This is a genomic window from Fulvivirga ulvae, from assembly GCF_021389975.1.
Lineage (GTDB): Bacteria > Bacteroidota > Bacteroidia > Cytophagales > Cyclobacteriaceae > Fulvivirga > Fulvivirga ulvae.
The window spans coordinates 3,651,323-4,574,068 of sequence record NZ_CP089981.1 but is presented as its reverse complement, the minus strand read 5'-3'; the positions used below and the strand labels follow the sequence as shown (position 1 = coordinate 4,574,068).

770 protein-coding genes, 5 tRNA genes, 2 other RNA genes, 1 pseudogene and 2 riboswitches (2 of these 780 only partly in view) are annotated in these 922,746 nt (G+C 41.9%); of the genes and pseudogenes, 362 read left to right on the top strand and 416 right to left on the bottom strand.

Going from position 1 to position 922,746, the window contains the following annotated elements; genetic code table 11:
* The 5 genes from LVD17_RS19450 to LVD17_RS19425 all read right to left on the bottom strand — a co-directional run.
* Nucleotides 1-589 carry the 5' portion of a helix-turn-helix domain-containing protein gene (locus LVD17_RS19450; protein ID WP_233760677.1) on the bottom strand. Its footprint begins 230 nt before the window's first position, so only the first 589 of its 819 coding nucleotides appear in the window; it begins with the start codon at nt 587-589; its stop codon lies off the left edge, out of view.
* Between the two features lie 71 nt (nt 590-660).
* Nucleotides 661-1,713 (bottom strand): bifunctional transcriptional activator/DNA repair enzyme AdaA, encoded by a 1,053-nt coding sequence (locus LVD17_RS19440; RefSeq protein WP_305039575.1) that lies wholly within the window; start codon nt 1,711-1,713, stop codon nt 661-663.
* Nucleotides 1,714-1,715: 2 nt separating this feature from the next.
* The gene (locus LVD17_RS19435) at nt 1,716-2,477 is read right to left on the bottom strand and encodes an isocitrate lyase/PEP mutase family protein (protein ID WP_233760676.1); all 762 of its coding nucleotides are present in this window, start codon (nt 2,475-2,477) and stop codon (nt 1,716-1,718) included.
* A gap of 78 nt (nt 2,478-2,555) precedes the next feature.
* Nucleotides 2,556-2,744: a hypothetical protein gene (locus LVD17_RS19430; RefSeq protein ID WP_233760675.1), complete on the bottom strand. Its 189-nt coding sequence runs from the start codon at nt 2,742-2,744 to the stop codon at nt 2,556-2,558.
* A gap of 437 nt (nt 2,745-3,181) precedes the next feature.
* On the bottom strand, nt 3,182-3,643 hold the full coding sequence (locus LVD17_RS19425; RefSeq protein ID WP_233760674.1) for a universal stress protein: 462 nt from the start codon (nt 3,641-3,643) through the stop codon (nt 3,182-3,184).
* Nucleotides 3,644-3,790: 147 nt separating this feature from the next.
* Between LVD17_RS19425 and LVD17_RS19420 the strand changes: the two genes are divergently transcribed.
* From LVD17_RS19420 to LVD17_RS19410, 3 genes are all read left to right on the top strand, one after another.
* Nucleotides 3,791-4,192, top strand: coding sequence for a PAS domain S-box protein (locus LVD17_RS19420; RefSeq protein WP_233760673.1), 402 nt, complete (start codon nt 3,791-3,793; stop codon nt 4,190-4,192).
* Nucleotides 4,193-4,376: 184 nt separating this feature from the next.
* Nucleotides 4,377-5,054: a sensor histidine kinase gene (locus LVD17_RS19415; RefSeq protein ID WP_255702485.1), complete on the top strand. Its 678-nt coding sequence runs from the start codon at nt 4,377-4,379 to the stop codon at nt 5,052-5,054.
* A gap of 37 nt (nt 5,055-5,091) precedes the next feature.
* Nucleotides 5,092-6,165, top strand: a complete 1,074-nt coding sequence (locus LVD17_RS19410; protein ID WP_233760671.1) for a response regulator — start codon at nt 5,092-5,094, stop codon at nt 6,163-6,165.
* Nucleotides 6,166-6,227: 62 nt separating this feature from the next.
* Here the strand turns inward: LVD17_RS19410 and LVD17_RS19405 are convergent, their stop codons facing one another.
* Nucleotides 6,228-7,511 (bottom strand): acetyl-CoA hydrolase/transferase family protein, encoded by a 1,284-nt coding sequence (locus tag LVD17_RS19405; RefSeq protein WP_233760670.1) that lies wholly within the window; start codon nt 7,509-7,511, stop codon nt 6,228-6,230.
* 318 nt (nt 7,512-7,829) lie between these two features.
* On the opposite strand from LVD17_RS19405, the gene LVD17_RS19400 reads away from it, so the two are divergent.
* Together LVD17_RS19400 and LVD17_RS19395 are read left to right on the top strand one after the other, a co-directional pair.
* Complete coding sequence (locus LVD17_RS19400) at nt 7,830-9,239, top strand: caspase family protein (protein ID WP_233760669.1); 1,410 nt, start codon at nt 7,830-7,832, stop codon at nt 9,237-9,239.
* 14 nt (nt 9,240-9,253) lie between these two features.
* Nucleotides 9,254-9,904 carry a porin family protein gene (locus LVD17_RS19395; RefSeq protein ID WP_233760668.1) on the top strand — a complete coding sequence of 217 codons (651 nt, stop codon included), beginning with the start codon at nt 9,254-9,256 and terminating at the stop codon, nt 9,902-9,904.
* Between the two features lie 90 nt (nt 9,905-9,994).
* Here the strand turns inward: LVD17_RS19395 and LVD17_RS19390 are convergent, their stop codons facing one another.
* The 8 genes from LVD17_RS19390 to LVD17_RS19355 form a co-directional block, all read right to left on the bottom strand.
* On the bottom strand, nt 9,995-10,696 hold the full coding sequence (locus LVD17_RS19390) for a sulfite exporter TauE/SafE family protein (protein ID WP_233760667.1): 702 nt from the start codon (nt 10,694-10,696) through the stop codon (nt 9,995-9,997).
* Between the two features lie 2 nt (nt 10,697-10,698).
* On the bottom strand, nt 10,699-11,133 hold the full coding sequence (locus LVD17_RS19385) for a FixH family protein (protein ID WP_233760666.1): 435 nt from the start codon (nt 11,131-11,133) through the stop codon (nt 10,699-10,701).
* 34 nt (nt 11,134-11,167) lie between these two features.
* Complete coding sequence (gene ccoG / locus LVD17_RS19380) at nt 11,168-12,598, bottom strand: cytochrome c oxidase accessory protein CcoG (RefSeq protein WP_233760665.1); 1,431 nt, start codon at nt 12,596-12,598, stop codon at nt 11,168-11,170.
* A gap of 19 nt (nt 12,599-12,617) precedes the next feature.
* Entirely contained in the window at nt 12,618-13,556 is a 939-nt protein-coding gene (locus tag LVD17_RS19375; RefSeq protein ID WP_233760664.1) for a cbb3-type cytochrome c oxidase N-terminal domain-containing protein, read from the bottom strand.
* Entirely contained in the window at nt 13,553-13,750 is a 198-nt protein-coding gene (locus LVD17_RS19370) for a cytochrome C oxidase Cbb3 (RefSeq protein WP_233760663.1), read from the bottom strand. The genes LVD17_RS19375 and LVD17_RS19370 overlap by 4 nt, the downstream gene beginning before the upstream one ends.
* Nucleotides 13,751-13,754: 4 nt before the next feature.
* Entirely contained in the window at nt 13,755-15,905 is a 2,151-nt protein-coding gene (ccoN, locus tag LVD17_RS19365; protein WP_233760662.1) for a cytochrome-c oxidase, cbb3-type subunit I, read from the bottom strand.
* A 463-nt stretch (nt 15,906-16,368) separates the two neighbouring features.
* On the bottom strand, nt 16,369-17,124 hold the full coding sequence (locus LVD17_RS19360) for a hypothetical protein (protein WP_233760661.1): 756 nt from the start codon (nt 17,122-17,124) through the stop codon (nt 16,369-16,371).
* 434 nt (nt 17,125-17,558) lie between these two features.
* On the bottom strand, nt 17,559-17,849 hold the full coding sequence (locus LVD17_RS19355; RefSeq protein WP_233760660.1) for a hypothetical protein: 291 nt from the start codon (nt 17,847-17,849) through the stop codon (nt 17,559-17,561).
* Nucleotides 17,850-17,932: 83 nt separating this feature from the next.
* On the opposite strand from LVD17_RS19355, the gene LVD17_RS19350 reads away from it, so the two are divergent.
* From LVD17_RS19350 to LVD17_RS19320, 7 genes are all read left to right on the top strand, one after another.
* The gene (locus LVD17_RS19350) at nt 17,933-18,529 is read left to right on the top strand and encodes a phage tail protein (RefSeq protein ID WP_233760659.1); all 597 of its coding nucleotides are present in this window, start codon (nt 17,933-17,935) and stop codon (nt 18,527-18,529) included.
* A gap of 139 nt (nt 18,530-18,668) precedes the next feature.
* Nucleotides 18,669-19,796, top strand: a complete 1,128-nt coding sequence (locus LVD17_RS19345) for an ABC transporter substrate-binding protein (RefSeq protein ID WP_233760658.1) — start codon at nt 18,669-18,671, stop codon at nt 19,794-19,796.
* A 32-nt stretch (nt 19,797-19,828) separates the two neighbouring features.
* Entirely contained in the window at nt 19,829-20,791 is a 963-nt protein-coding gene (locus LVD17_RS19340; RefSeq protein ID WP_233760657.1) for a methionyl-tRNA formyltransferase, read from the top strand.
* Nucleotides 20,792-20,822: 31 nt separating this feature from the next.
* Nucleotides 20,823-27,845, top strand: a complete 7,023-nt coding sequence (locus LVD17_RS19335; RefSeq protein WP_233760656.1) for a Calx-beta domain-containing protein — start codon at nt 20,823-20,825, stop codon at nt 27,843-27,845.
* A 38-nt stretch (nt 27,846-27,883) separates the two neighbouring features.
* Nucleotides 27,884-29,476, top strand: coding sequence for a PorP/SprF family type IX secretion system membrane protein (locus LVD17_RS19330; RefSeq protein WP_233760655.1), 1,593 nt, complete (start codon nt 27,884-27,886; stop codon nt 29,474-29,476).
* Between the two features lie 115 nt (nt 29,477-29,591).
* Nucleotides 29,592-30,314 (top strand): carboxypeptidase-like regulatory domain-containing protein, encoded by a 723-nt coding sequence (locus LVD17_RS19325; RefSeq protein WP_233760654.1) that lies wholly within the window; start codon nt 29,592-29,594, stop codon nt 30,312-30,314.
* Between the two features lie 22 nt (nt 30,315-30,336).
* The gene (locus LVD17_RS19320) at nt 30,337-31,449 is read left to right on the top strand and encodes a suppressor of fused domain protein (protein WP_233760653.1); all 1,113 of its coding nucleotides are present in this window, start codon (nt 30,337-30,339) and stop codon (nt 31,447-31,449) included.
* 159 nt (nt 31,450-31,608) lie between these two features.
* On the opposite strand, the gene LVD17_RS19315 is transcribed toward LVD17_RS19320, so the two are convergent.
* Together LVD17_RS19315 and LVD17_RS19310 are read right to left on the bottom strand one after the other, a co-directional pair.
* Nucleotides 31,609-32,781 (bottom strand): hypothetical protein, encoded by a 1,173-nt coding sequence (locus LVD17_RS19315; RefSeq protein ID WP_233760652.1) that lies wholly within the window; start codon nt 32,779-32,781, stop codon nt 31,609-31,611.
* Between the two features lie 103 nt (nt 32,782-32,884).
* The gene (locus tag LVD17_RS19310; protein ID WP_233760651.1) at nt 32,885-33,577 is read right to left on the bottom strand and encodes a Lipl32 family lipoprotein; all 693 of its coding nucleotides are present in this window, start codon (nt 33,575-33,577) and stop codon (nt 32,885-32,887) included.
* Between the two features lie 191 nt (nt 33,578-33,768).
* Here LVD17_RS19310 and LVD17_RS19305 point away from each other — a divergent pair, with 191 nt between their 5' ends.
* Both LVD17_RS19305 and LVD17_RS19300 read left to right on the top strand, forming a co-directional pair.
* Nucleotides 33,769-35,724 (top strand): tetratricopeptide repeat-containing sensor histidine kinase, encoded by a 1,956-nt coding sequence (locus LVD17_RS19305; RefSeq protein WP_233760650.1) that lies wholly within the window; start codon nt 33,769-33,771, stop codon nt 35,722-35,724.
* A 12-nt stretch (nt 35,725-35,736) separates the two neighbouring features.
* Nucleotides 35,737-36,375 (top strand): response regulator transcription factor, encoded by a 639-nt coding sequence (locus LVD17_RS19300; RefSeq protein WP_233760649.1) that lies wholly within the window; start codon nt 35,737-35,739, stop codon nt 36,373-36,375.
* A 172-nt stretch (nt 36,376-36,547) separates the two neighbouring features.
* Here LVD17_RS19300 and LVD17_RS19295 read toward each other — a convergent pair whose 3' ends face one another.
* The 3 genes from LVD17_RS19295 to LVD17_RS19285 all read right to left on the bottom strand — a co-directional run bounded on the left by LVD17_RS19295 (nt 36,548) and on the right by LVD17_RS19285 (nt 39,740).
* Entirely contained in the window at nt 36,548-36,970 is a 423-nt protein-coding gene (locus tag LVD17_RS19295) for a hypothetical protein (protein WP_233760648.1), read from the bottom strand.
* 227 nt (nt 36,971-37,197) lie between these two features.
* Nucleotides 37,198-37,353, bottom strand: coding sequence for a cbb3-type cytochrome oxidase assembly protein CcoS (ccoS, locus tag LVD17_RS19290; RefSeq protein WP_233760647.1), 156 nt, complete (start codon nt 37,351-37,353; stop codon nt 37,198-37,200).
* Nucleotides 37,353-39,740, bottom strand: coding sequence for a heavy metal translocating P-type ATPase (locus LVD17_RS19285; RefSeq protein WP_233760646.1), 2,388 nt, complete (start codon nt 39,738-39,740; stop codon nt 37,353-37,355). Before LVD17_RS19285 ends, ccoS begins: the two co-directional genes overlap by 1 nt.
* Nucleotides 39,741-40,404: 664 nt before the next feature.
* On the opposite strand from LVD17_RS19285, the gene LVD17_RS19280 reads away from it, so the two are divergent.
* The 3 genes from LVD17_RS19280 (at nt 40,405) to LVD17_RS19270 (ending at nt 47,555) form a co-directional block, all read left to right on the top strand.
* A complete protein-coding gene (locus tag LVD17_RS19280; protein ID WP_233760645.1) occupies nt 40,405-46,419 on the top strand; it encodes a type I polyketide synthase in 6,015 nt (2,004 codons plus the stop codon).
* A gap of 5 nt (nt 46,420-46,424) precedes the next feature.
* Nucleotides 46,425-46,877: a lipocalin-like domain-containing protein gene (locus tag LVD17_RS19275; protein ID WP_233760644.1), complete on the top strand. Its 453-nt coding sequence runs from the start codon at nt 46,425-46,427 to the stop codon at nt 46,875-46,877.
* Between the two features lie 264 nt (nt 46,878-47,141).
* Nucleotides 47,142-47,555, top strand: coding sequence for a hypothetical protein (locus LVD17_RS19270; RefSeq protein WP_233760643.1), 414 nt, complete (start codon nt 47,142-47,144; stop codon nt 47,553-47,555).
* On the opposite strand, the gene LVD17_RS19265 is transcribed toward LVD17_RS19270, so the two are convergent.
* The 6 genes from LVD17_RS19265 to LVD17_RS19240 form a co-directional block, all read right to left on the bottom strand.
* Nucleotides 47,545-47,748 carry a hypothetical protein gene (locus tag LVD17_RS19265; RefSeq protein ID WP_233760642.1) on the bottom strand — a complete coding sequence of 68 codons (204 nt, stop codon included), beginning with the start codon at nt 47,746-47,748 and terminating at the stop codon, nt 47,545-47,547. The genes LVD17_RS19270 and LVD17_RS19265 overlap by 11 nt on opposite strands.
* 253 nt (nt 47,749-48,001) lie before the next feature.
* Nucleotides 48,002-48,823, bottom strand: a complete 822-nt coding sequence (locus tag LVD17_RS19260; protein WP_233760641.1) for a hypothetical protein — start codon at nt 48,821-48,823, stop codon at nt 48,002-48,004.
* Nucleotides 48,820-49,467 (bottom strand): hypothetical protein, encoded by a 648-nt coding sequence (locus LVD17_RS19255; protein ID WP_233760640.1) that lies wholly within the window; start codon nt 49,465-49,467, stop codon nt 48,820-48,822. The genes LVD17_RS19260 and LVD17_RS19255 overlap by 4 nt, the downstream gene beginning before the upstream one ends.
* Complete coding sequence (locus LVD17_RS19250) at nt 49,442-50,542, bottom strand: glycosyltransferase family 4 protein (RefSeq protein ID WP_233760639.1); 1,101 nt, start codon at nt 50,540-50,542, stop codon at nt 49,442-49,444. Before LVD17_RS19250 ends, LVD17_RS19255 begins: the two co-directional genes overlap by 26 nt.
* 5 nt (nt 50,543-50,547) lie before the next feature.
* Nucleotides 50,548-51,588: a hypothetical protein gene (locus tag LVD17_RS19245; protein WP_233760638.1), complete on the bottom strand. Its 1,041-nt coding sequence runs from the start codon at nt 51,586-51,588 to the stop codon at nt 50,548-50,550.
* 15 nt (nt 51,589-51,603) lie between these two features.
* Entirely contained in the window at nt 51,604-52,761 is a 1,158-nt protein-coding gene (locus tag LVD17_RS19240) for a glycosyltransferase family 4 protein (protein ID WP_233760637.1), read from the bottom strand.
* Between the two features lie 221 nt (nt 52,762-52,982).
* On the opposite strand from LVD17_RS19240, the gene LVD17_RS19235 reads away from it, so the two are divergent.
* The 13 genes from LVD17_RS19235 (at nt 52,983) to ureG (ending at nt 63,501) form a co-directional block, all read left to right on the top strand.
* Nucleotides 52,983-53,795 (top strand): crotonase/enoyl-CoA hydratase family protein, encoded by an 813-nt coding sequence (locus LVD17_RS19235; protein ID WP_233760636.1) that lies wholly within the window; start codon nt 52,983-52,985, stop codon nt 53,793-53,795.
* Nucleotides 53,796-54,050: 255 nt separating this feature from the next.
* Entirely contained in the window at nt 54,051-54,845 is a 795-nt protein-coding gene (locus tag LVD17_RS19230; protein ID WP_233760635.1) for a hypothetical protein, read from the top strand.
* Nucleotides 54,846-55,028: 183 nt separating this feature from the next.
* A complete protein-coding gene (locus tag LVD17_RS19225; protein ID WP_233760634.1) occupies nt 55,029-55,412 on the top strand; it encodes a hypothetical protein in 384 nt (127 codons plus the stop codon).
* Nucleotides 55,413-55,516: 104 nt separating this feature from the next.
* The gene (locus tag LVD17_RS19220; protein WP_233760633.1) at nt 55,517-56,116 is read left to right on the top strand and encodes a Crp/Fnr family transcriptional regulator; all 600 of its coding nucleotides are present in this window, start codon (nt 55,517-55,519) and stop codon (nt 56,114-56,116) included.
* 52 nt (nt 56,117-56,168) lie between these two features.
* Nucleotides 56,169-56,618: a DMT family transporter gene (locus LVD17_RS19215; protein WP_233760632.1), complete on the top strand. Its 450-nt coding sequence runs from the start codon at nt 56,169-56,171 to the stop codon at nt 56,616-56,618.
* Nucleotides 56,615-57,355: a GNAT family N-acetyltransferase gene (locus LVD17_RS19210; RefSeq protein ID WP_233760631.1), complete on the top strand. Its 741-nt coding sequence runs from the start codon at nt 56,615-56,617 to the stop codon at nt 57,353-57,355. Before LVD17_RS19215 ends, LVD17_RS19210 begins: the two co-directional genes overlap by 4 nt.
* Before the next feature lie 118 nt (nt 57,356-57,473).
* Nucleotides 57,474-57,968, top strand: coding sequence for a hypothetical protein (locus tag LVD17_RS19205; RefSeq protein ID WP_233760630.1), 495 nt, complete (start codon nt 57,474-57,476; stop codon nt 57,966-57,968).
* A gap of 447 nt (nt 57,969-58,415) precedes the next feature.
* Nucleotides 58,416-58,712, top strand: coding sequence for a hypothetical protein (locus LVD17_RS19200; RefSeq protein WP_233760629.1), 297 nt, complete (start codon nt 58,416-58,418; stop codon nt 58,710-58,712).
* A gap of 250 nt (nt 58,713-58,962) precedes the next feature.
* Nucleotides 58,963-59,580 (top strand): sulfite exporter TauE/SafE family protein, encoded by a 618-nt coding sequence (locus LVD17_RS19195; RefSeq protein WP_233760628.1) that lies wholly within the window; start codon nt 58,963-58,965, stop codon nt 59,578-59,580.
* Nucleotides 59,581-59,582: 2 nt separating this feature from the next.
* Entirely contained in the window at nt 59,583-60,344 is a 762-nt protein-coding gene (gene ureA, locus LVD17_RS19190; protein WP_233760627.1) for an urease subunit gamma, read from the top strand.
* Between the two features lie 9 nt (nt 60,345-60,353).
* Nucleotides 60,354-62,069 (top strand): urease subunit alpha, encoded by a 1,716-nt coding sequence (gene ureC, locus LVD17_RS19185; RefSeq protein WP_233760626.1) that lies wholly within the window; start codon nt 60,354-60,356, stop codon nt 62,067-62,069.
* Nucleotides 62,069-62,743 (top strand): urease accessory protein UreF, encoded by a 675-nt coding sequence (locus tag LVD17_RS19180; RefSeq protein ID WP_233760625.1) that lies wholly within the window; start codon nt 62,069-62,071, stop codon nt 62,741-62,743. Before ureC ends, LVD17_RS19180 begins: the two co-directional genes overlap by 1 nt.
* Nucleotides 62,744-62,748: 5 nt before the next feature.
* Complete coding sequence (ureG, locus tag LVD17_RS19175) at nt 62,749-63,501, top strand: urease accessory protein UreG (RefSeq protein WP_233760624.1); 753 nt, start codon at nt 62,749-62,751, stop codon at nt 63,499-63,501.
* A 1-nt stretch (nt 63,502) separates the two neighbouring features.
* Here ureG and LVD17_RS19170 read toward each other — a convergent pair whose 3' ends face one another.
* Both LVD17_RS19170 and LVD17_RS19165 read right to left on the bottom strand, forming a co-directional pair.
* Nucleotides 63,503-64,369 (bottom strand): urease accessory protein UreD, encoded by an 867-nt coding sequence (locus LVD17_RS19170; protein ID WP_233760623.1) that lies wholly within the window; start codon nt 64,367-64,369, stop codon nt 63,503-63,505.
* Between the two features lie 224 nt (nt 64,370-64,593).
* A complete protein-coding gene (locus LVD17_RS19165; protein ID WP_233760622.1) occupies nt 64,594-65,355 on the bottom strand; it encodes a M57 family metalloprotease in 762 nt (253 codons plus the stop codon).
* 299 nt (nt 65,356-65,654) lie between these two features.
* Here LVD17_RS19165 and LVD17_RS19160 point away from each other — a divergent pair, with 299 nt between their 5' ends.
* The 3 genes from LVD17_RS19160 (at nt 65,655) to LVD17_RS19150 (ending at nt 68,173) form a co-directional block, all read left to right on the top strand.
* Nucleotides 65,655-65,933: an Mpo1-like protein gene (locus tag LVD17_RS19160; protein ID WP_233760621.1), complete on the top strand. Its 279-nt coding sequence runs from the start codon at nt 65,655-65,657 to the stop codon at nt 65,931-65,933.
* Between the two features lie 206 nt (nt 65,934-66,139).
* Entirely contained in the window at nt 66,140-67,225 is a 1,086-nt protein-coding gene (locus LVD17_RS19155; RefSeq protein ID WP_233760620.1) for a helix-turn-helix domain-containing protein, read from the top strand.
* Between the two features lie 60 nt (nt 67,226-67,285).
* Nucleotides 67,286-68,173 (top strand): tetratricopeptide repeat protein, encoded by an 888-nt coding sequence (locus tag LVD17_RS19150; RefSeq protein WP_233760619.1) that lies wholly within the window; start codon nt 67,286-67,288, stop codon nt 68,171-68,173.
* Between the two features lie 20 nt (nt 68,174-68,193).
* Here the strand turns inward: LVD17_RS19150 and LVD17_RS19145 are convergent, their stop codons facing one another.
* Both LVD17_RS19145 and LVD17_RS19140 read right to left on the bottom strand, forming a co-directional pair.
* Entirely contained in the window at nt 68,194-68,499 is a 306-nt protein-coding gene (locus LVD17_RS19145; protein ID WP_233760618.1) for a DUF6970 domain-containing protein, read from the bottom strand.
* 88 nt (nt 68,500-68,587) lie between these two features.
* Entirely contained in the window at nt 68,588-69,742 is a 1,155-nt protein-coding gene (locus LVD17_RS19140; RefSeq protein WP_233760617.1) for a PQQ-dependent sugar dehydrogenase, read from the bottom strand.
* A gap of 146 nt (nt 69,743-69,888) precedes the next feature.
* On the opposite strand from LVD17_RS19140, the gene abc-f reads away from it, so the two are divergent.
* The gene (gene abc-f, locus LVD17_RS19135; protein WP_233760616.1) at nt 69,889-71,823 is read left to right on the top strand and encodes a ribosomal protection-like ABC-F family protein; all 1,935 of its coding nucleotides are present in this window, start codon (nt 69,889-69,891) and stop codon (nt 71,821-71,823) included.
* Between the two features lie 330 nt (nt 71,824-72,153).
* On the opposite strand, the gene LVD17_RS19130 is transcribed toward abc-f, so the two are convergent.
* The 4 genes from LVD17_RS19130 to LVD17_RS19115 all read right to left on the bottom strand — a co-directional run bounded on the left by LVD17_RS19130 (nt 72,154) and on the right by LVD17_RS19115 (nt 76,499).
* Nucleotides 72,154-72,873, bottom strand: coding sequence for a hypothetical protein (locus LVD17_RS19130; protein WP_233760615.1), 720 nt, complete (start codon nt 72,871-72,873; stop codon nt 72,154-72,156).
* Nucleotides 72,874-72,895: 22 nt separating this feature from the next.
* Nucleotides 72,896-74,194: an LVIVD repeat-containing protein gene (locus LVD17_RS19125; RefSeq protein WP_233760614.1), complete on the bottom strand. Its 1,299-nt coding sequence runs from the start codon at nt 74,192-74,194 to the stop codon at nt 72,896-72,898.
* Between the two features lie 171 nt (nt 74,195-74,365).
* On the bottom strand, nt 74,366-75,958 hold the full coding sequence (locus tag LVD17_RS19120; protein ID WP_233760613.1) for a hypothetical protein: 1,593 nt from the start codon (nt 75,956-75,958) through the stop codon (nt 74,366-74,368).
* Entirely contained in the window at nt 75,948-76,499 is a 552-nt protein-coding gene (locus LVD17_RS19115; protein WP_233760612.1) for an RNA polymerase sigma factor, read from the bottom strand. The genes LVD17_RS19120 and LVD17_RS19115 overlap by 11 nt, the downstream gene beginning before the upstream one ends.
* A gap of 104 nt (nt 76,500-76,603) precedes the next feature.
* Here LVD17_RS19115 and LVD17_RS19110 point away from each other — a divergent pair, with 104 nt between their 5' ends.
* Nucleotides 76,604-77,890 carry a type IX secretion system plug protein gene (locus LVD17_RS19110; RefSeq protein ID WP_233760611.1) on the top strand — a complete coding sequence of 429 codons (1,287 nt, stop codon included), beginning with the start codon at nt 76,604-76,606 and terminating at the stop codon, nt 77,888-77,890.
* Here the strand turns inward: LVD17_RS19110 and cas6 are convergent.
* The 4 genes from cas6 to LVD17_RS19090 all read right to left on the bottom strand — a co-directional run bounded on the left by cas6 (nt 77,887) and on the right by LVD17_RS19090 (nt 81,539).
* Nucleotides 77,887-78,687, bottom strand: a complete 801-nt coding sequence (cas6, locus tag LVD17_RS19105) for a CRISPR-associated endoribonuclease Cas6 (RefSeq protein WP_233760610.1) — start codon at nt 78,685-78,687, stop codon at nt 77,887-77,889. The genes LVD17_RS19110 and cas6 overlap by 4 nt on opposite strands.
* A gap of 216 nt (nt 78,688-78,903) precedes the next feature.
* Nucleotides 78,904-80,001, bottom strand: a complete 1,098-nt coding sequence (ychF, locus tag LVD17_RS19100) for a redox-regulated ATPase YchF (protein ID WP_233760609.1) — start codon at nt 79,999-80,001, stop codon at nt 78,904-78,906.
* 6 nt (nt 80,002-80,007) lie between these two features.
* Nucleotides 80,008-81,105: an AI-2E family transporter gene (locus LVD17_RS19095; RefSeq protein WP_233760608.1), complete on the bottom strand. Its 1,098-nt coding sequence runs from the start codon at nt 81,103-81,105 to the stop codon at nt 80,008-80,010.
* A gap of 77 nt (nt 81,106-81,182) precedes the next feature.
* The gene (locus LVD17_RS19090; RefSeq protein ID WP_233760607.1) at nt 81,183-81,539 is read right to left on the bottom strand and encodes a DUF3276 family protein; all 357 of its coding nucleotides are present in this window, start codon (nt 81,537-81,539) and stop codon (nt 81,183-81,185) included.
* A 178-nt stretch (nt 81,540-81,717) separates the two neighbouring features.
* Between LVD17_RS19090 and LVD17_RS19085 the strand changes: the two genes are divergently transcribed.
* Entirely contained in the window at nt 81,718-82,623 is a 906-nt protein-coding gene (locus LVD17_RS19085) for a DUF58 domain-containing protein (RefSeq protein WP_233760606.1), read from the top strand.
* Between the two features lie 45 nt (nt 82,624-82,668).
* Here the strand turns inward: LVD17_RS19085 and LVD17_RS19080 are convergent, their stop codons facing one another.
* Complete coding sequence (locus tag LVD17_RS19080; protein ID WP_233760605.1) at nt 82,669-83,016, bottom strand: 4Fe-4S dicluster domain-containing protein; 348 nt, start codon at nt 83,014-83,016, stop codon at nt 82,669-82,671.
* Nucleotides 83,017-83,220: 204 nt separating this feature from the next.
* On the opposite strand from LVD17_RS19080, the gene LVD17_RS19075 reads away from it, so the two are divergent.
* Nucleotides 83,221-84,231, top strand: a complete 1,011-nt coding sequence (locus tag LVD17_RS19075; RefSeq protein ID WP_233760604.1) for an acyl-CoA reductase — start codon at nt 83,221-83,223, stop codon at nt 84,229-84,231.
* Nucleotides 84,232-84,253: 22 nt separating this feature from the next.
* On the opposite strand, the gene LVD17_RS19070 is transcribed toward LVD17_RS19075, so the two are convergent.
* From LVD17_RS19070 to LVD17_RS18960, 24 genes are all read right to left on the bottom strand, one after another.
* Nucleotides 84,254-85,396 (bottom strand): type II secretion system F family protein, encoded by a 1,143-nt coding sequence (locus tag LVD17_RS19070; protein WP_233760603.1) that lies wholly within the window; start codon nt 85,394-85,396, stop codon nt 84,254-84,256.
* Nucleotides 85,387-85,878, bottom strand: coding sequence for a PulJ/GspJ family protein (locus tag LVD17_RS19065; protein WP_233760602.1), 492 nt, complete (start codon nt 85,876-85,878; stop codon nt 85,387-85,389). Before LVD17_RS19065 ends, LVD17_RS19070 begins: the two co-directional genes overlap by 10 nt.
* Nucleotides 85,868-86,212 carry a type IV pilus modification PilV family protein gene (locus LVD17_RS19060; RefSeq protein WP_233760601.1) on the bottom strand — a complete coding sequence of 115 codons (345 nt, stop codon included), beginning with the start codon at nt 86,210-86,212 and terminating at the stop codon, nt 85,868-85,870. The genes LVD17_RS19065 and LVD17_RS19060 overlap by 11 nt, the downstream gene beginning before the upstream one ends.
* The gene (locus LVD17_RS19055) at nt 86,200-87,441 is read right to left on the bottom strand and encodes a hypothetical protein (RefSeq protein WP_233760600.1); all 1,242 of its coding nucleotides are present in this window, start codon (nt 87,439-87,441) and stop codon (nt 86,200-86,202) included. Before LVD17_RS19055 ends, LVD17_RS19060 begins: the two co-directional genes overlap by 13 nt.
* 5 nt (nt 87,442-87,446) lie before the next feature.
* Nucleotides 87,447-88,187: a toxin-antitoxin system YwqK family antitoxin gene (locus tag LVD17_RS19050; protein ID WP_233760599.1), complete on the bottom strand. Its 741-nt coding sequence runs from the start codon at nt 88,185-88,187 to the stop codon at nt 87,447-87,449.
* Between the two features lie 7 nt (nt 88,188-88,194).
* Entirely contained in the window at nt 88,195-91,143 is a 2,949-nt protein-coding gene (locus LVD17_RS19045; RefSeq protein ID WP_233760598.1) for a fibronectin type III domain-containing protein, read from the bottom strand.
* Between the two features lie 745 nt (nt 91,144-91,888).
* Nucleotides 91,889-92,398 carry a hypothetical protein gene (locus LVD17_RS19040; protein WP_233760597.1) on the bottom strand — a complete coding sequence of 170 codons (510 nt, stop codon included), beginning with the start codon at nt 92,396-92,398 and terminating at the stop codon, nt 91,889-91,891.
* A gap of 17 nt (nt 92,399-92,415) precedes the next feature.
* Complete coding sequence (locus LVD17_RS19035; RefSeq protein WP_233760596.1) at nt 92,416-102,288, bottom strand: RHS repeat-associated core domain-containing protein; 9,873 nt, start codon at nt 102,286-102,288, stop codon at nt 92,416-92,418.
* A 16-nt stretch (nt 102,289-102,304) separates the two neighbouring features.
* Nucleotides 102,305-103,009 carry a hypothetical protein gene (locus tag LVD17_RS19030; RefSeq protein WP_233760595.1) on the bottom strand — a complete coding sequence of 235 codons (705 nt, stop codon included), beginning with the start codon at nt 103,007-103,009 and terminating at the stop codon, nt 102,305-102,307.
* The gene (locus LVD17_RS19025) at nt 103,009-109,755 is read right to left on the bottom strand and encodes a PKD domain-containing protein (protein ID WP_233760594.1); all 6,747 of its coding nucleotides are present in this window, start codon (nt 109,753-109,755) and stop codon (nt 103,009-103,011) included. The genes LVD17_RS19030 and LVD17_RS19025 overlap by 1 nt, the downstream gene beginning before the upstream one ends.
* Before the next feature lie 27 nt (nt 109,756-109,782).
* Nucleotides 109,783-114,669 (bottom strand): hypothetical protein, encoded by a 4,887-nt coding sequence (locus LVD17_RS19020; RefSeq protein WP_233760593.1) that lies wholly within the window; start codon nt 114,667-114,669, stop codon nt 109,783-109,785.
* A gap of 11 nt (nt 114,670-114,680) precedes the next feature.
* Nucleotides 114,681-115,340 carry a hypothetical protein gene (locus LVD17_RS19015; protein ID WP_233760592.1) on the bottom strand — a complete coding sequence of 220 codons (660 nt, stop codon included), beginning with the start codon at nt 115,338-115,340 and terminating at the stop codon, nt 114,681-114,683.
* Complete coding sequence (locus LVD17_RS19010) at nt 115,318-115,851, bottom strand: OmpH/Skp family outer membrane protein (protein ID WP_233760591.1); 534 nt, start codon at nt 115,849-115,851, stop codon at nt 115,318-115,320. Before LVD17_RS19010 ends, LVD17_RS19015 begins: the two co-directional genes overlap by 23 nt.
* A gap of 317 nt (nt 115,852-116,168) precedes the next feature.
* Nucleotides 116,169-116,645 carry a hypothetical protein gene (locus tag LVD17_RS19005; RefSeq protein ID WP_233760590.1) on the bottom strand — a complete coding sequence of 159 codons (477 nt, stop codon included), beginning with the start codon at nt 116,643-116,645 and terminating at the stop codon, nt 116,169-116,171.
* A 1-nt stretch (nt 116,646) separates the two neighbouring features.
* Nucleotides 116,647-117,309 (bottom strand): hypothetical protein, encoded by a 663-nt coding sequence (locus LVD17_RS19000; protein ID WP_233760589.1) that lies wholly within the window; start codon nt 117,307-117,309, stop codon nt 116,647-116,649.
* A complete protein-coding gene (locus tag LVD17_RS18995) occupies nt 117,296-117,844 on the bottom strand; it encodes a hypothetical protein (protein WP_233760588.1) in 549 nt (182 codons plus the stop codon). The genes LVD17_RS19000 and LVD17_RS18995 overlap by 14 nt, the downstream gene beginning before the upstream one ends.
* Complete coding sequence (locus LVD17_RS18990; protein ID WP_233760587.1) at nt 117,828-119,054, bottom strand: hypothetical protein; 1,227 nt, start codon at nt 119,052-119,054, stop codon at nt 117,828-117,830. Before LVD17_RS18990 ends, LVD17_RS18995 begins: the two co-directional genes overlap by 17 nt.
* Nucleotides 119,055-119,063: 9 nt before the next feature.
* On the bottom strand, nt 119,064-120,983 hold the full coding sequence (locus LVD17_RS18985; RefSeq protein ID WP_233760586.1) for a secretin GspD/PilQ domain-containing protein: 1,920 nt from the start codon (nt 120,981-120,983) through the stop codon (nt 119,064-119,066).
* Nucleotides 120,984-120,986: 3 nt separating this feature from the next.
* The gene (locus tag LVD17_RS18980; protein ID WP_233760585.1) at nt 120,987-122,417 is read right to left on the bottom strand and encodes a GspE/PulE family protein; all 1,431 of its coding nucleotides are present in this window, start codon (nt 122,415-122,417) and stop codon (nt 120,987-120,989) included.
* A gap of 494 nt (nt 122,418-122,911) precedes the next feature.
* A complete protein-coding gene (locus LVD17_RS18975; RefSeq protein ID WP_233760584.1) occupies nt 122,912-123,328 on the bottom strand; it encodes a prepilin-type N-terminal cleavage/methylation domain-containing protein in 417 nt (138 codons plus the stop codon).
* A gap of 116 nt (nt 123,329-123,444) precedes the next feature.
* On the bottom strand, nt 123,445-133,791 hold the full coding sequence (locus LVD17_RS18970) for a T9SS type B sorting domain-containing protein (RefSeq protein WP_233760583.1): 10,347 nt from the start codon (nt 133,789-133,791) through the stop codon (nt 123,445-123,447).
* Nucleotides 133,791-133,985, bottom strand: a complete 195-nt coding sequence (locus tag LVD17_RS18965) for a hypothetical protein (protein WP_233760582.1) — start codon at nt 133,983-133,985, stop codon at nt 133,791-133,793. Before LVD17_RS18965 ends, LVD17_RS18970 begins: the two co-directional genes overlap by 1 nt.
* A gap of 418 nt (nt 133,986-134,403) precedes the next feature.
* Entirely contained in the window at nt 134,404-134,535 is a 132-nt protein-coding gene (locus tag LVD17_RS28515; protein WP_255702483.1) for a hypothetical protein, read from the bottom strand.
* Nucleotides 134,536-134,597: 62 nt separating this feature from the next.
* Entirely contained in the window at nt 134,598-134,903 is a 306-nt protein-coding gene (locus LVD17_RS18960; RefSeq protein ID WP_233760581.1) for a hypothetical protein, read from the bottom strand.
* A 108-nt stretch (nt 134,904-135,011) separates the two neighbouring features.
* Between LVD17_RS18960 and smc the strand changes: the two genes are divergently transcribed.
* Both smc and LVD17_RS18950 read left to right on the top strand, forming a co-directional pair.
* Nucleotides 135,012-138,557, top strand: coding sequence for a chromosome segregation protein SMC (gene smc / locus LVD17_RS18955; protein WP_233760580.1), 3,546 nt, complete (start codon nt 135,012-135,014; stop codon nt 138,555-138,557).
* A 246-nt stretch (nt 138,558-138,803) separates the two neighbouring features.
* Complete coding sequence (locus LVD17_RS18950) at nt 138,804-139,343, top strand: YfiR family protein (RefSeq protein ID WP_233760579.1); 540 nt, start codon at nt 138,804-138,806, stop codon at nt 139,341-139,343.
* Here the strand turns inward: LVD17_RS18950 and LVD17_RS18945 are convergent.
* Nucleotides 139,340-140,110, bottom strand: coding sequence for an RNA methyltransferase (locus LVD17_RS18945; RefSeq protein ID WP_233760578.1), 771 nt, complete (start codon nt 140,108-140,110; stop codon nt 139,340-139,342). The genes LVD17_RS18950 and LVD17_RS18945 overlap by 4 nt on opposite strands.
* A 9-nt stretch (nt 140,111-140,119) precedes the next feature.
* Here LVD17_RS18945 and tamL point away from each other — a divergent pair, with 9 nt between their 5' ends.
* On the top strand, nt 140,120-142,555 hold the full coding sequence (gene tamL, locus LVD17_RS18940; protein WP_233760577.1) for a translocation and assembly module lipoprotein TamL: 2,436 nt from the start codon (nt 140,120-140,122) through the stop codon (nt 142,553-142,555).
* A gap of 194 nt (nt 142,556-142,749) precedes the next feature.
* Here tamL and LVD17_RS18935 read toward each other — a convergent pair whose 3' ends face one another.
* Nucleotides 142,750-144,852, bottom strand: coding sequence for an alpha-ketoacid dehydrogenase subunit alpha/beta (locus tag LVD17_RS18935; RefSeq protein ID WP_233760576.1), 2,103 nt, complete (start codon nt 144,850-144,852; stop codon nt 142,750-142,752).
* Between the two features lie 207 nt (nt 144,853-145,059).
* On the opposite strand from LVD17_RS18935, the gene hemF reads away from it, so the two are divergent.
* Nucleotides 145,060-145,953: an oxygen-dependent coproporphyrinogen oxidase gene (gene hemF / locus LVD17_RS18930; protein ID WP_233760575.1), complete on the top strand. Its 894-nt coding sequence runs from the start codon at nt 145,060-145,062 to the stop codon at nt 145,951-145,953.
* 27 nt (nt 145,954-145,980) lie between these two features.
* Nucleotides 145,981-146,556 (top strand): phosphatase PAP2 family protein, encoded by a 576-nt coding sequence (locus LVD17_RS18925; protein WP_233760574.1) that lies wholly within the window; start codon nt 145,981-145,983, stop codon nt 146,554-146,556.
* Here LVD17_RS18925 and LVD17_RS18920 read toward each other — a convergent pair.
* On the bottom strand, nt 146,553-147,140 hold the full coding sequence (locus LVD17_RS18920; RefSeq protein ID WP_233767976.1) for a riboflavin synthase: 588 nt from the start codon (nt 147,138-147,140) through the stop codon (nt 146,553-146,555). The genes LVD17_RS18925 and LVD17_RS18920 overlap by 4 nt on opposite strands.
* 126 nt (nt 147,141-147,266) lie before the next feature.
* On the opposite strand from LVD17_RS18920, the gene LVD17_RS18915 reads away from it, so the two are divergent.
* From LVD17_RS18915 to yidD, 5 genes are all read left to right on the top strand, one after another.
* Nucleotides 147,267-147,842 carry a hypothetical protein gene (locus LVD17_RS18915; RefSeq protein ID WP_233760573.1) on the top strand — a complete coding sequence of 192 codons (576 nt, stop codon included), beginning with the start codon at nt 147,267-147,269 and terminating at the stop codon, nt 147,840-147,842.
* A 5-nt stretch (nt 147,843-147,847) separates the two neighbouring features.
* Nucleotides 147,848-148,138: a winged helix-turn-helix domain-containing protein gene (locus LVD17_RS18910; protein ID WP_233760572.1), complete on the top strand. Its 291-nt coding sequence runs from the start codon at nt 147,848-147,850 to the stop codon at nt 148,136-148,138.
* A gap of 51 nt (nt 148,139-148,189) precedes the next feature.
* Nucleotides 148,190-148,726 (top strand): hypothetical protein, encoded by a 537-nt coding sequence (locus LVD17_RS18905; protein WP_233760571.1) that lies wholly within the window; start codon nt 148,190-148,192, stop codon nt 148,724-148,726.
* Between the two features lie 80 nt (nt 148,727-148,806).
* The gene (gene cysS / locus LVD17_RS18900; protein ID WP_233760570.1) at nt 148,807-150,306 is read left to right on the top strand and encodes a cysteine--tRNA ligase; all 1,500 of its coding nucleotides are present in this window, start codon (nt 148,807-148,809) and stop codon (nt 150,304-150,306) included.
* 30 nt (nt 150,307-150,336) lie between these two features.
* Nucleotides 150,337-150,558 carry a membrane protein insertion efficiency factor YidD gene (gene yidD, locus LVD17_RS18895; RefSeq protein ID WP_233767975.1) on the top strand — a complete coding sequence of 74 codons (222 nt, stop codon included), beginning with the start codon at nt 150,337-150,339 and terminating at the stop codon, nt 150,556-150,558.
* Between the two features lie 2 nt (nt 150,559-150,560).
* On the opposite strand, the gene LVD17_RS18890 is transcribed toward yidD, so the two are convergent.
* Nucleotides 150,561-151,208 carry a T9SS type A sorting domain-containing protein gene (locus tag LVD17_RS18890; protein WP_233760569.1) on the bottom strand — a complete coding sequence of 216 codons (648 nt, stop codon included), beginning with the start codon at nt 151,206-151,208 and terminating at the stop codon, nt 150,561-150,563.
* Between the two features lie 185 nt (nt 151,209-151,393).
* On the opposite strand from LVD17_RS18890, the gene LVD17_RS18885 reads away from it, so the two are divergent.
* The 19 genes from LVD17_RS18885 (at nt 151,394) to LVD17_RS18795 (ending at nt 170,157) form a co-directional block, all read left to right on the top strand.
* Nucleotides 151,394-152,407 (top strand): amidohydrolase family protein, encoded by a 1,014-nt coding sequence (locus LVD17_RS18885; RefSeq protein WP_233760568.1) that lies wholly within the window; start codon nt 151,394-151,396, stop codon nt 152,405-152,407.
* On the top strand, nt 152,400-153,023 hold the full coding sequence (locus LVD17_RS18880; protein ID WP_233760567.1) for a hypothetical protein: 624 nt from the start codon (nt 152,400-152,402) through the stop codon (nt 153,021-153,023). Before LVD17_RS18885 ends, LVD17_RS18880 begins: the two co-directional genes overlap by 8 nt.
* Nucleotides 153,024-153,100: 77 nt before the next feature.
* Complete coding sequence (gene trhO / locus LVD17_RS18875) at nt 153,101-154,141, top strand: oxygen-dependent tRNA uridine(34) hydroxylase TrhO (RefSeq protein WP_233760566.1); 1,041 nt, start codon at nt 153,101-153,103, stop codon at nt 154,139-154,141.
* Nucleotides 154,128-154,661, top strand: a complete 534-nt coding sequence (gene mog, locus LVD17_RS18870) for a molybdopterin adenylyltransferase (RefSeq protein WP_233760565.1) — start codon at nt 154,128-154,130, stop codon at nt 154,659-154,661. Before trhO ends, mog begins: the two co-directional genes overlap by 14 nt.
* A gap of 2 nt (nt 154,662-154,663) precedes the next feature.
* The gene (locus LVD17_RS18865) at nt 154,664-155,644 is read left to right on the top strand and encodes a M23 family metallopeptidase (RefSeq protein ID WP_233760564.1); all 981 of its coding nucleotides are present in this window, start codon (nt 154,664-154,666) and stop codon (nt 155,642-155,644) included.
* A 238-nt stretch (nt 155,645-155,882) separates the two neighbouring features.
* Entirely contained in the window at nt 155,883-156,743 is an 861-nt protein-coding gene (hisG, locus tag LVD17_RS18860; protein WP_233760563.1) for an ATP phosphoribosyltransferase, read from the top strand.
* A gap of 27 nt (nt 156,744-156,770) precedes the next feature.
* A complete protein-coding gene (hisD, locus tag LVD17_RS18855) occupies nt 156,771-158,060 on the top strand; it encodes a histidinol dehydrogenase (protein ID WP_233760562.1) in 1,290 nt (429 codons plus the stop codon).
* Nucleotides 158,057-159,091: a histidinol-phosphate transaminase gene (gene hisC / locus LVD17_RS18850; RefSeq protein ID WP_233760561.1), complete on the top strand. Its 1,035-nt coding sequence runs from the start codon at nt 158,057-158,059 to the stop codon at nt 159,089-159,091. Before hisD ends, hisC begins: the two co-directional genes overlap by 4 nt.
* Nucleotides 159,088-160,209: a bifunctional histidinol-phosphatase/imidazoleglycerol-phosphate dehydratase HisB gene (gene hisB / locus LVD17_RS18845; protein WP_233760560.1), complete on the top strand. Its 1,122-nt coding sequence runs from the start codon at nt 159,088-159,090 to the stop codon at nt 160,207-160,209. The genes hisC and hisB overlap by 4 nt, the downstream gene beginning before the upstream one ends.
* Nucleotides 160,210-160,214: 5 nt before the next feature.
* Nucleotides 160,215-160,802 (top strand): imidazole glycerol phosphate synthase subunit HisH, encoded by a 588-nt coding sequence (hisH, locus tag LVD17_RS18840; protein ID WP_233760559.1) that lies wholly within the window; start codon nt 160,215-160,217, stop codon nt 160,800-160,802.
* Nucleotides 160,799-161,512, top strand: coding sequence for a 1-(5-phosphoribosyl)-5-[(5-phosphoribosylamino)methylideneamino]imidazole-4-carboxamide isomerase (gene hisA, locus LVD17_RS18835; RefSeq protein ID WP_233760558.1), 714 nt, complete (start codon nt 160,799-160,801; stop codon nt 161,510-161,512). The genes hisH and hisA overlap by 4 nt, the downstream gene beginning before the upstream one ends.
* 1 nt (nt 161,513) lies before the next feature.
* A complete protein-coding gene (hisF, locus tag LVD17_RS18830; RefSeq protein ID WP_233760557.1) occupies nt 161,514-162,266 on the top strand; it encodes an imidazole glycerol phosphate synthase subunit HisF in 753 nt (250 codons plus the stop codon).
* Between the two features lie 40 nt (nt 162,267-162,306).
* Nucleotides 162,307-162,900: a bifunctional phosphoribosyl-AMP cyclohydrolase/phosphoribosyl-ATP diphosphatase HisIE gene (hisIE, locus tag LVD17_RS18825; RefSeq protein WP_233760556.1), complete on the top strand. Its 594-nt coding sequence runs from the start codon at nt 162,307-162,309 to the stop codon at nt 162,898-162,900.
* A gap of 47 nt (nt 162,901-162,947) precedes the next feature.
* On the top strand, nt 162,948-163,220 hold the full coding sequence (locus tag LVD17_RS18820; RefSeq protein WP_233760555.1) for a hypothetical protein: 273 nt from the start codon (nt 162,948-162,950) through the stop codon (nt 163,218-163,220).
* A gap of 102 nt (nt 163,221-163,322) precedes the next feature.
* Complete coding sequence (locus LVD17_RS18815) at nt 163,323-164,009, top strand: nitroreductase family protein (RefSeq protein ID WP_233760554.1); 687 nt, start codon at nt 163,323-163,325, stop codon at nt 164,007-164,009.
* A gap of 330 nt (nt 164,010-164,339) precedes the next feature.
* Nucleotides 164,340-166,127 carry a DUF885 domain-containing protein gene (locus LVD17_RS18810; RefSeq protein ID WP_233760553.1) on the top strand — a complete coding sequence of 596 codons (1,788 nt, stop codon included), beginning with the start codon at nt 164,340-164,342 and terminating at the stop codon, nt 166,125-166,127.
* 266 nt (nt 166,128-166,393) lie between these two features.
* The gene (locus tag LVD17_RS18805; RefSeq protein WP_233760552.1) at nt 166,394-167,722 is read left to right on the top strand and encodes an Ig-like domain-containing protein; all 1,329 of its coding nucleotides are present in this window, start codon (nt 166,394-166,396) and stop codon (nt 167,720-167,722) included.
* Between the two features lie 70 nt (nt 167,723-167,792).
* Nucleotides 167,793-168,353, top strand: coding sequence for an RNA polymerase sigma factor (locus LVD17_RS18800; RefSeq protein ID WP_233760551.1), 561 nt, complete (start codon nt 167,793-167,795; stop codon nt 168,351-168,353).
* Nucleotides 168,328-170,157, top strand: coding sequence for a hypothetical protein (locus tag LVD17_RS18795; protein ID WP_233760550.1), 1,830 nt, complete (start codon nt 168,328-168,330; stop codon nt 170,155-170,157). Before LVD17_RS18800 ends, LVD17_RS18795 begins: the two co-directional genes overlap by 26 nt.
* Nucleotides 170,158-170,211: 54 nt before the next feature.
* Here LVD17_RS18795 and LVD17_RS18790 read toward each other — a convergent pair whose 3' ends face one another.
* Complete coding sequence (locus LVD17_RS18790; protein ID WP_233760549.1) at nt 170,212-171,003, bottom strand: hypothetical protein; 792 nt, start codon at nt 171,001-171,003, stop codon at nt 170,212-170,214.
* A gap of 223 nt (nt 171,004-171,226) precedes the next feature.
* Between LVD17_RS18790 and LVD17_RS18785 the strand changes: the two genes are divergently transcribed.
* The 4 genes from LVD17_RS18785 to LVD17_RS18770 all read left to right on the top strand — a co-directional run bounded on the left by LVD17_RS18785 (nt 171,227) and on the right by LVD17_RS18770 (nt 173,741).
* Nucleotides 171,227-171,934, top strand: a complete 708-nt coding sequence (locus LVD17_RS18785; RefSeq protein ID WP_233760548.1) for a hypothetical protein — start codon at nt 171,227-171,229, stop codon at nt 171,932-171,934.
* Between the two features lie 75 nt (nt 171,935-172,009).
* Nucleotides 172,010-172,420, top strand: a complete 411-nt coding sequence (locus LVD17_RS18780; protein ID WP_233760547.1) for a DoxX family protein — start codon at nt 172,010-172,012, stop codon at nt 172,418-172,420.
* An 85-nt stretch (nt 172,421-172,505) separates the two neighbouring features.
* Nucleotides 172,506-173,216 (top strand): YebC/PmpR family DNA-binding transcriptional regulator, encoded by a 711-nt coding sequence (locus LVD17_RS18775; protein ID WP_233760546.1) that lies wholly within the window; start codon nt 172,506-172,508, stop codon nt 173,214-173,216.
* Nucleotides 173,217-173,315: 99 nt separating this feature from the next.
* Nucleotides 173,316-173,741, top strand: coding sequence for a hypothetical protein (locus tag LVD17_RS18770; RefSeq protein ID WP_233760545.1), 426 nt, complete (start codon nt 173,316-173,318; stop codon nt 173,739-173,741).
* Here LVD17_RS18770 and LVD17_RS18765 read toward each other — a convergent pair.
* The gene (locus tag LVD17_RS18765) at nt 173,738-175,219 is read right to left on the bottom strand and encodes a dihydrolipoyl dehydrogenase family protein (RefSeq protein WP_233760544.1); all 1,482 of its coding nucleotides are present in this window, start codon (nt 175,217-175,219) and stop codon (nt 173,738-173,740) included. The genes LVD17_RS18770 and LVD17_RS18765 overlap by 4 nt on opposite strands.
* 634 nt (nt 175,220-175,853) lie before the next feature.
* Here LVD17_RS18765 and LVD17_RS18760 point away from each other — a divergent pair.
* Together LVD17_RS18760 and LVD17_RS18755 are read left to right on the top strand one after the other, a co-directional pair.
* The gene (locus tag LVD17_RS18760) at nt 175,854-176,327 is read left to right on the top strand and encodes a UCP032817 domain-containing protein (protein ID WP_233760543.1); all 474 of its coding nucleotides are present in this window, start codon (nt 175,854-175,856) and stop codon (nt 176,325-176,327) included.
* 110 nt (nt 176,328-176,437) lie between these two features.
* Nucleotides 176,438-179,719: an ATP-binding protein gene (locus tag LVD17_RS18755; protein ID WP_233760542.1), complete on the top strand. Its 3,282-nt coding sequence runs from the start codon at nt 176,438-176,440 to the stop codon at nt 179,717-179,719.
* On the opposite strand, the gene LVD17_RS18750 is transcribed toward LVD17_RS18755, so the two are convergent.
* The 11 genes from LVD17_RS18750 to LVD17_RS18700 all read right to left on the bottom strand — a co-directional run bounded on the left by LVD17_RS18750 (nt 179,720) and on the right by LVD17_RS18700 (nt 193,271).
* On the bottom strand, nt 179,720-182,959 hold the full coding sequence (locus tag LVD17_RS18750) for a sensor histidine kinase (RefSeq protein ID WP_233760541.1): 3,240 nt from the start codon (nt 182,957-182,959) through the stop codon (nt 179,720-179,722).
* A 121-nt stretch (nt 182,960-183,080) separates the two neighbouring features.
* The gene (locus LVD17_RS18745) at nt 183,081-184,091 is read right to left on the bottom strand and encodes a bifunctional 3-deoxy-7-phosphoheptulonate synthase/chorismate mutase (RefSeq protein ID WP_233760540.1); all 1,011 of its coding nucleotides are present in this window, start codon (nt 184,089-184,091) and stop codon (nt 183,081-183,083) included.
* The gene (gene trpA / locus LVD17_RS18740; RefSeq protein WP_233760539.1) at nt 184,088-184,885 is read right to left on the bottom strand and encodes a tryptophan synthase subunit alpha; all 798 of its coding nucleotides are present in this window, start codon (nt 184,883-184,885) and stop codon (nt 184,088-184,090) included. Before trpA ends, LVD17_RS18745 begins: the two co-directional genes overlap by 4 nt.
* A gap of 37 nt (nt 184,886-184,922) precedes the next feature.
* Entirely contained in the window at nt 184,923-186,137 is a 1,215-nt protein-coding gene (gene trpB / locus LVD17_RS18735) for a tryptophan synthase subunit beta (protein WP_233760538.1), read from the bottom strand.
* 2 nt (nt 186,138-186,139) lie between these two features.
* Entirely contained in the window at nt 186,140-186,772 is a 633-nt protein-coding gene (locus LVD17_RS18730) for a phosphoribosylanthranilate isomerase (protein WP_233760537.1), read from the bottom strand.
* On the bottom strand, nt 186,759-187,571 hold the full coding sequence (gene trpC / locus LVD17_RS18725) for an indole-3-glycerol phosphate synthase TrpC (protein WP_233760536.1): 813 nt from the start codon (nt 187,569-187,571) through the stop codon (nt 186,759-186,761). The genes LVD17_RS18730 and trpC overlap by 14 nt, the downstream gene beginning before the upstream one ends.
* A 2-nt stretch (nt 187,572-187,573) precedes the next feature.
* The gene (gene trpD, locus LVD17_RS18720; protein ID WP_233760535.1) at nt 187,574-188,584 is read right to left on the bottom strand and encodes an anthranilate phosphoribosyltransferase; all 1,011 of its coding nucleotides are present in this window, start codon (nt 188,582-188,584) and stop codon (nt 187,574-187,576) included.
* Nucleotides 188,585-188,586: 2 nt separating this feature from the next.
* Nucleotides 188,587-189,162 (bottom strand): anthranilate synthase component II, encoded by a 576-nt coding sequence (locus LVD17_RS18715; protein WP_233760534.1) that lies wholly within the window; start codon nt 189,160-189,162, stop codon nt 188,587-188,589.
* An 8-nt stretch (nt 189,163-189,170) separates the two neighbouring features.
* Complete coding sequence (locus LVD17_RS18710; protein ID WP_233760533.1) at nt 189,171-190,574, bottom strand: anthranilate synthase component I family protein; 1,404 nt, start codon at nt 190,572-190,574, stop codon at nt 189,171-189,173.
* A gap of 382 nt (nt 190,575-190,956) precedes the next feature.
* The gene (locus tag LVD17_RS18705) at nt 190,957-191,118 is read right to left on the bottom strand and encodes a 30S ribosomal protein THX (protein WP_233760532.1); all 162 of its coding nucleotides are present in this window, start codon (nt 191,116-191,118) and stop codon (nt 190,957-190,959) included.
* 65 nt (nt 191,119-191,183) lie between these two features.
* Nucleotides 191,184-193,271: a M13 family metallopeptidase gene (locus LVD17_RS18700; RefSeq protein ID WP_233760531.1), complete on the bottom strand. Its 2,088-nt coding sequence runs from the start codon at nt 193,269-193,271 to the stop codon at nt 191,184-191,186.
* Between the two features lie 163 nt (nt 193,272-193,434).
* Between LVD17_RS18700 and LVD17_RS18695 the strand changes: the two genes are divergently transcribed.
* The gene (locus LVD17_RS18695) at nt 193,435-193,923 is read left to right on the top strand and encodes a hypothetical protein (protein ID WP_233760530.1); all 489 of its coding nucleotides are present in this window, start codon (nt 193,435-193,437) and stop codon (nt 193,921-193,923) included.
* On the opposite strand, the gene LVD17_RS18690 is transcribed toward LVD17_RS18695, so the two are convergent.
* Entirely contained in the window at nt 193,883-194,422 is a 540-nt protein-coding gene (locus LVD17_RS18690; RefSeq protein WP_233767974.1) for a GNAT family N-acetyltransferase, read from the bottom strand. The genes LVD17_RS18695 and LVD17_RS18690 overlap by 41 nt on opposite strands.
* A 26-nt stretch (nt 194,423-194,448) precedes the next feature.
* Between LVD17_RS18690 and LVD17_RS18685 the strand changes: the two genes are divergently transcribed.
* Complete coding sequence (locus tag LVD17_RS18685; RefSeq protein ID WP_233760529.1) at nt 194,449-194,682, top strand: hypothetical protein; 234 nt, start codon at nt 194,449-194,451, stop codon at nt 194,680-194,682.
* Here the strand turns inward: LVD17_RS18685 and LVD17_RS18680 are convergent, their stop codons facing one another.
* On the bottom strand, nt 194,683-195,036 hold the full coding sequence (locus LVD17_RS18680; RefSeq protein ID WP_233760528.1) for a C2 domain-containing protein: 354 nt from the start codon (nt 195,034-195,036) through the stop codon (nt 194,683-194,685).
* Between the two features lie 90 nt (nt 195,037-195,126).
* Here LVD17_RS18680 and ffs point away from each other — a divergent pair.
* The 3 genes from ffs (at nt 195,127) to LVD17_RS18665 (ending at nt 196,668) form a co-directional block, all read left to right on the top strand.
* An RNA gene (ffs, locus tag LVD17_RS18675) (signal recognition particle sRNA small type) lies at nt 195,127-195,225 on the top strand.
* Nucleotides 195,226-195,286: 61 nt separating this feature from the next.
* The gene (gene fsa, locus LVD17_RS18670) at nt 195,287-195,943 is read left to right on the top strand and encodes a fructose-6-phosphate aldolase (protein ID WP_233760527.1); all 657 of its coding nucleotides are present in this window, start codon (nt 195,287-195,289) and stop codon (nt 195,941-195,943) included.
* A gap of 11 nt (nt 195,944-195,954) precedes the next feature.
* Complete coding sequence (locus LVD17_RS18665; RefSeq protein ID WP_233760526.1) at nt 195,955-196,668, top strand: cell division ATP-binding protein FtsE; 714 nt, start codon at nt 195,955-195,957, stop codon at nt 196,666-196,668.
* 17 nt (nt 196,669-196,685) lie between these two features.
* Here the strand turns inward: LVD17_RS18665 and LVD17_RS18660 are convergent, their stop codons facing one another.
* The 8 genes from LVD17_RS18660 to LVD17_RS18625 form a co-directional block, all read right to left on the bottom strand.
* Complete coding sequence (locus tag LVD17_RS18660; protein ID WP_233760525.1) at nt 196,686-197,234, bottom strand: hypothetical protein; 549 nt, start codon at nt 197,232-197,234, stop codon at nt 196,686-196,688.
* Nucleotides 197,227-197,781 (bottom strand): RNA polymerase sigma factor, encoded by a 555-nt coding sequence (locus LVD17_RS18655; protein ID WP_233760524.1) that lies wholly within the window; start codon nt 197,779-197,781, stop codon nt 197,227-197,229. Before LVD17_RS18655 ends, LVD17_RS18660 begins: the two co-directional genes overlap by 8 nt.
* Before the next feature lie 65 nt (nt 197,782-197,846).
* Nucleotides 197,847-198,569, bottom strand: coding sequence for a hypothetical protein (locus tag LVD17_RS18650; RefSeq protein WP_233760523.1), 723 nt, complete (start codon nt 198,567-198,569; stop codon nt 197,847-197,849).
* A 39-nt stretch (nt 198,570-198,608) separates the two neighbouring features.
* Entirely contained in the window at nt 198,609-200,021 is a 1,413-nt protein-coding gene (locus tag LVD17_RS18645) for a CCA tRNA nucleotidyltransferase (RefSeq protein ID WP_233760522.1), read from the bottom strand.
* Nucleotides 200,022-200,106: 85 nt separating this feature from the next.
* Nucleotides 200,107-201,123: a PorP/SprF family type IX secretion system membrane protein gene (locus tag LVD17_RS18640; RefSeq protein WP_233760521.1), complete on the bottom strand. Its 1,017-nt coding sequence runs from the start codon at nt 201,121-201,123 to the stop codon at nt 200,107-200,109.
* Between the two features lie 2 nt (nt 201,124-201,125).
* Entirely contained in the window at nt 201,126-204,848 is a 3,723-nt protein-coding gene (locus tag LVD17_RS18635) for a PKD domain-containing protein (protein WP_233760520.1), read from the bottom strand.
* A gap of 162 nt (nt 204,849-205,010) precedes the next feature.
* On the bottom strand, nt 205,011-206,060 hold the full coding sequence (locus LVD17_RS18630) for a PorP/SprF family type IX secretion system membrane protein (protein ID WP_233760519.1): 1,050 nt from the start codon (nt 206,058-206,060) through the stop codon (nt 205,011-205,013).
* A 20-nt stretch (nt 206,061-206,080) separates the two neighbouring features.
* Entirely contained in the window at nt 206,081-221,440 is a 15,360-nt protein-coding gene (locus LVD17_RS18625; RefSeq protein ID WP_233760518.1) for a PKD-like domain-containing protein, read from the bottom strand.
* Between the two features lie 301 nt (nt 221,441-221,741).
* Here LVD17_RS18625 and pyrG point away from each other — a divergent pair, with 301 nt between their 5' ends.
* The 8 genes from pyrG to lepB all read left to right on the top strand — a co-directional run bounded on the left by pyrG (nt 221,742) and on the right by lepB (nt 230,338).
* The gene (gene pyrG / locus LVD17_RS18620) at nt 221,742-223,370 is read left to right on the top strand and encodes a CTP synthase (protein ID WP_233760517.1); all 1,629 of its coding nucleotides are present in this window, start codon (nt 221,742-221,744) and stop codon (nt 223,368-223,370) included.
* 17 nt (nt 223,371-223,387) lie between these two features.
* On the top strand, nt 223,388-225,202 hold the full coding sequence (yidC, locus tag LVD17_RS18615) for a membrane protein insertase YidC (RefSeq protein WP_233760516.1): 1,815 nt from the start codon (nt 223,388-223,390) through the stop codon (nt 225,200-225,202).
* A gap of 208 nt (nt 225,203-225,410) precedes the next feature.
* Nucleotides 225,411-226,091: a metal-dependent hydrolase gene (locus tag LVD17_RS18610; RefSeq protein WP_233760515.1), complete on the top strand. Its 681-nt coding sequence runs from the start codon at nt 225,411-225,413 to the stop codon at nt 226,089-226,091.
* Between the two features lie 7 nt (nt 226,092-226,098).
* Nucleotides 226,099-226,869, top strand: coding sequence for a ParA family protein (locus LVD17_RS18605; RefSeq protein WP_155176923.1), 771 nt, complete (start codon nt 226,099-226,101; stop codon nt 226,867-226,869).
* Between the two features lie 20 nt (nt 226,870-226,889).
* Nucleotides 226,890-227,789: a ParB/RepB/Spo0J family partition protein gene (locus LVD17_RS18600; RefSeq protein WP_233760514.1), complete on the top strand. Its 900-nt coding sequence runs from the start codon at nt 226,890-226,892 to the stop codon at nt 227,787-227,789.
* Nucleotides 227,790-228,398, top strand: coding sequence for a DUF5683 domain-containing protein (locus tag LVD17_RS18595; RefSeq protein WP_233760513.1), 609 nt, complete (start codon nt 227,790-227,792; stop codon nt 228,396-228,398).
* A gap of 1 nt (nt 228,399) precedes the next feature.
* The gene (gene dapB, locus LVD17_RS18590; RefSeq protein ID WP_233760512.1) at nt 228,400-229,116 is read left to right on the top strand and encodes a 4-hydroxy-tetrahydrodipicolinate reductase; all 717 of its coding nucleotides are present in this window, start codon (nt 228,400-228,402) and stop codon (nt 229,114-229,116) included.
* Between the two features lie 73 nt (nt 229,117-229,189).
* Nucleotides 229,190-230,338, top strand: a complete 1,149-nt coding sequence (gene lepB, locus LVD17_RS18585; protein ID WP_233760511.1) for a signal peptidase I — start codon at nt 229,190-229,192, stop codon at nt 230,336-230,338.
* Between the two features lie 64 nt (nt 230,339-230,402).
* Here lepB and ung read toward each other — a convergent pair whose 3' ends face one another.
* On the bottom strand, nt 230,403-231,065 hold the full coding sequence (gene ung / locus LVD17_RS18580) for a uracil-DNA glycosylase (protein WP_233760510.1): 663 nt from the start codon (nt 231,063-231,065) through the stop codon (nt 230,403-230,405).
* 188 nt (nt 231,066-231,253) lie between these two features.
* On the opposite strand from ung, the gene apaG reads away from it, so the two are divergent.
* Complete coding sequence (apaG, locus tag LVD17_RS18575; RefSeq protein WP_233760509.1) at nt 231,254-231,640, top strand: Co2+/Mg2+ efflux facilitator ApaG/CorD; 387 nt, start codon at nt 231,254-231,256, stop codon at nt 231,638-231,640.
* A gap of 1 nt (nt 231,641) precedes the next feature.
* A complete protein-coding gene (locus LVD17_RS18570; protein ID WP_233760508.1) occupies nt 231,642-232,427 on the top strand; it encodes an O-methyltransferase in 786 nt (261 codons plus the stop codon).
* Here the strand turns inward: LVD17_RS18570 and LVD17_RS18565 are convergent.
* The gene (locus LVD17_RS18565; protein ID WP_233767973.1) at nt 232,424-232,576 is read right to left on the bottom strand and encodes a YqaE/Pmp3 family membrane protein; all 153 of its coding nucleotides are present in this window, start codon (nt 232,574-232,576) and stop codon (nt 232,424-232,426) included. The genes LVD17_RS18570 and LVD17_RS18565 overlap by 4 nt on opposite strands.
* Before the next feature lie 211 nt (nt 232,577-232,787).
* Between LVD17_RS18565 and LVD17_RS18560 the strand changes: the two genes are divergently transcribed.
* Nucleotides 232,788-233,999: a hypothetical protein gene (locus tag LVD17_RS18560; protein ID WP_233760507.1), complete on the top strand. Its 1,212-nt coding sequence runs from the start codon at nt 232,788-232,790 to the stop codon at nt 233,997-233,999.
* Here the strand turns inward: LVD17_RS18560 and LVD17_RS18555 are convergent.
* Nucleotides 233,989-234,414 carry a response regulator gene (locus tag LVD17_RS18555; RefSeq protein ID WP_233760506.1) on the bottom strand — a complete coding sequence of 142 codons (426 nt, stop codon included), beginning with the start codon at nt 234,412-234,414 and terminating at the stop codon, nt 233,989-233,991. The two genes, LVD17_RS18560 and LVD17_RS18555, sit on opposite strands and share 11 nt — an antisense overlap.
* Before the next feature lie 153 nt (nt 234,415-234,567).
* On the opposite strand from LVD17_RS18555, the gene LVD17_RS18550 reads away from it, so the two are divergent.
* Nucleotides 234,568-235,359, top strand: a complete 792-nt coding sequence (locus LVD17_RS18550; RefSeq protein ID WP_233760505.1) for an XRE family transcriptional regulator — start codon at nt 234,568-234,570, stop codon at nt 235,357-235,359.
* Nucleotides 235,360-235,498: 139 nt separating this feature from the next.
* On the top strand, nt 235,499-235,747 hold the full coding sequence (locus LVD17_RS18545) for a DUF7218 family protein (protein WP_233760504.1): 249 nt from the start codon (nt 235,499-235,501) through the stop codon (nt 235,745-235,747).
* Nucleotides 235,748-235,759: 12 nt separating this feature from the next.
* Here the strand turns inward: LVD17_RS18545 and LVD17_RS18540 are convergent, their stop codons facing one another.
* The 9 genes from LVD17_RS18540 to LVD17_RS18500 form a co-directional block, all read right to left on the bottom strand.
* The gene (locus LVD17_RS18540) at nt 235,760-236,230 is read right to left on the bottom strand and encodes an MgtC/SapB family protein (protein WP_233760503.1); all 471 of its coding nucleotides are present in this window, start codon (nt 236,228-236,230) and stop codon (nt 235,760-235,762) included.
* A gap of 3 nt (nt 236,231-236,233) precedes the next feature.
* Nucleotides 236,234-237,058 carry a phosphatase PAP2 family protein gene (locus LVD17_RS18535; protein WP_233760502.1) on the bottom strand — a complete coding sequence of 275 codons (825 nt, stop codon included), beginning with the start codon at nt 237,056-237,058 and terminating at the stop codon, nt 236,234-236,236.
* A gap of 142 nt (nt 237,059-237,200) precedes the next feature.
* The gene (locus LVD17_RS18530; RefSeq protein WP_233760501.1) at nt 237,201-237,962 is read right to left on the bottom strand and encodes a phosphatase PAP2 family protein; all 762 of its coding nucleotides are present in this window, start codon (nt 237,960-237,962) and stop codon (nt 237,201-237,203) included.
* Nucleotides 237,959-239,326: an NAD-dependent succinate-semialdehyde dehydrogenase gene (locus LVD17_RS18525; RefSeq protein WP_233760500.1), complete on the bottom strand. Its 1,368-nt coding sequence runs from the start codon at nt 239,324-239,326 to the stop codon at nt 237,959-237,961. Before LVD17_RS18525 ends, LVD17_RS18530 begins: the two co-directional genes overlap by 4 nt.
* Before the next feature lie 35 nt (nt 239,327-239,361).
* Complete coding sequence (locus tag LVD17_RS18520) at nt 239,362-240,822, bottom strand: hybrid sensor histidine kinase/response regulator (protein WP_233760499.1); 1,461 nt, start codon at nt 240,820-240,822, stop codon at nt 239,362-239,364.
* A gap of 3 nt (nt 240,823-240,825) precedes the next feature.
* Entirely contained in the window at nt 240,826-241,290 is a 465-nt protein-coding gene (locus LVD17_RS18515) for a response regulator (RefSeq protein WP_233760498.1), read from the bottom strand.
* The gene (locus LVD17_RS18510; protein ID WP_233760497.1) at nt 241,283-244,369 is read right to left on the bottom strand and encodes an ATP-binding protein; all 3,087 of its coding nucleotides are present in this window, start codon (nt 244,367-244,369) and stop codon (nt 241,283-241,285) included. Before LVD17_RS18510 ends, LVD17_RS18515 begins: the two co-directional genes overlap by 8 nt.
* A 174-nt stretch (nt 244,370-244,543) precedes the next feature.
* The gene (locus LVD17_RS18505; protein ID WP_233760496.1) at nt 244,544-245,932 is read right to left on the bottom strand and encodes a sigma-54-dependent transcriptional regulator; all 1,389 of its coding nucleotides are present in this window, start codon (nt 245,930-245,932) and stop codon (nt 244,544-244,546) included.
* A gap of 36 nt (nt 245,933-245,968) precedes the next feature.
* Nucleotides 245,969-246,340, bottom strand: a complete 372-nt coding sequence (locus tag LVD17_RS18500) for a response regulator (RefSeq protein WP_233760495.1) — start codon at nt 246,338-246,340, stop codon at nt 245,969-245,971.
* 422 nt (nt 246,341-246,762) lie between these two features.
* On the opposite strand from LVD17_RS18500, the gene LVD17_RS18495 reads away from it, so the two are divergent.
* On the top strand, nt 246,763-246,915 hold the full coding sequence (locus LVD17_RS18495; RefSeq protein WP_233760494.1) for a lmo0937 family membrane protein: 153 nt from the start codon (nt 246,763-246,765) through the stop codon (nt 246,913-246,915).
* 25 nt (nt 246,916-246,940) lie between these two features.
* A complete protein-coding gene (locus LVD17_RS18490; protein ID WP_233760493.1) occupies nt 246,941-247,426 on the top strand; it encodes a GIY-YIG nuclease family protein in 486 nt (161 codons plus the stop codon).
* 3 nt (nt 247,427-247,429) lie between these two features.
* On the opposite strand, the gene LVD17_RS18485 is transcribed toward LVD17_RS18490, so the two are convergent.
* Nucleotides 247,430-248,482 (bottom strand): endonuclease/exonuclease/phosphatase family protein, encoded by a 1,053-nt coding sequence (locus LVD17_RS18485; RefSeq protein WP_233760492.1) that lies wholly within the window; start codon nt 248,480-248,482, stop codon nt 247,430-247,432.
* Between the two features lie 123 nt (nt 248,483-248,605).
* Between LVD17_RS18485 and LVD17_RS18480 the strand changes: the two genes are divergently transcribed.
* On the top strand, nt 248,606-250,228 hold the full coding sequence (locus LVD17_RS18480; RefSeq protein WP_233760491.1) for an AsmA family protein: 1,623 nt from the start codon (nt 248,606-248,608) through the stop codon (nt 250,226-250,228).
* 151 nt (nt 250,229-250,379) lie between these two features.
* Here LVD17_RS18480 and LVD17_RS18475 read toward each other — a convergent pair whose 3' ends face one another.
* The 7 genes from LVD17_RS18475 to LVD17_RS18445 form a co-directional block, all read right to left on the bottom strand.
* Nucleotides 250,380-250,547 (bottom strand): hypothetical protein, encoded by a 168-nt coding sequence (locus LVD17_RS18475; protein WP_233760490.1) that lies wholly within the window; start codon nt 250,545-250,547, stop codon nt 250,380-250,382.
* Nucleotides 250,548-250,580: 33 nt separating this feature from the next.
* Nucleotides 250,581-254,312, bottom strand: coding sequence for a ShlB/FhaC/HecB family hemolysin secretion/activation protein (locus LVD17_RS18470; RefSeq protein ID WP_233760489.1), 3,732 nt, complete (start codon nt 254,310-254,312; stop codon nt 250,581-250,583).
* 176 nt (nt 254,313-254,488) lie between these two features.
* Nucleotides 254,489-255,562: a DUF748 domain-containing protein gene (locus LVD17_RS18465; RefSeq protein ID WP_233760488.1), complete on the bottom strand. Its 1,074-nt coding sequence runs from the start codon at nt 255,560-255,562 to the stop codon at nt 254,489-254,491.
* Nucleotides 255,563-255,574: 12 nt separating this feature from the next.
* The gene (locus LVD17_RS18460; RefSeq protein WP_233760487.1) at nt 255,575-256,504 is read right to left on the bottom strand and encodes a YihY/virulence factor BrkB family protein; all 930 of its coding nucleotides are present in this window, start codon (nt 256,502-256,504) and stop codon (nt 255,575-255,577) included.
* On the bottom strand, nt 256,501-257,628 hold the full coding sequence (locus tag LVD17_RS18455) for an AI-2E family transporter (protein WP_233760486.1): 1,128 nt from the start codon (nt 257,626-257,628) through the stop codon (nt 256,501-256,503). Before LVD17_RS18455 ends, LVD17_RS18460 begins: the two co-directional genes overlap by 4 nt.
* Before the next feature lie 6 nt (nt 257,629-257,634).
* Complete coding sequence (locus tag LVD17_RS18450; protein WP_233760485.1) at nt 257,635-258,498, bottom strand: universal stress protein; 864 nt, start codon at nt 258,496-258,498, stop codon at nt 257,635-257,637.
* 193 nt (nt 258,499-258,691) lie between these two features.
* Entirely contained in the window at nt 258,692-259,084 is a 393-nt protein-coding gene (locus LVD17_RS18445; protein WP_233760484.1) for a response regulator, read from the bottom strand.
* Between the two features lie 465 nt (nt 259,085-259,549).
* Here LVD17_RS18445 and LVD17_RS18440 point away from each other — a divergent pair, with 465 nt between their 5' ends.
* The gene (locus LVD17_RS18440; RefSeq protein WP_233760483.1) at nt 259,550-260,770 is read left to right on the top strand and encodes an MFS transporter; all 1,221 of its coding nucleotides are present in this window, start codon (nt 259,550-259,552) and stop codon (nt 260,768-260,770) included.
* Nucleotides 260,771-260,800: 30 nt separating this feature from the next.
* Here the strand turns inward: LVD17_RS18440 and LVD17_RS18435 are convergent, their stop codons facing one another.
* Nucleotides 260,801-261,043: a hypothetical protein gene (locus LVD17_RS18435; RefSeq protein ID WP_233760482.1), complete on the bottom strand. Its 243-nt coding sequence runs from the start codon at nt 261,041-261,043 to the stop codon at nt 260,801-260,803.
* Nucleotides 261,044-261,271: 228 nt separating this feature from the next.
* Nucleotides 261,272-261,955: a hypothetical protein gene (locus tag LVD17_RS18430; protein ID WP_233760481.1), complete on the bottom strand. Its 684-nt coding sequence runs from the start codon at nt 261,953-261,955 to the stop codon at nt 261,272-261,274.
* Between the two features lie 122 nt (nt 261,956-262,077).
* On the opposite strand from LVD17_RS18430, the gene LVD17_RS18425 reads away from it, so the two are divergent.
* Both LVD17_RS18425 and LVD17_RS18420 read left to right on the top strand, forming a co-directional pair.
* The gene (locus LVD17_RS18425) at nt 262,078-262,557 is read left to right on the top strand and encodes an RNA polymerase sigma factor (protein ID WP_233760480.1); all 480 of its coding nucleotides are present in this window, start codon (nt 262,078-262,080) and stop codon (nt 262,555-262,557) included.
* Nucleotides 262,557-263,138: a hypothetical protein gene (locus tag LVD17_RS18420; protein ID WP_233760479.1), complete on the top strand. Its 582-nt coding sequence runs from the start codon at nt 262,557-262,559 to the stop codon at nt 263,136-263,138. The genes LVD17_RS18425 and LVD17_RS18420 overlap by 1 nt, the downstream gene beginning before the upstream one ends.
* Nucleotides 263,139-263,144: 6 nt before the next feature.
* Here the strand turns inward: LVD17_RS18420 and LVD17_RS18415 are convergent, their stop codons facing one another.
* The 5 genes from LVD17_RS18415 to LVD17_RS18395 form a co-directional block, all read right to left on the bottom strand.
* Nucleotides 263,145-263,927 carry a DUF3667 domain-containing protein gene (locus tag LVD17_RS18415; RefSeq protein ID WP_233760478.1) on the bottom strand — a complete coding sequence of 261 codons (783 nt, stop codon included), beginning with the start codon at nt 263,925-263,927 and terminating at the stop codon, nt 263,145-263,147.
* Between the two features lie 98 nt (nt 263,928-264,025).
* On the bottom strand, nt 264,026-264,784 hold the full coding sequence (locus tag LVD17_RS18410) for a LytR/AlgR family response regulator transcription factor (RefSeq protein ID WP_233760477.1): 759 nt from the start codon (nt 264,782-264,784) through the stop codon (nt 264,026-264,028).
* 2 nt (nt 264,785-264,786) lie between these two features.
* Nucleotides 264,787-265,809, bottom strand: coding sequence for a sensor histidine kinase (locus LVD17_RS18405; RefSeq protein WP_233760476.1), 1,023 nt, complete (start codon nt 265,807-265,809; stop codon nt 264,787-264,789).
* Between the two features lie 32 nt (nt 265,810-265,841).
* Entirely contained in the window at nt 265,842-266,531 is a 690-nt protein-coding gene (locus LVD17_RS18400) for a DUF2306 domain-containing protein (protein WP_233760475.1), read from the bottom strand.
* Nucleotides 266,532-266,533: 2 nt separating this feature from the next.
* Nucleotides 266,534-266,962: a DUF2141 domain-containing protein gene (locus tag LVD17_RS18395; RefSeq protein ID WP_233760474.1), complete on the bottom strand. Its 429-nt coding sequence runs from the start codon at nt 266,960-266,962 to the stop codon at nt 266,534-266,536.
* 117 nt (nt 266,963-267,079) lie between these two features.
* On the opposite strand from LVD17_RS18395, the gene LVD17_RS18390 reads away from it, so the two are divergent.
* Nucleotides 267,080-267,598 carry a DinB family protein gene (locus tag LVD17_RS18390; protein ID WP_233760473.1) on the top strand — a complete coding sequence of 173 codons (519 nt, stop codon included), beginning with the start codon at nt 267,080-267,082 and terminating at the stop codon, nt 267,596-267,598.
* Nucleotides 267,599-267,725: 127 nt separating this feature from the next.
* Here the strand turns inward: LVD17_RS18390 and LVD17_RS18385 are convergent, their stop codons facing one another.
* The 7 genes from LVD17_RS18385 to LVD17_RS18360 all read right to left on the bottom strand — a co-directional run bounded on the left by LVD17_RS18385 (nt 267,726) and on the right by LVD17_RS18360 (nt 274,378).
* Nucleotides 267,726-268,541 (bottom strand): hypothetical protein, encoded by an 816-nt coding sequence (locus LVD17_RS18385; protein ID WP_233760472.1) that lies wholly within the window; start codon nt 268,539-268,541, stop codon nt 267,726-267,728.
* Nucleotides 268,542-268,704: 163 nt separating this feature from the next.
* Entirely contained in the window at nt 268,705-269,718 is a 1,014-nt protein-coding gene (locus LVD17_RS18380; RefSeq protein WP_233760471.1) for a CobW family GTP-binding protein, read from the bottom strand.
* Nucleotides 269,715-270,272, bottom strand: a complete 558-nt coding sequence (locus LVD17_RS28600; protein ID WP_306415953.1) for a DALR domain-containing protein — start codon at nt 270,270-270,272, stop codon at nt 269,715-269,717. The genes LVD17_RS18380 and LVD17_RS28600 overlap by 4 nt, the downstream gene beginning before the upstream one ends.
* Nucleotides 270,263-271,213, bottom strand: a complete 951-nt coding sequence (gene cysS, locus LVD17_RS28595) for a cysteine--tRNA ligase (protein WP_306415952.1) — start codon at nt 271,211-271,213, stop codon at nt 270,263-270,265. The genes LVD17_RS28600 and cysS (LVD17_RS28595) overlap by 10 nt, the downstream gene beginning before the upstream one ends.
* A gap of 34 nt (nt 271,214-271,247) precedes the next feature.
* The gene (locus LVD17_RS18370) at nt 271,248-271,388 is read right to left on the bottom strand and encodes a hypothetical protein (protein WP_233760470.1); all 141 of its coding nucleotides are present in this window, start codon (nt 271,386-271,388) and stop codon (nt 271,248-271,250) included.
* Between the two features lie 147 nt (nt 271,389-271,535).
* A complete protein-coding gene (locus LVD17_RS18365) occupies nt 271,536-272,174 on the bottom strand; it encodes a tetratricopeptide repeat protein (protein ID WP_233760469.1) in 639 nt (212 codons plus the stop codon).
* A gap of 50 nt (nt 272,175-272,224) precedes the next feature.
* Nucleotides 272,225-274,378 (bottom strand): TonB-dependent receptor, encoded by a 2,154-nt coding sequence (locus tag LVD17_RS18360; protein WP_233760468.1) that lies wholly within the window; start codon nt 274,376-274,378, stop codon nt 272,225-272,227.
* Nucleotides 274,379-274,502: 124 nt separating this feature from the next.
* Between LVD17_RS18360 and LVD17_RS18355 the strand changes: the two genes are divergently transcribed.
* The 6 genes from LVD17_RS18355 to LVD17_RS18335 all read left to right on the top strand — a co-directional run bounded on the left by LVD17_RS18355 (nt 274,503) and on the right by LVD17_RS18335 (nt 279,228).
* Complete coding sequence (locus tag LVD17_RS18355) at nt 274,503-275,240, top strand: class I SAM-dependent methyltransferase (protein ID WP_233760467.1); 738 nt, start codon at nt 274,503-274,505, stop codon at nt 275,238-275,240.
* Nucleotides 275,241-275,273: 33 nt separating this feature from the next.
* Nucleotides 275,274-276,011, top strand: a complete 738-nt coding sequence (locus LVD17_RS18350; protein WP_233760466.1) for a TerC family protein — start codon at nt 275,274-275,276, stop codon at nt 276,009-276,011.
* Between the two features lie 92 nt (nt 276,012-276,103).
* Nucleotides 276,104-277,402: a sensor histidine kinase gene (locus tag LVD17_RS18345; protein ID WP_233760465.1), complete on the top strand. Its 1,299-nt coding sequence runs from the start codon at nt 276,104-276,106 to the stop codon at nt 277,400-277,402.
* A 40-nt stretch (nt 277,403-277,442) separates the two neighbouring features.
* Nucleotides 277,443-277,571, top strand: a complete 129-nt coding sequence (locus LVD17_RS28510) for a hypothetical protein (protein WP_255702481.1) — start codon at nt 277,443-277,445, stop codon at nt 277,569-277,571.
* Between the two features lie 122 nt (nt 277,572-277,693).
* Nucleotides 277,694-278,608, top strand: a complete 915-nt coding sequence (locus tag LVD17_RS18340) for a TraB/GumN family protein (RefSeq protein ID WP_233760464.1) — start codon at nt 277,694-277,696, stop codon at nt 278,606-278,608.
* A 128-nt stretch (nt 278,609-278,736) separates the two neighbouring features.
* Nucleotides 278,737-279,228, top strand: a complete 492-nt coding sequence (locus LVD17_RS18335) for a DUF4494 domain-containing protein (RefSeq protein WP_233760463.1) — start codon at nt 278,737-278,739, stop codon at nt 279,226-279,228.
* Nucleotides 279,229-279,314: 86 nt separating this feature from the next.
* On the opposite strand, the gene LVD17_RS18330 is transcribed toward LVD17_RS18335, so the two are convergent.
* Nucleotides 279,315-280,190 carry a bestrophin family protein gene (locus LVD17_RS18330; protein WP_233760462.1) on the bottom strand — a complete coding sequence of 292 codons (876 nt, stop codon included), beginning with the start codon at nt 280,188-280,190 and terminating at the stop codon, nt 279,315-279,317.
* 135 nt (nt 280,191-280,325) lie between these two features.
* Between LVD17_RS18330 and LVD17_RS18325 the strand changes: the two genes are divergently transcribed.
* The 7 genes from LVD17_RS18325 (at nt 280,326) to LVD17_RS18295 (ending at nt 287,189) form a co-directional block, all read left to right on the top strand.
* The gene (locus tag LVD17_RS18325; RefSeq protein WP_233760461.1) at nt 280,326-281,180 is read left to right on the top strand and encodes an SPFH domain-containing protein; all 855 of its coding nucleotides are present in this window, start codon (nt 280,326-280,328) and stop codon (nt 281,178-281,180) included.
* A gap of 3 nt (nt 281,181-281,183) precedes the next feature.
* Nucleotides 281,184-281,699 carry a hypothetical protein gene (locus LVD17_RS18320; protein WP_233760460.1) on the top strand — a complete coding sequence of 172 codons (516 nt, stop codon included), beginning with the start codon at nt 281,184-281,186 and terminating at the stop codon, nt 281,697-281,699.
* Complete coding sequence (locus tag LVD17_RS18315) at nt 281,692-281,862, top strand: type II toxin-antitoxin system antitoxin (protein ID WP_233760459.1); 171 nt, start codon at nt 281,692-281,694, stop codon at nt 281,860-281,862. Before LVD17_RS18320 ends, LVD17_RS18315 begins: the two co-directional genes overlap by 8 nt.
* Before the next feature lie 28 nt (nt 281,863-281,890).
* Nucleotides 281,891-282,688, top strand: coding sequence for a hypothetical protein (locus LVD17_RS18310; protein WP_233760458.1), 798 nt, complete (start codon nt 281,891-281,893; stop codon nt 282,686-282,688).
* Nucleotides 282,689-282,690: 2 nt separating this feature from the next.
* On the top strand, nt 282,691-283,380 hold the full coding sequence (locus LVD17_RS18305) for an alpha/beta fold hydrolase (protein ID WP_233760457.1): 690 nt from the start codon (nt 282,691-282,693) through the stop codon (nt 283,378-283,380).
* Nucleotides 283,381-283,502: 122 nt separating this feature from the next.
* Nucleotides 283,503-286,433: a leucine--tRNA ligase gene (locus LVD17_RS18300; RefSeq protein WP_233760456.1), complete on the top strand. Its 2,931-nt coding sequence runs from the start codon at nt 283,503-283,505 to the stop codon at nt 286,431-286,433.
* 3 nt (nt 286,434-286,436) lie between these two features.
* Nucleotides 286,437-287,189: an outer membrane beta-barrel protein gene (locus tag LVD17_RS18295; protein ID WP_233760455.1), complete on the top strand. Its 753-nt coding sequence runs from the start codon at nt 286,437-286,439 to the stop codon at nt 287,187-287,189.
* Nucleotides 287,190-287,642: 453 nt separating this feature from the next.
* Here the strand turns inward: LVD17_RS18295 and LVD17_RS18290 are convergent, their stop codons facing one another.
* From LVD17_RS18290 to LVD17_RS18255, 8 genes are all read right to left on the bottom strand, one after another.
* Nucleotides 287,643-288,536, bottom strand: a complete 894-nt coding sequence (locus LVD17_RS18290) for a DMT family transporter (protein ID WP_233760454.1) — start codon at nt 288,534-288,536, stop codon at nt 287,643-287,645.
* 272 nt (nt 288,537-288,808) lie between these two features.
* Nucleotides 288,809-291,214, bottom strand: a complete 2,406-nt coding sequence (locus LVD17_RS18285) for an ABC transporter permease (protein WP_233760453.1) — start codon at nt 291,212-291,214, stop codon at nt 288,809-288,811.
* Nucleotides 291,215-291,289: 75 nt separating this feature from the next.
* Nucleotides 291,290-293,665, bottom strand: coding sequence for an ABC transporter permease (locus LVD17_RS18280; RefSeq protein ID WP_233760452.1), 2,376 nt, complete (start codon nt 293,663-293,665; stop codon nt 291,290-291,292).
* A 457-nt stretch (nt 293,666-294,122) separates the two neighbouring features.
* Nucleotides 294,123-294,809: a hypothetical protein gene (locus LVD17_RS18275; RefSeq protein WP_233760451.1), complete on the bottom strand. Its 687-nt coding sequence runs from the start codon at nt 294,807-294,809 to the stop codon at nt 294,123-294,125.
* Entirely contained in the window at nt 294,806-296,065 is a 1,260-nt protein-coding gene (locus LVD17_RS18270) for a lanthionine synthetase LanC family protein (protein ID WP_233760450.1), read from the bottom strand. The genes LVD17_RS18275 and LVD17_RS18270 overlap by 4 nt, the downstream gene beginning before the upstream one ends.
* A 3-nt stretch (nt 296,066-296,068) precedes the next feature.
* Nucleotides 296,069-297,091, bottom strand: coding sequence for a thiopeptide-type bacteriocin biosynthesis protein (locus tag LVD17_RS18265; protein WP_233760449.1), 1,023 nt, complete (start codon nt 297,089-297,091; stop codon nt 296,069-296,071).
* 8 nt (nt 297,092-297,099) lie between these two features.
* Nucleotides 297,100-300,102 carry a lantibiotic dehydratase gene (locus tag LVD17_RS18260; RefSeq protein ID WP_233760448.1) on the bottom strand — a complete coding sequence of 1,001 codons (3,003 nt, stop codon included), beginning with the start codon at nt 300,100-300,102 and terminating at the stop codon, nt 297,100-297,102.
* Between the two features lie 222 nt (nt 300,103-300,324).
* On the bottom strand, nt 300,325-301,623 hold the full coding sequence (locus LVD17_RS18255; RefSeq protein ID WP_233760447.1) for an HlyD family secretion protein: 1,299 nt from the start codon (nt 301,621-301,623) through the stop codon (nt 300,325-300,327).
* Between the two features lie 302 nt (nt 301,624-301,925).
* Here LVD17_RS18255 and LVD17_RS18250 point away from each other — a divergent pair, with 302 nt between their 5' ends.
* The 5 genes from LVD17_RS18250 (at nt 301,926) to LVD17_RS28725 (ending at nt 305,298) form a co-directional block, all read left to right on the top strand.
* The gene (locus LVD17_RS18250) at nt 301,926-302,588 is read left to right on the top strand and encodes a response regulator (protein WP_233760446.1); all 663 of its coding nucleotides are present in this window, start codon (nt 301,926-301,928) and stop codon (nt 302,586-302,588) included.
* Nucleotides 302,585-304,576, top strand: a complete 1,992-nt coding sequence (locus LVD17_RS18245; RefSeq protein ID WP_233760445.1) for a tetratricopeptide repeat-containing sensor histidine kinase — start codon at nt 302,585-302,587, stop codon at nt 304,574-304,576. Before LVD17_RS18250 ends, LVD17_RS18245 begins: the two co-directional genes overlap by 4 nt.
* Nucleotides 304,577-304,682: 106 nt before the next feature.
* Nucleotides 304,683-304,880, top strand: a complete 198-nt coding sequence (locus LVD17_RS18240) for a pinensin family lanthipeptide (protein WP_233760444.1) — start codon at nt 304,683-304,685, stop codon at nt 304,878-304,880.
* Nucleotides 304,881-304,899: 19 nt separating this feature from the next.
* Entirely contained in the window at nt 304,900-305,112 is a 213-nt protein-coding gene (locus LVD17_RS18235; RefSeq protein WP_233760443.1) for a hypothetical protein, read from the top strand.
* Nucleotides 305,113-305,139: 27 nt separating this feature from the next.
* Nucleotides 305,140-305,298, top strand: a complete 159-nt coding sequence (locus LVD17_RS28725; protein WP_370688771.1) for a pinensin family lanthipeptide — start codon at nt 305,140-305,142, stop codon at nt 305,296-305,298.
* Between the two features lie 99 nt (nt 305,299-305,397).
* Here LVD17_RS28725 and LVD17_RS18230 read toward each other — a convergent pair whose 3' ends face one another.
* Nucleotides 305,398-305,646, bottom strand: a complete 249-nt coding sequence (locus LVD17_RS18230; RefSeq protein WP_233760442.1) for a pinensin family lanthipeptide — start codon at nt 305,644-305,646, stop codon at nt 305,398-305,400.
* Between the two features lie 153 nt (nt 305,647-305,799).
* The gene (locus LVD17_RS18225) at nt 305,800-307,992 is read right to left on the bottom strand and encodes a peptidase domain-containing ABC transporter (RefSeq protein WP_233760441.1); all 2,193 of its coding nucleotides are present in this window, start codon (nt 307,990-307,992) and stop codon (nt 305,800-305,802) included.
* 308 nt (nt 307,993-308,300) lie between these two features.
* Here LVD17_RS18225 and LVD17_RS18220 point away from each other — a divergent pair, with 308 nt between their 5' ends.
* On the top strand, nt 308,301-309,458 hold the full coding sequence (locus tag LVD17_RS18220) for a DUF3103 family protein (protein WP_233760440.1): 1,158 nt from the start codon (nt 308,301-308,303) through the stop codon (nt 309,456-309,458).
* Between the two features lie 205 nt (nt 309,459-309,663).
* Here the strand turns inward: LVD17_RS18220 and LVD17_RS18215 are convergent, their stop codons facing one another.
* From LVD17_RS18215 to LVD17_RS18205, 3 genes are read right to left on the bottom strand one after another with little or no spacing between them, the layout of a single operon-like run.
* Nucleotides 309,664-310,353, bottom strand: coding sequence for an ABC transporter ATP-binding protein (locus tag LVD17_RS18215; RefSeq protein WP_009581509.1), 690 nt, complete (start codon nt 310,351-310,353; stop codon nt 309,664-309,666).
* A gap of 54 nt (nt 310,354-310,407) precedes the next feature.
* On the bottom strand, nt 310,408-310,656 hold the full coding sequence (locus LVD17_RS18210) for a permuted SH3 domain-containing protein (protein WP_233760439.1): 249 nt from the start codon (nt 310,654-310,656) through the stop codon (nt 310,408-310,410).
* Entirely contained in the window at nt 310,628-311,659 is a 1,032-nt protein-coding gene (locus tag LVD17_RS18205; RefSeq protein WP_233760438.1) for an HlyD family secretion protein, read from the bottom strand. The genes LVD17_RS18210 and LVD17_RS18205 overlap by 29 nt, the downstream gene beginning before the upstream one ends.
* A gap of 312 nt (nt 311,660-311,971) precedes the next feature.
* On the opposite strand from LVD17_RS18205, the gene LVD17_RS18200 reads away from it, so the two are divergent.
* Nucleotides 311,972-313,366, top strand: coding sequence for a sigma-54-dependent transcriptional regulator (locus LVD17_RS18200; protein ID WP_233760437.1), 1,395 nt, complete (start codon nt 311,972-311,974; stop codon nt 313,364-313,366).
* Nucleotides 313,356-314,705, top strand: coding sequence for a sensor histidine kinase (locus LVD17_RS18195; RefSeq protein WP_233760436.1), 1,350 nt, complete (start codon nt 313,356-313,358; stop codon nt 314,703-314,705). The genes LVD17_RS18200 and LVD17_RS18195 overlap by 11 nt, the downstream gene beginning before the upstream one ends.
* Nucleotides 314,706-314,748: 43 nt before the next feature.
* On the opposite strand, the gene LVD17_RS28720 is transcribed toward LVD17_RS18195, so the two are convergent.
* From LVD17_RS28720 to tsaD, 6 genes are all read right to left on the bottom strand, one after another.
* Nucleotides 314,749-314,832: a hypothetical protein gene (locus LVD17_RS28720; protein WP_370688834.1), complete on the bottom strand. Its 84-nt coding sequence runs from the start codon at nt 314,830-314,832 to the stop codon at nt 314,749-314,751.
* Between the two features lie 330 nt (nt 314,833-315,162).
* Entirely contained in the window at nt 315,163-315,675 is a 513-nt protein-coding gene (locus tag LVD17_RS18190; protein ID WP_233760435.1) for an HNH endonuclease, read from the bottom strand.
* A gap of 49 nt (nt 315,676-315,724) precedes the next feature.
* Nucleotides 315,725-316,516, bottom strand: coding sequence for a C40 family peptidase (locus tag LVD17_RS18185; RefSeq protein ID WP_233760434.1), 792 nt, complete (start codon nt 316,514-316,516; stop codon nt 315,725-315,727).
* Nucleotides 316,517-316,522: 6 nt separating this feature from the next.
* Nucleotides 316,523-316,990 carry an SsrA-binding protein SmpB gene (gene smpB / locus LVD17_RS18180; RefSeq protein ID WP_233760433.1) on the bottom strand — a complete coding sequence of 156 codons (468 nt, stop codon included), beginning with the start codon at nt 316,988-316,990 and terminating at the stop codon, nt 316,523-316,525.
* A 77-nt stretch (nt 316,991-317,067) separates the two neighbouring features.
* On the bottom strand, nt 317,068-317,466 hold the full coding sequence (locus LVD17_RS18175; RefSeq protein WP_233760432.1) for a thioesterase family protein: 399 nt from the start codon (nt 317,464-317,466) through the stop codon (nt 317,068-317,070).
* 4 nt (nt 317,467-317,470) lie between these two features.
* Nucleotides 317,471-318,475: a tRNA (adenosine(37)-N6)-threonylcarbamoyltransferase complex transferase subunit TsaD gene (gene tsaD, locus LVD17_RS18170; protein WP_233760431.1), complete on the bottom strand. Its 1,005-nt coding sequence runs from the start codon at nt 318,473-318,475 to the stop codon at nt 317,471-317,473.
* 12 nt (nt 318,476-318,487) lie between these two features.
* Here tsaD and LVD17_RS18165 point away from each other — a divergent pair, with 12 nt between their 5' ends.
* The 5 genes from LVD17_RS18165 to LVD17_RS18145 all read left to right on the top strand — a co-directional run bounded on the left by LVD17_RS18165 (nt 318,488) and on the right by LVD17_RS18145 (nt 326,172).
* A complete protein-coding gene (locus LVD17_RS18165; protein ID WP_233760430.1) occupies nt 318,488-323,086 on the top strand; it encodes a translocation/assembly module TamB domain-containing protein in 4,599 nt (1,532 codons plus the stop codon).
* Nucleotides 323,073-323,954 carry a DUF2279 domain-containing protein gene (locus tag LVD17_RS18160; protein ID WP_233760429.1) on the top strand — a complete coding sequence of 294 codons (882 nt, stop codon included), beginning with the start codon at nt 323,073-323,075 and terminating at the stop codon, nt 323,952-323,954. The genes LVD17_RS18165 and LVD17_RS18160 overlap by 14 nt, the downstream gene beginning before the upstream one ends.
* Nucleotides 323,955-324,002: 48 nt before the next feature.
* Entirely contained in the window at nt 324,003-324,401 is a 399-nt protein-coding gene (locus LVD17_RS18155; protein WP_233760428.1) for a type III secretion system chaperone family protein, read from the top strand.
* A 108-nt stretch (nt 324,402-324,509) separates the two neighbouring features.
* Nucleotides 324,510-324,919: RNase P RNA component class A (rnpB, locus tag LVD17_RS18150), an RNA gene on the top strand.
* Nucleotides 324,920-325,005: 86 nt separating this feature from the next.
* Nucleotides 325,006-326,172, top strand: a complete 1,167-nt coding sequence (locus LVD17_RS18145) for a sigma-54-dependent transcriptional regulator (RefSeq protein WP_233760427.1) — start codon at nt 325,006-325,008, stop codon at nt 326,170-326,172.
* A gap of 24 nt (nt 326,173-326,196) precedes the next feature.
* Here the strand turns inward: LVD17_RS18145 and LVD17_RS28505 are convergent, their stop codons facing one another.
* A complete protein-coding gene (locus LVD17_RS28505; RefSeq protein WP_255702480.1) occupies nt 326,197-326,328 on the bottom strand; it encodes a hypothetical protein in 132 nt (43 codons plus the stop codon).
* Between the two features lie 90 nt (nt 326,329-326,418).
* The gene (locus tag LVD17_RS18140) at nt 326,419-327,405 is read right to left on the bottom strand and encodes an acyl transferase (protein WP_233760426.1); all 987 of its coding nucleotides are present in this window, start codon (nt 327,403-327,405) and stop codon (nt 326,419-326,421) included.
* 44 nt (nt 327,406-327,449) lie between these two features.
* On the opposite strand from LVD17_RS18140, the gene LVD17_RS18135 reads away from it, so the two are divergent.
* Nucleotides 327,450-328,247 (top strand): hypothetical protein, encoded by a 798-nt coding sequence (locus tag LVD17_RS18135; protein ID WP_233760425.1) that lies wholly within the window; start codon nt 327,450-327,452, stop codon nt 328,245-328,247.
* On the opposite strand, the gene LVD17_RS18130 is transcribed toward LVD17_RS18135, so the two are convergent.
* A complete protein-coding gene (locus LVD17_RS18130) occupies nt 328,244-330,649 on the bottom strand; it encodes an alpha-ketoacid dehydrogenase subunit alpha/beta (protein WP_233760424.1) in 2,406 nt (801 codons plus the stop codon). The genes LVD17_RS18135 and LVD17_RS18130 overlap by 4 nt on opposite strands.
* A gap of 312 nt (nt 330,650-330,961) precedes the next feature.
* Between LVD17_RS18130 and ald the strand changes: the two genes are divergently transcribed.
* Nucleotides 330,962-332,077: an alanine dehydrogenase gene (gene ald / locus LVD17_RS18125; protein ID WP_233760423.1), complete on the top strand. Its 1,116-nt coding sequence runs from the start codon at nt 330,962-330,964 to the stop codon at nt 332,075-332,077.
* Nucleotides 332,078-332,123: 46 nt separating this feature from the next.
* On the opposite strand, the gene LVD17_RS18120 is transcribed toward ald, so the two are convergent.
* A complete protein-coding gene (locus LVD17_RS18120) occupies nt 332,124-332,567 on the bottom strand; it encodes a type I restriction enzyme HsdR N-terminal domain-containing protein (RefSeq protein ID WP_233760422.1) in 444 nt (147 codons plus the stop codon).
* Between the two features lie 229 nt (nt 332,568-332,796).
* Between LVD17_RS18120 and LVD17_RS18115 the strand changes: the two genes are divergently transcribed.
* Nucleotides 332,797-333,567 carry an AMP nucleosidase gene (locus LVD17_RS18115; RefSeq protein WP_233760421.1) on the top strand — a complete coding sequence of 257 codons (771 nt, stop codon included), beginning with the start codon at nt 332,797-332,799 and terminating at the stop codon, nt 333,565-333,567.
* Nucleotides 333,568-333,576: 9 nt separating this feature from the next.
* Entirely contained in the window at nt 333,577-335,367 is a 1,791-nt protein-coding gene (locus LVD17_RS18110) for an SLC13 family permease (RefSeq protein WP_233760420.1), read from the top strand.
* Here LVD17_RS18110 and LVD17_RS18105 read toward each other — a convergent pair.
* The 13 genes from LVD17_RS18105 to LVD17_RS18045 all read right to left on the bottom strand — a co-directional run bounded on the left by LVD17_RS18105 (nt 335,320) and on the right by LVD17_RS18045 (nt 346,537).
* Nucleotides 335,320-336,681 carry an MFS transporter gene (locus LVD17_RS18105; RefSeq protein WP_233760419.1) on the bottom strand — a complete coding sequence of 454 codons (1,362 nt, stop codon included), beginning with the start codon at nt 336,679-336,681 and terminating at the stop codon, nt 335,320-335,322. The two genes, LVD17_RS18110 and LVD17_RS18105, sit on opposite strands and share 48 nt — an antisense overlap.
* Nucleotides 336,682-336,764: 83 nt before the next feature.
* On the bottom strand, nt 336,765-337,226 hold the full coding sequence (locus LVD17_RS18100) for an ExbD/TolR family protein (protein ID WP_233760418.1): 462 nt from the start codon (nt 337,224-337,226) through the stop codon (nt 336,765-336,767).
* Nucleotides 337,227-337,814, bottom strand: coding sequence for an ExbD/TolR family protein (locus LVD17_RS18095; protein WP_233760417.1), 588 nt, complete (start codon nt 337,812-337,814; stop codon nt 337,227-337,229). It abuts the gene before it with no gap.
* On the bottom strand, nt 337,814-338,140 hold the full coding sequence (locus LVD17_RS18090; RefSeq protein ID WP_155175178.1) for a hypothetical protein: 327 nt from the start codon (nt 338,138-338,140) through the stop codon (nt 337,814-337,816). The genes LVD17_RS18095 and LVD17_RS18090 overlap by 1 nt, the downstream gene beginning before the upstream one ends.
* Before the next feature lie 33 nt (nt 338,141-338,173).
* The gene (locus LVD17_RS18085; RefSeq protein ID WP_233760416.1) at nt 338,174-339,004 is read right to left on the bottom strand and encodes a MotA/TolQ/ExbB proton channel family protein; all 831 of its coding nucleotides are present in this window, start codon (nt 339,002-339,004) and stop codon (nt 338,174-338,176) included.
* Nucleotides 339,005-339,478: 474 nt separating this feature from the next.
* Nucleotides 339,479-339,566: transfer RNA gene (locus LVD17_RS18080), tRNA-Ser, on the bottom strand.
* A gap of 84 nt (nt 339,567-339,650) precedes the next feature.
* On the bottom strand, nt 339,651-340,721 hold the full coding sequence (locus LVD17_RS18075; RefSeq protein ID WP_233760415.1) for an asparaginase: 1,071 nt from the start codon (nt 340,719-340,721) through the stop codon (nt 339,651-339,653).
* Nucleotides 340,708-341,490, bottom strand: coding sequence for a TatD family hydrolase (locus LVD17_RS18070; RefSeq protein ID WP_233760414.1), 783 nt, complete (start codon nt 341,488-341,490; stop codon nt 340,708-340,710). Before LVD17_RS18070 ends, LVD17_RS18075 begins: the two co-directional genes overlap by 14 nt.
* Before the next feature lie 50 nt (nt 341,491-341,540).
* Nucleotides 341,541-342,629, bottom strand: a complete 1,089-nt coding sequence (locus tag LVD17_RS18065) for a glycosyltransferase (protein WP_502798353.1) — start codon at nt 342,627-342,629, stop codon at nt 341,541-341,543.
* Nucleotides 342,617-343,252 carry a polysaccharide deacetylase family protein gene (locus LVD17_RS18060; protein WP_233760412.1) on the bottom strand — a complete coding sequence of 212 codons (636 nt, stop codon included), beginning with the start codon at nt 343,250-343,252 and terminating at the stop codon, nt 342,617-342,619. Before LVD17_RS18060 ends, LVD17_RS18065 begins: the two co-directional genes overlap by 13 nt.
* 1 nt (nt 343,253) lies before the next feature.
* Nucleotides 343,254-344,474: a PP2C family protein-serine/threonine phosphatase gene (locus LVD17_RS18055; protein ID WP_233760411.1), complete on the bottom strand. Its 1,221-nt coding sequence runs from the start codon at nt 344,472-344,474 to the stop codon at nt 343,254-343,256.
* Nucleotides 344,475-344,528: 54 nt separating this feature from the next.
* Nucleotides 344,529-345,569, bottom strand: coding sequence for a glycosyltransferase (locus LVD17_RS18050; RefSeq protein WP_233760410.1), 1,041 nt, complete (start codon nt 345,567-345,569; stop codon nt 344,529-344,531).
* Between the two features lie 68 nt (nt 345,570-345,637).
* Nucleotides 345,638-346,537, bottom strand: coding sequence for a lysylphosphatidylglycerol synthase domain-containing protein (locus tag LVD17_RS18045; protein ID WP_233760409.1), 900 nt, complete (start codon nt 346,535-346,537; stop codon nt 345,638-345,640).
* Between the two features lie 86 nt (nt 346,538-346,623).
* Here LVD17_RS18045 and ruvC point away from each other — a divergent pair, with 86 nt between their 5' ends.
* Entirely contained in the window at nt 346,624-347,193 is a 570-nt protein-coding gene (gene ruvC, locus LVD17_RS18040) for a crossover junction endodeoxyribonuclease RuvC (RefSeq protein ID WP_233760408.1), read from the top strand.
* Between the two features lie 73 nt (nt 347,194-347,266).
* Here the strand turns inward: ruvC and LVD17_RS18035 are convergent, their stop codons facing one another.
* A complete protein-coding gene (locus LVD17_RS18035; RefSeq protein WP_233760407.1) occupies nt 347,267-348,358 on the bottom strand; it encodes a DegT/DnrJ/EryC1/StrS family aminotransferase in 1,092 nt (363 codons plus the stop codon).
* A gap of 145 nt (nt 348,359-348,503) precedes the next feature.
* On the opposite strand from LVD17_RS18035, the gene LVD17_RS18030 reads away from it, so the two are divergent.
* Nucleotides 348,504-350,951, top strand: a complete 2,448-nt coding sequence (locus LVD17_RS18030) for a YfhO family protein (RefSeq protein ID WP_233760406.1) — start codon at nt 348,504-348,506, stop codon at nt 350,949-350,951.
* A gap of 97 nt (nt 350,952-351,048) precedes the next feature.
* Here the strand turns inward: LVD17_RS18030 and pseI are convergent, their stop codons facing one another.
* The 10 genes from pseI to LVD17_RS17985 all read right to left on the bottom strand — a co-directional run bounded on the left by pseI (nt 351,049) and on the right by LVD17_RS17985 (nt 360,618).
* On the bottom strand, nt 351,049-352,101 hold the full coding sequence (gene pseI, locus LVD17_RS18025; protein ID WP_233760405.1) for a pseudaminic acid synthase: 1,053 nt from the start codon (nt 352,099-352,101) through the stop codon (nt 351,049-351,051).
* A 6-nt stretch (nt 352,102-352,107) separates the two neighbouring features.
* Entirely contained in the window at nt 352,108-352,833 is a 726-nt protein-coding gene (locus tag LVD17_RS18020) for a WbqC family protein (protein ID WP_233760404.1), read from the bottom strand.
* A 62-nt stretch (nt 352,834-352,895) separates the two neighbouring features.
* Entirely contained in the window at nt 352,896-353,870 is a 975-nt protein-coding gene (locus tag LVD17_RS18015; RefSeq protein ID WP_233760403.1) for a sulfotransferase family protein, read from the bottom strand.
* Complete coding sequence (gene pseG / locus LVD17_RS18010; protein WP_233760402.1) at nt 353,863-354,924, bottom strand: UDP-2,4-diacetamido-2,4,6-trideoxy-beta-L-altropyranose hydrolase; 1,062 nt, start codon at nt 354,922-354,924, stop codon at nt 353,863-353,865. Before pseG ends, LVD17_RS18015 begins: the two co-directional genes overlap by 8 nt.
* Nucleotides 354,921-355,760, bottom strand: a complete 840-nt coding sequence (locus tag LVD17_RS18005; RefSeq protein WP_233760401.1) for a cytidylyltransferase domain-containing protein — start codon at nt 355,758-355,760, stop codon at nt 354,921-354,923. Before LVD17_RS18005 ends, pseG begins: the two co-directional genes overlap by 4 nt.
* A complete protein-coding gene (locus LVD17_RS28590) occupies nt 355,757-356,302 on the bottom strand; it encodes a DegT/DnrJ/EryC1/StrS family aminotransferase (RefSeq protein WP_306415951.1) in 546 nt (181 codons plus the stop codon). The genes LVD17_RS18005 and LVD17_RS28590 overlap by 4 nt, the downstream gene beginning before the upstream one ends.
* On the bottom strand, nt 356,286-356,912 hold the full coding sequence (locus LVD17_RS28585) for an aminotransferase class I/II-fold pyridoxal phosphate-dependent enzyme (protein WP_306415950.1): 627 nt from the start codon (nt 356,910-356,912) through the stop codon (nt 356,286-356,288). Before LVD17_RS28585 ends, LVD17_RS28590 begins: the two co-directional genes overlap by 17 nt.
* Complete coding sequence (pseB, locus tag LVD17_RS17995) at nt 356,909-357,934, bottom strand: UDP-N-acetylglucosamine 4,6-dehydratase (inverting) (RefSeq protein WP_233760400.1); 1,026 nt, start codon at nt 357,932-357,934, stop codon at nt 356,909-356,911. The genes LVD17_RS28585 and pseB overlap by 4 nt, the downstream gene beginning before the upstream one ends.
* Entirely contained in the window at nt 357,927-359,330 is a 1,404-nt protein-coding gene (locus LVD17_RS17990) for a BFO_1060 family glycosyltransferase (protein WP_233760399.1), read from the bottom strand. Before LVD17_RS17990 ends, pseB begins: the two co-directional genes overlap by 8 nt.
* Complete coding sequence (locus LVD17_RS17985; protein ID WP_233760398.1) at nt 359,323-360,618, bottom strand: glycosyltransferase; 1,296 nt, start codon at nt 360,616-360,618, stop codon at nt 359,323-359,325. The genes LVD17_RS17990 and LVD17_RS17985 overlap by 8 nt, the downstream gene beginning before the upstream one ends.
* A gap of 223 nt (nt 360,619-360,841) precedes the next feature.
* Between LVD17_RS17985 and LVD17_RS17980 the strand changes: the two genes are divergently transcribed.
* The gene (locus LVD17_RS17980) at nt 360,842-362,323 is read left to right on the top strand and encodes an oligosaccharide flippase family protein (RefSeq protein WP_233760397.1); all 1,482 of its coding nucleotides are present in this window, start codon (nt 360,842-360,844) and stop codon (nt 362,321-362,323) included.
* A gap of 395 nt (nt 362,324-362,718) precedes the next feature.
* Entirely contained in the window at nt 362,719-363,570 is an 852-nt protein-coding gene (locus LVD17_RS17975) for a DUF4097 family beta strand repeat-containing protein (RefSeq protein WP_233760396.1), read from the top strand.
* Between the two features lie 141 nt (nt 363,571-363,711).
* On the opposite strand, the gene LVD17_RS17970 is transcribed toward LVD17_RS17975, so the two are convergent.
* Nucleotides 363,712-364,236 carry a hypothetical protein gene (locus LVD17_RS17970; RefSeq protein WP_233760395.1) on the bottom strand — a complete coding sequence of 175 codons (525 nt, stop codon included), beginning with the start codon at nt 364,234-364,236 and terminating at the stop codon, nt 363,712-363,714.
* A gap of 70 nt (nt 364,237-364,306) precedes the next feature.
* Between LVD17_RS17970 and LVD17_RS17965 the strand changes: the two genes are divergently transcribed.
* The 5 genes from LVD17_RS17965 to paaD all read left to right on the top strand — a co-directional run bounded on the left by LVD17_RS17965 (nt 364,307) and on the right by paaD (nt 368,028).
* Complete coding sequence (locus LVD17_RS17965; RefSeq protein WP_233760394.1) at nt 364,307-364,891, top strand: TetR/AcrR family transcriptional regulator; 585 nt, start codon at nt 364,307-364,309, stop codon at nt 364,889-364,891.
* A gap of 46 nt (nt 364,892-364,937) precedes the next feature.
* Nucleotides 364,938-365,924 carry a 1,2-phenylacetyl-CoA epoxidase subunit PaaA gene (gene paaA, locus LVD17_RS17960; RefSeq protein ID WP_233760393.1) on the top strand — a complete coding sequence of 329 codons (987 nt, stop codon included), beginning with the start codon at nt 364,938-364,940 and terminating at the stop codon, nt 365,922-365,924.
* A gap of 203 nt (nt 365,925-366,127) precedes the next feature.
* Nucleotides 366,128-366,739, top strand: a complete 612-nt coding sequence (locus LVD17_RS17955) for a phenylacetic acid degradation b (protein ID WP_233760392.1) — start codon at nt 366,128-366,130, stop codon at nt 366,737-366,739.
* Nucleotides 366,740-366,750: 11 nt separating this feature from the next.
* Nucleotides 366,751-367,506 (top strand): 1,2-phenylacetyl-CoA epoxidase subunit PaaC, encoded by a 756-nt coding sequence (gene paaC, locus LVD17_RS17950; protein WP_233760391.1) that lies wholly within the window; start codon nt 366,751-366,753, stop codon nt 367,504-367,506.
* Between the two features lie 39 nt (nt 367,507-367,545).
* Nucleotides 367,546-368,028 carry a 1,2-phenylacetyl-CoA epoxidase subunit PaaD gene (paaD, locus tag LVD17_RS17945; RefSeq protein WP_233760390.1) on the top strand — a complete coding sequence of 161 codons (483 nt, stop codon included), beginning with the start codon at nt 367,546-367,548 and terminating at the stop codon, nt 368,026-368,028.
* A 187-nt stretch (nt 368,029-368,215) separates the two neighbouring features.
* On the opposite strand, the gene LVD17_RS17940 is transcribed toward paaD, so the two are convergent.
* From LVD17_RS17940 to LVD17_RS17915, 6 genes are all read right to left on the bottom strand, one after another.
* Nucleotides 368,216-369,469: a hypothetical protein gene (locus tag LVD17_RS17940; protein WP_233760389.1), complete on the bottom strand. Its 1,254-nt coding sequence runs from the start codon at nt 369,467-369,469 to the stop codon at nt 368,216-368,218.
* A 177-nt stretch (nt 369,470-369,646) separates the two neighbouring features.
* Nucleotides 369,647-370,402 (bottom strand): LytR/AlgR family response regulator transcription factor, encoded by a 756-nt coding sequence (locus tag LVD17_RS17935; protein WP_233760388.1) that lies wholly within the window; start codon nt 370,400-370,402, stop codon nt 369,647-369,649.
* A 24-nt stretch (nt 370,403-370,426) separates the two neighbouring features.
* Nucleotides 370,427-371,443, bottom strand: coding sequence for a sensor histidine kinase (locus LVD17_RS17930; RefSeq protein ID WP_233760387.1), 1,017 nt, complete (start codon nt 371,441-371,443; stop codon nt 370,427-370,429).
* Between the two features lie 30 nt (nt 371,444-371,473).
* Complete coding sequence (locus tag LVD17_RS17925) at nt 371,474-372,742, bottom strand: hypothetical protein (protein ID WP_233760386.1); 1,269 nt, start codon at nt 372,740-372,742, stop codon at nt 371,474-371,476.
* A gap of 116 nt (nt 372,743-372,858) precedes the next feature.
* Nucleotides 372,859-373,209 carry a translation initiation factor gene (locus LVD17_RS17920; RefSeq protein WP_233760385.1) on the bottom strand — a complete coding sequence of 117 codons (351 nt, stop codon included), beginning with the start codon at nt 373,207-373,209 and terminating at the stop codon, nt 372,859-372,861.
* Between the two features lie 11 nt (nt 373,210-373,220).
* Nucleotides 373,221-374,267 (bottom strand): PorP/SprF family type IX secretion system membrane protein, encoded by a 1,047-nt coding sequence (locus LVD17_RS17915; RefSeq protein ID WP_233760384.1) that lies wholly within the window; start codon nt 374,265-374,267, stop codon nt 373,221-373,223.
* Between the two features lie 336 nt (nt 374,268-374,603).
* Between LVD17_RS17915 and LVD17_RS17910 the strand changes: the two genes are divergently transcribed.
* The 6 genes from LVD17_RS17910 (at nt 374,604) to LVD17_RS17885 (ending at nt 382,656) form a co-directional block, all read left to right on the top strand.
* Nucleotides 374,604-375,974 (top strand): PKD domain-containing protein, encoded by a 1,371-nt coding sequence (locus tag LVD17_RS17910; protein ID WP_233760383.1) that lies wholly within the window; start codon nt 374,604-374,606, stop codon nt 375,972-375,974.
* Entirely contained in the window at nt 375,913-378,894 is a 2,982-nt protein-coding gene (locus LVD17_RS17905; protein ID WP_233760382.1) for a T9SS type B sorting domain-containing protein, read from the top strand. Before LVD17_RS17910 ends, LVD17_RS17905 begins: the two co-directional genes overlap by 62 nt.
* Before the next feature lie 64 nt (nt 378,895-378,958).
* Entirely contained in the window at nt 378,959-379,315 is a 357-nt protein-coding gene (locus LVD17_RS17900) for a carboxypeptidase regulatory-like domain-containing protein (protein ID WP_233760381.1), read from the top strand.
* Nucleotides 379,316-379,864, top strand: a complete 549-nt coding sequence (locus tag LVD17_RS17895) for an NUDIX hydrolase (RefSeq protein WP_233760380.1) — start codon at nt 379,316-379,318, stop codon at nt 379,862-379,864.
* 520 nt (nt 379,865-380,384) lie between these two features.
* Nucleotides 380,385-381,341, top strand: coding sequence for an L-threonylcarbamoyladenylate synthase (locus LVD17_RS17890; protein WP_233760379.1), 957 nt, complete (start codon nt 380,385-380,387; stop codon nt 381,339-381,341).
* Nucleotides 381,342-381,468: 127 nt separating this feature from the next.
* Nucleotides 381,469-382,656, top strand: a complete 1,188-nt coding sequence (locus tag LVD17_RS17885) for a phosphoglycerate kinase (protein ID WP_233760378.1) — start codon at nt 381,469-381,471, stop codon at nt 382,654-382,656.
* Between the two features lie 115 nt (nt 382,657-382,771).
* On the opposite strand, the gene LVD17_RS17880 is transcribed toward LVD17_RS17885, so the two are convergent.
* The 4 genes from LVD17_RS17880 to LVD17_RS17865 all read right to left on the bottom strand — a co-directional run bounded on the left by LVD17_RS17880 (nt 382,772) and on the right by LVD17_RS17865 (nt 388,716).
* On the bottom strand, nt 382,772-384,688 hold the full coding sequence (locus tag LVD17_RS17880; RefSeq protein WP_233760377.1) for a RecQ family ATP-dependent DNA helicase: 1,917 nt from the start codon (nt 384,686-384,688) through the stop codon (nt 382,772-382,774).
* A 164-nt stretch (nt 384,689-384,852) separates the two neighbouring features.
* Nucleotides 384,853-385,719 carry a substrate-binding periplasmic protein gene (locus LVD17_RS17875; RefSeq protein ID WP_233760376.1) on the bottom strand — a complete coding sequence of 289 codons (867 nt, stop codon included), beginning with the start codon at nt 385,717-385,719 and terminating at the stop codon, nt 384,853-384,855.
* Nucleotides 385,720-385,838: 119 nt separating this feature from the next.
* Nucleotides 385,839-386,612: an enoyl-CoA hydratase/isomerase family protein gene (locus tag LVD17_RS17870; protein ID WP_233760375.1), complete on the bottom strand. Its 774-nt coding sequence runs from the start codon at nt 386,610-386,612 to the stop codon at nt 385,839-385,841.
* A gap of 13 nt (nt 386,613-386,625) precedes the next feature.
* Nucleotides 386,626-388,716: a ComEC/Rec2 family competence protein gene (locus LVD17_RS17865; protein ID WP_255702596.1), complete on the bottom strand. Its 2,091-nt coding sequence runs from the start codon at nt 388,714-388,716 to the stop codon at nt 386,626-386,628.
* On the opposite strand from LVD17_RS17865, the gene LVD17_RS17860 reads away from it, so the two are divergent.
* Nucleotides 388,658-388,852: a hypothetical protein gene (locus tag LVD17_RS17860; protein ID WP_233760373.1), complete on the top strand. Its 195-nt coding sequence runs from the start codon at nt 388,658-388,660 to the stop codon at nt 388,850-388,852. The two genes, LVD17_RS17865 and LVD17_RS17860, sit on opposite strands and share 59 nt — an antisense overlap.
* Before the next feature lie 247 nt (nt 388,853-389,099).
* Here LVD17_RS17860 and LVD17_RS17855 read toward each other — a convergent pair whose 3' ends face one another.
* From LVD17_RS17855 to LVD17_RS17845, 3 genes are read right to left on the bottom strand one after another with little or no spacing between them, the layout of a single operon-like run.
* Nucleotides 389,100-389,561 carry a GNAT family N-acetyltransferase gene (locus LVD17_RS17855; RefSeq protein ID WP_233760372.1) on the bottom strand — a complete coding sequence of 154 codons (462 nt, stop codon included), beginning with the start codon at nt 389,559-389,561 and terminating at the stop codon, nt 389,100-389,102.
* The gene (locus LVD17_RS17850; RefSeq protein WP_233760371.1) at nt 389,554-390,012 is read right to left on the bottom strand and encodes a GNAT family N-acetyltransferase; all 459 of its coding nucleotides are present in this window, start codon (nt 390,010-390,012) and stop codon (nt 389,554-389,556) included. The genes LVD17_RS17855 and LVD17_RS17850 overlap by 8 nt, the downstream gene beginning before the upstream one ends.
* A complete protein-coding gene (locus LVD17_RS17845; protein WP_155174192.1) occupies nt 389,969-390,940 on the bottom strand; it encodes a PhoH family protein in 972 nt (323 codons plus the stop codon). Before LVD17_RS17845 ends, LVD17_RS17850 begins: the two co-directional genes overlap by 44 nt.
* Before the next feature lie 179 nt (nt 390,941-391,119).
* Between LVD17_RS17845 and LVD17_RS17840 the strand changes: the two genes are divergently transcribed.
* Complete coding sequence (locus LVD17_RS17840) at nt 391,120-391,893, top strand: SAM hydrolase/SAM-dependent halogenase family protein (protein WP_233760370.1); 774 nt, start codon at nt 391,120-391,122, stop codon at nt 391,891-391,893.
* Nucleotide 391,894: 1 nt separating this feature from the next.
* A complete protein-coding gene (locus tag LVD17_RS17835; protein ID WP_233760369.1) occupies nt 391,895-392,188 on the top strand; it encodes a putative quinol monooxygenase in 294 nt (97 codons plus the stop codon).
* Nucleotides 392,189-392,318: 130 nt separating this feature from the next.
* Here LVD17_RS17835 and LVD17_RS17830 read toward each other — a convergent pair whose 3' ends face one another.
* Nucleotides 392,319-392,666, bottom strand: a complete 348-nt coding sequence (locus tag LVD17_RS17830; RefSeq protein ID WP_233760368.1) for a DUF1801 domain-containing protein — start codon at nt 392,664-392,666, stop codon at nt 392,319-392,321.
* Nucleotides 392,667-392,794: 128 nt separating this feature from the next.
* Between LVD17_RS17830 and LVD17_RS17825 the strand changes: the two genes are divergently transcribed.
* Nucleotides 392,795-393,259, top strand: a complete 465-nt coding sequence (locus LVD17_RS17825) for an NUDIX hydrolase (protein WP_233760367.1) — start codon at nt 392,795-392,797, stop codon at nt 393,257-393,259.
* A gap of 113 nt (nt 393,260-393,372) precedes the next feature.
* Here LVD17_RS17825 and prfH read toward each other — a convergent pair whose 3' ends face one another.
* The 8 genes from prfH to LVD17_RS17785 all read right to left on the bottom strand — a co-directional run bounded on the left by prfH (nt 393,373) and on the right by LVD17_RS17785 (nt 405,010).
* Nucleotides 393,373-394,014: a peptide chain release factor H gene (gene prfH / locus LVD17_RS17820; protein WP_233760366.1), complete on the bottom strand. Its 642-nt coding sequence runs from the start codon at nt 394,012-394,014 to the stop codon at nt 393,373-393,375.
* A gap of 4 nt (nt 394,015-394,018) precedes the next feature.
* Entirely contained in the window at nt 394,019-395,425 is a 1,407-nt protein-coding gene (locus LVD17_RS17815) for an RtcB family protein (protein ID WP_233760365.1), read from the bottom strand.
* A gap of 832 nt (nt 395,426-396,257) precedes the next feature.
* A complete protein-coding gene (locus LVD17_RS17810) occupies nt 396,258-396,791 on the bottom strand; it encodes a hypothetical protein (protein WP_233760364.1) in 534 nt (177 codons plus the stop codon).
* 37 nt (nt 396,792-396,828) lie between these two features.
* Nucleotides 396,829-397,842: a DHH family phosphoesterase gene (locus LVD17_RS17805; RefSeq protein WP_233760363.1), complete on the bottom strand. Its 1,014-nt coding sequence runs from the start codon at nt 397,840-397,842 to the stop codon at nt 396,829-396,831.
* 95 nt (nt 397,843-397,937) lie between these two features.
* Nucleotides 397,938-398,021: transfer RNA gene (locus tag LVD17_RS17800), tRNA-Leu, on the bottom strand.
* Between the two features lie 152 nt (nt 398,022-398,173).
* Nucleotides 398,174-399,283, bottom strand: coding sequence for a ferrochelatase (hemH, locus tag LVD17_RS17795; protein WP_233760362.1), 1,110 nt, complete (start codon nt 399,281-399,283; stop codon nt 398,174-398,176).
* Nucleotides 399,284-399,325: 42 nt separating this feature from the next.
* Nucleotides 399,326-400,501: a glutamyl-tRNA reductase gene (hemA, locus tag LVD17_RS17790; protein WP_233760361.1), complete on the bottom strand. Its 1,176-nt coding sequence runs from the start codon at nt 400,499-400,501 to the stop codon at nt 399,326-399,328.
* Between the two features lie 369 nt (nt 400,502-400,870).
* Nucleotides 400,871-405,010 (bottom strand): hypothetical protein, encoded by a 4,140-nt coding sequence (locus LVD17_RS17785; protein WP_233760360.1) that lies wholly within the window; start codon nt 405,008-405,010, stop codon nt 400,871-400,873.
* A gap of 384 nt (nt 405,011-405,394) precedes the next feature.
* Between LVD17_RS17785 and LVD17_RS17780 the strand changes: the two genes are divergently transcribed.
* The 3 genes from LVD17_RS17780 (at nt 405,395) to LVD17_RS17770 (ending at nt 409,691) form a co-directional block, all read left to right on the top strand.
* Nucleotides 405,395-406,333: an outer membrane beta-barrel protein gene (locus LVD17_RS17780; protein ID WP_233760359.1), complete on the top strand. Its 939-nt coding sequence runs from the start codon at nt 405,395-405,397 to the stop codon at nt 406,331-406,333.
* Nucleotides 406,334-406,791: 458 nt separating this feature from the next.
* Nucleotides 406,792-408,558 carry an HSP90 family protein gene (locus LVD17_RS17775; RefSeq protein WP_233760358.1) on the top strand — a complete coding sequence of 589 codons (1,767 nt, stop codon included), beginning with the start codon at nt 406,792-406,794 and terminating at the stop codon, nt 408,556-408,558.
* Between the two features lie 8 nt (nt 408,559-408,566).
* Nucleotides 408,567-409,691, top strand: a complete 1,125-nt coding sequence (locus tag LVD17_RS17770; protein WP_233760357.1) for a hypothetical protein — start codon at nt 408,567-408,569, stop codon at nt 409,689-409,691.
* On the opposite strand, the gene LVD17_RS17765 is transcribed toward LVD17_RS17770, so the two are convergent.
* Nucleotides 409,673-410,314 carry a transposase gene (locus tag LVD17_RS17765; protein WP_233760356.1) on the bottom strand — a complete coding sequence of 214 codons (642 nt, stop codon included), beginning with the start codon at nt 410,312-410,314 and terminating at the stop codon, nt 409,673-409,675. The genes LVD17_RS17770 and LVD17_RS17765 overlap by 19 nt on opposite strands.
* Nucleotides 410,315-410,899: 585 nt before the next feature.
* On the opposite strand from LVD17_RS17765, the gene LVD17_RS17760 reads away from it, so the two are divergent.
* Both LVD17_RS17760 and LVD17_RS17755 read left to right on the top strand, forming a co-directional pair.
* Nucleotides 410,900-411,580, top strand: a complete 681-nt coding sequence (locus LVD17_RS17760) for a hypothetical protein (protein ID WP_233760355.1) — start codon at nt 410,900-410,902, stop codon at nt 411,578-411,580.
* A gap of 296 nt (nt 411,581-411,876) precedes the next feature.
* Nucleotides 411,877-412,494, top strand: coding sequence for a JAB domain-containing protein (locus LVD17_RS17755; RefSeq protein ID WP_233760354.1), 618 nt, complete (start codon nt 411,877-411,879; stop codon nt 412,492-412,494).
* Nucleotides 412,495-412,609: 115 nt separating this feature from the next.
* On the opposite strand, the gene LVD17_RS17750 is transcribed toward LVD17_RS17755, so the two are convergent.
* The 5 genes from LVD17_RS17750 to LVD17_RS17730 form a co-directional block, all read right to left on the bottom strand.
* The gene (locus LVD17_RS17750) at nt 412,610-412,978 is read right to left on the bottom strand and encodes a hypothetical protein (protein WP_233760353.1); all 369 of its coding nucleotides are present in this window, start codon (nt 412,976-412,978) and stop codon (nt 412,610-412,612) included.
* Nucleotides 412,979-413,285: 307 nt separating this feature from the next.
* Entirely contained in the window at nt 413,286-413,480 is a 195-nt protein-coding gene (locus LVD17_RS17745; RefSeq protein ID WP_233760352.1) for a cold-shock protein, read from the bottom strand.
* Between the two features lie 39 nt (nt 413,481-413,519).
* A complete protein-coding gene (locus LVD17_RS17740) occupies nt 413,520-413,714 on the bottom strand; it encodes a cold-shock protein (RefSeq protein WP_233760351.1) in 195 nt (64 codons plus the stop codon).
* 63 nt (nt 413,715-413,777) lie between these two features.
* Complete coding sequence (locus LVD17_RS17735) at nt 413,778-414,770, bottom strand: fatty acid desaturase family protein (protein ID WP_233760350.1); 993 nt, start codon at nt 414,768-414,770, stop codon at nt 413,778-413,780.
* A gap of 406 nt (nt 414,771-415,176) precedes the next feature.
* Nucleotides 415,177-417,906 (bottom strand): S8 family peptidase, encoded by a 2,730-nt coding sequence (locus LVD17_RS17730; protein ID WP_233760349.1) that lies wholly within the window; start codon nt 417,904-417,906, stop codon nt 415,177-415,179.
* Between the two features lie 466 nt (nt 417,907-418,372).
* Here LVD17_RS17730 and priA point away from each other — a divergent pair, with 466 nt between their 5' ends.
* The 3 genes from priA (at nt 418,373) to LVD17_RS17715 (ending at nt 422,254) form a co-directional block, all read left to right on the top strand.
* Nucleotides 418,373-420,886 (top strand): replication restart helicase PriA, encoded by a 2,514-nt coding sequence (gene priA, locus LVD17_RS17725; RefSeq protein ID WP_233760348.1) that lies wholly within the window; start codon nt 418,373-418,375, stop codon nt 420,884-420,886.
* A 71-nt stretch (nt 420,887-420,957) separates the two neighbouring features.
* The gene (locus tag LVD17_RS17720; protein ID WP_233760347.1) at nt 420,958-421,611 is read left to right on the top strand and encodes a hypothetical protein; all 654 of its coding nucleotides are present in this window, start codon (nt 420,958-420,960) and stop codon (nt 421,609-421,611) included.
* A complete protein-coding gene (locus LVD17_RS17715) occupies nt 421,583-422,254 on the top strand; it encodes a DUF6048 family protein (protein WP_233760346.1) in 672 nt (223 codons plus the stop codon). Before LVD17_RS17720 ends, LVD17_RS17715 begins: the two co-directional genes overlap by 29 nt.
* 10 nt (nt 422,255-422,264) lie before the next feature.
* Here the strand turns inward: LVD17_RS17715 and surE are convergent, their stop codons facing one another.
* The 4 genes from surE to dnaG all read right to left on the bottom strand — a co-directional run bounded on the left by surE (nt 422,265) and on the right by dnaG (nt 427,007).
* Complete coding sequence (surE, locus tag LVD17_RS17710) at nt 422,265-423,035, bottom strand: 5'/3'-nucleotidase SurE (protein WP_233760345.1); 771 nt, start codon at nt 423,033-423,035, stop codon at nt 422,265-422,267.
* A gap of 48 nt (nt 423,036-423,083) precedes the next feature.
* On the bottom strand, nt 423,084-423,698 hold the full coding sequence (locus LVD17_RS17705; protein ID WP_233760344.1) for a hypothetical protein: 615 nt from the start codon (nt 423,696-423,698) through the stop codon (nt 423,084-423,086).
* Between the two features lie 3 nt (nt 423,699-423,701).
* A complete protein-coding gene (locus tag LVD17_RS17700) occupies nt 423,702-424,931 on the bottom strand; it encodes a bifunctional 3,4-dihydroxy-2-butanone-4-phosphate synthase/GTP cyclohydrolase II (protein ID WP_233760343.1) in 1,230 nt (409 codons plus the stop codon).
* Between the two features lie 153 nt (nt 424,932-425,084).
* Nucleotides 425,085-427,007, bottom strand: coding sequence for a DNA primase (gene dnaG, locus LVD17_RS17695; RefSeq protein WP_306415949.1), 1,923 nt, complete (start codon nt 427,005-427,007; stop codon nt 425,085-425,087).
* A 159-nt stretch (nt 427,008-427,166) separates the two neighbouring features.
* Here dnaG and LVD17_RS17690 point away from each other — a divergent pair, with 159 nt between their 5' ends.
* From LVD17_RS17690 to LVD17_RS17660, 7 genes are all read left to right on the top strand, one after another.
* The gene (locus LVD17_RS17690; RefSeq protein ID WP_233760342.1) at nt 427,167-428,261 is read left to right on the top strand and encodes an Mrp/NBP35 family ATP-binding protein; all 1,095 of its coding nucleotides are present in this window, start codon (nt 427,167-427,169) and stop codon (nt 428,259-428,261) included.
* A 4-nt stretch (nt 428,262-428,265) separates the two neighbouring features.
* On the top strand, nt 428,266-428,571 hold the full coding sequence (locus LVD17_RS17685) for a NifU family protein (protein WP_233760341.1): 306 nt from the start codon (nt 428,266-428,268) through the stop codon (nt 428,569-428,571).
* Nucleotides 428,572-428,592: 21 nt separating this feature from the next.
* Nucleotides 428,593-431,631: a T9SS-dependent choice-of-anchor J family protein gene (locus LVD17_RS17680; RefSeq protein WP_233760340.1), complete on the top strand. Its 3,039-nt coding sequence runs from the start codon at nt 428,593-428,595 to the stop codon at nt 431,629-431,631.
* A 52-nt stretch (nt 431,632-431,683) separates the two neighbouring features.
* Nucleotides 431,684-432,760, top strand: coding sequence for a D-alanine--D-alanine ligase family protein (locus LVD17_RS17675; protein WP_233760339.1), 1,077 nt, complete (start codon nt 431,684-431,686; stop codon nt 432,758-432,760).
* 77 nt (nt 432,761-432,837) lie between these two features.
* Complete coding sequence (locus LVD17_RS17670; protein WP_233760338.1) at nt 432,838-433,620, top strand: PASTA domain-containing protein; 783 nt, start codon at nt 432,838-432,840, stop codon at nt 433,618-433,620.
* 1 nt (nt 433,621) lies between these two features.
* Nucleotides 433,622-435,511, top strand: coding sequence for a T9SS type A sorting domain-containing protein (locus tag LVD17_RS17665; protein WP_233760337.1), 1,890 nt, complete (start codon nt 433,622-433,624; stop codon nt 435,509-435,511).
* Nucleotides 435,512-435,517: 6 nt separating this feature from the next.
* Nucleotides 435,518-435,811: a rhodanese-like domain-containing protein gene (locus LVD17_RS17660; RefSeq protein ID WP_233760336.1), complete on the top strand. Its 294-nt coding sequence runs from the start codon at nt 435,518-435,520 to the stop codon at nt 435,809-435,811.
* 109 nt (nt 435,812-435,920) lie between these two features.
* Here LVD17_RS17660 and LVD17_RS17655 read toward each other — a convergent pair whose 3' ends face one another.
* The gene (locus LVD17_RS17655; protein ID WP_233760335.1) at nt 435,921-437,153 is read right to left on the bottom strand and encodes a site-2 protease family protein; all 1,233 of its coding nucleotides are present in this window, start codon (nt 437,151-437,153) and stop codon (nt 435,921-435,923) included.
* Nucleotides 437,146-437,766, bottom strand: a complete 621-nt coding sequence (locus tag LVD17_RS17650) for an HAD family hydrolase (RefSeq protein WP_233760334.1) — start codon at nt 437,764-437,766, stop codon at nt 437,146-437,148. The genes LVD17_RS17655 and LVD17_RS17650 overlap by 8 nt, the downstream gene beginning before the upstream one ends.
* Nucleotides 437,767-437,865: 99 nt before the next feature.
* On the opposite strand from LVD17_RS17650, the gene LVD17_RS17645 reads away from it, so the two are divergent.
* The 8 genes and pseudogenes from LVD17_RS17645 (at nt 437,866) to LVD17_RS17615 (ending at nt 455,480) form a co-directional block, all read left to right on the top strand.
* A tRNA-Ile gene (locus tag LVD17_RS17645) sits at nt 437,866-437,939 on the top strand.
* 428 nt (nt 437,940-438,367) lie between these two features.
* A pseudogene (locus tag LVD17_RS28715) lies at nt 438,368-438,454 on the top strand (M15 family metallopeptidase); the annotation flags it as partial.
* 692 nt (nt 438,455-439,146) lie between these two features.
* A complete protein-coding gene (locus LVD17_RS17640) occupies nt 439,147-439,671 on the top strand; it encodes a hypothetical protein (protein ID WP_233760333.1) in 525 nt (174 codons plus the stop codon).
* 128 nt (nt 439,672-439,799) lie between these two features.
* On the top strand, nt 439,800-443,048 hold the full coding sequence (locus LVD17_RS17635; RefSeq protein WP_233760332.1) for a T9SS type A sorting domain-containing protein: 3,249 nt from the start codon (nt 439,800-439,802) through the stop codon (nt 443,046-443,048).
* 241 nt (nt 443,049-443,289) lie between these two features.
* Complete coding sequence (locus LVD17_RS17630; RefSeq protein ID WP_233760331.1) at nt 443,290-450,690, top strand: putative Ig domain-containing protein; 7,401 nt, start codon at nt 443,290-443,292, stop codon at nt 450,688-450,690.
* Nucleotides 450,691-450,702: 12 nt separating this feature from the next.
* Nucleotides 450,703-451,617 (top strand): PorP/SprF family type IX secretion system membrane protein, encoded by a 915-nt coding sequence (locus LVD17_RS17625; protein WP_233760330.1) that lies wholly within the window; start codon nt 450,703-450,705, stop codon nt 451,615-451,617.
* 74 nt (nt 451,618-451,691) lie between these two features.
* Nucleotides 451,692-453,914: an OmpA family protein gene (locus tag LVD17_RS17620; RefSeq protein ID WP_233760329.1), complete on the top strand. Its 2,223-nt coding sequence runs from the start codon at nt 451,692-451,694 to the stop codon at nt 453,912-453,914.
* 6 nt (nt 453,915-453,920) lie between these two features.
* A complete protein-coding gene (locus tag LVD17_RS17615; RefSeq protein WP_233760328.1) occupies nt 453,921-455,480 on the top strand; it encodes a response regulator in 1,560 nt (519 codons plus the stop codon).
* 14 nt (nt 455,481-455,494) lie between these two features.
* Here LVD17_RS17615 and LVD17_RS17610 read toward each other — a convergent pair whose 3' ends face one another.
* From LVD17_RS17610 to LVD17_RS17600, 3 genes are all read right to left on the bottom strand, one after another.
* Nucleotides 455,495-456,178 (bottom strand): LytR/AlgR family response regulator transcription factor, encoded by a 684-nt coding sequence (locus LVD17_RS17610; protein ID WP_233760327.1) that lies wholly within the window; start codon nt 456,176-456,178, stop codon nt 455,495-455,497.
* Nucleotides 456,179-456,323: 145 nt separating this feature from the next.
* Nucleotides 456,324-459,107, bottom strand: coding sequence for a PAS domain S-box protein (locus LVD17_RS17605; RefSeq protein WP_233760326.1), 2,784 nt, complete (start codon nt 459,105-459,107; stop codon nt 456,324-456,326).
* A 420-nt stretch (nt 459,108-459,527) separates the two neighbouring features.
* The gene (locus LVD17_RS17600) at nt 459,528-461,081 is read right to left on the bottom strand and encodes an alpha-N-arabinofuranosidase (RefSeq protein ID WP_305039574.1); all 1,554 of its coding nucleotides are present in this window, start codon (nt 461,079-461,081) and stop codon (nt 459,528-459,530) included.
* Between the two features lie 415 nt (nt 461,082-461,496).
* On the opposite strand from LVD17_RS17600, the gene LVD17_RS17595 reads away from it, so the two are divergent.
* Entirely contained in the window at nt 461,497-462,186 is a 690-nt protein-coding gene (locus LVD17_RS17595; protein ID WP_233760325.1) for an NUDIX hydrolase, read from the top strand.
* Nucleotides 462,187-462,321: 135 nt separating this feature from the next.
* On the opposite strand, the gene LVD17_RS17590 is transcribed toward LVD17_RS17595, so the two are convergent.
* Both LVD17_RS17590 and LVD17_RS17585 read right to left on the bottom strand, forming a co-directional pair.
* Complete coding sequence (locus LVD17_RS17590) at nt 462,322-465,186, bottom strand: TIM-barrel domain-containing protein (protein ID WP_305039573.1); 2,865 nt, start codon at nt 465,184-465,186, stop codon at nt 462,322-462,324.
* A 283-nt stretch (nt 465,187-465,469) separates the two neighbouring features.
* Nucleotides 465,470-465,913 (bottom strand): nuclear transport factor 2 family protein, encoded by a 444-nt coding sequence (locus LVD17_RS17585; protein ID WP_233760324.1) that lies wholly within the window; start codon nt 465,911-465,913, stop codon nt 465,470-465,472.
* A gap of 400 nt (nt 465,914-466,313) precedes the next feature.
* Between LVD17_RS17585 and LVD17_RS28710 the strand changes: the two genes are divergently transcribed.
* On the top strand, nt 466,314-466,484 hold the full coding sequence (locus LVD17_RS28710; protein WP_370688766.1) for a hypothetical protein: 171 nt from the start codon (nt 466,314-466,316) through the stop codon (nt 466,482-466,484).
* A gap of 196 nt (nt 466,485-466,680) precedes the next feature.
* The gene (locus LVD17_RS17580) at nt 466,681-468,987 is read left to right on the top strand and encodes a LamG-like jellyroll fold domain-containing protein (RefSeq protein ID WP_233760323.1); all 2,307 of its coding nucleotides are present in this window, start codon (nt 466,681-466,683) and stop codon (nt 468,985-468,987) included.
* Nucleotides 468,988-469,021: 34 nt separating this feature from the next.
* Here the strand turns inward: LVD17_RS17580 and LVD17_RS17575 are convergent, their stop codons facing one another.
* A complete protein-coding gene (locus tag LVD17_RS17575) occupies nt 469,022-470,635 on the bottom strand; it encodes a class I SAM-dependent methyltransferase (RefSeq protein WP_233760322.1) in 1,614 nt (537 codons plus the stop codon).
* Nucleotides 470,636-470,877: 242 nt separating this feature from the next.
* On the opposite strand from LVD17_RS17575, the gene LVD17_RS17570 reads away from it, so the two are divergent.
* The 5 genes from LVD17_RS17570 to LVD17_RS17550 all read left to right on the top strand — a co-directional run bounded on the left by LVD17_RS17570 (nt 470,878) and on the right by LVD17_RS17550 (nt 478,356).
* A complete protein-coding gene (locus LVD17_RS17570) occupies nt 470,878-471,516 on the top strand; it encodes a Type 1 glutamine amidotransferase-like domain-containing protein (RefSeq protein WP_233760321.1) in 639 nt (212 codons plus the stop codon).
* 140 nt (nt 471,517-471,656) lie between these two features.
* Entirely contained in the window at nt 471,657-472,094 is a 438-nt protein-coding gene (locus LVD17_RS17565) for a VOC family protein (RefSeq protein ID WP_233760320.1), read from the top strand.
* Between the two features lie 494 nt (nt 472,095-472,588).
* A riboswitch (cobalamin riboswitch) is annotated at nt 472,589-472,793 on the top strand.
* A 169-nt stretch (nt 472,794-472,962) separates the two neighbouring features.
* A complete protein-coding gene (gene metE, locus LVD17_RS17560; protein WP_233760319.1) occupies nt 472,963-475,290 on the top strand; it encodes a 5-methyltetrahydropteroyltriglutamate--homocysteine S-methyltransferase in 2,328 nt (775 codons plus the stop codon).
* Nucleotides 475,291-475,373: 83 nt separating this feature from the next.
* Nucleotides 475,374-475,604 (top strand): cysteine-rich CWC family protein, encoded by a 231-nt coding sequence (locus LVD17_RS17555; RefSeq protein ID WP_233760318.1) that lies wholly within the window; start codon nt 475,374-475,376, stop codon nt 475,602-475,604.
* Nucleotides 475,605-475,833: 229 nt separating this feature from the next.
* Complete coding sequence (locus LVD17_RS17550) at nt 475,834-478,356, top strand: caspase family protein (RefSeq protein ID WP_233760317.1); 2,523 nt, start codon at nt 475,834-475,836, stop codon at nt 478,354-478,356.
* A 156-nt stretch (nt 478,357-478,512) separates the two neighbouring features.
* Here the strand turns inward: LVD17_RS17550 and LVD17_RS17545 are convergent, their stop codons facing one another.
* The 4 genes from LVD17_RS17545 to LVD17_RS17530 are packed head-to-tail and all read right to left on the bottom strand — an operon-like array spanning nt 478,513 to nt 483,311.
* Nucleotides 478,513-479,757 carry an NAD(P)/FAD-dependent oxidoreductase gene (locus LVD17_RS17545; protein WP_233760316.1) on the bottom strand — a complete coding sequence of 415 codons (1,245 nt, stop codon included), beginning with the start codon at nt 479,755-479,757 and terminating at the stop codon, nt 478,513-478,515.
* Between the two features lie 24 nt (nt 479,758-479,781).
* Nucleotides 479,782-480,783 (bottom strand): 4-hydroxyproline epimerase, encoded by a 1,002-nt coding sequence (locus LVD17_RS17540; protein ID WP_233760315.1) that lies wholly within the window; start codon nt 480,781-480,783, stop codon nt 479,782-479,784.
* Nucleotides 480,776-482,365: an aldehyde dehydrogenase (NADP(+)) gene (locus LVD17_RS17535; protein ID WP_233760314.1), complete on the bottom strand. Its 1,590-nt coding sequence runs from the start codon at nt 482,363-482,365 to the stop codon at nt 480,776-480,778. The genes LVD17_RS17540 and LVD17_RS17535 overlap by 8 nt, the downstream gene beginning before the upstream one ends.
* A gap of 10 nt (nt 482,366-482,375) precedes the next feature.
* Nucleotides 482,376-483,311 carry a dihydrodipicolinate synthase family protein gene (locus tag LVD17_RS17530; protein WP_233760313.1) on the bottom strand — a complete coding sequence of 312 codons (936 nt, stop codon included), beginning with the start codon at nt 483,309-483,311 and terminating at the stop codon, nt 482,376-482,378.
* Nucleotides 483,312-483,673: 362 nt separating this feature from the next.
* On the opposite strand from LVD17_RS17530, the gene LVD17_RS17525 reads away from it, so the two are divergent.
* On the top strand, nt 483,674-484,252 hold the full coding sequence (locus LVD17_RS17525) for a YceI family protein (protein ID WP_233760312.1): 579 nt from the start codon (nt 483,674-483,676) through the stop codon (nt 484,250-484,252).
* Nucleotides 484,253-484,257: 5 nt separating this feature from the next.
* Here the strand turns inward: LVD17_RS17525 and LVD17_RS17520 are convergent, their stop codons facing one another.
* Nucleotides 484,258-484,692, bottom strand: coding sequence for a response regulator (locus tag LVD17_RS17520; protein WP_233760311.1), 435 nt, complete (start codon nt 484,690-484,692; stop codon nt 484,258-484,260).
* A 256-nt stretch (nt 484,693-484,948) separates the two neighbouring features.
* Here LVD17_RS17520 and LVD17_RS17515 point away from each other — a divergent pair, with 256 nt between their 5' ends.
* Entirely contained in the window at nt 484,949-485,842 is an 894-nt protein-coding gene (locus LVD17_RS17515; RefSeq protein WP_233760310.1) for a hypothetical protein, read from the top strand.
* A 114-nt stretch (nt 485,843-485,956) separates the two neighbouring features.
* Complete coding sequence (locus LVD17_RS17510; RefSeq protein ID WP_233760309.1) at nt 485,957-489,013, top strand: ATP-binding cassette domain-containing protein; 3,057 nt, start codon at nt 485,957-485,959, stop codon at nt 489,011-489,013.
* 85 nt (nt 489,014-489,098) lie between these two features.
* On the opposite strand, the gene LVD17_RS17505 is transcribed toward LVD17_RS17510, so the two are convergent.
* From LVD17_RS17505 to LVD17_RS17495, 3 genes are all read right to left on the bottom strand, one after another.
* Nucleotides 489,099-492,386: a DUF7948 domain-containing protein gene (locus LVD17_RS17505; protein WP_233760308.1), complete on the bottom strand. Its 3,288-nt coding sequence runs from the start codon at nt 492,384-492,386 to the stop codon at nt 489,099-489,101.
* A gap of 71 nt (nt 492,387-492,457) precedes the next feature.
* Nucleotides 492,458-495,019 (bottom strand): ABC transporter permease, encoded by a 2,562-nt coding sequence (locus LVD17_RS17500; protein WP_233760307.1) that lies wholly within the window; start codon nt 495,017-495,019, stop codon nt 492,458-492,460.
* A complete protein-coding gene (locus LVD17_RS17495) occupies nt 495,019-495,711 on the bottom strand; it encodes an ABC transporter ATP-binding protein (RefSeq protein WP_233760306.1) in 693 nt (230 codons plus the stop codon). Before LVD17_RS17495 ends, LVD17_RS17500 begins: the two co-directional genes overlap by 1 nt.
* 231 nt (nt 495,712-495,942) lie before the next feature.
* Here LVD17_RS17495 and LVD17_RS17490 point away from each other — a divergent pair, with 231 nt between their 5' ends.
* Nucleotides 495,943-496,557 (top strand): arylesterase, encoded by a 615-nt coding sequence (locus tag LVD17_RS17490; RefSeq protein ID WP_233760305.1) that lies wholly within the window; start codon nt 495,943-495,945, stop codon nt 496,555-496,557.
* 72 nt (nt 496,558-496,629) lie between these two features.
* On the opposite strand, the gene LVD17_RS17485 is transcribed toward LVD17_RS17490, so the two are convergent.
* A complete protein-coding gene (locus LVD17_RS17485; RefSeq protein WP_233760304.1) occupies nt 496,630-497,466 on the bottom strand; it encodes an alpha/beta hydrolase fold domain-containing protein in 837 nt (278 codons plus the stop codon).
* Nucleotides 497,467-497,646: 180 nt separating this feature from the next.
* Here LVD17_RS17485 and LVD17_RS17480 point away from each other — a divergent pair, with 180 nt between their 5' ends.
* Complete coding sequence (locus LVD17_RS17480) at nt 497,647-497,970, top strand: winged helix-turn-helix transcriptional regulator (protein WP_233760303.1); 324 nt, start codon at nt 497,647-497,649, stop codon at nt 497,968-497,970.
* A 295-nt stretch (nt 497,971-498,265) separates the two neighbouring features.
* Here the strand turns inward: LVD17_RS17480 and LVD17_RS17475 are convergent.
* The 7 genes from LVD17_RS17475 to LVD17_RS17445 all read right to left on the bottom strand — a co-directional run bounded on the left by LVD17_RS17475 (nt 498,266) and on the right by LVD17_RS17445 (nt 504,714).
* Nucleotides 498,266-498,336, bottom strand: a tRNA-Cys gene (locus tag LVD17_RS17475).
* Between the two features lie 154 nt (nt 498,337-498,490).
* Entirely contained in the window at nt 498,491-498,742 is a 252-nt protein-coding gene (locus LVD17_RS17470) for a hypothetical protein (RefSeq protein WP_233760302.1), read from the bottom strand.
* Between the two features lie 177 nt (nt 498,743-498,919).
* A complete protein-coding gene (locus LVD17_RS17465; RefSeq protein ID WP_233760301.1) occupies nt 498,920-499,684 on the bottom strand; it encodes a sensor histidine kinase in 765 nt (254 codons plus the stop codon).
* Nucleotides 499,685-500,069: 385 nt separating this feature from the next.
* Entirely contained in the window at nt 500,070-502,088 is a 2,019-nt protein-coding gene (gene rpsA, locus LVD17_RS17460) for a 30S ribosomal protein S1 (protein ID WP_233760300.1), read from the bottom strand.
* A gap of 136 nt (nt 502,089-502,224) precedes the next feature.
* On the bottom strand, nt 502,225-502,611 hold the full coding sequence (locus tag LVD17_RS17455; RefSeq protein ID WP_233760299.1) for a DoxX family membrane protein: 387 nt from the start codon (nt 502,609-502,611) through the stop codon (nt 502,225-502,227).
* 29 nt (nt 502,612-502,640) lie between these two features.
* On the bottom strand, nt 502,641-504,005 hold the full coding sequence (locus LVD17_RS17450) for a TolC family protein (protein WP_233760298.1): 1,365 nt from the start codon (nt 504,003-504,005) through the stop codon (nt 502,641-502,643).
* Nucleotides 504,006-504,021: 16 nt separating this feature from the next.
* A complete protein-coding gene (locus LVD17_RS17445; protein WP_233760297.1) occupies nt 504,022-504,714 on the bottom strand; it encodes an ABC transporter ATP-binding protein in 693 nt (230 codons plus the stop codon).
* 212 nt (nt 504,715-504,926) lie between these two features.
* On the opposite strand from LVD17_RS17445, the gene LVD17_RS17440 reads away from it, so the two are divergent.
* The 3 genes from LVD17_RS17440 to LVD17_RS17430 all read left to right on the top strand — a co-directional run bounded on the left by LVD17_RS17440 (nt 504,927) and on the right by LVD17_RS17430 (nt 507,982).
* Complete coding sequence (locus LVD17_RS17440; RefSeq protein ID WP_233760296.1) at nt 504,927-505,751, top strand: serine O-acetyltransferase; 825 nt, start codon at nt 504,927-504,929, stop codon at nt 505,749-505,751.
* 12 nt (nt 505,752-505,763) lie between these two features.
* Nucleotides 505,764-506,642, top strand: a complete 879-nt coding sequence (cysM, locus tag LVD17_RS17435) for a cysteine synthase CysM (protein WP_233760295.1) — start codon at nt 505,764-505,766, stop codon at nt 506,640-506,642.
* 101 nt (nt 506,643-506,743) lie between these two features.
* On the top strand, nt 506,744-507,982 hold the full coding sequence (locus LVD17_RS17430) for a serine hydrolase domain-containing protein (protein WP_233760294.1): 1,239 nt from the start codon (nt 506,744-506,746) through the stop codon (nt 507,980-507,982).
* 11 nt (nt 507,983-507,993) lie between these two features.
* Here the strand turns inward: LVD17_RS17430 and ispE are convergent, their stop codons facing one another.
* Entirely contained in the window at nt 507,994-508,797 is an 804-nt protein-coding gene (ispE, locus tag LVD17_RS17425) for a 4-(cytidine 5'-diphospho)-2-C-methyl-D-erythritol kinase (RefSeq protein ID WP_233760293.1), read from the bottom strand.
* A gap of 129 nt (nt 508,798-508,926) precedes the next feature.
* A complete protein-coding gene (locus LVD17_RS17420) occupies nt 508,927-509,739 on the bottom strand; it encodes an enoyl-ACP reductase FabI (RefSeq protein WP_233760292.1) in 813 nt (270 codons plus the stop codon).
* 226 nt (nt 509,740-509,965) lie between these two features.
* Here LVD17_RS17420 and murI point away from each other — a divergent pair, with 226 nt between their 5' ends.
* From murI to LVD17_RS17370, 10 genes are all read left to right on the top strand, one after another.
* On the top strand, nt 509,966-510,781 hold the full coding sequence (gene murI / locus LVD17_RS17415) for a glutamate racemase (protein ID WP_233760291.1): 816 nt from the start codon (nt 509,966-509,968) through the stop codon (nt 510,779-510,781).
* 114 nt (nt 510,782-510,895) lie between these two features.
* Nucleotides 510,896-511,978, top strand: a complete 1,083-nt coding sequence (locus tag LVD17_RS17410; RefSeq protein ID WP_233760290.1) for a complex I subunit 1/NuoH family protein — start codon at nt 510,896-510,898, stop codon at nt 511,976-511,978.
* An 18-nt stretch (nt 511,979-511,996) separates the two neighbouring features.
* Nucleotides 511,997-514,030 (top strand): tetratricopeptide repeat-containing sensor histidine kinase, encoded by a 2,034-nt coding sequence (locus LVD17_RS17405; protein ID WP_233760289.1) that lies wholly within the window; start codon nt 511,997-511,999, stop codon nt 514,028-514,030.
* A gap of 53 nt (nt 514,031-514,083) precedes the next feature.
* Nucleotides 514,084-514,899, top strand: a complete 816-nt coding sequence (locus tag LVD17_RS17400) for a 4Fe-4S dicluster domain-containing protein (protein WP_233760288.1) — start codon at nt 514,084-514,086, stop codon at nt 514,897-514,899.
* A 4-nt stretch (nt 514,900-514,903) separates the two neighbouring features.
* Nucleotides 514,904-515,428 (top strand): NADH-quinone oxidoreductase subunit J family protein, encoded by a 525-nt coding sequence (locus LVD17_RS17395; protein WP_233760287.1) that lies wholly within the window; start codon nt 514,904-514,906, stop codon nt 515,426-515,428.
* Nucleotides 515,418-515,720 (top strand): NADH-quinone oxidoreductase subunit NuoK, encoded by a 303-nt coding sequence (gene nuoK, locus LVD17_RS17390; RefSeq protein WP_155171515.1) that lies wholly within the window; start codon nt 515,418-515,420, stop codon nt 515,718-515,720. Before LVD17_RS17395 ends, nuoK begins: the two co-directional genes overlap by 11 nt.
* A 4-nt stretch (nt 515,721-515,724) precedes the next feature.
* Nucleotides 515,725-517,863, top strand: a complete 2,139-nt coding sequence (gene nuoL / locus LVD17_RS17385) for an NADH-quinone oxidoreductase subunit L (RefSeq protein WP_233760286.1) — start codon at nt 515,725-515,727, stop codon at nt 517,861-517,863.
* A gap of 3 nt (nt 517,864-517,866) precedes the next feature.
* On the top strand, nt 517,867-519,597 hold the full coding sequence (locus LVD17_RS17380; RefSeq protein WP_233760285.1) for a complex I subunit 4 family protein: 1,731 nt from the start codon (nt 517,867-517,869) through the stop codon (nt 519,595-519,597).
* A gap of 3 nt (nt 519,598-519,600) precedes the next feature.
* Entirely contained in the window at nt 519,601-521,100 is a 1,500-nt protein-coding gene (locus LVD17_RS17375; RefSeq protein WP_233760284.1) for an NADH-quinone oxidoreductase subunit N, read from the top strand.
* Between the two features lie 9 nt (nt 521,101-521,109).
* On the top strand, nt 521,110-522,996 hold the full coding sequence (locus LVD17_RS17370) for an amidophosphoribosyltransferase (protein ID WP_233760283.1): 1,887 nt from the start codon (nt 521,110-521,112) through the stop codon (nt 522,994-522,996).
* A 346-nt stretch (nt 522,997-523,342) separates the two neighbouring features.
* On the opposite strand, the gene LVD17_RS17365 is transcribed toward LVD17_RS17370, so the two are convergent.
* Entirely contained in the window at nt 523,343-523,774 is a 432-nt protein-coding gene (locus tag LVD17_RS17365; RefSeq protein ID WP_233760282.1) for a hypothetical protein, read from the bottom strand.
* A 569-nt stretch (nt 523,775-524,343) separates the two neighbouring features.
* Here LVD17_RS17365 and LVD17_RS17360 point away from each other — a divergent pair.
* On the top strand, nt 524,344-524,724 hold the full coding sequence (locus LVD17_RS17360) for a nuclear transport factor 2 family protein (protein WP_233760281.1): 381 nt from the start codon (nt 524,344-524,346) through the stop codon (nt 524,722-524,724).
* A 284-nt stretch (nt 524,725-525,008) separates the two neighbouring features.
* Here LVD17_RS17360 and agaR read toward each other — a convergent pair whose 3' ends face one another.
* From agaR to LVD17_RS17325, 7 genes are all read right to left on the bottom strand, one after another.
* Nucleotides 525,009-525,791, bottom strand: a complete 783-nt coding sequence (agaR, locus tag LVD17_RS17355; RefSeq protein WP_233760280.1) for a transcriptional repressor AgaR — start codon at nt 525,789-525,791, stop codon at nt 525,009-525,011.
* 130 nt (nt 525,792-525,921) lie between these two features.
* Complete coding sequence (locus LVD17_RS17350) at nt 525,922-527,328, bottom strand: Gfo/Idh/MocA family protein (protein ID WP_233760279.1); 1,407 nt, start codon at nt 527,326-527,328, stop codon at nt 525,922-525,924.
* Between the two features lie 40 nt (nt 527,329-527,368).
* The gene (locus LVD17_RS17345) at nt 527,369-528,397 is read right to left on the bottom strand and encodes an amidohydrolase family protein (protein ID WP_233760278.1); all 1,029 of its coding nucleotides are present in this window, start codon (nt 528,395-528,397) and stop codon (nt 527,369-527,371) included.
* Nucleotides 528,378-529,220 (bottom strand): class II fructose-bisphosphate aldolase, encoded by an 843-nt coding sequence (locus LVD17_RS17340; protein WP_233760277.1) that lies wholly within the window; start codon nt 529,218-529,220, stop codon nt 528,378-528,380. Before LVD17_RS17340 ends, LVD17_RS17345 begins: the two co-directional genes overlap by 20 nt.
* Before the next feature lie 7 nt (nt 529,221-529,227).
* Nucleotides 529,228-530,175: a carbohydrate kinase family protein gene (locus LVD17_RS17335; RefSeq protein ID WP_233760276.1), complete on the bottom strand. Its 948-nt coding sequence runs from the start codon at nt 530,173-530,175 to the stop codon at nt 529,228-529,230.
* On the bottom strand, nt 530,165-531,088 hold the full coding sequence (locus LVD17_RS17330) for a 1-phosphofructokinase family hexose kinase (RefSeq protein ID WP_233760275.1): 924 nt from the start codon (nt 531,086-531,088) through the stop codon (nt 530,165-530,167). The genes LVD17_RS17335 and LVD17_RS17330 overlap by 11 nt, the downstream gene beginning before the upstream one ends.
* Entirely contained in the window at nt 531,088-532,227 is a 1,140-nt protein-coding gene (locus LVD17_RS17325) for an SIS domain-containing protein (RefSeq protein WP_233760274.1), read from the bottom strand. The genes LVD17_RS17330 and LVD17_RS17325 overlap by 1 nt, the downstream gene beginning before the upstream one ends.
* Nucleotides 532,228-532,461: 234 nt before the next feature.
* On the opposite strand from LVD17_RS17325, the gene LVD17_RS17320 reads away from it, so the two are divergent.
* From LVD17_RS17320 to LVD17_RS17305, 4 genes are all read left to right on the top strand, one after another.
* Nucleotides 532,462-534,294 carry a sodium:solute symporter family protein gene (locus tag LVD17_RS17320; RefSeq protein WP_233767970.1) on the top strand — a complete coding sequence of 611 codons (1,833 nt, stop codon included), beginning with the start codon at nt 532,462-532,464 and terminating at the stop codon, nt 534,292-534,294.
* 1,025 nt (nt 534,295-535,319) lie between these two features.
* Nucleotides 535,320-538,235 (top strand): SusC/RagA family TonB-linked outer membrane protein, encoded by a 2,916-nt coding sequence (locus LVD17_RS17315; RefSeq protein WP_233760273.1) that lies wholly within the window; start codon nt 535,320-535,322, stop codon nt 538,233-538,235.
* A gap of 17 nt (nt 538,236-538,252) precedes the next feature.
* Nucleotides 538,253-539,902: a RagB/SusD family nutrient uptake outer membrane protein gene (locus LVD17_RS17310; RefSeq protein WP_233760272.1), complete on the top strand. Its 1,650-nt coding sequence runs from the start codon at nt 538,253-538,255 to the stop codon at nt 539,900-539,902.
* A gap of 131 nt (nt 539,903-540,033) precedes the next feature.
* Nucleotides 540,034-541,815: a DUF3472 domain-containing protein gene (locus tag LVD17_RS17305; protein WP_233760271.1), complete on the top strand. Its 1,782-nt coding sequence runs from the start codon at nt 540,034-540,036 to the stop codon at nt 541,813-541,815.
* Nucleotides 541,816-542,088: 273 nt separating this feature from the next.
* Here LVD17_RS17305 and LVD17_RS17300 read toward each other — a convergent pair whose 3' ends face one another.
* Nucleotides 542,089-543,072 (bottom strand): DUF2806 domain-containing protein, encoded by a 984-nt coding sequence (locus LVD17_RS17300; protein WP_233760270.1) that lies wholly within the window; start codon nt 543,070-543,072, stop codon nt 542,089-542,091.
* A 433-nt stretch (nt 543,073-543,505) separates the two neighbouring features.
* Nucleotides 543,506-543,597: riboswitch (TPP riboswitch) on the top strand.
* 46 nt (nt 543,598-543,643) lie between these two features.
* On the opposite strand from LVD17_RS17300, the gene thiS reads away from it, so the two are divergent.
* From thiS to thiH, 7 genes are read left to right on the top strand one after another with little or no spacing between them, the layout of a single operon-like run.
* The gene (gene thiS / locus LVD17_RS17295) at nt 543,644-543,847 is read left to right on the top strand and encodes a sulfur carrier protein ThiS (RefSeq protein ID WP_233760269.1); all 204 of its coding nucleotides are present in this window, start codon (nt 543,644-543,646) and stop codon (nt 543,845-543,847) included.
* Nucleotides 543,848-543,869: 22 nt separating this feature from the next.
* Nucleotides 543,870-545,741 (top strand): phosphomethylpyrimidine synthase ThiC, encoded by a 1,872-nt coding sequence (gene thiC / locus LVD17_RS17290; RefSeq protein ID WP_233760268.1) that lies wholly within the window; start codon nt 543,870-543,872, stop codon nt 545,739-545,741.
* Nucleotides 545,741-546,349: a thiamine phosphate synthase gene (locus LVD17_RS17285; RefSeq protein WP_233760267.1), complete on the top strand. Its 609-nt coding sequence runs from the start codon at nt 545,741-545,743 to the stop codon at nt 546,347-546,349. The genes thiC and LVD17_RS17285 overlap by 1 nt, the downstream gene beginning before the upstream one ends.
* Nucleotides 546,346-547,095 carry a hydroxymethylpyrimidine/phosphomethylpyrimidine kinase gene (locus LVD17_RS17280; protein ID WP_233760266.1) on the top strand — a complete coding sequence of 250 codons (750 nt, stop codon included), beginning with the start codon at nt 546,346-546,348 and terminating at the stop codon, nt 547,093-547,095. The genes LVD17_RS17285 and LVD17_RS17280 overlap by 4 nt, the downstream gene beginning before the upstream one ends.
* Entirely contained in the window at nt 547,092-547,742 is a 651-nt protein-coding gene (locus LVD17_RS17275; protein ID WP_233760265.1) for a thiamine phosphate synthase, read from the top strand. The genes LVD17_RS17280 and LVD17_RS17275 overlap by 4 nt, the downstream gene beginning before the upstream one ends.
* Nucleotides 547,726-548,493: a thiazole synthase gene (locus LVD17_RS17270; RefSeq protein ID WP_233760264.1), complete on the top strand. Its 768-nt coding sequence runs from the start codon at nt 547,726-547,728 to the stop codon at nt 548,491-548,493. Before LVD17_RS17275 ends, LVD17_RS17270 begins: the two co-directional genes overlap by 17 nt.
* Nucleotides 548,490-549,605 (top strand): 2-iminoacetate synthase ThiH, encoded by a 1,116-nt coding sequence (thiH, locus tag LVD17_RS17265; protein ID WP_233760263.1) that lies wholly within the window; start codon nt 548,490-548,492, stop codon nt 549,603-549,605. The genes LVD17_RS17270 and thiH overlap by 4 nt, the downstream gene beginning before the upstream one ends.
* A gap of 137 nt (nt 549,606-549,742) precedes the next feature.
* Here the strand turns inward: thiH and LVD17_RS17260 are convergent, their stop codons facing one another.
* From LVD17_RS17260 to LVD17_RS17240, 5 genes are read right to left on the bottom strand one after another with little or no spacing between them, the layout of a single operon-like run.
* Nucleotides 549,743-550,342, bottom strand: a complete 600-nt coding sequence (locus LVD17_RS17260; protein WP_233760262.1) for a MarR family winged helix-turn-helix transcriptional regulator — start codon at nt 550,340-550,342, stop codon at nt 549,743-549,745.
* Nucleotide 550,343: 1 nt separating this feature from the next.
* A complete protein-coding gene (locus tag LVD17_RS17255) occupies nt 550,344-550,592 on the bottom strand; it encodes a hypothetical protein (RefSeq protein WP_233760261.1) in 249 nt (82 codons plus the stop codon).
* 36 nt (nt 550,593-550,628) lie between these two features.
* Nucleotides 550,629-550,886 carry a DUF2024 family protein gene (locus LVD17_RS17250; protein ID WP_233760260.1) on the bottom strand — a complete coding sequence of 86 codons (258 nt, stop codon included), beginning with the start codon at nt 550,884-550,886 and terminating at the stop codon, nt 550,629-550,631.
* A gap of 45 nt (nt 550,887-550,931) precedes the next feature.
* A complete protein-coding gene (locus LVD17_RS17245; protein WP_233760259.1) occupies nt 550,932-551,651 on the bottom strand; it encodes a hypothetical protein in 720 nt (239 codons plus the stop codon).
* Between the two features lie 4 nt (nt 551,652-551,655).
* Nucleotides 551,656-551,895, bottom strand: coding sequence for a thioredoxin domain-containing protein (locus tag LVD17_RS17240; protein WP_233760258.1), 240 nt, complete (start codon nt 551,893-551,895; stop codon nt 551,656-551,658).
* 138 nt (nt 551,896-552,033) lie between these two features.
* Here LVD17_RS17240 and LVD17_RS17235 point away from each other — a divergent pair, with 138 nt between their 5' ends.
* The gene (locus LVD17_RS17235; RefSeq protein WP_233760257.1) at nt 552,034-553,134 is read left to right on the top strand and encodes a PAS domain-containing sensor histidine kinase; all 1,101 of its coding nucleotides are present in this window, start codon (nt 552,034-552,036) and stop codon (nt 553,132-553,134) included.
* Between the two features lie 307 nt (nt 553,135-553,441).
* Nucleotides 553,442-553,657 carry a hypothetical protein gene (locus LVD17_RS17230; RefSeq protein ID WP_233760256.1) on the top strand — a complete coding sequence of 72 codons (216 nt, stop codon included), beginning with the start codon at nt 553,442-553,444 and terminating at the stop codon, nt 553,655-553,657.
* Between the two features lie 15 nt (nt 553,658-553,672).
* Here the strand turns inward: LVD17_RS17230 and LVD17_RS17225 are convergent, their stop codons facing one another.
* On the bottom strand, nt 553,673-553,957 hold the full coding sequence (locus LVD17_RS17225; protein ID WP_233760255.1) for a hypothetical protein: 285 nt from the start codon (nt 553,955-553,957) through the stop codon (nt 553,673-553,675).
* A gap of 268 nt (nt 553,958-554,225) precedes the next feature.
* Between LVD17_RS17225 and hrpB the strand changes: the two genes are divergently transcribed.
* On the top strand, nt 554,226-556,715 hold the full coding sequence (gene hrpB, locus LVD17_RS17220) for an ATP-dependent helicase HrpB (protein ID WP_233760254.1): 2,490 nt from the start codon (nt 554,226-554,228) through the stop codon (nt 556,713-556,715).
* A 92-nt stretch (nt 556,716-556,807) separates the two neighbouring features.
* Here the strand turns inward: hrpB and arfB are convergent, their stop codons facing one another.
* Both arfB and LVD17_RS17210 read right to left on the bottom strand, forming a co-directional pair.
* A complete protein-coding gene (arfB, locus tag LVD17_RS17215) occupies nt 556,808-557,224 on the bottom strand; it encodes an alternative ribosome rescue aminoacyl-tRNA hydrolase ArfB (protein ID WP_233760253.1) in 417 nt (138 codons plus the stop codon).
* Between the two features lie 29 nt (nt 557,225-557,253).
* A complete protein-coding gene (locus tag LVD17_RS17210) occupies nt 557,254-557,616 on the bottom strand; it encodes a hypothetical protein (protein WP_233760252.1) in 363 nt (120 codons plus the stop codon).
* 421 nt (nt 557,617-558,037) lie between these two features.
* Here LVD17_RS17210 and LVD17_RS17205 point away from each other — a divergent pair, with 421 nt between their 5' ends.
* The 5 genes from LVD17_RS17205 (at nt 558,038) to LVD17_RS17185 (ending at nt 562,798) form a co-directional block, all read left to right on the top strand.
* Complete coding sequence (locus LVD17_RS17205) at nt 558,038-558,535, top strand: hypothetical protein (protein WP_233760251.1); 498 nt, start codon at nt 558,038-558,040, stop codon at nt 558,533-558,535.
* A gap of 250 nt (nt 558,536-558,785) precedes the next feature.
* Nucleotides 558,786-559,232 (top strand): hypothetical protein, encoded by a 447-nt coding sequence (locus LVD17_RS17200; RefSeq protein WP_233760250.1) that lies wholly within the window; start codon nt 558,786-558,788, stop codon nt 559,230-559,232.
* A 33-nt stretch (nt 559,233-559,265) separates the two neighbouring features.
* A complete protein-coding gene (locus tag LVD17_RS17195; protein ID WP_233760249.1) occupies nt 559,266-559,877 on the top strand; it encodes a hypothetical protein in 612 nt (203 codons plus the stop codon).
* A complete protein-coding gene (locus LVD17_RS17190) occupies nt 559,874-560,740 on the top strand; it encodes a hypothetical protein (RefSeq protein WP_233760248.1) in 867 nt (288 codons plus the stop codon). Before LVD17_RS17195 ends, LVD17_RS17190 begins: the two co-directional genes overlap by 4 nt.
* 24 nt (nt 560,741-560,764) lie before the next feature.
* The gene (locus tag LVD17_RS17185; protein WP_233760247.1) at nt 560,765-562,798 is read left to right on the top strand and encodes a leucine-rich repeat domain-containing protein; all 2,034 of its coding nucleotides are present in this window, start codon (nt 560,765-560,767) and stop codon (nt 562,796-562,798) included.
* 95 nt (nt 562,799-562,893) lie between these two features.
* Here the strand turns inward: LVD17_RS17185 and LVD17_RS17180 are convergent, their stop codons facing one another.
* On the bottom strand, nt 562,894-563,694 hold the full coding sequence (locus LVD17_RS17180) for a sulfite exporter TauE/SafE family protein (protein WP_233760246.1): 801 nt from the start codon (nt 563,692-563,694) through the stop codon (nt 562,894-562,896).
* A gap of 248 nt (nt 563,695-563,942) precedes the next feature.
* Here LVD17_RS17180 and LVD17_RS17175 point away from each other — a divergent pair, with 248 nt between their 5' ends.
* The 5 genes from LVD17_RS17175 to LVD17_RS17155 all read left to right on the top strand — a co-directional run bounded on the left by LVD17_RS17175 (nt 563,943) and on the right by LVD17_RS17155 (nt 570,521).
* Nucleotides 563,943-564,320 carry a hypothetical protein gene (locus LVD17_RS17175; RefSeq protein ID WP_233760245.1) on the top strand — a complete coding sequence of 126 codons (378 nt, stop codon included), beginning with the start codon at nt 563,943-563,945 and terminating at the stop codon, nt 564,318-564,320.
* Nucleotides 564,321-564,467: 147 nt separating this feature from the next.
* On the top strand, nt 564,468-566,030 hold the full coding sequence (locus LVD17_RS17170) for a SulP family inorganic anion transporter (protein WP_233760244.1): 1,563 nt from the start codon (nt 564,468-564,470) through the stop codon (nt 566,028-566,030).
* Nucleotides 566,003-566,653 (top strand): carbonate dehydratase, encoded by a 651-nt coding sequence (can, locus tag LVD17_RS17165; protein ID WP_233760243.1) that lies wholly within the window; start codon nt 566,003-566,005, stop codon nt 566,651-566,653. Before LVD17_RS17170 ends, can begins: the two co-directional genes overlap by 28 nt.
* 217 nt (nt 566,654-566,870) lie before the next feature.
* A complete protein-coding gene (locus LVD17_RS17160) occupies nt 566,871-568,529 on the top strand; it encodes a S41 family peptidase (RefSeq protein ID WP_233760242.1) in 1,659 nt (552 codons plus the stop codon).
* A gap of 246 nt (nt 568,530-568,775) precedes the next feature.
* A complete protein-coding gene (locus tag LVD17_RS17155) occupies nt 568,776-570,521 on the top strand; it encodes a L,D-transpeptidase family protein (RefSeq protein ID WP_233760241.1) in 1,746 nt (581 codons plus the stop codon).
* Here LVD17_RS17155 and LVD17_RS17150 read toward each other — a convergent pair.
* The 4 genes from LVD17_RS17150 to LVD17_RS17135 form a co-directional block, all read right to left on the bottom strand.
* Nucleotides 570,518-571,102, bottom strand: a complete 585-nt coding sequence (locus LVD17_RS17150) for a C40 family peptidase (RefSeq protein WP_233760240.1) — start codon at nt 571,100-571,102, stop codon at nt 570,518-570,520. The two genes, LVD17_RS17155 and LVD17_RS17150, sit on opposite strands and share 4 nt — an antisense overlap.
* Nucleotides 571,103-571,186: 84 nt before the next feature.
* Nucleotides 571,187-573,346, bottom strand: a complete 2,160-nt coding sequence (locus tag LVD17_RS17145; RefSeq protein ID WP_233760239.1) for a glutamine synthetase III family protein — start codon at nt 573,344-573,346, stop codon at nt 571,187-571,189.
* Nucleotides 573,347-574,133: 787 nt separating this feature from the next.
* Nucleotides 574,134-574,526, bottom strand: a complete 393-nt coding sequence (locus tag LVD17_RS17140) for a nuclear transport factor 2 family protein (RefSeq protein WP_233760238.1) — start codon at nt 574,524-574,526, stop codon at nt 574,134-574,136.
* A complete protein-coding gene (locus tag LVD17_RS17135) occupies nt 574,523-575,632 on the bottom strand; it encodes an alkene reductase (RefSeq protein WP_233760237.1) in 1,110 nt (369 codons plus the stop codon). Before LVD17_RS17135 ends, LVD17_RS17140 begins: the two co-directional genes overlap by 4 nt.
* 420 nt (nt 575,633-576,052) lie before the next feature.
* Here LVD17_RS17135 and LVD17_RS17130 point away from each other — a divergent pair, with 420 nt between their 5' ends.
* Entirely contained in the window at nt 576,053-578,908 is a 2,856-nt protein-coding gene (locus tag LVD17_RS17130; RefSeq protein ID WP_233760236.1) for a S8 family serine peptidase, read from the top strand.
* A gap of 6 nt (nt 578,909-578,914) precedes the next feature.
* Here the strand turns inward: LVD17_RS17130 and LVD17_RS17125 are convergent, their stop codons facing one another.
* The gene (locus LVD17_RS17125) at nt 578,915-579,916 is read right to left on the bottom strand and encodes a CDP-alcohol phosphatidyltransferase family protein (RefSeq protein ID WP_233760235.1); all 1,002 of its coding nucleotides are present in this window, start codon (nt 579,914-579,916) and stop codon (nt 578,915-578,917) included.
* 125 nt (nt 579,917-580,041) lie between these two features.
* On the opposite strand from LVD17_RS17125, the gene LVD17_RS17120 reads away from it, so the two are divergent.
* The 3 genes from LVD17_RS17120 to LVD17_RS17110 all read left to right on the top strand — a co-directional run bounded on the left by LVD17_RS17120 (nt 580,042) and on the right by LVD17_RS17110 (nt 583,097).
* Complete coding sequence (locus LVD17_RS17120) at nt 580,042-581,871, top strand: LTA synthase family protein (RefSeq protein WP_233760234.1); 1,830 nt, start codon at nt 580,042-580,044, stop codon at nt 581,869-581,871.
* A gap of 6 nt (nt 581,872-581,877) precedes the next feature.
* Entirely contained in the window at nt 581,878-582,777 is a 900-nt protein-coding gene (locus LVD17_RS17115) for a diacylglycerol/lipid kinase family protein (RefSeq protein ID WP_233760233.1), read from the top strand.
* A gap of 164 nt (nt 582,778-582,941) precedes the next feature.
* A complete protein-coding gene (locus LVD17_RS17110) occupies nt 582,942-583,097 on the top strand; it encodes a hypothetical protein (protein WP_233760232.1) in 156 nt (51 codons plus the stop codon).
* Nucleotides 583,098-583,174: 77 nt separating this feature from the next.
* On the opposite strand, the gene LVD17_RS17105 is transcribed toward LVD17_RS17110, so the two are convergent.
* Nucleotides 583,175-583,867: a head GIN domain-containing protein gene (locus LVD17_RS17105; RefSeq protein WP_233760231.1), complete on the bottom strand. Its 693-nt coding sequence runs from the start codon at nt 583,865-583,867 to the stop codon at nt 583,175-583,177.
* 389 nt (nt 583,868-584,256) lie between these two features.
* Between LVD17_RS17105 and LVD17_RS17100 the strand changes: the two genes are divergently transcribed.
* Nucleotides 584,257-584,652, top strand: coding sequence for a TerB family tellurite resistance protein (locus LVD17_RS17100; protein ID WP_233760230.1), 396 nt, complete (start codon nt 584,257-584,259; stop codon nt 584,650-584,652).
* Nucleotides 584,653-584,672: 20 nt separating this feature from the next.
* Here LVD17_RS17100 and LVD17_RS17095 read toward each other — a convergent pair whose 3' ends face one another.
* The 3 genes from LVD17_RS17095 to LVD17_RS17085 are packed head-to-tail and all read right to left on the bottom strand — an operon-like array spanning nt 584,673 to nt 588,205.
* Nucleotides 584,673-585,785, bottom strand: a complete 1,113-nt coding sequence (locus LVD17_RS17095) for an alanine racemase (protein ID WP_233760229.1) — start codon at nt 585,783-585,785, stop codon at nt 584,673-584,675.
* Between the two features lie 23 nt (nt 585,786-585,808).
* Nucleotides 585,809-586,420 (bottom strand): DUF2911 domain-containing protein, encoded by a 612-nt coding sequence (locus LVD17_RS17090; protein WP_233760228.1) that lies wholly within the window; start codon nt 586,418-586,420, stop codon nt 585,809-585,811.
* A 48-nt stretch (nt 586,421-586,468) separates the two neighbouring features.
* The gene (locus LVD17_RS17085; RefSeq protein ID WP_233760227.1) at nt 586,469-588,205 is read right to left on the bottom strand and encodes an amidohydrolase; all 1,737 of its coding nucleotides are present in this window, start codon (nt 588,203-588,205) and stop codon (nt 586,469-586,471) included.
* Between the two features lie 83 nt (nt 588,206-588,288).
* Between LVD17_RS17085 and LVD17_RS17080 the strand changes: the two genes are divergently transcribed.
* Complete coding sequence (locus LVD17_RS17080; RefSeq protein ID WP_233760226.1) at nt 588,289-588,993, top strand: hypothetical protein; 705 nt, start codon at nt 588,289-588,291, stop codon at nt 588,991-588,993.
* Between the two features lie 145 nt (nt 588,994-589,138).
* On the opposite strand, the gene LVD17_RS17075 is transcribed toward LVD17_RS17080, so the two are convergent.
* The 13 genes from LVD17_RS17075 to LVD17_RS17015 all read right to left on the bottom strand — a co-directional run bounded on the left by LVD17_RS17075 (nt 589,139) and on the right by LVD17_RS17015 (nt 603,408).
* A complete protein-coding gene (locus LVD17_RS17075; protein ID WP_255702595.1) occupies nt 589,139-591,247 on the bottom strand; it encodes an OmpA family protein in 2,109 nt (702 codons plus the stop codon).
* Nucleotides 591,248-591,464: 217 nt separating this feature from the next.
* Nucleotides 591,465-592,265: an ABC transporter permease gene (locus tag LVD17_RS17070; RefSeq protein WP_233760224.1), complete on the bottom strand. Its 801-nt coding sequence runs from the start codon at nt 592,263-592,265 to the stop codon at nt 591,465-591,467.
* Nucleotides 592,258-593,157 carry an ABC transporter ATP-binding protein gene (locus LVD17_RS17065; protein WP_233760223.1) on the bottom strand — a complete coding sequence of 300 codons (900 nt, stop codon included), beginning with the start codon at nt 593,155-593,157 and terminating at the stop codon, nt 592,258-592,260. Before LVD17_RS17065 ends, LVD17_RS17070 begins: the two co-directional genes overlap by 8 nt.
* Nucleotides 593,158-593,283: 126 nt before the next feature.
* Nucleotides 593,284-593,760 (bottom strand): DUF4252 domain-containing protein, encoded by a 477-nt coding sequence (locus LVD17_RS17060; protein ID WP_233760222.1) that lies wholly within the window; start codon nt 593,758-593,760, stop codon nt 593,284-593,286.
* A gap of 102 nt (nt 593,761-593,862) precedes the next feature.
* Nucleotides 593,863-594,366: a DUF4252 domain-containing protein gene (locus LVD17_RS17055; protein ID WP_233760221.1), complete on the bottom strand. Its 504-nt coding sequence runs from the start codon at nt 594,364-594,366 to the stop codon at nt 593,863-593,865.
* A 44-nt stretch (nt 594,367-594,410) separates the two neighbouring features.
* Entirely contained in the window at nt 594,411-594,938 is a 528-nt protein-coding gene (locus LVD17_RS17050) for a DUF4252 domain-containing protein (protein WP_233760220.1), read from the bottom strand.
* A gap of 10 nt (nt 594,939-594,948) precedes the next feature.
* Nucleotides 594,949-595,476: a PG0215 family putative anti-sigma factor gene (locus tag LVD17_RS17045; protein ID WP_233760219.1), complete on the bottom strand. Its 528-nt coding sequence runs from the start codon at nt 595,474-595,476 to the stop codon at nt 594,949-594,951.
* Nucleotides 595,463-595,981, bottom strand: coding sequence for a GFO_1088 family ECF-type sigma factor (locus tag LVD17_RS17040; RefSeq protein ID WP_233760218.1), 519 nt, complete (start codon nt 595,979-595,981; stop codon nt 595,463-595,465). Before LVD17_RS17040 ends, LVD17_RS17045 begins: the two co-directional genes overlap by 14 nt.
* A 174-nt stretch (nt 595,982-596,155) precedes the next feature.
* Nucleotides 596,156-597,322: a DUF3999 family protein gene (locus tag LVD17_RS17035; RefSeq protein WP_233760217.1), complete on the bottom strand. Its 1,167-nt coding sequence runs from the start codon at nt 597,320-597,322 to the stop codon at nt 596,156-596,158.
* Nucleotides 597,323-597,374: 52 nt separating this feature from the next.
* A complete protein-coding gene (locus LVD17_RS17030; RefSeq protein ID WP_233760216.1) occupies nt 597,375-599,693 on the bottom strand; it encodes a DUF2339 domain-containing protein in 2,319 nt (772 codons plus the stop codon).
* A 108-nt stretch (nt 599,694-599,801) separates the two neighbouring features.
* Nucleotides 599,802-600,446, bottom strand: a complete 645-nt coding sequence (gene pdeM, locus LVD17_RS17025; protein ID WP_233760215.1) for a ligase-associated DNA damage response endonuclease PdeM — start codon at nt 600,444-600,446, stop codon at nt 599,802-599,804.
* 96 nt (nt 600,447-600,542) lie between these two features.
* Nucleotides 600,543-600,842 (bottom strand): thioredoxin, encoded by a 300-nt coding sequence (gene trxA / locus LVD17_RS17020; RefSeq protein ID WP_233760214.1) that lies wholly within the window; start codon nt 600,840-600,842, stop codon nt 600,543-600,545.
* A gap of 88 nt (nt 600,843-600,930) precedes the next feature.
* Nucleotides 600,931-603,408 carry a ligase-associated DNA damage response DEXH box helicase gene (locus LVD17_RS17015; RefSeq protein WP_233760213.1) on the bottom strand — a complete coding sequence of 826 codons (2,478 nt, stop codon included), beginning with the start codon at nt 603,406-603,408 and terminating at the stop codon, nt 600,931-600,933.
* A 77-nt stretch (nt 603,409-603,485) separates the two neighbouring features.
* On the opposite strand from LVD17_RS17015, the gene LVD17_RS17010 reads away from it, so the two are divergent.
* The 4 genes from LVD17_RS17010 (at nt 603,486) to LVD17_RS16995 (ending at nt 608,106) form a co-directional block, all read left to right on the top strand.
* On the top strand, nt 603,486-603,974 hold the full coding sequence (locus LVD17_RS17010; RefSeq protein ID WP_233760212.1) for a MarR family winged helix-turn-helix transcriptional regulator: 489 nt from the start codon (nt 603,486-603,488) through the stop codon (nt 603,972-603,974).
* Nucleotides 603,961-605,433 (top strand): pyridoxal phosphate-dependent decarboxylase family protein, encoded by a 1,473-nt coding sequence (locus tag LVD17_RS17005; protein WP_233760211.1) that lies wholly within the window; start codon nt 603,961-603,963, stop codon nt 605,431-605,433. Before LVD17_RS17010 ends, LVD17_RS17005 begins: the two co-directional genes overlap by 14 nt.
* 3 nt (nt 605,434-605,436) lie before the next feature.
* Entirely contained in the window at nt 605,437-605,931 is a 495-nt protein-coding gene (locus LVD17_RS17000; protein ID WP_233760210.1) for a GNAT family N-acetyltransferase, read from the top strand.
* Between the two features lie 222 nt (nt 605,932-606,153).
* Nucleotides 606,154-608,106, top strand: coding sequence for an outer membrane protein assembly factor BamB family protein (locus tag LVD17_RS16995; RefSeq protein ID WP_233760209.1), 1,953 nt, complete (start codon nt 606,154-606,156; stop codon nt 608,104-608,106).
* 42 nt (nt 608,107-608,148) lie between these two features.
* Here LVD17_RS16995 and LVD17_RS16990 read toward each other — a convergent pair whose 3' ends face one another.
* From LVD17_RS16990 to LVD17_RS16960, 7 genes are all read right to left on the bottom strand, one after another.
* Complete coding sequence (locus tag LVD17_RS16990; protein ID WP_233760208.1) at nt 608,149-608,889, bottom strand: DUF3667 domain-containing protein; 741 nt, start codon at nt 608,887-608,889, stop codon at nt 608,149-608,151.
* Nucleotides 608,890-609,053: 164 nt separating this feature from the next.
* Nucleotides 609,054-610,049 (bottom strand): potassium channel beta subunit family protein, encoded by a 996-nt coding sequence (locus tag LVD17_RS16985; RefSeq protein ID WP_233760207.1) that lies wholly within the window; start codon nt 610,047-610,049, stop codon nt 609,054-609,056.
* A gap of 166 nt (nt 610,050-610,215) precedes the next feature.
* Complete coding sequence (locus LVD17_RS16980; protein ID WP_233760206.1) at nt 610,216-611,805, bottom strand: ATP-dependent DNA ligase; 1,590 nt, start codon at nt 611,803-611,805, stop codon at nt 610,216-610,218.
* A complete protein-coding gene (locus tag LVD17_RS16975; protein WP_233760205.1) occupies nt 611,802-612,845 on the bottom strand; it encodes a ligase-associated DNA damage response exonuclease in 1,044 nt (347 codons plus the stop codon). The genes LVD17_RS16980 and LVD17_RS16975 overlap by 4 nt, the downstream gene beginning before the upstream one ends.
* A gap of 90 nt (nt 612,846-612,935) precedes the next feature.
* Entirely contained in the window at nt 612,936-614,168 is a 1,233-nt protein-coding gene (locus LVD17_RS16970; RefSeq protein ID WP_233760204.1) for an N-acetylmuramoyl-L-alanine amidase, read from the bottom strand.
* A 28-nt stretch (nt 614,169-614,196) separates the two neighbouring features.
* Nucleotides 614,197-614,715 carry a phosphoglycerate mutase family protein gene (locus tag LVD17_RS16965; protein WP_233760203.1) on the bottom strand — a complete coding sequence of 173 codons (519 nt, stop codon included), beginning with the start codon at nt 614,713-614,715 and terminating at the stop codon, nt 614,197-614,199.
* An 88-nt stretch (nt 614,716-614,803) separates the two neighbouring features.
* Nucleotides 614,804-615,304, bottom strand: a complete 501-nt coding sequence (locus LVD17_RS16960) for a nuclear transport factor 2 family protein (RefSeq protein WP_233760202.1) — start codon at nt 615,302-615,304, stop codon at nt 614,804-614,806.
* Nucleotides 615,305-615,459: 155 nt separating this feature from the next.
* Between LVD17_RS16960 and LVD17_RS16955 the strand changes: the two genes are divergently transcribed.
* Both LVD17_RS16955 and LVD17_RS16950 read left to right on the top strand, forming a co-directional pair.
* Nucleotides 615,460-616,611, top strand: coding sequence for a tetratricopeptide repeat protein (locus LVD17_RS16955; RefSeq protein ID WP_233760201.1), 1,152 nt, complete (start codon nt 615,460-615,462; stop codon nt 616,609-616,611).
* Nucleotides 616,612-616,614: 3 nt separating this feature from the next.
* Entirely contained in the window at nt 616,615-617,154 is a 540-nt protein-coding gene (locus LVD17_RS16950; protein WP_233760200.1) for an HD domain-containing protein, read from the top strand.
* A 50-nt stretch (nt 617,155-617,204) separates the two neighbouring features.
* On the opposite strand, the gene LVD17_RS16945 is transcribed toward LVD17_RS16950, so the two are convergent.
* Nucleotides 617,205-617,651 (bottom strand): PaaI family thioesterase, encoded by a 447-nt coding sequence (locus LVD17_RS16945; RefSeq protein WP_233760199.1) that lies wholly within the window; start codon nt 617,649-617,651, stop codon nt 617,205-617,207.
* Between the two features lie 128 nt (nt 617,652-617,779).
* Between LVD17_RS16945 and LVD17_RS28500 the strand changes: the two genes are divergently transcribed.
* Nucleotides 617,780-617,908: a hypothetical protein gene (locus LVD17_RS28500; protein WP_255702464.1), complete on the top strand. Its 129-nt coding sequence runs from the start codon at nt 617,780-617,782 to the stop codon at nt 617,906-617,908.
* 76 nt (nt 617,909-617,984) lie between these two features.
* On the opposite strand, the gene LVD17_RS16940 is transcribed toward LVD17_RS28500, so the two are convergent.
* Nucleotides 617,985-618,413: an FKBP-type peptidyl-prolyl cis-trans isomerase gene (locus LVD17_RS16940; protein ID WP_233760198.1), complete on the bottom strand. Its 429-nt coding sequence runs from the start codon at nt 618,411-618,413 to the stop codon at nt 617,985-617,987.
* A 270-nt stretch (nt 618,414-618,683) separates the two neighbouring features.
* Between LVD17_RS16940 and LVD17_RS16935 the strand changes: the two genes are divergently transcribed.
* The 4 genes from LVD17_RS16935 to LVD17_RS16920 all read left to right on the top strand — a co-directional run bounded on the left by LVD17_RS16935 (nt 618,684) and on the right by LVD17_RS16920 (nt 620,926).
* Entirely contained in the window at nt 618,684-619,346 is a 663-nt protein-coding gene (locus tag LVD17_RS16935; protein WP_233760197.1) for an RNA polymerase sigma factor, read from the top strand.
* 6 nt (nt 619,347-619,352) lie between these two features.
* Entirely contained in the window at nt 619,353-619,616 is a 264-nt protein-coding gene (locus LVD17_RS16930; protein WP_233760196.1) for a hypothetical protein, read from the top strand.
* Nucleotides 619,585-620,211 carry a hypothetical protein gene (locus tag LVD17_RS16925; RefSeq protein ID WP_233760195.1) on the top strand — a complete coding sequence of 209 codons (627 nt, stop codon included), beginning with the start codon at nt 619,585-619,587 and terminating at the stop codon, nt 620,209-620,211. Before LVD17_RS16930 ends, LVD17_RS16925 begins: the two co-directional genes overlap by 32 nt.
* 85 nt (nt 620,212-620,296) lie before the next feature.
* Nucleotides 620,297-620,926, top strand: coding sequence for a trimeric intracellular cation channel family protein (locus tag LVD17_RS16920; protein WP_233760194.1), 630 nt, complete (start codon nt 620,297-620,299; stop codon nt 620,924-620,926).
* Here LVD17_RS16920 and LVD17_RS16915 read toward each other — a convergent pair.
* Nucleotides 620,923-621,489, bottom strand: a complete 567-nt coding sequence (locus LVD17_RS16915) for a thioredoxin family protein (protein WP_233760193.1) — start codon at nt 621,487-621,489, stop codon at nt 620,923-620,925. The two genes, LVD17_RS16920 and LVD17_RS16915, sit on opposite strands and share 4 nt — an antisense overlap.
* A 58-nt stretch (nt 621,490-621,547) precedes the next feature.
* Nucleotides 621,548-622,456, bottom strand: a complete 909-nt coding sequence (gene miaA, locus LVD17_RS16910; RefSeq protein WP_233760192.1) for a tRNA (adenosine(37)-N6)-dimethylallyltransferase MiaA — start codon at nt 622,454-622,456, stop codon at nt 621,548-621,550.
* Nucleotides 622,457-622,556: 100 nt separating this feature from the next.
* On the opposite strand from miaA, the gene LVD17_RS16905 reads away from it, so the two are divergent.
* Genes LVD17_RS16905 through LVD17_RS16885 form a run of 5 tightly spaced genes read left to right on the top strand, consistent with a single transcriptional unit; the run spans nt 622,557 to nt 627,882 of the window.
* On the top strand, nt 622,557-624,920 hold the full coding sequence (locus LVD17_RS16905; RefSeq protein ID WP_233760191.1) for a PAS domain-containing hybrid sensor histidine kinase/response regulator: 2,364 nt from the start codon (nt 622,557-622,559) through the stop codon (nt 624,918-624,920).
* Between the two features lie 5 nt (nt 624,921-624,925).
* On the top strand, nt 624,926-625,294 hold the full coding sequence (locus LVD17_RS16900; protein ID WP_233760190.1) for a response regulator: 369 nt from the start codon (nt 624,926-624,928) through the stop codon (nt 625,292-625,294).
* Between the two features lies 1 nt (nt 625,295).
* Nucleotides 625,296-625,571 carry a hypothetical protein gene (locus tag LVD17_RS16895; protein WP_233760189.1) on the top strand — a complete coding sequence of 92 codons (276 nt, stop codon included), beginning with the start codon at nt 625,296-625,298 and terminating at the stop codon, nt 625,569-625,571.
* Nucleotides 625,568-626,329: an MBL fold metallo-hydrolase gene (locus LVD17_RS16890; RefSeq protein ID WP_233760188.1), complete on the top strand. Its 762-nt coding sequence runs from the start codon at nt 625,568-625,570 to the stop codon at nt 626,327-626,329. Before LVD17_RS16895 ends, LVD17_RS16890 begins: the two co-directional genes overlap by 4 nt.
* Nucleotides 626,329-627,882, top strand: a complete 1,554-nt coding sequence (locus LVD17_RS16885) for an NFACT RNA binding domain-containing protein (protein WP_233760187.1) — start codon at nt 626,329-626,331, stop codon at nt 627,880-627,882. The genes LVD17_RS16890 and LVD17_RS16885 overlap by 1 nt, the downstream gene beginning before the upstream one ends.
* 19 nt (nt 627,883-627,901) lie before the next feature.
* Here the strand turns inward: LVD17_RS16885 and pyk are convergent, their stop codons facing one another.
* Together pyk and LVD17_RS16875 are read right to left on the bottom strand one after the other, a co-directional pair.
* Nucleotides 627,902-629,332: a pyruvate kinase gene (gene pyk / locus LVD17_RS16880; protein WP_233760186.1), complete on the bottom strand. Its 1,431-nt coding sequence runs from the start codon at nt 629,330-629,332 to the stop codon at nt 627,902-627,904.
* Between the two features lie 2 nt (nt 629,333-629,334).
* Complete coding sequence (locus LVD17_RS16875; protein WP_233760185.1) at nt 629,335-629,754, bottom strand: IPExxxVDY family protein; 420 nt, start codon at nt 629,752-629,754, stop codon at nt 629,335-629,337.
* Nucleotides 629,755-629,907: 153 nt separating this feature from the next.
* Between LVD17_RS16875 and LVD17_RS16870 the strand changes: the two genes are divergently transcribed.
* Genes LVD17_RS16870 through nadE form a run of 4 tightly spaced genes read left to right on the top strand, consistent with a single transcriptional unit; the run spans nt 629,908 to nt 634,097 of the window.
* The gene (locus LVD17_RS16870) at nt 629,908-630,144 is read left to right on the top strand and encodes an acyl carrier protein (RefSeq protein WP_155175817.1); all 237 of its coding nucleotides are present in this window, start codon (nt 629,908-629,910) and stop codon (nt 630,142-630,144) included.
* A 38-nt stretch (nt 630,145-630,182) separates the two neighbouring features.
* Nucleotides 630,183-631,430 carry a beta-ketoacyl-ACP synthase II gene (gene fabF, locus LVD17_RS16865; protein WP_233760184.1) on the top strand — a complete coding sequence of 416 codons (1,248 nt, stop codon included), beginning with the start codon at nt 630,183-630,185 and terminating at the stop codon, nt 631,428-631,430.
* A 5-nt stretch (nt 631,431-631,435) separates the two neighbouring features.
* On the top strand, nt 631,436-632,179 hold the full coding sequence (gene rnc, locus LVD17_RS16860) for a ribonuclease III (protein WP_233760183.1): 744 nt from the start codon (nt 631,436-631,438) through the stop codon (nt 632,177-632,179).
* A 46-nt stretch (nt 632,180-632,225) separates the two neighbouring features.
* Nucleotides 632,226-634,097: an NAD(+) synthase gene (gene nadE, locus LVD17_RS16855; protein WP_233760182.1), complete on the top strand. Its 1,872-nt coding sequence runs from the start codon at nt 632,226-632,228 to the stop codon at nt 634,095-634,097.
* A gap of 38 nt (nt 634,098-634,135) precedes the next feature.
* On the opposite strand, the gene LVD17_RS16850 is transcribed toward nadE, so the two are convergent.
* Nucleotides 634,136-634,336, bottom strand: coding sequence for a WG repeat-containing protein (locus LVD17_RS16850; RefSeq protein WP_233760181.1), 201 nt, complete (start codon nt 634,334-634,336; stop codon nt 634,136-634,138).
* Complete coding sequence (locus LVD17_RS16845) at nt 634,308-635,108, bottom strand: WG repeat-containing protein (protein ID WP_233760180.1); 801 nt, start codon at nt 635,106-635,108, stop codon at nt 634,308-634,310. Before LVD17_RS16845 ends, LVD17_RS16850 begins: the two co-directional genes overlap by 29 nt.
* A 229-nt stretch (nt 635,109-635,337) precedes the next feature.
* Here LVD17_RS16845 and LVD17_RS16840 point away from each other — a divergent pair, with 229 nt between their 5' ends.
* Both LVD17_RS16840 and LVD17_RS16835 read left to right on the top strand, forming a co-directional pair.
* Nucleotides 635,338-636,513, top strand: a complete 1,176-nt coding sequence (locus tag LVD17_RS16840; RefSeq protein ID WP_233760179.1) for a prolipoprotein diacylglyceryl transferase — start codon at nt 635,338-635,340, stop codon at nt 636,511-636,513.
* A 132-nt stretch (nt 636,514-636,645) separates the two neighbouring features.
* The gene (locus LVD17_RS16835) at nt 636,646-638,082 is read left to right on the top strand and encodes a BamA/TamA family outer membrane protein (protein ID WP_233760178.1); all 1,437 of its coding nucleotides are present in this window, start codon (nt 636,646-636,648) and stop codon (nt 638,080-638,082) included.
* Here LVD17_RS16835 and LVD17_RS16830 read toward each other — a convergent pair.
* Nucleotides 638,079-638,729 (bottom strand): toxin-antitoxin system YwqK family antitoxin, encoded by a 651-nt coding sequence (locus LVD17_RS16830; protein ID WP_233760177.1) that lies wholly within the window; start codon nt 638,727-638,729, stop codon nt 638,079-638,081. The two genes, LVD17_RS16835 and LVD17_RS16830, sit on opposite strands and share 4 nt — an antisense overlap.
* Before the next feature lie 50 nt (nt 638,730-638,779).
* Between LVD17_RS16830 and LVD17_RS16825 the strand changes: the two genes are divergently transcribed.
* The 5 genes from LVD17_RS16825 (at nt 638,780) to LVD17_RS16805 (ending at nt 643,653) form a co-directional block, all read left to right on the top strand.
* Nucleotides 638,780-639,598 carry a PorV/PorQ family protein gene (locus LVD17_RS16825; protein WP_233760176.1) on the top strand — a complete coding sequence of 273 codons (819 nt, stop codon included), beginning with the start codon at nt 638,780-638,782 and terminating at the stop codon, nt 639,596-639,598.
* A 56-nt stretch (nt 639,599-639,654) separates the two neighbouring features.
* Nucleotides 639,655-641,664 carry a ComEA family DNA-binding protein gene (locus LVD17_RS16820; RefSeq protein WP_233760175.1) on the top strand — a complete coding sequence of 670 codons (2,010 nt, stop codon included), beginning with the start codon at nt 639,655-639,657 and terminating at the stop codon, nt 641,662-641,664.
* A gap of 259 nt (nt 641,665-641,923) precedes the next feature.
* Nucleotides 641,924-642,304, top strand: coding sequence for a DUF3127 domain-containing protein (locus tag LVD17_RS16815; RefSeq protein WP_233760174.1), 381 nt, complete (start codon nt 641,924-641,926; stop codon nt 642,302-642,304).
* A 62-nt stretch (nt 642,305-642,366) separates the two neighbouring features.
* Nucleotides 642,367-642,813 carry a hypothetical protein gene (locus tag LVD17_RS16810; RefSeq protein WP_233760173.1) on the top strand — a complete coding sequence of 149 codons (447 nt, stop codon included), beginning with the start codon at nt 642,367-642,369 and terminating at the stop codon, nt 642,811-642,813.
* 87 nt (nt 642,814-642,900) lie between these two features.
* Nucleotides 642,901-643,653, top strand: a complete 753-nt coding sequence (locus LVD17_RS16805) for a head GIN domain-containing protein (protein ID WP_233760172.1) — start codon at nt 642,901-642,903, stop codon at nt 643,651-643,653.
* Nucleotides 643,654-643,706: 53 nt separating this feature from the next.
* Here LVD17_RS16805 and LVD17_RS16800 read toward each other — a convergent pair whose 3' ends face one another.
* The 11 genes from LVD17_RS16800 to LVD17_RS16750 all read right to left on the bottom strand — a co-directional run bounded on the left by LVD17_RS16800 (nt 643,707) and on the right by LVD17_RS16750 (nt 656,175).
* Nucleotides 643,707-644,957, bottom strand: a complete 1,251-nt coding sequence (locus tag LVD17_RS16800; RefSeq protein ID WP_233760171.1) for a hypothetical protein — start codon at nt 644,955-644,957, stop codon at nt 643,707-643,709.
* Complete coding sequence (locus tag LVD17_RS16795; RefSeq protein WP_233760170.1) at nt 644,941-645,861, bottom strand: hypothetical protein; 921 nt, start codon at nt 645,859-645,861, stop codon at nt 644,941-644,943. The genes LVD17_RS16800 and LVD17_RS16795 overlap by 17 nt, the downstream gene beginning before the upstream one ends.
* Entirely contained in the window at nt 645,858-646,364 is a 507-nt protein-coding gene (locus tag LVD17_RS16790; RefSeq protein ID WP_233760169.1) for a hypothetical protein, read from the bottom strand. The genes LVD17_RS16795 and LVD17_RS16790 overlap by 4 nt, the downstream gene beginning before the upstream one ends.
* An 8-nt stretch (nt 646,365-646,372) precedes the next feature.
* On the bottom strand, nt 646,373-646,909 hold the full coding sequence (locus tag LVD17_RS16785; protein ID WP_233760168.1) for an RNA polymerase sigma factor: 537 nt from the start codon (nt 646,907-646,909) through the stop codon (nt 646,373-646,375).
* 166 nt (nt 646,910-647,075) lie between these two features.
* Complete coding sequence (locus LVD17_RS16780; protein ID WP_233760167.1) at nt 647,076-648,320, bottom strand: metallophosphoesterase; 1,245 nt, start codon at nt 648,318-648,320, stop codon at nt 647,076-647,078.
* 23 nt (nt 648,321-648,343) lie between these two features.
* Nucleotides 648,344-651,898, bottom strand: coding sequence for an efflux RND transporter permease subunit (locus LVD17_RS16775; protein WP_233760166.1), 3,555 nt, complete (start codon nt 651,896-651,898; stop codon nt 648,344-648,346).
* The gene (locus LVD17_RS16770) at nt 651,895-653,079 is read right to left on the bottom strand and encodes an efflux RND transporter periplasmic adaptor subunit (protein ID WP_233760165.1); all 1,185 of its coding nucleotides are present in this window, start codon (nt 653,077-653,079) and stop codon (nt 651,895-651,897) included. Before LVD17_RS16770 ends, LVD17_RS16775 begins: the two co-directional genes overlap by 4 nt.
* Before the next feature lie 30 nt (nt 653,080-653,109).
* Nucleotides 653,110-654,459 carry a TolC family protein gene (locus tag LVD17_RS16765; protein WP_233760164.1) on the bottom strand — a complete coding sequence of 450 codons (1,350 nt, stop codon included), beginning with the start codon at nt 654,457-654,459 and terminating at the stop codon, nt 653,110-653,112.
* Nucleotides 654,459-655,091, bottom strand: a complete 633-nt coding sequence (locus LVD17_RS16760) for a TetR/AcrR family transcriptional regulator (RefSeq protein WP_233760163.1) — start codon at nt 655,089-655,091, stop codon at nt 654,459-654,461. The genes LVD17_RS16765 and LVD17_RS16760 overlap by 1 nt, the downstream gene beginning before the upstream one ends.
* Nucleotides 655,092-655,237: 146 nt before the next feature.
* Nucleotides 655,238-655,591 (bottom strand): hypothetical protein, encoded by a 354-nt coding sequence (locus tag LVD17_RS16755; protein WP_233760162.1) that lies wholly within the window; start codon nt 655,589-655,591, stop codon nt 655,238-655,240.
* 2 nt (nt 655,592-655,593) lie between these two features.
* On the bottom strand, nt 655,594-656,175 hold the full coding sequence (locus tag LVD17_RS16750; RefSeq protein WP_233760161.1) for an RNA polymerase sigma factor: 582 nt from the start codon (nt 656,173-656,175) through the stop codon (nt 655,594-655,596).
* 75 nt (nt 656,176-656,250) lie between these two features.
* Here LVD17_RS16750 and LVD17_RS16745 point away from each other — a divergent pair, with 75 nt between their 5' ends.
* Entirely contained in the window at nt 656,251-657,057 is an 807-nt protein-coding gene (locus LVD17_RS16745) for an alpha/beta hydrolase (protein ID WP_233760160.1), read from the top strand.
* Nucleotides 657,058-657,080: 23 nt separating this feature from the next.
* On the opposite strand, the gene LVD17_RS16740 is transcribed toward LVD17_RS16745, so the two are convergent.
* Entirely contained in the window at nt 657,081-657,446 is a 366-nt protein-coding gene (locus LVD17_RS16740) for a hypothetical protein (protein ID WP_233760159.1), read from the bottom strand.
* A 232-nt stretch (nt 657,447-657,678) separates the two neighbouring features.
* Here LVD17_RS16740 and purL point away from each other — a divergent pair, with 232 nt between their 5' ends.
* The 6 genes from purL to pth all read left to right on the top strand — a co-directional run bounded on the left by purL (nt 657,679) and on the right by pth (nt 664,590).
* Complete coding sequence (purL, locus tag LVD17_RS16735) at nt 657,679-661,374, top strand: phosphoribosylformylglycinamidine synthase (protein ID WP_233760158.1); 3,696 nt, start codon at nt 657,679-657,681, stop codon at nt 661,372-661,374.
* A 99-nt stretch (nt 661,375-661,473) separates the two neighbouring features.
* Nucleotides 661,474-662,052, top strand: coding sequence for a DUF4136 domain-containing protein (locus LVD17_RS16730; protein ID WP_233760157.1), 579 nt, complete (start codon nt 661,474-661,476; stop codon nt 662,050-662,052).
* An 84-nt stretch (nt 662,053-662,136) separates the two neighbouring features.
* Nucleotides 662,137-662,209, top strand: a tRNA-Gln gene (locus LVD17_RS16725).
* 52 nt (nt 662,210-662,261) lie between these two features.
* The gene (locus LVD17_RS16720; RefSeq protein WP_233760156.1) at nt 662,262-663,200 is read left to right on the top strand and encodes a ribose-phosphate pyrophosphokinase; all 939 of its coding nucleotides are present in this window, start codon (nt 662,262-662,264) and stop codon (nt 663,198-663,200) included.
* A gap of 43 nt (nt 663,201-663,243) precedes the next feature.
* Nucleotides 663,244-663,867: a 50S ribosomal protein L25/general stress protein Ctc gene (locus LVD17_RS16715; protein WP_233760155.1), complete on the top strand. Its 624-nt coding sequence runs from the start codon at nt 663,244-663,246 to the stop codon at nt 663,865-663,867.
* A gap of 162 nt (nt 663,868-664,029) precedes the next feature.
* Complete coding sequence (gene pth, locus LVD17_RS16710) at nt 664,030-664,590, top strand: aminoacyl-tRNA hydrolase (protein WP_233760154.1); 561 nt, start codon at nt 664,030-664,032, stop codon at nt 664,588-664,590.
* A gap of 56 nt (nt 664,591-664,646) precedes the next feature.
* Here pth and metG read toward each other — a convergent pair whose 3' ends face one another.
* From metG to LVD17_RS16690, 4 genes are all read right to left on the bottom strand, one after another.
* Nucleotides 664,647-666,698, bottom strand: a complete 2,052-nt coding sequence (gene metG / locus LVD17_RS16705) for a methionine--tRNA ligase (RefSeq protein WP_233760153.1) — start codon at nt 666,696-666,698, stop codon at nt 664,647-664,649.
* Nucleotides 666,699-666,775: 77 nt separating this feature from the next.
* Nucleotides 666,776-668,911 (bottom strand): tetratricopeptide repeat-containing sensor histidine kinase, encoded by a 2,136-nt coding sequence (locus LVD17_RS16700; protein ID WP_233760152.1) that lies wholly within the window; start codon nt 668,909-668,911, stop codon nt 666,776-666,778.
* Nucleotides 668,912-669,011: 100 nt separating this feature from the next.
* Nucleotides 669,012-669,254, bottom strand: coding sequence for an HTH domain-containing protein (locus tag LVD17_RS16695; RefSeq protein ID WP_233760151.1), 243 nt, complete (start codon nt 669,252-669,254; stop codon nt 669,012-669,014).
* Nucleotides 669,255-669,391: 137 nt separating this feature from the next.
* The gene (locus LVD17_RS16690) at nt 669,392-671,503 is read right to left on the bottom strand and encodes a tetratricopeptide repeat-containing sensor histidine kinase (RefSeq protein ID WP_233760150.1); all 2,112 of its coding nucleotides are present in this window, start codon (nt 671,501-671,503) and stop codon (nt 669,392-669,394) included.
* 367 nt (nt 671,504-671,870) lie between these two features.
* On the opposite strand from LVD17_RS16690, the gene LVD17_RS16685 reads away from it, so the two are divergent.
* The 3 genes from LVD17_RS16685 to typA all read left to right on the top strand — a co-directional run bounded on the left by LVD17_RS16685 (nt 671,871) and on the right by typA (nt 674,633).
* Nucleotides 671,871-672,035, top strand: coding sequence for a hypothetical protein (locus LVD17_RS16685; protein ID WP_233760149.1), 165 nt, complete (start codon nt 671,871-671,873; stop codon nt 672,033-672,035).
* A 103-nt stretch (nt 672,036-672,138) separates the two neighbouring features.
* Entirely contained in the window at nt 672,139-672,303 is a 165-nt protein-coding gene (locus tag LVD17_RS16680) for a hypothetical protein (RefSeq protein WP_233760148.1), read from the top strand.
* A 524-nt stretch (nt 672,304-672,827) separates the two neighbouring features.
* Entirely contained in the window at nt 672,828-674,633 is a 1,806-nt protein-coding gene (typA, locus tag LVD17_RS16675) for a translational GTPase TypA (protein WP_233760147.1), read from the top strand.
* A gap of 142 nt (nt 674,634-674,775) precedes the next feature.
* Here the strand turns inward: typA and bioB are convergent, their stop codons facing one another.
* Both bioB and sppA read right to left on the bottom strand, forming a co-directional pair.
* Nucleotides 674,776-675,771, bottom strand: coding sequence for a biotin synthase BioB (gene bioB / locus LVD17_RS16670; RefSeq protein ID WP_233760146.1), 996 nt, complete (start codon nt 675,769-675,771; stop codon nt 674,776-674,778).
* Nucleotides 675,772-675,937: 166 nt separating this feature from the next.
* The gene (gene sppA, locus LVD17_RS16665) at nt 675,938-677,689 is read right to left on the bottom strand and encodes a signal peptide peptidase SppA (RefSeq protein WP_233760145.1); all 1,752 of its coding nucleotides are present in this window, start codon (nt 677,687-677,689) and stop codon (nt 675,938-675,940) included.
* A gap of 82 nt (nt 677,690-677,771) precedes the next feature.
* On the opposite strand from sppA, the gene folK reads away from it, so the two are divergent.
* Nucleotides 677,772-678,260 (top strand): 2-amino-4-hydroxy-6-hydroxymethyldihydropteridine diphosphokinase, encoded by a 489-nt coding sequence (gene folK, locus LVD17_RS16660; protein WP_233760144.1) that lies wholly within the window; start codon nt 677,772-677,774, stop codon nt 678,258-678,260.
* A 113-nt stretch (nt 678,261-678,373) separates the two neighbouring features.
* Nucleotides 678,374-679,180, top strand: a complete 807-nt coding sequence (locus LVD17_RS16655) for an SH3 domain-containing protein (RefSeq protein WP_233760143.1) — start codon at nt 678,374-678,376, stop codon at nt 679,178-679,180.
* Between the two features lie 84 nt (nt 679,181-679,264).
* Here the strand turns inward: LVD17_RS16655 and LVD17_RS16650 are convergent, their stop codons facing one another.
* From LVD17_RS16650 to rocF, 9 genes are all read right to left on the bottom strand, one after another.
* Nucleotides 679,265-680,110: a universal stress protein gene (locus LVD17_RS16650; RefSeq protein WP_233760142.1), complete on the bottom strand. Its 846-nt coding sequence runs from the start codon at nt 680,108-680,110 to the stop codon at nt 679,265-679,267.
* 187 nt (nt 680,111-680,297) lie between these two features.
* Nucleotides 680,298-681,965 carry a tetratricopeptide repeat protein gene (locus LVD17_RS16645; protein WP_233760141.1) on the bottom strand — a complete coding sequence of 556 codons (1,668 nt, stop codon included), beginning with the start codon at nt 681,963-681,965 and terminating at the stop codon, nt 680,298-680,300.
* Between the two features lie 378 nt (nt 681,966-682,343).
* Complete coding sequence (locus LVD17_RS16640; protein ID WP_233760140.1) at nt 682,344-684,035, bottom strand: tetratricopeptide repeat protein; 1,692 nt, start codon at nt 684,033-684,035, stop codon at nt 682,344-682,346.
* A 36-nt stretch (nt 684,036-684,071) separates the two neighbouring features.
* Nucleotides 684,072-684,971: a 1,4-dihydroxy-2-naphthoate polyprenyltransferase gene (locus LVD17_RS16635; RefSeq protein ID WP_233760139.1), complete on the bottom strand. Its 900-nt coding sequence runs from the start codon at nt 684,969-684,971 to the stop codon at nt 684,072-684,074.
* Nucleotides 684,972-684,973: 2 nt separating this feature from the next.
* Complete coding sequence (gene argS / locus LVD17_RS16630; protein ID WP_233760138.1) at nt 684,974-686,767, bottom strand: arginine--tRNA ligase; 1,794 nt, start codon at nt 686,765-686,767, stop codon at nt 684,974-684,976.
* Nucleotides 686,768-688,309 (bottom strand): bifunctional GNAT family N-acetyltransferase/carbon-nitrogen hydrolase family protein, encoded by a 1,542-nt coding sequence (locus LVD17_RS16625; protein WP_233760137.1) that lies wholly within the window; start codon nt 688,307-688,309, stop codon nt 686,768-686,770. It lies immediately after the preceding gene.
* Nucleotides 688,310-688,314: 5 nt separating this feature from the next.
* A complete protein-coding gene (locus tag LVD17_RS16620) occupies nt 688,315-689,289 on the bottom strand; it encodes a deoxyhypusine synthase family protein (protein WP_233760136.1) in 975 nt (324 codons plus the stop codon).
* A 25-nt stretch (nt 689,290-689,314) separates the two neighbouring features.
* Nucleotides 689,315-690,268 (bottom strand): citrulline utilization hydrolase CtlX, encoded by a 954-nt coding sequence (gene ctlX / locus LVD17_RS16615; RefSeq protein ID WP_233760135.1) that lies wholly within the window; start codon nt 690,266-690,268, stop codon nt 689,315-689,317.
* Between the two features lie 2 nt (nt 690,269-690,270).
* The gene (gene rocF, locus LVD17_RS16610; protein ID WP_233760134.1) at nt 690,271-691,233 is read right to left on the bottom strand and encodes an arginase; all 963 of its coding nucleotides are present in this window, start codon (nt 691,231-691,233) and stop codon (nt 690,271-690,273) included.
* A 121-nt stretch (nt 691,234-691,354) separates the two neighbouring features.
* Here rocF and LVD17_RS16605 point away from each other — a divergent pair, with 121 nt between their 5' ends.
* Nucleotides 691,355-692,749, top strand: a complete 1,395-nt coding sequence (locus tag LVD17_RS16605) for a type III PLP-dependent enzyme domain-containing protein (RefSeq protein WP_233760133.1) — start codon at nt 691,355-691,357, stop codon at nt 692,747-692,749.
* A gap of 85 nt (nt 692,750-692,834) precedes the next feature.
* Here the strand turns inward: LVD17_RS16605 and LVD17_RS16600 are convergent, their stop codons facing one another.
* Nucleotides 692,835-693,338: a D-glycero-alpha-D-manno-heptose-1,7-bisphosphate 7-phosphatase gene (locus LVD17_RS16600; protein WP_233760132.1), complete on the bottom strand. Its 504-nt coding sequence runs from the start codon at nt 693,336-693,338 to the stop codon at nt 692,835-692,837.
* 136 nt (nt 693,339-693,474) lie between these two features.
* Between LVD17_RS16600 and LVD17_RS16595 the strand changes: the two genes are divergently transcribed.
* Complete coding sequence (locus LVD17_RS16595; RefSeq protein ID WP_233760131.1) at nt 693,475-694,221, top strand: polyprenol monophosphomannose synthase; 747 nt, start codon at nt 693,475-693,477, stop codon at nt 694,219-694,221.
* Here LVD17_RS16595 and LVD17_RS16590 read toward each other — a convergent pair.
* Nucleotides 694,218-695,438, bottom strand: a complete 1,221-nt coding sequence (locus LVD17_RS16590) for an ABC transporter permease (protein ID WP_233760130.1) — start codon at nt 695,436-695,438, stop codon at nt 694,218-694,220. The two genes, LVD17_RS16595 and LVD17_RS16590, sit on opposite strands and share 4 nt — an antisense overlap.
* Nucleotides 695,439-695,489: 51 nt before the next feature.
* Between LVD17_RS16590 and LVD17_RS16585 the strand changes: the two genes are divergently transcribed.
* On the top strand, nt 695,490-696,659 hold the full coding sequence (locus tag LVD17_RS16585; RefSeq protein WP_233760129.1) for an exo-beta-N-acetylmuramidase NamZ family protein: 1,170 nt from the start codon (nt 695,490-695,492) through the stop codon (nt 696,657-696,659).
* A 295-nt stretch (nt 696,660-696,954) separates the two neighbouring features.
* Here the strand turns inward: LVD17_RS16585 and LVD17_RS16580 are convergent, their stop codons facing one another.
* Complete coding sequence (locus tag LVD17_RS16580) at nt 696,955-697,365, bottom strand: molybdenum cofactor biosynthesis protein MoaE (RefSeq protein ID WP_233760128.1); 411 nt, start codon at nt 697,363-697,365, stop codon at nt 696,955-696,957.
* Between the two features lie 2 nt (nt 697,366-697,367).
* Nucleotides 697,368-697,610 carry a MoaD/ThiS family protein gene (locus LVD17_RS16575; protein WP_233760127.1) on the bottom strand — a complete coding sequence of 81 codons (243 nt, stop codon included), beginning with the start codon at nt 697,608-697,610 and terminating at the stop codon, nt 697,368-697,370.
* A gap of 171 nt (nt 697,611-697,781) precedes the next feature.
* On the opposite strand from LVD17_RS16575, the gene moaA reads away from it, so the two are divergent.
* The 7 genes from moaA (at nt 697,782) to LVD17_RS16540 (ending at nt 708,840) form a co-directional block, all read left to right on the top strand.
* Nucleotides 697,782-698,780: a GTP 3',8-cyclase MoaA gene (gene moaA / locus LVD17_RS16570; RefSeq protein ID WP_233760126.1), complete on the top strand. Its 999-nt coding sequence runs from the start codon at nt 697,782-697,784 to the stop codon at nt 698,778-698,780.
* Nucleotides 698,781-699,087: 307 nt separating this feature from the next.
* Entirely contained in the window at nt 699,088-699,669 is a 582-nt protein-coding gene (locus LVD17_RS16565) for a sigma-70 family RNA polymerase sigma factor (RefSeq protein WP_233760125.1), read from the top strand.
* Between the two features lie 74 nt (nt 699,670-699,743).
* On the top strand, nt 699,744-700,778 hold the full coding sequence (locus LVD17_RS16560; protein WP_233760124.1) for a FecR family protein: 1,035 nt from the start codon (nt 699,744-699,746) through the stop codon (nt 700,776-700,778).
* A 172-nt stretch (nt 700,779-700,950) separates the two neighbouring features.
* Entirely contained in the window at nt 700,951-704,298 is a 3,348-nt protein-coding gene (locus LVD17_RS16555; RefSeq protein WP_233760123.1) for a SusC/RagA family TonB-linked outer membrane protein, read from the top strand.
* Nucleotides 704,299-704,326: 28 nt separating this feature from the next.
* On the top strand, nt 704,327-706,105 hold the full coding sequence (locus LVD17_RS16550; RefSeq protein WP_233760122.1) for a SusD/RagB family nutrient-binding outer membrane lipoprotein: 1,779 nt from the start codon (nt 704,327-704,329) through the stop codon (nt 706,103-706,105).
* Nucleotides 706,106-706,209: 104 nt separating this feature from the next.
* A complete protein-coding gene (locus tag LVD17_RS16545) occupies nt 706,210-707,526 on the top strand; it encodes a beta/gamma crystallin family protein (protein ID WP_233760121.1) in 1,317 nt (438 codons plus the stop codon).
* Nucleotides 707,527-707,598: 72 nt separating this feature from the next.
* A complete protein-coding gene (locus tag LVD17_RS16540; RefSeq protein ID WP_233760120.1) occupies nt 707,599-708,840 on the top strand; it encodes a purple acid phosphatase family protein in 1,242 nt (413 codons plus the stop codon).
* Between the two features lie 14 nt (nt 708,841-708,854).
* Here LVD17_RS16540 and LVD17_RS16535 read toward each other — a convergent pair whose 3' ends face one another.
* On the bottom strand, nt 708,855-710,090 hold the full coding sequence (locus tag LVD17_RS16535) for a M48 family metallopeptidase (protein WP_233760119.1): 1,236 nt from the start codon (nt 710,088-710,090) through the stop codon (nt 708,855-708,857).
* A 448-nt stretch (nt 710,091-710,538) separates the two neighbouring features.
* Here LVD17_RS16535 and LVD17_RS16530 point away from each other — a divergent pair, with 448 nt between their 5' ends.
* The 3 genes from LVD17_RS16530 (at nt 710,539) to LVD17_RS16520 (ending at nt 714,011) form a co-directional block, all read left to right on the top strand.
* The gene (locus tag LVD17_RS16530) at nt 710,539-711,222 is read left to right on the top strand and encodes a succinate dehydrogenase cytochrome b subunit (RefSeq protein ID WP_233760118.1); all 684 of its coding nucleotides are present in this window, start codon (nt 710,539-710,541) and stop codon (nt 711,220-711,222) included.
* Nucleotides 711,223-711,248: 26 nt separating this feature from the next.
* Nucleotides 711,249-713,183, top strand: coding sequence for a fumarate reductase/succinate dehydrogenase flavoprotein subunit (locus LVD17_RS16525; protein ID WP_233760117.1), 1,935 nt, complete (start codon nt 711,249-711,251; stop codon nt 713,181-713,183).
* 78 nt (nt 713,184-713,261) lie between these two features.
* Nucleotides 713,262-714,011 carry a succinate dehydrogenase/fumarate reductase iron-sulfur subunit gene (locus LVD17_RS16520; protein WP_233760116.1) on the top strand — a complete coding sequence of 250 codons (750 nt, stop codon included), beginning with the start codon at nt 713,262-713,264 and terminating at the stop codon, nt 714,009-714,011.
* Nucleotides 714,012-714,108: 97 nt separating this feature from the next.
* On the opposite strand, the gene LVD17_RS16515 is transcribed toward LVD17_RS16520, so the two are convergent.
* From LVD17_RS16515 to LVD17_RS16460, 11 genes are all read right to left on the bottom strand, one after another.
* Nucleotides 714,109-714,858, bottom strand: a complete 750-nt coding sequence (locus LVD17_RS16515) for a bleomycin resistance protein (RefSeq protein ID WP_233760115.1) — start codon at nt 714,856-714,858, stop codon at nt 714,109-714,111.
* A 79-nt stretch (nt 714,859-714,937) separates the two neighbouring features.
* Complete coding sequence (locus tag LVD17_RS16510) at nt 714,938-715,459, bottom strand: hypothetical protein (protein ID WP_233760114.1); 522 nt, start codon at nt 715,457-715,459, stop codon at nt 714,938-714,940.
* 108 nt (nt 715,460-715,567) lie between these two features.
* On the bottom strand, nt 715,568-716,188 hold the full coding sequence (locus LVD17_RS16505) for a class I SAM-dependent methyltransferase (RefSeq protein WP_233760113.1): 621 nt from the start codon (nt 716,186-716,188) through the stop codon (nt 715,568-715,570).
* Nucleotides 716,189-716,324: 136 nt separating this feature from the next.
* Entirely contained in the window at nt 716,325-717,176 is an 852-nt protein-coding gene (locus LVD17_RS16500; protein ID WP_233760112.1) for an AraC family transcriptional regulator, read from the bottom strand.
* Nucleotides 717,177-717,196: 20 nt separating this feature from the next.
* Entirely contained in the window at nt 717,197-717,583 is a 387-nt protein-coding gene (locus LVD17_RS16495; RefSeq protein ID WP_233760111.1) for a hypothetical protein, read from the bottom strand.
* A gap of 193 nt (nt 717,584-717,776) precedes the next feature.
* Entirely contained in the window at nt 717,777-719,906 is a 2,130-nt protein-coding gene (locus LVD17_RS16490; protein WP_233760110.1) for a glycoside hydrolase family 97 protein, read from the bottom strand.
* 452 nt (nt 719,907-720,358) lie between these two features.
* A complete protein-coding gene (locus LVD17_RS16480) occupies nt 720,359-720,565 on the bottom strand; it encodes a hypothetical protein (RefSeq protein WP_233760109.1) in 207 nt (68 codons plus the stop codon).
* Nucleotides 720,552-721,130: an ATPase gene (locus LVD17_RS16475; RefSeq protein WP_233767969.1), complete on the bottom strand. Its 579-nt coding sequence runs from the start codon at nt 721,128-721,130 to the stop codon at nt 720,552-720,554. Before LVD17_RS16475 ends, LVD17_RS16480 begins: the two co-directional genes overlap by 14 nt.
* Before the next feature lie 292 nt (nt 721,131-721,422).
* The gene (locus tag LVD17_RS16470; protein WP_233760108.1) at nt 721,423-724,620 is read right to left on the bottom strand and encodes a glycoside hydrolase family 48 protein; all 3,198 of its coding nucleotides are present in this window, start codon (nt 724,618-724,620) and stop codon (nt 721,423-721,425) included.
* A 521-nt stretch (nt 724,621-725,141) separates the two neighbouring features.
* Nucleotides 725,142-725,738 carry an immunity 53 family protein gene (locus LVD17_RS16465; RefSeq protein ID WP_233760107.1) on the bottom strand — a complete coding sequence of 199 codons (597 nt, stop codon included), beginning with the start codon at nt 725,736-725,738 and terminating at the stop codon, nt 725,142-725,144.
* A 46-nt stretch (nt 725,739-725,784) separates the two neighbouring features.
* Nucleotides 725,785-725,961, bottom strand: a complete 177-nt coding sequence (locus tag LVD17_RS16460) for a SymE family type I addiction module toxin (protein WP_155169564.1) — start codon at nt 725,959-725,961, stop codon at nt 725,785-725,787.
* Between the two features lie 94 nt (nt 725,962-726,055).
* On the opposite strand from LVD17_RS16460, the gene LVD17_RS16455 reads away from it, so the two are divergent.
* The gene (locus LVD17_RS16455) at nt 726,056-726,268 is read left to right on the top strand and encodes a helix-turn-helix transcriptional regulator (RefSeq protein ID WP_233760106.1); all 213 of its coding nucleotides are present in this window, start codon (nt 726,056-726,058) and stop codon (nt 726,266-726,268) included.
* Nucleotides 726,269-726,314: 46 nt separating this feature from the next.
* Here the strand turns inward: LVD17_RS16455 and LVD17_RS16450 are convergent, their stop codons facing one another.
* Complete coding sequence (locus tag LVD17_RS16450) at nt 726,315-726,527, bottom strand: hypervirulence associated TUDOR domain-containing protein (RefSeq protein WP_233760105.1); 213 nt, start codon at nt 726,525-726,527, stop codon at nt 726,315-726,317.
* Nucleotides 726,528-726,663: 136 nt separating this feature from the next.
* Complete coding sequence (locus LVD17_RS16445) at nt 726,664-727,539, bottom strand: NAD(P)-dependent oxidoreductase (protein WP_233760104.1); 876 nt, start codon at nt 727,537-727,539, stop codon at nt 726,664-726,666.
* A 141-nt stretch (nt 727,540-727,680) separates the two neighbouring features.
* Between LVD17_RS16445 and LVD17_RS16440 the strand changes: the two genes are divergently transcribed.
* Nucleotides 727,681-728,028: a winged helix-turn-helix transcriptional regulator gene (locus tag LVD17_RS16440; RefSeq protein WP_233760103.1), complete on the top strand. Its 348-nt coding sequence runs from the start codon at nt 727,681-727,683 to the stop codon at nt 728,026-728,028.
* Here LVD17_RS16440 and LVD17_RS16435 read toward each other — a convergent pair.
* The 8 genes from LVD17_RS16435 to tgt form a co-directional block, all read right to left on the bottom strand.
* Nucleotides 728,020-728,421, bottom strand: a complete 402-nt coding sequence (locus tag LVD17_RS16435; protein ID WP_233760102.1) for a hypothetical protein — start codon at nt 728,419-728,421, stop codon at nt 728,020-728,022. The genes LVD17_RS16440 and LVD17_RS16435 overlap by 9 nt on opposite strands.
* Nucleotides 728,418-729,365, bottom strand: a complete 948-nt coding sequence (locus LVD17_RS16430; protein ID WP_233760101.1) for a M28 family metallopeptidase — start codon at nt 729,363-729,365, stop codon at nt 728,418-728,420. The genes LVD17_RS16435 and LVD17_RS16430 overlap by 4 nt, the downstream gene beginning before the upstream one ends.
* Nucleotides 729,366-729,438: 73 nt before the next feature.
* A complete protein-coding gene (locus LVD17_RS16425; RefSeq protein ID WP_233760100.1) occupies nt 729,439-729,768 on the bottom strand; it encodes a hypothetical protein in 330 nt (109 codons plus the stop codon).
* A gap of 9 nt (nt 729,769-729,777) precedes the next feature.
* The gene (locus tag LVD17_RS16420; RefSeq protein WP_233760099.1) at nt 729,778-730,161 is read right to left on the bottom strand and encodes an iron chaperone; all 384 of its coding nucleotides are present in this window, start codon (nt 730,159-730,161) and stop codon (nt 729,778-729,780) included.
* A 222-nt stretch (nt 730,162-730,383) separates the two neighbouring features.
* Complete coding sequence (locus LVD17_RS16415; RefSeq protein WP_233760098.1) at nt 730,384-731,871, bottom strand: hypothetical protein; 1,488 nt, start codon at nt 731,869-731,871, stop codon at nt 730,384-730,386.
* A 292-nt stretch (nt 731,872-732,163) separates the two neighbouring features.
* The gene (locus LVD17_RS16410) at nt 732,164-733,078 is read right to left on the bottom strand and encodes a DMT family transporter (RefSeq protein ID WP_233760097.1); all 915 of its coding nucleotides are present in this window, start codon (nt 733,076-733,078) and stop codon (nt 732,164-732,166) included.
* On the bottom strand, nt 733,078-734,151 hold the full coding sequence (locus tag LVD17_RS16405) for an LptF/LptG family permease (protein ID WP_233760096.1): 1,074 nt from the start codon (nt 734,149-734,151) through the stop codon (nt 733,078-733,080). Before LVD17_RS16405 ends, LVD17_RS16410 begins: the two co-directional genes overlap by 1 nt.
* Nucleotides 734,152-735,282 (bottom strand): tRNA guanosine(34) transglycosylase Tgt, encoded by a 1,131-nt coding sequence (tgt, locus tag LVD17_RS16400; protein WP_233760095.1) that lies wholly within the window; start codon nt 735,280-735,282, stop codon nt 734,152-734,154. It abuts the gene before it with no gap.
* A 254-nt stretch (nt 735,283-735,536) separates the two neighbouring features.
* Here tgt and LVD17_RS16395 point away from each other — a divergent pair, with 254 nt between their 5' ends.
* Nucleotides 735,537-736,628 carry an alkane 1-monooxygenase gene (locus tag LVD17_RS16395; RefSeq protein WP_233760094.1) on the top strand — a complete coding sequence of 364 codons (1,092 nt, stop codon included), beginning with the start codon at nt 735,537-735,539 and terminating at the stop codon, nt 736,626-736,628.
* Nucleotides 736,629-736,660: 32 nt separating this feature from the next.
* Here LVD17_RS16395 and LVD17_RS16390 read toward each other — a convergent pair whose 3' ends face one another.
* The 3 genes from LVD17_RS16390 to LVD17_RS16380 all read right to left on the bottom strand — a co-directional run bounded on the left by LVD17_RS16390 (nt 736,661) and on the right by LVD17_RS16380 (nt 742,031).
* Entirely contained in the window at nt 736,661-737,794 is a 1,134-nt protein-coding gene (locus LVD17_RS16390) for a DmpA family aminopeptidase (RefSeq protein WP_233760093.1), read from the bottom strand.
* Between the two features lie 415 nt (nt 737,795-738,209).
* Entirely contained in the window at nt 738,210-741,491 is a 3,282-nt protein-coding gene (locus tag LVD17_RS16385; protein WP_233760092.1) for an amidohydrolase family protein, read from the bottom strand.
* A 42-nt stretch (nt 741,492-741,533) separates the two neighbouring features.
* Nucleotides 741,534-742,031 (bottom strand): tetratricopeptide repeat protein, encoded by a 498-nt coding sequence (locus LVD17_RS16380; protein ID WP_233760091.1) that lies wholly within the window; start codon nt 742,029-742,031, stop codon nt 741,534-741,536.
* Between the two features lie 358 nt (nt 742,032-742,389).
* On the opposite strand from LVD17_RS16380, the gene LVD17_RS16375 reads away from it, so the two are divergent.
* The 10 genes from LVD17_RS16375 (at nt 742,390) to argH (ending at nt 752,676) form a co-directional block, all read left to right on the top strand.
* Nucleotides 742,390-743,100, top strand: coding sequence for a GNAT family N-acetyltransferase (locus LVD17_RS16375; protein ID WP_233760090.1), 711 nt, complete (start codon nt 742,390-742,392; stop codon nt 743,098-743,100).
* On the top strand, nt 743,073-744,284 hold the full coding sequence (gene argG / locus LVD17_RS16370) for an argininosuccinate synthase (protein WP_233760089.1): 1,212 nt from the start codon (nt 743,073-743,075) through the stop codon (nt 744,282-744,284). Before LVD17_RS16375 ends, argG begins: the two co-directional genes overlap by 28 nt.
* Nucleotides 744,285-744,423: 139 nt before the next feature.
* The gene (argC, locus tag LVD17_RS16365) at nt 744,424-745,398 is read left to right on the top strand and encodes an N-acetyl-gamma-glutamyl-phosphate reductase (protein ID WP_233760088.1); all 975 of its coding nucleotides are present in this window, start codon (nt 744,424-744,426) and stop codon (nt 745,396-745,398) included.
* 2 nt (nt 745,399-745,400) lie between these two features.
* A complete protein-coding gene (gene proC / locus LVD17_RS16360; protein WP_233760087.1) occupies nt 745,401-746,219 on the top strand; it encodes a pyrroline-5-carboxylate reductase in 819 nt (272 codons plus the stop codon).
* Nucleotides 746,220-746,394: 175 nt separating this feature from the next.
* Nucleotides 746,395-747,555, top strand: a complete 1,161-nt coding sequence (locus LVD17_RS16355; RefSeq protein ID WP_233760086.1) for an aspartate aminotransferase family protein — start codon at nt 746,395-746,397, stop codon at nt 747,553-747,555.
* Nucleotides 747,530-748,468 carry an N-acetylornithine carbamoyltransferase gene (locus LVD17_RS16350; RefSeq protein ID WP_233760085.1) on the top strand — a complete coding sequence of 313 codons (939 nt, stop codon included), beginning with the start codon at nt 747,530-747,532 and terminating at the stop codon, nt 748,466-748,468. Before LVD17_RS16355 ends, LVD17_RS16350 begins: the two co-directional genes overlap by 26 nt.
* Nucleotides 748,469-748,871: 403 nt before the next feature.
* Nucleotides 748,872-749,312: an endonuclease domain-containing protein gene (locus LVD17_RS16345; RefSeq protein WP_233760084.1), complete on the top strand. Its 441-nt coding sequence runs from the start codon at nt 748,872-748,874 to the stop codon at nt 749,310-749,312.
* Nucleotides 749,313-749,429: 117 nt separating this feature from the next.
* Nucleotides 749,430-750,203, top strand: a complete 774-nt coding sequence (gene argB / locus LVD17_RS16340; protein ID WP_233760083.1) for an acetylglutamate kinase — start codon at nt 749,430-749,432, stop codon at nt 750,201-750,203.
* Nucleotides 750,204-750,207: 4 nt separating this feature from the next.
* A complete protein-coding gene (locus tag LVD17_RS16335; RefSeq protein WP_233760082.1) occupies nt 750,208-751,263 on the top strand; it encodes a M20 family metallo-hydrolase in 1,056 nt (351 codons plus the stop codon).
* A 129-nt stretch (nt 751,264-751,392) separates the two neighbouring features.
* Nucleotides 751,393-752,676, top strand: coding sequence for an argininosuccinate lyase (gene argH, locus LVD17_RS16330; protein WP_233760081.1), 1,284 nt, complete (start codon nt 751,393-751,395; stop codon nt 752,674-752,676).
* A 454-nt stretch (nt 752,677-753,130) separates the two neighbouring features.
* Here the strand turns inward: argH and LVD17_RS16325 are convergent, their stop codons facing one another.
* The 7 genes from LVD17_RS16325 to LVD17_RS16295 form a co-directional block, all read right to left on the bottom strand.
* On the bottom strand, nt 753,131-753,439 hold the full coding sequence (locus LVD17_RS16325) for a barstar family protein (protein ID WP_233760080.1): 309 nt from the start codon (nt 753,437-753,439) through the stop codon (nt 753,131-753,133).
* A 123-nt stretch (nt 753,440-753,562) separates the two neighbouring features.
* Nucleotides 753,563-754,318: an MBL fold metallo-hydrolase gene (locus LVD17_RS16320; protein ID WP_233760079.1), complete on the bottom strand. Its 756-nt coding sequence runs from the start codon at nt 754,316-754,318 to the stop codon at nt 753,563-753,565.
* Between the two features lie 142 nt (nt 754,319-754,460).
* Nucleotides 754,461-755,330: a helix-turn-helix domain-containing protein gene (locus tag LVD17_RS16315; protein WP_233760078.1), complete on the bottom strand. Its 870-nt coding sequence runs from the start codon at nt 755,328-755,330 to the stop codon at nt 754,461-754,463.
* Between the two features lie 583 nt (nt 755,331-755,913).
* Entirely contained in the window at nt 755,914-756,189 is a 276-nt protein-coding gene (locus LVD17_RS16310; protein WP_306416008.1) for a GIY-YIG nuclease family protein, read from the bottom strand.
* Between the two features lie 347 nt (nt 756,190-756,536).
* Entirely contained in the window at nt 756,537-758,495 is a 1,959-nt protein-coding gene (locus LVD17_RS16305; protein ID WP_233760077.1) for a TonB family protein, read from the bottom strand.
* A 457-nt stretch (nt 758,496-758,952) separates the two neighbouring features.
* The gene (locus tag LVD17_RS16300; protein WP_233760076.1) at nt 758,953-761,247 is read right to left on the bottom strand and encodes an FdhF/YdeP family oxidoreductase; all 2,295 of its coding nucleotides are present in this window, start codon (nt 761,245-761,247) and stop codon (nt 758,953-758,955) included.
* Between the two features lie 221 nt (nt 761,248-761,468).
* Entirely contained in the window at nt 761,469-762,398 is a 930-nt protein-coding gene (locus LVD17_RS16295) for a LysR family transcriptional regulator (protein WP_233760075.1), read from the bottom strand.
* 110 nt (nt 762,399-762,508) lie between these two features.
* Here LVD17_RS16295 and LVD17_RS16290 point away from each other — a divergent pair, with 110 nt between their 5' ends.
* From LVD17_RS16290 to LVD17_RS16260, 7 genes are all read left to right on the top strand, one after another.
* On the top strand, nt 762,509-762,673 hold the full coding sequence (locus LVD17_RS16290) for a hypothetical protein (RefSeq protein WP_233760074.1): 165 nt from the start codon (nt 762,509-762,511) through the stop codon (nt 762,671-762,673).
* Between the two features lie 5 nt (nt 762,674-762,678).
* The gene (locus LVD17_RS16285) at nt 762,679-763,587 is read left to right on the top strand and encodes a DMT family transporter (RefSeq protein ID WP_233760073.1); all 909 of its coding nucleotides are present in this window, start codon (nt 762,679-762,681) and stop codon (nt 763,585-763,587) included.
* A 413-nt stretch (nt 763,588-764,000) separates the two neighbouring features.
* The gene (locus tag LVD17_RS16280) at nt 764,001-764,570 is read left to right on the top strand and encodes an RNA polymerase sigma factor (protein WP_233760072.1); all 570 of its coding nucleotides are present in this window, start codon (nt 764,001-764,003) and stop codon (nt 764,568-764,570) included.
* Nucleotides 764,571-764,572: 2 nt separating this feature from the next.
* Nucleotides 764,573-765,433, top strand: a complete 861-nt coding sequence (locus LVD17_RS16275; protein ID WP_233760071.1) for a hypothetical protein — start codon at nt 764,573-764,575, stop codon at nt 765,431-765,433.
* Nucleotides 765,417-766,469 carry a hypothetical protein gene (locus LVD17_RS16270; RefSeq protein ID WP_233760070.1) on the top strand — a complete coding sequence of 351 codons (1,053 nt, stop codon included), beginning with the start codon at nt 765,417-765,419 and terminating at the stop codon, nt 766,467-766,469. The genes LVD17_RS16275 and LVD17_RS16270 overlap by 17 nt, the downstream gene beginning before the upstream one ends.
* Nucleotides 766,470-766,557: 88 nt before the next feature.
* Nucleotides 766,558-767,325 (top strand): hypothetical protein, encoded by a 768-nt coding sequence (locus LVD17_RS16265; RefSeq protein WP_233760069.1) that lies wholly within the window; start codon nt 766,558-766,560, stop codon nt 767,323-767,325.
* Between the two features lie 697 nt (nt 767,326-768,022).
* Nucleotides 768,023-769,273 (top strand): eCIS core domain-containing protein, encoded by a 1,251-nt coding sequence (locus LVD17_RS16260; RefSeq protein WP_233760068.1) that lies wholly within the window; start codon nt 768,023-768,025, stop codon nt 769,271-769,273.
* Between the two features lie 130 nt (nt 769,274-769,403).
* Here LVD17_RS16260 and LVD17_RS16255 read toward each other — a convergent pair whose 3' ends face one another.
* The 8 genes from LVD17_RS16255 to LVD17_RS16220 form a co-directional block, all read right to left on the bottom strand.
* On the bottom strand, nt 769,404-770,534 hold the full coding sequence (locus LVD17_RS16255) for a nuclear transport factor 2 family protein (RefSeq protein ID WP_233760067.1): 1,131 nt from the start codon (nt 770,532-770,534) through the stop codon (nt 769,404-769,406).
* Nucleotides 770,535-770,634: 100 nt separating this feature from the next.
* The gene (locus tag LVD17_RS16250; RefSeq protein ID WP_233760066.1) at nt 770,635-771,675 is read right to left on the bottom strand and encodes a helix-turn-helix domain-containing protein; all 1,041 of its coding nucleotides are present in this window, start codon (nt 771,673-771,675) and stop codon (nt 770,635-770,637) included.
* A 178-nt stretch (nt 771,676-771,853) separates the two neighbouring features.
* The gene (locus LVD17_RS16245) at nt 771,854-772,597 is read right to left on the bottom strand and encodes a hypothetical protein (protein WP_233760065.1); all 744 of its coding nucleotides are present in this window, start codon (nt 772,595-772,597) and stop codon (nt 771,854-771,856) included.
* Nucleotides 772,598-772,778: 181 nt separating this feature from the next.
* Nucleotides 772,779-773,465: a hypothetical protein gene (locus LVD17_RS16240; protein ID WP_233760064.1), complete on the bottom strand. Its 687-nt coding sequence runs from the start codon at nt 773,463-773,465 to the stop codon at nt 772,779-772,781.
* A 53-nt stretch (nt 773,466-773,518) separates the two neighbouring features.
* On the bottom strand, nt 773,519-774,325 hold the full coding sequence (locus tag LVD17_RS16235) for a DUF4097 family beta strand repeat-containing protein (protein WP_233760063.1): 807 nt from the start codon (nt 774,323-774,325) through the stop codon (nt 773,519-773,521).
* Between the two features lie 64 nt (nt 774,326-774,389).
* Nucleotides 774,390-775,265, bottom strand: a complete 876-nt coding sequence (locus LVD17_RS16230; RefSeq protein ID WP_233760062.1) for a DUF4097 family beta strand repeat-containing protein — start codon at nt 775,263-775,265, stop codon at nt 774,390-774,392.
* Between the two features lie 24 nt (nt 775,266-775,289).
* Nucleotides 775,290-776,075, bottom strand: a complete 786-nt coding sequence (locus tag LVD17_RS16225) for a HEAT repeat domain-containing protein (protein ID WP_233760061.1) — start codon at nt 776,073-776,075, stop codon at nt 775,290-775,292.
* Between the two features lie 32 nt (nt 776,076-776,107).
* Complete coding sequence (locus tag LVD17_RS16220; RefSeq protein ID WP_233760060.1) at nt 776,108-776,665, bottom strand: RNA polymerase sigma factor; 558 nt, start codon at nt 776,663-776,665, stop codon at nt 776,108-776,110.
* Nucleotides 776,666-776,757: 92 nt separating this feature from the next.
* Between LVD17_RS16220 and LVD17_RS16215 the strand changes: the two genes are divergently transcribed.
* A complete protein-coding gene (locus LVD17_RS16215; RefSeq protein ID WP_233760059.1) occupies nt 776,758-777,843 on the top strand; it encodes an ArsO family NAD(P)H-dependent flavin-containing monooxygenase in 1,086 nt (361 codons plus the stop codon).
* 60 nt (nt 777,844-777,903) lie between these two features.
* Complete coding sequence (locus tag LVD17_RS16210; RefSeq protein ID WP_233760058.1) at nt 777,904-778,548, top strand: LysE family translocator; 645 nt, start codon at nt 777,904-777,906, stop codon at nt 778,546-778,548.
* Nucleotides 778,549-778,632: 84 nt separating this feature from the next.
* Here LVD17_RS16210 and LVD17_RS16205 read toward each other — a convergent pair whose 3' ends face one another.
* From LVD17_RS16205 to LVD17_RS16195, 3 genes are all read right to left on the bottom strand, one after another.
* Nucleotides 778,633-780,393, bottom strand: coding sequence for a malectin domain-containing carbohydrate-binding protein (locus LVD17_RS16205; RefSeq protein ID WP_233760057.1), 1,761 nt, complete (start codon nt 780,391-780,393; stop codon nt 778,633-778,635).
* 308 nt (nt 780,394-780,701) lie between these two features.
* Nucleotides 780,702-782,480 carry a malectin domain-containing carbohydrate-binding protein gene (locus LVD17_RS16200; RefSeq protein ID WP_233760056.1) on the bottom strand — a complete coding sequence of 593 codons (1,779 nt, stop codon included), beginning with the start codon at nt 782,478-782,480 and terminating at the stop codon, nt 780,702-780,704.
* Nucleotides 782,481-782,703: 223 nt separating this feature from the next.
* Nucleotides 782,704-783,261 carry a thioredoxin family protein gene (locus LVD17_RS16195; protein ID WP_233760055.1) on the bottom strand — a complete coding sequence of 186 codons (558 nt, stop codon included), beginning with the start codon at nt 783,259-783,261 and terminating at the stop codon, nt 782,704-782,706.
* A gap of 247 nt (nt 783,262-783,508) precedes the next feature.
* Between LVD17_RS16195 and LVD17_RS16190 the strand changes: the two genes are divergently transcribed.
* Nucleotides 783,509-784,015 carry a metallophosphoesterase family protein gene (locus LVD17_RS16190; protein WP_233760054.1) on the top strand — a complete coding sequence of 169 codons (507 nt, stop codon included), beginning with the start codon at nt 783,509-783,511 and terminating at the stop codon, nt 784,013-784,015.
* 158 nt (nt 784,016-784,173) lie between these two features.
* On the opposite strand, the gene LVD17_RS16185 is transcribed toward LVD17_RS16190, so the two are convergent.
* Nucleotides 784,174-784,494: a hypothetical protein gene (locus LVD17_RS16185; protein ID WP_233768002.1), complete on the bottom strand. Its 321-nt coding sequence runs from the start codon at nt 784,492-784,494 to the stop codon at nt 784,174-784,176.
* Between the two features lie 138 nt (nt 784,495-784,632).
* Between LVD17_RS16185 and hisS the strand changes: the two genes are divergently transcribed.
* The 5 genes from hisS to LVD17_RS16160 all read left to right on the top strand — a co-directional run bounded on the left by hisS (nt 784,633) and on the right by LVD17_RS16160 (nt 790,911).
* Nucleotides 784,633-786,003, top strand: coding sequence for a histidine--tRNA ligase (gene hisS / locus LVD17_RS16180; RefSeq protein WP_233760053.1), 1,371 nt, complete (start codon nt 784,633-784,635; stop codon nt 786,001-786,003).
* Nucleotides 786,004-786,006: 3 nt separating this feature from the next.
* On the top strand, nt 786,007-787,497 hold the full coding sequence (gene hutH, locus LVD17_RS16175) for a histidine ammonia-lyase (RefSeq protein ID WP_233760052.1): 1,491 nt from the start codon (nt 786,007-786,009) through the stop codon (nt 787,495-787,497).
* Nucleotides 787,498-787,500: 3 nt separating this feature from the next.
* Nucleotides 787,501-789,423, top strand: coding sequence for a T9SS type B sorting domain-containing protein (locus LVD17_RS16170; protein WP_233760051.1), 1,923 nt, complete (start codon nt 787,501-787,503; stop codon nt 789,421-789,423).
* Between the two features lie 126 nt (nt 789,424-789,549).
* Entirely contained in the window at nt 789,550-789,882 is a 333-nt protein-coding gene (locus LVD17_RS16165) for a YbaB/EbfC family nucleoid-associated protein (RefSeq protein ID WP_233760050.1), read from the top strand.
* Complete coding sequence (locus LVD17_RS16160) at nt 789,883-790,911, top strand: glycosyltransferase family 2 protein (RefSeq protein ID WP_233760049.1); 1,029 nt, start codon at nt 789,883-789,885, stop codon at nt 790,909-790,911.
* On the opposite strand, the gene LVD17_RS16155 is transcribed toward LVD17_RS16160, so the two are convergent.
* The gene (locus LVD17_RS16155) at nt 790,905-791,123 is read right to left on the bottom strand and encodes a PspC domain-containing protein (protein ID WP_233760048.1); all 219 of its coding nucleotides are present in this window, start codon (nt 791,121-791,123) and stop codon (nt 790,905-790,907) included. The two genes, LVD17_RS16160 and LVD17_RS16155, sit on opposite strands and share 7 nt — an antisense overlap.
* Nucleotides 791,124-791,350: 227 nt before the next feature.
* On the opposite strand from LVD17_RS16155, the gene LVD17_RS16150 reads away from it, so the two are divergent.
* The 3 genes from LVD17_RS16150 to LVD17_RS16140 all read left to right on the top strand — a co-directional run bounded on the left by LVD17_RS16150 (nt 791,351) and on the right by LVD17_RS16140 (nt 794,853).
* Nucleotides 791,351-793,123 (top strand): hypothetical protein, encoded by a 1,773-nt coding sequence (locus tag LVD17_RS16150; RefSeq protein ID WP_233760047.1) that lies wholly within the window; start codon nt 791,351-791,353, stop codon nt 793,121-793,123.
* A 130-nt stretch (nt 793,124-793,253) separates the two neighbouring features.
* Nucleotides 793,254-794,231: a pyruvate dehydrogenase complex E1 component subunit beta gene (locus LVD17_RS16145; RefSeq protein WP_233760046.1), complete on the top strand. Its 978-nt coding sequence runs from the start codon at nt 793,254-793,256 to the stop codon at nt 794,229-794,231.
* Between the two features lie 22 nt (nt 794,232-794,253).
* Nucleotides 794,254-794,853, top strand: a complete 600-nt coding sequence (locus LVD17_RS16140; protein ID WP_233760045.1) for a GNAT family N-acetyltransferase — start codon at nt 794,254-794,256, stop codon at nt 794,851-794,853.
* Between the two features lie 467 nt (nt 794,854-795,320).
* On the opposite strand, the gene ffh is transcribed toward LVD17_RS16140, so the two are convergent.
* Nucleotides 795,321-796,652: a signal recognition particle protein gene (gene ffh, locus LVD17_RS16135; protein ID WP_233760044.1), complete on the bottom strand. Its 1,332-nt coding sequence runs from the start codon at nt 796,650-796,652 to the stop codon at nt 795,321-795,323.
* 174 nt (nt 796,653-796,826) lie between these two features.
* Here ffh and LVD17_RS16130 point away from each other — a divergent pair, with 174 nt between their 5' ends.
* Nucleotides 796,827-797,564, top strand: coding sequence for a hypothetical protein (locus tag LVD17_RS16130; protein WP_233760043.1), 738 nt, complete (start codon nt 796,827-796,829; stop codon nt 797,562-797,564).
* On the opposite strand, the gene LVD17_RS16125 is transcribed toward LVD17_RS16130, so the two are convergent.
* The gene (locus tag LVD17_RS16125; protein WP_233760042.1) at nt 797,515-798,810 is read right to left on the bottom strand and encodes a molybdopterin molybdotransferase MoeA; all 1,296 of its coding nucleotides are present in this window, start codon (nt 798,808-798,810) and stop codon (nt 797,515-797,517) included. The two genes, LVD17_RS16130 and LVD17_RS16125, sit on opposite strands and share 50 nt — an antisense overlap.
* Nucleotides 798,811-798,823: 13 nt before the next feature.
* Between LVD17_RS16125 and moaC the strand changes: the two genes are divergently transcribed.
* From moaC to LVD17_RS16100, 5 genes are all read left to right on the top strand, one after another.
* Complete coding sequence (moaC, locus tag LVD17_RS16120) at nt 798,824-799,303, top strand: cyclic pyranopterin monophosphate synthase MoaC (RefSeq protein ID WP_233760041.1); 480 nt, start codon at nt 798,824-798,826, stop codon at nt 799,301-799,303.
* A complete protein-coding gene (locus LVD17_RS16115) occupies nt 799,300-799,857 on the top strand; it encodes an NTP transferase domain-containing protein (protein WP_233760040.1) in 558 nt (185 codons plus the stop codon). The genes moaC and LVD17_RS16115 overlap by 4 nt, the downstream gene beginning before the upstream one ends.
* Nucleotides 799,858-799,923: 66 nt before the next feature.
* The gene (gene fmt / locus LVD17_RS16110) at nt 799,924-800,850 is read left to right on the top strand and encodes a methionyl-tRNA formyltransferase (RefSeq protein ID WP_233760039.1); all 927 of its coding nucleotides are present in this window, start codon (nt 799,924-799,926) and stop codon (nt 800,848-800,850) included.
* A 179-nt stretch (nt 800,851-801,029) separates the two neighbouring features.
* Nucleotides 801,030-801,530 (top strand): dihydrofolate reductase, encoded by a 501-nt coding sequence (locus LVD17_RS16105; protein WP_233760038.1) that lies wholly within the window; start codon nt 801,030-801,032, stop codon nt 801,528-801,530.
* Between the two features lie 24 nt (nt 801,531-801,554).
* A complete protein-coding gene (locus tag LVD17_RS16100) occupies nt 801,555-802,349 on the top strand; it encodes an SDR family oxidoreductase (protein ID WP_233760037.1) in 795 nt (264 codons plus the stop codon).
* 12 nt (nt 802,350-802,361) lie between these two features.
* Here LVD17_RS16100 and LVD17_RS16095 read toward each other — a convergent pair whose 3' ends face one another.
* From LVD17_RS16095 to LVD17_RS16080, 4 genes are read right to left on the bottom strand one after another with little or no spacing between them, the layout of a single operon-like run.
* The gene (locus LVD17_RS16095; protein ID WP_233760036.1) at nt 802,362-803,783 is read right to left on the bottom strand and encodes a TolC family protein; all 1,422 of its coding nucleotides are present in this window, start codon (nt 803,781-803,783) and stop codon (nt 802,362-802,364) included.
* On the bottom strand, nt 803,773-805,128 hold the full coding sequence (locus LVD17_RS16090) for an HlyD family secretion protein (protein ID WP_233760035.1): 1,356 nt from the start codon (nt 805,126-805,128) through the stop codon (nt 803,773-803,775). The genes LVD17_RS16095 and LVD17_RS16090 overlap by 11 nt, the downstream gene beginning before the upstream one ends.
* A gap of 1 nt (nt 805,129) precedes the next feature.
* Nucleotides 805,130-807,304, bottom strand: coding sequence for a peptidase domain-containing ABC transporter (locus LVD17_RS16085; RefSeq protein WP_233760034.1), 2,175 nt, complete (start codon nt 807,302-807,304; stop codon nt 805,130-805,132).
* A 6-nt stretch (nt 807,305-807,310) separates the two neighbouring features.
* Nucleotides 807,311-808,057 carry a TetR/AcrR family transcriptional regulator gene (locus LVD17_RS16080; protein WP_233760033.1) on the bottom strand — a complete coding sequence of 249 codons (747 nt, stop codon included), beginning with the start codon at nt 808,055-808,057 and terminating at the stop codon, nt 807,311-807,313.
* A 123-nt stretch (nt 808,058-808,180) separates the two neighbouring features.
* On the opposite strand from LVD17_RS16080, the gene LVD17_RS16075 reads away from it, so the two are divergent.
* Nucleotides 808,181-808,930: a sulfite exporter TauE/SafE family protein gene (locus LVD17_RS16075; RefSeq protein WP_233760032.1), complete on the top strand. Its 750-nt coding sequence runs from the start codon at nt 808,181-808,183 to the stop codon at nt 808,928-808,930.
* Between the two features lie 55 nt (nt 808,931-808,985).
* Here the strand turns inward: LVD17_RS16075 and LVD17_RS16070 are convergent, their stop codons facing one another.
* From LVD17_RS16070 to paaN, 4 genes are all read right to left on the bottom strand, one after another.
* A complete protein-coding gene (locus tag LVD17_RS16070) occupies nt 808,986-809,375 on the bottom strand; it encodes a VOC family protein (protein ID WP_233760031.1) in 390 nt (129 codons plus the stop codon).
* Between the two features lie 27 nt (nt 809,376-809,402).
* Nucleotides 809,403-809,930, bottom strand: coding sequence for a hypothetical protein (locus LVD17_RS16065; RefSeq protein WP_233760030.1), 528 nt, complete (start codon nt 809,928-809,930; stop codon nt 809,403-809,405).
* Nucleotides 809,931-810,084: 154 nt separating this feature from the next.
* On the bottom strand, nt 810,085-810,549 hold the full coding sequence (locus LVD17_RS16060; protein WP_233760029.1) for a MaoC family dehydratase: 465 nt from the start codon (nt 810,547-810,549) through the stop codon (nt 810,085-810,087).
* 174 nt (nt 810,550-810,723) lie between these two features.
* On the bottom strand, nt 810,724-812,391 hold the full coding sequence (gene paaN, locus LVD17_RS16055; RefSeq protein WP_233760028.1) for a phenylacetic acid degradation protein PaaN: 1,668 nt from the start codon (nt 812,389-812,391) through the stop codon (nt 810,724-810,726).
* A 168-nt stretch (nt 812,392-812,559) separates the two neighbouring features.
* Between paaN and LVD17_RS16050 the strand changes: the two genes are divergently transcribed.
* Nucleotides 812,560-816,771, top strand: a complete 4,212-nt coding sequence (locus LVD17_RS16050) for a S8 family serine peptidase (RefSeq protein ID WP_233760027.1) — start codon at nt 812,560-812,562, stop codon at nt 816,769-816,771.
* Nucleotides 816,772-816,821: 50 nt separating this feature from the next.
* Here LVD17_RS16050 and LVD17_RS16045 read toward each other — a convergent pair whose 3' ends face one another.
* The 3 genes from LVD17_RS16045 to LVD17_RS16035 all read right to left on the bottom strand — a co-directional run bounded on the left by LVD17_RS16045 (nt 816,822) and on the right by LVD17_RS16035 (nt 823,129).
* Nucleotides 816,822-821,018: a T9SS type A sorting domain-containing protein gene (locus tag LVD17_RS16045; RefSeq protein WP_233760026.1), complete on the bottom strand. Its 4,197-nt coding sequence runs from the start codon at nt 821,016-821,018 to the stop codon at nt 816,822-816,824.
* Nucleotides 821,019-821,022: 4 nt separating this feature from the next.
* Nucleotides 821,023-822,090 carry an FISUMP domain-containing protein gene (locus LVD17_RS16040; RefSeq protein WP_233760025.1) on the bottom strand — a complete coding sequence of 356 codons (1,068 nt, stop codon included), beginning with the start codon at nt 822,088-822,090 and terminating at the stop codon, nt 821,023-821,025.
* 319 nt (nt 822,091-822,409) lie between these two features.
* Nucleotides 822,410-823,129: a DUF4197 domain-containing protein gene (locus LVD17_RS16035; protein ID WP_233760024.1), complete on the bottom strand. Its 720-nt coding sequence runs from the start codon at nt 823,127-823,129 to the stop codon at nt 822,410-822,412.
* A gap of 167 nt (nt 823,130-823,296) precedes the next feature.
* Here LVD17_RS16035 and LVD17_RS16030 point away from each other — a divergent pair, with 167 nt between their 5' ends.
* Both LVD17_RS16030 and LVD17_RS16025 read left to right on the top strand, forming a co-directional pair.
* Nucleotides 823,297-824,562, top strand: a complete 1,266-nt coding sequence (locus LVD17_RS16030) for a competence/damage-inducible protein A (protein WP_233760023.1) — start codon at nt 823,297-823,299, stop codon at nt 824,560-824,562.
* Nucleotides 824,563-824,617: 55 nt separating this feature from the next.
* Complete coding sequence (locus LVD17_RS16025) at nt 824,618-825,928, top strand: dihydrolipoamide acetyltransferase family protein (protein ID WP_233760022.1); 1,311 nt, start codon at nt 824,618-824,620, stop codon at nt 825,926-825,928.
* A 76-nt stretch (nt 825,929-826,004) separates the two neighbouring features.
* Here the strand turns inward: LVD17_RS16025 and LVD17_RS16020 are convergent, their stop codons facing one another.
* Together LVD17_RS16020 and LVD17_RS16015 are read right to left on the bottom strand one after the other, a co-directional pair.
* Nucleotides 826,005-826,358, bottom strand: a complete 354-nt coding sequence (locus LVD17_RS16020; protein WP_233760021.1) for an arsenate reductase family protein — start codon at nt 826,356-826,358, stop codon at nt 826,005-826,007.
* A gap of 28 nt (nt 826,359-826,386) precedes the next feature.
* Complete coding sequence (locus tag LVD17_RS16015; protein ID WP_233760020.1) at nt 826,387-828,801, bottom strand: penicillin acylase family protein; 2,415 nt, start codon at nt 828,799-828,801, stop codon at nt 826,387-826,389.
* A gap of 112 nt (nt 828,802-828,913) precedes the next feature.
* Between LVD17_RS16015 and LVD17_RS16010 the strand changes: the two genes are divergently transcribed.
* The 3 genes from LVD17_RS16010 (at nt 828,914) to LVD17_RS16000 (ending at nt 831,199) form a co-directional block, all read left to right on the top strand.
* On the top strand, nt 828,914-829,537 hold the full coding sequence (locus LVD17_RS16010; RefSeq protein ID WP_233760019.1) for an AAA family ATPase: 624 nt from the start codon (nt 828,914-828,916) through the stop codon (nt 829,535-829,537).
* A 2-nt stretch (nt 829,538-829,539) separates the two neighbouring features.
* Complete coding sequence (locus LVD17_RS16005) at nt 829,540-829,923, top strand: hypothetical protein (protein ID WP_233760018.1); 384 nt, start codon at nt 829,540-829,542, stop codon at nt 829,921-829,923.
* Between the two features lie 133 nt (nt 829,924-830,056).
* Nucleotides 830,057-831,199 carry a cystathionine gamma-synthase gene (locus LVD17_RS16000; protein ID WP_233760017.1) on the top strand — a complete coding sequence of 381 codons (1,143 nt, stop codon included), beginning with the start codon at nt 830,057-830,059 and terminating at the stop codon, nt 831,197-831,199.
* 171 nt (nt 831,200-831,370) lie between these two features.
* On the opposite strand, the gene LVD17_RS15995 is transcribed toward LVD17_RS16000, so the two are convergent.
* From LVD17_RS15995 to lepA, 7 genes are all read right to left on the bottom strand, one after another.
* Nucleotides 831,371-832,816, bottom strand: coding sequence for a BT_2262 family domain-containing protein (locus tag LVD17_RS15995; RefSeq protein WP_233760016.1), 1,446 nt, complete (start codon nt 832,814-832,816; stop codon nt 831,371-831,373).
* A gap of 31 nt (nt 832,817-832,847) precedes the next feature.
* Entirely contained in the window at nt 832,848-833,783 is a 936-nt protein-coding gene (locus LVD17_RS15990) for a hypothetical protein (RefSeq protein WP_233760015.1), read from the bottom strand.
* A 20-nt stretch (nt 833,784-833,803) separates the two neighbouring features.
* Nucleotides 833,804-835,438, bottom strand: coding sequence for a SusD/RagB family nutrient-binding outer membrane lipoprotein (locus tag LVD17_RS15985; protein WP_233760014.1), 1,635 nt, complete (start codon nt 835,436-835,438; stop codon nt 833,804-833,806).
* A gap of 11 nt (nt 835,439-835,449) precedes the next feature.
* Nucleotides 835,450-838,671 carry a SusC/RagA family TonB-linked outer membrane protein gene (locus LVD17_RS15980; protein ID WP_233760013.1) on the bottom strand — a complete coding sequence of 1,074 codons (3,222 nt, stop codon included), beginning with the start codon at nt 838,669-838,671 and terminating at the stop codon, nt 835,450-835,452.
* A 158-nt stretch (nt 838,672-838,829) separates the two neighbouring features.
* The gene (locus LVD17_RS15975) at nt 838,830-840,740 is read right to left on the bottom strand and encodes an OmpA family protein (protein ID WP_233760012.1); all 1,911 of its coding nucleotides are present in this window, start codon (nt 840,738-840,740) and stop codon (nt 838,830-838,832) included.
* A gap of 64 nt (nt 840,741-840,804) precedes the next feature.
* Nucleotides 840,805-841,695: a bifunctional 5,10-methylenetetrahydrofolate dehydrogenase/5,10-methenyltetrahydrofolate cyclohydrolase gene (locus LVD17_RS15970; RefSeq protein ID WP_233760011.1), complete on the bottom strand. Its 891-nt coding sequence runs from the start codon at nt 841,693-841,695 to the stop codon at nt 840,805-840,807.
* 6 nt (nt 841,696-841,701) lie between these two features.
* Nucleotides 841,702-843,486, bottom strand: a complete 1,785-nt coding sequence (gene lepA, locus LVD17_RS15965) for a translation elongation factor 4 (protein ID WP_233760010.1) — start codon at nt 843,484-843,486, stop codon at nt 841,702-841,704.
* 246 nt (nt 843,487-843,732) lie between these two features.
* On the opposite strand from lepA, the gene LVD17_RS15960 reads away from it, so the two are divergent.
* Complete coding sequence (locus tag LVD17_RS15960) at nt 843,733-844,266, top strand: DUF4924 family protein (RefSeq protein WP_233760009.1); 534 nt, start codon at nt 843,733-843,735, stop codon at nt 844,264-844,266.
* 29 nt (nt 844,267-844,295) lie between these two features.
* Here LVD17_RS15960 and LVD17_RS15955 read toward each other — a convergent pair whose 3' ends face one another.
* The 3 genes from LVD17_RS15955 to LVD17_RS15945 are packed head-to-tail and all read right to left on the bottom strand — an operon-like array spanning nt 844,296 to nt 846,735.
* Nucleotides 844,296-845,579 carry an amidohydrolase family protein gene (locus LVD17_RS15955; protein WP_233760008.1) on the bottom strand — a complete coding sequence of 428 codons (1,284 nt, stop codon included), beginning with the start codon at nt 845,577-845,579 and terminating at the stop codon, nt 844,296-844,298.
* Between the two features lie 49 nt (nt 845,580-845,628).
* Nucleotides 845,629-846,321, bottom strand: a complete 693-nt coding sequence (locus tag LVD17_RS15950) for a class I SAM-dependent methyltransferase (RefSeq protein WP_233760007.1) — start codon at nt 846,319-846,321, stop codon at nt 845,629-845,631.
* A gap of 6 nt (nt 846,322-846,327) precedes the next feature.
* Nucleotides 846,328-846,735: a tellurite resistance TerB family protein gene (locus LVD17_RS15945; protein WP_233760006.1), complete on the bottom strand. Its 408-nt coding sequence runs from the start codon at nt 846,733-846,735 to the stop codon at nt 846,328-846,330.
* Between the two features lie 195 nt (nt 846,736-846,930).
* On the opposite strand from LVD17_RS15945, the gene LVD17_RS15940 reads away from it, so the two are divergent.
* Nucleotides 846,931-847,515: an acyl carrier protein phosphodiesterase gene (locus tag LVD17_RS15940; RefSeq protein ID WP_233760005.1), complete on the top strand. Its 585-nt coding sequence runs from the start codon at nt 846,931-846,933 to the stop codon at nt 847,513-847,515.
* A gap of 52 nt (nt 847,516-847,567) precedes the next feature.
* Here LVD17_RS15940 and LVD17_RS15935 read toward each other — a convergent pair whose 3' ends face one another.
* Complete coding sequence (locus tag LVD17_RS15935) at nt 847,568-850,360, bottom strand: VPS10 domain-containing protein (protein WP_233760004.1); 2,793 nt, start codon at nt 850,358-850,360, stop codon at nt 847,568-847,570.
* 120 nt (nt 850,361-850,480) lie between these two features.
* Here LVD17_RS15935 and LVD17_RS15930 point away from each other — a divergent pair, with 120 nt between their 5' ends.
* Nucleotides 850,481-850,849, top strand: coding sequence for a hypothetical protein (locus LVD17_RS15930; protein WP_233760003.1), 369 nt, complete (start codon nt 850,481-850,483; stop codon nt 850,847-850,849).
* A gap of 56 nt (nt 850,850-850,905) precedes the next feature.
* Here LVD17_RS15930 and thiL read toward each other — a convergent pair whose 3' ends face one another.
* Together thiL and mce are read right to left on the bottom strand one after the other, a co-directional pair.
* Nucleotides 850,906-851,940, bottom strand: coding sequence for a thiamine-phosphate kinase (gene thiL / locus LVD17_RS15925; RefSeq protein WP_233760002.1), 1,035 nt, complete (start codon nt 851,938-851,940; stop codon nt 850,906-850,908).
* Nucleotides 851,941-852,250: 310 nt separating this feature from the next.
* Nucleotides 852,251-852,661 carry a methylmalonyl-CoA epimerase gene (mce, locus tag LVD17_RS15920; protein ID WP_233760001.1) on the bottom strand — a complete coding sequence of 137 codons (411 nt, stop codon included), beginning with the start codon at nt 852,659-852,661 and terminating at the stop codon, nt 852,251-852,253.
* Between the two features lie 121 nt (nt 852,662-852,782).
* On the opposite strand from mce, the gene LVD17_RS15915 reads away from it, so the two are divergent.
* The gene (locus tag LVD17_RS15915) at nt 852,783-853,190 is read left to right on the top strand and encodes a hypothetical protein (protein WP_233760000.1); all 408 of its coding nucleotides are present in this window, start codon (nt 852,783-852,785) and stop codon (nt 853,188-853,190) included.
* Between the two features lie 13 nt (nt 853,191-853,203).
* Complete coding sequence (locus LVD17_RS15910; protein WP_233759999.1) at nt 853,204-853,530, top strand: HesB/IscA family protein; 327 nt, start codon at nt 853,204-853,206, stop codon at nt 853,528-853,530.
* Between the two features lie 49 nt (nt 853,531-853,579).
* Here the strand turns inward: LVD17_RS15910 and LVD17_RS15905 are convergent, their stop codons facing one another.
* The 4 genes from LVD17_RS15905 to LVD17_RS15890 all read right to left on the bottom strand — a co-directional run bounded on the left by LVD17_RS15905 (nt 853,580) and on the right by LVD17_RS15890 (nt 860,129).
* Entirely contained in the window at nt 853,580-855,502 is a 1,923-nt protein-coding gene (locus LVD17_RS15905) for a tetratricopeptide repeat-containing sensor histidine kinase (RefSeq protein ID WP_233759998.1), read from the bottom strand.
* Between the two features lie 63 nt (nt 855,503-855,565).
* Nucleotides 855,566-855,988: a RidA family protein gene (locus LVD17_RS15900; protein WP_233759997.1), complete on the bottom strand. Its 423-nt coding sequence runs from the start codon at nt 855,986-855,988 to the stop codon at nt 855,566-855,568.
* A 343-nt stretch (nt 855,989-856,331) separates the two neighbouring features.
* A complete protein-coding gene (locus tag LVD17_RS15895) occupies nt 856,332-858,722 on the bottom strand; it encodes an ABC transporter permease (RefSeq protein WP_233759996.1) in 2,391 nt (796 codons plus the stop codon).
* A 117-nt stretch (nt 858,723-858,839) separates the two neighbouring features.
* Nucleotides 858,840-860,129: an aminopeptidase P family protein gene (locus tag LVD17_RS15890; protein WP_233759995.1), complete on the bottom strand. Its 1,290-nt coding sequence runs from the start codon at nt 860,127-860,129 to the stop codon at nt 858,840-858,842.
* 156 nt (nt 860,130-860,285) lie between these two features.
* On the opposite strand from LVD17_RS15890, the gene LVD17_RS15885 reads away from it, so the two are divergent.
* Entirely contained in the window at nt 860,286-861,758 is a 1,473-nt protein-coding gene (locus LVD17_RS15885; protein WP_233759994.1) for a S8 family serine peptidase, read from the top strand.
* On the opposite strand, the gene LVD17_RS15880 is transcribed toward LVD17_RS15885, so the two are convergent.
* Nucleotides 861,759-863,633, bottom strand: coding sequence for an ABC-F family ATP-binding cassette domain-containing protein (locus LVD17_RS15880; protein ID WP_233759993.1), 1,875 nt, complete (start codon nt 863,631-863,633; stop codon nt 861,759-861,761).
* 73 nt (nt 863,634-863,706) lie between these two features.
* The gene (locus LVD17_RS15875; protein ID WP_233759992.1) at nt 863,707-864,162 is read right to left on the bottom strand and encodes a DUF4199 domain-containing protein; all 456 of its coding nucleotides are present in this window, start codon (nt 864,160-864,162) and stop codon (nt 863,707-863,709) included.
* A gap of 130 nt (nt 864,163-864,292) precedes the next feature.
* On the opposite strand from LVD17_RS15875, the gene LVD17_RS15870 reads away from it, so the two are divergent.
* On the top strand, nt 864,293-865,321 hold the full coding sequence (locus LVD17_RS15870; protein WP_233759991.1) for an SRPBCC family protein: 1,029 nt from the start codon (nt 864,293-864,295) through the stop codon (nt 865,319-865,321).
* Between the two features lie 34 nt (nt 865,322-865,355).
* On the opposite strand, the gene LVD17_RS15865 is transcribed toward LVD17_RS15870, so the two are convergent.
* Nucleotides 865,356-866,327: a zinc dependent phospholipase C family protein gene (locus LVD17_RS15865; RefSeq protein WP_233759990.1), complete on the bottom strand. Its 972-nt coding sequence runs from the start codon at nt 866,325-866,327 to the stop codon at nt 865,356-865,358.
* Nucleotides 866,328-866,461: 134 nt separating this feature from the next.
* Between LVD17_RS15865 and rpsT the strand changes: the two genes are divergently transcribed.
* The 7 genes from rpsT to rny all read left to right on the top strand — a co-directional run bounded on the left by rpsT (nt 866,462) and on the right by rny (nt 873,208).
* On the top strand, nt 866,462-866,713 hold the full coding sequence (gene rpsT / locus LVD17_RS15860; protein WP_155168590.1) for a 30S ribosomal protein S20: 252 nt from the start codon (nt 866,462-866,464) through the stop codon (nt 866,711-866,713).
* Nucleotides 866,714-866,912: 199 nt separating this feature from the next.
* Nucleotides 866,913-867,611, top strand: coding sequence for a RadC family protein (gene radC, locus LVD17_RS15855; RefSeq protein WP_233759989.1), 699 nt, complete (start codon nt 866,913-866,915; stop codon nt 867,609-867,611).
* Nucleotides 867,612-867,614: 3 nt separating this feature from the next.
* The gene (locus tag LVD17_RS15850) at nt 867,615-868,220 is read left to right on the top strand and encodes a DUF1684 domain-containing protein (protein WP_233759988.1); all 606 of its coding nucleotides are present in this window, start codon (nt 867,615-867,617) and stop codon (nt 868,218-868,220) included.
* Between the two features lie 215 nt (nt 868,221-868,435).
* Nucleotides 868,436-870,853, top strand: coding sequence for a phenylalanine--tRNA ligase subunit beta (pheT, locus tag LVD17_RS15845; protein WP_233759987.1), 2,418 nt, complete (start codon nt 868,436-868,438; stop codon nt 870,851-870,853).
* Nucleotides 870,854-870,855: 2 nt separating this feature from the next.
* Nucleotides 870,856-871,152 (top strand): hypothetical protein, encoded by a 297-nt coding sequence (locus LVD17_RS15840; RefSeq protein ID WP_155173770.1) that lies wholly within the window; start codon nt 870,856-870,858, stop codon nt 871,150-871,152.
* A gap of 11 nt (nt 871,153-871,163) precedes the next feature.
* Nucleotides 871,164-871,448: a cell division protein ZapA gene (locus LVD17_RS15835; RefSeq protein ID WP_233759986.1), complete on the top strand. Its 285-nt coding sequence runs from the start codon at nt 871,164-871,166 to the stop codon at nt 871,446-871,448.
* Nucleotides 871,449-871,642: 194 nt separating this feature from the next.
* The gene (gene rny, locus LVD17_RS15830; protein ID WP_233759985.1) at nt 871,643-873,208 is read left to right on the top strand and encodes a ribonuclease Y; all 1,566 of its coding nucleotides are present in this window, start codon (nt 871,643-871,645) and stop codon (nt 873,206-873,208) included.
* A gap of 75 nt (nt 873,209-873,283) precedes the next feature.
* Here rny and LVD17_RS15825 read toward each other — a convergent pair whose 3' ends face one another.
* A complete protein-coding gene (locus LVD17_RS15825) occupies nt 873,284-873,862 on the bottom strand; it encodes a hypothetical protein (RefSeq protein WP_233759984.1) in 579 nt (192 codons plus the stop codon).
* 385 nt (nt 873,863-874,247) lie between these two features.
* Here LVD17_RS15825 and nadA point away from each other — a divergent pair, with 385 nt between their 5' ends.
* From nadA to LVD17_RS28580, 3 genes are read left to right on the top strand one after another with little or no spacing between them, the layout of a single operon-like run.
* On the top strand, nt 874,248-875,252 hold the full coding sequence (gene nadA, locus LVD17_RS15820; RefSeq protein WP_233759983.1) for a quinolinate synthase NadA: 1,005 nt from the start codon (nt 874,248-874,250) through the stop codon (nt 875,250-875,252).
* Between the two features lie 4 nt (nt 875,253-875,256).
* Complete coding sequence (nadB, locus tag LVD17_RS15815; RefSeq protein WP_306415948.1) at nt 875,257-876,441, top strand: L-aspartate oxidase; 1,185 nt, start codon at nt 875,257-875,259, stop codon at nt 876,439-876,441.
* Nucleotides 876,404-876,823, top strand: a complete 420-nt coding sequence (locus LVD17_RS28580) for an L-aspartate oxidase (protein ID WP_306415947.1) — start codon at nt 876,404-876,406, stop codon at nt 876,821-876,823. The genes nadB and LVD17_RS28580 overlap by 38 nt, the downstream gene beginning before the upstream one ends.
* Before the next feature lie 13 nt (nt 876,824-876,836).
* Here the strand turns inward: LVD17_RS28580 and LVD17_RS15810 are convergent, their stop codons facing one another.
* Nucleotides 876,837-878,285, bottom strand: a complete 1,449-nt coding sequence (locus tag LVD17_RS15810) for a hypothetical protein (protein ID WP_233759982.1) — start codon at nt 878,283-878,285, stop codon at nt 876,837-876,839.
* A gap of 215 nt (nt 878,286-878,500) precedes the next feature.
* On the opposite strand from LVD17_RS15810, the gene LVD17_RS15805 reads away from it, so the two are divergent.
* The 8 genes from LVD17_RS15805 (at nt 878,501) to LVD17_RS15770 (ending at nt 886,082) form a co-directional block, all read left to right on the top strand.
* A complete protein-coding gene (locus LVD17_RS15805; RefSeq protein ID WP_233759981.1) occupies nt 878,501-879,931 on the top strand; it encodes a B12-binding domain-containing radical SAM protein in 1,431 nt (476 codons plus the stop codon).
* A 4-nt stretch (nt 879,932-879,935) separates the two neighbouring features.
* On the top strand, nt 879,936-880,604 hold the full coding sequence (locus LVD17_RS15800; protein ID WP_233759980.1) for a DUF1361 domain-containing protein: 669 nt from the start codon (nt 879,936-879,938) through the stop codon (nt 880,602-880,604).
* Nucleotides 880,585-880,953, top strand: coding sequence for a diacylglycerol kinase family protein (locus tag LVD17_RS15795; protein WP_233759979.1), 369 nt, complete (start codon nt 880,585-880,587; stop codon nt 880,951-880,953). Before LVD17_RS15800 ends, LVD17_RS15795 begins: the two co-directional genes overlap by 20 nt.
* A 30-nt stretch (nt 880,954-880,983) precedes the next feature.
* The gene (locus tag LVD17_RS15790) at nt 880,984-881,367 is read left to right on the top strand and encodes a hypothetical protein (RefSeq protein WP_233759978.1); all 384 of its coding nucleotides are present in this window, start codon (nt 880,984-880,986) and stop codon (nt 881,365-881,367) included.
* A gap of 131 nt (nt 881,368-881,498) precedes the next feature.
* A complete protein-coding gene (locus LVD17_RS15785) occupies nt 881,499-883,370 on the top strand; it encodes a 2-oxoacid:acceptor oxidoreductase subunit alpha (protein ID WP_233759977.1) in 1,872 nt (623 codons plus the stop codon).
* Nucleotides 883,351-884,388 carry a 2-oxoacid:ferredoxin oxidoreductase subunit beta gene (locus LVD17_RS15780; RefSeq protein WP_233759976.1) on the top strand — a complete coding sequence of 346 codons (1,038 nt, stop codon included), beginning with the start codon at nt 883,351-883,353 and terminating at the stop codon, nt 884,386-884,388. Before LVD17_RS15785 ends, LVD17_RS15780 begins: the two co-directional genes overlap by 20 nt.
* 109 nt (nt 884,389-884,497) lie before the next feature.
* Entirely contained in the window at nt 884,498-885,295 is a 798-nt protein-coding gene (locus LVD17_RS15775; protein ID WP_233759975.1) for a DUF3050 domain-containing protein, read from the top strand.
* A gap of 91 nt (nt 885,296-885,386) precedes the next feature.
* The gene (locus tag LVD17_RS15770; protein ID WP_233759974.1) at nt 885,387-886,082 is read left to right on the top strand and encodes a DUF805 domain-containing protein; all 696 of its coding nucleotides are present in this window, start codon (nt 885,387-885,389) and stop codon (nt 886,080-886,082) included.
* A 10-nt stretch (nt 886,083-886,092) separates the two neighbouring features.
* Here the strand turns inward: LVD17_RS15770 and LVD17_RS15765 are convergent, their stop codons facing one another.
* Nucleotides 886,093-886,731, bottom strand: coding sequence for a 4'-phosphopantetheinyl transferase family protein (locus LVD17_RS15765; RefSeq protein ID WP_233759973.1), 639 nt, complete (start codon nt 886,729-886,731; stop codon nt 886,093-886,095).
* A 718-nt stretch (nt 886,732-887,449) separates the two neighbouring features.
* Between LVD17_RS15765 and LVD17_RS15760 the strand changes: the two genes are divergently transcribed.
* Nucleotides 887,450-889,789 (top strand): TonB-dependent receptor, encoded by a 2,340-nt coding sequence (locus LVD17_RS15760; protein WP_233759972.1) that lies wholly within the window; start codon nt 887,450-887,452, stop codon nt 889,787-889,789.
* 568 nt (nt 889,790-890,357) lie between these two features.
* Here the strand turns inward: LVD17_RS15760 and LVD17_RS15755 are convergent.
* From LVD17_RS15755 to LVD17_RS15725, 7 genes are all read right to left on the bottom strand, one after another.
* A complete protein-coding gene (locus LVD17_RS15755) occupies nt 890,358-891,452 on the bottom strand; it encodes a heparan-alpha-glucosaminide N-acetyltransferase domain-containing protein (RefSeq protein ID WP_233759971.1) in 1,095 nt (364 codons plus the stop codon).
* 414 nt (nt 891,453-891,866) lie between these two features.
* Nucleotides 891,867-893,702, bottom strand: coding sequence for an IucA/IucC family protein (locus LVD17_RS15750; RefSeq protein WP_233759970.1), 1,836 nt, complete (start codon nt 893,700-893,702; stop codon nt 891,867-891,869).
* A 19-nt stretch (nt 893,703-893,721) separates the two neighbouring features.
* Entirely contained in the window at nt 893,722-894,324 is a 603-nt protein-coding gene (locus LVD17_RS15745; RefSeq protein WP_233759969.1) for a GNAT family N-acetyltransferase, read from the bottom strand.
* 17 nt (nt 894,325-894,341) lie between these two features.
* Nucleotides 894,342-895,523: an MFS transporter gene (locus tag LVD17_RS15740; RefSeq protein WP_233759968.1), complete on the bottom strand. Its 1,182-nt coding sequence runs from the start codon at nt 895,521-895,523 to the stop codon at nt 894,342-894,344.
* Nucleotides 895,520-896,860 carry a lysine N(6)-hydroxylase/L-ornithine N(5)-oxygenase family protein gene (locus LVD17_RS15735; protein WP_233759967.1) on the bottom strand — a complete coding sequence of 447 codons (1,341 nt, stop codon included), beginning with the start codon at nt 896,858-896,860 and terminating at the stop codon, nt 895,520-895,522. Before LVD17_RS15735 ends, LVD17_RS15740 begins: the two co-directional genes overlap by 4 nt.
* 2 nt (nt 896,861-896,862) lie before the next feature.
* Entirely contained in the window at nt 896,863-898,401 is a 1,539-nt protein-coding gene (locus tag LVD17_RS15730; protein WP_233759966.1) for a pyridoxal phosphate-dependent decarboxylase family protein, read from the bottom strand.
* Nucleotides 898,402-899,349: 948 nt separating this feature from the next.
* Nucleotides 899,350-899,985, bottom strand: coding sequence for a response regulator transcription factor (locus LVD17_RS15725; protein WP_233759965.1), 636 nt, complete (start codon nt 899,983-899,985; stop codon nt 899,350-899,352).
* Between the two features lie 226 nt (nt 899,986-900,211).
* Here LVD17_RS15725 and LVD17_RS15720 point away from each other — a divergent pair, with 226 nt between their 5' ends.
* The 4 genes from LVD17_RS15720 to LVD17_RS15705 all read left to right on the top strand — a co-directional run bounded on the left by LVD17_RS15720 (nt 900,212) and on the right by LVD17_RS15705 (nt 902,802).
* Nucleotides 900,212-900,619 carry a hypothetical protein gene (locus LVD17_RS15720; RefSeq protein ID WP_233759964.1) on the top strand — a complete coding sequence of 136 codons (408 nt, stop codon included), beginning with the start codon at nt 900,212-900,214 and terminating at the stop codon, nt 900,617-900,619.
* Nucleotides 900,620-900,630: 11 nt separating this feature from the next.
* Nucleotides 900,631-901,599, top strand: a complete 969-nt coding sequence (locus LVD17_RS15715) for a zinc metalloprotease (RefSeq protein WP_233759963.1) — start codon at nt 900,631-900,633, stop codon at nt 901,597-901,599.
* Nucleotides 901,600-901,617: 18 nt separating this feature from the next.
* Nucleotides 901,618-901,773 (top strand): hypothetical protein, encoded by a 156-nt coding sequence (locus LVD17_RS15710; protein WP_233759962.1) that lies wholly within the window; start codon nt 901,618-901,620, stop codon nt 901,771-901,773.
* Nucleotides 901,774-902,088: 315 nt separating this feature from the next.
* Entirely contained in the window at nt 902,089-902,802 is a 714-nt protein-coding gene (locus LVD17_RS15705; RefSeq protein ID WP_233759961.1) for an adenylate/guanylate cyclase domain-containing protein, read from the top strand.
* 76 nt (nt 902,803-902,878) lie between these two features.
* Here the strand turns inward: LVD17_RS15705 and LVD17_RS15700 are convergent, their stop codons facing one another.
* The 4 genes from LVD17_RS15700 to LVD17_RS15685 all read right to left on the bottom strand — a co-directional run bounded on the left by LVD17_RS15700 (nt 902,879) and on the right by LVD17_RS15685 (nt 909,027).
* Complete coding sequence (locus LVD17_RS15700) at nt 902,879-904,000, bottom strand: phytase (protein WP_233759960.1); 1,122 nt, start codon at nt 903,998-904,000, stop codon at nt 902,879-902,881.
* A gap of 80 nt (nt 904,001-904,080) precedes the next feature.
* A complete protein-coding gene (locus tag LVD17_RS15695; protein WP_233759959.1) occupies nt 904,081-907,251 on the bottom strand; it encodes a TonB-dependent receptor in 3,171 nt (1,056 codons plus the stop codon).
* 124 nt (nt 907,252-907,375) lie between these two features.
* Complete coding sequence (locus tag LVD17_RS15690) at nt 907,376-908,362, bottom strand: FecR family protein (protein ID WP_233759958.1); 987 nt, start codon at nt 908,360-908,362, stop codon at nt 907,376-907,378.
* A 101-nt stretch (nt 908,363-908,463) separates the two neighbouring features.
* Nucleotides 908,464-909,027, bottom strand: coding sequence for an RNA polymerase sigma factor (locus tag LVD17_RS15685; protein WP_233759957.1), 564 nt, complete (start codon nt 909,025-909,027; stop codon nt 908,464-908,466).
* A gap of 228 nt (nt 909,028-909,255) precedes the next feature.
* Here LVD17_RS15685 and LVD17_RS15680 point away from each other — a divergent pair, with 228 nt between their 5' ends.
* The 10 genes from LVD17_RS15680 to LVD17_RS15635 all read left to right on the top strand — a co-directional run bounded on the left by LVD17_RS15680 (nt 909,256) and on the right by LVD17_RS15635 (nt 920,127).
* Complete coding sequence (locus tag LVD17_RS15680; RefSeq protein ID WP_233759956.1) at nt 909,256-910,371, top strand: MBL fold metallo-hydrolase; 1,116 nt, start codon at nt 909,256-909,258, stop codon at nt 910,369-910,371.
* Between the two features lie 22 nt (nt 910,372-910,393).
* Nucleotides 910,394-910,930: a Crp/Fnr family transcriptional regulator gene (locus LVD17_RS15675; RefSeq protein ID WP_233759955.1), complete on the top strand. Its 537-nt coding sequence runs from the start codon at nt 910,394-910,396 to the stop codon at nt 910,928-910,930.
* 51 nt (nt 910,931-910,981) lie between these two features.
* Nucleotides 910,982-911,554, top strand: coding sequence for a DinB family protein (locus LVD17_RS15670; RefSeq protein ID WP_233759954.1), 573 nt, complete (start codon nt 910,982-910,984; stop codon nt 911,552-911,554).
* 261 nt (nt 911,555-911,815) lie between these two features.
* Entirely contained in the window at nt 911,816-912,592 is a 777-nt protein-coding gene (locus tag LVD17_RS15665; RefSeq protein ID WP_233759953.1) for a phosphatase PAP2 family protein, read from the top strand.
* Nucleotides 912,593-912,811: 219 nt separating this feature from the next.
* Complete coding sequence (locus LVD17_RS15660; protein ID WP_233759952.1) at nt 912,812-914,032, top strand: ATP-grasp domain-containing protein; 1,221 nt, start codon at nt 912,812-912,814, stop codon at nt 914,030-914,032.
* A gap of 21 nt (nt 914,033-914,053) precedes the next feature.
* On the top strand, nt 914,054-916,045 hold the full coding sequence (locus tag LVD17_RS15655) for a hypothetical protein (RefSeq protein WP_233759951.1): 1,992 nt from the start codon (nt 914,054-914,056) through the stop codon (nt 916,043-916,045).
* A complete protein-coding gene (gene alr / locus LVD17_RS15650; RefSeq protein ID WP_233759950.1) occupies nt 916,039-917,196 on the top strand; it encodes an alanine racemase in 1,158 nt (385 codons plus the stop codon). The genes LVD17_RS15655 and alr overlap by 7 nt, the downstream gene beginning before the upstream one ends.
* Nucleotides 917,197-917,657: 461 nt before the next feature.
* Nucleotides 917,658-917,921, top strand: a complete 264-nt coding sequence (locus tag LVD17_RS15645; RefSeq protein ID WP_233759949.1) for a hypothetical protein — start codon at nt 917,658-917,660, stop codon at nt 917,919-917,921.
* Nucleotides 917,922-918,309: 388 nt separating this feature from the next.
* Nucleotides 918,310-918,903: a Crp/Fnr family transcriptional regulator gene (locus LVD17_RS15640; RefSeq protein WP_233759948.1), complete on the top strand. Its 594-nt coding sequence runs from the start codon at nt 918,310-918,312 to the stop codon at nt 918,901-918,903.
* Nucleotides 918,904-919,002: 99 nt separating this feature from the next.
* A complete protein-coding gene (locus tag LVD17_RS15635; protein ID WP_233759947.1) occupies nt 919,003-920,127 on the top strand; it encodes an SMP-30/gluconolactonase/LRE family protein in 1,125 nt (374 codons plus the stop codon).
* A 41-nt stretch (nt 920,128-920,168) separates the two neighbouring features.
* On the opposite strand, the gene LVD17_RS15630 is transcribed toward LVD17_RS15635, so the two are convergent.
* The 5 genes from LVD17_RS15630 to LVD17_RS15610 all read right to left on the bottom strand — a co-directional run.
* Nucleotides 920,169-921,053 carry a helix-turn-helix domain-containing protein gene (locus tag LVD17_RS15630; RefSeq protein ID WP_233759946.1) on the bottom strand — a complete coding sequence of 295 codons (885 nt, stop codon included), beginning with the start codon at nt 921,051-921,053 and terminating at the stop codon, nt 920,169-920,171.
* Nucleotides 921,054-921,235: 182 nt separating this feature from the next.
* Nucleotides 921,236-921,790: a carboxymuconolactone decarboxylase family protein gene (locus LVD17_RS15625; RefSeq protein ID WP_233759945.1), complete on the bottom strand. Its 555-nt coding sequence runs from the start codon at nt 921,788-921,790 to the stop codon at nt 921,236-921,238.
* 130 nt (nt 921,791-921,920) lie between these two features.
* On the bottom strand, nt 921,921-922,109 hold the full coding sequence (locus tag LVD17_RS15620) for a hypothetical protein (RefSeq protein ID WP_233759944.1): 189 nt from the start codon (nt 922,107-922,109) through the stop codon (nt 921,921-921,923).
* Nucleotides 922,110-922,253: 144 nt separating this feature from the next.
* Nucleotides 922,254-922,643, bottom strand: a complete 390-nt coding sequence (locus LVD17_RS15615) for a hypothetical protein (protein ID WP_233759943.1) — start codon at nt 922,641-922,643, stop codon at nt 922,254-922,256.
* Nucleotides 922,644-922,709: 66 nt separating this feature from the next.
* Nucleotides 922,710-922,746, bottom strand: partial view of a hypothetical protein gene (locus LVD17_RS15610; protein WP_233759942.1) — the final stretch only. 545 nt of this gene lie beyond the right edge of the window; the window shows 37 of its 582 coding nt (coding positions 546-582); the start codon falls outside the window, past its right edge; its stop codon occupies nt 922,710-922,712.

Below are 922,746 nucleotides of genomic sequence, written 5' to 3'. Positions count from 1 at the left end.
TTTCCCTGAACTTCCTTTCTATTGTTCTCTCTGAGAGATTCATCCTTTTACTTAGTTCACGCAGTGAGAGCCTGCCGTGTGAAGCTGATATTTCGCTTATGGCAAATGAGACACTTTTATCGATAAAACCCTCATTGTCTTCGCGAAGGTCTTTCAGGGAGGAGAGCAATAAGCAGAGTTGATCATTGTATGATTCACTGTTCAAAAGCCTTTCCAGGAGTCGGTTACCCTTAACTTTGGCCATAGCGTCTATATCTATGCAGGTATTGGTTAATTGCTCTGCCTTAAGTCCAAATACAGTCTTCAAGGCATCAGGGTAAAAGAATATGCCTGTAGTTTTAAAGCTTCCTGATAGCTGCAGTGTACCGAATTTTGTAGAAGGCCCAAAAATAAACGCCGGAGGGAGCTGCTTGCCATCCCTGGAAAAGTTACCAAAATCGGTATGCTGAAAAATAAGGCCGGGGCTACTGTCCGCTATCAACTGAAAAGACTGTGGATCAGCCCCACTACCTTCATCATCTTCCAGCTTCCAGATGGACTGAATGAATGTTTCCAGGCCTGGTGGTATGGGGATTTGCTGGTATTTCATGACATCAGGATTTACTATGCCAAAACGGGAACCAAACAAAAATAGTTATACCTTGATTTCCTGTTTTTGCATCATTCGTTTTTCCGTTCATGCTCAAGCAACCATTTCTTTCTCTCCAAACCACCTCCGTAACCGGTCAGGCTTCCGTCTTTACCGATGACCCTGTGGCACGGCACTACTATAGATATCCTGTTGTGTCCGTTAGCAGAGGCTATGGCCCTTACCGCTGTAGGTCTGTACAGTCTTTCGGCCTGTTGCTGGTAGGTCGAAGTGGTTCCGTACGGGATATTCAGAAGTGCACTCCAGACTTGCTGTTGAAAATCTGTCCCCGGTGTGTGCAGGCTTACACTAAATTCTTTCCGCGATCCTTCAAAGTACTCTTCTATTTCTACCTTGAGTTGCTTCAGGTAAATATTCTCACCCGCCAGTATATTGGCATTCAGCCTTTTCTGAAGGTCCTTAAACTCAGTTTCGAGCATTCTCCTGTCTGTAAACTCCAACAGGCATATACCCCTGTCGGTGGCACAGGCATACATTGGCCCCAATGGTGTGGTGAGCCGGGTCATGAGTATCACATCTTTGTCCTTGCTCTCATCCGGGGCACTTCCTACAAGGTTTTTGAAAGTATATCCAAAGCCACTCAGCGATTCGTAACCAGAGTCAAAAGCTGAGCTGGTAACACTCTTCCCATTTTTAAGCTCCTGGAAAGCCGTATTGATCCGGATCATTCTCTGGTATGCCTGAAAGGTCATGCCATGATACTTCTTAAACCATCTTCTGATATTCTCAGGGCTCAGTCCTTTCTGCCTAAGGTTAAAATCCGAAATTTTTACTTTAGGCTGCTCCTTTAGCCATTCTAAAGCTCTAAGCACCTCTTCAGGTGGCTCTCCTGAATTTTCAGTAGGCTTACATATTTTGCATGGTCTGTAGCCATTGCGGAGTAAGTCTATTTGCTCGGTATAAAACTCTACATTTTCCAGCTTGGGTTTCCTGGCCCGGCAGGTTGATATGCAAAAAACTCCTGTAGTTTTTACCCCTACATAAAATACCCCAATAAATTGCTGATCTTTGGAGACTAATGCGTCGTAGTATTTTTGTATCTCTCTGTCTGATGTAACTAACATAGCTAAAATACCGGATTAAAGGATTTACTGACACCAATACTCATTAGTTTCTGTTCCAACTCGTGTCCTACGGCCTGATGTAAAAAGTTACCCATACTTATCCGTTTCACGCCTAGTAACTGCAGCTCGTCAAATCCTGGAAGGTTAGGCATGCACATAACATTAACCGGTAACGGTGTTGCTTTCACCACCCTGCCAATGTCCTCGGATTTTTCTACACAAGGCACAAAAATACCATCAGCACCGGCATTTTCATAAAACGGCAGTCTTTTTAATGTTTCTTCCAGGGCATTGTCGATCCCTATTAACCAGGCATCGGTACGCACATTCACAAAAAGCCGAGACCCGGTTTCGTTTTTATACCTGGTTATAGCAGTTATAATTTCTGCAAAGGCACTTGGGTCCAGCAGTTGCCTGCATCCATTATCCTTTATAACGGAATCTTCTATGTTAATACCAGCAACACCCATCTGAATCAACGCATCGACATTTTCAACAACCTCTATAGCATTGCGGCTATAGCCATTTTCAATATCAACGGAAACAGGTAATGAGGTGGAAGAAATAATACGCCTGACTATATATTGAAGTTCTGAAAACGGGATCTGCTCCCCGTCTTTGTAGCCAAGCATGCTGGCGATGGCAGCACTGGATGTGCCTACGGCATCGTAACGTAGTTTTTCAAAAATCCTGGCTCCCGGCACATCCCAGACGTTACCGAGCAGCAATGGTGCTTCATGGTTGTGCAAATCTCTAAAATCCATTGTTCTTTTTTTATACAAATCAAGAACAATGGGATTCTGCAGGCAACCGAAAAATTGACAAGTATTTTTTTTGCGTATCTATCTTTCGGGTTTTACATCAACGACAATTTTAACTTCCTTTTCCTGATCACCATAGGTATGGTTTGTGCGAGACATCCAGCTGTCTTCAAAAGCACTTCTACCCATAAAATGATCCGAACCGAATAATGTGTTGTACCTGTCACCAATCCGGTGAAATGGACCGCTTCTTTGCCTTAAGAGTATCATAATTCGTGGGGTTAAGTTTAAGTATATCCTTTGTATAGTAAAACATGATGTGCCTGATCATAGTTGCATTATTGGGACCTGATGTACCATAATAGGCTTAATTACATAATACACATGCCGTAAAACTGCTTACACCACCTTAATGCTTTTGGCTATTGACTGATCCTGAAGAATTTCATTTGATTTAACAGACGACCTGCGGTTATTATTTACCAGTCAAAACTCCTGCCCGGCACCCATCCTGACCAATATCGCTTTCAAAGCTTCCTTTCTTGAGCATAATCTCAAGCGCCATGAGGTCATTAGGCAGATGTCTGATAAATTCAGTCCGCACTCCCCTGCTGTCTGCTTTGGTTTGCCTGATGGCCTTCCGTTTCGATGAATCAGAAGCTTTAATAAATTACTAAACAGCACGGGCCCGGGAATATTATTGCTCCTTACCCGGGACTCACAGCCACTTTACTACCTGTTTTGGATGGTATCAACAATACCGGGCAGTCAAACTGATTAAGTGCGTTTTCATCATTTACCTCCCACCTCTCTTTAAACCTGTGCTTAATATTTTCGGTTAGTACTACCAGGTCCACGTTATATTTTTCTATCGCCATAGTCAGGCGGTCACTAATGAAACCCACTTCTGTAAGAAAGGAGTGTTTAATTTTAGCAAATTCCGGAAAGCGCTCTTTTAGCTCTTCTATCCGTTTATTTGCTATTTCCTCCTGTTCTTTTTTTAATGTAACTTTATTTATGTGTGCTTTATCATCATTACCGGAAATCAACCTGTATGTATATAAAACAACTAATTCGCTTTGGTTGGATTGGGCAATATCCAATGCAAATGACAAGGCATTGGCAGAAGATTCAGAAAAGTCAACCGGGCAAATTATACTTTTAAACATAGCTATTGATATAGATATCTTCTTTTTTTTGTACTAAAGTAGTGAGCTGGCTGTTGTTTCGTCATGAATACCCGTCATGGGTATTACTGATTTTTATCATATTTTTAATTTCGAAAGAAATTACTAGCATTAAACAAATTTTTAGGGGTGACACAAAAACATCAGGATACATATAAGTCCATATTTGAAGCCTGTGAAGAGGGAATATTGGTGGTGAATAAGGATGGGGCTATAGTGATGGCTAATACGGCTTGCAATAACCTGTTTGGATATCAGCCTGGTGAAATGATAGGCCTGAAGGTAGAAGACCTGGTACCTCCAAGCTTAAGAAACTCGCATGTAAAGGATCGTAGGACCTATGAGAAACATCCGTCTCCACGCCAAATGGGCAAGGGCAGGGATCTTTCCGGCCGCAAGAAAAATGGAAGTGAGTTTCCTGTGGAAATAAGCCTGAACCGCGCACAAATAGACGGCATCGATCATACGGTAGCCTTTGTAATAGATATTACGGAAAGAAAAAAAAATAGAAGAGGCCCTCAAGAGAAGTGAAGAGCAACTAATTGTTTATGCTGCCGAGCTGGAAAAAAGGGTAACCCAGCGGACTAAAGAACTGGACCTGACCATCAGCAAGCTGGAAAAGGCCAATGCAGAACTTGAGGAACAGATAATCATCAGAAAGAAAGCTGAGGAAGAAACCCAAATTGCCCTAAGCAGAGAACGGGAGCTGAATGAGTTGAAATCAAGGTTTGTCTCAATGGCATCGCATGAGTTCAGAACTCCACTAAGTACCATATTATCATCTGCCTCACTCATAGAAAGATATGTGGATCCCGGCACTGAAGAAAAAAGACAAAAACACGTTGACAAAATTAAATCTTCCATCAGCAACCTGACTGCCATACTCAATGATTTCCTTTCTGTATCAAAACTTGAGGAAGGTAAAGTAGAGCTATACAAAGAGGAGATTTACCTGAATGAAATGCTGCTGGATATAATCGACGAAATGTCTGCCATAACCAAGGAAGGACAGAAAATCAGTCTGATTTTTGATAATAACAGGTACTGCTTATATTCGGATAAAAAAATATTTAAAAATATCCTGATCAACCTGCTCAGTAATGCCATAAAGTATTCTGAAGCTGGGTCAAAGGTAGAGCTGGTGGTGGAAGAGAAGAATGATGGAATATTGCTAAAAGTATGTGATGAAGGTATCGGAATACCTGAACAGGAACAAAAGCATATGTTTGAAAGGTTTTTCAGGGCTACGAATGTTACGAATATCCAGGGTACCGGGCTGGGGCTGAATATTGTTAAAAAATATGTAGATATGCTGGAAGGCAGTATTTCTTTTACAAGCAAATCAGGAGAAGGAACCACTGTCAGTATCAGGCTTCCAAACGACAAACCCTAAAAGCGCTCTTAAGTATTACTAATATTAACTAGCACATATGAAAAAGATATTGATCATAGAAGATAATAAAGAGATCAGGGAAAATATTGCCGAGATTCTGGAACTGGATGGATATAAAACCATTCAGGCAGGAAATGGCAAGGAAGGGGTACAAAAAGCCCTGGATGAAATGCCCGACCTTATCGTCTGTGACATTATGATGCCTGAGCTGGATGGTTATGGTGTACTACATATTTTGGCCAGAAAAGAGGAGACTGCAAGTATTCCGTTCATATTTCTCACTGCTAAGGCCGAAAGAAGTGATGTAAGAAAAGGCATGAAGCTGGGTGCTGATGACTACCTGACCAAGCCCTTCGAAGACACTGAGCTATTAGATGCCATTGAAATCAGGTTTAAGAAAGCTGAGGTACTTAAGAAGAACTACAATGGCAATGCCGAAGGGTTAAATGAGTTCATTAAGGATGCCAAAGACCTGCACGACCTCTCCCACCTGCATGCAGATAAGAAGCCACGCCCATATAAGAAGAAGCATGACATTTACCGCGAGGGAGAATATGCCTACTACATGTATTTTGTGGTTTCCGGAAAGGTAAAAAGTATTCGTACCAATGAAGATGGTAAAGAACTGATCACGGGTATTTATACTGCGGGTGACTTCTTTGGCTATGAAGCTCTGCTCGAAAGCAAAGAACATGCAGACAGTGCTGAAACCATGGAAAAATCGGACATTATATTCATTCCTGCCGAGGAATTCTATGAATTGATCTATACCAACAGGGAGGTTTCCAAAAAATTTATTGAAATGCTGTCCAATAAGGTTTCAGAGAAGGAAAGTAAGCTTCTGAACCTGGCCTACAACTCGGTACGACAGCGTACCGCTGAGGCACTAATTACAGTAAGTGAGAAATTTAATCCTGACAATACCGAAAGCTTTGAGTTAAGTGTATCCCGCGATGATCTGGCTAACATCGTTGGCACTGCCACAGAGTCTGTTATACGGGTAATATCTGATCTAAAGGAAGAGGGGATTGTGGAAACAAGATCAGGTAAAATAGTGATCCTCCGCAAGGATAAACTGCAGCAGATACAGCGCTGGCATTTTGCAAGATAGATTTAACTATACACTCCTGACGGGGCCCGAAGCCCTGTCAGGAGTGTATAGTTAAGTGAATACTAAACTTTAGCCATAAACCTTTCAAAAGCGGCCTTTTCCAATTCCTCTCTGTGGTCAGGGTGTGCAACTGATATCAAAGCATGTGCCCTTTGTTTAAGGTTTTTGCCAAACAGGTCTACTACACCGTATTCGGTTACCACATAATGCACATGGGCTCGTGTGGTAGTCACTCCTGCCCCTTGTTTAAGGAAAGGAACAATTTTGGTTATGCCTTTCGAGGTTACCGAAGGCAGTGCAATGATCGCCTTTCCTCCCGGCGATAACGATGCCCCTCTAATGAAATCCATTTGCCCCCCAACACCGGAATACTGATACTTACCAATGGTATCAGCACAAACCTGACCGGTAAGGTCTATTTCTATAGCGCTGTTAATAGCTGTTACTTTAGGATTTTGCCTGATGAGGGCTGTATCATTGGTGTAGGCGGCTTCTTTCATGTGTACGACGGGGTTATCATCCATAAAATTGTATAGCTTTTGAGAGCCCACTGCAAAGCAACTTACGATCTTGTTAGGTTTTACCTTCTTTTCTTCACCAGTAATTACACCCGATTCTACAAGGGGCAGGATGCCATCTGAAAACATCTCGGTATGAATTCCCAGTCTTCTATGGTTCTTCAAATTAGCCAAAACTACATTAGGAATAGCACCTATACCCATCTGTAATGTAGCTCCGTCTTCCACCAGCCCTGCAACATGCCTGCCTATCAACTTTTCCTGCTCATTGGGCTCAGCTATGGCAGAGGTGTGTATGGGTAAGTTTACATCAATGGCACAATGTAGCTTGCTCACATGGATAATGCCGTCGCCGTGTGTGCGCGGCACCATAGGATTGACCTGTGCTATCACAGTTTTTGCCGATTCTATAGCAGGGATGGCCACATCTATGGAAGTGCCCAGAGAACAAAAGCCATGTTTATCGGGCATGGATACCTGGATAAAAGCTACGTCCAGCGGCAGTATACGCTGCCTGAACAGGAGATGTACTTCGCTGAGAAATATAGGTATATAATCTCCGTTTCCTGTATTTACTGCTTCCCGAACATTACCTCCAACAAAGCAACTATTGACCTTGAATGACTGACGGTAAGGCTCATTGGTGTAAAGTGCCTCACCCTCCGTATGCAGATGGAGGAGCTCTACATTTTCCAGTTCCTTATAGCGGTTGCAAAGAGCCTCCACAAGTACGGTTGGGGTCATGGCTGCCCCCTGGATAAATACACGACTTCCTGATTGTATATCTGACACTGCTTCTTCAGCAGATACTATTTTTAAACTATTCATAACTTATATCTTGATTTAGTTGATTCTGCAATAATTACCTCAAAGCTACGTGCCGTGGTGTTGGTACAACATGATCTTTGTCACTGCGAATACTGAAAAGTGTCACCTTCACTTTTTCAACAATATAAAAAACAAATACCCTAATTGTTATAATTGTCTTTGATCAAAACAGTGATATTACTACTTTAGTAAATGTTTATTAATGTTTGAGCTTGATCATGCATAAGACTGCCCCATTAGCATTTTTACTAATCATAGCCTCATCATTCATTTCGTATAAAGCCTCAGATCACACTGGCTTTTTACCTGACGATGACTATGCAGAAGTACACATATTCAGACCCAAGCAATTTCAGGGGGGGTGCTATAGTATTTCAGATCCAGGTCAATGATGAAACCATAGGCCGGCTATCCAACGGCAGCAGAATAATTTACCGTATCCGCAGCGAAGGCTCTGTTGATTTCAAGCTAAAAGCGTCCGTATTTACATCCAAGAGTGTCAATTTCGGTATAGTAAAAGGTCAGAAATACTACATAAAAGCCGGCTATGGAGATGGTTTTGGTTCCAATCTTTCCTTTGTACCACTGACAGAGCAGGAAGGACAAAAGGCATTTAATGATGCCAGCAACTACCATAGTCAAAAGGTTAAGCACTATGATGAAGACAAGCTGAAGCCTGTTGCCAAAAATGTAGATTTTTTTAGTGAGCAAATTAAAGAATTTGAAAAGCAGGAAGGTGAAAAGCCTTCTCTGGGATGGATAAGCCCTGCACAGCAGAATTTAAAAACTGATATTGGCACCTTCTCCCTTCAGCTATGCCTGAAATCTGAAGCCGAGCTTGTAGATCTCAGCATAATACTTAATGACCAGGTTTTTGATGAAGTAAAAGGCATCAAAGCCCTGGACAAAAAATGTTCCTACACCTATATCAGGAACATAGAGCTTCAGGAGGGCAAAAATGAGCTTCAAATAGAAATAGAGGATAAGTATGGCGTATCAAGCTTTAAACGGACAATCTTCTATCAGGCCAGGAAGAGAGAATATCGCGGACTGGCCCTGGTGGTGGGAAATTCGGACTATTTTGAAGCCACGCATCTTCCAAACCCTAAAAACGATGCCCGTGATATGGGCAAAGCCCTGGATAAGCTTGGCTTCGAAGTGATGCAGTTTGAAAACCTGAGCCACGATGAAATGAAAAAAGCCGTGGGCAACTTTTTGCTCAAGCTTGAAAAATATAAAACAGCCATATTCTACTATGCCGGCCACGGTATACAGTATGACGGAAGAAATTACCTGATACCCGTTGATGTACACCTTAAAACGCCAGGTGAAATTGCCTCCAAATGTATTGATACGGGCAGTTTACTTACTAAAATGGAGCTAATGGAACTGGAGACCAGTGTACTGATACTTGACGCCTGCCGGAACAACCCTTTTAAAGGTGTGACAAGCGGAGTGGCCGATATAAGCTCCGGACTTACAGGAACCGACGCTCCCGCAGGCTCTATTGTTGCTTTTGCCACCGCACCGGGTAAGACCGCATCAGATGGTGTTGGGGCCAATGGTCTGTATACGCAGGAGATATTAAAAAATATTTATAAAGAAGATCTAAAGGTTGAAGATCTGTTCAAAAGGGTCAGGATCAATGTAATGAACCAATCCAACAATCAGCAGATCCCATGGGAAACATCTTCACTGGTAAAAGATTTTTATTTTAACCCCGTATAACACATCATAAAACTATGAAAAGAATTTTACTCATTGCAGCCCTATTCTGCATGTCGGTAGTGCTCGCAAACGCCCAGATAAAAATAGGTATTAAAGAAGGCTTGAATATTGCGTCGATTGATTATACAACTGCAGTGTTAGAAACAGAAACTTCTGCACTGGCATCTTTTCATTTGGGTGCTTTTTTTCATTACAGCATTGTTGAGCATTTTGGCTTCCAGGCAGAGCTAATGTATTCCGGCCAGGGGGCTAAAATTGACTTTAAGGATTTTGGTATTCTTACAAAAAACAAGCTTAACTATTTATCATTACCCATACTTGCCAAGTATCACGCCTCCTCCGGCTTTACGGCTGAAGCTGGTATTAGCCTGGATTTTCTATTATCAGCAAAGCAGTCATACGAAAAAATAGAAGGTTTCAGCGGATCGGGGTTCGAGTTAACAGAACAGGATTTAAAAGAGGGTTTGACCGGTGTTGATACCAAATTCTTATTTGGAGTTGGCTACGAAATGGCTTCAGGATTAAGCTTCAATGCACGTTTTGCTGCAGGTTTGAGCAATATTTCGAAGTCATTAGATGAGAACGACCCCAATTATATTGGAGAGGAAGAAAGCTACAACTCTGTTTTCCAGCTTGGTGTTGGCTTTCCTTTATACGGCAACTAAGCAAAAAATAAACTACAGGCTTCCGGTGATTTCAAAACTTCGGAAGCCTGATATAATTCAAAATTTAAGGTTATCCTTTTCGTGTATCTTTTAAGGCGTACCGCAGGTAGTAATTCCCAAATCCCAGCCTAAGGCCGTAATAGCCGGACTGACATAAGGAATATCTAGTGCCATACCCCGAAGAATAAGCAAAGTGCCCATAATAATGGCCACTGAGGTAATAACATGTTGATAGGAAAATACATGTCTGCTTTTAAGGAATCTTAAAGCACCAATAAGCCCGAGCATAACCGGCGAGGTGCCTACCCCAAACCCGGCCATCACCAATACGGCACCTTCCACACTGCCGGAAGCTACGGCCATGGACAAACCCATATATACCAGACCGCAGGGTAGCAGGCCATTCAGTACACCTATAAAAAATACGGAAAGTAGCTTTTGTCCGTCAACCAAACCACTCAATAGCTTTCTCATGGGTACAATTACTTTGGTATGCCACGCCGACTGTAGCAGCTTGTGCTGAAAACGCGGGTATAAAGTGAGTAAAATAATGGCAACTCCCATTACAACAGAGAGTACCTGCTGCGAGCCGAATATGGCCAACCCCTGCCCCACCAGGCCAAAGGCCACACCGAATATAATGTAAGTGGTTATCCGCCCTGCATTATAGGCAATCTGCCTGGAATACGGACTTTTTGAGTATACCGCCATAGCAAGCGGCCCGCACATAGTAGCACAATGCAGGCTGCCTACCAGCCCGGTCATCAAACCGGTAATGAACAAGGCATTCATGATCAGATCACCAGTGTTTTCTCTTCATAGTATTCGCGGTCATTTTCATGCCAGCTGATCTTTACTTTCCAGAGACCTTTTTTGAAATCTGCGGCCTCAAAATGTTGATACCCTTCCGAGTCAGGCCTTAGCACATACCTTGCATCCAGTGAAGCATCTGAAGGACGAAAAAAGTGTATTTGACCTTTACCCGCATAGTTTTTGGGAAGTGTTAAAACGATCTGACTTGTTTGCTTCCTGTATTCAAGTTTAATCTGGTTTTCACCCAGATCGCGATAGTTTCTGATCCTTTCTATCTGGTCCTGGTAGGCGATTTCCTGTACATAATAATCTTTAGCTACAAGGCTTACATCCTGCCGCAGGCTTATGGTGACCATGGTAATTATCAACCCCACAAAAAGGATAAAAGCCATAACAATTTTTGTTCCCCAGTTCATATTGAATTCTTTTAAAGTTTGATTGCGGAAACTTCTAGTCTGTTGTAACAGGCCCTAAAAATTTCGTTGTAGTTTTATCAATGCGATTTCCTTCAGCGTAAACACCGATTGTTAGGGTTGTTTTAGCTGATTTAATCTCGCCTTTGGGCATGGTTATAAAATATACTCCTTCGGCCAAACCGTTTGCCGGCACATGCGTTTTTCCCTCACCTACTTTTGAGATGATTACCTTCGGATTATCCTCAACTTTCAGCTCCAGGGTTATGCCTTCAAAAGTTTTATTTACAAATTGAACATTGTACAGGTTGGTGATATCCCCATCTTCCGTTTTTTGATAGAGCTGCCCCGGCACTTTGAGTACCGTCGTTTCAATATCCGATCGTGTAACCAGCGAAAATGCAAAAATCCCGACCAGTAAGATGAGTACTATCGTATATGCTGCTACCCTCGGCGTAAAAAGCTTTTGCTTTCCCTGTTTTATGGCATCATGTGAAGAGTATCTGATCAATCCTTTTGGTTTATTGATCTTTAGCATCACATCGTCGCAGGCATCGATACAAGCAGTACAATTTACACATTCCAACTGTGTACCATTGCGGATATCAATTCCAGTTGGACATGCATGCACACAGAGTTTACAGTCAATACAGTCTCCCTTTTCTTCCAGCACATCACCTTTTTTCAGCTTTCCTCTAGGCTCGCCTCTCAGCCAATCATACATTACGGCTATAGACTTTTTGTCGAGCAGTACACCTTGCAACCTTCCATATGGACAAACGGCTATGCATGCCTGCTCCCTAAACCAGGAAAACACCCAATAAAAAACTACGGTAAAAGCCATCAGACCAATAAACCCCGCCCAATGCGCTGAAGGTGGCTGGCTCACGATCTCCTGCACCTGCCTTATTCCTATAAGGTAGGCCATCACCGTATGTGATATTACGAGTGAGGTAGCAATAAAAACGACATGCTTGACAGCTCTCTTCCTGATTTTCTCAAAGTTCCAGGGGCTTTTATCCAGTTTTCGCTGCTGATTGGCGTCTCCTTCTATCCAGTACTCTATTTTTCTGAATACCATCTCCATGAAAAGTGTTTGCGGACATGCCCAACCACACCAAACTCTGCCAAACACCACTGTAAATAAAATAATGAACACAAAGAAGGTGATCAGTAACAGTGCAAGCAGGAAGAAATCCTGAGGCCAGAAAGCCTGCCCCAGGATCACAAACTTACGCTCAAAAATGTTCAGCAACAGAAAAGGGCGACCACTAATGGTAATAAACGGCCCGGCAAAAAAAATACCCAATAACACCACAGTAACCAGAATGCGCAGCCTGTGTAATTTCCCTGATGGCTTCTTAGGATAGACCCATACCCGCTTCCCCTTCTCATCAACAGTGGCAATGGTGTCTTTAAATTCCTGGTCAAACTGATACAGGTCTTCCATATCTCCTCTCTCGCTCATGATAGATAGCCTCTTATTATTACAAACTCGCTTCTGCTGTTTTGACACTATCAGCCGGTACCGGCTCTTCACCTGTTCCGGTCTCCGGCTCATATAATTCTCCCTGTGGCCCCTTAGCATTTGGAGGATTTGTACCTACAAGATTCATTATAAATGAAGCCACATTTTGCATTTCATCAGGCGATAAAAGCGGCTCCCACGATATCATACCTTTTTCGGGCACACCTTGTTTAATCGTTTTGAATATGCTCTTTACATCTCCACCATGTATCCAATAGTTATCGGTCAGGTTTGGTCCTATTCCTCCCGCACCATCTTCTTTATGGCAGGGCGCACAGTTACTGATAAATACTTCACGGCCGTTATCCAAAAGGGCCTGGTCTGTAACACGCTGAACATTCTCTTCATTGATGTTACTGGCAGGGGCATCTGCCTTTCTTGCCGTAGCAACCGCTTCGGCAAGTGCTACTTCTGACTGGTACTCTTCCAGTTGCAAGGGCATAGTACCAAATACATGGTAAACAGCCATATACACCACTGAAAAGGCAATGGTGATATAGAATAACCACTTCCACCAGGGAGGCAGGTGGTTATCCAGCTCACGGATGCCGTCATAATTGTGATCAAGCATGATAGCTGCCTCTTTCTCTACCGGTACCGCATCATTGGCCTCTGTAAGGAATCCTGACCACCAGCTCTTTTTTGGAGCTTCTTCATAAACTTCACCCCTGGCTTCTGCTTCCTTACGTGCCTGCAACCTTACCATAAGCCTGAGTAATTGTAAAATAACCACTGCAACTGCGAGCACAACCAGTGCAGTAACAAAGACAAAGCCCATGACGATATAAAACTCGATTGAACCTGTTGTCGATAATTCTCCTGATTGCGCCCAGGTGTTTCCTGTCAGCATCATCAGAGTGATTAGCCAGAGTGCTTTAAAATATCTCATTTTGTTCATGATCTTTCTGTTTTGACGGTTGACAATGTACTTCCATCTTCATTTACCGGCAGGTTTTTCATTTTACTTACATAGTCTTTATCCATCTTTACAACCCAAAGGATGAGTCCTAAAAAAAAGATGAAGAAAATGGACAGAGAGATTATAGGCCAGATTTCCACCTGATGTATTTGTTCAAAATAATGCTTAAACATGGTCTTATTGGTTTGATGCTTCTAATTCGGAATTCTGCGATTCTGTCTTCAATGTGATATCTGTACCTAATCGCTGCAGATAGGCAATTAAGGCTACGATCTCCGTCTCAGCCATAACTTCAATACCATCCTGTTCTTTCAGGTTTTCGGCTATAAGTTCTGCCTGCTCCATCAACACCTCATTTGCTATTTCTTCATAACCTTCTTGATAAGGCACGCCCAATGTTCTCATGGCACTGATCTTACCGGCAGTAGCCTGCATATCGATCACATTTTCAAACAACCATGGATAAGGTGGCATGATCGAACCGGCCGAAACTGCTGCGGGGTCCAGCATGTGATAATAGTGCCAGCTGTCAGGATATTTACCCCCAACTCTGTGCAAATCAGGACCGGTACGCTTTGACCCCCATAGGAACGGGTGGTCATATACATATTCACCGGCTTTTGAATACTCACCATAACGCTCAGTTTCTGACCTGAAAGGCCTGATCATCTGAGAGTGGCAGCTCACACAACCTTCCCGCACATACAGGTCGCGTCCATGAAGCTCCAGCGGAGTATAGGGTTTAACACTGCTGATAGTGGGGACATTACTCTTGATAAGGAAAGTTGGCACCATTTCGATAACACCACCGATTACAATGGCAACGGTAGTAAGTATGGTAAAGAATACCGGCTTTCTCTCCAGCACATTGTGCCAGTGACCATCAGCATGTTTTCCTTGTTTTTCCAACGGAGCCGCTTCGGCAGCCTCATTGGCCACAAAACTTCCGCTTTTAGCCGTTTTCACCAGGTTGTAAGACATGATGAAAGCACCGGTAAGGTATAAAGCACCACCAATGGCTCTCAGCATATACATCGGTAAGATCTGAACTACGGTTTCAAGGAAGTTTTTATACTCAAGGAAACCTTCAGCATTAAACTCTTTCCACATTAAGCTTTGGGTAATACCTGCGACATACAATGGCAGCGCATAGAAGATGATACCCAGTGTACCGATCCAGAAGTGAATATTGGCCAGCTTAACAGAGTGCAGCCTGGTGTTCCACATTCTTGGCACCATCCAGTAAAGCATACCGAAGGTAAGGAAACCATTCCAGCCTAAACCACCAACGTGAACGTGGGCTACTATCCAGTCGGTAAAGTGGGCTATGGCATTGACGTTTTTCAACGAAAGCATAGGGCCTTCAAATGTAGCCATACCATAAGCAGTAATAGCCACCACCATAAATTTAAGAATAGGATCTTCCCGTACTTTATCCCAGGCACCTCTTAAAGTAAGGAGGCCGTTAAGCATACCACCCCAGCTCGGAGCAATCAGCATAACGGAAAATACCACACCTAATGACTGTGCCCAGTCAGGGAGTGCTGTATAAAGCAAGTGGTGAGGCCCCGCCCATATATATATAAAGATTAATGACCAGAAGTGTATAATGGATAACTTATAAGAGTAAACAGGCCTGTTGGCAGCTTTAGGCAGGAAGTAGTACATCAGACCCAGGAATGGAGTAGTCAGGAAGAATGCCACGGCATTATGCCCGTACCACCACTGCACAAGCGCATCCTGCACACCGGCATACCAGCTATAACTTTTCATAAAACCCACCGGAAGCTCAAAGGAGTTGACAACGTGCAGTACGGCTACTGTCACAAAAGTGGCAATGTAAAACCAGATGGCTACATACATATGCTTCTCTCTGCGCTTCAGTATGGTACCAATCATGTTGATACCAAATACTACCCATATGAGTGTGATAGCGATATCTATAGGCCACTCCAACTCGGCATATTCCTTTGAAGTAGTATACCCCAGAGGAAGGGAGATCGCCGCAGCCACAATGATAAGCTGCCATCCCCAGAAATTGACCCAGCTCAGTGTATCCGAATACATCCTTGTTTTTAGCAGGCGCTGCATCGAATAGTACACGCCGGCAAAGATAGCATTACCAACAAAAGCAAAGATAACCGCGTTGGTGTGTAGCGGACGAATACGACCGAACGTTGTATAAGCCGTGTCAAAATTAAAAACGGGATAAAAAAGTTGAATGGCTGCCGTTAGTCCCACCAACATACCAACCACTCCGAAAATAACTGTGGCTACTATAAAATACTTTACGATCTTATTGTCATAGCTGAATTTTTCGAGTTCCATAAGTTACCTGGTTATTAAATTAATTGTCAGACACGAAAGTACTTATAGCTTCTCCTGTGCAACATGATGAGAATTAGAGAGAAAACTGATTTATATCAGGATATTATGTGCTGGTATTTAGAGGTGAGATTTGGGGATTTGCTTGTCGGTCGGTTGTCTGTAAAAACTGATCAGTGTTTTAGTATTTAGATTTTGAGTATTGAGTAGTTGAGAAGTGGAATTTGAGCGGTCATATCCCCCATATAAGTTATCCTGACGATATGGAAGGACCTGCTCTGCTCACTGCTTAACTCGTGCTAACAACAGAGCCAGATACTTCGCAAACTCAACATGACCGGTGTGATGATTGATGGCCTGAATTTAACGGAGAACTATGAACGGCAAAACTGTAAACAATATAAAAAACCGCCTCAGATAAAACTGGAGACGGTTTTGTTTATTAAAGTTGTCCTGTCCTATTATCTCACGCAAATCCTGCATCAAGTATAACCGCGCCACCTTCAATATCCTGCCATGCTCCACCTTCTGCGGGCTGGTAAGAAACTTTGTTGCCTCCATCCTGAGAGGGCTCATTACTAATGATCCAGATGGATCCATCCGGGGCTACGCTTACTTCTTTGGCAAAGCCATCGCCGGTCATCTGCTCGAAGCCTCCTTCTTTGGTTATTTTAGCGATCATACCATTAACATTCACAATCAAAGCCTTGCCATCAGGCGTACCTGTAATTTTGTTTCCCCCTATTTCTCCGGGCACTTTTATCCAATGGTCATTGTCAAGGTATTGTACTATACCACCACCGTGTACAGGCTCATTGCTAATCACCCATACTGTGCCATCAGCACCTGCGCTGATTTCCCTGGCAAATCCTGCTCCGGCAAGTTGTTTGGGCTCTTTTTTGATCTCCAACTGCCATACTTCCCCTTTGTTATTAATGATATATGCTTTGGAACCACTTGGCCCGCCGTCGATCTTCGTTGCTCCGCCAGATTCTACAGTGATCCATTTCTTTCCTTTAGGTTCTTTATATTTCACCACTCCGCCTCCACCTGCTTCTTTCTCAGAAGCCAATGGATCTATAGTCACCGCCCATATGGTGCCATTTGCACTGATGCTTACATCTCTGATGTTTTCCTCTATTTCCTTACTTACACCTTTAGTAGTAATAGTTCTCACCGAATTGGCTGTAGTCAGGCTTAGGATTGTCGATTGTTTACTCATAATATTGATGGTTTAATTTATCTTTAAAATTTAACTTTTTAATTATATTTTATTACATATAGACAATTCCTCATTCACCATACTCAAAGCAGCTTCCCGTCAGTCACATCATCTCATTAAAAATCTCCATATTTCTTACATGATATTTAACCAAATCCCTGGGCGTATTACAGTCCAGCCAAGCACCTTATGAACTGATAATCAACCCCGTAAGCCCGTATATTTTCAACAGGAAGCACCTAATTTATTACATAAAAACTATTACTAAATTTAATAAAAAATAGTAATAAAGAGCGATTGCTGTAATTTATTTTAACTATATTTAGTCAATAGGAGTTATTTAGTTGAGCTTGCTTTAAACTTAATTTGATTAAGTCAGCCTGCTTTACTCTTAACCCAATATTTGTTCATTGAAATCATCATTATTATTCCTGTCAGGGGCTGAATTCCTTAAACCCAAGGTAAGACTGGGCTATTGTTTGACCGGTATAGCCATTCTTATATAAATGGGCATATACAAATGCATGTAAAAAGAATTCTTTTTTCCATATCTCGTACACCGGCTCACTCCCCTTATAGCTTATCAGAGACCTGTCATAAACCAACGGATTACCTGCCCATGATTCGCAGATACCGTCCAGCAGTGGCTTATTGGGAGCCCAGGTTTCAAGATCGTGAAGAATGATTTTCCTGACAATTTCATAATGAGAATACACTTTATTCATTTTTATATTTATTTTAACATAAAATTAAAATTAAAAATAAATAACATCAATTTTTAAAACAATTTCAACTAAAAACAAAAACTATGGAAGGTACTATTTCAGAGATTCGTTATTTCGGACCAACCTGGTCTCCCAGAAACTGGTTCCCATGTGACGGAAGATTATTAGCAATTTCGCAATTCACTGCTTTCTTTTCTTTGATAGGAACAATATATGGCGGAGACGGCAGAACCACATTTGCAGTTCCGGATCTGCGTGGGCGCGTACCTGTTGGTGCAGGTAATGGTCCTGGCCTCACACCGCGATCCAATGGCCAAATGGCAGGAACACAAACCGTTACATTAAATATTCTGGAGATCCCTGCACACAACCACTCCGCGGTAACCAGCAATCCAACAGTAAACAGCGCATCAGCCACTATCAGGGTAAATGCAAACTCATCAAGCGGAACAAGCCCTTCCGGCACTTATTTGGGTGTTGATCAGGCCGCACCTATTTACGAATCATCCGCCAATGCCACCATGGCAAGTGATGCCGTACAAATTAATAGTATCGCTTTCAACCCGATTAATACAACAATCGGATTGACAGGAGGAACTCAATCTCATGAAAATATGCAACCATGGACATGTGTTTTGCCCATAATTTGCTATCAGGGTATATTCCCCTCAAGAAATTAGTGCTTTCTCAATTTATATGGCTCTTATCCGTCGCGGTTTTAGCCATATAATATACTTGTACATGAAATCATTAATAAAATATCAATACAAAAAAAGGTTAGTTATTGGCCTTTTTTTGTTTTCCTAAACATTGACTTTAATGCTGGAAAAAAGAGGAAATCAAAAGTCTATAAAAGTCGGGGTGCTAGTTCCTCAGTCAACAGAATACCCAAAAGCCAGGATCAATTTCATAAATGGCATCAGGCTCTATTTTACACTTTTTGAAAACAAATTTGAGCGAGGTGAGGTAGAACTGATCATTGAAGATATCGGCTTTGGCAGCAGTTCTCAGGTAAACGAAAAAGCTCATAAGCTCCTGGTACAGGATCAGGTAACTCTTATTGCAGGCCACATGGGCTCAAGCACGGCCATAGAACTGGCGCAAATGCTAAGCCAGGTAGACATGCCTCTTCTGATCTCCAACCTTGGCGAAAATGCCATTCAGGCAGATGCCATACCGGACAACTTGTACTTCAACACTTTTCAATTCTGGCAATCGTACTTCCATTTGGGCCAGTATCTTGCCGGAAGAATAAAAAATGACTGGATACTCATTTCTTCGCTATATGACAGCGGCTATGATCCTTTACGTGCCTTCAGAAGCGGACTACAGGCACATGGGGCTCATATTATTAATGAAGTATACCTTAACTCTTACGAAGCCACTGACCTGATCGTGGAGTTTAACAAGCACTTCAAAAATATCGAAGGCATCACTCCTGCCTTATTTTTACCCCCATTGTTACTTAATCAATTCACCGATGACCTAGGGTCGGGGTTTGACAATATGGTGATCACGCCGTTTTACTCCAAAAACAACCCTGTTGAAAAATACTGGGCGTTCCCGGGAGGATGCCTGACGCCTTCAGAGCCTTCATTTGTCAATGGCGTGCACGAATACCTCGATACCGCCCCTGACCTGTTCCATGCATTGGGCTACCGCTCCGGCGCCATGATCTACGAAGCCGCCGGAAGATTGAGTGCCCCGACAAAGGATACCCGCAACATTCTCAGCGCATGGGAGAATTTTGTGTTTCAGTTTGGTGATGAAACATTTAGAATGGAAAACCATGAGTTGGCAGGAGAAGTGAAGGTTTTCAGGGGTAAATCCTGTTTTAAACAACCGAAAGTGTGCACCACTATACGGGCAAATGATATTTCAAAGGTATACCTTGACGAGATGACCCTGGCAAAAACTGCTTTTACTAACCCATATATGTTCTACTAAATGATAGTGAAGAAAGAAAAAATAATAGCACAATGAAGACAGTTGTATTTACAAACAGTTCCTGGGGTATACCCCTGCTGATGGAGTTATACAAAGCTAAAAATCTCCAAGGTATAGTCATCCCTTCCCATGTTCACCATGAAAATGAAAATATAGAGGCCTTTGCAGTAGAAAATAAGATCCCACTAATCCGTGTAGACAAAAGTCAACTTAATACCACACTTAAGGCCTGGCTGATAGACCTGGCTCCGGATGTAATATTTTGTATGACCTTCCCATACCTGCTCCCTAAAGAAATACTGGATATACCAGAAAACGGAGCCGTTAACTTTCACTTTGGTAAACTTCCTGAATATGGGGGTGCAGATCCGCTTTTCTGGATACTAAAGGAACGGCAGACCCTGGCCCATATTACCGTTCATTTAATGGATAGTACCTTTGATCATGGCTACCTCGTCCACCAGGAACAGATATCCATATTCCCTGGCGAGAACTGGGGTCTGCTGGGTGCCCGCCTGAGCCTCATATCAGCTTCCATCCCTGGCAGAGTGTTGGCGCTGCTTAAGCAACCTGAACCCAACTTTAGGAAAATACCCGAGGGACAGATCAAACCGAAGCCAGATTTAAAAGACCTTACTATTGACTGGGCAAATCAAACCGCTGACAGCATAGAAGCCCTTATTAATGCCAGTAATCCGAAATACGGAGGGGCCATAACCTATTTTAGAGGTTCGATGGTAAGGATACTGGAAGTAAGCCCTGCGGATGTTTCTAATGCAACACTTCTGGAGCCTGGAAGTATTGTATATGCAGATGGTCAGAATGGCATATTCGTTTTGTGTTCTGACTACCGCTTTTTACGCATTAATTTAATAAGAACACCTGAAGCTTACCTAACTGGTCATAAGCTGGCAGCATTGGGAGTGAAACTCAATGAAAAGTTTTACTCAGGAAATAAGGAAAAAGAGGAGAAGAAAAGCAGTTTGATACTGTGAAAAAATCATTGAGGAAATAAACTGATATAATATGAAATCGAGTATTACCAGGAATTTAATAGTCATTATATGTTTCGTTTTATTGAGCACATCATGGTCACTGGCTCAACCAACTATAGGAACATCTACGTTTGATGGGGGTTTTCTACAAATTGCAGGCTTTGGGGCATCACCAAGAAGCGGAAGTCTGGATGGGTGGACTTTTACTTCTGTAGGAGGTGGAAATGGCTTCACCAGTCGTAATGGGTCTGGTCAAATCAGTATGAGTATGCAAACCCCAACCTACTTTTCTATAGGAAGTGATGATGGGTCTGAATTTCAACTTGACAACATTAATATAGGATTCTTTTTAGGTGCAACTACTTATACCATTACAGGATTCAGAGATGGTTCAGCGGTGACCGGAGCAGTATTTTCTGAGTCAGTAGTAAATGCCGAAGCTAAATTTATTGATGTTTCCTCAGATACTGATTTCGACAACATCGATGAGTTTAGGTTTACTTTTTCTACCTCTCCCTCTAGTAGTTCTATTACCATTGAGGATATAACAATATCTGCGGCAGCTGCAGGTAATACAGCTCCTACAGCATCAAGTTTTACCGCCTCTAACGGCCCATACGAGAACCTGACCTACACCTTTTCAACCGCCAACTTCGGATATTCAGATGGCGATGGAGACATCTTATCCCACGTTCTTATAGAAGCGGTACCCGGAGCAGGAACACTCTATGTAGATGCTGATAATGATGATACTTATGACGGTGGTGAAGAAGTCTCCGTCAGCGACCAGATAAGCAAAGCTGATTTGGACGCAGGCAACCTGCAATACATTCAAAATGGCTCCACTAACACCTCATTTCAGTTTGAGGTAAACGACGGAACTGAAAACAGTACAGGAAACTACATCGCTACCTTAAATGTCACTCCGGTTCCCACCGTTACTTTAGGAATAAGCCCGACAAGTAAATCAGAAGCAATAACCACTGCCACAACAGTTACGGCTACACTTTCTAATGCATATGGTATTAACACAACCGTAAACCTGGGATTTAGTGGCACTGCAACAAATGGTGTAGACTACTCCACTAGTGGTACCACCATAACAGTAACCGCCGGAGCAACTACCGGAACTATTACATTAACTAATATTAACGATGCCCTTTTTGAAGGTAATGAAACAGTAGTGATAGACATCTCCGGCGTACCTGCCGGGGGTATTGAGGATGGCACACAGCAGGTTACATACACCATTATCAATGACGACCCTCAACCGACGGCCTCCCTTCTGCTAAGGCCTATTTACAACCCGATAACTGATGAAAGTGGTGGCCAGGCATACATTGTCGGTGAGCTAAGTGCAGCAGCCGGGGTAACAGTCAGCATCCCCCTAAGCTTTGGCGGAACGGCCGTTGGCGGTGGTACTGACTATAGTATCACCGGGTCAGTCATTACGATCAACCCCGGATTCTCTATGGATAGTATTAGAGTCACCTCATTATTTGATGGTATTGAAGAAGGGAATGAAACAGTTATTATTGACATGCTCACCCCTACCAATGCTACTGAAGATGGGGTTCAACAGGTAACCCTGACGATTATTGATGAAGATGCTGCTCCCCCTTCCGGGTACTCAGTATCCATAGACCAAAGTCCGATCAATGCCGGTAATGAAACGGCTGCCAGCTTCACCTTTGCGGGGGCTGAGGTGGGTGCTACCTACAATTACACTTTTAGCAGCAGCGGAGGTGGTACCAATGTTACCGGTTCAGGCACCGTAAGCTCAGCCAACCAGCAAATTTCTGGTATTGACCTCAGCGGACTGGGAGATGGAACGATTACACTTTCCGTAACACTTACAGATACTTTTGGCAACACGGGCACAGCGGCCACGGATACTGAAACCAAAGATACTACTGCGCCATCGGGCTATTCTGTTACCATAGACCAGGCAGGGATTAACTCGGGCAACGAATCTGCGGTGAGCTTCACCTTTGCCGGTGCCGAAGTTGGGTCTACTTACAACTATACGTTTAGCAGTTCGGGCGGCGGTACCAATGTCACCGGTTCAGGCACTATTGCCACGGCCACCGATCAAATCTCAGGAATTGATCTCAGCGGCCTCGGTGATGGAACGATAACACTTTCTGTTACCCTCACCGATGCAGCCGGAAATGTGGGAAGTACTGCTACAGATACTGAAACCAAAGATACTACGGTACCCTCAGGTTACTCTGTCACTATTGATCAAAGTCCGATCAATAATGGAAATGAATCTAATGTGAGTTTCACCTTTGCCGGTGCCGAAGTAGGCACAACTTACAACTACACCTTTAGCAGCACGGGTGGTGGCACCAATGTTACCGGCTCGGGCACTATAGTAACGGCTACAGACCAAATTTCCGGAATTGATCTCAGTGGCTTAGGTGATGGCACCATCACACTTTCGGTAACACTTACTGATGGCGGAGGAAATACAGGAGCACCTGCCACTGATACTGAAACCAAGGACACCTCCGTCCCTACGGGCTACTCAGTATCTATTGATCAAACAGCTATTAATGTCGCCAACGAGACGGCGGTAAGCTTCACTTTTGCGGGAGCAGAAGTAGGTACTACCTACAACTACACGTTCAGCAGCTCCGGAGGTGGCACCAATGTTACAGGTTCCGGCACTATTGCTTCCGCAACCGCACAGGTTAGTGGAATTGACCTCAGCGGACTGGGTGATGGCACCATTACACTCTCGGTAACCCTGACCGACAGCAATGGTAATACAGGAACTGCCGCTACAGATACCAAAACAAAAGATACGGCAGCTCCATCAGGTTACTCGGTTGCCATTGATCAAAGCCCGATAAATAATGGTAATGAAACTGCGGCAAGCTTCACCTTCGCAGGAGCTGAAGCGGGAACAACTTACAACTACACGTTTAGCAGCTCTGGCGGTGGCACCAACGTTACAGGTTCGGGCACCATTGTTACGGCTACAGATCAGATTACTGGCATTGACCTCAGCGGGCTCGGAGACGGAACCATTACACTTTCGGTAACATTAACTGATGCTATCGGAAACACCGGCAGCCCTGCTACAGATACTGAAACCAAAGAAACCGTACCCCCCGCAGGTTATTCGGTGGTTATTGACCAAAGTCCGATAAACAGTGGTAATGAATCTACCGTAAGCTTTACTTTCTCAGGAGCTGAGGCAGGAACAACTTACAACTACACGTTCAGCAGTTCCGGTGGTGGCACCAATGTTACCGGTTCGGGCACCATTGCTACGGCCACCGATCAGATCAGTGGCATAGACCTAAGCGGGTTAGGTGACGGTACCATTACCCTTACTGTAACGCTTACCGATACCAATGGCAATACAGGGAACGCAGCTACAGATACTGAAACCAAAGACACCGTTGCTCCAGCGGGATACACTGTAACTATTGATCAAAGTCCTATAAATTCAGGAAATGAAACCGCAGTAAGCTTCACTTTTGCAGGAGCTGAAACCGGCGCTACCTATAACTACACATTCAGCAGCTCTGGTGGCGGCACTAACGTCACCGGATCGGGTACCATTGCCACGGCAACAGACCAGATCAGTGGCATAGACTTAAGTGGACTGGGTGACGGAACCATTACCCTGTCCGTCACACTAACGGACACCAATGGCAACACCGGAAGCACGGCTACGGACACAGAAACAAAAGACACTGCTGCTCCGGCCGGATACACCGTAACCATTGATCAAAGCCCGATAAATTCAGGAAATGAAACCGCTGTGAGCTTCACTTTTGGCGGGGCTGAAACCGGCGCTACCTATAATTACACGTTCAGCAGCTCCGGCGGCGGTACGAATGTTACTGGGTCAGGCACCATTGCCACGGCCACCGACCAAATCAGTGGAATAGACCTGAGCGGGCTGGGTGATGGTACCATAACTTTAGCAGTAACGCTCACAGATGTTAATGGTAATACAGGAAGCACAGCCACAGATACTGAGATCAAGGAGACTGTACCTCCTGCCGGTTACTCAGTGGTTATCGACCAAAGTCCGATAAACACTACCAATGAAACAGCTGTGAGTTTTACTTTTGCAGGAGCTGAAACCGGGGCTACCTATAATTACACATTCAGCAGCTCCGGAGGCGGCACCAATGTTACCGGATCAGGTACTGTTGCCTCTGCCACTGATCAGATCAGCGGTATAGATCTCAGTGGACTTGGCGATGGCACCATTACCCTGTCCGTCACACTAACGGACACCAATGGCAACACCGGAAGTCCGGCTACAGATACAGAAATAAAAGACACCACCTCTCCCACAGGATATTCGGTAACCTTTGATCAGGCTGCTGCCAACTCCACCAACAGTACTGCTATTAGCTTTACCTTTGCAGGTGCAGAAACCGGCACTACCTACAACTATACCATCAGCAGCTCTGGCGGTGGCACCAATGTTACCGGATCGGGTACGGTTGCCTCTGCTACCGAACAGATTAGTGGCATAGATGTCAGTGGCCTGGGTGATGGTACGCTTACTCTATCAGTGACTTTAACTGATAATGCAGGCAACATCGGCGCTGCAGCCACGGATAATATAACCAAGGACACGGGAGTTCCCTCAGGATACACCGTCTCCATAGACCTTCTCGGAGAAACCGTTATCAATGTGATCAATCAGAACATTATAGAATTCTCCGCTTCAGGCCTTGAAATAGGTACTACGCTCAACTATGCTTTCACCAGCGACGGAGGTGGCACACCTGTAACTGGAACGGAAACAGTAACTGCTGCCACAGAGCAATTCGATAATGGCGGTGCAGGCTATGACCTGAGCGGCCTTACAGATGGTACCATCACACTTACCATCAACCTGACTGATAATGCAGGAAATACCGGCCCGGATGCCACCGCTACAGAAACTAAAGATGCAGGCCCTCCAACAGGCTATTCAGTAACCTGGGACGATGCCCTGATCAACGCAACCGAGGCTACCACCGCATCATTTACAGTATCCGGTGCCGAAATAGGTACAACGATCAATAATACGGTGAGCAGTTCTGGTGATGGAAATACTGCTACCGTATCTAATCCTACAACAGTAGTCAGCAGCAGTCAGGTAGTAACCATTGACGTAAGCTCACTTACGGATGGAACCCTGACCGTTGAGGTTACCTTAACTGACGCAGGTGGCAATACCGGAGGGGTTGTTAGTGACAACTCTGCTATTCTTGATCAGACAGCTCCGACAGGTTATACTGTTGATATAGATCAGACAAGTATAAACTCCGGTAACGTAGCTGCAGTGAGTTTTACCTTTGCCAGCGCTGAAATTGGTACCACTTACAACTACACGTTCAGTAGCTCCGGTGGCGGAACGAATGTTACAGGCTCAGGCACCATTGCCACAGCTACTGACCAAATCACCGGAATTGACTTGAGTGGCTTGGCAGATGGTACGGTTACGCTCAGCGTCACGCTGACTGACCCTGCAGGAAATACTGGTTCTCAGGCTACAAGCACTGCACCTAAAGATGCATCTGCACCAGTGTTTATCTCGGTGGATGATAATGGCGGTGATAACTCATACCGCTCGGGGGAAAGCCTGACCATTGTGGCTGACCTTGGTGAAGCAGGACTTACAGTAACCGCTGACCTGTCAGTGATCAATTCAGGGCTAAGCGCTACGGCTGCTATGACAGACAATGGCGATGGCACTTACAGTGTGACCATTGCAGATGTAGATAACGCAGGTAATATGATAGAAGGTTCTGCTATTGCGGTTACGATAACGGCAACAGATGCTGCAAACAACCAGCAAACTGATAACAGTTTAGTCCTTAACCTGGACAAGACTGCCCCGGCGGGCTATACGGTTACTATCGATCAGACTGATATTAATGCAGGAAACCAAAATGCTGTAAGCTTTACTTTTGCAGGAGCCGAAACAGGCACCACATACAATTATACCTTTAGCAGCTCTGGTGGTGGCACAAGCGTCACAGGTTCAGGCACTGTGGGAACAGCCGGTGAGCAGGTAAACGGCATCGACCTGAGCGGACTTGCCGATGGTACGATTACCCTTAGCGTCACCCTTACTGATGCTGCCGGTAATGCAGGAGCCCCGGCTACGGATAATGTTAATAAAACGGCTGCCAGCATTCAATTCAGCACTACAAGCAGTTCGGGCAGTGAAGCTACGGCCAGTGCAAGCCTTCTTGTAGAACTATCTGTAATCAGCGCACAAAATGTAACTGTAGATTATGCAGTTAGCGGGACCGCTACCGGCGGAGGAACGGATTACACTTTGGCTAACGGCACATTGACAATCAACGCTGGTGACCAAAGCGGTAATATCGATATCACTGGCATAGTTGATGATCAGCTTGTTGAGGCTGATGAGACTATAGTTGTTACATTGTCCTCACCAACAAATGCCACACTTGAAGCCAATACCGTACACACTTATACTATTACTGATAATGATGCCCGACAAGCCCAGGTAATAACTTTTGAACCGATCCCGGATATGACCCTTGGAGAAGGCCCTGTTGAGCTTAAAGCCAGTGGCGGAAACTCGGGAGAGCCGGTAACTTTCGCGATAACTACCCAACCGGCATCGGGCGTAGCCACACTTTCAAACGGCATGGTGATCATAGAGGGTATTGGTACGGTCACCATCACTGCCAGCCAGGCCGGAAATGACTTTTTCGAACCTGCGGAAGATGTAACAGTAACATTTGAAATTTTACCTAATGAACTGTTCTTACCTACCTTGTTCAGCCCTAATAACGACCAAACCAATGACCGTTTCATTCTTCGCGGTGGTGGCGATATTGCTGATATCGAGCTGAGCATTTTTGACAGAGAGGGAAACCTGGTATATAGTTCAGGTAGTTTTGCAGAACTCTCTCAGTCAGGATGGGATGGCACCAATGAAGGGACCAAACAGCCTCAAGGGGCATATGTTTGGGTAGTCAGAGGTAGCTTCTCCAATGGATCTCCGATATTGATCAACGGAAAAGATACCGGCATCATCAGGTTAGCCAGATAATATTTATATATAAACAAGAAATGATAATCCCGTATATTATGATATTCTTAAAAAAATTCTCTCCCCTGCTTATTTTGATTTTGGTATTCAGCATCAAAGCTCAGGCTCAGGAACCTAATTTTTCCATGTATCATTACGCCCCGTTTTTCACAAACCCCGGTCAAATCGGTGCTGTGGAGGATGTTAGGTTAATGCTAAACTACCGGAATCAGGCTATTGAAGAAGGGGATAATTTTCGTTCATCTTCAATATCAGCCTATTATCCGATATTTATCGGCAACCACCGTCTGGTGATCGCAGGTAACTTCCTTAATGATGAGGCATCCGATTTTGTAAGTACCAACGGAGGCCTGCTGGGTGTAGCTTATAGTATACAAATATCTTCTAACTCCGCTCTGAGCCTTGGCTTGCAGGGTGGCTATTTTCAAAGGAAAACAGGCAGTGATTATACTACCGACGATCAATTTGTAAATGGTGTATTTGACCCTACTATAGTATCCGGAGATGCTGTACTGAACCAAAATAAAAGCTACCCAACCCTAAGCGGAGGGATTTACTATGAAGTAAGTGATGAGTCGGGAAGAGACAAAGCTTTCATTGGGGCTTCTATTTTCAATGCCACTGAACCTAATATATCATTTGCTGATGTAGAGGACGACAACCTGCCGCTGAGCCTGAAAGCTACCGCAGGCTACCGGGTGTACCAGGGAATGAAATTTTCAGTGATGCCAACCATGAGATGGATCAATCAGGCCGACAATAACTACTTCAACTTGGGGTCAAGGTTTGGCTATGAGCTGGAAAGCACCGAAGAAGGCCCCAAAGGAGTAAGCCTGGGGCTTTGGTATAACACCAATGATCTTGGAGTATTCTCTATTGCCTATGAGCAGCCTAAGTTTACTGTCGGCATTAGCTATGACCTCCCTGTAGGTGAAGAGCTGAACGCCGGACAGAACGGTATTTTTGAGCTGGCCGTTTCGTTCAGGTTGAAGCGTAAAACAAAGGCATATGTTCCGCAGGAGATCTCACCACCAACAAGTTCTGCCACTTCTATGGAGGAAGAACCTGAGGTAGAAGACGAAGAAGAGCCTGAAGCTGTTGAAGAAGAGCCCATCCCGGAAGAGGTAAGCAAGCAAACTGAAGAAGAAGTGAATGAACCTGCCGAAGAAAAAACGGACGTTGTGAAAGAAAACGACCATAAAGCCGGCTCCGGGCAGGAAGCTGATACCGGACATATAACGGAGGGTACCAACGGAACAGGGACCTTTGCCCCCGAGTTAACTGCTGAGGAGAAAAGGGTACTGAAAGAAACGGTTAAATTTGAACTTAATTCGGATCATCTGACAGCAGATTCAAAGGAATTTTTGGACAAGGTCGTAGCCATACTTAAAAATAAAGATCAGTTTGATATAGAATTGACAGGCTATACATGCGACCTTGGTGCGGAGAAAACAAACTATGAACTTTCCAAAAGCAGGGCAGACATTGTAAGCCAGTACCTGAGAAGCAATGGCATTGCTGCAGACAGGCTGCAAGTGAAGGCCGGTGGGGAAAGCAATCCTGTAGCGGATAACAGTACCGAGGAAAACAGAAGGAAAAATAGAAGGGTAGAATTTAAAGTGGTATATTGATATAGAATATCCGTTAAAAATGATCGAATAGCAGGTTTGATAATATCCAGACCTGTCATTTAAAATGAGGGCCGTGAGGTTGTGAAAATGAATAAAGAAATAACCTTGTAGAATATTGATTAGTTTGAAACCTTTTTACCACATCATAAATTTGCTCGTGCTTTTGGTACTGACAGGGTGTGACTGTCAATACGAGATTTCCGGTGTTGTGCTGGACGAAGTTACTAATATGCCGGTACCTTATGTGGCAATCGGCCGTACAGATGCCGGTGATGCTGACACCCCTTTTAACAGAAAAACTTTCACCGAAAAGCAAGGAGAATTTGTATTTAACGGAGTTACCGGATCTTGTGATGAAGCCACTTTATACTTCTCACATCAGGATTATATCACTGAGAAAGTTACGCTTCCTAACAGCAGTACAGATACCATTTACCTGAGGCCCATACAAAAGACCAGTATATTTTTTGATAAGCAAAGGGAATATAAAGTAAAGAAATTGATGAAGAAAAATAACTCACCCTCATCAATGAACGACACCACTATATGCCAGGAGTGGGACCTTACAGAAAAGCAAATCCGTATCATTATAGGAAAAGCAAAAGAAATCGACGGATCGCAATGGCATTATCAGTTTGACCACTTACCTTGCAGAGTAACCGGAAAGCTGGTTCAAAGTGATATGGAGTATGATCTTTCAGTAAATAGTGGTGCATGGTTAACGATCACCTCTCCTGATACTACAATAATGTATGGAATTTTTAATGAACAGACCTATGCGTATTTTATGTCTACCGCCTGGACAGAGGATCTTGAGCCTGATGAACATTCCGAATAAGTACAATCCACATTTTTAAACTATGAGTTTTCTCAAAAAAATCTTCTCGACTAAGGAGGCCGAAAAAGAGCCCGAGGTTCTCCTGGAAGAAGAATCTCCGCTATGCCCGATCAAAGCCATTGTAGAGCAGGACGAGCGTGTTGTATATTTTTATTTATGGGGAGATGAAGAAACAAATTTTGGTATCAAGTCCTGCTGGGTAAGAAATTTAACCCATGCTCCTGATGAACTCGAAACCAAACTCCTGAATAAAGGCATTCCTCCTTTGCTTCCCAGGCAATATTGTAAGTTTCCTGAAGGGCAGGAAAAGCTAAAGCCCGGTGACCTGAGTATTGTATGGCTGGAAGAAGGAGACGGCGCCGCACTTTTTTTAAAAGATGAGATATTGGCTATCATCCCTGCATGGTCAGGACTGGAAGACTTTCCCGGATACGCCAGAGACTGTAAAGGCCACGGCAACTTTGCCTGGGAAATAACCGACTCGAATGAGCTACCGGAAAGAGTGGAGCAAGCCATAGCTTGCTGGTATTCCTGGAGTAGTGAACTAAACCCATTCAGGCTGGAGCAACCCCGGATACTTGAGGTATATGAAGACCTGCTTGGCAAAAGTGATAAATACTATGCCATTGATGGCAACCAGTGGCCCCCTAAAGGCCTTTACCTTAGAAATGGTGCCTCCAAAACTGTATTTGCAACCGTAGGCCTGTCTCTTATACCCATGCCATCCGTTGAAATGTATGTTGATGACAGGCTGGAGCATAATCGTATAGAATTAGGAATAATTCTGGACTCTCAGTTGCAGGAAAGTGACCTGCAAAATATTGCCGAGTGGATAAGCGGTCAGGCGTGCCTGCCCTGGGACAACATCACGTTTTTCGGAGAGGGGCACACTATAAATTTCCAACCCTTGAATTCAAACAAGTTCAACAGTGTTATTTTAACCAATCAACTGGAGTTGCTTCCAAAGATTGAGTTAGGTAAATACCGTAACTCTCACGTCAATTTCCTCTGGATGGTACCCATCTCGCAAAAGGAACGAAAAGACGTTATAGATAATGGCAGCGAATCGCTTATCTCAAAACTAGACAAAATTGGTACCGCTATTTATTCACTAGACCGTGATGAGGTGGTTTAAAAAATTGTCTTGATAGTAGGATTTTAAATAAGTTGACTCCCTAGTTGTTGGAAAAAACTCCAACAACTTAAATTATCTATCCATACTTTATCCCATAAAAGAGAAATGCACCGAAAATCAGATTCCCGGCACATTTCAATCTATAAACAGAACTAATTGTTACTTTATTCCTTTACAGTAATCGTCATACATCTGTTCAGGACTTTCTACATCCTCTGCCCTGTGATCGACAGCAATATCTATTGCCTGGTTTACCAGCGGTGGGTAAACAAACAAGCGGCCTCCTCCCCATCCGTCGTTCTCATAGCTCAGTGTATTCCAGTTATCACCGTTGATTTCCGATGATTGCAAAATATAAGATCCCGTTGATTCGTTTTGAACAGCTTTTTTGTGAAGATAAACTACACCATCAGCTTCGTTGGGAATTCCCCTGAAACGCAACAGTACATCTCCTTTGTTCCCGATCTCTACCATAGTTATGAGTAGGTCCATGGGGCCCAGACTTCTATAGCATGTCACCCGGCTGCTAAGCTCATCCTTGCCCGGAATACGCCTGGGTTTAATTTCAACCTTTGAATTTTTAAACACCTCTATTCTTTCAAGCATGGACTCTGCTTCCTCTCTATTGGCCGGATTCTCAGTTAATGACATATAGTATGCAATCTCCTCTTCCACATCATTGGCAAAAACTTTTTTAGATCCGCGCTCTTCTTCCAGTTTATATTTTTGCCACTTTTCCTGCACTGTTTCCCAGGATTTCTCGCTTTTAACTATAGTATATTTTGCTTCCCACTTTTTTAAGAGGTTCTGTAAACCAGAATGATCAGGAAAAGATTTAAGAGCATCTTTTACATTACCCAGTACAGCATGGGCCGGACCATCTGCCGTGGCAAACAGGTCTACCAGCTTATCTGTGATACTTCCCATACCTATACCGTATAAACCGGCATGGTCTCGAATAATCAAAAGCTGACCAGGCTTAAGATTATCAAAGGTCAGCTCATACCTGTTGAAGCCCTGAGTCACCACTGGCTTTATAGGAACGGTATAATCGTGGTTTACAATCTCAATAGGCTGCGCAAAAAAGGCCGTGTGCTCAGGTCGCCAATCGGGAATATTGACCACCACTTTGAACTCCTGGTTCGAAACGGGGGCATATTTCAAATCGCGTAATTTATGGAAGCCAAATTCCCATTGAATATGGTAATGATCTATTGAGTAATATTTTCCGCCAACTGCTATATAATAACCTGGCCGACTGAGTTCATTGTTCTCAATCGCCAATTGCGATTGTTCCGTTGCAGGGCTTCCTGTAGTATTGGTGATCGCCATAAGGATAAGTATTTAATGCAAATGATAAAAAAATGATACCGGACAAAAACAAATATGTGTGCCAGAAAACTATCGGACACACATACCTGCTCAGGTGTTAATATTACTGATTCAGCTGGCTCAACAACTCATCAATAGTTTTAGCCATAGCAACACCAGGTAATTTTACTGGAGCAGCAACTTCAGCAAGGAATGTTCCTCTCACCTCTCCTACTTTATAAGTAGTAAATCCTACACGATACAGACCTACTGTAAGAGCTTTGTCAGGGTTACTGGCTTCACTTTTATAACGTAGCAAAGAATTGTAGTTACGACCTTCCGGGTCTTTAGGCATTTCGCTGCTATCATCATTTCTCTCAAGCACTACCCACTTGGCACTTTTTACACTTTCTGCGCTGATGTCATCCTTGCTAACTATAGAAGAACGCTCCAAAGTGATATAAGTATCGAAGAAATCGTTTGATCCTTTGTTAGCTTTGTATTCTGCTGACTCTATAGCTTTTTTGTTTTTGTAATCTGTTAATGGAGAAAGCATTCTCACACCCAATTCGGGAGCAACAGCCGGTACCCATACATAGATGTAGTAAAACTTCTTGCCGTCTTTCTCTTCATCCTCATTACCGGGTTCGGCATAGCCTAAGTAGCTGATCACATCAGTATAAGGCACCTGAATGGTTTTTGGTCCAACCTTTTTTTCTACAGTGCTGCCAAACTTGTCCAGCTTTTGTGCGTTCACGCCAAATGCTACCAAAAGAGCTGCCAGTGCAAGGCCACTTTTAAGTGCTAAATTTTTCATCAGTTTTAAAATAGTTTTGGTTTCAATTATTAATTTTTCACAAAGAAAGCGTGGCCGTCAGCATTATACATCACCATTATAAGTGAAAACCTGAATTCACTAGTTATAGTGATTTCGATCAAAAACTATTTTGTTAATTATGCAGAGAATATAAATTGCGTGGCAAGGCATGTGTTCAGTAAATTCATGAAATGAAGATATTACACCCCATAGTTATTTCCCATATAGTATTTACACTGATATGCCTGCATAACCCTTGCTATGCGAAGAGCAGTCCAGACCAGAAACAAACGGAAATACAAAAGCATATAGACTCGATGCTTGACTATGCCGAGGAGCAGGTTGCCACAGCATCCGGGGTCACCATCACCTATGCAGACTCAGCGTTACAACTTAGCAAAGTAAGTGAATACATACCCGGAGAAGCTCGCAGCTATTATTTACTGGGTGCAGCATATACTATCAATGGCGATTTCGATCCTGCCCTCAGCAACCTCAATACGGCCCTGCAATTATATGATGAACTCAACGATGAGCAGGGCAGCGTTGGGTGCAATAAGTACCTGGGGCGTTTATATCATTATTCGGGCCATCGCGATCAGGCTTTACGCTTTTATATTGCTGCGCTTAAACAGGCCGAACAGATCAACTCCTCAGAGGTCATTAACCTTACCAACAATATCGGAACTGTATATCTGGATGAGGAACGCTACGACAAAGCCATTGAGTATTTTGAGCGCTGTCTTGAAATGCAACCCGACAAATCCATCAAATCAACCATTCTGAGCAACATTGGTCTTGTGTACAGAAAACAAAAGGACTATGATCAGGCACTTGAATACCTGAAAAGAAGTTTAAAGATATGTCATGAAATTGGAGACATAGAATGCGAGCTTGTTCCTCTGGGGCTCGCAACAGACATTTATATGGGCTTGGAAAAAGATTCACTGGCTTTAAAGTACTCCTATGAGATCATGAAAAGGCAGGAAAAACTAAATCTGCGAAAAGCTCTTATGGTCACCTATAATCGCATAGGACTTTTGTATATGTACCTGCAGCAGCAGGATAGCTCCATAAGGTACTTTAAAAAAAGCATGGTAATAGGGAAAGAGACCAACTATTCATCTATGCACCTTATTCATGCCAACCTGGCCTTCGTGTACCGCGATGCAAAACAATATGAACAGGCCCTGGAACACATGCTCATTCATGTAAAGTTGAAAGACAGTCTTTTTACCCTTGAAAAGAATCGCATCACAGAGGAACTACTGGCCAAGTACGATGCCGAAAAACAGCTAAAGGAGATTGAGATACTCCAAAAGGAAAAGGAATTACAGGAAGCAGCACTGGAACGCCATACTCTTACCCAAAATGTTGCCATTGTAGGTGCAGCTCTGATCCTCATTGTGTCTGTTGTGATACTCATCAACTATCAGCAGAAAATTAAAGCCCAGGTCCTGCTATCGGCAAAGACCAGAGAGCTCAATGAGCAAAAAAAGATGGAGCTGATCAGGGAAAACGAAATAAAGGCGATAAAGGCAAACATTGAAGGACAGGAAAAAGAAAGAGAAAGGATAGCCCAGGAGCTGCATGATGGGGTAGCCGGTAACCTGGCGGGCATTAAACTAACGCTGGCCAACTTTTCCGGTAAGGAACAAAGCCCGGAACTACAAAAAGTAATCAGGAATATTGATGAAACCTATCACGAGGTCCGCTCCCTTTCACATCATTTGATCCCTCCTAAGATTCGTGAGAATGAATTCGTTGAACTGATCAAAAACTACCTGGATGACTTAAAAAGAAGCCATGCATTTGAGGTGCATTTCGGGTATCACCCTCAGGCAGAACTAAACAGGCTGCCAAACCAGATCAAAACAGAAGTATACAGGATCATCCAGGAGCTGATGAACAACATTATCAAGCATGCAAAAGCTGATCAGGTCGATATTCAACTTACAAAGCTGAATGAAAGTCTCAATTTGATGGTTGAAGATAATGGTGTCGGTTTTGATACGACAGCCACCTCCGAGGGTATAGGCCTGAACAATATTAATTCGAGGGTCAAGCTGCTGGAGGGAGAAATCAATATTGATACTACAATTAACAGGGGAACTATTGTTGATATTACCATACCTGTGGATAATTAATTTATGAAGGAAATGAAAAAAATTAACATACTCATTGTAGACGACCACCACATGTTTCTTGAAGGGCTTGCCGCCTTACTTGAAAACATCGAAAACGTCCACCTTTCAGGCACATTAAAGAATGGGCGGGAAGCTATGGATTACCTCAAATCCAATGCGGTAGATGTCGTGATCATGGACATCAGTATGCCCGGGATGGATGGTATGGAACTCAACAGGTTAATTAAAAATGATCACCCTCAAATAAAAACAATGGTATTGAGTACACATAGTGACCCAAAAACTATCAATAAACTTATACAAGACGATGTCAATGGGTATTTGTTGAAAAATGCAGATAAAAGTGAGCTGCTGGAGGCCATCTATGCATTGGCCAAAGGAGAAAACTACTTCTCTGAAGAGGTGAAAGAAAAATACACCAACAGCATGTTTGCCCGCCAGACCAAATCGAGCGAAGAACCGCCCCTTAGCAGGCGTGAAATTGAAATACTCAAATTAATCGTGGCTCAGAACACCACCCAGGAAATTGCCGAAAAGCTGTTTATAAGTCAGCATACCGTCAACTCGCACCGAAAAAACCTGCTGTCCAAACTCGGCCTCAAGAATACCGCGGGTTTGGTGAAGTATGCGTTGGAAGAGGGGCTTGCTTGATTTTTAGTCATGAGTATTGAGTATTGAGGAGGAGGTGACTGTTGGTAATCGGTGATAGAGTGAAGAGTGAACAGTAAACAGTGAACAGACTGTGAGCAAAAAACTGTAAACAAAAAAAGCCACCCGGGCTAACCCGGATGGCTGATCTAATACAACCTAGTTCAACTATTATTTATGCATAGAATAAAATACCGGCTACAATCACCCATGCGCCGACTATTATGCCAGCCACACCTAGTTTACCCTGTATGGGTGCCAGTTTAGCAAGTAATTGCTCACCTTTTTTCTTAGCCTCTTCATTTTTTGACAACAAAAGCTTGCTGATCATTCCGTATCCTAAAATAAATCCAAGCACTGCCTCAACAAGGCTGCTTGCCAACCAGGTAATCCACCATATTGGCCAGTTAGTCAGCAGGCTCATATTCAATACAGCCTGGATTATTCCCCAAATACCCCAGAAGCAAAATACAAGACCTATCCATCCCTGGTATGGAGTAATTTTGTCAAGAATTTCCTTAGCATTTGGTTTTTTAGCTAAAAGCAGGTTTGGTGAAGCCAGTACACCAAGGATCATCAGTGTAATTCCGTAAATCATGTTGATAGTGTTAATTAAGTTAAATGTTACTTTTTCTCTGTAAGACTAGAGAGAGGTTCTCACACCCCTCTCTTAACCTAACGACCTCGACACCTATATGTCGATTTTACAGTTACAAAGAACGGCGTTGGCACCATAGGAGACATCACCATAAAATGGGAATATGATTAATCACTACATTTAGTGATAGAAGGGCATATTACTGGATAATACTGAAAATCAGAACGTTACTTCTGCTTTTTCTTTTTATCTTCAAAAAGCATACGCATAGATGGTGTAACAGTATCATCAAACTGCCCGCTTTTGTTGGCCCAGATAAAAAGAGCCAGAAAGCTGCCGGCCACTACCATACTTATGATGATCAAAATGAATATTACAGACATCAGAATAAGTGTTGTTTTCGTGCAAAATAATTACCCGTGAAGGTTGTAAACGCAACCACTGAGATACTGCTCAATGGCATCAATATCGCCGCGAATATAGGGGTAAGCGCCCCGGCCACGGCAAAAGTCAGCCCTACAACATTGTAAAGGAAGGATATAACAAAGCTTGCGATAATAATATTTTTACCATACCTGGCATGATCCAGATATGCCGCAAGGTTCTTCAGTTGCCTGCCTTCCAGTATACCATCGCACGCGGGGGAGAAAGAAGACACATCTTCGGTAACCGCTATGCCTACATCGCTTTGTTTAAGCGCTCCGGCATCATTGAGACCATCGCCCAACATCATCACTCTGTGCCCCAGGGTTTGCAGCGCTCTGATATAATCGAGCTTGTCCTGAGGCTGCTGGCGAAACCTCATCTCCGTTTGCTTAGAAAAGATCTCCTCCAATAGTGGCCGTTCATGATCATTATCACCCGAAAGTATAGCAAGTTTATATTTACTCAAATGAGTCACCAAATCCTCCAGACCGTCCCTGTACCGATTCTTTACTTCAAAATAGCCCCTGGGCATACCATCTATAGCCAGATACACCCTGCCAGGCTCATCTTTAACATCTTCCACCCCTACCAAATCCGGCTTACCAAGTGTAAGCAAGCGACCGTTAACCAGACCCTGCAAGCCACCGCCCGGGATTTCCCTAAAATCAGCCATATCAAAATCAGCACCCCGAAGATTTCTCCTGATCTTCTGACTCACAGGGTGGATTGAGTTTTCCACGAGCTTGCTGACCATACCCTCCTCCTCCCGAGTAAGGGTTTCACCGAAAAATTTCACCTTCCCCTCTCCGCTTTCTGTAAGCGTACCCGTTTTGTCAAATACAATGGTATCCACGGCATTAAGCTTTTCTGCTGTTGGAGCAGACTTGAGATAAAACTTGTTCCTTCCAAAAATGCGGATGGTATTACCATTGGTAAAAGGTGCGGAAAGCGCCAAAGCACACGGACAGGCTACAATAAGTATCGCCGTGATCACCTGCCACATGTTTTGCGGGCTGATCAGAAACCATACCACACCGGAAATCCCGGCTATGGTCAGAATGATAAAAGTGAAGTACTTGCTTATCCGGTTAGTGATTTCCTCTGTCCCCAGCTCATCCGTAACCTTAAAGGCATGGTTATTCCATAAAGAGGTCAGGTAGCTTTGGGAGCTTGGCTTTGTGATCCTTACCATTATACGTTCGCCAATTTGCCTGCCACCGGCATAGAGCTGGTCATTGGCCTGCATCGCCACGGGTTTTTCTTCACCTGTAACAAAACTATAATCTATATTGGCCTTCCCACTCAGCAAAATAGCATCGGCAGGTATAATTTCATGGTTCCTTATGATCACCTCATCACCTGCCCTGAAGTCTGCAATGGGTATAGCTGTTGCCACACCATTTTCAACACGGGTGGCGGCTAATGGAAAATAAGATGTATAATCACGCTCGAAAGAAAGGTTTTCGTAAGTTTTGCTTTGAAACCATTTGCCTATCAGCAGAAAAAATACCAGTCCGCCGAGCGAATCGAGATATCCGGCTCCTGTTTGTGTCAAAATTTCATACAGGCTACGGCCAAATAGAGCCACTATACCCAAAGCTATAGGCACATCGATATTTACAAACTTACTTTTCAACCCTTTGTAAGCCGAAATAAAGTAGTCGCGAGCTGAATAAAGCAATACCGGTAAAGCCAGGAGTATATTGAGGTAAGCAAAGAAAACTTTGAAAGAGTCGTTCATCGACTCATCAATCCCAAGGTACTCCGGGAAGCTGAGCAACATAATATTACCGAAACAAAAAGCAGCAACCCCTATCTTCACCGTTAAAGCAGTACTGTTTTTCTTCCTTTTTTGCTCATTGTTATCCGCATCAAATTGCGGAGGATAACCTATCGATGACAACAGGCCGGCCAGCTCAGGCAATTGGACCACCACGGGATTATACCTGATCTCGGCTGTTTTCTTTAAAAAGTTGACAGTAGACTGGATAACTCCCGGATGAAAGTCTGCCAGGTTCTCCAGCACATATACACACGAGCTGCAATGAATATCAGGAAGTGACAGGTGAATGAGGTTATAGGTCTCGGACTGGAAGCTCAGCAGCCTATCCCTGATCTCCTTATTTTCCAGAAAATCGTACTTACCTTCAAGATGAGGGTTGGATTTGTTCCTCGTTTCATAGAGCTCACGCAGGTCATCCGTCTGAAATAGTTCATAGATAGTCTTACAGCCTGCACAGCAGAAATCCTTCCCATCAAAGGTGAGATGGTCATTCCGGCATTCCTCTTCACAGTGATGGCACTTCACCTGTTGACCAACATGTTCCTCCACAGCAGTTTTCATAAGCCGCTACCAGGTTTCCCGGAGAAGAATGCCTCCGCCCAGTTCTTCAACAGGCTTTGGAACATTACGCTCAGAATGTTAAAACAAGTGTCCTCAAATGGCCCGATCCCTATCACAATTTGTATTGAGCATTCCTGACCGGCCTGATTTAACGGTATCAAAACTCCCTGCATATTTTCAATCATTAATATGCCCCAAAGTACCCTGATTTAATTACGGAAAGTAAGGAGAACCGTCAACGATAAAAATGACCTTTGTCAGTTTTTGGATATGAATCATCAGAGAAAGTCTTAAGTGGTATTTTTGCATTGGTTTATTTATAAAGTTAAGTACCCAAACCTTTAATTATGAATGCATTGCTGCTGGCCAAAACTATCTCCTGCCGGAAGAAAAAAAGGAAATTCAGCCCAAAACAGGGTTTTTCCGGTACGTTTATCTAAGGGAAATCCACTAGTACCCTTACAACTCCCTGACGCCCCTCCCCGAAGAACGGTCTGAAGTGAAACCACACTTCGTCAAAGCATCACTTACAAGCCCAAATTATGACCTTTTATATCAATGAATTACTGATTTTGGCAAATCAGTAATTCCCCTGAAATAATCGCTCCTTCTTTTTCCCATCTTGTCATCAACTTAAAAATTAACTGGCTAAAACCAACAAACCATGTCAAAAGAACCTATAGCAATCGTCGGAATGTCTTGCCGGTTTCCAAAAGCGCAAAATCTGCAAGACTTTTGGAATCTTCTCATAAAAGGTGAAGACACCATAGAAGAAATCAAACGCTGGAACATTGATGAATACTACAACCCGGATAAGGGAGCTAAGGATAAAACCCATCAAAGGCATGGCTCTATGCTACAGCATATTGATGATTTCGATCCTTTATTTTTCAATATTTCACCCGCTGAAGCTGCTGAGATGAATCCGTCACAAAAACTGATGATGGAACTGGTTTGGGAATGTATAGAGAACAGCAGCACTTCATATGAAAAAATAGCCGGGAGGAAGATCGGAGTCTATATCGGTAATATCTGGAGTGATTTTGAGCATTTGCGTAAGCACAAGCATGCAGAAGTTACCTCTCACTCTGCGGTAGGGCAGTCTGCCAATATCATAGCTAACAGGATCTCTTTCTTTTATGGTTTTTCCGGGCCCAGCCTGGTAGTGGATACAGGTTGCTCTTCCTCACTGGTAGCATTGCACCTGGCTTGTCAAAGTCTTTGGGATGGTACCATAGAGCAAAGTGTAGTAGGTGGTGTGAACCATACATTGGATCCTGACCAGAACATTCTGCTCTCTAAATTCGGAGGATTATCCGCCAAGGGTAAGTGCAGCACTTTTGATGAGGGAGCCGACGGTTTTGTGCGGGGCGAAGGAGGTGGAATTGTTTTACTAAAGAGGCTTGCTGACGCTGAGCGTGATGGTGACAAGATATATGCCGTAATCAAGGGCAGTGCTATTAATAACAATGGTTTTAACCAAAACCTGCCCGCTACCAGCATCAAAGGCCAGCTTGATGTGCTGTCTGAAGCATACAAGGACTCCGGTATTAAGCCCGATGAGATCCACTATGTAGAAACTCATGGCACAGGCACCCAACTGGGAGACCCTACCGAAACCAATGCGCTGGGGCAATTTTTTAATCAAAACAGAACAAAGCCTCTTCACGTTGGCTCGGTAAAAACCAATATCGGCCACCTCGAAGGTGCAGCCGGAATGGCAGGACTGATCAAAGCTATACTGGCAATCAACCACAGACAGCTTCCGAAGAACTTAAATTTTAACAAACCAAACCCTAAAATAGATTTTGACGGGCTTAACCTGAAAGTACAGGCCCAACAAACCGAATGGCCTGCAGCTGAAGGAGAAACGCTAAAGGCAGGAGTAAACTCATTTGGTTGGGGCGGCACCAACGGCCATACTGTAATAGAAGAATACAAGCCAAAAACAAACTTTTACAACCCCGGTAAAAAGACCCACGACCATAAGTTTGTGTTGCCAGTTTCTGCCCGTTCTGAGAAGGCATTGGTTCAATATGTTAAGGCCTACAAAAACTATCTGAAATACAGCCTCGATGGTGCCCTTAGTGAGTTCATCCATACCGTAACGGCTACTGCACTCAGAAAACCAGAGTTTGAGTTCAGAAAAACATTTGCTGCAGAAAGCATACAGGAAATGATAGAGAAACTGGAAGCGTACTTAAAAAACCCTGAAGTAACTTCAACAAGTATCGAAAAGCAAAAAGTGGTATTCGTTTTCCCGGGTCAGGGTTCACAATGGATCGGCATGGGCCGAGATTTATACAAGGCAGAACCTGTATTTAAAAAAGTAATTGACGAATGCGAAGTCGCATTTTCCAAATACTGCAACTGGTCACTGATATCCCAGTTGAAAGCTAATGCTGATACCAGCCGAATGGACGAGATCAATGTGATACAACCTGCCCTTTTCGCCATGCAAATAGCCCTAGCAAAGCTTTGGGAGTCGTTTGGACTAAAGCCAGATGCCGTTACCGGCCATAGCATGGGTGAGGTGGCTGCTGCGTATATCTCCGGTAGCATCACACTGGATGAGGCTGCCAGAGTGATCTGTACCAGAAGTAAACTGATGAAAACCGTCAGTGGTAAAGGTGGAGCAATGGCTGTAACAGAGCTTACCATACCTGAAGCAGAAGAAGCAATCAAAAGGTACCCCGGATTATCTATCGCTGTTAACAACAGCCCCAAGTCCACAGTAATTGCAGGAGACCAAAGCCTGATTACCGGACTGCTGGAAGAGCTGGAAGGCCAGGGTAAATTTTGTCGCCAGGTAAAAGTAGATGTGGCATCGCACAGTGCACAAATGGAGCCATTGAAAGGTCAGCTGGCAGAAGCACTCCAGGGTATTACCCCGCAGAAAAACAAAGTTATACTTTACTCTACCGTAAAGAACAGAGAAGTATCAGGAGAAGAACTCAATGCCCGCTACTGGGTGGATAACCTTAGAAATGGTGTTCAGTTTGCCGGAGTGATGGAGCAACTGATTGAAAACAAATTCAACACATACATCGAGGTAAGTCCCCACCCGGTACTGACGACCGCCATTAACGAGTGCATGGAAGCCTTTAACGGTACGGGGATGGTTTCAGGTACACTTACAAGAAACAAGCCTGAGGAAAACGAGCTATACAGCAACTTTGACCTGCTATATCAGCAAGGGGTCAGGTTTGACTGGAATACCTTCTATAACAACCCCAAAGTGCCGTTTGTAAACCTGCCTTCGTACCCGTTCCAGCGAGCTACTTACACACTTAGCGAGCGCAGACAAAACCATGGAGCAAAAAGGGAAGGTCACCTCTGGATAGGCAAAGAAATAAAACTGGCTCAGCTGGCCGGTTTACATTTCTGGGAAGCCAGGCTCAGCCTTGATGAATTTCCGTACCTGAAAGACCATGCTGTTTCCGGCAAAGTAGTACTGCCGGGCGCAAGCTACATCGAAATGCTACATGCAGCTGTATCCCAGCTTACCGGAAGCCTCCGGATAACGGTGCAGGACCTCAAATTCAAGTCAGCAGTTACGATAGGCAGCGATGAAAAAGTAAGTATTCAGCTAAGAATACAGAAAGGTGAAAGCACATCAGGATTTGCCTTCTTCCGGATGATGGATGGCAAGTGGACTGAAACAGCTGCAGGAAGCTATTCGCTAAACAGCAACACCCAAAACGAAGCTATCAAAAGCAATAATTTCGAAGGAAATACAGATATTGAAGCCCTGTATGAGCAACTTCAAACGCTTGGCCTTCAATACGGGCCTTACTTTAGAGGAATACAAAAGATCCGCGTAAGTGAAAATGAAATCCTGGCTTCCGTTACCGTAAAAGATAGCCTTAAATACAGCCTTGGTCAATATGGCTTACATCCTGCCGTGTTGGATGCCTGTCTGCAAACTCTATTTTCGACACAATCTGGTGACAACAACAAAAGTGCAATGACCTACCTGTCGGGCATTGAGGCGGTGGAAATAAACAAAACTTTCAGCTTCAGCAACGAGCTTTTTGTTCGTACTGAAATTACCCGTCAGGAAATTGGCAATGAGGGTCAAAGTGTAACACTTACAGCCAACTGCACCATTGCCGATGCCACCGGAAATATTCTGGTTAGAGTAAAGGGCCTTGGTGGAAAGATCTTCAAATTAGAAGAGACTGGCGGGCAAAAAGAAAAGTGGCACCATCATATCAACTGGGCCCCCATAGAGATTAATTTCAGAAATGCTAGCCCACAGTCTTTTATTGTAGTTGCCACCCAGACTGACGATGTCACCAGGCAGTTTTTGGAGGCCATAACTGATGCAGGTCACGACTTCCACGGGGTAGCTCCTCATAGCGGGGAAGCAGCGCCATTCAGGTCGGCGCTGGACCAGATAGAGCTGGATAAGGTAGACCGCATCATCTATTTCAGCCACGGTCATACCATGGACACGCAGAAAACCATAACGACCGATAAGGCTTTCTACCTGATTGAGCTTTTTAAAGAACTGGAAGCAAAAAAGCTGATGCATTATCCGGGATTGACCATAGTTACCAATGGTGCATTTGGGGTAAAGTCTGATCATATTAATGTGGCTTCCGGCCCTGTAGTGGGTGTAAGCAGAGTAGCCTTCAACGAACTGTCTCAATATGAACCTCAGATCATTGACCTCAGCTATAACTGTAATCTGGCCGAATTGAAAAACCTCGTAAAACTTATAGCAGAACCCGTAGCTCAAGAGCGTGAAATTGCTTTAAGAAAAGAAGCCTTTTATTGTTCCAGGCTGGTAGATTTCACACCGGCACTACCTGCCGTAGCAGAGCAACACACATTCTCACCAACTGCGTACCACCTGGTGACAGGCTATAAAGGTATTGCATTCACACTTGTTGAGTGGATGTTTGCAAGAGGTGCCCGTAAGTTCTGCCTGGTAAGCCGAAGCAATAATCTTGATGAAGTGTTAAAAGGAAAAATTGAAGCACTGAAAAACGTAGGGGCCATTTTCAAAATAGTTGATTGTGATGTCTGCGATACGGGTGCGGTAAACTCCCTTTTGGCTGAGCTCGAAGCCGAAGCGGGACTGAAGAGCATTATCCATGCCGCCGGGGTGATCAATGCAGAACAAATAATTGATCTCTCTCATGAAGAATTTTCAAATATACTGGCACCAAAGGTAATCGGAGGCTGGAACCTGCACCAGGCATCCAGAAAGTATGAGTTAGACCACTTCATGTTGTTTTCCTCTGCTTCCAGCCTTTTAGGTTTGAGCGGCCAGGTGAGCTATGTTGCTGCCAACACCTTCCTGGACACACTGGCCCTGTATCGTCAAAAACAGCATTTACCTGCCCTTAGCATCAACTGGGGCGTGATGTCGGATGTAGGCATGGTAGCTTCCCTCAAAAACTTGGAGAAATTTGCAGAAGCCGAAGGCTTTGTAGCTACTCCAATGTCTGATGCGGTAAAAGCGCTGGATAAAATCTTTGATCAGTGTCCGGCTAATATGGGAGTATTCCAGCTCAATGCTGAGCAGACCGCCGGACATTTCCCTGCGCTTGGGGGCAGTAAGTATTTCTCCGGACTGCTCCATAAAAATGATGCTGAACATGAAAGCCAAACCCTTATGCAAACACTGGAAAGCGTACCTAATGCAGATGAGTGGCTGGATGCACTGGAAGGCCACTTAAAAAAGCTTACCGCCAGTATCATCAAATCGCCGGAAGACCAACTCTCCACCACTATGAAATTCAAAAGCCTGGGTATAGATTCGCTGATGGCGGTACAATTCAGAAACAAACTGGAAAAGGAGCTGAACATTAAGCTTTCGGTAACAGACATTTGGGAACACCCGACCATAAGCGAGTATGCTACCTTCCTGGCTGAGAAACTGTTTAAGATCAAAAAACAAAAAGAAGGACAAAATATCGCAGAACCCACTATCCTGGCAGGTGTGGCCAATACTGAACATAAAATGCAGCTGGTATGTTTTCACGATGCCGGAGGCAATGCCAATCTCTATGCTGACTGGGAAGAAAAACTGGCAGGCCAAATTCAGCTTATAACAGTGGAGCTACCCGGCAGAGGGCAGTCATCTTCTATGGAACCATTCACTGATATGAAACAAGCCATCCATAAGATCTCCGATGCACTCATGGGTGTAATGGACAAACCTGCAATCTTCTTCGGGCACAGCATGGGTGGATTGATCGCATTTGAGGTTATGCGCGAGTTGCGAAGAAGACTGGCAAAACTTCCTGTCAATCTCATCGTGTCCTCTACTCCGCAACTGGCTTCCTATGACAAACAGCACCTGGATCATAATGCGGACGACAAGACATTAATGAAGCGCTTCCCTCACCTTAGCAAAGAGGCAATCCCTGATGCTGAGCTACGTGAGATACTGATCAGACTTTTAAGAAATGACCTGAAGCTACTTAGCACGTATGAATATGAATTTGCACCTCCTTTGGATGTAAACATTACTGCCATACACGGTAAAAGCGACAGCACGGTAAGCCAAAAGCAAATGAGCCTCTGGACAAATGAAACAACACTGAAATTCAAATTTATTGAGCGTGAAGGTGACCACCATTACCTGAGATCATGTACAGATTTTGTTACCGGTCTCATCAATAATGAAGTAAGTGACCCTGTACTGAATTACGTAAAAAAATAAAACCAATGGAAGCACAACAAGCCACAACTAAGTTAGCTAAGCAAGTGACAGGTACCTGGAAGCTCGTATCCTGGACCTATGAAAATGAAAACGGGGAAACCGTAGACTATTTCGGAAAAAGCCCGCAGGGAATACTTATGTATACCGACAGCGGATACATGAGTGTACATATTATGAAGAGTGACCGGAAAAGGTTTAACAGCGAAGGTATGTATGATGGTACTCCTGAAGAAATTGTAGATGCCTTTACCTCATACTTCGCCTATTTTGGCAAATTCATCGAAAAGGAGCCAGGAGTATTGCAGCATACTGTAGAAGGCGGCACATTCCCAAACTGGCTTGGCAACATTGAAGAGCGCTACGGTAAAATTGAAGGTAACCGTATGATTCTTTCAACACCACCCATTCGTACGGCAGGGCATGATATTGTGTTTAACGTAGTGTGGAAAAGAGTGTAGTTTAAAAAGGTAAAATCTGTTACAGAAGTAATAAAAAATGAAATAAGTACCTCATAATCTTTACTTTATGAAACAATGGTTAAACCTCATTAGATCATTAATATACTTAAATATATTTAACTCATTGAAAATCAACGAGTATCAATCAAACAAATAAAGATATGGTTAAATATGGTACATCTGTATAATCAGAATACTTATTTAACAGCATTGATAAATCGTAAATGATATATTAAAAGAAAAACAACTAAATACTTAACAATTATGAATCAAGCCAGCATAATGAAGGGTGAAACACTCCTAAAAGAGAAAAACCTTGAAGTAACATATGATACAGCAACCCATATTTTATTCTGCCGATGGATAGGATTTCAAAACAGAGACAAAATCATTGCAGGAGGAAATAAAATACTTGAACTTTTTAAAAAGAAAAACAACTGCTCTAAAATATTAAACGACAATACAGAAGTTACCGGCCCATGGCAGGATGCAGCCGAGTGGACCGTAACCCAATGGTTTCCTCAAATGGAAAAAGCCGGCCTGAAGTATTTCGCATGGATCTTCTCAGAAAATATCTTTGCCCAGCTTTCTGCTAAAAATGCCATGCCGGATTCTGATATTGTTACCACCTTCAACTCGGCTAATGAAGCTCTTGAATGGTTAAAGTCTAAATCCTAAAGCTCCTGAATATATCACCAATAAGCATCAGCTCCCGTCCGGGAGTTGATGCTGCTTTATAAAGCGCAGGTATACACCAGCCCTTCCCCGTTGCTGTCCCTGACAGCAACATCCCTGCAGGGATCTCTTCGTCTCCCCTGCTGTCCCCCGACAGCGACCATGCATGCAGCAGAAAGCCTGTACCGCCTCCCAAAAGCCGCTAAAGGAACCCTGCTAACCCCGCATTGATCAATATTTGAGTATCATCGCTTCATTAAGGCTGTTGAATGAAATTAAACAGGCTATTGAGGAAGAACAGCAAAGCTACAATCACCAATAAGAAAATGACCAGCAGCACCTTATGCCTGGAAAAGACATAACCAGTATAGCTCATCCATATAATAGCAAAAGCAGATATTCCTCTTTAATTATTGAGAATGTTCAACCACAAATGAGCACTTGCCAAATCACTCAATACCCACCCTCCAAAACTGATCGTCAAATTTCCTGGGAAAGGGTATAACTACATGCCGGTCTCTCCAGGGCTTGAGCTGGTACCAGGTATTAAACCCCGCCGCAGTAAATATCTTCTCCACATGTGGATACCAGTCTATTGGCTCTTCACCATGCAATAGCTTTACTCCCTCGGGAGCACCCACAGGCTGGTCGCAGAGCACCACCAGTTGAGGTCGGCTACCTTCTATTTTTGCGATATCAACAGCATGATCTATCAATACCTCAATTTCATCTTCATGCGTGGTATGCACCACCAGCCATACCGGTTGGCTGAATTGCCTTAATACTTCGGGCTTACCGTTAGGAGTTGGGAAACTTATTTCAACCCGTTTCACCAATGTAGCATTTTTCACATAGTTATCATGTTCAGGTTCTAATGGTTCAAAAACATACGCCCCGTCAATATGCGGCGGGTGCTGGCTGATCAGCGGCAGGTATTTGTGCCACCGGAGCCTTCTGCATAAATAATTGACAGTTATGCCCGCAAAAAGATCGTCAGAAAGCTCCCCTAAAAGGCCACATGGAAAGGTATCAATGTAAAATTCATCGGGGGAATACTCCCTGATTATATCTGCAAGCCACTTTCTTAACGATCCGGCTTCAAAATCATGATCAGCAGGTAACAAAGCAATATGGTTTTCCTCAAACAGTTGGAATACACTGCGATTGTTAGTCAGGACTTTGTACGGTCCTTCAATTCCAAAATTGTCAATGAAAGCCTTTATCCGCGACAGGTGCCCAAAACCACCCCCGAAACCATAGAAGATAATCATTTGCCCTGAACAGCCAATTCAGCACAAATAATGAATTTCTCCACTTCACCTATTTCCGGTATCAGCAATACACCGGGAGCATAGGAATCTGCGAAATTGCGAAGGAAGTATTTGCCCTGCACTTCCACCCGCGGCGCACCCTGCTCGTAGCGAATCGCACTGATTTCATTATCGTTCTGTTTCAGTTTGATCCTGCCATCATCATATCGATGAATTTCATAGGCACCAGTCATCTCCTCATTATTGGCTATTTTAATTTTACCATCTTTGATCTTCACTTTCCAGATCAGTTCCTCATTTGCATTTCTAAGCTTAAAGGCATCGTCCTTAAACTTCACAGCATACCTGAATTGATCGTTCTGATCGTAGTACTTCCTTTTGTCTTCACTTTTCATAACACCGAAAAGTGTCCCGGTTTGTGTAATTATGGTCAGCTCTCCCCCACTACCGGTAATCTCTGCCAGCGATACATTTTCGCTGCTAGTGATGTAGTAACTCTTAGCTGCAGTGGCCGTCTCCGATTGCACGGCAGGCGTTTCGGAAACCTGTTCATTCTCATGACGAGAGCCACCACCGGAGCAACTCCAAAGCGCCAGTAAAGTGATGATAAAACTAAACTTAAATAAGGTGGTTTTTATAAGCATTTGTTTCATGGGTTTGGGTATAATGGGTTTCTATTTTAGCTTTTAACTGCTGCCCAAGTGCTTGCCGCTCCTCCACCGACATAGAGAAGAACGCATACAAAGCTTTCCTGCAGCTGTCTTCATTGGCGGGTTCAAACAAAAGTCCGTTTTCATGGTTCTCAATAACATCTGCCATGCCATCTACTGCCGAGGCAATAACTGGAATGCCCAAAGCCCCGGCCTCCAGCAAAACATTGGGCATTCCATCGTAAAACGAAGGAATAACCAGGGCGTCACAACAAAGGTAATATTTCATCAGCTCGTAGCGGTCGTGAAAGGGAAGTAAGGAGTACGAACAGTCCATTAGTCCTAAATTTTCCTCCAAATGTTCCTCCACATCGCCAACAAGCAGCAAGTGGGCCTTCTCAACCAGGCTCGTCCTTTTCAGGGCTTCCAGAAAGAAATCAAGCCCTTTTTTGGCTTTGAGCTGACCAAAAACCCCCAGGGTCAATTGCCCCTCGCTACGCTCTTTCTTCCATACTTTGGCAAATTCAAACTCACCAGAGGCAGGCTGCCATTCGCTGGTATCAATACCATTAGGGATATAATGTACCTCCTCATGCCCGATCCACTTCCTGATCTTTTCGGCTTTGTCGCTACTCACGGTAAAGACCTGGCCCGACTGCCGCAGGACATCTTCAAGCATTCCCCGCTTACGGGGCGTAAAAATGGAAATATCAAGGTCATTTCCTCTGATCAGCGTAACCAGCTTTACGCCAGCCCACTGAGAGAAAACAGGCGCGCCTATCATGGAGAGATAGCCTCCAAAGCACACGATATAATCGAAGCTGCCCAATGTTTTGATGTAGTTCCAGGCGATGTTCAGCACGTGGGCCTCGCTATTGCTAAACGGAATAGCAGTATATCCGCCATTTTGCTGTTGCTTTCGGCGTATTTTTCTTTCCTGGCTTACAAAATGAATGATTTCAATGGTATAGCCGGCTTGCCTCAACCCATTCACAATACGATCGCATGACTGCGCCATTCCTCCGCGCTGCGGAGGGTAATGGTCAGTTAGCCATAAACATGCAGGCATAGCCATTAACTGTCAAAAGCGTTTACGGAGTCGTCTTCCATTATCTGGTCACCTGCATCGGTATGATCGAAACTATCATAATCATAAGTATTAAAGGCACTGCCATACCAGATATAAGGAGTAGCCAGAGCCAGTGCAGGATCATCGTGCATCATACCTGCACGGTCGCCCTTACGTCCTTCATTCTCAGACTTTTCCTGAGTTGTCTGCGCCGCAGGGTTGATCGGTTCAAACAATGCATAGATGTTCTGCATGGCCTCAAAGAATGCTCCAACAGCCAGCACTTTATCCTTACCTACTGTCTTGATCTTTATTTTAGACTTGGCCTGGTAGTGACCATTAACATCGTCCACTGAAACAGCAGGGTGGGTTGGACCTTTATGGTTATATTCAGATTTTGGAAGGGTGATCTTGATCAGGCATTGGTGCACATATTTGGTCTTGCTTTTAAACTTGGTCTTACCACTTGCACTCCTTTTTTTCCATGAGAAATCTTTGATATCGTCAGCCACCACAAATTCCAGTATGGCCTGGTCTTTCATAGTCACCCTGGCAATAATGTACTTTGGTGAATAAAGCTTAAGGTTTCTCACCCCTACCTTGCTTTTTTCCGGGGTAAGTGCTTTTCTGGGCACTCTGAAATCCAGGTTTGCAGCTAGCTTTGCCTCACTGCCACACTTGGCTTCCAGTACGCCCAGCACCGGCAAAAAGAATAATCTAAGATAGTTATTGACATCTTTGCTTTTCTTATTGCCCCGCCATACCAGGAATAGTACTCCGGCACCAGCAAATGTTACTATCAGATAGAGTGCATTCTCTTCCAGAAAGGCTAAGGTGAAAATGGAAAAGAAAGCCAACACAAAGCTAATGATAGCCGCTACCATCAGCTTTTTAATACTGCTGTCATTGCGCTGATCAAACTTAGCCACCTTGGCCAGCAGCGCAAGCCACTTCCCTATTTTCATGGTAGCACTCACTGTTTTTTCATCAATAAACTGCTTTTGGACTGGTGATAAGTGTTGGTATTTATCAGAATATTTGTTCATAATGTATTTGCAGGTTTAGCAAACAAGGTTAAAAATGTTACTGTAAGTATCAGATAGTTTTTTATTTATTCTATCCCAGGTATAGTTTCTTTCAAATTTCAAATAGGCCTTTTGAACCATTTCAGCCCTCTGCTCCGGATAGTCCATCAGCAACCTGATACACCTGGCGAGGTCGGCCGGCCTTTCGGGCCTGAAAAACTTAGCTTCTTCATCAGGCTCAAGTATTTCACGGATCACGGGCAGATCGGAGGCCACAACCGGGGTTTTGCAGGCCATACTCTCAAACACTTTCAACGGAGAGCAGCCTTGCTCCAGGTTCCTGCTGCATTCGGTAAGTGGCGCTACTGTGCACAGTGCGTGACCAATGATCTGATGGAGCTCGTGTTTTTCCAACTGGTACTTCCATACGATCCGCTCACTTACATCAAGCTTCTCTGCCAGTTTCTGAAACGGACGCGAAAACCGGGGCTTATGTGAAGAGCAGATTACCAGCTTCAAATCAGGCTTATCTCCGAGGTATTTCATGGCTTTCAGGAGCGTATCCACTCCCTGCCAGGGTTGTAAGGCACCAAAATAAACAATATACTTTTCGGGAAGCCCAACAGGCTTAGCTTCTATTACCGGGGCATCCGCTCCATTGGGGATCACGCGTATCTTATCCGCCCACACCTTGCGGGAGATGAGATGCTTTTTAATAGTTTCTGATGGACAAATGATCAACCGGCTCCTTTCCAGGCACTCGTCCTCCAGCTTTCGTATCTTGCCCAGGGTATCGTGCCCAATGTAGGGATAGCGGTTAACCAATTCAATGGAAGGCAGGCCGTTCACCTCAAATATGCTGGTAATATGCTCTCTTTCCAAAATAGGCATCCCACTCCAGATATCCCGGAAGTGGCCCACCTGTAAATTGTACTGCTGATCCAAAAGCCCGTCGATCCAGGAAGAAAAAGCCAGCGCTCTTTTGAGGTAATTACTCTCTTCAACCGGTGACTCCAGGTGGTGCACTGCCTGAGGTAATTCCTTCGCCATGTGCCGCTTTAAACTCAGTAATAAGGTAGAAGGAAATTTCTCAGAAAGTACCTCCGTAACCTTGTCGATATGGATTGCCGAGCCTTTATAGGATGGATAAGGGTCAAAAGTAGCAAAAACGGATGTGTATCGTTTATTTGACAAAATTCAAAATAATTAAAATGTAATTATAACATTTTGTAAAGAGAAAATAAAAAGAAACAAAACCTAAACATAGAACTTTATAACCCATACTAATACACCACTCACCTCACCCAAATCCTGCCGCCATTAGATGGGTTTCTTTAGGGATTAAAGCAAAAGGTTACGATTTAAATCAATTATTGGTTATTTTACCACTAATCCTTAACCGTACCCTCTATACTATGAATTATAATCATTTTAAAGTTGAAATAGAAAACAAAATTGCACATGTAGTTTTCAACAGGCCGGAAAAAGCCAATGCCCTACACATGGAAGCCTGGACAGAGATGAAAACAACTTTCGATAAACTGAGCCAGTCTGATCATGTAAGGGTTATAATTCTTAGTGGCGAAGGGAAACATTTCTGCGCCGGTATTGACCTGGAATTACTAATGTCAGTCGGTGCCCTTAAAGATGTTTCCTGCTCAGGCAAGCGCAGTGAAAAAGTGCGGGAGCTGATACTCACCTTACAGGAGTGCATTACTGCTATCGAAAAATGCTCAAAACCCGTACTTGCGGCTATTCATAGCGGATGCATTGGTGGTGGCGTAGATATCGTTTCTGCATGCGACATGCGCTACTGTACAGAGGATGCCTATTTCACCATCAAAGAAATTGACCTGGGTATGGTGGCAGACCTGGGTACTTTACAGCGGCTGCCTAAGATCATATCTCCGGGAATGGCTGCAGAACTGGCTTATACCGGAAGGAAAATGTCCGGTCAGGAAGCTTTAAATACCGGCCTGGTCAACCACTGTTATGCGTCAAAAGAAAAGATGATGGAGGGCGTAATGCATATAGCCCGGGCCATAGCCGCCAAATCGCCTATATCGATCCGGGGCACCAAAGAGGTACTTCGTTATACCAGAGATCACAGTGTAGATGATGCTTTGAATTATATGAGCACGTGGAACGCTGCTATGCTGTTGTCAAACGACCTGTTTGAAGCTTTTAATGCCACAATGGAAAAACGTGAACCAAAGTTCGAGGATTAGAAATCTGGGCTTACATATTTGCTTTGTCAGCAGTTCTGTACATTACCGCAATTAAACACATCATATATTACCGACAAATCAACAATCATAAAGTCAATTTTATAGCAAAAAAATACACTTACATCAATTAAAAACACCTCTACATCAAATGAAATATAGTATTCATCAATTGACTTCTAGCACTGACCGGGTTTGGGAATAGGTTTGCAAAAACTAAATCAACTAAATCAAAAAATGATGAAAACGAATTTCAAAATGAGAACAATGATTACAGCATTTGCACTTTGTGTTTCAATGCTGATGTATTCCTGTGAAGAAGAAAACAGTATAGAACCTGTTAATAATGATGTGGATCACCAACCTGAAGAATTGGTACTAGTGCCAAAAACACTGGCAACAATCAACCTGGCTAATGGTAATGTAATTACGTTCCGCTCTGAAGCGGATGGAATTGTATATGATGAAAGTGGCAGCGGAGAAATGCAGGATGAACTTGCTGGTGTCAGCATGCTCGAACGCTTCCTCTCCCTCACTGAGGAAAATTTAGCGGTACCGGAGGATTTCATTGCTATTGAAGAGGATGAGCGTCTCATAGCGCTGGCTTTGAAGCGAGGTGTGACTTCTCAGCACGAAACCGCAATATTCGCAAAAGTTAAAGGTACTGATACAGGTAAGTTAATGGCCAGTGCCTGGTGCTCAGGCCAGGATTTTTACGACACTGATGCGTACGGGCAGTTTTACAGAACATTTCACAATTATCCATGGGGCGGTGCCAATGTAACAGTTTACAGTTCATGGAAGAGTGGTGCTGACAAGTGTAAGACTGTTAATTTATATTTAGTAAACTGCTCTGGCAGTAATACCCTATCTGCCGATACATGGTACAAGAATGCATTTGGTAATTACAAGAGACAGGATGTCATCAACGTAGGACCTGGCGGTAGCAAATTCTGGTCAAAAACCTATACTACAAAGAGATACAGAAGAGTATTTGTCAGTGGTTTTGGAAGCGGAAGGTTTGGAGGTACTGTAGTATTTAAAAACTATTAATGTAACAGGCCTTGAGCCTATTAAGGGGTTACATCAAAGTCTCCAAAAAGGCTTTGATGTAACCCTGTTTCATTTATACCTCTTGCACATAGACCGTTTATCTCTCTGAACTTACGTTTACAAGTTGCTGGTTTGAAAAATGCAATGAAATGACTATTTTATTTGTCCAAAACGGCAAGAGCAATGATTCAGTTAAAGAGATCCCTTCCTAACATTATACTTCTGGTTGTGTTTACCTGCCTTTTGATCTATCAGGCCATGGATCGGTCGGGCTTTATTTACTATTTCTATTTTGGCTTTATTTCACTGCTCATGGCTAACCTGGCCAATTTTCTCCTCAACAGAAACTATATCGAGGTAACGGAAAACACAGTTACAATCTATCGTGATCTATTCATAAAGACCCGATTGGAGCTTAGCAATATAGAGCAGATTACCCTCAGCTACACGCCTTTTACCAGGTCTTATTTCAAGCTCCGCAATGGCACTAAGATCAAGTTTACTGCTTCAAATATCGACAACGGTGAAATCGAAAAGCTGAAAGCCATCACACCAAATGTGAATTAACCGGATAATAACCACGAAAAGTTGACCTGCGAACATGAAAATGCGAGGAGTAAAACCATAATTTTATCTGATCGTAATATTTCTCTAAAGCCCTACTAAAACCAATGGTCGACAAAGCAAAACACCTTGATCTGTTCAGGCAATCACTGAATAGCTATTACCCCATTACGGATGAGTCCTTTTCCAGGCTATGCGACATTGTAAAATTCCGTAAAGTAAATAAAGGTGAAGACCTCGTTCGCATAGGTCACACTGCAAAAAGAGTATACTTCGTTTGCGAGGGATTACTGATATCCCTGTATATGACTAACGATGGTGGCACACACATCAAAAATTTCTTCCTGGAGGGCAACATTGCTGCCTCCACTGTTTCCATGCTTCAAGCCACTCCTTCCAACTTTAGCATCCAGTCTGTGGATGAAAGTGTTATCCTTGAAATGGATTTTCAAAAGTACAGACAGCTCATTTTTGATCACAACGACCTGAAAAGCTTTTATATCATGTATCTTGAAAAGAAATGGGTTGTAGAAAATGAAAAACGGCAAATATCCTTTGCTACTGAAACCGCCACAGAGCGATATTTAACATTTCGGGAGCATTACCCTGACCTTGAAAACAGGGTTCCCCAACTTCAGATAGCCTCTTATCTGGGCGTTACCCCTACTCAACTAAGCCGCATAAGAAAAAGTTTGAGTAAATTTTAGCGCATCAACATATGTAAATGCATTCGTGAAGCCACTACCCTATCTTCACTTCATGAATCAGTTAACATTAAGCATTTTGGCATTTACCGGGGGAGTATTCCTCGCTATGCAGGGCGGACTCAATGCCCAACTGGGGGTACTTTTAAAGAACCCATTACTGGCATCATTGGTTGCCTTTTTCTGCAGCACTACTTTTGCCTTTCTGGTCATTGCTATTAGCGTCAAAAGCGTACCATCGGCCCAGCAGCTAAAAGAAGTGCCCTGGTACCTGTGGTCAGCCGGAGGTTTTTTCAGCTTAATTGGCGTGAGCCTTTATTATTACACCATACCAAAACTTGGCGTTTCAACCATGATATCACTCGGCCTTTGCGGACAGGTATGCTTTTCCGTGATTGCCGGGCACTTCGGTTGGTTTAACCTCCCCGTAGAGCCTGTTTCAGTAAAAAGACTGCTGGGCGTAACTGCCATGATCATTGGTATACTTTTAATTAACAAAAAATGAAAAAGGAAGAACTTATTATCAAAAATATCAGAAACCTGACTTCTCTATGGCAAACAGTCGGTGAAATGGCCAATGGCCAGACCTTCGGGGAAACCTTTGATTACTGCATCATACCCTACTCTGAGTGGCCAAACCGGCTATGGTTCCATCATGACCTGAGTATAGAAGGGATATCGCAGGCTAAAGAAGTCCTGCTTTCCACTCCACAAAATATAACCGTACCTTATTGGGACATCTACCAAAGCAATTCCGATCAATTGCTGGCAGCAAATGGCTTTGAAGTGCGTTTCGAACAGGTAGGCATGTCGTTAAAACTAGGTCACAGCTACGATGTACCTCAAAAGCTGTCCTTTAAAAAGGTAGAAAACGAAAAGGAAGCCCGGCTTTGGGAGGCTCTGTTCGGACAAGCTTTTGGCTATCTCATTAGCCGTAAACTGCTAACACCACATTATGACGATACCGATTTCATAATCGTCTACCACAGTGAAGCCCCGGTAGGTACTGCTGTACTACATCATCCATCTGACGAGGTCATAGGCATACATGCTATGGGTATTATCCCCGATGCAAGAAGGCAGGGCTTGGCGGAAGTGCTTATGAAAATGATCCTCAACGATTCCATCAGACAAGGGTTCCCATTCGCAACCCTCCAAGCATCAGCCATGGGCAAAGGCCTGTATACCAAACTGGGCTTTGAGGAGCAATTTACTATGAAGAATTACACATTAATCAAATAATTTATTTCACAACATAAACTTTAATGCGACAGCCTCCCTGAAGATAGTTAATGAGCTTATTATACTTATTTTGTTAATTGTATCTATTATTAGTAAACTGGCATAATTGATTATTTAAATGGATACTCACCTTACCAGTTACAACTTTCCAAAGGGCAATCCCGGTCCGTTTGATATAACATTCAAGGGAAATTACTTTGCTAAAGCCGATGGATATTCAAATTTAGGTCGCAAATACAGTGACTTCTCCGTTAAGAGCCTCAGTGAGAATATCCCGATGGGATACAAATCGATCATTATTTGCTACAGGCTCGCCATTATAGAGCAAGGTGAGATCATAACATCCTGGAACTATACAGGAAAAATTAAAAATGATGAGTATTCAGGTATGTTTCATTTATCAACCTTATCTCCTGTCAATCGGTATATACCGGAATGGGACAGAACAATAAGTACCCTGAGCATTTACAAACCGGATGCAACAAACGCCAATCTTGATGCCAGCACGTGGAGTGACTATACCAAATGTAAACAATATGCCATCGATCTATCAGAGGCTTCTACCAATAAATTTTTACTCTCCGTAATTTTAGAAACTCACTCATGGCATTGACTCTTTGTTGTAGTTTAGGCCTGAATTTATTTATCACGCCCCAAAACGATGGAACAACCGTCCCAAAACCCGTCATTCCTGAATTTTCGTGTATGAATATGCTGTAGGAGTATGATGAAATATCATGAATCTCCTTGATCCAGGGCAGTGACTAAACCTTCTGCCGCACACTTAATAAAGACATCTCAAATCTTCGCTACGCTGTGTTTGGGATGACCTGATAAAAGAAAAACAAATTAAGCTGATAGATTTAACCCAAAATTTTTGATGTTTTTTGTGACTAATCAGACGCCATAAGATTATGAGAGCATATACATCAAACCAATACGAATTAAGCGGAAACAAACCACCAGGCACATCAACACCACACGCCAATCTATATTCACCGGAATTATGGCCGTCACGGCTATTTTATCTACATTTTTATTGTTCTTCACCAATACCCAAATGCAAAAGCAAGTATACCTGTCCTACTGCGGTGATTTTGGATTTTATGGAAAATCACTCACACTAATGAAAACAAAAACCTTTGCATTCATCTATCATGGCTGTAGCCAAACAGCAGGGTATTTCAGCGGCACCTGGTCAATAGAAGATAGTATTTTAATCCTTAATACAGTCTCGGGCAAAAATATATTCCAATCTCGATATAAAATGCAGGGCAATGATCTCCTCCCATTAACAGAGGAAGAAAATAAATTCACACTTTGTGAAGCCCATATTGATCCGTTTCTTGCTGTTTAGCAGGGCTTATAAAACATTTTCCCATTGCTGATGCCGCTACTTCCCGGCGGATGTCTCTCGAAGAGGACTCCGCGGCATTTTTGCTTGCATTCCCTTGTGGGAAGGGTAGGCAGTAGCAAAGCGACACAAAACCAAAACACGGTTATTTTTTTAACCAACATCTCTATAAATAGACACAAATTTTACGATATTAGGGTTTGTTTAAAACCAAATACAACAAAAACAACCATAATTTCATAAAATCAGCCTCATGAATACCCTACTACCCGTATTATTTGCCTCTGTTATAGGTATTGCCCATGCTTTTGATGCTGATCACCTGATTGCTGTCAGCAACATTGTATCCAAACGTGACAACACCTTACTGGCTTTAAAAGACGGGGTTTATTGGGGGCTTGGTCATACTACTACCATAGTTATAGTCGGTTCATTTATTATTCTCAGCCGGGCTACCTTTCTGAATAGTGGGATTTTCGAAGCTATTGTCGGAGGCATGCTTATTATCATGGGTTTTACCCGCTTAACCAATAAAAGCAGCTACTCTCGCAAAATAGATTCTTTCAGATATAAACATGGCTTTGCCTATTCCATTGGCCTGATACACGGCCTGGCCGGTAGCGGTGCGCTCGTTTTGCTGGTAATGAGCGAAATTAAAGATGTCTATCTCGGCATTGCCTATTTATTGGTATTTGGCATCGGCTCTATACTGGGCATGCTGATCGCAGCCAGTCTATTCAGCATTCCTTTTACCCTCAGAATGAAAGTCAACACTGTCGTAAAATCGATTGCCATTGTGATATCATCCGTTGTATGTATTACCTATGGCAGCTACATGCTCTACGAAAATCTAATTCAATTGAAATCATAATTATGCATCTTTCTCCAAAAGATATTGATAAGCTGGTACTTCACAATGCCGGTTTTCTTGCCCAAAAGCGGTATGCCCGAGGCCTGAGGCTCAACTACCCCGAGGCAGTAGCACTTATTGCCGCCCAAATACTTGAGTTTATCCGTGACGGGGAAAGCGTGGCAGAGTTGATGAACAAGGGCAAAAGTTTGCTGGGGCACGATGATGTCATGGAGGGTGTTGCAGAGATGATCCATGAAGTGCAGGTAGAGGGGACGTTTCCTGATGGTACTAAACTAGTAACGGTGCACTATCCCATTTGCCGGGAATCAGGCAGCCCTGATTTGGCATTGTACGGCTCAGGACTCACCCGGCAGGAACTGGTTACAGGAACTGACAATGCCACTATCAGAAAACCGGGTGAATACAAACTTCAACCCGATGACATTACGCTAAACTCTGGCAGAGAAACGGTCGAAGTACATGTTACCAATGATGGTGACAGGCCCGTTCAGGTAGGTTCCCATTACCCTTTCTTTGAAACAAACGCCATGTTGAGGTTCGACAGGGCCAAAGCTTTCGGATGCAGGCTTAACATTCCTGCCGGCACTGCCGTGCGATTTGAGCCGGGAGAAACCAAAAAAGTATCCCTTTTAACCATAGATGGGCAAAAAATCATCTACGGAGGCAATAACCTTACCAACGGAGGCATTGACGAACGCAACAGGAAAAAAGCCATAGAAAAAGCACAGCAGGAAGGTTTTCAATTCAGTACCCAACCCTAACAATATACCATGAGCTACAACATAGACCGCAAAGCATATGCTGACATGTACGGCCCCACCACCGGTGACAAAGTCCGGCTTGGTGATACGGATCTGATCATAGAAGTTGAAAAAGACCATTGCATTTATGGTGAAGAAGTGAAATTCGGAGGCGGCAAGGTAATCCGTGACGGCATGGGCCAGGCCAGCGGCATACCGCAGAACGAAGTACTTGACCTTGTTATCACCAATGCGCTGGTGATAGATTATACCGGCATTTACAAAGCTGATATAGGAATAAAGAACGGACGAATAACCGGTATCGGTAAAGCGGGGAATCCTCACATCATGCCGGGCATAGCCTCAAATATGGTGATTGGGGTTACTACAGAAGTTATCGCCGGAGAAGGCCAGATACTTACCGCCGGGGCTATTGATACTCATATCCATTTCATTTGTCCGCAACAAATCCACGAAGCATTGGCCTCCGGGGTTACTACTATGGTTGGCGGAGGCACCGGCCCGGCGGCAGGCTCTAATGCCACTACCTGCACTCCGGGTGCGTTCTATATCGAAATGATGCTGAAAAGCACGGATGCATTCCCGCTAAACTTCGGTTTTCTGGGCAAAGGCAATTCCTCGAAGCCCCAAGGCCTTGTCGAGCAGGTGGAAGCCGGTGCGCTCGGCCTAAAGTTGCATGAAGACTGGGGCACCACTCCTGCCGCTATTGACAGTTGCCTTTCTATTGCAGACCAATACGACATTCAGGTATGCATACATACCGATACGCTGAATGAAAGTGGTTTCGTTGAAACTTCTACCAATGCCTTTAAAGGACGTACCATTCACACTTACCATACGGAAGGTGCCGGTGGTGGTCATGCTCCGGATATAATAAAAACCTGTGGTGAGCCGAATGTAATACCATCATCCACCAATCCTACGCGACCCTTTACAGTCAACACTATAGACGAGCATCTAGATATGCTCATGGTTTGCCACCACTTGGATAAAAATATCCCTGAGGACGTAGCTTTTGCCGAAAGCCGCATCAGGGGTGAAACGATTGCTGCTGAAGACATACTGCATGATATGGGGGCATTGTCCATCATGGCCTCCGACTCACAGGCTATGGGCAGGGTTGGTGAAGTGGTCTGCCGCACATGGCAGACAGCCCACAAAATGAAAGTGCAAAGGGGTAAGCTGGCAAATGAAACCACAAGTGAGGCAGACAATTTTCGCGTTAAAAGGTATATAGCCAAATACACAATTAACCCGGCAAGGGCACATGGTTTCTCCAAAGAGATCGGCTCTGTGGAAGTTGGCAAGCTTGCTGACCTTGTACTATGGAAACCGGCCTTCTTTGGCTCAAAACCAGAAATAATTATTAAAGGAGGTGTAATTGTGCAGTCTCAGATGGGTGATGCAAACGCTTCTATCCCTACACCGCAGCCCTCCTATTCACGACCTATGTTCGGTGCATTTGGAGGTGCCTTAGGCAAAACATCAATGGCTTTTGTATCCGCGGTTTCTCTGGACCATGTGAATAAAAACTACGGTCTCTCAAAGCACATTGTAGCGGTTGAGAACTGTAGAAATATCGGTAAAAAGGACATGGCACTGAATGATTACCTGCCGTCCATTGACGTTGATCCTGAAACTTACAAGGTAACAGTGGATGGCGAGCATCTGACGTGCGAACCGGCAACTAAACTACCTCTGGCACAACTCTATAATTTATTCTGATGAACAAGTATGCAAGATTGATGCACCTGGTAGATTCCTCGCTCCCGACAGGCTCGTTTGCCAACTCCTCCGGGCTCGAAAGCAGCATTACCTTTGGGATGATCAAAGACATTTATGGCTTTAAAAAGTACCTGTACTCCTTTTTGCAGCAGTCGGCAAGTATGGATATACCCTTTATTAATTCCTGCTTTAAATACCCTGTACAGGATGACTGTTTCCTGAAGATCACTGAAAGCTATGAGGCAGCTATGCTGGTACCTGCCATATACAAAGCCAGTATAGTACAAGGAAAAAACTGGCTCAGACTGATGACATCTTTCTATCCCGGTGAGGACATCAGTGAAGTCAGCAAGTGGTTTATACTGCACAAGGTTCCTGTTCATTTTGTCATTATTTTCCCACTTTGCCTGAAACGTACCGGGTTTGACCTGCAGGATGTACATACTATGTATCTGCACATTGTATTAAGGGATCAGATCAGTGCAGCCATCAGGCTGGGCTTTATCGGCTCTATGGAAGGTAACAAGCTCCAGCATGATTTTTATGCCCTGTTTGACGACCTGCTGGAAAAATACCTGTATAAAGGATATACTGAGGCATCAAGATCTGCCTTTTTACTGGATACCGCGCAGGTATTCCATGAGTTTATTTATTCCAAATTATTTCAAAATTAACATATATGCCTATTCTCGATAAACTTGCGCTTATACTTCAAGGCCATTCGCATGAAGCCTACGAATCTCCGGGTGATTATAGTGAAAGGGAAACAAGAAGACTACCCTCTTACAGAAACTTCAGAAAGCGGGCATTTACTGTGGGTATAGGTGGCCCTGTAGGCACCGGTAAAACAGCATTGCTCAAAGCACTATGTGAAAAGATGCGCAACGATTATAAACTTGGCGTGGTCACCAATGACATTTTTACCCGGGAAGATGCCGAATTCCTGATCCGTCATAGTGCGCTAAGTGCTGACCGTATTGTAGGTGTGGAGACCGGAGGCTGTCCTCACGCTGCCATCCGGGAGGATATATCGCTGAACATGAACGCTCTGGAAGACCTTATGGAGAAGTTTGACTATGACATTGATTTCCTGTTTGTGGAGAGCGGTGGCGACAACCTGGCAGCCCATTTCAGCCGTGAGTTGGTGGACTACTCCATTTATGTGATAGATGTATCAGGTGGTGATAAGATACCCCGCAAAGGTGGCCCCGGGATTACCCAGTCAGATCTGCTGGTAATCAACAAGATTGATCTGAAAGACCTTGTAGGTGCCGACCTTGATGTGATGGAAAGAGATTCAAAGAAGATGCGCGGAGATGGCCCTTTCCTTTTTGCCAAAGCGCTGCATGGCTACGGTCTTGAAGCAATAATAAAGCACATCCATCAGGCCAAAGCCAAAGCGCTGCAATCAGTAAAAGAAAACAGGCGATAAATTAAAACTTCCTTTTCATTGGGTTATATTCGAGCAGTTCAGGGTCGGACAGCATGTCCATGATGTTGTCGCATAGCCACTGCAGGTCTATCCTGGATTTCCCCATAGCTCTTAAGATGTAAGCCCCCTCACGCGCCCTGGTCGTGGAAATAATACAGCTTTGCGCACTAACATCATAATTTAAAACAGGCTGGGTAGCTAACTTTATCTCCAGAAGTTTTTCTTCAATCTTTTTGAATTTCGGGTTATCCGGAGTGCCTGCAAAGTAAATTGACAACATGGATTGATACTGCCCGAAGTTTGCCGGAGAATCAGCTATATTTTCTTTGGGGTCAAAGTTGAACCGGTCCAAAACCTGCAATTGACCATCAATAGCGATACTTATTTCAGAAAGATACATATCAAACAAATACTTCTCTCCGCTATCCGTTCTGCCTGCCTGGAACCAGTCTGCAAGAAAGAGGAGGCCTCCCCGCCTCACTTCCCAATGTTGTGACTGTTTAAACCGGCTTTCTGCCTGAAGCACTACCGGATCAGGAAACACGACAGTCAGTGCATTTTCTGCCACTTCACCTTTTATATTTTGCCCGGTAATTGCATTGAGTACTTTTTTATAAATGCGCGTATTTGATTGCGAGCCGATGAATGTTTTTGTATCTGCCCCACACTTTACATTGATATTGACCACATCAGCAGAAACCATACCTCCTCCATAACTGGTAAGCACCAAATGGCAACAGTTATGATGGGATACAGGGTGTAGGATTTTTAAAGGCTGGATATTCTTACAGGTAATAAGCGCTGATTTTCCCCGAACAGACGCGACCTCTATCTCGCTCTGGTTTACTGCTACATTCATTTTAATCATGGAATGGCCGTTTACTCTCACAACAATCCAAATTAACGGAAAAAAGAGAAATGACATGTCCATCTTTGAATTAATAAACCTTGAGTAATAGAGTTTTGTCCTGCGATACCAGCACCAGGGATGAATTAGTCGCTTGATATGTAAAATACCACTTTCAGATCATAAATAATTAAAATGAAAAAGGGGCACTTGGCCCCTTTTTCAATTAGAGAAACTACTTAAAACTACTGTGGATAAAGTATTTGAACTGCTGAAACGTCACCTGAAGTAAAACCGTTCCAAGGTAAAATGTATGAATTCATTACAGAATTTGAATCTACTGAAGGTGTACCATTAATAAAATAGCCCTGAGTTTGATCCGTGTGATATAATCCAAATATATGCCCCATCTCGTGCACAATGGTAAATAGCTTATAACCACTATTCAGATAGTTATACTTGGTATTGATTGTCATCGTATGTCCTGGCCTTCCGTTATATGAAGGCAAATAGGCTCTCGCTACCCAATTCTCGGATGAATAACTGGTTCCAATAATGGTATTGGCACTACCACTGCTGGATACTATTGACATGTATAACTTGGTACCGTTTACAGCATTCCATTGATTCACTGCACCCTGAATTGCTGTCACCCATGATGAAGGTACCGAAGAATCAATATAGAACTTGATATTGGTTACATAGCTGTTGCTTACCAGATAATAACCACGATAATGTTCTGTTCTGGCATCGGAAATATTTGATTTATTTCCGTCCACATACTTCTGCACCTCATCCTTCGCGATGAGTATGTCGTCATCAATTACAAAAACATCCTCCTCCAACCTGATATCATTCTTATCGAACCCTGAGCTGACTAAGAAATCAACCAGTTCATCAGAAGGCTGCTCAATTGCAGGAGAAACCGCATCTTCTTCCGCGCATGAAATAAAATAAAAACTAAAAGCCGCAACTATAGCCAATCTGATCGAAAATAATCTCTTCATTTTTTTATTTTGGTTTAGATTGAAACTATGCTGGCAATGTTAAAGGATATTCTGCTACTATACCTGATGAACATCAGTGCTGACAATACTCATGTAATAATAGTTTTAATATTGAAGTACTTCACTTCTTATTATAGGCATACCAATAAGCCACATTAAAAAAATCAAAAAGTAAAAATAATTACCAGCAGGCATTTTACCCCACTATGAAGAAAATTAGCAGGTCTGCAAGACGTGCCTCTGACAAAATATGTCATTAAAATTTTGTAACTTTCTATACTAACAAAACCTAACCTGCCATGGAAAAGAAATATACCAGTCTCAAGGAATTCTATCCTTTTTACCTTTCCGAGCATAGCGATGTTACATGCAGGGTACTTCATTTTACAGGTACTGCTTTGGTTTTTGTGTTACTTTTTGCAGCCTTATTCACTCAGACCTGGTGGTTACTTGCACTTATACCCCTGGTGGGTTATGGGTTTGCATGGGTGGGGCATTTTTTCTTTGAAAAGAACAAACCAGCCACATTTCAATATCCGGGTTACAGCCTGGCATCAGACTTCATACTTTTTTTTTGACCTGCTTACCGGCAAAAGAAAATTTGATCCTCAAAATGAAAGTCACGCTTAGTTTTATTGCCGTTTTATTGCTGGCATCTTGTTCCTTTTCGGTAAACAAGGGGGATGACGCAATAGCAAAGCCCCTGCTATCTGATGAAACGGGCAGAAAAGCCCACATGTGGAAAATATATTCCATTACCCATACACGAATACCTCAATAGCCCATGGAGCCATCACTGAATACCTGGACGATCATTTTTTTAATTGCCGCAGTGCAAGGCTTCTTTTTGAGCATCATGATCTTACTTAGAGGCTCAAGAGTTAATAATCTGCTTGGTTTTCTTGTATTGTCTTTCAGCATCATGCTGCTTTATTATGTAACCTATTGGACTCATTATGATCAATTGCTCCCCGGAAGTATAGCCCTGGCCCAGGGACTTACCTATGTACTGGGGCCACTGGTTTATTTTTACTTGCAATCTGATCGAAAAAATTTCCACTTTAATATCTGGCATTTTCTCCCTTTTGTATTTTACATGTTCTATTTTCTAATTCAGACAGCTTTTAATATTTCTTATCCACCCTATATGAGAGCTGCCCAGGTGGTTGTTCAATGCCTGCACCTGCTTCTTTACAGTACTATTATTTTTTGGTATATAAACCATACCGGGAGTAATCTGCGCAATGGTGAACTAGCCTCCCTGCTATGGTGCAAAAAGATTGCCTACGCCTTTACCGGCTATTCACTAAGCTTCCTCGGCTACTATGTACTGGTATTTACTAACACATTAAAAATCGAATATGACTATATGATATCCGTAGCATCATCCTTATTTATATATTTTATTGGTTATCACGGTTATCAAAACCCCCATATCCTGAAGGCAAATGACATAACCAAGTACACAAGGTCTTCCCTGTCTGCCGCTGCCTCTAGGGCTATTCTAACTCACCTCAAGGAATATATGAAAAGCGAAAAGCCCTACCTCGACAGTAACCTGAAATTGCAACAGCTTGCAGAGAATCTGAATTTATCTTCACACCATATCTCCCAATGCATTAATGAGCTGGAGGGACAGCATTTTTCGGATTTTGTTAACCAATACCGTATACATGAAGCGCAACTGATGCTAAGAGACCCTTCTCAAGCTCATAAAAAAATAATTCATATTGCCCTGGATTCCGGCTTCAATAATAAGGTCTCTTTCAATAATGCATTTAAGAAGATAACTGGCATTACCCCATCCGATTTCAGAGACCTTCATCTGACAACTATACCTGAAAGCATCACGCCTGAAGTAAACAGGTAAAATATTATCGGATTTACCCGTATTTGTTAATTGTTAGCCTATAATAGAAGAAAAAAAACGATGAGAACTCTTTTACCCTTTTTTCCGCTTTTGATGGCCACCCTGTCGTTTTCACAAACCGTGAAAGAGGTCGCTGATGCTAATTTTACCAAGGCCCGGTACGATCTGGCAAGTAAAAACTATCTAAAATATCTGAAAGAGAACAGCAAGGACTCGACTGCATGGTATAATCTCGGAATAAGTGCCATGAACCTAAAAGAATATGATGAGGCCATTGACTACTTAAAAAAAGCACAAAACCTCAATTACCCCTTTTCATTCACCAATTACAGCGTAGCTAAAACTTATGCTCTGAATAATGAAAATGAGCTGGCTATTCAGACCCTCCAGGCTGGCGCAGATAATGGGGCCGCTGCATATAAAAAGATCAGCGAAGAAGTAGCTTTCGATAAGATCAGAAGTATGGAAGAATATAAAAAAGCTATAGCTAAAATCAAACTCAACGCCTACCCTTGTCTAAAAGATGAAAAACGCCGGCATTTTGACTTTTGGCTTGGAGAATGGGATGTTTATGCCAGAGGACAAAAAGCCGGAGAAAATTCCATTACACTGGCCGACGGGGGTTGTGTAATTCATGAAAGTTATACCACGGCAGGAAATTATTCAGGACAAAGTATGAACTACTACGACCCGATAGATCAGAAGTGGCATCAACACTGGGTCGGGGCTACGGGCGATACCTATAACTATATAGAAACAGACAAAAGCAAAGGTATGCTTCAGTTTAAAAGTCAGTTTATGAATCAACAAGGGGAAATAAGTATTTCAAGAATGACTTTTACGCTTAACGAAGATGGTACCGTAAGACAACTGATGGAAAGCTCAACCGACAATGGCATAACATGGCAGATAGCTTTTGACGGACTCTATAAACCGAAAGTTAATTAGGCTTATGACGTAGCGTTGTATCAGTAGTCGTCTATGTCGCGGTATGAAGACCAGATCAGCCGTTTACTTATGGCCTCTTCCTCAAAATCAGGACAGGTATTCTTCCCCATTATACCGCCGGATTCGCATACCTTTTCTCCTATACAATTGTAAACTACGGTTATAAAGTCCGGACAACCTACGCACATATCAGCCATAAAATACTTCTCTCCTTTATAGGTGTATTCAAATATGTCCGCTTTACGATCTACATTAAGGCTCTTCTGCCTCTGAATAACGTCTTGCAGCCATGCCAGCTCGGCTATAGGATCTTTTATGTAGCACATTCCGGTTTGAGCGTTTGTAGTTTTACAAGCCGGGAACATTAGAGTCATGCAAAACAACGTCACTTTCAACCGGCTTAAGTATATTTTATTATTTCTCATATGTAATTCTATAAATTTTACCTGCCTTATCGTCAGACACCAACAAGGACCCGTCAGCTATTTGCAACACATCCACTGGCCTGCCCCAGGCTTCCTGAGCTCTATCGTTGAGCCATCCATCGGCAAAAACTTCTGCCTTCGTAGCTGCGGAGCCTTCGACCTTAACCCTCATCAGCCTATACCCTATTTTAGATGAGCGGTTCCATGATCCATGTTGCGCTACGATAATGTCTCCTTTATAATCTTCCGGAAACATTGTACCCGTATAAAATTTCATGCCTAACGGAGCCGTATGTGCAGCAAAATTCCAGACTGGTTTTTTGAATTCATTACAGTGCCTTTCTGATCCAAACTCAGGATCAGCAATATCACCGCCATGGCAATAGGGATATCCAAAATGCTGGCCCTTTTGAGTCACCCTGTTTAGTTCGCAGGGAGGTATATTATCTCCCATCATATCCCTGCCATTATCAGTAAACCACAGGTTTTTTGTTTCGGGGTGCCAGTCAAAACCTACGGTATTCCTTACGCCCTCAGCCACTATTTCCATTCCGGTACCATCCGGATTAATCCTTGTTATAGATGCATATACCGGGTCTTCGCTTTTACAAATATTACATGGCGCTCCCACAGGCACATACAGTTTACCATCGGGTCCAAAAGCAATGTACTTCCAGCCATGGTGTCCGTCTGTGGGATAATCGTCATATACTACCTCGTAGTCACCCGGATTATCCAGTTTTGCTTCGATATTGTTGAATTTCAATACTCTGCTTATTTCAGCAACGTACAGGTCACCTTCCATAAAAGCTACTCCATTTGGCGAGTTCAGGCCTTCCGCAATGGTATACTTCTTATCAGCCTTACCATCACCATCTGAATCTTTGACTGCATATACTTTGTTACCTTGCCGGTTGCCCACGTATACCACACCCGAAGGGCTCAGAGCCAGTGATCGGGCATTTTCAACTTCGGCAAATTCTGAGATCATAAAACCATCGGGCAGATTTACCCTGTCCAGGCCTGTTCGCTCCGGCTCTTCCACAGGGTTATCATCCGGCTTATCGTTTAGCTCCTCCTCATCGTGCGAAGAGTTACAGGCTGAGAATAAAAAAAGGGCAATAAGAACATATCGGAATACCATGATTATTTTTTTAAATAAAGTTACCTAATAATATTAACCTTCAAAACCTGCCAAGGTTTAATAAAGACTCATATGCAACCTGCCACAACGCTAAATTAAAACTGTCCTTTAATACGAATTGCTCATCAATTCATAACTTTGCAGCTATGTTAGCAATTCAGAATCTTTCCTACTATATCGGAGGGCGACCTCTTTACGAAGACGCATCCTTGCACATCAAACCCAAAGATAAAATTGGCCTCATAGGCCTTAATGGAACCGGAAAATCAACGTTACTCAAACTGGTCAACGGGGATTATAAACCGGATAAGGGTGAAATAGGAAAAAGCAATGAATGTACCATTGGCTTCCTCAATCAGGATTTACTTTCTTACCAGTCAGATGATAGTATTGTTTCTGTAGCTATGCAAGCCTTTGGCGAAGCCGTAGAAACCCAAAGAAACCTTGAGAGGACTTTAAAAAAACTTGAAACGGAGTATTCCGATGAGCTGGTTGAAAAACTCACCCGGTTGCAGGAAAAATTTGAACGGCTGGAAGGGTACACCATGCAGGCCAAAGCTGAGGAAATACTCGAGGGTATAGGATTTAATACCGAGGACCTGCACCGACCTCTGAAGGAGTTTTCCGGAGGATGGAGAATGCGGGTAATGCTCGCCAAACTGTTGTTGGAAAAACCATCACTTTTGATGTTGGATGAGCCCACCAACCACCTTGACCTGCCTTCTATAGAATGGGTAGAAAACTACCTGCGGGGCTATGAAGGGGCAGTTATAGTGGTTTCTCACGACAGGCAATTCTTAAATAATACCATTAACAAAACTGTAGAGGTTTTTAACCAGCAACTCACAGTTTATGAGGGAAACTACGACTTTTACCTTCAGGAGAAAGAGCTTCGCTCCGAAATTCAAAAAAATGCTTTTGAAAATCAGCAACAAAAGATTAAACAGACTGAGCGGTTTATTGAAAAATTCCGGGCCAAAGCTACCAAAGCCCGTCAGGTTCAGTCCAGGGTGAAGGCGCTGGACAGAATGGATAAAATCGAAGAAGTGGTGGATACAAACGCCGTAGTTAACTTCAAGTTCGATTTTAAGCAGAAGTCGGGTCGCCATGTAATACAGCTGGAGCATGTGAGCAAATCGTATGGCAAGCTAAACATACTCACTGACACTACTGCTCATATAGAAAGAGGTGATAAAATAGCACTCATAGGTGCTAATGGTAAGGGTAAGTCTACATTGCTGCGAATAATTGCAGGTACTGAGCCTATTGAAGGACAAAGACTGGAAGGTCATAATTTAAATCTCGGCTTCTACGCCCAACATCAGTTGGAAGATCTGAATGTAAACAATGAAATACTTGAAGAGCTAAAACAGGCAGGTAGTAAAAAAACAGAACTGGAGCTCCGGCAAGTACTGGGATGTTTTCTGTTTACCGGTGATGATGTATTCAAGAAGATCAAGGTATTATCCGGGGGAGAAAAATCGAGAGTTGCATTAGCAAAGACGCTTATTTCCGAAGCTAACTTCCTGCTCCTGGATGAACCTACCAACCATCTGGACTTTCAATCTGAAAATATACTGGTACAAGCCTTACAGCAATATAAGGGAACATTTATCACCGTATCTCACAACAGGCATTTTGTATCCCAGATAGCCAATAAGATATGGTATATAGAGGACCATCAGATCAAGGAGTATCCCGGTACTTTTGAAGAATATAGTTTATGGAAAAGCAAGGTAGATGCAGAAAAGAAAGAATCCACCGTACCTGATCAGAACAAGCCCGAAAAGCAGGAAAAGGAAAAACAAAAGCCTGTTCAAAAAACAGGCAATAGCCATGAAAAACTCCTTATCAACCATCAAAGAGAGCTCACTAAAATAGAAGAACGGATAGATTCCCTCGAAAAAGAGGTTACCCTCGCCGAAAAGGAAATGGCTGATCCGGCCGTTTTTGGCAATCCTGATAAACTTCAGGAAGCTAACGCAAGATATGAAAAGTCTAAAGCTCAGCTACAAGCCCTCAATGAACAATGGGAGCTTAAAGCTGAAGAAATTGACGAGCTGGAAAACAGCTCGAATTAACTTTTTCTTGCTAAAATGGTAAGGGTAGCCGGAAGCAGTAGTTCAAGTTGAGATCTTTAATTTAAGCCTCACATCACTCTGAAAAAAATCTTCCTAAGGTGAAGGTGAGGTTTAAATTAAAATCATAATGATTAATGTAACAGCAAATGCTACTGCATATCTGTAAATCATTTTTCTTAGCTGTAATTCGTAAATCCTCATAAAAATTAAATTTATATAAAATATTTTCTATTAATGCCGCGGTTGCCCAATCGGTAACTGCTTTTCTTTAACTTTCTTTCAAAATCGGCTGCAAACTTACGTACTTCATTCGATGATTTGCAATAATTATTAAAAACAAATTCCAATTTTAAACTCTAATCTGTTCATAATCCGGGATACTTCGGTTTTCCACTCTCCTCCCCACGTAGAATGTAGCGGATACTCTATCTCTATCTCCTGTCTGCTCCATCCAACCGCAGTTACAAAATCAACTTTGCTTTTACTTGCAAAAATGAAGCCAACCCCAGCCTTGAGTACTGCGCCTCCCTTAATATCATTCTCAGTCGTTTCCAGATATGATTTACCCCACATTTTGCTATAACCAGCACCCATATAGTAATAAACCCCGGAAGAGTGCCTGGACAAGTCTCCTTTGTAGTATACATATACAGGCACGTTTTCATAATCATCATATTGCTCATAACCTGTAGCCAGACCAAATTGCAAAAACCGATGAAACCTGTACCCTCCTGAAACGGTTATGGCAGGATAAACATCGCTATTATTCACATCTCCGCCTGCTATAACTCCTCCCAAGAGCATTTTCTCAAATTTTCTCACAAAACTGCCCTGCTTCAGTGAGTCTGAAAAAACATTGTCAATATGAACTTCTATCTCGTTTTCTATGACTACACCCTGAACATCGCCGGTTCCCAGCCGGTTATTTTTATCACTAAAACTTACAAGAGCATAGTCGCTGCTCAATGACACTAATTGTCCCATTATGAAACTTTCATTCTTGAGATATTCTTTATCAGTCTGCGCATTTGCCGCTACTTCAGTTATCATAATCAAGATTAAAAAAGTTATCTTATTCTGCATTTCCGGAAACCTGCAAATGACTCAGGAAAATTATATTATTGATATCTGAATAATCGTACTGATAGAGTCCGTCGTCACCGATCATCATGGCTATATTATTGAACGGGATAATATCAAATGCTTTAATATCTTTATAATGAGCCATTAGCTTATTACCAATATTCCCAATATCAGATGCATCAAATATCTTCAGCCCATCGTCTCCATCACATATAAAAAGTACATTTCCATCTTTACCTAAACCATGCGGATTGTGCATATTGTATGTATAGAGTAACTCCGGGCTGCTGATATTCGATATATCAATAACTTCAAGCTGATTTGTAAACCCCTGGCATTCCGTACCTGAACGTAACGTTACGTAAGCATAATTTCCATCGACCACTACAGGGTCACAGCTGGTAACATGCTCATAGCTGGATACCCAGGCAGGGCGCGCAGGATTGGAAATATCCATAATGTACATCCCGTTCTGTGCGCCGATAAACAAGTGATTGTTTTCCGGAAAAATAGTTTCGATCCCCCAATTTATCCCTACCTTTTCTTCCGCTTTCAAATCAGAAAAATTGCTTACGTTAACCGGATATAAATCTGACTGATCTACAGCATAGAGATAATCGCCAACCAGGGCAAACCTTGCCATTGAACCTGCCATACCGGGATTGGTCGGAGCGCTTGCATCAAAGCTGGCCAACTGATCAACAGCAATTCCTCTTTCGTAGAACACACCCCATTCGTAATTGGTGTTACAATCCGATTCAAATTCTTCTATATGATCTACCGCTTCCCAATCGGTAACTAAACCCATTTGCGAATCAACATAAAACCCATACGAATTATAGCCAGGAAACAGATTTTCTATTCTTCCGACTTCTTTTGCATTTTGCACATCAGAGATATCAATAGCAACAAGATCGATATAGCTGTCAGAAAAAAGGACATTTCCCCGAACAGCAATATCGAATGATCCGGGAATATTTATAAAGGCAATGTTTTCAGGGTTGGCAGGGTCGTGATTATCAATAATATGAACTCCTTCGTTTGGTTCATTAATAAACAGGTATCCGTTTCTAAAATAGATTTTCCCTGTTTGCTCAAGTTCATGCGCTGGTAAAGTAGCTACCGATGACCTTATCTCTGATAAAGGTGTATAAACCGGCTCATAGTAAGTATAACTGTTCTTCACTTCACAGTTATCACCACAGCCAGACAATAAGCCGCATACGCATAGTATTGATATTGCAGCTAACGTTTGCCTCATATGGTGTTGTGTTAGTTCCTTTTGCATGACCTGATTACTTAAAACCACTATCTAATAGACACGAGGTATTGACGAAGGGTTGGAATGGATTAAAACTTTATCTTAAAAAAATTGACTTCAACAGCAGGTCACCAGAATTTATTTAAATACAAATCTGATTCACAACAAACCTACCTGATCTGAAATTGATGTCCTTGACTAATTATTAAAGACGTATTTAAACCTAAAACCAATCTCAAGTGTGGTTGGGCGGCTGGTATATTCGGAGCCTGACTTGGTAATGGAATTGATAGATTGTTTCACCTGAGGTATTATTGCCAACCGGTAATGCGAGCCAAAGTCATAACTAAACTCTGATCCCAGTAGCCCACTGAGTTGATATGTTCGGTACTGAGAGTCCGCACCTGCTGAAATATTGACATCCTTAATTTCTCCTGATGAAGCACTAACCTGGTTATTGAGTAAAATATTATTGGCAACACCACTAAGTATAACGATGTTGAATTTACTATCAAGAAGCACGTATCCTGCCTGTATAGGCACAGAGACCAACTCGTAGGTATTATTGACGTCGTAAGGAGCAGTAAATGCAATATCTTCAGCATCGGCCATATCTGCAAAGTTGCTTAAGGTCTTTGCTGATTCGCGGTCACTGGTATTCACTACATTGGACGTGCTGGTAGTCTGCTGCTGAGCATAGACTATTCCACTCTGCAATACCCATCTTTCTGATAACCTGGTTCCAAAATTAACACCCACATTGTAGGCCTGCCCGGCTTTTTCCTTGCCAAACGACGGCGCTCTTTTGGACGCAACATTTAATTTTGACGTTTCCGCCATAACCATATCAGCATTTGAGCTACCGCCACCCATGTTAGGATCAAAACTTCCTGCCGAGAAACCTATTCCCGCCCATAAACCATCCCCATCATTAGGCTTTTTGGTTGGTACATAGCTGTACCAGGGCACCATGTTGAGTTCTCTTTCCTCAACAGGAGCTGTTTCAAGATATTCAAACAGCCGGTCCAGTTCTTCCGGCAATGTATTACCGTTCGCATTATTTAAATTATTGTGTATACCACCTGAAGCTACAAGGCTTTTTTCTCTACCATCTCCAGGCAAATTTGTTCCGCCATACTCCTCATTTTTTTCATCAGCTACCGACTCATGTTCTGCCATGGCAATTGTGACGGCACCTTGTGTATTATTGTCACTAATGTCTTCCATTTTCATAGTGCTACCAGCTTCTTTATCTGCTAATTGATCATTTCCACGACCAATCTTCTCAGTAGCAACTCCGGCATTGGCATTTGCCAGTCTCTCACCCGTCACTTCACGAGAACCATTATTAAAATTCTCATTGAGTAATCTTTTATTGGTATTTTCCTTGTTATGATCAGATCCTATATAACCCTTATTATCTCCTGACTCGCTTTGCTCTACTGGTGAAGTACTCTCTGCTTTGTTTATCTCAGGATTTTCAAAGGTTTGAGGCTTGCTGCCGGCATGACCTCTTTGCTCACTGGTTGTTTCTGTCATGGCTATTTCACTCTCATCCGCATCAAGGTTATTAAATTGCAAATGGTACACAGCGACACCTCCTACAGTCATGGCAAAAACTACTGACGCCGCCGCCAGTAATTGAAACAGCAACAACCTTTTCTTATACTTATTTGTAGAGGACTGGGAAACTCCTAATTCCACCTTTTCCCAAACTGATGCCGAAACATCCATTTCAGCGTCTGCAAATGCGTTTTCCCACTCCTTTTCGAACTGCGTTTTATCTTGCATTTCCATAACTAATATTTTCTTCCTTTTCTATTTTATCTCTCAGCAAGCTCTTTGCCCTGGCATATTGGGATTTTGACGTCCCTTCACTAATATTTAACAACCCGGCAATTTCCTTGTGAGAATAACCCTCAACAGCAAACAGGTTAAATATTACCTGACAACCTGAAGGCAGCTCCTGAATCATCTTTAACAGCTCCCTAAAATGAAAATCAGCCAACGAAAAATTGCTTTCTTCAGAAAAATTCAGCTCGTGAACATCAACCATAGGAAAAAGATATAATTTACTTCTCTGATGGTTAAGTGCGGTGTTGATTACAATCCTTTTAACCCAGAAATCAAGCCTGGACTCTCCCCTAAAAGTTTTGATTTTCTCGAATATCTTTATGAACGACTCCTGTAAGATGTCCTCAGCTTCCTGATCGGACTTTGAATAGCGCATAGCCACAACCATCATCTTCTTTGAATAAAGATCGAATAATTGCTTCTGGGACTTTCTATCTCCCTTACAACAGCCCTCAATAAGCGCTTTTTCCGGATCCATTTACAATTTATCTGCTGCAACCATGTTATATAGACACCGTAAGTTTCCAATAGGTTGGAACTGTTCTTGTATATCGTAAAATTAATTATATTTTTATCGCCATTATGAAAAAATGGACTGCTGCTATACTATTTATTTTTGTTCTTGGTGCCTTTAACATGCCTTACAACAGGACAACATCTGTTTATCAGAATAAAAAACTGGTATATAAGGACGCTACTTATGAGCCGGAGATCAGGACTGTGCAGCTTTATCCTTACACAGGCAGCTCCAACGCTGTACTATCGCCTGCCGTAGCCTCGCTTAACAACAATAACCTGTTACTGGAGTTTGATGACCTCGTTCAAGCTCCTGAAAATTACAGGGTCAAAATTATCCACTGCAATAGCAACTGGACACCCTCCCGCCTGAGAAGTCTGGATTATTTATATGATTATAATGAATTCAATATTGACAACTATCAGCTATCAGTGGATACCAAACTGTCATACGTCCACTATCAATTTAAAATACCCAACATCAAAATACCTGGCAACTATTTGCTGGTAGCTTACCGGGGAACAGACGAATCTGATATTATTTTATCTAAGAGATTTATGCTTTTCAGCAGCCTGGTATCTATTAACCTGATGAGTGATCTTACTGGCCTCAGCTCTAACAACAGGCTTAACCAACAACTTGACTTCACTATCAACTACAATGATTATCCGCTTCAAAATCCCATGGAAAATGTTTCCATTGTAATACGTCAAAATCAAAGATGGGACAACGCCATTGCTACCCTGAAACCAAATTTTATACGCGAAAATATCAATGAGCTGGAATATCGCTTTTTTAACTATGAAAACAATTTTAATGCAGGTAATGAATTTCGCTTTTTCGATATGAGGTCCTTGAGGTACCCCGGACAAAACGTTCAGCGGGCTAACCTGAATACCCGGCCTACCATGGTTGATCTGATGATGGACAAACCCAGGATTTATCAGCCATACACACAGTATGATGACCTGAATGGTGAGTACTTTATTGCCAATTCTGATACTGGCAACGGTGCCTTGCAAAGTGATTATGTCACTGTACGGTTTCACCTTAAAGCGGATAAGATCAACGGAGATATCTATGTAATTGGTGAAATGAATAACTGGGACCTGCAAAACAAAATGGCTTATGATGAAGTATCCGGCACTTACAATAGTGAGATGATATTAAAGCAGGGCTACTACGACTACCAGTATTACATTAAAGGAGATACACTAAGATCCAACTACTTTGAGGGTGATCATTTTCAAACGGAGAATGAATATGAAATATTTGTTTACTATAAGCCGCCCACGAGTCGCTCAGAATTGCTTATTGGATATGGGTATTATGAGATGAATCCGGCTCGCTAAGCGTAGCTAAATTCATACTTAAGCACCCTGCTATTTGGATTGGAATGTGCTACATCAAGCATGCCAAATCCTTTGTGTGTAAACTGCCCCAGCCCACAATGAAGAACAAACTCCTGTACTTCTTTGGCTGCATACAGTGTAAAAGGAAATGTGTAGCCTCTGATCTCATATTTCACATCGCGATCATATACCGGATAAATACGGGCAAATTTCTTTTGCGCAGCAGTAAGCCTTGCTATATAGGTTTTGTCAGGTACTACCTGGAATTTATAGAATCCCTCCAACTGCTCTTTTACAAACATCCCTGAAGCTTCCATCCTTTCTATGGTAGACTCGTATAGCAGATCTGAAAAAGTATCGGTTTCCGGCGGAATAAACCTCTTGGCTGTACTGTCATTAAATGATGAGTTAAGTATGACCAAAGGCGAAATACAAACAAACTTTAGTGAATCATCTACCTGGATTCTATCTTCGAGTTCCACAGTTTCAGGCTGCAGGTATAATCCGCCAATTTCCACCTGAGTAAACTCAAAAAGGTTTGTTAAAAAGTAATCAATAAATTGCTTGTTGGGACTTGAGAATACAAGAGTAACCCGGGATGAGTAAAAGTGAAGTCCCTTTCGGCTTATTTTGGTTTGCCCTTTAAGACCGGAGAAGTTATAAAATGCATATTGTATAAACTTCTCATCACCACCCTTGATCAAAATACCTTTGATCATTTGCGCCAGCAAATATTGATGGTGAAAAGGAACATGGCCTCCCCTATTCTTCAGAAGAAATATAATTCTGACTCTCAATTTGAAAATAATTACCTAGACAAAAAATCAGGGGTTTCAGCAGAAAATTTCAATATTAGCTAAAAAATGCGCGAACCCTTATCTCAAAACAAAATGTAACTTTTAACTTTCAGCCAGACTGTTCAATCGTAATCGAAAAAAAAGTTATACAATATTTTAATAAAAATAGCGTTTAATCGCCAATTCTAAAAATCGATGTAATATAAAATTCTTTTTTTAAACATTAAATCTAAAGTGCATAATATCTCCATCGCTCACAACATATTCTTTTCCCTCAATCGCAACCTTACCAGCCTCCTTACAGGCTACCTCTGATTTAAATTTCTGATAGTTTTCCAGTTTGATCACCTCGGCCTTAATGAAGCCTTTTTCAAAGTCCGTATGTATTACTCCCGCAGCCTGCGGAGCTTTCCATCCCTTTTTAATAGTCCACGCCCGTACTTCCTGAACACCCGCCGTGAAATATGTGATGAGGTTTAATATATTATATGCGGCTCTGATCAGTTTATTCAAGCCAGATTCTTTCAATCCATACTCCGACAGGAACATCTCTCGCTCTTCCTTATCTTCAAGCTCGGCTATTTGTGCTTCAATGGAAGCAGATACTACCACAACCTCCGCATTTTCATCTTTTATAGCCTGTTTAAGTTTTTCGGAATACTCATTACCATCAGGCAGGGCAGTCTCTTCTACATTGGCAACATAGATCACCGGCTTAGCTGTAAGCAGCTGCAGGTCTGCAACCGCCTTCTTATCTTCATCATCCAGCTCCAAAGCTCTGGCATTTTTACCGGATTCCAGATGCTGTTTGTATTGCTGCAGTATAGCCAGGTCTTTCTTTGCTTTAGCGTCACCACTTTTAGCTATTTTCTCAATGCGTAATATCTTTTTATCTACCGATTCCAGATCTTTCAATTGCAACTCAGCATCTATCACTTCCTTATCAGAAACAGGATCTACTCTACCCTCAACATGAACAATATTATCGTCGGCAAAACACCGTACCACATGAGCGATTGCATCTACCTCACGAATATTAGCCAAAAACTGGTTTCCCAATCCTTCACCTTTACTAGCACCCTTAACCAAACCAGCAATATCAACAAATTCAATGGTAGTAGGCATAACCCTTTGTGGATTCACCAACTCTTCAAGTATGTGTAACCGCTCATCCGGAACGGTGATGACACCAACATTGGGCTCAATGGTGCAGAAGGGAAAATTGGCCGCCTCAGCCTTATTATTAGAAATTGCGTTAAAAAGTGTTGACTTACCCACATTCGGAAGCCCTACAATACCACATTTAAGTGCCATGAAATTCTATTTTTTCTGAACTTTAAAAATACCATAACTTCTATACCCTGTATACAGCTCTGAAAATGACACGCGTATTACAGTGTAAACAGGTATGGCCGCTATCATGCCCGGGATACCTGCCAGCGAAGCGCCTGCAAATATAATTATAAATATTTCTAAAGGATGAGCTTTTACGCTTTTAGAAAAGATTAATGGTTGCAGTACAATGTTATCTACCAATTGCACAATAGCGAATACGGAAGCTATTTTCAATATTAAAAACATGTAATCCTGCGAAGTTACAAGGTCTGTCCCGGTTGATACCCCTACGGCGATTCCGAAGGTAGCCCCTAATATAGGCCCCATATACGGAATGAGGTTTGCGACGGCAGCAAATAATGCTATGGTCAGAGCATACCTGATCCCCAGAATACCCAAACCAAGTGAAGCGATACTAAATATGGAAAACATCTGAAACAGTAATCCGATCAGGTAGTTAGAGAGCAATCGCTCTATTTTGTTATACGCAGCTATCGTCACCTCAAAATACTTATTGGGAATAAAGGAAATCAGCTTCTTTCGCATCGATCCCATTTCATAGAGGAAGAAAAATGAAATAAAGCTAACGGCCAGTATTCCAACAAAAAATTGACCGGTCACGGCCAGAATATCATTTAATATATTTCCAATTTTAACATTAGAAATGAACTCAACAATGCTTTCCCTCAGGCTGTTCACTATGAAACCTTCAGGCTCGGTAGTAAGCCCGTTAATAATTAAAAAGTGTTCGAACCTTTGCAATGGAAGGGTTATCCTATCATACAGGCTTTCATAGTTTACACCTGAGATCACCTCTATTTGCTCGGAGATTAACGGTATGAATAAAACTATAAAGGAAGCAATAAACAAAATAAGGATGAGGTAGGAAAAAATCACTGCCAGTAATCGCGGCATTCTGATATTAAACAACTGCACCTTGGCCATGTATTGTGTCAGGGGCCGGAGGATGCTACTTACCACAATGGCTATCGCTACATAAATAAAAATATCAAAAAAGACCCACCCCAGCAGGATTATAGCTATTATAACCAATAAAATGTAAAACAGTGTTCGCCAGAGCATATCGGTCCTTTTAAACAAACATAACAAAAAAAGCCCTTGAAATTCAAGGGCTCTCCGCTATATACTTTTCGATTATTTTAATCCCATTTCAATTCAGTATCGATCTCGCTTCTTCTCACATCACTCTCTTCTCCATCCATATCAGCAGGTCTGTCAAACTGAGTAAAATCAATATCAGGAAGCAATTCATCCTTTACATGATTTACAGTGTTATTTAAGGCTTCAACAAACTTGTTAAAATCTTCTTTATATAAAAAGATCTTATGTTTTTCGTAGGTAAACCCATCATCCTTATACCTCCTCTTGCTCTCGGTAATTGTCAGATAATAGTCATTTGAACGCGTTGCCTTAACATCGAAGAAATACGTTCTTTTTCCTGCCCTTACTCGTTCTGAAAATATTTCCTCTCTTTCATTGGTATTATTCTCTTCCACAATCCTAATAGTTTAGTTTACAATTTTGCCTTTTATACATAAATCGGATTTAAATATAGTATAATAATTAGGTTTAATGCAAACAGATAATTATTAATTATAAAACAATTTTCATTTACCCGCGTTGCAAAGAGATCAATTCCTTAGCTTTATCCTCTGAAACAAGTTATTACCTTGTATGAAAATAGACTTAAATCAGGTCAAAAACCTGGGGCATATCGATTTTTTGGCCAAACAGCTGGTTGAGGGTTTTATTACCGGACTGCACAAGTCTCCTTACCATGGTTTTTCAGTGGAATTTGCTGAACATCAGCTATATAATACCGGAGAAAGTACGCGGCATATCGATTGGAAAGTGTATGCTAAAACTGATCGTTTGTACACCAAAAGATATGAAGAAGAGACTAACCTTCGCTGTCAGATCGTTATCGACAATTCATCTTCCATGCATTATCCTCAAAACACTAAAGGCAAGCTAACTTTTAGTATTTTAGCTTCCGCAGCCATAGCCTACCTTCTGCAAAAACAACGAGACGCAGTCGGTATTACAAGTTTTTCAGACCAAATAGAAGTTACTACTCCCATAAAGTCCACGGGAACCCACCTCAATAAGATTTTTATCCAACTTGAAAACCTGCTTAATCAGCAAAGCAACCTCAAAAAAACAGCTGTTGCCAATATCCTTCATGAAGTGGCGGAAAAGAACCATCGCAGGTCATTGATAATCATATTTAGCGATATGTTTGATAATGAAAATGAATTGGACGAGATATTTAAAGGGTTACAGCACCTGAAGCACAACAAACACGAAGTACTGCTGTTCCATGTATCGGATAAAAACACTGAATATACGTTTGAGTTTGAAGATCGCCCATACGAATTTATAGACCTCGAGTCTGGTGAAAAGCTAAAGCTTCAACCACATGAGGTTAAGGAGCATTACACAAAGCAGGTCAGGGAGTATTATCAACAACTGGCTCTAAGGTGCGGCCAACTAAAAATAGACTTTATTGAGGCTGATATCAATGAGGATTATAACGATATTCTAAATGCTTACCTTATAAAAAGGTCAAAATTGAAATAAAATAATAAGCAGCTTCTGATTGCAGATCAGAAACTGCCTCTGAAATTATTCGTTATGGAGCCATTCTTTTTTGGCTACCAGCTCTTCCTCGGTCTCTTCATAATCCGGGTCAGGAACACAGCAGTCCACAGGGCATACAGCCGCACATTGAGGCTCCTCATGAAAACCCGTACATTCCGTACATTTTCCCGGCACAATATAATAGAACTCATCAGATACGGGTCCCTGGCTCTCGTCACCACCTATTACCACACCGTCTTCCATCTCCACTTCTGTCAGTTCAGTACCTCCACTCCATGTCCATTCTATACCACCCTCGTAAATTGCAGTATTGGGGCATTCCGGCTCACATGCACCACAATTGATGCATTCGTCAGTTATCATTATTGCCATCTCTATAGCTTATTTCACGTGTATAACATTCATTTAAATCCTACATAAAAGGCACAAACTCACCATATTTCGATTTCTTGTGGCATTAAAATGCCTAAAGTTTACGCTCCTTTCTATGTAAACAAGATTAATTTTTAATCTTTGCAAAAATAGGAAGTATCTTCCTGCTTTCAAACACAAAGCGCAGACGAAAGGTTTACAGATATGGCAGAACTTAAGGAAACGATCGCAGTATTCTCGGAACTGGGAAAAAGAATTGATAACCTGGATGAAGAGACAACAACGGAGTTAATTGCAAAGGCCCGGTCAAACAATTCCTGGTTTACCCGGGAAAGTGTAGAATCTGCACTTAAAGGTATTGTCAACTACCTGCAAGAGGGTAAATTGAACCGGTGGGCTGAAGCGTACCCTATAAGAAACCAAAACAAGAAAGTAGGCATAGTGATGGCCGGCAATATACCTCTCGTAGGATTTCATGACGTGCTTTCCGTCATAATCAGTGGCAACCAGGCGCATATTAAACTAAGTTCTCAGGATACCGCGTTGATGACCTATGTGGTTCACGAGCTTATTGCCATTGCACCCGCACTGGAAAAACAGATCATCATCAGAGACCAGCTAAAGGACATAGATGCCATTATCGCCACCGGAAGTGATAACACCAGCAGGTATTTCAATTATTACTTTGGCAAGTATCCTAATATCATCAGAAAGAACAGGACTTCATGCGCAATATTAACGGGCTCTGAGGCTGATGAAGATCTGGCTCAGCTCGGCAATGACATTTTTAAATACTTTGGATTAGGTTGCCGCAATGTAGCTAAATTGTATGTTCCAAAAGGATATAAGTTTGACCAGTTTTACGCCGCGATAGAGCTCTTCAAGTACGTTTCAGACCATCACAAATACAACAACAACTACGACTACAACAAATCCATCTACCTGGTAAATGGTGTACCCCACCTCGACAATGGCTTTCTCATGCTCAAGGAAGACAAGGCAATGGTCTCCCCTATCTCTGTCATCTTCTACGAGCAGTACGCCTCAGAAAGTGAGCTGGAGGCTCTACTTGAGGCTAATAAAGAGAAAATCCAATGTATAGTCTCCAACAACAGTAACAGACCTGACAGCATCAGCTTTGGAAATGCCCAGCAGCCTGAGCTTTGGGATTATGCTGACGGGGTTGATACTATGAAGTTTTTGGTGACGCTTTAAAATAAGTGTCTTTGTAATTCCACTATAGTCCCATAGAACTTGATATCTCAAACATGGGCAAATACATAGCTATTAAAATAAAGCCAACAAAAAGGCCAAGCACGATAATAATTATAGGCTCTAAAAAAGTTCCTAAAAGGCCTGTCAGCAGATCAACTTCCTCAGAGTATTGCTTTGAAAGCCTGGAGAAGAACGCCTCCAGTTGATTGATCTCTTCGCCTACTTTTAGTTGAGCCAGCATCTTTCTGCTATAAATACTGTGCCTGGACAAGCTTTTAAATAAAGTATTCCCGTGTAGTATCTCCTTTTCTGCACTAATTAATGACATGGTTATGGGGTAGAAACTAATCATTTGACGAACCAGTTGCATTGATTGAATAAGAGGGACTTTAGCACCGGTGAGCAATGCCATTGAACTACAGAATCTGGATAAGTAGATATTCTTATATATTTTACCAAACAGCGGGATCATTAGAATTATCTTCGTAAGAGCCTTATCAAACCATTCAGTTTTCCTAAAATTAAACCAAGCTAATATCAACAAAGTAATGACGAGCAAAAGGTAATAATAGTTTTCAGTTACTGCATTAGAAATGTTGAGTATGAACTGTGTCATAGCGGGCAATTCTCCACCAAATCTTTTAAAGATATCCGAAAACATGGGAACAATGAATGCCAGCATGAAAATAATAGCAGCAATGGAAGTGGAAAATATCAATATAGGATAAGACAGGGCACTGATCATTTGTTTTCGCTGTTTAATGCGCCTGTCATAATATTTATGCAACTCATCCAGAACCTCTGACAACTTCCCCGATTCTTCCCCTATTTCCAGACTGAATATTTCATACTTGGAAAATTCACTTTCACTGGCCATTGCTCCTGAAAGCGTTGCACCTGAAATAAGCCGCTCCTTAATGCCAAGAAATATGTTCCTGATTTTAGCCTTGGCCTGCTCTTGCTCAAAGATCTCTAAAGCTGTTTTCAAATCCACACCGGCATTTAACATCATCGATAGCTCCAGGTAAAATTCCGCTTTTATCTTATCAGATATTTTACCTGAACCCAAAGAAATATCTTTCGATAACAGATCAGACAGAAAATCCTTCCCACTCTTTTCAGAGCTCTGCTGCTTTTTTTTATATTGATTAATATTTACTGCCATCGACCAAACCGGCTATTATGAATTAAGTCCTCCGAACAATATCTCTTTCGCTGGTGTATCGTGTGTATACTTTCATCCGCCACAAACTCAATAAATATCTCATCGAGTAACCCATCTTCCAGTTTTTTCCACTTAAGTTTTGTTACAAACTTAACGACCTTGCCTTCCAGCGTATCCCTCATCAGTCCCTGCTCCCGAATTAATAAATTGTTCAATGATATATAATTGACCTCCCGGTCACCGCCCTTTAACACTATCCGGTTGTTGACCCTGCTAGCCATATTGCACCGTTCTAAATCCTTTCGCAGTTGAGTATTGAAGCTTGCAATATTCAATACTCTTTTTTGCTTATTGGTAAATAAACTATAATACATATTACTCTTATAAAATGTGTAATATGCCGCGGAAAGCACAATGCTGCTCAGGAGCATTACTACCAGCATTTCGATCAGGGAAAAAGCAGCAAGTTTCTTATTCAACATATACTAATTCCTTTCTTTCCAAAATGAAGTCATTGCCAACGGTCCTGGCCTGAAATTTAATTTGTACTAAGCCAGGAACTCCTTCATAGGCGTCTATACTCCTTTCTACGATAATATTATCAAATGCATAGCTTTTCGACACAAATTCTTTGCTTTCTTTAGTTTTTATTGACAAGTCTTCTATAATCAGAGCAGCTCTCAATTTAACAGTACCTGCTGAAGTCCGGGTGACGTTAATAAAAATCAGGGAAGCCAATACAAATACCGCTGTAATTATTACCGAGGCTATGATCACCTCGATCAGCGATGAGCCTGCGACTTTTACTCCAACCATTTCATTATTCCTTTTGAGGCCTCTAAAGCAGTAAAATCAGGGACATACATAGAAAATGCCCTTGCAATATTTTCAATCCGGGCATGCTGCAAGTAGTTTTTATGGATAGCGGAAGGTGTCTGCAATACAATATTTTCACAGATCAAACTACCTGAAATTCTTCCCGAAAACTGAACATTTCCCTGCACATAGATGCTTCCATCAATAAATGTATTGTGCCCCATTTTCAGTATCCTTTCTCTGGGGGATCCATTTCCAACAGCCAGAACAGCACCTTCCACTACGGTATTTGTCTCAATACTAATTACACCTTTGGACGAAGAATTAAGCACCAACGCACTGGGGTAAAGTAAACTGGCCTGAGAGTTCATTTTTATGGAATCCGTGGCAAAGATCTGAACAGTACCTTCAAAACCATTTTTGATCTCAACATATGGCGCCATTAATATAACATCTTCCAGTTTACTCAAACCCGACAGACTAATGCTCTCTTCGGAAATGATCAATATTTTACCTTTCATGGTTTCATTAATAACCATAGATGAAGGAGAGTAAAACACCAAAGGAGCATTTTTAAAACTGTTTACCCTGCCTTCCATTTCTCCTTCGGCCACATGGTCCATGAAGTTTTCCTGCATAAACTGAATATGCGAGACCAAATCTTGTCGAACAGAAGGAAGCTCTTTCGCGCTTTTGTGCGTTAGGCCGTTCACCAGCTCCATACCGGTAAAAGAGGTATTGTTAAGAAACCCCTGTCTGGCATTGCCTCCCGGTAAATAGGCTGTACCTGAGATGCGGGTATCCCCTACCAAATACAGTGGGTCTCCATGGTCAGCAAGATACAAACAGGGCAAAGCTTCAATATCTGAGCCTATATATCCAATCTTTGTTGTACGCTGTCTTCCTGAAGAAGCATGAGATGAACCAACAGTAAATATCCCCCATTGATCCTTTTTGACAACTGTTTCCGTGGATTCTGATAAATCTAATTTGATGGCTTTACCTTCCGGGATATTCTCTTCGTTTGCCAGCAGGTAGTTAATTCCGGATTCCGCATTACTAAAAAGGAGATCAGATTGTGTATAGTCGATAAATGATATCCGGTAATAGTATCCCAGCATTATCAAAGAGGCGCAGACCATGGCTGAAATAATAGATATCACAAGTACATATGATAAAACACCTGCCTTAACAGTAAACTTTATCTTATGCACCGTAAAACCTGACATTCATTTTAATTATTCTCGATTTTGCTGTTCTTTGACTGTTCTTTCTCAGCCTTTCGACGTGCTCTTTCTGCCTTCTTTAATTCCCTCCCCCTCCTTTTCTCGTTCTTCCTGTTTTCCTTTATCAGGTCTTCCGGGTTAGTATCTTTTTCTTTTTTTTGAAAAAGAGTTTTCAGAAACCCCTTCTCATCTTGAGGATTTTTTTCGGAAGGTGCAGGTTTCTCCTCTTTTTGCTTTTCAGGGATCAACTCACCCTTGCGGTATTTATGCACCACTTCCTCCCCCATGGCGTAGCTAGATATTTTTCCATGCAACCGGTCATCATTATAATTCCCTTTTTTGAGGAGATGACCATCCTCTGTATATAAAGCATACTCTCCATCCAGCAGCCCTTCATTATAATGATATACACTTTTTAAATTACCATTGACATGCCATGCTTTCCACACCCCGTCCTTTAAACCCATTATATATTCCCCTTTTATCAGCAGATTACTTTTCATGTTCTTAACTTCAAAAGGCCCATGAAGCAGCTTACCCGAATAGTCACCTATGGTCCGCTGTATACTACCATTGGCAAACCAATGGTAGGCCAGTTGATCATCTGTTTTGGTCGCTTTTGAAACAGCCCTGAAGTTAAACACGCTGTCTCCGCTAACCACCGTAAGTGTGTTATCTGCATTAGGGACAGAAGCATCATAAGCACATCCTCCAATCACTATACTTACTATGAGAATAAATATCCGCATTTTCAACTCAATAATCCACTATCAATTGTCCCTTGGCAATTTGTCCGTCCATATCGATTTCATATTTATATGTGCCCTTACTCACCAATTCATCATTGGCACCGTGGCCATTCCAAGATAGTGAACCATTGGAACTTTGAAAAATAAGATTTCCGGAAAGGTCTTTAATACTCACAAAAAAGTTAGAAACCCCTGAAGGTATCTCAGCACTGAAACTGTCAAATATCCCATCATCATTTGGGGTCATTAATATGCCATTTTGCAGGTTTACCTTAACCACAGGTTGCGTTTGAGAATTTGCATATTTGTATAGTTTCAGTGTAGCACCCTCAGTCTCAGCAAACACACTGTTTAACAACTCCTCAGTCATCCCTCTCACAGTATTAACCTGAGTTACAACGCCTCCTGTAAAATCAAAAGATATTCCTATGGGGCTTGTCCCCTCCTTGGTAAAATTTAAAAGAATAGTACCCGAAGATCCCACATTGAATTCATTGATGCTTCCTGCTTCATAAATACCGGACAGACCTGGCCCAAAAATCTCATAAATAAACGATGGCGGGATGCCCTGAGTATTAATAACAAGCTGTTGGTTTGACTCAGAAGTTGTGATACCAGCTTCAGAAGAAAACGACGAAAATACGCCTGAATTTACAGCTCTCACCTTATAGTAATAAGTAGTATTGGCCGCAAGACCAGTATCTGTATATGAAGTTTCATTTGCTGCGGTGGTATGGACAACACTATAACCTGTACCTGAACTCAATGACCTCTGGATCTCAAAACCTGTCTCATTCCCTGAATTATCAGTCCAACTTAAGTTAGCGGATGTTGATGAGGCCGCAGTAACAGCCAAACCTCCTGGTGCAGCCGGCGGATTTTCAAAATTAAATATACGTGCCCCGGTAATACCAGAACCATTGGAATACACCGAAATATCAACTCTCAGTGCCTGCGAGGAACTTACCGAGGATGGATAGCTTACACCGTTAACTTTATATATTACTGTTGTTCCTACTCTCTCAATTCGCAGAATATCACCATCAGCAACACTACCTAATCCGGTTACATTCTGGCCATTCTCCGAAATCACAAGGCCATTGGTACTACTGAGTTTAAAGGCATAATCCATAACATTGGTAGCATCAACATTATTGGCAGTAAGACCAAAGTATCTTTCTTCTGACGTAGCATAGGCAGTGAACTCTGCCCAGCCATCAACTCCCGCAGGAAGCACCTCCTGAGAAGCTGCTCCTCCATTATCCACTCCCCAACCAGCCGTTTTTATAATGGAATTATCAGGCTGTACCGACATACCTACAATGTCTGTCCAGGTTACAGGACTGTCGTTAGTAGTTCCGGAAAGGGTAGTGACAGAAACTGTATTGCTATGTCCTGAGTTGCCCTGGCCATTATATGCATACACCCTGTAGGTATAGGTAGTTGAGGGGGATACGGTATTATCCGTATAGGTATTCGCATTAGCACCAAGGTCTGCTATTTCCACAAAAGTACCAGTTCCGGTCTGCCTCTCTACTTTATAGCCAGTTTCATCTGTTGCATTATCCTGCCAGTTAAGATCCACACTATTGGCAGTATTGGCCAGACTTCCCAGGTTTGAAGGGGTCAAGGGCACTGCTGCGGGAGTGGCAAAGGATAAGTTAACATTATTCAGCACACCTCCATTGGGAAATATACATACATCTACCAGCAAGGAAGAGCTTGATGGGGTTAGTGAGCTATAAAATTCGCCTCCATTACGTTTATAGACGATGGTATTCCCTACCCTTTCAATTCTTAACACATCTCCGTCTACAATATCACCCAATACAAACTTGGAACCGTTGGACTCCCAAACCACAATTTTATTATTACTATTAACCTTAATGGCATAGTCAATATAGTCGTTGGTTGCATCAGTGTTGGTCTGCGATAGGCCAAAGTACATTTCATGTCCGGCCCTATAGGCCGTAAATTCTGCCCAGCCGTCTGTAGATGCATCCAATATTTCAACAGAAGCAGCGCCTCCGTTGCCATCTCCAAAACCCGCCGTTTTTATTAAAGAGTTATCAGTTTGCACAGCCACACCTACCAAATCAGTCCATGTAATGGAACCGCTTGAAGATACACTTTGGGAAGTAGTAACATTAACTACATTGCTATAACCGGAACTACCCGCTGCATTATAGGCGTAAACCCTGTAGTTGTAGTTAGTAGCAGGAGAAACCGCATTATCAGTATAGCTGGTGCTGTTAGCGGCTACATCAGCCACTTCCACGTACACACCTGTTCCGGTTTGTCTTTCTACCTTGTAACCTGTTTCGTCAGAAGCATTGTCCGACCAGGTTAAAGATACACTGTTTGTAGCCGTTGCCTGAAGGTTATCTGGTGCTGCAGGTATAGTTGCGGTTCCTCCGAAGGACACCTGACCGTTATTGATAACCCCGCCATTGGGAAATATACAAGCATCCACCAGCAAGGAAGAACTTGATGGGGTTAGTGAGCTATAAAATTCGCCCCCATTACGTTTATAGACGATGGTATTCCCTACCCTTTCGATTCTTAACACATCTCCGTCTACAATATCACCCAATACATATTTAGAACTGTTAGACTCCCAAACTACTATTTTATTATTTCCATTAACCTTAATGGCATAATCAATATAGTCATTGGTTGCATCTGTATTGGTCTGCGATAGACCAAAGTACATTTCATGCCCAACCCTGTAAGCCGTAAACTCAGCCCAACCATCAGCACCTGCTGCAAGCACTTCTGCTGAAGCCGCTCCTCCATTGCCATCCCCAAACCCTGCAGTTTTAATGATTGAGTTATCAGCCTGCACAGAAACCCCTACCAGATCAGTCCAGGTAATGTTAGTTCCCTGAGCCATGGCATCATAATTCCAGCTTACAATCGCCGTAAAAAGAAGAAGTGCTTTGTTAATATTTTTCATCCTTTTTATTTGTTTATCTTTTTTGAGCTATGGCTCTTTTTGTCTTTAATATTTACTCTGGCTTACTCTGGCTCAAGTTTGCAACTTGTGCCTCCTATTATTATCCCCTTACAATTCCAATCCTGCCCCTTACACCTAAATATCTCAACACCAATTAGTTATATGCTATACCTTTCATTCTTTAAGCACAAGTCTAAAATAATAACTACTCATTGTGGCTTCATACATCCGCTTATCTTATTACGAGCGGACGCTCTTGATCATTTTAGGTCGTAGGATCGCTACGCTTAACCTACGACCAGCTGAGCCACCTTAATTTTACGATTTACTCCAAGACCAAACTTAGGAAGTGCTTTAATAATATTTTTCATCCTTTTTATTTGTTTATCTTTTTTGAGCTATGGCTCTTTTTGGCTTTAATATTTACTCTGACTTATTCTGGCTCAAGTTTGCAACTTGTGCCTCCTATTATTATCTTACAATTCCAACCCCTCTCATTACATTTAATCACCTCAATATTAGCTAGTTACATACTCCATTTCCCATTCTTTAAGCACAAGTCTAAAATAATGACTACTCATTGTGGCTTCAGACATTCGCTTATCTTATTACGAGCTGACGCTCTTGATCATTTTAGGTCGTAGGGTTCGCTACGCTTAATCTACGACCAGCCGAGGCCTCAGACCGTCTTCCATGCGCAAGTCAAAAAAAGACTCGGGCTTGTTCGGATGCTTTACTCCACTAGTCAAGTGGAAAATTTGCTTCTATTCATTGGAAACCCCCAACCTCGAGCATCCTCAAATTTTGATTCCAAAAAAGGCATAATCTCCGGCAATGCCCATTGATTTTTTCTCATCAGAAAAATTATATCACTCAAATATTGCAAAGTGATAGCACTATAGCTACCTACAGATGAGTAAAGATTAGAGCACATAATATAGCTTATTTTATCTAAAATTACATTTAGATCATGTGGCAAAGTTTTAAACAAAAAGTTTAATTTATAATAAGTTTCCTCATCAATAGTATCCAATTCCGATATGTTTACCTTAGGATCCAAAATACATTCAGGCGTAACATCAAGAAAATTCTCATAACTATCGAGCAAATCTTTTCCTTCTACAAATGCCCATGCTCTATTCAATATCAAACTCTTCATAGTCTCGTTCATCTCATTTAGCTCAGGTATTCCTTTAAGACAATGAATTGCGAATGCTACTCTTCCTCTAATTGATACTTTTTTCAATTTTCCCAAAATATACATGATGTTAACTATTTATTGTCATAGGTTACTTTACAGTTATCACACTTATCTATCGGCACCCATTCTCCCCCATTAGAATTCTTAAATTCAAATGCTTGTGGGTCAGTTAAATCATCCCATTTAGCGCCATCCCATAATGCCTGATTTGTAGCATCACATTCCGCACAGTTAGCTTGATGCCAACTTTCAATTTGTTTTTTAGACAGGTTATTTTTAAGTATAGGATGAATGGCGGGATCATCAATTGAATTGATAGCTCCAGCTCGACCAACATAAGAATAATTTGTTTTTTTATTTGTTACGACCGCTAATCTATGGTGCAATTTTCTAATTGTCTTTTTTGAATAACTCTGTAATAAATAATCACCATATCCTTTGACAATATCTGAGGGATCTATAACGCTTGAACTAATATTGCGAAATCGCATCCCTGCAAAACGCGATACCCCACCATAGACAAATAATGCTCCTTCAATCACAGATGGCAAAGCTTTTGCAGCCTTTTCTCCATCTCCTTCATAAACACCTTCTCCAAATCGATAAATACCTTGAACGGTATTCACAGTATTCTCTGAGAAACTTCTTATTTGATAATAAGGATCAAGCTGCTGAGACCAATTAATTCTATATTGAGAAATCTCTGCTTCTGTAGAAGGTTTTGAAGGATATCCATATCCCGCATGATTAGGATTGTTCGCAACATAGGATATTACGCTCCAAGTTCCCTTCGCTATTGATGTTCCAAAGCCAGTCCAAAATTTATAGGTCTGATATGGGTTCCATTCCAATCCATCTAAATCAACCCCATCAATCGGTCTATTACTAGCAAATTGATACGGAGTTAACATTGGGTAATTTTTCATAAGAGGATCCACACTCAAAAACTTACCAATAGCAGGATTATATATCCTAAACCCATAATCATAAGCCGTTAAACCAAATTCACCATTCTGATCCTTTTCCTTACCGTTAAAACCATATCGGTAGCTTTTCGGGTTATAAGTTCTTCCCGGCATTTCCATACCAAATGGGTAGTAGTTGTAGGCTGCTATCAGGTCGGCATGATAATTACTTAACGTGCTGCCGTCGTAAGTTGAAAGTTTTCTATCGCTGATCACAGCACGTATATTGCCCAGATGGTCCTTCAACTCATAATGTTTGTTTTCCAACCTTCGGGTAAAGAGGTTTTCTTCTTGTATGCTCCTCAATACCGTATGCGGCTGTGCCGGCATAGTGCCTGTGAAGGTACCTGTAGGAATAGAAGCTTGCTGGGTCACCACAGGTGTTGTGGCATGCTCTACTTGCAAATAAGAGGCTGAACCACTGCTAACTACATAAAACTTTTCGTTGGCAGCCATCGCCAGCATACTGTAGCCGGATAGTGGGGTCACCACCTCAAGCGAAGCCCCGGCAGTATGAGCCACACGTTGAAGTATATAACCACGCTCTAACGTTGCAGACACATAATATAGGTAGTCATTATCAGCCGTAAAGTGGATACTGGTCACGGCTTCATCAGCACCAAGAGCCAAAGTCTGATCAAGTGTAGCGGTAATATAGTCATTGCTCAGACTGTATGTTCTTAACTCACTGCCTGAAGTTGTAATGTCATAAAACCCGAGTTTATCCCCTTTGCCTACAGCTACAGCTAACTTTTGCCCATTGGGAGAGATAGAAATATGCGCAGTCTCTGCATTACCGGCAAAAGCATCAATCACCATAGGTGAGCCTATACCCGTTTTATTGATAGTAAGTACTTCCAGGATCAGGTTATTAGCCTGTGATGTATTTCTAAGCAGGTATAAATATCCTGTCAATCCATCCCGGTCATGCTCAACCATCAGGGCCATTCCACTTGCATAGTTTGCCGTGGCATTTACCGGTTCATTGGTCAGGGCAACATCTCCAAGCGGTAGCCCTGTAGTGCCATTTCCTGCAAGGTTCATATCAATGGTATGGCGATAGGCTTTTCCGGTGTTGCCAATGGTAAACAGGTAGTACACCCCTGCTTCACCCGAAGGCATCACTAATGAAGTTCCGGCCCCGGCTTTTATTGCCTCGATAGAAACTCCGGCCGAACCCGGCATAACATTACCGTTACCATCCAAAATGAAGCCCGTGCCATCCTCTCCTGCAACAAGGCTAAACAGCAGATTACCTTCACTGTCTTCACCAGTGGCTACATGCCGGTAACCTTCTGCACTAAACGCCTCGGTGGCACCCACATATTCCGGTGCAGTGGCTCCCTGCCCCAATTGTACCAAAGCAGTCCCTTCGGCAGTTTGGACAGGTAAGGTCCAGTTGTTCAGCGCAGGCTTATGAAGTACATCACTTTCAACCTGCTCTATACTGGTATCTATAATGCGATGGCGGCTTACCTCTATAGCTTCTTTGCGCTGGCCTACGCGATCACTTCCATAAATGGGTTGCTCTGCCAACTCAATGATCTCATCCTTACCTCCGGTAAAGGTTTCTTCCCGGAAGTTGTAAGTGGCCATTACATTGCCACTGGCATCACGAACATAATAGGTCCTGACCACTTCATTGCCTATTTGCTCTTTCATCACGCGGTTGCCCTGGGCATCATACCGGTAGTTGGTAACACTGTTATCGCTTTTGGTTACGGATTTCACCTTACCATAAACCGTCCAGTCGATATTGGTAACGCCGGAAGCAAGATCAGCCGTCAGGTTTCCTATTTCATCGTACTCGTAGTTATTGGCTGGCTGATCATCAATATCTTCATCCCAGTTGGTTGAAGGTATACCGTCAGCCACTCTTTTAAGTTTATTAGTGCCATCATAGTAAGCATACGTAAGGGCATCCATCTTACGAGTTAGCCCGTTTCTTTCGTATGCATTCCGCTCAAGGGTCTTCAGGTTACCATTGGCATCATAGGTAAAGCCTACATTGTAGTTGGCATAGCTGGTCCATGGAGCACTTACAGTCCCATCTTTGACGGCAAAATCCCCGAATTTAAGTCGGTTAAGCTCATCATATCTGTAATTATAAGCCGTAGCCTTACCATCATATTGCAGACCATTAAGATCCGTTTGCTGCGTATAATTTTCCCAACCTGCAATGTTTCCATTGTACAATTCGCGGCCAGCTTCTATGGCCAACCTGCCGGAGGAGCTCACCTGTCCGTTGGTATAGTCGTTCTCATAATAGTTGAGTCGCATCCCGAAGGCATCCTTACCCACTATTGAGCCGGAGGAACCGTCGTTACCGGGATCCAGCGACTGATCCTGGTCAGGGTAATTGATCATTTTCAACCAGCCGTGAATGGTATATACATAGTCATTCCCCTGAAGCTCATCCTCTCCCAATAAGGTTCTTTTCAATGGTCCGTGCCTGTAGTATTCATAGCTGGCATCTTCCTCCCAGATCACTCCGTCTCCGGAAGTCTCCACCTTCAGTATCCTGTTGTCCTCATCATATTCATAGCGGTGGTAGAACTGATCCCTGAAGCCTTCGTTATAGCTTACCTGCAATACGTTACCGCTGATCAGGTCGTACTTATACCTGATGTAGCTTTTGAGTATGCCGGGGATATCCTGCACCATCCATTCCACATTGCCATGAGGGTCATAACTATAGTATGTGTATACCCTGTCTTCAGGAGTGTCCAGCCCGTCTTCATCGAGGTAGCTATAGCTTACCCGGTTTTGAAGATACCTTTGAGCACTCGCATCTGAATAGGTAATATTGCCTGGCTCGGTATAAACCGTTACCGTTTTCTCAGTCCCTGCAGAAGGAAAGTTTTGAGAGTTTGTTCTTTTCTTAAATTCAGTCAGTCCTTCGGTGCTGACACCAACTTCAATGATCCTTCCCAGGGCATCATATTTAGTATAGCTGTAGCTACCTTCCTGTTTTTGCCTGGCATTTTGGGAGAACCTTAGCTGCCCCAGGTCATTAAAGTAGAAATCGGTGGTACCTCCATCAGGACTGGTCTGTTTTACCAGTTGCCCCAGACTATTGTATTTATAGTTGGTTACCAGGTTATGGTTATCAGGATCTGCAAGGTTTACACCTGCCGGAGGTACTGTACGCATCAGGTTCCCTGCCCTGTCGTAATAGTATAGGGTATAATGGTGATAACCCAGGTCATAGCCTACGGTAAACACATCGTTTACAAGTGTAGCATCTGCACACTTGGCATAATACTGATCTTCAAACTCCTTAACCTTTCGGGTAACAAACTCATGACGGGCAAAATCCAGTTTGCTGATGATACTGTTGGCATTTACTTCATCGCAAGTAAATGGCTCTCCGGTAAAGATGTAGTCATCAAATACATCCGGAACAGTTATTTCTGTTATAGGATCTCCAAAGCGGAAGCACAGGGATGGATAAGAGCAACCCGGTGCTGTAACAGGCTCATTAATAAACAGTCTGTTGTTGTAGCCATTAAAAGATGCCACATCACCGATTTGCGAAAAGCTTGCCGTTCCATGCGAGACCCCCACAATGTCTCCGTCCATCATAAACATCACTTCGGAGTCATTACGGTCAAAATAAAAATCAAGAACTCTTGAGTTTTGATTGCTTAGCGTTCTCTGGCCGTATGTCGAAAAATCATTTTTCAGCAGAGAAGTATATCCAAATCCGGCTTGCAGGTTAGGAGAAGCTACAGCCAGGTGGAATTGGTGCATTGCAGCATACGACTCCCTAAAGCTGGTAGCAAATGGCTGCGGTAAAGTAGTAGCGCTGAAAGTTTCCGAGATATCGCTAAGAGTGGTATTGTCATGCTTTATTCCCCGGATTAAAAATTCTCCGGTACTTGTACCTGATGACGTTAGTCCTTTATTATACGTCAGTACCACTCCTTGTTCATAACCAAAGAAATCATAGAGGGCATTGTTGATATCAAACTCATCACCTTGCTGCAGGTCATTATACAATTCATACCTTCTCCATTGCCCGGTTCCTGATCCGTCGATCTTTTGGATGAGGAAGATGTTATCATAACCGGTGTCCACATTGTTAACAAATATGCTGCTGCCGGCAGTAACCGCATTCAAAGTAACCGCATAGTAAGTATTACCCAGAAGGTCCGTTGCAATTTCCTTTTCCGATTTAAATACTCCACCCCCATTTGAGGCTGTAATACTAACATCCTGGTACGTCCACGCAGTAGTTCCATCAAAATTGAGGGCTTTCAGGGATTGGGTATTCACCTTGTGAATTATTCTATCATTAACCGTGACCGGTAGTATCTGGTCTTCTACCTCTTCCTCGTCACCTCTTCCCATGTAACTGGTTTCGCCACTGGCACTTATTGCCCCCATGAATGCGGTCCTTCCTTCAGGGAGTACCACCAGTGCTGTTCCGTTTTCGTCAAACACCCTGATTTTCTGACCGCGATCCGGGTCCGGGTACAGCTTCGAAATAAAATTAAAACCGATCCCCAACTGTTGCGGCCCTGAAAGTTGAAAGGTTGCGAAATCAAGAACAGGTACTGACGGATCATCCACAATCTCCGCCCAGTATATCCGATGCCACAAAATATTTCCCTGATTATCATACTTAAGCACAATAAACCCTTCCTTACCAGTAGCTGGAGTTATTACTGTTTTGGCTTCATCGTTCAGCACAACACCGGATGAAGGTATGCGGGATGTTACGTACAGGTTTCCTTCCTCGTCATACTTCGTATCGAGATCAGTACCTATCATTCCGTCATGATCAAAGCCCAACAAGAGTTTATGCGTACTATTTGACCCTGCCGTTCCGGATGGAATGTAATCCCAATCTACCTGACATGAAGTTTCACTGCTGGTATTCACAGACACCTCATATTCAGCAGTCAAAACTTTTTTGATTTTCTCTTGTTGAGCGGTAGATATCCCCGGGCCTGTAAAGCCATTCTCATCGGTAATCTGCTCTAATTCAAAATTGCAATACCCATTACAGTTGGCTACCAGGGCATCAGTCATCTCCTCGATCTGACAAATGCTGTAGTTAAACTCCGATGGATTTGATCTGAGAGAACCTGTAGGAAAATATTTCTGTTGAACAGGGTCGAGTTCAAGCGTATATATATCTCCTTCTACATATAGCTGTTTGTTATGTATGTCATCAATAACCGCTTGCCTGAAAGCATCTCTGTAGCTTTCGCAGGCTTCAAGGCATTTACTCCTCAGCAGCCCCACCATGTCATCACTGTTGTCAGCAGGGTCAGAAGTATTGCCAAACCGGGTACATTTATAAATTATATCGCGGTCTTTCAGAGGCAGGCAGGTGAATTGATCGGCAAGGCTGGCCTGATTACAGGGAGTAGCACTTACCTGATTATAATAATAGATATAGTCTTCCATACAATTTACCATCAGGCTGTTAGATGGGTCGTAATAGAAGTACTCATATATATAAGGTGTTACATCAGCAGTAGGTGCGGTAGTATAGTACCCCATTTTCCTGATCAACTGGCGCTCAGGATCAGTTTCATTTTGCTGAAGCTCTGCCTCCACGGACCTGAAGAAGTTATCAATCAGATTATACTCGTAAGTAACATTTGCAGCCCCTTCTACTGCGTCATCAAGTTCGGCAGGGTCAATCTCCATATTATTCAGGTACTCATAATTCTGCACCTGCTGCTTCCAAACTTTCCAGAGCATCTGACAATCATAGAGTCTATTGCCTCCTGCATCCGTTTCCCTCATCATATTGCGGATCATGGCATCAAATCCTTGAGGTGTGAAAGTATAAACTCCGCCGACTTTATAATTGTATTTCAGGAAATCATAGTCGCCGTTGGCAGCCGGGAGACTTGGGTTTTCATCAGTTACCGGACGTGGGGTCCTGATAAACTCATACTGCCAGTAATCGATAAAATACTGAGAGAAGCTTGAGGCGTCGATACCTGTTTCAGAACAGTCTTCCTCCATTCCGCAATTGTCTTCGATGTAAGGGAGCCTGAATTCCTCTCCACAGCCCAACGGCACCACATAATAGGCTTCTCCTCCCGCCGGGGTCACCCTGGTATATCCCTGCAGGTCCAGGTAATCGTAGACAGCCACCAGGTCAACCGGTTTGGTGATCAGCAAATTATATATAGGATCCAGTATGGCTGCAAGGTCCGCTTCATATATGTTCTGAAGTTCTTCAAGATGTTCGTCAATATACAACTTGCCGCTTGCCGCCCTATTCAGGCTTCTTACGCGCTTTTCCAGCACATAACTTCCTTCCTCAAGTACTTTGGTGAAATTAACCGGCGGTATGGTAGTACTCTCACTACAGTTGATACCCGGTGCATTTAAGGTATGCTCGTTAAGTACTTCCGTAGCAGAAGGATCATCCACATTGTGTAATATAAAAGTTACGACATAGTCGCACGTTTTGCAGGTATTCTTACAAAGGTCTTCAACAGTAGCCGGACTTAAAGTATAATTCACTGTGATACTGGTAGGCAGCGTAAATACGAGGTTCTTTTTACTGCTACTCCCGTACTCTCCAAACGGAGCTTTCTCTACGATGGTCTCGGTTATGGACTTTGCAGCGCCCGCTCTTGAGTCAAGAGGATCCAGATTATCATTACCGGTACCAAGGGATAAAGCTGTGGCAATCACTTTGCCATCCTTTCCCATATAGCTTACCGTTGCCGTATTATTGGCATCCAGGGTTATAACTTTGTGGGTATTCGCAGCTAATGGTGCCTGAACACCGAACAACCTGTCAAGCTCCTGTGGTGCCACTCCGGTATAATAGGTACGTACCGTTTTGCCGCCCTTAAGCGAGTGGGTTGCCCCTACACCGGCCTGCTCTTTAACCCTGCCGGTGCCATCATTCGTGAAAACAGTCCGGGTATAAGGCACCCCTTCCGCACTGGCTACATTTTTATTGATACCATTATCCAGCCCACTATAGTAGCTATTGTCACTTAGGGTCGGCTTATCCAAAAATGCGGGGGTTGCATCGTCCGGGTCTATATCAAAATGCTCAGGGCCATAAGCTTCAGTTCCCGTGGTTAATAGTTCCGGGATATAGCCCAATTCTGTTTTATCTTTTACCGGTACAGGTAAGGACTGAAGCACATCCCTCCCGTTATAGTCCTGTACAGTTTGCGTTGCTACAATCTGGTTATTGCTTTTCAGGCGGGTTTGTTGTTGATTTACCTGTTGCAGTCCGTTGGCATAAGTAAGCTGCTCGCTCAGCCTGTTGCCTTCTGTAAACGTACGGCTGTAAATAAAATTTTTATCAGCATCAGGCTGGGTGAAAACAAATGACTTTACCGTTGTGGGCCAGGGCTGTAAATTATCCGGGTTCGTTATTCCGCCGGGCTTGTTACCCACGGGCCTCACTTGCCATGCATATGTGCCTGTACCTTCCGCGAGCGTTAAAGCGTAGTTAAGCTCAGAAGATTCGACATCAATCAATAAAGCATTTCTCCAACGTGCATCGTCGTATGCCGGTACAGTCTCTCCCTGAAAAACCCTTAACACTCTTAACTGATAATGAGGAACAAGATTGCAAGAACTTTCCCAACTGAAATCGACTTCCCAGCTACCCGGGGTTGTACTTTGCTGTAAGTTGCTCAAAGCAACCAGATCAACACTGACTTCCTGTTCTTCAATATATTGGGCCCAGAAACGAACATCTCCGCTCACCGGTCCTGTAAGGGTATAGCCTGTTACATCAATGGTAACATTTCTAATGCCCGCCAGGTCTCCTTCATCTACCTTTATCTTAAAGCGTTGCTCCGGACGATCCTTATTGATAAGCAAGGTTCCCGGATAAGAAAAAGGCTCAGTGCCTAAATTATTCTGCCCTCTTAAAACAAAGCGGACTTCAACGGAAAACTCAGTGTTTCCCCAGTTATAAACATCTCCAAGGTCCAAACCGGCCTCAAGGTATAACGATGTAAGTTTCGCCCTGCAGTCCGACGTTCTTTCCTGACAGGTATTGACTACCAGGGTGTTATCAGAGAAAGCAGACAAAGCAGCGTGATCAAATTCCCTGTAGCTGGCTTTTACAGGTGCACTCTCCGCAACCAAAGAGAAATCATATTGTTCTGTACTTCCACAATTGTTGATGGGGGTAATTGAAACCGGGTATACTCCGGCTGCCCCGAAAGTAATATCTACAGATCGTCTGGCAGCATCGTTATAGGTATAAGTAAGGCCAGCAGGAATAACCCAGTCAAAAATGTCCGCTCCGGCCCCTCCTATTATGGTATAAGTTTCAGTATTGCCTGCGCAGGTGCTGGTTAGTCCATCCACTTTAAGTATCTCATCAGGCACTACCCTCGGGGTTATATATGTCGAATAACTACAGCTCGAATTCAAAATTGCACTGGCGCTCAACTTGTAATCATCCTCTACCGGGAAGCTCACTGTAACCTGGTATCCATCAACATCTAATGTGGCGCCATTGCTCACCCGCCAGGCATAGTTACCCGTGGCGTTCTGCAGTTCGTAAACATAACTGAAACTCTCTCCAACACAAATATCACCTGTTCCTACACGCACGAGTTGTACCCCTTCCTCACAGGGATTTTTGATCACTAAGGATCTGGTAATAGGGCCCATATCCGGATTGCGCTGCCCGCATGAGTTTAAAGGGATCACCTCCAGGGTATGTATTCCGTTGGCCAGAGGAGGAATGGTAAAAGTGAGTGTTTTACTTGTCTGTCCCGGTATAACTTCACCATCTATCAACCATATAAAATGATCAAAATTACTGTGCCCACCTAAGTACACACCTTGCAAAGTAATCAGATGAAAGGTCGAAGTTTCGCCTGGACTATATTCAGTATACCCCAAACTTCCAAAAATAAACGGGAATGAATTTCCTAAACTCGGAAGAGGAGGGCACGTCTGAGCATTTGAAAGAGAAAACCCAAGGAAAAACAGCGCGCTAACTAAAAAACGTTTTAACATATCAGTGTTGAATAAGTTATTTCTTTTTTCTTACATCAATCAGTTTATACCCTTTATACTGATCTTTTAAATCATTACCGATCAAAACTTTATCCACAGCCCTCCCCTCAAAAATGACCTGCTCGTAGGTCGGTAAATATTTGTTAATACTTAATTCTACTTCCTCTACAGGCTGCCCGGGCAAGTAAGTAATTACAGCACGGGTAAGCATTACCCTTTCTTTGGCAGACCATAACTTCAGCTCCCGGATCTTCATAAAATCACGGACCTTTTGATTAAGCTCGATGGTGATTTTATGATGCCCTTCCTCCGTTTCACAGATCTTATCAGCCGCATTGGCAATCAGCGTATCCTGGAGTATCCTGAAATTCTCCCACTGGTCATTTTTCATTTCCTCCAGTACTTTGTCGGATATCATTATCGTTCGTCTGTCCTTAAGAATCGTCACCTGGGCTAGGGAATCCTGATAAATCACATAATCCTCTGAGGCGACTTTAACACGGTCATTTCTTCCAACAACTTCAAATCTCTGAATACTCTCTCTGGGTTCATTCTCATTCAGATATGCTGCACGAACCGAATAATCAAGGAAATAGCCTTTACTGGCATCAAAATCCAATGGCACATCATAGATCTTCCTGATCAGCTCATCACATGCCTGACCTGATACCTGCACACTGAAAAGTGTACAGATTGCGATTATATAATATATGTTTTTCATTATTTACTAACCTTAGGCACGTTGTATTGAGTCTCCTGCAAGGTTTTGAGTCCTCTTTCAGTTTCTATTTGCTTTCTTATCAATTTGCCTTCAGCATTGTACTGATAGTACAGCCCAAAGTGCTGATCATCAAACACCGTAAGTAACCTGAGATTTTTAGGGTCGTACACGTAGGAGGTCATCAGTGCATCTGCCGGCTGAACCCTGACATCATCAATCCAAACCTGGCCGGTGCCAGCCTTGTTAATGTATAAAGTAAACTTATCGGATAGCTCAGGAATGTCTGAGACTTTCATCCCTGCAAAAGCGGTAATTTTTACCTCATACAACCTCCACTGCCCTGTTCGTGCAACCTGACTTGGTATAAAAGTACCGGTTTGAATACCATTGCTGTTCTTAACCGCTATATTAACAGACCCGGTGCTTTCAGAAAACAGCCAAAATTTGACCAACAGGCCTTTATCAACCATTTGAGGTGTTAACCTGAAAGATCTTAATTTATAACCTGTTATCAGCTCTGCGGCCTGCTTTCCTGCATGGTACCTGGCAGAGGTAATAGATATTTCCGCACCACTAAATGTACCTTCTTCGAGCTTGCTCCCGGAATATACTTTTTCAAAACTTTCGAAAAATACATTATCATATTCCGCATTTTGAGCTGTCAGATATGGAAGTGCTTCATCATACCCAAACTTGGCCGTACTTGGTATACCCAGGGCATTGCGCTCCTGAAGGGCTTCGCCATGGAGGGAATACTTTTCTACCGTACTCACTTTTACCCAGCGCTGAGGATTGTTGCTATCTTCATATCTGTATGAAAAATCCTCTACCTTGAACCTGCCTGCCTCATAGTTCATATCTCCGGGCAGAAGTTCTGTATTATAAGCATAGCTCGATTTTACTCTCCATTTTCCAAGCTCTCCGGTTTCAAATTTGTTAGCGCCAGCAGGAAACTGGGATGAAGACTCCGACTGGTCCCATTCATCGCAATAGGTTGTCGCTGACGCGGCAACGGCATTGTCAAATATATTGGGCTGTGCAGTAGCAGACGCACAGCTAAGTACAAAATTACCAGGGCAGTTCGCTTTTCTGAAAACTATTTTCCCGGTTTTCTCATCTACATAAAAGCGCCCTCCATTATTAGGGATCGGCGATTCGCAAATCGGAGCATAAACCCGCAGGGACTTCGTTGACTGACTAACGCACCCCATATCACTGGTCACGGTAAGCGTAATAGTATAGTCACCTGCTTTTCTGTAGCGATGCTTTGCTGCTCCAATTGTATTTGTTGTTACATCTCCGTCGTTCCAGTTATAACTGTAGGTATAACCGCTCACCGGGGCTACCGGTGTTGCCTGCAAGTATTCTCCTGATTCTATTAAAGGCTCGTTAATAGTAAATGAAGCATTCGGCATAGGGGCTGGTGTTAACCCTATGTTTTTAACAAAGCCAAAAGTACCGTAAAGGCATGTTTCATTCTGTGGTGGGTTTACACCTGTTGCCTGAACCGTGGCCACATACCCTGATTCAAATGGGGGAACATTGTCAAAAGTAAAAGTGAATTTATTGTTGTTTATGACTATACCCGGATGTTCCTGTACCAGTTCCGCGCCCTGGTGGATATAACCATTGACGGTTTCTGCCTGTTTGTATAGTCTGAAGGTGTAGCTAACCCCTGAAAATGGCGGCGGATTGACGAAATCCATCAACACTGTGATCTTGCCGGTACTACTACCGTCATCACATATAACACTGTTTTTTGAAAACAATTTTAAGGTGAACTGCTGCGGGTGTCCCGGGGAGCAGTTTACTCCATTTTCAACCAGTATATCCTCAACCGCATAGGTGCATTGCAAGGCATCAGTGATCAGCACATTATATACGCCTGCAGGGACTGTTCCCAAATGATCCTGTTGCGCAGGCAAACCACCTGTCCAGGTGTAGGTATATGGAGCAACACCACCTGCAACTGTAAGGTCAATGGAGCCATTACCTGTACCGGCATCAGCAGTGGTGGAAGCGGTGGCACTCAAGGCTGGGGGTTCTGAAATAGAAATACCACCGTATTCAAACAGGGTATAGAACCGGCAGTCTCCATATACAATCGCAATCATATACTCTGATGCAGGCAACCCCGAAAATACCACGTAGTTAGAATAAGGGGTTTCAATGGAAACTGAATTCGTTATTTCCTGTTCTGTATTGACATCGTATAACTCAAAATCGTATGAATGAGTCCCAAACACACCAAAAACTATTCGGCCGTCGCTATCACCGTGACATGACACATTTCTCTTGAAATAAAAATAGCTGTTGATTCCCGGGCAGTCGTTAGACAAAACTACGTACAAGTCTTCCGAACAGCCTTCCGAGTCCGTAACCCTAACCCGGTACGTACCCTCTCCCAATCCAGTCTGATCTTCCTGCGCAGGAAGTCCACCAGACCACGCGTAAGTATAAGGCCCTGTGGTGCCATCAACTGTAATATCTATTGTACCATTTCCACTGCCATCGTCAGGCGTAGTACTCGCCGAGATGTTAAAAGAGCACCCTTCCTGCTCAACCACGATGTTATCCAGATAAGCCGAACAGCCATTGGCATCTGTAACTGTTACGTTGTATGTACCGGCCTGAACCGTTCCTATGTGATCTTCCTGAACTGGAAGGCCTCCTGACCATGAGTACGTGTAGGGGGCTGTACCGCCAGAGACAATGAGGTCTATTGAGCCTGTTCCATTATCATTATCATCAATTGTTGCTGCAGAAACAACCAAAGACGCCGGTTCGGTTATAGTAACAGAAATTTTTTCAACTGTGCCACAGTCAACATTACTAACCCATACCTCATAATCTTCCCCTGAAGCAGTCGCGGGAATGCCAAAATCCTCTGCACCAGGTTGGTTTAAACTTGCATTCCCCAACTTAAAAGTAAATGTTGTAAGCGAGGAACTAACCTCTCCTAATTTTGTGAGGCCAAACGTTCCATTATAGTATAATTCATAGACAAAGGGGCCATCACTGCTTGAAACAGAGGCAGTAATTTCAGCATCATTACCTCCATAGCAACTAACGTGCTTTGCACTGCTCAGACTGAGGCCAAGGCAGCCACCTGAAGACTCTACCATAGTGATAGTTTTACTATACAAAGTAAGCCCAGTAACCCATTCATTGGTTACAACCACTCGATAATCTCCGAAATCATCAGATACAATCTGATTAAAAACCAGTGTAGATTCATCTCTGGTTATATTTTCAGCTTCGGAAATATTTATCCAATTATTCGAAGCATCTTTCTTTTGCCATTGATAGAAATTTCTATTTCCACCAGTAATCATTGGCAGCTGAGCTGAGCCTCCCACCTGACCGTAAATAGTCTGTTCTGTACCAATCTCAGCTTGAGGGGAGTAATAGTGTTGGTTAAAAATATGCTGCCCTGCATTTGTAAAATGAACTTCCAGATCACCAAAATCCAGAGCATTAGTTCCAGCAATAACAGAAAGATTAGACGAATTACTATGGCCTACAAAATTAGGTATACCCGTAAAGCCGTTACTGGCAATGGTAAAGTTTTTCAGGGATGGAGACGTTATATTATCAGGAAAATCGCCTTCAAAAGCATTAAACTCTAAATTTATGTTCTGTAGAGCGCCATAGTTGCTAATACTTGCAGGTATAGTTCCTGATAAATTATTATGAGGAAGGTTTAAAGTTACTATATTAGTTAACCCAAATAATTCGGGTGGCAAATTTCCAACCAATTGGTTCCACCCTAAATCCAATTGCTCCAGCAATAGCAGGTTTCCAAGCGCTACTGGTACCTGACCTGAAAAATTATTATTATTTAATTTTAAAACCTTAAGATTTGTTAAACCTCCAAATGATGAATTGAAAGGTTCAGCAAAACTGTTATGGTCGATATGGAGCTTTATTAAACTTGTTAAACCATAAAGCTCTTGAGGAATAGGGCTGACAAAGCTATTATTAGATAGAAAAAGCTCTTCCATAACAGACAAATTTCCTATCTGAAAAGGAACCGTTCCCGTAAAATTGTTGGCATCTAAATGTAACTTTTTAAGTGTTGACAATCCATATAATTCCAGGGGTATGGTTGTGAAGTTATTATCTGTTAATGATAAAACTAACAACCCGGGAATATCTCCGATCTCAGCTGGTATGGCTCCTGAAAATCCGCAGTATGTTAGTGATAGCGTTTGTAAATCTTTTAACACCCCTATTGAAGTTGGTATGGCCCCTGTAACATTACGCATATTGTTCAAAGTCAGCTTTTTGAGCTTTCTTAAATTACCAATAGATTCTGGTAGTTGTCCATTTAAATCATTACTTGTAAAAGTAATTCCAGTTACATCCCCATTCTCCACAGTCACGCCATACCAATTAGTAAAATCGGTGCAAGTAGTGCCTTGCAACCAGTTTGTATTGTTGGTCCAGTTTGCTCCATCGGTTGCATTATAAAAGTCTACTAAAGCTTGGTACTCCACGGCATCAGGTACCTCCCCACAATCTGCTTCATATACACTGATAGTTTTACTATACAGTGTGAGGCCAGTAACCCAATCATTGGTTACTTCTATGCGGTACTCTCCTGCATCAGCCACTTGAAAGTTAGATTTAGAATATGTAGCATTAGTTGCTCCAGCTATAGCCTGCCAATTTCCGCTACCATCCTTTTTATACCATTGGTAGTTATTGTGAGTACCGGGAGTAGTAAATGGTATCTCCAAAAGATCTCCCAGATTAACCGATATGATCTGTTCTTCTCCTATTTCGCCCTGGGGGCTATAGGTAAATGTCTTTAAGTCATGAACTCCTGAAGCAGAGAAATAGGGTTCAAGGTGCCCAAAATGAAGGTTATTGTCTTGCGTCTGTAAAGTCAGGTTAGAATTAACTATTTGAGGGAGGGAAGTAAAATTGTTCTTCCAAATTATTAATTGCGTAAGTTTAGAATAGTTCTTTATATAATCAGGGAACTCACCCGTGAAATTATTATCATGGAGCCACAGACTTGTTAAAGAATTCAAATTATAAAACTCATTTGATATATCACCTTCAAAATTATTAGCGTTAAGCAAAATTTGCTGAACATTAGCTAGTCCACTAAAATCAGGTACCTCTCCTGAAAAGTTGTTATTAGACAAATGAATGTTTATGATACTCGTTAAGTTTGACAAAGAAGTAGGCAAAATTCCTTCAAACTCATTATTGACTACAGTTAAATGTAGCAACTTCGTAAGACTCCCTATTTCCGTAGGTAAAGTTCCACTGAAATTATTATTGGACAATGCCAATGAACTAAGATTTACCAAATTGCTAATATCCGAAGATATTGTCCCATTCAAATTGTTATCATTTAAAACAATTGCTTCAAGGTTAGACATCTGATAAATTATTGCAGGAATAGTCCCACTTAACTGATTTGAATATGCATTTAATATTTTCAGCTTAGTCAAGTTCCCGAGCTCCACAGGTATCCCTCCTGTGAATGAATTATTTGAAATATATAGTTCTATAAGATCGGTATAAGCCCCAAAATACGTGGGGACAGCACCACCCAATTCATTATTATATAGCTTTAGTATTTGTAATTTTGATAAATTAGCAAAACTGGAAATGGAGCTTAATTCACCGATTAAGTTATTCCCATGGAGCTCTATTTTTGTTACATCCCCATTCTCCACAGTCACTCCATACCAATTAGCAAAATCAGTACAGGTAGTCCCTTGCAACCAGTTTGTATTGTTGGCCCAGTTTGCTCCACCGGTTGCGTTATAAAGATCCACCAAAGCCTGGTATTCGAGTGCATCAGGCACCACCCCACAATCGGCTTCATAAACCGTTATGGGTTTACTATATAGTGTAAGGTTCGTCACCCAGTCATTGGTTACTTCTAGGCGATATTCTCCTGCATCACTGGCTTGAAAGTTGGATTTAGAATAAGTAGATGAAGTTGCTCCGGCTATAGCCTGCCAATTTCCGCTGCCATCCTTTTTATACCATTGGTAGTTATTGTGAATACCGGGAGTCGTAAATGGTATTTCCAAAATATCTCCGAGATTAACGGAGATGATTTGTTCTTCTCCTATTTCGGCTTGGGGGGAGTAGGTGAACGTTGTAAATAAAGGCTGCCCTGCCGCTGAAAAATTAGACTCAAGATCCCCAAAATCAAGTTTATTAGACTTAATATTAACACTGCTGATTGTTGCAGAACTTGTTGAAAAATCAGGAAATGAGTTGAATTGATTATTAGAAATATCTATGGCAAAAAGCCCATCGAGACCAACTAAAGAAAACGGCACATCTCCGGAAAAAGCATTATTATTTAAATAGAGTCCGGATAAATTACTAATGTTTCCTATTTCCTCAGGTATATTGCCAGATAAAAGATTGGGTGTTGAACTACCGCTGTTTGAGGACAACAACAAAACTGTCATTTGATCTAAGTTACCTAAACCAAATGGCAAAGTTCCATTTAAATTATTGTCTATTAATGCTATATTTTTAACATCACCGTTCTCTACAGTTACACCATACCAGTTACCAAAATCAGCATTAGTCGTACCATTTAACCAATTGCTATTATTGGTCCAATTGGCTCCGTCAGTAGCATTATAAAAATCTACCAGTGCCTGATATTCCACTGCATCCGGAACTGCCCCTTCCTGAGCATGCAATTGTACTGATGCAAATAAACAGAAGGACAGAAATGAGTATTTTAGAAAGCTTTTCATTTATTACTATTTGCTAATAATCAATAATTATAGGTCTTCTGCGTCTATGGTCACCCAGGTGCCATTGCAGTCAATTTTAAAAGACGTTAAACTTAACTCTATACTCCCCTCCCGGTTAAAATATACAAAGGCCACATTGCTGATGGTCACATCTCTCAGGTCCACATCACATGTTTCCGGAATAGTACTTACATAGGTGGACATATTCATATGTTGATAAGTACCGTTAAGTGTAAATTCATTGCCACTCAATTGACTGATTGCAGTATTCAGGTCATTGGTAAAGCTATTAGATATCCATCGCTGATCATCTCCGGCATCTGGCAACCCTATATCCGGACTGGTACTATGGAAGGTAATTTGCCCTGCCTGATCCCCTAACCTGTTATTATTCCCACTTCTAAGAACCTTCATAGAAGTCATTGTAGGGGCAGGTGCAGAAGCTGTAAATTTCGATGGCGTAATCATCACCCTGTCAGTTAAATAGTCGAAGCCTTCAACATGGTATAACACATTGTCGCCCAATTCCAGAAGGTCGCCCTTCGTAAATTTGGCTAATAACTGACAGGCCTCTCCACTGGTAAAGCTCAGGTACTCCTTACCATTTTCCATGGTATAAGCTAAGGGCACATCCAGTACGTATCCCTCCCGGCCAGCTTTAGCTCTGAAGTTGCTGTACTCCCATGATGCCGGCGTATTTTGCTGTAGGTATGAACCGACAAACTCATCGTATGACCTTACCGATACAGGCCTGCCCGTATATTTATCAAAGGCAAGGTTAACATTATGATGTACAATACCATCTTGACGCGTTATTTCCTCTTTTACAATAGCAGGATAGCGAATTATTTTGGATGTAGCATGGGTGTACATCTCCATTCTCGTATGAGTCAGGGAAGGCATCGCCGTCACCTGTGGGACTGGTATAGGGATAATCCCGGCTAGTATCCACCCTAAGCTTACATCTACCTCAACATTGGCATCATATTGCTCTTCCACCACTCCTTTCTGTCCAAATGTAATATCAACTTCCCTTCCGATAGCTTCTTTTGTAACCCCTTCGGCAAGATTAGTGGTGACAGGTATCAGTTCATCTTCAGCAAAATACTTTAGTTGTCGCTCCGTCACAACCACTGCATTTTTAAGGTCGGCACTATAATCTCCGGTATAGTTGGCCTCACGTTTAAACTGACCGTGCATATTATTCTGCTTAAAAGTAAAGCCCTGAGACAGCCACAGGTTGTTTACAAAAACATTTACAAGACCGAATGGAAAAGGAACAAAATCCTTCTTATCGTTGATATCCGTGCGAGACATTTGCATGGGATGATCCTTGGCCGTATGATATTCCTTAATAGTAAAACCCGTATTGACCTCTCCTGAATGGATATTTCGAATCACAACCCTTGAATATCCTACACTCGGACCAGGTAAAATAGATTCTCCAAGTGGGCCTTCAGATTGCTTTTTGTCATCCCCGGCTATTATCTTTTCATACCATTCTGTTTTTTCACGTGCAATAAATTGAACAAGCGCGTTCTCTTCTCTAATAGAAGATGGCTCGTTGGTAGCCACCCCACTGCTCCTCACCGTTTGGGTAGCAGGGTCATTAAATTCATATAGATATTCATTTCCGTAGAGGACTGACTTGTCGTCCAACCCCTTATCGTACATCAGCAAACGTTTAACTCTTAACCCGCCACCTTTTTTGCTAATTGGTGCAGGTACTTTAAAATAAGAATGGTCGATATCAAAATTCTGACACAAACTCGCAGGAGCAACAATTGATTTCGCCATGTTTGCAAGTTGTTTTACAATGCTTATAGGATCATTTCCTGAATTGATACCAGCAGTGGATGCATCACAATTCCCTGATGGATTGAGGTTACCGATTCTCTGGGTCATTACAAAATCTTTACAAACATCATCCGGCAATTTGTTGCTGCTAAGGCTCACATATAATCCATTGGCATCTATATCCACTGCATTAACATTTGCATAACCTGTAATGAACTCTGCGTTACAACTACCCAGATCAACGGAATTATTCCCCATTAACCCGTATAAAAACTTGAAGTACATCTTACCTCCTCCCCTGACATAAGTTTTATCAATAAGGTCTTTTAATATTTGAACCTGACCGTTTGTAAGTGCTATTCCATCATCTGTATCCAGGTAAAATCTATTGGTTATTTGACCCTTCACTTTCATCATAACATGAGCAAGCATGTTTTGCACATAGCTATAATCATCCTGCTCATATTGAATATGGATCTCCCCTTGTGTGGGAAGGGTTATCTTTTTTAATTGCCAGGCTGCCGGATCAAAACCTGTTTCTGGTTTTTGGTTAACCCAATTCTCCATATCGTTATAGCGGCTTTCTCCGTCTTTCTGGTAGTTTCCCCATGGATCTATGTTGAATTCATTATATACAGGGTTCTGATCTTGAGCAGTAAACTGGGCCATTTCATTTTGTATTGCCTGATACTTAGCCGGATAAGGGGACTCAACGGCTGTAGGGTAAGCATAGTCAAAAGTATACGGACTAATCATAGTTTCTGAAATTCCCTCATATTCAAACCAGAGCTTATTGAGTGTAAGTTTTCCTGCACTTGAATTGGTCACTCCATCTACTAAATGATAGTCAAAATCAAAATGAATTGTTTTCAACGCCTTGGCCCCTGATTTCTTGCTCCATACTCCACCACTATAGATAACATCATTGATACTAAACAGCTCTATGCTATTCAACTTCTGAAGTGTTCCGCTACCTTTAGCATTTTTGTTATTAATGGCATCATCACCAGTACCGGCATCTTTCCCATCACTCCTCACCGAAGTGTTAAAAATGGCCACATGGGTTTTGGTTTCAATCGACTGAAGGTAATATATCTCTTTATCCCCCTCACTATAGCTTCCCAAATCGTCTTTTGGGTCTGAAAGAGAATTACGATTGTACGATAGTCCTGTGTATGGTAACCTCCAATGATACCAACTACCTCCTCCGGCATGTCTCTTATAATTAAATTTCGTATAGCCTCCGAAATCATCGGAACTTGGTCCGTTCATAGTCCTGTCCACATAGTCGGGAGAAGTAATTTCTGTCAATAAGTAGGCGGTGGCATATGGAGCATCTTTCTCCTCACCAAATTTGGTTTTATCATCTTTATAATAGACCAGGAAATTTTTCTCAACCTTTCCGGATGGAGCCTTTTGAACCCCATACTGAATACTCTTCTCATTTTTAGAATAAACCGGTAAGCCATAAACATAACGCTGCCCACTCTCGTTGAAAACTGCAAACTCACCGATTCCATCAGGAATGGAAGCGGTGTTGTCATCAGCCATACTTTTAATATCTGACCGGTTGGAGTATACGTGGTAAGGCTTTGTTCCAAATGAATTATTAATCTCACTATTGGTATGGAAGCCAATATAGGACGAACGGGCTGATTTTTCTCCATTATTCATCACAGGAGTAGCAGGTATCGAAGGGTCAAAAGACTTCACTCCGTTGGGACCTCCCCCTGAAATCCCGGCCCTGATATTCTGTTCCCCGGATGAATGATCCCACTCGCCTCCCAAATCATTATTAAATCTAAAAAAGATACTTTCATTACCATCCTCTATGGAAGAAAACGAGCTGATGTCAGATTTCCAATCTCTTGTTGTAATCGCAGAGACACCAACCCCGGCATCTCCTCCCCCTCCAATATTAAAACCACCCTCGGCCTCAATTCCGGCGTTGGCCAAAACCGTTTCACTAACGGTACGGTTGGGTTTAAACTGTCCAATTTCCTTATGATAAAGTCTGAATCCCCCGCCAAGTCCTTCGCCCGTAACCATATAGTTGTCTGCACTGTTAAAAGGGATACCTAAAAAGACATCCTTTTTATTATAAGGAGTTTCTTTCTCTGTGTAATAATCCATTACAGCCTCTTCACCCGCTCTATCCGAATACATATAGCCATATACATCCCTTTCTGCATCGTTTTTGTAATCCTGAACCGAAAAACTTCCAAATACATTACCGGATACACCAAGTTCCAAAAAAATAGGAGTAAACATAACTCCTAAAGAAACATTGACAGAGCCCCCAATATAATCTGAAGACTGAAATGGCCTTGGAGCAGTGGAGTAACTAAAAATGCCATAATTGCTACCTAACAAGTTGACGTTTGACAATGCTTTAGGAAGTTGGATCCTGGTTTTATAGCGCATTTGATTCTTTGATAACTTGAATTTAGGATCCTTTTCTTTAACATTCTCTGTATTATCCTCCGCGGTACCTTTCATATTACTTAGTAATGCTTTCGGGCTAACGTTCAGAGAAAAACTACCGTCTCCATTAGATACATTGTAACCAAGGTTTACAACTCCCTTCCCCAATGGAATGCCAACCCCTGCATTGTAACCGAAACCTTTATAGTTGTTATATCTCAAGGATGCATTTCCCTGAATGGGAAGGTCAAAACTAAATCCTTCAAAAGTAGCTGCTGCCCCAACTGTTGCGGTCCAGTTTGCCGGCATCTTGTTATGGTATTTAACTTTCTGTCCGCTATAGTCATCTGGTAGTCCTCGGGTATTCCTGTTGATCGCACCCGGGTTTAGAGACCATCCGTAGCCCACCCAACTGGCTTCCTCCTCAGGAGTTGCACCACTATGATACGACAGCGACATAGCATAGCCACTACCATGTGGCCCGGGCACATTGAGAACAGGGATATTGTAGGTAAAATCGCCCGAAAAATCATTGACCATATTGGTTGTGGCCACTGGTTCAAAACTCGAAAATTCAGGTTGGTTAGGGCCTGAAGTTAGTGCCCAGGCTACTGATGGAAACAGTGCATGCACAAGCATATTTACTGTTAGAAAAACTGCAATTACCCGTATTAGCTTCCTTTTCCGGTACATACAAATATTGATTAAATAATAAGTTTTGGTTTATCGCTAATTATGTGCTTATCAAAAGAAAAACGATTGGTGCCCACATCCCAAAAAGGATCCTTAAAGACTACCTGTAATTCACGCCAGTCAATTTTCCAGTCTCCACAATGGTATACATCGGGGCTAAATACCATTCTGATTCTCAACTCATTCCCAAGCTCCTGATAACCTGTGAATTGCGTAAGCACAGGTATATACAACTGGTCATTGACTTCCAAAGTGAGTATATCAGAGGCCTGAAAGTTTAAGTAATACACTCGTGAAGTGTACTCCTCCTGGCTGCTAATGTTATAATATATGAGGTTGCTGTAATTGGGGTCATTTTTAGGAGCTTGCAGCACGAGGTCAAAAGTCAATCCACATCGATACTTCGAGTATATCGAATCATAGTCCTGCTGCGAAAAGGCAGCACCATCAGTTTGCAGGTGTTGATAGGTCAGCAATTCAGAAGGCAGATAAGCCAAAGTAATCTCCAATCCGTTTACCTCTTTTTCTTTTTTTAGAGACTTTTCATTATCCTCCAGCCACGTCTGGTAATCACCCCAGTCCATAGGTTTATCAGAAGACTTCCAACAGGATGTGCATAAAAACACCAGGAAACAAATAAATAAAATGCTACTTCCCTTCATAGTTTTCATTAAGGGCTTTTAGCAGATCTTCCGTAATGTCCAACGATTCATCCCCATATAATACACTCCCGGAAGCCGTTGTACCGAGAATGACATCATAGTTATTAGTCTTTGCATATTCTTCCACGAAACTATTTACCTGGTTTAGTACGGCCTGCATCATTTTTTGGTCTTCTTCTCTGGATTTTTCTTCTATTGTTAGTGTATATTGGTCCAGTTGTGATTTTTGCCTATCCAGGTATGCTTCTTTCTCCTGTCTTTCTGATGGGGTAAGTATTTTATAGTCGTTATTATAGCTATTTACAGCACGTTGGAAATCCATGCGCAGCGTATCTACATTAGCCATCCAGACTGCTTTCTTGTTTTCATAATCTACTCTGGCCTCCTTGGTGCCAGAATAATTAAAAATTAACTCCTGAGAACGTACATAAGCAATTTTAGGAGATTGATAAGACAGGAACAAAGACCATGCAGAGAGTGCCGCCAAAATCAGTATTAGCAGCCAGTAAATACTTTTCATGAGATGCATTTAAAATGGGGTGCAATATAGTATCTACCAAATTAATATTCCAAAATAAAAGCAAAAAATAATCATAAAATTACTCTCAAAGCAAATGAACTGAGTTCATCAGTTAATCATTTGTTTTTCACATTCCTAGGCATACAGCATGTATATTGTCAATTAAATATATTTTTCATATTATTTAAAAATAAACTACCGCCTTAAGTACATTTATTATCACCTGATAAAAATGAAAAAAGGACGATAAACTTACATACATGAAATGACAACCGAAGCCCTAGAACTAACGGTGCTGTTTGTTCAAACAAAATCTCTTACTTAGATATTGTGCTCCTGATGCCTGAAACCTCCACTTCTATGGAAGATACAGACACCTTAATGACCTTTACGCCAGCAACTTCATCCCCTTCCTTTATCATGTGTGTCTGTCCATCAATTTTTATAAGCACTACCCTCTCTTTTGCCGATGGGTTCTCAATCAATCCGCTATAAATAATATCTCTTGTTACATTTTGTGTAACTGGTGTTGAAGGGGGAGCAACTGGTGTTTTCGGACTTGTCTTTACCGAATGCTTTCTGACGGGTTTAGTGATTTCAAAAGGATCTTTATAATCTAATAGCAGCGTATAGTCAAATGGTTTGACTACAATTAATGTTGAATCGCGGATTGAAGAGGGGCCGGGATTATACGAGTAAGTACTGGTATCAGTGTAGTCATATACTCTGTATATGACTATGCTCCATATCACAACAACAAATGGCAAAATATATAAAGGCTTCTTATTCTTCATATCAATCTACATCAATAGAAAATTGATATATCTCTGACTGAACATTGCTTCCATTTGCAGAATTTACCCCAACAACCTGCCACTTATAGGTGGAATCTATGTTTGCCAAGGATATCGTCAGGGTGTTTGAAGAAGCCAGGCGCTTCAACGGAGTATCAGGGTTAATTGTTAAAATGTAATTATCTGCTCCTGCCAAAGCTTTCCACCTAAACTGAACAATACTATCGTTAAGGATTTCACCATCTTCCGGAAATTGCAATATCAGGTCTCCCCCTGAGTCTGTATCCTCCCCTACAGTAAGTGACCTTTTAAAAAACAGGGTGGAATATTCTGAATTTCCGGCACTAACTCCCCATTCATAACTTCCTGAATCAAGGGTGTACTCAAAATGATTATTAAACATAACCGTGTCTAAAACCAAAAAATCCGGAGAATCAAAATTTCCTTCCACTATTTGCAGCCTGTAATGTGTAGCGCCGTCTACATGATCCCATAAAAAATTTATTTCGTTAGTACCGGAAACCACACTATCACCGGGTGCAATTAATGTTAAAGTTTTACTACTGATATCTTTTTCCAAAATATCATCGCATGAAGTAATATATACTACACATGATAGTAACACCACCACGCTCCCAAAAATACTTTTACTATTGCTTCTCATCTATTATTATATTTTGAAGTATAAGCCTGCATCTCAAATGTTCGACTCTCTCCCCGGGGTTCTTAAACAAGTAGAATACGGCTGATGATATTTTGGCCCCTTTTATATCTCTTTCCATATAAAACAGAAGCTTTAATATACTTTTATAATCTCCATGCACAATTAATTCGTGGGATTCTATGAGCATGTTATCCATGCCTATATCGTAGTAATGCGGTTTATTAAATTCTTTCAGGTTAACATTTAACGAATCTGACAGACCGGAAATCTTACTTAATAATGCTACTCTATATTGCCGGTCATTGTTGAAAAGATCCAATACCCCTTGTATTCTTGTTTTTTCTACAGCCAACTCTGATGCCTGACCTGCAATACGCTCGGTGTCCATCAGTTGTTTTTGAATATTGCTATTATCGATATAAACAGCCAGCGTCCTTCTGAAATTAAACCAATAAGCACCGATCAGCACTACAACCCACAAAATCAATACAACTTTGGTTTTCTTGCTATATGTAAGTTTATTCCAGTACATCATCTCTAAGAGAAACTTCTATTGTAAAAAAACCAGACTTTTTTAAAGGATCATAGTTATACTCAGGGTACAATACTTCTTTAACCCACTTAAACTCTTTCAACTCAAAAAGAAACTTATTAAAAACCATAGGATTATTGCACCACCCTGTAATAATAATACTATTGAAACGGAAGGATAATTGTTTCCCCTCTTCAGGTTCAGCGTTAGGAGGGTAGATCTCTAAAGATTTTAACTGCATGGCTTCAGGAATACTTCCAGCTATTCTATCTGCGTAAAATGCTAAATGCTTTTTACTAAACCACCCCAATTTATTAATAATTACCTTCTTATTTTCGACTTCCTTGCTAACCAGAGCAAATTTTTTAGTCTGCGCTGACTGTGAAGAAAGCTGACTTCTAAGCATTGAATTAGTTTCACTAAAAGACATGAAAAGGATAAAATTGACCAGTAGAAGCACGAAAAGGCTTCCCAGAGTCACTCTGCCAGCCCATTTAAAAATTTGCTTGTTTTTCCATTCTTTATTTAATCCTGATTTATCAAAGCTAAAACTAATATTGCCTATTGAAAGATAATATTGTAAAACCAGTGCATAGGGAAGTACTTCCCGCGGTTTTAACTCCTGTCCTTCTAAGATGAGTGTCTGGTCCGATTTTGAATTATCCGCTTTACAAATTTCAACAAAGCCCGCTGCATCATAGGTTAAGTCAGCATACGCTGTACGGATAATACCTGTTCCATTCTTAATCAATGGAAGTAAGCTATGAGCAACACAAGGCCCCACGAATACATCTGTTAGTATGAGACCAGCATTTTTTAATTTACTCAAAATTTCATCAAAAACCTCTCTCCTAATTATATGAAATGTAACCGACTGGTGAGTTTTATACCGTTGAATATAAAAATCTTCAATATTTGCCCCGGGAATCATCACATTCAACAGTTCCGCATCGGATCTGTCTTCCCCGGCCCCAAAGTGACTGTAAAAAACACTTTTTCCATCAATTAGTAATACCGTTGGCCAGGTTTTATCCAGATTCTCAATTAACTCACCCTGTTTTCCTACAGAAAATTCACTGTTTAACACTTTAAGTTGCCCCTTCTGGTTCTGAACATCGACAAGAGCCAACTCCCAATTATCCTGCTCAAGAATAGTAATACTGAGACCGGTTAAACGGCGGGGTGTAGTTATATATGACAGCATCTTTTCCATAGCATCATATCAGTATACCACAGTCGGTTTAATAAATATAACTAATTGCTTATCATCTTTCTCCTTTGACCTCGAACTAAACAACCATTTCAAAATGGGTATCCGTGATAAGACCGGGAAGCCGGAACTTGACTCAGACTTCCTGGTTTCTTCCAGCCCTCCAAGCACAATCATCTCTTCGTTTTTAACACGGATTTTCGAAATGAATTTCCTTGTGGCATTACCCGGTGGGGCATTTTCAAATTCGGGAGCAATAAAGTCAGAAAATTCAGCCTCAATATTCAAAGTAATATGTTCATTTCCTGACACTATCGGATTAATATTAATTGACAGGTTGGCTTCGACCTGCCGAAATTGTTGAGATATGGTAGTTATTGGATTTACCCCAGGATTGATATTCTGAGTCTGTTGTATGAAGTAAACTGACTGGCCAATCTTCAAATTAGCCTCATGGCCGTTCAAAGTAGACAGCTTAGGCGTAGATTTAACATCCAGGTTATTATTAGCCTCCAAGGCTTTTAAAGTTGTATAAAATTTAGGTGTTACTTTGCCCAGATTCACAATTCCCGTTTTATTTAATTCATCCAGAGCATTATTAATTGATTTAGAACTTAAAGTTACATCCAGACCTGGGAAAACCTGGCCACTGGTATTAGGAACTGAGTCTGAAAGAAAAGCCCTTATACCGGTTTCTATATTAAAACCCTCTCTCACGTCAACAACAATTACTTCGATAAGAATATTCGGAACCGGCTCGTCTATGGCTCTTATAAAAGCAATTATTTCATCTATTTGAGGAGCACCTCCACTTAATATAATAGAATTAAGGTCTCTGAATACAGTTAGCTGTATTCCTTTAGTAAGTTCCTGGGGTATAAAGGTTTCTATAGCATCAACCGTTCTAAACTGAAGTTTCACCACCTCGGTTTTTCTTAACCCTTCCTGCATTCTGCTCCCTATTATATAAACCCCCTTCTCTTTTTTATAAGTATATTCTGTTGTTCTTAATAATAAGTCCAGCAAGTTATCAAACGAAATATCTTTCATTTTTCCTGTTATACTTCCACTCAGCGGCGCAGAAATAAAGAAATCCTTATTAATTTCCTGTGAGACTTCCCCTATGACAGCCAGAATAGGTACGTTTACCATATCTATCGATACCAATGTATCTCCATTAATAACCTTGTAACTAAAATCCAATTGCCCTTCTCCTTGTAGGGAATTCACAAGGCTTCCGGATGCGTTCCGGCTACTTTTAGCATTGCCAGCAGGCTCTTTCCTGGCTATTACAAAAAAACCATCTTTAGTCTTACTAAAGCTCAGGCCGTTTGAAAATGATATTTGCTCCAATGCCTGTTCAATAGTAACATTTTTCACATAACCACTTATAGTTTCATTACTAAGGCCAGGGGCCAGTATAACATTCCTGTTCGTAACCTCAGTAAATTGCCTTGCAAAAAGTGCCAGACTGTCCTGAGCCAGTTCTATAGTAACTCTGCTATTCGCAGGGTTATACACAATATTCAGTTTCTTTTGCTGATACCTCACTGGTGCTTTCTCTGGGGCTTCATAAGCTGAAAAAGATAATATTGTGTTTACAAAAGTAATATCCAGCTTATATTGCCTGCACAAAAAGTACAGGACATCTTTTACCGTAGCATTCGTAAAATTATTGGTTATTGAAATTTTCAATCCCGGGTCCACACTAATATTTATGTTATGAGTCTCCGCGATGCTTCTTAAAAATTGCTGTATATCTACATTGCTAACCGTAAAATTGACACTCCCATTTAACCCCTCAACTGTGGAGTCTGAAAGTATATTGAGTTGATGCTTTATAACCTCCAGTCTACTGTCAAAATTTTGTTGCGACCAACCGGCAGTTACAATACACAGACCTACCCAAAATAAACACAATGTCTTCTTCATAACTTAATTTACAAGTAAAGAGTATATTTCTTCCAGGGAGGTCTCTCCACTTTTCAACATTTCGAATGCATGGTAAGACATCGTGTTAATGCCTTTCTCCTGAAATACTTCTTTAACCTCTAATTTTCTTTCTTTAATATAATGTGATAACTCCTCATCTACCGGAATCACCTCATAGACCGCCCTCCGACCCTTATACCCAGTTTGAAAACAGTGTTCACACCCTACAGGTATTGCATGCATTTCAATAGGTTCGTATGGGACGAAAGATTTTGGAAATGAGCTACCGTCCAATGGTGTCCACTGCTTACAATGATCACAAAGGCATCTTACCAGTCGCTGGGCGACAGTAGTATTGAGCACGGAAGCTACCAGGTAAGGAGGGATACCCATATCAATTAACCTGGACACTGTGCCCCATGCCGAATTAGTATGAATAGTTGAAAGTACAAGATGTCCGGTTAAAGCCGCCCTTACTGCCATCTGAGCAGTTTCCACATCCCTAATCTCACCAACCATTATTACATCAGGGTCTTGTCGCAAAAAAGTTTTTAAAGCCCTGGAATAATCGAGACCGATGCTCTCTTTAAGCTGTACCTGATTAACACCTTCCAGGGTATACTCAACCGGATCCTCTATCGTCAAAATATTTCTTGATGAATTATTTAATAGTTTAAGTGTAGCATAAAGCGTTGTCGTTTTTCCTGAACCAGTAGGACCACTGATAAGCAGAATACCATTTGGTCGCTTTACCCCTTCCAGGTAAGAAGTTAATTCATTTTCTGAAAAACCTAACTTTTCAATATCGACTGTAGAAACATCATTTTTTAGTATCCTCAACACCATCTTTTCTCCATTTAGTGATGGTAAAACACTAACCCTGATATCAAACTGATACCCCCCTTCGTTATAAAAAATGCGCCCGTCCTGAGGAAGCCGTTTTTCTGCTATGTCCAAATTAGACATGATCTTTAATCTATTGACCAATCCCGGATATTCATTCTTAGGTACAATGTACCTCTCAACCAACTTGCCATCTATCCTTAAACGTATTCTGCATTTTGATTCATAAACCTCAATATGTATATCACTACTACCTAGATTTGCCGCTTCTTCTAAAAGGTCATGAATAAAGCTTTTTGCTGCGACATTTCCTGAAACATCTGGTTCCCTCCTCCTCGCTTCAGCTTTTCTATAATATTTCTGTAATGTCTTACTCACTACCTCCGAAGACTGCTGAACAACAACCACATCTTTCCCTGTAAGCATCTCCAATTGGGCAATCTCTCCTGAACTAAAACTTCTGTCAGAATAAAACCTGATCTTTCCCTGACTCGATTCTATGGGTATAATAGAGTAATGCCATGCCTGCTCTGACGTAATAATTTGCATTAATTCTGTTGAAAGGTTCAGTATATCATCAGAATCACTCATCAGAAAAAAATATTATATGAGAAACCAATACTTAGGTAAGGTTCAAGAATCAAATAAGTTATAAAACAGATGCTTTGATATCCGGCAAGAGGAATTAATTCATTTTTTTTGGTAAAAACCATATGGAGAAACAAGGATACCAAAAGACTGATAACAAAAAATAAAGCAAAAAGGATTAGATCAAAATAAGGTACCAGAATAATCCAAAACAAAATATCCCCTGTTCCTAAATACCGGTTTAAATTAAAATTCGGTCTTCTGTGTTTAAATGAGATATAAAGTATAATGCACAGACAGAGAAACATAATATAAACCAGATTAAAAAAACTTCTTTGGAGAAGCATATTGGCAGAGAACTGGGTTAATAAATAGCCAAGCAAAACGATAAAGCTCAATATAAGCAAAACGAGTCTGATCTGTCTGGATCTGATGTCCTCATAAGCTATAAGCGCTAAAAGGATTACAAGAGAAAATTTCAGTATAATATTCAAAAACTAATCGGGAACTACTTCTACCAAATTACCCAACTGATCAATTTCCCATACGTTAAACTGACCATCGCCATCAAAATCTACTACAGCCGTGGCCCTGGCTAAAAATGTATTTGATGTATAGTTAACAATCTCCACCATATAATTGGCTTGCCCGCCCTCATTCGCCGTAACCAGCGCCTCTTGTTCAAAACCCAGTTGCTGCAGGTCTCCTGAATATCTTGAGTATTCATAAAAATAGGTCTTTTGCAAAGTCTGTAAATGCTTTAGCGCCTGTTTGGCTTCTACGCTTCTTGTTTTGGAAATCAAAGGCATAAGTACTGGTAAAGCCAAAAGTATCAATATACCTATAATCACCAGCACAACCAGAAGTTCAGACAATGTAAACCCGGTAACTTTTTTATTAAATGCAGTTTTCATCGCTACAAAATTAAAAAAAATATTGGTTTATCCTTAATGCAGATCTCTCTATCTGTTTAACAGCACAAAAAAAGCTGCCCTGATAGGGCAGCTCTCTCTGCAATCATATCAAAATTTTAAGGTTTACCTCTCATTATCTCTACCCAGCCATTATATACTTCGCCGGCCACGTCAATTTTGTAGAAGTATATACCATCTGGGATGTCATCCCCTGTCCAGTCATTTTTATAATCATCTGATTTATAAACCTCTGTTCCCCATCTGTTCGTAACTACAAGTTCAACATCAAATTCCGGAAGGTTTCTGACAAAGAACGTATCGTTATACCCATCTCCATTAGGTGTAAAGATGTTAGGTACAAAAAGGTCTGTATTTAAAGGCACGCGCCCTGTAAGTGGCAATACGCAACCTAATTCATCGCTCACTTCAATAAAATACCTACCCGCAGGAATATCTTCATAGATACGTTCGAATTCCAAATTGTTATTCAATCGTACAGTATCATAATCCGTGATGTAGGATTGTCCAGGTACAGCCGCAGAGTCCAGCTCTATTCTTATCAGGTAAGGAGGCTCACCTCCCGAGAACTCATGTATCTGCATAGACCCGGTAAACTTATCAGGCAACGAGCTTGTAGTCTCACCTACCAGGGCAAATAGCTTGGTAGGGATACGTAATATTTCCGGATGTTCATAGACTATTTCAACCTCAGGACAAGCCGCCTGTTCCTGAACAAGCCTCAACCTGTATTCCTTATTAAAGTTAAGGAAGGTACGATTCTGAATTAAAAACTGCTGACCGGAATTGAGTGTAAATGTAACCTCATCCACCAAATCAGATGTGAAGTTGTCAAATACTCTTAAGGTGTACTGCGAAGTATTTTCTCCTTTAATATTTGATAATAATAACTCTCTGTTAACACCCCCGGTTATGCACCCCAGTTTATAGTCAAAGTTCACAGCGGATGGCCCATCAGAAATAGACACCAATCGTCTATTTGGGCAAGTAGCTCCCGTAGAAACAACCGTTACATAGTAGTCACCTTTTGCCAAATCATCAAAAGTAAATGAACCAAATCCATTAGAGGAAACATCAAAGAACTCTGTCGGATCTGTAGTCTGATCCGTACTTATACCAACCTGGAATTGACCAATTGAATGTATAATCACTTCAATTTCTCCATTTGAAGCGGTGTTATTACTGCAATCAGGATCAACCGGATTAGTTGAAAAATCAACCAATCCTGGGAATGGCACCACTATATTAAAGTCTCTCTCACATCCAGCAACTCCGTCGTCAATAACGGTAAGTATATGATTACCGCCTGCCAGATTTTCAAATTTACCGCCTGATGGCAAATCGCTAAAGACTACTCCATCAAGACGATAGCTATAAGAGCCTGTTCCCCCACTGATTGAGGTAATTGTTATACTTCCATCATTGTTGTCACAGCTTGCATCTGTAGTAGAAGTCGTTAATGTGATCTGAGTGTTACTGTTAAATATTGTCACATCTACTTCTGCAGGACAGCTTAAATTAATTGAACCGTCAGGTTTTGCACCTGCAACAAGTATGGTAGTTGTGCCGGCTGGTAAGTTTCTAACAATTCTATCATTAGCCAGTGGTACATATATACCCGATGCATTATACCAATAATCACCCGTGAAGGAGCCGGATAGTCCTGTTAGAGTAACGGTTCCACCAGCTCCACCAAAACATTCAACTGCAGTCTCTGAACCCGGTAAGAGTTCAGCATCTACTGAAGAAAGTTCCTTCAGTTCGACAAAAGAATCTGCAAAAGAACATGTATTACCTGCCCCATCTGAAATAGAATATCTGTATATACCCGCACTAAGAGAGTCCTCAGCAATAACCAGTGTATTTGATGGAGAAGCTACACTATAGCTACCCAAGCCTGATCCGGCTTCAAAAATAACCTGAAGCCCTGAGCTGGTTGTACCAGTTATCTCCAATCTAAAGGCGCCGTTATTATCATCACAATCTGGTCTTGTAATAGAGACAATATTTTTGGTGAATGCAAAGCAGTTTGAGCCTCCACATGAAGGTGGTGCAGCAATTGTTCGAGAAACTGCTGTTGATAAACATCCATTTACATCCATTGCTACAAGGTTATAGGTTCCAGGAGTCAGGTTCGTAAATAATTGATTAGATTGAAATGTAGCTCCTGCATCAATTGAATATTGATATGGGGTAACTCCTCCACTTACAGTAACAATGTCAATCTGTCCATCAGATAAACTACCGGCGCACGTCACATCGGTTACATTTACCGCATCTATACTGATCGTGGTGCCTGCTCCTATCGTTACGGTCTGTACCGCGGACAAACAACCATTCGCATCGATCACCTGAATATCATGATCCCCGGCAGACAAGCCACTGAAAGTATTACTCGCCTGTGATGCGCCTCCATCTACTGTATAACTATATGGAGTGACTCCACCACTTACAGTCGTTACTTCTATTACTCCATCATCTACTCCTGAACATGTCGCATCGGTTGGTGTCACGACATCTATACTGATCGTGGTGCCTGCTCCTATCGTTACGGTCTGTACCGCGGACAAACAACCATTCGCATCGATCACCTGAATATCATGATCCCCGGCAGACAAACCACTGAAAGTATTGCTCGCCTGTGATGCGCCTCCATCTACTGTATAACTATATGGAGTGACTCCACCACTTACAGTCGTTACTTCTATTACTCCATCATCTACTCCTGAACATGTCGCATCGGTTGGTGTCACGACATCTATACTGATCGTGGTGCCTGCTCCTATCGTTACGGTCTGTACCGCGGACAAACAACCATTCGCATCGATCACCTGAATATCATGATCCCCGGCAGACAAACCACTGAAAGTATTGCTCGCCTGTGATGCGCCTCCATCTACTGTATAACTATATGGAGTGACTCCACCACTTACAGTCGTTACTTCTATTACTCCATCATCTACTCCTGAACATGTCGCATCGGTTGGTGTCACGACATCTATACTGATCGTGGTGCCTGCTCCTATTGTTACGGTCTGTACCGCGGACAAACAACCATTCGCATCGATCACCTGAATATCATGATCCCCGGCAGACAAACCACTGAAAGTATTGCTCGCCTGTGATGCGCCTCCATCTACTGTATAACTATATGGAGTGACTCCGCCACTTACAGTCGTTACTTCTATTACTCCATCATCTACTCCTGAACATGTCGCATCGGTTGGTGTCACGACATCTATACTGATCGTGGTGCCTGCTCCTATCGTTACGGTCTGTACCGCGGACAAACAACCATTCGCATCGATCACCTGAATATCATGATCCCCGGCAGACAAGCCACTGAAAGTATTACTCGCCTGTGATGCGCCTCCATCTACTGTATAACTATATGGAGTGACTCCACCACTTACAGTCGTTACTTCTATTACTCCATCATCTACTCCTGAACATGTCGCATCGGTTGGTGTCACGACATCTATACTGATCGTGGTGCCTGCTCCTATCGTTACGGTCTGTACCGCGGACAAACAACCATTCGCATCGATCACCTGAATATCATGATCCCCGGCAGACAAGCCACTGAAAGTATTACTCGCCTGTGATGCGCCTCCATCTACTGTATAACTATATGGAGTGACTCCACCACTTACAGTCGTTACTTCTATTACTCCATCATCTACTCCTGAACATGTCGCATCGGTTGGTGTCACGACATCTATACTGATCGTGGTGCCTGCTCCTATCGTTACGGTCTGTACCGCGGACAAACAACCATTCGCATCGATCACCTGAATATCATGATCCCCGGCAGACAAACCACTGAAAGTATTGCTCGCCTGTGATGCGCCTCCATCTACTGTATAACTATATGGAGTGACTCCGCCACTTACAGTCGTTACTTCTATTACTCCATCATCTACTCCTGAACATGTCGCATCGGTTGGTGTCACGACATCTATACTGATCGTGGTGCCTGCTCCTATCGTTACGGTCTGTACCGCGGACAAACAACCATTCGCATCGATCACCTGAATATCATGATCCCCGGCAGACAAGCCACTGAAAGTATTGCTCGCCTGTGATGCGCCTCCATCTACTGTATAACTATATGGAGTGACTCCGCCACTTACAGTCGTTACTTCTATTACTCCATCATCTACTCCTGAACATGTCGCATCAGTTGGTGTCACGACATCTATACTGATCGTGGTGCCTGCTCCTATCGTTACGGTCTGTACCGCGGACAAACAGCCATTCGCATCAATCACCTGAATATCATGATCCCCGGCAGACAAACCACTGAAAGTATTGCTCGCCTGTGATGCGCCTCCATCTACTGTATAACTATATGGAGTGACTCCACCACTTACAGTCGTTACTTCTATTACTCCATCATCTACTCCTGAACATGTCGCATCGGTTGGTGTCACGACATCTATACTGATCGTGGTGCCTGCTCCTATCGTTACGGTCTGTACCGCGGACAAACAGCCATTCGCATCAATCACCTGAATATCATGATCCCCGGCAGACAAACCACTGAAAGTATTGCTCGCCTGTGATGCGCCTCCATCTACTGTATAACTATATGGAGTGACTCCACCACTTACAGTCGTTACTTCTATTACTCCATCATCTACTCCTGAACATGTCGCATCGGTTGGTGTCACGACATCTATACTGATCGTGGTGCCTGCTCCTATCGTTACGGTCTGTACCGCGGACAAACAGCCATTCGCATCGATCACCTGAATATCATGATCCCCGGCAGACAAGCCACTGAAAGTATTGCTCGCCTGTGATGCGCCTCCATCTACTGTATAACTATATGGAGTGACTCCACCACTTACAGTCGTTACTTCTATTACTCCATCATCTACTCCTGAACATGTCGCATCGGTTGGTGTCACGACATCTATACTGATCGTGGTGCCTGCTCCTATCGTTACGGTCTGTACCGCGGACAAACAACCATTCGCATCGATCACCTGAATATCATGATCCCCGGCAGACAAGCCACTGAAAGTATTGCTCGCCTGTGATGCGCCTCCATCTACTGTATAACTATATGGAGTGACTCCGCCACTTACAGTCGTTACTTCTATTACTCCATCATCTACTCCTGAACATGTCGCATCAGTTGGTGTCACGACATCTATACTGATCGTGGTGCCTGCTCCTATCGTTACGGTCTGTACCGCGGACAAACAGCCATTCGCATCGATCACCTGAATATCATGATCCCCGGCAGACAAGCCACTGAAAGTATTGCTCGCCTGTGATGCGCCTCCATCTACTGTATAACTATATGGAGTGACTCCACCACTTACAGTCGTTACTTCTATTACTCCATCATCTACTCCTGAACATGTCGCATCGGTTGGTGTCACGACATCTATACTGATCGTGGTGCCTGCTCCTATCGTTACGGTCTGTACCGCGGACAAACAACCATTCGCATCGATCACCTGAATATCATGATCCCCGGCAGACAAGCCACTGAAAGTATTGCTCGCCTGTGATGCGCCTCCATCTACTGTATAACTATATGGAGTGACTCCGCCACTTACAGTCGTTACTTCTATTACTCCATCATCTACTCCTGAACATGTCGCATCAGTTGGTGTCACGACATCTATACTGATCGTGGTGCCTGCTCCTATCGTTACGGTCTGTACCGCGGACAAACAGCCATTCGCATCAATCACCTGAATATCATGATCCCCGGCAGACAAACCACTGAAAGTATTGCTCGCCTGTGATGCGCCTCCATCTACTGTATAACTATATGGAGTGACTCCACCACTTACAGTCGTTACTTCTATTACTCCATCATCTACTCCTGAACATGTCGCATCGGTTGGTGTCACGACATCTATACTGATCGTGGTGCCTGCTCCTATCGTTACGGTCTGTACCGCGGACAAACAACCATTCGCATCGATCACCTGAATATCATGATCCCCGGCAGACAAGCCACTGAAAGTATTGCTCGCCTGTGATGCGCCTCCATCTACTGTATAACTATATGGAGTGACTCCGCCACTTACAGTCGTTACTTCTATTACTCCATCATCTACTCCTGAACATGTCGCATCGGTGGTTGTAACATTAATGGTAATTGGCAAAGGCTCGTTAATCACTGCTCCTACCGTAATGGTACATAGATTCGCATCGCGTACCGTTACTGTATAGCTTCCTACTGATAAACCAGTGAACTGGTTACTGGTCTGGAAGTTTACTCCATCAAGTGAGTACTCCAATGGGCCTGTACCCCCACTCGCTGTAACATCAATAATACCATCTGATAACCCATTACAGCTCGCATCTGTAGTACTGGTACTTGCTGTTATTACCAAAGGCTCGTTAATCACTGCTCCTACCGTAATGGTACATAAATTCGCATCACGTACCGTTACCGTATAGCTTCCTGCTGATAAACCCGTGAACTGGTTACTGGCCTGGAAGTTTACTCCATCAAGTGAGTACTCCAATGTGCCTGTACCCCCACTCGCCGTAACATCAATAATACCATCTGATAACCCATTACAGCTTGCATCTGTAATACTGGTACTTGCTGTTATTACCAAAGGCTCGTTAATCACTGCTCCTACCGTAATGGTACATAGATTCGCATCACGCACCGTTACTGTATAGCTTCCTGCTGATAAACCCGTGAACTGGTTACTGGCCTGGAAGTTTACTCCATCAAGTGAGTACTCCAATGTACCTGTCCCTCCACTCGCTGTAACATCGATTGTTCCATCAGAACCTCCATTACAGCTCGCATCTGTAGTACTGGTACTTACTGTTATTACCAAAGGCTCGTTAATCACTGCTCCTACCGTAATGGTACATAAATTCGCATCACGCACCGTTACTGTATAGCTTCCTGCTGATAAACCCGTGAACTGGTTACTGGCCTGGAAGTTTACTCCATCAAGTGAGTACTCCAATGTACCTGTACCCCCACTCGCTGTAACATCGATTGTTCCGTCAGAACCTCCATTACAGCTTGCATCTGTAATACTGGTACTTGCTGTTATTACCAAAGGCTCGTTAATCACTGCTCCTACCGTAATGGTACATAGATTCGCATCGCGTACCGTTACTGTATAGCTTCCTGCTGATAAACCCGTGAACTGGTTACTGGTCTGGAAGTTTACTCCATCAAGTGAGTACTCCAATGTGCCTGTACCCCCACTCGCCGTAACATCAATAATACCATCTGATAACCCATTACAGCTCGCATCTGTAGTACTGGTACTTGCTGTTATTACCAAAGGCTCGTTAATCACTGCTCCTACCGTAATGGTACATAGATTCGCATCACGCACCGTTACTATATAGCTTCCTGCTGATAAACCCGTGAACTGGTTACTGGCCTGGAAGTTTACTCCATCAAGTGAGTACTCCAATGTACCTGTCCCTCCACTCGCTGTAACATCGATTGTTCCATCAGAACCTCCATTACAGCTCGCATCTGTAGTACTGGTACTTACTGTTATTACCAAAGGCTCGTTAATCACTGCTCCTACCGTAATGGTACATAGATTCGCATCGCGTACCGTTACTGTATAGCTTCCTGCTGATAAACCCGTGAACTGGTTACTGGCCTGGAAGTTTACTCCATCAAGTGAGTACTCCAATGTGCCCGTACCCCCACTCGCTGTAACATCAATAATACCATCCGATAACCCATTACAGCTTGCATCTGTAGTACTGGTACTTGCTGTTATTACCAAAGGCTCATTAATCACTGCTCCTACCGTAATGGTACATAGATTCGCATCGCGCACCGTTACTGTATAGCTTCCTGCTGATAAACCCGTGAACTGGTTACTGGTCTGGAAGTTTACTCCATCAAGTGAGTACTCCAATGTACCTGTCCCTCCACTCGCTGTAACATCGATTGTTCCATCAGAACCTCCATTACAGCTCGCATCTGTAGTACTGGTACTTGCTGTTATTACCAAAGGCTCGTTAATCACTGCTCCTACCGTAATGGTACATAGATTCGCATCACGCACCGTTACTGTATAGCTTCCTGCTGATAAACCCGTGAACTGGTTACTGGCCTGGAAGTTTACTCCATCAAGTGAGTACTCCAATGTGCCTGTACCCCCACTCGCCGTAACATCAATAGTTCCGTCAGAACCTCCATTACAGCTCGCATCTGTAGTGCTGGTACTTGCTGTTATTACCAAAGGCTCGTTAATCACTGCTCCTACCGTAATGGTACATAGATTCGCATCACGCACCGTTACTGTATAGCTTCCTGCTGATAAACCCGTGAACTGGTTACTGGCCTGGAAGTTTACTCCATCAAGTGAGTACTCCAATGTGCCTGTACCCCCACTCGCCGTAACATCAATAATACCATCCGATAACCCATTACAGGTAATATCTGTAGTACTGGTACTTGCTGTTATTACCAAAGGCTCGTTAATCACTGCTCCTACCGTAATGGTACATAGATTCGCATCGCGTACCGTTACTGTATAGCTTCCTGCTGATAAACCCGTGAACTGGTTACTGGCCTGGAAGTTTACTCCATCAAGTGAGTACTCCAATGTGCCCGTACCCCCACTCGCTGTAACATCAATAATACCATCCGATAACCCATTACAGGTAATATCTGTAGTACTGGTACTTGCTGTTATTACCAAAGGCTCATTAATCACTGCTCCTACCGTAATGGTACATAGATTCGCATCGCGCACCGTTACTGTATAGCTTCCTGCTGATAAACCCGTGAACTGGTTACTGGCCTGGAAGTTTACTCCATCAAGTGAGTACTCCAATGTACCTGTCCCTCCACTCGCTGTAACATCGATTGTTCCGTCAGAACCTCCATTACAGCTTGCATCTGTAATACTGGTACTTGCTGTTATTATCAAAGGCTCGTTAATCACTGCTCCTACCGTAATGGTACATAAATTCGCATCACGCACCGTTACCGTATAGCTTCCTGCTGATAAACCCGTGAACTGGTTACTCGCCTGGAAGTTTACTCCATCAAGTGAGTACTCCAATGTACCTGTCCCTCCACTCGCTGTAACATCGATTGTTCCATCAGAACCTCCATTACAGCTCGCATCTGTAGTACTGGTACTTACTGTTATTACCAAAGGCTCGTTAATCACTGCTCCTACCGTAATGGTACATAAATTCGCATCACGCACCGTTACTGTATAGCTTCCTGCTGATAAACCCGTGAACTGGTTACTCGCCTGGAAGTTTACTCCATCAAGTGAGTACTCCAATGTACCTGTACCCCCACTCGCTGTAACATCAATAATACCATCTGATAACCCATTACAGCTCGCATCTGTAGTACTGGTACTTGCTGTTATTATTAAAGGTTCAGTCACAACGACAGAGCTCTCAGCAGTACAACCATCAATATCTGTCACCTCAATAGAAATTGTTCCAGGAGCCGCGTTACTGAAATCCACAGAGTTAGCATTGTTTGTAATTGTAGCTCCCGCAGAATTAATCAATGTGGAGAAAGAAAAAGAAGACCTTCCTCCTGAAACATTAAATGTCCCAGCACCATCTGTATCTCCATTACAGTCAAGGATAATATCTCCAGTATTGTTCAATTGTAAATCATACCATTCAATAATAACCTCATCAGTAGTACCAGGACAGGTCATACTAAGGTCAGTGATAGTCCATCTAAATTCATTGATACCTGTTGATAAACCTGTAACCGTAGCATTAGGAGTATTTGCATCAGGAGAAAAGGATCCCGAACCTTGTAAAACCGTCCATGTTCCCTGTTCTCCACTTAAAAAGTTATTTCCGGCCAAGGTTGCTGCATCTGAACATAACAATTGATCAGAACCTGCATCAGCAGTGGTAACAATCGCCACAAAAATCCCATTTAGGTCAAAAGTACAATTATTCGCATCTGTTACTGTCACATCGTAAGTTCCTGCATCTAGGTTAACAGGGTCCTCAACATCCCCTATTGCCGTAGGACCACTCCATGCAAATGAATATGGAGCTACTCCTCCTGTAACTGTCAAATCTATGGCACCTGTTCCAGGTGTACAAGCTGGAGAAACACTTGAAGAAACATCCATTGCATTAGCAGAATTCACATTAATACCGAACCCTCCTATTATTGACGTGCATGGTCCCGGACCATTTACCCTTATCACATAATCACCGTCGGGAACCAACCCAAACTGAACAATATTGGGAGCTATTTCAGTAACAGTTACAGGTCCGAAGGGATCAGAAACTGCAGTTGGTCCCGAAAGGTCAAATAATACATACGTAAAAGGGGGGGTTCCATCGTTAAAGGTAGCCGTAATAGTAGCCTCTTCACTGGCATCATTACATACTTCTATAACAGAATTAGCATTTGTAGGACATTGACCATACAAATAAACCGGACCTAAAAGTAAAAGAAAGGTTAAAAGTCTCTTCATTATTGTCGTTTTCTGCTGATTTTTATCCCTTGCAAACCACCTATTGTTTTAGAGCAATCTCCAGACTCCATTTGAACCAGATATGACGACTCCTTTAGTTGGTCAAACTTTAAAATATCAGAATTGGAGTACACTGTTTCTTCCCGGATGAATTCGTAACTTCCGCCATTAAGATCAAAAAGTTTAAATGTCAAAGGGAAGACCCCTTTTTTAACTTCTATCAATATTTGGCCATTGTCATCTGAACCATAACAATTGTTTACACTATAATCTATAACCATATTGTCACACCCAGTATCAATATCGGCGTTAAGAATTAGTGGACTTAAATAAAGAGCTAAAGCTATAAACAGTAACCGCGCCTGATAGGACATAATTTAAAAAGTTTTCAATATATATAGTTAAAAAAATTAAAGTAACCGACTACAGACATATTGTACTATTCCGACATAGTATCAAAAAGTAAAGATGTATCTTTAATTGGTTTTTTCAAATAGTAATGCTTATCAAAGGCTCAATTTAGTCATATGAGTAATATTTCGTAATAAAAAACCCAGTTTTTACACAATATTTACTCAGAAATAACGTTTGATTGAACTAAATTAATTAAAATTAGTATTTTCTATTGATGATTTCGCTAAGGATGATCGCTTTGCGCGCTCCTTCTTCATCCTGAAGCATCTCCAAAACCTCGCCTGCAACCGAATTTTCTTCCTCCGTTTCGTATGGCTTAAAATGTTCCATTCTTTCCAATGGTTCATCCAGGCTTACGAGTTCGTCAATTGTTTTCAGCTTCTTGGCCTCATTTACAGACCTGCTATAAGTTTCCCGAATTTCATCATCGGCATATTCATCTTCATAAGAATAGACCTCTTCTTCATAAGAGTATGGGGGCGTCTCTTCAGGCTCTTGCTTACGAGGAGCTTCTTCTCCTGTAAATTCCCTGAGCAGCTCTTCAAAGGTGAGTGTTTTTTCTGTTTTTTCCCGGGAGAATCTATAGATCCTCCCTGGTCTGATGTGGTTGGTGGATTGCCCTCTTTCTTAGCTTTTAAGACCCTCGAAAGAATGGCAATAACAATAAATATGATATAAAGTATTAATTCGACATCCATGGTTTAACAAATTTATCATTTTTAATTTTAAATTTGTTGCCTTTGCTTTGATTAAAAATGCTATAGTTAGCATCAGGGCAATCAAATCTTTTAATTAGTTTTAAGTGAATGCAACTTTCCAAGCTAGAGATCAAGGGTTTTAAGAGTTTTGGTGATAAGGTAACGATAAACTTTGATGAAGGTATTACCGGGATCGTTGGACCAAACGGGTGTGGAAAATCAAACATTGTTGATTCTATCCGCTGGGTGCTGGGAGAACAGAGCAGCAGAACATTGCGCTCTGAAAAGATGGAAAATGTAATTTTTAACGGCACTAAAAAACGTAAGCCTACGCAGCTTGCTGAAGTTTCACTCACCTTTAATAATACTAAAAACTTACTACCTACAGAATACTCCCAGGTAACGATCACCAGACGTTACTACAGATCCGGTGAAAGCGAATATCTGCTGAATGGTGTTACCTGCAGGTTAAAAGATATTACCAACCTTTTTCTTGATACAGGTATTGCTTCCAACAGTTACGCTATCATAGAACTAAAAATGGTGGATGACATCCTTAATGACAAGGATAATTCCAGAAGAGGGTTATTTGAAGAGGCTGCAGGAATATCGAAATTCAAAAAAAGGAAAAAAGAAACCCTCAAAAAGCTACAGGATACTGATGCTGACCTTGAGCGTGTAGAGGATCTCTTGTATGAAATAGAAAAAAATATGAAGTCTCTTGAGCGGCAAGCCAAGCAGACTGAAAAATATTATAAACTAAAAGAAGAGTATAAAAGGTCAAGTATCCTCCTGGCAAAGCTTACCATAAGCAAACACACGGAGAGCTATCAACAGCTTAGAAAACAGATTGAGTCAGAAAATGACAAAAAGATAAGCCTCAACAAACAGGTCAGTGAAAAAGAGGCTAGCCTGGAAAAGTCGAAGGCAGATCTTATTAATAAGGAGAAAACTCTGGCATCCAGACAAAAGACGCTCAACGAGCATGTAAACAAGATCAGGCAATACGAGAGCGAAAAAAAGATTAAAAATGAACGTCTGAGGTTTTTAAATGACAAATCCGAAAGCCTGAGAGACCAGATTGAGCAAGACCGGAAAAGTAATGAAAGGGCCAAATTCAGTGTTGAAAGTCTTACGCATGAAAGAAGCTCTGCCCAGAAAATACTGAATGAAATTGAGCAAAAGGTTGCCTTTCTAAAGGAGGATTACGAAATCCAGAAAAGGAAAACCTCTCAACTACAGGAGGAAACAGATACCCTGCGAAAAATTCAGAAGAATAAGCAGGAAGAGGTTTACCAATTAAAAAAATCTGTTGAAATCAAAGAGCTACAGCTTTCCAGCTTAAAACAGGAGCTTGAAAAAACAGCCACGGATACCAGCCAGCAGAGTGCCAGCTTAATAGAATTCGATAAGAAGGTTAATGCCTTGTCTGAGCAACTGGCTGTAAAAAACAAAGAGCAACAGAAACTGCAGGCTTCGGAGGAAGACATTCAAAACAGGATGGAGTCAACCACTAAAACCATCGAGGTAATCCGGGAAGAGCTTACCCAAACTAACAGGAAGCTTGATGCCAGACAAAATGAGTATAATCTAACCAAATCTCTGGTCGAGAATCTCGAAGGCTTTCCCGAGGCCATCAAATTCTTAAAGAAAAAAACAGGATGGAAAAAGAATGCTCCCCTCCTATCTGATATACTCACCTGTGATGATGAATACAGGGTGACTATAGAGAATTACCTGGAACCATACCTTAATTATTATGTAGTTGATCAGGAAGCAGAGGCTTATGAAGCGATCAATATTTTAAGTGATGCAGCCAAGGGCAAAGCCAATTTCTTCATTCTGGATTCCTTTGAGAAGTTTACCCCATCCGATACCAGACTGTACGACAACGCCTTCCCTGCCACTGAAATCATGGAATATGACAGTAAGTACAGGAAATTAATGGGGCACATTCTGGACAGGGTTTATATCCTGGAAGGTGACTATAAAAATATACCTCAGGATGATGACAATATTTTCATCACCAAAAGTGGTAAGGTTACGCGACGAAGGTTCAGCATTTCCGGGGGGTCGGTAGGTCTTTTTGAAGGAAAGAAGATAGGACGTGCAAAAAACCTGGAGAAGCTAGACAAGGAAATAAAGCAGCTCTCTAAAAAACTAAGTGAAGTACAGCAAAGCCTCAGCGAAAAGCAAAAAGAGCTGGAAAAGCTAAAGGGTAGTACTAGAAAAAATGAAATTGAAGAGCTGAGGGAAGAGATCAAGCTGATCAATGAAGAGTACATTTCCATTAAAACCAAGCAAGAACAGTTCAGCCAGATGCTTTCTGATGCTGATATGCGCAAGGAAGATATTATCGCCAAGATAGAAGAGCTTACAGAGGCTATTGCCGAAGATAAACCCAACGCCGAAAAAGAAGAAAAGGAGCAACAGGAAAAAGAGATCAGGCTCAGCCATTTGATCTCAGACCTGAACGAACAAAGTGAGCTGCTGGCAGAAAAATCATCGGCATTTAATGAACAGAATATCTTTTATCATCAGCAGGAAAACAGGGTAAAGAGTGTTGAACAGGAAATAGAATATAAGCAGGATGCTTTTGAAAGCAGCAAAGCAAGGATAGAGAAAAATCAGGAAGAGCTGAAGCAAAATGAAACTGAGATCAAGCAACTCGTAGAAAAGGCGGAAACCAGCGACGATGAGCTGATCGGTATGTACGATGAAAAAGAAAGTATCGAGCAGGCAGTAAATGAAGCTGAAAAAGAGTACTATGCAGCCCGGGGGGATATCGACGAGATTGATAAGTCTGCCAGAGAGATACAAAGGAACCGTGAGGGTATCGATACATTGCTCATGGAGCTTCAGAACAAACTCAATGAAACAAAACTTGAGCTAAGCTCCGTCAAGGAAAGACTATCAGTCGAGTTCAATATCAAACTGGATGAGCTGATGGAGGAAGAGCAAGCTGAGGTAACAACCGAAGAAACACCTGATGAATATACCTTGCAGGAGGATGTAGCTAAAATCAAGGACAAACTTGAGAAAATGGGGCCAATCAACCCTATGGCTATGGAGGCCTACCAGGAAATCAAAGAAAGAAACGACTTTATTACTTCCCAGCGAGAAGACCTTTTTAAAGCCAAGGAATCACTGCTTACCACCATTGATGAGATAGATACCGTAGCAAAAACGACCTTCATTGAAGCCTATGAAAAAATAAAGGAAAACTTCATGAAAGTTTTCAGAAGTCTTTTCACTGAAGAGGATGATTGTGACCTGAGGCTGAGTGATCCTGAAAATCCCCTTGAATCAAGCATTGAGATTATAGCTAAACCCAAAGGTAAACGCCCTCTGACCATTAACCAGCTTTCAGGAGGTGAGAAAACTTTAACAGCCACTTCCCTGCTTTTTGCGATCTACCTGTTAAAACCGGCACCCTTCTGTATCTTTGATGAGGTGGATGCTCCTTTGGATGATGCCAACATTGATAAATTCAACCAAATCATAAAGAAATTCTCAAAAGAATCGCAGTTCATCATTGTAACGCACAATAAGCGTACTATGTCCAGCACCGACGTAATCTACGGTATCACTATGATAGAACAAGGTGTATCAAGAGTGGTGCCTGTTGACCTGCGGGAGCTGGCAGATCAGTAGTATCCATGAGTATACTCTTTCATTTATCATCAATTTTTGCAGAACCGATCTCGGGGTGAACCCTGAGATTGATGCCGGAGCGTCTGTTAGCAGATTAATATGTTCCGGTAAAGTATCGAAAATTTGCCCCAGGCTTACTTTTTGAAAGGAGTTTCCCTGAAATTTAACATTCAGAAATTCCCTGATAGAAATGGCCTTTTTAGATGCCAAATTTGATATATCATTTTCAACCAAACATTATATCAAATGAAATCTATCCAAACCAACATCTCTGCTTATATGACGCTAGTACTGTTCGTCGTAGCCAGTTTAAATGCAAACGCTCTTACCACAAAAGAAAGAAACGCAAAAGAAGATCGTATTAAAGGACTTGTAATCTTTTCGATGATCAAGTATATCCAATGGCCTGAAGCCAGCGAAGAGCTTGTTATCGGGATATTATCTGATAACCAGGAAATGATCAACCTGTTTAATGAAATAGCCTCTGACCGCTCCAGTTCAAATAAAAAGATCGTTATCAAATCATTTTCAACAATAGGAGAAGCCACAAAACACTCGGATATTCTCTTTATTCCCAATGAAAGCAGTGCCGAGTTTGAAGCTTATAGCAGCAATGGTCAAAAGGTATTAATCATTACGGAAAAAGAAGGGTTATGCAAACGTGGCAGCGCCATCAATCTCATCACAATTGACGGCAAACTAAGATTTGAGATCAACAAGAAAGTTGTTGAAAAATCAGCATTAAAAATATCTTCAAAACTCACGGAAATGGGTATTGAAGTTTAGTTGTGGCTAACTAATTCAGGAGGAGCCTGGTGGCTTCTCCTGATATTATCACAAATAATGGCTGTAGCCATAGCCACATTTAAAGACTCTGCCTTACCATAACGGGGTATTGTTATTTTCCTGCTTACCTTACTTAAAACCTGTCCGGAAATACCATTAGCTTCATTTCCCATCACCAGTATCCCTCCCTGCCCAAATTGAGTACTATGAACGTCCTCTCCTTCCATCAGTGCACCATATATTGGCAACTCAACTTTACTTAAAAATTCAGGCAGATCTTCATAAAACATATCTACTCTGCAGAATGATCCCTTTGAGGAAGCAATTACCTTCGGATTATAAAAATCAGCGGTCTGAACTGAAGCCACAACCTCTTTGATCCCATACCAGTCAGCGATGCGCAAAATAGTCCCCAGGTTACCCGGGTCATTGATATCGTCAAGAGCAAGTATCCAGGTATTTGAGTACAATTCTATTTCCTTCCGAGCCTTTATACGAACCACTGCAATGGCTGCATCATTGGTTTTTAATGTTCCCAGGGCCCCTAGTTGTTTTGCTGAAGTAGCAATAATTTCAAAATCATTGCGATCCAACACGGCAATACTATTGATAAACTCCTCCGTAGCAATCAGTTGCTTTATTTCATAACCAGAATTTAATACTTCAAGCACACTTTTTGCCCCCTCTACCAAAAAGCATTGTTCTTGTTTCCTGTATTTCTTTAATTGCAGTGATTTGATGAACTTCGCATTACTTTTCGATACCATAATTAGCGTTTGAGTTTGAGGATAGCCCTGTACCTAGTATTTTTTTTAGTTGTTGGTGTAGTCACTTCAGGGTGTCTGGGTACCAAATATCTGAAAGATGGTGAAAAATTGTTGTATAAACAGAAAATAAAAGGTGCCAAGAACCTGGATAAAGAAGAACTTGACCAGCTATATGCGCAGGAGCCCAACAGACAATTTCCCATCATCCCTTTCTCTCCTTATGTATGGTTCTACTATTGGGGTCTGGACAACTATGATATTGCAGCCTACGAGGCCAGACGCGAAGCTGTAAGAGCCAAATGGAATTCAAAAATAGCCCTTGCCAAGACAAAAGATAAAAAGAAAAAGGTTGAACGGTATGAAAGAAAAAAAAGAAAGAAAATAGCCAAGATCAACAGAACCATTCAGGAAGGCAATGTACTCATGCGATGGGGAGAACCTATTGCTGTATTTGATTCCTCCCTGGCTGAACAAACAATGGGAAGACTGAAACTTTACCTAAACTCCAAAGGCTATTTCCAGGCAAAAGTAGATTCTGCCATTGACATTGCAGACAAGCGCCTTTCTATAACCTATTTACTGGATCAGGGAGAACCATACAGGATTGATACCCTCTTCACTCAAACCGGTGACAGCACAATAAGCAAAGTACTGGAGAAAAATAAGGATAAAAGTTATCTGGTGGAAGGTGAGAATTATGAACAAAATAACTTAACAAAGGAAAGGGAAAGAATTGATCTGTTGTTAAAAGATAACGGATATTTTGACTTTAGCCGACAATATGTAGAATTCAATGTAGATACCGCTCTAATAGGTGATAAAAAGATAGCTATTCAAACTGTAATCAATAAACCTTCGAAACGGGGTTATCATAAAGTTTTTACTGTTGGCGCTGTTAACTTCACTACCGATGCAGATGTAAGCCTCATACCTGACTCACTGAGAACGGAAAAGGAATACAGGGGTATTACCTACCGCTACCATAATTATCAATACAATGAAAAAATCCTCAACAGAAGGGTTTTCATCAAAAAAGATAGTGTTTATAGTAAATCGAATACTTTCAGTACGCAGCGACAACTGGCCAACCTTGACCATTTTCGTTTCATTAATATTCATTATGATTCATCAGGGGGTAAGCTTATAGCCAACATATTTACTAGCCCTTTGAACCGCTACCAATGGACCAATGAAGTTGGTATCAATGTAACTCAGGGGTTTCCAGGGCCATTTTACAATCTTTCATTTAAGAAAAGAAACGTATTCAAAGGCCTGGAAATATTTGAAGTTAACGGGCGGATCGGTATTGAAGGAGTAGCCCCAGCTACCGAAGTAAATGATGTGTACACCAGTGTAGAGGCCGGGATTAATGCTACCCTTACATTTCCACAGTTCGTACTGCCTTTGAGTACCAGGGCAAAAGAAAAGCTGGGGAGGGTAAATCCTAAAACACGGTTACTGGCAGGCTATACCTATACAGACAGGCCTGAATACGTTAGGAAAAACACCAATTTTTCAAATACTTACTCATGGCAAAATGAGAACCGGGGATTATTCAGCTTTACAGCAACCGATGTGAGTATTATCAACTCTAACCTGGACTCAGCCTTTCTGGGTACACTACTGGCTCTGGAAAGAAACGGAAACAGGCTCATCAACACGTTTAAACCCTCCTTTGTAAGCAGCATGAGTCTCAGTGCCACATGGAATTTCAACAGCTACGGGCTTAATTTCACCAACTCATCCTTTTTCCGCACATACATAGAAAGCGGGGGTACTTCCCTTAATTTTATAGGTACAGAAACGCTTGAAAATGAAAACCTGGAGTACTACAAGTATATTAAGTTCAATATAGACTACAGAAAGATACATCCTGCCAATAAGAATACCACCATAGCCTACAGGATTAATGCCGGCATAGCCAAACCCTACAGCGACAATAGAATATTGCCCTATGAAAAATACTTCTTTGCCGGAGGTAGCAATGGGATCAGAGCATGGAGGCCCAGACGGCTGGGCCCGGGATCATATACACCGCTTGACTCTGCGGATGGCAAAGTACGTGTTAGTTATAACTTTGAACAACAGGGAGAAATACTACTTGAAGGAAGCCTAGAACTAAGAAAAAACCTTATCGGGTTCATAGACTATGCGGCGTTTGTTGATTTTGGAAATATCTGGACCATACAGGAAGATCCTTCGCGAGAAGGCTCCCAATTCAAATTTGATCGTTTTTATAAAGAAATAGCCGTGGGTGCCGGCCTTGGCCTCCGCTTTGATTTTTCGTTCCTGGTACTCAGACTCGATGCAGGGCTTAAAATCTACGACCCGGCAAGGTCGGAAGAAAAACGTTTTATCCTGTCAAAAGGGTATTATGACCCTCCTTTCACGCCAAGTGCTGCGGAATCAGTTGTGTTTAACATTGGTATCGGATATCCTTTCTAACCTTATCAAGTGTCAGAAATTCAGTAGATTGAATTTCTGACATTTCAAGATGTTTTTAAAGCACTCAACCCCTGCATTGCAAAGAGAACAATTAGTTTTCGTACAGGCATTAATTCAGCCTGTAAATACTAAAGGGTGCTTCTGAATCAACCTAAGCACCCTTTAGCATCTTTATCTTTTATAATAAAATCCAGTTAATAGCTGAGCAATGTTTCCAGCACATCGGCTACTTTATCAGCATTAGGTAACATTTGCTTTTCAAGATCTACATTTAATGGTATGGCTGGCAAATTAGCAGCTCCTAGTGTCTGCACGGGAGCATCCAGGTACTCAAAACACTCTTTGGAGATTCTTCCTGCCAACGACTCAGCAAAAGAGTTCATAAGTGGCTCTTCCGTTAGCACCAGGACCCGGCTATGCTCCTTAACACAAGATTCAACGGCTTCCCAATCAAGAGGATTAAGGGTTCTCAGGTCAAGGATTTCAATCCTGCCCTCATATTTTTTAGATGCAGCTTTGGCCCAGTAGACACCCATGCCATAAGTAATTACAACTGCAGATTCTCCATTAGCAACTTTTCTCTCATCTGCTAGTAACACTTTATTAGCTTTACCTAAAGGAATAATATAATCCTTGTCAGGCTCATGTGTTTTTGCATCACCGGTCCCAGGTACTTTAGACCAGTATAATCCTTTATGTTCAAGCATCACTACCGGGTTCGGATCATGAAAGGCTGCTTTCATAAGTCCTTTCATATCAGCTGCATTTGAAGGATAAACGACTTTTATACCTCTGATATTCAGCAAGGTAGACTCAATACTACCGGAATGGTAAGGGCCTCCTCCTCCATAAGCCCCAATAGGCACCCTGATTAATGACTGAATAGGAAACTTACCCTTTGATAAGTAGCAGCTTTTAGACAACTCCTCCACCAATTGATTGATCCCTGGCCAGATATAATCGGCAAACTGTATTTCTACAATGGCCTTTGCCCCCACTGCCGACATACCGGCAGTCGACCCCACAATATAGGCCTCTTGTATAGGAGTATTGAATATCCTTTCATCTCCATATTTCTGTGCCAGGGTAGCTGCTTCTCTAAAAACCCCTCCGAGGGTTCCTCCTACGTCTTGTCCATAAAACAAGGCTTCAGGATGGTTCTTCAGAATGTCATCCACAGCATGTAGGGCGGCATCAACCATTACAACTTTCTCCGCACCTTCAGGACGCCGCAGGCCCTTTTCTTCGATTATCGGAGTTTGCGCAAATTCATGGCTATCAAAATCATTGATATCAGGATCAGCAGAATTTAATGCATATTCATAGTCCCTGACAACCGTATCAAGGGCCGTATCAGCCAATTCTTTCAGATGCTTTTTGGTTTCACCTGTCTCCAGCAGGTATTTTTCCAGTATTGGTAGCGGATCAGTCTGGGCATGAAGCTTAAGATCTTCATCTCCCCTGTACCACTCCTTTCTGACACCAGAAGTATGGTGCCCCAAAAGCGGACATTTGGCATGCACCAATATGGGACCTTTACGATCTCTGGCATACTGGTAAGCTTTCTTCATACCGAGGAAAGAATCAATAAAATCAGAGCCATTCACTCTCATCCGCTCCATACCTTTAAAACCGGCAGCGAACTCATAGGCATCCATGGTCCTCATTTCCTTACCAGTGGCCGAAATACCCCAATCATTATCCTGAACAAGGTATACTATCGGCAGCTTTTTCAGTACAGCCATTTGGAAAGCCTCTGAAACCTCTCCTTCCGTAACCGAGCCGTCTCCTAACGAGCACAATACCACCGGTTTGTCCTTACCTTCAAGAAGTCCCTGGCTTTCAAGGTATTTCAGTCCATGAGCCATACCTGTAGCTGGTATCGCCTGCATACCAGTGGCAGAACTCTGATGGGGTATGACAGGGAAACCATCCCGCTTCAACGACGGGTGCCCATAATAGGTACGTCCTCCTGAAAAAGGATCATCAGCCTTCCCCATTAACTGAAGCATCAATTCGTAAGGTTGCAAACCTATACCTAACAACACCGACTCATCACGATAGTAGAGAGATGCAAAATCATAGCTTTGAAGCTGCATGCCTGCTGCAAGTTGAATGGCTTCATGTCCCCGTGATGTGCTATGTACATACTTGCTGCATACCTCCTTATTTTCGTCATAGGTTTCGGCCATCCTTTTGGAAGTGCACATTAGTTGGTAGGCCTTAAGGAGGATCTCCCTGTTTACTTTCGGTCTTTGAACTTTCTTTTCGGCTTTAGCTTCTCTTGTTGAGGGCATATATATTGACTTTTTTCTTCTGTTAAGATTTCTGAATGGGTCTGTCTCCAAACAAACGATCGTTTGTTTTACAATCGTTTGCGAATTTACGGAATTTATAAAAAAAGACCTGTGTGATTTTAGAATTTACACCACTTAAATCAATAGTGAAATAGAGACCTGGCCAAAGACAAAGGTTAAATAAAATAGATTCAATATTTTTGCCGGATGCTAACTAAAGATGAGATCACAGACTGGTTTAAAAACCTTCAGGACAATATATGCAAAGAGCTTGAAACAGCCGATGGTTTGGCAAAATTCAGGGAAGACTTTTGGGAACGTGAGGGAGGCGGAGGAGGAAGGTCGCGGACTATAGCCAATGGCGAAGTTATTGAAAAAGGTGGGGTAGGTTTTTCGGCTGTACATGGCGAGACGCCCGAAAATATACTCAAAGCACTAAAGCTAGAAAAGACCGGTTTTTATGCCACAGGTGTATCCATCGTTTTACATCCTCAAAACCCACGAGTGCCGATAATCCACATGAACGTACGGTATTTCGAAATGACCAACGGCACCTGGTGGTTTGGCGGAGGCATCGACCTAACGCCACATTATGTAGATAAAGAAGATGCCAGATACTTCCATCAAAAGCTCAAATCGGTCTGTGACAACCATGATTCTTCCTACTATGGCAAATTTAAAAAGTGGGCTGATGACTACTTCTTCATCAAACACCGTAGTGAAACCAGGGGTATTGGCGGAATATTTTTCGACAGGCTCGGAGCTGAACAGCCTAAATCAAAAGAAGAACTGTTCGCTTTTGTAAAAGAGGTCGGTAGCAGCTTTGCTCCTATATATACTTATTTTATGCACAAAAACAAAAGCATAAGCTATGGAGAAAGGGAGAAGCAGTGGCAAATGATACGTCGAGGCAGGTATGTGGAATTTAACCTGGTATGGGACAAAGGTACAAAATTCGGGCTTGATACAGGGGGCCGTACCGAGTCTATACTCATGAGCTTACCACCACAGGCTAACTGGCTGTACGATCATAAACCGGAGGATGATTCCGAAGAGGCAAAAACTCTGGAGCTTTTGAAAAAAGACATTAACTGGGCTTAAACCAGAATTACCAATCACTATATTAGCATGCTCGAAACACTCATAGAACTTGACAAGGAGCTTTTTCTTTTCCTGAACGGACTCCATACGAAAGCGTTGGATCAGGTGATGTACTGGATCTCAGATAAGCTGATATGGATTCCCTTCTATGCCTGGATACTGTACCTGATCGTTAAAGAATATAAATGGAAAGCAGTTATCTGGCTGGTGGGAATTGGCCTGGCCATAGCGGCCTCTGACCAGATACTTTCAGGCGTGATGAAGCCTTTCTTTGAACGTTATCGCCCATCGAGAGACCCTGAGCTGGAAGGCCTGGTACACATCGTTAATGGATATACGGGAGGCCGGTATGGTTTTGCTTCTTCGCATGCGGGTAATGTATTTGCCCTCACTACTTTTCTTTACCTGCTTTTCAGGGAAAAGTATCACTGGATAGGCTGGCTCTTTATTTGGGCTGCTGTTGTCTCCTATTCGCGGATTTACCTTGGGGTTCATTATCCCGGCGACATACTCACCGGAGCGATTATAGGAACTTTAATGGGTTACTTATTTTTCCGGCTCAGTAATGTCGTCAAAAATAAATATTACCCTGAAACAGCTTAGCCCTTAGCTAAAAGCCGCTGCACGTATTTGCCAATAATATCAAACTCAAGGTTGACAACACTTCCAACCTTAACATCTTTCATATTAGTATGCTCATAAGTATAAGGAATGATAGCAACACTGAAAGCATTCTCCCGGGAATTGAAGCAAGTAAGGCTGATACCATTAATGGTGATGGAACCTTTTTCCACTGTTACATTGCCTGACGAAGAGTCATATTCAAAACCAAACACCCAGCTTCCCTCCTCTTCCTTGATGCTTTTACAAGTAGCAATCTGATCCACATGCCCTTGTACAATGTGCCCGTCAAACCTGCCGTTATTAAGCATACAACGCTCCAAATTAACCTTTTCCCCAGGTTTTAGGTCTCCGATATTCGTCTTTTGCAATGTTTCATCAATAGCTGTTACCCAATGTTTGTTGCCTTCTACTTTCGTTACCGTCAGGCAAACCCCATTATGGGAAACACTCTGATCTATTTTTAGCTGATCAGAAATGGCACTTTCAACTTCAAAATGTTTGTTGGTTCCTTCAGTTTGAATTGTTTTTATTAGCCCCTGAGCTTCAATTATTCCTGTAAACATGCGCTTTTTATTCTTTCCGCTAAGATAATCCAACCTCACCGAGAAAAAAACCGATGGAGCGCAACCTTTCTTCATAAATTTAGTTTATAAAATAAACTACTTTATATTTACAAAAAGTTTATAGTTATGAAACAAGAAAAAGAACACTTAACAAGTGAGGAAAGCCTTGAGATCATCACACGGATGATCAAAACAGCTCAAGGTAATGTAAAAGCGGGAGCTTTTTACTTCCTGTTCTGGGGCTGGATAGCCATGATAGCCAGTTTGGCGCATTTTTACCTGGATATGTATACTGATTATGCCGCACCCTATATGGTATGGCTCATTAGTATTCCGGGTTGGATTGTAACCATGTTATACAGCTACAAAAAAGCCAGCGCGGCAAGAGTCAAGACCTACAGCGACAATTTGATCATGTGGACATGGATTGGCTTTGGCTTTAGTATTTTAGTAGTCATATTTGCGGGGCAACATATTAATTTTCAGATCACACCTTTGATCATGCTTTTTGCCGGACTTTGTACTTTTATCACGGGTTTAATTATCAGGTTCAAGCCTTTAATCATTGGTGGCAGTTCATTTTGGATATTTGCGCCCATTGCATTTTACCTTCCAATAGTGTATTCACCGCTGATCATGGCCGTGGGTATAGTATTTGGCTATCTTATACCAGCTTATATTCTCAAAAAACATAACCCCTAATCGTTATGACTGATTTTAAAGATTTAGACCCTTTATTACATTCCCAGCTCCGGCTGGCGGTTATGTCCTTATTGGTCAGTGTTAAATCTGCTGAATTTGTTTATATCAGGGAAAAAACCAATGCCACCGCAGGTAATTTGAGTGTGCAGATAGATAAGCTCTCTACCGCAGGATACATTGAAGTCGAAAAGACTTTTAAAGGCAAAAAACCTCTGACCACGTGTAAAATCACAAAAAAAGGGCTTCATGCTTTTGAAGAATATGTAAACGCCCTTCAGCAATACATAAAAAAATAATTTTTTTTGAATTTATGGTTTACAAAATAAACTACTTTAAATAATAACGTCATGAAAACTACAATCAACGCAATTTCACTGGCCATTATCTTACTCATTATGCAGGGAAAGGCTATTTGTCTGGCGCAACAACCCGACACCACAAGAATCAATGCCATGCAGAAACTGGAGTCACTGCAGGGTAAATGGTCAGGTTCAGGATGGTATCAAATGGGACGTGAAGCCAAACATCAGATCAACCAGACGGAAAACGTATATACCAAACTTGGCGGTCTGCTCCTGGTGATCGATGGTCTGGGAAAGAACCCACAAACGGACGAGGAAGTATTTGCTGCCTATGGTGTTATACATTATGCTCCGGAAAAAGATATGTACCAGTTTAATGCCTACACCAAAGAAGGATATCATACGCTGGCTTCGGCCAAACTCGAAGGCAACACGCTAACCTGGTGGTTTGATACGCCGCAAGGTGCTACGATAAAATATGTCATCAATTTCACATCAGATACCTGGGTTGAAGACGGCTTTTATTCACCCGATGGCAAACAATGGTATCCTTTCTTTCACATGGACCTAAAAAAACTATAGTAACTAATTTTTGATGCCAGTCGTTTATGATAACTTTGAAGCGTGAAATTTTGCCACGACTGGCATCAAATTTTAATTGAATGACATTAAAAGAAAAGTATCCGATTACCTTGTACAATACCTTATCAGGTAAAAAAGAAGTGTTTGAGCCCATTCATCCTGACCACGTAGGTATGTATGTATGCGGCCCTACAGTTTACAGTGATGTCCACCTTGGTAACGTAAGGACTTTCATGTGTTTTGATGTCATCTACAGGTACCTCATGTATGTTGGTTACAAAGTAAGGTATGTGCGTAACATCACCGACGTTGGACACCTTGAAAATGATGCCGACGAAGGAGAAGATAAAATTGCCAAGAAAGCCCGCCTGCAACAGCTTGAGCCTATGGAAATTGTACAACAATATACCAATGGTTTCCACCAGGTGCTTGATCAATTCAATTTTCTACCTGTAAGTATTGAACCCAGTGCCACCGGCCATATCATGGAACAAATAGAAATGGTACAGGCTCTGATAGATAACGGCTACGCCTATGAAGTGAACGGATCAGTTTATTTTGATGTATCCAAATACGATAAAGCCAATAACTATGGCAAACTCTCGGGCCGCAAGATAGAGGAGCTGATGGAAAGTGGTCGTACTCTTGATAGTCAGGATGAAAAGAGAAATAAAATTGACTTTGCTGTCTGGAAAAAGGCCTCCCCTACCCATATCATGAGGTGGAACTCTCCATGGGGAGAAGGATTCCCCGGCTGGCACCTGGAATGTACCGTTATGAGCACCAAATATTTAGGTGAGTCATTTGATATTCACGGCGGAGGAATGGACCTTATTTTCCCTCATCATGAATGTGAAATTGCCCAGTCTATCGGATCAACGGGTAAGGACCCGGTCAAATACTGGCTGCACTCCAATATGCTTACCGTTAATGGTCAGAAGATGAGCAAATCACTGGGAAATTCATTCCTGCCGCACCAGCTTTTTACCGGTGACCATGAATTACTAGATAAAGGTTATAGCCCGATGGTAGTTCGTTTTTTCATGCTACAGTCGCACTACTCCAGTACACTGGATTTTTCCAATGAAGCGCTACAGGCAGCAGAAAAAGGCTATAAAAGGCTAATGGAAGGTTATAAGATCTCCACTAACCTGGCTTACGGCAATGGCCAGATTGAGAACGAACTGGAAAACCGAACCAAAGAGCTGATCAGTGACTTATTCAAAAATATGGGTGACGATTTTAACACTGCAAAAACGCTCGCCGTGCTTTTTGAGATCACTACCATGATGAATAACTTCAAGTCAGGCAACCTGAAAGTCGGCCAGCTTTCAAAGCAAACGTTTGATGAACTTATTGTTCATTATCAAGGCTTTATCTCAGATGTACTGGGAATCAAAGAAGAAAAAGAAAGCAGCAACGATCTGCTAAATGGCGTAATCGACGTATTAATAAACCTTCGCCAAAATGCCAAAGAAGCTAAAAATTACCAGCTATCTGATAAAATAAGGGACGATTTGAAAAATCTTGGTGTTATTCTCAAAGATAGCAAAGAAGGTACTGAGTACTCTTTGATGTAAAAATGACTTTACTCCTGCTGTTTGAAGCTTATAAAACTAATATTAATTCTCCCTGTACGGTTCTATCAACTGGCAATAAGTCCATTGTTAGGCTCCAATTGCAGGCATACACCAACATGCTCCAGCTATATGATAGAGGCCATTGAGGTATGGGGCCCATTGAAAGGGACATGGCTTGGGCTAAAGAGAATATCCCGATGTCATCCCTGGGGTACCAGTGGCTATGATCCTGTTCCCAAAAAGGACAACTAGTCTTATTTAACTGCTATCTTTAATCTTAAAACTTCCGCTGTATCCACAATTTCTATAAAATAATTGCCGGCCTCCAGAGGAGGTAGTTCTATGATCTCAGTATCTTTTTGTAAAACCTGATCCGACAACTGTACCCCATTGGTGGAGAAAACAGATATTTTAGTCCCTGAAAGCATTATTCGGTTAAATTTCAGCTTTGTATTAACATTGGAAGATAACGGGTTGGGGTAGACCATAATATCGTCCAGATTACGGTAATACATACTTATTTTCACCGGTTTGGTGTACGAATAGCCTCCTTTGGCATCAATGATCTTTAGCCTGTAGTACGCCGTACTCCATTTTGGCGCAAGGCTTTTCATGCAATATTCACGAGCATCACTGGCCTTTATATGATCCAGCGTAGTCCATGAGTCATCAGACTGGCAGGTTTCGATTGTAAAATCACGTATATCAGCATCCGGAGAGGTAGTCCATTTGAAGTCAAGGGTATAACCGTTTTTTGCCACATTAAAATAAACCACCAGGTCACTGAAAGGATTGCTCACTCTCTCAGGAAAGGATGTAGTATGCGCGAAGGAAATAAATACAAAAAATGACGGGATCAGAAAAATCAGAATTTTCCGGATAATAAAAACAAACGAACTCATTATTTAAAAAAGTATCATGTAAGATTCACGTAATAAATCGCAAGTTAATGATAAAAAATTAATTTCACACATCTATATTCATTGTCCTTATATGCTTGTCAGTTTCAAATTATGGCTAAACTTATGCTGCCATAAACTTCCATTTTAATAGATTTGTGAGATTGGTAAAACCTAATCTACTTGTTATGCTGAAAATAGATATGCACACCCATATTATTCCTGAACATATGCCCAATTGGACAGAAAAGTTTGGTTATGGGGACTTCATATACCTGCAGCATCATAAAAAAGGATTTGCCAAAATGATCAAGGGCAACCAGTTTTTTAGGGAAATTGAGGAAAACTGCTGGAACCCGGATGTACGTATCAAAGAATATGAGCAATTCAACACTCAGGTACAGGTGGTTTGTACCATTCCGGTTATGTTCTCTTATTGGGCAAAACCGGAAGACTGCCTTGATCTGTCAAAGTTCCTGAATGATCACATAGCAGAGTTGGTTCAGAATTATCCTAAAAATTACATTGGGTTGGCGACTATTCCTATGCAAGATACAGCTCTGGCTATAAAAGAACTGGAGCGTTGTAAAAAACTCGGTTTCCCGGGAATTCAGATTGGCAGCAACATTAATGACGAAAATCTGAGTGAAGAACGCTTTTTCCCTATTTTTGAAGCTTGTGAAAAACTGGACATGGCCGTTATGGTACATCCCTGGAACATGATGGGCATGAAAAACATGACCAAATACTGGCTCCCGTGGCTGGTAGGTATGCCTGCAGAAACCTCACGAGCCGTTTGTTCCATGATTTTTTCAGGTGTACTTGAAAGGTTACCTGACCTGCGTGTAAACTTTGTGCATGCCAGCGGATCATTTCTGGCTACCATTGGGCGTGTTGAACATGGCTTTAACTGCAGACCTGACCTTGTGGCCATAGACAACCCCGTAAACCCTCGGGAGTATTTAGGCAAATTCTGGGTGGATTGTATCACACATGATCCCAAAATGCTGCAATACGTACTGGACATGCAAGGTTCCAAAAAGGTGACTCTGGGATCAGATTACCCATTCCCTTTGGGAGACCTTGAAATTGGCAGGTTTATTGAGGAAATGGATTTATCCAAAGAGACCGTTGAAGATATATTTTGCAATTCCACACTCGAATGGCTCAAGTTAGACAAGAGGGATTATATAGATGTATAAAATTATTTTACTTTTTATTGCCTGCTCGCTTTCAATGGCAGGCATAGCCCAGGTTACTGAAGAAGATAAAGTACAACAACTTCTTCGTGATCAGGAACAGGCTCGACATGCCCAACTGATGATGCTCATGGATCAGGGGATTGAGCTTATGGATAATGAAGAATATGAGCAGGCCAACACCAAATTCAGGGAAGTGCTTAAATCAGCCAAAGTTGTACCCACCGATTTGTGTTTTTTCTTTGGCAAAAACTCGTTTTACATGGGCAAATACCGCCAAAGTATCGACTGGCTGAATAAATATATTGAGCTCAAGGGCACCAAGGGCCAATACTATGAAGAGTGCGTAGACTACCTGAACAAATCCAATGAAGCTTTTCTTACCGTGCGAGAAGAAGAAAGAAAGGAAGCGCACAACATACTGACAACAAATTACGACATAGACTGTGGCCCTTCCGGTAAGGTGGTATGCCCTGTTTGCAAAGGTAAAGCAGTTATTATCACCAAAGGTGCATTCGGAGACTCTTACAAATCGTGCCCGTACAGCGACGATCACGGATATCTCACCTGTGAAGAATACAATAAACTTCTAAGAGGCGAATTGGAACCCAAAAATTAACCATGTCATCTATTCATTGACATTTGTCTACAGAGAATTGCTATATTTGCGGGTTGAAACCAAATCATTCTTGCAAAATGATATTGCACAATAGAGTAGACAGAAGAATTCTAAAAGAAAAATTAAAAGAGAGTAACGAAAGAAGAGTTACATTATCCTTTTACCGGTATATTCAACTTCCCTGCCCTGAGGAATACCGGGATCAACTTTTCCTTGAACTAAGTAAGTTGGATGTTTTTGGCCGAATTTATGTAGCGCATGAGGGTGTTAATGCCCAAATTAGTGTGCCAGAAGAGAAATTCGAAGATTTTAAAACTTACATTACCAACTCTTCGGAGCTGAGCGGCGTAAGGTTAAATATAGCCGTGGACGATGACGGCAAGTCTTTTTTTCAACTCAAAATACAAGTAAGGAATAAAATAGTAGCTGACGGTCTCAACGACGAGACCTTTGATGTTACAGATCGGGGTATACACTTATCTGCGGAAGAATTTAATAAGCTGGCCAATGATCCGGAAACGGTAATTGTCGATATGAGAAATCATTATGAAAGCGAGGTTGGCCATTTTGAAAACGCTATTTGTCCTGATGTTGATACTTTCAGGGAATCCCTTCCCATAGTAGAGAAAATGCTTGAAGACAAGAAGGATAAAAACATTGTAATGTACTGTACCGGTGGTATCCGTTGTGAAAAAGCCAGCGCGTATTATAAACATAAAGGTTTTAAAAATGTTTTTCAGCTAGATGGTGGTATTATTGAGTATGCCAGAGAAGTGAAGAGCCAGGGTCTTGAAAATAAGTTTCAGGGCAAAAATTTCGTTTTTGACGAAAGGCTTGGCGAACGTATCTCGGACGAAATCATAAGCACATGCCATCAGTGCGGACAACCGTGCGACGACCACACAAACTGCAAAAATGACGGTTGTCACCTTTTGTTTATCCAGTGTAAAGAATGTGCTGAAAAACACCAGGGATGTTGTTCTGCAGAGTGCAATGACATTATCAACCTACCGGAAGAAGAGCAAAAAGCAATTAGAAAAGGATTGAACAAGGGACGACAAGTATTTAAAAAAGGTCGTTCTGAAAAACTTCTCTTTAAAAGCAATGCAAAAAGCTAGAATAGGTATTATCAACGTTTCTGACCGCGCCAGTCAGGGTATTTATGAAGATATCCCGGGCAAGGCCATAGTGGCCACCCTCCGGGAATTTGTTACCTCTGACTGGGAATCAGAATATATAGTTTTACCTGATGAACAGGACCAGCTTGAAAAGGCAATGATAGAAATGGCAGATGAAAAAAAATGCTGTCTCATCATTACCTGTGGAGGTACTGGCCCGGCAAAAAGAGATGTAACCCCTGAGGCAACAGAAGCTGTTTGCGATAAGATGATGCCGGGTTTCGGAGAGTTGATGAGGCAGGAAAGTTTGAAATATGTACCAACTGCGATTCTGTCAAGACAGACCGCAGGTATTAGAAATCAAACTTTAATTGTTAACTTACCGGGGAAACCAAAAGCAATACGAGAGTGTTTAGACGCTGTATTCCCGGCAATACCCTACTGTATCGATTTGCTGGAGGGCCCATATATCGAATGTAATGAAGAATTTGTAAAGGTATTCAGGCCCAAACAACATTAAGAATGGCACGAATAAAGTACTATTACGACACAGAAACCTGTAAATATGAACGCGTCAAGGTTAAGACACAGGATGTGATACTTAACTTTTTAGGTTTGGCATCTTTGATTGTGGCAGTGGCTGCAGGACTCCTCATGTTATACAACAGCTATTTCGAATCTCCCAAGGAAGTAATGCTGAAAAATGAAGTTTCAGAATTGGAATACTACTACGAACACCTCAATGAGGAAGTAGATAAACTCAACCAGATATTGGCTGCCCTTGAAAAGCGTGATGATGATGTTTATCGCGTGGTTCTCGGAGCCGAGCCTATAGACCCTTCAATCAGAGATGCAGGTATTGGAGGTGTGGATCGTTACAGTGAAATACGCAATAAAAACATTGATCATAAAGAATTGATCCTGTCGCTGAATGAGAATGTGGATAAACTCAGGAGGAAAATGTATATCCAGTCAAAAAGCTATGATGATATCGTAGAACTGGCTGATAACAAAGCTAAAATGTTTGCTGCCATTCCTGCCATCCAGCCAATCTCAAATAAGGAACTCATCAGGTTGGCCTCAGGCTTTGGGTACCGCATACACCCTGTTTACAAAGTAAAGAAAATGCATACCGGCATAGACTTCTCAGCTCCGATCGGTACGCCAATTTATGCCACGGCAGATGGAACCGTTACCAAAGTAAAAGTAAGGTTTAGCGGATACGGAAAGTTAGTCGAAATCGACCATGGTTTTGGCTTCAAAACCAGATATGCACATATGCATGAGTTTGAAGTAAAAGAAGGACAGAAAGTTAAGCGGGGACAAATTATAGGCTATGTGGGAAATACAGGGCTTTCAACAGCCCCTCACCTGCACTATGAAGTGATCAAAGGAACCAAAAAAATCAATCCGGTACATTATTTCTTCAATGACCTGAACCCTGATGATTACGAAAAAGTAATTGAGCTGGCCTCTATTGAGAACCAGTCTTTGGGTATGTAAAATTTCTGATTTTATAAAAAACTCTTGGATACAAAAAAACAATTACCTTAATTCGCAACAACAGAAAGAACAAATGACATTATTCGCTAACGCATACCATCATCACCATCATCATTTCAACACCGATCTGATGCATGGGAGATATATGTTTTAGCTAGAGATATAAAAATTATATTAAGTAAAACAAAAAAGGCTTGCCATGCGGCAAGCCTTTTTTTATTGGTCAAATTTCAAAATCATGAGTAAAAAAATCAGAATTGCAGTACAAAAATCCGGCAGGCTCCAGGAGCAGTCTGTCAGACTACTTAAGGAGTGCGGGCTCTCGTTTAGCAATGGCCCTAACCGCCTGAAGACAGAAACTTACAACTTCCCCGCCGAAATCCTCTTTCTCAGAGATGATGATATTCCGCAGTATGTGGAAGATAATGTTGCTGATATCGGCATTGTAGGCGAAAATGTATTTATTGAAAAACAAAAGGAAATTGCCCTGATCGAAAGGCTCGACTTTTCAAAATGCCGCTTATCTATCGCCATACCAAGAGAAAAAGACTACGAAGGCACAGCAAGCCTTAATGGCAAAAAGATCGCTACCTCCTACCCCAACATTGTACAACAATTCCTGACCGAAAAGAACATTACTGCAGAAATCCATGAAATCAGCGGATCCGTCGAAATAGCTCCGGGAATCGGTCTGGCAGATGCTATTTGTGATATTGTAAGCACCGGAAGCACCTTACTGAGTAATGGCCTGAAAGAAGTGGAAACCGTAATGAAGTCTGAGGCGGTCCTGATTGCCAACAACAAACTGGACGCGGAAACGCAGGTATTACTGGAGAAGCTTATCTTCCGGATCAAAGCAGTTAACACTGCCAAAAACAATAAATACCTGCTGCTTAACACGCCTAATGAGTCGATTGATGCCATAACAAAAGTACTCCCCGGCATGAAAAGCCCTACAGTGACCCCACTTCAGCAAGAGGGCTGGTCTTCGCTCCACTCAGTGGTCAACGAAAATGAATTCTGGGAGATTATAGACCAGCTCAAAGCCCTCGGCGCCCAGGGCATACTAGTGATCCCTATAGAAAAAATGATTATTTAAAAGACACCCATTTAAAGAAACTACGACATGAATATCATAAAGTACCCACAAGCTTCCGAACTCGAAAACATCCTGAAACGGCCGGTTTTTGAAGCAGATTTTCTGGAAAGTACCGTTAAAAATATACTGGCCCGCGTACGCCAGGGTGGAGACCAGGCCCTGCTGAAATTTAACGAACAGTTTGATAAGGTTAAACTTGATCAACTGGCTGTAATTGAGGAAGAGAAAAAGCAGGCCGCAGGTAAAATCAGTGAAGATTTAAGATCTGCCATTCAAACGGCATTGAACAACATTAAAAAATTTCACGAAGCACAAACCCGGAAGGAAATGAAAATAGAGACCTCAAAGGGTGTTACTTGCTGGAGAAAGGCCGTTCCTATTGAAAAAGTAGGCATTTATATTCCCGGAGGCACAGCACCATTATTTTCAACCGTGCTCATGCTTGGAGTACCTGCTACCATCGCAGGCTGTAAAGAAGTAGTACTATGCACCCCTCCCGGTGCTGACGGAAAAGTAAATCCGGCCATACTGTATACCGCTCAGCTCACAGGTATTTCTAAAATATTTAAAACCGGAGGAGCCCAGGCCATTGCCGCTATGGCTTACGGCACTGAAAGCATTGCAAAAGTGGACAAGATATTCGGCCCGGGAAATCAGTATGTAACAGCCGCAAAACAGCTTGTAAGCATGGAAGGTACGGCCATAGATATGCCGGCGGGTCCATCGGAACTGGCCGTGATCGCCGATAGTTCATGCAATCCGGTTTTTGTGGCTTCCGACCTGCTGTCGCAGGCAGAGCATGGCAAAGACAGTCAGGTAGTACTCATTTGTCCTGACGAGAATGTAATTAATAAAATAAGCCATGAAATCGATGTTCAGGTTGAAAAATTACCAAGGAAGGAAATAGCCAGGGCGAGCTTGCTCAACAGCAAAGCTATTTTAGTGAACGATCTGAACGAAGCCATGCAGGTAAGCAACCAGTATGCTCCTGAGCATCTGATCATAGCTACAGAAAATGCAGTTACACTATCTGAAAAAGTCATTAATGCAGGATCTGTTTTTATTGGCAACTATAGTCCTGAATCTGCAGGAGATTATGCATCGGGAACGAACCACACCCTACCAACCAATGGGGCAGCGAAAGCCTACAGTGGCGTTTCACTTGACAGTTTTATGAAACAGATCACTTTTCAGGAGATCACCCGTGAAGGTATAGCTGATTTAGGCCCGACCATCGAAGCCATGGCTGGAGCAGAGCTATTGGCAGCTCACAAAAATGCAGTTAGTGTCAGGTTGTCTGAAATAAAAAAGTCATGAATATACAAGACAAAGTAAGACCGAATATACTTAACCTTTCCCCCTACTCTTCGGCTCGTGATGAGTTTGAAGGCAACGGGGAAATATTTCTGGATGCTAATGAGAACCCTTATGAAACAGGCCTCAACCGGTATCCTGATCCTCATCAAAGACAATTAAAACAGCAAATTGCTTCACTCAAGAAGGTCGATCCCAATCAAATATTTCTGGGCAATGGAAGTGATGAGGCTATTGATCTGGTCATGCGCATATTCTGTGAGCCGGGAACAGATAATATCACCATATCTGATCCGACTTATGGCATGTATGCAGTCTCAGCAGCCATTAATAACGTTGCCGTGAAAAAAGTGGCTTTATCAAAAGACTTTAGTTTCATGGCTAATGAGATGCTAAAAGAGGTGGACGCCAATACCAGGCTAATCTTTATATGTTCACCCAATAACCCTTCCGGGAATGCGCTGAATACCTATGAAGTAGCCAAGGTCATTGAAAATTTTGATGGTATTGTGGTAATCGACGAAGCATATATTGACTTCTCTATGCAGGCTTCATTTACCCTCCAGCTTGAAAAATATAAGAACCTGATCATTCTACAGACTTTTTCAAAAGCCTGGGGGCTGGCAGGTCTTCGTTTGGGTATGGCCTTTTCATCTCCGGAAATAATTAAACTGATGAACAAAGTGAAACCTCCGTACAACATTAATATTCTCACTCAAAAGGAGGCATTATCAGCACTGGCCGACAAGGAAAAGGTGAAAGAAGCAATCAGCAACATTCTCAGGGAGAGGGATATGCTGATCACCAAACTTTCCGGGTTGAGCATAGTAAGCCATATCTTCCCAAGTGACAGTAATTTCCTTTTGGTGAAGTTCAATGATTCTCAGGATATTTTTAAATACCTTATGGAAAAAGGAATTATCGTACGTGACCGGTCGAAAGTGGCCCATGGCGAGAATTGTCTGAGGATAACCGTAGGCACCCCGGAGGAAAATATAAATCTGGTACAAGCATTAAAAGAATATCAAGCATGAAAAAAGCACTTTTTATAGACAGGGACGGCACTTTAATCATTGAGCCTGAAGACGAACAAATTGACAGCCTTGAAAAGCTTGAATACTACCCGGGAGTATTCACATGGCTGGGCAAGATTTGCAGGGAACTGGACTATGAGTTGGTGATGGTAACCAATCAGGATGGACTTGGCACGGATAGTTTCCCTGAAGAAACTTTCTGGCCTGCTCATAACCGGATGTTAACCACTTTAAAAAATGAGGGTATCTCATTTGAAGACATCATCATCGACAAAACCAGGCCTGAAGACAATCAGCCCACAAGAAAACCCGGTACAGCGCTGCTTACCAAATACATGTCAGGTGCATATGACCTTGCCAACTCCTACGTGATCGGTGACAGGACAAGCGATGTTATGCTGGCCAGAAACCTTAAGTGCAAAGGCATCCTGATCAATGATGGATCTTTGAAGGAGCAATTAACAAAAGAAAAACTTGACTCTTGTTGCGACCTGATCACCACAGGCTGGCACACCATCTATGATCTTTTATCCGAGCCGCCCAGACGAGCTACCGTCAAACGCACTACAAAGGAGACGGACATTGACATCAGTGTGAATCTTGACGGAAGCGGAAAGAGTAATATAGATACGGGGATCGCTTTTTTTGATCATATGCTCGACCAGATTGCCAAACACGGCCAGGTAGACCTTGATGTCTCTGTAAAAGGAGACTTGGAAGTAGACGAACACCACACCATTGAAGACACTGCCATTGCGCTTGGTGAGGCCATGATCAAAGCACTGGGCAGTAAAAGAGGTATTGAAAGATATGGCTTTTGCCTGCCCATGGATGATGCCCTGGCCCAGGTAGCTATTGACTTCGGCGGAAGGAACTGGATCGTGTGGGAAGCTGAATTCAAACGTGAAATGGTAGGCAAAATGCCCACGGAGATGTTCTATCACTTCTTCAAATCGTTTACTGATGCTGCCAGGTGTAACCTCAATGTAAAGGTAGAAGGGAATAACGAGCACCATAAGATAGAAGCCATTTTTAAAGCCTTTGCCAAAGCCATAAAAATGGCCGTCAAAAAGGAGAAAGGAAACAATCAACTACCCAGTACTAAAGGTGTAATCTGAAACCTATGGAAGTAGCAATTATTAAATACAATGCCGGCAATACGCAATCGGTGATATACGCTCTGAAGCGCCTGGGCATTAACCCGTTGCTGACCAACGACTTTGAAGCAATTCAAAAGGCCGACAAAGTGATTTTCCCTGGTGTAGGCGAAGCAAGCACAACCATGAAGCACCTTAAAGAACTTAAACTGGACCTTTTAATCCCAACATTAAAACAGCCAGTGTTAGGAATATGCCTGGGCATGCAGCTTATGTGCGAATATTCGGAAGAAGGCGACACCACGTGTATGGGAGTTTTCCAGGCTCCGGTGAAGCGGTTCAGCCCGGTAAACGCAGAAAAAGTGCCTCACATGGGCTGGAACAACATCACCACAGTCAGGGATAGCTGGACTGCCAGCGGAATTATGGATCAGCACATGTATTTCGTCCATAGCTTTTATGTACCTGTAACAGCAGACACTGTGGCTACCTGCAATTACATTGAAGATTTTAGTGCGGCACTGGCTAAAGACAATTTTTATGCGACCCAGTTTCACCCTGAGAAATCGGCCGGACAAGGGCAGCAAATCATTAAAAACTTTATTGAATTATGAAGATCATACCCGCAATAGACATTCTCGATGGTAAGTGTGTGAGGTTATCGCAAGGGGATTATGCCAAAAAGAAAATTTACAATGAAGACCCCGTTGAAGTAGCAAAGTCGTTTGAAGGCGCCGGTCTCGAATACCTCCACCTGGTAGACCTTGACGGGGCCAAAGCCGGAAAGATCATCAACTGGAAGATGCTCGAAGCCATTTCCAGTGAAACTAACCTGCAAATTGATTTCGGTGGTGGCATTAAGTCCAATGATGATATAGAGCTGGCCTTTAAAAGTGGAGCAAAAAAGGTCACCTGTGGCACAATTGCCGTTAAAAATCCGGCAAAAGTGGCTGAATGGATTGAGCAATATGGTTCTGACCGATTGATCCTTGGTGCTGATGTGAAACAAAAAATGGTGGCCGTAAGTGGCTGGACAGAAGAAACCACGCTACATATTGAAAACCTGATACACAAGTACATGAGCGAAGGGCTTAACCATGTTATCTGCACGGACATTGCTACAGATGGTATGTTATCTGGTCCTAATATCGAGCTTTACAAAGACCTTCTACATACTTTCCCCGGTATTCACCTGATTGCCAGCGGCGGGGTAAGCAGCTCTCAAGACTTGCAGGAATTAAAAAAAGCCGGGCTGTATGGTGCCATTCTGGGCAAGGCCATCTATGAAGGCAAAATCACTTTGGAAGAACTTAGCAAAATCTGATATGTTAAAGAAAAGAATTATACCCTGCCTGGATGTCAAGAACGGGCGAACGGTAAAAGGCACTAATTTCGTTAATATCAGGGATGCCGGCGACCCGGTGGAGCTTGGTGCGTTATATGCCGACCAGGGAGCTGATGAGTTGGTTTTTCTGGACATAACAGCTACAAATGAAGGCCGTAAAACCTTTAAGGAACTGGTAAGAGATATCGCCCAGCACCTGAACATACCTTTTACAGTAGGCGGCGGTATCAGTTCGGTGGAAGATGTAGCTCCCCTGCTCTACGCCGGGGCAGATAAAGTTTCAGTAAACTCTTCGGCAGTAAAAAGGCCTGACCTCATCAATGAGCTTGCACTGGAGTTTGGCAGCCAGTGCATTGTAGTGGCCATAGATGCCAGGCAGGTAGACGGCCAATGGATAGTGCACACCCACGGAGGCTCCAGGCCTACAGAATTGGAGCTCTTTAGCTGGGCCCGGGAAGTAGAAAAAAGAGGAGCCGGTGAGATTTTGTTTACCAGCATGGATCATGACGGGACAAAGCAGGGGTTTGCCGTAGAGGCTTTAAAGAAGCTGGGGGAGCAAATCAATATTCCGATAATAGCTTCGGGAGGAGCCGGTGAGATGCAGCATTTTGATGAGGTATTCAGCAGTGGCAAGGTTGATGCCGCTTTGGCTGCAAGTATTTTTCATTTCAAAGAGATTAGTATACCCGAGCTAAAAAGCTATTTGAAGCAAAAAAACATACCCGTAAGATAAATTAAAAACATTCCGCACAGGCAGTAAAATTGAAGATAAAATGTTACAACCAAATTTTGAAAAAGGCAACGGGTTACTACCCGCCATTATACAGGATTTCCACAGTCAAAAGGTGCTCATGCTGGGTTATATGAATGAAGAGTCTCTTGAAAAAACGAGGAATGAAGGAAAAGTTACCTTCTACAGCCGCTCAAAACAGAGACTATGGACAAAGGGAGAGACTTCGGGAAACTTCCTCATGGTGAAGCACATAGAGCTGGACTGCGATAAGGACACCCTCCTTATCCAAGTAATACCCGTTGGTCCGGCATGCCACACAGGGACAGATACATGTTTTGGGGACAAAGAAAATAAATCAACAGACCTGGGTTTTCTGGAGCGTACGATTCAGGAGCGTAAAGCCAATCCAAAGCCTGGATCGTATACCAATGATCTGCTGAATAAAGGAATTAACAAGGTAGCCCAGAAAGTTGGGGAAGAGGCCGTGGAGCTGGTTATTGAGGCCACAGATAACAATGAAGAGCTATTTCTCAATGAGGCTTCAGACCTGATGTACCACTACCTTGTACTACTCGCTGCTAAAGGATATGAGCTGAATGATGTGATAGATGTATTGAAAGAACGGCACAAATAAATCAGGGACATCGGTTATCTTAGCATCTGTTACAAAGGACGCAATCCATGAAAAATATACTTATCCTGGTAGGCAAATCTTTATTGCTGATGATCATTTCTGCAGCTTTTTTGGCTATTGCTACCAGGGTATTTCCTCCACCTAAAAACCATCCCGCAGGTACAGGAGCAGTCGTAGGGGTGTTGGTGGTAATCACATTTACCTCATTGCTTTATATCATTATTTCAGCCATTTGGAAAAGCAGGGAGTCTTTTTTCTTTAAAGTAGTCCTTATAACCAATTTGTTGATTGCCCTGTTTTCAATGCTATCGGTTTCGTAGCAGGTCAATATATTTTTTGCGAATTAATTTTGTCAACTACCTTACAAACTGTTTACAATTAAAATGACAATTTGGCCACACATTAAAACATAAAGATTCCCCATGTCAAAAACCAAAACTATCGACGGATATCCGTTTGAAGAGTACACCAAAGAAACCTACTCTGAGGCAGAGGTAATAGAGAGAAGCAGACAGTTTTACCAGTGGATGGACAAACGCCGGACTGTTCGTGATTTTTCTGATAAGCCTATACCCCGTGAAGTAATTGATAACATCATACTTACGGCATCGACAGCACCTTCAGGGGCACATAAACAACCGTGGACATTTTGTGTTGTATCTAATCCCGATATTAAAAAGGAAATCCGGGAAGCTGCGGAAAAAGAGGAGCATGAAAGCTATAACAGCAGGATGAGTCCTGAATGGCTGGAAGACCTCAAACCACTGCAAACCGACTGGCATAAGCCTTTTTTAGAGACTGCTCCCTATCTGATCATTGTATTTAAGAAAGCTTATGATCTTGATAACGAAGGCAATAAAAAGAACAACTACTATGTCAATGAATCGGTGGGATTAGCAGGGGGCTTTTTGCTCGCCGCCATTCACCATGCAGGCCTTGTAGCCTTAACACATACCCCCAGTCCGATGAATTTTTTAACAAAACTGCTTAACAGACCGGCTAATGAAAGGCCCGTGCTGCTTATTCCTGTAGGGTATCCTATGGAAGAGACGTATGTACCACAACTCAGGCGAAAATCATTGGATGAGGTGGCAGTTTACTATTCGTAAATAATACTCGCTCTACTTATTTGTAATCAACTCAGGATTTCAAAGGTGAGTGGTGGTCTGTCGGGGGACAGACCAGGGAGAGGGACAATGAAGGGGCAGCCCTTGGAAAACTACTGCTGACAGAACTTAACAACGGCTTTACTAAACTTCCGAAAGTTTAGTAAAGCTCTCTGTTCCGTGCCACTTATTGAGATAATACTATTCCCTCCTCCCCGCATTTATATAAATCAATTTCTCCATTCACATGGCATAATCAGCAGATTACATATTGCTTATTGTTAAAATTCGGGTGAATACATACCTTTAGTTTATTCACCAAAATTATAGCTTATGAAATTATTTAAACTCCTGCTCGTGCTTATGCTTGCAGGTATAATAGCCTGTCAGCAGAAGACAGAACAAAAAGCCGAAGAAACTACCGAACAAAAGGATTCGGTTCAGTTAAAGGCACTTCTCTCCAATTACCACGATGAAAGGTTACAGTTTTACCCTCTGGAAGCAACTTTCGCCGGAGACAACCGGTATAACGATACGCTTCCCAACAATATATCGCAAGAGTATCTCAACAAACTGGAGGCATTTTACTCCAAATACAAGAACCAGCTTCAGGAACTTGACCGTGGACAGCTTTCCGAAAACGAGCAAATGAGCTATGATATCCTGATGTGGGAGTGCGACATTAACCTGGAATCTTTTAAATATCCTGCTCACCTCACTCCCATTGATCAGTTCTGGAGCTTGCACATCAGTATGGGCCAGTTGGCCAGTGGTGCCGGAGCCCAACCGTTTAAGACGGTAGAAGATTACAACAACTGGTTAAAGCGGCTGGATGACTTTACGATTTGGTGCGATACAGCTATTGCCAACATGAAACAAGGCATAAAAACCGGTTGGGTGCTTCCTAAATCCCTGACTGCAAAGGTGATACCTCAAATGGCTGACCTGGATCACGGGCCGACAAGTGAGCACCTTTTCTATTCTCCTATAAAACTTCTTCCCGAGGAGTTTTCTGATGAAGACAAAAAGCAACTGACCGAAAAATATCAGATTGTGTTGGAAGATAAGGTGATCCCTACTTTTAAAAGGTTGCACGACTTTCTGAAAAATGAATATTTACCCGCATGCAGGGAGACTGCCGGAGCACATGCACTCCCCAACGGGGAAGAATACTATGCCTTCCGAATAAAGCAGTACACTACAACCACAAAATCTGCTGAGGAAATTTTTGAACTGGGCAAAAGTGAAGTAGCGAGATTGCTCTCAGAGATGGAGAAAGTAAAGGAGCAGGTCGGCTTTGAAGGAGATATCATGGCCTTTTTCGAACATGTGAGAGCAAGGAAAGAGTTGATGCCGTTTACTTCGCCTGATCAGGTAATAACTCATTTCAATGAAATACATGAACGCATGAAGCCTCAGCTTAAAGAACTGTTTGACCTGGTACCCAAAACACCTTTTGAAGTAAGGCGTACAGAAGCATTCAGAGAGGCCTCTGCAAGTGCAGAGTACAATCCGGGATCATTGGATGGTACACGTCCGGGTATCTTTTACGTTCCTATTCCTGATGTATCCAAATATAACCTGTTCTCAGACGAGTCATTGTTCCTGCATGAGGCCATCCCCGGTCACCATTACCAAATCTCCTTACAGCAGGAAAATGAGAACCTCCCTGAATTCAGACGCACTTTATGGTACAGTGCATACGGAGAGGGCTGGGCGCTTTACAGTGAATCACTGGGCAAAGAGCTTGGCCTGTACACTGATCCATACCAGTATTTCGGTATGCTGAGCGCTGAAATGCACCGGGCCATCAGGCTGGTGGTAGATGCAGGTATGCATGCCAAAGGCTGGACAAGGGAGCAAGCCATTCAGTATTCACTGGAAAATGAGGCGGAATCGAAGGAAAGTATTACTTCTGAAATTGAGCGTTATATGGCTATGCCGGGGCAGGCTTTATCTTACAAAATGGGTCAGTTGAAGATCATAGAGTTGAGGAACAAAGCAGAAGAGGCACTTGGTGACAAATTCGATATCAAAGAATTCCACAACAAAGTGCTGGAATCAGGATGTGTGCCTTTAGCCGTTCTGGAGAAAAAAATAGACCGCTGGATCTCTGAATAATTTACTTAGTTCACCGTTTCCTGGTTGCCGGGAAACGGTGATTTTTTTCACCCTCCTCCTACACGCATTTTATATTTAAAACCTGCCCCTGACAAATATTTTGACATACAAAAAGAAAATGCTTTTCATACTTATTGAAAGCACTCCCTAATCTTTTTTCAAAAATTTCGCAAATGATTCCAACCATTTACTATTCTCTCTGTACTATTCAATTGTGTGCGCACCGGTAATGATTTGAAACATTTAGAAACTCAACTAACACAAAAATGAAATTACTAACACAAGTTAATAAATGGTGGGTTGTATGTGCCCTGGCCCTTTCCTATCAGGCATGTGATGATGTCAATAGCGATGTGATGCCGCCACAGGAAGAAATAGATCAGGCAAAAGATGTGAACATGAGGCTAAAGGAAAACAGCCCTGTAATTATTGACCTTGTCCGGGCTGCTAACCTTACCGGAGATGGTACTTTCAGCATTTCGAGAACGGCTGGAAAGGGATCAATTGAATTGCTAAAATCGGCCTTATTAAAATATACACCGAATCAGGATTTCGTAACCGGGTCGGATGACGCAGAATATCAAGTATGTGTAAATGGCATATGTGACAAAGGGATTATCGCTTTCAAATTCGATACAGAGAGCGATTCGTGCTTCATTTCTGCAAACTACGACAGAGTGGAAGCCCTGCCCACCGACCAGCAGGTGGTGATCCCGGTGCTGCAAAACGACAGCTCATGCTACGAGCAATTTGATGTAAGTACGCTTAACATCGTAGAGCATCCGCATTCGGGAGAAGCCGTAGCTACAGATGGCCTTATTTTCTACTACCCTTCGGGCAGCTACAGTGGCACCACACAGATCATTTATGAAGTCGCCACAAGGGAGAATCCGGATATCTTTTACTATGGCCTTGCAGAGGTTGTTTTAAATGACTCTGTTGCAGAAATCGAAGTTCATTCAGATTCCATAGCTTACACTTATCAAGAATACCTTGCCGCACTGCACCCTACATATCAAAGCCTCGACTTTAATCTGGATCAGATTTTAGGCAATGATGAACTTGACAGCATCCCTTACAATCAATTGAATATTAGTATAACCGGCCAACCAATGCATGGCACTGCTAAGTATTTCTCACTGGAGATGTTCAGGTTTACACCAGACCAATCGTTCAACGGGTATGACAGCTTTACTTACAAAGTATGCTACAATGGCCAATGCAGCACTGGTACTGTGTATATCATAGTTACAGGCTTTGGAGCCACAACCGGAATACAGGCCTATGACGACCAGTTTACCTATACGCCTGCCGAATTTGAGCAGGTAGTGTATAACTCAGGTGACGGGATAGCATTAGATCTTTATTATGACAATATATTGATGAACGACAGCCTCAATGGTGCAGGCATGTTTGATGTCAACGCTTACATTGTAAACCAGCCTCAGCACGGCCAGGTAATATATTACGACCGGGAGCTCTTCCGGTACTTGCCAGATCAGGGTTATGAGTTTACAGGTACAGACAGTTTTTCATATAAAATATGCGACAACGACGGTTGTAGTGAAGCCACTGTGACCATAACTGTTCAATAAATTTAAACCGTAAACAAGCCCTGAGATAACCAACAATGGCCATAAGGAATTATGGCCATTGATACGCCCCATGGAAGAAGATCTTATAATTGGCTGTAAAAAACAAGACCGAAAGGCCCAGGAAGCTCTGTACCATAAGTATTCAGGCAGGGTAATGGGCGTTTGTAAACGTTATGCAAATACTATGGATGATGCCAATGACATCTTTCAGGAGGCATTTATCAATATTTTTAGCTCACTGAAAAAACCGAGAACAGTAAAAATCGAGTCATTGGAAGCATGGGTAACCAGGATCAGTGCCAATGTAGCTGTTAACTACTATCATAAAAACAAAAAATACCTGAACCATGTACCCGCTGAAAGTGCACTGCACAAAATTGATGAGGAAGAATACGGGCATATACTTGGCAGGTTGCGTGGCCAGGAACTTTTGCAGCTCATAGGTGGATTGCCAACTGGTTGCAAGCACGTATTTAACCTATACGCTATAGAAGGCTATTCCCACAAGGAGATTGCGGAGATCATGGATATCTCGGAAGGTACATCCAAATCTCAGCTTTCACGCGCGAGGGATATAATAAAGTCGAAATTAAAACTGCTAGATCATGTCAAATACAAAAGGGTCGTCTGAAAACGAGGACTTTAACAAGTATTTTAAAGATAAACTGGAGCATTGGGAAGATGAACCTCCTGTAGATGGGTGGAAATCCATTGAAAATGTACTGGATAAAAAGCAGGCCAATCTTACCAAATGGTATACCGCTGCGGCAGTGTTGCTACTGCTGGCCCCTGCTTTGTACTTCCTGTTCTCGTCTAAGTCATCTTCTCAAAAAGAAGTAGCAACTGAACTATACGGCAGTAGCACCGAGGACAATATTGCGATACTTCAAACGGAAGATGCCAATTCAGCTTCATGCATTGAGATACCTAAGACCAACTGTGATCAGGATTTTCAGGATAAAGAACAAGGTCTAGCAACAACAAAGTATGAACGTGACACTTTCGGTCAAACTGATACTGAAAATTCTAATTCAGCAATCCAAAAAGAGCTTATCACTAACATTTCTGAATCCGGGTCGGTAGCCCAAAGAAGCAATGACAATAATAAGACTAAGCTTGAGGGTACTCGTGAAAAATCACTCAAGGAAGATGAAGGAGTCACCCATCAGCCTGCTGCTACGGGCTCCGAAGCATACAGCCAGGAAAGCCATGCAGAAAGTATGAACGTTAAAACATTTACATCAGAAACAAACGCAAATAATGCCAATGAGCAAACCTATGATAAAGCAGTTGCCGATGTAAAGACTGGCGCTACAAACGGCAGGGACAGGATGAGTTTATACATTGAAGATACACCAACAAACAAACTTCATGAGACTACCGAAAAAGCGTCGGAGAATCACGATAGACAATTCGAAAAATCAAATGGTAACAGCCAGGAAATTCGCACATTCACTGACCGGTCAAATATGGCCCAAAGCCTGACACCTGACCTGCATGATGATGATGCTAATGAATCCAATGCAGAAGATAAGAAGAAACTTATCGAAAAGGCTGATGATGAAAGCTTACCCGCAGACTCCCATACTGCACTAAAGAACAGTAATATTGTAAAACCCGACCGGAATAAACACACCTCAAAAACAGGTAGTAAAAAACCAAAGAGCGAAGCATTAGACAGTGCATCAACCGTTGAAACAGAGAAAAAGATATTGGTTAAAAAGAAAGAAAAAACAGCTCCATTCCAAGACAACAAAAAAAGAAACGGTAGCTCTAAATGGCACTTCCAACCAGAGATCGGCACGTTCTATACCTTTAAAAAAGTAAACCCTGCTAAAGACATGATCTATATCACGGGCTTTGAAAATGAAAACGAGATGTCGTTCAAAAACGCAGGATACCAAATTAGCCTCAAACTCAGGCGCGAAGTGCTGCAAAACACCACCATTACCACCGGGATAACCTGGCAAATGATCAATGAGTACTCCAATTATAATTTTTATAACATCATAGCTGATAGTGTGGAAGTTACTCAGGTACAAGACGATTCATTCGACGTAATTACTTACTCTAATGAAGCCAATAACGAGGTACATAACACCGTGCAGTATGCGGGCCTCAGCCTGGGCGTTATCCAAAGGGTTAAATTTCTGCGCCGGGAGTATAATCTGACGGCAGGTGTTAGTCTGTTGAAGTCGATATCTCATAAATATAGTGAGAATGAATACCGGCACACATTCGATGCGAAAAGCACATTGATTTCTGTAAGAGGTGGTCTGGAAAAAGTTGTTTCTCTCACTCCGTATTGGTCATTTACTGTCACTCCTTATGTAGAACAAACTTTTAGCTCCATCTATACCAATAGCACTTATCGGCTCAGTCCATTAAAAATTGGTTTGGACATTGGTTTGCTCATACCTACAGGCAGGAAGTAAGAATGCCCGTGCTACTTTTATGGTCGGCACGGGCTTCTTTATTTTATATCTCGGTCAGTCAATCATCTCTGCAAAATCCTCTACATCAAAACGGATATCATCCTCCCCTATCTGATCAAACGGATTTTCCAGGTGCCCCTGTATGTTATCGAGACTGACGAGAATAAAGCTAAACATGATCGGCATCATATAATCCAGGCCTGCTGAGTATTGCTGGGCTATGGAAGCAAAATATGGAGCATACAATACGGGGAAACTATAAATAAATATTTTGCTGTAGGCCCTCAATGTGACAGGTGTACGATAATGGAGTATTACCTTCAGGTTTTCCACGGAAATAGCCAGTTTGCTGACATACTGACTAGCCCTTGACATTTCCCCTGACTGAAGGCCATACAGACGAAATTCTTTAACCAATACAGAAAGGTCAGAAATTTTATCGAAAATATATTTTTCAGCCTGTACTACCGAAGCCTTATCTGCCGTAAACAAAACACGAAGAGAAGCATAGATTTCCAGTACCTCATTTTTCACTCTCTCTTGAAAATCATTGTTTTCCTCATCCAGCCAATCACGTGAAGCATAGTAAATGGAGAGCAGGTGAGCTTTGAAATCGGCCAGTAGCCCAAGCGCCCTTTCCCTCCTTTTATAAGCACTGTCAATAGAAAATACAACAGGAAAAACTATAGCAATGCCAATTACTGTAAGTGGAAATTCTGCCAGAATTTTATAGTAACTGCAAATCCAGGTAGAAGCAATAGCCAAAAAGGTAACTATAAAAGTTTTGTAATTGATGATCAGATATAGACTTCTGAGAACTTTCATACCTATAGCTATAGACTTCATATAATATATAATATACTAAATTATGCGCTCGTTAAAAACAGAAAAATTATATTTTAGCTAAATTTTCAACGTTTTTTAACAGCAGTTTCGTCACATCATTAACATGTCCATAATTAAAGTATTACTGCATATTCTGGTTTTTAGTTTACTTACTCTTATCAGCCAGATTGGTGGTATCGTCTATTTGATATATTTACTGCTGTCCCTATTTATTGTACGGCGCATGGCAAAAGTTAAAAAGTACGGGTTTTTCAGGCTTATGCTTTTCTCAGGCATATACCTGGTTATGTCTTTGGTCATTGTGCCGTTGACAGCGCCCCTTTTTGGGCGGGTACCTTTGCCTTTATTTAACAAGCATCTTAAGCCTTTAACCATAGCCACCGTGCTACTCAACAGGCACTATGTAAAGCCTCAGTTACTGGAGGTTGCAAGGAGTACCTCCGATGAACTCAACAAAATGTATCCGGGCACGGTCACCTTTTACCTGGATGCCAACTTCCCATTTTTTAATGGTTTCCCGCTCATTCCACACCTGAGCCATAATGATGGAAAAAAGCTCGACCTGGCTTTTCACTACCTGCGGCAAAGCAATGGCGAATACACACCACAACATCCATCCCCTATTGGCTACGGGGTTTTTTCCGGTCCTTTGAAAGATGAGCAAGATCAACCTGAGAGATGTGAAGAACAGGGTTTCTGGCAATATAGTTTTATGGAACAAATCGTACCACAGTGGAACAAGGATAAGTTTATATTGGATAACCGCAGAACCAAAAGCCTAACCGTGCTATTAGCCTCACACAACTCCATAGAAAAGATATTTATTGAACCTCATTTAAAACAAAGGCTTGGCCTGTCTTCCCCAAAAATAAGGTACCATGGCTGCCGGGCCGTACGGCATGATGATCATATTCATATACAGGTAAAATAATATAAACCTGACTGCCAGTATGCCGTAGAACATATTTTGACTGAAACAATATAAATTTTCAAGACACCAATGATTATGAAACAGCTTTTTAACACGCAATTTGCTTCAACCTCGCATGTATGGCTATTGATCCTCCGGATTTCTGCAGCATCGTTTATGCTTACCCATGGCTATCCAAAGCTTATGACTTTAATTGAAGGAGGGGAAATTGCTTTCTATGATTTTTTAGGATTAGGAATGACAGCCTCTTTGGCCCTGGCCGTGCTCGCTGAGTTTGTTTGCTCTATTTTATTGATCCTTGGCTTAGGTACCAGGCTTGCGGCATTGCCCCTGATCATTACCATGCTGGTAGCGGCCTTCGCCGTCCATGCAGATGATCCGTTTGGCAAGAAAGAGTTTGCCTTGCTTTACCTGCTAATATTTGCTACCATTCTTGTATTTGGAGCTGGAAAATATTCTGTTGACCGGTTTATGGAAAAGAAATAACCCGAATAATTAGAAATTTTCCTTTATCAAAATCATTAGTTGTTTTAATTTCGTGCATTAAAAATTTCAACAAGGATTATATACCATGGGAAGAGCGTTTGAATACCGAAGGGCAGCTAAAGAAAAGCGTTGGGACAAGATGTCCAAATTGTTTCCTAAACTAGCCAAGGCCATAACTGTAGCTGCTAAAGAGGGTGGAACTGACCCGGAAATGAATGCCAAGCTAAGAACAGCCATTCAAAATGCCAAAGGTCAGAACATGCCTAAGGACAATATAGAGGCTGCAATAAAAAGAGCCGATGGCAAAGATGCCGATGCATATGTAGAAGTAAACTACGAAGGCAAAGGCCCTCATGGCGTTTTGGTGTTTGTAGAATGCGCTACTGACAACACCACCCGCACCGTAGCCAACGTAAAGTCATATTTCAATAAAGCCGGAGGTAGCCTTGTACCCACAGGATCCCTTGAATTTATGTTTTCCCGTGATGCTGTATTTGAGTTTGAAAAAACAGCAGAAATGGATATAGAAGAAATGGAGCTTGAGCTTATAGATGCCGGCATGGAAGAGATTGAGGAGAAAGATGGCGTTGTGTATGTTTACGGGGATTATACCAATTTCGGAACACTTTCAAAAGCCCTGGAAGATATGGGTATTGAGGTAAACAAAGCATCACTTCAGCGAAACCCCAACTCCCCGGTAGAGTTTACCGAAGAGCAAATGGAGGACATAGAAAAAATGCTTGATAAGATAGAGGATGATGACGACGTTCAGGCCGTTTTCACCAATATAGCCTGAGCTTTTGATTGAGTCTGATTTTGCATAAATTGTTTTATGCAAAATCATAAAAACCAACCTCAGCAACAATTCAGGGTTATTAAATTAATCTATACATCAATGGCATTAGCCATTGTACTCTTTGCATTAGCTGTATTAATCATTAATTACGTACAGCTAATGCAACCTGACTCCTTGGCCAAACAGGACTTACAAATATTTACGTATATCAGTGCTGCAATGGTTCTGCTATCCATGCCCATGAGCATGATACTCTTTGCCAAATTCATAAAAGGAATAAAAGGAAGTAACAGGGCATTAAATGAAAAGCTTACAACATATCAAACAGCCCTGCTTATAAAAGCGGCTATTCTCGAGCTTCCTGCCATGTTTGTGTGTGTAAATGTATTGCTTACCGGCAACCTGACAGTTCTGTTGCTAATCCCCCTTGTTCTGTTCATCTTCTTTATCAACAAACCTTCACTTTTCAGGCTGGAGAGCGACCTTGAGCTTACACGTGATGAGATAGAGCAGCTTAGAGGTTAAAATATAATATCAGCATATTCGCCATTAGTGTAGGTTTTACAGGAAAGCTTACCTTTTAAAGCATCTGGCTTGAACATGGACTTGCCTAACAACATACGGACACACTCCTGAATACCCTCCGTGATCGACGGATGCGGATGCACACACTCAGCCAGCTCATCTATGCCTTTATCCATACTTATAAGTAAAGCAACCGCCTGGATGGCGCTGGAAGCGTGATTGCCTACCACACGCATTCCTAATATCTTCATATCCTCATTATTAGTCACCAATAGCTTAATGAATCCCTGCGTATTTCGTTTGGCAATAGCTCTTGGAATACACCCATAGTCAAGAGTTACTACTTTATAGGCTATTCCTCGTTCAGCCGCCTGAGTTTCGTTCAGGCCAACCCCGGCAACCTCAGGATTGAGGAACATAATAGTAGAAATATTTTCATAGATAAGTTTACGCTTTGGCTCACCAAAGATTTTTTCCACGGCATACCGACCTTCCAGTTCTCCTACGTTAACCAAAGCAATGTCGGCCGTGATGTCTCCAACAGCATAAATATTAGATACGCTGGTTTGCGTTTCATTATCTTCGATGCCCCGCTTGCTCAATACAATATTAACACCATTCTCCCAAAGCTTTTCATAATTAGGCACTCTACCTACTGACACGAGGGCCCTTTCAACATTGAAAATTTCATGTGATCCATCGTCATATTCCAACTCATACTCCACACGACCGTTTACTATATCCATCCGGATCAACCGGGAGTTACGATGAATATGAACACCGTTATTCTCCATGTTCCGTTCTATGACTTTGACGACATCATCGTCCTCAAAAGGTAATATTCTGTCTCCTTTATCTATTAAATGAACCTTTGTTTTACCAAATCCGGAAAAAATAGTGGCAAACTCACAACCGATGACCCCGGCACCAAGTATCACCATGCTCTCGGGAAAATGACTCATCTGCTCTATGCCGTCGCTGGTAAGTATGATTTTTTCATCAATAGGAATATCAGGTAATTTCCTTGGCCTGCTTCCAGTGGCCAGCACTACATAATCAGCCCATACTACTTCGGTTTCATTTTCGCTAATAATTTCAATTTCATGGGGGGTTAAAAGCTTAGCCACGCCCACTTTATAGGTTAGCAGGTCTGCAAAGCAGGATGTGCTCAGCAAAGTCATATGCTCGTGCAGCAGGGCTTTCCTTTCTTCAACGGCCCGGTTAACTTCAGTCTGCACCTCTTTAAAGTCTATATCCGGCACACTCATATTGAAGCGTCTGAGATGTTTATGCAACATATGGGTCTCTCTGGCTATTTCCCACCATGTTTTTGACGAAAGTGCTCCGTTAGTTACACCGGCACCGCCTACATTCCCTTTCTCTATTAAGAGCACTTTTTTCTTAAAATCTATTGCCCTCATTGCCGCGGCATAGCCGGAAGGCCCCGCGCCGATAACCACCAAATCATATTTCTGCATAGTTGTAAAGCCAATTTGTTAATCTTAAATATAATAATTTATCACCCAAAAAAGGAACAAAAGCAACGAATGTAATAATTGACCGAAAAACATACATAACCCGCTCTATTTCACTGATATTCTTTATGTTATGATCATAAAATAAAAAGGGAATTTTAAACCATTATTGGAACCGGTTATACCAATTACCTCAACAACCTGACCTACAACAACTTAGCCACCTTACCGGTTACTCTTATTCAGGACAAAAAATTAAATATATTATTATTCACATTAATTTTTCCAGTCTTTAATTATTTTTAGGTTTTTATATTAAAATTATAATATTTTTTATATTTCATAAAAATATTTAGATATTTTCTATTGCAAATTATGATATTCATTTTTATAATTGCATACATAATCAAAAAAGTTTTTTAAACTAAACAATTAAAAAAAATGACTACTACAATCACTACAACACGCACAAAAGCAATTGACAAGAAGCAAGAGTTAATTGACAGGTTATTTGAGAAGAATAGCTCTGGAGAGAATAAACTTTCTTGTGTAATACCTCCATCAATTTAAGTCAGTTACCAGGTCTGAAATAGAATTATTTCAGACCTGGTTTTTACCCATTTTAAGATGACACATTATGAAAGAATTATTAAAACAGTTGGACTGTGAGGATGAAGACAAAATAATAGAGGCCTTCATGAACAGATATGATGTCTCTGCTGAAGAGGCTCAGGATATATTTAATGAAACTAAAAAGTGGTTATGGTTAGGAGCAAATTGTAAGGATTTAGACACTCATGCCCTCTTTATAGACGATTCGTTGGCCATAATAGATGAAATGTGGCATAATTTCATTCTTCATAGCAAAGCCTACTACAACTTTTGCATCAATAAATTAAAAAGAATGATCCATCACGAGCCTACGTCTCACACAGAAGCAACAAAAAGCAATAATCAATATAATCAAGACCCTGAATCATATGAAAAATTAGTAAAAAAGCAGTATAGCCTGATCTATGATCATTTAGGAAAGGACACTCTGATTAAATGGTATGATACACTAGCAAATAAGTACACGCCTGAATATATTCAATCTATAAAAAAAATATAGTCGTACATTGCTAACAGCGCTTAATACTTTTTTTATTTGATTCACAAACCTTACTTTTAGCATTTATTACCTCTAATAAATGCTAAAACATATTTTTAGACTTTTTTTTTTTGAGGAACTATGCACCGATGGTGTACGGATGGGCTTTTATTGCACTTCTCTTTTGCTTGTTTTTTAATTCAACATCGGCTCAAGACAATAAATTTCTTATAAGAAATTTTGATCGCAAGGACTATAATGCATCAGTATCAAATTGGGATATTACTCAGGATAATCGCGGCATAATTTTCATATCTAATTATGATGGTATCATAACGCATGATGCGAAGCATTGGAACCATATACCAATATTAGATAATTTGGTCGCACTATCCATTTCGAGTGACCAAAACAATAGAATTTTCGCAGGAACTCAAGGTGATTTTGGTTATTTAGAACCTGACCAAACAGGCCGTTTGTCTTACCACTCATTAGCAAATGGTATACCAGAAAAGCTCAAACTAAATGGATTTTGGAGAATTATTACAACATCAAAAGCGGTTTATTTTCAATCTTCCGAACTCCTTGCCAAATGGGAAAATGGAAGGTTAATTTTTTGGAAAACTACAGAAAATAAACCATTCAGGTATATTTTCAATATCAACGACACACTATATACAACTAAACATGGTGTTGGAATACAAAAAATTATATCAAATGACCTTAATACCTTAAAAAACTCAGACAAACTAGTTGAACAGAGTATTCATCTGATTTGCAAAGAAAACAAAGATTTTCTAGTTGGGGCCCAAACAGGTTTTTTTATTTATGACTCAGCGAGAACTTATAAAATCAAATCTCCTGACTTTCTTAATAACAATAAGCTATTTACTTCCAAAAGAATTACAAACCACGACTTTTCATTTGCTTTAGGAACGCTAACCGGAGGCTTATTCTTTCTTGATAAAGACCTCAATTTACTTTATCGATTAGGTAAGGACAATGGTCTTCCTAGTGATGTAGTTAGAAACTTTTGCTTTGATAGTAGTCAAAACCTTTGGGTTGCAACATATGAAGGCATTTCGTATACCGAAATTGTGTCCCCACTAATGTTTTGGAATACGCAAGACATTCCGGGGGTCCCTAATTCAATTCTTCGTCATAATAAAAGCATTTATGTAGGATCTTCTGAAGGAATCTACCGCTTAAATAATAATAAAAGTATTCAGATTAAAGATTTAAATAGCAATGTTTGGGATATCTGTACTTATGACTCCACAGTCATTATTGGCTCTCAAGATGGGCTATTTGGGTTATCAAATGAAATGCCATATGAAATAAAAGATTATTCTGGAGTTACTGCTTTATTGCCCATTAAAAATCTTTACATCCCTCATCTTACTGTTGTCCATAGTCAGGGTATTTCTGTATTAGTCAATAACAACAGCACTTGGGATGAGGTAAAAAACATAAAAATAGCAAGCCCAACCTGTAGAAGCTTATCACAAGATAAAAATGAAAATCTTTGGATAAGTGCCAAATTCAGGGGCATCTATCGCATAGACAATCTGTTTTCAAATAAGCTATCACATGTAATCAAATACGACACCACATCCGGCCTCCCTGACATCAACGAAATCAAAATTATCAAAAAAGACGATCAACTTCTTTTCACTACCAGCAAAGGATTCTACAGGTATAATGAACAAACTAACCGCTTTGAGCCGGATAGCTCCATTCTTAAAGAACGCATTAACATTAACAATATAGTTGAAGACCAATATGGCAACTACATTATTTCTGTTATTGATGAAACCAGGAAAACTCATGTAGAAATACTAAAAAAGGTCGGCAACGAATATGTCAGGGATTACATACCTTTTCGAAGGCTTCCTGAAATGGAAATTACAGCCATCTACCCGGAAGGTGACTACATTTGGATAGCCGGTGGGGAGGGCTTGTTCAGATTTGATCGTAACGTAGAAAAAGACTACACCATCCCCTTCAATACGCTGGTTAGTCAGGTGAGTGTGAGGGATTCAGTAATATTCTACGGCAATTATTATGACCCGTCAGACACTACAGGAGTCCCTCCGATCATACTGGACCAGCCGGAAATTTTTAAGCCTAAGTTGGAGTTTGAAGATAATAGCCTGACATTTAATTTCAGCGCCGCTTTCTACGAAGCTGCTGAAAGAACACTTTATAGTTACTACCTTGAAAATAACGAGGAAACCTGGTCAAAGTGGTCTACAAATACAACAAAAGAATACAACAACCTCAGCGCAGGTACCTATACCTTTCATGTTAAGTCTAAAAACATTTACGATACAGAAGGTCGGGTAGCTTCTTATGAGTTTACCATTCTGCCGCCCTGGTATCAAACCGGTTGGGCTTACTTTCTGTTTAGTGTACTTGCAATCCTTTTTGTATGGCTTATAGCCTTGCTGTATACATACCGTGTACGTATGCAGCGCAGGCGGCTAAAGCTCATTGTGGCAGACCGGACTTATGAGGTTATCTCACAGAAAAAGGAAATTGAGAGACAAAAAGACCTGCTACAGCTTCAGTTTGAGAAGATCAGCAAGCAAAAGGACAGTATCGAGGAGAAGAACAGCAAACTTCAGCATGCTCAACAAGAAACACAAAATGCCAATGAAGCTCTCCAAAAATTGAATACACATCTTGAAAAAGAAGTAGAAAAGAGGACTGAAAAAATAAAATCAACACTCCATCAGTTGCAGCTTAAAAACAAAGAACTGGATACTTTCATTTACAGAGCCTCTCACGACCTTGAGGGCCCTATAAGCAGGATAAGCGGACTTTCGGCACTTGTTAAAATGACATTCCCTAAAGGTGTGGATCAGCAGTATATTGACCTGATTGAGGTAACAGCAAAGAACATGAAAGTACTTATCTCTAAACTCACCCAGGTGCATAACCTGCACAATGCAAAAGTAAAAAACGAACTCATAGATGTTACAGAATTAATCGCCTCCATTACCGAAAGCCTGCAACATCTCGAAAATGGCTGCTCTATTAATTATAAATTTGACATACCGGCGGAAACCAAAATATTTGGGGATATTGATCTTCTGACCATCGTTCTTCAAAACATTATAGAAAATGCGCTGGTATTCCGCAAACCTCGTTACGATGAACATCAGGTTGGTATCAGTGTCAAGAAAATCAATGACTTAGCCTATATAACTGTACTTGATAATGGTACGGGTATACACGCTGACCATATCGATAAGGTGTTTGATATGTTCTACCGCGGAACAAATCAATCGCTGGGGAGCGGATTGGGCCTTTACCTTGCTAAAATGGCTATAGAGCATTTGGAAGGTCACATAGAAGTTAGAAGCGAATTGCACAAATTCACTGAATTCACTGTCATCATTCCGCAATGATCAGGTAATATTACCTGGCAAAATCACTTCGAAAGTGGTACCGGCTTCATCACTTTTAACCAGCTTTACTTTCCCCCGTAACACTTTAGCCGCCGTTTGTGCAGTATACAATCCTAAACCAGTACCCCGGATGTTATCCTGGCCAACAAAAAACATGTCAAATATCTTATCAGCTACATTTTTCGATATACCCGTACCATTGTCTGTTACTTCTATTGATGCATTGTTTTTATCCTTTCGGTTACAGTTTACCTTTACCTTGTGTGTTCCATGATCTTTTCGAAATTTCAAGGCGTTCTCCAAAAGGTGATAGAGTATTATTTCTACGGTATCTTTATCTGAATACAGCCTGAAGTCATTTGAAATTTCAATTTGAATATCAACAACCTTTGAACCTTCCGGCAAGAGGCGTTTTAATACTTTGTCAATAACCTGTTCTATGTCAATTTCATTAATGTTTAACTCTGCGGCTTTTAATCTTACAATATTGAGCAGGCGGTAAAACACATCGTTCATCTCATTGGCTGTCTGATTAAGCAGATTAACCAATTCCAAAATGCGATCGTCTGTGGTTTCCAATGAAATGAGATAACTTAGCCCCTGAAGCCTTGCTATTGGCCCTCTAACATCATGAACAGACCTGTAAATGAAAGTATCCAACTCTTTATTTACACTTAACAGATCCTTGTAGGCTTTTTTAAGCTGCTCTGTACGCTCCTCCACCAGGTCTTCCAGGTGGAGGTTGATTTTATGAAGTTCTCTGTTCTTGTATTCTATCTGCTCCTGCTGAACTTCTATGGCTTCCTTCTGAGCCTCAATCTCTTCTTTTTGATGCACCACTTCAGAGGTTCTCTCATCCACCAGCCTGGCCAGTTCGTACTGAGCTCTTTTTAACGACTTAATCCTCAGGTTATAAACCAGTACCCCAACCAGAACTATCAATAGTAATGTCCCTGCTATGAATATATTGGTTTCATAAAAAGCAGGTTTTATATAGAATGACACCGACACTCCATCATCATTCCAGACTCCATCACTATTGGCCGCCACTACCTTGAATGTATATCTCCCATAGGGCAGGTTGGTATAACTGGTCTCTCTCTTTGCTTTCGCATTTTGCCATTGATCATCAAAACCAATCAGTTTATACTTATACTCGATATTCTCCGGTGACACATAACTTAAGGCAGAAAATTTGATCGTAATCCGTTGCTTTCCAGATGGAATGCTAATACTGCTGTCGAGGCCAATTTCATTACCGTCCACGAAAAACTCCTCGATTACAACGGGCGGTTTTCCATCGTTGATCTTTATATTTGAAGGATCTATACTTTCTATACCGTTGTTGGTAGCAAGATACAAGGTACCATCGGGAGCTTTCAGACTGGTGGCAGATGAGGTGGCAGCCGTTGATTTCAAGCCATCTTTTTGCGAATATACAACCGGATCGACCCATGATATTTTGCCATCTGCCAAATCATTCAGCTCTTGTTCAGATACCTTGAATACTGTTATGTTTTTTTGGTTAGTAGTAATCCAAAAATATCCTTGATCATCTTCAAGTATCTGAAAAACAGTATTGCTAACAAGCCCTTGTGCCGTGGTCAGTCCTGTAAATTCTCCGTTTTTATACCGTGTCAGTCCTGCATTGCCACATAACCACATGGCTCCATGATCATCAAAGTACGTTTTAAAAACAAAGTCACCCGCCATACCATCCTTGGCAAAATAGCTGGTAAATCGTCCATGATCAAACCGGTTGAGTCCATTACGGGTTCCGACCCAAATTACTCCCGCACTATCCTCCTCTATGCTCATGATATATTCGTGCGAAAGGCCATCTTTAACGGAGTAATATTTAAATTTCTCTTCAGAGATCACAGTTATGCCATTAGTTGTACCTACCCATATATTGCCTTTAGAATCCTCATAGGTCAGCCTCACGTTATCATGAATAAGGCCATTTTTAGTGGTGTAAAGTTTAGACTTACCCTCCTTATACTTCAGCAGAAAATTCAGGGTTGACACCCAAAGATTTCCCTTACTATCCAGCATACCACTTTTAAAACTGGTGACAGGTACATCGTAATTAAGATCAAAACGCTCAAAAGAATTATCATTTATATTCAGGAGGTTGATGCCATCCTGTTGTATTACGATAAATGTACTATCAGTTTTTTGAAGAATACCATGGACCACATAAGATCCATGCTCGTTGGACATAAGGCTTGAGTAGTTCGTAAATTTTCCATCCCAAAGTTTATATAATCCGTTTCTGTAAGTACCTAACCACAAATTCCCTTCCCTGTCACTGGCTATGGAGGTGATGTCCTGTCCAAATAGCGGGTGCGAAGTTGAAAAATGAGAAAACTCACCTTCATTAATCCGGCTAAACCCCTTGTATGAACCTACCCATATTACTCCATTATTATCCACAACAGAAGAAGTTACATAGTTATTTTGCAGGCCGTCATCAATTGTAATGTTTTCTATGGTGCTATCGGCTCTAATAACAGACAGTCCCATATCAGTACCTACCCATATGCTACTTTTTTCAGCCTTTACATAATTAATAATGTTACTGACGAGGCCCTGCTCCACTGTATATCTGCCAACAATATCACTCCCTGAAAACCGAAAAACACCTGTATCAACGGTACCAGCCCAAATGTGATTATTTTCATCACAGGTAATGCTTTTCAGTTCCTTCGATTTCAGTTCTTCAGGAGTATTGTCATTAATGAAGCTTTCTCCCTTTTGGTAATACAGGCCATTGCTGGTTGCCACCCAAATTCTCCCGGTTGTATCCTGCACTATCTCCTCCACAAAATTACTTGGCAAACCATGTTCCGTTGTATAAGTCCGCACTTTCTCACCATCAATAGAAGTTACACCACCACCACTGGAAGCAGCCCATATCACTCCTGCTTTGTCCTCATAGATATGAGTATAAGAGTTGTTAATAATTTCTGGAGCATTAAAAGAATTGAATGTATAGAATTCTATACCATTAAAACGGGTAATACCACCATATGAAACAAACCAGATATAGCCGCTTTTAGCCTGAATGATATGTATGATGGAATTAACTGGCAGGCCATCCTCACTTTTCCAATGATCAAAATTATATTGATCGAGCTTTTTATAAGGCCTTAACTCATTTTGGGCAAACAGCCAGCCACTTGAAATCCATACGATCAAGACAAAACAGCCGACTGACTTAGACAGAGAGTCTACCACATTATGAGCTTAATGATTTAAGTTACTCACGAATATATTCATGAGCTAAATTGTAATATCATCATTTTAGACCATTAGGTCAAGTAAGGGCTCAGATAAAAATCATGTATGAGAGAGCTCTTTACAGGCTCTCTCTAAGTTCAAAAACTTTTCTGATCTTATTAACCAGCTTTGCTGAATCCCTGAAATTGAGTGTTTGCTGACCATCTGAAAATGCTTCGTTTGGTTTTTCATGGGTTTCATAGATCACCCCGTCGGCCCCGGCCATGATACAGGCTAACGCAACAGGTTCAACATAATCGCGGATACCAATACCGTGCGATGGATCAGCAATTACCGGCAGATGCGTCTTTTCTTTTAGAATCGGAATGGCATTAATATCCATGGTGTTTCTGCTGGCCCGTTCGTACGTCCTAATGCCTCTTTCACATAGCATCAGGTTTTCATTACCGGCTGAAAACACATATTCGGCAGAATATAACAGTTCATCTATCGTACCGGAAATTCCTCTTTTAATGAGTACAGGCTTGTCCACTTTGCCCAATTCATCCAATAAGTTAAAGTTCTGGGTATTTCTGGCACCTACCTGGTACACATCAATATAATCGTACATCTCTTCAATCTGCGATACCTGCATTACTTCGGTAATAATTTTTATACCGGCTTCACGTGCAGCTTTATACCATTGTTTTAACCCTTCAATTCCAAGGCCGCGGAACGAGTAAGGAGAACTTCTTGGTTTGTAGACACCACCTCTCATTATTCTTACATCATTGGCCTTAAGATGTTCAATGGTCTTATTGATCTGCTCCTCGCTTTCAATTGAGCATGGGCCGGCCATTATTGCCATATCACCTTCGGAGATAACAACTCCGTCTCCCAGATCAATACTGGTAGGATTAACTTTCCACTTTCTGGATACAAGCTTGTAGTCATCTGAAACGATATGGATATCTGAAATCCCCGGTATCTGCCCTATTTCACGGATATCGAACTCACTCTTCCCAATCCCAATGATATAATCTCCTTTTTGGGTGTTAACCTCAGTAGTCTTGTATTTCAGGTCATTGACCTTCGCTATGATCTTTTGCTTTTTATCTTGAGGAAGGCCGGTTTGTAATTGTATAATCATTGGTTCAATGCTTTAATGTCTTTAACAAATGTTTTAATCTCCTCTTTTAAGTCAGTTGCTGCCTGCAACAGTTTAATGAAAGCACTGCCTATAATAGCTCCATTACTGTAAGAAGAGGCCACTTTGAAAGTTTCATGATTGGATATACCAAAGCCAATAAGCAATGGGTTCTTCAACTGCATGTTTTGTATGCGCTCAAAGTATTTACGCTGCTGCTCGCCAAACAGGTCTTTAGCCCCTGTTACACTGGCAGAAGACACCATATAGATAAATCCATCCGTATGCTCATCGATCAGCCTGATTCGGTTTTCCGAGGTCTGCGGCGTAATCAGGAAAACATTTTTAAGGCCGTGTTCTGCAAAGATGTTTTTATACAGTGCCAGGTACTCCGCCATCGGTAAATCCGGGATTATAAGCCCATCTACTCCGCAACGCTCACATTCAGAGCAAAACTTGTTTATACCGAATTGCAGCACAGGATTGATATATCCCATCAGTATGACGGGTATGGAGACTTTCTCTCGCAACGCAGCGAGTTGGTCAAATAACAGGCGTATGCTCATGCCATTGTCCAAAGCCCTTTTATTACTCTCCTGGATCGTTGGTCCGTCAGCTACAGGATCGGAAAAGGGCATTCCTATTTCAATGATATCTGCTCCGGCCTCTTCGAGGTACTGCGCTATTCTCAACGTATCATTCAACTGAGGAAAACCAGCTGTATAATAGATCGAAAGTACCTCACGCCCGTTTGACTCAAACAATTCATTTATTCTATTGGAAGTTTTTGTATTCATTATTCAGGTTGTTAATAGATCATAAATGTTTCAATATTCAATATTTGCCCCACTTGATGTAGGTGTCCAGGTCTTTATCACCGCGACCCGATAAATTGACCACGACTATATCGTTGGGTGCAAGTTTCAATTTATCCAATGCAGCAAGGGCATGTGCCGACTCTATGGCCGGAATGATCCCCTCCAACCTGCTCAATTCAATACCAGCGTGCATAGCTTCTTCATCACTTGCATTTTCAAACTTTACCCTTCCAGTTTCAAACAGATGTGCATGCATCGGTCCTATACCAGGGTAATCAAGGCCTGCAGATATGGAATAGGGCTCAATCACCTGACCATCTTCCGTTTGCATAAGCAAGGTTTTACTTCCGTGGAGTACACCTGCTTTACCCAATGCTGTGGTAGCAGCGGACTCTCCACTGTTTACGCCCTTGCCTGCCGCTTCCACGGCTATCAAATTAACCGGTTCATCGTCCAGAAAATGATAAAAGGCACCTGCCGCGTTACTTCCTCCTCCCACACATGCAATCACGTGATCCGGGAGCTGACGCCCTTCCTCCTGCTCCAGTTGCAGCCTGATCTCTTCACTGATCACACTTTGAAAACGGGTGACCATATCCGGGTAAGGATGCGGCCCCACCACAGAACCGATTATGTAATGTGTATCCAGCGGATTGTTAATCCAGTGACGCATGGCCTCGTTGGTAGCATCTTTAAGGGTTTGGCTGCCACATGTAGCCGGTACAACCTCAGCGCCGAGTATTCTCATGCGCTCTACATTAGGCTTTTGCCTGGCCATATCTACCTTGCCCATATACACTATACATTCCAGCCCCATAAGGGCACATACGGTAGCAGTAGCCACTCCATGCTGCCCGGCTCCTGTTTCTGCTATTATTTTGTTTTTACCCAATTTCTTTGCCAGTATAATCTGCCCGATCGTGTTATTTACTTTGTGTGCACCGGTATGGCAAAGGTCTTCTCTCTTCAGATAGATCTTTGTATTATATTTTTCCGACAGCCTTTGTGCATAAAATAAAGGAGTAGGCCTGCCCACATAATCCTTAAGCAGCTTTCTGAATTCATTTTGAAACTCGTCGGCCGCTATTATTTGCAAGTATTTTTCCCTCAGTTCCTCAACATTGGGGTATAGCATTTCCGGTATATACGCTCCGCCGAACTGACCGTAATAGCCTTGTTCGTCCACAGCATACCTTTTCTTCTCAATAGTATTTTTCAATATGTCAGACATAATTATTGCATTTGCTCTTTAAGTTGTTTGATAAGTTCAGTATTCTTGAGCCCGGGACTGATCTCAAACTGGCTGTTGATGTCAATAGCGTAAATATCCAGATCGTCTAATTCCTCAAGCTGACGAATATTCTCCAGGGTTAAACCTCCACTCAAAATGACAGGTTTGGGCAGATCCAGCCCCTTCAGCACTGTCCAATCAAAGGTCACACCGTTACCTCCATAGCTTTTGAGCCGTGTATCAAATAAATAGTAGTCAACTACCTCGGCATACTCCAGCAGCAGCTTTCTGTCTATAACTTTATTCCCAGCAAAAACTTTGATTACCCCAAGGCCATTTGCTTTCAGGTGCAGACACTCGGCAAAAGATTCGTCTCCGTGCAGTTGCACAAAGTCCAGACTGAACTGCCTGGCTGTATCCAGCACCTTTTCCACCGGCTGGTTTACAAAAACCCCGACTTTCATGGTAGACTCAGGAAAATCATTAAAATAATTTTTTAGAAGCATATCTCCTGCATATCTGGGTGACCTGTCATAGAAAATAAACCCTGCGAAATCAGGCCTTAGCGCCGCAACCTCAGCGATGTTATCCCTTAGGCCACACACTTTTAATTTAACGCTACTAAGCTTTGGCATAGTTGATCTTTTCTATCTCGCTTAACTTCTCAATAAACCTCGCGCATGATTTTTCCGGTCTGCTGTTTTGCATAAAGCGCTCCCCGATTAGGAACCCGTTAAATCCATGCTTCTTAAGTTCAATCACATCGTCTGGGGAATGAATGCCGCTCTCTGACACTTTAACTATACCTGAGGGGATGGCATCCGACAATTTGATAGAGGTATTAATATCTACTTCAAAGCTGGTGAGGTCGCGGTTATTCACTCCCACAAGATCAACATGCTCATTAATGTGCCCAAGCTCATCAGCATTGTGTATTTCCAATAGTACCTCCAGCCCTAATGAATGAGCAAATTTTGACATCTGCAACACCTCTTGTGGAGTTAATACAGCCGCTATCAGTAATATGGCATCAGCTCCAATAGATTTTGCCTCTATGATCTGGTACTCATCTACTGTAAAGTCCTTTCTTAGTATTGGACAGAAATTAAACTTCCTGGCTATAAGTAAATCTTCATTTTTACCTCCGAAATAATGAGTATCGGTCAGCACCGAAAGGGCCGATGCACCTGCCTGCATGTATCCAATGGAAATCCTTTCCACCGAAACTTCAGGATTGATTATACCTTTCGATGGCGATTTTCTTTTGATCTCTGCTATCACTCCTGATTTATCTTCCCGTAAAACATACTTTTTAAGGGAAACCGGTTGCGTATTGAAGAACAGGCTTTGCTCAAGAAGTTTAACCGGGAAAAGCTCCTTTTTTCTCTGAACTTCGACTTTCTTATGCTGTATTATTTCTTTTAGAATATTCATGGTTATGCAGTTGTATAAGTTTTCTTTTTGTTCAACAATCTGTTAAATGCTCTGAGCGCCCTGCCAGATTCCAATGAGGCGTGAGCCCTTGCCACACAATCCTCTATGGACTCTTTCTGGTTTGAGCAATACAAGGCCATGCCTGCATTGGCAGCTACTACAGCTTTCTGCGCCGAGGTGCCTTCTCCATTTAGTATTTTTATAAATATTTTAGCAGACTCTTCAATGGTTTTCCCTCCTGATATTTCTTCTTTCGATACCTTTGGAAGCCCCAGGTTTTCAGGGCTCAGGATTTTTTCCCCCACATTGGAGATCATTTTGAAATTGCCGGTCAACGAAACCTCATCGTAGCCATCTAAGGCGTGCAGGATAACAAAGTCTTTATTCGATTTTTGATACAGGTATCCATAAAGGCGCGCCAGTTCGAGGCTGAATACGCCCACCAGCTGCTTACGTGGAAAAGACGGGTTGACCATAGGCCCCAGCATATTGAAAAAGGTCTTTACTCCCAGTTCTCTACGGATCGGTGCAACATTCTTCATAGCCGGATGAAAAAGTGGTGCATGCAGGAAGCATATGCCTGCATCGTCAAGACTTCGGAGCAGCTCATCTTTGTGACTGCTAAACTCATACCCAAAATGGCTCAGCAGGTTCGAAGATCCGCATATGGAAGACACACCGTTATTTCCATGTTTGGCAACATTTTGGCCGGCACCCGCCACTACAAAGGATGAAAGCGTGGAAATGTTAAACGTATCCTTACCATCGCCCCCAGTGCCGCAAAGGTCTATTGCATTATACTCATCAATCTCCACCGGAGTGCATAGTTCCAGCATGGCATCTCTAAAGCCTTCCAGTTCATCTACGGTAATGGTACGCATCATATAAACGGTCAGGAAAGCTGCAACCTGACTGTTAGTATACTTCCCCTGAGCCAGTTCTATCAGTATTTGTCTCGAAAAGTCTTTGTCGAGAGATTTATGTTCAATGAGCTTATTAAGTATATCTTTCATAATTATTTTTTTAACCAGTTATCAATTAGTTGTTTTCCGTGCTCTGTCAAAATAGATTCAGGGTGAAACTGCAGCCCTCTTACATCGTACTCCACATGCCTCAAACCCATAATATTATTCTGCTCATCAATGGCCGTTACCTTTAACTTACCATTGATAGACTCCGGCAGCACCGCCCAGCTGTGGTAGTGGCAACCCTTAAATTTTCCCGGTACGTTTTGGAAAAGGTAATCTTCAGGCTCCAAAACAGATATGTCACTTGACACCCCATGTAGCACCGAAAACATATTGTACAGTTTGCTGCCAAACACTTCTGCTATACCCTGCAGGCCAAGGCATATGCCTAAAATGCTCTTTTCAGCGCCATATCGTTCAACCAACGGCTTAAGTATACCTGCCTCATCAGGGATGCCAGGTCCTGGTGAAATAAGGATCTTGTCGTACGCACCGGCTTCCTCTACGGTGATCTTATCGTTTCTGATCACGCTAAGAGCATCGCCATGGCCCAGCTCTTTTATGATATGAACTATGTTGTAGGTAAAGGAATCGTAGTTATCAAGTAAAAGTATTTTCTTCATTTTTAATGTCAGTTAAGTTTTTGAGCCATATCAATTGCCTTTCTTAGAGCCGCAAGTTTGTTTGTCACTTCCTGCAATTCGCTGGAGGGGAGTGATTTTGCCACCACTCCGGCTCCTGCCTGATAATGTAGTGTATTATCCTTGCTCAAAAATGAACGTATCATGATGGCATGGTTAAAATCTCCGTTGAAGCCCATAAAGCCGATGGCACCCCCGTAGTAGTTTCTGCTGGTATTCTCATACTTGTCTATTAATTGCATAGCCATATGCTTGGGCGCCCCGGAAAGTGTACCGGCAGGGAAAGTACTGGCTACAAGCTTCAGTGGTGATGATTCTCCGTTAAGCTGGCCCGTGACTTTGCTGACCAGGTGGATTACGTGCGAGTAATACTGTATTTCTTTAAATACATCTACGGCCACATTTTCAGAGCTTCTGCTCAGGTCATTCCTGGCCAGGTCTACAAGCATTACATGTTCTGCATTTTCCTTTTCATCTGCTGCAAGCTGCTGCGCCAGTTGTGCATCTGCCATATCATTGCCTGTACGTTTAAATGTACCAGCTATAGGATAAATACTGGCCTGAGAACCTTTAATTACAATTTGTGATTCCGGTGAAGAGCCGAATATTTTAAAGTTACCGTAATCAAAATAGAAGAGATATGGGGAAGGATTTATAGAACGAAGGGCACGGTAAACATTAAATTCATCACCCTGAAACTTATTTTGGAACCTTCGCGAAAGCACGATTTGAAAAACATCTCCGCGCAGGCAATGAGAGCGGCCCTTGGTAAGAATCTGAAGAAACTCGTCATCAGTGTAATTCGATTTCTCTTCCCCCTTTAGGGTAAAGTCAAATTGTGGATCGTTGTTAATTTTTATCAGCGATTCTACATAGCTTAGGTTGCCTTTCTTTTCAAGCTCGTCTACTTTATGCTCAAAAATATAAAGCTCATTTTTGAAATGATCAATAACTATCACATAACGATACATTTTATAGATCATATCGGGAATGGTGTCATTCACCTTTTCTATTTCAATATCTTCGAAATATTTGATGTTATCATAGGCCATATAGCCAAACAGGCCGTTCGTAATAAATTTATAGTCAGACTCTTCTGTAATAAACGATGCCTTAAAGGCATTTAATTCATCCAACAGATTGTCCTTGTTTACTCTGAGCGTTTCATGTTTACCCCCCGGATATTCTTTGCTAAGCTTTCCGTTACTTACCTCAAATGAAGCTATAGGAGAACAGCATATATAGGAGTAGCTATTATCCGCCCCGTGGTAATCAGAGCTTTCCAGCAATATACTCTGGGCAAATTTATCTCTTAGCCTCAGGTAGATACTCACTGGTGTCAGGGTGTCTGCCAGCAATTTTTTGGTATTGGTTTTAATGGTGAATTTGTTCATTAAAGTGGCTTTTTGCGTTTTTATTAATGTTTTTAAAGTAAAAAAGGCCTGTCGAATGAACGGCAGGCCTTTTTTTAGTATAAGCATAGCATGGTCGTTCACTCCCTGAAATCAAGAAAGTGCCACCACCATACTTTGTTAATACTAATTAATGCTTTCACTATTTTATAATTTATAAATAAAAAAGGCTCGCTGTAGAACAGCGAGCCTTTGAATGTTTTCGATCTATATAATCTCACAATAACGCCGTTCTACCAATTTTTGGTATAGTGCCACCACCAAGCGTTATTTAATGAGTTGTTTTTCATATTCAGATCAAAAGTATAAAAGGAAATTTTTATGTGCAAACAAAAGTTCTTTTTTTACTTAACTTCAGTTCAGCTCAGGCTTTTGTTCCTTTTTTGGATGCTGATTTTTTAGCTCCATCAGCTTTCTTCCCATCAGAATCAGAAGCCGTGTTTTTGCTAACCGGTCTTGGCCTTGTTACACCATAAGACCCCATTGCGATCTTTCCTTTTTTGGTTTTTTTATCTCCTTTTCCCATATAACAAATTGATTAAAGACAAACTTTATTAAACTGTAAAACAAGTTTAATAAAGTTTGAATTTTTTACCAAATCTTTACTCTTACACTATCTGCTCTATACATGCCATCTCCCGGCTTTACATCAAAAGCCTTATAGAAGCTCTCCAAATTAGCCAGAGGTCCGTTAGCTCGGTACATACCCGGAGAATGCGGATCAGTATTTACCTGGGTTCGCAATGTCTCATCTTTGTACTTAATTCTCCATATGGTAGCCCATGACATGAAAAACCTTTGCTCCTGGGTCATTCCATCGATCAGGCCGGGATTACCATGCTCTGCCAAATGGCGCTGAAGTCCGTCATAAGCAGCATTAACACCACCAAGATCACCTATATTCTCTCCTAAAGTAAAGGCCCCATTGACTTTGACACTATCCAAAGGTTCGTAGTCATCATATTGTGCAACGAGCTGTCCCGTTCTGGATTTGAAACTAGCCGCATCCTCTTCACTCCACCAGTTTTTCATGTTTCCTTCAGCATCAAATCGGCTCCCCTGATCATCAAAACAGTGCGATATCTCATGACCAATTACAGCCCCAATACCTCCGTAATTTACAGCCATATCAGCTTTATAATTGTAGAAAGGAGGTTGAAGAATAGCCGCCGGAAACACTATTTCATTAAATAGCGGGTTGAAATATGCATTTACAGTTTGAGGACTCATACCCCACTCTTTCTTGTCAACCGGCTTACCTATTTTGTTAACCTGATAGTTGAAAGCAAACTTATTCGCATTAAGTATATTTCCTACATAGGATGATTTCTCGGGATCTCCCTCTACTTCAAGGCCTGAATAGTCTCTCCACTCATCAGGGTAACCTATTTTAACCGTCATGGTTTTCAACTTAGCCAACGCCTTTTCCTTAGTGGAATCAGACATCCAATCCAGATTCTTTATTCTGTCAGCAAATGCCAGCTTAATGTTCTCCACCATCTCCTGGGCTTTCTGTTTCGCTTCGGGAGGGAAAACGTCATCAACGTATAGCTTACCTATGGCTTCACCTAGAGAGGCATTAGTAGTTGCCAGCACACGTTTCCATCTGGGCTGCATTTCTTCAACACCTCTCAGTTCTTTACTGAAAAACTCAAAGTTGGCCTGAACGAACTCGTTATTCAAATAACCGGCATTGGCATCAAGTATTCTCCATCGCAAATATTCTTTCCAGGTAGACACGGGAACTTCTTCGGTAATTTTTTGAAATTCTTCTACAAACTTAGGCTGCATTACAATCAAGGTATCTATGCCTTTTACGCCCATATCAACCAGGTATTCTTTCCAGTCTATTGAAGGAGCCAGCTTATCAAGATCTTCCAGAGACATTTTGTTGTACAGTGCAGGTATATTTCTTCGCTCTACATTTGTCATGGATGCCTCAGCCATTCTGGTCTCAAGCTCTACTATACGCTTAGCCTGGCCTTCAGCACTCTCCTGCTCCTCTCCCAGAAGCTTTAACATTCTGACCAAATGTTGCTCATATTTCTCCCTGATTTCCTTTGACTTGGCATCTGTTTTGGTGTAATAGTCTCTGTCAGGAAGGCCAAGCCCACCCTGACCAATGTAAGCGGCCATCACTTTACTATTCTTCAGATCAGGAAATACGGCAAAACCAAAAAATGCTCCCCCTCCATATGTTTCCTGCTCAGAAAGATACTTCTGAAGATCTTTTACATTCCCAATCTTTGAGATTTTTTCAAAATACAACTCCAGCGGCCTGATCCCGGCATTCTCAGCGAGTAATGAATCCATACCTATAGCATAAAAATCCGTAGCCTTTTTCTGATCGGTACCTTCGCCGTATTTATTGCTCTTTCCTGCATTTTCCAGCACATCAAGTACTGTTTCATTAGTCATTTCACGTAATTCATTGAAGCTGCCCCATCTTCCCTGGTCACCCGGGATCTCGGTCTGGTCTATCCACTTACCATTAACAAAGCGAAAAAAATCGTCTGCAGGTCTTACAGTGGAATCAATATAGGTAGTATTGATTCCTATAACTTCATTTGTTTCTTCCACTTTTGACTTCTCATCTGAAGAAGTACCACAGCCTACAACCACAGCCGTAATACCCAAAGCCAAAAGCGTATTAGATAGGTTAAAACTTTTTAAATACATGTTGATAAGGTTTAATGATTCTTTAAAAATGATTTTTTATTGGCATAATTCAGAGTGATCTTATATCAACGGCCTAAAGCTATGATAAAAAACATCCTCAGCCGATAAAATTCGTAAGAACTAAAAAAAGCAACTTTTGTTCTTTATAGAAAGCATTCATTCCATGGCAAAGACAAGTTTACATCTTATAGAGGCACTTAGAAAGACCGCCCGGAAACTACGGCAAAATAAGGATTATCAATGGGGACATATGGGTAGTTGTAACTGCGGTCATCTGGTTCAGGAAATTACCCGGCTGAACAAAGCAGAAATTCATTCCAGGGCTATGAATAAATATGGAGACTGGAATGATCAGCTTAATGATTACTGCCCCACCAGCGGTTTGCTGATGGACGAACTCATAACTCAGATGCTTGATTTTGGACTGGACACGGATGACCTTAAACATCTTGAAAAATTATCGGACCCTAAAATATTGAAGAGGCTCTCGCATAGCCATCGCTATTTGCAGCATAACAAGAAAGAGGACGTAATCACTTATATAAATGAATGGGCCGACTTATTGGAAGATGAGCTTCTGGACAAAATAAAATTACCAAAAACGGAACATTCTATGGCCTTGGAAACAGGTAGAAAACACAATCCTTTATAGCATTCTCCTGATTGACGAAGCGATACCAGCGATGAAGTACTGCTTCCCTCTTAAACCCTACCTTTTCCAGCACTTTACACGAACCAATATTATCGATATCACATAGAGCCCATATTCGCCAAACTTCCGGTATGTTGCTGAGCAACACAACCAATTTCTTCACGGCCTCTGTGGCGTATCCGTTCCGTTCAAAAGCCGGGTTCAGAATATAGCCTATAGCTACCTTTCCCTGCTCATTTATAGCGCCTAAGCCACCAATTAAGCTCCCAGTGGCTTTCAAGGTCACCGCGTAGGCATAATCTTTTCCTTGATTCCATTCATCTTCTTTTATAGTAAGAAAGTTATGAGTATCCTCAACCGACCGGTGCGTAGGCCATGAAACAAATCTGGTGCTTTCATGTATACTTGCATACCCTTCATAAATAGCCGGAGCATCTTCATGCCTTAGCTTTCTTATTACTAATCTTTCTGTTTCAAAACTTTCCGGCAAATTCAGCATCTTTGTCAAAACATATATTTCAGATTATGCAAAATGTCGTTCATCAGTATTTCAAGCGTCTGTTTGATGATTTCACGATCATTGTACAGGTGAATCCAGTCAATTTGAATGGTATAGAACTCACAATACACAAAAATGGTGAAATTGAAAAAAGAAAAATGGAATTTGATGAAGACATTTATGAAGACCTTAAAGTAGATGGCTTCACAGAATCCAGTTCGCTTGAGTTTAACCTATACCTCAAAGGGCTGGTAAAATAATCAACTGACCTCCCATTCCAGGGAGTATTTCGCCCCATGTTCATTGTCAGCCAACATATCAGTTCTGAATGGCCCGCCTTTTTCATCAACTAACATGGTAAAAAGCCCTAATTTATCATCGCGACTAATAACATCATAATCCCATAACTCTATTGAGAGCACTTCGTTATTTTTAATGTTTTTGATTTTGGCATTAATAGTTACCTCACCTTTATCCATTTTACAATACTTTTCCTTTTTTGGCCAAAGGCGTTGATCATTGTACCTCATATAAACCTCATCTCCATCATTTTCTTCCTGTCTGTAGCAGTAAAGTTTAAGTAGTTTAACCGTTAGAAATGTGTTACCAGTCATGAGCAAACAGCTTTTCGATCAATTTAACAAAAATCTTTAATTTAATACTCGCTAACTTTTTACAATTCACCTAATCTTCCTACTTTTGCAGTGGCAAATCAGTACGACCAGCTCCTGCTGAACTCCCCCAGGACCGGAAGGTAGCAAGGGTAGGCGGTTGTAGCGGTGCGATACTTGATTTGCCTTTTTTTTTTATCAATTTCTCGATATATCTTAGCGTTAGAAACTATATTCCAACAACCACATATTTATGAAATTCTTTATTGATACTGCCAACCTGAATGAAATACAGGAGGCTTACGACCTTGGAGTACTGGATGGCGTAACTACAAACCCTTCACTTATGGCCAAAGAAGGCATAAAAGGTGAAGACAATGTGAATGCACATTATAAAGCTATCTGTGATATCGTTGATAACAATGTAAGTGCAGAGGTTATTGCCACTGAATTTGACAAGATGATCAAAGAAGGTGAAGAGCTTGCCAAGATCGATGACAAGATAGTGGTAAAGATACCAATGATCAGGGATGGTGTTAAAGCCATTAAGTATTTGAGTGAGCAGGGAATCAGAACTAACTGTACCCTTGTATTTTCTGCAGGACAGGCTTTACTAGCTGCAAAAGCCGGCGCAAGTTATGTTTCTCCATTCATCGGAAGATTGGATGATATTGCATACGACGGCCTTGATCTTATTGAGCAAATCGTGCAGATTTATGACAACTATGGATACCCTACTGAGGTATTGGCGGCAAGCATCAGGCATACAATGCACCTGATTCAGTGTGCAGAGATAGGCGCTGATGTAGCTACATGTCCGCTAAACGTTATCACAAGCTTACTTAAGCACCCATTAACCGATGCTGGCCTTGAGAAGTTTCTTGCTGACCATAAAAAAGTAAATAGCTAAAAATTTAAAAGATGTCTTTCTCCTCTGATCCGGTAGTACGCGTAAAGGACGCCTCTATTTTTCAAGATGACAGAACAGTACTCAGTGATGTCAACTTCGAAATTGAAAAAGGTGAGTTTGTGTTTTTGATCGGAAGAACCGGTGGTGGAAAGACATCTCTTTTAAAAACCCTGTACGCTGACCTTGATCTTAGATTAGGAGAAATTGTAGTTGCGGGTTTTAATATCAGAACTATTAAACAGAAAGATGTACCAATGCTTCGCAGAAAGCTAGGGATCATTTTTCAGGATTTCCAGCTCTTTCCTGACCGCTCTGTAGCGGAAAACCTGACTTTTGTAATGCAGGCCACTGGCTGGAAAGAAAAGTCAAAGATGAAGGCCCGCCTGACCGAAGTGCTTATGCGTGTTGGCCTTGGTTCCGTAGGATCAAAAATGCCCCATCAGCTTTCAGGGGGCGAGCAACAGCGTGTGGTCATTGCCAGGGCTCTGCTAAACGAACCCGCCATACTACTTGCAGATGAACCAACTGGTAATCTTGACCCCGAAGTTTCGCAAGGCATATTTAAACTCTTCCAGGAAATAAATAATAGTGGTACGGCTATTCTTATGGCTACTCATGACCATAATCTGGTCAAGAAATATCCGGGCCGCGTGCTTAAGTGTGAAAAAGGGAGAGTGCTTGATTCTAAAATTGAAGAGGTTGATTTGTCAACTGATCAGTATTAATACAATTAACTTCCCTGCTAAACGTTAATTTCCTCTGTACCATCCTCTTCCTTTTTGTTTTTGCTGGCATAATCCTCCAATTCCTGAAGCTCTTTGTTCAATATGTCGACACGCACCAGCAAGTTCAGGATCAAAGCATCAACTACTTTTTTACTGGGATTATTTTTCAGCTCATCCTTTAGCACCTCATACATAGCATCAAGCTTCTGCAAGTCCTGCTCAAATGCTTCGTCAACTTTTATATTGCTTTCCTCAAAGTCGTATATAAGCTCTTTCTTTTCTGATATCTTTTGAAAATAAAAGCTTTCTACGGACAGAAACTCATCGTTTACCTTTTCCTTATTGAAAGCAATGGGACGATCATCACTTCCATAATTCAACTGATAAAACATTACTGACGAGGTAATAAAAAACAAAATTGAGGCTGCTTTCCAGAGCCAGTTATACTGCCTTCCTGCTGCTGAACCAAGTTTTTTGTAAACACTTTCCCAAACCCTATTGGTCGGCTCATCATTATCAAATTCATGACGATTGTCTCTGATGAATTTTTCAAACTGATCACTCATAGATCACCTCCTTCTGTAATATTTCTTTAAGCTTCTTTTTAGAACGATTAAATTGAGATTTTGATGTAGACTCTGTTATTCCCAGTATCTGGGCTATTTCGCTATGATCGTAACCTTCTATTAAATATAGTGAAAAAACCAGTCTATATCCATCAGGTAGTTGTTTCATAGCACGTTTTATTCGTTCAATGTCCATCATTTCACGGCTATACTCTACCGGCCGGGAATCTTCGTCTGCAACATTATCCTGTATCTCTGCGATCTCCACCTGTCTCTTCCTGATGAAGTTTATTGCTTTATTTATAACAATACGCTTAAGCCAGGCGCCAAAAGCTGCATCTCCTTTATAGGATTGAAGGTTTCTAAAAGCACTGATAAAAGCCTCCTGCAGCACATCTTCTGCATCATCAAAGTTATTTGTTATCCTATAGCACACGTTAAACATGGCTTTGGAGTACAGTTTATATAGCTGGCTCTGGGCATACCGGTCACCTTGCAGGCATTTTGCTAAAACATCGGCGTGAATATTTTGAAACTTCTCTCCCAAATAAGTATTTTCCTTTCTAATGCTATAGACAGGAAAGGATGTATCGGGGTTGCACCAACTAAGAATTATTTATCGATATTCTGCAGGTTCTCTTTAGCGAAAGGAAAGTCGGGAGAAATCACAAGGGCTTCGTTAAAATACTTTTTGGCTGAGGACTTGTCACCTTCATCCTGGGCAATAAGTCCTTTCAGATTAAGTAATGCTACTTTTATGGGGTATTCCTTTTGCTGCTGATTGCCCACATCAAAAACCACTTCCAGATCCTCAGCTTCCTTTTTGCCTAATAAAATGTCAATATTGGTTTTACTCTCCTTTAATCTGCCCATTTCATACTGCAGAAAGGCGATTTTATAAAGAGTTTGATAATCATCGGTTTGAAGGTATAATGACTCATACCCTTCCAGGGCCTTATCTTTTAAACCTAACCGCTCGTATGACACCGCCATGATCTCCATGGCACCAGTATGTTTGGGTCTCATGGAAAGTACATCCTGGGCAGAAATAGCTGCTGAAGCAAATTGCCCTGACTGAAGGTATAATGCTGATAAAGAATAAAGTATTGAGTCGTTTTGAGGGTTCTCTACATATAAATTATATAATGCATTTTTGGCCATTCCATAGTCGTTGTAGCGTATAGCCATTTGGTAGACACCTGCATAGTGTGCAGAAAGCACCTGCTGTGCTGACATAGGTTTTTGACCTTCTGTTTTCTGGGCTTCCTGAGCATTTAGTCCGGTTACCATTCCAACCAATAATAGTATGAGAGATGCAGATCTTAGACTTATCATTTTTATCATATTAAATTCAAAAGCCCAAATGTAACTAATTTAGTTGAGTTCAACACCCTTCTTTTGGGCCACCTCCAGCATATACTGCCATGCTTCTTTTTTATCATTCCGGATTTTGCCATCAAGTATAGCTTCTTTAATTTCTTCTTTGATTTCGCCGATAATCCGGCCTGGCTTCAGGTTAAATACATGGATTATCTCATCACCGGTAATAGGGGGCTGAAAGTTTCTTACACGGTCTTTCTCCTCAACTTCGTGCATCTTCTTTTCCACCTTTTTAAAATTGCTAAGGTATTTCTTTACCTTAATATCGTTTTTTGAAGTCACGTCTGCTTTGCAAAGCTTCATCAGGTCCTCTATATCATTTCCTGCTTCAAATAACAATCTTCTTATCGCTGTATCCGTAATATCTTCCTTTACAAGAGCTATTGGCCTTAAATGCAAGCGAACGAGCTTTTGCACATAATCCATTTTTTCATTTAAGGGCAGCTTGAGCTTTCTGAAGATTTTAGGCACCATTCGGGCTCCCTTGTCCTCATGGCCATGAAATGTCCAACCCACTTTCTTATCGAACCTTTTCGTTGCAGGCTTGGCAATATCATGTAAGATAGCCGCCCACCTCAGCCAAAGGTCCTTAGACCGATCAGCCGTGTTATCAAGTACCTGGAGTGTATGATAAAAATTATCCTTATGCCCCTTGCCATCAACAATATCAACACCATGCAAATCCGTCATTTCCGGAAATATCCGATTCAACAAGCCTGCGTGAAAAAGGAGCTTAAATCCATATGACGGTTTTTCTGCCAGTATGATCTTATTAAGCTCATCAGTAACACGTTCCTGCGATACAATATTGATCCGGTCTGCATTTTTTATAATGCTATCAAATGTATCCGGTTCAACATCAAAATTAAGTTGAGTAGCAAAGCGAATCGCCCTCATCATTCTTAAAGGGTCGTCTGAAAATGTCACATCGGGATCCAGAGGGGTTCTGAGTGTCTTTCTTTTAAGGTCTTTGAGTCCTCCGAACGGATCGATTAGTTTGCCAAAATTATGCTCTGACAACCCAATAGCCAGTGCATTTATCGTAAAGTCCCGCCTGTTTTGATCATCTTCAAGCGTACCATCTTCGACAATTGGCTTTCGGCTTTCCTTTCTATATGATTCCTTTCTGGCCCCAACAAACTCCAGTTCCCAGTCTCTATAGCTGATCATAGCGGTACCAAAATTCTTAAACACATTAACCCGGGCATTGCCTAACCTGGCCGCTACAGTTTTTGCTAATGCAATACCGCTTCCCACACATACGAAGTCGATATCCTTAGAAGGTCTTTTCAGCAAAATATCCCGTACAAAGCCACCAATAACATAGGTCTCCACCTGAAGTTCACCGGCAGCCTCGCTGACAATTTTAAATATAGGGTTTTTAAGAATTTGGGCAGAATAGTCCATAAAGCTTAGACTTAAAATTAAGCCTGCGTAACATTTAGATTAATAAAAATGCAAATTTAGCATTTATAACCTACCCTGAAAAGGACTATTTAACAAACGTGGGGCACGGGATAAACTTATCTTTACGTTTTGTTTTCGAACGTACGGAGATGTCCATACTATATTTAAGTGAAACTTCGTGTGCACCTCCGGATATTGAGCCCAGTTCGGAGATAGTGAAATCGTAGCTGTAGGCAATTTCAAGTTGATCAAACTGGAGGCCTAATATAAGTACAGCCGCATCCTGGCTCACATTATCTTTTGTATTTTGCTGGATGGGAATACCCCGGTACCACACACCAATCATAACGGGTTCATAGAGAAAGTGCAGCCCCACATCCAGCTGATCAAAACTACCCTGATTCTGGTATACAAATGAAGGGGCTATACTGGAAATTTTATCTCGTTTAAATACACCACTATACAGAGGTATCTTTACTCCTGCGTGAACAGAAGTTTTAATTGGAATCTTACTCTCCTCTCCGAGTAATGACCTGTTAGGCTGGTTTAAATGATGAGCAGAGAAGCCTGCCCAAAAGGTTTTATTATAAACAAGAAAGCCTGTGCCAAAATCAAAGTACCCTGTACTGCCAAGATTACCAAATGTTGGGTCCGTGGTAGGGGTTTGTCCGTCATTGCTAAACTCCAGCTGGTCGCCAAAAACAAGCTTATTAAAATCGATATTCCGATGGCCATACCCGAAATAAAGTCCCGGAGTCATGATCCATTTGTTAGAAAGCTGCACTTTATAAGAGTAAATAAAGCCGACAGAGGTCGACCTGAGATTTGCAGAACCGGCTTTATCAACTGTGGCCAGGAGGCCTACACCACTTCTGAGGTCATGGAGGTTATAGTCATATGAAAAAGAATAGGTAACAAAGCCGTTGGCCAGATTAGGCCACTGATTTCTGTAATTGGCTATGAATCTATGATCAGAACCTGTACCCGCAAAAGCCGGATTAAGGTACATAGGTGCAGCATAGTATTGTGAAAAATGCGGATCCTGCCCTGCTACTTTAATCGACAAACATATTAAAAGGATTAAAAGTATTCTCTTCTCCATAATTACCTGATCAAGTTCACATCACCTATTTTTGTGGTTCTTGTCCCATCTTCAAAGGTGAGATTGAGTTTATATACATACACATCCTGAGGACATAGCTTTCCTTTATAGTACCCATCCCACCCCATATTTTTATTGGCGCTTTGAAACAACAACTCTCCCCAACGGTTGAAAATCAACATTTCAAAGTCAGTTACACCCTCAGTAATTGGCAAAAAAATGTCATTGGTACCAGCTATACCTCCTGCTTCACCACCAATAGGCCCCATTAAGTTGGGCGAAAATGCATTGGGGATCAATATCCGGCCGCCAATTATGGTTTTCACTATACTTTCCCTGGTTGTAGTATCTCTACAGCCAAATTCATTGGTGGCTATCAACATTATATCGTAGGTACCTTCTTCTTCGTAGTAATGTACAGGCTCGTCCTCTTCTGATGTATTTCCATCGCCGAAGTTCCAAAGGAATTGTGATGCTCCAAAACTGCTATTTTTAGTATAAAGGGGACCATCCGGAATATAAACAACATTAGGTCTTACCTCAAACTGAGCATTGGGAGTTTCATAAACCTCTATAATTAATGGCTTGGTTTCCCTAATAGTATCTCCAAGCACATTGGTGGCGGACAGGCTTACGGTATAAACACCTGGCTCGTAATAAGTGTAGGATGGATTAATCGCCTTGGACGTGCCCTGGTTTTCCCCAAACTGCCAAAAGTAACTTTCTGGTTCGGCATATTGTGTAAGGTTAGTGAAGTTCACCGTTAAAGGAGCACATCCTGAGGCCGGCTCATACTCAAAATCAACAACAGGAGGGATAGGATCTATAGTAACTGTTACGGACTGTGAATCAACACAATCATCATAAGTAGCCATAAGTGTAATGGTGAAGGTACCGTAAGTACCATATTCATATTGACTAAGAGCAGGGTCGGAAGAGGTATCACCGTTACCAAAATCCCAAAGGTATGTCCACGGGCCACTATTCGTAGTATTATTTAAAAATACTGTAGATGATGGTAAACTTTGATTCAATGGTGTGGCTGTAAAGGCTACATTAATATCCTCGAGTTCCGGAATAATAAAGTTTTGAACGACAATCTCACTTTCACAATTGGCAAAATTTGTTGTCAGCAAACTCACTTCTACATTAACATCGGCCGTTGCTTTATTAAAAACATGTTCAAACCTATCTCCTATTGTGTTGGATGATAAGGTTATCGATCCATTTTCCCGTATCTCCCAATCATAACTGGTCAATCCCTTCTGTGTAGCCTCAAACTCTATTCGCATAAGATCACAATTAACCTCCAGTGTATCTATGACAAAACTGGCAGCAGGTACTGGGTTTACTCTTATAATTCTGGTAGAATCACCACTACAGCCACTGGGCAGTGTAGCATTTAAAGTCACGTAAAAATTTTTGACAGATTGAGTACTGTTGACAAATTCGTAACTGAACGTCGGTGTGCTGCCTGTATTCTCTTGGTATACCAGGCCATTACTGTCATCTATCCTCCATTGGTAGTCAACAGGATTAAGTGATTGTGTCTCGCTATCCACCTCAAAATCAACGTCCACCGGTGAACAGTTGTCGTCAAACGGAGAATAGTTAAGAGACATAAAACCTGATCTTGGACCAGGAAGTACAGTAATGGCAACAGGAGCACTCACAGTTTCACATCCGTTTACACTAATACTTCTCAGCCTTACGTTAAATATTTTATCAGCGGTAGTCAGGTTAGCAAAGCTTTTTGTAAAAACGTTAGAGAAAGAAGGATCGGCAGGACTCTGAATAGAATCGACCACATAGCCCGAGCCAGCATCTATTTCCCAAATATATTCGTCTATAACATCCGGTTGGGAGCCTACAGCATTGTTTGTGAAGCTCACCACCAGCTCGCTACATCCTGATATCTGGTCTGGTGTAATGTCTGCGAGCGGTAATGGGTCTACTGTTACTTCCCGCGCAAAGATATCAGAACAGCCATTTTGATCGGTGGTAACCCTCAGGGCAACCTGGTAAGTACCGGAAGTCGTGTAAGTTCTGGTAAAGCTGGTCTGGTTATCAAAGGCAGCATCTTTGCTAAATGTGACTCCATCATAGTCAAAATCCCACTCCCAACCTATTATGCTTTCTCCATTTATTGGATTTAAAGTTGAAAGGTCTTCAAATGAAGTGCCGCTACCTTCACAAACACGGTCTGCCGAAAAATTGGCTTCAGGGCTCTCATATACAATTACTTCAACTTCATCCTCACTGATACAGGAGGTTCCTACATCTCTTATAAGCAGCTTTACCCTGTAGATTCCTACATTATTAAAAATTTCATCAAACGGGCCAAGTACTGTTGATGAGAAAGCCCCACCTCCCGGCTCTTCTCTAACCAGTACGTCATTTTCGTCATAAAACTCCCATCTCCACTGGGTAGAAGGGTTAGGCACTCCTACAGAATTATCGGTAAAACGTACATCAAAGTTGACAGGTGACGAAGCAGACTGACAGAACTGTGGCGTTATTGGATTACCGGAAAGATCTGAAACACCAATATTAGCTATCAGCGTGGGTGAAATAAATACCAGATCATCATATACAGCTTCACAGTTCCCTGCGGCATTACCATCGTGTACGATCAGGCGAATTAACTTCTGACCTCCGGTGGTGTATGCATATATCGGGTTTACTGCATTGCTTGTAAATACCGGTGTCCCGGTGCCACTACTGTTATCATAAAACTCCCAGGTATAATTAAACCCTGCACCTGCTATAGGAGGGGTAAGATCCTCAAAGTAAATATCTTCTTCCACACAAAATGTGCTTTGAACCGGGCCGGCTGCATTACCAAGGCGCGTTTGAAAATCTGGTTGCGGGGCATCCACAATTACTACCCTGGCGTTGAGTGTCTGCGGAGCATTATCTCCGTTTATCAGGTCTCCACTAACAGGATTAAACGCATCCCCATCAGTAATATCATTGTCATAGGGATTACATTGGTTCCAGTTTCTCAGGGTTATCTGAAACTCTTTCCCTATATCAGCAGAACCTGTTACAGGCACATTGATAGGCAAGCTTACTTCTCCCGGCGCAAAAATCGGATATTTAGGATTCACACCCGGGGCCGGGTCAAGATAAGGGTAAGCAGCCGGAACCAGGCTATTTACATTTATACCGGGGATTCTGTTAGCCGCTATTCCCGTTCCATAGATCCACTGTATCCATCTCGGTTCTCCGTTCTCCCGGGTCAGTCGAGGAAAACAATTCCAGTCACTATTATCTATAAATTGCACGTCAGCAGCATACCCCTGGCAGACTCTATAAACGCCCGGATCTATTGATAACACATCGTTGGTCCATACAACTACCTGTGTTTCGATGGGCACAACACTCCCTCTCGGGTTACATCCGTTCTCAGCATCAATAATTACATCATAACCACATTCAACCGGTGAATTAGGATAAACGTGGGTCAATGAAACGCCGGTGGCGTTGGTCTGAACATAAGTTTCTTCAGGTGTTCCATCTCCCCAGTCTACATAATACACCGTGCCTGGAGTAGCTGATAAATAAAGTGTTTGGATTCCAACATTAAAAGGGGCACACCCCCGGCTACTGGTTAAAAAAGCAAAGCCAGGCTCCATGATCTGTCCTCCACATTGGGCTACTGATTTATGGAATACAAGGGTTAATAAAAATAGAGTAAGAAATGTTAATCTCTTAAGGTTCATCAGCTTCAAACGTTTCCCGGTTATAGTTCAAAGCCAAACTCAGACAATAATAAATACAAGCCTGTCAGCCAAGGAAACCAGGGGGTACAGGCCAATGTCGACCAATTGCAGCATTGGCCTTTAAAATGAAAATACTTAAGATATAACTATGCTATTGAAGTATTAATTCCAAAAGCCTTCTTTACTGTTGAATGATGGACAAGGGATTAGTTTATTTTTTCTTTTTACTCCGGGCCTGATACCTTTGGCTACAAATTCGTAAATAATGGATACCTCATGTGAACCTCCTGTAGAAGTACTAAGCCTTGACACGGTAAAGTCGTAGCTGTAACCTACTTGAAAATTACCAAATAACAGACTCATAACAAAGACCAGGGCATCTTGCTGCACCACCTGGATCGTTTCAGTGCCCGACTTGAAAGATCCGCTTATGGGTATACCTCTATACCAAACGCCTACAGCTATGGGGTCTATATGGTACTGAAGCCCTACATCTAATTGCTGAAATGATCTCCCCTGCATACGATACACGAATGAGGGTGTCAGGTACGAAACCTTTGATATCGTCCTTATTCCTTTATAAAGAGGCAATTTCATCCCTCCATGTACATTAACCCTTACAGGTAACCTGCTCTCCTCCCCCAGAATAGAAAGGTTTGGCCTGTTCAGGTGATATGCAGAAACGCCGAACCACAGACTTCTATTATACAAAACTGCACCTGAGGAAAAATCAAAGTAATTTTGATTGCCCAGCTTATTGAGATCAGGGTCTATGGATTGGCCATCAAACTCAAGGCCATCGCGCAATTGTAATTTGGACCTGTCTATCCCATTATTGCCATACGAAAAGTACAGACCAGGAGAAAATACCCAATTTTTGTTTATCCTTACCTTATAGGAGTACAAAAGCCCTGCATAAGTAGTTCTCCAGCCTGCCGATCCCATTTTGTCTGTAGTTGCCAGTACTCCAAAACCACTTTTCAGTTCATCCACAAATATTTCATACGAAAATGAATAGGTAGAAAATGCCTGAGGAAGGTTTGGCCATTGGACCCTGTGGTTCGCTACAAGACGTTGCTGTGGCGTAATACCCGTAAATCCCGGATTAAGGTATAAAGGAGCCGCATAATACTGGGAAAATTGTGGATCCTGTCCATAGCTCTGAGATATGGCTATTGTTACAAGAAACAGAACAAGTATATTTTTTAACATAATTACCTCAATAATTCAATTTACCTAATCAACGTTACATCTCCAATTCTTGTAGTTCTGTCTCCATTGGACAGCCTCATGGTGAGTTTATAAACATACACACCAGCAGGTAGCAGATTATCATTCTCATCATACCCATCCCATCCTACAGTCTGGTCATTACTTTCAAAGATCAGGCTACCCCAACGGTCAAATATCAGCATCTGGAACTCTTCCACGCCTTGTGTAATGGGAAGAAAAATATCATTATTCACCTCATTTGTAATCCTTCCATCACCAGAAGGTCCATTAGTGTTAGGTGTGAAAGCATTTGGAATGCGTGTAGCGCCTCCTTCCTGTACCACAACCTCTTGAGAGCTTGTGTTAGAACAGACCACACCATCGCCATGATCCATTGAAGCTTCAAGGGTTATGGTGAATACACCTTCATAAGTATATAGATGTTCAGGTTCAAATCCATCGGATGTCGCTCCATCACCAAAATCCCATACATACTGGTTTGCACCATCACTATAATTAAACGTCCTCATAGGCTGGTCCGGTAAATAGATCACATCAGGCCTCAGGTCAAATGAGGATATAGGTATCTTATAAACCTCGATATCCTCCTGAGTAGCAACAGCTGTTTGACCGGTAATAGAATTAGATGTCGTCAGAATGATATCGTATGAACCCGGTGTAACCAGCACAAAGGTTGGGTATACCTCTTCAGATGTGAGTATAGTATTGCCTAGTTGGTTAATCACCTCCCAGGCATATGCGTCTCCTGTAGAATTATTCTCCGTTATAGACACCTCCAAGGGCATACAACCTGTAAGTGGCGAAGCCGTAAAGTCCGCTACAATCGGCGGCAATATTACGTTGATAATTTGCGTATCGCTCACCTCACAATCCAATCCTGCCGCAGCAGCATCGGGATTGGTAATGGTCAACGTTACCGTTTTAGGTCCCGGAGAAGTATAAGTTACAGTCGGAGGTGTTAAACCAGTTGCTGTCGCCGGTGATGCATCAGTACCAAATGACCATTGGTAATCGAAATCTACATCATCCAATGGACTTGAGGTATTACTGAGATTCAAGGTTGCACTACCTCCTACAAACTCCGTAAGATTATCAACAACGAATAGTGGCGTTACCTCTCTGTAAACAGTTACCGGTATTACCTCCTCAATACTACAATTACCATTACCTCCCTGGTAGACCACTTCATAAACTATCGGGTTCTGAGAAGAAGTATTGACCAAATCATAATTCACCCCTCCGGCAGTCGCCTTCACATCAATCTCCTCATTTACTCCCTGTCTTCTGTAGAACCACTTATGTGTACTTGCTCCAAGCGTGAAATTGCTAAAGGAAACATTACCTCCCCCGCAAATGGTGGTTGGACTATTGGCTATTACATTTGGCCTTATTGTAGAATAGATGGTCACCGGTTCGCTGTGGAAATCAATACAACTACCCTCTGACGGCGGTAGTTGCGCAGTTAACCTAACATCCACATTGAAATCCGTTCCCGTAGAAAGGTTCTCAAAAACATGCTCAATTATTTGACCATTAACTGTACTTGAAGCTGTGTAAGTACTATCCGGGCTACCATCAAACCATCCCCAGGTATAAGTTGCTCCTGCAACCTGATTATAAGAGAAGGTTACTTTCAATGGAGAACAACCTGTATTACTACCTATAACCTGGAAGGTAGCATCAATCTCAGACACAGTTATTGTAACGGCCTGGGTCCCAATTTGATTTGCTGGTAATGCTGAACATCCATTAGCATCGGTAACCGATACAATAGAGTAAGTTGTAGTCACTATTGGATTAACCTGAAGCACATGGAAATTGGGGATACCTGTCAATAAAGTTGTAGTGGTTCCATCACTGTATTCCACTTCAAAAGGAGGTATTCCCGTGAATTGCATGGTTAGGAACGTCGGATTGGTATCATTACATTTTACAACGTCTGTTGAAAGGAACTGCCCAGTGATCCTCGGGCCAATGCTTGCAATCACTGTTTGGGGTGTACCCTGACAACCAGTAGGCCCCTCAGGCCTGATAGTATAAGTTACTGTTCCCGGTGCTATTCCATCATTGAAAATCACCTGATTGATAAAGTCTCCATTAGTACCTGAGCCACCTGAATATCCTGATATGTCAGTATTAGATGATGTTGCCGTCCAGAAGAAAGTTGTACCGGCTACATCTCCATCCAACTCTATAGAAAGTGGATTCGCAGGATCTCCTTCACATACAGAAATAAAGTTAGAGGCCACATTAATGTTTGGAGTCGGAGCAACATTAACTGTAACTGTGGTAGATGGCCCCTCACAGCCATTAGTTTCAGGCGTGACGGTATAGATCAGAGTTTCAGGTGTATTGCCGCTGTTAAAAAGAACCTGGAACAACAGGTTACCGAATCCATCGCTCTCCCCGGTTACATTAGGGTTATCTGCTACAGTCCATTTAAACAAGGTATTGGCGATACCCTGAGGTTCTGAAAAAGAAACGTTCAGGATGTCTCCACTACAAAGATCGACAGTAGTCTGACTGGCTACTACATTAGGCTCAGGATTAACTGTAATCGTTACATCTACAGAAGCACCTTCACATGCACCTCCTGTTCCTAAACTAGCGGAGGTTACGGGAGTAAATGTATATTTTACCTGCTGCGGCGAATTGCTCGGGTTACTTAATACATCGGCTAAAAAATCGCCATCATTGAAAATATCGCCAATCACCGATGCGCCTGTCACACCTCCGTTAGCCACCACGTTATCGAGTCTGAAAAACACATTACCTGATGAAGGTATTGTTGGTGTTGTCAGCTCGATCGAAGTAGCATCTCCCTCGCATACGGTTTGAACCGTAGAAGAAACATTCATTACAGGACGAGGCTCTATTGTAACTACCACAGTTTCCGAAGCTCCGTTACACCCTGCTCCCTCATTGGCCGCAGAAGCTACCGGAGTAATGGTGTAAGTAACCGTTTGTGGAATATTGTCATTATTCACCAAGGTATGGGCAATAACAAAATTCTCAGGAAGGTTATTTAATGCAGGAATAAACCCTGTCACTGCCCCTGATGCTACAGCGGAATAATTGAAGGTTACGTCTCCGGAAGATGGATTTGTTGGTGAAGTCAGCGTGATATTCGTTGTTTCTCCACTACAAAGGTTCTCATCAGCCGGATCATCAACTACAATGGCTGGCTCAATAGTTAACACAATGGTTGCAGGTGGCGTCTCCGGCCCTCTGCAAGATGCACCTGAAATTGGCACTACATCATACTCCACTGTCAAGGGACTATTGGTATTGTTGGTAAAAATGTCTCCTGCTATTTCATTAACATCCACAGTTAAACCAACAGTTGCATTTCCTCCATTTGCCACCAAACCTGCTGCCACTCTGATATCCATTATTTCGTAGCTCGCAGCACCTACACTGGTAGCTGTTGTTGCCAGTACTATACCCGAGGTTTCGTCACTACAAACCGTGTTATCAAGATCTGCCATCTCCGGTGCAGGATTAACCGTAAAAGTTATGTCCTCAGCATCACCCTGGCAATTGTCTCCTGATACAGGAACTATGCGATAAACAACAGTTAACGGTGAACTTGTGGTATTTGTAAAAATATCCCCGGCAAGAGCATTAGCTGGCAAACCATTACCTGTGGTAACCACCACTGGTGTTAGGTTAGGGTTAGCAGTTACACTGATAATATTATAGCTGGTTGCAGCTACAGAACTGGCTACGGTATTTAATGTATACCCAAAGGCAACATCACTACAAACCGGTGCAGGAGACAATGAAAGATCTAATACCGGTTCTGGCAATACTTCGAAATCAATCGTTTCTATGGCCCCCTCACAAGACAGTGGCCCTACACTTATTGGCCTGATCTGATAAGTGACTGTTACAGAAGCCGAAGATGTATTGGTGTATGTATCATTTCTGATCAAATTCAGGTTTCCTGTAGAACCTACAACAGCATTGCCCGCTGCAGCTGAGAAGCCTGGCACAGCCGGAATGTTTACACCTTCCAAACGGTAGGTATTGGCCGCCACCGAAAGCCCATTGGTGCTTAAGGTAATATTTGTAATTTCATCACTACACCCATTATTATCAAGTCCTGGATTCAATACCGGCTCGGGATCAACTGTAATGGTTATGTCAAACGGGTCACCTATACAATCCCCATCGGCAACAGCACTTCGTGGTGTTATTCTGTAAACTATAGTAAGTGGGGTGCTGGTAACGTTGGTGAATACGTCGTTCTCAATTGCATTGGCCGCAAGCCCTGAACCTATAGTTGCAGTTCCGCTCAGGGCTGCATCCTGGCTCACCACTACTACATTATATGATGCCGCTCCTATGGAAACTCCGTTGGTATTAAAAACCACACCGGTAATCTCAGAGCTACAAATATTTGCTGTAGCCAATGTAGGATCAACTACCGGCTCAGGATGAACTGTAACCGTGATATCAAAAGGATTGCCTATACAATCACCATCGGCTGCAGAGCTTTTTGGCGTAACTCTGTAAACCACAGTACCGTCAGTTCCGCTTACATTTTCATAGCTGTCATTAGCCAGGGCATTTGCCGCCAGATTACCTCCTGTTGTAGGCCCGCCGATAAGATTACCACTTTGGCTCACAAGAGCAACATCATATCGATCGGCTGCAATGGAAGTTCCATTAGTATTCAAGGCAATGTTCAATACCTCATCACTACATACTTCAATATTGGCGAGTGCAGGATCAACAACAGGTTCAGGATTAACAGTAATGGTAATGTTAAATGGATCTCCTGTACAATCACCATTTGCCGCTGAACTTTTTGGCGTAACCTGATACACAACAGCACCTGCTGTATTACTGGTATTTTCAAAACTATCATTAAACAGTGCATTGGCACTTACGTTTGCCCCAACAGTTGGTGTTCCAATAACATTGGCATCCTGACTAATCAGGATAACATCGTATCTGTTGGCCGGTATGCTCGTTGAACTGGTGACCAGATTGAAACTCAGTAATTCATCACTACACACTGTAATATTGGCCAAAGCGGGGTCGATAACCGGTTCAGGGTCAACCGTTACGGTTACGGTAAACGGATCTCCAATACAATCCCCATCGGCAGCAGAGCTTTTCGGCGTAACCTGATACACAACAGTACCAGCAGTGTTGGTCAGATTTTCAAAACTGTCGTTGACCAGAGCATTGGCAGGCTGATCTGACCCGGTGGTAGCTGTACCAGTGACATAGGCATCCTGGCTCACTAAGGTTATATCATACCTGTCGGCTGCTATACTGGTTCCATTGGTTGTCAAAGTAAGGTTTAGTGGTTCATCACTACAGATGGTAGTTGCTGCCAAAACTGGATCCATTACAGGCTCCGGGTGGACTGTTACTGTTATCACAAAAGGATCTCCAATACAATCCCCATCGGCTGCAGCACTTATGGGTGTTACCTGATAAACTACATTACCGGTTGTTGAGCTTACATTTTCAAAACTATCATTGACAAGGGCCGCAGGAGCCAAATCGGTTCCTATTGTAGCGGTTCCCGATATATTGGCATCCTGGCTAACAAGTATAATGTTATAACGATTTGCTCCGACACTGCTGCCATTTGTGGTCAATGTAAGGTTTAATGGCTCATCACTACAAACATCCAAAGTTGCCAAAGCAGGATCTACGACTGGTTCCGGATTAACCGTAACCGTGATATTGAAGGGGTCTCCGGTGCAATCTCCGTTAGCGGCTGCGCTTTTAGGTATAATCTCATAGACCACCGTTCCCGAAGTGGCGCTTGTATTTTCAAAATTATCATTTAAAATTGAATTGGCTGCCATATCTATTCCGGTAGTTGGAGTGCCTATTACATTAGCATCCTGGCTTATCAATGTAATATCATAGCGGTCGGCTCCTATACTGGTAATAGTTGTAAACAAAGTAAGATTCAGTATTTCTTCACTACAAACTGTGAGAAATAATAAAGAAGGATCTACAACGGGTTCAGGCTGAATGGTTACGGTGATACTAAACGGATCACCAGTACAATCCCCGTCTGCTGCTGCACTTTTAGGTGTTACTTCATAAACTACATCTCGTGGAATATTTGTTAGGTTTTCAAAACTATCACCTGCCAGGGCATTGGCTGCCAGGTTAGCTCCTACTGTTGCTGTTCCGGTAAGGCTCGCATCCTGACTTACCAGTACAATATCATAACGATCAGCTCCAATTGAACTACCATTGGTCGCTAATGTAAGGTTCAGAAGTTCATCACTACAAACTGTTAATGTGGACAAAGCAGGATCAAGTACAGGCTCAGGCTCAACGGTTACCGTAATCGTAAAGGCATTTCCGGTACAATCGCCATTTGCCACAGAACTTTTCGGAACAACACTGTAAATTACATTGCCTGGAGCAGCACTTAGATTTTCATAACTATCATTTATCAGTGCATTAGCTGCCAAATCCAGTCCGACAGTCGGGCTACCAGAAAGGTTGGCATCCTGACTTACTAATGAAATATCATAGCGATCGGCTCCAATACTTATACCATTGGTATTTAACGTCAGGTTCAGGGCTTCATCACTGCATATGGTAGCTGTCGCCAAAGCAGGATTAATGACTGGTTCAGGATTAACCGTCACAGTGATATTAAAAGGATTGCCTGTACAATCTCCATCTGCCGCTGCGCTCTTAGGGGTTATACGATAGATGATATTACCAGGAAGGTTGCTAACGTTTTGATAACTATCATTAATAATGGCATTGGCTGCAAGATCAGATCCAATGGTAGGCGTACCTGCAAGGTTAGCATCCTGGCTTATAACCGTTACATCATAGCGATCGGCTCCAATACTTGTGCCATTTGTCGCCAATGTTATGTTTAGCACTTCATCACTACAAACGGTAAAGGTAGCTAGGGCAGGATCAATTACAGGCTCAGGATTAACGGTTATCGTTATGTCAAACGGATCCCCTGTACAGTTGCCATTTGCCACCGCACTTTTTGGAGTTATCCTATAAACAACATCCCCGCTGGTGTTGCTTGTATTCTCATAGCTATCACCCGATATAGCGTTGGCTGCTAAGTCTGATCCGGTTGTTGCACTTCCCGCCAGATTTGCATCCTGACTAACTAATGCTACATCATAACGGTCGGCCCCTATTGAGCCCACTGCAGTTGCCAGTACTACCCCCAACGGTTCGTCACTACAAATTGTGGCATTTGCCAATGAAGGTTCTAATGAAGGTTCTGGTTGAACTGTCACAGTTATATCAAATGAATTTCCGGTACAATCTCCGTCAGCAACTGCACTTTTTGGGGTTATTCTATAAACTACTGTACCAGTTGAATTAGTAAGGTTTTCAAAACTATCATTGACCAATGCATTAGCAGGTTGATCAGAACCTGTTGAAGGTGTACCGGTAATAAAAGCATCCTGACTCACCAAACCAATGTCATAGCGATCCGCAGCTATCGAAGTTCCATTTGTTGCCAATGTCAGGTTTAGTATTTCATCACTACATACAGTCAAAGTCGCCAATGACGGATCCATTACTGGTTCAGGATCAACCGTTACCGTTATGATGAACGGATCACCAAAACAATCACCATCGGCTACAGAACTTTTCGGGATTACTCTGTAGACAACATCTCCACTGGTACTGCTTACATTTTCAAACAGGTCATTGGTAAGAGCATTGGCTGAAAGGTCAGATCCGGTGGTTGGTACACCACTGAGATTAGCATCCTGACTAATCAGGTTTATATCGAAACGATCCGCACTTATTGATGTACCATTAGTCACTAAGGTAATTCCAAGTAAATCTTCACTACAAACTGTCAAAGTAGCCAATGACGGGTCTATAACCGGTTCAGGATTAACAACTACTGTAATATCAAAAGCATCTCCGACGCAATTTCCATCAGCGATAGCGCTTTTCGGGGTTACACGATAAACGACATTACCACTTGTTCCACTTATGTTCTCATAAACATCACTATTCAGGGCGTTCGCATTCAGGTTATTACCGGTGGTTGGGGTTCCTGAAACATTGGCATCCTGACTAATTAAAGTTACGTCATATCTATCAGCGGCAACGGAGGTGCCATTCGTAGCCAATGTAATTCCAAGTACATCACCGCTACATATGGTCTGTATGGCCAATGAAGGATCTATTACAGGTTCGGGATCTACTGTAACTGTAATAATAAAAGCATCTCCGGAGCAATCACCATCAGCTATTGCGCTTTTTGGTATAACCTGATAAATAACCGCTCCACTTGCACCGCTAATATTTTCATAAGTATCATTGGCAAGAGCATTGTCTGCAAGGTCTGTACCAATGGTAGGAGTGCCTGTCAAATTAGGGTCCTGACTAATTAAGGATATATCATAACGATCCGCCGCTACTGAGGTCCCGTTAGTAGCTAGTGTTATATTAAGCAGGTCATCACTGCATACATTAAGACTGGATAATGCGGGGTCTATAACCGGTTCGGGACTGACAGTTACAGTGATATCAAAGGTTTCTCCTGTACAGTTACCACTTGCAACGGCACTTTTTGGAGTCACCCTGTAAATAACATTACCATTACTGGCACTGACATTTCTAAAATTGTCATTGATCAAAGCAGTTGGTGTAAGATCAACTCCTGTAGTTGGAGTTCCAATAACATTTAGGGACTGACTTACTAATACAACATCATAACGGTCAGCGACAACTGAGCTTCCATTTGTATTTAAGGTCAGGTTCAGTATCTCATCACTACATACTTCCCAGGTTACCAGGGCCGGGTCAACAACCGGTTTGGGATCTACCGTTACTGTAACATCAAAAGGGTCTCCCGAACAATCTCCGCTGGCCACTGCACTTTTGGGGATTACCCTATAAACTACATTTCCACTACTATTGCTTACATTCTCAAAACTATTATTAACCAACGCATTTGCGGGCAAGTCAACCCCAACTGTCGGTGGTCCTGTCAAATTAGCATCCTGACTAACCAGGCTCACATCAAACCTATCTGCTGCTACTGAAGTGCCATTGGTTGCCAGGGTAAGGTTCAATATTTCATCACTGCATATGGTTATTGCTGCTAGTGCTGGATCCATGACAGGTTCAGGATCAACAGTTACTGTAATATCAAAAGCATCACCTGAGCAGTCTCCATCCGCCACCGCACTTTTTGGAACAACACGATAAACAACGGTACCACTGGTATTACTGACATTCTCGAAACTATCCCCTATCAGGGCATTTGCAGATAAATCTGAACCCGTGCTTGCCGTTCCTGTTAGATTAGCACTTTGACTAATTAACGTAACATCGTACCGGTCAGCAGTTATTGAAGTACCATTGGTAGACAGGGTAAGGTTTAAAGGCTCATCACTACATAATCTTAAAGTAGACAGAGCCGGATCCATTACAGGTTCGGGAGCTACTGTAACGGTAATATCAAAGGCGTCTCCTGAACAATCCCCACTAGCCACCGGGCTCTTGGGTATCACTCTATATATAATGGTGCCATCGGAGTTACTGGTGTTTTCAAAACTGTTATTTACAAGAGCAGTGGCAGATAAGTTAGTGCCCGTTGTAGGGGTACCTATCAAATTAGCATCCTGAGTCACCAAAGAAATATCATAACGATCAGCTGCTATCGAAGTGCCGTTTGTGGCCAGGGTAAGGTTTAAGATTTCATCGCTACAAACTTCCAGGGCAGCTAAAGATGGTGCCATAACCGGCTCAGGGCGGATTCTGAATACCACATCAAAATCGGCTCCCTGACAACCACTGCCAGAGGTAGTTTCGAAAGGAGTTATAGTGTATGTAATATCAACATTTGCTGCTCCTGTATTGGTATAAGTATCAGTTATTGGATCTCCGGAAGCCACCGCACGCGCAGGGCCAGCCGGCACATTACCAGGGTCACTACTGATTACTGTATAAGTAAACTCACTGGCCAGAGAATTACCCAAGCCATTAATATTATCTACCTGAATATTGTAGTTAAGAGGTACATCACTACAATATAGTTCAAGATCGTCCTGACCTACCGGCTCTGGATTTACCGTGATTACAACCACCTGTGTATTACCATCACAATTATCCGGGCTGGTCGGAGTAACTTCATAAGTAACTGAGCCAACAGCACCGGAAGTATTGGTCAAAACCTGAGTAATATTGCCAGTTCCCGTTTGACCAACCGAAGCTCCGCCTATTGGTCCTGTTTTGGAGATCACTTCCCAGGCAAAAGTACTTCCCGGAATGCTCGATGTAAAGGTCAGAACACTATTTACCGCTCCTCCACTACATATCTCTTCTGCATTTGATGAAGTCATCACCGGTCTTGGATTCACAGTGACTGCAAAAGGATCCGCAGCGGGGCTGGTACAACCCGCAGAACTTGTTTCTACCACGGTAATATTGCCCGAGGCTGTTCCAATATTAACTATAATTTCATCCGTGCCCTGTCCGCTGACAATGGAACCCAGGGTGCCTGGTACATTCCAGGTATAAGTTGAGCCTCCAGTTGGAGTTGTAATCGAATAAATTACACTTTGCTGTCCGGTACATACTTCTGAATCTCCCGCGATTATTGGTTTAGCAGGAGCGTCATCAACAATGACCATAATAGTATTTGTATTCCCAACGCAACCATCAGCTGATGTTTCTGTTACAGTAACAGGAAGTCCGGGAGCTAATACTTCGTTAGGGAATCTGAGTAATACAAAGAAATCATTACTACCGCCAACCTGGACAAACTCTCCGGCTCCGGTCGGGACACTCCAGCTATAAGTTGACCCCGAATTTAGGACATCATCTACCTGGAATATTTGAATATTTGAGCTTTTACAAATTGTGTAAGATGCCGGCGTGGTATTATCCGGTGTGATTATAGAATTATCAACAGGTCTGGCATTAATAGTAAACTCTACAGCAGCAATATCCTGGCATAATGTGTTATTGTCAGTGATTACAGCATAAAAGATATCTCCATCCTGAACATCATCTACGCTTTGGTCAGCAGGAGAAATTATTTCAAAGCCAGTCAGATCTGAAGGAAGCGTAATAACTCCACCCGGATCAGCAAACCATTCCACCGCTCTATCAGCGGCATTATTAGTTACATTGTCATTTAGTGTTGTAAGATCAACACCGTCTTTATCTCCGCTACCCACTGTTTCTTCACAAAATACAGTCTCCGAATTAGTGGCATTCTGATCTATTGCATCAGGCAAAGTGCGAACAGTAAAGGTAATGGTTCCATCCTGAGTACATGAAGTATTAGCCGAAGTTCCCGTATCTGTAACACGGGTATAAATTATTGTTCCATTGCTAACATCAACATTTGTAGGGTCCGCAATTAGGTTAACTGGAGGAGGATCAGCAAAAAACTGTATTGTTCTACCTGTAGAACCGGCTATACCGGTAATTGCATCATTATAGACCGTCAAATCCACTCCTGTAACGATATTACTGCTTTGCGGCAACTCTTCACAAAGCTCAGGTAGCGGATCATTTGCCAACGGTAACGGGTTACGAGTAACATCAACTGTCTGCGCTGTAGGACTACAAACTCCCAAACCACTTGAAACGGTCCAGGTAAGAGTGGTTGTACCAACCGGTAACCCTGAAACAACGGCATTCTCATCACTGATATCTGAGAAACTTAATACATTAGCTGATTGATCCCTTACAATTATATTATCAAATCTTAAGAATTCGTCGTTTGCGCTGTTTTGAACGCGAACTATAATCTTCAACTGGCTACCTCCACCTGAAACAAAACCTCCTGACAAATTAATAAAGGAACCATCCGGAGTTGAAAAATTGTTATTTACGCTAGCTATTAGCTGAAGCGGGTTCGCATCAATTTGATAATAAACTTCAATATGGTCCGTTACCTCATGAACACCTGCTTCTGCCACATCAATAGAAATTTCAATATTAGTTACTCCTGAAATGTCTATATCATCTGATATCCAGTCTATATCCAGCCCGTCCAGATCTCTGGCTTCAAAGGCATTATTACGGACTTCAAAATGTGTGTCCGCATCCAGTGAAAGCGAATAGGTATTTCTTGACCAACCATACTGGTCATTATCAACCACTGTACCATTGGCTGAAGATTCAAAATCTTCATAAAATAATAACCCTGAATATGACCAGATTCCGCTACCTCCATTATCTGCAGCAACTGCTCCAAGGCTAATCTGATCCGTACACGTTTCCAACAGCGACGCGTCATCGTCTGCATCTGCATCTGCAGATGTTGGAGCTAAATCCTGTGTATGAACAACAGCTATAGAATTTACACTTTGGCAATTAGTAGGAACTGTACTGCTTTCAACAACTGCATAAAATGTGGCTGTTGCTGTTGAAGATGGAGTAAATAACTCACCCTGCGCTCCTGCTGCTGTACCAAAAGCCGGATCAGCATCAACTGTCAGAGCAGCATCCTGATACCAATGGATTGTATTTCCTGCTGCTGGCGCATCCACAGAAAGCGTTGCTCCGGTTAAATCTGTAGAACATGCAATAGCATCAACAGGATTTGTCGGGTCAGCAGGTCGTGGATTGATAATAACATTGTGAGGTCCTGAAGGCAATCCGGTAGCTGTACAGGAAGATGTCACATTGACTATTGAAGTGATCTCGTAAGAATAAGTTCCGGGTGTTCCCCCTAAATCCACTGTATAATCAGGTTGTATCCTGAAAATTCCGGAAGCGTCAACCGGTTGATTAGTAATAAGGATTGAACTACCTCCATTTATGTTATATGTAATATCATATTGCTGTGTATTATCATCTGGTGATAAATCGATGATAATATCTGGTGCATCAGTACCTGCACCGTCATCACACACCGCAGTTTCTACTGTTACAGACTCTATAGCTGGTGGAGCCACCGGACTTACTGCAATTGTTGCATCCCCTGAAATATTGGCTGAAGGAGCAGTAACCGTACAATTTATAGATGTACCCAAATCAGTAACAGATATTACTTCATAAGTATCATCCAGCCCATCTACAACAGATGTAGAACCCGGGATGATATAGGGTGAATTGATACCGTTAGCAACCTTGGGTGAGCCATCTCTGGTATAGGTGATATTGTATGGCCCTGTTCCCGTAAGTGTAACCACTGCTGGTGGAGCAGGATTCCCCGCACAAACAGAACCTCCTCCTGTTACTGTGGCCGTTGGAAGCGGGTTAATAATAATATCGATTGGATCAGATAACTGGCTTTCGCAGTTCGTTGGGTCTATACCGATTGTCTGGACGTAATATGTACCCGATTCGCCAATTAAATCCAGCACCAGCTGGTTGCTAGTACTCTGCTGTACTGGTGTAAACAGGTCAGGATCTTTAAACCATGCATATTCATCCGCATCACCATCAGCATTACTTGATTGCAAAATAGTTTGGCTACCATTCGCACAAATTTCTACCCCATCTCCTACCTCAGTAATGGTAGGTTTTACAGGTACAGGATTGACTACAATTGTTGCATCAGCACTGGTTTCAGTTGAGCAAACTCCATTTTCAACTATAGCTCTATAATCATAAGTTCCTTCTGTAGCTAAAGTTTCCTGAAAAGTTGAATTTCCGGCATTTCCAATATCAGCAAACCCTCCTCCGTTAATTTGCCTTTCCCACCTGATAATATTCCCCCTATGCCCTGTTAATGTCAATATTCCCGTTGATTCTCCCTCACATATTATATCATCAGAACTGACTATTCCCGCCAGGGTATTATTGTAAATAGTAACGGTAAAATTCCGATAGTTCGAATAACAGTCAGGAGCAGTTGAATATTTCCTTCTTACCCTAATGGTTCTTGTAGTAGTGGTAAATGACCCTCCGATATTAAAGTCAGCGGTTATACTTTGTCCTGAAGTTGCATCCAGAGTTACCCCACCACCTCCAGAAGTAGACCATTCATAATCCGCTGGTCCTCCAAAAACTGTAGAGCCTGCCGGAGCTGGTAAAGAAAATGACACATTATTGATTCCGTTACAAATTTCAACCGAACCGGTTATTGGATCGGGGGTAGTCAAATCTTCTCTTATGGTTAATATAACCTCTACGGGATCACTTTCACAATCATTTGATCCCCCTAAAATATACGTTGCCCACATTGAGTATACCCCTGGAATATTTGTATTTATACCTCCTGGGTAGGAAGAGGCAGGAAAAAGGTTCGAATTAGTTCCATTAGGATTGGCTACCAATACACCTCCCACATTTGGGTTATCATCATACCAATTAATAAGCGAGCTACCTGCTGTACCTCCAATTTGATAGTTGACTCCACCAATCGCATCTCCTTCACATATAGTAGAATTAACAGGTAGAGGGGTATTAGGAACAGTTATGACTCTTATAATTTGAGTTGTTGTAACAGGAGCGTCCGAAGCATCTGGCCAAGATCCTGCAAAATCTGAGTCAACAGTAGGGTCAAATACACCTCCCACTGGATTTAGATAATTGCCGTCACCTGTGTTAGCATCATAGGGATTACAAACATTCCAACTTCGTAGAGTAACTTCAAAAATCTCTCCATCGACTGCTGTTATTGGTAAGTTAATATCCAAGGTAACGTCTCTCGCCGGAGTAGCAGTATCATCACCGATAAAAGTTATGGGGCCATAGTATGGGAAAGCAGACACTATATTTCCACCAATAGTAACATCCCCTGTTATGGTTTCTGAGGTTCCATACACCCATTGTACCCACCTTTCTTCACCATTTCTAAAATCACTTGATTGAGGAGGACTATCTAAATTGGCTTGTGTACAGTTAAATTCGCTATTATCCTGTAAACGGATAGCATCGGTATCATTTTCGCAAACATCAACTTCATCTGTTATTACATTAAGAGCCCCCGTAGAAGAGACATCATGTGTTATATCATGTGTTCCTATATTAGGGTTATCCAATTCATCATATACCAAGACATCAAATTCCTGAAACAAATCTGCTTCAAAACAAAATGAACCATTAACCTGCAACCTTGTTCTTGCGGTATACAAACACTCTGTGCCATTGTCAGGATAAACATGTGTTGCCGAAAAACGCCACTCACCCACCGCACCTATGTAAATAAGAGTAAAATCTTCGGGTGTACTCCCATCCCCCCAGTTTACTCTTGCCTCAATGACATCATTTACTGTATCCCAAGATCCATCCGCAATGATTGTTCTTGTCACAACGTCTCCTCCGCAATTTGTACTCAAACTAGAAACTACTCCATAATTGGTGGCATCACTACAAGTACCAGATTGTCCAAAAGACTCAAATCCCGCTAAAAGAAGAAAAAGAAAAAATAAATTACCTGTTAGTTTATAGACAACTTTCATTAAAGGTGATTGGTTAGATTCTCCGTAATTACAGCTCAAAATAAGCATATATCCATAAAGTTTATATACTTGAAGGGGATATTTTGAACATATCTTGTTTAAACAATGAATACAATATTAGTTTTTCTTGTAACCAACTCAAATTAGATTTTTCGGAATTTTTCAGAAAATGAAATTTTGTAGGCGGCTACCCCTTTTTATTGGTAATATAAAATTTCCTATTTCTATTACCGATTTCGGGTTATTCATGTACCTTTGCACCCCATAAGTTCTAAGGCAATTCATTCTATTAAATCAACTTATGGCTACGGCAAAGTATATTTTTGTTACCGGTGGGGTAACTTCTTCTCTTGGTAAAGGAATAATCTCAGCTTCTTTGGGCAAACTGCTTCAGGCTCGAGGTTTCAAAGTTACCATACAAAAATTTGACCCATATATTAACATTGATCCGGGTACACTAAATCCATATGAACATGGCGAATGCTATGTAACGGATGATGGGGCTGAAACAGACCTTGACCTCGGGCACTATGAAAGGTTTCTTAATACTCCAACTTCACAGGCCAACAACGTAACTACGGGCCGGATATATAATAATGTAATCACCAAAGAAAGAAAAGGTGAATACTTGGGTAAAACCGTGCAGGTTGTACCCCATATTACTGATGAAATAAAAAGAAACATTTTTCAGCTTGGTGAAAGTGGAGAATATGATTTTGTGATCACAGAGATTGGTGGTTGTGTTGGTGATATTGAATCTCTTCCCTTTATTGAAGCCGTACGACAGGTAAAATGGGATGTGGGTGTAAACAATTTTCTTGTTATCCACCTTACACTTATCCCTTACCTGAGCGCTGCAAAAGAGTTAAAAACTAAACCTACACAGCACTCTGTAAAGCAGCTTTTGGAGGCCGGTATTCAGCCGGATATCCTGGTATGCAGATCTGAGAGACATCTTCCTCCTGAAATACGAAAAAAACTGGCTTTGTTTTGCAACGTTCACATTAACTCTGTCATCGAAGCTCTCGATGCGGATACTATTTATGATGTGCCCATCCTTATGCGAAAGGAGAAACTTGCCGAACGTGTACTGGCCAAGCTAAAAATACCCAATAAAAATGAACCTAACCTTGAGCAGTGGAAGGTGTTTTTAGGGAAGCTAAAAAACCCTACTGATGAAGTTAAAATTGGTTTGGTTGGCAAATATGTTGAACTTCCGGATGCTTATAAATCAATTGTCGAGGCCTTCACTCATGCCGGTGCGGTTAATGAGTGTAAAGTAAATATTGAATGGATCTCATCTGAAACTGTAACACCTGAGAACTGTGCTTCCATACTTGGCAAGTTTGATGGGGTATTGGTAGCACCTGGTTTTGGTGAGCGCGGTGTTGAAGGTAAAATAGAAGCCGTAAAATTCCTGAGAGAAAGCAAAACCCCATTCTTTGGCATATGCCTGGGCATGCAATGCGCTGTCATTGAGTTTGCCAGAAATGTACTAAAGCTTAAAGATGCTTCATCTACAGAGCTGAATGAAAAAACCAAAAACCCGGTTATTGACCTGATGGAGGAACAAAAGAAAGTTACGGACAAAGGAGGTACCATGAGATTGGGCGCTTATCCCTGTGACTTAAAAAAGGGTAGCAAGGCAAGCTCTGTCTACGGAAAAGTAAAAATAAGTGAGCGACACAGACACAGGTACGAGTTTAACAACAAATATCTGGAACAAATGGAAAAAGCAGGATTAATGGCCACCGGGATTAATCCGGATACAGGATTGGTTGAAGTTGTTGAACTTAAAGACCATCCATGGTTTATTGGCACACAATATCACCCTGAACTTAAGAGTACAGTTTTAAATCCTCATCCTCTGTTTGTTAAGTTTGTAGAGGCTGCTCAGAATCACAAAAAAGAGAATAACTCAAAGCGTTAATTATTACAAAAAATACAATGGATAGAAACCAAGCAACAGGTTTAATTTTAATAGCAGTGATGATATTGCTATATTTTTATTTCTTTTCGCCGGAACCTATACCGGTTGAGGAGAAGGCTCCTGTAACAGAACTTGCCGAAGGAGAAGAAAATATAGAATCTTCCGATAGCACAGCTGTCAATACAGCAGAAACAATCAACGATTCAATTCAATCTTTGCTTAATCAGCAAAAGTTTGGTGTTTTTGCTAATGGCGCTACCGGAATAGCATCAGACAATGTCCTTGAAAATGATCTGGTAAAAATTACTTTAACCAATCAGGGTGGTAAAATCAATAATGTTGAGCTTAAAAAATTTACAACCTACACAAATGAACCGGTTGTATTAATCAATGAAGACAGAAATAAGTTCTCTCTTCTTCTGAATTCATTGGGAAAGCAAATAGATCTTAACAAGCTCTATTATACAACTACCACACAGTCCGTGGGGGATACTTCGGTTCTTATATATACATTGAATGTAGGAGCCGAACAGAATGTAAGACATATCTATAAACTGGCTAACGGAAGCTACGAGCTAAATTACAAACTTGAGCTTAACGGACTAGAACAGTATATATCACAGGAAAGTCTAACTTATCAATGGCATGACCGCATCAAAACTCAGGAAAAGGATGTGGAGATGAGCAGAAGAAATTCCACAATCAATTACTACACGGCCGGAGAAGAATTCGAAGGGCTGCCTGAAGGAAGTAACAGTACTGAAGAAGAAGTAGTTGAGGAGAGCCTGAAATGGGTAGCAATCAAGCAGCGTTTCTTTGTTGCCGGTATAGTAGCCAATGAAAGTTTTGGAAAGGGTAAATTCGAAACCTCAATTAATAGTGAAGACCCTTCCACTGTAAAATACGCTAAAGTTAACCTTAGCATACCCACTGAAGATGTAAAAGCAGGGAAAGCCTCCTATACTTATTATTTTGGTCCTAATGATTATCATATTCTAGGAGATATCGCTGACGAATTTGAGAGCAATCTTTACCTTGGCTGGCCTCCTATGAAATGGATCAACCGCTTTGTAATTATTCCTTTATTTGATCTGCTGGGAGGCTTCATCAGCAATTATGGCTTGATTATTATCATAATGGTACTACTTATCAAGCTGGTACTTTCGCCTCTTTCTTATAAGTCATACCTGTCTATGGCTAAGATGAAGGTGCTAAAACCGGAGCTTGACGAAATAAAAGAAAAGCATGGTGAAGACTTAGCTAAAGCTCAACAAGAGCAGATGAAGCTTTACCAAAAAGTAGGGGTAAGTCCTTTGAGTGGTTGTATACCTATGCTACTTCAAATGCCCATTCTCTTTGCAATGTTTTATTTCTTTCCTCAATCAATAGAGTTGAGGGGTGAAAGTTTTCTTTGGGCGGAGGACTTGTCAACCTATGATTCCATTATGCAACTGCCATTTACCATACCTTTTTACGGTGATCATGTCAGTCTGTTTGTGTTGTTGATGACTATGTCAACCATTCTATACACATGGTCTAACCAGCAGGTAAGTACGGTACAGGGACCGATGAAAACTTTCTCCTACCTGATGCCGGTAATATTCATGTTTGTACTTAATTCTTATCCTGCCGCCCTTAGTTTTTACTACTTTGTATCCAACATTGTAACTTTCGGACAGCAGGCATTGATAAGAAAATTTGTTGACGAGGAAAAGATCAAAGTTATTCTTGAAGAGAACAGGAAAAAGAATGTCAACAAGAAAAAATCGAAATTTCAGCTAAAGCTTGAGGAGGCAATGAAGGCCAGTAATCAGGGGAAAACGAAAAAATAATTTAGTTTTAAAATTTATTCTGAGGCTGTCTTCAGAGTCTGTTACCCTTTAAAAACCCTTGTGGTTATATTATGAAAGGTTATTGCAGAACTCAGGGGACAGCCTCTTTCTATTTTCCTCAAATAGTGTCGATACATTAACTTACATAATTCAATTAAACTTATATCTTTGTAACCCTGATTTCGTAATCCAAACCTCACAATTAAATATGGAAGTTACTTACTATGGACATTCGTGTTTTCTAGTTGCAACCGCAGGAAAGAAACTCCTTTTTGATCCTTTTATATCTCCCAATGAACTGGCAAAAGATATAAACATTAGTGAGATTAAAACAGACTACATTATCCTTTCTCATGGGCATCAGGATCACATTGCTGACGTAGAAAATATTTATAAAAATAACAAAGCCCAGATCATTTCAACTTTTGAAGTAATCTCATGGTTTGCCGAGAAGGGGCTGGAAAACGGGCATCAAATGAACCATGGAGGACGCTGGGATTTTGATTTCGGCACCTTAAAAATGGTTAATGCAGTGCACTCCAGCAGCATGCCGGACGGCAGCTATGGTGGTAATCCTGCCGGTTATGTGATAGAAAGTGAAGGCAAAACTTTTTATTATGCCGGTGATACCGCGCTTCATTATGATATGAAACTTATTGAGGACGAGTTTAACATAGACTTTGCTTTTTTGCCAATTGGAAGTAATTTTACGATGGGCATAGAGGATGCCAATAAAGCAGCTGATTTCGTGGGAACAAAAAAGGTAATCGCCATGCACTATGATACTTTCCCTCTCATAAAAATAAACCACGGAGAAGCAAAGTCAGCTTTCCAGAATCACGGTAAGGAGTTGGTATTGATGGGTATAGGAGAAACTATTAATTTATAATCAATCGATGAGTAAAGTAATTGCCATTGCAAACCAAAAAGGTGGTGTAGGAAAAACTACATCTGCTATCAATCTTGCAGCTAGTATGGCTGCCTTAGAATATAGAACCCTGGTCATTGATGCTGACCCTCAGGCGAACTCAACATCAGGACTGGGCTTAAACCCCAAAGAAGTAGAAGTAAGTATATATGAGTGCATGGTGGATGGCATTGATGTTACTGAAGCTATTACAGAGACGGACATTGACTACCTGCACATACTACCTTCTCACATCGACCTTGTGGGTGCCGAAGTAGAGATGGTAAATATTGAACGCAGGGAAGAAAGAATGCGTGATGCCCTAAAGCTGGTGAAAAAAGATTATGATTTCATTATCATAGACTGTTCTCCATCATTGGGTTTGATCACTATCAATGCACTGACCGCGGCAGACTCGGTTATCATACCTGTTCAGTGTGAGTACTTCGCTCTTGAAGGCTTAGGAAAGCTATTAAATACCATTAAAATTATTCAGACACGACTTAACCCCGAACTGGAGATTGAAGGTATTCTGCTTACTATGTATGATGTTAGGTTGAGGCTATCAAACCAGGTTGTGGAAGAAGTAAAAACCCACTTTCAAAAAATTGTATTTGACACAATAATACCTCGAAACATAAAGTTAAGTGAGTCACCAAGCTTTGGTGTACCTGCTATAGCACACGATGCAGAAAGTAAGGGAGCACTCAGTTACCTGAATCTGGCAAAGGAAATAATGGAGAAAAACGGAATTTCATGATCAAATAATTAGGAGGAAGCATGGCGAAAAAAGAATTGAAGAGAAGAAATGCATTGGGCAGAGGACTTGGCGCTTTATTAGAAGATTCCCCTGCAAAAGGTCAGACTGAGGAGCAAAAGGAATACCCTTCAGCAGGAGCGATGAATACAATTCCTCTTGAGGAAATTGAAGTAAACCCGTTTCAACCAAGGACGCATTTTGATCAGGAAGCACTTCAAGAGCTTGCTGATTCAATAAAAGTACAAGGTATAATCCAGCCAATTACAGTAAGAAAGCTGGCAAAGAATAAGTACCAGCTTATATCAGGGGAGAGACGATTTCAAGCTTCGAAACTTGCAGGACTGGATGCGATACCAGCGTACGTAAGAACAGCCGATGACCAGCAAATGCTGGAAATGGCATTGATAGAGAATATTCAAAGGGAGAACCTCAACTCCATTGAAATCGCTTTGAGCTACCAAAGGCTACTTACAGAATGTGATCTAAAGCAGGAAGAATTGGGAGACCGGGTAGGTAAAAACAGAACTACTGTTAACAATTACCTGAGGTTGTTGAAACTTCCGCCAGATATTCAGGCCGCACTTAGAGATAAAAAGCTATCTATGGGTCATGCACGTGCCCTTATCAATATTGAAAATATAGATACCCAGTTAGACATTTTCAAAAAAGCTATAGAAAACGACCTCTCTGTTAGAAAAGTGGAAGAACTGGTACGTCAGGCCATGACTCCGCGAAAAGAAGAGCGTGAAGAAAAAACTACTCCTGAAGGTGGCAAGGAAATTGCTAACCTACAGACAAAGCTGGCATCTCACTTTGGTACCAGAGTACAAGTAAAGTCTGATGGCAAAAAAGGAGAAATTAAAATACCTTTTATATCTGTAGAAGATCTCAATAGAATACTTGAGATCCTGAATGTTTAAATGAAAAGCATTTATTTCATATTTATAGCTCTTATTTCAGGCTACTCTCTGGCAATAGGACAAATCACACCTCCATCGGCAAATCCCGATACTGTTGAAAATACAGAAACAGAGGAGATCATTATAGAGAATAGTGAAAATATAGAAGTAAAGGAGATTGAAACTTACGCAGACCAATTCGTACCTCGTAAGGCATCTCTCTATGCAGCTATCCTTCCTGGTTCAGGGCAAGTCTACAACAAAAAATACTGGAAACTTCCGATAGTATATGGGGGATTTATAGCACTAGGGTTTACTGTTGATTTCTATAATGACCGCTACAAACTTCTAAGAAAGGAACTTTTCAAAACACTTAATGAGTCGGGTTATTCATCTCCTTACGGAAATGAAACACAGCTACGCAATAACCTTGATAGTGAACGAAGAGATCGTGATTTCTATGTGATCATGATAGGTGTGCTTTACCTGCTTCAAATCGCTGACGCACATATTGATGCTCACCTGAAAGAATTTGATCTAAATCCAAACTTACAAGTATCTCTTGAGCCTGCGTTCAGCAATGAATCTTTTGGCTATAACGCCGGACTTTCCTTAAAACTAAAATTCTAGAATGAACATACTTTTACTTGGTTATGGTAAAATGGGCAGAGCCATAGAAGCTATTGCCATAGAACGTGGACATAATATTGTAGGTAAAATAAATGAAAATAACCTAAACGATATTAAAAAGCACAATAGTACCAATACAGATGTTGCTATTGAGTTCAGCCAGCCCGACGCAGCTTATAATAACATTAATTATTGCATTGACAATAGTATCCCTGTATTGAGCGGCACTACCGGGTGGTTGGACAAAAAAGCTGATATCGAAACGCTCTGCAAGCAAAAAGAAGGCACCTTCTTCTATGCATCTAATTACAGCATAGGGGTAAACCTTTTTTTTAGACTTAATGAGCAGCTTGCTACGCTTATGTATAGTTTTGAAGAGTACAACGTAGATATTGAAGAAATACATCACACTGAGAAGAAAGATTCACCCAGTGGTACTGCTATTACACTGGCCGAAGGTATACTTAAACATACTCCTCATAAAAAGCAATGGATCAATAAACCTTACGGAGCTAAGGAAGACCTGGTCATCAATTCGATAAGAGAGGATAAGGTTCCAGGTACACATACCATTAAATACAGCTCATCTGTAGATGACATCGAGATAAAGCATACAGCTCATTCAAGAGAAGGGTTTGCAAAAGGTGCTGTAATGGTAGCAGAGTGGCTAAGAGATAAAAAAGGAGTCCTGGATATGAACGACTTTCTTAAACTTTAAATAAAAACGCTTTTATTTGTAAGCTTTGTTCTAAAAGCAATACTATTCAGGTAGCGTTTCAAAAATAAAACACATGAACTGGAAATTCTGGAAAAAGAAAAAAGACGAAAAACCTAAGTCAAAAACCAGAGAATGGGTAGATGCCATTGTTTTCGCCGTTATTGCAGCAACAATTATCAGGTGGTTGCTGATGGAAGCATTTACCATCCCCACTCCCTCGATGGAGAAGTCACTTCTTGTTGGTGATTTCTTATTTGTAAGCAAATTCCATTATGGCACAAGAACTCCTGCTACTCCCCTGCAGGTGCCTCTAACTCACCAGAAAATATGGGGAACCAACATACCTTCGTATGTAGATTGGATACAATTACCTCAATACAGACTGCCTGGCATTTCAGAGGTAAAAAGAAATGATGTGGTAGTATTTAATGTACCAGGAATAGAAGAAAATAACTTCGAAGAACCAAATAGGAACAACTGGATTGATTATCCCGTCGATCTGAAGACTAACTATATCAAGAGGTGTGTTGGTATGCCAGGTGATATACTTAAGATTGAAGACAAACAAGTTGTTATCAACGGAAAACCTTTGGAAAACCCAGAAAAAATGCAATTCTCCTATGTGGTTCAATCTGATACGAAGTTAAGTGACAGGGTACTTGAGAATCTCAATATCTCGGAACCTGAAATTAGCGAAACCAGGGAAAGCGGGGTTTATCAGCTTTTCTATATAACTGATGAAGAGGTTGCCCGGCTTAAGGAACAACCCTTTGTAAAAGGGGTTAAGCCTTACAAAACTTATGAAGAGAGCGAATGGGAACCAAGAATTTTCCCTAATGACAGGGAGCTTTTTCCCTGGAATGCAGATTGGTATGGACCTTTGGAAATCCCTAAGGAAGGACAGACCATAACGATTGATAAGAAATCTTTGCTTACTTATGGTAAAGTCATCACGCTATATGATCATAATAAAGATGCTAAAATTGTGGATGACAAGCTTTTGATAGATGGTAAGGAAGTGAAAGAATATACCTTTAATCAGAATTATTACTTTATGATGGGCGACAACCGCCACAATTCTCTGGATTCAAGATATTGGGGGTTTGTGCCTGAAGATCATATTGTAGGCAAAGGTTTTTTCATCTGGTTATCATTAGATCCCCAGGAAGGGCTGTTTAGTGGAAAAATACGCTGGAGAAGATTTTTTAATCTTATAGAATAAAACCAAAGTACTTTCAATATGATTTGGATCCATAAGGCTCCAAATCATATTGACTTCCCCCTACTTACCAGTCTATTTCGGTTTTGCCAATCTTCCTTAAATATTCGTTAGTTTTGCTAAAGTGCTTGCAGCCAAAAAAACCGCGGTCTGCAGCAAATGGAGACGGATGGGCACATTTAAGTACATAATGTTTATTTTCATCTATAACTACTCCTTTCTTTTGTGCATATGAACCCCACAACAAGAAAACCAGTCCTTCCTTTTCATCAGATAGCTTTTTAATTACTGAATCGGTAAACTCTTCCCACCCTTTATTTTGATGCGACCCTGCCGTATTTGCTCTAACGGTCAACGTAGCATTTAGCAATAAAACTCCTTGATTCGCCCATCTTTCAAGATTTCCGGACTCAGGAATTTCCTTACCAAGATCATTTTTAATTTCCTTGAAAATATTGAGTAGTGAAGGCGGCTTTCTAATACCGTCTCTAACAGAGAAACAAAGACCATTCGCCTGACCGGGACCATGATAAGGGTCCTGCCCTATGATAACCACCTTTACCGCTTCAAAATCACAATGATCAAATGCATTGAAAATCTCCTTTCCCGGAGGATAAACAGTATGCGTCTTATACTCATTTCTCACAAAATTGACCAGGTTATGGAAATACTCTTTATTGAATTCATTTTCAAGGTGTTGTTTCCAGGAAGAGGCAATTTTTACATCCATATTTTTTCAATAACTTTTTTTTGATTTTTAAATTTAAAACTTCTTATATTTCATATCCGTTTTTATAAAGAGAAATACGCTAAAACTTTTAAAACGAGCTATGGTATTGTGCAGGATGGAAAGAGTTTGCAGCAAATTCCATGTGGCAATAATTGACCCTGTTTTACTCACATGTAAAAAAAACGATTATGGTAACTGAAATAACAAAAGGCATTAAGGTAAGTGTAGAAACCGAATATCAGCCGGCCTATTCAAGCCCAAGTCAGTACCATTATGTATTTACCTATAAGGTTACCATTGAAAATCAAAGTGAAAATACGATCCAATTACTAAGACGACATTGGCATATACATGATGCTGGCTTTTTATCCAGAGAAGTAGAAGGCGAAGGTGTTGTAGGTCAGCAACCTATTTTAGAACCTAACCAGTATCATCAGTATGTTTCCGGGTGCAACCTAAAATCAGGTCTTGGTAAGATGCTAGGCACTTATCTTATGGAAAGAATAGTTGATGGCCACCGGTTTGAAGTAACTATTCCCGAATTTAACATGGTAGCCCCGTTCAAACTGAATTAAATTGTCAAAACTTCACCAACTCACCAGCTACGTAAAGTACTGGCTGAATGCAGTAGACAAACATTCTCTACAGGCACCTTATATTTATGAGCTTTATACCTCGGTATTAAAGGCCAGTGATAAAAACAATCATTTTGAAGCCTTAGAAATGCTGAGAAACCAATATAAAAGCAGCAACCAAACCATACCGGTAATTGATTTTGGCGCGGGCTCTAAGGTTTCCAACGACCATACCAGAAAAATCAGTGATATAGCTACAAAGGGTTTAACCAGCAACAAGTACTCTGAAATGTTATACCGGCTGTGCAGGTTTCTTGAGGCTAAAAATATTCTGGAACTTGGAACATCGCTGGGTGTAAATACTTTGTATTTGGCTACAAGTAATAAAAATGCTATAGTTTCAACTTTTGAAGGATCACCATCGCTATGCAAAATTGCGACTAATACCTTTCACCAGTTTGGTGCAAAAAACGCACGAATTATTGAAGGCAACATAGACGATAACCTGCAGTCATTTATAGAAAGTTCATTGCCAATAGATGTTGCCTTTGTGGATGCCAATCATCGTTATGCTCCCACGATATCTTATTTCGATATCATGCTTACAAAAATTCATGATCAGTCGTGTTTTATTTTTGATGATATCCATTGGTCAAAGGAAATGGAGCAGGCGTGGTATGAGATACGCTCCCATTACCGGGTAAGCCTCAGCATTGACCTTTATCAGATGGGTCTGGTATTTTTTAAACCAGACTTACGAAAACAACACTACATTTTACAGTTTTAAGTTGTTTTCGACTGAACCCAGAACCCATGAATTACTCCGGGTAACCATCCCAAAAGAGTTAGTAACAGATTAATAAGGAATTCACTCGACGCAATCCCATATCTAATAGCCACTGCCAAAGGCGGCAGTAGTAAAGTTAGTATTACCATTAATATTGACATAATTCTTCTTTTTGAAAGAATAAAGCTGAAAATACCTTGCCGAAAACATTGGAATGCTTCCATGCATAAAATTTTAATAAGATGTGGAATTATCCCCTCAATGTTCGCTTTTAATTCCGCAGGTTATAACTAAATTTCATATGTCACAGCGTTGATCAACCAGTGGCATTATTATGGCCTGTTTAATTATGAAATAAACATGATAATCAAAATATTACGTACGAGCTTACTTATATTGGTTGTGACCCTTGCTGCAGCTTTTCTATTGCCTAATCTATTTAATGACCGGGAGAAAAAAGCTTTTTCAGATGAATATAGGCTGTATAGCGCAAAACAATTATATAATGTCAGACATTTAGGAGACTCTGCAACCGTGTTGCTCTCCGATTTCTACAATCGCGGTGCAATAGCTACTCGAATTTTAGGTGACCACTACAGAACTCAGTGGGCAACACCTGTTAATCTACCCGTTTTTGAAATGGATACTATAATGGGAGGTTTAACCTTTGAAGAAGTTGGCGGGGGACAACAAACGTTCAGCGTTAAATTGAAAAATGAAAGTGAAAGAACCTATACCTTAAGATCAGTTAACAAGGATCAGTCAAGAGCTTTACCTGTATTTTTACAGTATTCTTTTTTGCGACCATTATTCAGAGATCAGGCCTCAGCCCTTAACCCTTTTGGAGCATTGGTAACCGAACGGTTCGAAAAAGCACTAGATATTTTGCATACTTCGCCAACAATGTATTTCATACCTTATGATAGTACGATGACAGAAGTTATTCAGGCACAATTGTCTGGAAGGGTAATGATACTGGAAGAAGAACCTGACAAATCATGGACAGATAGTTATAATTTTAACCATCCGGATGACATAATTTCTACGAAGGAGGTATTAACCGGAGCTATGAATAAGAGTTTGGTAATAGACTCACTCGAATACCTCAAGGCTCGTTTGCTTGATTTTACTATCAGTGACTGGGACAGGCACGGGGGCCAGTATGAATGGGCCGTTTATCATTCAGAAACTTTGCCTATCGCACGTCCTATTGTGATGGACAGAGACATGGCTTTCTTTAAATTTGATGACGGGTTATTAAACCAGGTTGCCCTGGCCATCAATAATAAGTTTCAGTCTTTCAATGCTCAGTATGACGATATATCCGGGCTGATCCGAAACTCAAAGGATATTGACCGGTATATCCTCAGAAACGTATCGTTAGATCAGTTTATCAGCCAGGCAGAACATGTGCAAAATGTATTAAGCGACTCTGTAATTGATAACGCATTCAGAGTGTATCCTGAGTCAGTGTATCGCCAACTCGGAGAAAAGCATGTCCGTATTTTAAAAGAAAGAAGGGCAAAGCTGGATAGCGCGTCGGTCATATTCCACACACTGATTAACCATTAACGTTTACTATAGCGGCCTTTTCCCACCAGTACGCCTTAACCGCAGCTATTATTTCCAGCATGTCGCTGTATTTCGAAGGTTTTGTAAAATAGGTATTTACTCCGTTTTTATAAGAAGTTCTAATGTCCTCTTCTGAGCTTGAAGTTGAAAAAACAATGATAGGAATATGTTTAAGCTTTTCATCCTGCTTAATTTCCTTCAACGCCTGCCGCCCATCCTTCTTGGGCATATTCAAGTCGAGAAACACCATGGCTGGCTGATTAGCTTTGTCTTTAAGCCGATCCATTAATTCCTCTCCATCGGAAACAAAAATCAACTTTTCGCTAGGTATGTTATTCTCATTTAAAGCATCCTCAATTAAAAGTCTATCATCGGAATCATCTTCCGCAATAATTATTGAAGTTATTTTTAGCATATTTTTTTATTCAATGAGTATTTGCCTAACTTTTTGATAGCTTTATAAGGGATCTGGTATTCTTTCAAACGAAAGACAAGTCAGTGTGAATGTATCTAATACGGAACAATATCACAAGACTAATATCATAATGTTTTATAAGCCTATTAATAAATGAAGAAGAAAGGAACAAAATTTGAGCCCCGGAGAATAACTATGCTAAGAGAACTCTTGCAGTTATCTCAGGTAAAATTCGCAGAAAAAATAAGAATTTCTCAAGGTGCCCTTTCTCAAATAGAAAGTGGAAAATCTCAAATATCACTAGACACTTTACGCAATTTAAGTAATGAACTCAACGTAAATTGCAATTGGATAGTTAATGGTGTAGGAGAAATTTTTTACGATGAAAAACGTCAATCCAATAAAGTTGATACTCAAAAGGTTTTTATTGACGTAAGATCCGATGATCTTTCGGTGATTCCATTAGTGAGGGAGGAAGCCCACGCAGGATATATAGAAGGTTTTGAAAACCCTGAGTATATAAAGACGCTAAAAGTTTACCAAATTCCCGGTTTTGAGAACGGAAGTTACCGGCTTTTCGAGATTGAGGGCGAAAGTATGATCCCAACGGTTTACCCCCGGGAAATAGTAATCTGTGAATATAGCGAAAACAAAGAGTCTGTAGAAAATGGTACTTTGTGTGTGGTTATTACAAAAGATGGCATTGTAGCAAAAAGGGTATACTACTATGAAAATGACAAAAAGCTTTTAATTCTTAAAAGTGACAACAGCCGCTTCAAGACCTATAGCCTGGAAAGTAGTAAAATACTAGAACTTTGGAAAATTAAAGGCAAAATCACTTCCGTATTCATAGAATCAGGATTGGTGGATGCCAAAAGAATGGAGAAGCTTGAAAATGACCTTGAAATGCTAAAGAAAGAAGTAAAGAAGCTTTCTGATAAATAAAATACATTTTCTTCTACGGAGTTATAGCAGTCTTTCCACATCCTTATAAAGGGTGCTCTTCATTAATAATGATCTGATTGACTTTTTTCGTTTTGGTATGGTTCTTTCAGCCTTTATGATGTATCAAACATCTAATATTATGGCTAAGAATCACGGATCATCAATAAAGAATGATGAAAAATATGAGGTACTTCGAGACGAAGGTATAAGTAAAGAAAAAGCTGCCCGAATAGCAAATAGTAAAAAGCCCGGAAAAAAGGGGGGACAATCCAGTAAATACGAAGCCCGGTCTAAGGAAGACCTTTATGAGAAAGCCAAAGAAGTAGGGATTGAAGGCAGATCCAAAATGTCAAAAAATGAGTTAATCGAGGCGCTCCGAAATCACTAGTTTAATCATGAGCTACCTTTCCATACTATCGGAAAAATAACGTGTGACTTCTTTTACGACATAATTGATAACAATAACCAAAAAAGTGGCGCCAATGGCGAGCACGTACTGCTTCAGTGCAGCACTTGCTCCAATAGCACAACTAAAAAGCAAGGTAGCGGCAGTGGTAAGCCCGATAACACGCTCTTTATGCTCTGCTTTAATTATGGTTCCGGCACCGATAAAGCTCACTCCAACCACGATAGCCTCCAGTACCCTGATAGGATCAGTGCGGATAATTTCAGACGGGTTATACTCATTAATGAAATTTACCAGTGGCACCGTAATCGCCACAATCATACAGGTTGCTCCACCAACGATCATATTGGTGCGCATTCCTGCCGGTTTGTGAGCACTTTCCCTTTCAAACCCAATAATTGCTGTTAGCACTGTGGCTATAATTACATCCAGCAGAATATACAAATCGTCTCTGAACTCTTCCATAAATTAAAATTTATACGTGACGCTAAGGCCATGAGCATTACCTGTAAAGAAATTCCATGACAAATTCTTATCATGATTTACATCTCTTACTTTATGTAGTTGAGGGATCAACACACCGTTTATAGCTCCCAGGGGAACCCCTATCATTAAATCGGTAAGAAAATGTTTGCCTGCCTTGAAACGTAGATAAGCATTGCCCAAAGTGGCAACGGTAGCTGCCGAATACAAAAGCACATGCATTCCTTTGCGTTCAGGATAATAATCTGAAAATACTTTTGCCGCAAAAAAGGTTGATGTAGCGGTAAGTGACGGATGCCCTCCAAAAAATGAATTCTTTGCGCCTCCTGAAGTTCGTTCCGACATGGGAGCATCTTCTGAATATACCAAAGGCCGAAACTTATCAACATTGGCAGCCGTCATGGTATACATTGTACCAGTTAGCCCCAGTGCCTCGATGTACATAATACTGATTCGGCCTGCATCCCGGCGAATGTTATCGTCTAGCAGTAATAAAAAAGGTAGAGGAAATGAACCGTAAAAGAAGATATCGCTGTCTTTATTGGCCTGCTCCGAATAGCGAGGCTGATGTTTTCGGTTAAGCTCAATTACATCATCTTCAAGTACCAGATTCACTACAGTGGATGAATCAGCACCAGATTTTTGTTCAATTTTGTAGAATCCATATGCTGTTATGCCGGCACCGATGAGACCCAGAGCGATCTCTAGTTCTTCGTTGACTTCATAAGGAGACTCTGCGACTCTGGGTTGTGACTGAACTGGAAGATTTATAAATAGTATAAGTAAAAATGATATATATGTTTTAGACATTATTAACTGTTATTTAATATTAAATATTGTTACAGGTTTAAAAATCGTACCTTTAACATCTTTAATTATAAATCACTGAAAATCAGCATATTAATATCAAAATAACAATGAGTTCTTGTGGAATTGTGGGGATATATCTACACTATCTGATCAGCAAAACGACAGCGGCACCATATGACTTTGAAGAGATTGCCGGAGTTATAAAAGCCCGGACCTGTCCTTTTTTCTTCTTGTTTCCATCTTTGTATTGATGGGTAATATAGGCAACGTTTGTCGACAGAATACCTATGGCCGCCCCTACCATCACATCGGAAAGCCAATGTTTATTATTAAGCATGCGATAAAAACCAGTGGCTGTTGCCACAGTATAGGCACCGATTGAGTACCATGGACTCCTGTGCCCAAGTTCTTTATGCATAAAGGTAGCACCAATAAAAGCCTGTACCGTATGCAATGAAGGAAATGACGCAGAGCTACTCTCATCAGGCCTTCGTACCTTAGTAATCCCTTTGAGTGGAAACGCCAGCCCAAAACCCATTATATTAGCTTTCAAAAATATCAGAGTTTTGTGCTTAAAACTATTCTTACTTTTAACACCAAAAAAATCAAGTGCATAAACTGCCGCAGGGGGGCCGTATCTCATATAGTCATCAAGGGTGGAACTGAAATCAGGAAACTCATAGGCAAGACCACGCTGTACTTTAAATCTGTTAACAGGTGCCCCCTCATTCGATGCCGCCAGGCCCAGACCGGTGAGCACAATGGGTATTCCTGCTACTTTAACCAAGTTCGTCTGATGCCATTTTTTCTTTGGCACGGCAAGAGAATCTGAAGTTTGGGCATGGGTTATTGATTGAGCGCTGATAAGGATAACAAGTACAAGATTGGCTACTTGTCTTGTCATTTAATATAAACCGTTTTTATATTAACAAATTCTCTGATCCCGAAAACGCCTAATTCGCGACCGTACCCGCTTTCCTTAATCCCTCCAAATGGTAAGCGAGGATCTGATTTAACAAAAGAATTAACAAAACAGCTACCTGCTTCCAGTTCATATTCTGCGATATGTTTACCCTTCTGCTCATTTCGGGTAAAAACGGCAGCTCCAAGACCGAAGCTGGTATCATTGGCTATTCTTATTGCATCTCGTTCATCCAGGGCTTCTATGATGGCGGCTACCGGACCGAACAGCTCATTATCATATGCGGGCATACCCGGTTTTACATCTGTAAGCACAGTAGCAGGATAGAAAGCTCCTTTACCTTTAGGAACTTCACCTCCTAAAAGGCACTTTGCGCCAGCATCCATACTTTGCCGAACTTGTTCGTGTAAGTCATCTCTAAGGTCTGCTCTGGCCATAGGTCCAAGGTCAGTTTGATTATCTGAGGGGTCTCCCAGTACTTTAGACTTCATTTTTTCCACCATCATACTTTCAAACTGCGCTTTGAGTTCTTTAACTACTATAAATCTCTTGGCAGCAATACAACTCTGACCAGTATTTATTAATCGGCTTGTAACACATGCCTCTACAGTGGCCTCCAGGTCAGCATCAGCCAAAACCACGTACGGATCGCTGCCTCCAAGCTCTAATACTGTCTTTTTTAGCAATTCACCGGCTCTCGCAGCTACTGCCTGCCCGGCCGGGGTACTACCCGTCAGGGTAACCGCCCTTATCTTTTCATGACCGATAATATCATTTACTTTGTCGGATCCTACAAGCAGTGTGGTAAACAGGTGTTCCGGAAAGCCCGCCCTTTTAAAGATTTCTTCGATAGCTTTGCCGCAACCGGGTACATTAGAGGCATGCTTGAGTACCCCTGCATTGCCGGCCATCAGTGCAGGAGCAGCAAAACGCAGTACCTGCCAGAAGGGAAAGTTCCAGGGCATTATAGCCAGCACTACCCCAATGGGCTGATATGAAATAAAGCTCTTTGAAGCATCAGTTTCAACTTCTTCAATCTGAAGAAATCTCTCAGCATTATTGGCGTAATATTCGCATACCCATGCACACTTTTCTGCCTCAGCAATACCTGATTTGGTGACCTTGCCCATTTCCGCTGTCATGAGCTGCCCCCACTTTTCTTTTTCCTCCCTAAGAATACGTGCTGCATTGAGCATATATCGGGAGCGTTCGTTAAATGTGGTATTGCGCCACTGCTGCCATACCTGGTGGGTTTTATCAACAGCTTCGAAAGCCTCATTTACTGATAGCTCTTCATAGTTTCTGATCTTTTCACCGGTTGCCGGATTAATTACTTCAGTACTCATGTCAAAATCCTGTTAGTGTCCAACAATTAGTCCTTCTATGTCTGCGAAAAATGTTTCAGGAAACTGATCTTAAAGGCAGTGCCTTTTCCCAGCTCACTTTCCACATTTATACGCGCATGGTGGCTGTTGATTATATTTTGAGTAGATGTCAGCCCAAGGCCCATACCCCCTTTCTTACCGGTAAAGAATGGATCAAATAGTTTTTTGATTTCTTCCCGGGGAATGCCTTTGCCATTATCAGCAATGCAAACCATGACGGTCTCTCCATTGGAATTAGTTTCTACATTTAATATGCCCTCTCCCTCCTTCATCGCTTCAATAGCATTAATGATGATATTGAGAAAAGCTGTTTTTAATTGTTCTCTATCCAAAGATACAAGCGGAAGGTCCTCCTCAAAGTTCTTTATAAGCTTTATTCCTCTGAGTTTTATTCTGTCATTAGTCATCTCGAGAGTCTCATTGAGCACATCATTAATATTTCTCACCTCCGGATTAAGCTGCTTGGGTTTCGATGACTTAAGCATTTCTGTAATTAGCTGTTCGATACGGTCTGCGTTTCTCCGAATAATATCAAAATATAATGCAGTGTCATCCTCATCCACCACCTCATCCCTCAACTGCTCAAGGGCTAAATTAAGATTAGTCAGCGGGTTGCGGACTTCATGAGCCATACTCCTGGCAATTTGCCCGGTCATGGTCAGCTTTTCTGCCATTAAAAGTTCTTCCTCGGCTCTCTTCCTCATTGTCAGATCATGGATAATGCCCTGGTAGCCATAGATATTGCCAAGGTTGTCATTTAATGCTATACCATTGATAAGACAGGTGATATTAGCACCGTCCTTCTTTACCATATGAACTTCCAGATCTTTCAGGTGCCCTTCCTTTGTAAGCCTGCTATGGTAGTAGGTATACTGATCTTCACTTTGAAAGATATCCTTCATATTCATTTTTAGGAATTCGTTCTTGGTATAACCCAGCAACCTCATCATGCTGTCATTAACATCAAGAAACAGGTATTCCTTATTGATCATGTAAATAGCATCAACTGACCTCTCGAAAAGTGACCTGTATTTTTCCTCTTTGGCATTCAGTTCTTTTATAGAGTTGCTGTGGTTAATTGCATATCTGATACTGCGACCAAGCATACTGGCATCAATTTCTGTTTTTATCAGGTAGTCAGAAGCGCCCAGCTTCATGGCCTGATAATCTATTTCCCTGTCACCCTTACCTGTAAGGAGTATTAATGGGGTATCGCAGTCTCTCTTACGGACATGTCTTATAAAATCAAGGCCATTTTTTTCTCCAAGCCGGTAGTCGACAAGGCAAATGTTGTATTGCTGTGTACAAACAGTATCAAGTGCCTTGTTAAAATCGGCCTCCCAGTCCAGGCTAAAAGTAGTACTACCATTTAACTCCGATAGGTAATCCTTTACAATAACAAAGTCATCTTCGTCATCATCAATCAAAAACACCTTGATACTTTTTTGTTTCACCATGTCTTAATTGTTTTTATCTCCTTTTGGCAACTCTACTATTCCGAACCAATAATCACCAATGCGCCGGGTAACGTCTACCAGCTCCTCAAAAGTAACAGGCTTGGAAATAAAGGAGTTAACCCCCAGGTCATAACTCCTGACAATATCTTGTTCGGCCTTAGATGTAGTAAGTACAACAACTGGTATTCGCTTTAGTTCAGCATCACTTTTAATATGCCTGAGTGCCTCCCTGCCGTCCATTTTTGGCATATTGAGATCCAGAAGTATCAGTCCCGGCTTTGGAGCATTATTTTCATTGTATTTGCCTCTTTTATACAAATAATCAAGAAGTTCTTCGCCATCTTCAACAAAATGCAGATCATTGGCCAGTCGATTTTCCGAGAGCGCATCCTGTGCCAGCATCCTGTCATCCGGGTCGTCGTCGGCCATAAGAATTGTGATCGTCTTTGCTATGTTTTGATTACCCATGATTGTTGTTGTTTATTGGTAGTATAATTGTAAATGTCGCCCCTATTCCCTCTTCACCTTTAGCTATTATTAAACCTTTATGGTTTTGTACTACTTTCTGGCTGATGGCAAGACCTATACCTGTGCCTTTAAACTCACTTCTGCCATGCAGCCGCTCAAAGATATTGAATATGCGTTCTGCATATTTGGGATTGAAACCAATCCCATTATCTTTAATGTTGATTTCGACAAAATGTTTTACCGGGCTTGAATTAAAATCAAACCTCTGATTTAGACTGGAGCCCTTTACCTTTTTCGCCGTTATGGTAATGAGCGGTTTTCTGTTCTCAGGCGTAAATTTTATAGCATTGCTGATCAGGTTTTGAAACAATTGTCTCAATTGCATTTTGTCACCATCTATTTGTGGCAGTTTACCAACTTTAATCTCCGCATTCCTGTCGCGAATTCTGACTTCGAGATCACTAAATACTTCATTGAGAATGGCATTGAGTTCTATTTTAACAAATGGCTTTATGTTTCGGGCCACTCGCGAATACTTGAGCAGGTCATCTATAAGCGACTGCATTCTTTCCGCTGCCCCCTGCATACGCGAGATGTAGTCACGACCTCTCTCATCAAGAGCTTCGGTATATTTGGTCACCAGCCGGTCTCCAAATGCCCGGATCTTCCTTAAGGGCTCCTGCAGATCGTGTGAAGCCACATAAGCAAACTGTTCCAGGTTCTCGTTGGATTTTTTCAGCTCTTCATTTTTAAGCAGGATGTTGTGCTCAAATTCCTTTTGTCGGGTAATATCCTGAACTGTACCATAAAAGCTCTCTACCTGGCCGTTTGCATCAATCTTTGGTGTTGCTAAAGCGCTGTGGGTTCTTACATCGCCATTTTCTAATTGCACCCTAAACTCTACGTGGTAAGCTGTTTTATTCTTTACAGCTTCGCTCAGCTCCCTTTCCACCCGTTCTTTGTCCTCATCATAAAGGAACTGATAAAAGGTGTCATAAGTCGGGGTCAGTTCCTCCGGAGTAGTATTATGCAGCTCATACACCCCTCTAGACCACTTTACTTTATTATGCTGAAGGTTCCACTCCCAGCTCCCCATTTTAGCCATTGACTCGGCGGCGGCAAGGATGATATTGTTTTTTTCAATCTCATCCTGGGTCTTTTTCCTTATCAATAAAGCACCAAGAGAAGAGGATATCTGGGTGATAGCACTAATAATCTCCTGGATCTCTTTCATTGGCTTTTTGGAAAAAAAGACTGAAACAAGTACGAGCTCACTATTAAAAATTACAGGGATACCAAAGGCCGAGACCAAATTAAGCTCTGTAGCCTGCTGTTTCCTGATCAGTCGTTTGTCGGAAACCTGGTTAATATCAGCTATATATTCCAACTCATGAGTTCTCATAACATAAGCGGGGAAACCCTGCTCGCCGTTTATCCTCATAGAGCTGGAGTACTCATGGAGTAATGCAAGCTCAGGGTCTCTGGCGTAAAAAATGTCTGACATATATAACTCGGTATCATCCGGCAACCATATTTCACTATAGTCCAGATCAAATCGCTCGGCTATTTGCTGAAAAATCCTGTTTACAGCTTCGTCAAAGGAATTGGAGTTGGCGATGATCAGATTTAGTTTCAGGGTAAAGGAGCGTTCCGCTTCTGCTTTTTTCAGTTCTGAAAGATCTCTGCCCTCCAGTATGATCATTTCTATTTCACCGTCGTCATTTTTGATTGGTTTAAGAGAAAAATCTACTGTGAGCATCTCATGGGCGTTACCGGCTATCTCCATCTCATATCTTACAAATTCGCCCCCGGATGCTCTTTTTACTGCATTTTTTAATAGCTGCGAAGACTCAGGCGACTGTTTCCAGAGGGGGGCTTCCCATAGATATTCATCAATTATGGACTCCTTTGGCGTTTTGCTGAAAGCCAGGGCAGTCTGGTTGGCATCGAGCCAACGGCCTGCGTGGTCGAGTAGCCCTATAAACTGGAATGTCTGATTAAATATGGCTTCAAATTTCCGCTGGTTCTCTCTTATGAGTTCTGCATCTCTTTTTCTTTCGGTTATGTCGGTACTGGTGGTCACACATCCGTCTTCAAGTTTTACCGCCGAAATATCAAACCATGAGTTATATCCATCCTCCCCATAAAATACCTCCTGCTTTTTCGTCTTCCCGGTTTCCACCACATCAATATACATTTTCAGAAGACCTGTATTTTTTACACCTGGATAGGACTCCAGCAGTCTTCTATTCTTACTACCTTTGTCAGCACTTCTGTTGGACAGTACAATCTCAAAATCAAAGATTTCCTGCTGATCATTTCTTAAGGCTTTAAGAAACATTATTGCGCTTGCCGAGTTATCAAGTACTTTCTGCAGCGACTCCTGAACAAGCACTTTTTTATTGACCTCTTCACTAAGCTGCATTAAGTTTCTTTCCAATTCTGTTTCCGTAACAATCCTGGTTTTTAGCGATTTATATACCTGGGAAAACAGATATGCAACAGCTATAATGGCAAATACCAGGCTCAGAAAAATGAGTAACGGCACTATATCACTTGAGTAATTCTGTTGTGAAGTTCTTTCCCTTAGCAGTTTCCACTCATGATCTTCCATCCTGTCTACAAGAGCACGCAAAGCAGCCATATTCTTGTGCCCGCTGTAAAGAAGGCTGTCACCAAATTCATTAAAGTCTTCTTTCTTGTCCCTCCTTATAATCTCTTCAATAATAGCGTACTGCCTGTTTACAAGTTTGTTTAACGAGTCGACTCTTGGTTTTTGAATGTCATCAAGTATCAGGCTGTCTATCATACTAACTTTTGAGAGCGCCATCCATTTGCTGTTATAGTAAGGCGTAAGGTAAGTCGAATCCTGCGTAAGATGGTACCCTCGCTGGGCATTTTCACCATCCTTTACATAGGAAATAACCTTCTCCAGCTCTCTTAGCGCAATATTGGTATGGTTAACCCACTGGGCATTTTTCATGAACTGGTTAAGGTTTCTGTATGCCAGATACGAAAGGGCAAAAAGGATAACTATAATGATCCCAAAAATAATTCTTAAGGATTTTATTGAAGTCATTTGCGGACCGGTTGCGTAAACTTTCTACGAGTGTGGAATTTATTCCACATACTATAAAAAATAATTACTGTTAAGGTGTTAAACTCAGGTTAAGCAGTTGATTAAAAAAAATGAAGTTGCCCAAAGTACTTTCTTCAAATTGGGGTGGCTCTTCATAAGGCATACCGCTATAAATTATATATTAATATCATATGCTTTCAATTTGTTATAGAGAGTTTTACGGTCTATATTCAATACTTCTGCTGCTTTGGTTTTGTTATAGCCAGTTTTTTCGAGCACACTTATAATTGCACTTCGCTCGGCGTTTTCAGACACTGACTTCAGGTTGGTAAAGTCAGCCGCCTGGGCATCATTTGAAATAAGTGCTGAGGAGAGGTAATCCGGAGAGATAATCTCAGAAGGAAGACACTCTAAACTAACACTATCGCCCTGGCATAGCAACACTGAACGCTTCACAACATTTTGCAGTTCGCGCAGATTGCCATGCCAGTAATAGTTACGAAGCTTTTCTTCTACATCACTCTCAAACCTCTCTACGTTTTTATTTAGCTGGCCATTGGCCAACTGCAAGAAATGCTCGGCAAATATCAGAATATCCGTTTTCCGTTCTCTGAGAGGTGAGAGTTCTATTTTGAATTCATTCAGCCGATGGTATAGATCCTCTCTAAACTTGCCATTTCGTACAGTTTCCTTCAGATCCTCATTGGTGGCAGCTATTACACGTACATCAATATCAATATCCTTTATTCCCCCCAATCTTTTAATTTTTCTTTCCTGGAGTACACGTAGCAGTTTAATTTGATTTTCATAAGTAAGATTTCCAATCTCGTCAAGGAACAAGGTGCCTCCATTGGCCAATTCAAAGCTTCCCTGTTTATCAGCCAAAGCCCCTGTAAAAGCTCCTTTCATATGGCCGAAAAGCTCACTACCGGCTAACTCCTTGGGCAAAGCACCGCAATCTATAGCTATAAAGGGTTGGTCCTTACGCTGACTCTTGTTATGGATTGCATTGGCAACAAACTCCTTTCCTGTACCTGTCTCTCCGGTAATGATCACCGACATATCAGTCGGAGCAATGAGGTCAATGTGCTTTTGAACGATCTCAGCCTGGCTGCTTCTGCCTGAAACATACTTCTTGGATTGCGCCTTGGACCTTCCTCTGCTATTGCTTGTATTTGTCTGTGCTACCTGCTTTTGTTCCTTCTGTTGTTTTATGGCATCCTTTACTGTCACCAGTATTTCATCAGGGTACAGCGGCTTCGTTACATAGTCATAAGCTCCGTGTTTTAAAGTCTGAACAGCTATACGCACATCAGAATAGCCGGTAATAATTATTACGGCCGTATCGGGATTTATAATCTTTATTTTCCTCAGGAGGCTTACCCCGTCTTCATCAGGCAGCCTATAGTCGCTTATCACCAGGTCAAAAGTCACCTTTTTAAGCAACCTGATGGCCTCCTCACCAGTATTTACATATTCTACTTCATAGTTATTCTTCGTCAGGAATTTATTCAATAGCAGGCAAATATCATTGTCATCGTCAATTATTAGTATTTTCTCCATCGGATCTTTATTGTATCTGAATCTTTAATTATTTAATCAGGAAGAATGTGGTATATGCAACTCCTCCAGGGCATTTACTATCATTTTTTTATTAAAGGGCTTAGGAATAAAAAAATGGGCGCCCTCTGACACAGCTCGTTGTCTTTCAACACTGCCGTCATAAGCGCTGATGATTATTACCTTGGAATTAGGATTAGCCGTCTTCACTTTGGGTATTAGGTGGAAACCAAGACCATCGGGTAAGTTAAGGTCAAGGAATACAATATCGTATTCTCTTTTACCTATTTTCTCGATTCCTTCTGAAACACTATGCGCATATTCTGCTCCAAAACCCATTTTCCGCAACATACCAGATAATAATAAACATATTTCTACTTCATCATCTACCACCAGTATCTGTTCCTTCATCTAGTTGTTAATTGTTAAATTAGATGTTTTTATTTTTTCTCTAGGTATACGATCATCCAGCTTCACTCTTTCAAAAAACAGCTTTGAGAGGATATAAACTGTACCCGTAAAAACTACAAATGCCATCAAAATAGCCACTATCAATTTTAATATTATCATAGATCACCTCTTATTGCATCTCTCCCCTTGGAGAGAAAAATCTATACCAATATTATAAAATGTATTTTATGGCTCCTGGGACACATATGCTTATTTAATAATACAAAATTTATTCAAAAAACGGGGAATATATTCCACAGTTGAGAGGATCATTATTCTCAAAGACAGCGGCACGGAGCCACTTTCAAGTTCTTCCTGCGGTAATATAGGCAATGGCACAACCTTTTCTATAGAACCCTTATAAATCAAAACCTGATAATACAATGAGCGACATATTATATATTCTGGCAGTTATTCTGATCATAGGTTGGCTGCTGGGTGCATTCGTTTTTAGCCTGGGATCACTCATCCATATCCTTCTCATTTTCGCTGTTATAGCTATACTTTTCCGATTAATAAGAGGACGCAGATTATAGACATGCTATGATAACTACAACTACCATGAACCACTTTGAGCATACTTTTGAAGAGTATACGCAAGACTACCTGCCTAAAAAGCTGGAGATTTTCAAATCATTAATAGGAAAAGCCTTTAGGGTTAAAGATCTCTTCGGCAAGGGGCAGGGAGAAAAAAGTATAATCAAGAAACTGGGCAGGCTATCAGATTTTAAGGGTGTTTATGCATTCATAGATGAGGGGGAAGTTATCTATGTCGGGACTTCTGAAAAAGTCATCAACAGACTGAGTTACCATGTAAAGGGATACACCAAATACCAGGCTCACCTTGCCTGGGAGCTGGCAAAGGAGTATGACCTATATCTAAACAAGAAAAATAAAACTCCCAATCTCGACAAAGCTAAAAGTATGATCTTGAATATGAGGGTGCTGTTTATGGAGGTGGCGTCACCGGTAGAACGCCACCTGCTAGAAATTTACAGTTGCATGCATTTTGATTGCAAGTTCAACTTTTTCGAGACACACAGGTGAGCACTACAAAGCAGCCCTGATCTTCTCGTTGGCTTCCTCTATATCTTCTTCATCTACGGGCTCTACCATGGGCTCTTCCTTCCTGCCTTCTCTGATATATATCAGTTCTATAAACATCGGAAAATGATCGGAGCCTATATCGGGTAACCGCTTAATATCGGCCAGACCAAATTCTGAACTATGAAAAATATGATCAAGGGGCCACCTGAAAATTGGGTATCCGGCATGAAATGTATTGAAAAAACCTCTCCCCTTTCGTGGATCAAGCATTCGGCTTATTCGCTGAAACATCCGTGTACTGTGAGACCACGCCACATCATTTAAATCCCCCGCTACTATAACAGGGGTCTTTACATGTTGTATTTCCTTAGCAACAAGGTAAAGCTCTGCATCGCGTTCTGTGGAAGTATCGTTTTCCGTAGGGCTCGGTGGCTTCGGATGCAGCGCATAAAGCCTGGTAACTTTTCCATTACGCAATTGGATATGTGTATGGATCGAAGGGACATCAGACTCTACCAGAAATTTGACTTCCGGGTTTATAAGCTCAAGCTTGGAGTAAAGCAAGATGCCGTACGTGTTGTCAAGAGGGTATTTTACATTATATTTAAACAGTCCTTCAATTTCTCTCATGGCTTTTTCCCAGCCATGGTCAGTCTCCACCATAAGCAGCAGGTCAGGGTTACGATCTTTAATAAGTTCCAGACACTTACCATAATCGCGATTATACATGTATACATTGGCTATCATAAAGCTAAGCTGATCTTCATCTGATGCGCCGTGTATTTTCCGTGACTCTGTACGAGCTAAAAATGTATACGGAAATATGATAACACTCTGGTACACCAATATAGCCAACAGCATAGCCAGCAGGATGTCCCTGGTTAGTACACTCAAATCCCAACTGAATAAAAGGCCGATAAATGCTATGAAACCTATTACTACAAGTTGAACCTGGGGAAAATCGAAAAACCGAATCCACCATGCATCTTTTTTAACCAATTTAATCAGAGAAGCTAAAACTGTTACAATGGCAAGGGCTGTGAAAATTGTCTCCAAAACTTATTCTTTTTCTGTGTAATACTATCTACAGTTTTAATAACATAATTGTATTAGCTACTGTTATTCAGTTTTTTAAATTGGCATGAATTTTACCTTAAATAATTCAAAACAGATAAAGCGTTGCTGAACAAAAAATTTATAATTATATCAGGCACCATCTTGTTAGTCATACTGGCCCTTGGTACCTTTCTTTTATTTGAATATGCCAATCCATGGATAGAAGAAAAGCTTGCAAAGCAACTTGACTCACTAAAAAACAGCTCACTAAACCTTACATACAAAGATCTGGATGTTAATATTCTTTCTGGTCATGCCTCACTGGACAGCGTTTCGATTACTTCAGTCGAAGGAAAGAACCATTACACCTTCAGCTTTGGTCAGTTAAGTATAAGCGGGCTGGGTGTAGTATCTTATTTGCTCAACAATCAGATCAAGGTAGGAAGTATTAAATTGAGCAGCCCTCACCTGGTTTTCACAAGAGTGCTGGATGCCGATAGTTTAAATCGGCAGGAGACTTCTGCCCCCCCCGATCTGCCAGACTTGGTGATCAAGTCCTTTGAAACCGATAATGGTACTTTTATCATCCGCAATAAAAAAGGTGATAGCAGTAATCAACTTGTATCGGGTAAATTTGAACTGGATGTTGAAAACATCGAAGCTGACTCTGCCACAAGCCATGAGTTTAAGTATGTGGACATCGGCGAGCTCGGCTTCAGGTTGTCTGACATCAACATTACCTTCCCTGACAGCCTCTATCTCACAACCATTAAAAAGGTGAATTTCAACCTGAACAACAGAAGTATTGAAATAGACTCTACCACAATTAAAAGCAGGCATGAAAAATACAAATTATCTCATGTTGTTAATCATGAAATTGACTGGCTGGACCTTTATAACCCAACAATAAAAATCAGTGGTATCAGTATAGACCAACTATTGAATAATGGTGCGTATTATACCGAAAAGATTACAATTGAAGGCTTCAATGCACTGGTATTCCGTGACAAAAGGCTGCCCTTTCCTCAGAAGCCGGATACGGAGCTCCTGCATCAGTTCATAGCCAAACTCAAGCCTAAAATAGCCATAGATACCATCCAGTTAAAACGGGGAAATATTGAATACCAGGAATTCGTAAAGCAGGGTGTCGGACCGGGCAAGGTAACTTTTGAAGAGCTATATGCCTCATTTTATAACTTCACCAATGTTGATTCTATACAAAAGAAAAGCAAGTACACTGCTTATATGGATGCCCGGTCAAACGTGATGGGAAAAACATTGCTTCAGGCTTCCTTTACCTTTCCTTTGACAGATAACCACCAGCAGTATACGGTTTCAGGAAGTATGAAGGGTGTGGAACTGGAAGCCTTTAACCCTATGCTTGAAGATGTGGCCTTTGTCAAAATTCAGCAGGGCCATATGAACGATCTGGACTTTAGCTTTAAGTATAATCAGGAAGAATCCAACGGCACTATGAAATTCGCTTATGAAGGCCTGAAAATAAATACGCTTGACAAAGAATCAAACCAAAGTAAAGGGCTCGGCGAAAATATTAAGTCATTTATAGCCAACACTTTTGTAGTGAAAACCAACAATGTTAAGGATGGCAACTTCAGGGTAGGAAGTATTCAATTTAAGAGGGATAAAAAGAAGTCCATATTCAATTACTGGTGGAAGTCACTGCTTACGGGGTTCAGGTCGAGCACAGGCATTAAAGCACCGGAAGAAACCATTGACATGAACTAGTAAAACAAATAACTGCTCACTTCTTTAAACCACCGTTTGTTTTACAGGAATGTCTGACAGGGGAGGCGCAGGTCGCTTGATACCTGCCCCTACAACTCTGCCTGCACGTTTATCTTTATGATAATAGCGAGTCCTTATGGTGATAGCGAGATCACTTTCCTTCCAATTCCTCCTCTTTTATACTTTTGATCTTGTGCGATGGTTTACGTCCGGCCTGCTTGTCCCGCTTGCGCCTGATCAGATACATTACTCCAAATACAACCAACACCGGGATTACAAAATATATGAGTACAATTGATATAATTTCTGAAAACTCCATAATTAAACTTTTTAATAACACGCTGCTTATTAGTTAGAAAAGAAAACCGGCCCTGAAAGTCAGCAGCTGATCCTCTTCAGAAATACCGTAAGAACCTGACAGTAAAAATATCTCGAAAAAGTGCAGATATATGCCCGGCCCGAATGATCGGTGCATGTCAGATGAGCTTTGCCCTTCGCCCCATACTCTGCCCTGATCAAAAAAACCAAACACACCAAGGTCGCCATTCAGCAGGTTATTCCTGACATTAAATAGCTTGAATCGCACCTCATTGTTATTGTAAAAACTACTTTTCCCTGCAAATCGGGTACGGCGATACCCTCTGAGGTTATCCTGGTTCCCAATAAAGTTGGATTGATAGAAATAAAAATCTCCGACATTGGTGGCCGCTCCTATACGACTGGCGAAAGTTACCTGAACGGGCAGATTAGGTGTAAAGTATAGTGCAAGATCAGTATTTAAATTCATAAATGATGCTTCTCCATTGTCTATTTCATTGTAAAAGTTAACCTCGTTTCTCCAAACTACTCCTTTTCGAGGATTAACAGGAAAGTCTACCAATGACAGGTGAGAGTAAAGCTTAGCTCCTATAAATTGTACACTGTTGGTGTTTACCATACTTTGTGCCGGCATTTCTCCCAAAAAGCTATCTTCCTTTTCGTTGACATCTGTATATTCAAAATATGGTCCCACTCCAATTTGGAAGGCACCTGAAACCCTTCTTACCACTGCAGCATTGACCTTCAGTGAATTCATCCTGATACGATAATAGTCTATATGCCTGGTATTTTCTGTTTCATTACCCTGACCGAAATAATTGAAAACGTACTGAGGGCCTTTAAGGTCCAGATCCAGGTTAAGGTCCCATGAAGGGCCAAGTATGGAGTAAAACCAGCCGTCGTACCTAAAGTTGAAGGCATTGGTTTGCATGGCATAGTTAGCTATTAACACGTGCCCGGTCTGCAACGGGTGGCGGCGGAAACCGTGGCGTTCGATCTTAATTCCCCCACCCAGGTATAAGCCATCGTCCACATTATATTCGAAATTTAACCGGGGCCCGATGTAGTCATATTCAAATGAGTTTCTGTTATAAGCATTAATACTCTCCTTTTCAGAAGTAAATATCCTCGTTTCAGGGCCGGGAGTCATATTAGGCCTGTTATCATCATTATCATAAAACAAGGTTTTGCGGGCACTTCCCCTTACGTAGGAGCTATCAATAAATATATCTTCCTTCTCATCGCCACCAATTACACGTATAGTGATCCCATCATCCACTTTCCCTGAAATAACAAACCTATCGAATCCATCACGTCCATATAATCTGATTTCATCAGTCTCATCGGTAAAAAACACTCTGTCAAAAAGCTTTTCTGTTATATTGCCTTCCTTTTTCGTTTTAAACACCTGCACGCGGGTTTCTGCGTCATTCAGTCTCTGCACTTCAAAATATTCATGCTTATCGCTTCCCACAATGTCTACCTCTTCAGCCAGAAACTTATAATAGTGATGTGCGTACTTTATGAAATCATTTCTTCTCGCCTTCAGTTTGGCTGCTATTTCAGGGCCCGAAATATGATAAACTTCCTCGGGTAAATCTTTTACGGCCTCATCAATCACCTCATCTGTCAGTTCTTCCATGACCTGCCTGGCTATATCCAGCCATTCCTCCTGGGACAGCCCATTGAGCAACCGCCGGTCCAGATTACGGGCCGAGAAATTAAGGCCTCTGATATCTGAGATGTCATAATCAAAGCTACTGAAGTTTCTGAATGCCCACTTCCTGCTAAGCAACCAGGGAATAAAGCCGTCATACAATGAAAATACCTGGTCACGATCACGGGGTACCGGCCTGAAAACTGAGCCTTTGTCAGGTTTTTCATATTCAGCCCACCGCCACTGGTCATCATGCCGGTCCCAGTCACCTATGAGCATATCAAAAAACCGTGACTTCAAATACATTTCTTCGTCCACCTCATTATCGTTATCATCTTCGAGGTGATCAAACAATGTTTCGGTACTTACAATGTTCTGCGAATAACCGAATCGCTTATAACCACTCAGGTCTTCATCGGGCCTTATTTCCATTAACCCCATTCTACCGCCAAAATCATCGATATATGGCCCCAGGTATGGAGTAAAGGGTGTATAGTAAAGCTCGGGTTTTGTATAGTAGATACCCAGCGCTTCTGACATTTTTGGTACAACCAATGCCCCATAAGGATGAGATGTAGTAGTTTGATCCTTGACAAAATCATTGACCCAGGTATCTTTAAATATATCAGGAATGGCACCTGCAGGAAATTTATCTATGGAGCGCAAAGTGTATTGTACACTATCGTCGTCAATAAACCTGATAGAAATAGTTTGTTTACCTCCGCCTTTCATTACTGGTTTTAACCCTCCCCGATAGTTTTTAAGGTCGATGTAAGGCACTTCAATGGGTGTGGTCCATTCCTTGCGATAATGGCTTCCCAAAAAAATCGAACCGAACTTTCCAATCTTATATTTTTTATTGGCAGCCATTACTCTGACGCTGTCCGAGTAGTCTGGCACTTCTTCAGCATCTGCTACAGCAGTCTCCTTTGGACTTAAAGCGTAAAGAGCATTTCTGAATGCCAGCTTTCCTTCGGGGTTTTCATTATCTACAATATAATATTCAACCCATGCTTCCCCGTTTTTGTAATAGACCAACCGGGCAAAACCAGCCTTCTGATGTACATATGTTGCTCCAAAACCACGTGCCGCAAAGTTGAGCTTTGCCCCCGAACCACTTACAATATGATGCATCAGCCCCTCCTTCCTGAGCTGTAGATTATGATCATGACCGGCGGCATACACAGTATTGCTCCTCTGCTCTATGATTGATAAAACTGCTTTTTTATACTGCTGAAACTCAGCATTGGGAATATCCTGGGGAGTAACTCCCGCCTTTCTCAACAAAGGGTATAAAGAGCCTATTACCGGCAGCGGAATGTACAGGTTATCACGAACCAGCCTGAGCGGAAAAATATTATCCAGAAGGTTATAATGGCCTCCATGGTTTCCGTTACTAAATATGGGATGGTGAGCTGCAATCAATACATGACGTCCATCATTGTTCCTCACCATATCCTCCAGTTGAATAACAAAGTCCAGTTTATCCTCAACGCTACAGCCATTTTCCGGTGCATGGGGCTTGTCATACTTGTGTATCCACCATTCCGTATCAATGACAATGATGGTGAGGGCATCATTTACACGGACTTCTACGGGTCCCGGGCAACCATTATCAGGAAGAAAAGTGTTACCTCTGTTTAAATATTCCTCTACAAAATCCTCCTGCCTCATAACCTGCGCCAGCCCGCCTTCGCTACTATAATTCCAGTCGTGATTTCCAGGAACAAAAATAACATTGCCAGTGTATCCTTCAGCTACATCCATCTGCATCCTGATTATCCTTTCTTTTTCTTCGCGGTCATCATCGCTTTCTTCCGGCAATCCCCTGAGGTAAATATTGTCGCCCAGGAATACTAACGAACTATTGTTCTCAGCCTCCTCCATTATCTTACTTCTAAGCACATCCAGCACCTTTCCGGTTTCAAGCTCTCCGCCATCACCATACAGGTACACACTGTGTATAATTTCTGATTCGGGTGTATTATGTGCTTTCCAATCACGATAATCTCGTGCTATATAGGGTTTAATGGTGTTGCACCCGGCCAAAACAAAAAAAAATAAAATGTATGGGATTAATACGCTTTGTCTCCTCTGATTTTCAGACATATCAGTTCTTTATATTTTTTCATTTAGCTTGCAAATACCATGAAAAACCAGCATCAGATTTCCTAAACGGCCGACTTATGGCCAATGCCGCGGATAAACAGCGTTGACATGCATTTTTTGTCGACTTCAGAACCTGCGAATATTGTAGAGAAGATTCCTCAACTGTTGCCTATGTATCAATCCTTCTCATCAGACTTCAGGTCATCAAATGAGACGGAATCATCCGTTTTTTTCTTGAATGCCTGTATAAATGCATTTTTGAAGATATTGCCTATAGTTGGCCAAATCCCGCTCTTCACTTGATTAAGATTGCCTTCCATAGGCACCCTGGTTGCAAACTGATCTTTGGGCTGGTTCTCAAATATTTCTAAAATGAACCCTGATATGGCCTCCCATACCAGCTGCAGTGGTTTCTTTTTATCTTCAGAAAAGTCGATCAGTTTAATGTCGGTTAGCACCGGTTTGATATACCCTGTAAGAAAGCCATCAGCAACTGCCATTTCGCTATACACATTAAAGGTTCCTCTCTCAAAATCAAGTTTAGCATATGCTTTGGTAAAGTCGTTGAGTGCCGGCAAATACACCCCCTCATAATTCATATTCAAATCAAAATCCGGTATCTGTTTCAATAAATTTGCATTGGCATTTAAGTTTAGCTTTCCTCCCCCAAGAGAAACCGCCTGTGCTGTAATGGGCGAGGGTAGCGGGTTGTTTTCATCCTCAACGTTTTTCAGGTTTCCGGCCTCTATCTGCAAGCTATCCAGCGAGAGGCTGACCTGCGGGCTGGCGGTATAATCTCTATAAGTAAGCTTACCGTCTATCGTACTGAACTTATTTATTTCCAGCGGCATCAATTCCTTAATCGGCCTCGTCCAGTCTGCCTCTCCTCCTGCCTGCTCAGCCTTGGTTGTATCAGAAATAGCCAACACAAAATTGACAACAGGCCGATGCAATACTACTTCACCAACTAACCTGCCCTCAAACAAAGCTTTCCACTGCACCGACAGGTCTATGCTATTAATATCTAAAAATGGTACGGGGATATCCTCCCCTGTTTTTACCATTTTTAGCTTATGTATCTTGTATGCACCCCGGTAAAGGTGAAGGTCGACATCCTCTATTGAGCCGCTGTACCCGGGAACGTCGTCCAGCACTTTGTTGACATAATCAGTAACCCAAAAGGGTAGATAAATACGAACACCAATAAGCACTACCAAGACAATGAGAATTATTTTTAAAGATCTTTTCATAATATGCCTCCATTATGCATTTACAACTCCGTCTTCCTCTTCTACCTCCTGTATTTTTACAATTACAGCATCCTTATCTGGCCGTATACGATGCCCGTAAGTTTTGGAATAGACATAGGTAAACTCTGCGCCAAACAGCACCAGCACAGACGAATAATATACCCATATGAGCAGCAAGACTAATGAACCCGCTGCACCATAAGCACTACCGACGGAGCTATTGCCGAGATAAAAACCAATGAAGTACTTGCCTAATGAGAATAATAGCGTCGTAACAAAAGCTCCAACCCATACCGTTCTCCATTTAATTCGTGCATCCGGCAGTACTTTGTAGATCATAGCAAACACCAGGGTGATCACTAATAATGAAAACGCAATGTTAAAAGCGGCCACAAAATAATAAGTCATGCCGGATAAAAACTCTGACAGGATATTTCTAAAAACAACCACGAGTGTATCTACCAAAAGCGATACTAACAGTAAAAAGCCAATGCTGATGACCATAGCTAAAGACAGTAGCCTGTTCATAATAAATTTCACAACGCCTCTTTCAGGCTTGGGCCTAATCCCCCATATCTTGTTCAAGCCGTTTTGCAGAGACACAAAAACGGTTGTTGCACTGAAAACAAGTGTCACAATACCTACTATCTTCGCCAGGGTTGATGATGTAGTATTTCTGGCGTTTTCGAGTATTCTTTTAGCCTCCTCAGCACTCTGCGGACCTATTAAGGCCTCGATCTGCTCCATTAAACCGCCCTGAACAGCCTGCTGCTCATAGGCCGAGCCTGCTATAGTGACAGTAATAATGAGTATGGCTGGCATAGAAAATATAGTATAGAAAGCTATAGACGCACTGTAGCCCATCGGGTCATCTTTAAAAAACTCAACACCGGTTTGCTTCAGTATTTTCCAAATTTTGCCAAGAGACTTTTTAAGATTCATTTCTTAAATATTTTCTTAATTTTTCTCTCCACTGCCGTTTCCTTATCGTGTTTTTTATACAAATCGTCTTTGAGCACATAGCTTATAGGGCTCAACTCTTTATAATGCTCACAGGCCACTTTGAAAATGGCCATATATGGTAAAAACAAAATCATCCCGGGTATGCCCCAGACCAGTCCGCCACTGATCAATGCCATGATGGCCACCAGTGCGTTGAGATTAAGGTTGCCACCTACTATTTTAGGATTTAGGAAATTGCCCTCCAAAACCTGTATAAACCAAAACATGAGAATAACGCCTGCAGGGTACCAGTATGATTCATAATTCATAAAAGCATACAGTGCCGGAATTGCACCTCCCAATGTAGTCCCTACATAAGGAACTATGGCCAGAAAGGCGGCCAAAAACCCAAAGAAAAAGGCATAATCAATACCTATGAGCAATAGCCCGCAACTATTAAGTACGCCCAGTACCATAATAAGGATAAACATGCCTGTTAAGTACTTCTGCCCTACCCGTTGCATATTGTCAATCATACTGGCATACTGCTCACGCTTATCCTCAGCAGCAAAGTTGACAAAAGCCTTTTTCAAACCTCGCCTATATAGCAATAAAAGGAAGGTGTAAATAATGGTTAAAGTAATTCCTGTAAGAAATAGGGCAGTATTGTTGAGAGTATTCGTAACGAGGCCTCCGGACTTATCTGAAAACCAGCGCTGGCTCATCTCCCTGAGACTCTCTTCATTCAGTTCAGGTATCAGAGAAATCTTATTATTAAGGAAATTGGTAACACCTGCCACCACGTCATTGAGTTTTTCTTTAAAATCATCAAACTCCCTGACGATGTTAATTATCTGGGTGGAGAAAAGGAATGCAATACCAAAAATGAGTAGCACCACCCCCAGAATAGTCCATACAATAGCCCACATTCTGCCTGTTCCCAGTTTTTCGAGATACGAGCATATGGGATAAAGAATAAACGATATCAAAAGCGCAAAGGCTAATGGTACGATTGCGGTTCTTCCCAGGTGTAGCAGTGCAATAATGCCTAAAACAGAAGATAAGGCAAAGAAAAGTTGCCTTATCGAAAAGCTCATCCTGGAGTCGACATCAGAGGTCTTCACGCAGGTCTAAATATTATGCAAATTGATAGTAAGTACAGGAATTTCAGAGTTCATACTCAAATCCTCAGACAAACTGTTTCGGAATATCCTGAAAAAGCCATCTTCAGCATGCGTAAAAACTGCTAAAAATCCGGCATTTCTATTTCTGGCAAAGCTGATCAGGCCTTTTTCTTTATCAGAATTCGTCACCAGATTTACTGCATGATTCTTTAAACCGAATTTCATGGCAAATTCGCGCAGCTCCTTTTCCCTTTCAGCTTTATTATTTTTATCGGGATCTACAACATTGACAATCTCAATGCCGGCGTTCAACCCTACAGCAAAGTCATTGAGAAAATTAGCAGCCTTGAGAAAATTGTCTTTTTTGTCTCTTTCCGTACTCAGCCCCAGCACTATCTTAGAAAAATCCCCCTGCCTATAATTCTCCCTTACCGATATCACCGGACAGGTAGCCACTTCAATAACCTGCTCTGTATGATTGCCAGAAAAAAATTCATCGACTGACTCTTCACCACTGGTACCCATTATGACCAGGTCTATGTCGTTTTCCTTTATAAAACTGGTTACCCCCTTCTTTAAGTTTGCATCATATACCTGGTAGTGCACAGGGCTGGTAGCAGTACTATATTTAGCGGCCAACTGGCCTAGTTGCTTATGGTACTTTTGCACCAGGCTGATGGTATATACGTTTTCTTCATCCGCATACTTCTTGTCTATTTCACCGGTAGCGGTAAAAGACTCTCCCAGCGGATGTTTGGTAAAGTTAACCAGGTATATTTCGGAGTTAAATGCACGTGACAAATCTACAGCCAAACGGATTGCATTCTCAGATATGACAGATAGATCGGACGGAATAAGTATTTTTTTCATAGCTATATGTATGTTTATTGATCACCTTTCAAAGAGAAAAAATCGATCCAATAAGCAATACAGGCGCCATAACTCTTTATACCGCACAAATTAAGGAACTAGCAGGCCACATAAGGCTTTGAGCAATAGCTCAATGCGTGGAAAAATTTCCACATTGATGAAGAAAAAAAGTCGGTTTTTTATCCCGGATCCTTCAGGCCACTGATGCCATCTGTAGAATTTCCCGGGAAATATCCGGGGTCAGAGGCTTCACAAAGTATTTGGCAACACCAAGATCAGCGCACTCCTGCCGGTCATAAGAACTACTGGATGAGCTCAGTACCACAACAGATAACTGGTTTAATATACCTTCCTTTTCCATTTCCGACAAGAACTCCTTGCCATTCATAAACGGCATTATAAGGTCGAGCAAAACTACCGACGGACGTTTATTCTCAGCATTTTTAAAATACTCAGTTGCCTCGGCTCCATTTTTAACTCGCTTTATGTCACACTGTTCGCAAAATTTTGGAAGCATGGTGTTAACTATAAATGCATCTATATCATCATCCTCAACCAACAAAATCAGTGGTTTTGTATTGTCCATATAAAAAATTTAAAGACCAGTTTTCGTTAATCCAGTAGACGAACCTACTACCTTATCATTGCCAATGATACCATATCATTTATAAACAACAATGACTTTTATAATATAAAATTATCTCCTTGTTTTTTCAAATCTTTTCCGGTTTTTAGTCCCCTCAATTTGCCTCTTTATTTTACAGTTTTTCCTTAATGATGTGTTGACCGACACATCATTTTTGACTTCCTCACATTTAAGCGCCTGATTATCAAATCAGAGAACATCAAAGTGATTAAAATATACCCAAAAGCATCCCTACAGATACCACACGAAAAAAACAACAACTAAAACCACTATTAAGCGTAAGCTTTGTAATGGAAACGAACATACAGCGTACCCAGTCTCATAATACAACCTAAGTTTTAATAAGAGGTAATTCGGACATTTTTCATTGTTCAAACATTATTCTATATCTTCGCAACTTTCCTGATGACAAAAGAACGACTCCTCCTCTTCATACTAGCTGCAGCTTTATTTACCCATATCATGGATTTTATGATCATGATGCCACTGGGCCCACAGCTCATGCGGTTGTTCGATATATCTCCCCAGCAATTTAGCCTGTTGGTATCCTCTTATTCATTTTCTGCCGGGGCTTCAGGTTTTTTTGCTGCATTTTTAATAGATCGATACGACCGAAAAACGAGTCTCATATTTGTATATATAGGTTTCACATTAGGCACACTGGCTTGTGCTTTTGCACCCACTTACGAAGTACTACTCCTCACCCGATGTATCGCGGGTGCCTTTGGGGGTGTTTTAGGAGCTTTGGTGCTGTCAATAGTAAGCGACGCCATACCGCTCGAAAGAAGGGCGGCCGGCATAGGTTTTGTAATGGCCTCATTTTCTGCCGCTTCAGTTTTCGGGGTACCCTTCGGCCTGTACCTCGCTACTATCTACAGCTGGCATGCTCCGTTTCTGTTGCTTGGCCTGTTGGGTGTCATTATCTGTACTCTGGTATTCATCTATGTACCTTCCATGCGTAAACATATAACCACACAAAGCAATGTCTCTGTAAGAGAAAGCATAGTATCCATTATCAAAGTAATATTTGGCAGAAGAAATCCGTTGATGGGCCTGCTCTTCACTTCAATGCTTATGCTAGGGCACTTTACAATTATCCCGTTTATCGCCCCCTATATGGTTGGTAATGTCGGTTTTTCGGAAGAGCAACTGACATATATTTACTTGGTCGGGGGCGGTTTAACTATCTTTTCATCTCCAATGGTGGGTAAACTGGCAGACAAATACGGAAGGCTGAAGGTATTCACTGTTTTTGGTGTATTGGTTATGGCTCCAATCCTAATCATTACTCACCTGCCTCCCGTACCGCTTTGGGAAGCCCTTATCTTTACTGGTTTATTTTTTATTCTGGCTAACGGAAGAATTGTCCCTTCGACTACCATGGTAACTTCTGTAATTAAACCTGAAAACAGGGGAAGTTTTATGTCCATAAGATCGTCAGTACAACAAATATCATCAGGCCTGGCGGCTTTAATAGGTGGTTTTATAATTACAGAAATGCCCTCAACGGTCACACCAGACGCCAAAGCACTACTTAATTATGAATATGTAGGATATTTTGCCTTGGTTTTCAGTGTCGTAGCCATTTTGATCGCCCGAACCTTAAAGGTGGAAAAAGGTGCTTAGCCAATTCGCACAGAATACACCGGGAATTAGCTAATCTTCTTCATTGGTGGCAATATGAACAAAACGGGAAAGTACGACCAATGCACCGGATAGCATAGTGGCATTGCTTCTGATCTGCTTAACGGTACGTACTTCCTCAGACACCGCACTTTCTACAAGTATAGGCTCATTGCCACTGTGCCCGAAAAGTATTTTTCCCCAACAAAGGCCGGATAGCAATACTGCTGATAACATAGTCATCAATAAGAATTTATCGAGATGTCGGTTGAGCATGATTCGGTTTGGGTTGCTTTTAATGATTAGACTGCACAAGTTGCAAATTTGTTACAAAAAATCTGACTTTTTTTTATAAATTTTTTAAATGTTCAAACATTTAAAATTTGCGCTGACATAAATCAGGCACTTTAAATAAACAGAAAGTTTGATATTTTTAGTACTAGTCCGGGGGAACAATAAAGAATTGACCGGAAATATCAGTATACTTTTACCCAAAGCCGTAGATCAATCTCTACCCAGCATCCGGATTTCAGGCGTGTTAATTATTTCTTTCAGAAAGCATTTTCTACCGGCTGATACTCCGCTTACGGATGAATTGCATTGAGATATGTCGATACTTACATCTTCAGCCAACGCCTCAGGATATTCATCAAGGGGTTCGAATCCTGCTATAAGCTGGCTCAGGTCTTTCTGGGAAGAGAATCCATATGATTCTGATACATCGTGTGCATCGAGGCTGGCCAGTTCAGCAACTTTCTTTAAGTTCAGGTTAACCTGCCTTTTCCCATCAGAAGACTTCCACCTGCCCTTGATCTCTTTGGCGAAATTATTATCCTCGGAGATAAGCTTCGCTTCAATAGTTGCTATAAACTGATTTTCTTCGTCAAAAATAATAAGCCCGATACCACTTTTATCAGACGCCATTCTCCCACTAAATGTGAACAAACCACCTGTTCGCTCTATAATATATGAACCTGAAACTGTAGGGCCGTTGATCTGCAGGTTAAATTCTACTTTTTCGCTGCTCCCTAAATGTCCGCTATAATAAAACATCCGGCTGGTGGCCCCTGCTTCATCATACTGAGCCATCACTGCACTGACGTTGAGCATTAATGTACTAAGGAGGGATAAAAAGAGTATTTGTTGGAACCGGCTCACAAGCGTATATTTAACATGCAAATTTATCATAAAAATTTTTACTTCAAAATTCGTGCTAAGTGGTGCTCCCTTAGCCGTGGAATAATTTAGCACTTTTTTGTAAGAAATAGTTCTTTTATGACACTATAAAATTAGGAATAGTTGTAATTAAGGTGAAGCCTGAAGAAAAAGAGTTTTTGGATCAGATAGATCAGCATCAAAACATTGTACATAAGGTATGTAGAATGTATACCGATAATAAGGATGATCATGAGGATCTTTTTCAGGAGGTTCTTCTGCAACTGTGGCAGGCATACCCCAGGTTTAAGGGAGACTCAAAGCTTACTACCTGGATGTACCGGGTGGCTTTATACACCGCTATATCCAGACGCAAAAAGAAACAGAGGATTATCAGTGAGGGAATTGACAGCACCGCTTACGAGTACTATGAAAACCAGGACCCTTACCGCTACGAAAACCTCCGCATGGCTATAGAGACACTATCGGAAACGGATAAAGCCCTCGTGATACTCTACCTTGACGAAAAACCATACAAAGAGATTGCTGATATTATGGGTTTAACGGAAACTAATGTAGGTGTAAGACTCAACAGAATAAAGAAGAAATTAAAAGAAATACTGGTAACAAGATAATGGAACTAGACGAACTAAAAGAGACCTGGAAAAACACAGCCCCGGTTCATTATAACAGAAAGGAACTTGACAGCATCTTTGAGATCAAAACCAGACGATCACTTCAGGGCATTAACCGCTCAATGCTAACTGATGCTGTTTTAATGGTCCTGGCAACAGCCGGGCTGATGACAATAACTTTCATCCTGGGGCTTAAAAGCAGGTATATAATCAGCGGGGAACTTCTGCTGGTAGCTATTCTCCTGGGGCTGCATTACCGAATAAAGTATTTGACTTTCAATAAAATCAACCTTAATAAAAATAGCATTAAAGAAGCCATTTCCAGAATTACAAAAAAGGTATCTCTCTATTTATTGCTTTACAAAGTATTGACTCCACTTGTTGCTGTAAGTTTGTTTGTACTTTATGAGGCCAATACAAATTTTTACAAAACAGGTTATTACTCACTCAATGACCCACTCTATGTTTTAGTGGTAGCTTCTGGAATTGGCATTTTGGTTCTTGTATTAACACATTTCATTACTAAAGCCATGTATGGCAAAGAGCTACAACGTCTGAAACAGTTGCACGATGACCTGTAACTTAAGTTAATGTTTCCTTGGGAATAAGGATTCAAAGGATTCCATATCTATTGCTGCTAATAAAATGACAAAGATAAATATGACAAAGCCAAAGAATAAAAACCCCAACAGGTAACTCAATAGTCCCTTTGTAAAATTTAACACCTTATTGCCCTGATAAAAACCGGAGCAGGCAAAAGCAAAATATAAAATTGTAACGGGAAAGATGTAGTTATTACCTGACACTCCTGAAAACTTGTACACAAAAAGTGCTATAAAAGATAGTACTAACGGATGTGCATGGGTATAAAAAACCAAAACGGATGTTTCCAGAAGATTATATCCTTTTTTCCTAAAAACAACGTATGCAGCCATAGCAAAAAAGGGGATCAGAGTAAATGACATTATCTTCATATTTCCCATTAACATCCTTTGAAAACCTTCAGCTTCAATCTCCTGAGATTTTTCGTTCTGAAACATACCTCCAATATCCTTTGTAAACTCTACCATATCTATATTAAGGATAGATATGAACAGCACATAAACTGTACTCAGAATAAACAGGTAACCTACAGGATTGATGTACTTAACACGATTGCCGTCGATAAAAGACCTGACCACCTTTCCCGGCCTCACGGTTAAATCCTTTATTGTCCGTGCAAACCTGTTATCAAGCCCTAAAACCCTTTGGTTTAATTCGGAAAGTAGCACCTTCCACTTTAGCCGGTTAACATCTACTTTTTGACCGCAATGACAGCAATAGGTAGCATTTACTTCCGCGGAGCAGTTAATACAATGTGATAAAGCCATTTTTTCCATAAACGTCAAGAAAACCCAAAAACCAAATATAGCTGATAATTTATTTAGTTATTCCTGGGGGAAGCACAAATTGTCGGATACGAGGTAAGCTACCGGTCCAGCCAGCCTTTGAAGTCATTTACCCTTTCACGGCTCACGACCACATCTTTATCAGAGCAGTGCTTCAGTACAATCCTAAGCCGGCTGTTGGAGTAGCTGATGATATCTTCAATTGCTTTTAATGACACTAAATATTTACGATTTATCCTGTAGAACTTTTCAGGATCCAACATACCTTCAATCTGTTCGATAGAGTAGTCCAGCAGATAATTCTTCCCTTCATCTGCACAACAAAAAGAGGCCTTATCTCTGCTGAAGAAATATTGAATATCATTTACAGCAATTGATTTGATGTGCTCACCTACCTTGATGACAAACCTGCTTTTGTATTTATTGGTAAGCATAGCCATAGCCTGGTTGATCTGGTCCAAAGTGTTACTTTTTGGCTGATGGTTACCGGCGAGACGATCCAGTTTTTTGAAAGCCGCATCAAGTTCATCCTCATCAATAGGTTTCAAAAGATAATCGATACTGTTAACTTTAAATGCCTTCAGGGCATACTCGTCAAACGCAGTAGTAAATATAACAGGTGCCTGAATATCGACATGTTCAAATATTTCAAAGCTTAAGCCATCAGCCAGTTGAATATCCATAAATATGAGTTGTGGTTGATTTGATTGCAGCCACTTTATTGCTTTTTTTACAGAGTCTATTTTATCAAGGACGTTGATCTGATCATTATAGCTTTTAAGCAATCTTTCCAGCCGCGTTGCTGCAGGCTTCTCGTCTTCAATTATAAGTATATCCATGGTTATTTAAGTAAAGGCAAACCCACAGTAAATTTATGGTTGCTATCATCTATTATAACGGGCTTTTCAGTAAAAAAAGAATACCTTGCCTTAATATTTGCAAGTCCCATCTCAGACGAATCGCTTTTAATAATATTCTTTTTTTGAAGATTATTGATCACAAAAAAGTAACCATCGTCCTGAGATAGTTCTATTTGCAGCGGCTCATCATCCGAAATAATGTTGTGTTTTATAGCGTTTTCCAGCAACATCTGAATACTTAATGGAGGAATTTTAAATCCCTGAGCCTTCATGGTTTGCTCTGCTACCATAAGGCTGTCTCCATACCTGATCTTTTGCAGGAATAGATAAGACTCGGCAAACTTCAGTTCCATCTCAAGCTGTACCAGGTCCTTATCCCTTGATTCCAGTACATAACGGTATACATCAGACAACTTCTTAATAAATTTAGCTGCCTGGTCCTGATCCTCATATACAAGGTTGGTAAGCGCGTTAAGACTGTTAAATAAAAAATGCGGGTTGACCTGGTTTTTCAGAGACTCGTATTTAGAGCTTATCACTTCTTTCTTCATGCGTTCGCTCTCCACTGCCAGCTCCCGCCACGACTTTAAAAAAGAAACACTATACAACACCAGGGAAATCAGCATAGTAAATACTATTGAATAAGTGATGGTAGTCCATATATTTCCCATTGAAATATCAAAAAATTCCTCCATTACATAAAAAATGCAAACAATAGCCACGCAGGTATAGGCCGTATGACCGAAAATACTGACCAAAAGCCTTTTTACAGGGTATTTAATCCAGCTGTAGTGTTTGTCTGTAAAATCCGCAACGAACGTATTTCCCTTCCATAAAATAATCCAGCAAAGTGCATTTATTCCCAGTGCCCACCATACATATTTAGGGCTTTTGAAGCAGTTAGGACAGCTTATATAGGTAAAGGGTATACTTACCAAAATAATGGTGCCAATATTTTTTGCCTGTTTAACCCAAAAGTCTTTTTTAGAAAGTGTGCCAATCATAAGAAGGTGAAATTATTAAAATATTTTAAGACTCAGCTTTTAACGGTTACCAAATCTTCGATCTTACGATTCCTGTTGATCTTCTTTTTGTATTTGTAAATGGTATAAGCGATCACAGGGGCGCCCACAATTGACGGCCAGATCCACTGCAACAGGCCGGGCATAAATGAGAATACCTGGGATGAAAATGCCGTGACTGCCGCAATATAGCTTCCCAGCATGCTTCCTATATGTTCAAACAACCATGCATTTTTGTCTTTATTGTTCAGGAAACGGCGTAAGTTACCGGAGACTATTACCAAACCTCCAAAGCCAAAGCCTATGGCAAGGTATGCATAGAAGCCCAGACTTCCATTTGCGACCTGTATTATACCCCAAATTGTGAATACGAGGTTAAAAACCAAGGCAACACTAAGAGCTACCCAATCTGGTGCGCCTGGTGCTTTGCCGTATCCCAGCTTTTTCAGATAAAGCCAGCGATAGCCGCTTACCACCCAATAATAACTGAACACCGCAATCATCAGCAAAAAGGGAATCCACTTAAAAACTGAGAGCACCAATGCGGTAACAAAAACCCCTGTCATAGACCAAAAGTAAATTTTGCCCCATTTGCGGTGGGCTTTCCCTCCTTTACTTACCACCATGGCAACAGGGGCTGCGAGTAAAGCCACCCCTCCTGCAAGAATATGCACCAGCAATATGCAGTATATAACCGTTTCCATCTTTATAATTTGATTGTGATTGTAGTATCATTTTCTAATTCCAGGGATGCATCACTATATGGAGCCGGACCAAACATATTTTTGGCATTGTTTGAAAAACCATACTTTTCGGTTGGGCCCATCATACCCATATCCAGTTCACCATTATTGTTTTTATCGTGGATCACTGCTACCGCATAAGTGCCTGCCGGAAGACCTTCAATATGAAATGTACGGTTGTCATCATTGGCCAGGTCTATATATAATGTTCTAATTCCTTTCTCCAGCCATTCACTTTCTGAGTCATACAGTTTCAACTGGAGCTTACCGGTTGATGAAATTTTGCCTTCGATCCTGACCGTTAGATTTGCCAGTTTTTGCTCATCCTTCTGTGCTTTAAGGTTTACTGCACTGATAAAAACAACTAAAAATACTAAAATAAATCTGTTCATGGCATCTTGATTTTTGTGTTAAACATGATGTAAAAATGCATGTCACAAAGGTCTGTATCAAAAAATAACTACCCGGTTGTAGAATCCGTATGATGAACTGTAACATAGCATAACCCAATGGAATTTAACCTGAAGCAATCTACCATACTACTTTCCAGAACTCCCCTTATCCTGAAAGCGTGGCTGCAGGATTTGCCTGCTGACTGGACACACAAAAACGAAGGTGAAGATACCTGGAGTGCATTTGACATTGTAGGGCACCTGATTCACGGTGAGAAAACGGACTGGATTCCCCGTGTAAGACTGATCATAGAGAGTGGGGAGGACAAACCTTTCGAGCCTTTTGACAGGTTTGCCCAGTTCAATAGCAGCAAAGGAAAGTCTCTCGAAGAATTACTTACAGAATTTGAAAACCTTCGCCATGAAAACCTCAGGACATTAAGCTCACTCCCTGTTACAGAGAACCTTGACAAAAAAGGAAGGCACCCCGCTCTGGGTGGTGTAACCTTAAAGCACTTACTGGCTACGTGGGTGGTGCATGACCTCAACCATATTCACCAGATGAGCCGTGTAATGGCCTTTCAGTACCGTGATGAAGTTGGGGTATGGCGTGAATATCTTGGCGTGGTGAAATGAGGTTAGTTCTAATTAGGTGTGGACGTGTGGTGAAGCCTGAAACTTCACCAAAACATCCACTTTAAAAATTTTGCCCCGATACTTATCCTAAGCCCGGGGATTGTTCCCAAATTCATGGGGGCAACAGTTACTCTTTCAAGGTCACCGTCCGCTCTACAGGATTAAACGGGCTTGGAATCAGTTGTCCATTTCCATCCAGCAGTTCAAGTTTTACGGTTACTTCTCCTAATGGCAATCCTTCCAACTGATAGGGTGCCCATTCGTCAATCATAAATTCTTTCCCGTTAACAGTAGCTCTTACCTTATTTCCTTCGGGAGAAAGTGTAGTATTTAGCAGATAAAAATCAAGAAGAAGCTTATCTGTGTCGCCACCTTCATAAACACCTTTGGGACGGCTGTAAAACATATGCTGAGCTGATAGGTCAATCTTTGCGGTGGTAGTATCCTCCCCTACAGTTACCTGCTGAACCACAAAGGCATCCGGATTTTTCACCGACTCGTGGTAAGAACGCGACAAAAAAGCCAGGATCACATGGTTGCCGGGCTCAAAGGCTTTAGTAAAAGAAGGCTCATAATGGGCTGAATACGGGCCGTTGTCAACGATTAAATGTATATGCTGTCCCTTACCGGAATTGGCGAGGCCCTTTGTAGCTGCATCCTCTGTCTGCTCACCCAACTGGTAATTTTCCACCTCAAATTCAAATTGTACTTCTGTACCGGATACAGCACCGGCAACTGGTTGGTTCATGCTCAGGGAAGCATCCTGATATTCTGGTGATCCGCTCACCTTTGTCAGAGTTATTTCCTGCTGTTCTTGCTCCTCTGGCTGGTCACCTGCACTGGTTTCTTTTTGCTTACCGGTACAGGCTGCCAGCAGGCACATGAATGAAGCTATGATGAGGAATTCCGGTACTTTCGATGCTTTTTTTATTCGTAGTATCATTTTGAAAATTATAATGAATTTAAAATTAATTTACTTTAAACAGACAGCGCAACAATGTTGCAATTATAGGTTAATTTTCTTAACCTCACAATTGAATTACTTACAATGGATGACAAGGCAAAGCTTAAGAAAAACAATTTGATGAAACCCTAAGCGCTTGCTACTATTGAGTGTGTAAAGTTTTCCTGATGCATTGTCTGAGCATTTTTTCAAACCCTTTCGGAATTAATTTTTTACCAATAAAAACCATACGGCTTACCTTTTCTTCTCCCTCCTTCCACACCTTGCCAGGGCTAATCAGTAAAGAGTTGCCCACGGACTGTACAATAACTTTACGGGACTCTTCCGGATCATAAAAAATACCTTTAGCCCTATATACACTACTGGATTGAAACAGCAGGAAAACATTGAGCCTGTGGGCAAGGGCATCAGCATCAAAAGGCTCGGTAAAAGTAAAACTTATCGCATGGATATCGCTATGCCAATGATGGTGATCATGATCATGAGGGTGATGATCTTCATGATGGCGATGGTGCCCCTGACCATGAGCAGGCAACTCTTCTTCATCCTGTTCCCTGACAAATGCAGATATCTCATCTAAAGGATAATTGTCAATGCATCCTCTTAAGACCTGCGCCATAGGGTTAATTTTTTCGAGCATTTGCTGCAGACCATTCAGGTATTCCGGCTGCACCTGGTCGGTCTTATTAAGCAAGAGTACATCGCTAAAGGCTATCTGTTTAACAGCTTCCTCTGTCTCCCGGAGCTGATCCTCAATCACAGAGACATCTATCAGGCAAATGACCCGCTGCAACTTAAAATTTTGAGCTATGGTCGGATTGGACAAAAAAGGCAGGGCAATGCCTGCAGGGTCCGCTATGCCGGTAGCCTCTATGAGCAGTTCGTCCCATGTTGAGTCCCTTGATGAAAGATCGTCAAGGATATCATAAAAATTATCATTGAGCGTGCAACAGATACAACCATTGTTCATTTCTACCAGGGTGTCTGCACTCTGAAGCACCAGTTCGCCATCAATGCCTTCTTCCCCTATTTCATTTTCCACGATAGCAAAACGGACATCAGGATGATGTGTAAGGTAAGCGTTGAGTAATGTTGTTTTGCCTGCTCCTAAAAACCCGGTAAGCAGGGTTACAGGCTTTTGTTTATTATTATTCATAGCCCAATTTTGTATTTAGTACCTGAGTTCCCGTCTTGTATGTGAAGTCCAATGGATTCCAACCTGTCTCGAATCCTGTCGGAAAGGGCAAAGTTCTTTTCTTCTCTGGCCTGTTGCCGGATGTCCAGAAGTATGTCCATCACCTCCGGCAAAATAGTGTTGTTCTTCTCTTCTGCCGGTAGTATACCCAGCACTTCAGTGAGAAAACCCGGATAGGTCTTTTTGAGGGTTATTAGGGCCTCTTCCGAAACAGCCTTTGGCTTTAGAGGATTATTTATTTTTTGAACTATTGCGTATAATTCAAACAGGCAGGCTATGGTTTCGGCTGTATTGAAATCGTCATTCATTTTGACGTAACAAGTCTCACAAATTTGAATAATTGAAGAAGATAGTTCCTCATCAGCTATGTCGGCTGATCTATCGGGCAGGTCATTAACTATTTTCAAACCATTGATCAGTTTTAGACAAGCCGTTTCTGCTGATTGCAGAGCCTGGTTGGAAAAATCAATAGTGCTTCCATAGTGTGCCTGCAACATCAGGAACCTCACCGACATAGGACTGTAAGCTTTTTCCAGTAGTGGATGCTCACCGCTAAACAGTTGTGAAGAGAAATGAAATTCCCTTTGGATTTAGCCATCTTTTGCCCTTCCAGCGTCATCATGTTGTTATGCATCCAGTAGTTGACAGGAGGGCAGCCAAAGGCTGCAAAGCTTTGAGCTACCTCTGCCTCGTGATGTGGAAATTTTAAATCCATACCACCACCGTGTATGTCAAATGGCAGGCCAAGGTATTTACTGCTCATAGCCGTACATTCTATATGCCACCCGGGAAAGCCCATTCCCCAGGGAGATTGCCACTGCATCAGGTGCTGAGCATTCGCTCTTTTCCATAACGCAAAATCAGCGGGATGCTCTTTCTCTTTCTGTCCGTCAAGTGTGCGGCTTCCAGTCTTTAGTTCATCCAATATCCGACCCGACAATTCACCGTAGGCGTATCTTTCAGCATAAGCTCTTACATCAAAATAAACCGAGCCATTAACTTCATACGCCAACCCGTTTTTCATAATTTGCTGTACAATGGCAATCTGTTCCATAATATGGCCGGTGGCTGTCGGTTCTATGGAAGGAGGCAGCACGTTGAGTTTAGCCATCATGTCGCGGTAGAGATTAGTATAATATTGTACCACTTCCATGGGTTCCAGCTGCTCCAGACGCGCTTTTTTGGCTATTTTATCTTCTCCCTGCTCGTTAAGCTCATCTTCCAGGTGGCCTACATCCGTAATGTTACGAACATAGCGCACCTGATACCCCAGAAACCTAAAATACCGGTAAACAACATCAAATGTGATGGTTGACCTGGCATGGCCCAGATGGGGTTCTCCGTAGACAGTGGGACCGCATACGTACATACCCACCTTACCTGCCACAAGGGGCAAAAATGGCTCTTTATTTCCTGTAAGGGTATTTTTAATGTAAATAGTTTTTTCAGAACTCATGCTAATATCAAAGGATTTAAAGACTTCATTGGTATTATGATTTAGAAGCCAGGCATTCCGGGCATGTCCCTTCCATCAGAAAGTACATCTCCCCAATTTCATAACTTCTCAGCATGGCCAAATACTCGTTGGCAAAATTCATTTCTCGTATTTGTATCAGTAAACTTCCGTCCATTATCCAAGGGCTACAGGCGTAAATTTAAATGAAATGTCATTAAACGCAACAAAGTTGCATTTAAATAAACGAAAATAATGCTCTTAATTTAATGTGAACAGGAAAGCCCAGGTCTTTAGTTAAACCCAGGCTTTCCTGTATGTAAACTTATTTACACCTTTCCATCGATGCTATGGCACCTCCTTTCCCCCATGCAGGGGCCAGCGGGCTATCCGGCACATAGGTATCAAATTTTTCAATAGCCAACTCCAGTTTTGCACAAGCCTCACCGGTATCAGATCCGAAAAACTGAGCTGTACCATATTCAATTTGTGCCATCAGGTATAGAGCACGTGGGTTGTCCGGGTTGAGTTCCACTGCCCTTCCATAAGCCTGCATGGACAGACCAGAGTATTGAGCTCCGCGTGTGGCCGGATCTACAGTCACCCTGATCATGTGTACAAAACCCTCAAGAGCTATTAATTCAGATTCCTGCGGCTGAAGTTTCGTTCCTGCAGTTATTTTCTCCAGTGCCAGATCGAGGTACTTATCTTTAACAGTAGCCTCTTTGGATTCGGTTGCCATCATAATGTACCCGAAACCAGCATAATACAGTGGTTCCCACTTATCTGTTTCCATAGCTGCTATTCTGTCAAACTTATTGATTACCTCCTGATATTCTTCGACCGTCCTGGAAGCATACAGTTTGCTGATGTTTTCCTGCATGGCCTCTTCATATTTTGACGGGCCCGCATGGCTCGAATATATGATAAAAAACATAGTAGTGATTAACATTAAAGCTTTCATAATGATTGTTATTTATTGATAATGGTTTGATTACGTTAACTTGGATACATTTATAGCGTGGGCAGCTGATTGACCGATTTGTCTTTCGACAGCGTGATAAACATGCCCAGGAAAATAAATCTGGATGCAGGCTGTTTAACGGCCTTGAGCACGTACTGACCGTTTTCATCAGGTCGGTCGCTGCTCTCATATCCGAAGATGTTGTCAAGCCCCAGAACATTGGTCACCGACCCGTGGACGATGATATTCGACTTTAGCAGATAGCTGGCATTCAGGCTTAGATCGTGATAGTCAGCAGTCTTTTCGGAGTTAAATGTGTCAAGGTTAGGATTGTTATAAGGCCGTCCGCTACTGTAACTGTAGGTACCTCCTACCTGGGTTTTCAACGAGTTGATGAAGTATTTGAAAACTGCCGAAAAGTTATGCCCGGATGCAAAGGAAGGTACAGCATAGGATGGGAAATTACGATAATCCCTTTCAGTATCGAGATAAGAATAAGACAGCCAGTAGTCGACTCCTTTGAGACTTTTATTATCTCTCCAGAAAACGTCCACGCCCCTTGCATAACCTTCTCCACTGTTAGTATAACTTTCCGGGTTGTAGGCTTGAGTAAACTTGATCAGGTTATTATAGTTTTTATAGTAAGCTTCAATCCTGAAAGTCCGGCCGTTTTCCTCTCTCTGATAATTGATGATGTAATGGTCTGCCTCTTCGTCTTCAAGATTATTTTTAACCCTCACCAAATCGTTTCTTCCTGTTTGGTTAAACTGGCCATACGCCACAGACATCTGGCTGTTTTCTCCTGTTTTATAGCCCACCGAAAGTCTTGGCACGGCATAGAACCTGTTCTGCATCCAGTTATACTCCGCTCTTACACCTGCCCGGCTTACAAAACGGTTTGATGTATACAAATCTGCCTCGGCAAAAAAAGCTGTAAGGTCCAGATCAAACCCAGGTCTTTCATCCGGCAAAGCCGCATTTTCATAGGTATAGCTTCTTATAAAGTGCTCTCCTCCAAGCAGAAGCGAAAATTTTTCCGAAACATCATTGGCCACTACCGTTTTTATGTGTACCCCTTCTTCTCTTTCATTATTTTTTTCTCCGTTAAGCTTTATCTTTTCAATGCTATTGGTATAAGAAATCCCGGAAAGCACACTCCATTGATTATTGACTATAGTTTTTAATGAAGTGTTGATATATTGATAATTATTAGTCAGGTCTATTTTGTCCTTTATGGATTCATCTAAAATCGTGGGTTGATAAATTACAAAGTCTGACCAACTGAAGTTAGAATAAAGTTTAAGCTCATGCTTTTGAGTCAGTTCCTTTCTCAACATAAAATTTCCTTCCATAGATTGAGGAGCACGCTCCCAATCAATCCGTTGGCTAACAGCCTCAAAGTATGGTGTCAGATTAGTGTATTGTAGTTTTCCTGCAAAGGCCCCTGCATTAATTTCACGGGTATGCGAAACATCGGCGCCAACAGTCATCAGCGAGATATCCGTCCTCGTTTCATCAGGCACATCTTTACTTCTAAGAACCAAGGCCGAAGAAAGTGCCTGACCATATTCGGCCGAATAGCCTCCCGTACTGAAACTGGTACCACTAAACATAAACGGTGAAAATCTGCCACGACCGGGGGTATTGGGTGCAGATGATGAGTAAGGATTAAGTACCTCAATACCATCAATAAAAGTCTTGGTTTCACTACCTTCTCCGCCACGCACAAAAAGCCGGCCTGTCTCCCCTACCTTTTGCGTGCCCGGCAATGTATTTAAGGCTCCTGCTACATCGGCAGTCGCTCCCGCAGTGGTTACAATATCCAGAGGCTTCAGCACCTCACGGCTACTCTCTTCACCCGCGGTAAATGACCCTGCACTGATTACTACAGCCTCCAACCTGTCAACCTTCTCGATTAAAGGTATGCTTAAGTTTAGTTTTTCTGCGGATAACCCAACGGGTGTTTCGTAGGTCTCATAACCAATACAGGTCACCCTTAGTAGCTGACTACCCTGCTCAGATGTCGAAAAGTTAAAAGCCCCCTTTGCATCAGAAGACGTGCCATCGTAACTATTTACTATAAAAATATTGGCTCCGATAACTGGTCCTCCACGGCCGTCCGTAACGCGTCCTGTAATTTCTGTCTGCCCCTGTACTGCCATGGTTATAAAGCCTAAAATAAAAGTGGTAATAATGTTTCTCATAGGTATTGCGCTTATATATTCAGACACTAAATTGGTAGAAGCCAATCCCCATTAAAAAAAAGTGTTACCGAACTGTAGAATAAGCGGGAAGAGTTGAGTATTTTAAGAGAAGAGCAGAAGTACCATGTCTATAAAAGATAATTTCTCCCGACAGTCAGACCTGTATGCAGCTTACCGCCCGCATTACCCTGCGATGCTATATAATTATCTGTTTGATAATGTGAAAGGGTTTGACTGCGCCTGGGACTGTGGCACCGGCAACGGCCAGGTGGCTTACCAACTGGCCCGGCGGTTTAAAAAAGTTTATGCTACCGACATCAGCTCCAACCAACTATCCAGGGCAATAAAAGCTCCTAACATTCAGTACATCGAGGCACCCGCAGAGAATACCTCCATACCATCATCAAGTGTTGACCTTGTTACAGTGGCCCAGGCACTCCACTGGTTTGAGGTAGAGTCTTTTTATAATGAGGTTTTGAGGGTTACCAAGCCCGGTGCAACCCTGGCATATTGGGGCTATAACCTGTTGCAGATAAATAAAACTATCGACCCCATTATTAAGAACTTTCATGACAATATTGTAGGGAGCTACTGGGACCCCGAACGAAAAATTCTGCTTAAGGAGTACGCCGATATTAATTTTCCGTTAAAAGATCCTCACCAAACCTACTTCCATTATACCGTGCAATGGAGCCTTGAGCACTTAAGAGGTTATCTGGGGTCATGGTCTGCCGTGCAGCATTATATGCAGAAAGAGGGCGATAATCCGGTCGGGGCACTCATTAATCAACTTCAAGACCAATGGGGTGATAACCAGATCGTAACCTTTCCTGTTTTCCTTGTACTAGGCAGGGTCGGTTGACCTTAAAAAGAAAATTCTTATATATTTGAGGTCATGGAAATATTTCTACTACCAGAAACGTGGGTAGCACTGCTCACTTTAACTTTTCTTGAGATAGTTCTTGGAATTGACAATATCATATTCATTTCAATTGTTTCCAATAAACTACCACAGAACCAGCAGGCAAAGGCAAGAAATTTAGGGCTTTCCCTGGCATTAATATTTCGCATAGGTCTGTTGCTGGGTATAACCTGGATTATCACTTTCACCCAACCACTGTTTGCACTGTTCGGGCATGACTTCAGCGGTCGAGACCTCATTTTGCTGGCAGGGGGCATCTTTCTGATATTTAAAAGCACACTGGAGATTCACCAAAAAACGGAAGGTGAAGAGCACGCTGATACCAGCAGAGGCGGTACTACTTTACTGTCCGTAATTTTTCAAATTATATTGCTTGACATCATCTTTTCTTTCGATTCGATATTAACTGCTATTGGCTTAACCGACCAGATCATCCTTATGATTATTGCCGTAGTGATATCCATCGGAGTAATGATGCTGTTCTCAAAAAAAATAAGTGATTTTATTGGCAAACATCCCACTTTGGAAATTCTTGCATTATCATTCTTAATACTTATAGGGTTTATGCTTGCCATTGAGGCATTGCATTATCATGTGCCCAAAGGATATATCTATTTTGCAGTATTCTTTTCGCTTATGGTAGAATTCCTAAATATGAGAATAAGAAAGAGCAAGGATCCCGTGAAACTCAAAAAAAGATTGAAAGAATAAAACACCATTTCATGGTTTTACCTAAAGTATTTTTTACCTTTTAGGTTACCATAAACTGAATGGTGACATAAATTTTAATATTGCAAACTTAAATGAGCAAATTTAAAGGGGTCTTAAAAGGCATACAGGATGCAAAAAAGGACATTTTCGATCTTATTGAAAGAGTTGAAGAGGCTGCTCAGTTCGCTGACGGAAAGCAGATACTCGAGATAATAGATGTGTATAAAGAAAAAGTGGCCTTGAATATCACCACTGCAGAAGAACAATCAAAATCACTGAAAACCGAGTACCTGGAAACTCTGGATATGAAAACCCAGGAGTTGCAAAAAGAGATCAGCCTGCTCAAAAAAACCAATGATACGGTTGTTTCCAACAATTACCTGTTGGAGTACAAGAAAAAAGATCTCATGTTACTGGCTGATAACCTGGAGGAAGCCTATGAGGAAATCTCGCAAAAGAACAATGAACTCCGCGAACAGAAGAAGCAAATATCTGAGCAGACTGAAAAACTGAGGATAGCTCACGAGCAAATCCTGAGAAAAAATAAAGAACTGGAAATGCAGAAGGAGTCCATCATGGACCAGGCAGAATATCTCCACGAAGCTAATAAGACCATTTCTCAGATGCATGCGGAGGTCGAGAAGCAAAAAGATGAGATCCTCAAAAAAAATAAAGAGCTTATTAACCTCAACAATGAAAAAAACAACCTGATAGGTATAGTAGCACATGACCTCAAAAGCCCGTTAAACCAGATCAAGGGCTTTACCACGATCATAAAATTAACCGCTAATCTCGATGAAGATACATTGAAATACCTGGAAAGTATAGAGATGAGCGCTAACAGACTTAATGAAATGATCGGTAAAATACTGGACATTGAAGCTATCGAATCGAGAAAACTAAACATTAAACTTGAAGGAACGAATCTTTCGGACATCCTCAAAGAATGTGTGTCTCGTTATAAAATTACCGCTGCAGAAAAGTCAATTGAGATCAATGAACATATAGAAGATAATATTCGGATCAATATTGATATCAGCTTTATCAATCAGGTTTTTGAAAACCTTATATCAAATGCCATCAAGTTTTCGCCCAGCGATACCGAAATATCTGTTATTCTGACTCAAAAAAATGATAAGGTTATTTTTAACATTACCGATCAGGGGCCTGGAATAAGCGATGAAGACCAGAAAAAATTATTTGGTAAATATCAAAAATTAACCGCCAGGCCTACCGGGAACGAAACCTCGACAGGACTTGGCCTTTCTATTGTTAAGCAATTTGTTGAAGCCATGGGGGGAAGCATCAGATGCCAAAGTAACCTCGGAAAAGGCACCTCATTTATTGCAGAGTTCAAAGCCTTAGTACCTGAGGCCAGCAGGGAGACGTAGTACGAGTATTGATATATATGGGGCGAAAAGCCGATAGCACATGAAAAAAATAAAAGCACTCTATAGCAAGTATAAAGAATATGTCAGGGTTGACCTGGTAATGTATGCTGCCATGTTTTTAATGATAATTCTGTACTTTCTCTACACTGCCCTTTTTGTCTCCAATTAACCTTTTTCAGTACAATTCTAAAAATTTGATTATCAGAGGCAATCAATTAGCATATTAATACTGGTTTTTTACATAATGAAGCTTATATTGGGAGTTGAATTCTGATGTAAAAAATAAAAATAATGATTGGCTCTAACTTAAAAAGCTCTCTATTATCACTAACCCTGATCCTGGGCACCATCCTTGCTTGTAATGGTCAGACTGATGACAACACTAACGCGGTACTTTGGGAGGTCTCCGGCAATGGGTTGAGTAAACCCTCTTACCTGTACGGAATAGTGAACTTTCTGCCCAAAAAAGAATATTCAGTTCCCCGCAAGGTGAAAAATGCCATGAAAGACTGTGAAGTCTTCGCAACCAAACTCATCTCTGACAACTCATCTCAGAAGAAATTTAATAAAGCTGTAAGAATACCAAACGATGGATGGATCAATGATTACCTGACTGATGATGAACTAAACCAACTCAGACTGCTCCTGATGATGAGGTATGATGTACGCGAACATGCCTACCACTTTAACTACAGCCGCCTGCAGCCCATTATACTTGTTACTGCAACTACTGCCCTGGACCTGGGTAAGAATATAATATTTCCTGAAGAAGAGCTTTCCGACATTGCCAGAAAAAATAAAATGACCGTAAAAGGGCTTGGTACCATACAGGAAGAAATTAATGCTTTTGAAAAATTTCCTATAAAAGACCAGGTTGAGGCATTAAAATATACCGTAAATAACTTTGAGCAGCATCTTAAAGATTACAGCCAGCTTGTAAAGTACTACATTGAAGAAGAAAACCTGGAAAGGGTTAGCGATGAAACACTAAAAGCTACCAATGAAAGTAAGCCTTTTCAACAACACTACTACACAGAGAGAATAAAAAACTGGTACCCTGAAATAAAAAATGCCATAAACAATAACAGTACTTTTTTTGCCCTGGGTGCCCCCTTTCTTGCCGGTGAAGACGGCTTGATCCAAATGCTTCGGGAAGAAGGCTTCGAGGTAAAGCCCATAGCCTTAAATAAGGACAAAAATCAATAAATATTGACGTGCGCCGGCTTCAGACAAATCCATATAAAATTTCAGGTATATTTCTAGGCCGGTAAATTATCGGTGATATCTTTGCAGTCCTCGAAAAATATCTTGAAAACAAAAAATCAGAAAGAAGAATGAAGACCTGGTACTCATGCAAAATAAAGCACAATAAAGAAGGGGATGACGGACTATTAAAGCAGATAACCGAAGCATTTTTGCTGGATGCCGTTTCGTATACAGATGCAGAAGCACGGATCAACGAAGTTGCGGCCAGAGATATTTCAGGTGAATTTTCCGTAACGCATATAGCCAAAACCAATATCGCTGAAGTTATTAATTACGAAGACTCCGATACATGGTTTAAGTGCAAGGTTACCTATTCCACAGTAGATGGCGATAGCGAAAAAGAAGTGAAGATCAACACTTATATTTTAGTTTGCGCACTGCATGTAAAACAGGCCTTCGAAAGAATTGAAAAACACTTTGAAGGTATGCTCGTGCCGTATGACATACCTTCCATCACTCAAACGAATTTCGTGGAAGTTTACCCTTATGTAGCCGATGAAATTCCGTCAAACCTTAAGCCTATTTCGGAAGTAGAGGTTGAGGAAGAAGTAGAAGAATAAATAAAACAAAAACAGAATAAAAAAGGCTGTTATCGCACCGATAACAGCCTTTTTGTTTTAAGTTCCTTCCTCTAGGTATGTAATTATTAATCCCTCAGTAAAATCTCCCTTACATTATTTTTGATCTTTTCAGAAAGCTCATCTATAGGCAGGTCATTGGTATCTCCACCGAAAGGGTCCTCAATCTCTTCAGCGATCAACTCGACACTTACCAGGATAAAAAATATCAAAAGCACAATTGGGATAGTCCAATAACCGAATTCTGTAATAAAAGCAAAAGGCAATGTAACCGTAAAAGTAAATATAAACTTTTTGATGTACATGCTGTAAGAGTATGGTATAGGTGTATTTTTAATCCTTTCGCAGCCACCAAGTATATCGGAAAACTCCTTTATTTCCTTGTCAATAACAAACAACTGCTCGCCGGTCAGGGCATTTTCCTTATACAACAAATTTACGCGCTCATAGAGCATTAAGGAAATCATATTCGGGATATGGTCCTTCCCTTTAAGCCTCTTCAGGAAGTCCTCCTCAACAATATCCAGATCAGCAAGATTAACGCCTTTACGCAGATGCTCCTTCATCGCCACCACAAAGTTGGGGATCATCTGAGCGAAGAAATTACGCGAAGCCGTGTCACTCTCAGGCAAAAATGCACTTACTTTTGCCGCCAGGTTCCTCGTGTTATTGACCAAAAGCCCCCAAAGCTTCCTTCCCTCCCACCAACGATCGTATGCCGAATTGACCCTAAAAACAAGGAACAAACCCAACACAATTCCTAAAAGCGAATGTACGGCAGTGGTACTTACAAAGTGTAGCTTAAAATAATCCAGAATAGCATAAGCTATTCCGAATGTATAGACCAGCATAACGATCAGGCCAGGCAGAAGCAACCTGAGTACCTGCCTGCTGTACGAATGAAAGATAAGCGCAAACCAGGTCTTGGGATCATATTTTACCATAGAACAATTAAAATATTTAGGTCAGCAAATTAAGTCCAGAATTCCATAAAATCAAAACTATGTAACCACCTGATCGTCCATTGCGTATATTAATTTATAATAATATATTTATGATATCATTTTAATATCAAAACCATGAATCAGGAAAAAGAAACCAGCCCCATCTCAGGTTACATTATGCTGACCGTTGTTATTTTGATCTTCTTTGCAAGCTTGTTTGGCTTGCTTGCCATTAAGAATCCGTTTCTTATTTTGGGCATTCTCATCAGTATCGTTTTGTGCCCGGGGTTTTTCTTTGTAAATCCCAACAGCTCGAGAGTACTTGTGCTTTTTGGAGAATATAAAGGAACCGTAAAGCAAAACGGTTTTTTCTGGGTGAATCCCTTCTACTTAAAGACCAATATATCATTACGCGCCAGAAATTTTGACAGCGAACGAGTCAAAGTAAATGACAAGGTGGGTAATCCCATTCTCATAGGTGTCATATTAGTTTGGCAGGTTAAAAACACCTTCAAAGCTGCCTTTGAGGTAGACAACTATGAAGAGTTCGTCCGAATCCAGAGTGATGCTGCTGTCAGGAAACTTGCAGGCCAGTACCCTTATGATAACTTTGAAGATGACGAAGCAGAGATCACCCTCAGATCGGGACTGGATGAAGTGAACCATGCCCTGGAAGAAAACCTTAGCAAAAGACTGGACATTGCAGGTATAAAAGTTATTGAAGCCCGTATCGGTTACCTGGCGTATGCTTCAGAAATAGCCAGTGCCATGCTGAGAAGGCAACAGGCCACTGCTATTGTTGCTGCAAGACACAAAATTGTAGAAGGTGCGGTAAGCATGGTTCAAATGGCTATTGACGATCTTTCGAAAAGAGAGGTGATAGAGCTGGACGAAGAAAGGAAAGCTGCTATGGTGAGCAACCTCATGGTAGTTTTATGCGCTGATAAAGATGTGACTCCGGTAGTTAATTCCGGCACACTAAACCATTGACAAATGATCTGTTTTAAAGAGGAGCAAGCGCTGGGCACAGTCAAACTTTGGATCATCATGATGACAGTATCTTTCGTGTCTGTCATGGGTATAGTATATGCCCTCTACATGCAGCTCCATCTGAAACAGCCTCTTGAAAATAAATTGTCTGACACCTTGCTGGTTATTCTGGGCGTTATTACCCTGCTGGTCATTGCTGCCATAAACTGGCTGGTGCTATCGGGCAGATTACAAACAGAGCTCAGGGGCCATCACATCCGGTATCGCTTCCCTCCCTTTATATGGCGTTGGAAAACTATAAAACTGGAAGATATCCAACAGTTCGAGATATCAGAATTCAAACAAAAAAGGCATGGATATCACCGGTCGGGCCAGAGAAGAGCGCTAAGTGTAGCCGGCAATATGGCTTTACACCTGACATTTTCTTCTGGTAAAAAGTTACTTTTGGGCACTCAAAAGCCAAAAGAGCTGAAAAAAGTGATAGAGCAATTAATGAAAAAGGAAACAGATCATGGCTAAGAAAAAGCCTTTTGTATTACGCATAGATCCTGACTTGCTTGAGGGCATTGAAAAGTGGGCGGCTGATGAATTTCGGAGTACTAACGGACAATTGGAATGGATCATTCATAATGCGCTGAAGAATGCCGGACGCCTGAAGAAAGGTGGTAAAAGTGGTAATTAATTCTATTTTTGTGTCAAACTTAAAGCTTATGAAAAAAGGTATTGCCGTTGTTTTATGTCTGATCTCCTGCTGGTGCTACGGACAAAATGATTACGTGGTAACTACGCTAAGGGATACGATCAGAGGAGAGGTGCAAATATTATTACCTTCGGAAAGGTACGAGGAAATAACCATCAAAACTGATGATGGTATCAGGAGATTCAAGGCTTTTCAGTTTATAGAGGTTGGTAAAGACAGCCTCGTGTATCGTTCGGTTAAGTTTGGTGAGATCTATAAAGTCATGCAGCTGGACTCTGAAGGTTATCTGAGCCTTTTATCATTCCGTTCTGATGGCAACTATTCATTCGGTGCCAGGTACCTTTCAAAAAAGACCGGGGAGGGCATTGAAGTTCCGACACTTCTTTTTAAAAAAATAATGTCCGACTTTTTATCTGACTGCGATGAGGTAGAAAAGAAAATAGAAGATAAAACATACAAGAGGAATGACCTGGAAAAGCTTGTCTCCCACTACAACAGTTGTATCGAAAGCCAAACCCGCGACATGTATAGCGACACCTCCTCTGATAAAAAAATAACAGCTAAAAAGACCCCGGAAATCAGTCCTGCGGGCGAAAAAATAGCGGCCATTAAGAAAAAACTGCAGACCATCAGATCCAGTGAAGCTCCCGAGCTGATGGTACTCTTAAATGATATCGAGTCGAAGCTTGGTAATAACGAGAAAGTGCCCGGCTATATGCTGGCTGCCTTAAAAGAGCAAGGAGCCAGGGTAAATGGTGTCAATGCAGAAGTAATCGAATTAGTTGAACTACTCACCCCGAAGGATTGACCATGCCGCGAACCATACTTGTTCTTCATGGAGCGTTGGGAAGCAAAGAGCAACTGCTCCCTGTTACTCAGGCTTTAGGCCATTGGTTTAATGTAAAAAGCATGTCCTTTTCAGGGCATGGGGGCGAGCCACTCAACGGCCCGTTCGATGTCAATAAATTTACGGAAGAAGTAATCACCTTCATAGATTCTGAAAAACTCAGCCAGGTCGATATTTTTGGTTATAGCATGGGTGGGTATGTAGCTCTTAACCTTGCCCTGAAGCACCCCGGAAAGGTTGGCAAAATATTTACACTAGGCACAAAGCTGGAGTGGTCACCGGCTATAGCTCAGAAAGAAATAAAGATGCTGGATGCCGGAAAGATCGAAGAAAAAGTACCTGCATTGGCAAAAATGCTTGCTGAAAGACATGCCCCTGTTGACTGGAAAGAGGTACTTAGGCAAACCGCTCAGATGATGATCAACCTGGGTGACCATGCCCCTTTGACTTCTGATTTATTTAAGAACATTGAGCATTCCGTAGTCATTGGCATCGGTGATGAAGACAACATGGCAACGCTGGAAGAGTCTGAAAAAGTTGCTAAACTCCTGCCCCACGGCTCCTTACATGTATTCAAAGGTTTCAGGCACCCGATAGAGCAGATTGATGTGGCAGAACTGACCAGGGAGATCAAAACTTTTATGCTGATCTAGCACTCCGGAGACTTTCCGGCTTCTCATTTTTCAATATTAGCAACCGCCAACTTTTTCATCATCATGTCCTGAATTGATGATAAATCTGTTAATTTTGCGCCTCTTAATAAAGGCAAAAAACAATGGCAGAATACAATTTCAACGAGATTGAAAAAAAATGGCAAAAATATTGGGCTGATCATGAAAGCTACAAGGCTGAAGTTGACCCTTCCAAACCCAAGTTTTATGCACTGGACATGTTCCCATACCCTTCCGGGGCAGGGCTTCATGTAGGGCATCCGCTGGGCTATATTGCCTCCGATATCGTTTCACGCTTCAAGAAACTCAAAGGTTTTAATGTATTACACCCTATGGGCTTTGATGCCTTTGGCCTGCCTGCCGAGCAATATGCCATACAGACGGGACAGCACCCTGCTGTAACCACCGAGCAAAATATAAAAAGATATAAAGAACAGCTTAAAAACATCGGCTTCAGCTTCGACTGGGATAAGGAAGTACAAACCTCTGATCCTAAGTTCTACAAATGGACTCAGTGGATTTTTATGCAGTTGTTCAACAGCTGGTATAACAAAAAAACTGACAAAGCCGAGTCTGTCGCTGAACTGATCTCTGCATTCGAAAAAGAAGGAAATGTTAACATTGAGGCCGCGTGTGATGAAAAAACTCCTCTTTTCAGCGCTAAAGAATGGGCCGGATATGATGAAAAACAACAGCAGCAAATGTTGCTGAATTACAGACTGGCCTACCTGGCGGATACCACGGTAAACTGGTGCCCTGCATTAGGTACTGTACTCTCCAATGACGAAGTAAAGGACGGTTTCTCAGAGAGAGGCGGGCATCCGGTTATACGAAAAAACATGATGCAGTGGATGATGCGTATCACTGCATATGCCGAAAGGTTGTTGCAAGGTCTTGATACCATAGACTGGCCGGAGCCCTTAAAAGAAATGCAGCGAAACTGGATAGGAAAATCCATTGGAGCCGAACTGGACTTTCCCGTAGCTGATAAAGGTGTCAATATCCGGGTATTCACCACACGTATTGATACAGTATATGGAGTAACCTATCTTGCCATTGCACCGGAAAGTGACCTGGTTGGCCAATTGGTTACTGAAGACCAGAAGGATGAAGTGACCTCGTACGTTGATGTAGCCAAAAACCGGTCAGAGCGTGAGCGAATGACCGACGTAAAGCACATTACAGGAGCCTTTACAGGGGCCTATGCCACGCACCCATTCAGCGGTGAGAAGATTCCTGTATGGGTGGCGGACTATGTACTGGCAGGCTACGGCACCGGTGCAGTGATGGCAGTACCTGCCGGGGATCAACGCGATTATGATTTTGCCAGGCACTTTGACCTGCCCATTATCCCCATCAACGATTCTGCAAACATTGAAAAAGCTGCCGATCCTACAAAAGAGGGAAAGGTGATCAATTCCGGATTTCTGAATGGCCTCACTCCTGTTGAGGCCATGCAGCGGGGGGTGGAAGAACTGGAAAAAAGAGGCATCGGTAAAGGCAAGATCAACTACAGAATGCGCGATGCCATATTTACGCGCCAGAGATATTGGGGTGAACCTCTTCCTGTATATTACAAGGACGGCCTCCCCTATTTGATGGACGAGTCCGAGCTTCCGCTCGTACTGCCTGAAGTTGACAAATACCTGCCTACGGAAGATGGTGCACCGCCGCTGGGAAGAGCAGAAAAATGGGAAACAAAAGAAGGCTACCCTATCGAACTAAGCACGATGCCAGGGTGGGCCGGTTCAAGCTGGTATTTCTTCCGCTACATGGATGCCCATAACGAAAATGAGTTTGTAAGCAAAGAGGCCCAGCAATACTGGGAAAATGTCGATCTGTACATCGGGGGTTCAGAGCATGCTACCGGTCACTTGTTGTACTCACGTTTCTGGAACAAATTCCTGTATGACATGGGGCTGGTCACTGTTAAGGAGCCTTTTAAGAAGCTGATAAACCAGGGAATGATCCAGGGAAGAACGAATTTTGTATACAGGCTGTCTTTGAACTACTCCATGTCTCCGGAACTGGAGGCTGAAGATACCCCGGAAATATTTCTTTCAAAGGGAGTGACAGACAGAATCAAAAAATCTGCCATAACAAAAGCAGAAACAGACATTATTCACAAACTCATAGCTGAAGGCATAGCAAACCACAATAAAAAACACGGTACTGATTTTGCCGCAAAAGAGATCGATTTTAGCATAATCACTCCTATTCACGTAGATGTGAATATTGTAAACAATGATATACTGGATATCGAAGCTTTCAGAAACTGGCGGCCATACCATGCAGACGCCATTATTATAACGGAGCCTGACGGCAACTACCTTTGCGGACATGAAGTCGAAAAAATGTCAAAATCCAAATATAATGTTGTTAACCCTGATGACATTATCGAAAAGTATGGTGCTGACACTTTAAGGCTTTATGAGATGTTCCTGGGACCTTTGGAGCAATTTAAGCCATGGAATACCAATGGTATCGACGGTGTGTTTAAGTTCCTTAGAAAGCTTTGGAACCTGTTTCACAACAGTATGGACGAGTTTGAAATATCTGATGCCGAGCCCTCAAAAGACGAGCTAAAGATACTTCATAAAACCATTAAAAAAGCCCAGGAGGATATTGAGAGATATTCATTCAATACTTCTGTAAGCGAATTTATGATCTGCGTAAATGAGCTTTCTGCTTTGAAATGCAATAAAAGAGCGATCCTTGAGCAACTTATTGTAGTAGTTTCTCCCTATGCTCCGCACATCGCTGAAGAGCTGTGGTATAAAATGGGCAACGAGACCAGCATTACAGAAGCAGCATATCCGCTGTATGATGAGAATTACCTCACGGAAAGCCAACATGAATACCCGGTTTCCGTTAATGGTAAAATGAGGGCAAAAATGAGTTTCCCTACAGATATGCCACGCGAGGATATAGAAAAGCAGGTATTGGCTTCTGAGGCTATTCAAAAATGGCTGGAGGGAAAATCGCCCAAAAAGGTGATAGTAGTACCTAAAAAGATTGTAAACGTCGTTGTCTGATCCATGGACAGGAAATTCATACTACTCTTAGCTATTGCCGCATGCTCATGGAATGCGGTAATAGCTCAGGATTATCCTTATTATGATAAGAACTGGAAAGATTCTGCTAAGGATGAAGCCGCAAAGCAAAAAGAACAGGAAATTGTGCTCCAACAATTTCAAGAGCCAGAATCAAGACTGGACGAGCCAGGCACGGTTCGGGCTTCTATAAATATCGGTGTAGGGATAATGGACTCACCGGAAATCAATAATTACATCAGGCAGGATCTGGCCAATCGCAACATTACCCTTTTAAGTGGCAGTGCGGACATGACCTCGGTTTTTATGATTGGGGGCCAGATAGGCTATGCTCTGCGTCCGCGGTTGCAGCTCAAAGGTATATTTGATTTTGCCGTAGGGATAAGTTCTACAGAGCTGGTAAATCAGTACTCCTATCAAAGCGAATACATCAACTATACGGCTACACGACTGTCCGTAGGGGCCGGAGCAAATTATTACCTGGGGCAAAGAAAAGTCAGCCCTTACGTTGGCCTGGCATTATTGTACCACCGACTGTCGTTTGAAGAGTTTAAAGGTGGTACAGTTGGTCCGAGAGGCGAAGCCGGAGCTGCTTTTAACTTCAGCGACAAGTTTAAAATGGAAGCTTTTTTCCAGGCAGACATTGCCGAAACCGAAGCCAAAGACCTGGGACAAACCATGACTATTGACTTTAGTACCATCAACCTCGGTGCCCGTTTCATGTTCAGGTTGAACTAGGTGCTGGAACATTCCTGTAGTATTCTTCAAGGCAGTTAGGTTACATTTCAAAACAAATTAGTTTCCCCTTCTTACACCGTCACGTCATTCCTGAGTTTTTGTGTATGAGCGTGTTTTATGCAGGGATGCAATGAAATATCTTCGCTACGTTGTGTTTGGGGGACATGGTAATCAGATTGTAACCTTCAAATTTTTCGCCACAATTGCCTGCCGCTTTTACCTATTGCCTACTACTTTACTTACTACTTCCCAGCCGATGTCTCTCGAAGAGGACTAGACGGCATTTTGTGCAAACAAAGCTCAGCAAGTACTCATAAGTTGGGGACTCCGGATATTTTCTCCGTTACACTGCGAAAATCCGGAATGGCGAGAATATGCCTGGGTTGTCTCAATCTTACTGGCACGAATCAGCAGGAAGAAGTATTTATTTGACCTGCGGGCATAATCTTCCCCTTATTTCTTTCTGCTCACCAGTATAATACCGCATATTACCACTACAGCTCCTGTTATTTGAAGGTACGAGAGCCTTTCGTCGAGGAATATATTAGCAAGTATAATGGTAGATATCGGCCCCAAACTTCCTATTATTGAAAAGTTTGGCGCTCCCAAATGCTTTATGGCATAGGAGATCATATAAGATGGTATCACGGTTGAGATCATGGCCATCAGGAAGCCCAGCCAGTAAACCTCTGCCGGGTATGAAAAAACGTTATCATGGGATGTCAGCAAATAATGAACAACCACACATATGCAAGATATGATCATGGCGTAGGAAGTAAAGACAACCACACCGAATTTAGGTATTAAATAGCCACTACCCACAAGGTAAGAAGCATAGGTAAGTGCACTCAAAAAAACCAGCACTCCGCCCAGCAAAACATTTTCCTCTCCAGACACTCCCAGCTCTTCGCTGAAAGTGATAAAAACACCTGCATAAGAAAGCAGTATCGCCATCACCTGTACCCGGGTTGGAACTTTCTTAAAGAACAACCAGGTAATAAGGATCACCAAAGTAGGATATACAAAGAGTATGATCCGCTCAAGGCTGGCTTTGACATACTGTAACCCCAGAAAATCAAACAAACTGGCCAGGTAATATCCGATAAATCCAAATGCAAATAACCATAGATAATCCTTACCTGTAATCTTCTCAGGGGACGATGGCCTTTTGATCAGAGCAATGACTGCATAAACAGGGAGGGCAAAAGACATTCTCAGTAGTAGTAAAGATACAGCCGGCACATTATACTCATAGGCTAATTTGACGATTACCGCTTTTGCAGAAAAAAACACTATTCCTACTACTGCTACAATAACGGCTACTAACTGGGTTTTTGATAACCTCATTAACTAATGACTAAAATTCGTGTGAATTTGAGTTTTTAATTTATAAAAACATAGCTCTTTTAGGATAACATCATTTACTGAGCAGGAAGCCTCTTTCTTTGAAAGAAGACAATACCAATGGTAATATCAACAAAACTCGCTACTTGGGGGATTTTGCAAAAAGGAACTCACACCCTGTTGATCAGGGACGGGTAAGGTTCAGAGTTAAAGTGACATGTAAGCAGTAATAGAATTACCACAGTGCCTTTTGAGGCACTGTGGTAATTCTCATTCTATTCATATCTAAGAGACCTGACAGGATTAACCCTGGCTGCTTTCAGGGATTGGTAGCTTACGGTAAGCCATGCAATGACGAATGAAACGATGCCACTGACAACAAAGATCCAGATGCTGATCTCCACCCGGTTGGCAAAGCCGTTAAGCCATTGGTCCATGGCATAGTAAGCGGGGTAAATAGCCAACACAAAGGCTATGATCACCAGCTTAGCAAACTCTTTGGACATCAGAGAGGTTACGCTCCATACACTGGCTCCCATCACTTTTCTGATACCTATTTCTTTTGTGCGTTGCTCCGCCATAAATGCCGCCAGACCAAACAGGCCCAAACAGGCTATAAATATGGCAATAATCGTAAAGACTGTGAAGACCATGCCCAACCTCTGCTCTGCTCTGAAAAGGGCATCGTAGTCTTCATCAAGAAAAGAGTACTGAAGCGGCTCGCCCGGAGCATAACTTTCCCAACGGTCTGCTATGGTATTGATGACATCATTCGGGCTTTCTCCGGAGAAACGGGTATAGAGAATATTTCCTTCTTTGGTAAGCTGAAGTACCAACGGTCTTACATTCATTTTCAGACTTTCAAAATTAAAGTCCTTTACTACTCCTATCACCTTCATTTCAACCGGCTCGTCGCCATTGAAATTGATTATCTTTTCTTCAAGCGGATTTTCCCAACCCAGTTCTTTAACGGCAGCTTCATTGAGCACTACTGCTCCGGAGTCTGAAGGGAAGTCTCTGGAAAAGAACCTTCCGTCGGTCAGTTCAAAGCCAAGGGTCTTCAGGTGATCATAATCACCAAAATATGTAGCCATGATGTGGTCCTGCTCGTCACCCGCAGCTCTGAATATGGTAGTATTATTTACTCCGGGCACCATGTTATTGGAGTAGCTGGTTCCTAAAATGCCACTGCCTGCATCGAGCTCATTTTTGAAGGCCATTTTATTTTTCTCCAGCCTGTCGGTATCTTCAATGATCAGGATGTGCTCTTTATCAATACCCAGGTTCTTGTTTTGCACATATTGCAATTGCTGATAGACTACAACGGTGCAGATAATGAGTACAATTGAAATCCAGAACTGAAAAGTAACCAGAAAGCTTCTGATACCACCACTCTTCATACCGGCTCTAAGCCTGCCTTTCAATACTTCGGTGATCTTGAAGCCTGTCAAATAAAAGGCCGGATAGCTACCCGCCAAAATTCCGACAAATAATATCAAAAGACCTAATACAATCGCAATTGATGGCTCAGCTAATATGGAGAATGTGAGCATTTTGCCTGATAGCAGGTTAAATGATGGCAACAGCACATACACTACAGCAAGTGCCAACAGTGCGGCACTTATAGCATAGATCATTGATTCTGTCAAAAATTGGGCTATAAGCGTGCTCCTCAACGAACCCAGTGTCTTTCGGAGCCCAACCTCCTTCGCTCTTCCCGCTGACTTGGCCGTGGTAAGGTTCATGAAGTTGATACACGCCAATATAACTATGAAAAGACCGATACCGGCCAATATAAAAACATATGACACATCACCCGGAGGCTCAGCCTCATCCTGCATTTCTGACTTCAGGTGAATATCGTACATTGGGAAACTGTAGTACTCATAAATACCTCCTTCTGCTCTGAATTCCTTCAATGATTTACCCATAAATTGTTGTAGTACCGGAGTTACATTTCGTTCCATAATTGGCTCCAGTTTCTCATCCACGCTTTTTGACGAGCCTTTTTCATTCAACACATAATAAGTATACAAACTGTTGCTTAACCAGTTTCCCTGGGTCATCCATGAGAATGAGGTGCTGGACAGGAGCGCATTGAATTTCAAATGAGAATCTCCTCTTTTGTTCTCCATCACACCCGTAATTTTATATTCAGTCTTGTCATTTCCTATAGACAGTGACTTGTCAAGAGCGGACTCATCTCCAAAATATTTCCTGGCCAGTTCTTCACTCAGTACAAGGCTGTTAGGGTCTTTAAGTGCTGTTTTCGGATTGCCTTCCAGCAACTTAAAACTGAAGACCTCAAAGAAGTTAGAGTCGGCAGCCATAATACCTTCCTCATTAAATGCCAGGTCACCGTTCCTGAATATCCATTCGCCCATAGGGTTTACCCGAGTCGCTTCTTCCACTTCCGGTATCTCTGCTACCAGTGCTTTCGACATCGGAAAGCTGCTGTTTGAAGTATAAATCTCCTGACCACCCAGCTTTCCATGAAGGTTAATTCTATAGATGCGCTCCCCTTTGGTGTGAAAGTGGTCATAATTCAATTCGTCGTAAATATACATGGTAACAAACAAACAGGCTGAGATACCTATGGTAAGCCCCAGTATATTTATAACCGAGAAAAACTTGTGTTTCGTAATGTTGCGCAGGGCAACTTTGATGTAATTTTTGACCATAATACTAATTGTTGTTATTTGAGTAATCGTAAGACGCTAATAAACAGACAGAAGTTACATGCCTTCCGGCCTTTATTATTCATCTCTCAGTGTTAGCGCAGGGCTCATTGAAGCAGCGTTATAGATCTTAAACCCGACAGTTAAAGCTGAGACAACAGAGATCAGTACAATACCTGCCAGAAAGGTTATTAAACCTGCTCCGGTATAGTAAGCCCAAATACTGGCCATCAGCGAATCCACCATATAATAGCCTGCAGCCGAACCTAAAACGGATGCAATCAACAGGATAATCAAAAACTGCTTGTTAAGGTTTTTAGCAATGTTTGTAACAGAAGCTCCCAGCACCTTTCTTACACCTATTTCTTTCATCCGCTTGATGATGTTCAGGGATACCATAGTAAAAAGTCCTGAGGCAGAAAGAAGGGTTGCTATTATACCAAGGAATATAAATAGTTTTAAAATGTTGTTATTCACTGTGGCGGCCTCTTTTATCTCCTCATCCATATATCTGCCATTATATAACCTGTTTGGAAATATCTCTCGCCATTTGGCCTCCATAAATTCATTAACGGCCACCAGGTTACCGGCATCGGCTTTTACAAGTATCCGGGTATATTCTTCAGGTTTGTTCAGGCGCAACATAGTCGGCTCCACTATGTCCCACAGTCCATTGCCATAGTAATCTTTAAAAACCCCGATCACATAGAGCTGTACACTATCGCGCCATACCACTTTCTTACCTATGGCATCTTCCCAGCCGTAAGCGGCCATCATGGTTTCATTTACAATGACGGATTCCTTTCTATCTGTTTCTGAATCTTTTTCAAATTGCCTTCCTTCGAGCAATGTCATACTCATTATATCCATGTAATCCTCGCTGACCTCCATAATGTCGATCTCGCGCTCCATATCTTCAAAACGGACGGGATCATTAATATAGGTCGACATAATGTGATGCTTGGTGCCTGTTACAGATTTTATATCACTATTTCCGGCAAGGGAATTTTTATAAACTTCATACTCATTTTCGCCATTGATGAAGGTATAAATAATGCCTTTCTGGTCAAAACCGAGGTCCAGTTCCTGCTGGTATCTGGCATTTTGAATGAAAGCAACAGCAGAAATTAAAGCTATGAGGGAAATACTGTATTGCAGGGTGAGCAGTGACTTTGTGAAAAAAGTAGTACCTCCGAACTTCATTGTGCCTTTTAGTATACTGGTAGGCTCAAAACTACTGATATAAAATGCCGGATAGCTCCCGGCCAAAAGCCCGGTAACAAGCAATAAACCAAACATGAATATAAAAAAACCTGCATTGCTAAGGTAGTTCATATCCAGCTCCAGGAATTCCCACATCTGGTTATAGGCCGGCACAAGAATCTCGGCCAGTAAAATGGCCACCATACCGGCAAGGAAACAAAGGACAAGGTTCTCAGCCAGAAACTGACCTATCAGCTGGTTTCGCCTGCCGCCCATCACTTTGCGGATACCTATTTCCTTCAACCTGCGGCTGGACATGGCTATGGCAGTGTTTGTGAAATTAAATATGGCTATAAGTAACACTAAAAATGCCATTACAGCCGGGGCAATTACAGCGGCTGTAGGTAAACTATTTCTAAACCAATGATTACGTACATCTTCACGTTCGGCACGGATGGCCATTCCTTCGAAAGGATCAAGATAAAACTCGGATACCTGAAAGTCTTCCCTGGCCTTGTTCTGGTTAGCTTTATATTTTTGCAGCTCCTTTTCTATAAAGGGGATCTTTGACTTGTCCTGAACTTCAATTAAAAGTGTATTCCATATCTTCCAGCTATTTTCATCATACTTATCGAAAGCCTTGAAAAAATTATCGAAATGTGTAATTGCATCAAACTGGAAGCTGGAGTTTGCAGGCATTTTTTCAAATACTCCTGCTACAATATATTCCAAAGTACTGCTGTCAAGTACCTGGGTGATCTGTTTCCCCAAGGCCTCTTCTTCTCCAAAATATTTTGTAGCTAATTCACTGCTAATGAATATCCTGGATTTATCGGTAAGATCATCTTTACTTCCTGTTTTTAACGGAAAATTAAAAAGGTCAAAAAGGCCTTCGTCAGCATAGCCTATTTCGGTGTTGAATAGTTCGTCGGAAATGCGAATATTACCATCGTTGGGTATGTAGCGGATCACCCGCCCGACGCCTGCAATGTTATTTCGTATGCTTTCTCCCAGCGGCATGGGAGCAATACCATTCCTGGTGCGATTTCCCTGAAAGTCTCTGATAAAATTAACTCTGTAAACATTACCGGCGTTCACGTGCTGCTTGTCGTAGCTTGCATTATAGTCATAGTTGATATATGCCACAATACAACAGGCCATGGCTATGCCCAGCCCTAATACGTTAATAATTACATAGGTTTTACTTTTCCAAAGGCTCCTGAGTGTGATTTTGAGGTAGTTTTTCAGCATGGTTGACACTTATTTTGAGTTTGTTGACTGTTGACCGTTTTGACCTTATTCCCTAAAGACTACCCTACATGCCGGAAGGTTGCTTGCCAAGTGTATAATTATTGACCTAGTACTTTGCAATGCATAATAGTAGTTCACGTAAAATGAGACTGAATTGTTTCATAAACGACTATTTAGCAAGCAATTAACAGTTATTGCTCCTTATAGATTTTTCTTACCTGAATAGCAGAGGGTTCTGCGCTGTCGATCTAGTACGGTTTAACTTAACTCTGAAAGGTGGGAGCTTCCGCTTATCATATTCAATGACAAGTGTTCTCTTCAATTTCCGAAAAGACCGGCACCTCTGCTTTAGTGTATCATTTCTGTCAGTGCCTCTGAACAGTCAAGCCTTACCAAACTTTTGGAAATTTAGCAAGCCGTCATTTAGTTGTGCCTGTTAATAAACCTGATCTCGTTTTTACCGGGGCACAACTTCAGAATTGCTCATAAACAATATTCCCTGCTGCAAAGCTTCTGTAATCTGATATATGGTTACTTCTTTGACCTGATCCATTTCTGCCTGTTCGGTAACTTCAAATTCATCAACCATTTCGGAGATCACCTGTTTAACGCTCTTCGGTTCTTCAAATTTTGAGATCACGGTATAAGCAAAATCATTCAGGGGAAATTCGAGAAGGTACTCTGCTGTTGGAATGAATATAGCGTAGTCTTCCTCATCATTGTTTTTAGCTACCTCCTCCGGCAGCTCAAACAGCACATGCTCTTGCGGCAGCATAAGTTCCGCATTGATTAGCTCTGCTCCTTCTCTTAAACATGCCTGATTTTTCTCTATTTCAACTATTCTCCTGATCCTGTTATACGAGTGACTTTCTATTGTGCTGTCTAGCTCTTCTTTTTTAAGCTCATACTGCCACACTTTCAGCATTTCGGTATCAGCTTTATCAGCAACGGCCTTGTCTATGGCTTCTTTTAACAAATTCATAAATGAACCGTTACTCATGGTATTTAAATCGATCTCCTGCTCAACCTTCCGGTAAGTTAAAGGATACAGGGCAGATGCAAATTTTGACAGTAATTTTTCCAGATCGGCCACCAATATTCCTTCTTTTTTGCCACTATATTTTTGATTAAGGTCTGGCTTCAATATTGTTGGAGCTTCGGGCTTTCCGCCTGATAATAGCAAGTAAAAGTAGCCGATGCCACTATCACCCATAAATAAGCTGATATCATTTTCAGAACCAGCAAATGAATAACCCGAAAGATACTTCCCCTTTTCTTCTTTATAAGCCAGTGCCCGGTCACCTGCCTGTGTCGCCAGTTTAGCATAATTAACATCATCCTGTGTACGCCAGGCCTCAAGAAAAGTATAGCATTACCCCCCACCCCGTGACAAAGGATGCAGGAGCCAACGGACAATCTGGTATCCAATGTTGCACCTATGGTTTTTTCTACCGCCTTTTCCAGGTCTTTACTGTACTGCTCCTTTTTCAATACTTCACAGGCTCGTACCCTGGATAATCCAATACCGGGGGCTCCATGGCACCACGCGGACATATCCCCCGGAAGTAAAAAATAATCTTTCTTTCCATCTAAATATCTCTCCCTGTTTTCACCAAGTGTTTTTTCATTGTAAAAGCCTCTTCTGAAATCCGGCCAGTTGCTAAACGGCTCATGGAAGAAATGATTTTCATAGGCAAAGGCATTCTCCGCAACCCAATAGAAACTGTTGTTGTCAAAGTATCTTCCTAACTCAAGAAAAACATAGCCTATGCCGGCGGCTCCATGTGAGAAGCCACAAAGCCCCGTGATATTGGTACCGGACCTGTCCCAATAAAAACCATGTGGGGTGATGTTGGTCCGTTCTATCAGGTGCAGGGCATACCTTTCTATATTCGCCAGCACCCGCTCGTCTCCGGTTGCAGCATGGAGGTGCAACAGACCTAACAGCGTTCCCGAAACGCCATTGATCAGGTCATCGATTTTCCGATCCATAGCCAGGAATGCTTCACACCCTTCTGCTATTTTAAGGGCCTTGGCTTTATAGCTATCATCCTTAAAAAAATCGGCCAGCACCAACATCAGATAAGAAACACCCATTCGACCTGTATAAAAAGCATAATAATCGGTTTTGTTGGCCATACAATAGTTTTCAAGCCAACGGGCCCCTTCTTCTACAGCTTCAAGATACCTGTCATCACTTGTACGTTTGTAAAGCTCAAGGAAGTAATAAACAATACCGGCCGTGCCTGAATATAAGCTCTCTGATATCTCCCACTGAATCTCCAGGTCCCCGGTAGAAGACATGGTTTTCCAGGTATATCCATCCGCTGTTTTCTCCACTCGTTCCAGTATTTCATCCCCTATCCGGATGGCTTCGTTTAAATATTTATCTTTATCCATTACTTACTGAATTTCCAAAACTTTAATACTTTCCCTCACCAGATATGCCAGGTATCCTTCGTCACGATTCATAATTCCCATTCTGTTATTAATCATGTGTATGTAGCTGTCATATATGGCCCATAATTGTTGCTTTTCTTCCGGCACTCCTGTATTTTCTTTCATAGCATACCATTCAGGCACTACCAGTTTTCCTTCTTTTTGCAGTGTTCGCAGGTCAGCTTTTATATTTCTCATATCAGTAAGCCACTGGTTTAGCCACTCCTGGTCAAAACTCTGCTTCTCTTCAAATGCTTCCCATACCGTCTGAAAAAACGGAATGAGACTTTCCTTATGTGCTTCAAAATTACTTTCAAAAGCCTTCAGAGTTTCTTGCTTTCTTCTTGCCAGCTCTTCTTTCGATATGTCTTTTTCATAAAAGTAATAGGCCCTGGGCAGCCAGTTCTGAAACACTTCTGAAAAAAATTTCGAAGCTTCGTGCTGATCCATACCAACGCCATAGGCAAAGCCGAGATGCAGTTGTATTGCTGCCCCCAGGGCACGGTTATAGTCCCAAGAATCAAGTCCTTCTTCTACAATTTTGAGTGTAGCTTCGGATGAAGCCTGGAATTGCCGTTCGGAAACCAGCAGTGCATGTTCTCCTCCGTATCTTTCGGTTTCAGGATCGTACGCTATAAACTGTACCGAGTTGTTTGGATACCACTGCTGTTGCTCAGGTACATCTTTCAACCATTCCGGGTCCTGCCTCTCCGAAGGCCGGTTTTTAAAGTAGTTGTTAACATGCTCAGTGAGCAACGGTTTAACCTTATTCTCAAGTATGGCTCTATCACCTTTGAACCTTAGTCTGATATGAGGGCCCTTCTCCCAGTACCTGATAAAAAAATATTGGTCAGCCATTTGATTTTCCATAACCTGGTCTATCAAAGGCTTTACCCCATTGATGAGAAATTCTTCCCAGGGTTCGGCATAATAAAGAAAGGCTGCCAGCCAGGCTTTATCAGGTGCAGAATTATTTTTTTGAGACATTGTATTCTTTATTTATTATACCACTGAACTACAAACTCCGAAACAAAGCGCGAGTCATCAATTTTTAACATTTGTTTTGAATCAGGGAGCATCTCCACGATTTTCATATTCAAAGGTACTCTGTCTATCAACTTTTCCAGTAAACTGACCAAAAGTGGATTAGTAAAGTCGATATACTGAGGTTTGTAATCATCTCTTGTCAGCTTTTTCATGGCCTCTTCATCCATGTTTGCATCACCCCACCGGTTAGTGTTTACAAATACAAATACCTCATCAGGCATATTGTTACCCTTTCGCCACGTATTAATATTCTTGAAGTACTGCCAATCAGTATCATTAGGGTGCCTCTGCGGTAACAGGACTTTAGGTACAAACCAGGTCTTTCTTTGCAGCACCAGCATGTCTTTGTATACTACCCTGGGTAAAACGTTTATCTCTTTCTTGTCCTCTTTTACTTCCTTGCCTTTCTCGTTGCTATTTTCTTCCGGGGTGTTGAGCTGGTTAACCGCATTGACCAGTGGTTGAGCAAACAGGTACTCTGCCTTGGTAAACTTTTCAAGAAGCTGAAAAAGCTGGGACCGTCCGCTATGTCCCTGAAAGCCGAGATCAAAAACATAAGCTCTTTTCCCCGTAGACACGTGAATTAAATTCAGCTCATCTGCCTCAGCGCTATATTCCACCTGAAAGTCAGTAATAGGTATTTGCTTGTCAGCAGGCAGCGAATTATGGCCTCCCGGCATCCATATCTCATAAGGCATAAGTGTCGGGTGAAGGTTGGCATTGAAATATGATGCATCAATGTCTTCTATAAAAAGAGATTCTTCATCACTCTGCTCTACATTCCAGTTCCTTATTTCATCAGTTAGTTTATGGTCAAAGATGTGGAGAAAGCGGCTAACCATTTTGCCATATCCTGGGAAAGTACTATTTAAAGCTGCCTTCAGCTTGCCCCCTTCATAATAAAACTGCAAAAATGATCCGTATGAATTGGTATCACCATCAGTACCAACAAAGCCGACCTCTTTATTGGCATATTTAAAGGGTTCGATATCTACATTAATTTCATGGGCATCCCATTCTACTGTTTTTTTAAGTTGTTTTTTAGCCTCCGCCTTCCACTTCATAATTTTTCCCTGCTTCTCTTTCTGCCCTGGCAGCGCAAATTCATCAACAGTATCCATTTCCTTGTCTTCGGCTGTTTCTGGCATAGCGTCCTTTTCATTCGCTCCGTTCTTCCGGCTCCCTTCCTCTTGCTCCTGCTTCAGTTTTTCACGAGCTTCTTTCTTCCTTTTTTCTTCCCGTTCCTTTTCCGGCTTTTTAAATTCCCGGAAGTAGTCTTCGTAAAAAGTAAGCAAGTCAACCGGCTCATTTTTACCATACTTCTTCAGGAAGTAAGCCCGCATCTTCTCTTTCTCTTCCTCATTGCCTTTGAAAAACCGCATTTGGTTTAGCAGCTCATTAAGATTGGAAATAATGGTGAAGACCTCCTCTTGTCCCAAGACCGCATTTACCTCCCTGGTGGTGTCCTCATAAAACATCTGTTCGGGCTTTATGGCAAAGTAAGTAGAGGTTTCATGTTTAAAAGTTACCTCCTCTTTTTCTTCTGCATCCTTTTCATCCTGCACTGCTTCGCTCTTGTCCTGGTCTTTCTTCTTTTTCTCCTCTTCTTCCTTTTTCCTTTTTGCCTCTTCGATAAGCTCTTTTTCCGTTTTTCTCTCATCGGCCGGGAGGCCTGCTTCTTCATGGATTTTCATGTAGATTTCACGAAATGTATCATATGCCTGCTGTAATAAGGAGTGTCGTTCCTGCACATTACTTTGAGCATACTTATTTCCAAGCTGGCGGATAGCTTTAAGGGCATCCAGTAGCTCTGCGATATACTGTACCCCATGCTGCACCTGACTTTCCAAAGCACTGACAAGCTTTACATCCCAGTCAGGGTCTACTCCTGAAACCCCAACATTGTACTCAAGCAGGCCAAACTCTATCAACTGCTTAATATAGCTTTCAACCTCCTCTGCCGAAGCATCTATGTCATTTTGCAGGCCCTCGATCAGGTCTATGAACCTTACGCCTTCTGTGTACTCCTGTACCACCCCGGCAATATGCTCTACCACTGGGTTATAGGGTATCCGTTGGAATGACTCTATATTGTTGTTATTTGTAAGGTATAAGAAATGGTCTTCACGGTTCTGGTATGTAGGGTTACAACGCAAAGGAAACAATATGTAGGAAGGTCTGTAGTTTTTTAGCAGGTCCATTACATATTTCAGTAAATAGTTGTTGAGTCTGATGTGCCCTTTAACCTGTAAGCCGCCTAATGCGCTGATCTGAATATTGCCCTGACCTTCCCTGATAGCACCCATTGAAAGGTTCGTAAAGGTGCTAAAGGGTGAAGTCTTGGCATACATTCGTGTCAGGTATTGGAGCAGGCTTTGTTCGACCTGATGCTCCTTTTTTCTAAATGTATCCGCCGGCCTTTTTTTAAAGGAATCCAGTCTGTTTAGCAGTGTCCTGCTTGACAGGATCAGACCCTTTTTAAAGTGTTCGGAATCAACCAACTGCTTTAGCTGCTCCCGGCCTCCATGCAGCTCTTCAGCAAAGACGGATTCTCCTGCCTGGGTTTTCTCCTTTAATTCTTTTAGCAATGCAATATACCCCTCAAGACTTTCCTTCAGCAATTGCGGGAGCACCTCTGCAGCCTTATTTATTTTACTGTTCTTTAACCTTCTCTCATTAAATATGTCCCTTCTCAGGTTCTGAACTGTATTTTGAATTTCCGGATTATCGCTGTTGCTAATAAATTCAAAGAGACTGTCACACAATGCTTCTTTACTTTCAGCTTGTTTAAGAGTAAGCCTGTAAATTTCTCTTACTATTTCATTAGATGCCGGAAAGTTTAGCCGGGACCATTCCTCAAACGAATCTCCGCCAACTCTGATAAGGGCGTAAGGAAATAGCTGCATAGTGTTTTTACTCTTGGTGGTGTAGGTTGTTAATGTGTTACCCATAGGTTCAATTTTAACAATATTTTTTTTCCCTTGCCGTAATGGTTTTCAGGGATATTGAACTTTTAATAATAAACGGCAGTCTTTATTTTGCCAGTGTATTACCTCTAAAGTTATGAAGTAAGACTGTTTATTCTATAGCTTTATTTGGTTTTTATATAAAAAAACAAAGCAGGCCAAAATAACCTGCTCAACAATACTATGGTTTGAAGGTTCGTAAAATATCTAATTAACCCTGTCAATAATGTTTCTTAATTGATTAAACACCCTCTCTATCAATCTCTTATCTTTAGTTATAATCTCGGCTGTCCCCTGCATTTCCTGCTTAAAATCCAGTTGTTTATTATAGGTGCTGTTCAATCCTCCCGGCAGGCTGATCCTGATGCTGTAAAGGTTATCTCTCGGAACAAGGGATATGGACTCTATCTTGCCTATCACCATGCCATATTCATTAGAGGGATAGTTATTTAGCATAATATTAACCTTTTGCCCAACCTCCACTTTACCTGATCCTTGCACGGGCATGGCTACATTGCCTATCACATCTCCCGACTCCGGCACTACCGTCATCACTTCTTCTCCTGCCTGCACATACTGATTGTCACTCCAGAATTTTGAAAATGCCACTTTTCCTTCAACCGGGGTTATTAACAGGAAATTTTGCTTCCAGGCCAGCAGGTCACTTTCCAGTTTTTCCAGTGCTTCAACCATAGCTGTAAACATCTGATCAGTCTCCTGCTCCTCTTTGAGTATGAGTTCATTGATCTGCCCTTGTAGCTGGGCTATCTGTATACTGTTCTGAATAATGGAGGACTCGATATTTTCTTTATTTCTTTTATTCTGCAAATAGCTGGCTTTTGACCGGTTCATGACCGGTTTGGTACCTGCGCCCTGTTGATAGAGCAGGGAATCATCGTGATATATGGTCCGAGAGATTTTTATCTCTTCATCAACCAGTGACAGCTGCTCATTAAGTCCTTTATTGAGTGCCCTGTAATACTCTACACGTTTATTTAATGCCTGCCTTTGGTTACTATAAAAGGATATGGCTATGTAACGCTTAGCATCTTCAACAATGGAGTTAAATGCTGAATAGGTGCTTTGGAGCGAACCTAAATTTAGTGATTCGTCAAGTTTCACCGCTTCAATATTAACCGGCCGTTTATAAATCAGCTCTCTGATTTCTGCCAGTTGTTTATCCAGCTTTAGCACGTCTTCAGTGGATGCCGGGTTTTCAATTACACCAAGAAGCGCCTCATCCCGTACCTGTTGTTTATCTTCAACCAAAAGGCTTATTCTGCCATTGGCCCTTGCTACAAGGTGTACCGGCGGGGTCTGAGTGGTAAGCACGACCTGTGCCGCTACCGTATCTGGATATTTTATAAACCAGCTGGCTGCAATCAATATAAGTATAACCATGAATACCAGTGTAATACCCCACCTGATCAACCAGTGTGGCACATGGCTCAGTATTTCCTGCACTTCCTCACTCCTAAGTTGTATTTGTTCTTCTGCGTTAGGCATAGCTCTTTATATGGGGTACCAAAATACGTATTGCTGTCTTCGTGTAAAAACCTATTGGTAAGTTTATGTTAAAAGTAACTGTTTTTAGGGATAAGCGAAGGGCTTTTTATTAAAGGACAAAAATCTATACCTGAATACCGTTATTTTCAATTTTACCTTCTCGCAGGTATTTTTTTAATTTCAGCCATCCAAAAACGGTTATTTACAAACCACGTAAGGTTATACCTTAATTTCCCACCTCTCCCAATCGAAGTATTTTACTATATTAGCCATATTATTTTGTACATTTCAACCCCATTATTATGCTCCCTTCTACGGCAAAAACTATAGACTTAATGATCGTAGATGATCATAAACTATTCCTGGATGGTATAGTTTCTCTTTTAAAGGACTATCCCAGGATTTCCATTGTAGCCTGTGCCAGCGACGGAGAGCAGGCGCTGGAGTTGCTTGAGCAAAATTCCGAAATAGATGTGCTGATCACCGATATAAGTATGCCCAACCTCAACGGGGAAGAGCTGTGCAAAGAGGTAAGAAAAAGGTATCCTAACGTTCACATCCTGGCTCTCTCCATGCATAGCGACAGCAAAAGCATAAAAAAAATACTTAAAAATGGTGCCACGGGATATATACTAAAAAACACGGGCAAAGGCGAGCTTATTGAGGCCATAGAGCATGTGGCTAACGGACAGACTTACTTTAGCGAAAGCGTGAAAAATAATATAATGGCTGGCATTACCGGCCTTGAAGAAAGTGACGAAAATGCCAACGTGAGACTAACCAAGCGTGAAATTGAAATACTCAGGTTAATTGCTTCAGAATATACGACCAACCAAATCGCTGATACACTTTTTATAAGCTTGCACACCGTAGAAAGCCACAGAAAAAATATTATGCGTAAGACAAAGGCCAAAAACATGGCTGGTCTTATTAAACATGCCGTTAAAGCCGGAATAGTAGAATGAACATATCCAAAGCATGCTTTCTGGCAGGACTAATTCTATGGAGCATAACAGCTGGTGCACAGCACAATGTGGTTGATAGCCTGAATACTTTAATTAAAAGCAATGAAATCAGTGATTCTTTAAGGATTGAAGCTATCGTAGAACTATCGTCTGTATTGAGATATACTGATTATGAACAGGCTCTGACTGTAAATAACAAGGCACTCTCAGAAAGCAAAAAAAGCCGACTGACCTCAACCGAAGCATCTGCTTACATTACTCGTGCTCTTATTCATAGTCAGGCCGGCAACCTTGATTCAGCAAAACTTTTCTGCAATAAGGCTATTACACTATCAGAAAGTATTAATGATGATCTGCACATGGCCCTGGCTTATAACGTCTTGGGATCTGTAAACCTGTCACAAGGCAATTATGCCAATGCGCTGAGGGCTTATATGGATGGTTTGGAAAGGTTCAGGTCCATATCCCACGAAAGTGGAACTGCGGCAACCCTTAACCGTATTGGTAACTTTTACCTGAAAAGAAAGCAATACAATAGTTCCAGGCTTTATTACGAGCAATCTCTGTCGGTATTTGAAAAGCTCAACAGGCAAGATCAGGTTACCGGTATTCTGAATAATATAGGAGTCTCTTACTACCAGGAAAACAACTTCACCCGGGCACTGGAATACTTCTCAAAATCAACAGAAATACTAGAAGAAATAGATATGCCCGAAAAGCTTGCCATAAGAGAGCTCAATATAGGTAAAACAAACACCCATCTCGAAAAGTACCATGAAGCGGACCTCTATCTCAAAAAATCACTGGAGCATGCCAGGCAATATAATGACAAAAAAGTGATGTGCCAGTCGCTGTTGAACCTGGGTATACTTAAGAGACTGCAACATGAGAATGCCACAGCTATTACCTATCTTGAAGAAGGCCTGAAGCTCACCAGGAGTATGCACGACCACGATACCGAAATTGAGTTCTACGAGACCATTGCAAAGTCGTATGCTCAACTAAACAACTATGAGCAGGCATATGCCTATTATCAAAAGTTTGACCTTTTAAAGGACAGCCTGCTGAACCTTGAAAAAGACAGGGAAGTACTCATACTTCAAAACCAGTTTGAAGCCAAACAAAATGAACAGAAGATCAGCCTGCTTCAACATGAAGCTGAAAAAAAGAATATTATACTTTTAGCGCTCATCCTGGGCTCAATCCTCCTGATACTTTCTATGGTACTTGTATTGATAAACTATAACAACAAACAAAGAAGTCTCAGGCTAATACATACCCAAAAAGAGGAAATCAGCCGTCAGAAAATTACAGAGCTGCTCAAGGACCAGGAACTCAACTCTGTTAAAAACAAACTCGAAGGGCAGGAAAATGAAAGAAAACGAATTGCCCAGGAACTTCATGATGGTATTGGTGGCACACTGGCCAGCATTAAAATGAATCTTCTGGGCCTGAAAACCGGTGATGGCTCACTGAAAGAAAGACTGAATGACATTACACTGAGGCTTGATAATGCCTGTGAAGAAGTGCGCATGATATCGCATAACCTTATTCCCCCCGTACTGCACAATTCAGCCTTAACTGAAGTAATCAAAAGTTTTGTCAACGAAGTTGTCGGTACAAGGAAAATTGTGGTCAACTACGAATTTTACCCTAAAAAACAAATAGAGGCCATTGACAAAAACATACAGGTCGATATTTACAGGATAATCCAGGAACTGGTAACCAATGCCATCAAACATGCAAATGCGTGTGAGATCAACATTTACCTTACAATGCATGATGATTATGTTAACCTCATGGTTGAAGATGACGGAACAGGATTCAGAAATGACGGCAAGCAGGATGGAATAGGCCTGAAGAACATTCAGTCGCGCGTAGCTGCCCTGGACGGAAAGATTACAATTGACTCTAATATAGGAAAGGGAACAAATGTAATTATCGATCTTTCACTACCTCATGACAAGGTGATACCCACTCATTTCTAACTAAAATATACCTGAAAACCGTTATTTTTTTGTTTACCGGAAAACAGCCAGACGTTCTGATCTGATAAAGTCTTAAATTGCAATTCGGTAGTCATTATTGTACGTCATGAAAAAAAGCAGATTGAATCTTAACGAATTGAAAGTACGGAGCTTCATCACCACGCTCAGGAACTCTGCATACATCAAGAGTGGCAGGGTTATGAGTGATAGTAAACCCGATGGTTCGGAAGTAGATGACAGCTTTACCGATTCCACACCCCTGATTAGTGTGGAGCCGTTTAAAGACTGTAATCCGAGGATTTAGCAAATCAATCCCCTATGATATGAGAAAGAAAAATTTCAAACTGAATACTATAAAGGTAAGCAGTTTCGTAACCTCAATAAAAGGGCTGGATATTAAAGGTGGGAAATCGGAGGTTGATCCTACATCTCAGTCAAAACCTATAACCACAATATGCCCGTCCGGTGAAGGGACAAAGCCCCTGGTGTGTTACCACCAAAGCCTTTTGGAAAATTGTGACGGGCCTATAAAATAGTTTTTGCACATTTAATCAAACCAAACCATGAAAAAAACAAACTTCAAACTAAAATCTTTACAAGTTAAAAGTTTTATAACTTCGGTAGACGCCAAACATATCAGAGGGGCAGGCTCGGAGGTAGAGGATACTCCAACTATGCCTTATGCAATAAGCTGCCTGAATAGTTATTGCAAAATCAAATAGAGCTTTATTTAGCTGGTTAAAAAGGAAGCCCATGCAGTGATGTATGGGCTTCTGTCTTTATTAAATCTGCAGTAAGCGGGTTGCTAAATCCCTGTTATCCTATTGACAAGGACTGCAATGTATAGGCTCATTGGTATCACAAGGTCTGTGTGTATACCAGTTATTAGGATTACAGGAGTCATACGTACCCCCTCCACCTCCGCCACCACCGTCAGGGCAACCAGCCCATCCTGCGGTACACCCATAGGTCAGATATCCGCCCTTAATGGTGTGAGCGCTATCATCCAGGTCCTGAGTGACAAAGCTCTGTACTTTTAACTCCTCAATTTTTAATTTCTTCTTTTTCATGGTAAAAGGATTTAATTAATCTAATTATTTCAATTCCTTTAAAATTAAAAAAGAAAAATTCAAGCAATTGGCCCGGAGGTTTCAAACTGGTCTTATAACATACATGTGCATGAAAACCAGACAGATAACATTTTGACGAGATGCTAAAGAAGGCTAATTACCCAATTCAAGCTGATTTTTTACCAGACGGTAATAATCTCCCCTCTTTTTAGTCAGCTCTGTATGTGTACCAATTTCTGTAATATGTCCCTTATCCAACACTATAATTTGATCCGCGTTCTTTACAGTACTTAGCCTGTGAGCTACTACTATTACGGTTCTGCCTACAAAAAAGCGATCAAGGTTCTCCATTATTACCTTTTCATTGTTGGCATCCAGAGCGTTGGTAGCTTCGTCAAAGAAGATATACTCAGGACTTTTGTAGACTGATCTGGCTATCAATATTCTTTGTTTTTGTCCCTGACTCAGACCATGACCGTCATTCCCTATCTTGGTGTTATAACCCAGGGGAAGTGACTCTATAAACTCCTGTATATTAGCCACCTTAACGGCGTACAGCAGCTTTTCTTTATTGATATAGTCGTCCTTAATAGAAATATTTTTAGCGATAGTATCAGAAAAAATAAAACCATCCTGCAACACAGCACCACACTTATCGCGCCACAGCCTGTTGCTATAATTGTTTAGATTAATATCACCCAGCCTGATCTCCCCCTGTGTAGGTTCGTAAAATTTAAGCAAAAGCTTCACCAGCGTGGTTTTTCCACTCCCGCTGGCCCCAACTATGGCAGTTACCTTACCCTCCGGAATCTCAAGGCTAATATCTTTTAAGGCGTACTCCGAATGTGGACCCTCATATTGAAAAGTTACATGCTCCAGTTTCAGTGACTTATCCTCAGGGAATATAGTGATCTTTTCTTCATTAATATTTTCTTCATCCTCTCTTCCATGAATTTCCCCCAGTCGTTCCAGGCTGATCTTAGCATCCTGTGCCGTATGGATAAAGCCAACCAATTGATTAATTGGAGCATTTAATTGTCCAATAATATACTGAATGGCCAGCATCATACCCAGGGTAATGTCCCCGTCGATCACGGCTTTTGCCGCCAGAAAGGTTATAACAATATTCTTAAGCTCATTGATAAATGAAGAACCCGCCTCCTGGTACTGATTAAGGGCAAGTCCACTGATGCTTACCTTGAATAGCTTTGCCTGTATCCTCTCCCATTCCCAGCGTTTCTGCTTTTCACTATTATGAAGTTTAATTTCCTGCATGCCCGTAATCAACTGGATCAGGTTGCTTTGATTACTTGACATCTGGTCAAAGCGCTTATAGTCCAGATCACGCCTTTTCTTCATAAAAATCATGATCCACGCCATGTATATAGCACTACCTATAAAAAATATGGTGAATATCTTTAAATCATAAATGGCCAGCACCACGCCAAAAATGATAAGATTTATAAATGAGAAAAGGATATTTAGAGTTGAAGATGTAAGAAAAGATTCGATTCTGCTATGATCGCCTATCCTTTGTAGTAAATCGCCAATCATTTTGGTATCGAAAAACGAAACAGGCAGCCTCATTAACTTGATCAGAAAATCCGACAGGATCGAAATATTAATGCGGGTACCCAGGTGTAGCAATATCCACCCCCTTATAAACTCCACCGCTGTTCGACTAAAAAACAACATCAACTGGGCTATCAGTATAAGTGTAACAAAATTCAGGTCCTGATTCTGTATACCTATATCAACGATAGACTGGGTCAAAAACGGAAAGATCAACTGCAGGATACTTCCCACCAGCATACCTATAAAAAGCTGGGTAATGAACTTCCTGTAAGGTCTTAAATACTTGAAAAGAAACTGAAATCCTGATTTATTTACCTTTTCATCCTCAGTAGTGTAAAAATCAGGAGCAGGTTCAAGAAGAAGCACCACCCCAATTTCCTGGCCTTTATCTGTATCACTAAGCCAGCCGTCGAGAAATTCCTTTTTTGTAAGCTTTACCAACCCATGCGCAGGATCAGACACCAGCACATGGTTTTTCTTAAATCCATAAACCACTATAAAGTGTTGCTGCCGCCAGTGGGCTATAAAAGGCGTCGGAGCCTCTTCCTTTAATTTATCAAAAGGGATTTTTGCAGCCAGTGTGCGGAAGCCAATAGATTCAGCCGCATCACTAATGCCCAAAAGAGAAACCCCCTCCCTGGTGATGTAGCTTTTATCCCGTAGTGTCTGTAAAGAATAACTTTTGCCATAATGCTTGGCAATTATCCTTAAGCAGGTAGGACCACAGTCCATGGCATCAAGCTGTCGATAATGTGGGAATTTCTTTAGCATAGGTTGATTAAAAGAGTCGTGAACTTACTAAATTGGTTTTAGTATGCCAAGATTTTATAGGAGTTAGAAATGATAATACGTTGTTTTCTGGTATAACAGCTTTGGTTAGAAAGAAATATCCCTGTTTTCAGGGGTAGTATTCTTCAACAAACGCCTTGGTATATAGCCCATATTTGTGGAGCCCAATCAGCTCACCTGTTAATTTCCATTACACAGGTAAGATTCCAGGTGTTTTTTGTTATGAATGCATAACAAATTAACCTTTCTTCGCCGCTTACCCTTAAACATTTTTAACCTAACCTAAAATTATGATGAAAAAAATTTTATCAGTGTTATCTATTGGACTTTACTTGATTGTATTCACGGCGTGTGAGGAAAATGAGGTAACGCCAGATCCTGTAAACCAGGACCAGAACCCATCACTCGACGCCGTGGCGCAAAACATTGCTGACCTGTTAAGCGAAGGTGAATCTTTTGACAATTTTACTGCCATACTCGAACAGCAAACCGTGGGTATTAAATTGGCAGAAGTACTCACAAGGATCGATGCAGATTCAAAAGAGGGTTCAACCTTCTCAAACCTAAAGGCCTCAGCCCAGTTTTATGATGACCAGTTAAAAACCAATGAAGCCCCTGAGGTAGTGGAGATCCCCGAAGTATGGCTTTACAAGCCTGCTGGCACGAATTCCGTAAACAGGCAAGATGTACTGGTGGCTTACCCTCCTGCAGGCAAAGAGGATGACTGGACAAAAGTAAAGGCCTATACGCTTGACAAAAAAGTAGTTTATCTCGATCCTAACGCAGAGCCGGATGTTCCTGTAATTGTAGTGGACAATCATGGTTTTGAGGCCTTTAAAGTTGAGGTGAGCTACATCAACAAACAATTGCAGCAGGCGGGTTTCCAGAAGAAGATGATCTCTTCTAATACTAAAGGAAGAGCTGCCGCAGCCGGACTGGAAACAACAAAGCTGGACAAAATCAGGCTTAATGATGATGAAGAACCCTGGATAAGTGGTTCTGCCGAAGTATATGCAGTAACTTCAGGAATAAGAAACAGCAGCAATCAGGCAGAAGTGGCCGTGATACCTATGTATTATCTGGACAAGGAGGATAAGGATTACTACCCTAACCAGGTGATGCTTTTCTGGGATGATTACGCATATCAGGCCGCTAACATTCAGCTTTTTGAAAAAGATGATAACCACAACTACCAGGATATGGTGTCCATGCTTGTTAAAGAGCTTACTGCATTAGCAGGAACGTTGAGTGGCCACACCTGGATTACTGCTTTGGGAGTCATAGGTGCCGCCATAGTTGATGCTCTGCCTGCCAGCTTCTGGACCAATGACGACGACTATGTTGACTCTTTCTACACCATTGAAAAGAACAGAAGTTACACTAATTATTATGGTGCAAGAGGAAATGCAAAAGTTAATATGAGTCCTTATTTTATACCTGCCAATTAAGGGCCAGGCAGAATTTCCGGGAAGGCTTACTGGTTTGTAGTAATAAGTTTCACATTGCGAGTTTATTTGCAGAACCAGTTGTTCCACTGATTTTCTACCTGATCCCCTACTTCGCATTAAACTGAGTTTTTAGTTAAATAAAAAACACCCCCGGATTTCATTCGGGGGTGTTTTTATTTTGAGTTTTGACCTTGGTGTTAAGAACTTAAATATGGAATTGCTCCTTGATATTCTCCGTTACCACCTTACCGTCAAACAGGTTAATGATCCTGTGGGCGTAATTGGCATCATAAGGAGAGTGAGTTACCATGATGATAGTTGTTCCTTCTTCATTCAATTCGGCCAAAAGCTTCATTACTTCCTCTCCATTGGCAGAGTCAAGGTTACCTGTAGGCTCATCAGCAAGGATTACTTTCGGCTTGGCTACAATAGCACGGGCTATTGCCACCCTCTGTTGCTGCCCTCCTGAGAGTTGCTGAGGAAAGTGGTTTCTTCTGTGCATGATATTCATTCGTTCCAACACTTCTTCTACTCTTTGTTTTCTTTCTGCTGAAGGAACTTTCAGGTACAGTAAAGGGAGCTCCACGTTTTCAAATACAGTCAACTCATCAATAAGGTTGAAGCTTTGGAACACGAAACCAATTGAGCCTTTGCGAAGTTGCGCACGCTGACGCTCAGAGTAGTGCGACACCTCGTGCTCTCCGAAGTAGTATTCACCATCAGAAGGATTGTCCAACAGTCCCAGGATGTTTAGCAGCGTAGACTTTCCACATCCGGAAGGGCCCATAATGGCTACGAACTCTCCTTCTTTGATTTCAATGTTTATACTATTCAGAGCGGTTGTTTCTACCTCATCTGTAGTATAAACCTTTTGTAGATTTTTGATTTTTATCATGGTATTAGTGTTTTTAATGATTTACCGACACAGGTCGGTTTTGACCTTTTATTTTTATTGCAATACAAGTACTTCGTTGTCTCCGAAATTGTCGTAGCTGGAGGTAATCACGCGATCGCCGGGCTCCAGGCCTTCCAGTACTTCGAAGTGTTCGGTGTTTTTCCTTCCCAACCGGATATTTCGCTTCTCTGCTTTAGTGCCATCTTCACTGACCACAAATACCCAGTTACCTCCCGTATCCTTATAGAAACCACCTACAGGTAGCAGCAATTCTTCAGAAGACTGACCGAGTTCGATTCTCAATCTCAGGGATTGTCCCCTTTTTTATCCCCTCAGGCGCTTCACCGTCAAACTCCATGTCTACTTCAAACCTGCCATTGGTAATCGTAGGATAAATATACGTTATTTTCAAGCGATAATCCTTGCCGGCAAAGGTTGTAGTTGCGCTAAGTCCTGTTGAGATTCTAGGCAGATAGAGCTCGTCTATAGGTACTCTTACTTTGTAGCTTCCCACTTTATCCACCTGACCTAGTCTTTGGCCCGGATTAACAGCCTGACCTTCAAATAATGGCTGTGTAGATAACTGACCTTCGATAGGTGATTTGATAATCAGGTTGTCCAATATCTGGCCTACGCCTTCAAGGCTCTGTGTCATTCTTCTTTCGGAAGTATTGAGCTGACCAAGCTGTCTAATCCTGGAAATCGAGTCATTTCTGTAGCTGGCATAGGTGATTTCCCTTCTTTTGAGGTTATATTCATAGTCTGCCTGAGTCTGCTCAAACTCTTGCTTGGAGATAAGCTTTTTTTCAAACAGCATCTTTTGCCTCTTGTACTGCGGCTCAAGTTTCTCAATTTGATTATCGATTAAAGCCAGCGTTTGCTGTTGCTGAAGGTCATTTTGCTCCAGTTGCAGCCTTGTCTGTCTGAGTCTGTTTATACTTTCATTCAGACTCGCCTCCTGTGTTAACACACTTAACTCCCTGTTGAGGTTCGAAAGTTCAACAATTAAATCACCTTTATTCAGCATGGCACCGCTTTCGGCATGGACCTTCTTGATGGTTCCACCTTCAATGGCATCCAGGTAAAAAGTGACACTTGGCTCTACAGTACCTGTCTGCGGTATAAACTCAAGAAAGACACCTCGCTTAACATTAGCAATGGTTAATTTTTCCTTTTCCACATTCAGGCGGGACCTTCTATCGGCAAAAAATAGCAGGTATGCCATAAATCCTACCACGGCTACTGCACCAAGTATGGTTGCAATGCGCTTAAAAGTCCAGGTCTTCTTTTTAATTTTTCTATCCATTCGGAGTATCAGTTAACATCGGTTTCTTCAATTCGAAATAGCTTTTGCCAACAAGTGTGCCAAATCAATATCAGGAGTGTAAAAGGGCCTCAGCTTGTTTTTAGCAGTCCGCCAACGTTCATTCATGAACGTGACCGTCCGCCACCGAACATTTTTTAACATCACTGTTTAGGAAGGTTGATTTTTTTTATTTAACATAAACCCTCCAAATAAAACGGATTACACTGATTACAACGAATTATACTTTTCAGCACCATAAACGGTATCAACTTTGTCTGATACTGAGACGGTTAAGCTCATAAATAAATACACATGGTAGAAAAGAACAGCAAAACAGGAAAAATACTGATAGTAGACGACAATGAAGATCTTTTAAAAGCAGCCAAAATTTTTCTAAAAAGACATTTTCAGCAAGTAGATCTGGAAAAGAACCCGGAAGCGATACCTACTCTGCTCAATAACGAAAACTATGACGTAATCCTGCTCGACATGAACTTCACGAAAGATGTGAGCAGTGGTAAGGAGGGCTATTACTGGCTGGAAAAAATACTGGAAACTGATCCTTCGGCGGTGGTGGTACTCATCACTGCCTATGGCGATGTGCAAATGGCTGTTAAAGCTATTAAAGCCGGAGCCACTGATTTTGTGCTCAAGCCATGGGAAAATGAAAAGCTGCTTGCCACACTGTTCTCTGCCATGAGATTAAGAGAAACGCGGCTCGAGGTAGAAGATCTCAAAACAAGGCAAAAAGAAATCAACCGGCAGATCAACAATAAGTACCATGATATTATAGGCCAAAGCGCTGCAATACACAAAGTATTTGAAACCATAGACAGGGTAGCTGCCACAGATGCCAATGTGCTGATCCTGGGTGAGAATGGCACGGGGAAAGAGTTGGTAGCCAGGGCAATTCATAAAAATTCTGGCAGAAAGGATCAGGTATTTGTCAATGTAGACCTTGGGTCCGTAAGTGAAACACTCTTTGAAAGCGAACTGTTTGGTCATAAAAAAGGTGCATTTACAGATGCCAAGGAAGACAGGTCCGGCCGCTTCGAGGTTGCAAACGGGGGAACGCTCTTTCTTGATGAAATTGGCAACTTATCCATGCCCCTGCAGGCCAAGTTACTCACAGTACTCCAAAACAGGAAGGTGAGCCGCGTAGGGTCCAACAAAGAAACCAATATTGATATTCGCCTGGTATGTGCCACCAACATGCCGTTATACGACATGGTCAAGGAGAATAAGTTCAGACAGGATTTGCTTTACAGGATCAATACCATTGAGATCGAACTTCCACCACTCAGAGACAGACTGGAGGATATACCTTTACTAGCCAATCACTTCCTTGAGCATTACAGCAAAAAATACAACAAACCAGTGAGTAAGATCAGTGATGCAGCCATTAGCAGAATGCAAAAACATAGCTGGCCGGGCAATATCAGGGAGATCCAGCATGCCATAGAACGGGCCGTAATTATGAGCAACTCACTGGTGCTTCAGCCCGAAGACTTCAACCTGAATGCCCAACCCCACGCTACTGCGGAAGGTGACAACGTCATGCTGGACCAATTTAAGCTAGAAGATGTAGAAAAAATACTGATCCGCAAGGTGCTTAAGAAATACAATGGTAATATTACACAGGCAGCGTCAGAGCTTGGGCTTACGCGCTCATCATTGTATCGCAGACTAGAGAAATATGGGCTTTAAAGATTTCCGGCTTCGTGTAGCGTTCAGGGTGGTCCTTATCGGTATCACCATGTCGTTGTTTGCGTACTCTGCTCAATATGAAAAAATGATAATTACCACGGGCCTGCTGGTCATCGTGATCCTTATTGAGCTATTTGAGCTGTACCGTTTCATATCCAGGACCAACAGGAAGCTTACCAGGTTTCTCGAGTCAGTTAAATATTCCGATTTTGTATCAGGCTTCTCTGCTGATAATAAATTAGGGCAAAGCTTCAAAGACCTTAACCTTGCTTTTAATGAAGTACTCGAGGCATTTAGAAAGGCCCGTGCGGAAAAAGAAGAGCATCTGCAGTACCTTAATACCATCGTTGAGCATGTGAGTACAGGCCTGATGTCTTTTGATGATGAAGGTAATGTTGGCCTCATGAATGCCACCGCAAAAAAATTCCTGAAAGTCGACAGGCTTCGTAATATAGACGAGCTGATAGAAAAGCAGTCAAGGCTCTACAAAGCACTGTTTGATCTGCCACCAGGCAAAAGTACACTCTTCAGGATTGAGGGTGACATCCAATTGGCAATACATGCCACAGAGCTTATCCTGAGAGCCAAGAAACTCAAGCTTGTTGCTTTGCAGAACATTCAGCCAGAACTCCAAAAGAAAGAGTTAGAAGCCTGGCAAAACCTGACTAAGGTACTTCGCCATGAAATTATGAATTCTATCACTCCCATTGCCTCACTGACTTCAACTATGAAAGACATACTCATTGAAGATCTGGATGAGGTCAACGGAAAGTATGAGCTAAACGAGGAGGCAGTGGAAGACTTGCAAGATGGCTTGGGAACTATTGAAAGCAGAAGCCAGGGGCTTATCCGGTTTATTGATGCATACAGGGATTACACATCTATACCGCTTCCCAAAATAAGGCCTGTCAAGATAGCTCACCTCCTGGAGCACGTTTCTCAACTCATGAAGGTGGAGCTGCGACGCGCCAAAATAGACTTCTCCTGCGAAATGAGTCATCCAGAATTAGAACTCAATATAGACGAAGAGCTGATCGAGCAGGTACTGATCAATTTATTGAAAAATGCTATTGAAGCCGTTGAGGAAACAGAAAACCCGTGTATTGAACTTAACACACACACTAATATGGAAGGTGGCACTAAAATCACCGTTACTGACAACGGACAGGGAATAATTATGGAAGCCCTTGATCAGATATTCATTCCCTTCTATTCTACAAAGAAAAGAGGATCAGGAATTGGCCTAAGCCTCTCCAGACAGATCATGCAGCTACACAATGGCACACTTACTGTGGAATCAGATCCTGAAAAGTTTACTACTTTTACATTATCTTTTTGAGGATTGGGCCGGTACCCAACTGAAAAGCTACACTTCCCGATAATTAAGTATCTGAACCAATGAATATTTTCCTGCCATCTGCATAAGCTTTACCCCAATTGTAAAGGCTTTGCAGGATCGGAACCAAACCCAGACCTTTATTAGTCAGGACATACTCACACAAACAGAGGTAGTACTGTTAATTTCCTTTTTCACCAGGGTCAAATCTTTTCCGGTTCCTTTAACTGCCTTGCCAAAACCGTTTCCCAAATACTTGCCAATCTCTTTTGCAACAAATAAAAATTGCCTTGCGATATAGAGTAAATAATTTGAGATTTCGCAGCAACGGCCGAGTTTAACTAGCAAGCCTGTAGAGTATCTTTTTTCGTATTTTAATCCACACTTATTTGAAGTATAAGACCCGGTAAGTAATCGGGTTAATGGCTAGTAATAAATGATACCTTTTTCAGGAACCCTTTCAAACAAAACTCCTCTTCCCGTTCAGATAAGGCTTCCACTCGTCACAATGGAAGCCCGAAAAGTCCCTGAGAAACATCACATAGGTAGGCCGGAAGGGCTTTATGCGTAATTTAATCCCTGCTTCATCTGGTGTATTATCTCCTTTACGTGCATTACATCTTTTACAAGCAGTTACGAGGTTATTCCAGGCTGATCTTCCCCCTTTAGACCTGGGTGTAACATGATCCAGTGTGAGCTCCCGGTCGGTACCGCAATACTGGCAGGAGAAGTTATCGCGCTTGAATACATTTTGCCTCGTAAGCGCCACTCCTTTATAAGGGACATTAACATATTTGGTGAGCCTGATCACCGAAGGCATAGGAAAGCTCTGGGATACAGAGTTTATTTTGTATCCATTAGCAGCCTCTACCAGCTCAGTTTTTCTGAGATAGGTCAGTAAAAAAGCACGCTGAACCGTGCAAACCGATATGGGGCTGTTGTCCTGATTCAATACCAATACCTTGCGGTTCATCCTATTAAGATAAACCCAATCTGGTTTTAAAACAAAACCGCCTATAAAATTATTCTTTAATGACCCTTCTGAGCGTTGAGAAGATATGCGTCACCTGTCCTGACTGCGCATCCACTATGCCTCTTGTGTCCAGGTTGTCGATCCTGACTCTGCCCGAGGCATGGATAATCTGACCATCTTCCAGCACAATACCCACGTGTGTGATATTTCCATTTTCTCCTGAAAAAAACGCAAGGTCCCCGGGCATACTTTCATCCGTAGAAGCTACAGCCACTCCGCTACGTACCTGCTGAGATGCATCACGAGGCAAAGCATAGCCGCATATACGGAAAACATTCTGCACCAGGCCTGAGCAGTCTATTCCAAACGGAGAGCGACCTCCCCAGGCATACGGAGCATTGAGATACTTCTTGGCTATCTGTTTAAGATATTCATATTCCCGTTTCTGGCTCAGACTTTTGCTATCGCCGTTAAAAGCCAGCTGCTCTTCCATTTTAAAGAGTTCGTTGGTGGATATAGGCAGAATACTGCCAATCACTATACTGATATGATGCTTATTATAAAGTATGCTTGAAGTCAGGTCAGTGCATATCTTGTAATCCGCACCATTGATTTGGTTGAAATATGCTTCAGAAATGGCATAATGTTGTTTTACATCTATCCAGCCTATGTATTTATCAAAATACATTTCTATTCTCAACCATTTCCTGTCTTCCGAAACCTGGTTAATCGTATAATGGTCGCCAAACAATAGCTGTGTAACCTGTTCTGATTTATCACTGGCATGCGCCCTCACCGGAATTACACTCAGGCGGCAAATACCTTTCTCATCTATTTCCATAGCAGATTAGTACTTAATACGTTCAAGTTCGCGTTTAACATCTTTTTCCTTGATGCTGTCTCTTTTGTCATGAAGCTTCTTACCCTTGGCAACCGCTATTTCCAGCTTAGCCAGTCCACGATCATTAATAAAAAGACGTGATGGTATAATGGTCAATCCCTTTTCATTAATCTGACTTTCCAACTTCGTAAGCTCTCTTTTATGCAACAGCAGCTTTCTTTCACGGGTAGTCTCATGATTATAAAACGATCCCTGAGCGTAAGGAGAAATATGAATTCCTTTAACGTAAAGCTCTCCCCGGTTGAAATAGCAATAGCCATCCATCAGGTTTACCTTACCTTCTCTTATTGATTTTATCTCAGTACCCTTGAGGGCAACTCCGGCCACATACGTGTCCACAAACTCATATTCATGTCGAGCTTTTCGATTCTTTATATTAATATTATTTGAAAATCTTGACTTTTCTTTCGCCATAGTGGTTCAAAGGTAGAGAATGTTTATTATTTTAAAATTATAGAAGTCGTGATTTATGAGATTTTTTAAATCACATATTATACATCTGCTGCCTTCTCAAATATTTCTTTAATCTTCTTTTTAGGCAGTACTTTTTGACCGGTCACTCCTTCGGCAACCAGTCTGTCACCCACACGTGCAATGTATGAACAGAGCAACTCATTTTTCTCAATGCGCTCAACAGTAGCTTCTATGCTTAATGTTTCTCCAACAAACGCAGGACCTTTATGGTTTATTTCCAGCCTGGTACCAATCCCCTCCTCCATTTCCTCTTTCATCTCCAGCACAAAAAGGCGGGTAGACCATTCTATCTCCCGGGCCAGGGCAAAAGTTGAACATACCTCGTGCACTACTTCATTATGAAAAGCAGCAACATCCTGTTTTGTTATCCTGACCGTGTACTTTTTTTTATCCCCGGGTTTAAAAATCGCTTTCATAATTTCAGATTTTCATACGCGCTTCCGGGCTAACGTCCAGCGAGCTGAAATGCCCCGTGAGGTATTTATAGTGCGCCGCCATAGCAATCATCCCCGCATTATCAGTACAGTACTGAAAATCGGGTATATATACATTCCAACCTTTTTCGCTGGCCAGGTTTGTAAGCTCAGTTCTTAAACCACTGTTGGCCGATACACCTCCGGCAATTGCTATTTCCTTAATTCCTGATTCATTGCTTGCTCTTTTTAACTTCTGCATCAGCATCTTTACCAGGCTGTGCTGAAGGCTCGCACAGATATTATTGACGTTTTTATTAACAAATTCCGGGTCTTTCGCTTTATTATCTCTTAAAAAATAAAGAAATGCGGTTTTAATGCCACTAAAAGAAAAATTAAGTCCTTGCATCTCCGTTTCGGGAAATTCATAGGCCAACGGGTCACCCTCTTTAGCATATTTATCAATAAGCGGCCCTCCGGGATAAGGAAAATCCATGAGCTTGGCACATTTATCAAATGCCTCTCCTACGGCATCATCCTGCGTCTCACCAATCACCTCCATTTCAAGAAAATCCCTCACTAAAACTATTTGTGTATGCCCACCACTAACTGTCAGACAGAGAAACGGGAACCTTGGCTTAGGATCATCAATAAAATGTGCCAATATATGGGCCTGCATATGGTTGACCTCAATTAGAGGTATATTCAGTCCCATGGCCATCGATTTGGCAAACGAAGTGCCTACAAGCAAGGCCCCTAACAACCCGGGGCCACGGGTGAATGCCACCGCATTCAGGTCATGTTTGGTTATGCCGGCATGGTCCATGGCCTCCTTTATAACAGGTACAATATTTTGTTGATGAGCTCTGGAAGCTAATTCGGGAACTACTCCTCCATATTTTTTGTGTACTGATTGCGTTGCAATTATATTATTGACTACTTTGCCATTTTTAATAATTGCAGCGGATGTTTCATCGCAAGATGATTCTATGGCAAGTATGGTAGGCTTCATTGTTTTTAAATTTTGGCGCAAGTTATTAAAAAACGTATTGTTAAGGCAATACTTTGGTTCATACTCTCTGTTTTCTTTTTATTGGCCCTTGTCGCGGGTGCAATACAGGTACCATACGTCCAGACCAAAATAGTCAATTACCTGTCCAAACACTACTCCGGCATAACCGGTTACAATATTACCGTTGAACATGTGGCGATCAATTGGTTTGATCTTGTTGATGTTGAAGGACTTAGAGTGATTGACCCTGAAGGTAACAGGCTCATCTATACCGGAGAGATAGAAATTGACTTTAATATAAAAGCCGTACTCAATAAAGAAGATCACAATATCGATGACATAGTCATTAATGACGCACATGTTTACCTGACCAAGATCACCATTGATGATACAGTAAAAACTTTAAATATCAATGAGCTGATCAGAAGGCTTAAGGCGCGCATAAGAAAACAGACCAACAAACGCCAGTATCTTTCTCTTGATCACCTCACGCTTAAAAATGCCACCTTCACTTACTATGATCAGGACCGTGACTCTATTAAAAATGGTTTTGACTATTATCATTTTACTTTAGATAGCATCAATGGAGAGTTTGTCAACCTGAACTCGGTAGCAGATACACTAAACCTGGAAGTTTCATCCCTGTCAACCATCGACAGAGTTACCGGGCTCGATATTAATCATCTCACCACGTCGTTCAGTGTCAGTCAAAGTGCCATGAAGTTTGAAGGGCTAAACCTCAAAGTCGGCAATAGTGTGATTAAAGACACCGTAATATTCAGGTATAGCAGTACCCTGGATCTCAATGAATTTAATACTAAAGTTAATGTGGAGGCCAATTTTGATCAGACTACACTGCACAGTCATGATCTGGCTCTTTTTGCACCTCCTTTTAAACAATTCAATGAATACTACTGGTTATCAGGAGATTTTAAAGGCAAGGTCAGTTCATTCACACTGGACAACGCATACCTCAGGTTTGGTGAAGGCACTGCGCTAAAAGGACGGATACGAATGTCTGGATTACCCGATTTCCAGGAGACATTCATCAACTTCGACCTGACCAACTCCTATGTGCGTATCGAAGATCTTAAATACTACTTAAAAAGCAAAACCTACAAACACCTTGATCCTTTTGAAAGGATTAGTTTCAACGCTAAGTTTCTTGGCTTCCCTAATGACTTTGTAGCAAAAGGTAATTTTTACACCGACTATGGCCTGATAAGCTCCGACATAAACCTCAAACTTGAAGAAGATGTAACCCGCTCCACATACAGTGGCACTTTGCATATGGATAACTTTAATCTGGGCGGTTACACTAATAATAAGATATTTGGCAATGTATCTGTAAGAGGAGAGATAAAAGGTTCAGGGGTTACGCTGGAAGATGCCAATTTTGCTTTGAAAGGTCAGATCGATCATATAGAAATAAACAATTACAGGTATGCAGACATCAGTACCGATGCCGAATTTGCCAAGGAGTTTTTCAAAGGATACCTCAGCATCAATGACCCTAACCTCAAGCTCACTACCACAGGATCCATTGATTTACGCAAGGACATTAACCTGTTCAATATTAAAGCCGATCTGGATACGCTTTTCCTCAAGCCACTTAACCTTTCCAAGGATGAGGTTTTTATAAGAAGCGAAATTGATGTCAACGCCAGAGGACTAAAAATTGATAGTATCATTGGTATAGCTAATCTCAAAAATTCATTTATCCGCTATAAAGATAAGGAGCTGGCCATAGACACCCTAAGCATCTCCTCGCTCAAAAAGGTGGATGAACGGCAACTGCTTCTTGAAACTAACCTACTGAACTTTGAAGCCAGGGGTGTTTTTGACTATACCATTGTTTATGAAGACCTCAAGCGACTTTTCTACGAATATAAACTCAATTTGAAGAACGATAAAGATGCACTCACTCAATATTATAAAGGAAAAAAGGGCCATACCTACAAAGATTATACTCTCGACTACACTCTCCATGTAAAAGATCCGAATCCAATATTTGACCTGGTAGCTCCGGATCTGTACATATCACCTTTAAGTACTGTATCCGGTAATTTTACAGGTGGTTATACCTCAATAATCTCAATGGATACAAGAGTAGACACATTGGTCTATAAGAATGACAAGTTTTATAATGACGAACTACAACTTAATATTTCCAAAATAGCTGATAGTACGAGTGTACTCGCCATGGTATATGTTGCTTCTGAAAGACAATGGATAGCTGATATAGAGACTAAAAACCTGATTTTTGAAGGAATCTGGAACAACCGTCACATTGATTTTGAGTTTGATATAGACCAGGTCAAATACGCCAATTATGCAAGGTTGTTTGGCTCCATAGATTTCCTTCCTGATGAAACGCATATCAGCCTGCAGCCATCGGACCTTCAGATCCTGGATAAAGAGTGGCTGATCGAAGATGAAAACCTGATCACGATAAAGGGTACTGAAATTACTGTAGAACAGCTCAGGGTGTACAATGAGCAGCAAAGTATAGCTTTAAACGGTATGATCTCAGAGTCTGAAGACGCTAAGCTAACCCTTAATGTTGATAGTCTGAAACTGGAAAACATTAACACCATTCTGTCGAAAGACCTGTCTGGTACCATGCATGGATATGCCGATATCAGCAACTATTACAATGATATGCATGTACAAAGTGAGATATCAATAGACCGGTTTAAAATTGACAACTTCCTGGTTGGGGACATCTATGGCACCAATATTTGGAATGATACCCAAAAACAATTTGACATGAGCTTTTCCGTAAACAGGAAAAAGGGCAAGATCCTGACATTGAAAGGCTATTATGCGCCAGCCAAAAATGAAGAGAACCAACTCAAAATGAGAGCATTCCTCGACAAAACAGAGCTAAACATACTTGAACCGTTCATCGATAGCTATTTTACTCAGCTTAAAGGTACAGCATCCGGAGAATTGTTTATCTCAGGGACTCCCTGGCAGCCTGTAATTGAAGGTAAGGGAACTATAGATGATGGTTTCATTCACATCAATTATCTGGGCACAAACTATAAACTAAGTGGTGACTTCTATTTTGAAGATAATAAGATCGGTTTCAAACAAATGAATGTGACTGATAGTCAAAACAGTACAGGTTCTCTATCCGGCGCTGTTACCCATCAGAATTTCAGAGAGTTTTTTATTGACCTTAATGGGCAGTTATCAAACTTCATGGTCTTAAATACGACCAGTAAAGACAATGACCTTTTTTATGGTACAGGCATAGCTTCGGGTACTATAAACCTTATCGGCCCTATCAACAATATGAATATCATTGCTCAGGCCAAAACAGAAAAAGGAACACGGATTTTTATTCCAATCGGAGACTCTGAGAGTATTGAACGTGAGGAGTATATCAATTTTGTAAATTTTAAAGACTCTACAAATACAACTATAAGCGAGGTCGGCAAGGTCGATCTCAGAGGTTTAAAACTGGATTTCGACCTTGACATAACCCCGGACGCGTATTGTGAAATAATCTTTGATATAAAAGCCGGAGATATTATCCGGGGAAGGGGTAACGGAGATATCAAACTCCAAATTGACACTAAAGGTGAATTTAATATGTTTGGAGACTTCAATATACAGGAAGGGGGGTATAACTTCACGCTTTATAACATCATCAATAAAGAGTTTGAAATACTCCCCAACAGCAAGATTTCCTGGTATGGTGACCCTTATCAGGGTATTCTGGATATTAATGCCACGTATAACCAGCTGGCCTCATTTCTACCTTTACTTGTACAGCAGGAGGCTGACCAGGTTTACGAAGATGTGGTTGAAATCAAAAGAAAGTATCCGGTTAAGGTATTTTTGGACATAGACGGCCCGCTACTATCTCCCGCTGTCAATTTTGATATTACTACGAGTAACCTTCCCCGTAACATAAAGGTTGCAGATCGTCCGGATGTGGATCTGGAGTTCGAATTTTTAAAATTCAAGAATAGTATCGATGAACAAGAATTAAAACGACAGGTATTCAGCCTCATTGTATTAAGACGTTTTAGCCCGCTTCAATCTTTTAATACGGGTGGTTCCATTACAAGTAGTGTAAGCGAGCTACTTTCTAACCAATTGAGCTATTGGGTAACCCAGGTAGATGAAAACCTTGAAATAGACTTCGATGTGGACTTCGACCAGTTAGATGAAGAGGCCTATAACACTTTTCAATTGCGCCTGTCATATACCTTTTTAGACGGGCGCTTACGTGTAACACGTGACGGAGGTTTTACCAACCAGGAGAACAGAACGGACATCTCCAGTGTAGCGGGTGACTGGACATTGGAATACCTGCTGACACCTGACGGTAAATTTCGGGCAAAAATGTATAACCGCACCAATTACAATCCAATAAACCCTACGGAAGAAAACCAGAACACCATAACAACCGGCTTTAGTATTATCCATACCCAGAGTTTTGATGAATTAAAAGAGTTGTTTCAGAAAGGAAAAGAAAAGGGAGCTCAGGAAGATGATGAACAGGAGAATGGAGAAAAGGGCGGGGATGAAAAAGACGATGACCCAAACACCATGAATAACCGGGAGGGAATAAAAGATGAGGATGAAATTGAATAGGTTTATTGCTCTTCTTTCCCTTCAGTTGATATTGATAATCTCATTACAGGCCCAGACTGACAGTACATTACAAAAAAAGAGGTTGAAGCCATTAGTAATCACTTCAACAATAGCATATGCAGGCTCGTTGGTAGCTCTCAATCAATTATGGTATGCTGACTTTGAAAGGGAGTCCTTTCACTTTTTTGATGATTCCCGGGAGTGGAAACAGGTGGACAAAGCTGGCCATGCATATGCTGCCTTTCATATCAACTCCGCAGGCTATGAAGCACTGAGATGGGCCGGCTTGTCTGAAAACAAGTCCTTAACCTATGGAGCCCTTTCCAGCATAGTGGTACTCTCTTCCATAGAAGTCTTTGATGGTTTCTCAAGTGCCTATGGAGCCTCTTATACTGACCTGACCGCAAATACCTTCGGCACTATACTATTTTACGGGCAAAAGAAATTATGGAAGGATATTCGAATTCAGCCTAAATTCTCATTTCACCGTACTGACTTCCCGAACCACCGCCCTGAAACACTCGGTAAAAACCTTCAGGAAGAGCTCCTCAAAGATTACAATGGCCAGACCTACTGGTTGTCATTAAATCTATCAAAGTTTAACTCCTTTCGAAACTTTCCCAAATGGCTGAACCTCGCAGTTGGATATGGTGCGCATAACATGATATACGCCACCGATGCTGGTAACGTCGAATTTGGCCTTACCCCAAAAAGGCAGTACTACCTGGCTATTGACTTTGACTTCAGCGAGTACAAATCGGAATCCAGCCTGCTCAATACAGTGCTATATGTACTTAACATGGTACACTTACCGGCGCCTGCCCTGGAGTTTTCAGACAGCAAATTTAAATTCCATTATATTTACTAGTGGCCGATATTTTTTATAAATTGATATAGAAACTAAAACTTAATCGTTATGGATCTTAATGCTTTTATGCAAAATTATTCCGATGAAATCGGTGGGCAGTATTCAGAGTATGATAGCAAAACATCTATCATTATAGTACCATTGGCTGATGATCGTTTTCAAACCGTACTTGGCAAGTTAAACCATAGCCAGAGATATGACCGATTGGGAATTGAGTTTATATCCAAAGTATGTGAGTATGAAACAGACATGGATTTGAAGGCGTTACTTGAAGAAAACGCTAACCTCAACCACGCTAAATTCGCGATCGCGGAGGGTTTTATTAACGTAGAGGCATCAAGCTTTGTAGATACTGCCACAGAAGAGGTCCTAAAAGAAATTATACAGGAAGTGGCCAATGTGGCTGACGAATATGAATATAAACTTACTGGTGAAGATGTTCATTAACCACACCTACAGTACATAGCAAAAAAGCCCATTTGAATCTAAATGGGCTTTTTTATTGTTTACATATAGTTAATGAATTAGCTTCGCCCAAATTGCCTGAAAAATAAAAATGCAAGCTGGCTTATCGCTCCCGGAAAAATCCGGGGGAGGAAAGTCCGGGCAACATAGAGCATCGTACTTCCTAACGGGAAGGCTTTCCGGCTTGCCGGGGGGACAGACAGTGCCACAGAAAATAAACTACCTCTGATTGTATCTGAGGAAAAGGTGAAAAGGTGGGGTAAGAGCCCACCGCCCCGAAGGTGACTAAGGGGGCACGGTAAACCTTACGAGTTGAAAGATCAAATAAGTCACGCTAGCCTGCCTCAGGCAGCTGTCAGGCTGCTCGTCTGACTTTCTTCGGAAATAAGCGTGACGGGTAGATCGCTGTTGACCTCAATGGTGACATTGAGGCCAGATAAATGATAAGCCATCCCGATTCGTCGGGAGGACAGAACCCGGCTTACAGGCTTGCATTTTTTTACTATTTTTAGAGCATTAATCATCAGCTTCCTTGCTAAGCGGCACGTTACTTGCGCTGCTAAGGAACATAACCAAAAATGAATACATGCCAAAGATTTTAATCATTGATGACGAACAGAGCATCAGAAATACTCTGAAAGAAATACTGGAGTATGAGAAGTTCGAAGTTGGCGAAGCCAAAAATGGTGAAGAAGGCCTTAAAATGCTGACCAAAGAAAAATTTGATGCCGTTCTTTGTGATATTAAAATGCCAAAAATGGATGGCATTGAAGTACTTGAGAAAGCTATGGAGCAGGGTATCGATACCCAATTCATTATGATCAGTGCACATGGCACTATTGAAACTGCAGTGGATGCTACAAAAAAAGGTGCCTACGACTTCATTCAAAAGCCACCTGATCTTAACCGCCTGCTAGTGACTTTACGAAACGCTCTGGACAAATCTACCCTGGTCAATGAAACTAAAGTACTGAAGAAGAAGATTTCCAAGAGTTTTGATATTGTGGGAGAATCTGAGGCTATTAGTCAGGTCAAGGAAACCATTGAAAAAGTTGCTCCTACTGAGGCCCGTGTTTTAATTACCGGTGAAAATGGTACAGGAAAAGAACTGGTAGCACGGTGGCTTCACGAAAAAAGCAACCGGGCGAAGGGACCTATGGTTGAAGTCAACTGCGCAGCCATCCCCTCAGAACTCATTGAAAGTGAGCTTTTTGGCCATGAAAAAGGCTCTTTTACCTCAGCCATCAAACAGAGGATCGGAAAATTTGAACAGGCCAATGGCGGTACACTTTTTCTGGATGAGATCGGGGACATGAGCCTTTCTGCTCAGGCCAAGGTACTGAGGGCGCTTCAGGAAAACAAAATTACCCGTGTAGGTGGTGATAAGGAGATAAAAGTCAATGTAAGGGTAGTGGCTGCCACTAATAAGGACTTAAAAACGGCCATTGAGGAGAATAAATTCAGGGAAGATCTTTACCACAGATTAAGCGTAATTTTAATTAAAGTACCGGCGCTCAGAGACAGAAAGGAAGATATACCGCTGTTGGTAGAGAGATTTTTGGTAGATATAGCCGCAGAGTACGGATCCAAACCTAAGGCCATCAGCGACAAGGCACTAGAGCTACTACAGAAGCACGACTGGACCGGGAACATACGTGAATTAAGAAACGTTGTAGAACGTTTAATAATAATGTCTGGTACTGAAATTACCACCGACGACGTTATCCGTAATGCAGATATTAAACAGGAATAGACTCAGGTAGGAAAAGAAAGGATTTTACATTCTTTCTTTTTCGCTCTTTACCTCCTCTTTCTTCACCTCTTTTTTAGCATAGGTAGGACAGGTATATTGACTGCAAGCAGACAATCCGAACATTACGAGGAGTACTACAGCTAATCTTAGTTTCATTTTCCAGTTTTTAAGTATTAACGAAATATAACCAAAAATATTAAACTAAATCATATTTATCAAATGATTGTTGAATTATCAAGGCACTTTTTAATAGACCATCAGATTACAACCTCTTATATCTGAGTTATCAAACCTCCCGATTACTTCAAAATCGCCGATTTGGGAGACTCTGCCCATATCCTGGGTTTCTATAAAGGCACACGTATCAATATTAGCAAGATCAATAACATTTATACCCCCTGATGTTCTCCTTATATTCAGGTCAAACGGATCATTAATATCCCGTAGAATAACTTTCATCCAGGGTGGACACTGAAAAACACCTTCCCCGTCAGAGTATGCCTGCGATAGTAGTTCGGTCATACCATATTCAGAGTGGACTCGCCCTATATTTAAACCCTCCTTTAATACATCGTGCAACTCTTCTCTGATCATTTCCGCTCTTCGCCCCTTCATCCCGCCGGTTTCCATCACTATAACACCGGAAAGGTCAGGCTTATATTGCTCAGCGAGATCGAGCAATGCGAATGATACCCCAAGTAACACAATCTTCTCCCTGTCCTCAATTTTATCAATCGTATCGATCAGCCTTTCATAGTCATTCAAATAAAATCCGCTGTAGGGTGATGAACTATGTTTTATAAAATAATCAGCCATATAGACAAGCGAAGAGCTGCTACGCTCGAGATAAGAAGGCAGCAGTGCCAGAAAATGATACTGTCCAAGTGGTCCGTAAAACCTGCGAAATATCTCCTGGCAGTTTTGCAAATAAAACCCAAGATTCTTCACATAGTGCTTACTGGTAGTTGTACCCGTGGTACCACTACTCTCAAATACCGCCTGAGTCTGCCAGTTCCCTGTTTTAATCTCCTGCGTCTTGAAGAAAGAGATCGGCAAAAAAGGGATTTGTTCAACGTTCTTAACATGGTTTGCCTGAATTCCGATATTTTGAATAAATCTTTTATAAATAGCACTGTTAGTGGCCTGATATTGAAACAGATTTAGTGCAACCTCATCAAAATTTGATTTATTTGTATGAAAGATATCCGTGTAAAAACTTTTAGAAGATTTCAATCGTTAGTTATTTTATGTGTTTCAACCGTATCAAATTCCCAAGGATGAAGATAAATACTTTATTGCTTTTTACCGTTGGATTGTTGCTAACATCCTGCCTTAAAGATCCCGACTTTCCTGATAATCCTGTATTGAAATCTATGGACTTGTCTTATAAGGAAATAGGAGGCCTGCAGGAGGATGACTCACTGATCATTTCTTTGCACTTTCAGGATGGCGATGGCGATTTAGGGTTTGATGCTTCCGATGACAAGCATATATCTTCACCATATAACGAATTTGGCTTCTACTCATACAATCCTAGTACTAAAAGTAAAACTATCTTTGCCCTTGACACCCTGACAGCTTCGTCTGAGGTGCACCTTGCTCTGGTTCAGAATATGATAGCTGTATCCGACAGGAGTATCCCGGAACTTGATACGCTGCCTCCATATGATTTTCCGTATACCTGCGATAACTGGCAGGAAGTAAACATTACAGCCGGCAATACGACATTAAAAGAAGATACAGTATATTATCAAAAGAATCCCCGGTATAACAATATTTACGTAGACTTCTTTCTGGAAAATTCAAGCGGGGAATTTGAAGAGTTTTTCTGGGAATATATTCAGGAACCCCAATGTAATATAGCCTACCACGGACGCTTTCCTATTATCAATGAGGTTGGAGAGGAAACCCCTTCTGAAGGTACCCTGACCTACCGCATTCCGAATAAAGGATGGAAATCAACTTTTGGAAACAAAAAATTCAAGATCAGGGTAACTATTCTTGACAGGGCCGGAAATTACAGTAACGCTATAACATCCGAGCCTGTTACACTTGATGGTATCAAGGTGAATTAGTATATATCAGGATATTTTTCCGGATTAGCTTCAGCCATAAGAGCATATACCTTGTCAAATACTTCTTCGGTATTTGGTTTGGAGAAGTAATCCCCGTCCGAGGCATAAGCCGGCCTGTGCTCTTTGCCGGTGATGGTAACAGGTTTTGAATCCAGGTATCTGTATCCTCCCTGCTCTTCAAGTACTTTCTGCATCATAAATGCACTCGCACCACCAGGTACATCCTCATCAGCAAACACGACACGATTGGTCTTCTTAAGAGATTCCACAATCGAATGATCAATATCAAAAGGCAACAGCGTCTGAACGTCAATCACTTCACATGAAATACCTTCTTCCTCCAGTTGTTCCGCAGCTTCCATAATTACCCTACACATCGAACCATAAGTAACAATGGTAACATCCTCTCCTTTTCTCAATACATCAGGTTTGCCCAAAGGAACTGTAAACTCTCCAATGTTAGTCGGCACACGCTCCTTTAGCCTGTAGCCATTCAGGCATTCGATGATCAAAGCGGTATCATCAGATCTCAGCAAGGTATTGTAAAAACCCGCAGCCTGAGTCATATTACGGGGCACCAGTACGTATATACCCCTGATGCTGTTAAGGATCATGCCCATGGGAGAACCTGAATGCCATACGCCTTCCAAACGGTGGCCTCTGGTCCTTATTATCAATGGGGCTTTCTGCCCACCTTTGGTTCTATACTGAAGGGTGGCCAGATCATCAGAAAGTATCTGAATGGCATATAAGAGGTAATCCAGGTATTGAATCTCAGCAATCGGTCTTAACCCACGAAGAGCCGCCCCGATGCCCTGACCTATTATAGTGCATTCTCTTATTCCGGTATCCGTTACCCTAAGCTCTCCATATTTATCCTGAAGCCCGGCGAAGGCCTGGTTTACATCTCCGATTTTTCCAACATCTTCTCCGAAAGCAAAAACACGGGGGTCTCTTGCTAATGCTGCATCAAAGCATGCCTGTAGCACTTCCCTGCCATCAACCAGTTTAACTTCACTATCAAATTCCGGCTCAACCACCTCGACATGAAGTGCGCTCTGGGGCGATTCGCTATATAAATGAGAGCTAAACCTCTCAAAATTTTCTTTTTCTACTTTCTTCACCCAATTCTGCAACAGCTTACGGGCAGGAATATCTTCACTTTTCAATAAGCGCAACGCTTTCTTAACAGCTTTCAGGCTATCTAAACGAATGGGGTTAAGCACCCCCTCAAGATTGGACTTAATACTTTTAATGGCTTCAGCATGGCTGCTTTGCTCCTGAGCTTGTCCCAATAAGTCAAGCGCTGATTTCTCATCTTCTTTGATTGACGCAATGAAAGCCTTCCATGCAGCATTTTTAGCATCTTTCGCCGTTTGTTTTGCCTGCTCTTCTATGTTATCAAGTTCCTCGGCATCAACATAACCGTTTTCAAGTATCCACTCTCTAAATTTCACAATACAGTCATGCTCCTGCTCCCATTGCAAGCGCTCTTTAGATTTATATCGTTCGTGTGATCCTGATGTTGAATGTCCTTGGGGTTGGGTCATCTCCTGAACATGTACCAGAGTAGGTATATGTTCTTCTCTTGAAATTTCAGCTGCCTTCTGATACGTCTTTACAAGGTTTTCATAATCCCAGCCACGCACGGTAAATATGTCAAAACCATTCTCTTCGCCACTTCTCTGGAACCCTGCCAGTACTTTTGAAATACTTCCTTTTGTAGTATGATATTCTTTTGGAACAGAAATCCCATATTCATCATCCCAAATCGAAACCAGCATGGGTATTTGGAGCACACCGGCAGCATTTATGGCCTCAAAAAACATTCCTTCGGAAGTTGAGGCGTTACCAATTGTACCAAAAGCAACTTCGTTGCCATGGATTGACAAATTTTTAAAGCCTTCCAGATCTTTATTTTGTCTGAATAATTTGGAGGCATAGGCCAACCCCACTAAGCGAGGCATCTGCGCTGCTGTAGGAGATATATCTGAACTGCTATTTTTATTCTCTGTTATTGGATTAAAGTCTCCATCATCATTGAGCATCCGGGTAGCAAAGTGACCATTCATCAGCCTCCCGCCGGAAGCCGGATCAGCTTTAATATCTGTATGGGCATATAGCTGGGCAAAATACTCCTGTATGGTAAGTTCGCCAATAGCGAACATAAAAGTCTGATCTCTGTAGTAACCGGATCTAAAGTCCCCTTTTTTAAAGGCCTTGGCCATCGCTATCTGGGCAATTTCTTTTCCATCCCCAAATATTCCGAATTTGGCCTTACCCATAAAAACTTCCTTTCTTCCTAATAAGCTTGCCTCCCGGCTTTCACAGGCTAACTTATAATCCTGCAATATCTCACTTACTTTACTAGAAGTTTTTCTGACGGTTTTTATAGTACTCAAATCCTTTTGATTTAATTGATTTTACAATTGATCACTTTTATGTGAAGAGTAACAAAAATAACGAAAAAGCTAAAGCTTTCAAATCGGGAGCAAGTCACCGAAACCAGCACCTTATATATTTTAACAAATGAGCCAACCTATATATTGCGAAATACTTAAAAATAAAGACGAAAATTTTGCAAAAATATAAATTCATAAAATTTTATTTTTCTAAAAAAATTACTATGAAATCCTGCCATAAAATTAATTGCAAACGTCTGCATTATATTTTTTGCTTACTATATTTGTACCCCCTTATAAACAATTGAAGTCATGATAATAGGTGTACCTAAAGAAATTAAAAACAACGAAAATCGTGTTGCACTAACCCCTGCCGGGGTTCAGGAACTGATCAAAAGAGGTCATACAGTCTATGTTCAATCAACTGCCGGCGAAGGTAGTGGCTTTCCCGATAGCGAATATGTATCTGCAGGCGCTAAAATGCTTCCCACTATCGAAGAAACATATGGTATTGCCGAGATGATTATGAAGGTTAAGGAGCCTATCGAACCTGAATATAAGCTGATCAAAGAAAACCAACTGGTATTTACCTATTTCCATTTCGCTTCATACGAACCGCTTACAAAAGCAATGATCGAAAGTAAGGCGGTATGCCTGGCTTATGAAACTGTTGAAAAAGAAGACAGAAGCCTCCCTCTACTTGTACCTATGTCTGAAGTAGCAGGTCGTATGTCAGTTCAGGAAGGTGCCAAATATCTTGAAAAACCTTTAAAAGGTAGAGGTATACTTTTGGGTGGTGTGCCTGGTGTAAGACCCGCCAAAGTTTTAATTCTTGGTGGTGGCGTGGTAGGTACCAACGCAGCTAAAATGGCAGCCGGTATGGGAGCAGATGTTACCATTATGGATGTAAACCTACCCAGACTGAGATACTTGGATGATGTTATGCCTGCGAACGTTAATACGTTCATGTCCAATGAATATAACATCCGTGAACTGATCACGACCCATGACCTGATCATCGGAGCGGTACTTATACCCGGAGCCAAAGCTCCTAACCTGATTACCCGTGACATGTTAAAAGACATGAGACCCGGTACTGTTCTCGTAGATGTGGCAGTTGATCAGGGTGGTTGTATTGAAACATGCAAACCTACCACACACCAGGATCCTACGTACATTATTGACGATGTGGTTCACTATTGCGTGGCTAATATGCCCGGAGCTGTTCCTTATACGTCAACTCTGGCATTGACTAATGCTACACTTCCTTATGCTATACAGCTGGCAAATAAAGGCTGGAAGAAAGCATGTCAGGAAAATGAAGAATTGAAACTTGGTCTTAATATTATTAATGGAGAAATTGTTTACAAAGCCGTTGCCGATGCATTCAGCTTACCAAGCACTGATGTTTCTAAATTTTTAAATTAAGATTTTATATATCTGCAAAAAAGGGCTTTCTTTCGAAAGCCCTTTTTTATTCAAAATCCGGAAAGGAATTAATAAAATTCATCTTTCCTCTTTCCAGATCAAATTCACAGCAGTAATGTGTAAGTCCGTTTGAAATCACTGCATAACGTGCTCCCAACTGCCGATTATACATCGAAACCTGGTCAATAGCTGCCTGCGTGATCTTTACATCGAAGGATTTACATTCGACAATCAAAAAAGGACTTGCCGTACGGTTGTACACAAGAATATCAGATCTTTTTTGTAACCTGTTGTATTTAAGGCCCGACTCAACCTTTATGAGCGATTTTGGATATGACCTGTTATAGATCAGAAAATGGATCAAATGCTGCCTGACCCATTCTTCAGGGGTCAAGAGTATAAATTTTCTTCTAATAACATCAAAAATCTCAACTTTCCCCTCATTTTTTCTAATATTGCAGTCAATTTTTGGGAGATTCAATTCAACCATCTTCAAATTTAAAGAATAAGAAAGCAGATACGTTGATTAGCCCTATGATTTATTAAAAATCGTGGCTTGCAAGCAACAAAATCGGTGATACCTGCCAGCCCTATTCGAAACTTTTAGTATCTTATACCAACAACTGCCCGGATGATCTCTCATAACAAACTCAATTGAATGCTGAAATATTGGCTGCATACACTTCGAAACATGTAACATTTTAACAACTAATAAATATATGAAAACAAAAAAGGAAATTGTTGATAACTGGTTACCACGGTACACAGGCGTACCTCTCAATCAATTTGGAAAGTACATTCTGTTAACCAATTTCATCAACTATGTCCACATGTTTGCCGAGAAGTTTGGCGTACAGGTAAATGGTCTGGATAAACCTATGCAAACAGCTACAGCCAATAATATAACGATTATTAACTTCGGGATGGGTAGTGCAATGGCTGCTACAGTTATGGATCTGATATCAGCTATCGAGCCAAAAGCTGCTTTATTTCTGGGAAAATGCGGTGGTTTAAAAAAGAAAACAAAGCTGGGCGACCTGATTCTGCCTATCGCAGCAATCAGAGGTGAAGGTACCAGCGATGAATATTTACCCATGGAAATACCCGCTCTTCCATCATTTAGTCTTCAGCGAGCTGTTTCATCTATGATAAAAAGCCGCGAACTGGATTATTGGACAGGCACTGTCTACACCACCAATCGCCGGGTCTGGGAACATGACAAAGCCTTTAAAAAATATCTTCGTGAGATAAGAACAATGGCTATTGACATGGAAACAGCGACAATTTTCACGGTAGGCTTTAAGAATGAGATCCCGCGTGGAGCACTTCTGCTGGTATCTGATAACCCTATGATCCCCGAAGGTGTTAAAACCTCCGAAAGTGACAAAAACGTCACCAGCTCGTATGTCAGCAACCATTTGGAAATAGGCATCGACGCATTAATGGAATTAATCAATTCGGGAGATTCTGTCAAACACCTGAGATACTAAGTCTTTTATATGAACGTCATTGAGATTGGTTTACAGCCTTATTTCGTTATAGCTGTCATTCTGTTATTGTTCATTTCGATATACTTTGAGTGGCTGAAACCTGCTGTAAGCTTCTTGTTTGCAGCATTGCTTCTTGTGGTATTCGGAATAATATCACCGGCAGAAATACTTGAAGGCTTTTCAAACCAATCCATTGCCAGTGTTATACTGCTTATACTTATCACCGCCGGTATCAGGAGTCATTTTAATGTTGAGCTATGGCTGGATAAAGCGTTTGGAAAAGCAAAGACCTACAGGCAGTTTCTGATATCCATGATGAGCAAGGTAGCTGTACTCTCCACTTTTGTTAATAATACTCCTGTGGTAGTATTGATGACACCATACGTGTTTAGCTGGGGAAAAAAGAACAACATATCTCCCTCCAAGCTACTTATACCGCTCTCCTACTCAACCATCATGGGAGGAATGGTGACACTCATAGGAACCTCAACCACACTGGTATTGAACGGGTTTATGATTGAGAACAATTTACCGGGTATTGATCCCCTGGAACTTCTTTTCACGGGTAGTATTGTTGCCATCATATGTATAATCTTTCTCATGCTCTTCAGCAATAAACTTTTACCCAATCGTAAAGACATTATAGAAAAATTTGAGGCAAATAAGAGACAATACCTTATTGAAAAAAGACTTAGTGAAAATAGTCCGCTGATAGGTAAATCAATAATTGAGGGAGGTTTAAGAAACCTAAGCGGGGTGTATCTTGTAGAGATTGTCCGAGACGACAAGCTGATCTCTCCCGTTACGCCAAAGGAAATCATTCAGGCCAAGGACATTCTCATATTCGCAGGCAATACGGACAATATTGTAGACCTTACATTAACTGATATTGGCGTTGAATTGCCCGAGAAACTGACACCATCCACTAACGGAAAACTCCGGGTAGTTGAGAGTGTTGTAAGCGCCAATAGTAGCCTTATAGGAAAAACCGTAAAGAAGTCAAACTTCCGGGAGCGCTATGATGCGGCCGTTATTGCAGTACACCGCAACGGAGAAAAACTAAGCGGAAAAATCGGAAAAATTAACATCAAAGCAGGTGATGTGCTTTTGCTTTATGTAGGCGAAGAATTTAATGACCGTATAGACTTGTATAAGGACCTTTATGTCATTACCGGGGAGACTAAGGAAATAGACAAAAAAAATAATGGTTACTATAAGCTGGTGATTATCGGAATAGTAGTTTTAGGTCTCGTAATTACTCAAGTCTTTAATCTGTTCCTTTCGTTGATGTCCATATTTACAGTGATGGTGGCTATGAAACTGATTACTATCCAGAACGTTAAACGCGACCTGGATATCAGCCTGGTAGCCATCCTTGTATTATCATTATCCATTGGAGAGGCTATGATAAATACCGGCACAGGTGAATTGATAGCCCATCAGGCATTACGCTTCCTTCAGCCTTATGGAAACATTGCTATATTAGCCGGTCTAATGATTATAACCACTCTGCTCACTTCTTTTATAACCAATGTTGGAGCGGTGGCAATTGCATTTCCATTAACATTCGCCATGACCTCAGGCATGGGGATAGACGGGGGGCCGTTTTATTTAGGAATTGCCTTCGCAGCCTCGGCAGCCTTTCTTACTCCGGTAGGCTACCAGACAAACCTGATTATATATGGCCCTGGTGGCTATAACTTTAAAGACTTTTTAAAGATAGGCCTCCCGGTAACTATAATCTACTTAATTTTAGCTATCTCTTCTGTCATCTTTCTTTACAAAGGCATATTTATCTAGGCTATCTGTTTCTTCCAACTTTATAACCCTGTGCATTGGCACCCTGATCAACAACAAAAATCCCATGCCAACCATAAAGAAAAGCATTAATGCCAGTGTACTATTACGCATATCACCGGTAATCTGCTCTATCAGGCCATATGCGAATGTTCCGAAAACAATGGAAATATTAAAAGCCACATCATAAAAGCTAAAATAAGAAGCATGATCGATGCTCCCTTTAGGGATAAGCTTGGCGTAAGTAGCTCTTGACAAAGACTGAATTCCTCCCATTACAAGCCCCACAACAAAGGCCAGTACATAGAATTCGTACTCGTTATATACAAAATAAGCTCCCAGACAGATAAGTATCCAAACGAACACCATGATCAATAATGAGGCTTTGTTGCCCTTTATTTTGCTGACATAAGCAAAGAAGTAAGCTCCAAAAACTGCGACTATATTAATCAGCAAAACAGTCATAATAAGTTTGCCATCTTCAAGTTTTAGCTCTTTAGAGCCAAAAGTAGCTGCCAAGTACATAACTGTCTGGACACCCATATTATAAAAGAAAAATGCCACAAGAAAAAGCTTCATTACCGAGAGTCCCTTGATGCTATTCCAAACCTTAAGGAGTTCATTGTACCCCTCTGTAAGTATATTGCCTTTTGGCTGTTGATTATAAACATTGTCAGGCACCCGGGAAAAAGTAATTTGTGAAAATAATATCCACCAGACACCTACTAAAAGAAATGAGAATCTTACGGCAGTTTGCCCTTCGGCAAATCCCAGGGTATCGTGATACTCAATCATTACCAGATTAACCACCAGCAATATAACACTACCTATGTATCCCAGGGCGTAACCTTTGGCACTGGTTTTATCCATCTTGTCTTCAGTTACAATCTCAGGAAGGAAGGCATCATAGAAAACAAGGCTGCCTGAGTACCCTATGCTGGCCATTACCGAGCAAATAATTGCCAGTTCGACATCTTCAGGGCCGTTAAAAAAATAAAGGCCTATGCATGACAATGCTCCCAGATACATGAAGCACTTCATAAACAATTTTTTCCGGCCGCTATAATCAGCTATTCCGGACAGAAGTGGCAGTATAATAGCCACGAAAAGGAATGAAAAAGATAGTGAATAGGAATAGAGCACCGAATTCGTTATCTCCAACCCAAAAAAATCTACTTTATCGTAGCCACTTTCGGCTGTAGTAATACTGTTGTAATAGACGGGAAAAATTGCAGAAGTTATAACCAGGGAATAAACGGAATTGGCCCAGTCATACATGCACCATCCATTGATGGTTTTGGGGTTATTAAGCTCCATTATAAAAGTGTTGAAACAAAAAGGGCTTGCTGTTGGTAACAGTAAGCCCTTTTCTATATTATTACATTATTTAACTGAAATAGTTATTCTTCCATTTCCTGTAATGTGGTGTAGAGAAGCTTTCTGGCATTTGCCTTTCTAAGCTGAAACTCTACATCAGACACCAAACCTCTTTTTGCTTCTTTATCAACTTTCATTGCGATAGTGATCTGGTCTCTTTCTACTTCATCCAGTTTATCCTTTTCCTGATTTACCCACAACACCACATCTTTAGGCTCGATGAAAACATCGTTAGCCTGAATCCTTGGTTCAGAGCCCCACTGAGATGTTTTCTTTGGTTCTCCTATATACAAGTAGCTTACCAACGATTTTCTCTGTAGTTTTCTTAGCTGTGTAGCATCGGGAATCCTTTGTTTTACGTTGATAGTAACCTCTCTCAATACTGTTGTTACCATAAAGAAGAACAACAGCATGAAGATAATATCAGGTAAAGCAGATGTAGGGATATCCTGTTTTGTATTTGCTTTTTTCTTAAATTTTGACATTTAACCTCCAATTTTAGATGGTTCTGCAATAGAGATGTTCATTGGGAACTCCACTTTTCCATCCTTCAAACCTCTTCCCTTGTCATACAATCTCTTATTTTCAGGATCAGAAAGATCGTTGGAAATATCTCTCCATTGCTTATTTGTTACTCCTACTCTATCGGCATACATATCATAGTATGCACCCTGAACCTGATCCAGTACCTCTATAAACATCTCCTGGCTTGTTCCTCTATCAGTCTTAAAAGACACAATAGCATCTTTAGGAGAATCAGAGAGCTCAGGATTACGACCATTGTTCAACACAAATTCTTTGATCATAGATTTAATAGCCGTAACATCTGTCAGAGGTTCTCCCTCAACCAAAAGCTTATCAGCAGAGTTTACCTGAATTTTGAAGATGTTTCTTTCAGGTATTTTAATGTCCATCTGCTCCATTGTATCCGGATCCGGAGGAAGCAAAAGGCTCAGACCTCTGTCGTTAGCAATTGTGGTTGTCACCAGGAAGAAGATCAGCAGCAAGAAGGCAATATCCGCCATCGAGCTGGAGTTAATCTCCGGGTTATCTCTTTGTTTATTCCTAGCCATTATTTAATAGCTTTATTGATTTCAGAAAATACGATCCCAATTACTGCTATAATGAAAAGTACATACATCAGCATTAAAGATCCTCCTACGAACTTTGAGCTGGTTTCGTTAACACCAAACTCAATGTATGCATTAGTTACCGTGCTGTCTGCTATAGACCAGGTAATGACAAAAAGCACTATCAAGGCAACTACCCCTATCGCACTTCTTATTAATGACTTAGGGTGGCTAAGCGAGTTGATCAGTGGCAGTACAATGGCAGCCAAAGCTGCGATTGCCACCATAATCATCGCTACCCACAACGCTATATTAATAAATGATTCCATATATAATTTACGTTAAGTTTACTAAAAATTCGATTAAGCTCTACCAGTAAGCTTGTGCTTAACAAGAAGGTCAACCAAAGTGATTGATGCATCTTCCATCTGGTTTACCAGAGAATCAATTTTAGAAACTAAGTAGTTATAGAACACCTGAAGGATGATACCTACAAAAAGACCGGCAACAGTCGTTAAGAGAGCTACTTTAATACCGTTGGCAACAATCTGAGGAGAAATGTCACCAGCAGCCTGGATAGCATCGAATGCACCAATCATACCAATTACAGTACCGGTGAAACCAAGCATTGGAGCAAGAGCGATGAAAAGAGATATCCATACAAGACCTTTCTCAAGTCTACCCATCTCTACTGATCCATATGCAATGATTGATTTCTCAACCATTTCGATGCCTTCAGACATTCTCATCAAGCCCTGAGTAAAGATTGAAGCAACAGGTCCTCTGGTATTTCTGGTCACCTCTTTAGCAGCCTCAACACCGCCTGAAGCCAAAGCATCCTCAACATTTGCCAAAAGCTTATCAGTATTGGTTGTAGCCAGGTTCAAAGTTATAATTCTTTCAATAGCAATAGCCAAACCTAAGATCAAACAGATAAGTACCGGCGTCATCCACTCAACACCACCTTCGATAAATTTATCTTTAACAACCTGATGGAATGACTTTTCAGTCTCTACCTCCTGAACAGGCTCATCTTCTACTACAGGATCTGGTTCTTCAACTACAGGGTCAGCCGTTGCAGCTGTAGTATCATTCTCCACAGTCGTTGTATCTACAGACTCTTCCTGAGCCATAGATTGAGAACCAAGGGAAAGAACCCCTACCAGCGCCAATAATGTAAATAGTTTTTTCATAATTCAAGTTTTAAGTATTTCTCAGAGTTTTTGTTTTGAGAGTGTTAAACGATTATAATTTATAGTTAAAATTAATTAAAAGTTTCAAATCCAATGGATAAGAACGCAATATTCAATTCTTATCCGACTTATACAAAATTCTTATAAGACTAATTCGGGCAGCATATTTAGTATAATTTTTCGGAACATTAAATACTATAGCCCGTTTAATTTTAAAGCGAGGGATTTAATTATCAATTTGATCTGAGCAGATTGAAAGGTTTGTTTTGTACAATAAATTCGACCTGTCTGATTTCCTATCAATATTTTCAGCGTAAAGAAAAGAATATAACTGTACATTATCCTTTTTCACACTACCCTCACAATTAGTCTTTTACTCCTTTCGAACCTCAAATCTATCCGACTCCGTTCCCCAGGTTCTTCTTAAGATGAAGGGTGTTTTAATACACCATTTTCTTTCATCCGTATGTCAAGCGGAGAGGAAGGGATTCGAACCCCCGGTACCCTTTTGGGGCACACTCACTTTCCAGGCGAGCACCTTCAACCACTCGGTCACCTCTCCATGCGTAAAGCCTTTGCTTCACGGCAAGCACAAATAAATCAATAAAAAACACTTTATGCAAACATAAAATAAATTTAAATGACTTTAATTCAGCGTTAACTCGCCGCAAATCGGTTCTATTAACCGTTTTTTGATAAGCATCCGATCCTGCTCCTCGCCAAGCACCATCATTAGCTTAGTGATTGCAGCTTCAAGAGTAAGGTCAGCGCCTTCTATAACACCCAACTCATTTAATTGTTGACTTGTATCATATCTGCCCTGTATAACTCTTCCTCCAGGACATTGCGATACATTAAGTATTACTATACCCTTTTCAATAGCCTCTTTTATAAGATCAATAAACCACTCTGATGTGGGGGCATTGCCAGATCCAAAAGTCTCCAGTACTACTCCCCTCAAGCCATCAATACAAAGTACAGCCTTAACGGCTTCCTTTGTAATACCCGGGTATAACTTAAGTATAACGACCCGGTTGTCAAATTTACTGTGCAGTGTAAGTGGTTTGTCACTCTCAATTTGACGAATGGCAGATGTGTTATAGTTAATAACAACTCCCGACTCAGCCATAGTAGGGTAATTTTCTGACTCAAACGCATCAAAATGGAGGCTTTGGACTTTTTTTGACCTATTCCCTCTTAGCAATACATAATCAAAGTAAATACAAACTTCTGGTACGAGCGGTCGGTCTCCTGAACCGCTGGAAGCAATTTCAAGAGCGGTAATCAGGTTTTCCCGGGCATCGGACCTCAAAGAAGATATTGGTAGCTGGGCTCCGGTAAATATTACCGGCTTACCCAGGTTTTCTAGCATAAAGCTTAATGCCGACGCAGTGAATGCCATAGTATCAGTGCCATGCAACACGACAAAGCCGTGGAAATCGTTATAATTTTCAAAAATAATCTGACCAATTTTCACCCAGTCAGTCGGGCCTATATTTGAAGAATCTATAGGTTCTTCGAAGGAAATAACGGTCAAATTCAACTCTAATTGTCTAAGTGAGGGCACGTGATTCAAAATAGAGCTGAAATCGAAAGGAATTAATGCTCCTTTTTCGTCGTGCACCATGCCCAGTGTACCTCCTGTATATATTATTAGTATGGAGGTTTCTGGCTTAATATAAGCCGAGGTTATAATATTTATTTTAGAGTAGTTCATTTTGGCTGAAAAGTTTTAGGGCGTTTGACGTCGTTTTTGCGGCTACCTCGTTCAAAGGCATCTCTTTTAATGTGGCTATTCTTTTGGCAACAATCGGAATGTAGGCCGGCTCATTTCTCTTACCCCGATGCGGAACTGGTGCAAGATAAGGGCTGTCCGTTTCCAATAGCATGTGTTCAGGGCCCAGGTGTGGTATCACAGTATCCAGGCCACCATTCTTAAAAGTTGCAACTCCTCCAAATCCAAGATAGAACCCCATATCAGTTATTTTCCTTGCCTGCTCCAGGTTCCCTGAGAAGCAATGAAAGACTCCCGTCAACTCATCAGTTTTTAATGATTCAACCAACTCAATGGTCTCATCAATGGATTCTCTGCAGTGAATCACAATGGGTAGTTTATATTGCTTTGCCCACTCTACCTGTACTTTGAAGGCCTCCTGCTGCTCACTCCAGAAAGTCTTGTCCCAATAAAGGTCGGTACCTATTTCTCCTATTGCCGCAAATGTCCTTTTACCCAGCCATTCCTCCACTATGTACAATTCTTTCTCGAAGCCTTTTTTGACGGAACATGGGTGTAACCCCATCATGGAAAAACAATTTGTGGGGTATCTGTTTTCCAGTTCCATCATGTCATCAACAGATGTGTGATCTATATTTGGCATGTAAATCTTATTAACTCCATGCTCAAAGGATCTTTCCAGAACATCCTTCAAATCCTCTTTGAACTTATTAAGGTAAATATGAGCGTGGCTGTCTACAAATTCGTTCATTCTGCTGTATATAATTCATCAAACAAAAAAAGTCACAAGACCGGCCAAAGTTAATATTTCCTGCCTTTCCATTTGATTTTAGTCGGAATTAAAAAGAAAATTGAACTGAGAACAGACAAACTGAAGGAATAGAACTCATAAAACAGTAATGCTGCCCAATTAACGGACAGGTTAAGCCTTTTATGAATGGCCAGGATAAAACATATCTGAGCAGACACTTTCAGGAGTAAAATGCTGCACCCCAGGTATAAATGAGAGATGATCAGTGGGATAATAGCCAAATGAAACAGGGCCTGAAATAATAACAAACTGACTATAGGAACGGGCAGCTGTACCGCCCCAAACATCCACCTCTTTCTCTGATGAAGCAGGCTTTTGAGTCCCTCAACACTCCTTGTTGTGGCTAGAACATCCCGATTCAATAGCTGCGTGAGCCGATAACCCTGGTTATTGATTTGCTTAAATAATTCGAAATCCTCAGTGATCGAAAAGGGAATACTTTCATACCCTCCTACACTTTCGTAGGATTCACGTGTTACACACATATTATTCCCAATAGCTGTTACCGGTTTTCCTAAATCGGTTATTACCTTTATCATTCCCATAGCAAAAAGCCAGTCTACATTTTGCAAACCATTACCTTCAACTGCCGTGACACCGTTAACGATGCCTACGCCGGGTTTCAGGCCGTGTAGCATTCCTGATACCCAATTTTCGTTCACGGCAATATCAGCATCTGTAATAAAATAAACATCACCGGTTGCTTCTTGTGCCAGGTGGGCCAGCACATTGGCCTTACCACGTGCTCTTCCAAGGTTTTCGGCAATCTCTACTATTTGAATATGAGGGTGGTTCTTGCTCAATTCCTGAGCTCTACACAAAGTATGATCCTCTGAGGAGTCATCTCCAATCCATATTTCCAGCTTAGTCTTAGGGTAGTTTAAATTCAACAGCGCGTGGATACACCGCTCTATATTGTGCTCTTCATTGCGGGCAGCTACTAATATGGAAACTCTGGGCAAGTCAGCAGGCAGTGCATTGCGCGCTCTACGACGTATGCACCAAAATAAGATTAGCATTAAATCTATTATTATGGCAACAGTGCATATGCCTGCTAAAATCACTGTTAGTTCATACATATTGATTTAAACTGATACCCTAGTTCATGAAAATGTTTAATAAAGGCTGGCAAAGCATATTTTACATTGGCCTGAGCTTTTAGGTTATCATGGAACAGTACAATAGAGCCATTACCGGTTGCTTTAATAGTTTGTTTCAGGCACCTTTCAGGGTTAATTTTCATACTATAGTCCCCTGAGAGCACATTCCACATAACGATATGATACTCCTTGTTCAATGCGCTAATTTGCTTTCTTGAGATTTTACCATAGGGTGGACGAAGAATTTTAGCGCGCTGACCGAGACCATCCAGTTCATCCTGGCAGCGTTTAACATTCTCAATATATTTCTCAAAATCGGTTTTCCAACCATTAAGGTGATTGTAAGTATGATTAGCCAGGGTATGCCCTCTGTTTATAGCACTTTCTGCAATGTATGCATGCTTCCTTAGGTTTTCTCCTACGCAAAAAAAAGTGGCCTTAGCATCAAACTGATCAAGGGTGTCCAGAATAAAATCAGTAAGACCAGGGATTGGGCCATCGTCAAAGGTCAGGTAAATCGTTTGTGCATTTTCCGATGGTATATGCCAGGTTAGTTGAGGGTAGAGCCACCTAACTATACCGGGAGTCTTATGAAAAAACATATTAAGGCTCTATTTTACATGATAACATCGTAATATCATCTTTATAACCGTTCCTTCCTTTAAAACCATCCAGGTCAATAATAATGTCCTGATGAATCCGTCTGAGGTCTTTATTCCTGTTTTTACCAAAGTAATCAAGCAATTTCTGTAACCCAAACTCATCCCCACTCTCGTTTTCAGTTTCCGTAACTCCATCGGTATAGCAAAAAAGCAGAAAATCATCTAAATCTGTTAAGAACCCTTCATTGATAAAAGGTAAGGGATGCAATGCTCCTAGAACGGTTGAGCCCTCCTCCAAAAGTTGTACTTCTCCTTTTCTGTTTACTAATAACGGAGGATTATGCCCGGAATTGACATACACCAAAGTCTTCAGCTGATGGTCGTATATACCCAGAAAGCAGGTAATAAACTTTTCTCCTTTGGCATTTTCAAGCACATGGTAATTAAGCTCTTCAATAATTTCCTTAATATTAGGTGTCTGCCTCACAAGAGTTCTCAGAGAAGCCTGAAAGTTCGACATCATTAATGCCGCAGGTATACCTTTACCCGAAACATCGGCTATACAGATAAGAAACTGGTTTTTATTGATTGGAATATAGTCATAATAGTCACCTCCCACCCTATCGTGAGGAAGGTAGCTGGCTTCTATCTTTAGTCTTAGTCCGTAAGGCAGACTTTCCGGAAACAAAAATTGTTGTACATCACTGGCAATTTCCAGCTCTTTCCTTAGTGCTTCCTGCTCCAGTTGCTTTCGTGCAAGTTTCTTATTTTCTATAGCAACAATAATAATATTGCTTAGTGCCTGAATAAACCTCATGCTGCTTTTACGGGCATCGTCATCTTCCTCCTCCAGGTCACCTACAAAAACCAAGGCCAGTATTGAAGATTTATGAGAGATGGGTACCACGCAGTCAAACTCATCAAATACGTCCCCTCTTCCTTTTATAATAGGTGTTATAGAAGTATTTTTTGTAAACTCCTCATCCAACTCGGTAGTAAAGCAATCCATCTCAGTACCATAATTCACTTTACATTCCCACCTTTCATCTAAAACGTAAAGCGCAAGTCGTTTAATATTCAGATTGGCTCTAAGGGTAAAATCATAAATCTTATAGAGAGACGATTCAGGTAGGTTGTTATTAATCGCCTGAGTGATCTCTAAAAGGGCGTTGAGTTCAAGCTCTTTTAAATTATACCTGTTTTGTAATGACAATGTCTCCATAAGAAATCAACCTACACACCTAATACAATATAATAAATATTTGAAAAAGATAGGCTAATGTTTCCTCCCTTTCCACCTGTATGTGCCAAAGTTAGCAGCTATTCCGAATATTATAACATAAAACGGATAGGTAAATTGCAAGAAAATAAAATGTATTAAGTTCAGACCTTTATTAAGGAAATTTAAAATTTTATTCAGAAAGAATAATTCCAATATAACTTTTAAGGTGATCACAATTACCAAAATTACACTCCCCTGAAAACCAGCTACCAACAAGCCAAGAGCTGTTATAAAAGACATGTTAAACATTAAAATGAATACCGCCAGAGCGCTGGTTTTTATACTTGAATAATGCTTCCATTTGCTCGCCCAACGTTTACGTTGTTGAAAAAAACTGTACCAGGATTTGTGAGACCGGGTATATACTATCCCATCTTTGGATTTGTTAAAACGGACTTTCCCCTCAAATGCCTTCCAGAACTTATGCATTAAAAATTCATCGTCCCCACTGGCTATTTTCTCATTGCCATTGTACCCCCCAACATCAAAAAAAGCCGTTCTGAGAAATGAAAGGTTGGCACCATTACACATGTTAGGCATATGCAAAGCCAGACTTGCCGCTCCGGAACCTATTAAACTGGCAAATTCAATAGTCTGAAGTTTTTCGAAAAAGGTTGATTCTTTTTCAATGGTAACCGGCCCTGTCACCATGTGTGTATCACTATTTTCATAAAATTCAGCAATGCTGTTTAACCAATTCTTACCGAAAGTGCAATCGGCATCGGTGGTCACAATAACTGAGCCTGCTGATGCTTTAATGCCTTTCAAAAGTGCCTGCTTTTTCCCTTCACTTGTTTCCAGGTGTAATAGTGAAATTGAAAATTTTGCCTTTGGTATAAACCTATTAATTATCTCAACCGACGAATCATCTGAGTGATCATTAACCAGTATCACCTCGTATGCCTGATCAGAGATACTCTGCCCCTGAAGGCTACTCAGGAGGTTGGGTAAATTATTCTGTTCATTTCTGAAAGGTACAATGACGGTATAATAATGGCTTGGCTGCCCCTCGTACGTGGATGATTTTTTATTCAATGCCCATCCTATATTAAGAAGCAACAATAATATACAATACACAGAAATTATAACAATCAAAACCAAACTCATCGTGTTTTTAACCTCATCTTTAACGTAAGTGGAGCCCCGGTTATAGTGGGAACAAGTACATTGATCAGCCATAAAGTTAAGCTGGCACTAATAACACCCACAATATCAACATGATATTTCTCAAAGAAATAGATGGCTGAAAACTCTCTCACACCAAGGTCACTTAGGAAATTAAAGGTTGGCAATATGGATTTGGATAAAAATATCCAGGTTACGCCGGCCATATTCAGATGCAGACTTACCTCTGGCAAAAACAAGACAAGTATGACTCCGAACTGAAAAGCAAATACGATATAACGGAGAACAGATACCAGTAGAATGGCCGTAATTTCTCTTGCCGAATACATCCCTATAATACCAAAGTAGTAGTTTATTCTTACTCTTAGTTTTTCGGAAGGCGCTATGCCTGATATCATTCTACCTCTAATCACTAAATATGTTATAAGTAAAGCACCTCCAAGCACTACTGCCGACGAAACATAGATCCATAAAGCAGTGACGGAAATATAATACAACCCTACACTTCCAAATAAAAGTGTGGGAACCATTTGACAAAAACGACCAAGCATAATAGCTCCTATGTATCTACCTCTCTGAGGGTTATTGACTTGCATAACCCTCCCAAAGTAATCTCCAAGGCCGTGAGGAGTAATAAAACTCAGGCTCAAACCGGTAAGTACACCTTTAACTGCATTCATAAACGACATTCCGGACAGTGGCCTGACCAGAGTTCTCCATTTCACAGCTTCCAGTCCCCAGTTTAGCGGCATTAAAATCAATACAAGCGCCAGTAACCCGGGGTTATTGTAAAGAACCACCTGAATATAGTTCCACGTCGTCTCAGCAACATCCTTTCTATCTTGCAGTTTTAAATAAATGAAAGTAATTAAAAACAAGAGGACGACAACTTTAATGATCGGCCATAGGGTTGGTTTATAAAAAGAAGCTTTTATTAGATTGGGCATATTCATAAATTGCGCGTGTGGGCAAAATAGATAAAAAACCTCAAACCGAGAGGATAATTTTAGGGTTAGATCCGGGAACAAGTGTAATGGGGTATGGATTGATCGCTATAAAAGGCCAAAAGTTAAGTTTGATCCAGTTTGGGGTCATTCACCTCAGCAAGTATTCGGGTCATGAATTGAAGCTCAAAAAGATCTTTGAGCGTGTTTTAAGCCTCATCAATGATTACCATCCTGATGAAGTAGCCCTGGAAGCTCCCTTTTATGGAAAGAACGTGCAGTCGATGCTCAAACTCGGTCGTGCACAGGGAGTGGCTATGGCTGCTGCTTTGTCAAGGGAGATCCCTATCACCGAATATGCTCCTAAAAAGGTAAAGCAGTCTGTAACTAGCAATGGAAATGCCTCCAAGGAGCAGGTTGCCAGCATGCTCATGTCTCTTTTAAATTTTAAGGAAGCACCAAAACTATTAGATGCCACAGATGCGCTGGCTGTAGCAGTCTGTCATCATTTTCAAAAAGGAGTTGCACAAACAAAATCCTCAAAAAGCTGGGGCGCATTTGTGAGTGAGAATCCGGGGAGGGTGAAATAAATTAAAAAAAGAATATTGTTATATTTTCAGGATGCGCAAATCCATTTTCACCTTTCGGCCCTTCCTGTAATCTTTATTTTCCAGTGCTCATAAAAGCTTTTACATGATCTAAAATATACTCTACCTCTGCATCTTCCATCCCTGGATATAGAGGCAAGGATAAAACTTCACCAGCGGCTCTTTCTGAGTTGGGAAGCACTTCGGACACTTGATAAGCTTCAATTTTGTGAATAGGTACAGGGTAATGTATGGCTGTCTCTATGCCATGTTCTGATAAATATTTCCTTAACTGGTTTCTAAGAGCAGTTTGAATTACAAAAAGATGGAATACCCGATCTATTCCATTATCAGGTAACTTCATGTCCAGCTTGTTCATACCTGATAAATAAATTTGAGCCAATCTTCGACGTTCATCGTTCCACTGATCCAGATAAGATAATTTTAACGATAAAACGGCTGCCTGTAACGCGTCTAACCTGCTATTTTCTCCTATTGCAACATGCTCATCACGTGCCTTTTGTCCATGATCTTTCAGCAAACGAACAGTTTGAGCCAGTGTAGCATCATTAGTTATAATAGCTCCCCCGTCACCCAGAGCACCAAGGTTCTTCGTGGGGTAAAAACTAAAAGCTGCTGCATCCCCTATTGTTCCGACCTTTTTACCCATATAGCTAGCGCCGTGTGCCTGGGCACAATCTTCTATGACCTTAATCCCATACTCTTTGCCTAAATTGATAATAGGATCCATATGACAAGGTATCCCATAGAGATGTACAACAATTATTGCCTTGGTTTTTGATGTGATCAGGTTTGCAATTGTTTCCCCTGAGATACAGTATGAATCCATAGGGATATCTGCAAAAACGGGTCTTGCTCCAACGGCATGTACTACCTCAGCATCTGAAACCCAGGTGAAGGAAGGCACGATTACTTCGTCTCCTTTACCTATACCAAATCCTTTCAGAATTAACTCCAATGCATCTGTACCGTTAGCACAACTTATACAGTTTTCTGCTTTCAGGTACCCGGAAAAGGCATGCTCAAATTGCGTCACATGCTTCCCTCCTATATACCAGCCTTCCTCAATAATATTTGATGTAGTTGTTAACAGCTTTTCCTTAATTTCAGCCTGTTGCCTTTTTAAATCCAAAAACGAAACCTTCATATTATCATTCGAAAAATTATAATCCACAAATTTTCATCATAAAGAACTGAACTTTATAGAACTAATAAAACAATTCATTTTCCCAAAGAGTATTTATATTTGGCTAATTTTGAATTTCGCACAAGCCGCTAAAAACTAACGCTGAATGAAACAATTTAATTTTAAAAAGGATTTTCTCCCCCATATTATAGCCATTGGCATCTTTTTCTTAATCACTTTAATTTATTACCAGCCTTTATTTTTCTCCAACGAAACAATAAGTCAGAACGACGTTCTTCAAGGCCTCGGGGGTGGCCAGGAGGCTGTTGAATTCAGACAGGAAACAGGCGAAGAGGCCCTCTGGGTAAATAGTATGTTTGGTGGTATGCCTGCGTATCTTATCAATTTATATTGGAGTGGAGACCTTTTAAGACATTTTCAGGCTATTGCATCATTAGGATTGCCCAGTCCAGCCGAATCGACGTTTTTAGCTTTTATATGCTTTTACATACTTCTTTTGGTATTTAGAGTAAGGCCATACATCGCTATCATCGGAGCATTGGCTTATGGCTTGAATAGCTTTAACATAATAAGTATAGAAGCAGGACACATGTGGAAAGTAAGGGCCATAGCATTTATGCCGCTTGTTGTTGCCGGTTTTCATTTATTGTTTCGAAAAGACCGTAATTTGGTTTGGGGTTTTGTGCTTACAGCACTTGCAATAGCATTGGAAATAAGATCAAATCATTTTCAAATAACTTATTATCTCGTATTGCTACTATTGTTTTATGGTATCAATGTTCTTATTGAAGCCGTAAAGTCAAAAAATTTCAAACCCTTCTTCCAAAGTACTTTATTGCTTTTGCTGGCAACAGTTGTGGCTATTGGCTGTAACCTGGGTCGCTTATGGGCAACTTATGAGTATACTCAATATTCGACCCGTGGTAAATCTGACCTTACTCAAAAGGCAGGTGAAGCCGGTCTGGACAGAGATTATGTTTTTGCATGGAGTAGTGGAAAAATGGAGTCCATGACTCTATTGATCCCTAATTTCTATGGTGGTGCCAGCCAGCAAAAACTAGATGACGATTCCAACCTGGCAGAGGCACTTCGCCAAAATGGTGCTCCTCCTGACCAGGTCAGGCAATTTACCAACAACGCAGGTACATATTGGGGTGACCAGCCTTTTACAAGCGGGCCAATTTACGCGGGAGCCATTGTATGCTTTTTATTTGTACTAGGGATTATACTCGCTGATAACAAAACACGCTATTGGCTCATTGGAGCTACCGTTTTTTCACTATTGTTGGCCTGGGGTAAAAATTTTGATACTTTCAACTATCTGATGTACGACTACTTCCCCGGTTACAACAAGTTCAGGGCTGTTTCCATGGCTATAAGCATTGCTTTACTTAGTATACCACTATTAGGCTTTATCGGTTTAGAAAAACTAATGCAAAAAGAAGGCGCTAAAGCATTGACTAAACCATTATTAATGGCCGCAGCAATAACCGGAGGTATTGCTCTTTTGACGGTAATATTTGCAGGAATAGGCTCGTTTAAAGGTCTTATTGATGATCGTATGGCCAGTCTGCCCGCTTGGTTTATAGAAGCGCTTAGAGAGGACAGGGAAGCATTGATGAGGTCTGATGCCTTAAGAAGTCTTATTTTCATATTACTAGCAGGTACCACTCTATTCTTTTACACCAAAAGCAAAATATCTACTTCTGTAACATTTTTGATTATAGGAGGCTTGATATTAACTGATCTATGGGCCGTAGATAAGCGGTATCTTAATGATGGAAACTTTACGAGAAGTCCGAAAAAGAACTTCTTTGCGGCAACACCTGCCGATAAAAAAATCGATTCTGACAATGATCTTCATTACCGCGTGCTTAATTTAGCCAATCCGTGGAATGAAGCAAGAACCAGCTACCACCATAGTTCCGTAGGCGGCTACCATGGTGCCAAACTTAAAAGATACCAGGAGTTGGTAGATCACTGCCTTGATGAACAAAAGAATCAAGTCATAGAGTCCATACAATCCGGAACTGCTAATTTTTCGCGGTCGGGAGCCATAAATATGCTTAACACCAAATACTACACCTATGGCCCAGAAGCCGGTAATGTAATTCCTAATCCTGCAAATTTTGGCAATGCATGGTTGGTAAGCGATGTACAGAAAGTCAATTCGGCCGATGAAGAAATAGCCGCAACTTGCAAATTAGAGTCCAAAAGCACCGCGGTTGTAGACGTTTCTCGTTTTGAGGTATCAGATAATGTGGCGGGTTCAGGAAATATAGAATTAGTGGAGTACAAGCCTAACTACCTGAAGTACAAAGTTGAAGCCAGCAGTAATGCATTAGCTGTCTTTTCGGAGATTTATTACCCAAAAGGATGGGTTGCCAAGATAGATGGTAAGGAAACAGACATTATCAGGGCCAATTATATACTGCGTGCAGTGAACATACCTCAAGGTGAACATGTGGTAGAATTTGAATTCAGGCCAAAGGCTTATTTTGTTGGGAATAAGGTTATGATGGCGAGTTCAGGATTCCTGCTTTTGCTTATTGTTGCTTCCCTGGCTTGGTCTTTTATCAAAAAGAAAGATTAACGTACTACAGAGAAATCGACTTGAAAACCCATTAACCTATTAGGGTTTGCTATAAAAAAGCCCTCATTTGCATGCAATGAGGGCTTTTAAAATTTAATCAGGCTTCTTCAATAAGCGGGAACGATAGAGGTGTGCCTTTCTCTATGTCTTCCGTCGCTTTTTTTCCAAGTATTGCTTCATAGTATTTAGGGTGCAAACCGGATCCAGGCCTGAGCGACCTTACATTATCAACATTCAACAGCTCTCCTTTTTTAATATTTTTAACAGCAAAGAGGGACCTGCGATATTTTGTGGCATTACCCATTCTTCCTTTTATTTCGAGTTCTGGTGTACCCAATGCCTTTTCCATATCGCGAATTTTCCTAACCATGGTTTTGAATTCACCAGGATCCATAGAAAAGTCCCTATCTAATGTATCAATGGACTTATCAAGTATAAAGTGCTTCTCTATTATTTTAGCCCCCATTACAACAGCACCAACAGGTACAAGATCTCCCAAAGTGTGATCAGACAGACCTACTATAACGTTATATTTTTCTTTGATACTTCTTATAGCGGACAAATTCACTTCTTCTAGTGGAGTTGGATAGGCCGAGGTACACTTTAGAAGGGCTATGTTTGTATTATTTTGACCTTTACAGGTATCAATAGCCAGTTGAATATCCTCTTCGGAAGAAGCTCCCGTTGAAAATATCACTGGTTTTCCTGTAGCTGCAACTGCTTTGATCAATGGAATATCCGTTATTTCAAGGGAAGCGATCTTATATATTGGTATATCTATTGACTCTAATTTCTTAACAAAATCCAGATCAAATGGTGAAGAAAAGAAATCCAGGCCTACATCCATTGCTACCCGTTGTAATTTCTCATGCCACTCCCATGGTGTAGCTCCCTTTTCATATACTTCATACAGCTTTCTCCCAGCCCAAGGGCTATCTTCCCTGGTTTTGAACCATGGCTTATCAGAGTCTAAAGTGATTGAATCCGGCGTATAGGATTGAATTTTCACTGAGTCTGCTCCAGCCTCTTTCATAGCCTTAATGGTCTGAATGGCCAGTTCCAAATCCTGATTATGATTTGCTGATAATTCTGCTACAATATAGCAAGGGTTATTGCCCCCTACTTTTCTCTGATCTATCTGAAACTCCATAATTATCTATAACATTTTTACTTCTTCATGAGAAAGGTGCTTTAATATACCGGATCTTAAAATTTGCAAACTATTTTTACCTTCGTTAAATAGCAAATCTATAATGGACATGTGCGAAATAAACTCTCCATGTAGCTGATTATACCTCGGGTGTCTGAAATTTTGATAATGAAGACTTATCTTTTCCTTCTCGAACAAATTATTTTCATTAATATATTCAAACGAACCTATTGGTGACAGATACTCATCAGCGCCCAGATATTTTACAATATTTATAAGTTTGTCAACTTTAACCCCCTGGCATCTAAATGATGACGAAAACACTATTTTCTTATCTATTCCTAAATACCCACAAAGTTCCATTATAATATGGCTATTAAATTCAGAAAGGGAATCTGTATCGTGAAGGTAACAACTCTCCAGCACAGGAAAAACCTCTTGGAAATATGCTGAGCTTCTGTACGATTGTTCTATAGATTTCAGATGTTTCTTTCTCCATTTCCCGTTCTCGTTAATCATAATATCATAGATCAACCTGGAGGCTGATACACTTTTTGACACCGGAATAGTAAGCATCTGAACTCCTTGATTTGTTTTTATCCTGTTTCTCTGCTGCCAGCTTTGTTTTTCAAACTGAACATCGTCATAAATGACAAATTTGTCTGAGCAGTCTATAAGAGCAAAGTAGCCCATCCATGGTAGGTACGTAGGCTGCATTACTGAAATAATCATACAATAATTTTTAACTTTGAACTATATTTTTGGTTTGAAGCGGCTAGTAGTGATGTCTTTGACTAACTATATTTCCTTAGCGCCTTAGCTATTTTTTCAAAATCTGCGTCACTCAACTTTCTGCTATTTGTTGATGATATAGGAGGCATAATTCTATCTCTTTTTTCAATTTTAAATCCATTACTTCGCACCATCTCAAAAATACTCTGCATTACCTCAGCTGGGTTTTCTACAAAATGCTCATACTTAACCTCAACAAATCTCTCAGGAGAGATTTTCTTTAAGGAAGCATCAATATACTCTTTAGTATAGTGAAGCTGTCCTGCAATCTGGTCAAAAACCAGCATTTCCTTTAGTTTCGGGTATTCAGGAGGCTTAACTCCTATCCACTCTTTATCCGATCCATACATTTTTAATCGTGACAGGTAGGTCGATTGCATACAATAGATTGAGTCTCTCTCAATATTAATAAACAATGCTGTCGGTAACTCTCTTGCTAATCGCTCAATATTAAAATCGCATATGGTGATATTTTTAAAAACAAGAGGTACTCCATATACAGCTTCTAAAGTTGCGAGTTCGTGAGCCAGTGCCCCTGGAGCAAATGCCTCCTCTGTAAAGTTTTTATCGTAGGCCTCATAAGGGAACCACCTTCGCCAAAAGTAGCCAAACTCGTGGGGACCATGGATACTTTCCGTGTAACCTAAGTCAGATGAATAGCCTACTTCAAGGGTATCTAAGCTTTTGAAAAGTGATTTATACAAATAAGCTCCTACATAAGGAGCCTTATAAAATCGCGCAATCAAATTATTAGCATAAAATAACCTGAAATAATTGACCATGCTTTGCATTAAAAGCGTGGTCCCGGATCGCTGGGCTCCAACTATGAATATTACTGGGTATTTGGGTGTATTGTAGGTTTCAGAAATCATAAGGTGCAAATCTTGCAATCTCTGATTGGCAGCTTCCATTGCTGACTCTGCTATGTCATCCTTTTTATATTCATCCAGTCTCTTGTTATCTTGTCTGCTACTCATCTTTCTTAAGTAATTGATTAATATTGGTCATTACCCTTTTTACTCCCCTTCCATCTACCAATTGAAAGCATTTTTGAGAAAGACTATGCAGATGCTCAGGCTTATCGATTAATTTACTCACTGTCTCTCGTATCCTACTTTTCAGGTTACGATCATCAAAATGTGATACGTATTCGATATACCCTTTTTTGCTCAGGTATTCGGCGGAAATCTTTTCTCTCTCTGATGATGAAATAACAACATCAGGTATCCCAAGACATGACAGCTCCCAGGTACTTAACCCTGCAGAAGTAATGGCAAAGTCTGCTTTATTCATCAAATCTGCCATTCTGCTGGTGTTGATAAACAACTGCACAGGTATAGGATATTTTGAAAGCATTTTTTTCAAACTGTCTAAATTTGTATACAGAGAACCTACAACTATGATCAATTTTTTAATGGCTTTGCAAAAAGATCTTAATTCATCAACAACCAGACCTGTCAGGTCGTTTTTGTCTGCTCCTCCAAACGACAGCAATATGGTGTATGGAAGTGTTTCTTGAGTAGGGCTACTCCGCAAATTTAAATACTCCCTTTTCAAAATAACATATTCAGTACCCCGAAGCAAAGTGCTATACCCCTCTCTGGAGTATTCCTGTTCCAATGACAAAGGGTTTTGATTGTGAATAATGTTGGAGTAAAAATGGCCATAATTGCTGAATGTTATAGTCATTAAATATGTACCACTATTAATCACAGATTGTTGATATTGTGATGAATAAAATTCTTCGTCATCGCCATCAGTGATTAACAACCTTTTTTGCGCTCCATATTTGTTAATTACTTCAAGTATATCCTTTATTCCGGAAGCTTCATCTCGCTGATTTATCGTGTCAAAACCTTGATTATTAACCTCAGTAACCATTTCAGATGATGAGTTGTGGGTTACAAAAACTACATTGTAGCCTTCTTCCCGAAGAAAATCTGCCAAAACCAAGCATCTTTTTATATGCCCTGTTCCTATTTGCGGATTGGCATCAGCGCGTATAAAAATGTCATAGCTATTGTTCTTCAAAGCAGATTGTTCTTGATGTATTCACTCATCCTGTTTAAGCCCTGATGCTCACAATATTGAAGAACGTCCTCTACCTCGCCTTCCAGGTTGTTATGAACCCTTTTCTGCGAAACCTTCTCATTAATATTTTTCAACCACGGCTTTTGTTCAAATAGTGTTATAGCCTGATCAACTCCAAAGAGGTTATTCTCCTGGTATAAATAATCAAAAACGCAACAAAGCAGGTTATAGTCTTCAGGAGTATCCAAAGTTAGCCTGATCTCCGGATGGATACGATTTTCCTCAGCTTTCACGACCTGCACATTAAATTCATCCGGCTTAGTTTTATAAAAATACGGGGTTACGTGCTCCCTTTCGTAGTCATGTTGGGCATTATCAAATGCCTTTGTCAGGGCAGTATAATTCATAACGCCAACATCTATACCTATCGGAAATGTGCGTACGATGGCACTTGAAGTAAAATCTGCATGATTTAAAATATGCCGGTCGACAACCATATCAATGACATCAGGGTCGATACACGGACAATCCCCTGTTATCCTTACTACTATATCAAGGCTGTATTTTGTAGCCGCTAAATAATATCGTTCAAGCACGTTTCCCAGACTCCCTCTGTAAACATGATAACCCCGGCTTTCCACAAGAGAGGCTAATTCGTCATCACTCTCATCATCTGATGTAGCCAGGATTACTTCATCGATTTTTTCTGCTGCAGAAACCCTCCTTAAAACCTGCTCTATACTTGGTATACCTGAATTAAAGGGGAGTTCTTTCATTACCTTTCCAGGTAATCTTGAAGATGACATTCTTGCTTGTACAATAGCTCCTATCTTCATTTGGAAACATAATTTAACACTTCCCGGATCACGTAATCCTGCTCTTCATCAGTCAGGGAATGATACATAGGCAAACTCAGGCATTGCTCATAATAGCGTTCTGCCTCTGGGAAATCGCCAACCTTAAAGCCCTGCTTTTTATAATAAGGCTGATAATGAACCGGTATATAATGTACCTGAGAAAAAATATCCTGCTTTCTAAGGTGTTCATACAATCCCTTTCTATCCCCTGTTTTTATTACATACAGGTGATATGCATGGCCTTCTTTCTGTAAAAGTGGTTGTATATCAGTGTTTTTAAAAGCTTCGTTATACTTTGATGCTATCTTTCTTCTCTGATTTAAGTTTTCATCTATTCTTTTCATCTGAGAGACGCCTAAGGCCGCCTGAATATCAGTTAACCGGTAATTATAACCAAGCTCCTGCATTTCATAGTACCAGCCCCCATGGTTTTCCTCAAGCTCATGGGCAGACTTGGTAATACCATGTGTTCTAAGGAGTTTGAGTCTTGAATACAAGGATTCATCATTGGTAGTTATCATCCCCCCCCTCTCCACATGCGATATGCTTTACCGGATGAAAGGAAAAAACGGTTAAATCGGAGAAAATCCCACTTCCACAAATCTGCCTTTTATTATGGGAGTCATAAAAAAAACCTCCTATGGCATGACAGGCATCTTCAAGTATCCAAATACCATACTTATCTGCCAAAGTCCTTAGTTCCTCTGTATTTACAGTACCACCTGCAAAATCCACCGGAATTACGCCTTGAAAAAACCCCTTAGTTTTAGATTTTAGCAAATTCTCTAATTTATTCAGATCCAAAAGTCCGGTATTAGCATCTATGTCAGATAGATAAACGTTACCTCCACAAAATTTAACAGCATTAGCTGAAGCTACAAAGGTAATAGGCGTTGTGATAACGTTACTTTGTTCGTTAACTCCCAAGCTTAAACAGGCGAGATGAAGAGCTGCTGTTCCGTTGGCTACAGCTACAGCAAACTTTGAACCTGTATAAGATGCAAAATTATGCTCAAACTCCTCCACCTTGGGGCCTTGGGTAAGAAAATCTGAATACAGCGTTTCCAGTACGGCATCGGCATCCTCCTGGGTTATTTGCTGCTTTCCATATGGAATATTAAATTTTTTCATGCGTTGAATGCTGGATCCAGGTGTCGTTTTATCAGTGATCGAATCTCATCAACAGCCAGGAAAGTATCGTTTTTCCCTGAATTGTAACTAAAGTTATGTGCCACCGCACGGGCTTTGCCTGAGTTCAGAAGCTCTTCCCTGATGCTATTCCATTTATTCGTGGTCGGATGTATAATGAAATACTTTTCAAGCTCCAGAGTGTTTAATGCATCACTCTCTGTAATCATATCTTCGTGCAACTTTTCTCCCGGACGTATTCCCGTTATCTTCTTTTCACATTCCGGCCCTATAGCTTCCGCCAGATCCATAATATTATATGACGGCAATTTAGGCACAAATATTTCTCCTCCTAAAGAGTTTTGAAGAGCAAACAGCACAAGTTCAACTCCCTCTTCGAGGCTTATGTTAAATCGGGTCATCTGATCGTGAGTAACAGGGAGTACTCCTTCTGATCTTTTGCCGAGAAAAAACGGAATTACGGAACCCCTCGATCCCATAACGTTTCCATACCTAACTACTGAAAACGATATATCTCTACTGCCTTTCACGTTATTGGCAGATACAAACAACTTATCAGAGCAAAGCTTAGTAGCACCATAGAGATTGATGGGGGCGGCGGCTTTATCTGTTGACAAGGCTACAACATTTTCCACTCCACAATCCAATGCGGCATTTATAACATTTTCTGCCCCCATTACATTGGTTTTTATGCATTCCATGGGATTATACTCAGCAGTAGGAACCTGCTTTAAGGCTGCAGCATGAATAATTATATCCACATCCTCGCATGCTCTTTTCAGTCTCTCAGCATCTCGAACATCACCAATAAAATAACGGAGCCCTGCATGATGGGATTTGTTTAAATATTGGGACATCTCGTATTGCTTCAATTCATCACGTGAATAGATTACTATTCGCTTAACTTCGGGATACCTTGAAACAAGGGTCTCTACAAACTTCTTCCCAAAAGAACCTGTCCCTCCTGTTATTAATATTGATTTGTTTTTCAAAAATTCATTCATTCTTTTGAGTTATTATATTTGTCCAAAGCAGTTCAAAATCAGACAATGAATGTAAGTGTTTTTTTTCGTAAAAGTCATCGACATATTTTTCATATCTTTTCTTTGCCAAATAAGCTTCTGACATATCTAACCTTTCAAATACCCAAACGGACTTTTTAAATTTAGGCAGTTTTAAAAAGAGGTCTTTATTATATGTAAGTTTTCCCAGCCTCGTTAACAGGTGCCTGAAAAGGTAAATTAAGTTGATTTTTATTTTTATTTTAGATTCCGGTCTGGTTAATGTCTTATTAAAATAAAAAGCAGCCCTTAAGTGGTTCAACCCATCATCAAAACCTATTATACTTGCCATTAACCTGTTCCTTTCTTGTTTCTTTTCTACAATGTCAAAAGCTTTAACTCTGCCAGTAGTATAAAACTCGTCCACAAAAGACTGTAATTCGCTGTAATCAGCCGCGATAACAGATCCTTTATAAAGCTCATCTCTAATAAAATCGGTATTAGAATTAATGAGAATAGTCGGGCGATCATGCATACACCATGCTTCAAGTGCCGTAGTAGTTTCAAAACCTAACCAGAGGTCTGAGATGGCAATCAGGTCATGGATTTCTTCCCTTTCCTTAATATAGATTACATTTTCATATTTGCTCAACCTGATGATCTCATTCATTTCCTCCCCTGTAACGGACGGATTACGGGCGCTAGGGTGTCTTTTCAGGAAAAATAAAATGTCAGGATTCTCTGTAATTACGCGCTCTAATACACCTTCAACCTCATACATTTGCTCTTCCATCCACTTGGCCCTGTCAGGTTTGCCGGGAGCATTCATATACTGTATCTCCTTCCGGCCTTGCTCATTGAACAATTTACCAAAGCTCCAGGCAGCATAAGTTATCACTTTCTTATACTTTTCTTTTCCATACTTCCGCAGTATAGTCTCCCTCTTCTGAAACTCATAAATCTTGTAACGATCAAAACCGGTAGCGCCAGTTAGCACCATTTTATCTTTATATTCTGGCAACTCACTCACCAAAAAATCCAAAGTCCTTTGAGACCAATGGCAAATGTAATCCTGATAAAATATATTATTCTTATTGTATCCCCAATAGTTAAAGGTACCATTCGTCCTGAAATTACCTTCTGAGATAAGGGAAAACACCTTAATCCCGCTTTCAGCCGCATATTTTGTTATTTCATAATAGTAGTGAGATCCAATAGCGTTTGGGGTAAGTACGATATCCGGCTTTTTCTTATAAATCTGATGAATGTCCCATTTAAGGAAGAACTCAACCTTACAATTCAAATATTTTTCAATGAAAATTGCAAGAAGCACCACTATTTCGAAATCCCTGCCTCTGGGATTATCTATAAAACAAAGGACATTTGTTTTCTTAGTCATTTTCTCTCCTGCTTATTTCTTCCAGGTACCCTGCGATGGTTCCTGTCAATTTCCTGATCGAGAAGTCTCCTATATTCTTCTGATCAATTTCCAGCTCTCTCTGCAAAAACCGGGTATAATAATCCTTAAGTGCTTTTTTCAAACCATTATAATCGTCATAGCCGTATGTAACACCACTATTGGTGGTCGAAAGAATTTTTGAACAATCTGAATCAGTATCACCCAAACAGAGTATTGGCCTTGCCGCTCTTAGATACTCAAACAGCTTTGCAGGCATGCGCCCCTTGGCATTATGAGATTTATTAATCAGCAATAGTAAGACCTGGCTATTGAAAATTTCTGATAAGACCTGTTTCCTGGGTATATGCTTCATAATTTCGACAGCTCCATCCAGTCCATAACTGTTTACTATTTCTTGCAGATGATAGTCAACTGCCCCTATCAACTTTACCTGCAAATTATCGCGAAAGCCTGGAACCTCATCGCATAAATCACTTAGGGCTTTAAAAAGAGGCTCGGATATCCGGTCAACGCCTAAGATGCCCGTGTGGGAAATAGTAAACTTTTCTGACAGTTTCCTTTCTATACCAACATAATCCTCCTCATCGTATCCCCAGGGAATAACCGAAACATTATTAGCCCCGATGCTCTCCAGGTCGCGCTTCCAGCTTTCCGTAACAATGGTAATCTTATCAGACTGTCTGAAACACTCCTGTTCAAGTTTCTTATGCCACCGATCTGCCCATTTTGAGATCATAAAATCTTTGTAATAATCTACCTGGGTCCAGGGATCCTGAAAATCGGCGAGCCATGGTATATTAGTTATTTTCGACACTCTACAGGCAATTAGCGTATTGGTGTGGGGAGGACCGTCAGAAAATATTGCATCTACAGGGTTTTCTTTTAAGTATTTTGTCAGGTATCTAACAGAAGGGCCTATCCATAGTGCTCTGGCATCGGGAATAAAAAAGTTACCACGCAACCAAATAGCCAATTTCTCAGACCAACTCTGCTTCTTATCACCTATATAAAGAATATTTTGAAGAGAATCGTCCTTCCTTCGCCCTGTTATTTTCTTAAACAACTCAAACGGCTCAATAGCACCCTTTTTCAGAACAGTTACATCATCGGGGATGTCTTTAAAATTGGAATGATCAATTAAAGGATATTGAGGATTCTGATGGGTAAAGACTATGGGTTCCCAACCAAAATCCCTTAGATACTTAACAATTTTCAGGCTTCTTAAAACACTAATCCCACCGGCGGGTGGCCAGTAATAAGTAATCACTAATACCTTTTTTTGTTTCTCATTTATACTCACGAAGCCCTAAATTATTAGCAGGCAAAAGTACTGCAATTCTAAGTTTATCAAAAAATTATCTATAGAAATCGCCGGTTATGCTAAGTTGAGGCATACCCATAAACTTTATTCAAGCGCTTTTTATAGTTTTGCGTAAAATATAAATTCAGATGAAGAGCAGTTACACTCAGGAGAGGATCAATAGCTAGGCATGGGAGTTATCAAAAGGCAATCTATTCTATCCACTACCTACACCTATATGGGTGTTGTTTTAGGTTTTATAACCACTGCATTATTATTTTCCAAATACCTTACTCCATCTGAAAATGGTCTGTTAAAACTTCTAGTGTCATACTCGACCATATTTGCACAATTTGCAAACCTGGGTATTAATGCTGTTGCTATCAGATTTTTTCCGTTTTTCAGAAATGAAGATAAGAAAAACCATGGACTGTTATTTTTACTTTTCTCTGTACTTCTCGTAGGATTTATTCTTTTCCTGGCTGTATTTCTGATCTTAAGCCCAACGTTGATCCAATCCAACAAAGCAGACTCTCCTTTATTTGTAGACTACCTCTATTTTATAATCCCCTTAACATTCTTCACATTACTCTTTGGGAGCTTAGACGTATTTTATAGAGGTTTATTTAAATCAACTGTAGGAGCATTTCTCAAAGAATTTGCACAAAGAACCTTCATTTTTGTATTCATCCTCTTGTATATCTTTGATATAATCAATTTTCACTGGTTTGTTATATTTTACTGCGTTGCACTTTCACTACCTACTGTTATCCTACTCATCCTTCTAGTTAAGGATAAACACTTCCACCTTAAACCTGACTTTAGCATCATCGACAAACCGATGGCCAGACAAATGGTACAAGTAGCTCTTTTTGGACTTATTACAGGCTTCGGAAATATTGCGATACTCAATATTGACAGCATTATGGTCAATCAGTATACCAATACAGCGCTTACCGGAATATATGCCATAACCTCTTATTTTGGCATACTCGTTTCTATACCATCGAGGGCCTTTTTACGCATTGGCTCCACCGTTATTGCCCAGGCCCACAAGGAGAATGATCTGAAAACAATAGATGAAGTATATAAAAAAAGCTGCCTGAATCAGTTTATTATTGGCCTATTGCTATTCCTCGGCCTAATAGTAAACCTCGAAAACATTTTCCTGATACTACCACCAGACTATGCGGCAGGTAAATATGTCATCATTTTCATTGGCCTTAGTCACCTTTCCGTAATGGCCACCGGTGCCAATACAATCATCATTGGCAGCTCCAAGTTTTATAAAGCCAATGCCTATGCTGTTATGGCCCTACTAGCCCTTACGGTGATCACCAACATCATATTTATACCCAGATATGGTATTTCAGGAGCTGCATTTGCCTCGGTACTTTCCATGTGTTTATTTAATGTCATTGAGTATATAGTTATCTATGTAAAATTTTCATTACAACCCTATAACTACAAATTTATACTCATTGTAATTTTCGGAGTTGTCACTTATGGTATTATGTACTATGTACCCAGTTCGGCCAACCTTTATCTTAATATTGCCTGGCTCAGCACCCTTACAATCATATTGTTTATGGGTCCTGTATTGCTTTTAAAGATTTCACCTGATATCAATGCTCTGTTCGCAAAAGGCATTTCCCTACTCAAAAACAGGTAAAGTATATATCCAATCTCAAAAAATTTATTTCTTCCCCATCGCAACCTTATTCGAAAATCAGTTGTCTTGTAATAAATGTTCTTTCCCAATCGTTGTTGAAGGGTAAACATTTAGGTAGCATATTATAAGTAATATAGGATTTTAAAAACTGTACATTGTTGGTTTTGGCTAATACCAATTCCGGTTTAAAGTTTAACTATGAAATGGCTAAATAAAAGAACACTGACTGTTATTATAGGTTTGATAGTAGCCATTATAATTTTGCTGAGTTCAAACCTGATGGCAATACCTGATCTTGAAGAGTCAGGTTCTCAATTATTATTTACTCCATTACAGCATCCGCAAATATCATTAACACAAACAATTATTTCTATAGTTCAAGAATACTTAAACCCATGAAAACGCTTTTTGTTGCCTTTCTTTTCTTTATCCCATTTTTTGTAAATGCTCAGGATGTATATAACCTCGACAAAACTTATGAAGTTGACTCTGACGGTTTGTTAAAACTTACAAGCAGTGATGCCAAAGTGTACATTACCGGCAACGACCGTACAGATGCCCGGGTGAAAATATACAGAAACATGAAAGGCTCACTTAATCTGGGTACCAGCAGCTTTGCTGTCGACATTCAGGCTGATAATGGCAGCCTGGTAATCACAGAAAAATATAGCGGAAGCATGATAAACGTTGCCGGGTCATCTGGCGAAGAGTATAAAATTGAAATTGAAGTACCTGAAAATATGAGGTTGGATATCAAAGGTGATGGAGATAAGTATGAAATATCAAATATCAACGGTGCTATTGAAATGCATCTCGACGATGCCGATGCAGACCTGAAGGCGTGTACGGGAAAAGATTTCCGGTTTACTTTTTATGATGGAGATATCAGCCTTGACAAAGGTTCAGGAAACTTATTCGTAAAGGCCAATGATGGTGATCTTAGAATAGCAGAAGGCAAATTTGATAAGGTCAATGCCACCATGGAGGATGGCGATCTTGTGATAGCAACCACGCTCACTAATAATGGGGAGTACTTTTACGATATAGAAGATGGCAGCCTGATACTCAGCTTTACCGATGGAGGCGCTAAGGTTGATATTACTCATGAAGATACCCAGATTGACCTTTCTTCCGACTTCATGCCCATACGGCAGAGCGAAAACCGAACCAGACTTGCGCTAGGGAGCAGCAATGCCAATGTAGAAATAAGAGCAGAAGATGCTGTGATCAGAATGACTGCAAAGTAAGGTTTAGTCAAAGCAGCATTCTTAATTAGACTTATTATCGCGGCTTAAAATCTCAATACTATCGCCTATTTATACTGAAGAGTTGTGAAACCTCCTCTTACCATACTTTGAGCAGAGATGGGGTTCTCAGGTAATTTGGCATCAATTTTCTTCCGGGCCCGTAGATTCAGCTTCCTCAAAACTACCTTTATATAAAATAACCTCCCTTTCCTTTTCGGTAAGGCGCAGGTCATTTACATATTTTTGAGGTGTCGGCCTGTTAAGCGACATGAAGAATAAAAGGAGTACGTAAAACAAAATAAAAGCTGCAGAAGTCGTTAAATACAAGCCCCCAACGAAAATCAATGACCCCAACTCAATAAATCCGTACAATTTCAGGCTTGCAGTATAATAAGCCTCTAATTTATCACGCAGGCTTTCCTGCTGATTAACGCCCCTTAAATCTTTCTTAAATATAAAATACCCGCCAATAACGGCACCAGCCCCAAGTACAGGCAACAAGTAAGTAAGTATGAAAATCACTGCGTTATCGTCAAGTGCAGGCTGCAGTTCTCTGTGCCTGAGTTCCAAAAACAGATAAACAAAAGCAGCCAAAGGTAAGGCAAGCATGGCATGAAAAACAAAACCTAGCTTATTGTGAAAGTTTTCAGGGCTTTTAAAGGACATTTATATAAATTTTGCGGTCAAAACTAATAAATTACTTCCTTCAAAAACAATATTCGCTATTTTTGTAAAGATGGTGGGCGTAGAAAATTTAAGCAGAAAAGAACAAGTTATAAGAACGGCCTCCGAGCTTTTTAAGCAAAAGGGCTATTCTGCCACCTCCATGCGTGACCTGGCACAAGCACTTGGTATTGAGGCAGCTAGTCTTTATTCTCATATTAAATCCAAGGAAGAGATCCTTCAGGCATTATGTTTCGAAATGGCCAAAAGGTTTCAGCGATCACTCAAAGAAGTTGAAGGTGCTGATATTTCCTATAGTGAAAGATTGCGCAGAGGAATAACGGGGCATATTCATGTCATGGCCAAAGAGCTGACAGCCTCAGCCGTATTTATGAATGAACACAGGCATTTAAGCCAGCCATATTTGCGCGATTTCCTTTTAATGAGAATCAATTATATCAACAGGTTTAAAAAAATAATTGAAGGTGGTATAAAAGCAGGGGAGTTTAAACCGGTTGATACCAAACTGGCAGTAATGACACTCTTCTCCTCGCTAAACTGGATGCCACACTGGTATGATCCTTCAGGGATCATAGATCCCAGTGAGCTGGGAAATCAGTTGGCGGGGATGCTTATTGAAGGTTTGAAAACCAAATAATTGATTATTTTGTTGTAAACTTGAAAATAATTAAACCCCTAATATTATGTACGGAGGCGGAAACACATTTGAATCAGCCAGGTTTGAAGGTTTGGAAAATGAAGACCCTCAAAAACTTGCTGAATTTGAAGCCCGAATAGAAAGAGGTGAAAAGATCGAACCCAACGATTGGATGCCTCAAATGTATAGAAAACAACTCATCCGGATGATCGAACAGCACGCGCATAGTGAGATCATCGGGGCTTTGCCTGAAGGCACCTGGATAACAAGGGCGCCCGGCTTCAAAAGAAAGCTGGCCCTAATGGCAAAAGTGCAGGACGAAGTAGGTCACGCCCAGCTGCTCTACAGTGCTGCAGAAACTTTAGGTAAATCGAGAGAACAAATGATCGATGATCTGATCGAAGGAAAATCGAAGTACTCCAATATATTTAACTACCCTGCCTTCACATGGGCGGATTCATGTTTTATTTCCTGGCTTGTGGATGCCGGGGCCATAGTTAACCAGCTTGCCAATGCAAGAGGAAGCTACGGACCTTATTGCAGGGCCTTGGACCGTATTTGTGCAGAAGAGTCATTTCACCTTAAATATGGTCACCACTGCGTCATCCATATGGCAACAGGTACACCAAAGCAGCGGCAAATGATGCAGGAAGCTATAGACAGGTGGTGGGGACCTATGATGCACTTCTTTGGCCCACCGGATAAGGTTTCAGTGCATACCGAAGTACTCATGAAGTGGAAGGTAAAAATGGCCTCCAATGACGACTGCCGTAACCAGTTTCTGGATATGTATGTTCCTAAAATATGGGAGTTGGGTCTTACTATTCCAGATCCAAACCTGAAAAAGAACCCTGAAACTAAAAAGTGGGAATACACTGAACCTGACTGGGATGAATTCAAAAGAGTGATCAACGGTGACGGCCCCTGCAATGCTGAAAGGCTTGCCGTACGAAGGGTAGCAGAAGAAAGAGGTAAATGGGTACGCCAGGCATTGCTGACTCCTAAAACGGAATATGTTACCCCTTTAGCATAAAAGATTAATCGAGGCTACCCTTCAGGTAGCCTTTTTTATATTTAAAGGCCAGTAACACGCTCAGGTTTATTTTGAATAAAACCATCTGGCATTTTGGGTGCCTATTGCCCCTCTTTTAAACAGAAAACGAATAACCGAAAACGATTGCAAACCACCATTTAAAATGACATCTTTGAAGCGTCATTTTTTTGCTTAAGAAATAAATGGAATCATTAGACCCCAGAGTTAACAGGCTTAATATAAAAGGATTTCAGGGCGATCTTACCCGAAAAGTACCCCTGGATCAGTTCGGAACTTTCGAAGTCTTTGTACAGGAGAAAGAAAACAAACCATATCAGCACGAAGGCATTGTTCATGCACCAAATAAAGAAATGGCTTTCCTTTTTGCTAAAGAACAGTTCAGCAGAAGGTCCACCTGTACAGGATTATTTGTTGTAGAGACCAGAAACGTGTTTGTAACAGAGTTTACTGAAGCTGAAGATACTATTTACAACTATGTTTCTGATGAATATCCTAAAAAAGGCGATAAGGAAGAATATGAGTTTTTTCACCTGATGAAAAGAGGCAAGCAACACCAGCATGTGGGATCGATCGAAGCCAGAAACCCTCAGGAAGCTTTAGCACTGGCAAAGCCGGCTTTCATTAATGAAAAGCCAGTTTTTAACGCCTGGGTAATTAAAACCAGTGACATTTTATTTACATCAGAAGAAGACAAAAACATCTGGGATACCTTGCCTGACAAGAAATTCAGGGATGCTTCAGATTACAAAGCATCGGACAAAATCAAGGCTTTTAAAGAACGTAACGCCAGTTAATAGTTAAGATCATGAACGAGACAGCACTCAAAGAACTTCTATATAAAATGGCTGACGATCAGCTTATCATTGGCCACAGAAACTCCGAATGGACCGGTATGGGTCCGCTTTTGGAAGAAGATATTGCATTTTCCTCCATGGCCCAGGATAAGGTTGGGCAAAGCCATGCATTGTACCAGATTTTGCATAGCCTTGGAGAAAGTGAGCCAGACACCATTGCCTTCACCCGCAATGCCGAGCAGTTCCATAATTGTACGCTGACAGAGCTTCCAAACGGCGAATATGATTTCAGCCTCATCAGGCACTTCCTTTTTGATACTGCGGAAGCTATACGTTTCGAATTATTAACAGAATCAAGTTATACACCTCTTGCACAGCTAGCAAAAAAGATACAGGGAGAGATCAGGTACCACACGATGCATGCTAACACCTGGATTAAGCAATTAGGTACAGCCACAGAGGAAAGCATAAGCAGACTGCAGTCATCACTTGATAAGGCTCTTCCTTACGCCCTCGGAATATTTGAACCTTCCCCCTACGAGCAGGAGTTAATAGCAGATGGAATATTTCCGGGAGAGGAAGTGCTAAAGGAAAAGTGGACCAGCAGGATTACAGAAATATTATCTCAAACAAGCCTGCAATTGCCTGATCTTAACTCAATAGAACCTGAATTTGGCGGAAGAACAGGAAAACATACTGAACATCTGCAACCCCTTGTTGAAGAAATGTCGGAGGTATTCAGGATAGATCCTGGTGCAGAGTGGTAACATTGAACTTCAAAAGCAAGCTTACTGTTAAGGTTTTGAATGTATATTACGGAAGAACAAATATTAGAGTGGCTCCAGGAAGTAAAAGACCCTGAAATACCGGTTTTGTCACTGGTAGACTTAGGCGTTATTACTGATATTGACATTGATGACCACCGGGTACGCGTCACCATAACCCCTACTTTTGTGGGTTGCCCGGCTATTGATTACATGAAGCAGGACATTTCCGATGTCCTCAACAGCTATGGCATTGATCATGTGGATGTAGTAGTCTCATTTGAAAAATCATGGAACTCCAATATGATCACTGAAAAAGGCCGAAAAGCCTTAAAAGATTTTGGCCTCGCTCCTCCTCCAAAGCATAATCTGATCGTTGATATTGACATTCTCGAACGTATCGAGTGTCCGAATTGCGGTAGCACCAATACAATCTTAAACTCGCCCTTCGGTCCTACAGCCTGCCGCTCTATTCATCATTGCAATGACTGCAAAGAAACTTTCGAGCAGTTCAAACCGGTTTAGCAGCCACATCTTTTTCTATAAAGTATTTATTCCTTATTAATAGTTAAGTAACATCTCAATCTATTTTAATAACTGAAGTATAAAGCCCCATATATATACGCTTTTTTCCTAAATAAGCACTCTTCCTATAAAAAAGCTTCCGAACCAAACGATCCGGAAGCCTTTTACCTAAACAAAATATACGAAATCAATTAAAGTTCACCTCTTTGATATCTTCCCACTTCACATAGGTGGGGTCGCCTCCTCCTTTGAACACCAATATTCCGGTATTTCTGTCAGATACATCCTGACCTTCTCCCAGAAGCATTTTCTCTCCGTTTTTAAGCTCTACATTGCTATAATCATAATTCTTCGGCATAATCTTTTTGATGCTTGCAAAAGGAATGAAGTATTCTATATCATTATCCTGCCCCTGGAGCATTTCATAATTATACTCTTCATCAAGGTCATAGATTATCCTTCCTTTTAGGGTTTCACCATCCGTAGTCACCACTGAGCCTTCTAACTGCTTTTGATTTTTGAAATCAGTATATCTTTTCAGAGAAAATGACGGCTTATTTATGAATTCAACTTTTTTAAACTCTTTCCACGGGATATCAACGCGTCCCAGTTTTTCTGTGGTAACGATGATACCACGGTTCTCAGAGTTCACATCATTACTGCCCCTTAGATCCATATCGCGACCTGATTTTAGCACTACACGGCTACTGTTATAGCCTTCCCGCTCTATAGATGAGATGTTTCCGAACTCAATAGACAAATCTCCATCTTCGGTGTCACCATCCAGTTTATCCGTAGTAAGTCGCTCGTCATGGTCCCACTGAATATAGCCGGTAAAAGTTCCTGCATAAGTTTCCACCACACCAAAAAGAGCCTCTCCGAATTTTGAAGTTAATTTTCCTGGGGCTTCGCTGAATTCGACAACCTCAATCCTGCCCCAGCTAATCGATATCTCACCTAACTCAGCATCGATAACCTTTACATCAGTTCCGATATCATTATACCCTTCTCCCCTAATTTCTACTTTCTTACCGTTCTGGAGTGTCACATCGACCCGGTTTCTACTGAATGGCCTGAGGGATTTAATTTCACCAAACTGACATACAAACTGATGCGTGTGGTCGTATTCATCTACGTGATAGCTGACACTGCTGGCCAACCAGTTAACAAAGCCTTCACCAAAACTTCGGTGCCTGTCTTCGAGCTCATGGCGCTGGTCTCTGGAAAGATATTGCAAATTGTTGTTTTCTGATTTGGAACTGTTAAAATGATCCGTCCAGAAAACTTCTTCCTTACCCCATCGCAACGAGCCTTCAAATGTTTTTCCGTCTATTGTAGTAACCTTACCATAGATGTAGCCAGCATCTTGTGCATGCACCTGTGATGCAGCAAGGCAGACAAAAAAACTAAGTGTTAATAGTGAATAATAAATTTGTTTCATTGTAAATTTTGAGTTTTGACCTTGAAAGTAATTTGACCTTTTGTTGTTTTTGACCTTATGCTTTCAAATGTCGCAACTAAAACACTATATATAAAGGAGAAGGGGATGAGCCGGTATATCATATCCCCCAATCGGGATATATCAGGACCAATCTGGTAAGGTGATATTTCTAATTATCTATTGGTCAAGCCAAAGCTTGAATTCGGGGGTTTTCTCTGAACTTATCACGACCTCATCCTCAGCCTCGGGATTCAGGTTAATCTTTATCCTGCCTTTAAAATAAGGATGTATCTCGCAAATTGAATCAAATTTAACCACATACTTTCTATTGGCCCTGAAGAACACTTTAGGGTCGAGCTGCTGATCTATAGCCTCCAGGGGCTGATCATAAGGATACTTCTTATTGTCATGAGTAACGATATATGTAAGCTTATTCTGACTGTAGAAATACGCAATTTTCTCAACCGGAACAGCCAGTATTTTATTACCATTCCTAATCATAAAACGCATTTTATATTCCTTGTCCCTGCTTTCAATCATTTTTAGAACCTGATCATAATGGAGCGTTTCTTCTTTACCGGCCATCCTCTTAAATTTATCGATGCTTGCCGCCAACTTTTCTTTTTGAATCGGTTTAAGCAAATAATCGATACTATTGGTTTCAAATGCTTTAATAGCATATTGATCATAAGCCGTAGTAAAAATTACAGGCCTGTCCACCTTCACCTGCCTGAATATTTCAAAACTTAATCCATCCAGCAACCTGATGTCACTGATAATCAGGTCTGGGTGCTCATTCTCCCTAAGCCAAAGCACTGCATCCTCTACCGATTTCAAAACACCCACTACTTTCAGGCCATTGTCTACATCCTCCAACAGAGTATGTAGTTTATCGGCTGCCAGCGTCTCGTCTTCAAAAATTAAAACAGTCATCTCTATATTGAATTTTAGCTACCCTTAAACAGTTTCTACCTCCAGCAGGGGTACCCTTACCTCAAAATGGGTGTCAGTTTTGATCACCTTCACATCCAGTTGAGTAAAATATGCATACCTTCTTCTGATATTATCCAGACCACTTCGGGAGCTATCCATTAACTCTTCAGGCCTTTTATTCAACGTGTTGCTCACGCTAAAGTATTCGCTTTCAATATTTTTAAACAAAATATGCAGCGGCTTCCTCTCGCTGATTACATTATGCTTGATTGCATTCTCCACCAGCATTTGCAATGTCATAGGAGGCACCATTTTCATTCTAAACTTATGCTCAATATCCTCTGTAAAAATGATCATATCCTCAAACCTGGTTTTAAGCAGTGCCATATACGATTTAATAAAATTCAACTCTTCATCCAGCGGTATCAGATCTTCATCTTTTGATCGCAGAATTGTTCTATATACTTCCGCAAAATTGTCCAGAAAAGCCTTGGACAAGTTCTTATCCTTATCTATCAGGGAAGAAAGAATATTCAGATTATTAAACAAGAAGTGCGGGTCCAGATGATTTTTGAGGGACTCCAGTTGAGTTCTGATGTTTTCTTTCTTGAATTTTTCAGCGTTCAGTTCAGATTTTTTCCAATACTGAAGAAAATGAAGACTGAAGTAAATTGAAAATACGGGAATGAACATGATAATGCCGTAGACATTCATTACTATGAGTTGCTCATTCGTGGGAGGCTCTGACGTAAATATAGCTTTAAAGGTAAGGTAAGCCAGGTTAATAATAATCAGAGAATAAAGAATACCCAGGAAAAGATGCGTAAAAAACCTCTTATTACCATAACTCAACCAGGGAAAATGTTTATCAAACTGAATAGTGATAAACCTATTGCCCGACCAAAGAAGTATTAGGACAGCAGCAATCCAGCCTCCTGTAAAGTATACCGCAGGGGCAACATCCGACTGCCATAAATAATAAATCAGCACGGCAAGCAATACCATACTGATCCCTCCTATGAGTATATTTTTTCGATTCAAAACCAAAGCAAGATAAACTGTATTTGCGGGTTATTCGAAAACAATTTCAGTTATATTTTTCCACTGAACGAATTCCTGATCATTTTCTCCATGCTTCAAAACCAGAACGCCATCATTTTCATCAGATACATCACGCATACCTCCCAGCAGTAGCGAGGTTCCGTTTTTTAACTCAACCAGCGAATAATCATAATTTTTGGGTGTCACCTTTCTTATGTTCCTGAATGGGATATGATATTGGATCTCATCGTCCATACCTTCCAGCATTTCCACGTCCCACGATTCGTCAATATCATAAATTATTTTCCCTGAAATACTGGCTCCTTCATATAAATGAACGGTTCCGGAGAGTCCCTGAGGTATGACATAGCTTTCGTAAGGCAATCCACTGTTTCGTGCCTCAGAAAAATCCACTCGCTTGAATGCTTTCCAGGGAATCTCTATTTTCCCGGTGCCTTCAATGGAGACAATTACCCCCCTGTTACCTGAGTTCACATCATTGGAGTTAGTAAGAAAATATGAAGTACCCGACTTCAGCACTACATTGCTACCGTTGCCACTTTTCTCTATTTGCTTTATAACAGAGAAGCTTACCGACACCTTACCGTCTCTGGCATCGCCATCCAGCTTATCCACACTCAGTCGCTCATCGTGATCCCACTGTACAAAGCCGGTAAAATTACCTTTCCGTACCGTCTCAACTGTGCCATACAGCGGATTGCCCATCGCTAAGGAAAGCTTATCGGGCGTAGGTTCAAATTCGATTTTCAGGATCCTGTTCCAGGCGATGGTTATTGCACCCAACTCTTTGTCCAATACCTGAACATCCGTACCCAGGTCATTGTATCCTTCACCACCAACTTCCAGCTTCACGCCATTTTTTAGTATCAGATTGATTCGTGACGGCCCTGTAATTTCAATTGTTTTAATATCTCCAAAGCGGCAAACAAACTGGTGCGATACTGAACTTCTTTTATCCTCCCAAATGCTTGAAAGTCTCCAATCAAAGTCATACCAGGAAGTGTTTTTATTTTCTTTTTTTGGAATATCTCCGTAGTTGTTTGTATAAAGCTTTACCCCATTAAACAGGTCATTCCAAAAAGCTTCTTCTTTTCCCCACCTGATCTGCCCCTGATAGGTATTGCTTACCGTATAAACCTTACCATACATAAATCCGGCATCTGACTGCGCCTGACTTTTAGAAGAACAAACAATTAACAATGCGATCAGCACACCCAGAAAAAGCTGTATGGCTTTTCCATGCCTTCTCCACAAACCCATATATTGCATTTTACTCATATTACAAAGAAAGGATATGGAGTGATCTGGTAAAAGGTTTAGATGCTCTGGCAGGTTATATACTGACTGGAAAGGGATATAAGCAGACCGAATCAGCACAATAGAAAAAAAGAAGACTAACCACCGATCTGTTTAACCTTGTAGCCTCCACCTCTTAAAATATCCGAAGCTTTTTGGCGAAAATCTCCCTGGATCAATATTTCTCCATCTTTTGCAGAACCTCCTACACCACACTTCGATTTCAAAAGCTTACCAAGCTCTTTCAGGTCGTCCTGGGCACCAACAAATCCACTGATAAGTGTAACCTGCTTACCTCCACGAGCCTTTTTATCCAGCTCAACTCTCAGGTTTTGCTCATCAGGCGGCAAAGTTTCCTCTTCACCCTCTCCTTCGTAGTTGTACTCAAAGTCGTCGTTAGTAGAATATACTACACCATCTCTGTTTTTCCACTTATTCTTTTTCGCCATTATATTTGTTTTTAAAAGTCAGGACAAGGGATTTGCATCACATTTTTAGGGGGCTTGCGCGGATCGCGGCTTGACCAGGAGTAAGAAACGGAAAGCTCATGGGCTCCTCCACTACCAGAACCTAACTTGGATATGGTATAATCGTAACTGTAGCCGATGTTAAATACTTCCCCGTTGCCACCTTTTTTTGTAAATCCTACAAGGAGTACAATCGATTCATTGTTATTAAAGCCTTCAAGTTTTTTAAATGGCAGGCCTCGGTACCAGGTACCAAAGATCAAAGGCTCAAGGGTTAAGTAAAGCCCTAAGTCAAGCTGGTCAAATTCACCTTGTGTCTTATACTGAAATGTTGGTGTCAAACTTCTCTCCTGTGGACGCGCATACAATCCACTTCCCATAGTACCCGGACTAAAGAGCAACTTCACACCACCATGTAGAGACAGCTTAGTCGGTAATTCTTTAGGGTCTGCACTTTCTTCGAAGGCCTGATCCGGCTTATTCAGGTGGTGAGCCGCCACTCCAAGCCAGGCATTTTTGGTGTAAAGCACGCCCCCGGCAGAAAGATCAAGAAAGTTTTTACTCAGATTCCCGAATGTCTCTCCCGTCGGGTTAATGACTTCCCCGGTATTGGGGTCAAACTGATCTCCAAAGGTTAGGTCACTGAAGTTGACATTCCTGTTATAAAAGGCCGCCTGAAAACCAGGCCTGAAAGTAAGCCAGTTGGTAATATAGAGCTGATAAGCATACTGTAAGCCCACACTGGTAGATTTCAACCCTGCCTGCCCCTCGGTGTCACGCATCAGCAGGAAGCCTACCCCACTGTTCTTGCTTTCTATATAAGTATCAAAGTAAGCTGATATGGTAACAAAATTGGCTTCTATAGCCGGCCACTGATTGCGGTAATTCAAACCAACCCTGGGCTGTTGCATCGCTCCTGCAAAAGCAGGGTTTAAATATAGCGGTGCAGCATAGAATTGAGAGAATTGAGGATCCTGAGCAGTTACCACTACCGGAGCAGCCAGCATCAATAGACAAAAAAGTATTAAAGGTCTTCCCATGGAGATGTCCGATTTTTGCTTTAATCAGCAAAGTAGGAAATTAAACTAAAAATATTTACAAGAACCAAAAATAAAGAAAGTTAGCGTTATAGCATAACGGCAATTTGTAGTTATTTGTATAAATTAGTATCGAATACTGTAAACAAATACACTATTCAATGCAATCAGAGCTTACTTTTCTCAGTTATTAATTTTGAACTAATATAGATAGAAATGCCTTATTTTCATGGTCGCAGAGTTTGTCTACTCATTTTTTTGACGGTTGGCAGCATTTTACAGGCTTTTTCCCAAAATTACTCGGGGCTTAACTGGTATTTTGGAAACAACTCCGAAGGCATGCGCTTCGTACGCCCATTACTTCAACCTCAAAATATAAATACTCCTTTTGCTCTTGGCACCGGCCGCAGTGCAGTAGCCTCCGACCCGGTCACCGGCGAAGTTATTTTCACTACAGACGGCAACTTCGTTTATGATGGCATGGACAGAGTGTTGGCAACTACATTGGGTGGTAATACTGCTCTTAACCAGGGCGTAGCCATTGCCCAAAACCCAGGTAATCGCGACCAATTCTATATATTCACTATAAACAATGGAACCGGACTACTGGAGTTCACCATATTTGATCTTACGCAGTACAGCGGCCCTCCTGGATTTCCCGCTCCGGCCGAAGGTGACCTGGTAGGTTTGCCTTCAAACACCGGACTTCCGGCAACTCCAAGGTCTCCCGGTATGATTATTATCCCGAACGACACCAGAGATGGCTTCTGGCTAATCTCACACCAAACAGGAACAACAAATTATGATGTAGTAGAGATCGATGCCACAGGCGCATTTTCTATCAATACACAGGCAGTAGGTGCCATCACCAATGCCGTAAACCTGTCTTTCAACCAGGCTACCGCTCAACTTGCTATTGCATCATCGGAGCCGACTCAAACGGTGGAAATACTATCTATCGATCAGGCAACAGGTACTTTGACCCTGGTCACAAATATCCCCGGCACCAACGCAAGTACATTAGGCACAGAAAACATTTATGATACGGAATGGTCAAATAATGGCGATTTCTTATATCTATCGGGCAATTTTGAAACTGGTGCAGATTCACTGATGCAGGTTGACATGACGCAGGCAACATTGATTCCTCGTCCTGTTTCAACAAGTGGCATGGTAAGGAGCTACGGCATTCAAATGGCCCCTGATAGTGCTATATATCACTTATACGAGATAGCAGGAGGCGCCCTTCAACTGGGCAGGATCAACGAACCTGATACTATATTCACTCAGGTACTTTATGCTCCCGTACCCTTAGGTTCAACAGACTTCGGAGGCAGGCAATTCCCGGCTTTTCTTCCTCAACTCAATCCGGACCTAAGTGCTGACTTCTCCTTTTCTGGCACTTGTCAAAATGCGCCGACATTGTTTTACCCTACTATAATTCCTGGCTCTGACAGTGTTCGCTGGGATTTTGGTGATGGAAGTTCTTCCCTGCAATTAGGCCCTTCGCACACCTATGCTACAGACAGCACTTTTGATGTTACCCTTACTGCATTTTTAAACGGTGATTCAGTTTCTGTAACAAAACCAGTGACAATCACTGCCTTTGACATTCAGATAACCGTACAATCAGATACTACTTTTTGTCGTGAGGATTTCCCCCCCTCCATACGGATCAAACGGCACCGCCAGTGTAGTTGCTCAGGTTAGTGGTACCCCTACCAGCGTAATCTGGTCAAATGGTGATACAGGTAACACATTAACGCCTGATTCATCCGGCTACTATTATGTAATAGCCACGGATGCTTCAGGTTGCTCCACACATGCAGGTGTTACCGTCAATACCTATGGTGAAGATGAACAGCGCGCTAACGTCTGGTACTTTGGCAACAATGCAGGAATTGACTTTAATCCACTACCTGATGACCCGGTCGCTCCAATCCCATTTGGCAATGCCAGCATTTATAACGGAGGAAACCAAATGCAGGCCCCGGAAGGTTGTGCTATTTATTGCGATCGTAATGGTCAGCCTCTTGTGTATTCGGATGGAGTAGATGTATTTGATGGTGAAGGGAATCAGCTTACCGGAGCCACTCCGGCGGATAAGCTCGGCGGTGATCAAACTGCTACGCAGTCCGTTTTGATTATACCATTTCCTGGGGATGAAACATTGTTTTACATCTTTACAACTGAAGAGGTCTACGGAACAGGGACTTACGACCTAAAGTATACTGTATTTGACCTGAAAGATGAAAGCAACGGCACAAAAGGTGCCTTGGTCAGGACTGCAGATGGTAACCTGACTACAACCATTTGCTCAGGTGTAACCGAAAGAATAACAGGAAACGACGGTTGGCTTATTGCTCATGATTTTGGGAACAACAACTTCAAGGCTTTCCCAATTGATGGAGATGGTATTGGCAATCCAATAATTTCCAGTGTAGGATCCTCCCACGATACTGACCGGGAAAGTGAAGGCTACATGATCTTAGGGCCTGGAGATGTACTGGCCGTTGCCCTGTCAGAGTCTGCCAATGAAAACTACATTGAGCTGTTTGATTTTGTAGACAGCACAGGTGTTATTAATGAAATTATTCAGCTCGACTTTAACAATCCTGCCCCTATAAGCGCAGGTGTTAATAATGTCACTGCCCCTGCAAGTGTAAGCGGACAGGTCTACGGTGTTGGCTTCAGCCCTGATGGAAGAAATCTTTTTGCCACTCTACAAGGAGCATCCGAAAGTCATATTTACTGGTGGCCAATCGACTCTACAACGACGACTTCAAATACGACAGATCCCAGTTATATCCAGGATTCAGTTCGCTACGTATCGGGATCAAACTTATTGCTGGGAGCTTTACAGGCAGGGCCTGACGGCACCTTATACATTGCTCAAGACGGACAAGGCTCGCTAGCCACCATTACAAATCCCAGCCTAAGCATAGGCCAGGTACCTGTTATAAATGGGTTTGGGCTATCTGCGGGCACTACCAGCCGGTTGGGATTACCCAATTTCATTCAAAATATCGGTTCACCTGCAAATGGAGCCAGTATGCAGGTAATGAGTGGTTGCTCCGGAGAATCTCTGACTGTAAGCATTCTCAATGCTCAAAATCTTGAGAGTTACTACCTCAATATTTATAACCAGAACGACCTGAACACCATTGTCAGAGGCACAATAGTTTTGGATCAGGACAACCCGGATTTTACATTCGTACTGGATGAACCAGGAACTTATGTGGCAACCGTTACTATAGACCCTGAATGCTCCGGTTTCAGCAATACTAATATGACACCTCAAACCTTCGTAGTTAATCCACTGCCTGATTTTGACCTTGCGGTTGTGAGCAGACCTTCTGATTGTGGACGTAATGATGGCGTAATATCCGTAAGTTTTACTTCCTCAGGAGATATCAGCTACTCTGTTAGCGGGCCGGTTTCCTATTCAGATACTACGGTAACGGCCCCTGGCACTTTTAATATTGGTGGTTTGTCGGCCGGTTTTTATACCGTAACAGCCAACTTCCTAGCTACCGGTTGTAGTGATACCAGAACAATTTCGTTAAACGATGACACAGGATATGATCCAGATGACCAACAAGTGAATACTAAGTGTAGCAATGCAGAAGGAGAGCTAAACATCACCTTCTCTCCTACATCTGCAGCACCTGCTTCCTACAACTGGAGATTACTCACTCAGGGTTCAAATATACAGGTAGCCTCAGGTACCGAAGCAGATATTCCATTTCAATTCATTTCAACGGGTGAGTACTATTTAGAAATACGAGAAGGACTATGCATAACTACAGCGATAGTATCTGCTACACCGCCAGAGTCTGACATTCTGAGAGGTATACCAACTGATTTTGCAGTGTGTAACGAAACAGTTGCTAGGGTTCCGTTTATTACAGATAGTAAACAAAATCTAGTTGTTACTCCAACAATGGAAGTGGATTATGAAGACAGCGTTATTTTGATAACTGAACCTGGAACCTATACAATTACCGCTATTGGTGATGGCGATCAATTATGCGATGACACTCATGTAGTGACCGTTTCATTTGCAAACTCCGACCCTATTCCTTTTGACTCGCGATATGCCATTTGTCCCGAGGACCCGTTGGTATCCAATACTTTTGTTACCATCCCTACCCCTGGATTCTCCAGTGTCGAGTATTTCGATGAAGACGGTAATCCTCTACAAAACGGGAATGGATATAACATCTTCGCAGATAGCATACAGGTATTTGTTACGGGTGTTGTCAATGTGCGTATGACAAATGCCTTTGGTTGTGTGACCGAGGCCGAGTTTAATGTAGTAGAAGACTGTAAGGCCAGGATAAATGCTCCTAACGCATTTACTCCTAATGGAGATGGTCGAAACGATTCCTTCCTGGTATTCCCGGTATTAGTTTCTCCTGACGATTTCCAGATCTTCATTTTCAATCGCTGGGGAGAAATGGTCTTCCAGTCATCAGACCTGAATTTTGAGTGGAATGGTGGCTACGACAATGATCCGAGCAGACCTTTAACAGGAGGCACATACGCTTACCGTGTAGAATTCAAAAGTGTAATTGAAGGCAGGGATGATTTGCAGGAAATGCGCGGTGGTGTAACTTTGATCCGATAAATTTGTTTAAGTAAACAAAAAGCACCAAAACAGTAAATCAGGTGCATTAAACAATTAATTAAAAATGAAAAAGATAAAATTAGGAATAGCATTTATTGTCTTGTTGAGCGCTTTTGCTTTCACTCATGCTGATTTTTTGAATACCTCCATTAAAATTACTGTCCGGAATGAACTAGGCAACCTGGAAGAAGGGGTATCTGTACAACTATTTCCTACTGAAGAAGATTACAGAAACGAAACCAATCCTGTAACCGAAAAGCAAATGACCGATAGCAAAGGTCAGGTAAAGTTCAGGGACCTGGAGCCAAAAGTATATTTTGTAAATGCCGTTAAAGGTGATAAAAACAACATTGGCGCAGGTGTGCAGACAGACACACTGATTGAAGGAAAAATGAACAAGGTAACTATCATCATAGAATAAATGCACAGGCAAGACCTGATCAATAAACTTAATAACTACAGCCCTGAATTCGAAGCGGAAAAAGAATTCAGGGCTTCGTTTTTATCTTTTGTAAAGCAGAACCCTGAGTGCTTTGAAAGGTCGCTGGATGAAGGACATGTTACCGGGTCTGCATGGATAATCAACAAAGCGGGAACCAAAGCCCTCCTTACACATCACCACAAGCTCAACCGCTGGCTCCAACTTGGCGGGCATGCGGATGGCGACCCTGATATCATCAATGTGGCCACTAAAGAAGCTCAGGAAGAGTCTGGGTTGAAATCCATCAGGCTGGTAAGCAAATCTATTTTTGACATTGACATACATACCATACCCGCCCGAAAAACCGATCCCGAGCACTTACACTATGATGTCAGGTTTATTTTCGAGGCAGATGAAAATGAATCTCTTATAGTAAGCAGTGAATCAAAAGATCTGGCCTGGGTAGAATTGGATAAACTTGAGGATCTGGTGAAGTCAAATGATAGCATTGTGCGTATGATGCAAAAAAGTAAGTCGGGTATTCGGTGACCAGTGTTTTAGTAATCGGTGACTGGTGAATTGTGTCAAAATCATGCATTGGGAAATAACACCGCAAAAAAAGAAAAGGTCCTGCTCAACAGGACCCCTTCAACCTTAAAATTAACTGTAATAACACTAAAAAACCATGAAAGATGATTACCTACGTCATCATCCAAGTTAGTAATCCGATCTACACTAAAGACGAATTATAGTTATAACCAGATTGCTGACATTAAAGTTTAGATTTGAAAATGTTTTATCAGAGAAGGTTATCTGGAGGCCACTAGTAGTAAAATAAAGCTAATAATTACAATCCAAAACATATATGGATCCAAGATAGGGACTATAATAATAGCTTTGGCTCTTAGTGCCCACAGCACAATTAAAATAATCGAGACTATCTTAAGGGTTGATCTGGTTTTATTGCTCATATCATTGTCGGTTATTGTTTACAGGTAAATATATAAATTTATAAGTTCCTCTTCCATACAGCCGAAAATTAATACTTTTGCAGTTCAATTTTTGAAATATGGCAGTTATTGGTACAGACATAAACGAAGCTAAATCTATTCTTGAGAGCAGTGAACTGGTAGCCATCCCTACGGAAACAGTGTACGGTCTGGCTGGAAATGCTTTTAACACCGAAGCCATTGCCAAAATTTTCGAGGTGAAAAACAGGCCCTCTTTTGACCCGCTTATTGTACATACATACTCACTGGATCAGGTTAAAAATATTGTAAAAGAGCTGCCCAAAAAGGCCTTGTTACTTGCTGAAAGGTTCTGGCCCGGCCCTTTGACATTGCTTCTTCCCAAACAAGCCATCATCCCCGATCTTGTCACATCAGGTATGGATACCGTAGCAGTGCGCATCCCCAACCAACCTTTAACCATGCAGTTATTGCAATCCCTGGATTTTCCGCTGGTGGCTCCAAGTGCAAACCCCTTTGGCTATGTAAGTCCCACATCGGCACAACATGTTGATGATCAACTTGGTGAAAAAATTGAATATGTGCTGGATGGCGGTCCGTGCCCTGTCGGAATAGAATCTACCATTGTAGGGTTCGAAGGGGATGAAGCTGTCATTCACAGATTAGGCGGGCTTAGCAAAGAGAAGATCGAAAGCATTATCGGCAAGGTGAAGCTCATGCCTCACTCCTCCTCTAACCCCAAAGCCCCCGGCATGTTGAAAAGCCACTATTCCCCTGGTAAAAAGGTGATCGTAGGAAGTCTCGATACATTGGTCAAAGAATATGGGAAAGTCCGCACCGGCATCATCAGTTTCACCCGTTCTGTTGAAGGTATAGTGCCCGAGCACCAAATGATACTGGCCCCCGATGGTGACCTGACCACCGCTGCGAAAAACCTGTTCTCTTCACTACGGTTACTGGACAAAAAGGATATAGATTACATTCTTGCAGAACCGGTGCCTGAGCACGGCCTTGGCCTCGCCATCAATGACCGCCTGAAAAGGGCAGCTGCCAAATAATCCCTGTACGCTAACTAACCTTATCATCACCAGCTATGAACTGGAACAACATAACTTAAAAACAATCAGGTTAGTTAGGCAGTTTATGATATAATTTTAGATATTTACGCCTTTAAAAAATCAGCCTATGAGAACTATTGATGACATTAACTTTAAAAACAAAAGAGCCTTAATAAGAGTAGATTTTAATGTGCCCTTGAATGACAAATTTGAGATCACGGATGACACCCGCATCAGGGCCGCAGTGCCCACCATAAAGAAAATACTTAGCGATGGAGGTTCAGTAGTGTTAATGTCCCACCTCGGAAGGCCGAAAAGTGGCCCTGAGGATAAATTCTCATTGAAACACCTGATCAAAGACCTCTCTGAAAGATTCGGAACCGACGTAAAGTTTGCTCCTGATTGCATTGGAGAAGAAGCTGAGTCTAAATCATCAGGCTTGCAGCCCGGTGAAATATTACTGCTTGAAAACCTGAGATTTTACCCCGAAGAAACAAAGGGGGATGAAGGTTTTGCAAAAAAACTAGCTGCGCACGGAGATATTTATGTGAACGATGCTTTCGGTACAGCCCACCGTGCACATGCGTCTACCAGCATTGTAGCTCAGTTTTTTGATGAAAAAGTTTGCGGTTACGTAATGGCTGCAGAGATTGAAAACGCCCAAAAGGTACTCGACAAAGCCGATAAGCCTTATACTGCCATCATGGGTGGTGCGAAGATCTCGGATAAAATATTGATCATTGAAAAACTATTGGATAAAGTTGACAACCTGATTATCGGCGGTGGTATGTCATATACATTCTTCAAAGCCATGGGTGGTGACATAGGCTCATCACTTGTAGAAGAAGACAAATTAGATCTTGCTAACGAGCTGATCAAAAAGGCGAAAGAAAAGGGAGTAAACCTTGAATTGCCTTTCGATTCAGTAATTGCTGATAAGTTTGATAACAACGCCAAAACTGACATAGTACGGAATGGCGCTATCCCTGATGGCTGGATGGGACTGGACATAGGCCCACAGGCTCGTGAAGTTTTTGCAAAGACCATTAAAAGCTCAAAAACCATACTTTGGAATGGCCCTATGGGTGTGTTTGAAATGTCGAACTTCGCTAAAGGAACAACTGGCATTGCCGAAGCCGTGGTTGAAGCCACTGAAAAGGGAGCATTCTCTTTGATCGGTGGTGGTGACTCTGCCGCAGCCGTTAACCTGCTTGGTTATGGCGACAAAGTTTCTTACGTATCTACAGGTGGTGGTGCATTGCTTGAATACATGGAAGGCAAAGAATTACCGGGTGTAAAAGCTCTGGAAGATTAAGATCCTTTAAAATATAATGGCGGGTTTTCTCGCCTGATCTTTAAGCCTCTGCAAGCAATTGACAGAGGCTTTTTTGTGCTGATTAATAATCCTTCTTTAACTATCTATTGGCTGGCTACACCTTCTCCAGCCTCCACTGATCATCATACCTCAGTTCTCCGCTGTCAATCATCTCACGAACCAGGTTGAGAAACATCTCTTTTTCCGATGGGTTAATATTTTCCATAAGCTCCTCAACTGTAAGAGGCCCTTCTCCAGTCAGGTGCCTTACCTGTAAGCGGTAGCCTTCAATATCATGGTCTTTGTCATCATGTTTTTTAGTCAGGCATACATCGCAAATACCGCAGTTTTCAAAGGTACTCTCGCCAAAGTAATCCAATATTAACTGCGTACGGCAGGTATCTTCATGCTTTACGTAGTTGATCATGGCCTCCATCTTTTGCCTGGCAGTTTTCTCCCGCTCTGCCAGCCGTGCCCTGTCGAGTTTCAGGGTAGTGCTATCCTGGCGTGGCACGGTAAAGATCACCTGGGGTTTCTCTTTTCTTTTGTCATAAGTCAGTATTCCCTGGTCATCCAACCGCTCCAGGGCTTTGATGATTTCTTTTTCAGTAGTCTCCAACACCTTCGCCAGTTGAGCTTCTGATATTTTTACAAAATTGCTAAACACCTCTCCTCCATAGATCCTCAATAATGCCTTAATGAAGAAATCATATTTGGCATTGGCGATCTGAAATTCATACAAAGCACGATTATCAACCGTAAAATGGAGCTGGGAAGGGTTGTAAAAACTCTCGTTAAACTGGATCAGCCCTTCTTCTTCCAGTTTTTTGAGGGAATAGTAAACTTCCATATGGTGGATTCCGTAATGATCGGAGAAATCCTGTATATCAAAATCAAAGCTCTGCCCAAGGCCACTGCCAACAGCCATTTTGTAGAAGTTGGCAAGGCATTGATAAACTCTTTTAATGCTTTCTATTGAAGGATGCTGCTGATCCAGCTGGGCTTTAAGGTCATCTATATCGGCCTCCTCGTAAATGACGACCGCAAAAGCTTTCTGCTCATTCCTTCCGGCCCTCCCCGCTTCCTGGTAGTACGACTCCAGGTTTTGAGGAATGTCCATATGCACCACTACCCTAACGTCGGGTTTGTCTATACCCATACCAAAGGCATTGGTGGCCACCATGATCCGTTTCCTGTCCTTGATCCAGTTGTCCTGCTTATTCGTACGCTCTTCATGGGTAAGGCCGGCATTATAAAAGTCTGCAGAAAAGCCATGTCGTAAAAGGAATGCAGCTATTTGCTTTGTTTCTTTACGGGTACGGGTATATACTATCGCTGTTCCTTTAACATTCCTAAGCACTTCCAGGAGTTTTTTGTCCTTATCTTCTACTTTGCGTACTGCATAGGACAGGTTGTAGCGGGCAAAACTTTTTTGAAATACGTTATGCTTTTTAAACAGCAGTTTATCCTGAATATCATCCCTTACCTCCGGTGTGGCGGTAGCCGTAAGCGCTATAATGTTTACCTCAGGTATCAGCGGGCGTATTTCTGCAATGGTTAAATAAGCAGGTCTGAAATCATAGCCCCACTGGGATATACAATGAGCCTCATCTACGGCCAGCAGGCCAACGTTCATTTTTTGTAGGCGTTCTTTAAAAATATCTGTTTGCAGACGCTCCGGTGAAAGGTACAGGAATTTTACATCCCCATAAACGCAGTTATCCAGCTTAATATCGATCTCAGACCGGCTCATGCCTGAAAAAATAGCCTGGGCCTTAATCCCTCTTTTATTCAACTGCTCGACCTGGTCTTTCATTAAGGCAATCAGCGGAGTAACAACGACGCATAAACCTTCTCTGGCCATGGCAGGTACCTGAAAACAAATGGATTTCCCTCCACCTGTGGGCAATAATGCAAGCACGTCATCTCCCAGCAGTACGGCATTCACCACCTCTTCCTGCACTTCCCTGAACGCATCGTAGCCCCAGTACTTCTTGAGTATATTTAAAGGTTGTTCTACTGCATCACTCATCCTTTGAAATTACATTTTTTATATTGTTATAATTTCTCAAAATCCATTATATATCCGACCCAAAGAAACAAAGCCTCAATGACACAGACAATAGGCTATTATAAAATGAGAAGAGGTCGTCTTTTAGGACGACCTCTTTTTCAGCATGAGTTTTATCGTAATTATCACTTTGCAGTTTGCAAAAGCTTAACTCCGGTATCTCCCAAATGCCGGGTTAGTATTTTTTTATACGCTACAGAATTAGTATAACCTCCATTTGCGCTAAAAAACTCCTCCATCAAAGGTTGCCAGTCACTGTTCATTGGTAATATAAATCCAAATTGTTCAGAGGCCTGGTCTCCTATGGGATGTCTTTTGAGAGGGTGTTTCCTTTGTACAGCATCAAGGTAAAAAGCCAGGTCCAGGTACGAAAATGCTTTCGGGTCTGACAGTACCTTATCCAGAGTTTCAGGGCTGGAGGCTGCATAGGCTATTTTCATTTCCGGGTAGTACTTACTTTTAAGATCCTGAATCCTCTTATCATTCAATGTGCCTTTAGCCGTATAAGCGGTAAGTCCTTTAAATTTTGTTGATATTTCGTCAAGGCTATTGAGCGTAGGTACACTTTTTTGGGTGATCAGAATAGCAAAATTTGTAATAAAAGGAGGACTAAATCTGATCTCCCTTTTCCTGCCATCTGTAATGGTGATATTCCCAAGCCCGAAAACACCATCTCTGCTTGTTTTTACCTGATTGTACATGCCGGTGAAACTGCTTCCATCGCCAACGAACTTACTGCTTAGTTTCACACCTTTTGTTTCGTTTACGTACTGAATAAAATCATTCATAATATCTACACAAATACCGGTCAATTGACCTGAGGCATCCTTATATACAAAGCCGGGTGTTTCTACATAAGCGAATGAAACAGTACCCGTGCCTGCTCCCTGGACTTTCTTCCAGGAATCGCCGCTATACTGCGCCATAAGTGGTAATGACCATGCAGAGAAAAGCAAGATAATAAAAAGGGTTAGTCGTTTGGTTGTCTTCATAATTTTGGTTGGTTAAAAACCCAAATTAAACACCCTTCTGCATTTTTGCCTATTAAACCATCTGCGAATAAAGACTTTTTATATCTTTTCCAATAAACACCTTATAAAAGATATAAATATTACCATTTTACTTCTTCTTTACTTAAAAAAGCTGCTATCCCTCGCTGGCAGTCTTCACTGGCCCTGGCCTTCGCATTCATCTCCGCCGCATATTGTAAACCTTCTTCCAGTGACATGGCCTGTACTTCAGCTATCATTTGCTTGGTAAAAGCCATTGATTGTTTACTGTTCTTGCTTATCAGCATTTTAGCAAATTCTTCTACTACCTCCTCCAGCTCAGAGGCTGAGACCACTTTATTTACAATTTCGTAAGCCCTGGCCTCATCAGCGGTAATCAACTCACCGGTAAGCAACAATTCTTTGGATCTCATCTCGCCAATCTTCCTGAGTAAAAAAACTTTTACAATAGCAGGTATAAAACCAATTCTGACTTCGGTATAACCAAACTTGGCCTCTGGCACCGTAAATGCGAAATCGCAAACTGAAACCAATCCACACCCGCCTGCAATGGCATGTCCCTGAACCTGTGCAATAACTACTTTATCCAAAGTGTAGATCTGGTAAAACAATTCCTTGAGATGGTTGGAATCCTCAAGGTTCTCTTCATAGGTGTTTGCCTGAAGTTGCTGAAGATACCCAAGGTCAGCTCCTGCGCAAAATGCTTTCCCATTGGCCCTAAGCACTACAACCTTTACACCATCATCCTGCGATGCTTCAGTGAAAGCTTCCTTAAGCTCCGTAACCACTTCAAAGCTAAGAGCATTACGCTTTTCAGGGCGGTTCAGTGTAATGTATCCAATTTGTCCTTTTTTGCCGTATTCTATAAATTCCATATGTCGAAATATTTTAGTTGAGTTCCAGTTCGTAAGCACCATTATCATACACAGAGTAATAGGGTAAAGCCAACTCCTCTGCCTCCTTTCTAAATCGCTTTGCCTGATACCAAGACAATGATCCGTCCAGAATAATCCTTTTGAAAAGAAAGTTATCCTGAATCCATGCCAGGTCTTTATCAAAGCTTTTACATACAAGCACATAATCCACCTTAAATGTTTTTTTCAGCTTTGTTAATTGGGGAACAGGCTCGCTCAGCATTGCAAAGCTACTACCTCTAAACCAGGCCAGATGAACATTATTTACCACCTTTATCCATCCAACCTGCTCATGGTGCAACCAATGCATACGTGAGATGCCTGAAAGCAAATGATTAGGTTCAACGTGAAAGTCAACCTTACGGTCAGTCATTTCAAAATCAGGATCAGTGTATAAATAAGAGTCTCCCTGAACCATAAAATCAACCGCCGTATGTCCGTTGATTTTATAGATCGTAACTTTATCAGTGGTGGCAAACAGTCCGGCAGCATGTGATATACTAAAAGCCAATGAGAATATGACGGCAGACCATGCGTAACGCAGTTTTTTATAATGGAAGAAAATCAAAAAGGAGATAATGATACCAAACACCAATACAGCTTCGAGTCCGGTAAGGCTGATGTTAGTAATTTGGGAAAATGGGAATTTTCTGATGGCAAGAATGCTTTCGTTCATCCCGTAAACCCACCATTTTAAAAGCCACCCTAAAGCCGCTGAAAGTGCAGGCATAAAACTTAGTGCCAAAACACCGAGCCCCATACAAAGCACGCCCATAGCTCCGGGGATAACCACGATATTGGATAAAAAAAAGTAAGTTGGAAACTGGTGAAAATACAGCAAGCATAAAGGCGCAGTTGCCAACTGGGCAGCCAGTGCTACCGAGGTTATTGCCCATAACTTATCCAAAACCAATTGATCAGGCACATAAAGATTATAAATCCGTGGCTGAACATACACTATACCCAACACAGCAAGGTAGGACAATTGAAAACCAAGTGACATGATCAGGAGTGGATCATACATCAGGATGCAGAAAGCTGAAATTGCAAGTGTATTGTAAATATTGGAATCACGACCCGTAGCCTGACCTATGATCACGAACGTAAACATCGTTACTGCCCGCAAAACCGAAGGCGACAGGCCAGTGAGCAGGGCATAAAACCAAAGAATAAGAATGCATATGCCTGCCACAATCCACCTTCCTCGAGCGGAGGTTTGGAACCTGCTCAGCACGAAGAAGATAATGCCATAAATAATCCCGACATGAAGCCCTGAGACAGCCAGCACGTGCGTAGCCCCTGAAGCGGCATAGGCCTTTTGAGTGTCGTCATCAAGATCGTCCTTTATGCCCATCACCAGTGCCTGAACAATGCCCAATTCGCGGTTTGAATCTACATTTTCCGCAAGTACACCTGCAGCCCAGGCCTTAGCCCAAAATGCAAAAGCAAATACAGGGTTCTGCGTATTTCCTACAACCTGAAAGTCTCCTTCCCTTAGATAATGTTGATGATAAATATTTTTGAAGCTCAGGAACCTCTTGTAGTCAAATTCACCGGGATTCTGTGGTGGTTTGATAGCTCCCGGCTTTCCTTTGACAAGCAGTTGATCTCCGTATTTTAACTGCCGGCTTTTATCAATGTACAGATAGATCTTGCCTGAGCTTTGTAACCACTGGTCGCCCTTCTTAACACCTTTTATCTCTGCCTCAAACTTTATGGTTTTTGCCCGCTCTTCTCCGGGATTTTGCAGAGTAACAAGATAGTAGGACGTTTCACCTATATGATGAATGATGTGACCCGCATTCCTCGTCTCATCAGCATAACTTACTCTTAAATAGCCTAACATGGCCATTGTAAAAAAGCCAACTATCGCAATAAAGTGATTATTTGAAAAGAAGCTTTTCTTAAGCAGGAAGAAGATAAGCCCATAAAATAATATCATTGCAAGGCATATCAGGAACAGTCCTGTAAAATTCAAGATACCACCAAAATAAATGCCCGCCAGTATGCCGGCAATAAAAAAAGCAGTAACTCTGACGAATGCATATGGTATCCAGCGTAACACGCCCGAAGATAGTTTTTTTGAAGGCAAGCCACAAGGCTGGAAGTTGATATTGGGAGGTGAAAGTTTGAGGTTTGAAGGATGGAAAGATGGAAGAGTGGCAGAATTGAGGACTCTATCCAGGTCAGGCACTCGCTAATCGGCTAGAAATAACAGCGATCTGAACGGTTGTCCTAAGCAGAAAGACCGGAGACCGAAGTACCAACGGTAAGGAGTAAACGGTGGGCAGTAGTCGGCAAACAGTGTGTTATCAGTAATCGGTGAGAGGTGATCGGTGAAAAAAGCAGGCAATTGCCAAAAGGCAGCAGGTAACTTGCGCTTTGCAAAGCCAGCAGAGATAGCCCATGAGTAGTTTAACCGGTAACTGGCAAGCCAGTAAATGTCACTCAAAAGTGCATTTTCATTCCCTCATGGGAGGCCACAAAGCCGAGGGCTTCATAAAATTCAATGGCTTCGGGCCGCTGTTTGTCTGTGGTGAGTTGCAGCAGGTGCGCACCTCTGTTGCGTGCTCTGTCTATGGCATACTCAAATATTTTCTTGCCATAGCCCTTTCCTCTGTAGCCGGCCTCCACCCTTACACCTTCTATCTGCGCCCTAATACCGCCCTGGTAAGTCAGGTACTGGATAAAGGTGAGTTGAAAAACACCAATAATTCTCCCATCTTCTTCTACTACCGTCAGTTCCTGGTGAGGGTCTCTGGCAATATCAACAAATGCCCTGACGTAACTTTGAGGCAAAGGCTCCTCAAAACGTTCTCTTTTAGAGCCAAGTTCGTCATCCGCAAGCATTCTGACGATGTCTGTGAGATCATCCGATGTAGCCAGCCGATAGGTGATTTTTTTATCCAATTTCCCTTACCATTTTCTGGTGTTCGATATTGCACTCCATGAAGCGGTCACCTTCAGGCTTGAAACCAAACTTATGATAAAGTGCCATTGCTGTAAGCTGAGCGTTGAGATACAGCTTTTTACCTGCGACATCGGGCTGAACAGCGATATGCTCCAATACACTTTCTACCAAAAGTGCTCCAATTCCCCTGCCACGATAAGCTTTCTTTACGGCAAATCGTTCCAGTTTAATACCTTCCTCGGTGGTTCTCCAGCGTGCTGCACCACACGGCACATCTCCATAATGGGCAACAAAGTGATGTGATTCGTCTTCAAAAATATCAAACTCTTCGTCACGAGCTACCTGTTGCTCATTGACAAATACTTCTTCCCTGACCCTGAAGGCCTGTTTTAATAGCTTATTGCTATCAGCGAGTTGAACGGTTACCATTTTCTGTTTCCTTTTTTTCATGATCATCATAGGCAGCTATGATGTCTTTTACTATTTTATGCCTCACTACATCTTTGCCTGTAAGCTCTACAAAACCGATGCCCTTAACGGGACGAAGTATCTTAATTGACTCTATCAAACCAGACTTTTGCTTCTTAGGCAGGTCTATCTGCGAAGTGTCACCGGTAATGATAACCTTCGAGTTAGGTCCCATTCTGGTCAGGAACATCTTGATCTGCATCGGTGTTGTGTTCTGCGCTTCATCAAGCAGTATAAAGGCATTATTAAGTGTTCTTCCCCGCATATATGCCAACGGGGCAATTTCAATAATATTATTTTCCATATAGTACCTCAGCTTCTCCGAAGGCACCATATCAAATAGCGCATCATAGATGGGCCTGAGATAAGGATCCAGCTTCTCTTTAAGATCTCCGGGTAGAAAGCCCAGTGTTTCTCCAGCTTCCACGGCTGGCCTGGTAATAATGATCTTCTTTACCTGTTTGTTCTTGAGTGCTTTAACGGCCAATGCCACCGAAATATACGTTTTACCGGTACCGGCTGGCCCCAAAGCAAAAACCAGGTCATTTTCTCTAACCGCATATACCAGCTTCTGTTGATTGATGGTTTTCGGTTTTATCGTAAACCCACGCGTACCATAAATCAGCACTTCTTCTTCGTCAGGAAGCTTCTCTTCAGCTTCTTTGGCAAGGTAAGTCTGCACATTATCTTCGGTCACTTTTCCGTACTTGTGATAATGTTCTATAAGCGAGTTTAATATATCATTGATTTTGAGAATTTCTGTAGTGCTACCCTTGATCCGGATCTCATTGCCACGCGACACAATTTTGCTCTTTGGGAAGGCTGAAGCTACTTCTGTGATGTTTTTATTCTGTACTCCCAGGAAGTCTATAAGGGAGATATTTTCCAGCGTAATGACTTTCTCTACCAAATGCTAATTAATTTAAAATGGAATTTTTAATGGTCAAATTTTAACTAATTTTGCCCTAAACAAAAATACGTAATAACAACGGCCGTTCAAAACAGGAAGTTCAGATTTAATAACCATAACATTGATGTAATGTTGTTATTAAAATTGAACTTGCGGCACAAAAACTCATCACTGCTTATATGGCTATAATCACATTTTTATCTGACTTTGGAGAAAGTGATCATTACGTGTCAGCCGTTAAAGCAAAAATTCTTTCCATCAACCCTGGCATCTCTGTTGTAGATATCAGTCACCAGATAGCTTCCTGTGATATTGCTCATGCTGCGTATGTACTCAAAGCCGTTTTCCGGGAATTTCCCAAAGGCACTGTGCACCTGGTAGCAGTGAATACCTCCGGGCAGCCCGGGGACAAATACATTGCCATAGAACTTGAAGGCCATTTCTTTATAGGTACGGATAACGGATTATTTGGTTTGATCAGTGATCAGGAAGCCCGGTTTAAGGTGGATATTAATTCAATCTCACCTGTAAAATCTACCTTTCCGGCCAAACAGGTATTTGCTCCTGCCGCTGCAAAACTGGCCAGTGGTAAGGCACTGCAGGATTTGGGTTCACCGCTTAAAGAATACAAACGCATGCTTGGAAGGCACCTTAAAGCAAATAAAAAGCAGATCGTTGGCAACGTCATCAGGGTAGATCATTATGGCAACCTGATCACTAATATTGACAAAACTACTTTTGACATTCTTAGCAAAGAAAAAGGCTATAACATTACGTTTGGCCGAGAAAACAGTCGCCGGATAGTGGACAATGTAAATGGCGCTGATGCGGGAGATGTATTTATAATTTTTAACGATCAGGGGTATATGGAACTGGGCATTAACCAAGGCATAGCTTCCGAGCTGCTGGGCCTGGACTATGACAGTCCCGTGATCATCAATTTTGACGAATAACATGCTTATAAGAATAGTACGAATGACCTTCCGTGAGGAAGAAGTAGATAATTTTCTCAAGGTATTCAACACCAGCAAACAAAAGATCCGCTCCTTCCCCGGATGTAATCATTTGGAACTGCACCAAGACTACAACAAAGGCAATGTCTACGTCACTTACAGCCATTGGGATGACGAAGATGCCCTCAACAACTACCGCCATTCCGACCTCTTCAAGAGCGTATGGTCCGAGACAAAGGTGTTGTTTGCTGATAAGCCAATAGCTTATTCGCATAGGGAAGTGATGATAGTTTAGGTTCAGTTTTTATTTGTTTCCGGTTTTTCCATGAAGAATGGTACAGTGCAAAAGTTTTAAAGATGGTGAGGTTCTATTATTCTACAACACTGATTACCAAATACTCTAACTGCCAGGATAAGTCAGCTGATCACCGATAAAGCTCCAACCCCTCTTTCAAAATAGCCTCAATAACGTCCACAGGCAAATCACTCTCCGCTTTGACCCTGAATATTTTCATTCTGGCACGTGTGCCTTTTTCCAGTTGTGGATGACTGAGATGCTTTCCTTCTACCATCAGGATGTATGGCTCATCAGTCTTTTTATCTGTCCAAAGGTAGCAAAAATGCTTTTTCCCATGGCAGAAGCAGGGCATCCCATACTTGCGCGTTTCTTTAATGTTGTCATCTTGTTTAAGGATTATTTCTCTCAAAGCAAGCAAACAGCCCCGGGTTGGCTCCTCTTTGTCCAGGTAATATTGATCAAGTTCTCTGAGCATGATTTAACCTATATTCCGCAATTCATGTTAGTGAATTGAATTACACATCGATAAACTTAGTAATACCAAAAATAAAGAAAGCTTCGGCTCCTTCATTCATTTTTGTTAATTAATGGTAATTTGTAACTATGTCACCCGAAAGTGCAGGTATATTGATGTACAGAATACACAATAGCAAGCCGGAAGTTTTTCTGGTTCACCCCGGTGGGCCTTTTTTCAAAAAAAAGGATGAAGGCTCATGGACTATTCCTAAAGGGTTGCCGGAAAAAGGAGAAGACCTGCACAAAGCTGCCCTGCGCGAGTTTGAAGAAGAAACGGGCATAAAGCCTGAGAGCAACTTGCTCCCTCTTGGTACTATAAAGCAAAAAGGAGGGAAAGTGGTACATTGCTGGGCAATGGAAGGCAATGTTAATGAAGGTTTTATGCATTCGAGCAATACATTTGTAATAGAGTGGCCTCCTCGATCTGGCAAGAAGCAAAGTTTTCCTGAAATAGATAAAGCTGAATTCTTCCCTATAGATCAGGCCATAATAAAAATTAATCCGGCGCAAGTGGCTTTAATTGAGCGCCTGCTACTTAAACTAGACCAATAACCAATACCTCGGCCTCATCAACGACTTTTAAAAGTATATAAATCTAAAAAGCCGATCATCTTGGACCGACTTTTTAGAATACAAGACTCAGCTGACAGTCTGGCAAGTATTAATCATAACCTCTCCAAAAACCCCACTCCTTCAAATACCCTGACGGGATTTCCCCGTTGAAGTGATAAGTGCTCACGCCATTGCTCATCTATCCTCTCCTGTATCTGATCAATATCGAGTTGGTTTAAGGCCAGTTTTATTTTCTCTATCGCTGCCTTTTTATTTTGCAACTGAGATTTTGAATCACTGGCAGTAGCAGTTATGCCGGATGGCTTGTGGGTTACTCTTACTGCCGTTTCCACTTTATTGCGATGCTGACCTCCCGGGCCGGATGCCCGGTAAGTATTGAAGACCAGGTCTGATTCTTTGTAGTCCTGATGTTCAGCCTCCACAAATAAACTAATGCCCACAAACCAGTTCTTTCTTTTATGAAATTTCCGGTAAGGGCTCTTACCTATCCATTGTACGGTACCCTCCCACTCCTCTGCTCTTTTCCTGGCCTCCCGGCCACTAATCTGGATCAGGCACGAGTTGAGCGTACCAGGCTCTGAGGCCAGACTCCTGCTTAAAGTTTTGCAAACCAAACCGGCTGCTTTAAAGTCTGAAAGTATGTATTTGAGCAACTGAGCCACCACCCAGGCACATTCTGCCGGCCCTCTGCCGGCAGATATCTGCATGTATATATTGTTTGTTTTTAAACTCATAATGTTAATTTTTGTCCATCCTCACAATTTTTGGCAAAAACTGGCCGATAACCTCAACCAGTTCCTTCTGGCTCTTCATCACCTCCTCGATGTTTTTGTAAGCTACAGGGGCCTCATCTGTCCCTCCTCCTATAAGAGTGACTTTGTGCTCGCTGAGTAACTTTTTCATAGCGCTGCCAGAAATAGACTCTCTGGCAGCTTGCCGTGACATCTTCCTTCCTGCGCCATGCGATGCGCTTTGCAAAGCACCCTCATGGCCCTTACCTCTAACGATAAAGCCCGGTGCGGTCATCGAGCCGGGTATGATTCCCAACTCACCTTCGCTGGCCGGAGTTGCTCCCTTTCGGTGAACAATCAGCTCTTCACCGTCCACCTGCTTTTCCTTCCATGCGAAATTGTGATGGTTCTCAATATTGACCACTGGCTTAATGCCCAAGTACTTACTTAAATGATAATGTATCTGATCATGACATGCCTTGGCATAGTCTCCTGCCAGAGTCATAGACAGCCAGTATTCCTGCCCTTCTTCTGTTGACAGATCGAGCCAGGCTAGATGCCGGGCACTTTTTGGTAGCAGGCACTTCTCCATAGCAATACCCATGTAGTGCTTAGCTATGGAAGCTCCCAAACCACGTGAACCGGAGTGTGACAACAAACCAATGTATTCTCCCGCAGGCAAGCCCAGCTCATTGTCCTGCTTCAAACTGACCAGCCCAAACTCCACAAAATGATTCCCGGAACCCGATGTACCCAATTGCTTGACGGCTTTTCCGTGAAGCTGCTTTAGAAGGCTCGTTGCTCCAAACTCTGCACGATCCAGTATTTCATGCTCCTGAGCAATACCCAGCTCACCTCCTGTACCAAAATTGGTTCTCTCTTTCAGTGCTGTTTTGAACTGATAGGCATGTTTTTGCAGGTATCTTGAGTTCAGATCATAGATACTGAGACTCATTCTACAGCCTATGTCCAGGCCTACACCGTAAGGTATCACAGCATTTTCAGTAGCCAGTACTCCGCCGATAGGCAGACCATAGCCCTGATGCGCATCAGGCATCATTGCTCCTTTTCTGGCAATGGGCAGCCTCATGGCCAGCTCCATTTGCTGATAGGCATTGCTGGTGATATGCTTTCGGCCAAATACATGAAACTGACCACTGTCTTTAAGCAGTGGTATTTCAGATTTCTCCTTCAGCACTTCCACAGGTTGAAACTCCCGGGCCAATACGCTCCAATGCTCGTGATCCAGATACTCTGTATAGCGTTGTTTTACATCATGTAGTAATGTTAATTGCTCCTCTTTCAAGGAATGTTTATAATGTTTTGAAATGATATCAACAGCCAAACTAATGGCCTGATTATTTGAATAATTAATTTTCCTAAGGTCTTTACCCTTTAGTTTACTCTTGCCCATAAAGCGTTTTGATAAACGAATAGAAAAGTGAGGGCAATGCTATGCCAGCACATTTCTGAAATAATTTAATTGAGATTGGCGACCGGAAATTTTGGGTATAAAAAAAGTCCTGATGGAAAAACCATCAGGACCGGATATATCTTTATCAGTAAGCTTTTGTTACTTAATCCGGTCTATAGTTCGATATGATAATATTGCACCAACATAATGCCTCCTTTCTTGATTAAGGATGAGAATGCAAAGGTATTATGATTTTATTGATGAATCCAAGGGAAAATTTGATTTTTTTGGTTGTTACGCTGGTATTTCAATTCCCAAAATTCATAGAGTTATTCAAAATTTATCATTTAATCGTCCTCTTAAACCTTTTCGTCACTATCAATACGACTCCATTCTTCGATGATGTCCCATAAAGCGCTTGCATCTTTATATCCCGCTTTTTGTAGCACACGATGCTGGAAACTTGTTCGAGAGTATATTTATTTAGTTCGGATCGATCCGTTTTTAGTCCATCCAAAATTATTAGGGGTGAAGGGTTGGGCGAAAAAGAAGAAAAATGAGCCCTGGCAACTTTAGTCGAATCCCATTTATATTCAAGCTGTTTATCTGTGGTTGAATCATATACATATTGGATATGATTATGTATAAGAGAATCAACATGTATGTACAGGTCACTTTCCTTTTGAGCGGAGCATGTCATATAAGATGAAAGAAGTACTATGGGTATCAACAACTTCATGCTTAATCAGAACCTTATTACATTAACTTAATAGCAAGCTTATTTTGACTGCTAAGTCTATCAGAACATTTACCTGATTTATTCAAAAAACAATCAAATCCGCTCAGTGCTTTGAGAACAATTGAGATCAGAATTAAAAGTTTTTAACTTTAGAGTCTGCCTTCCAAATACAGGACTGTTGTATTCAATTCTATCATCAAAAATTACGGCCTCAGTTGGAGGATCTATTGGAACTGAATCGATCATTCTCCCATTGAGGTCAACGGCCTCTGCCATTATATCATCCTCAATCAAAACATAGTTTGGCCTTCTGGTGATTAAAGGAGACCAATTAGAGCTTTCATGCCTAACCAACTTTTTAAATAATAAATCAAACGCTGCCCACTGATTGGTTGACTTAAAAAATAAAATATTTGTTTCTTCGATCCACAGAAAATCCGTCGGATCAATCTGATACTTCTCTTTCCAGTCAAACCTAAGTACAACTTTGCTAGAAAGCGCTAATTCTTCAATTATAACAAACGATACGGAAGAAATACCGTGTGAATGTTCAATCTTTTCAACACATAAAATGTCATAATATTCAGCATTTTCAGGTCTTATATCATTTTTAATTTTGAATATCATCACATTTTCTTTTAAGCTCTACCTCTAAGGCAGAGGTTCAGTTATCTGCAATTGCCTTTGAAAAATACTCCGGTATCAATTTCCTGATCTTATCCAGGGTATCACTTACGGATAGTTCGCTCATACCTCCTGCAGCATTGGCATGGCCTCCACCATTAAAATGTTCAGCCGCCAACACATTGACAGCATTTTCCTGCCCTTTCGAGCGAAACGAAATTTTGATAATTCCATCGCGTTCGGTAAACACGATAGCTACCCTCATGCCTTTTATGGATAATGCAGAGTTGGCAAGGCTATCAGTATCGCCTTTTTTGTAGTTGTATCTGGCAAGCTCCTCTTTGGATAAAGAAATAATAGCGACCTGATAATCCTCCATAATTTCCAATTTTTCACTCATGGCATAGCCTTGCAGTCTCAAGCGACTTACGGTGTTATTATCATTAAGATACTCATGGACCAGATGATGCTGTACGCCCGCAGCAAGGAGCTTGGCTAGCACTTCATGTGTTCTCGGCTTTACCGATGGAAACCGGAAAGTCCCCGTATCGGTAAGCATACCCAGATATAAAGGGGTGCCTATTTTTTCATCCAATAATTTCCCATGGCCCGATTCTTCAATCAAATCTACAATCAGCTCTGATGTAGACGAGGCAGACGTTTGTGAAACTACAATATCAGGAAATTCTTCCGGGTCAAGATGATGGTCAATCATCACTTTTTTGCCCGTTGCTGATTCTAATAATGGTTGCATATCCCCTACCCTGTTCACGGCGTGATAATCAAGGCAAAAGATCAAATCAGCTTCAAGAAAGGCCTCTGTTACCTTTTCAGGTTCTTGGGTCATCAGCAATATGGGCGAAGTATCCAGCCAGTATAAAAAATCGGGTGCCGGATCCGGATGACAAATCACTGCCTTTTTACCCAGTTTTTCTATAAAATGCAACAGCCCCAGCGAACAGCCCACAGAATCCCCGTCGGCAGATTTGTGGGATGTGATAACGATATGGGAAGCATTGCGTATTTCCTCTTCGATTTGTTTGTATATGTTCATCTGATGATGTTCCTTTTGTGATGATAAGAGTAATCAAGGTCAAGATAAAACCTGTACCTATAAAAAAAGCCTGAAGAGCTATCTTCAGGCTTTAGTACCCAGGGCCGGAGTCGAACCGGCACGACCGTGAAGTCATTGGTGTTTGAGACCAACGCGTCTACCAATTCCGCCACCTGGGCATTAATGAGTTGATTAGTTGGAACCGCTTTCGTTAAACGGGATGCAAAGATGTTTAAAGATTTCAAAATTACCAATAGTTGCCTAAAAATAGTGAGGAGATTTATTTGATCTCTTTATTTAAGCAATCTGACTAAAACCACCAAACAGAAACCTAAATCGATCTGGCAGATGAAAGCACGTTGCTTCCAGTGTCGGCCAGGCTAAAAATTCGACCTGATTCAGGTATTTCTGTCTTGAAATATTTTGTACTTATAATGTTAAAAACTGCGTCAACCCAAAGGTTATCAGCGTTTAAGCTTTCCGTGAAATTGAACTGCTCTCCGCCGTTTTTCAGAAACAAGTCGCGGTACTCCTCTCCTATTTCAAGGGTTGTTTCCAGACAATCAGCTACAAAGGACGGGGATACAACAAGCAAGTTTTTAACGCCCTTTTTGGTCAGCTCTTCAATCGTGGCATCGGTATAAGGCTTTACCCAGGGGTCTTTGCCCAGCCTGCTTTGAAAGGATGTCGTGTAATTGCCCGCACCCAGCCCAATACTTTTAGCGATGAGTTTTGAAGTTTGAAAACAGGCGCTTCGATAGCAATATGGTTGATATTCTTCGTTTTCACAATTACAGCCTGCATCGCAATAATCTGCCTCTGCCCTGATCCTGTCTAGGTGCCTCTCTGGTATACCATGATAGCTGAAAAGTACATGATCTGGCCGATGCTTGCCAATATCAGCTAACACTTTCATAGCAAAGGCATTGATAAATTCAGGGTGGCCGTGGTAGCTGTTGAGAAACTGGATGCTTGGTATCACCTGCCATTGAGAGACTACCTCCATCACTTTTTGGTTAACCGAACCGGTAGTGGCGGAGGCATACTGCGGAAAAAGGGGAAATACAATGATCTGGCCCACTCCCTTAGCCCGTAATTTTTCCAGGCCCACTTTTATGGAAGGGTTTTGGTAGCGCATAGCTAGTTCCACCTCTACATCCCAGGGACTGCTATCAAACTTTTGCAACAGCTTGTGCACCAGCACCAGGCCGTGGGTCAATAATGGAGATCCCTGCCCTGTCCATAGCTTTTTATATTCCCGGGCCACTTTGCGCGACCTAAATGGGGCGATGATGCCATTAACCAGCAAGAAGCGCTTCCAAAAAGGTAAATCTATTACCCTGCCATCCATTAAAAACTCCGTCAGGTATCGCTTTACCGCTCCATACTCCGGCGCATCCGGTGTACCCAAGTTTACCACCAACAACCCCGTTTTATTCATAATCTTGTATTTACTATTTCAATATTTTATTAAACCCTTAGGCTATCCCATTAAAAGCGTAGCCTGTTTTCTTATCATTTTCCTGCTCAGCGTTCGGATAATCGCCTGCTGTTCGTCACTACTGAGGCTAATGCTGATATGCTGTTTTAGGCTTTCTGCAACGGTCATTTCAGCCTCAGCTTTATATTTTCTAATGATTTTACGCTTCTCACCTTTCTCTGCCCAATCCATAAAAAGGTCAAGTTCCTGTTTAATAATGGCCTTCACCTTGGTTAGTGCGTCTGCCTGTAGCTGGTCAGTCCGGGAAATTTGCCCCGACACGTCGTCTATATTATAAAGGGTGGCTACAGTCCCTAATTCCGGATGCACATTCATAGGGAAACCCAAGTCTACAATCACCTGCCTTTGCTGAGTGATGATGGGCTGATGTAGCAGATACTGACGATTGCTAACTGCAGTGATTATAGCCTCAAAGTGGCCCAGCTGCCCGTCTTCTACCAGCTCCCAATCATAAGTCTCAAGATAGTGCCTTTGTGCCAGGTCTGCTGCTTTACTTGCTGTACGGTTGGCAATATAAACACCGCCAAAATTAAATTTGCTCAAATAACTGACCACATCCCGTGCAATCTCGCCCGCCCCAATAATCAACAATTTTTTATCCGGCAATGTCGATTTACCCAAGGCCTTTTCTATCAGCCTGAGTGAATAGTAAGCCGTAGAAGTGGAGCCACTCCGATAGTGTGATTCGTTGGCAATTCGCTTGTGGCTTTTAAATACGGCCTGAAACAACCTTTCCAGCAGTGAGCCCTGATGCTTTTGAGCCAGACAGAATTGGTATGCTTCTTTCACCTGCGAAATAATCTGCTTATCGCCCACAACAGCAGATTGCAAACCATTGGCCACCTGCATAAGCCTGCTAGCCGTCTCCCCGGTATCGTCCGACAGCTCAAAAAAGCGTTGGTTCTCATCCTCACTATTCACGCCCACGGAGCGCATAAAAAAATCCCTTACTTCTGCTGCTTTGGTTGATCGAGATTCAAAATATATTTCTGTTCGGTTACAAGTGGAGATCAGCATCAACCCGCGTACATCAGAAAAGGTAGCCGTAATATTCTTGCTCAGTGACCTTCTCAAGGTTTCGCTAATGCAAAAAGATTCCCTTGCTGATACTGAAGCGGTTTGGTGTGAAATACCTATGTACCTTAATACGTGTGGCATAATCCGGTAAACAAGTTTTTAAGCGATTTGCTATGGTTGTCGAATATGATTACTCCGGGCCATAAACTCAGATGGCTGAGTTTAAAACCTGATGCTAAGATGCGGCCATCCTCAACATTAATCAAATTGATAATTTCTAAGCCATCATTTGCAAAATCTATATGAGGTAATCGTCATGACGATTTGTGAGGTACATTACTCGCCATTGGGACGACGGTAGTAGGAAGCAATCCCCTGCTATGGATGACAAATTGAATCCTAATTGCGAATCAGTGTATGCCCGGAAATGAGGGGATCACTTCGTCGTGTCTTCTCGTGATGACGGTTAATTATGCGTTCGATTTTCTGGTGATCACGGTTAAATAACTTTTACTTCTCCTGTTCCTCATCACTGGTCACTCTTTCGAACTCCTTTTTATTGTTATTCACTCCGATGCTGGCTACGAGGCCGCTGAGAAAGGTTTTTGTCCAGTAGTTGAAAAGTGACTTGTTCGGATTTCTTTCGAAGTAGATCTTCCCTTCCCTGAATTTGAACAGGTGTGGATTATTTTTATTGATCACGAACGTATTGGCGAAGAAGGATGCAATGGATTTACCAGAGCGTTGAGTACGCTCAGAGGGCTTATCCAGAATGTAGATCTTTAAGTCTTCATACCTGAATTCCATGGTGCCATAGGCCACATCCTCATTGGCGCGGGCACTGAAAAAGAGGCTGTTGGCATAACCTTCACGAATATCAATATTGGCATTATAAACCGTAATATCATTGAATATTCTCAATGGAGTGGCTGCCAGCTTTCCTCCTATGGTGAATGCGCCTGCCGGAGAGGTCATGTCAAACGACATGGAAAGGTCAAGCCTGGCCTTGCCCATAACCATAGCCTTGGCATCCATGGTCATAAAATGGTTCGTTTTCAACAGGCTTTCCCGGTTGGTTACGTTCTTAAAAACAGCAGAAAACTCATCAAAAGAAACCGAACCTGGTTGCAATGCCCCTTCCGCAAACTCGGTATAGGTAATGTTTGTGTTATTAATATCCACTCTGTCAATGTTCACCGGCTTTTTATAGTTCTTAAAAGCAACATGGTACATAGGTTTTTCCTTAGCGGGAGGATCAGGCATATTTTTATCACGGTAGACCTCAATTTTGGCATTATCGATCAAAAGGTGCCTGCTGTCGATCAGTTGATGGTTTAAGAATTTATCCAGATGCAAGCCTGAAAGCTTGATGGTACCGGCACTGGCCTTTATCCAGTCACTCTCGTAATTTTTATTATCAAAATACTCAAACTGTGGCAGCGGTACAAAACGAAGGTTGCTGATCGTAAGGCTCGAATCTTCAAGGGCAAATGCCACTTTTTCTATGGTAATGGTATTTAAGCCATCTTTGGTTTTGAAGCTCAGATCAGGTGCTGTAGCTGTCATACCTTCAAATACCAATACATCTTTACTCAAATTGGTCTTTTCATCCAAAAGCATCTGTTTCAGGTTAACAGAGAAATTCTTTAGCTTAAAATCGCTCTTTCCTTCGCGCTTAAGCACAAGGTTGCCATTGCTCAAATCAAGGTTATGAATGGCAACCTCTTTCAATGTCTCACCTTCCAGAAGGTTCTTGCCCGAGGTTTGATCTTTTGGCTGCTGCAGGGTAATATCCGGCTTGATCAGCTTAATTTTTTGTATATTAATTTTCTGATGATTGACTAAAGTATAAAGGTCCGGAATGCTCATATGAAGCCCCGGGACTTTGATTGTTCCAGCTCTTTCTTTTTCCATAAAAGAAAAATTATTAACAGTTATTGCATCTGTTCGGGAGTCTAGCGTCAACCCCTTAATAGCTGCTTCAGACTTGTCACTGTTTATGGAAAGCGTCTCCATATTTGCAGTCATGCTCTGTGCAAAGGGTATTTTGTAGTTCCATTTCTTACCAGGTGCAATGCGTACATCTCTAATATCTATATTCACCCCTCGTGCCACTACTCCGTCCTGATCATCTAAAGTAGCATTGGCCAGTATCAGCCTGCCTATTTTAATATCTTTTAATGTTTCATTGAGTTTTTGCTGCAAATCTTTAAAGTACATGGCAGACTTTTCTTTTTTCTTTTCCGGCTTGCCCAACTTAATGCTCGTATTACGGACTAAAATTTCCCTGGCATCAAGTTTTTTCTCATTGACAAAACGCCCCACTTCCATCCCCTTTGATGAAACGGTGTCTATCAAAATCTCATTTTCTCCTTTAACTGACAATTGCTTTACCGCCAGTAGCTTCGACTTCTCCGAAAGCAGCAATTGACTGAATTTGACCACATTATCTTCACTGTAAACGGTAGATACTGCCATAGCAACTTCCAGCCCTTTCACTACAGGGGCTTCACCTTCACTCACCACCAAATCTCTGAATTTGAGATAATTGACATTGGATGTAAATACCGGGTTGCTTTTATCAACAATATTGATGATGCCCTTACCAAGATTGATGCGTTTCAATGAAAACCCTGCCCCCTTTTCAGGATCCGACTTCTTTTGAAATAGCGCTTTGTCTGCAAAAAACCTAAACTCCCGTGCCCTTAGTCCATTCATCGCACTTTCCGGTGAGTTAAGAAATACTGAAATTCCCGGAAGGGGAACAAATACCCCGGAGAGTGATGCTTTCAGGGGCGTCGCCTCATCACCATCAATCTCAGCCTGCCGGATGGTGAGTTTGGTATTATCGTTTTGAACAAGCGAAATACCGGTAAGCCGCGCCGTAATGTTTGCTGGCGAGGCTACGTCGATGCTACGGGCATAGACTTTCATATCCAAACTATCCAGGTACAGGTTGGACTTCCCTCCCCCATTGATCACCTCACCAACAGAGGCATTTAGACCGTGAAATTCAATAAATGACTCGCCCTTCCTCATAATGCTAACTTCTCCGTTATTCAGATTAATGCTATCAGTCTGAAGGAAGTCAAAAACAGATGTTACCAACTCAGGCAGATTAAGATTTTCACTTACAGCAAGCGAAGGATCTTTCAAGTGAAGTCTGATTTCCGGCCGCTCTATAGAAATATTATCCATTACTAACTGATTGTTATCAATGAACCTTTCAAACTCAAAACCGGATACCTTAACCTGTGGTGATTCAATGTTGACAACACCTCCTCTTTCAGCTTTCTGTCCAAATGAAAGTCGGTCAAACACTTTCAGCGAATCAATCGTTATGTTAGACTTGTTAGTGGTTACAAACGAGAGGCTTCCGAGTTTCAGGATGTGAATGCTGTCAGGCATACTGTAATAGTAATTTTTTAACCCTACAGTAGCACTGTCGTACTTTATTGTACTGTAATCCAGCGTATCAATCCGTACATTTTTAACGTGGGCAAATATATTGGTGGCTTTGAAGCGTGACGCGGAAGGCGCCCTGTCTCTCAGAATATCGACATTTCCATTGTCTATGTTCAGCGTTTTGACCTCTATAACATTAAATAGCTCAGTTATTATTTTAATTAATTCTTCGGTCGAGGGATCTGCTTCAATATTTTTACCCGATGTCAGGAAATTATCCATTGCAAAATTTGGTGAACGCAGATCAATTTCACGGATGGCCAGTAAGTTGTCCGTATAAGCCCGGTCAAAATCAACACCATGAAGAGAGAGGGACGGAATGCCAATGGAATAAGCGTTGCGACCCACGCCTTTACCGCTGCTCACTATATCATTACGCGGGTGCAGGTGTACGTTGACCAGTTCAACCCGCGACTCTCTGGTAGAGAGCAACACCGAGTCAAAAGTGAACAAGTGTACTGAGTCTTTAAGCTTGAATGTCTGATCCTTTACCAATAAGCTAATGTGGTCTGAATGGAATTGAGGGTCATTATTTTGGTCACTATCCCATCCAAAATTCCGGATCAGAAATGATATGTTGCCAACCACAAAATCATAGTCGTGAGACATCAGGTCTCGCTTGTAACTGATTTTTGCCTCTCTCAGGCCGAAGCTTCCCAGATCAAATTCACGGATCTGCCGGGTCACCTGTTTATAGATATCGCCACTCTCTTTACTGAGTCCTATATTTTCCTCATCCTGTCGTGGTTGGGCTATCCACACCTCGGGTTGTTGCAGAATGATGGTTTTTAGCGTAAGCCGATCTTCAAAGATCACCTCAAGCAAGTTGATAATATCGGCATCCACCTTGGGTACGTGCGCCACAAACAACGACATCTCTTTATCTGATGCGTCTAACTGGGCACTGTCGATGTCCACTTTAAAATTAAAGAGTGTGGCTCGGCTATCTACAAAATCGACATGTATACTGTCGTATGAAATGCTATAAAATCCATCTGTTTTTAGCTCTATAGTCCTTTTCAGTGTTTTACCGAGCAGGTCATAGGCATAGTAATGAATTAATTTTTCATAGGTAAGGAGTACGGCCAGTATAACTGCAATTACTAAAAGTATGGCTGTAGTCAGCAATCCCCTCCTCGACCTGCGCAGCGCCCTTAAATTAAAGTATTTCCGTCGTCTTAGCATACACGAACATCATCAGCTCTTTTAGTTTAAGTAAATTTATAGCTTTATTTTAACTTGTTTAGATGATTTTTTATTTGGGAGTACGCGCTTATCATCCTTCACAATGCATAAAGTCGCATTCCCTTTCAGCAGAATAGCATTTTGCCTGTTCCTACGTTATCTGAATCGAAAAGCGATGTGCTGAATTTCTCTCTTCATTATTAAAATCCATCGCTTACAGGAAATATTTGGTTATCAACAACATAAAAACACCTTTTCAATCAAAGTGGTTAAAATACACACAGGCTGAGCTAAATTACTACACCCAAGCCTTTAGAAACACCTCAAAAAGCCTAATTTCGCGCGGCACTATTTTTGGCTGGAACAATTTTAAACAACTTAACTATGACGTATTCTCAGAAAAAGAAACTTACGAAAACACTACTTTTTTTTATTGCATCTTTAGCCATGGCCGCTTTCTCTTACTCCCAGCTTCAGGCACAGGGATTCTACCTTAGGGCCGGTGGTGGCTACTCATTCCAATCGGCCAAAACTGAATTTAACAACGCCGACCCTAACGAACTAACCGGAATAAGGCAGTCTACTGAAGTAACCGTTAGTGCAGATGGCTCTACGACCACAGTAAAGAGTCTGAGCGGCTCCTTAGGAGCAGGATTTAAAGGCAATATCACTGGTGGGTACATGTTTAATCCTTATATCGGTGCTGAATTAGGGATTAATTACTTCCATGGTGATGAAACTGTAATTGGCAAGCTAAGCAGCCCAGTGATGAATTCAGAAGAAGTTGCCTATATAAGAGGCGTGGATTTAAGCCCTGCCATTATTGTAACTCCGGGCTTTGAAGGTATCAACCCTTACGCCAGAGTAGGCCTTTTAGTTACGGCTGCCGGTAATCTTACAATTGAAACTTCGGCCGATATAGTTAATGGAGGCGGACCAGGAACAGATATAGCTTTAAGGGCTGAGTCTGAAGTAACTGCCAAATTCAGTGTAGGGTATGTTGGAGCTGTAGGTGTATTGTTTCCTATTAACGACCGAGTAAGCATTTTCGGAGAAGCAGAGTTCAAAAGCTTTACCATTAAAAGTGAGGAAGCAGAGATCAAAAGTTTTACAACCACAGCTATTTCCGATGGTCAGTCAGTGTTGGTACCAGGAGAGCAGCTTGAGGACATGCCTGTTTCTGAAAAGAAGTTTATATTCAAAGATGATTATACCATTTCCAATACTTCTCCCCAGCCAGAAGATCAGCCCACTGTTATTCCCTCGCAAGAGGTTAATGCAAGCGGTGCAGGAATCAATATCGGGATTAGAATTGGGTTCTAAGAATAAAAGATAATTATCTCACCCTGAAGGGCCATAAGTACATTGATCCTTCAAGGGTGAGATATTAATTATTTAACAGCGTCTCTCCCATCCTGCAATACTTATCAGTGGCTTAGCAGTTTCCTTATTAACCTTTTTTTCAATAAGGTTCGGGCAGTTTGCTGGTGATTAATTTCCTTTTCCATTATAAAGCTACCTCCACTCACCGAGGCCTTGGTTGATACCAGTCGCGAGAATCGGTGATGACGTGCGGCGTGCGATGTTTTCACCATTGCTACGACAGTAGGAGGAAGCAATACCTGATAGCACAGTCAAACCTTCGTTGGAGCATATTTCGAATGAGAGATAACGCCGCCGTACCTCCTCAATAACGATTACGAATTTAACCGATAGCACTAAGGAAATATAAATTATATTCCTTTGTTTTGTCAACCTGATAATTTTAAGTTTTTAATTACATGAAGTCACTATTCCAAGTTAATCTCGGCGGTATACTCAAAGTACTGTCCGACAACCTTTACAGCCATAAAGAGGTGTTTGTACGCGAGCTTTTGCAAAATGCCGTGGATGCTATCAAAGCCAGGGGCCACAAGGAGCAGTTTGAAGCACGCATTAAGGTGGATTACTACGACGCTGACAACCATCGTGGGCTGGTGATCAGCGATAATGGTATTGGGCTTACCGAGGATGAGGTCAACGAATTTCTGTCCAAGATCGGGGCAAGCTCAAAGTCGCAGCAGGCTTTGGAAGAAACCAGGAATGACTTTATCGGCCAGTTTGGTATCGGGCTGCTCTCCTGCTTTATGGTAAGTGATGAGATTGTGGTCCACTCCAGATCTGCAAAAGCCGATTATATGGTAAAATGGGTGGGCAATATTGATGGCACCTATCAAACAGAAACCATTGCCGATACTGACCATGAAGCGGGTACTCAGGTAGTGCTAAAACTGAGGAACAACATCGATTTTGATCAGGATAAGCTTATCATGCTGCTCAATTTATACGGAAAATACCTGGGCATACCTATCGAAGTAGAAGTCAACGGGCAATACCTTACTTCTATCCAAGGCACTTTTCCCTGGGACAACAAAACCAGCAGTGATCAGGCCCTTAACCTGGGCAGGGAAATATTTCAGGAAAATTTCTCCAACTTCCTGTACATCCGCGACAGCTCCGGAAAAACCAAAGGCATAGCTTATATTATGCCTCACCCTACGCATTTTGGCTCTACTCAAAGCAACCAGGTCTATATCAAAAATATGTTCATCACGGCACATGCTCAGCACCTGCTACCGGAGTGGGCATTTTTTGTGAGGGTGATCATCAATTCGGAGAACCTTTCTCCTACGGCCTCAAGGGAAGATATTTATCACAATGATACTTATGAAAATATACGCGAAGACCTGGGCAATGCCATCAAAGAATACTTCATCGACCTCAGCAAAGCCTCTCCACAGTCGCTTGAACGCATCATCAAAGTACATGGACATGCACTCAAATACATGTCACTTTCCGACCCGGAATTTCTAGGCTTTATTGCCAACTGGTTTACTTTCTCCACCACTGATGGAGTGCTGACTTTGCAGGAAATCAAAAAGCGGGTGCAAACAGTTTTTTATATTTCTGATGTGGATGAATTCAGACAAATCGTACCGATAGCGAAAGCGCAAAACAAGCTGGTCATCAATGCGGGCTATGTGTACGACTCGCAAATACTGGAGGCATTGGGCCACATAGACAGAGAACATTTATATCAGGCTATTGACACGGAATACTTTGGCAACATCCTGAAATCTTTGAACATTGAAGTGTTTGACCGGCACAAAAGCAGGCTCGATACTTTGCAGGACTACCTGCTAAAGTTTGACTGTGAACTGGAGATCAGGCAGTTTGTGCCCGATAACATACCTGCTATCTTCCACCTTTCGGAAAGAAAAATGATGGCGCGCGACATAGAGCAGATCAAAAACGACAGTAACGATCTATGGGCCGGTATATCCAGTGCGGTAATTGAACCCTCGGTATCATTCCGCTCTAAGCTTTTTCTAAACTTCAATAATTCGATAGTCCAAAAGCTGCTTCACAAGCCGCAGGAGAAAATGGAACGCCCTCTGGTAGAAATGTTGTACATCAACGCTATGCTTATGGGCCACTACCCACTCAACCAGCAGGAGCTGGAAGCTATGAACGAAAACCTTACTTATATCCTGGATCAGTCATTTTAACAACAACGATGGACGCTACGCAATTAGAAACTATTGAAGACCTGCAGAAGGTAGTTAACTACCTGATGGGCGCGAATGACACACTTGCCAACAAACAACTGGCTTTTAAGGCCATTCAAAAGGCCCAATTTTTCAAAGACCTTGACCTGGAGTTTGAAGCCCGGTACGAGTATATGTCGCAGTGTACCTTCCTTAATTTTGATGAGGAGCTGATAGCACAATTCCCATGGTTCCTCAACGTTTGCGACCAGCATCCCGGCAGATTCAGATACCGTTCCGTACTTTGGTCTTTCAAATGGGTGCTGGATGTAATCCCGGAGTACCACAAAGTATCGCTACAGCAAATCGACAGCCTGCTACAAGATTTTGAGGCTCGTTTTAAAGCTTTTGGTGCGGCGGACAAGATCATTCAGCATTACTACATGAAGGTGTATGTAAAGCTTGGCGACGAAGAGAAAGCCCGACAAGCCTACGAAAAATATAAGCAGGCCACGAGCAATCACGTATTGCTGGACTGCAAAGCCTGCCAGAGCGACAGCCTGCTGAACATCTTTTTAATGACAAAGGAATCTCAGGCCCTGCTCAACACGGCTAAACCTATACTGGATGGAAAGATTACCTGTGCCGAAGTACCTCTCCTCACCTATCCTAAAGCCCTGATGGCAGCCATGAGGCTTGAAAAATGGGATTTGGCAGAGGTATATGCTTCCAAAGCACTGAGGTACCTGAACAATACTGTTGCCTTCCCGGTAGAATACAGCCAACTACTCCTATTCTACACCATAAAAGGTGATTTCGTCAGTGCCCGGGCCATTTTGGAACCGCAGTTCCCATTACTCTTCGGCCGCACTTCTGATTACCTGCATTTCCACTTCTACCTTTCTGCCGCCCTTTTCCTAAAGGCGATGGAAAAATCAGGAAATGCAGCTATCAAACTACATTTCAATCTAAAGCAGCTCCCCTTTGATATTGCTGATAAAGATGGCGAATACCCAACCCCTGACCTGGGCCAATGGTTTAGCGAACAGGCGGCACATCGTGCAGGGTTACTGGACGGCAGGAATGGGAATGATTTCTACATGAATTATTTAGAAGAAATGCAGGAATGGACTGATCAACAATTGGACAAATAAAATTTATCCTCTTTCCATTTCAATGGATTATTAACGATGTATCGCGAAATCCTATAAAATGATTGGTCATTCCGAATGATATGATCATGAAAACGCGATTGCCACGCAAAATCTGCATGTATTTTCCGGCATTCGAATGTGGTGCGCCCTTTGTACCATCGGATGATTTTCGACAGGTTGTCGTGCAACATGGGATTTTTATTGCCGGTTATTCCGCCGGGTGGGTTGGATGATTCCGGTTGATCCGGTACCACCACGTTCGTAGAGACGCGATTAATCGCGTCTCTACGAACGTCCCCAACCGACAACCCATCGCTATCGTCCACATCCCGTCCAAACCCACCATCCGGTTTATCAATAATCACAATTCCATGCACATGATTGGGCATAACAATATGATTACCCAATTTGGCAAATGGAAAATAATCGGGAATTTTCAACCAACCCTCATGGGCCGTTTCACCCATTTCTGATCGGTGCATTTCGCCATTGACAATTTCACCGAAATAATGCTCCCTGTTTTGCGTACATATGGTGATAAAATATGATGCATTCCAGCCGTAATCCCAGAATGATGCACGTGCAGAGGCTATGCGGTATTTGTTTTGGTAGGTGTCAGACATGGATATTTTCTATATACGTTTTAATTTTCATGTATAGAAAAAGCACGTTTACTATACATGTACACTTTCAAGATAAATGTTGTAAACCTATGGGGAGGGATTACTGTGGTGATTCTCCTGAAACAAAAAAACCGCGAAATTCGCTGTCTTAAATTTATCTTTTTAATTCAATAAATCTTAAAATGCAGGAGTATAACCTTTATATATTCTGATTTATACTCTTAATTCTTGTTATGTACAAAACAATTTTGCAGTCAGAAGGCAATTATAACTATAATTTGATATAATATAAATTATTCTTTATCAAATATTCTCTATTATAGCAAAATAAACTAAATTTAAAGCTATGCAAACAAGTCAAAATGGTATTCATCACTAAAGTAAAGTCAAAGGATGGGTGTATTCTTGTTAAAGAAACAGAACACGATGAATATGGAATAGCAACTCTTCCAGACAAAATCGCTTTTATCAATTTCGATCCCAAGTTTATTAGCTGCGATGAGGCGATTACATTCATGAAAAAAGATGTCCGTTGCAGCCTGAAAAAAGTAAATAACTTAGACAATTATTTTGAATGCTTAATTGATGACAGATGATACCCCGTATATTGAGCTATTGACCAACCCTAATTGGTACATCAAAAGATTTACCATCATTCGTGATAATCAATACTCTTGCAATAAGTGTAGTAATCGTTCTATACAAGTCATATCACAAAAAGTAAATCTCGAAGAGGTATTTCTTTCTTCCCAACATTTGCACCTTGCTGAAGACCTTTACATGCTAAGGAATAGGTACAACGCTCAAGTTTCTGATGAAAAAAACAATCAATATACATTAACCTTCTATTTAGATAATGATACCATCACGAATTATAACCTCAGGGACCTCGAGTTCTTTATAACAAAAGATTCGTTTCGGGAGAATGTCCATGAAACAGAGAACATTACCTTTATTAACGATAAAAAACAGGGAAAAACAATCTATTGCCGCGAATTGCATGTACATCACACGTATTATCAGGATGAGAAAAAACCCTGGTCCTACCCATCGGATGCCTTGATGACTCTATGTTGGAAGTGTCATGAAGAATTGCATAAGAGCCAACAGATCAAATGGCTGGATAAAAATGGTAAAGAAAAAGGTACCTTAACCTATTGCACCAGATGCAGAGGCGTTGGCCACTTTCCGCAGTACCAACATATTGAAAATGGGATTTGCTTTGAATGTAATGGAAGGAGATTTAAAGAGTTTTACACAAATTAAATCATAACCTAGCTGCTCATTTAAATAGCACAAATGGCTAAAATGAAAGAAGCAAAAGAAGAACCACTTGCAACGCAACTAACTCTGGAAGGCAACAGATAAACTCAGAAAAAACGATTAACAGGCTACTCTTTCACTCATAATGTACTCAGCACAGTTTGTTTCTGCAATTGACAAAGCATGAAATGTTAAAATAACCTTGTTATAAACATTTCCACTCATTTCTGAAGTTATCAAAATCATTTTTCACTCAAATATATTAAACATCTTCCCGTCAAAAGCCTTAATTTACACCCATGAATGTACGCCTGACCCAAGAGCAAAAAATTAAAGTCCTTAACTCGGAAGATGTGTATCGTGTGATGCAGCAGGTTTTGCTGCGGGAGAATAAAATCCGCAGAAACCAGGAGCACTTCTGGGTGGTGGGGCTCGATAATAAGAATAAGATCCTTTTCATTGAGTTGATCAGCCTTGGGGCTGTCAACCGGGTGCAGGTGGCGCCACCCGAGATTTTCAGAATGGCGATCTACAAGCTGGCGGTGCAGATGATCCTTGTACACAACCACCCGAGCGGCGAACTCACACCGTCCGAAGGTGATAAGGATGTTACCGACAAAATGATCAAAGCAGGCCAGATGCTCAACATTGAGGTAATTGACCACCTCATCATCTCCGAAAAGGAGTATTTCAGCATGGCGGATAAGGACATTATCGAAGAACTGAAAAACAGCCACAATTATGTATTGATGGATAGGGAAAAGGCGCTTTTGGTGAGTATGAAGATTGATGCGGCCCGAGAGTCAGCTCAACGCGAAATTGCTAAAAAGCTACTAGGTGAAGGTATTGACTTAAACATTATTGTAAAGACAACAGGGCTTAGTAAGAAGGAGATTGCTGCGCTGAAGGAGGAGTAGTTTTTGGTAATTGGTGAGCGGTGGGGTTTGGATCATGCTTTGTAGCTGGGGGATTGCTTCCTCATACCCTCGTCGCAATGACGGTTAAGGTGGACTGCTTACTGTTTACCTATAATTACCGGTCACCACCAATTGTACTAAAATAATAGGTTCTAAACCGGGTAAGGATCAGGTATATTCTCCCGGGCTTGAACGGATTGTCCTTTTGAAGGACTTGAGTGAATTGGGTTAATGGATATGATGTAGCGTCCAGTTTATTGCCTGTCTCGTCGTAGGTAACAAGTACCAGTGCAGGGCATGTGATTTCTGTTTCTGAATGTAAGTAGGCTGTCAGGAGCTCCTGACTTACCACTTCTATGAAATCCGGGTCTTCCGGGGATACTACGCTGGCCAGGTCGGTGGTATCGCGTATGGTAACCATTTCGGCGTTAACCGTGCTGGTAAACAGCATATTTGTCAGCAGCAATAGCAGGATGAATCTCATATTTCAGGTATTGTTTTCAGGCACAAATATCAGGAGGGGCTGAGTGCAGTAAAACCCGATTCTTGCTAGGTACTTCTTGGTGACTAGAGTTATTGGTGGTCGGTGATTTGAGTGATGGCCAGGGTGGCCGGTATTCGGTGAGGGGTGATCGGTGTGATTTTCTTGATGGCCGCGCAATGGCGGCTTATTTGTCTAAAAACCCCTCAATACTCAATACTAACGTCTAAATACTAACTAATGGGGCATAAAAAAGCCGCTTCCGGGGTTTACTTCGGGAGCGGCTCCAATGTCTATGACCTAAAAGAAATTAGTCGATCAACTCAACGTTAACGGCGTTCATTCCTTTGTTTCCTCTTTCCACGTCAAATTTTACTTTGTCGTTTTCACGGATCTCATCTATAAGACCACTTTCGTGTACAAAGATGTCTTCACTTGAATTTGAGGGCTTAATAAATCCAAATCCTTTGGTGTTATTAAAAAACTTTACTGTTCCTTCTTGCATTACTTTGCTAATTGTGTGTTTATATATTTATTTTTTGAATTAATCAATCAACTCAACGTTAACTGCATTCATTCCTTTTCTTCCTCTTTCCACGTCAAATCTTACTTTGTCGTTTTCGCGGATTTCATCTACCAAGCCACTTTCGTGTACAAAGATGTCTTCACTTGAATCTGAGGGCTTAATAAATCCAAATCCTTTGGTGTTATTAAAAAACTTTACTGTTCCTTCTTGCATTACTTTATTAATTGTATTTATGTTTTCTTTTTACTGATGCAGGCCTGTTTCTGACCTGTCATCTTATTTTATCCTTTGTTTTACCGGGGCGAGCTCCATTCGGCCCAGTTGGTATAGCATCTTAATATGGTCCCAAACGGCAGCCACAAAAGTTTTTTTAATATGATATGGAACCCCATATTCCTTAGCTGTTTCGGCTACTATACGCGACAACTTTCTATAATGTACATGGCAAATATTGGGTAGCAAATGGTGCTCCACCTGGTAATTTAATCCACCTATAAACCAGGAAAATACCCGACTACGGGGTGAGAAATTACTTGTAGTTGCCAACTGGTGTATAGCCCAGTCATTAGCAATAAGGCCATTTTCATCCGGCACGGGAAACTCAGAGGTAGGCATTACGTGAGCCGTCTGGAATACCAGGCTGATAGCTATACCCGTAACAAAGTGCATGGCTATAAACGCAAGCACCACCAGCCATGGTGATATCGAAAGCATGAAGACCGGAAGTATCAATGTGTAAGAATAATACAGCAGCTTCCAGCCAATCACCTGTAGCATCTCTTTTTTAAACTCCTCCTGCTTGATGAAGCCCATTTTTCTGTATTGCCTCATCTTGATGAAATCCTTGGAAGTTACCCATGAAATCGTAGAAAGTCCATAGAAAAACCAGATATAGATAAACTGAAATTTATGCAGCCAGTATTTTTTAGCATGAGGTGAAAAGCGCAGGAAAAACGGTGCACTTATATCGTCATCTGCTTCATCAATATTGGTATAAGTATGGTGAAGCACATTATGTTGTATCTTCCAGATCGTAGCATTGGCGCCAATCAAATTGAGCGTATAGCCCAGGTATTTATTCACCTTCCTGCTTTTAGAATATGATCCATGTATGGCGTCGTGCATTACTCCCATGCCTATTCCTGCCATACCCAGTCCGCTGAGTATATACATTAAAAACAGTACCCACGGGCTGGTTATAAAACCAATGTTTACGATAACCAAAGGCACAAAAAACAGCGAAAGCATAAATATGGTCTTCGTTACCATACTGCCGTTACCATACTTGCTGAGATTATTGGTTTTAAAATAATCGTTGACCCTGTTCTTTAACGTTTTAGAAAAATCTGAGCCAGCAGTATTTGAAAATTTAGGGTTCCTGGTATTGATAATATTGGATTTTGTATTACTTATATTTTGTCAGACTCTTGATAATCAAGTGAATGAAAATTAAACATCTTGTCAACTGATCTTTAAACTCTTGCGAGTATTAAGTGCCTGATCTATCTTGTGGAACTGCGTGTAGGAATTATTGAGATACTTTCTGAGAGCGGTCTTAAGATCCTTACATTAGGAACAACACACTACAAACATAACACTTATTTTTTAAGTTCAAACGAGACATTAATATCATATTTGTAAACAACCTTCACAATACAAAAGTTATTGTCCTGCGCTACTCCTTTATAATTTTAAAAGTTGTTACTCCGGCTTTATCATACACATGCAGCAAATAAATACCCGAAGGTCGATCAATATGAACTTTCAACTTGCCTGATTCATACAAAACCGGCACATTAATCGCCTTCCCGGACAAGTCCGTCACCTCCACTTTAAAATGCTCACCCAACCCGTTGGTTTCTATGACCAGCCCTCCATAAGTAGGGTTCGGATAAACTCTAACCAGCTCCTGTTCTGAATCTCCTACCCCTAATGGAGTGACCTCCAGGCACTCTGATGTAGCCTGGCAACCGTCTTTTGAAACGATAACAGCATAACTACCTGACTGCAAAGGTTTAAACGTCTGGCTCACCTCCCCTTCTATAATCACCGATCCATTAGCGCAGTTTATCCATTGATACTCAGCCTCCTGGGCATTGCATATCAGGGTTTGCCCACCCACCAGTATCTTGGCGTCTACAGACCTTACTTGTACATGGGTAGTGATCAGGCTATCGCAGCCAGTGGCCGTAGCCAATTGGCTGCTGTAGGTAATGTCACCTGTTATGTTTTCCTTTGATGTGCCGTCAGGGAAGGTGTAGCTATTGCCGAGGCATACCTCCACTTCTTCTGTAAGTTCATAGTTGGGTGTTACGCTGATGCTGGTCGTGATCAGGCTGTCACATTGATATTCTGTTTTAAAGTGGCTTACATAAACTGTATCATCAACAATGTTTTCAAGCACTGTATTGTCTGCAAAAACATAACTTCCTCCGCTACATATCTGCACTTCCTGCTCTGTATGATGGTTTGGTCTTATGCTCACTTTTGTAGTGATAAGACTATCACAATGCTGTGCAGTTTCAAAAGTACTCGTATGCACCATTTCGCTACTTATGCCGGTAACGATGGTACCATCCGGGAAGGTGTAGTCGCCTCCACTGCATACAGCTACCTCCTCATCAATCTCATAAACTGTGTTTACATTAACTACCGTCGATATCAGGCTATCGCAACCATAGGCAGTGGTCAACTGGCTTGTATGGGCAAAAGCCTCAGAAATACCGGCAGCAATGGTTCCATCAGGAAAGGTATAATTTTCACCACTGCATACTGAAACTTCCTGCGTACGGCTATAGGTTGGCTTTACCACCAGTGATGTCACCACTATACTATCGCAATTGTTTTGAGAAAGGAGTGTACTGGTGCGTATGAGGTTTTCGGTAATGTCAGTTAAAACCACCCCATCAGGAAAGGTATAATCCGAACCGGAGCAAAGTAGCTGATCCTCGTAAGTGACTGCTAATCCCGACACGGCCTGGTAAGCATTGAGCACCCCATGACCATGATACTTATCCCACCCCCCGGTATCTTCTTCAGGCAGGCCCACTTCATCCATGGCAGTGCTGTATAAAATATTCTTAATTGAGTCAACGGACAGATCACTCCTTATTCCTTTCATAAGGGAAATAACTCCTGTTACAAACGGTGCTGCCTGCGAGGTGCCGCCCCACATGCGGTTGTAATCATTATTACCTTTGTAGTTAAGGCCGTAGATAAAATTTCCCGGCGCTACAATGTCAATATGAGCCCCATAATTACTGCCACTGGCCGGATCGAAAAAGAAGGGATTTGCCCGGCTATGGTCAGGGTTGGTGGCACCAACCGCAATCACCTCTTCGTAGCCTGCAGGATAAAATACCTGATCACTGTCTGTATTCATCATACTGGCAACCACCGGTACGCCATTGTCTCTTGCATAACCAACTGCATCCTTCATAGCTGCAGAGTAACTGGTGCCTCCCACAGACATGTTAATAACATCTGCACCATTATTAACTGCATAATAAATACCGGATACCCAGGCAGAATAAAAACCTGAATTGTTTTCATCCAATACCTTACAGGTCATCAGCTTACATTTCCAGTCCATACCTGCATAGCCGATCCCGTTATTTCCGGTAGCGCCTATAATGCCCGCCACATTGGTGCCGTGACCATGGTCATCTACCGGGTCATTATCATTATTTACAAAGTCCCAACCGTGGTAATCGTTGTAATAACCATTATCGTCGTCATCCAGAAGATTGTCCGCTATTTCACCCATATTTACCCAAAGCCTGCCATCAAACTCAGGGTGATCCAGTTTTACACCAGAGTCTAAAATGGCCACCACTACACTGGTATCTCCTGTAGTTACGCCCCAGGCTTTTTCCATATCAATATCAGCTCCCTCAATACTATTGGCCGTCAATGTACCATCATTATTAAGCCCCCATTGCCGGTTGTTATAGTATTCGTCGTTGGGTGTAACGGTACATGGTGCTCCACCGTAGCCTATATAATTAGGTTCTGCATACTCATAAAATCCGGTTTTCATTAATATGAGGATTATAGCGCTTACGTCTATACGCTCACCAAAAGTATAAAGTACCGGTTGCTGGGTGGTGAGAACACCATTCCTATCGGCACTGCTCCCTGTCCCCGACATATTATCTGGCACGAGACTTTCTGCTCTGATTACATTCAACCTTTTGTTAAGTTCCCTGATCCTGGGATCATCAATTGACAGTCTTCCTGTTTGCCGGCGGGATATCGCAATGTCACCGCTGAATTTAACTATCAGCTGGTTATCGGCATAATCCATTTTATTCACCTGAGCCAACGCAGTAGTATGCCTTGCTGGCAGAATTACGCACCATATAGAAGCCACTATAAATAAAGGTGTAAGTATATTTCCCCTCATATTATCATTAATCAGTAACAAATGTAACTAATATCCTTCCTTGAAAATATACCCGGAATCTGCTGATCGCTCTTTTGAACGGATTGAATGCCAAAGAAGTAGTTGAAATAATGGACTATCAAGCCATATGGTAAAAGCTTTTATATCTCCAAAGTGGCATGCACAAAGGACGAACAATAACACTTTCGATTATTTTCCTGCAAAAATTTCTCCATTCCCACTGGTATCACACACTCCCTGTGTTATTAGCCTCTAAATGTAACAAGCTTACCAACAATAATATTACGCAGGTCTTTTTCAATTTTAAGATGTGAATTTTCCACAGTATCGCACCATCCCCTCCCCACTTTATTCCTGTGTTGTTAAGCAAAGCATATAAGTTTTTGACATTGTCCCTCTTCCATATACTTACCATAAATGATTAGTAAGTTTGCGCTGATCATTTACCTTTACCTTCGCAACTGCTATGAGTCAACTTGAGTTCCATACGGCCACCGAAGAAATCCGGCAAACCTGGTTTGTGGATGTTATCCTACCTGTGCCCATACCCAAGATGTTTACCTACCGGGTGCCTCATGACATGGATGAGCTGGTACAAACCGGGTGCAGAGTAATCGTACAGTTTGGCTCACGAAAAATATTGACAGGCGTGATTGGCAGGATCCATGAAACCCCTCCGGAAAAATATGAAGCCAAGTACATCCTGGAGGTGCTGGACGATGAGCCGGTGATCAATGAAATACAGATTGTACTCTTTCAGTGGATAGCTGACTACTATATGTGTACACTTGGTGAAGTATTGAATATTGCTTTACCCACCGGCCTGAAGCTCAGTAGCGAATCCAAAGTACAGCTGCACCCCCATTTCGATTACTATGAGTCCGACCTGGAGTTTAGCGACAAGGAAACCATAGTACTGGAAACCTTGATAAAAAATGATAGTCTTAGCTATGGTGAGATAAGCAAATTGCTTAACCAAAAATCGATTTACACCATTATTAAGTCGCTCGTCTACAAGGAGACCATCATCATTTTTGAAGAAGTAAAAGAGAAATACAGGCCCAAAAAAGAGTCTCGGATTAGGTTAAGGCCCCAATGGCTGGCTAAAAATGAACTTGAAAAACTATTTAATGAGCTGGCCGGCAAGCCAAAGCAGGAAGCCATACTGCTTCATTACCTGCAAAATGTACAGGTTTTCAATCAGCCTGAGCTCAACAAAAACGGTCTGATCAAATCAAGTTTTACAGGCGGTGATTTATCAGATTCTTCTCTCAGAACACTCGTAAAGCATGAGGTCTTCGAAGAATTTGAAGTCATAGTATCCCGATTTGACTCGTATGACAACTCTTTGGCAGAGGTAAACCTGACAGAAACCCAGCTAAAAGCCAAAGAAGAGATACTTACCAGCTTTAAAGAAAAAGATGTTACTCTACTCCACGGTATTACGGGAAGTGGGAAAACAGAGCTTTACATCAGCCTGATCCAGGATGCACTGGAAGGTGGAAGCCAGATCCTTTATCTGCTTCCTGAAATAGCACTTACCACCCAGATTGTTAGCCGACTGCGCAAAATATTTGGGGACAAAATGGGTGTCTATCATTCTAAATTTTCTGATAATGAGCGTGTTGAAGTCTGGAAAGGAGTGCTTTCAGGCAGGTACCAGTTTGTAGTGGGTGTGCGGTCAGCAATATTTTTACCCTTTGACAACCTCGGTCTTATTGTGGTGGATGAGGAGCATGAGTCATCATACAAGCAATACGACCCCGCCCCGAGGTATAATGCCAGAGATGTGGCTATGATGATCGGCAGTCAGCATCATGCCAAGGTACTGCTAGGCTCTGCCACTCCTTCCATGGAATCGCAATATCAGGCCCGGCAGGGTAAATATGGCCTGGTAAAACTCACCACCCGCTTTGGAGCAGGCCAGCTTCCTGACTTTGTGGTTGCTGATATGATCCGGGAAAAGAATAAAAAGTTATCTAAAGGTGAGTTTTCCTCAGAGCTGATCAATGCTATCAACCAGGCTCTTGAAAATAAGGAGCAGGTGATCATTTTTCAAAACCGCCGGGGATATTCACCCTACATCACTTGTGGCGAATGTGGCTGGATACCCAAATGCAACAGTTGCGCTGTCAGCCTGACTTATCATCAATACAGAAAAGAACTCAGGTGCCACTATTGTGGATATAAAGAACCGCTTCCCAACACCTGTGAGGCCTGCGGTGCCACACACCTGAAAACAATCGGCTTTGGTACGGAAAAACTGGAAGAGGAAATTTCGCTCCTTTTTCCGCTGGCCCGTGTACAACGTATGGATCTGGACACCACCCGGAAAAAGCGTAGTTACGACACCATTATATCCGATTTTGAGCAAGGCAACATCGACATACTAGTAGGTACTCAAATGGTAAGTAAAGGGCTGGATTTTGACAATGTGAACCTGGTTGGCATCTTCGATATTGACAGGATGTTGTACTTTCCTGATTTCAGGTCATTTGAGCGCACATTCCAGCTTTCTACCCAGGTAAGCGGACGGGCAGGCAGAAGGGACAAAAAAGGTAAAGTAGTGATCCAGACCAGGAATACTGATCAACCTGTACTCAAACAGATCATTACCAATGGCTACAACCAGTTTTACGAAAGTGAAATAGCCGAGCGCCAGACACACCACTATCCTCCTTTTACTCGTTTGATAGGTGTGATTGTGAAAAATCGTGATGCGAAACTGGCCTCTTTAACTGCAGTTAAACTTGGCAATCTGATCAAAGAAAAACTTGGCACAAAACGTGTGCTTGGCCCGGAGGAACCGGTAATATCAAAAATCAGAAATGAGTTTCTGATGGAGCTGATCATCAAACTGGAAAGATCACAGGTAAGTCTGTCCAAGGTTAAACACATATTACTGGAGGCAAGACTGGAGTTAATGCAGGAAAAAGAGTTAAAAACATCAAAAATTATTTTCGATGTAGATCCCTACTAAACTCCTGGTCCATAATCTTATTCTGACATAGACCGTAAACTGGAAATCATTTTATATTTTTGCCCACATTGATGAAAAAAATTACAGACATACTTCTGGCATTAACGCTGGCAACACTGGCATTGACTGCCATCAGTTGTGAAGAAAACGAGCCGGAGATCACCGGTATTGAGCCATTTTTCAGAGTTAAGTTTATTAATCAGGACAGCATCTCTAAGCTTAATGACAGCTTAGCCATTATCAATGCTGAGCTTAAAGGCATAGCAGACAGTCTGGTTGTAATTGATACCTTGGAAAACAGGGACGAAGATGCTGATTATACAGCCAACAAAGAGGCCCTCAATGCTTACAAAAAAGCACTTACTGAAGGCAAGACTGACGTCAACGCGATCATAACCCTGATCAACTCTGGAAAAGTTTATGTCACCAGCCTCGAAGCCCAAAACGGTATCGCTACATTAATCTATGAAGATAGTCTAACTTTGTACAGATTCCCTCTCAATACCAATGCAGATTTTAGTCGTTTCATCGTCACTATAGACAGGCAGGAGTACTCACTGGATGCCTACTACACGCGGGAGACTATTGAAGAAGAGCGTTATATAGTTATAAAAGCTTACAATTTTGACATCAGAGACTATGCCGGGTTCGACAGCCTGAAAATAAGTCAGCCGGACTCCATCAACTATTCAAGCAATGAAGCTACAGTTACAGCATATTTTTAGCATACTACTTTTCTTCCTGTTTTGCCAGATTGCCGTGGCGCAGGCTGACACGAGTACGGGTACCGGTGCTGATACCACCATTATTAAAATAGATGCAGGCCCGAGTATTTATCTTGATTATGGTAAGTTACTGACTATCCCTACTGATTTTGAAACCAAGTTTGAAGCTGGCATCTCATTCCGACTTAAGAACAGGTTATCTCCAAATGTACAGGTTGGCATGGGTAAAATGGAGCCGGGTGGTGCCATCAATAATGGCGCATACCTTACCGAGGGATGGTACGGCCGCATTGGTATAAATTACCTCATGCCTATAGATAATAAAAGTATGCTCTATGCCGGTGCAAAATATGCTGTAAGCAGATTTGACGAGAGTGGCACCTACGAAATAGGTAGTGACCTGTGGGACAATTACAAAAACGGCTTTAGCCGGGAAGGTTTACAAGCTGACTGGTTTGAGGTTATAATAGGTTCGGAAACAAAACTCGACAGTCACTGGTCTCTGGGTGGATACTTCAGCTTAAGAATTTTAAACAAAAGGGATGAGTTCAGTCCTATTGACACCTACGCCATCCCCGGTTATGGCCGCGCTTTTGATAATACTACGCCTGCAGTCAACGTCTATATCCGATTCAGCCTGTAGCACAGTTTAGTTAAAAATCCCACTCATCGTTCATCATGCTTATGGCATGGTGCGCTGTAAGATCAAACAGGCAAGGTACCACGGATACATAGTTATTAGCAATAGACCACTCATCGTTATCCTCACCTTTGTCAAAATTCACGAAATTTCCTGCCAGCCAGAAGTATCTTCTACCGTTGGGGTCATAGCGCTGGTCAAACTCCTCTTGCCATTTGGCCCTGGCCTGTCTGCAGATTTTGATCCCCTTGATCTCTTCATTTCTTTTTGGAGGAATGTTAACATTAAGAGCCACACCCTTGGCCAGCCCCTTCTCCAACACCGTTTGGGCTATTTTTTTGACATGCTCCCTGGTATGGGAAAAATCCGCATCAGAAGAATAATCACAGAGTGAAAAGCCAATAGCAGGCATACCTTCTATTGCTCCCTCAATAGCTGCTGACATCGTGCCTGAATATAATATACTGATAGAAGTATTGCTCCCGTGATTTATGCCACTAACGACAAGGTCAGGACGCCGGTCCTTTAGCACAAAATGCTTCGCCAGCTTTACACAATCGGCAGGGGTTCCGGAACATTCATAAGCGGTAACTCCATCAAAAATATCGGTTTCCTCAAGTCTGAGTGTATTACCGATGGTTATGGCATGTCCCATTCCTGATTGCGGGCTGTCAGGTGCTACTACTACTACCTCGCCAAGCTCCTTCATCACCTCTACCAGGGTACGGATTCCTTTTGACGTTATACCATCGTCGTTTGATACTAAGATCAGTGGTCTTTTCATGTGTCTATTGTAAGTTTATTCAATCGATGACTGGCAGGCTCAATTGGCCTACTCTCCAAACAGGGAATTGTAATAAGCCACCAATTTAACAAGATCAGCGCGACGGTCTATACGTATTTTGTTATTTTTAATATACCTTTTTATTTCCGATGACTTTTTGTTCATCACCCACTGTAAATCCTTCTTTTTGCCTGTAAATAAAGTGATAGAACCATCAGGTTTCAGAAAATAATGGGTATAAACCAGTTCGAGCCTTGTATAAGTCCCGGACATGGAATAAGGATAGTTGGCCACCTGGTATTCGATGGCCTCCCGGCTAAGTAAGGAAAGATGATCGCCGGTATACAGCACCTCAAACATAACAGGAGCCTTATAATTACTTTTCACATTATAAGGAATGGCATAAAACTGCCTGTACCTGTTTACAGTTTTATCAAATATTTCGAAGAAAAGAAGCTTACGGGCAGTAAAAGCCTTTACTGTTTGATTGTCCCTGGTAAATTGTACCAGGTCCGTTTCCAGGTTATACTTTACCTGCCCTACAAGTGTGTCACCTTCCAATAATACCAACTTTCCGTCGTGCCATACTTCAGAAGGAAAAATCTGGGCAACGCCAACATGACCTATTGAATAAAGTATTGCAATCAGAAAAAGTTTTCTCACGTATTATCCTTTATCTTTTAGTATTTGGTGGCCCATCTTGTCACGTTTTGTTTTCAGATATGTATGATTATGTACATTAGGGGCCATTTCTATAGGTACATTTTCCACAATTTCCAGACCATATCCAATTAATCCTACACGTTTTTTTGGATTATTAGATATCAGCCTGATTTTATGAATGTTAAGATCTCTCAATATCTGGGCTCCGATACCATAATCCCGCTGATCCATTTCAAAACCCAGTTTCAGGTTAGCTTCAACGGTGTCAAGCCCTTCTTCCTGCAGCTTATAAGCCCTTAATTTGTTGACCAGACCAATTCCCCGGCCTTCCTGATTCATGTAAAGGACTACCCCTTTGCCTTCATTCTCCACCATTTGCATAGCTCCGTGCAGCTGTCCGCCACAGTCGCAGCGACATGAACCGAAAATATCACCCGTTACGCAGGAAGAGTGCACCCTTACCAAAACAGGCTCATCGGCATCCCACTCGCCTTTTACCAAAGCCAGGTGGTTATCACCGGTATTGGTTTGCTCGTATGCAATCAGCTTAAAGTCGCCAAACTCAGTGGGCATATGTACATCTTCTACTTTGCGCTGAATAAGGCTTTCCTTTTCTACGCGGTATGTGATCAGATCCTGTATAGACACCAGCTTCAGGTCGAAGCGCTCTGCTACATGAACAAGGTCAGGGAGACGTGCCATGCTGCCATCTTCATTCATAATTTCCACAAGCACTCCTGCCGGTCTGAAACCTGCAAGCCTTGCAAAATCTATTGCAGCTTCTGTGTGGCCTGCTCTCCGAAGCACTCCACCTCTCTTGGCCCTTAGCGGAAATATATGTCCTGGCTTGCCAAGCTCCTCGGGGTCTGTCTCCGGGTCAGCCAGGGCCTTTATGGTTTTAAACCTGTCGTGTGCTGAGATACCCGTGGTACATCCATGACCGATAAGGTCAACCGAAACTGTAAAAGGTGTTTCAAAGGCGGCGGTATTACGGCCTACCATCAATTCAAGCCCTAACTCTTCGCAGCGATCTTCAACCAGCGGCACACAGATCAGACCGCGTCCATGTGTTGCCATAAAGTTTACGATCTCCGGGGTGATGCATTCAGCAGCACAAATGAAATCGCCTTCATTTTCACGATCTTCATCATCTACTACTATGATCACTTTCCCGTTTTTTACATCTTCGAGGGCTTCCTCAATAGTGTTCAATTTAATTTTATCCTGGCTCATTAATCCCTAATATTTTAACAAAAATAGGTCTTTTCACTTACGTAAAAAAACTTTCCACTTCTTCAACAACTTATAACTCTCTGACGTTCGTACGAGTATTTAATTCAATAGGTTGGCTCTTTCAACAAACTTCTTTGTGCAGGATTCGGCAGATCAGCGGGATACAACGATGCCCAGCACTTTGGCGATCTCCATTTCGGATTTTTTCAACTCTCCATGTATTTTAAAATATCGATCCTGCTCCTCTTCCTCTTTCGCATCTTTCATTTTAGACAGGTTATCGGTTATTAGCTTCTGTATCACCCGAAACTTAAGCCGGAGTACATTGGTGAATACTACATTCTCCAAAATGTCATGCTCATGAGGTACAAATATCTGGAACTTATCATTCCAGTTGGGACTCACTTCATGCCTTTCCGTAAGCAGGTTGACCACCTCATTTTTTATTTCAGTTGAGCAATGGTTAATAAAAAAATGGCTATCCACTACCCTGCCTTCTGCAAGTTCCCTTTTAAATATATCCAGTATTTCCTTGTAGACCGGTGTGGTAAATTCTATGTCTTCCAGCTGCTCGAAAAGATAGTTATAAAGCCTGTACTCTTCTTCTATTTCATTGAAGCCATAGTTGATCAACAGCCTGATACTCTCCCGTTCCTGAATTTTAACGATTTTGGAATGATCAAGCGTTTTGCTCTCCGCCGGGCCATCCATAAGCTCCTGCAACATTTCATTGCTGGTCTCCTGCTGTTCACGTTCCTTGCCTTTCTTTCGCTTCTGGTTGATCAGCAGCTTGTTCATCTCCGATAGAAGCACTCCTTCATCAATATCAAGCACCGAAGAGGTCTCCTTGATATATATAGCCCGCTTTATCGGGTCAGGTATTTTGGTGATACTACTGACGATCTCTTTGATGGATTCGGCCTTCCTGATCGGATCGCGGGCGGCCTCTTCAGCATACAGGCCAGCTTTGAAGGTGATGAGATCGCGTGAGTTTTCCTTCAGGTACTTTTTAAACTCCGAAGTGCCCAGCTTTCGCGAATAGCTATCCGGGTCTTCACCTTCAGGAAACACCACCACCCGAACGTTAAGCCCCGCCTCGAGGATCATATCCACCCCTCGCAGCGCAGCCATCAGTCCTGCGGTATCTCCGTCAAATAATACCGTAATATTATCAGTAAACCTCCTTATCAACCTGATCTGGTCATCCGTAAGCGATGTGCCGGAGGAGGATACAACATTCTCTATATCAGACTGATGCATCGAAATCACATCAGTATAGCCTTCTACAAGGTAGCAATTGTCTTGCTGGCGAATAGTCTGCTTGCCCTGAAAAAGACCGTAGAGGATCTTACTTTTATGATATACATCGGTCTCGGGCGAATTGAGGTACTTTGGTTTAGCATCCTTCTTTAAAGTACGCGCACCAAAAGCTACTACTTTACCGGTAACATTGTGTATGGGAAAAATGACACGCCCCCGGAAACGATCATACTTCTTACCATCATCCTTGCGTACAAGTAGTCCTGCCTTCTCCAGGATATCTTCATTATAAGCATTTTTAAGGGCTTTTTGAGTTAGTGCATCCCACTGATCGAGACTGTAACCCAACTCAAACTTCTCGATGGTTTTCTCTGTAAAACCACGCTCCCGGAAGTAACTTAACCCTATAGACTGCCCCTCTTCATGCTTCTTTAAAGTCTCCTTAAAATACTCATTGGCAAAATTTAGTACAATAAAAAGGCTGTCCCGCTCATTTTGTTGCCGCACCTGATCGTCACTCTGCTCCTCTTCCTGTACTTCAATGCCATATTTTTGTGCCAGGTGGCGAATGGCTTCAATATACGTAAGTCCGTCATGCTCCTCTACAAATGAGATAGCATCACCCGCTTTACCACAACCAAAACACTTATAGATACCCTTGGCTGGTGATATGGAAAACGAAGGTGTTTTCTCGTCATGAAAAGGGCAGCATGCCCATAGATTTTGCCCCTTTCTTTTTAAACTCACATAGTCAGACACGACCTCCTCAATATCCATCCTGTCTTTAACCTGCTGTATCGTTGCCTGATTTATCAAGATTATTTATTTAATGAACCTCAAAGATAATTTTAAAACAGTCATCGCCCAAAACAATAGTAAAACAACTATTTTTGTCTTACAAATGTTACTAAAAGCAAAACATAAAAGCTAAATTGCAGGCTGAAATTTTAATTCGATTTTGAAGGGAAGATTTTAATGAAATATACAGAGGCTGATATACTTAAAGCGTTATCAACAGTGGATGATCCGGACCTGAAAAAGGACCTGGTAACGCTTAATATGATCAAAGATGTAGAAGTGTTTAGTGATTCAGTCCGGTTTACTGTTGTGTTAACCACTCCGGCCTGTCCGTTGAAGGAGTTAATCAAAAACAATTGTATAGACGCTATACATGAGCATGTGGATAAGGATCTTGAGGTAGAGGTGGTGATGACGTCCAATGTTACCACCACACGTAGCAGTGCTCCACTACTCCCCAACGTAAAAAATATTATAGCGGTAGCCTCCGGCAAAGGAGGTGTAGGTAAGTCTACAGTGGCCGCCAACCTTGCAGTAGCCCTTTCCCGGGAAGGCGCAAAAGTGGGTATTATCGATGCCGATATTTACGGTCCGTCGGTACCTACTATGTTTAACTGCGAGCATGAACAGCCTGGCGTAAAGCAGGTTAACGGCAAAAATGTTATTGTACCTCTGGAGCAATATGGTGTAAAGCTCATTTCAATTGGCTTTCTCACTCCTGCTGACAATGCGGTGATCTGGAGAGGCCCTATGGCCAGCTCTGCATTAAAGCAGTTTATTTCAGATACTGATTGGGGAGAGCTTGACTACCTGATCATCGACCTGCCTCCGGGCACAAGCGATATTCACCTTACTTTGGTACAAACTGTACCGGTGACAGGAGCCGTGATTGTGACAACGCCTCAAAAAGTGGCGCTAGCTGATGCTCAAAAGGGACTTGCCATGTTTAAACAACCTCAAATAAATGTTCCTGTTTTGGGTATTGTGGAAAATATGGCCTACTTTACTCCTGAAGAGCTCCCAAACAACAAATATTACCTGTTTGGTGAGGGCGGAGGGCTGAACTTATCGGAAAAATTCGATGTTCCCTTACTTGGACAAATACCGATAGTTCAAAGCATCCGTGAAAGCGGAGATAACGGGTACCCTGCCGTAATGAAAGAAGGCATTACCCAAAAAGCATTTACTGACCTGGCAGAAACTCTGGCAAGGCAGGTAGCCATAAGAAATGCAAATTATGATAAGACGAAAACGGTAGAATTTAAAGTATAGTTAAATGGAATCCACTAATACATTGTCAATGGAAGATATCACCACCAGAATTGACCAGGCTCTTGACAACATCAGGCCTTATCTGGAAACCGACGGGGGCAACGTGAAAATATTGGAAATCACGGATGATCTGGTGGTAAAACTTGAGTTATTGGGTGCCTGCGGTTCATGCCCTATGTCTACCATGACATTAAAAGCGGGTGTGGAAGAAGCTATCAGAAGGGCCGTACCACAGGTTAAAGCAGTAGAGGCAGTCAATATCACTCACCCTGATGACCCTCATGCCAAATTACCTGATAACATGTTATAAAGCCTGAATTGCTAACTTCTATTGGACCTGAAAAAGAAAAGTATAATACCATCAACAATTAAGAGCCTGTTCATAGCAGGCTTTTTGTTATGTATATCAACCTTCCTGCAGTCCCACCTTTACGCTCAACGCTGCGCGACCGTTGAATATCAAAAAATAAGACATCAAAAGTACCCGCACTTAAAGTCGGAGGCTGAATTTGAGAGCTGGTTAAAAAAGAAAATAGAACAGAGAAAAGCAGCACTTGCCAATGGCATTGCCAGGGAAGAAGCCACAGTCTACACCATACCTGTTGTGGTCCATGTGATTCATAATGGAGAAGCTCCCGGTATAGGAACAAACATCCCTGATGATCAGATCATTTCTCAAATTGAAGTACTCACCGAAGATTTTCGCAGAACAAATACCGACGCCTCCAATACACCGGCTATGTTCTTACCTGTTGCTTCCGATGTTGAACTTGAATTTACTCTGGCCCTGCGCGACCCTGAAGGACTGGCTACATCCGGCATAATAAGGGTAGATGGCGGGCGCTCACAATGGAGCCTTGCCGATAATTATGAACTTAAAAGCTTAAGCCTGTGGCCCCCGGAAGACTACCTAAACATTTGGGTCACGGACCTCAGCGGAAGCTATCTGGGATACGCACAATTCCCAACCACTGATTTACTGTCAGGGTTGGATGCCGCCAGTGAAAGCCAGTTCACAGATGGCGTAGTTATAGACTATCGTGCCTTCGGTTCAGCAGATAAATATCCTCCTTCCAATGTGATCAGCTCTTACAATCTCGGTCGCACTACAACCCATGAAGTTGGCCATTATTTTGGCCTCAGGCACATCTGGGGCGACGACAGCGGCGGATGCTCCCTGTCTGACTATGTAGATGACACTCCAAACCAAGGTGGAAGCACCACGGGGTGTCCTGACTCAAACCCCGAATCATGTTCCTCGGTCGATATGATCCAGAATTACATGGACTACACCAACGATGCATGCATGAACCTCTTCACAGAAGACCAGAAAACCAGGATGAGGACAATTTTAGACAATAGTCCCAGGCGTGCCAGCCTCAGGGACTCCAAAGGCGCAATGCCTCCGGTGGTAGTCAGCAACGACCTGGGTATTAGAGATGTTATAAATCCTGTATACAGCTCATGTGCAGGTGCAGCTACACCAACATTGGCAATAAGAAATTATGGCAGTAACACCATTACATCAGCCGAAATAACCATCAGAATTGACGCAGGCGCTGTTGAGGCTACAACTTTTATTTTGAACCTGCCGCCTTTAGGTATAGACACGGTAGCGTTTGATCCCGTAGACTTTGACACTACTCAGGAGTACGAAATACTTTATGAAGTAACCATAGTAAATGGGGTGGCTGACGGTAACGCAGACAATAATCAGAAAACTACTATTATTGAAGTTCCTGAAACAATAAATATTCCGATCAACGAGGACTTCAATCTGCTTGCTCCGGGGCAGACTCCGGAGCAATGGACGCTTCAAAATCCGGATGGACAAAAAACCTGGGAAGCCAGGCAGAATGTACCCAATGGTGAGGGAAGTTCCAACACGGCCCTGTATGTCAACTTTTACGATTACGAAATTGAAGGAGATTATGACACATTAATAACACCCGTGCTCGATCTTTCTTCAATAACTTTTGCCATACTCTCTTTTGACCGCGCCTATGCCCAATATCCCCAGGTAGATGCTGACGGGCTGATTATTAAGGTTTCGACCAACTGCGGCCAGTCTTATGATCATACTATTTTTGAAAGCTATGGCAGCGAACTGGCTACGGTTTCGGAAACTTCAAGCTCTTACTTCCCTTCGGGTTTGTCTGACTGGAAAAAGGAATGTCTTATACTTGATGATTTTTTGGGTAACTCCAATGTTAGGATAGCTTTTATAGCACGAAACGGCTACGGCAACAATCTTTATATAGACAATATTTCGATTAATGACAGTGACAATGCCAGTGACAGAAAAGACCTGGCACTTATTGGCCTTTCGCGTCCGTCAAAAGTGGTTTGTCCTCAGGATTTAAGTCCTACGGTGCTGGTTAAAAATCAAGGGTGTACTGTTGAAGAACAGTTTACACTCAATTATCAATTTGATTTTGGCCAGGTCGTTTCTGACGAAATAACATTTGATAGCCTCAAACCAGGACAAACCCTGGAGGTTGTTTTAGCCAATGAGTCCTTTAGCCTTGGTAAGCATGTGTATGACATTGAACTCATGGGCACTAATGATATCAATACTTCCAACAACACCTTGTCAGGCGCCTTTTATGTAAATGATGAAAAAGATGAATTGCCAATAAGGGAGGATTTCGAAAACTTTAGTTCCTCCGGCTGGGTTGCTGCAAATGATATAGATGATGTAGTATCATGGAGTCTGGAAGAGACAGACAGAGGTAACTCACTGTACCTGTCAGGCACAGGGCAGGAAGGCTGGCTGGTTAGTCCGGCACTAAACTTTACCACTGCAGAACAGGCTCTGCTATCTTTTGATCTGGCCTACTCGCATGTTGAGGGTTCCAAAGACGGTCTTACTATTCTTGTAAGTACCGATTGTGGAGTGAGCTATGAGGAAGAAGTATTCAGCAGATTCGGTGAGGAGCTTGGCACCGGGACGTTCACAAGCACACCCCGTGCGGATTCTGTCTGGTCTCGTATAGATGTAAACCTCAGTGAATACCTGCAGGAAGACGATCTGCGGATTGCTTTCATAGTAACCAAGGACAGTGACAGCAATATTTACCTGGATAACATACAGACTTTTGTAACCAAGCATGAAGTAACGGAAGACCTGATCTACCCCAACCCGGCTCCCGGGGGCATTTTTAATATTTCATTTGACCTGCCTGAAAAGGAAACTGTAGAGGTAGGCATATATGATTCCCGTGGGCAAATTCTGGGGCACATGGTCTTTAATAATACTTTAAACCAAACTTACACTTTTGATTATGGCCATGCCGCACAGGGTATATATTTTGCAAAGGTGGTAGGAGAATCATTTTCATATACAAAAATAATTTGGCTGTTACGTTGATACCTATAGTTGTTTTATATTTGGCCCAACTGTTATAATCTCTTTACGATACATGGATAAAAAGCAAACCGTAGCCATTCTTTTCGGCGGCAAGTCTGTTGAGCATCAAATCTCAATTAACTCAGCTAAAAATGTTTTTGAGTTTATAGATAAGGATAAGTACGATCCCATTCTTATCGGTATATCTCAAAAAGGAGAATGGTTTTTAAAGAAAGAGGTTAACGGAAACTTCACTTCCGAAGATTCCCTTAAGCTTAACCTGAATGCAGAAAAGGGTGGCTTTTTTAACAGCCACGACGGTAGCACATTGGTTCCCGACCTCGTGTTTCCCGTACTCCACGGTACTGATGGCGAAGACGGCAGCATTCAGGGACTTCTGCGGGTTATCAATGTGCCCTTTGCCGGCACCGGGGTTTTGGGCTCAGCCATCTCCATGAGCAAACTATACTCTAAAAGGTTACTACAATCTGCCGGTATACCTGTAAGCAAATATGTATCTTTTGATTACCATGAAAGGGAAAAAATAACTTTTCAGCAATTAAAGGATGAACTTGGCCTGCCATTTATGGCCAAAGCGGCCAATTTGGGTTCTTCGGTTGGAGTGCATAAAGTGAAATCGGAGGAAGGTTTCAATCACGCCATAGCCGATGTTTTCAATTTTGACAGTACCATCATCTTTGAACAATATGTAAAAGGCCGGGAATTGGAATGCGCAGTAATGGGCAATGAAATACCTGAAGCTTCACTGCCTGCTGAGATTGTGATAAGCCAGAATTATGATTTTTATACCTACGAGGCCAAATACCTCGATCCTGAAGCTGTGAAACTTGAAGTACCGGCAAATGTAAATACACAAATTGCAAAAGAGATTCAGGAACTGTCTATCAAAAGCTATCTGGCCCTAAAGTGTGAAGATTTTGCCAGAGTAGATCTCTTTTTAAAGGAAAATGGCGAGATCATTATCAATGAGATCAATACAATACCAGGCTTTACCAACTCTAGTATGTTTCCTATGATGTGGAAAGAACGTGGTGTTTCATTTACAGACCTGATCACCAAGCTAATAGAAATGGCACTCAAGCGATTTGAGAGAAGTCAGCTTATTTCAAATCAGTTTACAGCCAATTAGTTTATTGACCAATAAAAATTTCACCCCTTTATAAGAATTCATTAAGTTTAACCGTTAAGTATATTCAGTATTAGCACATGAAATTAGAAACTGATTCTTTAAAAAGCTTACTTATACATTTAGTTATTGTTGTTGCGGTACTTTTTGGATTAGCTTTGGCATTTTTCTATCTCTACCTTCCTTCCACTACAAATCATGGAGAAACCATTACGGTTCCAAACCTGGAAGGACTACATATGGAAGAAATCGACGAGTTTTTAACCAAAAGGCACCTGAGGTATGAGATCAACGATTCAACTTTTTCTGATGAGTACCCACCTCTAACTATATTAAAGCAATATCCTAAACCCGGCAGCAAAGTAAAGGAAGGGCGGAAGATATTCATCTCTGTAAACAGAATAGATCCTCCAACGGTACCGGTACCGGAATTAGTAGACCGCTCACTTCGCAATGCGGAGGCGGTACTAAAAAGCAACGAACTTAAGCGGGGTAAAATCACCTACAGGCCAAGTCAGTTCCTGAACCTGGTATTAGAAATGAAATATGAAGATGAAATCATTCAATCGGGTCAAAGGATACCAAAAGGTTCCACCATTGACCTGGTGGTAGGCGACGGTTATGCCCAGTCCAACTTTGCAGCACCCAGGCTTACGGGTAACGAAATTGATGATGCACGATTTATAATATTAGGCTCAAACCTGGAAATGGGGCTGGTAACTTTGGAAGGAGATACTACCGGACGCAAAAGCATCGTTACCAAACAGGAACCTGAAGCGGGCACGCAGGTACGTATAGGCGATGCTATCGACCTATGGATATCTCCAGTTTCCGAAGAAGACGAAAATACAGTGGAAAACTAACATGTTGAAGACATTCAAATATGTAATAATAGCTCTGATGATCTTTGGTTCTGGCCACAGCATGGCCCAGCTTAAGGTATACAGCATAAAAAAAACAAGTCAATCCACTTCTAAAAATACCAAAAACAGTGCCCGGGAAGAAGCAGATGTCCTTAATCTGCCCTTTTGGGATGATTTCTCTTACTCATCTGCACAGCCTTCGGACACGCTATGGGAAGTCAGTGGTGTTTTTATCAACAATGGCTTAGGTATTACTCCCCCAAGCCTTGGAGTTGCTTCTTTCGATGGTACTGATGCCAATGGCCTTGCCTATTCAACGAATACCAGTAGCATGGGTGAAACTGATAGCCTTACCTCACTCCCGATCGATCTGAGCGGACTCACTGTTAATGACAACGTATATATTAGTTTTTTCTACCAATATGCCGGCTATGGAGATACTCCGGATAGTGGTGACTCTGTAAGACTGGAACTAAAAAAAAGCGACTCTACATGGGTAAGTATATGGCCGGGCACCGCTCAGTTGGATACTACCGGCAATTTTGTTCAGGTCATACAAAAAGTAAATGATGCTGCTTTCTTTCACGAATCTTTTCAGTTTCAGTTTACTTCTTTTGGACGGCGGTCAGGCCCATTTGACGTTTGGAATATAGATTATGTATATGTGAACAAGAACAGGTCCGAATCTGATCTGTTCTTTCCTGACAGAACGGTTAGTACTCCAATGATCAAAATTTTTAATGATTACACTGCCATCCCTTATAACCATTTTGATCCGTCACTTCTGGAATATCCTGTTTTAAATTTTTATAACCTCGAATCAGGTACGGTTCCCTCTCCCTATGGTTACAAAGTGGGTGGCGTATTAAACTACTACTACGAAGATTCCATGAGCACGGAACTGTTTGATACGCTATCCATAACTGCGGTAGCACAACCCCTTACACCCGGAGAGATTCAAACGCTTCAATTAGATCCATTCCTCAGCAGCGTCACCTTTGACAATACTGCTGACTCACTTGAAATAAAAGCAACATTGGCCATCGATGCCGGTGACAATGTGGACGATTATGATCCTGCGTATTTACCGATAGACTTCCGGGTAAATGATACCACCAGGGCTTCATTCATACTTTCCAGCTACTACGCCTATGATGACGGCAGTGCCGAAGTAGCCGCAGGTTTATTAAATGGTGCTGGAAAATCGCTGGCTTACCAGTTTGACCTGGCAAAGGACACAACAGGTTATGTTGTTGCTATAGATGTTTACTTTCCGTATATCAACGCCGATCCCACTGGAAAAGAAATTGACCTTTCTATTTGGAGGGCTATTGATACAAGAAACTCTGAGCCAAGCACAACTTCCCTGATCCATAGAGAACGTACCGCTGTAAAGCGGGGTCCGGCCTTAAATGATTTTGTAAGATATAAGCTGAGAAATGCCGTAGAGGTCAGTGATACTTTCTTTATTGGCTATAAGCAAATCGCGGCAGGTGATCTGGGCATTGGCCTGGACAAAAATACAGACTCAGGCGAAAAAATGTTCTTCAACATTGATGGCACCTGGCAACGCAACACACTGGTGGAAGGGAGTCTAATGTTACGCCCTGTCTTTGGGATACCTCCTGATGACATTGAAACCGGACTTCCTGACAAGCCGGAGAACAAACTTAATGTATATCCTAACCCCTCTTCAGGGAAATTCACAATTAAAGGAGATTTTGAAACCGTGAAAGTCTTTGACATACACGGAGTTGAGAAAAATTTTTCTTTGATATCTGATGGTAATAACGCTATTTTGAACCTTGAAAATCAGGCTGAGGGTTTATACATCCTTCAGTTCGTTCGAAGAGAGCGTATTGAAACCATAAAAGTATTTAAAAAGCAATAGTTACGTATGTTGGAGGTTACGGCCGAAGAGCTTAAAAGGAGACTCGATAGTAAAGAAGATTTGTTTATTATTGACGTGAGAGAGTGCTGGGAGTATGATGAAATAAACCTTGGCGTTACCAATATCCCACTGGGTGAGCTGCCTCAACACCTGTCAGAGCTGCCTTCAAAAAGCACAGAAATCATCGTTCATTGCCAGTCAGGCCGCAGAAGCGGACAAGCTCAAAAGTACCTGACCAAGCAAGGCTTCTCCCAGGTAGCCAGCTTAAAAGGTGGGCTGGACGCTTATCTGAGGCTGTAGTTTAGATCATCCCAATTCGAAGTGATATTATCAGTTCGGTTCTTTATTGGACCGATATCTGTTAGTAGCAATCGGCAACCTGTATTTCCAATTTATACATCTACTCATATTAATTGATCACAATTGGTGCAGGGCTGAATGATATTACAAAGATCAGCAGTGCCAGCCAGCCAACGATCTGTCTTTTCAGGTCGAGCGGTTCCTCAATCATAGAAGGTGGATGGTAAACTCCTAATACCCTGCCTACTATAAAAGCAAACAGCAGCCACCCTGAATACCCTACAATGTTAGGGGCGTATAAAGAAATGCCAAATTGCATTGTAAAAATGATAAGTGCATACATCAGCGTTTCCTGCCTGCTTTTCCGAAGCCCCTGCAAGGTGATATACAGGAAGCCAATATACAGCGGAATACTGTAAATAAGATTGTCAGCACCATCATACGGTGTAAGCATACCCATACCTGCATAAAATAAAAAAGAGATAAAGACTACCGTGGCAACTTTCTTAAACCTTTTATAGCCTATCAATCCGTAGAGCACATGTCCGCCATCAAGTTGACCGATTGGCATAAGGTTTAATGAGGTAAACAACAGCGCCAGAAATCCGGCAAACAACCAGGGATAATGCATCAGTTCCTTTTCATTAGGCACTCTTTCAGGATCACTAGCTATATATTTTTCAAAAAACAGAAACAACAATGGCTTACCTAAAGCGATAGAAGGGTACTCCGGCTGGGGTTCGAATTCACGAAACTCCCACTCTCCTTTTTTCCCCTCCTCTATATGTTGGAGTGAGTCAGCTTCCCTGGCCTTGGCATAAGCAAGCGAGTCCTGCTCCTTATGAAACTCATAGGTGTAGACATGCTCTTCAAAATCAGGCCCGAACGCTTCATATTCAGGATGAATACTGTAAATATATTCCGGCTCAGGCAAATGCGTGTAGCCATAATAAAGTACTCCCAGCGCTACAATAAAACCCGCCACGGGACCGGCAACGCCAATATCAAAATGAAGCTTTTTAGAACTTACCGGCTCCTTAATCCTGATCAGTGCTCCCATAGTACCGAAGAAGCCTGGAAACGGGGGCAGGGGAATATAAAAAGGCAATGTAGTTTTTACTTTGTGATAAACCGCAGTGAAGTAGTGGCCAAACTCATGTACGGTAAGGATCAGCAGTAAAGGGATGGAGTAAGCCAGACCATTTTGAAAATCAGCCCAGGAATAGTCGGTAAGCAGCCACATTTTGCCGTGTACCCACCATTCGCCCGCCATAGTAGTTGTGAAAAAAGTAACGATAAACAGGGAAGCCTGTATAATATATGTCTTTGTCCTTTTATCCATTGAAAAAATCTATCAAAGCTGTTGGCCTATTTATATGCAGTGTCCGGATGCCTAAGTTAGCCGCTCCCTTTATATTATCAGCATTATCATCGATAAATAATACATGCTCAGGGTGTAAATTGTTATCATCGAGCACAAACTGGTAGATATCTGCATCTGGCTTGCGCCTATTGACGAGGTGCGAGTAATATTGCTTGTCAAAGTAAGGATCGAAATTATCAACCCCATGCATCGCCAGCCTTTCATGGACGCAGCGCATGTGTATGGCATTGGTGTTGCTTAGCAGGAATAAGCCGTGCTCTTCCCTCAGGCTTTTAAGCAAAGCCAGACGCTCCGCAGGAATATCCAGGATCATGGCATTCCAGGCATCATCAAGTTGCTTGTCGTCACCGTCAAACTTCAACAACCCTCTCAGAAAGCTTCTGAACTCCTTATCACTTATAGCACCCGTCTCATAACGTTTAAATTCATCGTGGTGCAAATATTTCTCCTTAACAAAATCTGGTTCTACCCTACCCAAGCGGGCAAATTCCCTGATGGTAAGCTCAGTATCGAGGTTGATAATAACGCCTCCCAGGTCGAATATCAAAAATTTTAAATTTCTTGTGCTCAAATTTGATAACTTTGTTTGTGTAATTCGGGGCAAATATGTAACATTGCAATCCCAATTTCAAGGAGATAAAAGAAGTAAATTCTCAGAAATCTTCTGAACGGGCCTATAGCTCAGCTGGTTAGAGCACTTGACTCATAATCAAGGGGTCCCTGGTTCGAGCCCAGGTGGGCCCACAAAACGAAAACCCTTGTAAATCAGTGATTTGCAAGGGTTTTTTGTTTAATTCAACATTTAGATTTTCAGAGAAAAATTTCTCGAATTTTATATTTGCAAACATTTTGCAAACATTTCGGAAAATCCTGTACAAAATAAGAGGAATCAAAACTATTTATCTCAGTCAGAATTAGATAGAAACACGTCAAAAAAACACATGCATCATGAGAGCCTCCCATGGCCTTGACAAAGAGTTGTTTAATCGGATTAGTCTAAATTTTCCATTGCTCCATGTTTACCTCCTCGACTAGTTTGACACTATAATAGTTTGCTCCTCCTGATTTATAAATTTTTTGTTATTTATTTCAATATTTTGAGTAGTATTTTATATAAGTTTATTGCTCAAAACGTTATGCCCCAGATCATTAACCGCTATTAACAACCCAAAGAGCTTGGTCTCGAATGGGGTGACCGCTGGAGATCCTTCAAAGATCGTCCTCATTTTCAGGATTTGAGTGGGAGGACTATTGCGTAGCTTTACCGGGAGTTTGAGAGGACGGGGAGGTTGGTGGCTTGACCTTCAATCTTCCTGCCCTGTTAACTAAATAATTAAAGATCAAGCCTTATGCTTGCATACATCCATGCATTTTTTATTTCATCTCCTTTATAATAGTAGAAATGAAACCTTCTTTGTTTTCACTATCCTCATGGGACAGTTCTCCATAAATATATCTGCAATTTAAACGTTTGGCTATATTAATCAATTCTTCCATGTCATAGTGCCAAGCCCTCTATGGCCATTGTCCTCGTGATTTATAATATCATATATTACAATATATTCAAATGGCTTTTCAATCGTGCTCAGATTGTAAGCCCCCCGTTTTAGGACTACATAAAAGTATAAATTTCTATTAATTATTATTGTTATAGTAGGTGTTAATTGTGGGTAACTCCATGGAGCTATACACTGTTAACACCACCTGGAGCTGGTTCTGATTTGTCATTTCAAAGGAAATGATCAATACTTAAAATAACAAAACATAGAGCTTAGTCTTGTATTAAAAAAACAACTATTTGTATTCGTCTTTCATCTTGAGAAAGGCAACATCTCATCGACAAGATCATCCCACTCGTCCAATAAATTAGTTTTATCAATTCATTAATAAGAAATTTCAATTATTAAACCAACTGGATCAATCCTTTATGTTTTTCAACTCACTATTAGACATGCCTTCTACCATTTTATTAGGCATTATAACAGAAGCACTTGAAGTGAAGAATTTAGAGTGGAATACAATGGACGGTATCCAATTATTTTTAATTATTAACTCTCTTTTAATGATGGACCTTATCATTCAAGATCAATCCTTATCTAGCTCTAAGTTGTTCAACCATCAAACTACGACTAAGCAAATATCAGAACCCAACCATATAAAGGATGAGTTGGGAAGCTTAAAAAAATCTATGGAACACCTGAAAAAGGAAAATTATTCTCGGCATTTGAGAATAGAGCAACTCCAAGAGCAAATCACCCGATATCTATTCCTCGCTGGACATAAAATAAGGGGACCGCTTGCCAGAATTCTGGGTATTATAAATCTTTTTGATAAGGATGCCCTGAATGAAAGCGAGAGGAAACTGCTATTTCAAGAATTAAAAAATTCCTCAATGGAACTTGATGAAGAGATCAGGAAAACCAATGAGATACTGTATGAAGATATAAATAGTATCAGCACACCAGAACTCACCTAACATGGCTTTTTAAGTTTTAGTTGACATCAACCGGTTTCATTATGATCATGCTTACAGTTTGTCATTTGCTAACTACCCTTGAAAGCTATTTATAGAATATCAATTAACAATGCTAAAATCACATATCAATGAAAAAGTTAATTTTAATTTTCCACATTTTTATAACCAACCTGGCACTAGCACAAAATGTAATATTATTTGAGGATTTCGAGGGAGGCTTGCCCGGCTGGGTTAAATCTGTAACCAACGGTGTAACAGATAATGAGTGGTACGTCCTTGGTCAAAACAGCGATTTTACTTCCGGGAACAATTGTTTAGGTATTTCTACCGGGGATGGTAATAATACTTATAACAATATTACATCAGACCATAGTGTATGGATACAACCTGATTGGCCTGCTGTAGTTACTGACCAGAACATAAAGATACAGTTTGATGGTCATGCGGATGGAGAAATAACTTTAGGCGCGGATTATATGGCTATTTATTTAGCGGATATTGATGCTTCTGTTGTGGCTACAGATAACAATTTAAATAGTACAAACTCGATATTAATTGGTTATCTATATAATGCTCCTGCCTGGAATAGATACACAATAAATCTAAATAGTAGCCATCTCACCTTCATTCAAAATTCAGTTTTTGGGGCTACACTTGTGTTTAACTGGAAAAATGACAATAACTTCATTCTGGACCAACCTCCTGCTACAATAGATAACCTACTCATAACCAATGAACCTATTGCCAATCCTCCTTTGGCAGGAAGCTATACTATAGGCTTAAATAATGGCGAGAGCTTTGCAACACTTACAAATGCTTTTGATTACTTAAGCAATTATGGTCAAAGTGCCGATGTAAATTTTTATCTGACCGACACTAATTATTCGAGCGATTTTGAAACATTTCCTCTGGTACTGGGAGACGGAACTACTACACCATACCCTGGGATGGGAACCTATAAACTTACTATTAAGCCAGGGTCTGGAAATACACCCGTTATTACTGGTGATAATTTTAGTGAAACCAATCTGGGAACACTGACATTTAGAGGTGTGAGTAATATTACTATTGATGGATCAAATACCGTAGGTGGCAACAGCCGAGACCTTACTATCACCTCTAATGACAATACTTCTAACTATGTTATGCCTGTATTTCTCGCTGGAATTGATGAAGTCAATATTATGGAAAATATAGTGGTGGAAAATTCGAATCTGGAAACCAATAGTCAGGATAATGGCTATGGCATAATCGCAGGCCTATTTAACGCCAACACTTCGAACAGTCATTTCAGTTCGGAAGCAGCATTTAATAATTTGACAATTAAAAACAATAAATTTCAATCAGTAAAAGAAGCGATTCACATTGATGGGGTTGACAGGGCTGTTTTAGGTTATAATGGGAACAGCCTGGCCCTAAACGTTACGATCATCGACAATGAAATGGCGTCTCAGGATATAAACAATCAAATTAAAGAAAGCGGCATTCACATTTTAGGAGTTGATAATGGCTTGGTATCCGCTAATACCATTGGTGACTTTGACAGAGAGGACCTACATGCAGATGATGGTATTGTTGCAGATCAAAATTGTAAAAACCTGATTATAGAAAAAAACAAAATCTTTAATTTAGGCTTCACCGGAGATGCTACATCTAATATCAGTGCTCATGCTATAAACGTATACTCAGGACTCCCAGATTGTAACATCATAATTCGGAATAACGAAATAAGAGGTATTGCCGGAAATGGAGCTAGCTCTACAGCCAACGCCGGCTTTCTGAATCCTGTCGCTATATTTTTAGGCTTAGGAGGTGAGGTTGGATGGATTCAACTTTATAATCAATCAGGAATCAAAGTATATAATAATTCCATATATATGTATGGAAATGAGATGGATTTTACCACTTCGGTATCTATGGGTATCGCGGTAGCAGCCAATACCACCAATGTCGATATAAGAAATAATATAGTGAAAAATGATTTAGGGGGCGCCAGTACTCTGGGAGGTAAGGCATCAGCGTTAGCCGTGTTTATTGAAACAGCTGCCTCACAAATGTCATACATTGATTATAATGCATATCATGTAGCAGCCAATGAAAGCTACACCAACAATTATATTGGATTAGTTGGGAATCTTACTGATCTCCTAACCGATGGCAACACTCAATTGTCATCATGGCGAATGACAACAGGGAATGATAAATCATCTTTATTCGGAGACCCCGGTTTTTCATCTCAAAATTACCTTATGCCAGACATCTCGAATTCAAACAGTTGGAATGTGAGTGGGATGGGTGTTCATCTTCTATCTGTTACTGATGATTTAAATGGAGTTGAACGTCCTACCACAGTGGTTGACGGCGGTCTGGATCTTGGTGCATATGAATTTAATGCAGATCCGTCATTTTCGCTCCCTCCGCTAGTTACCTTAAATGGTCCCTTTCTCACTGGAGTGGATTATACGATCTATATAAATGAGGTAGAGCGCTTTACAATTAACTTCGACATAGGCTCAGACTTGCCTGATCAGATAAGTGCCAGGTTTTATGGAGGCGCCTGGCCTGCAAATTCAGGGGTTTATAATGTTGCAAATAATTATACTGATATCTCTGCAAGTGGACCAAACGAAAATATCTATAACTACGCACTTTCATCTAAATATGATCCCGCATATTTAGGCACACTGGATATGGATGCTTCAAATATTCATATAACAAATGATGCGAGCTATACTGATGAATGGAAGGCACTATCTACCATTGTTGATTTACCTAACAATATGTTTTCTTCTTCTAAAATTAACCAATTTGGAAGATTTACTAAAACCAGTACAGAAAACTTGTTACCAGTAGAATTACTAGAATTTAAAGCAAAAAACACTGGTAGTAGTAACCGTATTTCGTGGATAACATTATCAGAAGTTAATAATGATTATTTCATTTTGGAAAAAAGTCATAATGGGCAAGATTGGAAATTTCTAACTAAAATGCAGGGACAGGGAACTTCTGTCACTTTAAACCAATATGAGACTCTGGATTCTAATCCTTCCATTAGAACATATTACAAGCTCAAACAAATGGACTTTGATGGTACTGAAACAGGTTTTGATGTAATTTATGTTGATAGAATCAGCAATCAATCCGCTACCGTTAGCATAAAGGTATTCCCTAACCCTGCCTCGGAAAAACTTATAATAAATAATACACTTTCAGAAAACATAATGTTTGAAATAGTGTCAATCTCAGGCAAACGTGTTAAGGCAGGTAAGCTTACCCTTGGACGAAATGTTTTAAATGTAAGCGAATGGAAGAATGGCATGTATATTTTCAAAAGCAGTGTTGGAGGTATTCCCGAAAGAATTTTAATAAAACACTAAACCCGTTAAAGGTTTTTAATATACAGATCGAAAATATTGGTTACCATTTGAAAGCCTTGTCTCATTAACTAAATCCAGATTCTAAAAAAAATAGAAGTATCCATTTTATCTTTTGCCGAGCCAGGAAGTCTTTCCACCGATAGGAGCAATCCATACATCTATTAATTTTTATTACTTGATCCTCTATTGATATCTTGTAAATACTTGTAATGAATTACATTGAACGACTAACATAGTTAACATGAAGATTTTTTATTTTCTTTTATTTTTTTTAATCACATCCATTAATGTATATGGACAGTTGGATACAAAACACTATATCCCTCCTTTTTATGGACGGGAAGATCGTGCAGACGGAGCCAGTGAGGATATATATTTAGTTATAAGTACCCCCCAAACTACCGTCTTCGATGTTACTGTCACTGATGGAGCAGGTAATCCCTTGCCATTTTCGCCAGTATCAGTAAGCAGGTCAACCCCGGCTATAATACCCCTGAGCTCCGGTGGTACTAAGGGAACAGGAACTAAATTTTTGATTGATGATACGGCTCTAGCTACCATAGTATCTGATGAAGGCTTAATCTTAACCGGGAATAAATCATTCTTTGCAAGTATCAGGGTTTCAGAATCAGCACAAGCCGGATTTTTGACATCTAAAGGAACAGCAGGCTTTGGCACTGAATTCAGAACTGGCCACATATGGAATACTTCAGGTGAAACGGGAAGGAAAGCTCACGTTTTCAGTATCATGGCCACTGAAGACAATACCACCGTAACAATTAGTGATTTTGATGCTGTAGATTTTGAAAATGTATCAGAGGGAAGTGGTTCTATAGCAATCAATTTAAACCATGGCCAGTCATATGTTATGGCAGCTTTTGCTGATAATCCGTCAGCAGATAACCTTAATAATGTCAACGGGACCCGAATTGCTTCTGATAAAGATATTGTAGTGAATTCCGGGTCATGGCTTGCGGGTTCACCCGGAGGTACAAATGCAGGAAGAGATATTGGAATTGACCAAATAGCCCCAATTGAAGAGACTGGTTTTGAATATATTTTAGTAAAAGGTGAAGGCACAGACAGTGAAAATGTAATTGTTGTAGCCCATACTGATGGGACAAACATTTATGTGAATGGAAATTCGTCACCTTATAACTCAAGCCCTTTGAGCGCTGGAGAATTTATAAGATTAACGGCAGCCGACTACTCAGCAAATCAAAATATGTATATTACTGCCAACCAGCCAGTATATGTATATCAAGGGCTTAATGGTAGCTCAAGTACCAATGAAAGACAACTAGGTATGAATTATATGCCTCCGATTATTTGTCTGGGAGGCACAAATGTAGATATACCAGATATTGATCAATTAGGGAACCCCGTTATTCAAATTATTGCAGAAGCCGGTCAGGCTGTTACTATCACGGACGAACTAGGTAATGTTACAGATGTTTCTACTGGGGCAAAAGCTGTCACGGGTAATTCTAATTATGTTACATATAAAATTACGGGTTATACTGGGGATGTAACCGTGGAGAGTCCCAGACCAATAAGAGTTTCTTTAACGATTGAAAGCGGCAATATAGGTGGTGCAGGTTTTTTTTCAGGGTTTACAACAACTCCTGTAATTGAAACTCCTGGCGGATACAATTCTTCAACATGTATCCCAGACAATTTACCTGTTATTTTGAATGCAGAAGGTTTTGATAATTATCAATGGTTTCGGGACGGAGTATTATTGTCAGGAGAAACCAGCTCGACTTTATCCGTGAATAGTCCAGGGGTATACACTGCGGCTGGGACTATTGCCGGATGTGTTTCATCTGAACAATCATTCCCTTTATCCGTATCCCTTTGTCCAGGTGACGTTGGTATAGCCAAAAATATTGTTAGCACCAGTAATGTTAGTGGGTCACTTTTTGATGTGGTTTTTGATCTTATTATCACTAACTACAGTTCCAGTAACCCTGCTCCTAATTTACAGATTATTGATGATATTACGGAAGGCCTGCCTTCAGGAGCTACCGTCACATTGCAAACGGCACCGGTAATCACGAGTGGGACTTTTATTTCAGGTGGCATAAGTTCATCATACGATGGAAGCAGTGATCTGGCCATACTTACTACCTCTGCAAGTACTGTTGATACTGAGTTAGCCGTTGGTGCTAGTATTACTATTCGATATACTGTTAGGGTTGATATGAGTGGTGCGAGTGCCCCGGCCTATACTAATCAGGCTATAATATCTACTGCTGTTACAGGACCTAATGATGGAATAACGGCCACTTTTGACAATCAGGATTTTTCAGACAATGGAACAAACCCGGACGCCGATGGTGACGGTGATCCGACTGAAACGGGTGAAAATGATATCACGCAAGTATGCTTAAGTAACTATTCAATTAAATACACTACTTCAACATACTATACTACAGGAACCGATCCTACACCGACTATTATTGGCCTTAACGGAGGCACCTTCTCTTCTGCAAGTGGACTTTCCCTAAATAGTTCCACCGGACAAATAGACCTGTCAGCATCAATTGTTGGCACGTATACCGTTACATATTCGTTTGGAGGCTTATGCCCTGTTACGACAACGGTAACCATAGCGCTAAATCCACCTGCCGAACCTACAGTGGATACACAAACAACAAACGACACAACTCCGGTTATAACAGGGGCAGCGATACTGGAAACAGGTGAAACATTAACAGTAGAGGTGAATGCTGTAACATACACATTGGGCGACGGGAATTTATCAATTTCAGGAAGTACATGGACATTGATGATACCTTCAGGAAATGAAATCGCTCCCGATGGTACTTATGAAGTTATTGCTACAATTGATGATGGAGCAGGTGGGATGACTTCTGATACGTCCAACAACGAGTTAACAATTGATACGAGTGGTCCGGCCACCAACATTATCGGGGCGCCTGCGATCGTTGAAAATACATCCAGCTATAATGTTCAGATAGAATTTGATGAAGATGTAAATGGTTTTGTTATCACAGATATTGTAGTTACTAATGGGTCAATCTCCAATTTTGTAGCTCTGGATGGTAATACTTATACCATTGACATTACACCAAATGGTGCTGGCAACATCACGATTAATGTAAACAGTGGAGTTGCTCAGGATATTGCTGGAAATGACAATATTGCGGCAACAATGGTAACGACTGTTTATGACTATGAGGCAGTCTATACAGTAAATGCTGCTCAAAACGTCGATATCTATGCAAACAATGATGTACTGGCAACAGTAGCTGATGCCAATGGTACGGGAGTTACCGCTGCCGTACTTGCAAACAGCACCAGCTTACCAGCAGGTGTAGCCCTTAATGCCACCACCGGGGAGGTCACGGTAAGTGATGCCAGCGCACTGGCGGCAGGAACATACACCTTTGATGTTACCACTACAGACAGCGAAGGTGGTACAACCACACAAACTGTATCACTGACATTCAATGGCGACAGCGAAGCAGTATACACGGTGAACGCTGCACAGAACGTGGACAGCTACTCAGACAACGATGTACTGGCAACAGTAGCTGATGCCAATGGAACAGGAGTTACCGCTGCCGTACTTGCCAATAGCACCAGCTTACCAGCAGGTGTAGCCCTGAACGCTACCACCGGAGCAATTACGGTAAGTGATGCCAGCGCACTGGCGGCAGGAACATACACCTTTGATGTTACTACTACAGACAGCGAAGGTGGTACAACCACACAAACTGTATCACTGACATTCAATGGCGACAGCGAAGCAGTATACACGGTGAACGCTGCACAGAACGTGGACAGCTACTCAGACAACGATGTACTGGCAACAGTAGCCGATGCAGACGGAACAGGAATTGCAAGCGCAGTACTGGCCAACAGCACCAGCTTACCAGCAGGTGTAGCCCTTAATGCCACCACCGGAGCAATTACGGTAAGTGATGCCAGCGCACTGGCGGCAGGAACATACACCTTTGACGTTACTACTACAGACAGCGAAGGTGGTACAACCACACAAACTGTATCACTGACATTCAATGGCGACAGCGAAGCAGTATACACGGTGAACGCTGCACAGAACCTAGACAGCTACTCAGACAACGATGTACTGGCAACAGTAGCTGATGCAGGCGGAACAGGAATTGCAAGCGCAGTACTGGCCAACAGCACCAGCTTACCAGCAGGTGTAGCCCTGAACGCTACCACCGGAGCAATTACGGTAAGTGATGCCAGCGCACTGGCGGCAGGAACATACACCTTTGATGTTACTACTACAGACAGCGAAGGTGGTACAACCACACAAACTGTATCACTGACATTCAACGGCGACAGCGAAGCAGTATACACGGTAAACGCTGCACAGAACGTAGACAGCTACTCAGACAACGATGTACTGGCAACAGTAGCTGATGCAGACGGAACAGGAATTGCAAGCGCAGTACTGGCCAACAGCACCAGCTTACCAGCAGGTGTAGCCCTTAATGCCACCACCGGAGCAATTACGGTAAGTGATGCCAGCGCACTGGCGGCAGGAGCATACACCTTTGACGTTACTACTACAGACAGCGAAGGTGGTACAACCACACAAACTGTATCACTGACATTCAACGGCGACAGCGAAGCAGTATACACGGTAAACGCTGCACAGAACGTAGACAGCTACTCAGACAACGATGTACTGGCAACAGTAGCTGATGCAGACGGAACAGGAATTGCAAGCGCAGTACTGGCCAACAGCACCAGCTTACCAGCAGGTGTAGCCCTTAATGCCACCACCGGAGCAATTACGGTAAGTGATGCCAGCGCACTGGCGGCAGGAGCATACACCTTTGACGTTACTACTACAGACAGCGAAGGTGGTACAACCACGCAGACTGTATCACTGACATTCAATGGCGACAGCGAAGCAGTATACACGGTGAACGCTGCTCAGAACGTGGACAGCTACTCAGAAAACGATGTACTGGCAACAGTAACCGATGCAGACGGAACAGGAGTTACCGCTGCCGTACTTGCCAACAGCACCAGCTTACCAGCAGGTGTAGCCCTGAACGCTACCACCGGAGCAATTACGGTAAGTGATGCCAGCGCACTGGCGGCAGGAACATACACCTTTGATGTTACTACTACAGACAGCGAAGGTGGTACAACCACACAAACTGTATCACTGACATTCAATGGCGACAGCGAAGCGGTATACACGGTAAATACACCTCAAAATGCAGACAGCTACTCAGACAACGATGTACTGGCAACAGTAACCGATGCAGACGGAACAGGAATTGCAAGCGCAGTACTGGCCAACAGCACCAGCTTACCAGCAGGTGTAGCCCTTAATGCCACCACCGGGGAGGTCACGGTAAGTGATGCCAGCGCACTGGCGGCAGGAACATACACCTTTGACGTTACTACTACAGACAGCGAAGGTGGTACAACCACACAAACTGTATCACTGACATTCAATGGCGACAGCGAAGCAGTATACACGGTAAACGCTGCACAGAACGTAGACAGCTACTCAGACAACGATGTACTGGCAACAGTAGCTGATGCCAATGGAACAGGAGTTACCGCTGCCGTACTTGCCAACAGCACCAGCTTACCAGCAGGTGTAACCCTTAATGCCACCACCGGGGAGGTCACGGTAAGTGATGCCAGCGCACTGGCGGCAGGAACATACACCTTTGACGTTACTACTACAGACAGCGAAGGTGGTACAACCACACAAACTGTATCACTGACATTCAATGGCGACAGCGAAGCAGTATACACGGTGAACGCTGCACAGAACCTAGACAGCTACTCAGACAATGATGTACTGGCAACAGTAACCGATGCAGACGGAACAGGAATTGCAAGCGCAGTACTGGCCAACAGCACCAGCTTACCAGCAGGTGTAGCCCTGAACGCTACCACCGGAGCAATTACGGTAAGTGATGCCAGCGCACTGGCGGCAGGAACATACACCTTTGATGTTACTACTACAGACAGCGAAGGTGGTACAACCACACAAACTGTATCACTGACATTCAACGGCGACAGCGAAGCAGTATACACGGTAAACGCTGCACAGAACGTGGACAGCTACTCAGACAACGATGTACTGGCAACAGTAGCTGATGCAGACGGAACAGGAATTGCAAGCGCAGTACTTGCCAACAGCACCAGCTTACCAGCAGGTGTAGCCCTTAATGCCACCACCGGAGCAATTACGGTAAGTGATGCCAGCGCACTGGCGGCAGGAACATACACCTTTGATGTTACTACAACAGACAGCGAAGGTGGTACAACCACACAAACTGTATCACTGACATTCAATGGCGACAGCGAAGCGGTATACACGGTGAACGCTGCACAGAACGTGGACAGCTACTCAGACAACGATGTACTGGCAACAGTAACCGATGCAGACGGAACAGGAATTGCAAGCGCAGTACTGGCCAACAGCACCAGCTTACCAGCAGGTGTAGCCCTTAATGCCACCACCGGAGCAATTACGGTAAGTGATGCCAGCGCACTGGCGGCAGGAACATACACCTTTGATGTTACTACAACAGACAGCGAAGGAGGTACAACCACGCAAACTGTATCACTGACATTCAATGGCGACAGTGAAGCAGTATACACGGTGAACGCTGCACAGAACGTAGACAGCTACTCAGACAATGATGTACTGGCAACAGTAGCTGATGCAGACGGAGTTATAACTAATGCAGTAGTGGTCAACGGTAGTACACTTCCCGCAGGTATGATAATGAGCAGTACAACCGGAGAGATAACAGTAGCAGATAATTCACTGCTTGTTCCGGGGGTATATACCATAACCATAACTACTACAGATGTACAGGACGGAACAACTACGCAAACGGTAACCATTCAAATATTGGATTCTGGTATTACAGATTCTGATGGTGATGGAGTTACTGATTCTGATGAAGATATAAATGGTGATGGTGATTTGACTAACGATGACTCAGATGGAGATGGCATACCGGATTACCTGGACACAGATGATGATGGAGATGGTGTATCAACTGCTGATGAAGATGTGGACGGCGATGGTGACCCAACGAATGACGACACCGATGGTGATGGTACTGCCGACTATCTGGATACTGATGATGATGGCGATGGAGAAGCGACATCAGACGAAGATCACGATAATGACGGTGATCCTACAAATGATGATACGGATGGTGACGGCACTGCGGATTACCTGGACGAAGATGATGATGGAGACGGTCTGGCAAGTGCAGATGAAGATGGTAATGGTGATGGAGATTTGGATAATGATGATTGTGATAGGAATGGCGTGCCTGATTACCTTGACCCGAAGCCTTGCGATAATGTACTTGACCCTGAAGAAGGCTTTAGTCCTGGTAGCGCACAATTCGGCACATGGATTATCAATGGAATTGAAAATTATCCAGACAACGCTGTAAAGGTATATAATCGTTGGGGTAACCTGGTGTTTGAAACCGAGGGCTATAACAATAATGATAAAGCCTGGACAGGAATAGCTAATGGTAAACTACTCATAGGAACAGAAGCACCTGATGGCACCTACTTCTATGTGATAGACTTAGGAGATGGCAGCAAGCCTTTGAGTGGATATGTTATAATCAAACGATAAGAAGAAAAGAAGATGAAAAGTAAAAGATTTATAATAGTAGCAATTCTGTTGTTCGTAAGCCTTTTATCAAATGGCCAACAACAGGTAATGTTTACACAATATATGTTTAATGGGCTGGCGTTAAATCCTGCATATGCAGGCAGTCACGAAACAGTAAGTATAACTGCACTGGCACGTGAACAATGGACTGGCATAGATGGTGCGCCGAGTACCCAAACACTAAGTATCCATTCTCCTGTTTTCAATCAAAGAATTGGCGTAGGCCTTCTATTTCTTCATGATGAAATAGGCGTTACTGAACAGACCGGGGTATATGCTGCATATTCTTATAAAATACCTTTTGCAAACGGGGCTGATCTGGCGCTAGGACTTCAGGCAGGATTTACGTCATATAATGCGAGATTCAGCAAAGTTTCTGATATCAACCCGGCGTTTGCCAATGGTGATGTGCAGGAAATGCACCCTAACTTTGGTTTTGGAGCTTACTATTCAACAGAAAGGTTTTATGTTGGGTTTTCAGTGCCACAATTGGCTCAGAATACCTTTGATAAAGATAACAAGGATTCGGATTCAAGGATAATCAGGCATTATTTTGCTACAACTGGCTATGTTTTCGATTTAAACAGAAACCTTAAGTTAAAACCTAATTTGCTTGTTAAGGCAGTAGATGGCGCGCCGGTTGAGTTTGATTTGAATACGAATTTATTGATCAACGAAGTGGTATGGTTAGGGCTGTCCTGGCGTTCCTTTGACTCGTTTGACGCACTGTTTCAGTTGCAGGTTACTGACCGCCTGCAGTTGGGCTATGCTTATGACTTTGCCACCACTTCAGATCTGAGGCGTGTAAATGGAGGTTCTCACGAGGTCATGTTAAATTATAGATTTTCACTTACCAGCAAAAGAATTGTTACACCACGATATTTCTGATACGAATGCTTGAGTCAGTTTAAATGTTTGAGTCTGACTGAAATATAATTCTTTTGAACTATAAGATTTAAAAAATGAAAACACATAAAATGATAAGAGCAATACTGTTTTTACTGGTAATAGCATACTCGGAATGTTTTTCTCAAAATAATCTGCTCGCAATCATACAAGACCCTCTGAGTCGCGGAGATCAACTTTTTGACGAGTTTTCTTATGAAGCCGCAATCGATTTTTACAAAAAAGCATTCAATCAGTCTAATACGCCTATAGTGGCGTTAAAAATTGCGGAGAGTTATCGCAAGCTTAACCAGCCAGTGAGTTCAGCGGAGTGGTATAAAAAGGCTCTTGAAGAAACCGAGGGTGTGGATGCATTATACTTTTTTCACTATGCAGAAGCATTAAGTAGTATAGAAAATTACAACGAAGCTAAAAAGTGGTACAAAAGGTATCAGCAAGATGCTTCTGCAGATAGTAGAGTATCTAAAAAGATCGAAGTATTAAATGATCAGGAGCTTTTGTCTGCCAAGAAACAGGCTGTAAACATTAAAAAAGCACCGTTTAATTCTGAGGGATCAGATTTTAGTCCGGTTCTTTTGGGAGAAAGTATAGTTTTTGTGTCTTCCAGAAAAACGGATCAGTCGCCGGGAGAAACATTTAACTGGGATAATAGCCCTTATCTGGACTTGTTCATCTTCTCAGAAGGGTCAGTTAACAAATTGGATAAAAACCTGAATTCAATTTATCATGAGGGACCGGCTGCATTTTACGATGACGGAAACAAAATAATTTTTACACGTAACAACTACAGCGGAGGTAAAGTTAAAAGCAGCAATGACGGAATTATAATGCTTAAGCTTTACCAGGCGGAGCGGCAGCCGGATGGAAATTGGTCAATGCCCGAGCCTCTTTCAATTAATAATGATAACTATTCAACAGGACACCCAGCCGTTACAACAGACGGATTTACGCTGTTCTTTGCATCTGACATGCCAGGAGGCTATGGAGGAGTTGATATTTATAAAAGTGAATATCAAAACGGAACATGGCAACAACCTAAAAACTTAGGGAGTAAAGTGAATACCGAGGGTGATGAGCTATTTCCATCCATCCATGAAGATAAGTACCTATACTTTTCCAGCAATGGTCATGGAGGCCTGGGAGGACTTGATATATTCGCCGTTGACTTTACCAAGGATAATTCACAAGTTACCAATATAGGTTCTCCAATTAATAGTCCACTTGACGATTTTGGCTTAATACATACACATGAATACAAAGGCCTGTTTTCCAGTAACAGGGAGCAAGGTGGAAACCACGATGATATTTACCAATTTACTACGGACAGACCATTAGTAACAGATTATGTTATTTCCGGAGTAGTTATTAACAAAGTGAATAGCAACCCTATTGGTGATGCACGCGTCACGCTTTATAATGAAAATGAAGAAGCTTTACAAACTGTTAATTCTGCTGAAGACGGTTCCTTTAGAATAAAAGTGGAACCATTTCAAACCTATGTGCTTAAAGCGTGGAAAGAAAAGCATATAGAAACAAAAGTATTGCAAGTATCGACCGGAGAGGCCCTCACGGAATGGCAGGTTAAGTTATTAATGCTGGAGGATGAAGGCTTGCTTTTGACTGGTGTAGTAAAGGATAATACTACAGGTAATTTTATTTCCAATGTATCAGTTTCTGTTACTGACAATTTTACTGATAGTAACATTTTGAAGACTGAAACTTCGGATTCAGGAGATTTTGAGTATAACGTAAAGGCAAATGATATCCCTAAGCGGGTAAGCTATCAGATAAAATTACAAAAAGAGGGTTATTTATCTAAAACGCTCACCTATAATCACTTGCTTGACAAGCCGGGGATATTTAAAATTAATGATGTAGTTAATTTAGGACTTGATAAACTTGAAGTTGGTACGGATATCGGCAAATTGGTAAACGTGAATCCGATCTATTTCGATGTTGGTAAATATAATATTCGGTCCGATGCAGCAAAAGAACTGGATAAAATTGTAGATATAATGCAGAGTAACCCTTCTATTAAGATTGAATTGGGATCTCATACCGACTCCAGGGGTAGCGCAGCTTCTAATTTAAGCCTCTCCGATAAGAGGGCAAAGGCCTCAGTCGCCTATATCGTATCGCAGGGAATAGCTACCGCAAGAGTAACAGGCAAAGGATATGGAGAACAAATGCTACTGAACCAATGTGCTGACGGGGTGGATTGCAGTGCTGAAGAACATCAGCAAAACCGAAGAACGGAGTTTAAAATTACTGAATATTAATAACGGATGAGCAGCAGATACGAAAAAGAGCGATTATCAGCCCTGGAAAGCTATGAAATTATGGATACCAGCGCAGATGAAACGCTGGACAGCATCACCAATCTGGCAGCTTACATCTGCGGCACACCAGTATCACTCATTACTCTACTCGATGATAAAAGGCAGTGGTTTAAATCAAACAACGGGTTAGACACTACGGAGACAACCCGGGAAGTAGCATTTTGCGATTATGCCATACAGCAGGATGAGTTTTTTGTGGTGGAAAATGCAGAACTCGATCCGAGATTTAAAAATAATCCACTGGTTACAAGCGACCCATACATCCGATTTTACCTGGGTTATCCGCTGATTAATGAAGAAGGATATGCGCTTGGTACATTATGTGTTATTGATAGAAAGCCCCGCAAGCTGAATAACAACCAGCGGCAATCTATAAAAGCATTGAGTAAATTGGCCATGGCCTATCTGGAAATGCAACGGCAGCGAAAGCATATTAAAGAGACGCGTAAAATGAAGCAGGACCTTTTAGATGAAGTAAGCTATAACCTGCGAACACCTTTAAACGTGATCTATGGGTTGACAACCATCTTGCTCGAGAAAAACGAGCTTTCAGAATTTAATGAAGACCTCTATTTACTCAATGAATCTGCTGAAAACACCATAGAAGTAGTAAATAAACTTGCTGAAGTCAATAGGCCAGGGCTGGGTTTACCTAACAAGCACCTTATTTTCAATCTACATAGTTTAATAGAAACGCTCATTGGTGAAATTTCTGATGAATATAACGTTGATATAAAATATACATATGACTTTGGCATACCTGGTTTTTTGGTAGGTGACCCTGATCGAATACAGCAGATGCTGAGGCACTTGATTTGTGCTCAGTTGGCAGGACGCGAAACTTCTCGATTGCATCTTTCAGTAGAGTCTCTGAGGAAGTCGAAAAGTAGTATAAGGGTAAAACTAGACCTTATTGATACTTCAGCTGACCCACTACTTCAGGATACCCGCTCTCTGGTAAGTCAGAGACAAGAAGTAAATAGTGCAATAGAAATCATTAAAACTCTCAAAGGAGGCTTCTCCAAGCAGCCAGGCTATAAAAGTGTTACACTAGACTTTGATATACAAAATGCAACGGTTGAATCACAACCAAACAAAGGCGATCTATATACAGAAGACATCTCAGGTATTAAATTGCTATTGGTAGAAGATATGGAGATTAATCAGAGAATTGCAGCTAAATTTTTTAAAATGTGGGATGTACGATTTGACATAGTTAATAACGGAAAGGAAGCCATTGATACTTTAAAGAAAAAAAACTATGATATTGTTTTAATGGACATGCGCATGCCGGTGATGAATGGCTTTGAGGCCATACGCAAGATTAGAGCCATGAAAAATAAAAGGATTAAAACTCTTCCTATAATAGCTTTGACGGCATCTGTATTCGATTTTACAGAAGCGAAACTAAAAAATATCGGATTAACTGATTTAGTTAATAAACCTTTTAATCCTAATGAACTAAAGCAGAAAATAGCCAAGGCACTGCAGATAAAGAAATTTTAATACACTTTTGCAGCCTATTTTACAATTTTTTCGAGTATTTCTTCACGCATTGATTTACTAAACGGCACATTGTACTTGTTTATATTAAGTGTGTTACCTTCGATACTATCAATTTTATCTAGTCTTACAAGATACGAGCGATGGGTTTGGATAAAATCTGCTCCGGATAATTTTTTACTAATAGATTTAAGGGTAGAGAGTGTAATATGACACTTATCGTCTGTATATATCTTGACATAATCTCCATATGCCTCTATATAATTAATGTCAGCAAAATGTATCTTTACCAGTTTATTATCTTCTTTAATAAAAAAGTGGTCTTCTTCTGATAATTCCTTTACAGCTTCTCTCACTTTGTTCACAGCTCGTAAAAACCTGGAATAATTATCAAGCGGTTTTAAAAGATAGTCTGCTACCTGATGTTCAAAAGCTTCAACGGCATAGGCTTCATTACTGGTAATGAGAATAATTTGAGGGTTATAATCCAACGATGAAATAAACTCGAGTCCAGACATTTGCGGCATCTCAACATCTAAAAATATAAGATCCACTTTATTCTCCATCAAATAATTTATTGCGTCAATAGGGTTACTGAAAGCTTGCTTTAGTTCAACTGAATCAGTTTTGCCGATAAAGCCGTTAACAATTGTTTGAAAAATAGCGTCATCATCAACTACTACAGCACTGATTTTCTTCATATAGATAGGTGAGTTTAATAAAAACAAGTTAGTTCTGCATTTTACAATAGCTAAAATATGTTTTTTTAAATATTATATAATGAAGAATACAAAATACAAGCTTTATATCAAATGAATCTATATTATTATCTTACGCATGCAAGTTTTAGATTGATTTCTTAGATTTTATTTGCTCAATTTTAGCTTCAGCTATATCAATGATTGTATTGCACATACGCTCCACATTAACCACATTATTAGTTACTGCATTTTTATTGGTAAAACCCAGCAGCTGACTTCCTTTCGATATTTCCTCAAGTACAAGATCGGCTTGGAATATCTCCAAGGCAGGTTTGATTTTATGTAATAGTGCAGCGTAGGCTTTGTTATCGGATTGTAGCAGCGCGTTCTTATAATTTTTTTTAAATAGATTTAGCTCCTGTAAATAAGATTCCAGAATGTTAGTTAAAAACTTAGGATCATTGTCCGCCACTATTTCTATTCGGCTCAGATCGATTAGTTGGTGACTGTTTTTTGTTCGTTCTTTTCTTTGTGATACCTCTGTCTTGGAATTTATGCCGAGTTGCTTAACAATCTCATTTTTTAGTATTTCATTGTTAATAGGTTTTGTAAGCAACCCATCCATTCCTACTTCTAAAGCTCTCTTTTTAACATTGCTATCAAAATCCGCTGTTAATGCTAATATGGGTGTCTCTTTATTTAGTTCGGTTTTTCTAATACTCTGGCTGGCTTCATAACCATTAACCCCCGGCATTTGTATGTCCATTAAGATAATACTGTATGGCTTATGACCTGCTTTTTCTATGGCGGCTTGTCCACTGTCAGCTAAATCTACGTCTGCCTGCCATTTGAGGAGGAATTTCTTGACTACCATCTGGTTAATAGCATTATCATCTACCACAAGAACATCAATACCATTCAGATTTACATCAGAATGCTTTGTAGGTGTGGTATGCTTTTTGAGTTCCGGTACTGTTCCTTTTTTAAAAGTAAGATTAAAATGAAAATTAGATCCCTTTCCTGGCGTGCTCTTGACATGAATCGAACAACCGTGCAATTCAACAAGTTTTTTAATGATGGCCAGCCCCAGACCAGAACCCCCATAAAATCGCGTGGTATCTTCTTCCGCCTGAGAAAAGCGTTCAAAAATAACACTTTGTTTGCTTTGAGGTATGCCTATGCCCGTGTCCTCAACAGAAAAACTTAAAGTAATATTTTCATCATTGTTCTGCTCTGTCATCACCTGAAGCTTTACACGCCCCTCATTAGTAAACTTTATCGCATTGGATAGCAGGTTGGTAAGTATCTGTGTAAGACGGGTGGGATCACCAATTAATATGTGCGTAATACCAGTGTCAAGCATTACATTCAATAAAATTCCTTTTTCTTCAGCACGGTGGCTAAAAACATTTTTAATATTATTGATAAGGTCAAAAAAGTCAAAAGGTATTTCTTCTAGTGTTATGTTTCCAGACTCTATCTTATTAAAGTCAAGAATATCATTGATAAGTGAAAGGAGATTCTGCGATGAAAATTTCAGTGTGTTAAGGTTCTCCATCTGATGTTTTGCGGGATTTTCATCCAACAGCAGGTGTGACATTCCTATAATAGCATTTAGTGGTGTACGTATTTCGTGACTCATCGTTGATAGAAATTCTTCCTTTGCCTTGGAGGCTTTTTCCGCCTGCTCTTTTGCCTTTAAGAGCTTTTCCTCATACCTTATACTTTCAGTAATATCCTCAACAGTACCGACATAGCCTACCTTCTCCTTATTAATAATGATAGCGGAAGCTTTAACCTTTGCCCAAACTACGCTTCCATATTTACGTCTAAAACGCTGTCTACTGCTAAACTTAAGGTCATTATCTACCGCCTCCTGCCACTCTCTAAAAATACGGTCCACATCATCTTCATGTATACCCATAGACCAACCTGTGCCAAGGGATTCCTCCAGGGTTAAACCACTCAGCTTTTGGTATTCGGAGTTGGTATAGGTGCATAACCCTTTTTGGTCGGTAACAAAAATACCAAGGGGAGAAGCATCGCTCATAGCCCTGAATTTTTCCTCACTTTGACGTAGCTTTAATTCAGCTTCTTTTTGATCATTAATATCGGTAGTAACGAGGAGGGCACCTATAATTTTGCCAGCTTTATCTTTTAGCGGTCTGCTGTTATACTTTACAAAAATCCCTTCCTTTTTCTTCTCATTCTGAATATATGATTCAAAGTTATGCACCTCTTTGCCATGTAACGCCTGTATTAAAGGCAGGTCCTCCATAGGAATAAGTGTTTTTTTATCGGTATAATATGATCCATAATGTTTCGACCATTCACTTGGATGAAGTTCTGCTTCACCTTTACCCACAATTTTTTTTGAGGCATCGTTAAACAACAAAAATTTGCCCTCTTTGTCAACTACCACTACAGCTTCTGCCATAGTATTCAATATTACATTTGTGAGATTGTTCCTTTCTTCGAGTTTGGTCTTGGTAGCTCTCAAGTCCTTATTAGTTTTCTGCAGCACTTTGGCTTTTTTCTCTAGTTCAAGGCGTAATTGCTTTAGAGTAGAGATATCCCGGGCTACCGCCCGAACGGTTTTGACTTTACCTTGCTTGTCAAAGAACATACTTACATTTTGGCCCACCCAGATTACATCACCTTTTTTTGAGACCATCGGAAATTCAAAATAGGTATCTCGTTGTTTCCGTTGGCGCTGTTTCTTATAAAAACTATCCAATTTATCTACAAAATCAGACTCTACCAGTTGCCAAAAAACAATCTCTTTTAATTCTTCACGGCTAAAGCCGGAATATCTTTCCAATGCCCGATTGGCATAAATGAACTTGCCTTCTGCATTCAGTTCATAAATCATGTCGTTTAGCGATTCTACTATTTCTTTATACCAGTCTGTTGTTTTATTTGATATCATATCTTTAAAATACATATAATCATAATGTCATAGGTTTTATATGTAAGATTTTCTGATATGATGAAATGACGTAGGGGAAATATCTTTTCCTTTTCATAAAAACAGTTAAATTAAAGTGGTTTTATCTACTTTTAAACTGTCATATTTTCGGGATGCTTACAAGATCAGTCAAACACTATTATATAGTTAATTTTATAGCTATTAATAGTGGCTAGTGCTCTGAGAAAGTAAAAAGATTGTGTCACGATAGATTGGAAACTTGAGATATAAATAAGCAATGGCCTAACCCTGTTAGCTAGAGTAACAGTTTGACTTTACCAAGTCAAAAAAGTATGTTAACCAAGTTGACCTGAAGCCTTGAAGCTAGGCCGCTTATTGCGGATAGGCACTTTTAAAAACAACACTCTTTTCATTCTTATGTTATTTGATCTCTTCCAACATCACAACTGAAAAAGGAGGTATTTTAACGGTATACACCCCTTTTTTTGATCTTTTGAAATTCTTAAATGGACGTGGTTCAATTTTATCCGGATGGTCAAAAGTATTATGATCTTGTAATTTCCCTGAGGTCAATACCTTGACTGTCACTTCTCTAACCCCAAGAGCGTTAAGATCAATCTCTATCTCATTGGTTTTGTTGGCATCGATATTCACAAGGGATATGTGTACTACTCCATTTTTGTCTTTCGATGCTGTTACCGATATAGCAGGAAGAGATTCCTCTCCAAGGGAATATTCAGGAGAATCGAATGTAACGGGCAGTAATTGTGCATCGTGGTGCACCGTATACATTTTCATTACATGATATGTGGGAGTAAGCAGCATTTTTTGCTCATCGGTAAGGATGACCGCCTGTAATACATTGACCGCCTGTGCAAGATTGGCCATTTTTACTCTATCAGCGTGATTATTGAAAATATTCAGCGTCATTCCTGCAATCATGGCATCGCGCATCGTATTCTGCTGGTAAAGAAATCCCGGGTTGGTACCTTTTTCCACATCATACCAAGCTCCCCATTCATCCACTATGAGGTCTACTTTCTTTTCAGGATCGTATTTGTCCATAATGGCCACATGCTTATTAACCAGCTCTTCCATTTCCCACGCTTTTTGCATAAGCTTGAAGTAGTGTTCTTCCTGAAAATCAACAGCAGAGCCTTTATTGCTCCAGTCTATTACCGAATAGTGGTGCAGTGCCACTCCCTGCAACAAATTGAGAGGTACATTTTTCATAATTACTTCTGTCCAGTGATAATCGGAACTGCTGGCCCCGGATGCTACTTTATACAATCCTCCTTCGATATTTGCATCAGACATAAAAGTAGCATACTTCCTATACACATCAGCATAGTATTCAGGACGCATGTGACCTCCACAGCCCCAAGCCTCATTTCCAACACCCCAGTACTTCACCTTCCATGGTTTTTCACGTCCGTTTTCTTTGCGTAAATCTGACATCGGGCTTGTTCCTGAAAAATTAACATATTGTACCCAGTCCGCCAGTTCCTGTACGGTGCCACTACCAACATTGCCAGCCAGGTAAGGCTCTGCGCCTAATATTTCACACAAATTCAGGAAATCATGGGTTCCAAAACTATTGTCTTCCGTTACACTACCCCACCATTGATTTACTATAGTTGGTCTCTCATCTTTTGGCCCAATACCATCTTTCCAATGGTAAGTATCTGCAAAACAGCCTCCAGGCCATCTTAAATTCGGGATTTGCAACGCTTTAAGGGCATCGATTACATCATTTCTCACACCATCGGTATTGGGTATATTGCTGGCCTCTCCTACAAAAAAGCCTCCGTATATGCATCTACCCAGGTGCTCTGCAAAATGTCCGTATATGTGTTTACTTATTATTGGTGCCTTATCATCTGTTTTAACTGTCATTTGCAGTTTTCTATCTTGCGAAAGACCAGGTGTTTGAAACGCCAGACTAACCAGCATCAAGCTTAATATTCTTTTCATTTGTATATAATTTGATTTTCAATGGTCACATGGAATCTTTGATTAAAAATTCATCCCTGGTTAGTGTACTCGGCCCTTAATTTTTAATGTCGATTTCATTTTCCTTTATTTAATCATTATGCCATTGTCTATCCCAATGGTTCTATGACTCAAATTTCTAAACAGTGTAAATCAATTCAGATGACCATATCCTAAATAGTCTTCCCAAATACCAGAATTACACATAATAGAGTGCATAAATTAATAAGTATAAAAAATACACTTATCAATTTGTGAATTAAATCCTTTTTTAAAAAAATTGCCATTTATTTATCAGAATAAATTGTAAATGATAACTTCGACCGCACTTGAACATGCTTTAAAAAGCCCTTATCATGCTCATAGAAATAATAATTAGAACTTCAAATTCTTACTGATGCTTAATAGTTATAGTGAAGAAGACAAAGTTCTCCTGGCCGTAGATTGTATAATATTCGGTTTTGATCAGGATGATTTAAAAATATTACTTATCAAAAGGGATTTTGAACCGGAAAAGGGAAAATGGTCCCTTATGGGAGGCTTTCTAAAAAAGGACGAAAATTTGGATCATGCTGCGAGTAGAATATTAAAGCACTTAACGGGTATTACGGATATTTATATGGAGCAACTTTATTCTTTCAGTGAGATTGATCGGGATCCTGTAGAACGCACTCTATCCGTTGCTTATTTTGCCCTGATCAATATTGCCGGACATAATGAAAAACTTTCTGAACAATTTTCAGCTCAATGGTTCAGTATATCTGATGCTCCTAAACTAATATTTGACCATGATAAAATGGTCCAGCATGCCATAAGAAGACTTCGATACCGCACTTCAAATGAGCCGGTTGGTTTTGAACTATTGCCCAAAAAATTCACCATGCGACAGCTTCAAAAGCTGTATGAAGCTATTTTTGGCAAAAAAATAGACAAGCGCAATTTCGTTAATAAAATAAATGCGCTTGGTATCCTGATTAAACTACCTGAAAAAGATATGTCTTCCTCAAAGAAAGGATCTTATCTATTTCAATTTGATAAATTAAAATATGACAAAAAAGTTAGTGAGGGGTTCAGTTTCAAATTATAATGATGCCTCATATGGCATATGAGACTTAAAAGAAGCCAGCACATCGTGCTTTAAAGATTTCCTCTATGATCACCTAAAAAGGCTTGCTTTGCAGTTATTTTTTAAGAAAAACTGCAAAGCAGGCCGTACTATTTATTACAATTCTATTGTCAGTTCTTTCCCCGTATACTTTACATTCTGCCCTGTGGCATCTGGTGAGAATACCTGAGGTTTCTCCTTACTTACAGGAACAATTACAAATGTCCTGTCCTTTAGCATTTCATCAAATTGCCCTTCCCGCTCGCCAATGGTTAGTGTTCCTTTGGCTTCGTTATAATTAAAAGATATGGTTGAGTATTCTCCCTTTTCGTAGTTATAATTATCTCCTTCATCCTCATAAAGAGTGAAACTTCCGTTTTGTCCTTTGTAAACATAAAGCACTATAGTTTCAGCAGCTTTCTCATCGCTGTATTGCATTTCAGGGCCAACCGGTATAATAGAACCTTCTCGTATGAACAAAGGAATACGTTCATAAGGAGCTTCGACCTTCAGCCTTTGCCCTCCCTGGATAGACTGCCCCGTGTAGAAATCATACCAGTTTGTTTCTTCTGGAAAATAAACTTCACGGGAACGTGCTCCATACTCATAAACAGGACATACCATAAACGCCGAACCAAACATAAATTGATCGCTGATGTTTTCAACGGTACTGTCAGTTGAAAAATCCATGACCAGAGGCCTCATAATGGTGTAATCATCGAAATAGGTCATGCCTGCCATAGCATAGATATAAGGCATCAATCTATAACGCAAATTGGTGTAATATAGAATAGAATTGTATGCAGCATGCCCCTGAGGAGCAATATGCCACGGTTCACGATATGGGAATTGTCCATGTGCCCGGAACAATGGTGCAAAGGCGCCAAACTGATACCAGCGGGCATTCAATTCACGCCATTCCTTGTAATCATCATTCTCCTCCCCTTCTTTGTCATATTCAAACTGTGCGGCCACATATCTGTCTTCCACACAAAAGCCACCAATATCCATTGTCCAATAAGGAATACCACTCATAGCAAAATTGAGTCCTGCTGAAATTTGCGCTTTCATATCTTCCCAGCGTGTGGCAATGTCGCCACTCCAGGTGGCAGTAGAATAGCGTTGTAAGCCGGCAAAGCCCGACCTAGTCAATAAAAATACGCGTTTATCAGGAGCTACACTGCGTTGCCCGTTATAAATAGCCTCTGCATTCATTAATGCATAAGTATTAAAATATTCTGTAGAGGAGCCTAAGGCAGTAGGGCCGCAAAGGGCCTTTCTGTATCCCATATCGGTGCAATCGAGGATATTAGGTTCGCTGGCATCCATCCACCAGGCGTCTATCCCCAAAGGATAGTAGTGGTCATAGATCTGATTCCAGAATAATTTTCGGGCACCAGGTGAATATGCGTCGTAAAATGAGCCTACATAACCCGGCCCTACCCAATCACGAATACTGTCCTGAACTGCCTGCTGATACATCCACCCTTCTTTGTCAAACTCTTTGTAGTGTTCCGTGGTAGCATAAAATTTGGGCCACACGGAAATCATCATTTTACCATTCATTGCATGGATAGAGTCTACCATAGCCTTAGGGTCGGGAAAACGTTTTTCGTCAAACTCATGACTTCCCCAGGCATCTTCGCGCCAGTGGTTCCAGTCAAGAACAATATTGTCAATAGGAATCTTGCGGTCCCGGAATTCTTTCAGAGTACTTACAATTTCATCCTGGGTTTTATATCTTTCTCGGCTTTGCCAGAAGCCCATAGCCCACTTTGGCATTATCTGAGATTTCCCTGTAAGTGTCCGGTATCCTTTAATTATTTCGTCCATAGAATCGCCATAGACGAAATAATAGTCCATTTTCTTATCCATTTCGCTCCACCAAACCTGGTTATTATGCTCTTCATCGCTCTGAGGAGTCTGCACCCGCAAACCGCAATACGACCTGCCTCCATCCGGCTTCCATTCTACGCGCAGAGGAACCTTTTTTCCCGCTTCCAAATCAAATGTGAACTTGTAGCTGTTTGGGTTCCAGGCTGTTCGCCAGCGTTCCGGCACTACCAATTCATCGTTTAAATAAACTTTGACATACCCTGCATAATACAGGATGAATTTATAAGTTCCGTCCTTCGAGGCCTCTAGAGCTCCTTCATAGGTCACATCAGCTCCTTTCAAAGGAAAATTTTCAGGCAAATTCTTTACCGACTTAATGTCTTCAAAACAAAGTGAATCTTCCTTACGCACCAGCATGGGAAAATCTGTGGTCCGCGATAAGTAAGTTCCCGTTAAACCTCCCGGAGTTCCTTCCTTATCATATAATGTAAATATCTTATTCAACTGCTTGTATTCACGGCTATCACCAAAGCGGCTTAAAGAATAACTGTCCCATAAAAGACCATAATTCTTATTGGAAACCACAAAAGGCACCGACACCTTGGTATTATACTGGAACAGTTCCTCGCTTTTGCCTTTGTAGTTGAATTCATCAGCCTGGTGCTGTCCCAGCCCATAAAAAGCTTCATCAGCAGGAGAGTCAAATATTTGTCGTATAGTATAGCCCTTTGTTCCTTCTACTTCAATAGGTGTAAATGACTTGCCTCCTCCGGGCTTTTCTGCCAAAACAACCTTTCCAGCACTATCTTTGAATTTTATTCCGCCATTAGCTTTTGATACAAAGACTTTAAGCCGCTTTGTGCTTACGGTAATAGAATCCTGCTCATCCTCTACAGTGAAAGGTACAGTTTGAAGCCCCGGAACAATAATCAGACTGGAGTCCTCCGGAAAATCGTTATCTGGTGTTGCAGATACGTGAATCAACTCATTACCCAGTATCCGCAAATGAACCTTGCGAACTTCCGATTCTTTGTTTTGGTTTATGTCAATAATGACCCCGCCGTCCGTGATCTGGTACTGAGGCTCCACACACCCAGTGAACCAGAGCATAACACATAACCCCAGATGTATTTTTTTGATCTTCATTCAAATAGCTTTTTTAAAAAATTATTCAGCCCGCTATTTAGCACGAAAAAAGGACTTAAAGGGGGTGCTTATGTTTCAAAAAGGGGGTGGTAATGAATTATTCGGTATGTTTTGAGTTGGGATTGATCGAAATGTCGGTATCTCCAGCGGAAATCCGGCTTGATTTAAACGAATAATGGGATGTCAATAATTTATCAAATAAAGAAACCGATTACCTCACGATAATCGGCTTTTTCGCGGGCCTTCGCAGACTTACACCCAACCCTGGATCTTGAAGCAACTTTTAAATGTCATTGGCGGGAGTCAGCGCAGATGCAACCTCAGCACAGTTTAACCAGGATTCATGACTTTGAACAATCACCCATTGATCTTCTTGTTTTTGAAGTGTTGCTGTCCAAACAAGTTGTCCAGTGAATTCAGGCATCCCTGTTAGTTTCAACTTTAGTTTTATGGGAAGAGTGAATGTAACAACCTCAGGTGACAAGACCTGAACATTCCAACTTTCAATTGTATTGTGTAATTCTTCCACTGAAGGTCCTATATTCTTATACGCTTCCCTAAGGTCAGTCAATGAATGCATTATTCCATCGGTGATAAAATATGAATTAGAGTTTTCAGAATAATGATTTAGTCCGGTTTCAAAGTCCATTTTATTAGAATATTCAAAAACCTTTTTTACAACCTCCGTGGCTGAATTAGTAATTTCCTGCATTTGAGCTTCTGTCAATTGATTTTCAGGTCTATGACAAGACTGATTCAGAAGACATGCTGTACAGATTATTATTAGTATTCTCATCTATTATTAATAATATTTGCTTCCAATAGTTAGTAACGCTAAGCTATGATTACCGGAGATTAGAATGTATCAAACCTCTCCCTTTCGCTCATAGTCATACTTTTGTTTAAATTTATAAATAATGGCTCATTTTCCAATCCCCACTAAAATATCCTTCCCGATGAAGACTCATTCATAGTATTTGTTGTGGGGTCTTTTTTGCGACGATACTTCAAATTGACAGGCTTAAATTTATACTGAATGGGTTAAGAAGCTCCATATCAAATTTTTATACTTTATTTTTTTCCCTACCCCTCAAACTATTTGTTGTCAGTAGTTTAGTTCGGAAACATTGTCTTTTAGGGAACATAAATTAGCTCCTTTCAAATTTATGCGCGTTCACAAATCTTCCCTGGTTAACCTTGAGTCTCAGGCAACCGGATTTTCTTATCTAACGCAGAGGTTGTACCGCGTGCTTATAAAGAAACATTCACCAGTAAATTCCTTAAATTGTAATGATTAAAATTTCAGTGGTTGAAGTATAAGTTTCAACTATAAAACTTCAATTTGGTCGTTTAAACACTTTTCACTTTCTTTATGAGCCCCAAAAATTAATTCCCCTTTTATGTATTATTAATTTTCATTTAAAATCATAGTCAGCCGGTTTTAATGAAATTATATGTTCAAACATTTATTATAGTAAACAAACAACTTATCATATGAAAGTAGCTCTCCGCTTAGCGGGTCTATTGGTTTTAATTTTTGCCGGAGCAATATCTTTTCAGAGCATGGCTCAACCCTTTGTCCATCCGGGCATACTGCACACGCAGTCTGATTTTGAAAGGATGAGAGAGAACGTGAATGCAGGAAAAGAGCCATGGAAATCTGGTTTCGAGGTGTTGGTGGCGAGTCCTTATGCAAAGCTTAGCTGGTCACCACGGCCGGCGGAAACTGTTTCAAGACATGGGACAGGTGATAATGTGGCAGTACTTTATAAGGATATTGCAGCGGCTTACCAGCATGCTTTGATGTGGAAAATCACCGGCAATACTGCTCATGGGGATAAAGCTGTAGAGATACTGAATGCCTGGTCGGTCACACATAAAACGCTGACAGGTAATACCGACCGGTATCTTGCCTCCGGACTTTTCGGTTACCAGTTTGCTAATGTCGCAGAGCTTATGCGTGACTATCCGGGCTTTGAGCTGCCCCGGTTTCAAAACTATATGCTGAATGTATTCTATTACCCTTTGGTAGAGCGCTTTTTACTGGGCAATGAACATGGTGCTGACCACAATGATGCATGCATCACAAACTACTGGGCCAACTGGGACTTATGCAATATGGCGGCTATGCTGGCTATCGGCATACTTTGCGACAACCGTGAAATATATAACAAAGGCATCAACTATTTCAAATATGGGGGTGGTAATGGTGCTATAAAGCATGTGGTCCCCCATTTATTTTCAGACCAACTGGGGCAGTGGCAGGAAAGTGGTCGTGATCAAGGGCATACGTTGTTAGGCGTTGGCCTGATGGCAAGCTTTTGCGAAATAGCCTGGAACCAGGGAGATGATATGTATGGGTATGATAACAACAGATTTAGAAAAGGGGCTGAATATGCTGCAAAGTATAATTACGGTGAAGAGGTGCCTTTCGCCAAGTATGTCTGGTATAGCTGGATCAACTGCCGGTACAACGAACACACGGTGGTGTCTAATGCAGGACGTGGAGAATATCGCGGTATATGGGAAATGATATACAACCACTACGGCAGGCGCCTGGGGCAGGCAGATAAAATCCCCTACATCACGGCCATGGTAGAAAAACAAAGACCTGAAAGTGGTCCCGGAGGCCACCCTACTACTTTTGATCAGCCCGGCCTGGGCACCCTAACCCGCTCTCTGGGAACTGACTGCAGCCCCACGTCCCTGACTCCTTATATGCAGATTGGTGGTGATCGTGTCCAGACTGCCTATGCAGCCATAGATTCCGGTGCCAGTGTTACTCTCAGTGTACAACCCACTGATGGAAGTATAAGCTGGAGCACGGGAGAAACGTCCCATGAGATCACCATCAGCGATATCACCAGTGACACCACATGTACCGTCAATTTCAAAAACAGTTGTGGTGCACTTTCTCAGCAAAGTTTCGTGATCAATATGAATTACCCTACCGGATTAATCGCTCACTATACCTTTGAACAAAATACGGACGATGTTTCAGGCAGTGAGCTGCACGCCGATAGTGTCAATGGGCCTGTGTTTGTGAGAGGTAAATTGAATGACGCCATCAGTCTGGATGGTGTGGATGATCACCTGCTGGTACCTGAAGGTATATTGAGCACTGCCGCTGATATGACGATCATGACGTGGGTAAAACTTGACGAAAACCATGACTGGTCACGTATATTCGATTTTGGCAATAACACCTCTGAATATATGTTCTTAACGGGCAATTCTGGAACAGGCACTTTACGGTTCGTGATCAAAAATGGCGATGAAGAACATCAAGTCAATACGGGTGCACTGCCTACCGGAAAGTGGGTACACGTAGCGGTGACCTTATTTGGAGATCAGTGCACTTTATATGTTGACGGTGAAGTGGCCAATACAAATAATTCTGTCACCTTCAACCCTTACGATCTGGGCAGCACAACAAATAACTTTATCGGTCGCTCACAATATCCGACTGACCCCTATCTGGATGGAAGCCTGGATGACTTCAGGATCTATAACTATGCTTTGTCCGCTTCAATGATCTATGAGCTATATGCGGCCAGTGTAGGATTAGATGTAACGGTTTATCCGAATCCGGCACGAGACCTGCTGTATATCCGCTCAAAAGGGTCGGGTATTTCAGAAGTCAGACTTTTTAATGTTTTAGGTATGGAGATTGACTGCCCGAAACAGGTTAAACCTGATCTGTCCACCATAGATATGCATTTTTTATCTCAGGGATTTTACTTTGTAAATGTTCATTTTGATAACAACCTTACGGAAACGGTTAAGATCGTAAAGAAGTAAGTTGCTTGAAAAACCGCCTATGCGAGGTATTCTGTCAGGCCTTGAACAGATTGATCGTCACTGTTGCCAATGCTGAGTCAGGGTACTTTCTGAATACCTCCTTGTCATGGGTAAGGCCTGCATCCTGAAGTACTTTGATAAACTCTTCGACCTCTACAATGTACTGGTCTGAGTAGCCGTGTGTAACATCGTACGCCGTGGCGGCTGTTTTACCCAGGTTCTCGGCTACCAGTTCAGGGCGGACTGTATGCAGTTCGATGAGCAGCAGGCCATATTGCTGCACATAAGGTGTCCATTTTTTAAAATGCTGTCTGAGAGACTCAGATACAAGGTTGTTATTCAACCTCCTGCCCTCACTGCAATACGCTCCGGTTGAGGTGCTGATCCGCAGGTTATCTTTCTTCTCCGGCTCCTCCCAAATACGGTTATGATCCAGAAAGGTGCGTACATTGAGTAAATCTTTCAGGTCAATATTGTAGGCCTCTTTCAGGTCAGAAGCTAGCACGTCCGGCTTACCGATATCTCCCCAAATGATCTTGGCCCAAATATCTGCCTGTATAAGGTTTGCCTTCGACACTTTCAGTGCAGCCTCATTATAGTCCACGCCGATCAACAGCAGGGGGTGTTCTTCGAGCACCCTGCCCCTGGAAGTCTGGTTTGCCACTACCCCGAATAGATGCTTCAAAAAGGCTCCGTTCCCACAGCCCATATCCAAAATTCCCTTCGGCTGTTCGTTGAGCGGTCTGTTGAATATCTCGATAATGATCTCGTCCACCACTTTAAAATAAGCGGCGTGGGCACCGCCACTCCCCCATACGTTCATTTCCCGGTCAACGTGCTTCTCATTCCCATTGGCATCCAGCCCTTTCAGTATAGTAGGGTCACCGAAAATAAGGTCGTTGAGCTTTCTGAGTGTGGGTATGTAAGAGACGGTAACTCCATAGGCGCTGGCCCGTCTGGCGAAAAACAGACCCTCCTCCGTAAATTCGTAAGTACCATTGATCTTGTTAAACCATTTTAGCTGGGTCAATATGTCCAGCAAGCGCCCGAACCCTTCTGCATCTTTGTGAAATTCCTCCGCCTTAAACCGGGTTTCCATAAAGTATTTATGAAACATGCCGCTCATACCCAGGTGAACCAGTGTAGGCCCGACTACTATCCCCTCAATGTGTGTCAGAATTTGTTGATGAACTTCCTCCTCCGTGACGGAAGCTGACGAAGATTGCTCATATTTATTCCCTAGTTTACTGAATATGTCTTCCAGCTTCAGAAAAGGCTCCATTTCAAATCGCCGGCTATGGTACTTTTCCGAAAGTATAAGCAGCTCTACAACATCTTTATACTTTGAAAAAAGTGTGAAAGCCGCTTCCGAGCGATCATTGGTTTCAAATGTAATGCTATCGGCTTCATTATCTATATGCTGTATGAGCCACCCCTGGGAGCACAAAGCCCTCAGCGCAACGTTCAGATATCCTTCATTAGCTTTAAATTGAGTGGCAATGGCGCGCAGGTCAGTCTTTTTTCTGGCCAGTAAAAAATCAGTTACGCCATGTGCTTTTAAAGCATATGCCGAGGGGGCAGTAACAATACCATCCAGATGCCGGAATATCCTGCTTCTGAGTACAGCCTGTTCTTTTTTTGATAGCATGATCTTCTTTAATAAAGTGAGAACTGTTTTGTTGGGAAATCAACCTGAATCGTGCGAACATTAGCTCAACAATAATTAAAATAGCAACTTTTCACACAGACGACAACGTCTTTTGCGAATCTTTTAAGGTTAATTTCAAACAGCATTTCTTCTTAGCCTCCCACAAAAATATTTAACTTCGACATGCCAGTTGGGATACTCAAAAACAAACACATGATAATCAAGACCATAAGCATTTCACATTGATAAGTAATATAAAACCAATATACCTGCTATCTGATAGTCAGCTGTTGTTTTCACGAGATACCACAGGACAGTATTTTCTGGCTTCTGTAAAAGACGATATCGGCAAAGTAAACATCAAAGCAGTCTACATCGGCTGGTCTAATGGCAATCAGCCTGAGTTTTACGAACTTTTTAAGGAAGGCATGAAGAACCTGCAAATAATGGATTGTAGGATGATTTCTTCTGAATTTACGGCAACCGACAAGCAAGACCTGCAACACGCTGACCTTATATTACTGGCCGGAGGTGATGTAATAGCGGGATGGGAAAGGTTATCAGAAACCGGAGCTGCCGGCATTATCAAAGAAAGATATGTGTCCGGGGCAGTTCTGATCGGCATATCAGCCGGTGCTATTCAATTAGGTGATCGGGTCCCCTTTGCAGCAGATAACGAGTCTGTAGAGATGATGAAGCTGGTGCCTTACATCATTGGTGCACATGATGAGGCCAATCAGTGGAGCGATCTGAAAAAGGCCGTGCATCTTTCAGGTACAGAAGGGATTGGCATTCCCTTTGGTACTGGTTTTAAATATTACTCAGACCAGCGTATTGAGATTATTAATAAGGATAAGGAGTTGTTTTACTATATAAGGTGATAGTTATAATAACAATTTGAACAGCAGATACCTACTGTTATATAAATTCCGCCGCTTTCGCCCCTGATCATTGGCGGATTTGCACACGCTGTCAGGTGGTTTATTCTTATATTTTTGCCTAAAACAAAATCAAAACAACCATGACAAAAATCAATCCCTATTTAAATTTCCCCGGTAATACGGAAGAGGCCTTCAACTTTTACCAATCTATTTTCGGAGGCGAATTCCTTGGTGGTATCATCCGGTTCGGCGATATGCCTATGGAGGGCCACGAGAACATGTCGGAAGAAGTTAAAAATAAAGTAATGCACATAGCGCTGCCCATCGGGGATGGCAATATGCTGATGGCCACTGATGCCTTGGAATCGATGGGACAGAAACTTTCGCAGGGCAACAATTTTTACATATCCGTATCGACCGACAGCAAAGATGAAGCACAGCGCATCTACGACAAACTTTCAGAAGGCGGTGCCATTGAAATGCCTATCGGTGATGTGCCCTGGGGTTCGTATTTCAGTATGTTTAAAGACAAGTTCGATGTACAGTGGATGGTAAGCTATGATTATCCAAAAGAGTAAGGAATATAAAAACACACCTTTCGTCCCGGTAGCAAAACCGGGACACCCCTCCTGCCGCCGACACCATACAGTGAACTTTCCTGATTAGAGCTCAAACACAAATCCAGCCCGGATAAGGGTGAAATTGCAATGAGGCAGTTTTATCTTATTTCGCTGGTAAGCTTACGTTGAGAGTTCTTGTTTTTCCGATTCACTCACTCCACTGGTTTTACGATTGATCACAATTTAGCTCTGAAGGTACGTATTGTAATCACCTCAAGAGGGATGGTAGTTATAGAAATATCTAAAATTCCAATATTACTTACCGTTTACCAGTCACCGATCACCATTTACTGTTCACCGTTCACTGTTCACCACTTACAAAAAGCTCCGGTTTCCGGACTTCCGACTTCGGACTTACTGAATACCAATTTGCCAACATTTTTAACCCCTCCTTTCCGGTTCTAAAAAATTTATTCCTAACTTTCCATTCAATAAGTTCTTTACTTGATTTCTTAATCAAAAACGGTAAGGGTTTTCGGTGAAAGCCGAAAATAATAGGGAATCGTGTGAAAATCACGAGCTGACGCGCAACTGTAATTCCGACCTCTTAAAGGGGTAGCGCTATTCTTGTTGACAAATGCCATTGTACTCAAAGCAGTATGAGAAGGCCGACAAGAATCGGAAAGCCAGGAGACCTGCCTTTATCGTCCTGTATATAACAGGATTTGACGATGCTTTCGCGATTTGAAGTATTAGCCAGAACAGATATTGATGCCACCTGGGTATAGGTGTGCACATACCTTTCTATCTATATTCATTAAAAGCATGGTGAAGTTGAGCTGAAGAGCTTTTAACTAATTATTCAAATTACTTAAAAGCTTAAGCTATGAAAACAAACAATTTGGGCTATCCGTCTATTGGAAGCCACCGTGAACTAAAAAAAGCCTGCGAGGCTTACTGGAAAGGCAAAATTTCGGTTGAAGAATTACTTGAAACCGGCAAAAACATCCGCACGCACAATTGGAAAATTCAAAAGAATGCAGGAATAGACCTGATCCCATCCGGTGACTTTTCTTTTTATGACCAGATATTGGATATGACTCTGACTGTTGGTGCCATTCCTGAACGATACAAGGAGCTAAAAAAAGACAATACAAAATCCAATCTGGATCTTTACTTTGCCATGGCCCGCGGTTATCAGCACGATGACCTGGATATTACTGCTATGGAAATGACTAAGTGGTTTGATACCAACTACCACTATATCGTGCCGGAATTCACTAATGACCAGCAGTTTTCACTTTCTTCAACAAAAATTTTTGATGAATACAAAGAAGCCAAAGCCAATGGCATAATTACCAAACCTGTAGTGCCTGGGCCCGTGTCTTACTTGCTACTCGGTAAAGAAAAGGAATCAGGGTTCCATAGGATAGAACTCATTGAGCAGCTGCTTCCTGTTTATCACGATATTTTCAGGCAGTTTACTGAATTAGGGGTGGAATATATTCAGGTAGATGAGCCTTACCTGGTAATGGATTTAACTGATAAAGAACGTGAGGCCCTTAAATATGCCTACCAGTCACTTAATGAGCAGTTTCCCCAGGTTAAGATCATACTAACCACCTACTTCGGAGACCTTGGTGACAATTTAGACCTGGCACTTTCATTACCCGTTGATACCCTGCATATCGATCTGATCCGCAGCCCTGAGCAACTGAACAACATCCTGAACTCGAAACAATTGCCTGTAAATCTCAATTTGTCATTAGGACTTGTGGATGGACGGAATATCTGGAAAAATGATTTCAGGCAATCCCTGGACACTATTCAAAAGGTGTCTGAAAAGATAGGAAAGGAGAGAATAACTATTGCCGCATCATGCTCGCTCCTGCACTCTCCATGTAATCTGGATCTTGAAAACGATAACGAGACTCTCTTACCGGAGCTAAAACAGTGGCTGGCATTTGCCAGACAGAAACTGGATGAAATCGTAATACTTAAAAACTTGTTGTCAGATGAAGTTGAAAATATTCACCTGCAGGAGTTTAATAGTAATGTCAATGCCATTAAAAGCAGGCAAACCTCAGAGTTGATCCATAATGAACAAGTTTCTCACAGACTCCATGCTGTTACCGAAAAAGACTTCAGGCGCAAGTCTGTGTTTCCGGAAAGAAAAGAGCTTCAGAACCAACTCCTTGAACTACCCCTCTTCCCTACTACCACCATTGGTTCATTTCCTCAGACTGCTGAGGTAAGGAAATGGCGGGCTGACTTTAAAAAGGGCAATGTAACCCAAAAGCAATATGATGCATTTCTAAAGCAGGAAATAGAGAAAGCCATCCGCTGGCAGGAAGATATAGAAATGGATGTATTGGTACACGGGGAGTTTGAGCGAAATGATATGGTGGAATACTTCGGCGAAAAGCTGGACGGCTTTGCTTTTACAAAGTATGGCTGGGTACAGAGCTATGGTTCAAGATGTGTAAAACCTCCCATTATTTACGGAGATGTTAAGCGTCCGGCGGCTATGACGGTTGAATGGACAGCCTATGCTCAAGCACTGACTGATAAGATTGTTAAAGGTATGCTAACGGGACCTGTTACCATTCTTCAGTGGTCATTTGTACGTAATGATCAGCCACGGGCCAAGACATGCCAGCAAATAGCACTGGCCATCAGAGATGAGGTTATAGACCTGGAAAAAGCAGGAATAGAAATAATACAGGTAGATGAACCTGCTATCCGTGAGGGGCTACCGTTGAGAAAATCTGACTGGACGGCTTATCTGGAGTGGGCTGTCGGCGCCTTCAGGCTGGCTACAAGTGGTGTGAATGATGGAACGCAGATCCACACCCATATGTGCTACTCAGAGTTTAATGACATTATCGAAAATATTGCAGCTATGGATGCCGATGTAATCACTATCGAGTGTTCACGTTCTCAGATGGAATTATTAGATGTCTTTGCCAGCTTTGAATATCCCAACGAAATCGGACCTGGGGTTTATGATATCCATTCGCCAAGGGTACCTTCCAGGGTTGAGATGCTGGCCTTGCTTGAAAAAGCAAAGAAAGTAATACCTGCAGAACGGCTTTGGGTAAACCCCGATTGTGGATTGAAAACACGTGACTGGAAAGAAACAAAAACTGCCCTGGTAGAAATGATAGCTGCCGCCAGGCAACTTCGGGAGCGTGTAAATGAAACTGTAGTCTAGGTTTTGTTTTTAAATGGAGTTAATTTTCTACTATTAATCCCATCCGGCAGGCCTTAAAAACCTGCCGGATATACTTGTTATGAATGAAGCATGAATTAAAATATTGTCCTCGGTGTAACGGCTCTTTTGAGTGCAAGGTAGGCTCCGTAGTACTATGCCAGTGCTCCACTGTAAAGTTGAGCCAGGAAGAGCGGAATTTCATCAATGATAAATATGAAGATTGCCTTTGTGCTGCCTGTATGGAAGCCCTGAGGGATGAATATAACCGGGAGAAATTTCAACTCAGACTCAAGAAAATAGGGTACGGTTTTTAAACAGATCTCTTCTCTACATTCTTTTTACCTTTTCAAAAAAACTCACCGTACAAATACAGATATGCAACGGCGGCTCTGCCAAACTGCCGATGGCTCATTTTACGGCAATGCTCCACCTTAACCGGGCCAGGTTGCCGGTAGCACCAAAAGCCGGCTCTACATATTTCAATATCCCTTTTCATTACCATTCATTTTTTATTAAATTGGCGAATCCATTTCGCCCCATTTTATGAGATCTATAGCTGCAATACTCCTTTTTATTTTATCCGCAATTTCATTGCAATTACATGCTCAGTCAAGCAATGAAAAAAGGCTGGCCCTGATTATTGGCAATGCTGAATATCAAAATGCCAATAAGCTTTTAAATCCTGTTAATGACGCCCGATCCATGAAAAAGGCTCTGACCGGTCTGGGCTTTGAGGTCATGCAATACGAAAATCTGACACAGCGTGAAATGAAGCAGGTAATAGATGAGTTTGGCCGTAAGCTGGAAGCCTATGACGTTGGACTGTTTTATTTTGCGGGCCATGGTATACAAGCTAATGGCAATAACTACCTCATTCCGGTAGAAACAAACCTTACCAATGAACAGCAGATAGAATACGACTGTGTGCGCGCTGACCGTGTTTTGGGATTAATGGAATATGCCAAAAGCAAAGTCAATATTGTAATTTTAGATGCCTGCCGTAACAATCCTTTCAAAAGAAGTTGGAGCCGCTCTGCCCAGGGAGAAGGCCTTGCCTTTATGAATGCCCCCAGTGGTTCTTTGATTGCCTATGCCACCGCTCCCGGAAAAACCGCCTCTGATGGTTCCGGCAGTAACGGACTTTATACCGAGGCTTTGCTGAAAAACCTTTTCACCCCTGACCTCACCATTTTACAGGTATTTCAGAATGTAAGAAAATCCGTGGTTGACCAGTCGGCCAGGCAACAGATCCCGTGGGAATCGACTTCTCTGATCGGAGACTTCTATTTTAATAAAACTCAGGCCGGAGCCAACGAGCAGGAACCCAAAAAGAAGCTGGTTGCCAAAGAAACCAGCGATGTAACCACTACATCAACATCATCCATAAACTCTCGGGCCATCTGGAAATCCGACGAAAAAACATGGCATTTGCTGGATAATAAAGTACAGATAGCTTCCCGCACCAAATATTCTTACGCAGATGACGACCTGTTGGCTTATGACCCTGAAACAGGAACTTCTTATTTGTTACCCGGCTATACGCACCTTACCGACAATGTATTCAGGCCTGCAGAGATCCTCTCTGAAAGGGATCAATACTTTTGGAGGTCTAAAGATCTTAGCTTTTATGTCTACGACAAAGGTACCAGCATCAGCACTGAAATAGTCCACTCCAAGTCTGATGATGATCTTCTGGTATATCATCCACTGACCAATGCCACACTGCTCCTGGAAAGATACTACCAGTTGCAGGACAATAAATTGCGCCCGGCAAGGATTATCTCCCAATCAGACAATATATTCTGGAAATCCAAAGACAATAAATACCTCTTTTTTATTAAGGGGGAGCAGGTAGCCAGTACTACTTCTTCCGCCGCGGTCAATAACGACCTGCTCGTTTATCATGAAAAAAACGGCTCCAGTTATATTTTAAAGAATTTTTATAACCTGCAGGATGATCAGCTTCGTTCTGCCATGCTCATCAGTGATCATAAAGATGTTTTCTGGTCAGCCTTCAATAACAAGTTCCACCTTTATGTCAAAGGCAAAGATGTATCTTCACAGGTTACCAATAAATGGTCTGGCAGCGACCTTGAAGTAAACTATGGCAACAACACTTATTTACTTAAAGACTTTGCCAGCCGCCAGGACAGGCAATTAAGAGAAGCTATCATCATGGAATCGGCAGGAAAAGTGGAGTGGAAAGCCGAAAATAACCTGTTTTATGTAAAGGACAACAATAAGGAAATCCAGCTACAGACTGTCTATGCCATGGCCGGTAACGACCTGCTGGTATACCATCCTGAAAAACAGAAAACATATCTTCTGGAAAATTACAGCCACCTTCAGGATAATCAATGGAGAAATGCCCGGTTGCTTTCCTCTTCGTCTGAGTCTGTATTCTGGATGTCTGAAGACAATGTGTATTGGCTTTATGTACAAGGAAAACAGGTAGCCCAGGAAACCACCAGTATTGCTGAAGGACGTAACCTGTTAATAACACACACCACTACTGGCTCAAAATATCGCCTCAAAAATTTTTATGACCTTCAGGATAAGCAAATACGTCCGGCCGAAGTCATAAGCTTTAATGCTTCGCCGATTACCAAAACAGATAATACAAAATCTACAGATAACTATGGCCCCTATACCCGTAAGGGCAACGTTACCTGGAGATCGAAAGACAACCTTTACTGGCTGTATGTTAATGGAGAACAGATAGCTAAAAGAACAAGAAGTGTATTTATTGACAGCGACCTCTTTGTCTATGACCCTACCGACAACCTTTCCTACCTGCTTGAAAGCTACAAAGAAAGACAGGATGACCAGGTCAGGTCGGCCACGATCTATGACACTTCGGATCAAACGTGGTGGCGGGCCAATGACGGCGGCTATTACATTTATGTAAAAGGTGAGCTCATCACTACAGCCACCAATGTACAATCTTATTGGGCAGACAGTGACCTTATAGTATACCACAAACCATCCGGAATCACTTATCGGCTGGAGGACTATAACACCAATAAAGACAATCAGCTCAGGCCGGCTTTTAAGGTAGTGGATTAGCGTTGGATAGCTTTAAAAAAGGAGGCCCGGGCAAACTTTGTCAGGTACGATCAATAACCTAAACACATATTATTTAACAATTTTTACCTCTCGATTCCAACAAGTTTGCCCTAAGCCAACCTAACCCCAGGATTTTAATTTCTTTAAAGTCATTTTTCAGTTATAGCGATCAGGGTTAAGTATCGCTATATCAATGTCTGTCTTTTGCCTGGATACTATCTGAGACACCAGTTTTCCGGTAATGGGTCCAAGGCTCATTCCCATCATAGAATGCCCGGTAGCAGCTATCAGGTTGTCATAATGCTTAAACCTGCCGACATAGGGAAGCCCGTCCGGAGAGCAGGGCCTTAGCCCCACCCAAACATCAGATTTTTGAAAATCGGTATCCTTAAATTGCGGATAATAGCTTGGTATAGATTTATAAATACCTCCCACCCTTTTGTTATTAACGGTCCGGTCCGTTCCGTTAAGCTCCATAGTTCCGCCAAACCTGATGGCCCCGTTCATAGGCGTTACAGAGACCCGCGCCTCAGACAGCAAGGCACAAATACCGGGATATATCGGGGGATTATCCAGCATAACGCTGTACCCTTTACCTCCCTGCATAGGTATGTTTACCCTCAGTGCCTTTAACAATTCGGACGACCAGGCTCCCGCTGCAACTATAAATTCATCAGCCCTTATGAGCTCGTCAGAAACCTGTAGAGCCGTTATCCTGCTCCCGCGCATATCGATTCCTGTAACCTTTTTTGATACAAATGTTACACCCATTATCTCAAGAAGAGCTCTCATGCCCGACATGAACAGGCCGGGAACCATATATGCGTCCATTGGAAAGTACACTCCTCCTTCCACGTCCATCTCCACACCATCTTCCATATTCATAAGCTCCGCGGCAGATAGTGTTTCTGCTTTCATTCCAAACTGCCTTGCCTGCTCTGCCACGGCACTTTCTTCTTTTAGCGCGTGACTGGTTTTGCAAAGCATGAAAAGGCCTTTGGTTTGTAATGAGAAATTAAGGGATTCCTCGTCAGCCAGTTGAAGGTAAAGATTGCGGCTCTCCATATTCATTTCTTTGAGAACATGCATTGCCTTTTGCACATTCGCCGGTGTAGCGGCTTTGTAAAATTTCCAGCCCCATGAAACCAGATCTTTGCTAAAGCGTGGCTTAATATGGAATGGGCTGTCAGCTTTTAGCATCCACTTCAACCCCATCATCACCATACCGGGCGCAGCCAGCGGAATGAAATGGCTTGGCACTATCATTCCGGCATTGCCATAAGAGCAGCCTGCTTTTTGATCGTCATCGCTGACTATCGTAACCTCATACCCCAACCCGGACAGATAATAGGCAGAGCTGAGACCTACTACACCTCCACCAATAATGGCAACCTTTTTCATCTTCTTATCATTAATTTACCATCATTAAATCACTTGAAAGCCTGCAGAATACGGATCATCATCATCTACAATGATATTGTTATAACCATAAACCATGGCCCAGCCTTCCACACTCGGAATAATGCCCTTTTTACCCGCCACAATAACTTCGTCCTCAATCCGGCCTGTAAATTTTGAACCGATGATACTCTCATGGATAAAAGGCTGGCCCTTTTTTAACCACCCTTTGGCATACCACTGGGCCATTCTTGCCGATGTACCCGTACCGCAAGGAGAACGGTCTATAGCTTTATCGCCATAAAAAACTGCATTTCTGGCCGTTGATTCCTCAGACAGCGTATCCCCCGTCCATAAAATATGGCTAAGCCCGGAGATTGTCGGGTTATCCGGATGTTCAAATTTGAAATTGTTATTAATATTCTCCCGCAACTTTCTGCTCCATTGGATCAGTTGCTCTGCCGAATAGGCCTGTACCCCCTTAAAATTTTCCTGAGGGTCTACAATCGCATAGAAATTTCCCCCGTATGACACATCAACCTTCAACTCTCCCAGATCCGGACAGGCAGCTATAATGCCCTCGGCCTCCAGAAAGGACGCCACATTGGTCAGCTTTACGGATTTAACCTTTTTACCTTCCCGGATATAGCTTACCAGCACCAGGCCGGCCGGGGTTTCAAGGCGAAGCTGCCCGGGTACTTTTGGAGTAACCAGCCCCTCTTCAATAGCTATAGTAACAGTACCTATGGTACCATGACCACACATGGGAAGACAACCGGAAGTCTCTATAAACAGGACGCCCGCATCATTAGCCGGGTCTGCCGGAGGGTACAATATACTCCCTGACATCATATCATGTCCTCGTGGTTCAAACATGAGGCTTTTCCTGATCCAGTCATATTCCTGAAGGAAATGTTGTCTTTTTTCGCTCATGCTGGCACCTTCCAGGTGCGGCCCTCCACCAGCCACCACCCTTACCGGATTGCCGCAGGTGTGGGCATCTACACAAAAAAACGTTTTTCTAGCCATTAATAGCGTCCCTTGTTAATTCTCCATTCACCTTTCTCCATATACCCAACGGATTGCTGTTCTTCAGTGCATCCGGCAAAGCCTCTTCCGGAAATCCCTGGATAGCCAAAGGCCTTACAAAACGTTTAATGGCATCTGTACCTACGGAAGTAAACCTACTATCCGTTGAAGAAGGGAACGGGCCTCCATGCTGCATGGCATGGCATACTTCGACGCCCGTCGGCACGCCGTTAAACAATACTCTTCCTGCTATTTTTGATGCTGCCTCTACAATATCATGATGACCTTTCAGTTCATCAGGCTCAGCCATAATAGTGGATGTGAGTTGCCCTTTGGCACTTTGAATCACTTCCAGCAATTGCTCTTTGTCAGTGCATCTGACCACCAGTGAAAATGGCCCAAACACTTCTTCATGGAGGCTGGGGTTGCTTAGAAAATCTTCGCCCGAAACCAGCGCTATAGCTGCTGTGCCAAGATGGTTGCCTTCCTGCTCCGTTGCCGCTCCCAGGAGTGTTACACCGTTTTGTTCAAGTACCTTGGCCTTTCCGCTTTGATAGCTCTTCCAAATGCCTTCATTAAGCATGGTAGCCGGAGCTATGTTCCGGATTTCTTTGGCCAGTTCCTCAAGAAAGGTGTTCAGGTCCTCTCCGGCGATACCCAACAGAAGGCCCGGGTTAGTACAGAATTGCCCAACTCCCAGGGTGATTGATCCTGCGTATTGTTTGGCTGTTTCCTTTGCAGAGTTCTTTAGTTTCCCGGGAAGTAGAATCACCGGATTCACGCTGCCCATTTCTGCAAAAACAGGAATAGGCTCTTCTCTTTGGGCTGCTGCCTTATATAATGCCATTCCACCGGTGTAGGAACCTGTAAAACCAACTGACTTGACAACGGGATGCATTACCAGTTTCTGCCCCAGAGAAGAGCCTCTGCCGTTCAGGCTTGAAAAAACGCCATCGGGCATTCCTGTATTTTTAGCTGCTTCGGCGATTGCCCGGGCTACCAGCTCATTGGTACCCAGGTGAGACATATGCGCTTTAACAATCACCGGATTACCGGCAGCCAGTGCCGATGCAGTATCTCCACCTGCCGTAGAGAATGCCAATGGAAAGTTACTGGCGGCAAATACCACAACAGGCCCTACGGGTACAAGCATTTTCCTGATGTCTGGCTTAGGTAGCGGCTCTCTGTCAGGCTGGGCCGTTTCTATAGTAGCATCAACCCAGGAGCCTTCTCGCAACAACTGGGCAAATAACCTCAACTGCCCTACAGTTCTTCCGCGCTCTCCTATAATCCGGGCTTCCGGCAGGCCACTTTCTTTTACAGCCGTTTGAACAAGTACATTATCAAGAGCAAGTATTTCGTCCGCTATAGCCTCCAGAAAATCGGCTCTTCTGTTTCCTGAGAAGTGCTTATACACTCCGAAAGCTTCGGAAGCTTTTTGCAGGGTTTCCTCAATTTCTTCATTGGTGGCCATATAAAACTTCTCCATAGGCCTGGCATCCTTCGGGTCAAATGAGGTAACAAACTCATCTGATGCTGCAGATAAACTGAATCCGATAATGTTCTTTCCTTGTACTACCATGCTTCTTTTTTTAAATCGTGTTCATTATTTTTTCAATATTAAAATAGTCGGGCAGCTCAGGCCTTGTATTCAAGCCGTCTTCAATAATCTTCACTACCCTGTCCCGCTCCATTCCATTAAGAGGCATACGCGGCAATCTCACTTCTTCTGTTCCCAATCCTGCCATGGTTTCGGCAAGCTTAATATTCTGTACCAGCTGAGGGTTAATATCCAACTCCAGCAAAGGCAGGAACCACCTGTATATTTTAAGTGCCTCTTCATGATAACCGGCTTTTTGCAAACGATATATAGCTACCGTTTCTCTCGGGAAGGCACATACAAGACCTGCCACCCAGCCGTCAGCACCCATGCAAAGGCTTTCCAATGCAAGTGTGTCAACGCCAGACAAGATCTTATACCTGTCTCCAAAACGGTTGATCATTCTGGTAACATTACTGATGTCCCTGGTGGATTCTTTAACAGCCTGAATGTTGGCCTCTGAAGCCAGCTCTTCAAACATATCCATGGTCACTTCAATTTTATAATCAACAGGGTTGTTATAGATCATAATTGGCAAGTCTGTAGATTGTGCTACAGCTTTGAAGTACTCCACGGTTTCCTGGTCTGTAGCTTTATACCTCATAGGTGGCAACATCATGAGACCGCTGGCTCCGTTTTCCTTAGCTTTGGCAGCTGCACGTATAGCTAATGTGGTGCTTTGCTCTGCAATATTCAAAATTACAGGCACTCTGCTACCTACGATGGATACCGTACGCCTGGTCAGTTCATATTTTTCATCGTCGCTGAGAGAGCTGGCCTCTCCAAGAGTACCTCCCAAAATAATACCATCAACACCCGCATCAAGTTGGGCCTCAATATTCTTTTCAAACCACCACCAGTCCAGTTGATCGTCTTTAGTAAATTTAGTTGTCACTGCGGGAAATACCCCTTGCCATTGAAAGTTCATACGGTAAAATTTTAAGTTCTTTTTTTCAGGAGCCAAATTAGCACAATGACAAATCGAAAGTTTTCACTATCTGACCCTATTATAATACTATTTTAACATGTTTAGCTAAACAGATCCTGAAATAACGGTTAGATAGTATTCATCAGTAGGCCAGCCCGCTATTTACCGGCATCTACATTGATGATTACGGCTTACGGGCTACCGGTGATTTGCAGAAACACTACTTGGCCTATTGCTTTTACCAATTACCAACTGGCCAACACCGGTTACCAGCTGCCAATGAGCACCCCGTCATCTATAGGTACTTTGATAAAATTTTACTATATTATAAGTGCTATCGGAACCCTTAAAACACGCTTCCTATGAAGAAAACATGTATAATATTGATCATCAGCTTTATAAGCTCAGTGAGTTTGGCCCAAACCACCTGGGTTATTGATCCTACGCATTCGTCTGTTCAATTTGACGTTTCGCATCTGGCTGTATCGTCGGTAACGGGCTTCTTCACATCATACGCCGGAACGCTGACCGCTAAGAAAAGTGGCTTTGAAGATGCCAAGATTAATGCCACCATTGAAGTTGCCAGTATTACTACGCACAACATGGAAAGGGATAAGCACCTGAAGGAAGATGATTTCTTCAATGCCGAAAAGTATCCTGAGATTAAATTTGAAAGCACAAGCTTCAAAAAGGTCTCGGATAACAATTTCCTGATCGAGGGAAACCTGACCATTAGGGATGTTACCAAACCCGTAACCCTGGAAGCTGAATTTGGTGGTATTGTATCTATAAATAATAAAAAGAAGGCCGGGTTTACTGCCACCGGCACTATAGACCGCTTCGAGTATGGACTAAAATGGGATGATGTACTTGATAACGGCGGACTAATAGTAGGTGAAAAGGTGGATATAATATTAAAAATGGAGTTGGTAAAACAATAGCCGCTTCAGGTACTGGGCTGGTTTTCCAGCAACACTCTGATCTGCTCTAACTTCTGGTCGTTAAGGGGTTTGGAAAGGAATTTTATTACATCCGCATTTACTTCTATCTTTTCTTTGTCCCGCATATTGTCAGAGCTGGTTAGTACAATGACGGAAGCCTTATTTCGGACATGATCCGGAAATGTTGAAAACTCGTAGAGGAACCTGAACCCATCAATCAATGGCATATTCAGGTCAAGGAATATAAGGTCAGGGATATCTGCTTCAGTAGCGGAAAGCAGGTATTCCAAAGCTTCCCTTCCAGAGTGGTACGTAATTATCCTTCTGGTAAAACGGCAAAGCTCTATTACCTTTTGATTAATAAATAAATCTATTTCATTGTCATCTATCAGCATGACAATATCAGCGCACTCTCTATTCATCTGTCCCGCAGAACTCATTAGCTCAAAAAATGATTAGCTATAATAGTTATTCACTGGCGTGAAAACAATGTACAGTGCGAATAATTTTCACTCTTTAATAAAACTTTTTAAAATATTATCAAAATTATACCAAAACAAATCCATCGCAGCGCCATCTCAAGTCTTCATTATCAATAATTTCTATGCGAAACAGTCATCAAAAAATGAATCTTTATGTTTTATTCGCAAAAAAAATATCTTAAAATTGGAGAATCATAATTTAACCATGAAAACTATGACTTATAAATCTATAGGATCAATCTGTTTATCCTTCCTTTTACTTTTTGGCATGTTTGCCTGTGGTTCAAAAACAAATGAGGAACAAACTGATTCCTCTGAAGAGTTTGAGCAGGCCGAAAATGACTTGAAAGAGCAGATACAGGAAGTGATTTACGAAATACCTTCTCCTTCAGAAATACCCTTCCTTTTGGAGGCTACCGGCGCTGAATTTAACCAGTCATTGATCAATGACAACACTAAGGCCGACCAGTATGCTTCCCGAAACGATAAAGCCGCTCTGAACCTTGGTGTTTATGCAGCAGACATAGGCTATCTGGTTTCATATGATAAAGTGCAGGAAGCACTTACATACATGAGCTCAGCCAAAAAACTTGGTGATAATCTGGGAGTTACTGGTGCATTTGACGCTGAACTGATCAGAAGATTCGAAAGTAACCTATCCAGGAAAGATTCATTATCTTATCTTTTGAATGAAACTATCAACAAAACCGAGTCATACCTTAAAGATGATGACCGTAACAAGCTTGCAGCCCTGATCATTACAGGAAGCTTTGTTGAAGGACTTTATATTTCAACTGCGCTGATCAAAACTTATCCAAAAGACATTCTGCCTGATGACAGCAGAAACCTTGTTTTAACTCCGCTTATCAGAGTAGTACTTGAGCAGGAAAAATCGCTTGACGATCTGGTTGAAATGCTGGGTACTGTTGAGAACACAGCTCCCATTGACACTCTTCTGAAAGACCTGCGCGAGTTGCAAAAAGATTATGATGCGCTAAATATTGAAGAACAAATACAAAATCAGCGTGCTGACCTGGTACTGACAGATAAAACTTTAGGAAACATTACTTCTAAAGTATCTGCTATCAGAGGCTCTATTGTTGAATAAGTACAAGGCGTTAAAGATGATACGGAGGGGATTGAATTTAATTCAATCCCTTTTTTTATTCCTTCAAAACGCTAAATTAGTGAATTGTCTATTACTACAGCTTAACCATCTCTCATGAGTGAACCGTTACTAAAAGCCATTATTCAGCTTTTTGCCATAGTTGCAAAAGAGGATGAAGTTACCGATCAGGAAAGAGATCAAATCGAAGCATTTTTAGTCGATCACCTCAATAAAAATGCCGTTCCTCAATTTCTCAGGGAGTTTGACGAATATAGCGATTCAATTATTATTGATGACACCATTGATCTGGAAGAAGAGCAGCGCCGGATAGAAGGTATATGCATGCGAATCAATGAGGAGCTCACTCAAAAGCAAAAGGTGGTTATTATTCTGGAGCTTATGGGTATCATACTCGCGGATGGACACATCTCTCAGCGAGAGGAAGAGTTGCTGAGATCAATAGGCTCAGCATTTAATGTCTCCGGAGAGGAAACAGACCTCATTAAGAAGTTTGTAGTAGGTAAATCTCATGACGATTTTAATGCTGCAAGTATCCTGATCATAGATGCAAAAAAACACGATAACCCAACCTTTAAACACCTGGAAAGGGAAGGATTAAATGGGTTTATAGCTATACTGCACCTTCAGAAGGCCGACACCTATTTCATAAAATACCAGGGTTCAACAGACCTTTATTTAAACGGCGTCCCTCTCAAATCGGGCAAAAAATGGGTACTGGCTATTGGCTCCACTATCAGGGCTGAAAAAACATCTCCCATCTACTATGGTGACATCATCAGCAGGTTTATCAAAAATGAGAATGAAAGGCCTATTACCTTTGAGGCCCGTGATATCTCCTACCGGTTCAAAAATGGTAAACTTGGTCTTAGAAACATTAATATCGCTGAGGAGTCCGGAAAGCTGATCGGCCTTATGGGAGCCAGCGGTGCCGGAAAATCAACTTTGCTCCATGTACTCAATGGGAGCGACAAACCGACCGAAGGACAGGTACTCATTAATAACATTGACATTCACAGGCAGGAAAGCCTGATAAAAGGTGTTATTGGTTTCGTGCCGCAGGATGACCTGCTGATAGAAGAGCTGACGGTTTATGAAAACCTGTATTATGCTGCCAGACTGTGCTTTGACCAGCTTAAGGATGAAGAAATCAAAGAGCTCGTTATCAAAACGCTCAACAACCTCGGCCTGTACGAAACCAAAGATCTGAAAGTAGGTTCACCATTGGAAAAAACAATCAGCGGGGGCCAGAGAAAGCGTCTGAACATTGGCCTGGAGTTGCTGAGAGAGCCTTCCATCCTTTTTGTAGATGAGCCCACCTCAGGCTTATCGTCCAGAGACTCTGAGAATATTATGGACCTTCTCAAAGAGCTCTCATTGAAGGGTAAGTTAATATTTGTTGTTATTCATCAGCCATCATCCGACATCTTTAAGATGTTCGACAAGCTGGTAATCCTTGATACCGGCGGCTATCAGATCTACTATGGCAATCCGATTGAAGCCGTTGTATATTTCAAAGAAATCATCAACCTGATCAACAGCGACCAGGGTGAATGCCATGAATGCGGCAATGTAAACCCCGAACAAATATTCAACATTATTGAGACCAAGGTAATCAACGAATACGGTAATTTCACTAATGAAAGAAAGGTATCTCCGGAGCAATGGAACCAATTTTTTCTGGAAAAAACTTCCATACCCAAGATCGGAAAGGTAACTTCTGCCCCTGAGTCAACGCTCAATATTCCTGACCGCCTAAAGCAGTTGAAGCTTTTCACTACACGAGACCTGCTCTCAAAGTTAAGTAATAAACAATACCTGATCATTAACCTGCTGGAAGCTCCGCTTTTGGCCCTAATTTTGGCTTATATAGTCAGGTATTATAACACATACCACTCCGAAGACCCTGCATATTTTTTCAGCAAAAACCCTAACATACCGGCCTATTTATTTATGAGCGTAATAGTGGCGCTGTTTATGGGGCTTACTGTAAGTGCAGAAGAGATTATTCGCGACCAGAAGATATTAAAGCGGGAGGCTTTTCTACACTTGAGCAGAGGCAGTTATATTTCATCAAAAATTGCTATCTTATTTACACTGTCTGCCATTCAGACCTTCACTTTCGTAGTTGTGGGGAACTCGATCCTCCAGATCGACAATATGTTCATCATACACTGGGCTATTTTATTTTCCACTTCCTGCCTGGCCAATATCATGGGGCTGAACATTTCATCAGCGTTCAACTCTGCTGTAACGATCTATATCATGATCCCTATTTTGCTTATACCACAACTGGTCTTAAGTGGCGTGGTTGTCCGGTTTGATAAACTTAACCCGGACCTGAGCAGCACCGGCGAAGTACCGCTTGTGGGTGACCTTATGGCTTCGCGCTGGGCATTTGAAGCAGCTATGGTTTCGCAGTTTAAAGACAATGAATATGAGGAAATGTTTTATCCTTACGAAAAGGTAATGGCAGAGTCTGACTACAAAAAGATCTACTATATCCCTACGCTGGAAACCAAGCTTGAGTATAGTCTGAATAACTTCAGGAAAGACTCGCCGGAAGTGAGTGAGAATATTACCGAAAACCTGCAGATTTTAAGATCTGAAATAGAAAAGGAACTCCGGTTGGTGGGTAATGATAAGTTTGAAAACATTGAGCTGCTGACACCTGAAAAGTTTGATTCAACGGCCTATCGCAAGTCTTATGAGTTTCTGGAAAAGCTACGGTCATTCTATGTAGCCCGGTATAATAAAGCTGACCAGGCCAAAGATAAACTGATAGTGGGCATGACTGAGACACAGGAAGAGCGAGAAGCGTTTGAAAGGCTAAAAGACCGATATCGCAATGAAACTATCGCCGAGATCGTGAAAAACCAAAACGAACCGCATAGAATACTGGAGGCTCACGGCGAGCTGGTACAAAAGATATTTCCCATCTATAAAGACCCCGAACCTAAACATCTGTTGGATTACAGGTCTCAATTTTATGTACCGAAAAAACACATTATGGGAAGTACTTTTGATACTTTATATTTCAACATAGGCGTAATATGGCTGATGTCAGTGGTGCTTATCGTCACGCTTTATTACAACATCCCCAGAAGAGTTATCAACGGCATAGAGAGCCTGGCAAGAAAATCCAAACTATGAAAATTCATAAAGACATCATTGCGGTTATCATATTCCTTTGCACACTGGTTATTCTGTGGTTGATTTTCTAAGTGAAAGGTATGCACTATTTTAAGAGGTGTACCCACCCCTTACAAACGGTCTCCTCAGCTACCTCGGCCTCATAGTAGTACACACCGGAAGTGTGTTCTTCACCTTCCCAAGTATTGCTGTAGTTATCATCTTCATATAAAAGTTTGCCCCAACGGTTGAAAATCTTCAGATGTACACGGGTATCCGATTCTATTACAAAAGTATCATTATGGTCCTTCACTCCTGGTGTCAGCACATTGGGTATTCTGAGGGTCCGCATAGAGATACTCGCACTTTTTTCATACACGCAGAACTCCCTTGTTCCCATCAGGGTTACATTGTAATTCCCGTCGTTTTCGTATTCATAGATAAACTCACTTTCTTCCGAGGTATTACCGTCTCCCAATACCCAGCGAAAAGAGTCTCCTTCACCACTTTTATTGATAAACCTAACCGGTGGCCTTGAAAAGCAATCGTGTAGCTTTTCATACTCAAAGTCAATCACAACCTGCGGTATTACTTCGACAAAAACCGTGTCTCCTCCGTCGCATCCGTTGGTATCTGTCATCGTTACATAATAGGTTGTGTTTTCTCCTGGTGATACCACCGGTGTTCTTTCAGTGGAGAAAAAAGTACTGTCAGCACTAATCCACTGGTAAGAGGCTCCACCAGTTGCCATTAATGTAAGCTCATCGCCATAGCACAGCTGAGCGTCGTCACTGGTGGTGAACATGGGCTGGGATACTGTTACACTAGTTGTTGCAATATCTTCACCTATGCATGTATCATCGTCTATTGCTCTGAGTACAATATTGTAGCTACCCGGGGCTTTATAGTTATGAATTATGTAAGCTGTGTCAGTCCTGGTGGTACCGGTGCCATCACCAAATGTCCACTCGTATGTTTTACCCCCTATGCTAAGATTTTGAAATACTATGTCGTCCGGCATACAAACATGTTGCAGGCCAGGTTGATCGAGTGTTACCGAATTGGTTTGTATTCTGGCCCTCAGCGATGCCAGGTCAAATTTAAAGGCAGCATTATTACAACCACCATTTGCCCCATTTACCTGCGACCACGCGCCGTCGGTAGTAGGAAATGATGAACCTCCGAAACAACTTGCACACACGGAGTGGTACACTATGCCTCTTTTATCGAAACGACTTGTACCTCCATCCACATGGATCGCGGCTGCAGAACCTCCGAAAAAAGTGGCGTACAACAACGAGGTAGCATCAGCATCCAGCACCATCAGGTAAAAGTCCTGGCCATCGGTATTTCTTCTTATAGCATCTGACGTGGTCGGTAAACCTAATGTGGAAAGGTTCATATACCCCGTTCCTGAAAAATTGCCCGAATTGTTACCCCACCCCGCTACATAAAGATTATTACAATCGTTAACCAGAAAAGCAGTAGGCGAAATGTTGGGTTCACCACGCCCGGTGGAGCCAAATGTAGTGGAAAAAATAGTTTGGCTAAGGTCATTACTCAGCTTATGAATGAACTGCCCGGCCCCGGGATTATTATAAACTCCCGGCGACACAGGATAATCACCCCTGGTTTGACCAAGGATATAAACGTCCTCATCTACATCCAGATCCAGGAAATACGCCTGGTCATAATCATTAGTACCCAGAAAAGCGGTTGTCACTACAGAATCTCCCGTGTGCGCAATAAGCCCTACCCAGCCATCCACTGCTCCGTTATAAGTACCGTCAAGCCCGTCAGCTGCAGCAGGGAAATCACTGCTTTCCGTCCCTCCGGCGGCATATACGTTGTGGTTTTTATCTACTTTAATGGCAAATCCTGCATCATCTGAACTACCTCCAAGGTATCCTCCCCATAATAAGGATGTCAGGTCTCCACTAAATTTGGCTATCACTGCATCTGTAACACCACCTCCGAAGTTGCGTTCAAACGAGGGTATTCCGGTATCTAAAAAAAGATCAACAGATGCTGTACTTCCGGTAATATAAATATCGTCGTTATCATCAATGAATACTTCCCCTCTCTGCTGGTCTCCATAGTTTCGGGTAAGTTCGCCGCCGGTGGCGTTCAGGCCGTCATTGCCCGACCCTCCAAAGTATGTACTCCCGGTCAATGAGCTTCCATCTTTGCTCAATTTAGCAATAAACATATCAGAACCATTGGTAAACGCCATGCCTAAAATAGTATTAATGATCGTTCCGCCTCCAAAAGCCTGCTGATATGCGTCAGAAGAAACAGGGAAATCTGTAGAATTGGTAATACCGAAAATAATGAGTTCCTCATCTTTATTCATGATCAGACTTAACGGAACTTCGGAATTGCTGCCTCCCAGGTATGTCGCATATTCCAGTTGTGTACCTCCTGAATCATACTTTAAAATGGCGATATCCCATACGCCGGCCCATGAAGTCTGGTAAGCTCCGGCAGTAGCCGGAAATTCACCCAGATATGCTCCATTCCTGAAATGGTTAGTAATGCCTCCTGAATAAAGCTTTCCTCGTTCCCCGAAAGTAGCCGTATTGCCCCAGTTATCGGCAGGCGATCCTGAATAGGTAGAAAATATGAGGATAGGATCAATTACCAGATCATAGCAGGGGTTGTAACCTGAAGGGAAGTTGTAGCTCAGCACATTACCGTCGAGCACGTATTCACATGCTACCTGCTGCTGTCTGCCGTTTATTATTTGATAGGCAAACGGCTTATATTCCTGTACTTCATTAACTGATGTCTGCAAGTGAAGACTACCGTCCTGAAGATAGATATTATCCAAACCTGTATACTCGATTTTAATATCATCAGTATCCCCTCCTTCTCTGACCAGGATGTCGTATTTCATGTTGAAGCCGGAGGAGTAGGTGACCAGGTCTACCTGATCATAAAGCTGCTCTAAGAATACTTTGCCAAATCCGCGGGCATTGCTCACCCATGCCTCAGGATTATCGCCATAGAAGTAATTATATGAAGTTGCCACGGGATTTTCCGACCTTACTCCCGAAACTTGAGCCTCTAAGAATTGTGCATTGAATATATGTATTCCCAGTGTATTTTCATCACTGCTTTGCTCGTACATCGCTCCGGCAGGCAAATACCCTTCCTGCTTTTCGTACCCTTCGTGCCTTCTATGCAGGGCTTCGGTATCATAAAACACATAGGTAAATCCTGACTTGCTGATATAAACGTTTCCCCCCGGAATATCCGCACCAAAAAGGGCACCATCAGCCCACTGGCCCTTATTCTCTATAAATTTCAAAGCAGGGTCTCCCGAACCACTGGCTTCGGTAAAACATAATGCAGCTATAATACACACTAAAAGGAGTCGGAATAGTTTCATCATCAAAAAAAGTCTAAGTAATAGCAACATCATTTGTAAAAGATGTCACCACACTGATTTTAAAGATAATAATTCTATCCCTCTTTTCTGAGTACTTCCAGTGGAGAACGGTTAATTACATCTCTGGTATTAAACCATCCCACCAGTATAGTCAGCGTCATAATACCAAGCCAGATCAGCAAAAGGTTGGCAATGTCGGGCAGGAAAACTACTTCGAAGAAGTAAATAGACAATGCCCAGCCACTGAGTACGGATAAGCTGATACCTGTAAAACCTGCAAAAAAGCCCAGATATCCGTATTCCAGTATGGTCATGCCCCATATCTGCTTCCTCACTGCCCCGATGGTCCTCAACAGTACATTTTCCTTTAGTCTCAGGTATTTGCTGTTGATGACAGCGCCGGCCAGCACTACAAGTCCCGTCATGATACTGAATAGTGCCATAAACTGTATAATAAACGATACCTTATCAAAGAACTCATCGATTGTGGCAAGTACCAGCCTGAGATCGATCAGAGATACATTAGGAAAAAGTGATACAAGCTCTCTTTGGTAGCTATTAGCTTCCACTTTTTCATCAATTCTGGTGGTAAGTACAAATATCTGCGGAGCCTCTTCAAGTACACCTGTCGGAAATACAAAAATAAAGTTAGGAGGATCTTTAGGCCACTCAACGTCTCTTATGCCTGAAATATAAGTGGTGACTGGTATTCCCTGGATATCAAAAACAATGGAATCTCCTACATCTACCTGAAGGTTTTCCTGCATACCTGAAGATATTGTTACATAAATGGAATCATTGGAGATGTGTTGTACAACGCCCTTTTCCATGGTTTCGGAAGCCGTTAAGGTATCCCTGTAGGTAACTCTATACTCTCTGGTTATCGCCCAGTTAGGAATAGCATCAGTAGTATCATTTTGTATCTCAGTGATAGTTTTGCCTGCCACACGGCTGAGCCTGCACGTAATAATGGGTACAACCTGCTGTACGGGCAGATCATTATCGCGGGTGAGTTGTATCACACCTTCCTTTTGCTGTGGCTGAATGTCAAACAATATAGTGTTAGACTGGTTTTCTTTGCCTACAAACTCTACCTGGTTGAGCAGGCTGTTTTGAACAATATTAAGTGTAGCGATCAGGAAAGCGCCCAGCCCTATTACCACAACCAATACTAAAGTCTGATTATTGGGCCTGAACAGGTTCGCCAAACTCTGTCGCCATATAAAACTCCAGTTTTGCGGGAAAAACCTCTTTACCACTTTCATCAAAAGGTTCGCTACCAGTGCCAGGCAACCGAATGCCAGCAAAAGCCCTCCAAAAAAAGCCCCTCCAATAATAAAGCTTCCACTTTGATAGGTAGCAAAAGCTAAAGGGAAAAGTATGATCAGCACAACTACGAGTATTCTTACTTTGGAAAAAGTCCTCAGGGGTTCATAGTTAGTCCTCAATACGGAAAGTGGTGGCACGAAGCGTACGGCAACCAAAGGTAAAACGGAAAATAGCAGTGAAATCATTAATCCGAGCAGTACGCCTTCCAGGATGGCACTCCAGGCAATATGCAGGTCAAGATCAAGAGGAATAAATTCTTTAAGTAAAGCAGGTAGGGCAAATTGGATCCCCAGCCCCAACAACACACCAAGCACACTCCCGATAACACCCAATATTACTGTTTGAATAAAGAAAATGTTAAATGCCTGCCAGCCTGATGTGCCTATACACCTCAAAACAGCTACCATTTCACGCTTTTCTCTTACATAGATATGTACGGAGCTGGCAACACCAATACACCCCAGAATAAGAGCGACAAATGCCAGCAGGTTAAAAAAGCGATAGAGGTTTTCGAACCCCTCTCCCAGATTGTTTTTCCGGTCTTCTACAGTTTCGGAGGAGTGTCCATATCTTTTTACGAGTGGTTTTACCTGGCTTACAGCAGATTCTACCTGCTCGTCGTTGCTCAATTTAAAATATTGCTTATAGTTTACACGGCTTCCGAACTGCACGAGACCCGTACTATCCAGATAATCCATGGATATATAAACTGATGGTGTAAAAGTAGCCTGAATACCGCCGCCGCCGGGTATCTTACTTACTTCACCGGCAACTTTAAATACCATATTACCAAGGCGTATTGAATCTTCGGAGCTCACATCATAATGGCTCGCCAGGTTTTCATCAACCATAGCGTAGGGCCCTGTCTTCATCATCTCGTAAGCATCTTCCGGAGAAGTCACCAGTTCGCCATAAAATGGAAAATCACCTTCCAGCGCCACGATCCTGATCAGCCTGGTTCCCGGAGTGCTGGTCATGAACATAGCCATAGAAGCAGTAGTGGCTTCGGTAGCCTGCTCTCCGGGTATGGAGTCAAATATAGCCTGTAGATCTTCTTCAAATTTATTATTGGCATTGACTACAAGGTCAGCTCCAAGCAAATCTTTGGCCTGTTCATCTATACTTCGTTGCAGATTGATATTAAAAGAGTTGATAGAAACCAGTGCGGCTATACCAATGATGATCGATGATATAAAGAGAAATAGCCTGGAAAAGTTTTTTCGGGCATCTCGATATGCCATCTTCCATACCCATTTATCTTTAAACAGGTTTCTAGTCTCTTTTTTGATCTTGATTATGTACTCCATTAAATTGCCTTCATCGATTTTTGGTCAGAGATCAGTTTGCCCCCTCTAAGCTGTAAAATACGCTCGGTATGGGCAGCCAGGTCAAGGTTGTGCGTAACCAGCACAAGAGTAGTCCCTTCCGATTGGTTAATATCAAAAAGCAATTCGGTCACTTTATGTGCGGTCTCTTCATCCAAATTGCCGGTAGGCTCATCGGCAAAAAGTATTTTTGGTGAGCTTATGAAGGCCCGGGCCATGGCTACACGCTGCTGCTCCCCTCCTGATAGTTGTGAAGGGTAATGGTCTACCCTGTCTGCAAGTCCCACTCTGTCGAGCAAGTCAAGAGCTTTCTTGCGGTAGAGCTTTTCTCCTCTTAGCTCCAATGGTACCGTTACATTTTCCAGCGCTGTAAGGGTGGGCAGCAATTGAAAATTTTGAAAAATAAACCCTACATGCCTGTTTCTTACATAAGCACGATCATCCTCACTCAGCGCATTAAGTTTGATCCCTACTAATGACACCGCTCCTGCCGTGGACACATCCAATCCCGCGCATAAACCAAGCAGAGTCGTTTTCCCGCTTCCTGAAGGACCTACAATAGAAATACTCGCTCCTTCGGGAACGCTAAATGAAACATCATCAAGTACGGTAAGGGATTTATCTCCAGTAGTAAAGGATTTTTTAAGATTTTCTACAACTAAAATATCGGACATAGTGTATTTTGTAACAAGCTGTTAAGTAAAGCGTAAATTCAGGTAATAAGTTTTTCCTTTTTTATAAGTGGTCATTTTTTTGGTGTAAAATTTGAGCTACAATTTCGGAAAGTACCTTAATTTACATTTATTGATAATAACCAGGTTTTAAAATAGTTATTACATGGTTATAACTGGCAAACGGTCAGAAGAAAAACAAGTTTGTGATTGAAGCAAAAATTTACATACAATATGAAATATAGTATATCCCTTCTCATCATCGTGCTTTCCATCGTTAGCTTTGGTTTTATTCAGCAAAACAAAACCATCATATTTTTCGGAGACAGCATCACTGCAGGATACGGGCTATCAAAAGAACAGGCCTTCCCTGCATTGATAGAAAGTAAACTACAGGCTGCAAAGCGCAACTATAAAGTAATAAATGCGGGACTAAGTGGAGAAACCTCTGCCGGAGGGCTAAATCGTATCGATTGGATACTCAGGCAACCTGTAGATGTATTTGTGCTTGAATTGGGTGCAAATGACGGGTTAAGGGGACTGCCTTTGGATCAAACAAGAAAAAACCTCCAGGGGATAATCGACAAAGTAAAAGAGAAAAACCCCGAGGCAGAAATAATAATTGCCGGTATGATGGTGCCTCCGAACCTGGGGAAAACATATACCGATGAATTTAAATCCATTTTCCCTGAGCTGGCAGAAAAAAACAATGCAACACTGATCCCTTTTCTACTGGAAGGTGTTGCAGGTCACAGTAATCTTAATCTTGCAGATGGTATACACCCAAACGTAGAAGGGCATCAGATAGTAGCACAAAATGTTTACGAAGTTTTGGCTGAAATGCTTTAGTATTTTTTTAGTGGTATAGGAAAGGTTGTTGGAAAAATCTTCCAACAACCCTGTATTCACGGTAAAAAGACATTATTTACCAAGCCCTTCTAAAAAGCCCTTAATTTCTTTCATTGCGCGCTGAGAGGCTTCCGAGTTAATATCCGTCAAGGGCCATACATGGCTTTGACCGGAAAAAACAGAAAGCCCTGATTCCGGTTGAATCTCCTTCACCTTTCCATGGAGCAAGTTACTGTCATCAAATAATACCTCACTTTCACTCACCAGTATCAGGTTTTTGGGAAAAGTTTTGAAGGGCTGATCTATTGGGTTTATCTCCTTCAGATCATTTTCCCCTGCGTAGATATGTGCATAGGGCTCCAGATTGGTTTTACTTATTATAGGATCACTTTCTGCATTCGTAAGATAGCTGGTGTTGTCACATTTCAGATCAAGCCATGGCGAAAGAAGTACTACACCTTCGGGTTGAGCAATGTCCAGTTTTTGAAGGTCGCCCAACAATGACAATACTATGCCTCCTCCTGCACTATCGCCCATCAAAATAACTTCCTGATCTCCACCGATAACTTCCCTGTACACTGTCAATCCATCGTTTACACCAAATGGATAAGGCTTTTCAGGGGCTAGCCCATATTCTACATATAAAATGGTGGTTTGCAGGTGAGTGGCGAAGTGAGTAAGCATTGCTCTATGCGAATCTATACTTCCCAATGCATAACAGCCGCCGTGGAAATAGAGCAATAGCTTACCTGTTACGGCATGATTTGGTGTAAAAAGATAAGTTTCCACACCCTTTATCTGTTTTTGCCTTATGACTACTGTACTATCCATTTCATAGATCTTTCCCAGGCCATCAAACATTTCTCTTTGCTGCTTCAGCGATGCAATTGTAGTGTGTATTGTTTCCATATCGTTTTTCTTGTTTTTTGTGTTTCCATCAGCCTGGCATGACACCAATAAACTGATGACAATCCATTTTGCCTTCACTTGTGTTGTAAAGGAACACCCAATACTATACTTTTACAAGTAGTATGATTTTTCTATACTAGTATTAAAAAATATAGCTTTTTGAATATCAAGATATTACAAATGAAAAAAGTTGAAATAAAATGCCCGATAGATTATTCTATTGCTTTATTAGGCGGCAAATGGACTTTACCTATTATCTATGTTCTGACCAAAGACAGTCCAAAAAGATTTAAAGTGCTGGAACGTGAGGTTAATGGTATAACCCCAACCATGTTGACCAGCAGACTGAGAGCTCTCGAAGAGGAAAAGCTGGTGTACAGAAAAATCTATCCTACGATACCACCTACGGTTGAATACGGATTGACAGAAAATGCGGAAAAACTAAAACCTGTCATCAATGAGTTAGAAAAATTTGGGCTTTTTCACCAGGGTTTAATGAAATAATGAGGTGTGCAGGCAGAATTTCCGGATCAGTCGGAATTTCTGGGCAGACACGAACTTTTTGCTTCTGTATTTGACAGAAAGTTGTTAAAAGCAATCGGCAAAAGCTGTTGATAAATCGGGATAAAATAAATAGGTGCGGTTTACTGATTCCAGTGGTGAGCTTTATATTACGAGCGTCGTTTCCGGTCTGTTTACTCCACAGGTTTACGCCTGAGCCGGACGGATCTCTTATTCTGATCTGCACAAAAAAGCCTTGATAAACTCTCCGTTCATCAAGGCTAAATTCACTTTCCTGAGGCGCTGAGCGGATTCGAACCGCTGTAGAAGGTTTTGCAGACCTCTGCCTAGCCACTCGGCCACAGCGCCATTAAGTAACCTGAAAACCTCTCTTTATTTTCAGGTGTGCAAAACTATGAATATTCGTAAATTGATCAAAGGTATTTCAATAATTAGTGAATATTTTTATTGAACCAGGGAAATGGAAGAGCTAAAAACATCAAAAATTACTCCGACTTATCGGTCATTTTACTTTCAGGCAGGATGACAAACGGTTGTTTAAATAGTGCTTTAACATTTCATTCTTGGAATAGGCTACAATTTCTATCTCTTCAAGCTCCGGCCGCGCTTTTACGATCACTTTTGCTTCTCCTGCAAAAGTATTTTCATTGTTTAATTGATCTATGAATAGTATAACCCGGAGAATCTGTTCGTTGGCATCGCTCATCCGGTGGTCATTTGCGTAGTGGTGATTATATACCCTTAAATGAATCATAAGCTTTCTTCCTCCGGGATAAAGGAAAGAAAAAAATTACATTTTCAGGTGCTTAACATCTCAAATTAGCTACTAAGCGTCATTTTTATCGATAACTGGTTTGTGATGGTTTCAGGAACTTCAAAACAAGACCTGTAGAAGTGCCAGAGCATCACGCATAAATTTGAAATATTGCGTTTACCTAAGCACTACCGGTACACTTGAAACATTATCGACTAATGCATTGGGGAGATCCACTATAAATGATGTTCCAATATTTACCGAACTTTTCACATCAATGGAGCCATTCATTTTTTCAACCGCTTTTTTAACAAGGAACAGCCCCAGTCCGTGACTTTCTGCTCCTGACATAATGGATTTAAAATTAGCATCAAAAATACGCGATAATTTACTGCGTTCTATTCCAATTCCATCGTCAGTAACTTTAATCCTTATGCCATTGTTGCGGTTAGAAATTTCAAGGGTCACGGTACAACTATCCTTTGCTTTGCATCTATACTTAATGGCATTTTCCAACAGATTTTGCATAATGGATTCTAAAATAGGCCTGGGACCGTAGAAAGCTTCGTCCAGTTCTATGTTAACTGAGAACCGGGTATCTTCATATCCGTCAGTGTGACTTAAGGAATCCATTACCTCATCTAACAGCAACTGAAAGTCAATTTCTTCTGCATCATTTCCTTTCTGGAACATATTTAATGTGCTTGATATTTTCTCCTCCAGCTTGTCTACACACCTGTTAATCATATAGAAATACTCTTTTGCCTGTTCATCTTCTATTTGATTATGCGCTAATTTGACAATTCCTTTTAATGAATTAACCGGACTTTTCAGATCATGCACCAGCTGATTGAACTGTACATCATTTGTTGTATCATTCTTCATCTGGCCTATAGCCAATGGCAGTTCAGCTCTTTTTATATTCGGTATATTTGTAATCATGTTTTCATTTATCTCTCTGTTTCGCCGATAGAGGAGCTTAAAACATGCCAGAAATATATAAGTCGGTTTCCTGCAAACTGAGGGTAAATAACATGAACAAGCAGGTGGAAATTAAGCCACAGTCGTGGAATTGTTCTACATCATAATGTCAACACCGTTTCACTATCACTAACTGTGTAAAATAATGTATAATAATCACTTACCTCAGTCTTATGACTGACATTTGATTAGTATTATCGTATCATTAAAGAGTCAGCATGGGTGGTTGCTGATTCGTGTTAAGCTCCGAGATGCAATTAACTGCCTGATCATATTAAATCTCAAGCAATAAAAAAGGCTGTCTCCAGTGAGACAGCCTCTTTACTACTTCTATAACGAAAGGGCCTTATTTGCCTTCTTCCTCATCTTTAGCAGCTGAGTTTTCACTTTCAGGTGACTCCTCTTCTACTTTTTTAGACTCAGATTTTTTAGCAGGTTTCTCCTCTTCAGCAGAAACGTTTCCTTCCATCTTATCTTTCAATGCACTTAATGCCTCCAGATCACCTAATGTTGACTTTTCAGTCTCACTATTGATCTTGTTTACTGTGCTTGAAGGTTTGCTCTTCTTCTTTGCACCTGTACCGGTGCTTGCAGCTTTAGGCTTCTCCTCAGTTTTAGAGTAAACTGATCTGTGAGAAAGAATGATTCTCTTGTCGTCTTTGGAGAATTCCTGAACTTTGAAATCCAGGGTTTCACCATTCTCAGCCTTTTCACCACTTTCTTTTATAAGATTTTTGGTTGAGCAGAATCCTTCGATACCGTAAGGAAGCTCCAAAGTAGCACCTTTATCGTTTTGACTGATAACTGTACACTTGTGGACCGAACCAGGAGTAAATACTGTTTCGAAAGTATCCCAAGGGTTTTCTTCAAGATGCTTGTGGCTAAGCGCCAGTCTTCTGTTGTCTACGTCAAGCTCAAGTACTACTACTTCAAGCTCATCACCTACTTTCACAAACTCAGAAGGATGCTTGATCTTCTTAGTCCATGACAGGTCAGAAACGTGTACAAGACCGTCGATACCTTCTTCAAGCTCGATGAACAAGCCGAAGTTAGTAAGGTTTCTTACCACTCCTTTATGTTTCGTGCCTACAGCATATTTTGTAAGAACATCTTGCTTAGTCCAAGGATCCTCAGTCAGTTGTTTGATACCCAACGACATTTTTCTGTCATCTCTGTCAAGTGTCAATACCACTGCCTCAAGCTCGTCTCCGATGTTGATGAAATCCTGAGGATTTCTCAGGTGCTGAGACCATGACATTTCAGATACGTGGATAAGACCTTCAACACCAGGTTGAATTTCAAGGAATGCGCCATAGTCAGCAACATTAACGATCTTACCTTTTACTTTAGATCCGATGTCAAGATCAGAAGGAAGTGAATCCCAAGGATGAGCAGTAAGCTGCTTCATACCCAAAGATATTCTCTTCTTGTCTTCGTCGAAATCAAGAACAACAACCTTAACTGTTTCATCAAGGCTAAGCACCTCTTCAGGGTGGTTGATTCTACCCCATGAAATGTCAGTAATGTGAAGAAGACCATCAACACCACCAAGATCAATGAACACACCGAAGTTAGTCATGTTCTTAATAGTACCTTCAAGTACCTGGCCTTTTTCAAGGTTGTTTAGTATTTCAGCTTTTTGTTCTTCAAGATCTTTCTCGATCAGTACTTTGTGTGAAACTACTACGTTATCGTTAGTATAGTTGATTTTCACAACTTTCACTTCCATAGCTTTGTCAACAAAGATATCGAAGTCTCTGATAGGCTTCACATCGATTTGTGAACCTGGCAAGAAAGCTTCAACTCCATATATGTCAACGATCAGACCACCTTTGGTTCTTCTCTTCACAAAACCTTCGATAACTGTGTCGTTTTCGTAAGCTTTAGTGATCTTATCCCAGGCCTGAACAATTTTAGCCTTTCTTCTTGAAAGCACTAACTGTCCGTTGGCATTCTCCTGCTCTTCGATAAAAACCTCAACCTTGTCACCAACTTTAAGACCAGGTATATCCCTAAACTCAGTTGCTGACACAAGTCCGTCTGATTTAAAGCCGATGTTAAGGATCACATCCCTGTCGTTGATACCTACAACGGTACCTTCAACAACTTCTTTCTCCTCAATGGTTGTCAATGTATTTTCATACATCGAAGCCATTTCTTCCTTCTTCTTCTTGCTGTAACCTTCACCAAAACCTTTGGTTTCAAAAGCTTCCCAATCAAAGTCTTCAGGTGCTACGTTTTCTTTTTTCTCAGCAGGCTTCTTTGCTTCTTTCTTTTCTTCTTGTGTAGAAGTTTCAGTAGCTTTTTCTTCTGTTGTTGCAGATTCTACGTTTTCTTCCTCTGCAGATGTTTTTTCTTTTGCCATTATTTCTGCCCTTATTTACATGTTGCCCCAGAGCAATCAGACAACAAATTTGTTTTTAAAATCATATCCGCAAAATGCCAAATATGCCCATTCACCTGAACGGGAGCGCAAAGTTAAGAAAAGTTTGGATTTTAAGCTAACTGATATTCCGTTTATTGACGAATGGAATATCTCTCCGGTGTAAAACAAGGGTAATAACCGAGCAAACACCGACTGTAATGGCAAGGCCAAACAGATAACCGCCATCCTGCATGACTTCGATACCGAGTATAGTAAGATGAAAAAGTACAGCTCCGGCCATTATCCCAAGCGCCATAAAAGCACCGATCCATGCAGTACGGGGGATTAATAACAATACAGATGCAATAAATTCGCCCACTCCGGAACCTATTCGCCCCCAGGGCTCCATACCTATTTTGGTAAAAATATAGATACTTTCCTCAGCACCGGAAAACTTAAAAAAAAGAGTTTGCAGCAAAATAATTGCTGCAATAATGCGAACTATCCAGGATAAAGCTTTCATCTGAAATGTTACCTATGTAAAGGAAATCTTTATTTGATGTCTTCAAAAGACAAGGTTCCTGTAGCATAATCTAGTAAAAGTTCCTGAAACATCAAAGTATACCTCGCGCTGGCATAATCAGCCTGGGCTTGTACATAATCCTGATTTGCCTGGGTGTACTCTACGAGATTAGAAATACCTAACTCATACTGCTCAGCACCCAAAGTAAATGAAAGCTCGGCAGCCTCAAGCTGTGTTTGTGTTACTTTATAAGCAGTGACTGCATCGTTAAAATTCTGGTAAGCCAGCAGTACTTCTGATTTTACCGTATTCTCCATATTTTCAGTATCAAGTTGCGCATTTTCATAGGTAACTCTTGACTGAACTACATTGGAGCGGGTTGAGAAACCTCTGAAAATGGGTATGGTAAAAGCTACTCCGTAGGTCTTTTGAACATTATCACTAGTAAATTGCTGATCAAAAGTTCTGTTTTCTGCCCCATGAATGTAATTATAGGCTGACCCGTAGTTAAAGAAGGCACTAATGCTCGGATAGTAAGTCCCTCTAAGGGCCATATAACTAAATTTAAAAGCTGCTTCCGTATGTTTCGCTCCTTCAAAATCAGACCTGTTGTTTAAGGCTACGGTATAAAGTTCCTCCAAAGATGAGCTGATGTCGACCATTGTAGCGTCCCAGCTCGGGTCTTCAATAACAAAATTTACGCCGGGGTCCATCTGGAGTGCTTGTGCCAAAATAGCCTTGTCATTTCTAAGTGTATTTTCAGCCCTCAGAAGACTTAGCTCAGCATTCTTCACCTGATACATTTGGTTGGAAGCATCTACCCCTGCCCTGCTACCGGCTTCAACCTGCGTATTGATCTGATCCAATTGTTTTTGCTGCGTTTTAACGTTTTGTTCAGCAATCGTCACCAATTCCTTATCCAAAAGGCACTGCAGATATCTGGCCGTCACCAACTGAATAATATCCTGTTTAGTCCGCTCCACAGTTTCTATTTGTGCATCAAACTGTTCTCTTGAAGCTTTATAATCATTTAGTTGATTAAACCCCCGAAATAAAGGCATTGAGGTCCTCAGCGTTACGTTTGTAAAATCCAGCACGCCATTTACTACCCTGCCTTCCTGTTGGTTAAATGAGTTTCCATCATTCCGTCCAACGTTCCCATCTATGATTACTGATGGCCCCATCTGTAAGAGGCCGGAAGTTCTGGCAATACCTGAAGCCCGAAGGTTATTTTGCTGTTGCTTAAGGCTAACATTGTTATCTAAAGCTATTTTGACAGCCTCCTTAAAGGTGAGCGGGGTGTCTATAGTAGATGTATCTGCTTCCTGCGCCTGACCTGTAAAGCAAAAAGCAGATACTAAAATTGTCGTTATTGAAGCTACTCTATTTATCATGGTTATGTTTTGTTACTCAGTTAGAAGCTATTTTTTCTACTTGTCTGTCTGAAACGACAGCACCATCAACAAGCCTCACAATCCTTTTCCCATAGTTAGCACATTTTTCGGAGTGGGTCACCTGGATGATTGTCATGCCCTCATCATTCAGTTTTTTAAAGATCTGCATGATCTCATCTCCTTGTTCAGAATGCAGGTTGCCAGTGGGCTCATCTGCCAGCAATAATTTGGGCTGCCCGATAATGGCACGTGCCACTCCCACCAGCTGCTGCTGTCCGCCGGATAATTGTTCAGGGAAAAGATCTTTTTTAGCTACCATCTGAAAACGATCGAGCATCTCGGCAACCATACTCTTTCTTTGGGCACTCTTTACTCCTTTATAAAGCAAAGGTGTTTCGATGTTTTCATATACTGTAAGCTCATCGATGAGGTGATAAGCCTGAAAGATAAATCCTATATAATGCTTGTGCATGTCAGACTTCTTGCGTTCCTTCATTTTGTGCACAGGCTCGTCGAAAAAGTAGTACTCTCCCTGTGAAGGTTCATCGAGCATACCAATAATATTCATAATAGAAGACTTACCTGCTCCGCTTGGCCCCATGATAGTGAGAAACTCTCCCTGCTCCACCTCCAGATCAACACCCTTTAAAATAAAAGTCCTTTGAAACCGCGAGTCTACATACTTGTCTATTCCCTTTAATTTGATCATAAAATTTTATGTCTTCGGTTAATATTAATTCCCTTTGCCAATAAATATGCCAACAAAAAAAGTAGGCTTATAGCGTGAAATAGTGTACTTTCACTACAAGAAGCAAATTAAATGCGTCCGATTATGGAATAGAGTGTTTGATATCGGACAGTTCCTTTTAAGCGTAATTTATATGTAAATCGAGTAAGTATTCTATAACTATCTAACACAGAATGGATCACACTTTCATCAAGCACATTTACAGTACGCACCAGGAGTGCACTCAATGTCCTTCATCAAAGGCAATAGAAAGATTTTTCGTGGATCTGCTAGGGGTATTCTTTCCAAATTTTGCCAGCTCTCCTGTAGAGTCACTGTCTGAATTGGAAAACCGGGTAAATATCCTGAAAAGGGAAATGGAGAATATTTTATATAAAAACCTGTTGGATGAAGGCAAAAGTCCGCAAGAAACCATAGAGCACTTCTTTGAGGCCTTACCTGACATATACTACAAGCTTCAGAAAGATGTAGAGGCCACTTATGAGGGCGATCCTGCTGCTCACAGTAAGGAGGAGATAATCAGGGCATATCCTGGATTTTATGCTATTGCTGCTTACAGAATAGCACACGAGCTGGCCACGCTGGGCGTAAAAACTGTCCCCCGGCTTATTACAGAGCATGCACACAGCAAAACAGGTATTGACATTCATCCTCATGCTCAGATAGGCGAACACTTTTTTATAGATCATGGCACCGGAATAGTTATCGGGGAAACAACAATCATCGGTGACCATGTGAAAATTTACCAGGGTGTAACACTTGGAGCCTTAAGTGTAGATAAGGCAGACGCAAAAACCAAAAGGCACCCTACTATTGAAGATAATGTCATTATATACTCAGGAGCTACAATTTTGGGAGGAAATACAGTAATAGGAAGAGGTTCGGTTGTAGGTGGAAATGTCTGGCTAACGAGAAGTGTACCTGCCGGCTCCAAAATCTACTACAAAGTCCAGATGCAAAACAGCAAGGACCACGCAAATACAATCTTATCCAAATAATTAGAAACATTTATGACTATTTTTGACTTGATCGGCAATACGCCGCTGGTAAAAATCAGTAGAATCCCCGTACCTGATGGGGTCACAATTTATGGAAAACTCGAAGGCCAGAACCCGGGAGGCAGTGTAAAAGACAGAGCCGCCTATGGCATGATCAGTAATGCTCTCAAACGGGGAGATATTTCTAAAGGAGACAGGCTGGTTGAGGCCACAAGCGGCAATACAGGGATAGCACTGGCCATGATAGCCAACTCTATGGGCCTGCACATGACCCTGATCATGCCAGACAACTCCACACAGGAACGGGTTCAGGCCATGAGAGCATATGGTGCTGAGGTTATTCTTACTCCTTCTGAAAAAACCATTGAATATTCACGCGAACTGGCTGAAAAAATGGCGGACGAGGAAGGGTACTTTATTCTTAACCAATTTGCCAATGAAGATAATTATGGTATGCATTACGCTACTACCGGCCCTGAAATATGGCGCGATACCGATGGAAAGATAACCCATTTCGTGTCAGCCATGGGCACTACCGGCACTATCATGGGGGTATCCCGATACCTGAAAGAGCAAAGCGCTGATATTCAGATCGTAGGTACGCAACCGACAGACGGATCAAGTATTCCGGGTATCAGGAGGTGGTCTCCTGAATTTTTACCCAAGATATTTGAACCCAGCCGGGTAGATCGTGTTATCGACGTCAGTGAAGCCCAGGCCAGGGAAATGACCAGGCGACTCGCCAACGAAGAGAGTATACTGGCAGGGATGAGTAGCGGAGGAGCTTTGAGTGCAGCTTTACAGTTGGCTCAGGAAATTAAAAATGGTATCATCGTTTTTATTGTCTGCGACCGCGGCGACAGGTATCTTAGCTCTGATCTGTTTACCTGATTTTATCAGAAGCTTCAAAAATACCTGCCGGTCAATAATTATTATTTTCCATGGCCGTTTCTATGGAAAATAATAATTTTGAAGTTTAAACAGGTAATTCTTTGAAGAAGAGATATATATTTCTACTGTTAATATTTTGCGGCATAGGTTTTCTGCTGTTTTTCTCTCTCTCGGGCAATACACCGTTTTTTAAAAAGCCCGTTGGAAAGCCGGATCTTGCCAGAACGGTGCCCTATGCCATCAGCAAAACAGACAAGCAGTTTCTGGAAGAGTTTAACAATTACCTTAGCGAACAATTTACAAAAACAAATACTCCCGGCGCATCTGTAGCCATAGTAAAGGAAGGTGCCATTATTTACCAAAAAGCTTTTGGTTTCAAAACTGCTGACGGGTCTGACTCAATAAACACAAAAACCCTGTTTCGGATAGCGTCCGTATCAAAAGGTTTCTCATCCATACTGGCAACACTTCTTGTTCAGGACACACTTATTGATCTGGATGATCCCATCGCCAATTATCTGAAGTATCCTTTATCTGGTAGTGCCAATAATATAACCATCAGGCATATTCTGTCGCACACTGCAGGTTTCCCTTACCAGGCTTATTCCACTTTGGTAGAAGATGAGCTTCCCCGCGACACCATGATCAGTAAGCTATTAAAAATACCTCTTTCGCGACTCCCCGGAGAAATACACAGCTATCAAAATGTCGCCTATAGTATTATAGAAGTTGTTATGGAATCGGCGTCCGGCAAACCCTTTTCCACCCTTATGCATGAGCGTATATTTGACCCGCTGGAAATGACTCACTCCACCCTGTCATACGATTCTATGATCAGCAGCGATAATATTGCACTGCCACATGGCTACCGGCACGGGCAGTTTGTACCCACTATTGTCAGGCCGAGTTATTATAACGTAGCTTCTGCCGGAGGCTTAAACACCAATATAGAAGATCTTGCCAAATGGCTTACAGCAGTTTTAGGCAACAATACCCGTGTGATACCACCATCCGTTTTGGATACGGTTTTTACCCCCGTAATACCGATCAGAGTTAAAAACCCCTATTTCAGCCAGTTTGAACAACCCCGAAACGGATACTACGGCCTGGGTTGGCGAGTAATGGAATATCCTAACGATACACTGCTTTATCATGGTGGCTATGCCAACGGGTACAAAAGCGGCATTGCACTGGATCGAAACAAGAACATAGGTATTTGTGTACTTACCAATGCTCCTTCTAAGTTTTCCAACCTTGTTATGATCAATTTCTTTAAAATGTATAAGCAATATTTCAGTGAGCCTGTCGCCAATGAAGAGCATCTGTCTTCCGTCAGGTAAAATCAATCAACTCATGATAGAACACCGGACCAGACTGCTTCAACAGGCAAGTCGGCAGGCTCAGAATCGAAGATACCATAGACACTGGAACCTGAGCCACTCATACTGGCATATATCGCCCCTGATGAGTAAAGTGTGTTTTTGACAGCTTCAATTTCGGGGTATAAAGGGAAAACCGAGGTTTCAAAATCATTTTTGAGGTAATGTTTCCACTCGGTAACGGGCATTTTTTCTAATATTTCCCTGATACCTTTCTCAGGCATCCCTGGTCTTACATTGCCGTAAGCTTCTGCTGTACTTACATGTACTTCGGGACAAACAAGTACTAAGTATTTGCCCTTCAGATCCAGTGATATAGATGAAAATTCCGTACCGGTACCCTCTGCGAGCACAATTTTATTTTTGATAAAAAAAGGACAATCACTTCCCAGCTTTCCTGCATGCCCCTCCATGTCCTTTTCGGATAAACCTATTTCAAACAGTTCATTCAGAGCTTTAATAGCAAAAGCGGCATCTGCCGACCCTCCTCCCAAACCAGCTCCCATCGGGATGATCTTATGCAGGTGTATACGCACCGGTGGTAGTTTGTACTGATCCCTAAGCAGTTCATATGCTTTAATGATAAGGTTATTTTCAGTACTTCCGGGGATGGTTAATCCTGAAGTATTAAACTGAAACTCTTCTGCCGGTAGTATCTCTAAAATCTCTTCAAAAGGAAGCGGGTAAAAAACTGATGAAATATTATGGTAGCCATCGTCTCTTCTTGAGAGTATATTTAAGCCCAGGTTGATCTTAGTGTTGGGAAAAACTACCATAAACTAATGAAGGTAATAATGAGATGAATTTCTAATGGAATCTAACCTAAAGGGAGTTTAACGGAAAAATCTCACCACGATAAACTAAGAAAGCTCCCTGGTGAGATTTTTATACCTTTTAGTAATGCCTTACTTACTAAGTTCGGCTACAATATCTTCGGTAATACCTGAGTTGGAGAATCCGCCATCATGCATCAGGTTCTGCATAGTAACCATCCTGGTGTAGTCAGAAAACATCATCACAATATAGTTAGCACAGTCTTCCGAGCTGGCATTGCCCAGTGGGGACATTTTATGTGCATAATCAAAAAATACGTCAAAACCAGTAACACCACTACCCGCAGTTGTCATTGTAGGTGACTGCGAAATAGTATTGACCCGTACATTCTTCAGCTTGGCAAACCTGTACCCGTAGCTTCTGGCTATGGACTCCAGTACTGCTTTGGCCTGTGCCATATCTGAGTAATCGGGAAAAGTTCGCTGAGCAGCAATGTAAGTCAGGGCCAGAATAGAACCCCAATCATTCATAGCATCAGTTTTCTCTGCAGTTTGCAATACTTTATGGAAAGAAATACCAGAGATATCAAGTGTCTTCAAAAACCAGTCGTAATTAAGGTCTCCATATTCTTTACCTTTTCTTACGTTCGGGCTCATACCTATTGAATGAAGCACAAAGTCCAGCTTACCACCGAGCACTTCCATAGATTTTTCAAAAAGATTTGTCAGATCCTCAATGGAAGTAGCATCCGCCGGAATAACCTCGGCATTACATTCTTCAGCCAATTTATTTATAGCTCCCATTCTCAATGCGACCGGAGCATTTGTAAGTACAAATTCAGCACCTTCTTCCTGTGCCTTGATAGCAGTTTTCCATGCTATTGAGTTTTCGTCCAAGGCACCGAATATTATGCCTTTCTTTCCTTTAAGTATGTTATTACTCATAGTACGTTAGTTTTTTTCTTCTTTGGATGTGCAATAATACAAAATTATTTACCTAAATGGAGAGTGCCGGTAAACCAAAGCAAGGGCAGACTTACATCACTACCCAATTTTAATACGATAACCGCGAGTTATGCACAAACCTCATCGACTTTTTTCTTAAAAAATGCCGGATAGCCACTCCCGACAGATATTATTTTTAATACTTTTGAGGCTTTAAATTTTTAATATGGATTTTAACATTGGGAGCCCTGTTGGGATATTTGATAGCGGAATTGGTGGTCTGACGGTGGCTCATGCCATCAGGCGTGTACTTCCTTATGAGTCTATGATCTACTTTGGCGATACAGCACATTTGCCCTATGGCGATAAGTCAGAAGCTGCGGTGCAGGCCTACTCCGTCAAGATTGCCGATGTGTTATTAAAAAAAGGTTGCAAAGTGATAGTAATTGCCTGCAATTCAGCAAGTTCGGCCGCCTATGAGCTATTAAAGGAATACACCGGAAAGAGAGCCAAGGTCATTAATGTGATTGACCCCATGGTTTCTTATGTCAAAGAGCATTTTAATGGACACAAGATTGGCTTAATTGGCACCAAGCGTACCGTACAATCCAATGTTTATGCTAAAAAAATCAAGCAGCTGAAGCAGAACATTGAACTGGTATCCATAGCCACACCGTTGCTGGTACCTATGATCGAGGAAGGCTTTTTCAACAATAAGATCAGCCATGAGATCATTGAAAAATATTTAAACATCAATCAGTTCAGAGATATAGAGGCTCTGATCCTCGGGTGTACGCACTATCCTTTAATCAAAAAACAGATCAATGACTTTTTCAATGGCCAGGTAAAAATTCTGGATTCTTCTGAGATCACTGCCAAATACCTAAAAAACTACCTGACCGAGAGCAAGTTACTGGCTCCTGAAGGACAGGAGTTAAAAGATGAGTTCCTGGTTTCCGATTTCACTCAGTCATTTGAGGCCTCGACCAAAATATTCTTCAGGGAACTGGTGCATTTGGAAAAGTATCCACTATGGGATTAATACGAATTGATGTTTTATATCTGAAATATTAATATATTGACGAAGGATACTTTGCGTAATCTGAACAGTATTGGTTTATTTTGCCGCAAGGGGCTGATAAATTAAATTTTACAGATGTCAACTATTTTATTCTTTCTTCCTTTTTTACTTGTTTATGCCGTTTTTGCTATCTACGCCGAACGAAAGCTATCAGCCTTTATACAAGACAGATACGGCCCTATGGAGGTGGGTTATTACGGACTTTTACAGACTATTGCTGACCTTCTCAAGCTGGTGCAAAAGGAAGATATTGTACCTAAAAGTGCTGACCGTAAGCTGTTTCTGATAGCACCTGTTTTAATATTTGTTTTTGTGTTTGCAGGCTTTGCCGTGCTGCCGGTTACATCCTTCTGGCAAGGTGCCCCTATCCAGACCGGTGTATTTTACTTGCTGGCAATTATTTCGCTCGATGTTATCGGCATTGTTATGGCGGGCTGGAGCTCTAACAACAAATATTCTCTTTTAGGTGCCATGCGCTCTGCAGCTCAGATCATATCCTACGAAGTGCCGTTGACCCTGAGTGTATTATGCGTGGTTATTATCAGTCAATCTCTTGATTTACAGACTATTTCTACCCAGCAGGGTATCTGGGCCAATGAAACCAACTATCTTTTCGGCCTTAAAGCCCTCGATATTGATATAACACATATCGGAGGTTTTTTAAGCTGGAATGTGGTAAGAATACCCCTGCTCTTTTTAGCATGGCTTATCTTTTTTATCACCTCCCTGGCTGAAAGTAACAGGGCACCATTCGATCTGCCTGAGGCAGAGTCAGAGATCGTTGCAGGTTTCCAAACTGAGTATTCAGGTTTCAGATGGTCCGTGATCATGCTTGCCGAATATGGCATGATGCTTTTGGTTTCGCTGCTGGGCGTAGTGTTATTTTTTGGCAGCTGGAACACTCCTTTTCCCAATATAGGCCCTTTAAAGCTCGCTGAGTGGACCAGTGGCGTGCCAGGTACCTGGTTCGGTCATTTTTGCAGCGGTTTCTGGCTCATCAGCAAAGCCATGCTAATGGTATTGCTACAGATGTGGGTCAGGTGGACCTACCCAAGGGTAAGAATAGATCAGCTTATGAGTCTCGGGTGGAAATATCTGACTCCTGCTGCGCTGGTGCTGTTATTATTATCAGGGGTATGGAGATTGTTCATGATTTAATGTATATTAAAAAATATTTTGAGAAAGCACTTATACATACTTTTTATCCTGTTTGCTTGTTCAGGATTGCTTCGAGCGCAAGACCAGGCAAAAATTGACAGTTTAAAACGTGCCTTTAATGAAAGTCAGTCAGATTCATTAAAGCTCGAAATCCTATTTTACCTTGTCAATGAGTATAATTACAATAATGTAGATACTGCCATTCAGTTGGCCATTCAGGCCCGCAATCTTGCTGTTGAACTTCAGGACTCTCTCTACCTCGCCTTTGCCGATGAAATGCTTGCAGGCTACCACACCGTACAAAGCAACTACAAAGAGGCTTTAAAGTATGATCTTGAAGCGCTTCGACTCTACAAACAAATGGATTATGGCGCAGGCGTTACCCTGGCACTGAACAGTATAGGAGAAGATTATTATGATCTTGACTTATTCAGTGATGCCTACGACTACTATCAGCAAAGTTTAAAAAAGGCACAGGAAATAAATGACAAGCTATATATTGCCATTACCACCTATAATATCGGAAGGGTACTGAAATCTATGGGACAACTGGAAAAAGCCAGGGAGTACATAGAAAACTCCATGAAGCTGAGTAGTGTAATTGATGACCATGAAGGGCTGGCTTATTCAGGGCATGACATCGGCGAAATACTCATTATGGAGGGGCAGTATGAAAAAGCGCTGACTGAACTACAAAAGGCACTGGAACTCAGCATGAAACTGAAAACCACGGTTCTGATCCCTCAGATACTGAATAAAATAGCCATAGCCTATGAAAATCTCGGTGAATTTGAGAAATCACTGGATTACCATGATCGTGCACTGAAAAGGTATGAAGAACTTAACAACAAGAGTGGTATTGCTGAAACACAACTCGGGCTGGGTGTTGCAAGAATGAAAATGGGAGAATATGACAAAGCCGGAGAGCTTTTGGATGCTTCCCTGAAAATTTCAAAAGGCATGAACAACAATGAGCTGATCATCAAAGCTTATGAGGAAATGTCTAATCTTTATGAAAGGAAGGGCGAGTATAAACTGTCGCTGAAGTATTACAAAATGTTTAAGGCCATGGAGGACAGTGTATTCAGTGAAAAGCAAAAAGAGCAGTTTGCCCAGATCCAGATAAAATATGAAACCGCCAATAAGGATATGGAAATTGCCCTGCTCAACCAAAAAGAAGAGCAGCAGAAAACCCAGCTGAAAAATGAGGAGTTTTTCAGAAATATCCTGGTCGTTATACTGGCTTTTACAGCTGTATTGCTAATCACGCTGTACAGAAGTAGTGTACGCCGCAAAAAGATCAATGATCTTTTGGTTATACATCAAAAAGAAATGGAGGAGCAAAGCCGGGAGCTGGCAGGGCTGCTTGAAATGAAGGATAAATTCTTTTCTATCGTTTCCCATGATGTCCGCTCCCCCATTCATGCTCTGGTAGGTATTTTGGATATGCTTGATGAAGGCAACCTCAACCAGGAAGAACTGCGCCAGCTGACGAAATCACTGAAAGTGAGACTTGACAATACCCGTAAATTGCTTGACAATCTTCTGGATTGGGCATTGGTACAAATGAATGAGATCACCATTCAGGAAGAACCTCTGGAACTAAAAGAACTTGTAGAGGAAAATCTTAACTTTTTCCGCGAGATCAATGACAAAAGCATCCAGTTCATAGATCTTGTAGAAGAAGATATGAGTGTTTTGGCAGACAGGAATATGCTTGACCTTATCATCCGGAATTTAGTAGCCAACTCTATTAAATTTACCAGGGAGGGTGGTTATGTAGAGATTTCCGCTAAAGATAAAGATAACGATACCCTGATCATAAGTATTAAAGACAACGGTATAGGTATGAGCGAAGAGCAAAAGTCCCAGTTGTTCAACACCACTGTACTCTATACCACCAAAGGCACCGCCAACGAAAAAGGCACTGGTCTCGGTCTTAAACTCTGTAAAGAGTTTGTGGAGCGTATGGGTGGAAAGATATGGGTGGAAAGCAAGGAAGGTGAAGGCAGTACGTTTAAGTTCACCATAAAAAAAGAGCCGATCTTCTAAACATTTCTTGAATTTTCTTGCATTTTCTTAATTCGCTGACCAATATTTGTAGCATGAACCATTCCTACTGGAGCAATATTGGCCAAACGATAAAAACCTTGTGGGGAGGTTTACAAATCACTTTTAAGCACATTTTACAGGCAAGAACTTCACAAAAGCCTGTACCTGTGTGCGATACGGATTACTTCAAACAGGACAAGGGCCTGGTAACCGTTCAATACCCTCATGAAAGCTTCCCGATTCCGGACAATGGCAGGTACAGACTGCACAATGAAATTGATGATTGTATAGTATGCGACAAGTGTGCTAAGATCTGTCCTGTAGATTGTATTGACATTGACCCTATAAGAGCGGTCGGTGAAATTGGTAAGACCTCTGATGGCACCTCCAAACGGATCTATGCGGCCAAGTTTGACATCGATATGGGCAAATGTTGCTTTTGCGGCCTTTGTACCACGGTCTGTCCTACCGAATGCCTGACCATGACTAAAACTTATGATTTCAGCGAATACGATGTTGATGACCATACTTATTCTTTTGCCACGATGACTCCTCTGGAAATCCTGGAGAAAAGAAAAGAGCTGGAGGAATTTGAAAAGCAAAAGGTAGCGGCAAAAGAACAAACTGCCCCTGCTGCTACAGAAACCACCGAAAAGAAGCCTGCAGCCAAGCCAAAGATGGGTGGTGCCAAACCTGTATTCAAGCCAAAAATCAAAAAAACAGGGGAAACCCCTTCTGAGCCAAAAGCTGATATGGATGCTGATACTGAGCCCAGCGCAAAACCAAAGCCTAAGATCAGGCCCAAGCCGGTCATGAAACCAAAACCTGTCATAAAAAAGAAAGATAAGGGGGAGGATAGTGATGGTTGAAGTTATGTTCTACTTTTTTTGTGGTGTGGCAGTGCTTTCCGCGCTGGTCGTCTTGTTTTCGAAGAACATTCTCTACGCTGCATTTTCTCTGGTAGCTACTTTTATGGCTGTTGCCGGCATCTATGTTATTGCAGGTGCTGAGTTTGTGGCCATTACCCAGATTATGGTATACGTGGGTGGTATAGTGGTGCTTCTGATCTTTGGCGTTATGCTTACCAATAAAATCTCCGGCAAAGCCATGATCACGGAATCACGCAACAGGTTTTCTGCGGCAGTGGTTATGCTTTCGTTATCAGCACTACTGATTTATGCCATATTTCAAATGAATTTTACGGCATTGCAAGGTCAGGCTTTGATCGAAAACGCCAATTACAAACCGACTGAAAACCTCACCAACATAAATCAACTGGGTATTGGTTTAATGAGTGATTATATATTACCTTTTGAAATTGCTGCTGTGTTGCTACTTGTTGCCTTAATAGGCGCTGCAACTGTAGCCGGTTATAAAGAAAGATCCGATGGCCATTGAACATTACTTCATATTATCCGCAATACTCTTTTGCATTGGCATGGCAGTGATCATTACCAAAAAGAATGCTATTGTAGTGCTTATGGGTGTGGAACTGATACTCAATGCTGCCAATATTAATTTTATAGCCATTAGCCAGTTGGATAACATTAAGCTGGGCGGGCAGTTTTTTGCTTTGTTTGTAATAGTGGTTGCGGCAGCAGAAGCAGCCGTGGGGTTGGCAATCATCTTAAAGATCTATAAATATTTTAGTACCACCAACCTGGATGAGATAAACCAGTTAAAAGGATAAGCCTTTGGAATACTCTGAACTATTACGGCCCTTACCCTGGACAACTCCAACAATCCTATGCCTCGTCATACTAGCGGTGCCGTTTGTTAGTTTTCTTCTCATGGCGGCGGCTCCTGATAGCTCCAGGAAGTTGATGTCATGGGTATCTTCGGCATTCATTCTTATTGCAGCCTGCATATCCGTCTACCTTTTGCTTTCAGTTTGGGCTAAGCCGGCCAGCCATACTCGCTTTGACTGGTTTTCCATAGCCTCAATGCCGCAAATTACTGCGGGTATACTGCTGGACATCAATGCTGCACTTATGCTGGTAGTGGTCAACGTGATCTCCTTTTTGGTACACGTCTACTCTACGGCTTATATGAAGGATGATGCCGGATACAAAAAATATTTCGCCTTCTTAGGGCTCTTTACCTTTTCCATGCTGGGTATAGTGCTGGCCGATAACCTCCTGATCATTTTTGTTTTCTGGGAGCTTGTGGGTTTATCATCCTATCTCCTGATCAGCCATTGGTATCAGAAAGACAGCGCATCGAAAGCGGCAAAAAAGGCATTTATTGTGAACCGTGTAGGTGATGCCGGCTTTTTGATCGGACTGGCGATTTTATGGGTACAGTTCAACACCCTGGATATAGAAGCCTTGAAAGTATTGATGTCTCAGTCGACACTGGCGGAAGGGGAATGGACTACTACACTGGGCTATGTTTTAAATGCAGACTGGCTGACAGTGGCGGGAATAGGCCTTTTCCTTGGAGCAATGGGTAAATCAGCCCAGTTTCCTCTGCAAGTATGGCTACCGGATGCCATGGAAGGCCCTACCCCGGTATCGGCACTTATACATGCTGCTACTATGGTAGCTGCCGGTGTATTCCTGATGGCACGTGTATTTGTACTGCTCGATATTGATGCCCTGACTTTTGTTGCAACCATTGGGGCCATAACGGCATTTATGGGTGCTATAGCAGCTCTTACTCAGCACGACATTAAAAAAGTACTGGCCTACTCCACCATCTCCCAGCTCGGATATATGCTTATGGGTATTGGCGTGGGCGCATATGATGCCGCACTTTTCCATTTGTTTACCCACGCATTCTTCAAGGCCTGTTTATTCCTGGCCGCCGGGTCGGTTATTTACGCGCTTCATGAGTTTGAGCACGACACCGGGATAAAATTTGATGCCCAGGATATGCGCAACATGGGCGGGCTGAGAAAAAAACTACCATTTACCTTTCTGGCGTATGGTGTATCGGCACTGGCACTAATTGGTATCCCTTTCTTTTCAGGCTTCCTGTCTAAAGATGCTTTGCTTTCAGGGGCGTATGCCTGGGCAGATGTGATGTCCGGCGGTGGGTTTTCAATTTACTACCTGATCCCAGACCTGGGCTTCCTCACGGTAATATTGACTGCTTTATATATGTTCCGCCAGTTGCTTCTGGTGTTCTTCGGAGAGTTCAGGATTGCAGCTCAGCACCCGGGGCACAGCCTTAAGGAAGTTAAAGAAGTACCTTTGGTTATGAAGGCTGTCTTGACAGTTTTGGGGATTATGTCATTAGGTTTAATCTGGTCGATCAATCCGCTGGACCATAGCCATAGCTGGTTTTTGGGAGCCTTAAAAGCACCAACTATCCTAACTCCGGGCTTTGACATTGACTGGCAACCCCGCCTGATTGAGCTTACTCTGGCTAACCATATCAAAGTAACTGTAATATCCATGACTATGATAGTTATTGGGGCTTTGACAGGCTGGTTCCTTTACAAGCCGGGAAGTGCTTACGCAAAAGGCTACTTCCAAAGAAAAAACACGGTCAACAAACTTCAGGCATTATCATATAATAACTGGCACCTCGATGAGGCTTATAAATTAATTATAGAAAAACCTGTACTATGGATCGCCAACGGGCTTTCTGCTTTCGAGAAACGTGTGATAGACAGAGCTATAGATGGTTTTGCCATCATCAACGTTATCATTGCACATCTCATAGGCTGGATCGACCGGATGGTGGTTGACGGTTTTGTTAATTTTTCTGTTTTCTTTGCGGGCAGGATTGGCGTAATGACGAAATCATTACAGGGTGGAAGGGTTCAAAGTTATATTTTAATAGCCGTTTTTGGCATAGTAATAATGATCTTCTGGATAATCTGGTAACTGATGTTAGACAACCACTTGCTCTCCATATTAGTTTTCTTACCGCTAACGGCCGCTATCGTTATAGCGCTCTTACCACAGTCGGTAAAGCACACTTCAAAATATATAGCGTTAGCCGTAGGCTGTATCCAACTCCTTTTGGCCGTTGTACTTTACCTGGGGTATAATTCTTCTCTGGCAGGCTTAAATTCCATCAATGGCTTTCAGTATGTTGAGAACATTCCATGGATCAATCTGGAGCTGTCAACACTGGGCAAACTTTCAGCACACTATTTCATCGGTGTCGATGGACTGAGCATTAGCATGGTATTGCTATCGATAGTGATACTCTTTATTGGAGTGATCTCATCATGGAATATCAAAGAAAAAGTAAAAGGATACTTTAGCCTTTATCTGATCCTGAATGCAGCTATTATCGGTTGTTTTGTAGCACTCGATTTCCTGCTTTTCTACTTGTTTTTCGAGTTCATGCTTTTGCCTATGTACTTTCTCATCGGTTTATGGGGAGGGCCGAGAAAGGACTATGCCTCTATCAAGTTCTTCCTTTATACATTGCTCGGCTCCATATTTATACTCATTGTCATGATCGCCCTCTACCTTTCGGTAATAGACCCGGCGGCCACTGCAGTGGAATATGGTTTAGCCAATAACATAGAGCAGGTGACCCCCGAGGTGGAGGAAGAGGTACAGCAGTTGCTTTTTACCAACCAATTGCCTGCGGATAAACTGGTGCATACTTTTAACATGGTCTATATGACTGATGCGGGTAACTATATTCCCAAATCAGTGATGGACATACATGCTGTGAGACTGATATTCGGGCATCCGGCAAGGTTGCTGGCCTTTTTGCTGATATTTATTGGTTTTGCTATCAAGGTACCGGTAGTGCCTCTGCACACCTGGCTGCCTGACGCTCACGTGGAAGCACCTACACCTATTTCCGTAGTTTTGGCTGGTATTCTTTTGAAGGTAGGTGCTTATGGCCTGATCAGGACTGGGTTTATGATCATCCCGGACGGAGCTATGCATTATTCCTGGTGGATTGCGTTTTTCGGCGTTCTCTCTATCATTTACGGAGCCATGAATGCCCTGGCCAGCAGGGACCTTAAGCGTCTGATTGCTTATTCATCGGTTTCCCATATGGGGTTTGTACTTCTGGGCCTGGCTTCCCTGACAGCGGAAGGGGTAAGCGGAGCTATTTACCAAATGGTGAGCCACGGTTTTATTTCAGGGGCATTGTTCCTGATCGCCGGGGTAATCTATGACCGTACACACAACAGGATCATCGAAAATTATTCAGGGCTGGCCTCGCATATGCCTAAGTACACCATTTTTGTAGTGATATTCTTCTTCGCTTCCATGGGCTTGCCTGGTTTCTCAGGCTTTATTGCCGAGATATTTGTGCTTTTGGGAGCTTTTGGTTCATCTTCAATTAACGGGCTGGTTCCCAAATGGATGGCCATAATAGCCACAACCGGTCTGATCCTGAGTGCAGCCTATTATCTCTGGGCCATACAGCGTATGTTCTTTGGCAAGTTTTTCACCAAAGGGCCGGTTAAAGAAGACATGCTGAGCGACCTGAACATGAGAGAGTACGTAATGCTGGTACCGCTGTTTGTGTTTGCTCTTCTTTTGGGAATCTTCCCCGATCTGCTGCTAAACCTGATCAACAAGTCCGTCACGCTGTTTGTGGATGTGATGGGTAATCACGGATTTCAAATGCTGGAGAAATAATTCATGGAGAGTACACTGAACGATAAACTGCGGGATATCACTTCAAGTCTGTCATACTTTCAGCCAGAGTTTGTCATTACACTTGGTATCATTCTAACACTCATTGCCGGCCTTTTCCCGAAAATCCGTAAAGGCTCCCCGATCCAGTTTCTGTGCCTCCTGATATTGGCTATCACTTTATTTACTGATATCAGGCAGTGGAGTATACTTGGAGAGAATCCGCAGCACTTGTTTCAAAACATGCTGGGGCTTGACAAAGTAGCTGTGCTCTGGAAACTTCTCATCGGAGCGGGAGCTTTTCTCGCAGTGGCTATGGGATACAGAGGCCGTGAAGCTACAAACAGGCAGGGAGAATATTATTCACTGTTGCTTTCTGTAGTGTTGGGCGCACATTTGCTTGTCATGGCCAGTAACCTGCTTCTGGTTTTTATCAGCATCGAACTGATCTCCATCAGCTCATACCTGCTCACGGCGTTCAGTTTCAACAAAAGCAGTACTGAAGCCGGTATGAAATATTTGCTTTTTGGTGCAGCAGCATCGGGCATTATGCTTTTCGGTATGTCGTGGCTCTATGCGTTTACAGGATCACTTCATTTCTATCAACCGCAATTTGCGCAAATGATGATGAATGTAGACACGATACCTCTGGCTATCGGCTGCTTTTTAGTACTCGGGGGCATACTTTTCAAAATTTCAGCGGCACCTATGCACATCTGGGCGCCTGATGTATATACCTCTGCCCCTACACCGGTTGTGGCGTTTTTCTCGGTAGTGCCCAAGTTTGCCGGGTTTGCACTGCTTGTCAAGTGGGTGATCATCATCAATCTTTTTGGACTCAGTCCGCTGAGCTGGTCTTCCATACTGGCTGTGATTACTATCCTGACGATCACCATAGGTAATTTCTCTGCGCTCTGGCAGAAGAACGTAAAAAGAATGCTGGCTTACTCTTCCATTGCCCACTCAGGCTTCCTGCTGGTAACCATGGTGGCATTTAGCGAACTGGCCATGCAAAGCTTGTTATTTTACGCGGCCATATACCTGGTTATGAATATTGCTGCTTTCATGTTTGTCCACCATGTGGAACGCAGCTACGGCTACACTGATGTAGACCAATACCGTGGCCTGATAAAAGTTTCTGTTCCCCTGGCTATAATGATCGTGATCATTATGATATCCCTAGCGGGACTTCCTCCTACCGGTGGCTTCACCGCCAAGCTTCTTGTATTCACCTCCCTTTGGGAAAGTTACTCCACCAGTGACAACCCGTGGATGCTCTACCTGATGGTGTTTGGTTTGGCCAATACGGTAGTATCACTCTTCTACTACCTGAGAATTCCATACTACATGATCTTCAAAGCACCAGAACATGAGGCAGATAATGGCAAAAATTTATTCAGCTTTGAGAATTTTTTGGGATTCGTTATGGTTCTAGCATTATTATTAATATTCTTTAAACCAGATGGTTTGATGAGAATTATTAATAGTGTTAGCTTTGCATTTTAATTTCCACGCATGAGTGACAGCATAAAACACGAATGTGGTGTAGCTATGATCAGGCTACGAAAACCACTATCTTACTACATCGAAAAATACGGTTCACCAACCTATGCCGTAAACAAAATGTACATCTTGATGGAAAAACAACGCAACCGGGGCCAGGACGGTGTCGGCGTTGCCAATATCAAGATTGGCCTGAAGCCCGGCCTGCGGTATATCAGTCGATACAGATCTATTGATCAGGATCCGATAAAGACGATATTTGAGAAGATTGGTAAAAAATACCGAAAAGCCCAAAAGGAAGGTGGCCACAAGTACTACGATGAAAAGTGGATGAAAGAGAACTGTGCCTTCACCGGAGAGCTATGGCTGGGGCACCTGAGATACGGAACCCACGGCAAGAACAGTATAGAAAACTGTCACCCTTTCCTAAGGCAAAATAACTGGAGAAGCCGGAACCTCGTAGTGGCCGGAAACTTTAACATGACCAACGTGGACGAACTGTTCGACATCCTGGTGAAGCTTGGTCAGCACCCCAAAGAGAAAGTGGACACCGTTACGGTAATGGAGAAAATAGGCCACTTCCTCGATGAAGAAAACAACGATATTTTTAGAAAATATAAGGAGCAGTACTCCAATCAGGAGATCACTGAGGTAATAGAAAGCGAACTTGACCTGCAAAAGGTACTGAGCCGCGCCTGCAAAGACTTCGATGGCGGCTATACCATGGCCGGTATGGTTGGGCATGGCGATGCTTTTGTGGCAAGAGACCCTGCGGGTATCAGACCTGCCTATTATTATGCCGATGATGAAGTGATCGTTGTGGCCTCTGAGAAGCCGGCCATTAAAACGGCTTTCAATGTTGATTATAATCAGATCAAAGAAATCAGCCCTGGTCATGCATTAATTATGAAAAAGAATGGGCAGTTTGGTGAATACCAGTTCATTAAACCTACGGAAAAAATGTCCTGCAGCTTTGAGAGGATATATTTCTCAAGGGGAACAGATCCCGATATTTATAACGAAAGGAAAAAACTGGGTAAACTTCTGGTTCCCCAGATCCTGAAGGCCATTAATTTCGACCTTAAAAACACGGTTTTCTCCTACATCCCCAACACTGCGGAAACAGCCTTTTTGGGTATGATGGAGGGTATGGAAGACTACCTGAGCGCCAAGCGTAAAGAGGTTGTGCTGGAAGGCAAGCCGAGAGTGGATTCCGTAGAGGACATCCTGTCGTTTAGACCAAGGGTAGAGAAGATTGTAATCAAAGATGCCAAACTAAGGACTTTTATTGCTGATGACGACCACCGGGATGAGATGGTAGCCCATGTTTATGACACTACTTATGAGGTGATCAGAAAGCATACGGATACCCTGGTGATCATCGATGACTCTATCGTTCGTGGTACTACACTGGAAAAGAGTATCCTCACCATGCTCAACAGGCTTAAGCCAAAGAAGGTGGTGATTGTATCTTCTGCGCCGCAGATCAGATTCCCTGACTGTTATGGTATTGACATGTCCAAGATGAATGAATTCATTGCATTCAGGGCTATGGTGGAACTCTTAAAAGATAAAGGCAAGGAATACATGATGGAGGAGGTTTATGAGCTTTGTAAGCAGTCGCTTGCCAAAAAAGAGCCTGTAAACCATGTAAACAAGCTTTATGAGCTCTTTACTTATGAGGAGTTATCTGAAAAAATAGCAGAAATAGTAAAGCCTCCGGAGATGAATGCTGAACTGGAAGTGATCTACCAGACTGTGGAAAATCTGCACAAAGCATGCCCTAACCATCAGGGTGACTGGTACTTTACCGGTAATTTCCCTACTCCGGGTGGTATGCGTGTTGCCAGTCAGTCGTATGTTAACTTTATGGAAGGTAAGCTGGTAAGGGCTTATTAAATGAAACCAGACATTCAATGGAAAAGCCCGGGATTCAATCTCGGGCTTTTCTATTTTGTGCAGTGTTCTTCGAGAGACTCTGCCGGGAAGCGGGAAATAAGGAGACTCTGTCAGGAGTAATGGACATACTTTTTTATCTATATCCAAAAACCTTAACTATATCTTTTCTTATTCTTGATAGTTCTCTTTTGTTTAAGCCCCCAAAAATCAACTTCCCGGAGTGATTATGCATGTAGCAATAGCATGCCGGCCGATAGTTTTTAAAGAAGATACTACATTAGGCTCTGCCTTATAAAAATCTGAGCGGGCTACAGGGAAGAAATTTTAAAAACCCATAGTGAAAACTTCAATAACCAAGAACATAATTTAGGGCGTCCTCAGGGTTAGAGCATATTTTTGCCGGGCGTCCTGTCATTTTGATGATCGTGTTCAGATAGTATTTTTTAAATGGGGAGGCATCGGAAACTACTCCTGTTTTATTGATGCCTTGCCTTTGAGCTTCGGGGGAAACTACTTTTTCAAAGTACTTTCTGGCTTCTACCGACACTACGCCCTGCTTCCTTATATCTGAATAGAAACCAATTATTTTGTGTTTTTTACCAAACTCAATGAGCCGGTCAAACAGGCCTGTATACTGATCGGTGGTAAAAACGCCGTCCCAAACAATGCCTAAAACCTGTAAGTGTTCGGAGAAATAAACCTTTGCGTATTTCTCATTGATGATAATGTTATTTTCATTGACCAATGTATCTATATTCAGCTGATTTGTTTCTGCCATAGTCTGATAATTTGAAAAAAATAAATATGCTTAATATATCAAATTATGAGGAGAATGGATAGACCTGCTATTGTAAAATCAACGTAGGTAAAGAAGTTTAAACTTAAATTTGAAAGGTTAGTGTACCTCCGGAAATTTAGCATGATCCGGTTTTAGCTCTTTCCGATAAAGGCAGGTGAGAAAAAATTATGCTGATCTTTCGTGTGCCATTTTAGTTAGAATCTTCATATAGATATGATAGGCGTCATATTTTGAACAAGCTTTTGGGTCTCAAATCGTTGACTCCTTGTTCAGGTCAACTTTGAATAACCGGGTAATCTAAAATAACACACTGAAAGACCAGCAATCCAGTGTCCAACTGAGCAGGCAAATGTAGCGGATGATATCTCCGGTTTCAATACCGGAAATCAGGGATTTTTTAAAATTACCGGTTAGCCATGATAAGCAACTTTGAATCAAAACAAGAGTCGTGGAGAAAAAAGAATGAAGGATTAAACATCACAACATGAAACGACGTAACTAAAATGACACAAAACTTACAGGGACTAAAAAACGAAAAATATTAAAATATGAACAGAACTAAAATCAACAGGGAAGACATAATTGAAGCAGAAAACAAACTTTTTTCGGCTCAGCTCATAAGTAATGTGGAGAGTCTTGACCAACTATTGTATGATGACTTGATTGCAGTTGCACCAACAGGGCAAGTTGTAACCAAGGAAATGGACTTGACTTCACATAAAGCAAAAACAATGATTATTGAAGACGCTTCAACAGAAATTAACGAAATTAAAATCATAGACGACACTGCACTTTCAATTGTAACTATGACAGCGAAAGGAAAAATGATGGGAACACCCTTAGAGGGAAAATTCAGATATTTTAGAGTTTGGAAACGCTTTGGCGACAAATTGAAAGTGATTGGCGCAAGTTTTATGCAATTACCGTAGAATTTTGCCGGCCACTAACATGTAATGAACTACCATGCTGTACTGATCCGTTCCGGCTGTTAGTATTTCAAAATCGTTCTTGCCATGGAATTACAAGATTCAGTTCCGTAGTTTTGCCTGAAATCCCTCAAGCCTATGAATCAATTCCTCTGTTAATTTTCAGGTAATAACAGGCTTTGAGTCTTCGGTTGAGGGCAAGGTAACCAAAACCTGCCTGCTAACACTGCAGGGGTCAAAAAGCCGAGGATGAGCAACCATTTTTATTAAACAAAACAGATACTGACCTACTCGGCAATGATCACTTCAATATTGTTTTTCTCCAGAAACTCTCTGTCTTCACGCTCTATGTTACTGTCGGTAATGATCTTGTCGATTTCGTTGAAGCCGCAGATAAATGCAAGTCCTGATTTTTTAAATTTTGTTGAATCTGCCACTACGATCACTTCATCAGCTATGGTGATCATGATTTGATTGAGATAGGCCTCCTCCATGTGGTGGGTGAACACTCCGATTTTGGGCTTAATGGCATCTACACCCAGAAAGAGCTTACTACAGAATAGCTGCTTAAAGTTTCTTTCTGCCATGGGCCCTACCAGCGACATGGAGAACTCTTTCAGGTAGCCGCCGGGCATGAAGACATCTATATTATCGTAATTTGAAAGGTTGTTGACAATATCAAGGGCATTGCTGATCACGGTAAGCTTTGAGAAGCCACCGAGGTTGTTGGATATCTCGAAGGTGGTAGTGCCTGAGTCGAGTATAATGCTGTCTTCTTCCTGTATCAGTGAAGCCGCCTTTTTGCCAATGAGGCGTTTAAGGTCAAGGTTTATCTTCTTTTTTTCGGTTACCGTAAGGGTAATGTTGCTGGTTTTGAAAGCACCGCCATGTGCCCGCACAAGAAGCTTGTTCTGCTCCAGTCTATCCAGATCGTTACGAATAGTAACTTCACTCACGCCGAGAGATTCACTCAGGTCATTTACATTGACCTGTCCCTTCTCATCCAGAAGTTCTAGTATTTTCGATCTTCTTTCTGCCGTCTTTTTTGTTGCTCCTTTTTTGTCTTTCATGTCAAAACATAAATATAGAGGAATTTTAAGTAACCTTTGGCTATGCTCCGGCGCAATATACCATTAGCGTGAAAAAACAAAAAGAGCTGACCACGAAAGCCTGCTCTTTTTAATCTAAACAAACCTTAAACTACTTGATCAGTACATTGGTGGTGCCTGCTCCCTGTAGGGAAATGTCAACCGGTGCATTGGTCTTCCACCTGCCTCCGGTAAAATCGGGTACATCTATCGACATGGCCCTATTGGCTACAGATCTCTCACTCAGAAGGCCCACAGCGCTCCATAAGGCAGCATCATAAACATCCTGATCGAGGGCCAGTCCATTTCTGAGGCAATCTATCAGTCTCCAGTCCATGATGAAGTCCATACCTCCGTGCCCGCCTACCTTTTTGGCGAGGTCACCTACTTTCTTCACAATTTCCGGCGTATACTCTTTCTCCAACGCATTAAATTCTTTTTCATTTAACCAGCTATGCCCTTTGGCAACCTTTTCCGGGCCAGGCCATTTTCTGGCAAATCCTTCCGTGCCGCTTACCAGGTGAATCCTCGAATATGGCCGTGGTGAGCTCACATCATGCTGGATCATCATGCTTCTCCCCTTTTTGGTCTTGATCATGGTGGTATTCATATTACCCCGGAACTTATTCTGAGCAAACTCCGAGTATGCACTATCAGTTTGTGACAGCTCCACAGCCCTTTGATGCATGGTGAAATCATTGCTGGAGAGTGATGTCAGGTAATCCATCTGGTCACCGCGGTTGATGTTCATGATCTGGCAAATGGGTCCCAGTCCATGGGTAGGGTACAGATTACCGTCCCTGTAGGCATTCTCTTTCAACCTCCACATGCTCTCATAATAGGTCTTGCTAAAATTAAGGTCTACCAGGTTGTGAATGTAAGCTCCTTCGCCATGAATGATCTCTCCAAAGTAGCCTTGACGAGCCATATTCAATGTAAGTAATTCAAAGAAATCATAGCAGCAGTTTTCCAGCATCATGCAGTGTTTCCGCGTTTTCTCTGAGGTTTCCACCAACTGCCAGCACTCTTCCATGGTCTGGGCTGCAGGCACTTCTACGGCCACATGCTTACCAGCCTCCATGGCATACACAGCCATGGGGGTGTGCCACTCCCATGGGGTAACAATGTAAACCAGATCGATATCATCACGATCCACTAATTCCTTCCACGAGTAGGCCTTTCCGTAGTACAGATCAGGGTTATGCTTGGTGCCATTGAGCATCTGCTTTGTTTTCTCAGTTGCTTCTTGCCTCAGGTCGCAGAGAGCTTTTATCTCCACACCTTCTATATAGCTCATCCTTTTAACGGCTCCCGGCCCACGGTTGCCCAGGCCAATGAACCCGATCCTTACCTTATCCATTTTAGGGGCGGCAAAACCGGACATATTGAAACGTTCTCCCGAGCTTACGGTTTTCATGAGGGTGTTGTCCTGCTTATCAAAGGCCATTAACCGGGTTCCCACAAAGCCAAGACCAGCCATGGAGGTAAGCTTGAGAAAGTTTCTTCTGCTATCTTTCATTTCTTAATGTGTTTTAAGTTTTGTAATGGTCACCCTGAAATCATTTCGTGGTAACTTTATCTAATGGGTTAAAAATGTCTTTTTCAAAACCGTATGTGTTTACGGCGTTGTCTCTGAATATTTTACACAGTACCTCCTGAGGCAGGGAAAGCCCCCTAAATTCGCCTTCAAATTCCGGTGCCGTGAGTATCTTATCGGTGGCAAAGAAGTCCCAATGCCTCTGCCACAGATCGCTAAACCTGTCATTCAACTCCTCGTCTGATAGTGTGCCGTCATCAATTACGTCCGTACCATAAATGATACGATCCTGATAGCGCATGAAAAAATCGCGCACTTTCTGATGATCATTCCTTGCCTGCAACTGCGCATGGCACACACGCTCAGCAAGGTCGGTCATGGTGTTGGGGAACCTGTCCAGCAGGCTGGCCACTTCGTGCAGGTTCCATTCCATACTGAAAAGGTGGAGACCGACGAATTTTAACGCTTTGTGCTTTTCAAGTACATTATTGCGGGCTTGCATCTGCTCGTCATAAGAAGGGTATTCAGTATGCAGGTACATGTGGTACTCAGGATGTTTTGCAAAATACTCTCTGTCAGAGTTTACAGTCATTTCCTCCAGCGGCAGCCAGCAGTTGCGAGGCTCTCCCTGGTGACCGATCAGTATTATATTTTTCTCAATCAAAAATTTATAAATCGGATCAAATCGCTCGTCATCCATCATCACAAACCGGCCGTTTTCATCCCTGAGTGATTTATCCATGCCGATGTTCTTCCACATTTTAACACCAACAGCTCCTTTGTCAATACCACCATTAATCTGCCTTAAAACATGGGTAAGCCACTTATCCGTATTCCAGTACCGGTTGTCGAAACTGGTAATGTGGAGTACTCTGCCAGGGTGAAGTGCCTGAAGCTCAAGTATAATCTGCTCCTGTTTTTCGATGCTATCAAAATCCGGAATGTCTGTATTGATAGATAAAAAAGCAGCATTGTGCCGGAGCGCCAGTTCCATCTTGGCCCTGGAGGTAGTATTCAAATGTACGTGGGCATCAATGAACGATTTCAACATCCGACGAATTTTTCATGATCTTCAATTTACCTTTCACTAGCTCAGTGATCTGCCCGGTGGCTTTAGGGAATACTTTCCTAAGGTCTATCTCTGCATTGCCAGCCAACTCGATTTGCAGGGTTTGCATAAATATATTTTTGATTTCCGTGGCCAGGTTCACTTTACATATGCCATTGGAAATAGCTTTTTGGAGCTGATCTTCCGGCACACCTGAACCTCCGTGCAAAACAAGGGTTGCCGGTGTAACTTTCGCAATATTGGCGAGCAATTCTATATCGAGCTCCGGTCTTTTTTTATAGAATCCGTGCGCTGTACCAATGGCCACTGCCAGAGCATCAACTCCTGTAGCTTCCACAAACTGCTTTGCCTCGGCAGGCTGGGTAAAGCCCTGCCTGGCATGCGACTGGCCAAGCTTGGCCACATAGCCCAGTTCAGCCTCCACGTGTGCACCATATTGCTCTGCCCTTTTCACCACATCGGCGGTGATCTTTATATTTTCTTCGAATGGCAACTCACTACCATCGATCATTACGGAATCAAAGCCGGCATCAAGGCACCGCTGCACCAGATCCACAGAACCCCCATGATCCAGATGCAGCCACCCTTCTACCCCAAACTGCCTGAGGCCGGCTCTTCCAAGCTTAACTGCGGTGTCAAGCCCCATATACTCAATTGAACTTTGTGTAAGTTGTAAAATCAAGGGTTCATTTAACTCTTGAGCAGCCTTAAGTACACCGTGAAGTGTCTCCAGGTTATAGAAATTGGTAGCCAATAAACCCCGTTTCTGTTTTGTAAAAAGCTGTAGCTTTTCTTTTATTTTCATCTTACTGCTATTTTGAACCATTTTTTAATATTGCCTGCATTCGCTCCTCAAGTGTAGCCCTGTCAGTAAAAGCCCTGGTACCACCGGCGGCAGTAGTATTTAAAGCCCCTGCAAGGTTGCCATGTTTCAGGCAATCAGCCATCGTGGCTCCTTTGAGGTATTGATGTATAAAACCTGCGTTGAACGAATCTCCCGCCCCTATGGCATCTACAAACTGAGCAGTTTTAAAGGCAGGCACTTCCGTACGTTGGTCCCCGCTAATACCTATGCTCCCCTTCTCCCCCAGCTTCAAAGCAATGGTGTTGGCATACGGCATGATCTGTCTCAATGCCTCCTCTGCATTATGGCTACCAGTCAGGGCCAGTAATTCCGCCTCATTAGGAAGAAAAATATCCACATAAGGCAGACAGGCCTGATGATCAAATTCCCATGTACCGGCCGGATCCCACTGCAGATCGAGAGAGGTAGTTACTCCACATGATTTGGCTTTTTTGAAAAGCTCAACGATATCATTTCTGAGCTTCTTCTGAATAAAGAAATTGGAAAGGTGCAGGTGTCTGAATTCATGTAAATTATCCCACGGAATATCTTCCAGACCCAAGGCCTCCATAGCACCGCAAAAGGTAACATTGGCCCTGTCCTGATCGTAGTTCATCACTACGGTAGCCCCTGTTTTATGATCGGGCGACCTGGTGATCCAGGTGGTATCCACTCCCCTGCCCTGCAACTCCCCAAGGATGTAATCACCAAAATAATCACTCCCCAATTTGCCACAGAAGCTCGTACCAGCACCTAATGCGGCTATATTAGAAGCCATGATAGCCGATGAACTACCCAGGGTCAGCGTCATATCATGGGCCAGTATCTCCTTTCCGATTTCAGGAACGGAAGGCATACCGCTCATAATGAGGTCAACATTCAACTCTCCGACTACAAGAATATCCTTAGCTGCCATAAGCCATTACTTTTACTTTCACGTTTGGTAACAGAGATTCCACATCATCTATTTTCAACTGGCCGATGCCCTCAAATAGGCAGTTGGCCGCGCCGCAGGCTACTGCATAACGCGCAATATCTTCCAATTCAAAGCCTTTGTGCACTGCGTAGGCCATACCCGCCGTGAGGCAATCGCCACTTCCCACGGTACTGATCACATGCTCAATATCAACATTCGCATGGACTACCTGATCATTGTAGCTCAGCCATAGTCCATCAGCTCCCTTGGTAATGGCTACCAGCTCTATATTACGACTAAGCATAGCCAGAGCTTCCTCAATATTATCCGCACCCAGGGCAAGGGCTTCGGTCTCGTTCAGGTGTACCCCGAAAAACCGCTGCTTTATAATATGGGTAAGCTGAGCGCCGGAGCAATCCACTATAATTTTCTTCCCGGCACCTTCCGCCAGCTCGATGATCCCGGCACAGGCATTGGCAGGTGCTCCCTGAGGCCATGAGCCTGAAATACAAATGAGGTCACTCTGAGGAAATTGGTGATAGCAAACATCCCTGAAACGGGCATAGCTGCTTTGTGAGAGTTCCGGTCCGGGTTCAAGAAGCTCCGTGTTGTCAAACCGGTCGTTCTGGCTCCTGAAAGTATAGCACTTGCGGCTGGTACCTGACACGGTAACCCCTCCACAGGCTATTCCGGTCTCTTCGCACTTCTGCCTGATCCAGCTCCCGCTATAACCAGCCCAGATCCCCAGCAAATTGGTATCTGCTCCAAGCTCCTTTAGTGCCATGGCCACGTGAGTTCCTTTGCCTCCGGGGTACTCCAGCAATTTACCGATACGGTTTACCTGTCCGGGTTCCAGTTGCTCCAGCCAGGCGTAGGTATCAATAGAAGGATTCGGGCAAATACTCAATATCATTATTTTCCTTTTTTGTAAATGTTAACTCCTTTCACTACCCTGCTTATCGCTCCGGTAACGGATGGATTATCAGGATCAAGGCCGAGGTTAAGTGATTTGTAATACCCCAGTAGCTGACCAACCAGCGTAACGGGAATTATCTGAAACTGATCTTCCTGATCTGTATTGAGCGATATCCATACTGAATTTGGAATTTCAGGATCTGACAAACCGCCCACGGAAATTGACCTGATTTGCCTCGGATCTTCCGCAATGTTTGCTGCAAGGTCCTTTTCGTATTTTAAAACATGGTCGCTGCCCGAAAAGAGGTATACCATGAGTGTTTTATGATTGACCACAGCCCTTGGCCCGTGCCTGAAAGCCAGGAAAGAGTCGTGTTTGCATATAACCTGACCGTCGGTGAGCTCCTGTAGCTTAAGGCTACACTCTCTGGCTATCCCCAGCATTTCGCCCGAGCCCAGAAATACTGCACGCTCGAAGTCATCTGAGATGATGCCTTCAAGAATGCTCTTATATTCAAAAATATATTTTGCCTGCTCAACCATTTTATCCAGTATGAGCTTCATTTTATCAAGGTTCTCCATATCTGCAATAAGCAGGATCGTTAACAGCATTGATGTAAAGCTGCCCGTCATGGCGAGGCTTTTATCATTGGTTTCTTCCGGAAGCACAAGGCTCAGGGTCTTGCCATTGGAGTACCCTGCCAACCGGCCATCTTTATTGCAGGTAATGATAAGATGGTAGACATTTTTATAATATTCATCAGCCAGGGTAACGGCTTCCAGACTCTCAGGACTATTGCCTGAGCGGGCAAATGAAACCAGTAACACCGGGGCACCATTAGCAAACAATACGTCAGGATGCGTTACAATATCAGTAGTTGGAACTGCTATGGTGGTCCTCCCCGTACTTTTCGCCACTATACTTTTTGCGGCTTCTCCTAAAAAAGCCGAAGAACCCGCTCCTGAAAGTACAATCCGGAGATCAGGATTTGACAATACCGGCAAAAGGAAATCTCTTATCTCTTGTCTTTTGCCCTGAATGAAACCAAAAACTTTTCTCCATACACGAGGCTGGTTGAAAATTTCGTTTCCCGTGTTGATATCTGTCTTTTTATTATTAACCGTGTCTATGGACATATTCTAATGATTCAAAGTATGTATCCGATCGAATTATTTCCAACAAGTGAGAGTCTTCAGTCAATCCATAACCGATCGATGTTTCAAATAAAAAGAAATAAAACGAAATAAAAAAAAGTTTCGTTATATTTATTTTTTATTACTTTTACGACAAACTAACAAAACAACGAAAGATTGAAAGCTACTTAAGCTTATGTTTATCATTGCATTGCATTAAAAATTCAAACCTGTATGATATCACTTTCCACACTTGATTATATATTATTAGGCAGTTTTTTCAGCATCACCCTGCTCATAGGCATACTGGTAGCGAGAAAATCCGGCAAAAGCTCATCAGACTATTTTCTTTCAGGGAAAACGATGCCGTGGTGGCTTTTAGGCCTGTCTATGGTCGCCACCACCTTTTCTACCGACACACCTAATCTTGTTACTGACATTGTGAGAAATAATGGCGTATCCGGCAATTGGGTCTGGTGGGCTTTTCTACTTACGGGACTGCTTACAGTCTTTATTTATGCCAGATTGTGGAGAAAATCGAATGTAACCACTGACATTGAGTTTTACGAATTGCGCTACGGCGGCAAACCTGCCCGGTTTCTGCGCGGCTTCAGGTCTGTTTACATGGGGGTGATCTTCAATATTTTAGCTATGTCGGCAGTTACGCTGGCTGCCATTAAAATTGGCCAGATCATGCTGGATCTGAGCCCTTTACAAACGGTGGGTATTGCAGGGCTCGTGACCGTTATTTTCAGTGCCGCAGGTGGTTTTAAAGGCGTTGTATATACAGATTTTTTGTTATTCTTTGTCGCGATGGCAGGGAGCATTGGTGCTGCTTACTACTGTGTAAATTTACCGGAGGTAGGTGGCATCAGCCCCTTGCTTAATCATGAAAATGTAGCCGGCAAACTCAATATACTACCTGACCTGAGTGATACAAATGCTTTAATAACACTACTGGTCATCCCTCTTGCCGTGCAATGGTGGAGTGCCTGGTATCCGGGAGCTGAGCCGGGAGGTGGCGGCTATATTGCACAACGGATGCTGGCCGCAAAAAATGAGAATCATGCGGTGGGCGCAACCTTTTTCTTCAACATATTACATTATGCCCTGCGTCCATGGCCCTGGATACTGGTTGCCCTGGCCTCTCTGATCCTTTATCCGGATATCGCCAGTATACAACAGGCTTTCCCCAACATCGCTCCCGACAAACTGGGCCATGACCTGGCCTACCCCGCCATGCTGACCAAGCTTCCCAATGGCCTGCTGGGACTTGTACTTACCTCATTAATAGCCGCATACATGTCTACCATCTCCACCCACCTCAATTGGGGCTCCTCTTATATTGTCAATGACTTCTACCTGCAATTCATTGATAAGAACGCCTCCCAGAAAAGACTGGTAGCCGTTGGCAGGGTTTCAACTATATTACTGATGGTGGTAAGTGCAGCATTAGCACTGGTTTTAAACAATGCATTGCAGCTCTTCAACATTATACTGATGTTTGGGGCCGGCACTGGCCTGATCTTTATTCTTCGCTGGTTTTGGTGGAGAATTAATGCCTGGAGTGAGATCGTAGCCATGTTTTCATCAGGCCTTATTTCAATCTTAATTAATTTCACTTCGCTTGGAACACAGCTATTCGGCGGCACATCAGCCTCCGGAGCGCCAATATATGGCCTTATGCCTGACTGGGCTGCTTATCCGGTAGTGGTATTGTTCACAACGGCCGCATGGCTGGCCACCACACTGGCAACCCGACCGGAAACTGATCAGACCTTGTTCAGCTTCTACAAAAAGGTACAGCCGGGAGGTCCGGGATGGAAAAAGATTATCTCCCACGCGGAGACATCAGGGCACCGCATTACCTCTTCTGATCAATCATGGAGTGTCCCGTCGGGTATTATTGCCATGCTTTTGGGCTGCCTGATCGTTTATGGCGCGCTGTTCGCCACCGGGTATTGGATCTATGGGATGTATACCAAGGCCATAATACTTAGCAGTGTGGTCGTTTTTGGCGCGTATCTGCTTTGGAGGGTTTGGAATAGGATTAAGAAGCGGGTGTTTTAGGGCAGAGATTTCATTGCGCCGTGACCAGGAGAGTGCAAGCAAGTCGTAGAGTCCTCTTCGAGAGACTCTACTCGGAAATCAGGGAGCGGGTGTTTTAGAATGGTTGGATAGCGCAGAACACCCTCCGGTCTACGACCACCTCCCTCGAGGGAGGAGTAGTGTAAGGATTTTGCTTGGTAGAACAAAGGAAAGTTTTGTTTAAGAATATAGAGGCGTCAGACCGGTGACATGTCTTATTAGAGATCAAAAAAGAATAACTTTCTGATATTGCGATTAATCCCCAAAAACCCGTCAAAGCCCGTCGAAACACACGTCATTTGCATAATGTCAGAGGTATGCAAAACTAAAAGATTGTGCATCCGAATGCCGTAGAGTCCTCTACGAGAGACCCTACTGGGACATTAGAAGAAGAAGTGGTTAGCGCGACGGAGAACAAGGGAGTTTTGCTGAAGATATAGAAATGTTAAATCGGGCGACATTTCTCGTCTAGTAGTCAAGGAACAACTCTCAGATGTTGTGATTTATCCTCCAAGTACTCTTCGAATACCCTCGAAACGCCGCGTCATCCTGAAATTTTCTTTTGCGCGCTCAAAAATCACCACCGGACTTCATAGAGAATATTCAGGATCTCCCCGATCGAGGCAGTGCCCGAACTCTGGACTGCACACTTAATCAGGGGATCCCGGATTCTTACCCCGACTACCATCGGGGTGCGTCCGAGACGTGGGTGGGATTGCATTGGAACATCCATACCTCTGGCTTGATTTATAGCACCAAAGCAAAGCACAACTTCCTTTACTTTCGAATTTGAATAAAGAAATAAAACGAAAGAAAAAAAGTTTCATTATTTTTTATTAATTCATATTATTTCTATATTGTCGAAAGATTAAGAAAGAATTAAGTGTTTTTAAGATCTTGATTTTCAATAAAAAGCAATGAAATAAAAGATTTAAGGAGACAATTACTTTCATAGTCTTTAAAAGGAAAACTTAAAACAACCGATTAATCTTTTAACCCATTTGATTATGAGAAAATTAACGCTCATGCTACTTTGCTTTTCTATATACTCTGCTTCTTATGCTCAGGAGCAAAGGGTATCAGGAAAGGTACTGGATGCAGAAACAGGCACTTCCATGCCGGGAGTCAGCGTACTGGTGAAAAACACTACACGGGGTGTAGTTACTGATGTTGACGGCCAGTACACTATCAATGTAGACCCCTCTTCTACGTTGATATACAGTTTTATAGGATATGAAACACTGGAAACGCAGGTTGGCAACCGCACCTCGCTGGATGTTACTTTAACGCCTTCCATCTCTGAGTTACAGGAAATAGTGGTGGTAGCTTACGGTAATAAAAAGAAAGCCGATGTCACTTCATCGGTCACCAGCATTGATGGTGGAGAGCTCACTGATGTAACTTCCCCTGATGTTTCGACTATGCTACAGGGAAAAGCCGCAGGTGTACAGGTAGTTACAGGATCAGGGCAGCCCGGATCCATGCCGGTGATCCGTATACGGGGTATCGCCTCACTCAATGGCAATGTTGACCCGCTATGGGTGGTTGATGGCGCTATTTATCATGGCACACCCAACCTCAACCCTAATGAAATACAATCTATCTCGGTACTCAAGGACGCTTCGGCAACGGCACTCTATGGCTCGCGAGGGGCCAATGGTGTGATAGTAGTCACCACCACCCAGGCGGAAACAGGAAAAAGCAAGCTGTCGCTTTCTACGCGGACAGGTTACAGCTATTTCAATCAGGGCAACTTTGAGGTGATGAACTCTGCGCAGCTTTATGATTATTATGGCCAGTTTGCCAACCCCACCAGTATACCTTCAGAAATCACAGATGACGTACTGAAAACTGACTTTAACTGGATCGAAAATGGCACGCAAACCGGTGTGGTGCAAGACCATACCCTGGCTTTTTCAGCAGGAACAGACAAATCAAAAACTTTCATATCGCTGGGTTATTATGACGAAACCGGTACGGTGAAGGGATATGAGTATGACCGGCTGAGCTTCAGGCTAAATCATGACTATAACGTAAGTGAACGCCTGACTCTTAAACCCAAGATCGCAGCAAACTATAGTAAAAGGGACAACAAACAGCATTCTTTATATCAAATGTATACTAACCTGCCCTGGGATGCTGCCTATGAAGAAGACGGCACCATCGTCAACCCTCAGGACCAGGGTGTGACCTGGTATGGTCGCGACAGGAGTAATTACCTCTACGATCTGCAATGGAACTATTCGGAGGGCACTTCATTCAATCTATTTTCCAACTTTGACGTTGAGTTTGACATTTTGCAGAACCTGACATTCATCTCTACCAATAACATCACACTTTATGGTAGTGACAGCAAGTCGTACACGGACCCGGCGTCTAATTCCGGCGAGGCCAATAATGGAGAGCTTTACACTTACTCAGCCAAACGGATCACAAGGTTCACCAACCAGATGCTCAGGTATTCCAAATCATTTGGGTCACATAGTCTCAATGCCCTGGTGGCTTATGAGTACAACGACTATGTGTTTGAAGATCTGGGAGCGACAGGCTATGGCATTATTTCAGGCACTGAAATTCTCAATAATGCCGCCAAGCCTGCCGATGTCAACGGTTTTAAGAATGATTATGCCTTGCAATCATTCCTTTTCAATACGGATTACTCATATGATAACCGGTACCTGGCACAGTTTTCCATCAGAAGGGATGGCGCTTCGAATTTCGGAAGGAATAATCAGTACGGCACCTTTTATTCTTTTAGTGCAGGCTGGAACATCCACAACGAGGCATTTTTTGACGTAGCAGCGATCAACTCCCTGAAACTGAGAGGAAGTTATGGTGCGGTAGGAAATCGACCAAGCTCTCTCTACCCGCAATATGATCTGTACAACCTTAGCAATACCTACAATGGTGCGCCTGTAACCACACCTTCGCAGTTGGGCAACGATGACCTTTCATGGGAAAAGTCGTACCAGACGAATATCGGTATTGATGCTTTCCTTTTCGAAAGAGTTAATTTCTCGGTAGAGTATTACAACAAAAACACTTCTGACCTGCTTTATTTCGTCACTTTACCTTCCGCCTCCGGTTACACGGGTTATTGGGAAAATATTGGTGGCGTGAAGAATACGGGTATCGAAACCATGGCATCGGTGGATATTTTTAAAGATGGCGACTTTACCTGGAACGTAGGGTTCAACATTGGCTCCAACAACAATGAGATCACAGAACTATATGAAGACCAGGAAATAGACCGGGGAAGGAATGTTTCCCGTGTTGGCGAAGATTTCAACTCATGGTTTTTGAACAAATGGCTCGGTGTAGACCCTGAAACCGGAGCACCTTTGTGGGAGGTAGTAGACCCTGAAACAGGCGAAGTTTCTGAAACTACGGACTGGAATGAAGCTACAAAACAAATTGTAGGTACTTCTTCTCCTGACTTCTACGGAGGTTTCAATACCAGACTGGGCTACAAAGGCCTTACCCTGTCGGCAAACTTTGCTTTCTCGAAAGGTGGCAAGATCTACAATGCCAGCCGCGAGCTTTATGACTCTGACGGCGCTTACCCTACATACAACCAGCAGGTGCTTGCCGATGACTGGAGCCGCTGGGAAAAGCCAGGCGACCAGGCCACTCACCCTCAGGCTTTCTATGGTGGCAACAACTTGTCGAACAAAACCTCTTCCCGATACCTGGAAGATGGCAGCTTTCTGAGAATGAGAAACGTCCGTCTGGGCTATACATTACCCACCGGACTGATCAGCAAGCTTAAAATGAGCACGGCGGAAATCTATGTGTCCGGCGACAACCTGCTGACTTTCACCAAATTCACAGGCATGGATCCAGAGGTGGGTATTGAAGGCGTTTACTCTAACCTGTACCCTGTATCACGACGTGTAGCTGTCGGTCTGAACATTTCATTCTAACCCAAAACATGAACAAGATGAAAAAATTATCTCTACTCATATTACTTTCTTCCATCTTCGTGGCTTGTGAGCTTGAACGGTTTCCGTACGACTCCGTAGCCTCGGAAGAGTTATTTGAAAACGAAGGTGGCCTGGAGTCAGCAACTTTGGGCACTTACGCCATACTTAAAGGTGACGCTGACGGTAATGGCTTCGCTCCTCAGTTATTCAGGCTCAGCGAATATCCGGGAGACAATGTTTCTTTAAGTGGAAACACGACCGACCCGCTCTTCTATTCTTACAACTATCAAAATATAACCACCAACAACCGGTCAAACAACATGTGGACGGCGGCATATCAGGCAGTAGTGGGCTGCAATAAGGTCATAGAGCTGGCTCAGGAGGGTGAATCACCGGAAAGAGACCAACTGATCGGTGAAAATTATTATCTCCGTGCCCTTATTTATTTTCAGATGGTCAACATCTACGGAAGGCCGTACAGCCAGGGTGCCGAAAACCTTGGAGTTCCCTTAAAACTAACTTCTGAAATTGATGATTTGCCGGACAGGCATACTGTAGGTCAGGTATATGAACAGATCGTAAAAGACCTGCTAAAGGCTGAAGAACTGATGACTTTACCAAAAACCAACGCATATGCTACCAAAGAGGCTGCCCAGGCACTGCTTTCAAGGGTGTTTCTTTACATGGAGGATAACCAAAGGGCAATCGACTATGCAGATAAGGTAATTGCTTCAGGTAATTACAGTCTGATACCTAATGCCAACCTTGCTGATTATTTTAAACTTGCACCCGAGGATAACTCTGAAACTATATTCTGTTTCAGGTACCAGGAAGAGTCGGACTACAACCACGGCTGGTATACGGTGGGCTCCCTTTTTGCCAATATCAAAGGTACGGGTTGGGGAGAAATGTACGCTTCAAGCACTTACCTCGACCTGATCAACAGGCACCCGGAAGATGCACGGAAAGGGTTTATTGATCCACAGTACATCCTGGATGACAATGGAGATAAGATACCGGCCGTTTACTGGGTTGATGCGGATTATAAATATCAGTTCAGGCTTACTTTTGAAGACGGCGGCTCAACATTCTTTACAGATAATAATATCGATTACGAAGTGCAGTCTGAAGAAGTCAATGGGCGCACGCTTCATTTCTATATCAACGCTTCTGCGGAAAAAGTATATGTCACCAAAGATTATGACCTGTATAAGCGTAATGGCTTTCCTAAGTTCTACGTTCTCAAAACTTCGCTCCAGGAGGATGTGGCCCAGCTTTGGTCTCCGGTAGTTTCTAGGCTTGGGGAGATGTACCTGAACAAAGCTGAGGCTTATGCTAAAATGGGTGATGATGCCCTGGCCCTTGAAAATATCAACATCATCAGGGAAAGGGCCGGTATACCTGCATACAATGGCGTAGGTGAACTTCCGGCCGGCACTACTGCGCTGGATGCTGTACTGGAAGAGCGCAGGCTTGAACTGGCTTTTGAAGGCCATAGAAAATTCGATGTTTTCAGAAACAACAGAACGATGAACAGAAGTTATCCGGGTTCTCACCTGAACGGAAGCAATCCGTACTACCAGGTATTGCCCACCGATGATCGTGTAATAGAGTACATCCCTGAAAGCCAGATCATCGTACAGCCTACGCTGAAACAGAATGATTAAAATAAACCATTTATAAATTTCAACCACGTGGATTGCCTGACTGATCTTTCTATCACCTGAAAAGAAATATCAGCCGGGCAACCTTCACAAACCTATTTACCATGAACACCTTTAAACCAACATCTTGCTTTATGGCATTTATTATTTCACTTTTTCTGTTCTTTTCCTGCTCGTCGGACAGCGACACTCCTGTACCTGATACTGAGGAGGAAAGCGCACATAACAACAAGCCACTAGCATTGAACATCAGCATACCTCCGGGAGGCAATAGCTGGGTCGTCAATGATATTGAAGAAAACAGCTCCATCATCTCTGACGCGGGAATCCATAACTGGACAAACGAGGCCAACATCATCCGAACTTATTTTAAAGTTTATGCCACGGGTATTTTGAATGTGGGGCTGAACGCCAAGGCTCCAACAGGGGCTTCTACATTAAAAGTAACGATAGGAAGCCAGTCCAGAGAAATTACCATTAGCAATACCAACTACAAAAACATTGAAGTCGGCACATTTGACATCGCTGAAACCGGATATCACTACATTGAAATTGAGTGCACCAACAAGTCATCCAACTATGTAGCTGATATTAATGATGTTCTGATTGGCGGACCTGCCACTTCATCGGATGTAACTTATGTTAAGGATGAATTCTATTGGGGACGGAGAGGCCCATCAGTTCACCTGAGCTACCAACTGCCTCAGGGCAAGGACATCCTGTGGTTTTATAATGAGATCACCGTACCCCAGGGGCAGGATGTTATCGGTTCCTATTTCATGGCCAATGGCTTCGGACAGGGATATTTCGGCATGCAGGTAAACTCTGAAACTGAAAGACGTGTACTGTTTTCAGTCTGGAGTCCGTACGACACGCAAAACCCGGATGAAATACCGGAAGATTATAAAATTATACTGCTGGGCAGCGGTGAGGGTGTTACTATCGGTGAGTTTGGCAACGAAGGCTCCGGCGGACAAAGCTATAAGGTATTTGACTGGCAGGCCGGAATCAAGTACAAATTCCTGCTCAAAGGTGAGCCTGCACCAAATAATTCTACTGATTACACGGCCTATTTCTATGCTCCCGAAACCGGGGAATGGAAACTGATTGCCAGCTTTAGGAGGCCTTATACAAGCACTTACCTGACCAATTTCCATTCATTTCTGGAAAATTTCAACACCACAACGGGCTTCATTTCACGCAAGGGCGAATATACCAACCAGTGGGTGTATGACACCGACGGTCAATGGCATGAGCTGACCCAGGCTCGGTTTACTGCCGATGCCACCGCACGTAAAGGCAACAGGCTCGATTATGCAGGGGGCGCCAGTGGCAATACGTTCTTTATGAAGAATTGCGGCTTTTTCAGCGACAATACCACCATAGACACGAACCATAGCAGAACTGCCAATGGTGTAGCTCCCAATATAGACTTTTCACAACTGGAGGTGCCTTCTTTGCCGGAAGAGCCTGTCTATCTTGATAAGGCAGCCTGGAGTGTGACTGATTTCAGCTCTGAGGCTACCAGCGGCGAAGGTTCCAACGGTTTGGCTTCTTTAATGCTTGATGATGATGCATCTACGTACTGGCATAGCTGCTGGTCTGGCTGCGACCAGACTTACTCCTACCCTCATCACATCACTATTGATCTGGGCAGCTCTTCTACGGCTGATGGTATTCATTTCATACAGCGCAATGGCTCCCGCAAGGTAAAGGACATTGAAATTTTCGTAAGTACTGATAACAGCAACTGGCAAAGCCTGGGTGATTTCGCCTTGGCCGAAACTGCTGCTTCCCAGCATATTGACCTGCCTCAAAGTGCGACTTTCAGGTATTTGAAGGTGGTAATGAAATCGGCCCATGACGGTGCTGGTTTTGCTGCTATGGCGGAGATTGGTGGGTATGTCAGGAATTGATTAGTATCGTCTTTGCAAGAAAATTCAGGGATGACGAGGGTTTAGTTTAAAATCGTCACCCTGAATTTTCTGTATTGCACCTGAAATATTTTATCAAACTTCATAGAAAATATTCAGGGTCTCCCGGATTTGGGCAGTGTATAACTTTTGACTGTATATTTATAAGGTATTGTTAAGAGTACCTGCTAAGCCTGGACTGCATAATAAAGGGATAAGAGATACCTTCTCCGGATTACAAGGCTGTTATTTTGACCTCTCCACGCTACACAGGAACTATAATGAAGGGATTTCAATCAGTGGATTGGTATGTTTTATTTCTGAACCACATACTTCCAAAACTTCCCCGTATTTAGTAGAAATTCCATTATCATTTACTTCTTCTGCAAAATGCTGCAAGTAGCTAAAGTTGGGTTTCGATTTAATAAGCTTAAGAAGTTGCTTGCCCACTGTAGTAAATAGAATTATGGGAATATCTTTTTGAGGAGAATTAGCCTTTTTATAGACAACTACTACTTTCTCACCAAACAGGTAAGCTACGGAACAATCTTGCTCATACCGGATAAGTGAGTGATTTACCAAATCGCCGGAATGCAACAAATCCAGTTCCTTCAATAGAGCCATTTCATTAAAACCAATATCGTACTTATCCAGTATTTCACTATTATTACCTTGTAACAAAAAAGCATCATTGCCTGCTTTGATAGCGTATTGAGCCACTTTAGAAAAAGTTTGCGCTTCCTCTTTTGAAAGATTTCTAAGCACCTGCAATGTCCTCAAAGAAAAGGACTTAGGCTCTTTTACCTCCCCAGCAAGTATTCTTGCCCAAAGGCCTTGCATCTCCTCATTAGATATATCCTCAACATAATTAAAAAACCGTGATGTCCAATCCTTATCCACGTCCACTTTTGACACCTCATTTTCCTCATCAAGATGTTGTGCAGCCATTTGGGTTACGCTTTCGATGTTCATTTGCCGTTTTTGCTCTTTAAATTCAACTCGCTGCTGTACACGCTCATCCAAACCAATAGTTCTATCTTCTAAAGATAACAGACTAACTTGCCCATGCTCATATACAATTTGCTGAAGATTGTTCTGGCTACCTTTAATTGCCTCAGAAATCACCTTGATCTCATGTGCTCGAGCCTCAGCATTCTTTTTAATCAAATAGGGATTGCTTAAGGTTCCTATTCCCTGAGAGATCACCTCTATTAATTTTTTTAACGGTTCACTAATTCCGGCTATATCTTTAATCTCCATAATCAATTCGGTTAAGGGTGTTTAACATTCAATAAATCGAAGGGATGAGAAAAAATGCCTCTGGTGGGTCTCACTGCTTATATAAAGATAGAAAAAACTCCAGTATTTAACTATCAAGTTAAGAGGTGTTTCACCTAAATCACTATTTTTACGAGCTTTGCAACTCGAATCAGTCACCTAAAACCTCTACTGGTGTGAGTTTCCAGCTCGTATCCCACTCACGGCTATTGAGGGCACTACATTAGATTCTGTCCCGTTCATCGGAATTCCAGACATCTGCAACTAATTCAGGGATGACGAAGGTCTGAACTGTTCGCGGTTTATTTGAGTTCACCAACACACAGTTTACCGCCCAATTACCTGTCACTTAATACCAAATCACAAATTCCCCTCTCAACATTTTGCCTTCTCCAACATATTGACTAACATTGAATATACACTTTAGGGGTGCTGTAAAAAGCTGAGACTTTACCCTCAAAACCTGATCCAGGTAATACTGGCGAAGGGAAAAGTAAGGAACACAGGGATATTCCCTTCACTGTGCACCTCCTAAAGTAAAAATGCTATACTTATGGAGGTACAAATCAATCAACAACCCTTTACTATTTCTGACGAGACTCCATTGCATCATGTACTGGAGCAGCGCGGCTTTTCTTCTGCTAAAGGCATAGCCGTAGCCGTAAACGACGACGTGGTCCCCAGGGACTCCTGGGGAGAGTACATCCTACAACCTAACGATAAGATCATGATCATCCGCGCTACGCAGGGTGGCTAATTCACATTAAAAAACTACTGATATGCGAAAAGACAAAACACCAGGCGCCGAAGTCATCAGCAGGGCTCCTTTTCCCAAGTCCGAAAAAATATATGTAAGTGGAAAGCTCCACGACATCAAAGTACCTATGCGCGAAATCGGGCTGCACGATACCCGCGACCAGACCACCGGGGATATGATCAAAAACGATAGTGTCACCATCTATGACACCAGCGGTCCTTACACTGACCCGAATGTCGATATTGATGTAAACAAAGGCCTGCCCCAGCTTAGAAAGGACTGGATCCAGAGCAGAGGAGATGTAGAGGAGCTGTCGGGCATCACTTCGGACTATGGAAACCAAAGGCTGAACGATGACACGCTAAACGACCTGCGTTTTAAACACCTTAAAAAGCCTTTAAGGGCAATGGAGGGTAAAAATGTAACGCAGCTTCATTATGCCAGAAAAGGCATCATCACTCCTGAAATGGAGTATATAGCTATTCGGGAAAACCAACGTTTGGAGGAGTTGTACAATGATAAAGACTCCCTGTTTGATCAACATCAGGGACATAGCTTCGGAGCCAATACCCCTAAGAAATTCATTACCCCTGAATTTGTCAGGGACGAAATAGCAGCAGGCCGGGCTATCATTCCTGCCAACATCAACCACCCGGAAATAGAGCCGATGATCATCGGACGAAACTTCCTGGTAAAGATCAATGCCAACATCGGTAACTCTGCCGTTACCTCATCCATCGAAGAAGAGGTAGAGAAAATGGTATGGGCTATCCGTTGGGGAGCAGACACAGTCATGGATCTTTCTACAGGCAAAAATATCCATGAAACCCGGGAATGGGTGATCAGGAATTCCCCCGTGCCCATTGGTACAGTACCGATCTATCAGGCACTGGAAAAAGTAAATGGCAAAGCCGAAGACCTGACCTGGGAGATTTTCAGGGATACGCTGATCGAGCAGGCTGAGCAGGGTGTGGATTACTTCACCATTCATGCCGGGGTAAGGTTAAAATATGTGCCCCTGACCGCCAAACGTCTGACCGGGATTGTTTCTCGTGGTGGATCGATTATGGCCAAATGGTGCCTGGCACACCACAAAGAAAGCTTCCTGTACACACATTTTGAAGAGATCTGCGAGATCATGAAAGCATATGATGTGTCCTTCTCTCTGGGTGACGGCCTGCGCCCGGGCTCACTGGCCGACGCTAATGATGCAGCCCAGTTTGCCGAGCTGGAAACGCTGGGCGAGCTAACAAAAATAGCCTGGAAGCACGATGTGCAGGTGATGATCGAAGGCCCCGGCCACGTACCAATGCATATGATCAAAGAGAATATGGACAAGCAATTGAAAGAATGCCATGAGGCACCTTTCTACACCTTAGGGCCGTTAACTACGGATATTGCTCCGGGTTATGACCATATCACCTCGGCTATTGGAGCTGCAATGATCGGATGGTTTGGCACCGCCATGCTTTGCTATGTAACTCCAAAAGAACACCTGGGCCTGCCCAATAAAAAGGATGTTAAGGATGGCGTGATCACCTATAAGATTGCTGCCCATGCGGCCGACCTTGCCAAAGGTCATCCGGGAGCTCAGTATCGCGACAATGCATTGAGCAAAGCCCGCTTTGAATTCCGTTGGGAAGACCAGTTTAACCTGTCGCTCGACCCGGATACAGCCAGGGAATTCCATGATGAAACGCTGCCGGCGGAAGGGGCGAAAGTGGCACATTTCTGTTCTATGTGCGGGCCTCATTTCTGTAGCATGAAAATAACACAGGATGTGAGAAACTATGCCGCAGAAAAAGGCCTCAGTGATGAGGAAAAAGCTCTGGAAAAAGGTATGGAAGAAAAATCGAAAGAGTTTAAAAAGGCAGGTTCTGAAATATATCTGTAATGCCTGAAGATAAACTGATAGTCATCACGCCCGGGCACACCCTCGACAAGGAAGCTGACCTCTGGATGCAACTTCTGGATGCCGGTGTTGGCAGGGTCCATATTCGCAAACCGAATATGAAGGCTGAGAGCGTGCTCGGGCTCATGACTAAGGTACCTTCTGCTTACAGGGAGCAGATCTCAATCCATTATTATCCCGAAGTGACTTTAGAAACAGAAGCCGGTGGCTTACACCAGCCTTACAGTTACCTGATAAACGGCAGGGTACTGCTCCCTGCCCGGTACAGGTTGTCTGCCTCAGTGCATAACTGGGATGAAGCCCATAAAGCCATGAAACTATGTTCTTATTGTTTTATCAGTCCTGTATTCAACAGCATTTCCAAAAAAGGGTATAATGCCAACCCTGACTTAAAGAATGTACCGGAACAATTCAAAGGCAACAAAATATATGCTTTGGGCGGGATCGACATTCAAAATGCTGCAGAAGCTCTCAATATGGGCTATTACGGCCTGGCGGTAATGGGCACAATATGGGAGGAGCCAGAATTAGCCGTTGACAAAGCTAAAGCACTGATACAGGTAATCAACAGAAAAAGCATATCCTCATGAACACGATACACCCTATTGCCATGACCATTGCAGGATATGACCCCTGTGCAGGTGCCGGGCTTCTGGCCGATATCAAGGCTATGGAGCAACATGGCGTTTATGGTATGGGCACGGTTACAGCCAATACACTGCAGGATGAAAGCAAAGTCTACCATGTTGACTGGCACAAAACCGATGCTATATTTCATCAGCTAAATACACTACTTGACAAGTATAGTATACAATGGGTAAAAATTGGGATCATAGAAAACAGCAAGTCTTTCTCTGCCATAAAAAAGCACTTGCTGAAATATAACCCCGATATTAAGATTGTTTGGGACCCCGTGCTTCGCTCCTCTTCAGGCTTTCAGTTTTTTGAAAACGACCAGGAGTTGGATGACTTATTAGAGAATGTCTACCTGATCACGCCCAACCTTCCGGAATTCAAAACACTGTTTGACGATGAAGAAACGGCGGTAAGAGCTTCCTTCCAATGCAATGTCTACCTCAAAGGAGGTCATAACGAAGGATCACCGGGAACGGACTTTCTGTTTAGTCAGGGGAATAAAATGATTTTCACTGCCAATACATCATCAATCTCTCCAAAACATGGGTCGGGGTGTGTCTTATCGGCAGCTATCACTGCTAATCTGGCACAGGGACTTGACCTTCCTCAATCATGTATATCAGCCAAAACCTACACTGAAAAGTTTTTATCATCCCATATTTCATTACTGGGGTGGCACAACAAAACCGACGTATTATGATCGACAAATTACATTTCATAACACAGGAAAATGAGCGTTTCACACATCTTGGAGGTATAGAAGAGGCCTTGAAAAATGGCATCAGGTGGATTCAGTTGCGGATCAAGGATAAACACATCGATGAAATAGAAGACCAGGCATGGAAGGCGCGTAAGCTTTGTGATAAATATAATGCAAGGCTCATTATCAATGACCACCCCACCATTGCCAATTTTGTAAGAGCTGATGGGGTACACCTGGGTAAGGAAGACATGCCCGTAAGCCATGCGCGACAAATATTGGGTAAATCAAAAATCATCGGGGCTACAGCCAATACGTTAGAAGATATTGTGGCCCACGCCAGTGACGGTGCCGATTATATAGGCCTTGGGCCTTTCAGGTTTACCTCCACCAAGCAAAAGCTAAGCCCAATACTGGGGTTGGATGGCTATCGCAATATCCTTTCAAAGTGTAATGAGCTCGGCATCACCACACCGATAGTTGCCATAGGAGGAATAACTATTACTGATATACCTGCATTGACAGGTGCCGGTGTGCATGGCATTGCAGCATCGGGCATGATCATCAATGCCAGCAACATCTCCCATATCACAGAAACTATTTATGACATTGTAAAACAGCCCATAGATTATGCTAACAATAGGTGATAAAACATTCAATTCCCGACTTTTTACAGGAACGGGTAAATTCAACAGCAGTGAATTAATGAAAACTGCTCTGCTGGAAAGTGGCAGTGAATTGGTGACTATGGCTCTTAAACGGGTGGATGTAAACAGTAACGAAGACCACATACTGGGATACCTGGATCACCCTCAGTTCAATTTGTTGCCCAACACATCGGGCGTCAGGAATGCCAAAGAAGCCATATTCGCGGCTGAACTGGCCCGGGAAGCCCTGGAAACCAACTGGCTGAAACTGGAGATCCACCCGGACCCTAAATACCTCCTGCCCGACCCTGTCGAAACTTTGATAGCTGCAGAGCAACTGGTAAAAAAAGGGTTTATCGTTTTGCCTTATATCCATGCTGACCCTGTTTTATGCAAGCGACTTGAAGAAGCCGGAGTTGCCGCCGTCATGCCCCTGGGCTCACCCATCGGTAGTAATAAAGGACTGAAAACCATCGACTTTCTGGAGATCATCATTGAGCAAAGCAACGTTCCTGTGGTGGTTGATGCCGGAATAGGTGCCCCATCCGATGCAGCAAAGGCCATGGAAATTGGAGCCGACGCCGTACTAGTCAATACAGCCATAGCGGTTTCAGATAACCCCGTAGCTATGGCCAGAGCATTCAAAATGGCCGTTGAGGCCGGGAGAATAGCTTATGAAGCAAAGCTTGCCCATCCCATTGGCCATGCCAGCGCAAGTAGTCCATTAACATCATTTATAGACGAACTATGAGTTTTTCTGAAATTTTTAGAAGCTACAACTGGGACGACGTAAAAAGCAAAATCTATAGCAAAACATCTCAGGATGTCGAAAACGCCATATCCAGACCCCAGCGAAATCTGGAGGATTTCATGGCGCTCATCTCCCCTGCTGCGGCTCCATACCTGGAACAAATGGCGCAGCTAAGCCACCGGCTAACCCAGAAAAGGTTTGGCAAAACAATCCAGATGTACATACCCATGTACCTGTCAAACGAGTGCCAAAATATATGCACGTACTGCGGTTTTAGCCTCGACAACAAAATTCCGAGAAGAACGCTCACTGAAAAAGAGATTCTTTCGGAAATAGAGCATATCAAAGCTATGGGCTATGATCACATTTTACTGGTAACGGGTGAGGCCAACAAAACCGTAGGGCCCGAGTACTTCAAGAAGGCTTTTAAGCTCATCAACCCTTCCTTCTCACATATCTCCCTTGAAGTGCAGCCGCTCGACCAGCATGAATATGAAGAACTGATCCCCCTGGGGCTGAATACGGTACTGGTTTACCAGGAGACCTATCATCAGGAGGATTACAAAAAACATCACCCGAAAGGCAAAAAATCAAACTTCGATTATCGACTGGAAACGCCGGACAGGTTGGGAAGGGCCGGCATCCATAAAATAGGCCTCGGCGTATTGTTTGGTCTCGAAGACTGGCGCACAGATTCTTTTTTCACGGCGCTGCACCTGCAGTATCTCGAAAGGAAGTACTGGAAAACAAAATACTCCATATCATTTCCCCGCCTGCGCCCTCATGCCGGTGGACTGACACCCAAGGTAGAAATGACCGACCGGGAACTGGTGCAGCTTATCTGCGCCTATCGTATCTTCAATGAAGAAGTTGAACTCTCGCTCTCTACACGTGAATCAAACAAATTCCGCGACAACGTCATTAAACTGGGTATCACGTCCATAAGTGCCGGCTCCAAAACCAATCCCGGCGGCTATGCCAACGCTCCCGAATCACTGGAGCAGTTCGAAATAGATGACCAAAGATCCCCGGCCCAAATAGCCGAAATGCTGACCCGCCAGGGCTACGAACCGGTATGGAAAGATTGGGACAGGGCGTACGGGGGTGTTTAGGGTTGAATGATCGGTAATCGGTGCATTGTAAGTCGGAAGACCGGAGACCGAAGAATGGGCAGCCAGACCAAGAACGGTGAACAGTAAACAACGGTGATCGGTGACACCTATTACCGCTCACTGATTACTGATACCAGTCACCAACTAGCAGAAAACTCCGGACAATCCAGCCTGATATCAACATCTTCAAGGTCAGCCTTGAGCAGGTTGCAATGGTGACGCGAAGAGCGATGTTCGTAAAATTTGCAATTGTGACAGCTCCGTTGGATGGTGATAACTCCCGCTTTGTTCAGGTATTTGATTACCTGAAGCAATGAGTGGAGAAGGTCGTTTTTTTCTGGGTCTGAAATATTTTCCAATGATTGAAGTACCGGTGCTCCGAAACTTTCCATAGCCATTATTTCCTGCTTCCCGGCCAGGGTCGGTTTTATGTAGTAGCTGCGACTGTCTGTATCATCTACCGTTTTCTCTGCCAGTCCTTTTTGGATCAGTACCTTTACTGCATCACTGATTGTGGCTTTAGTAATATCAAACTCACGGGCGAGATAACTAACCGTACACAACTGCTCATGATGAAAATGGATAAACATGAGAATTTGCATCTGGATTGGACTCAGATTACGCTCCTTGCCCTCTTTCAGTTGCATCACTTTGAATGCATGTGAAATTCGCTCCAAAGCGGCTACAATTTTCACATCGCGCTGACTATGCTGCTTCTCCGGGTCAAAAATATTCATATCAACAGTCGCATGTAAAGTCCATGATATCTTTGTACTTAGGGGCAACCATTTCATCAATGCGCACCAAACTGTCAAACCGGATCTCCTCACCCGTAGCCAGGATCAGGAATTCCGTGCCATCCTTTTTCTCCAGTGCCTTGGTCACAGAAGTGACGGTAATAAACTCATGAAGATCAGTGAAATACTGCACCTTCGCATAAGTTCTTGAATTGACCTTGTCTTGCACAAATGCATGAAAATCATTCATAAGATTCAACTTTAGCGCTTTTTAAAAAACAGGGGCTTAACACCCCTGCATTTCTATAATATGGTAACCTTTTGTCTCTATATCGTACTTCACCTCATTGGAAGCCTGCTCAATATGACAAAATTTACACTCTTTAGCCGATATGGGCTGTCCCTCCTGCTCCTTGCTTTTCAGATATTCCTTACCAAAGCCAATCACCTCATCGTACCGAAGCTCCACTGGCACAAGTATATCAAAATGCATCAAACCTCCATTTTTCTTCTTTACATAAGTGTCAAATACAGAAACTTGCATTGGATCTATAAATTTAGGATTCCTAACTAATTATTGCAAAAAAAGTTAATGATTTACCTTATAAGGCAATGATAAATCACCGGATAGCACGCTGTAAACCTCATAAACACCCAGCATAGGCTTGGTGCTGTCGGAAGTATTTACTTGCATAAAGGCGGCAACAGCATCATAATTGAATTGCTTCTTACCATAAATCCGCTGCGCTGGCACCAACACTTTCAACTGCTGCCCCCGTGTCAACACACTGTATCCCGGAGAGTCCATGTACATGGGCATGCCTGGGTTAGTGGGAGGCAGTATTACCACATCAGTTTTTGCAAATTGCTTTACTGCCAAACCACCAGGAACGCGATCGTCTTGCTCCAGCACCACCCAATGGGTATGCCATATGACACCGTCATTTTTATAATTCCTGTCATTGTTCTCATCCCAAAGCGGTGTATCATCAAAGTCCGGATGTGCCGTCACGGCCAACGCCACTATACCCTTCGTATCACCAAAGCCAACATCCACAGACCTCAATGTGGTGGGAAAAACATAACCAAGCACCGGTGCTCCATCCAATTGACCCGCTGCCTCAGGCACTGTTTTCCCTGATTCCCCGGCAACAGTTACCTGAAAAACCAAAAGGTCCAGATCACTTATATAGTTTACCTCTGCTCCGGTTATTTTCAAGTCTTTGGAAGCCTCAAACCCACTATCGGTCTGGGCATAGCTTGCAAATGACAATGCTAGTAATGCAACAAACAAAACGCTCTTTTTCATAATGCTAACCATTCTTCACGTCTGTTAAACTTGCTCCAAAATTGATATGAAGTACATTTTGGCCAAGCCACAAAGCAGGGACTGACTCCACCCCGACTTTTTCAGCTTCCGAGATACGTGCCTGGTCCTGCCCCAGATGTACGATTTCCAGATCATATCTGGACCGGTCAATAATCTTTAAAATGTCCTGTTCCGCACTTACGCATACCGGACAACCTGCATGATAGAATACTGCTTTTTCCATAATTCAAATGTTTTAGTTAATCATTGCTCAATAATAGTTAGGATTCCTAACTAAAACAAACATGATGAGCAAAAAATTATGGACTCATTCTTGAATGTAATAATTGCTGTAATAGACGAAGCAGACTGTTTATAAATTATGAACGCAAAAATTCCCAATAACCCACACAAACTTATTACCCAAACCGTTCCCGTATTTTTCTTCATTTGGGATGTAAAGAGGGAAAAAATCATTTATGTAAGCCCTAAATTCTTCGACTTGGTGAAAGGAACTGAAATTGAGCCCAGGGATGAATCAGACCTCAAGCCATACATTGACAAGGAATATCACAAACCTTACCTGCAGTTTTTCTCGGCCTTAACCCCAAAGAATAACTTTATTAACAAAATTGAGCTTAAAACGAGCAACAAACTCAAAAAATTTGAGTGGATAGAGATCCATACTTTTCCGGTCGAGGAGCAGCAAAATGTTGAACTGGTGGTTGGGCATATAGTTGATATCAGTGACAAGAAAAATCACATGCTGGACCTCGAGGGAGAGAATAAAAACTTTGACAGCATTATTCAAATTATTTCGCATGACCTCAGACAGCCCTTTACCAAAATATCACTATTGGCCGACCTTATAAAAGAAGAACCAGATACTTCAAAGACATCCAACTATGCTGATAAAATTAAAAATGCTTCGGAAAGTGCCTACGCATTACTCCAGCATTTCTTACAGCTCACAGTACTCAATTACAGTAGTGAGGTACTTAGCACCACGAGTGAAAGCCTTTTCCAAATCGTAAAAAATGCACTTAAAACTTATGATGTAGAAATCGAGAGCAAACAGTTAAACATTAAAGTTGTAGCACCAGAACATGACTTTAGCTATCCTGTTGACAAATCAATATTCAATCAGGCCATAAAAAATATCATTTCAAATGCCGTTAAATTTACCCGGCCTAAAGGCAATATTTCTATTAACCTTCATGAAACTAAAAGAAATTACAAAATCAAGATAGCCGATACCGGGATAGGCATTCCTGCAGAGATTAAAAAACGCTTGTTTAAAGAAATCTCATCAGTACGAAGAACAGGGCTTGAAGGCCAGAAATCCACAGGGCTCGGACTGGCCATTACAAAAAAGATCATCGAATTGCATAACGGAAAAATTGCCGTAAAGAGTAGCGAAAACAAGGGAACAACCTTTGAAATAAGCCTGCCGCTAAAGCCCAAACCTACAAAAGCTTTTTAGGCGTGCATTCGGGTTATAGTAACCACGGACTGTGGAGTAAACACTACGATATCGTCCGGCAGAATTCTTCCTCAATAACATCTGTCTCATCCTCATTTCTTACGAAGTGATGAATACATATCAGAACGTTATCTCCATTTAAAGAATTTTAAACGCCGTAAAGCAGTAAAACAACATGCAGTTTTTACGCATGTAATTAAATTCTCTAAAGAAATTAATGATCATCCCGATAAAAAAATTATCTTGCCATTGTTTATAGTAAACCTTAACATCAAGTATGCGTCCTGACAGCGAATCTGATCTCTTAATGAATAAAGTGCAACTCATACTGGAGTCGCCTACTGAAAGGTCAAAATATAAAAAGATTAACTCCGAGGATGACAGGTTGGCTTTTTTCTGTAACCACTTCATCATGGATGACATGTCTGTAAGGCTAATTAAGAGGAGATATTTACTCTCCAAGCGGCACAGAGAGGCGTTTATTCAATCTATTGATGAAATAATAGAGAAACTGGAACGGTAAAACCATATAAAATCCTTAGGCTACTGTAGCAAGCATTGAGTTCTGTTCACAATCATCAGAACCTGGTAAAAGCTTCCCTAACGTTTCTATAAGCTTGCACTCCGTTGTAATCAAATCATTATTTCTCTGCGCAATCTTGCTACATATGTGCAATATTTCGCGCTTTTTGTCTTCATCCAGCTCATCACATTCTTCTACATATAATATCAGAGCCGTTAGCTTTGATTTCAAATCGCACGTTTTGTACCTAAGCCGGAAAGAGTGGTTCAGGAGGTCTTTTTTCGGGTTGGAGGTTACCATACGACGTTCGTTTTGGGGTTGATATATAGTTAGTAATAAATCTTTGGAATTGAAAGTTTTTTATGATGAATCATTTAAGAACGCGGGTAGAAAACATCAAAATATCGTCTCAGGTTGTCCTGTGCTTCCGGTCGGTTACACATACTTGTTGTTCCTACATGTTTATGCGTTCATTTTTATGCTTTTAATCTCCCTAAATGCTTTCTCTGGTAAAGTTTGTAATTTTGCTTTTGCAAATAAGTTATAACTTTATAATCTGACATAAATTTTGTCATTCGACGCTTTAAACATAGATCTTCCAGTTGCTGACATCATTCCTGAGGTCAGGGAATTACTTCAAAAAGAAAATACGCTCATTGTCAATGCGCCTCCTGGGGCAGGCAAGAGTACACTGCTCCCCCTGGCATTGCTCAATGAGCCCTGGCTGGAGGGAAAGAAAATACTCATGCTTGAACCACGCCGGCTGGCTGCCCGATCAATTGCTTCACGTATGTCAGACCTTTTGGATGATGAAGTGGGCAAAACCGTTGGTTATCGCATACGTTTTGAGAATCGCACAAGTGCAGACACCCAGATTGAGGTACTCACTGAGGGCATTCTTACACGGATGATCCATAGCGACAATGCTCTGGAAGGCGTAGGCCTGGTTATATTTGACGAGTTTCATGAAAGAAGTATTCATGCAGATGTAGCACTGGCATTATGCCGCGAAGCTCAGCAGGTACTGAGGCCTGACTTACGGATCATGATCATGTCGGCAACGCTAAATATGCCTCAGCTAAAAGAGCTCCTCAATGCACCTGTTGCAGAGAGCCAGGGCAGGCAATATCCTGTAGAGGTTATTTATGACGGTGAAACGGACCTGATGATGTTGCCGGAAATGACTGCAAAGACAATAAAAAAGGCTGTCAGGGAAAATGAAGGAGATGCACTGGTATTCTTCCCCGGCGAGGGTGAAATAAGAAAATGCGAAGAGCTTCTAAAAAAAGCGCTACCCGATTTTGTCATTCACCCACTATACGGCAAGCTACCTCAAAACAAACAATACAACGCCATAATGCCTGACAGGAAAGGGCGACGCAAAGTAGTGCTGGCCACATCAATTGCAGAAACCAGTCTTACCATCGAAGGCATAAAAATAGTGGTAGACACCGGCTATGGCCGAACCTCCCGGTTTGACCCAAAATCCGGCTTGTCGCGATTGGAAACTGTCCAGATCACTAAAGACTCTGCTGACCAGCGCGCAGGCCGTGCCGGGCGTTTAAGTGCAGGTGTATGTTACCGCATGTGGTCAAAGGCTACACAGGAAAGACTTGCCGAACACCGCGTACCGGAAATCATGGAGGCGGATCTGGCTCCGCTGGTGCTAGACATGGCACAATGGGGCATAGTAGATGCTCACCAGCTCACGTGGCTCACTCCGCCACCTAAAGGCACACTCTCGCAGGCTTCCGATACACTCCATCAGCTCGATGCCCTGCAAAACGGCCGTATTACCGAGCATGGTAAAAGAATACACCAGCTACCGTGTCATCCCAGAATTGCCCATATGTTGCTGATGGCAGAAGACGATGACCTGCTGGAGCTGGCTTCTGATGTGTCAGCGGTACTCGAAGAAAGAGACCCTTTGCCTAAAGAGTCGGGCATTGATATCAACTTGCGGATAGAGGCCCTGAGAAGATACCGAAGTGGAAAAGGGCAGGGCAAAAGTTTTGGCAGAATAGAAAAAATAGCGGCGTCATACCGCAAACTTTTCGATAAGCAAGAAGATAATGGCCCCGTAGATCCCTATGCTACGGGTGTGCTATTGGCACATGCCTACCCGGAACGAATAGCCTATGCCCGTCCGGGAAATAATGCCCAGTTTCAACTTGCCAATGGCAAATACGCCATGGCAGGCCACCGCGATGACCTTGCCCATGAGCCCTGGCTGGCAATCGCCAATGTAGATGCCCGCGATGGCATGGGAAAGATATTTATGGCCTCTCCCCTAAACCCTAAGGACCTCGCTCCACTGGTAAGGGAACAGGAAATAATAACCTGGGATACACGTAAAGGGGGTTTAATAGCAACAAAGGATCTGCGTATAGGTTGTATAGTCCTGCAATCCAAACCTCTCCCATCGCCTGATACGGAACATCTTGTAAAAGCTATTTCGGAGGCCATTAAAAATGAAGGAGCAAACCTGCTGAATTTTGACGAACAGGTTACACAGTGGCAAAACCGTGTACTGAGCCTGCGCAGGTGGCGCCCTCAGGATAACTGGCCTGATGTAAGCACGCAAACCTTACTGATCACTAATGAGGAGTGGCTGTCTCCATACCTGGATCAGATCAAAAAGCCGGAAGACCTGAAAAAAATAAACCTGACAGAAGTACTCCATCATAGCCTTGACTGGGAAAAACAGGCTGCTCTTGACGAACTGGCACCACCCCGAATCACCGTTCCCAGTGGCTCTGCGGTCAAATTGCAATATCTCACTGACGGCTCGGCACCGGTACTAGCAGTAAGGCTACAGGAAGTTTTCGGACTGGCTGATACACCAAAGGTCAATGAAGGAAGAACATCCGTGCTCATGCACCTGCTCTCGCCGGGCTTTAAACCTGTACAAGTCACCGCTGACCTGCGCAGTTTTTGGGACAATGCTTACTTTGAGGTAAAGAAGGAGCTTCAACGACGCTACCCTAAGCATTCATGGCCTGAGGATCCCTGGACCGCAGAAGCTTTGAGGGGGGTAAAGAAAAAAGAGAAGAAGTAGGTCAAAAGGATCAGGCGGAGTTTCTGAGGAGACACTACCTTTTGTTTGACAGGCAGTTGTTAATAGCAGTTGGCAACTTTCAGCTTGGTTCGTCAAAAATCTTTGTTCTGCCTATGCTGCTTCTTTTCTGATTGCTTTTGTTTGGCTTTCAGTCTTTTTTCAACAGCGGATTTTGAAGGTTTGGTGGCTTTCCGTTTCTTTTTAACCTTAAGAGCTCTTTTCAGCAGATCATAAAATTTCCCGATGGCCTCTTCTTTGTTCTTAAGTTGAGAGCGCCCGGCTTCCGAGGTGATGATGAGTATATTATTATTATTAATCTTATTGGCCAGTTTGTCCACTATCAGGGCCTTTTCTGCTTCACTAAGTCTCTGCGATGCCAACACATCGAATCTTAAAGTTACTTTTGTATTAACCTTATTGACGTTTTGACCTCCCGGGCCTCCGCTTTTGGAGGCAGTGATTTCCCACTCTCCACTAAAATCCCTTTCATAAACCTTGTCACTCATCATCCAAAGATATAAAACCGCACCCTAAATACTTACCATTTCCCCTGTGCATAAAGGCTTTCACGACTATACCACACTACTATAAGTGCCAAACCTGCAGAAGCCAGATCAATCATAACAAAAGCAAGCTCCTGATGCATAAGGTATATGTACCCTTGCCAAAGCATGGATAAAATAAGTATAAAAGCTGAAACCAGGCGGACTTTAGAAAACAACAGGCAGATTGCAATAAAGATATCGAGTAATCCTACAAATGAAACCAGCGAGCAGGAATATCCCCATATCACCAAGTCGGCATATTTACCTGACAAACGCATAGCTCCGGAGACAATGAACTGAAAACATAAAAGCAGGATAAGTATCCAGAGAAAAATTTGCTGACTGCGTTTAGGCATATTTTGAGTTTTTGACCATTAATATTCACGGGGCATCTCATCAGTAGTTAAACCTTTTATATGAATGGCATAAAAACACCGACCGAAAACACTTTTCTCATTATCAACGACACTACCTCGAACATAAAAACATGATCATCTACATGTTATAGCGTAAAAATTACCGATTTCAAAAAACAGTCATTATATTTAAGGAATCTTTTCGATCCTCTTTCGGTTACAATTTGGCTGCCGCAGTCATTTATTTTTAAACCTTTAAATATTTTTCATTATCAGATCTATAGTTAAAACATTTACCTTTCTAGTTCTTTTTAATTTACCGCTCCTAAGTTACTCACAGAGTAAGCCCATTCCACTTCCTGCGGATAACTACGCCAATAAAGGCATCCCAGTATTATTAAGCAAAGAAATAAAAAAAGCGTTGTCATATTACCCTGAGTTACAAAACACCCGCATAGACTTCGTTTTCAGAGAAAATATTAAGAATGCCGTCATGCAGGCTCAGCCAAGGGTCAAAACGCTTTTCAAAAGAAAGTACAAACGCATTTATAAGGTGAAAATCAGCAGGCACTTAACCTTAAATGACAGTACGATGGGGATAGAAAATGTCCCTCACGAAATATTAGTAGGCTGGATCGCCCATGAATTAGGACATATTATGGATTATCTGGACAGGAGTTCATTTCAGATGATTGGTTTCGGCTTTAAATACCTCACATCCAAACACTTTCTGATGAAGGCTGAGCGGCAAGCTGATACTTTTGCCATAATGCATGGATTGGCTGATGAAATTGTAAAAACAAAAAAATACATCCTCAACCAGGAGGATCTTCCTAAAGAATATAAAGACAAAATAGACCGGCTCTACATTTCTCCCGAAGAAGTACGTCATATCGAGGAAGAGATGGAATCCATCTAGATCCAGTTACCCATTAACTCAATGAAAGCCCGGCCGGAGCGATAAAATTTGGTGCAGGGAAAATCGTCGATAGTTGCCCAAGCAGCCAAACATTCAATTTATTTTGTAATTAATTTTATTTTAACTATAAATTATACATTACCAAGGAGTTAATATCGTTGTTGCAACTTGGATATTATTTAAATTTCGTATGAAAAATTTCAGTTTCCTTAATAATTTATTATAATTTGTATTCCGATAATTTTTTACTATGAGTTTATTTAAGTATCGCACAGGTGTCTGTATAATGTTGGTTTCATTATTAGTTTTTTCGTGTAAGTCGTCACAAACCACCAAATCTGCTGAAGCAGATGAGGAGCCCCAGGTAATTCGGAGCTCTGATATTATTTTGGTAGATAAAGAGTTAAAGGATACACTGGAGGGCTATTTCAAGCTATTTGCCAAAATGGACCTTGAGGATATTGACGGCAGAGATACAAAGATGGCTGAAGTCTTCGAGTATTTCAGCTCGCCCGATACACCGGTATTTTTTGCACTATATAATAGCGACGGCGAAAAGTATTACGATAAACCCGTCACCATATCCAGGTACCTGCATTATTTGCGCGATACACGTCAGGCACCACATATTATTCAAGCTGTCAAGTTGGACGAATCACAAAAAAAAATAACCAAAATTGAACTAGCTGTAAAATAAACACACAATCTACATCTTAAAGCCCCATCAACCATGACCTATAAAGTACTGTTTTGTCTATACTTTGTGTTTATACTCTTTTCCACTCCTGATAAGCCCTGTATAGGCCAGTCATCTGCCGATTACTTTGAGGAAGAAGAACCTATAGACCCCGAGCAAAAGCTTAAGGTCGACTCCATGGCCATGGAGAAAATAAGGGACCTAAGCAAATACATAGCGATCATTGGCAGCAAAAGCACTCCGTTTTCTGAAGCCAACCGGGTAGTATCCAGAGCTTTGGAGCTATTTGCGGATGGCAGTGTTATTGGTGTTTCCACTCTTGATAAAGAAGAAGTTAAACAGTATGAAATAAAAAAATACTTTGAAAGACTCATGGCCCTTAGCTATGACAAAGTCAAAATCCAGTGGTTCGACATTCAGTATATCAGTGATCTTGAAATGACCCCCGACGGTAAGTATGTAGGCGTAGTCACCATTTATCAAAAATTTGAAGGGCTGCAGGGTGATGCCCTGGTTTATAAAGATGTAACTAAAAAAGACATCACTATTTATGTTGAACGCAAAATCATGCAGGTAGAAGGCACCCATGTCAATTTCTGGGATGTATTACTTGGTGACATAGTTGTAAGCGAGACAGTTTTATGAAAAAAAGAAGTGCATTTTTAATTATTGTAGCGGCTTTAATGTATTGCGCTGAGATAATGGCTCAGGGGGTTTCTTATGTGGAAGGCAATGAGTTTGTACTCGCAGAAACCAAGCAGGTAAACCAGTTCTTCCGCAGGTTTAATGGCGAAGAAGATTACGATGGCACCAGGTTTTACAGCAGTGACTCCCTGTTTAGAAGCCCTCTACTACGTCAGGTCTACTTATCCAATCTTTTCGATAAGCTGAGCACCAATATGTCTGATTCAATGAAGAACAGCTTTATTTTCAATGTCACAGACAGCTATGACCCGAAGTTTCTAAACCATAAAAGAAATGACTGGTATGCTCAGGTAGATGTAATGATAAGCTATGAAAACCAGAAGCACCCTTGCACCCTGTTCTTAAAAATGGAAAGGGAAAATAAAGGTACCAAGTGGGTACTGGCCAATGTATATTTTCAACCTTTTACCCATCTTTTTAAAGGTGTGGACTATTTTGGAAATGAAGCCTATAAACCCGGGCCTTATCTGCATCCTAAAAGCCACGAAATTAAATTTGTTAATCTGAAAAAGGCTTTTGACCGGTTAGATGAGATTGAAAAATATGCCGCCAATGAGTTTAACCCTGATTACCTGACGCTTTTTATCTATGAACTTAAGCGGGGCAATGCTAAGTTTCTGGATGTAAAAAATGTAAAATTTCATTTCTTCCAGGTTGATAACTGGTATTTTGAACTCTCATCACTAAGCCGTAAGAGCATGAATTCCGGCTGGTTGATAACCGACTTAATGAGAGTTGCTGAAAAGGATAAAGAGATTTTAAGAAAATATATTTTCTTTCATGAGAATAATCACGCTAATTAATTACGAATAAAAACCCTTACTAAGATGAGAGTTGGAGCTGTAAGAATATTGATGATAGCAATGCTGATAAGTGGTAATTGCTTTAATAATGCAAATGCCCAGAGCGATGAGGAGAAGGCAAAAGTATCGGAACTTATTAAGTTCCTAGAGTTTACGCTCAATACTTTAGGTGATCCTGAAGTCGCTGTGGGGGACAAGAAAACCATTACAGATCAGAGTTATCTGAAGATTTTCCAGGATAAGAATGTTCAGATTGAAGATGATCTATCCGAAAGAAAAGTATCCATAAACAAAAACGTCCAGTCGTATCTTCAGGATGTTGATATACTCTTTAAAAACGTCAGGTTCCAATTTGACATTAGTAAAATTGAAAAACACAGCAGTTCTGAGCAAAAGGATTATTTCAAAGTTACTTTTAAACGTACTATAACAGGTACTACAGCAGATGGAAAAAAAGTGGAGAATGCCAGTGTGAGGTATGCTGAAATTAACTATGAACCTACTCAGCAGGTATACAAAGTGGCCAGTATGTACTCTTCCGGCATCAGGGATATGAAGACATTCCAGGCATGGTGGAATGACCTAAACTTTGAATGGAAAGTGGTATTCCAGAGAGCGGTGGGAAGCAACGTAACTCCAAGTGAGTCACATAAGGTAATGGCTATTAAAGAAATTGACATCTCCTACAACAAATACATTACCGATCTCAAACCCCTGGCTAAACTAACGGCCCTTGAAATACTCAATTTTTCCAGTACAGGGGTAAATGATATTTCGATTTTGTCGCAGCTTTCCAACCTGCGCGAGATATATATGTCTAATACCGGAGTACAAAGCCTGGAGCCGCTCAAAGCATTGGAAAGCCTGGAGGTAGTATACTTTGAAAATACTTCTGTTAAAACGCTCGCCCCTATTACCCCGCTTAAGTCATTGAAGAAGGTGGTCTGTATCAATACCCCGATCGACCTTACAGAGATCAGGAAGTTTGAAGAGTCTAACCTGTCGTGCAAGGTACTATATGAAACCGCCGACCTTATAAATTGGTGGAACAACCTGCCACTGGCATGGAAGGAGAGTTTTAAGGAGCAATTCAACATAACAGCAACCCCTCCTACGGGCGAGGACCTGGCCAGGATCAAATCTGCCGAAAAGATAGATATTGAGGGTAAATATGGTATATACTCCCTGGAACCTATTGCTGATATGACCAATGTAAAGTCACTAAACCTCAAAAAATCCGGCATTACTTCCCTGGAGCCACTGAAGAAGTGGTCTAACCTGGAAAGGCTTGACCTCTCTGATACACATATAGACTCTTTGGGACCTGTCAATAACCTGAGCCTTAAACTGCTGGTTGCGGATTACTCCAAGGTAAACAAGGAAGAACTTGGTCTTTATGAAGCCAAACACCCTTCAACAACGGTAATCTATAAAACTATGGATTTCACCATTTGGTGGATAAAGCTATCAGAAGAATGGCGGGGAATTTTTGCCAAGGCCATAGGTTACACCGGCCCAATGGATAAACTACCATTAAAAAATCTATATCAAATTCTGGAGCTTAAAAAGCTTGTGATACCTGAGGGCAGTGAGATTGAAAACATTACACCTCTGGCTACCCTAAAAGACTTGCGTGAATTAAAAGTAAGCAAAGTGATGAAGATCTCTGACCTTTCTCCTTTATCAAACCTGGCTAAGCTGGAGTCTCTGGATTGTTCCTATAATCCGGTAGTTGACCTGACTCCCTTAATGGGTCTCAAAACTTTGAAAAATCTTAATATTGAGTACACACGTGTTTCGGACCTGGATCCGGTAAGCGGAATAACCAGCCTGGAGTCATTGCATGTATCCGGCACCAAAATAAATAATATTAACGCGGTGCGCAGATTAAGCAATCTTAAGGAGATATCCTTACAAAATACGTCAGTAAGTAACCTGTCTCCCCTATTCACCCTGATACACTTATCAAAGGTTTCCTGTTATAACACCAAGCTTTCGCAAAAAGAAGTGGCCAGCTTTAAAAACACTAAACCCTCGTGTGATATTACTTTTTACTAAAGTGGTATAAAAAGTTGACTACAATGTCCTGAGGGCTTCTGAGGTAATACCGGAAGCCCTATTTTTTTACATGCCACAGCAGGTATCCCTGCATCTTAAAATACCTCCTTAAAAAGAATATAAAAGGACATGAACAGCACAAACCAGCCAAACCAGGACTTAAGCCTTTCATTTGCAACATATCTTGAAACATAAGAACCGATAAATATTCCGGCAACCGCTATTGCTGTAAATGGAATAATAAAACTCCACTCGATAGGCTGCTCTTCAATATCCCCGACAAACCCTATCAATGATTTTGCAGCTATGATCAGCAAAGATGTACCCACGGCCAGCTTCATGGGTAATTTTGCCATTAATACAAGCGCCGGAATGATCAGAAAGCCACCACCAGCGCCCACTAAACCTGTAAGAGCGCCCACCAAAGCACCCTCAAGCAGTATCAAGGGATAATTAAAAACAGGCTCCTGACCGGCCATTTCCTTAGGTAGTTCTTTTCTTCCTGACATAATCATGGAGATGGAGGCCATGAGCATGATCAGTGCAAAAAGCACCATTATAGCGAGGTCCTTACTCACAATAATACGCTCTGACGAAAAAATAACATCAGGTACTGCCGGTACTACAAATTTTCGTGTTGTATAGACCGCCAAAAAAGATGGTATGGCAAAAACCACCGCCGTTTGATAACTCACCAGCCCCTTCCTCATGTAGTTTAAAGATCCGACCAGGGCAGACACGCCAACTACAAAAAGAGAATAAGAAGTAGACAGTACAGGGCTCACCCCTATTATATAAACAAGCGCGGGGACTGTTAAAATAGAACCGCCACCCCCGATTAGCCCTAATGTAAAACCTATAACTATTGCGGATAAATATCCAAAAAATTCACTCATATTTTTAAATGCAGCAGACCCTGACTTCACATTGCAGCGTCAATAATACATGGAATTTATAAAATACCGGGCCTGAATTACTGACTTTCTACATTGAAACTGAGGCTTCTGAATCATCGTCCCGAAAGACAACTTCAAAGACCGTCTATCAAGAAAAAAGTGAAAATTAAATTTCTGAATTCGAATTTTTCGATAATTTTTGTGAGTTTTGTAGAACCAGAATCAGTAGAGATTCGTAAATCTCATCAATGAACATCAGAACGACCATAGTATTTCAGCTACTGTCACTTTTTATTGCTGCGCAGGTGCTTAACATAAGCATGAATGTCAGCGATAACCTCATAGGCAAGAGCGGTCCCGGTTATAAGTACATCAACGAAATTGAAACTGTTGTTGAACTGATTGCCGAAATGGTACTCACTAATTCTGATGTTATACCGGAAACTCAGATACCGGGAGGAACACTGGGTTTTGAAGAAGAGGAAAAACACTTTTTAGAAGAAAAAGAGTTTATACATTCAAATTCATTTATTCCGGATATACTTTACAACAGTCGTTGCTTGTATAAATCTATCATTTTCACCAATCATATTACCGAGGTAATTACCCCACCGCCTCAGTCCTGATCTATTCCCTTTTTCTTAAGTATTTCTTTTCTTCAGCTTAGCTGAATACAAAAAATCCATGCTTCAACATGAAGTAATGTTAATTCTGACTTCATAATTTAAACATTATGAGGACAGATGTATTATATATTTATTGAATAGATCAAAATGACAAAAAAAAGTATTTTTTCACATCCGAAAAGTGACTTTCCGGCTGGGCTGGTGGTATTTCTGGTAGCATTACCTCTATGTTTGGGTATTGCTCTTGCTTCGGGAGCACCATTATTTTCAGGGTTAATTACAGGTATAGTTGGAGGTATAATAGTAGGAGCCTTAAGTGGTTCTAATGTTAGTGTTTCAGGCCCGGCAGCCGGTCTTACCGTTATAGTACTCGCAGCAATCGAGTCCCTGGGATCGTTCCAGGCATTTTTGGTTGCTGTTGTATTGGCAGGAGTCATACAATTATTGTTAGGCTTCTTGAAAGCAGGTATAGTAAGTCATTATTTTCCTTCATCAGTAATAAAAGGTATGCTGGCAGCTATAGGTCTGATACTTATACTGAAACAAATACCTCATGCACTTGGGTATGATGCCGATTTCGAGGGAGATGATGCCTTTATGCAGGCTGATGGAGAGAACACGTTTTCAGAACTTATAAATGCCGTAGGTGCCCTCCAGCCCGGTGCTATCATAATAAGTGTGCTGGCATTAGCTGTTTTAATTATATGGGACAGACCGAAGCTCAAGAAAATTACATTTTTCAGGATCATCCCTGGTGGACTGATCGCTGTTGTGCTCGGCATAGTTCTTAATCAAATTTACGCTGTCGCGGCACCTGACCTGGCGTTGGCCCAAGACCATATGGTTCGACTACCAGTAGCTTCCGGATTTTCCGAATTTCTGGGGCTTTTCACTACTCCTGACCTTTCAATAATCACAAACCCTCAAGTGTATATAGTAGCTCTTACCATAGCTATTGTGGCGAGTATTGAGACACTGCTTTGTATTGAAGCAACGGATAAACTGGACCCTCAGAAAAGGATAACTTCTACAAACAGGGAGTTAAAAGCACAAGGTGTTGGAAATATACTTAGTGGTCTGATAGGTGGTCTACCTATGACCTCTGTTATTGTCAGAAGTTCAGCTAACATAGATTCAGGTTCCAAAACGAAATTATCAGCCATTATTCATGGTGTTTTGTTATTCATTACAGTAATTTTTATACCAAACATCCTGAATATGATACCTCTGGCATCACTGGCAGCCATATTACTGGTAGTTGGTTATAAACTTGCCAGAATATCTTTATTCAAAAGCATGTATTCACTGGGATGGGATCAATTCGTTCCGTTTGTAATTACGGTACTGGCCATTCTGTTTACCGACCTGCTGAGAGGTATAGGAATAGGTATGGTATTCTCCATATTTTATATTCTCAGGAATAACTACAGAACAGCATTTCATTACAATAGTGAAGACAACGGCAAAGGCCAAAAAATTAATATCCGCCTGGCCGAGGAAATGACCTTCCTAAACAAGGGCAGCATGTTATTGACACTAAGGGATATTCCTGAAGATTCAGAAGTAGTGATTGACGGAACACACTCTAAAAACATTGATCATGATGTAAAAGAAGTAATTCAGAATTTCTTAGAAACTGCTAAACATAAAAACATTAAATTAACAATAAAGAATATAGGACAATGGAAAAATCATACAACAGGCTTATAGAAGGTAACAAGAAATGGGTTGAGGAAAAACTAAACCTGGACCCTACTTATTTTAAAAATCTGGCTAAAGGACAAAGTCCTGAATTCTTATGGATCGGGTGCTCTGATAGTCGGGTTCCTGCCAACGAAATCACCGGCACGGAGTCGGGTGAAATATTTGTGCACAGAAATGTTGCCAACATGGTTGTTCATACTGACCTGAACTTTCTTAGCGTACTTCAATATGCGGTACAGGTCCTAAAAGTTAAGCATATTATAGTATGTGGCCATTATGGTTGCGGTGGTGTACTTACTGCCATGTCTAAAACCAACGCAGGTCTGGTGAGTAACTGGTTAAGAAATATAAAAGATGTTTACCAAAAACATTCTAAAATATTGGATGCCATTGAAGATGATACCGAAAGGGCGAACAAACTGGTGGAGTTCAATGTGATAGAACAAGCTTCTAACCTGGCACGCACATCATTTGTACAGGATGCATGGCTCGAACGTGACCTTCATGTTCATGCGTGGGTATATGGCCTTGATTCCGGAACAATAAAGGAACTGGGAGTTACCATCAAAGGTGTTGAAGACCTGGAGGAGATTTACCGGTATGACTTCAAACAATTGGTAAATTCTTAAAAATTATTCAATCCAGTATTGCTGAGGCCGTTTAAATAACTTTAAACGGCCTCTCTTTTTCCGTGACTCTCCCTGTATGTGCTCAATCTTATGCGCAGGCCCTGTTGTTTCACCTTCCTGCAGCCTGATAACAACTTTATAATCAAATGATTCGTTAATTTGAACATTTAGACCTTCTAAAGGTGTTACTTTATAAGTACAATCTGAATTCAATAATATGACCCTCCGAAACAGAAAACTAAAAATATGGAGCGCCGGAACTTTGATAATTCTTGTCGCTCTGTCATTTTCCAACCCCAGCGACCGCTACTTTGAAATAGCTAAAAATCTGGACATTTTCGCTACCCTGTTTAAGGAAGTAAATGCGCTTTACGTGGATGAAGTTAATCCTAACAAGGTAATAAAAACCGGCATAGATGCCATGTTGGCTTCTCTTGACCCATATACAAATTATATTCCGGAAGACGACATAGAGGATTTCAGAACGCAAAGTACCGGGCAGTATGGCGGTATAGGCGCTATTACCAGCCGGTTAAACGGAAAAATAAAAGTGGTAATGCTTATGGAGGGTTACTCCGCTGAAAAGAACGGATTAAGAATAGGTGATGAAGTAATTAAAATTAATGATATTGATGTCAGGGAGCTGTCAAGAGAAGAAACAAGCGACCTGATGAAAGGACAGGCTAATACTCCTGTGTCTTTAACCGTTTTGAGATATGGCAGCACTGCACCAATTACGCTGGACTTTAAGCGGGAAAAAGTGAAGATCAGCAACGTTCCTTATTATGGTATGGTCTCAACCGATATCGGATACGTTAAGCTTACCGAATTTACCATGCAGGCGGGCAAGGAAGTAAGAAATGCCGTTGATGAACTAAAAGATAAAGGAGCAAAAAAGATTATTCTGGATGTAAGGGGTAACCCTGGGGGTCTGTTGATCGAAGCCGTTAATATTACCAATGTGTTCTTACCTAAAGGACAGGAAGTAGTCTCAACCAAAGGCAAGCTTACAGAAAATAATGCCTCTTACAAAACCCTAAACAATCCTGTAGATGAGGAGATACCGTTGGTGGTACTGATTAATAGTGGAAGCGCCTCTGCTTCGGAGATTGTGGCAGGCACCATCCAGGACTATGACCGGGGAGTGATTATCGGCCAGAAATCTTTTGGAAAAGGACTTGTTCAGATCACCAGACCTCTTTCTTATAACTCACAGTTGAAAGTGACCACCGCTAAATACTATACACCTAGTGGCAGGTGTATACAGGCCCTTGACTATTCATTCAGAAACGAAGATGGCAGTGTTGGTGCCGTTCCTGATTCCATAAAAATGGAATTTAAAACCACCAATGGAAGGACCGTTATGGACGGAGGTGGTATAGATCCTGATATCACCATTGAGAAAGAGTCATTGTCTCCGATTGCGCAGTCTCTGTTTATCAAAGGTTACATTTTTGACTATGCCACCAAGTATCATTTTGATCATCAGTCCATTACAGAAGCTAAGAATTTCAAGCTGTCTGAGCAGGAATACCAGGCTTTTACAGACTGGCTGTCAGATAAAGATTATAGCTACACTACTCAGGTTGAGAAAAAGCTTGAAGAACTAACCAAAAACGCAAAAAAAGAAAAGTACTATGAGGATATCAAAGAAAGGTTGTCTGATGTAAAAACCACATTGGAAAACAGCAAAAAAAATGACCTGACAGACTTTAAAAGCCAAATTGTAACCATGCTTGAGGATGAAATCACTTCAAGGTATTATCTTGAAAAGGGCTCGGTGGAATCAACATTTGATAGCGATGAAGACATCCTGGCGGCCATTAAAGTTCTTAACCAACCTGAGAGGTATAAACAAATTCTAGGAAAACAATAGATCATACGTTTAGGAGGTTTCGAGGCCTGTCATTGTTCAATATTGCTTCATAACACATCAGGTAATTAATATGTTGCCATGTGCTTGACTATTAAATTTACCAGACTTACTTAATATTTAAGTTTAGCTGCGCGCCGCAGTTCGTAAAACATTTATTTAGTACAGTCTATTTCATACCCCCAGGGCAAAGCCAACTGAGCCTGTTTTATGGTATTGCTTTTGCAATTTTTTAGTTAAAAACTAAAAATGACAAAACCTGCGCAAACCATTCTTACTCTGATTTATATATGCTTCGCTTTATTTTCGTGCTCTAACAAATCAGAATTTGAGATTAAGAATGACAAAATAAGGTCATTGATCAAAATTGGAAGTGATTCCATCAATGCCAGAGCTTATTTTCCTGACAAAGATGTGAGGAACTACCTACACGGTGAGTTCGATGACTTCTACAAAGACCGTGAATACAACCTTGCCTGGCTCAATTTCGATGAGCCTGAAAAACAAGCAGATGAATTACTGGAAGCTCTGGATACAGCACCTGAGCATGGCCTAAAACCTGAAAATTATGATACAAAAAAAATCGAAACACTGCTAAACTCTATTTACGATATTGAAAGCCACAAAGAGCGGCGTAAAAAATGGCGCAAGAAGCTTATTAAAAACAAAAAGTTTAAACAGAAAATACGTGAGGAGGATACCTTACGGTTTAAAGACATCGCGCAGCTGGACTTCTTGCTTACTGCTTCATATCTCACTTACGGTTCACACCTGCTATCCGGAAGGATAGACCCTAATGAAAAAGAAGAATGGTTTGCTCCAAGACGCAAAAAAGATTTGTCAGAGCATCTCGCAAAGGCGATAAGAAAAAATGATATTAAGGAGTCGTTACAAGAGCTGGCACCTTCTCATAGGCAATATACATTGTTGCGCAATTATCTCATACATTTCCGCAAATCATTAAATAATAAGGCTCCTGAAGTAGGACAACCCCTTCAGATTAATGACGTTGGTTCTGAAGTTATTAAGGCCAAAAAACGCCTAACCGCTTGGAAGGCAATAGATTTGGACATGAAGGACTCGCTCGTTTATGACCAAAGTACCACTGAGGCCGTTAAGCGTTTTCAGGCGTTTAACGGCCTGGAAGAAACCGGCAATATTGACCCGCAAACTCTGGACCTTCTGAACAAGCCTCTCTCCTACTGGATAAATAAAATAGAAACCAACATGGAAAGAATGCGTTGGCTTCATCAGGATTTTGGTGATCGTTATATATTGGTCAATATACCGGCATATGAGCTGAAAGTAGTGCATAAAAATGAGGCGGTAATTAATATGAAGGTCATAGTAGGCACCAACTATAAAAAGACACCTGTATTCAGTGATACGCTGGAGTATGTGGTGTTTAACCCTGATTGGACTGTACCCACTGAAATCGCGATAGAAGAAATGCTTCCACGGATTAAAGAAGAGAAGGATTATCTCTCGAGCCGAAATCTACAGTTATATGATGGCTGGTCCGAAAATGCAGAGCAACTAAAGCAAAAAGACGTGGATTGGGAGGATATAGACAGTACAAACTGGACATTCCGCATCGTAGAGGCTCCGGGGCCAGAAAATTCCCTGGGCCGGGTAAAATTCATGATGCCCAACAGCCAATTTATTTATTTACATGATACGCCTGCTCATTATTTGTTTTCCAAAAAAGAAAGAAACTTTAGTCATGGCTGCATACGGTTAGAAAAACCACTCGAACTGGCCGCATATGTGTTGGACTGTGATCTAAGTAAAATAAATAAGTATCTAGCTCTTAAAGAAACTCAAAGTGTAGTTCTTGACCAGGAAATACCCGTCCACATTGTGTATTGGTCAGCATGGGTGGATGAACGCGGCATGATAAACTTCAGGGAGGATATTTACAATCACGACCGCGTCCATCAAAAGAAAATAAGGCTCAAGGAAAATATAATTGCCAATCTCCACAACGGGGCTTAATCAGTCAATATCCTGCGAGCGCCCAAATAGCGCGCTTTATAATGTTTGTGGCTCAAACTGTCTATAACCACACCTCGTCTTGTAGAGCTGTGAATGAAGTTGATCTTTCCTCCGTCATTGGATACAACCATGCCCACATGCCCCACACTATTAACGCCCGGAGTCGGACTTTTAAATATAAGCAAGTCGCCTTTTTTCACTTCCTCAGTAACTGTCTCAACTCCATACTTTGACTGAAGAGATGATGATGCGGGAAGCAGTACATTAAAATTTTTATAGACATAACAGGTGAAGCCTGAGCAATCAAATACATTAGGCCCTTTGCCCGCATATTTGTAAGGACGCCCCTGCAAAGCCAGAGCATACTGCACCAGGCTATCCCTTAAGGTCATTACAAGCTCGTGTTTGTCTTCATCTTCTTCCGTATCCAGTGTATCTAAAGCTTCAACAGGTTCATAATATGCCTGCAGAAGGTCAGCATTATGATTTCTATTAAAATCCATAGCGCTGCTTACCACCAGAATAACGGCTAAAACCACATAGAACAACTTATCTTTTATTATTGCCTTTATCAATTCCATAAATGTATAGGTGCAATTTCCATGCAAGTAACAAAAAAAGCGAATGAAATAATTCCATCCGCTCTTTTTAAAGAATTTCAGATACTATCTAAGGAATAGCATTTCTCTGTATTTAACGAGAGGCCAATCCTCATCGTCAATCAGCATTTCAAGCTTATCCACTGCATAACGGATTTTATCAAAATATTTCATTTTTACGTCATCGCAGTATCCTATAGCCTTCTCTCTCAGGTCTTCCACTTTATTGAGGCGTTTGCGCTCTTCGATCATGTTATGAACCTCAGTCTGAATGGTATCAATATATCCGGAGATGCTTTCAATAGTTTTGATCACACCTTTGTTAGGAATATTCAAACCTTTCAGCCCGTTGGCATTCTGGATGAGCTTGTTTTGATATGCAATTGCCGTAGGAACGATATGGTTAAGAGCAAGGTCGCCCATTACCCGCGATTCAATCTGTATTTTCATGATGTAGCTCTCCCAGCGGATCTCGTTTCTGGCTTCAAGCTCCCTGTCAGTAAGAATAGCATGTCTGTTAAATACTTTGCGTGATTTTTCAGTCAGGTAAGCATCCAGTGCTCTTGGTGTATCCTGCGTATTAGATAGCCCTCTTTTCTCAGCTTCCTTTACCCATTCATCAGAGTACCCGTCGCCTTCGAATCGTATAGCTTTAGATTCTTTGATGTACTTTCTGAGTATAGCAACAATAGCCATCCTCTTTTCAGTACCTTTTTTAATCTCTTTCTGCACTGACTCATAGAAATCTGTCAACTGATCAGCTACGATAGCATTCAGTACGGTCATAGAAGATGCAGAGTTATCATTACCTCCTACAGCTCTGAATTCAAATTTATTACCTGTAAAAGCGAAAGGAGAAGTCCTGTTTCTGTCGGTATTGTCCTGGATGATCGGTGGGATTTTATCGATACCAAGTTTCATATACATGTTTTCACCTTTTCCAACCTTCACATTTCCTTTCTTCTCCAATTCGTCCAGCACGGCGGTCAACTGAGAGCCTATGAATACGGACATGATAGCCGGAGGTGCTTCGTTTGCACCAAGACGATGGTCATTGCCTGCCGAAGCCACGCTGGCCCTTAAAAGGTCTGCATGCTCGTAAACAGCTTTAATGGTATTGACAAAGAAAATCAGGAATAGCAGATTTTCCCTGGCGCTGGAGCTTGGCTGGAATAAGTTGACACCAGTATTGGTGATCAGTGACCAGTTATTGTGCTTTCCGGTACCATTTAGACCGGCGAAAGGCTTTTCGTGAAACAGTACCTTAAGACGGTGTCTCTCTGCCACTTTTGACATCACATCCATCAGCAGCTGGTTGTGATCAGAGGCTATATTGATATCTTCAAACAATGGTGCTACTTCAAACTGACTTGGAGCAACTTCGTTGTGTCGTGTACTAACTGGTATACCCAATTTCAAAGCTTCAATTTCAAAAGCTTTCATAAAGTCATATATCCTCGGAGGAATTGATCCGAAATAATGGTCATCAAGCTGCTGGCCACGTGCAGGGTTATGTCCGAATACTGATCTACCTCCCATTACGAGGTCAGGACGGGCCGCATATAGGGCCTTGTCAATTACAAAATATTCCTGTTCGCAACCCAATGAAGCTTTTACTCTCGTAACTTTCTTGTCAAATAGCTGGCAAACATTTGTAGCTGCTCTATCTACAGCTTCTACTGCTTTAAGAAGAGGAGTTTTATAGTCCAGAGCCTCTCCATTGTATGAAACAAACACAGTGGGGATACAAAGTGTAACTCCATAAATAAACATGGGCGAACTGGGGTCCCAGGCTGTATATCCTCTCGCTTCGAAAGTACTTCTTATACCTCCACTGGGAAATGATGAAGCATCCGGCTCTTGCTGAACCAATGCGGAACCTTTGAACTTTTCTATCCCTGTAGATGCATCAAAAAAGGTATCATGTTTTTCGGCTGTAGAACCTGTAAGCGGCTGGAACCAGTGGGTATAATGGGTCGCCCCTTTTGTTAATGCCCAGGATTTGGCTGCAGAAGCTACCGCATCCGCGGTTTCAGCATCTACTTTAGTTCCCCCATCAATAGCCTTTTTTACCCTTTTATAAATCTCGGGGGCTAGGAGACTCTGCATTTCGCGTAAACCAAAAACATCCTGACCAAAGAAATCTGAAATTTTCCCTGATACTTCTACTTTAGTTCTGGTTCTGTTATTCGCCAGATCAAGTGCTTTGAAGCGTAAGTGTGCCATAGTGGTTGTAGTATAAATTAAATTTTTCGTAAAAGTAGTAAAAATTTAATTCCATGGGTTATTTCACACCCATTATTTAAAATTATCACGTATTTGGATCAAAAACAGGGCATTTCAACACCGAATTTATTAAAAATGAACCAATATTTAACCAAGATGCACAAATACCCAATAACTATAAATAATAAAAATTTTTACTCACAAACAGTTTAAATAACACCCGTCAGTCTGTTATGTTTAGTAAAATTTCATTTCAAACAGGTCATAAACACACCTTGGCAGGCCCAGTCTGTCGAAGGATTAAGCGCTATATTTCGAAAATTTAAATCGAAGTATGATTAAAGTATAAATAATACGAAAGACGTATAATTATTATAATTATCATGCCGGTCATTATTTATTCCTTCCTGCTGGTTTCGGGAAAGACAATTTAAAAAAGAACACCATGATTATCTCATTTACCTCCTAAGGCATTGAAGGGAAGAACTTTTTATAAAACAGGAAAAAGATTAGAGCTTAACAGAGGGCGAAATTATCCCCAGCTTACCTAAGCAAGCAGAATAATATATTTTTTATGAATTTGAGAATTACATGCGGTTATCTCAGCTTTTAAAGTCAGGCATGATCAGGCTATCGATACGTCCTTAAATCCGGAGTTATTCGACCATTTAACAGTGGGAAAAGCAAAGATTTAATAAATGACAAAATCGAAGTGTTTTTTTGAACTTGAAACAGAGAACCATCCAAAGACCTGATCAGGCCCCGGAATGGTTCTCTCCCAACTTCCTCAGTTCTGCATTGCCTGGTAAATTAACAAAGTGTCAGTGTATTGGGTAAATTTTGCAACCTTGCCGCCATTTAGCTGATATCGATGTACAAATTCAGCAGATACAGCCTTGCCCGTTGCACCATAGGTACCTTCATAGCGGCCCGTGACCAACACAGAGTTTTCATGTTCAAGATATTCGTCGATTTCTGTTCTCCATTCCACCCAGTTATCTCTGAAATTTTGAAATACATTATGAAAGACTTCATCCGGCCCGACAAACCTGCCACCATTGGGAAAACCCTTCATTTGTACCCATACAATATTAGCATGAAACAGAGCTCTGACCGACTCATTATCCTTATTGGCAAAATGCTTATAAAGCTCTTTTACCAATGCAACATTTGTGCTCATTTCTTAAGTTCAAGGAGTTCACCATTTAGCATAGGATAATCTACATATCCTTCCTTACCGGGAGTATAAAACGTATTGTGATCTGCTACGCTCAACTCTGCACCTGTCAACATCCGTTCTACAAAATCGGGGTTTGCGATAAATGGCCTGCCAAAAGCTACCAAATCACCTTTTCCTGCTTCCAAATCTTCGATAGCACGCTCTTTGTCATATCCTCCACTCAAAATATAGGTACCTTTGAAAGTGTCCCTGATTTTTTGTTTTATAGTGGCAGGTACTTCTGGTGCACCCAACGCCGTATGATCAACAATATGCAGATAAACCAATCCTAAATCACTCAACTGCTTCGTCAGGTATTCAAAAGTTTCATCTATATCTGCAAATGCTCCCGCATCATTAAACACACCATAAGGTGACAGTCTGATACCAACTCTTTCCTTCCCTATTGCTTTTACAATGGCCTCTGCCACTTCCAGTACAAATCGTGCCCTGTTCTCTACGGAACCTCCATACTCATCATCACGATCATTGATGTTCGGATTAATAAATTGCTCGATAAGATAACCGTTGGCACCGTGGATCTCAACACCATCAAACCCCGCTTGAATTGAATTTTTTGCAGCTCTGGCAAATTCCTCCACCGCCTGTTCAATATCTTCCTTAGTCATTTTTCGTGGAGTAGTATGTGTCAATGCCCCCTGAGAGTCGGTATACATTTCACCCGAAACAGGTTTAGCTGTTGGGCTTACCACTTCGGCACCTTCAGGTAAGTTCAATTGATGACCAACTCTGCCCGTGTGCATGAGCTGAACAAATATCTTTGCTCCCTCTTTGTGCACGGCATCAGTCACCAGCTTCCACCCTTCTATCTGAACTTTGTTGAAGATCCCGGGTATTCTTGGGTACCCAAGTCCGTTGGGAGAAGGAGCGGTCCCCTCAGTAATGATTAAACCCGCTCCGGCCCTCTGAGCATAATAAAGTGCTGTTAATTCAGCAGGGGCATTATCCTTTACTGCGCGTGAACGCGTCATAGGAGCCATAACCACCCTGTTTTTCAAAGTGATACTTCCTAATTGATAAGATGAAAATAATTGTGAGTTATTCATATAATTAATGTTTAAACATTGACAATATTTCACTTAACGGTTTACTCTTTTCAGAGTTTCGTTGTTTAAACATTATTTAATAAATAATAATAGACGGGGCAGTTCTGTCCCCGTCTATTTGCAGGTTGATTTACCAAAGCTGTTTGCCTATAAAGCAATTACACTACTTCAGAATCACTAATGTAAAAGCTCATCTTATTTAAGGTAAAGGTTGAAAAGATTTCATGAGCTTAGTCCTAATATATAACTCCAATATAAGCAAGTACTCTCTGTCTCGGAATTGGTTTTGGACTTTTACATTAACCGTGTAATATTGTTTTTAATATCACACTTAATTCAATAAATAATTTCATGATATTCACGTTTTCAATCACTAAGACAGTTGTTGTTTCCGGTTAAAGCAGTATTAAATTTATTTCGATGTACAAAACTCTTTATACTTTTATATGTTTTTTAGTTTCGCTGACATCCTATTCTCAACAAGCCCCATCCGAAAAATGGCACAAATTCATTAAACCGGAAACTGAAGCAGGCCAGGCTTATCACCACTTTTACCTTGTAAGTACTGACGACGCTAAAAATACCTTATATAATAGGGGGAATATTAAAATCGCCAGAAAGCTGGACAGCCATCATTACATCATCTATTTTGATTCGAAACAACCATACACAACCATAAGAAACACCTTCAGATTCGCACGAGCTGTTAACCATTTATGGAAGCTATCGCCAAATCTTATATTAACCGAGAAACAATCAAATTCGACTCGGGAGGAAGATTTTCTTATTAAAGTTACAGCCCTGGACCAATGTAAGAAAATTCTCCGGAAATCAAATTCAGTCAAGATCCTGCACGAATACGCACCTGGCAATACATTGATCATTCGTACATCCTTAAAGTATATAACTGAGGAGTTGCTCCCCGCCACCCATGTGCTCTATATTTCACGACATGTGGCTGTTCCAAAAGAAGAAAGTCTTGTACTTGATCTTAACCTTAACGTTAACAAAGTAAACCTCTTACACCACAAATTCCCCGACCTAAACGGTATGGGATATAACATTTCTATTAAGGAACAAAGGTTTGACGAAACGGATATCGACTTTAAAGGAAGAGTACTGCCATCGCTATTTAGTAGTGAAACTACCTCACGTCATGCATCTGAAATGGCAACTATTGTGGCTGGCGCCGGCAATACTTCTTTTAACAGCAGGGGTGTTGCCTGGGGCGCTAATTTATCATCTTCAAACTTCATGAATTTATTCCCTGATGATATCTCATATTTTGAGGGGTCTGATATTTACATTCAAAACCACGCTTATGGCACAGGCATAGAAAACTTTTATGGTGGCTATGCCGCGGCTTATGATGAGCATACGCACTCCTATCCCACGCAGTTGCATATTTTCTCTGCCGGAAATAACGGAGCCGGAACAGATACGGTAGGAACCTACAGTGGCGTAGAGGGCTATGCCAATCTTACAGGCAACTTTAAAATGGCAAAAAACATACTGACGGTAAGCGCAGTAGATACATTGCATAACACTGATCCTTTTGTATCGAAAGGTCCGGCGTATGACGGTAGGGTTAAGCCTGAGTTGGCAGCATATAGCACTGTAGGATCATCATCGTCGGCAGCTCTGGTGTCCGGTCTGTCCATTGTTTTGCAACAGGCTTATCAACTCAAAAATGCCGAACTACCCGATGCCACTTTGCTCAAAGGCATACTCATGAATTCCGCTGATGACATGGGTCCCGAAGGTGTCGATTTTCTATCAGGATATGGTAGTATTAATGCAAAGCGTGCCCTTCAAACTATTAATGCCGACCGTTTTATTACCGGAAGCGTAAATGACGGCCAGACTGAAACACTCACCATAAATATACCCTCAAATGCTATAAACCTAAAGGTAATGCTGGTCTGGAATGATCCAGCTGCAACTGTCAATGCCGGTACAGCACTAGTCAACGATCTGGACCTGACCCTTAAACATCAGGGCAGTGGTGACAGCTGGATGCCCTGGGTACTGAACAGCTACCCTCACAAAGATTCTTTAAAGCAGCTACCCGTCCGTAAGCCGGATCATCTAAATAATGCGGAACAAATAACACTGGACTTACCAGAGCCGGGCAGCTATGAAATAGCTATCAGCGGATTTGACATTGTAGATGGGCCACAAAAGTTTTTTGTAGTGTACCAATGGGACGAAACGGATGCTTTTCAGTGGACATTTCCTGTCGGCAATAGTAATATGCCCTATAATGGTGAACGGGTTTCATTTTTCAGATGGGAAAGCACCTTTGACGGACAGTCTGGCATTCTGGAATACTCACTGGACAAGGGTTCAACCTGGTTACCCATTGCCGACAATGTTGATCTTAGTAAGCAATATTATAGCTGGGATTCTCCCGACGTTTACTCCACTGCATTGGCAAGAATGACGGTTGGTGCAGAAGAGTTTGTCAGTGATACTTTTACTATTTCCAGACCACTTAAGGTATCAGTTGGGTTCAATTGTCCTGATTCTGTGATGTTTCTATGGAATAACCTAGAGAACACCTCTGCATATACACTTTATACTGTTGGAGAAAAATACCTTGAGCCACTTTTGGAAGTAACTGATACTTCCGTGATTTTGGACAAAGGCGATTATCCATACACCTTATATACCATAGCACCAACTTTGGGTCAGGGTAAATCAGGCCTCCGTAACCTTACCTTCGACTACTCATTTCAAGGTGTGGACTGTTACTTGTCAAGCTTCTTCGCACTTGAAAACACTCCTTTGGGTCAGGTAGTACTTACACTTTCGCTGGGCACCAATTATCAGGTGAAAAGAGTAGTTTTTGAGCGAGAGCAAAACAGCACATTCACACCAGTGGTCACGGTAAATAGTCCTTCATCTAATATTATTGAGGGACTGGATACAGAACCTTTCCAGGGACTCAACCATTACAGGGCGAGGGTGATCTTTGAAGGAGGCGCCGAGATCATGACGGAGACGGTTACGGTATATTTCCTGACCAAGCGGCCGGTTATGATATTCCCTAACCCTGCAGATAGATCTCAGGGTGAATTGAGTGTATTTACCCGTGATTTTGCAGGTGAAAAGGTTTACCTCCGACTTCTTAATTCCAATGGACAGGAGGTGTTGAATTATGAGTTGCTATCCGAAAGGGAAGTATTACCTATATCTCATTTAAAGCCGGGATTATACCTTTACACCCTGATCAGTGCAGGAGTTGAGCATTCAGGAAAGATCGTGATCAAGTGATAACTATCAGTTTTTTGTCGTTTCTGGCAGGTCGGGGTTAACCCAGTACCATTCGGCCTTAAGTGCACGAAAGGTTTGGATAATCAGGAGCAATATATTAACCAGCAAATAAATAAACAGAATAAAAAATATATCTGTAGCCTGAAGGTATTCTGTGAAGAAACTAAGCGATAAAATGATTGGTGCAAATAACCCGGGACTCCGCTCCACACCATCAACTAGCTGTGCCATAAGCAACTTACCAATGTAAACCCCTCCATAAAAAAGGATAATTACACCTGCCAACAGCGATTCCAAACTGTAAAAGCTCAAGCCGGACACTAAAAGTAAAAAAATTATAAACATCCAGTACCCGTATGTAAGATGCGGGACCCTGATAATTGTAAGAATGCAGCTGACTATTCCTCCGGTTACAATAAGCAATAACACCCACTCTATAAATAAGTACTCATAAATTTCAAAGGTATTAATCGTATTAAATACGATTTTATTGTTACATAACAACAAGGCAAGCAACAATAGCACTTTCAACTCAAAGGCCCCAAAAACTCCCTTTACTAAAATGTTGGCTTTATACTGTTCGTAAAACCTGGTCATTTTTAATAGTACGAGCACAACCAAAATCAATAAAATCACCCATTCATGCTGAATAGTGAAAACATTCCAGATAATCAACACCAGCACTCCCTGGTTAAATATCTCGAAATAATGATCCAGAAACTCTCCAAGAGCTGACTCAGTCTTTGTGGCTCTTGCCTGGATGCCATCAAGTTTATCTGTAACCAGATGAATAAGCAATAAAATTGGAATGAGAATAAATTGTGAATCCCCCAGCTGGTTGTTTGCGTAGGAGATGTATAGGCCAATATAAACTGAAATATGCGACAAGATGCTCAGGTAATTGGCTGGAAGTTTTGCAGGAACAGCACTGCCTACAGGCTTGAGTATAGTTGCAAACCTCTGAGATAAGAGCGACCTGTTGTTTTGGCGGTAGGTATAATTTTTCATGTTCATGCAAATAAAACAAAAATGATAGACCCGGAATTATTTTAAACCGGAATTGATTACCAGAGTAAGCAATATTAAATTAATATTATCTTTGCGTCAATTTATTAATCAGATGGCTTCGTGAAATGAAAGAAAGGGTTAAAGCATTTTTTAGCTATGGTTTATTCTGGGTGATATTTTTTCTAATGGCCCGCGTATTGTTTCTGGCCTACAACTTTGACAGGACGCTGGAAATGTCGGTTGGCGATGTTCTGCTTTCAATTCTTCACGGATTGCGCCTTGATATGTCTGCGACAGGGTATTTCATGTTACTCCCAGGCCTTTTTATAGTTTTCACCACGTATGCAAGCCCTAAAATACTGCATTTACTACTCACCGGATACACCGTGCTGTTGCTAATCCTGTGTTCTCTCATTATAATTGCTGACCTTGAAATGTATACTCATTGGGGTTTTCGGTTAGATGCCACTCCTTTATTATATATTGGAGAGGATACACCTTTGGCTATTAGCGGATGGTCTTTGTTTTCACTAATCCTCTTATGGGGGCTGTTATTGAGTGTTTCCCTGTTTATTTATAAAAAGCTTACGTTAAAAAGAATTAAAGCCCTACCTGCAGCTGACTGGAAGACAAGTCTTGTAATGCTGGTGGTTACAGCGCTGATGATAGCCCCTATTCGCGGCACTGTAGGAGTTGCACCCATAAATACGGGCATTGTATATTTTCACAACTCTAACATATATGCTAATCATTCTGCCATCAACGTCGTCTGGAATACAGGTTATGCTTTAAAGAAATCTGACAGATTAAAGTATCCTGATAACTTTCTTGAGGCTACCAAAACTACAAGTTACTTCAATGAGCTCTATTCCGTGCAGGGTGATCCGGCCAGATTACTGAACACGGCACATCCTAACGTGATAATCATTGTTATGGAGAGCTTTACTTATAGCTTTATTGAACCACTGGGAGGAATACCGGGTGTAGCACCTAACTTCAGCAACCTGGCTAAGGAGGGCATATTGTTTGACCATATGTATGCATCAGGGGACAGAACAGACAAAGGTATAGTTTCAATACTAAGCGGCTACCCTTCTCAGCCGGTATCATCAATCATCAAGTACCCTAAAAAGACCCAAAAACTGCCTTACCTTAACCAAAAACTAAAGGAGATGGGCTATCATACCTCTTTTACCTATGGTGGTAATATTGACTTTGCTAATTTCAGGTCGTATCTCAGTAATGCCAGGTTTGATAAAATTACGCATAGCGATGATTTCCCTGAAGAACTGAATAATTCAAAATGGGGTGTACATGACGGGCCTGTTTTTGATCGGTTTTTCGAAGAAGTAAACGATGCAAAATCACCGTTTTTTAAGGTAATGCTTTCGCTGAGTAGCCACGAACCCTTTGATGTACCTATGGAAACTGTTTTTGAGGGCAGTGATGATAAGTCGAAGTTTATGAATTCCGCTCATTATGCAGACAGATCATTAGGAAAGTTCATTGAGAATGCCAAAAAGAGCAACTGGTGGGATAATACCTTAATTGTTATCACAGCTGACCATGGCCACGGCCTGCCCGATAACCAGGGTATTTCTAATCCTAAAAGATTCAGAATACCCATGCTTTGGGTAGGGGGCGCTTTAGCAGCAAAGGATACTGTAGTGCATAATTTTGCCAGCCAGACGGATATAGCCAACACCATTCTGGGGCAAATATCCAAACCTGATGCTGACTTCAGGTTTAGCAGAGATGTACTAGCTCCGGCTAACCATGATTTTGCTGTTTATGTTTACAATAATGGTTTTGGGTTTATTGACGGCACCAAATTGGTGGTCTATGATAATACAGGCAACAGATATATGGAAAAATCCGGCGTCAAGGATGAAAAAGACCTGGAGCTTGGCAAAGCATACATGCAAACCTTGTATAACGATTTTAATAGTAGATAAAAGACTGTGGAAAGTAAAAAGAAAATACTATTTATCGTTAACCCTAAGTCTGGCACCCGGGATAAGCGAAATATTCCAATGCTGCTAGAGAAGTACCTTGACAGCGATAAGTTTGTATACGAGACTATTTTTACCTGTTACGCCGGAGAAGCTTCTAAAATAAGCGAAACAAACCGGAATAAGTTTGACATTATTGTAGCCATTGGTGGTGACGGTACCATCAATGAAGTGGCAGGTCCTTTGACCAACAGCAATACGGTTTTGGGCATTATCCCCTGCGGATCGGGCAATGGACTGGCCAGGCACCTTAAAATCCCACGTAATATAAAAAGGGCCATACAGCTTCTTAATAAAAGATGTACCTCCACCATTGATACGATTACACTGGATGAGAAGACTTTTCTTAATGTAGCAGGGGTTGGTTTCGATGCGCATATTGCCCAGCTTTTTGCAAAGACTAAAAAAAGGGGGTTTCTCTCCTATGCAAAGCTGGCCATGAAAGAAATAAGAAGGTTCATTTCTATTGATTATCAATTGATCATTGACGGACAGGAAAGGCTTGAAAAAGCTCCGTTCCTGATATCCATAGCAAACTCAACACAGTTTGGCAACAATGCTCATATCGCTCCCAATGCACTGATAGCAGACGGGCTTATGGACGTCTGTGTATTAAGAAAGGTACCTGCATGGTATTATCCGATATTGATTTACAGAATGTTCACAGGAACATTGACAAGGTCCAAGTATTATCAGACCTGGCAGGGAAAGGAAGTGCAGATAAGATTATTAAGTGATGCCAGCGGTAAACATATGCACATAGATGGAGACCCCTACTCCATAAACAGCATTATGAAACTTAAGGTAAACCCTCTTTCTTTAAAAGTAGCTTGCCAGGCCTCAGTTTAACCGTAAAAACAACAAAACATCGATTTTTAAAGACAGCAAAATACTTAATTTTTAAGGTTTTCGTTCAAAAACGGCAACATTGCATAGTTTTCATTGTCTTTGAAAGCAAAATCCGGAACATTAACTCAGAATAATCGTTAGAAAACACTAAAAAAATTTTAGGGATGATTAACATTTCATTGAAAAGGTCTAGTTGGAATCTAAGAAAAGCTGTAAATAGAACCGTTGATGCATCTTACCTCAAACACTTTAACCAGGCAGTACTTAACCTGGAACTTAACCTTCAGGAGGAGCGAATAAAAACTACTGCCAACGTATAAACGACCAGGCAGCCATAAGCAATAAAAAACCTTTGAAATATTCTCTCAAAGGTTTCTTGTATTAATGGTATACGTTTCTAGTTTGATTTTCGCACTGAACCTCCGCTACTGCTATCCGTCTGAGATCTTTCAGGATTCCCCCTATATCTAATGCTCCCGCCACTACTGGCTCTGGCGTCAATTTCTTTGGTAGCAACCACCTTGGCTCCTCCGGCACTGCTCGCCCTTGCTTTAACACTTTCCGCCTCCAGGTCAAAGGCATCTACACCCCCTGCACTGCTTGCACTTATATCGAGATATTTCGCTTTGCCCTTAAGTTCAAGGTCTCCTGAGCTGGAAACTAATACCGTAACTTCATTCATATCAATGCTTACTTCGACATCCGCCGCACTGGAAACGTTTATCTCCAGCCGATCACCTTTAATGGTACTCTCAGAAAAAACACTGGACGCTGAGCTTGCCGATATATGATCCAGCCTGACATACGTAACATACACCTTAACCACATGATTACTATGCCGCCCGGAGGCTAAATGGATCTTAAGTCTACCGCCAGAAACATCTGTAAGCACATCATCCGGGGATATCCCCTTTGTTTCCAGCTTTACACTTTCCTTTGTACCCTCCTTCAGGTACACGTCTATTGCCTGCCCTGTCCTGATTTCATGAAACGCCCCTACGTCCCTAACCTCTGTATTCTGAGCTATTACTCCTGATAAGGTAAATGAGAAAAAAAGCAAAGCTGACAATACCAATTTCAATTTGTTCATATCATCTAAGTTTAAAACTACCCTAAAGACATATGAAAAATCTTTGGGTTGCACCAATCGAAAATAATAAACCGCGAATAGTGTATATAAAAACGGGGCTAATATACCTATTTTGTTTTTAATTGCCCTAAAGGCAAGAGCAGCATATCTTTTCTGGAACTATTGTGCCAGTTCAAAATCGTCGAATATAGTCGCCATCAGGCCGTTTGTCTAAAGGTGCTATTATGGCGCGTTATGCTAAAGGTTAAATATTTTATTGGCAGCAAATGTTTTCTTTTTGTTAACGGGTATAATAATTAATATTTTTTTTGATTATATTGGATGGAGTTATTTCATAACTTCGTACAGCAAACTTTTTGTAGATATAGATAAATAACACTTTTTAAAAAATGGTTAAGGAACAATTAAATGTACTGATTCAGTTGGCTGCTAGTGACAATCAGGTAGCGGAAAAGGAGGCTAAGTTAATCCATATGATAGGTCAGTCCAACGGAGTAACTAAAGAAGATATAGATGAGATGCTTAAAAATCCCGGGCATCCTATCGGCAACCTTAATACGCTTACTGACGATCAAAAATTTGAGCATTTATACCATGTTGTCCAGCTAATGAAAGTTGACGGACAGGTTTTTAAGAGTGAGATTGTTTTTTGTGAAGATATAGCCGCAAGGCTAGGGTACAAAAAAGGTGTGATCGGAGAGCTATCATCTAAAATATTCAGTGATCCTTCTATAACATCAGACAGAGACAGACTGAAGCAACGTGCTCAGAGGTATCTTAAATGATTAAGAGCAAAATGATATGATTAACCGGGTTCGTCCCGGTTTTTTTGTGCATAGTGATCAACAAAATCTCCATTGCATGTTAAATAGTAGCCCATGGCTTCGGCCGTAAGACAGGAATGGACAGGCAAAACTATTAAAAGGTCACCCACCTTTATTTCATCAAATATTTTGGTGCTCAGTTTCACGATTCCATGTTCCTGCGACAGACTCTTTACATAGCAACCCCTAATGGGCTCTCCCCAACCATGATCACTCCGATGGGCAATGCACCCAAATACCAATCCATCCTCCGTTTTTTCACTATCTTTTGAAAAATGGACTGCACCTCCATATATGCAAACTTCATGAACGTGTTCGTTTTTCGATACAACAGGGCACACCATGGCTACTGCAATGTCGGAATATTCGCATGATCCTATTGAGGTCTGCATTAAATCGTAAAACACAAAGTTGCCGGGGCTGATTGAATCAATACCATTAAAATCTGTCCCTACGCTACAGGTTGGCGTATCACCCATACAGATTTCGAAATCAGCAGACAAATCACTCAGGCTCTGCTTTACTGCAATTATCCTGCTTTTGGTAAGCTCAAAGACATCAAGTATCTCTGTTGTTGACCGGGCGCTGTAGGAGTGTCCGGCGTGAGTGTACACTCCCTTAAGGTAAAGCATCTCAGAGTTATTTATAGCACTGACTATTTCCCTTATAGCATCAACATCATCAAATCTCGCACCTGTTCTCCCCGCACCGGTGTCTATTTCTACGAATACTGAGACAGGGTGCGTAAGCTGCTTCTGAATAATGTTTACCACCTCCACGTTGTCAACCAAAAGATTTAGCCTGATATGTTTTGCTAATTCATTGATTAGATCAAGTTGTAAAGCATTGAGGGGAAATGCTACTGTAATCTCCTCCCAACCTGCATTTGCAAAATATTTTGCCATTCCTAAAGAAGAGACAGTAATCGTCTCAACTCCTTTTTCTTTAAACCACGCCCCAACCTTTACTGACTGGTGTGTTTTGAAATGAGGCCGAAGTTTCAGACCATTGCTCTTTACTTTGTCAAGTATCCTGTCAATATTTGCCTTACACTTTGATTCATCTAATAACAAAGTGGGTTTGACAACTTTCATCAGACTGATATTACTTGCCTGCACTATTTATTCGCGGGTGTTACGGGTAGTGATATCCGGACTTTCTCCCAGGACATATCTATGGTGTTTTCAGTAATGTCATACTGTAGTCTCTCCTGGCTTTCTTCCTCCCAGCGGGGTTGAATATTTATCCTGACCACATCATGCTTTTTATTATAATTATAAGCTCCCCAGGCTCCATGCTCTTCCCTGCTCCAGTCAGTGTTTATAATAGCCACCCAGTCTTTATTCTTATTGGGGATGAGGTAAAAACCATATTTCCCCGCGGGCACTACCACATCGCCGATTACCATATCGCCACTAAATTCAAACGAAGTGGTCTCATTGGCTCCTGCTCTCCAAACCTTGCCGTATGATTCAAGCCCTCCCCATATCTTTCGATCCTTCACACCGGGCGAACCATAATCCACACTTACCTTTACATCTCCAATTTTACCCTCAACCAGCCTTCTCGGACTGGCAATCACGGGTTTTTCCTCGTCATGTTCAATCTCCGTTGAGGCACTGTCTCTTTCTCCGGATTGATGAGAAGGTCCTCCTGAATTGCAGGCAAGTATTGCCACCATTGCAATAAATGCTATGCTTAGCCTCATGGCTCCTTTTTTAAACAACATCAGTAATTAAAATTAATTATCATCGAATATGACCAATATTTTATATAACTACAAATCAACTTTCCTGTAAACTACGTCTCCTCCTACGATTGTCATTTCAACAGTAGTCTTAAGGAGTTCCTCCTCAGGGACCGTCATTATATCCTTTGAAAAAATAGTGAAATCTGCCAGTTTTCCATACTCTATTGAACCTTTGATGTTTTCTTCAAAAGCACCATATGCAGCATCCAGGGTATAAGATCTCAGTGCTTGTTCCCTTGTCATTTTTTGCGCAGGTTCGTAGCCTCCCTCCGGTGAACCGTCAAGCGTTTTTCTACTCACACTTGCATAAAAGCATGTAATAGGATTTATGGGCTCTACAGGCACATCAGTACCATTAACTATTCTGGCTCCTGATTTCAGCAGCTCCTGCCATACATACGCTCCTTCCCTGATTCGCTTTTCTCCAAGCCTGTCTATTGCCCAGGGACGGTCTGATGACATATGAATTGCCTGCATGGCCGGTATTACTCCCAGTTCTGCAAACCTGGGAATATCATCAGGGTGAAGATGCTGTGCGTGTTCAATCCTGAACCTGTGGTCAGTGGCTGCTTCCGGGTTTTCAGCAAATGCCTTTTCATACCTGTCAAGTATTTCTTTATTAGCCCTGTCTCCTATGGCATGAGAGCATACCTGAAAACCGCTTTTCAATGCTTTTTGAGAAGTTTCATACACAAACTCCATAGGCAGCGTTTCATGACCAAAATGGCCGGGCCTGTCAGTATACTCTTTAAGTAACCATGCTCCGCGCGATCCTAAGGCCCCATCACAATTTAACTTTACAGACCTGATAGTCAATAGATAATCCGTGGTATCAATTTCAGGACCTTTTATGTACCATTCCTCAAGCAGGTCTCGCTCCCAGCCTGTAAGCATCACATACAGCCTTACTCCAAGCGTTCCTTTTTCTTTTGCCTCTTTAAATAAGGCGATATGCTCTTCGCCAACCCCAGCGTCATGAAAGCTGGTTATGCCATGAGCATGGCAGGCCTTGACGGCCATTTCAAGCGCCTGACGATCTTTTTCAGGCGTAGTCTGAGGTATGTGCCGGGCAATTAGACTCATAGCCGTTTCGTTAAATATACCAGTGGGATTACCTAATTCATCTCTGATAATCTCTCCTCCTTCAACCTCGCTGGCGGTGAGACTCTCATTGGACATCGGCAATACACCAGCCATTTCCATAGCTTTAGCATTGGCAAAACCGGCATGTCCACTGGCATGTCTCAAAAACACCGGATTATCCGGAGATACTGCACTTAGTTTCAGGTGAGTCTGGAAGCCTTTGACTAATGGGTCTGGAGCAGGTGTCCACTTGCTTTGATGCCATCCCCGGCCGGTGATCCACTGCCCCGGACGCGCCCTGGACACGGCCTCTTTAACGCGCTCAACAAGCTCATCATAACTTTTCACATCAAGTAAGTTAAGGTTAAGCTCATTATAGCCAAGCCCCATAAAATGACCGTGCCCTTCTATAAAACCTGGCGTCATAGTCCTTCCCTCCAAATCTATCACCTGTGTCGAATCTCCTTTAAGCTTTTCGGCATCCTTAACTAATCCTGCAAATATGATCTTATCACCTCTTACTGCTACAGCCTCTACCTTAGGCTGATCTAAATCCATAGTATAGATTGCACCTCCCATGATGATAGTATCAGCGATCATCTTTCCCTCCTGCCTGCTGCATGAAAAAACTGATAATAAGCTAAGTAGATAAACAACTAATATTTTCTGATTTAACTTCATAAATTTTAATTTACCTTCGGATTCGAATAGTTGGCCTTTAATTTACCATTGAATTTTCAATTTATTAACTACAAACCTCTGATATGACTTTTAAACTATTTAAACGGTCGATAATAGCTATCCTCTTTTTCATCACGTTACCCAACGGAGTACTTTATGCCCAGGAAGTTGGTCTTTCATTCTCCTACTTCCTGCCTAAAAATGGTTATTTTTCCACTCCCATTAGTCCTTTTTCGATTCGCGGACTTGGCGTTGATCTTAATCGCTACTTCGCATTGCAAACGGGAGCCTCGCTATACCGGATGAGCGGATTAAATGTGAAGGATATAGATGATTTCGAAACAAAAGACGCTATCCTGGGCCCTAATTTCACGGTTTTAATACCTGTTGAACTAGTTCTCCAGTTTGTGGGTAACACTCAGGAATTTCGCCTCAAGGGAGGTGGTTTTGGGTTTTATGGATTTGATAATAAACTAAACTACGGAAATCTTGACAAAGCAATCCGCAAATTTGAAGGATGGGATGTTGCCAACTCGGATTTCGATTTTAATCATGGCATAGGGCTTGGGTACTACTTTGGAGCAGAATACATAGTATATGTTACACGGCAGTGGGGTTTATCACTTGAGGCGAATTACTTTATTGGCGATGCCGACCTGGGCCTCAATGGCAACTACATAGGCGGAACACAAGGCGGATCACTCGTTACCAGAGAGGTGGACTATACTGATTCTAAAGTGGATTTTACCGGCCTTGAGATATCAATTGGGATATTAATTACGCAGTGATTATTCTACTGCCAGGCTTATCAAGGATTGGCTAATCATATGGTGTTTGAATTGTTAGAGCAATCAGTACAGACGAAATGGTGAGTGAAGGTTCCGGCAATGAAGGTAATTGGCGAGCTTTTGAACTTAATCCAGACCAGAAGATTTAATTACTGACTATAGCTGCTTCACCTACGCCGGTAATTTCTATTTCTGTCCGTCTGTTGATCTCTCTTCCATCTTTTTCATCATCATTTGATACGAGAGGACGCTCTTCTCCAAAACCTTTGGCTGATAGTCTGCCTGAATCAACTCCATTTGCGATGAGGTAGTCTACCACTGCCTGAGCTCTCTTTTTTGACAGCACTTTGTTATACACTGCGTTACCTACGTTATCCGTATGTCCATTGATTTGTACCTGCAAAAGTGCGTTTTCCGAGAGTAGCTCTTTGATGCCGTCAAGCTCCGCCAGCGACTCGGTTCTCAGATCCGATTTACCTATATCAAAAAAGATATTTTTAAGCACCACTTTTGATCCCACCTTAGCTTTTTGAAGGATAATGTGGGTATCTATTTCCTGAAATTCATGGAATGCAGGTAAGTCAAAATTTATGGAATTGAAAAGGTACCCAAGCTTGCTGGTAGATACTCCATAGTTTCCTCCATGTGGTATGATCAGTTCAAATTCCCCGGTATTGGGATCAGAGGTGAGTTCTGCCAGCATAGTGTTGGTCTCGTTATTCATCAATCTAAGCCTTGCATACAATGGTTTGGCGGTAGCGGCATCAATTACTTTTCCCTTTAAGATGGTTACAACCTTCAAATCCTTTTGCATCTTCACAAGGTTTTCATCATAATATTTGACTGTTGCTTTTTCTTCCACTTTAACTACTTCATCGCTAACATCTACCGGAACGGCCGGGCTTGTGGTGGCTACAATGTCTTCCAACTCGGTTTCTGCCTCCGCTATGATCTCCTCAGCGACAATCTCTTCGTATTTAGGCTTCTCTTTTGGCTTTAGAGCTTTTTCCATATCTATGGAGTAAATATCAGCCATACCCTCACCCTCGGGCCGTAATGATGCATAATAGGCCCTTTTACGGTCAGGGGTTATTACAAAATAGTTATCATTAAATACGGTGTTGACCGGGTATCCCATATTAACCGGTTCCTGAAAAACACCATCTTTGATCTCACTATAGAAAATATCGTGACTGCCCATTCCCAGGTGCCCGTTGGAACCAAAATAGAGTGTTTTCCCATCAGGGTGGATATAAGGGGCATCTTCTCCATGGGGAGTATTGATAACCGGCCCCAAATTTACAGCCTCTCCCCATTCTCCGTTTTCATCGAGTTCACTTTTATAAATATCCAGGTCGCCCATTCCACCGGCTCTGTCACTGGTGAAATAAAGTGTTTTTCCATCAGCCGTTATTGAGGCCGCCGTTTCCCAGAAAAATGTATTAATGTGATCATTCAATGGGTCTGGTTTTGTCCATTCACCGTCAACATATTTTGACACATAAATATCCCCTCCTCCTTTTTCATAATATAAAAACAGCATTTTACCATCGGGTGATATGGATGCAGCAGCATCATGAAACCTTATATTGACCCCCTCTCCTATCTTATCGGGCATACTCCATATGCCTTCTACCAGGTGAGACACATAGATATCTTCATAATATGTACCGTCACTAAGTCTCAGGCCTCCGGTGGATCCGGGTCTGTTAGATGTAAGCACCATAGACTTCCCGTCATTATAAATTAGAGGGGTGTAATCATTGAACCTGGAATTGATATTTTTGCCCATATTTTCAACTTCCGCATTTAATGGGTTGCGAATGAGCGAATCGGCGAAGTTGCACTCGCTGATCTTATAGTCGGCCACATCAGCCCTTTTTTTATTCCTTTCTTTGTATCGGGTAAAAGCAGCTCTGGCATCATTAAAACGATGATGATATTGGTAAGCCATTCCGAGATAATATTCCACCTCAGAATCTATGCGTGGGTTAAGCTTATAAACCTTCTCAATGTATTTGAGTGCCTCTTTTTTATCATTTCCGGCCAGGTAAGCCAGGCCGAGCCGATATGTAGCTTTGGCATTACCCGGCTTCTGTCGTATGGCTTTCTGAAAATTTATTGCAGCACGGTGATAATCACCCATTTTATAATAACGGTTTGCCTTCTTGTAATAATCTTTAAAGCTTTGTGCACAAAGAATACTACTAAAGCAAAACAATATGGCCGTTATGATGATCTTCACCCCTCTCATTATCATGTAATATTACATTGATACAATAGTCAAAGCCAACTGTCTATGGTCATCAAATAATATAAAAATTTATAAGCGCCTGCCAATTCAGGAACTAGCGGGCGCAAAATAGAAAAATTGGCTTACTTTATCAAATAAGATCAGCCCAGTGTTGTCTCAGGAAGTTAAAATATAACTTTTGTCTGTAAAAAGATCCCTTTTCTAAAATACAGCTATTCTATAAATCACTGGTTTTCAACTTATAATGAATTGCATAAATAAATAACACAAGATAAGCCAAAACCACTCCCACAGCAGACATACTTACAAAATCCTGGATTTCCTGGAACCAATATTTTGCAAATGGAAATTCGATAAGGTTGTTGATGGCATGCAGAGGAAAATATTCGGTAATAAAGACAAATGACTCAGGTATATAAGCTGATATGGCATATTCAATTGGTGTATATAGTAATAGTATGAATATTGTGAGTGCTGACCTTTTTAGTAAAACTGTAAGTAAAAAAGCAAATACCATATAAGTAAACAGATCCAGAAAATAAGCCGGCACGAACTCGATGCCTACGAATACATCGGCAAAACTCAAATCCGGCGTATAGATCATACCAGTAAGCAAACCGGTAACAAAAACAAAAAGCGTTGAACCCAGACTTAAAAGCAGGATTGTAAAAAGTTTTGATTTTATAAAATCAATCCTGCTCATACCATCTATAATGTTCTGCCTGATGGTTTTATAACTGTACTCGTTAGAAATAGAGATAATCACAACGATGGCGAGGAATATCTTAAGAAATGTATAAACATAGGTGATATTTTGCCAGATATCAGGAAAATGAAGTATGGGAATCCTCATAGGGTCAAAGCCTTCAAACTCTGCCCCTTTTATTTTCAACCACTTTAAAAATTCCATTACAGACACCGGAATGCTGAAGATCAACAATCCATACATAATATTCAATACCCAAAATGCTCTGTAATTCGTTAGCTTTTTGAGGTCAATTCGTAATAGTCTAAGCATTATCTGATTCGGCTAAAAGTTCCAGGAATTGTTTTTCCAGACTCTTTCTCTGAGTCAAAAGGTGAGATATTGTAATCCCTTTACTGAAAAGGTAAGCGTTAAGGTCTGATGCATGGGTTCCATCTGCCAGGGTCACTACGAATTTGCCGCTGTCTTCTACCACTTTTGAGGCTTTGCTATAAGCCTCCAGCACCCCCCGAAAATCTTGGGCATCACTCATTACCTCTACTGATTCCACGCCTTTATTTACATCCTCTACACTGCCTGAATATAAAAGTGTGCCCCGTTTTAATACACAAAAATGGGTACATACCTTCTGAACTTCGTCTAACAGGTGACTGGCCAGTATAATTGTCTTGCCCTCTTTGGCTATCTGCCTGATCAGTTCCCTGATCTCGGCTATACCCTGAGGGTCCAGCCCGTTGGTAGGTTCATCAAGGATCATCACCTCAGGGTCGCATAGCAGCGCAGAAGCTATAGATAAGCGCTGTTTCATGCCAAGTGAATAGGTTCTGAACTTATCAAAACGCCTCTCGTATAATTCAACCTTTTGCAGAACCCTGTCGATATTTTCTATTGGGGCACCTTTGATTTCGGCTACTATTTCAAGGTTTTTCACTGCCGACAAATAAGGGTAAAATATCGGTGTTTCCAGGATAGCCCCGATCTTTTTTCTCACTTCCTTACCCGGAGGCAGTCCAAACCAACTGAAGGTACCGCTCGTTTTGTTGATTACATCCAATAATATACCGAGTGTAGTTGTCTTTCCGCTACCGTTCGGCCCCAGTATGCCAAATACGTTTCCGCGCTGTACCTCAAGAGATAAATTTTTAACCGCTGTTATACGCCCGTAGTGCTTGGTAAGGTTATCTATTTTTAAAACTGTATCCAATGTAGTCTATTTACTTAAAAAATTACAGGTCCCTCGTCATTCTAAGATACGTATGAAACCAGCTTCTATACAGAAGAAATGAAAAGGGGTTTAGCATACTGCTAAATGGAGAATTATCCTGATAAGTTAGTTGATATCCTGAACTTTTGAAATGAGATTAGCCAGTTTATTCAATGGAACCGAGCCAATGATGTCCAGAATAGAAAAGCTCTCTGCATCGCTCATTAGAAGTACGAGTCCTGTGGTAACACCATCTTCTTCCTGAATATAGACATTGATATTCATACCCTCATGGCTCATCGTCATCAGGTCTTCAAAGTCTTCGTCATGGTATTTATCTGCCATGTTTTTAAAATCGACGTCCGTGAGGTTATTTTCTTTCTTACTCACACGGATAAACTTCATTTTATCTATGTCTTTGATCAATGCTTCAAACTCTTTATTATCTTCCTGATTGAGCATGTGCAAAGTATTGTTGTAGAAGAAAAGTGTAAATGCATCATCGTACTTTTCGGCAAATGCCCTGGTAGTTTTGCTCTGACCGGATGCTGAAACCGCAAGGGCCACACAAACCACTATGAGTATAGTTGATAACTTTTTCATAATTACGTCTCTTTAATCATTTGAACCCTCCCTAAAATAACAAAATCCCCTGGCTCTGACAATGTAAATATTTCAGTACCAGGGGATTTATTAATTCGTGTATTACTCCCAGTTTTTATGATTTTTAGCCAAATAGGCCAGGTCTTTCATTTCCAGGGTTCCGTTAATACTCATCACCATAAACTCCTCATCTTCTTTCATAATTACCAGCATATTCTTAACCTGCGAATCAGTGCCCTGAGTCATGAAATACATGCGGTTGCTACCTTCTTTTACAGTCATGAGTTCTTCGTATTTTTCCTTCTTGAGTGCACTCCTCATATCATCCATAGATTTGCTGTCAAATCCTGACTTGTGCATGGGTATTGCCAATATTTCCATAGATTGAATCCCTTTTGCTATTCTGGCAATGGTCTTTGCATCTTCATCCCCCTCATCATAGGAAGCGATGGAACCTATAAGTTCAAAAAGGCTGCCATTAAGTGAGACTACTTTTGCATCACGGTCATCCTTGTATTTGTTTTGAAAGTCCTGTACTGTTTTGCTTTGTGCCCAGCTAAAGCTTACAGTACCAACAAGTACTAATGCTACGATTAACTTTTTCATAATTTAAATTTATTTTGAGTTTTACCTTTATTTAGTTTGAGTTTCTATTTGTCCTTTTTATTACCGTCCAACTTTTCAAGCCCCTCAAGGCCATCAATATCCATCGCCTTTGAAATTTTGGAAATCTGCTTAAGATCAATCTCTCCAAAAAGTGTCAGGATGAAGAATTCGTTATTTCCCCCCATGACCATAAGTAGCTCGCTGATCTTACCGTCTTTTTCTTTGATCATGAACTTCATGTCTTTGTCTTCATCTCTTACGGACATCAGCTCATCATATTCACTTTTTGGAATCAGCGAGAAAGCTTCTTTGTATAGTTCCTTTCCCTTGGTGGTATTCTCTTTAGCAAGTATTTTTAATCCCTTCAGTTTGCTAATGGCATCCATCACCTCCTGATCTTCCTTGCTGTCCATCTCCAGATTAGTAAACAAGCCAAACATACGACTGGTAACTGATACATGCGTAAAATCAGTATCGCTCTCATATTTGCTAAAAAATTTGCTGATGGCATCCTGCGCATTCAGATGAACAGTGATCATCATGCCGACGATCAATACTATTACCTTTTTCATTTTTATATATTTAAAGTGCTTCTGTCTCTTTTATTTTTTCCTGGGCTTCGTTAAACACGCCCACTTTCTGGACTTCTTTTCTCCCTTTGTTGAAGTTTTTGGAAATCAGCATCAGCGCCTTTTTCGTTTCTTCAAAAGCCTCTTTCGGGTCTTCAAAGGTATCTGCAATATAAGGGTCCATTTTATCCTTTTTATCAAGGTATTCTTCTCTTACGAAGTAGCCGGCTGTAACCAGTATGAGGGCTACTGCTGCCACTTTAGCTATATCGTAAAACATACTAACAACTTTACCCTTACCGCCGGTCTGCAGACTCTGCTGATCTGCCTCTATCCTGGCAAGTATTTGCTCGTCAAACAGACCATCCAAACTGCCTTTTTCCCTTTCATTTTCGTAGTACCTGAACAGCGGGGCAACTGACTGCCACCTGGCAGGTACACTTTCCGAATTGAAAAACTTTTTCAGTTCTTTCTCCTCATCAAGCGTGGTCTCGCAATCCCAATACTTAGCCAACAACTGCTCTATCCTATCCAAGTCCATATGCGTTGATATTTAATAAACTTTCTTTTACCGCTTTTCGCGCTCTAAACAGGTTTACTTTCACCTGATTCATATCTATATCCAGAATATCACTGATCTCTTTGTAACTATATCCTTCCACATCTCTCAGTTGAATTATCTGACGTTGTTTTTCCGGTAGTGCTTCTATGAAGCTGCCGATGTTCTTCATCATATCACTCATTTCTGCTGTACGGTAAGGCGTTTCACTTTCTCCGCTGCTTATGTCAAAGCCTTCTTTTATCGGATCAGTATATTTACTGTGCCTGGATTTTAGCCTGTCAAGAGAAACATTTCGTGTTATTCTCATACACCAGGCTTCCATGTTCTCCAACTGATCCATGTCTGCTCTTTTATTCCAGACTTTGATCAGTACTTCCTGAACAACATCCCTTGCATCATCCTCGTTTTTGAGGAACCTCAGTGCAAAGCGGTAAAGCTTATCTTTAACTGGTAATACCCGGGTTTTAAACTGTTCCAAACTCATGATTCAATGGCAAGACGACACGACCAAGCGAATGTTACAGGGGTTAATGATTTTTTTCCTGTTCCTTAGCTCACTGCTCTAGTTTACAGGTTCACTATTTTCAGCCTGGTTTAAGATCACTCTTAATTTACCATATTTTTTGCAACTGGCTTTTCCAAATTATCAACTGGCAAATTATTTCCTTATCATATGGATGGAAAACCATCCCAAAACAAAAATAATGAGCCCCATAACTGCCCAAAGCCAGGCCTTATTTACAAAAAGCGGACCGGTTGCATCTATTGGTCCTTTGGTTATAATTTCTTCCTCTCCCACTGCCAGGGCAGGCAGGTCTTTCGGAATATTATTGGTGAAGTTAACAATGTCATAGTTCGGGGTGGCAGAACGATCATTACCATAGGCTAATACATAGGTAGCGAGTTCAGTAAATCTGGCATGTAGCTCATATACATTTCCTTTCACTAGAAAACTATCGGTATGTAAAGGATTATTATCGAAATTGTGGATCGTGATTTTTACTTTATCTGTAAACACGCTGCGAAATTTCAACTCATTATTTTCCAGGGAACTAAGCGTGCCGTTATAGGCCGTCCTGTATCGTTCTTTCCAGCCGTTAGGGGTTTTTATGCTGTCATACAGATATTCTACGATAACAGGCCTGTAAAAATCAAATTCGTCAGAAACATGAATTTTTATCTGTGCCACAGGCACAACACCTCCCATATCCAGCATTATCTCCGTCTGTTTTTTTTCATTATTCTCTGTGCTTTCCGTATTTTGAATATTGTGTGTTACATACTCTCCGGGGTTAAATACTTCTTCTGTAAGTCGTGCCGAATTCAGCACTGGCACCGTACCATTTTCAGGGATAAATAAGCGGAGATACTGGTATTGCACTACCGGAAAAGAAAGGGAGTTGAAAGTATAATGTGTTTGGGCATTTTTAATCGACAAAACTCTGGATTCTTTCAATATTACATACCATTCTTTTTGATCCTGACTACCCTCCAGGTTAACGTATCTGTCATAATTATCACCCTGAAAATCTAACTCAATATGGTTAATGCCTGCAGATGTGGGTACTTCAAAAGTATAATAGTAGCCTTTGCTATTATGTACTGTATTAATCAGGTTAAACTGAACCTGTTGTCTTGTATAAACATCATCAGTTACGCGAAGTACATAAGGTGCCTCAAGCGTATCATGTGAGGTAGTGATGCCATAAATTCTCAGGTCTGATAAGCCTGCGGATACTTTTCCGAATATGTCAGTGGGTAATACCACTTTGTGCCATGTATCAGACACTTCTCCCAGTGCCCGCTTATATTTATAATTTTTCATTTGGCAAAAGCAGAAACCAGATACAAAAGTGATCAAAAAAATTGCCAGAAGACTAATTCTGAATCTCATCGGAAATAACATGTTTGTATTTATTATATAGAAAAGAAATTAAGAGCAGTAAAACCCCTAACGAAACCAGTACAATGGTTTTACCGATGGTATCCAATGCGGCCAGGTCGTATAGAAAAAGTTTAATCAATGTAACTCCAAAAAGGGCAATAGCAGCGATACGCAAGTACTTTTGCCGTTTAATAATACCTAATATGATAAGCAATACTGCATAAAGTCCCCATAAAATACTTAACCCTAACTTATACGATTGTGTAGAGCCTGCCAGATCCATCCCACTGATCAATTCACTGCTTATTACCCAAAGTATAGTGATATGTAAAATAAGATAGAAAGCCCTCTTAAAGTCTGCCGCTGTAAAGAATGATTTCATATAACTATAGATGGAGAACATCAGCAATGCTACGAATGCAAAGCTTACATAGCGTATCCCAATATAAAAAGGTCCGCGGCTATAGTACTCAGCCAGTGACTGATCAATATAAAACTCCCTTAACTCACTTAAGGCAAGTAGCCCCTGCGTTAAAAATACTAGCAGCACGAAAAGGTTAAATACAATGTTGATGTATGCCAGCACCTTATTTCTCACTTTCCTGATATTGGTCAATGATAGTACGGACAGAAAGAGCATGGTGTAATTAAGTACCCATATGCTTTTAAAAAACTCCAGAGCAAAATTTCGTTGATAGATTTCAGCCTGTACCTCCGAATCCATAAAGAGCTGGTCCCAGTAGTTGGCTATTTCAATCTGAAAAGCGTTATAAAGCGTAATCAGAAATATCGCCGGTATAACGTAACGAATAATTTTAAAGACCCCTCTTTTATCTGTAAAATTTTCCTGCAACGGTACTCTGGCGTTCAGATAAGTTATAAACCCAAAGGCTCCTGCAAATAATATTGAGGTGAGGAAATTAATATTCCATAGAAATGCAGTTCTTACACCTGAATCATCGTAATAGTAGTTCTCATAATTTTCTGACCAGTCATGAAGCAGGCTGACAAACGCCAGCGCCATGAGTGGGTATGACAGTTTTTCATAGATGGGTACATTTTTGCTTCTGCCTATCCAGAAAAGCAGTGTAGCCTCACCTACCCACAGTAAAGTGACCCAATTTCCGTCCAGCTGTACTGGTACCGAAATAGTAACAAAAACCATAACCAGCCCTACTGCCATATAAAAGAGGTTCTTATCAGCCTGCTGTTTGCGATAAATAACATAACTCACCATAGCATGTATTACGCCATTACCCAAACTGAAGAGTCCTACCAAATGCTTGCCTACCTCAGTACTTTGTAAGGTATCAAAACCAAAAGCATAGAATATAAAAGAATTGAGGAGAAGCAGCACCACGTCACCTTTTCCATACTTCTCTTTCCTGATAAGCTTATATGACAGGAATGCGATATAGAAAATAATAAAATAAATGCTGAGGAAAATAAATGCCAGGCTGAAATATTCCTGAGTGTACCTATCCAGGTACCATACGCTATAAATAAGCCACGTCAGGACAAATGCGGCATAGTAAAGTGATTTCCAGTATTTCTTAATGGCCACAAGGAGGATACCTGAATTGATAATGGCTATGTAGGCAAATAAAGCACCGGCTTTACCGGAACCATCGCTTAACAGAAAGGGTACTGCGTATGCGCCCACCAAACCAATATGTGCAATAACCGGCCGATTATACTGTAGTGCTGCAAATACAGTAAATGCGGTAAATACTACCATCAGCACAAAGGCCACCGATTGAGGGAAGAGCTCATAAAACGAGTACGCCGCAAAAGTGATGAAATACATAATAGCCATAGCTCCACTCAGCAATACAGCGCTAAAGTTTTCATACTTTGGTTTTAGTTTAAAGGCTAAAGCTAAAAGCCCTCCGCCAATGAGATATCCCAAAATGATCCTGGTTAACGGACTAATCAGCTGGTTATCAATTGCATATTTAGCCCCAACCGCCACACCAAAAACAGTAATGGCTATACCAATTTTACTGATCAGGTTTTCACCGATAAATTTCTCAAAATCTGATTTCGCATTGGGCAAAGCCTTGCTTATGGCAGCTTGACTAATACTTACCTTTTTCTTTTCCTCCGCAGCTGCCTTCACTGGTTCAGTGGCAGGTTTTGGAGATGTTAACTCTGCTACGAAAGGCCGCTCTTCCTTTGGAGCATGCGTTCCTTTCAATTTGTATATTTCTGATCGCAATTGATCTATTTCAGTCTTGAATTGTTGCTGACGAAACAAAAGCGTTTCCAGTTTTTCAAGGAGCTCATCAATTTTTTCCTGGTTATCCGGCATAAATTATTGGTAAAAGAGTAACTCTAAAGGTTATTGCAATAATTACTCTATCCCTGAAATATAATAAAATGATTTTAAATTGATAGGATTTGAAGCTGCAGGTTATAGCTATACCCTGAGCACATTGTTGTCAACAATTACAAAAACCCGATCTCCTTCTTTAGGCTTGATCTTATATAAACCTGTAAATTCACCGAATGCAGGTAATAAAGCCTGTTTATCTCCAAAATAGAAGCACGGCAACTTTACGCCCTGACGCCCCCTGCCCCGCAATTGCACACCAGGATGAATATGACCAGCAAAGTTATAATACCCTTCTGGCACCTCTTCCAAAGGTTCATGCGACATCATAAAAGTATCCATCTCTAAGGGCTTTTTGTGTATGATCAATTGATGTTTTACGTATTGGTAATCACTCATGATGTCATGATTGCCCATAACCAGCTCAAAGGATATGGCTGGGAAATACTTAAGAACCTGTCCGAACACTTCCCATTCAGGGTTATAATGACTATGAAACAGATCTCCCATAAACAGCACACGCTCGGGCTTTAGCTGTTGTAGCAATGTTATCAAGCGCTCAATATTTTGATCATTAGGACTGTGTGGCACGGCTATCCCCGACCTGCGAAAGTGGTTAACCTTGCCTAGGTGCAGATCTGAGATCAGAAGAACCCCTTTGGCCTTCCATAAAACTGCTTTTTCGGGATAAAGTGAAAATGTATTGTCGCGTATTGTAACTTCTTCAACCACTGAGCCTACCTTAAGTCCGATAATTTGAAGGAAGCAAAGTAATCTAAAAGAAGCGTATCGAACAATTTGCCTTAAAGGTTTTTAGCAACAGCAATGCTATTTTATATTTTGCTCAATAACCGCCTTAAGCTGGTGTACAGGTACTACACCGGATTGTCTCCATTTAACCTGACCTTTTTTGAACAGGATCAATGTAGGGACTCCGCGCACGCCATATGCCGATGCTGCCTGCTGATTTTTGTCTACATCAATTTTAATGATCCTGGCTTTATTTCCGATATCTGCTTTTAATTCATCCAGCATAGGGGCCATCATTTTACATGGCCCACACCAGGTAGCATGAAAATCGACTAAAACAGGTTGATCTCCATTAATTAATTCCTGAAATTTTGACATAATCTTTTAATTTAAAACCTGCTTTTGTAGCGTTCAAAATCCGTTCCTCCACCGAAAACTATGCTAAAATGACATACACAAAATTAATTTAATCAAATTGAAGCTGCATGCGCTTCACCCTGTCTACCAATTTCTCAGAACTAAGCTTTTCTCTCAGCCGGTCAACCATTATAGGGAAAGCAAATGGAGTAGGCTTATCCGGTTCTGTAATAATGATTTTTTGCTTATTTATACGCTGTAGTGCCTTTCTCATTCTCGCCTCTTCCAACTGAAATTCCATAACTTCTTCATAGGCCTGCAATAAAAGCAGGTTGTGTGATTCATAATCATTAAAGACATCAAAAAACAGCTGTGAGGAAGATTGCAAATGCCGGTCCTTCACCTGGTGTCCCGGATACCCTTTAAACACAAGCCCGGAGATTGCTGCTATATCACGAAACCGCCTGCGGGCCATTTCCACGCTGTTGATACTGGCCTGAATATCCTGCCAAAGATTATCAGCAGATAGTACATCGGTTTCTATGGCTTCATAAAGCGGTATTTCCTGGTCTGACAGAAGTTCAAAACCGTAGTCATTCATGGCTATGCTGAACGTAATGGGGGTAATCTTTGCGATGCGGTGGGCAAGCAGTGCTGCCATGCCTTCGTGAACGGCTCTGCCCTCGAAAGGGTACATCAGTACATGATAACCATCCGTGCTCTCAAAATACTCTATCAGAAACTCATTTTTAGCAGGCAGGTGAGATCTTTTCTTCTGAAGCCCCATCAGCGGCTGAAGAAACCTGAGTTCTATATCATGATTAAAGTCCTTGAGTGTGATTTCGTGAAGCTTTTTTCTGAGCACCACAGACATTTGTGATGATAAAGGCATACGCCCTCCTTGCCAGGAAGGCACCGCTTTGGCTTTCTTTTTGGTATTTCTGACCTGTACTACCATATCCTTAATGCGCACCAGCTCCAGGTTACGGCCGGCAAACCAGAAGACATCCCCGGGGTTAAGCCTGGCAATAAAAGACTCTTCTATAGTGCCTATATATTTTCCGCTTACAAATTTCACCTGCAGGGACGAATCACTTACTATGGTGCCAATGGAAAGCCTGTGCCTCATGGCTATACGCCTGTTCGTAACTTTATAAACGCCATCGTCTACTTCTACTTTTCTGAATTCATCATAGGCTGTCAATGCCGCTCCTCCTGTAGATATAAAACTGAGTAGCCACCGCCACTCTTCTGCGGTAATACTGCTGTAGCAAAACGTACCTTTGACTTCTGAAAAAATCTCATCTGGCTTAAAGCCATCAGAAACTGCCAGTGTAACCAGGTATTGAACCAAAACATCAAATGATCGAAGATATGGCACCCTGTCTTCTACTACTCCATTGGCGATGGCATCCCGTAAAGCAGCCGCTTCTATAAGCTCGAGAGAATGCGTAGGCACAAAATATATCTTGCTCAGCGCCCCCGGCCGGTGGCCGCTGCGTCCTGCACGTTGCATAAAGCGGGCAACTCCTTTGGGACTTCCTATTTGAATGATAGTTTCTACAGGCCTGAAATCCACACCAAGGTCAAGGCTGGATGTACATACCACAGCTTTGAGTTGCTCATTATGCAAAGCTTCTTCAACCCAATCCCTAAGCTCCCGGCTGATTGAACCGTGGTGCATAGCCATAATACCCGCGAGATCAGGTGCCCTCTCCAATAATTTCTGATACCATATCTCAGCAAATGATCGGGTATTGGTAAAAATCAGAGTGCTCTTACTCTGTTTTATGATAGGTATTACTTTATCAATGAGGTTTGTTCCGAGGTGCCCTGCCCAAGGCAGCTTTTCAACGGTATCAGGTAAAACTGACTCTACCTCAATCTCTTTTTTGATGTCAGACCTGATTACTTTGTATTTATCCCTTTGCAGTGAAGAACCTAATAGCGCCTGTAAAGCTTCATCCATATTACCAATGGTTGCTGATATGCCCCAAATCTTAAGCTTGGGGCATATGGTTTTGAGCCTGGATAATGCCAGTTCCATTTGAACACCTCTCTTTGAGCCCATAAGCTCATGCCATTCATCGCAAACCACGGTCCTGAGATTTTTAAAAAACTTCTCATATCCTTTCTGTGCCAGCATCAGTTGCAAACTTTCCGGAGTGGTGATCATAAATTCCGGAGGGTTCTTTTTCATTTTCTCCCTTTCCGAAGCAGAAGTATCTCCTGTACGCAATTTTACCTGCCAATCAATTCCCAGGCCTTCCACCGCTTTTTGAGCTGAATTACTGATCTCTTTTGCCAGTGCCTTTATAGGCGTGATCCAGATGGCCCTTAACCCTATGCTTTTATTTGCCGGGGGTGACTTCAACTTCTGCTGCTCACGTATATACTCCATCAAAACCGGCATGACGAGAGAATAAGTTTTACCACTACCGGTAGGTGCATTCACCAGTCCATGATATCCCTGAAGATAAGCCTGCCATGCCTCTTCCTGAAAAGTAAAGGGTTTCCATTCTTTTTGAGCGAACCATTGGTGGACTGGCGTGAGCAAATCAGAGTTCATCATACTTCTAAAATACATCACTGAAAGAATAATTTAAATTTTAATTTATGTAGTCAACTACATTTTTCTTATATTTACGTAGTTAACTACATATTATGCAAAAGGATTTTATAAAAGAATTGGGTTATCTGTCATTAGCATCCCGATTAAAACGAATCAGCGATGGTATGATTCATAGCGGAAGACAAATGTACAAGAGTCTCAATATTGACATCGAACCCAATTGGTATCTGGTTTTTAAATTACTTGAAAAGTATGAAAGCCTGTCTGTTACCGACATTGCCGATAAACTTCAATTTTCTCATCCTTCTGTTATTACAATCATCAATAAAATGACTCAGGCTGGCTATCTTCAATCTGAGCCATGCCCGACTGACGGCCGTCGCCAGTGGATAGCCATGACTCAAAAAGCAAAGACTCTGCTCCCTGAATATCAAATGTTGTGGACAGCAGGAACCAAAGGGATTGAGAATATGCTGAAGGGCACCAACTTCCTGGCGCTGCTTGATCATTTAGAAGCAGAACTATCACGGCAAAGCTTTATGGAAAGAACATTAAACGAGCTTGATAATGAAAAAAAATAAATCTCTGGATTATCCCCTCGGAGAATTCTCTGAATTACTGCAAAAAACCGGTGACATCATCATTGACCGGTACCATGATCTGGACGCAGCCAAAGCCTATAGCGGGCTTACTCCAAAGGAAGTAGAGTCATGGTTCAACGAGTCCGTTCCTGAAAATGGCATGGACGCAAGGCTTCTACTCAACCAGGTAAAGGAAAAGGTAGTGGACACTGCCACTTTAAATATTGGCACTAATATGTATGCTTATGTGATGGCAGGCGGCACACAGGTCTCAGTGCTTGCTGAAATGCTGGTAGCAGCTATTAACCAGAATGTAGGAAAGTGGCATCTCGCCCCGGTTATGAGTGAGCTCGAAAAACGAGTTGTTCAATGGGGAGGGCAATTTATCGGATACGATGCTAAAGCTGGTGGCGTACTTGTCAGTGGTGGCTCGGCTGCCAATCTAACCGGTCTTACCGTGGCCAGAAACATTATGTTCGAAAAGGATAATATCAGGAAATACGGCACGTTTGGTCTGAAGCCCTTCACGGTATATGCCTCAGATGAAACGCACGGTTGCATTGATAAAAGTATTGAACTTTTGGGTATCGGCACTGATAATTTTAAGAAGATAAAATCACTGAGTGATTTCACCATAGATCTACAGTCACTTGAAAATCAAATCGGTAAAGATATTCAGGACGGTAAAAGACCATTTTGCATTATTGGCAATGCCGGCACCGTCAATACCGGAGCGATTGACCCTCTGGATAAGCTGGCTGCCATTGCTAATAAATATGATATGTGGTTTCATGTGGATGGAGCTTACGGAGGTCTGGCAGCCTCTATTGAAAGCCTGAAGGAAAAATTCAAAGGGCTTGATTTAGCTAATTCCGTCGCCATTGATTTTCATAAATGGCTATATCAGCCTTTTGAGGCCGGATGCACCCTTGTAAAGGACTGGACCGATCTTAACAGAACTTTTTACAAGAGAGCGGCCTATCTGGACACTGACTCAAAAACTGACAACAGGTTTGACTTCAATGAGCATCACTTTCAACTTTCAAGAAGTGCCAAAGCACTAAAAATATGGATGAGTTTCAAAGCTTATGGGTCTCTTGCCATCAAAACCTGTATTCATAAGGATATCCTCCTTACCAAATATCTGGCCGATCAAATTAAAAATTCCAATAATTTTGCGCTTTGTAACAATCCCGATCTTTCGGTTGTCTGTTTTCGATATCTGCCGGGGGATAAAAGCTTAAATCAATCCATGGTAGACGAGCTTAACAAGAGGATTATACCTGAACTGGAAGCAGATGGCCGGGTTTTTATTACCGGAACCACACTCAATAATCGTCCGGTTATAAGGGCATGTCTTATCAATCACAGGCTACAAAAAGAGAATGTAGATTTTCTGATGAAGGTAATCAGGGAAGTGGGCACAAAAGTCACAAGCAAATTAACAGTAATAAACTAAAAGATGACTAACGAATTAATTATCAGGTCTGCAAAACCAAATGACGAAGACCAGATATGGAATATTATAAGCCGGGTAATAAAATCCGGTGACACCTACGCGTTTGACCCTGACTCATCAAGAGAGGAGATGATGGCTTACTGGATGAAAAAGGCAAAATATACCTATGTGGCTGAATACAAAAATGAGGTTGCAGGCACTTTCTTTATTACTGACAACCAGCCCGGTTTAGGGTCGCATGTAGCCAATGCAGGATATATGATACATCCGGGCTGCAGAGGGATTGGGTTAGGAAGAAAATTGGGGCAATTCTCCATTAAAGAAGCGCAAAGACTTGGTTATGCCGCCCTGCAATTTAATTTTGTGGTAAAGTCCAACACTATTGCACTTAATCTTTGGAAAAGCCTTGGATTTCAAATTGTGGGAGAAATCCCAAATGCCTATCGTCATCAGCAATTAGGGCTAACCAATGTATATATTTTACATAGAGAACTTTAAAAATCTTCCAATAATTTAATAATCTTATAATAAGCTACACGCCAGCATTTTCTATTGAATTATTCCTGAATTCAATATGATCAGCAACCTCTTCACCTATGATTTCTTAGTTATAATTATTAACTTATAAGGAGCCGGAAATCGCGGGCTTGCTTAATTTGGAATGGATATTGGATATTCGGCAAAACCATCTATCAAATTTTGTCACCAATCTCTATCGATATGAATTTAAAGGCTACAATAACATTTATGCTGTTCGTTGTCAGTACGATCTGCATATCCCAGGTTAAAGAAAAATGGAACGCCTCACTACAGGGAAATATCCAATGGCAACAGGTAACTCCGGCAGGCCATTTTTTGATTGGAACCTCATTAGCCCTCACATCAGTGAACCCAGAAACCGGCAAAATACTGTGGGAGTTGCAGCAGTTTGGAGGTATCTCCCAGGATGGCATACAGCAGGTAGGATCTTCCCCACTGATTTCGGTTAACAGCAATGGTGATATCTACATGATCGATCCATTCTCAGGTGAGCTTAAATTTGACTCCAAAAAAGCGGGGATTGCTGAAATTCTGGATGATTATGTTCTTTATAAAACTAACGGGATTTTAATTGCCGGAAAAGATGCTTCCAATAAACCTGCCATGGTATTTGCCAACCTGGCTGATGGCTCAATAGCCTGGAAGTTGAGTGATGATTACGGCAGGGTAGTAAGTGTTAATGAGCTAAGTGCAAATGAACTACTCATTGTTACCTTATTCAATAATTATAAGGTTAACGCCAGGTCGGGAGAGGTCATCTGGAGGAATGATGTCTCCGAAGCGAATAAGCAATTGGAAAAACTAGGTGCTTTCGGAGGCCTGATGAAACAAGTAGCTACCCAACAGGCAGAGGGAATGGATTTTAATGTTAAGTTTTACAAGCATCCAAAGATGGACGTTTTTTATATCGGGTCTGAGCAAAAAAGGGAGTCTTCCATGAGTAGCTCGTCGTCAACTCCTACTGTATCCTACCAATCGGTATTCTATGCCTACAACATGAACGACGGGGCCCGCATTTGGGAAAATCCGCTGGAAGTTGACGGACGATTAAGTCACCTTTTCTTCCATGATCTGGGGCTTTTGATATTACCTGATGATGGCTCCAACACCAAGATCAACTTATATAGCCACAAAACTCAGGAAGGTGCCTGGGGCAAAAAGGGAAAAGGCGTCAAAGTGAAGGGAGGTATATATGATTATATTCCTGTTGGTAACGGTCTTTTACTTATCTCAAGAAGTGGAGATAAAAATTACCTGACATTTCTGGATACTAACCTGGGTATACTGACTTTTGAAAAGCCGGTAAAAATTGATGGAGAGGTAGTACGTACTGAAAAGATTAATAATGGTGTATTCTTTGTAACTACTGAGGAGGCTAATGTGCTTAATACCTCTACTGGTGAACTTTTACTTGACAAATCCATAACCACATTACCGTCGTTGGTGGATAGCAAAGATGATAAGTTCTATATTTTTGACATTAAGGAGGATAAGCTAAAAATACTGGACAAGTCCAGCAGCTCTGTCAGCAACTTATCAGGTATAGAGCGAAAATTCGAGGGCAAAGAGTCACCTACAGGACTGGAAGTTAGAAGTAACGGTATTTTTATTCACTCAGAGCAGAATGTTGCACTATTTGATTTTTCGGGAAATTTAAAATATCAAAGTTATTATGAAGCTCCCCGGGAACCCGGGCTGAAAAGAGCACTGCTTTATGCTCAGGCCATACGGGCTGCATATATCGGGGCCAGTGCATATGCAGCTTCCGGTGTTTATCAATCGGCTGCTCCTCAGATCAAACAGGACGATGCTTTGGCTGGTGCCATGGTTGAAGGTATAGGTCAGGTCTATGGTGAGTTGGGCGATGCTGCTTCTGATTTTGCTAAAAAATCCTTTAAGCAGGCCAGTGCACGTTTTAAGGCTTCTACACAGGCACGCGATTTTATGGTGATCTTATCGAAACGGGAAGGCAACAAAAATGCTTTGCTAAAAGTGAATAAAAACACGGGGCAGGTTGATGCATATATTGACCTCGGCAAGGAAAAAACACCTAACTATGCGATGGACGACGTTACAGGGCAGGTATTTTACCAGACTGGATCAAATACAATAGCAGGTTATCAATTAGACTAGAAAGGGCAATGAAGCCGCTGCCTTAATATTTACAGGAAGCAGCTACAATCCCTTTAACTTATCTCCTACCAACAAGTAAGTACTGTAGTTTAATACAAACTGTAACATGTAAGCGCACACCAGCACCAGTATCAGTTTAAGAAACTGAACGGCTTTCCTTACCTTGAAAAAAGAAAAATAAACCCAAACATTATAGATCAGGGTAACAGCGCTGTAAACTGCAATCACTACTTCTTTTGTGGAGGGCATAAGTGCAATTAGTGGAAATATTAATAACAGCATGACAAGCTGCTGCGCCGTGATGTAAATATTCAATACCAGGTTTTCAGTATAATTATGCCTGCTTTCTATAAAAAAAAGCCATGAGAATAGAGCAAAGACCGGAACAGCTATAATATTGATGACAGTGGCATATTCCTCTGCAAAGGACAGAAAGGCTGCAAGCTTTTCAACCGGCAGCATTTGCAATACAGGACCTGGCCTTTCACTCAGAAAAAGATCAAAGCGCATGGAAATAAATGTGGCGATCGCTCCGATGAGTAAAAGGTATTTTACAGGTACGTATAAGCTTACGCGCTTACCTTCCAAATAGTCTCTTATTGCCACACCAGGCTCAATGAAGAGTTTCTTGACGGTATAAAAAAGTCCCTTTTCAATATCCAAAGATGAAAAGAGGGTCTCTTTTACAAAGTAAATGAAATCAAACCGTCTTATACCGGCACTTTGCCCGCACCTATTACAAAATGCCCCTTCAAAATTATTGCTGCAATTCTTACAAATCATGGCTGCCAATATACGAAGAAGCTATTTTGAACGGCACCTGGTCAATTTGAAAAATACCGGAAACACCTATTAATATATACCTTCTCCTTCCTTGATCTGCTGAAATTGCACACAGACTAAGATGGAGAAGGATTAATTGATATAAAGCCTTGAGCACACAGAGGCTAAAAAGTTGGATGCATCGGTTTATTTGCCAGTATACCTTCTATTTTCTCCATCACCTCCGGTGTCAGTTTTTCCCGGGCTTCAATAGCTTTGAGGTTTTCCTGCAATTGCTCTTTTTTTGATGCCCCAAGAATAACTGTACTTACCTGGTCATTTTTAAGGCACCATGCCAAAGCCATCAAAGTCATACTCATGCCAAGCTCTTTGGCCAGCACTGTAAGCTTCTTCACTTTGGCCAGGTTCTCCTCTGCCAGCGACCGGTCTTTCAACCATTCCAATCCCTCTATTCCCAGCCTGGTGCCCTCCGGAAATCCATCATTATACTTACCGGTAAGTACTCCGCTGGCAAGTGGTGACCATATGGTGGTTCCCAGTCCTACAGTTTTATAAATTTGTGAGTATTCCACTTCCACTTTGTTGCGCACAAACATGTTGTACTGCGGCTGCTCCATTGCAGGGCCGATAAGGTTATATTGCCTGGCTACCATATGGGCTTCCATGATCTCCTGGGCACTCCATTCAGACGTTCCCCAATAAAGCACCTTTCCTTGCTGGATAAGGTTGTGCATTGCCCATACGGTTTCTTCAATTGGAGTTTGTTTGTCAGGACGGTGGCAAAAATAAAGATCCAGATAATCAACCTTTAATCTTTTCAAAGCCTGATGACAAGCCTCCACCACATGCTTTCGGTTGAGTCCTACCTGGGTGGGTTTCAGGTTTTTCATACCCTGATCCGCTCCAAAAAAAACCTTGCTCGAGACAATATAGCTATCCCTCCTCCAGCCTTTCTTTTTGAGCACTTCCCCCATCACTTCTTCCGACTTGCCTCCTGCATAGGCTTCAGCATTATCAAAAAAATTAATTCCGTTATCGTAAGCCTCTGTCATCAGATCCTCTGCGGTATTATCCCCCACCTGCTTTCCAAAGGTGAGCCACGATCCTAATGATAATCTGCTTACTTGCAGTCCTGATTTTCCTAGTCTTTTATATTCCATTTTTTGGTTTTTGGTTGCTGATTTGCTTCGTTTTTGGTGAATGTTCAATTGTTGTTGAACGCGGATCAGAGGCTTTGGTTACTGCTTTGTAAAACATTTGAAATGAAAATTTTGAATGCTTTACAATTTAATCATGCTTGAAAGCCTTAGACCATGGCTTGAAAACTCAACCGTAAACATCAAGTAATTGCTGAAGGTCAGCCAGCGTGTTAGCTTCGTCCTTATGTTTATCTTTTCGCCATCGTTTTATCCTGGGAAATCTCAGAGCAATACCTGATTTATGTCTCGTGGATTTGTTAATCCCTTCAAAAGCAATTTCAAACACCAGTTCAGGCGTTACGCTCCTGACTGGGCCAAACCGATCGATAGTGTTCTTTTTAACAAACCTGTCAACCTCCCTGATCTCGTCATCGGTGAGTCCTGAATATGCTTTGGTGAATGGCACCAGTTGGTCATCATTCCAGACGGCAAAGGTGTAGTCGGTATATAGGTTTGCCCTGCGACCGTGGCCACGCATAGCATAGATCATAACGGCATCAATGGTCAGCGGATCAACCTTCCACTTCCACCAGTCACCTTTCTTACGCCCGGTTTGATAAACAGAGTCTTTTCTCTTCAGCATAATACCTTCACTATAAAACGCCCTCGACCGCTCCCTTTCATCTGCCAACTGCTGCCACGAATTAAACTCAACCACCTCTGACAGCTGCAGTACCCCGCCAGTACTGGTGCCCTTCACTATTTCCTCCAAAGTCGTCCTCCTGTGCTGCATAGTCCGGTTTCGGATATCTTTCCCTTGCCACTCAATAAGGTCATAAGCTTTAAACACTACAGGGGACTTTTTAAGGATATTGCTTGTGAGATTCTTTCTGCCTATCCTGGTCTGTAGCACACTGAAAGGTAAAGGCTGTCCATTGCTAAATGGCAATATTTCTCCATCGAGTACAGTTCCGTCAGGTAATTGATCCCTGAACACTTCATATTCCGGATACTTGTCGGTGACTAACTCCTCTCCCCTCGACCACACATAAAGTTGTCCGTTTCTTACTATTACCTGTCCTCTTATTCCATCCCACTTTCTTTCGGCCATCCACTCTTCCGGCTCCCCTATATCATAGGGATCATTAAGGGCATAGGCAAGATAGAAGGGGTACGGTCTGGAGAAATCCTCCCCTTTATCAGCAGAAAGCACCAACTCATCAAAGGTAGTAGTCTCGGGCGTCCAGTTACCCATAAGCCGGTGGGCCAGCATATTTTCCTCAATGCCAGTATGTTTAGCCAGGGCCCTGACCATCAGTTTTTGGGATACCCCCATCCGAAACCCTCCGGTGATCAGCTTATTAAAAACAAATCGTTCCGTAGAGGATAACGAAGCCCAGGCTTGCTTAAGCTTTTCCTTCTTTTTATCTTCACCCAGGCCATCCAATGACATAATATACTTAATCCAATAAGTCAAAGAGTGATCAGTATGGGCCTGCCTTTCGGGCAATATCAAAGCGATGGTTTCTGCCAGGTCGCCTGCCACATGATATGACTCCTCAAAAAGCCAATAGGGTATGTTACCAAACTCTGCTGCCCATAACTTCAGAAAGTTAGTGTTTACTGTTCTTTTAGGTCTTTTATGAGATAAAAGTGCAATAGTCCAGAGCTTATCTTCGGATGAGGCCTTCTCAAAGTATCGCACCAAAGCATCGATCCTTACAAGTGTCCTGGTCGTTTGGTCCAGATGTGTAAACAACTCTGCAAAATTCTTCATGGTGCTTTACCGTCTCCTTCCTGTCTGGAATCTTTTTCTACCCCTTCACCAATCTCTTCAAGTTCTCCTTCAAACTGGGTTTCAACCCTTGCGGCCTCGATACCTTTGTCATTGAGCCACCGGCTAAATGTAGTTGTATAACCGTGTGTAACAAATACACGCTCAGCTTCGGATGCCTCCACTGCTTGGTTCAACCCATCCCAGTCGGCATGATCTGATAACGGAAAGCCCCTGTCAACAGACCGCCGCCTTCTTGCTCCCCTAAGCCGCATCCAGCCGGAAGCGGCTCCCACACTATATGGCAGAAATTTTTTCATCCACGGAGAGCCTAATGCTGCGGGTGTAGCCACTACCAGGCCTCCCTCAAAATGGCCTTTACCCATTTCTGGTGTCACTCTTATGGTGGGTTTCAGGTCCACTCCCTGCTTCCTGATTATTTCGTTGACATTTTCAATGGCTCCATGAGTAAAGATGCTGCCAATGGATTCATCCAGTCCATGAATTAAACGCTGGGCTTTACCTAGTGCATAGCCGGTAAGTATGGTAACCTTGCCCTGCTCCTTGTTTTGTCTCCACCATGCGTTAATATCATTAAATATTTCTGCTTGTGAAGGCCACGAGTATATCGGAAGCCCAAAGGTAGACTCAGTAATGAATGTATGACACTTTACGGGCTCGAAGGGTTCTGACAAACCATCATCTTCAATTTTATAGTCTCCTGACACAACCCAGATCTCTCCTTTGTATTCTACTCTGATCTGAGCAGAACCTATAATATGACCGGCAGGATGGAAAGAGAAGTTTACACCATTGATAGTAGTAACCTGCCCGTACTTCACCGTTTGGATGTTAATATTTTCACCCAAACGGCACTTAATGACTGGCATTGCCGATTCGGTGCTTAAATAGTATTGATGCCCCCACCTGCTATGATCAGCATGGCCGTGCGTGATCAGCGCTTTACGCACTGGTTTCCATGGGTCAATGTAAACATCTGTTTTGGGGCAATAAATGCCCTTTTCAGTAAATTCCAATAACATATTCGGGATATAAACAAGTCTGCCCGCTCAAGGTTCTGCTGCCACTGCCATAGTGCAGCCTTTAACCAACTGTTACTACCATAAATATAGTTAATTGGAGATTATTAAACGCCTTTTTATAAGCTCACCTTCCGATTGGTAATGCAGAATATACATACCTGAAACAAGGCTACCCGTAGAGAATGTTGCCACTCCATTCTGCACAACGGTTGGGCTAATATTGAAGGGCAGTCCTCTCATATCATAAAGTTCAAATTTATGTATTTCGCTATCCGACAACGCTACCTTAAAATATGAAGAAGCCGGATTGGGGTAGAGCGAAAAGGCCGGGGATTCCTCCTCCCCGCATGCTTCCATAGTTTCCGCAGTAGCATATCGAATTTCCGATAGTCGATCGTAAGTCTTCTGGCCTGGGCATTCGGTGCTGCACCCATCCCGATGTCCGGCGATTACAGGCAGAGAGGCATTTAGCGGATGGGAATTCTGGCCAAAAGGGTCAAGGTTATCTTTGTCAGATTTCCATGCCAGCAGTCGGTCCAGAGCTGCCAGCGTTTCTTCTGACGGAGGTATCTCTGTATAGGTTCCCATCAGGCATATACCCATTGTAGTACTATTCTTGCCACAAAAATGGGCCCCGATAACTTTGTCCTGCTCTCCACTCCCGGGGTCCCTTCCTTTAAAAATGGTACCATCTGGGGCTATAAGGTAGTTATAACCAATATCGGACCACCCGTTACCCTGCGTATGGTAAATGTAAATATTGCGTACTACATCAGCGTAGTTGTCAGCTTCGTTAGAAGTAGCAGAGTGGTGGATGATGATATTTTCAGTAACTGTAAATGACCTGTTGTAAGAAGGCTCCGGTAGTCCCGCTCTCCACACACTCTGATCTACCATCACCGGCATGCTGCATTCATCTTGCTGCTGGTTTAAGCGTGGTATATCCAAAGCGCCTTTCACACTTCCGGCATTTATAATTACAACCTCGATGTTGCCATTCATATTGCCGGTAAAGAGTTCAAAATGAGTAATAGAAATATCAAAAATCAGCAAATTTGTTGATTTATCCTTTTCCTGGTAATGCTCATCCGGAGTAAGAGAATACACCTTACTACCTGTTGCTACATATGCTTCTCCAAGAGTACCCTCATACTTTATGGCAATGCCCGTAGCTTCAAATCCGGCAAACGCCCTGGTTTGTTGAGGGCCTACTGTAGTTTGCAAAATACGGGTATTGGATCCGGCCTTTCGCCACTGTTCCTGCTGTGCATTTCCTGTTGATAAAATAAATAACGAAACCAGTACCCATAAATATTTCCTCATGCTGTTTCTCCAATATCTAATTTAATACCTATTCTGTATTAGTTGGTTGCCCATATTGCAGTTGCACAACCTTTGCCTTACCAATTGCTAAGTAAGACACTATGTACAAATTATCGTAGTCTGATTCGTCCAATTGCCTGTATTTATCTTCGCCCAGCAGCATATTAAGGATAGCTGGTGTGGTATTCGAGTGCCCTGAAATGAGTAGTGTCTTTCCCCGGCTCTCCTCTATGGTCTGTACCATATCTTCAAGTTTGAACGGGTTGTATTCTATTACTTCCAAATTTCTATTTTTCACTATGGGCTCTACAGTTAATCGGGTTCTTTTAAAAGGTGTTGAATACACCCTATCAATATCAACTGTCTGAAGGATATCAGCCAGAGCTTCGGCACGCTCCTCTCCCTGCTCGGTCAATACAGGATCTCCTTCTTTATCAAAGGCCTTTTCCGCATGCCTGATCAGGATCAGAGTGGTAATCTCATCATCCTGTCCATAGACATAGCTACAAAAAAGTATGACGACCAAACTAAGCATGTATTTTCTCATGGGGCAATATTTTTAGTGCAGAGATTTTATCATCAGATATTAAGCAATGGGCAGGTTTTCAACTTTCATATGGCTTGCAACGAGTCATCTAGTCTATCTTATGCCTCTTCTTAATATCATCAGGAACATTACAGTCTTGCCATTCCCGGGTATCGGTCAGGTGAAATATCTTCCAGCCATTTTCTGATTTAAATAAATGAAAGGCATCCACACCGCAGTGGCTGAATTTATCGCCAGCATAAAAAGCATATTTGGTCCACACCTGCGCCAGATTTCCATCTATTCTTATTTCAGTATCCCAAATGGGTTCATCCCACACCACATCATGCGGAGAACCAATTGCATCAAGAAAGCCCTTAAGCGTCCCTTTATGAAGAACCGGCTTCCCTTCTTTATTAGTAAGTGTGGTATAAAAATCCACATCGTCATAAAACACAGTATGCACCATAGCACTATCTCCTGCCCGTACCCCTTCAAATAATCTCTCCACAACATCCAGTATGGCATTTTCTTCGGCACTATGCTCCTGTGCGACCAACTCTGCGCAAAACACAAGGCACAACATTATACAGGCTATTCCCCTTTTCATGCTCAATCGGTTTAAATTAACATCTCAAGTACATTTATTCATTCAAGATAATTACTACTTGTAAATGTTTGAAACCTTATTATTTAAGCGGTGGAAATATGACTTCCGGTTATCGATTATAATGTTAACTTTATAATATAAAGTGATTGGTAAATATGAAAAAACACCTTTTGTTAACAATAGTCTGCATGCTTTCGGCCTTATCGCTGAATGCCCAGGCATTGGATAGTCTTGAGGAAAAGTTAACCACAGCTGAGGGAGATGAGAAAGTAAATACCTTGAATGAACTGTTCATTATTTACAACCAACTTAACCCGGCCAAAGCGCTGGAGTATGCAAAAAGCGCCATGGAGCTGGCAACAGAGATAGAATATTTGAAAGGTAAAGCTGCCGCTCTTAACAATATGGGCATCATTTATAAAAATCAGGGGATATATGATAAAGCGCTGGAATATTATATAGAATCGCTACGTATCTCAGACGAGATCAACGATAGGGAAGGTCTGGCCGCTACCATGAATAATATTGGAACTGTTTATTCCCTAAAAGGAATATACGATAAAGCCCTAATTTATTTCATAGAGTCATATGAGGCTTTTAAGGAGCTTAAAGATGACCAGAAGTTGATAGGCACCCTCAATAATATAGGAAATGCCTACAGTGATAAGGGACGTGAAGACAAAGCACTGGAGTATTTTTCCGAAGCTATTAATTTATCACAGAGCCTGGGCCAACTCAACAGTAGTTCTGATCCTCTAAATAATATAGGAAACATATACTTCTACAGAGAAGAATATGGCCAGGCCCTTGAGTACTACAACAAATCACTGGAGGTGGAAATAAGCAATAAAAATCTTCTGGGACAGGCATTGGCTTATTCCAACCTCGGCTCGGCCTACCTGGAGCTGGGAGATATGAAAATGGCTGAAGAGCATCAGAATAAGGCAAGAGAGATAGCTGTAAAAATACATGCAAACCCCATATTAAAGCTTATTTATCAGGGCTTGTCAAATATCTACTACCGTAAGGGTGATTATAAAAAGGCTTATGATTTCCGCCTGCTCTACGATGAGATCAAGGATAACATTCAAAATGAAGAAGGCAACAGAAGACTGGCTCAACTGGAAATTGCCTTTGAGCTCCAACAAAAAGAAAAAGAACTTGAACTGCTAAAGCAAGAAAGGGAAATACAAGACCTGCAGGTAGAAAACAGCAGGATAGTTATACTACTTGGCCTTATGGGAACTATTATGTTTATAGGAGCAGGATTTGTTATCTTCAAACTCAGAAAAATAAAGCGATTATAATTCATGACCAGAGAAAAAGCCCGGGAAATACTGGAAAGTATGACCAAAGGAGAAAGTCTTCTGCGCCATGCCCGCAGTGTAGAAATAGTAATGGAGCGTTATGCCCGTAAGCTGGGTGAAGATCCGGAAGAATGGGGTAATACAGGTCTGCTTCATGATGCCGACTATGAGGCTTACCCCGAAGAGCACCCCAACAGAATTGTCGATCAACTGCGTGAACTTGGTGAGGGTAAAATGGCGCATGCCATATCTGCCCATTACACTAAGTGGAGCGTACCTTATGAAAACAATCTGGACAAGGCTTTGCTGGCCTGCGATGAGCTTACCGGCTTCATCATAGCCTGCTGCCATGTACGCCCGGAAGGTATCGACAGCCTGACCGGTAAATCAGTCATCAAGAAACTAAAACAGAAAAGCTTTGCGGCAAAGGTTGAGCGCGATGAGGTTTACAAGGGCGTAGAACTATTTGAAGTTGACCTGAAGGAACATATCGATTTTATCATCGACGCGCTAAAAGGACATAAGGAAGAGTTGGGGATTTGAATCGCTATGTACTAGAATATGTTAACTATATCGTTCTTGCCGACTACCTCTTATCGTTCACTCAAATATCCGACATGTTCATCAAGAGGTATGTTGCTTTTCACAAAGTTTCCACTTCCTCTGGCTATCTCTTTGCCTTTTTCATTATAAAGTACAGCCTCCGCTACAAATGATTTTCTGGAGTTTGATACCACACGCCCTTCGGCTCTTATCTCTCCATAAACCACGGGTCTTAACAGGTAAATATTAAAGGATGTGGTGAGTACAAAGACATCGTCAACCAAAGAGTTGACCGCAAAGAAAGCGGCATCATCAAGCATTTTGAAATAAACAGAGCCATGCACTGCATTTGCCGCATGAAAGTATTTTGTATCGCTCTTTATTTTAACTTCGGCATACCCCTCGGCAATGCTGATTTCAGGTTTGTAGTATTTATTAATAGGAGCTTCATGAATGTACATCCACTCCAGTTTTTTATAATGTTCTTCGTCAGGCATAATGCTAAAATATCCTTAATAACGTAAAGTAATTAATCTTATGATAATTAATCCAAGTTACTTTCTCTTTAATAAAGAATGATTAAATTTGGCTTCGATTAAAGTAACCGCTGAAAATTTGAATTATCATGGAACAATACATTGGAGACGGAGCAAGCTTATTTATTACCATAGTGGCATGTCTGGCAGGTTTTGGGGCTGCAATTGGAATGCTTGACTTTATGAAAACAAACAAAGAAGAGCCTAAGGAAGAATAATATATAAAGGTCGTTATTAAACAAAAAAGGCATGAATGAAATCATTCATGCCTTTTTTGTACAGGTACTGAGATTATTAAGCAATCTCAACCAACTCTATATCAAAAATAAGATCCTTACCGGCCAGAGGATGGTTAGCATCAATTTCAATAGTGTCAGTTTCCACTTTAGTAACTACTACAGGGATAGACTGTCCGTTGGGCTGCTGCATAGCCAGCTGCTGTCCTACTTCAGGTTTCAGGTCAGCAGGCAGCTGAGCTTTAGGAACTTCCACCACCATTTCATCATTTCTTTCACCATAAGCCTCGCCTGAAGGAATATTAGCAGTTTTTGTGTCTCCTACTTTCATTCCTGTTACAGCTTTATCAAATCCGGCTATCATCATACCGGCTCCCAGTTCAAATTCCAAAGGTTCTCTATTCTCTGAAGAATCAAATACAGATCCGTCATTCAATTTACCCGTGTAGTGTACTTTTACTCTGTCGCCTTTTTTTGCTTCAGACATAAATAAAATATTTAATAATAATTTATAATCAATCCTTGACTTTCAAGGATGTGCAAAGTTACGGAATCGCGCCCTAATAAAAAATTTTGAAGCATTTGTGTACCTTTTTGTACCTTCCGCATTATGTAAGTAATTCATTTCCAAAACAATGTTTGTGTGGTTCCGTCTGCAGCGGAAAAACATTGTGAAGGCGGATAATATCCGGCCACTGAGCCGAAGACAGCTGGCCGGATATTTTTAAAATACTCTTAATGATCGTAAATTATAGTAATGCTTACCTATACCACAAACATCGCACTAGCGACAAAAAACCTAATAGACCTTATATTCAAGGTCTTCTATGACCAGGTCAGCACATCTGTTTATCATAAAAGCGAAGAAGAAATCCTGACGGAGTACAACATCATTAAAGAATGTCAGAAAAACCCGGAATATTTTGCGCCTTTATATAGAAAGTACTACGACCAGGTCTTCATGTTTATTTTTAAAAGGGTTGACCACATTGAAATTGCAGCAGATATTACCTCCAGGGTGTTCTTAAAATGCCTTAAAAACATAGGCAGGTATAAGTACCAGGGGGTACCTTTCTCCGCATGGCTTTACAAAATAGCCATTAATGAAGTTAACATGTTCTTCCGGCAACAAAGCAAAATGGAACGAACGGTAAGCCTGGATCATCAGGATATGCACCAGCTTTTTGAAGAAATTAATTACCAGGAAGTTGAAATAGACCCTGAGGTACTCATAACCGTATTGCTTGAACAGCTGGATGAAAAAGAAATTCAGTTTATTGAACTAAGGTTTTTCAAAAACAGGTCATTTAAAGAAATCGGGTATTTATTGGGCATCTCAGAAACCAATGCTAAGGTAAAAACCTACCGCATACTCAAAAAACTCAAGAAGATTTCGAAACAGGTTAACTATAACGATTAAAATCCAATGGCAAAAATTAAGGTAAAAATTAACGCTCCGGCCCCGTCTATAGAAACCATTCACCAGTACCGTAACTTCAACCGTTTCATGGACCAGTATAAAAAGTACTATTCCACCATCGGAATCAGGGACATGCTTTATAATGACAGGAAAAAGCTGGTCTTCATTGTAATTATTATTCTGTTTCTAATGTTGCTTTTGTTCGTAGACGACCTGCATGGTACAGAATCGGAAAAACATGAAAAATCTAAAATCGAACGGCTGGATTAGGGCAGGTCTTTTCATGCTGCTTTTTGCAATCACGCAGAAAATTGTACTCGCCCAATATATTGAGTCACATGAAGTTTACGCCATTAATGCAGGTGATTCTACACTATCTGAAAAATTTATAGAAGCAATTTGCCTGGCTGCCCGTACAAAGTCAGGCTCAGATCGTCCGGGGCTTCCCTCCCACCTTGAGGCATTGATCATACTTGCCGCCGGCACCGGATACCATGATGCCGACCAGTCTCAAAAAAGCCTGAGATGGCACCGAAAATTTGGTAATAGTTGCTATTGCTCCGGTTCCTGCAAATTTCCTGAAGGCAATATTCTCCGACAGGTTGTTCATGCTGACTTTCGGGAGTTTGCCAACATTGTAGGCCCAAACAACAGGCTTTCTCTTGACTTACTTCAACCCGATGCCACTGATGGGTTAAACATTTTCGAATATATTAATAAGGAACGCATAGATATAGAGGCCAGCCATAACGACAAAAGGTTTGAATTTCAACAGGATGAAAGATGGAAAAACCTCATGTTTTTTTACTTCCTCTTTTCAGAATACAGGGTAGTGCTAATGCGTCAGATGGAGGAAGGGCAATAATCATAAAATTTGTCATATAGTGATCTCATGTATTACAACCTCCAATATGTAACTTAGCTACTTCTTATACCATCAATGATGTTTTATGTCCCTTTTATATGCCCTTGATATTATAGGTACTTTTGTTTTCGCGATCAGTGGTATCCGGCTGGCCGCAAAAAAGAAGATGGATCTGTTCGGCGCACTGGTTATTGGTTTTGTTACCGCGGTTGGTGGGGGTACCACAAGAGATGTTCTGCTGGGAAGTTATCCGGTAGCCTGGGTACAGGATATCAACCTGCCACTTACCATCGCTCTGGCCGTGCCTTTCACTTTTATTTTCAGAAAATACATTGTTAACCTCAAGAGAACTTTCTTTGTTTTTGATACTATCGGTATCGCACTGTTTACCATAAGTGGAATGCAAAAGGCATTATCTACTGATATTCATCCTGCACTCGCTATCGTAATGGGTATGGTATCCGCGGTTATGGGTGGTGTAATACGGGATATCCTCTGCAATGAGATTCCGTTGATTTTCAGAAAGGAGATTTATGCCACTGCTTGCCTGGCCGGTGGTTTTGTATTCTTCCTCCTCGACTATTATACCGGGCTTACGGAAAATATTATTTATCTGATTACTACTGTGGTAATTATCGTTATCAGGGTGGTATCTATAAAGTATGACCTATCTATGCCCAAAATGAAGGATGCCCCCACAGAACAGGACGATTAGTTTATACTCGACTCGAAAGTTTTTTCCCACTCTGCCCAGGCAGTGTTTTTATAGTGGTCTCCTCCAATGTATTTAATTATTTTTTCAAACTGCTCGGGCTTCTGATATCCCGGCATAGGCTGGATCATATTAAAATCTTCATCTAAGAAAACGACTGTTGGGTAGCTGAGTTTATTATTGAGAAGGGAGGCTGCTAATTGATGATAACCTCTTCGTCCTGATTCTACATACTTGAAGGTATGCCCTCTGAATTCAATATCCTCAGTTTGTTCGGCATCAAGCTTTACAGGGTAATAATTTTCATTCAGGTATTTTGCTATTTCGGGCTGACTAAAAGTATTTTTATCCATTACTTTACACCAGCCACACCAATCTGTATATACATCTATAAAAATTTTCTTTTTTTCCGTTTTAGATTTTTCAACGGCCTCTTCAAAGCTCATCCATTTTACAGGACTATTCGCAGCAGGCTTTTTTACTTTCTTTTCCGGCATGAATGCCGAATTACCCAAAAAGACCAGTATAATAGCCAACGGAAATATAATTAATGCTCCTTTTCTCATAATTCTAAAGATATACGTCTAAAACGCCATTCAAGTTAAAATAATTTCAATTCAAATACTACTTATCACCACGCATTACTGTCCGAATATGCCCTAATATATGCTGATAATCATCAGGATGGAACCACGAAATTTCCGGGTCCCTGCCAAACCATGTCATTTGTCGCTTAGCGTAGCGCCGTGAGTTGCGTTTCAATAACCGTACCGCTTCATCATGATCATATGCTCCTTCAAGAAAATCGAATATTTCCTTATATCCAACGGTTTGCAGTGCATAATGATCTTTGTAAGGATGCAGCTGCCGGGCTTCATCAAAGAGGCCTTGAGCGATCATCTGATCCATTCTTTGATTGATACGAGCGTAAAGCTCCTCTCTGGGTCTCTCCAGGCCAATCTTTATTACTTCAAAACTCCGCTGCTTTTTGCTGTTTTTCCGGAGTTCGGAGTATTTTTCTCCCGTACCTATGCAAACTTCAAGCGCCCGGGTTATCCGCTGGGGGTTTTTACGGTCCACCACCTCATAATATTCCGGGTCAAGCTTCCTCAGTTCCTCTGCCAAAGCCTCGAGCCCCTCCTTAGCCAGCCTCTGATTAAGCTCATCCCTTATAGCAAGACTCACCCCCGGTATATCAGCCATACCTTCTGTAACGGCATTAATGTACAGCCCCGAACCACCCGTCATGATAAGACAATCCCTAACGAGGAGCAATTCCTCTATTTTTTGTAAAGCTTCCCTTTCGAAGTCTCCTGCATTAAATTTATCGTGGATTGAATGGGAGTTAACGAAATGGTGAGTCACCTGCTGAAGTTCCTTTTCGCTTGGTTTTGCCGTACCAATTTCCATTTCCCTGAAAAATTGCCGCGAATCGGCAGATATAATCTCGGTATCCAACGCTCCGGCAATATCTATGCACAAACTGGTTTTCCCCACAGCAGTTGGCCCTACAATAACTATCAAAAACTTCATCAAAAGTGGTTTTGAGCAAATTTACCATTTATAAAATGACTATACCAAAACAGCAGGAAGTGAATCTCGATTAACTATTATTTGTTATCTTCACGAGGAAATGAAGGATAGAACGAAAAAAGCTGAAGACCTCGTTGTTAAGGTAAATGAGCTGAAAGAAAAGCTCTTTGCCGAAAAGAACAAGAATTCTTTCACCAATTCAATTTTAGAAGGTGGCACTTTAATTATCTGGGCAGTAAATAACGAATTTGAACTCATCTCCTTCAATCAAAATTATTTCAATTTCTTTCTTCAGGAAAACCCGGGTATTAAGGTTGGGTATGAAGAAAGAGGTGTCGTAAAAATTGCCAACTCCGATACTTTTTGGAAACAAAAATATAAACGTGCACTAACAGGCCGCTCTCACAACTTTGAGATCATGCTCAAAATCGAAGGCGAGGAGCAATGGAAAGAGGTCTTCTTAAATCCTATTTACGATACCCGCGGTGAAATCACCGGTGTTTCGGGGCTGGCTTATGACATCACTGAGAAAATGCAGTCCCGGATCGCTCTCATGAAGAGTGAAGAAAAATTCAGAAATATTTTTGAGTCGTTTCAGGATCTGTATTTCAGATGTGATTTCAATGGTAAATTAACGATGCTTAGCCCTTCGGTAAGTGACATCATGGGATACACTGAAGGTGAGCTACTGGGCAAACATGTTACCAATTTTTACCTTTATAATATTCAGACCAAGTTTCTGATCAGGAAACTGGCGCAGGAAAAGCGTGTCAGGAATTTTGAAGCCAGCGTCATTCATAAGTCGGGAAAAATCATTCCATGTATTTGTAATGTGAGGGTTATTCAGGATGAGCGAGGGCGCTTAAAGCATGTTGAAGGTGTAGCAAGGGATATCACCGAACTTAAACAAACCAACCAGGAACTACAAAGGTCAAAAGAGCTGGCCGAAAAGTCGCTTAAAATAAAAGAACGTTTTCTGGCAAATATGAGCCATGAGATAAGGACTCCTCTCAATGGCATAATAGGCATGATTCACCTTTTGGATGAAACTCAGCTGGATCCCAAACAAAAAAAGCATATCCGCACAGTCAAAAGTTCGGCTGATATTTTATTGAATATTCTTAACGACCTGCTCGACCTCTCCAAGATTGAAGCTGGAAAAATGGAACTGAAACACGTCCCCACTAGCACTGAAGCCATATTTGAAAAACTGACCTTGCTTTATCGGCAGCAAGCTAATGACAACCAGATCAATCTTAATTTTGTAAAAGGTGACAATATTCCCGAGTACATAGAAGTTGATGAAACCAAATTGATTCAGGTATATTCCAATCTCATTTCCAACGCCGTTAAATTCACCCAGCCTGGAGGTATGGTTACAGTCAGCCTCGAAATATATAAGAGAAAGAAAAGTGGCACCATACTAATGGAAGGGTATGTCAAAGACTCTGGTATTGGTATATCAAAAGCAGATCAAAGAAAACTATTTTCAAGCTTTACACAGCTTGACAGTTCGAGCAAAAAAAGTTATAAAGGTACTGGCTTAGGGCTGTACATTTCCCGCAAGATTGTAAGCTTGTTCAATGGAAAGATTGGTATTAAGTCCACTGAGGGTAAAGGAAGTAAGTTTTGGTTTACTTTCGAAACCATAGAAGTGGAAAAACCTGAAGAAGCTACTCGGCCAGCTACCAAAATTTCAAGATTAGACCATTCGCCAACCGTGCTGGTGGTGGATGACAATAATGTTAACCTTGATCTGGCTTACGAGATACTTAAAAATGCAGGTTGCAGGGTAACTACTGCATCAAGTGGCGAGAAAGCTCTGGTTCTATGCAAAGAGTTGTGCTACGACCTAATATTGATGGACATTCAAATGCCAGATATGGATGGTATAGAAGCCACTAAACAAATAAGAAAACAATGCAAAAAGCAAACGCCACCCATAATAGCCATGACTGCCTACTCCATGAAAGGCGATGAAGCGAAATATCTTGCTATTGGAATGGACGACTACATAGCTAAGCCGATCAATCCTACAATCTTAATCCAAAAAGTAAACCAGTGGACATCTGATGCAGCCGACGAAACAGAGGTACAAAAAGAAAAGAACGATAAACATCAGACAATTAACCAAAACACCTTAGATTTACTTAAACAATATGCCGGAGAAGAAGCCGTACAGGAAGCTTTGGATGAGTTTAACGAAGAGTGCCGTATGCAGATCAGGGACAGTGCCAAAATGTTTGAAAGCAAAAACATTAAGGAAGTTTTAGATATTTTACATACATTGAAAGGCAATGCGGGTACGCTCGGAGTTGAAAAAATGGCCTTCCAGGCCGCAAAAATGGAAGACGAATTAAAAGAAAAAAATTATTCTAATTTTGTCGGGGATTTACAGTTTCTTAAGTCCCTTCATGATGAATTTATTAAAGAAACTAAAAAGGTTGGACCAAAAACAAACTAAATAGAATGGCAAAGAAAATCTTACTTGCGGATGATAGCCCGGTAATACAAACCTTGTCAAAAAAAATATTCCAGGGGCAAGGGTATGATTTTAAAGGTATAAAAACAGGAACGCGTGTTCTTGATGAAATCGAGAACAATGATTATGATGTTATTATACTGGACATTATACTGCCTGGTGCTGATGGCATGGAACTCGCCAAAAAGATCAGAGGTTTAAAGGACAAGAAAAAAGCAGAAATGCCAATAATTGCCATATCAGGCAACTACAAAAATTATTCAAAATCAGATTTTGACGAAGCAGGTATTAACGAGTATCTGATCAAACCTTTGGATTACGATGCTCTCGTAAATGCTGTAAAAAAATACACATAAAATGAGTGTTAAGTACTCTAAGCATTTTTTGAATAAGCTTGAAGATCTACTGGCTGAAACCGAATATATTCTTAGATACGAAAGAGGTAACTTTAAGTCAGGCTGGTGCATTCTCAATGAGAATAAAGTAATTATTGTCAATAAGTATTATGCAATGGACGGTAAGATCAATTGTCTTTTAGATATTATAAAAACGGTTGATATAGATAAAAACCAGCTAAGCGACAAAAACCGAAAATTATATTTAGAACTGGCACAAACCGAACTTGAGCTTTGAGAATTACACTTCTAGGAACCGGAACATCCCAGGGTGTGCCTGTCATTGCTTGCGGCTGTACAGCATGTCAATCTCTCGACTTCAGAGATAAGAGGTTGCGCACATCCATTCATATTGAGAAAGATGGCCAAAGCTTTGTAATAGATACGGGGCCGGATTTCAGACAACAAATGCTCAGAGAAGGCGTCAAAAAACTTGACGCCGTTATTTTTACTCATGAGCACAAAGACCATACAGCGGGTCTTGATGACGTAAGAGCCTTTAACTTTCGTCAGAAAAAAGATATGCCCATTTATGGCAGGCCAAATGTTATTGCCCAGTTAAAACAGGAGTTTAGCTACGCATTTGGAGAAAAAAAATATCCGGGCGTCCCCCAACTGGAGGTACACACTATTGACAACACCCCATTTTCCATAGCAGGTATTAATTTTACACCTATAGAAGTAATGCACTTACGATTACCTGTATTTGGATTCAGGGTTGGGGACTTCACCTATATAACAGATGCCAACTACATAAGCCCCGAAGAAAAAGATAAGATAAGAGGTACCAGGGTGCTTGTATTAAATGCCTTGCAAAAGGAACCTCATGTCTCACATTTCAACCTTGATGAGGCGGTAGAGCTGGCACTTGAAATAAAAGCCGAGGCAACCTACTTCACTCATATCAGTCATAGAATGGGGCCTCACAAACAAGTAGACGACCTGCTCCCGGAAGGGATAAACCTTGCCTACGACGGATTGGTTATAGATTTGTAATGCACAACAACTATTATTTCTTAAAAGACCTAAGCGCTCAACTAGATCATAAACTGACTGGTTTACAGCTTGTCGAGGCTTTTTCTCAAAACAAAAATGAACTGGTAATTGGTTTTACAGGTCAGACCGAAGAGTTCTACATCAAGGCCCATCTCGACCCTGCCTTTTGTTGCCTGTCCTTTCCTGAAGGTTTCAGCCGGGCCCGGAAAAACAGTGTAGACCTCTTCACTGACATATCCATGGCTGTAGTTGAGCAAGTACGGCAATTTGATAATGAACGTTCCTTTGTCATAATATTTCAAAACAATTATCAACTGTTATTCAAAATGCATGGTAACCGATCCAACATTGTCTTATTCAAAGATGATGTGGTTACCGAGGTGTTTAAGAAAAGCCTGAAAAAAGATTTTGAAATTAGCATCACAAACCTGGACCGACCGATAGATCAAACTTATAACGCCTTTGTACAGCAAGGCGGAGATTATAAGGAACTGTTCCCCACCTTTGGAAAGGTAATTAAAAAGCATCTTTTGGAAAGAGGTATTAAGGCCATGGATACGGATTCATCATGGGAATTGATAGAAGAGACGGTGGCACAACTTACAGATCAAAAGTATTATATAACAAAAATTGACAACCAGCTACATCTCAGCTTATTGAGGATAGGGTCAGTACAACATGAATTTAATAACCCTCTTAAAGCTATTGACCATTTCTTCATACAATATATTAGCGAACACGCCTTGTATAGCATAAAAAATGAAGCACTTCTCGATATCAATAAACAGCTTAGGCAGAGTGAGAGTTATGTAAAGAAAACCCAGAAAAAACTTGAGGAAATAGAAAGCAGGCTCAACTACAGTATATTAGCTGATATTTTGATGGCTAACCTTCATCAAATTAGCCCTAAAGCTGAGGAGGTTACCCTCCAAAATTTCTATGACAACAACACACCTCTTACTATTAAGTTAAAACGTGACCTTTCACCCCAAAAAAATGCCGAAGCATTTTACCGCAAATCCAAAAATCAGTCTGTAGAAATAGAAAACCTAAAAACCAACCTTAAGCAAAAGCTAAAAACTATTGAAGCTCTGGAAGAGCAAAAGTTGATAATAGAGGAAGAACAAAACCTGAAGGCGCTTCGCAATCTTGTAAAAAAGGATCAGCATCAATCATCAAAAAAGAAAGAACATCTGCCATTTAATACCTTCACTTATGACGGTTTTGATATATGGGTGGGTAAAAATGCACGAAGCAATGACCTGATGCTACAGCAGTACTCTTTTAAAGATGACCTTTGGTTACACGCCAAGGATGTAAGCGGATCGCACGTACTTATCAAACATAAGGCCGGTAAACCTTTCCCTAAAGATGTAATTGAAAAGGCGGCGGAACTGGCGGCGCATTTCTCCAAAAGGAAATCAGACACCCTTTGTCCGGTTATTGTAACCCCAAGAAAGTTTGTAAGAAAAAGAAAGGGAGATCCCGCAGGGGCCGTGATGGTAGATAAAGAGGAAAAAACTTTACTTGTCAGGCCCAACAATTGGTCCTGACAAGTAAAGATGCAAATGCCTACTCAACAACATTCAGTTTAACTGTATTTGTCCGTCCGCGTGCGTGTATAGGCATGCTTGCTGTGGTAATGAATATATCTCCACTTTGGATATGGCCTTTTTCTTTTAGGATTTCCTCTATATCGGCAAAAGTATCATCCGTTGAAACCTCCTTATCATAGTAGTAACCTCTCACTCCCCAGATAAGGTTTATGGTATTTAACAACGGCCTGTTGCTGGTAAATATAAATATGTTGGCCTTTGGCCGGTGCGACGAAAGCTTAAAGGCTGTATATCCTGATTGGGTCATACCTATAATTGCCTTTGCCTTGGATGCTTTTGCCAGTCTGCATGCCGCCAGCACCAATGTATTATTATAAAACAAAGGATCATCCTGATCAGGTAGGTCATGACGAAAATATACATCGGCTTGTCTCTCAACACTGGTAATGGTTTTAACCATACTCCTGATCACTTCTACAGGGTAAGCTCCGGCAGCCGTCTCGGCAGAAAGCATCAATGCGTCGGCTCCGTCCATTACTGCGTTAGCCACATCATTGGTTTCCGCTCTCGTAGGTCTCGGGCTCTCAATCATGCTTTCCATCATCTGGGTGGCAATAATTACAGGTTTAGCCAGTTTGTTGCATTTTCTTACGATCATCTTTTGTGCCATTGGCACTTCTTCCATAAATATCTCCACACCCAGGTCACCACGTGCCACCATTACAGCATCTGCTGCATCTATAATAGCATCTATATTCCCTATGGCTTCCGGCTTCTCTACCTTGGCTATAATCTTGGTTTGTTTTCCTGCAGCCTTAATTCTCTCCCTGAGATTATTAATGTCGTCAGCCGTTCTTACAAAAGAAAGAGCCACCCATTCAACGTCATTGGCCAGCCCAAACTCCAGATCTTTTACATCTTTATCGGTTAAAGAAGGAGCAGAAACTTTGGTAAAAGGCATATTAATACCTTTTCTGGATTTTAGTTTGCCCCCGTACACAACCTCCGTTACTACCTCAGTATTTTTGATATCTGTAACCTTTAATTCTATCTTCCCATCATCGATAAGGATCATATCTCCCACCGCTACATCTTTAGGGAGGTCCTGATAAACAGTACTGGCCATCTTTGAATGCCCTACAATCTCTTCAATAGTAATTGTAAATTGCTGACCGGATTTAAGCTTTGCGCCTTTCTCCACTTCTCCGACCCTGATCTTCGGTCCCTGAAGGTCCTGCAGGAGACAAACGCAGGCGTTCATTTCTTCATTCAATTCACGTACACTCTTTATTACTTTAAGGTGGTCTTCATGTGTACCGTGTGAAAAGTTAAGTCTGAAAATATCAACTCCCTCTTCGATGAGCTTTTTCAGAATTTTTTTATCGCTCGAGGCTGGCCCGACAGTAGCGATGATCTTTGTCTTATTAAATTGTATTTGTTGATCCATAATCAAGTTAAAAAGTTGTCTTTAGACTTCAGTTTTTCTACTTCGATGGCGGCAATATATTCAATCCATGTGACTTCTTTTAATTCTTTTAAAATTTCTTCTTTTGCAAACGATTGCGACTGCTCATCTATTTTTATCACATAGTCAAAGTGCGGTAATTCTGGTATTAAATAGGCATTTTCACCCTCTACTGACCTGTTCCTGAAGAGCCTGAAACACTTGCCATCAACCTGGTAAAGATAGTTGCTGAAAGAGGTCTTCCCACCCCCTTTCATTTCAATGGTATAGTCCTCCTGTTTTACCAGCCGGATATCCAGTTTCTTGTTTATAGCCCAGGCCAGTTTATAGAATTTGACGGAGGCAATTACCCCTATTAATTCAAACTCATATTCGTACTCAACAATCAGCCGGGTCTTTTTCATACCATCAAAGTTCTTTAAATTTATGCGTATACAGTGAGTTTTTAAGGAAATTTTAGCAATTTAGCGCCGTCAATAACTTTAATTAAATTGTTTGACATTAATACATTTAATGTATTTCTTTGCAGATATTTTAACTATTAAATCATTAAAAACATGTCTGAAATAGCACAAAAAGTTAAATCAATCATTATTGATAAATTGGGAGTTGAAGAGTCAGAGGTTACTCCTGAAGCAAGTTTCACTAACGATTTAGGAGCCGATTCTTTAGATACTGTTGAATTGATCATGGAATTTGAGAAAGAATTCAACATTTCTATTCCTGATGATCAGGCAGAGAATATATCAACAGTTGGCCAGGCCATCTCTTACTTGGAAGAAAACGTAAAATAATATAAACCACCCTCTTTATTCATTTCTAAACTTCTTTTATGACGTTAAGAAGAGTTGTAGTAACAGGCATAGGCGCACTCACACCCATAGGAAACACGGCCCCGGAGTACTGGGAAGGCCTTAAGCATGGTGTAAGCGGTGCCGCTCGTATAACCAGATTCGATCCAGAGAAATTTCGTACGCAATTCGCATGTGAGGTTAAGAACTTCGATGCAGAGCAGCATTTTGACAGAAAAGAGGCCCGTAAAATGGATCCTTTCACTCAATATGCCATGGTAGTTGCTGATGAAGCTATTAAAGACTCGAAATTAGACCTGGAAGCTATAGACTTGAATAAAGCAGGGGTAATATGGGGCTCAGGTATCGGCGGACTTAAAACATTTCAGGAGGAAGTTAAGAGTTATGCCAACGGTGATAACACGCCGAGGTTTAACCCATTCTTCATCCCTAAAATGATCGCTGATATCAGTGCCGGATATATCTCCATCAAGTATGGATTCCATGGACCAAATTTTGTTACCGTTTCGGCATGTGCATCAGCCACCAATGCGCTAATAGACGCATTGAACTACATCAGGCTCGGGCATATGGATGTTGCCATTTCAGGTGGTAGCGAAGCCGCTGTAACAGAAGCAGGCATGGGAGGATTTAATGCCATGAAGGCACTTTCGGAACGCAACGACTCCCCGGAAACAGCATCCAGGCCCTTTGATAAAGACAGGGACGGATTTGTATTGGGCGAAGGTGCAGGCGCTCTTATTCTTGAGGAATACGAGCATGCCAAAGCACGCGGAGCTAAAATATACGCTGAAATAATAGGAGGAGGCATGTCTGCAGATGCTTATCATATTACAGCACCACACCCCGAGGGGCTTGGTGCAACCAATGTAATGATAAACGCACTTGCCGATGCGAAGATAAAACCGGAAGATGTAGATTATATCAACGTTCATGGTACATCAACTCCGCTTGGTGATATTAGCGAAACATTGGCCATCAAAAAGGTTTTTGGTGATCATGCTTACAAGCTCAATATTAGCTCTACAAAATCCATGACAGGCCACCTGCTTGGAGCTGCCGGAGCTATTGAAGCAGTAGCTTGTGTGATGGCAATACAAAACAATATTGTACCGCCAACCATCAACCATTTTACAGATGACGATCAATTGGACAATAAATTAAATTTGACTTTTAATAAAGCCCAGGAGAGAGAGATCAATGTAGCGCTAAGCAATACATTTGGGTTCGGAGGACATAACACCTCTATTATTTTTAGAAAAATTTAAGAACTGTGCATCGTGCTGTAAGGCGCTTCATTAATATTTTTAAGAGAAAATCTGAAAAAGACAAAAGGCTTATTACCGCTATTAAGACAATTGTCGGTAGTAAGCCTTTTAACCTAGAACTATACAGACTTGCCATAAAACACAGCTCTGTAGCCAAACATAACAGCCAGGGACTAAGAGAGTCCAATGAGAGGCTCGAATACTTAGGCGATGCCATTCTCGGAGCTGCTGTAGCCGACTATCTCTTCAAAACTTTCCCCTTCAAAGAAGAAGGTTTTCTCACCGAGATACGGTCCAGGATCGTAAACAGAGAATCATTAAATAACATAGGCAAAAGAATAGGCCTTAATCAGGTTGTTGAGTACGACCAAAAGAAAAAAGGCAAACTATCCCACAAGTCCTTATACGGTGATACACTCGAAGCTATCGTTGGCGCTGTTTATCTGGACAAAGGGTATTCATACTGCAAGCACTTCATTATAGACAAGCTCATCATCCCCTACCTGAACATCGATGAAGTCATAAAATCAAACCCAAATTACAAAAGCAAGATTATTGAATGGTCTCAAAAAGAAAATAGAGATGTTAAGTTTGAGATCATCAGTGTTAAAAATGAGAAACATCACCGGGAGTTTACCGCCCAGGTATTTGTAGACGATGAACCCCTTGGCAAAGGGTTTGGGCACAGTAAGAAAAAAGCTGAGCAGGACGCCGCCCAAAAGTCATGTGAACTATTGGACTTAAACTAAAGATTCCGATATTCGCTATCGATTTCAGATCAAAACATATCCGTACGTGTCTAAATTCAGAATAGCAGGAGCTACATTAAATCAAACTCCCCTGGCATGGGAAAACAACCTTAACAACATCCGCGAAGCCATAAACCATGCCATTGAGAAAGGTGTGGACATATTATGCCTGCCTGAGTTGTGCATTACAGGCTATGGCTGTGAAGATGTATTTCTCAGCGAATGGCTTTATATAAAAGCTATGAACTGTCTGCTTGAGGCAAAAACCTATTGCAAGAACATTACAGTAGCTATAGGCCTCCCTGTAAAACATGAGGGCTGCTTTTACAATGCCACCTGCCTTATTCGCAATGAGCAAATTCTGGGGTTCTATGCCAAACAAAATATGGCCGGTGACGGTGTGCATTATGAACCCAGATGGTTCACCCCCTGGAAGCCAGAAGTAACAGATAAAATCGTAATCGGGGAAGATGAGTATGAGTTTGGCGATATCATATTTGAAATTGAAGACGTTAAGATTGGTTTTGAAATATGTGAAGACGCCTGGCGGCAAATACGTCCCGCATGTCGATTGTTTGAAAAGAAAGTCAACCTTATACTTAACCCAAGTGCAAGTCATTTTGCTTTCGAAAAAACCCGCCTGCGGGAAAAACTGGTTGTAGATAGCTCGAAAAACTTTCATTGCACCTATGTATATGCCAACCTGTTGGGCAATGAGGCAGGAAGGATGATCTATGACGGCGAAATACTAATAGCACGCTATGGAAAGCTGATCAAAAGAAATGAGTGGCTTTCCTATAAAAATATGCAGCTCCAATATGCCGATATAGATTTTAGCAATGAGCACGAAGTATATCCTGCACCCGGCGAGTGGCCAAGAGATAAAAATACCGAATTCGTTAAAGCATCTTCACTCGCATTATTCGATTATCTCAGAAAAAGCCATAGTAACGGCTTTGTATTATCACTAAGCGGCGGGGCCGATTCTTCCTCAATAGCTGTATTAGTTGCTGAGATGGTAAGGCGAGGAGTTGAAGAACTGGGTATTGAAGGTTTCGTAAATAAAACGGGTATAAAAACACTTGGAGCAGTCAATAATACAGATGAGTCATCAGCCATTAAATATATAACTTCCCAGGTACTTACCTGCGCATATCAAGGCACTGTAAATAGTTCTGAAGCTACATTCCGGTCTGCAAAAGAGCTGGCAGACTCCATTGGTGCTACCTTTTACTCCTGGTTAATTGATGATGAAGTCAACTCATACACAAAAAAAATTGAAAAGGTTTTAAACAGGCCGCTTACCTGGGAAACTGATGACATTGCTCTTCAAAACATCCAGGCCCGTTCACGGTCTCCTATCATCTGGATGTTGGCAAACATAGAAAGTGCGCTGCTACTCACTACCTCTAACCGGAGCGAGGCAGATGTAGGATACGCCACCATGGACGGAGACACTAGTGGAAGTATTGCACCCATAGCGGCTGTTGATAAACACTTTATTATTACCTGGCTACGATGGGCCGAGAGAAATCTAAACTACAAAGCGCTGAATTATGTCAACAATCTTCAGCCCAGTGCAGAATTGCGCCCATTGGCGCAGGAGCAAACCGATGAAGCAGACTTGATGCCCTATCCTATTATTGTCGAGATTGAAAAACTGGCAATCAGAGATCATAAATCACCCGTTGAAGTTTACCATGCGCTAAACGCAGTAAAACTGGAAAGCAGTGCCTTGCTGAAGGCACATATAGCGAAGTTTTTCAGACTTTGGAGCCGTAACCAGTGGAAACGGGAACGTACCGCCCCGGCATTTCATCTGGATGATTTTAATGTCGACCCCAGAACGTGGTGCCGTTTCCCTATTCTTTCAAGTGGATTTGAAACAGAATTGAAGGAGTTGGAAGGGCTGGATTAGGCAGGAGATGAAGCAGCACATTCGATGAACATATCCCGCTAATTTTCGGTAGTTACAAATTTATGTTCTTTGTAAACGTAGTTTCCTTGCTTATCAATCCAGGCGCGCACATAGCCATAACCATTTACATAATGGGAAGATACCCATGCCAACCCATTTTTAAAGGATGAAGCATATTCATACTTGAAAGCAATAATTACTTTTCCTTCTTTATTGATATATCCATATTTTCCCTCCATACCGGCTGCTATTAATCCCTCTGACAGAATATCCAAGATAAGTATACTTAATAGGCACTACTATTTCACCTTCCTTATCAATCATTCCCCATAGCCCATCTTTTTGTACCGGCGCCATATCTCCCCGAAACTGACCGGTGCTTTCATATACAGCAGGTATTACTATTAGTCCATTTTTATCAACATACCCATCCAGCCCATCAATGGTTACAGATGCCAGCCCCTCAGAAAAATCTTCGGCAGATTCGTACGTTACGGGTATTACATAGTCTCCCCATTTATTAATAAAGCCATATTTATCTCGTTCCATTACACAACCATAGCCTTCTGCAAATGACGAAGCTAAATCAAATTTTGGTTTCACAATCACATTTCCTGCTTTATCAATATACCCCCACATACCATTTTCAAACTCTACCGGCGCCAGCCCGCCCGAAAAGCCAAACCCTCCGTTGTATATAAAGTCAACAACTACTCGACCACTTGTATCAATAAATCCATACTTTTCATTTAAATATACTCCAGCCAATCCCTCTGAAAAAGATGTACGGTATTGATATCTGGGAGAGATCACCATCTCGCCCTTTGGATTAATAAATCCCATTTTCCCATTAACCTCTACAATACTCATACCTTCATGAAAACGGCCGGCATACACATATTGTGGCTCTATAATAGCCCCGCCATTTTTATTAATAAAACCATATAGGCCATTTTCTCTAATATCAAACAAATCCATATCCTGAGCTAGGATGGTACTCTGGTTGAGCATTTAACGAGCCAGATAAAGTTGCCGACGTATTTTGTTGCTCCGATTGCTGATTTTGGCTCATGCAGTTTTTTGATTAATAGCCAAACATAGACATTTCTGGTATCATTAAAATAAAAAGATTAACTTTTCTTAGGCTACATTATCAAAATTACCAATGATTGTCAATTACAATAAAAACCTTTAACAATAGTTTAATTGCCAATTATACTGAGATAGTTATATTTGTCGCATGTCAATTTTAAGTTACATTATCTGGAACACTGATCCGGAGTTTTTTACCATACCTTTGCTTGACCGACCTGTTCGTTATTACGGACTACTGTTTGCACTGGCATTTCTTGTTACTCAGCAGATTATGTTCTACATCTACCGAAAAGAGGGAAAACCTGAAAGGGATGTGGAAACGCTGACTATATATATGGTAATAGCAACCATACTGGGCGCTCGTCTGGGACATGTTTTGTTTTATGAACCGGACAAATATCTGTCAAATCCTATAGATATTCTTAAAATTTGGGAAGGAGGCCTCGCAAGCCATGGTGCCGCATTCGGAATTCTATTTGCACTTTGGGTATATGTTAACTATAAGATAATAATAAACCTTAACCCATTCTCAAAGCCTAAAAAACGCTTTGTTTTTGAGAAACAAAAAAGGCTTAACCAGAACTATCTTCAGGTAGTCGACAGAATTGTGATCGTTGTCGCTTTGGCCGGATGTATGATCCGAACGGGTAATTTCATGAATTCAGAAATATATGGTGTGCCTACCGAGTCTGAGTATGGTGTTATTTTTACACATGATATTGAACGGACCTTTGATACGTATTCCAGCCCTGTTAAAAGTATAGTGTTTGAAAAAGACAACTCCCGGGAGTTGAATAATCAGCGCTATGTGCCAGTTAAGCTTAAAATTGATTTCAAAAATCAACCGGAGATCATTAATGAGGAGAGCATTGAGTTTTACTTCAATGGTAAATTCAAGGAAACACTAAACTACTCCTACATTAGCGAGCACATTTACCAGCCCAGGGATCAGGCTCTCGATTACCAAATATCCAAAAATGCTGATGGGTCATTTAGTGCCACAGTTAATACCTACGGCATTCCACGGCACCCAACCCAACTCTATGAAGCGGGTACTTCATTGGCTATATTCTTCTTGCTCTTAGCGCTTTGGATGAAATATAAAAATGAAACTCCTCCTGGTTTGCTTCTTGGCCTATTCCTAATCCTCCTATTTGGCTTACGTTTTGTACATGAACTGTTTAAGGAAAACCAGGTATCCTTTGAAGATGAAATGACTTATAATATGGGGCAGATATTGAGTATCCCTTTGATCATAGCCGGCATTATTATTCTTTTCAGAGCTTTATCTAAAGGCAGACATAAAGAAACCGCAGGTTAAACAGCGGTATTTTCTTACATAGAGGATAGTTATTTCGTAAACTTATGCGTTATGAGATAACTATTTTTTATTTTAGGAGACATGATAACCAAATATTTAATCACATTTGTCCCCATGGTGTAGGTATAGAAGATGCTGGCATTTCTTATTTCAATTTTACTTACATTTAATGCCCCCGACTCCGTCTCCGAAATGACGGAGGCCAGCCACACTGCTATTCCCTCAGATTCTACCGCTGAAAAAAATCGATATATCTATATTGATAACATCTTCATTATCGGTAATAAACAAACTAAAGACAAAATAATACTGCGTGAAATGAGCCTGAAGCGTGGTGAATATTATTTTGATGAAGATCTTGAAGACATTATCAAAAATGACAGAAGTAAAATAATCAATACCCGCCTATTCAATACAGTGGAAATTACCACACTGGAGCTCTCAGATGATATAGTGGATATTGTAGTGCGTGTCTCAGAGCGTTGGTACACCTTCCCTGCTCCTATATTCGACCTTGTTGACAGAAACTTTAACGACTGGTGGCAAAATCAAAATCATGACTTGAGCCGGGTGAACTATGGACTGAGGCTATTCAGAAATAACATGCGCGGAAGGAATGAAACGCTAAGGCTTGAAATGCAATTTGGCTTTACCCGGCAATTTGGACTCTCCTACGACATTCCCTATATTGACAGAACTCAACGGCATGGCATTTCTGTTGATTATCTCTATGCCGAAAACAAAAATATACCAATACGTACTGTAGAGCATAAACGTGTGTTTTTTGACTCTGAAAGCCTTCTCAAAATACGACGACTTTATAACATAGGCTATCAGTTTCGCAACTCTTTTTATACCCGACATACAATCAACATTACTTTCAATGACAATGAAGTTAATGATACGATTGCCAACATTAATCCTGAATATTACCTGAACAGTCAGACATCTCAGCGTTATTTCAGTGTTAGCTACGACATCAACATAGATAAAAGAGATGTAAATTCTTATCCGCTTCACGGACACCGGACGGTATTCCAGGCTGAGAAATATGGGCTAGGCTTTTATAATGACCTTGACCAATTCAGCATAAGTATGAATCATGCCCGGTTTCTCGACCTCACCAGGAATTTCTATCTTTCCAACTATACATCAATCTACGTAAGCGGACCCGACCGACAACCATATGCCAACCTGCAAGGCCTGGGGTATAGAAAGGACTTCATAAGAGGCTATGAATTGTATGTAATAGAGGGACAGAAGTTTTACCTTAATCGAACCACTCTGAAAAAGAAGGTCTTTGAAACCAGGCTTCGGCTTAACTTTATACCTTTTGAGCAATTCAGAAACTTTCCTTTTGCCATCTACCTTAAATCGTATTTTGATATGGGTTATGTGGAGAACTTCGAAAACTATGAACAAAATACTCGCCTTACAAACCGGTATTTATTCGGAGCTGGAGCCGGAGTCGACTTTGTGACTTATTATGATACAGTCGTTCGTTTTGAATACTCCGTAAACCGCGAAAAAGAAGCGGGGATATTTCTCCACCTGAAAAAGGAATTTTAGTAATTAATTTCTTTCTTCTTTCCCTTTTTATCTAACATATACCAGTTTCCCACTCGCTGTCCCTGATCATAACTGCCGATATATTCCAGCCGGCCCTCGCCGGTGTAAAACTTCCATTCACCTGTTTCCTGTCCCTGATCGTAACTCCCCTCCTGTATAAGTACCCCCTTTTCGTTATAGACTTTCCATTCACCATGAGGCCACCCATTTACATAGTTAACGGCACGCTTCAACTGTCCGTTTTCGTGATAGTGCTTCCACACTCCTGAGTATTGGCCCAGTTCATAAACACCTTCCTTTTCTATTTTTCCATTGCCATAAAAATATTTGGCAGAATCCTGCGGCAAACCTTTTGTCCAATTTTCTATTCCGGTAATGTTCCCCTGATTATCAAAGTATTTGACCGATCCATGCAGCCTGCCTTTGTTGTAGTGTTCTATAGCATTGACTTCACCATTCGGGTAGTAATATGTCCATTTTCCATTCTTCTCTCCTCCCTCAAGCTTACCTACAGCCCTAAGCTCACCACTTGCATAATACTCTTCCTGGGCCTTAACCGGAGCTGAAAGCATCAGCAATGCTAATGAAAAGCATACTGCCCATACGCCGGAAGATAAATCAAAACTATACCTATGCTTATTGTACATTTTTTGTAATTTCAGGTCCCCGTATAATTCAACCTAATAACATTCAGGCTTTGAAACATTTATACGGGGTGCTTCTCTTTCTGTTTTCACTTTCCTTCTGCAAAGCTCAAAACGGGCAATCTCAAATCGGTGCACGTGCCGCGGCCATGGGCTATACTTCTGTAGCATTAAATGACAGCTGGTCATTATTTAACAACCCGGCCGGGCTATATGGTTGTGAAGGTGTGAATGGCATATTCGCTTTTGAAAACAAATATGGTGTAGAAGGCTTTAATTCAATGGGGGCAGGCATTACCTCTACCATATCTATTGGCGGAATGGGCATATCTGTTTTCAGATTTGGTGATGACCTTTATAATGAGCAAACCGCAGCAATCAGCTATGGTAATCGTTTTGGGCTGGCCGGTATTGGAGCACGCATTAATTATATCCAATACCATATTGAAGGGTTCGGAGTCAAAGGGATTCTGGCATTAGACTTTGGCGGTATAGCTGAGCTTGGGAAAAACCTGTACTTTGGCGCTCTAATCAGAAACATCAACCAGGCTAAATTATCAGACTTTGAGGATGAGCGGATTCCCACGATATTGAATGCAGGATTGTCTTTTCGCCCCACTGATAAAATATTTCTAAATGCAGAAGTTGAAAAAGATATAGATCTTGACGCCGCACTGCGTGTAGGGCTGGAATACATTTTTTTCAAAAAGTTTACTGCAAGAACAGGAATAAAAACAAAGTCATTTGTCAGCTACTTTGGCCTTGGCCTTGCGCTAACCCGACTGAACGTAGACTATGCCCTTACCATAACCCCAAAAACAGGTTATAGTCATCAGGCAGCTGTGACTTACTTAATCAAAAAAGTGCAATGACACCACTCCGGTTAATTATTTTGCTGCTATTTCTCCATACTTCACTTACCGCACAGATGAACTCACATATAGAGCCTGATCTCCAGCATATCATAGAGAGCTCGCTGGGGGCTCAGGATGAAGAAGCAGATGGAGAACTATATGAAACACTTCTCCTTTACTACAGTCATCCTTTGAACCTCAACCAAGCCTCAGTTGAGGAGTTAAGATCTCTCTTTATTCTCACGGAAGAGCAGGTTTCCAATTTTGTGAATTACAAAGTCAGGTACGGACGTCTTCTAACAATATATGAATTGCAGGCAATTCCCGGTTTTGACCTCTCCACCATTTACAAACTTCTACCTTTTGTCAGAGTTACGGACGACGGACTTCAGGCCGACACCAGATCATTATTAAGCCGAATATGGTCCGAACAAGACAACTATCTTTTACTGAGATACCAAAGGACGCTCGAAAAGCAAGAAGGGTATATTGAAAATGATGAAGGTAACAGCAGGTATGCGGGTTCTCCCGACCAGCTGTTGCTAAAATTCAGGGTAAGACACGCCCATGATTTCAGTCTTGGCCTGACTGCTGAAAAAGATGCCGGTGAAGCTCTTACTTTTGACAAATCTACAGGCAGATACGGGGCAGATTTCTATAGTTTTCATTTCCAATTACAGGATAAGGGTAGGCTTAAAAACCTCGTACTGGGTGATTATAAAGTCCAGTTTGGGCAAAGCTTACTCTTAGCGGCAGGTTTCAACATCGGAAAAAACCCGGAAACCATCACCACAAACAGAAGGTCAAATCTTGGTGTTCTCCCCTTCACATCAACCATAGAAAGCAATTATTTCAGGGGTGGTGCTGCCACATATAAATTAAGCAGGCACCTGGAGTACAGCGGTTTTTATTCAAGAGTTGCCCATGATGCGCTGCTTGAAAAAGATACGCTGGTAAGCCAGCACCCTTTTACACGATCTGTAAAAGTAACAGGGATGCACCGAACAGCTAGTGAACTTACCGCCAATAATCAGATTGTGCACCAGACACTTGGCAGCAATATTCTATACCACGACAAAGACCACAATCTTCAAGCGAATATAACCATGGTCGCTGATTTTTTTAGTGCCCCCATCATAGGATCAGGCCAGCCCTATAAACAGTTTGATTTTTATGGCCAGGATAACCTTAGCGTGAGCATATCCGGTAATTACAACTGGCAGAATGTTAATTTTTTTGCTGAAACAGGGCGATCAGGTAGTGGCGGACTGGGCGCAGTTGGAGGTTTTATAGCCCATTTAACTCCTAGTCTGCAAACTTCCATGTTGCTGAGAAGTTACGCCAGAAATTTTCACAGTTTGCACGGGCAAGCCTTCGGGGAATTAGGGTCTAATCAAAATGAGAAGGGTGTTTATTGGGGGTTAAAGTATCAGCCCTCCCGAAAATATCAGTTTACTGCATATTTTGACAGGTTTACGTTCCCCTGGTTAAAATATAGAGTAGATGCTCCATCTGACGGTTATGAATACCTCGGAAGGCTAAGTTATAAGCCAAACAGAAGAACACATTTCTTTGTACAATTCAGAGAACAGTCAAAGGCTCGCAACAGATCCGATAATGCTTCCCGAATAAAGGTGCCCGAAAACAACCTGAAACGAAGCTATATTATTAATTTGGATTATAAGCCCGACAAAATCATTTCACTAAAATCCAGAATACAATTCAGCAATTATAACGCTTACGGGCAGATAACCCAGGGCTTTGCCATAGTACAGGATGTAAACCTTGACCTGAATAAAATCAGAGTAGGTGGTCGCCTTGCGTTATTTGACACAGAAGATTATGATAACCGACAGTACGCCTACGAAAGAGATGTCTTGTATGGATTCTCCATACCACCATACAGTGGGCAAGGCACCCGCCAATATATTCTTTTACAGTATAAAGCTACTCGAAAAATAGACCTGTGGGTAAGATTTGCCCGCACACATTATCGGCAGATCGAGTCTATTGGCTCAGGGCCTGAAAAGATTGAAGGAAATATCAAGACGGATATGAAACTCCAAACAAGGATTAAATTTTAATCCGGCAAAGTAAATTAAAGTATTATTCAGTGTGTTAGGCAGTAAGGAAATAACTACTATTGCCTGAGAAATCATAAGTAATTTTCATAACATGCATGCAGTTGAACTCATAGACTCCTCCACTTTATTAGTCATGATTGTTGGCGCCATCCTCTTTGTGATAATTTTCACAGCTATATTCAGAAAAAAGCGTTAATGTTTTAATAAACTTGGCAGCACTGTTAACTTTGCCTACGATAAAATTTATAAAAGCAGATCAATGAACGTAAAGGGTAAAATTTTAGAAATCTCGGATACCCAACAAGTATCCAACTCATTTAAAAAGAGAGAATTTGTATTGGAATATGCTGAAAACCCTCAGTATCCTGAATATTTGAAATTTGAAATGATCCAGGACAAATGTGGCATTCTGGATAGCTATAAAGCCAACGATGAAGTTGATGTTTACTTTAACCTGAAAGGCAGAAAGTGGACTGACCCTAAAGGTGAGGTAAAATACTTCAACTCTCTACAGGCATGGAAAATTGAAGGTGCATCATCAGGAGGCCAAACCCCACCCCCGGCAGCAGACAGCGGCATGGACCAGATGGAAGAGCCAGGCTGGATCACCGATGGCAATGAAGACGATCTGCCATTTTAAGAAAATAGCTTTTCAGGTTTATTAAACTTTAGTAGTTTAGTAAACCTGATAAATCAACTCTAATGAAATTTTCACTACTACTATCTTTTAGTCTTCTGGCTTTGTGGGGTACTAACCAAAAACACAGGATCATCGAATATGATGGCCAGCCTGTGGAAACCACTTATGACGTACCTGTTCAGTTTTATGGCACTTATGCGGGCAACAAGACCGGCTACCTGGAGCTACATGAGGATGGCACCGGCATTTACAATTATGATGTGTTCGGCTTTGCGCCATCGGGCTGTAAAAAGGACGCCATCAAGATAGAGTGGGGCTTCCTGCTTGACGACAATGATAGTATAGTAAGCTTCTCCCGCGAGTATGGACGCTCATTTCCCATACTGATGAAAAGCGTAAGCAATACCAGCTTCCAGGGCTGCCGAAAAGAGGTGCTGCTCGATTTTATCATGGAGTATAAAAATGGCAGTCTTGGCGTGTCCTCTTCAGACGACTGGGTGAAAGAATAGGTTAACCCGTAGTTTCAATGGTTATAATGGGTTTTAAAAGTGCCTTAAAAGTGGTAACTTCTAAACTCAATTTTAAAGCTAAAACCAATGAAACTAAAGTTGCTACTAACCTTCGCTACTCTGGCTATCGCCTGTAGCCTGTACGGAACGGATAAGGATCCTATTGGTCCGGAAATCACCCGGAAAACACTGGAACTTCCTGTCTTTCACAGCATTTATGTCAACTCTAACTATACCGTTTATCTGAAACAAACCAATAAACAGGAGGTAGCAGTAGAAGCTCTGACAGAAATCTACGAGATCAGTGAGTTTAAAGTGGAAGATGGTGTGCTACACATCAACGTACAGCGCAAAAAAGACGAAAAAAATAAAAGTGTCTGGGCCAAGATCGATGACATTAAAATCTCTCCAACCATGAAGCTTATGGTAAGTATGAGAGATGTACATGAACTGAAGGTAAACAGTTCGGGTAAGATCGTCAGTGAAAACTCTATAGCTTCCAATGATCTCGACCTGGCCGTTACAGGTTCCGGAAGCATGGACCTGGATGTAAAAGGGCGTGAACTCAAAACCAGGATATCCGGCTCGGGGAGCATTGCTATCAAAGGTTATGCCTCTGACAATGATGTCTCCATTACCGGATCCGGTTCATTTCATGCATTTGACTGCGAGCTCGAAAAAGCTGAAGTACATGTGAGTGGGTCGGGAGTATGTGAAATCAAAGTAAGTGATACGCTGGATGCTGAGATTTATGGCAGTGGTATAATCAAACACAAGGGTAATACTAAATCAGTCACCAAAAAAGTTTACGGCTCCGGTGATGTAGAAAGAGCCTATTAGTCTCCATCTGTAACAAGGCTGCCTTGATTATAAGGCAGCCAAAAAACAATCTCTTATTTCCCTAGAAGTAACCCGACCTGGGCGTTGACACCAAGGTTGACGGGGTATTCCTGATTGATATACCGCCAGCCAACACCTAAATCCAAAAATCCTCTTTTGCCCAATCGTTGCTGTGTGCCCCACCCTATAAGCAGGCTTGATAAGGTGCTTTCAACACCCTTCTCATGGCTGGATCTTGCCTCAATGCCATCGTTGAAATATGATTCTATATCATAATATAACAATAACTCTTCTCCCTCAATGAAGAAATAATTTCCAGTGAAATTTTTTATTAAGCAGCCTGACCTCATTCGTTTGTTTCTATTGTAAAAATATCTCGCCTGCAAATCGAAGCCTATCCTTATTCCCTTAAACTCATGCTTCATTACCTTACCATCGAGTAAATTGAACTCCTGATTCATATCTGAGACAGAAAAGCGCAGCATAGGAACAATTGAAATGTTACTTGTCAGGTTTCTTTCATAAGCTACCATGCTGCCGGCGTACCATCCATCGCTTATGCTCATAAACATTATAGGGTTTGCTATCTTTAAGAGCCCTTTTTTGTCGGCATAGTCATCATTACTAGCCTCAAACTTTGACGACTGCAAGTCATTGTTAGCCCTGGAAAGTTTCCCATAGCCAAGCCCAACTTTAAAGTTCATACCAAACCGCAGCATACTGGGTTGAGGAATGTAACTTAGTCCACCTGCAACATCAATAAATCCCCATTTCCCCACCTTTTGCTGCTTACCGTAGAGTAAGGTATATAAATTCTGATCTTCAGGCCTGAGAATATTTGAATAATATGACTCGGAGTAGTTATTAAAGTGCATGGTCCTGTAAACTCCCAATAGAAAATAGCTACCATTGAAATTATCTATACCATCTTTCGAGTGTTGCCTCCTTTTTCTTCCTTTATTGTAGTAGTATCTGAGATTGGCAAATACGGTATATTCATGATCTACAGGAGTGATCATGCCTAGCTCAGCAGAAAAAGTGGCAGAGAGCTTGCGTTCAAATGACACATGAAACCCGGGTATCCTTTGAAAATCTCCGGTATATCCAAAATTGTCTGAGCTCAACTTAAAAATAGTTTTTTGTTCGTAATCGGCTGTAGAAAAATAGCAGTATGTGTCCGGGTTTTCTATATCGACTATTTCGCTGGTCACACTTACACTATCTTTCTGGGCATAAACGGAAGCAGGTACCACCAGGAGTAGACAGACCGATATTATCGATCTGAAGTTATTTTTTGCTAACATTATCATTATTAGGTTTAAGGTTTATAGGACTATAGGTTGTTTTAATATTGATCCATGTGTTATTATTTCCATTGTTTTTTGTAAAGCTCCGGTTCTTGTTCTCATCAAGAACCACTCCCATCTCCACCGGGATAAAAATGTCAGTGGCAAAAGCTGAGAGCCGATAATTATAAAGTTGGAGCGACTCAAGCGCAATGGTCACCGCAGTTCTTTCCCCTACAATGTCAAAGCTTGTATAATGTCCTGAGCCATTTACTTCCACCTCACCATAGCTGCTTTCGATATCCAGTTGTCCTGCAAATCCATACAGGTAAGCTTTTGTCTTTTCCAGCCTGGCGTGCAGTTGTCCTTGTGTATCTTTAATGCGAACATTTCCGAAATAGGATTGCAATTCGACTTTACCATTTACCCCGTACATCTGCATATCCACAAAGCGGATTTTGACATTTAATGGGGCCGCAAGGTCCCTTACAACCAGTTCGCCATATAAATTAGTAATAGTTAAAGGGCATCCGCGGGGGACCTTCACCGCAAATGAGGTGGACAGGTTCCCTTTCACTTTTGTAAACCTATCACTTGCCTGAAAGTAATTCTTTACCAAATACCGGGAACCATTCTTTTCAATACTATATTTCAGATAGTCCAGCTCAGCCTTTGCTGTCTCAATTTTAGTATGCCGGGAAGTAAGCTCAATTTTTAACTCAATATAATTCTCGTCCCAGGTAGAAATGTCCATTTTCGACTTCTCTGCCAGCATTAACAATTCCTCGCCTTTATGATAATCAAGCTTCTTGGTCACATGCCTGGTTACTACATGTACTTTTTGCTGGGCAAGGCAGAAAGTATCGTTCATCAGGCATGCGCTGGCAACTGCAAGGTATTTTAAATAATAGTTTAACCTCATGCTATTAAAATTTGTACAAGTTTTCGGGTTACATCCGACTTATGATTTTCGATTTTAATTTTCGATTTGATCAATAATTCATCTTCACCATATTGATTTATCATTTCATTGAGCTGGTTAATCTCCTTATCTAAGAGGTCAAGCTCCTTTCTCAATTCCTTAAACTCGGGGGTTTTGCAAACAGGCAGATTTGCAACACAGCTCCTTTTGATAAATTCAATAGCTTCAGACTCAGCCTCCTCAACTTCAGGTGCCTCTTCATATGAATGAAAAACCATATCTTCCGATTGAGAATAGGTCATATCTGTATTCATCGATTTTGTCAATACTATCGCCAGAATCAAAAGAGAAGCAGCAACCGCAGCATACGTCAGATAAAACTGCCTTACTTTTCTCCTTTTATTGATTTTATTATCAATAGCATTCCACAGTTGATCATGGTTATATTGTTGAAGAGGAAAGGAGTTGTCCAGCTTTTTCAATTTTTCTTTTATCTTGTCCATTGCCCTGCTTATTGGTTTAAACTATTTTCAAGTAATTCACGCAAGCGGCTCTTCACTCTTGTCAATTGTGCCCGCGAAGAGCTCTCTGTAATACCAAGTAGATCCGCTATTTCTTTATGGCTAAACCCCTCTATTTCATATAAGTTAAAAACAGTACCGTAGCCATGAGGCAACTTTCTAATAGCTTCATACAAGTATTCTGCTTCAAATTTTTCCACATAGGAATCGGTGACCTGATGAAGACCGGCTTCATCCAAATTTGTATTCAAGAGTAGTTTTCGGCTTTTTCTTAAATACATCAGCGATTCATTAACCATAATCTTTGTGATCCACGCCATAAAGCTGCCTTCCCCTGAATATTGAAATTTTTGTATTGTCCTGTAAACCTTGACAAATCCCTCACTCATAGCCTCTACGGCATCAGATTCATTATACAGATACCTCAGGCACAGCCTTGACATTGGATTTACATACTTTTCAAAAAGGAATTTTTGTCCCTTAGGGTCTCCCTCTTTGCATGATCTGATTAGCTCCGTTTCCGTCAATTGATTTTAAAATTCCTTCTATGGATAAAATGCAATGTTAGCCGGAAACGCTGCATTGGAAATGAAATAAATAAAATATTTATATGTAGTAGCAGGAAAAAAGCCCCGAACGGGTCTTAGAAAACAGTCTGATGAGTGAGGTTAAATAAAAGAAAAGGGCATTTCGCTAAGCCCTTTTCAATGTAAGAATAGTAATTTCAGGAGCCATCCCGATCCTTCCGGGGTAGCCGATATAGCCAAAGCCGCGGTTAACGTACAGGTGCTGATTGCCCTCAGTATAGAGGCCTGCCCACTGTTTGTATACGTATTGAGACGGACTCCATTTAAAGTCTCCAATTTCGACACCAAACTGGAAGCCATGGGTATGCCCTGCAAACATCAGGTCAATGTCGGGATATTCTGAGCGCACCTGTGCATCCCAGTGACTAGGATCATGCGACAGCAGCAATTTGACGGGAGCCTCTTCGGTACCTGCATGAGCTTTATTCATATCTCCGTATTTAGGAAACCTTCCTGTACCCCAGTTTTCTATACCCAGTATGGCTATTTTGTCACCGTTGAGTTCGAGCATCCGATGCTCATTCATCAACAGGTCATACCCCATTAATTTATGAGCTTCCTTTAAGTCATCAAAGTTTTTCTGTTTGGCTTTGGGAGATGACCATGAGCGGTAATCACCATAATCATGATTACCCGTAGTGGAATATACACCTAAGGGAGCATTTACTTTATCGAAAATGTTGATGTAATCTTTCACCTCACTGCTTTCATTATTCACCAGGTCTCCGGTAAAAAACACTACATCCGGTTTCTCATCCATGAGCATTTCTATTCCACCCTTCACCGCAGTTTTGTTAAAAAAACTACCGGAATGTATATCAGAGAGTTGTCCTATCTGAATGCCATCAAATGACTTGGGCAGATTAGGCAGGTAGATGGTTTTCCTCCGAACTCTGTAGTCATGGGCTCCCGATATAATGCCCCAGCTCATAGCTACCAAAGGTAAGGTACCCGCTACAACCGCCGTTTTTACCAAAAACTCATTGCGTGATATTCCCTTTGAATTGCTTACAGGCTCCGGATTTTGAAAAAATGTGGCCACCCATTTGCCCAAACGGACCAGATCATCACTAAACAAAAAGAGAACGGCAAAAAGTTTAGAGAAGTAATTGATAAATATCCCTGTAAATATCAGACTTCTGGACTGCCCCTTAAACCATTCGGGGTTACCAAAGTTGTAAAACACGATAACCAGGAAGGTTATCATCGTAATACCCCAATAGGAATACCGGACAATATTGCGCGTAAGTAAAGTGCTGTTTCTAATCAGCAACGATATGGCACTGTAAACATACCAGTCGATTAGAAACAACACTATAAATGACCCCAATACCAACAACACCTTGTTCATTCAGTCAACAAATTTTAGATTTATCAGACATTATAAGCAACCTCAGCTTCGGCTTTCGAATTTGAGCTTGAATTTGCACTTGCCTTAGCTTTTGCCTTTCGCTCCTTTCTCGCAATACGCTTCTGATAGAACCAGTATTTTATTCTATATACTATAGTGTATAGTACCGGTACGATAATAAGGGTAAGGAACGTAGCGACTATTAAACCAAAGATAACAGTCCAGGCCAGCGGCCCCCAGAATATTACATTGTCTCCTCCTATATAGATTTTCGGGTCAAACTCTCCAAAGAGAGAAAAGAAGTCAATGTTCAGACCAACGGCAAGCGGTATCAAACCGAGTACAGTTGTCACAGCCGTCAGGATTACCGGCCTGAGTCGTGCTTTCCCTGCTTTAACAATTTGTGCCCTGGCCTCTTCCTTATCCAGCATGTCTTCATCGTCCATGTTAGACTGTACTTTTTTCCTGTCTATTAACAGCTGGGCGTAATCAAGCAGTACCACGCCATTGTTTACTACAATACCTGCCAGGGATATAATTCCCATCATGGTCATCATAATTACAAAAGGCCAGCCGGTCAATATCAAACCTCCGAATACCCCAATAAAACTGAGGAAGATTGCTATCATAATAATAGAAGGTTTTGAAATACCCCCAAACTGGAATACAAGAAGCAACATGATGAGCCCCAGACCTGCAAAAAACGCACCCATCAAAAAGGTCATCTGCTTGGTTTGCTCCTCAATCTGCCCGGTATAGTCTATCTTAATGCCCTGAGGAAGACCTTTGTACAACTGCATAGCTTCCTGTATCTCAGATACAATAGCCCCTGCATCTGTATAACCTGGTGCAAGAGCGGAGTAAACCGTAACCACTCTTTTGGTATCCCGGTGTTTAATAGCACTAAAGCCGGATGTGTTTTTCTTATAGGCCACTGCAGATACGGGTACTTCTTTTATCTGCCCGGTTGACTGATCCCTGAAAGTAATATTCTGGTTAAATATGACACTTGGGTTGTAACGAATATCTTCATTGAAACGAACGTTGATATCATAGTCTTCCCCGTGCTTTTTGTAGACACCGGCCTTCTCTCCAAAGATTGATCTTCGTAGCTGGCTTCCTACCTGCCCTACAGCTATTCCCAGCTCTCCGGCCTTTTCTCTGTCAACACTCACCTGCATGGAAGGCTTACTCCTGTTCACATCGATTTTCAGTTCATCAATACCTGCAATACTCTTGCCATTGATGAAGTTCCTCATATTTTCGGCTGTAGCAATCAGCTCATCATAATCACGTCCCTCAAGCTCGATATTGATAGGGTAACCCGCAGGAGGTCCTACGGCATCTTTTTCTACCGAAATAACCACGCCGGGGTAAATCCCTTTTAATGCATCCTGCACTTTTTGACGCAGCTTTTCAGAGTCCTTGCCCCTGCGGTATTTATACTCACGCATGGAAGTGGTTATCTTTGCCCTGTGCGGCATCTCGGCAGACGACCCTCCATCAGTTTGCGGATTTCCCGCACCTTCACCTACCTGCGACACAGATGACTCAACAAGATAATTGTAATCTCCATCTTTATATTCAGGGTCATTGATAATCGCGTAAACCCGATCTTCTATCGCCTTGGTAATCTTATTGGTTTTTTCAATTGCCGTACCTTCAGGGTATTCTATATAGACTATGATCTGGTTTGGCGTATTGTCAGGGAAAAACTCAACTTTCGTTCTACCTGAGCCTACCGAAATACCAAAAGACATAAAGGCTGCAAACAGAAGAACTACCATCACCCCAGAGTACCAGTATACATTGCGCTTTCTTAAAGCATGCTTAAGCAGCTTCTCGTATAAATTTTCAAACTTCACGAGTGTTCTTCTCTGAAAACGAAGTGCACTTTTCTTGATCAGGTATTTGTATACCCAGAACATGATGGCCGTGAAGACCAAAAGTGTACCCAGGCCTTTTACCGCACCTCCAAATATAAAGATCACTGCTCCCAGACCTACCAAAATTACAGTGATCCTGATGAGCTGCTTTACCTTTAATTCTTTATCCTCAGTATCCATCAACTGGGACACCAGCATTGAATTCATGAAAATTGCTACGAAGAGCGATGACCCCAGTACAACCGATAACGTGATCGGGAAAAACTTCATAAACTCTCCCATCACACCCGGCCACATAGCCAACGGCACAAATGCAGCAACAGTTGTAGCTGTTGATATAATAATAGGAAAAGCAATCTCCCCTATCCCCTGCTTAGCAGCCTTCATCCTGCTATAGCCTTCCTCTTCCATAAGCCTGTACACATTCTCCACTACCACAATACCATTGTCAACCAGCATCCCCAGTCCCATGATCAACCCAAAGAGTATCATGGTATTGAGCGTATAGCCCAACGCCGACAGGATGGTAAATGACATAAACATGGACATAGGAATAGCAAAACCTACGAAGAGGGCATTCCTGAAGCCTAGGAAGAACATGAGCACGGTAACAACCAGTATGATCCCGAAAATGATGTTATTCACCAGGTCTTCCACCTGATTAAGGGTTTTGGAAGACGAATCATTTGATATGGTAATATCTATATCCGGTGGAAAATGTTCAGCTTTTGCTTCATCAATTATCTCTCTGATGCTGTTAGCCGCTTCAATCATATTTTTACCTGCACGCTTCTTCACATCAAGCATTACCACAGGGTGGCCAAACTCCCTCGCAAAGGTAGTTTTATCCTGCGCCTCAAAACTCACAGTAGCAATATCCTTCAGGTATACCGGAGCATTGTTTTCATGTTTTACAACAAAATTTTCAAGCTCCTTAGGATCGTCTATCTCTCCCAGTACCCTTATCGTCCTGCGCTGCCCGTTGGTTTTTAAATTTCCCGCAGACATAGTGGTATTTCCATTGCCAATAGCCTGCAAAACATCGTCAAAGCTCACTTTAGCAGCCATCATCTTGTAGATATCAACAGCAACCTCAACTTCCTTCTCCTGCGCACCGCGAATGTCCACTTCCTTGATCTGCGGCAAATCTTCTATTTCATCCTCAAGGTATTCACCGAACTCTTTGAGCTTGTCAACAGGGTAGTCTCCTGAAATATTAATATTCATGATAGGAAACTCCTCAGAAAGGTTCAGGTCAAAAACATTGGGTTCAACCTTGGCCCCGTTAAACAAAGGCCAGTCTTCTCCCGCCTTTTCAGCATCTACTTTGTCCTTTACCTTTTGCTTGGCAGCATCCACAGAGATATTCTCATCAAATTCTACAGTGATAATAGAATAATCCTCCTGAGAGGTAGAAATGATTTCTACCACATTGCTGACGTTCTTCAACTGATCTTCAAGAGGATCAGTAATAAGTCTTTCAATATCCTCTGCAGTATTACCAGGATAAGGAGTACTTATATAGATCTTAGTCTCCTTTACTTCAGGGAAATCTTCACGAGGCATTGAAAAGTAAGAAGAGATTCCAACGACCAGGAAAATTCCGATCATAACATAGATCACAGAAGCGTTATCTATGGCCCATGATGAGAACCAAAATTCCTTATCTACTTTCTTTTGTTGTTTGCTCATTCTGCTATTTGCTTTATTATTTGAACTTCCTGTCCTGCTTTCACTCTTCTGGCACCTTCATCTACCAGCGATTCGCCATCAGACAATCCCTCTACTACTTCCACGAGGTTTCCCTGGGACTTGCCTGTAGATATGATCCTCTTCTCAGCTACTGCGGTATTCTCTTTGTCCACTTCAGTAGCTACGTATACATATTGCTCTCCTTCGGCATTTTCAGAAATAATACCCTGCGGAATAAGAATAGCCTCCTCATTGGTATAATCGTTGATAAATACCTTAGCAGAAAGGTTTGGCTTTATCTGCCCATTCTTATTTGGTACCGGCACCTCCACATTAAATGCCCTGTTATTAGGGTTGATGTAGTTACCGGCCTGTCTTACCTTTGAATCAATGGTATCATTGAGCACAGGAAAATAAACCTGGACTTTCTTACCTTCTTTAACACTGGTAAGGTGTGACTCCGGCACATCTACATTGATAAACATATCTGATAGGTTTACAATTCTAAAGATCTCAGACCCCGGGCCAGGGCTTACCACTGTTCCCTGGTCTTTTATTACGTCATCTACAATACCGTTAAAAGGTGCTCTTATAGAGTATTTATCTAACTGGCTCTGCAACTGTCTGACAGCGTCTGCCTGGGCTTCATACCTGGCCTTTGCCTCAAGGAATTGAATTTCCGTTCCGATTTTTTGCTCCCATAGCCTTTTTTGTCTCTCAAAAGTAGTTTCAGCCAGAGCCAGTTGTGTCTTTTGCTGTTGCAACTGACTGGCCATACCACCATGGTCCAGAGTAGCGAGCAACTGTCCTTTGCTTACCCTGTCACCCTCAGTAACATAAATCTTAAGCAAAGTACCTGGCATTTCAGGGTATACAAGCACATTCTGCTTTGTGGTTACATCTCCCTGAAGCTCTATGTAATGCTGAAAAGTCTTCTTCTCAATTTTATAGGTAGTAACCAATGGCATCTTATGGTTTGTGCTCTTTGCATCAATAGCAGAGTCCAGAAGCGATAATTCCTTCTCCAATCTCCTGACCTGGGCAGTTAGCTCTCCCTTTTTTGCTCTTATTTTTTCCAGGTCTCCTTGCGCCACGAGGCTTTCGACAGAGTCATTTTCGTTGTTATTACAAGCCGACAGCAATGAAACGGCTACAAAAAGTAATGCTATTTTTGTTTTCATAGTAGTATTGAAATTCAATCTCGAAGTTTCTTATTTAAGTAAAGTACCATATGCTTTTTCAAGCTCCACTTTGGCAACCAATGCATCATAAAGAGCATTATAATAGTTTGTTTGTGCCTCCTTATAATCAGCGTCGGCTTCGACCACCTCAAAGTTGGAGCCCACTCCCTCCTGGTATTTAATTTTGGTTACATTATATATCTCCTCAGCCAGTTCCATGTTTTCCCTCTGAGCCTTCATCTGCTCCAGTGAATTTACCATATTGATCTTCGTCTGATTGATTTGAAGATCAATGCTATTTTCCATCTGCTCAAATGATTTTTCGATTTGCCTGATCTGGATCTTGTTTTTTTGGATCCTGTTGCTCTTCAGGAAACCATCAAATACGGGAATATTCAATGAAAGCCCTGCAGTTCCGAAGTTCAGCCACCTGTTTGTCTCGAATAGCTGGCTTGATTCACTGGTTTGAGTATTATAACCATAGTTAAAGTTTGCATATAACGTAGGTATATACTGTACTTTGTTATTTTTAAGATCAAGATTGGCCAGGGCCATATTGGTTTGGAGCTGCGAATATTCTATCCGCTCTGTATAGTTAAAACCTTCACTATCCAAAGTGGGTTCTGTAAATACAACCTCCTCAAGCTGATCTGTCAGCGCAATTGTCTCAGTAATGGGCATTCCCATCTGGAACTTCAGCAAATCGCGGTTTACTGTAAGTAGTTTTTCAGTATTTTCAACCTGCACCTTAAGGTTATTGTGTTGTACTTTTAACCTACTTACATCAATCTTCTCTGCAAAACCATTATCATACATGATTTGCGTTTCATTGAGCAATGTATCGAGCCTGGCTAAATTCACCTGCAGCAGCTCAAACTGCTCTTCTGTGACCAGCACATTGTAGTACGCTTTTGACACCGCCTCCACAACATCAATTTGAGTTTTGATGTGCTCCTTGGTAGATAGCTCCTTATATGTTTTTGAAGCCTGTAATCCCACGAAGAATGAACCGTCGAAAATTAACTGACGAACAGAAAGTGCAACGTTACCATCATATTTTTGCTGAAAAGAAAGCTCTACTTCCTGACCTTCAGGAACACTGGGGTCAAAAGTACTGGCATCCAGCAAAGACTTCTGCGGCTCAAAATTGTAGTTGATCCCCGCATCTATATTTACCTGCGGCAAACCTCTGCTCAGCGTTTCTCCCACCTGGGTTTGCGCTATCTCTTTTTCATATGCCGCGTTTATTACATCCTGATTGTTATTAAGAGCATATTCTATACACTCTTGTAATGAAAGGCCCTTAGCTCCCTCCTGCTGTGCTGTTGCTGCTCCTGTCAACAATACAAATCCTAAAACTAAGCTGATCTTAAACTTCATTAGTTGTTACTGGTTTGATTTAAAGTTTTTTCTTTTTCCTGATATTTCATGTAAAGTTTTCTACCCTTTTCGGTAACGATGCCGTGTACATAATGATCCAGTAATTTCATCTGAGTCTCCTTCAGGTTAAATTTGTCTGAAGGAAATACCAGATTATCAAAGGCCAGCTGTACCTGCTCCACTCTGAGAATTGCCATAAACTCAGGGTCAATTTCTTTTCGGAAATACCCTTCTTCAATTCCCCGTTTAAGGTTTGTTACTATTGAGTCGCGCATATGTTCATTTTTGAAATCAAGCCAGACCTTCCATGCTTGCGGATGATACTTCTGTAAATCAAAAAGCAAAGAGGGGTTCATTTCATGAAAGTCCTTTCTTATACACTTGCAGACCTTTGATAACTCTTCCACCGCATCATGCGATGAACCAAAAATCTCATCGTACTCTTCTTTTTCAAAATCTATCCTGGCCTTTACTGCCTTAGTCACTATCTCATCCTTGTCTTTGAAATATTGATAAATAGTTTTCTTCGAAATAGACAACTGACGGGCTATATCATCCATAGACACACTCCGTACACCATACCTGGTAAACAACTCTCCGGCGCCGTCAATTATTTTTGTTTTAATGTCCACTGTTATTCCATTTTTTGAAGCCTCAAAACTATGGAAACTATTTGTATCCTCAAAGTTTCCTGAGTTTTCTATGGGTCTAACGAATTGACACCAAACAGGTTACTTATAATTTCAAAAAAATGTTTTTTTATTTAAACATGCCCCTGTTACCGTTTTTGGGGCTGTTCAGAGACTTTTTCCGGGGCGGGCGCCGGCGATTTATCCCATTTACACATAAACCTTTCCTTAAATTTTTCCCTTTCTTCGGGCGACATAGTGGCCATTTTGTGCTTCCACTTATGTTTCCAATGCTGGCCGCCTTTTTTTCCTGTAATACCAAAAAACAACTTGGAGAGCAAAAACAAACCAAGTGCCTGCCAGAATGTTATATGCGGCCCGTTAAACAGATCAGGCACAAGCCAGTTCCACAATGACATCACCACCAGCCCGATTGCTGCGCCCACTACTGTTACTATCAGTAGTACCAGCACCACCTTCTTTCCTTTTTTCCTGTAATTCATTTTTAAATTTCGTTATACAATGCCTCTAATTTTTTCCTCAATGCCAGTACTGCATATCTCTTTCTGGATATTAATGTATTTACCGGCAGTCCGTATTCTTCAGACAACTCTTTAAAGCTTATATCTTCAAACTCATGTTTTATGAAAATCTCACGCTGATCAGCTGGGAGGTCGTCCAACGCCTGAGTTACCTGTTCCCATATTATTTCGCGAAAATGAAGCTCCTCAGGAGCCTGCCCGAGATCAGGCAAAATATCGCTAAGCATCAGTGGCTGGTCATCATCACCAGAGGTTGTTTCGCTCAGATTAATTGTATTCGACCTCACTTTTTGCCTTCTGTATGAGTCTATTATTTTATGCCTGGCAACGCTGAACAACCATGAAGTGGCCTTCTCTATGGAATCTATAGCACCATACCCATTGACAAACTGCAACAGTACATCCTGCAGGATATCCTCGGCATCCTCCAGGCTATTAACCCTGGTACGGATAAAATTAAGGAGTCGCCCTTTTTCCTTCCTTATGGTTTCCTCCTGCTTTTTTACCATGGATAATTTTAGTGATATTATTGTATCGTTTGCCATCTCTCTGGGTATAGTCGGATGACTAACGAAAATATTTTATATGTTTAGAATTATTTTAAAAGTTACGAATAATAAATGCCAACATCCGCTACCATACAATTCCAAAGCCATCAGATCCACTATTACAGATACGGGGTTGGAGATAAGGTACTTCTTGCTTTCCACGGATTTGGTCAATCAGGGTCAGATTTTGAGCCTTTGGCAGATGTCATGGCTAATGAATATACTATATACAGTTTTGATCTGTTCTATCACGGAAAAAGTTACTGGAGCAAACTCGACAGTCCCATGACGAAGGTTTTCTGGAAAGATTTCATCCATGAATTCATGAAGATCCATCAGATCGACAGTTGTTCCCTTTGTGGCTTTAGTCTGGGTGGTAAGTTCGTGCTTGCTACTTTGGAAGCACACCCTGAACGTGTTAAGAAAGTAATATTTCTGGCCCCGGATGGCATAAAAACCAATACATGGTACAGCCTCGCCACCTATCCAGTGCTTTTTAAGACTTACTTTAAAAGCATGATTGTGAAACCACACAGGTTTTTTAACCTCATTAACCTGGCAAAAAAAGCCGGGCTGGTTGAAAAGGGGATATTAAAATTTGCGTCCAGCCAAATGAACACCCGAAAAAAACGCAGAAGAGTCTATTATGCATGGGTGGTATTCAAAGAGCTTAGTTTCAACATGAAAAAAATAGGTTCTATCATTAATGACCATAGCATTGACCTTCAAATGTTCCTGGGCACTCATGATAAAATAATCACTAAAAAAGGCATGCAGAAACTCTTAAGACATGTGAAAGATTATAAACTCCACATAGCCACAAGCGGACATAATAAACTGATCGAAAAGGTAGCAGAACATCTAAAAGGCATCAAATAAATTTTGCCTTACAGGAACAAATGCTAAAAGTACCTGGTGTAATTCCCTTCATTTTGCCAGAATTCCCGACATTTAACTATATGCTGATGTTTAAAGTCTTTGTCATTTTTAAGTTCTTTCCAATCTCCATACCCGAGAGATTCTGCAAGTTTATAAAAACGGTCACCCTGCCCATTCTTCTTATTCTGTACCAATGCACTAAGCAGAGGGCGCCCCTCTTCATGTTCTTCAGTGGATACTTCATCGAGTATAGTGCCCAGCAACTGTTTCTCGTGCTTTATATCCAGATTTAAACCTAATTCGGCTGTATTTACCAATCTGCGGTACGAAATCGGACTGGCGTTTGTCCTGGCTAACTGTATTAGCTTGTTCCTGACTCTTGTATTCAAGACGTTAAATTATTTATTTAAAACAGAATAATACCCAATAATCGTGAAAAATAAAAAATTCTAAAAACTCATCAGCATCAGTCGTACCCTAAAATCAACGAGTCATCCTTTAACTATCACTGTTCTTTTTATACCGGTTATACAACTTCATACCAAAAATTACATTGTTAATTGAGTAAGGTTTACCTACTTTTGCGGTGGAAAAATTGACTACTCCCAAACCTTCAATTTAATGATCAAATTTTTTCTCGATCAAGATCAAAATGCTTACGCAGTAGGCCTTTCAAAAGATCTTAATGATACTGATATTCAAAAGCTTGAATGGCTATTTGGTAATGCACGCCTGATTAATGAGGCTACACTTTCGGGCTCATACATTGGCCCAAGAAAAGAGATGATAACTCCATGGAGCACTAATGCAGTGGAGATTACTCAAAACATGGGGATCAGTGGAATTGTACGCATTGAGCAGTTTCAGAAAGTTTTATCCATAGACGAAAGTCACGATCCAATGCTGGAAGTAATATATCCCGGGTTGGATCAGCACCTTTTCACCATAGAAAGGCAACCTGAGTCAGTTCTGGAAATAGAGGATATAGCTGCCTATAACGAAGCTGAAGGCCTTGCATTGAGCCAGGAAGAGGTGGATTATTTAAATGGAGTGAGCAAAAAACTAGGAAGAAAGCTAACAGACAGTGAGGTATTTGGATTCTCACAGGTAAACTCCGAACACTGTCGACACAAAATATTTAACGGTACTTTTATAATAGATGGAAAGGAGATGCCTTCTTCTTTATTTAAGCTGATAAAGAAAACTTCCGAAGAGCACCCTAATTTCCTGGTTTCTGCATATAAAGATAATGTGGCCTTTATCCAGGGGCCTGTAGCCGAGCAATTTGCTCCAAAAACCCAGGATAAGCCTGATTACTTTACTACCAAAGATGTAGAAACAGTAATCAGCCTAAAAGCTGAAACACATAACTTCCCCACGACAGTTGAGCCATTCAACGGTGCTGCCACAGGGTCGGGTGGTGAGATCAGGGACCGACTTGCCGGTGGTAAAGGCAGCCTGCCTTTAGCGGGAACCGCAGTATATATGACATCCTACTCACGTCTCGAAAACAACAGAAAGTGGGAAGATAAAACGCAGCCTCGCAAGTGGTTGTACCAGACTCCAATGGATATCCTCATCAAAGCATCGGATGGTGCCAGTGATTTCGGTAACAAATTCGGCCAGCCTTTAATTAGCGGTAGTGTACTTACCTTTGAGCATGAGGAGAACAACAAAAAGTTTGGTTTTGACAAAGTAATCATGATGGCCGGCGGCATTGGCTATGGCAAGAGAAAGGACAGCATTAAAGAAAAGCCCCAGACCAATGATGACATTGTAATTCTCGGAGGCGATAACTATCGTATCGGCATGGGAGGCAGTGCGGTTTCTTCCGTAGCAACCGGGGAGTACGGCAATGCCATCGAGCTCAATGCCATTCAGCGATCCAACCCGGAAATGCAAAAAAGGGTTATGAATGCCATCAGAGCCATGGTAGAAAGTGATGAAAACCCTATAGTTTCTATCCACGATCATGGGGCTGGTGGGCACCTCAACTGTCTTTCCGAACTTGTTGAAGAGACTGGTGGCACGATAGATATCAACAAATTACCCGTGGGTGATCCTACCCTTTCAGACAAAGAGATAGCCGGCAACGAGTCTCAGGAAAGAATGGGACTGGTAATGAAGAAAAAAGATATTGAAATCCTGCAAAAGGTAGCCGACCGTGAGCGCTCACCAATGTATGTGGTAGGTGACGTTACCGGTGACGGACATTTTAAATTTGAGAATAAGAAAACAGGTAAAAACCCTATAGATTGGGATCTGTCCCACATGTTTGGCTCATCTCCAAAAACCATTATTGAAGACACCTCCGAAGCAGCTCCTTTTGAAGAGGTAAGCTACGAGACGGGTCACATACAGACATATTTGGAAGCTGTATTGCAACTTGAGGCCGTGGCCTGCAAGGACTGGCTGACCAATAAAGTAGATCGCTCAGTAACGGGAAAAGTAGCCAAGCAACAGACCTGCGGCCCTATACAGCTACCACTGAATGATGTAGCCGTAATGATGATGGATTACAAAAGCAAGAAAGGTATCGCAACTTCTATCGGCCACGCTCCGGTATCTGCACTGACCGATCCTGAAGCTGGTTCAAAACTTTCCATTGCAGAGGCACTCACCAACCTGATATGGGCGCCACTTACACATGGCATTTCCGGTGTATCGCTAAGCGCCAACTGGATGTGGCCTGCTAAAAACAAAGGTGAGAATGCCCGCCTGTACAAAGCTGTTAACGCCGTAAGTGAATTCGCGCGGGCACTGGGCATCAACATACCTACCGGAAAAGATTCATTGTCAATGACACAAAAATACCCCAATGGCGATGTAGTTTACTCTCCGGGAACAGTGATCATAAGTGCAGTAGGAGAAGTTTCCGACGTAACTAAAGTGGTCGGTCCGGACCTCAAAAATATTGATTCTTCGATAGTATATGTAGACCTGTCGAAAGATGACTTTAAACTTGCCGGCAGCTCCTTTGCACAGGTGGTTAATAAAATAGGCAATGCTGCTCCAACCGTTACCGATGCTGACTATTTTGCGAAAGGTTTCAAAGCTGTACAGCAACTGATCAATGAAGGCAAAGTTTTGGCTGGCCATGATATTTCTGCCGGAGGTATGATCACGGCTTTGCTGGAAATGTGCTTCCCTGCAAAAGACCTCGGGTTAAGCATAGACCTTTCGGATATCCGCCAAAATGATATTATCAAGATATTGTTTAGTGAAAATCCCGGGTTGCTGCTCCAGGTTGAAAAGGCTCAGGAAGTTATTTCTGTTTTAGAGCAATTTGGCATAAAAGGCGTAAAAATAGGGGCTCTTTCAAACCAGAGGGCACTGGTCCTTAAGCATCAGCAAGCGAGCCATACTTTTGATATTGATAAACTCAGAGATGTCTGGTTTAAAACTTCATACTTGCTGGACAAGCGTCAGAGTGGAGAGCATCACGCCACCAGGCGTTTCGAAAACTACAAGATCCAGCCTTTGAGCTACAGCTTTCCTGCCAACTTTACCGGCAGACTTTCTCAATACGGCCTGGATATCAACAGAAAATCAACTTCCGGATTAAAGGCCGCCATTATCAGAGAGAAAGGTGTCAACGGAGACCGGGAGATGGCATGGACCATGCACCTGGCAGGGTTTGACGTTAAGGACGTACACATGACTGACCTTATATCTGGCCGGGAGGATCTTTCAGATGTTAATTTCATCGTTTTTGTGGGAGGGTTCTCCAACTCCGATGTACTTGGTTCTGCCAAAGGCTGGGCAGGGGCATTCCTATATAACGAAAAAGCCAAGAATTCGCTTGATGCTTTTTATCAGAGGGAAGACACCCTCAGCCTGGGGGTGTGTAACGGCTGTCAGTTAATGATGGAGCTGGGCTTGTTATATCCTGATATGGAGAAGCACCCGAAAATGCACCACAATGCTTCAGGAAAGTTTGAGTCATCATTTATTAACCTGGATATAGCAAAGAATAATTCTGTAATGCTCAGCACGCTGGAAGGCTCCCGGCTTGGTGTATGGCTTGCCCATGGAGAAGGGCAGTTTATTTTACCGGAAGGCGAAGCGCATTACAACATTGTAAGTAAATACACATATACTGAGTACCCTGGCAATCCTAATGGTTCAGGGTTTTCTACTGCAGCATTAAGCTCAAAAGATGGCCGGCATCTGGCCATAATGCCTCACCTGGAAAGATCGTTATATCCGTGGAATTGGGCGCACTACCCTGAGAACAGAAAAGATGACGAAATAAGCCCATGGATTGAGGCGTTTGTAAATGCAAAGAACTGGATAAAAGAAAAGGTCGCTTTGTAGTGGAAGCGACCTTTCAATAAAAATATTATAGTTTGCTATTAAAACAAAACCATTTGAATTATATTTATATGTATACACACGGTATAAATTCAATGGTCTATGAAAGCACGAACCTTCCTTCCCTGCGCCACAGTGCTATTGGTTTTAATCTCAGGCTGTTTTTCTTACCGGGAGCTACCGGTTGAATATGATTACAGCTATAAAGGCAGATTTGACAAATACAACAGTTACGACTTCCTTATACAAGGAGAAAATGCAGAACTATTAAGTACAAGTGGCTCCACAATTTACACTGCCATAGAATCCCATATGAAATTCCTGGGATACAAGAAGAAATCAAACCGCCCGGATCTGCTACTTTCCTTTCGTGTCTTCGTAGACAGTTTAAATTTTAGAGGCTATAACCAACCTAAGATTGAAGACTGGATGGCCAAGAAAGACCGTGACTTGGAATATCAACGAATGAAGATCGGCATGAAAGAAGGCACATTGCTTATTCAAATCTTTGACCGAAAACAAAAGTCATCCATCTGGCAGGGATACGCCACCGATTACTATGGAAAAGTTGACTTTTCTGACATCCGGGATGTGAACAACGCTGTAAAATCAATACTGAACAAATACCAGTTTTTTGCAGACGGTTTTCTTGAAGAGCAGCAAAAAATTCTTTCCCAATAATTTTTAAAAAATAGCTGGAACTATTTTTTCATTTTACAAAATTAATTCTACCTTTGCCATCCCAAAAATAAGGGAATTAAATGATGCCCGATGGTGTAACTGGCAACACGTCTGATTTTGGTTCAGAAGAGTCTAGGTTCGAGCCCTAGTCGGGCAACAAATGGCGGACGAAAGTCCGCCTTAATTGTTTAAAGGCAAAACGCGCAAAAATGGCATCCGTAAAGATTTTCTCCGGCAAATCAACCAAATATCTTGCTACTAAAATTGCTCATGCTTATGGCAAACCTCTGGGAGAGGTTACATTGCAGGAATTTAGCGACGGAGAGATGTCACCTTTCTTTACAGAGTCGGTAAGAGGTTGTGATGTTTTTATTATACAGTCTACCTTCCCTCCTGCTGACAATTTCATGGAGCTACTGCTCATGATCGATGCAGCCAAAAGGGCCAGCGCAAAATATGTAACCGTAGTAGTGCCTTACTTCGGATATGCCAGACAAGACAGAAAAGATAAACCAAGGGTAGCCATTGCTGCAAAACTTATGGCCAACCTTCTATCGGCAGCCGGTGCAGACCGAATTATGACCTGCGACCTTCATGCTGACCAGATCCAGGGCTTCTTCGACATCCCTGTTGACCACCTTGACGGTACTTCAATCTTCATACCATACATCCGCTCTTTAAACCTGGAGAATATCATGTTTGCATCTCCTGACGTTGGAGGTGTGAAAAGAACACGTAGCTTTGCTAAATTCTTCAATGCTGAGATGGTAGTATGTGATAAATACAGAGAAAAAGCTAATGAGGTAGCTACCATGCGGCTTATCGGTGATGTTGAGGGTAAAGATGTGGTGATGGTTGATGACCTTATCGACACCGGAGGAACTATGTGCAAGGCTGCTGCTTTGCTTAAAGATAAAGGAGCGACTTCCGTAAGAGCTGTAGTAACCCACCCTGTACTTTCAGGCAAGGCTTATGAAAATATCTCCAGTTCGGTTTTGGAAGAGCTTGCAGTTACAGATAGCTTACCTTTAAGAGCAGATCAGGATACTTCAAAAATAAAAGTTTTGACCGTTTCTGATCTTTTCGCCAAAGCCATCAGAAAAATCCATGATCACGAGTCTATCAGCTCGCTTTTCATAGAATCATAATCAGATTAAGAAACTATACATTTTAAACTAAATAAATAATAAGATGAAAACAGTTGAGATTATAGGGTATAAAAGAGCAAATCTCGGCAAGTCAGTTGCTAAAAGGTTACGTGCAGAAGGGAATGTACCTTGCGTACTTTACGGTGGTGATGAGCAGATACATTTTTATGCGCCAATGATTTTATTCCGTGAGCTAGTTTACACTGACAAAGCTCACTTTGTAAACCTTAACGTTGAAGGACAAGAATATCAGGCTATCATGCAGGATATACAGTTCCATCCGGTAAGTGAAGTTATTTTGCATGTTGATTTCCTACAGCTATTCGAAGGAAAAACCATTAAAATGGATATTCCTGTACACTTCGAAGGTGATGCTCCCGGTGTTACAAAAGGTGGTACATTAATTAAGAAAAGAAGGTATCTGAAGGTAAAAGCTTTACCTAAAGATATGCCCGAATACATTACTGTTAACCTTTCAAAACTGGATTTCGGTAAGGCTATTAAGGTAGGTGAGATCGAAGAGCAGAACTTTGAGATCCTTGATTCAAAAATTGCTTCTGTAGCGGTGGTTGAGATCCCAAGAGCTCTAAGAGGAAAAACTCAGGAAGCTGATGCAGAAGAAGCAGAAGAAGCCGGTGAGGCTGCTGCGGAAGGTGCAGAAGGCTAAGAACTGCTGATATTTATCATTTCAAAAGGCTGTCTTAAAAGTCAGATTGAGTGAATAGGAATCGGAATAACCTCCGCACACTTACTTACTCAAGTATCAAAACGACTTTCGGACAGCCTTTTTATTTTATTGTTATTCAAAAACTGAAAAGCCCGATAACTAATGAAATACCTGATAGCCGGACTGGGCAACATCGGCCCTGAATATGAAATAACAAGGCATAACATTGGGTTTCTAACCCTCGACAGGCTTGCCGAACAGGAAGGCATAAACTTTAGCACTGAAAGGCTGGCCATGAAAGCAGAGTTTAAACACAAAGCGAGGCAGATCCACCTGATCAAACCCACTACCTACATGAACTTAAGTGGCAAGGCAGTCAATTTCTGGATGCAGGAGCTAAAAATACCCAAAGAAAACCTCTTGGTAGTGGTTGATGATATAGCTTTACCTTTCGGCAATTTGAGGCTGAGGGCGAAAGGCTCTTCGGCAGGCCACAATGGACTGAAAAATATAGAGCAAATAACCGGTGGGGCAAACTATGCCCGGCTTAAATTCGGCATCGGTGATAATTTCCACAAAGGCCATCAGGTTGATTACGTACTAAGCCCTTTCACCAAAGAAGAGTTTAATATGCTTCCTGAAAAGATGGATAAGGCCAATGAAATGATTCTGTCGTTTTGCACTATTGGTATCAGCCGGACCATGACCCAATATAATGACTAGGGAAAGTTTTTCACCATCCTCAACCAATCGAGGATGGTGAAAAATAAGCCGATAATTTAACTAATGCCTGATCCGGGCTGCACAGCTTCGGAAGGCTGCACAAAACGTAGCGTACCATCCAGGTTTTCCGCCATTAATATCATACCCTGAGACTCCTCTCCCATTATCTTTCTGGGAGCCAGGTTAACCAATATTGACACTTGTTTCCCTACCACATCTTCAGGAGCGTAGTACTCTGCAATGCCACTCAGCACTATTCTTTGATCAATCCCGGTATCTACCTTCAGCTTGAGTAATTTCTTGGATTTACGCACTTTCTCAGCTTCGAGGATGGTTCCTACACGGATGTCCATTTTAACAAAATCGTCAAAAGTAATTTCTTCCTTAGCCGGTGTCACTTTTATGTTTTCAAGTTCATTGGCAACTTTGGTATCTTCCAGTTTTTGCATTTGCTTTTGAATTACATCATCTTCAATTTTCTCAAACAGCAGCTCCGCTTTATTGATCTGATGACCAGAAGGCAACAAATCGATATGGCCGGTCTCATTCCAGTACATTTTATCCATACCCAACATGTCTGCTAACTTCTGAGTTGTAAAAGGAAGGAAGGGTTCTCCGAGTACAACAAGATTGGCCGCAATCTGAAGCCCAATATTCATGATAGTTTTAACACGCTCAGGATTCTCTTTGATTAACTTCCAGGGTTCAGTATCAGCCAGGTATTTATTTCCCGTTCTGGCCAGGTCTATAAATTCACCCAGGGCTTCTCTAAACCGAAAAGCCTCCATTGATTTTGCTATCCTTTCAGGTGCTTCCTTTATTTTCTTAATCGTATCGTGGTCGATATCATACAGTTCTCCACGCTCCGGCACTACTCCTTCGTAATACTTGTTAGTCAGTACCACCGATCTGTTGATGAAATTACCGAATATAGCTACCAGTTCGCTGTTGTTCCTGGTTTGGAAATCTTTCCAGGTAAAATCATTATCCTTGGTTTCCGGAGCATTGGCACAAAGCACATACCTCAATACATCTTCTTTACCAGGCAGGTCTTCCAGGTATTCATGAAGCCATACAGCCCAGTTTTTAGAGGTGCTTATTTTGTTCCCTTCAAGGTTTAAAAACTCATTTGCAGGCACATTATCAGGCAATACATAGCTGCCGTCCGCATGAAGTATGCTGGGAAAAATAATGCAATGAAACACTATATTATCCTTACCAATAAAATGGAGCAGCCTGGTATTTTCATCCTTCCAGTAAGGCTCCCAGTCTTTATTATTTTCAAGCGCCCACTCCTTGGTAGCTGAAATGTATCCTATTGGCGCATCAAACCAAACGTAGAGCACCTTTCCTTCTGCGCCTTTTACAGGTACAGGAACACCCCAATCAAGATCCCTGGTCATTGCCCTTGGCATCAGTCCCCCATCGAGCCATGATTTGCACTGACCATACACATTACTTTTCCATTCTTTGTGGCCTTCCAGAATCCACTGTCGAAGCCATTGCTCATATTCATTCATTGGGAAGTACCAATGTGTGGTTTCTTTCAACACAGGCTTATCCCCACTTAAAGCAGACCTTGGATCGATTAGTTCGGAAGGGCTCAATGATGACCCGCACTTCTCACACTGGTCACCATATGCCTGATCGTAATTACAATTTGGACAGGTACCTATGATATAGCGGTCAGCGAGAAATTGCCTGCTTTGTTCGTCATAGTACTGCTCTGAGGTCTTTTCCTCAAAAACACCTTTTTCAAAAAGTTCCTTGAACATCGCTGATGATGTCTCGTGGTGTATCTTATTTGAGGTTCTTGAATAGATATCGAAAGATATACCAAGCTTCTCAAAAGAATCTTTGATCAGGGTATGATACTTATCAACAATTTCCTGCGGAGTGACCCCTTCCTTTCTTGCTCTAAGTGTTATGGCCACGCCATGTTCATCAGAACCACATACAAACAGAGCATCTCTTTTCTGGCTGCGCAGGTATCTGACGTATATATCAGCCGGCACGTATACTCCTGCAAGATGACCAATATGAACCGGACCGTTGGCATAAGGAAGTGCCGCTGTTATGGTGTGTCTATCAAATTTTTTCTCAGGCATTATTAATCATTAGTTAATGCCGCAAAGATATAAGATATTAAAAGGAATTGTTAATTATCCTGACTATAACCGGAAATTTATGAGGAAGGAAGCGTTACTCTGAAATGTGTATAGGCCTTGTCGTCATTCTGCAGCATTACATCACCTCCCAGTTTCTGTGCGCTTTGCTTCACAATATAGAGTCCAAGTCCGATCGTTTGATGACGTAGTGCGGCTTTAGAAAACATTTGAAAAATATCATTGACATCCTCATCCTTTATTCCTATGCCATTATCCAGAAAGTGGATAACACACCAATCACCTTCTCCCTTTGTAATTTTGATCTTTGATACACTGGTTCGGTCCGGAACTTTAAACCTGACGGCATTCTGGATCATGTTAAAAAAGATAAGATCGACCAGCAATGGGTCCGAGTAGCATTTTAGGGCGGAGTCTATTTCATAGGTTACCATAAAGTCGTCTGTACCCTCTATATTACGCACCTGCCGAATGCACTTTTCAATCAACTCTTCAAAGTTGATCATCTTATATTTCAACTCCAGGCTATTAATATCGCTGATGGTCTTTAACCTGGTAAGTATATCATTAAGCCCCGAAGAAGTCTGCAGCAGCATTTTAAAATACTTAAGCGCCTTGTCGTTCTTAATATCGAGCAACGCTACATTGCAAATACCCATTAATGTAGCCAGCGGCCCCTTGATATCGTGAGATGACTTATAAAGGAAATTGTCCAGTTCCAAATTGGCCATTTTCAACTGCTGATTACGATCCTCCAGCTCCTGAGTACTTTTTTCTACTTTATCCTGAAGGTGGACATTATATGTGGCCAGTTTTTCATTTTGCTCGGTTATCAGGGCATGAGCTTTTTCCAGCTGGGCATTTTTAGAGATCAGCACCTCTTTTTGAGCCTCTATTTCCTCTTTCTGAGATAGAATTTCAAAATTTCTTTCTGCCAGAATTGTGTTGATCCTTTTATTGTGCCTGTAAGCATAGAATATCAAAATTGCCAGAAGCAACGCCAATCCAAATATTATAATAAGGAAAATATTTATTTTACGGTTTATAATTAACTGACGTTCCTTTTTTTCCAGTATTTTCTGGTTTTCCTCTTCCTGTATTTTCAACTGGATGGCTGACAGGTTGTGTGCCAGCGCTTCATTAAAGAGAGTGTCTCTAAGCTTCAGCAGGTTAGTCTTATACTCGTAAGCCTTGTTTATATCTCCTTTTTGCTGATAGAGGTCGGAAAACAAGCTGAAATTTTCAAACATCCGCTCTTTGGATCCTATTTCTTCTGCGATTTCCTGACTCTTGTTGAGCAGTATTATGGCGCTATCATAATCTCCTTTTCGCTGAGCTTCTTTACTGTAATAGTAATAGATTTCTGAGATTCCGTTTTTCTCGGAAATCTCCTCTCTTAATCCCAGGGAAGCATCCAGGTACTTTCGTGATTTTTCAAAGGCCCCAAGTTGCTGATATACACGCCCTAAACCACTGTAAGTAACAGCATTCCAGTTTTTATTGTCAACCCCAAGCCTTAATGATCTTTCAAAAAAACTCTTGGCTCTTGCCAGGTCCCCCTCTTTCAAAAAGGTTATTCCTATATTATTTAATGAATATAATTCAAGATTAGAGTCGTTACTGACTATGGCAACATCCAGTCCTTCGTTAAAATACTCCCGGGCTTTTTTATAGTCTTTTAGCTTGTCATAAACCAAACCTATATTATTCAACGTTAAGGCCTTTCCATATACCTCATTGATAGCCTGTTTAAGATTTAAAGAACGCAGGAGGTTTTCAAGAGCACTTTGATAGCTACCCATATTATAATAGGCCAGTCCAATATTGTTGAGAGCGTTATTAATAAGCACTGTGTCGCGGATTTCAGAAGCTATTTTCAGCGACTTATTGGAGTAGAACAAGACGGAATCATAATTACCCAGGTAATAATAAACGCCACCTATGAGCCTTAATGATTTTGCTATTTTTTGCTGATCTCTCCCCTGCATCATCGAAAGTTCGTAGGCTTCCCTTGCATAGCTCATGGCATCTTCAGGATAATTTAACCAGGTTTTAACCACAAGTGTATGAAGAAGGTCAATTCTCGCAGCTTCTGAGGTATTTGGCAACTCATGGATAAGACTATCAAAGTCCTGACTTTGTATAATCGAGATATTACTTACAGCAAAGATTAATGCCACCCACAGAGCACGCATACTCTAACAGAGTTAGTTCAGACCATATATAACTCAATAAGTTAAAAAAAAATAATTGCAATCCAATTATTCGGTGATTAATAATAACAGGAATATTGCTCTACAAGGTAGATTCTCTAACAAAACCAAAAGTGAATGTCCCATCTTCTTCGTAACAATACTGCTGAGACAGCTCATTATAATATATCGGGGCTCCCAGGCTCTTCATTTCTTCAATACATCGAAAAAAAGTACTTCTTGAAACACCAAGCCTATTTGCCAAAGCAGAAGCATTTCCTTTATATTTCATTCTGATCATCCTGTCAAGACGAAGGTAAAGGTTTCTCTTTTCGTCGTTTGTCATAACGGTGCTTGCTTTTATTGAAATTAGTCACGGTTGATTTCAATAATACTTAAAGCTTAAAAAGTCACTTAATAATATACAAACTATTGAGAGTTTGTGCTACTTACTACAAAAGAAGAAATGATTGCGGAAGTACTCTAATGAAAAGGAAGAACTACTTCAAACTGCGTGAAGCTACCCCGAGCCTTGCTAAGAGTTATATCTCCCCCTAGTTTTTCAACGGCAAGTTTAACCAGGTAGAGTCCGAGGCCTGCCGTATCAGACATGTCAGAAGCCTTGGAGAAAATTTCAAAGATTTTGTAAGATACGTTCTCATCAATACCTATACCGTTATCTATCACCTGAACATGGAGCCTGTCGTTACTAAAAACTTTGATATTAATGAAGGAATCTACGCGACCGGAGGTATTATAAAATTTAAAGGCATTGCTTATAAGGTTTGTGAGGATGATCCTCAGGAGATCCTGATCACTTCTGAATTGCAAATCGCATTGAACTTCTTTTTCAACAGAAATGGCTTTAAGTGTTTTTGCGTTCTGCTGTTCGCATATAATATCAGTGATCATAGTATCAAAATCAATATGCTCATCTGAGATCAGAGAATTATTGATTTGATTAATTACCAGCAGTTTAGAAAGTATTTCATTAAGTCTTTCAGCCGTTTTGCTCAGCTTACTGAAGTAGTCGATAGACTTCTTATCTTCTATATCAATTAAAGCTACGTTACAAACCCCCTGCAGTGTTGCTAATGGCCCCCTGATATCGTGAGAGGTTTTATAAATAAAGTTATCAAGCTCATTATTTGATTTTAGCAGAGCGGCATTTGACTCATTGAGTTCCTGGGTACGTTCCCTTACCCTTTCCTCCAACACTGTATTCATGTTAGTCAGCTCCAGGTTCTGCTTCTCAATGGCTTCATTAGCCTCATAAAGCTTCCTGTTAACCTTCCTCCTTAACTGATTGTTTCTAAACAGTATCACCAGAATTACAACTGCCAAAAAGATAATAATAATTGAAAGAATTAAGAGCGTAGTCCTTCTGGATATCTCAGACTTTTGGAGACTTATGGTTTCAAGGTTCTCTCTTTCCTGATAGTTGATCTGTATATTGGCCAGGTTTTGAATAACCTCCTCGTTTAGTATCAGCCCACTTAGTGAATCATACTTTGACTGATATTCATAAGCCCTTTCAAAGTCCTTAAGCAAGGCATATATTTCACCGTAAAGCTTATAATTTTTATTAATCCAAACCCTGGAGTCTATCTTTTCTGCAAGATCCTGGCTATCATTTAACAGTTCAAGGGCCTCTTTTATACTTCCTTTTTCCTTTTTTATCCTGGCCAGGTAATGGGCATTATTTACCACATGGCTTTGCAAGCCTACATTCGTGGCGATCTCCATTGCGTCCCTTAAATACAATTCTGCCTGTTCTACATTATCCAGTGAGTGATATGCCAATCCGGCACCGTTCAAAGCATCTACCTTTATTCTGTCTTCGCATCCGTTCCGCTCACAAAGTTTTAACACCCTTGTGAAATTGTTTACTGCTTCATCGTAGTTGTTCAAATCAGAAAAACACAGACCAAGGTTTATGAGTGTCCCTTCAATTTTACTTTCGTCTTTAAGGGATTTTTTAATTTCCAGGGATCTTTTAAAATACTCTATCGCTTTATTGTAATCTTTGATCTGATAATAAACCAGACCAATATTATTGCAGGAAATAGCTATTTCCAGTTGGTTATTCTCTTCCTCTCTGAGTGATAGTGACTGAAAATGATACTGCAGGGCTTCATCATACTTGCCATAATAGTAATACGTGAGGCCAAGATTATTTAAAACAAACTTCTCCCTATCCTTAAACTGGTTTCTCCTGGCTATGTGGAGGGCATTTTGAAAATGATCGATAGCCAGCTGGTAGAAGCCCTTTTCCTGATAGACGTAGCCTACAGCAATTTCCGTCCGCACGATCATCAGACTGTCTCCGTACTCATAGGATAGGTCCTGCGATTGCTCGGCAAAATACAACGCACTATCGAGATCGGTCAGGCGGTAAGCTATGAACAATTCCATCAAGGCATTGCTCTTAGCTTCAAAATTATCACTTTCTGCTCTCTCCTTTAATGAATCAATTTTGGATTGAGCAAACCCCGCAGGAGTAATACAACTAAGGAGCAATAAAAGCAGCCACACCTCCCACCGATTAAATGGAATAAAGCTAACTTTAACAACCCATGTAATATTTTGCTGCATTTTAAATAGATTCCTACAATATTCTACCCCACATTTGTGAGCAAATGTAAAAATAACGCCAAAAATAATTTATACTGAACAATATCAACATGTAAGAAATAGAGAGATTTTTACCACAAATATTTAAAAAACGAGTAGCCTCTCGAAGTTAAAATTTCTTAAAACATTAAAAAATATAAAACAAGCATTACAAACTATAAAACAATATAACTATGAAAGCCAAACTATTTACAATTCTAGCCATTATTTTTTTAGCAACAATTTTTTCTTCGTGCACTGAAGAAGAAATAACTCCTGACGCTAACAAATCCGATCATTCCACCATAGGCCACGGAGAAAGTGACACCAACTTCTAAACTCAGCAACTATGAAAACTAAAATACTAATCATAACATTTACCCTGGCTGTAATCGCCTCATTCTCATTCATCACTATCAATAAGGAGACATTTTCAAAGAAAGAAAAGGCTCCGGGAGTTCAGCATACGGAACCTACAAGCGGCTTCGTGCTGGAGGATGTGAATCAGTTTTAATATAACGTAATCTTTATTCAAATAATATAGAAATGAGCCATAACAAGGTCACAGGTATATACAGAGAGCCTCCCTGGCTGATTTCACACAAAACTTACAAATCATGAAAACTAAAATAGCAATCGTTGCCTTTGCAGTAGCTGTGATCGCTTCATTTTCGTTCATTACCATAAATAAAACCGCCGTATCCAAAAAGGCTCAGGCAGAAGTAACCCAGCATAATCAACCTACATCCGGTTTTACGCTGGAAGACGAGAACCAGTTTTAACAAAGTTGTGCAGTAAAACATAAACTTTTGTTAAAAATCCTCTGACTGCTCAAACAAAAGCCTCAACAGGTTGTTGTAAATCTGGCTGATCATGCATGCGCAGACGATTAAAGTCAGCATAACTACATGCGGGTTTACACCAAAACTGATAGCCGTATAGCATAAACATCCCACCCACGGGTGGGTAAATGCTTGTCGGGCAGAACAAAAAAGCTGGCCGGGCCGGAGGAAAAATGATGTAATATTGAAATTATTTTTCAATTGAGATTTTCATCACATAAGGTTAGTTGCCAATTGTGAAGAATGGCTACGTATTTCTAAAGCAAAAGGTTCAAATATTACATGATTGGAATATAAATTTAAAATGAACTTTTTATAATTCACTGATTTTCAACCGGTAGCATTTTCCATCCGTTTAGTCTACCGGATTTAACCTCTTATATTGCTGTATTAATTAAATTTAATTTTGGTTTAACTATTCTTTGCTTTTAGTTTAGTAATTTTGCGGCTTAATTTTCAAGCTAATGCAAAATATTCGTAACGTCGCTATTATAGCGCACGTTGACCACGGTAAAACTACCTTGGTTGACAAAATTATTCACGCCTCAAAAATTATCAGGGAGAATCAGGAAACCGATGATCTCATATTAGACAATGAGGACCTTGAAAAAGAGAGAGGGATCACCATTGTATCAAAGAACGTTTCTGTCAGATATAAAGACGTAAAAATAAATATTATAGATACTCCTGGTCACGCCGACTTCGGAGGTGAAGTGGAAAGGGTTTTAAAGATGGCTGACGGCGTTCTTCTGCTGGTTGATGCCTTCGAAGGCCCTATGCCTCAAACACGCTTTGTACTTGGAAAAGCTATTGACCTCGGCCTGAAGCCGATCGTTGTAGTTAACAAAGTAGATAAAGAAAACTGTCGTCCTGACGAGGTACATGAGCAGGTTTTCGATTTGATGTTTAATCTGGATGCCACTGAGGATCAGCTTGACTTCCCCACGCTTTACGGTTCGTCAAAGCAAGGATGGATGAGCACAGACTGGAACAAACCTACTGACAATATATTCGAACTTCTCGACGCTATCATTGAGTACATCCCTCCTGCACCACAAAACGAAGGTGTATTGCAAATGCGGGTTACTTCCCTCGATTTCTCTGCTTATGTAGGACGAATCGCCATAGGAAGAATAGCTCAGGGCACTGTAAAGGAAGGTGACACTGTAGGATTAACAAAAAAAGATGGCTCTGTAAAGAGATGTAAAGTAAAAGAGGTTCACATTTTCGAAGGATTAGGCAAGAAACGCGTTCCGGAAGCATCATCTGGAGAAATCTGTGCGCTGGTAGGTATTGACAATTTCGAACTTGGAGATACCGTTACTGATATTAATAATCCGCAACCTTTGCCTCGTATAGCTATTGATGAGCCTACAATGAGCATGCTATTTACCATTAATAATAGCCCGTTTTTTGGTAAAGAAGGAAAATTTGTAACCTCAAGACACCTGCGAGACAGATTATACAAGGAAACTGAGAAAAATCTTGCCCTGAGGGTTGAGGACACTTCCTCTGAAGATAAATTCAATGTTTTTGGAAGAGGAATCCTTCACTTGTCAGTACTGATAGAAACCATGAGAAGAGAGGGTTATGAACTGCAGGTTGGTCAGCCACAGGTTATTATCAAAGAAATAGACGGCGTAAAACATGAACCGGTAGAGCACCTTGTGGTGGATGTTCCCCAGGAGACTTCAGGCAAAGTAATAGAGCTTGTAAGTGCCAAAAAAGGTGAGTTGAAGATCATGGAGCCCAAGGGCGACCTTCAACACCTTGAGTTTGATATCCCGGCAAGGGGACTAATAGGACTAAGAAATAATGTACTCACCGCAACTGCCGGTGAAGCCATCATGACTCACCGCTTTAAAGAATATGCTCCATTCAAAGGTGATATTCCCGGAAGGATCAATGGATCTTTGATCTCCATGGAGAACGGCCCGGGCACACCTTACTCGATAGATAAGCTTCAGGATAGAGGTATATTTTTTGTTGAACCAGGTGAAGATCTGTACACGGGACAGGTTATTGGTGAACACTCCAGGGATAATGACCTCGTAGTAAATGTTCAGAAAGGTAAGAAGCTGACTAACATGAGAGCTTCAGGTTCTGATAACAATGCTAAGATTGCTCCTCCGAAAAGGTTCTCATTAGAAGAGGCTATGGAATATATTCAAAAAGATGAATACCTTGAAGTAACACCTAAGTCTATCAGGATGAGGAAGATTTATCTTGATGAGAATGAACGAAAAAGAATGGCCAATAAAGACCAGTAAGCAAAACCATTGGCAAAACCGTACTTTTAAAAAGTCTGTAACTGATAGTTGCAGACTTTTTTTGTAAGATCATCATAATCATAAAAAACGCCCGAAAGGTTATCTTCCGGGCGTTTTTGTTATTTCATACGTATGCAGTGGCTTATAATGGTATCTGCTCAAATTTCACCGAAGCTTCTCCCTTAAATGCTTTTCTGGGTTTGAGGTTTAGCACCTGGAACATTTCTTCATCCTGTACCACATCAGGATTAGGGGTTGTCAACAATTTATCACCGGCAAATATAGAATTGGCCCCGGCCATAAAGCAAAGTGCCTGCTCTTCCATATTCATCCTCACTCTGCCAGCAGACAGCCTTACCATAGCTTTAGGCATAATGATTCTCGCAGTAGCTATCATTCTTACCATTTCCCAAACAGAAACACGTGGTTGCTCAGCCAGCGGTGTACCTTCCACCGGTACGAGGGCATTAACAGGAACTGACTCCGGGTGTTCCGGTAATGTGGCCAATGTGTGCAACATGCCCACCCTGTCTCCATCGCTTTCACCCATACCAATGATACCTCCCGAGCATACTGATATTTTTGCATTGCGCACATTTTTCAGGGTATCAAGCCGGTCGTCATAAGTCCTGGTAGAAATTATCTCATCGTAGTGTTCTTCACTTGTATCTAGGTTATGGTTGTAGGCGTACAGGCCTGCATCTTTCAGTTTTTGCGCTTGCTCTTCGGTAAGCATCCCTAAAGTACAGCACACTTCCAGCCCCATACCATTCACTCCTTTTACCATGTCAAGCACTCTGTCAAAATCACGGTTATCCCTGACCTCTCTCCAGGCTGCGCCCATGCAAAAGCGAGTACTTCCTGACTCTTTTGCTTCTTTTGCTTTTGATAAAACCTCTTCCGTTGGCAAAAGTTTATGCACCTTTACATCTGTATGATACCGGGCCGCCTGAGGACAATACGAGCAGTCTTCGGGACAACCACCGGTCTTAACTGAAAGCAAAGTACATACCTGGACTTCTGATGAATTATGATATTCTCTATGTACCGTGGATGCTTTATACATGAGATCCAAAACCGGAGAGTTATATATTTCAGCTATCTCCTCCCTTGTCCAGTTGTTTCTAATTTCAGTCATTCTATAATCTTTTTTTCTATATCAATCTGTTATTCCTTTTCAGGAAATGCAAATCAAAGTAAACACATTATCGTCAAAGGTCATTGCTTTTGGCCAAAGAAATTGACTTAATTAAGTCTGTTGCTGATCGCCTTTATTATTTATATGACCTGTAAATTGCTCAGCATTAATTCAATCGGAATTCGTAGGGCATTCTGGCCTGCAGACCGTTTAGCTCTTTTACTTTTCTTGCAGACTCCATGTAGGGATAAAATTCACCCATTTCCTCTTTGATCATTTCAGCGCTTCTTTCTCCTTCCAGTTCCTTCATAAACTCTTCAAAAATACTTTGCTGCTTAGGGTAGTACCTTACTTTATAGTTATCCTGCACATTAGCTTTAGCGGCTGCTATTTCGATAGCCGTTTCCAGGTCTCCAAGTACATCAACCAACCCGTTGGCTTTGGCCTGGCTTCCTGTCCACACCCTGCCCGATGCAATTTTCTTAAGTTCTTCAACATCCATACCTCTGCCCTGTGCCGCTTTGGTAATAAAGGTCTCGTAGCCATCTTCTACATCGTTTTGGATAATTTGCTTTTCCTGTTCGGTCAATGGTCTGGTCATGTTATAAATACTGGAAAGTTCACCGGTTTTCACCTCATCATTGGTTATGCCCAGCTTATTATTGAGAAAGCCCTGAAGGTTAAAGATTATACCGAAGATACCTATGGAACCTGTAATGGTATTGGGTTGGGCCACTATAGTATCACAAGCCATAGCCATATAGTAACCGCCCGATGCCGCCACATCCGACATGGATGCGATCACCGGTTTTTGCTCACTTGCAAGCCTGATCTCTCTCCACATTACATCCGAGGCCACAAAGCTTCCTCCCGGTGAATTGATCCTGATCACAATTGCCTTTATACCATCATCCTTTCTTGCCTTGCGGATCTCCTCAGAGAACTTTTCCGAACCAATGGTATTGACATCTCCTTTACCTGAAATAATGTCTCCCGATGCAACAATTACAGCCACTTCATTATCTGAACTCGTGTAAGTACTGAAACTCTCTTTGTATTTTTCGTATGATATCAGGTTAAGATCTTCGTCCTCTTCTATTCCTATTTCTGTCTTTAATGCAGAAACAACCTGATCAAAATACACCAACTCATCGGCCAAATGATACTCTATGGCCTGCTTGGGCCTTCTTACAAGCATGTTATCTGATATTTCTACTAATTTTTCCGGAGCAATACCTCTTGATTCGGCTATTTTAGCGATCACATTCCCATAAACGGAGTTAAGCATGGATGTAAGCTGAAGCCTGTTTTCTTCGCTCATATCTTTTCTCATAAACGGCTCCACTGCACTCTTAAAGTCACCCACCCGAAATATTTGCGGCTCTATATCCAGCTTGTCAAACAATCCTTTAAAAAAGGTAAGGTTGGCACTAAGTCCGTTAAGCTCTAAACTACCCTCAGGGTGCATGTATACTTTATCTGCAACAGAGGAAAGGTAATAACCACCCTCACTGTAAAACTCACTGAAAGCAACTACAAACTTCCCTGAACTCTTAAAGTCGTTTAACGCATCACGGATCTCTTCGGTAGCAGCCATGCCGGCCATTACAAACGGCGCCTCAAGATAGATGCCCTTGATATTGTTATCATCCTTCGCATTTCTGATGGCTTCTTTCAACTGCACAAGACCGATGGTGGTTGGTGCTGTCGGGAACATATCCAGCTCAGCAAAGGGGTTATTAAACTCTACTTCAGATATAGGTTTATCAAGCTTGATATGTAGAACGGATTTTTCTGACACCTTAACAGGTTCCTTCTGCGTCAATGCGCCTATTATACCCACAAACACCAGTATGCCCAGCACGGTAAATATTACCAGCGCCAGAAATGAGGCCAACAGATTTCGAAGAAAATTCATTTTTTAAAATTTTAATTAAGCGTCAAAATTAACAACTAAACATGCATTAATAAAAAAGACGTTTCTATTTTTGAACATAATTATGATAGAAGGAATATTTTTGCTCTTAGGATCAAATTTGGGTGATAAAAAAAAACTACTGAACAGCGCCTGTTCTATAATAAACAGCGAACTGGGCCCTATCATGGGGAGGTCCTCTTTATACGAGACAGCAGCATGGGGCAAAACTGATCAGCCTGCATTTTTAAACCAGGTAATTGAGGTTAACTCTGCACTGTCTGCCGCAGAAGTACTAAAATGTATCAACAATATAGAATCACGCCTCGGCAGGGTGAGAACTGAGAAATGGGGAGCCCGTATAATAGACATTGACATTCTGTACTATGGTCATGAGATTATAGAAACCGAAAATTTGACTATCCCTCACCCGGGCATACCAGACCGGCGGTTTACCCTGGCTCCCCTGGTGGAAATTGCTCCTGATTTCATTCATCCGGTACTAAGGAAAACAAATACTGAATTATTGGCTCGTTGCTCTGACAAGCTTGAAGTAAACATTATCGAAAGCTGATAATTAGCTAAATCCATTCATAGCTTCTATCTCGAAATGAATAAAATCAAATATTTTTTCTAAAAATCGTCTATATTCCTCATATTGCGGGAATAAACAAATCGGATTTTATTATGATAACAAAGAACTTACTTGGCACCTTAACCTTATCTGCTTTATTGATGGCATGCGGCTCTAAAAACAGTGAGCAGGAAGCCACGACTACTGCAGACATTGAAACCGACTCAACGGCTGTTGCAGAAACTCCATCATCAAATGAAGTTGAAGCTGTTGGTATCTGGGACAAGGTCTCTGTAAGGGCCACTCCATCAGAAGACGGTAAATGGCTTACCTCCGTAAGCCTGGGTGAAAGCCTGACTTATTTGGGTGAAGAAGCTAAGGATAGTAACGATAAAGTATATTACAAAATAAGACTTAACGATGGTAAAGAAGGATGGGTTCGTCATGAATTTGTAGTTCCCGAAGCTAAATCAGCTGTCTTTGTTAACGAATCAGACATTTACAATCGCCCTGACCTGCTTACCAAGTCGGACAAGAAATTTAGCAAAATGGACATTATTGCTGTTAAGCAAACGCAGGATGACTGGGTAGAGGTAGCCGGAAAAAGAACAAATGGCAAATGGATAGAAACAGGATGGGTAAGAAAAAGTAATATTTCTTATGAACCCGTGGATATAGCTATGGCTAAGTTTGCAAAACCTGCTATGGAAACTGAAGATACTGATAGTAGGGCTAAAAAATTGGAAGAGGTTTTAAACAATGTTGACCTAAGCAGTTCTGCATTTGTTACTGATGTAAAAGAAGCCCTGGATGAAATCAGGCTGAATGCTGAGGCCCCGGAAGAAACTGATGATGCCTCCACTGAAGAAGACTCTATGGAAATAGAGGACGAAGAAGTGCTGGAAGAAGACGGTAATTAGTGATATTAATTGCCAATACATAAAAATCAAACAATAAAAAAACCGGATAATATCCGGTTTTTTATTGTTTGATTTGCAAAGCCGTTACCGTCCAATCACATAAGTCAATACAGGGCGCTTGGCATGATTAACCACATCCTCTGCAATGCTTCCGGTAAGCAAATGCGCCAGACCGGTTCTGCCATGAGTAGCCATAGCTATCATGTCAGCATTGATACTTTCTGCGAAGTATATGATACCTTCTTCCTCCGATCCCTCATTAAAAATATGAATTTTGTAATTCTCCAGTTGGCATCTTTTAGCAAAAGCTTCCAGCTCAGGACGGGCAAACCGGTCTGATTGAAAGTTGTTTGGCGTGTTGATACGAACCAGATGCAGGGTTGAACCATACAGCTTCTGAAACATTTTTACCGTATTTACACATTGCTCTTCTTCTTCCTCAAGCGCAGTAGCATATACTACTTCCTTGAAGTCAAAGCTTGTTGCTTTTTTATGTATAGTCAGTACCGGACACTTGGCATGCCTTACTACTTTTTCTGCATTGGAGCCAATCAAAAACTCCTCAAGCCCTGTACTGCCCTTCGTACCCATTACTACCAGGTCAACAGAATGCTCACCGATAATATCTTTAATATTATGGTACGGGCTACCTATTCTCAACTCCTGCTCTATGACGGCATCCGAGAACGATGAGTTTGCCAATTCCGCAAGGTCTTGTTTCCCTTTTTCAATTAATTTCATCATAAATAATCTGTCTTCCATATTGGGAAGATCAACCTCTCCGGTATAGTGCATTGAGGTCACACTGGCATCCTCAACCACATGCAATAAAACTATGGATGCGTCGGATTTTTTAGCTATATGATATGCTACTTCCAAAGCATAACCAGCCTGCTCGGAAAAGTCAGTAGGAACAAGAATTTTTTTCATGATAGATAAGTCTTATAAGATTTGATTTAAAGTTACATATTAATCTATTAAATATAAATAGACAATTAGTCATACGAACAAATGATTTTTGTTATCGTAAAAAACTTAAATAAATAAAAAATAACCGCCTGACCGCATACAGCGACCAGACGGTTACAAACCTAAACTATCAAGAAACTACTTATTACTATCTGTCAAATCCACAAAATGTCAGCGCTATGGATATCAGGTCTCCAGGCAAATTCTGCTGCATTTTGGTCTTAATATTTTTACGTGTTTCAGGGTTTACTCTGGAGTATTTCAATTGAGTATCCGCATACTTCCAGGCCATGCGAAACTCCTCTCCCACTAATACGGCCTCGTCTACTTTGCCCTGATGCAGTAAGCTGGCTTTGAGGCCATGGAGGGCAAAGCCATTTTTCCTGTAAATTTTCAAATCTTCCCTATAGATGTTTTCTGCCTGGCTGTATTGCCCCATTTGCATATACAAATCTCCGAGGACATGCCTGACTGAGAAAAACCAGTCAGGTGGCTCCTGATAGTTTAGCCTATCCTCGAGCCCGATGGCCTGCTTCAACCTGATTTCGGCCTCAGCATGCTGCCCGCCGGCCCTGAGTATTTCTGCATCAAGTACTTTTTGCGCTATCAAAACCAGCTGATCCACCGTATTGATATCCCATATACTTATTTCCCTGAGGCCGGGCTTTCCGGCAATACCGGTTAGTAGGTCAAGCTCTTCCTGCGCCTGACCTGTTTTACCCAATCCGACATAGGCCATACCCCTGGCATAGTGCCATATGGCTTTGGGGTAATCGAGTTCAGGCTCCCATAGTTGCAGTATCGTTTCCCACTGGGCAAATTTTACAAGCACGTTGTATTGTATAGTTGAAAAATGCTGAAGTCCGGCCCATTCCTTTTGCTTCATAGCCTGTCTATCCACCTTTTGAGCCAGTCTGAATGCGGCATTGATAGCCTTTGCACCGTTACCCTCCAGGGCTGCACATGCTGTAAGAAAATGAAGGTTGTGCGGATATAGTGCCAACGGGTACAGTCCTTGTGCGGAGCAGGAAGCCAGGTATGAACTATCAACTTCAACAGCTCTTTCATTGGCCAGTGTACCTAAGTGATAATCACCGGTACGGATGTAGGTATGCGAGGGCATATGTACAAGGTGACCTGCCCCCGGAACCATTTCGCCTAATTTCATAGCCATATCCAGGGCACGCTCTGGCGTAGAAGATGCCTCGGTAGCATGGATATAAAGATGTATTGGCATAGGATTGCGAGGATTACTTTCCATAGCCTGCTCTATAATTTTTACAATTTCAGGCGTCCATATCTTGGGCTCCCCTTCTATTGCAGTGTACAAGTCCCATGGGTGCAGATCCATTAAGGACTCTGCGTATATTGCCGCTATATCCGAGTCTTCAGGGAAAGCTTCATACGCCATTCGCATGGCTTCGGCATATGCCCTATCCAGCTCTTTTCGGTTTTTAAACTCAGGGGCATATCGCTCTGCCATGGCCTTAATAAGATGCTTTTCCCTTTGGGTAACATCATCAGCTAGCTTAAGTGCCATTTGTGCTGCGTTGTATGCTTCCTGGTTGACAGATTCATCCATACCTACATTGTAGTTCGGACCAAGGGCATAAGCAAGCCCCCAATAGCACATGGCACATTCATCATCCTGCCTGATGGCTTCTTTAAAGGACCTGATGGCTTCTGCATGATTAAAACCATAGGCCAATATAAGTCCCTGCTTAAAGAACCTTTGGGTATAAATGGACTCAGTGGTAATCTCCATTGTGTGCTCTCCCATACCCGTCAATACTGGTGCCTGAAAGTTGGTTTCCACCTGGCAACTGTTTAACAACCAAATACAAACAACCGTTATCGTCCCAATAATTATAATTATAAACTGTTTCATAAATGAAATGATTTAAATGTGTGGTGAAGTATGCAGCGGCCATACCGGCTGCAAGGCATCATCACTAAATGACCGCCAGGCATTACCCTGACTTGATGACTACAAATTTAGAGGGAGTGATGCTGCTCAAAGAATTTCAAAATGAGCAAAAGGTATACGCCACTGAAAAGGAGGTGAACAATAGGTGAACAAGGCCAGAATAATGCGCCGTACGCCACTTTTAAATGATATCGGACGGTATTTCTACATCAAAAATACCGACTGTTTTAGCCAAGTTTAAAGTAAGAGGGTTTTGCAGGAATGGCATCACGCACTCTTTGCCTGATTGAAACTGATCAGGAAGTCCATCAGGTTTTCTCCTGATTCAAGGTTGAGTTTCTTGCGCAGCCTGTATCGTGCCGTCTTCACACTTTCGGCTGATATGCCCAACAATGCAGAGGTCTCCTTCATGCTCAGGTTTAGCCTAACCAATGCACAAAGTTTAAGATCGCTACCAGTCAGCTCGGGAAACTCAGCTTTTAGCTGATCGAAAAAGTCCTGGTGCACCTGCTCAAAGAAAAGTTTGAAGTTCTCCCAGTCTTTATCAATTCCAATTGTTGAATCTATTAGCCTGATAAGTTTGCTGAGATCTTTCCTTATGCCTGTATCTGCAGTTTTTATGATTTGCTGTATGGCCTCCTTTAATTCTTTGATTAATTCATTCTTCTGAATGAAATTCATAGTGTAGGAAGTCAGCTCCTTGTTTTTATAATTAAGTTCAAGCTCCAGTTCTTCTTTTCTTAGCTGAGCATTTTCAAGCTCAACCCTGGACAACTCTTCTCTGGACTGATACAGCGCCCTGTCCTTTTTCAGGCGGGTTCTTTGGTTTTTTATTATCAGATAGGCTATCAGCAGGATCAACATCAAACCGATAACCAAAAACCACTTCAGGCTATTATTAAACCTGGCTTCCTGCTCCAGCAATGCTATTTGCTGTGCCTGTAGCTCCAGTTCTTTTTCCTTTTCCACCGTTTCTATCCTTGTCTGCATATTGGCTATCCGGGTAGCCATCTCTATGTTAAACAGGCTGTCGCGCATGGTATTGTACTTATTAGCGTATGACAAGGCCAGTGTGTAGTTCTTTTGTTGTTCATAAACCAGCTTCAGTCCCTGATAAATATCCTTAAGCCATTTTTTTGACTTTATTTCATTTGCCAGGCTCAACCCTTGTTCAAAATAGTAAATAGCGCTATCATAGTCACCCTTGTCCAGGTAGAGGTATCCAAGGTTTTCCAGATTTTTTGCCATACCTTCCCGGTCATTGATTTCCTTACCGATCTCAAAAGAGTTAAGCAGGTGCCGGAGCGATCGCTGGTATTCTTTCTGTTTCAGAAATAGTAGCCCTAAGCGGTTGTTTGCCTCAGATATACCGTATTTAAAGCCATTGTTCTGGTGAATGTTTAATGCTTTGACCAGGTAATTATATGCTTCATCGTATTTCTTCTCATCCAGCAGTATGGTGCCGATCTTACTGTATGTGGTGGCGATCCGGTCAAATTTCTTTAGTGCTTCGAATATTTCAACAGCTTCAAAATAATACTTAAGGGCCTTTTCATTATTCATCTGATCACTGAAAACCAGTCCGATGTTCATGAGGCAGTTGGCCTGTCCAAGCCGGTCGTTGATATTCCTGTAAATGACCAGACCTTCAAAAAGATACTCCAGGGCTTCTTCATAGTTGCCACGAGTCCAGTGTGCTACACCTATAACCCGGTTGGCAAACGCTTTGCCTTTTTCATAAGAAAGCTGCCGGGCCATAGCCAATGCTTTTTCTCCCAACATCTCCGACTTCGAAGGGTCGACTATCCAATACTCATACCCCAGTTTGTTGAGCAAATCTACCTTGACCGTATCCTCCGATATATAGTTATCAAGTACATAGCTGAGACTATCTATATCCTTTTGGGCATAAAGGCATGTTGATAATGTAATAAGAGCAACAATAAGAAAGTTTTTCACTGACATTTATTATAACCTGACTATCAGGCCGAAAATTTACGACATCAAGTTGCCTGCTCCAAATAGCAGGACAAATAATAACGTGCTGAGTGCCATTTGCTTCAGGTAAGGATCCAGTGTATGAGGTTCAACTTTATTTTTAACTGCCTTGCCATTAATGATAAAAAGCGGAACCGTAACCAAAAACAAAAGCTGTGTCCAGGAACTATATTGAAAATAGGTAAAAAGCAGCGCTGCAGACACTCCGGAGATTAGTAATACCCAATGATACACAATGGCTTTTCCCCTGCCGATCCGTACCGGTATGGAATATTTACCCGCCTTTTTATCTGACTCTATATCCCTGATATTATTGACATTAAGTACGGCTACAGAAAAAAATCCGCAGCTCAATGCCGGTAATACCAGGTATAGGTCAACCTGCTGTGTGTATAAATAGTACGAGCCCATTACACCAATAAGCCCGAAAAAGATCAGTACGGAAAGATCACCCAACCCCATGTAACCATAGGGCTTTCGGCCAGCAGTATAGGCAAGGGCAGCAAAAATGGCCAGTATCCCTAAAACAAAGAAGAACAGAAAGGCCTGGACCTGAAAGCCAAAGGAAAGGTATAGCAGGCAGATGCCGCTCGCCAGTGAAAGAGCAACGAAAAGTACCAAAGCCTTTCTCATACTGCCCAGTGTAATTTGCCCGGACTGTACCATGCGTGCAGGACCTTTTCTTTCCACGCTATCGGCTCCGTTTACCGTGTCTCCATAATCATTGGCCAGGTTAGAGAGTATCTGGAGAAGGATGGTAGTCAGGGCGCAAAAGCTAAAGATTGCCCAACTGAAAGCACCACGGGTTGCTGCTAAGAAACTACCCATGCCAATGCTGGCAAGTGCCAGGGGCAACGTTCTGAGTCTAAAGGCACTAAGCCATGCTTTCACGTTCATAATTACATTCTTTCCGGTACGCTGATCCCCAAAAGGCCCATCGCTTTGTTAATGGTTTCTGCCACCACTTTTGAAAAGGCAATGCGGAACTTCAATGCCTGCTGGTCCTCTTCATTGAAGATTGAAACCTCCTGATAGAAACGATTATATTCTTTAGCCAGATCATAAACATACTGGGCTATGATATCCGGTGAATAATTTGTCCCCGCTTCTTTCACCTTACCTGTATAGTCATTCAACAGATAAATCACATTCTTTTCAATCGGGTGCAAGCTATCAAAACCTGCAATCTCTTCATTGGCAGAGCTAATTCCCAATTGACCTGCTTTTCTTAAAATAGCGGATATCCTCGCATGTGTATACTGGATGAATGGCCCGGTATTTCCCTGAAACTGAATAGATTCATTAGGGTCGAACAACATGCGTTTTTTAGGATCGACTTTTAATAAAAAGTATTTTAAAGCGCCAACCCCAAGTGTTTCGTAAAGGTCTGCTGCCTGCTCTACGGTAAAGCCTTCGATTTTTCCAAGCTCCTCGGTATGCTCCCGTGCTGTATCTATCATTTCCTGCATCAGGTCATCCGCATCCACTACAGTACCCTCACGTGATTTCATTCTACCCGTGGGCAGGTCAACCATACCGTATGACAGGTGATAGCATTCTTTTGCCCACTCATATCCCAGTTTATCAAGTATAATGAACAATACCTTGAAGTGATACTCCTGCTCATTACCCACGGTATATATTTGCTTAGCTATTTCAGGGAAGTCCCGGAATCTCAGGATAGCGGTACCTATATCCTGTGTCATGTAAACAGAGGTACCATCAGCCCTTAACAATAGCTTCTGATCCAAGCCTTCGGCGGTAAGATCTACCCAAACGGAGCCGTCCTCTTTCTTAAAAAAAATACCTCGTTCAACACCTTTTAGCACTTCATCTTTACCCAGCAGGTAGGTTTCCGATTCATAGTAAAGTTTGTCAAAATCAACACCCATTTGATGATAAGTAACATCAAAGCCAGTGTATACCCAGCCGTTCATCTTTTGCCAAAGGGCATAAGTTTCAGGTTCTTTCTGTTCCCATTTAAGCAGCATTTCCTGGGCCTCTTTCATAATAGGGGCTTCTTTCTCGGCCTGCTCTTGTACCATGCCCTTCGCTGTAAGTCCAGCAATTTGTTTTTTATACTCCTGGTCAAACTTTACGTAGTAATCGCCCACCAGTTTGTCACCTTTCTTATCTGCCGTTTCCGGTGTTTCCCCGTTTCCATATTTTAGCCAGGCGACCATAGACTTACATATATGTATGCCACGATCGTTTATGATCTGCACCTTATGAACTTTGTTGCCGTTGGCTTTGAGTATCTCTGCTACGGACCATCCCAGAAAGTTATTTCTCAGGTGTCCAAGATGCAGAGGCTTGTTGGTATTGGGTGATGAGTACTCAATCATCACTTCCTTACCATTAGCCGGGAAAGTACCGTAGTTTTCTGCATTAAGTATGGAGTTAAACACACTTACCCACGTACTGTCGCTCAGTACAATATTTAAAAAACCTTTAACTACGTTGAAATCAGCCACTATTTCAGAATGCTGCTTCAGATATTCCCCTACTGTCCTTCCGGTTTCCTCGGGGTTCTTCTTTGAAAGCCGGGCATATGGGAAGCATACAAAAGTATGAGATCCTTCAAATTCTTTGCGTGTTGGTTGCAGGGATATTTCTCCAGGACTTAGATTTGCCTGAAATACCTCGTTAAATGCTTTGGAAATATCCTGTTGAAGGGATTGCTCAATATTCATTTATTCTTTAAGTTTTAAATCGTAAAGGTCTTTTCTTCTGTCCTTTAAGTTACGAACGCTTCCGCTGTTATGCAGATGTTTCAGGTCGTTAAGGTCTACATCTGCAATAATAGTATTTTCTGTGTTAGGAGTACCCTCCGCAACAATAGCATTTTGAGGGAAGGCAAAATCGGATGGAGAAAAAACTGCTGACTGTCCAAACTGGATATCCATATTTTTAACCTTGGGCAGGTTACCCACACTACCTGAAATAACCACGTAGCATTCGTTTTCAATGGCGCGCGCCTGCGAGCACACTTTGACCCTGTGGAATCCATTGTGCATATCAGTAGCAAATGGCACAAAGAGTATTTCCATACCCTGATCTGCCAGTATTCTGCTCAGCTCCGGAAACTCTGAGTCGTAACAGATAAGAATGCCTATTTTGGCTGTATCCGTTTCAAATACTTTGACCCCGGAACCGCCAGTCATACCCCAATCACTTCTTTCAGCCGGTGTAACGTGGATCTTATACTGGGCTTCGTAGCTACCGTCTCTACGGCATAAGTAGGAAACATTGTACAGTTTCTCATCTTCGTAAACAGGCATGCTACCAGCTATAATATTTATATTGTAAGACAGGGCATACTCCACCATTTTGTCCCTGATCTCATTAGAGTACTGTGCCAGTTTCCTGATTGCTTTTGCAGCATTATCTTCATTGAATTCAGACATCAGCGGGGCGTTGAACAGCTCCGGGAACACCAGGAAGTCGGCCTGATAGCCACTCACCGCATCCACAAAAAATTCAACATTTTCGAAGAATGACTGCAGCGAACGCACGCTTCTCAGTTGCCATTGAACTACACCTATTCTTGCTGAGGTCTTCCTTGCGCCAATCAATTTCTCCTCTTCATCGAAGTAGATATTATTCCACTCAATCAGCACTGCATACGACCCGGAGGCCTTATCGTAAGGAATATAGTTTTTAAGTATTTTCTTAACGTGAAAATCATTGCTCATCTGAAAGTATAGTACAGGGTCATAGATCTCCTTTTCCTTTACTTTCTGAATATATTCTTTAGGGGTATAATCATCGCTATACTTATGATAATTAGGTATGCGCCCACCTGCCACAATAGATCTCAGGTTAAGGTTCTCGCATAGCTCTTTTCTTGAATCATAAAGCCTTCGCCCTAATCGCATACCCTGGTAACCCGGGTCTACACAAACATCGATACCATATAGCACATCCCCGTCATTGGTGTGGGTGCCGAAATTAGAATCATCTATGATCTGCTCATAGCTATGACTATCGCCAAACCTGGAATAATCAACAATAATGGAAAGAGCAAAGGCAACTACTTGCCCGTTATCTTCCACGCATAGCTGTCCTTCAGGAAAAATATCGATAAGCCTTTTTATCTGCGATTTTAGCCATATCTCACCCTTCATCATGGGGTAGCACTTTTTCATGATCTGCACAAGCTGATCATAATCGGTTACCTGCAGGTTGCGGGTTATTAATAAATGTTGTGAATTATCTGAGTTTACTTCGGTCATATTTATCACCATCCTAGTACATATGCAAAAATCAAAGGGGCCACTATTGTAGCGTCCGACTCTATAACATATTTCGGAGTGGTTATGTCTAGCTTACCCCAGGTAATTTTTTCGTTAGGTACCGCTCCGCTGTAGGAACCATAGCTCGTGGTTGAGTCAGATATCTGGCAGAAGTAGCTCCAGAAAGGGGTATCAGTAAGCTCCATATCCTGGTACAGCATAGGCACCACACAAATCGGAAAATCTCCGGCAATACCTCCGCCAATCTGGAAGAAACCAATGCCTTTATCTTCCGCATTTTTGATATACCAGTCTGCCAGATATGTCATATATTCAATGCCCGACTTCATGGTTGAAGGCTTTAGTTCCCCCTTCATGCAGTAAGAGGCAAAAATATTCCCCAAAGTAGAATCCTCCCAGCCGGGAACCACCATAGGCAGGTTCTTTTTAGCCGCTTCTACCATCCAGCTGTTTTTAGGGTCAATTTCGTAATACTGCTCGAGCACACCTGAGTTTAACAGCTTGAACATAAACTCATGGGGGAAGTATCGTTCTCCGTTATCTTCGGCCTCCTTCCATATTTTAAATATATGTTTCTGGATTCTTCTGAATGCCTCTTCTTCAGGGATACAGGTATCCGTTACCCTGTTCAGGCCTCTTTCCAGCAGTTCCCACTCCTCTTTGGGAGTAAGGTCACGATAATGGGGAACTCTTTCGTAGTGAGAATGCGCCACGAGGTTCATAACATCTTCTTCCAGGTTTGCTCCGGTGCATGATATGATCTGCACTTTGTCCTGGCGGATCATCTCGGAAAGCGACTTGCCAAGCTCACCGGTACTCATAGCTCCGGCAAGAGAGATAAGCATTTTTTTGTCTTCCGAAAGGTGTTTTTTATATCCTTTTGCAGCATCGACCAACGCCGCCGCATTAAAATGTAAATAATGTTTTTCTATGAAGTCTGTAATTGGAGAATTAGCCATGTTCCAAAATATTTTAGCTTATAAATTAATTTTTATGCTGTACGGGCAGGAATACCTCGGCCATCATACATCTGGCACTTCCTCCGCCCAAAGCTTCTATTGTATCTAATGAACTGTGAATTATAGGGCAATGTTTTTCTATAGCATCCTTTTGCTCAGCCCTGAGCACAGAATATGCCGCACTTGACATGACCAGGTACTTTTGACCTGTTATAGACGTGACCTGAAGCATATTACCTGCAAAATGGTACTTTTGGGCCTCTTCTATAGGAATTATCTCCTTGCCCGTTTTTTTTAACGAAGACAAAACCTCTTTCTTTTCTTTTGCATCATCTATAGATGCATCACAAATAATGGCAAACTCATCAGCCACACACATCATCACATTGGTATGGTAGATCGGCATGCGCTGACCTTCTACAGTCTGATATGCCTTAAATGTGACAGGCTCATAACCGAACTTTTTACAAAATTCGCCAAGTACTTCCTGATTGGTCCTTAGTGACAAAGCTGCATATACCAACCTGTTGGGCCGGTCCAGGATCATGCTCCCTGTACCTTCGAGAAACTTATTTTCCTCTTCGTGAAATGAAAAATCTTCAATACCGGATATCTTCAGATGATATCGGTTTTCGAGTGTGGCGAGTATCTCATCTCTTCTTTCCAGCCTCCTGTTGTGAGCATACATAGGATAAAGACCTACCCTCCCATCATCATGAAAGGATATCCAGTTGTTGGGAAAAATGGAATCAGGTGTATCCGGAGCTGCTGTATCATCAATAACGATTACATTTACCTGCCGCTCTCGCAACTGCTTCACCAGCTCGTCAAACTCTTGCTGAGCCCTTTGCTGCGCATCCTGAGGGTGCAGATTATCGATTACCCGCTGATAATAATTATTAACCGCGGTCTCCTCATTGTACCGGAAGTTTACCGGCCGGATCATCAATATAGTATCTGCACACTGCTTTGTTTCCATTATTATCCCAAAAGGGAATTTGTGGTGGCCTCAAGAATCTCGAAAGCATTTTCAGCCATTTTGTTTTCTGTATCCAATGTAGGGTTCACCTCCACCATCTCCCAGGCTATAACCCTGGGATCTCTGATCAATCGTGTATTTAACTCTTTGGCTTCCTCTACAGTAAGACCATTGGGAACCGGAGTACCCGTGCCTACCGATATTTTGGAATCCATGCTGTCTACATCAAAAGAAATATAGATAATATCGCACTCCTTAAGCAGGGCAAGGGTTTCTTTCGCTATCGCCTCCACCCCTTTTTCCCTTACTATCTGGGTTGTAAAGTTGGTAATATTATGTTTCTCCATCAGGAATTGTTCTGGTTGCTCCAAATCCCTGACACTTATGTATACTACATCTGATAAATTTATTTTCGCTCCTTTGCCTCCAACTTCTTTCAATTGGTTCCAGAGCTCAACAGTTTCATTTTTGGGGTCATTGATTTTGCACTCCAGGTTGTCTGTATTGCTAACCATCGCCAGGGGCATACCATGCATATTGCCTGATGGTGTAGTATACGGTGTATGCATATCAGCATGAGCGTCTATCCAGATCACGCCGAGTCGCTTTTTGGGGTGTGCTTTTTTGATCCCTGCGATGGAACCCGCAGCGGTAGAGTGGTCTCCTGCCAATATGATCGGAAAGCTATTCAATTTAAGCACTTTCGATACTTGTAAACAAACTCTTTCCTCCATTGTTAAAACACCGTCAATAAACTTGGCGTGAGGGTGAGCATAACCATCAAAAAGTATATCGTTAACATTTTCAACCTCCTCCGAGTCAAAGCGGGTAAAGTAATCGGATTCCAGGTCCAGACTAGCTATTTTTAGTGCATCTATGCCTAAACTGGCGCCTCTTGTACCAGCAGCTATCTCCGATTTCACTTCAATAATCCTGATATCTTTTAAAGGCAATGTTTTATTCATAAAATAGATTTATATATAATATTTCTCAGCAATGGAAATTGCTTTGCAAAGATTGCAAATTTATACCAATATTGCATTGTTCAATTAAATACTTCCAGCTTATACAGTACAGTTTATTTTTATGAAAAAATACATCGATCTTATAGAGCAAACATTCGAGTTTCCTCAGGAAGAATTCAAGGTTGTAGACAATAAACTTTATTTTAATAATGTGCCCTTAATGGACATTATAGAGAAATATGGCACACCTCTCAAGCTTACGTACCTTCCTAAAATTGGTGAAAACATCAAGTATGCCAAACAGATTTTTAACAATGCCATTAAAAAGCATAATTACGAAGGATCTTATACATATTGTTATTGCACAAAATCATCACACTTCAGCTTTGTACTTGAAGAGGCCCTGAAGCACGATATACATATAGAAACTTCATCTTCCTTTGACATTCCCATTGTAAGAAAGCTCTATGAGAAGGGAAAAGTGAATAAAAACACTTATGTGGTTTGCAACGGCTTTAAACGCCCTCTTTACAAGCAATATATCAGCGACCTGCTTAATGACGGGTTTAAGAACTGCATCCCGGTACTGGATAACCTGCACGAGCTGAGCCACTATGAGGAGCATGTAAAAGGTGAATATAATGTAGGGATAAGGATCGCCGCAGACGAGGAGCCTAACTTTGAGTTCTATACCTCAAGGCTGGGCATCAGGTATGGAGATATCAATACGTTATACAGAGACCAGATAAAGCCCAGCAAAAAGGCTAAGCTCAAGCTTTTGCATTTCTTTATCAATACCGGCATCAGAGATACGGCGTATTACTGGAGTGAACTAAGCAGGTTTATTTTTAAATACTGCGAATTGAAAAAAGAATGCCCTGAGCTGGACACCATTGATATCGGCGGTGGTTTCCCTATCAAAACTTCTCTGCAATTTGAGTTTGACTACAAATATATTGTAGAGCAGATCATTGAAAACGTAAAATGGATCTGTGGTAAGAACAATGTACCGGTACCCAATATTTTTACTGAATTTGGCAGCTTTACCGTAGGCGAAAGTGGCGCTGTACTTTACTCTATCATGGACCAGAAGCTACAAAATGACAAGGAGCTTTGGTATATGATCGACGGCTCTTTCATTACGCATCTCCCTGATGCCTGGGGCCTCAACCAGAAGTATATTATGCTTCCGCTTAACAAGTGGGATGGTATGTTCCATAAAGTGAATCTGGGTGGCTTAACCTGCGACAGTATGGATTATTATAACTCGGAAGCACATACCAGTGATGTATTCTTACCAATGCTGGAGGCTGACAAAACGGACAAGCTATACATCGGCTTCTTTCATACAGGCGCTTATCAGGAGTCATTAGGCGGCTATGGAGGTATTCAGCACTGCCTTATACCTGCACCCAAACATGTATTGATCGATAAAAACTCCAAGGGTGAGATTGTTACAAACCTGTTCTCCGACGAACAGGAGAGTGAAGCTATGCTGAACTTACTGGGGTACTAGTCGTCAACATCAAAACTTATGGCATAATCAGAGAATAATGTCTATGATTATGCCATAAGTTTATACTCAAGATCATAGCGATGTATTACCCAAAGATAATCTCCAGAGCATCGGGCAGGTTTTTCGCTTTGTAGTCAGCCATACGGCTATCATCATTATCTACCTGTATAGTCTTTATGCCGAGCCTTTTCGCCGGTACAAGGTCACGCTCTTTGTCGCCAATCATCCAGGAAAGTTTTATATCTATATTGAACTTTGCTATGGCTTTCTCAAACATCAGTGAGCCCGGCTTTCTGGAAAGGCTCTCGCTTACAGTTGGGTGTCCCGGTGCAAAATAAAAATGGTCTATCTGGTGGCTAAACGCCTTTTGCATCAGTTGATGACACTCGTGCATTTGCTCTCTTGTATATAGCCCCTTGGCTATACCAGACTGGTTGGTGATCACGATTAGCAAATATCCGGCGCGTTTGAGTGAGGTAAGTGCTTCCGCAACGCCAGGGAGGATCTCCAGCTTGTCAGCAGAGTATACATAGTCTACATAGTCCCTGTTAAGGACACCATCTCTATCCAGAAATACACATTTATTCAAAATATTGGGATTTTTAGTGCAACAAAGATTTGCAAATCTAGTACATACAGAATAAAAACAAATTCTAAGAGTTACAGATTTAACAGGGATTTGTTATTTTTAGGCGCTTTAACCTTACTATCAACAATCAGACAGCGTGAACGACAGCTTAGTTATCATACCTACTTACAATGAAAAGGAAAACATCGAATTAATTATTGATGCCGTGTTTTCGCTGCCTCATAAGTTTGATATCCTTATTGTTGATGACGGATCACCCGATGGCACCGGCAACCTCGTAAAGGAACTTCAGCAAAAAAACTATGATGGCCGGACTTTACACCTGGTAGAACGAAAGGGAAAGCAAGGGTTAGGCACGGCTTATATAAGAGGTTTCAACTTCGCTCTTGAAAAAAAATACGATTACATTTTTGAAATGGATGCCGACTTCTCCCATAACCCCAAAGACCTGATCAGCCTATATAAGGCCTGCTCTGCTGAAGGTTATGATATGGCCGTGGGCTCCAGATATATCAGCGGCGTCAATGTGGTTAACTGGCCTATGGGAAGAGTGATCATGAGCTACTTTGCCAGTATATATGTCAGGTTTATCACAGGCATGCCTATCCATGACACCACTGCAGGTTTTGTCTGCTTCACACGAAAGGTACTAGAGTCGATCGACCTGGAAAAGATCCGGTTCATCGGCTATGCATTTCAGATAGAGATGAAGTTTACCGCCATGAAGTATGGCTTCAAAATACTTGAGGTACCTATCATTTTCACGGACCGTACCCGAGGAAAATCCAAAATGTCGGGATCAATATTTAAAGAAGCATTCTTTGGAGTAATACAACTCAAGATCGATAGCTGGTTCAAGAAATACTATGCGGACGCTGCCTAGTCGAATTTAATACTCTTTATAGCGTTTATTCTGGAAATAACCGCCGTAGGGATCAAAATAATCAGACTGACTACCAGCAGGGTGAGCAGGTTAAGCCCAATAATCACATCCCAGGCCCAGCCGATGGGCACATAACTCATATAATAGTCTGCAGGGTTAAGAGATATAACCTTAAAGTAGTATTGGACCATGCAAACGCCTATACCCAAAACGTTGCCTAAAATCAGCCCTTTTGCAATAAGCTGAATACCATTGTAAATAAAAATGCTCCTGATCTGACTATTGTTGGCTCCAAGGGCTTTTAGCAATCCGATCATTTGTGTTCTCTCCATGATAAGAATAAGTATAATAGAGATCATGTTGACACATACCACAAAAAGAATAATCCCTAAAAAGATATTGACCTGCCGGCTGATCAGATGCAACCAGTCGAACACCTGGATGTATTTGTCACTTATTTTCTCTACGAAAAAGTCATAGTCGACAATCTCATCCAGTGCTTTTTCAGCCTGGTCCATCCGTGACGGGTCCTTTACAAAGACTTCCATACCTCTGGCCACACTGTCTGACCAGTCGTTAAGGCGCTGTATCAGGCGAAGATCCCCGATAATAATCTTGCTGTCATAGTATTCTGAAAGATTAGTTTCGTAAATACCAACAACATCCAGGCGTCTTACGCGGGGTGGGTTTTGGAAAAAGTGTACGGTAATCTTGTCTCCGACACTCAACTTTAATTTGTCAGCAATAACCCGGCTCAGCATCACCTCTTTCGAATAAGACTCATCGTCAAATGATATAAACCTCCCCTCTACAATATTTTCACCAAACCTGTTCAGGTCAAACCTTTTGCTTACCCCCTTAAAAATGATCCCCAATACCTCTTCTTCTGTTTTAATCAGCCCGGCTTTGTTACTGTACTCCTGCACATGGTCAATGAAATCATACTTTTGATAATTGTTAAACAACTCATTATCAATAGATATAGGTGCTTCTTCATAAGAATTTCCCATCGTGTATTTAGTGACCTGGAAGTGGGAGCTAAAGCTATAGATCTTATCCGTTACGGTATTTTGAAAGCCCTTGAGGATCAGGAAAGAGACAATCATCACTGCAAGCCCTATGCCTATGCTACCGACAGCTATTTTATGGATGGTAGACGAAAAGCTGTCTTGCTGGTTTCCTGCGATTCTTTTGGATATAAAATAAGATAGGTTCAAGAATATCGTTTAATTTTAGTCTCTCTTGCGTGCAAATTAAATAATTAAGTATTGAACAGGCTCATTTTACTCATATCATTTTTCATTGCCACCACTTCATGCGGCCACGGGCAGCCTGAAAATAAAAGTCAGATCATTCCGGGTGCTTACCAACTAGCTGATTATCTGCCTTTATTAAAAGACAAAAATGTGGCCCTCGTGGTTAACCATACGTCTATGGTAGGCCCTTCTCACCTCGTCGATACGTTGCTCAGTCTCAACGTTAACCTTAAAAAAGTATTCGCTCCCGAGCATGGCTTTCGGGGTGACGCCGATGCCGGGGAAACTGTAAAAAGCGGTGTTGATGTACAAACAAAACTGTCCATCATTTCACTCTATGGTGACAACAAGAAGCCGACGGCTAAGCAGCTGGCCGGTATCGATGTTGTTGTTTTTGACATTCAGGATGTAGGCACCCGGTTTTACACCTACATCAGTACTATGCATTACATGATGGAAGCTTGCGCTGAGAGCAATAAACCCATGATTATACTGGACAGGCCAAACCCAAATGGCATGTATGTAGACGGACCGGTGCTAAAGCCGGCATACCAGTCATTTGTAGGCATGCACCCTATACCGGTGCTACACGGACTTACGGTGGGCGAGCTTGCTAAAATGATCAATGGGGAAGGCTGGCTTAATAACAAAATCAAATGTGGTATTACAATAATACCTGTTGAAAATTATAACCATAAAAACCAGTATTCATTACCGGTAAAGCCCTCCCCTAACCTGCCAAATGACTTATCCATAAAAATGTATCCTTCACTTTGTTTGTTTGAAGGCACGGTGATCAGTGTTGGCAGAGGTACTTATCAGCCATTTCAGCAGATCGGCCATCCTGATTTCAAAGATTTGCCGCACGTTTTCACACCTGAGAGTATAGAAGGAATGGCTAAAAACCCCAGGTATGAAAATCAGAAATGCTATGGCATTGATTTTCACCAGACCGACTTCGGCGGAGGGTTTTCACTTGCATACCTGCTGGATTTTTATCAGAAGTATGAAGAAAAAGATTTTTTCAACAGCTATTTTGATAAACTCGCAGGCACGGATGAGCTTAGAAAGCAAATTACAAACGGACTATCCGAAGAAGATATCAGGGAAGGATGGGCTGGAGAACTCAATAGTTATAAGGTACTAAGAAGAAAGTACCTGCTTTATGAGGACTTTGAATAAATAAAAAATTCCATTTTGAAGTCGTCCCATTTTGAAGTCAATTTCTCCTTTTGACACTTTTTATCCTCTTATCAGGGCCTGATCCATGCCGTAAGTATCCATAAAAGTCTATTATATAATTGTTTATTGATAAATAAACCTAATCAGCACTATTATTGATATTTACTTCAGTACATCAAATATCAATATCTATGGAAAGGTTTAAAGAAGAATCGATGAAAGCAGAACTGTTGGGGATACTATTGTTTAGCATGTTGGTTGGCCTGGCCATTATAACTGCACTGGCCATATTGATTTAAGGGTGGGCTGAAACCCATTCCTCACCATCTTCGAAGACTTCCTTTTTCCAGATAGGAACAGTCTCTTTTAGAGTGTCGATAGCATACTGGCAGGCAGCAAAGGCTTCTTTCCGATGCGGGGAGGATACAGCAATGACTACCGCTATTTCTCCTACAGTCAAAGCACCTATGCGGTGATGAATAACTACATGGTGTACCGGCCATTTTTGTTTTACTGTCTCAATGATCTTCTCTATCTCTTTAATGGCCATATTGAGATAGGTCTCAAACTCAAGCCTAACCACCCTTTTATGTTTGGTAGTAGCCCTGACTGTACCAATAAATACATTAACAGCGCCAGCCTCATCACTGAAAACAGTGCTGGTAATATCATCAGGGTTTAACGGATATTCTGTTATTTTTATCATGATTACCCTCCGCTAACAGGCGGGATAAGTGCTATTTCTTCATTCCCCTGCAACACTACCCCTTCATCAACATATTCATTGTCAACCGCTATCCTAAGTGAGTTTAGCTGCTTCATCTTTGGATATGCTTTATAAAGCAACTCCTTAAGGACAGAAACGCTGGCTCCTTCTTCAAGAGAAACTTTGAAGCTATCCCCCTCAACGATATCTCTTGTAATTCCAAAGGCTAAAATCTCGACTTCCATAATTACAGCTAAACTATTCTTTTCAATGATCAGTTCATAGAAATGAGTACGATAAAAATAACAATTATAACTTTAATACAATGGGTCACGTGTATAAAGGTTCTCCCGCTTACTGTCAAATAATTGACACAAAGCATAAAGAAAATGTGATATATCGCTTAAATTTGAATAATGTCTCAACCTTCTCTCACAGATAATTTTGGCAGGCCTATAACCTACCTCAGACTTGCGGTTACAGACAGGTGTAACCTGAGATGTTTTTACTGCATGCCTGAGGAAGGCATCAAATTTCTACCCAGAAAGGAGCTTCTTAGTTATGAAGAAATGGAGCGACTTGTGCGTGTTGCCTGCCAGGCCGGGATTAAAAAAGTACGCATCACCGGTGGCGAACCTTTTGCCAGAAGAGACATGATCTCCTTTCTGGAGCGGCTTAGAAAAATCCCTGCCCTGGAAGAACTTCACATTACTACCAATGGTGTGCTCACAGCCCAGTATATCGATAAGCTTAAGGAGATAAATATTTCATCCGTAAACCTGAGCCTTGATACGCTTGACCCAGAGCGCTTCCTGCAGATCACGAGGCGCAATGAACTCCAAAGTGTGCTCGATACCTTTAACAAGCTTCTGGATGCCGGTATCCCTGTAAAAATAAATATGGTGGTGATGGATGGAAAAAATACCCGGGATATAGTACCCATGGCCGAATTAGCAAGTGACAAGCCTATTTCCATACGCTATATTGAGGAGATGCCATTTAATGGTACAGGTACATCCAGGGCTCAGCTCCTCTGGGACCATGGCGCTATTTTAAGCCAGCTCAGGTCAGTGTATCCGGACATCGCTAAGGTCAGTGATCCGAAACATAGTACAGCCTATCATTACCAAATTCCTGGATTTAAAGGCAATATAGGCATCATTGCAGCCTATACCCGTACATTTTGCGGAAGCTGCAACCGGATCAGGGTTACTTCTCAGGGCACTCTAAAGACATGCCTTTATGACCATGGGGCCCTGGATATCAAAACACTGATGCGCAACGGCGCTTCCGACCAACAGTTAATCAATGCCATTGCCGGTGCCATCGGCAACCGCCACAAGGACGGATGGGCTGCAGAAGCTTCTCGCTCTCAGAAAGACCACCATGAGTCAATGTCTACTATAGGAGGGTAAATTGGCCGGCCCATTCGTTTGATTAGTGCCAATTCTTTTCATATTGGCTGTTGGTATAACCTATTAACTAACTCACCTCATGTTCTCCACCCTGTTTAAATGATTAAATAAGAAGAGTCAAATCTCAAGCGAAACAGCAGCCGGCAACCGATGCCGTATGGGTACCATGCACCGCCAGACTAAAACAGATCTCTGCCATCTGCCCGTGCCTGTATTAAGTACTCCTGATTTTTTTAACAATGTGTTAATCCCTGATTTTTGGTTTAGCTTCGGGCTGTTCATAATTTCGGTTCCTATCCAGATTAGTATGAACAGTTTGAATGAGTTAAACGACAATCAGCTTTGGGCGTTATCTGTAAGCGGAAACCAAAAAGCCTTTGATAAGCTCTTTCAGCGCAACTTTCTTCACCTCTGCGAATACGCCAGCCGGTTCAGACTTACACCGGATATGATCGAGGAAGCAGTTTCAGATGTATTTATCAACCTTTGGATCAGGAAAGATGACCTGCAAATAAAACAGATCAGGCCCTATCTTTTTACCTCTGTTAAGAACACCTCGCTTAATCATTTAAAAAGCGCCCTTAAGCCAATACTTTCTTTCGATCAGGTAGATGACAGCTTACTGGCTTCAAACAGCAGAACTGATGCAGGACTAACCATCAATGATCTCCGTTCTGAAATTGAGCAATATGTGGTGCAGCTACCTTCTCAACAGCAAAATGTTTTTCGCCTCAGCAAAGTTGAAGGTTTCGAAACCAATGAAATTGCAGAAATGCTATCTATCTCTCCCAAAACGGTGAGCAATCATTTGGTCGAAGCCTGCAAATCCATTGCCCGCCATTATCAAAAAGTCATACAATTGACGCTCATTCTCTTAACGTTTAATTAACAAACACATAACAAGTTCAACCGGGAAAACGGCCTGTCAATATTGTCATATCAGTAAAGGCAATAATGGCACCGATGAATAAAAATGAATTTTACGATCTGCTGGCCAAAGAACTCTCCGATACGGCCACGGAAGATGACAAAGCAAGGCTCAGGTTCCTGATTCAGGAATTTTCGCTGGAAAAAGAATATCAAACCATAGTCAGCAATTGGCAAAACGAGCTCTCTGGCATAACCGAGCGCACTTACAATTTAGAAAGAGTACGCCAAAGGGTGATCAGAGGTATACAGGCAAAAGACCCATCTTTCAATATGGGCCAGGCACCAGCCAAAAAGCAGGTCTTCCTGAGCACCCGGGCTTTGAAAGTAGCTGCCAGCCTACTGTTATTAGCCACTATCGGGATATTTACCTACATATCTTATTCAGGGAATACAGAAAAGACACCGGAGATCAAATGGATTGAGAAACAAACGCTGGCAGGCCAGACCACTATTTTGACTTTCAGGGATGGCAGTGAGATCACTCTGAACGGTCAGTCTAGCATTCGCTTTCCTGAAAATTTTGGACCGTCCTCCAGGGAGGTCTTTTTTAGTGGCGAGGGCTACTTCGATATAGCCACTAATCCTGACAGACCTTTTGTTGTGCATATGAAAGATTATTCCCTAAAGGTGCTTGGCACAGTATTCAATATCAACGATTACGATTCCAAAGAAACCTTGCAGGTGTCTCTTCTCGAAGGCAAGGTGGAAGTGGGTAAAAATGCTTCCCTGGAAAAAATCACGCTTGAACCCGGAAAGCAGGTGACTTTTAACAGGACAACATCCCAAGCCGTAGTCAATGGATTTGATGTGCTAAAAACCGTTGGCTGGAAAGACAAGATCTTCATTTTTGAAGCAGAACCTCTGCATCATGTACTCAGCGTACTTGAAAAGCGATACGGAGTTACTTTCCAATACGCGCAGGGGGTAGCCACTGGCTGTAAGATCAACGCTTCATTTAAAGATGAATCCATCAAAACTATTCTAAAAGCACTTGAGCATGCCACAGACATAGAATACAGTACAGAAGATTATAAAGTGATCACACTTTCAGGTAATGGATGTCAGTAATATTTAACCCCAAAAAGGACATATGATAAAAACAGGTTCAAAAAAAAGCGCCCGGTAAACAGGCGCTTCCAATAGGTTCTGTCCCAACTACAGGTAACTGGTACTTACCTGTAAAAACAGGGACTTGCAGTCTCAACAAAATCAGAAAAATGTTAAAACTCAATTCAAATTTATGAAAAAATTATACCATTCAATAATACTCAAAGCATTGTATAGTATTATAATTCAATTGTGTTGCGCCACTGTAATGTTTGCCGCAACTACCGTTAACAGCCAGGGGCTCGCGGAAATTGAGATGGACATACAGTCCAGGGAATATACGCTTAAGCAGGCTTTTGACCTCATCGAAGAACGCACCGATCTGAAATTCTTTTACGTAGAAGGTGAGATCGATGTAGATCAAAGGGTAGAAGTAAGTACAGGCTACCAAAACCTGAAACAGATCCTCCAGAGGATCTCCAACGACAAAAGACTGGAATTCAGAAGGATCAACGACCTTATCGTAGTTAAGCAAGTAACGCAAAAAGGCCCGCAGGTGTCCGAATCTTTTTACCCGGTTGAAATTTCGGTTAGTGGTAAGGTTACTGATATCGAAACCGGCGAGCCTCTGGTTGGCGTAACCGTAGTGGTGCCCGGCACATCTCATGGCACCATAACTGATGCCGACGGGTATTTCCAACTGGAACTCCCTGATGATACCAAATCACTGATATTTTCATTCGTTGGCTTCGAACGGCTCGAAGTATTACTGCAAGGGCAAACTTATTTCTCCATTGCTATGACTCCTGACATCCAGTCGTTGCAGGAGATAGTAGTTACCGCACTTAACATAGAGAGGAACAAAGAAGATATTGGCTACGCCTTACAGGACGTAAAGGGCGACGAGGTAGCTGTAACCAAACAGCAAAATGTCTCCAATGCGCTGGCCGGACGCATTGCCGGAGTATTTGTGACCCAGGGCGGGGGTGAGTTGGGAGATGAAAATACCCGTATTGTAATTCGTGGTGAAAATGTACTGTCCGGGAGCAATCAGCCTCTGTTTGTAATAGATGGTATTCCCGGAGACATGAACTCTGTTGCGCCCAATGATATAGAGTCTATCTCTGTATTAAAGGGTCCCAGTGGCGCCGCCCTTTACGGCTCCCGTGCCACTAATGGCGTAGTACTGATCACCACAAAAAGAGGTGGCGGCAAGGGTAGCGGTTTCAATGTTGAGTTCAGCTCCAACCTTACCTTCCAGCGTCCTTCTGTCACTCCGGAATACCAGACCGCCTTCGGGCAGGGTATTGGCGGCAATTATAATGCTGAAACCAACCAGTCATGGGGGCCTGCTTTCAGCAGCGGTACAGACACAGCCCAATTATGGAATGAAAATGCTGAATGGAAGGCTCACCCTGACAATTTCAAAAACTTCTATGAGACCGGCATAATTGCCACACATAACCTGGCACTGATTGGAGGGTCTGAAAATCAAAACTACCGCCTCTCCTACACCAATATCAGGCAAAAAGGAATGGTGCCTAACACCAACTTTAAGCAGGACCGTCTGGACCTGGTTCATGACTGGTTCTTCAATGAAAAATTCTCTGCCAAAACAAATATTAAGCTGATAAACCAGAGAAGTGATAACAACAGAGGCTATGATCCTTCAGGTATTCCGTTGAATGTAGACATTGAAGACCTCAAAACCTACAGAGATGGTAACGGAGAGCAGCGGATTTACCGAGTAGGTATGGACAATCCTTACTTTGTGCTTAATGAGAACGCCTATGAAATGAACAGGATTCGTGTGGTTGGTAACCTGCAGCTTAGCTATGACATTACGGACAATCTTAGCTTTTTTGTAAGGGGAGGTATCAATGGCTTACGCAATAAAACGGCTCAAAAACTGGCCAGCGGGCATTTGAACAACCTTGAGCAATACGGTGGTTATCAGCAAACCAATGAGTTTTCATACGAGCGCAATGCGGATTTTTTGCTTACCTATCAAAAAGCATATGATGACTTTAGCTTCAGGATCTCTGCCGGAGGTAATTCCATGCTGCAGCACAGTGAATCGTTTTATGGTGAAAACAATCAACTTCTGGTGCCCGGTGTTTACGCCATTCAAAACTATCGCAATGGCCAGTATGCAACTACACGAAATGATGTAGACAAAGGCATCAACTCTTTATATGGTTTTGCTTACCTGTCTTATCAGGACAAATTCTTCCTGGACCTGACAGCGCGCAATGACTGGTCTTCTACTTTGCCGGAAGAGGAAAATTCTTATTTCTATCCATCAGTCGCCGCCAGCGCCATTTTATCAGAGGTATTTACCCTACCGCAGCCTCTATCGTTTTTGAAATTGCGCGCCAATTTTGCCCAGGTAGGTAACGACGCCGAAGCTTTTCTTCTTCAGGATGAAGTAGATTTCACCCGTGGCGATGGAATTATAAGTCAGATAGCTGAGGGTAGTACCAAAAGGGAATTTGGTTTAAAACCTGAGCTAACCACCGGTTTTGAAGTTGGTACCAACATTCAGTTCTTCGATAACCGGCTTGGCCTCGACCTTACCTACTACAACAGCAACACCCGTAATCAGATTTGGCCGGTAGCTGTAAGCTCCATTACAGGGTACAACTTTGTAGTTCGCAATGCTGGAGAGATTGAGAATAACGGAATAGAGCTTATACTTAATGCCACCCCGGTAAAATCCGGTGACTTTGTATGGAATACGACGGTCAATTTCTCCAGGGACAGGGCCTATGTCCGCGAGTTGGATACTGAAAACCCGGAACTAATTTTCACCAGTGCCCTGACAAATCATCTTTTCGTGATTGATCAGGTAGACCAGAGACGTGGCAACATTTATTCAAAAACTGCCCGTCGATTTGAGTACGACCCGGATATACACGACCCGTCACTTGCTGCTTATAATGGCGAGCTTTATTTTGATTCCAATAAAGACCTGCCCCGCTCGGATGAGTTGACTGTTATCGGCAACTACAATCCGGACTGGATAGGCTCTTTGCACAACTCCTTCAGCTATAAGGGTATTACATTGGGCGTACTTTTCACCACTCAGCAAGGCAATGACTTCTACGCAGGGATTGAAAAGAACCTGGTAGGCCTTGGCCTGGATGAAACTACCGGAGGCAACCGCAATGCAGTGCTTCCTTCCGGCATATGGGACAGCCCTGAGGGGCCCAAGCCTTTTGAAGCCGGTGAGGAGATAACTGCAGAGGTATTTTATGGCGACTATATGACTGATGGCGAGATCAATGACATTTGGGTGAAGGACGGCTCGTTTGTAAAACTTAAAGAGCTGAGTATCTCCTACCGTTTGCCCGAATCCATCATTAGCAAAACGCCATTCCGTTCTGTAGAGCTTTCTCTTTTCGGCCGAAATCTCATGGTATGGTCAGATGTAAAACATGTAGACCCCGAAGCTTTGACCCTTGGCCGTCCCGGAATTTCCACCACTGGTGGTGTAGCCGTACCCAAAACCTGGGGATACAACCTTTTACTGAAATTTTAAATCAACCCTGATTAAAAAAAACAGAAAAATGAAAAATCTATTATATATATGCTGTTCGGTGTTTCTTTTCCTTTGCTCATGCGATACCTGGGATGAAGACATCAACATCGATAAAAATGTACCCAACCTTAAAGATGAAAATCTAAGCCCGTCCTTTTTTATGGGTGGTATGTTCAACGGTGCCATCTCCATAAACGGCGACTGGGACCGAAGTGACAATACTTTCATCAATGCCATACTACCTGTAACCGCCTATTATGGCAAAACAAGAAGCTTGAGCCAGGGTAACAGGCACCGTTCCTGGCATGACTTTGACGGACACGTGTGGCCTCATTGTTACGCCTCTATCCGCAACATTAAAAATGTGCGCAACATCGCCTTAAACCAGGGTGATAATCGCTATGTGGCTGTTGCCGACATCTGGGAATCGTGGATGTTTTATATGCTTACCACATTCTATGGAGACATTCCCTATTCACTGGTTATTGCCGATGATGTACCTTTAACCGGTATTGATTATGACAAGCAGCGGGATATTTACGCAGGATTACTGACTAAGCTCAAAGCTGCCAACGACCTGCTGGCCGGAGAGACAGAAAACATCGATGAAGCATCAGACTGGATATATTACGGTGATATTGCAAAGTGGAGAAAATTCTCCAATACATTGAGGCTGAGAATGGCTTTGCACATGTATAACGCCGATCCCGAAGAGGCCAAATCAATAGCCAATGAAATCCTGAATGACCCGGCCCGCTACCCTGTTCTTGAGAGCAATGAAGATAACTTTCAGATAAATTTCGACGGAGCCTCAAGAACATCCCTTTACTACAGGTACAACCCCGACCGGATCAAACAAATTGCATTGAGCCAGGTATTTGTAGAGAGACTTGCATCCTTAAAAGACCCCAGGTTATACAGGTTTGCTACCCCTGTAAAAAAGGTACATGAAGAGCCCGGGTATGTGGTACCTCAAAACCCGGGAGAAGATAAGTACCTGGGACACCTGTATGGCATCACCACCAGCGATGGTGATGCCGCTTCCTGGAATGGCGGCTGGGAATACAGTTCGCTACTAGGCCCGGCATTCAGGCCGATGGATGAAAATCTCGAGGCATTGCCCGCTGCTGCAGCTACCCCCATTAAGCTGGCCACTTATTCGGAAATGCTGTTCAATTTGGCTGAAATGGCCCAAAGAGGAATTATTGGCGGTGATCCTTCAAGGTATTACGATGATGCTATTCGTGCCAGCTTCATAGAATATGATGTACTCAACGGTTTTGCCGGCAGGGCTGAATATGATCGTGCTTATGCCGACCAGGGGGTAAATAACGCCGAGGAGTATCTGGAGCAGCCACAAGTTAACTTCAATGGTACCAGAGACAAACTCTTACTGATCAATGAGCAACGCTGGATCGCTATCTTTCAGTTGCATTTTGAACCCTACTTTCATTACAGAAGAACTATGCTACCGGGTATACTGGCCTCTGATAACGCAGGTAGTTTTGCATCTACAGGCAGCGGAAAATTTTTCCCTTCACGAGCCAGCTACCCTACCAGTGAAGCTGCCGAAAACTTAAAGGCTTATGAAAAAGCGCGTGCAGAAGGCTATGACATCGCTATAACAGGACAAGACAACCGTAACCTGGCCAGGATGTGGCTGATCAACAATGCATCAAGCCCTTCACTGGAAATGGAGACTTTTGAAGAGCCTATGCTGGCCGAAGATGAATACCCGGGAAGTGCTAACTTCCAGGATTGGTATAACAACACATGGAAAAAGTCTTTCTGGTGGGAAAACGAATAATAAAATTTAAACCATTTAGTCTGGTAAAGTCCGTCTCACTCTACAGGGTGGGGCGGATTCTTACCTGTAAAAGCAAAAACCAACCTAACTAAATCTTAAAAATTATGAAAAACCTAATGCGACTTTCATTTATCAACAAGGCATTTATTGTCTTTTGCATGTTTAATTTATTGGCTTGTCAGGATAATTTGCTGGAAGAAGTACAGCAGGATGTGGATATAGAAAAAGCAGAAAAGGCAAAGCACCAATCAAATGCACGTACAGGCTTCGAAATTGACCTGGTTAAAAGATGGGCGCCTATTCATTACATGGATGTTGATGCTACGGGAACCTACGCTGAAGGCGGAAAATCAGACTATATCTCGGCCATCAACTATGATGGGGACTGGAATGCTTCAAACAACTGGGAGAACCTATCAGCATATGGCAATTCCCTTTCTGCTTATTGTTACTATTCCGTGGTAGAAACCAACACTCACTGGTACATCATTTACGCCTTTTTTCACCCAAGAGACTGGACAGACATTTTCTTCCTTTACAACCTGGATCAACACGAAAATGACCTTGAAGGCATACTTATGGCAATCCACAAAAACGGCACCACCTATGGGGCGCTGCAAGGAGCTGTAACGGTGAGCCACTCCGATTTCTTTTCCTATACACCATCCGGTAGTCCATTTATAAGTGGCCAGGAAAATATAGATGGCACACTTCAGATGGTTAGTTATAACGGTGCCCTGCACCCGGTAACCGCCCAGGAAGCCAAGGGGCATGGGTTAAAAGCCTGGCCCCAAAATGACATCAATGGCGATGGGGTAATCTACTACCCTTCAATGAACGACGTAGCACAGATCCCTGCTGATAATTATGACACTTACGTAGAGTATAAGCTGGTGGACATTTTTGAAAGTGGCGGGTTTTGGGACCAGAGGTTCAACACTGACCTTTTTTATAATGCAGGAGGTGGATTTAAGGGAAATAACTTTAAAGATGGAGGAGCCAATGCTCCATGGGCATGGAATGATGGTAACGACGGCATAGTACAAGGTGGTGAAATGGCTACCGACCCTGCCAAGCTTGTAGATATATATTTTGATGGTGTGGGTAATTTATCGCATTACTACACCAACAACAAGTATAGCAACAGTACTGGTGGAGTTGTAACCCTTTATCAGCATTGTGATTATAAAGGTTACGCTGTTTCTTTAAAGGAAGGGCAATATTCACTGAGCCAGCTACAAAGCCTGGGAATTTCCAATGATGATATTTCCTCGTTGCAGATAGACAATGGCTACCAGGTGACCCTCTATGAGCATAGTGGGTTTACAGGGAGAACAGTCACAAAAACAGGGACAGACAACTGCCTGAGCAATGAAGGGTTCAACGATGAAGCAAGTTCAATCAGCGTATCACGCATTTAAATAATTAATAAAACAAGAGCTGCCCCGGGAATCCCTCCAGATTTCCGGGGCTTCTTTTACTTTAAGAATAACATGAAGCAGATTATCAACACCATTATTTTTATTCCTATACTTCTTCTAGTGTACTGTTCCACGCCGACAAGGGAAATAAAACCTTTACTGGCCAGAAAGCCCTATCTCCAGTGCGCCCTTAAGGACAGCCTCACTATTTTGTGGAGAACAGATACAGGAACCGTTTGTAAGGTGGCATATAAACCTGCTGCACATGGAGAATGGAAGTCGGTAGAAGGAAACGTAAGGCTGACAAATACCGGAGTTACTGAAAATGAGGTAGTACTCAGAGACCTTGAACCAAACACACCATACAGGTACAAGATACTCACCAACGATATTGATCTGCTACCGGATGATACCCTGTGGTTCAGGTCTCCTGTTAGTCAAAAAGATTCTGTATTTTCATTTTTTGCGGTCGGAGATATTGGAGAGCCTATAGAAGAAGGCGGTACGCCAGACTTACTGGCCAAGGCATTGGAACCATCGGTCAGCTCCATGAACTTCGGACTATTATTAGGCGACATCATCTATCCCGATGGCAAAAGCGAGGCCTATGACAGTAATCTCTTTAACCATTTTGGCAGCATATTCCCATACCTGCCTGTTTTTACGGTATTGGGTAACCACGATTGGCATGAGCCGGAAAACAACTACCTGAAGGAATGGAAGCTTCCCCATAATGAATACTACTACAGCTTTGATTACGGGCAGGCTCATTTCATTGGTATGGATAGCAAAAATGGCGACTTCCATGAATATGAAAAGCAGGTCGAATGGCTGAAAAGTGATCTTGAAGCCGCGCAAGGTAACGCAACCTGGATCATTATTTTCTTACATCACAATGGTAAATCATGTACTTATAAGGAGGATTACAACAATGTAATGGCACTCTACCCACTTTTTGAGCAGTACAATGTTGACCTGGTACTTAATGGCCATGCACATACTTACGAACGTCTCAACCCCATGAATGGCACGGGTGAAGTCATACCTGAATACATAGGTTCCTCCCAGGTCTACCATACTCCAAAAGGATTCATAAGCATTACTGTGGGCAGCGGTGGCAAGCTCCGTGGAATAGGTACGGATTCAAAGCCTTTCACCCCGGACCCTGAAAACTGCAGGCACAAAGACCTGGTCGCCCGTGCTGCTCATCTATGGGCTTTTTTAAAGATCTCAGTAAACGGAAAACAACTAAAAGGTGAGTCATTTGCCACCGAAGATTTACACCTGGTAGATGAATTCACCATCCATAAATAATCTCCTTGATTCACTTATAACCTGGCAATGGCATCCAGCCGCTTCAATAAGGGCGGATGCGAATAGTGAACAAAAACATAAGCCGGATGAGGGTATAAATTACTCAGGTTATCCACAGATAGCTTCTTCAATGCACTGGACAGGGCCTGCCCATTGTATGTTTTATTAGCATATTCGTCAGCCTCGTACTCATTCCTTCTGCTTATGATATTGCCAAACACACCAATAACCTTTGAAATAGGGGTAAACAACAAACCAAAGGCAATCAGATTCAGATGTACACCCATCTGCTCGGCACCGAGTGCAAGTGAAAGGTTTTCATTGAGTATCATTCGTGACATGATGAACAGCATTACCCCTGTTTGAACAATCGAGATCACAAAGCCAAGCACAATATGCTTCTTTTTGAAGTGCCCTACTTCATGGGCCAGGATAGCTACCAGCTCTTCTGTCGAATGATTTTTGATCAAAGTATCATATAGCACAATTTTCTTCTTTTTGCCTATACCTGAGAAAAATGCATTGGCTTTGTTAGATCTTTTCGACCCGTCAATTACAAAAATGTTGTCAAGCGGAAAATTGATACGTTTGCTATAATCTTCAATTGCCGTTTTAAGTTCGCCTTCTTCCAACGGGGTAAGCTTATTAAACAAAGGTAATATGAGTGTAGTGAAGAACATATTGGCAAACAAGGTAAAAACAGCTATGGCTATCCAGAAATAGATCCAGAAGTCCTGCCCTATGTTGAGGATCAGATAAAGCAAGAGCCCCAGCAAAAGTCCGCCGATCAATACGGCAAGCATGTAGCCCTTTAATTTATCCGCAATAAAAGTACCCGCGGTAGTTTTGTTGAAGCCGTATCTTTCCTCAATCACAAAGGTGTTATACAGCTGAAATGGAATGGTAAGCAGATCCGACACGAAATACAATGCTCCAAAATACACAAGTGCCAGTAAAATCTCATGGTCAAAGTAAGGACGAAGCAGCTCATCAATATATCCAAAACCGCCGAAGGCCAGCAGCAGAAATGACGCAATAAAACTAACCGCAGATGTAATGAATGAGAAGCGTGTTTGTACCCGCTGATAGCTGATCGATTTGGTATACTTCTCCTTTTCATAAAAAGCAGCCACCTCTTCCGGCAATTCATATTTACCGGACTTGAGGTTGATGTAGTCCAGCAACTGCTCAAAAATGAAATCAGCGGAAATAATCACCAGTATAATAGTAAGGATAGTCTCGGGACTCATAATTACACAGTTTTTTACAATAGCAAAATTATGAAACAATAACGATAAAACCCCCGAAACCTCCGCTACCGATAAGAGACTATTTCCCAATGAGGGACTGCTTCATAAGCAATAACCGCTTCAAAGAGGCGTTTAAAGCAATATTCACAACTGGTACATGAGTTGTTGCTGGGATTGTGGCATATATTCCACATAATGAAAAGAGTTAAAGTGATACGAGTCAGACTTCGCCAGTTCGCACAGAGCGAATTGCTCCTTACCGGAACCGTGTTTTTAATAGGTCTGATTGTATTCTTTTTCGAGCTTTTCACCCAATGGTTTCCCTCCTTTTTTTAATCCCTCTATTTAGAATCTTTTAAAATAGACAGGCATAATTGTTTGATAAACCTTTCAAATGTACCTTTGGCAAGGTTTAATTATTACAACTTAAAATCATCAAAACTATACCATGAGTTGGTTCACTAAAGCAATGTCCAGCACCTTGGGTAAAAAGCTTTTAATGGCTTTAACAGGGTTATTTCTTGTTATCTTTTTGGTAGTACACCTTTCAGGTAATCTCCAGCTTTTGCTAAACGATGAAGGGCGCGCATTCAACGTTTATGCAAAATTCATGACTACAAACCCACTGATCAAAACTACCTCCTTTATTCTTTATGCCACCTTTATTATTCACATAGTATGGGCCATTCTGATAACCGTAAGCAATAAAAAAGCAAGGCCGGTAGGATATGCCAAAACAAGCGCTTCAACTAACAGCACATGGAGCTCTCGAAATATGGGAATACTGGGTACGATCATTTTCATATTCCTGGTCATACACCTGAAAAATTTCTGGTATGTGATGCACTGGGGGCCAATTGAAATGGTACAATATGATGGTCAGGAATACCGGGACCTATATGCCACAGTAGATATAGCTTTTTCGCAGTTATGGTATGTAGTGCTTTATGTAGTAGCCATGCTCGGCTTAATGTTCCATTTGTTTCATGGCTTCTCAAGTGCTTTCCAGACCCTTGGCCTGAACCATGTTAAATACAACCCAGTTATAAAATTTGTAGGCGTTGCCTTTGCCATCATAGTACCAGCTATGTTCGCTGCAATCCCCGTAATAATATATTTCAAAAATTTGTAATCCAACTAGTATAAACCGTCTGATAGATGAAGTTAGATTCTAAAATACCGGAAGGGCCAATCGCGGAGAAATGGTCAAAACATAAATTCAATGTTAAGTTAGTAAATCCGGCCAATAAGCGTAAATATGACATTATTGTTGTAGGTACCGGTTTAGCTGGTGCTTCGGCTGCAGCATCTTTCGGGGAGCTGGGCTACAATGTTAAAGCATTTTGTTTTCAGGACAGCCCCAGGAGAGCCCACAGTATTGCGGCTCAGGGTGGTATCAACGCTGCGAAAAACTATCAAAACGATGGTGACAGCATTTTCAGGCTGTTCTACGACACTGTAAAAGGTGGTGATTACCGTTCAAGGGAGGGTAACGTTTACCGTCTGGCAGAAGTTAGTGTCGATATAATAGATCAGTGTGTTGCCCAGGGGGTGCCTTTTGCAAGAGAATACGGTGGCCTGCTTGCCAACAGATCATTCGGTGGAGCCCAGGTTTCCAGAACCTTCTACGCCAGGGGCCAGACCGGACAGCAGCTGCTTTTAGGTGCCTACAGTGCACTGAGCAGACAGATATCAAACGGTAAGGTAAAGATGTATACCCGCTCGGAAATGCTCGATCTCGTAATGATTGATGGCAAAGCCCGGGGTATCGTAACACGTAACCTGATCACTGGCGAGATTGAATCGCACAGTGCGCATGCCGTGGTTTTGGCAACAGGAGGTTACGGTAACGTATTCTACCTTTCTACCAACGCCATGGGGTCAAACGTAACCGCAGCATGGAGGGCTCACAAGAAAGGTGCTCTTTTTGCAAACCCCTGCTATACTCAGATTCACCCTACCTGTATTCCGGTTTCTGGAGACCACCAGTCAAAACTTACTTTGATGTCCGAGTCTCTGAGAAATGACGGACGTGTATGGGTACCTAAAGAAAAATCAGACTCTGAAAAGATCAGAAAAGGCGAGTTAAAGCCTACTGACCTTCCTGAAGATAAACGAGATTACTACCTGGAGAGAAGATACCCTTCGTTCGGTAACCTTGTACCCCGGGATGTAGCCTCAAGAAACGCCAAGTACGTTTGCGATGAAGGCCGAGGTGTAAGCAAAACAGGACTTGCCGTATATCTGGACTTTGCTGATGCCATCAGAAGAGATGGTCGTGATGCCATTGAAGGCAAGTACGGTAATCTTTTCGATATGTACCAGCAAATCACCGGTGACAATCCTTATGAAACGCCAATGAAAATCTACCCTGCTGTTCACTACACTATGGGTGGCCTTTGGGTGGATTATAACCTTATGACAAACGTTGAAGGACTCTATGCCATAGGAGAAGCCAACTTCTCTGACCACGGAGCCAACCGCCTGGGAGCCAGTGCGCTGATGCAAGGGCTTGCCGACGGATACTTTGTTATTCCGTACACCATCGGTGACTATCTGGCTAAAATGCCTTATGAAAAAGTATCTACCGATCATGAAGCATTTAAAGAAGCCGAAGCGCGTGTTAAGGAAATCAACAAAAAACTGCTTGGCATCAAAGGAAAAAGAACCGTTGATGAATTCCATAAGGCACTTGGACATATCATGTGGGAGTATTGCGGAATGTCGAGGAATGAGGAAGGCCTCAAAAAGGCAAAGACGGAGATCCAGCAGTTAAGAAAAGAGTTCTGGGAAGATGTGAATGTACTGGGATCAAATGAAGAACTCAACCAGTCACTTGAAAAAGCCAACAGAGTAGCTGACTTCCTAGAGCTTGGTGAACTAATGGTCGATGATGCATTGAACAGAAGTGAGTCATGTGGTGGACACTTCAGGGAAGAGTCGCAGACTGAGGAGGGTGAAGCAAAGCGTAAGGATGATGAATTCTCTTATGTAGCCGCATGGGAATACAAGGGACCGGAAGTACCAGAAGTACTGCATAAGGAAGACCTGGTATTCGAGAATGTAAAACTGACCCAGAGAAGCTATAAATAATGACACACTTGCCGGCTCTGCCGGCAACATAAATGTCGCAAATAAAAGAATAACTATTAACTACCAACATACAACGTTATGAAGATAACACTAAAGGTTTGGAGGCAAAAAAACGCTCAGGACAAAGGTGGATTCAAAACATACCAACTTGATGACGTATCCCCTGATATGTCGTTTCTGGAGATGTTTGACGTGCTGAACGAGCAGATACTAAAAAAAGGTGAAGATCCTGTACACTTTGACCACGACTGCCGCGAAGGTATTTGTGGAACATGCAGTATGTACATTAACGGAAAGCCTCACGGACCTAAACAAACTACTACCTGCCAGCTTCACATGAGAAGCTTCTCTGACGGAGATACTATTGTAGTGGAGCCATGGAGAGCAAAAGCTTTTCCTGTAGTAAAAGACCTGGTAGTAAACAGATCCGCATTCGACCGTGTAATACAGGCCGGCGGATATGTTTCAGTGAATACGGGTGGTGTGCCTGATGCCAACGAGATCCCCATACCGAAGAAAATTGCAGATGAAGCATTTGATGCCGCAACGTGTATCGGATGTGGAGCATGTGTTGCAGCATGTAAAAATGCCTCTGCCATGCTGTTCGTAAGTGCAAAGGTTTCCCAACTGGCACTTTTGCCTCAGGGGCAGGTAGAAAGAAAGACAAGAGTGGAGAAAATGGTATCACAGATGGACGAAGAAGGCTTTGGAGCCTGTTCCAACACGGGAGCCTGTTCTGCAGAGTGCCCTAAGGAAATCAGCCTGGAGAATATTGCCAGACTAAACAGAGAGTACCTGAGTGCAAAATCCAGCTCTGATAACGTTTAATCTGTAAATAAACATACAAGAGCCATTTCAAATAAGTAATTCTTATCTGGAATGGCTTTTTTATTGCTACCAAACATCTCTGCAAATGAGGTCACCTCTACTGCCTATCCCCCTCCAGTATTTGATAAAAAGACCGGATATCCTCATTAATTTCAGAAACGTTTCCAACCAGTTCCAATAAGCCCCTTCCCTCTTTCTCCATAACTTTCATTTTCTCTATATCCTCAAACCTATTGGCTATATCGAGCCTTAATACAATCAGCTTGAACCGTATTTCCGGCTCTACATTTTTGTTAGAAGCCAATGCTTTGTCAATCACACTGGCGGCGGCTTCCAGGTCATCTTTTCCATGGGCAAGTCTATTAGCAAGTTCATAAGCCTTTCTTAACGGCGTTGCCTTTTGCGGCTTCTCCCCATCTTCTTCAAACAGAACACCGGGCTCCTTTTTAATCTTCTCTCCTATCCGGATATAATTACCTGATGGATCAACAATTACAAACTGCCGGACTCCATAAGTGGGTATATCTTTTATAGGGTTAATTCTTGGGATCCCCTTCAATGGTATCTTTCCATACTGCTGCTTTAACCCTGCCCTGCAATCATTATATAACTTGTCAACATCGTTAACCCGGAGATAGCAGGAACTGAAATTGGATTCAGGCTTTAGCTGTTTCAGCCCGAAAAAATGTATCTCAATTCCTTTAAGCTTAAGCCCTATATAGTTATTCGGGGCCTTTTGCTGATAAGTAATGGTACTGCCCATAGCTTCGTAAAACTGTAGTGTTTCACTGATGGAACTACTGGGAAGCATGGGAATTGCGAATTCCGGAGTGACTCTTTCGCTCATTGTAGTATGCTCTTTTGAATTGTTTTAAAGTTTTTTTATGGGAAAGGAAAATAGATATAAACGTGAAATGCTCACTGAACTATTCCCCTTGATGGATCCATGTAAATTTTTCTCCATCGTAGTAAATTAATCCTCCGGAGCCTTCACTTTCACGAATGCTTATAGCAACATTTCTTATCGTTACCTCTCTGGTTCCTTCCACATCCCCATTATCAAGAAAGGTGGTTTCATAAGCTGTTTTTGAATCAAATATCTCCCAGTAATCTACCCACTCAAAACTATCTCCAGCTACACCAAAACCATCTCCAGCTCCAACAATATAATATTCCTCCGAGCTCTTAAAAATAATTAGCAAGCCTAACTTGCCATTCTCAGAGTTTACCAGGGTGGATACAATATCTTTTTCTCCATCTCCATTAAAATCACCTTCTAAAAATAAAGGATTCAAGTACGCACCAAGTTCATACCTCCGATCAAGTTCCAAACTTTCATACCTTTCGACAAACCACTCAGGCAAAAGCCGTGGACTGACCGGTTGTCCATTAGCTGTACACAAAGAGAAAATAAAGATCAATATTACTAACCTATATTTTATTGCCATATTAATTAATTTCAATATACCTTATTAACTCCTATTTGCCTGCTGTCTACTAAATTTATCAAATGATTATGATCTTTTGGAATATTCCGCATTACTAATCAAACTTTATTACTTTCTCCCTACAAAACGAATCACCGAGCTTTTTCCATTATGATACAACCCTTCGCTTAAGGTCACTTCCTTTTCTTCCATCGCTATAATCTCATAATCAGCAAAATCAGACCTTAGCTCCTCAACAGAAAACAGTGACTCTATATCCCTTGGCCCTCCTGCCTTTTCGTTTTTGAGCCTGTATTCTAAATGACTCTTGCTGAAAGCCTCAAAAATTACAGTGCCGCCTGTTACCAGATACTTATCGAGTAACTTATGGTAGTCAGATTTAATATGGGCCGGAAAGTGAGCATAAATAAGTGCAATAACATCAAATTGCTCATCTTTATAACCTAGTTCAGGCAATTGACCGATCTGATAGTCAAGCGAGACGCCATACTCATTCGCCAGTTGCAGAGCTTTGTTTTTACCTTCCAAGCTTATGTCAAAGGCAGAAACCTCCCATCCAAGACTTGCTGCACAAATGGCATTCCGCCCTTCACCTTCTGCCGCAAAAAGTATTTTCCCAACCTCAAGCTGCTGCAACTGTTCTTTCAAATAGTTGTTAGGTTGCTTACCATAAGCATAATCTTTGGTGCTAAACCTGTCGTCCCAATACTTAAGCCATGAGTCCTCCATTTTTCTTTATCTTTTAGTTTATAAATAATGTATGACCAACCCTTCACTCCTTCTGTAAACACGAAGGGATGCTACATTGCAAAATTATAAAGCAAGAGAAGTGGGTTCGTAGGACAAAAATGAAGTTGGACAGGACTTATTTGAAGTTCTGTCTGTAAGACTCAGGTGAGAAACCCATGTGCCTTTTAAAAAACCGGGTAAAATAAGAAGCATCCTCATATCCCAGGTCATGGGCTATTTCATTGACCTGGCTTGTTGTAGCCAGTAAGTTCCTTTTGGCTTCAAGTATGATCTGCTCATTGATGAGCTGTGAACAGGTTTTCCCTAATGTCTCTTTGGTTATTGCATTGAGCTGGTAAGCGGTGAGGTGCATCATGTCGGCATACTTACCTACCTCCTTACACGTTATAATATGGGTTTCGAGCAAGGTCATCAGATCTTCGAGCCTTTCCTGTGCGTATGAGTTTGTAGCTTTTTTCCTGATTTCTGCACCCTGGCTTTGTCTTAGTAAATGGATGAAAAAAACATCCAGATTTGCCCTGATGGTTTCCTTATATTTATCTTGTTTTTCATTGTGCTCCAGAAAAATATCAGACAGAATGGCCATCAATTTTTCAAATTTATCAGGACTGAACTTGTAATGACTTTTATTGCTCACTTTTCTCAATACCTGCCCTGAAGGCTTTGCAACGGAGGAGTAAAAATCAGCATTAAATTGTATCAAAAACCCTACAGAATCTCGCTTAAGTTTAAGTTGATGAACTTGCCCTGGCCGCATAAAAAAAACAGTGCAGTCTTTAACAGGATATGAATTAAAATCAATGCTGTGCTCCCCCTCACCCTTTTTCAGAACCAAAACAAAAAAGAAATTATGCCGGTGCAGCTCCTGGACCATGTCCATTCCTGAGAGCAACTCCTCAACATCCCTGATGATGAAGCGCTCTGAAAACTCTGGTTCGCTTATAGTTCTGACCGGGATTTTTTCCATTTGAAAGATGTTACGTTCAATTACTGATGTTGATTACCGGAAGGAGTTTTTACGCTGCCTTTTTCTGTCCTTTTGTAGGCCCATTCCACCACAAAGCATCCAACAACAATAGAAACGGAGATAATGACACTTAGTTTATTGGACATGAACTGCTGCTGTACTAATACAATCAACGCTACGGCACAAAGCACAAAACCAATAGCAGGAACTACCTTATTCCCTCCGATTTTATCAGCCAGCCTGAATCCTACCTGGTTTACAACCGCAAAAATCAATAAAAAACCTACACTTCCTGCCGTAGAGATACTCTCCAGATTCAGGGAATTGGTTAGCACCAGGGTTGCTATTGCAGTAATTAACAATCCGACAGGCTGGTTCCATAATTGAAAGGTCAGTTGGTGGTTCATCGTCTTCTGCAATTTACAAATCAAGGTTGTCTAAAAAGTCGCCTCCTGACATCATTCTTAAATTTTTCTGAATCTCCTCATTAGCTTCTGCTTATTCTCGGGGAGATTACAAAACAAAGTTTGGAATGACGAGTGCGACTTTTAAGACAGCCTTATAATGCAATTACTTAAATTTATTTCCCGGTGAGAAGCTTTAAAGCTTCTTAAGTCCTTTCATACTATCTTTAGTGGCCTCTACAATGCTGATGGCCACTCCCCCACCCGGGGCCAGCTTTTGGCTTAGCTTGCTTTTGGAGTCAACCACAACTTTGCGAATGGTATAGCTTTGCGGGTTTTCGTTCCAACTGGCATCTTTACCATCTGCATAAATAGTGGCTATAAACTTCTCTCCTTTAGGCAGAAAATCAAACCCTATATTAGCTGTCCGGGCATTTTCATCAGTTACACCGCCAACGTACCACTCCTTTTTGCCTTTGGCTTTTCTGGCTATGGTCACGTAGTCGCCTGGCTCGGCTTCCAGATAGTAGCTGTCATCCCAGTCCAGGGCTACATCCTTGATGAACTGAAAGGCGTCCGGGAAGCGTTCGTAATTTTCAGGAAGGTCAGCCGCCATTTGCAGAGGGCTGTACATGGTTATGTAATAGGCCAGTTGCTTTACCAGGGTGGTATTAATTCGTTGTTTACCGTTATTATAGGTGGTCTGGAAAATACCTGGTGTATAATCCATTGGGCCGCCCATTAGCCTGGTGAAAGGCAGGATAGTGGTATGCTCCGGGTGCAGGCCGCCCATAGCTTCAAACTCCGTACCTCTGGCTGACTCCTGCGCTATCCAGTTGGGGTAGGTGCGGTGGAGTCCCGTTGGCCGTACTGCTTCGTGGCTGTTAACCATGATCTCGTAATCTGCCGCACGCCTGGCTACATGGATGTAGTGGTTTACCATCCATTGACCGTCATGGTGTTCGCCTCTGGGTATGATTTTACCTACATAGCCGGTTTTTACTGAATTATACCCGTGGTCGGCCATAAATTGGAATGCCCTGTCAAGTCTGCGTTCATAATTGGTGGCAGAGGCTGAGGTCTCGTGGTGCATCATGATCCGCACTCCTTTGGCGCTGGCATATTTTTCTAGTTCTTCTACATCAAAATCAGGATATGGCGTTACAAAATCAAAGACATCTTCTTTCCAGTTGCCAAACCAGTCTTCCCAGCCGATGTTCCAGCCTTCTACCAAAACGGCATCAAAACCATGCTTTGCGGCAAAATCGATATACTTTTTTACATTTTCCGTGGTAGCACCATGCCTGCCACTTGGCGTTAGCTTTGTAAAATCCTGGTCCAGCTTTACGTTGGTCTCGGTACCATAAGCCCAACTGCTGCCACGATGGATAAAATACTCCCACCACACACCAATATATTTTACCGGCTTTATCCATGATACATCCTCGTAAGCGGTGGGTTCATTTAAATTCACAATCATATTAGAAGCCAAAATATCGGTAGCCTGATCGCTTACGACTATGGTTCTCCAAGGAGAGTGTGTATCAGTTTGCAGGTAACCTTTGTTGCCGACGGCATCCGGTGTAAGGTGGGTGCTCATTTTATATGTTTTGGCATCTACATTAAGGTTCATGCCTGAATAATTCTCCAGGGCCGCCTCGTGGATATTGATATAAAGTCCGTCGGCCGTTTTCATCATAGAGGGGGTTTGTACGGCCAGGTTTTTTATTGGTCTTTGAGCTGTTATTTCAATGGTAGCCTCAGGCATTTTTGCCGGCAACTCAGAGATCTTTGAAGTGGTATAGGGATATTCATTAGTATCATAGTCACCGGGAATCCAGAAGATTTTATGGTCGTCGGCAAGGGCAAACTCTGTCAGCTCTTCTTTGATGATAAAGTACTTAAGCTCCGGCTGTTTGGGAAACTCATAACGGAAGCCGAGGCCATCATCAAAAAGCCTGAACCGTATACGGATAAAACGCTCTTTTAGCGCAGGCTGTACCAGTGTGACTAGTAACTCGTTGTAGCTATTTCTAATGGTCGACTGCTTTCCCCAAACGGGCTTCCAGCTACTATCCACTGACTGCTCTTTTACTTCCTTTACCTCAAAGCCTGCATTCATCGAAGGGAAATCCATCAGTTCCAATCCAAGTGCACTGGGTTTTATGACTGGTTTTCCTTTATAATTCAGGTTGTAAAATGGGACGCCTTCATCAGACAGTTCAAACTTCATTGACAAATTACCATCAGGGGATTTTAATTCTTGCGCCGCCAATAGCAAAGGCATCAGAAATGCCATTGACAGCAGAGTTAGTTTTTTTAACATGGGACGTATTTTAGTTTTTTATTCTTTCAACCCTCTAAAATAAAGAGTAGTGATGAGAAGTGGGTATTGCGTAGGGAGGAAAGGTGATTGAAGAAGGTAATTGCCGACATTAGCTGTCTTCATTCCTATCTGCCGGCACAGGGCCAAGTTCATGTCCAAATAATGCCAGTACCTGATTTACTTTGTCCATTCTAAGGGATTTCTTGCCCTGTTCGAGGTCGCGTACAAACCTTAAACCAACCCCTGACTTAAATGAAAGGTCTTCTTACGTTAATCCAAGGCTTTTTCGCCGCCCTTTTACAAACTGACTTAACTTGTTCATTTTATACCCGTTCGGGTACAAAAACAATAAAATTCAACCTATTTATACCTGAACGGGTATAAAATCTCTTAAACGCGTTAAAGATACTGGATTAGGTATAAACAATCAGCACGCTTAAGCCTATGAGTGTTTATGTAAGATTTGCTCCGGTATTGCGCTTGTATAGCGTTGTAGGCGGCACTTCATGAGGATCCAAAGCTACAACTTCTCCATCCTTTATTATGATCATGGGACTATTTTTCTGCTTTTTGAACTCAACCAGTCTCCTGTAAGTCTCTTCAAGCCCCTTAACTATCTTGTCTCTTTCTTCCTTTAGTTGCTCTTTAGTTCTCATCATTATATTTATCCTTTAATTCATTCCATTGCTTAACATTATTTATAACAATTTCATTCATAGTACCTTCTGCAACAATTTCATAAGTATCTCCAGAATTATCAACAAATAACCAGTTATCTACCTTAGGAAGAAATAAATTAAAAAAATTATTTAATCCTCTTTTATATCTTCTTCTAATTACTGCTTCAGGAATATTATGTCCGCCTTCCTTCACTCTTGTTTCTACTCTTGAAATTGCTAACTCTTCTGAATGCAATAAAAAAAATAAGCATGTAACTTGATAATCCAATTGTTTTGCTTTTTCCACAAATCCTGCATAACTTTTGGTTGAAAGGGTTGTCTCAAAAGCGAAGCTCTCTCCTGCTTGAAGCAAAGTTTTAATTCTTTTCAACATTAGCTTTCCTGCTGTTATCCCTGCCTTTTCAGGTTGAAAGGGAGAAAGCCCTTTCGCTATTTCATCTGCATTCACAAATTCTCTACAATTAAGAATTTCAGGTAGAATTGTATAAGATGCTGTAGTTTTGCCAGCTCCGTTACAACCTGCTATAATGTAAAGGTTCTTCATCACACAAATATACAATTAACCTTGAATTCTGATGATTAGCCTTACTTGCGGGTCACCAATCAAATTACTTATTGTAGAAAATTTAAAATCATTGTTAAACTGACATGAGGCATGCTATAAGTCACATATACTAAATTTCAGATTGATTGACTGATGAATAAATTTACAATTCAAGAAAGACATTCCAAGCGCCCTAATTTATTTCCGACCTTGTACGCATTAATAACCAAAAAAGCCTCCGAAACTAAAACAGCTCCGGAGGCCACCCATTATATGATTACCTGTTACCTAATTATTGCATCTTTATACCCACTTTTTTGATTTCAGACCTGTCTCCATTGTTGATGTGCAGCAGGTACATGCCGGGTTCAAAACTGCTAACGTCCAATTCTATGCTCTGTGAGTTGGAAGTGGTAGTCTGTTGGTTAAGTACCACTCTGCCTCTTACATCTACGAGTCTTAGCCAGGTGTAACCGTCCCTTACTACCACGTTCAGTTTGTTTGCCGCAGGGTTAGGGTACACAACAATGTCAGAAGTTGATTGGCTTTCAGCTTCAGGCGATTGCTGAGCTAGCCTGCTGCTGCTTGCATCGCAGACCGGTGGTGTGGAAGAATTACTAAAATAGATAGAGAACCCACCACTTTTGGAGACCATTACAAAGTTGCCATTATCCAATGCCACCCAGTAAGAGCCATCCAGACCAGGAATACCGCTGTTGCTGAAAGTAATATCGGGTTGTGCCTGGCTAAAGGCGGATGTAGACACAGTCCTTAAATCAATCCACCAATTAGGTTGACCATTATTGGTGTTTAAAGACAACTGCCACAAACCATTATGCTGAATGCTCCAGTTGATACCAAAGTTAGTTACATTGCTCAGGTTCGGGCCTCCAGTGCCCAGAACATGGGTATTGTTGAAGCTCTGGTTTATACTAGGCAAACCTGACGCCAGTGGTGTACCAAAATCGCACCCTGACGGATCGGAAGGCGATACTTCAATATTTACACTGGCCTCATCGGAGCCTCCATTGCCATCTGTTACGGTTACGGTGGCTGTGTATGTGCCTGCCGCCGTATATGTATGGATTACCACTGCGCCTGTGGCGGAAGCGCCATCACCGAAATTCCAGCTATAGGAAAGTACGTCGCCATCTGCATCACTTGAGCCACTGGCATCAAAGGTCACGGCTAGTGGCGCCTGGCCTGTAAGTGGGTTAGCTGATATCACGGCAACAGGATCATTATTTTCTGCACCAACAGTAATGTTTACTGTACCCGATGTTTTCGTATTTCCGGCATCATCAGTGGCTACGGCAGTTAATGCGTAGCTTCCTTCTGCCACATCAGCCCAGATTACTGCGTATGGCGCACTGTTATCTACGCCTAAGCTAATGCCATTCCGGAAAAACTCTACGGATGCCACAGCATTGTCATCTGATGCATTTGCCTCAATAGTAATGTCGGCACCTGGTTCAAAAACAGCATTATTGGCCGGAGATGTAATGCTTACTGTAGGAGATGCGTCCCCTCCTCCTTCTCCAAAGAAGAAACCATACTCTGCATTGGCTAAGGCAATTTCTATCAGTGCCCATGACCTGTGGTACCTGGCCACGTAAGGCTGACCACTCTCGTAGCTGCTTTGAAGCTTCTGAAAATCAGGATCGTTAAGATAATTGCTGCGGATATCAAGAAAAGTAACACCATTTTCTATAACATCGCCATTGGGCATAGTTCCGTTAAATGATTCGGGCACGTATACTTCCTGCTCAAAGAATCTGGAATAGTCCCCTCTTTCCTCAGGTGAGGCAAGGCCTTTTTCATCACGGAAGTTGTTCCACATTCTGTCCAGTATTTCTTTGGCCAGTACTCTCGATTCCTCATCAATGGTTTCATATTTCTCCGTAGCAGCAGCATAGTAAATTAACGCTTTGGCAAAGGACGCAGCAATGCCCAGGTCCTGGTTATAACCGGTTACTGTTACCCTTAAGTTGCTGTTGTCTCCCGGGTTGTCAGGGTTCCATGTATCGGGCTCACCGCTCCACTCCATTTCGGCAGGGATTTGAAATGTACTGCCTGTTAACTGCACATGCTCTTTTACCCAGGGCACCCAGTTGTCCATCAGTTCCTTGGCTCTAGGGTCGTTGGAGAGGTAGTAGTATTCTGCTACGCGCTCCATAGACCATGCCTGCCATCCTCCCCAGGAGTTGCTTCCGGGATCATGATAGACGGGGTGTTCATCATAGGCCATTCCGTAGAAAGTTGATTTTCCTGCAGGATATGGACTGTAATCACCATTCCAACTGTTGGTGGCTCCACCGGCAATGGCTCCATCGGCTGATTGCAGATAGCGATAAAATTCGAGCTGACGATCCAAACTGGTGCCAAAATCCCTGGCTCCGTTTTGAGATGCGGGCATCAAATCATTGTATGAATTTAAGGCCCAGGCAGCCACAGGGTTTTGGTACCCAAAGTGGCAGTGGCTAGACCCTATCCTCCATGCCCAGGTGCCTGAGGTAGATATAGATCCGCCCCATGCATAGTACCAAGACATCAGGTAATGAGCACTTTCATAGCCCGAACCTGCGGCATCAGGACTTTGTGCTCCCAAGGGTTTGAAGTACTTGTCAAACATGGCCAAACGGGTAAAATCACCCATTTTGCTGGCATCACTCAGTGGAATAACTGAGTTAGGGTTCAAATCCTGCTCTTTGGCCCACTCGGCAGCCCAATACATCGCTTGAACTACCCTGGCATCTGCATCAGGAGCATTGGTATATCTCCACTGTTGAGCATAATTCTGATCGAGGGTAAATAAAGGCAAATAGCCTTTGTCTCCACCCCAACTGAAATCTTCCCATGATGGCTGGGGAACTGTTTCCCAAACAGATTCCTGCTCGCCTCTCTGGAAGGTGTTGATAAAGGATGGCGTGGTAACTCCGTCTCCCCGGGTTCCATATCCATAGAAATTATCGCAGTCCAGCAGCCAGTGCATACCGTAGACTTCCGGGCCATAGGCTGAGGTTAGGTCCGGAGATACTGGATCGTTTCCCACGGGGGTATTGAACTGCAATGGTGATGGATAAAAGCTTGGTTCAGGAAACTCAGGCGCATAGGTAGCCGGACTGGAAGCATTATAGGCGCTGTTCGTCGGCTGGTCTTCCTGCGAAGGGATGATATGATCCTCCATTTTGCCCCATGCCTGGTTCAGAGGCTGCCAGTCGCCACTGACCCTGCCATGCATGGCTTCCAGCCAGATCCAATAGGAATATAGTTCACTGGTGGACTCATGCCCATGATCGGGCGCTTCTACAATTAAGGTTTCTACGGAGTGGTAAGGAGCGCCGTCAGGACTAAAGTAGCCGTTGGCAGGATCGTAAAACTCTCCTCTTAACTCGTTAAACCGCTCAATGTACTCATTCTGTGCACTGGCAGAGGAGCACCACGCCAGCATAAACAATAGAAGTAAAGACAATTTTAAATTTGTTCTCATAGGATAAAGGGTTAGGTTATAAATTGTTTAATCGATTACATTTTATAAGAGAATAGAGGGTGACTGAAAAATGCTAACATCAGAGAGTTCATCACCACGTCGGTTCGCTTTTCCGTACTATTCAAAGGAATCATTAATTAAGATCATCCGCTGGCACTATATTCTTAAAGTTCGGGAGTATTGTCTACCCTGAAAAAATCGCCTAATCGGGTATGAAAGGGATTTTTTCCACCTGGATTTTCCGTTTGTAGAACGACGGGTTCAGAGGCGCAAAACCACGACATTTACATCAAAACAGCGGGGTTATTATATCACGGCCGGGATACGAAATATTATAAAAATAGGGAGAACATACTATGTGTCACACAATTACACGCTGAACGGTGAACCGGTGATTTTGAAGGTATGAAAGCTATTGAGGAGTGGTGAAAATATGCTTGAATGGGTTAGTCTGGGTAGGGTTTGTTGGAATATAGTCTCATTTGTGGGATTTATACAGCGCAGTTAGTGGTGAAAAAATACTACTTACAAAATGTCATCAAAACATCACGTGCCACTAAAACAACCCCATCATATACTTCCTCGATATCCACCGTAACCACATCTCCCACTTTGAAAGGAAGCTGAAGCTTTTCTAAACTGTATTGGCAAAAATCAATGGTATTAATATCACGAACTTTAATTTTACCAAAATCAATGGCCTGTATTTCAATTATTTCAACAGACCCTTCATCCACTAACCTTGCCTTAGCTGGCGTCCAGATTTCAACCTCCTCTCCAATTAGAGGCAAAAACAATTCATAATGAAAATCTTTATCAGCGTAACCCGGTATGATTTCGTTAAAAAATATTTCAAATGCCTGTCTCAGGTTGTCAGGACCACAATATATTTTAAGACTGTTATCTAATGCCTCTATCGAAAACCAATCATGCTCCTTCTCTACATTCTGGTAATCTCTTTTATAACTAAGTGCTTCCAAAGGAGTTTCTGCCAAATCAATAGCTATTGACCATCCGGGATTATCCAAGGTAGATATAGAATATCCATAGCTATGTTCCCAGTCTCCGTTACAATTTAACTTATACCAATTTTGAATTCGTTCTATTATGTCTTTCAAAATAGTTTGGGTTTACCATTTGTTTAGGTTTCTAAACTAATTACACTCAGACCAATTTCAAAATCATCACCCCCTTAGAAATCTTCACCTCAACATTATCTTCTTCATTAAAACCAGCTTCTTTTAACCATTTGCCACATAGCCTGATTTCAGGGACAGAGGTCTGACTCCATTTATTAAAGCGTATTCGCTCATGAATTTTCAAGATCCGCGTTTTCTTCATGTCATATTTTTATATGACAATAATATTAAACCCAATTCCATTTGTCAAACTTTAATATGACAAATATGTCGTATAATAAATTGACATTTGTTTTGTGACTAAGGACGAACTCAAAAAGAAAATAGGGCAGCGCATTATTGAGTTAAGAACTCAAAAGGGCTGGAGTCAATCTGATCTGGCACGGGCATGCAATAAGGACCGGCAAGCGGTAGAAAAACTAGAAAACGGCAAGGTTAACCCAACGCTTTATACGTTGTATGAAATTTCAAAAGCATTGGGAGTTTCTTTAGAACGACTGGTGGAGTGAAAGAACCTGAATTGTTATTTGGTATTAAAAACACCACCAGCGGGAGCTACTCCCGCTCTACCTCACTCGCTAGTTTCAGCACATGGTCTCCATCTTCCTGTTCAATATATAGTGCGGGATTATCATCAGAGCCATGCCTGGTCACTTCCGTACCCTTTATTTTGCGGGTAGTTTTTGAATTGAAAGTGCTTTTTACTTTACCATGAGCCCAGTTGTTGCCCCATTTCCATTTTATCTTTTCTCCGATTTTGTAAGTCATACTTTGGGTTTTATATACAAAACCGTTTTTGGAAGCGAAGGTTTAGCATGAATTAAGTCAGGGATCAGTAGCTTTAACAATACAATACCACAGGTTCTTTCAGTTGAACCTGTGGTAATTAATATTAACATCTTTCTCAACCGCGAAAAACCTGTATCAAAGAGGCCAATTCCTTACCTTCAAGCCCCTTATCCTTTGCCCTCTTTAAGAAGTCCGCCATCAGTTTGGGCACCTCGGAATTAATGTTGTATTCCTTCGATGCATTGTAAATCCGTTGTGTAGCATCAACACTAATAGCTAGTGGACTTTGGCTAATATCAAATTTACCCTCCTGTATGAGCCCTGACTCATACTGTATGAAAGATGCAAATCCCGGATTAACTTCCTTAACAATTTCTCCAAGTAGACTTACATCAAAACCCTCCACCTCGCACAGTCTGGCAGCATGAAAAAAGCCTAAAAGAGAGCCGTACAAATATGAAAGTGAAGCAAGGTCCATAGCCGAAGCAGCGCTGATCTTATTACCAAGGTATTTCAGGTTACCTCCAAATATCTTCAATGTGGGTTCAAGCCTTCGGTATACGGCTTCTGTTCCGGAAAAGAAAATGGTAGTATCAGGCTGAGCCATTTGTTCGGGTGCTACTTGTATAGCTCCGACAATATACTCTGCTCCATGCTCACTCATCCATTTTTCACTCTCAATAGCCTCCTTTGGGTCCCCTGTAGTCAGTTGTACTACGGATCGCCCTTGAAGAGAATCCGCCACCCCTGTTTCATTAAAAATTGCCAGTGAAGCTGGATAATCCAGTACACAAACAACAATCACCGGACTCGCTTTAACGGCAGTAACTACATCCGGTGCCAAAATTGCTCCTTCTTCAATTAACGTTTCCGCTTTTGATGACGTCCTGTTCCAAACTGTGACATGGTAACCATTTTTCAATAGTAAACTGGCCAACGTTCTCCCCATTTGTCCTAAACCGATTACCGTTACTTTTTCTTGCTTTTTCATACTCTTTCATCTGATTTTTTGTTCAGGCAAAAGTATTTTGAGCGTTGGAGGGACACAATAAGGGAAAAAAGATTCAGGCAGGGAAAATATTTTCCCTGCTTCAAAAAATTGGTTCAACTCAATATGTACTAACTTTAAGTTATGAATGAAAGAAAAATACCCATAGACCTGGAATGCGGCATTAACATTTACACTCTAATTGCTGGTGGTAAATGGAAGCCATGTATTATCCACAGCATCCATAAAGGAATAAACCGGCCAAACCAAATTCATAAAGCCATAAGCCAGGCTTCTCCGCGAGTTCTTAATATGCAGATAAAAGAGTTACTGGAAAGCAATATAGTTTCTAAAAAAGTGCATCCCGGCCTGCCTCTCAAAGTAGAGTATAGCCTCACTGAAGTAGGTAAGAGCCTACTGCCCATTATTGACCTGATGGATCAATGGGGGACTCAAAACAGGGAAACTATCAATGCTTATATCTTAGCCTGACAACCTCTTCCCTTTTCGCCATAAAAACACCCCAAAACCAAGAAACACCACACTCAATAGTGCCCCGGAAAGGCCAAGTTGTGCATGCACGTGCCCCTCAGGAATTGGTTTGATGAATTGATTAACCACACTTAATAGCAACCTCACACCAGCCCAAAGAATCAAGATAACTGACCAGATCATTGTAGCCCTACTAAAGGCTTTGAGCGATTTATTCAGTTGGTATACAAATATCCCTAAAACTGTAAACACGAATAGCAGCGGCACAAAACTGCCTACCAATGCATACATTACCCCTTTGTGTAAAAACAGCATCAATGTCAAGCTGAGGATCAGGCTGTAAAGCCAGTGGGTTTTCAGTTTGTCAAAAACCTGTTTCGAATTAGCGCTCATGGTGATGCTAAAGTTTTGATGACGTCTTCTATCAAATTGGAGCATGACAACAGGTATTCGAAATTCACTGTCTCAAATGTATCTTTCGGGCTGTCTTTGTAAGGTGAAGAATCCCGGTGATAAAAGCATTCTCCGGCACCGATGACGTTATACCCTTCGGGTACGAACACATCAAAATCAGTTGAGCTGACATCATATCCTACCGGGTCAATGATTATCTCTTTGAGTGGTATACCGTGCTTCCTTGCTGCTTCTGCGTAAATATCTCTCAATGTTTCAGACGCGGTAAAAATTTCCATGGCCCCGTCGCCGTCTCCATCCCAACCTACCATATCAAAACAGTGAACGGAATGAATGTCCCATGGCTTTCCCTGCATAAATTTCACAAAAGCCTTACTACCAATAAGCTCTTCTTCCTCCTGATCAAAAAAGACTATGACCACATGCTTGTTCCTGGTTTGTACTTTCGACAGTTCGTTCACAACACTATAGATGAGTGCTATTCCTGTGGCGTTATCAATCGCTCCGGGAGCATTTCTTTTTCCGGTATCATAATGTGCTCCAAGAACTATGTATTCATTACTCTCTCCGGTAGCAGGCAAAATGCCATAAATATTGGTGCCTTTGAAGGGATCAAGAATGAAATCGATGGCAGGATTAAGGTTTGGTGCCGTATAGCTGTGTTCCTGAGGTGTTATGTTCAACTGCTCAAGCAATTGCTTTAAATAACTTGCCGCCAATGTCCGCTCATCCTCAGACCAACGGCTTCTGATCCGGGTTTCATTAGCCAACTCATATTTCCCTGACAGATGCCCTACGATTATCCTTTGGTACTCAGGTTTAGCTTTTGGTAAATCATCCGCTATAAGAATCCGGGAACTATCATCACCATGACATGAGCACAACATCAAGATTATAACTACTGCTAAAATGATCGCTCTCATATATTTAATTGCTACATGATCAGAGTGTTGAGACAATCAATATACAACGGAAGTCCTCTGGGAACAAGTTTGATCACTGATCTATACCCCAGGTCTTGTAGTTGACCTTATCGAAACTCTCTATTTTACCCGCCTTTTCTTTGGGTATAAATATGTAAGACATGTTGTTGTTGGCCTGCATTGTGGTGTAGTAAAAGCCAGGATCTTCTCCATATAGCCAATAATCCCCGCTCCCTTCGTTCATTTTGTTCACTTTAAAGGTTAGGATTGAACTTTGCTCCGGAATGATAAAGCCATTGCCGGTCAGCACACCAAAGAGGTTGGAATAAAGTTCTGTTGTAAGGCCTGTCACAAAAATGACTGCGATAAGCAGCAACACTAAATATTGTCTGATTTGTTTCATTACTGCGGCCTACTTGCCAGCCTTCTTGATGCTACTCCTTTTGGCCGCTGCCTTATCACTGTTCTCCTTTACTCTAAACTCAACTATTCTCTTTATCAGGTCAAAGGGAATCGGCTGGTCAAGTGGAAACTGGACGGAGCCTTTCCCTTGCTTGTATTTCGACAGGTCAGTCGCAAACTCTTCATGTCCTGACGGCGTAGCGTAAAACCCGATATGGTTTTTGTAACCGGCAAAATAAACCAGTGGCTTGCCATGGGTCTTGTATGCCGGCATGCCATAAGCCATGCTTTCCTCTGCTTCCGGTGCAGCGTCCTTAATAACGGTCCTTATCTTTTTAAGGACTTCCTGCACATCTGACGAAAAACCTGATATGTATTTGTTTACTTCGGTCATGGGTGATTTCCTATGAGTAATAATGGATTAAGTTTGTTAAAATACAAAGCGCCCTAAAGATTCCCTATTTTCTCACAGTATAAATGAAGAGGCTGCTTCAAAAAAGTTATCTGCTAATATCACACATTTCAAAATCCCTCACTTCCTGTATATTTCAGGAGGTATAAAATTTAGAATGGTGTTCGTGCTTTTCGAAACAGCCTCTTGCTTATAATTATTTATTTACTGCACCCGCTTAGGCTCAACGCTAATGCCATACCAGCCTGTTTCGTACTCTCGCGTTCTCCAACCTTTGATAAACAATATATTTACCGGCCCCAAAACTACATCGTCTGCAAAATTCACAATTACTCCACCCAGCTGGTCATTACCCAACGTATAGGTTCTGGACACTGTCTGCGATCTTGTTTCTTCAAGGCTGGCGCCAAATTTAAGGCCGATTTTCTTCAAAGTACCCTCAATAGCAAAGTTAGTAGCAAACTTCACCGTTCTTGTCTCGCTGTTAACAATGGTTTCAGTAAGATCCACTTCCTCTACTTCTATTTTAATTGTAGAAGCATAATCGTTAAGGTCCCAGGCAAATAGTGGCAAGTCTACTGACTTAGACCTGAATCCAGTGATTTTTGGCATATAGAAAAATAGCTTCTTCTCGTATTCAACAACAAAAAGATCGTCAGGTAATGCGCTGAAATAAGTAATTAGTTCTTCGCCTACACCATTCTTTGCATTTAACAGCACACGTACCTTAAACTCATAATAACCTCCTGTCCATCCTGAATTGGGGCTACCAGTTATAGTTTTAAGAGTAGGATCTCCCGTTTGATCAGCAATTTTAGAGTAGGCACTAACAGGATCTCCATTCATTCTGAAACTTCTGATGTATTCCATGTAATCATAGGAGAAAGGACCCCTGTCCTGCGTAGGCTGAATATTATAATAGACATAATCGCGGTGCCACCCATCTATGTTGAGGTAGATATTATAAGCATCAAGTAATTTTTGGTCAGGTGTTTTGGTTATCCTTGCATTCTCCTTCTCTGACTTAATGGAGCCATCAAAGCAGTCTGCGAGGAACAGAAACTCTGAGTTTCCGGCTCTGAATGCTTTGCCTTTTACCTTAGAGCTATTACGGGCATCCCTGTGTATCACCCTTTCATTTTCCTTGATCACTACTACCGGAAACGCCGGAATATGCTGGGCCTCCAGAACAAACTCATTGCCATCTTGCTCAATGATCTTCACATCATTCGTTTTGTAAGAAGTAATACCAACTGCGGGTATCACACTCTCAGCATTCCATAGCTTTGCCGAAAATGTTTCTTCCGGGAGCTCAGGAACAAAGATGGTGAGCAAAGGAACACCATTCTCTATTTGCAGAAGCTCCTCTTCACCGTCGACATGTTGCAAAAGCAACTCTCGCACAGTTTGTCCTTCTGTAAGTGTTACATCCTTAATCGCTAGATAAAGCACGTCATAATCGTTGTCAAACATTTTAAGCGCTTCATCTTTGATGAGTTTTCTTAGCTCAGGGCTCTCGGTCAGAGCCAGCCCAAACGCTTTTCCAAAAGTCTCTTTCAACTCATCCCGCTGATCTTTTGATAAAGTAATTTCAGTTCGTGACTGTGGTGCGGGGTTTTCGACAGCTGGTTCATCAGTACATGACGCCAGCGATATCAGTAAGGCGGTTGATAATAAAATGGTCTTTTTCATTGTGGTTGGTTTTTTATATGGAAACACAAATAAATAAAAATACCCAAACACAACAACTAAAATTATTTTACTTAAGTAATATTAAATTAAAATTTTTTACAATAAAAGATTTATCCTGGTACATTTTTTACATGATAATCAGGCTGTTATATATTACTACAACATCTCATAGATCTAAAAAGGAAGCGTAATTTTTTCTTGATTATTCACCAAAATCCAGGATAAACTTAACCATACACTTTTAACCTGTCATGGGTTGCTGGTTGTTAAACTCTGTTTGCCTGCTACTATTTTACCTTAGGTTATCGACTTCGAGAGCCTTTCGCTTGTATCGCTTGTTAATAACGGGGTAGATCAGTACAGAGGCAAGAATTATTAATGTTCCCCAATAGAAGCCGGGGTCCATTTTTTCCTTGTCTCCAAAAATGAGAACGGCCAGAATAATACCATAAACGGGCTCCAGGTTTACCGTAAGGTTGACCACAAAAGCTGATATTCTTTTCATCAGTTCTACGGATACCGAGAAAGCGTAGACTGTACAAACCAGGGCAAGTATAGAAAGGTAAAACCAATCCATAGCGGTAGGCATCAGATTTAACTGACCATCGGCAGCAAAGAATGTCATGTAAATGGGGAAGAACAGTGAAGTACCCAGAAATGCGCCGAGCATTTCATAGAAGGTGATCATATATGGGCCGTGTTTCTTTGTAAGCTGACCGTTGATCACCGAAAACAGGGCCGACAGCATGGCGGATACCACAGCCATCAATAGTCCTAAGGCGTGGTTGAACTGGAATCTAAATATAACATAAAGGCCTGCGATCACCACAAGACCAAGTACCACCTCAAATATTTTAATCTTCCGTTTGTTCACCCAGGGCTCGATAAAGCTGGTCCACAGTGAACAGGTAGCCATACCGGCCAGACAAACAGAAGCAGTAGAAACCCTTGCGGCAGCGAAGAACAGTATCCAGTGTGCGGCAATAATAAATCCGGTACCGAGTATTTTCAGTACCTCTTTATAGCCCAACTGGAAATTGTGCCTTCTGAAATGCAGCATAACGCCCAGGGCCATAAAGGCCAGCATGGTGCGGTACCAGACTATCTCAACTGACGGGATTGAAATTAACAACCCCAGGATAGCGGTAAACCCCCATATCCACACAATGAAGTGTAGTGTGACATAATCCTTGGTGGTAGCAGTCATTACCTCGGTACGTATTTATACATCAAAAGTGAAATTCCTCCGAAGAGAATATTGGGAATCCATACCGAAATCGCCGGATCCATACTTCCGGCTTCCGCTATGGTCTTGGTCATGATAAAGAATAAAATGTAAAGGAATGACAGGAAGAACCCTAAGGCTATCTGGAAACCTGCCCCTCCCCTTGTCTTTCTGGAAGATACAATTACTCCCATGAAGGTAAGTATCAGTACCGCAAATGGTGAAGTGAAGCGGGTATACTTCTCAACTTCAAACACCTCCACATTACTGGCGCCACGTAACCTGAGCTTGGCAATCTGCTCATCCAGCTCATTAATGGTCATGGCATCCTGGCTGCGGTAGTCATTGTCAAACTCACTGGGGTGAATGGCCAGTGTGGTATCTATTTCTTTGCCTTCTTCAATCTTCTCAACATCGCCTGTAATGCTGTGCTTACGCCAGTTGCTCAGCACCCATTTGGATTTTTCTTCGTCCCACTTTATACGGGAAGCGGACAGTTTTTCCAGCAATTTGGTGCCATCGACCTTTTCCAGCGTAAAATCATACCCCATCTCCGTTTGGTTATTATAACTTCTGATGTACAGGTAAGTATTGGGTGCTACCTGAATATGGTAGTTCGTTTTGTCAAAGTAAAATTTGCTTTTAAGGTACTCAACTTCAAAAGCAACTCTGGATTTATTGGAGTTTGGAATTACCCATCCGGTAAGTACAAAGCTTGTGACGGCTATCATGACCGAACCAATAAAGTAAGGCAGCAGCATACGCCTAAATGAAACTCCACTACTCAAAATAGCCACGATTTCCGTGTGGCCGGCCATCTTGGCCGTGACAAATACTGTAGCAATAAAAACGGTCAAAGGGGTGATAAAATTGGCTATCCAGGGAATAAAGTCCATGTAATAACCTAACACCTGCGATGTTTCCAGCCCTGCTTCGGCAAATTTGTCCGTCTTCTCAGTGATATCAATTACAAGTATGATCGATACGATGATAAGTACGGTAAAAATGAAAGCCCCGAGAAACTTTTTAAGTATGTACTTGTCTATTAATTTCATTTAGAGTCGTTGAGAAACCTTGCTGACCATTTTATTTTTCCATTGACTGAAAGTGCCGGCTTCTATTTGCACTCTTGCCTCACCTACCAGCCATAGATAAAAACTTAAGTTATGAATGCTAGCAATTTGCGCGCCTAAAATTTCCTTGCTCATGATCAGGTGTCTAAGATAAGCTTTTGAATAAAAATTATCGACATATCCCGGCAAATCCGGATCTATAGGCGAAAAGTCCCTTTCCCACTTTTTGTTTTTGATATTAATGATACCTTCTGAGGTAAAGAGCATACCGTTCCTGGCATTTCTGGTCGGCATTACGCAATCAAACATGTCTATTCCCAAAGCTATACACTCCAGTATATTGGCAGGTGTACCAACTCCCATCAGGTAGCGCGGTTTATCCAACGGCAAAATATTGCAGACATGATCTGTCATTTCGTACATCATCTCGGCAGGCTCACCTACTGAGAGGCCTCCTATGGCATTGCCTTCGCGCTCAAACGATGCAATGGCCTCGGCTGACTGCGTGCGCAAATCTTTATAAACACTACCTTGTACTATTGGGAACAACGTTTGGCTATAACCGTATTTACCTTCGGTTTTATCAAAATGTTCACAGCATCTTTTTAGCCAGCGGTGGGTCATGTGCATAGACTTTTCAGCGTAGTCGTACTCACATGGGTATGGTGTACACTCATCAAAAGCCATGATAATATCTGCACCTATAGTACGCTGAATATCCATTACCGCTTCGGGGGAGAATATATGCCTTGATCCGTCGATATGCGACTGGAAGGTTACGCCTTCTTCCTTTATTTTACGGGTATCCGCTAAAGAATAGACCTGGTACCCACCACTATCTGTAAGTATGGGCCTGTCCCATCCGTTAAATTTATGCAGTCCACCCGCTTCCTCTATGATGTCCAAACCTGGCCTGAGGTATAAGTGATAGGTATTACCCAATATTATCTGGGCTTTAATATCTTCTTTCAGCTCTCGCTGATGCACTGCTTTTACTGATCCGGCAGTACCCACCGGCATAAAAATAGGAGTCTTGATCTCTCCATGATCTGTTGTAATTGTACCTGTTCTTGCTTTACTTCCCGGATCTTTTGACTCTAGCTTAAAATTCATTTTTTACCTTTAATAAACAGGGCGCAAAAATAAGGTTAATATTTACAAATGGCACTAAGGTTCATTGCTTAACTGATTGCTGATAAATCTCCTGTTCAATTATTTCTCGTTAGCTTACTCACTTAATAAGCTGCCATGGGACTACCGACTTTTTGTACCTGCCGATTGCCAACTCTTCACTGAATATCTCATTTTGAAAACAATGATCCACATTGATGCTGGCAAACCTCATCTAAATTCACTATTTTACATACATGAACATAGGTCGTAAATTAGGCTTTTTTACCGCTTTCATCTTGCCTGCATGGGTACTGCTGGGCTACACACTGGGCGGCTGGGGCAACTTTGCAACATTGCTCCATGTGTTTATCCTTTTACCTTTGATAGACCAATCCGTTGGGGTTGACACTCAAAATGTGCCGGAAGAGAAGGCAAAAATTATCTCCAATGAATTTTACTATCGCTTTGTAACCTATGTCTGGACGTGGTTCCAGTTGGCCTTTATCGGCTGGGGCATCTATGCAGTAACTTTTGGCAAAATAAGCACTCCCATAGAATGGATTGGTTTTACCTTAAGTTTCGCCCTTGTTACTGGTGGCATCGGTATTACAGTAGCTCATGAGCTGGGGCATAAAAAGCCGTCCATAGAGCGTTTTTATTCCAAGCTGTTGCTCATGACGGTCAGTTATATGCACTTTTACATTGAGCACAACAAAGGCCACCATGTACATGTAGCTACTCCTGAAGACCCGGCTACAGCCCGTAAAAATGAAACGTTCTATGCCTTTTGGGTACGCTCTGTTTTCGGAGGTTATATACATGCATGGAAAATTGAAAACGAGAGATTAAGAAGGAAAAACAAAAGCCCTCTAAGCGTTCAAAACAACATGATCTGGTTTGCAGTATTGCCTGTATTGTTCTGCGCGGCAATCACTTTCGGCCTGAGTATGTATACCGGTTATTTTACCTGGCAGGTACCTGCCTTTTTCTTCGGGCAGAGCTTTTTGGCTTTTAGTCTGCTTGAACTCGTCAATTATGTAGAGCATTACGGCATCCAACGCAAGGAAATAGCCCAGGGCCGCTACGAACGGGTCACTCCCATCCATTCCTGGAATGCCAGCCACCTGATTAGTAACTTCTTCCTTTTTCAGCTACAGCGTCACTCCGACCATCACGCCAATGCCATCAAAAGATACCAGGTATTGAACCACTACGATGAAAGCCCGCAGTTACCAGCAAGCTATCCTACCATGATCATTATAGCACTGGTTCCTCCACTTTGGTTCAGTATGATGAATAAGAGGTTGGAAAAGTGGCATTCAGCCAACAATTTGCAGACTGCTTAGTTTGTCTAAGAAAAACCAAAATCCAAAAGTGATTATTTAACCTTATTATACTTCTTCATAATCTCCACCACCTGCTCTACCGGCAAGGCTTTGATAGTATGATTATCCCTGCCTGTAATGGTTTGCGCTGCAAATAGTGAATTTAATATGGCCTCCTCGGTAGCTTCAATAGTTGCCAGAAACAGGGGGCTCATGGCCTCATTAGATAAAACTTCACTTTTGTAGAACATCAACTCTTCTGAATTTGGTACAAAATTATCTTTGGCTGTAGATACGGCAATCACATAATCCCCGCTTCCATTGGAGGCAATCCCACCGGTTTTGGCAAGGCCCAGCATAGCTCTTTTGGCCAGTCTTTTCAGGTTTCTCGAAGACAACGGCGCATCGGTCATGACCACGATCATACATGAGCCATCAGCTTCGTTAAGAATCTCTTCCATGTAAGGATAATGGTTCAGCTCCTGCCCTATGGGCACGCCATTGATTTCCAAAACACCTCCAAAATTGGTCTGCACCAGCACCCCAACGGTATAGCCTCCTTTAGCTTTAGGAACAACCCGGGAAGAAGTACCAATACCACCTTTATACCCAAAGCAGATCGTGCCAGTACCGGCGCCAACATTTCCCTCTGCTACTGTACCTGATTTTGCATTTTTGATGGCATTCAGCACATGTTCCTGGGTGATATGCCTCCCCCTGATGTCATTTAACCAGCCATCATTAGTCTCTCCTACTATTGAATTTACAGACCTGACCTCTTCATTTCCCTGCCGGTTCAGTGTATAGGTAATCAGGCCTTCCGAGGCCGCAGGTACGCTAAGGGTATTGGTTAAAATGATCGGGGTTTCGATATTTCCAAGTTCTTCTACCTGGCTATACCCGGCAAGCTTACCAAAGCCATTGCCAATGTACATAGCGGCAGGCGCCTTCATTTGATAGATATTGCCCTCATGAGGTATTATAGCGGTCACCCCAGTCCTGATATTATCACCCTTCACTACGGTGGTGTGCCCAACCGTTACTCCGGCAACATCGGTGATGGCATTATTTTTACCGGTTTTTAAAACTCCGATCTCTATTCCGTAGTCTCTTAATCTTTTGTTTTGGGAATTAGCAATCATGAGTACTGAGGTAATCAATATCAGGGTTAATAAACTTTTTTTCATGGTTATACAGGTATTCCCGTTTCATAGCGGGCAAGGTTGATTTTTATGGATAATGCCAGACAAGGTAATTAGTCAGGAATTTTAAAACAAGTGTATTGGGAGCGAAGGAAGATGCACGGCTTACCAGATTTGGCTAAAGTATTGATTTTGAAAGCGATAAAATTTTATATTCCTGTTGATAGGCATAGTGGGGACACACCGTTATAGATGAGTTTGTTTTTCATGGTGGGGGATTGCTTCTTCGTTTCCCGATAGCGTTCGGGACAAGCTGCACCTCGTATCGCAATGAACGATAATATTTAGTTTCTCCTTCTTTACTCAAATATATGGGGTACACATTAGATTTAGCGAGCCCTAACAAAAAGCCCTGCCAAACATTTAAGTCCGGCAGGGCTGATTTCAAACCTGTGTATAGTTAGTGGCTCTCCTCGCAGCTACAGCCTACTGTCATGTAGCTTTCTCCCGCCTCATGCCAGTCAAACGCCTGATTGTACTTATTATTTTCCCAGTAAAATTTACTTCTCTTTTCTTCCTTGTTACCGATCTCGTTCATCGTAGCAGCATCATAAAGCCTGCCATTGACCATGGTGTAAACTACTGAATTGCTATTCTGAATATCCTCAAGCGGATTTTTATCCAGTATTACCAGGTCAGCCAGTTTGCCTGTCTTGAGCGACCCTATCTGATCATCCATACCAAGGTAGTTGGCTCCGTTGATCGTGGCAGCCTTCAGGGCTTCCATGTTGGTCATACCTCCCTGTTGAAGCATCCAGAGTTCCCAGTGGGCGCCAAGGCCTTGTAGCTGTCCATGGGCTCCTAAGTTAACCTTTACACCAGCATCGGTCAGGGCTTTAGCCGTTCTGGAAACAAGGATGTGGCCATTTTCATATTCATTATCCGGAGCCATAGTTCTGTGTCGTGACCTGGAATCGATAACTCCTCTCGGATAGAAGGTCAGCAACCTTTCATTTTCCCAGACATTGGTTTTCTGATACCAGAAGTATTCACCATTCAACCCTCCGTAATTTACAATTAATGTAGGTGTATAGCCTGTTTTGCTATTGCCCCAGAGGGTTTCAACATCTTCATAAACCGGGGCTACGGGTATATTGTGCTCAATTCCGGTGTGCCCGTCCATGATCATGGTCATGTTGTGATAGAAGGTAGAGCCACCTTCCGGCACCACCAGCATGTTAAGCTCCCTGGCGGCCTGAATTACCTGCTGTCGCTGATCCCTGCGCGGCTGATTATAGCTTTTCACTGAAAATGCACCAAAGGCTTTTGTTCTTCGCAAAGCAGATCGGGCATCATCTATACTATTGATTGTGGCTTTAAAATCTCCATCAGCTCCATAAAGGATTATACCTGTAGAAAACAACCTTGGCCCATGCATTTTTCCTGATTTTATAAGCTCTGACATGGCAAAAACTGTTGTGGTATTGGCCGAAGGATCGTGTGCAGTGGTTACGCCGTAGGCAAGGTTAGCATAAAAAGGCCAGTGCTTCTGAGGCAAAACGCCATAACTAAAGGCTCCTACGTGCGCATGGACATCCACCAACCCTGGAATAATCGTCTTCCCGGCCACATCATATACTTTTGCATTGGCGGGAACGGTTACTTCACCTGTCTTGCCAATGGCTTCAATTTTATTGTTTTTAACTACGATAGTACCGTTTTCAATCACTTCATCACCTTCCATGGTAATTATTCTGGCCCCTTTGAATACAATGACTCCTTCGGGCTTGTAAGTATCTGCAACCAGACCTACTTTCAGCCCTACCGTATCTACAGGAGGAATGCTATCCGGCGAACCTTCAAGAAAGGTAAAACGCTCTTTAATGTCATTGGTAAAATACTCTTCACCCAATGTCCAGTGTATTTTTTTGCTATCTGCTGACCAGTGCAGGTTAATCCCCGCATCCCGGGTGATGGCTGCCACCGGGAAAGCTGTTGTTTTATCATCAAGGTCGATAGCCTGCCCGGTATGAGGCATAGGAGCTATGTAAGCCTTATGCAGGTTAATAAAGGCTACCCACTTATTATCAGGGCTGGGTACAAGCCTGTTGGCATATTTTGACTTCAACAGTGTCCTTTTATCCTCACCATTCAGGTCAACACTCTTTAATTCTTTAGTCAGGTTTCCAAAAAAGTATCCTCCCGACTGATAAAATATACGTGATCCATCAGCGCTATAGCGCGGGTATTCTCCTTCGTCAACTACAAGCCTGGCCTTACCACCATTCACCGAAATCCTGTAGATACCTGCATTTTTATTGAAGGTACCGCCCAGCATACTATTTCCAGACTCCTTCACAAATACAATCTCTTTGCCATCAGGGGAGAAAGTGGGGCTTCTGTAAATTCCTTTTTCAGAAGTCACGTTCACGGGTTGGGCCTTTCTGCTTTTCAGGTTGAGCTTTTGTACTGCTCCCATCCCTTCATCATTCCAGCTTACATACACTACTTCGTTTCCATCAGGCGAAAAAGAGGGCTCAAACTCAAAATCAGAAGAAGAAGTAAGCCTTTGTGGTTTACCATCTGGTAGTTCTTTTTTATAAATATGCCCTAACGCGTTGAACACTAAAGTTTTACCATCAGGTGAGGTCACGGCATTGCGGATCACCCTGGCTGTGAATTTATCCGGTGCCACTTCATTTCTGAATTTCAAAGTCTCCGCAATTTTCAGTTTTGCATTAACCGTGAAAGGCACATCGGCAACAGTCAGGCTATTCACATCTATTTTGTTGATCTTACCTGCTGACCAGATATAGATTGAATTATTGTCGGGACTCCAGTTGAAGTTGGGATAAATTCCAAATATGGCCCAGGCTTCCTGCTGATCTTTATTTAGCTGGTCGTAAACAGGCCATTCTTCACCGGTTTTCAAGTCATGAATGAACAGCACACTTTTTTCCCTTACCCGTTTGATAAATGCAAGTTTTGAACCATCCCTTGAAACCTGAGGCCTGGCTGCTCCACCCGGCCCTCCGGTGATGGTTTTAACAGACCCGTCTGCAAAATCATATCGCTGAATAACATAGATCTGGCTGTTTGGATCTTTATTGTATTTAAAATAGCCTCCGGGATACATGTCCTCGCTATAGTATAAGTATTTCCCATCAGGGGATACTGAAGGCTCATTCACATCTTGCTGGTCATTTTTTCTTGTTGTTAACTGCAGGCCACTTCCCCCGGTAATGTGGTACATCCACATCTCTCCTGCACCTAAAGATCGCTGAGATGTAAAGTGTTTTCTGGCAATAAGATAGTTTCCGTCAGCAGACCAAACCGCATTATTCAATAACCGGAAGCTCTCTTTGGTCACCTGTTTGGCATTGCTACCATCCCTATCCATGATCCAGATATTGTCACCCCCTCCGGCGTCGCTGGTAAAAGAAATTCTCTTTCCGTCAGGGCTGAATCTGGGTTGTATTTCAAAGGGTAGTCCTGGCCTTAACACTTTAGCCTCACCTCCGGCTACCGGCATGATGTAGATATCACCCATAAGGTCAAAAACAATGTCTTTACCGTCAGGACTAACATCCAGGTTCATCCAGGTACCTTTATCCGTTTTCAGGTCAACTTCTTTAAAATTCCAGTCTCCCAGAGGATCTGCTACTTTCCACTCTTCTTTTTTCTGCGCATTCAACATTGACGCTATGACAAGGAATACCCCTACTAACAGGTGTTTTTTCATTGTTTTAAGATTTATACTATTTCTGATTTACGATTTTCAATACTATTCACATTCTACAGGCACATCGGAGCCCATCTCACGGGCTTTCTCCCAATCTTCCGCAGCCTCGTCAACTTTTCCCTGAATGCATTTTATACTCCCTCTGTTGATCAATGCAAGTGCATAATCAGGCCTGAGTTTCAGGGCCTCATCAAATGAAGCTATGGCTTCTTCATATTGGTTGAGCATGAAGTAGGAATATCCCTTTTCATAATATGCTTCCGGATACTCAGGTTTTATCTCTAAAGCATTGTTATATGCCGAGATCGCTGCCCAGTTATCCCCGATCTGAGATTGGCAAACACCCATCAGGTAATAAGCCTCCGGATTGTCCGGGTCACGTTGCAACGCCCGATTAAAAAAATCAATGGCAGACCTGTAGTCTCCCGACTCATATTCCTGATAACCAATATCTACCAGTTCGGATACTTTTTGCTGGTTTTGACACATACCTGCGGAGCAGGTAAAAATTGCCAGTATGGCGACAAAAAGAGTTTTCATAGCCGCCAAATTAAATGATTTTAAAATGTATTGATAAAAAATAGTGACTTTTTACACTAGTGGTAGTCTAATCCAAAAAACGCTGATGACGTTAATATTTTAAATTATTTCTTGCGATTAAAAAATAAAGTTACATACTTTGGACTTCCGATGAATAATTCAGCCACATATACACCCGTTCTTAACGCAGCAGCAGTTGCGGTAGCCCCGGTGTGTGCTCCTGTGGCCAGGATTAGGGCAGCCAGGCCCCTTGCGGGTATATAACTTTTCGCGGTGGTACGTCCACTGCATCCTCCAATCCAATTTCCAGTAATTAATTAACCGCCGAAAGGCTCACATTCTTAAACTATTTCCTGCAATGTCGGAAATTAAAATTACCATAGCTGGCGAAGCGCATGTGCACTTTGCCGAAGAAATTTGCACCATGATGGAGCAAGCCGCCCAGCAGCGCGGCACTGGTATAGCCAAACGCTCTCCCTTGTACGTCAGTGCTAAAATGATGGAAGGGAAGGCTGTAATAGCCATATCTGGTGGTGTCCCGGTAGGCTTCTGCTACATCGAAACCTGGGGGCATGGCAAATACGTGGCTAACTCCGGGCTTATTGTACACCCTGACTTTCGTAATACCGGCCTGGCCCGTGATATAAAGGCTGAGGCTTTTAAGCTTTCACGTAAGAAATTTCCTGAAGCGAAGATCTTTGGTATCACCACTAGCCTGGCGGTAATGAAGATCAACTCTGACCTGGGCTATAAGCCGGTAACTTTTTCTGAGTTGACTACGGATGAAGAATTTTGGAAAGGCTGCCAAAGCTGTCGGAATTATGACATCCTAACCCGAACAAACAGGTCTCACTGCCTTTGTACCGGTATGATGTATGACCCGAACAAACCTGCAAAGCCTGCAAATAAAAAACTGAACAAGGAAGAGCGGTGGGAAAGATTCAAACGCTTCGTCAAGTTTCAGGGCTTTAAAGAAGGGGCAGATCGCCTTCGTCAAAAAATCAAAAACAAATCTGGTAACCTTAAATTCAATAAATTATCATGGCTGTCAAAAATATCGTTGTTTTAGCTTTTAGCGGAGGCCTGGACACCTCCTACTGTGTAAAATACCTGAAGCATGACCTTAACTTTGAGGTACATTCTGTACTGGTAAACACTGGCGGGTTTAGCCAGGAAGAGCTTAAAGCTGTAGAAGACCATGCTTATAAACTGGGCGTGGCTAAACATGAGACCGTTGATGTAGTCGATGAATTTTATGAAAAGGCTATCAAGTACCTCATTTTTGGCAACGTACTGAAAAACAACACCTATCCGCTCTCGGTAAGTGCCGAACGAGTATTTCAGGCTATCGCTATAGCGGAATATGCCCGGAAAGTTGATGCTCAGTACATTGCTCACGGCAGCACCGGTGCAGGCAACGATCAGGTACGGTTTGACCTGGTGTTTAACATCATGGTACCCAATGCGCAAATCATTACTCCTATCCGCGACCAGCAGCTCTCACGACAGGCTGAAATAGAATACCTAAAGGCTCATGGTGTGGAAATGAATTGGGAAAAAGCTAAGTACTCCATCAATAAAGGCCTATGGGGCACAAGCGTAGGAGGTGCAGAAACACTGACCTCCAAAGAAGCGCTGCCAGAACAGGCTTACCCAAGCCAATTGAAGAAAGAAGAACCTGTTCAAATCACTCTGGGCTTCGAGAAAGGTGAGATCACCAGTATTAACGGAGAGTCCGTTAAACCTGTGGATGCTATCATAAAACTCAATGAGATGGGAAATGCCTACGCTATTGGCCGTGACATCCATGTAGGTGACACTATCATTGGCATCAAAGGCCGTGTAGGCTTCGAAGCTGCAGCCCCGCTTATGCTTATCAAAGCTCACCACCTGCTGGAAAAGCATGTGCTTACCAAATGGCAACAGCACTGGAAAGAGCAACTGGCAAGCTGGTATGGTATGATGATGCATGAAGGGCAATACCTCGACCCGGTGATGCGCAATATTGAGAAATTCATTGAAGACACTCAGGAAAACGTAACAGGCAAAGTTTATGTAACACTCGCTCCGTACCATTTTCAGGTAACAGGTATCGAGTCTGAGCATGACCTGATGAACTCTAAATTTGGCCACTATGGCGAAATGAACAGTGGATGGACTGGCGAGGATGTAAAAGGTTTTACCAAAATACTGGCAAACCAGACGAAGATCTACTATGCGGTAAATAAGCAGACCGAAGTAGAGGTCTCTTAATTTAAAAACAAAAAAATAGCAGCCGTCACCCTGAACTTGATTCAGGGCCTCCTCACAAAGGTCAAATGCCCGATCGAGGAGATTCCAAATCAAGTTTGGAATGACGAGGCGATATTTGAGATAAGAAACAAAGCAAAAAATGATAAAAACAGGAATTATAGGTGGAGCAGGATATACAGCAGGAGAACTGCTGCGCATACTGATACACCACCCTGAGGTAGAAATAACTTTTGTACAAAGCTCCAGCCAGAGCGGTAAACCTGTCAGCAGCATCCATGATGACATGATAGCAGAAACTGATCTGGTTTTTAGCGACGCTATGGCTCCGGCGGATGTGATCTTTCTTTGCCAGGGACATGGCAAATCGCTTGCATGGGTTAAAGAGAATGAGCTGAGCAGCTCCACCCGGATCATTGACCTGAGCCAGGACTTTCGCCATCAGGCAAAAGCAAGCTATGGTGACCGTAGCTTTGTTTACGGACTGCCTGAATTAAACAAAAGCAAAATTGAAAATGCTTTAAACATAGCTAACCCTGGCTGCTTCGCTACGGCTATCCAACTGGCATTGTTGCCTCTTGCCAAGGCTGGTCTTATTAAAGATGAAATCCATGTGCACGCCATCACCGGATCTACCGGCGCAGGGCAGGCTCCGGGAGAAACAACACATTTTAGCTGGAGAAACAACAATGTTTCAGCTTACAAATCATTTGAGCATCAGCATCTTATAGAAATAAAGGAAAGCCTTACCAGCCTGCAATCAGGGCTTGACCGGGATATTAATTTCATACCTGTACGGGGTAATTTCAGTCGCGGGATTTTCGCTACGGCTTACACCCACTTTGAAGGTGGTCTGGAAGAGGCTTTGAAGCTCTATAAAGATTTTTATCAGGAGGCACCCTTCACTATAGTGGTTGACACTCCTGTTCACCTCAAACAGGTGGTAAACACTAACCATTGCCTGATCCAACTGGAAAAGCATGGGAATAAGCTGCTGATCACCAGCATTATAGATAATTTATTAAAAGGGGCTTCCGGACAGGCCGTTCAAAACATGAACCTGATGTTCGGACTGGATCAAAGCCTTGGACTCAAACTAAAAGCTAACGCATTCTAATCATGAAACAACAAACGATAGCCATTTTAGGAGCTGGCAACCTTGGCCTTGCCATTTACAAAGGACTCAAAAAAGGTGGTTTGCTGGAAAACAATAAACTGATCCTTACAAGAAGAGATATCAGCGGTTTAATTGGCATAAAGGACCCCTCGGTAACCATCACCACTGAAAACCCGAAAGCTGTTGAAGAGGCTGACATTATTATTTTTGCGGTACAACCCAAACAATTAAGAGGACTCCTCCAGGAAGTAAGCCCCGTATTAAACCCTGACAAGCATACTCTGATATCGGTAATTACGGCAGTAACCATTCCGGAAATGGAAGAATCGCTTTCCGGCAAATTTCCAATCATCAGGGCTATGCCTAATACGGCCATTGCTGTTCTACAATCCATGACATGTATGGCTTATAATGACCTCGGAAAGTCTAAAATAAGCATGGTACAAACCATCTTCAACTGTGTAGGCAAGACCCTGGTAATCCAGGAGGAGCTTATGCAGGCCGCAACGGTGGTTTGCGCCAGTGGCATTGCCTTCTGGATGCGGTTCATCCGCGCCACTACCCAGGGGGGTGTACAGTTGGGTTTTGATGCTGAATATGCCCAGGAGATCGCTGTTCAAACCTGTCTTGGCGCTGCCAGCCTGCTCGCCGGCAATGGAGGCAGCCACCCGGAAAGCGAAATAGACAAAGTAACGACACCACAAGGCTGCACCATATCAGGACTCAACGAAATGGAGCACAACGGCTTAAGTTCCGCACTGATCAAAGGCCTGGTGAAGTCATACGAGAGGATCAATAAAATGAAGGAAACGACTAAATAGCTTGTCGCCCAACTGTTCCCTTGAGGGGATTACAGGGGGTTAGCCAGCCAGAAAATCAAATAACCACCTCCTCAAGAGGTATAATTTATAAAACAAAAGAAAAGGAAATTATTAACCATTAAACAAAAAGATGAACGACAAAATCATCCACTAACTAACAATTAATTTTTTATTCATGAAACTATTTAAGGTATACCCCCAGCTTGACCTGGAGCTTACGAAAGCTCAGGGATGCTACGTTTATGACAGATCCGGTGCTCAATATCTTGACCTCTACGGAGGACACGCCGTGATCTCGGTCGGTCATACGCACCCACACTATGTCAAACGTATTAAAGAACAACTGGACGCGATAGCCTACTACTCCAATGCCGTTATTAACCCCGTACAACTTAGCCTTCTTGAAAAACTGGGCCAAATATCGGGGTATGATGCATACCAGTTATTTTTATGTAACTCAGGAGCGGAGGCCATCGAAAATGCCTTAAAAATAGCCTCGTTTCATACGCAGAAAGACAAACTGATTGCCTTCAACCGGTCATTCCACGGCCGCACTTCAAGAGCACTCTCTGTAACGGACAATGACAAATACCGCTCATTGCTCGACAAGTACAGTAATGTGCAATTTATGAACATGGATCTGGATGCTGTTGAAGTAGCATTGAAAAACCAGGATGTCTGTGCGGTGCTGATAGAAGGTATCCAGGGACTGGCAGGTATTTATATGCCTGATGCTGGTTTTCTTCCCGGCCTGAAAAAGCTTTGTGAAAAATACGGTGCCCTGCTGGTTGTGGATGAGATCCAGTCAGGCTATGGCCGTAGTGGAAAATTCTTTGCGCACCAACATGCCGATGTACAGCCTGACCTGATCACCGTGGCTAAGGGTATGGCTAACGGTTTCCCTATGGGTGGTGTGTTGATCAGTCCGGAAATAGAGGGCTGGTTTGGTATGTCTGGCTCTACTTTCGGTGGCAACCACCTGGCTTGTGTGGCGGCTTTGGCAACGCTGGAGATTATTGAGAATGAAAATCTTGTGGAAAACGCTCAAAATGTAGGCTCAGCACTGGCTGAGGCTGTAAAAGCTATCCCCGAGGTAAAAGAAGTTCGTGGAGCAGGCCTGATGATCGGCGTAGAATTCGATTTTCCTGTAAAAGACATCAGAGAAAACCTGATGAAGGAGAAGCATGTATTGACAGGAATGGCGGCCAACCCGAATGTTATCCGGTTATTGCCTCCACTGACCCTGACACGGGAGCAGGCTAATCAATTTGTAGAAAAACTAACATTAAGTATAGAAAAAACAAAATCAGATGCAGCAGTTCTTATCGGTAAGTGACCCGGAAGACCCGGGTAGTTTAGTCAAAAAGGCATTAGCCTTGAAAAAAGACCCTTTTGGGAATCAGATAGGAAAAAACAAAACACTCGGGCTGGTATTTTTTAATCCCAGCCTGAGAACCCGCATGAGTTCGCAAAAAGCAGCCATGAACCTGGGCATGAATGTCATGGTAATGAACATTGACAAAGACGGATGGAGAATAGAAACTCAGGATGGCGCCGTTATGGACGGTGACAACCAGGAGCATATCAAAGATGCCGCCCGGGTTATGAGCCAGTATGTTGACATTCTTGGCGTACGGACTTTTCCTGCATTAAAAAACCGTGAAGAGGATTACTCCGAAAGTGTAATCAATCAGTTTGTCAAGCATTCGGAGGTTCCCACCGTCAGCCTGGAGTCAGCCACCCGGCACCCTTTACAATCACTGGCAGACCTGATTACCATTGAAGAATTGGGCATCAAAAAGCCTAAAGTAGTTTTGTCGTGGGCTCCACACCCTCGAATTTTGCCCCAGGCAGTCCCCAATTCATTTCTGGAATGGATAAAAACAACAGATGCCGAAGTAACTCTTGCCTGTCCGGAAGGTTATGAGCTGGATGACCAGTTTATCGATGGTGTAACCATCAGCCATGATCAGGATAAGGCTTTTGAAGGCGCCGACATCATCTACGCCAAAAACTGGAGCAGTTATCACCACTACGGCCAGCGCCTGGATGTTAAAGAAGACTGGACTATCACCAGCAAAAAAATGGCACTGACCAACAACGGAAAGTTTATGCACTGCCTGCCCATCCGCAGAAATGTGGTGGCAACGGATGAGGTTATTGACAACTCGATAGTTTACCGGCAGGCCAAAAACCGGGAGTTTTCAGCGCAGGTGGTATTGCAGGAGATTTTGGAGGGGATGCAATGACGTTGCGCAGAACACCCTCCGGCCTACGGCCATCCCGATACTGATCGGGACAGGCTCTCCCTCAAGGGAGGAGTTAGTGCGGTTGAAGGATTAAATGAGCGCAACCAAATTAAAGCTGTATTAAAATTGATGGCACGGCCCTAAACTGTCCCCTTGAGGGGACTACAGGGGTGTTGGCCAACCAGAAAAGTGAAATTTCAAATAGATAACAATAAAGCAAAACACCCTCCCGCCACGGCAAGAAAAACCGGGACACAGCATTCCTGGCGAGGGCTGGTGTAGTTGAAAGATTTAAAATATTCAACTAAGTTAAAAGGTAGAATTAAATCGGATGGCACTGCCCAACTGTCCCCTTGAGGGACTATAGGGGTGTTAGCCAACTAGAAAAGTACAAGCTAACTCGATGTCAAAAAACAAAATCATACCGTACAGAAAAGATTTGAAAGCAAAAGCCCGGGAGCTTAGAAAGCATAGTACACTTTCAGAAATCTTGTTGTGGTGTGAGATTAAAAACAGACAGTTACTAGATTATCAATTTCACAGGCAAGTGCCCATGTTGGATTACATCGTTGACTTTTATTGTCATGAACTGGCACTGGTCATTGAGGTTGACGGGGAGAGCCATTATCATGATGATGCCCCAGAAAGAGACGAAATACGACAAAAGAGGATTGAGCAATACGGAGTGACATTTTTAAGATTTGATGATAAAGATGTAAAGCAAAATATGTCCTTTGTTTTAGATTCAATTCATCAGTGGGTTTCGGATTATGAAGAAAAAGCGGAGGTTGAAATGAGGGACACCCTCCCCCCTGCGGGTACCTCCCTCAAGGGAGGACTTTAGTGCGATTGAAGGATTCATAGTGTGCAACTTTTAAAAGGCAGTATTAAACGATGGCACCGCCCTAACTGTCCCCTTGAGGGGACTACAGGGGTGTTGGCCAACCAGAAAACATCAAATATGAAAACCAAACTAACAGTAATAAAAATCGGAGGTAACGTTATTGATGACGCTGAAACTTTAAAGCATGTGCTTCAGGAGTTTAGCGAGCTGAACTCTCCGAAAATACTGATCCATGGCGGTGGAAAAATAGCCTCTGAGCTTTCGCTGAAATTAGGCATACAACCCAAAATGATTGAAGGAAGACGCATTACTGATGCTGAAACACTCAAGGTGGTCACCATGGCGTATGGGGGTTTGGTCAATAAAAATATAGTTGCCCAGCTACAGGCATTCGGCTGTGATGCACTTGGCCTGACCGGGGCCGATGCCAATGTGATCCCTGCACAAAAAAGGGTAAACAAAGAAATTGACTATGGGTATGTAGGGGATTTTGAAGCCGATAGCATCAATGTTGAGAGGTTATCATTTTTCCTTGAAGGAGGCCTTACGCCTGTATTTTGTGCCTTGACGCATGACAAAAATGGTTCTTTACTGAATACCAATGCCGACACGCTGGCGGCCGGAATAGCCACTGCTCTTTCTAAAAAGTACGATGTGAAACTTATCTACTGCTTTGAAAAACCCGGTGTACTACTGGATGCTGATGATGACAAAACGCTGATCCGTGAACTGGGTTATTTGCACTACCAGCAGCTCAAAGACGATGGTATTATCCATACAGGCATGATACCTAAACTTGAGAATGCTTTTGCAGCCCGACGGCATGGTATTGATGTGGGTATTAAGCATGCTCTTGATCTGAATAAATCGGCAGGCACTATTCTGTTATAAATCCATGAACTACACGCAAGAAGCCATATCACTACTTAAAAAATTAATTGCCATCCCTTCATTATCAAGAGAAGAGGAAGCCACAGCTGATGCTATTGCTACTTTTCTTGAGCAATATGGTGTAGCTGTAGTAAGGTCTGGCAATAATGTATGGGCAAGAAACAAGTATTATGACCCAGGGAAACCAACCGTTCTCTTAAACTCTCATCATGATACGGTGAAGCCAAATGCAGGATATACCAGAGACCCATTTGCCGCGGAAGTGGTTGATGGAAAACTATTTGGATTGGGCAGTAATGACGCGGGCGGGCCTTTGGTAAGCCTGATCGCCACGTTTCTGACGTTTTATAAAAATGAAAATTTAACGCATAACCTGATCCTGGCGGCTACAGCCGAAGAGGAAATATCCGGCAAGGGTGGAATAGAAAGCATTTTACATGATCTGGGGCAGGTGGAACTGGCCATCGTAGGTGAGCCTACACTCATGCAAATGGCCGTTTCAGAAAAGGGACTTCTGGTACTGGACTGTACGGCCAAGGGAAAAGCAGGCCATGCTGCCAGAAACGAAGGAGAAAACGCCATATACAAAGCCATAAAGGATATTAGCTGGTTTGAAAATTTCCAATTCCCTAAAGTCTCGGAGACATTGGGACCAATCCATATGAATGTCACTCAAGTCCAGGCAGGGTCACAACATAATGTGGTGCCTGACATTTGCAGTTTTGTGGTCGATATTCGGGTAACAGATGCTTATAGCCATGAAGACATTTTAGAAATTATAGAGGTACATACCAGTTGCGACGTAAAGGCACGGTCAACGCGCTTGAAACCTTCTGGTATTGATAAAAATCATCCGGTTGTAAAGCTTGCTAAGGAGATGGATATCAAAACTTATGGATCACCAACATTATCAGACCAGGCACTGATCCCGTTCCCTAGTATAAAAATGGGGCCTGGTGACTCTGCCCGCTCGCATACTGCCGATGAATTTATTTATATTAAGGAAATTGAAGAGGGTGTTGAGTTGTACAGGAAGTTGTTAGGGAGATTGATTATATAATTAAAAATTGTGCAACCATTCAAAAGCAGTATTAAAATCGATGGCACCGCTCCAACTGTCTCCTTGAGGGGACTACAGGGGTGTTAGCCGTCCAGAAAATAATATCAAAAACAGATCAACTAATACAAAATGAAACTCTGGGACAAAGGATACACCATAGAAAAAAAGATTGAAACTTTTACTGTCGGCAACGACCGCGAACTTGACCTTCACCTGGCCAAGTATGATGCACTGGGTTCGCTCGCCCATGCGCAAATGTTGAAGGAAATCGGGTTAATATCAGCAGAGGAGCTTGAAGGCATTGAAAAAGAGATCAGCCTGATTTTAAACCAGATTGTAGAGGGTTCTTTTGAAATAGAGGCTCACTTTGAGGATGTCCACTCTAAAATAGAGCACCTGCTTACCGAAAAGCTGGGTGAAGCAGGTAAAAAGATCCATACCGCACGTTCCAGAAATGACCAGGTTTTGGTTGACCTGCACCTGTTTGCCAGAGATGAGATCCAGGAGATTAAAGGACTGATCAGCAAGCTTTTTGACCGGCTGATTGCACTAAGCGAACAACATAAAGATGTTCTCCTTCCCGGCTACACTCACTTTCAGGTGGCTATGCCTTCGTCTTTTGGCTTGTGGTTTGGTGCCTATGCCGAGTCCTTGATAGATGATATCCACCTGCTCAATGCTACATTCAAAATTGCAGATCAGAACCCACTTGGCTCAGCAGCAGGTTATGGCAGCTCCTTCCCTATTAACCGCACCTCCACGACAGAGAAAATGGGATTTTCCACCTTAAAATACAATTCTGTAGCCGCTCAGATGAGCCGCGGAAAACTGGAAAAATCCATGAGTTTTGGACTGGCAAGCGCGGCCGGTACGCTATCCAAACTGGCCATGGATGTTTGCCTCTACATGAGCCAAAACTTTGGTTTCATCACCTTCCCTGATCACCTGACCACTGGCTCCAGCATTATGCCTCACAAGAAGAACCCGGATGTGTTTGAACTGGTACGGGCCAAATGCAACAAAATACAAGCCCTGCCCACTGAACTCATCATGATCACCAACAACCTCCCCAGCGGCTATCACCGTGATTTTCAGATTTTAAAAGAAAGCCTTTTTTCAGCGCTTTTCACCCTCAAATCCTGCCTGGAGATCTCTGAATATATGCTTCAACACATCATTATCAACGAAAAAGCCATCGACGATCCTAAATATGACTACTTATACACGGTAGAGTCAGTTAATAAAGAAGTCATTGCGGGACTACCTTTCCGCGAGGCTTACCAAAAGGTGGGACAGGCCGTTCAGTCCGGAGCTTATGCACCTGATAAAGAGGTGAAGCATACCCATGAGGGCAGTATTGGGAATTTATGTAATGAGGAGATTAAAGGGAAAATGAGGGAGGCTTTGGGGTAGAGCTGTTTTTTGTCCCGTCATCCTGAAATTTTCTACCTCGTACACTCAAAAGGTAATACCAGACTTCATAGAAAATATTCAGGATCTCCCGAATCGGGGCAGTGCTTGAACCTTCGGTTGTACTTCTTAATCAGTTGTGCTTTACTCTTTGTAGAATTCTTCTTTATTATTCTTGCTATATTTTTACAGAATTTACCTGATTCTGGTTCATTCTATAAAAAGCTATTTTTCTTCCATTTACATAATAAAATGTTGTAACATGAGGCACATTAGGAAATTTATAATACCCCTTCTTAAGTGTTAAAAATTCATCATTTTGTCTCTGAAATGATGAGAGAACAAAAGCAAGGGTCAATAAACCTACTATTATTTTAAACCTCATGAATACCAACAATCTTTTATTCTTTTGTAACATCATGTCGAAATCCTCTTGCAATAACCTTCCTCACATCATTTAATCAAGGCTAATGCCATGATCAAATTGTCTAAAGGTCACACCTTCCGTCGATGTCAATATAACTAAAACAGAATAGAGAAATTTAGAATCTAAATGTTCCTTACTTTTGGTCAGGTTTTTCCATGTGACTGTTATGGGTTCATCACAACTGTACATCCCGAAGCCTCCACTAAGAACGTCTTGAAAAGCATTGAGATTTCTTCCTATTTTAAAACTAAGACCTTGAGTAAAATGCTTTTCAATGTAATTGTAAAATCCATTTTTGGATTTGAATTTCGCTCCGTCAATTATGTATTCTGTGTACATTCTTATCTACACCACTGAATTAAATTCCTTACAATAAAAGTACAAACCCAAAAGAGTCAAAGCAAACAACTCAACAGATGTAATACATAGATATCAACCTTAGCCATACCTGAATCGTATCACCTACCCCCTCACAACTTCCCCATCCCCCGGAACCAAAACATCCGCACCAGCTGCAATAGCAGCAGCCTTTAATGACTCCCTGGTCACCTTACAATGATCCAAAGCCTCCATGTGGACTGCTATAACTGTAGCATTAGGAACAGCCTTAGCTACTTTAATGGTCTCTTCTTCATCCATTAAAATTCTGGTTTGTCCCATGAACATAGCTCCTCCTGAATTGGTGATTACAATATCCGGATTAATGGTTTTGAGATTGTTCTCAATCTCTGCATCCCAAATGCAGTCTCCGATGATATAAACAGTTGGATAACCCTCTGCCTCTAGAACAAAGCCTGCCACTTCACCAAGCATTTCCAATTTTTCCTCAGGGCCATGTTTCCCACCTGTTCTTGTAATGGTAATGCTCTCCCATGTCCTCTTATCCTCTATGATTTCAATATTCTGAAAACCTGCTTTTTGTACTGTAACAGCATCTACAGGTGCCAGATAAAAGGGCAAATGCTTATCCAGTATTTCTGCCGCTGCGGCATCAAAATGATCGGGGTGTGTATGGGTTAGTAAAATGGCATCGACACCGGCTACCGCATCTTCCACTCTCATGGGCAGGCCTACCGTTGGATTAAGGTTTTTATCTGGCTCTACAAATGATCTGAAGCTATGCTTTGCACCGAGTGCAGGGTCTACCAAAAAAGTTTTACCAGCATATTTAATTTTTAAGGTTGCATTTCTGATGAGTTGAATTTCTGTCTTTTGCATGTCTGTCTGTTTTTGATTCACATGTCAGCCAGTATTAGGCCATTACATGTAAATGGATGATTAAATAGTACCTCGCCTTTGATCAATGGCTTACGCAAAGGTTCTATTTAACAGACAATCGAAAACTACCAGTCACGGGTTATTAAATACCATTTTGATAATCTTCTCGAAACTGCACGGGTGTAATTCCTTCCCTGTTCTTAAACAGCCGAGACAAATGGTTGGGCTCAGAGAAATTCAGCCCGGAAGCTATTTGAGCTATAGTCAGTGAGGTATAGATCAGCTTCATCTTTATTTCGAAAATAAGCCGGGACTTGATAAAATCGGAAGCTGTAACATTGAATTGGGCTTTGACCAACTTGTTAAGGGTAATCCTGCTAACACCCATTAAAGTGGTATAGTCTTCTATCCTTTGTTTGGAATAAATATGTTCTTCCACAAGTTTTCTAAACTCATAGGCAATATTATCCTGTGTTATAGCAGGCTCTACTTTATATTTTTCAGCATACCTCCTGTTCAAACTGATGAGCATGTAATAGAGCATTGACCGTATAAGATGGGCACTATCACTTTTCGGACATACAAGCTCTTCCTTGATCTTTGAAAGTTGCTCCAGACAGGCGGATCGCTCAGCATCCTCAACCTCCATATGGAGGGGGTATTGTGTTTGATAAAAGTAAAGCAGACGATAGCTGAAATATTTATCAGCAAAGAACTCATTCAGGAAATCTTCCTGAAATACCAGCACGTGTGCCCTAAAGCTGCTTCCTGAATCTATTTTCCACTGGTACTTTTGGAATTGAGAAATGAAGATAATGGAGTTGTCAGAGACATTGATCTCACTTTCATTCAACAGTAACCTGCCTCTTGCTTCTTTGATGAAGATGATTTGAAAGAAATCAGTAGACTGCACCTCACTAAATAACCCACTGCTTTTATCATTATTAAACTCAAGGACATTCAGCAGGAAGTCTACCCCGCATATGGTCTTATTGAATTTGATATGCTTCATGAGGTTTAAAATTAGCTTATTTGTTTATCATCGCGAAATTCCCAGTATTGTGCTCGGAATATTACTACCAAACTTCATAGAAATTATTCAGGGTCTCCCAAATCGGGGCAATGCATAAACCTCATGTTGTACAATTAATCACGGGATCCCGGCTCTTCCCCCCGATTATTATCGGGGTCGTCCGGGATGACGTGGTGGGGTTGGGTGATTGAGATGGTTATTCATGGTACTAAAAACACTTCTTGATCGTCACCCTGAAATTTTCTTTTTGGTGCGCTAAATACTACTACCAAGCTTTATAGAAAATATTCAGGGTCTCCCGGAGTTGCGCAGTGTTTGAGCCTTCGACTGCAGACTTACTCATGAGAGCTTGGAGTTAAGGGCACTATCAAGCATAATCTGCATAATGTCAAATGTATGCAGTTAAAATGCCGCGGAGTCCTCTTCGAAAGACATCTGCTCGGAAGTAGGGTCTCCTGGAGCTGGATAGTGCTTGAACCATCTGTGGAGCTCTTAATCACGGGATCCCGGCTCTTCGTTGCACTGCGGCCGGGGTGACGTGGGGAGGGATAGGATTACCGCGCTATTTAAGCTCCTCTACCTCGTCATAAAGATCCTTCATCTCCGGATTACTTTTTCTAATGAGATCTTCCTTCCATTGCCTCCTCCAGTTTTTGAGCTGCTTCTCTCTTTCAATGGCTTCTTCGATTGTTGGAAAACATTCAAAATAGATGACGTCAGTACAGTTATATTTTTTAGCAAACGAGGCTCCATAGCCGTGCTTATGTTCATAGGCTCTTGCTGATAAATTCGATGTAACACCGATATACAGTACTGTCCTATGTCTATTGCTTACAATGTAAATATATCCTCCCCTTTGCCATTTTTAAAGCTAATGTGTCATTCTGGATTTTTTTTGCAAGTGCAGTGAAAAATATTCGAAATCGCTCAGAGCATAGGGAGTGCATAAACCTTCTATGGCACACTTAATCACGGGATCCCGCATCTTCCCCTGATTATTATCGGGGTCGTCCGGGATAACGTGGTGGGGCGCGAGGATGATATTTAATACACTAAAAACACTAATCGTCACCCTGAAATTTTCTGTATTGCACTCTGATATTAATACCAAACTTCATAGAAAATATTCAGGGGTTCTGAAGCTGAGCAGTGTTTTGGCTTTCTGAAATACATTAATTAGGATCCTTATTCTACAATAACATCCGTCCTTTTCAAATTATCTTTAATAACCTCTATTTGCATTGGGCTTAATTCATTGCCAATCAGAAAGAGCTTCTCCAATTTTTTTAATTCGGACATATCGGAAGGCAACGCCTTAATATTATTATTATTCAACACCAAGATCCTAAGCTTCTTAAGATTACCAACCTCTTTTGGAATTTCAGAAATATCATTTCCACTTAGATCAAGAACCTCCAGTTTAGACATTCGTGTAAGCTGAGAAGGAAACCCTGACAATTGATTTGATGCCAGTCCCAAAACTTTGAGAGATGAAAGTAAATGAAACTCTTCAGGTAGATTAGTAATTCGATTATCAGGAAGATACAATTCCTGCAATCGGTCCAACTCTAAAATTTCATCTGGTAATTGTGTTATATTATTACCCTCCAAATCTAAGAATAACAGTCTTCTCAATTTATTTATCTCTGGATCAACAGAATCTAGATTCTTATTAACCAAGGACAATCTTTGCATTGCCGGATCATTCTCTATAGCGTCTTTAATTGATGTGGGCTGTTTTTTTCCTGAATTTAAACGAATTCCTACTGCTCCACTGGACATCAAAGGTCTATACACGTCTTCTTCAATCACTACAACTTCCTCTAGTCTCTTCCCTTCAGGAATTTTCACACCCTCCACTTTTTTCGGGTATTGGTTTATTCCAAATGCTACAGGTAAAATATTTAACTGGTTAGACCTAAATTTTTCAGCAATTAAATCAGTAGGCAAAGAATTAATAACCATTTTCACTTCAGCACCACATCCAAAACCAATATCATTCAATATTTCTAAGCTTTTTATTTCATAACTCTCGCTGATCTCAAACACAGCATAGAGTGTCCCCTCTACTCCAGCTTTTCTGGCCTCTCGAGGATATCGTATTCTGTAGGAAAGATAATCTTTAAAAGAAATTTTTCTGCTTGAGTTAACATGAGCTAAGTTAAAGGTAATTGGTAAAATGATTCTTTGCTTTACAGGTTTTCCTCGTTGATAGGGTGGATACCATTTAGGGCCTTCTTTCAATAACCTAATTGCTTCCAGATCACATCCAAAACCTAGGCCCTTTACCACTTCGATGTCGGTTATTCCTCCATCTTTATCAACCACAAAACTAACCCTCAACTTGCCCTCAATCCCCACTTTCCGAGCTTCATGAGGGTACTGCAGATTGGAATTAATATAATTATAAAGGGACTCATAACCTCCTATTGGGGAGGCTGGCTCCTCAACTATCATAAATACTTCTTTATTTCTAGAAACTTCAAGTTCAAAAGATTGAGAAATAGGAACTTTGTTCAATGTTGCAGGAATCCATTTATTTAATTCAACCAAAGAAGACTTTAAAATATTGACATATTCATCGGACTCCTCCTGATAAGAGGCATCAGAATTTAAGACACTAATGTTTTCTACCTTACCTTTTTCGTCTACAGTAAATAAGATATTAACCATAAAACTTTTTTCAAGTTTTTGAAAGTCAGGGTGATTAATAATTGCATTTCCATAGTCAATGTAAAAGCTACTCCAATCAGATTCATACTGAGTATATTCTTTAGAATCCGTAACTTCATTTTCAATTGTTAAAGTGCTTGTCTCAGGATCCATAGGGAATAAATCAATAGATATACCTCCCAAATTATAGTGCTTTCGATTAAGTGCAATAAGAAATGTAGCACTTTCAGCAGGCACTATCACTTCGCTCGTTACAAAGCTAGGATGAGAGATAGTTAATTTACTTCCTGCAGCGACGTCAAGTTGAAAATATCCAAGATAATTAGTTGTTGTCTCAATGGTAGATCCATGAAGCGTTATATTCGCACCAGAAATAGGCTCCTTACTAATTTTATCAATTATTCTGGGTGTAATTTGACCGTATGCAAAGACAGCCAAAAACAATAGTTTACTCAATAAGAAGAACTTCATTTGAGGAAATTAAAATTTTGAAATTAAAGTGTACAGATGCAATATCTTAAATTAAGTATCGCATAAGCAAAGTTAAGTAAAAGGAGTTTTATATAATTATTTCTTCTTTATGTAATCTGATAAAGGAAATTTGGGGCTACCAGTGCTAGAGCCTACTTCACCTACAAATCAGGTCTGTAATCATAAAATGCTGCGGAAGGGACGACAAAAGAAAAACCATTAAAAAATCTTACTCGAGCTAAATAATTCTAAACTTAAAAATGGCTAATTATCATTGTCTGCTCCTTTCAAATTACAGCCACACTACATAACAGATAATGTCAAAGTCTTTATGATCAGAGGCCGTGGATAAACCTCCTAATCGTCACCCTGAAATTTTCTGTATTGTACTCTGATATTACTATCAAGCTTGATAGAAAATATTCAGGGTCTCCCGAACCATAGCGGTTGGCTTAGATTACCTCCTCTCCACCTTCACCACCACTGACTTAGAAATAGGTGTTTTACTGGTATGTGCATAATGATTGTATGGGATCAATACATTGGCCTCGGGGAAGTAGGTGCCTATGCAACGTGAAGGGATATCATAAGGGATTACCAAAAAGTTTTTGGCTATACGTTTTTCACCATCGTAGTTGCTTACAAGGTCTACCTCCTGCTCTGGCTTTAGTCCTGCCTTTTTGATATCTTTTTCGTTCATTAGCACCACCCTTCTCTCATGGAGTATACCTCTATAGCGGTCGTCCAGGCCATAGATGGTGGTGTTGTATTGATCATGGCTGCGGATGGTCATCATCAGGTATTCATCATCGGCTAGTTTGTGCTCGGGATTTTTGTTGATGGTGAAGTTGGCTTTGCCGGTCAGGGTTTTGAAATCGCCCTCCCGGGCTCCGTTGGGCAGGTAGAAGCCGCCCGGCTTTCTTACTCTATCATTGTAGTTGTCAAAGCCAGGAATGGTCTGCTCAATAACATTTCTGATGTTGTCATAATTGGAAACGAGGTGGTCCCAATCTACACTGCTCTTATTTCCCAGGGTAGCTTTGGCTAACTCGGCCACTATTTTTGGCTCACTCAGCAGATGCTCAGAGGCAGGGGTCTTTCCTCCTCTGGATTGATGCACTACGCCGGTGGAATTTTCTACGGTCACAAATTGCTTCCCGCTTTCCTGCACATCCAGTTCGGTTCTACCCAGGCACGGAAGGATCAAGGCAGTTTTGCCATGTACCAGATGGCTGCGGTTTAACTTGGTGGAGACGTGTACGGTCATGTCACACTGCTCCAGGGCTTTGGCCGTTAACTCGGTATCCGGAGTAGCGGAGAGGAAGTTGCCCCCCATAGCAAAGAAGAACTTTGCTTTTCCCTCTGCCATGGCTTTAATGGCTCCTACTACGTCGTGTCCTTCTTTTTGCGGTGGCTCAAAATTGAAAACTTCTTTAAGCTTTTGCCCAAATTCAGGTTTTAGTTTTTCCCATATTCCCATGGTGCGGTCACCTTGCACATTGCTGTGGCCTCTAACGGGACAGGTTCCTGCTCCGGGTTTTCCTATACTTCCTTTGAGTAGGAGCAAATTGACTACTTCCCGGATATTGTCAACAGCATTTTTATGCTGTGTAAGCCCCATCGCCCAGCAGGCAATAATTTTCTTTTTCCCGGCCAGCAGGTCAACAGCCTCTTCAATTTTCTCCCTTGAAACAGAAGTTTGGGCTATCAGCTCATCCAGGTTATATTTCTGAAGATCAACGATCAGCTCTTCATAACCGCTGGTGCTGTTTTTAATGAATTCATGATCAAGTACAGTGCCCGGAGCGGCTTCTTCCCTCTCAAGCAACAGCTTGAGCATTGCTTTGAGCAAGGGGACATCGCCATTAACACGAACCTGCAAAAACAGATCGGTCAGCTTTGTACCGCTCCCGATCATATCCAGCGGCTTTTGTGGGTGCTTAAACCTGATCAGCCCGGCTTCGGACAGAGGGTTGATGGTAATGATCTTAGTGCCATTTTCTTTTGCCTTTTGCAAAGCAATTAACATCCTGGGATGGTTAGTACCTGGGTTTTGGCCTATGATCATGATTACTTCGGCCTCATAAAAATCTTCAAGCTTCACCGAGCCTTTGCCTATACCTACTGTTTCTGACAAACCTGAACCACTGGATTCGTGGCACATGTTAGAGCAGTCGGGCAGGTTATTGGTACCGTACTGCCTTACAAAAAGCTGGTATAAAAAGGCTGCTTCGTTACTGGTCCTTCCTGAGGTATAAAATATAGCCTCATCAGGGGAATGAAGATTATTTAACTGTTTGCCTATAGTGTTAAAGGCATCTTTCCAGCTGATGGGTTCATAATGTGTGCTGCCCTCCTTTAATATCATGGGTTCCACTAACCTGCCACTTTTACCAATCTCATAGTCAGACCAGCGGGATAATTCTTCTACTGTATGCTTTCTGAAAAATGCTGCATCTACCCTGGCGGTTGTGGCTTCTTCGGCCACTGCTTTGGCCCCATTTTCACAAAACTCAACGACTGACCTTTCCTTATCAGGATCGGGCCAGGCACAACCAGGGCAATCAAACCCTTTAAACTGGTTGATCTTCAACATGGTCTTAGTCCCTTCAATCACACCTGCTTCTCCGTAAACATGCTTCATGGAGGAGATCACCGCAGGTATTCCCCCTGCCAGCTTTTTAGGGTGCGTTAACTTTATTCCGGTGTGTTTTTCCGGTGGTTGAGCCTTGATTTTCGAGGGGTCAGACATATCTAGAATTACCGTGTAATAGTTACTACTAAGTTAAAACAATCACTACTATTGGCCAAGGTCTTCCGCCGTCTAAGGTTGTTGCTTAAGGAAAACCACCTCGAAGTGGGTGGTGCTTTTTTCACCTACAGCGGACAGCTTGTGGGATATAATCTGAATAACTACCCCATACACACCTTAACGAGTCTGCATAGAGTAGCCTTACTTAAAAGCAATAACAATTATTTCACACAAGGCGTTGTCGCGTCCTGACACCCTTTACAAACCCCGGCAATATTGCAGCGCAGATGTTCCATAAAATTCATCAGGTACTGGGGAGTATCCGGCCTGTTGATGGTTACAGCGTACCATGTTCTGAAAAGCCCTTTTCTGGTAACTGGTACCACTGCAAGTCTTTTATCATGCAAGTAAGGTTCAATAATCCATTTCGCCAATACCTTTACTCCCATTCCCGCTTTCACCATTTCTACTGCGGCCTCAGTGATCTGAATGGGAATAACCTTTTTAGGCTGTACATTTTCAGGTATAAGCACTTTTCTGTAAAGCGTTACAGTTTCAATGGGCAAAGAGTGTATAATTATCCGTTGATCGGCAAAATCCTGCGCCTGCACATATTTCTTTTTTGTCCATGGGTGGTCAGCAGGCACAAGGGCGAGCAGCTCATCGGTGAACAACTCCGTAAGCTTCACATTCTGGTTATCCACTCTGCCACTTACCACGGCAAGGTCAAGTTTCCCTTCAAGGATATGGGTAACAGGATCGTTGGAATATTCCGGTAATATCTCAATATCTACATTAGGAAATTCCTTATTAAAATCCACCATAAGCGAGGGCAACCAGTGGTAGCAGGTATAACATTCGGTGGCCATTCTTAATGACCCTCTGTCGCCGCTCACATATTTTTTCACCGAGATCTCGGTTTGCTCCAATTCACTAAGAATTCGCTCGGCCGATTCCAATACTATTTTCCCTGCACCTGTCAATACAAGCTTTTTATTTACTCTATGAAACAATGGCGCACCAAGCTGGCTTTCAACTTCTTTTAACTGATGGCTCAATGCTGACTGCGACAAAAACAAGCTGTCTTTGGCTTTTGAAAGGCTACCCTTATCGGCCACCTCTTTTACCAATTTAAGATGACGTACCTCCATTTTTATGTATTAATTATTTTCATAAATATAAGAAATTAAATTCATCGTATTAATAGAACCCGTAAAAATGCAACCCGTTAACTTGGGTACATCAAAAACAATATTACGACATGAAGGCACTTACTCTAACACCAAACTGCTACTGCATAGAAAACGATGTAAAATCAACAACAAAAAAACAACAAGACATGTGTAAGGCTGATGATTTTGCCTGGCATTGCTACCTGAAGCAGGAGAAAAACCACAACATCGCTTTATCACTTTTTAATAAATAAGATTGATGAGAATTAAAAATATACTTCTGCTATTGCTGTTGGCCTCCATGTGGGGGCCATCATTTTTGTTTATCAAAGTGGCTGTTGCAGAAATACCTCCTATCACCCTGGCAGCTTCGAGAATAGTGCTTGCCGCCATAACGCTGTACATCTTCTTGCTGATAAGCGGCTCTAAATTCAAAAAATCCGCATCGTTCTGGAAGCATGTGGCCATTACAGGGTTCTTTGCCCAATCGCTGCCTTTCATACTGATCAGTTGGGGAGAGGTCTATATCGATAGTGCTTTGGCTTCTATACTTAACGGGCTCACGCCATTGTTCACTGTAATACTGGCCAACTTCATGATTGCCGATGAAAAGATGAATGTTCAAAAAATAGCGGGAACTGTCCTTGGCTTTATTGGCCTGATCGTGTTGTTGTCACCCAATTTCACCTCAGACATTAAGGCCTCCTTTTGGGGGATCTTTGCCATCACGCTGGCGGCTGCAAGCTATGGTATGGGCATGGTCTACACCCGAATCTATTTGAAGGGGACTCCTCCCATGCACGCACCGGCCTCTCAGTTATTAATCGCATCTGTTTACATGATCCCTCTCTCGCTATGGATAGATGGCCCTTTGGACATTGCAGCCATCTCATTTAATGCACTAGGCTCTGTGCTGATCCTTGCCGTGTTCGGGACTGCCATTGCCTATGTGGTTTATTTCAGAATCATTGAAAATACGAGTGCATCGTTTCTGTCTATGGTTACTTACCTCCTCCCGATCTTCGGTGTAGTGCTGGGTGTAACCTTTCTCGATGAATCTATTTCCATCGAGACCATTCTTGGCGCCATCTGCATCCTCGCCGGACTGATGATCGCCAATAATGTATTGAAACTTGGTGTATTCGGACTCAAGCCCAAAAGGGTTTGACCATTGGTTGATAGCTTTACCAGACTCTTTGCAGGTTTGGTAAAGCTTCTTTTTAGTTTAGCTGTTTCCTGTTTTCCATTACATTCAAACATCGGATTGAACTCATAATCATCGAATACCGGTTAATTCGCTGCTCAAAGTAGGGGATTGCTTTGTCGTTTCCCGAAAATTTTCGGGACAGGCTGTACCTCACTCAGCGCAATGACGGTCAATTTAACTGCTCACTGTTTTACCAAATAGCACCCTCCCCGACCTTCGCACCAACTTCAGACTTTTACTTATTTTACCTCTTACCTAATTCTAAAACATCAACTACTGCCTGCAAAAGCATTCTTTATATAATAATATAGATTTTCTTCTACCACGTGCAACGTTTCGTATGTAACTTGCATCTACCTTGTGAAGACCCCTAAATGAAACTAAAGATTCACAAAACAGAAGAAGAAGTACTGATCCGCCGATGCAGGAAACAGGATGACCAGGCGCAGAAAGATGTGTACGACAAGTATGCCTCTAAGATGCTGGCTATTTGTATCCGCTATATTAAGGAGCCGGATCAGGCGGAGGATGTGATGATCAGTGCTTTTATGAAGGTGTTTGACAGAATTGATCAGTTTAAAGGAGAGGGTAGCTTCGAAGGGTGGATACGGCGGATAATGGTGAATGAGTCGCTGACTTATATCAGGAGAAACAAGGGGATGTACCTGGAAGTGGATATAGAATATGCTGACAGAGAGCCGGATTACAGTACACTAAGTACCCACCTAGAAGCAGAAGACCTGCTTAACCTGATTCAACAACTGCCCATTGGTTATCGTACGGTGTTTAACCTGTACGCAGTGGAAGGTTATTCGCACAAAGAGATAGCTGAGCAGTTGGAGATCAGCGAGAATACTTCAAAATCGCAGTTGAGCAGGGCAAGGACGTTGCTGCAAAAGCAATTATTGAACGCAGAAAAGACATTACAGAAAAAGATCAAATAGCCATGAGTAATCGAGAGCTGGATAACTTATTTAAAACGAAACTGGAAGACCTGGAGAGAAAACCCTCTGCCAATGCCTGGGAAAGAATACAGGCCGGTAAGCAGAAGAAAAAGAGGAAAGGTATCTGGTTCTATACTGGTATAGCAGCCACAATAGTGCTATTAGCTGCCTTTACAGGAGTATTTTTATTCAACAATGACACTGAAACAACAACGACTATTGCGACTCTGAAAGAAAACACAAAAGGTGAAGAGCATTCTGTCAAAACTGAAAGTCCGTTAGTAATTACCGATAAAAAAGAAAGAGACTCGCAGGTTTTGGAAGAGCAGGAAAATAATGCCCAACCGGAGGCCAGTGGCACAATAGCATCCCCGGCGCAACAGGTCAGTGGTACGGATAATTTTACAGCCCATAGCGACCGGAACAAGGATGAAAAAAGGTCAGACAATAAAAAAACTTTAGAGAATGGCTCGTCCGGAATTGAAACCAGCAATAATCTCAATAGTGTGGCTAAAGTTGAAAACACTCCTATTGAAAATCAAAACGGGGAACCTGAAACCGGAAAAGAAGAAATAAAAATTTTGCATAGCCATGCAACTAACTCAACAACTGTTGCATCTACCAATCAGCAGCCCGAGGTACAGGATAAGGGGCAGACCATAACCTTTAATATCGAAGACTTTAAGACCGCTACAGCAACAGCAAAGGCAGAAGAAAAAGAAGAAAAGATATCTCCACTAAAAAAGGTTGTGGACTTTGCCAAAAACCTCAAGGAAAGTGACGCAGGGCTTGGAGAGTTAAGAGAGGCTAAAAATGAACTATTCGCTTTGAATTTTAAAAAGGAAAATGACGACTCAAAATAAATCGATAATAACAAAATTGTTCAGAAGCGTGGTGGTCGGGCTTATGCTTATCATGAGCATACCGGCTACCGCCCAGGAGCAAACAGATTCGTTAATCATTAATGTCGGCAAGAGTAAAATTATCTTTTTGGTCAGGGATAAGCAGGATCTGGAAACATTGAAAAACTATGACCTGAATGCCATTCTTGATCAACTGAGCCTGAAGCTTGAGAATGATTCTACAGGTCTGGTAAAAGAAGAAAACGGGCAGACTACTTTGCTTTCCGATACTACTATTGTAATGGATAACACCGGAAACAACGCTAATGAAGCCCTTGCGACAAATAGCGAAGGTGATGGCTGTAGCGACTGTGGAGTAAAACATCAAAAATCTCGTCATTACTTCAACATTGACATTGGCACAAACAATTATATAAACGATGGTAAATTTCCCGATGAAACAGATGAACTGTACACTGTAAGGCCATTTGGATCATGGTATGTGGGTATCAACTCTGTTAACAGCACTTACATAGGCGGCCCACTTTATATTGAATGGGGCCCTAGTGTAACCTGGTATAATTTTAAATTCCAGAATGACAGGGTAAGAGTAATTGATGGCTCCGACGGCACTACTTTCGCTGAAGATACTGACTTGCCTGATGCAGATTTCAAGAAAAGCAAACTTACGGTTGCTTATGCCAACTTCTCTCTGATACCAATGTTTTCGCTTGGGGAACCTAGAAAAGTAAAAAAAGACATCTGGCCATGGGATAACAAAAAGGAATGGCAAGAAGAGCAAAGAGGGTTCAGGATAGGTGCAGGTGGATATATCGGTTACCGGATAGCCAGCTACTCAAAGATCGTCTACGATGACGGTAGCAAGGAAAAGGATAAAGACAAAGACAATTATAACCTGAATAACTTCCGCTACGGTCTCCGGCTGCAGATGGGGTACCGTGGAACAGACCTCTTTTTCAACTATGATATGAATGAACTATTCACCGAAGGAAAAGGGCCAAAGCTAAATGCTTTCAGTTTTGGAATAACTTTCTAAAGCAACTTAAACAATAACATATCAACTATTAATCAACTCCCGAAAGGGTGTACTGGAAAAATTACGTAAAATTTAAAAACTCAAAATCATGAAAAAATTATTTACAATCGCACTGGTCATGCTCGCAACTGCCTTTCAAATACAGGCTCAGGATGAAGCAACGGATGAAAACAAAGCAAAAAAGAATCTGGGAACCCACAACAGCTTTGACATTGATCTGGGTACCAATAACTACCTTGAGGATGGTGAATTTCCCAACGACAATGATGCCCCTTATGCTGTAAAACCATTTGGCAGTTGGTATGTAGCTCTAAGGTCTATTAATGACACCCATATTGGCGGGCCATTGCACCTGTTGTGGGGGCCGGACGTAAGCTGGTACAATTTTAAATTTGAGAATGAAGATGTACGCATGAGTAAGGCCAACGATCAGGTTGTATTTAATGAAGTAGCTGATCTTGATTCCAAGAAGAGTAAGCTTACAGTTGCTTACGTAAACTTTAGTGCCGTGCCGATGCTTAAATTCGGGAAAAATGAACGCAGAAACCACAGGCACAACCATTGCTGGGGAGACTGGGATCACCATGTTGGTGGCGAGAGTGCTTTCCGCATTGGTGCGGGTGCTTATGCCGGTTATAAAATCGGTAGCTATACCAAGACAGTAATCGAGGCCGATGGTGATAAGAAAAAAGACAAAGACAAGGACAGCTACTACCTCAACAATTTCAGGTATGGCGTTCGTGTGCAGGCTGGCTTCAGGGGCGTGGATGTATTTGTTAATTATGATCTCAATACGCTTTTTGTTGAAGACAAAGGCCCTGAGCTGAATGCGTTCAGCTTTGGGGTTGTGCTGTAGGGTTTAGTTGAGCAACAACAATTAAAGTTTCAGAGTCATCCGATGAGTGTCAAGGTTCAGGTAAACTCATCGGATGACTTAATGCTGTGATACAGGAAGTGAATAAAGGGATATGAACTGCTAATTATTGGACTGCTGCATTCCCAGGTACCTGCGTTTAACCGTGGTTGTTCATTTTTTTGCAGTCGCCTAAAAGACGAACCAAAAAAGGCTTCTTCGCTGTAAGGTCTTCCGAGAACGGTTCGTTTTTCAAAACTTCTTAACTACCCCCAGAGCCTTGAGAGAATGCTGCTTTTCATAGGCTCTGAAGTGGCACAACGTTACAGCAAAGAGGTTTCTGTTCAACATGATTTTTTGCGAATCATTTTATCACTTACCAATTACCAGGCGCGAAGATCGCGATATGGGTGCATCGAAGTGATCAGAGTCACCCTGTAGCACCTACCAGGTCTGATCTATATAATATTGCAAGCTAAAATATCATAGAGTCCTCTACGAGAGACATCCCCTGGGAAGTAGAAGATAAGGGAGATAAACGAAACTTCAAACCATGCCTATATCGTAACTTTGCCATTATCAGACTCTTGCGTTATAACCCATGCCGTATGAATCATGTTAGTCGCTATAATATTTGCTTTTTAAAGGGTTAGCATATTAAATTGTAGCCCCTTAGCTTAACCAACCGACCTATAAACCTATGAAAGATAACTTATCTTCTTCGCGGAATAACACGGCAATAAATAACCTGAACCTTAATAAAAATTCTCTTTCAGGAAGTAGTATGGATAGAAATATCCAGTTCCCGGATAATTTGAGCAAGGGAAATTTTCAGGGTGCAACAACCCAACTTAAAAAAGGCCAAAGTTCGGATCAAATGGGGAGTATACGGTCATCAATAAACAACACTGGTTTGCCAGACCATTTAAAAGCTGGAATAGAAAACCTCTCCGGTTACGCTATGGATGATGTAAACGTACACTACAACTCACCCAAGCCTGCCCAGTTAAAGGCCCATGCCTACGCCCAGGGCACGGACATACATGTGGCCCCGGGGCAGGAACAGCATTTGCCTCATGAAGCATGGCACGTAGTACAGCAAAAGCAGGGACGCGTACAACCTACCATGCAAATGAAGGGCGGAGTGAATGTAAATGACGATGCCGGCCTTGAAAAAGAGGCTGATACCATGGGAGCCAAAGCTGCTCAGATGAAGGGCAACAGCACATCGACACAAAGGAAAACGGCCGAAAAAAATACCAACCTAACCACAAAACAGCTAGCTGCTGCCAACACTATACAAATGGCTGTTGATGTAAATGATCTTGATCTGAGGTACCAACACTGGCTTCAATATAATAATACCGATGGGCTATTGGCATATATCAACGGGAAAACGAATGGAAATCATAATTCGATAGACCAATACATGCAAGCAGGTACGACAACAAAAGATGAGATGCAGAAACACATGCGCAATTTTGTGGGCAAAAGCGCCATTGATTCAACTAAAGAAGCGATTGCCAGCTTCGGCAACAACTTACCCAACATTAGAAAAAACAAATTCAAAAACAGTCCGGATTTTAAAAACAAGGAAAAGCTACGGTCAGTAGGAGTACATGCTGTCACAAATACTTTTAACCGTGAGCTTGCCAACCTGCAGAACAATACGAAACTCTACCATTGCACCAAAGCTGCTCAGGCTATTATGAATAGCGAGATGAGAGGCGGAAGTGGGATACGTGACGGTGGCAACTTCTATCAGCTAGATCCGAGTTTGATAGGGCGTATTAGTTTTACAACCAACAAAGACAGAAAAATGGTTGGGCACGACCAGTTGGTGATGACTTTGCAGGCAGGAGATATTGAAAGATATGGTATATTTCATTTTAGCCAGGATGAATATGTTGCTACCAAGCCTATTCCCGGCAACAGGTTTTCTAAAACTTAACTTATTTTCCTGAAAGTTTTCAGGCAGTTTATAAGCTGCCTGAAAACTATAACCTTCGGGAATCAACAGGCTTTGCTTTTGATGGCCTGGCAATTTACTTTATTCTGCTACTTGATAAGACTCTAAAATCTTATTCACCCAAAGCCTCCATATTATTATTTCTTAATTTCCTGATTATCTCCAAAGCTACAGCCCTGGACGACAGGTGATTTTGGCCGGTCACTAAGTTTCCATGCACTTCCACATGCTCTGTATTTCTAGGTGAGAACTTAAAAGTACCACCATGTTTTTCAATAGTCTCCTGAATGTTAAAAGGGAACGTTTTGTAATATTCTGCATCGTGCCTTTCGTAGACATCGGGGTACCCATTTACATTTTTGCCCTTGACCAGGTATTCTCCATCTTTAGTTTTTAAATTCACTATCCCCGCCGTACCATGGCACACGGAGGAAATAATCCCGTCATGGTCTTCATAAATAGACATTACCAGTTTCTGGATTTGTTCATTTTCCGGCACTCCAAACATAGCACTGCCTCCTCCTATATACTGCACGGCCTTATAGTTTTCCGGATGTATCTCTGCCGGTGATTTTGTGTTTTTCAACTTATACATAAAGTCTGCATCGTAGAGGTACTGCTTATGTATGTCGACAGAAGTATTGAGATAAGCAACGGGAATACTACCTCCCTCGGGGCTGACAAAATCTACATTGAAACCCGCTTCCTTGAAAGTATGGTAGGCAATTACTATTTCGGAAAAGCTATTGCCAGTAGACAACTCAGAATCACCGTAGTAATGGGCATTGGAGACTACGAACAGCACCCGGTCTCCGGTCAGGTTACTGCTTTCACTGCTTGCTGACTTGCTGACGATTTTCCACTCGTTGTCGATTTTCTTCAGTAAGAACATGTCAATAAACCTAAGGTTCCTTGCAGGGATCAGTATCTCCACCCTGGCTGAGGCAATGGAATTAAAATGGTCGATGGATAGTATATTGCCAAATCTCCCGTTAAACTGTCCTTCATTATTTTTGAACCAGCCTGTGTATGTACCTGCCGGAACGATCCACATTTCCTTTTCCTTGTTTTCAAGGTATAAATTCGCCCCCGGATAAAAAGCTTTGTCAATAAGTTCAGTCCTGTTATAGGAAGTCCCTTCAATGTAGTTGAGCAGTGCCACCTTAATTTGTGTCTCTTCCCGTTGTGCAAACAAGGTGTTGGTAAGAATTAAAAGAAGAATTAAAGATAAGTAACGATACATAGCTATAGTGTTTATTGTTGAAATGATTTTTCAGCAATACTAGCCGGTGTATGTATGAAAGTAATTAGTAATTTATACGTTAAAATTCCTGATTTATAAATCAGGAGTCCAAAACCGGCCTATTATCAGCGTATTTGGCTGGGGTGGTTTTAGTAACTTTTTTAAATGCGGTATAGAATGTACTGTTAGAGTTGAACCCACACATTTCTGCAATCACCTCCATTTTCAAATTCCTATCTGACTTTAAAAGCTCAATGGCCTCTTTTATGCGAAACTCATTGATAAAATGTGAAAAGCTCTTATTTAAGTTATCATTTAATAGCTGGGATAGCAGATGCGGCCGAATATTCAGTTCCTTCGCCAGTTGGGGCAAAGTAAGGTTGGGATTTTTGTACAATGCCTCTTTTTCCAGTAGCCGGGAAACTTTATCCAAAAGCTCATCAGCCTCCTGTTGTGGTATTTTGTTGTTGGCATACTTTTTCTTTTTATCTGTATTCCTCTTTTTCCGATGATGAAAAACAAGAAGCAAGGACAGATAGAGAGCGAATGAGAATGAAATTGCGCCCATAATATATGAGGTGTATGATGCCGTAAAGTATGCCAGCCAAATAACAGAAACACCAAAATAAACGCTTAGCAGCCAGACATCTTCATAATTTAATGAAGTCCTTGCTATTTTTCTGAACCTGTCTCTAAGCTGATATCCCGAGACGAGAATAAATGCCAGCCATTGATAATTGATAACCTTGTAGAAGTATACCCTCCATAGCATGGGATACTGCTCATAGGGATACATAAACCCGGTTGCTACTACCAGAAACAATAAACCCAACAACAGAAAATAGGAGTTTCTGCCCGTAAATTTTGATGTAACCGCTGCTGATTTTATATAGAGATACAAAAAAGGGCCAATAAAAAAGCACGCGCTTAGGCCAACCTGCAAATAGAAGAGTGACAACCCGTGATTAAAATAGAAGAAAATAGACTTCCATACACGTATGCTTAAAACAGCCAGTAAGCCTCCCAGAAAAAGGTCTGAGGCATTTTTTCGCTTAAAAAACAGAAAATAAATACTAAGAAGAGAACTATTGAAAGCCCCAAGAGCACTGAAGAAAAATAAAAGCTGATTGTTAAAATCCATCTAAAACTGACCGTGTCGTAGTTACAAATGTAGCAAAAAGGATCAATTTGACGGTTTCAGTCATAGCGGTGTACAGACACTTCGGTATCCGGTCTTCCGGCTTCCCACCCCAGTCACTCCGTCAACCACCGATCACCACACACTGATTACTGGTTATAACACCGACCACCTATCAAAACTACTCCCCTACTACAAAATTAACCTTCCCAACCCCCGTATTTCCGGTTCGGTCGTCATAGGCGTAAACAATTGCTTCGTAAGTGCCTGGTTCTTTAACATCAACATCGGCTTCAAAAGTATTCACCTTGTCCTGTATGCTCATCATTACAGTTTTCAGATGTTTACCGTCTTTTTTGATGATGGCCTGAACTTCCATTTTCTCTGCATCCCAAAGACCTCCGTTGGAAATGGTACATCCGCACATCATAACCACATTGGCTTTAAGCTTGATGGTAGAGAGCTTGATAAATTCATGGGTTTGAGGGCTTAGTACATTAACAACAAAACCGGGAATCTCCAGCACCACACCCTCACCATCGATATGTTTTCCCGGTATCAGCCAGAGTTGGGTTTGCGCCTTTACACCGGCCTGCGGCTGATTGACGGGAGCTATAACCTCTATAGTCAGGAATTTTGGTTCTTCAATTTCTGCTATAAACCTGGCAGTCTGTTCATCAGTTATGGGCTTGTAGCGTTCATGTGGCTCTTTCATAATCAGGCCGGTGTTGCCTGTACTTCCTTCGGTTATTCCCTGGCTCAATACTTCGCCTGTCAGAGCATCACGGATGATCACTTTGGTCCCTCCGATAGAGCTTCCGATAAATTTAGCGTCTTTGGCTTTGGCCCTTACCACCAGCTTCGTGGGCTGGGCTTGCAGACATATAGTAAATATAAGAGCGAGAATGGTGAGACAGGTTTTCATAGGGCGTTGGTTTTTCCCTAAAGTTAGGACTGAAATGCAGCAATCGAAACAGCCTGCCTGAAAATGTTTATGTCAGTTTATTGATAAATCCCCCTGACAATTAGTGTAAAAAAGCATGGCCGGTGTGCCACCGGCCATGCTTTACAATGAGTAGAAGAATTTTGAATACTTAAAGATCACTTTAGTCTTTATTAACTTTCTTCATTTCTTCCTTTGCCCTTTTTATTTCTTTCTGAGCCTCTTTTATTGCTTCTTTTGTTTCCTCTTTCCACTCGTCACTCCAGCGTTTCAGCTCCTCTTTATGTCCCTCCCAGTGGTAATTAAAATCTTCATTCATTTCGAAATCCATATCAAAATCATGATCAAAGTCGAAGTTGAAATCAAAGTCAAACTCAGGAATATCAATAGCCACATCGATTTCAGGTATATCGATATCAATGGCCGGTATCCGTACATTAAAGTGCTCATCCATATCTGCCAGCATAACCCCTGCATGAGACCTGTCAAATGAAACAACCAAATAATTGCCCCCATCGCCTATTACTTCCGCTCCGGCAATTTCCACGTCACCAGGGGCTTCCACCCGTTTCAAGTGGCTATTATAAACATCGAGCTTAACAGGTGTGTTGCCCTGTATGGTCAATGTAAGGGTTCCGGCATTGACTTCCGAAATGATATCCGCATCTGCTGCACCTTCAATTCTAACTGTTGGGTGGTCTTCACTGCCCCGGTGTAGTGCTATTTTCTCCGCTTTGCCTTTAACCACAAGTTTGTCAAAAGCGGTCAGGTTTTTCAGAGTAGACTCCTGAGCGTAAGAAAAGCAGGCAATCAGTACGCTCAGGATTAAAGTTAGAGTTAAGTTTTTCATAGTAGTTTGTGAATCGGTTGTAAATACTTTTACTGGATTTGTAATGGGAAAGTTTACTTCTTACGCAGGTAGATATCCCCGTTATAGTTTTTGATCATAAACTCCGGGCCTCCACCGTTGATATCACCCCTCACCCAGTCGTCGAGGTAAACTTTGTAAGTGCCGGATTTTTTCTCCGTTTTGGTCACCGCCTCATTTTTGACCACTGAAAAATCAAATCCGGAATAGATCTCACCCTGGGCAGTTTTCATTTTGAGGCTGGCTTTAAAAGTGGCAGGCAACGTGAGGTCTACATCGCCATTGTAGGTAGTAAAGGCCATGGGCGAATCAGGAGATACTTTATCAAAAGTGGCCTTGATGCTTCCATTGTAAGTATTTGCAACCAGTGAGCCTGCGATGTTTTCTGCTGTTATTTTGCCATTATAGTTATCGGCTACAATTTCCCCGTTGACATTTCCAATGAAAAGGTTTCCATCGTTATAGGTCTCCACGTGCAGGTCTACATTTTTTGGCACCTCCACTACCAGGTCAAGCCCGCTGTTCCAAGAGTCTGATTCAATGTCAATATAGTTGTTCTTTTCGCTCACCTCCATATCCATGGCAGCCCCGGATATCCTTCTTAAGCCATCTTTTGTGTCATTTTGCCTTTCTTTTCCTTTCCTGCCCTTATAGACTATGAGCACATCCTTCCTGTCCGTACCTCTCACTTCGATCGAACCTTTCTTAAGCTCCACCCTTACTTTTCCCTTCTTGGACGGGTCGCTAAAGGGTACGATCAGCTCGCCATTGTCCTGTGCCAATCCATACTTTGCACATATCAGTATGAGCAACATTATCATTATTGTTAAAACCTTTTTCATCTTGATCTAAATTTTGTTTATCCTATTTATTTTGAGTTGTTGTTATTGTTTATTGTTGTTATTGTTACTGTTTCTCCTTTACAAATACATTTCCGTTAAAGGTTTCGAAATCAAGCTTTACACCGCCCCCTCCTACACTAATGGCCGTACGGCTATCTACCTTATAAGCCAGGCCTTCTGATTTACCGGCTGGCTTCTTTTCGACTACCGCCTGTTTATATTCCAACTTTTCAATATTGGTATAAAAATCACCATTGAAGCTTTTAAAGGTCATGTCTGCTTTCAATCCTTTCGGGAATAACACATTGATATCTCCATTTAAAGTATAGTACTTCGATGCTTCTTTAGGCAGGCTTTGATAATCCAGGGTAACATTACCATTGATCGTATGTACTTTGGCCAACCCTGACACTTGCTTAAGGCTAATGCCTCCGTTGACATTGTTCACATTCAATGATCCGCTGACACTGCCCACATCAATATCGCCCTCGTTGATCGTGGAGAGGTATAAATTCATGGCTTTTGGCACCTTTAAAGTAAAATCAAATTTAAAATCATAGTCGTATTCGCAGTTGTTCCAGTTGTAGTTCCATCTGCTTTCTCCATGTTTGTTGCTCTTGACCCCAAATGCTCCGCAAGGTCCCTTCACATACACTATGATGGTATCGTAGCGATCGATAACCCCCAGGCTTAATTCCTGCCTTGAGCGCCCAAGCCGCTCATTGGTTTTTGTCTTCACCTGTTTTTTAGCTTCCAGTATAACCTTCTGGCCTTCATAAGCCTCTACCTTGATACTGCCGTTGATATTGGTTAAGTATAAGACATTCGCTGCACCTGGCTTTTCAAAACTTATCTCCTGCCTTATGTCTTCGCTATAGCTCTGGGCGGGAAGGTTTCCCGCCATCAAGCCTGCTAAAATTGTTGTTATTATAGTTTTCATTATTTTGAGTTTTTGACCTTGTTGTTATATCAGCACTTCAATGCTTTTCTCAATTCTCTCCCTGACCTCGGGAGGCGTGTTTTTGTTTTTCAATACCTTTTCAAGATTTTCGACTGACCTTTTCTCCTGAAGAGCCACCATCATCTCCGCCAGTGCCATCTGTACCAACGGCGACTCCTGCATGGCTATGGCCTTGATCAGGCCTTCCCTCACCTGTGGGTGCGAAGCATAAGGGTACAGCGCTTCAAGTGTAGCCAGCCTTACATTCACATTTTCATCATTGTTAAGCGTTTTCAGCAAAGCCTCTGTCACTTTTACGCTGGCATCAGGCAACTCACTGGTAAGGTTTACAGCCTTGAGGCGGTCGCTTGGCGATTCCTTATCAAGCAATGTCAGCATCATCATCTCCTTCATTTCACTCACTTCTGCGGAAAGGTTTTCCAGCTTGCGGTTGTCTTCACCACCAGGCCTGAGCAAATAACCTAAGCCTACCCCCAGCGCTATCAACCCCACACTATAAGCCCACCGCAGAGCCGGCTGACCTGCCCATAGTTGGGCAAACCAGTGGGCTAAAGCTTTGGATTTTTGCTCCTTTTGTTTGGTCGCTTCCAGGTTAGCATAGAAAGCATCAGACAGATTTTGAGATGGCTCTGGTGTTGGCAGCGCTTCAAAATTGACTTTGATACCCTTCAAATCTTCAAGCTCATCAAGGCTCACCGTGCCATTTTCTATGTACCTGTCCAGCAACTCCTCTTCCTCAGCCAAAAGCCGTCCTGACCTGTATTTGTTTATCAAATCCTTCGTATCCATTGTCTATGTTTTGCTAAATACTTCCTTATGTTTTATACCCTGGCCTGCAAATACATGTATTCCTGCTTTAACGCTTGCAGCGCCCTGAACACCTTAACCTTAACAGCACCTTCAGAACAATTAAGGATATCCCCAATATTTTTATACTTCATCCCTTCCAGCTTGCTAAGCGTGAGTATTTCCCTTTTCTCTTCGTCAAGCCGCTTAAGTGCAAGCCTCAGCAGATCCAGGTCTTCGCCCTTTTCTATTTCAACTTCCCTGTTCATATTATCATCGCCGAGTTTGTCCTTCCAGTTGTCTATCTCATCCGTCTCCTTCCCCTTAGTTTTGCGGTAATGATCATGCCCTACGTTGCGGGCGATATGAAACATCCACACCTTAAACTCTCCATCACCTTTAAAACCAGCCCTGTATTTAAGTATCCTCATAAAAACATTCTGTACGAGGTCTTCACTCAGCCCGGCATCATGACTCATGTTATAAAAGAAGCCGAAAAGTATTTTTTTATACCGCTCAAAGAGCAATCCCAACTTATCGAGATCACCATCTCTCACCTTCAGCATCAAAGCATTATCCGAAATCGAATCCAATAGATCAATATTTTATTTGCAGGGTTCCGAACCATTTTCAAACAGGGAAACTGAGCGACTTTGAAATGGTTACAGACATTTTAAAAATTTAGATGAATTTAATGAATAATGCTATACTTGTACACATGGCAGACCAGCAGCATTTTGATGTAATCGTGATAGGCGGCGGACAAAGTGGACTGGCAACAGGCTATTTTCTCCGCCGTACAGGTTTAAAATATATTATTCTCGATGAGCAGGAAAAGCCCGGCGGGGCATGGCTGAAAACCTGGGATTCTTTAAAGTTATTCTCTCCGGCAGAGCATAGCTCATTACCGGGCTGGATAATGCCTAAGGGTGATGAAGCATATCCGGGCAAGGCACAGGTAATACAATACCTGACAGACTATGAAAAGCGGTATAAGCTACCTGTTGAACGACCCGTAGCTGTCCATTCCATTACCAAGGCAAATGGCAGGTTCATTTTGGAAACTTCAAAAGGTGAGTACACCTGCACAGCTTTGATCAGCGCCACCGGGACATGGAAAAAGCCGTTTATTCCCGATTACGCGGGCCTTGATGAGTTTGAAGGCATTCAGGTGCATTCTGCCCAATATCGCCATGAACAGGGGTTTGCAAACAAAAAGGTTTTAATCATCGGAGGTGGCAATTCCGGAGCCCAGATACTGGCGGAAGTATCCAAAGTGGCCAGCACTACCTGGGTAACGCTGGAGGATCCCAAATTTCTCCCCGATGATGTTGATGGGCGATACCTTTTTGAGTTTGCCACCAGGCAGTACAAAGCCCGGCTGGAAGGCAAAGAGATCAAACCGGTTGGCTCTCTGGGAGACGTTGTAATGGTTGCCTCCGTCAAAGAAGCCCGTGAACGCAATGTACTGAGCACTGTTCGTCCCTTCACCGCATTTTACAATAACGGTGTCACCTGGCCTGATGGCACAAAAGAAGCATTTGATGCTGTAATCTGGTGTACAGGGTTTAAGTCTTCACTGGATCATTTAGAAGGATTAAATATTGTGGAAAATGGTAGAATAGCAACCAAAGACACAAAAGCTATTGCCTTGGGAGGCCTCTGGCTTGTAGGTTACGGAGGCTGGACGGGTTATGCCTCCGCCACTTTGATTGGTGTCGGGCGCACTGCACGACAGACTGTAAAAGAAATAGAAGACTATCTGAATTAACCTGTAACCTCCTCCTCTGATATTGCGTTGACTAAAGCTTTAATCCATAACTACCTGACCATGTTTGAACCGACCCAACTCATCACATTCATATTTGCATCTATTTTACTTTTAGTCATTCCCGGGCCCGCGGTATTCTTTGTAGTTGCCAAGAGTATTGACCAGGGAAGAACGGCTGGTGTGGTATCCGTTTTAGGCATACAACTAGGCACCCTGGTACACCTTTTAGCCGCTGCACTAGGTATCTCGGCAATATTGGTCTCCTCTGCCATGGCTTTTAATGTGATCAAGTATGCGGGAGCAGCTTACCTGATCTACATGGGTATCAAAAGTTTGACTGCAAAAACTGAGACTCCTGACATTAATATGAAATTTGAGAAGCAAAAACTCAGTAAGGTTTTCTTTCAGGGTGCGATTGTAAACATACTCAATCCCAAAACAGCATTGTTCTTTTTTGCTTTTCTACCTCAGTTCATCGCCCCGGGTACAACTTCTTCCACATGGCAAATATTTACTCTGGGTCTGATATTTATTGCACTAAGTATCATAAGTGACAGCATTTATGCATTGCTGGCAGGGTCAATAAAAAGTTATCTTCATCGAAACCCGGTAAGGTTAAAATTCCAAAAATATATTAGTGGCTGTCTGTACATACTTTTAGGTATTGCAACCCTGGTAGCAGAGCCTGGAAAAAGAATAAAGTGAGGTCTGGCCTGTAGTGCCAGAGTTGATCCCCGGACATTAAAAAAGGAAGTGGCGGCAACCACTCCCTTTTACGGCATATTTCCTTTACCGCTTCAACACTTTGACATACCGGCGGGAATGCCCATCTGAGATTTCTGCATGATAAACACCGGAAGGAAGACTGCTATCAATTAGAAATTGAACCTCTGAGCGCATAACATCACTATCGTTTGATGCTTTGTACCTTACCTGGTTGCTGCTATCAATCAGCCGAACCTCTACTTTCCCTTGTATCTGGTCAGGAAACTTTAACACCATTACGTTTTCGACCGGGTTGGGGTAAACAGAGATCTCCTTAAGCAATTCCTTATTCGCTGCTGATGCATCCAAAGCCAAATGATCAGCCATTTCATCTACTATCTGTCCTTCGTAAACAATCTCGATTGCAGCTACTATTGTTCCGATACGGTCGAAGGTGAGATCATCGAATGAAATAGTCAGATTTCCATCAGTTACCTGAGCCGGTATATTTTTTTGTATCGGGGTATTACGTGCTACTTCACTGAGAATGTTAAAATGGTTTAACACTGTGTCCCCCTCGACCAAAACATCAAAAATCCGGTCCTTTACGTAATCAGGCTTGCTGTCTACAAAATAGAGTTTAGCGGTGTAATTACCATTGGGAACAGGAAAATTCCATTCCATATTCTCCAGATCACGTACGGAAACACGCGATTTATAGAAAACACCATCCGGCGCATCGGTAGGGTTAGAGGTAATAGTGTGAGAAGCTGTAGTCAGATGTATTTCATCACTATTAATAAAAGCACTCGGCTCATGAAAGCTATCGATCTCCCATGGCACGGCAGTATCTTCAACCATGCGCCAATCACCGGCATTGACTCGATATACAGGATTACCTACAGGTGTCTCAACCACCACCAGGTTTCCCATCGCCCAACAAGCATTACAGTCAGTATATCCACCGTCTTCATCTCCGGACTCTACATAGAAAAGGTATTCGCCGGCATCGTCATAACCAGGCCTGATGATCAGTTCACCTTTTCCTCCGCCATAATCGACCATGGTATAAAAATCCCCTCCAATAATTTCTCCTCCCAATGTAATGACACTGTCAGGGCTGTCGAAGTCGGTCGCTGTCAACGGAATACGCAATTCAGTTCCTTCCCGCACAGTTCTGTCCAGACCGTAGGTGTTGTATGAAATGAAGGGATCCATATTAGGCAATGCTCCGGTTCCAATTTCAATAGCGCTGATCAAAGAGCTGCCGACTTCAGTGATAAAATCAATATCCACATTATTGTCCTCGATAAAAACGGAAATATAGAATACAACTGCCCTTCCAGCGCCGGTAAATTTCATAATATCAAAATCATCCAGCACTTTTCGGCCTTCAATCTCCACGTCAAAAACGCGCGAGCCAACCGTCTGAGAAGTTGCAGCGCTTTCCGCAAAATATAAGGCCACAATATGATTCTCGTTCAAAACAGGAAAATCCCACTCCATAGTATTACGGGAGGAGTTTACCCTACTCTTCTGGGTAAAAAAACCACCGGCACCATTAGCATTATTATACCAGATTTGGTTATGATTTACATAGGAATTCGGGTTTTCCCTGGAATCTTCGGCCCATGTATTAGTATGCTCAGTACCACCGGCATTGACACGGTATAAAATAGTTGAATCGGGTAGTGTGAGCATACGTACAGGCCGAATCTCGCCAAAGTTCTTATCTGACACAATCTGATAAGCCTGCGGCTTTTGAGCATAAGAAGCACAATAAAACATTAGTGAAAAGACCACAAACAGCTTTGTCCATGCAGGAAAATAAAATTTACGTTTCATTTAGTTAGGGTTTTAGTTATACGAAATATTCAAATGCCAAAATTTGGTATTGACTACATACGATCCCCTCTAATCTCGCTTCCTTTGTTGTTGGGCACAAATGCGAGTTACTAATTATATTAAATTAAAAATAGGAAATTTTATATTAAAAAGTACTTATGCATGGATAGACAAGTTAAAACAAAATATTATCAAAACATCTTTATTTGTATGCACTCATACTACTGTATGCTAATATCTCGAAAAAAAAGAGGGTAAGATCAGATAATATCTTACCCCTTTTGTGATTCTACTTCACTAAAAATTGATTATTGCTTCAGAACCTTTACATAATATTTCGAAACGCCATCCGATATCTCTGCATAATACACCCCGGGAGGTATTTGCTGGCTGATATAAAATTGTACCTCTTCCCTCTCAAAGCTACTGGCATCTGCAGACTGGTACCTTACCTGATTATTGCTATCAAATAGCCGTATGTTTACCTCTCCTTTTATAGCTTCAGGGAGTACTACTGTCATTCTATCCTGTACCGGGTTGGGTTTAACCGACACCTCACGCAAAAGCTGTTTATTGGCATTTGATGCATCAAGATCCAGCTCAGGAGCTACAGGCGGCACCACCACCGGGCCATTGTAAGTAACCTCAATCGCTGCTATAATAGGGTTTGCCACCCTGTCTTCGAAAACAATGCTCAGGCTTCCATCAGTAACATTGGTGGTAATATTCTTCTGTAACGGAACATTCTTCGCTGTTTCACTCAAAATATCAAAGTAGCTCAGTTCCACTGCCCCTTCTACCGCTACATCAAACACACGCTGGCCGGGCATGTTAAAATTACTCTCCACAAAATATAGTTTGGCAATATAATTACCATCCGGTAAGGGAAACTCCCAGGCCATATCATTGAAACTGTTATCAACCCTCGATTTAAAGAACACGCCGCTTGGAGCATCAGTAGGATTGCTCATAACGGTATGTGAGGCCGTAGTAAAGCCAATGGCTGTACTATTGACATAGGTACTTGGTTTTGAATATGTATCAACCGACCAGTTTACCGCCGGCCCGCTGACTTCGCTCCAGTCCCCGGCATTGACACGATATACTGCATTACCAATTGGGGTGTTAATAACGGTCAGTGTTCCTGCCGCCCAGCAAGCCGGACAGTCAGTGACGGAACCATTTTCATCATCCGCACCAAAAATTAAGTAGTGACCGATACTGGAGTCGCTATACCCTGCCTGGAACACAATTTCACCGCTACCATCACCATTATCAACAATATAGAATGTTTCCGTACCTCCATCATAAAACTCTCCAAAAACCTCAATTTGTGAAGGAGCACTATCTATGTCACTAAAGATAAATGGCACTCTGAGCTCCTGCCCTTCATTCATAGTAAAGTTGAGCCCATAAGCATTAAAACTTGTGATCGGATAATTAATTATGGAGCCCGCTTCTATTTCTATTGCGGTTATCAATGAACTACCCACCTCTGTAATGAAATTAATATCAATATTACCATCAGTTACCGCTACAGAAAACGGTAGCCGGGCTACAAAGTCTGTCCCCGTATGTTTCAATATATCAAAATTTTCCAAAGCCTTCATTCCTTCTATTTCCACGTCAAATACTCGAGACCCGATCGATTGGGAGGTAGATATGTTTTCCACAAAATATAAATTGACTATGTAATTGCCATTGGCTACAGGAAAATCCCACTCCATATCAAACGAGCTCATGTTTACGCGGCTTTTGTTGGAATAAATTCCGTCCCATCCCGAACCACCTCCATTAGCGGAATTATATCCTATCTGTCCATAATTCACATAAATAGAAGGGTCCGCATATGAATCAGCAAACCAGCCATCACCCGTTTCCCAACCGCCTGCATTGATCCTGTATACGTAGGATGCCATCATAGCCTCCTTTTTCTCAATACCAGGAGTATCTGCCGAGTTCAGATAATTATAATAAAGACTCAGGTCATGCTTTTTCTGGGCATACCCATTAGTAAAACAAGCGATCAATAGAAGTACCAGATAACCTGATATCTCTTTGTTAAGGATGGAGACATAGTTTTTCATGATTATTACTTTTATATGGTGAATATTAAAATTCGGGGCAACATAGTATGCAGCAGGCCTGCAAACGGAATAGTAATATTTTTTATTTATATAAAAATAATTTATTTCAATATCGGTTCATCAAATAGTCGCAGGAGTTATTCAGAAGAATGTAAAGCAAATAAAAAAGGGAACCTCTTAGCTCCCTTACTGATTATCAAATAGTTAACTTACATTCAAAGGATCATTTCTTCCATTTAATGTTACACCCCTGACTTGGAACCTGCTTCTCTGAAATGGGGTTCCCCTTTAAAAGATCATCCAAAGCTGCCCTCATATCCTTGCCTGTCAATGGTTTTTCATTACCTGGCCGCGATTCGTCCAGTTGTCCACGGTAAACAAGCTCCATATTTCCGTCGAAAATATAAAAGTCAGGAGTGCATGCGGCATCATAAGCGCGGGCTACTGCCTGCGTTTCATCAAACAGGTAAGGAAACGGGTAGCGCCATTTTTTAGCCTCGGCCTGCATCAATTCCGGGGAATCTTCAGGATACTCTTCAACATCATTTGAACTTATTGCAATAAACTTAACCCCTTCCGGTATATAATCCTCGGCGATATTTACCAACTCGGACTGGAGGTGCTTTACATACGGACAGTGATTACAAATAAACATGATCACTGTCGCTTTGTCTGATTTAAGCTCATCGAGCGTCATTGTTCGTTCTGATACCGCATCCAACAATTCAAAGGGAGGTGCTACAGTTCCCAGCGGTAACATGTTCGAAGGTGTAAGTGCCATTGATAGATTTGTTTTATGTTTAGTTTAAAGTTAGAAAGTTAATCGTTTTCCGCTTGTAGTTTCCTGTATTTTTTGGCTATTGACCTTGATATTCAAACTGAATTGTAGTGAGCAAGACAAAGCAACTTATTCTAAAATAAAGCATTCAACCTTCCTCCTCAACTCATAAGACGATCTATATAAAACCAAAACTGATTTGTGCGTGTAAAATCATCTGTATAGCTTAGAAGCCGAAATAAAAATATAGATGAAAATAGGCCTGCTTTCAGACACCCACGGACACCTCGACCCCAAAGTATTTAAATATTTTGAAGCCTGCGATGAGATATGGCATGCCGGGGACATCGGCAGTGGTGTGCTGGAACAGTTGGTAGACTTTAAGCCAACAAGAGCTGTATATGGAAATATAGACGGCCATGACGTCCGCGTGGCATGTCCTGAACATTACAAATTCAGATGTGAAGGCCTTAAAGTCTGGATGACCCATATCGGAGGCTACCCTCCGCGCTATAACCCAAAAATAAAAAGAGGTCTCCAGCTTTCCCACCCTGACATCTTTATTTGCGGACATTCGCACATCCTAAGGATAATGAGAGACCCGAAAATCAATAACCTACTCTACATCAATCCCGGAGCAGCTGGGATCCATGGTTTTCACAAGGTAAAAACCCTTGTACGATTTGAGATTGTCGGCAGGGAGGTGAAGGATATGCAGGTGATAGAGATTGGGAGCAGGGCCGCCGGGGTCCAGTGATTGCCGATTGGTGGTAAGATTGATCGGGGGTAATCAGAATGAGGTGTAAACCCGTGAGCAAACTGTAAATGGTCTAACGGTGAACTATAAACTGCGGATAGAAACGCAAAAAAGGCTGCATCGATGATACAGCCTTCCTTTTATAGATTATCTAAAGATTACTCTTTATCTTCTTTGTCTTCTTTTTTAGAAGCAGCCTTCTTGGCTTCTTTCTTTTCAGCTTTAGGCTCTTCTGATTTAGCCTCAGCTTTTTCCTTTTTTGCTGGTGCTTTAGCTTCTTTTTTCTCAGCTTTAGCCTCTTCTTTCTTCGTATCAGCTTTAGCAGAACCTTTTGAGCCTTTTTTGAACTCTTCTTTAATTTCCTCTACATCAACTGATTTTATAACAGGCTTAGCGCTCAATCTCTGGATAGTCTCCTGTCTTACTCTAGCCCTTGTTTTATTTCTTTTCGCTTTTCTTTTAAGTCTGGTAACAGCCATTTCTGATAATATTTTTGTCAAAAGAGGTTGCAAAGATACATGATTAGTATTTAATAATAAAAGGAAAAATTCAAATTAATATTTGACAGTTCGGATGGGCAACAAATCATTTGCCTGCTTTTTTGTAGCTTTGCGGCCATGAGTCAAAAACCTACACTACCCAAAGGTACACGCGATTTCGGGCCTGAACAAATGGGCAAAAGGAATTTTATATTTGGTGCAATCAAAAAAGTTTTTGAAAAATACGGCTTTATGCCCCTGGAAACTCCGGCTATGGAAAACTTGTCTGTACTAACAGGTAAGTATGGAGATGAGGGAGATCAGTTGCTTTTTAAAGTGCTTAACTCAGGAGACTTCCTTTCCAAGACGGACGAAAACGATTTTGCAGCCGGGTCAAAACAGCTGCTACCTAAAATTTCTGAAAAGGGCCTGAAATATGACCTTACTGTCCCCTTTGCAAGGTATGTGGTCATGAACCGTCATGATCTTGCATTACCGTTCAAAAGATATCAAATACAACCCGTCTGGCGAGCTGACAGACCTCAAAAAGGCAGATACAGAGAATTTTACCAGTGCGATGCCGATGTGGTAGGCACCAATTCGCTCATTTGTGAAACAGAGATCATCCTGATGATCAATGAGGTTTTTACCAGGCTTGGGATTAAGGATTTTGACATTAAAATAAACCACAGAAAAATACTTTCAGGCATTACGCAGGCCATAGGTGCAGCAGGTAAAGAAAGTGATTTCTGCGTGGCTATTGACAAGCTGGACAAAATAGGTATAGAGAAGGTGCTGGAAGAAATGAAAGACCGGGGCATCAGCGAAGAGGCTACCCAAAAAGCACTGCCTATACTTGAACTTACAGGCACCATTGAAGATAAAGTAGCACACCTTAAAAATATATTGAAGGATTCGGGCGAAGGCTTGCAGGGCATAAAAGACCTGGAAGAAATCCTCGAAACCCTTAAAGCCTTTGGCCTGGAGCAGCACAATGTAGATTTTGACGTAACGCTTGCCAGAGGCTTGAGCTACTACACCGGGGCCATTTTTGAAGTTAAGGTCAATAATGTAGGTATCGGCAGTGTAAGTGGTGGTGGCAGGTACGATGACCTTACCGGTGTATTCGGCGTTCCCGATCTTTCCGGTGTTGGATTTTCATTCGGCGTAGACCGCATCTATGATGTTATGGAGGAGTTGGGCATCTTCCCCGAAGAAGCTCTGAAGTCAACGGAAGTACTGATCATACACTTTGATGACGAGTCTAAAAAATATGGTCTGTCGGTACTTAACCGGTTGAGAAAAGCAGGCATAAAATCAGAGATCTACCCTGATTCTGCCAAGCCCAAGAAACAATTTGACTACGCCAATAAAAAGAACATCAGCTATACCATCGTCATCGGCTCTGATGAAATAGCGACACAAAAATTGTCTTTCAAAAATATGACCACCGGAGATCAGGAAAAGTTAACTCTGGAGGAAATTCTTAAACAATTATCAAAGCATTAATTAATGAACCAGATCCATTACATATCCGATAAGTCATTAACCTTAGAGCAAGTTCAGGAAGTAATCTCGGGGAACTATAAACTGGCCTTATCGCCGGAGGCCGAAGATAAAATCAGCAAATGTCGCAATTATCTTGATCAAAAGGTTCAGAATTCTTCCGAGCCTGTCTATGGCGTAAATACCGGTTTTGGTTCATTATACAATAAAAACATTTCAAAAGAAGACCTGACCAAACTCCAGGAGAACCTTGTAAAGTCACATGCCTGTGGTACGGGCGATGAAGTACCAGAGTCCATAGTTAGGTTAATGCTTCTGCTCAAAGTTCAGTCACTGGCTTATGGTCACTCAGGCGTACAGGTGGAAACGGTCAATCGTCTGATCGACTTTTTCAACAGTGGCGTTTACCCTGTGGTTTATGAAATGGGTTCTTTAGGTGCTTCAGGAGATCTTGCTCCCCTTGCTCATCTTTGCCTGCCACTCATCGGACTCGGGGAGGTTAATTATAAAGGTCAACGGTATTCGGGTAAGCAAATTAATGAAAAGCTGGGCTTCAAACCCATAGCATTCAGAGCGAAAGAAGGCCTTGCACTGCTTAATGGCACACAACTCATGGGTGCTTACGGTGTTTGGTCGTTGATTAATGGAGAGCGGCTGCTCGACCTGGCAAATATAATTGGCGCCATGTCAGTTGATGGTTTCGATGGCAGAATAGAACCTTTCAGTGCTAAAGTGCATGAGATCAGGCCTCAGAAAGGACAAATCCTTGTTGCCAAAAAATTCAGGGAGCTTCTGGAGGGCAGCGACATTATATCCCAGCCCAAAAAGCACGTTCAGGATCCTTATTCATTCAGGTGCATCCCTCAGGTACATGGTGCCAGTGCTGATGCAATTTTCTACGTCAAGGATATTTTTCTGACTGAGATCAATGGGGTAACTGATAACCCGAATGTATTCCCTGATGAAGACGAAATCATCTCGGCAGGCAACTTTCACGGACAACCTTTGGCCTTGCCACTGGACTTCCTATGCCTGGCGCTAGCCGAACTGGGTAATATTTCAGAGCGGCGTACTTACCAGCTCATATCCGGGGCACGCGACCTGCCCAATTACCTTGTGGCCAATCCGGGTATTAATTCAGGACTGATGATACCTCAATACACAGCAGCATCACTGGTGAGCCAGAATAAGCAGTACTGTACGCCTGCTTCGGCCGATTCTATTGTTTCTTCTAACGGACAGGAAGACCATGTGAGCATGGGTGCCAACGCTGCGGTCAAAACATATAAGGTAGTCAACAATTTATATCGTATTTTAGCCATTGAACTGATCACTGCAACGCAGGCATTGGAGTTCAGAAGGCCTTTAAAAACATCAGGTTACCTCGAAGACTTCATGCGCAATTTCCGTGAGCATGTTCCGTTTATAGAGGACGACCGTGTTTTATATGAAGACATAGCCAATGCGGTCGGTTTTTTAAGGACAGTTAGCCTTTGATATTTGACACAAGCACTTAAACATATTGCTCTATGCACCCTGCTACTGTTATACGCAGGGGTATCTTATGCCCAGTTGAGCAATAAAGGTTTTTTTACTGTTAATGAAGACCGCGGTTGCAATCCGCTCACAGTCACAATTGAATTAACAGCATCCGCACCGTGTATATGCAGGCAAAGCGGATGCCCCTGCAACATAGATTATGATGGTGATGGAACGTATGACCCTGTCCCGCCAATTCCAGACCCTATCGAACATACTTATACTGAAGCTGGTATTTACCAGATTGAAGTCCTTTTCCAGGGGGGTTCCGCACAGGATTTCATTACTATTGAAGTAGCGGAGAACACCCCTCCTGATTTTGATATTTACTCATGTTCCGCGGAGCGGGTAGTGATCAATATCAATGACGATAGTTTTGAAAACTATATAATTGATTATGGCGATGGTAATACTGAAACCGTACCGAGGGGAGCTGCAAACCCTCAGCATGCTTACGCCGACAACTCACAAAAAACGATATCTATACGAGGTCTGAACAACAGTGCCGAGGATAATTGTAATGCATTTAACAATAATGTCGTACCTCTTAACACTATTCCTGCAGCCAGCATCACTGCGCTGGAAATGATTGATATGAACACCCTGGCCCTGGAGTATAATTTGCAACCTGACATCCTGTACGAGTTACAGATATCTCCCTCCGGCAACACTAATTTTAGCCTGCTTAAAAAACCTGTAGATGAAAGCACCGTGAGGGATACCATAACGAATCTCAATATGGCAGATACTTACTACTGTTTCAGAATAGCTTCCATAGACCCCTGCTCCAATACTGTAGCTGCTTATTCCAACGAGATCTGCAGCATTGATTTTAATCTGACCCCGGAAAGTGATGTTAATAAGCTTACCTGGCAAACCGGCAACACGGCAAGCTTTGATATTATAAGAACGGGTGATGATCCTCTGAACTATAATAATCGTCCCGGAGCAGAAAGGGCTTTTGATGATACTAACGTGCAATGCGATACTGAATATTGCTATACCCTTATAGGCAGGTATGCAAATGGAGCCACTACAACATCTCTTGAACAATGCGGTCTGGCTTTCAGCTCCATACCTCCTGATCAAATCAATAATATTTCCGCTATGGTCTCGGAAAATACCATAGACCTGTACTGGGAAGTGCCTGCCAACCAAAATGTAACTGAGTATCAAATCAAGAGAAGTAACATAACCAGTGGTTTTATTCCTGTCGGAGCCAGTACGACTAATGAATTTCAGGATACCGGCGTGGCTACATCACAGCAATCTTATTGTTACGAAATAGCTTCTACTGATGAGTGTGGCAACAAAAATCCGCAAAGTATTATAGCCTGCTCCATCCTGCTCAGCGGCTCTGCTCAGAATGACAACACCATCACCTTGACATGGAATGAATACCAGGGATGGGAAAATGGTGTGGCAGGTTATACCATTGAAAAATCTTATCCGGGTGGTGGAACGTCGCAGCTCAATGCTGGCAGCAACACTCTGACAGATGTGGATAATAACAATAATGAACAAGTGGTATTGTACGTGGTAATAGCCCAGGCTAACCAGGCCGGCATACCCAATTCAACATCCAACACTATAGAGGTTATCAAACCTGTCAATATCTATTACCCTAATGCTTTTACACCTGACGGTAACAACAGGAATGAGATTTTCAGGATCAATGGAAGATTCATTGTGAGCTATGAGCTCAACATCTTCAACCGGTGGGGCGAATTGATATTTGTTTCTGACAATATGGACGACGGGTGGGATGGCACAATGGATGGAAAAATACTCCCCCTCGGCACTTACGCATTTGTAGCTAAAATGCAAGATATGGCCGGTAGGGAGATAACAAAAACAGGCACAATCCTGCTTTTACGAAAGTAAAATATTTAAAATATCAATCAATGTTTTGAAATTGATATTATCCAATACATTTTTGCGGTCCGATTTATGAAACTCTTACCTTTCGACAAGGGTTTTATATAACTAACTCATCTAAATTTATTAGCTATGTTTGACATGATGAAGATGATGGGCAAAATGAAAGAGGTGCAAGCCAAAATCAAAGAAGCCCAGGAAAATCTCGTACATATTAAAGTGACAGGAGAATCAGGTGGCGGTATGGTCAAAGCTACTGTTAATGGAAAAAAAGAAGTAATTAATATTGATATTGATCAGGATCTGGTAAAACCAGAGGATAAAGAAATGATGCAGGACCTGGTGGTAGCAGCGGTAAATAAAGCTTTGCAGGAAGTAGAAGTGCTTGCTAAAGAAGAGTTAAAAAAGAGTACCGAAGGCATGCTTCCCAACATCCCCGGCCTTGATCTGGGCGGATTAGTCTAAATGGAAAAAACCGCCATTGTTATTCTTAACTATAACGGGGAAAAATATCTTCGTCAGTTTCTTCCTTCTGTAATTACTCACAGTACCAATTGTCGTGTTATTGTAGCCGACAATTGTTCTACTGATAACTCTATTGAGTATGTAAACCAACATCACCCGACAGTTGAGATCATAAAATTATCAATCAATGGAGGTTATAGTCTCGGCTACAATGAAGCTCTCCGGCAGGTAGATGCGCAGTATTATGTGTTGCTAAACTCTGATGTTGAGGTAACTGGTAACTGGGTTGCTCCCGTCATAGATATGATGGAAAGTGATCCGGCAATAGCAGCGGCACAGCCTAAAATACTTTCTTTTCATCAAAAAAATGAATTTGAATATGCCGGGGCAGCCGGTGGCTTTATCGACACTTTGGGCTACCCATTTTGCAGAGGGCGTATTTTCAATACATTAGAAAAAGACTCGGGGCAGTATAACGATATCAAACAAATCTTCTGGGCTACAGGTGCCTGCCTGTTCATCCGTGCTGATATTTTCCATAAAATGGAGGGCTTTGATCCTGATTTCTTTGCCCATATGGAAGAGATAGACCTCTGCTGGAGGATCAACAGTGCGGGTTACAAAGTAATGTATAATGGCAACAGTACTGTATACCACGTTGGTGGAGGTACGTTGCACAAGTCCAACCCAAGAAAAACATATCTTAATTTCAGAAACGGACTTTCACTTATTTACAAGAATTACAGCACGCTTGAGTTGTATGTTAAAATGCCCCTTCGTATAATGCTGGACGCTATAGCATCAGTAAAGTTTATGTTCTTCGATACTTTTGCTGATGGAGCTGCAGTAATAAAGGCACACTTCGACTTTTTGAGAGATTTAAAGCGAAATTACAAAAAACGAAGAGCTGCACAGCAAAAGAAGATCCGTCAGGCCGAAACCATATATAGAGGCTCCATAGTGTTAGAGTACTTTATAAAAGGCAAAAGAAAGTTTAAAGCATTGAATATGTGTCGTACCAATCAATAATACCACACGGAGTTTTTCCTCCTCCTCAGGTGTTTTCTCATATTCATGATAAACGCCATGGCGAGATAAATGATTAGAGGTGAACCAAAAGTAAGGAAAGAAGCATAGATAAAATACAGACGGATACTGGAGCTGGCAATCCCTAATTTCTCTCCCATTCGCGAACACACCCCGAAGGCATACTTCTCAAAAAAATGCTGTAACTTTTTCATTTTGAGGCCCTTTAAGATTGAAAAAAAGCATCCCAGTAAACAATTACGTCACTTAATCCTTATTATTGTGTGACTTACCGACAAATATGCGCCTTTACAAATATAATAAGCATATTATCAAAAGTCACTTAGTTATTTCTTATTTTTTTTAACTATTATTGCAATAATTATTATAACCTATAATTTTGATATCCTAAAATTCAACCAGACATTAAAAAACGAAACCAATGAGAAAATTATTCTACGCTATAGCTTTGTTTGGAGTGTTATCCCTTTCAGGTTGTGCACTCAACCAAATGGTTAAAATGGCGGAGGACCAGAACTTAACCGTTACTCCCAATCCTTTGGAGGTACACGCAGACACTGTTGCTTTTGAAATGTCAGCTAACCTTCCTGTAAAAATGCTTAAGAAAGGTAAAGTATATTCTATCAATTCTTTCTATAAGTACGGGGATAACGAAATGGCGCTGGAACCAGTTCAGTTTAAAGCTGAAGATTATCCAAATGCCAACGAACAACAGCCCAAACAAACTAAAGAGTATGCTTTTGCTTACGCGCCTGCGATGAAATCGGGTGTACTTCAGGTTCAGGGTGTAGCCTCTGACCCTAAGAACGGAAAAACAAAAGAAACTGAAAGAATGGATGTTGCTCCGGGTGTGATCACCACTTCTAAGTTAGTAGAGCCGGTTTATTTCGCAGCTTATGCTGACCACGGTTATAACAATCAGGAAGAGCTGATCCCTACAAGAGTAAACTTCTACTTTGATCAGGGAAGTCCTGTTTTGAAATACTCTGAAAGAAGAAGTAACAGAGGTGATAAACTTTCGGCTTACATTGCTGAGAAAAACGCAACAAGAACAGTAACTATTACTGGTACTCACTCTCCTGAAGGTGCTGAGCGCATCAACTCCAGACTTGCCAAGCAAAGAGCTGAAGCTATCCAGGAGTTCTATAAGAGAGAAATGAGAAAATACGACTACAAAGGACTTGCTGATTCTATCAAGTTTATCACTAAGGATGTAGTTGAAGACTGGAGTGTATTCAAAGATTCATTAGCGACTTACGAAGGTATCTCTTCTGAGGAAAAATCAGCTTACCTTGATATCGTTAATGGTCCTGGTACTTATGAGTCTCAGGAAGATGCTCTTCACAAATTACCTACTTACAACAAAGTTTTCAAAGAATTGTACCCTAAATTAAGGGTTGCAAAAACTGAGATCCTTACTGTAAAAGAAAAGAAAACAGATGCTGAAATTTCAGTATTGGCTAAGCAGATAGCTGATGGTAGTGCTTCTGCAGATACACTTTCTGAAGAAGAACTGATGTACGCTGCTACTTTAACTCCGTCACTTCAAGAGAAAGAAGCTATCTTCAAAGCTGCTACCAAAAAGTCTGATAGCTGGAACGCTCACAACAACCTGGCTGCCGTATACATTGCAATGGGTATGGAAGGAGACAAAGATAAGTATGCTGATATGGCCATGACTCAGCTGGAAATAGCTGCTAATAAGAAAGAAGCTGCTGAAGTACATGCTAACATGGCTACAGTAGAGATGATGAAAGGCAACCCTTACAAAGCATACTCTCACTTGCAAAAAGCAAACTCTATGAGCCCAGGCAACGAGCTTAGCCAGGGTATCAGCGGAGTTAAAGGTTCTGCAGAGATCATGATGGCCAAGTATGGTGAAGCCGTTTCTTCTACTTCTAATGCAGAGGATAATGCTACTAACCTTTTCAACAAAGGTTTGGCTCAGCTTTTAAACAAAGACTACCAGAATGCACTTAACTCTTTCAAAGAAGCCACTGAGAAAGATAGCAACATGGCTATCGCTTTCTACGGTGCTGCTATCTCAAGTGCGCATTTAGGTAACGAAAGTGATGTGTATTCAAACCTTGAAAAAGCAGTTGCTGCTAACCCTGAGTTAAAAGGCAAAGCTTTGGAAGATCTTGAATTTGCTACTTACGTAACTAACGAGCAATTCAGAAATATTCTGAAATAAGATTAGGTTTATTAAAATTATTGGGAAGCCCTGAAGAAATTTCTTCAGGGCTTTTTTATTTTATGATAATGCATTTTGTGGTTAATGTCTCGAATGCTATTTTTACAGACCAATTTTTAAACCCGATAAAATGAGAGAAATACAATTTAGAGAAGCTTTAGGCGAAGCCATGAGTGAAGAAATGCGCAGGGATGAAAAGGTATTCCTGATGGGTGAAGAAGTAGCAGAATACAATGGCGCATATAAAGTAAGCCAGGGCATGCTTGACGAATTCGGACCGGAGCGCGTAATAGACACTCCAATCGCTGAACTTGGTTTCGCAGGTGTTGGTGTTGGTGCTGCTATGAATGGCCTGCGCCCCATCATCGAATTCATGACCTTTAACTTCTCTCTGGTGGCTATAGATCAGGTGATCAATAGTGCTGCCAAGATGATGTCTATGTCAGGCGGGCAATTTCCAATGCCAATTGTATTTCGCGGGCCAACCGGTAATGCAGGTATGCTTAGTTCTCAGCACTCGCAAAATTTCGAAAACTGGTATGCAAACTGTCCCGGACTAAAGGTAGTTGTTCCTTCTAACCCTTACGATGCCAAAGGTCTGCTTAAGTCTTCTATAAGAGACAACGACCCCGTTATCTTCATGGAGTCTGAACTCATGTACGGAGATAAAGGTGAAGTGCCTGAGAGTGAATACCTCATCCCTATCGGTACTGCAGATATCAAAAGAGAAGGCTCTGACGTTACTATAGTAGGCTTCGGTAAAATTATGAAGGTGATCATGGAGGCAGCTGAAGAGGCGGCTAAAAATGATATATCCGTTGAAGTAATTGACTTGCGCACGGTTCGTCCGATTGACTATGCCACTGTTGTGGAGTCAGTGAAAAAGACAAACAGGTTAGTAATAGTTGAAGAAGCGTGGCCACTGGCTGCCATCAGCTCTGAGATTACATACCATGTTCAGAAGCATGCCTTTGATTACCTGGACGCCCCTATCCACCGTATCAATAGCATGGATGTGCCGTTGCCGTATGCGCCTACACTTATCGACGCCATATTACCAAGTGTAAAGAGAACTTTAGACGCAGTAAATTCAGTTCTTTACAAATAACACAACCTGAGTTGACATTTCAATGACAACAGCCTACGGCAAATCAGGTTTTTCCAAAAGTATAAAGGAAACTGACATTTTACTTATAGAAAGCGAACGGCTGATCATACGCAATCTTCAGGTCGATGACCTGAAGAATTTTCTTGCCTATCGTACAGACCCTGAAGTTTGCCGCTATCAGGACTGGGAAGTGCTTGATGAAGAGTTCGCGCGTAATTTCATAGACGAGCAGCAGCACAAGACAATTGATGACCTTGAAGAATGGATACAGCTTGGCATAGAACTGAAAAGCGAAGAACAGCTAATCGGTGATCTGGCTTTACGACGTCATGACCGTAACGGCTCAATTGTAGAAATAGGATATGCGATAAGCCCCGCCTATCAGCGTAGGGGCTATGCCTATGAAGCTGTAAACTGCATCATACACCATTTGTTTGCTGAACATGAAGTTCACCGTATAACCGCCCGAATCGATCCCAGGAATGAGGGTTCTTTGGCCCTGCTTAACCGCCTGAACTTTGTACAGGAAGGATGTATCAGGAAGTGCTTTTATGATGAGTTTGACCAGGAGTGGGTTGATGAAATCATGTTTGGCCTGCTGAAAGAGGATCATCTTCGGTGATTTTCGGGTAGGCACCAACAAGAGAGGGGCCAGTGGAATGTGTTGGAAAACACTAACTTTTCACCTCTATGTTTAACAGACACTTGTTCCTCCAGGTCTTTTCCCGACAGACCAGGTTTCAAACACCCTATTCGATCAGAGAGTGTATTTCGGTCAAATTTGACGTATTATGTGTTGTAGTGTGAGACTCATGCTCACCAGGAAAATAGGGAATCCTATGTTTTGAGGCTAATACCTCTCTCTCTGTACTAACAAACAGTTAAGCTTTACCAAACTTTTGAAAGTTAAGTAAAGCTGCAATTTAGTTCTGTTCGTTGTAGTTCTAAAGCCTATCGAATAGTAAGGTAAACCTATACCTGATTCTCTTCAAGCAAATGCTCACGTAGAGAAACTCAATAGAATTTCGGGCACAAAAAAAGGCCAGAACGGATAGTCTTGACCTTTTAAAATATAAACTTGAATTATGCTTATCTGCCAAATGGATTAAGTGCGGCCAGGCCTTTCTTACCGCCTCCCATTTTATTCATGGTCTTCATCAGTTTCTTCATGTCATTAAATTGCTTGAGCAGGTTATTCACCTGTTGTACTGATGTACCACTACCATCGGCAATTCTTTTTCTTCTGCTACCATTAATGAGTTCAGGGTTCTCCCTTTCATCATTGGTCATGGAGCGTATAATGGCTTCAATCGGTTTAAAGGAGTCATCATCAACGTCGATGCCTTTCAATGCCTTACCCATGCCAGGGATCATCCCCATAAGGTCTTTGATATTACCCATTTTTTTAATTTGTTCAAGCTGAGACAGGAAGTCATTAAAATCAAACTGGTTCTTGCGGATCTTCTTATTTAACCTGCGGGCCTCCTCTTCATCAAACGTCTGCTGGGCTTTTTCTACTAATGAAACCACGTCACCCATTCCCAGGATCCGATTGGCCATCCTGTCGGGATGGAACTTGTCAATGGCATCCATTTTTTCACCAGTACTGATAAACTTAATGGGCTTGTCTACCACACGGCGAATTGAAATGGCTGCACCCCCACGGGTATCACCATCCAGCTTTGTAAGCACTACTCCATTAAAATTCAGCCTGTCGTTAAATGCCTTGGCTGTATTCACGGCATCCTGACCTGTCATGGAATCCACCACAAACAATGTCTCAGATGGGTTCAGTGCTTCTTTGAGCTTTGATATTTCATCCATCATCGCCTCATCCACGGCCAAACGACCGGCAGTATCGACAATGACTATCTTTTTATTGTTGTCTTTTGCATGCTTGATTGCATTATTAGCAATTTTTACAGCGTCTTTATTCTCTGGTTCAGCGTAAACCTCAACGCCAATCTGCTCACCAAGAACCTTCAACTGATCAATCGCAGCCGGACGATAGATATCGCAGGCTGTAAGTAATACTTGCTTGCCCTGCCCTTTAAGATAGTTTGCCAGCTTTCCGGAAAAGGTGGTTTTACCTGATCCCTGGAGACCGGAGATCAATATAACGGCAGGGTTTCCGTCCAGCTTGATATCCTCATGGGTGCCTCCCATAAGTTCTGTAAGCTCATCGTTTGTAATTTTAGTTAAAAGCTGGCCAGGAGATACAGCGGTAAGCACATCACGTCCCAGTGCTTTTTCTTTAATATCATCCGTAACTTCCTTGGCTACCTTATAGTTAACATCGGCATCGATTAAGGCTCGTCTTATCTCCTTAACCGTTGTTGCTACGTTGACCTCAGTAATGCTCCCCTGCCCTTTTAAGGTTTGAAAAGCCTTCTCTAACTTAAAACTTAAATTATCAAACATATCTATTCCGTATTATAGGCTGCAAAATTAATGATTCCAAAGGTTATAATGAAAAAGGATTGTATCTTTTGCGCTATTTTAAATGATCTGTTGTAGGGAAAAGGCTTGCGCTATTATAATCAAATACTTTTTAAAGTTTTTTTCGTACCTTGTCTTTTTTAAACTAACTATGATATGCGACTTTTATTGATCCCCATTCTCTTTTGCTGTTCATGCGCCTCGGTATATATTCCAAATTCCCGAAACATGCCTATTATAGATCACGGAGGGGAAGTAACTGCTTCATTAAAAGGAGGCAGCACAGGTTTTGAAGGTCAATTAGCCTTCTCTCCTATTGACAGGTTTGGCATAATAGCAGACGGGTTATATAAAAACAGTTCTACAAGTGAAACTGATGAGGATTATCAAAAGCATGAGTACCTGGGTTTTGGAGCAGGCTACTACGAGCCCATCTCTCACTGGGGTGTTTTTGAAATATATGGTGGTTATGGCAAAGGGGAAGGCTCAGCACAGGATGATTATGTATTCTTCACCAATAACACTGAATATGCCACGGGGAAATACAGACGCTACTTTGCTCAGCCCGGGTTCGCACTTAAAAAAGAACATATAGAGTTAGGATTTTGCTATCGGATATCACGGGTGGAATTTTACGAATTTGAAGATAGTAATATCCAGGACATAGAAATCAGCAACACTATTATGGAACCTGCTTTTGTGTTTAGGGCTGGTGGTAAAAACATCAAAATGGACAGTCAGGTAGGTTTCAATATACCCATGCATGAAACAGAATTTGAATTTCCTGTATTCACTTTATCTGTTGGTGTAATGCTGAGGTTAGATTTCAGTAAAAAATCTTTGTCTAAAAACTCCGGCGATACCGAAGCACCGGAAAAATTTCCCCGCCCTTAAATTCAGTCCTTTCAGAAGGTAGCCGGAGAAAGGCATCAGCTTCCAGTAAATTAGCCAGATCTCCGGAGCCTTGGCCCGTAACAGGAGTAGCCAACAGCTGCCCTTGGTTTAAGGTTAGCTTCACCTGAAGAAAATAGGTTAAAGGAGGCTGAAAATTAAAGTCTGTAGTAAGGCTGGCCTCTAATACCTGATTATTAAGCTTATAACATTTCTCTAACCAAGGCAATGTATATGTATAAAAGCACATAAATGTTGACACAGGATTACCCGGCAAGGCAAATATGACAGTTGGAGAGTTCCCCTCCTCTCGCACCCCGAACCAAAACGGTTTGCCCGGGCGCTGTTTCACGCCATGAAACAGTTTTTTGACCCTTAACTTCTCCAGTATTTCCGGTACATAATCTTTCTTACCTTTGGAAACTCCCCCACTTAAAATAATTGTATCGTATTTTTCTACAATCTCCCTGAGCTTAGTTTCAAGGGCATCTTTCTCATCATTAATATGAAAGGCATGAGCCTCATACCCGTCAGCCTGCAGAGCCGATTGAAGGGCATAAGTATTGGACCGTCTGATCTGATATGGATTTGGCATCTCATTTACATCGACCAATTCATCCCCTGTACTTACGATTGCAACTTTCAAGTGCCTGACTACTTCAACAGTATGCTTGCCTACGGTGGCCAGTATGGCTATCTCTGCCGGGGAAAGTATTTGGTTCTTATGAATAAGGACATCATCCTGTTTTCGGTCGGTACCTTTTAAGTGTACGTTTTGAAGGAGCTTAACTTCATCAATGCGCACTCTGGCCACATTGTCTTCAATCTCCACATCTTCATAACGTATAACCACATCCGTATTTTGCGGCAACATGGCACCAGTCATCACCTCAATGCAGTTTTGCTCTTGTGAAAGCCTTTGCTGCGGTGCGCCTGCGGTCTGCATGCCCTCCACATAAAACTCCCTGCGCCCCTCCTGCCATGCATTGGAATTAACAGCTATACCATCCATCATTACCCTGTTAAAGGGAGGAAAGTCCCTGTCTGCACTAACATCTTCCTGCAATACCCTGTCAACAGCACTTTCCAATGGCACTTTTTCTGTTCCAGGTTCTATAGTATGGGACATCACAATGTCAATCGCTTCCTCTACCGAAATCATTTTTGTACTTTTGTTTAGTTTAAAGATAAACTGGTAATTGTAAGGCCTGTCGTTATGCCAGCGCAGGCAAAACATACTTTCAACCATAAATTTTAAGAGCGTGAAAGATAACAAATTCACTCATATTGATCCTTCGGGAAATCCAAAAATGGTAGATGTTTCTGATAAATCGGTTACAAAGCGTACTGCCATAGCTCAATCCAGGATCAGTGTGGGAGAAGAAATTCTCTCATTGCTTCAAAATGACGAAATTCATACAAAAAAGGGACCTGTATTCCACACATGTATCATTGCTGGTATTATGGCTGCAAAAAAAACTTCAGAGCTGATACCTTTCTGCCACCCCATAGCACTGGATGATTGCAAAATAGAGGTCGTAGTAGAAAGTAATGAAATTGTAATTACCTGCTCCACCATTACCACGGCAAAAACCGGTGTGGAAATGGAAGCACTTACCGGTGCTTCTGTAGCTGCTCTGGCTATTTATGACATGTGTAAGGCGCTGTCTCACGACATAGTGATAAAAGAAACACAGCTGATGAGCAAAACAGGTGGCAAAAAGGACTTTCTCAGAAAATGAAGGTACCGGAGTTGTACGGACTGGTGTTGATTGGCGGAGAGAGCCGGAGGATGGGCAAGGATAAAAGTTTAATCAGCTATCACTCAACAAACCAACGTAAGCATAGCTTCGACCTGCTATCCCATTTTTGCCGCTATGTGTACTTGTCCTGCAACACCAATCAGGCAAAGAGCATTACATTACCTTTTATAGAAGACTCCAATAACTATAAGGGACCGCTGAAAGGGATTCTCAGCGCGCAGGAAGAATTCAGAGAGGTGGCTTGGTTGGTTTTGGCTTGCGATATGCCTTTCGTTGATGAAGAGGTATTGAGTATATTGGTAAAACATCGCGATCCAAACGCAATGGCAACATGTTTTTATCATGGCTTTCCCGAACCTCTGTGTTCAATATGGGAGCCGACTTCATATAGAGTACTGATTGATTTTGTGAACTGCGGAAACTTCAGGCCAAGACATTTTCTTGAAAAACATCCGGCAAACTATATTGAAACTACCCGTGAGGTACAGCGTAAACTACGCAACCTCAATTCACCCGGAGAAAGTGTGAATTGAGGTCAAACAAATTTGTTAAGAAGATAAAAGAGGCAATCTTTGCACCTTCCTAACCTCAGTTATGCAATGAAGGATCTTCGAATCACATATATGGGCACACCGGATTTTGCGGTGCCTTCACTTGAAATACTTCTTGAGAACAATTTCAACGTGGTAGCGGTAATTACCGCACCGGATAAACCAAAAGGCCGCGGACAAAAGTTAATGACCTCACCGGTCAAAGACTGTGCAGTAAAGTACAATTTGCCCGTTTTACAACCAACCAACCTTAAAAGCCCTGAATTTATAGAGGAGCTTAAGAGCTACAATGCCAACCTGCAAATAGTTGTAGCTTTTCGCATGCTGCCTGAAGTGGTATGGAATATGCCGGAAATAGGAACTTTTAACCTTCATGCATCACTTCTTCCTCAATACCGTGGAGCTGCCCCTATCAACTGGGCCATAATTAATGGAGAAAGGGAAACGGGTTTAACTACTTTTTTTCTAAAACATGAGATTGACACCGGAAAAATAATCTTCCAGGAAAAGGAAAGCATTCTGGAAAATGACACCGTGGGAGATTTGTATATAAGGCTGATGAAAAAAGGCGCTCAACTCGTGCTTAAAACGGTCCGGGCTATCCAACAAGAGGACTACCCTCAGACAGATCAAAATGAAAATCAGGAGTTAAAAAAAGCTCCGAAAATTTTCAGGGAGACATGCCAGATAGACTGGAAACAGTCGACAGGTAAAGTATACAACTTTATAAGAGGATTGTCGCCATACCCGGCTGCCTGGACGGAAATAACCGGCAAAAACCTGAAGTTATATAAAGTTGAAAAGCAGGAAATGATTAAGGAACTAAATGGACTGCAACCGGGACAATATGTATCTGATAAAAAAACTTATTTACATTTCAGAACCGAGGATGCGGCTATTAGTGTAACCGAATTGCAGATAGAAGGCAAGCGCAGAATGGGTATTGAGGAGTTTTTAAGAGGAAATACAGTTTAACAGAAATTACAACCGGGCTCTGAGCTTAATAAGCTAAACTTTTCACCCATTATTTTCTAAGCTCAATGGCCCACTCTGTCAATGAGCTGGTGCGGGTATTTTTATCCGTTTCAATATCTGCAAACAATTATTGTCCTTATTTATTTCTTATATTTTAGGATTATAAGAATTTTTGAAAGATGAAGATATCAATGATCGCTGCTGTAGCAGAGAATAATGTTATAGGTAAGGATAACGACCTCGTGTGGAACCTACCGGATGACATGAAGTTTTTTATGAGTAAAACCTCAGGGCACCATGTAATTATGGGTAGGAAAAATTATGAATCTATTCCTCAAAAATTCCGCCCGTTACCCAACCGCACCAACATAGTAATGACTCGACAAAAGTCTCTTAAAATAGAGGGTACACATGTAGTACACAACCTGGAAGAAGCCCTTCAACTGGCCAAAGCCAATGATGAAGACGAGGTTTTTATTATCGGAGGCGGTGAGATCTACAAATTGGGGCTTGATGTAGCTGATATCATGTATCTTACCGAAATAAAAGCTTCATTTGATGGAGATGCCTTCTTTCCTGAATTTGATCATTCCCAATGGGAAGAAACTGAACGCATCCATCATAGTACGGATGAGAAACATGCATATGAGTTTGACTTCGTAACTTACAAAAGGAAGTGATTTACACCGGTTTAATGGCTGCTCATGAATATTAAAAACAAAGTTATCTGGATTACGGGAGCTTCATCAGGTATCGGGGAAGCACTTGCCTATGCTTTAGCAAGAAAAGGTGCCAGGCTGATACTTTCTTCCAGAAGAAGAGATGAACTTGAACGTGTCAGAACTTCATGTGAGGGGAAGGAAGAGCGTATTCAGGTTCTGCCACTTGATCTGGGGCAACGTGACACTTTGAGACTAACCACCGAGGCCGCCATCCAGATGTTTGGTCATATAGATATATTGATCAATAATGGTGGCGTTAGCCAGCGCGCTTTGGCCAAAGATACCACTCCGGAAGTTGACCGGAGGCTTATGGAGGTCAACTATTTCGGGACGGTGGAGCTTACCAAACATCTTCTCCCGCATTTTATAAACCGTAAAGCAGGCCACTATGTAGTTGTGACGAGCCTCGTGGGGAAATTCGGAACCCCTTACCGGTCTGGATACAGCGCTTCCAAGCATGCTTTACATGGCTTTTTTGATTCATTACGAGCGGAAATATACAGTAGCAACATTAAGGTTACCATGGTCTGTCCGGGTTTTATTAAAACCAATGTTTCTATCAATGCGCTAACTGAAAAAGGAGAAAAACTTAATCAGATGGACAATGCCCAGGCCAAGGGTATGCCGGCAGATGTGTTTGCCAAAAAAATGATCAGGGCAATTGAATCGGGCAAAAACGAGGTTTACATTGGAGGCAGAGAGGTTTATGGTGTTTATCTCAAAAGATTTTTACCCGGGCTCTTTGCACGTGTAGTACGAAAAGCACGGGTAAGATAAGTTGTGAAACCTTTACAGGTTTTCTCCAAGACTAATCCCTGCTGACCAATACAGGTAGGCTTCATTCTTTTTGTAGGTTGTATTGAGTTTAAGTAATTTACTCCTTGCCTCGATCAGTTTATCCAACTGCAGGTTGAGTTTAAAGAGGTCACTTTCTCCATTTTGCAGATTTAATCTTTCGGCTATTACTACAGCATTATAACCCGCCACCATTAGACGCTGGTTCTCCACAATCTGAATGGTATTAACCAACTCGTTATAATGACTGTTGATCTCATTGATCAGCTCTCTCTCGCGATAATCACGCTCATAGTTATTATCGCTAATTTTTAGTTCTGCCTGGCTAATTTTGGCCCGCTCCTTTCGCAGAAAAAGGGGAAATGAAAAATTCAGCCCTACTTTGTAATTGTTATCCAGGCTTACATCGGTTTTATCACCGTTAGCATTAAATGGCTGGTCGAGCAGGTAATATCCCACATCGAGCCGGGGTTTCAGGTTTTCCCGGGCAAGCCTTTGATCTATTTGAAGTACTTCATTTTTAAGCTCCAGCTTTCGCAGTTCAGGATGGTTATTCCTGGCCAGATCCAGTAATCGGGCAAGTTCTTCTTCGGATGTTTGTGTAAGCACTACTACTTCAGGCACAGCACCTCCCTGTAATTCAAGAGGGATACCAGAGGCCGTCCATAAGTGATTGGAAAGTTGCAGTGCTGCATTGGTTTGCTCAACATCTGCCTGTTGAAACTCTATTTTTCTTTTTTGCCACGTTATAAATGCCTGCACAGTATCAATAGCGGCAGCTTCACCATATTGAAACGCCATTCGGGTACGATCAAATATATCCCTGGCTATACTTATACCTTGCTCTGCCAGTTTGAAATTATTGTAGGCATTATACCACTCCCAATAATCTACCGAGGCGGTCAGCAACAGTTTATTAATAAGTTTGACCTGTTCGTATTCAGCCATCTCCTGAAAAACAAGTGCCTGTTTCACTACCGCTCTACGTTCATCGATAAACAAACCTCTGCCTACTGATACAGACACTCCTCCATAAACCTGACGATGATCAGAGGTCTCTGAAATGTACTTCTCAGGGTTAAGGTATTCTCCGGAGTTTTGCTCTACCCCGATCTCGGGATTAACAGGGAACCAGACTGGTATTTTTAAAGCTCCTTTAAATGTATTGTAGTATTCAGTGTCTTTAAATGACTTCTTACTCCAGGTTGCTTCTATTTTAGGGTCAAAATTTCCACGGCTCATTCTTACGTCCTGTGCCGCCTGCTCTGATAGTAGCTTTGCTTGTTTAACAATCGGATGGTGCTCAATGACCAGCTGATGAAAATCAGCATAGGTAAAAACGACACTATCAGCAGGTTGAGCCATACCGGCTACAGATAAAAAGCAAAGCGTATAAATAATGATATTACTTTTCATTCTTCTTTTCTTCTGACTCTGTTTGACTTTCATAAAGGCTGGGAGGAAATCCGTTGAGCTGTCGCCAGATCTCATACCAAAGCGGCACATCATCAAGCATAATCCATCCTTTGGCACCAGAGCCTAATCTCACCTGTTCCGGCCATTCTTCATCATCCGGGTCCGGTGTGATCAGTATCCTGAACTTTCCGTTTTTTGTATTCACCCTGTCTATTATTTTCACTATTCCTCCAAAGGAACCTACAGAAACACTGGGCCAGCCTGAGAACTGCAACGCCGGCCATCCGTCAAATTCTATTCTCACTTTTCTGCCGGTGGATATAAGCGGCACATCCATGGCCTTTACATAAAGCTCAACGGCTTTGTCTAAAGACTCAGGAATAACAGAAACTACAGGTTCTCCTTCTTTGATAGTTTCTCCTATGCCGGCTTTGAGGGCTTGTACAATGTACCCGCTTTGAGGTGCCTGAAGATGATATTGCTGGCTGCGAATCTGCATATTTGCAATTTCATTTTTCAGCTTGGACAGCTCCGCTTCAGCCTCATAGACTTGGGAAAGTGTAGCGTTTCTATCAGATTCTGCTTTATTAATTTTATCTCCGTACTCTGCATTAACTCCTGCTATATTAATTTTCGCATTGATCACTTCGGCCTTGCTTTGAAGAAATTTATTCTCAGCCGAAACGAGCTTCATTTTACTTTCCTGCAGTTTTGATTCAATATCCTGAAATTTGGTAAGTGCTATGTTGCCGGCCTCATAGAGCACCTTATTTCGTTCGTACTGGTTTTCAAAGTTGGCATACCTGACCTTCTCAGCCTGAAAATCCACACTGTCGCTGGTCAGCTTGAGCCTGGCCTGCAAGTACTTATTTCTGGCCTGATTTAGTTTTACATCAAGCGCCTCCCTCAATGCTGCCAATTGATCTCGCAAAGCTTCAGCTTTATCGCGCTTAGCCTCCAGAGCATTGCCCTTAGCTGTACGTTGTTCCTCAAGACGCTTCAGGAGGTCAGGGTCAAAGTACTTATCTTTTATTTCCGAAAGAGTGAGGATAGTATCTCCTTGCTTAACGTACTCTCCCTCCATTACCTTCCATTCTTTGATCCTTCCGGCTATTGCACTTTCGACTGTCTGAGGCCGATTCTGAGGTGTAAGGGCAGTTACTTTACCTTCACCCCTTATGTTTTGTTGCCAGGGCAGAAAAAGGCAAATTATAAAGATAACCATAAAGCCCAGCAGCCATTTTGCCAATACCTTACCCGCATCAGGGGTTTTGAGAGTTTTGAGGGTATAAAGTTCATCCTCATTTACCCGCTTTTTTATTGATATAGATGATAAGTTCAGCATCTCAATTCAGAATATCTTTAAGTGCACCATTATTAGCCAATTCATCAAATGTGCCCTGCGCCGCAAGTTTACCTTTGCTCAGCACAATTATTCTGTCACATGCTGCCATCACCAGCGGATCATTGGACACCACCCACATCGTCCATGGGTTCTCCGGCTGGATAAGCATCGTCATCAGTGCCATTCGCTCTGGTCTGCTGAACCCACTGAAAAAATCGTTAAGGATAAGCAGTGAAGGATGTTTGGCAAGGCATCTCGCCAGTATAAGCCTGTTTACCAGGCTACTGGGCAATCCCTTGCCTCCGCTAATTACCGGAGTGTCCAGTCCCTGAGGCATGGCATTTACGTCATCAAGCGCACCTACTTTCTCCAGGGCCCAAATGGCATCTTCCGGTTTGGCGTAGGGTTTGGCCAGCAGTACATTATCCAGTATTGTGCCCTCAAAAATATCCTCCTGCGACACATTTTTCCCCACCCTGTCCCTGAGGTTATTGAGGTCCAGGTCTCGTACTGAGAAATTGTTGATTGTGACTGCCCCTTGAAAGTCAGTGAGCAAACCTGAAATTACATTGGTCAACACTGTCTTTCCTGAACCGCCGGAACCGGCAATACACACTCTTTCCCCTTTTTTAATTAATAGGTCTATTTTTCTTAATGTATAATCGTGGTTATCCTTAAATTTATATGACAATCCCTTTGCTTTGATCTCAAAACCACCATTAAAACCCTTCGGGAAAGTAAGGCCTCCGCTACGCTCCAAAGGCAGATCTGTAACCTGAGATATCTTATCTACAGCAGTCAGGACATCGTAGACTACATCCATATACATGATGATCTTCTCTACACTACTGACAATCAGAATTATAATTACTTCGGAAGCGACAAACTGACCGAGGGTGATTTCTCTCTGTACCACCAGTATGGTGCCGATAATTAAAACTCCACCAATAACCAGTGCTTTAAAAAGTACAATAAAGGAATACTGTTGAATCAAGATGCTAAAGTGGGCTTTCCTGTATTTCAGATAATTATTTGCATTTGTATCAGTACGCTTCATGGGCAGGCTGGTGTTACCTGACAATTTAAAGCTATTGATTGTACGCGCCAGTTCTTCAAGCCAATGCACAACCTGATATTTGTATTTGGACTCCTTTATAGATGACGACAGACCCTTATTACCGGTAGCATAGAAAATACCTCCGAGCGCAGCCAGCAGGAAGAGCCCGAAGAAAACAAAGAACGGGTGATAAAACGATAGCAGAAGTAACCCGAAAATAATTTGAATAACACCTGATGAAAGATCGATTAGCAGTTTGGGCAATCCTTTTTGAATAGTAAGTACATCAAAAAATCTATTCATTAGCTCAGGGGCATGGTGTTTTAAAAGAGCCTCTGCTTTAATGCGCGGAACACGGAAAGCAAATTCAAAGGCAGCCTTTATGAATACACGCCGCTGAAGGTATTCAACAAGTGTTACCTGCATAACTTGCAGCCCCCCTCCTACAAGTACTCCTATAATGACTAATGATATAAGGACGTAAACAGAACTAAAAAATACACCGCCTGAGATCAGCGAAACAACCGCCTGAATACCTAATGGAAGCGACAGGCTTATTATACCTATAAAAACAGCATACACATAGATATAGGAAATGTCTTTCTTTTCTTCGGCCAGCAAACGTATCAGCCGCTTAAATGGTGTGTAGGGTTTGACATTTTCCCCCTCATCAGGATCATCACTGACAAGACTTTTATATGAAAAAACACCTAAAAAAAGCACCTTTCCTGATTCATCCTTATACAAATCAGGCCAATTTTCATCAGTCAATTGTGTTGAGCTACTACTTTTTTCTCCGATAACTTCAAAGTATCTTTTCCCCTTCTCACTATAAAAAATAACAGGATACTTTTTCCCTTCAATTAAGGCAAAAGCAACAATTGGAATCTCAACTTCACTTATAAATCCATAAAAAGGGTTTTCATCCAATTGATTATCGAGATATATGATCCTTAGCCTGTTACCTGCTTCAATAAGATCACGCTTAAAATCCTGAACATTATCGCTATCATAATCGCGATATGTACTACTGAATTCCTGAAGGTTATTCTCATTAAAGTCCTGCTTTAATAAAGCAGAAGATCTTTGCAGTGTATTTAATATGTGTTGATTATTCATCTCAGTTTATTCGGAAGCATCAATTGTCTTAAAAACCATATCCGTTAAAAATCTTTTATTCATTTCGTATTTATTTTCAGAAGTCTTTCCGATCTCTGTAAGTGAAGGCAAATGATCAGAAAAAAACAACTGCTGATGGGCCATTTGCATCAGTGTACTCACCAGGGTATGTGGAAATTCATATTTGGGATTGATAAGCTGAACATATCCTGCTATCTTTTTACACAGAGATTTGAATCCCAAAAACAGGCCTTCTTTATTATCATCATCCACCTGTTTTGTCAGATAAGTTTTGTCTGATTCTGCTATTACTATTCTATAAAGGGCTGCCTCATCAATGGAGGCAAATAGAGGATCCTTTGGTTTCCTTTGCGCCAGGAGTTCAATTGCTATCTTCAGTTTTTCGCCCGGCTCCGTTATGTTTTGGGTGCTGAAGTCAATCCGGTACTCCAGCCAGTTCCAGTACCAGGCTATGAGATAGACCAGTAAACGATGCTTATTCTCAAAATACCGGTAAATTGAAGGCTCAGCAGACTCTATTCTGGCAGCAAGCTTTCTAAAAGTGAATTTTTCAAACCCCAGTTCATCTATCATTTCAATGCTTACCTCCAGGATTTTCCTTCCCAGCTCTGTATCTTGCGGGTCTCGCACGTACAGGTTGTTATTCATGTGGAGCTTTAATGCTGTCATTATTACTACTTCTATTTTTGATAGCAATACTATCATTAATAACTGTAATACTAAACGACTCATAACACAAAATGTTTAGCTACTGTTGTATTTTCTTTTACAAAAAAGAAAATAAGCTATTTAGTAGTTTGAGAGTTCTTTTTTAATTCCTGATTCTAATTAGTTTAGCGATGTATATTTTTTATCATGGATGCACTTGACTTTATTGTTCTTATAGGTACCGGTTTAGCTGCCGGTTTTATTAATACTGTTGCCGGCGGAGGATCACTGCTTAGCCTGCCGATTTTGATATTTATGGGGTTACCGCCTGCTGTGGCGAATGCTTCCAACCGTGTTGCTATATTCTCTCAGAACATATTTGGCGTGCTGGGCTTTAAATCCAAAGGTGTATCGGCTTATCCTTATAGCCTCTATCTGGGTATTTCTGCTTTCTTCGGCGCAATAATAGGCGCTAAAATATCGGTAAAGCTGGATGATGAGCTATTTAATAAAATCATTGCTATCGTTATGGTATTAGTCGTACTGGCTACAGTTTTTAGCAGAAAAACCGTAACTGGAACAAGTGCCGAACGGACTGATACAAAATCCACAATAACAGGTGTCATCATTTTCTTTTTTGTAGGAATTTATGGTGGATTTATCCAGGCTGGCGTAGGCTTTCTGATCATGGCCGCTTTAACCGGGATCAACAGATTTACGCTTGTAAAAACAAATAGTGCAAAAGTCCTGGTTGTTTTTATTTACACACTCTCTTCTCTGGGGGTTTTCATTCTCGAAGGCGTTATCGACTGGTATTATGGCCTTACCCTGGTGGTTGGCAATTCCGCCGGCGCCTGGATCGGCAGCCGTTGGTCTGTCAAAAGTGGCGATAAGTGGATTAAAAGGGTTCTTGTAGTAATGGTCATTGGCTTGGCAATTAAGCTATGGTTCTTTTAGTTAAGGTTAATGAGAGTGCCTTAAAAGCTATTGGTCTTTTAAAGCACCCTGTATACTAATCCAGTTGAACCACTACTATTTCATTGCCATATAGATCGAAGCAATGAAAAAATTTATATTCCGGGGTAATCACGAGCTCTGTTTTCATTTTCACTCCATTGTCCTTTAACTTGTTATACAGCTCCTTAAGTGTATCGGTATAAATAACCAAAGCAGGCTGGCCTGCCGTTTGACTACCAATTCTTTCTTTTCCCTTTTTTCCATCCGCTTTTAAAAACCAGATTCCTAAGGCATCCGTTTTACCAGTACCTATATGTAAAAAGCGCTGACCTACATCTGTCGTAACATCGTGAAGGATATTGAACCCAAAGTTTGATTGATAAAAATTAAGTGCCTGATCATAGTCTTCTACCAGAATGACCATTCTTCCAATTTGATTTTTCATAGCTGTAATTGATTGATGTGAGATTTGTTATAATTTCAAATAGTTGGACTTTGCCTTTTCACTTAAAACCTGCCAGGCCATTTCATCCGTAGGCCTTACCCAGTCATAGGCTACAGCCTGCCATTCTGCCTGACAGGCGTCCAATTCCAGGCCTTTTATATATTCCTCCCCGCAAACAATAATATCACTCCAGAAAGCCAACAGATAGCCTCCATGCTTTTGATGATACTCCATTGCAGGTTGGTATTGTTTAAACCAGGAATGAACATATGGGACGAGGTGCGGCCGGTACAGGCAATCTTTCTCAACCACAAAATGCTTAAGGTCAGACCAGCTTTTAAAGCCTCTCTCTAAAGCTAATACCTGATAGGCATGTTTTAATTTTACATGCTTGCCTTGGGTTATCAGGATATCTGCTTTATTGAAAAGGCCCGGAATTACCTTAAACCTTGATAAAGTCCCGGCGGTTTGGGTCGAATTATTTGTTAGGTCTTTGAGAAGAAAAGTGGCCTCAAGCTTTAGCTCATTTAGCCGGACAGGTTTTAAGTTGTGCATAATAATTTCCTAAAGTGCCACCTCCCACATCTGGCGGAAATTAAAATTAACAACCGTATTTATTATTGGCAAAGGGTGAGTTTATCTTTTGTGGGAACAGGCTGCCCTTCGCAACCTATTCCAAACCTAATCATTTTTTGTTTATTATACAATGCTACTCAAAATGATACAAAAAGATCAGTGAACCTGTGAAAGCTGGTTTTTTGTTGTCCTTTATCTCCAGTTCGATATCCAATTGTGCTTTTGTAACCCCTCGAAGGTTAAGCAGTGATTGCAGTTTGGCTCTAAGCCTTACTTCACTGTTAACCAGCACAGGCTGATTGAATTTTAATTTTTCAATGCCATAGTTGATCATCATTTTAACATTCTCAAATTCGGCTATTTGTTTCCAGAGGTATGGAGCAACAGCAAGGGTTAGATACCCATGCGCTATAGTGCTTTTAAAAGGGCTTTCGGTAGCAGCCCTTTCGGGGTCAATGTGTATCCATTGCGGATCAAGTGTAGCTTCGGCGAATTTATTGATTTGCTCCTGGGTTATTTTCAGGTAATCAGACACCCCCAACTCCTGTCCCAGGTACTTTTCAAACTCGTCAAAGCTACCAATTACTAATTTATTCATGGCTAAGATTATGGTTTCTTATGCTTGGTTTTAATGGGCATAAAGATACAAATAGTGACGGATTAAGGAACCAAAATAAGACAATTAGAGATCTCTCAGAGAGCGGCTAATAAAAGAGGCCGGATACTTTCTGACCCGGCCTCTCAAAACTTTAATATCCAAATGTCTAAATATCTAAACCTTCGCAGGCTCTCTGTGACCCACCCAGGTAAACCTTTTAACCACATACTCAGGGTTAGTGAAAGAAGCATTACCGGCAGGGTTCCCTCCCGTGACATGGAAATCGCTAAAGCCTGCGTTTTGGTTCATATAAATACCTCCCACCAGGTTAAATGACACCGGTGTAGCTGCAAGAGCCATTTCATCTGCTATTTTTTCCTTTACATCCGGATCATTGGTATAGGCACCACAAGAGATTGCTCCATGATCTAAAGCCATCTCTCTGGCCAAAGCAACGGAGTGGTCAGTATCATTTGTTTTAATGAGTAAGCCTATCGGTCCAAAGAGTTCCTTGCTGAATTTTTCTTTATCAGCCGCATCTACTTCAATTAGTACCGGGGTTGAGATTCTTGCGTTTTTAAACATTGGGTTTTCAATACTTCGCGACTCCAGCCATACTTTTCCTCCCATGTTTTTGGCTTCATCTACCCGGTCACATGTCCTCTTATTTTGTATAGTACCTAACACAAACGGCCCTGCCTTTGGGTTATCTACCAACCCGTTAATATTATCTACAAGCTTTTGAGCGAATTCATCAAAACTGACCTTACCATTGGGTGTGTTAATACCGTCTTTGGGAATATAAAAGTTCTGTGGTGCGGTACACATTTGTCCTGAATACAGTGTCAATGAGAAAGCCAGATTGGCAGCCACTTTATCTACATCGTCAACAGAATCCAGAATAGCAGAATTAACACCTGTCTTCTCTGTAAATACAGCTTTTCCCTCCAGCCTTTCAAGGTAGCTTCCAAACTCCGAGTTACCTGTAAAGTCAATCACTTTAACATCTTTGTGCTCCGCAAGGTCTTTGGAGATCATTTTGTCGTAGCTATCAACAGCCAGTTGACAAATGTTAGGGTCAAGATTGTTTTCAACAAGTACTTTCTGAATCTCCGCAACAAAAATGGCTATAGGCAAAATTGCCCCGGGATGAGGTTTTACAATTACCGGATTTCCCGTGATCAGACTTGCATATATTCCGGGTACTGAATTCCAGGTAGGAAAAGTCGAACAGCCTATAACAAGTCCTATTCCTTTAGGCACTGCTCTCCATTCTTTATCCAGTTTAATATTGTATTTGCCCATGGGCTTATCCCATATAACCCCGCTTGGAAACCTTTTCAGCTCCTCGTACCCTGTTGCTATAGCCTCAAGTGCCCTGTCTGCAGCATGCGGTCCCGAAGCCTGAAAAGCCATCATATAGCCTTGTCCGGTGGTATGCATGGTAGCGTAGGCTATTTCAAAAAAGCGCTCTTTTATCCTCTCTAGTGACTCAATCAATATTCCCGCTCTATCCTCAACATCTACTTTCCTCCATTGGTGGAAGGCTTTATTTGCATTTTCTACCAGGGTTTCAATAGGGTATGCGGGGTATTGAATATTGAGCGCCTCCTGAAGGTAGGGCGACTCTTCCACTCCTACCCAGTTTGCAGCGGCACCTTGCTGTAGCTCCTCAAATTTCTTACCCATTGAGCCCTGAAATTTCTTACGCCCGTCTTCGTCCGCAGTTTCTCCATACACTTGTGGTGAAGGGTGTTCAGGATAGGCTGCAAAAAAACCTCTTTTATGAAGAGCTTCAATAGATTTATTTAAAATATCTTTATGTTTTTCGAATAAACTCATGGTATTGAATATTTGAATTATTATTAAGCTATGGTGAAACGATTGTGGAGCGAATATAAGCTTTATTGACCTATTTTTTAAATGATTTAATAATAAGAGGAACCAAACTTTTCTGGTTTACCTTAGTATTTTTTACCATATTAATAGAAGAATTAACAAGCCCAAAGATTGAAGTATTTTATACTATTTTTTTTATACTTATTCGTTTCACTTTACTCCTTCAGCCAGCAAAGAGTATATACTTTGTCAGACCAGCAGGAGTATGATCCCTCTGTTATTATTGTCAGGCTAAAATCTTCCTCCATTGCCAGTGCCAGAGGTGGGGAAGCTTCATTGAAATCACTCCCTGCTTTCGAAAAAAACCGCATCACCAGCATTGAACCGGCGCTTTCTTATATTAGAGACATCAGTCCGACCGCCAGAGTAGCAGGAGAAAAACCTCATCCACTGTCGAATATCTATCGTATCACTATTGAACCCGGACAAAAAGTTATCGATGTGATCAATGATTTACTGAAATATGATGAAGTTATATATGCTGAACCATATTTTAATCATAGACCACTCCTTATCCCGAACGACCCGGAAGCCAAACCGGGTATAGGCAGACAAACTTATCTTAGTGTAATCAATGCTTATGATGCATGGACTATAGAACAAGGTGATACAACGGTAGTGATTGCCGTTCTGGACACGGGTACCGAACTCAACCATGAAGACATTAAAGACAATATAAGCTACAATTATCAGGACCCCATCAATGGTGTAGATGACGATGGAGACGGACTGGTCGATAACTTCCAGGGTTGGGACATTGCAAATAATGACAACATTCCGGAATCGGATACCGACGAGCATGGCTTACTGGTCAGCGGGCTCTCATCCGCAACCACAAATAATGAAACCGGAATTGCGGGCACCGGTTATAAGTCGAGATTAATGCCTATAAAGATATTTCTTAGTGGTTTCGGATCTTTCAGCAAGGGCTATGAAGCTATAGCTCTGGCGGCGGATCTGGGCTGTCAGGTAATCAACCTTTCATGGGGCAGCCCCAATTCATACTCGCAATTTGGTCAGGATATTATCAATTATGCCGTACTGGAAAAGAATGCTGCCATAGTGGCTGCAGCAGGCAATACGAACGATTTTCTGGACTTTTATCCGGCTTCATACGATAATGTGATATCTGTTGGTGCTACAACTATTTTTGACGAAAAACCTGCATGGTCAACCTACAGCCATAATATTGATATTGTGGCGCCCGGCCAGAACGTTTACAGCTCCCGAAAAGGTAATTCGTATGGCTTCAGTCTCGGAACCTCTCTTTCTTCTCCTTTAGTAGCAGGGACACTGGCACTTTTAAGAGCAAGATTTCCTGATCTTACGGCCCAGCAGATTATGGAGCGTGTTCGCGTGACAGCAGATAATATTTATGATAAGCCTGCCAACCAACCTTTTACAGGACAAATGGGAAAAGGCCGGCTAAATATGCTCAATGCACTTACTGATAATCTTTCACCCTCTGTAAGGATTACCGGTTTTGATTACAACAATGGATCCGGAAGCTACGCATTTTATGGCGATACGCTCACAATCACAACTGAACTGACCAACTACCTTTCTAAAACCACCGCTTCTGCAACAGCTACTTTGTCCAGTCCTTCTCCTTATGTGACCATACTGGACGGTGAATTTAAACTTGGTACAATTCAGACTTTAGGCACTAAGACAAATACTGGTTCTCCGTTTATGGTCCTGCTTCATAATAATCTACCTCCGGAACAGGATATTTACTTCCGGGTAGATTTTAATGATGGTGCATACACTGATTTTCAATATTTTAAAATCAAAAGTTCGCCTGATTATATCACACTAAACTCAGGCAACCTGGGTATTACGGTAGGTAGCAATGGTAATCTTGGTTATAACAAAGACGGAAAACTTAACGGTGTAGGAATCACTTTTAAAGGTACTAAGATCCTTGAAAATATTGGGGTTATCAATGCTTTGAGTCCAACTACCGTGGCTGACAACGCTCCGGTATTTTTAGCCGTTCATGAGCGTTCAAAAGATTTTACGGCTTATAAAAACATTAAATTCTACAATAATTCTGTAGCTGATTTCGATGCACGAAATACCTTTTTGCATGAGTCCGACAACCTTGACATAATAGTTGAGCAAAAAACATTGTCGTGGGAAACACCTGCAGAAGACAATTTCAAAATTCTGGAATACCGTATAACTAATACAGGTACCAGTCCTTTGTCGGATTTGCATACGGCCATCTTTGCGGATTGGAATCTGAACAGTAAAGATTTTAACAAGGCTGACTGGGATGCCGCACATAACCTTGGATATGTCAGAGATCCGGCAAGCGATACATTATACGCTGGTCTGGCGCTTTTAAGCAATCAAGATCCTATATACTTTGCCATTAACAATAAAAACTTTAATGGTAACATTGCGGATATATCAACGTCAATTACTGACAGTAAAAAGTATAGCCTGGTCTCGCAAGGCATAGGCCATACAAGTGCAGGAGTAGTTAATAATGGCAATGATGTGTCTCATGTGTTAGGTGGCACCATCACGAGTCTTGATATTAATAAGAGTGAGAAGGTCGCAATCGCTGTAGTAGCCGGCAATTCTTTGTCGGACTTACAAAATTCAGTACTTCAGGCCCAGGCCAAGTATCAGGAGTACCTTAACTCACCTCCTCTGCTTTACACTGCCTATACCTGTCTTAATACCTCAACGATAATAGATCCACCTCAAGGTGATATATATGAATTCTATAGCGATATAAATCTGAGTAACCTGCTTACCACCGGTACTTCTTATAGTACCCCTATAGTGAGTACTCCGCAGACCTATTATGCCATTAACAAAGATAAAGCCTTTGATGGTGATTTGGTACGAGTAATAGCTGCGCCAAAGCTTGTAAATACTGACTTTTCAATATCACCCTCCCCCCTATTACTAGATGAAACAGGAAAGACGACCGTAAGTATAACGGATAACAGCCAGGATGCTGTTGCATGGCAGTGGGACTTTGATAATGGTTATACTGCTACAGTAAAAAACCCAATAATGAATTTCCCCGAAACAGGATCTTATACTATTCAGTTGACTGCGACTAATGATCTGGGGTGTACAGAAATGACTTCAAAGAATCTTAAAGTGGCCTACAAAAGCAACAAACCAAACATCAATAACCAAAATATCTGCAAAGGTGAAAGTGTAACCCTGTCGGCCACCAATGCTACTCTGCTAAAGGTATACGCTGATGCCCTTCTTACAAATGAAATATTTAGCGGAACGAGCTTCTCTTCCGGGGATATTTACTCGGATACGGCATTTTATATTACAAGTGTTGACTCTCTGTATGAAAGCAACCCCAAAAAAGTGAATATTTATACAAGTAAAGTAAAAGCTGACTTCACCTACTCCATAGATACTCTTAATCTGAACCAGAAAAACTTGTTGCACTTCACCAGTAAAAGTGAAAATGAGGCTTTGTACTATTGGTTAGTTGATAATAGTCTGGCTAAAGTGGGAGGCGACTTAAGTTTTAACTACAGCGACCTCAGTTCCTTTGAGGTTATGCTTATAGCTGAAGATTTAAATAGCTGCCTCGACTCTCTTACAGAAGAAATTATACCGACAATAAGTCCGAGTCCGACTAGCCAGATACATGATATTTGCAAGGAAGGCAGTGTAACCATCTCCCCTGACTCCGGACAGGTATTCTATTTCTATAGTGACTCAGGGCTTATGGAGCTTCAGCATAAAGGTTCCTCCATTAAACTAGATCAGATTGTATCAGATACTTCAATATACATAACAAATATAGATAGTCTGAAAGAAAGTACCGCCACAGAAATAAAGGTCAATGTCAGTAAACTGAAAGCGGAATTTAGTGCAGTTTATATTCCGGAAGGAGGCTCAACGATCATAACAAACAACAGTACGGGAGCGACATCATATGCCTGGGTAATAGAAGGCGACACGGTAAGCTTAGCAGCTGAGCCTGATATAAAAGTAACCCAAACAGGCAATTACAAGCTTGAGCTATATGTAAAGGATAATATGGATTGTCAGGACTCCATTTCGCATCCGGTTATCCTGGAGGTAGTAAGTGGCTTTTATGATGAACCATTCAGCCAGATCAAGCTATATCCTAACCCCACTACCGGACGTGTAAACATATCCAATCGAGGTGATGCAGAAATAGAAGTGCTTACCACCGGGGGACAATTGCTTATAAAAGTACCTACGCATGAAAATCAAATAAACCTCGAAGAGCTTCCTGATGGCACTTACCTCATCAAAGTACAGACTAAGGGCCGTACTTTTTACAGGAAGGTCGTGAAGGAGTAGTATGTTCCTGCTGCCACCTTCCTCGCAACCCCAACCTACCTCATAATACCTCAACGATGTACAACCGAGCGCCTGATCATTTGCCCTTGTGCATAAAAGGTAACAAAGTAAAGACCAGCCGGATACTCTCCCATCGGGATTTTAAAAGATTTCATTCCTTTCACAATATGACCATCGTATACGCACAGACCTGATGACGAGTAAACTCTTATTGGCCCGTCTTCAATTAAAGGCTGATCAAATACAAGCATTACATCACCTTCGGTAGGGTTTGGATAAATCTTAAATTGATCATACCGGTTATCGTTCATACCGGTAACCGCAGCATTGGGTGGCATTATTTTAATTTGTTTGTATGCACCCTGATAAATCTCCTTTGTTCGTGTCCGGGATAAATGGGTGTCATGAACATAAGCAACAATCAAGAAAGTATCAGTCGGATTATAAGTAAAATCAGGGCTCCAATATTCAGTAACTGTTTCTGTACGAGATAAATCATTTGGCAACCAATCATTATAGATATATGTCCCTGAAGCATCCGGCAAAAGTTTTCTTAGTACATTATGAAAAGTTCTTCCATTGGCTTCGAAACTCTTTTGTAGTATGCCTATTTCCAGCACAAGCGGAGAAAAAATGGTATCAACAGTTGGATTCTTTACAATTTCAACATCAATTTTCAGGCCTTCCCCTTCCCTGCCCTGGTTGGCACCGTCCGTTACTACGGTATCTGAAATAATCAAATTAAATGGTGCATCAATAATGGTCCGTTTTGCATACTCATCCTTTCCCCATTCGTCTTCACTGAAAGGGTCGTTTCTATACTTCACGCCAAATATACCGTCCATTACAGTTCTTGGAACATCATTTACACCATACTCAAGAGCATGCGCACTTTGATCAGACTTGTTGAGCAAATAAACCGGATCCGAAGCGGGATATGAGGTATGGTATTCAATTTTCACTGATTCAAGAGGGCGTGCATTGGCAAAATCATCTATGTAGTTATTTTCTGCTTCATTACCCTCCGCTCCCACGTTGGTGAAATGTTCAAGAACGATCATTCTGTTTCTCTCCCTGATGGCAAAATTATCAAAAGCAAACCCATCATAATTATTTTCTCTTCCCTCACCAAGTTGAAGACTTGCAAATGCTATTCTAAACCTTACCGGTTTACCTCCAGCTTTTTCTTTTACAGCATCTAAAGAAATCCGGGCTTTTTTCCACTCTTCGGTTCCCCCTTCCCAACCAATGGTTTGCCCTCCGGGCGATGCAGCTATACCGGCAGAATTAAACCAGTTAATTCCTCCTTCTATTTCTCCTAGTGTCTGCCATTGAACCTCCTCACTGGCCACCGCATTATCGCTTATAGTATATTGCAAGGTAGTACCCTCAAACTTGTCCGTAAAATGCCTGATATCCACATCGATTTTAGGCTTATCCCATATGTCAAGGTTAAAACACGGACTTTCAACCCATGAGTCTTCATTATCATTGAATACACCTGTGATATCGTTGGCTGTAACCCATGCAGGGCTATTGTTGATTTCGGTGATCTGCCAACTACTATTGGTTGCCAATCCATTTGCATTATCATTTTCCCTGGTTGATATCCAGCCTCCACCATCAAGATTGAATGTTTCCAGATAAACCTTATTATTAACAGCTGCGTCCATTATTTCATATACCGATACGAACTGGCTTAAGGTATCTGCACAGCCGAGTGCTGTTTCCACGACCAGCGCAGCTTCATAGACACCTCCTCCGGGAAATTCGTGACTCACAAGATGACCATCTACCTGAGCTAAACTATCAGGATCATGAAAATTCCAATAAACGTTCTGAATACTATCTCTAAGTGCCGAGCCTCCCAATGATTTAGAGCTGTTAAAGGTCACCCTGTTATCCTCGGAGCAATTGCTGAAAAAAGTAAAATTCGCCTGGGGAAACTCTCCAACACGAATAGAAACAGCCGTCGCAGGACCTATACATCCAATATCCGCATTGCGGGGCCTTACTGAAAAATCAAAGACATCAGGAAATGAAGTATTAACCCCCGGATCAAGACTATCGGCTACTGCCAATAAGAACCCCTGACTATTATACCAGGTAATATCCACTGTATCGGGCTTGTCAATCTTTATAAAACCTACATCATCTCCCATACAAAAATCAAACTGTAATGGATCTGCTGAAAGTGGCGCAGGTAATGGCACTACCCTTATAGTATCTGTCATCTCAGCAACACAGCCAAACTCACTTACATACTCATAAACAATAACATAACCTTTATCATTATTATAGGTGAGGATGTTTTCCGCAGGGGTTCCGTTAGGCGCATCAGCAGAGTTAAAAAAGAAGGTTAAGTCTGTTAAAGGTACTGCATTGTTAACATCAGGAGCAGGCTGATCAAGATCTAGAATACTAAAAGTCTTTACCACATCATTAGTACCTAGGGGGTTACCAACGATTTTAATAGAAGAAGCATCTTCACAATAGCTTTCTTCCAAAGGCAGCTCTCCCGCCAATACAATTTCCAAATCCGGAATACCCTGTACATCAATTGTTTGTTCAACACTCTGAACAATTGCATTATTATCTTCGTAGGTTATATTCATTACTACTTCTTCCCCTACTTGCAAGGCATTACGAACCATATCAGGGTCAATGAAATAACCACTCGAAAGACCTCCGTTATAATCTGAATTCAAACTTCCTGTAAGAATATTTGGTGTTGAAGTAATGCTCATTAAATCGCCCTCTACACCCTCTCCTAACCACCCAATCGGAATAAGATTAACGGCATCATAGCAAATCCCATTATTTTGAAGTCCTAAAATCTGAGTTCTTGAGTTATCAAAAACCTCAAAGGTAAATACAACATCAGGTTTACAAGGTTGATCATTATAAAAAGTTATTTCATAAAGTCCGGGTTTCTTGCCTACATTATTTGTTAGAAATTCATCACCATTTTGTACTCCGATTCCTGAGAATGAGCCGGTCTGATCGGCAGAAAGTCCCATCCCGACAGAAGTAACCGGGATAGCAAATGTCTGTCCGTCCTGAACGGTACTCGTTTGATTAGTCACAAGATCAGTCAGGGTAATGACAGGCGGTGTGCTTGAAGTAACCGTAACGGTAATGCTGGCACTGGTTCCGACACAGGTGGTATTACTACCCGAAGAAACGGCGTAGATCTTATCACCATCTTGCAGGCTTGAAGATGCAAATGTTGTTCCTGTACCCAGTACAGTCGCACTCCCTTCCTTGTAAAATTTATATGGATCAGTGCCTCCTGATGGAGTAAAAATTACTTCATCTCCGCCACATATAGTAACTGATGAGGCATTTCCTGCACCATTATGACTTAGGCTTACTGTTTCATTAGCTCTAACAGTGATAAAACCTACCACATCGTTAACAGAAAGACCCGGGTATGAGAAGTCAACATTAGCCAAAGTAATATTATAGGTACCCGGAGCAACATTACCGGCAACATTCACTTTTATTCCTGATAGTTTAATAATATCTAAATAGTCAGCACCTGAAACATCGCCATGTTCAAAACCAATAAACAGAACATCAACTCCACCAAAATTTTCATAGCCAAAAGAAGTATTATCAACTACAATATCCGAATCATTACCATTGTTAACAGTAATACTACCACCGCCGGAATCAAAACTGAACCCACTAGGCAGGGTCAACTTCAAATCCTGATGCGAATTTTGCCCGTTTTCATCATAAAAATTTCCCTCAAACCCTTCACGAATAATAATGGTAGCTAAATTAGCAGTTCCTCCAACACACACCTTGTTAGAAGCGGTAATGTTATCTATGCTTGACAAACCTCCGGTAGTAAAATTAAGCGTAAAAATTCCACTAGGCTCATTTGAGTTATTTTCAACCGAATCAACAGTTATGCTATAATTGGAATTTGGAGAGAGGAGATCATTAAAACTAATTGTAAATTTCCTTTTAGGCGGGTTAATTGTTACATCAAACCCTGTATTAATAACTTGCCCGTTAAGTGTGACAGAAATCAGATTATCGGCATTGTTATCATTAATTGCGCTATCATCCAAGTTTCTCAGAAACTGATCATAAGGTATGGCAATTTCATTGTGCCTTACAGGTATTTTTGTTCCCTCTAAAGGCTCTGTTGCCGTGGAATCCACTTTAGGAGCGGTGGAAAAAACTTTCACAGAGAATAAAAAACAAAAGCTTATGAGCAGTAAGAATTTTGCCATGATTTTAATCTTTAATTAGCCTAACACTGGTAGCTATCTTTCCTGAAAGGAAATAATTATCAATGGCATCAGAAGAAGATATCTCAAAATTGCTCATTTCGGTCTGCTCATTCACATTAACTTCTGAAGACCAATAATTGCCATAGCCCCCTAATGTACCAAAGGTACCATTATCTTCCCTGTTGCCTGCTCTTTGTAAGCCCATAGATCCTTCTTTAAGGGATTTTCCTGCTGTAGACATACCACCTGCTGTAGATATCAGCATCTCCCAATCGGCCTGAGATGGCAATTTCCAGCCTTCGGGTGCCATTTCAGAAGCCACGTACCAGGTATATAGCCTGCCGTGGGTATCACAGTTAACAGCCACATCTTCAGGGCACCATGATGATGTTGAATCAGAAGCATTGGTATTAAGGTTAAAGTTTTCTCCCAACCATATCTGATCTCCCATTTTAACTACATTATATATTTGTCCGTCACGATCGTCAGTGAAGGTTTTCAGAACTGCGGCCGTAATGTTAGCGCTAGCCTCACATCCGTTTGCATCTTTTACCTTAACTGAGTGATCTATAGCATCTACATCAAAACTACTGGCAGATTGAAAACTGCCATCATCAAGAGCATATTCGTAAGGAGCAGTTCCTCCGTTAACTTCAGTTTCGATGCTGTAACCTCCTGAAGTAAGGGTAAGCGTCAACTCAGTGCAATTGTACACTTCAAAGCTTACAGAACTTGTTACGGGATTCAACTCATTAACAGATACTGTTATTTTCCCAGTTGTAGCATTAACAGGTACCGTGGTCTTAATTTCGGTAGCAGTCGATGAAGTTACAGAAGCTTGTACTCCATTGAAACTTACTATATTGTCAGGCGCTGTAGTGCTGAAATTTGTACCTTTAATCGTTACAACATCGCCTACCTCACCCTTAACGGGGTCAATACCGGTAATCGTCGCCTGAGCTGGCCCGCCATCGCCATCATCATCACTACATGAAGAAGAAACTGCCATTATAGTAAGTAAGATTAAAGCCAGTAATGATTTTTTAGTTGGTTCGGAGAAGTAAATTTTCATGGTTTTTAGTTGGTTTCTTAGCAAAAAAGCAAATGTAATAATTTTATTATATAATTTACTTCCATGTAAGAGTATCAGCAGTATGTTACTATTTTATAAGTCTTATCTTTCAAAATAAGACACTTGTACCAAAGCTACAATTCCTGACGCAAACCAATATATTCAATAATTAATGTACTAAAAACCAGAACAATAAGCAAATTAGACGGCGACTTAGCGAGATAATATTATATTAATATTATTGATAAAAATATAACCATAATATAAATTTCGATATCATACACATATTGATTTCTACCATGCTCAGTACTTTCATAAATTAATCCTGGGCTGCAAAAACCTTTTTCAACAATTCGGTAGTTCTTGCAACAGGGTCCTGGCGGATTTTTTCCTCCTCTTGGGCAACAAGGTAGAAAAGCCCCTCTATGGCCCTATCCGTAGCGTAATCATCCAGATCAGGATTTACTTTTTCAACAAAAGGAATTTTGTTGTAGGTCGTTACTATATCTCCATAATATTTGGTAGCATTTACCTTATCGAGAGAGCTTTTAATTACGGGCTTAAACTTAGATTTTAATTGTGCTGAGGTAGTCTTTATAAGGTATTGGGTTGCAGCATTATCGTCCCCTTTCAATATTCCCCAGGCATCCTGGATGGTCATTGACTTTATTGCATTTATGAAAATTGGCTTTGCCTCTTTTGCTGCATCCTCAGCGCCCCTGTTAAGGGTCATCACAAACTTGTCTACTTCATTGCCCAAGCCTATCTGTCTTAGCTTTTCTTCAACACGCTGCACATCAGGAGGAAAAGGTATCTTTATCTTGGGGTTTTTAAAATAGCCATCAATTTTAGATGCTTCCGCAGATCCGGTAGATATACCCTTTATCAAAGCTTCCTTGAGTCCCGCTACAACTTGCTCCGTAGACAGTGACTCTTCACCAATGGCCTTGTTAATATCACCAATGGTTTTATTAATCTGGGTTGTAGTACAAGCCGCCAACACAATCACCAGAGATGCAACAGTCAGTATTTTTTTCAATGTATTTTTTATTAATTTCAAACTAATTTAAGAAAAGATCCCTTCTAATAAAACGGGGATCAGCAATACTAATCTCTGTTTTTATTGCCCACGAAATCTCAATTTCACTCCATGACTCATTTTACTTACTTTAGCAAACAAATACGTAAATACCCGTTAAACACTTTATGAGCAAATCGAAGGCTGAAATACTGACTATAGGAGATGAGATACTTTATGGCCAACTGCAGGACACAAATTCGCAATGGATGAGTGCAGAACTTGATAAAGTTGGGATAAAAACTATTCGGAAGAGTACAGTAGGTGATTCAAGAGAAGACATTTTGGTCGCATTTAAAGAGGCCGAGGAGCGTGCCGATATCATACTGATCACAGGTGGTCTTGGCCCTACAAATGACGATCTTACGAAACCTTGCCTGGCAGAGTATTTTGGTTGCGAAATAACTATGAACGAAGCGGCGCTTCAGGAGGTCTCTAATCTTTTTGCAAGCAAAGGGCTTGAATTAACGGAGGTCAACCGCTTACAAGCTGCACTACCTGTATGCTGCGATATGGTAAGCAATAAACTCGGCACCGCACCGGGAATGTGGTTTGAAAGAAATGGAAAAGTTTTCGTTTCTATGCCTGGTGTACCTCATGAAATGAAGAAAATGATGATTGACACAGTTATTCCTCAGCTTCAACAAATCTTTCAAACGGATGTAATATTCCATAAAATAATCAAAACCATCGGAATTGGGGAATCGTGGCTAGCCGAAATGATCAGGGACTGGGAAAACAATCTGCCTGATCATATTAAGCTGGCATACCTGCCCAGCATGGGACAGGTAAAGCTCCGGCTCACTGCAGTTGGGGATAATCTTGACGAATTAAAAAGTCAGGTTGATCGATTAATTGGTGATTTACGACAGTATGCCGGTAAATACATATACGGCTATGACAGTGACCAGATAGAAGAGGTCGTGGGCAGACTGCTTTTGGAACAAAATAAAACGATTGCTTTGGCAGAAAGCTGTACCGGAGGCTATGTATCTCACAAAATTACTAGCATCTCCGGCAGTTCTAAATATTATCAAGGCTCTGTCATCCCCTATCACAACAGTTTAAAAATTGATATTTTAGGGGTAAGTGAGCAGACATTACTGGACCATGGTGCAGTAAGTGAGCAGACCGTATATGAAATGGCTAACCTGGTAAGAAAAAAGTTTAATGCAGACATCGGTGTTGCTACAAGTGGAATAGCAGGCCCTGATGGTGGCACGCCTGAGAAACCGGTCGGTACTGTTTGGATTGCTTATGCCGACGGAGAACAAACAATTACCCGTAAATTGCAGTTATGGAAAGACAGGGAAATCAATATACAGGCTACTGCTGTAGCTTTATTAAACCTTATCAGGATAAGTTTATCGAAATCGATTGAGATAAAGCAGTAAAATTCTAAATTTGCGGTTAATTTTAAGGACGGAAAGTCGAAACCTAACAAGATAAATGGCACTAGTAGAACTAATTATGCCCAAAATGGGCGAAAGTATTATGGAAGCCACCGTGCTCACATGGTTAAAGCAAGAAGGTGATACCATAGAGCAGGATGAATCTGTACTTGAAGTAGCTACAGACAAGGTAGATACCGAAGTACCCTCAACTCACGCCGGTGTGCTTAAAGAAATTTTAGCTAAGGATGGCGATGTAATTGAAGTTGGTAAACCTATTGCCATTATTTCAACTGACGGTGATGAGGCATCCACCTCGGGAACACCCACTACCAAGGAGGAGAAACCAAAACAGGCAAAACCAGAACCGGTTACCGCGGAATCTCACTCTTCAAATGGTGCTGTAAAGCTGGCCGAACCCGTTTCCGATAGATTTTATTCACCACTTGTTAAAAACATTGCAAAAGAAGAGGGTATCTCTTTGACCGAACTTGACAGAGTCCCCGGCTCCGGTAAGGAAGGAAGAGTTACGAAAAATGACATTCTTGCTTACGTCAAAACAAGGGGGTCTGAACCTGCACAAACGCAATCCCAGTCTCAACCTACAACAGAAACTACTACTTCAAGGCCTCCGCAAAAAGTTAGCGTCTCCATTAGTGCCGGCGATGAGATCATTGAAATGGATCGTATGCGTAAAATGATCGCGGAAAGAATGGTAGACTCCAAACGCATATCACCTCACGTTACTTCTTTTGTTGAGGCCGATGTAACCAATATTGTATTCTGGAGAAACAGAAAGAAAAACGAATTCAAACAAAGAGAAGGTGATAACCTTACCTTTACTCCGATATTTATCGAAGCGGTTGCCAAGGCGATCAAAGATTACCCGATGATCAATGTTCAGGTTGATGGAGATCGCATTATAAAGAAAAGGGATATCAATATAGGTATGGCGGTGGCTCTGCCTTCAGGAAACCTGATTGTACCGGTAATTAGAAATGCTGATCAGTATAATATTACAGGTCTCGCCAAGAAAGTAAATGATCTTGCCAGAAGGGCCCGTGAAAACAAGCTTACTCCGGATGAGCTATCTGGCGGCACTTTCACTATTTCAAATGTAGGTTCTTTTGGGAATGTGATGGGCACACCAATCATTATGCAACCTCAGGTGGGCATAATGGCATTAGGTGCAATTGTTAAAAAACCAGCTGTTATAGAAACTCCAAATGGAGATGCTATAGCAATAAGGCATAAAATGTTCTTATCTCACAGCTATGATCACCGCGTAGTTGACGGCTCCCTTGGTGGTATGCTGGTAAGACGGGTGGCAGATTATCTTGAGCGATTTGATATGGATACCAGCATCTAAGCTGATAACTTAACTCAATTCCAAAAATAAAACGGCTGATTCATTGAGATCGAGCCGTTTTTTATTTCCATTCATTTCATTTCAGACCTGCCTTAATCGCTTCCACATTCTTTTTTGAATTGCCAATAAAAATTTCATCGCCAATAACAAAAACAGGTCGTTTCAGAAATGTGTATTCATCCAGAATATATTGTTTATAGTCATCTTCACTCAAACTCATCTCCTTCAAATTAAGCTCTTTATACTTTCTTGCTACCCGGCTAAACAATGACTCATAAGAACCAGCAAGGGATTTCATATCTTCCAGTTGAGCGGCCGTAATTTTTTCGTGTTTTATATCCTGATACTCAAATTCATCACCTATACCCAGCTCCTTTATTATTCGCTTGCATGTGTCACATGTAGACAGGAAGTAAACTTTTTTTGTCATTAGTTTTAATTGATTTGATTCTGTTTTATTATTTCTTAGGCCTCAAGACCAGGACTGTTGAGTTGGCCTTTATTTTTTCTTCTGATAAATAGAGTGGTCTCCACTTACCCTCAATATACATTTGTGCCTGATCGTTATAATGGTTGCTGAAAGGTACGCCTGATTGTCCTGTCGGAAGTATACTCTCGCTGTTATCAATATCAGAAAAATCAATTATTCGTCTTGTAGAAGGACCGAAACTGGTATTAAACAATTTCTCCTCATTATAGGGAAACCCCAGGTTGTTTACGACCATTTCTGATCCGCCAAGATGGTAGGGACCAACATTGAATACCGACCTTAAAAGCTTAACTGCCCCCAAAGGATGGGTATGCTCCAGCGTATGAACCTGCCCCCAGGTCCAGCTATCTGGCTTAGCACCGAATCGTCCTGAAAGATAATTTATAGTTTCTTTAAAGGCAGCTGTTATAATATCTTTTCTGTCCTCTATCTCATCTTCGGTAAAGGCATCATCCCACCATGGAGAATGCACCGACGAAATAAAGACAGGAATGCTTCTTTTCATCAGGTAAGTTGACATAAAAGAGGTAAATAACTTATCCCCGCGATCCCCAAAATTTTTCTTTAAATTATCCTTCATCGCCAATTCGTAGATATTAATAACCCACGGATAAAATATGGCGGCTCCGAGAGTTTCCTTATCATGATATCCATTCCATGCGGAAAACTGCTCCAGTGCTTCTCTTTCCGTTTCGCTGAGATCAGATTGGATCAACTCGCTTACCAGGAGCTCTTTCAGCGACTGTATCCCCATATATTTAGAGTCCATAAATAAAGCCTTCAATTCACTTCTGGACATTCTTCTTTCACTCTCCAGCACTTCTACTATTCTGGCGGCACGGGTATCTGGCAGATAATAGCCGGGGTACAATACCGTTCTGCCCTTGATATTCATTACTGATTGATTATTAGCACTATACACATAGCCCCATGATGGGTTCTCTGCCTGAGGATTCGCCTCAAAACTATAATAGCCCAGAGGATCATCCTTTCCCGTGGCTCCGTCAAGAATAGTTTTTGAGTTTACATGGGCAGGACGTTTGGGTAACTTCCCGACTGCCCACCAGGCTATATTGCCTTTGGCATCTCCATACATCAAATTGAGTCCCGGTGCGTGAATCTTTGAGCCCGCGGCACGCATATCATTTATATTTTTGGCTATTGCCATTTCATGAGCTGCATCCAACAGGTGATTAGGAAACTGATAATAGACCCACCACATGGCAATCGGTTCATCCTTGGAAACACCATCTACTACGTCATTGATTACAGGACCATGCCTCGTGCTTCTTACTTCAATTTCCACATCGGCCGAGTCCTTTATGGATATGTACTCCTTACGTACTTCAAAATCCTCCCAATGATCTATGACCCAATACTGGCTACTTTTTTCTTTATTTACCCGTTCGCGGTAAAAATCCATGTCGTCATTTTCAAACATAGTTAAACCATTGGCGACAAGGTCATTATGTATAAGAAAGGCAAAAGGCACGCCTGCAATGTGATAACCAAAATAATTAACATCTGGTGTTGAAAGGTGAGCTTCGTACCATACTGCCGGTTGCGAAAAACCTATATGTGGATCATTGCTGAGCACCACCCTTCCTGTTTCTGATTTTTCAGGAGAAAGCACCCAACTATTACTCCCTATGAATGGCATTAAAGGCATTTGATTCAACACATCATTTACATGTTCTGCTATGGCTATGTAATCAGAACCTCGTGAATAGCTTTTTATTTTTTCAGAGCTGACAGTGGGATCAAGATCAAAGGCTTTAAGGTATGATGTCCCCATGCCCGCAAATTCTGTAACTACAGGGTCTGTCTTCTGGGCATTGGCAAAACTGAAAGACATATAACCAGTGATATTATAGATGTCTTCCAGTGTAAATGGTATCTTATCGATACCCAAAAGCGTGAATTCTACCGGCGTTTTTCCTTCTATAAGAAACTCATTAACGCCTTCAAGGTACGCTTCGGCAAGGGGTAGTATCCTGGCTTTTCTTTCTCTAAGCTCGGCAACATTTTTCTTTGAATACTCATGGATCCCAACCGTACGAAAGAATTTATCTGTTTCAAGCAATTTTTTACCAAAAATCTCGGCTAACCGCCCGGAAGCTATTCTCCTCATTAACTCCATTTGCCAAAGCCTGTCCTGAGCATGTACATAGCCCAGAGCTCTATAAGCATCCAGATTATTGCGTGCGTAAATATGTGGCGTTCCATAAGTATCAAAATGAACCCTAACTGTTTTTTCCAACCCCTCAAACTCATACTCTCCCTGATACTCCGGTTTTTGATAATTAACATAAAACAAAAGAAAAACCGCAATAAGAACTGCTATGGTGGCGAGTACGCCAAAAATATATTTTATTACTTTCATAATACTCGATTAAGAGCCACCAATATACAAATTTCCACAAACCGGCCGCAACCTGACCGCTATTAAGAATGTTGATTTGTTTTTGATAGACGCTATGTATATTTTTATCGTGATGACAAAAGTAATATCATTTATCAGTCGAAAAGGGGGCACAGGTAAAACCACCAATGCTATCAATTTATCCACAATGCTCCATAGTCTTGGCCACCGAATAGCACTTGTAGAAACGGACACAAATTACACTTTGAACACCTTGCGTAAAATGGAAGTCTACAAAGCTGGTGCAAAAGAAAAATCACTATTTGAGCTTATGGGTTCTGAGGATGACAGGATCGCCGAAGAAATCGAAAGCTTGCAGTCCAGGAACGACTTTGACTATATTGTAGTAGATAGTGCAGGAAAGCCAACCGATCAGGGTATTAAAAAGCTTTGCCTGGTAAGTGACGCTGTGATAGTGCCTACAAGCCTAACTCAAAATGACCTTTTGGTAACCTACCAGACTGTGGCTGACCTCTCTCCAGCAAAAGAGCTAAACAAGGAACTAAAGATAATGGTACTCCCCAACCGGATACACAGCCTTACAAAGCATAAGACCATACAAGAAGCTATGAGCAATCTGGATGCCCTCATATTAGAAACGGCTGTTCCTCAAAAGAACCTTTTTGTCAATTTTAGCACAATTTTGGCAGAAAAAGAGTACCTTGAAATAGCTAAGGCAATTATAAAAGAACTATAAAAATGGCTAAGAGAAAAAACCCTTTGAAGGACATCGACGCTTTTCTCAAACAGGAGTCCACTTCCTTTGTCGATCCGAAAAAAATAAGTCCGAAAAAAGAAAAAATACAGTCTGACTCTGAGGATGCTACATCTCTTACCGTCGAAGATGCTTCAAAGGCAAAAAAGGAACAAATATCAAAAGAAGATATCATCGCGGAACTTCATACTCTGGCTAATAAAGAAGGAGACGCATTCAGGGGTGAATTTTATAACATTATTCGTGAGACACTGGAAGGTCTGGGTTATTCTACCGCCGAAGACAAAATGCTCATCAATACAATTCTCTACATTAATGACAAAGCCAATTGGAAAGAGAACATAAAGAGCTATTGGCAAAACAAATAATCATCTTCATTCTCATTTCTACAATTCCGAAAATTTAATCGGGATAGGAATTGCAAGTGCTATTAATCCTCTATTTTAGCAGATCAATTCACGTTTTTAACGTTAATCTAAGAAACCTAAAATCAATATTTATATGAAATTTGGAACCAAAGCCATACATGCTGGAGTTGAGCCGGATCCTACAACAGGTGCCATTATGACACCAGTCTATCAAACCTCCACTTATGTTCAATCCTCTCCCGGTGCTCACAAAGGCTATGAGTATTCTAGAACACAAAACCCAACACGCGATGCTTTGCAAAAAAGCCTGGCAGAGTTGGAAAACGGAAAATACGGCTTATGTTTTTCCTCCGGTTTGGCTGCCATTGATGCTGTTATAAAATTATTAAACCCGGGTGATGAGGTAGTGGCTGCCAATGACCTCTATGGAGGAACCTATAGGCTATTCACAAAAATATTCTCAAAGTACGGTATCAAATTCCACTTTGTAGGAATGGAGAATATCGGTGACATTGAGAAGCATATCAACACCAATACAAAGCTGATCTGGCTGGAGACTCCCACCAACCCGATGATGAATATAATCGATATCAAAGGAGCAGCGGAGATAGCAAAAAAACATAACATACTGCTGGCTGTTGACAATACGTTTGCTACGCCTTACCTGCAAAACCCGCTGGACTTTGGGGCAGACATTATCATGCACTCTGTTACAAAGTACCTGGGTGGTCATTCAGATGTGGTAATGGGTGCACTTGTAGTTAAAGATCAGAAGTTAAATGACGACCTTGCCTTTATCCAGAATAGCAGCGGAGCAACCCCGGGACCACAAGACTGCTTTCTCGTACTGAGAGGTATAAAAACCTTACACTTAAGGATGCAAAGGCATTCGGAAAATGGTCGTAAGATCGCGGAATTCCTTAAAGACCATCCACGTGTAGATAAGCTTTACTGGCCAGGCCTGGAAAATCACCCTAACCATCAGATTGCAAAAGAACAGATGCGTGATTTTGGAGGAATGATCTCTTTCACACTAAAAGGAGACAGTAAAGATGAGGCATTTAAAATTCTTGAAAGCTTCCATTATTTTTCCCTTGCGGAATCGTTAGGCGGCGTAGAGTCTCTTGTTAACCACCCTGCCTCCATGACGCATGCCAGCATTCCAAGAGAGGAAAGAATCAAAATCGGGTTATTGGATTCGTTAATCAGGTTAAGTGTAGGTATTGAAGATGCTGAGGATCTGATTTCTGATCTTAAAGCAGCCCTGGAAAAATAGCATATAGAACTCCCTGGTTTATATAAAAAGAATCAGGGAGTCTTTGTCATATCTCTGGTTTAAATAACCTTATTTAAACAATTACTTCCAATATTATCATACAGACTAAATAAAAGGTAAAAAGCCGCCTAAGTAATACTTAGGCGGCTTTTTATTTCGATCATAACTCTCTTATTGTGGTGTTAAAACAGTCGTAGCAACATCACCAAAAGAATTTTCCCAACTGTAAGTTATGACACCGGTGCCAGAATCATAAGAAGAGCCCGTATCAACAACAGTCGCATCAAAAGCATCAAGGAAAGTAACTAAAGTCAGTCCCTGCGCCTCAGTACAAAAGTTAATGGTTGCGGGTGTTTTGAAGGTATAATTATAGCATACACCATACCATTCTATATAAACCCCAGCAAAAGCATCGTCAATAGTATAGTTACCATTACCTGAAGCAGTTAATGTAACTGTTCCTGCAAAACCTGCTAAAGGATTATTAGCAGGACACCCATCAGTGGAAGAACCAGAACTTACTGCATCATATGTTCCTGAAATATTAGGAGCAGAACAGCCAATGATTGTAACCTGCACTCTTTTTTCGGTAGAATGGAAATCATTATCAGTAACAGTTACAACGATATCTACAACACCTCTTTTTGAATTAGGCGCCTCAAATGTAACTGGAATTGAAGATAACGTACCCTCAATTAAAGAGTCTAAAGCACTTTGCTCATAAGTTAGCTCTCCCAACTCATCGCCACTATCATCTTCCGTCGTTAATACTATGGATTCAATATCACATTCAGTGGTACTATTAACCTCTAAATTAAAATCAATTTCTCCTCCAAGAGTAGTTGCGAATTCATCTATATCGATAGTAAAGTCAGGTGCATCACAAATGTAATCAATTACTACTTCTTCAGTAACCTCGGTACTCCTATCTTGAAGCACATCTGTAACCCTCACAAGTACCTCAGCAACACCCACTTCTTCTTCAGGAGCGTAATACATTCCATTAATAGTAGCAGATTCTTGCCCCGCAGCATTTGCCAAATCTTCTTCAGATAGGGAAATAGTCCCTTTGTCTACAAAGGCTAAGACTTGACCAATTCCTGCTGGTGCGCTTGTGACAGTGATTGTCACACTGGTTGAATCATTATGAAGCACCGTATCCGCTCCCATGGTAACGGTAAAAGAAGGGGCATCAAACGCGTATTCCCCAACCAACGTGAATACCTCATCAAAACGTTTACTTGCATCTTTCCCCTTATTATCAAGCTGATCATCCCAAACAGAAACCGTAACTTCATATTCACCTATTGCATCGTAAGGAGCTGTATATGTAACCTCGACAGTACCTGCTGTTTGCCCTCTAAGGCTAGTAATATTACTAGTAAAGATAGACTCATCAGAGGGTCCGCTAACACTTATAGAATCTATACCAGCTGGCGCATCCGACACCACCAATGTGAATTTTACTGTTTCTCCTCCTGTTATTGTATCCGCACTTTGCGTTGCCGTAAGTGCAGGTGCATCAAGTAACCTTGGCGGGTTTGCATCTTCGTAGTCATCTACACAAGAAGCTAGCATAAGGATCAAACCCAGTGTGTATAAAAATAAATTCTTCATAATATATCTTTTAATGTATAAAATCACAACTTTAATCCTGAGGAGTATATGTTACATCTCCATAAATGTCATTAAAGCTATTATACCAATTCATGGTGATGACACCTGTAGTAGAGTTATAAGTTCCTCCACCATCATCAACAGCTCCACCAAACCCAAACGACCCTACAGGTTGCATAATAATAGCTCCGCAAATATCAAAGAAATCTGCAGGACCACCTTCAGTTGCCGTAATATCCGGTCTGCCCCACCAGCCAGCATCGTGGCTAGATACTCTATAGCGGAACGGTTCGGGTCCCACCCATGTGATTGTTACATCTTCTCTTGTACTAGTTGTTGGCAAGCCAAACGGAGGATTACCAGCTGAATTATAGGTTACTATTGAAGCTGTATAAACACCCTCAATTTCATCAACTGGAGACGGACATCCGGCGTATGCAGTAAATGTACTGGTAAAACTAGAAGTATTTGAAGAGTTAACTATGTTAGGAGTAACATTAAGATTACCATCCACAGTTTCACTCGGATAAACTATACCATTATCCAGAGTAGTAAAGTTGTTAAAAACAAAGGCATCACCACCTGCAATATCTGCTAAATCAATACCAAATGCCGTTGCCAAATCCTGAGAAGTAACAGATTCTCCTATTAATGCGCCATTGGCAGCATCAATATCAGCTTGCGTATAGGTTTTAACTACGGTTGTATCCACAGGAGTTCCTCCTGTACTATAAATAACCTGTAATTCTATAGTCCTCAAGTTCTTGCTCTCAGAAAATAGATCATAGGCTATTTTAGTATTATTTATATCTCCTATATTAATAAAAGAATTTTCCGGATCTACGTTGATCCTCACATTAGGACCTTCTCCAAAATCTTTGGGTATCCTAAGTGTGTCCTCATCCTCACAGGCTGTAAAAATGAAGGCAACAACTATTATGCATATATACTTATATAAATTCTTCATGTCTCTATTGTTAATATTAATTAATTATCCCAGAAAACTTTATCCAAAGCTATAATTCTTTGAGAAGGCGAATTGGGATTCAAAGCAAGATTGTCTGTATCATATGGAAAAGAAACAGGAAAATCCCTTGTTTGAACTGTAACAGATAAAGCATCAGTATTACCATTATGCAACCTGGGGAAACCTGTTCTTCTGTAATCAGCATACGACGTCAAAGAATTACCATAACTGGCTATCCACTTTTGGGTCATTATAACTTCCATTCCATCTCCTGAATCATATGAAGCCAACACTGCCCCTTTATAAGCGTCTCTGTCTGCATCAGAAATTGCAGGAGCTCCTGCAATGGCAGCATACTCATTTACTTTTGCAAATGAAGCATCTATGGCATCAGCCAAAAGGGTTCTAGCATCCTCTGAGGTTACTCCTGCTTCCGCTAATTCCGCTCTGATATAAAGAGTTTCATAATAGTTAAGCAAACGCTGCGGAATAGTTGGGTTTCCACTGACCTGCCCGTCTAATAAGGTTGAAGCATTAGATGCAATTCCACCCTCTCCATCATCATATCTGCCTCCTAGAGGATATAAACCTGCAATTGTTTGACTTCTTCCCTGATCAAACCCCTCGTTCGGGTCAATATTAAAAGAGTATGAATAAATGGATAAAAAAGAGGTCCCTGCATCAGAAGGACAGTAAGCACAAGGATTTTCCGCATCTCCATCGTCAGAACCTGAGGGCAATTGATTAAAGAAATAGTATGGTATTCTAGGATCTTGTACACCAAAATTTATACCTCCGTGTCCGAACGTATCCTGCCCTCTCATTATTTCAAAGAAATATGGATCTATATAGAAGAAAGACCCTCCAGCTGACCACTCTTGCACATAGCCAGGGTTTCTGTTTTCAGGAGCAAACGACGAACCGTAGTCCAATTCCAAATCATTACTTCCATCGTTTGCCAAGAAATTATCTGCTGTAATTAAGCTATTCACCTCTGTACTTACATCCTGTATCAATCGGACATTATTATACAACTTTAATTTCAAGCTATTAGCAACCTGAATCCAGTTCGTTGAAAATAAATCACCGTTAGGAGTTCCTCCTTTATTAATATTTGCAACTCCCTCATCTATCATGGGAAATAAAGCCGCATAAACAGAAGCACCATCATCATAAGCAGGAGCAATATTATCAGAACCTAAGTTAGCCTCTGAAAAAGGTATATCTCCCCACACATCAACCATAGTTGCAAGTATGTAAGCTTTTAATATTTGAGCCACACCTACATTTGCCCATCTTTCTTCCTCTGTACCTTGTTCAATAACAATATTTAGGTCTGTCAGAGCTCCAGCATATAAACTAGTCCATGAAATTACAATAGGGAAATCCCCTCCTGTTAAACCATAATCATTTATCGCTCCTCTTTGGACATAATGATGCATAACGGTTCCCGCATGACCACTGAGCCCATCTGTTCCATTTCCAAAGCATTCTGCCATGTTCACCTGAGCAGATGAAAGAAGCTGACTAACAGGAACACTTGTAGGGTTATTCGGATCCTCATTGATATCCAAAAAGTCTTTTTCACATCCCATCAATAACAATGCTGAAAGCAACACTGTCATTAATCTATATATATATATATGTTTTTTCATTAGAATTTTCTTTAAAAGGTTACGCTTAACTTAACTCCGTATCTTCTAGTTGAAGGTTGCGCTGTAAACTCAAACCCCTGAGCATTAGAGGCTCCGAATGTGCTAACTTCAGGGTCAAAGTTTGAAGCTTCAGGGAAATTAGGTGCATTAAACCAAAGATTTCTACCGGTAAAGCCTATAGATGCAGAACCAAAAGGTGTTTTACTTAATAAAGCCTTTGGAAACTGATAAGATAACGTTACTTCTCTTAATCTAATAACGGTAGCATCCCAGACGGAAAACTCTTCCAAACCATTAATTGCAAAGGTATTACCAAAATATAGTGAGTTAACTTCAATCATAGTTTGATTAGGGATTTTGTTGCCGCCTTCATCTCGTAATGGTTCTCCTGTTTGTGGATTTCCATATACACCAGGAATGATTTTGTTAACCTCCCTATCCTCAGTGTCTGCTGTTACACCTCTTCCCAGCATAGATAGATTTGTCACGGAATACAGATCTCCTCCTTGTCTCCAATCAATTACTGCAGATAAAGTAATTCCTTTCCATCTAAATGTATTAGTGAGTCCTACTATGAAATCAGGGTTTGGATTACCAATTATTCCGGGGGTTAAATCGCTTATCAATTGACCATTTGTAGGGTCAATTAATAAATTACCCTCATCATCACGTGCTGCTGTTGACCCTCTAAGCAAACCATACTCCTGACCAACTATATGAACAGCCTGAATAGAGCCGGTAAATGTATTTCTTAGTACAACTTCATCGGTACCTTCAGTTAGCTCTTCAACAACATTTCTATTATGAGTAAATGTACCATATATATTCCAGGTGAAGCCATTCTCTAAAGAAACAGGTGTAAGATCTAAACCTAATTCAATACCCTTATTACTCACTTTACCAATATTAGTATAGAATGAAGTAAAGCCAGTCTCAGACGGAATTGCCAATGGAACAATTTGGTCAACACTATTTCGCTCATATACTGAGACATCTATGCCAACCTTATTGTTTAATAATTGCATATTAAGACCCACTTCAACCTCTTGAGTGTTTTCAGGCTTTAACCCGGGATCCCTTGCAGTATTTGAAAGAGTTGCTCCAGCCGTTCCTATAAACGGCATTGCAGTTGCACCGGTAGCAGTGATACCATTTGCATTAGTTAAATAAACCGGTACTATTTGGTATGGATCTGTGTCCGATCCGACTTCGGCATATGAAGCCCTGATTTTAGCAAAATTTAAAATATTAGAATTGATATCAAGTGCATCGGTTATAAGAAAAGATAAACTTGCCGCAGGGTAGAAAAAGCTTCTGTTATCCTCAGGTAAAGTTGAACTCCAATCATTACGACCAGTCAAGTTCAAAAACACATAATCTTTGTAACCAAAGGTCACGTCACCAAAGACACCATATAGTCTTCTTTTTTCAAAATCTCCACCAAAAGGAACAACTGCATTAGTATTGTCGATATCATCTATATCAAATGCTACATAACCAGTTCCTTGAAAGGCTTGGGCATCAGTCACTCTTTGGTTAACATTGTGACCGACTAAACCTCTAAAACTAACATCTTCATTGATATCTTTTGTAACGGAAACGATCAGGTTAGACTCCACTTCCTGATACCTGACATCATAATCTAAAATCTGTCCAGAACCTCCTGCACCTCTAGACCCTGGTCTGAAGTATTCGCTTTGTCTTTGTGTATAACCGTTGAGACCAATTTTATAAGAAACATTCAACCAGTCTTTAATATCATAACCAATATTAAATGCAGCACCAAAGTTATCCGTATTTGAATCAATACCTGCATTTTCTACAGACCACAAGGGGTTATCCGCTTGAGAAGTAGCTATAAAAAATTGGCTAGAGTTATTTAGAGGGTTTTGGTATGGCTGTCCATGTAAATCCCAGTTTCGTCCTAAATAAAGAGTTCTACCAAAAGCAGATCCATTGCCAATGGCATTGTTGGCACCTCCCTGAAATGAATGTTGCACAGAATTGGTGTATCTTAAATTTGCACCAACATTAAAACCATTGTCTAATTGTGCCTGTCCACCAATACTAATACTGGTTCTGTCAAAGCTTGCTTCAGGAACAATACCATCATGATTAGTTCGTGACAATACTGCAGTCAGAGCAGCTTTTTCATTACCCGCAGAAATACTCACTGAGTTTTCAAAAAGACTTCCTGTTTGAAAGAAATCCTTAACATTATCAAGATAAGCACGATATGGAACATTTGTTCCCCACAATTCTTCAAATCCAATTACACCATTATACCAATGAGGAATACTATCCAGAGAAGCATAGGGTTTTGCTCCAATAAAAGGAGCGCCCCAAGAACCATTCACCTGGCTATAAGCAAAGTTTGTTCCTGTTCCATAGGTGTTTTGGTAATCTGGTAAGTTAGCAACTTTTTCTATTGCGTATGAAGTACTGTATGAAATTTCCAGCCCCTTTTTCGTGGCTGTTGCAGAACCTGACTTTGTTGTAATAACAACTACACCGTTAGCAGCTCTTGTACCATAAAGAGCTGCCGCTGCAGCACCTTTAAGTACGTTCATGGATTCAATATTATTAGGATCCAAATCCTGAATACGGCTGCCATAAGCACCACCGCCGGTAAGTTGGTTTGAACCAGCATTGGTATTATTATTCATTGGTATACCATCAACCACAAACAAGGGCTGGTTATTACCTAGCAGAGACGAGTTACCACGTATAGTAATTCTTGTGGCACTACCCGGAGCTCCACTTGACCCTGAAATATTAACACCAGCAACTTTACCTTGTAAGGCTCTTAATGGGTCTGGTTCGGAAACCTGCTGAACAGATTCTCCTTTGACGTTCTCAACGCCATAACCCAGTGCTTTGGCCTGTCTCTCAATACCAACAGCAGTAACAACAACTTCAGATAATTGCTTAACGTCCTGAGACATTTGCACATCAATTACTGAACGGGCACCCATTGCAATTTCCTCGGTTGCCAGACCAATAAAGGAGAACACCAATGTTCCCTCTCCCGAAGGGACCGAAAGTTTATAATTACCGTCGATATCGGTGACGGTACCCGTTGTTGTGCCTTTCAGCACAACGTTTACTCCGGGTAGTGCCGTGCCATCGTCGATGGACGTAACCTTACCGGATACGGTACGTTCTTGAGCCCACGATTCACTAAATGTGAATGCAAGCGTCAACATGAAACCAAGTAGTAAAAACTTCTTCATATTGTTTTGTTTAGGTTAAAATTTAAAATATATCACATCCAAACATAATATAAAATTTGGTTAGGGTAAAATATTTTATCAATATTTTACTGCAATTTGGAGTATAGACGACAGATTATTTTGCCGCAAAAAAATAGAATACCCCAAAATGGGGGAGTTTACCTTATAATACGAAACTCTATTCTTCTATTCATTTGTCTATGAAGGTCGGAATCATTAGGGAAGGCAGGTGTGGCTTGACCATATCCTTTATAGCTAAGACGTGCTTTGCTGATGTTTTTTTCAATTAAAAAATCGTAGACTGACTTTGCTCTTTTTAGTGAAAGATCAAGATTGTATTGGGCACTACCGGTATTGTCTGTATGTCCCCCTATCTCAATTCTGATGGAGGGATTTGTATTCAGAAAATTGATAAGTTTATTTAATTCTGTTTGGGATTTTGCTTTCAAAGCATAGCTATCCACATCAAAAAATATATTGTTAAGCACTGCTTTTGCACCTTCAGAGATAGGACTTAGATAAATATTCACCTCAACTGGCTTTAAATCCTCATTCAGTTGATATTCAAAAGACAAACTCTCGAATAAATAACCTGATTTGTTTACATATAGAGCATATTCAGAGCCCTCGGTGAGTACCATTAAATAATCTCCGGTAACTGAATCTGAATAAACAAATCCTTCTCTGGCTTCATTTCTAAGATCATAGAGCTCTATCCCTGCTTTCAAAGGCTTTTTGGTCACTGCATCAAAAACATGACCGGTAACATACGAAGTTCGGTATTTAACCCTGACATTTGATGGTACATTGAACTCATAAAGCTTACCTTTTTGATCCGGGTCATTGGTTATTTCATGAGAATAATATCCCCTCTCTCCATCAGAAGTTATATAAAGGGAAACCTGGTCAGCACTTGTATTAATAGGGTATCCGATATTCTTAGGCTCAGACCAGGTTTTATCAATTCGTTCTGCATAAAATATATCAAAACCACCAAACCCGGTCAATCCGTTGGAAGCGAAATACAGTGTTATGTTATTAGGATGAATAAAGGGAGAAACTTCATCATTCGGCGTATTTATAGAAGTCCCTAAATTAGCGGGACGCGACCATTGCTCTTTATCATCCAAATAAGACACCCATATGTCTCTGCCACCAACTCCGCCACCACGATTGGAAATAAAATATAGAGTACGCCCATCAGAGGACAATGAAGGCTGAGATTCCCAGGCCGATGAGTTTATATTCCCTCCCAGGTTAACAGGCACAGACCATTCGTCTCCAACCTTTTTACTTATGTATAAATCACAACTCCCATAGCCTTTTCTACCATAGCAAGATGTAAAAATAAGTACTCTGCCGTCGGCCGACAAGGTACAGGTTCCTTCATTCCATTCAGAATTAATGTTTTCTGACAAAGACTCCGGATGCATCCATCGACCATCCGCATTTTTACGGCTTATCACCAGATCTTCGTCATGATTCATGGTCGTTCCGAGACGGCGGGTGAAGATTACTGCTTTCTGATCAACCGTAACGACAGGAAAGTACTGCATGGGAAATGCGTTTACAGTATCACTGAGGGGACGTGGGTTAAACTCCGACGCCAGCTCCATATTATCAAGTGCAAATTGGGCATCGTTTTTAATTTTATTGGCATCAGCAAGTCTTCGACTATTGCGAGGATTGGCACTCAGGTACCTGTCTATATACTCTATTGACTTTTTATACTCGGCCTTTAGAAGATATAATTCCCCCAACTCAAATGCATTACCAGGCCCTGCTTTTTCACTCAAATTATCCGCTTTAAGTAATAGCTGCTCTGCTCTATCCAGCTCTCCTTTGGCTTTATAGATGATACCTAACCTAAAATAAGCTTCATGAAATTTATCATCCTTATCTATGGCTTGCTCCAATAGCTGAATGGCCATAGTGTACTGGCCTCTTACCCGGTAGTTGTCTGCCTGATAGTAATATTCGGCAGCTTTTTTTGACTTGGTGCTTAAGTTGGCTTGAGCGAATGCTAAAAAAGGAACTGTAGACAGCAGTAAAACGACAAATATTCTCATATCAGCTTTAAGATTCCTTAAACATATGAATCTGTAACGAGAAATACCAATAAGAAATTTCAGTCTAAGCTGAATGTGACGCTCTCTTTTTCGAAGCTTTTAAAGTGTTAAGTAACAAGGAAGCAATAGTCATGGGTCCTACTCCGCCCGGAACGGGGGTGATATAGCTCGCTTTGGGCGAAACTTCATCAAACTCGATATCTCCCTTTAGGTAGTAACCGCGCTCATTTTCTTCCGTTTCGATTCGGGTAATACCAACATCGACCACAACAACACCATCTTTGACCATATCACCTTTAATCAGCCCGGGCTTACCCGTGGCTACGATGAGGATATCGGCCTGGCGAGTGAACTCTTCCAGCTTTTGTGTATGGATATGACATACCGTTACCGTTGCATATTCATGGTAGGACATAATAATACTCATGGGGGCTCCTACTGTTCTGCTGTTTCCCACCATTACACAATGGCGTCCTTTAATTTCAATATTGTACCTTTTCAGAAGTTCAAGTATGCCATATGGTGTAGCTGGCATTAAACCCGGATTCTTGGAAGTAATCCTACCATAGTTAAGGTTTGTAAAACCATCAACATCTTTTTCGGGACGGATACACTCTGTTACCTTGGCCGATGAAATGTGGGCAGGAAGGGGAAGCTGAACTATTAAACCATCTATATCATCATCGTTATTTATGCGCTCTATTTCGGAAATTAGCTTGGTTTCACTAATGGTAGCCGGAAAGTTCAGGAGAGTATATTCAAAGCCTACTCTTGTGCAGGCCTTGATTTTATTATTTACATATGTCTGGCTGGCCCCATCATCACCCACAAGTATGGCTGCAAGGTGTGGCATTTTTCCTCCCACGGACACTATGGACTTGACTTCTGAGGCTATTTCATCTTTAATTTCGTTAGCTATTTTTTTACCATCAAGGATAGTGTAAGAATCTGCCATTTGTTATTAATCTAATTTAAGTACTGCCATAAACGCCTCTTGGGGTATTTCCACATTACCTACCTGGCGCATACGTTTTTTACCTTTTTTCTGTTTTTCCAAAAGTTTTCTCTTTCGGGTGATGTCACCTCCGTAACATTTGGCCAATACGTTCTTTCGCATGGCCTTCACAGTTTCCCTGGCTATAATTTTAGTACCAATAGAGGCCTGGACTGCAATTTCAAACATCTGCCGAGGTATTAGTTCTTTGAGCTTTTCACACAATCTTTTACCCCACTCGTATGCTTTATCTCTATGAACAATTGCTGACAGGGCATCTACTTTTTCACCATTAAGCATAATGTCCAGTTTAACCATTGTTGATTGCCTGAAACCTATAAGCTCATAATCCAGCGAGGCGTATCCTCTGGAAAGGGTCTTAAGCTTATCAAAGAAATCAAATACTATTTCGGAAAGTGGTAACTCAAAAGTAAGCTCTACCCTTTCAGCGGTGAGATATACCTGATTTTTTATAATACCCCTTTTCTCCATGCAGAGACCAATGATATTACCAATGAATTCGGACTTTGTGATGATCTGAGCTCGTATAAATGGTTCCTCAATGTGAGAAATGGTGTTTGGCTCCGGCATCTCGGAAGGTGCATTTATTTTTCTGATTGAGCCATCTGTCTTTACTGCATGAAATTGTACGGAAGGAACAGTGGTTATCACTGTCATATCAAACTCACGTTCAAGACGCTCCTGAACAATCTCCATATGTAACATTCCCAGGAAGCCACATCTAAAACCAAACCCAAGGGCAGCGGATGTCTCCGGCTCCCAGACCAGGGAAGCGTCATTGAGCTGTAGCTTTTCCATTGCAGCTCTTAACTCCTCAAACTCGCTGGTCTCGACAGGATATATACCGGCAAAAACCATCGGTTTAACGTTTTCAAAACCTTTAACGGCCTCGCATGGCTTATCCACATGGGTAATAGTATCCCCTACTTTGACCTCTTTAGCTACTTTGATACCCGAAATAATATATCCAACATTTCCGGCACTGACGGATTGTTTGGGCTGTTGCTTCAGTTTAAGCACACCAATCTCATCAGCCTCATAGGTTTTACCTGTGTGAACAAATTTAACCTTGTCTCCTTTATTAATGGTGCCGTCAAAAACCCTGAAATAAACCTCTATACCTCTGAAGGGGTTAAATACCGAATCAAAGATCATAGCCTTCAGCGGCTTATTAATATCCCCCTTTGGCGCGGGTATCCTCTTTACAACGGCCTCAAGTATTTCGCTGATACCAATTCCCTCCTTGGCACTTGCCCTGATTACATCTGAAGGGTCGCACCCGATAAGGTTCACAATCTCATCAGTAACCTCTTCGGGCATTGCACTGGGAAGGTCAATTTTATTAAGCACGGGTATGATCTCCAGGTCATGTTCGAGCGCAAGATAAAGATTTGAAATGGTCTGCGCTTCAATACCTTGTGCTGCATCAACAATTAGCAAGGCTCCTTCACAAGCAGCGATGGATCGTGATACCTCATAAGAAAAGTCCACGTGTCCCGGAGTATCTATCAGGTTAAGAATATAATCTTTCCCTTCAAATTTGTAATCCATTTGTATGGCATGACTCTTTATAGTTATACCACGTTCACGCTCCAGATCCATGTTATCCAATAACTGATCCTGCATATCTCGATCAGAAACTGTACCCGTGGACTGCAATAACCTATCTGCCAGTGTACTTTTACCGTGATCAATATGAGCTATAATGCAAAAATTCCGTATGTTATCCATCTGTTTACCCTCTCCTAAAAGATTCTTCTCCAATGCCTTTGATCTCAATCTCTACCTGTAACTGAGTTTTATAAAAATATTTGCCTAGCAGTCAGGCTGATAATTTTCATGAATTGCTCAAAAGAAAACAGCTCACTATATTACGTATATAGAGATTTTTAGCATGTGATTTTAAACTGCAAAATTAGATAATTATTACTACTTAATTAACATTGCAGAATACTAATTATTTATACTCTACTATACATGAATATTGCCGAAAATAAAAAAAGAAACAACATATCCGAATACATTATTCATATGTACCAGACGGAGGACCTGATCAGGGTGTATGACTTTGATATGGAGCAGATAAAAAAGTATGTAATAAAACATATACCAGGCGAGGAAGGTGAAAAAGAAGAGATCAGCAAATGGTATGAAGATATAATGGAAAAGATGAAAGTTGAGGGTATTGAGGAAAGGGGGCACCTGGATGAAGTGCAAAGTTATGTCACCCAGCTGTCCGGAATAATGAATGAACTTAAGGAATCGGATAAGAGCTTCCAGAAGATATATTCAGCTGCTAAACCTCATATAGAGGAAAGCATAAACTTTTCTAACGGATTCATTAAAGAGGAAGTACAAGCTTGTCTCAATGGCATTTATGGATTGCTATTAGCAAGGTTAAACGGGCGCCAAGTACCGGAAGAGGTTATGACAGGAATTAATACATTTGGAGATGTGCTTTCTTACCTGACCTACAAATACAAGCAGAAGAATTTCCTTAATGACAATTAATTCGTTTGTAAAGGATTTTTCTACAACACTTATTCGGACTTAAACACTTCGCCGCCTTTCATAACGAATATCACATTTTCCATGGTGTGAATATTGTCAAGCGGATTGTCATTGACAGCAACAATATCGGCTTTTTTACCCTCTTCTATTGATCCAAGGTCTTCGGCATTCAACATACTGGCTGCTACGCTTGTAGCTGATTTTATAGCTTCCATAGCCGGCATTCCGGCTTCGACCATATAGCCGAATTCCTTTCCATTTTCACCATGAGGAAATACGCCGGCATCAGTTCCGAATGCTATTCTAACGCCACGTTTGTATGCTTCTGCGAATGTCTTTTGTATCTGCGGACCAATGGCCAGTGCTTTTGGTACAACTACAGTAGGGTAATACCCCTCAATTTTAGCTTGTTCGGCAACAAATTTCCCAGCAGAAATGGTAGGTACATAGTACGTGCCTTTTTGTTTCATCAGATCCATAACTTCCGGGGTCATCATGGTTCCGTGCTCTATAGATGTTATGCCCGCCTCTACGGCCCGCTTCATCCCTTCGGCTCCATGAGCATGTGCTGCCGTGATCATTCCATATTCTCTGGCAGTCTCAACAATCGCCTTTAATTCATCCATTTTAAATTGAGGCCCTGAGCCGTCTTTGGCCACGCTCAATACTCCTCCGGTAGCTGTTATTTTAATAACATCAGCACCATTCTTATATTGCTGTCTTACTGCTTTTCTTGCTTCATCTTCTCCATTGATCACGCCCTGGCTTGGCCCCGGGTCTCCCATTAAGTCATGCTTATAACCATTTGTAGGATCGGCATGGCCTCCGGTAGTGGCTATTGACTTTCCTGCCGAGAATATTCTGGGTCCTTTAACTTTACCCGCATTGATTGCGTTTCTCAAGGCTGTATTTACGCCACTCCCTCCTAAATCTCTAACCGTAGTAAACCCTGCCATCAAAGTGCGGTTAGCGTATACGGTTGAGTTAAAAGCAATGTCTGCTTCGTTTAATGTAAATCTCTTAATGTAATTATCACGGCTTGTTTCCCCCTCAATATGAACATGCATATCCATTAATCCTGGAAGCACGGTTTTATTTTTCAAGTCAATGACCTTATCATTTTCAGCGGCCACGGTATATCCTTTTTCGACTTTCACAATTTTGTCTCCCTCTACAATAACTGTCATCTCTTTCATGACTTTGTCGCTTTTTCCATCTATCAATTGACCACAATGCACAAGTGTTTTTTGTGCAAAAAGATCCATTATCCCAACAATGAACAGGAAGCATGAGACCAAAAATATCTTTAGCATATGTTTTAAGGGTTGCGTGTTGTAGCCACCAATATAGGAATAAGATCTATTATGAAAAAACCTTAAGCACAGCAAGGTATTCATCTTCGTCTCCCTGATAAACAATCTGTGTATCAAAGCCAGCTTCTCCTGCGACACGGATTAACGTAGTTTGGTCCAGGTATAACCAGGGGAACCACTCTCCTTTCAGCCCTTTGTATTCGTACTGATATAGAACCTCTCCAAAATATGTATTGGAAGGCAGGTGTCCTTCGTACAAGTATGAAATATCGCTTGAGTCTATAATAATCTGACCTCCATCTGACAAAAGTGCACCTAGCTTACGCAAAAATCTCTTAAAGTTGTCCCTGGTTCCGGAAATTCCCGTTCCGTTCATCAGCAGAAGCAGCGTATCGTATGTGTTATTGGTTTGCCAGTGAAAAATATTCTGACAGAATACTTCATGAACACCTCTTTTGCGCATTATTTCACAAGCCTTTTCAGATGTTTCAATTGCTGCAACTTCCAGCTCCTGTTGCAAAATCAGGCTATGTACACCCACGCCGGCTCCAATATCAAGTATTTTACCACGGCATAAATGCAATGCATATTGCTCAAGATCAGTAAGGTCATCCTCGCTTCTGAAAAAAACCTCTACAGGCATCTCTTCCGGATCTCCGTAATTATTATTTAACAGCAGAGAAGAATTAATACCATTATGATAGTAGTCGGACAGTGCTTGTCCGTAAACATCCGAGTGCACCTTAAATTAATCAGTTAAGTATCTTTCAGCTCGCCGTTGAATATCCTCTTTAGTAATCTCCATTTCGGGGTCTACCAGTGTAGTTGAAACAAGATCAAAAAGAGCGTCCTCATCATAACCTAATTTTTTCAGCACTTTAAGGCAAAACTTCATTTCTTCCTTGTGCACCCGGCCATCTATTTTCATTACCAAAACCAGGTTAGCCATTAATTCTATCTTTTCTTTTTTCGACAAGTGCTCTAAAGAAGGGATAGTATCTTCAGCGGCTGTTTTGGCAATGATGGCGTCAATATCCTCAGGATCAACATTGCTGGATATTCCAATCTGACGGATAAGTTCAAGCTCTGCGTCATCGGTTTCTCCGTCAACCTTGGCTAGTTGTACGAGGATGTTCAAATGTGGATTATCCTCCATTTTTATTAATTTTTAAAATGAGACATTAAATATATTTGATTTTGCGCAAACCCAGCCCAACAGAGGGTGGTTTTATTATAAATTACGTATAATACGCAACAAAGACCAGCGGCACTCAATTATATATTTACTGCTCAGTATTTTTTATCTTGGCTAAAATTTTGGGTCAAGTGACCGAACAAAACAACAAAATCTATGAACTTTCTCGCCCATTTATATCTATCCGGTAATGATGAAGAAATAATGGTAGGAAATTTTATTGGTGATTTTGTAAAGGGTAAAGCGTATGAGGTTTACAGTATTAATATTCAACGGGGTATTATGCTTCACCGCCATATTGATGAATATACGGACCATCATGAAATTGTTTCTAATAGTAAAAAAAGGCTTTGGAATAAATACAGACATTATGCAGGGGTAATTGTCGACATGTTTTATGATCATTTCCTTGCAGCGAACTGGTCAGCTTTTCACCAAACTCCCCTGGCAGATTATGCTCAGTATGTTTACAAGCTTATGCTCTCTCACGAAAGCCGACTACCAAAGGGTGTGAGATATATGCTTCCTTTTATGATTGATCACAACTGGTTGTTAAGTTATGCTAATAAGGATGGTATCCATAATGCTCTTTCTGGTATGGCCAGAAGAACAACTTTTACATCGAGAATGGATGAAGCAATAGCCGACTTAGACAATCATTATGATGAGTTTGAGAGTGAGTTCCAGGCTTTTTTTCCTGACCTCCGGGCCTTTGTTGGAGAATGGCTGAAAAATAACTAAACAAAACATAAACGAGGCACCAAAAAACATTTTCCGGTGCCTCGAATTTACTTTATTTTATCTCAAAGGTTGTGTTATCGCTGGCTTGGCCATTTACAACTTTCACGGTATACTTTCCTTTATTTGTATAGCTCCATTCCTGATCTGTCTTTTTCTTCTTCTTCGCATAGGAAGTAGCTTTAACATCCCATTTAACTTTATGAAAGCCTGCCGCCCCGTCACCTTCCAACTTTCTAACCAAATCATTTTTCTCATTGTAGATCTCTATCGTCACATTTTGAGCTGGCTGCCCTATATAATATTGAATACTAACCCCCGGCTCAAAAGACTTCAGATAAGGGTACTGCTTTTCACCCCATTTTTCAGAGTGTCGAATATTTTCAACTTCAAAGACCTTTACTGCTAACTCTGTATTGCCTGCAATCTGTTGAAAGGGCTTAACATCTACAATATAAATACTTCGACCATGTGTGCCCACTACCAATTCATTTTCCCGGGGATGAACCATCAGGTCGTAGGCAGCTACATTTGGAATGCGGTTTATCATCACCCACGAGTTGCCCTTGTTAAAGCTAATATAAGTACCGTGATCAGTTCCCAGATATAACAGATCCGGATTGACGGGATCCTGGATCAGGTCGTTGACCACTACGTCAGGTAAATTTGACTTTAGGGATTTCCAGTTTTTACCGTAATCAGTGCTCATAAAGATGTAAGTACAAAAATCATCCTCCCTGTAGCCATTAAGGCTCACATACACTTCGCCTTCATGATGAGGTGAAGCAAATATACTGGCTACCCACTTGTTTTTTGGTAATCCTTCTGATATAGCCACCCATTCACCTCCGGAGCTTCTGCTTACATGAACATTACCATCATCCGTACCTACGTACATCAACCCGAATTTGAGAGGTGACTCTGACACGGACGAGATAGTTGAGAAAGGAACATTTCCCTGAGGCATATTTTTAGTAAGATCAGGGCTTATCGGCTCCCAGTGATTTCCTCTGTCCAGACTTCTGTAAAGTCTTTGAGATGCGATATAAACAATATCAGGGTTGTGATCACTCAAGATCAGTGGGGTGCGCCAGTTAAACCTCAGCGCGTCTTCTCCAATATCATGTTGGGGGGTAACCTTGGTGAAATCATTTTCTTTTCGGCTAACCCTGTAGTAGTTTCCAAACTGAAAACCTGTATAAACAATATTATTATCTCTTGGATCAGGGGAAACAAACATGCCATCACCACCGAAAAGTTGCTCCCAATGTTGCGTCCTGTTTGGTACGGATTTGGATGAACCGACCAATGTTCCATTATCCTGAAGTCCGCCATACACATTGTATGGTTTCTCCATATCCACATTTACAGTATAGAACTGCCCTACCGGCATATTATTGATATGCCTCCAGTTCGCACCTTCATCGTAGCTCTCATAAAGTCCGCCATCATTGCCCAGTAACAAATGTTGCGAATCCTTTGGGTTGATCCAAAGCGCCTGGTGGTCTACATGAACATCCCCAATAGTGTCGAGCCTTGAATATGTAACACCGCCGTCAGTAGATTTAAGCAGCGGGACGCCAAAGATATATACCATGTCAGGGTTATCAGGGGCCACCCTGACTTCTCCGAAATAATATCCATAAGTAAAATAAACTCCTTCAAGGTCGTAGCTGTTCATCTTCTTCCAGGTATCTCCGGAGTCATCTGACCGATAAAGTTCTGCTCCAACCGTAGAAGTATTAAATAAGGCATCATTAGCATCTCCAAAGTATTCGGCAATAGCCACAGGCCGATATTTTCCCTGCCTTATCTCCTTCTTGATACGCTCAGCACTATATTTCTTCGGAAAGCCGTTATCCTTTAAAAATTCGTTCAGCTGCTCATCGTTAAGGTCAAGAAGGTGCTGGGCAGTCATATCCCTGAAATCGGTAAGCTTCAGTTTCTCCTTTTCATCTTTCTTCTTTTCCTTTTTTACTGTTGCCTGATTATCCAAAAAAGCATAAATAATATTAGGGTTTGAGACACTGACATTTAGCCCGATCCGCCCGACCATTTCGCCTTCGGGAAAACCATCCATTGTTTTAGCCCATGTTTGTCCTCCATCTTCGGAGCGGTAAATACCCGAAGAAGAGCCGCTACCCTTAAAGTTCCATGCCTTTCTAGTTCTCTCCCAGGCACTTGCCCATAACTGATCAGGGTTTGAGGGGTTGATTACAAGATCAATAATCCCTGTACTATCGTTAATATAGAGTGTCTTACTCCAGGATTTGCCTCCGTCTGTACTTCTGTAGACACCACGATCCTCATTGTGCGTGTAAAGGGCTCCAACTGAAGCAACCCAAACAATATCCGGATCTTGAGGATGTACTATAACCTTACCTATATGCTGCGTATTACTCAACCCCAGGTGTTGCCATGTTTTTCCTCCGTCAGCGGTTTTATAAACACCCGATCCGGCATAGCTCGACCGGCTACTGTTGTTTTCTCCGGTGCCCACATATAATATGTTTGGATCTGAAGGGGCTAGAGCCATATCTCCAATCCCCAGGGCGTCCTGATCATCAAAAACAGGAGAAAAGGTTACTCCTCTATTAGTGGTTTTGAATATACCTCCGGAGGCATAAGCTACATAATATTCTTTAGTGTCGCTTTCGTTTACGGCTATGTCTACTATACGCCCTCCCTGTACCACCGGGCCTATATTTCTAGCTGCATAATTACCCAATAAAGACTTTTCAATCAGCGACTTTCGCTTGATATGCGAATCCATGATCTCTTGGGGGTTTTGCGCATATAGTGCGACAGGGAAAATAAGTACGGATATAAAAACTCTAAATTTATTCATCTCAGGATAATTGGTTTGACTTAAAAGTTAATAAATAATTTCGCCACAGGTAAGTTTTAGCCTGTACAGAAAAAAGTTCGTATCATTACATATTGTTAAATCTAAAAAAATAACTTCTTTATGGATAACGATCCTGAATTGAACGGTAAATATTTGGGACAGATCTCCGAAGACTTTGTAGTAGTGGCAGACACACTCAAGGAAGCCTCCTATCAAATCAGGAAAAGAAAGTTTTCCGATTACCCGATATTCCCAATTTCAAAAATAGATTTGCCTATAGGCCAACTGCTTATTGGGAAAGAGGAACTGGCCGTGAACTGGAATTACAATGCTTCCTACCTGGATGAGTTTGTGCAGCGGGAAATAGTCAGTGAAGATGGTATCGATTCCTTTAAGAAAGCCTACAAGGATCCGGATGAATTTTGCTGCCTATTTGTAGTGGATAATGAATTTACCAATTTTTTATTTATTCCCTACCCTGAAGATTAATTACGCCGCGATAATAAGTTGAGCCTGTTCAAAGGCTCAACTAACTTTATTTGCTGCTATTTTTTATTGAAATGGCTCCAGCCCTGAGCGGTAACTTCTATCTCACTACCTCCTTTGGTTACCATTATATTACCCTTATCAAGACTTTGTACATAGCCTATAAAATGGATATCCGGATGCTTTTTTATCTTCTCCATGTCATCCATAGATACGGTAAAAAGAAGTTCATAGTCCTCACCTCCATTTAAAGCAGCAGTTGTAGGGTCAATACCCAGTTCAACAGCGGTATCATAAGTCTGCTTATCAATGGGTAGTTTATCTTCATATATTTTCATACCTATCCCCGATTGCCTGCTAATGTGCAAGAGTTCCGAGGCCAGTCCGTCTGAAATATCAATCATCGACGATGGTACTACGTTTAGCTCCGAAAGCTCATGGATAACACCTGTCCGTGCCTCAGGCTTTAGCTGGCGTTGCACAATGTAGTCATACTTTTCCAACTGAGGTTGCATATCAGGATTGGCAATAAACACCTGTTTTTCCCTTTCCAATACCTGCAAACCTATAAATGCACCACCCAGGTCGCCAGTAACACATACCACATCTTTCTCCTTTGCACCGGACCTTTTTGCAATTTTGTGCTGATCAACCGTACCTATAGCTGTAACGGAAATTACCAGGCCACTCATTGATGATGTAGTATCTCCACCAATAAGATCTACTTTATAGCTCTCACAGGCTGCCTTTACTCCTTTATAGAACTCATCCACAGCCTCCACTGAAAACCTGTTGCTTAGTCCCAGATTAACAGTAATATGTTTCGGCGTAGCGTTCATCGCAGCTATATCTGATACATTAACGGCTACAGCCTTGTAACCGAGATGGAGCAGTGGTGTAAAGGAAAGGTCAAAATGGACTCCTTCAAGCAGCATGTCGGTAGTTACAATAGTGCGGCCTTCGTTATGTAGTACTGCAGCGTCATCACCTATTCCCAGTTCAGTTTCTTTATTTACGGATGCAAAATTTTCACTGATCCTGTCAATCAAACCAAACTCTCCCAGGTCGCTTATTTCTGTTCTTTTATTTTCCATAGATACTTGTTACACTAATTTCATCGGCATTATATGCATTTCGTCATGCAAAGGTACACGTATATCTTTTATAACTAATAATACTGGTTACAAACCGCGACGCCCTGTGTATCAATACACAACTAAACGATGCTATTAAACATAGGTATGAAAGCTATAATGAAATTTGTGAGTCTTTTAATAGTTGGCATAACGCTTTTAACTGCTTGCGGGCCAAGGCCCCAGTATAAGACTGCTGTAGGCAAGAAAAAGTTAAAACACTACAACTCCATACAGTACGGACAAACCGAACCTAAAACTTTTAAAAGCTTCAAACGTCAGAAGTAATTTCCTGACATAATTCAATAAGAACTCCATTAGTACTTTTGGGGTGTAGAAAACAAACCAGTTTGTTATCTGCACCCTTTTTGGGTTTATCATTAAGCAGAGTAAAGCCTTCCCTTGAAAGTCTTTCCATTTCGGCCTGTATATCTGCCACTTCATAGGCTATATGATGAATGCCCTCCCCTCGTTTTTCAATGAATCTGGCAATGGCAGAATCAGGGTTTGTGGCTTCCAGTAACTCTATCTTGGTGTCACCAACCTTAAAAAAAGACGTGTTTACATGCTCTGAATCTACGCTTTCAATTTTATAATGTGCGCTGTTAAATAATGTTTGAAACAACATATTTGACGATTCCAGGTCTTTTACGGCTATTCCTATATGTTCTACTTTCAGCATATCTCATTGTTTAGTTTTTGTCGGTCATTTGACTAACTTTGTCCAAAAGTTGAAACTTTTTGACTTTTTGGAAAGTTTTAGTTTAAATTTATTCTAAAGTAACAGCATTTAACCCCTTATAATGGATACTTCGAGCGATATTCATGTAGAAGCAGCACGAATACAGAAAGAAATAAAAAGCCACCTTGGGCTAAGAAGCAGCGACCTGATATTTGAATATAATAATGCGGAAGGTAAAGTAAAACTGGACCTCATTACGATAAACCCCAGACATAATCAGTCGTTTCTTTTTCATTCTGTTATGGGTTTTGATAAGGTTGATGCTTTGAATAAGATGCTCGATTATGTTGAGCATTATAAAGAAAAAGAGAGTTCGTATACCATACAGTGGATCGCTAAGGGTAACAAAGAACTGAACACTTCGTATTTTAGAGCAAGCAGTGTATATGATGCTTTAGATAAGTTGTACTATGGGCGCGACTCTAACACTATAACGGTATTTAGCGTAGTATTAAATCCTGTAGCTTAAAATTTTGGCAAGTATGATTAATGTAACAGAGAAGGCAAAAGATAGAATAGTAGAACTCAGGGAAAAGGAAGGAAAATCCAGTGATCACAATATCAGGGTACTGGTACAGGGCGGAGGTTGTTCCGGCTTGATGTATGACCTGAAATTTGATGCACAGGTAGAGCCGTCTGATGAAGTTTTTGAGGACAAGGGAGTAAAAATACTTGTTGACAAAAAAAGTCTGTTGTATCTCTTGGGAACAACATTAGATTTCTCAGACGGACTTAACGGTAAGGGTTTTCAATTTATCAATCCAAACGCGACACGCACCTGTGGTTGTGGGGAGAGTTTCGCCGTATAAGCAGTAAAAAGAAGAATATTATAAAGCCTTTCAGACATCTGGGAGGCTTTTATTTTGTATCTGTGGCACATAATTCATCGTCCTCCCTGTATTTTTGCAGGCAAATTTTAAACTCTGTACCCTTGCCTTCCTCGCTCTTGATCTCAACCTGCCCGTAATTCTCCCTTATAAACTGCCCAACCAGCATCAACCCCATCCCGGTACCTTTTTCATTGTTAGTCCCCATTGCAGATATTCCCTTTCCTACCTGATTGAAAAGTCTGTCGAGTTTTTCCTGAGTAATCCCCAAACCGGAATCCTTTACATGTATAACGACATGGTCTTCGCTGTCAGAGTAGTATATCTTTACTTTACCTCCCTTTGGGGTGAATTTAATAGCATTGCCGATAATATTCTGGACAATTATTCTAACATGATTAATATCGGCGTACGCAAATACTTCTTCTGCTTTATGCTCTATGACAACGCCTTTATCTTTAGCCAAAAAGTTTGCCACAGCCAGCACCTGATCAACCATGGCAGACACATCTACCCGCTCGAATGCCACTACAATGCCCATTTGCTGACTTACCGCCCAGCTCAGCAGGTTATCCATCATATGAGATACCATTATGACCTTGTTATGTAATCCTTTAAATACTTCTTCCTGTTGTTCTGGTGTAAACACTCCCATTCTTATCACCTCCAGGGTGCTCATTATCGAGGCCAACGGACTTCGCAGGTCGTGCCCTATGATGGAGAGCATTTTGTCTTTGGCTGCAATTATATTTTCGAGGATCTCATTTTGATCTGATATTTGCTGTCTTTGCAGGTCTATATCTGCGTTTTTTTCCTGCAACTCTTCATTTAGTTTCGTTTTCAGACGATTGCTTCTGTAAATTATATAGGCCAAAACAACCATAAAAAGGGCTACAAATCCCACAAAAAAGCTAAGCAATCTGTTAATTTTCAATGTATGTTTGCTTACTTCATTCTCTCTCTGCAATTGAAGGTTTTCATCCTCCTTCTGCTGTAAATAAAGTTCATTAATTCTTTCACCTCTGGCCACTGATCTTAAGCTGTCGCTATACTGCTTATACAGTACATGGTACTGATAGGCGTGTTCAAAATCCTTCTTAGCCACATAGGTATCCGAAAGAATTTTCAACACTTTCTGTACATCCCATTTTGCCTTTATTTTTTCCGCATATTCAAGGCTTTCCAATCCATGGCTTATTGCCTTATCGTATAGCCCAAGTTCGTAATTAACACTGGCCAGACCCGCATGGGCAAAGCTATTTTCCCAATTGTCTTCATAGCTGGCGTCAAGGGCCTGTTTATAATGCTTCATGGCCATATCATATTCTCCGTCATGCAGGTAGATCTCCCCCAATAAATTAGTTGCCATTACCTCTAACCTCTCAAAACCGTTTCTCACGCTTATTTCAATGCTTTTCTGTAAATAATCGGTCGCCTGGTCAGCGGCATTTTTATGGTCAAAGGTTAACCCCAGGTTAAAATAACCGGTAGCAAGTAGTAAGCTATCCTGCTTGATGGCCTTGCTTTCTATTATTTTTTGATATTCCCTTACGGCAGCATCGTACCTGCCCTGTGCTATATAAATTAAACCCAGGTTATTATATGCCCATAATGTCCTGTTCTGATTGCCGATCTCTTCAAAGATCTTTAGTGATTTTAAATAGGCTTCGAGCGCTTTATCATAAGATCCTTTAACATAATATACTGACCCCAGGTTATTCAGCGCCCATGCCCTTCCTGCTTTAACTTCTTGCTGTATAGCTAGAGAATAAGCTGATTTAGCAAAATATTCCGCACTGTCCGGGTTATCATAAAGATAGCCTCGGGATATGTCATTCAATAAATTAATTGCGCTGGTGTCCTGAACAAAAGACTGATCTGCTTTTTCTTTCCTCCATATATTGAGGAGAGAGTCCAGACGATTTTGTCCACTTGCATGAAGGAAATCAAACATGCAAGAAAAATAAAATATCAGGACTCCAACTTTTAAATCGACCGACATATAAGACGCTTCATGTTATTCTGCCAGAGCTATGCATTTTAGCTCTATGGCAATAGGTGTTGGTAAGGCATTGACCTCAACCGTTGTTCTGCAGGGCTGGTTATCTTTGAAATACTGAGCATATATTTCATTATATTTACTAAAGTCCTCCTTCATATTAGTCAAAAAAACAGTAACATCGATAAGTTTATCCCAACCCGAACCGGAGGCCTCCAGCACATGCCTCACATTCTCAAACACAGAATGACACTGCGCTTCTATATCGTAAGCCACAATATTACCCTGCTCATCCAGTGTTACACCCGGGATCTCTTTGCTCCCTTTCTTCCTCGGACCGACACCCGATAGAAAAAGCAGGTTACCCACTCTTCTTGCATGAGGGTACAGGCCAACTGGCTCAGGGGCTTTGTCTGAATTTAATATATCGCTATGTTTCATTTTACTCTGGTACTTAGTTTGGTTTATTATTATCAAACTAATATAAGAAAAACAATGTTTGTAACTATTTTAACGATAATATATTCAGCCATAGCCTTGTATATAATAGCAAGGTTTGTCAGGGAAAATGCTCAGAAAGTGACAATTTGGACAAATAAGGTACTAACAAGGTGTCAAAAAGTGGTGTCAGGCAACCGTTACTGGAGGCATTCAGACACAAAAGAAGAGCAGATGTCAGATCTGACAACAGAGGCCAAAGCGTAAATTAATCTCCGGTTGCTGAGGAAATTATTCCTCAACAACGGAGATAATAAATATTTAAAAAATCAGTATCAATAAAAAATTATTCGTCTTTCAGTGCATTTACCGGGTTTGATGTAGCAGCCCTGATGGTATGATAGCTCATAGTGAGTATGATAATTGATAATGCTATTGCCGCAGAAAGCACGAATGTAGGCACTTCATTTATGAGTTCTATGCGATACGCAAAGGCCTGGAGCCATGTATCCATAAAATACCAGGCCACCGGGAAAGCTATTGCGGTAGCTATTAAAACCAAAACTACAAACTCCTTTGAAAGCAAAACTACAATACTTTTTACGCTGGCACCTATTACTTTCCTTATCCCTATTTCTTTGGTCCTTCTCTCAGTGGTAAATGCTGTCAGTCCAAGTAAGCCCAGGCATGCAATAGCTATGGTCAAGGATGAGAATATAGTAAAAATATCGCCCCTTCTTTTATCTGAAGCATATTGAGACGCAAAATCCTGATCAAGAAAATTATATTCGAAAGGCTTGTTTACAAAGTTCTGTTGCCAGATTGCTTCAATCTCCGCAACAGTTTTTGCTATATCTGATGTCTTCAACTTCACGTAACCGTAATAGCTGTCATCGCCATACATGATCATCAATGGCTCTATTTCGTCATACAAAGAGTTCTGGTGGTAGTCCTTCACTACACCTATTACCTGCTTGGTAACCACTGTACCTCCTCGCTGAGGAATATCAAATTTCTTCCCCAGAGGCTCCGTCCACCCCATTCTGTCCACCATAGACTCATTAACAAGCACTGCAAGAGATGTATCAGACAGGATGTCCCTTGAAAAATTTCTCCCCTCCACAACAGACATCTGCATAGCTTCTATAAAATCAAAGTCTGCAATAAAAAAGTCTATTCCACGTTCGTTCATCTGCCCTTCCTCGGTTTCTACGTTAAAGATTACTTTATTGACATTGTTTCCCGGGCTTGATGATGATGAAGCCACATTAATGATATCCGGATTACTTAAAAGCTTTTGACGAAGCCCACTATAACCGGCCCGCATTTGATCATCTGGCATTTCGAACCTCAAAACCTGCTCTTTATTGAACCCCAGGTCCTTATTCATTAAAAACCTGAGCTGGTCAAATACCACAAGCGTAGAGATCAGCATAAAGATTGAAATACTGAATTGAAGCACTACAAGTGATTTTCTTAGTATGGCATTACCGCCCTTTGTTGATAGCTTGCCTTTCAACACATTTACCGGATTAAACCGGGAGAGATAAAAGGCCGGATAGCTGCCTCCTATAATACCTATAAACAGTACTACGCCAAAAAGCACCAATAGCACTTCGACCTGAAACAGGTAGCTGACCTCAATTTGCTTATTTGCCAGGTTATTGAAAGCAGGAAGCAGTGCATAAATTAACAATATACTTACCACAAGTGCTATCAGGCTCATTACTACAGACTCTACAATAAACTGGCTGATCAACTGCTTTTTACCGGCTCCCATTACCTTTCTCACTCCCACTTCCTTCGCCCTTTGGGTTGATCGGGCCGTGGCAAGGTTCATATAGTTAATACTGGCTATTATGAGCATAAAAATGGCTACAGCCCCAAAAATATAGATGTAAGAAATATCTCCGCCTTCCTCTGCTTCGTCCTGAATTTTAGAATAGAGATGAATATCAGTGATTCTCTGAAGCTCGTAATTAATACTGATCTTAAACTGCTCAAATATTGGGTTAACGTGATCACTGACTATTTTATCAAAGTTTGCGTCAAAGCCTGCAGGCTCATAATCCTCAGGGAGTTGTATGTATGTAAAAACACCAAAATTGCCCCAGCTGCCGCGATAATCTGGTGCAGAATTGCGCGAAATCAGGGCATCAAACCTAAAATGAGAGTTTACAGGAACATCTTTAATTACACCTGTAATTTTTAGTTGATCATTGTCCTGATCAGTCAGGGACAGATTGAGGCAGTCGGTAGTCCCGAAATACTTATCAGCCATACTTTCCGTAACGACCATCGAATACGGCTCATCAAGGGATGTCTTCGGATCACCGGCAATAAATTCATAAGAGAACATGTCAAACACAGTAGAGTCTGCCAGAAAAACGTCTTCTTCATAGAAAGACTTATCCTCGTACTTATACAGGTTCCTTCCCAGACCAAAAAACCGAACAGCATTGACAACATCAGGATAATTTTGCCTTAGCTCATCGGCCATTGGGATCTGGGCTACTGCCCATGTAAAAGAATTATCAGGTTCTTTGATGTTAGATACTACACGATAAATGTTATCTGCATTAACATGGTACCTGTCGTAGCTGAGCTCATCCATGATATAGAGCCCGAGGAACATGCTGCACGTAATACCAATAGCCAGTCCCAGAATATTAATTATACTATAGCCCTTTTCTTTCAGAATATTTCTGACGGCTATCTTAAAAAGATTTCTAAACATGAGTGAATTGAGTTTTATGACCAAACGAAATCTAGCCATAATTACTCAATTTTCATGTTTCAGTTACTTGAACGGTTTAATTTATGTACTCAACTGCATAATTTTAGAATTGAGTGATCAGCTATTCATCAGTTCTTCAATTTCCTCAGCCTCAATAGGGATATTCTTCATCAGGTCCATTAATCCATCTTCAGCAATTAGCACATCATTCTCAAGCCTGATACCCAGGTTCTCCTCTCTTATATATATTCCTGGCTCAACAGTAAACACCATTCCCGGTTGCATTTCCCGATATACGTTACCCACATCATGTACATCCAAGCCAATATGATGCGATGTGCCATGCATAAAGTATTTTTTGTATGCCGGGTTATCAGCATCCTGCTTTTTGATATCTGTTTTATCCAGAAGTTTGAGCCGCAAAAGTTCGCTTTCCATGATTTTACCTACCTCTTTGTGATACTCTGGTATTACGTTCCCCGGTTTAAGCATTTTCATGGCTTCACGCTTTACATGCAGCACAGCATTGTACACATCCTTTTGTCTTTTGGTAAATTTTCCAGATACCGGGATGGCACGTGTCATATCAGCATTATAGTTAGCGTATTCGGCCCCCACATCCATCAACAATACATCGCCTGCCTTACATTCCTTGCTGTTTTCTATGTAGTGAAGCACGCAGGCATTAAACCCTGAAGCAATAATAGGAATATATGCAAACCCTCGTGACCGGTTTCGGATAAACTCATGGATATACTCTGACTCCACTTCATATTCCATCACACCGGGTTTTACAAACTGCAGTACACGCCTGAATCCCTTTTCGGTTATATCACAGGCCGTTTGCATGGCCTCAATCTCTTTTGAAGACTTGATTGCCCTCAGCTTGTGCATTAAGGGAGCGGACCTTTCGTATTTGTGAACCGGATACTTATCGCGACACCATTTGCCAAAGCGTTTATCTCTGGTTTCGACGGCAACATCGGCCCGGATATGTTCATTAGTATTTAGGTATACATACTCCACTTCAGCCATCAACGTATTAAATACCCCTTCAAATTGAGATAACCAGTATATCTTCTCAACTCCCGAAGTCTCTGTCGCCTCTGCTTTGGTGTATTTATGTCCTTCCCAAATGGCAATATTTTCGTTAGTTTCTTTCAGAAAAAGTATTTCGCGAAGCTTCTTGTCGTGAAAATCCGGATACAGGATCAATATGCTTTCTTCCTGATCAATCCCGGACAGATAAAACAAGTCATTATTCTGCCTGAATGGCATTGTACCATCAGCGTTGGTTGGCATAGTATCGTTTGAGTTGAAAATAGCAATAGCATTTGTTTTCATCTCGTTGGCCAACCTTCTTCTGTTTTCTATAAAAAGTTCTTTTCCTAGGGGAGTATATTTCATGGGTATAAGTTTTAGTATTGAGATTTTAGTATTGAGTTTACTTGGAGGTGTCCGCGAATTGATGACTCTTTACTATTTATAGCTCATTTTATTTTTGTTATTTCTTCTTAGTTATTGTGCTTTTATTTTCAACCTGAAAAAGTGTAGCTTTATTTAATGGGGAAGTCCTACCTTCATATCTTTCTTTTTCTGTTTTTGGCAGCTGAATCGGGTGCCCAACAAAAATACTGGATATATTTTAAAGACAAAACGCCAGCCGAATCGCTATCCGCTACGGACTATTACGACCTTCCGCTGAGTAAAAGTTATCTTGACAGCCTTACTTCTTTAAGTTTTCCTGTTATCCATCAATCGAAATGGTTAAACGCGGTAAGTATTGCGGCCAGTGATCATCAACTCCCTCTCCTTGAAAGTCTTGGGTTTGTTGAAAAAATTCAACCGCTAAATGCCGGGTTAAGGGTTCGTTCATATTTACAGCATACGGATGCCGGTCAGGCTCATGCGTTGCAACAACTCCATGCAGACACATTGATAGCGCTGGGATTACATGGTAAGGGCATCAAAATCGGAATCATTGATGGTGGTTTTCTCGATGCAGATAAAGAAGAGCCCTTAATCCACCTCTCAAAAAAACTTGCCCCCTCCTACTATTATAACTTCATAGAAGAGGATATCCGAGACCCCTTTACAGGTTCAAGAAAATATGACGATGACCACGGCACCAAGGTTTGGAGGCTTATAGGCGGATATAGCAATGACCATAACAAGCATTTCGGATTGGCCAGCCAGTCGACTTATTACCTGGCCCGGACTGATCAGGGCGACAGAGAATACAGGGGCGAAGAGGATTACTGGATTGCTGCCCTGGAGTGGATGCATGATCATGGTATACGATTGGTCAATTCATCATTAGGCTACTCAAACGGTTACGACAACCCTGATGAGAACTATCTTCCTAAGGATGTAGATGGTCGGTCAGCTGCCATAACTCAGGCTGCCAATATTGCTGCAAAAGAAAAGAACATGATCTTAGTGGTTGCTGCAGGAAATGATGGAGGAAATGAATTTGGTGTAATCTCAATACCAGCTGATGCCGAAGGTATTTTGGCGGTAGGCGCAACAGGCTTTTTACATTGGAAACGCCAGGGGTATAGCTCGGTAGGCCCTGACGCATTACCCTATGTAAAACCCGAAATCGCCTGTTTTTCAGGGCGCGGAACTTCTTTTTCTGCCCCTGTTATTACCGGGTTAATCGCCTCAGTGATTCAGGAATGCCCTGCCATAAGTAGCCGGGAAGTCATTGAAATAATAAAAAGGTCCTCTCACCTGTATCCTTATCCCAATAATTACCTTGGCTATGGTGTGCCGGATGCCAGAAAAATACTCCGATTAATAAATCAAATGGAGATACCACTCACTCACATGGAGGTATTGGCCACGGCAGATTCCATTAAACTGGATGTTGCCGGTCTAAACACCGTAATATTTCACAAAAAAGATAAGACGCAGGTTATTTCCCAGGAGATTGGAAAATCACGAAGAAACAAACTGATAGTGCACAGGGTGGATAATGCTAAATTTTCAACTGTAGCCACCCCGGAAAGAGTAATTGAAATCAAATGGCTTTAATCATTCCATTTCCGACAATTCCAGCCAGCGCATTTCTTTTTCGTCTATCTCTTCTTCAATTTTCTTTAGCTCATCTCCCCACTCCATAAGCACAGTATGATCCTGTTCTCCGGAATTTATCCTGTCAAGCAATTCTTTTTTCTTTGAAGACAATTTCTCCAGTTCGTTTTCAAGAGATTCAAACTCGCGCTTTTCCTTATATGACATCTTGCGTTTGTTTTCCTCCCTGCTTTTTTCCTGTTTAGGTGTTTCTTCCTTTTTGGGTTCCGGTTTTAAGTCTTCCTGCTGCTTTAACCACTCCCTATAAATGCTATAATTTCCAGTAAAATCCTTTATCTCCGTACTTTCATCAAACACAAAAAGATGCTCCACTAGGCGATCCATAAAGTATCTGTCATGGGAAACTATTATCAAACAGCCCTGAAACTGACTTAAAAAATCTTCCAGCGTTCTTAAAGTAATCAGATCAAGATCATTGGTAGGTTCATCCAGGATAAGAAAATTGGGGTTTTGAACCAGCACACAGAGCAACTGAAGCCTTCTTTTTTCACCTCCACTCAGGTTGTCAACGTAGTCATACTGCGCTTTTGGAGAAAAGTTGAACAGAGTCAGGAACCTGGATGCTGTTACCGTTTTGCCATCAGACAGAGTGATTACTTCCGCAATTTCCTGGACCACTTCAATGACCTTCATGCCTGGTTTAAATTCGGGTTCTTTCTGCTTGTAGTACCCCATAACCGTGGTCTCACCTTTTGAAACTTCACCGGTATCCGGTTTTATCTGCCCTGTCAGAATATTAAGAAATGTAGACTTGCCTGTGCCATTCTTTCCTACAACACCAAGCCTTTCGCCTTTCTTAAAAGTATAGCTGAAGTTTTTAAATAATTGCTTTTCATCAAAACCTTTGGATATAGCCTCCATCTCAAGCACTTTCCCTCCTTGTCTCCTGGTTTTAACATCGAGTTCCAACGACTGCTTTTCCAGATTCCGGTGTGCTTTTTCCTTTACTTCTTTAAAGGCATCCACTCTGTATTTGGCCTTGGTACCTCTTGCTTTGGGTTGTCTTCTGATCCACTCCAGCTCCTTGTTATACAGGTTTTTAGCCTTTTCTTTTTCACTATGTTGCTGTTCTTCCCTTTCCGATTTCTTCTCAAGGAAATAGGAGTAATTTCCCGAGTATTTATAAATCTGAAATTGATCCAGTTCTATAATTTCATTAGTGACGCTTTCCAGAAAATATCTGTCGTGGGTAACCATAATGATGGCCATCTGACTTTGTGACAGATACTCTTCCAGCCACTCAATAGCGTCAAGATCGAGGTGGTTGGTAGGCTCATCGAGAATCACAAGGTCAGGCTTCTCAATGAGGGTCTTTGCCAGACCTACCCGCTTCTTTTGACCGCCCGATAGCTGCCCTACCTTTTGCTGATAGTCAGATATACCCAGCTTTCCTAAAATTTCCTTTACCTGCCCCTCATAATTCCATCCGTCCAGTTCATCCATTCTGGAAATCAGGGAAGTGATCTTTTCAGCTGCCCCGGGGTCAGTTTCACTTTTCAACAGACATTCCTCATACTGTCGTACAAGCAGAGGTAATTCATCCTTACTGTCCAGCACCGCTTCGAGTACAGTCTGGGTAGCCTCAAAATCAGGTTGTTGGCCCAGGTAAGTCAATTTAATATCATTGGCTAAAACAACCTCCCCGGAATCCGGGGCATCCAGCCCGGCAAGTATTTTTAACAATGTTGATTTTCCACTACCATTCACTCCAACCAGAGCAATTTTCTGCCCCTGATCAATGCCAAAAGAAATATCCTTAAAAAGCACTCTGGCTCCATAGGATTTCGAAAGCTTGTCAACCGATAAATAATTCATAGGTGCAAAGCTAATGCAAATTGCCCTGCTATTTGAAGTGCACCGTTAAAGTTTCTTACCTGCAAGCATTGCATCATTGAAGTTTTGTCGGATCCAGGTAGTTCATTGTAATAAAGGAAACCAACAGCGCTGAAGCAATCCCTTCCACTACAATTACTACAGAAACTATGTAAGGATTCATAAATCTCCCCATGGGTTCATTTTCAATGATGTTCTGCATCAAACCTGTATCGATAAATGATACATAAAAAAACACAAACAAGCCAAACAATATAGAACCTATAATACCGGTCAATACTCCCGTGCCCATCCCCTTAAAGTATGTAAATTCCTCCGGGGCTTTACTTCTGAGGGTCTTAATTGCAGTGAGAATACCGGCAATCATAATAACAATATTCATTACCCGCAGCTCTACTACATAAAGCAATCCGAAGATTCGCATAAGAAAAAAGAAAATGATCAGCCCTATGGCTATCGATAAGCCGTATTTTTCAGAAATATAGGTTTTTGCCGGTGATTTTGTTTTCATGGCAGGTAGAAATTTGGTGTATAACAATGTACTAAAAATCGGGCTTATGTGAAAGTGGGCAGAGTGCAGTTTATTTTTCCCGTCTTTTTTTCTAAATTACCCGGGCAACCATATCTAAACCGCAATAATTATGAAAGCATTAAAAATAATTGGAGTAATACTTGGCATACTGATCCTGATAGGCTTGATACTATACCTATCGGGACCCGATAAATATTATATGGAGCGTTCCATTGTGATCAATGCAAGCCCAGCTGTAGTGTACAATGAACTTAACAGCTACAAAGATTTCAATAAATGGTCTCCCTGGTTTACCAAAGATCCAAACACCGAATACGCTTATGAAGGCCCGGAAGTGGGCATTGGAACCAAAATGAGCTGGACCAGTGAGCATAAGGATGTGGGCAGTGGCTCAATGTGGATCATAGAAAACGAAGAAAATAAAATGGTCAACAGCAGAATGGCCTTCGGCGGATACCCTGGTGAGCCAAATGCCCGCTTTATACTTGAGGAAGCTGAAAACGGCTCTACAAAAGTAACCTGGACTTATGAAGAAGAGCTTCATGGCATTGCCCCGGTTTTTGCCGTATTCTTTGATCTGGAATCAATGCTTGGGCCGGATTACGAAGACGGTCTGTCTAAATTAAAAACTTATGTAGAGTCTAAACCAACAAAAACAGCGGATGCTGCGGTCTCCGTAGTAAACATGGAGCCTATAACTTACATTGGCCTTGAAGCCACTGTTGATGCTTCCAATATAGAGGCTATAAGCTCAACTATGGCAACATTATATGGACAACTAATGCAGGCTGCAGAAACTTCTAACCTCAAAATGTCAGGAGCTCCACTTGCTGTTTACAAATCGTTTGATGAAGACAATATGGAAATAATTTGCGGACTACCTGTACAGAAAGGAACCACCATAAACCATGAGTCCATAACTATTGGAGAAACCCTCGGAGGAAAAGTTATTAAAGCAGTACATAAAGGAAATTATGACAAATTGCCATTCACTCATGATAAGGTCAACGAATATATAAAGAACAATAACCTTCAAATAGTGGGGTATCCATACGAAGTATATATTACTGACCCTGAACAAGTCAGTGACACCTCACAATGGATCACAGAAGTTTATTACCCCTTAGGAAAGGAATAAAATGGTAGTCTCGAAGTGTTTAGTCACTTCGGGACTACTCACTTTCGTGTTCTCTTGACTCAAACCTCTTTTCTTTCCATTCCTGAAGTTCAAGTTTCCGCTTTTCCAGTTCTTTATCACTGAATTCAAATTCGATCAACTTATCCAGGTCAGGCTGGCCTGCATCTACCCAACAAGTATACCAAAAACTACCCACCATTTGAATGGCTTTCCGCATCTGGCGCTCCACCATACCATTAAGCATTTTATGATATTCTTTTGAGAAGTCCCGGGAATAAACCCTCACCGTTGAGCTACCTCTGGTTTCAAAGGCATACTTCTTATCGCTTTCTGTCGTTTGGGTTAGTTCTCTTTCGAAATTCAACACGGAGTCCAATGCTTCATGCGCCTGTACCACACCTTTCCATATTTCAAGTTGAGGATTATCAATATACTGGGCTTTACCCACAAAAAAATCGTAATCCGCTGAGAATAACTCCGGTAACCGCGACTCCCATAACCCATGTATACCATGCTGCCCTGTCAACTGGCCATTATAATTTTCTGTAGTATGCAAAGGCACATTGGCATCCGCAATATAATGCCCTAAATCGGCCGACAACACTAAAATAGCCCTGACATCCCCAATTCTCATGGCATCAGTTAGCCTGTGCCTCATCAGGTTGACATGCCAGGGCACAATACCATAAGCATTGAGCGTATCTTCCGTATATTTTTCAACCGCCTCATGCCAGTATCTTGGCATTTTGTACACCGCGCTGTCTCCATATGCATCGATATCGATAAAGTGGCGTGGTGCCTCCCCCTCAACTGCATACCTTCTTTTATCAGGATTAACAGCGTTTTCGGTTATATACTGAATATGATGCTTATAAAAGCCCACCATCTCTATGGGCAGAGTAAAAGCAGCAAGTCTGTTGATCTGCTGGTGAGCATAGAATCCCCAAAACAAGGCTGTGGAGAAGATTAGAACAAAACCAGAGGCGGCTAGTGTAATTTTTTTCAAAGTGAGATAATTACAATTTAAATAAAGTTAAATACATTTGCAGAAGAAAATATTCACTGTATAGGTTTTGCAAATATAAGATTTAGCATTACCTTTGCAGACCAAATTAAAGAGAAGTCGAATAAATATCAGATATGGCAAATCACAAATCAGCGTTAAAGAGAATTAGATCTAATAATGCCAAGAGATTAAGAAACAAGTATCAGCACAAAACAACCAGAACTTTTGTAAAGAAGCTGAGAAATACAACTGATAAAGCTGAGGCGCAGGAATTACTGAAAACAGTAACGTCTATGCTAGATAAACTAGCTAAGAAGAATATTATTCATAGAAATAAAGCTGCCAACAACAAATCAAAGCTGACCAAGTTGGTGAATAGCCTTTAATTTATAAAGATTTGAGAATCTCAAGAGCCTTACTTATAGCCAGTAAGGCTTTTTTATTGTCCTTAATTAATACTTAAGGGCACCACAACATCTCAGACCTAAAGATCAGCCTCTTCCGTCCCCATCATACGAGGTATTTCCCCATAAAACTTTAGCCCTGAGTAGCTCAACAATTCTTTTTCGCTTTAAATTTCCTGCAATGAATGAGACCAAGGAATACTTAAATATAAAAAGCTGGGCCGAAGAAGATCGTCCTCGTGAAAAACTCCTTCTGAAAAGTAAATCAGCACTCTCTGATGCAGAGCTCATAGGCATACTTATAGGATCGGGCACCGCATCTATGAGTGCAGTTGATGTGGCCAAGTCAATACTCAATCATGCTAATAATGATTTAAATAATCTTGCCAAGCTGTCCGTTAAGGAGTTGATGAAATTCAAGGGCATAGGTCAGGCCAAAGCCGTCAGCATAGTCAGCGCCATGGAGCTTGGAAGGAGGAGAAAAGAAACACAAAGCGTTAAAAAACCCAAGATAACCTGTTCGGAAGATGCATATGAGGCTATCAAACCTGAATTAATGGATATGAAGCATGAGGAATTCTGGACATTGCTATTGAGCAGAAGCAATACTATTATCAAAAAACAACTTATCAGCAGCGGCGGTGTAGCAGGTACCGTGGCAGATCCGAAAATTATATTCAAATCTGCGCTGGAGGAACTGGCCTGCTCTATCATATTGGTTCATAATCACCCTTCCGGCAACCTAAAGCCCAGCCGGGCAGATATCAGCCTTACTAATAAAATGAAATCAGCAGGAGAACTGCTGGAAATCCCTGTGTTAGATCATCTCATTTTCACCGATAATGGCTACTTTAGTTTTGCAGATGAAAACATGCTTTAAACTATGGGCAGAAACAAGATCATTTACTGTGGAGCTTTTATTATAATCCTGGTAATCCTCATTTACTCATTACAGGGTGAGGAATCTCCTGAGGCTTATAAGCAAAGAATAGAAAAGGAGAGAGACGAACAGGACAGCTTTATGAGGAACAACAGCGAGTCTCCTTTCAAGGAAAATGATATAACATTTAAAGGGCTAACCTATTTTGAACCCGATCTTAAATACAAGATCAAAGCACGGTTTGACCCTATAAAAGAAAGGAAGATCCGCAAGTTAGCCACAAGCGACAATAAAGAGCAAGAGTACCTGGAATACGGCTATACCACATTTGCCATTGATGATGAGGAACAAAAGCTTCTGATTCTGGAAAATGTACAGGAAAATATACTCTTTTTAGCTTTTGGTGATGCCACCAGTGCAGACGAAACCTATGGAGCCGGCCGGTACCTTGACGTAACACATAGCGGAGGCAACAGCATTATGCTCGATTTTAATATGGCATACAACCCTTACTGTGCATACAGCAGTGAATACAGTTGTCCGCTACCTCCAAGGGAAAACTTACTGGACGTAGCAATCCGGGCTGGTGAGAAGAATTACGAGCACTAGGGGAACCAGGAATCTCCGCCGATAAGAGGCATTAGACCCCTGATTTAAAGTGTGCCCTGGTACTTCAAGGATTCCATGAATAGTCCATTGCAAAAAGTTGCCTTTCACCATCCTTAAAAGCAGGAAATGTTTAATTTTGCCCCTTCACTAAGAAATAGCGAAAAGCGACATGGAGTGATACACTGCATGTAGAATCATAAACAAAGAAACAGATCATGAAGATATCTTTAAACTGGCTTAAAGATTACATAAACATAAATCAGTCACCTGAGGAAATCAGCAAATTGCTGACTGACACCGGACTTGAAGTAGAGGGGCTTGAGAATTTTGAGCAGGTCAAAGGTGGCTTGAAGGGATTGGTAATTGGCGAGGTATTGACTTGTGAGAAGCACCCGAATGCAGACAAGCTTTCCGTTACCACTGTTGATATAGGCAGTGATAATCCTGTCCCTATTGTTTGTGGTGCTCCCAATGTTGCCAAAGGACAAAAAGTTGTGGTAGCCACAGTCGGCGCTACACTTTATCCGGAGGGTCATGATCCCTTCCAGATCAAAAAAGCAAAGATCAGGGGCGAGGTTTCGGAGGGCATGATCTGCGCCGAAGATGAAATAGGCCTTGGAATCAGCCATGACGGAATCATGGTACTGGATACTGACCTGCCTAACGGAACACCTGCAGCCGAGTACTTCAACCTTACTGATGATATAGTGATAGAAATCGGGCTGACTCCCAACCGGGCAGACGCGGCATCACACATCGGGGTAGCCAGAGACCTCAAAGCCGCCATAAAAACGGCTGTTCACTGGCCTGAAGTGGGTGATTTCAAAATTGACAATACCGACAACGCCATAGAGGTATCAGTAGAAAACACCGAAGCCTGTCCCCGCTACTCCGGCGTTACTATTAGCGGAGTAGAGGTGAAGGAATCTCCTTCCTGGTTAAAACAAAGACTTGAAGCTATTGGTGTTGCCCCTATCAACAATGTGGTAGATGCTACAAATTACGTACTTCATGAGATGGGACAACCCCTTCATGCTTTCGATGCAGATGAGATCAAAGGCAAAAAAGTACTGGTAAAAACTTTACCGCAGGGCACTACTTTCACTACCCTGGACGAGAAAGAAAGGAAATTGCAAAACACAGATCTGATGATCTGTAATGGTGACAGCGAGGGTATGTGCATTGCTGGTGTGTTTGGAGGAACAAAATCAGGCGTTAAGGACAGCACCAAAAACATATTCCTGGAAAGCGCCTATTTCTCAGCTGATTACGTTCGTAAAACTGCACAACACCATCAACTCAAAACTGATGCTTCGTTCAGGTACGAGAGAGGTACCGACCCTGAAATAACAGTCCATGCATTAAAAAGGGCTGCTTTGCTGATCAAAGAACTGGGAGGCGGAAGCATAAGCTCTGAAGTGGTAGATATCTATCCTGAAAAGATTAAAAATTTTGAAGTGCCCATTAAATTCAAAAATATCGACAGGCTCATAGGCAAGCACATAGCCCGTGACAGGATATTCGAAATACTGAATTTGCTTGACATCGGAACACACAAGGAGTCTGATGAATCATTCGTAGCTTCTGTACCTCCATACCGAGTAGATGTACAAAGGGAAGCTGATGTAATCGAAGAAATTTTGAGAATCTATGGATTCAATAACGTTGAGCTCCCTGAGTTTGTAAAAAGTGATTATCTGGCTGATTTTCCTGCCAGGGACAGAAATAAAACCCAAAAATCCATTACAGAGTTGCTGGTGAGCAACGGTTTCTATGAGATCATGACCAATTCACTCACCCGGCCCTCATATGCCGAGCAGGCTGCTGATCTGGACGAAAAGCACAGTGTGGTTATCCTCAACAAACTAAGTGAAGACCTTGGTGTAATGAGACAAAGCATGCTGTATTCAGGACTGGAAGTTGCGATGCACAATATCAATAGAAGGCAAACGAACCTGCGATTTTTTGAATTTGGAAAAACCTACTTCATGCAAGAAGGTGACTATAAGGAAAGCAACAGGCTCGCCATATATATGACCGGAGATATTGAAAACGAAAACTGGATCAACAAGACCAGAAAAGTTGCTTTTCATGATATCAGTCATATGCTACATCTGGTCGTTGGTCGATTATTAGGAAAAGAATTAAAAACTGATGTTACTCACGACTTCCCGTTTGACTATGGCCTAAAGATGCTACTGAATGACAAAGAGCTGGGAAAAGTGGGGAAAGTCAATGCGGGAATGGCCAGAAAAGCAGGCCTTAAACAAGAAATATTTTACGCAGATATCGATTGGGACTTGCTTTTAAAGAAGACAAATAATAATATAGTATACGAAGAAGTGTCTAAATTCCCTGAAGTGAGGAGAGACCTTTCACTGGTTATTGATAAAAAGGTAAGCTTCGAAGAAATCCGAGAAATTGCCCAAAACAATGAGCAGCGCTTGTTACGTTCTATTAATGTGTTTGACGTTTATGAAGGAGAGAATATAGATAAAGACAAGAAGGCTTATGCTATAAGCTTCATCCTTCAGGATAAAGAAAAGACATTAACCGATAAGGTTATCGACAAAACAATGACTAAATTAATGTCTTCTTTTGAAAGCGACCTTGGTGCAATAATCCGGAAGTAATTATGAACAAAGAACAGCTAAAGGCTAACTTGTTATCGTTGGAACGTAAAATAAATCTGCTGGTTGGGGAGCACAAAACCCTCAAACTGGAGGTTTCTCAGTTAAAAAGTGAAAATGATGAGCTTAGAAGTATAGTAAAGAGCAAGGAGGAGCAGATCAGTAGCTTTCAAAATAAGATTAAAATTAGTAAGATTGTAAACGAAATAGATACAGGAGAAGGCAATACTTCTGAACTGAAGAGGAAAATTGACGATTATATAAAGGAGATTGACAAGTGTATAGCGCACTTAAGTAAATAATACCGCTCCATATGGACGAACTTTCTATAAGAATAAAAATTGCCGACAGAGAATACCCCATGAAGGTAAAGGCTGAGGACGAGGCAAGGGTAAGAAGCGCCGGCAGGCAGATTAATGAAAGAATTAAATCTTACAGAGAGAGATTTGGGATAGACGATAAGCAAGATCTTCTAGCTATGGTAGCCTTTGATTGCTTGGTGGATAAAATGGAGTTGGATGAAAAGCAATATAATACAGATGAAAGTGTGCTTGAAAAAATCAATCATTTAAATAATATCATCAATCAGGCCTTATAAGGCATAAACTCCGGTTCTGATAACCTTTTGCTGCATCTTTTAATGATGAGTGTTAGCTCAGGAATTAAGGGATCATCACCCCAACGAGGGGCGTTAGTAATATATTGGGCAAAGGTATTTTCAGAAATACGCCAAAGCTCATTCCGCAAAAACCTGCCTGACAACTCATTTAATCTTTTAAACTAAAAAGAGTAATGGCAGATTCAATCTATTTAATACTGGCTGGCGTTGTAGGCCTCGGTATTGGTATCGCGATAGGGCGGGCCTTGATGAGCAAGGTCAATAAAGGAAAAGAGCAAGAGCTTGAAGAAAAAGCAAAGGGCATAATCCGTGAAGCTGAACTTTCAGCAGAAAACATCAAAAAAGATAAGATCCTCGAAGCTAAAGAGAAGTTTCTGAAACTTAAGGCGGAGTTTGAAGAAGACGCATCCCGCAAGAAAAACCAGATTATTACCAACGAAAACAAATTAAAACAAAAGGAACAGCACCTTTCCAAAGAATTTGAACAGGTAAAAAGAAAAGAAACCGAGCTCGATGAATTAAAGGAAAACCTCTCTACTCAACTGGAGGTAGTGAATAAGAAAAAAGCCGAGCTTGATAAGTTTAATCAGCAGAAGGTCTCTATACTTGAAAAAATATCTAACCTTACAGCGGATGAGGCTCGTGAGCAACTGGTAGAGTCTTTGAAAGATGAGGCACAAACGCGCGCTTCTTCCTTCATCAAGGATATACTGGAAGAGGCCAAACTTTCCGCTACCAAGGATGCCAAAAAAATCGTACTGGAGACCATTCAAAGAACGGCCACTGAGCATGCCATAGAAAACTGTGTCTCTGTTTTCAACATTGAAAGCGACGACATTAAAGGCAAGATCATAGGCAGGGAAGGGCGAAACATCAGAGCACTTGAAGCTGCTACAGGTGTAGAGATCATTGTGGATGACACCCCCGAAGCCATCATTATTTCAGGGTTCGACCCCGTTCGTCGTGAGATCGCCAGGTTATCGCTACACCGGTTGGTGGTTGACGGCAGAATACACCCGGCCAGAATTGAAGAGATTGTAGCCAAAACCAAGAAAAATATTGAAGAAGAAATTATCGAGATAGGTGAAAGGACAGTGATCGACCTTGGAATCCATGGCCTGCACCCCGAGCTGATCAAAATGGTAGGAAGAATGAGGTTCAGGTCATCTTATGGTCAGAACTTACTACAGCACTCTCGTGAAGTAGCCAACTTATGTGCCACAATGGCCTCTGAGCTAGGCCTAAACCCTAAGCAGGCCAAACGCGCAGGTCTGCTGCATGATATTGGTAAAGTATGGCCGGATGAGCCGGAGAAGCCCCACGCTATTATTGGTATGGAGCTGGCTCAGAAATACAAGGAACACCCTGTAGTATGCAATGCCATTGGAGCTCACCACGACGAAATTGAGATGACTTCCATGATCTCCCCTATCATTCAGGCTTGTGATGCCATATCAGGAGCAAGGCCTGGAGCACGCCGAGAGGTAATGGAAAGCTATATCAAACGACTGAAAGAGCTGGAGCAACTTGCACTTAGCTTTGATGGCGTACATAAATGCTACGCTATACAAGCCGGCCGTGAACTACGCGTAATGGTAGATGCGGAAAATGTAAGCGACGAACGCGCCGGACAATTGTCTTTTGATATTTCTCAAAAAATAGAAAAAGATATGCAGTATCCCGGACAGATTAAAGTGACCGTGATCAGGGAAATGAGATCGGTATCTTACGCCAAATAGATAGAGAAAATCAAAGCAATAAAAAAGGCGGTTTACCAGGCATGGCAAACCGCCTTTTCTGTTTTCAGGCCACCTCTATTGTTCATAGATCTTATGAGCATCTTCAAGCTCATCGTTTAGCTCTTCTCTGCTGCTGATAAATTCATATTGTGTATTAAAGTATCCTTCAGGCCTGCTACCTAATATGTAATATTCCACGTCACTATCAGGAGCATTGATCACAACCTGATCCGATACCCTGACTGTCTGCCCTTGCAGGTCTTGTCCTGTTGGAAGCAGTTCTGCCACTACGTGCAGGTCATCATCATCAGCGTAAATTTCCCTTATCTTCATTTCATGACTTTCGTTGGCCACCTCAGCTTCCACACGGATAGTCCGCTCCTCCATTTCATTGTCATCTGGCGTATTTACTTCAATATAGGGTACATTCACCTGCCTCTTCTCTGTAACCACAACAACTTTGGGTACTTCCACTGTTTTAGTTCGGGTAGATACCTTCACATTCGCCCAATCGACATCATATTCAGGCAATTTCCCTGACTCAGCCTGAATATCTACGTCAGGCAGTTCTCCTTCTTCTGTTTTATCCACAGAACATGACACTGCGGCACTTATCATTAAGATTCCTGTAAATAGTTTAATTACACTTTTCATAGCTCTTAGTTTAATTGATTATACCTCAAATCAGGCAAGAAGCAAACCAAAGGCTACTTTAGGCGATACTAAGGGGTTATGATCAATTACTGTACATGGTTTTCCACACATTATGAAGTTCTGTACTCTGTCTTCAGTATGACCATAAATTCTTTTGATGATAAATACGCTGTTTGATTTAATCTCCTATCTTTACCCCAAAATTCATGTAAGAACCATAAAAACAGACTAAAAGAACCCCCTTATACTTTCATCTTAATCTGCATACATCACGCAACAATGGATTCATGAATGAGATCATAAAATTCCCTGAAATTTTTAGTGATGATTGTTTGAGCTTCAACCTGAACAAAGAAAAATAGACCCATTTAATTTTTTCATTGCTATGATAACATTAGAGCAACAAGAGACTGCGAGAAAACAATTGGAAAATAAAGGATTTCTTGACCTTCCTGTAAAACCTGATATGGATTTTGTCAGCGAGATCAACAGGCTCAGGAAAGAGAAGAACGCGGTGATCTTAGCACACTACTATCAATTTCCTGAAATACAGGATATTGCTGATTTTGTTGGAGACAGTCTTGGATTAGCGCAACAAGCTGCGGGAACTGATGCGGACATCATCGTATTTGCCGGTGTACATTTTATGGCAGAAACCGCTAAAGTGCTTAGTCCTGAGAAAAAGGTACTGCTCCCCGATTTAAAAGCCGGCTGCTCCCTGGCAGACTCATGTACACCCGAAGAGTTTGGAGCCTTTGTAAAGCAGCATCCTGATCATATAGTAGTTACTTATGTGAATTGCTCTGCCGAGATCAAGGCATTAAGCGATATTGTATGTACCAGCTCCAATGCTGTCAAAATAATAAACTCCATTCCAAAAGACAAGCCGATCATTTTTGCCCCTGATATTAACCTTGGCAAGTACCTGATCAAAGAGACCGGCAGGGATATGTTGCTATGGAGCGGCGCCTGTATGGTGCATGAAGCTTTTAGCATTGACAAACTCCTGGCTGCTCACAAAGAACACCCTAACGCTAAAATTATAGCACACCCTGAATCAGAAAGCCATATTCTGAAAGTGGCTACATTCATTGGGTCAACTGCCAAATTGATTGAATACGTAAAAAATGACCCGGCGGAAGAATTTATTGTAGCTACTGAAGCAGGTATACTTCACCAGATGAGCAAGGAAATTCCTCATAAGAAGATCATTGCAGCGCCAGCTTATGAAGAAAACAAGTGTGCATGCAGTGAGTGTGGGTATATGAAAATGAACACCTTACAGAAGCTTTATTTATGCATGAAGTATGAACAGCCGGAGATCATCTTACCCGAAGGTATCCGTGAAAAAGCTTTACGCCCGATAGAAAGAATGCTGGAGTTATCATAACATCATGCACAAAACTGATTTTTTAATCATAGGTTCCGGTCTTGCAGGGTTGAGCTTTGCCGTAAAGGCAGCCACCCGGTTTCCGGAAAAGAAGATCACCATCGTTACCAAATCTATTGTTAGCGAAAGCAATACCCGGTATGCACAAGGAGGCATAGCTGTGGTAATGGATTTTCTGAATGACAACTTCGAAAAACATAAAGAGGATACTCTCAAAGCAGGCGATGGCCTTTGCAGCAAAGCCACGGTAGACCTGGTAGTGGAAGAAGGCCCGGCCAGGCTGCAGGAGATCATTGACCTGGGCACCGAATTTGACCGCGATGCAGATGGCAACTACCACCTGGGCATGGAAGGTGCCCACTCTGCCCGCCGCATCCTGCACTATAAAGACGTAACAGGCTTCAAAATCCAAAGCACACTGCTCGAAAAGGCCCGGTCATTTGATAATGTTGAGATTTTAGAATACCGCTTTGCCGTAGACCTGATCACTCAGCACCATTTAGGTGTAGAAGTCACTAAAAAGAGCACCGATATCAAGTGTTTCGGCGCTTACGTGATGGATCTGAAAACCCACAAAATAGAGACCTACATAGCAAAAACTACCGTACTGGCCTCCGGCGGTATCGGTCAGACCTACAAGATCACTACCAATCCGGAAGTGGCCACCGGTGACGGCATAGCTATGGCTTATCGTGCCAAGGCTGCTATGGAGCATATGCAGTTTGTGCAGTTTCACCCTACAGCGCTTTATGGCCATGCCGGAGATACGGCTTTCCTGATATCAGAAGCGGTAAGAGGCTTTGGTGCGGTGCTCAAAACCAAAGAGGGGAAATCCTTCATGGAAAAATATGATGAGCGCGGATCTCTGGCCTCAAGGGACATCGTGGCAAGGGCCATTGATACCGAAATGAAAGCCCGAGGAGAAGAATGCACATACCTGGATTGCCGGCACCTGGATATAGAAGAGTTCAAAAAACACTTCCCCAATATATATCAGAAATGTCTTGAATCAGGCGTTGATGTAGCTAAGGATATGATACCAGTCGCCCCGGCAGCACATTACCTTTGTGGTGGCGTAAAAACGGATGCACACGGCAATACCAACATCGAGAACCTGTACTGCTGCGGAGAAGTAGCCTGCACAGGTCTTCATGGTGCTAACAGACTGGCCTCCAACTCACTACTTTGAAGCATTAGTATTCGCTCACCGCTGTTTCGAAGATGTAGCAGGTAAAATTGATAGTATTAATTTTCAGGACAATATACCCGAATGGCAGGCCGAAGGCACCACCAAACCACGAGAATGGGTACTGATCAACCACAACAGAACCGAAGTAAAAAATATCATGAGCAACTATGTGGGCATAGTACGTTCCAATGAGCGCCTGGAACGTGCCCTGAACCGGCTTCATGTAATATTTGAAGAGACAGAAAAACTTTACAAAACTACCACCCTGTCACCTCAGTTGTGCGAGCTGCGTAACATGATCAATGTTGCCTACCTTATCGTAAAACACTCCATGGAACAGAAGGAGAACAGGGGGACTTTTTATAGTGTGGATGTGAGGTAGTAAAGTTACTTACTTACATACCATCCCAGCTTCGCACTGTTAGCATGTTAGACTTCTTCGAGTAAGAAATCAGGTATATATTCTTGAGGCTATTGTATATGTTGTAGCTGCTTATGCGACTTTTCTTAATATCCCTCTCTTTTTCAACAAAGCTTTCAATGTTATAATAAGCACTGAAATGGTCATGCTGACCTGTACTGACAGTATAATCAGATGCATTTAAATATCCGTATACATAATATTTTGTAGCGTCATCAATAGTATAACTCATGTATGTTTCAGGTTTATACCCCGGTTTATTATAAGTACCTGACGAAAACTCTAAAATTTTATAGTAACCGGGAGATGCCGGCGTAGAAACTGTTTTTTGCCCAGGAATCAAGTTTTTCTGACCAGGAAATACAGCGGAGCCAATCATCAATTTAATCTCATCGCCACTGCCGATGACATTGATAAATTCCTCTCCAACACCTATTTCCTTAAATTTTTGCTTAGCTAAATTCTTATCAGCATCCAGTTCCACTACCTCAGTCTCTTTATAAACGGGTGAATTAAATATATTAACCTCTTTATCTGGTGTATAGGAATACTCACGAATAACAGTAAGATCATCAACACCTCTTATTTGTAAGATGAGTGCTTTCTTATTTAGATGAATAAAATATAACTTTCCCTTATAAGGGAAGTAATTATAAGAACCAAATTTATGACTGAAGTGCTTTAAACCTGTAGACTTAGAATCCAAATCCAAAGAAACCAGATTCAACTGCCCTTCCTTGCTATCTCCAAGGGAAGTGGGGGTAATCATTATTAGCTTATTATCATGAAAGAAAATCTTATTCTTAAAAACTATATGCTGAATAGGCATCTCAAAGTCATCCTGAATAAAGCTAAATCTCATTTTAGACAATTTCCTGGCCGTGTTTTTACTTACGCTAAACACACGCTTATTTACCTGATCAGGGCCGCTTATGGTTCGAACAATTAAGTCCTCTTTCGACTTGGAAGCTGTAATTAAATAATAAAGTCCGTTATATTGAAAGTTGCTTATAATGGACTCCCCTTCATACTCTAGCTTACCACTCCCCAACATTTCAAGACCATCTTTAGAGATCTGGATCATATCAATGACGGGTTGATTATCATCAACAGCAAATTGATTTTGATAAAAAAAAGTAAAACTTCTATCATCATAGCTATAGCCAGATATAATCAATTTACCTGGAAAAACTATATCCTTCGTTTCATTGGCAGTCTTAAATACTAAATGAGTTTTATATATTTTTGGGGTACCGTTAATGTAGGACAGGTAACTGGTAACCATATTGCCTGAAGCATCCGGGAAGCCCAAAAAGTCTCCTTCAATATAACCATCAAACTTATGTTCATATGCAACCTTCTGGGCGTTAAGTGCTAATGATACTGAAATAAACAACAAACCGGCCAGCAAAAACTTCGTCATAGTACAGTAGTTTAAAATAATCTGTTATAATGCAATTATTATTGAGTAACCTCTTTATGTTAGACAAAACAAAACTATAAAAGTTTTTTTGTTTCATTCCAATTTCCTTTACTTTGTAACTCAAAGTTCTTTTTAAATAACAAGCCAGAACTAAAAGATCTGGCCTTTTTAAAAATTATTTACTTTGAAATTCAAAGCACTTTTAAAGAAACAGAATGAAGGTAAAACTGATACTTCCCGCACTTACTGAGGCTGAAAGCCCCTTTTGGCGCCCTATTAAGTACTCGCTCTTTCCTCCTCTTGGACTAGCTACACTAGCCGCCTATCTCGACCCTCATGATGAGGTTGAATTACTGGATCAGCACGTAGAAAAACTAACACTTGACGATGAACCTGACCTGGTTATAATACAGGTTTACATCACTAATGCATACCGGGCTTATCATATTGCTGATCATTACAAGGCTAAAGGTTGCTATGTAATTCTGGGAGGATTACACGTCACTTCTCTTCCTGAGGAAGCACTCCCACACGCAGACTCTATTTTTATAGGCCCAGGAGAAGATACATTTCCTCAGTTTCTGAAGGATTTTAAGAAAGGAGCACAAAAAAAACGATACTTCTCTGATAAACGTACACTCGCTGGCATACCTCCTATACGTCGTGACCTGATAAAGAGGCACCTGTATCTGGTACCAAACTCAATTGTGGTCACCCGAGGCTGCCCTCATCACTGCGACTTCTGTTATAAAGACGCCTTTTTCCAGGGTGGTAAATCTTTCTATACCCAACTTGTGGATGATGCCTTATCAGAAATTGAGAGGTTACCCGGCCGTCATCTATATTTTCTGGATGATCATTTGCTTGGCAATTCGAAGTTTGCTTCATCTCTTTTCGAAGGGATGAAAGGAATGAACCGGATATTTCAAGGGGCTGCCACTGTTGATTCTATACTCAGGGGCAATCTTATTGAAAAAGCAGCAGAAGCAGGATTGCGCAGTGTGTTTGTTGGTTTTGAAACATTTTCACCCGAAAACCTCAAACAAAGCAACAAAAAACAGAATATGAAGAAAAGCTATGAAGACGCAGTACAACGCCTTCATGATCTTGGAATAATGATTAATGGCAGCTTTGTATTTGGTTTGGATGAGGATAATCAGGATGTATTCAAAAGAACTGTTGACTGGGGTGTAACCAATGGGATCACAACTTCAACCTATCATGTGCTTACACCATATCCCGGCACTAAACTTTTCAGTGACATGGAAAAGGCTGGCCGGATCACTAGTAGAAACTGGGACCTATACGATACCAGGCATGTAGTGTACAAAACCAGGAACCTCACTGCCGAGCAACTTGAAGAAGGATACTGGTGGGCCTATAAGGAGTTTTACTCATGGAATAATATTGTCAAATCTTCATTGCATCATGAAGCTTTCAAGCATATGTTAAAGCATTTTTTTTATGCCGGTGGTTGGAAGAAATTTGAACCTCTTTGGAATTTCATTATTAAAAGCGGTAGTCTTTCAGGCATGCTACCCTTACTGGAATCCATCCTATCAAAAGTGAATAGTACCCAGAATAAGTCAGAAACTGACAACAGCCTGCAAAAAATTAATCTCAACTATAAAACTGCTAATACTTAAACTTATGAAAACCATAATCAATAAATTATCCTCAATAAACCATCCCGTGATGGCTCTGACTCAGCTTTCTATATTTTGCATTATGCTTATCACAGCAAGTTATGTGAGGTCGTCCAATATCACCTATTTCTTTCTGGCCTGGAACCTCTTTCTCGCCTGGGTGCCTTTGTTTTTTGCCAAAATATGGACGTACAGGTTACAAATGAAGCCGCTAAAAAAATGGAAATCTGCAGGTATGTTTTGTCTCTGGCTGCTATTCTTTCCTAATTCGCCCTATATCATCACTGACCTGGTACATCTCAATACAAGGTTTAACCCTTCGATCTGGTCTGATACTTTGCTGCTTTTTTCGTGCGCCTTTACCGGATTGGTTGTAGGCCTTTATTCCCTGCATGTAGTGCATAAAGTTCTTGAAAAGAATTTTAGCTTTATTAAAACATGGTTGATCATCATTGCAAGCCTGATCCTCACTGGCTTTGGTATTTACCTCGGCAGGGTGCAACGCTGGAATAGTTGGGACTTATTCGTTAATCCATTTAATTTAATGCACGATATATTCATCCAGTTGAGCAACCCCCAGGCCATAAAAATGACCATTGGTTTTTCAGCGCTATTATTCATAGCTTACTACATGCTCAAAAGCATAACGTCTTATGAAAGGACTCACAAATAGCATCAAAAAGAACCTAAAAAGCTTTAAATATGCTTTTCAGGGAATTAAATTTCTGGTCAAAGAGGAGAATAACTTCCGCTATCACCTACTGGCTGCTGCGGTTGCCATAGCTTTGGGTTTCTATTTGCAGGTAAGTACTACCGAATGGCTGATCATTGTCACTATGATAGGCCTGGTACTTATGGCGGAAGCTTTTAATACCAGTCTTGAAAAATTTATGGATATACTTCATCCAGAACTGCACCCTAAAGTTGGCAAAGCCAAGGATATTGCTGCCGGAGCAGTTTTGATCATTGCTATTGCTGCAGGTATTGTGGGTATTACTATTTTTGCCGGAAAGCTCTATTAAGGGCAATTAATTTAACTCCGGCCACTCACTATGATAAAACAGGTAATAATTGCCCCAGTGCTGCTCATTATGTTATCGGCCTGCCTGGTCAGCAGAACCGAGAGGCCCCGTATAACCGGTTATGTTTATGACCATAAAACCAGAATGCCCCTGAAAGGCTGTAAAGTTGCAGAAGCATATACAGACTCCCTTGGTTTCTTTCTGTTGAAAGAACGAAGGTTTTGGGAATTTGCATTTCCCGGTGGTGAAGCACCACCCGTGATGATTTATGAGCTTGTAGAAAAAGAGAACTATAAAACAGATACAATCCGGGCATTCAATCCCCACGGGGGTGGTGCTCGAAAAGGTGCTCATTGGGAAATGGATACTGTATTTTTAAAGGAAAACCTCATCTACCCAGACACAGTTCGCTAGTAGGGTACGTTAATACAGACTTGAGTGTAAGATCATAACAAAAATCACCCCTCAATTATGACGGGTTTCTCCTGTTCCTCTGCATTTCTTTTCGTAAATTAATACTCATGATGGCATAACCCTTAAACGTCATGAAGGAAATTAATATAAACCGCTCTAAAAAAGAGGTAGTTATCCTTTTCGCGGGAGACTCTGGTGATGGTATTCAGTTTACCGGCGGACAATTCACCGAAACGGTAGAGTTATTTGGCAACGACATCAGCACATTTCCAAACTTTCCAGCTGAGATCAGAGCCCCTATAGGCACTGAAGCGGGTGTTTCCGGCTTTCAGCTCAAATTTGGCAGTGTAGAGGTATTCACACCCGGTGATCAATACGATGTGCTGGTGGTGATGAATGCTGCCGCCCTTAAAGTGAACCTCCACAACCTCAGGCAAGGAGGCGTAATTGTGGCTAACATAAGTGGCTTTGACAGTAAGAACCTGAAGCTGGCCAAGTATATAGACGATGAAAACCCACTGACCAACGACTCTCTGGAAAACTACGAAGTCCATGCCATAGATATTTCAAAGCTTACCAAAGAGGCCCTTAAAGATTCCGGCCTTTCGGTCAAGGAAATAGACCGGTGCAAAAACATGTTTGTGCTCGGTTTTATATACTGGATGTTTAGTCAAAGCCCTGACAATACGATAAAATTCATTCAGCATAAATTTAAATCCAAACCGGAGATTGCTGACGCCAATACCAAAGCTTTGAAAACAGGCTATCATTATGGCGAGACCAGCGAGACCTTCACCTCCCGATATGAGGTTAAACCTGCCCCTTTACAAAAAGGAAAGTATAGAAATATAAGTGGTAACCAGGCTACCGCATTAGGCATGGTGGCTGCAGCAAATCATAATAACTTCGAGCTGATGTATGCCAGCTACCCTATCACACCAGCTTCAGATATTTTGCATGAACTCTCCAAGCATAAAAGCTTTGGTGTAAAAACATTCCAGGCGGAAGACGAAATAGCTGCGGTATGTGCTGCCATAGGGGCTTCCTTTGGTGGCTCACTGGCCATTACCGGATCATCAGGCCCCGGAATAGCACTTAAGGCTGAGGCGATGGGTCTGGCCGTGATGCTGGAACTACCTCTGATTGTGGTGAATGTACAGCGTGGCGGCCCTTCCACCGGCTTGCCTACCAAAACCGAGCAGGCAGATTTGCTTCAAATGCTGTATGGAAGAAACGGGGAAGCGCCAATGCCTGTTTTCGCTGCCGCATCTCCAAAAGACTGCTTTGATACCATCTATGAAGCTTGCAGAATAGCCATAGAGCACATGACCCCGGTGGTGGTACTATCTGATGGGTATATCGCCAATGGCGCAGAGCCCTGGAGGTTCCCTACCTCAAAAGACCTGAAAACCATTACTCCAAGAAGACCGGATAAAACTGATTTTCTTGAGGATAAGTTTCTCCCCTATGAGCGTGATGAGCATGAGGTAAGACCATGGGCAGTGCCCGGCATTAAGGGTTTCGAGCACCGGCTCGGAGGGCTTGAAAAGGAATTGCGAACAGGTAATGTATCTTACAATCCAGAAAACCACCAGGAAATGATCCGCATAAGGGAGAAAAAGGTAAATGACATTGCTTTAGACTTGCCTGATCAGATCATTCACCGGGGCAATGAAGGAGCCGATCTATTGGTTTTGGGCTGGGGCTCAACATTCGGCTCTATAGAGCGGGCTGTAAAAGATTTGATAGAAGAGGGAATTTCCGTAGCCCATATACATTTAAGACATATCAACCCGTTTCCAAAAAACCTGGAGAGTTTATTGAGAAGTTTCAAACGCGTTATCATCCCTGAGATGAACCGCGGACAGCTCTCCAAACTGATCCGGGAGCGTTTTCTGATTGATGCCATTTCTGTTAATAAGACAAAAGGCATCCCTTTCAGTGTAGAAGAAATAAAGCAAGCCATATTAAAACATCAAGACCATGTCAGTACAAGTGCTTAATTCATCAGGGAATGGCAACCCTTTAACAGCAAAAGACTATGCAACCGACCAGGATGTACGCTGGTGTCCCGGCTGCGGCGATTATTCTATCCTCAAACAGGTACAAACAGTGCTGCCAACACTTGATATCCCAAAAGAAAAGACCGTTTTTGTTTCCGGTATAGGTTGTGCTGCAAGGTATCCTTACTATATGAATACCTACGGCATGCACAGCATTCACGGTCGGGCAACAGCAGTAGCCAGTGGGCTTAAGGCAGCACGACCTGATCTTGATGTCTGGATCATAACAGGAGATGGTGATGCTTTGTCTATTGGGGGCAATCATTTTATTCACCTGCTCAGAAGAAATTTCAATGTGAATGTACTATTGTTCAACAATGAAATATACGGACTCACCAAGGGACAGTACTCTCCTACTTCACCCAAGGGCAAAGTGACCAAATCAACACCTTATGGTTCTGTTGACCACCCCTTCAACCCGATAGCCCTTGCTCTGGGAGCAGAAGGTACCTTCGTAGCGCGCTCTATGGATCGTGACCCCAAGCATCTGAGAGATATACTGCTGGCAGCCCATGAGCACAAAGGAACCAGCTTCATTGATATTTACCAGAATTGCAATGTATTCAATGATGGCGCCTTTGGACTTTTCACCGATAAGGCCACCAAAGATGATCATACTCTATTTTTAGAGGACGGCAAACCGCTGATCTTCGGCAAAGAGACTAAAGGTATTAAACTGGATGGGTTTAAACCCATTGTAGTTTCCCTGGAAGAGACTGCTGCCGATGAATGCTGGATCCATGATCCAAAAGACAAGATCAAGGCCTCTATCCTTTCCGGCTTCTTTGAATATGATATGAATCAGGGAGCCTTACCCAGGCCTTTCGGAATATTTTATAAAAATGAGCGGGCAACTTATGAAGACCTGCTTACCGAACAGATAGAAGATCATAAGAAAACAGACAATACTGACCTGGATAAACTGCTAAGTGGGGAAAATACGTGGGAAGTTAAATAAACTCAAGGCTGATCTTCAATTCGTTAAGCATTTAAAAGGAAAATAAAGCCTCAGGATTTACCTTTGCACGCTTCTGCTCATGGTGAGCAAAATTCCAAACTGTAGCGCTATGCAAGGAACTGACCGGATTGAAAACCAACTTCAGGATTTAAGGGAAAATCTGACACATCATAAATTATATACCCGACTATCTTCTATTCGGGACATACAGATTTTCATGGAACATCATGTTTTTGCCGTATGGGATTTTATGTCTCTTCTAAAAGCCTTACAGATAAATTTAACATGTACAAACATTCCCTGGACACCTGCTCCAAATCCGGCGTTATCACGATTTGTGAACGAGATTGTGTTGGGTGAAGAAAGTGATATCAATGAGGCAGGCGAACCAAAAAGTCATTTTGAGATGTATCTGGACGCAATGGATCAGGCGGGGGCCGATACTTCCGGGATCAATGCTTTCATCAAACTGATCAACACCGGATCCAGCGTAACAGAGGCTGCCAACCAAATGGGGCTCGACAGGGTGGTCGCGAACTTCATTGCTTTTACCTTTGATGTTATTGCCACCGGAAAACCACATTTAATAGCTTCTGCTTTTACCTTTGGCCGGGAAGACCTCATTCCTGATATGTTTATTGAGATTGTAAACCATGCCGAAAAAGAAGACCAGAGCAAGTCTTACCATAAGCTTATCTATTATCTTAACCGGCATATTGAACTCGACGGGGACGAGCACGGACCGCTTTCACTACAAATGATTACCGCGCTTTGCGGAGATGACCAAAGCAAATGGGACGAAGCTTTGGAAACCGCAAAGCAGGCACTTGAACATCGGATTAAACTTTGGGATAGAATAGCCGAGGTTATTGCAGAAGACAAAACAGTCGACGTAGATTTAGTATAAATACTGCCTCAAAATTGCCATAGTAATAAAAATTAATAGCTTTGTCATTTTTGAGAGATCTACACCTATGTAAGTTTTGTACTTTCGAACTATGAACTGGTACCTGGCTGCACTACAGAAATATGCTGACTTTAATGGACGGGCAAGGCGCAAAGAATATTGGTTTTTCACCTTATTCAACGTTCTTTTTGCTATTGTAGCCTTTGTGCTCGATCATGTTACAGGTCTGGTAATTGCCGGCATCGGTTACGGTCCCATTTACCTTTTCTATGCATTGGCCCTTTTTATCCCCGGCCTTGCTGTGGCAGTACGCAGGCTACATGATGTAGGCAAAAGTGGCTGGATGGTTTTAATAAGTCTGATCCCACTGGTTGGTGCCATATGGCTCTTGATATTGATGGTAACAGAGGGACAGCCCGAGGAAAATGAGTATGGCCCGGTGCCCAAACCTACAGAGCATTATGAAAATACGGATGATGTCATTACCACTGAACGCAACGGTACGGCTGACAACATACTGCTGATAGTAGTCGGATGGTTTTTAGCTTCTAAAATTATTTGGTTTTTCATCCCTTTCATTATTGAAAAAACGGGTGGGGATATTCAAACCTATTACACTTTTGCCAGTCTTTTTACCCAGATAATTACAGCCGCAACCATTACCTCCCTGGGCTATGTTGTTAAGAATAAAACCAAGCAAACCGTAGTTTATATTGTTGGCGCACTATATTTCGTTATTACGATAGCATTCACGGTCATACAATACCTGGAAATGGAAGGCTGGTAAATTTCTAAGTTTAAAGGCTGAGCCGCTCAAGTGTAAGTTCTTGCTCAACATTTTGGTCACACGCAAGGTGGATAATGTGATGCTGGTCCAAATCAACTGGTTTTAAATACCAGCATTCGTCCCCAACCCTGGCTGTATTATTGTCAATAATGATTTCGCTTAACGGAATACTTAGCCCCTTGCCATCAGCTTTAACTATGGCCTCTTTCTTAGTCCACATTTTATAGAATCCCCTCAAAGGATCAGGATCTGACTTGATCATCTGCCACTCGGCATTGGTAAACTGCCGGTCAAAATCGCTGAATTCAATCGGCCTGATTTGCTCCACATCTACTCCTATTCTAAGCTTATCGTTGCTTATCACACAAATTACGTAATTACCGGAATGTGAAATGTTAAACTCCACCAGGTCAAGGTACGGCCTGCTGTACTCGGAATATTTTATATCATCCAGCCACTGATGACCCCCTCCGTATTTTTTTAACCCCTCTACCAACAGGAGCTTTCCGATCAGTCCGGCGTGGGCATCCTGCCAGCGATGGTACTTACCGATACGCTTTGCCATATCAGCAGGTAGCATATTGAGGTAATAGTTATATTTTTCTGTACTGAACCTTTCATTAAAACTCGAATAGAGCAGGTAGATCATGGTATTTATTTGGGTTTGACGATAAAGATAAACCTGTCGGACAATGTGGCAAAGGTTGAGAAGGAATTGTTTTAGTATTCAGATGGGGATATTGAGTATTGAGAGGGGCTTGGGGAGTGAAGTTATCGGCGACCGGAGTTTGGTAATAGGTTTTCGAGAACGGGGTGTATAAAAGAACCGGGATTTGAATATTTCTACGGTAGTAATTATCCCTGACGGGGACTACAATGCTATTGAGCTAAGACGGCAGGACACGTGCAAATAGGCACTTTTTGGTTAATAAATTAATGACAGTTTACGGAGCCAGGTTGCGGCTTTACTAAACTTTAAAAGTTTGGTAAAGCTTTACTGGTCTGTAACACCGGCTGAGGGTAATAACCTTAAAGCAGAGGTTGCTACTTTTTTGAGCATCACCTCTCCCGGTAATGGTAGCCTGCCATAATTAAAGATTCTGCCTCCGAATGCCGGAGTCCTCTGCGAGAGACTTTACTGGGAAGTAAAGTGAGTGTTGAGTTCAGAGGGTACAGTCATATCATACACTTCACTAGTTTATTGATAAAAATCACTAGCACTAGTGATTCAAAAACATCAGCCATAGCGATTGACACCACATGAATTACTCTTCATCTTTGCATTGTTTAGATTAATTCTAAATAAATGATTTCACGCAATTCAATGAATATCAAGCAAAAAAGCAACAACAACTAAAACTTATATTATGAGACAACTATTACTACTACTTGTTGCATTATTTACAGCAGCAACTTCCTTTGCTCAGAGCCAGCACGGCTTTGTGAAGGGAATCATCAAAACGAGCGATGGCAAAGAGGCTCCATATGTATCAGTAGCCCTTAAGGGTACACACTATGGTTCTTCTACTGATAAAACCGGGCAATTCAAGATCAGCGCTCCGGCTGGGGACTATACGTTGATATTATCTTCAGTAGGCCTTGAGAAAAAGGAAAGAGAAGTGACTATCAAGGCAGGAGAAACCATCGAGTTGCCGGCTATAGTTCTTCAGGAGTCTATTCAGCAACTGGAAGATATCACGGTTTACGGTCAGGAAGATTACACTGCACCGTTACCTTCTCCCAGTTTAAGGTCTAAAACCCCTATTTTGTTACTACCACAAAACGTACAGGTCATCTCTAAGCAGGTTATTGAAGACCAGCAATCAATTGATATGCTCGAAGGCATAACCAGAAACGTGAGTGGTGCCCAGATGATCGAGCACTGGGGCAACTTTGCCAGAATAAACATGAGAGGCTTTAAATTGCCCGCTTTCAGAAACGGGATGAATGTAGAGATGCCGTGGGGGCCGTTGACAGAAGATATGTCAATGGTAGAGCGTATTGAATTTGTAAAAGGGCCTGCCGGCTTTATGCTTTCTGCCGGAGAACCCGGTGGCTTTTACAATGTAGTGACCAAAAAGCCCTTGGAAAACAGCAGAAATGAAGTTTCGCTGATGACAGGAAGCTTCAATACTATCCGCAGCACGCTGGACGTCGGTGGCAAAGTGGATAGTGAAGGGAAGCTGCTGTACCGCATAAACCTGATGGGACAGCTGAAAGGTTCACACAGGGATTATGAGTTCAATGACCGATATACCATTGCACCCTCATTAAAATATAAATTCAATGACCGCACGTCATTAACCACTGAATATACTTATCAATTCTCTCAAATGTCAGTAGTGGGCGCTGCATATGTATTCTCTCCGAATGGCTTCGGAGACCTGCCACGAGACTTCACTACCGCAGAACCTAACATTGACCCAACGGATATTGAAGAGCACAGTACCTTCATCAATCTAAATCATAAGATCGATGCTGACTGGGAAGTAACCGCACAATTAGGCTATTTAAATTACAAACAAATAGGTTCATCTCTTTGGCCGGAAGGCGTTGATGCCGACGGTAACATGCTCAGAGGACTTGGTATCTGGGATGCTCTTAATGAATCAAAACTTGCCCAGGTATTCGTTAACGGATCTGTACAAACAGGCGCTGTTACTCACCAGATACTCGGAGGTGTAGATATCGGACAGAAGGATTACTTTGCTGACTGGGGACAGGGTGGTCTGCTTGGTGGCAACGTTCCTTTCAATATTTATAATCCTGTACATGGAGTACCTTCTGACTCCATACCTACTTTTGATCGTTCAAAAAGCATTCGCAAGCGTGCCGGCGTAAATAATGTTGGTCAGAGATACTCCGCTCTTTATTTACAGGATGAGATTGGGTTCTGGAATGACCGTATCCGTCTTACCCTGGCAGGCAGATATACCGCCCTGGATGGCTGGAGTTATGGTACTACTACCGAAGATGAGGCATTTACACCAAGAGTAGGCTTGAATGTATCTCTGGACAAAAATACCACGGTATATGGACTTTACGATCAGTCTTTCAGCCCTCAGGGTGGCGCAGATGCGCAAGGCAATGCCTTTGAGCCTGTAAGGGGCAACGACCTGGAAGGTGGTATAAAAAGGAACTGGGCTGACGGCAAATGGAATACTTCACTCTCTGTTTACACCATTACTAAAACCAACGTACTTACCGCTGATCCTGAAAATGTAAACTTCTCTATCCAGCTTGGTGAGGTACAATCTCAGGGAATAGAATTTGATATTCAGGGTGAGATCGTAGACGGCTTAAGCGTGGTACTGAACTACGCCAACACTAATGTAGAAGTAACTGAGGACACCGACGAATCAGTAGTGGGCACCCGCGTAGCAGGCCATGCCAAGCACATTACGAACGGATGGCTGCACTATAACCTGCCTGACCAGGTGCTAAATGGCTTTACGGTATCTATGGGCTACCAATACCAGGTAGACCGCTCCAGCTGGACCTGGAATGCAGATAATGAGTCTGCTCTACCTGACTACTTCAGACTGGATGGAGCAGTTTCATGGCAGAATGATGACCTGAAAATAGGACTGAACGTCAATAACCTGCTAAACGAATACCTGTACTCAGGTAGTGCTTACAGCTCTTTCTACTACTGGCAAACCGAGCCTGGCACTAATTTCAGGTTGAACCTGCAATACAAATTTTAAAAGAATAAAGCAGCTCCTTTCTTAACGGGAGGAGCTGTTCGAAAACTAACACATTATTTGTCCGGATTCATAGCCGCTGGCCCAACCAACAGCAGCAAACGGACAATGAAAATAGCGGACATTTTTAGTAAGGTTATTAAAACAAATGATCAGGTGTAACAGCCTGATCCCGCTATTTTTATCTAATATCCATTCGGATACTCTATACCTACATCTTTCCGATTAATTTAAGTTTACCAGAATAGCGGCTATAAGAACTAAACTGCGGCTTTACTAAAGCTTTAAAAGTTTGGTAAAAGTTTAACTGTTCTGTAGTACTAGCAAAAGCAAGACCTTAAGGCAGAGGCTCCATTCTTTTTAGGTGCATGGTCGCCATCTTTCTACAGAAAAGCTACCCTCATATTAGATGTGTATGTAAATTTCCTCCTTGAAGAGGTATTTGGTGTGCTTTTTACGATTTAAACTTTAAGAATTATCCGAATCGGTTGGGCAAAAGCACCAAGTCCGGTCAGAGTACTACCTACTCTCTTTCGGACCTGGCACCCGTTAAATTATTTTAAGACATTTCTCAGGTACTTTTGCTCAAACTTTCCGGGTTCTTTTGCGACATCAAGAGTGTACGGTAATTATTTTTCAGGTACACCAGACTTAATGACAAGAACAGGAACAGCAGCATAAGTGATAGTACAACTACCCCCTGATGCTCCCAAAAACCGAAAACGGACATTCCCCAGTTAATCAATACCCATTGTGTGATATATAGTGAGGTAACATTCCGGCTGCAGTAATATAAAAACCTAAAGGCACGGTTGTTTTTGATATGTGTAGTCAGTAGGTTGACTATCCAAAGCGCTACAAGGTTGAGCCCCATCAAACCTAGCGATCCCCCAGGGCCTAGGTGGTAATAATCGCCAAAGTGATAGGTGAAATCATACAGGCACATTAATACGCCAACAGTAAGCAAACCTAAACCTACTACCAGCATGGACTTAAAAAGAAATACCTGGTCAGAACCTTTTTCCCTGAACCACATACCAAAAAACAGGCCTATCAATATAAATGCACTCCATGGAAACATAGGGAAATATACCTGATAGGTTGCTCCCCAGAGCAAATCGCAGATATAATCCAACCCCACTATGCCTGGCCTGTAGCCCCTCAGCTCGCTGGACACCAAAACGATGAACAAGGCCAGTACTAAAGGTACATATTTGCTTTTGGAAAAGCGCACGATAAATGCCATCAGGATAAGAGTCAGGCCTGCCAATTGCAGAATGTCTCCCAGCAGAAGGAAGAACACCATGTTGGAAGGGTCACCATAGGTCATACCGTAGGCTTCTACAAAAGGTACTGGAAGCCCTCCGAAGAATAATGTAGGGACTACAAACTTGAGGATGTTCATGGTGTAACCGGCCAGCAGGATAATACCTCCTCTTTTGAGGGATCCCTTAAAACTTTGCTTACGTGAAAAGACGAAGGAAATACCCATGGACACGAGGAACATGGGGGCACCCTGCCCTAATATATGAACTATCTGTCCTAAAGCAGATTCGTTTCGGGTTGCGGCATCACCATACACGAGCATGGTATGCACGAGTATCATAAGTACTACACTAAGGCCACGCGCAAAGTCAATGGCCAGTATTCTATTATTGGTTTGCATTTCAATTGTAGTTTTAGATGTTTTAGATTGAATTAGGTTGTATTTTGGATTATTTGATTTTTTGTAATTCCAATGTTCTGTCCCTCCCCTGACAGAACATCAGCCTGTATGAACATTCCAGTTACCAGTGTGTACCAAAAGCCTTGTATTTAGGTCTACTATGCTGCAATTTTTTGTTTTTAAAACCCGGGCTACACCATGCTGCCGCTCGAAGCTTTAGCGCGGGCGCCCGGGGCTATAAGCGTTAAGCTCTTTCAGAACCTTTATTCTGAAAGATTTTGCTCATTATTGGCTTTGGGGTCTCAAATCCAGATTCGTTTCCCTTACGGACAATTTTGATTCTCCTCTTCATTTTATGTGCCCTCCATCCCATTTTCTGTCCCCAGACTGAACACTTCAATATCACCTTCCTGCTTATGTTCTCATTGGCTCAACCGCTTCAGCACCGGCCCTTTTGTACGTTGCTACAGGGTTTTTTAATGTTCCGAAAAATTGCAGGTTATTGCTGGGGTTAGCCAGGTCTACCATTTGCTGATTATTTCTCAACTGCAATCGATTAAGGCATGAGCGTGTAAACTCGGGTGCGAAGAGGTCATATTGCTCAAATTTGTTAATCAAATGAGGATGTGCATCCTGGTAATTTTGGATGCATTGTGCCACCAGGTTCCAAAACCTCTCTTCATCGTATTGTGCATGTTCTACAAGAATGGCAGATAAAAACCTGAAAAAACAGTCAAATACATCAGTAAAGATGGATAGCAGCTTGACATCTTCAGGTGTAGGGGCATATAGCCTCTGCGCTTTCTCAGGCAATATCACATCAGGACTCAGCACCACTACTTCTTCCGTGATGTCCTTCATAATGGCTTTTACCGGTATGTTATTTTCAAGGATCAATATCAGGTTTTCTCCGTGAGGCATAAACACCATATCATATTCATAGAAGCAATGTAGCAGCGGACTCATGTAGCAATCCAGGTACCTGGTCAGCCATTCGTCAATATCCAGCCCGCTTGACATGATCAGTTGAGGTACAAGCGCAGCCCCTTCCGTATCGATATGGAGCAATGCTGCCATGGTCATCAATTTTTGTCCTGATTGGAGTACCGTGGCCGGACTTTCGCGCCATAGTGCAGACAGCATTTTATTGTAGGCCAGGCTTCTGCCCAGCTCTTCATAATAGTGGTTGCGATACCCTACCGAAGCCACTTCGCCCAACATGGTAAACCCTTTCGCAGCAAGGTAGGCATCACCTGCCAGTCGCTCTGTTATCCACTCCATAATGGCCGGTGTGCTGCTCATGTAGTAAGGGGACAAGCCTCGCATAAAGCCCATATTGAGAATAGATAATGCAGTTTTGGTGTAATGCTTTTCAGGGTTGGTGATATTATAAAAAGTCCTTATTGACTGCTGCGCCAGGTATTCGTCAGAAGCATAGCCCAGGCACACCAGCAGGTTTGAGGCAATATCAGCGGCAAAAATATGTACGAGCTTGTTAAACCACTGCCAGGGATGGACAGGCATAAAATAATAATCTGCTTTATTCAGTCCCTTTTCTTGCAGAATAGCACTGAATTTCCCCAGAGTATCCGCTCCAAGCTCCCGGATGATCAGAGCTTCATAAGGCAGCCTTTCTATTCCTGCATAATCCGCCCTGCTTTTATGGGCAGCAACCCATATCAATTTTACCGGGGCACCGGCTTCGGGGGCATAAGCCTGATAGTCAGAAGCATCAAAACCAATACGGCCATTGTTAGCAACAAAGCAAGGATGACCGGCTGTCATAGCATGCTCGATATCCTGATATTCTGCGACTGTCAATTCACACGCACTTAACTGCTTTTTGGTGTGCATATAGGCCGCCCCATACAAGGTGCTGCTGATCTCTTCCATGTAGGTAGGCAGCATTTCAGCAGGAATGCCGAGGCTGTCCCTGAACTCGGTAATAAACTTTAACGAATCAAGAGTTACTGCCTGCCCGTCAATTACCTTTTCGATAGATGCCTCATCAATATGCCAGTGATCCAGGTGTAGTTTTTGCGCTTTGAAGCTGTATTCTACGTTACCATGGTCTGCCCGGAGTATGTAATGCCCCGTATCTTCATGCTGATGCTGTAATTCCGGAGTAATTAAAAGCTCATGGGCAAATTCACTTATGGCTTTTTTTATATGAAGCCTGTTCACTTTCTCCCACACCTTAAGTTTTAGATGGCTAACGGCCGATTCCGGTGAGAAATTAATATCTTTCATTTTTAATATATTTTTAAATTCAAGGTTGGTTTTTAATGGCCTGACTGAACTGTTCATAATTACAAAAGGCCAGACACGCCGTTTTATGGGGCAGCTTTACCGTACGTTCGTACTCAAATCCTGCCCTCCTGTTGAGCCCGTGTATTTTATGGTTCCTTTCATCCGGCTCCACCACCACACGCTTTACCCGCTCGTCGGTGAATAAAAAGGTCATGATGAACCTGAAAATATACCAGGTGAAATTTGTAATGGGCTTATCGGCCGGAGCTACTAGTATGTGCATGCCATAGTCACCGGGTTCCACACGATAGTGTCTGCCGATGACTTCATCTGATGTCTTGTACTTTTCCATCAGAAATGAAGGTTTGCCATTTACAGTTCCTATAAAAATTTCCGAATAAGTCAAAAGCCTTTCGTACTCCCGGCGTACATCTTCAAGAGATGTATTTTGCATCATCCAGTACTTCGCATAGTCGCGGTTGACCCAATCATGGATCAGAGATGTATCCTCCTCTATTTTCAGAGGAGAAAGTGTTACCATTCCAATATTCCCCATCTCTCTAGCAAAGATTATCTCCCTTTCACCGGTGGGAATGTTATGTATTTCTTGTGCTGTTTTCATATTCTGGTTGTTTCAAATCAGGTAGATGTTTGTGCCAGTGATATTTTTGACCTAAAGCTGAAATAGTATGCCAGCAGGGTGACTACAAAGCCTGCGGCGGCTACAAAGAATGGCATTTGCAAACCGTGATGGTCTACCAATATCCCCGCAGAGAATGAAGCGATCAGAACCCCCAGGTTTTGAAAAAAATGGATCTTGCTGTAGTCCGTGGCATATGACTTCGGCGTACTTAGTTCAAAAAGCAGCACATCGTATTTCACCACGGCATGGTACATGGCCCAGCCGTAAACAAACCGTCCCAGGAACACCACCAGGTCACTTGGGGCTGATTGCAAAAACAGCCCGGCAAGCCCCAACAGCATAGCCGGCACGATGCCCTTGTAGCTATTATCAGATTGCTTTTGTCTGTAGCTCAGCCAAAGAGCAAAAAGCGCTACCACTCCAGGTATGGCATAAACAAAGCCTGATACTATTTCAGAATCATAAATCGATATCGACTCCCAGTACAGCGAGAAAAACGGACGGATAAGAAAAGCGCTGAAATAAAAAACAAGCGTAATCATACCCAGCTTAAAAATGAACCCGTTCGGCATCAGTGGAGAGCTCTCTGTTGCTTTGTCATCCTCTTCGTGAGTACGAGTGGTATCGAACCGGCTGCTTTTGATCAGGAAGAAGCTTACAGCCATCTGAACAAAATCACCAATCGCCATGATCAGAAACAGGTTTCGAGGGTTGTACAGATCAACCACGTACCCGCCCAAAATAGCCCCCAGTATACTTCCGAAGTGAACAATTACAGACAACAGACCGATAGTGCCTGAATAATTACCTTCCTTCTCCAGACTCATCACATACGGATAGATGAGCAGGTAGCTGCCCTTAAAAACGATCATTGAAAGGGAAACTATCCAAAACTCTACAAGGCTTTGAGTCCAGTAACAATAAATGCAGAGCAGCCCGGCGAGCAATTGTGTCCATACCAGCAGGTTGAGCTCCCGCACCCGCCTGGCCACCCAGGCCCAAAACGGAAAAGCAAACATTACAGTGAAACACGTGGCGGCAATGTAGTAACCCACATGCTGCGGGTTACTCATGCCAAACGTCTCCTCAAAAAACTGGGGATAAAAAGGCATGAGCATAGCATCACTGACCACGGCCAGTAAGGTCATTGCGATAAGAAAAAAACGGAGATTCATCATGGCTGTTCCACAAGTTCCGTTTGTACCATGCTAATTTCCTCTTCTGCATTTACTCCAAACTGCTGAAATGCAATTCTCTGCTCAATCGGGTAATGATCTTTACCTGTCAGCGACCTGATGATATGCGAATTGCGATAGCAGGCCATCCCCAGGTCCGGTGTCACAAAGCCGTGCGTATGGAGCTCAGCATTCTGCACATAAATTTCACTGTTATGTTTATCGATGCTGTAGTCGCGGTGCACATCATATCTGCCCCTGGCATCCCACTTTATCCTGTCACGAATACCTTCTACAAATGCCGGCGTACGATAAGTATAGCCTGTTGCCAAAACCAGACCTTCAGTATCCAAACGATAATGTTTATTGATTTCGCGTTGACAAACTTCAAGCTCAAAGCTGCCGGAGACCTCATTAAAGGTAGCCTTTGTCAGTTCCGAATTCGTTCTCAACCCAACCTTTATATCGTGAGTAAGTCGTTTGGTATAAAGCAGGTTATATATGTCGCCAATCAAATCAAAATTGATCCCCTTGTACAGGTTCTGCTGCTCTTTTACCAGCTTATCCCTGCGCTCGACGGGTAGTTCATAGAAATAATCGACATAATCAGGCGAGGTCATTTCGAGAGTCAGCTTGCTATATTCCAACGGAAAAAAGCGTGGTGACCGGGTGATCCAGTTGAGCTCGTACCCATAAACATCAATTTCCTGAAGCAGGTCATAAAAAATCTCCGCCGCACTCTGTCCGCTACCCAGAATAGTAATTGACTTTTTGCCTTGCAGCTTCTTTTTATGGTTGAGATAAGAGGCGGAATGTACAGCCTTGCCCATGAGTTCGTTACAGCAGCCAGGAATGTAGGGTACCGTACCTGTTCCCAGTACCAGTTTCCTGGCATTATATGTTTTGAGGTCACCGGTTTTAGTGCAGAGCGTCTGCACCTGGTAGCATTGCGACTGCTCATCATAGGTGATCTGCTGAACGTCGGTGTTAAATACAATGTTAGGGAGCTTGCTGATTACCCATTGGCAGTACTGATTATATTCATTTCGAAGCAGCAGGAAGTTTTCCCTTATATAAAATGAATAGATCCTGCCCTGCTCCTTGATGTAATTGAGAAAGCTGTATGGGTTTGTAGGGTCTGCCAGTGTAACCAGGTCTGCCATAAAAGGAATCTGCAGCGTGGTGTTTTCCAGCAACATGCCCGGATGCCAGTTAAATGATTCCCTTTTATCCAGAAATATGCCGTTAAGGTCTTCAATAGGCTCAGTAAGACAGGCCAGACCAAGATTAAACGGCCCTACGCCAATAGCGGCAAAGTCGTATGTTTTTGTTGATGTCATGGTTAGTTATTTCTAAAGAATTCTTGTCCGTGTTTTTTAATGATTTGAATGATCTCCTCCATGTCCTGGATGGTAGTAAGCGGATTAAGGAGCGTGAATTTCAAATAAACGGATCCATTTACTTTTGTGCTGGCTATCAAAGCTTCGCCCTCCTGGAACATGGCCTTTCTGATGTAGGCATTGAGCCTCGATAACTGCTCTTCGGTAAGGGCCTTGCCTTTTTGAAAAGGCTGATACCTGAAAAGAATGGCGCTGATCTCCGGCTGGTTCAGCACTTCAAAATCCCCTGATGTACGTAGTGACATGGCCGTGTCCTGGGCAAGTTGTATAATGTCATCAATGTATTGCCCCAAACGCTTCCGCCCCATAACCCGCAACGTCAGCCATAACTTCAGGGCATCAAAACGACGGGTGGTTTGTATCGATTTCTTCACCATGTTGGGGATGCCCTCATCCTCCTGTTCTTTGGAATTCAGATAATCAGCATGATATTTTATGTGATCGACATACTTCTTATTCCTCATAAAAAATGCACTGGAGCTAACCGGCTGGAAGTAGGTTTTGTGATAGTCAATGGTAGCAGAATCAGAAAGTTCCAACCCTTTTAACTTGCGCTTATGCTTATCGCTTAACAATAAGCCTCCTCCGTAGGCAGCATCTACGTGAAACCACATACCATACTGCTGCGCTATCGCAGCTATCTCCGCCAAAGGGTCAATAGCTCCCGTGTCAGTGGTGCCGGCAGTACCTACCACAGCAATGGCAATATTGCCCTTGGCCCTTTCAATTTCAATGGCCTGCCCTAATGCCGACATACCCATCCTGTAGTGGTGGTCAACAGCCACCGGAATAATGGAATTTTGACCTAACCCAAGAAGGCTCGCGTTTTTCTTAAGGCTGAAATGACTGACTTCACTGCAAAAGATCCTGAATTTGGAAGCTTCGGCCGGCAGCCCCTGCATTTTAGGGTCTACTGCATAATGGGTTTTAATAAACTGATCTCTGGCCAGCAAAAGTCCCATCAGGTTAGACTGGGTGCCTCCACTTGTAAAAATACCATCCGCATCGGCAGGGTAGCCCATGTGGTCAAGTGTCCAGTTGATCAGCTTAAGCTCTACAAAAGTACCTCCGATGCTTTGATCCCAGGTATCCATAGAAGTGTTGATGGAGCTGATGATCACTTCCGCTGCCAGGGCCGGTATAAGCACAGGGCAATTGAGGTGCGCTACATACTTGTTATGATGGAAGTTAATGGCATCATTGAGGTACAGCTCTTTTAGCTCCTCGAGGGTCTCATTGAGTGTCAGGTTTTCTTCTGCATCCAGAAATATCTTTTCAAACCTTTGCTCAATGGCCTCCACCGAAACTCCGGTGAAAGGTGTATCGCGTGACTCAAGGTGGTTTACCACGGCATTGGTGGCTTCGTGGATGCTCTTTTGGTACAAAAATTTATTCTCCGGCAGATCATTAAAAAAGTACTTGTTACTCGTACTCCGGATAATCTGATCCAGTAGTGCGGTGTCGTTTTTTTCAAAATTCATGGCAAGACATTGGTTTATAGTTAGTTTAGCTAAAGTTCTAAGAATAAGGCATTTACAATTTCCTTAATTAGAATAATTCTAAATAAGGAAATTCATGCTGCAAATGTATCGGCAATGTGAAGGGCGGACAATCCCGCAAATAGCGTATTTTTAGGGTATTTTATGAGGTAGGAACAGCTAGCCAATTTGAGGTATTTATCTACCTAAAATTGGGTAGATGAAGGGAATTGGTTTGAAGTGGCATTCTGTCGGGGGACACACAGGGCAGGAAGATTTAACTACTTTCTGCCATAATTAAAAATACAGTAGAATCCTATTCGAGCTCTTCTAGAAACTCTACTGGGAAATAAGAGATCAGGTTTGATGTCTGACCTGTTTTATATAAGGTGCTTGTATTCTGTCCCCTGACAGAGGAGAGGTAGTTGTGTTCTTTTGAAATTTTGAAAGACAGAACATGCAGGGAACTAGAAAGGAGTATATATCACGGCAGCAATTCTGCCGAGAAAAAGCATCTCCTCTCATCCATAATCTGTCCCTGACAGATCATCTACTGCATGTTCAGTACCTGCGCAATGTTTCGTCCGGCAACACTGCGGTACCAGAAAGGGTTGTGTTCTATTCAAGACGTTCCTATGGCACAGGTTTGCTTTTTCGTTTTCCTATAAATTATTTATGTCCTTACAGGACACTATTCAGTCTTATCGTTTAAAAGAGATTTCGGGTCTTTCCTACAACAATCCCGTAGGATTAAATATTTGTTGAAATAATCATTTAGATCAGATTGTCCTGTATGGACAAAATAAGCTGGCCTGTGAAGTGACGCCCTAACCTAATAGATTAAGGGTGAGGTATGCTTTTGATTTTCATCTCATCTCCATGATCTGTCCCCTGACAGATCATCTCTGCTGCCCTGACAGAACTATCTCTTTACAGAACTGTCTGCATACATTACATGATGCGGTTGTTGATGGCGTATAAAACCAGATCGCTGGTTGATGTGAGGTTGAGCTTTTTCATGATGTTTTTGAGATGGGTACGCACAGTGTGTATACTGATGGAAAATTCTTCGGCTATTTCGAAGGGTTTCTTCCCGGCTCCTATGTACCTGGTCACTTCCATTTCCCTTTCTGTCAGCTCCGGAACCCTGCTAGCCAGAGAGGCCACAGGGTTTACCCGCTTTTCCAGCAAAACTTCGAGTACTTTATGACAGAAAAATTTCTCTCCACGAGCTACGGTCTCTATTGCCCTTAACACCTGCTCTTTATTGCACTCTTTGGTGATGTAGCTCTCCACTCCTGACTCCAGTACGCGGTTGATATTCTTTTTGCAAGGATCAGACGAGACTATGATGATGCTGCTTTCCGGTGAGTTCTTGCGGATGTTGCCAATGTCATTGATGCTAAAATGTCCGGGGATATCATAATCCAGCATGACCAGCTGTGGCTGGTGCTGAGCTACAGTCCTGCATAGTTCATCACTATTTTCCGCTTCGGATACCACTTTTACCTTTCTCCTATTGCGCAAAAGAAGTTTCAATCCATCTCTATACAAAGGCTGGGTATCAGCTATTACTGCCGTAATCATGTCGCTTGGTCAGGTTTAGGCGTTATTTAAAATGATTTTAAATAAGAGGCAAAGCTAGCCGCGAAAAGTGTATTCCGGTATAGCTAGTGCTAGTGATTTGCACCTCTTACGCCAACGAGAACGAACCTAACGCCCACGTCGGCAGGATTATATTACCGGAAAAACACCCTTTTAACATGGAATAATTTTATTGAACTTGGCTATTATTTTCTGATCAATACTGCTAATGAATCAAATCAATTCCATAGAGCAACTGCGCAAGACTGGTGACCTGTTCCATGCCATTTTTGCTATGGGTAAAGTTGATTACCAGCTTTCTGTTCCTGATTTCCCCCCTTTGATAAATCAGCAGATCAGCCAACAATTAAATAGCTATAAAAATCAATGTGGGTGTACGGCAGGTAGCATAGCAACAGGAATTGCCATATTGCTCGTCTTTTGCAGTTACCTTACTGGTATTCTTGAATTCTCTTTAAGTCTGAAACAATTGGTAGTGCCAATCATCGCTATTGCCTTAGCTGCTACCCTTGGTAAAGCCATCAGCATATTGCATGCTCGTATTCAAATGGTCATACTGATCAGAAGTATTCTGACATTTATTGAGCACAAGCCCGGTAATCATTACAGAACCTAAACATCAAGACAATGGGAAGAGTATGCCGTGAAGTACAGGAGTGGATCGAGGAGGAAATCGAACAGCCTATCGAAGAATGGGAGAACCGTCAGGAAGAGCGCTGCCGCGAAGAGCCATGTAATTGGTGGATGCTCTGTTTAAATAAACTTTTTTGCTGGCTTGTATGGGTAACGGTTAAAGTTATTCGCTGGGTGGTAGTCACCGTTGGCAAATGGGTTACCCGGATTGTTTGTGAGATCGTAAACGTCATTTTGGATGTAGTGGGCTTCATTGTTAACCTCATTCTGAGCATTCCTGTAATAGGAGGTATTATTCGTACTATTTTGAACTGGGTAACAGAAATTATCTGGCGGCTGGCAGGTCTCATAGATTTCTTAGTCTCCTGGGCAGGTTTGCGCCTGCGTAAGAAGATGTATTTCGGAGTTGTTGTACCCAGCGTCAGAGGGACCCCTATCGCTACTGATGCAGATATAATGAATCAGGTAAATGCAGCCATTGCCTTTTTCGATCAAACCTGCAATATCAATATGATATTCACGGGGATTTGCCATACGGGAGTGAAGCCTCCTGATGCAGGCCTCACTGTGGGATGTGATGCCGGTGGTTTTTTTAACGACTGGTGGCTTGCCGGTTCATACTTCGAATTTGCAGCGGCTACCTGCAAGTTCACCGATGGTTTTAGAAGAGTAATAGGTTATGGAGCTGAAATTATTGTGTTTATTGTTCAAAATGTAACTCCGGATACCCCATCAAGCACTACACGGGGATGCAGCTTTGGCTCTACTCATAACTATGTTGTAGTGGAAGCAGGAACAGCTGTTAGTAATTTTATGGCCAGTCATGAAATCGGGCATGCCTGCTGGCTGCCACATGATGGAGGCACCAATCTGATGAATCCTTCAGTACCCTTCACAAACCCAACGTTAACTGCTCTACAAATAGCAACTGTTCGCGGTAGCAAACATTGTGTATACCTTTAAAATTATAATGAAAAGATCATGGAAACTAAAACTGCTAATATGAAACCGGATGAAGCCCAAAACCGCATAGACTCATGCAGTGCCAATTCAACCTTTAATTTTGTGGTTGGTACTATTGCCATAGTGACGGCTGCCATTGCAGGCTTTATCATTTACAGTCAGTTATTTGAATAAAACTCACAACCCTGTAGTGATATGTATGCAGCACCAAAATAATAGAAGTCATATCAGAAGTCTCGTATGTCATTTCAAACCCGGCTACCTGAATTTTGATATGACTTTTGTAAAATAAATAAGCAAGCTTCTCTCATGAAGAAAGTGGCTTTGTCTTCATTATCAACGGGCCTCTCACGATCATAACAGGCCTGGGTTCTCATTTTTTTTATAAAAAAAACAATTCTCATTTTCCCTGCTGACATAGGGCTGTCACAAGTGCATAATACCTTTATAAAAACAAAGGAACCAACACACTAAAAACTGACTGACCCCATGAAACAGCTAAAATTATTTACCCCGAGTGTCTCGCAATCCATACAGGTTGATATAAACAGAAGATTAAAGAAAAACAGAAAGGCTGCCACACAAGATACCTCACAGGCAGACCTCTGGACGCAGCCAAAGGAAGAAGAACGGGAAATGGCTCTCTTCTTTCTTGATATCCGCAATTTCACCCCATTTGTTGAGCGGCATACAGCGCATGAGGTGATCTACATTGTCAGGAAGCTGTTCTCCTCGTTTCAGACTATCATCCGGTCAAACCACGGACAGATCATCGAGACTTCCGGTGATGGCTTTTATGCAGCTTTCGGATTTGACCGTAGCGTAGAAGAAGCTGTAGCATCAGCTGTAAAGGCAGGGAAAGCCATTTTAGAAAGCCTCGAAAGCCTGAACGAAAATGTATTTGTAAAAAAACTGAATCAACGTATTGATGTAGGCATAGGCCTCCACGCTGGCAAGGTGGCTACAGGCACTATTCATTTAGGAGGCAAAGATCACCTGATCGTAATGGGGTATCCGGTCAATATTGCTTCCAGGCTGGAGGCTGCCACCAAAGAACTGAACAATAACTTTATCATTTCTGCCGCCGCCTTTGAAATGCTTAACAATCCACCGACAGACCAGCCAATAGCAGAGATTAGCCTGAAAGGTGTTGTCGGGCCATGCAGGATACATCTGTTGGGAAAGCCTTATATAGGGAATTGAAGATGCATCCGAATAAAAGACCTCCAAGGCTTCAAAAAGCTTGGAGGTCTAAACCAAATGAAGAAATCTAAAAAAACTATTGAGCTTTCAGCACTTTATCCGCCTTCACATCCATTATTTCCAAATCTTCGCCGGCAATATCTTCCCAGCGGTAGAATTGGAAAGTCTTGTCATCAGACATGGCTACGAACAGGCCATGTTTGAAGCGGTCGTTAAGTGGCAGGCTGGTAACATCACTGCCATCACTTTCCGAAGTTGATACATCTATACTTTTCATTAGCCTGTGGTCGTGAGGGTTATTTTCAGAACCTTCCCTGCTAAAAATATGGAACTTGTTGGCCTGCTGGTCAGATACGATAATGTAGCCTTTGCCATTTTCAGTTTTATAAATAGATATACCCTCGTGGTCTTGGGTGAACTCTCCATGATTGCCAAACAATGCCAGTTCAGTGTTGGAACTGTCAGGGTGAGCATAGTATTTACGGATGCCATAAGTCTCATCTGAATAATAGACATACCCCAGTTCATTGTCTACGGCAATGGCCTCGATCTCTTCTCTTCCGCTAAAGGCGCCAAACTTCCGTACAAGGGTACCTTTCAGGTTTCCCTGGCCATCGTCTTCCAGCAGGTACTGCCATAAGTAAGTGCTATCCGGGCCGGTCTTTCTTCCCGCTATGGCATAAAGTTTACCACTCTCCGGGTTTTGATAAAGCGCAACACCCATAGGCTCACGCAGCTCCTCGCCCAGGAAGATCTCAATACCACCATTGTCAACCGGCTTCATAGAAGGAAGCGCGAAGGCCCGCAGAGAATTGGTATATCGCTCTGTGCATACAGCAATATCCATTGACTCTCCACCGATCATTATATTGTAGGCAATATCCACATTGTTAGGGCGCTTGATATTCTCTACCGTTTTATCCTTGATAATGTTTCCATCCAGATCATAAACGTACAGCGCGCCGATACCTTGCTCGTTACCTTTATCCGTACCTATGATCAGGCTTTTTGAAGCATCCTCAGGATTGACCCAAATGGCAGGGTCATCCGTATCATTGGCCGCGGGTTGGGTTACTACCACTGGTTTCAATTTTGTACTGACCACTTCGACCGGAGGAGCAGCCTCCTGAGCCGGCTTCTGGCTGCACGATGCGAATATGATAGCTATTGATGATATATAGATATAGTTAAATTTCATTGTATATGGTTTCATTAAAAATACCAGTCCTGAACCCCAGGCAATCTCAATACTCATGACTCAGGACTAACTACTATTTTTTAGTTTTTAAATAAATCAAATTTTACCCCTGCGTTGAACCTTGCATTATAGTACTCCATCTGCATGGTGCGCCCCTCGATACCTTGATAGTAACGTAAAGGCTGGTTAGTCAGGTTGTTGGCTTCAAAAAAGAACCTCAGCTGTGGCGTAAATGCGTATGAACCGTTGATATCAACAAAAGTTTGTTTGTCATAATAACGGTCAGAAAATGCATCACCACCTACTTCATCGATATAGTCGCTGGAATGGTTGAGCGATACACGCAATACAAGCTTTTCAGTTTCGAATGATAGTGAGGCATTGAATAAATGATCAGCAGTACCGGGCAGCTCCAGGCTTTCTCTGGGTTCACCGTCTTCATTGGTTACACCGTCAGCCGTGGAGTGGTTGTAAGTGTAGTTTACATAAATTCCCAACCCTCTCCAGATGCCAGGCAGGAAGTCGAGCTGGCGCTGAGCAGATACTTCAACCCCGTAAAGCGTGGCTTTACCACCGTTTTGTGGCTGGAAATACGTGTCAAAAGTCTGTCCGCTTGCGGCATCGTCATAATCCTGCGTTTGATTGACATAAATAAAATCGTTGATGTCTTTATAGAAAAAGCCTGCCGATAATATTCCCACTGAGGAGAAATAATGTTCACCCATAAAATCGAAATTCATGGAGGTGGTTGGCTTCAACAGCGGATTACCTACCGTCAGCTCATTGTCCTCAAGGTTTACTTCCCTGAAAGGCACCAGATTGTAGTAATTAGGTCTGGCAATGGTGTTAGTCCAGGCAAGCCTCAGGATAGTATTGTTAGTAACATCATACTTAAAGTGGAGGCCGGGCAGTACATTGGTATAGCTGTCTTCATCAGTAACGGATGAGATGCCAGCTACATCCCCGTCTTCATTGAGGATCAACTCGTTGCCGGTATACTCAATATGCGTATTTTCCATTCTTAAGCCACCTATAGCCGACAGTTTGCTGCTGAACTGATAATCGACCATGGCATAGGCAGCAATTATGTTTTCATTAGCAACGAAATTGGCAGGCAGGTACTCTTCAGGCTTATCCTCACCTTCAAACTGACCAGTATTCGCAAAATTCAATGAACCAAGCCATTCTGCACTGGCCAAAACACCTGTCTGATAGCTACTTCCTGCAAGGAAATCAGGATCACTCACATCCTCATTAGGCACTGCATCCAGCGTTTCAAATTCATCATTGATAAATTCATATTCAGTAAAACTGTTCTTTCTTGATTTTTCCTTCCGTCTCAGCTTACCTCCAAATTTCAAGAAAGAAAACTCGCCCAAAGGAAGTTGTAAATCAAGTTTTGTATTCCAGTCAGTTTCTTCAGTAAGCTGATTTTCCTCCGTGAGCTCATCCAGTTCGAATAGTGAATAATCCTGAAGAGCAGGGTCATTTCCTCCCAAAGAAAAACCATCACCACCGGTTGGTCTCAGCACCGGTTTTTTAGGATTTGAAATATCCTGAATGAACAGCATGCCCTGAGGTTCATCTTCGCCATCAACTTCTACTTCGGGTTCTGCCGTGTACTGCACATACCTTTCGTGTGGCCTCTCTTCAGAAGCTTTGGCATAAGTAGAAGACCAGTAAAGCTTGATATTTCCGAGCAGGTGATCTCCGCCTAAAGTTATATTCCTGACCCTTTGGTCTTCGAGTCTGGCATTATCATTTCGACCGGAACCAATACCTCCCTTGGTTTCACGTTCAATGGTTTCTACGAAAGAAACTCCATTCTCGTCAGGCTCTCCCATATCTTTAAAAGTTACCCTGTACCTGTTTTCCCAGTCATCTCTGTGATTGTACATGCTTTTCAGGAACAAGGAGTGATTGTTATTGATTTTGTAATCAAGGGCAGCAGAAAGGCTTCTTCTTACTCTTCTTACCTGATACTCACGGATATCCATTTCCTCTACATAAGCGCCATTGTCGCCTTCTGCCCATACGGCCTCTACGTTGTCAGAGCCGAAATCATGGTCATTATATGAACCGCTCACGATCACGCCAAGTTTATCGTTGAAGAGCCTGTCTCCTACGATAAGGCCGCCTGTCCATATGGGTTTTTCAGAAAGGAAGTTATAGCCGCTGGCCAGTGTTCCTGAGAGCCTGAGGCCACCAGGAGCAGAGCGCGTAATCAGGTTTACTGCTCCTCCGATAGCATCGGCATCCATATCGGGTGTTACTGCCTTGCTTACTTCAATGGTCTGGATCATGTCAGCAGGAATAAGATCCATTTGCACTCTCCGGTTATCACCTTCTGCCGAAGGGATGCGCTCGCCGTTGAGCATTACAGAATTCAGCTCAGGGGCCAGGCCGCGGATAATGATGTTTCTGGCTTCTCCCTGATCATTTTGTATAGTAATGCCCGGGATTCTTTTAATTGCATCTCCGATATTGGCATCAGGGAATCTTCCTATCTGGTCGGAGGCCACCACATTAGTGATGTTTTGGTTCGTCTTTTGCTGGTTTAACGCCTTAGCCTGTCCCTTTAAACGGTCTCCCATAATCAGGATTTCCTCGCCCACCAATGTACCCGGCTCCATTTTCAGATTGACCGCTATCGTCTGGCCAGCCTCTGCTACAACGGGCTGTTCGTAAACCTGGTAACCTATGAACGATATTTTAACCTGATGCTCACCAGGAGGTACATTAAGGATCACGAAGTTACCTTCACTGTCGGTTATAGCACCAACATTGCCGAGGTCAGCAAGCATTACCGATGCACCTGGCAGCGGAAGTCCGTTTTCATCGAGCACTCTGCCGGTTATTTTACCTTTGTCTTCTGCATTTAACCTGAAGCGGTTCTTGTTTTTGCTTACTATGATCGCATAGTTGATTTGCTTAAATTTTACATCGGTGTCTTCAGCGATCTTTGTTAGCAGTTCGCCAACGGTTTTGTACTCTTCATGTATATTTACCCTCGTTTCAAGGTCAACCTGGTTTGGACTATAAGTGAAGCTAAAATCGGAATTTGCTTCTATTACAGTAAAGAACTCGGAAAGAGAGCCCTTTTTCATATCTGAGTTGATTTCCACCTCAAATACGCTTTGCGCTGTCATACCCGACGCCGCCAGCGTACTGAAGAGTATTATTTGCATAGCTAAGCCATACAATGTGTACTTACTGTACACCTGAATTGTTTTCAGTAAGTTTTTTTTCATAGTTTTAAGTGTTTAAGGTTCATACTTTTTCGGTGTTAACTTTAGATACCGGGTTAGTTGTTTGTCAGGCATGCTAACCCGGAGATCATCAATAAAAGCCTGCCTCATTTTTGAGGCGGGTTTTTTATTTGCATTTTCCTTTAAAGGTTACTTTGTCATCTTTTTTCTCATAGTTGATGCCGGTACTCAGGCTGATGGCTTCCAGCACATTTATAAGGTTTTCATTTTTAAATTTTCCGGTGATGGAACATTTTGCCGTTCCCGTATTTTTAAGGTCTACATCTATGCCGTACCACATTTCCAGTTTTTGTGCAACTTCAGTAAAAGAAGAGCCATCAAACAAGAGCACGTTATCTTTCCATGCCAGCGTGTTTTCCAGGTTAATTTTACTTTTTAACAGTTGCTTTTCTTTTTTTACAAACCGGGCCTGCTCGGAAGGTTCGAGGTATACCTGGCTATCGCCGGCATGGGAAACGGAAACCTTGCCCGTAGCTACAGATACTGTAATTGCTGCGTCTTGCTGGTAGGCAGATATATTAAAAGAAGTGCCAAGTACTTTTGTTTCTATATCGTCAGTCATCACCAGGAATGGCCTTTCTGTATCTCTGGTCACCTCAAAAAAAGCTTCTCCCTTTAAATAAACTTTCCTTTCCTGCGGAGAAAACTTCTCAGGATAGCGGATGGAACTTCCCGCATTTAACTTAACAATAGTACCATCACTTAGCTGGATGATAGATTTTTGACCATAGGGATTGCTCTTTTCCACCATGCTTACCTGTGTTGATCTCATAGGGTTGTTTAAAAAGAAGATCAGAGTTATCAGCACCGGGATGGTTATAGCGGCTGCAAGTTTCATCCAGTAAGTAAAATCATGTATTTTTCGCCTGGTTGATACCGGTGATTGTTCGTTTATTTTATGATTAAGCCGGTCAAAGCCTTTGATCACGTCAAATTCCACTTCGTTTTGGTATTGATGATAATATGCGTCCATCCATTCTGTAAGAATTTTGTGGTTTTTAGTGTCTTTAGAAAGCCATTGATGCAGTTGATCAATGTCATTTTCGTTGGCTTCATCAGCCAGGAATTTTATCAGTGCGTTTTCCGGTATCACAATTTTTTCTCTTCAACAGTTTACTGCCCTTAAGAGGGGAAAAGATCATGTGCACCCCTACGATAGTATGGTTATCAAATTGTTAAACCCGGAGTCGCTTATTAACCTTTAGGTAATGATCGCAATTGGTAGTGAGCAATATCTGCACGGATCAGCTTGAGTGCCTTACCCATCTGATTTTCAACAGTTTTAATCGAAATATTAAGTATATCACTGATTTCCTGGTAGCTGAGCCCGTCTATTTTATGTAGTTTGAATACCTGCCGGCACTTTTCAGGCAAAGCTTCGTATGCCTTTTGATAGTGTTGATTAAGTTCATTGTAAAGCAGGCTGGTCTCCGGGGTTTCAGTTGAAAGATACATGCTGCCAAGCTCTTCATGCAAACCAGCTGATTTTTGCTCTTTTCTGATCACCTCAAGTGATTTGTTCCTGACGGCAGTAAACAGGTAGGCCCTAAGGTTTCTCTTTATATCCAGATGTTTGCAGTCACGCCAGAGTATATAAAAAATGTCTGCAACGAGTTCTTCGACGAGGTCGGTATTTTTTACAATAGAATAGGAGAAGTTGCAGAGTGTGTTATAATAGCTTCTAAAGAGCATATCAAGTGCTCTTTTATCACCATTACGGACCTTTTTAAAAAGTATAAGTTCGTCTTCTCTGGTCATGACATTGATCTGTAAAGTAAAATTTGTAGTTCGCCATAACATTTTCAAAGTATGTTGATTATGAAATTTTTAAGTTTTAGAAGACAGATGATGAAAAGTCCTCTTAAAGGAAAATTTTGTAGCTTATAGCCAAGGTTGCCGAATTGCAACAGCCAGCTTGAAAAACCGTATTAGCACTTATGCTTATGAAGCAAGCTACGTGGATGGTAAAGCCCTGAAATAATTTAAATGAAAAGAATCCTAAAAATGACATTATTGATCATTGTATCTGTAATCGGACTTGCACTGGTCACAGGTGTGCTATTTATCAACCTTTCGCCGCAGTTCGGGGCAAAAAGTGAAGGTGAAAGTGCAGAGAGAATAAAAAAATCGCCCAACTATAAAGACGGGAAGTTCCATAATATGGAAGAAACGATAGTCATGAAAAGCATGAGCTATAGTACTATCCCCGATTACTTTACCAATGAGGGGAAAATGCCTGACTGGTCCATACCGGTTGAAAAGATCACTGGCGGATATTTCAATGATCACCCTGATTCACTAACCAGACTCACCTGGTTTGGTCACTCTGCTGTGCTGCTTGAAATGGATGGGCAAAAGATATTTCTCGATCCGATGCTTGGTGAAGTGCCTTCACCGCACCCATGGTTAGGTTCCGGAAGGTTCAATGATACTCTTCCCCTGTCTGTTGATCAACTACCTCATCTGGATGCTGTTCTGATATCCCACGACCACTATGATCATCTTGATTACGGATCTATCGTAGCCCTGAAAGATAAGGTGGATAAATTTTATGTTCCCTTGGGTATAGCAGCACATTTGAAGCTCTGGGGGGTAGATGCAGCAAAAATAACCGAACTTGACTGGTGGCAGGAGGCGGAGCTTAAGGGGATAAAGCTGGTATCTACACCCGCCCGACATTTTTCAGGCCGTGGCCTTTTCGATCGCTACAGCACATTATGGTGTTCATGGGTAGTGCGGGGAGAGCGTAGCAACATTTTTTTCGGCGGCGATTCCGGGTATGACAGCAGCTTTAAGCAAATTGGTGAAAAATACGGCCCTTTTGACTTTACCATGCTGGAATGCGGCCAGTACAACGAGCAGTGGCCTGAAATACACATGATGCCCGAAGAGACCGTGCAGGCCAATATCGATCTTAATGGTAAGGTGATGATGCCAATCCACTGGGGAGCTTTTAAGCTAGCCCTGCACCCCTGGGAAGAGCCTGTGGAACGAGCCCTGAAAAAGGCCAGGGAATTAAACGTAAAGGTAGCAACACCCATAATCGGCCAGGCCATAGTTTTGGATGCAGAGATTCCGGCATCGGAGTGGTGGAAGAAGTAACTCAAAACAAGAAAATAACCCAATGAACCTGATCACTCACCTTCACGATAAAATTGAAGAGGCAGGGCTTTGGGAAAGTTATCCGGTGCTGAGTCGCAATGAGCATCTTAAGGTTAGGGGAAGTGTTGATACCCGATTGTACTATGTAATCTCCGGTACATTGAGAGTCTATGTGGTTGATGAGTTTGAAGAACACACCATACGATTTGGCTATCAGGGCTCATTCATTGCCGCTCTGGACTCGTTCATTACCGAAAAACCTTCTGATTTTTATATTCAGGCACTGAAAAAGACCGAGCTCAAAATGATCTCCAAAGCTGCCTACACGCAGTTTATGCAAAGCGATGCTGAAAACCTCAGGTTATGGCATGCCATACTTGAGCAACTGGTTTACCAGCAGATGGAAAGGGAGCGAGACCTGCTCACCTCTTCGCCATTGGAACGCTATGAAAGGGTATTAAAACGTAGTCCGCAGCTTTTTCAGGAAGTGCCTCATAAATACATTGCCTCCTATCTGCGCATGACCCCTGAGACGCTCTCCAGAATTAAAAAGTCTTGATTTCGATCAATGTTTTTCAATCCGGCAATTGAGAACTTTACAAAAAAGATTATGAAGACAGCATCAGAAACATTAATAGCCGACCTTATTGAAAGAACAAGACAGCACCTGAATGAAGTAGAGAAATTCAAAACCCTCACGTTAAAAGAGCTAAACTGGAGAAGCGCCCACAACAGTTGGAGTATACTGGAATGCATAGAGCACCTCAACTTATACGGTGATTTTTATCTGCCCGAAATAGCCAAAAGGATCTCTGCAAGTAAGCACGGGCCTGCTGAATTTTTCAAAAGCGGGATCATTGGCAACTATTTCGCAGAAGGCATGCTACCAAAGGAGAAGCTCAACAAAATGAAGACCTTCAGGGATAAGAACCCGTTGGGCAGCAAACTCGACATCAGTACTCTGGACAGGTTTATTGATCAGCAGAAGAAGACGCTGGAACTGCTCGATAAGGCGAGGCATAAAGACCTGACCAAAATCAAAACTGCCATCAGTATCACTAAACTGTTGAAGTTGCGCCTGGGAGATACGTTTAGGGTGGTTATCTATCACAACCAGCGGCATTTGATGCAGGCTGCTAAAGTACTTGCAGGGCAGAAGAAAACCAATTTGGCAACAGCATGATTTCGGACTGAATCCTTATTTCGGAAAAGCTCCGTGGTTCAGAAAAAGAGTTAAAATCAGAAAATATACGTTTCAGCATAAAAAGTCAGGCTTGTAAGGATACTATGGTTATTCTGCCTGATAGTGAGCGCAAAAGCCCTTTTTATTTTGTAAATTACAAATTGGGTGAGTAGTGTATACTTACGTGAATCCGTTCCTAATACCGCTTTTGCATTCTCTCACTCAAGAAAATAATTTTTTAAACTCTTTTTCTGATTTTTTATGCTACCAACTATCAAAAAAGGGCAGTTACTGCTTGTATTACTGCTCATTACCTTAACTGCCCATGCGCAAAATGATACCATAAAAACAACACTGAAATGGCACCAAAGACAGTCCTTTAAAATAGCTGCCGTGCCTGTGTTCTTAACAGCTGCGGCGCTTACCACAATGTCTGTTGATCAGCACACTGATGTAAGTAAATACAACATTCAGAGTGAATTTCTGGAAGAACCGCAAATGATCCGTACCAATATAGATGATAAGTTACGTTATGCTCCCGTAGCGATGGTTTATGGTCTCAATCTCGTAGGAATCGGAGGGAAGAATAACTTCGGAGAGCGTACCATTATACTGGCGAAATCTATCCTTATACAACATATTATAACTACCGCTATGAAACGTGGCTTCCATATGGATCGCCCGGGTGGAGGAGGTTATTCTTTTCCTTCTGCTCACACCGCGCGCGCATTTGCCACCGCCACTTTTATGCATTATGAATACAAAGACGTGAGCCCCTGGTATAGCGTGGCAGGTTACTCCTTTGCAGCAGCTACCGGTGCCCTTAGAGTTGTAAATAACCACCACTGGCTTCCGGATGTATTAGTAGGTGCAGGAGTAGGCATACTTAGCACCAAACTTGTGTACCTCACCCATAAACACAAACTGACCAAATGGCTCGACAAATGGGGTAATAAAGATAAAAAAGAGAACAGACTAACTCTCCTGCCGTCCTACACAGGCGAAGGCCCCGGTGTTTATTTGAATTTGAAGCTGTAGTTGAGGACTGGTGGCAGGGGATCAGTTTTTGGTAATTAATGAGAGCGCCAAAAACTGTGGAATTTCATAAACAAAACCACTAACTTAATGTTATTACGATACAGTCGGCATATGTCATGTCCAATGGAGAGCTGCAATATCCGGCTCTCATCTGAATAGAAGTCTGATACATCGCCCCGTTGCGGTGCTCAATATTTATAACATAAACCCCTGATAATCATGGCGCAATGTTTTGCTCTTATGGGTTGGAGTTTACCTGTCATCGAAAGCATGCAAAAACTCAACAAGCCGTTTGTAGTTGTATCTTTTAGCGATTTTGAGCCATATGCAAAGGAAAATAACATTCCTTTTGTGGCTTACAAGTTTGATGAGTGGAGTGATACCTCCAACTCACTTGACCTCGCTGAAAAGCTTAAACCTTACAATGTCGACGTGGCAGTTCCTTTATTTGAAGAAACTGTAGAATGGGCCGGAGCCTTAAACTCTATTTACAGAGGTGACCCTCGTGTACTTAACCGTGCTTTCCTGTTTAGAAATAAAGCTATGATGAAGCGTAAAGCACTAATTGGGGGTCTTCGTGTAGGGTTATTCGAAGAAGTACATAACCGCGAGCAGGTAAAGCAGTTTATGAAGCGGCTCAACGAAGCCAACCTTCAAGTGGGCAACGAAGAAGATAGCTGGGTACATATTAAGCCTTTTGCCTCCGCCGGTACTGTTGGTCACCGCCTTTTGCGCTCTCTCAAAGACATAGATGAAAAAGTGGAAGACAGCGACTTCCCCTGCCTGGCTGAAAGTCACCTGGCAGGACGTGAGTTTTCATGCGAAGCATTTGTTCACCGCGGAAAAGTAAAATTTCTCAACATCACAGAATATGTGAAGCTGGGTTATTCCAACTTTGTTCCCGAGGGTCATTACCTCGCTTCAAAGCGTCCGCTTATTCATGAAAAAGTACAGCAACTTGTGGATATTTTCGGCATTGAATATGGCATGATCCATCCGGAATGGTTCTTAACCGAAAAAGACGAGTTGGGCTTCGGCGAAGTGGCCTGTAGAATACCAGGCGGGCATATTCTCGAGCTGGCTTCCAAAGCCTATGAATTTGATGCCCTGGCCGCCTTTGTAATGTGCCACGACCCTTCTTTGACCGATGAAGAGGTGGATGCGCTCTTTCCGCCGCAGGAATTTGAGCCTAAAAACCATTTCGGCAATGTGATGATCTACCCTCACAAAAATGTGATCGAAAAACTGGAAATCCCGGATGAGCTGAACGAAGAGCCATACTTTCTGGATCATACGTTGGTACCACCTTTATCAACCCAAAAGATCGATTCGCGGGAAGGATTTGGGAATCACTTTGGAGCAGTTAACTTTAAAGGTGAGGATCCGGACAGGATGACGGAATTATTACAACACTATGAAAACGTAGACTTCTACGTTTAAAGGGAGGTATTTAATAACCATATGACCACAACACTGGAAAGAGGATACGATAATTTTGATGAGAGTTTTGAAGAGTTTAAATCAGCCAGTGAGCTTACTAAAAAGGAGAAAGCACAAAAGCTAATCAGCCAGGTAGACATATTGAGCAAGACCAGGGAAGGACTGAAATACCTGTACAACAAGAGCCTGGAAATGGAAGCCGAAGGATTCTTTGGAGATACCGCATGGAATGATCCTGAAAAGCTGGCCCCGGCACTGGTGAAGGGTACCCTTACGGCCGGAAGCCCCGGGGCCAGCTATGAGATCATGAGTGAACTGCGTATGCTGGCACATAGCAAAGCTGATGTACACAACGGTACTAAAATATCCCGAAAGGATGCAGAAGCTTACCTAGAAGAGGTGCTCGTGCATAACCTGGAGTTTGCCTTTCAGGACCTGACCGAAGAAACGCGGACGGTTATGAACCCACAGGAGGTAAAACGGGCCTTTAACCTGTTCAGCTTTTTGGTGGCTGAAACCGGCCTGCATGGCATTAAAGACAAGCTGGCCGAGGAAATCCAGCTTATATGTGAACAACGGCCGGTAGTTACGCGAAAAGCGCGTGAAATTATACATATGGTAAACAGCAAAATGGAGCTTGACCCTGAAAACGAGGCAGATAAACGACTGCTCTATTATGTACACGCTGTAAACTCACCTACTGAACTGGCAAAGCAAAACCCTGACCCTGAGGCGTATGCAGAAGCCCTAAAGAAACTGGACAGCCGGGAGCTATTGGAAGAAGCCGAAACGCTGGCCGCCCCTATGCGCGCCACCGGACTGGCCACTCCCTTCATAGCTTCCATGCTGTTACACCTGGCTGCTGTGAAGCCTGATTTGATCCCAAAGGCCCTTTTACTCAATAAAAGAGGACAGGCCGAGTGGAGCAAGCATGAGGAGCTGATCATCAAACTGATTGGTGAGGTGGTCAGTATCGATAGTTTTCAATGCATTTACGGACTGGCGCGGGTTCTGGAAAAGAGCCTGCTCTCCAGAAATGCCGTAAAAGCCAGCCTGAACAACCTGCGTATGATCAGCATCAATCCGCAGGTAGAAAAGCGGATCTTGAAATGCCAGACAAAACCACGCAAAACGGTAACGGCCAAGCAATACCTGATAGCAGCTACCTTGAGGGTTTTAGGCCAGCCTCTGGGCATCGGGCAGGGCAATAACTCTACCTGTCAGTCGGCCAGAGGTATAAGCATGTGGAGCCAGCACTCCCCGGCTAAGCTGATCAATATGATCATTACAGTGGCAGCTCAGAACAACCTCATACTGCGGTTTGAAAACGTAGACCTTGAGTCCAACAAGCTGACCAAAGGGTTGGTAGACAAGCTGGACTACAACCTTGATGCGGTATCCGCAGTACTGGTACCTCATCTGGACAAGATCTATAACGAAATGATGCGGAGAGCATCAGGCAGAGGCGAAGACCCGCACAAATGGGTAAACCCTGCTTTGTACGGACATTGGATACATATAGGTTTTGCTTCAGCATATAGTTACCTGACCAATGCCATCCAGGATTTCAAAGGATTTGTAAGGCTTTTTTATGCTGCCCTTCATCCTGAATACAACGGCGGCCGGGAAGTGGTGTACCCCAACCCACTAGGCATATTTGTTACCTCAAGGGCCGGGGCCATGATCGGCTTTCATGCCGTCTCCCTGTTGCATGTAGGCAAGGATGATGATGGTGTTATGCGTGCATATTTCCTGAACCCGAACAATGAAGGCCGGCAAGACTGGGGCCAGGGCATCAGGCCATCAGTTTACGGACATGGCGAAAAGCATGGGGTATCATCACTACCCTTCCACCAGTTTGCAGCCCGGGTATATGCTTTCCACTTCAACAGCCTCGAAACCAAGGCGCATCTGGACAGTGTGCCGGAGGAAGAAATAGAAAAGGTGGAAAAACTTGCACGGGAAAGCTGGGGAAAATCTTATGTATGGAGCGAACTTAAAAAACAATGGTAAGACATTCATCTCGTATAAACCTTAGCCAGTCGGCTTTACAGACCAATTTCAATTTCATCAGAAAGAAGGTAGGCAAAGATGTCATCATCTCCTCGGTAGTGAAAGCCAATGCTTATGGGCACGGTATCCATGAGTTTGTACCTATGGCGGAGAAGTGCGGCATTAATCATTTTTCGGTGGCTTCCTCGTTTGAAGCCGAAGAGGTGCTGGAAGTTTGCTCCAAAAATACACACATTATGATCATGGGTATCCTCTACAAAGAGGACATCCCCTGGGCGGTGGAGCATGGTATCGAATTTTATGTTTTTAATTATGACCGACTGGAAATCGTCAAAGAAACTGCTCAGAAACTAAATAAAAAGGCTGTAGTACACCTTGAAGTGGAAACCGGGGCCAATCGTACAGGGCTTAATGCAGAAGATTTTTCGAAAGCACTGAGGTTCTTAAAGGACAATCAGGACTACATACAATTTGAAGGACTTTGTACTCACCTCGGTGGAGCTGAAACATTGGCCAATAAATTTAAAATTGATACTCAGATCGAGCGCTACAACACATTTCTCGATGAATGTAAAGCTTTGGATTTTATGCCCCGTCTGCGCCATATGGCAAGCTCAGCCGCGGCACTGGCCTTTGAAGAAACCCGCTTCGACATGGTAAGGATCGGTGTGGCTCAGTACGGCTTCTGGCCCAGCCCTGACATCAGGTACCTGCACATGCAACAGACCGAAAAAATAAGCGAAAATGGCTTAAGAAGAATATTTACCTGGAAAACGGATGTTATGGATCTCCGCAAAGTAAAGGCAGGAGAGTTTGTAGGCTACGGCACTGCTTTCCAGGCGGTACAGGAGACCAAAATAGCCGTACTACCGCTAGGCTACTCCAATGGTTACCCCCGTGCCCTATCCAACCGCGGCCAGGTACTGATCAAAGGCAAAAAAGCGCCCATCGTAGGCTTGATCAACATGAACCTGTTTATGGTCAATATATCCCACATTCCCGATGTAAATATCGGTGACGAAGTAGTGCTGGTAGGCCGGCAGAAAAACAATGTAATCAATGTGAGCTCCTTCACGGACACCACACAATTGCTAAATAACGAGATGCTAAGCAGGCTACCCGCAGCTATTCCAAGGAAGGCGGTGCCGTAGGGCAAGCTCAGTCAGTACTCCCCAAATTGGGGATTCCAAATATTTTCACCGCTACTCTGCGAAAATTTTGGAATGACGTGGGTTATCTTGAGGTAACAGTTTCTAAAACAGCACCCCTACCCTCTACAAAACTCGTCATTCCCGAATTTTCTTAGACCAAAAGTAATTTCATTGCCGCTTTTAACGAAAATATCGGGAATCTCCCCGATCCAGGGCACTTGCTGTACATTGCCCGCAACGCAAAAAAAACGTATTGCTTTTAATTCATTTCCGTATATTTGTAATGCTACATTCATCAAATTTTAAAATTCCAAAAATGGTGCGGAATGCATTTATACGGTTCAAACAGAAAATCCTGGGCAGGCATGCGGGTGGAAGTCCCGAGACCTATCGAAGCACCGCTTTGATGAGTGTAGCAGTGACCTGCCCTCTTTTTGTTCAATTCATTAACCCATTTTATTATGCTACACTCAAATGGTCAATCAGTTTATTTTAATGAAAATCCTACCAATCAGCCGGTAGACTTCAAGTCTCTGAATTCATCAGAAGTTGAATTCATGGCTAACATCAAATTCATGGGAATAGAAGAATTAATAGATTCTTTAAAAATGGTGCATGACTTTGCCTTGTATCATACTGACTTACCCCTTGATACCACTGAAAAATTGGCTCTTTTCAATCTTAAGATTTTGTGGGAAGGGCTTGAGGGATTGGTGAAGGATTAAGTTTGGTTTGGAGCTGTCGGTATGGCAGCTCCTAACAATTTTGATGAGTGTATAGCTTGAGAAACCTCTGCGCCAGTCATGCTATGGTCAGCTCTCCTAATTTGGGGATTCCAAATATTTTCTCCGCTGCTCTGCGAAAATTTTGGAATGACGTGGGTTATCTTGAGGTAACAGTTTCTAAAACAGCACCCCTACCCTTTACCAACCTCGTCATTCCCGAATTTTCTTAGACCAAAAGTAATTTCATTGCCGCTTTTAATGAAAATATCAGGAATCTCCCCGATCCAGGGCACTTGCTGTACAAAGACTTGCAAGCACAAAAAACCTGCATTGCTTTTAATCCCGGCCTCTTTTATCCTTAAATTTGAGCCGCCCTAAAGCAATAGTCATGATAACGCAGTACAAAAACGTATTGAAGCAAGGTATTTCTTCCATGCTTCCTTTGAAAGAAGAGGAACTGAATGCCATAGTGGATCAATTTAAATTTCAGGAGGTCGCTAAGCATGGCCACTTGCTTAGTGGCGGGCAGGTCAGCAAGCGCTTTTATTATATCATTGATGGTCTGGTGAGGGTATATTATTTGCAGGATGACCGGGAGGTAACTACATTTTTGGCTACCAACAACTGCTTCGTCACTTCTCCGGTAAGTTTTATCAGGCAGGTGAGGTCTGATGATTTCATCCAGTGCCTGGAAGATACCGTGGTGGCCTCCATTAGTTATAACAAAATGCAGGAGCTGCATGAACAGGTACCGGCATGGAATGCGGTAACCAGACAGTTTATGGAACAAAACCTGCTTTGCCTTTCTGAGAGGTTTCTCAAGCAGCACAACATTAAAGCCCGGGACAAATACCTGAAGTTTTTAAGCACTACGCCTGCCCGTATAGTGCAGCGCACTCCTATTCAGCATATCGCTTCCTTTCTGGGTATTACGCCGGAGTCGCTCAGCCGGATAAGAAAAGAGTTGGCTACGGAGGCATAGCAATATCAGCTCCGGTTTTCTTAACATTTGGTAATTTTTGCCCTATAGGGGTTGCTCACATTTGCGGTTGAATCATTTAACAACAAAAGATCAGCAGCAATGAATAAGAGACTTTTTAAAATAGCACTAAGAGCATGCCTTTTTCTCACCGGAGCACTGGCTATCGCCATAGCCCTTGCACTATTTAATAGCAACTCAGCTCCACTGGCTTACGAGCCACCACAAAAACCTGCCTTTACAGGTAAGCTAACCAGAGACTCCAGTTTAATGGTAGCCTCCACCATTCCTCTTGCCGGGTTTTATGGCCCTGAAGACTTTGCGTGGAAAGATGGCTATTTGTACAGTGGTGCTCGCCGGAATATTGATGAGTTTCACGCCAACGGAGCTATTCTAAAAACGGATATAAAAACCGGTCAGGTATCAATATTTGCCAAACTACCGGCCTGGGCAGGTGCTATTCATTTTGCTCCTGACGGGCAATTGATCGTTGCTGCTATCGGCAAGGGCATCATGTCTGTAGACTCTTTGGGAAACAGCACCTTAATAGCCTCCCATGATGCCGACAACCGGTCATTCAAAATCCCGAACGATATTGACATTAGTCAAAGTGGCAAGATCTACTTCTCCATAACTTCTCATGAATACGACTTTTCCATACCGGCTATGGTCAAGATCATGGCTGAGGCACGACCCGTGGGCGGCATTTATTGCTACGACCCTGGCACCAAAACCTTAGAAACCATCGCCATGGGATTTCTTGGGATCAATGGCATCTCTTTAACCCAGGATGAAAACGCCATCATCGCAGTTGAAATGGGTGCATACCGGCTTACTAAAATATGGCTCAGGGGAGATAAAAAGGGGCAACGGGAGATCATTTCCAGCAACCTGCCCGGCTTCGCCAACAACATCGTACGTCGGAAAAATGGCAACTTCTGGCTGGCCTTTTCTTCTGCCCGCATCGATGATGTGGACAATATACACCCGTACCCATTCGTCAAGAAAATAATTTTAGGCTTGCCAGAAGTACTAAAACCTCAACCGCTTCCCTTTGGACTCTTGCTTCAGGTAGATGAAAACGGCACCATTCTCAAAAGTCATCACGATCCTAGCGGCAAGGTGATAGGGGAAATATCCTCAGTCTATGAGCTTGACAATAACCTATACCTAGGTGGAGACTTTCTGGACCACATCAATGTACTTGACATTAGTGAATGGCATTAAACCGGAAAACCTATTATGGGCAACTCCATATGGGAAGTGTTCTAATACTCTTCTTCTTTAGCAAAGCCTACGGTATCACGGTATATCTGCGGAGAGACGTTGGCATTATTTTTAAAGAAGCGGCTGAAGTAATACTCATCATTAAAACCCAGCTCATAGGCTATTTGCTTGATGGCCTTTGAGGTGAGGTAAAGCTCTCTTTTAGCTTCAATAATGATCCTTTCGGCTATCAGGCCGGTGAGTGTTTTGTTGAAGTACGATTTAACCACTTTGGCGAGGGCATTGCCTGAGATATTGAGCAACTCGGCATAGTCACTGGCTGAGTGTCTGGTTCGGAAATGTTCCTCAATGGCATCTTTCAGGTTTTGGATGATGTATGGTGCAGAACCTTCTTCGAGACTGCGTTTTTCTTCTGGCTGTTGGGCCACTTTAATGCGTGAGGCATTGATCAGGAATATCTTCAGGTAAGAGATCAGCAAGTCATATTGAGCCAGCTCGGGATTCTGCATTTCTACTTTCATCTGGTCCACCAGACCAAGCAAGCTTTGTCGCTCGCCGGGTTGCAGACTCACATACGGCGGCTCATAGATATTACCAAAGAGAACACCACTGCACGACACTTCTTTATGGTGTTTATGGATACAAAAGAAATCAGGATGAAAGTTGATGGCAACTCCCTTGATCCCTTCGGCCTCAGTTAGCATAAACGGCTGATAGGGTGCAAAACAAAGCAGGCTATTCTTCCCTACGCGATAATCGGCAAAATCAGCTTTCAAGGTAGCTTCACCTGCTGTGATCAATAGCATGGACAAGTAGTTCAGCCTTTGAACGTGGTCAAAGTGGCTGGCATCTTCAAAAGTAAATATTTTGAAAGCCAGATCTCCGTTTTGCGGATTAACTAAGGTATAGGCAGATTTTGTAGCCATAAAATGCGTTTAAATCAGTAGGCTATTATACGATGTTTCCGGCTGTAATGGTTTTTAATGATAAACCGTTTTTACTAATAAGTCATTTTACCGACATCTTTAGCTGTAACATAAAAAACACCCCGAAGACCGGCGGTATGATCTCCGAGGATGTTTTCTCATGCACAACCTACGACAAGAGATTAAACAGCGGCAGTTTCAACCAATTCAACTTCCGGGAAGTCCACCACTACTTTGGTTGCGTTATTGAAATAGTTGGTAAAGATGTTCAGTGCTGTGTGCGCAATGATTTCTGCAATTGCTGCATCGCTATAACCTGCGTCTCTAAGCTCAGCTACATCCTCATCACTTACTTTACCTTTCTTTTCCAAAATAGTGCGGGCAAAAGTAAGGGCCGCTTCAGACTTCGCATCAGTAGCTCTTCCTTCACGGGCTGCAGCTATAGTCTCTGCATCAAGCTTAACAAGCTTCTCTCCAATGTAGCTGTGAGCAGCATTACAATACTCACATCCGTTGGCGTTGGCTACGGTGAGCGCAATCTGTTCGCCAAGCTTGGCGCCAATAGAGCTTTCACCCAAAGCTCCGCTGAATGACAGGTAGCTATTGAGTACGGCAGGTGAGTTGCCCAAAGTACGCATCAGGTTCGGTACTACTCCTAACTTACCTTGTACTGCGTTAAACAATTCTTTTGTTTTTCCTGTAGTTGTTTCGGGGTTAAGTGCTGGAATTCTTTGCATTGTTTTATTCTTTTAGTTGTTATTAAAAATTTACAATGCAAATGTGCAGCTATCTCCAGCCCTGTAACATGGATAATTTTGGCTATCAGATGGACGATTTTGTTTTGGGGCTACTTTTCTATTACAAATGTTATGCTTTGTAAAGTGCATCCTCTTCCGTTTCATCCTTCTTATCTACCATTTCAATATTGATCTCAGGTTTTTCATCCCTTCGATGGTATGTAGGCAAAATGGCTCCACCAATGCCAGCGCCAAAAGCGGCCAACAATACAAAAAATATAAAGGCAACAAGCCTCAGAACTCGTTTTATCTTTTTCATTTTTGAAGTAATTAAGGTGCCTGAAAGGCAATGGAACAACATGAATTGCAGTCTCCCTTTAAGAGCTTAACTGCTCAGTAGCACCGACAGCAAGGTTGTGACCCTGCTCACATGTATTGCGTAAATTTTAAAAAGGAGAGGATATTATCCGCGAAGAAAGGGGTCTTCCTCATCAGAATTTTGAGGAATGGTTTTTACGGGCAAGGTATTCGACAGCTTCAAAAAGGCCGGATTTGTATTGTAAAAGGCTTGTTTTATGAGGATTTGCCGGTTGTACGCTGCCAAATAACCTTTGAAACTGTGCAGTAAAGCAGGCGTGGAACAAACGGCGGTGCGTAACTGTCCGGCTGTAAATAACGAAACACCCTGGCTGTTCTCGTCATGAGCCGGTACCACCCAGCCTGAAGTGGCTTTTGGTTTCTGTTCTGCATAACATTGTACAGGGCTTAGTGCTCCTGTAACCATTGTTACAAGCAGGGCCAGCAATATCAGCCCGTGAGCTTTGCTTTTTATATGGGGATGTAAATCAGCCATGGTGTATATCAAAGATAACAAAAAACCTCCGGAGTGGGTGCGTCGGAGGTTTTCTGTCTGTTTCTGTCAGTTCTGCTTTTGCAGGTTGTCGCGCAGAGCCTCC

Excerpts from the sequence above, each read along its gene's own strand:
- LVD17_RS19440 (WP_305039575.1), bottom strand. The coding sequence starts at position 1,713 with ATGTTAGTTACATCAGACAGAGAGATACAAAAATACTACGACGCATTA.
- LVD17_RS19435 (WP_233760676.1), bottom strand. The coding sequence starts at position 2,477 with ATGGATTTTAGAGATTTGCACAACCATGAAGCACCATTGCTGCTCGGT.
- LVD17_RS19430 (WP_233760675.1), bottom strand. The coding sequence starts at position 2,744 with ATGATACTCTTAAGGCAAAGAAGCGGTCCATTTCACCGGATTGGTGAC.
- LVD17_RS19425 (WP_233760674.1), bottom strand. The coding sequence starts at position 3,643 with ATGTTTAAAAGTATAATTTGCCCGGTTGACTTTTCTGAATCTTCTGCC.
- LVD17_RS19410 (WP_233760671.1), top strand. The coding sequence starts at position 5,092 with ATGAAAAAGATATTGATCATAGAAGATAATAAAGAGATCAGGGAAAAT.
- LVD17_RS19405 (WP_233760670.1), bottom strand. The coding sequence starts at position 7,511 with ATGAATAGTTTAAAAATAGTATCTGCTGAAGAAGCAGTGTCAGATATA.
- LVD17_RS19400 (WP_233760669.1), top strand. The coding sequence starts at position 7,830 with ATGCAGAAGTACACATATTCAGACCCAAGCAATTTCAGGGGGGGTGCT.
- LVD17_RS19395 (WP_233760668.1), top strand. The coding sequence starts at position 9,254 with ATGAAAAGAATTTTACTCATTGCAGCCCTATTCTGCATGTCGGTAGTG.
- LVD17_RS19390 (WP_233760667.1), bottom strand. The coding sequence starts at position 10,696 with ATGAATGCCTTGTTCATTACCGGTTTGATGACCGGGCTGGTAGGCAGC.
- LVD17_RS19385 (WP_233760666.1), bottom strand. The coding sequence starts at position 11,133 with ATGAACTGGGGAACAAAAATTGTTATGGCTTTTATCCTTTTTGTGGGG.
- ccoG (WP_233760665.1), bottom strand. The coding sequence starts at position 12,598 with ATGAGCGAGAGAGGAGATATGGAAGACCTGTATCAGTTTGACCAGGAA.
- LVD17_RS19375 (WP_233760664.1), bottom strand. The coding sequence starts at position 13,556 with ATGAACAAAATGAGATATTTTAAAGCACTCTGGCTAATCACTCTGATG.
- LVD17_RS19370 (WP_233760663.1), bottom strand. The coding sequence starts at position 13,750 with ATGTTTAAGCATTATTTTGAACAAATACATCAGGTGGAAATCTGGCCT.
- ccoN (WP_233760662.1), bottom strand. The coding sequence starts at position 15,905 with ATGGAACTCGAAAAATTCAGCTATGACAATAAGATCGTAAAGTATTTT.
- LVD17_RS19360 (WP_233760661.1), bottom strand. The coding sequence starts at position 17,124 with ATGAGTAAACAATCGACAATCCTAAGCCTGACTACAGCCAATTCGGTG.
- LVD17_RS19355 (WP_233760660.1), bottom strand. The coding sequence starts at position 17,849 with ATGAATAAAGTGTATTCTCATTATGAAATTGTCAGGAAAATCATTCTT.
- LVD17_RS19350 (WP_233760659.1), top strand. The coding sequence starts at position 17,933 with ATGGAAGGTACTATTTCAGAGATTCGTTATTTCGGACCAACCTGGTCT.
- LVD17_RS19345 (WP_233760658.1), top strand. The coding sequence starts at position 18,669 with ATGCTGGAAAAAAGAGGAAATCAAAAGTCTATAAAAGTCGGGGTGCTA.
- LVD17_RS19340 (WP_233760657.1), top strand. The coding sequence starts at position 19,829 with ATGAAGACAGTTGTATTTACAAACAGTTCCTGGGGTATACCCCTGCTG.
- LVD17_RS19335 (WP_233760656.1), top strand. The coding sequence starts at position 20,823 with ATGAAATCGAGTATTACCAGGAATTTAATAGTCATTATATGTTTCGTT.
- LVD17_RS19330 (WP_233760655.1), top strand. The coding sequence starts at position 27,884 with ATGATATTCTTAAAAAAATTCTCTCCCCTGCTTATTTTGATTTTGGTA.
- LVD17_RS19320 (WP_233760653.1), top strand. The coding sequence starts at position 30,337 with ATGAGTTTTCTCAAAAAAATCTTCTCGACTAAGGAGGCCGAAAAAGAG.
- LVD17_RS19315 (WP_233760652.1), bottom strand. The coding sequence starts at position 32,781 with ATGGCGATCACCAATACTACAGGAAGCCCTGCAACGGAACAATCGCAA.
- LVD17_RS19310 (WP_233760651.1), bottom strand. The coding sequence starts at position 33,577 with ATGAAAAATTTAGCACTTAAAAGTGGCCTTGCACTGGCAGCTCTTTTG.
- LVD17_RS19305 (WP_233760650.1), top strand. The coding sequence starts at position 33,769 with ATGAAGATATTACACCCCATAGTTATTTCCCATATAGTATTTACACTG.
- LVD17_RS19300 (WP_233760649.1), top strand. The coding sequence starts at position 35,737 with ATGAAAAAAATTAACATACTCATTGTAGACGACCACCACATGTTTCTT.
- LVD17_RS19295 (WP_233760648.1), bottom strand. The coding sequence starts at position 36,970 with ATGATTTACGGAATTACACTGATGATCCTTGGTGTACTGGCTTCACCA.
- ccoS (WP_233760647.1), bottom strand. The coding sequence starts at position 37,353 with ATGTCTGTAATATTCATTTTGATCATCATAAGTATGGTAGTGGCCGGC.
- LVD17_RS19285 (WP_233760646.1), bottom strand. The coding sequence starts at position 39,740 with ATGAAAACTGCTGTGGAGGAACATGTTGGTCAACAGGTGAAGTGCCAT.
- LVD17_RS19280 (WP_233760645.1), top strand. The coding sequence starts at position 40,405 with ATGTCAAAAGAACCTATAGCAATCGTCGGAATGTCTTGCCGGTTTCCA.
- LVD17_RS19275 (WP_233760644.1), top strand. The coding sequence starts at position 46,425 with ATGGAAGCACAACAAGCCACAACTAAGTTAGCTAAGCAAGTGACAGGT.
- LVD17_RS19270 (WP_233760643.1), top strand. The coding sequence starts at position 47,142 with ATGAATCAAGCCAGCATAATGAAGGGTGAAACACTCCTAAAAGAGAAA.
- LVD17_RS19260 (WP_233760641.1), bottom strand. The coding sequence starts at position 48,823 with ATGATTATCTTCTATGGTTTCGGGGGTGGTTTTGGGCACCTGTCGCGG.
- LVD17_RS19255 (WP_233760640.1), bottom strand. The coding sequence starts at position 49,467 with ATGCTTATAAAAACCACCTTATTTAAGTTTAGTTTTATCATCACTTTA.
- LVD17_RS19250 (WP_233760639.1), bottom strand. The coding sequence starts at position 50,542 with ATGCCTGCATGTTTATGGCTAACTGACCATTACCCTCCGCAGCGCGGA.
- LVD17_RS19245 (WP_233760638.1), bottom strand. The coding sequence starts at position 51,588 with ATGAACAAATATTCTGATAAATACCAACACTTATCACCAGTCCAAAAG.
- LVD17_RS19235 (WP_233760636.1), top strand. The coding sequence starts at position 52,983 with ATGAATTATAATCATTTTAAAGTTGAAATAGAAAACAAAATTGCACAT.
- LVD17_RS19230 (WP_233760635.1), top strand. The coding sequence starts at position 54,051 with ATGAGAACAATGATTACAGCATTTGCACTTTGTGTTTCAATGCTGATG.
- LVD17_RS19225 (WP_233760634.1), top strand. The coding sequence starts at position 55,029 with ATGATTCAGTTAAAGAGATCCCTTCCTAACATTATACTTCTGGTTGTG.
- LVD17_RS19220 (WP_233760633.1), top strand. The coding sequence starts at position 55,517 with ATGGTCGACAAAGCAAAACACCTTGATCTGTTCAGGCAATCACTGAAT.
- LVD17_RS19215 (WP_233760632.1), top strand. The coding sequence starts at position 56,169 with ATGAATCAGTTAACATTAAGCATTTTGGCATTTACCGGGGGAGTATTC.
- LVD17_RS19210 (WP_233760631.1), top strand. The coding sequence starts at position 56,615 with ATGAAAAAGGAAGAACTTATTATCAAAAATATCAGAAACCTGACTTCT.
- LVD17_RS19205 (WP_233760630.1), top strand. The coding sequence starts at position 57,474 with ATGGATACTCACCTTACCAGTTACAACTTTCCAAAGGGCAATCCCGGT.
- LVD17_RS19200 (WP_233760629.1), top strand. The coding sequence starts at position 58,416 with ATGCAAAAGCAAGTATACCTGTCCTACTGCGGTGATTTTGGATTTTAT.
- LVD17_RS19195 (WP_233760628.1), top strand. The coding sequence starts at position 58,963 with ATGAATACCCTACTACCCGTATTATTTGCCTCTGTTATAGGTATTGCC.
- ureA (WP_233760627.1), top strand. The coding sequence starts at position 59,583 with ATGCATCTTTCTCCAAAAGATATTGATAAGCTGGTACTTCACAATGCC.
- ureC (WP_233760626.1), top strand. The coding sequence starts at position 60,354 with ATGAGCTACAACATAGACCGCAAAGCATATGCTGACATGTACGGCCCC.
- LVD17_RS19180 (WP_233760625.1), top strand. The coding sequence starts at position 62,069 with ATGAACAAGTATGCAAGATTGATGCACCTGGTAGATTCCTCGCTCCCG.
- ureG (WP_233760624.1), top strand. The coding sequence starts at position 62,749 with ATGCCTATTCTCGATAAACTTGCGCTTATACTTCAAGGCCATTCGCAT.
- LVD17_RS19170 (WP_233760623.1), bottom strand. The coding sequence starts at position 64,369 with ATGATTAAAATGAATGTAGCAGTAAACCAGAGCGAGATAGAGGTCGCG.
- LVD17_RS19165 (WP_233760622.1), bottom strand. The coding sequence starts at position 65,355 with ATGAAGAGATTATTTTCGATCAGATTGGCTATAGTTGCGGCTTTTAGT.
- LVD17_RS19160 (WP_233760621.1), top strand. The coding sequence starts at position 65,655 with ATGGAAAAGAAATATACCAGTCTCAAGGAATTCTATCCTTTTTACCTT.
- LVD17_RS19155 (WP_233760620.1), top strand. The coding sequence starts at position 66,140 with ATGGAGCCATCACTGAATACCTGGACGATCATTTTTTTAATTGCCGCA.
- LVD17_RS19150 (WP_233760619.1), top strand. The coding sequence starts at position 67,286 with ATGAGAACTCTTTTACCCTTTTTTCCGCTTTTGATGGCCACCCTGTCG.
- LVD17_RS19145 (WP_233760618.1), bottom strand. The coding sequence starts at position 68,499 with ATGTGCTACATAAAAGATCCTATAGCCGAGCTGGCATGGCTGCAAGAC.
- LVD17_RS19140 (WP_233760617.1), bottom strand. The coding sequence starts at position 69,742 with ATGGTATTCCGATATGTTCTTATTGCCCTTTTTTTATTCTCAGCCTGT.
- abc-f (WP_233760616.1), top strand. The coding sequence starts at position 69,889 with ATGTTAGCAATTCAGAATCTTTCCTACTATATCGGAGGGCGACCTCTT.
- LVD17_RS19130 (WP_233760615.1), bottom strand. The coding sequence starts at position 72,873 with ATGATAACTGAAGTAGCGGCAAATGCGCAGACTGATAAAGAATATCTC.
- LVD17_RS19125 (WP_233760614.1), bottom strand. The coding sequence starts at position 74,194 with ATGCAAAAGGAACTAACACAACACCATATGAGGCAAACGTTAGCTGCA.
- LVD17_RS19120 (WP_233760613.1), bottom strand. The coding sequence starts at position 75,958 with ATGCAAGATAAAACGCAGTTCGAAAAGGAGTGGGAAAACGCATTTGCA.
- LVD17_RS19115 (WP_233760612.1), bottom strand. The coding sequence starts at position 76,499 with ATGGATCCGGAAAAAGCGCTTATTGAGGGCTGTTGTAAGGGAGATAGA.
- LVD17_RS19110 (WP_233760611.1), top strand. The coding sequence starts at position 76,604 with ATGAAAAAATGGACTGCTGCTATACTATTTATTTTTGTTCTTGGTGCC.
- ychF (WP_233760609.1), bottom strand. The coding sequence starts at position 80,001 with ATGGCACTTAAATGTGGTATTGTAGGGCTTCCGAATGTGGGTAAGTCA.
- LVD17_RS19095 (WP_233760608.1), bottom strand. The coding sequence starts at position 81,105 with ATGCTCTGGCGAACACTGTTTTACATTTTATTGGTTATAATAGCTATA.
- LVD17_RS19085 (WP_233760606.1), top strand. The coding sequence starts at position 81,718 with ATGAAAATAGACTTAAATCAGGTCAAAAACCTGGGGCATATCGATTTT.
- LVD17_RS19080 (WP_233760605.1), bottom strand. The coding sequence starts at position 83,016 with ATGGCAATAATGATAACTGACGAATGCATCAATTGTGGTGCATGTGAG.
- LVD17_RS19075 (WP_233760604.1), top strand. The coding sequence starts at position 83,221 with ATGGCAGAACTTAAGGAAACGATCGCAGTATTCTCGGAACTGGGAAAA.
- LVD17_RS19070 (WP_233760603.1), bottom strand. The coding sequence starts at position 85,396 with ATGGCAGTAAATATTAATCAATATAAAAAAAAGCAGCAGAGCTCTGAA.
- LVD17_RS19065 (WP_233760602.1), bottom strand. The coding sequence starts at position 85,878 with ATGTTGAATAAGAAACTTGCTGCTTTTTCCCTGATCGAAATGCTGGTA.
- LVD17_RS19060 (WP_233760601.1), bottom strand. The coding sequence starts at position 86,212 with ATGGTTGGAGTAAAAGTCGCAGGCTCATCGCTGATCGAGGTGATCATA.
- LVD17_RS19055 (WP_233760600.1), bottom strand. The coding sequence starts at position 87,441 with ATGTCAGGTTTTACGGTGCATAAGATAAAGTTTACTGTTAAGGCAGGT.
- LVD17_RS19050 (WP_233760599.1), bottom strand. The coding sequence starts at position 88,187 with ATGCGGATATTTATTCTCATAGTAAGTATAGTGATTGGAGGATGTGCT.
- LVD17_RS19045 (WP_233760598.1), bottom strand. The coding sequence starts at position 91,143 with ATGAAAAATATTAACAAAGCACTTCTTCTTTTTACGGCGATTGTAAGC.
- LVD17_RS19035 (WP_233760596.1), bottom strand. The coding sequence starts at position 102,288 with ATGTTAAAACGTTTTTTAGTTAGCGCGCTGTTTTTCCTTGGGTTTTCT.
- LVD17_RS19030 (WP_233760595.1), bottom strand. The coding sequence starts at position 103,009 with ATGAAAAACATATATTATATAATCGCAATCTGTACACTTTTCAGTGTG.
- LVD17_RS19025 (WP_233760594.1), bottom strand. The coding sequence starts at position 109,755 with ATGAAAAGCTTTCTAAAATACTCATTTCTGTCCTTCTGTTTATTTGCA.
- LVD17_RS19020 (WP_233760593.1), bottom strand. The coding sequence starts at position 114,669 with ATGTACCGGAAAAGGAAGCTAATACGGGTAATTGCAGTTTTTCTAACA.
- LVD17_RS19015 (WP_233760592.1), bottom strand. The coding sequence starts at position 115,340 with ATGAAAACTATGAAGGGAAGTAGCATTTTATTTATTTGTTTCCTGGTG.
- LVD17_RS19010 (WP_233760591.1), bottom strand. The coding sequence starts at position 115,851 with ATGAAAAGTATTTACTGGCTGCTAATACTGATTTTGGCGGCACTCTCT.
- LVD17_RS19005 (WP_233760590.1), bottom strand. The coding sequence starts at position 116,645 with ATGAAGAATAAGAAGCCTTTATATATTTTGCCATTTGTTGTTGTGATA.
- LVD17_RS19000 (WP_233760589.1), bottom strand. The coding sequence starts at position 117,309 with ATGAGAAGCAATAGTAAAAGTATTTTTGGGAGCGTGGTGGTGTTACTA.
- LVD17_RS18995 (WP_233760588.1), bottom strand. The coding sequence starts at position 117,844 with ATGATGTACTGGAATAAACTTACATATAGCAAGAAAACCAAAGTTGTA.
- LVD17_RS18990 (WP_233760587.1), bottom strand. The coding sequence starts at position 119,054 with ATGGAAAAGATGCTGTCATATATAACTACACCCCGCCGTTTAACCGGT.
- LVD17_RS18985 (WP_233760586.1), bottom strand. The coding sequence starts at position 120,983 with ATGAAGAAGACATTGTGTTTATTTTGGGTAGGTCTGTGTATTGTAACT.
- LVD17_RS18980 (WP_233760585.1), bottom strand. The coding sequence starts at position 122,417 with ATGAGTGATTCTGATGATATACTGAACCTTTCAACAGAATTAATGCAA.
- LVD17_RS18975 (WP_233760584.1), bottom strand. The coding sequence starts at position 123,328 with ATGAAAACTGCATTTAATAAAAAAGTTACCGGGTTTACATTGTCTGAA.
- LVD17_RS18970 (WP_233760583.1), bottom strand. The coding sequence starts at position 133,791 with ATGAAGAGACTTTTAACCTTTCTTTTACTTTTAGGTCCGGTTTATTTG.
- LVD17_RS28515 (WP_255702483.1), bottom strand. The coding sequence starts at position 134,535 with ATGGAACATTTTAAGCCATACGAAACGGAGGAAGAAAATTCGGTTGCA.
- LVD17_RS18960 (WP_233760581.1), bottom strand. The coding sequence starts at position 134,903 with ATGGATGTCGAATTAATACTTTATATCATATTTATTGTTATTGCCATT.
- smc (WP_233760580.1), top strand. The coding sequence starts at position 135,012 with ATGCAACTTTCCAAGCTAGAGATCAAGGGTTTTAAGAGTTTTGGTGAT.
- LVD17_RS18950 (WP_233760579.1), top strand. The coding sequence starts at position 138,804 with ATGAAATCTATCCAAACCAACATCTCTGCTTATATGACGCTAGTACTG.
- LVD17_RS18945 (WP_233760578.1), bottom strand. The coding sequence starts at position 140,110 with ATGGTATCGAAAAGTAATGCGAAGTTCATCAAATCACTGCAATTAAAG.
- LVD17_RS18935 (WP_233760576.1), bottom strand. The coding sequence starts at position 144,852 with ATGCCCTCAACAAGAGAAGCTAAAGCCGAAAAGAAAGTTCAAAGACCG.
- hemF (WP_233760575.1), top strand. The coding sequence starts at position 145,060 with ATGCTAACTAAAGATGAGATCACAGACTGGTTTAAAAACCTTCAGGAC.
- LVD17_RS18925 (WP_233760574.1), top strand. The coding sequence starts at position 145,981 with ATGCTCGAAACACTCATAGAACTTGACAAGGAGCTTTTTCTTTTCCTG.
- LVD17_RS18920 (WP_233767976.1), bottom strand. The coding sequence starts at position 147,140 with ATGTTTACAGGAATAATTGAAGCTCAGGGGCTAATAAAAACAATTCAA.
- LVD17_RS18915 (WP_233760573.1), top strand. The coding sequence starts at position 147,267 with ATGAAACAAGAAAAAGAACACTTAACAAGTGAGGAAAGCCTTGAGATC.
- LVD17_RS18910 (WP_233760572.1), top strand. The coding sequence starts at position 147,848 with ATGACTGATTTTAAAGATTTAGACCCTTTATTACATTCCCAGCTCCGG.
- LVD17_RS18905 (WP_233760571.1), top strand. The coding sequence starts at position 148,190 with ATGAAAACTACAATCAACGCAATTTCACTGGCCATTATCTTACTCATT.
- cysS (WP_233760570.1), top strand. The coding sequence starts at position 148,807 with ATGACATTAAAAGAAAAGTATCCGATTACCTTGTACAATACCTTATCA.
- LVD17_RS18890 (WP_233760569.1), bottom strand. The coding sequence starts at position 151,208 with ATGAGTTCGTTTGTTTTTATTATCCGGAAAATTCTGATTTTTCTGATC.
- LVD17_RS18885 (WP_233760568.1), top strand. The coding sequence starts at position 151,394 with ATGCTGAAAATAGATATGCACACCCATATTATTCCTGAACATATGCCC.
- LVD17_RS18880 (WP_233760567.1), top strand. The coding sequence starts at position 152,400 with ATGTATAAAATTATTTTACTTTTTATTGCCTGCTCGCTTTCAATGGCA.
- trhO (WP_233760566.1), top strand. The coding sequence starts at position 153,101 with ATGATATTGCACAATAGAGTAGACAGAAGAATTCTAAAAGAAAAATTA.
- mog (WP_233760565.1), top strand. The coding sequence starts at position 154,128 with ATGCAAAAAGCTAGAATAGGTATTATCAACGTTTCTGACCGCGCCAGT.
- LVD17_RS18865 (WP_233760564.1), top strand. The coding sequence starts at position 154,664 with ATGGCACGAATAAAGTACTATTACGACACAGAAACCTGTAAATATGAA.
- hisG (WP_233760563.1), top strand. The coding sequence starts at position 155,883 with ATGAGTAAAAAAATCAGAATTGCAGTACAAAAATCCGGCAGGCTCCAG.
- hisD (WP_233760562.1), top strand. The coding sequence starts at position 156,771 with ATGAATATCATAAAGTACCCACAAGCTTCCGAACTCGAAAACATCCTG.
- hisC (WP_233760561.1), top strand. The coding sequence starts at position 158,057 with ATGAATATACAAGACAAAGTAAGACCGAATATACTTAACCTTTCCCCC.
- hisB (WP_233760560.1), top strand. The coding sequence starts at position 159,088 with ATGAAAAAAGCACTTTTTATAGACAGGGACGGCACTTTAATCATTGAG.
- hisH (WP_233760559.1), top strand. The coding sequence starts at position 160,215 with ATGGAAGTAGCAATTATTAAATACAATGCCGGCAATACGCAATCGGTG.
- hisA (WP_233760558.1), top strand. The coding sequence starts at position 160,799 with ATGAAGATCATACCCGCAATAGACATTCTCGATGGTAAGTGTGTGAGG.
- hisF (WP_233760557.1), top strand. The coding sequence starts at position 161,514 with ATGTTAAAGAAAAGAATTATACCCTGCCTGGATGTCAAGAACGGGCGA.
- hisIE (WP_233760556.1), top strand. The coding sequence starts at position 162,307 with ATGTTACAACCAAATTTTGAAAAAGGCAACGGGTTACTACCCGCCATT.
- LVD17_RS18820 (WP_233760555.1), top strand. The coding sequence starts at position 162,948 with ATGAAAAATATACTTATCCTGGTAGGCAAATCTTTATTGCTGATGATC.
- LVD17_RS18815 (WP_233760554.1), top strand. The coding sequence starts at position 163,323 with ATGTCAAAAACCAAAACTATCGACGGATATCCGTTTGAAGAGTACACC.
- LVD17_RS18810 (WP_233760553.1), top strand. The coding sequence starts at position 164,340 with ATGAAATTATTTAAACTCCTGCTCGTGCTTATGCTTGCAGGTATAATA.
- LVD17_RS18805 (WP_233760552.1), top strand. The coding sequence starts at position 166,394 with ATGAAATTACTAACACAAGTTAATAAATGGTGGGTTGTATGTGCCCTG.
- LVD17_RS18800 (WP_233760551.1), top strand. The coding sequence starts at position 167,793 with ATGGAAGAAGATCTTATAATTGGCTGTAAAAAACAAGACCGAAAGGCC.
- LVD17_RS18795 (WP_233760550.1), top strand. The coding sequence starts at position 168,328 with ATGTCAAATACAAAAGGGTCGTCTGAAAACGAGGACTTTAACAAGTAT.
- LVD17_RS18790 (WP_233760549.1), bottom strand. The coding sequence starts at position 171,003 with ATGAAGTCTATAGCTATAGGTATGAAAGTTCTCAGAAGTCTATATCTG.
- LVD17_RS18785 (WP_233760548.1), top strand. The coding sequence starts at position 171,227 with ATGGCAAAAGTTAAAAAGTACGGGTTTTTCAGGCTTATGCTTTTCTCA.
- LVD17_RS18780 (WP_233760547.1), top strand. The coding sequence starts at position 172,010 with ATGAAACAGCTTTTTAACACGCAATTTGCTTCAACCTCGCATGTATGG.
- LVD17_RS18775 (WP_233760546.1), top strand. The coding sequence starts at position 172,506 with ATGGGAAGAGCGTTTGAATACCGAAGGGCAGCTAAAGAAAAGCGTTGG.
- LVD17_RS18770 (WP_233760545.1), top strand. The coding sequence starts at position 173,316 with ATGGCATTAGCCATTGTACTCTTTGCATTAGCTGTATTAATCATTAAT.
- LVD17_RS18765 (WP_233760544.1), bottom strand. The coding sequence starts at position 175,219 with ATGCAGAAATATGATTTGGTGGTTATCGGCGCGGGGCCTTCCGGCTAT.
- LVD17_RS18760 (WP_233760543.1), top strand. The coding sequence starts at position 175,854 with ATGAAAGAATTATTAAAACAGTTGGACTGTGAGGATGAAGACAAAATA.
- LVD17_RS18745 (WP_233760540.1), bottom strand. The coding sequence starts at position 184,091 with ATGATTATACAATTACAAACCGGCCTTCCTCAAGATAAAAAGCAAAAG.
- trpA (WP_233760539.1), bottom strand. The coding sequence starts at position 184,885 with ATGAATACAAAAACTTCCAATAGAATAAATGAATTGTTTGAGTCAAAC.
- trpB (WP_233760538.1), bottom strand. The coding sequence starts at position 186,137 with ATGTCTGACATATTGAAAAATACTATTGAGAAGAAAAGGTATGCTGTG.
- LVD17_RS18730 (WP_233760537.1), bottom strand. The coding sequence starts at position 186,772 with ATGCCAAAGCTTAGTAGCGTTAAATTAAAAGTGTGTGGCCTAAGGGAT.
- trpC (WP_233760536.1), bottom strand. The coding sequence starts at position 187,571 with ATGAATATTCTAAAAGAAATAATACAGCATAAGAAAGTCGAAGTTCAG.
- trpD (WP_233760535.1), bottom strand. The coding sequence starts at position 188,584 with ATGAAAGATATACTTAATAAGCTCATTGAACATAAATCTCTCGACAAA.
- LVD17_RS18715 (WP_233760534.1), bottom strand. The coding sequence starts at position 189,162 with ATGAAGAAAATACTTTTACTTGATAACTACGATTCCTTTACCTACAAC.
- LVD17_RS18710 (WP_233760533.1), bottom strand. The coding sequence starts at position 190,574 with ATGAACAAATTCACCATTAAAACCAATACCAAAAAATTGCTGGCAGAC.
- LVD17_RS18705 (WP_233760532.1), bottom strand. The coding sequence starts at position 191,118 with ATGGGAAAAGGAGATAAAAAAACCAAAAAAGGAAAGATCGCAATGGGG.
- LVD17_RS18700 (WP_233760531.1), bottom strand. The coding sequence starts at position 193,271 with ATGTATTTAAAAAGTTTTAACCTATCTAATACGCTTTTGGCTTTGGGT.
- LVD17_RS18695 (WP_233760530.1), top strand. The coding sequence starts at position 193,435 with ATGGCAAAGACAAGTTTACATCTTATAGAGGCACTTAGAAAGACCGCC.
- LVD17_RS18690 (WP_233767974.1), bottom strand. The coding sequence starts at position 194,422 with ATGCTGAATTTGCCGGAAAGTTTTGAAACAGAAAGATTAGTAATAAGA.
- LVD17_RS18685 (WP_233760529.1), top strand. The coding sequence starts at position 194,449 with ATGCAAAATGTCGTTCATCAGTATTTCAAGCGTCTGTTTGATGATTTC.
- LVD17_RS18680 (WP_233760528.1), bottom strand. The coding sequence starts at position 195,036 with ATGACTGGTAACACATTTCTAACGGTTAAACTACTTAAACTTTACTGC.
- fsa (WP_233760527.1), top strand. The coding sequence starts at position 195,287 with ATGAAATTCTTTATTGATACTGCCAACCTGAATGAAATACAGGAGGCT.
- LVD17_RS18665 (WP_233760526.1), top strand. The coding sequence starts at position 195,955 with ATGTCTTTCTCCTCTGATCCGGTAGTACGCGTAAAGGACGCCTCTATT.
- LVD17_RS18660 (WP_233760525.1), bottom strand. The coding sequence starts at position 197,234 with ATGAGTGATCAGTTTGAAAAATTCATCAGAGACAATCGTCATGAATTT.
- LVD17_RS18650 (WP_233760523.1), bottom strand. The coding sequence starts at position 198,569 with ATGATAAGTCTAAGATCTGCATCTCTCATACTATTATTGGTTGGAATG.
- LVD17_RS18645 (WP_233760522.1), bottom strand. The coding sequence starts at position 200,021 with ATGGACTATTCTGCCCAAATTCTTAAAAACCCTATATTTAAAATTGTC.
- LVD17_RS18640 (WP_233760521.1), bottom strand. The coding sequence starts at position 201,123 with ATGGAGAAGAGAATACTTTTAATCCTTTTAATATGTTTGTCGATTAAA.
- LVD17_RS18635 (WP_233760520.1), bottom strand. The coding sequence starts at position 204,848 with ATGAACCTTAAGAGATTAACATTTCTTACTCTATTTTTATTAACCCTT.
- LVD17_RS18630 (WP_233760519.1), bottom strand. The coding sequence starts at position 206,060 with ATGTTAAAAAATATACTTGTTCTGTTTCTTGTAACAATAGCCATATCT.
- LVD17_RS18625 (WP_233760518.1), bottom strand. The coding sequence starts at position 221,440 with ATGAAAGTTGTCTATAAACTAACAGGTAATTTATTTTTTCTTTTTCTT.
- pyrG (WP_233760517.1), top strand. The coding sequence starts at position 221,742 with ATGGCTACGGCAAAGTATATTTTTGTTACCGGTGGGGTAACTTCTTCT.
- yidC (WP_233760516.1), top strand. The coding sequence starts at position 223,388 with ATGGATAGAAACCAAGCAACAGGTTTAATTTTAATAGCAGTGATGATA.
- LVD17_RS18610 (WP_233760515.1), top strand. The coding sequence starts at position 225,411 with ATGGAAGTTACTTACTATGGACATTCGTGTTTTCTAGTTGCAACCGCA.
- LVD17_RS18605 (WP_155176923.1), top strand. The coding sequence starts at position 226,099 with ATGAGTAAAGTAATTGCCATTGCAAACCAAAAAGGTGGTGTAGGAAAA.
- LVD17_RS18600 (WP_233760514.1), top strand. The coding sequence starts at position 226,890 with ATGGCGAAAAAAGAATTGAAGAGAAGAAATGCATTGGGCAGAGGACTT.
- LVD17_RS18595 (WP_233760513.1), top strand. The coding sequence starts at position 227,790 with ATGAAAAGCATTTATTTCATATTTATAGCTCTTATTTCAGGCTACTCT.
- dapB (WP_233760512.1), top strand. The coding sequence starts at position 228,400 with ATGAACATACTTTTACTTGGTTATGGTAAAATGGGCAGAGCCATAGAA.
- lepB (WP_233760511.1), top strand. The coding sequence starts at position 229,190 with ATGAACTGGAAATTCTGGAAAAAGAAAAAAGACGAAAAACCTAAGTCA.
- ung (WP_233760510.1), bottom strand. The coding sequence starts at position 231,065 with ATGGATGTAAAAATTGCCTCTTCCTGGAAACAACACCTTGAAAATGAA.
- apaG (WP_233760509.1), top strand. The coding sequence starts at position 231,254 with ATGGTAACTGAAATAACAAAAGGCATTAAGGTAAGTGTAGAAACCGAA.
- LVD17_RS18565 (WP_233767973.1), bottom strand. The coding sequence starts at position 232,576 with ATGGTAATACTAACTTTACTACTGCCGCCTTTGGCAGTGGCTATTAGA.
- LVD17_RS18560 (WP_233760507.1), top strand. The coding sequence starts at position 232,788 with ATGATAATCAAAATATTACGTACGAGCTTACTTATATTGGTTGTGACC.
- LVD17_RS18555 (WP_233760506.1), bottom strand. The coding sequence starts at position 234,414 with ATGCTAAAAATAACTTCAATAATTATTGCGGAAGATGATTCCGATGAT.
- LVD17_RS18550 (WP_233760505.1), top strand. The coding sequence starts at position 234,568 with ATGAAGAAGAAAGGAACAAAATTTGAGCCCCGGAGAATAACTATGCTA.
- LVD17_RS18545 (WP_233760504.1), top strand. The coding sequence starts at position 235,499 with ATGGCTAAGAATCACGGATCATCAATAAAGAATGATGAAAAATATGAG.
- LVD17_RS18540 (WP_233760503.1), bottom strand. The coding sequence starts at position 236,230 with ATGGAAGAGTTCAGAGACGATTTGTATATTCTGCTGGATGTAATTATA.
- LVD17_RS18535 (WP_233760502.1), bottom strand. The coding sequence starts at position 237,058 with ATGTCTAAAACATATATATCATTTTTACTTATACTATTTATAAATCTT.
- LVD17_RS18530 (WP_233760501.1), bottom strand. The coding sequence starts at position 237,962 with ATGACAAGACAAGTAGCCAATCTTGTACTTGTTATCCTTATCAGCGCT.
- LVD17_RS18525 (WP_233760500.1), bottom strand. The coding sequence starts at position 239,326 with ATGAGTACTGAAGTAATTAATCCGGCAACCGGTGAAAAGATCAGAAAC.
- LVD17_RS18520 (WP_233760499.1), bottom strand. The coding sequence starts at position 240,822 with ATGGTGAAACAAAAAAGTATCAAGGTGTTTTTGATTGATGATGACGAA.
- LVD17_RS18515 (WP_233760498.1), bottom strand. The coding sequence starts at position 241,290 with ATGGGTAATCAAAACATAGCAAAGACGATCACAATTCTTATGGCCGAC.
- LVD17_RS18510 (WP_233760497.1), bottom strand. The coding sequence starts at position 244,369 with ATGACTTCAATAAAATCCTTAAGAATTATTTTTGGGATCATTATAGTT.
- LVD17_RS18505 (WP_233760496.1), bottom strand. The coding sequence starts at position 245,932 with ATGGAGAAAATACTAATAATTGACGATGACAATGATATTTGCCTGCTA.
- LVD17_RS18500 (WP_233760495.1), bottom strand. The coding sequence starts at position 246,340 with ATGAAGGAACAGATACTGGTGGTAGATGATGAAGTAGAAATATGTTTA.
- LVD17_RS18495 (WP_233760494.1), top strand. The coding sequence starts at position 246,763 with ATGAGCGACATATTATATATTCTGGCAGTTATTCTGATCATAGGTTGG.
- LVD17_RS18490 (WP_233760493.1), top strand. The coding sequence starts at position 246,941 with ATGAACCACTTTGAGCATACTTTTGAAGAGTATACGCAAGACTACCTG.
- LVD17_RS18475 (WP_233760490.1), bottom strand. The coding sequence starts at position 250,547 with ATGGAGTTTTCAGAAATTATATCAATTGTACTCATATATTTTGTAATC.
- LVD17_RS18470 (WP_233760489.1), bottom strand. The coding sequence starts at position 254,312 with ATGTCTGAAAATCAGAGGAGACAAAGCGTATTAATCCCATACATTTTA.
- LVD17_RS18465 (WP_233760488.1), bottom strand. The coding sequence starts at position 255,562 with ATGAAAAGATCTTTAAAAATAATTCTCATTGTCTTGGTAGTGCTTATT.
- LVD17_RS18460 (WP_233760487.1), bottom strand. The coding sequence starts at position 256,504 with ATGAATCTTAAAAAGTCTCTTGGCAAAATTTGGAAAATACTGAAGCAA.
- LVD17_RS18450 (WP_233760485.1), bottom strand. The coding sequence starts at position 258,498 with ATGAAAAAAATACTTATTCCGTCCGATCTATCTGTCATATCTGAGAAT.
- LVD17_RS18445 (WP_233760484.1), bottom strand. The coding sequence starts at position 259,084 with ATGGACAATACAAAACCACTGATTTTGTTGGTTGAGGATGATGATATA.
- LVD17_RS18440 (WP_233760483.1), top strand. The coding sequence starts at position 259,550 with ATGACAAAAGAACGACTCCTCCTCTTCATACTAGCTGCAGCTTTATTT.
- LVD17_RS18435 (WP_233760482.1), bottom strand. The coding sequence starts at position 261,043 with ATGCTCAACCGACATCTCGATAAATTCTTATTGATGACTATGTTATCA.
- LVD17_RS18430 (WP_233760481.1), bottom strand. The coding sequence starts at position 261,955 with ATGATAAATTTGCATGTTAAATATACGCTTGTGAGCCGGTTCCAACAA.
- LVD17_RS18420 (WP_233760479.1), top strand. The coding sequence starts at position 262,557 with ATGGAACTAGACGAACTAAAAGAGACCTGGAAAAACACAGCCCCGGTT.
- LVD17_RS18415 (WP_233760478.1), bottom strand. The coding sequence starts at position 263,927 with ATGGCTTTATCACATTGTATTAACTGCTCCGCGGAAGTAAATGCTACC.
- LVD17_RS18410 (WP_233760477.1), bottom strand. The coding sequence starts at position 264,784 with ATGGATATACTTATAATTGAAGACGAGAAGCCTGCAGCAACGCGGCTG.
- LVD17_RS18405 (WP_233760476.1), bottom strand. The coding sequence starts at position 265,809 with ATGATTGGCACACTTTCTAAAAAAGACTTTTGGGTTAAACAGGCAAAA.
- LVD17_RS18400 (WP_233760475.1), bottom strand. The coding sequence starts at position 266,531 with ATGGAAACGGTTATATACTGCATATTGCTGGTGCATATTCTTGCAGGA.
- LVD17_RS18395 (WP_233760474.1), bottom strand. The coding sequence starts at position 266,962 with ATGAACAGATTTATTTTAGTATTTTTAGTTGTTTTTATCAGTGCAGTA.
- LVD17_RS18390 (WP_233760473.1), top strand. The coding sequence starts at position 267,080 with ATGGAATTTAACCTGAAGCAATCTACCATACTACTTTCCAGAACTCCC.
- LVD17_RS18385 (WP_233760472.1), bottom strand. The coding sequence starts at position 268,541 with ATGATACTACGAATAAAAAAAGCATCGAAAGTACCGGAATTCCTCATC.
- LVD17_RS18380 (WP_233760471.1), bottom strand. The coding sequence starts at position 269,718 with ATGAATAATAATAAACAAAAGCCTGTAACCCTGCTTACCGGGTTTTTA.
- LVD17_RS28600 (WP_306415953.1), bottom strand. The coding sequence starts at position 270,272 with ATGTCGGTGAGGTTCCTGATGTTGCAGGCACACTATGGAAGCACTATT.
- cysS (WP_306415952.1), bottom strand. The coding sequence starts at position 271,213 with ATGAGTTCTGAAAAAACTATTTACATTAAAAATACCCTTACAGGAAAT.
- LVD17_RS18370 (WP_233760470.1), bottom strand. The coding sequence starts at position 271,388 with ATGGACGGAAGTTTACTGATACAAATACGAGAAATGAATTTTGCCAAC.
- LVD17_RS18365 (WP_233760469.1), bottom strand. The coding sequence starts at position 272,174 with ATGAAAGCTTTAATGTTAATCACTACTATGTTTTTTATCATATATTCG.
- LVD17_RS18360 (WP_233760468.1), bottom strand. The coding sequence starts at position 274,378 with ATGAGAAACATTATTACCACTTTTATTTTAGGCTTTATAACCATGGCA.
- LVD17_RS18355 (WP_233760467.1), top strand. The coding sequence starts at position 274,503 with ATGTCTATAAAAGATAATTTCTCCCGACAGTCAGACCTGTATGCAGCT.
- LVD17_RS18350 (WP_233760466.1), top strand. The coding sequence starts at position 275,274 with ATGGAAATATTTCTACTACCAGAAACGTGGGTAGCACTGCTCACTTTA.
- LVD17_RS18345 (WP_233760465.1), top strand. The coding sequence starts at position 276,104 with ATGAGCAAATTTAAAGGGGTCTTAAAAGGCATACAGGATGCAAAAAAG.
- LVD17_RS28510 (WP_255702481.1), top strand. The coding sequence starts at position 277,443 with ATGAAAAAAATAAAAGCACTCTATAGCAAGTATAAAGAATATGTCAGG.
- LVD17_RS18340 (WP_233760464.1), top strand. The coding sequence starts at position 277,694 with ATGATTGGCTCTAACTTAAAAAGCTCTCTATTATCACTAACCCTGATC.
- LVD17_RS18335 (WP_233760463.1), top strand. The coding sequence starts at position 278,737 with ATGAAGACCTGGTACTCATGCAAAATAAAGCACAATAAAGAAGGGGAT.
- LVD17_RS18330 (WP_233760462.1), bottom strand. The coding sequence starts at position 280,190 with ATGGTAAAATATGATCCCAAGACCTGGTTTGCGCTTATCTTTCATTCG.
- LVD17_RS18325 (WP_233760461.1), top strand. The coding sequence starts at position 280,326 with ATGAATCAGGAAAAAGAAACCAGCCCCATCTCAGGTTACATTATGCTG.
- LVD17_RS18320 (WP_233760460.1), top strand. The coding sequence starts at position 281,184 with ATGATCTGTTTTAAAGAGGAGCAAGCGCTGGGCACAGTCAAACTTTGG.
- LVD17_RS18315 (WP_233760459.1), top strand. The coding sequence starts at position 281,692 with ATGGCTAAGAAAAAGCCTTTTGTATTACGCATAGATCCTGACTTGCTT.
- LVD17_RS18310 (WP_233760458.1), top strand. The coding sequence starts at position 281,891 with ATGAAAAAAGGTATTGCCGTTGTTTTATGTCTGATCTCCTGCTGGTGC.
- LVD17_RS18305 (WP_233760457.1), top strand. The coding sequence starts at position 282,691 with ATGCCGCGAACCATACTTGTTCTTCATGGAGCGTTGGGAAGCAAAGAG.
- LVD17_RS18300 (WP_233760456.1), top strand. The coding sequence starts at position 283,503 with ATGGCAGAATACAATTTCAACGAGATTGAAAAAAAATGGCAAAAATAT.
- LVD17_RS18295 (WP_233760455.1), top strand. The coding sequence starts at position 286,437 with ATGGACAGGAAATTCATACTACTCTTAGCTATTGCCGCATGCTCATGG.
- LVD17_RS18290 (WP_233760454.1), bottom strand. The coding sequence starts at position 288,536 with ATGAGGTTATCAAAAACCCAGTTAGTAGCCGTTATTGTAGCAGTAGTA.
- LVD17_RS18285 (WP_233760453.1), bottom strand. The coding sequence starts at position 291,214 with ATGGTCAAAAATTACATCAAAGTTGCCCTGCGCAACATTACGAAACAC.
- LVD17_RS18280 (WP_233760452.1), bottom strand. The coding sequence starts at position 293,665 with ATGCTGAAAAACTACCTCAAAATCACACTCAGGAGCCTTTGGAAAAGT.
- LVD17_RS18270 (WP_233760450.1), bottom strand. The coding sequence starts at position 296,065 with ATGGATAAAGATAAATATTTAAACGAAGCCATCCGGATAGGGGATGAA.
- LVD17_RS18265 (WP_233760449.1), bottom strand. The coding sequence starts at position 297,091 with ATGTCTCAAAAAAATAATTCTGCACCTGATAAAGCCTGGCTGGCAGCC.
- LVD17_RS18260 (WP_233760448.1), bottom strand. The coding sequence starts at position 300,102 with ATGGGTAACACATTAACAACCTACACCACCAAGAGTAAAAACACTATG.
- LVD17_RS18255 (WP_233760447.1), bottom strand. The coding sequence starts at position 301,623 with ATGCCTAACGCAGAAGAACAAATACAACTTAGGAGTGAGGAAGTGCAG.
- LVD17_RS18250 (WP_233760446.1), top strand. The coding sequence starts at position 301,926 with ATGCTCCCTTCTACGGCAAAAACTATAGACTTAATGATCGTAGATGAT.
- LVD17_RS18245 (WP_233760445.1), top strand. The coding sequence starts at position 302,585 with ATGAACATATCCAAAGCATGCTTTCTGGCAGGACTAATTCTATGGAGC.
- LVD17_RS18240 (WP_233760444.1), top strand. The coding sequence starts at position 304,683 with ATGAAAAAAAGCAGATTGAATCTTAACGAATTGAAAGTACGGAGCTTC.
- LVD17_RS18235 (WP_233760443.1), top strand. The coding sequence starts at position 304,900 with ATGAGAAAGAAAAATTTCAAACTGAATACTATAAAGGTAAGCAGTTTC.
- LVD17_RS28725 (WP_370688771.1), top strand. The coding sequence starts at position 305,140 with ATGAAAAAAACAAACTTCAAACTAAAATCTTTACAAGTTAAAAGTTTT.
- LVD17_RS18230 (WP_233760442.1), bottom strand. The coding sequence starts at position 305,646 with ATGAAAAAGAAGAAATTAAAAATTGAGGAGTTAAAAGTACAGAGCTTT.
- LVD17_RS18225 (WP_233760441.1), bottom strand. The coding sequence starts at position 307,992 with ATGCTAAAGAAATTCCCACATTATCGACAGCTTGATGCCATGGACTGT.
- LVD17_RS18220 (WP_233760440.1), top strand. The coding sequence starts at position 308,301 with ATGATGAAAAAAATTTTATCAGTGTTATCTATTGGACTTTACTTGATT.
- LVD17_RS18215 (WP_009581509.1), bottom strand. The coding sequence starts at position 310,353 with ATGATAAAAATCAAAAATCTACAAAAGGTTTATACTACAGATGAGGTA.
- LVD17_RS18205 (WP_233760438.1), bottom strand. The coding sequence starts at position 311,659 with ATGGATAGAAAAATTAAAAAGAAGACCTGGACTTTTAAGCGCATTGCA.
- LVD17_RS18200 (WP_233760437.1), top strand. The coding sequence starts at position 311,972 with ATGGTAGAAAAGAACAGCAAAACAGGAAAAATACTGATAGTAGACGAC.
- LVD17_RS18195 (WP_233760436.1), top strand. The coding sequence starts at position 313,356 with ATGGGCTTTAAAGATTTCCGGCTTCGTGTAGCGTTCAGGGTGGTCCTT.
- LVD17_RS18190 (WP_233760435.1), bottom strand. The coding sequence starts at position 315,675 with ATGAACCGCAAGGTATTGGTATTGAATCAGGACAACAGCCCCATATCG.
- LVD17_RS18185 (WP_233760434.1), bottom strand. The coding sequence starts at position 316,516 with ATGGAAATAGATGAGAAAGGTATTTGCCGCCTGAGTGTAATTCCGGTG.
- smpB (WP_233760433.1), bottom strand. The coding sequence starts at position 316,990 with ATGGCGAAAGAAAAGTCAAGATTTTCAAATAATATTAATATAAAGAAT.
- LVD17_RS18175 (WP_233760432.1), bottom strand. The coding sequence starts at position 317,466 with ATGAAAGCGATTTTTAAACCCGGGGATAAAAAAAAGTACACGGTCAGG.
- tsaD (WP_233760431.1), bottom strand. The coding sequence starts at position 318,475 with ATGAAGCCTACCATACTTGCCATAGAATCATCTTGCGATGAAACATCC.
- LVD17_RS18160 (WP_233760429.1), top strand. The coding sequence starts at position 323,073 with ATGAAATTGAATAGGTTTATTGCTCTTCTTTCCCTTCAGTTGATATTG.
- LVD17_RS18155 (WP_233760428.1), top strand. The coding sequence starts at position 324,003 with ATGGATCTTAATGCTTTTATGCAAAATTATTCCGATGAAATCGGTGGG.
- LVD17_RS18145 (WP_233760427.1), top strand. The coding sequence starts at position 325,006 with ATGCCAAAGATTTTAATCATTGATGACGAACAGAGCATCAGAAATACT.
- LVD17_RS28505 (WP_255702480.1), bottom strand. The coding sequence starts at position 326,328 with ATGAAACTAAGATTAGCTGTAGTACTCCTCGTAATGTTCGGATTGTCT.
- LVD17_RS18135 (WP_233760425.1), top strand. The coding sequence starts at position 327,450 with ATGAAGATAAATACTTTATTGCTTTTTACCGTTGGATTGTTGCTAACA.
- ald (WP_233760423.1), top strand. The coding sequence starts at position 330,962 with ATGATAATAGGTGTACCTAAAGAAATTAAAAACAACGAAAATCGTGTT.
- LVD17_RS18120 (WP_233760422.1), bottom strand. The coding sequence starts at position 332,567 with ATGGTTGAATTGAATCTCCCAAAAATTGACTGCAATATTAGAAAAAAT.
- LVD17_RS18115 (WP_233760421.1), top strand. The coding sequence starts at position 332,797 with ATGAAAACAAAAAAGGAAATTGTTGATAACTGGTTACCACGGTACACA.
- LVD17_RS18110 (WP_233760420.1), top strand. The coding sequence starts at position 333,577 with ATGAACGTCATTGAGATTGGTTTACAGCCTTATTTCGTTATAGCTGTC.
- LVD17_RS18105 (WP_233760419.1), bottom strand. The coding sequence starts at position 336,681 with ATGGAGCTTAATAACCCCAAAACCATCAATGGATGGTGCATGTATGAC.
- LVD17_RS18100 (WP_233760418.1), bottom strand. The coding sequence starts at position 337,226 with ATGTCAAAATTTAAGAAAAAAGCAAATACAAAACAGGATATCCCTACA.
- LVD17_RS18095 (WP_233760417.1), bottom strand. The coding sequence starts at position 337,814 with ATGGCTAGGAATAAACAAAGAGATAACCCGGAGATTAACTCCAGCTCG.
- LVD17_RS18090 (WP_155175178.1), bottom strand. The coding sequence starts at position 338,140 with ATGGAATCATTTATTAATATAGCGTTGTGGGTAGCGATGATTATGGTG.
- LVD17_RS18085 (WP_233760416.1), bottom strand. The coding sequence starts at position 339,004 with ATGAAAAAACTATTTACATTATTGGCGCTGGTAGGGGTTCTTTCCCTT.
- LVD17_RS18075 (WP_233760415.1), bottom strand. The coding sequence starts at position 340,721 with ATGAACTACTCTAAAATAAATATTATAACCTCGGCTTATATTAAGCCA.
- LVD17_RS18070 (WP_233760414.1), bottom strand. The coding sequence starts at position 341,490 with ATGAACGAATTTGTAGACAGCCACGCTCATATTTACCTTAATAAGTTC.
- LVD17_RS18065 (WP_502798353.1), bottom strand. The coding sequence starts at position 342,629 with ATGTATGAACTAACAGTGATTTTAGCAGGCATATGCACTGTTGCCATA.
- LVD17_RS18060 (WP_233760412.1), bottom strand. The coding sequence starts at position 343,252 with ATGTTTTTTCATAAGACTCCCGGTATAGTTAGGTGGCTCTACCCTCAA.
- LVD17_RS18055 (WP_233760411.1), bottom strand. The coding sequence starts at position 344,474 with ATGGAGACATTGTCATTACAAAACAGGTATAATTTAAAAGAGCTTGAA.
- LVD17_RS18035 (WP_233760407.1), bottom strand. The coding sequence starts at position 348,358 with ATGAAGGTTTCGTTTTTGGATTTAAAAAGGCAACAGGCTGAAATTAAG.
- LVD17_RS18030 (WP_233760406.1), top strand. The coding sequence starts at position 348,504 with ATGAAACAATTTAATTTTAAAAAGGATTTTCTCCCCCATATTATAGCC.
- pseI (WP_233760405.1), bottom strand. The coding sequence starts at position 352,101 with ATGGAGTTTCAGATAGATCAGAGAAAAGTAGGGGGCAATAACCCTTGC.
- LVD17_RS18020 (WP_233760404.1), bottom strand. The coding sequence starts at position 352,833 with ATGATTATTTCAGTAATGCAGCCTACGTACCTACCATGGATGGGCTAC.
- LVD17_RS18015 (WP_233760403.1), bottom strand. The coding sequence starts at position 353,870 with ATGAGTAGCAGACAAGATAACAAGAGACTGGATGAATATAAAAAGGAT.
- LVD17_RS18005 (WP_233760401.1), bottom strand. The coding sequence starts at position 355,760 with ATGAAGATAGGAGCTATTGTACAAGCAAGAATGTCATCTTCAAGATTA.
- LVD17_RS28590 (WP_306415951.1), bottom strand. The coding sequence starts at position 356,302 with ATGATAACTACCAATGATGAATCCTTGTATTCAAGACTCAAACTCCTT.
- LVD17_RS28585 (WP_306415950.1), bottom strand. The coding sequence starts at position 356,912 with ATGAAAAAATTTAATATTCCATATGGAAAGCAGCAAATAACCCAGGAG.
- pseB (WP_233760400.1), bottom strand. The coding sequence starts at position 357,934 with ATGAATGAATTTTTGAAAAACAAATCAATATTAATAACAGGAGGGACA.
- LVD17_RS17990 (WP_233760399.1), bottom strand. The coding sequence starts at position 359,330 with ATGACTAAGAAAACAAATGTCCTTTGTTTTATAGATAATCCCAGAGGC.
- LVD17_RS17980 (WP_233760397.1), top strand. The coding sequence starts at position 360,842 with ATGGGAGTTATCAAAAGGCAATCTATTCTATCCACTACCTACACCTAT.
- LVD17_RS17975 (WP_233760396.1), top strand. The coding sequence starts at position 362,719 with ATGAAAACGCTTTTTGTTGCCTTTCTTTTCTTTATCCCATTTTTTGTA.
- LVD17_RS17970 (WP_233760395.1), bottom strand. The coding sequence starts at position 364,236 with ATGTCCTTTAAAAGCCCTGAAAACTTTCACAATAAGCTAGGTTTTGTT.
- LVD17_RS17965 (WP_233760394.1), top strand. The coding sequence starts at position 364,307 with ATGGTGGGCGTAGAAAATTTAAGCAGAAAAGAACAAGTTATAAGAACG.
- paaA (WP_233760393.1), top strand. The coding sequence starts at position 364,938 with ATGTACGGAGGCGGAAACACATTTGAATCAGCCAGGTTTGAAGGTTTG.
- LVD17_RS17955 (WP_233760392.1), top strand. The coding sequence starts at position 366,128 with ATGGAATCATTAGACCCCAGAGTTAACAGGCTTAATATAAAAGGATTT.
- paaC (WP_233760391.1), top strand. The coding sequence starts at position 366,751 with ATGAACGAGACAGCACTCAAAGAACTTCTATATAAAATGGCTGACGAT.
- paaD (WP_233760390.1), top strand. The coding sequence starts at position 367,546 with ATGTATATTACGGAAGAACAAATATTAGAGTGGCTCCAGGAAGTAAAA.
- LVD17_RS17940 (WP_233760389.1), bottom strand. The coding sequence starts at position 369,469 with ATGAAACAAATTTATTATTCACTATTAACACTTAGTTTTTTTGTCTGC.
- LVD17_RS17935 (WP_233760388.1), bottom strand. The coding sequence starts at position 370,402 with ATGACTGTTTTAATTTTTGAAGACGAGACGCTGGCAGCCGATAAACTA.
- LVD17_RS17925 (WP_233760386.1), bottom strand. The coding sequence starts at position 372,742 with ATGAGTAAAATGCAATATATGGGTTTGTGGAGAAGGCATGGAAAAGCC.
- LVD17_RS17920 (WP_233760385.1), bottom strand. The coding sequence starts at position 373,209 with ATGGCGAAAAAGAATAAGTGGAAAAACAGAGATGGTGTAGTATATTCT.
- LVD17_RS17915 (WP_233760384.1), bottom strand. The coding sequence starts at position 374,267 with ATGGGAAGACCTTTAATACTTTTTTGTCTATTGATGCTGGCTGCTCCG.
- LVD17_RS17910 (WP_233760383.1), top strand. The coding sequence starts at position 374,604 with ATGCGCTTCGTACGCCCATTACTTCAACCTCAAAATATAAATACTCCT.
- LVD17_RS17900 (WP_233760381.1), top strand. The coding sequence starts at position 378,959 with ATGAAAAAGATAAAATTAGGAATAGCATTTATTGTCTTGTTGAGCGCT.
- LVD17_RS17895 (WP_233760380.1), top strand. The coding sequence starts at position 379,316 with ATGCACAGGCAAGACCTGATCAATAAACTTAATAACTACAGCCCTGAA.
- LVD17_RS17890 (WP_233760379.1), top strand. The coding sequence starts at position 380,385 with ATGGCAGTTATTGGTACAGACATAAACGAAGCTAAATCTATTCTTGAG.
- LVD17_RS17885 (WP_233760378.1), top strand. The coding sequence starts at position 381,469 with ATGAGAACTATTGATGACATTAACTTTAAAAACAAAAGAGCCTTAATA.
- LVD17_RS17880 (WP_233760377.1), bottom strand. The coding sequence starts at position 384,688 with ATGAGTGATGCAGTAGAACAACCTTTAAATATACTCAAGAAGTACTGG.
- LVD17_RS17875 (WP_233760376.1), bottom strand. The coding sequence starts at position 385,719 with ATGAAGACAACCAAACGACTAACCCTTTTTATTATCTTGCTTTTCTCT.
- LVD17_RS17870 (WP_233760375.1), bottom strand. The coding sequence starts at position 386,612 with ATGGAATTTATAGAATACGGCAAAAAAGGACAAATTGGATACATTACA.
- LVD17_RS17860 (WP_233760373.1), top strand. The coding sequence starts at position 388,658 with ATGCCGGCAATAAAAAAAGCAGTAACTCTGACGAATGCATATGGTATC.
- LVD17_RS17850 (WP_233760371.1), bottom strand. The coding sequence starts at position 390,012 with ATGAAAAAAAGGAAACAGAAAATGGTAACCGTTCAACTCGCTGATAGC.
- LVD17_RS17840 (WP_233760370.1), top strand. The coding sequence starts at position 391,120 with ATGGCTATAATCACATTTTTATCTGACTTTGGAGAAAGTGATCATTAC.
- LVD17_RS17835 (WP_233760369.1), top strand. The coding sequence starts at position 391,895 with ATGCTTATAAGAATAGTACGAATGACCTTCCGTGAGGAAGAAGTAGAT.
- LVD17_RS17830 (WP_233760368.1), bottom strand. The coding sequence starts at position 392,666 with ATGCTCAGAGAACTTGATCAATATTACCTGGACAAAGAGGAGCCAACC.
- LVD17_RS17825 (WP_233760367.1), top strand. The coding sequence starts at position 392,795 with ATGTCACCCGAAAGTGCAGGTATATTGATGTACAGAATACACAATAGC.
- prfH (WP_233760366.1), bottom strand. The coding sequence starts at position 394,014 with ATGAGTTTAAAAACAAACAATATATACATGCAGATATCTGCCGGCAGA.
- LVD17_RS17815 (WP_233760365.1), bottom strand. The coding sequence starts at position 395,425 with ATGGGCAAGAGTAAACTAAAGGGTAAAGACCTTAGGAAAATTAATTAT.
- LVD17_RS17810 (WP_233760364.1), bottom strand. The coding sequence starts at position 396,791 with ATGATATTCAAAATTAAAAATGATATAAGACCTGAAAATGCTGAATAT.
- LVD17_RS17805 (WP_233760363.1), bottom strand. The coding sequence starts at position 397,842 with ATGAACATATACAAACAAATCGAAGAGGAAATACGCAATGCTTCCCAT.
- hemH (WP_233760362.1), bottom strand. The coding sequence starts at position 399,283 with ATGAATAAAACGGGGTTGTTGGTGGTAAACTTGGGTACACCGGATGCG.
- hemA (WP_233760361.1), bottom strand. The coding sequence starts at position 400,501 with ATGCCACACGTATTAAGGTACATAGGTATTTCACACCAAACCGCTTCA.
- LVD17_RS17785 (WP_233760360.1), bottom strand. The coding sequence starts at position 405,010 with ATGCTAAGACGACGGAAATACTTTAATTTAAGGGCGCTGCGCAGGTCG.
- LVD17_RS17780 (WP_233760359.1), top strand. The coding sequence starts at position 405,395 with ATGACGTATTCTCAGAAAAAGAAACTTACGAAAACACTACTTTTTTTT.
- LVD17_RS17775 (WP_233760358.1), top strand. The coding sequence starts at position 406,792 with ATGAAGTCACTATTCCAAGTTAATCTCGGCGGTATACTCAAAGTACTG.
- LVD17_RS17770 (WP_233760357.1), top strand. The coding sequence starts at position 408,567 with ATGGACGCTACGCAATTAGAAACTATTGAAGACCTGCAGAAGGTAGTT.
- LVD17_RS17765 (WP_233760356.1), bottom strand. The coding sequence starts at position 410,314 with ATGTCTGACACCTACCAAAACAAATACCGCATAGCCTCTGCACGTGCA.
- LVD17_RS17760 (WP_233760355.1), top strand. The coding sequence starts at position 410,900 with ATGACAGATGATACCCCGTATATTGAGCTATTGACCAACCCTAATTGG.
- LVD17_RS17755 (WP_233760354.1), top strand. The coding sequence starts at position 411,877 with ATGAATGTACGCCTGACCCAAGAGCAAAAAATTAAAGTCCTTAACTCG.
- LVD17_RS17750 (WP_233760353.1), bottom strand. The coding sequence starts at position 412,978 with ATGAGATTCATCCTGCTATTGCTGCTGACAAATATGCTGTTTACCAGC.
- LVD17_RS17745 (WP_233760352.1), bottom strand. The coding sequence starts at position 413,480 with ATGCAAGAAGGAACAGTAAAGTTTTTTAATAACACCAAAGGATTTGGA.
- LVD17_RS17740 (WP_233760351.1), bottom strand. The coding sequence starts at position 413,714 with ATGCAAGAAGGAACAGTAAAGTTTTTTAATAACACCAAAGGATTTGGA.
- LVD17_RS17735 (WP_233760350.1), bottom strand. The coding sequence starts at position 414,770 with ATGGTAACGAAGACCATATTTATGCTTTCGCTGTTTTTTGTGCCTTTG.
- LVD17_RS17730 (WP_233760349.1), bottom strand. The coding sequence starts at position 417,906 with ATGAGGGGAAATATACTTACACCTTTATTTATAGTGGCTTCTATATGG.
- priA (WP_233760348.1), top strand. The coding sequence starts at position 418,373 with ATGAGTCAACTTGAGTTCCATACGGCCACCGAAGAAATCCGGCAAACC.
- LVD17_RS17720 (WP_233760347.1), top strand. The coding sequence starts at position 420,958 with ATGAAAAAAATTACAGACATACTTCTGGCATTAACGCTGGCAACACTG.
- LVD17_RS17715 (WP_233760346.1), top strand. The coding sequence starts at position 421,583 with ATGAAGCTACAGTTACAGCATATTTTTAGCATACTACTTTTCTTCCTG.
- surE (WP_233760345.1), bottom strand. The coding sequence starts at position 423,035 with ATGAAAAGACCACTGATCTTAGTATCAAACGACGATGGTATAACGTCA.
- LVD17_RS17700 (WP_233760343.1), bottom strand. The coding sequence starts at position 424,931 with ATGAGCCAGGATAAAATTAAATTGAACACTATTGAGGAAGCCCTCGAA.
- LVD17_RS17690 (WP_233760342.1), top strand. The coding sequence starts at position 427,167 with ATGAAATATACAGAGGCTGATATACTTAAAGCGTTATCAACAGTGGAT.
- LVD17_RS17685 (WP_233760341.1), top strand. The coding sequence starts at position 428,266 with ATGGAATCCACTAATACATTGTCAATGGAAGATATCACCACCAGAATT.
- LVD17_RS17675 (WP_233760339.1), top strand. The coding sequence starts at position 431,684 with ATGGATAAAAAGCAAACCGTAGCCATTCTTTTCGGCGGCAAGTCTGTT.
- LVD17_RS17670 (WP_233760338.1), top strand. The coding sequence starts at position 432,838 with ATGAAATTAGAAACTGATTCTTTAAAAAGCTTACTTATACATTTAGTT.
- LVD17_RS17665 (WP_233760337.1), top strand. The coding sequence starts at position 433,622 with ATGTTGAAGACATTCAAATATGTAATAATAGCTCTGATGATCTTTGGT.
- LVD17_RS17660 (WP_233760336.1), top strand. The coding sequence starts at position 435,518 with ATGTTGGAGGTTACGGCCGAAGAGCTTAAAAGGAGACTCGATAGTAAA.
- LVD17_RS17655 (WP_233760335.1), bottom strand. The coding sequence starts at position 437,153 with ATGGATAAAAGGACAAAGACATATATTATACAGGCTTCCCTGTTTATC.
- LVD17_RS17640 (WP_233760333.1), top strand. The coding sequence starts at position 439,147 with ATGCCTTCTACCATTTTATTAGGCATTATAACAGAAGCACTTGAAGTG.
- LVD17_RS17635 (WP_233760332.1), top strand. The coding sequence starts at position 439,800 with ATGAAAAAGTTAATTTTAATTTTCCACATTTTTATAACCAACCTGGCA.
- LVD17_RS17630 (WP_233760331.1), top strand. The coding sequence starts at position 443,290 with ATGAAGATTTTTTATTTTCTTTTATTTTTTTTAATCACATCCATTAAT.
- LVD17_RS17625 (WP_233760330.1), top strand. The coding sequence starts at position 450,703 with ATGAAAAGTAAAAGATTTATAATAGTAGCAATTCTGTTGTTCGTAAGC.
- LVD17_RS17620 (WP_233760329.1), top strand. The coding sequence starts at position 451,692 with ATGAAAACACATAAAATGATAAGAGCAATACTGTTTTTACTGGTAATA.
- LVD17_RS17615 (WP_233760328.1), top strand. The coding sequence starts at position 453,921 with ATGAGCAGCAGATACGAAAAAGAGCGATTATCAGCCCTGGAAAGCTAT.
- LVD17_RS17610 (WP_233760327.1), bottom strand. The coding sequence starts at position 456,178 with ATGAAGAAAATCAGTGCTGTAGTAGTTGATGATGACGCTATTTTTCAA.
- LVD17_RS17605 (WP_233760326.1), bottom strand. The coding sequence starts at position 459,107 with ATGATATCAAATAAAACAACAGACTGGTATAAAGAAATAGTAGAATCG.
- LVD17_RS17600 (WP_305039574.1), bottom strand. The coding sequence starts at position 461,081 with ATGAAAAGAATATTAAGCTTGATGCTGGTTAGTCTGGCGTTTCAAACA.
- LVD17_RS17595 (WP_233760325.1), top strand. The coding sequence starts at position 461,497 with ATGCTTAATAGTTATAGTGAAGAAGACAAAGTTCTCCTGGCCGTAGAT.
- LVD17_RS17590 (WP_305039573.1), bottom strand. The coding sequence starts at position 465,186 with ATGAAGATCAAAAAAATACATCTGGGGTTATGTGTTATGCTCTGGTTC.
- LVD17_RS17580 (WP_233760323.1), top strand. The coding sequence starts at position 466,681 with ATGAAAGTAGCTCTCCGCTTAGCGGGTCTATTGGTTTTAATTTTTGCC.
- LVD17_RS17575 (WP_233760322.1), bottom strand. The coding sequence starts at position 470,635 with ATGCTATCAAAAAAAGAACAGGCTGTACTCAGAAGCAGGATATTCCGG.
- LVD17_RS17565 (WP_233760320.1), top strand. The coding sequence starts at position 471,657 with ATGACAAAAATCAATCCCTATTTAAATTTCCCCGGTAATACGGAAGAG.
- metE (WP_233760319.1), top strand. The coding sequence starts at position 472,963 with ATGAAAACAAACAATTTGGGCTATCCGTCTATTGGAAGCCACCGTGAA.
- LVD17_RS17555 (WP_233760318.1), top strand. The coding sequence starts at position 475,374 with ATGAAGCATGAATTAAAATATTGTCCTCGGTGTAACGGCTCTTTTGAG.
- LVD17_RS17550 (WP_233760317.1), top strand. The coding sequence starts at position 475,834 with ATGAGATCTATAGCTGCAATACTCCTTTTTATTTTATCCGCAATTTCA.
- LVD17_RS17545 (WP_233760316.1), bottom strand. The coding sequence starts at position 479,757 with ATGAAAAAGGTTGCCATTATTGGTGGAGGTGTAGTAGGTCTCAGCTCT.
- LVD17_RS17540 (WP_233760315.1), bottom strand. The coding sequence starts at position 480,783 with ATGGCTAGAAAAACGTTTTTTTGTGTAGATGCCCACACCTGCGGCAAT.
- LVD17_RS17535 (WP_233760314.1), bottom strand. The coding sequence starts at position 482,365 with ATGGTAGTACAAGGAAAGAACATTATCGGATTCAGTTTATCTGCAGCA.
- LVD17_RS17530 (WP_233760313.1), bottom strand. The coding sequence starts at position 483,311 with ATGAACTTTCAATGGCAAGGGGTATTTCCCGCAGTGACAACTAAATTT.
- LVD17_RS17525 (WP_233760312.1), top strand. The coding sequence starts at position 483,674 with ATGAAGAAAACATGTATAATATTGATCATCAGCTTTATAAGCTCAGTG.
- LVD17_RS17520 (WP_233760311.1), bottom strand. The coding sequence starts at position 484,692 with ATGAGTTCTGCGGGACAGATGAATAGAGAGTGCGCTGATATTGTCATG.
- LVD17_RS17515 (WP_233760310.1), top strand. The coding sequence starts at position 484,949 with ATGACTTATAAATCTATAGGATCAATCTGTTTATCCTTCCTTTTACTT.
- LVD17_RS17510 (WP_233760309.1), top strand. The coding sequence starts at position 485,957 with ATGAGTGAACCGTTACTAAAAGCCATTATTCAGCTTTTTGCCATAGTT.
- LVD17_RS17505 (WP_233760308.1), bottom strand. The coding sequence starts at position 492,386 with ATGATGAAACTATTCCGACTCCTTTTAGTGTGTATTATAGCTGCATTA.
- LVD17_RS17500 (WP_233760307.1), bottom strand. The coding sequence starts at position 495,019 with ATGGAGTACATAATCAAGATCAAAAAAGAGACTAGAAACCTGTTTAAA.
- LVD17_RS17495 (WP_233760306.1), bottom strand. The coding sequence starts at position 495,711 with ATGTCCGATATTTTAGTTGTAGAAAATCTTAAAAAATCCTTTACTACT.
- LVD17_RS17490 (WP_233760305.1), top strand. The coding sequence starts at position 495,943 with ATGAAATATAGTATATCCCTTCTCATCATCGTGCTTTCCATCGTTAGC.
- LVD17_RS17485 (WP_233760304.1), bottom strand. The coding sequence starts at position 497,466 with ATGGAAACAATACACACTACAATTGCATCGCTGAAGCAGCAAAGAGAA.
- LVD17_RS17480 (WP_233760303.1), top strand. The coding sequence starts at position 497,647 with ATGAAAAAAGTTGAAATAAAATGCCCGATAGATTATTCTATTGCTTTA.
- LVD17_RS17470 (WP_233760302.1), bottom strand. The coding sequence starts at position 498,742 with ATGATTCATTTAAGGGTATATAATCACCACTACGCAAATGACCACCGG.
- LVD17_RS17465 (WP_233760301.1), bottom strand. The coding sequence starts at position 499,684 with ATGATTACAAATATACCGAATATAAAAAGAGCTGAACTGCCATTGGCT.
- rpsA (WP_233760300.1), bottom strand. The coding sequence starts at position 502,088 with ATGGCAAAAGAAAAAACATCTGCAGAGGAAGAAAACGTAGAATCTGCA.
- LVD17_RS17455 (WP_233760299.1), bottom strand. The coding sequence starts at position 502,611 with ATGAAAGCTTTATCCTGGATAGTTCGCATTATTGCAGCAATTATTTTG.
- LVD17_RS17450 (WP_233760298.1), bottom strand. The coding sequence starts at position 504,005 with ATGATAAATAGAGTAGCTTCAATAACGACAATTTTAGTATCTGCTTTT.
- LVD17_RS17445 (WP_233760297.1), bottom strand. The coding sequence starts at position 504,714 with ATGATCAAATTAAAGGGAATAGACAAGTATGTAGACTCGCGGTTTCAA.
- LVD17_RS17440 (WP_233760296.1), top strand. The coding sequence starts at position 504,927 with ATGGATCACACTTTCATCAAGCACATTTACAGTACGCACCAGGAGTGC.
- cysM (WP_233760295.1), top strand. The coding sequence starts at position 505,764 with ATGACTATTTTTGACTTGATCGGCAATACGCCGCTGGTAAAAATCAGT.
- ispE (WP_233760293.1), bottom strand. The coding sequence starts at position 508,797 with ATGGTAGTTTTTCCCAACACTAAGATCAACCTGGGCTTAAATATACTC.
- LVD17_RS17420 (WP_233760292.1), bottom strand. The coding sequence starts at position 509,739 with ATGAGTAATAACATACTTAAAGGAAAGAAAGGCATAATATTCGGTGCC.
- murI (WP_233760291.1), top strand. The coding sequence starts at position 509,966 with ATGGATTTTAACATTGGGAGCCCTGTTGGGATATTTGATAGCGGAATT.
- LVD17_RS17410 (WP_233760290.1), top strand. The coding sequence starts at position 510,896 with ATGTCAACTATTTTATTCTTTCTTCCTTTTTTACTTGTTTATGCCGTT.
- LVD17_RS17400 (WP_233760288.1), top strand. The coding sequence starts at position 514,084 with ATGAACCATTCCTACTGGAGCAATATTGGCCAAACGATAAAAACCTTG.
- LVD17_RS17395 (WP_233760287.1), top strand. The coding sequence starts at position 514,904 with ATGTTCTACTTTTTTTGTGGTGTGGCAGTGCTTTCCGCGCTGGTCGTC.
- nuoK (WP_155171515.1), top strand. The coding sequence starts at position 515,418 with ATGGCCATTGAACATTACTTCATATTATCCGCAATACTCTTTTGCATT.
- LVD17_RS17380 (WP_233760285.1), top strand. The coding sequence starts at position 517,867 with ATGTTAGACAACCACTTGCTCTCCATATTAGTTTTCTTACCGCTAACG.
- LVD17_RS17375 (WP_233760284.1), top strand. The coding sequence starts at position 519,601 with ATGGAGAGTACACTGAACGATAAACTGCGGGATATCACTTCAAGTCTG.
- LVD17_RS17370 (WP_233760283.1), top strand. The coding sequence starts at position 521,110 with ATGAGTGACAGCATAAAACACGAATGTGGTGTAGCTATGATCAGGCTA.
- LVD17_RS17365 (WP_233760282.1), bottom strand. The coding sequence starts at position 523,774 with ATGGCAGAAACAAATCAGCTGAATATAGATACATTGGTCAATGAAAAT.
- LVD17_RS17360 (WP_233760281.1), top strand. The coding sequence starts at position 524,344 with ATGAACAGAACTAAAATCAACAGGGAAGACATAATTGAAGCAGAAAAC.
- agaR (WP_233760280.1), bottom strand. The coding sequence starts at position 525,791 with ATGAAAGACAAAAAAGGAGCAACAAAAAAGACGGCAGAAAGAAGATCG.
- LVD17_RS17350 (WP_233760279.1), bottom strand. The coding sequence starts at position 527,328 with ATGAAAGATAGCAGAAGAAACTTTCTCAAGCTTACCTCCATGGCTGGT.
- LVD17_RS17345 (WP_233760278.1), bottom strand. The coding sequence starts at position 528,397 with ATGTTGAAATCGTTCATTGATGCCCACGTACATTTGAATACTACCTCC.
- LVD17_RS17340 (WP_233760277.1), bottom strand. The coding sequence starts at position 529,220 with ATGAAAATAAAAGAAAAGCTACAGCTTTTTACAAAACAGAAACGGGGT.
- LVD17_RS17335 (WP_233760276.1), bottom strand. The coding sequence starts at position 530,175 with ATGGCAGCTAAGGATATTCTTGTAGTCGGAGAGTTGAATGTTGACCTC.
- LVD17_RS17330 (WP_233760275.1), bottom strand. The coding sequence starts at position 531,088 with ATGATATTGAGTATTTGCCCGAATCCTTCTATTGATACCTACGCCTGG.
- LVD17_RS17325 (WP_233760274.1), bottom strand. The coding sequence starts at position 532,227 with ATGTCCATAGACACGGTTAATAATAAAAAGACAGATATCAACACGGGA.
- LVD17_RS17315 (WP_233760273.1), top strand. The coding sequence starts at position 535,320 with ATGAGAAAATTAACGCTCATGCTACTTTGCTTTTCTATATACTCTGCT.
- LVD17_RS17310 (WP_233760272.1), top strand. The coding sequence starts at position 538,253 with ATGAAAAAATTATCTCTACTCATATTACTTTCTTCCATCTTCGTGGCT.
- LVD17_RS17305 (WP_233760271.1), top strand. The coding sequence starts at position 540,034 with ATGGCATTTATTATTTCACTTTTTCTGTTCTTTTCCTGCTCGTCGGAC.
- LVD17_RS17300 (WP_233760270.1), bottom strand. The coding sequence starts at position 543,072 with ATGGAGATTAAAGATATAGCCGGAATTAGTGAACCGTTAAAAAAATTA.
- thiS (WP_233760269.1), top strand. The coding sequence starts at position 543,644 with ATGGAGGTACAAATCAATCAACAACCCTTTACTATTTCTGACGAGACT.
- thiC (WP_233760268.1), top strand. The coding sequence starts at position 543,870 with ATGCGAAAAGACAAAACACCAGGCGCCGAAGTCATCAGCAGGGCTCCT.
- LVD17_RS17285 (WP_233760267.1), top strand. The coding sequence starts at position 545,741 with ATGCCTGAAGATAAACTGATAGTCATCACGCCCGGGCACACCCTCGAC.
- LVD17_RS17280 (WP_233760266.1), top strand. The coding sequence starts at position 546,346 with ATGAACACGATACACCCTATTGCCATGACCATTGCAGGATATGACCCC.
- LVD17_RS17275 (WP_233760265.1), top strand. The coding sequence starts at position 547,092 with ATGATCGACAAATTACATTTCATAACACAGGAAAATGAGCGTTTCACA.
- LVD17_RS17270 (WP_233760264.1), top strand. The coding sequence starts at position 547,726 with ATGCTAACAATAGGTGATAAAACATTCAATTCCCGACTTTTTACAGGA.
- thiH (WP_233760263.1), top strand. The coding sequence starts at position 548,490 with ATGAGTTTTTCTGAAATTTTTAGAAGCTACAACTGGGACGACGTAAAA.
- LVD17_RS17260 (WP_233760262.1), bottom strand. The coding sequence starts at position 550,342 with ATGAATATTTTTGACCCGGAGAAGCAGCATAGTCAGCGCGATGTGAAA.
- LVD17_RS17255 (WP_233760261.1), bottom strand. The coding sequence starts at position 550,592 with ATGAATGATTTTCATGCATTTGTGCAAGACAAGGTCAATTCAAGAACT.
- LVD17_RS17250 (WP_233760260.1), bottom strand. The coding sequence starts at position 550,886 with ATGCAAGTTTCTGTATTTGACACTTATGTAAAGAAGAAAAATGGAGGT.
- LVD17_RS17245 (WP_233760259.1), bottom strand. The coding sequence starts at position 551,651 with ATGAAAAAGAGCGTTTTGTTTGTTGCATTACTAGCATTGTCATTTGCA.
- LVD17_RS17240 (WP_233760258.1), bottom strand. The coding sequence starts at position 551,895 with ATGGAAAAAGCAGTATTCTATCATGCAGGTTGTCCGGTATGCGTAAGT.
- LVD17_RS17235 (WP_233760257.1), top strand. The coding sequence starts at position 552,034 with ATGAACGCAAAAATTCCCAATAACCCACACAAACTTATTACCCAAACC.
- LVD17_RS17230 (WP_233760256.1), top strand. The coding sequence starts at position 553,442 with ATGAATAAAGTGCAACTCATACTGGAGTCGCCTACTGAAAGGTCAAAA.
- LVD17_RS17225 (WP_233760255.1), bottom strand. The coding sequence starts at position 553,957 with ATGGTAACCTCCAACCCGAAAAAAGACCTCCTGAACCACTCTTTCCGG.
- arfB (WP_233760253.1), bottom strand. The coding sequence starts at position 557,224 with ATGATGAGTGACAAGGTTTATGAAAGGGATTTTAGTGGAGAGTGGGAA.
- LVD17_RS17210 (WP_233760252.1), bottom strand. The coding sequence starts at position 557,616 with ATGCCTAAACGCAGTCAGCAAATTTTTCTCTGGATACTTATCCTGCTT.
- LVD17_RS17200 (WP_233760250.1), top strand. The coding sequence starts at position 558,786 with ATGAGTTTATTTAAGTATCGCACAGGTGTCTGTATAATGTTGGTTTCA.
- LVD17_RS17195 (WP_233760249.1), top strand. The coding sequence starts at position 559,266 with ATGACCTATAAAGTACTGTTTTGTCTATACTTTGTGTTTATACTCTTT.
- LVD17_RS17190 (WP_233760248.1), top strand. The coding sequence starts at position 559,874 with ATGAAAAAAAGAAGTGCATTTTTAATTATTGTAGCGGCTTTAATGTAT.
- LVD17_RS17185 (WP_233760247.1), top strand. The coding sequence starts at position 560,765 with ATGAGAGTTGGAGCTGTAAGAATATTGATGATAGCAATGCTGATAAGT.
- LVD17_RS17180 (WP_233760246.1), bottom strand. The coding sequence starts at position 563,694 with ATGAGTGAATTTTTTGGATATTTATCCGCAATAGTTATAGGTTTTACA.
- LVD17_RS17175 (WP_233760245.1), top strand. The coding sequence starts at position 563,943 with ATGAACATCAGAACGACCATAGTATTTCAGCTACTGTCACTTTTTATT.
- LVD17_RS17170 (WP_233760244.1), top strand. The coding sequence starts at position 564,468 with ATGACAAAAAAAAGTATTTTTTCACATCCGAAAAGTGACTTTCCGGCT.
- can (WP_233760243.1), top strand. The coding sequence starts at position 566,003 with ATGGAAAAATCATACAACAGGCTTATAGAAGGTAACAAGAAATGGGTT.
- LVD17_RS17160 (WP_233760242.1), top strand. The coding sequence starts at position 566,871 with ATGACCCTCCGAAACAGAAAACTAAAAATATGGAGCGCCGGAACTTTG.
- LVD17_RS17155 (WP_233760241.1), top strand. The coding sequence starts at position 568,776 with ATGACAAAACCTGCGCAAACCATTCTTACTCTGATTTATATATGCTTC.
- LVD17_RS17150 (WP_233760240.1), bottom strand. The coding sequence starts at position 571,102 with ATGGAATTGATAAAGGCAATAATAAAAGATAAGTTGTTCTATGTGGTT.
- LVD17_RS17145 (WP_233760239.1), bottom strand. The coding sequence starts at position 573,346 with ATGGCACACTTACGCTTCAAAGCACTTGATCTGGCGAATAACAGAACC.
- LVD17_RS17140 (WP_233760238.1), bottom strand. The coding sequence starts at position 574,526 with ATGAGCACAAATGTTGCATTGGTAAAAGAGCTTTATAAGCATTTTGCC.
- LVD17_RS17135 (WP_233760237.1), bottom strand. The coding sequence starts at position 575,632 with ATGAATAACTCACAATTATTTTCATCTTATCAATTAGGAAGTATCACT.
- LVD17_RS17130 (WP_233760236.1), top strand. The coding sequence starts at position 576,053 with ATGTACAAAACTCTTTATACTTTTATATGTTTTTTAGTTTCGCTGACA.
- LVD17_RS17125 (WP_233760235.1), bottom strand. The coding sequence starts at position 579,916 with ATGAAAAATTATACCTACCGCCAAAACAACAGGTCGCTCTTATCTCAG.
- LVD17_RS17120 (WP_233760234.1), top strand. The coding sequence starts at position 580,042 with ATGAAAGAAAGGGTTAAAGCATTTTTTAGCTATGGTTTATTCTGGGTG.
- LVD17_RS17110 (WP_233760232.1), top strand. The coding sequence starts at position 582,942 with ATGATTAACATTTCATTGAAAAGGTCTAGTTGGAATCTAAGAAAAGCT.
- LVD17_RS17105 (WP_233760231.1), bottom strand. The coding sequence starts at position 583,867 with ATGAACAAATTGAAATTGGTATTGTCAGCTTTGCTTTTTTTCTCATTT.
- LVD17_RS17100 (WP_233760230.1), top strand. The coding sequence starts at position 584,257 with ATGGTTAAGGAACAATTAAATGTACTGATTCAGTTGGCTGCTAGTGAC.
- LVD17_RS17095 (WP_233760229.1), bottom strand. The coding sequence starts at position 585,785 with ATGAAAGTTGTCAAACCCACTTTGTTATTAGATGAATCAAAGTGTAAG.
- LVD17_RS17090 (WP_233760228.1), bottom strand. The coding sequence starts at position 586,420 with ATGTTGTTTAAAAAAGGAGCCATGAGGCTAAGCATAGCATTTATTGCA.
- LVD17_RS17085 (WP_233760227.1), bottom strand. The coding sequence starts at position 588,205 with ATGAAGTTAAATCAGAAAATATTAGTTGTTTATCTACTTAGCTTATTA.
- LVD17_RS17080 (WP_233760226.1), top strand. The coding sequence starts at position 588,289 with ATGACTTTTAAACTATTTAAACGGTCGATAATAGCTATCCTCTTTTTC.
- LVD17_RS17075 (WP_255702595.1), bottom strand. The coding sequence starts at position 591,247 with ATGAGAGGGGTGAAGATCATCATAACGGCCATATTGTTTTGCTTTAGT.
- LVD17_RS17070 (WP_233760224.1), bottom strand. The coding sequence starts at position 592,265 with ATGCTTAGACTATTACGAATTGACCTCAAAAAGCTAACGAATTACAGA.
- LVD17_RS17060 (WP_233760222.1), bottom strand. The coding sequence starts at position 593,760 with ATGAAAAAGTTATCAACTATACTCATAGTGGTTTGTGTGGCCCTTGCG.
- LVD17_RS17055 (WP_233760221.1), bottom strand. The coding sequence starts at position 594,366 with ATGAAAAAGTTAATCGTAGCATTAGTACTTGTTGGTACTGTAAGCTTT.
- LVD17_RS17050 (WP_233760220.1), bottom strand. The coding sequence starts at position 594,938 with ATGAAAAAGGTAATAGTATTGATCGTCGGCATGATGATCACTGTTCAT.
- LVD17_RS17045 (WP_233760219.1), bottom strand. The coding sequence starts at position 595,476 with ATGGACTTGGATAGGATAGAGCAGTTGTTGGCTAAGTATTGGGATTGC.
- LVD17_RS17040 (WP_233760218.1), bottom strand. The coding sequence starts at position 595,981 with ATGAGTTTGGAACAGTTTAAAACCCGGGTATTACCAGTTAAAGATAAG.
- LVD17_RS17035 (WP_233760217.1), bottom strand. The coding sequence starts at position 597,322 with ATGAAAAATTATAAATATAAGCGGGCACTGGGAGAAGTGTCTGATACA.
- LVD17_RS17030 (WP_233760216.1), bottom strand. The coding sequence starts at position 599,693 with ATGCCGGATAACCAGGAAAAAATTGATGAGCTCCTTGAAAAACTGGAA.
- trxA (WP_233760214.1), bottom strand. The coding sequence starts at position 600,842 with ATGTCAAAATTTCAGGAATTAATTAATGGAGATCAACCTGTTTTAGTC.
- LVD17_RS17015 (WP_233760213.1), bottom strand. The coding sequence starts at position 603,408 with ATGTATTTTAGAAGTATGATGAACTCTGATTTGCTCACGCCAGTCCAC.
- LVD17_RS17010 (WP_233760212.1), top strand. The coding sequence starts at position 603,486 with ATGCAAAAGGATTTTATAAAAGAATTGGGTTATCTGTCATTAGCATCC.
- LVD17_RS17005 (WP_233760211.1), top strand. The coding sequence starts at position 603,961 with ATGAAAAAAAATAAATCTCTGGATTATCCCCTCGGAGAATTCTCTGAA.
- LVD17_RS17000 (WP_233760210.1), top strand. The coding sequence starts at position 605,437 with ATGACTAACGAATTAATTATCAGGTCTGCAAAACCAAATGACGAAGAC.
- LVD17_RS16995 (WP_233760209.1), top strand. The coding sequence starts at position 606,154 with ATGAATTTAAAGGCTACAATAACATTTATGCTGTTCGTTGTCAGTACG.
- LVD17_RS16990 (WP_233760208.1), bottom strand. The coding sequence starts at position 608,889 with ATGATTTGTAAGAATTGCAGCAATAATTTTGAAGGGGCATTTTGTAAT.
- LVD17_RS16985 (WP_233760207.1), bottom strand. The coding sequence starts at position 610,049 with ATGGAATATAAAAGACTAGGAAAATCAGGACTGCAAGTAAGCAGATTA.
- LVD17_RS16980 (WP_233760206.1), bottom strand. The coding sequence starts at position 611,805 with ATGAAGAATTTTGCAGAGTTGTTTACACATCTGGACCAAACGACCAGG.
- LVD17_RS16975 (WP_233760205.1), bottom strand. The coding sequence starts at position 612,845 with ATGTTATTGGAATTTACTGAAAAGGGCATTTATTGCCCCAAAACAGAT.
- LVD17_RS16970 (WP_233760204.1), bottom strand. The coding sequence starts at position 614,168 with ATGAGGAAATATTTATGGGTACTGGTTTCGTTATTTATTTTATCAACA.
- LVD17_RS16965 (WP_233760203.1), bottom strand. The coding sequence starts at position 614,715 with ATGAGAAAATACATGCTTAGTTTGGTCGTCATACTTTTTTGTAGCTAT.
- LVD17_RS16960 (WP_233760202.1), bottom strand. The coding sequence starts at position 615,304 with ATGAAAAGGGGAATAGCCTGTATAATGTTGTGCCTTGTGTTTTGCGCA.
- LVD17_RS16955 (WP_233760201.1), top strand. The coding sequence starts at position 615,460 with ATGAAAAAACACCTTTTGTTAACAATAGTCTGCATGCTTTCGGCCTTA.
- LVD17_RS16950 (WP_233760200.1), top strand. The coding sequence starts at position 616,615 with ATGACCAGAGAAAAAGCCCGGGAAATACTGGAAAGTATGACCAAAGGA.
- LVD17_RS16945 (WP_233760199.1), bottom strand. The coding sequence starts at position 617,651 with ATGCCTGACGAAGAACATTATAAAAAACTGGAGTGGATGTACATTCAT.
- LVD17_RS28500 (WP_255702464.1), top strand. The coding sequence starts at position 617,780 with ATGGAACAATACATTGGAGACGGAGCAAGCTTATTTATTACCATAGTG.
- LVD17_RS16940 (WP_233760198.1), bottom strand. The coding sequence starts at position 618,413 with ATGTCTGAAGCAAAAAAAGGCGACAGAGTAAAAGTACACTACACGGGT.
- LVD17_RS16935 (WP_233760197.1), top strand. The coding sequence starts at position 618,684 with ATGCTTACCTATACCACAAACATCGCACTAGCGACAAAAAACCTAATA.
- LVD17_RS16930 (WP_233760196.1), top strand. The coding sequence starts at position 619,353 with ATGGCAAAAATTAAGGTAAAAATTAACGCTCCGGCCCCGTCTATAGAA.
- LVD17_RS16925 (WP_233760195.1), top strand. The coding sequence starts at position 619,585 with ATGAAAAATCTAAAATCGAACGGCTGGATTAGGGCAGGTCTTTTCATG.
- LVD17_RS16920 (WP_233760194.1), top strand. The coding sequence starts at position 620,297 with ATGTCCCTTTTATATGCCCTTGATATTATAGGTACTTTTGTTTTCGCG.
- LVD17_RS16915 (WP_233760193.1), bottom strand. The coding sequence starts at position 621,489 with ATGAGAAAAGGAGCATTAATTATATTTCCGTTGGCTATTATACTGGTC.
- miaA (WP_233760192.1), bottom strand. The coding sequence starts at position 622,456 with ATGAAGTTTTTGATAGTTATTGTAGGGCCAACTGCTGTGGGGAAAACC.
- LVD17_RS16905 (WP_233760191.1), top strand. The coding sequence starts at position 622,557 with ATGAAGGATAGAACGAAAAAAGCTGAAGACCTCGTTGTTAAGGTAAAT.
- LVD17_RS16900 (WP_233760190.1), top strand. The coding sequence starts at position 624,926 with ATGGCAAAGAAAATCTTACTTGCGGATGATAGCCCGGTAATACAAACC.
- LVD17_RS16895 (WP_233760189.1), top strand. The coding sequence starts at position 625,296 with ATGAGTGTTAAGTACTCTAAGCATTTTTTGAATAAGCTTGAAGATCTA.
- LVD17_RS16885 (WP_233760187.1), top strand. The coding sequence starts at position 626,329 with ATGCACAACAACTATTATTTCTTAAAAGACCTAAGCGCTCAACTAGAT.
- pyk (WP_233760186.1), bottom strand. The coding sequence starts at position 629,332 with ATGGATCAACAAATACAATTTAATAAGACAAAGATCATCGCTACTGTC.
- LVD17_RS16875 (WP_233760185.1), bottom strand. The coding sequence starts at position 629,754 with ATGAAAAAGACCCGGCTGATTGTTGAGTACGAATATGAGTTTGAATTA.
- LVD17_RS16870 (WP_155175817.1), top strand. The coding sequence starts at position 629,908 with ATGTCTGAAATAGCACAAAAAGTTAAATCAATCATTATTGATAAATTG.
- fabF (WP_233760184.1), top strand. The coding sequence starts at position 630,183 with ATGACGTTAAGAAGAGTTGTAGTAACAGGCATAGGCGCACTCACACCC.
- LVD17_RS16850 (WP_233760181.1), bottom strand. The coding sequence starts at position 634,336 with ATGGAGGGAAAATATGGATATATCAATAAAGAAGGAAAAGTAATTATT.
- LVD17_RS16845 (WP_233760180.1), bottom strand. The coding sequence starts at position 635,108 with ATGCTCAACCAGAGTACCATCCTAGCTCAGGATATGGATTTGTTTGAT.
- LVD17_RS16840 (WP_233760179.1), top strand. The coding sequence starts at position 635,338 with ATGTCAATTTTAAGTTACATTATCTGGAACACTGATCCGGAGTTTTTT.
- LVD17_RS16835 (WP_233760178.1), top strand. The coding sequence starts at position 636,646 with ATGCTGGCATTTCTTATTTCAATTTTACTTACATTTAATGCCCCCGAC.
- LVD17_RS16830 (WP_233760177.1), bottom strand. The coding sequence starts at position 638,729 with ATGTACAATAAGCATAGGTATAGTTTTGATTTATCTTCCGGCGTATGG.
- LVD17_RS16820 (WP_233760175.1), top strand. The coding sequence starts at position 639,655 with ATGAACTCACATATAGAGCCTGATCTCCAGCATATCATAGAGAGCTCG.
- LVD17_RS16815 (WP_233760174.1), top strand. The coding sequence starts at position 641,924 with ATGAACGTAAAGGGTAAAATTTTAGAAATCTCGGATACCCAACAAGTA.
- LVD17_RS16810 (WP_233760173.1), top strand. The coding sequence starts at position 642,367 with ATGAAATTTTCACTACTACTATCTTTTAGTCTTCTGGCTTTGTGGGGT.
- LVD17_RS16805 (WP_233760172.1), top strand. The coding sequence starts at position 642,901 with ATGAAACTAAAGTTGCTACTAACCTTCGCTACTCTGGCTATCGCCTGT.
- LVD17_RS16800 (WP_233760171.1), bottom strand. The coding sequence starts at position 644,957 with ATGTTAGCAAAAAATAACTTCAGATCGATAATATCGGTCTGTCTACTC.
- LVD17_RS16795 (WP_233760170.1), bottom strand. The coding sequence starts at position 645,861 with ATGAGGTTAAACTATTATTTAAAATACCTTGCAGTTGCCAGCGCATGC.
- LVD17_RS16790 (WP_233760169.1), bottom strand. The coding sequence starts at position 646,364 with ATGGACAAGATAAAAGAAAAATTGAAAAAGCTGGACAACTCCTTTCCT.
- LVD17_RS16780 (WP_233760167.1), bottom strand. The coding sequence starts at position 648,320 with ATGAACAAGGTGTTGTTGGTATTGGGGTCATTTATAGTGTTGTTTCTA.
- LVD17_RS16775 (WP_233760166.1), bottom strand. The coding sequence starts at position 651,898 with ATGAGCAAACAACAAAAGAAAGTAGATAAGGAATTTTGGTTCTCATCA.
- LVD17_RS16770 (WP_233760165.1), bottom strand. The coding sequence starts at position 653,079 with ATGAAAACAAAAATAGCATTACTTTTTGTAGCCGTTTCATTGCTGTCG.
- LVD17_RS16765 (WP_233760164.1), bottom strand. The coding sequence starts at position 654,459 with ATGAAGTTTAAGATCAGCTTAGTTTTAGGATTTGTATTGTTGACAGGA.
- LVD17_RS16755 (WP_233760162.1), bottom strand. The coding sequence starts at position 655,591 with ATGAATTACAGGAAAAAAGGAAAGAAGGTGGTGCTGGTACTACTGATA.
- LVD17_RS16750 (WP_233760161.1), bottom strand. The coding sequence starts at position 656,175 with ATGGCAAACGATACAATAATATCACTAAAATTATCCATGGTAAAAAAG.
- LVD17_RS16745 (WP_233760160.1), top strand. The coding sequence starts at position 656,251 with ATGCCAACATCCGCTACCATACAATTCCAAAGCCATCAGATCCACTAT.
- purL (WP_233760158.1), top strand. The coding sequence starts at position 657,679 with ATGATCAAATTTTTTCTCGATCAAGATCAAAATGCTTACGCAGTAGGC.
- LVD17_RS16730 (WP_233760157.1), top strand. The coding sequence starts at position 661,474 with ATGAAAGCACGAACCTTCCTTCCCTGCGCCACAGTGCTATTGGTTTTA.
- LVD17_RS16720 (WP_233760156.1), top strand. The coding sequence starts at position 662,262 with ATGGCATCCGTAAAGATTTTCTCCGGCAAATCAACCAAATATCTTGCT.
- LVD17_RS16715 (WP_233760155.1), top strand. The coding sequence starts at position 663,244 with ATGAAAACAGTTGAGATTATAGGGTATAAAAGAGCAAATCTCGGCAAG.
- pth (WP_233760154.1), top strand. The coding sequence starts at position 664,030 with ATGAAATACCTGATAGCCGGACTGGGCAACATCGGCCCTGAATATGAA.
- metG (WP_233760153.1), bottom strand. The coding sequence starts at position 666,698 with ATGCCTGAGAAAAAATTTGATAGACACACCATAACAGCGGCACTTCCT.
- LVD17_RS16700 (WP_233760152.1), bottom strand. The coding sequence starts at position 668,911 with ATGCGTGCTCTGTGGGTGGCATTAATCTTTGCTGTAAGTAATATCTCG.
- LVD17_RS16695 (WP_233760151.1), bottom strand. The coding sequence starts at position 669,254 with ATGACAAACGACGAAAAGAGAAACCTTTACCTTCGTCTTGACAGGATG.
- LVD17_RS16690 (WP_233760150.1), bottom strand. The coding sequence starts at position 671,503 with ATGCAGCAAAATATTACATGGGTTGTTAAAGTTAGCTTTATTCCATTT.
- LVD17_RS16685 (WP_233760149.1), top strand. The coding sequence starts at position 671,871 with ATGAAAACTAAAATACTAATCATAACATTTACCCTGGCTGTAATCGCC.
- LVD17_RS16680 (WP_233760148.1), top strand. The coding sequence starts at position 672,139 with ATGAAAACTAAAATAGCAATCGTTGCCTTTGCAGTAGCTGTGATCGCT.
- typA (WP_233760147.1), top strand. The coding sequence starts at position 672,828 with ATGCAAAATATTCGTAACGTCGCTATTATAGCGCACGTTGACCACGGT.
- bioB (WP_233760146.1), bottom strand. The coding sequence starts at position 675,771 with ATGACTGAAATTAGAAACAACTGGACAAGGGAGGAGATAGCTGAAATA.
- sppA (WP_233760145.1), bottom strand. The coding sequence starts at position 677,689 with ATGAATTTTCTTCGAAATCTGTTGGCCTCATTTCTGGCGCTGGTAATA.
- folK (WP_233760144.1), top strand. The coding sequence starts at position 677,772 with ATGATAGAAGGAATATTTTTGCTCTTAGGATCAAATTTGGGTGATAAA.
- LVD17_RS16655 (WP_233760143.1), top strand. The coding sequence starts at position 678,374 with ATGATAACAAAGAACTTACTTGGCACCTTAACCTTATCTGCTTTATTG.
- LVD17_RS16650 (WP_233760142.1), bottom strand. The coding sequence starts at position 680,110 with ATGAAAAAAATTCTTGTTCCTACTGACTTTTCCGAGCAGGCTGGTTAT.
- LVD17_RS16635 (WP_233760139.1), bottom strand. The coding sequence starts at position 684,971 with ATGAACGTGAAAGCATGGCTTAGTGCCTTTAGACTCAGAACGTTGCCC.
- argS (WP_233760138.1), bottom strand. The coding sequence starts at position 686,767 with ATGAATATTGAGCAATCCCTTCAACAGGATATTTCCAAAGCATTTAAC.
- LVD17_RS16625 (WP_233760137.1), bottom strand. The coding sequence starts at position 688,309 with ATGACCGAAGTAAACTCAGATAATTCACAACATTTATTAATAACCCGC.
- LVD17_RS16620 (WP_233760136.1), bottom strand. The coding sequence starts at position 689,289 with ATGGCTAATTCTCCAATTACAGACTTCATAGAAAAACATTATTTACAT.
- ctlX (WP_233760135.1), bottom strand. The coding sequence starts at position 690,268 with ATGGAAACAAAGCAGTGTGCAGATACTATATTGATGATCCGGCCGGTA.
- rocF (WP_233760134.1), bottom strand. The coding sequence starts at position 691,233 with ATGAATAAAACATTGCCTTTAAAAGATATCAGGATTATTGAAGTGAAA.
- LVD17_RS16605 (WP_233760133.1), top strand. The coding sequence starts at position 691,355 with ATGAAAAAATACATCGATCTTATAGAGCAAACATTCGAGTTTCCTCAG.
- LVD17_RS16580 (WP_233760128.1), bottom strand. The coding sequence starts at position 697,365 with ATGATAAAAATAACAGAATATCCGTTAAACCCTGATGATATTACCAGC.
- LVD17_RS16575 (WP_233760127.1), bottom strand. The coding sequence starts at position 697,610 with ATGGAAGTCGAGATTTTAGCCTTTGGAATTACAAGAGATATCGTTGAG.
- moaA (WP_233760126.1), top strand. The coding sequence starts at position 697,782 with ATGTCTCAACCTTCTCTCACAGATAATTTTGGCAGGCCTATAACCTAC.
- LVD17_RS16565 (WP_233760125.1), top strand. The coding sequence starts at position 699,088 with ATGAACAGTTTGAATGAGTTAAACGACAATCAGCTTTGGGCGTTATCT.
- LVD17_RS16560 (WP_233760124.1), top strand. The coding sequence starts at position 699,744 with ATGAATAAAAATGAATTTTACGATCTGCTGGCCAAAGAACTCTCCGAT.
- LVD17_RS16555 (WP_233760123.1), top strand. The coding sequence starts at position 700,951 with ATGAAAAAATTATACCATTCAATAATACTCAAAGCATTGTATAGTATT.
- LVD17_RS16550 (WP_233760122.1), top strand. The coding sequence starts at position 704,327 with ATGAAAAATCTATTATATATATGCTGTTCGGTGTTTCTTTTCCTTTGC.
- LVD17_RS16545 (WP_233760121.1), top strand. The coding sequence starts at position 706,210 with ATGAAAAACCTAATGCGACTTTCATTTATCAACAAGGCATTTATTGTC.
- LVD17_RS16540 (WP_233760120.1), top strand. The coding sequence starts at position 707,599 with ATGAAGCAGATTATCAACACCATTATTTTTATTCCTATACTTCTTCTA.
- LVD17_RS16535 (WP_233760119.1), bottom strand. The coding sequence starts at position 710,090 with ATGAGTCCCGAGACTATCCTTACTATTATACTGGTGATTATTTCCGCT.
- LVD17_RS16530 (WP_233760118.1), top strand. The coding sequence starts at position 710,539 with ATGAGTTGGTTCACTAAAGCAATGTCCAGCACCTTGGGTAAAAAGCTT.
- LVD17_RS16525 (WP_233760117.1), top strand. The coding sequence starts at position 711,249 with ATGAAGTTAGATTCTAAAATACCGGAAGGGCCAATCGCGGAGAAATGG.
- LVD17_RS16520 (WP_233760116.1), top strand. The coding sequence starts at position 713,262 with ATGAAGATAACACTAAAGGTTTGGAGGCAAAAAAACGCTCAGGACAAA.
- LVD17_RS16515 (WP_233760115.1), bottom strand. The coding sequence starts at position 714,858 with ATGAGCGAAAGAGTCACTCCGGAATTCGCAATTCCCATGCTTCCCAGT.
- LVD17_RS16510 (WP_233760114.1), bottom strand. The coding sequence starts at position 715,459 with ATGGCAATAAAATATAGGTTAGTAATATTGATCTTTATTTTCTCTTTG.
- LVD17_RS16505 (WP_233760113.1), bottom strand. The coding sequence starts at position 716,188 with ATGGAGGACTCATGGCTTAAGTATTGGGACGACAGGTTTAGCACCAAA.
- LVD17_RS16500 (WP_233760112.1), bottom strand. The coding sequence starts at position 717,176 with ATGGAAAAAATCCCGGTCAGAACTATAAGCGAACCAGAGTTTTCAGAG.
- LVD17_RS16495 (WP_233760111.1), bottom strand. The coding sequence starts at position 717,583 with ATGAACCACCAACTGACCTTTCAATTATGGAACCAGCCTGTCGGATTG.
- LVD17_RS16490 (WP_233760110.1), bottom strand. The coding sequence starts at position 719,906 with ATGTTAAAAAAACTAACTCTGCTGTCAATGGCATTTCTGATGCCTTTG.
- LVD17_RS16480 (WP_233760109.1), bottom strand. The coding sequence starts at position 720,565 with ATGATGAGAACTAAAGAGCAACTAAAGGAAGAAAGAGACAAGATAGTT.
- LVD17_RS16475 (WP_233767969.1), bottom strand. The coding sequence starts at position 721,130 with ATGAAGAACCTTTACATTATAGCAGGTTGTAACGGAGCTGGCAAAACT.
- LVD17_RS16470 (WP_233760108.1), bottom strand. The coding sequence starts at position 724,620 with ATGAGAACAAATTTAAAATTGTCTTTACTTCTATTGTTTATGCTGGCG.
- LVD17_RS16460 (WP_155169564.1), bottom strand. The coding sequence starts at position 725,961 with ATGAAGAAAACGCGGATCTTGAAAATTCATGAGCGAATACGCTTTAAT.
- LVD17_RS16450 (WP_233760105.1), bottom strand. The coding sequence starts at position 726,527 with ATGACTTACAAAATCGGAGAAAAGATAAAATGGAAATGGGGCAACAAC.
- LVD17_RS16445 (WP_233760104.1), bottom strand. The coding sequence starts at position 727,539 with ATGAAAAAGCAAGAAAAAGTAACGGTAATCGGTTTAGGACAAATGGGG.
- LVD17_RS16440 (WP_233760103.1), top strand. The coding sequence starts at position 727,681 with ATGAATGAAAGAAAAATACCCATAGACCTGGAATGCGGCATTAACATT.
- LVD17_RS16435 (WP_233760102.1), bottom strand. The coding sequence starts at position 728,421 with ATGAGCGCTAATTCGAAACAGGTTTTTGACAAACTGAAAACCCACTGG.
- LVD17_RS16430 (WP_233760101.1), bottom strand. The coding sequence starts at position 729,365 with ATGAGAGCGATCATTTTAGCAGTAGTTATAATCTTGATGTTGTGCTCA.
- LVD17_RS16425 (WP_233760100.1), bottom strand. The coding sequence starts at position 729,768 with ATGAAACAAATCAGACAATATTTAGTGTTGCTGCTTATCGCAGTCATT.
- LVD17_RS16420 (WP_233760099.1), bottom strand. The coding sequence starts at position 730,161 with ATGACCGAAGTAAACAAATACATATCAGGTTTTTCGTCAGATGTGCAG.
- LVD17_RS16415 (WP_233760098.1), bottom strand. The coding sequence starts at position 731,871 with ATGAAAAAGACCATTTTATTATCAACCGCCTTACTGATATCGCTGGCG.
- LVD17_RS16410 (WP_233760097.1), bottom strand. The coding sequence starts at position 733,078 with ATGACTGCTACCACCAAGGATTATGTCACACTACACTTCATTGTGTGG.
- LVD17_RS16405 (WP_233760096.1), bottom strand. The coding sequence starts at position 734,151 with ATGAAATTAATAGACAAGTACATACTTAAAAAGTTTCTCGGGGCTTTC.
- tgt (WP_233760095.1), bottom strand. The coding sequence starts at position 735,282 with ATGAATTTTAAGCTAGAGTCAAAAGATCCGGGAAGTAAAGCAAGAACA.
- LVD17_RS16395 (WP_233760094.1), top strand. The coding sequence starts at position 735,537 with ATGAACATAGGTCGTAAATTAGGCTTTTTTACCGCTTTCATCTTGCCT.
- LVD17_RS16390 (WP_233760093.1), bottom strand. The coding sequence starts at position 737,794 with ATGAAAAAAAGTTTATTAACCCTGATATTGATTACCTCAGTACTCATG.
- LVD17_RS16385 (WP_233760092.1), bottom strand. The coding sequence starts at position 741,491 with ATGAAAAAACACCTGTTAGTAGGGGTATTCCTTGTCATAGCGTCAATG.
- LVD17_RS16380 (WP_233760091.1), bottom strand. The coding sequence starts at position 742,031 with ATGAAAACTCTTTTTGTCGCCATACTGGCAATTTTTACCTGCTCCGCA.
- LVD17_RS16375 (WP_233760090.1), top strand. The coding sequence starts at position 742,390 with ATGTCGGAAATTAAAATTACCATAGCTGGCGAAGCGCATGTGCACTTT.
- argG (WP_233760089.1), top strand. The coding sequence starts at position 743,073 with ATGGCTGTCAAAAATATCGTTGTTTTAGCTTTTAGCGGAGGCCTGGAC.
- argC (WP_233760088.1), top strand. The coding sequence starts at position 744,424 with ATGATAAAAACAGGAATTATAGGTGGAGCAGGATATACAGCAGGAGAA.
- proC (WP_233760087.1), top strand. The coding sequence starts at position 745,401 with ATGAAACAACAAACGATAGCCATTTTAGGAGCTGGCAACCTTGGCCTT.
- LVD17_RS16355 (WP_233760086.1), top strand. The coding sequence starts at position 746,395 with ATGAAACTATTTAAGGTATACCCCCAGCTTGACCTGGAGCTTACGAAA.
- LVD17_RS16350 (WP_233760085.1), top strand. The coding sequence starts at position 747,530 with ATGCAGCAGTTCTTATCGGTAAGTGACCCGGAAGACCCGGGTAGTTTA.
- LVD17_RS16345 (WP_233760084.1), top strand. The coding sequence starts at position 748,872 with ATGTCAAAAAACAAAATCATACCGTACAGAAAAGATTTGAAAGCAAAA.
- argB (WP_233760083.1), top strand. The coding sequence starts at position 749,430 with ATGAAAACCAAACTAACAGTAATAAAAATCGGAGGTAACGTTATTGAT.
- LVD17_RS16335 (WP_233760082.1), top strand. The coding sequence starts at position 750,208 with ATGAACTACACGCAAGAAGCCATATCACTACTTAAAAAATTAATTGCC.
- argH (WP_233760081.1), top strand. The coding sequence starts at position 751,393 with ATGAAACTCTGGGACAAAGGATACACCATAGAAAAAAAGATTGAAACT.
- LVD17_RS16325 (WP_233760080.1), bottom strand. The coding sequence starts at position 753,439 with ATGTACACAGAATACATAATTGACGGAGCGAAATTCAAATCCAAAAAT.
- LVD17_RS16320 (WP_233760079.1), bottom strand. The coding sequence starts at position 754,318 with ATGCAAAAGACAGAAATTCAACTCATCAGAAATGCAACCTTAAAAATT.
- LVD17_RS16315 (WP_233760078.1), bottom strand. The coding sequence starts at position 755,330 with ATGAAGCATATCAAATTCAATAAGACCATATGCGGGGTAGACTTCCTG.
- LVD17_RS16305 (WP_233760077.1), bottom strand. The coding sequence starts at position 758,495 with ATGAAGTTCTTCTTATTGAGTAAACTATTGTTTTTGGCTGTCTTTGCA.
- LVD17_RS16300 (WP_233760076.1), bottom strand. The coding sequence starts at position 761,247 with ATGTCTGACCCCTCGAAAATCAAGGCTCAACCACCGGAAAAACACACC.
- LVD17_RS16295 (WP_233760075.1), bottom strand. The coding sequence starts at position 762,398 with ATGGAGGTACGTCATCTTAAATTGGTAAAAGAGGTGGCCGATAAGGGT.
- LVD17_RS16290 (WP_233760074.1), top strand. The coding sequence starts at position 762,509 with ATGAAGGCACTTACTCTAACACCAAACTGCTACTGCATAGAAAACGAT.
- LVD17_RS16285 (WP_233760073.1), top strand. The coding sequence starts at position 762,679 with ATGAGAATTAAAAATATACTTCTGCTATTGCTGTTGGCCTCCATGTGG.
- LVD17_RS16280 (WP_233760072.1), top strand. The coding sequence starts at position 764,001 with ATGAAACTAAAGATTCACAAAACAGAAGAAGAAGTACTGATCCGCCGA.
- LVD17_RS16275 (WP_233760071.1), top strand. The coding sequence starts at position 764,573 with ATGAGTAATCGAGAGCTGGATAACTTATTTAAAACGAAACTGGAAGAC.
- LVD17_RS16270 (WP_233760070.1), top strand. The coding sequence starts at position 765,417 with ATGACGACTCAAAATAAATCGATAATAACAAAATTGTTCAGAAGCGTG.
- LVD17_RS16265 (WP_233760069.1), top strand. The coding sequence starts at position 766,558 with ATGAAAAAATTATTTACAATCGCACTGGTCATGCTCGCAACTGCCTTT.
- LVD17_RS16260 (WP_233760068.1), top strand. The coding sequence starts at position 768,023 with ATGAAAGATAACTTATCTTCTTCGCGGAATAACACGGCAATAAATAAC.
- LVD17_RS16255 (WP_233760067.1), bottom strand. The coding sequence starts at position 770,534 with ATGTATCGTTACTTATCTTTAATTCTTCTTTTAATTCTTACCAACACC.
- LVD17_RS16250 (WP_233760066.1), bottom strand. The coding sequence starts at position 771,675 with ATGGATTTTAACAATCAGCTTTTATTTTTCTTCAGTGCTCTTGGGGCT.
- LVD17_RS16245 (WP_233760065.1), bottom strand. The coding sequence starts at position 772,597 with ATGAAAACCTGTCTCACCATTCTCGCTCTTATATTTACTATATGTCTG.
- LVD17_RS16240 (WP_233760064.1), bottom strand. The coding sequence starts at position 773,465 with ATGAAAAACTTAACTCTAACTTTAATCCTGAGCGTACTGATTGCCTGC.
- LVD17_RS16235 (WP_233760063.1), bottom strand. The coding sequence starts at position 774,325 with ATGAAAAAGGTTTTAACAATAATGATAATGTTGCTCATACTGATATGT.
- LVD17_RS16230 (WP_233760062.1), bottom strand. The coding sequence starts at position 775,265 with ATGAAAACTATAATAACAACAATTTTAGCAGGCTTGATGGCGGGAAAC.
- LVD17_RS16225 (WP_233760061.1), bottom strand. The coding sequence starts at position 776,075 with ATGGATACGAAGGATTTGATAAACAAATACAGGTCAGGACGGCTTTTG.
- LVD17_RS16215 (WP_233760059.1), top strand. The coding sequence starts at position 776,758 with ATGAATTTAATGAATAATGCTATACTTGTACACATGGCAGACCAGCAG.
- LVD17_RS16210 (WP_233760058.1), top strand. The coding sequence starts at position 777,904 with ATGTTTGAACCGACCCAACTCATCACATTCATATTTGCATCTATTTTA.
- LVD17_RS16205 (WP_233760057.1), bottom strand. The coding sequence starts at position 780,393 with ATGAAACGTAAATTTTATTTTCCTGCATGGACAAAGCTGTTTGTGGTC.
- LVD17_RS16200 (WP_233760056.1), bottom strand. The coding sequence starts at position 782,480 with ATGAAAAACTATGTCTCCATCCTTAACAAAGAGATATCAGGTTATCTG.
- LVD17_RS16195 (WP_233760055.1), bottom strand. The coding sequence starts at position 783,261 with ATGGCACTTACACCTTCGAACATGTTACCGCTGGGAACTGTAGCACCT.
- LVD17_RS16190 (WP_233760054.1), top strand. The coding sequence starts at position 783,509 with ATGAAAATAGGCCTGCTTTCAGACACCCACGGACACCTCGACCCCAAA.
- LVD17_RS16185 (WP_233768002.1), bottom strand. The coding sequence starts at position 784,494 with ATGGCTGTTACCAGACTTAAAAGAAAAGCGAAAAGAAATAAAACAAGG.
- hisS (WP_233760053.1), top strand. The coding sequence starts at position 784,633 with ATGAGTCAAAAACCTACACTACCCAAAGGTACACGCGATTTCGGGCCT.
- hutH (WP_233760052.1), top strand. The coding sequence starts at position 786,007 with ATGAACCAGATCCATTACATATCCGATAAGTCATTAACCTTAGAGCAA.
- LVD17_RS16165 (WP_233760050.1), top strand. The coding sequence starts at position 789,550 with ATGTTTGACATGATGAAGATGATGGGCAAAATGAAAGAGGTGCAAGCC.
- LVD17_RS16160 (WP_233760049.1), top strand. The coding sequence starts at position 789,883 with ATGGAAAAAACCGCCATTGTTATTCTTAACTATAACGGGGAAAAATAT.
- LVD17_RS16155 (WP_233760048.1), bottom strand. The coding sequence starts at position 791,123 with ATGAAAAAGTTACAGCATTTTTTTGAGAAGTATGCCTTCGGGGTGTGT.
- LVD17_RS16150 (WP_233760047.1), top strand. The coding sequence starts at position 791,351 with ATGAGAAAATTATTCTACGCTATAGCTTTGTTTGGAGTGTTATCCCTT.
- LVD17_RS16145 (WP_233760046.1), top strand. The coding sequence starts at position 793,254 with ATGAGAGAAATACAATTTAGAGAAGCTTTAGGCGAAGCCATGAGTGAA.
- LVD17_RS16140 (WP_233760045.1), top strand. The coding sequence starts at position 794,254 with ATGACAACAGCCTACGGCAAATCAGGTTTTTCCAAAAGTATAAAGGAA.
- ffh (WP_233760044.1), bottom strand. The coding sequence starts at position 796,652 with ATGTTTGATAATTTAAGTTTTAAGTTAGAGAAGGCTTTTCAAACCTTA.
- LVD17_RS16130 (WP_233760043.1), top strand. The coding sequence starts at position 796,827 with ATGCGACTTTTATTGATCCCCATTCTCTTTTGCTGTTCATGCGCCTCG.
- LVD17_RS16125 (WP_233760042.1), bottom strand. The coding sequence starts at position 798,810 with ATGGTTGAAAGTATGTTTTGCCTGCGCTGGCATAACGACAGGCCTTAC.
- LVD17_RS16115 (WP_233760040.1), top strand. The coding sequence starts at position 799,300 with ATGAAGGTACCGGAGTTGTACGGACTGGTGTTGATTGGCGGAGAGAGC.
- fmt (WP_233760039.1), top strand. The coding sequence starts at position 799,924 with ATGAAGGATCTTCGAATCACATATATGGGCACACCGGATTTTGCGGTG.
- LVD17_RS16105 (WP_233760038.1), top strand. The coding sequence starts at position 801,030 with ATGAAGATATCAATGATCGCTGCTGTAGCAGAGAATAATGTTATAGGT.
- LVD17_RS16100 (WP_233760037.1), top strand. The coding sequence starts at position 801,555 with ATGAATATTAAAAACAAAGTTATCTGGATTACGGGAGCTTCATCAGGT.
- LVD17_RS16095 (WP_233760036.1), bottom strand. The coding sequence starts at position 803,783 with ATGAAAAGTAATATCATTATTTATACGCTTTGCTTTTTATCTGTAGCC.
- LVD17_RS16090 (WP_233760035.1), bottom strand. The coding sequence starts at position 805,128 with ATGCTGAACTTATCATCTATATCAATAAAAAAGCGGGTAAATGAGGAT.
- LVD17_RS16085 (WP_233760034.1), bottom strand. The coding sequence starts at position 807,304 with ATGAATAATCAACACATATTAAATACACTGCAAAGATCTTCTGCTTTA.
- LVD17_RS16080 (WP_233760033.1), bottom strand. The coding sequence starts at position 808,057 with ATGAGTCGTTTAGTATTACAGTTATTAATGATAGTATTGCTATCAAAA.
- LVD17_RS16075 (WP_233760032.1), top strand. The coding sequence starts at position 808,181 with ATGGATGCACTTGACTTTATTGTTCTTATAGGTACCGGTTTAGCTGCC.
- LVD17_RS16070 (WP_233760031.1), bottom strand. The coding sequence starts at position 809,375 with ATGAAAAATCAAATTGGAAGAATGGTCATTCTGGTAGAAGACTATGAT.
- LVD17_RS16065 (WP_233760030.1), bottom strand. The coding sequence starts at position 809,930 with ATGCACAACTTAAAACCTGTCCGGCTAAATGAGCTAAAGCTTGAGGCC.
- LVD17_RS16060 (WP_233760029.1), bottom strand. The coding sequence starts at position 810,549 with ATGAATAAATTAGTAATTGGTAGCTTTGACGAGTTTGAAAAGTACCTG.
- paaN (WP_233760028.1), bottom strand. The coding sequence starts at position 812,391 with ATGAGTTTATTCGAAAAACATAAAGATATTTTAAATAAATCTATTGAA.
- LVD17_RS16045 (WP_233760026.1), bottom strand. The coding sequence starts at position 821,018 with ATGGCAAAATTCTTACTGCTCATAAGCTTTTGTTTTTTATTCTCTGTG.
- LVD17_RS16040 (WP_233760025.1), bottom strand. The coding sequence starts at position 822,090 with ATGAAAATTTACTTCTCCGAACCAACTAAAAAATCATTACTGGCTTTA.
- LVD17_RS16030 (WP_233760023.1), top strand. The coding sequence starts at position 823,297 with ATGAGCAAATCGAAGGCTGAAATACTGACTATAGGAGATGAGATACTT.
- LVD17_RS16025 (WP_233760022.1), top strand. The coding sequence starts at position 824,618 with ATGGCACTAGTAGAACTAATTATGCCCAAAATGGGCGAAAGTATTATG.
- LVD17_RS16020 (WP_233760021.1), bottom strand. The coding sequence starts at position 826,358 with ATGACAAAAAAAGTTTACTTCCTGTCTACATGTGACACATGCAAGCGA.
- LVD17_RS16015 (WP_233760020.1), bottom strand. The coding sequence starts at position 828,801 with ATGAAAGTAATAAAATATATTTTTGGCGTACTCGCCACCATAGCAGTT.
- LVD17_RS16010 (WP_233760019.1), top strand. The coding sequence starts at position 828,914 with ATGACAAAAGTAATATCATTTATCAGTCGAAAAGGGGGCACAGGTAAA.
- LVD17_RS16005 (WP_233760018.1), top strand. The coding sequence starts at position 829,540 with ATGGCTAAGAGAAAAAACCCTTTGAAGGACATCGACGCTTTTCTCAAA.
- LVD17_RS16000 (WP_233760017.1), top strand. The coding sequence starts at position 830,057 with ATGAAATTTGGAACCAAAGCCATACATGCTGGAGTTGAGCCGGATCCT.
- LVD17_RS15995 (WP_233760016.1), bottom strand. The coding sequence starts at position 832,816 with ATGAAGAATTTATTTTTATACACACTGGGTTTGATCCTTATGCTAGCT.
- LVD17_RS15990 (WP_233760015.1), bottom strand. The coding sequence starts at position 833,783 with ATGAAGAATTTATATAAGTATATATGCATAATAGTTGTTGCCTTCATT.
- LVD17_RS15985 (WP_233760014.1), bottom strand. The coding sequence starts at position 835,438 with ATGAAAAAACATATATATATATATAGATTAATGACAGTGTTGCTTTCA.
- LVD17_RS15980 (WP_233760013.1), bottom strand. The coding sequence starts at position 838,671 with ATGAAGAAGTTTTTACTACTTGGTTTCATGTTGACGCTTGCATTCACA.
- LVD17_RS15975 (WP_233760012.1), bottom strand. The coding sequence starts at position 840,740 with ATGAGAATATTTGTCGTTTTACTGCTGTCTACAGTTCCTTTTTTAGCA.
- LVD17_RS15970 (WP_233760011.1), bottom strand. The coding sequence starts at position 841,695 with ATGGCAGATTCTTACACTATCCTTGATGGTAAAAAAATAGCTAACGAA.
- lepA (WP_233760010.1), bottom strand. The coding sequence starts at position 843,486 with ATGGATAACATACGGAATTTTTGCATTATAGCTCATATTGATCACGGT.
- LVD17_RS15960 (WP_233760009.1), top strand. The coding sequence starts at position 843,733 with ATGAATATTGCCGAAAATAAAAAAAGAAACAACATATCCGAATACATT.
- LVD17_RS15955 (WP_233760008.1), bottom strand. The coding sequence starts at position 845,579 with ATGCTAAAGATATTTTTGGTCTCATGCTTCCTGTTCATTGTTGGGATA.
- LVD17_RS15945 (WP_233760006.1), bottom strand. The coding sequence starts at position 846,735 with ATGGAGGATAATCCACATTTGAACATCCTCGTACAACTAGCCAAGGTT.
- LVD17_RS15940 (WP_233760005.1), top strand. The coding sequence starts at position 846,931 with ATGAACTTTCTCGCCCATTTATATCTATCCGGTAATGATGAAGAAATA.
- LVD17_RS15935 (WP_233760004.1), bottom strand. The coding sequence starts at position 850,360 with ATGAATAAATTTAGAGTTTTTATATCCGTACTTATTTTCCCTGTCGCA.
- LVD17_RS15930 (WP_233760003.1), top strand. The coding sequence starts at position 850,481 with ATGGATAACGATCCTGAATTGAACGGTAAATATTTGGGACAGATCTCC.
- thiL (WP_233760002.1), bottom strand. The coding sequence starts at position 851,940 with ATGGAAAATAAAAGAACAGAAATAAGCGACCTGGGAGAGTTTGGTTTG.
- mce (WP_233760001.1), bottom strand. The coding sequence starts at position 852,661 with ATGCTGAAAGTAGAACATATAGGAATAGCCGTAAAAGACCTGGAATCG.
- LVD17_RS15915 (WP_233760000.1), top strand. The coding sequence starts at position 852,783 with ATGGATACTTCGAGCGATATTCATGTAGAAGCAGCACGAATACAGAAA.
- LVD17_RS15910 (WP_233759999.1), top strand. The coding sequence starts at position 853,204 with ATGATTAATGTAACAGAGAAGGCAAAAGATAGAATAGTAGAACTCAGG.
- LVD17_RS15905 (WP_233759998.1), bottom strand. The coding sequence starts at position 855,502 with ATGTTTGATTTCCTTCATGCAAGTGGACAAAATCGTCTGGACTCTCTC.
- LVD17_RS15900 (WP_233759997.1), bottom strand. The coding sequence starts at position 855,988 with ATGAAACATAGCGATATATTAAATTCAGACAAAGCCCCTGAGCCAGTT.
- LVD17_RS15895 (WP_233759996.1), bottom strand. The coding sequence starts at position 858,722 with ATGTTTAGAAATCTTTTTAAGATAGCCGTCAGAAATATTCTGAAAGAA.
- LVD17_RS15890 (WP_233759995.1), bottom strand. The coding sequence starts at position 860,129 with ATGAAATATACTCCCCTAGGAAAAGAACTTTTTATAGAAAACAGAAGA.
- LVD17_RS15885 (WP_233759994.1), top strand. The coding sequence starts at position 860,286 with ATGGGGAAGTCCTACCTTCATATCTTTCTTTTTCTGTTTTTGGCAGCT.
- LVD17_RS15880 (WP_233759993.1), bottom strand. The coding sequence starts at position 863,633 with ATGAATTATTTATCGGTTGACAAGCTTTCGAAATCCTATGGAGCCAGA.
- LVD17_RS15875 (WP_233759992.1), bottom strand. The coding sequence starts at position 864,162 with ATGAAAACAAAATCACCGGCAAAAACCTATATTTCTGAAAAATACGGC.
- LVD17_RS15870 (WP_233759991.1), top strand. The coding sequence starts at position 864,293 with ATGAAAGCATTAAAAATAATTGGAGTAATACTTGGCATACTGATCCTG.
- rpsT (WP_155168590.1), top strand. The coding sequence starts at position 866,462 with ATGGCAAATCACAAATCAGCGTTAAAGAGAATTAGATCTAATAATGCC.
- radC (WP_233759989.1), top strand. The coding sequence starts at position 866,913 with ATGAATGAGACCAAGGAATACTTAAATATAAAAAGCTGGGCCGAAGAA.
- LVD17_RS15850 (WP_233759988.1), top strand. The coding sequence starts at position 867,615 with ATGGGCAGAAACAAGATCATTTACTGTGGAGCTTTTATTATAATCCTG.
- pheT (WP_233759987.1), top strand. The coding sequence starts at position 868,436 with ATGAAGATATCTTTAAACTGGCTTAAAGATTACATAAACATAAATCAG.
- LVD17_RS15840 (WP_155173770.1), top strand. The coding sequence starts at position 870,856 with ATGAACAAAGAACAGCTAAAGGCTAACTTGTTATCGTTGGAACGTAAA.
- LVD17_RS15835 (WP_233759986.1), top strand. The coding sequence starts at position 871,164 with ATGGACGAACTTTCTATAAGAATAAAAATTGCCGACAGAGAATACCCC.
- rny (WP_233759985.1), top strand. The coding sequence starts at position 871,643 with ATGGCAGATTCAATCTATTTAATACTGGCTGGCGTTGTAGGCCTCGGT.
- LVD17_RS15825 (WP_233759984.1), bottom strand. The coding sequence starts at position 873,862 with ATGAAAAGTGTAATTAAACTATTTACAGGAATCTTAATGATAAGTGCC.
- nadA (WP_233759983.1), top strand. The coding sequence starts at position 874,248 with ATGATAACATTAGAGCAACAAGAGACTGCGAGAAAACAATTGGAAAAT.
- nadB (WP_306415948.1), top strand. The coding sequence starts at position 875,257 with ATGCACAAAACTGATTTTTTAATCATAGGTTCCGGTCTTGCAGGGTTG.
- LVD17_RS28580 (WP_306415947.1), top strand. The coding sequence starts at position 876,404 with ATGGTGCTAACAGACTGGCCTCCAACTCACTACTTTGAAGCATTAGTA.
- LVD17_RS15810 (WP_233759982.1), bottom strand. The coding sequence starts at position 878,285 with ATGACGAAGTTTTTGCTGGCCGGTTTGTTGTTTATTTCAGTATCATTA.
- LVD17_RS15805 (WP_233759981.1), top strand. The coding sequence starts at position 878,501 with ATGAAGGTAAAACTGATACTTCCCGCACTTACTGAGGCTGAAAGCCCC.
- LVD17_RS15800 (WP_233759980.1), top strand. The coding sequence starts at position 879,936 with ATGAAAACCATAATCAATAAATTATCCTCAATAAACCATCCCGTGATG.
- LVD17_RS15795 (WP_233759979.1), top strand. The coding sequence starts at position 880,585 with ATGAAAGGACTCACAAATAGCATCAAAAAGAACCTAAAAAGCTTTAAA.
- LVD17_RS15790 (WP_233759978.1), top strand. The coding sequence starts at position 880,984 with ATGATAAAACAGGTAATAATTGCCCCAGTGCTGCTCATTATGTTATCG.
- LVD17_RS15785 (WP_233759977.1), top strand. The coding sequence starts at position 881,499 with ATGAAGGAAATTAATATAAACCGCTCTAAAAAAGAGGTAGTTATCCTT.
- LVD17_RS15780 (WP_233759976.1), top strand. The coding sequence starts at position 883,351 with ATGTCAGTACAAGTGCTTAATTCATCAGGGAATGGCAACCCTTTAACA.
- LVD17_RS15775 (WP_233759975.1), top strand. The coding sequence starts at position 884,498 with ATGCAAGGAACTGACCGGATTGAAAACCAACTTCAGGATTTAAGGGAA.
- LVD17_RS15770 (WP_233759974.1), top strand. The coding sequence starts at position 885,387 with ATGAACTGGTACCTGGCTGCACTACAGAAATATGCTGACTTTAATGGA.
- LVD17_RS15765 (WP_233759973.1), bottom strand. The coding sequence starts at position 886,731 with ATGATCTACCTGCTCTATTCGAGTTTTAATGAAAGGTTCAGTACAGAA.
- LVD17_RS15760 (WP_233759972.1), top strand. The coding sequence starts at position 887,450 with ATGAGACAACTATTACTACTACTTGTTGCATTATTTACAGCAGCAACT.
- LVD17_RS15755 (WP_233759971.1), bottom strand. The coding sequence starts at position 891,452 with ATGCAAACCAATAATAGAATACTGGCCATTGACTTTGCGCGTGGCCTT.
- LVD17_RS15750 (WP_233759970.1), bottom strand. The coding sequence starts at position 893,702 with ATGAAAGATATTAATTTCTCACCGGAATCGGCCGTTAGCCATCTAAAA.
- LVD17_RS15745 (WP_233759969.1), bottom strand. The coding sequence starts at position 894,324 with ATGAAAACAGCACAAGAAATACATAACATTCCCACCGGTGAAAGGGAG.
- LVD17_RS15740 (WP_233759968.1), bottom strand. The coding sequence starts at position 895,523 with ATGATGAATCTCCGTTTTTTTCTTATCGCAATGACCTTACTGGCCGTG.
- LVD17_RS15735 (WP_233759967.1), bottom strand. The coding sequence starts at position 896,860 with ATGACATCAACAAAAACATACGACTTTGCCGCTATTGGCGTAGGGCCG.
- LVD17_RS15730 (WP_233759966.1), bottom strand. The coding sequence starts at position 898,401 with ATGAATTTTGAAAAAAACGACACCGCACTACTGGATCAGATTATCCGG.
- LVD17_RS15725 (WP_233759965.1), bottom strand. The coding sequence starts at position 899,985 with ATGATTACGGCAGTAATAGCTGATACCCAGCCTTTGTATAGAGATGGA.
- LVD17_RS15720 (WP_233759964.1), top strand. The coding sequence starts at position 900,212 with ATGAATCAAATCAATTCCATAGAGCAACTGCGCAAGACTGGTGACCTG.
- LVD17_RS15715 (WP_233759963.1), top strand. The coding sequence starts at position 900,631 with ATGGGAAGAGTATGCCGTGAAGTACAGGAGTGGATCGAGGAGGAAATC.
- LVD17_RS15710 (WP_233759962.1), top strand. The coding sequence starts at position 901,618 with ATGGAAACTAAAACTGCTAATATGAAACCGGATGAAGCCCAAAACCGC.
- LVD17_RS15705 (WP_233759961.1), top strand. The coding sequence starts at position 902,089 with ATGAAACAGCTAAAATTATTTACCCCGAGTGTCTCGCAATCCATACAG.
- LVD17_RS15700 (WP_233759960.1), bottom strand. The coding sequence starts at position 904,000 with ATGAAATTTAACTATATCTATATATCATCAATAGCTATCATATTCGCA.
- LVD17_RS15695 (WP_233759959.1), bottom strand. The coding sequence starts at position 907,251 with ATGAAAAAAAACTTACTGAAAACAATTCAGGTGTACAGTAAGTACACA.
- LVD17_RS15685 (WP_233759957.1), bottom strand. The coding sequence starts at position 909,027 with ATGACCAGAGAAGACGAACTTATACTTTTTAAAAAGGTCCGTAATGGT.
- LVD17_RS15680 (WP_233759956.1), top strand. The coding sequence starts at position 909,256 with ATGAAAAGAATCCTAAAAATGACATTATTGATCATTGTATCTGTAATC.
- LVD17_RS15675 (WP_233759955.1), top strand. The coding sequence starts at position 910,394 with ATGAACCTGATCACTCACCTTCACGATAAAATTGAAGAGGCAGGGCTT.
- LVD17_RS15670 (WP_233759954.1), top strand. The coding sequence starts at position 910,982 with ATGAAGACAGCATCAGAAACATTAATAGCCGACCTTATTGAAAGAACA.
- LVD17_RS15665 (WP_233759953.1), top strand. The coding sequence starts at position 911,816 with ATGCTACCAACTATCAAAAAAGGGCAGTTACTGCTTGTATTACTGCTC.
- LVD17_RS15660 (WP_233759952.1), top strand. The coding sequence starts at position 912,812 with ATGGCGCAATGTTTTGCTCTTATGGGTTGGAGTTTACCTGTCATCGAA.
- LVD17_RS15655 (WP_233759951.1), top strand. The coding sequence starts at position 914,054 with ATGACCACAACACTGGAAAGAGGATACGATAATTTTGATGAGAGTTTT.
- alr (WP_233759950.1), top strand. The coding sequence starts at position 916,039 with ATGGTAAGACATTCATCTCGTATAAACCTTAGCCAGTCGGCTTTACAG.
- LVD17_RS15645 (WP_233759949.1), top strand. The coding sequence starts at position 917,658 with ATGCTACACTCAAATGGTCAATCAGTTTATTTTAATGAAAATCCTACC.
- LVD17_RS15640 (WP_233759948.1), top strand. The coding sequence starts at position 918,310 with ATGATAACGCAGTACAAAAACGTATTGAAGCAAGGTATTTCTTCCATG.
- LVD17_RS15635 (WP_233759947.1), top strand. The coding sequence starts at position 919,003 with ATGAATAAGAGACTTTTTAAAATAGCACTAAGAGCATGCCTTTTTCTC.
- LVD17_RS15630 (WP_233759946.1), bottom strand. The coding sequence starts at position 921,053 with ATGGCTACAAAATCTGCCTATACCTTAGTTAATCCGCAAAACGGAGAT.
- LVD17_RS15625 (WP_233759945.1), bottom strand. The coding sequence starts at position 921,790 with ATGCAAAGAATTCCAGCACTTAACCCCGAAACAACTACAGGAAAAACA.
- LVD17_RS15620 (WP_233759944.1), bottom strand. The coding sequence starts at position 922,109 with ATGAAAAAGATAAAACGAGTTCTGAGGCTTGTTGCCTTTATATTTTTT.
- LVD17_RS15615 (WP_233759943.1), bottom strand. The coding sequence starts at position 922,643 with ATGGCTGATTTACATCCCCATATAAAAAGCAAAGCTCACGGGCTGATA.